This window comes from Xanthomonas sp. NCPPB 3005 (genome assembly GCF_041228095.2).
Lineage (GTDB): Bacteria > Pseudomonadota > Gammaproteobacteria > Xanthomonadales > Xanthomonadaceae > Xanthomonas_A > Xanthomonas_A bonasiae.
Window position 1 is genome coordinate 1,926,159 of record NZ_CP166096.2, and the last position, 908,421, is coordinate 2,834,579.

Annotated in this window: 804 protein-coding genes, 13 tRNA genes, 1 other RNA gene, 2 pseudogenes and 1 riboswitch (1 of these 821 cut by a window edge); of the genes and pseudogenes, 436 read left to right on the forward strand and 384 right to left on the reverse strand. The window is 68.8% G+C overall.

What is annotated here, in order from left to right:
• The 12 genes from AB8810_RS08200 to AB8810_RS08255 all read left to right on the forward strand — a co-directional run.
• A protein-coding gene (locus tag AB8810_RS08200) for a response regulator transcription factor (protein WP_179566055.1) crosses the window boundary here: on the forward strand, positions 1-415 show its 3' portion. The gene continues 248 nt to the left of window position 1, outside the view; only the last 415 of its 663 coding nucleotides appear in the window; the start codon falls outside the window, past its left edge; the stop codon is at positions 413-415.
• A complete protein-coding gene (locus tag AB8810_RS08205; protein WP_369916186.1) occupies positions 412-1,866 on the forward strand; it encodes an ATP-binding protein in 1,455 nt (484 codons plus the stop codon). Before AB8810_RS08200 ends, AB8810_RS08205 begins: the two co-directional genes overlap by 4 nt.
• A gap of 363 nt (positions 1,867-2,229) precedes the next feature.
• Positions 2,230-2,586 (forward strand): YgiW/YdeI family stress tolerance OB fold protein, encoded by a 357-nt coding sequence (locus tag AB8810_RS08210; protein ID WP_369916188.1) that lies wholly within the window; start codon positions 2,230-2,232, stop codon positions 2,584-2,586.
• A 158-nt stretch (positions 2,587-2,744) separates the two neighbouring features.
• Positions 2,745-3,458 carry a two-component system response regulator CreB gene (gene creB / locus AB8810_RS08215; RefSeq protein WP_369916190.1) on the forward strand — a complete coding sequence of 238 codons (714 nt, stop codon included), beginning with the start codon at positions 2,745-2,747 and terminating at the stop codon, positions 3,456-3,458.
• 1 nt (position 3,459) lies between these two features.
• Complete coding sequence (gene creC / locus AB8810_RS08220; protein WP_369916192.1) at positions 3,460-4,902, forward strand: two-component system sensor histidine kinase CreC; 1,443 nt, start codon at positions 3,460-3,462, stop codon at positions 4,900-4,902.
• Between the two features lie 689 nt (positions 4,903-5,591).
• Positions 5,592-6,908, forward strand: a complete 1,317-nt coding sequence (gene creD / locus AB8810_RS08225) for a cell envelope integrity protein CreD (protein WP_369916195.1) — start codon at positions 5,592-5,594, stop codon at positions 6,906-6,908.
• Positions 6,909-6,933: 25 nt separating this feature from the next.
• On the forward strand, positions 6,934-7,368 hold the full coding sequence (locus AB8810_RS08230; protein WP_179566044.1) for a hypothetical protein: 435 nt from the start codon (positions 6,934-6,936) through the stop codon (positions 7,366-7,368).
• Between the two features lie 462 nt (positions 7,369-7,830).
• A complete protein-coding gene (locus AB8810_RS08235; RefSeq protein ID WP_369916198.1) occupies positions 7,831-8,436 on the forward strand; it encodes a GNAT family N-acetyltransferase in 606 nt (201 codons plus the stop codon).
• On the forward strand, positions 8,433-9,320 hold the full coding sequence (locus tag AB8810_RS08240) for a carbon-nitrogen hydrolase family protein (protein ID WP_179566040.1): 888 nt from the start codon (positions 8,433-8,435) through the stop codon (positions 9,318-9,320). The genes AB8810_RS08235 and AB8810_RS08240 overlap by 4 nt, the downstream gene beginning before the upstream one ends.
• Before the next feature lie 268 nt (positions 9,321-9,588).
• On the forward strand, positions 9,589-10,671 hold the full coding sequence (locus AB8810_RS08245) for a DUF3616 domain-containing protein (RefSeq protein ID WP_369916200.1): 1,083 nt from the start codon (positions 9,589-9,591) through the stop codon (positions 10,669-10,671).
• Between the two features lie 207 nt (positions 10,672-10,878).
• On the forward strand, positions 10,879-12,285 hold the full coding sequence (gltX, locus tag AB8810_RS08250) for a glutamate--tRNA ligase (protein WP_369916202.1): 1,407 nt from the start codon (positions 10,879-10,881) through the stop codon (positions 12,283-12,285).
• Between the two features lie 17 nt (positions 12,286-12,302).
• A complete protein-coding gene (locus AB8810_RS08255; protein WP_003472952.1) occupies positions 12,303-12,791 on the forward strand; it encodes a transcriptional repressor in 489 nt (162 codons plus the stop codon).
• 224 nt (positions 12,792-13,015) lie between these two features.
• Here AB8810_RS08255 and AB8810_RS08260 read toward each other — a convergent pair whose 3' ends face one another.
• The 6 genes from AB8810_RS08260 to AB8810_RS08285 form a co-directional block, all read right to left on the reverse strand.
• Positions 13,016-13,393: a hypothetical protein gene (locus AB8810_RS08260; RefSeq protein ID WP_206258776.1), complete on the reverse strand. Its 378-nt coding sequence runs from the start codon at positions 13,391-13,393 to the stop codon at positions 13,016-13,018.
• 559 nt (positions 13,394-13,952) lie between these two features.
• A complete protein-coding gene (locus tag AB8810_RS08265) occupies positions 13,953-14,276 on the reverse strand; it encodes a hypothetical protein (protein ID WP_369916205.1) in 324 nt (107 codons plus the stop codon).
• Positions 14,277-14,551: 275 nt separating this feature from the next.
• A complete protein-coding gene (locus tag AB8810_RS08270) occupies positions 14,552-15,853 on the reverse strand; it encodes a sugar MFS transporter (protein WP_369916207.1) in 1,302 nt (433 codons plus the stop codon).
• 278 nt (positions 15,854-16,131) lie between these two features.
• On the reverse strand, positions 16,132-16,914 hold the full coding sequence (locus AB8810_RS08275) for a LytTR family DNA-binding domain-containing protein (RefSeq protein WP_179566030.1): 783 nt from the start codon (positions 16,912-16,914) through the stop codon (positions 16,132-16,134).
• Complete coding sequence (locus AB8810_RS08280; protein ID WP_369916210.1) at positions 16,914-17,990, reverse strand: sensor histidine kinase; 1,077 nt, start codon at positions 17,988-17,990, stop codon at positions 16,914-16,916. The genes AB8810_RS08275 and AB8810_RS08280 overlap by 1 nt, the downstream gene beginning before the upstream one ends.
• 57 nt (positions 17,991-18,047) lie before the next feature.
• Entirely contained in the window at positions 18,048-18,929 is an 882-nt protein-coding gene (locus AB8810_RS08285; RefSeq protein ID WP_369916212.1) for a DUF2306 domain-containing protein, read from the reverse strand.
• A gap of 290 nt (positions 18,930-19,219) precedes the next feature.
• Here AB8810_RS08285 and AB8810_RS08290 point away from each other — a divergent pair, with 290 nt between their 5' ends.
• Entirely contained in the window at positions 19,220-19,690 is a 471-nt protein-coding gene (locus AB8810_RS08290) for a cupin domain-containing protein (RefSeq protein ID WP_206258785.1), read from the forward strand.
• A gap of 126 nt (positions 19,691-19,816) precedes the next feature.
• On the opposite strand, the gene AB8810_RS08295 is transcribed toward AB8810_RS08290, so the two are convergent.
• Positions 19,817-20,419, reverse strand: a complete 603-nt coding sequence (locus AB8810_RS08295) for a TetR/AcrR family transcriptional regulator (RefSeq protein WP_369916214.1) — start codon at positions 20,417-20,419, stop codon at positions 19,817-19,819.
• Between the two features lie 138 nt (positions 20,420-20,557).
• Here AB8810_RS08295 and AB8810_RS08300 point away from each other — a divergent pair, with 138 nt between their 5' ends.
• From AB8810_RS08300 to AB8810_RS08315, 4 genes are read left to right on the forward strand one after another with little or no spacing between them, the layout of a single operon-like run.
• Positions 20,558-21,775, forward strand: coding sequence for an efflux RND transporter periplasmic adaptor subunit (locus tag AB8810_RS08300; protein ID WP_179566020.1), 1,218 nt, complete (start codon positions 20,558-20,560; stop codon positions 21,773-21,775).
• Between the two features lie 14 nt (positions 21,776-21,789).
• Positions 21,790-24,939, forward strand: a complete 3,150-nt coding sequence (locus AB8810_RS08305) for an efflux RND transporter permease subunit (RefSeq protein WP_369916217.1) — start codon at positions 21,790-21,792, stop codon at positions 24,937-24,939.
• A gap of 1 nt (position 24,940) precedes the next feature.
• Complete coding sequence (gene adeC, locus AB8810_RS08310; RefSeq protein ID WP_369916219.1) at positions 24,941-26,407, forward strand: AdeC/AdeK/OprM family multidrug efflux complex outer membrane factor; 1,467 nt, start codon at positions 24,941-24,943, stop codon at positions 26,405-26,407.
• Between the two features lie 14 nt (positions 26,408-26,421).
• A complete protein-coding gene (locus AB8810_RS08315; protein WP_369916221.1) occupies positions 26,422-27,105 on the forward strand; it encodes a TetR/AcrR family transcriptional regulator in 684 nt (227 codons plus the stop codon).
• On the opposite strand, the gene AB8810_RS08320 is transcribed toward AB8810_RS08315, so the two are convergent.
• Both AB8810_RS08320 and AB8810_RS08325 read right to left on the reverse strand, forming a co-directional pair.
• The gene (locus AB8810_RS08320; protein ID WP_369916223.1) at positions 27,102-28,340 is read right to left on the reverse strand and encodes an MFS transporter; all 1,239 of its coding nucleotides are present in this window, start codon (positions 28,338-28,340) and stop codon (positions 27,102-27,104) included. The two genes, AB8810_RS08315 and AB8810_RS08320, sit on opposite strands and share 4 nt — an antisense overlap.
• Positions 28,337-28,780 carry a MarR family winged helix-turn-helix transcriptional regulator gene (locus tag AB8810_RS08325; protein ID WP_179566010.1) on the reverse strand — a complete coding sequence of 148 codons (444 nt, stop codon included), beginning with the start codon at positions 28,778-28,780 and terminating at the stop codon, positions 28,337-28,339. Before AB8810_RS08325 ends, AB8810_RS08320 begins: the two co-directional genes overlap by 4 nt.
• 268 nt (positions 28,781-29,048) lie before the next feature.
• Between AB8810_RS08325 and AB8810_RS08330 the strand changes: the two genes are divergently transcribed.
• Both AB8810_RS08330 and AB8810_RS08335 read left to right on the forward strand, forming a co-directional pair.
• Positions 29,049-30,200 carry a winged helix-turn-helix domain-containing protein gene (locus AB8810_RS08330; RefSeq protein WP_369916226.1) on the forward strand — a complete coding sequence of 384 codons (1,152 nt, stop codon included), beginning with the start codon at positions 29,049-29,051 and terminating at the stop codon, positions 30,198-30,200.
• 118 nt (positions 30,201-30,318) lie between these two features.
• The gene (locus tag AB8810_RS08335; RefSeq protein ID WP_206230841.1) at positions 30,319-30,651 is read left to right on the forward strand and encodes a multidrug efflux SMR transporter; all 333 of its coding nucleotides are present in this window, start codon (positions 30,319-30,321) and stop codon (positions 30,649-30,651) included.
• Between the two features lie 93 nt (positions 30,652-30,744).
• On the opposite strand, the gene AB8810_RS08340 is transcribed toward AB8810_RS08335, so the two are convergent.
• Positions 30,745-31,566 carry an alpha/beta fold hydrolase gene (locus AB8810_RS08340; protein ID WP_369916644.1) on the reverse strand — a complete coding sequence of 274 codons (822 nt, stop codon included), beginning with the start codon at positions 31,564-31,566 and terminating at the stop codon, positions 30,745-30,747.
• A gap of 364 nt (positions 31,567-31,930) precedes the next feature.
• Between AB8810_RS08340 and AB8810_RS08345 the strand changes: the two genes are divergently transcribed.
• A complete protein-coding gene (locus AB8810_RS08345) occupies positions 31,931-33,004 on the forward strand; it encodes an XdhC family protein (protein WP_369916228.1) in 1,074 nt (357 codons plus the stop codon).
• Entirely contained in the window at positions 33,001-33,606 is a 606-nt protein-coding gene (locus AB8810_RS08350) for a nucleotidyltransferase family protein (RefSeq protein WP_369916230.1), read from the forward strand. The genes AB8810_RS08345 and AB8810_RS08350 overlap by 4 nt, the downstream gene beginning before the upstream one ends.
• Positions 33,607-33,770: 164 nt before the next feature.
• On the opposite strand, the gene AB8810_RS08355 is transcribed toward AB8810_RS08350, so the two are convergent.
• The 7 genes from AB8810_RS08355 to AB8810_RS08385 form a co-directional block, all read right to left on the reverse strand.
• Entirely contained in the window at positions 33,771-35,966 is a 2,196-nt protein-coding gene (locus tag AB8810_RS08355; protein WP_369916232.1) for a xanthine dehydrogenase family protein molybdopterin-binding subunit, read from the reverse strand.
• A 22-nt stretch (positions 35,967-35,988) separates the two neighbouring features.
• Entirely contained in the window at positions 35,989-36,990 is a 1,002-nt protein-coding gene (locus AB8810_RS08360; protein ID WP_369916234.1) for a xanthine dehydrogenase family protein subunit M, read from the reverse strand.
• Positions 36,977-37,810 carry a 2Fe-2S iron-sulfur cluster-binding protein gene (locus AB8810_RS08365; RefSeq protein ID WP_179565998.1) on the reverse strand — a complete coding sequence of 278 codons (834 nt, stop codon included), beginning with the start codon at positions 37,808-37,810 and terminating at the stop codon, positions 36,977-36,979. Before AB8810_RS08365 ends, AB8810_RS08360 begins: the two co-directional genes overlap by 14 nt.
• Before the next feature lie 339 nt (positions 37,811-38,149).
• Complete coding sequence (locus AB8810_RS08370) at positions 38,150-40,540, reverse strand: TonB-dependent receptor (protein WP_369916237.1); 2,391 nt, start codon at positions 40,538-40,540, stop codon at positions 38,150-38,152.
• Positions 40,541-40,998: 458 nt separating this feature from the next.
• Positions 40,999-41,337, reverse strand: a complete 339-nt coding sequence (locus AB8810_RS08375; protein ID WP_179565994.1) for a VOC family protein — start codon at positions 41,335-41,337, stop codon at positions 40,999-41,001.
• 54 nt (positions 41,338-41,391) lie between these two features.
• The gene (locus AB8810_RS08380) at positions 41,392-42,135 is read right to left on the reverse strand and encodes an SDR family NAD(P)-dependent oxidoreductase (RefSeq protein ID WP_369916239.1); all 744 of its coding nucleotides are present in this window, start codon (positions 42,133-42,135) and stop codon (positions 41,392-41,394) included.
• Positions 42,123-42,560 (reverse strand): DoxX family protein, encoded by a 438-nt coding sequence (locus AB8810_RS08385; protein WP_369916241.1) that lies wholly within the window; start codon positions 42,558-42,560, stop codon positions 42,123-42,125. Before AB8810_RS08385 ends, AB8810_RS08380 begins: the two co-directional genes overlap by 13 nt.
• Positions 42,561-42,717: 157 nt before the next feature.
• Here AB8810_RS08385 and AB8810_RS08390 point away from each other — a divergent pair, with 157 nt between their 5' ends.
• Entirely contained in the window at positions 42,718-43,080 is a 363-nt protein-coding gene (locus tag AB8810_RS08390; protein ID WP_179565988.1) for a helix-turn-helix domain-containing protein, read from the forward strand.
• A gap of 304 nt (positions 43,081-43,384) precedes the next feature.
• Here AB8810_RS08390 and AB8810_RS08395 read toward each other — a convergent pair whose 3' ends face one another.
• The gene (locus AB8810_RS08395; protein ID WP_369916244.1) at positions 43,385-45,448 is read right to left on the reverse strand and encodes a TonB-dependent receptor; all 2,064 of its coding nucleotides are present in this window, start codon (positions 45,446-45,448) and stop codon (positions 43,385-43,387) included.
• A gap of 169 nt (positions 45,449-45,617) precedes the next feature.
• Here AB8810_RS08395 and AB8810_RS08400 point away from each other — a divergent pair, with 169 nt between their 5' ends.
• On the forward strand, positions 45,618-46,031 hold the full coding sequence (locus tag AB8810_RS08400; RefSeq protein ID WP_145707752.1) for a MerC domain-containing protein: 414 nt from the start codon (positions 45,618-45,620) through the stop codon (positions 46,029-46,031).
• A gap of 110 nt (positions 46,032-46,141) precedes the next feature.
• A complete protein-coding gene (locus tag AB8810_RS08405) occupies positions 46,142-46,327 on the forward strand; it encodes a 30S ribosomal protein THX (RefSeq protein ID WP_003468076.1) in 186 nt (61 codons plus the stop codon).
• A gap of 191 nt (positions 46,328-46,518) precedes the next feature.
• Here the strand turns inward: AB8810_RS08405 and AB8810_RS08410 are convergent, their stop codons facing one another.
• The 3 genes from AB8810_RS08410 to AB8810_RS08420 form a co-directional block, all read right to left on the reverse strand.
• Positions 46,519-47,916 (reverse strand): chloride channel protein, encoded by a 1,398-nt coding sequence (locus AB8810_RS08410; RefSeq protein WP_369916247.1) that lies wholly within the window; start codon positions 47,914-47,916, stop codon positions 46,519-46,521.
• Between the two features lie 384 nt (positions 47,917-48,300).
• Positions 48,301-48,825 carry a methylated-DNA--[protein]-cysteine S-methyltransferase gene (locus AB8810_RS08415; RefSeq protein WP_206258803.1) on the reverse strand — a complete coding sequence of 175 codons (525 nt, stop codon included), beginning with the start codon at positions 48,823-48,825 and terminating at the stop codon, positions 48,301-48,303.
• The gene (locus AB8810_RS08420) at positions 48,818-50,293 is read right to left on the reverse strand and encodes a DNA-3-methyladenine glycosylase 2 family protein (RefSeq protein ID WP_369916249.1); all 1,476 of its coding nucleotides are present in this window, start codon (positions 50,291-50,293) and stop codon (positions 48,818-48,820) included. The genes AB8810_RS08415 and AB8810_RS08420 overlap by 8 nt, the downstream gene beginning before the upstream one ends.
• A 189-nt stretch (positions 50,294-50,482) precedes the next feature.
• Between AB8810_RS08420 and AB8810_RS08425 the strand changes: the two genes are divergently transcribed.
• From AB8810_RS08425 to ubiM, 5 genes are all read left to right on the forward strand, one after another.
• Positions 50,483-51,565, forward strand: coding sequence for a hypothetical protein (locus AB8810_RS08425; protein ID WP_206258807.1), 1,083 nt, complete (start codon positions 50,483-50,485; stop codon positions 51,563-51,565).
• Between the two features lie 87 nt (positions 51,566-51,652).
• Complete coding sequence (locus AB8810_RS08430; RefSeq protein ID WP_179565974.1) at positions 51,653-51,913, forward strand: hypothetical protein; 261 nt, start codon at positions 51,653-51,655, stop codon at positions 51,911-51,913.
• Positions 51,914-51,987: 74 nt separating this feature from the next.
• Complete coding sequence (locus AB8810_RS08435) at positions 51,988-52,542, forward strand: DUF4019 domain-containing protein (RefSeq protein WP_206230854.1); 555 nt, start codon at positions 51,988-51,990, stop codon at positions 52,540-52,542.
• A gap of 50 nt (positions 52,543-52,592) precedes the next feature.
• Positions 52,593-52,982 carry an MAPEG family protein gene (locus AB8810_RS08440; protein ID WP_218848113.1) on the forward strand — a complete coding sequence of 130 codons (390 nt, stop codon included), beginning with the start codon at positions 52,593-52,595 and terminating at the stop codon, positions 52,980-52,982.
• A gap of 120 nt (positions 52,983-53,102) precedes the next feature.
• Positions 53,103-54,290: a 5-demethoxyubiquinol-8 5-hydroxylase UbiM gene (ubiM, locus tag AB8810_RS08445; protein ID WP_191825642.1), complete on the forward strand. Its 1,188-nt coding sequence runs from the start codon at positions 53,103-53,105 to the stop codon at positions 54,288-54,290.
• Positions 54,291-54,653: 363 nt separating this feature from the next.
• Here ubiM and AB8810_RS08450 read toward each other — a convergent pair whose 3' ends face one another.
• The 4 genes from AB8810_RS08450 to AB8810_RS08465 all read right to left on the reverse strand — a co-directional run bounded on the left by AB8810_RS08450 (position 54,654) and on the right by AB8810_RS08465 (position 56,583).
• Entirely contained in the window at positions 54,654-54,992 is a 339-nt protein-coding gene (locus tag AB8810_RS08450; RefSeq protein ID WP_369916645.1) for a hypothetical protein, read from the reverse strand.
• 58 nt (positions 54,993-55,050) lie between these two features.
• On the reverse strand, positions 55,051-55,272 hold the full coding sequence (locus tag AB8810_RS08455; RefSeq protein ID WP_179565964.1) for an RNA-binding S4 domain-containing protein: 222 nt from the start codon (positions 55,270-55,272) through the stop codon (positions 55,051-55,053).
• A 123-nt stretch (positions 55,273-55,395) separates the two neighbouring features.
• On the reverse strand, positions 55,396-56,055 hold the full coding sequence (locus AB8810_RS08460; protein WP_191825640.1) for a serine/threonine protein kinase: 660 nt from the start codon (positions 56,053-56,055) through the stop codon (positions 55,396-55,398).
• A 21-nt stretch (positions 56,056-56,076) separates the two neighbouring features.
• On the reverse strand, positions 56,077-56,583 hold the full coding sequence (locus AB8810_RS08465; protein WP_179565960.1) for an RNA polymerase sigma factor: 507 nt from the start codon (positions 56,581-56,583) through the stop codon (positions 56,077-56,079).
• Between the two features lie 159 nt (positions 56,584-56,742).
• On the opposite strand from AB8810_RS08465, the gene AB8810_RS08470 reads away from it, so the two are divergent.
• The 3 genes from AB8810_RS08470 to AB8810_RS08480 all read left to right on the forward strand — a co-directional run bounded on the left by AB8810_RS08470 (position 56,743) and on the right by AB8810_RS08480 (position 60,750).
• Complete coding sequence (locus tag AB8810_RS08470; RefSeq protein WP_369916254.1) at positions 56,743-58,743, forward strand: DEAD/DEAH box helicase; 2,001 nt, start codon at positions 56,743-56,745, stop codon at positions 58,741-58,743.
• Positions 58,744-58,874: 131 nt separating this feature from the next.
• On the forward strand, positions 58,875-59,594 hold the full coding sequence (locus tag AB8810_RS08475; protein ID WP_179565957.1) for a pseudouridine synthase: 720 nt from the start codon (positions 58,875-58,877) through the stop codon (positions 59,592-59,594).
• Between the two features lie 88 nt (positions 59,595-59,682).
• Positions 59,683-60,750 carry a diguanylate cyclase gene (locus AB8810_RS08480; RefSeq protein WP_369916257.1) on the forward strand — a complete coding sequence of 356 codons (1,068 nt, stop codon included), beginning with the start codon at positions 59,683-59,685 and terminating at the stop codon, positions 60,748-60,750.
• A gap of 18 nt (positions 60,751-60,768) precedes the next feature.
• Here AB8810_RS08480 and AB8810_RS08485 read toward each other — a convergent pair whose 3' ends face one another.
• The 3 genes from AB8810_RS08485 to AB8810_RS08495 all read right to left on the reverse strand — a co-directional run bounded on the left by AB8810_RS08485 (position 60,769) and on the right by AB8810_RS08495 (position 63,802).
• Positions 60,769-61,716 carry a DMT family transporter gene (locus AB8810_RS08485; RefSeq protein ID WP_369916259.1) on the reverse strand — a complete coding sequence of 316 codons (948 nt, stop codon included), beginning with the start codon at positions 61,714-61,716 and terminating at the stop codon, positions 60,769-60,771.
• A gap of 80 nt (positions 61,717-61,796) precedes the next feature.
• Positions 61,797-62,762, reverse strand: coding sequence for a 2-keto-3-deoxygluconate transporter (gene kdgT / locus AB8810_RS08490; RefSeq protein WP_179565951.1), 966 nt, complete (start codon positions 62,760-62,762; stop codon positions 61,797-61,799).
• Positions 62,763-62,971: 209 nt separating this feature from the next.
• Entirely contained in the window at positions 62,972-63,802 is an 831-nt protein-coding gene (locus tag AB8810_RS08495; protein ID WP_369916261.1) for a DUF72 domain-containing protein, read from the reverse strand.
• 165 nt (positions 63,803-63,967) lie between these two features.
• On the opposite strand from AB8810_RS08495, the gene rraA reads away from it, so the two are divergent.
• Complete coding sequence (rraA, locus tag AB8810_RS08500) at positions 63,968-64,450, forward strand: ribonuclease E activity regulator RraA (RefSeq protein WP_369916263.1); 483 nt, start codon at positions 63,968-63,970, stop codon at positions 64,448-64,450.
• Positions 64,451-64,560: 110 nt separating this feature from the next.
• On the opposite strand, the gene AB8810_RS08505 is transcribed toward rraA, so the two are convergent.
• Complete coding sequence (locus AB8810_RS08505; protein ID WP_206229987.1) at positions 64,561-64,962, reverse strand: YciI family protein; 402 nt, start codon at positions 64,960-64,962, stop codon at positions 64,561-64,563.
• 178 nt (positions 64,963-65,140) lie between these two features.
• Between AB8810_RS08505 and AB8810_RS08510 the strand changes: the two genes are divergently transcribed.
• The 6 genes from AB8810_RS08510 to AB8810_RS08535 all read left to right on the forward strand — a co-directional run bounded on the left by AB8810_RS08510 (position 65,141) and on the right by AB8810_RS08535 (position 70,049).
• Positions 65,141-65,557: a YciI family protein gene (locus AB8810_RS08510; protein WP_369916266.1), complete on the forward strand. Its 417-nt coding sequence runs from the start codon at positions 65,141-65,143 to the stop codon at positions 65,555-65,557.
• Positions 65,558-65,596: 39 nt separating this feature from the next.
• On the forward strand, positions 65,597-66,019 hold the full coding sequence (locus tag AB8810_RS08515; protein ID WP_206229989.1) for a VOC family protein: 423 nt from the start codon (positions 65,597-65,599) through the stop codon (positions 66,017-66,019).
• A gap of 42 nt (positions 66,020-66,061) precedes the next feature.
• Entirely contained in the window at positions 66,062-66,469 is a 408-nt protein-coding gene (locus AB8810_RS08520; RefSeq protein ID WP_369916268.1) for a VOC family protein, read from the forward strand.
• A 55-nt stretch (positions 66,470-66,524) separates the two neighbouring features.
• Positions 66,525-67,778, forward strand: coding sequence for an RNA polymerase sigma factor (locus AB8810_RS08525; RefSeq protein WP_369916270.1), 1,254 nt, complete (start codon positions 66,525-66,527; stop codon positions 67,776-67,778).
• Between the two features lie 256 nt (positions 67,779-68,034).
• Entirely contained in the window at positions 68,035-69,642 is a 1,608-nt protein-coding gene (locus AB8810_RS08530; RefSeq protein ID WP_206229991.1) for a serine hydrolase, read from the forward strand.
• The gene (locus AB8810_RS08535; protein ID WP_206259551.1) at positions 69,639-70,049 is read left to right on the forward strand and encodes a VOC family protein; all 411 of its coding nucleotides are present in this window, start codon (positions 69,639-69,641) and stop codon (positions 70,047-70,049) included. The genes AB8810_RS08530 and AB8810_RS08535 overlap by 4 nt, the downstream gene beginning before the upstream one ends.
• Positions 70,050-70,662: 613 nt before the next feature.
• Here the strand turns inward: AB8810_RS08535 and AB8810_RS08540 are convergent.
• Complete coding sequence (locus AB8810_RS08540; RefSeq protein ID WP_179565933.1) at positions 70,663-71,079, reverse strand: rhodanese-like domain-containing protein; 417 nt, start codon at positions 71,077-71,079, stop codon at positions 70,663-70,665.
• 91 nt (positions 71,080-71,170) lie between these two features.
• On the opposite strand from AB8810_RS08540, the gene AB8810_RS08545 reads away from it, so the two are divergent.
• Positions 71,171-72,133, forward strand: coding sequence for a helix-turn-helix domain-containing protein (locus AB8810_RS08545; protein ID WP_179565931.1), 963 nt, complete (start codon positions 71,171-71,173; stop codon positions 72,131-72,133).
• 100 nt (positions 72,134-72,233) lie between these two features.
• Entirely contained in the window at positions 72,234-74,063 is a 1,830-nt protein-coding gene (locus AB8810_RS08550; protein WP_206229995.1) for an ABC transporter ATP-binding protein, read from the forward strand.
• A 346-nt stretch (positions 74,064-74,409) separates the two neighbouring features.
• On the opposite strand, the gene AB8810_RS08555 is transcribed toward AB8810_RS08550, so the two are convergent.
• Positions 74,410-76,227: a DUF885 domain-containing protein gene (locus tag AB8810_RS08555; RefSeq protein WP_369916273.1), complete on the reverse strand. Its 1,818-nt coding sequence runs from the start codon at positions 76,225-76,227 to the stop codon at positions 74,410-74,412.
• Between the two features lie 103 nt (positions 76,228-76,330).
• Here AB8810_RS08555 and AB8810_RS08560 point away from each other — a divergent pair, with 103 nt between their 5' ends.
• A complete protein-coding gene (locus AB8810_RS08560) occupies positions 76,331-76,687 on the forward strand; it encodes a GFA family protein (protein WP_179565925.1) in 357 nt (118 codons plus the stop codon).
• Positions 76,688-76,848: 161 nt separating this feature from the next.
• Positions 76,849-77,607 (forward strand): DUF4349 domain-containing protein, encoded by a 759-nt coding sequence (locus AB8810_RS08565; protein WP_179565923.1) that lies wholly within the window; start codon positions 76,849-76,851, stop codon positions 77,605-77,607.
• 126 nt (positions 77,608-77,733) lie between these two features.
• On the opposite strand, the gene AB8810_RS08570 is transcribed toward AB8810_RS08565, so the two are convergent.
• From AB8810_RS08570 to AB8810_RS08585, 4 genes are all read right to left on the reverse strand, one after another.
• A complete protein-coding gene (locus AB8810_RS08570; protein ID WP_179565921.1) occupies positions 77,734-78,027 on the reverse strand; it encodes a hypothetical protein in 294 nt (97 codons plus the stop codon).
• 66 nt (positions 78,028-78,093) lie between these two features.
• Positions 78,094-79,545, reverse strand: a complete 1,452-nt coding sequence (locus AB8810_RS08575) for a DUF2867 domain-containing protein (RefSeq protein ID WP_369916274.1) — start codon at positions 79,543-79,545, stop codon at positions 78,094-78,096.
• A gap of 32 nt (positions 79,546-79,577) precedes the next feature.
• The gene (locus tag AB8810_RS08580) at positions 79,578-79,892 is read right to left on the reverse strand and encodes a metalloregulator ArsR/SmtB family transcription factor (RefSeq protein WP_206259558.1); all 315 of its coding nucleotides are present in this window, start codon (positions 79,890-79,892) and stop codon (positions 79,578-79,580) included.
• A gap of 189 nt (positions 79,893-80,081) precedes the next feature.
• Positions 80,082-81,023: a LysR substrate-binding domain-containing protein gene (locus AB8810_RS08585; protein ID WP_179565916.1), complete on the reverse strand. Its 942-nt coding sequence runs from the start codon at positions 81,021-81,023 to the stop codon at positions 80,082-80,084.
• A 243-nt stretch (positions 81,024-81,266) separates the two neighbouring features.
• On the opposite strand from AB8810_RS08585, the gene AB8810_RS08590 reads away from it, so the two are divergent.
• Both AB8810_RS08590 and AB8810_RS08595 read left to right on the forward strand, forming a co-directional pair.
• On the forward strand, positions 81,267-82,175 hold the full coding sequence (locus AB8810_RS08590) for a DMT family transporter (RefSeq protein WP_369916275.1): 909 nt from the start codon (positions 81,267-81,269) through the stop codon (positions 82,173-82,175).
• Positions 82,176-82,186: 11 nt separating this feature from the next.
• A complete protein-coding gene (locus tag AB8810_RS08595) occupies positions 82,187-82,702 on the forward strand; it encodes a DinB family protein (protein WP_369916276.1) in 516 nt (171 codons plus the stop codon).
• Positions 82,703-82,747: 45 nt separating this feature from the next.
• Here the strand turns inward: AB8810_RS08595 and AB8810_RS08600 are convergent, their stop codons facing one another.
• On the reverse strand, positions 82,748-83,662 hold the full coding sequence (locus AB8810_RS08600) for a peptidylprolyl isomerase (protein ID WP_191825623.1): 915 nt from the start codon (positions 83,660-83,662) through the stop codon (positions 82,748-82,750).
• A gap of 85 nt (positions 83,663-83,747) precedes the next feature.
• Complete coding sequence (locus AB8810_RS08605; protein WP_369916277.1) at positions 83,748-85,517, reverse strand: XVIPCD domain-containing protein; 1,770 nt, start codon at positions 85,515-85,517, stop codon at positions 83,748-83,750.
• A gap of 160 nt (positions 85,518-85,677) precedes the next feature.
• Between AB8810_RS08605 and AB8810_RS08610 the strand changes: the two genes are divergently transcribed.
• Together AB8810_RS08610 and AB8810_RS08615 are read left to right on the forward strand one after the other, a co-directional pair.
• On the forward strand, positions 85,678-86,043 hold the full coding sequence (locus AB8810_RS08610; protein ID WP_369916646.1) for a PadR family transcriptional regulator: 366 nt from the start codon (positions 85,678-85,680) through the stop codon (positions 86,041-86,043).
• Positions 86,040-86,960: a sensor domain-containing protein gene (locus AB8810_RS08615; RefSeq protein ID WP_191825620.1), complete on the forward strand. Its 921-nt coding sequence runs from the start codon at positions 86,040-86,042 to the stop codon at positions 86,958-86,960. Before AB8810_RS08610 ends, AB8810_RS08615 begins: the two co-directional genes overlap by 4 nt.
• Positions 86,961-87,006: 46 nt before the next feature.
• Here the strand turns inward: AB8810_RS08615 and AB8810_RS08620 are convergent, their stop codons facing one another.
• Together AB8810_RS08620 and AB8810_RS08625 are read right to left on the reverse strand one after the other, a co-directional pair.
• Complete coding sequence (locus tag AB8810_RS08620) at positions 87,007-88,317, reverse strand: polyhydroxyalkanoate depolymerase (protein ID WP_191825619.1); 1,311 nt, start codon at positions 88,315-88,317, stop codon at positions 87,007-87,009.
• Between the two features lie 63 nt (positions 88,318-88,380).
• Complete coding sequence (locus AB8810_RS08625) at positions 88,381-88,986, reverse strand: class I SAM-dependent methyltransferase (RefSeq protein WP_179565902.1); 606 nt, start codon at positions 88,984-88,986, stop codon at positions 88,381-88,383.
• A gap of 81 nt (positions 88,987-89,067) precedes the next feature.
• Between AB8810_RS08625 and AB8810_RS08630 the strand changes: the two genes are divergently transcribed.
• The gene (locus AB8810_RS08630; protein ID WP_179565900.1) at positions 89,068-89,523 is read left to right on the forward strand and encodes a CopD family protein; all 456 of its coding nucleotides are present in this window, start codon (positions 89,068-89,070) and stop codon (positions 89,521-89,523) included.
• Between the two features lie 73 nt (positions 89,524-89,596).
• On the opposite strand, the gene AB8810_RS08635 is transcribed toward AB8810_RS08630, so the two are convergent.
• The 3 genes from AB8810_RS08635 to dnaE all read right to left on the reverse strand — a co-directional run bounded on the left by AB8810_RS08635 (position 89,597) and on the right by dnaE (position 95,124).
• A complete protein-coding gene (locus AB8810_RS08635) occupies positions 89,597-90,355 on the reverse strand; it encodes a tetratricopeptide repeat protein (protein WP_369916278.1) in 759 nt (252 codons plus the stop codon).
• A gap of 24 nt (positions 90,356-90,379) precedes the next feature.
• Complete coding sequence (locus AB8810_RS08640) at positions 90,380-91,339, reverse strand: acetyl-CoA carboxylase carboxyltransferase subunit alpha (RefSeq protein WP_179565896.1); 960 nt, start codon at positions 91,337-91,339, stop codon at positions 90,380-90,382.
• Between the two features lie 194 nt (positions 91,340-91,533).
• Positions 91,534-95,124: a DNA polymerase III subunit alpha gene (gene dnaE, locus AB8810_RS08645; RefSeq protein ID WP_369916279.1), complete on the reverse strand. Its 3,591-nt coding sequence runs from the start codon at positions 95,122-95,124 to the stop codon at positions 91,534-91,536.
• A 577-nt stretch (positions 95,125-95,701) separates the two neighbouring features.
• Here dnaE and AB8810_RS08650 point away from each other — a divergent pair.
• Positions 95,702-95,884, forward strand: a complete 183-nt coding sequence (locus AB8810_RS08650; RefSeq protein ID WP_191825615.1) for a hypothetical protein — start codon at positions 95,702-95,704, stop codon at positions 95,882-95,884.
• A 281-nt stretch (positions 95,885-96,165) separates the two neighbouring features.
• Here AB8810_RS08650 and AB8810_RS08655 read toward each other — a convergent pair whose 3' ends face one another.
• From AB8810_RS08655 to AB8810_RS08755, 21 genes are all read right to left on the reverse strand, one after another.
• The gene (locus tag AB8810_RS08655; protein WP_369916280.1) at positions 96,166-96,885 is read right to left on the reverse strand and encodes a ribonuclease HII; all 720 of its coding nucleotides are present in this window, start codon (positions 96,883-96,885) and stop codon (positions 96,166-96,168) included.
• Positions 96,882-98,168, reverse strand: a complete 1,287-nt coding sequence (gene lpxB / locus AB8810_RS08660) for a lipid-A-disaccharide synthase (RefSeq protein ID WP_369916281.1) — start codon at positions 98,166-98,168, stop codon at positions 96,882-96,884. The genes AB8810_RS08655 and lpxB overlap by 4 nt, the downstream gene beginning before the upstream one ends.
• Before the next feature lie 23 nt (positions 98,169-98,191).
• The gene (gene lpxA, locus AB8810_RS08665) at positions 98,192-98,983 is read right to left on the reverse strand and encodes an acyl-ACP--UDP-N-acetylglucosamine O-acyltransferase (protein ID WP_179565888.1); all 792 of its coding nucleotides are present in this window, start codon (positions 98,981-98,983) and stop codon (positions 98,192-98,194) included.
• Between the two features lie 19 nt (positions 98,984-99,002).
• On the reverse strand, positions 99,003-99,458 hold the full coding sequence (fabZ, locus tag AB8810_RS08670; RefSeq protein ID WP_179565886.1) for a 3-hydroxyacyl-ACP dehydratase FabZ: 456 nt from the start codon (positions 99,456-99,458) through the stop codon (positions 99,003-99,005).
• Entirely contained in the window at positions 99,455-100,477 is a 1,023-nt protein-coding gene (lpxD, locus tag AB8810_RS08675) for a UDP-3-O-(3-hydroxymyristoyl)glucosamine N-acyltransferase (protein WP_179565884.1), read from the reverse strand. The genes fabZ and lpxD overlap by 4 nt, the downstream gene beginning before the upstream one ends.
• Before the next feature lie 411 nt (positions 100,478-100,888).
• On the reverse strand, positions 100,889-103,255 hold the full coding sequence (gene bamA, locus AB8810_RS08680) for an outer membrane protein assembly factor BamA (RefSeq protein WP_179565882.1): 2,367 nt from the start codon (positions 103,253-103,255) through the stop codon (positions 100,889-100,891).
• A gap of 86 nt (positions 103,256-103,341) precedes the next feature.
• Complete coding sequence (gene rseP, locus AB8810_RS08685; protein ID WP_179565881.1) at positions 103,342-104,706, reverse strand: RIP metalloprotease RseP; 1,365 nt, start codon at positions 104,704-104,706, stop codon at positions 103,342-103,344.
• Positions 104,707-104,732: 26 nt separating this feature from the next.
• Entirely contained in the window at positions 104,733-105,920 is a 1,188-nt protein-coding gene (gene dxr, locus AB8810_RS08690; RefSeq protein ID WP_179565880.1) for a 1-deoxy-D-xylulose-5-phosphate reductoisomerase, read from the reverse strand.
• A gap of 2 nt (positions 105,921-105,922) precedes the next feature.
• Positions 105,923-106,747: a phosphatidate cytidylyltransferase gene (locus tag AB8810_RS08695; RefSeq protein ID WP_179565879.1), complete on the reverse strand. Its 825-nt coding sequence runs from the start codon at positions 106,745-106,747 to the stop codon at positions 105,923-105,925.
• Positions 106,744-107,481, reverse strand: a complete 738-nt coding sequence (uppS, locus tag AB8810_RS08700) for a polyprenyl diphosphate synthase (protein WP_369916282.1) — start codon at positions 107,479-107,481, stop codon at positions 106,744-106,746. Before uppS ends, AB8810_RS08695 begins: the two co-directional genes overlap by 4 nt.
• Positions 107,482-107,519: 38 nt before the next feature.
• Positions 107,520-108,077 carry a ribosome recycling factor gene (gene frr, locus AB8810_RS08705; protein WP_179565877.1) on the reverse strand — a complete coding sequence of 186 codons (558 nt, stop codon included), beginning with the start codon at positions 108,075-108,077 and terminating at the stop codon, positions 107,520-107,522.
• Positions 108,078-108,263: 186 nt separating this feature from the next.
• On the reverse strand, positions 108,264-108,986 hold the full coding sequence (gene pyrH / locus AB8810_RS08710; protein ID WP_104558608.1) for a UMP kinase: 723 nt from the start codon (positions 108,984-108,986) through the stop codon (positions 108,264-108,266).
• 93 nt (positions 108,987-109,079) lie between these two features.
• A complete protein-coding gene (locus tag AB8810_RS08715; RefSeq protein WP_179565876.1) occupies positions 109,080-110,585 on the reverse strand; it encodes a GGDEF domain-containing protein in 1,506 nt (501 codons plus the stop codon).
• A 113-nt stretch (positions 110,586-110,698) separates the two neighbouring features.
• The gene (tsf, locus tag AB8810_RS08720; protein WP_179565874.1) at positions 110,699-111,577 is read right to left on the reverse strand and encodes a translation elongation factor Ts; all 879 of its coding nucleotides are present in this window, start codon (positions 111,575-111,577) and stop codon (positions 110,699-110,701) included.
• Positions 111,578-111,725: 148 nt separating this feature from the next.
• A complete protein-coding gene (gene rpsB / locus AB8810_RS08725; protein WP_179565872.1) occupies positions 111,726-112,523 on the reverse strand; it encodes a 30S ribosomal protein S2 in 798 nt (265 codons plus the stop codon).
• 282 nt (positions 112,524-112,805) lie between these two features.
• On the reverse strand, positions 112,806-113,519 hold the full coding sequence (locus tag AB8810_RS08730; RefSeq protein WP_369916283.1) for a molecular chaperone: 714 nt from the start codon (positions 113,517-113,519) through the stop codon (positions 112,806-112,808).
• The gene (locus tag AB8810_RS08735; RefSeq protein WP_206230012.1) at positions 113,520-113,843 is read right to left on the reverse strand and encodes a hypothetical protein; all 324 of its coding nucleotides are present in this window, start codon (positions 113,841-113,843) and stop codon (positions 113,520-113,522) included.
• Positions 113,844-113,922: 79 nt separating this feature from the next.
• The gene (locus AB8810_RS08740; protein WP_369916284.1) at positions 113,923-114,939 is read right to left on the reverse strand and encodes a spore coat protein U domain-containing protein; all 1,017 of its coding nucleotides are present in this window, start codon (positions 114,937-114,939) and stop codon (positions 113,923-113,925) included.
• Positions 114,936-117,299, reverse strand: coding sequence for a fimbria/pilus outer membrane usher protein (locus tag AB8810_RS08745; protein WP_369916285.1), 2,364 nt, complete (start codon positions 117,297-117,299; stop codon positions 114,936-114,938). Before AB8810_RS08745 ends, AB8810_RS08740 begins: the two co-directional genes overlap by 4 nt.
• Complete coding sequence (locus tag AB8810_RS08750; RefSeq protein WP_206230015.1) at positions 117,253-117,990, reverse strand: molecular chaperone; 738 nt, start codon at positions 117,988-117,990, stop codon at positions 117,253-117,255. The genes AB8810_RS08745 and AB8810_RS08750 overlap by 47 nt, the downstream gene beginning before the upstream one ends.
• 12 nt (positions 117,991-118,002) lie before the next feature.
• Positions 118,003-118,506, reverse strand: coding sequence for a spore coat U domain-containing protein (locus tag AB8810_RS08755; protein WP_206230016.1), 504 nt, complete (start codon positions 118,504-118,506; stop codon positions 118,003-118,005).
• 226 nt (positions 118,507-118,732) lie between these two features.
• Between AB8810_RS08755 and map the strand changes: the two genes are divergently transcribed.
• The 7 genes from map (at position 118,733) to asnB (ending at position 127,260) form a co-directional block, all read left to right on the forward strand.
• Positions 118,733-119,509: a type I methionyl aminopeptidase gene (gene map / locus AB8810_RS08760; RefSeq protein ID WP_225209945.1), complete on the forward strand. Its 777-nt coding sequence runs from the start codon at positions 118,733-118,735 to the stop codon at positions 119,507-119,509.
• Positions 119,510-119,538: 29 nt separating this feature from the next.
• On the forward strand, positions 119,539-122,145 hold the full coding sequence (locus AB8810_RS08765) for a [protein-PII] uridylyltransferase (protein WP_369916648.1): 2,607 nt from the start codon (positions 119,539-119,541) through the stop codon (positions 122,143-122,145).
• Positions 122,145-123,158, forward strand: coding sequence for a 2,3,4,5-tetrahydropyridine-2,6-dicarboxylate N-succinyltransferase (dapD, locus tag AB8810_RS08770; protein WP_369916286.1), 1,014 nt, complete (start codon positions 122,145-122,147; stop codon positions 123,156-123,158). Before AB8810_RS08765 ends, dapD begins: the two co-directional genes overlap by 1 nt.
• Positions 123,155-123,625, forward strand: coding sequence for a hypothetical protein (locus AB8810_RS08775; protein WP_369916287.1), 471 nt, complete (start codon positions 123,155-123,157; stop codon positions 123,623-123,625). Before dapD ends, AB8810_RS08775 begins: the two co-directional genes overlap by 4 nt.
• Position 123,626: 1 nt before the next feature.
• The gene (locus tag AB8810_RS08780) at positions 123,627-123,983 is read left to right on the forward strand and encodes an arsenate reductase (protein ID WP_369916288.1); all 357 of its coding nucleotides are present in this window, start codon (positions 123,627-123,629) and stop codon (positions 123,981-123,983) included.
• Between the two features lie 157 nt (positions 123,984-124,140).
• A complete protein-coding gene (dapE, locus tag AB8810_RS08785; protein ID WP_369916289.1) occupies positions 124,141-125,268 on the forward strand; it encodes a succinyl-diaminopimelate desuccinylase in 1,128 nt (375 codons plus the stop codon).
• Positions 125,269-125,565: 297 nt separating this feature from the next.
• Entirely contained in the window at positions 125,566-127,260 is a 1,695-nt protein-coding gene (gene asnB, locus AB8810_RS08790) for an asparagine synthase B (protein ID WP_369916290.1), read from the forward strand.
• Between the two features lie 105 nt (positions 127,261-127,365).
• Here asnB and AB8810_RS08795 read toward each other — a convergent pair whose 3' ends face one another.
• The 3 genes from AB8810_RS08795 to AB8810_RS08805 form a co-directional block, all read right to left on the reverse strand.
• On the reverse strand, positions 127,366-128,442 hold the full coding sequence (locus AB8810_RS08795; RefSeq protein WP_369916291.1) for a diguanylate cyclase domain-containing protein: 1,077 nt from the start codon (positions 128,440-128,442) through the stop codon (positions 127,366-127,368).
• Between the two features lie 221 nt (positions 128,443-128,663).
• Positions 128,664-129,704 (reverse strand): right-handed parallel beta-helix repeat-containing protein, encoded by a 1,041-nt coding sequence (locus tag AB8810_RS08800; protein ID WP_369916292.1) that lies wholly within the window; start codon positions 129,702-129,704, stop codon positions 128,664-128,666.
• A 105-nt stretch (positions 129,705-129,809) separates the two neighbouring features.
• Positions 129,810-132,188 (reverse strand): penicillin acylase family protein, encoded by a 2,379-nt coding sequence (locus AB8810_RS08805; RefSeq protein ID WP_369916293.1) that lies wholly within the window; start codon positions 132,186-132,188, stop codon positions 129,810-129,812.
• A 221-nt stretch (positions 132,189-132,409) separates the two neighbouring features.
• On the opposite strand from AB8810_RS08805, the gene bfr reads away from it, so the two are divergent.
• Complete coding sequence (gene bfr / locus AB8810_RS08810; protein WP_369916294.1) at positions 132,410-132,895, forward strand: bacterioferritin; 486 nt, start codon at positions 132,410-132,412, stop codon at positions 132,893-132,895.
• Positions 132,896-133,035: 140 nt separating this feature from the next.
• Here bfr and parC read toward each other — a convergent pair whose 3' ends face one another.
• Together parC and AB8810_RS08820 are read right to left on the reverse strand one after the other, a co-directional pair.
• Positions 133,036-135,279 (reverse strand): DNA topoisomerase IV subunit A, encoded by a 2,244-nt coding sequence (gene parC, locus AB8810_RS08815; protein WP_191825597.1) that lies wholly within the window; start codon positions 135,277-135,279, stop codon positions 133,036-133,038.
• Between the two features lie 57 nt (positions 135,280-135,336).
• Positions 135,337-136,230, reverse strand: coding sequence for a helix-turn-helix domain-containing protein (locus AB8810_RS08820; protein ID WP_191825596.1), 894 nt, complete (start codon positions 136,228-136,230; stop codon positions 135,337-135,339).
• A gap of 140 nt (positions 136,231-136,370) precedes the next feature.
• Here AB8810_RS08820 and AB8810_RS08825 point away from each other — a divergent pair, with 140 nt between their 5' ends.
• The 5 genes from AB8810_RS08825 (at position 136,371) to AB8810_RS08845 (ending at position 142,767) form a co-directional block, all read left to right on the forward strand.
• Positions 136,371-136,820: a MarR family winged helix-turn-helix transcriptional regulator gene (locus tag AB8810_RS08825; protein ID WP_179565831.1), complete on the forward strand. Its 450-nt coding sequence runs from the start codon at positions 136,371-136,373 to the stop codon at positions 136,818-136,820.
• A gap of 8 nt (positions 136,821-136,828) precedes the next feature.
• Positions 136,829-138,313, forward strand: coding sequence for an efflux transporter outer membrane subunit (locus AB8810_RS08830; protein WP_191825595.1), 1,485 nt, complete (start codon positions 136,829-136,831; stop codon positions 138,311-138,313).
• 10 nt (positions 138,314-138,323) lie between these two features.
• Positions 138,324-139,505: an efflux RND transporter periplasmic adaptor subunit gene (locus AB8810_RS08835; protein WP_179565827.1), complete on the forward strand. Its 1,182-nt coding sequence runs from the start codon at positions 138,324-138,326 to the stop codon at positions 139,503-139,505.
• A gap of 8 nt (positions 139,506-139,513) precedes the next feature.
• Positions 139,514-141,091, forward strand: a complete 1,578-nt coding sequence (locus tag AB8810_RS08840; RefSeq protein ID WP_179565825.1) for a DHA2 family efflux MFS transporter permease subunit — start codon at positions 139,514-139,516, stop codon at positions 141,089-141,091.
• Positions 141,092-141,225: 134 nt separating this feature from the next.
• On the forward strand, positions 141,226-142,767 hold the full coding sequence (locus AB8810_RS08845; RefSeq protein WP_369916295.1) for a GDSL-type esterase/lipase family protein: 1,542 nt from the start codon (positions 141,226-141,228) through the stop codon (positions 142,765-142,767).
• A gap of 121 nt (positions 142,768-142,888) precedes the next feature.
• On the opposite strand, the gene AB8810_RS08850 is transcribed toward AB8810_RS08845, so the two are convergent.
• Complete coding sequence (locus AB8810_RS08850) at positions 142,889-143,233, reverse strand: helix-turn-helix domain-containing protein (protein ID WP_179565821.1); 345 nt, start codon at positions 143,231-143,233, stop codon at positions 142,889-142,891.
• Between the two features lie 296 nt (positions 143,234-143,529).
• On the opposite strand from AB8810_RS08850, the gene AB8810_RS08855 reads away from it, so the two are divergent.
• Positions 143,530-143,727: a hypothetical protein gene (locus tag AB8810_RS08855; protein WP_179565819.1), complete on the forward strand. Its 198-nt coding sequence runs from the start codon at positions 143,530-143,532 to the stop codon at positions 143,725-143,727.
• A gap of 197 nt (positions 143,728-143,924) precedes the next feature.
• Here the strand turns inward: AB8810_RS08855 and AB8810_RS08860 are convergent.
• The 3 genes from AB8810_RS08860 to AB8810_RS08870 form a co-directional block, all read right to left on the reverse strand.
• Positions 143,925-144,011: transfer RNA gene (locus AB8810_RS08860), tRNA-Leu, on the reverse strand.
• Positions 144,012-144,456: 445 nt separating this feature from the next.
• A tRNA-Leu gene (locus AB8810_RS08865) sits at positions 144,457-144,543 on the reverse strand.
• A 114-nt stretch (positions 144,544-144,657) separates the two neighbouring features.
• A complete protein-coding gene (locus tag AB8810_RS08870) occupies positions 144,658-145,092 on the reverse strand; it encodes a VirK family protein (RefSeq protein ID WP_179565817.1) in 435 nt (144 codons plus the stop codon).
• Between the two features lie 435 nt (positions 145,093-145,527).
• Here AB8810_RS08870 and AB8810_RS08875 point away from each other — a divergent pair.
• Positions 145,528-145,614: transfer RNA gene (locus AB8810_RS08875), tRNA-Leu, on the forward strand.
• Between the two features lie 136 nt (positions 145,615-145,750).
• A complete protein-coding gene (gene rnr / locus AB8810_RS08880; protein WP_369916296.1) occupies positions 145,751-148,219 on the forward strand; it encodes a ribonuclease R in 2,469 nt (822 codons plus the stop codon).
• Between the two features lie 312 nt (positions 148,220-148,531).
• Here rnr and AB8810_RS08885 read toward each other — a convergent pair whose 3' ends face one another.
• Positions 148,532-148,903: a winged helix-turn-helix transcriptional regulator gene (locus tag AB8810_RS08885; RefSeq protein ID WP_369916297.1), complete on the reverse strand. Its 372-nt coding sequence runs from the start codon at positions 148,901-148,903 to the stop codon at positions 148,532-148,534.
• Between the two features lie 105 nt (positions 148,904-149,008).
• Between AB8810_RS08885 and AB8810_RS08890 the strand changes: the two genes are divergently transcribed.
• The 3 genes from AB8810_RS08890 (at position 149,009) to rlmB (ending at position 151,815) form a co-directional block, all read left to right on the forward strand.
• On the forward strand, positions 149,009-149,947 hold the full coding sequence (locus AB8810_RS08890) for an NmrA/HSCARG family protein (protein ID WP_369916649.1): 939 nt from the start codon (positions 149,009-149,011) through the stop codon (positions 149,945-149,947).
• A 264-nt stretch (positions 149,948-150,211) separates the two neighbouring features.
• Complete coding sequence (locus tag AB8810_RS08895; RefSeq protein WP_369916298.1) at positions 150,212-150,682, forward strand: GFA family protein; 471 nt, start codon at positions 150,212-150,214, stop codon at positions 150,680-150,682.
• Between the two features lie 386 nt (positions 150,683-151,068).
• Positions 151,069-151,815 carry a 23S rRNA (guanosine(2251)-2'-O)-methyltransferase RlmB gene (gene rlmB / locus AB8810_RS08900; RefSeq protein ID WP_003467227.1) on the forward strand — a complete coding sequence of 249 codons (747 nt, stop codon included), beginning with the start codon at positions 151,069-151,071 and terminating at the stop codon, positions 151,813-151,815.
• 394 nt (positions 151,816-152,209) lie between these two features.
• Here rlmB and AB8810_RS08905 read toward each other — a convergent pair whose 3' ends face one another.
• From AB8810_RS08905 to AB8810_RS08915, 3 genes are read right to left on the reverse strand one after another with little or no spacing between them, the layout of a single operon-like run.
• The gene (locus AB8810_RS08905) at positions 152,210-153,694 is read right to left on the reverse strand and encodes an efflux transporter outer membrane subunit (protein ID WP_369916299.1); all 1,485 of its coding nucleotides are present in this window, start codon (positions 153,692-153,694) and stop codon (positions 152,210-152,212) included.
• Positions 153,695-153,696: 2 nt separating this feature from the next.
• Complete coding sequence (locus AB8810_RS08910) at positions 153,697-155,655, reverse strand: MacB family efflux pump subunit (protein WP_369916300.1); 1,959 nt, start codon at positions 155,653-155,655, stop codon at positions 153,697-153,699.
• A 10-nt stretch (positions 155,656-155,665) separates the two neighbouring features.
• Positions 155,666-156,913: an efflux RND transporter periplasmic adaptor subunit gene (locus AB8810_RS08915; protein ID WP_369916301.1), complete on the reverse strand. Its 1,248-nt coding sequence runs from the start codon at positions 156,911-156,913 to the stop codon at positions 155,666-155,668.
• 203 nt (positions 156,914-157,116) lie between these two features.
• Between AB8810_RS08915 and AB8810_RS08920 the strand changes: the two genes are divergently transcribed.
• The 3 genes from AB8810_RS08920 (at position 157,117) to AB8810_RS08930 (ending at position 162,550) form a co-directional block, all read left to right on the forward strand.
• Positions 157,117-157,842: a response regulator gene (locus tag AB8810_RS08920; protein WP_206230036.1), complete on the forward strand. Its 726-nt coding sequence runs from the start codon at positions 157,117-157,119 to the stop codon at positions 157,840-157,842.
• Positions 157,839-159,227, forward strand: a complete 1,389-nt coding sequence (locus AB8810_RS08925) for an ATP-binding protein (protein WP_369916302.1) — start codon at positions 157,839-157,841, stop codon at positions 159,225-159,227. The genes AB8810_RS08920 and AB8810_RS08925 overlap by 4 nt, the downstream gene beginning before the upstream one ends.
• Before the next feature lie 317 nt (positions 159,228-159,544).
• Positions 159,545-162,550: a two-component regulator propeller domain-containing protein gene (locus AB8810_RS08930; RefSeq protein WP_369916303.1), complete on the forward strand. Its 3,006-nt coding sequence runs from the start codon at positions 159,545-159,547 to the stop codon at positions 162,548-162,550.
• Between the two features lie 89 nt (positions 162,551-162,639).
• On the opposite strand, the gene AB8810_RS08935 is transcribed toward AB8810_RS08930, so the two are convergent.
• The 14 genes from AB8810_RS08935 to AB8810_RS09000 all read right to left on the reverse strand — a co-directional run bounded on the left by AB8810_RS08935 (position 162,640) and on the right by AB8810_RS09000 (position 174,965).
• A complete protein-coding gene (locus AB8810_RS08935; RefSeq protein ID WP_369916304.1) occupies positions 162,640-163,026 on the reverse strand; it encodes a hypothetical protein in 387 nt (128 codons plus the stop codon).
• A 113-nt stretch (positions 163,027-163,139) separates the two neighbouring features.
• On the reverse strand, positions 163,140-163,547 hold the full coding sequence (locus tag AB8810_RS08940; protein ID WP_206259486.1) for a hypothetical protein: 408 nt from the start codon (positions 163,545-163,547) through the stop codon (positions 163,140-163,142).
• Positions 163,548-163,574: 27 nt separating this feature from the next.
• Positions 163,575-164,219 carry a ribonuclease T gene (gene rnt / locus AB8810_RS08945; RefSeq protein WP_179565798.1) on the reverse strand — a complete coding sequence of 215 codons (645 nt, stop codon included), beginning with the start codon at positions 164,217-164,219 and terminating at the stop codon, positions 163,575-163,577.
• 341 nt (positions 164,220-164,560) lie between these two features.
• Positions 164,561-165,307 (reverse strand): DUF2063 domain-containing protein, encoded by a 747-nt coding sequence (locus tag AB8810_RS08950; protein ID WP_369916305.1) that lies wholly within the window; start codon positions 165,305-165,307, stop codon positions 164,561-164,563.
• The gene (locus AB8810_RS08955) at positions 165,300-166,184 is read right to left on the reverse strand and encodes a DUF692 domain-containing protein (protein WP_369916307.1); all 885 of its coding nucleotides are present in this window, start codon (positions 166,182-166,184) and stop codon (positions 165,300-165,302) included. Before AB8810_RS08955 ends, AB8810_RS08950 begins: the two co-directional genes overlap by 8 nt.
• Positions 166,171-166,533: a hypothetical protein gene (locus AB8810_RS08960; protein ID WP_369916308.1), complete on the reverse strand. Its 363-nt coding sequence runs from the start codon at positions 166,531-166,533 to the stop codon at positions 166,171-166,173. Before AB8810_RS08960 ends, AB8810_RS08955 begins: the two co-directional genes overlap by 14 nt.
• 153 nt (positions 166,534-166,686) lie before the next feature.
• A complete protein-coding gene (locus AB8810_RS08965) occupies positions 166,687-167,109 on the reverse strand; it encodes an RcnB family protein (protein WP_179565790.1) in 423 nt (140 codons plus the stop codon).
• A 160-nt stretch (positions 167,110-167,269) separates the two neighbouring features.
• Entirely contained in the window at positions 167,270-167,980 is a 711-nt protein-coding gene (phoU, locus tag AB8810_RS08970; protein WP_179565788.1) for a phosphate signaling complex protein PhoU, read from the reverse strand.
• Positions 167,981-168,051: 71 nt separating this feature from the next.
• Positions 168,052-168,879, reverse strand: coding sequence for a phosphate ABC transporter ATP-binding protein PstB (gene pstB / locus AB8810_RS08975; RefSeq protein ID WP_179565786.1), 828 nt, complete (start codon positions 168,877-168,879; stop codon positions 168,052-168,054).
• A gap of 19 nt (positions 168,880-168,898) precedes the next feature.
• The gene (pstA, locus tag AB8810_RS08980) at positions 168,899-169,765 is read right to left on the reverse strand and encodes a phosphate ABC transporter permease PstA (protein WP_206230044.1); all 867 of its coding nucleotides are present in this window, start codon (positions 169,763-169,765) and stop codon (positions 168,899-168,901) included.
• Entirely contained in the window at positions 169,765-170,739 is a 975-nt protein-coding gene (gene pstC / locus AB8810_RS08985) for a phosphate ABC transporter permease subunit PstC (RefSeq protein ID WP_179565782.1), read from the reverse strand. Before pstC ends, pstA begins: the two co-directional genes overlap by 1 nt.
• 238 nt (positions 170,740-170,977) lie before the next feature.
• Positions 170,978-172,078, reverse strand: coding sequence for a phosphate ABC transporter substrate-binding protein PstS (pstS, locus tag AB8810_RS08990; protein WP_179565781.1), 1,101 nt, complete (start codon positions 172,076-172,078; stop codon positions 170,978-170,980).
• A gap of 450 nt (positions 172,079-172,528) precedes the next feature.
• Positions 172,529-173,548: a phosphate ABC transporter substrate-binding protein PstS gene (pstS, locus tag AB8810_RS08995; protein WP_179565779.1), complete on the reverse strand. Its 1,020-nt coding sequence runs from the start codon at positions 173,546-173,548 to the stop codon at positions 172,529-172,531.
• Between the two features lie 166 nt (positions 173,549-173,714).
• Positions 173,715-174,965 (reverse strand): OprO/OprP family phosphate-selective porin, encoded by a 1,251-nt coding sequence (locus AB8810_RS09000; RefSeq protein WP_369916309.1) that lies wholly within the window; start codon positions 174,963-174,965, stop codon positions 173,715-173,717.
• Positions 174,966-175,283: 318 nt separating this feature from the next.
• Between AB8810_RS09000 and AB8810_RS09005 the strand changes: the two genes are divergently transcribed.
• The 3 genes from AB8810_RS09005 to AB8810_RS09015 all read left to right on the forward strand — a co-directional run bounded on the left by AB8810_RS09005 (position 175,284) and on the right by AB8810_RS09015 (position 178,044).
• On the forward strand, positions 175,284-175,583 hold the full coding sequence (locus tag AB8810_RS09005) for a hypothetical protein (protein WP_241093253.1): 300 nt from the start codon (positions 175,284-175,286) through the stop codon (positions 175,581-175,583).
• 182 nt (positions 175,584-175,765) lie between these two features.
• The gene (locus tag AB8810_RS09010) at positions 175,766-176,455 is read left to right on the forward strand and encodes a carbonic anhydrase (RefSeq protein ID WP_179565773.1); all 690 of its coding nucleotides are present in this window, start codon (positions 175,766-175,768) and stop codon (positions 176,453-176,455) included.
• A gap of 11 nt (positions 176,456-176,466) precedes the next feature.
• Positions 176,467-178,044, forward strand: coding sequence for a SulP family inorganic anion transporter (locus AB8810_RS09015; protein ID WP_369916310.1), 1,578 nt, complete (start codon positions 176,467-176,469; stop codon positions 178,042-178,044).
• 847 nt (positions 178,045-178,891) lie between these two features.
• On the opposite strand, the gene nth is transcribed toward AB8810_RS09015, so the two are convergent.
• The 3 genes from nth to AB8810_RS09030 are packed head-to-tail and all read right to left on the reverse strand — an operon-like array spanning position 178,892 to position 180,726.
• A complete protein-coding gene (gene nth, locus AB8810_RS09020) occupies positions 178,892-179,566 on the reverse strand; it encodes an endonuclease III (protein ID WP_191825577.1) in 675 nt (224 codons plus the stop codon).
• On the reverse strand, positions 179,563-179,931 hold the full coding sequence (locus AB8810_RS09025; protein ID WP_369916311.1) for a hypothetical protein: 369 nt from the start codon (positions 179,929-179,931) through the stop codon (positions 179,563-179,565). The genes nth and AB8810_RS09025 overlap by 4 nt, the downstream gene beginning before the upstream one ends.
• Positions 179,932-179,943: 12 nt before the next feature.
• Complete coding sequence (locus tag AB8810_RS09030; protein WP_369916312.1) at positions 179,944-180,726, reverse strand: enoyl-CoA hydratase-related protein; 783 nt, start codon at positions 180,724-180,726, stop codon at positions 179,944-179,946.
• Positions 180,727-180,886: 160 nt separating this feature from the next.
• On the opposite strand from AB8810_RS09030, the gene AB8810_RS09035 reads away from it, so the two are divergent.
• The 4 genes from AB8810_RS09035 (at position 180,887) to AB8810_RS09050 (ending at position 184,392) form a co-directional block, all read left to right on the forward strand.
• Positions 180,887-181,588 (forward strand): FKBP-type peptidyl-prolyl cis-trans isomerase, encoded by a 702-nt coding sequence (locus AB8810_RS09035; RefSeq protein ID WP_145707454.1) that lies wholly within the window; start codon positions 180,887-180,889, stop codon positions 181,586-181,588.
• 116 nt (positions 181,589-181,704) lie between these two features.
• Positions 181,705-182,505, forward strand: a complete 801-nt coding sequence (locus AB8810_RS09040) for a DUF1289 domain-containing protein (protein WP_179565764.1) — start codon at positions 181,705-181,707, stop codon at positions 182,503-182,505.
• The gene (locus tag AB8810_RS09045; protein WP_369916313.1) at positions 182,502-183,383 is read left to right on the forward strand and encodes a sulfurtransferase; all 882 of its coding nucleotides are present in this window, start codon (positions 182,502-182,504) and stop codon (positions 183,381-183,383) included. Before AB8810_RS09040 ends, AB8810_RS09045 begins: the two co-directional genes overlap by 4 nt.
• 76 nt (positions 183,384-183,459) lie before the next feature.
• Positions 183,460-184,392 (forward strand): DUF1684 domain-containing protein, encoded by a 933-nt coding sequence (locus AB8810_RS09050; protein ID WP_179565760.1) that lies wholly within the window; start codon positions 183,460-183,462, stop codon positions 184,390-184,392.
• 122 nt (positions 184,393-184,514) lie between these two features.
• Here the strand turns inward: AB8810_RS09050 and AB8810_RS09055 are convergent, their stop codons facing one another.
• Positions 184,515-185,108 (reverse strand): N-acetylmuramoyl-L-alanine amidase, encoded by a 594-nt coding sequence (locus AB8810_RS09055; RefSeq protein WP_179565758.1) that lies wholly within the window; start codon positions 185,106-185,108, stop codon positions 184,515-184,517.
• A gap of 22 nt (positions 185,109-185,130) precedes the next feature.
• Between AB8810_RS09055 and AB8810_RS09060 the strand changes: the two genes are divergently transcribed.
• The 5 genes from AB8810_RS09060 (at position 185,131) to rlmKL (ending at position 190,861) form a co-directional block, all read left to right on the forward strand.
• Entirely contained in the window at positions 185,131-185,622 is a 492-nt protein-coding gene (locus AB8810_RS09060) for an MOSC domain-containing protein (protein WP_179565756.1), read from the forward strand.
• Positions 185,619-186,146, forward strand: a complete 528-nt coding sequence (locus tag AB8810_RS09065) for an alpha/beta fold hydrolase (RefSeq protein WP_369916314.1) — start codon at positions 185,619-185,621, stop codon at positions 186,144-186,146. The genes AB8810_RS09060 and AB8810_RS09065 overlap by 4 nt, the downstream gene beginning before the upstream one ends.
• A gap of 43 nt (positions 186,147-186,189) precedes the next feature.
• Positions 186,190-186,699 carry a GNAT family N-acetyltransferase gene (locus AB8810_RS09070; RefSeq protein ID WP_369916315.1) on the forward strand — a complete coding sequence of 170 codons (510 nt, stop codon included), beginning with the start codon at positions 186,190-186,192 and terminating at the stop codon, positions 186,697-186,699.
• Positions 186,700-186,864: 165 nt separating this feature from the next.
• Positions 186,865-188,478: an ATP-binding cassette domain-containing protein gene (locus AB8810_RS09075; RefSeq protein WP_369916316.1), complete on the forward strand. Its 1,614-nt coding sequence runs from the start codon at positions 186,865-186,867 to the stop codon at positions 188,476-188,478.
• A gap of 202 nt (positions 188,479-188,680) precedes the next feature.
• Entirely contained in the window at positions 188,681-190,861 is a 2,181-nt protein-coding gene (gene rlmKL, locus AB8810_RS09080) for a bifunctional 23S rRNA (guanine(2069)-N(7))-methyltransferase RlmK/23S rRNA (guanine(2445)-N(2))-methyltransferase RlmL (protein ID WP_369916317.1), read from the forward strand.
• A gap of 120 nt (positions 190,862-190,981) precedes the next feature.
• Here the strand turns inward: rlmKL and AB8810_RS09085 are convergent, their stop codons facing one another.
• From AB8810_RS09085 to AB8810_RS09095, 3 genes are all read right to left on the reverse strand, one after another.
• Complete coding sequence (locus AB8810_RS09085; protein ID WP_179565746.1) at positions 190,982-192,025, reverse strand: HD domain-containing phosphohydrolase; 1,044 nt, start codon at positions 192,023-192,025, stop codon at positions 190,982-190,984.
• 55 nt (positions 192,026-192,080) lie between these two features.
• Entirely contained in the window at positions 192,081-196,163 is a 4,083-nt protein-coding gene (locus AB8810_RS09090; protein WP_206230970.1) for a CHASE domain-containing protein, read from the reverse strand.
• A gap of 180 nt (positions 196,164-196,343) precedes the next feature.
• Positions 196,344-197,645 carry a DUF445 domain-containing protein gene (locus AB8810_RS09095; RefSeq protein ID WP_369916318.1) on the reverse strand — a complete coding sequence of 434 codons (1,302 nt, stop codon included), beginning with the start codon at positions 197,643-197,645 and terminating at the stop codon, positions 196,344-196,346.
• Positions 197,646-197,828: 183 nt separating this feature from the next.
• Between AB8810_RS09095 and AB8810_RS09100 the strand changes: the two genes are divergently transcribed.
• Positions 197,829-198,209, forward strand: coding sequence for a VOC family protein (locus AB8810_RS09100; RefSeq protein ID WP_369916319.1), 381 nt, complete (start codon positions 197,829-197,831; stop codon positions 198,207-198,209).
• 59 nt (positions 198,210-198,268) lie between these two features.
• Here AB8810_RS09100 and AB8810_RS09105 read toward each other — a convergent pair whose 3' ends face one another.
• The gene (locus AB8810_RS09105) at positions 198,269-199,132 is read right to left on the reverse strand and encodes a plasmid replication/partition related protein (protein ID WP_369916320.1); all 864 of its coding nucleotides are present in this window, start codon (positions 199,130-199,132) and stop codon (positions 198,269-198,271) included.
• Positions 199,133-199,289: 157 nt separating this feature from the next.
• Here AB8810_RS09105 and AB8810_RS09110 point away from each other — a divergent pair, with 157 nt between their 5' ends.
• Both AB8810_RS09110 and AB8810_RS09115 read left to right on the forward strand, forming a co-directional pair.
• Positions 199,290-199,619, forward strand: a complete 330-nt coding sequence (locus AB8810_RS09110) for a hypothetical protein (RefSeq protein WP_206259610.1) — start codon at positions 199,290-199,292, stop codon at positions 199,617-199,619.
• A 78-nt stretch (positions 199,620-199,697) separates the two neighbouring features.
• The gene (locus AB8810_RS09115) at positions 199,698-200,093 is read left to right on the forward strand and encodes a DUF2809 domain-containing protein (protein WP_369916321.1); all 396 of its coding nucleotides are present in this window, start codon (positions 199,698-199,700) and stop codon (positions 200,091-200,093) included.
• A gap of 189 nt (positions 200,094-200,282) precedes the next feature.
• Here AB8810_RS09115 and AB8810_RS09120 read toward each other — a convergent pair whose 3' ends face one another.
• From AB8810_RS09120 to AB8810_RS09135, 4 genes are all read right to left on the reverse strand, one after another.
• Positions 200,283-200,597: an EthD family reductase gene (locus tag AB8810_RS09120; protein WP_369916322.1), complete on the reverse strand. Its 315-nt coding sequence runs from the start codon at positions 200,595-200,597 to the stop codon at positions 200,283-200,285.
• A 96-nt stretch (positions 200,598-200,693) separates the two neighbouring features.
• Complete coding sequence (locus AB8810_RS09125) at positions 200,694-202,187, reverse strand: CoA-acylating methylmalonate-semialdehyde dehydrogenase (protein ID WP_369916323.1); 1,494 nt, start codon at positions 202,185-202,187, stop codon at positions 200,694-200,696.
• A 25-nt stretch (positions 202,188-202,212) separates the two neighbouring features.
• Complete coding sequence (ald, locus tag AB8810_RS09130; protein ID WP_369916324.1) at positions 202,213-203,325, reverse strand: alanine dehydrogenase; 1,113 nt, start codon at positions 203,323-203,325, stop codon at positions 202,213-202,215.
• 64 nt (positions 203,326-203,389) lie between these two features.
• Positions 203,390-204,766 carry an aspartate aminotransferase family protein gene (locus AB8810_RS09135; protein WP_369916325.1) on the reverse strand — a complete coding sequence of 459 codons (1,377 nt, stop codon included), beginning with the start codon at positions 204,764-204,766 and terminating at the stop codon, positions 203,390-203,392.
• A 260-nt stretch (positions 204,767-205,026) separates the two neighbouring features.
• Here AB8810_RS09135 and AB8810_RS09140 point away from each other — a divergent pair, with 260 nt between their 5' ends.
• Positions 205,027-205,575, forward strand: a complete 549-nt coding sequence (locus AB8810_RS09140) for a cupin domain-containing protein (protein ID WP_185815986.1) — start codon at positions 205,027-205,029, stop codon at positions 205,573-205,575.
• Positions 205,576-205,663: 88 nt separating this feature from the next.
• Positions 205,664-207,166 (forward strand): aldehyde dehydrogenase, encoded by a 1,503-nt coding sequence (locus tag AB8810_RS09145; protein ID WP_369916326.1) that lies wholly within the window; start codon positions 205,664-205,666, stop codon positions 207,164-207,166.
• Between the two features lie 132 nt (positions 207,167-207,298).
• On the opposite strand, the gene AB8810_RS09150 is transcribed toward AB8810_RS09145, so the two are convergent.
• From AB8810_RS09150 to AB8810_RS09160, 3 genes are all read right to left on the reverse strand, one after another.
• Positions 207,299-207,805, reverse strand: a complete 507-nt coding sequence (locus AB8810_RS09150; RefSeq protein WP_369916327.1) for a DUF1203 domain-containing protein — start codon at positions 207,803-207,805, stop codon at positions 207,299-207,301.
• A 197-nt stretch (positions 207,806-208,002) separates the two neighbouring features.
• Positions 208,003-208,596 carry a hypothetical protein gene (locus AB8810_RS09155; RefSeq protein WP_369916328.1) on the reverse strand — a complete coding sequence of 198 codons (594 nt, stop codon included), beginning with the start codon at positions 208,594-208,596 and terminating at the stop codon, positions 208,003-208,005.
• A 245-nt stretch (positions 208,597-208,841) separates the two neighbouring features.
• On the reverse strand, positions 208,842-209,915 hold the full coding sequence (locus AB8810_RS09160) for a substrate-binding domain-containing protein (protein WP_206230977.1): 1,074 nt from the start codon (positions 209,913-209,915) through the stop codon (positions 208,842-208,844).
• Positions 209,916-210,099: 184 nt separating this feature from the next.
• On the opposite strand from AB8810_RS09160, the gene AB8810_RS09165 reads away from it, so the two are divergent.
• From AB8810_RS09165 to AB8810_RS09185, 5 genes are all read left to right on the forward strand, one after another.
• Positions 210,100-211,782 (forward strand): OFA family MFS transporter, encoded by a 1,683-nt coding sequence (locus tag AB8810_RS09165; protein WP_206259842.1) that lies wholly within the window; start codon positions 210,100-210,102, stop codon positions 211,780-211,782.
• A 23-nt stretch (positions 211,783-211,805) separates the two neighbouring features.
• Entirely contained in the window at positions 211,806-212,645 is an 840-nt protein-coding gene (gene fdhD, locus AB8810_RS09170; RefSeq protein ID WP_369916329.1) for a formate dehydrogenase accessory sulfurtransferase FdhD, read from the forward strand.
• A complete protein-coding gene (locus tag AB8810_RS09175; protein ID WP_369916330.1) occupies positions 212,642-214,990 on the forward strand; it encodes an FdhF/YdeP family oxidoreductase in 2,349 nt (782 codons plus the stop codon). Before fdhD ends, AB8810_RS09175 begins: the two co-directional genes overlap by 4 nt.
• The gene (locus tag AB8810_RS09180) at positions 214,980-215,228 is read left to right on the forward strand and encodes a hypothetical protein (RefSeq protein WP_179565709.1); all 249 of its coding nucleotides are present in this window, start codon (positions 214,980-214,982) and stop codon (positions 215,226-215,228) included. Before AB8810_RS09175 ends, AB8810_RS09180 begins: the two co-directional genes overlap by 11 nt.
• Positions 215,229-215,303: 75 nt before the next feature.
• On the forward strand, positions 215,304-216,584 hold the full coding sequence (locus AB8810_RS09185) for an MFS transporter (RefSeq protein WP_369916331.1): 1,281 nt from the start codon (positions 215,304-215,306) through the stop codon (positions 216,582-216,584).
• 16 nt (positions 216,585-216,600) lie between these two features.
• On the opposite strand, the gene AB8810_RS09190 is transcribed toward AB8810_RS09185, so the two are convergent.
• From AB8810_RS09190 to AB8810_RS09200, 3 genes are all read right to left on the reverse strand, one after another.
• Entirely contained in the window at positions 216,601-217,905 is a 1,305-nt protein-coding gene (locus AB8810_RS09190; RefSeq protein WP_369916332.1) for a diguanylate cyclase, read from the reverse strand.
• 78 nt (positions 217,906-217,983) lie between these two features.
• On the reverse strand, positions 217,984-219,291 hold the full coding sequence (locus AB8810_RS09195; RefSeq protein WP_369916333.1) for an NAD(P)/FAD-dependent oxidoreductase: 1,308 nt from the start codon (positions 219,289-219,291) through the stop codon (positions 217,984-217,986).
• Between the two features lie 100 nt (positions 219,292-219,391).
• The gene (locus AB8810_RS09200; protein ID WP_206259839.1) at positions 219,392-220,771 is read right to left on the reverse strand and encodes a glutamine synthetase family protein; all 1,380 of its coding nucleotides are present in this window, start codon (positions 220,769-220,771) and stop codon (positions 219,392-219,394) included.
• A 257-nt stretch (positions 220,772-221,028) separates the two neighbouring features.
• Here AB8810_RS09200 and AB8810_RS09205 point away from each other — a divergent pair, with 257 nt between their 5' ends.
• The 12 genes from AB8810_RS09205 to AB8810_RS09260 all read left to right on the forward strand — a co-directional run bounded on the left by AB8810_RS09205 (position 221,029) and on the right by AB8810_RS09260 (position 237,275).
• A complete protein-coding gene (locus AB8810_RS09205; protein WP_179565701.1) occupies positions 221,029-221,784 on the forward strand; it encodes a gamma-glutamyl-gamma-aminobutyrate hydrolase family protein in 756 nt (251 codons plus the stop codon).
• Between the two features lie 13 nt (positions 221,785-221,797).
• Positions 221,798-223,180: a glutamine synthetase family protein gene (locus tag AB8810_RS09210; RefSeq protein ID WP_369916334.1), complete on the forward strand. Its 1,383-nt coding sequence runs from the start codon at positions 221,798-221,800 to the stop codon at positions 223,178-223,180.
• Positions 223,181-223,965: 785 nt separating this feature from the next.
• The gene (locus tag AB8810_RS09215) at positions 223,966-225,330 is read left to right on the forward strand and encodes an aspartate aminotransferase family protein (RefSeq protein ID WP_179565488.1); all 1,365 of its coding nucleotides are present in this window, start codon (positions 223,966-223,968) and stop codon (positions 225,328-225,330) included.
• Between the two features lie 99 nt (positions 225,331-225,429).
• Positions 225,430-226,554: a polyamine ABC transporter substrate-binding protein gene (locus tag AB8810_RS09220; protein ID WP_179565486.1), complete on the forward strand. Its 1,125-nt coding sequence runs from the start codon at positions 225,430-225,432 to the stop codon at positions 226,552-226,554.
• A 159-nt stretch (positions 226,555-226,713) separates the two neighbouring features.
• Positions 226,714-227,844, forward strand: a complete 1,131-nt coding sequence (locus tag AB8810_RS09225) for an extracellular solute-binding protein (RefSeq protein ID WP_179565484.1) — start codon at positions 226,714-226,716, stop codon at positions 227,842-227,844.
• 488 nt (positions 227,845-228,332) lie between these two features.
• On the forward strand, positions 228,333-229,547 hold the full coding sequence (locus AB8810_RS09230; RefSeq protein WP_369916335.1) for an HlyD family secretion protein: 1,215 nt from the start codon (positions 228,333-228,335) through the stop codon (positions 229,545-229,547).
• Positions 229,544-231,127, forward strand: a complete 1,584-nt coding sequence (locus tag AB8810_RS09235) for a DHA2 family efflux MFS transporter permease subunit (RefSeq protein WP_179565480.1) — start codon at positions 229,544-229,546, stop codon at positions 231,125-231,127. The genes AB8810_RS09230 and AB8810_RS09235 overlap by 4 nt, the downstream gene beginning before the upstream one ends.
• Before the next feature lie 7 nt (positions 231,128-231,134).
• A complete protein-coding gene (locus tag AB8810_RS09240) occupies positions 231,135-232,631 on the forward strand; it encodes an efflux transporter outer membrane subunit (protein ID WP_369916336.1) in 1,497 nt (498 codons plus the stop codon).
• A gap of 150 nt (positions 232,632-232,781) precedes the next feature.
• The gene (locus AB8810_RS09245) at positions 232,782-233,906 is read left to right on the forward strand and encodes an ABC transporter ATP-binding protein (RefSeq protein ID WP_191824253.1); all 1,125 of its coding nucleotides are present in this window, start codon (positions 232,782-232,784) and stop codon (positions 233,904-233,906) included.
• On the forward strand, positions 233,903-234,871 hold the full coding sequence (locus AB8810_RS09250) for an ABC transporter permease subunit (protein WP_191823933.1): 969 nt from the start codon (positions 233,903-233,905) through the stop codon (positions 234,869-234,871). The genes AB8810_RS09245 and AB8810_RS09250 overlap by 4 nt, the downstream gene beginning before the upstream one ends.
• On the forward strand, positions 234,868-235,713 hold the full coding sequence (locus tag AB8810_RS09255) for an ABC transporter permease subunit (protein ID WP_179565474.1): 846 nt from the start codon (positions 234,868-234,870) through the stop codon (positions 235,711-235,713). Before AB8810_RS09250 ends, AB8810_RS09255 begins: the two co-directional genes overlap by 4 nt.
• Before the next feature lie 197 nt (positions 235,714-235,910).
• Positions 235,911-237,275 (forward strand): NAD-dependent succinate-semialdehyde dehydrogenase, encoded by a 1,365-nt coding sequence (locus AB8810_RS09260; RefSeq protein WP_191823934.1) that lies wholly within the window; start codon positions 235,911-235,913, stop codon positions 237,273-237,275.
• A 190-nt stretch (positions 237,276-237,465) separates the two neighbouring features.
• Here the strand turns inward: AB8810_RS09260 and AB8810_RS09265 are convergent, their stop codons facing one another.
• The 12 genes from AB8810_RS09265 to AB8810_RS09320 form a co-directional block, all read right to left on the reverse strand.
• The gene (locus AB8810_RS09265; protein WP_369916337.1) at positions 237,466-238,458 is read right to left on the reverse strand and encodes a magnesium and cobalt transport protein CorA; all 993 of its coding nucleotides are present in this window, start codon (positions 238,456-238,458) and stop codon (positions 237,466-237,468) included.
• A gap of 25 nt (positions 238,459-238,483) precedes the next feature.
• Complete coding sequence (locus AB8810_RS09270) at positions 238,484-239,674, reverse strand: DUF4105 domain-containing protein (RefSeq protein ID WP_318241164.1); 1,191 nt, start codon at positions 239,672-239,674, stop codon at positions 238,484-238,486.
• Positions 239,675-239,784: 110 nt separating this feature from the next.
• Positions 239,785-240,666: an HlyC/CorC family transporter gene (locus tag AB8810_RS09275; protein WP_369916338.1), complete on the reverse strand. Its 882-nt coding sequence runs from the start codon at positions 240,664-240,666 to the stop codon at positions 239,785-239,787.
• A gap of 112 nt (positions 240,667-240,778) precedes the next feature.
• Positions 240,779-241,363, reverse strand: a complete 585-nt coding sequence (locus AB8810_RS09280) for a hypothetical protein (protein ID WP_369916339.1) — start codon at positions 241,361-241,363, stop codon at positions 240,779-240,781.
• Positions 241,364-241,420: 57 nt separating this feature from the next.
• Complete coding sequence (locus AB8810_RS09285) at positions 241,421-241,864, reverse strand: hypothetical protein (RefSeq protein ID WP_369916340.1); 444 nt, start codon at positions 241,862-241,864, stop codon at positions 241,421-241,423.
• 80 nt (positions 241,865-241,944) lie between these two features.
• Entirely contained in the window at positions 241,945-242,430 is a 486-nt protein-coding gene (gene ybeY, locus AB8810_RS09290) for an rRNA maturation RNase YbeY (RefSeq protein ID WP_185816012.1), read from the reverse strand.
• Between the two features lie 56 nt (positions 242,431-242,486).
• Positions 242,487-243,353, reverse strand: coding sequence for a hypothetical protein (locus AB8810_RS09295; RefSeq protein ID WP_241093214.1), 867 nt, complete (start codon positions 243,351-243,353; stop codon positions 242,487-242,489).
• Positions 243,354-243,487: 134 nt separating this feature from the next.
• Complete coding sequence (locus AB8810_RS09300; protein ID WP_179565465.1) at positions 243,488-244,045, reverse strand: hypothetical protein; 558 nt, start codon at positions 244,043-244,045, stop codon at positions 243,488-243,490.
• Complete coding sequence (locus AB8810_RS09305) at positions 244,042-245,028, reverse strand: PhoH family protein (RefSeq protein ID WP_369916341.1); 987 nt, start codon at positions 245,026-245,028, stop codon at positions 244,042-244,044. Before AB8810_RS09305 ends, AB8810_RS09300 begins: the two co-directional genes overlap by 4 nt.
• Before the next feature lie 132 nt (positions 245,029-245,160).
• Positions 245,161-246,615, reverse strand: a complete 1,455-nt coding sequence (gene miaB / locus AB8810_RS09310; protein ID WP_179565461.1) for a tRNA (N6-isopentenyl adenosine(37)-C2)-methylthiotransferase MiaB — start codon at positions 246,613-246,615, stop codon at positions 245,161-245,163.
• Positions 246,616-246,808: 193 nt separating this feature from the next.
• Positions 246,809-247,879, reverse strand: a complete 1,071-nt coding sequence (locus tag AB8810_RS09315; RefSeq protein ID WP_369916342.1) for a DUF4344 domain-containing metallopeptidase — start codon at positions 247,877-247,879, stop codon at positions 246,809-246,811.
• 98 nt (positions 247,880-247,977) lie between these two features.
• On the reverse strand, positions 247,978-248,598 hold the full coding sequence (locus AB8810_RS09320) for a glutathione S-transferase family protein (protein ID WP_369916343.1): 621 nt from the start codon (positions 248,596-248,598) through the stop codon (positions 247,978-247,980).
• 75 nt (positions 248,599-248,673) lie between these two features.
• On the opposite strand from AB8810_RS09320, the gene AB8810_RS09325 reads away from it, so the two are divergent.
• From AB8810_RS09325 to AB8810_RS09360, 8 genes are all read left to right on the forward strand, one after another.
• Positions 248,674-249,639 carry a helix-turn-helix transcriptional regulator gene (locus AB8810_RS09325; protein WP_369916344.1) on the forward strand — a complete coding sequence of 322 codons (966 nt, stop codon included), beginning with the start codon at positions 248,674-248,676 and terminating at the stop codon, positions 249,637-249,639.
• Positions 249,640-249,755: 116 nt separating this feature from the next.
• A complete protein-coding gene (locus AB8810_RS09330) occupies positions 249,756-250,712 on the forward strand; it encodes a lytic transglycosylase domain-containing protein (protein ID WP_369916345.1) in 957 nt (318 codons plus the stop codon).
• A 138-nt stretch (positions 250,713-250,850) separates the two neighbouring features.
• Entirely contained in the window at positions 250,851-251,474 is a 624-nt protein-coding gene (gene petA, locus AB8810_RS09335) for a ubiquinol-cytochrome c reductase iron-sulfur subunit (RefSeq protein WP_003478708.1), read from the forward strand.
• Positions 251,475-251,477: 3 nt separating this feature from the next.
• Positions 251,478-252,740 carry a cytochrome bc complex cytochrome b subunit gene (locus AB8810_RS09340; RefSeq protein ID WP_179565454.1) on the forward strand — a complete coding sequence of 421 codons (1,263 nt, stop codon included), beginning with the start codon at positions 251,478-251,480 and terminating at the stop codon, positions 252,738-252,740.
• Complete coding sequence (locus AB8810_RS09345) at positions 252,733-252,885, forward strand: hypothetical protein (protein ID WP_191823943.1); 153 nt, start codon at positions 252,733-252,735, stop codon at positions 252,883-252,885. The genes AB8810_RS09340 and AB8810_RS09345 overlap by 8 nt, the downstream gene beginning before the upstream one ends.
• Positions 252,886-252,896: 11 nt before the next feature.
• On the forward strand, positions 252,897-253,628 hold the full coding sequence (locus tag AB8810_RS09350; RefSeq protein WP_369916650.1) for a cytochrome c1: 732 nt from the start codon (positions 252,897-252,899) through the stop codon (positions 253,626-253,628).
• Positions 253,629-253,798: 170 nt separating this feature from the next.
• Positions 253,799-254,434, forward strand: a complete 636-nt coding sequence (locus AB8810_RS09355; protein WP_009598113.1) for a glutathione S-transferase N-terminal domain-containing protein — start codon at positions 253,799-253,801, stop codon at positions 254,432-254,434.
• A gap of 79 nt (positions 254,435-254,513) precedes the next feature.
• A complete protein-coding gene (locus AB8810_RS09360; protein WP_179565451.1) occupies positions 254,514-254,948 on the forward strand; it encodes a ClpXP protease specificity-enhancing factor in 435 nt (144 codons plus the stop codon).
• 253 nt (positions 254,949-255,201) lie between these two features.
• Here AB8810_RS09360 and AB8810_RS09365 read toward each other — a convergent pair whose 3' ends face one another.
• From AB8810_RS09365 to AB8810_RS09380, 4 genes are all read right to left on the reverse strand, one after another.
• Positions 255,202-255,546 (reverse strand): DUF3301 domain-containing protein, encoded by a 345-nt coding sequence (locus AB8810_RS09365; RefSeq protein WP_191823945.1) that lies wholly within the window; start codon positions 255,544-255,546, stop codon positions 255,202-255,204.
• Between the two features lie 348 nt (positions 255,547-255,894).
• A complete protein-coding gene (locus AB8810_RS09370; protein WP_369916346.1) occupies positions 255,895-256,992 on the reverse strand; it encodes a DUF2272 domain-containing protein in 1,098 nt (365 codons plus the stop codon).
• 65 nt (positions 256,993-257,057) lie between these two features.
• Positions 257,058-257,936, reverse strand: coding sequence for a carboxylating nicotinate-nucleotide diphosphorylase (nadC, locus tag AB8810_RS09375; RefSeq protein WP_369916347.1), 879 nt, complete (start codon positions 257,934-257,936; stop codon positions 257,058-257,060).
• On the reverse strand, positions 257,933-258,202 hold the full coding sequence (locus AB8810_RS09380) for a Trm112 family protein (RefSeq protein ID WP_039005221.1): 270 nt from the start codon (positions 258,200-258,202) through the stop codon (positions 257,933-257,935). Before AB8810_RS09380 ends, nadC begins: the two co-directional genes overlap by 4 nt.
• Before the next feature lie 58 nt (positions 258,203-258,260).
• Between AB8810_RS09380 and purE the strand changes: the two genes are divergently transcribed.
• Positions 258,261-258,764 carry a 5-(carboxyamino)imidazole ribonucleotide mutase gene (purE, locus tag AB8810_RS09385; RefSeq protein WP_179565443.1) on the forward strand — a complete coding sequence of 168 codons (504 nt, stop codon included), beginning with the start codon at positions 258,261-258,263 and terminating at the stop codon, positions 258,762-258,764.
• On the forward strand, positions 258,761-259,912 hold the full coding sequence (locus AB8810_RS09390) for a 5-(carboxyamino)imidazole ribonucleotide synthase (protein WP_191823948.1): 1,152 nt from the start codon (positions 258,761-258,763) through the stop codon (positions 259,910-259,912). The genes purE and AB8810_RS09390 overlap by 4 nt, the downstream gene beginning before the upstream one ends.
• A 161-nt stretch (positions 259,913-260,073) precedes the next feature.
• Here AB8810_RS09390 and AB8810_RS09395 read toward each other — a convergent pair whose 3' ends face one another.
• The gene (locus AB8810_RS09395; protein ID WP_179565439.1) at positions 260,074-260,652 is read right to left on the reverse strand and encodes a superoxide dismutase; all 579 of its coding nucleotides are present in this window, start codon (positions 260,650-260,652) and stop codon (positions 260,074-260,076) included.
• Positions 260,653-260,780: 128 nt separating this feature from the next.
• Here AB8810_RS09395 and grxD point away from each other — a divergent pair, with 128 nt between their 5' ends.
• The 9 genes from grxD to ppnN all read left to right on the forward strand — a co-directional run bounded on the left by grxD (position 260,781) and on the right by ppnN (position 273,491).
• Positions 260,781-261,101, forward strand: a complete 321-nt coding sequence (gene grxD, locus AB8810_RS09400; RefSeq protein WP_179565437.1) for a Grx4 family monothiol glutaredoxin — start codon at positions 260,781-260,783, stop codon at positions 261,099-261,101.
• Positions 261,098-261,838 (forward strand): SDR family NAD(P)-dependent oxidoreductase, encoded by a 741-nt coding sequence (locus AB8810_RS09405; protein WP_372530422.1) that lies wholly within the window; start codon positions 261,098-261,100, stop codon positions 261,836-261,838. The genes grxD and AB8810_RS09405 overlap by 4 nt, the downstream gene beginning before the upstream one ends.
• Positions 261,835-262,434 (forward strand): MarC family protein, encoded by a 600-nt coding sequence (locus AB8810_RS09410; protein ID WP_179565433.1) that lies wholly within the window; start codon positions 261,835-261,837, stop codon positions 262,432-262,434. Before AB8810_RS09405 ends, AB8810_RS09410 begins: the two co-directional genes overlap by 4 nt.
• Before the next feature lie 306 nt (positions 262,435-262,740).
• Positions 262,741-265,122, forward strand: a complete 2,382-nt coding sequence (locus AB8810_RS09415; protein ID WP_369916348.1) for a TonB-dependent receptor — start codon at positions 262,741-262,743, stop codon at positions 265,120-265,122.
• Between the two features lie 913 nt (positions 265,123-266,035).
• Positions 266,036-269,251, forward strand: a complete 3,216-nt coding sequence (locus tag AB8810_RS09420) for a carboxypeptidase regulatory-like domain-containing protein (protein ID WP_369916349.1) — start codon at positions 266,036-266,038, stop codon at positions 269,249-269,251.
• A gap of 393 nt (positions 269,252-269,644) precedes the next feature.
• Positions 269,645-270,442, forward strand: a complete 798-nt coding sequence (locus tag AB8810_RS09425) for a Fic family protein (RefSeq protein WP_369916350.1) — start codon at positions 269,645-269,647, stop codon at positions 270,440-270,442.
• The gene (locus tag AB8810_RS09430) at positions 270,439-271,386 is read left to right on the forward strand and encodes a hypothetical protein (protein ID WP_369916351.1); all 948 of its coding nucleotides are present in this window, start codon (positions 270,439-270,441) and stop codon (positions 271,384-271,386) included. The genes AB8810_RS09425 and AB8810_RS09430 overlap by 4 nt, the downstream gene beginning before the upstream one ends.
• A gap of 54 nt (positions 271,387-271,440) precedes the next feature.
• Positions 271,441-271,962, forward strand: a complete 522-nt coding sequence (locus tag AB8810_RS09435) for a hypothetical protein (protein WP_369916352.1) — start codon at positions 271,441-271,443, stop codon at positions 271,960-271,962.
• A gap of 140 nt (positions 271,963-272,102) precedes the next feature.
• The gene (gene ppnN, locus AB8810_RS09440; RefSeq protein WP_369916353.1) at positions 272,103-273,491 is read left to right on the forward strand and encodes a nucleotide 5'-monophosphate nucleosidase PpnN; all 1,389 of its coding nucleotides are present in this window, start codon (positions 272,103-272,105) and stop codon (positions 273,489-273,491) included.
• Here ppnN and AB8810_RS09445 read toward each other — a convergent pair.
• The gene (locus AB8810_RS09445; protein WP_206228747.1) at positions 273,481-274,515 is read right to left on the reverse strand and encodes a histidine kinase; all 1,035 of its coding nucleotides are present in this window, start codon (positions 274,513-274,515) and stop codon (positions 273,481-273,483) included. The genes ppnN and AB8810_RS09445 overlap by 11 nt on opposite strands.
• A 222-nt stretch (positions 274,516-274,737) precedes the next feature.
• On the opposite strand from AB8810_RS09445, the gene AB8810_RS09450 reads away from it, so the two are divergent.
• The 7 genes from AB8810_RS09450 to AB8810_RS09480 all read left to right on the forward strand — a co-directional run bounded on the left by AB8810_RS09450 (position 274,738) and on the right by AB8810_RS09480 (position 281,574).
• On the forward strand, positions 274,738-275,244 hold the full coding sequence (locus AB8810_RS09450) for a GspH/FimT family pseudopilin (RefSeq protein ID WP_241094194.1): 507 nt from the start codon (positions 274,738-274,740) through the stop codon (positions 275,242-275,244).
• A gap of 14 nt (positions 275,245-275,258) precedes the next feature.
• Positions 275,259-275,723: a type IV pilus modification protein PilV gene (pilV, locus tag AB8810_RS09455; protein ID WP_206228749.1), complete on the forward strand. Its 465-nt coding sequence runs from the start codon at positions 275,259-275,261 to the stop codon at positions 275,721-275,723.
• A complete protein-coding gene (locus AB8810_RS09460; RefSeq protein ID WP_369916354.1) occupies positions 275,720-276,682 on the forward strand; it encodes a PilW family protein in 963 nt (320 codons plus the stop codon). Before pilV ends, AB8810_RS09460 begins: the two co-directional genes overlap by 4 nt.
• A gap of 2 nt (positions 276,683-276,684) precedes the next feature.
• On the forward strand, positions 276,685-277,254 hold the full coding sequence (locus AB8810_RS09465) for a PilX N-terminal domain-containing pilus assembly protein (RefSeq protein ID WP_206228750.1): 570 nt from the start codon (positions 276,685-276,687) through the stop codon (positions 277,252-277,254).
• A gap of 11 nt (positions 277,255-277,265) precedes the next feature.
• Positions 277,266-280,988, forward strand: coding sequence for a pilus assembly protein (locus AB8810_RS09470; protein ID WP_206259630.1), 3,723 nt, complete (start codon positions 277,266-277,268; stop codon positions 280,986-280,988).
• Positions 280,988-281,407, forward strand: coding sequence for a type IV pilin protein (locus AB8810_RS09475; protein ID WP_206228752.1), 420 nt, complete (start codon positions 280,988-280,990; stop codon positions 281,405-281,407). The genes AB8810_RS09470 and AB8810_RS09475 overlap by 1 nt, the downstream gene beginning before the upstream one ends.
• 90 nt (positions 281,408-281,497) lie before the next feature.
• Positions 281,498-281,574, forward strand: a tRNA-Asn gene (locus tag AB8810_RS09480).
• 40 nt (positions 281,575-281,614) lie between these two features.
• On the opposite strand, the gene AB8810_RS09485 is transcribed toward AB8810_RS09480, so the two are convergent.
• Positions 281,615-282,151, reverse strand: coding sequence for a Tfp pilus assembly protein FimT/FimU (locus AB8810_RS09485; protein WP_206228753.1), 537 nt, complete (start codon positions 282,149-282,151; stop codon positions 281,615-281,617).
• A gap of 151 nt (positions 282,152-282,302) precedes the next feature.
• Between AB8810_RS09485 and uvrB the strand changes: the two genes are divergently transcribed.
• From uvrB to AB8810_RS09570, 17 genes are all read left to right on the forward strand, one after another.
• The gene (gene uvrB / locus AB8810_RS09490; RefSeq protein WP_179565418.1) at positions 282,303-284,324 is read left to right on the forward strand and encodes an excinuclease ABC subunit UvrB; all 2,022 of its coding nucleotides are present in this window, start codon (positions 282,303-282,305) and stop codon (positions 284,322-284,324) included.
• A gap of 95 nt (positions 284,325-284,419) precedes the next feature.
• Positions 284,420-284,494, forward strand: a tRNA-Val gene (locus tag AB8810_RS09495).
• Between the two features lie 167 nt (positions 284,495-284,661).
• On the forward strand, positions 284,662-284,919 hold the full coding sequence (locus tag AB8810_RS09500; protein ID WP_179565416.1) for a hypothetical protein: 258 nt from the start codon (positions 284,662-284,664) through the stop codon (positions 284,917-284,919).
• Between the two features lie 35 nt (positions 284,920-284,954).
• A complete protein-coding gene (locus tag AB8810_RS09505; protein WP_369916355.1) occupies positions 284,955-286,628 on the forward strand; it encodes a type IV secretory system conjugative DNA transfer family protein in 1,674 nt (557 codons plus the stop codon).
• A 423-nt stretch (positions 286,629-287,051) separates the two neighbouring features.
• The gene (locus AB8810_RS09510) at positions 287,052-287,480 is read left to right on the forward strand and encodes a hypothetical protein (protein ID WP_179565412.1); all 429 of its coding nucleotides are present in this window, start codon (positions 287,052-287,054) and stop codon (positions 287,478-287,480) included.
• A 62-nt stretch (positions 287,481-287,542) separates the two neighbouring features.
• Complete coding sequence (locus tag AB8810_RS09515) at positions 287,543-288,559, forward strand: virB8 family protein (protein WP_191823963.1); 1,017 nt, start codon at positions 287,543-287,545, stop codon at positions 288,557-288,559.
• On the forward strand, positions 288,556-289,317 hold the full coding sequence (locus AB8810_RS09520) for a TrbG/VirB9 family P-type conjugative transfer protein (RefSeq protein WP_179565408.1): 762 nt from the start codon (positions 288,556-288,558) through the stop codon (positions 289,315-289,317). Before AB8810_RS09515 ends, AB8810_RS09520 begins: the two co-directional genes overlap by 4 nt.
• Positions 289,314-290,513, forward strand: coding sequence for a TrbI/VirB10 family protein (locus tag AB8810_RS09525; protein WP_369916356.1), 1,200 nt, complete (start codon positions 289,314-289,316; stop codon positions 290,511-290,513). Before AB8810_RS09520 ends, AB8810_RS09525 begins: the two co-directional genes overlap by 4 nt.
• An 18-nt stretch (positions 290,514-290,531) precedes the next feature.
• The gene (virB11, locus tag AB8810_RS09530; RefSeq protein ID WP_179565404.1) at positions 290,532-291,575 is read left to right on the forward strand and encodes a P-type DNA transfer ATPase VirB11; all 1,044 of its coding nucleotides are present in this window, start codon (positions 290,532-290,534) and stop codon (positions 291,573-291,575) included.
• Between the two features lie 134 nt (positions 291,576-291,709).
• A complete protein-coding gene (locus AB8810_RS09535) occupies positions 291,710-292,612 on the forward strand; it encodes a lytic transglycosylase domain-containing protein (protein WP_369916357.1) in 903 nt (300 codons plus the stop codon).
• Between the two features lie 75 nt (positions 292,613-292,687).
• Positions 292,688-293,089, forward strand: a complete 402-nt coding sequence (locus tag AB8810_RS09540; RefSeq protein WP_179565684.1) for a TrbC/VirB2 family protein — start codon at positions 292,688-292,690, stop codon at positions 293,087-293,089.
• Complete coding sequence (locus AB8810_RS09545) at positions 293,082-293,393, forward strand: type IV secretion system protein VirB3 (protein ID WP_179565400.1); 312 nt, start codon at positions 293,082-293,084, stop codon at positions 293,391-293,393. Before AB8810_RS09540 ends, AB8810_RS09545 begins: the two co-directional genes overlap by 8 nt.
• 170 nt (positions 293,394-293,563) lie before the next feature.
• Entirely contained in the window at positions 293,564-296,032 is a 2,469-nt protein-coding gene (locus AB8810_RS09550) for a VirB4 family type IV secretion/conjugal transfer ATPase (protein ID WP_369916358.1), read from the forward strand.
• A 67-nt stretch (positions 296,033-296,099) separates the two neighbouring features.
• On the forward strand, positions 296,100-296,873 hold the full coding sequence (locus AB8810_RS09555) for a hypothetical protein (RefSeq protein ID WP_179565396.1): 774 nt from the start codon (positions 296,100-296,102) through the stop codon (positions 296,871-296,873).
• 138 nt (positions 296,874-297,011) lie between these two features.
• Positions 297,012-298,151 carry a type IV secretion system protein gene (locus AB8810_RS09560; RefSeq protein WP_369916653.1) on the forward strand — a complete coding sequence of 380 codons (1,140 nt, stop codon included), beginning with the start codon at positions 297,012-297,014 and terminating at the stop codon, positions 298,149-298,151.
• A 24-nt stretch (positions 298,152-298,175) separates the two neighbouring features.
• Positions 298,176-298,685, forward strand: a complete 510-nt coding sequence (locus tag AB8810_RS09565) for a DUF4189 domain-containing protein (RefSeq protein ID WP_369916359.1) — start codon at positions 298,176-298,178, stop codon at positions 298,683-298,685.
• 473 nt (positions 298,686-299,158) lie between these two features.
• Positions 299,159-300,769, forward strand: coding sequence for an alpha-glucosidase (locus AB8810_RS09570; protein ID WP_369916654.1), 1,611 nt, complete (start codon positions 299,159-299,161; stop codon positions 300,767-300,769).
• 578 nt (positions 300,770-301,347) lie between these two features.
• Here the strand turns inward: AB8810_RS09570 and AB8810_RS09575 are convergent.
• A complete protein-coding gene (locus AB8810_RS09575) occupies positions 301,348-304,101 on the reverse strand; it encodes a TonB-dependent receptor (protein WP_206259877.1) in 2,754 nt (917 codons plus the stop codon).
• A gap of 602 nt (positions 304,102-304,703) precedes the next feature.
• Entirely contained in the window at positions 304,704-306,788 is a 2,085-nt protein-coding gene (locus AB8810_RS09580; RefSeq protein ID WP_369916655.1) for a glycoside hydrolase family 97 protein, read from the reverse strand.
• Between the two features lie 265 nt (positions 306,789-307,053).
• Here AB8810_RS09580 and AB8810_RS09585 point away from each other — a divergent pair, with 265 nt between their 5' ends.
• From AB8810_RS09585 to AB8810_RS09595, 3 genes are read left to right on the forward strand one after another with little or no spacing between them, the layout of a single operon-like run.
• A complete protein-coding gene (locus tag AB8810_RS09585) occupies positions 307,054-309,255 on the forward strand; it encodes a Six-hairpin glycosidase-like protein (RefSeq protein WP_369916360.1) in 2,202 nt (733 codons plus the stop codon).
• Positions 309,252-310,745, forward strand: a complete 1,494-nt coding sequence (locus tag AB8810_RS09590) for an MFS transporter (protein ID WP_191823969.1) — start codon at positions 309,252-309,254, stop codon at positions 310,743-310,745. Before AB8810_RS09585 ends, AB8810_RS09590 begins: the two co-directional genes overlap by 4 nt.
• Positions 310,742-312,421 (forward strand): alpha-amylase family glycosyl hydrolase, encoded by a 1,680-nt coding sequence (locus tag AB8810_RS09595; RefSeq protein WP_225209650.1) that lies wholly within the window; start codon positions 310,742-310,744, stop codon positions 312,419-312,421. Before AB8810_RS09590 ends, AB8810_RS09595 begins: the two co-directional genes overlap by 4 nt.
• An 80-nt stretch (positions 312,422-312,501) precedes the next feature.
• On the opposite strand, the gene AB8810_RS09600 is transcribed toward AB8810_RS09595, so the two are convergent.
• The 4 genes from AB8810_RS09600 to AB8810_RS09615 form a co-directional block, all read right to left on the reverse strand.
• Complete coding sequence (locus tag AB8810_RS09600; RefSeq protein WP_369916361.1) at positions 312,502-314,073, reverse strand: PepSY-associated TM helix domain-containing protein; 1,572 nt, start codon at positions 314,071-314,073, stop codon at positions 312,502-312,504.
• 10 nt (positions 314,074-314,083) lie between these two features.
• Positions 314,084-314,350: a hypothetical protein gene (locus AB8810_RS09605; protein WP_369916363.1), complete on the reverse strand. Its 267-nt coding sequence runs from the start codon at positions 314,348-314,350 to the stop codon at positions 314,084-314,086.
• Positions 314,347-314,646 (reverse strand): hypothetical protein, encoded by a 300-nt coding sequence (locus AB8810_RS09610; protein WP_369916364.1) that lies wholly within the window; start codon positions 314,644-314,646, stop codon positions 314,347-314,349. The genes AB8810_RS09605 and AB8810_RS09610 overlap by 4 nt, the downstream gene beginning before the upstream one ends.
• A 260-nt stretch (positions 314,647-314,906) precedes the next feature.
• The gene (locus AB8810_RS09615; protein WP_179565378.1) at positions 314,907-315,971 is read right to left on the reverse strand and encodes a LacI family DNA-binding transcriptional regulator; all 1,065 of its coding nucleotides are present in this window, start codon (positions 315,969-315,971) and stop codon (positions 314,907-314,909) included.
• Positions 315,972-316,426: 455 nt separating this feature from the next.
• Here AB8810_RS09615 and thrS point away from each other — a divergent pair, with 455 nt between their 5' ends.
• The 22 genes from thrS (at position 316,427) to AB8810_RS09725 (ending at position 339,838) form a co-directional block, all read left to right on the forward strand.
• Positions 316,427-318,331, forward strand: a complete 1,905-nt coding sequence (thrS, locus tag AB8810_RS09620) for a threonine--tRNA ligase (protein ID WP_206258359.1) — start codon at positions 316,427-316,429, stop codon at positions 318,329-318,331.
• Between the two features lie 48 nt (positions 318,332-318,379).
• Positions 318,380-318,919: a translation initiation factor IF-3 gene (gene infC / locus AB8810_RS09625; RefSeq protein WP_080601535.1), complete on the forward strand. Its 540-nt coding sequence runs from the start codon at positions 318,380-318,382 to the stop codon at positions 318,917-318,919.
• Between the two features lie 497 nt (positions 318,920-319,416).
• Positions 319,417-319,614: a 50S ribosomal protein L35 gene (gene rpmI / locus AB8810_RS09630; RefSeq protein ID WP_002811096.1), complete on the forward strand. Its 198-nt coding sequence runs from the start codon at positions 319,417-319,419 to the stop codon at positions 319,612-319,614.
• 10 nt (positions 319,615-319,624) lie between these two features.
• A complete protein-coding gene (rplT, locus tag AB8810_RS09635; protein WP_003466653.1) occupies positions 319,625-319,984 on the forward strand; it encodes a 50S ribosomal protein L20 in 360 nt (119 codons plus the stop codon).
• Positions 319,985-320,185: 201 nt separating this feature from the next.
• A complete protein-coding gene (gene pheS, locus AB8810_RS09640) occupies positions 320,186-321,181 on the forward strand; it encodes a phenylalanine--tRNA ligase subunit alpha (protein ID WP_179565373.1) in 996 nt (331 codons plus the stop codon).
• A 129-nt stretch (positions 321,182-321,310) separates the two neighbouring features.
• Entirely contained in the window at positions 321,311-323,689 is a 2,379-nt protein-coding gene (gene pheT, locus AB8810_RS09645) for a phenylalanine--tRNA ligase subunit beta (RefSeq protein WP_369916365.1), read from the forward strand.
• Between the two features lie 21 nt (positions 323,690-323,710).
• Complete coding sequence (locus AB8810_RS09650; protein WP_003466661.1) at positions 323,711-324,010, forward strand: integration host factor subunit alpha; 300 nt, start codon at positions 323,711-323,713, stop codon at positions 324,008-324,010.
• Entirely contained in the window at positions 323,991-324,347 is a 357-nt protein-coding gene (locus AB8810_RS09655) for a MerR family transcriptional regulator (protein ID WP_009597860.1), read from the forward strand. The genes AB8810_RS09650 and AB8810_RS09655 overlap by 20 nt, the downstream gene beginning before the upstream one ends.
• Before the next feature lie 97 nt (positions 324,348-324,444).
• Positions 324,445-324,521: transfer RNA gene (locus AB8810_RS09660), tRNA-Pro, on the forward strand.
• A gap of 611 nt (positions 324,522-325,132) precedes the next feature.
• A complete protein-coding gene (locus AB8810_RS09665) occupies positions 325,133-325,834 on the forward strand; it encodes a polysaccharide biosynthesis/export family protein (protein ID WP_179565369.1) in 702 nt (233 codons plus the stop codon).
• Positions 325,816-327,243 (forward strand): GumC family protein, encoded by a 1,428-nt coding sequence (locus AB8810_RS09670; protein ID WP_179565674.1) that lies wholly within the window; start codon positions 325,816-325,818, stop codon positions 327,241-327,243. Before AB8810_RS09665 ends, AB8810_RS09670 begins: the two co-directional genes overlap by 19 nt.
• A gap of 317 nt (positions 327,244-327,560) precedes the next feature.
• Positions 327,561-329,021, forward strand: coding sequence for an undecaprenyl-phosphate glucose phosphotransferase (locus tag AB8810_RS09675; protein ID WP_179565367.1), 1,461 nt, complete (start codon positions 327,561-327,563; stop codon positions 329,019-329,021).
• A gap of 247 nt (positions 329,022-329,268) precedes the next feature.
• On the forward strand, positions 329,269-330,525 hold the full coding sequence (locus tag AB8810_RS09680; RefSeq protein ID WP_369916657.1) for a polysaccharide biosynthesis protein GumE: 1,257 nt from the start codon (positions 329,269-329,271) through the stop codon (positions 330,523-330,525).
• Positions 330,522-331,619, forward strand: coding sequence for an acyltransferase family protein (locus AB8810_RS09685; RefSeq protein WP_369916366.1), 1,098 nt, complete (start codon positions 330,522-330,524; stop codon positions 331,617-331,619). Before AB8810_RS09680 ends, AB8810_RS09685 begins: the two co-directional genes overlap by 4 nt.
• Before the next feature lie 43 nt (positions 331,620-331,662).
• Positions 331,663-332,796 carry a glycosyltransferase family 4 protein gene (locus AB8810_RS09690; RefSeq protein ID WP_369916367.1) on the forward strand — a complete coding sequence of 378 codons (1,134 nt, stop codon included), beginning with the start codon at positions 331,663-331,665 and terminating at the stop codon, positions 332,794-332,796.
• Positions 332,793-333,842 carry a glycosyltransferase gene (locus tag AB8810_RS09695; protein WP_191823978.1) on the forward strand — a complete coding sequence of 350 codons (1,050 nt, stop codon included), beginning with the start codon at positions 332,793-332,795 and terminating at the stop codon, positions 333,840-333,842. Before AB8810_RS09690 ends, AB8810_RS09695 begins: the two co-directional genes overlap by 4 nt.
• Positions 333,839-335,344 (forward strand): lipopolysaccharide biosynthesis protein, encoded by a 1,506-nt coding sequence (locus tag AB8810_RS09700; protein WP_191823979.1) that lies wholly within the window; start codon positions 333,839-333,841, stop codon positions 335,342-335,344. Before AB8810_RS09695 ends, AB8810_RS09700 begins: the two co-directional genes overlap by 4 nt.
• A gap of 53 nt (positions 335,345-335,397) precedes the next feature.
• Positions 335,398-336,585 (forward strand): glycosyltransferase family 1 protein, encoded by a 1,188-nt coding sequence (locus AB8810_RS09705; protein WP_225209651.1) that lies wholly within the window; start codon positions 335,398-335,400, stop codon positions 336,583-336,585.
• 54 nt (positions 336,586-336,639) lie between these two features.
• On the forward strand, positions 336,640-337,431 hold the full coding sequence (locus AB8810_RS09710; protein WP_369916368.1) for a polysaccharide pyruvyl transferase family protein: 792 nt from the start codon (positions 336,640-336,642) through the stop codon (positions 337,429-337,431).
• Positions 337,418-338,182, forward strand: coding sequence for a WecB/TagA/CpsF family glycosyltransferase (locus AB8810_RS09715; RefSeq protein ID WP_206258347.1), 765 nt, complete (start codon positions 337,418-337,420; stop codon positions 338,180-338,182). Before AB8810_RS09710 ends, AB8810_RS09715 begins: the two co-directional genes overlap by 14 nt.
• 105 nt (positions 338,183-338,287) lie before the next feature.
• Positions 338,288-338,758 carry a cupin domain-containing protein gene (locus AB8810_RS09720; RefSeq protein WP_369916369.1) on the forward strand — a complete coding sequence of 157 codons (471 nt, stop codon included), beginning with the start codon at positions 338,288-338,290 and terminating at the stop codon, positions 338,756-338,758.
• A gap of 57 nt (positions 338,759-338,815) precedes the next feature.
• Positions 338,816-339,838 (forward strand): TraB/GumN family protein, encoded by a 1,023-nt coding sequence (locus AB8810_RS09725; protein ID WP_369916370.1) that lies wholly within the window; start codon positions 338,816-338,818, stop codon positions 339,836-339,838.
• A 77-nt stretch (positions 339,839-339,915) separates the two neighbouring features.
• Here the strand turns inward: AB8810_RS09725 and dxs are convergent, their stop codons facing one another.
• The 8 genes from dxs to AB8810_RS09765 form a co-directional block, all read right to left on the reverse strand.
• Positions 339,916-341,829, reverse strand: coding sequence for a 1-deoxy-D-xylulose-5-phosphate synthase (dxs, locus tag AB8810_RS09730; protein ID WP_369916371.1), 1,914 nt, complete (start codon positions 341,827-341,829; stop codon positions 339,916-339,918).
• A 150-nt stretch (positions 341,830-341,979) separates the two neighbouring features.
• Entirely contained in the window at positions 341,980-342,636 is a 657-nt protein-coding gene (locus AB8810_RS09735) for an HNH endonuclease (RefSeq protein ID WP_369916372.1), read from the reverse strand.
• A gap of 102 nt (positions 342,637-342,738) precedes the next feature.
• Positions 342,739-344,523, reverse strand: a complete 1,785-nt coding sequence (locus tag AB8810_RS09740; RefSeq protein WP_179565343.1) for an acyl-CoA dehydrogenase C-terminal domain-containing protein — start codon at positions 344,521-344,523, stop codon at positions 342,739-342,741.
• A gap of 163 nt (positions 344,524-344,686) precedes the next feature.
• Complete coding sequence (locus AB8810_RS09745) at positions 344,687-345,682, reverse strand: biotin/lipoyl-binding protein (RefSeq protein WP_369916373.1); 996 nt, start codon at positions 345,680-345,682, stop codon at positions 344,687-344,689.
• Between the two features lie 8 nt (positions 345,683-345,690).
• Positions 345,691-345,897, reverse strand: coding sequence for a DUF1656 domain-containing protein (locus AB8810_RS09750; RefSeq protein ID WP_179565340.1), 207 nt, complete (start codon positions 345,895-345,897; stop codon positions 345,691-345,693).
• Entirely contained in the window at positions 345,881-348,055 is a 2,175-nt protein-coding gene (locus AB8810_RS09755; protein ID WP_369916374.1) for an FUSC family protein, read from the reverse strand. The genes AB8810_RS09750 and AB8810_RS09755 overlap by 17 nt, the downstream gene beginning before the upstream one ends.
• Positions 348,052-348,549 (reverse strand): MarR family winged helix-turn-helix transcriptional regulator, encoded by a 498-nt coding sequence (locus AB8810_RS09760; RefSeq protein WP_206228790.1) that lies wholly within the window; start codon positions 348,547-348,549, stop codon positions 348,052-348,054. The genes AB8810_RS09755 and AB8810_RS09760 overlap by 4 nt, the downstream gene beginning before the upstream one ends.
• A 285-nt stretch (positions 348,550-348,834) precedes the next feature.
• On the reverse strand, positions 348,835-349,311 hold the full coding sequence (locus tag AB8810_RS09765; protein ID WP_191824261.1) for an LEA type 2 family protein: 477 nt from the start codon (positions 349,309-349,311) through the stop codon (positions 348,835-348,837).
• Between the two features lie 663 nt (positions 349,312-349,974).
• Here AB8810_RS09765 and AB8810_RS09770 point away from each other — a divergent pair.
• The 3 genes from AB8810_RS09770 (at position 349,975) to AB8810_RS09780 (ending at position 351,520) form a co-directional block, all read left to right on the forward strand.
• Positions 349,975-350,050: transfer RNA gene (locus AB8810_RS09770), tRNA-Phe, on the forward strand.
• Positions 350,051-350,379: 329 nt separating this feature from the next.
• Entirely contained in the window at positions 350,380-350,661 is a 282-nt protein-coding gene (locus tag AB8810_RS09775) for a hypothetical protein (RefSeq protein ID WP_369916375.1), read from the forward strand.
• 316 nt (positions 350,662-350,977) lie between these two features.
• Positions 350,978-351,520 (forward strand): lipocalin family protein, encoded by a 543-nt coding sequence (locus AB8810_RS09780; RefSeq protein WP_191823990.1) that lies wholly within the window; start codon positions 350,978-350,980, stop codon positions 351,518-351,520.
• 39 nt (positions 351,521-351,559) lie between these two features.
• Here the strand turns inward: AB8810_RS09780 and AB8810_RS09785 are convergent, their stop codons facing one another.
• From AB8810_RS09785 to queG, 3 genes are read right to left on the reverse strand one after another with little or no spacing between them, the layout of a single operon-like run.
• On the reverse strand, positions 351,560-351,955 hold the full coding sequence (locus AB8810_RS09785; RefSeq protein WP_179565330.1) for an antitoxin Xre/MbcA/ParS toxin-binding domain-containing protein: 396 nt from the start codon (positions 351,953-351,955) through the stop codon (positions 351,560-351,562).
• 44 nt (positions 351,956-351,999) lie between these two features.
• A complete protein-coding gene (gene xseA, locus AB8810_RS09790) occupies positions 352,000-353,331 on the reverse strand; it encodes an exodeoxyribonuclease VII large subunit (RefSeq protein ID WP_369916376.1) in 1,332 nt (443 codons plus the stop codon).
• A gap of 28 nt (positions 353,332-353,359) precedes the next feature.
• Positions 353,360-354,487, reverse strand: a complete 1,128-nt coding sequence (gene queG / locus AB8810_RS09795; protein ID WP_369916377.1) for a tRNA epoxyqueuosine(34) reductase QueG — start codon at positions 354,485-354,487, stop codon at positions 353,360-353,362.
• Positions 354,488-354,510: 23 nt separating this feature from the next.
• Here queG and AB8810_RS09800 point away from each other — a divergent pair, with 23 nt between their 5' ends.
• The 6 genes from AB8810_RS09800 (at position 354,511) to AB8810_RS09825 (ending at position 362,129) form a co-directional block, all read left to right on the forward strand.
• On the forward strand, positions 354,511-355,995 hold the full coding sequence (locus AB8810_RS09800; RefSeq protein ID WP_369916378.1) for an NAD(P)H-hydrate dehydratase: 1,485 nt from the start codon (positions 354,511-354,513) through the stop codon (positions 355,993-355,995).
• Positions 355,992-356,471: a tRNA (adenosine(37)-N6)-threonylcarbamoyltransferase complex ATPase subunit type 1 TsaE gene (gene tsaE / locus AB8810_RS09805; protein WP_228318929.1), complete on the forward strand. Its 480-nt coding sequence runs from the start codon at positions 355,992-355,994 to the stop codon at positions 356,469-356,471. Before AB8810_RS09800 ends, tsaE begins: the two co-directional genes overlap by 4 nt.
• An 81-nt stretch (positions 356,472-356,552) precedes the next feature.
• Positions 356,553-358,190, forward strand: a complete 1,638-nt coding sequence (locus tag AB8810_RS09810; RefSeq protein WP_369916379.1) for an N-acetylmuramoyl-L-alanine amidase — start codon at positions 356,553-356,555, stop codon at positions 358,188-358,190.
• A gap of 159 nt (positions 358,191-358,349) precedes the next feature.
• Positions 358,350-360,218 carry a DNA mismatch repair endonuclease MutL gene (gene mutL / locus AB8810_RS09815; RefSeq protein WP_369916380.1) on the forward strand — a complete coding sequence of 623 codons (1,869 nt, stop codon included), beginning with the start codon at positions 358,350-358,352 and terminating at the stop codon, positions 360,216-360,218.
• Complete coding sequence (locus AB8810_RS09820; protein ID WP_191823997.1) at positions 360,218-361,147, forward strand: DUF1684 domain-containing protein; 930 nt, start codon at positions 360,218-360,220, stop codon at positions 361,145-361,147. Before mutL ends, AB8810_RS09820 begins: the two co-directional genes overlap by 1 nt.
• A 16-nt stretch (positions 361,148-361,163) precedes the next feature.
• Positions 361,164-362,129, forward strand: coding sequence for a TraB/GumN family protein (locus AB8810_RS09825; protein WP_369916381.1), 966 nt, complete (start codon positions 361,164-361,166; stop codon positions 362,127-362,129).
• A 123-nt stretch (positions 362,130-362,252) separates the two neighbouring features.
• On the opposite strand, the gene phaR is transcribed toward AB8810_RS09825, so the two are convergent.
• From phaR to gluQRS, 3 genes are all read right to left on the reverse strand, one after another.
• Entirely contained in the window at positions 362,253-362,768 is a 516-nt protein-coding gene (gene phaR, locus AB8810_RS09830; RefSeq protein ID WP_009597630.1) for a polyhydroxyalkanoate synthesis repressor PhaR, read from the reverse strand.
• A gap of 215 nt (positions 362,769-362,983) precedes the next feature.
• Entirely contained in the window at positions 362,984-363,724 is a 741-nt protein-coding gene (locus AB8810_RS09835; RefSeq protein ID WP_179565313.1) for a beta-ketoacyl-ACP reductase, read from the reverse strand.
• Positions 363,725-363,781: 57 nt separating this feature from the next.
• Positions 363,782-364,690 carry a tRNA glutamyl-Q(34) synthetase GluQRS gene (gene gluQRS / locus AB8810_RS09840; protein WP_369916382.1) on the reverse strand — a complete coding sequence of 303 codons (909 nt, stop codon included), beginning with the start codon at positions 364,688-364,690 and terminating at the stop codon, positions 363,782-363,784.
• A gap of 103 nt (positions 364,691-364,793) precedes the next feature.
• Between gluQRS and htpX the strand changes: the two genes are divergently transcribed.
• Positions 364,794-365,681 carry a protease HtpX gene (gene htpX / locus AB8810_RS09845; RefSeq protein WP_206258314.1) on the forward strand — a complete coding sequence of 296 codons (888 nt, stop codon included), beginning with the start codon at positions 364,794-364,796 and terminating at the stop codon, positions 365,679-365,681.
• A 186-nt stretch (positions 365,682-365,867) separates the two neighbouring features.
• Here htpX and AB8810_RS09850 read toward each other — a convergent pair whose 3' ends face one another.
• The 3 genes from AB8810_RS09850 to AB8810_RS09860 form a co-directional block, all read right to left on the reverse strand.
• The gene (locus AB8810_RS09850) at positions 365,868-367,940 is read right to left on the reverse strand and encodes an EAL domain-containing protein (protein ID WP_179565307.1); all 2,073 of its coding nucleotides are present in this window, start codon (positions 367,938-367,940) and stop codon (positions 365,868-365,870) included.
• Between the two features lie 195 nt (positions 367,941-368,135).
• Entirely contained in the window at positions 368,136-369,332 is a 1,197-nt protein-coding gene (locus tag AB8810_RS09855) for an NAD(P)/FAD-dependent oxidoreductase (RefSeq protein ID WP_369916383.1), read from the reverse strand.
• Complete coding sequence (locus AB8810_RS09860; RefSeq protein WP_191824002.1) at positions 369,329-369,874, reverse strand: YaeQ family protein; 546 nt, start codon at positions 369,872-369,874, stop codon at positions 369,329-369,331. The genes AB8810_RS09855 and AB8810_RS09860 overlap by 4 nt, the downstream gene beginning before the upstream one ends.
• Positions 369,875-369,994: 120 nt before the next feature.
• Here AB8810_RS09860 and AB8810_RS09865 point away from each other — a divergent pair, with 120 nt between their 5' ends.
• The 4 genes from AB8810_RS09865 to AB8810_RS09880 all read left to right on the forward strand — a co-directional run bounded on the left by AB8810_RS09865 (position 369,995) and on the right by AB8810_RS09880 (position 372,986).
• On the forward strand, positions 369,995-370,366 hold the full coding sequence (locus AB8810_RS09865) for a hypothetical protein (RefSeq protein ID WP_369916384.1): 372 nt from the start codon (positions 369,995-369,997) through the stop codon (positions 370,364-370,366).
• On the forward strand, positions 370,363-371,238 hold the full coding sequence (locus tag AB8810_RS09870) for a pseudouridine synthase (protein WP_369916385.1): 876 nt from the start codon (positions 370,363-370,365) through the stop codon (positions 371,236-371,238). The genes AB8810_RS09865 and AB8810_RS09870 overlap by 4 nt, the downstream gene beginning before the upstream one ends.
• Before the next feature lie 613 nt (positions 371,239-371,851).
• Positions 371,852-372,061 (forward strand): cold-shock protein, encoded by a 210-nt coding sequence (locus AB8810_RS09875; protein WP_033483465.1) that lies wholly within the window; start codon positions 371,852-371,854, stop codon positions 372,059-372,061.
• 229 nt (positions 372,062-372,290) lie between these two features.
• Positions 372,291-372,986: a glutathione S-transferase family protein gene (locus tag AB8810_RS09880; RefSeq protein WP_369916386.1), complete on the forward strand. Its 696-nt coding sequence runs from the start codon at positions 372,291-372,293 to the stop codon at positions 372,984-372,986.
• A 70-nt stretch (positions 372,987-373,056) separates the two neighbouring features.
• On the opposite strand, the gene AB8810_RS09885 is transcribed toward AB8810_RS09880, so the two are convergent.
• Positions 373,057-373,953: an alpha/beta hydrolase gene (locus AB8810_RS09885; protein WP_369916387.1), complete on the reverse strand. Its 897-nt coding sequence runs from the start codon at positions 373,951-373,953 to the stop codon at positions 373,057-373,059.
• Between the two features lie 459 nt (positions 373,954-374,412).
• On the opposite strand from AB8810_RS09885, the gene AB8810_RS09890 reads away from it, so the two are divergent.
• On the forward strand, positions 374,413-375,966 hold the full coding sequence (locus AB8810_RS09890) for a YdiU family protein (protein ID WP_369916388.1): 1,554 nt from the start codon (positions 374,413-374,415) through the stop codon (positions 375,964-375,966).
• Between the two features lie 133 nt (positions 375,967-376,099).
• Here the strand turns inward: AB8810_RS09890 and AB8810_RS09895 are convergent, their stop codons facing one another.
• Positions 376,100-376,804 carry a TetR/AcrR family transcriptional regulator gene (locus AB8810_RS09895; protein ID WP_369916389.1) on the reverse strand — a complete coding sequence of 235 codons (705 nt, stop codon included), beginning with the start codon at positions 376,802-376,804 and terminating at the stop codon, positions 376,100-376,102.
• A gap of 62 nt (positions 376,805-376,866) precedes the next feature.
• Here AB8810_RS09895 and AB8810_RS09900 point away from each other — a divergent pair, with 62 nt between their 5' ends.
• The 4 genes from AB8810_RS09900 to AB8810_RS09915 all read left to right on the forward strand — a co-directional run bounded on the left by AB8810_RS09900 (position 376,867) and on the right by AB8810_RS09915 (position 382,354).
• Positions 376,867-378,021, forward strand: a complete 1,155-nt coding sequence (locus AB8810_RS09900; RefSeq protein WP_206228806.1) for an efflux RND transporter periplasmic adaptor subunit — start codon at positions 376,867-376,869, stop codon at positions 378,019-378,021.
• A 6-nt stretch (positions 378,022-378,027) separates the two neighbouring features.
• The gene (locus AB8810_RS09905; RefSeq protein WP_369916390.1) at positions 378,028-381,141 is read left to right on the forward strand and encodes an efflux RND transporter permease subunit; all 3,114 of its coding nucleotides are present in this window, start codon (positions 378,028-378,030) and stop codon (positions 381,139-381,141) included.
• Between the two features lie 81 nt (positions 381,142-381,222).
• On the forward strand, positions 381,223-381,780 hold the full coding sequence (locus tag AB8810_RS09910) for an adenine phosphoribosyltransferase (RefSeq protein WP_179565288.1): 558 nt from the start codon (positions 381,223-381,225) through the stop codon (positions 381,778-381,780).
• A 223-nt stretch (positions 381,781-382,003) separates the two neighbouring features.
• Positions 382,004-382,354 carry a hypothetical protein gene (locus tag AB8810_RS09915; RefSeq protein ID WP_179565286.1) on the forward strand — a complete coding sequence of 117 codons (351 nt, stop codon included), beginning with the start codon at positions 382,004-382,006 and terminating at the stop codon, positions 382,352-382,354.
• Between the two features lie 125 nt (positions 382,355-382,479).
• On the opposite strand, the gene AB8810_RS09920 is transcribed toward AB8810_RS09915, so the two are convergent.
• Complete coding sequence (locus tag AB8810_RS09920) at positions 382,480-382,992, reverse strand: hypothetical protein (RefSeq protein WP_241094040.1); 513 nt, start codon at positions 382,990-382,992, stop codon at positions 382,480-382,482.
• A gap of 2 nt (positions 382,993-382,994) precedes the next feature.
• Positions 382,995-384,371 carry an ATP-dependent RNA helicase DbpA gene (dbpA, locus tag AB8810_RS09925; RefSeq protein WP_179565282.1) on the reverse strand — a complete coding sequence of 459 codons (1,377 nt, stop codon included), beginning with the start codon at positions 384,369-384,371 and terminating at the stop codon, positions 382,995-382,997.
• A 129-nt stretch (positions 384,372-384,500) separates the two neighbouring features.
• Between dbpA and AB8810_RS09930 the strand changes: the two genes are divergently transcribed.
• The gene (locus tag AB8810_RS09930; RefSeq protein ID WP_369916392.1) at positions 384,501-386,399 is read left to right on the forward strand and encodes an ATP-binding cassette domain-containing protein; all 1,899 of its coding nucleotides are present in this window, start codon (positions 384,501-384,503) and stop codon (positions 386,397-386,399) included.
• 463 nt (positions 386,400-386,862) lie between these two features.
• On the opposite strand, the gene AB8810_RS09935 is transcribed toward AB8810_RS09930, so the two are convergent.
• Together AB8810_RS09935 and AB8810_RS09940 are read right to left on the reverse strand one after the other, a co-directional pair.
• Positions 386,863-387,363: a barstar family protein gene (locus AB8810_RS09935; RefSeq protein WP_179565278.1), complete on the reverse strand. Its 501-nt coding sequence runs from the start codon at positions 387,361-387,363 to the stop codon at positions 386,863-386,865.
• A complete protein-coding gene (locus AB8810_RS09940) occupies positions 387,360-387,833 on the reverse strand; it encodes a ribonuclease domain-containing protein (RefSeq protein ID WP_179565276.1) in 474 nt (157 codons plus the stop codon). Before AB8810_RS09940 ends, AB8810_RS09935 begins: the two co-directional genes overlap by 4 nt.
• Positions 387,834-388,166: 333 nt before the next feature.
• Here AB8810_RS09940 and AB8810_RS09945 point away from each other — a divergent pair, with 333 nt between their 5' ends.
• Positions 388,167-388,778: a superoxide dismutase gene (locus tag AB8810_RS09945; protein WP_179565274.1), complete on the forward strand. Its 612-nt coding sequence runs from the start codon at positions 388,167-388,169 to the stop codon at positions 388,776-388,778.
• A gap of 60 nt (positions 388,779-388,838) precedes the next feature.
• Here AB8810_RS09945 and AB8810_RS09950 read toward each other — a convergent pair whose 3' ends face one another.
• Both AB8810_RS09950 and AB8810_RS09955 read right to left on the reverse strand, forming a co-directional pair.
• Entirely contained in the window at positions 388,839-389,330 is a 492-nt protein-coding gene (locus AB8810_RS09950; RefSeq protein WP_369916393.1) for a helix-turn-helix domain-containing protein, read from the reverse strand.
• A 143-nt stretch (positions 389,331-389,473) separates the two neighbouring features.
• Positions 389,474-389,872 (reverse strand): hypothetical protein, encoded by a 399-nt coding sequence (locus AB8810_RS09955; protein WP_179565271.1) that lies wholly within the window; start codon positions 389,870-389,872, stop codon positions 389,474-389,476.
• A gap of 177 nt (positions 389,873-390,049) precedes the next feature.
• On the opposite strand from AB8810_RS09955, the gene AB8810_RS09960 reads away from it, so the two are divergent.
• Positions 390,050-393,055 (forward strand): triple tyrosine motif-containing protein, encoded by a 3,006-nt coding sequence (locus AB8810_RS09960; protein ID WP_369916394.1) that lies wholly within the window; start codon positions 390,050-390,052, stop codon positions 393,053-393,055.
• A 45-nt stretch (positions 393,056-393,100) separates the two neighbouring features.
• The gene (locus AB8810_RS09965) at positions 393,101-393,718 is read left to right on the forward strand and encodes a response regulator transcription factor (RefSeq protein WP_179565666.1); all 618 of its coding nucleotides are present in this window, start codon (positions 393,101-393,103) and stop codon (positions 393,716-393,718) included.
• 33 nt (positions 393,719-393,751) lie between these two features.
• Here the strand turns inward: AB8810_RS09965 and AB8810_RS09970 are convergent, their stop codons facing one another.
• The 3 genes from AB8810_RS09970 to AB8810_RS09980 form a co-directional block, all read right to left on the reverse strand.
• Complete coding sequence (locus AB8810_RS09970; RefSeq protein ID WP_369916395.1) at positions 393,752-394,657, reverse strand: endonuclease/exonuclease/phosphatase family protein; 906 nt, start codon at positions 394,655-394,657, stop codon at positions 393,752-393,754.
• Between the two features lie 64 nt (positions 394,658-394,721).
• Positions 394,722-397,703: a glycoside hydrolase family 3 C-terminal domain-containing protein gene (locus tag AB8810_RS09975; RefSeq protein WP_369916396.1), complete on the reverse strand. Its 2,982-nt coding sequence runs from the start codon at positions 397,701-397,703 to the stop codon at positions 394,722-394,724.
• Between the two features lie 84 nt (positions 397,704-397,787).
• A complete protein-coding gene (locus AB8810_RS09980; protein WP_369916397.1) occupies positions 397,788-399,560 on the reverse strand; it encodes a M14 family metallopeptidase in 1,773 nt (590 codons plus the stop codon).
• A 179-nt stretch (positions 399,561-399,739) separates the two neighbouring features.
• Here AB8810_RS09980 and AB8810_RS09985 point away from each other — a divergent pair, with 179 nt between their 5' ends.
• The gene (locus AB8810_RS09985; protein WP_179565266.1) at positions 399,740-401,296 is read left to right on the forward strand and encodes an oligopeptide:H+ symporter; all 1,557 of its coding nucleotides are present in this window, start codon (positions 399,740-399,742) and stop codon (positions 401,294-401,296) included.
• Positions 401,297-401,305: 9 nt separating this feature from the next.
• Positions 401,306-401,941: a rhomboid family intramembrane serine protease gene (locus tag AB8810_RS09990; protein ID WP_206228814.1), complete on the forward strand. Its 636-nt coding sequence runs from the start codon at positions 401,306-401,308 to the stop codon at positions 401,939-401,941.
• 175 nt (positions 401,942-402,116) lie between these two features.
• Here AB8810_RS09990 and AB8810_RS09995 read toward each other — a convergent pair whose 3' ends face one another.
• Positions 402,117-402,317, reverse strand: coding sequence for a hypothetical protein (locus tag AB8810_RS09995; protein WP_179565262.1), 201 nt, complete (start codon positions 402,315-402,317; stop codon positions 402,117-402,119).
• Between the two features lie 300 nt (positions 402,318-402,617).
• Here AB8810_RS09995 and AB8810_RS10000 point away from each other — a divergent pair, with 300 nt between their 5' ends.
• The 4 genes from AB8810_RS10000 (at position 402,618) to AB8810_RS10015 (ending at position 405,534) form a co-directional block, all read left to right on the forward strand.
• Positions 402,618-402,905: a GNAT family N-acetyltransferase gene (locus AB8810_RS10000; protein WP_369916398.1), complete on the forward strand. Its 288-nt coding sequence runs from the start codon at positions 402,618-402,620 to the stop codon at positions 402,903-402,905.
• 61 nt (positions 402,906-402,966) lie between these two features.
• On the forward strand, positions 402,967-403,827 hold the full coding sequence (locus tag AB8810_RS10005) for a DUF3298 and DUF4163 domain-containing protein (RefSeq protein WP_179565258.1): 861 nt from the start codon (positions 402,967-402,969) through the stop codon (positions 403,825-403,827).
• An 11-nt stretch (positions 403,828-403,838) separates the two neighbouring features.
• On the forward strand, positions 403,839-404,957 hold the full coding sequence (gene cfa / locus AB8810_RS10010) for a cyclopropane fatty acyl phospholipid synthase (RefSeq protein ID WP_369916399.1): 1,119 nt from the start codon (positions 403,839-403,841) through the stop codon (positions 404,955-404,957).
• 79 nt (positions 404,958-405,036) lie between these two features.
• Complete coding sequence (locus tag AB8810_RS10015) at positions 405,037-405,534, forward strand: MarR family winged helix-turn-helix transcriptional regulator (protein WP_179565254.1); 498 nt, start codon at positions 405,037-405,039, stop codon at positions 405,532-405,534.
• Between the two features lie 105 nt (positions 405,535-405,639).
• Here AB8810_RS10015 and AB8810_RS10020 read toward each other — a convergent pair whose 3' ends face one another.
• Complete coding sequence (locus tag AB8810_RS10020; RefSeq protein ID WP_369916401.1) at positions 405,640-407,841, reverse strand: M3 family metallopeptidase; 2,202 nt, start codon at positions 407,839-407,841, stop codon at positions 405,640-405,642.
• A 209-nt stretch (positions 407,842-408,050) separates the two neighbouring features.
• On the opposite strand from AB8810_RS10020, the gene AB8810_RS10025 reads away from it, so the two are divergent.
• Both AB8810_RS10025 and AB8810_RS10030 read left to right on the forward strand, forming a co-directional pair.
• Positions 408,051-410,093 carry an amidohydrolase family protein gene (locus AB8810_RS10025; RefSeq protein ID WP_369916402.1) on the forward strand — a complete coding sequence of 681 codons (2,043 nt, stop codon included), beginning with the start codon at positions 408,051-408,053 and terminating at the stop codon, positions 410,091-410,093.
• A 4-nt stretch (positions 410,094-410,097) separates the two neighbouring features.
• The gene (locus AB8810_RS10030) at positions 410,098-410,589 is read left to right on the forward strand and encodes a glutathione peroxidase (RefSeq protein WP_179565249.1); all 492 of its coding nucleotides are present in this window, start codon (positions 410,098-410,100) and stop codon (positions 410,587-410,589) included.
• 143 nt (positions 410,590-410,732) lie between these two features.
• On the opposite strand, the gene AB8810_RS10035 is transcribed toward AB8810_RS10030, so the two are convergent.
• From AB8810_RS10035 to AB8810_RS10045, 3 genes are all read right to left on the reverse strand, one after another.
• Positions 410,733-411,512: a ferredoxin--NADP reductase gene (locus AB8810_RS10035; protein WP_179565247.1), complete on the reverse strand. Its 780-nt coding sequence runs from the start codon at positions 411,510-411,512 to the stop codon at positions 410,733-410,735.
• A gap of 97 nt (positions 411,513-411,609) precedes the next feature.
• The gene (locus AB8810_RS10040) at positions 411,610-412,005 is read right to left on the reverse strand and encodes a hypothetical protein (protein ID WP_225209654.1); all 396 of its coding nucleotides are present in this window, start codon (positions 412,003-412,005) and stop codon (positions 411,610-411,612) included.
• 25 nt (positions 412,006-412,030) lie between these two features.
• Positions 412,031-413,914 (reverse strand): ABC transporter ATP-binding protein, encoded by a 1,884-nt coding sequence (locus AB8810_RS10045; RefSeq protein WP_369916403.1) that lies wholly within the window; start codon positions 413,912-413,914, stop codon positions 412,031-412,033.
• A gap of 207 nt (positions 413,915-414,121) precedes the next feature.
• Between AB8810_RS10045 and AB8810_RS10050 the strand changes: the two genes are divergently transcribed.
• A complete protein-coding gene (locus AB8810_RS10050; RefSeq protein WP_191824025.1) occupies positions 414,122-414,349 on the forward strand; it encodes a hypothetical protein in 228 nt (75 codons plus the stop codon).
• 70 nt (positions 414,350-414,419) lie between these two features.
• Here the strand turns inward: AB8810_RS10050 and AB8810_RS10055 are convergent, their stop codons facing one another.
• The 3 genes from AB8810_RS10055 to AB8810_RS10065 all read right to left on the reverse strand — a co-directional run bounded on the left by AB8810_RS10055 (position 414,420) and on the right by AB8810_RS10065 (position 416,943).
• Entirely contained in the window at positions 414,420-415,325 is a 906-nt protein-coding gene (locus AB8810_RS10055; RefSeq protein WP_369916404.1) for a dimethylarginine dimethylaminohydrolase family protein, read from the reverse strand.
• 198 nt (positions 415,326-415,523) lie between these two features.
• Complete coding sequence (locus AB8810_RS10060) at positions 415,524-415,964, reverse strand: carboxymuconolactone decarboxylase family protein (protein ID WP_369916405.1); 441 nt, start codon at positions 415,962-415,964, stop codon at positions 415,524-415,526.
• Positions 415,965-416,061: 97 nt separating this feature from the next.
• Positions 416,062-416,943, reverse strand: coding sequence for an RNA polymerase sigma-70 factor (locus AB8810_RS10065; protein ID WP_369916406.1), 882 nt, complete (start codon positions 416,941-416,943; stop codon positions 416,062-416,064).
• A gap of 101 nt (positions 416,944-417,044) precedes the next feature.
• Here AB8810_RS10065 and AB8810_RS10070 point away from each other — a divergent pair, with 101 nt between their 5' ends.
• Together AB8810_RS10070 and AB8810_RS10075 are read left to right on the forward strand one after the other, a co-directional pair.
• The gene (locus AB8810_RS10070) at positions 417,045-418,568 is read left to right on the forward strand and encodes a fumarate hydratase (protein ID WP_369916407.1); all 1,524 of its coding nucleotides are present in this window, start codon (positions 417,045-417,047) and stop codon (positions 418,566-418,568) included.
• An 84-nt stretch (positions 418,569-418,652) separates the two neighbouring features.
• On the forward strand, positions 418,653-419,288 hold the full coding sequence (locus AB8810_RS10075; protein ID WP_369916408.1) for a glutathione S-transferase family protein: 636 nt from the start codon (positions 418,653-418,655) through the stop codon (positions 419,286-419,288).
• Positions 419,289-419,361: 73 nt separating this feature from the next.
• On the opposite strand, the gene AB8810_RS10080 is transcribed toward AB8810_RS10075, so the two are convergent.
• Positions 419,362-420,513, reverse strand: coding sequence for a phospholipase A (locus AB8810_RS10080; RefSeq protein WP_179565231.1), 1,152 nt, complete (start codon positions 420,511-420,513; stop codon positions 419,362-419,364).
• Positions 420,514-420,642: 129 nt separating this feature from the next.
• Positions 420,643-421,128, reverse strand: a complete 486-nt coding sequence (locus AB8810_RS10085; protein ID WP_179565229.1) for a DUF456 domain-containing protein — start codon at positions 421,126-421,128, stop codon at positions 420,643-420,645.
• Positions 421,129-421,364: 236 nt separating this feature from the next.
• On the opposite strand from AB8810_RS10085, the gene AB8810_RS10090 reads away from it, so the two are divergent.
• Positions 421,365-421,580 (forward strand): cold-shock protein, encoded by a 216-nt coding sequence (locus AB8810_RS10090; RefSeq protein ID WP_046979462.1) that lies wholly within the window; start codon positions 421,365-421,367, stop codon positions 421,578-421,580.
• A gap of 97 nt (positions 421,581-421,677) precedes the next feature.
• On the opposite strand, the gene AB8810_RS10095 is transcribed toward AB8810_RS10090, so the two are convergent.
• Both AB8810_RS10095 and AB8810_RS10100 read right to left on the reverse strand, forming a co-directional pair.
• On the reverse strand, positions 421,678-422,154 hold the full coding sequence (locus AB8810_RS10095) for a glycine zipper 2TM domain-containing protein (protein ID WP_206259969.1): 477 nt from the start codon (positions 422,152-422,154) through the stop codon (positions 421,678-421,680).
• 153 nt (positions 422,155-422,307) lie between these two features.
• Positions 422,308-422,733, reverse strand: a complete 426-nt coding sequence (locus AB8810_RS10100; protein ID WP_179565225.1) for a hypothetical protein — start codon at positions 422,731-422,733, stop codon at positions 422,308-422,310.
• Between the two features lie 95 nt (positions 422,734-422,828).
• Here AB8810_RS10100 and AB8810_RS10105 point away from each other — a divergent pair, with 95 nt between their 5' ends.
• Entirely contained in the window at positions 422,829-423,662 is an 834-nt protein-coding gene (locus tag AB8810_RS10105; protein WP_206228824.1) for a ThiF family adenylyltransferase, read from the forward strand.
• Between the two features lie 69 nt (positions 423,663-423,731).
• Here AB8810_RS10105 and AB8810_RS10110 read toward each other — a convergent pair whose 3' ends face one another.
• The 4 genes from AB8810_RS10110 to AB8810_RS10125 all read right to left on the reverse strand — a co-directional run bounded on the left by AB8810_RS10110 (position 423,732) and on the right by AB8810_RS10125 (position 425,681).
• Positions 423,732-424,166, reverse strand: a complete 435-nt coding sequence (locus AB8810_RS10110; RefSeq protein ID WP_369916409.1) for a hypothetical protein — start codon at positions 424,164-424,166, stop codon at positions 423,732-423,734.
• Positions 424,167-424,169: 3 nt separating this feature from the next.
• Entirely contained in the window at positions 424,170-424,439 is a 270-nt protein-coding gene (locus tag AB8810_RS10115) for a hypothetical protein (protein WP_369916410.1), read from the reverse strand.
• A gap of 213 nt (positions 424,440-424,652) precedes the next feature.
• Entirely contained in the window at positions 424,653-425,435 is a 783-nt protein-coding gene (locus AB8810_RS10120) for a TatD family hydrolase (RefSeq protein ID WP_369916411.1), read from the reverse strand.
• A gap of 6 nt (positions 425,436-425,441) precedes the next feature.
• Positions 425,442-425,681 carry a DUF6116 family protein gene (locus tag AB8810_RS10125; RefSeq protein ID WP_191824034.1) on the reverse strand — a complete coding sequence of 80 codons (240 nt, stop codon included), beginning with the start codon at positions 425,679-425,681 and terminating at the stop codon, positions 425,442-425,444.
• 179 nt (positions 425,682-425,860) lie between these two features.
• On the opposite strand from AB8810_RS10125, the gene AB8810_RS10130 reads away from it, so the two are divergent.
• The 12 genes from AB8810_RS10130 (at position 425,861) to AB8810_RS10185 (ending at position 439,417) form a co-directional block, all read left to right on the forward strand.
• Positions 425,861-426,673: a glycine zipper 2TM domain-containing protein gene (locus tag AB8810_RS10130; RefSeq protein WP_179565213.1), complete on the forward strand. Its 813-nt coding sequence runs from the start codon at positions 425,861-425,863 to the stop codon at positions 426,671-426,673.
• 107 nt (positions 426,674-426,780) lie between these two features.
• Positions 426,781-427,944 (forward strand): acyl-CoA dehydrogenase family protein, encoded by a 1,164-nt coding sequence (locus tag AB8810_RS10135; protein WP_179565211.1) that lies wholly within the window; start codon positions 426,781-426,783, stop codon positions 427,942-427,944.
• Between the two features lie 60 nt (positions 427,945-428,004).
• On the forward strand, positions 428,005-428,544 hold the full coding sequence (locus tag AB8810_RS10140; RefSeq protein WP_191824036.1) for a GNAT family N-acetyltransferase: 540 nt from the start codon (positions 428,005-428,007) through the stop codon (positions 428,542-428,544).
• A gap of 91 nt (positions 428,545-428,635) precedes the next feature.
• Positions 428,636-429,190 (forward strand): NADPH-dependent FMN reductase, encoded by a 555-nt coding sequence (locus tag AB8810_RS10145; protein WP_179565207.1) that lies wholly within the window; start codon positions 428,636-428,638, stop codon positions 429,188-429,190.
• Positions 429,191-429,406: 216 nt separating this feature from the next.
• Entirely contained in the window at positions 429,407-430,825 is a 1,419-nt protein-coding gene (locus AB8810_RS10150; protein WP_179565205.1) for a replicative DNA helicase, read from the forward strand.
• Positions 430,826-431,000: 175 nt separating this feature from the next.
• Positions 431,001-432,110, forward strand: a complete 1,110-nt coding sequence (locus AB8810_RS10155) for an FIST N-terminal domain-containing protein (protein WP_369916412.1) — start codon at positions 431,001-431,003, stop codon at positions 432,108-432,110.
• Positions 432,111-432,112: 2 nt separating this feature from the next.
• A complete protein-coding gene (locus tag AB8810_RS10160; RefSeq protein ID WP_179565201.1) occupies positions 432,113-433,246 on the forward strand; it encodes a sensor histidine kinase in 1,134 nt (377 codons plus the stop codon).
• A 3-nt stretch (positions 433,247-433,249) separates the two neighbouring features.
• The gene (locus AB8810_RS10165) at positions 433,250-434,356 is read left to right on the forward strand and encodes an HDOD domain-containing protein (protein WP_369916413.1); all 1,107 of its coding nucleotides are present in this window, start codon (positions 433,250-433,252) and stop codon (positions 434,354-434,356) included.
• Complete coding sequence (locus tag AB8810_RS10170; protein ID WP_179565197.1) at positions 434,353-435,510, forward strand: HD domain-containing phosphohydrolase; 1,158 nt, start codon at positions 434,353-434,355, stop codon at positions 435,508-435,510. The genes AB8810_RS10165 and AB8810_RS10170 overlap by 4 nt, the downstream gene beginning before the upstream one ends.
• Positions 435,511-435,612: 102 nt before the next feature.
• Entirely contained in the window at positions 435,613-437,034 is a 1,422-nt protein-coding gene (locus AB8810_RS10175; protein WP_369916414.1) for a deoxyribodipyrimidine photo-lyase, read from the forward strand.
• Positions 437,035-437,157: 123 nt separating this feature from the next.
• Positions 437,158-438,612, forward strand: coding sequence for a wax ester/triacylglycerol synthase family O-acyltransferase (locus tag AB8810_RS10180; protein WP_179565193.1), 1,455 nt, complete (start codon positions 437,158-437,160; stop codon positions 438,610-438,612).
• A 106-nt stretch (positions 438,613-438,718) separates the two neighbouring features.
• The gene (locus AB8810_RS10185; RefSeq protein ID WP_179565191.1) at positions 438,719-439,417 is read left to right on the forward strand and encodes an OmpA family protein; all 699 of its coding nucleotides are present in this window, start codon (positions 438,719-438,721) and stop codon (positions 439,415-439,417) included.
• A gap of 153 nt (positions 439,418-439,570) precedes the next feature.
• Here the strand turns inward: AB8810_RS10185 and AB8810_RS10190 are convergent, their stop codons facing one another.
• Positions 439,571-440,662: a LysR family transcriptional regulator gene (locus AB8810_RS10190; RefSeq protein ID WP_179565189.1), complete on the reverse strand. Its 1,092-nt coding sequence runs from the start codon at positions 440,660-440,662 to the stop codon at positions 439,571-439,573.
• A gap of 128 nt (positions 440,663-440,790) precedes the next feature.
• Between AB8810_RS10190 and AB8810_RS10195 the strand changes: the two genes are divergently transcribed.
• The 6 genes from AB8810_RS10195 (at position 440,791) to AB8810_RS10220 (ending at position 448,534) form a co-directional block, all read left to right on the forward strand.
• Positions 440,791-441,015, forward strand: coding sequence for a hypothetical protein (locus AB8810_RS10195; RefSeq protein ID WP_179565187.1), 225 nt, complete (start codon positions 440,791-440,793; stop codon positions 441,013-441,015).
• Entirely contained in the window at positions 441,012-441,785 is a 774-nt protein-coding gene (locus tag AB8810_RS10200; RefSeq protein ID WP_179565185.1) for an SDR family oxidoreductase, read from the forward strand. Before AB8810_RS10195 ends, AB8810_RS10200 begins: the two co-directional genes overlap by 4 nt.
• Before the next feature lie 11 nt (positions 441,786-441,796).
• Positions 441,797-442,990 (forward strand): efflux RND transporter periplasmic adaptor subunit, encoded by a 1,194-nt coding sequence (locus tag AB8810_RS10205; RefSeq protein WP_369916658.1) that lies wholly within the window; start codon positions 441,797-441,799, stop codon positions 442,988-442,990.
• A gap of 162 nt (positions 442,991-443,152) precedes the next feature.
• Positions 443,153-446,323 (forward strand): efflux RND transporter permease subunit, encoded by a 3,171-nt coding sequence (locus AB8810_RS10210; RefSeq protein WP_369916415.1) that lies wholly within the window; start codon positions 443,153-443,155, stop codon positions 446,321-446,323.
• Between the two features lie 31 nt (positions 446,324-446,354).
• A complete protein-coding gene (locus tag AB8810_RS10215; RefSeq protein ID WP_369916416.1) occupies positions 446,355-447,089 on the forward strand; it encodes an SDR family oxidoreductase in 735 nt (244 codons plus the stop codon).
• Positions 447,083-448,534: an efflux transporter outer membrane subunit gene (locus tag AB8810_RS10220; RefSeq protein ID WP_206228834.1), complete on the forward strand. Its 1,452-nt coding sequence runs from the start codon at positions 447,083-447,085 to the stop codon at positions 448,532-448,534. Before AB8810_RS10215 ends, AB8810_RS10220 begins: the two co-directional genes overlap by 7 nt.
• 276 nt (positions 448,535-448,810) lie before the next feature.
• Here AB8810_RS10220 and AB8810_RS10225 read toward each other — a convergent pair whose 3' ends face one another.
• Positions 448,811-449,785 (reverse strand): GGDEF domain-containing protein, encoded by a 975-nt coding sequence (locus AB8810_RS10225; protein ID WP_179565177.1) that lies wholly within the window; start codon positions 449,783-449,785, stop codon positions 448,811-448,813.
• Positions 449,786-450,073: 288 nt separating this feature from the next.
• Complete coding sequence (locus AB8810_RS10230; protein WP_369916417.1) at positions 450,074-451,120, reverse strand: LysR substrate-binding domain-containing protein; 1,047 nt, start codon at positions 451,118-451,120, stop codon at positions 450,074-450,076.
• A 108-nt stretch (positions 451,121-451,228) separates the two neighbouring features.
• On the opposite strand from AB8810_RS10230, the gene AB8810_RS10235 reads away from it, so the two are divergent.
• The gene (locus tag AB8810_RS10235; protein WP_369916419.1) at positions 451,229-451,813 is read left to right on the forward strand and encodes an FMN-dependent NADH-azoreductase; all 585 of its coding nucleotides are present in this window, start codon (positions 451,229-451,231) and stop codon (positions 451,811-451,813) included.
• 268 nt (positions 451,814-452,081) lie between these two features.
• Here AB8810_RS10235 and AB8810_RS10240 read toward each other — a convergent pair whose 3' ends face one another.
• Both AB8810_RS10240 and ssrA read right to left on the reverse strand, forming a co-directional pair.
• On the reverse strand, positions 452,082-452,255 hold the full coding sequence (locus tag AB8810_RS10240) for a hypothetical protein (protein WP_179565175.1): 174 nt from the start codon (positions 452,253-452,255) through the stop codon (positions 452,082-452,084).
• Positions 452,256-452,887: 632 nt separating this feature from the next.
• Positions 452,888-453,239, reverse strand: a transfer-messenger RNA (tmRNA) gene (gene ssrA / locus AB8810_RS10245).
• 398 nt (positions 453,240-453,637) lie between these two features.
• On the opposite strand from ssrA, the gene AB8810_RS10250 reads away from it, so the two are divergent.
• Complete coding sequence (locus AB8810_RS10250; protein ID WP_369916420.1) at positions 453,638-456,154, forward strand: S8 family serine peptidase; 2,517 nt, start codon at positions 453,638-453,640, stop codon at positions 456,152-456,154.
• A 169-nt stretch (positions 456,155-456,323) separates the two neighbouring features.
• Here AB8810_RS10250 and smpB read toward each other — a convergent pair whose 3' ends face one another.
• Positions 456,324-456,827, reverse strand: coding sequence for an SsrA-binding protein SmpB (smpB, locus tag AB8810_RS10255; protein ID WP_003467984.1), 504 nt, complete (start codon positions 456,825-456,827; stop codon positions 456,324-456,326).
• Between the two features lie 60 nt (positions 456,828-456,887).
• Here smpB and AB8810_RS10260 point away from each other — a divergent pair, with 60 nt between their 5' ends.
• Entirely contained in the window at positions 456,888-457,319 is a 432-nt protein-coding gene (locus AB8810_RS10260) for a type II toxin-antitoxin system RatA family toxin (RefSeq protein WP_191824049.1), read from the forward strand.
• On the forward strand, positions 457,316-457,579 hold the full coding sequence (locus AB8810_RS10265) for an RnfH family protein (RefSeq protein WP_179565173.1): 264 nt from the start codon (positions 457,316-457,318) through the stop codon (positions 457,577-457,579). Before AB8810_RS10260 ends, AB8810_RS10265 begins: the two co-directional genes overlap by 4 nt.
• Positions 457,580-457,606: 27 nt before the next feature.
• Here the strand turns inward: AB8810_RS10265 and AB8810_RS10270 are convergent, their stop codons facing one another.
• Entirely contained in the window at positions 457,607-458,005 is a 399-nt protein-coding gene (locus AB8810_RS10270) for an outer membrane protein assembly factor BamE (RefSeq protein WP_179565171.1), read from the reverse strand.
• 103 nt (positions 458,006-458,108) lie between these two features.
• Between AB8810_RS10270 and fur the strand changes: the two genes are divergently transcribed.
• Positions 458,109-458,531 (forward strand): ferric iron uptake transcriptional regulator, encoded by a 423-nt coding sequence (gene fur, locus AB8810_RS10275; protein ID WP_179565169.1) that lies wholly within the window; start codon positions 458,109-458,111, stop codon positions 458,529-458,531.
• 482 nt (positions 458,532-459,013) lie between these two features.
• Here fur and recN read toward each other — a convergent pair whose 3' ends face one another.
• Positions 459,014-460,681: a DNA repair protein RecN gene (gene recN, locus AB8810_RS10280; RefSeq protein ID WP_179565167.1), complete on the reverse strand. Its 1,668-nt coding sequence runs from the start codon at positions 460,679-460,681 to the stop codon at positions 459,014-459,016.
• 112 nt (positions 460,682-460,793) lie between these two features.
• On the opposite strand from recN, the gene hrcA reads away from it, so the two are divergent.
• From hrcA to AB8810_RS10320, 8 genes are all read left to right on the forward strand, one after another.
• Entirely contained in the window at positions 460,794-461,852 is a 1,059-nt protein-coding gene (hrcA, locus tag AB8810_RS10285; protein WP_179565165.1) for a heat-inducible transcriptional repressor HrcA, read from the forward strand.
• A 175-nt stretch (positions 461,853-462,027) separates the two neighbouring features.
• Positions 462,028-462,549, forward strand: coding sequence for a nucleotide exchange factor GrpE (gene grpE / locus AB8810_RS10290; protein WP_179565163.1), 522 nt, complete (start codon positions 462,028-462,030; stop codon positions 462,547-462,549).
• Between the two features lie 149 nt (positions 462,550-462,698).
• Positions 462,699-464,618, forward strand: coding sequence for a molecular chaperone DnaK (dnaK, locus tag AB8810_RS10295; RefSeq protein WP_206228837.1), 1,920 nt, complete (start codon positions 462,699-462,701; stop codon positions 464,616-464,618).
• Between the two features lie 150 nt (positions 464,619-464,768).
• On the forward strand, positions 464,769-465,908 hold the full coding sequence (gene dnaJ, locus AB8810_RS10300; RefSeq protein WP_179565159.1) for a molecular chaperone DnaJ: 1,140 nt from the start codon (positions 464,769-464,771) through the stop codon (positions 465,906-465,908).
• A 437-nt stretch (positions 465,909-466,345) separates the two neighbouring features.
• Entirely contained in the window at positions 466,346-468,421 is a 2,076-nt protein-coding gene (locus AB8810_RS10305) for a hypothetical protein (RefSeq protein ID WP_369916422.1), read from the forward strand.
• The gene (locus AB8810_RS10310; protein ID WP_369916423.1) at positions 468,418-469,137 is read left to right on the forward strand and encodes a DUF3142 domain-containing protein; all 720 of its coding nucleotides are present in this window, start codon (positions 468,418-468,420) and stop codon (positions 469,135-469,137) included. Before AB8810_RS10305 ends, AB8810_RS10310 begins: the two co-directional genes overlap by 4 nt.
• A 46-nt stretch (positions 469,138-469,183) precedes the next feature.
• The gene (pdxY, locus tag AB8810_RS10315) at positions 469,184-470,092 is read left to right on the forward strand and encodes a pyridoxal kinase (RefSeq protein WP_369916424.1); all 909 of its coding nucleotides are present in this window, start codon (positions 469,184-469,186) and stop codon (positions 470,090-470,092) included.
• Positions 470,089-471,201: a prephenate dehydrogenase gene (locus tag AB8810_RS10320; protein ID WP_369916425.1), complete on the forward strand. Its 1,113-nt coding sequence runs from the start codon at positions 470,089-470,091 to the stop codon at positions 471,199-471,201. Before pdxY ends, AB8810_RS10320 begins: the two co-directional genes overlap by 4 nt.
• Positions 471,202-471,563: 362 nt before the next feature.
• Here AB8810_RS10320 and AB8810_RS10325 read toward each other — a convergent pair whose 3' ends face one another.
• From AB8810_RS10325 to AB8810_RS10345, 5 genes are all read right to left on the reverse strand, one after another.
• A complete protein-coding gene (locus AB8810_RS10325; protein ID WP_179565151.1) occupies positions 471,564-471,776 on the reverse strand; it encodes a hypothetical protein in 213 nt (70 codons plus the stop codon).
• Positions 471,777-471,900: 124 nt separating this feature from the next.
• Positions 471,901-473,667 carry an ABC transporter transmembrane domain-containing protein gene (locus tag AB8810_RS10330; RefSeq protein ID WP_369916426.1) on the reverse strand — a complete coding sequence of 589 codons (1,767 nt, stop codon included), beginning with the start codon at positions 473,665-473,667 and terminating at the stop codon, positions 471,901-471,903.
• A complete protein-coding gene (locus AB8810_RS10335; RefSeq protein WP_369916427.1) occupies positions 473,664-474,257 on the reverse strand; it encodes a YigZ family protein in 594 nt (197 codons plus the stop codon). The genes AB8810_RS10330 and AB8810_RS10335 overlap by 4 nt, the downstream gene beginning before the upstream one ends.
• A gap of 146 nt (positions 474,258-474,403) precedes the next feature.
• Entirely contained in the window at positions 474,404-475,555 is a 1,152-nt protein-coding gene (locus tag AB8810_RS10340; protein WP_369916428.1) for a hypothetical protein, read from the reverse strand.
• A complete protein-coding gene (locus AB8810_RS10345) occupies positions 475,552-476,106 on the reverse strand; it encodes an RNA polymerase sigma factor (protein WP_179565137.1) in 555 nt (184 codons plus the stop codon). The genes AB8810_RS10340 and AB8810_RS10345 overlap by 4 nt, the downstream gene beginning before the upstream one ends.
• Positions 476,107-476,320: 214 nt before the next feature.
• Between AB8810_RS10345 and AB8810_RS10350 the strand changes: the two genes are divergently transcribed.
• Positions 476,321-479,197 (forward strand): EAL domain-containing protein, encoded by a 2,877-nt coding sequence (locus tag AB8810_RS10350; protein ID WP_191824058.1) that lies wholly within the window; start codon positions 476,321-476,323, stop codon positions 479,195-479,197.
• Between the two features lie 170 nt (positions 479,198-479,367).
• Here the strand turns inward: AB8810_RS10350 and AB8810_RS10355 are convergent, their stop codons facing one another.
• From AB8810_RS10355 to AB8810_RS10385, 7 genes are all read right to left on the reverse strand, one after another.
• On the reverse strand, positions 479,368-479,583 hold the full coding sequence (locus tag AB8810_RS10355; RefSeq protein ID WP_369916429.1) for a hypothetical protein: 216 nt from the start codon (positions 479,581-479,583) through the stop codon (positions 479,368-479,370).
• Between the two features lie 275 nt (positions 479,584-479,858).
• On the reverse strand, positions 479,859-480,452 hold the full coding sequence (locus AB8810_RS10360; protein ID WP_369916430.1) for a TIGR00730 family Rossman fold protein: 594 nt from the start codon (positions 480,450-480,452) through the stop codon (positions 479,859-479,861).
• Between the two features lie 228 nt (positions 480,453-480,680).
• On the reverse strand, positions 480,681-482,117 hold the full coding sequence (gene lpdA, locus AB8810_RS10365) for a dihydrolipoyl dehydrogenase (protein WP_369916431.1): 1,437 nt from the start codon (positions 482,115-482,117) through the stop codon (positions 480,681-480,683).
• Between the two features lie 150 nt (positions 482,118-482,267).
• A complete protein-coding gene (sucB, locus tag AB8810_RS10370; RefSeq protein ID WP_206228845.1) occupies positions 482,268-483,482 on the reverse strand; it encodes a dihydrolipoyllysine-residue succinyltransferase in 1,215 nt (404 codons plus the stop codon).
• Positions 483,483-483,524: 42 nt separating this feature from the next.
• On the reverse strand, positions 483,525-486,350 hold the full coding sequence (locus AB8810_RS10375) for a 2-oxoglutarate dehydrogenase E1 component (protein ID WP_179565127.1): 2,826 nt from the start codon (positions 486,348-486,350) through the stop codon (positions 483,525-483,527).
• Positions 486,351-486,531: 181 nt separating this feature from the next.
• The gene (locus AB8810_RS10380) at positions 486,532-487,440 is read right to left on the reverse strand and encodes a GNAT family N-acetyltransferase (protein WP_369916432.1); all 909 of its coding nucleotides are present in this window, start codon (positions 487,438-487,440) and stop codon (positions 486,532-486,534) included.
• A gap of 10 nt (positions 487,441-487,450) precedes the next feature.
• On the reverse strand, positions 487,451-488,689 hold the full coding sequence (locus AB8810_RS10385) for a JmjC domain-containing protein (protein WP_369916433.1): 1,239 nt from the start codon (positions 488,687-488,689) through the stop codon (positions 487,451-487,453).
• 237 nt (positions 488,690-488,926) lie between these two features.
• On the opposite strand from AB8810_RS10385, the gene AB8810_RS10390 reads away from it, so the two are divergent.
• Entirely contained in the window at positions 488,927-490,108 is a 1,182-nt protein-coding gene (locus AB8810_RS10390) for an OmpA family protein (RefSeq protein ID WP_369916434.1), read from the forward strand.
• A 37-nt stretch (positions 490,109-490,145) separates the two neighbouring features.
• Here the strand turns inward: AB8810_RS10390 and AB8810_RS10395 are convergent, their stop codons facing one another.
• Together AB8810_RS10395 and purB are read right to left on the reverse strand one after the other, a co-directional pair.
• Positions 490,146-490,784 carry a DUF3060 domain-containing protein gene (locus tag AB8810_RS10395; RefSeq protein WP_369916435.1) on the reverse strand — a complete coding sequence of 213 codons (639 nt, stop codon included), beginning with the start codon at positions 490,782-490,784 and terminating at the stop codon, positions 490,146-490,148.
• A 70-nt stretch (positions 490,785-490,854) separates the two neighbouring features.
• Entirely contained in the window at positions 490,855-492,222 is a 1,368-nt protein-coding gene (gene purB, locus AB8810_RS10400; RefSeq protein ID WP_369916436.1) for an adenylosuccinate lyase, read from the reverse strand.
• A gap of 225 nt (positions 492,223-492,447) precedes the next feature.
• Here purB and AB8810_RS10405 point away from each other — a divergent pair, with 225 nt between their 5' ends.
• Complete coding sequence (locus tag AB8810_RS10405; RefSeq protein ID WP_369916437.1) at positions 492,448-493,437, forward strand: YiiG family protein; 990 nt, start codon at positions 492,448-492,450, stop codon at positions 493,435-493,437.
• A gap of 463 nt (positions 493,438-493,900) precedes the next feature.
• Positions 493,901-495,313 (forward strand): class II fumarate hydratase, encoded by a 1,413-nt coding sequence (locus AB8810_RS10410; RefSeq protein WP_369916438.1) that lies wholly within the window; start codon positions 493,901-493,903, stop codon positions 495,311-495,313.
• 456 nt (positions 495,314-495,769) lie between these two features.
• Here the strand turns inward: AB8810_RS10410 and AB8810_RS10415 are convergent, their stop codons facing one another.
• From AB8810_RS10415 to AB8810_RS10445, 7 genes are read right to left on the reverse strand one after another with little or no spacing between them, the layout of a single operon-like run.
• Positions 495,770-496,210, reverse strand: a complete 441-nt coding sequence (locus AB8810_RS10415) for a hypothetical protein (protein ID WP_179565114.1) — start codon at positions 496,208-496,210, stop codon at positions 495,770-495,772.
• Between the two features lie 53 nt (positions 496,211-496,263).
• On the reverse strand, positions 496,264-496,824 hold the full coding sequence (locus tag AB8810_RS10420) for a DUF2884 family protein (protein WP_179565113.1): 561 nt from the start codon (positions 496,822-496,824) through the stop codon (positions 496,264-496,266).
• A 40-nt stretch (positions 496,825-496,864) separates the two neighbouring features.
• Positions 496,865-497,692 carry a GIN domain-containing protein gene (locus AB8810_RS10425; protein WP_179565656.1) on the reverse strand — a complete coding sequence of 276 codons (828 nt, stop codon included), beginning with the start codon at positions 497,690-497,692 and terminating at the stop codon, positions 496,865-496,867.
• Positions 497,693-497,747: 55 nt separating this feature from the next.
• A complete protein-coding gene (locus AB8810_RS10430; protein ID WP_179565112.1) occupies positions 497,748-498,728 on the reverse strand; it encodes an ABC transporter permease in 981 nt (326 codons plus the stop codon).
• Positions 498,725-499,606 carry an ABC transporter ATP-binding protein gene (locus AB8810_RS10435; RefSeq protein WP_179565111.1) on the reverse strand — a complete coding sequence of 294 codons (882 nt, stop codon included), beginning with the start codon at positions 499,604-499,606 and terminating at the stop codon, positions 498,725-498,727. Before AB8810_RS10435 ends, AB8810_RS10430 begins: the two co-directional genes overlap by 4 nt.
• Positions 499,603-499,965, reverse strand: coding sequence for a GntR family transcriptional regulator (locus AB8810_RS10440; protein WP_046980357.1), 363 nt, complete (start codon positions 499,963-499,965; stop codon positions 499,603-499,605). The genes AB8810_RS10435 and AB8810_RS10440 overlap by 4 nt, the downstream gene beginning before the upstream one ends.
• A 2-nt stretch (positions 499,966-499,967) precedes the next feature.
• Positions 499,968-500,204, reverse strand: coding sequence for a hypothetical protein (locus AB8810_RS10445; RefSeq protein ID WP_009603375.1), 237 nt, complete (start codon positions 500,202-500,204; stop codon positions 499,968-499,970).
• Between the two features lie 130 nt (positions 500,205-500,334).
• Here AB8810_RS10445 and AB8810_RS10450 point away from each other — a divergent pair, with 130 nt between their 5' ends.
• The 7 genes from AB8810_RS10450 to AB8810_RS10480 all read left to right on the forward strand — a co-directional run bounded on the left by AB8810_RS10450 (position 500,335) and on the right by AB8810_RS10480 (position 507,238).
• Positions 500,335-500,901, forward strand: coding sequence for a glutathione peroxidase (locus tag AB8810_RS10450; RefSeq protein WP_369916439.1), 567 nt, complete (start codon positions 500,335-500,337; stop codon positions 500,899-500,901).
• 87 nt (positions 500,902-500,988) lie between these two features.
• The gene (locus tag AB8810_RS10455; RefSeq protein WP_179565110.1) at positions 500,989-501,936 is read left to right on the forward strand and encodes an FKBP-type peptidyl-prolyl cis-trans isomerase; all 948 of its coding nucleotides are present in this window, start codon (positions 500,989-500,991) and stop codon (positions 501,934-501,936) included.
• A gap of 15 nt (positions 501,937-501,951) precedes the next feature.
• The gene (locus tag AB8810_RS10460; protein WP_369916441.1) at positions 501,952-503,295 is read left to right on the forward strand and encodes a UDP-glucose/GDP-mannose dehydrogenase family protein; all 1,344 of its coding nucleotides are present in this window, start codon (positions 501,952-501,954) and stop codon (positions 503,293-503,295) included.
• Entirely contained in the window at positions 503,258-503,521 is a 264-nt protein-coding gene (locus AB8810_RS10465) for a SlyX family protein (RefSeq protein ID WP_047325588.1), read from the forward strand. Before AB8810_RS10460 ends, AB8810_RS10465 begins: the two co-directional genes overlap by 38 nt.
• A gap of 21 nt (positions 503,522-503,542) precedes the next feature.
• Positions 503,543-504,211, forward strand: coding sequence for a DUF2058 family protein (locus AB8810_RS10470; protein WP_369916442.1), 669 nt, complete (start codon positions 503,543-503,545; stop codon positions 504,209-504,211).
• Positions 504,212-504,228: 17 nt separating this feature from the next.
• Positions 504,229-506,376, forward strand: a complete 2,148-nt coding sequence (locus tag AB8810_RS10475) for an acyltransferase family protein (RefSeq protein WP_369916443.1) — start codon at positions 504,229-504,231, stop codon at positions 506,374-506,376.
• Positions 506,377-506,407: 31 nt separating this feature from the next.
• Positions 506,408-507,238 (forward strand): transporter, encoded by an 831-nt coding sequence (locus tag AB8810_RS10480; protein ID WP_369916444.1) that lies wholly within the window; start codon positions 506,408-506,410, stop codon positions 507,236-507,238.
• 369 nt (positions 507,239-507,607) lie between these two features.
• Here the strand turns inward: AB8810_RS10480 and AB8810_RS10485 are convergent, their stop codons facing one another.
• From AB8810_RS10485 to AB8810_RS10500, 4 genes are all read right to left on the reverse strand, one after another.
• On the reverse strand, positions 507,608-508,501 hold the full coding sequence (locus AB8810_RS10485; RefSeq protein WP_369916445.1) for an NAD-dependent epimerase/dehydratase family protein: 894 nt from the start codon (positions 508,499-508,501) through the stop codon (positions 507,608-507,610).
• Positions 508,502-508,592: 91 nt separating this feature from the next.
• Positions 508,593-511,343: a methionine synthase gene (gene metH, locus AB8810_RS10490; RefSeq protein ID WP_179565100.1), complete on the reverse strand. Its 2,751-nt coding sequence runs from the start codon at positions 511,341-511,343 to the stop codon at positions 508,593-508,595.
• Positions 511,344-511,462: 119 nt separating this feature from the next.
• A complete protein-coding gene (locus tag AB8810_RS10495) occupies positions 511,463-512,587 on the reverse strand; it encodes a homocysteine S-methyltransferase family protein (protein ID WP_179565097.1) in 1,125 nt (374 codons plus the stop codon).
• On the reverse strand, positions 512,584-513,567 hold the full coding sequence (locus tag AB8810_RS10500) for a metalloregulator ArsR/SmtB family transcription factor (protein ID WP_179565095.1): 984 nt from the start codon (positions 513,565-513,567) through the stop codon (positions 512,584-512,586). Before AB8810_RS10500 ends, AB8810_RS10495 begins: the two co-directional genes overlap by 4 nt.
• A gap of 93 nt (positions 513,568-513,660) precedes the next feature.
• On the opposite strand from AB8810_RS10500, the gene AB8810_RS10505 reads away from it, so the two are divergent.
• The gene (locus AB8810_RS10505) at positions 513,661-514,842 is read left to right on the forward strand and encodes an acyl-CoA dehydrogenase family protein (protein ID WP_369916446.1); all 1,182 of its coding nucleotides are present in this window, start codon (positions 513,661-513,663) and stop codon (positions 514,840-514,842) included.
• Positions 514,843-515,020: 178 nt separating this feature from the next.
• On the opposite strand, the gene AB8810_RS10510 is transcribed toward AB8810_RS10505, so the two are convergent.
• The 3 genes from AB8810_RS10510 to AB8810_RS10520 are packed head-to-tail and all read right to left on the reverse strand — an operon-like array spanning position 515,021 to position 520,140.
• Complete coding sequence (locus AB8810_RS10510) at positions 515,021-518,194, reverse strand: multidrug efflux RND transporter permease subunit (RefSeq protein WP_179565091.1); 3,174 nt, start codon at positions 518,192-518,194, stop codon at positions 515,021-515,023.
• A gap of 12 nt (positions 518,195-518,206) precedes the next feature.
• Positions 518,207-519,484 (reverse strand): efflux RND transporter periplasmic adaptor subunit, encoded by a 1,278-nt coding sequence (locus AB8810_RS10515; RefSeq protein WP_206256909.1) that lies wholly within the window; start codon positions 519,482-519,484, stop codon positions 518,207-518,209.
• The gene (locus tag AB8810_RS10520) at positions 519,481-520,140 is read right to left on the reverse strand and encodes a TetR/AcrR family transcriptional regulator (RefSeq protein ID WP_179565087.1); all 660 of its coding nucleotides are present in this window, start codon (positions 520,138-520,140) and stop codon (positions 519,481-519,483) included. Before AB8810_RS10520 ends, AB8810_RS10515 begins: the two co-directional genes overlap by 4 nt.
• Positions 520,141-520,392: 252 nt before the next feature.
• Here AB8810_RS10520 and AB8810_RS10525 point away from each other — a divergent pair, with 252 nt between their 5' ends.
• The 5 genes from AB8810_RS10525 to AB8810_RS10545 all read left to right on the forward strand — a co-directional run bounded on the left by AB8810_RS10525 (position 520,393) and on the right by AB8810_RS10545 (position 529,133).
• Positions 520,393-525,501, forward strand: coding sequence for an NAD-glutamate dehydrogenase (locus AB8810_RS10525; protein WP_369916447.1), 5,109 nt, complete (start codon positions 520,393-520,395; stop codon positions 525,499-525,501).
• 255 nt (positions 525,502-525,756) lie between these two features.
• Complete coding sequence (locus AB8810_RS10530; RefSeq protein WP_369916448.1) at positions 525,757-526,380, forward strand: hypothetical protein; 624 nt, start codon at positions 525,757-525,759, stop codon at positions 526,378-526,380.
• A gap of 73 nt (positions 526,381-526,453) precedes the next feature.
• The gene (locus tag AB8810_RS10535) at positions 526,454-527,224 is read left to right on the forward strand and encodes an NAD kinase (protein WP_179565650.1); all 771 of its coding nucleotides are present in this window, start codon (positions 526,454-526,456) and stop codon (positions 527,222-527,224) included.
• Positions 527,225-527,358: 134 nt separating this feature from the next.
• Entirely contained in the window at positions 527,359-528,324 is a 966-nt protein-coding gene (locus tag AB8810_RS10540; protein ID WP_179565081.1) for a 5'-nucleotidase, read from the forward strand.
• On the forward strand, positions 528,321-529,133 hold the full coding sequence (locus AB8810_RS10545) for a transferase (RefSeq protein ID WP_369916449.1): 813 nt from the start codon (positions 528,321-528,323) through the stop codon (positions 529,131-529,133). Before AB8810_RS10540 ends, AB8810_RS10545 begins: the two co-directional genes overlap by 4 nt.
• 123 nt (positions 529,134-529,256) lie before the next feature.
• On the opposite strand, the gene arsB is transcribed toward AB8810_RS10545, so the two are convergent.
• From arsB to AB8810_RS10560, 3 genes are read right to left on the reverse strand one after another with little or no spacing between them, the layout of a single operon-like run.
• On the reverse strand, positions 529,257-530,336 hold the full coding sequence (gene arsB, locus AB8810_RS10550; RefSeq protein WP_369916450.1) for an ACR3 family arsenite efflux transporter: 1,080 nt from the start codon (positions 530,334-530,336) through the stop codon (positions 529,257-529,259).
• A 10-nt stretch (positions 530,337-530,346) separates the two neighbouring features.
• Positions 530,347-530,844: an arsenate reductase ArsC gene (locus tag AB8810_RS10555; RefSeq protein ID WP_369916451.1), complete on the reverse strand. Its 498-nt coding sequence runs from the start codon at positions 530,842-530,844 to the stop codon at positions 530,347-530,349.
• Positions 530,845-530,848: 4 nt separating this feature from the next.
• The gene (locus tag AB8810_RS10560; RefSeq protein ID WP_225209658.1) at positions 530,849-531,181 is read right to left on the reverse strand and encodes a helix-turn-helix transcriptional regulator; all 333 of its coding nucleotides are present in this window, start codon (positions 531,179-531,181) and stop codon (positions 530,849-530,851) included.
• 112 nt (positions 531,182-531,293) lie between these two features.
• Here AB8810_RS10560 and AB8810_RS10565 point away from each other — a divergent pair, with 112 nt between their 5' ends.
• Together AB8810_RS10565 and AB8810_RS10570 are read left to right on the forward strand one after the other, a co-directional pair.
• Positions 531,294-531,782 (forward strand): MarR family winged helix-turn-helix transcriptional regulator, encoded by a 489-nt coding sequence (locus AB8810_RS10565; protein ID WP_369916452.1) that lies wholly within the window; start codon positions 531,294-531,296, stop codon positions 531,780-531,782.
• 38 nt (positions 531,783-531,820) lie between these two features.
• The gene (locus tag AB8810_RS10570) at positions 531,821-532,411 is read left to right on the forward strand and encodes an arsinothricin resistance N-acetyltransferase ArsN1 family A (protein WP_369916453.1); all 591 of its coding nucleotides are present in this window, start codon (positions 531,821-531,823) and stop codon (positions 532,409-532,411) included.
• Positions 532,412-532,544: 133 nt separating this feature from the next.
• Here the strand turns inward: AB8810_RS10570 and AB8810_RS10575 are convergent, their stop codons facing one another.
• The 13 genes from AB8810_RS10575 to asnS all read right to left on the reverse strand — a co-directional run bounded on the left by AB8810_RS10575 (position 532,545) and on the right by asnS (position 544,735).
• Positions 532,545-533,081, reverse strand: a complete 537-nt coding sequence (locus AB8810_RS10575) for a DUF2939 domain-containing protein (protein WP_179565077.1) — start codon at positions 533,079-533,081, stop codon at positions 532,545-532,547.
• 111 nt (positions 533,082-533,192) lie between these two features.
• Positions 533,193-533,879, reverse strand: coding sequence for a DUF2461 domain-containing protein (locus tag AB8810_RS10580; protein WP_179565075.1), 687 nt, complete (start codon positions 533,877-533,879; stop codon positions 533,193-533,195).
• On the reverse strand, positions 533,876-535,315 hold the full coding sequence (gene sbcB, locus AB8810_RS10585) for an exodeoxyribonuclease I (RefSeq protein WP_369916454.1): 1,440 nt from the start codon (positions 535,313-535,315) through the stop codon (positions 533,876-533,878). Before sbcB ends, AB8810_RS10580 begins: the two co-directional genes overlap by 4 nt.
• 128 nt (positions 535,316-535,443) lie before the next feature.
• Positions 535,444-536,823, reverse strand: a complete 1,380-nt coding sequence (locus AB8810_RS10590) for an FAD-dependent oxidoreductase (RefSeq protein WP_369916455.1) — start codon at positions 536,821-536,823, stop codon at positions 535,444-535,446.
• 34 nt (positions 536,824-536,857) lie between these two features.
• Positions 536,858-538,129 carry a kynureninase gene (gene kynU, locus AB8810_RS10595; RefSeq protein ID WP_369916456.1) on the reverse strand — a complete coding sequence of 424 codons (1,272 nt, stop codon included), beginning with the start codon at positions 538,127-538,129 and terminating at the stop codon, positions 536,858-536,860.
• 30 nt (positions 538,130-538,159) lie between these two features.
• Positions 538,160-540,295: an FUSC family protein gene (locus AB8810_RS10600; protein ID WP_369916457.1), complete on the reverse strand. Its 2,136-nt coding sequence runs from the start codon at positions 540,293-540,295 to the stop codon at positions 538,160-538,162.
• Between the two features lie 33 nt (positions 540,296-540,328).
• Positions 540,329-540,853, reverse strand: a complete 525-nt coding sequence (locus AB8810_RS10605) for a 3-hydroxyanthranilate 3,4-dioxygenase (RefSeq protein WP_179565065.1) — start codon at positions 540,851-540,853, stop codon at positions 540,329-540,331.
• Positions 540,854-540,898: 45 nt separating this feature from the next.
• Positions 540,899-541,561, reverse strand: coding sequence for a carbonate dehydratase (gene can / locus AB8810_RS10610; RefSeq protein WP_058197164.1), 663 nt, complete (start codon positions 541,559-541,561; stop codon positions 540,899-540,901).
• Between the two features lie 147 nt (positions 541,562-541,708).
• Positions 541,709-542,332 carry an FMN-binding negative transcriptional regulator gene (locus AB8810_RS10615; RefSeq protein ID WP_179565063.1) on the reverse strand — a complete coding sequence of 208 codons (624 nt, stop codon included), beginning with the start codon at positions 542,330-542,332 and terminating at the stop codon, positions 541,709-541,711.
• A 7-nt stretch (positions 542,333-542,339) separates the two neighbouring features.
• Positions 542,340-542,654, reverse strand: coding sequence for a hypothetical protein (locus AB8810_RS10620; RefSeq protein WP_179565061.1), 315 nt, complete (start codon positions 542,652-542,654; stop codon positions 542,340-542,342).
• A complete protein-coding gene (locus AB8810_RS10625) occupies positions 542,651-542,956 on the reverse strand; it encodes a hypothetical protein (RefSeq protein WP_369916458.1) in 306 nt (101 codons plus the stop codon). Before AB8810_RS10625 ends, AB8810_RS10620 begins: the two co-directional genes overlap by 4 nt.
• A complete protein-coding gene (locus tag AB8810_RS10630; RefSeq protein WP_191824094.1) occupies positions 542,953-543,330 on the reverse strand; it encodes an ADP-ribosylation/crystallin J1 in 378 nt (125 codons plus the stop codon). Before AB8810_RS10630 ends, AB8810_RS10625 begins: the two co-directional genes overlap by 4 nt.
• 4 nt (positions 543,331-543,334) lie before the next feature.
• Positions 543,335-544,735, reverse strand: a complete 1,401-nt coding sequence (asnS, locus tag AB8810_RS10635; RefSeq protein WP_179565055.1) for an asparagine--tRNA ligase — start codon at positions 544,733-544,735, stop codon at positions 543,335-543,337.
• 141 nt (positions 544,736-544,876) lie between these two features.
• Here asnS and AB8810_RS10640 point away from each other — a divergent pair, with 141 nt between their 5' ends.
• A complete protein-coding gene (locus tag AB8810_RS10640) occupies positions 544,877-545,230 on the forward strand; it encodes a HesB/IscA family protein (protein ID WP_369916459.1) in 354 nt (117 codons plus the stop codon).
• Positions 545,231-545,245: 15 nt separating this feature from the next.
• On the opposite strand, the gene AB8810_RS10645 is transcribed toward AB8810_RS10640, so the two are convergent.
• Complete coding sequence (locus AB8810_RS10645) at positions 545,246-546,034, reverse strand: 4'-phosphopantetheinyl transferase (RefSeq protein ID WP_369916460.1); 789 nt, start codon at positions 546,032-546,034, stop codon at positions 545,246-545,248.
• A gap of 428 nt (positions 546,035-546,462) precedes the next feature.
• Between AB8810_RS10645 and rpsF the strand changes: the two genes are divergently transcribed.
• From rpsF to zipA, 5 genes are all read left to right on the forward strand, one after another.
• Entirely contained in the window at positions 546,463-546,897 is a 435-nt protein-coding gene (gene rpsF, locus AB8810_RS10650; protein ID WP_003473337.1) for a 30S ribosomal protein S6, read from the forward strand.
• 11 nt (positions 546,898-546,908) lie between these two features.
• On the forward strand, positions 546,909-547,139 hold the full coding sequence (gene rpsR, locus AB8810_RS10655) for a 30S ribosomal protein S18 (protein WP_003473336.1): 231 nt from the start codon (positions 546,909-546,911) through the stop codon (positions 547,137-547,139).
• Positions 547,140-547,367: 228 nt separating this feature from the next.
• Complete coding sequence (gene rplI / locus AB8810_RS10660; protein ID WP_179565049.1) at positions 547,368-547,817, forward strand: 50S ribosomal protein L9; 450 nt, start codon at positions 547,368-547,370, stop codon at positions 547,815-547,817.
• A gap of 228 nt (positions 547,818-548,045) precedes the next feature.
• Positions 548,046-551,549 carry a chromosome segregation protein SMC gene (smc, locus tag AB8810_RS10665; RefSeq protein ID WP_369916461.1) on the forward strand — a complete coding sequence of 1,168 codons (3,504 nt, stop codon included), beginning with the start codon at positions 548,046-548,048 and terminating at the stop codon, positions 551,547-551,549.
• A gap of 58 nt (positions 551,550-551,607) precedes the next feature.
• Positions 551,608-552,345, forward strand: coding sequence for a cell division protein ZipA (gene zipA, locus AB8810_RS10670; protein WP_206228875.1), 738 nt, complete (start codon positions 551,608-551,610; stop codon positions 552,343-552,345).
• Positions 552,346-552,470: 125 nt separating this feature from the next.
• Here zipA and AB8810_RS10675 read toward each other — a convergent pair whose 3' ends face one another.
• Entirely contained in the window at positions 552,471-553,595 is a 1,125-nt protein-coding gene (locus tag AB8810_RS10675) for a pyridoxal phosphate-dependent aminotransferase (RefSeq protein WP_369916462.1), read from the reverse strand.
• Between the two features lie 332 nt (positions 553,596-553,927).
• On the opposite strand from AB8810_RS10675, the gene ligA reads away from it, so the two are divergent.
• From ligA to gyrA, 5 genes are all read left to right on the forward strand, one after another.
• On the forward strand, positions 553,928-556,444 hold the full coding sequence (ligA, locus tag AB8810_RS10680) for an NAD-dependent DNA ligase LigA (RefSeq protein WP_369916463.1): 2,517 nt from the start codon (positions 553,928-553,930) through the stop codon (positions 556,442-556,444).
• 40 nt (positions 556,445-556,484) lie between these two features.
• Positions 556,485-557,444, forward strand: coding sequence for an EF-P lysine aminoacylase EpmA (gene epmA / locus AB8810_RS10685; RefSeq protein ID WP_369916464.1), 960 nt, complete (start codon positions 556,485-556,487; stop codon positions 557,442-557,444).
• Positions 557,445-557,583: 139 nt separating this feature from the next.
• Positions 557,584-558,291 (forward strand): DUF3011 domain-containing protein, encoded by a 708-nt coding sequence (locus AB8810_RS10690; protein WP_179565037.1) that lies wholly within the window; start codon positions 557,584-557,586, stop codon positions 558,289-558,291.
• 125 nt (positions 558,292-558,416) lie between these two features.
• Entirely contained in the window at positions 558,417-559,481 is a 1,065-nt protein-coding gene (gene mtnA, locus AB8810_RS10695) for an S-methyl-5-thioribose-1-phosphate isomerase (RefSeq protein WP_206256894.1), read from the forward strand.
• A gap of 211 nt (positions 559,482-559,692) precedes the next feature.
• Entirely contained in the window at positions 559,693-562,533 is a 2,841-nt protein-coding gene (gyrA, locus tag AB8810_RS10700) for a DNA gyrase subunit A (protein ID WP_369916465.1), read from the forward strand.
• A gap of 473 nt (positions 562,534-563,006) precedes the next feature.
• Here the strand turns inward: gyrA and AB8810_RS10705 are convergent, their stop codons facing one another.
• Positions 563,007-563,885: an AraC family transcriptional regulator gene (locus AB8810_RS10705; protein ID WP_369916466.1), complete on the reverse strand. Its 879-nt coding sequence runs from the start codon at positions 563,883-563,885 to the stop codon at positions 563,007-563,009.
• Between the two features lie 636 nt (positions 563,886-564,521).
• On the reverse strand, positions 564,522-565,376 hold the full coding sequence (locus AB8810_RS10710) for a hypothetical protein (RefSeq protein ID WP_369916467.1): 855 nt from the start codon (positions 565,374-565,376) through the stop codon (positions 564,522-564,524).
• A 143-nt stretch (positions 565,377-565,519) separates the two neighbouring features.
• Here AB8810_RS10710 and AB8810_RS10715 point away from each other — a divergent pair, with 143 nt between their 5' ends.
• Positions 565,520-565,927: a hypothetical protein gene (locus AB8810_RS10715; protein ID WP_191824101.1), complete on the forward strand. Its 408-nt coding sequence runs from the start codon at positions 565,520-565,522 to the stop codon at positions 565,925-565,927.
• A gap of 348 nt (positions 565,928-566,275) precedes the next feature.
• Here AB8810_RS10715 and AB8810_RS10720 read toward each other — a convergent pair whose 3' ends face one another.
• The 7 genes from AB8810_RS10720 to AB8810_RS10750 all read right to left on the reverse strand — a co-directional run bounded on the left by AB8810_RS10720 (position 566,276) and on the right by AB8810_RS10750 (position 572,068).
• Positions 566,276-566,668 (reverse strand): DUF3037 domain-containing protein, encoded by a 393-nt coding sequence (locus AB8810_RS10720; RefSeq protein WP_179565029.1) that lies wholly within the window; start codon positions 566,666-566,668, stop codon positions 566,276-566,278.
• Positions 566,646-567,422, reverse strand: a complete 777-nt coding sequence (locus AB8810_RS10725; RefSeq protein ID WP_206228882.1) for a HipA family kinase — start codon at positions 567,420-567,422, stop codon at positions 566,646-566,648. Before AB8810_RS10725 ends, AB8810_RS10720 begins: the two co-directional genes overlap by 23 nt.
• A gap of 131 nt (positions 567,423-567,553) precedes the next feature.
• Positions 567,554-568,180, reverse strand: a complete 627-nt coding sequence (locus tag AB8810_RS10730) for a TetR/AcrR family transcriptional regulator (protein ID WP_179565027.1) — start codon at positions 568,178-568,180, stop codon at positions 567,554-567,556.
• On the reverse strand, positions 568,180-568,437 hold the full coding sequence (locus AB8810_RS10735) for an acyl-CoA-binding protein (RefSeq protein ID WP_184410100.1): 258 nt from the start codon (positions 568,435-568,437) through the stop codon (positions 568,180-568,182). The genes AB8810_RS10730 and AB8810_RS10735 overlap by 1 nt, the downstream gene beginning before the upstream one ends.
• A gap of 97 nt (positions 568,438-568,534) precedes the next feature.
• Positions 568,535-569,266 carry a hypothetical protein gene (locus tag AB8810_RS10740; RefSeq protein ID WP_179565023.1) on the reverse strand — a complete coding sequence of 244 codons (732 nt, stop codon included), beginning with the start codon at positions 569,264-569,266 and terminating at the stop codon, positions 568,535-568,537.
• A gap of 157 nt (positions 569,267-569,423) precedes the next feature.
• Entirely contained in the window at positions 569,424-570,944 is a 1,521-nt protein-coding gene (locus tag AB8810_RS10745; RefSeq protein ID WP_369916468.1) for a hypothetical protein, read from the reverse strand.
• A gap of 11 nt (positions 570,945-570,955) precedes the next feature.
• The gene (locus tag AB8810_RS10750; RefSeq protein ID WP_369916469.1) at positions 570,956-572,068 is read right to left on the reverse strand and encodes a glycosyltransferase; all 1,113 of its coding nucleotides are present in this window, start codon (positions 572,066-572,068) and stop codon (positions 570,956-570,958) included.
• Between AB8810_RS10750 and AB8810_RS10755 the strand changes: the two genes are divergently transcribed.
• Positions 572,037-572,678, forward strand: a complete 642-nt coding sequence (locus tag AB8810_RS10755; RefSeq protein ID WP_369916470.1) for a hypothetical protein — start codon at positions 572,037-572,039, stop codon at positions 572,676-572,678. The genes AB8810_RS10750 and AB8810_RS10755 overlap by 32 nt on opposite strands.
• Positions 572,679-572,918: 240 nt before the next feature.
• Here the strand turns inward: AB8810_RS10755 and AB8810_RS10760 are convergent, their stop codons facing one another.
• The 5 genes from AB8810_RS10760 to hutI form a co-directional block, all read right to left on the reverse strand.
• On the reverse strand, positions 572,919-574,355 hold the full coding sequence (locus AB8810_RS10760; protein WP_369916471.1) for a serine hydrolase domain-containing protein: 1,437 nt from the start codon (positions 574,353-574,355) through the stop codon (positions 572,919-572,921).
• Positions 574,356-574,547: 192 nt separating this feature from the next.
• Positions 574,548-576,215 carry a urocanate hydratase gene (gene hutU, locus AB8810_RS10765; RefSeq protein ID WP_179565013.1) on the reverse strand — a complete coding sequence of 556 codons (1,668 nt, stop codon included), beginning with the start codon at positions 576,213-576,215 and terminating at the stop codon, positions 574,548-574,550.
• Between the two features lie 63 nt (positions 576,216-576,278).
• Positions 576,279-577,160 (reverse strand): N-formylglutamate deformylase, encoded by an 882-nt coding sequence (hutG, locus tag AB8810_RS10770; protein ID WP_369916472.1) that lies wholly within the window; start codon positions 577,158-577,160, stop codon positions 576,279-576,281.
• A gap of 88 nt (positions 577,161-577,248) precedes the next feature.
• Positions 577,249-578,790 (reverse strand): histidine ammonia-lyase, encoded by a 1,542-nt coding sequence (gene hutH / locus AB8810_RS10775; RefSeq protein ID WP_369916473.1) that lies wholly within the window; start codon positions 578,788-578,790, stop codon positions 577,249-577,251.
• On the reverse strand, positions 578,787-579,989 hold the full coding sequence (gene hutI / locus AB8810_RS10780) for an imidazolonepropionase (RefSeq protein WP_369916660.1): 1,203 nt from the start codon (positions 579,987-579,989) through the stop codon (positions 578,787-578,789). Before hutI ends, hutH begins: the two co-directional genes overlap by 4 nt.
• A gap of 63 nt (positions 579,990-580,052) precedes the next feature.
• Here hutI and AB8810_RS10785 point away from each other — a divergent pair, with 63 nt between their 5' ends.
• The 3 genes from AB8810_RS10785 to AB8810_RS10795 all read left to right on the forward strand — a co-directional run bounded on the left by AB8810_RS10785 (position 580,053) and on the right by AB8810_RS10795 (position 584,384).
• A complete protein-coding gene (locus AB8810_RS10785) occupies positions 580,053-581,450 on the forward strand; it encodes a formimidoylglutamate deiminase (RefSeq protein WP_369916474.1) in 1,398 nt (465 codons plus the stop codon).
• Between the two features lie 40 nt (positions 581,451-581,490).
• Positions 581,491-582,222 carry a histidine utilization repressor gene (gene hutC / locus AB8810_RS10790; protein ID WP_179565005.1) on the forward strand — a complete coding sequence of 244 codons (732 nt, stop codon included), beginning with the start codon at positions 581,491-581,493 and terminating at the stop codon, positions 582,220-582,222.
• A gap of 173 nt (positions 582,223-582,395) precedes the next feature.
• Positions 582,396-584,384: an SDR family oxidoreductase gene (locus tag AB8810_RS10795; RefSeq protein WP_369916475.1), complete on the forward strand. Its 1,989-nt coding sequence runs from the start codon at positions 582,396-582,398 to the stop codon at positions 584,382-584,384.
• A gap of 163 nt (positions 584,385-584,547) precedes the next feature.
• On the opposite strand, the gene AB8810_RS10800 is transcribed toward AB8810_RS10795, so the two are convergent.
• From AB8810_RS10800 to AB8810_RS10810, 3 genes are all read right to left on the reverse strand, one after another.
• Entirely contained in the window at positions 584,548-585,537 is a 990-nt protein-coding gene (locus AB8810_RS10800; protein ID WP_369916476.1) for a restriction endonuclease, read from the reverse strand.
• 228 nt (positions 585,538-585,765) lie between these two features.
• Positions 585,766-586,401 carry a phasin family protein gene (locus tag AB8810_RS10805; RefSeq protein ID WP_179564999.1) on the reverse strand — a complete coding sequence of 212 codons (636 nt, stop codon included), beginning with the start codon at positions 586,399-586,401 and terminating at the stop codon, positions 585,766-585,768.
• An 83-nt stretch (positions 586,402-586,484) separates the two neighbouring features.
• The gene (locus AB8810_RS10810; protein ID WP_206259680.1) at positions 586,485-587,759 is read right to left on the reverse strand and encodes a patatin-like phospholipase family protein; all 1,275 of its coding nucleotides are present in this window, start codon (positions 587,757-587,759) and stop codon (positions 586,485-586,487) included.
• A gap of 87 nt (positions 587,760-587,846) precedes the next feature.
• On the opposite strand from AB8810_RS10810, the gene AB8810_RS10815 reads away from it, so the two are divergent.
• Positions 587,847-588,566, forward strand: a complete 720-nt coding sequence (locus AB8810_RS10815; protein WP_369916477.1) for a hypothetical protein — start codon at positions 587,847-587,849, stop codon at positions 588,564-588,566.
• A 194-nt stretch (positions 588,567-588,760) separates the two neighbouring features.
• Here the strand turns inward: AB8810_RS10815 and AB8810_RS10820 are convergent, their stop codons facing one another.
• Complete coding sequence (locus AB8810_RS10820) at positions 588,761-589,036, reverse strand: polyhydroxyalkanoic acid system family protein (RefSeq protein WP_003473856.1); 276 nt, start codon at positions 589,034-589,036, stop codon at positions 588,761-588,763.
• 467 nt (positions 589,037-589,503) lie between these two features.
• Here AB8810_RS10820 and AB8810_RS10825 point away from each other — a divergent pair.
• A pseudogene (locus AB8810_RS10825) lies at positions 589,504-589,953 on the forward strand (FHA domain-containing protein); the annotation flags it as partial.
• Here AB8810_RS10825 and msrQ read toward each other — a convergent pair.
• On the reverse strand, positions 589,922-590,551 hold the full coding sequence (gene msrQ / locus AB8810_RS10830) for a protein-methionine-sulfoxide reductase heme-binding subunit MsrQ (RefSeq protein ID WP_191824115.1): 630 nt from the start codon (positions 590,549-590,551) through the stop codon (positions 589,922-589,924). The pseudogene AB8810_RS10825 and the gene msrQ overlap by 32 nt on opposite strands.
• A gap of 140 nt (positions 590,552-590,691) precedes the next feature.
• Positions 590,692-591,660, reverse strand: coding sequence for a protein-methionine-sulfoxide reductase catalytic subunit MsrP (gene msrP / locus AB8810_RS10835; RefSeq protein ID WP_369916478.1), 969 nt, complete (start codon positions 591,658-591,660; stop codon positions 590,692-590,694).
• A gap of 152 nt (positions 591,661-591,812) precedes the next feature.
• Here msrP and serC point away from each other — a divergent pair, with 152 nt between their 5' ends.
• The 3 genes from serC (at position 591,813) to aroA (ending at position 595,923) form a co-directional block, all read left to right on the forward strand.
• A complete protein-coding gene (gene serC / locus AB8810_RS10840; protein ID WP_369916479.1) occupies positions 591,813-592,898 on the forward strand; it encodes a 3-phosphoserine/phosphohydroxythreonine transaminase in 1,086 nt (361 codons plus the stop codon).
• An 80-nt stretch (positions 592,899-592,978) separates the two neighbouring features.
• Positions 592,979-594,172, forward strand: a complete 1,194-nt coding sequence (pheA, locus tag AB8810_RS10845) for a prephenate dehydratase (RefSeq protein ID WP_369916480.1) — start codon at positions 592,979-592,981, stop codon at positions 594,170-594,172.
• 437 nt (positions 594,173-594,609) lie between these two features.
• Positions 594,610-595,923: a 3-phosphoshikimate 1-carboxyvinyltransferase gene (gene aroA / locus AB8810_RS10850; RefSeq protein WP_369916481.1), complete on the forward strand. Its 1,314-nt coding sequence runs from the start codon at positions 594,610-594,612 to the stop codon at positions 595,921-595,923.
• Positions 595,924-596,002: 79 nt separating this feature from the next.
• Here aroA and AB8810_RS10855 read toward each other — a convergent pair whose 3' ends face one another.
• A complete protein-coding gene (locus tag AB8810_RS10855; RefSeq protein WP_369916482.1) occupies positions 596,003-596,221 on the reverse strand; it encodes a hypothetical protein in 219 nt (72 codons plus the stop codon).
• 106 nt (positions 596,222-596,327) lie between these two features.
• Positions 596,328-596,987 (reverse strand): energy transducer TonB, encoded by a 660-nt coding sequence (locus AB8810_RS10860; RefSeq protein ID WP_191824120.1) that lies wholly within the window; start codon positions 596,985-596,987, stop codon positions 596,328-596,330.
• A gap of 141 nt (positions 596,988-597,128) precedes the next feature.
• On the opposite strand from AB8810_RS10860, the gene serS reads away from it, so the two are divergent.
• The 3 genes from serS to AB8810_RS10875 all read left to right on the forward strand — a co-directional run bounded on the left by serS (position 597,129) and on the right by AB8810_RS10875 (position 600,187).
• Complete coding sequence (serS, locus tag AB8810_RS10865) at positions 597,129-598,409, forward strand: serine--tRNA ligase (protein ID WP_179564981.1); 1,281 nt, start codon at positions 597,129-597,131, stop codon at positions 598,407-598,409.
• 573 nt (positions 598,410-598,982) lie between these two features.
• Positions 598,983-599,969, forward strand: coding sequence for a LysR family transcriptional regulator (locus AB8810_RS10870; RefSeq protein WP_179564979.1), 987 nt, complete (start codon positions 598,983-598,985; stop codon positions 599,967-599,969).
• A 128-nt stretch (positions 599,970-600,097) separates the two neighbouring features.
• A tRNA-Ser gene (locus AB8810_RS10875) sits at positions 600,098-600,187 on the forward strand.
• Positions 600,188-600,252: 65 nt separating this feature from the next.
• Here AB8810_RS10875 and AB8810_RS10880 read toward each other — a convergent pair.
• The 18 genes from AB8810_RS10880 to AB8810_RS10965 are packed head-to-tail and all read right to left on the reverse strand — an operon-like array spanning position 600,253 to position 606,648.
• Positions 600,253-600,468 carry a helix-turn-helix transcriptional regulator gene (locus AB8810_RS10880; RefSeq protein WP_369916483.1) on the reverse strand — a complete coding sequence of 72 codons (216 nt, stop codon included), beginning with the start codon at positions 600,466-600,468 and terminating at the stop codon, positions 600,253-600,255.
• The gene (locus AB8810_RS10885) at positions 600,455-601,369 is read right to left on the reverse strand and encodes a ParB/RepB/Spo0J family partition protein (RefSeq protein ID WP_369916484.1); all 915 of its coding nucleotides are present in this window, start codon (positions 601,367-601,369) and stop codon (positions 600,455-600,457) included. The genes AB8810_RS10880 and AB8810_RS10885 overlap by 14 nt, the downstream gene beginning before the upstream one ends.
• Positions 601,366-602,055 (reverse strand): hypothetical protein, encoded by a 690-nt coding sequence (locus AB8810_RS10890; RefSeq protein ID WP_369916485.1) that lies wholly within the window; start codon positions 602,053-602,055, stop codon positions 601,366-601,368. Before AB8810_RS10890 ends, AB8810_RS10885 begins: the two co-directional genes overlap by 4 nt.
• Complete coding sequence (locus AB8810_RS10895) at positions 602,048-602,452, reverse strand: hypothetical protein (protein WP_369916486.1); 405 nt, start codon at positions 602,450-602,452, stop codon at positions 602,048-602,050. The genes AB8810_RS10890 and AB8810_RS10895 overlap by 8 nt, the downstream gene beginning before the upstream one ends.
• Positions 602,449-603,027 carry a hypothetical protein gene (locus AB8810_RS10900; protein ID WP_369916487.1) on the reverse strand — a complete coding sequence of 193 codons (579 nt, stop codon included), beginning with the start codon at positions 603,025-603,027 and terminating at the stop codon, positions 602,449-602,451. The genes AB8810_RS10895 and AB8810_RS10900 overlap by 4 nt, the downstream gene beginning before the upstream one ends.
• Positions 603,028-603,029: 2 nt before the next feature.
• Entirely contained in the window at positions 603,030-603,302 is a 273-nt protein-coding gene (locus AB8810_RS10905) for a hypothetical protein (protein ID WP_369916488.1), read from the reverse strand.
• Positions 603,299-603,484: a hypothetical protein gene (locus tag AB8810_RS10910; RefSeq protein ID WP_369916489.1), complete on the reverse strand. Its 186-nt coding sequence runs from the start codon at positions 603,482-603,484 to the stop codon at positions 603,299-603,301. The genes AB8810_RS10905 and AB8810_RS10910 overlap by 4 nt, the downstream gene beginning before the upstream one ends.
• Positions 603,481-603,771, reverse strand: coding sequence for a hypothetical protein (locus tag AB8810_RS10915; protein ID WP_369916490.1), 291 nt, complete (start codon positions 603,769-603,771; stop codon positions 603,481-603,483). The genes AB8810_RS10910 and AB8810_RS10915 overlap by 4 nt, the downstream gene beginning before the upstream one ends.
• Complete coding sequence (locus AB8810_RS10920) at positions 603,768-604,001, reverse strand: hypothetical protein (protein WP_369916491.1); 234 nt, start codon at positions 603,999-604,001, stop codon at positions 603,768-603,770. The genes AB8810_RS10915 and AB8810_RS10920 overlap by 4 nt, the downstream gene beginning before the upstream one ends.
• Entirely contained in the window at positions 603,998-604,126 is a 129-nt protein-coding gene (locus AB8810_RS10925) for a hypothetical protein (RefSeq protein WP_369916492.1), read from the reverse strand. Before AB8810_RS10925 ends, AB8810_RS10920 begins: the two co-directional genes overlap by 4 nt.
• Complete coding sequence (locus AB8810_RS10930; RefSeq protein ID WP_369916493.1) at positions 604,123-604,482, reverse strand: hypothetical protein; 360 nt, start codon at positions 604,480-604,482, stop codon at positions 604,123-604,125. Before AB8810_RS10930 ends, AB8810_RS10925 begins: the two co-directional genes overlap by 4 nt.
• On the reverse strand, positions 604,479-604,757 hold the full coding sequence (locus tag AB8810_RS10935; protein WP_369916495.1) for a hypothetical protein: 279 nt from the start codon (positions 604,755-604,757) through the stop codon (positions 604,479-604,481). Before AB8810_RS10935 ends, AB8810_RS10930 begins: the two co-directional genes overlap by 4 nt.
• Positions 604,754-604,987, reverse strand: coding sequence for a hypothetical protein (locus AB8810_RS10940; protein WP_369916496.1), 234 nt, complete (start codon positions 604,985-604,987; stop codon positions 604,754-604,756). The genes AB8810_RS10935 and AB8810_RS10940 overlap by 4 nt, the downstream gene beginning before the upstream one ends.
• Complete coding sequence (locus AB8810_RS10945; protein ID WP_369916497.1) at positions 604,984-605,208, reverse strand: hypothetical protein; 225 nt, start codon at positions 605,206-605,208, stop codon at positions 604,984-604,986. Before AB8810_RS10945 ends, AB8810_RS10940 begins: the two co-directional genes overlap by 4 nt.
• Positions 605,205-605,411 (reverse strand): hypothetical protein, encoded by a 207-nt coding sequence (locus AB8810_RS10950; RefSeq protein ID WP_369916498.1) that lies wholly within the window; start codon positions 605,409-605,411, stop codon positions 605,205-605,207. Before AB8810_RS10950 ends, AB8810_RS10945 begins: the two co-directional genes overlap by 4 nt.
• A complete protein-coding gene (locus AB8810_RS10955; RefSeq protein ID WP_369916500.1) occupies positions 605,408-605,698 on the reverse strand; it encodes a hypothetical protein in 291 nt (96 codons plus the stop codon). The genes AB8810_RS10950 and AB8810_RS10955 overlap by 4 nt, the downstream gene beginning before the upstream one ends.
• The gene (locus AB8810_RS10960; RefSeq protein ID WP_369916501.1) at positions 605,695-605,934 is read right to left on the reverse strand and encodes a hypothetical protein; all 240 of its coding nucleotides are present in this window, start codon (positions 605,932-605,934) and stop codon (positions 605,695-605,697) included. Before AB8810_RS10960 ends, AB8810_RS10955 begins: the two co-directional genes overlap by 4 nt.
• 3 nt (positions 605,935-605,937) lie before the next feature.
• Entirely contained in the window at positions 605,938-606,648 is a 711-nt protein-coding gene (locus AB8810_RS10965) for a hypothetical protein (protein ID WP_369916503.1), read from the reverse strand.
• Between the two features lie 216 nt (positions 606,649-606,864).
• On the opposite strand from AB8810_RS10965, the gene AB8810_RS10970 reads away from it, so the two are divergent.
• Complete coding sequence (locus AB8810_RS10970) at positions 606,865-607,296, forward strand: hypothetical protein (RefSeq protein WP_369916504.1); 432 nt, start codon at positions 606,865-606,867, stop codon at positions 607,294-607,296.
• On the opposite strand, the gene AB8810_RS10975 is transcribed toward AB8810_RS10970, so the two are convergent.
• Together AB8810_RS10975 and AB8810_RS10980 are read right to left on the reverse strand one after the other, a co-directional pair.
• Positions 607,212-608,774, reverse strand: a complete 1,563-nt coding sequence (locus tag AB8810_RS10975) for an MASE1 domain-containing protein (protein ID WP_369916505.1) — start codon at positions 608,772-608,774, stop codon at positions 607,212-607,214. The two genes, AB8810_RS10970 and AB8810_RS10975, sit on opposite strands and share 85 nt — an antisense overlap.
• 39 nt (positions 608,775-608,813) lie before the next feature.
• Complete coding sequence (locus AB8810_RS10980) at positions 608,814-609,359, reverse strand: helix-turn-helix domain-containing protein (RefSeq protein ID WP_369916506.1); 546 nt, start codon at positions 609,357-609,359, stop codon at positions 608,814-608,816.
• Positions 609,360-609,443: 84 nt separating this feature from the next.
• Between AB8810_RS10980 and AB8810_RS10985 the strand changes: the two genes are divergently transcribed.
• From AB8810_RS10985 to AB8810_RS11155, 35 genes are all read left to right on the forward strand, one after another.
• The gene (locus AB8810_RS10985; RefSeq protein WP_369916507.1) at positions 609,444-609,704 is read left to right on the forward strand and encodes a hypothetical protein; all 261 of its coding nucleotides are present in this window, start codon (positions 609,444-609,446) and stop codon (positions 609,702-609,704) included.
• A 1-nt stretch (position 609,705) separates the two neighbouring features.
• The gene (locus tag AB8810_RS10990) at positions 609,706-609,915 is read left to right on the forward strand and encodes a hypothetical protein (protein WP_369916508.1); all 210 of its coding nucleotides are present in this window, start codon (positions 609,706-609,708) and stop codon (positions 609,913-609,915) included.
• A 20-nt stretch (positions 609,916-609,935) separates the two neighbouring features.
• Entirely contained in the window at positions 609,936-610,829 is an 894-nt protein-coding gene (locus AB8810_RS10995) for a helix-turn-helix domain-containing protein (protein ID WP_369916509.1), read from the forward strand.
• On the forward strand, positions 610,822-611,328 hold the full coding sequence (locus tag AB8810_RS11000; RefSeq protein ID WP_369916511.1) for a hypothetical protein: 507 nt from the start codon (positions 610,822-610,824) through the stop codon (positions 611,326-611,328). Before AB8810_RS10995 ends, AB8810_RS11000 begins: the two co-directional genes overlap by 8 nt.
• The gene (locus AB8810_RS11005; protein WP_369916512.1) at positions 611,325-611,495 is read left to right on the forward strand and encodes a hypothetical protein; all 171 of its coding nucleotides are present in this window, start codon (positions 611,325-611,327) and stop codon (positions 611,493-611,495) included. Before AB8810_RS11000 ends, AB8810_RS11005 begins: the two co-directional genes overlap by 4 nt.
• On the forward strand, positions 611,495-611,719 hold the full coding sequence (locus AB8810_RS11010; RefSeq protein ID WP_369916513.1) for a hypothetical protein: 225 nt from the start codon (positions 611,495-611,497) through the stop codon (positions 611,717-611,719). The genes AB8810_RS11005 and AB8810_RS11010 overlap by 1 nt, the downstream gene beginning before the upstream one ends.
• Positions 611,719-611,907 carry a hypothetical protein gene (locus AB8810_RS11015; RefSeq protein WP_369916514.1) on the forward strand — a complete coding sequence of 63 codons (189 nt, stop codon included), beginning with the start codon at positions 611,719-611,721 and terminating at the stop codon, positions 611,905-611,907. Before AB8810_RS11010 ends, AB8810_RS11015 begins: the two co-directional genes overlap by 1 nt.
• Positions 611,907-612,485, forward strand: a complete 579-nt coding sequence (locus AB8810_RS11020) for a hypothetical protein (RefSeq protein WP_369916516.1) — start codon at positions 611,907-611,909, stop codon at positions 612,483-612,485. Before AB8810_RS11015 ends, AB8810_RS11020 begins: the two co-directional genes overlap by 1 nt.
• Complete coding sequence (locus AB8810_RS11025; RefSeq protein ID WP_369916517.1) at positions 612,482-612,862, forward strand: Ref family recombination enhancement nuclease; 381 nt, start codon at positions 612,482-612,484, stop codon at positions 612,860-612,862. The genes AB8810_RS11020 and AB8810_RS11025 overlap by 4 nt, the downstream gene beginning before the upstream one ends.
• Positions 612,853-613,410, forward strand: coding sequence for a hypothetical protein (locus AB8810_RS11030; protein WP_369916518.1), 558 nt, complete (start codon positions 612,853-612,855; stop codon positions 613,408-613,410). Before AB8810_RS11025 ends, AB8810_RS11030 begins: the two co-directional genes overlap by 10 nt.
• Entirely contained in the window at positions 613,407-613,715 is a 309-nt protein-coding gene (locus AB8810_RS11035) for a hypothetical protein (RefSeq protein ID WP_369916519.1), read from the forward strand. Before AB8810_RS11030 ends, AB8810_RS11035 begins: the two co-directional genes overlap by 4 nt.
• A gap of 221 nt (positions 613,716-613,936) precedes the next feature.
• Positions 613,937-614,371, forward strand: a complete 435-nt coding sequence (locus AB8810_RS11040) for a hypothetical protein (protein ID WP_369916520.1) — start codon at positions 613,937-613,939, stop codon at positions 614,369-614,371.
• Between the two features lie 161 nt (positions 614,372-614,532).
• On the forward strand, positions 614,533-615,024 hold the full coding sequence (locus AB8810_RS11045) for a glycoside hydrolase family protein (protein WP_369916661.1): 492 nt from the start codon (positions 614,533-614,535) through the stop codon (positions 615,022-615,024).
• A gap of 1 nt (position 615,025) precedes the next feature.
• On the forward strand, positions 615,026-615,484 hold the full coding sequence (locus tag AB8810_RS11050) for a hypothetical protein (RefSeq protein WP_369916521.1): 459 nt from the start codon (positions 615,026-615,028) through the stop codon (positions 615,482-615,484).
• A complete protein-coding gene (locus AB8810_RS11055) occupies positions 615,481-615,981 on the forward strand; it encodes a hypothetical protein (RefSeq protein WP_369916522.1) in 501 nt (166 codons plus the stop codon). Before AB8810_RS11050 ends, AB8810_RS11055 begins: the two co-directional genes overlap by 4 nt.
• Positions 615,978-616,430 carry a hypothetical protein gene (locus AB8810_RS11060; protein ID WP_369916523.1) on the forward strand — a complete coding sequence of 151 codons (453 nt, stop codon included), beginning with the start codon at positions 615,978-615,980 and terminating at the stop codon, positions 616,428-616,430. The genes AB8810_RS11055 and AB8810_RS11060 overlap by 4 nt, the downstream gene beginning before the upstream one ends.
• An 11-nt stretch (positions 616,431-616,441) precedes the next feature.
• Positions 616,442-616,795, forward strand: coding sequence for a Gp49 family protein (locus AB8810_RS11065; protein ID WP_369916524.1), 354 nt, complete (start codon positions 616,442-616,444; stop codon positions 616,793-616,795).
• Positions 616,796-616,797: 2 nt separating this feature from the next.
• Positions 616,798-617,085 carry a hypothetical protein gene (locus tag AB8810_RS11070; RefSeq protein ID WP_369916525.1) on the forward strand — a complete coding sequence of 96 codons (288 nt, stop codon included), beginning with the start codon at positions 616,798-616,800 and terminating at the stop codon, positions 617,083-617,085.
• Positions 617,082-617,486, forward strand: coding sequence for a hypothetical protein (locus AB8810_RS11075; protein WP_369916526.1), 405 nt, complete (start codon positions 617,082-617,084; stop codon positions 617,484-617,486). The genes AB8810_RS11070 and AB8810_RS11075 overlap by 4 nt, the downstream gene beginning before the upstream one ends.
• A complete protein-coding gene (locus AB8810_RS11080; protein WP_369916527.1) occupies positions 617,486-617,692 on the forward strand; it encodes a hypothetical protein in 207 nt (68 codons plus the stop codon). The genes AB8810_RS11075 and AB8810_RS11080 overlap by 1 nt, the downstream gene beginning before the upstream one ends.
• A gap of 46 nt (positions 617,693-617,738) precedes the next feature.
• Complete coding sequence (locus AB8810_RS11085) at positions 617,739-617,972, forward strand: hypothetical protein (RefSeq protein ID WP_369916528.1); 234 nt, start codon at positions 617,739-617,741, stop codon at positions 617,970-617,972.
• Positions 617,973-617,996: 24 nt separating this feature from the next.
• A complete protein-coding gene (locus tag AB8810_RS11090) occupies positions 617,997-618,626 on the forward strand; it encodes a putative metallopeptidase (RefSeq protein ID WP_369916529.1) in 630 nt (209 codons plus the stop codon).
• Positions 618,627-618,657: 31 nt separating this feature from the next.
• Positions 618,658-619,119 (forward strand): DUF2280 domain-containing protein, encoded by a 462-nt coding sequence (locus AB8810_RS11095; protein WP_369916530.1) that lies wholly within the window; start codon positions 618,658-618,660, stop codon positions 619,117-619,119.
• The gene (locus tag AB8810_RS11100; RefSeq protein ID WP_369916531.1) at positions 619,091-620,443 is read left to right on the forward strand and encodes a phage terminase large subunit; all 1,353 of its coding nucleotides are present in this window, start codon (positions 619,091-619,093) and stop codon (positions 620,441-620,443) included. The genes AB8810_RS11095 and AB8810_RS11100 overlap by 29 nt, the downstream gene beginning before the upstream one ends.
• A gap of 35 nt (positions 620,444-620,478) precedes the next feature.
• A complete protein-coding gene (locus tag AB8810_RS11105) occupies positions 620,479-622,473 on the forward strand; it encodes a portal protein (protein ID WP_369916662.1) in 1,995 nt (664 codons plus the stop codon).
• A 39-nt stretch (positions 622,474-622,512) separates the two neighbouring features.
• Positions 622,513-623,403 (forward strand): hypothetical protein, encoded by an 891-nt coding sequence (locus AB8810_RS11110; RefSeq protein WP_369916532.1) that lies wholly within the window; start codon positions 622,513-622,515, stop codon positions 623,401-623,403.
• Positions 623,404-623,419: 16 nt separating this feature from the next.
• A complete protein-coding gene (locus AB8810_RS11115) occupies positions 623,420-624,628 on the forward strand; it encodes a P22 phage major capsid protein family protein (RefSeq protein ID WP_369916533.1) in 1,209 nt (402 codons plus the stop codon).
• A gap of 51 nt (positions 624,629-624,679) precedes the next feature.
• A complete protein-coding gene (locus tag AB8810_RS11120) occupies positions 624,680-624,838 on the forward strand; it encodes a hypothetical protein (protein WP_369916534.1) in 159 nt (52 codons plus the stop codon).
• Positions 624,835-625,248, forward strand: a complete 414-nt coding sequence (locus AB8810_RS11125) for a packaged DNA stabilization gp4 family protein (RefSeq protein ID WP_369916535.1) — start codon at positions 624,835-624,837, stop codon at positions 625,246-625,248. The genes AB8810_RS11120 and AB8810_RS11125 overlap by 4 nt, the downstream gene beginning before the upstream one ends.
• Positions 625,248-626,879, forward strand: a complete 1,632-nt coding sequence (locus tag AB8810_RS11130) for a packaged DNA stabilization protein (RefSeq protein WP_369916536.1) — start codon at positions 625,248-625,250, stop codon at positions 626,877-626,879. Before AB8810_RS11125 ends, AB8810_RS11130 begins: the two co-directional genes overlap by 1 nt.
• Positions 626,876-627,094, forward strand: a complete 219-nt coding sequence (locus tag AB8810_RS11135) for a hypothetical protein (protein ID WP_369916537.1) — start codon at positions 626,876-626,878, stop codon at positions 627,092-627,094. The genes AB8810_RS11130 and AB8810_RS11135 overlap by 4 nt, the downstream gene beginning before the upstream one ends.
• Positions 627,091-627,549, forward strand: a complete 459-nt coding sequence (locus tag AB8810_RS11140; RefSeq protein ID WP_369916538.1) for a hypothetical protein — start codon at positions 627,091-627,093, stop codon at positions 627,547-627,549. Before AB8810_RS11135 ends, AB8810_RS11140 begins: the two co-directional genes overlap by 4 nt.
• Positions 627,546-628,241, forward strand: coding sequence for a hypothetical protein (locus AB8810_RS11145; RefSeq protein ID WP_369916539.1), 696 nt, complete (start codon positions 627,546-627,548; stop codon positions 628,239-628,241). The genes AB8810_RS11140 and AB8810_RS11145 overlap by 4 nt, the downstream gene beginning before the upstream one ends.
• A 269-nt stretch (positions 628,242-628,510) precedes the next feature.
• The gene (locus tag AB8810_RS11150) at positions 628,511-629,818 is read left to right on the forward strand and encodes a hypothetical protein (protein ID WP_369916540.1); all 1,308 of its coding nucleotides are present in this window, start codon (positions 628,511-628,513) and stop codon (positions 629,816-629,818) included.
• Positions 629,808-632,144, forward strand: coding sequence for a hypothetical protein (locus AB8810_RS11155; RefSeq protein WP_369916541.1), 2,337 nt, complete (start codon positions 629,808-629,810; stop codon positions 632,142-632,144). Before AB8810_RS11150 ends, AB8810_RS11155 begins: the two co-directional genes overlap by 11 nt.
• Here AB8810_RS11155 and AB8810_RS11160 read toward each other — a convergent pair.
• Positions 632,138-632,290 (reverse strand): hypothetical protein, encoded by a 153-nt coding sequence (locus AB8810_RS11160; RefSeq protein WP_369916542.1) that lies wholly within the window; start codon positions 632,288-632,290, stop codon positions 632,138-632,140. The genes AB8810_RS11155 and AB8810_RS11160 overlap by 7 nt on opposite strands.
• 84 nt (positions 632,291-632,374) lie before the next feature.
• On the opposite strand from AB8810_RS11160, the gene AB8810_RS11165 reads away from it, so the two are divergent.
• A complete protein-coding gene (locus AB8810_RS11165; RefSeq protein ID WP_369916543.1) occupies positions 632,375-632,497 on the forward strand; it encodes a hypothetical protein in 123 nt (40 codons plus the stop codon).
• On the opposite strand, the gene AB8810_RS11170 is transcribed toward AB8810_RS11165, so the two are convergent.
• Positions 632,484-632,801 (reverse strand): hypothetical protein, encoded by a 318-nt coding sequence (locus AB8810_RS11170; RefSeq protein ID WP_369916544.1) that lies wholly within the window; start codon positions 632,799-632,801, stop codon positions 632,484-632,486. The two genes, AB8810_RS11165 and AB8810_RS11170, sit on opposite strands and share 14 nt — an antisense overlap.
• A 114-nt stretch (positions 632,802-632,915) precedes the next feature.
• On the opposite strand from AB8810_RS11170, the gene AB8810_RS11175 reads away from it, so the two are divergent.
• The 4 genes from AB8810_RS11175 (at position 632,916) to AB8810_RS11190 (ending at position 635,766) form a co-directional block, all read left to right on the forward strand.
• Entirely contained in the window at positions 632,916-633,695 is a 780-nt protein-coding gene (locus AB8810_RS11175) for a hypothetical protein (protein WP_369916545.1), read from the forward strand.
• On the forward strand, positions 633,692-634,966 hold the full coding sequence (locus tag AB8810_RS11180; protein ID WP_369916546.1) for a hypothetical protein: 1,275 nt from the start codon (positions 633,692-633,694) through the stop codon (positions 634,964-634,966). The genes AB8810_RS11175 and AB8810_RS11180 overlap by 4 nt, the downstream gene beginning before the upstream one ends.
• A 3-nt stretch (positions 634,967-634,969) precedes the next feature.
• Positions 634,970-635,371: a hypothetical protein gene (locus AB8810_RS11185; protein WP_369916547.1), complete on the forward strand. Its 402-nt coding sequence runs from the start codon at positions 634,970-634,972 to the stop codon at positions 635,369-635,371.
• 161 nt (positions 635,372-635,532) lie between these two features.
• Positions 635,533-635,766, forward strand: a complete 234-nt coding sequence (locus tag AB8810_RS11190; RefSeq protein ID WP_369916548.1) for a hypothetical protein — start codon at positions 635,533-635,535, stop codon at positions 635,764-635,766.
• On the opposite strand, the gene AB8810_RS11195 is transcribed toward AB8810_RS11190, so the two are convergent.
• Positions 635,763-636,932: a tyrosine-type recombinase/integrase gene (locus tag AB8810_RS11195; RefSeq protein WP_369916549.1), complete on the reverse strand. Its 1,170-nt coding sequence runs from the start codon at positions 636,930-636,932 to the stop codon at positions 635,763-635,765. The two genes, AB8810_RS11190 and AB8810_RS11195, sit on opposite strands and share 4 nt — an antisense overlap.
• 658 nt (positions 636,933-637,590) lie before the next feature.
• Here AB8810_RS11195 and AB8810_RS11200 point away from each other — a divergent pair.
• Positions 637,591-638,238, forward strand: coding sequence for a response regulator (locus tag AB8810_RS11200; protein WP_145706360.1), 648 nt, complete (start codon positions 637,591-637,593; stop codon positions 638,236-638,238).
• A gap of 139 nt (positions 638,239-638,377) precedes the next feature.
• Positions 638,378-638,941, forward strand: coding sequence for a putative glycolipid-binding domain-containing protein (locus AB8810_RS11205; RefSeq protein ID WP_369916550.1), 564 nt, complete (start codon positions 638,378-638,380; stop codon positions 638,939-638,941).
• A 182-nt stretch (positions 638,942-639,123) separates the two neighbouring features.
• Here the strand turns inward: AB8810_RS11205 and AB8810_RS11210 are convergent, their stop codons facing one another.
• Positions 639,124-642,726 carry an Rne/Rng family ribonuclease gene (locus AB8810_RS11210; protein WP_369916551.1) on the reverse strand — a complete coding sequence of 1,201 codons (3,603 nt, stop codon included), beginning with the start codon at positions 642,724-642,726 and terminating at the stop codon, positions 639,124-639,126.
• 394 nt (positions 642,727-643,120) lie between these two features.
• On the opposite strand from AB8810_RS11210, the gene AB8810_RS11215 reads away from it, so the two are divergent.
• Positions 643,121-644,113, forward strand: a complete 993-nt coding sequence (locus tag AB8810_RS11215; RefSeq protein WP_369916552.1) for an RluA family pseudouridine synthase — start codon at positions 643,121-643,123, stop codon at positions 644,111-644,113.
• Positions 644,114-644,160: 47 nt separating this feature from the next.
• Here AB8810_RS11215 and AB8810_RS11220 read toward each other — a convergent pair whose 3' ends face one another.
• The 4 genes from AB8810_RS11220 to AB8810_RS11235 form a co-directional block, all read right to left on the reverse strand.
• The gene (locus AB8810_RS11220) at positions 644,161-646,032 is read right to left on the reverse strand and encodes a DUF3300 domain-containing protein (protein ID WP_369916553.1); all 1,872 of its coding nucleotides are present in this window, start codon (positions 646,030-646,032) and stop codon (positions 644,161-644,163) included.
• Between the two features lie 73 nt (positions 646,033-646,105).
• Positions 646,106-646,927, reverse strand: coding sequence for a zinc transporter ZupT (zupT, locus tag AB8810_RS11225; RefSeq protein WP_191824124.1), 822 nt, complete (start codon positions 646,925-646,927; stop codon positions 646,106-646,108).
• Positions 646,928-647,054: 127 nt separating this feature from the next.
• Positions 647,055-647,498, reverse strand: coding sequence for an energy transducer TonB (locus AB8810_RS11230; RefSeq protein WP_225209664.1), 444 nt, complete (start codon positions 647,496-647,498; stop codon positions 647,055-647,057).
• A 5-nt stretch (positions 647,499-647,503) separates the two neighbouring features.
• Positions 647,504-647,845, reverse strand: a complete 342-nt coding sequence (locus AB8810_RS11235; RefSeq protein WP_145706369.1) for a 4a-hydroxytetrahydrobiopterin dehydratase — start codon at positions 647,843-647,845, stop codon at positions 647,504-647,506.
• 91 nt (positions 647,846-647,936) lie between these two features.
• Between AB8810_RS11235 and AB8810_RS11240 the strand changes: the two genes are divergently transcribed.
• Positions 647,937-648,533 carry an NfuA family Fe-S biogenesis protein gene (locus AB8810_RS11240; RefSeq protein ID WP_003468698.1) on the forward strand — a complete coding sequence of 199 codons (597 nt, stop codon included), beginning with the start codon at positions 647,937-647,939 and terminating at the stop codon, positions 648,531-648,533.
• A 16-nt stretch (positions 648,534-648,549) separates the two neighbouring features.
• The gene (locus AB8810_RS11245) at positions 648,550-650,250 is read left to right on the forward strand and encodes a hypothetical protein (RefSeq protein WP_369916554.1); all 1,701 of its coding nucleotides are present in this window, start codon (positions 648,550-648,552) and stop codon (positions 650,248-650,250) included.
• Positions 650,251-650,740: 490 nt separating this feature from the next.
• On the opposite strand, the gene AB8810_RS11250 is transcribed toward AB8810_RS11245, so the two are convergent.
• Both AB8810_RS11250 and AB8810_RS11255 read right to left on the reverse strand, forming a co-directional pair.
• Positions 650,741-651,202, reverse strand: a complete 462-nt coding sequence (locus tag AB8810_RS11250) for a cytochrome c (protein ID WP_179564965.1) — start codon at positions 651,200-651,202, stop codon at positions 650,741-650,743.
• A 7-nt stretch (positions 651,203-651,209) separates the two neighbouring features.
• Complete coding sequence (locus tag AB8810_RS11255; RefSeq protein WP_179564963.1) at positions 651,210-651,599, reverse strand: cytochrome c; 390 nt, start codon at positions 651,597-651,599, stop codon at positions 651,210-651,212.
• A gap of 217 nt (positions 651,600-651,816) precedes the next feature.
• Here AB8810_RS11255 and AB8810_RS11260 point away from each other — a divergent pair, with 217 nt between their 5' ends.
• From AB8810_RS11260 to AB8810_RS11270, 3 genes are read left to right on the forward strand one after another with little or no spacing between them, the layout of a single operon-like run.
• Positions 651,817-652,941, forward strand: coding sequence for an efflux RND transporter periplasmic adaptor subunit (locus tag AB8810_RS11260; RefSeq protein WP_179564961.1), 1,125 nt, complete (start codon positions 651,817-651,819; stop codon positions 652,939-652,941).
• Positions 652,941-656,459 (forward strand): efflux RND transporter permease subunit, encoded by a 3,519-nt coding sequence (locus AB8810_RS11265; protein ID WP_206228906.1) that lies wholly within the window; start codon positions 652,941-652,943, stop codon positions 656,457-656,459. The genes AB8810_RS11260 and AB8810_RS11265 overlap by 1 nt, the downstream gene beginning before the upstream one ends.
• Positions 656,456-659,542 carry an efflux RND transporter permease subunit gene (locus AB8810_RS11270; RefSeq protein ID WP_191824129.1) on the forward strand — a complete coding sequence of 1,029 codons (3,087 nt, stop codon included), beginning with the start codon at positions 656,456-656,458 and terminating at the stop codon, positions 659,540-659,542. Before AB8810_RS11265 ends, AB8810_RS11270 begins: the two co-directional genes overlap by 4 nt.
• A 203-nt stretch (positions 659,543-659,745) precedes the next feature.
• On the opposite strand, the gene AB8810_RS11275 is transcribed toward AB8810_RS11270, so the two are convergent.
• The 6 genes from AB8810_RS11275 to ykgO all read right to left on the reverse strand — a co-directional run bounded on the left by AB8810_RS11275 (position 659,746) and on the right by ykgO (position 664,559).
• On the reverse strand, positions 659,746-661,029 hold the full coding sequence (locus AB8810_RS11275; protein ID WP_179564955.1) for a TraB/GumN family protein: 1,284 nt from the start codon (positions 661,027-661,029) through the stop codon (positions 659,746-659,748).
• A gap of 4 nt (positions 661,030-661,033) precedes the next feature.
• Positions 661,034-661,582 (reverse strand): N-acetyltransferase family protein, encoded by a 549-nt coding sequence (locus AB8810_RS11280; RefSeq protein WP_369916555.1) that lies wholly within the window; start codon positions 661,580-661,582, stop codon positions 661,034-661,036.
• Entirely contained in the window at positions 661,579-662,481 is a 903-nt protein-coding gene (locus AB8810_RS11285; protein WP_206228907.1) for a carbon-nitrogen hydrolase, read from the reverse strand. The genes AB8810_RS11280 and AB8810_RS11285 overlap by 4 nt, the downstream gene beginning before the upstream one ends.
• A 312-nt stretch (positions 662,482-662,793) precedes the next feature.
• The gene (locus tag AB8810_RS11290; protein WP_369916556.1) at positions 662,794-663,831 is read right to left on the reverse strand and encodes an agmatine/peptidylarginine deiminase; all 1,038 of its coding nucleotides are present in this window, start codon (positions 663,829-663,831) and stop codon (positions 662,794-662,796) included.
• A gap of 144 nt (positions 663,832-663,975) precedes the next feature.
• Positions 663,976-664,305, reverse strand: a complete 330-nt coding sequence (locus AB8810_RS11295) for a hypothetical protein (RefSeq protein ID WP_179564949.1) — start codon at positions 664,303-664,305, stop codon at positions 663,976-663,978.
• 128 nt (positions 664,306-664,433) lie between these two features.
• Complete coding sequence (gene ykgO, locus AB8810_RS11300) at positions 664,434-664,559, reverse strand: type B 50S ribosomal protein L36 (protein ID WP_005913193.1); 126 nt, start codon at positions 664,557-664,559, stop codon at positions 664,434-664,436.
• A gap of 172 nt (positions 664,560-664,731) precedes the next feature.
• Here ykgO and cmk point away from each other — a divergent pair, with 172 nt between their 5' ends.
• The 8 genes from cmk to galU all read left to right on the forward strand — a co-directional run bounded on the left by cmk (position 664,732) and on the right by galU (position 673,079).
• A complete protein-coding gene (cmk, locus tag AB8810_RS11305) occupies positions 664,732-665,403 on the forward strand; it encodes a (d)CMP kinase (protein ID WP_206228909.1) in 672 nt (223 codons plus the stop codon).
• 237 nt (positions 665,404-665,640) lie between these two features.
• The gene (gene rpsA, locus AB8810_RS11310; RefSeq protein WP_179564947.1) at positions 665,641-667,320 is read left to right on the forward strand and encodes a 30S ribosomal protein S1; all 1,680 of its coding nucleotides are present in this window, start codon (positions 665,641-665,643) and stop codon (positions 667,318-667,320) included.
• A 78-nt stretch (positions 667,321-667,398) separates the two neighbouring features.
• The gene (locus AB8810_RS11315) at positions 667,399-667,704 is read left to right on the forward strand and encodes an integration host factor subunit beta (protein WP_179564946.1); all 306 of its coding nucleotides are present in this window, start codon (positions 667,399-667,401) and stop codon (positions 667,702-667,704) included.
• Positions 667,705-667,795: 91 nt separating this feature from the next.
• Entirely contained in the window at positions 667,796-668,095 is a 300-nt protein-coding gene (locus AB8810_RS11320; protein WP_185816297.1) for a LapA family protein, read from the forward strand.
• Between the two features lie 6 nt (positions 668,096-668,101).
• Positions 668,102-669,283, forward strand: a complete 1,182-nt coding sequence (gene lapB, locus AB8810_RS11325) for a lipopolysaccharide assembly protein LapB (RefSeq protein WP_179564944.1) — start codon at positions 668,102-668,104, stop codon at positions 669,281-669,283.
• Positions 669,284-670,255 (forward strand): glycosyltransferase family 4 protein, encoded by a 972-nt coding sequence (locus tag AB8810_RS11330; protein WP_369916557.1) that lies wholly within the window; start codon positions 669,284-669,286, stop codon positions 670,253-670,255. It abuts the gene before it with no gap.
• 17 nt (positions 670,256-670,272) lie between these two features.
• Positions 670,273-672,183 carry a nucleoside-diphosphate sugar epimerase/dehydratase gene (locus tag AB8810_RS11335; RefSeq protein WP_179564942.1) on the forward strand — a complete coding sequence of 637 codons (1,911 nt, stop codon included), beginning with the start codon at positions 670,273-670,275 and terminating at the stop codon, positions 672,181-672,183.
• Positions 672,183-673,079: a UTP--glucose-1-phosphate uridylyltransferase GalU gene (gene galU / locus AB8810_RS11340; RefSeq protein ID WP_179564939.1), complete on the forward strand. Its 897-nt coding sequence runs from the start codon at positions 672,183-672,185 to the stop codon at positions 673,077-673,079. Before AB8810_RS11335 ends, galU begins: the two co-directional genes overlap by 1 nt.
• Positions 673,080-673,202: 123 nt before the next feature.
• Here the strand turns inward: galU and AB8810_RS11345 are convergent, their stop codons facing one another.
• The 3 genes from AB8810_RS11345 to AB8810_RS11355 all read right to left on the reverse strand — a co-directional run bounded on the left by AB8810_RS11345 (position 673,203) and on the right by AB8810_RS11355 (position 677,627).
• Positions 673,203-674,408 carry an acetyl-CoA C-acyltransferase gene (locus tag AB8810_RS11345; RefSeq protein ID WP_179564937.1) on the reverse strand — a complete coding sequence of 402 codons (1,206 nt, stop codon included), beginning with the start codon at positions 674,406-674,408 and terminating at the stop codon, positions 673,203-673,205.
• 154 nt (positions 674,409-674,562) lie between these two features.
• Positions 674,563-676,935, reverse strand: coding sequence for a 3-hydroxyacyl-CoA dehydrogenase/enoyl-CoA hydratase family protein (locus AB8810_RS11350; RefSeq protein WP_206257009.1), 2,373 nt, complete (start codon positions 676,933-676,935; stop codon positions 674,563-674,565).
• 59 nt (positions 676,936-676,994) lie between these two features.
• A complete protein-coding gene (locus AB8810_RS11355) occupies positions 676,995-677,627 on the reverse strand; it encodes a TetR/AcrR family transcriptional regulator (RefSeq protein WP_179564933.1) in 633 nt (210 codons plus the stop codon).
• Positions 677,628-677,849: 222 nt separating this feature from the next.
• Between AB8810_RS11355 and ndk the strand changes: the two genes are divergently transcribed.
• The 11 genes from ndk (at position 677,850) to AB8810_RS11410 (ending at position 690,225) form a co-directional block, all read left to right on the forward strand.
• A complete protein-coding gene (gene ndk / locus AB8810_RS11360; protein ID WP_002812972.1) occupies positions 677,850-678,275 on the forward strand; it encodes a nucleoside-diphosphate kinase in 426 nt (141 codons plus the stop codon).
• A 9-nt stretch (positions 678,276-678,284) separates the two neighbouring features.
• Entirely contained in the window at positions 678,285-679,490 is a 1,206-nt protein-coding gene (gene rlmN / locus AB8810_RS11365) for a 23S rRNA (adenine(2503)-C(2))-methyltransferase RlmN (RefSeq protein ID WP_369916558.1), read from the forward strand.
• A 22-nt stretch (positions 679,491-679,512) separates the two neighbouring features.
• Positions 679,513-680,295 (forward strand): type IV pilus biogenesis/stability protein PilW, encoded by a 783-nt coding sequence (locus tag AB8810_RS11370; protein WP_369916663.1) that lies wholly within the window; start codon positions 679,513-679,515, stop codon positions 680,293-680,295.
• Entirely contained in the window at positions 680,292-681,155 is an 864-nt protein-coding gene (locus AB8810_RS11375) for a helix-turn-helix domain-containing protein (protein ID WP_369916559.1), read from the forward strand. Before AB8810_RS11370 ends, AB8810_RS11375 begins: the two co-directional genes overlap by 4 nt.
• A gap of 64 nt (positions 681,156-681,219) precedes the next feature.
• On the forward strand, positions 681,220-681,858 hold the full coding sequence (locus tag AB8810_RS11380; protein WP_179564929.1) for a tetratricopeptide repeat protein: 639 nt from the start codon (positions 681,220-681,222) through the stop codon (positions 681,856-681,858).
• A complete protein-coding gene (bamB, locus tag AB8810_RS11385; RefSeq protein WP_369916561.1) occupies positions 681,858-683,216 on the forward strand; it encodes an outer membrane protein assembly factor BamB in 1,359 nt (452 codons plus the stop codon). The genes AB8810_RS11380 and bamB overlap by 1 nt, the downstream gene beginning before the upstream one ends.
• 16 nt (positions 683,217-683,232) lie before the next feature.
• Positions 683,233-684,630, forward strand: a complete 1,398-nt coding sequence (gene der, locus AB8810_RS11390; RefSeq protein WP_179564927.1) for a ribosome biogenesis GTPase Der — start codon at positions 683,233-683,235, stop codon at positions 684,628-684,630.
• A gap of 3 nt (positions 684,631-684,633) precedes the next feature.
• The gene (locus AB8810_RS11395; RefSeq protein ID WP_369916562.1) at positions 684,634-685,239 is read left to right on the forward strand and encodes a molybdenum cofactor guanylyltransferase; all 606 of its coding nucleotides are present in this window, start codon (positions 684,634-684,636) and stop codon (positions 685,237-685,239) included.
• Positions 685,236-686,453 (forward strand): gephyrin-like molybdotransferase Glp, encoded by a 1,218-nt coding sequence (gene glp / locus AB8810_RS11400; RefSeq protein WP_369916563.1) that lies wholly within the window; start codon positions 685,236-685,238, stop codon positions 686,451-686,453. Before AB8810_RS11395 ends, glp begins: the two co-directional genes overlap by 4 nt.
• Before the next feature lie 484 nt (positions 686,454-686,937).
• A complete protein-coding gene (gene moeB, locus AB8810_RS11405; protein WP_191824138.1) occupies positions 686,938-688,074 on the forward strand; it encodes a molybdopterin-synthase adenylyltransferase MoeB in 1,137 nt (378 codons plus the stop codon).
• A gap of 300 nt (positions 688,075-688,374) precedes the next feature.
• The gene (locus AB8810_RS11410) at positions 688,375-690,225 is read left to right on the forward strand and encodes a monovalent cation:proton antiporter-2 (CPA2) family protein (RefSeq protein ID WP_369916564.1); all 1,851 of its coding nucleotides are present in this window, start codon (positions 688,375-688,377) and stop codon (positions 690,223-690,225) included.
• A 119-nt stretch (positions 690,226-690,344) separates the two neighbouring features.
• On the opposite strand, the gene AB8810_RS11415 is transcribed toward AB8810_RS11410, so the two are convergent.
• Positions 690,345-691,118, reverse strand: a complete 774-nt coding sequence (locus AB8810_RS11415; RefSeq protein WP_191824139.1) for an alpha/beta hydrolase — start codon at positions 691,116-691,118, stop codon at positions 690,345-690,347.
• Positions 691,119-691,415, reverse strand: coding sequence for a DUF1244 domain-containing protein (locus AB8810_RS11420; RefSeq protein WP_179564915.1), 297 nt, complete (start codon positions 691,413-691,415; stop codon positions 691,119-691,121).
• 51 nt (positions 691,416-691,466) lie between these two features.
• On the opposite strand from AB8810_RS11420, the gene folD reads away from it, so the two are divergent.
• From folD to guaA, 3 genes are all read left to right on the forward strand, one after another.
• Positions 691,467-692,372, forward strand: coding sequence for a bifunctional methylenetetrahydrofolate dehydrogenase/methenyltetrahydrofolate cyclohydrolase FolD (gene folD / locus AB8810_RS11425; protein ID WP_372530423.1), 906 nt, complete (start codon positions 691,467-691,469; stop codon positions 692,370-692,372).
• 219 nt (positions 692,373-692,591) lie between these two features.
• Positions 692,592-694,049 carry an IMP dehydrogenase gene (gene guaB, locus AB8810_RS11430; RefSeq protein WP_179564911.1) on the forward strand — a complete coding sequence of 486 codons (1,458 nt, stop codon included), beginning with the start codon at positions 692,592-692,594 and terminating at the stop codon, positions 694,047-694,049.
• Positions 694,050-694,179: 130 nt separating this feature from the next.
• Positions 694,180-695,745, forward strand: a complete 1,566-nt coding sequence (gene guaA / locus AB8810_RS11435) for a glutamine-hydrolyzing GMP synthase (protein ID WP_372530424.1) — start codon at positions 694,180-694,182, stop codon at positions 695,743-695,745.
• A 287-nt stretch (positions 695,746-696,032) separates the two neighbouring features.
• Here guaA and AB8810_RS11440 read toward each other — a convergent pair whose 3' ends face one another.
• On the reverse strand, positions 696,033-696,500 hold the full coding sequence (locus AB8810_RS11440) for a PaaI family thioesterase (RefSeq protein ID WP_179564907.1): 468 nt from the start codon (positions 696,498-696,500) through the stop codon (positions 696,033-696,035).
• 138 nt (positions 696,501-696,638) lie between these two features.
• Here AB8810_RS11440 and AB8810_RS11445 point away from each other — a divergent pair, with 138 nt between their 5' ends.
• On the forward strand, positions 696,639-697,025 hold the full coding sequence (locus AB8810_RS11445) for a hypothetical protein (protein ID WP_372530425.1): 387 nt from the start codon (positions 696,639-696,641) through the stop codon (positions 697,023-697,025).
• Here AB8810_RS11445 and AB8810_RS11450 read toward each other — a convergent pair.
• The 3 genes from AB8810_RS11450 to AB8810_RS11460 form a co-directional block, all read right to left on the reverse strand.
• The gene (locus AB8810_RS11450) at positions 697,003-700,068 is read right to left on the reverse strand and encodes an efflux RND transporter permease subunit (protein WP_372530426.1); all 3,066 of its coding nucleotides are present in this window, start codon (positions 700,066-700,068) and stop codon (positions 697,003-697,005) included. The two genes, AB8810_RS11445 and AB8810_RS11450, sit on opposite strands and share 23 nt — an antisense overlap.
• Positions 700,065-701,171, reverse strand: coding sequence for an efflux RND transporter periplasmic adaptor subunit (locus tag AB8810_RS11455; RefSeq protein ID WP_372530427.1), 1,107 nt, complete (start codon positions 701,169-701,171; stop codon positions 700,065-700,067). The genes AB8810_RS11450 and AB8810_RS11455 overlap by 4 nt, the downstream gene beginning before the upstream one ends.
• A gap of 76 nt (positions 701,172-701,247) precedes the next feature.
• On the reverse strand, positions 701,248-701,865 hold the full coding sequence (locus AB8810_RS11460; RefSeq protein ID WP_372530428.1) for a TetR/AcrR family transcriptional regulator: 618 nt from the start codon (positions 701,863-701,865) through the stop codon (positions 701,248-701,250).
• A gap of 86 nt (positions 701,866-701,951) precedes the next feature.
• Here AB8810_RS11460 and AB8810_RS11465 point away from each other — a divergent pair, with 86 nt between their 5' ends.
• The 7 genes from AB8810_RS11465 to AB8810_RS11495 all read left to right on the forward strand — a co-directional run bounded on the left by AB8810_RS11465 (position 701,952) and on the right by AB8810_RS11495 (position 713,350).
• A complete protein-coding gene (locus tag AB8810_RS11465) occupies positions 701,952-703,418 on the forward strand; it encodes an efflux transporter outer membrane subunit (protein WP_372530429.1) in 1,467 nt (488 codons plus the stop codon).
• A gap of 220 nt (positions 703,419-703,638) precedes the next feature.
• On the forward strand, positions 703,639-706,566 hold the full coding sequence (locus AB8810_RS11470; RefSeq protein ID WP_372530430.1) for a TIM-barrel domain-containing protein: 2,928 nt from the start codon (positions 703,639-703,641) through the stop codon (positions 706,564-706,566).
• A gap of 35 nt (positions 706,567-706,601) precedes the next feature.
• Positions 706,602-707,987 (forward strand): glycoside hydrolase family 43 protein, encoded by a 1,386-nt coding sequence (locus AB8810_RS11475; protein ID WP_372530431.1) that lies wholly within the window; start codon positions 706,602-706,604, stop codon positions 707,985-707,987.
• Between the two features lie 270 nt (positions 707,988-708,257).
• A complete protein-coding gene (locus AB8810_RS11480) occupies positions 708,258-709,379 on the forward strand; it encodes a PAS domain-containing sensor histidine kinase (RefSeq protein WP_179564898.1) in 1,122 nt (373 codons plus the stop codon).
• A gap of 2 nt (positions 709,380-709,381) precedes the next feature.
• A complete protein-coding gene (locus AB8810_RS11485; protein WP_372530432.1) occupies positions 709,382-709,735 on the forward strand; it encodes a response regulator in 354 nt (117 codons plus the stop codon).
• A 386-nt stretch (positions 709,736-710,121) separates the two neighbouring features.
• A complete protein-coding gene (locus tag AB8810_RS11490) occupies positions 710,122-711,648 on the forward strand; it encodes an ATPase domain-containing protein (protein WP_206256995.1) in 1,527 nt (508 codons plus the stop codon).
• Positions 711,635-713,350 (forward strand): ATP-binding protein, encoded by a 1,716-nt coding sequence (locus AB8810_RS11495; protein WP_372530433.1) that lies wholly within the window; start codon positions 711,635-711,637, stop codon positions 713,348-713,350. The genes AB8810_RS11490 and AB8810_RS11495 overlap by 14 nt, the downstream gene beginning before the upstream one ends.
• Before the next feature lie 87 nt (positions 713,351-713,437).
• Here AB8810_RS11495 and AB8810_RS11500 read toward each other — a convergent pair whose 3' ends face one another.
• Positions 713,438-714,790 carry an Nramp family divalent metal transporter gene (locus AB8810_RS11500; RefSeq protein ID WP_372530434.1) on the reverse strand — a complete coding sequence of 451 codons (1,353 nt, stop codon included), beginning with the start codon at positions 714,788-714,790 and terminating at the stop codon, positions 713,438-713,440.
• A 148-nt stretch (positions 714,791-714,938) separates the two neighbouring features.
• On the opposite strand from AB8810_RS11500, the gene mntR reads away from it, so the two are divergent.
• The 3 genes from mntR (at position 714,939) to orn (ending at position 716,591) form a co-directional block, all read left to right on the forward strand.
• Positions 714,939-715,403, forward strand: a complete 465-nt coding sequence (gene mntR / locus AB8810_RS11505; protein WP_179564890.1) for a manganese-binding transcriptional regulator MntR — start codon at positions 714,939-714,941, stop codon at positions 715,401-715,403.
• Positions 715,400-715,897 (forward strand): tRNA adenosine(34) deaminase TadA, encoded by a 498-nt coding sequence (gene tadA, locus AB8810_RS11510; RefSeq protein ID WP_179564888.1) that lies wholly within the window; start codon positions 715,400-715,402, stop codon positions 715,895-715,897. Before mntR ends, tadA begins: the two co-directional genes overlap by 4 nt.
• Positions 715,898-716,012: 115 nt before the next feature.
• Entirely contained in the window at positions 716,013-716,591 is a 579-nt protein-coding gene (gene orn / locus AB8810_RS11515) for an oligoribonuclease (RefSeq protein ID WP_179564886.1), read from the forward strand.
• A gap of 60 nt (positions 716,592-716,651) precedes the next feature.
• On the opposite strand, the gene AB8810_RS11520 is transcribed toward orn, so the two are convergent.
• Complete coding sequence (locus tag AB8810_RS11520; RefSeq protein ID WP_372530435.1) at positions 716,652-717,611, reverse strand: mechanosensitive ion channel family protein; 960 nt, start codon at positions 717,609-717,611, stop codon at positions 716,652-716,654.
• Positions 717,611-719,986, reverse strand: coding sequence for a phosphoenolpyruvate synthase (gene ppsA / locus AB8810_RS11525; RefSeq protein ID WP_179564882.1), 2,376 nt, complete (start codon positions 719,984-719,986; stop codon positions 717,611-717,613). Before ppsA ends, AB8810_RS11520 begins: the two co-directional genes overlap by 1 nt.
• Before the next feature lie 146 nt (positions 719,987-720,132).
• Here ppsA and AB8810_RS11530 point away from each other — a divergent pair, with 146 nt between their 5' ends.
• The 3 genes from AB8810_RS11530 (at position 720,133) to AB8810_RS11540 (ending at position 722,154) form a co-directional block, all read left to right on the forward strand.
• The gene (locus AB8810_RS11530) at positions 720,133-720,954 is read left to right on the forward strand and encodes a pyruvate, water dikinase regulatory protein (protein WP_039009881.1); all 822 of its coding nucleotides are present in this window, start codon (positions 720,133-720,135) and stop codon (positions 720,952-720,954) included.
• A gap of 147 nt (positions 720,955-721,101) precedes the next feature.
• Positions 721,102-721,608 (forward strand): DUF1249 domain-containing protein, encoded by a 507-nt coding sequence (locus AB8810_RS11535; RefSeq protein ID WP_372530436.1) that lies wholly within the window; start codon positions 721,102-721,104, stop codon positions 721,606-721,608.
• Between the two features lie 57 nt (positions 721,609-721,665).
• Positions 721,666-722,154, forward strand: a complete 489-nt coding sequence (locus AB8810_RS11540) for an 8-oxo-dGTP diphosphatase (protein ID WP_179564878.1) — start codon at positions 721,666-721,668, stop codon at positions 722,152-722,154.
• Positions 722,155-722,444: 290 nt separating this feature from the next.
• Here the strand turns inward: AB8810_RS11540 and AB8810_RS11545 are convergent, their stop codons facing one another.
• The gene (locus tag AB8810_RS11545; RefSeq protein ID WP_372530437.1) at positions 722,445-723,203 is read right to left on the reverse strand and encodes a 3-hydroxybutyrate dehydrogenase; all 759 of its coding nucleotides are present in this window, start codon (positions 723,201-723,203) and stop codon (positions 722,445-722,447) included.
• Positions 723,204-723,348: 145 nt separating this feature from the next.
• On the opposite strand from AB8810_RS11545, the gene AB8810_RS11550 reads away from it, so the two are divergent.
• Genes AB8810_RS11550 through AB8810_RS11575 form a run of 6 tightly spaced genes read left to right on the forward strand, consistent with a single transcriptional unit; the run spans position 723,349 to position 727,381 of the window.
• Positions 723,349-723,963 (forward strand): phosphatidylcholine/phosphatidylserine synthase, encoded by a 615-nt coding sequence (locus AB8810_RS11550; RefSeq protein WP_372530438.1) that lies wholly within the window; start codon positions 723,349-723,351, stop codon positions 723,961-723,963.
• A 46-nt stretch (positions 723,964-724,009) separates the two neighbouring features.
• Positions 724,010-725,200 carry a class III poly(R)-hydroxyalkanoic acid synthase subunit PhaE gene (gene phaE, locus AB8810_RS11555; RefSeq protein WP_372530439.1) on the forward strand — a complete coding sequence of 397 codons (1,191 nt, stop codon included), beginning with the start codon at positions 724,010-724,012 and terminating at the stop codon, positions 725,198-725,200.
• Positions 725,197-726,273, forward strand: coding sequence for a class III poly(R)-hydroxyalkanoic acid synthase subunit PhaC (locus AB8810_RS11560; protein ID WP_179564870.1), 1,077 nt, complete (start codon positions 725,197-725,199; stop codon positions 726,271-726,273). The genes phaE and AB8810_RS11560 overlap by 4 nt, the downstream gene beginning before the upstream one ends.
• Before the next feature lie 7 nt (positions 726,274-726,280).
• A complete protein-coding gene (locus AB8810_RS11565) occupies positions 726,281-726,697 on the forward strand; it encodes a DUF5329 family protein (RefSeq protein ID WP_372530440.1) in 417 nt (138 codons plus the stop codon).
• 28 nt (positions 726,698-726,725) lie between these two features.
• Positions 726,726-726,929 (forward strand): PspC domain-containing protein, encoded by a 204-nt coding sequence (locus tag AB8810_RS11570; RefSeq protein ID WP_179564868.1) that lies wholly within the window; start codon positions 726,726-726,728, stop codon positions 726,927-726,929.
• Positions 726,926-727,381 (forward strand): hypothetical protein, encoded by a 456-nt coding sequence (locus tag AB8810_RS11575; RefSeq protein ID WP_372530441.1) that lies wholly within the window; start codon positions 726,926-726,928, stop codon positions 727,379-727,381. The genes AB8810_RS11570 and AB8810_RS11575 overlap by 4 nt, the downstream gene beginning before the upstream one ends.
• A 3-nt stretch (positions 727,382-727,384) precedes the next feature.
• Here the strand turns inward: AB8810_RS11575 and AB8810_RS11580 are convergent, their stop codons facing one another.
• Complete coding sequence (locus tag AB8810_RS11580) at positions 727,385-728,596, reverse strand: NAD(P)/FAD-dependent oxidoreductase (RefSeq protein WP_372530442.1); 1,212 nt, start codon at positions 728,594-728,596, stop codon at positions 727,385-727,387.
• Between the two features lie 177 nt (positions 728,597-728,773).
• Between AB8810_RS11580 and AB8810_RS11585 the strand changes: the two genes are divergently transcribed.
• The 3 genes from AB8810_RS11585 (at position 728,774) to AB8810_RS11595 (ending at position 733,198) form a co-directional block, all read left to right on the forward strand.
• Entirely contained in the window at positions 728,774-728,989 is a 216-nt protein-coding gene (locus AB8810_RS11585) for a hypothetical protein (protein WP_179564862.1), read from the forward strand.
• 75 nt (positions 728,990-729,064) lie between these two features.
• Entirely contained in the window at positions 729,065-730,693 is a 1,629-nt protein-coding gene (locus tag AB8810_RS11590; RefSeq protein ID WP_372530443.1) for a hybrid sensor histidine kinase/response regulator, read from the forward strand.
• 126 nt (positions 730,694-730,819) lie between these two features.
• The gene (locus AB8810_RS11595; protein ID WP_372530444.1) at positions 730,820-733,198 is read left to right on the forward strand and encodes a Tex family protein; all 2,379 of its coding nucleotides are present in this window, start codon (positions 730,820-730,822) and stop codon (positions 733,196-733,198) included.
• 57 nt (positions 733,199-733,255) lie between these two features.
• Here the strand turns inward: AB8810_RS11595 and AB8810_RS11600 are convergent, their stop codons facing one another.
• Both AB8810_RS11600 and AB8810_RS11605 read right to left on the reverse strand, forming a co-directional pair.
• Positions 733,256-737,101, reverse strand: coding sequence for a PAS domain-containing protein (locus tag AB8810_RS11600; RefSeq protein WP_372530445.1), 3,846 nt, complete (start codon positions 737,099-737,101; stop codon positions 733,256-733,258).
• A 115-nt stretch (positions 737,102-737,216) separates the two neighbouring features.
• The gene (locus tag AB8810_RS11605) at positions 737,217-737,597 is read right to left on the reverse strand and encodes a response regulator (protein WP_179564854.1); all 381 of its coding nucleotides are present in this window, start codon (positions 737,595-737,597) and stop codon (positions 737,217-737,219) included.
• A 134-nt stretch (positions 737,598-737,731) separates the two neighbouring features.
• Here AB8810_RS11605 and AB8810_RS11610 point away from each other — a divergent pair.
• From AB8810_RS11610 to AB8810_RS11630, 5 genes are all read left to right on the forward strand, one after another.
• Positions 737,732-737,818: transfer RNA gene (locus tag AB8810_RS11610), tRNA-Leu, on the forward strand.
• A 533-nt stretch (positions 737,819-738,351) separates the two neighbouring features.
• Positions 738,352-738,427: transfer RNA gene (locus AB8810_RS11615), tRNA-Ala, on the forward strand.
• A 48-nt stretch (positions 738,428-738,475) separates the two neighbouring features.
• A tRNA-Glu gene (locus AB8810_RS11620) sits at positions 738,476-738,551 on the forward strand.
• 106 nt (positions 738,552-738,657) lie between these two features.
• Positions 738,658-738,733, forward strand: a tRNA-Ala gene (locus AB8810_RS11625).
• Positions 738,734-738,781: 48 nt separating this feature from the next.
• A tRNA-Glu gene (locus AB8810_RS11630) sits at positions 738,782-738,857 on the forward strand.
• A gap of 97 nt (positions 738,858-738,954) precedes the next feature.
• On the opposite strand, the gene AB8810_RS11635 is transcribed toward AB8810_RS11630, so the two are convergent.
• The 5 genes from AB8810_RS11635 to AB8810_RS11655 are packed head-to-tail and all read right to left on the reverse strand — an operon-like array spanning position 738,955 to position 747,339.
• A complete protein-coding gene (locus AB8810_RS11635) occupies positions 738,955-740,835 on the reverse strand; it encodes a lipase family alpha/beta hydrolase (protein ID WP_372530446.1) in 1,881 nt (626 codons plus the stop codon).
• Entirely contained in the window at positions 740,832-743,921 is a 3,090-nt protein-coding gene (locus AB8810_RS11640) for an efflux RND transporter permease subunit (RefSeq protein ID WP_372530447.1), read from the reverse strand. Before AB8810_RS11640 ends, AB8810_RS11635 begins: the two co-directional genes overlap by 4 nt.
• Complete coding sequence (locus AB8810_RS11645) at positions 743,918-745,039, reverse strand: efflux RND transporter periplasmic adaptor subunit (RefSeq protein ID WP_372530448.1); 1,122 nt, start codon at positions 745,037-745,039, stop codon at positions 743,918-743,920. The genes AB8810_RS11640 and AB8810_RS11645 overlap by 4 nt, the downstream gene beginning before the upstream one ends.
• 13 nt (positions 745,040-745,052) lie before the next feature.
• Positions 745,053-745,856: a MipA/OmpV family protein gene (locus AB8810_RS11650; RefSeq protein WP_372530449.1), complete on the reverse strand. Its 804-nt coding sequence runs from the start codon at positions 745,854-745,856 to the stop codon at positions 745,053-745,055.
• Positions 745,857-745,881: 25 nt separating this feature from the next.
• Positions 745,882-747,339: an efflux transporter outer membrane subunit gene (locus AB8810_RS11655; protein ID WP_372530450.1), complete on the reverse strand. Its 1,458-nt coding sequence runs from the start codon at positions 747,337-747,339 to the stop codon at positions 745,882-745,884.
• Between the two features lie 113 nt (positions 747,340-747,452).
• Between AB8810_RS11655 and AB8810_RS11660 the strand changes: the two genes are divergently transcribed.
• From AB8810_RS11660 to AB8810_RS11680, 5 genes are all read left to right on the forward strand, one after another.
• On the forward strand, positions 747,453-748,142 hold the full coding sequence (locus AB8810_RS11660; RefSeq protein ID WP_179564844.1) for a response regulator: 690 nt from the start codon (positions 747,453-747,455) through the stop codon (positions 748,140-748,142).
• Positions 748,139-749,326, forward strand: coding sequence for a sensor histidine kinase (locus AB8810_RS11665; RefSeq protein WP_372530451.1), 1,188 nt, complete (start codon positions 748,139-748,141; stop codon positions 749,324-749,326). Before AB8810_RS11660 ends, AB8810_RS11665 begins: the two co-directional genes overlap by 4 nt.
• 110 nt (positions 749,327-749,436) lie before the next feature.
• Positions 749,437-750,126, forward strand: a complete 690-nt coding sequence (locus tag AB8810_RS11670; protein ID WP_372530452.1) for a TetR/AcrR family transcriptional regulator C-terminal domain-containing protein — start codon at positions 749,437-749,439, stop codon at positions 750,124-750,126.
• An 89-nt stretch (positions 750,127-750,215) separates the two neighbouring features.
• On the forward strand, positions 750,216-751,310 hold the full coding sequence (locus AB8810_RS11675) for an efflux RND transporter periplasmic adaptor subunit (RefSeq protein WP_372530453.1): 1,095 nt from the start codon (positions 750,216-750,218) through the stop codon (positions 751,308-751,310).
• Positions 751,307-754,375, forward strand: a complete 3,069-nt coding sequence (locus AB8810_RS11680; RefSeq protein ID WP_206256983.1) for an efflux RND transporter permease subunit — start codon at positions 751,307-751,309, stop codon at positions 754,373-754,375. Before AB8810_RS11675 ends, AB8810_RS11680 begins: the two co-directional genes overlap by 4 nt.
• Positions 754,376-754,582: 207 nt before the next feature.
• On the opposite strand, the gene AB8810_RS11685 is transcribed toward AB8810_RS11680, so the two are convergent.
• The 5 genes from AB8810_RS11685 to AB8810_RS11705 form a co-directional block, all read right to left on the reverse strand.
• Complete coding sequence (locus AB8810_RS11685) at positions 754,583-754,789, reverse strand: hypothetical protein (protein ID WP_372530454.1); 207 nt, start codon at positions 754,787-754,789, stop codon at positions 754,583-754,585.
• Positions 754,790-754,873: 84 nt separating this feature from the next.
• Positions 754,874-755,125, reverse strand: a complete 252-nt coding sequence (locus AB8810_RS11690) for a hypothetical protein (protein ID WP_179564832.1) — start codon at positions 755,123-755,125, stop codon at positions 754,874-754,876.
• Positions 755,122-756,459 (reverse strand): TFIIB-type zinc ribbon-containing protein, encoded by a 1,338-nt coding sequence (locus tag AB8810_RS11695; RefSeq protein WP_179564830.1) that lies wholly within the window; start codon positions 756,457-756,459, stop codon positions 755,122-755,124. Before AB8810_RS11695 ends, AB8810_RS11690 begins: the two co-directional genes overlap by 4 nt.
• Positions 756,460-756,478: 19 nt before the next feature.
• On the reverse strand, positions 756,479-757,630 hold the full coding sequence (locus AB8810_RS11700; RefSeq protein WP_372530455.1) for an SPFH domain-containing protein: 1,152 nt from the start codon (positions 757,628-757,630) through the stop codon (positions 756,479-756,481).
• Between the two features lie 233 nt (positions 757,631-757,863).
• Entirely contained in the window at positions 757,864-758,139 is a 276-nt protein-coding gene (locus tag AB8810_RS11705) for a hypothetical protein (protein WP_372530456.1), read from the reverse strand.
• A 492-nt stretch (positions 758,140-758,631) separates the two neighbouring features.
• Here AB8810_RS11705 and AB8810_RS11710 point away from each other — a divergent pair, with 492 nt between their 5' ends.
• Genes AB8810_RS11710 through AB8810_RS11730 form a run of 5 tightly spaced genes read left to right on the forward strand, consistent with a single transcriptional unit; the run spans position 758,632 to position 766,106 of the window.
• Positions 758,632-759,963 carry an SWIM zinc finger family protein gene (locus AB8810_RS11710; protein ID WP_372530457.1) on the forward strand — a complete coding sequence of 444 codons (1,332 nt, stop codon included), beginning with the start codon at positions 758,632-758,634 and terminating at the stop codon, positions 759,961-759,963.
• The gene (locus tag AB8810_RS11715) at positions 759,960-761,486 is read left to right on the forward strand and encodes a DUF5691 domain-containing protein (RefSeq protein ID WP_372530458.1); all 1,527 of its coding nucleotides are present in this window, start codon (positions 759,960-759,962) and stop codon (positions 761,484-761,486) included. Before AB8810_RS11710 ends, AB8810_RS11715 begins: the two co-directional genes overlap by 4 nt.
• 27 nt (positions 761,487-761,513) lie before the next feature.
• Entirely contained in the window at positions 761,514-762,596 is a 1,083-nt protein-coding gene (locus AB8810_RS11720) for an AAA family ATPase (RefSeq protein WP_372530459.1), read from the forward strand.
• Between the two features lie 13 nt (positions 762,597-762,609).
• A complete protein-coding gene (locus tag AB8810_RS11725; RefSeq protein WP_372530460.1) occupies positions 762,610-764,928 on the forward strand; it encodes a DUF5682 family protein in 2,319 nt (772 codons plus the stop codon).
• Positions 764,925-766,106: a VWA domain-containing protein gene (locus tag AB8810_RS11730; RefSeq protein WP_372530461.1), complete on the forward strand. Its 1,182-nt coding sequence runs from the start codon at positions 764,925-764,927 to the stop codon at positions 766,104-766,106. Before AB8810_RS11725 ends, AB8810_RS11730 begins: the two co-directional genes overlap by 4 nt.
• A gap of 200 nt (positions 766,107-766,306) precedes the next feature.
• On the opposite strand, the gene AB8810_RS11735 is transcribed toward AB8810_RS11730, so the two are convergent.
• The 27 genes from AB8810_RS11735 to wrbA form a co-directional block, all read right to left on the reverse strand.
• Entirely contained in the window at positions 766,307-770,530 is a 4,224-nt protein-coding gene (locus tag AB8810_RS11735; RefSeq protein ID WP_372530462.1) for a DUF4157 domain-containing protein, read from the reverse strand.
• Between the two features lie 3 nt (positions 770,531-770,533).
• Positions 770,534-773,794: a DUF4157 domain-containing protein gene (locus tag AB8810_RS11740; RefSeq protein ID WP_372530463.1), complete on the reverse strand. Its 3,261-nt coding sequence runs from the start codon at positions 773,792-773,794 to the stop codon at positions 770,534-770,536.
• Between the two features lie 320 nt (positions 773,795-774,114).
• Complete coding sequence (locus AB8810_RS11745) at positions 774,115-775,194, reverse strand: hypothetical protein (protein ID WP_372530464.1); 1,080 nt, start codon at positions 775,192-775,194, stop codon at positions 774,115-774,117.
• A gap of 25 nt (positions 775,195-775,219) precedes the next feature.
• On the reverse strand, positions 775,220-778,567 hold the full coding sequence (locus AB8810_RS11750; protein ID WP_372530465.1) for a DUF6519 domain-containing protein: 3,348 nt from the start codon (positions 778,565-778,567) through the stop codon (positions 775,220-775,222).
• Between the two features lie 9 nt (positions 778,568-778,576).
• The gene (locus tag AB8810_RS11755; protein ID WP_372530466.1) at positions 778,577-780,895 is read right to left on the reverse strand and encodes a hypothetical protein; all 2,319 of its coding nucleotides are present in this window, start codon (positions 780,893-780,895) and stop codon (positions 778,577-778,579) included.
• On the reverse strand, positions 780,892-783,498 hold the full coding sequence (locus AB8810_RS11760) for a hypothetical protein (RefSeq protein ID WP_372530467.1): 2,607 nt from the start codon (positions 783,496-783,498) through the stop codon (positions 780,892-780,894). Before AB8810_RS11760 ends, AB8810_RS11755 begins: the two co-directional genes overlap by 4 nt.
• Positions 783,495-785,996 (reverse strand): hypothetical protein, encoded by a 2,502-nt coding sequence (locus AB8810_RS11765; RefSeq protein ID WP_372530468.1) that lies wholly within the window; start codon positions 785,994-785,996, stop codon positions 783,495-783,497. The genes AB8810_RS11760 and AB8810_RS11765 overlap by 4 nt, the downstream gene beginning before the upstream one ends.
• The gene (locus tag AB8810_RS11770; protein WP_372530469.1) at positions 785,996-786,403 is read right to left on the reverse strand and encodes a GPW/gp25 family protein; all 408 of its coding nucleotides are present in this window, start codon (positions 786,401-786,403) and stop codon (positions 785,996-785,998) included. The genes AB8810_RS11765 and AB8810_RS11770 overlap by 1 nt, the downstream gene beginning before the upstream one ends.
• Positions 786,400-786,678: a hypothetical protein gene (locus AB8810_RS11775; RefSeq protein ID WP_372530470.1), complete on the reverse strand. Its 279-nt coding sequence runs from the start codon at positions 786,676-786,678 to the stop codon at positions 786,400-786,402. Before AB8810_RS11775 ends, AB8810_RS11770 begins: the two co-directional genes overlap by 4 nt.
• A 34-nt stretch (positions 786,679-786,712) precedes the next feature.
• Positions 786,713-787,432, reverse strand: a complete 720-nt coding sequence (locus tag AB8810_RS11780; RefSeq protein ID WP_372530471.1) for a phage baseplate assembly protein V — start codon at positions 787,430-787,432, stop codon at positions 786,713-786,715.
• A complete protein-coding gene (locus AB8810_RS11785) occupies positions 787,432-788,547 on the reverse strand; it encodes a phage late control D family protein (protein WP_372530472.1) in 1,116 nt (371 codons plus the stop codon). Before AB8810_RS11785 ends, AB8810_RS11780 begins: the two co-directional genes overlap by 1 nt.
• A gap of 7 nt (positions 788,548-788,554) precedes the next feature.
• A complete protein-coding gene (locus AB8810_RS11790; protein WP_179564763.1) occupies positions 788,555-788,827 on the reverse strand; it encodes a hypothetical protein in 273 nt (90 codons plus the stop codon).
• A gap of 16 nt (positions 788,828-788,843) precedes the next feature.
• Entirely contained in the window at positions 788,844-789,545 is a 702-nt protein-coding gene (locus AB8810_RS11795) for a hypothetical protein (RefSeq protein WP_372530473.1), read from the reverse strand.
• Between the two features lies 1 nt (position 789,546).
• Positions 789,547-789,831: a hypothetical protein gene (locus AB8810_RS11800; protein WP_372530474.1), complete on the reverse strand. Its 285-nt coding sequence runs from the start codon at positions 789,829-789,831 to the stop codon at positions 789,547-789,549.
• Positions 789,828-792,065, reverse strand: coding sequence for an AAA family ATPase (locus AB8810_RS11805; RefSeq protein ID WP_372530475.1), 2,238 nt, complete (start codon positions 792,063-792,065; stop codon positions 789,828-789,830). The genes AB8810_RS11800 and AB8810_RS11805 overlap by 4 nt, the downstream gene beginning before the upstream one ends.
• The gene (locus tag AB8810_RS11810) at positions 792,062-793,189 is read right to left on the reverse strand and encodes a DUF4255 domain-containing protein (RefSeq protein ID WP_372530476.1); all 1,128 of its coding nucleotides are present in this window, start codon (positions 793,187-793,189) and stop codon (positions 792,062-792,064) included. The genes AB8810_RS11805 and AB8810_RS11810 overlap by 4 nt, the downstream gene beginning before the upstream one ends.
• 1 nt (position 793,190) lies before the next feature.
• Positions 793,191-794,135: a hypothetical protein gene (locus AB8810_RS11815; protein ID WP_372530477.1), complete on the reverse strand. Its 945-nt coding sequence runs from the start codon at positions 794,133-794,135 to the stop codon at positions 793,191-793,193.
• Positions 794,135-794,920 (reverse strand): hypothetical protein, encoded by a 786-nt coding sequence (locus tag AB8810_RS11820; RefSeq protein ID WP_372530478.1) that lies wholly within the window; start codon positions 794,918-794,920, stop codon positions 794,135-794,137. Before AB8810_RS11820 ends, AB8810_RS11815 begins: the two co-directional genes overlap by 1 nt.
• The gene (locus AB8810_RS11825) at positions 794,920-795,429 is read right to left on the reverse strand and encodes a phage tail protein (protein WP_179564749.1); all 510 of its coding nucleotides are present in this window, start codon (positions 795,427-795,429) and stop codon (positions 794,920-794,922) included. Before AB8810_RS11825 ends, AB8810_RS11820 begins: the two co-directional genes overlap by 1 nt.
• Before the next feature lie 66 nt (positions 795,430-795,495).
• Complete coding sequence (locus AB8810_RS11830) at positions 795,496-797,907, reverse strand: phage tail sheath family protein (protein ID WP_372530479.1); 2,412 nt, start codon at positions 797,905-797,907, stop codon at positions 795,496-795,498.
• Positions 797,908-797,964: 57 nt separating this feature from the next.
• Entirely contained in the window at positions 797,965-798,222 is a 258-nt protein-coding gene (locus AB8810_RS11835; RefSeq protein ID WP_372530480.1) for a hypothetical protein, read from the reverse strand.
• Positions 798,223-798,497: 275 nt separating this feature from the next.
• The gene (locus AB8810_RS11840) at positions 798,498-799,571 is read right to left on the reverse strand and encodes a sigma-54 interaction domain-containing protein (protein WP_372530481.1); all 1,074 of its coding nucleotides are present in this window, start codon (positions 799,569-799,571) and stop codon (positions 798,498-798,500) included.
• Between the two features lie 514 nt (positions 799,572-800,085).
• On the reverse strand, positions 800,086-801,645 hold the full coding sequence (locus tag AB8810_RS11845; protein ID WP_372530482.1) for a serine hydrolase: 1,560 nt from the start codon (positions 801,643-801,645) through the stop codon (positions 800,086-800,088).
• A 257-nt stretch (positions 801,646-801,902) separates the two neighbouring features.
• On the reverse strand, positions 801,903-802,796 hold the full coding sequence (locus AB8810_RS11850; protein ID WP_372530483.1) for a pirin family protein: 894 nt from the start codon (positions 802,794-802,796) through the stop codon (positions 801,903-801,905).
• Positions 802,797-802,887: 91 nt separating this feature from the next.
• Positions 802,888-803,445 carry an antibiotic biosynthesis monooxygenase gene (locus AB8810_RS11855; RefSeq protein ID WP_372530484.1) on the reverse strand — a complete coding sequence of 186 codons (558 nt, stop codon included), beginning with the start codon at positions 803,443-803,445 and terminating at the stop codon, positions 802,888-802,890.
• Positions 803,446-803,512: 67 nt separating this feature from the next.
• On the reverse strand, positions 803,513-804,169 hold the full coding sequence (locus tag AB8810_RS11860; RefSeq protein WP_372530485.1) for an isochorismatase family protein: 657 nt from the start codon (positions 804,167-804,169) through the stop codon (positions 803,513-803,515).
• Between the two features lie 21 nt (positions 804,170-804,190).
• Positions 804,191-804,790, reverse strand: a complete 600-nt coding sequence (gene wrbA, locus AB8810_RS11865) for an NAD(P)H:quinone oxidoreductase (RefSeq protein WP_372530486.1) — start codon at positions 804,788-804,790, stop codon at positions 804,191-804,193.
• A gap of 365 nt (positions 804,791-805,155) precedes the next feature.
• Here wrbA and AB8810_RS11870 point away from each other — a divergent pair, with 365 nt between their 5' ends.
• Complete coding sequence (locus tag AB8810_RS11870; protein ID WP_372530487.1) at positions 805,156-806,064, forward strand: LysR family transcriptional regulator; 909 nt, start codon at positions 805,156-805,158, stop codon at positions 806,062-806,064.
• Between the two features lie 29 nt (positions 806,065-806,093).
• On the opposite strand, the gene AB8810_RS11875 is transcribed toward AB8810_RS11870, so the two are convergent.
• The 3 genes from AB8810_RS11875 to AB8810_RS11885 form a co-directional block, all read right to left on the reverse strand.
• The gene (locus AB8810_RS11875) at positions 806,094-806,972 is read right to left on the reverse strand and encodes a pirin family protein (RefSeq protein WP_372530488.1); all 879 of its coding nucleotides are present in this window, start codon (positions 806,970-806,972) and stop codon (positions 806,094-806,096) included.
• 532 nt (positions 806,973-807,504) lie between these two features.
• Complete coding sequence (locus tag AB8810_RS11880; RefSeq protein ID WP_372530489.1) at positions 807,505-809,181, reverse strand: ShlB/FhaC/HecB family hemolysin secretion/activation protein; 1,677 nt, start codon at positions 809,179-809,181, stop codon at positions 807,505-807,507.
• Between the two features lie 45 nt (positions 809,182-809,226).
• A complete protein-coding gene (locus tag AB8810_RS11885) occupies positions 809,227-817,086 on the reverse strand; it encodes an MBG domain-containing protein (protein ID WP_372530490.1) in 7,860 nt (2,619 codons plus the stop codon).
• 465 nt (positions 817,087-817,551) lie between these two features.
• Between AB8810_RS11885 and AB8810_RS11890 the strand changes: the two genes are divergently transcribed.
• The 3 genes from AB8810_RS11890 (at position 817,552) to AB8810_RS11900 (ending at position 827,284) form a co-directional block, all read left to right on the forward strand.
• Entirely contained in the window at positions 817,552-818,613 is a 1,062-nt protein-coding gene (locus AB8810_RS11890) for a helix-turn-helix domain-containing protein (protein ID WP_372530491.1), read from the forward strand.
• A 724-nt stretch (positions 818,614-819,337) separates the two neighbouring features.
• Positions 819,338-820,270 carry a DUF4238 domain-containing protein gene (locus tag AB8810_RS11895; RefSeq protein ID WP_372530492.1) on the forward strand — a complete coding sequence of 311 codons (933 nt, stop codon included), beginning with the start codon at positions 819,338-819,340 and terminating at the stop codon, positions 820,268-820,270.
• Positions 820,271-820,933: 663 nt separating this feature from the next.
• Entirely contained in the window at positions 820,934-827,284 is a 6,351-nt protein-coding gene (locus AB8810_RS11900) for an NACHT domain-containing protein (protein ID WP_372530493.1), read from the forward strand.
• A gap of 424 nt (positions 827,285-827,708) precedes the next feature.
• On the opposite strand, the gene AB8810_RS11905 is transcribed toward AB8810_RS11900, so the two are convergent.
• Genes AB8810_RS11905 through AB8810_RS11915 form a run of 3 tightly spaced genes read right to left on the reverse strand, consistent with a single transcriptional unit; the run spans position 827,709 to position 829,581 of the window.
• Positions 827,709-828,050 (reverse strand): hypothetical protein, encoded by a 342-nt coding sequence (locus tag AB8810_RS11905; protein WP_372530494.1) that lies wholly within the window; start codon positions 828,048-828,050, stop codon positions 827,709-827,711.
• Positions 828,047-828,700 (reverse strand): hypothetical protein, encoded by a 654-nt coding sequence (locus AB8810_RS11910; RefSeq protein ID WP_372530495.1) that lies wholly within the window; start codon positions 828,698-828,700, stop codon positions 828,047-828,049. The genes AB8810_RS11905 and AB8810_RS11910 overlap by 4 nt, the downstream gene beginning before the upstream one ends.
• Positions 828,697-829,581: a nucleotidyltransferase gene (locus tag AB8810_RS11915; protein WP_372530496.1), complete on the reverse strand. Its 885-nt coding sequence runs from the start codon at positions 829,579-829,581 to the stop codon at positions 828,697-828,699. Before AB8810_RS11915 ends, AB8810_RS11910 begins: the two co-directional genes overlap by 4 nt.
• A gap of 182 nt (positions 829,582-829,763) precedes the next feature.
• On the opposite strand from AB8810_RS11915, the gene AB8810_RS11920 reads away from it, so the two are divergent.
• Positions 829,764-830,120, forward strand: a complete 357-nt coding sequence (locus AB8810_RS11920) for a hypothetical protein (protein WP_372530497.1) — start codon at positions 829,764-829,766, stop codon at positions 830,118-830,120.
• A 239-nt stretch (positions 830,121-830,359) separates the two neighbouring features.
• Here the strand turns inward: AB8810_RS11920 and AB8810_RS11925 are convergent.
• Positions 830,360-830,716 (reverse strand): annotated as a pseudogene (locus AB8810_RS11925) (integrase); the annotation flags it as partial.
• An 898-nt stretch (positions 830,717-831,614) separates the two neighbouring features.
• On the opposite strand from AB8810_RS11925, the gene AB8810_RS11930 reads away from it, so the two are divergent.
• Positions 831,615-833,105: an FAD-dependent oxidoreductase gene (locus tag AB8810_RS11930; RefSeq protein WP_372530498.1), complete on the forward strand. Its 1,491-nt coding sequence runs from the start codon at positions 831,615-831,617 to the stop codon at positions 833,103-833,105.
• Here AB8810_RS11930 and AB8810_RS11935 read toward each other — a convergent pair.
• The 4 genes from AB8810_RS11935 to AB8810_RS11950 all read right to left on the reverse strand — a co-directional run bounded on the left by AB8810_RS11935 (position 833,102) and on the right by AB8810_RS11950 (position 837,519).
• A complete protein-coding gene (locus tag AB8810_RS11935) occupies positions 833,102-833,578 on the reverse strand; it encodes a MarR family winged helix-turn-helix transcriptional regulator (RefSeq protein WP_206228991.1) in 477 nt (158 codons plus the stop codon). The genes AB8810_RS11930 and AB8810_RS11935 overlap by 4 nt on opposite strands.
• Positions 833,579-833,640: 62 nt before the next feature.
• The gene (locus tag AB8810_RS11940) at positions 833,641-834,357 is read right to left on the reverse strand and encodes a TraX family protein (protein ID WP_372530499.1); all 717 of its coding nucleotides are present in this window, start codon (positions 834,355-834,357) and stop codon (positions 833,641-833,643) included.
• Positions 834,358-834,588: 231 nt separating this feature from the next.
• Positions 834,589-836,304, reverse strand: a complete 1,716-nt coding sequence (locus tag AB8810_RS11945) for an ATP-binding cassette domain-containing protein (RefSeq protein ID WP_372530500.1) — start codon at positions 836,302-836,304, stop codon at positions 834,589-834,591.
• A gap of 156 nt (positions 836,305-836,460) precedes the next feature.
• On the reverse strand, positions 836,461-837,519 hold the full coding sequence (locus tag AB8810_RS11950) for a serine kinase (protein WP_372530501.1): 1,059 nt from the start codon (positions 837,517-837,519) through the stop codon (positions 836,461-836,463).
• Positions 837,520-837,721: 202 nt separating this feature from the next.
• Between AB8810_RS11950 and AB8810_RS11955 the strand changes: the two genes are divergently transcribed.
• Both AB8810_RS11955 and AB8810_RS11960 read left to right on the forward strand, forming a co-directional pair.
• Positions 837,722-839,218 carry a radical SAM protein gene (locus tag AB8810_RS11955; RefSeq protein ID WP_372530502.1) on the forward strand — a complete coding sequence of 499 codons (1,497 nt, stop codon included), beginning with the start codon at positions 837,722-837,724 and terminating at the stop codon, positions 839,216-839,218.
• Positions 839,215-840,495: a nucleotidyltransferase family protein gene (locus AB8810_RS11960; RefSeq protein WP_372530503.1), complete on the forward strand. Its 1,281-nt coding sequence runs from the start codon at positions 839,215-839,217 to the stop codon at positions 840,493-840,495. Before AB8810_RS11955 ends, AB8810_RS11960 begins: the two co-directional genes overlap by 4 nt.
• A gap of 96 nt (positions 840,496-840,591) precedes the next feature.
• Here AB8810_RS11960 and AB8810_RS11965 read toward each other — a convergent pair whose 3' ends face one another.
• From AB8810_RS11965 to AB8810_RS12035, 15 genes are all read right to left on the reverse strand, one after another.
• Positions 840,592-841,698: a glycosyltransferase family 4 protein gene (locus tag AB8810_RS11965; RefSeq protein ID WP_191824201.1), complete on the reverse strand. Its 1,107-nt coding sequence runs from the start codon at positions 841,696-841,698 to the stop codon at positions 840,592-840,594.
• Positions 841,695-842,819: a glycosyltransferase family 4 protein gene (locus tag AB8810_RS11970; RefSeq protein ID WP_369916565.1), complete on the reverse strand. Its 1,125-nt coding sequence runs from the start codon at positions 842,817-842,819 to the stop codon at positions 841,695-841,697. Before AB8810_RS11970 ends, AB8810_RS11965 begins: the two co-directional genes overlap by 4 nt.
• Positions 842,820-842,844: 25 nt before the next feature.
• A complete protein-coding gene (locus tag AB8810_RS11975) occupies positions 842,845-844,356 on the reverse strand; it encodes a B12-binding domain-containing radical SAM protein (protein ID WP_206228999.1) in 1,512 nt (503 codons plus the stop codon).
• Positions 844,357-844,379: 23 nt separating this feature from the next.
• Entirely contained in the window at positions 844,380-845,078 is a 699-nt protein-coding gene (locus AB8810_RS11980) for a class I SAM-dependent methyltransferase (RefSeq protein WP_369916566.1), read from the reverse strand.
• Positions 845,075-846,307, reverse strand: a complete 1,233-nt coding sequence (locus AB8810_RS11985; protein ID WP_369916568.1) for an amidohydrolase family protein — start codon at positions 846,305-846,307, stop codon at positions 845,075-845,077. Before AB8810_RS11985 ends, AB8810_RS11980 begins: the two co-directional genes overlap by 4 nt.
• 3 nt (positions 846,308-846,310) lie before the next feature.
• The gene (locus AB8810_RS11990; RefSeq protein WP_179564663.1) at positions 846,311-847,159 is read right to left on the reverse strand and encodes a class I SAM-dependent methyltransferase; all 849 of its coding nucleotides are present in this window, start codon (positions 847,157-847,159) and stop codon (positions 846,311-846,313) included.
• 138 nt (positions 847,160-847,297) lie between these two features.
• Positions 847,298-848,155, reverse strand: coding sequence for a Wzz/FepE/Etk N-terminal domain-containing protein (locus AB8810_RS11995; RefSeq protein ID WP_369916569.1), 858 nt, complete (start codon positions 848,153-848,155; stop codon positions 847,298-847,300).
• The gene (locus AB8810_RS12000) at positions 848,152-849,336 is read right to left on the reverse strand and encodes a hypothetical protein (protein ID WP_369916570.1); all 1,185 of its coding nucleotides are present in this window, start codon (positions 849,334-849,336) and stop codon (positions 848,152-848,154) included. Before AB8810_RS12000 ends, AB8810_RS11995 begins: the two co-directional genes overlap by 4 nt.
• Positions 849,333-850,274 carry a glycosyltransferase gene (locus AB8810_RS12005; RefSeq protein WP_206229005.1) on the reverse strand — a complete coding sequence of 314 codons (942 nt, stop codon included), beginning with the start codon at positions 850,272-850,274 and terminating at the stop codon, positions 849,333-849,335. The genes AB8810_RS12000 and AB8810_RS12005 overlap by 4 nt, the downstream gene beginning before the upstream one ends.
• Positions 850,274-851,527, reverse strand: a complete 1,254-nt coding sequence (locus AB8810_RS12010; RefSeq protein WP_369916571.1) for an O-antigen translocase — start codon at positions 851,525-851,527, stop codon at positions 850,274-850,276. Before AB8810_RS12010 ends, AB8810_RS12005 begins: the two co-directional genes overlap by 1 nt.
• A complete protein-coding gene (locus tag AB8810_RS12015; RefSeq protein ID WP_369916572.1) occupies positions 851,524-852,639 on the reverse strand; it encodes a DegT/DnrJ/EryC1/StrS family aminotransferase in 1,116 nt (371 codons plus the stop codon). Before AB8810_RS12015 ends, AB8810_RS12010 begins: the two co-directional genes overlap by 4 nt.
• On the reverse strand, positions 852,636-853,571 hold the full coding sequence (locus tag AB8810_RS12020; RefSeq protein ID WP_369916573.1) for a GNAT family N-acetyltransferase: 936 nt from the start codon (positions 853,569-853,571) through the stop codon (positions 852,636-852,638). The genes AB8810_RS12015 and AB8810_RS12020 overlap by 4 nt, the downstream gene beginning before the upstream one ends.
• Positions 853,558-854,517 (reverse strand): hypothetical protein, encoded by a 960-nt coding sequence (locus tag AB8810_RS12025; RefSeq protein WP_369916574.1) that lies wholly within the window; start codon positions 854,515-854,517, stop codon positions 853,558-853,560. Before AB8810_RS12025 ends, AB8810_RS12020 begins: the two co-directional genes overlap by 14 nt.
• Positions 854,518-854,521: 4 nt before the next feature.
• A complete protein-coding gene (locus tag AB8810_RS12030; protein WP_179564647.1) occupies positions 854,522-855,187 on the reverse strand; it encodes an acetyltransferase in 666 nt (221 codons plus the stop codon).
• A 4-nt stretch (positions 855,188-855,191) separates the two neighbouring features.
• A complete protein-coding gene (locus AB8810_RS12035; protein ID WP_004425725.1) occupies positions 855,192-855,608 on the reverse strand; it encodes an FdtA/QdtA family cupin domain-containing protein in 417 nt (138 codons plus the stop codon).
• A 346-nt stretch (positions 855,609-855,954) separates the two neighbouring features.
• Between AB8810_RS12035 and AB8810_RS12040 the strand changes: the two genes are divergently transcribed.
• The 14 genes from AB8810_RS12040 (at position 855,955) to AB8810_RS12105 (ending at position 867,155) form a co-directional block, all read left to right on the forward strand.
• On the forward strand, positions 855,955-856,464 hold the full coding sequence (locus AB8810_RS12040) for a cytochrome b (protein ID WP_191824280.1): 510 nt from the start codon (positions 855,955-855,957) through the stop codon (positions 856,462-856,464).
• 60 nt (positions 856,465-856,524) lie between these two features.
• The gene (locus AB8810_RS12045) at positions 856,525-857,886 is read left to right on the forward strand and encodes a cytochrome C (RefSeq protein WP_191824214.1); all 1,362 of its coding nucleotides are present in this window, start codon (positions 856,525-856,527) and stop codon (positions 857,884-857,886) included.
• 29 nt (positions 857,887-857,915) lie between these two features.
• Positions 857,916-858,314: a c-type cytochrome gene (locus AB8810_RS12050; protein ID WP_179564643.1), complete on the forward strand. Its 399-nt coding sequence runs from the start codon at positions 857,916-857,918 to the stop codon at positions 858,312-858,314.
• Positions 858,315-858,585: 271 nt separating this feature from the next.
• Positions 858,586-859,347 carry a hypothetical protein gene (locus tag AB8810_RS12055; protein ID WP_369916575.1) on the forward strand — a complete coding sequence of 254 codons (762 nt, stop codon included), beginning with the start codon at positions 858,586-858,588 and terminating at the stop codon, positions 859,345-859,347.
• A 64-nt stretch (positions 859,348-859,411) separates the two neighbouring features.
• A complete protein-coding gene (locus tag AB8810_RS12060; protein ID WP_369916576.1) occupies positions 859,412-859,999 on the forward strand; it encodes an RNA polymerase sigma factor in 588 nt (195 codons plus the stop codon).
• On the forward strand, positions 859,996-860,640 hold the full coding sequence (locus AB8810_RS12065) for a zf-HC2 domain-containing protein (protein ID WP_369916577.1): 645 nt from the start codon (positions 859,996-859,998) through the stop codon (positions 860,638-860,640). Before AB8810_RS12060 ends, AB8810_RS12065 begins: the two co-directional genes overlap by 4 nt.
• Positions 860,641-860,642: 2 nt before the next feature.
• Positions 860,643-861,968 carry a S8 family serine peptidase gene (locus AB8810_RS12070; RefSeq protein WP_369916664.1) on the forward strand — a complete coding sequence of 442 codons (1,326 nt, stop codon included), beginning with the start codon at positions 860,643-860,645 and terminating at the stop codon, positions 861,966-861,968.
• Positions 861,969-861,979: 11 nt separating this feature from the next.
• A complete protein-coding gene (gene ccmC, locus AB8810_RS12075; RefSeq protein WP_179564635.1) occupies positions 861,980-862,780 on the forward strand; it encodes a heme ABC transporter permease CcmC in 801 nt (266 codons plus the stop codon).
• On the forward strand, positions 862,777-862,992 hold the full coding sequence (gene ccmD / locus AB8810_RS12080; RefSeq protein ID WP_179564633.1) for a heme exporter protein CcmD: 216 nt from the start codon (positions 862,777-862,779) through the stop codon (positions 862,990-862,992). Before ccmC ends, ccmD begins: the two co-directional genes overlap by 4 nt.
• Entirely contained in the window at positions 862,976-863,452 is a 477-nt protein-coding gene (gene ccmE, locus AB8810_RS12085) for a cytochrome c maturation protein CcmE (RefSeq protein WP_179564631.1), read from the forward strand. The genes ccmD and ccmE overlap by 17 nt, the downstream gene beginning before the upstream one ends.
• A 58-nt stretch (positions 863,453-863,510) precedes the next feature.
• Positions 863,511-865,496, forward strand: coding sequence for a heme lyase CcmF/NrfE family subunit (locus tag AB8810_RS12090; RefSeq protein ID WP_369916578.1), 1,986 nt, complete (start codon positions 863,511-863,513; stop codon positions 865,494-865,496).
• Positions 865,493-866,035 carry a DsbE family thiol:disulfide interchange protein gene (locus tag AB8810_RS12095; RefSeq protein ID WP_369916579.1) on the forward strand — a complete coding sequence of 181 codons (543 nt, stop codon included), beginning with the start codon at positions 865,493-865,495 and terminating at the stop codon, positions 866,033-866,035. Before AB8810_RS12090 ends, AB8810_RS12095 begins: the two co-directional genes overlap by 4 nt.
• On the forward strand, positions 866,032-866,517 hold the full coding sequence (locus tag AB8810_RS12100; protein ID WP_369916580.1) for a cytochrome c-type biogenesis protein: 486 nt from the start codon (positions 866,032-866,034) through the stop codon (positions 866,515-866,517). Before AB8810_RS12095 ends, AB8810_RS12100 begins: the two co-directional genes overlap by 4 nt.
• Positions 866,511-867,155: a tetratricopeptide repeat protein gene (locus AB8810_RS12105; RefSeq protein WP_369916581.1), complete on the forward strand. Its 645-nt coding sequence runs from the start codon at positions 866,511-866,513 to the stop codon at positions 867,153-867,155. The genes AB8810_RS12100 and AB8810_RS12105 overlap by 7 nt, the downstream gene beginning before the upstream one ends.
• A 235-nt stretch (positions 867,156-867,390) precedes the next feature.
• Here AB8810_RS12105 and AB8810_RS12110 read toward each other — a convergent pair whose 3' ends face one another.
• Positions 867,391-867,750, reverse strand: coding sequence for a response regulator (locus tag AB8810_RS12110; protein WP_179564621.1), 360 nt, complete (start codon positions 867,748-867,750; stop codon positions 867,391-867,393).
• 503 nt (positions 867,751-868,253) lie between these two features.
• Here AB8810_RS12110 and AB8810_RS12115 point away from each other — a divergent pair.
• Genes AB8810_RS12115 through AB8810_RS12125 form a run of 3 tightly spaced genes read left to right on the forward strand, consistent with a single transcriptional unit; the run spans position 868,254 to position 870,546 of the window.
• Complete coding sequence (locus tag AB8810_RS12115; protein ID WP_255432580.1) at positions 868,254-868,601, forward strand: DUF3649 domain-containing protein; 348 nt, start codon at positions 868,254-868,256, stop codon at positions 868,599-868,601.
• Entirely contained in the window at positions 868,598-870,217 is a 1,620-nt protein-coding gene (locus AB8810_RS12120; RefSeq protein ID WP_191824224.1) for a PepSY domain-containing protein, read from the forward strand. Before AB8810_RS12115 ends, AB8810_RS12120 begins: the two co-directional genes overlap by 4 nt.
• Positions 870,214-870,546 (forward strand): DUF3325 domain-containing protein, encoded by a 333-nt coding sequence (locus AB8810_RS12125; RefSeq protein WP_179564617.1) that lies wholly within the window; start codon positions 870,214-870,216, stop codon positions 870,544-870,546. The genes AB8810_RS12120 and AB8810_RS12125 overlap by 4 nt, the downstream gene beginning before the upstream one ends.
• Positions 870,547-870,564: 18 nt before the next feature.
• Here AB8810_RS12125 and crcB read toward each other — a convergent pair whose 3' ends face one another.
• Both crcB and AB8810_RS12135 read right to left on the reverse strand, forming a co-directional pair.
• Entirely contained in the window at positions 870,565-870,984 is a 420-nt protein-coding gene (gene crcB / locus AB8810_RS12130) for a fluoride efflux transporter CrcB (protein WP_179564615.1), read from the reverse strand.
• A gap of 111 nt (positions 870,985-871,095) precedes the next feature.
• Positions 871,096-871,166, reverse strand: a riboswitch (Fluoride riboswitch).
• Between the two features lies 1 nt (position 871,167).
• Positions 871,168-872,478, reverse strand: coding sequence for a replication-associated recombination protein A (locus AB8810_RS12135; protein ID WP_369916665.1), 1,311 nt, complete (start codon positions 872,476-872,478; stop codon positions 871,168-871,170).
• 180 nt (positions 872,479-872,658) lie between these two features.
• Here AB8810_RS12135 and dmeF point away from each other — a divergent pair, with 180 nt between their 5' ends.
• On the forward strand, positions 872,659-873,759 hold the full coding sequence (gene dmeF, locus AB8810_RS12140; RefSeq protein ID WP_369916582.1) for a CDF family Co(II)/Ni(II) efflux transporter DmeF: 1,101 nt from the start codon (positions 872,659-872,661) through the stop codon (positions 873,757-873,759).
• Between the two features lie 36 nt (positions 873,760-873,795).
• On the opposite strand, the gene lolA is transcribed toward dmeF, so the two are convergent.
• The 3 genes from lolA to AB8810_RS12155 form a co-directional block, all read right to left on the reverse strand.
• Entirely contained in the window at positions 873,796-874,422 is a 627-nt protein-coding gene (gene lolA, locus AB8810_RS12145; RefSeq protein ID WP_228319934.1) for an outer membrane lipoprotein chaperone LolA, read from the reverse strand.
• A gap of 74 nt (positions 874,423-874,496) precedes the next feature.
• On the reverse strand, positions 874,497-876,446 hold the full coding sequence (locus AB8810_RS12150) for a DUF3857 domain-containing protein (RefSeq protein WP_369916583.1): 1,950 nt from the start codon (positions 876,444-876,446) through the stop codon (positions 874,497-874,499).
• Positions 876,447-876,547: 101 nt separating this feature from the next.
• Positions 876,548-878,905 (reverse strand): DNA translocase FtsK, encoded by a 2,358-nt coding sequence (locus AB8810_RS12155; protein WP_179564608.1) that lies wholly within the window; start codon positions 878,903-878,905, stop codon positions 876,548-876,550.
• A gap of 298 nt (positions 878,906-879,203) precedes the next feature.
• Between AB8810_RS12155 and trxB the strand changes: the two genes are divergently transcribed.
• The 5 genes from trxB (at position 879,204) to infA (ending at position 883,252) form a co-directional block, all read left to right on the forward strand.
• Positions 879,204-880,172, forward strand: coding sequence for a thioredoxin-disulfide reductase (trxB, locus tag AB8810_RS12160; RefSeq protein ID WP_369916584.1), 969 nt, complete (start codon positions 879,204-879,206; stop codon positions 880,170-880,172).
• Entirely contained in the window at positions 880,169-881,053 is an 885-nt protein-coding gene (locus tag AB8810_RS12165) for a hypothetical protein (RefSeq protein WP_369916585.1), read from the forward strand. Before trxB ends, AB8810_RS12165 begins: the two co-directional genes overlap by 4 nt.
• Entirely contained in the window at positions 881,050-882,171 is a 1,122-nt protein-coding gene (locus AB8810_RS12170; protein WP_369916586.1) for a GNAT family N-acetyltransferase, read from the forward strand. The genes AB8810_RS12165 and AB8810_RS12170 overlap by 4 nt, the downstream gene beginning before the upstream one ends.
• A 30-nt stretch (positions 882,172-882,201) precedes the next feature.
• A complete protein-coding gene (aat, locus tag AB8810_RS12175; protein WP_369916587.1) occupies positions 882,202-882,939 on the forward strand; it encodes a leucyl/phenylalanyl-tRNA--protein transferase in 738 nt (245 codons plus the stop codon).
• Between the two features lie 94 nt (positions 882,940-883,033).
• The gene (gene infA, locus AB8810_RS12180; protein WP_004425677.1) at positions 883,034-883,252 is read left to right on the forward strand and encodes a translation initiation factor IF-1; all 219 of its coding nucleotides are present in this window, start codon (positions 883,034-883,036) and stop codon (positions 883,250-883,252) included.
• Positions 883,253-883,376: 124 nt separating this feature from the next.
• On the opposite strand, the gene clpA is transcribed toward infA, so the two are convergent.
• Both clpA and clpS read right to left on the reverse strand, forming a co-directional pair.
• Positions 883,377-885,659 carry an ATP-dependent Clp protease ATP-binding subunit ClpA gene (gene clpA, locus AB8810_RS12185; protein WP_179564598.1) on the reverse strand — a complete coding sequence of 761 codons (2,283 nt, stop codon included), beginning with the start codon at positions 885,657-885,659 and terminating at the stop codon, positions 883,377-883,379.
• 123 nt (positions 885,660-885,782) lie between these two features.
• The gene (gene clpS / locus AB8810_RS12190) at positions 885,783-886,103 is read right to left on the reverse strand and encodes an ATP-dependent Clp protease adapter ClpS (RefSeq protein WP_046979857.1); all 321 of its coding nucleotides are present in this window, start codon (positions 886,101-886,103) and stop codon (positions 885,783-885,785) included.
• Between the two features lie 75 nt (positions 886,104-886,178).
• On the opposite strand from clpS, the gene AB8810_RS12195 reads away from it, so the two are divergent.
• From AB8810_RS12195 to AB8810_RS12220, 6 genes are all read left to right on the forward strand, one after another.
• Entirely contained in the window at positions 886,179-886,682 is a 504-nt protein-coding gene (locus tag AB8810_RS12195; RefSeq protein ID WP_369916588.1) for a hypothetical protein, read from the forward strand.
• Positions 886,682-887,140, forward strand: a complete 459-nt coding sequence (locus tag AB8810_RS12200; RefSeq protein ID WP_064539928.1) for an NUDIX hydrolase — start codon at positions 886,682-886,684, stop codon at positions 887,138-887,140. The genes AB8810_RS12195 and AB8810_RS12200 overlap by 1 nt, the downstream gene beginning before the upstream one ends.
• Positions 887,137-888,276: a tRNA 2-thiouridine(34) synthase MnmA gene (gene mnmA, locus AB8810_RS12205; protein ID WP_369916590.1), complete on the forward strand. Its 1,140-nt coding sequence runs from the start codon at positions 887,137-887,139 to the stop codon at positions 888,274-888,276. The genes AB8810_RS12200 and mnmA overlap by 4 nt, the downstream gene beginning before the upstream one ends.
• Positions 888,273-888,887: a high frequency lysogenization protein HflD gene (gene hflD / locus AB8810_RS12210; protein ID WP_369916591.1), complete on the forward strand. Its 615-nt coding sequence runs from the start codon at positions 888,273-888,275 to the stop codon at positions 888,885-888,887. Before mnmA ends, hflD begins: the two co-directional genes overlap by 4 nt.
• Before the next feature lie 135 nt (positions 888,888-889,022).
• Positions 889,023-890,213 carry a methyl-accepting chemotaxis protein gene (locus AB8810_RS12215; protein ID WP_179564590.1) on the forward strand — a complete coding sequence of 397 codons (1,191 nt, stop codon included), beginning with the start codon at positions 889,023-889,025 and terminating at the stop codon, positions 890,211-890,213.
• Between the two features lie 128 nt (positions 890,214-890,341).
• Positions 890,342-890,659: a hypothetical protein gene (locus tag AB8810_RS12220; protein WP_179564588.1), complete on the forward strand. Its 318-nt coding sequence runs from the start codon at positions 890,342-890,344 to the stop codon at positions 890,657-890,659.
• Positions 890,660-890,850: 191 nt separating this feature from the next.
• On the opposite strand, the gene AB8810_RS12225 is transcribed toward AB8810_RS12220, so the two are convergent.
• From AB8810_RS12225 to AB8810_RS12240, 4 genes are all read right to left on the reverse strand, one after another.
• Positions 890,851-892,170, reverse strand: coding sequence for an AAA-associated domain-containing protein (locus AB8810_RS12225; protein ID WP_191824233.1), 1,320 nt, complete (start codon positions 892,168-892,170; stop codon positions 890,851-890,853).
• 21 nt (positions 892,171-892,191) lie between these two features.
• Positions 892,192-893,946, reverse strand: a complete 1,755-nt coding sequence (locus AB8810_RS12230; RefSeq protein ID WP_369916593.1) for an ABC transporter permease — start codon at positions 893,944-893,946, stop codon at positions 892,192-892,194.
• An 81-nt stretch (positions 893,947-894,027) separates the two neighbouring features.
• Positions 894,028-894,276, reverse strand: coding sequence for a hypothetical protein (locus AB8810_RS12235; RefSeq protein WP_179564583.1), 249 nt, complete (start codon positions 894,274-894,276; stop codon positions 894,028-894,030).
• Between the two features lie 394 nt (positions 894,277-894,670).
• A complete protein-coding gene (locus tag AB8810_RS12240; protein WP_179564581.1) occupies positions 894,671-897,460 on the reverse strand; it encodes an EAL domain-containing protein in 2,790 nt (929 codons plus the stop codon).
• A 170-nt stretch (positions 897,461-897,630) separates the two neighbouring features.
• Between AB8810_RS12240 and AB8810_RS12245 the strand changes: the two genes are divergently transcribed.
• Positions 897,631-899,730, forward strand: coding sequence for a PAS domain S-box protein (locus tag AB8810_RS12245; protein ID WP_225209679.1), 2,100 nt, complete (start codon positions 897,631-897,633; stop codon positions 899,728-899,730).
• Between the two features lie 5 nt (positions 899,731-899,735).
• Positions 899,736-901,460: an EAL domain-containing protein gene (locus AB8810_RS12250; RefSeq protein ID WP_179565595.1), complete on the forward strand. Its 1,725-nt coding sequence runs from the start codon at positions 899,736-899,738 to the stop codon at positions 901,458-901,460.
• A gap of 230 nt (positions 901,461-901,690) precedes the next feature.
• Here the strand turns inward: AB8810_RS12250 and AB8810_RS12255 are convergent, their stop codons facing one another.
• The 4 genes from AB8810_RS12255 to flgA all read right to left on the reverse strand — a co-directional run bounded on the left by AB8810_RS12255 (position 901,691) and on the right by flgA (position 904,393).
• Positions 901,691-902,920 carry an ATP-binding protein gene (locus tag AB8810_RS12255; protein ID WP_179564579.1) on the reverse strand — a complete coding sequence of 410 codons (1,230 nt, stop codon included), beginning with the start codon at positions 902,918-902,920 and terminating at the stop codon, positions 901,691-901,693.
• A gap of 104 nt (positions 902,921-903,024) precedes the next feature.
• The gene (locus AB8810_RS12260) at positions 903,025-903,369 is read right to left on the reverse strand and encodes a flagellar protein FlgN (RefSeq protein ID WP_179564577.1); all 345 of its coding nucleotides are present in this window, start codon (positions 903,367-903,369) and stop codon (positions 903,025-903,027) included.
• A complete protein-coding gene (gene flgM, locus AB8810_RS12265; RefSeq protein ID WP_369916594.1) occupies positions 903,366-903,683 on the reverse strand; it encodes a flagellar biosynthesis anti-sigma factor FlgM in 318 nt (105 codons plus the stop codon). Before flgM ends, AB8810_RS12260 begins: the two co-directional genes overlap by 4 nt.
• Before the next feature lie 65 nt (positions 903,684-903,748).
• Positions 903,749-904,393 (reverse strand): flagellar basal body P-ring formation chaperone FlgA, encoded by a 645-nt coding sequence (gene flgA, locus AB8810_RS12270; protein ID WP_191824284.1) that lies wholly within the window; start codon positions 904,391-904,393, stop codon positions 903,749-903,751.
• A 115-nt stretch (positions 904,394-904,508) separates the two neighbouring features.
• On the opposite strand from flgA, the gene AB8810_RS12275 reads away from it, so the two are divergent.
• The 5 genes from AB8810_RS12275 to flgE all read left to right on the forward strand — a co-directional run bounded on the left by AB8810_RS12275 (position 904,509) and on the right by flgE (position 908,372).
• Positions 904,509-905,453 (forward strand): chemotaxis protein, encoded by a 945-nt coding sequence (locus tag AB8810_RS12275; RefSeq protein WP_179564572.1) that lies wholly within the window; start codon positions 904,509-904,511, stop codon positions 905,451-905,453.
• 150 nt (positions 905,454-905,603) lie between these two features.
• Complete coding sequence (gene flgB, locus AB8810_RS12280; protein ID WP_179564570.1) at positions 905,604-906,005, forward strand: flagellar basal body rod protein FlgB; 402 nt, start codon at positions 905,604-905,606, stop codon at positions 906,003-906,005.
• 2 nt (positions 906,006-906,007) lie between these two features.
• Complete coding sequence (flgC, locus tag AB8810_RS12285) at positions 906,008-906,415, forward strand: flagellar basal body rod protein FlgC (protein WP_145708233.1); 408 nt, start codon at positions 906,008-906,010, stop codon at positions 906,413-906,415.
• A 36-nt stretch (positions 906,416-906,451) separates the two neighbouring features.
• Positions 906,452-907,123, forward strand: a complete 672-nt coding sequence (locus AB8810_RS12290) for a flagellar hook capping FlgD N-terminal domain-containing protein (protein WP_179564568.1) — start codon at positions 906,452-906,454, stop codon at positions 907,121-907,123.
• A gap of 25 nt (positions 907,124-907,148) precedes the next feature.
• Complete coding sequence (flgE, locus tag AB8810_RS12295) at positions 907,149-908,372, forward strand: flagellar hook protein FlgE (RefSeq protein WP_369916595.1); 1,224 nt, start codon at positions 907,149-907,151, stop codon at positions 908,370-908,372.
• Positions 908,373-908,421 lie beyond the last annotated feature (49 nt).

Genomic DNA, 908,421 nt, shown 5'->3' on the forward strand with positions numbered 1-908,421 from the left:
GCTGGAAGACCGGGTGCAGGGCCTGGACCTGGGCGCCGACGACTATCTGGTCAAGCCGTTCGACCTGGAAGAGCTGTCGGCGCGCATCCGCGCCGCGTTGCGCCGGGGCGGCGGCGATCCGGCGGTGTTGCTGTCGCACGGCGAGGTGACGCTGGACCCGGTGGCCAAGCGCGTCACCCGCAACGGCGAGCCGGTGGCGCTGACCGCGCGCGAGTACGCGGTGCTGCATGCGCTGCTGGCGCGCAAGGGCCATATCGTCGGCCGCGACCAGCTTGAGGACGCGCTGTACGGCTGGGGCGAGGAAGTGGAGAGCAACGCGATCGAGGTGCACATCTCGCACCTGCGCAAGAAGCTGGGCAGCGCGTTGATCACCACCATCCGGCGCCAGGGCTACTGCCTCGGAGCGCCGCGATGAGGTGGCCGCGCTGGCGGCGCGCCGCGGCGGCCGCGCCGCAGCCGGCGGATGCGCGCTATTCGTTGCGCCGGCGGCTGATCGCCACCACGCTGGGCTCGAGCATCGCCTGCTGGCTGGTCAGCCTGGCGGTCATCGTCGGCGTGGCCTGGACCGAAACCAGCGACGTGTTCGACGATGCCCTGGAAGAAAGCGCGCGCCTGGTCGCGACCTTCGGCCCCGGCCTGTTGCACGGCGCCGCGCCAGCGGAGGACGGCGACGCGGCGGCGGACACCGACGGCGGCGTGCGCCTGTACTACCAGATCGTCGATCGCCACGGCACGGTGCTGCGCCGCTCGGCGGACGTGCCGCGGCAGCCGTTCGTGCCGCCGGGCCAGGTGCACGACGACGACATCACCATCAGCGTGCGCCACGCGCAGCGGCTGTGGCGCGTGCACGTGCTGCACGCCCGCGCGCAGGATCTGTATGTGGAGGTCGCGCAGCCGCTGGAGGAGCGCACCGAACTGCTCGAGGACATGGCCGAGAACCTGGTGTGGCCGGCGCTGGCGCTGCTGGTGTTGCTGGCCGCGCTCAACTGGTGGGTGATCCGCCGCCAGCTGCGCCCGCTGGAGCGCCTGGCCGAGGACATCGGCCGGCAATCGCCGCAGGCGTTGAACGCGGTGTCCGCGGCCGGCCAGGCCGACGAGCTGCGCCCGATCGTGCAGGCGCTCAACGGCGTGCTGGCGAGGCTGGGCGAGGCGCTGCAGTCCGAGCGTCGCTTCACCGCCGATGCGGCGCACGAACTGCGCACGCCGCTGGCCGGCCTGCGCATGAAGATCCAGCTGATGCAGCGCAGCCACGCGGCGACCCTGGACCCGGCGCAGCGCCAGGACCTGGCGACGCTGCGCGCCGACGTGGACCGCGCCACCGCGTTGGTGGACAACCTGCTGATGCTGGCGCGGCTGGATCCGCAGCAACCCGGCAGCCTGGCCTGCACGGCCGTGGCGTTGCCGGCGCTGGTCGATGCGGTACTGGCCGACATCGCGCCCGCGGCGTCGGCCAAGCGCATCGGCCTGCATGTGGACATCGGCGTGGACACGGTCTGGGCGCATGGCGAATTGCTGCGCAGCGCGCTGCGCAACCTGCTCGACAACGCGGTGCGCTACGGCAGGGCGGAAGGCCAGGTCCGCATCGACGCCACCGCGGTGCGCGGCGCCACGGGAGCGCCATCGGCAGTGCGCATCGTCGTGCGCGACGACGGCCCCGGCGTGGCGCCGGGCGATCTTCCCCGGCTCACCCAGCGGTTCTTCCGCGTGCTCGGCAATGCCGGGCAGGGCAGCGGGCTGGGCCTGTCGCTGGTGGAGCGCATCGTCGCCCTGCACGGCGGGCAACTGCGCCTGGACTCCGGCGGCGAGGGCATGGGCCTGGCGGTGCGCATCGAGCTGCCGCAGCGCGCGTCGCCGGCGGCCGGCTAGAACGCGGCGTGTCGCAAGACGCAGCGCTGATCGCGCGCGTCGCGGGCGTGGTCTCGTTAGGCGGGCGATCGCGAACGGCAGCGTGTGCGATGCGCAACGCGAACCCGCCGGCCCAGGCGGCGCGTCGCGTTTTGCGCCATGCCAAGTCCGGGCGCGACACACGCCGCCGCGGGCGGACGTGTTCCAGGAACGCCAGAGGCCATGCGTGCCGTCGACGCTGCGCCACGAGCATGCCGATCGCCGCCGCTTCGATCCAGGCGGCGTGCCTGAATCGCGGCCCGAGGCATCAGATCCACTTCAGGTTCGCGCGCTCCAATGGCATCCATGGCGATCGGCCATGACATCGAACCCGAGGAGCACTCCATGCGCAAGACCCTTCTTTCCACGTTTGCCGCCGCCATCGCCGTTCTCGCCAGCGGCCAGGCCGCGGCGCAATACACCGGCCCCAGCAGCGTGCCGGTGACCACGGTCAAGCAGTTGCTGGAGCAGGGCAAGGACGAGCAGCAGGTGGTGCTGCGCGGGAACATCGTGTCCCACGATGGCGGCGACCGCTACACCTTCCGCGATGCGACCGGCAGCGTGAAGGTGGAGATCGATGCGCACCGGTTGCCGGCCGGGCGTGCGTTCGACGACAAGGCCCAGGTCGAGCTGCTGGGCGAATTCGACAAGGACTTCCGTTCCGCCGAAGTCGAAGTGGACGAGTTGCGCTTCCTGCGCTGAAGCGGCGCAGCGCCGCGTCGCGGCGTCGGCCGCTGCGGCGCGCTGAGGCCGGCCATGGCTGCGCGCGCGCGGGCGCCGGCGGCATGCGCCTGACCCGGAGCGCACGCGACGCCGCGTTTTCGCGCGGCGGCCGCTGCACGCCGCGCCCCGCTGCGGCTATGCTGCGCGCCATGTCCGCGTCCGCCGCCCCGTGTGTCCTCGTCGTCGAGGACGAATCCGCCATCGCCGATACCGTGCTGTACGCCTTGCGCAGCGAGGGCTACCAGGTGCGGCACTGCCTGCTCGGGCGCGAGGCCTTGGCGCAGGCGCGCGCCGGCGGCATCGACGTGGTGGTGCTCGACGTCGGCCTGCCGGACCTGGGCGGCTTCGAGGTGTGCCGCGAACTGCGCAGCTTCAGCCAGGTGCCGGTGATCTTCCTGACCGCGCGCAACGACGAGATCGACCGCGTGCTCGGCTTGGAACTGGGCGCCGACGACTACATGGCCAAACCCTTCTCGCCACGCGAACTGGTCGCGCGGGTGCGTGCGCGGCTGCGGCGGCCGGCGCCTGCGGCGAGCGCGGAAGCGGAGCCGGGCTGGCAACGGCACGGCGCGTTCGCGATCGACCGCGACGGCCGCCGCATCCACTACGGCGACGCCGCACTGGACCTGACCCGCTACGAATACGCGCTGCTGGCCGCGTTGCTGCAGCGCCCCGGGGCCATCCTCAGCCGCGCGCAACTGATGGACCGCGGCTGGGACAGCAGCGCCGACAGCGCCGACCGCACCGTGGATACCCACATCAAGACGCTGCGCGCCAAGCTGCGCGCGGCCGGCGCCGCGCACGACCCGATCCGCACCCATCGCGGCATCGGTTACGCGCTGGAGCAGTGAGATGCGGCTGGGGCTGAGGCTGTTCCTGGGCTTCTTCCTGATCGTCGGCGTGGCCGCGTTCTTCGTGATGCGGGTGTTCGTCAACGAGGTCAAGCCGGGCGTGCGCCAGGCGATGGAATCGACCCTGGTGGACGCGGCCAACGTGCTGGCGCAGATGGCCGCCACCGACCTGAAGGCCGGGCGCATCGACAGCGGCGCGTTCGCCCGCGACCTCGGCGCGGCGCAGCGGCGCAATCCGCGCGCGATGGTGTGGCGCTTCCCCAAGCGCAGCGTCGACTACCGGGTCACCATCACCGATGCGGCCGGCGTGGTGGTGTTCGATTCGCGCGGCCAGGACCTGGGCCGCGACAACTCGCGCTGGAACGACGTCTATCGCACCCTGCGCGGCGAATACGGCGCGCGCTCCAGCGCCGAGGGCGACGGCGATCCCAACCACACGGTGATGCACGTGGCCGCGCCGATCTACGACCCGGACGACGCCCGGCGCCTGATCGGCGTGCTGACCCTGTCGCAGCCCAACCGCAGCATCGAGCCGTTCATCGTCGCCAGCCAGCGCAGCATCCTGTTGCGCGGCGCCTGGCTGATCGGCATCTCCGCGCTGATCGGGCTGCTGATGACCTGGGGCCTGTTGCGCGGCATCGGCCGCCTCAACCGCTACGCGCAGGCGGTCAGCGCCGGCGAGCCGGTACCGCCGCCGCCGCCGCGCCGCGACGAGATCGGCGATCTGGGCCGCGCGCTGGAGACGATGCGGCGCAAGCTCGAGGGCAAGGCCTATGTCGAGCAGTATGTGCAATCGCTGACCCACGAGATGAAGAGTCCGCTGGCGGCGATCCGCGGCGCCGCCGAACTGCTGCAGGAACCGCTGCCGGACGCGGAGCGGCAACGCTTCGTGCGCAACATCGCCGAGCAGCAGCAGCGCCTCACCGAAACCATCGACAAGCTGCTGGCGCTGGCCGAGGTGGAACAGCACGGCTGGCTGCAGCGGCGCGAGCGCATCGCGCTGGCGCCGCTGTTCGCGCAGCTGCAGGAGGCCCTGGCGCCGCAGCTGCGTGCCAGTGGCGTGCAACTGCAGGTGCAGGCGCCGGAGGAGCAGCTGGCGCTGGTCGGGGATCCCTATCTGCTGCGCCAGGCCCTGCACAACCTGCTCGACAACGCGATCGCGTTCTCGCCGGACGGCGGGGTCGTGGTGCTGCGTGCCGAGCGCGACGCGGACGCGCGCATCGCGCTGCTGGTGGAGGATGCCGGCCCCGGGGTTCCCGACTACGCGCTGGAGCGGGTGTTCGAACGCTTCTATTCGCTGGCGCGGCCGGCCACCGGGCAGCGCAGTTCCGGCCTGGGCCTGCCATTCGTGCGCGAAGTGGCGCGGCTGCATGGCGGCGAAGCCAGCCTGCGCAACCGCGCGGCTGGCGGCGCGGTGGCGCGGCTGTCGCTGCCGGCCGCCTGAGCGGGGCCTGGATCCAGCGCAGGATCGGCTCCGGCGTGGTCCCAAGCCATCGGTTCGGACGGTGTGCGTGACCGCTGCGGCGCAAGGCTTCGCTCGTCGCGGCTGAAGCCGCTCCTACAGGGAGCTTGCGGCCAGCTTCCTGGGGGCATTGTAGGAGGGGCTTCAGCCCCGACAGACAGCCGGCAGCATTGGGATGCCTGACTTCGCTCGTCGCGGCTGAAGCTGCTCCTACAGGGGCATGCGGCCAGCCTCCTGGGTGCACTGTAGGAGGGGCTTCAGCCCCGACAGACAGCCGGCAGCATTGGGATACCTGGCTTCCTGGTTGCGGCTGAAGCCGCTCCTACAGGGGGCTTGCGGCCAGCTTTCTGGGTGCATTGTAGGAGGGGCTTCAGCCCCGACAGACAGCCGGCAGCATTGGGATGCCCGGCTTCCTGGTCGCGGCTGAAGCCGCTCCTACAAGGGGGCTTGCGGCCAGCTTCCTGCGTGCACTGTAGGAGGGGCTTCAGCCCCGACGCTGTTCGCCGCCGATGCTGGTCCCGACATCGCTCGCAAGCGAACGCCTTGCGCGATGGCGTTTGCGGCCCGCCTCAAGCACGCACGCCACCCACTTCACACTCGCTTCAAATTCGCCTCAAACCCCGCACACGCAGGCGCGGCACCCTGGCGTCCTCCATCACCGAGGACCGCCGATGAAATCCCTCAAGCTCGTTCTGCGATTCGCCACCATCGGCGGATTGATCCTGTTGCTGCTGATCCCGTTGTTGATGATCCGCGGCACCGTGCAAGACCGCCAGCGCTACCGCGACCAGGCGGTGGAACGCGTGTCGCAAAGCAAGGCCGGCGAACAGCGCCTGCTCGGTCCGCTGCGCGTGGTGCCGTGGACGCAGGTGCGCGATGTCGCGGTGGTCGATGCCGACGGCAAGCGCAGCGTCAAGCGCGAAACCGAAAGCGGCTACGACCTGCAGACGCCGAGGCATCTGGCGATCAGCGGCGAGCTGAAGCCGTCGCAGCGCAGCATCGGCCTGTTCAAGGTGCAGGTGTACAGCTGGCATGCGCGGCTCAAGGCGCAGTTCGACGATCTCGACTATGAGGCGGTCGAAGGCCGCAGCTATGGCCAGCCGTATCTGGTGGTCGGCCTCCAGGACGTGCGCGGCCTGGTCGGCACGCCCAACCTGCGCACCGACGGCAAGGCGCTGGCGCTGCAGCCGGGTTCGCTGGCGCTCGCCGGCCAGTCCAAGGGCGTGCATGCGCTGCTGCCGGCGCTGGCGGATACGCGTCAAGGCACGCTCACCGACTTGCACAGCGTGGAAATGGAATTCGTGCTCGACGGTACCCAGGGCCTGTCGATCGTACCGGTCGGCGACGACAACCAGATCGCGCTGACCTCGCCGTGGCCGCATCCGCTGTTCGGCGGCCGCTTCCTGCCCAACGAGCGCCGCATCACCGAGCAGGGCTTCCAGGCCAGCTGGGCGCTGTCGTCGCTGGCCACCGGCGCGCAGGCGCAGCTGTTCTCCGGCGGCGACATCGATGCGCTGCGCGTGGACCTGGTCGATCCGGTCGACGTCTACACCCAGGCCGATCGCGCCAGCAAGTACGGCATCCTGTTCGTGGTGCTGACCTTCGTCGCCTTCGCCCTGTTCGAACTGATCAAGCGCCTGCCGATCCATCCGCTGCAATACCTGCTGGTCGGCCTGGCGCTGGCGATCTTCTTCCTGCTGCTGCTCAGCCTGTCCGAGCACATCCCGTTCTGGCAGGCCTACCTGGTCTCGGCGGTGGCCTGCATCGGCCTGCAGTTCTTCTACATGTCCGGGGTGTTGCGCAGCCGCGGCCGCGCGGCCGGCTTCGCCAGCATGCTCACCGTGCTGTACGGCGCGCTGTACGGATTGCTGGCGTCGGAAGACAACGCCTTGCTGATGGGCTCGCTGCTGCTGTTCGGCATCCTCGCCGCGATCATGTGGATCACCCGCAAGATCGACTGGTACGAACTCGGCGCGGCGTTGCGCTGAGCCGGCACGCGACCAGGACTCCGCCATGTCGGCACATACCCATCTGCATCGTCGCGTCCAGGCCCTGCTGCCGGACGCGCTGGACACGCGCGGCCTGCACCGCGGCAACGCCGGCGCGAGCCTGGCGCGCAGCGCGCAGGCGGCGCTGGTCACCGCCGCCGACCGCGGCGGCGCCCTGTGGTTGCGGCTGAGCGAGCGCAGCCGCGATGCGCTGGTCGCGCAGGGCCTGGCGTTCCTGGCGGCGGCGCAGCAGGCCCGCGCCGCCTTGCCCGGCGAGGCCGAACCCTGGCGCTACTGCGCCTGGCGCGCGCTGCGCCGCGATTCGGCCTGGGCGCAGGCCGCCGGGCAGGCCGCGCAGGCCAGCCATGGCCCCGGCTTCGTGACCTGGGAAGCGCAGGGACGCGCGCGGCTGCTGGTGCTGCCGGCGCAGGCGGCGCTGCTGTGCCGCTGGTGGCGGTGAAGCGATCACCGATGCGGGCCAAGCGCGGCTTCGCGTGCCGCCCTCGTTCCCGGCATCGCGATCGTCGGTCGTGGTCGGGCTGGCGAGCGGAGGCACAGGCAAGCGCGATCGCGACGGCGTAGCGGCCGCGGACGCCGCGACGGGACGCAGCAACGGACAGGAAGCACGACGCCAGGGACGGCGGCATCGATGGATCGAGCAGGACGGCGCGATCGTGCGCGGCAATCGCGGCCAAGGACGCCGCCGCAGGACGCAGCGGCGGGCAGGAGGCCCGGCGCCAGGGAAGGCGCCATGGATGGCACGGGCAATCGCGATCGCGCGACGCCATCGCGGCCATGGAGGCCGCGGCAGGACGCAGGACCGGGCAGGGACGCCCAGCGCCAGGGATGGCGACAGGAGTGAATCGACCAGGGCATCGCCAAGCCGGCAGCGCCACGGAAACGCCTGCGGTAGAGTTCACGGATGGACTCTCCGCTTCCCATCCAGCGCCTGCGCGGCGCGCAGATCGCCCCGTTCCTGGACGATGTCGCGCGGCTGCGCATCGCCGTGTTCCGCGACTGGCCGTACCTGTACGCAGGCGACCTGGACTACGAGCGCGAGTATCTGTCCGCCTACGCCGCCTCGCCCGACAGCGTGTTCGTGCTGGCGCGCGACGGCGACCGCGTGATCGGCGCCTCCACCGGGCTGCCGCTCGGCGACGATGCCGAGGCGTTCGGCGCGGCCTTCGCCGGCAGCGACATCGCGGTATCGGAGGTGTTCTATTTCGGCGAATCGGTGCTGTTGCCAGCGTATCGCGGCCGCGGCGTCGGCCATGCCTTCTTCGATCATCGCGAGGCGCATGCGCGCGCGCTCGGCCGCTTCGCGCTGACCGCGTTCTGCGCGGTGGACCGCGATCCCGACGATCCGCGCCGCCCGCCGGGCTACCGCGGCAACGACGCGTTCTGGCACAAGCGCGGCTACGTGCGGCAGCCGTCGCTGCGCATGCAGCTGGCGTGGGACGAGCTGGAGCGCGGCGAGATCCCGCATACCCTGAGTTTCTGGACCCGCCCGCTGGAGCCCGCCGCATGAAGATCGCCGTCGCCAAGTACCCGATCGGCGCGCCGGTCGATTTCGCCGCCTTCGCCGACAAGCAGGCGGCCTTGATCGGCCAGGCCGCGCAGGCCGGCGCGCAGCTGGCGGTGCTGCCGGAATACCTGTCGCTGGAACTGGCCGCGACCTTCGCCAGCGCCGTGTCCGAGGACCTGCCGGCCTCGCTGGCGGCGATCCAGGCACTGCATCCGCAGTACCTGGCGCTGTTCGCGCAGCTGGCGCAGCGGCATCGCCTGCACCTGGTCGCGGGCAGCTTCCTGCTGGCCAGCGGCGAGGGCCGTTACCGCAACCGCGCCTACTGGTTCGCGCCCGACGGCAGCCACGGCTGGCAGGACAAGCTGCAGCTGACCGGCTTCGAGAAGGCCACCGGCCTGATCGACGGCGGCGACGCGCTGAAGGTGTTCGCGGCGGGCGACGGCGTGCGCGCCGGCGTGGCGGTCTGCTACGACAGCGAATTCCCGCTGCCGGTGCGCGCCCAGTACGAGGCCGGCGCGCGGCTGCTGGTGGTGCCCAGCTGCACCGATACCGAGGCCGGCGCCACCCGCGTGCGCATCGGCTGCCTGGCGCGTGCGCTGGAGAACCGCATCTTCGTCGCCCAGTCGGTCACCGCCGGCCTGGCCGAATGGAGCCCGGCGCTGGACGTGAACACCGGCGAGGCGGCGATCTACGCGCCGATGGACGCCGGCTTTCCGGCCGACGGCATCGTCGCGCAGACCCGGGGCGAGCAGGTCTGGGCGCTCGCCGAGCTGGACTTCGCCGCGTTCGAGGCCAGCCGCGCCCGCGCCCAGGTCGCCAACGACCGCGACTGGCGCGGTCAGCTGGCGCCGGCCATCGTGCGCGCGGAGCTGGGCGGCTTCGAGTAGCCGGCTGGTCGATCCGCGCGCAGGCGCCAGGCTCGGCAGGCCGTCGCCGCTGCCGCGCCAGCGCGCCATCCGCCTGGCGCGGGACCGGTCGTCCGCCGCCCCTGGCGTGGCTTTGCGCCCAAAGCAGTCACCGACAGCGCCGAGCCAGCGGCCGCGGCGCGCGCACTGCCGTTGCCAGCCGCCGCGGCACGCGTTGCGCAGCACACGCCATCCGAACGCACGATGCGCTCTGCTGTCGCTTCCGCTCCGCTACCGGCCTACCGCTCCGATGCCCAAGACCCTGCTGCCGCACGCCGTACGCCTGGAATTCGCGCCCGGCGCGCTGGTCCACGCCAACCTGTCCGGCGCCGCCTTCACCGACGACTGGCTGTGGGTGGCCGGCGACGAAGCCTGCGCGGTCGATCGCCTGCATGCGCTGGCGCCGGTGGGCGGCGAGGCGCTGCGTTTCGGCGAAGGCCGCAGCTTCGCCCTCGGCGAGCTGCTCGACCTGCCCGGCGACCACGACGAGGAGGCCGACCTGGAAGGCATGGCGCTGTCGCCGGGCTATCTGTGGGTGGTCGGCTCGCATGGCATGAAGCGCAAGAACGCCAAGCCCGACCGCGACGACGCCGACAACGGCAAGCGCCTGGCCAAGCTCAAGCTCGACGCCAACCGGCGCCTGCTCGCCTGCCTGCCGATCGAGCGCGATGCCGACGGCGCGCCGCAGCTGGTCCGCGACGCGGCCGACGGCCGCCGCGCGCTGCGGCTGAAAGGCGACGCCAAACACAACCAGCTCACCGAACTGCTGCAAGACGATCCGCACTTCGGCGCCTACCTGAAGATCCCCGGCAAGGACAACGGCTTCGATATCGAAGGCATGGCGGTGGACGGCCAGCGCCTGCTGCTGGGCCTGCGCGGCCCGGTGCTGCGCGGTTGGGCCGGATTGCTGGAGATCGCGGTGGAGGCGCACCACGACCATCTGCGGCTGGTGCCGCTGGACGCGCAGGGCACCTTGCTGCGCAAACATTTCCTGCAGCTGGGCGGGCTGGGCGTGCGCGACCTGCACTTCCACGGCGAGGACCTGTACCTGCTGGCCGGCCCGACCATGGTGCTGAACGGCGAGATCCGTCTGTTCCGCTGGCCCGGCGCGCGCGCGGCGCTGGCCGCCAACCGCGAACCGGTGCGGTTCCAGCGCGAGCTGGTCAAGTCGTTGGTGCTGCCGCACGGCGAGGACAGCGACCGCGCCGAAGCCCTGTGCAACCTGCCGCCGGCGCTGTCCGGCGGCGTGCCGAGCTGGCTGGTGCTGTACGACGCGCCGGGGCCGGCGCGCAGCGACGGCGAGTGCGTCGTGCATGGCGATCTGCTGCGTTAGCGCCTGTCCCAATCGTGGTGGCAGGCCCTGCCAGGGTCTTTTGTAGGAGCGGCTTCAGCCGCGACAGGTACTCTCCGGTAAGGTCATGTCGCGGCTGAAGCCGCTCCTACAATGGAAACGCTCAGGCACGGCGCCGCACCGCCGCTCCGGGCAATGCAGGGCACGGCGGGGTAAAATCGCCCGATTCCCGTTTGCTCCGAGCGTTCCATGGCCTGCCGCACCCGTTTCGCCCCCAGTCCCACCGGTTATCTGCACATCGGCGGCGCGCGCACCGCGCTGTACTGCTGGCTGGAGGCGCGCCACCGCGGCGGCGAGTTCGTGCTGCGCATCGAGGACACCGACCGCGAGCGCAGCACCCAGGCGGCGATCGACGCCATCCTCGAAGCGATGGACTGGCTCGGCCTGGACTACGACGAGGGCCCGGTCTACCAGACCCAGCGCATCGCCCGCTACCAGGAGGTGGCCGAACAGCTGCTCGCCGCCGGCAAGGCCTACTACGCCTACGAAACCCGCGAGGAACTCGACGCGATGCGCGAGGCGGCGATGGCCAAGCAGGAAAAGCCGCGCTACAACGGCACCGCGCGCGAGCAGGGCCTGCCATACCGCGACGATCCGAACCGGGTGATCCGCTTCAAGAACCCGGTCGGCGGCAGCGTGGTGTTCGACGACCTGATCAAGGGCCGCATCGAGATCGCCAACAGCGAGCTCGACGACATGGTGATCTTCCGCCCCGACGGCTACCCCACCTACAACTTCGCGGTGGTAGTGGACGACTGGGACATGGGCATCACCGAGGTCATCCGCGGCGACGACCACATCAACAACACCCCGCGCCAGATCAACATCTACGAAGCGCTGGGCGCGCCGGTGCCGAAGTTCGCGCACATGCCGATGATCCTGGACGAGCAGGGCGCCAAGCTGTCCAAGCGCACCGGCGCGGCCGACGTGATGCAGTACAAGGATGCCGGCTACCTGCCGCACGCGCTGATCAACTACCTGGCGCGGCTGGGCTGGTCGCACGGCGACCAGGAACTGTTCGGCCGCCAGGAGCTGATCGACCTGTTCGACGTCAAGGACGTCAACTCCAAGGCCGCGCGGCTGGACATGGCCAAGCTCGGCTGGGTCAACCAGCACTACCTGAAGACCGACGACCCGGCCACGATCGCGCCGCAGCTGGAGGACCAGCTGGCCAAGCTCGGCATCGACCCGGCGGCCGGCCCGGCCGCCGCCGACGTGGTGGTGGCGCTGCGCGAGCGCGTGCAGACGCTGAAGGAAATGGCCGAGAAGGCGGTGGTCTGGTACCGGCCGCTGGAGACCTACGACGAGGCCGCGGTGGCCAAGCACCTGAAGCCGGGCGCCGAACTGGCGCTGGGCAAGGCGCGCGAGCTGCTGGCCGCGTTGGGGCAGTGGAGCGTGGACGGCGTGTCCGCCGCGCTGCACGACGCCGCCGCGGCGCTGGAGATCGGCATGGGCAAGGTGGCGCAGCCGCTGCGCGTGGCCATCACCGGCACCCAGGTCAGCCCGGATATCTCGCACACGGTGTACCTGGCCGGGCGCGACCAGGCCTTGAAACGCATCGACGCCGCGCTCATCAAGATCCCAGCGGGAAGCTGATTCCCCGGAGAACCGCCATGTCCAGCAAGAAGACCGCCTGCACCGAGCCGCACCACCACGTCCACGACGCCGACGACTTCGTCAAGGTGGTGGAGCGGGTGAGCCGCGAACGCGGGCTGCGGCTGACCCCGATCCGCGCCAACGTGCTGCGCCTGATCGCCGAGGCGGGGCGGCCGGTGAAGGCCTACGACCTGCTGGAATGGGTGCGCGAGGGCAAGAGCGTGGGCGCCGATGCGCCGCCCACCGTGTACCGCGCGCTGGATTTCCTGATGGCCAACGGCTTCGTGCACAAGCTCGAGTCGGTCAACGCTTTCGTCGCCTGCCACCACCCCAGCAGCGCCCAGCACTCGGTGCCGTTCCTGATCTGCGACCGCTGCCACAGCGCGGTCGAACTGGAGGACCGCGACGTGGTCGCGCAACTGGAACAGCGCGCCAAGGCGCTGGGCTTCCAGCCGCAGGCGCAGACCCTGGAAGTGCACGGGCTGTGCGCGCGCTGCGCGGGCTAGGGCGCTGCGCTGTCGGCAGCGCGGATGTCCATGGGTTGCAGGGCGGCGCCGGCATGATGCGATTGCCGCGCACGCGCGGCGGCGACGCTCCGGCCGCCGATCGCCGTCGCTGACCCCAGCCACCGCCGTCGCATCGACAGCCGATGGTGGCGGCCGAGGCCGGCACTCCGCTAGGAAGGTCGGCTAGGCGTAGCCTGCGGCGCATGCCGGTGCGGCCACCGGCATCAGCCACGCTCCAGCACATCGCCGAAGCGAAGCCGTGTCCACGCTTCGGCCGCCGCCTGTGCGAGCGCAGACGAACTGCTGCTGCCCTCGGCCAGGGTGGTATCGCCGCGCGGATCGATGACTTCCCATTCCCAGGTCCGTGTTCGCTTGGGCAGCCACACCGCGAGCAGCAACGCAGGCAGTTCCGGTCTTCCGGTGCTCACGTCGCAGCGCCAGATCAGCAGGTCCGCCAGCGTGTCGCGCCGCCAGTCGGCCTCGGCTAGCGCCGTGTCGCCCGCAGCGGCATTGCGCATTGCGGCAGGGCGGGCGCGCTCCAGCGACGCGGCGAACGCGTGCGTACCGTGCGGGGTGGGACTCGGGTCGTTGGTCTTGTGCATGCTCGCTCCTTCTGTGTCCTAGAAGGCGTGCCGGGAGACCTGCGAGACCCCATCGGACACACCTGCATCGACCGGCGCTGCCGGTGGCTGGTGTCGCGGGTGCCCGATTGGCTGAGATGTCGCCGCTGATGCGGCGACGGCCGGGCTACCATCCGGCCTGCTCTCTTTCGACCGCCGCAGCGTACCCATTCCAGGGTGCCGCGACAAGCGCTTTTTCTCATTTCAAACTATTGTTTTTGAAGGAAATGTGTGAGCAATCCGGGCCTGCTGCGCCTGTCCGCCAGGGCCGTTCGCGTCCGCGTTGAGGCTGTCGGCTCGGCACGCGCCGACGCGATCGCTTGCGTGCTTGCGCCGAGGGTGCGCGCCGCACGGCCGCGCAGCCAGCACGCCCGATGGAACCGCTCTCGCTGCGCGTGCGCGCGCACGCTGGCCATCGGCCTCCCTTGGCTGCGGGCGACGCGCGCCGCCGCCGCAAGAGCCGCACCGTGACCCGCACCATGCCGTGCAGCGGCGCGCTGCGCCGCTGCGCACTCTCCTGGACAGCGTCGCGGGGCCGCGCCTAGTGCTTGTCCTTCGATTTGGGGGGAGCGGCATCGGCGCCGGCACCGTTGCCGCGGCCGGGAGCGTCGGCGATCTTCCTGACCTCGTAGTTGCCCTCCGGCAAGGCGAATCCCTTCTTGCTGCGTGCCGACACGATGACGGTGCAGGTGACCGAGCCGTCCGGGTTGCTGGACATGCCGCCGCCGGCATGTTTGCACCACGCGTCGCAGACCGCTTCCGAGCCAGGTTGGCAGTCGACTTGCGTGCCTTTGGCGCCGGCCGGCGCGGCGAAGGTCGAGGCGGCGAACAAGAGGGTAGAGAGTGCGGCAAAGCGTGCGTCCATGGTGTCGGCTCCGGATGTAGGCGAGGTGGCAGAGGCGTGGCGCTTCTGGTTGTCTGCCACCAGGGCCAACGCGCGCAACGCAGGCGAGCGGACAGCCATGCCGCGTTTGTCTACCGAACGGCGACGGCTAGGCGGCCCACACCATTGCGGCCTGGGCGAAGAGCGGCGAGTTGTCGGCGTAGCCCCGCCGACGTAGAGCGCGATCCGGCGCAGTACCGGATCGCTGTAGCGCGCCTGGTGGCGGTGCTCCCTGTCGGTCTCGCCGACCGTCGCAGCTAGGCGCTTGCCTGCGGCGGCGTCTTCGCGCCCCACAGCGCATAGAACAGCACGTACAACTCGCACGCGGCGGTGAGCAGGAAGGCCTGCTGCAGCCCGACGTGATCGGCTAACCAGCCCTGCACCACCACCAGCGCGCCGCCGGCGATGGCCATGATCAGCAGGCCGGAGCCTTCCTCGGTGAGCGGGCCCAGGCCCTTGATGCCGAGGGTGAAGATGGTCGGGAACATGATCGAGTGGAACAGGCCCACCGCGATCAGCGACCACATCGCGACGTGGCCGCTGGTGAACACGGTCAGCAGCATCACCGCGAACGCGCCGATCGAGAACAGCGCCAGCACGGTTTCCGGCGCGATGCGGCGCATCAGCGCGCTGCCGGCGAAGCGCCCCACCATCATCCCGCCCCACAGCAGGAACAGGTAGTGCGAGGCCTGCTCGTGGGTGAGGTTGCCGATGTGCGGCTGCGACACGAAATTGATGAACAGGTTGGACACGCCGATCTCGGCGATCAGGTAAATGAAGATCGCCGGGATGCCGAGCACCAGGTTGCGATGCCGCCACAGCGAATGGCTGGCGCGCTGCGCGCCGGTGGCGCGCTGCGTGGCCTGGCCGAGCGCGGGCAGCTTGAAGCGGGCGATGACCACGGCCAGCAGCACCAGCACCACGGCGACGATGAGATAGGGCAGCTGCACCGATTGCGCGTCGGCCAGGCGTTCGGCCTGGGTCAGCACCGCATCGCCCTTGACGGTACCCGAGGCCGAGCGGCCCAGGATCAGGTAGCCGCCGAACAGCGGTGCCAGCGTGGTGCCGACCGAGTTGAACGCCTGCACCAGATTGAGCCGCGCCGAGGCGGTGTCCGGGCTGCCGATCACCGCGACGTAGGGATTGGCCGCGACCTGCAGCAAGGTGATGCCGCTGGCGATCACGAACAGCGAGCCGAGGGTGATGCCGTACGAGACCAGGCGCGCGGCCGCGATCATGCCCAGCGCGCCCAGCGCCATGATGCCCAGGCCGATCACCAGCGCGCGCTGGTAGCCGATCCGTTCGATCAGCTTGGCCGACGGCAGCGAGGCGAAGAAGTAGGCGATGAACCACACCGACTCGATCAGCGTGGCCTGGGTGTAGCTCAGTTCGAACACGCTGCGCAGGTGCGGCAGCAGCGTGTTGTTGATGACGGTGATGAAGCCCCACATGAAGAACAGCGAGGCCAGCAGCGACAGCGCGGCGCGGTAGGACGGCGCATGGCCGGCGAACGGTGCGGAGTGCGAGAGCGGAGCCGCCGGCCCCATCGGTCCTGCCATCGTGGGTGTGTCCTCTGGGCTGTTGCGGATTCTGTGGTTGCGCAAGCCACGGGGCGCCTGCGCGCGCCGCCGCCTTCGCGCGTGCCGCTGCGTTTCGCACAGTGCGATCGAACGCGTCGTGGTGTCGGCGCAGCGCCGAGGATAGGCGGCGCACTCGGCGCGCGACCAATGATTTAAATCGCGGCGCTTATACGCTTATTGCAATGCTGCGCTGCGGCAGTCGCTGCGCATGCGCGGGAGCGGTGCCGTGCCGACAGCGTCGCGCCTCGATGCGATCGCTACATCGCGCGGAACAGCGGCAGATAGCTGCGGCTGACCGGCAGCTTCTCCCGGCGCCCGCGCAGATGGATCTGCGCGGTTTCGTTGTCGTGGCGGACCAGGTGCTCGATCGCGTGCAGGTTGACCACCACCGAGCGGTGCACTTGCAGGAAACAGGCGGGATCCAGTTGCGCGGCCAGTTCCTTGAGCGGGGTGGCGACGATCGCCTCGCAGGCCTGCGCGGCCTCGTTGCGCCAGGCCACGCAGGTGTATTTGCTGTCCGAGCGCAGGTAATCGATCGCCTCCACCGGGATCAGGCGCAGCGTGTTGCCGGCCTGCGCATGCAGCCAGCGCAGCGGCGCGCGGGGCTGCGGCGGCAACAGCTGCGCGGCCAGGCGCCGCAACTGCTCGGCGATATCGGCCGCCGGCTGCGCGGCCTGCAGCCGTTGTTGCAGGCGCTCGACCGTATCGGCCAGGCGCGCGTCCTGCACCGGCTTGACCAGATAATCCAGCGCGCCTTCGGCGAAGGCCTGCACCGCGTAGTCGTCGTACGCGGTGACGAACACGATATGCGCGCGGCGGCCGATCTGCTGCGCAGCCTGCACCCCGGACAGCCCCGGCATCTGGATGTCGAGGAAACAGATCTGCGGCTGCCGCTCCTCGAACAGGCGTACCGCGTCCCGGCCGTTGCGCGCCTCGACGGCGATCTGCAACTCCGGCCACAGGCGCGCCAATTGCCGTTTCAGCGCTTCGCGCAGCAGCGGCTCGTCGTCGGCGATCAGTGCGCTCGGCGGGGTGGGCATCACGCGTCCACCGCCAACGGGAAACCGATGTCGGCGCGCGTGCCGTGCGGCAGATGCGCCGCCACCTGCAGTTCCGCGCCGGCGCCGAAGCTGAGCGCGAGCCGGTCGCGCAAGGTGCTCAGGCCGGTGCCCAGGCCGTGCGCGCTCGCGCCGAGTCCGGCGCCGCTGTCCTCCACCCGCAGACGGCAGCGGCCGGCGTCGCGCCAGATGCGGATGACGATGCGGCCGCCGTCCTCTGCCGGATCGATGCCGTGCTTGACTGCGTTCTCCACCAAGGTCAGCAGGGTCAGGGTCGGGCAGCGGACGGCATGCAGCGACGCGTCCGTCTCGATCGCGTACTGCAGCCGATCCGGCATGCGCATGTACATCAATTCCAGATAGGCGCGGACCAGCGCCAGTTCTTCGCCCAGCGTGGTGGTCGGTTCGTGCAGCCGCGGCACCGCGGCGCGCAGGTAGGCGATCAGGCTGCGCATCAGGTCCGCTGCCTTGGGCGAGCCGATGTCGATCAGCGCCTGCACGTTGGCCAGGGTGTTGAACAGGAAATGCGGCGCGACCTGGCGCTGCAGCAGGTGCAGGCGCGCATCCAGCGCTTCGCGTTCCAGTTCGCTGCGTTCCAGTTCGAAGGCCAGCGCCTGATGGCGGGCCAGCGCGTCCTTCTGCCTGACCAGGGCGGCCAGCGCGGTCCACGGGGCGATCAGCACGCCGGTCACGGTCAGCATGAGAAAGCCGGAAAGCCGCTCCTGGTCCTGCAAGAACGGCGGCGCACCGGCCTTGGTCAGGCCGACGTAGAGCAGCAGCGTGGTCAGCGGGATGGCGAGCGCGACGCCAAGCACCTGCAGCACCCAGCGTGCCAGCCATGCAGGCAGCCGGCGCGGCCAGCGTTCGAACGCGGCGTAGGCGAGCAGCGCCGCGGCGCCCAAGGTGAAGCTGCGGCACAGCGCCGAGAGCGTGGAATCCCAGCTCAGGCTCAGCAGCAATCCCAGCGCGCCGGAGATGACGCACACGGGCACGACGCGCGCCCAGCTCAGCAGCGCGGGCGCGCGTTGCGCTGCGGAGAGCGGAACGGTGCGGGACATGGGCGGGAGGATAACCGAGGGCGCGGCGCGATTTGCTCGGCGAGCGGCGTCACGGGCTCAGGCAGGCCGCAGCATCGGCCACCACATGCCTGCGGCGGCGGCCACGGTGCCGATCAGCGTGGCCAGGCTCATCAGCGCCAGGGTCGAGGCGGCCAGCCAGTGCAGCGCACGCCGCCGGCTGTCGCGCGCGCGCAGGTACAGTTCCAGCACCGCCAGCGGCAGCAGCGTCTGCGCGAACGCGAGCGTGGTCAGCGCCGGGCCGACGAAACGGTCCGGATCGAATCCTGCGGGGCCCTGGTTGACCGCCAGCCAGCACATCAGGCCGACCCGGAAGAACCAGACGCCGCTGACCGCCAGGAACAGCCGCAGCGCCCAGCGCCGATGCGCCGCCAGGCGGCCGCTGCGCGCACTGCGCCAGGCCATGGCCACGAAGACGGCGATCAGCAGCGCGTTGAGGCTGGTGCCCAGATGCTGCCCGAGGTCGCCGGCGGCACCGCCACGCACCCAGATCATCGCCAGCCCGCCCAGGCTCAACAGCATTGCGCACAGCATGTAGGCGCGCCCGTTCCAGTGATGCACGGCCGGCGCATGCCGGCGCAGCGCCGGCAGCAGTTGCGCCGCGCCGGCCAGCACGATGGCCACGGCAAGCAATAGGTGCAGGGCCAGCACCGCGTTGAACACGTGGTCGCCGGCGACGTAGCCATGCGCCAGCACCCGGTTCCAGCGCTCCGGTGTACCGGCCAGCGCGGCGCGGCCGTAGAAGCCGGCCACGTAGGCGGCGAACAGGAGCTGTCCGGCGACGGCGATGCACAGCCACAGCGCCGCGGCGCCGCGCAGCAGCCGGTTCGCGGCCGCTACCGGTCGGCATTGGCTGGACGCAGCGCGCGTGGCGGCGGTGGGAGCGGCAACGTGTGCCTGGCGGGCGGCGGTCGGGAGCATGCGAGAGGGCGCTGGGATCGAGGCGCGCAGTGTTGCTGCGCCATGCCCGCGCCGGCATGCGCCTTCCGACCGGCGACGGCTGGGTCGGATGGACGGTGCCAGGTGCCGACGAAGCGAGGCCGACCGGTCGCGTCCGGCGCTGCGGTGGTCATCGCCGATCGTGCGGCCTTGCTGCAACGACCCCGGACGATTGATGAGCGGCGCTTACGGCGGCATGTACATGGCGCGGGCTAGTGCCGCCGGCGCAGCGCGCCTACAGTCGGTACGGACGTCCATGCAAGGAGATTCCGATGAGCCTGTTCGCCACCGCCATGTCGCTGTCGATGATGGCCGCTGCGGTTCCCGACGACGACGCCAAGCCGATCAGGATCGCCCGTGCCGGCAGCGTCGCGTCGGCGGTCGGTCCGGCTGCGTATTTCACCGGCACGGTGCGCATCGATGCGCCGTTCCAGGGCGAGGCGCCGGCGCGCGTCGGCGGCGCCACGGTCAGTTTCGAACCGGGCGCGCGCACGGCCTGGCACACCCATCCCTTGGGGCAGACCCTGATCGTCACCGCCGGCGTCGGCCATGTGCAGGAATGGGGCAAGCCGGCGCAGGAGATCCGTCCCGGCGACATCGTGTGGATTCCGCCGGGGGTCAAGCACTGGCACGGCGCCAGCGCGCAGGTGGCGATGACCCATATCGCCATCGCCGAAGCGGTGGACGGTTCGCCGGTGACCTGGCTGGAGCCGGTGTCGGAGAGCCAGTATCGCGGGGCGTGAGTGGTGCAGTAGCGGGGTGCGCGATTCCGATTGACCTGTAGGAGCGGCTTCAGCCGCGACGGGCATTGCCGATAGAGCCTGTCGCGGCTGAAGCCGCTCCTACAGAGGCGCCGATTGGCGCTCTTGCTATGCCCCATAACCCCCGAAGAACACCTGCAGCGCGCGCCGCGTCGCGTCGCGCAGGTACTCCGGCGACGGGTTCTTCAGTGCGCCGAACAGGCACGGCATCAGCGTTTCCGCTTCCAGCAGCCCGGCCAGGTGGCGGGCGGCGATGGTCGGGTCGGCGCGGCGCAGGCGGCCCTGGTCCATCTGCGTCTGCAGGAACACGCCCAGGCGCTGCATGCCCTGGTCCGGGCCGCTCCCGAAGAACAGCAGGCCGATGTCCGAGCGGCCGGAGACGCCGATGATGGTCTGCCAGACCTGCACCGACTGCGCCGAGCACAGAAACGCCAGGGTGTCCTCGCCCATGCGCTGCAATGCGGTCGGCAGAGCGTCCTTGGACTGCGTCAGCGTGGCCAGGATCGGGTCCATGAATTGGATCGCGACGCTGTGCGCCACCGCCACGAACAACTCCTCCTTGGACGGGAAATAGCCGTACAGGGTGCGTTTGGAGCTGCCGGCGCGGGTGGCGATCTGGGTCATCGAGGCGCCCTCGAAGCCGGCCTCCAGGAACACCGCGGCCGCCGCTTCGACGATCGCTTCGCGCTTGGCTTCAGTCCTGACGCGCATCGCTCTGCCATGGGGAAGGGCGCTTAAGTATACCGGGAGGGCAGAAATGGTTGACGGCGCCGGATCGCTTGAATAGTATACCGAACCGTACCGTTTAGATTCTTTCCGCCTCCCTGCGTCCCCACCCGGAGATTCCTCGTGCGTCCTGTCCTGTCCTCTCGTCTATCGCTGGCCCTGGCCGTGGCGGCCACCTCGCTGTTGAGCGCGTGCGGTTCGCCCCCGGGCGGTCCGCCGCCGCAGGAGGGCACGCCGGAGATGGGCGTGGTCACCGTCGCCACGCGGCCGGTCGCGCTGACCACCGAGTTGCCGGGGCGCACGCTGCCGTACCTGATCGCCGACGTGCGGCCGCAGGTGAACGGCATCATCCAGGTGCGCAAGTTCCGCGAAGGCGGCGAGGTCAAGGCCGGCGAGACGCTGTACCAGATCGATCCGGCCACCTATCGCGCCACCTACGACAGCTACGTGGCCGCGCTGGGCAAGGCCCAGGCCACGCTGCGCAGCGCGCGCCTCAAGGCCGAGCGCTACAGCGAACTGGTCAAGGTGTCGGCGATCAGCAAGCAGGACAACGACGACGCCGGCGCCGCGCTGGGCCAGGCCGAGGCGGACGTCGCCGCGGCCAAGGCCAACGTGGAGAGCGCACGCATCAACCTGGCCTATGCGCGGGTGGATGCGCCGATTTCCGGGCGCATCGGCAAGTCCAGCGTGACCGCCGGCGCGCTGGTCACCGCCAGCCAGTCGACCGCGCTGGCCACCATCCAGCAGTTGGATCCGATCTACGTCGACGTCACCCAGCCCAGCGCCTCGCTGCTGCGGCTCAAGCGGGCGCTGGCCAGCGGCGAACTGGAGAAGGCCGACGCCACGGCGGCCAAGGTGAACCTGCTGCTGGAAGACGGCAGCCCGTATCCGCTGCAGGGGCGGCTGGAGTTCTCCGACGTCACCGTCGACCAGAACACCGGCTCGATCACCGTGCGCGCGGTGTTCCCGAATCCGAACGCGGATCTGTTGCCCGGCATGTACGTGCGCGCGGTGCTGCAGGAAGGCGTGAAGGACGATGCAGTGCTGGTGCCGCAGCAGGCGGTCTCGCGCAACGGCGCGGGCAAGCCGACCGCGTACGTGGTCGGCAGCGACCACAAGCTGCAGCTGCGCGTGCTGGAGACCGATCGTGCGGTCGGCGACCAATGGCTGGTGCGCAGCGGGCTCAAGCCCGGCGAGCAGCTGGTGGTCGATGGCCAGTCGCGGGCGCGCCCGGGGGTGACGGTCAAGACCGTGCCGTGGCAGCCGAAGGCCGCCACGGCCGCCTCCGGCGCAGCCCCTGCAGCCGCATCCGCCGCGGCCGCGCCGCGCGCGGCGAACTGAGGCGCTAGACCGTCATGGCACGCTTCTTCATCGACCGTCCGATCTTCGCCTGGGTGCTGGCCATCATCGTGATGCTGGCCGGCATCCTCTCCGTCGTCACCCTGCCCATCGCGCAATACCCCAGCATCGCGCCGCCCGCCGTGGCGATCACCGCCAACTATCCCGGCGCTTCGGCCAAGACCCTCGAGGACACCGTCACCCAGGTCATCGAGCAGAAGATGAAGGGCCTGGACCACCTGAGCTACATGGCCTCCACCAGCGAGTCCAGCGGCCAGGTCACCATCACCCTGACCTTCGACAACGGCACCGACCCGGACACCGCGCAGGTGCAGGTGCAGAACAAACTGTCGCTGGCCACGCCGTTGCTGCCGCAGGAGGTGCAGCAGCAGGGCGTGACCGTGACCAAGTCGGCGACCAACTTCCTCAACGTGCTGGCCTTCACTTCCGAAGACGGCAGCATGAGCGATTCGGACCTGTCCGATTACGTGGCCGCCAACGTGCAGGAAGCGATCAGCCGCGTCGAAGGCGTCGGCGACACCACCCTGTTCGGTTCGCAGTATTCGATGCGGATCTGGCTGGACCCGAACAAGCTGAGCAACTTCAGCCTGACCCCGCTGGACGTGAAGACCGCGGTGCAGGCGCAGAACGCGCAGGTCTCGGCTGGCCAGCTCGGCGCGCTGCCGGCGGCGCCCAACCAGCAGCTCAACGCCACCATCACCGCGCAGACGCGGCTGAAGACCGCCGCCGAGTTCGAGGACATCCTGCTGCGCACCCAGTCCGACGGTTCGCAGGTGCGGTTGCGCGACGTGGCCCGGATCGAACTGGGCAGCGAGAGCTACAACAGCGTCGGCCGTTACAACGGCAAGCCGGCCGCCGGCCTGGCGATCAAGCTCGCCACCGGCGCCAACGCGCTGGACACGGTCAAGGCGATCGACGCCAGCATGGCCGAGCAGGAGAAGTTCTTCCCGCCCGGCATGAAGGTGCAAAAGCCATACGACACCACGCCGTTCGTGCGCATCTCGATCGAAGAGGTGGTGCGCACGCTGATCGAGGCGGTGGTGCTGGTGTTCCTGGTGATGTACCTGTTCCTGCAGAACTTCCGCGCCACGCTGATCCCGACCATCGCCGTGCCGGTGGTGCTGCTGGGCACCTTCGGCGTGCTGGCCGTGTTCGGCTACACCATCAACACGCTGACCATGTTCGCGATGGTGCTGGCGATCGGCCTGCTGGTGGACGACGCGATCGTGGTGGTGGAGAACGTCGAGCGGGTGATGAGCGAGGAACACTTGCCGCCGAAGGAAGCCACGCGCAAGTCGATGGGGCAGATCACCGGCGCGCTGGTCGGCGTGGCCCTGGTGCTGGCCGCGGTGTTCGTGCCGATGGCGTTCTTCGGCGGCTCCACCGGGGTGATCTACCGGCAGTTCTCGATCACCATCGTCGCGGCGATGACGCTGTCGGTGCTGGTGGCGATGGTGCTGACCCCGGCGCTGTGCGCGACCCTGCTCAAGCCGGCCAAGCAGCACGGCATGGCCACCACCGGTTTCTTCGGCTGGTTCAACCGCGTGTTCGATCGCGGCAACGGCCGCTATCAGGGCGCGGTGCGGCACATGCTGGGCAAGGGCTGGCGCTACATGATCGCCTACGCGGTGGTGCTGGCGCTGGTGGTGGTCGGCTTCATGAAGCTGCCGGTCGGGTTCCTGCCGGACGAGGACCAGGGCACGCTGTTCGTGCTGGTGCAGTTGCCGCCAGGCGCCACCGCGGCGCGCACCGACACGGTGCTGCGCCAGGTCGAGCAGCATTTCCTGGTCGATCAGAAGGACTCGGTCGCCGGCCTGTTCACGGTGTCGGGCTTTAGCTTCGCCGGTAGCGGGCAGAACCTGGGCCTGGCCTTCGTCAAGCTGCGGCCCTGGGACGAGCGCACCGGCAAGGGCCAGAGCGTGACCGAGGTGGCGGCCAAGGCCGGCAAGTACTTCGCCGGCATCCGCGACGCCAAGGTGTTCGCGTTCGCGCCGCCGGCGGTGTCGGAACTGGGCAATGCGACTGGCTTCGACCTGATGCTGCAGGACCGCGCCAACCTCGGCCACGACGCGCTGATGCAGGCGCGCAACCAGTTGCTGGCCGAGCTGTCGCAGGACAAGCGGCTGGTCGCGGTGCGCCCGAACGGGCAGGAGGACACGCCCGAGTTCAAGCTGGACATCGATCCGCATAAGGCGGAGACGCTGGGCCTGTCGATCTCCGACATCAACGGCACGTTCTCCAGCGCCTGGGGCAGCACCTACGTCAACGACTTCATCGACAAGGGCCGGGTCAAGAAGGTGATGCTGCAGGCCGATGCGCCATACCGCATGCTGCCGGAGGACATCGACCGCTGGTACGTGCGCAACAGCGCCGGCACCATGGTCGCGTTCAATTCCTTCGCCAAGGCCAGCTGGAGCATGGGTTCGCCGCGGCTGGAGCGCTACAACAGCGTGCCGTCGGTGGAGATCCTGGGCATGGCGCTGCCGGGCGCGGCGTCCAGCGGCGAGGCCTTGGCCATCGTCGAGGCCGCGGCGGCCAAGCTGCCGCCGGGCATCGGCTACGAGTGGACCGGGCTGTCGCGGCAGGAAAAGGCGTCCAGCGGCCAGACCGGCATGCTGTACGGGTTGTCGATCCTGATCGTGTTCCTGTGTCTTGCCGCGCTGTACGAAAGCTGGGCGATTCCGTTCGCGGTGATCCTGGTGGTGCCGCTGGGCGTGTTCGGCGCGCTGCTCGGCGCGGTGCTGACCTGGAAGATGAACGACGTGTACTTCCAGGTGGGCCTGTTGACCACGATCGGCCTGGCCAGCAAGAACGCGATCCTGATCGTGGAATTCGCCCGCGAGCTGCACGAGGGCGGCAAGAGCCTGGTGGAGTCGGCGCTGGAGGCGGCGCGGATGCGCCTGCGGCCGATCCTGATGACCTCGATGGCGTTCATCCTCGGCGTGGTGCCGATGGTGCTGGGCAGCGGCGCCGGCGCCGGCGCGCAGCATGCGCTGGGCACCGCGGTGATCGGCGGCATGCTGTCGGGCACGGTCCTGGCGATCTTCTTCGTGCCGCTGTTCTTCGTGCTGGTGTGCGGCCTGTTCAAGCGCCGCGCCCATACCCCCGACGATCCGTCCGCCGCGCGCGTCGCGGAAGGAGCCTGACATGTCCCGTTCGATCCTGACCCCGCTGGCGCTGGCGGTATCCACGTTGCTCGCCGGCTGCAGCCTGATGCCGGCCTACGAGCGCCCGGCAGCGCCGGTGCCGGCGCAGTTCGACGGCGCCGCCGCCGATGCCAGCGCGCAGACCGGCGCCGTCCCCGTCGCCGACATCGGCTGGCGCGCCGTGTTCACCGATCCCAAGCTGCAGCAGGTGATCGAGCTGGCGCTGGACAACAACCGCGACCTGCGCGTGGCCGCGCTCAATATCGACCAGGCCTGGGCGCAGTACCGCGTGCAGCGCGCCGACCTGGCGCCGGGCGTGGACCTGAGCGGCAGCGGCAACGGTTCGCGCACCCCGGGCGATCTGTCCGGCACCGGGCAACCGCTGGTGGCGCACAGCTACAGCGCCACGCTCGGCATCAGCGCCTACGAACTGGACCTGTTCGGCCGCGTGCGCAGCCTCAAGGAACAGGCGCTGCAACAGTTCCTGTCCACCACCGAGGCGCAGCGCAGCACCCACATCAGCCTGGTCGCGCAGGTCGCCACGGCCTATCTCACCCTGGCCGCCGACCAGGATCTGCTGCGCCTGGCGCAGGACACGCTGACCAGCCAGAGCGAGAGCTACCGGCTGCAGCAGCGCAGTTTCGACCTCGGCGCGGCCTCGGCGCTGACCCTGCGCCAGGCGCAGACCACGGTGGAAAGCGCGCGGGTGGACGTGGAGCGCTACACCGCGCAGGTCGCGCAGGATCGCAATGCGCTGCGCCTGCTGGCCGGCACCGAGGTGCCGAGCGAACTGCTGCCGACCGCGCTGCCGGACAGCGCCAGCGCCGACGCCAACGTGTTGGCCAGCATCCCGGCCGGATTGCCGTCGGAACTGCTGCAGCGCCGCCCGGACATCCTGGAGGCCGAGCGCACCCTGCAGGCCGCCAACGCCAACATCGGCGCGGCGCGCGCCGCGTTCTATCCGAGCATCAGCCTGACCGCCTCGGCCGGCAGCGCCAGCGCCGGCCTGTCCGGCCTGTTCAAGGGCGGCTCCGGCAGTTGGAGCTTCGCGCCCAGCATCTCGCTGCCGATCTTCGACGGCGGCCGCAACCGCGCCAATCTCGACGTCGCCAAGGTGCAGCGCGACATCGACGTGGCCAACTACGAGAAGGCGATCCAGACCGCGTTCCGCGAGGTCTCCGACGCGCTCGCTGAGCGCAACACGCTGGGCCGCCAGCTGCAGGCGCAACAGGCGCTGGTGGACGCGTCCGCCGACAGCTACCGGCTGTCGCAGGCGCGTTTCGAGCGCGGCGTGGACAGCTACCTCGGCGCGCTGGATGCGCAGCGCACGCTGTACGGCGCCGAGCAGACCCTGATCAGCACGCGGCTGTCGCGCTTCACCAACCTGGTGACCTTCTACAAGGCGCTGGGCGGCGGCTGGGTGGAGATGGCCGCGTCCGCGGACGCGACGGCCTCGACGGGACGCTAGCGGTGCCGCGCCAGGTGCCCGCGCCGGCCCAGGCGCGGCGGCGTGGCGAGCGGGGCGCGACGCGCGAAAAGCACGCCGCGATCCTGGATGCGGCGCGGCGGCTGTTCTCCCGCAACGGCTTCGACACCACCACCATGGACGCCGTCGCTGCCTGCGCGGACGTGTCCAAGGCCACCGTCTATGCGCATTTCGCCAGCAAGGACGCGCTGTTCCAGGCGGTCGTGGACGCGATGGTGGGGGAGATGCCGGATCGCTGGGATGCGCTGCTCGCCAGCGGCGGGCCGCTGCAGCTGCGGTTGACGGCGGTGGCGCACGACCTCATGGCGATGACGGCCGCGCCGATGCTGCAGGCCATCCATCGCATGCTCGCGCTGTCCACGCAGGTGTCGCTGCAGCAGGCCGATACGTACTGGGACCTGTGTTTCGCGCGCTACGATCGCGCCATGCAGCGGTTCCTGCGCGCGCAGATCCGGCAGGGCACGCTGGCGATCGCCGACGTGGCGCAGGCGTCCGCGCAGTTCTTCGCGTTGATCGCCAGCGGGTCGGCGTTGCGCGGATTGCTGACCGGCGAGCCGGTCGCGCCGCCGCGGCCGGGCGCGCGTTGCGTGGAAAGCGCGGTCGCGCTGTTCGTGCGCGGCTATCGCGCGGCGGCCAATCCTGCGCCGGCAACGCGCCGGCGCATCGCCGCCAGGCCCTAGGCGGGCCGCGCGGCCGCCAGCGGGCGCTGTTCCCGGATCGGCAGATTGACCAGCGCTGCGGCCGCGGCCAGGGCCATGTCCGCGTACCACATCCACTGGTAGTTGCCGAAGCGCTCCAGCGCCACGCCGCCGAGCCAGGCGCCGAAGAAGCCGCCGATCTGGTGCGACAGCAGGGTCAGGCCGAACAGCGTGCCCAGATAGCGCGGCCCGAACAGCTTGCCGATCAGCCCGGCGGTGGGCGGGACCGTCGCCAGCCAGGTGAAGCCGAGCGCGGCCGCGAACAGGTAGAAGGTCAGCGGCGTTGGCGGCGCGAGCAGGTACAGCGCGATCAGCACCGCGCGGCTGGCGTACATCGCCAGCAGCAGCCACTTCATGCGCACGCGCTCGCCGAGCTTGCCGGCGATCAGGCTGCCGGCGACGTTGCACAGGCCGATCAGCGCGATGGCGATGGCCGACACGCTGGGCGCCAGCCCGCACAACGCGATTTCCCCGGGCAGGTGGGTGACCAGGAAGGCGATGTGCACGCCGCAGGTGAAAAAGCCCAGGTGCAGGCACCAATAGCTGCGGTCGCGCAGGGCGACGCGCAGCTGCGCGCGCAAGCCGCCGTCGGGCGCGGCCGCCGTCGCGGTCGTGGTCGCGACCTGCGCCTGGCCCTTGCGGCGCAGCGGCCAGGCCAGCGGCAGGGTCAGCAGCGACAACGCGGCCATGCCGGTCATGGCCATCGCCCAGCCGGCGGCGCCGATCATCCATTGCACCAGCGGCGCGAACAGGAACTGGCCGAGCGAGCCGCCGGCGTTGATCAGCCCGGCGGCGAACGAGCGCTGTTCCGGCGCGAGGCGATGCGCGGTGGCGCCGATCAGCACCGAGAAGCTGCCGGCGCCGGCGCCCGCCGCGGCGAGCAGGCCCAGGCTGACGATCAGGCCCCACTCGGTCGGCAGCCACGGCGCCAGGGCCAGGCCCAGCGCCAGCATCATCCCGCCCAGCCACAGCACCGGCAGCGGGCCGCGCTGGTCGGCGATGGCGCCGAACACAGGCTGGACCGCGCCCCATACGAACTGGCCGACCGCCAGCGCGAAGCTGATCGCGGCGATGCCGACGCCGCTGCTGCGGTGGATCGGCTCGACGAACAGGCCGGTGGTCTGGCGCGCGCCCATGTTCAGCATCAGCGTCGCCGAGGCGATGATCAGCAGGCCCCAGTGACGGCTGGCCTGCGCGTGCGGCGCCGCGACGCTCATGCGGCGGCGTCCTCGCGGTCGGCGCACAGCGCGCGTTCCAGCTGCCGCAGCTGGCGGTGCAGGGCGTCGATGGCGGCATTGCCGGCGAGCGCATCGATCCGCGCCTGCGCGCGTTCCCAATGCGGCAGTGCGCGCTTGAGCAGGCGCCGGCCGGCGGCGCTGACCACCACCAGCTTCTGCCGTGCATCGTCGCCGCGGCGTTGCTCGATCCAGCCGGCCGCCTGCATCGGCTTGAGATTGCGCGACAGCGTGCTGCGGTCCATGCCCAGCCGCTCGGCCAGCGCGCCCAGCTGCTGCGCGGTGCCGGCGCGGCGCAGGATCGAATACTCGTTCAGGCTCAGCCCCACCGCGCTCAGTTCGCGGTCGTAGACCTGCGAGGTACGCCGCGCGGCGCGGCGCAGCAGGAAACAGGTGCAGCGGCAGGGTGCGGTGTCGTCCATGTCCGGCAAATTACGTGCATATGCATGTAATTGGCAAGCGCCGGACGGACGGGCAGGGCGGCGTGCTGCCGCCGTTCGCGGGCGGCGCGGGCAGGACATGTCCTGGCCGGTCGACGCCATGCAGGCGCATGGCGCGGCTCGCGCGCAGCTGCAGCGATGCAACGCTTCGCCAGGCGTAGCGACGCACGTGGACGCTTGCGCGCACGCTCGCGGATCGCCGGCATTGCTATGCTCTGCGGCGCCTTGCGCTTGCCGGAGTGCCGTCCCGATGCCGAACACACGCACCGTCTCTGTGCCGATCGCCGCCGCGCGGGCGCGCGCGCTGTGGCTGGATGCGCAGCGGCTGACCACTCCGGCGCCGTTCGGCGCCGGGGCCGAGGCGGTGCGGCAGGCCACCGCGCACCTGGGCTACGTGCAGATCGACACCATCCACGTGATCGAACGCAGCCACCACCATGTGCTGTACAGCCGCATTCCCGCCTATCGCAAGCAGGATCTGGAGCAGGCGCAGGCGCAGGACAAGTCGGTGTTCGAGTACTGGACGCATGCGCTGGCCTATGTGCCGATCGCCGACTACCGCATGTACGTGGCGCAGATGGCGCGCTACCGTGCCCAGGCGGACGCGGCCGGCAAGATCGATCCGGCCGATTACGCCAGGCTGCTGCGGCGCATCCGCAACGACGGGCCGTTGTCGATCCGCGATATCGACGACGACGTGCTGGTCGAGAAGACCCATCCGTGGGGCAGCCGCAAACCGTCGCGCGCGGCGTTGCGCTACGGCTTCTTCAGCGGCGACCTGGTGGTCGCCCAGCGCAGCGGGATGCTCAAGACCTACGAGCTGGCCGCGCGCCATTTCGGCTGGAGCCGGCGCCCGCGCCCGGTCAGCGACGCGCAGTACGCGCGCTATCTGCTGGAGCGCGCGCTGCGCGCGCAGGGCCTGGTCGGCGTGGACTCGATCTGCTACGGCAATGCCGGCGCCAAGCCCGCGGTGCGCGCGCTGCTCGCCGCCGCGGTCGCCGCCAAGCGCCTGGTCCCGGTGCATCTGCAAGGGCAGGAGCAGGCCGCGCTATGGGCCGAACCGGCGCTGCTGGAGCATGCGCCGCCGCTGCCGGACGATTCCCTGGCGCAGCTGCTGTCGCCGTTCGATCCGTTGCTGATCCAGCGCAAGCGGCTGCAGCAGTTCTTCGGCTACGAACATCGCTTCGAGGCCTACGTGCCGGCGCCGCAGCGGGTGCTCGGCTACTTCGCGCTGCCGGTGCTGGTCGGCGACCGCATCGTCGCCGCGCTGGATCTGAAGATGGATCGCCAGGCGGGCAGGCTGCTGATCCAGAAATGGACCTGGCTGGTGCCGCAGCGGCCGGCGCTGAAGGCGGCGATCGACGCGGCGCTGCAGCGCTTCGAGCGGTTTCATCTGCAGTAGCGAGACAGGCACGCCGTGCCAGGCGCGGCGACACGGCGCGATTGCGCACAGACGAAAAGTCCCTGTAATACACGCTTGGGCGGTACGCTTCAGGCCCCTGCGGCGAGAGGCGACTGCGATGAAGCACTGGCTTTTCCTGCTGATCGCGATCGTCGGCGAAGTCGCCGGGACGTCGTCGTTGAAGGCGAGCGAGGGGTTCACCCGCCTGTGGCCGTCGCTGCTGGCGATCCTCGGCTACGGTGTCGCGTTCTATTTCCTGTCGCTGACCTTGCGCAGCATTCCCATGGGCATCGCCTATGCGCTGTGGTCGGGGATCGGCATCGTGCTGATCTCGCTGATGGCATGGCTGCAGTTCGGGCAGAAGCTCGATGCGCCGGCGCTCGCCGGCATGGCGCTCATCGTTGCCGGCGTGATCGTCATCAACGTGTTTTCCAGCACGGCGCAGCACTAGGCCTGGCGCCCGCCCGGCGCGGCATGCGGCCGGACCGGCCGCCATGCCATGCCGGACCGCGCTTGCGCGCGGCGGCGGTCGATGGAGAGCGGATCAGGCCTTGAAGAAGGCCAGCAGATCCTGGTTGATCTGTTCCGGGTGGGTGGTGCACATGCCGTGCGGGTAGCCCTTGTAGACCTTCAGCGTGGCGTGCTTGACCAGCTTGGCCGACAGCAGCGCCGAGTCGGCGATCGGCACGATCTGGTCGTCGTCGCCGTGCAGCACCAGCACCGGCACCTCGATCTGCTTCAGGTCCTCGGTGAAGTCGGTTTCCGAGAACGCCTTGATGCAGTCGTAGTGGGCCTTGGCGCCGCCCATCATGCCCTGCCGCCACCAGTTGTCCATGGCGCCCTGCGAGACCTTGGCGCCGTCGCGGTTGTAGCCGTAGAACGGCACCGGCACCTCTTTGTAGAACTGCGCGCGGTTGGCGGCCAGCTGGGTGCGGAAGCCGTCGAACACGTCGATCGGCAGGCCGCCCGGGTTGTTCTCGGTCTTGAGCATGATCGGCGGCACCGCGCCGATCAGCACCGCCTTGGCCACGCGGCCGGCGCCGTGCCTGGCGACATAGCGCGCCACTTCGCCGCCGCCGGTGGAATGGCCGACGTGGATGGCGTTCTTCAGGTCCAGGTGCTTGGCCAGCGCGGCCACGTCGGCGGCGTAGGTGTCCATGTCGTTGCCGGTCGCGGTCTGCGTGGAACGGCCATGGCCGCGGCGGTCGTGGGCGATGACGCGGTAGCCCTGGGCGATGAAGAACAGCATCTGCGCGTCCCAGTCGTCGGCGCTGAGCGGCCAGCCGTGATGGAACACGATGGGTTGGCCGGTGCCCCAGTCCTTGTAGAAGATTTCGGTTCCGTCTTGCGTGGTGATGCTGGGCATGGTGGTCTCCTGATGGGCGTGCGGGCTGGCCGCAGGCGTGGGGGAAAGGCCGGTTCGGCCCGGTGCGGCGATGCCTGCCAGGGGCAGGGCGGTCAATGCGGCGGCGCCGAGCAGCAGGCGGCGCCTGACAGGATCGGCGATGTCGGTGTGCGTCGTGTGAGCGTCCATTGCAGTTCCAGCGTCGAAAGCAGCGCAGCAGATGATGCGCGGCGCGGCACGATGCCGATTGCATAATCCTGCTGGTTTGCCGCGCTGCGCCGCGAGCCTGTGCGGTCGCGCCGTGACGCGTTCGTCGCCGCCAAGTCACCTCGTCACCACAGACCGCTGCTTAGGCTGTGTTCCAACCCCCAGCCTGTGCCGCCGCATGTCCGCTGCCAGACACTGTTTCCACGATGCCATCGCCGCCTGCCGGCAGCGCACGCCCGCGGTGCTTGCCGTGGCGATGGCCACGGAAGGCTCCACCTACGCGCATGCCGGCGCGGTGGCGCTGTTCGGCGCCGACGGCGCGCAGCAGGGCTGGCTCAGCGGCGGTTGCCTGGAGCCGGAGATCGCGCGGTGCGCGGCGGCCGCGGCCGCCGCGGGCGACCTGGCCTGGATGGACATCGACACGCGCGACGACGAGGACCTGCTGTCCGGTTCGGCGGTGGGCTGCCGTGGCCGCCTGCATCTGGCCTTGCTGCCGTTGTGCGCCCTGCCCGGGTTCGAACGCCTGGCGCAGGCATGGCTGCAGCGGCGCGGTGCGTTGCGCCTGGCGCTGGACGCCGACGGCGGCATCGTCGCGGCGGTGGCCGGCGAGACCTTGCAGTGGCGTTTGCGATGCCAGGGATGGGCAGGCGCGGCGGCTTGCGGCGGCCAGGTGCAGGTGCCGCCGCCGCCGCGGGTCAGCGTGTTCGGTGCCGGCCCGGAAACCGCCGTGCTGTTGCCGCTGCTGCGGCAACTGGGCTGGATGACCACGCTGGTGGAACAGCGTCCGCGCTGGGCGGGGCAGGCGGCGTTGGCCGACCAGGCCTTGGCGTGCACGCCGGCCCGCGCGCTGGACGAGTGCGCCGACAGCGACGCGGCACTGGTGATGCACCATCATTTCGAACTGGACCGCGAGGCGCTGTCGGCGCTGGCGGCGAGCGCGATTCCGTTCCTGGGCCTGCTGGGACCCGCACGCCGGCGCGAGGACCTGTTCCGGCTGTTGCGCCCGCAGCAGCACGCGCAACTGCTGCCGCGGCTGCATTCGCCGATCGGGCTGCGCCTCGGCGGCAGCGGCGCGGAGGCGATCGCGCTGAGCATCGCCGCGCAATTGCAGGGCACCCGCAGCATGCAGCGAGCCGGCGCCATCCCGGAGCCGAACCGGTGCAGCGTGACCCGCTTGCACGGCGGCGATGTCGCATCGGCCCCGCCCGCGCCGTTGCGCGCCGACAGCGGCGCGCGGGGTGCGGCGCGATGAGCCACGCACATGCCGCCCTGGTGCTCGCCGCCGGTGCCAGCCGCCGCCTCGGCCACGCCAAGCAGGCGCTGACCCGCGACGGCGAGCCCTTGCTGCGGCGCACGGCGCGGCTGGCGCTGGCATCGTCGCCGGCGCGCTGCGTGGTGGTGCTGGGAGCGCAGGCCGAGGCGCTGCGCTCGGCGCTGGACGACCTGCCGGTGGAGATCGTGGTCAATCGCGATTGGTCGACCGGCATGGGCGGAAGCCTGGCCTGCCTGCGCGCGGCGCTGCAGGGGGATGCATCGATCACCCACAGCCTGGTGCTCGGCTGCGATCAGCCGGCGCTGGAGGCTGCGCACTTGCAGGATCTGCTGGCCGCATCGCGCCGCGCCGCCTCCGGTTGCGCGGTCAGCGCCTACGCCGGCGTGCGCGGCATGCCGGCGGTGGTGGCGCAGGCGTGCTGGCGCGCATTGCCGTTGGGCGGCGACCAGGGACTGCGCGGCCTGTTCGATGCGATGGCGCCGGACAGCCTCGGCTGCATCGTTGCCCCGGCGCTGGCGCTGGACCTGGACACGCCGCAGGACGTGCAGGCCGCGGTGGAACGCGGCTGGTTGGATCCGTAGGCGCTAGGTTACGCTCGATCGGCAGGTGTTGTAGGAGCGGCTTCAGCCGCGACCCGTCTCCATCGGCAAAGCGTCGCGGCTGAAGCCGCTCCTACAGGTGGGTGAGGTGCGCGCGATGGCCTGCCGCCGAACGCGCGCGGTGAATCGGTGGCAGTCATGGCTGCTCAGCCGATCAGCTTGTCCGGCGTGATCGGCAGTTCGCGGATGCGCTTGCCGGTGGCGTGGAACACGGCGTTGGCGATGGCCGCGGGAATGCCGACCATGCCCAGCTCGCCCATGCCCTTGACCCCGAGCGGGTTGACGATGGTGTCGTTCTCCTCGACGAACATGGTCTCGATCAGGTGCACGTCGGCATTGACCGGCACGTGGTAATCGGCCAGCGAGGCGTTGAGCATGCGCCCGTAGCGATGATCGACCTCGGTGCCTTCGCTGAGCGCCATGCCGATGCCCATCACCACGCCGCCGATCTCCTGGCTGTGCGAGGTCAGCGGATTCATGATCTTGCCGCAGGCGGTGGCCTCGATGACCCGGGTCACCTGCACCATGCCGGTGTCCGGATCGACCTTGACCTCGATGAACTGTGCGCCGTGCGCAGCGGTGGCGTACTTCTTGCGCTCGGCCGAGGGCTTGGACTCGTGCACCACGTCCACTTGCTGCAAACCGTGCTGGCGCATCAGCTTGGCCACGTCCAGGCCGGCATCGGGTTTGCCGATCGGCTGCAGGCGGCCGTCGGCCAGTTCCACCTTGTCCACGTCCAGCCCGGCGAACGCGGCTTGCCCGTCCTGCCTGGCCAGTTCCAGCAGCTTGCCGCGAATCTCGCGTGCGGCGCCGTGGATCGCGCTGCCGACGCTGGCGGTGGTCCACGAGCCGCCCTGCGACGGCGCTTTCGGCAGGCGCGTGTCGCCGAGTTCGAACTGCACGCGCTTGGCGTCCAGCCCCAGGTATTCGGCGGCGATCAGGGTCATCACCGTGTAGGTGCCGGGGCCGATGTCGGCGGTGGCGCTGCCGACCTGGGCGCTGCCGTCGGCCTTGAGCACCACCCGCGCCAGCGCCGGCATCTGCATCGCCGCCCAGGTGCCGGTGGCCATGCCCCAGCCAACCAGCAGGCGGCCGTCGCGCATCGAGCGTGGCTCGGGCGTGCGCTTGCTCCAGCCGAAGGTCTCGGCAGCGAGCGAATAGCATTCGCGCAGCGCCTTGCTCGAGAACGGCTTGCCGGTTTCCGGATCGGTTTCGGCGTAGTTGGCCAGGCGCAATTGCAGCGGGTCCATCTTCAGCGCGTAGGCCAGTTCGTCCATCGCGCACTCGATGCCGAACATCTGGCTGATGGTGCCGGGCGCGCGCATCGCCTGCGGCGTCGGCAGGTCGGTCTCCACCACCTCGAAGCGGTCCTCGACGTTGGGGCAGGCGTACAGCGAGCGCGCGTTGCGGAAGAAGGCCTCGTTGAACGCCTCGATGCGCGAGGTGTTGAGCACGTGCCGGTAGCGGATCGCCTGCAGCTTGCCGGCGGCGTCGGCGCCCAGCCCCAGTTCCACCCGGTAGTAGGGGCGGTAGCCGTGGCCGCTGAACATCTGTCGCCGCGTGTAGACGATCTTGACCGGGCGGCCGACCGCCTTGGACACCGCGCCGAGCAGGAAGGTGTAGTAGTTCGGGCGCAGGCACGAACCGAACGCGCCGCCGACGAACAGCGACACCACGTTGACCCGCTCGAGCGGAATGCCGAAGTAACCGGCCAGTTGCTCGCGGTCCTGGTGCACGTTCTGGCTCTTGTTGACCACGGTCAGGGTGTCGCCGATCCAGTAGCCGATGCCGCCATGCGGTTCCATCGGGTTGTGGTGCTCGATCGGCATCGTGTACGCGGCTTCCACCTTGACTTTTGCGGCCGCGAACGCGGCGGCCGGATTGCCGCGCGGCTTCGGCGACTCGTCCGGGGTCGGATCGTGCGCCTGGCCGAGCAGCGCGTCGAAATCGGTGTGCGCGGTTTCCGCGGCGTAGTCCACCTGGATCAGCCGCGACGCATGCCGCGCCTGCTCGAAGGTGCTGGCCACCACCACCGCGATCGGCTGCGCGCTGAAATGGATGCGGTCGTCGACCAGCGCGCGGAACGACAGGTCTTCGCCTTTCTTCTTGACCTCGTCGGACACCGGCTTGACCGAATTCAGATGGGTCAGCACCTTGATCACCCCCGGCGCGGCCTCGGCGGCGCGGGTGTCGATGCGCACGATGCGGCCCTTGGCGATGGTGCTGGTGAGGATGTAGCCGTGGGTCAGGTGCGGGATCTGGAATTCCGCCGCATAGCGCGCCTTGCCGGTGACCTTGGCGTAACCGTCGACGCGGCGCATTTCCTTGCCGATGTAGTTCATTGCGGGTTCTCCGGTTCGGTGCTCACGCGGCGTCGCTGCCGCTGGCGCGGTGCAGGGCGCGGATCATCGCGTGGGTGCCCATCGGCACCTTGTAGGCGTTGTGCGCCAGCGGGCGCGCGGCCGCCATCTCCGCCTGTGCGGCGGCGGCGAAGGCGGCTTCACCGACGCGTTGCCCGATCAGCGCGCGTTCGGCGGCGTGCGCGCGCCACGGCTTGTGCGCCACCCCGCCCATCGCGATGCGCGCCTCGCGGATGCGCCCGTCCGGCTCCAGCGCCAACGCCGCGGCCACCGAGATCAGCGCGAACGCGTAGCTGGCGCGGTCGCGTACCTTCAGGTAGTGGCTGTGCGCGGCGAAGCGCTGCGCGGGCAGGGTGATCGACTCGATCAGCTCGCCGTGCGCCAGCTGGTTGTCCAGGTCGGCGCGGGCGTCGGGCAGCAGGTGGAAGTCGGCGAAGGGAATCTCGCGGCGGGTGCCGGCCGGCGTGCGCACCTGCACCGTCGCCTCCAGCGCGGCCAGGGCCACGCACATGTCCGACGGATGCACCGCCACGCAATGTTCGCTGTGGCCGAAGATCGCATGCGTGCGGTTGAGCCCCTCGCGCGCGCCGCAGCCGCTGCCGGGAGTGCGCTTGTTGCAGGGCAGGGCGGTGTCGTAGAAATATCCGCAGCGGGTGCGCTGCAGCAGGTTGCCGCCGTTGGTCGCCATGTTGCGCAACTGCATCGTCGCCCCGGCCAGGATCGCCTGGCTCAGCAGCGGATAGCGCTGTCGCACCAGCGGGTGGTTGGCGGTGTGGGTATTGTTGGCCAGCGCGCCTAGGCGCAGGCCGCCGTCGGCGGTTTCGGCGATCTCGGCCAGGCCCTTGAGCCGGGTCAGGTCGACGATCTCGTCGGCGCCGGTCACCCCTTCCTTCATCAGGTCGAGCAGGTTGGTGCCGCCGCCGAGGAAGCGCGCGTTCGGATTGGCGGCGACGCGGCGCACCGCGTCTTCGGCGGAGCTGGCGCGCCGGTAGTCAAACGGCGTCATCGGCCACCTCCTTCGCCAGCTTCAGCGCGGTCAGCTGGGACTGGTCGACGTAGCGCCAGGTCAGCGGGCGCGGCGCGCCGCCGCTGTGCACGTCCTGGATCGCGGCGACGATCTTCGGATAGGCGCCGCAGCGGCAGAGGTTGCCGCTCATGCGTTCGCGCACCTCGGCGTCGCTGAGTTCGGTGACCGGCTGGCTGACGTCGGCGCTGACATGGCTGGCGTCGCCGCGCTTGATCTCGTTGAGCAGCGCCACCGCCGAGCAGATCTGCCCGGGCGTGCAGTAGCCGCACTGGAAACCGTCGTGCTGCACGAACGCGGCCTGCATCGGATGCAGCCGCTCGCCGTCGGCCAGGCCTTCGATGGTGGTGATCTGCGCGTCCTCGGCCTGCGCGGCCAGGGTCAGGCAGGACAGGCGCCGCTCGCCGTCGACGATCACCGTGCAGGCGCCGCACTGGCCGTGGTCGCAGCCCTTCTTGGTGCCGGTCAGCGCCAGGTGTTCGCGCAGCGCGTCCAGCAGCGTGGTGCGCGGGTCCAGCTGCAAGGCGTGGCGCTGGCCGTTGACCTGCAGCACCACCGGCATCGCGTTCTGCGGCGTGGCCGCACTGGGGGCCGGCGCGGCGAAGGCGGCGTCGCTGAAGACGATCTGCCCGCCCGCGCTGCTGAGGCCGGCGGCCGACAGCAGGGCGAGGAATTCGCGCCGCGACAGGCCGCTGATCCCGAGCCGGCGCGCGAGCGCGGCCTCGTCGTCGCTCAGCCCGGCATCGTGCGTGGGGTCGGCGGCGCCGGGCGCGGCCTGGGAAGGGTGGGGATCGTGCTGCATCGGTCTCTCCTGCCTGGGGGACCGCCGCATCGCTGCGTTGGCGCAGCAACGGATCGGCGGTTCGACCTGGGTAGCGGTGCCGCCATCGCGGCACCGGCGCACGGGCGCGCTGAGACGCCCATGCCCGAGCATTGCAGCGGCGTCGCGAAGAGATTGCGAAGGGAGGGTGGTGGGGTGGTGATGTCGCCGGGATTCGGGATTTCGCAAGGGGGCAGCGTTTTGCGTTCCTGTAGGAGCGGCTTCAGCCGCGACAGGCGCTACGGATAGCGCCTGTCGCGGCTGAAGCCGCTCCTACGACAGCGTGCCGAGCGCAATTTCGGCGGTGGCAATGCGCAGGCACTACCAGCGATACGCCACCGACACCTGGTACTGGCGGCCGGCGATCGGGCGGCCCATGAACACGCCGCCAGTGGCCGCGCCGGGCACGCGCACGTTGCCTTCGGTCAGGCCCAGTTCGTCGGTCACGTTGCTGCCGCTGGCGGTGACTTCCCAGTGCTCGCCGGCATGCAGGCTGGCGCCGACATCGAGCATGTCGTAGGACGGCAGGCGCTGGCTGTTGGCCAGGTCGGCGTAGCGCTCGCCGATGTAGGAGTAGGTGGCGAACACGCGCAGGTCGCCGAACGGCAGCATCCAGTAGTAGCTCGGGGTCAGCCGGAACTGGCGCTTGGGCTGGCGCATCACCTGGTTGCCGGTGTACTCGCGGTAGTTGCGGTACTTGGCGTCCAGCCACACTCCGGTGCCGGCCAGTTCGAAGCCGCCGAACGGACGGATCGCGCCTTCCACCTCCAGGCCGTAGGCGCGCGAATCGCCGACCGTGGTGAAGTTGCTGCCATTGGCCAGGAAGGCCTGGAACGGCGAGTTCTTGAAGGTGTTGTAGAACGCGGTCAGGTACAGGTCGTAGGCGGCCGCACCGGACTTCAATCCCAGTTCGTACTGGTCGATGTCCTGCACCTTGGTCTGCCCGTCGCGCAGGTTGTCGAAGCCGGGGAACTTGACCCCGGAATTGACCCGCGCGAACAGGCTGTTGTGGTCGTCGAGCTTGAAGTTCAGGCCGGCGGTCCACGACAGCGCATTGTCGTCCTGGTCGATGCGGCGCGCGCTCGGCAGCGAGACCGAGGTGGCGTTGTCGTACAGCGTAGCCGGGTTGCCGTCCAGGTCCACCGTGGCGGTGTCGTGCACGGTGCCGGTGACGCGCTGGCGCTCGTAGCGCACGCCCAGGTCCAGGCGCAGGCGTTCGTCCAGTTCCCATTCGTCGGCGACGAACACCGCGGTGTTCTCGCCGTCGTAGTGCGCGCGCAGGGCGAAGAAGGCGGTGCTGGTGAAGCCGTCGCGGGTCGGCTGGCGGCCGTCGTCCAGGCTGACGTCGATGCGCCGGGCGTGGTTCTGCGCGGTCAGCAGCATGGTGTTGCCCAGGTACCAGGTGTCGTTGGATGAGTATTTGGCGTAGTAGCTGCCGATGGTGAGCGTATTGCCGGTGAACAGCTCGCGGCTCAGGCGCAGGTCGTTGGTGAAGGAGTTCAGGCGCTTGTCCACCGACCACCAGCCGGCTTCCAGCACCTGCTGGTCGGGATCGACCGCGCCGCCGCCGTTGGTATAGCTGGCGCTGCCGGTGCTGCCGTAGCCGGCGATGAAGTCGCCCAGGCGCTGCGGCGCATCGCCGGTGAACAACGCATAGGTCGGCGCGGTGCCGCCCATGACGCTGAAACGGTCGGCGAGGGTCCAATCGCCGAGTTGCCAGTTCAGTTCGCCGCCGAACACGTCGATGTTGACCCCGCGGCCATCGGCCAGGTCGCGCTGCACGGTCTCGCCATTCGGGCCGACCGGCAGGCTGACATTGCGGAAGTCGTTGCTGAGCAGGGTGCCGGTCTGCGCGTTGAGCCCGGGAAAGCTGGACAGGTCGCTGCCGTTGTTGCGCGACAGCAGCGGGATCGCGGTGTAGAAGGCGTTGTTGTCGTCGGTGTGGCGCGCGTAGAAGGTCAGGTCGCCGCTGTCCCAGCGCTTGCTCAGGGTGGCGCTGAACTGGCCGCCCTTGTCGGCGGAGAACTGCGGGTCGCGCACGCCGTCGGTCTCGCGGAAGAAACCGCCGATGCTGTAGTACCAGCCGTTGCCCATCGGCCCGCTGTTGAACAGGTCGATGCGGCGCAGATTGTCGCTGCCGCCGGTGAGGCGCACGCTGCCCGCCGGCTCGTCCTGGCCCTGCTTCTGGATGAAGTTGGCGGTGATGCCGGCCTGGCCGTTGGAGAAGATCGGGCTGGAGCCGCCGCGCAGCACTTCCAGGCGCTCGACGGTGTCGTCGGTGCGGAACAGGGTGGAGTTTTCCAGGAACGACAGCGTCGGCGGCGGGAACAGCGGCGAGCCGTCGAGCTGGAAGGTGACGAACGGCGCATCGCCTTCCGACGGCATGCCGCGCACGAAGATGTTGGCGCCGGTGCCGCCGCCGCTGGGCTCGGCCCACACGCCGGGCACGATCTTCAGCAGGTCGGCGCTGCTCTGCGGCACCGCCTGCTGGATCTGTTCGGGCGTGGCGGTGGTGATCGAGAAGCTGGCGTCGCGCTTGCGCAGGCCCTTGAAGCGCGCGGTGCCGCTGACCACCACGGTATCCAGGGTGGTGGCGTCGGACTGCGTTGTGGGCGCGGCGGGCGCAGTGGCGGTCTGCGCCAACGCCGTTGGTGCAAGCAGGGTGGCGGCGATGGACAGCGGCAGCAGGCGCAGGGGCATGGCAGGTTTCATGAAGAATCTCTCCTTTCTTCATTCGCAACGGTGCGCCGGTGCGCATGGCGGCCCGCGCGCGCAGCGCAGGTCAACGCAGGATCGGCCGGCACAGCGCGACGCAGGGGGCATCGCGCGGGACTCTTTGTAACGCCGTTGCGCGGCCAGGCCATTGTGCAGCGCGGTAGAGACAGTGTTTGCGTGACAGGCTGCGCAGGCCGATCGCCGTCGCCGGGCGTCGCGTGCGAGGCGCTGCGCAGGCGCTGCCGCGCCGATCGCTTCGTCGCAGCGCTGCAGCGTCTCCCGCTGCGAATGGCCGGTGGACCGGCGCGCGCCTTGTCGCCAATACCTGGCGCCATCGATACGCAGAGCGGACACGACAGCGGGCCGTTCGTTTTCGGCAGTGCCACAGCGGCGATGCGACGCTTTGCGCCTGTGCCGGTCGCATCCTCCTGGCGGGAGAGGATCGCCGCGTCCGATCACTCCTGGATGAGATCGAACGTGTTGCCTTCCGGATCGGCCAGGGTCGTGAAGCGGATCTGCGGCAGTTCGTATTTCTGTACCACGCTCGCACCGAGCGCGGACAGGCGCTCGGTCTCCTTGTCCAGGTCTGGCGTCCTGAAATCCGGATGCACCCTGTTGCGCCCCGTTGTCGCCCGTTCGGTTTTGAAGAACTGCAAAGGGAGGAGGTGCGGCGGCGTGTCCAGGGTGACGAGCACGCCGTGATCGGTGCCGATCGCGACGCCCAGGGCTTGCGACCACCACGCTGCCAGTGCCTGCGGGTCGATCGTGTCGATGGTGAGTGCATGCGTTTTCATAGGCGTTTTCCTTGTTGAAGGGCACGCGGCGCAGCGGTGCGGCGCCGCAGCGTCTCAGCGAGCGCTGTCGATGATGAGTCCGCCGTCAGGGGTGAGGCTCGATCCCGTGATGAACTGTGAATCCGCTGTCGCGAGGAACAGCACGACAGGGGCGATATCCGGCTCCGGTTGCCCGAAGCGGCCCAACGCATTGGTCGGCGGCGGCACGTCGTGTTCCGGACCCCAGGTCTCGGCCACGGGCAGGACGTTGTTCACGGTGATCCGGTCGGCGCCCCATTCGCGCGCAGCGGTGCGGGTCAGGGCGCGGACCGCCTCCTTCGCCATGTTGTAGGGCGTATAGCCAGCCAAGCCGACCACGCCGGCCGATGAGCCGAAGTTGATGACGCGGCCTTCGCCGCTGGCCTTCAGATACGGATAGGCGGCCTGCATGGTGAGCAGATAGGCGATCGGCCCCGTGTCGAAATTGCGCTGCAACTGCTCCGCCGACAGTTCGATGACGGAAGAGAACGGCGCCGACGGATCGAAGGCGTTGTTGACGAGGATGTCGAGCCCGCCGAACGCTTCCACGGCCCTGTTCACCGCCGCCTTGATCTGTTGCGCGTCGCTGATGTCGGCGGCGATACCGATCGCGGTGCCGCCGGCGGCCTCGATCTCGGCCACGACGGCGTCGACAGTGGTCGCGGTGCGCGACAGCACGGCCACCTTGGCGCCTTCGGCCGCCAACAGCCTGGCGGTGGCGCGGCCGATCCCGCGCGTGGCGCCGGTGACGAGCGCGATCTTTCCATTCAGTCGTGCCATTTCGTTGCTCCGTTCAGTGGGGGTGTTGTGTGGTGGATCGCAGCGGTCGCGGCATAGGGCGAGGGCACGTCGCGCGCGGCGTTCTGCGTGGTGAAGGACGCGGCCAGCAGGGCCAGGCCGACGACGGCCGGCAGCGCGCCCTTCGGCTTGCGCACGCCAAGGTGCGCGGATCCGGACAGCAGCAGGTGGAAGAAGATGCCGGCATAGGCCAGGTCGCTCAGCGGCACGCTGAAGCGCGACAGGATCGCGAGCGGCGCGAGCAGCTTCACCACGATCATGAGCGGCACGAGGTAGGCGGCAGGATAATGCAGCTCGGCAAGGATCCGCCGGACCCACGCTGCTTTGCTCGCGTATACAAATGCGGAGCTCAGATAGAGCAGCGACAATAGCGCCGTGCTGGTCCAATAGATAATGATCGGGGTCATGGTTGTTTCCGGTCGCCTCGCGCCCGGGCAAGGCCTTTTGTCGATTTTCGTTTCGCTCGTTTGCGCTGCGGCAAAGAGCATGTATAAGAATTTACGCGCTTGATGAATCCGCACAAGTAGGATGAATTATCGACACCAAGTATGGAAAAGCAGACCAATGAAACCGAAAGGTGATTTCACCATGCAGGATGAGATGCGCCGTGCGTTCTCGATGCTCTCGGGCAAATGGAAGCTCGAGATCATGTGGCTGCTCAATCAGCGGGTGTATCGCTTCGGGGAATTGCGCAAGTCGATCCCGGGCATCACCCAGCACATGCTGACGTCGCAGTTGCGCGAGCTGGAACTGGATGGCCTCATCTCACGCACCGTCTATGCAGAGGTTCCGCCGCGCGTGGAGTACGCGATGACCGACAAGGCGCGAGGCCTTGGTCCCACGATGCAGGCGCTCACCGCCTGGTGGAATGAGCATGGAAAGACGGTGCCGACCAAGGCGAACGCTCGGGGCAGAAAACCGAAATGACCGAGGCCGCTTCCTTGGCCCGCATCGCATCTGGCACGGGAGCCCGCGCACCCCGGCTTTGGCGGCCGGAATGGTTCCGGTGCGGCCTGTGCATATGCGTGGCGACAGCGGATCCGGGCGTCGGATAATCCGGGAGCGCGCGCGATCGCGCGCCGAAGCGTTGGCTGTGCGCCGCTTTCGTTTTCCGAGCGGACCTGCTGCGCGCGGCGCCTTTTGGGAGCGCCGCCCCATCATGGCGGGGACACAAAAAAAGAGGCCGCCCTGAGGCGGCCTCGCTTCTGGCGCGGGCGGGAGGGGAACCGCGTCAGAAGAACAGGCGCACGCCGAACGAAGCGTTGCGGCCCGGCAGCATCACGTCGTCCTTCAGGAACGAGGTGTGCACGCGCGCGTCCTGGTCGGTCAGGTTGTTGCCGTCCAGGAACACTTCCCACGCGGTGGTGCCGGCATCGACGTGGTAGGCCAGGTGCGCATCGACCAGCGTGTAGCCGTCGGTCGGGGTCTCGTTGACCGCCACCTTGTCCTGCTTCTGATAGCGGGTCGCACCGAGCGACGCGCGCCAGTTGCTCGCGTCCCAGCGCAGCTGCGCGCCGTAGCGCGCTGGGGCGATGCGCGGCAAGTTGCCGCCGTCCTTCAGCCGCGCGCGCACGGTGTCGCCGAACACGCGCAGGTCCCAGGCGCCGCTGTCGTTGTCGGCCAGGTGGAAGGTGGCCTCGCCCTCGAAGCCATGGAAGATCGCGTCGGCCTGGGTCCACTGGCGGATCGGCAGGAAGTCGTTGTCTTCCTCATGGAACCATTGCGCGCCGGTATCGACGATGTAGATGAAATCGTCGTAGCGGTTGTAGTACGCCGCCACCTTGGCATCCACCCAGGTGTTCTTGAAGTTCAGTCCCAGCTCGGCCTGGTTGGCCTTCTCCGGCTTGAGGTCGGCGTCGCCGATCTCGTAGGCGAGGGTGGCGATGTGCGGGCCGTCGGCGAACAGTTCCTCCTCGGCCGGCGCGCGCTCGGCGTGATCCAGGTTGGCGGTCAGGCGCCATTGCTCGTTGAAGCGGAAGCCGCCGCTGAGCGAGAAGCTCTTCGGAGTGAAGTCGCGGTCCACGCCGGTGTCGGTCTCGTACTTGACCTTGTCCACGCGCGCGCCGACTTCGGCGGTGACGCGGTCCCAGTTGTTGCGGGCCACGGCGAACACGCCGATGGCGCGGGTGTCGGTCTTCGGCACGAACGCCTCTTCGCCGATCGCCTGGAAGGTGGAATCGCTGCCCTGCACGCCGAACGCGGTCTGCCAGCCGCCGCCGACGGTGAAGGAGGCTTCGACGCGGCCTTCGTTGGCGCGCTTGTCGAACACCGTACCCACTTCCTCGCCTTCGAACTCGGTGTGGGTGTAGGCGGTGTGGCCGAAGCTGTAGCGCAGCGCGCTGCCGTCGCCCCACGGATCGGTCAGCCCGCCCTTGAGCTCGTAGCGGTCCTGGTGCATGCGCAGCGACACGCCGCGCTCGCCGGCGGCCAGGTCGCCGGGTTCGCCCGGGTTGCCGTAGTTGTCGCGGAAGCGCGAGGCCGACACGCCGACGAAGCCCCAGTCGCCGGCCAGCGAGGCGCCGATCGAGCCGGTCTTGGTGTCCAGGAAGGAATTGGCCTGGCGGCCCTGCGGGGTGTCGTAGTCCTTCTGGTTGCGGTACACGCCGTCGGCATGGATCGACAGGCCGCTGCCGTTGCCGGCATCGACCCGGAACATGTCGGTGTTGCCGTCCTTGTCGCCGCCGTCGAAGCGTACTTCGGCGCGGCCGTGCACGCCGTCCACCGGGGTCTCGGCGATACGCCCGTCGACCACGTTGACCACGCCGCCGATCGCGCCGGAGCCGTACAGCAGCGTGGACGGGCCCTTCAGCACTTCGATCTGGTCGGCCAGGAACGATTCCACGGCCGGCGAGTGGTCCTGGCTGACGGTGGACACGTCCTGGGTGGACAGGCCGTCGCTGAGCACCGCCACGCGCGGGCCGTCCAGGCCGCGGATGATCGGTCGGCCCACGCCGGGGCCGAAGTTGGAACTCTGCACGCCGGGCAGGCTGGCCACGGTCTCGCCGACGCTGGCGCCGCGGTTCTCGTCCAGGCGCTCGCCGGCCAGCACCTCCACCGGCTGGCTCAGGTCGCCGGCGGCGTCGCGCAGCGGGCTGGCGGTGACCACCACCGCGTCCATGTCCTTCACGTGGCGGTCCTGCTTGCGGCCCTCGGCATGGCGGCTGTCGCTGGCCGGCGGCGTGGCGGCGTCCGCGGCGGACGCATCGGCGGCCAGGGCCAGGGCGGGACTGAGCAGGCCGCCCAGCGCCAGGGACAGGGCGGTGCGACGGAGCGAGCGGGAGCGGGAGGAGGACATAGGCATACCGAATGGGAGGGAAAAAAGGCGCCGCCAGGCGAGCGCGGGCGCTCGCGTGCGCCGCGCGGAGGCGGCGGCAGGCATGGCATGGGGGGCGTGGCGACCCCCTGGTCGCCGGCCGGGTAATGTTATATTATTCTATAACGCAATCACCACTGTGCTGGAAGTCATGTCGCCCACCTCCGATCTGCGCGCACTGCTCGACCGCCTCGGCGCCACCGGTTCGCTGCTGTGCGCGGTGCATTGCGCGCTGCTGCCGCTGGCATTGGCCGTATTGCCCTCGCTGGGCCTGTCGGTGTGGCTGGGCGATGGCGTGGAACGCACGCTGGTGCTGTTCGTGACCTGCCTGGGCCTGTTCAGCCTGGTGCTCGGCTACCGCCGGCATCGCGCCTGGCAGGCGCTGGGCCTGCTGCTGCTGGGTCTGCTGTCGTTGTGGGCCGGCATGCTGGTGCCGGCGCTGCACCATGCGGTGGCGCCGCACGCGGCGATCATGACCTTCGGCGGCACCCTGGTCGGGCTCGCGCACCTGCTCAACCTGCGCCTGAACCACGGCCACGTGCACGACGCCAGCTGCGCCCACTGAGCGCACGTGATAGGCTTGCCGCCCTTGCGCGAGGGCGCTGACCGCGTTGGCCTCGCCAAACCCGTGCACCGCGCGGGGATTTTCGCACACACATTCAGGAGTCGATGAGCATGGGTAAGGGTGACCGCAAGACCGCCAAGGGCAAGCGCTACAACGCCAGCTATGGCAATTCGCGCTCGCACAGCGTGAGCAAGGTGGCCGTGGGCGCCGCGTCGCCGGTCGCCAAGAAGTCGGTGGTCAAGGCCCCGGCGGCGAAGAAGGCCGTGGCCAAGAAGACGGTCGCCAAGGCCGGCTGAGCCTCGGCTCCAGCAGTACGGAAGAACGCGGCGCTTGCGCCGCGTTTTTTTTGCCTCGAAAAAAACGCCGCAGCCTCGCAGCCCGCAGGGTGCAGCTTAAGCCCCTCTCCCCCCGGCGACCGAAGGAAGTCCCCGTGGGAGAGAGGGGGTGGGGTGAGGGTCCGGCGCGAAGCGACTCGCGGAGTCGGCGCTCAGCGCGGCGGATCGTCCTCGCCGCTGTCGCCGGCCAAGTCGGTGGTCAGCGGCGTCGGCTCGGGTTCGGGCTCGGCGACGCTCGGCACCGCCAGCAGGTGTTCGGCCAGGCCGCGATAGATCGGCGTGCGGCACACCAGCGCCGAGGCGCCGCGCGCGATCAGCACCGTGGCCAGGATCGGCAGCAGCATGTCGCTGCTGTCGGTCAGTTCCAGCGAGATCACCGCCGAGGTCAATGGCGCCTGGGTGACGCCGGTCAGATAGGCGCACATGCCGAGCAGCACGAAGGTGCGCGGATCCACGTCCGGCATCAGCACCGCCAGGTTGTGGCCGACGCCGGCACCGACCGCCAGTGCCGGCGAGAACAGGCCGCCGGGAATGCCGGCCACGTACGACACCAAGTTGGCGAGCAGCTTCATCAGCCCGAACTCGTGGCCGACGCTGGCGTGGCCCTGCACCAGGCTGCGCGCCTGCTCGTAGCCGGTGCCGAACGCGCCGTTGCCGAACACCAAGCCCAGCGCGACCAGGGCCAGGCCGCAGGCCGCGGCCAGCAGGACCGGATGGCGGGCGCGCAGCGCGCCCAGCCAGCGCGGCTTGCCGGCGACGGTGGCCAGCACCATGCGGCTGAACGCGCCGCCGAGCAGGCCGGCGACCGCCCCGCACAGCACGATCGCCAGCCACGCCCGGCCCAGCGGCAGCGCCGCGGACACTTTGCCGAAGTAGGTGTAGTTGCCGAGCAGGCCCAGCGAGATCACGCCGCCGACGATCACCGCGGTCAGCAAGGTGCCGGAGAAGCGGTGTTCGAAGCGGCCGCTCAGTTCCTCGATCGCGAACACCACCCCGGCCAGCGGCGTGTTGAACGCCGCGGCGATGCCGGCGGCGCCGCCGGCGAGCAGGAAATGCGAGGCCTGGCGCGGATCGCGGAAGCCGAACCAGCGCCCGAGCACGTACATCAGGCTGGCGCCGACGTGCACGGTCGGGCCTTCGCGCCCGACCGAGGCGCCGCCCAGCAAGGCCAGTGTGGTCAGCAGCAGCTTGCCGGCGGACACGCGCAGCGACAGGTTGGTCTGCCGGAAGGCGTCGTCGGGCCGTTCCAGCGCGGCGATCACCTGCGGGATGCCGCTGCCGCGGGTGGGGCGCAACACGCCGTTGGTCAGCCAGGCGAGCAGCGCGAACACGCTCGGCGTGAGCAGCAGCGCCCACCACGGCGAGTGCGCGATGATGCGCTGGAACAGGTGGAAGGCCGCGTCGCTGGCCTTGGCGAACACGATCGCGACCAGCGCCACCGCGACCGCGCCGCCCCACAGCACCGCGCGCTGTTTCCAGCTCTCGTGCGAAAGCAAAGGGCGCAGGCGATGGCGCATGCGCGGCGGCGGCACGGGATCGGGCGACTGCATGCGCGGATTGTCGCATGCGCGCCATCGCGTGGGCCTGTCGCCTCGTCCACACATTCATGCCCGGCGCAGTGTGGCGTTGCGCGCTTGGGCACCTTACTTCGTCGAACGCGGGTGGAGGCGACGCGGTCTGTGCCGTCGGCAACGTGGCGTGGGAGTGACTCGGCAAGGGTTGCGAAGCGCTGCGGACGCAGCAGCCCCTCTCCCATTGGGAGAGGGGTTGGGGTGAGGGTGCGTCGGAACGAGCGGTCCGATACGCCGGAATTTCCAGGCTTCGCCCGTACCCTCATCCGCCCCTTCGGGGCACCTTCTCCCGCAGGGAGAAGGGAGCGATCGTCCTGTACCGCGGTGCGCTCAGTTGTTTTCTGGGGACAGCCGCGCCGTGGTTCAGTCGAACAACGACGCCGGCGCGCCGTCCGCCTCGACGGCGCCACGCCGCTCCAACGCCAGCAGCGCGGCCTTGGTCGGCAGGCCGCCACCGAAGCCGGTCAGGGTGCCGTTGGCGCCGATCACCCGGTGGCAGGGCAGCACGATCGGCAGCGGATTGCGGCCGTTGGCCGCGCCGACCGCGCGCACCGCCCGTGGCTGCTCGATATGCCGCGCCAGCTGCGCGTAGCTCCAGGTCGTGCCGAACGGAATCTGCGCCAGCGCCTGCCACACGCGGCACTGGAAGGCGGTGCCGCGCGGCGCCAGCGGCAGGTCGAAGCGGCTGCGTTCGCCGGCGAAATACGCCAGCAACTGCTCGCGCGCTGCGCGCACCGGCGCCGCGTCGCGGATCCAGTCGGCACGGCCGCGCGCGTCGTAGCGGTTCTCCGGGAACAGGATGTGGCGCACGCCGTCGTCGCCGACGGCTACGGTCAGTTCGCCGATCGGGGTGGCGAAGGCGTCGTAGTACAGGCGTTGCTCAATCATCGGGAGTCTCCTCGGGTGGATCGCCGGCCAGATGCCACAGGTGCAGCACGGCATAGGCGCGCCATGGCCGCCAGGCCTGCGCGCGGGCGTCGGTGGCGCGTTCGCTCAGGCGCGCGCCGTCGGCGCCGAGCATGCGTTGCAGGACCAGGTCGCCGGCCGGGAACGCATCGGGCTGGCCGAGCGCACGCAGCGCGATGTAGTGCGCGGTCCAGGCGCCGATGCCGGGCAGGGCGGTGGCGCGTTCGACGAAGTCGGACAGGCGCTGGCCGGCGCGGAACGGCAGGCGTCCGTCCACCACCGCCGCGGCCAGCGCGCGGATCGTGGCGGCGCGCGAGCGCGGCAGGCCGATCGCCTCCAGCGGCGCGTCCAGCAGGTCCTGCGGCGCCGGGAACGCGCGGTCCAGGCCGGACGGCTGGCCGGGCCGCTGCGCGCCGTGGCGCTCGACCAGGCGCGCGGCCAGGGTCGCCGCGCCGGCCACGCTGACCTGCTGGCCGAGCACCGCGCGCACCGCCACTTCGAAGCCGTCCCAGCCGCCGGGCACGCGCAGTCCCGGGCGCCGCGCGATCGCGCGCGCCAGCAGGGGCTCGGTGCCGAGCGTGGCGTGCACGGCGCGCAGGTCGGCATCCAGATCGAAGATGCGGCGCACCCGCCGCACGATGTCGGGAATCGCGCGCGGATCGGCCGCGGCGATCTGCAGGCGCAATTCGTGGCGCTGCGGATCGGCCTCGACGCGGATCCTGGTGGAGGCGTCGAGCGGGCCCAGCACGCGCTCGTAGCTGGCCTCGCCGATGCGCTCGATGCCGGGGATCGCGCGCTTGCGCAGGAACGCCAGCATGGCCGCGAAATCCAGCGGCGGGCGGTAGCCCAGGCGCAGCAGCAGGTCGCCGCCGGGCACCGCGGCGCGCTGTTTGCGGATCGCCGACGGCGGCATGCCGCAGCCCTCCAGGAACGCGGTGTTGAAGCGCCTCAGGCTGTTGAAACCGGCTGCCAGCGCCACCTGGGTGATCGGCAGCGCGGTCTCGGTCAGCAATTGCTTGGCCAGCAGCAGGCGCCGCGTCGCATGCACCGCGGCCGGGGTGGCGCCGAGCTGGGCGACGAACACGCGCTGCAACTGGCGCGCGCTGAGCCCGACGTCGGCGGCGAGCCGTTCGACGCTGGCGTCCTGCAGCGCGCCCTCGGCGATCAGCGCCAGCGCACGCTGCACCGATTCCTCGCCCAGGTGCTGTTGCGCTTCCGGCGACAGCTCCGGCCGGCAGCGCAGGCACGGACGGTAGCCGGCGGCGGCCGCGGCGGCGGCGCTGGGGTAGTAGCGCACGTTGCTGCGCTTGGGCGGCGGTGCCGGGCACACCGGCCGGCAGTAGATGCCGGTGCTGCGCACGGCGGTGAAGAACACCCCGTCGAAGCGCGCATCGCGGGACTGGCGGGCGCGGTCGTAGAGGTCGTGATCGTCGAGCGTGGTGTGCGGCATGCGGCCAGTCTAGTCCGCGCTGGCGCGCCGGACTCGCCGTTTTCGGACATGGATGCATCGGCCCCGGCGTGGTCCATGCGGATGCCGCTGTGGGGGATGCCTGCGGTTTAGGCGCAGTTGGGAACCGAATGCGTATCGGCACTAGACTAGCGACGCGCACCTTCGAAAGCGCCGTCTCTTCCTTCGCGGATGTCCTGCTTGCCTCTTCCGTCAAAAACCTGGTGGCTGTCGTTGTGCTGCGTCGCCCTGTTGTCGTGCCAGCAGGGCGCGCCATCCGCCGGCAGGACCGTGGCCGACAGCCCGCCCGGCGACGGCGAGCACATGGTGTCGGTCGGCACGCCGCCGCCGGCGCCCGCGCCGCGGCCTGCGGCCACGCCCAAGCCCGATCCCGACGTCTGGGACCAGGCGGCGCTGGAGAACGGCGAGGCCTTCGTCAGTTGCGACACCGACTATGCGGCCGAGGCCGGCGACGGCGAGGCGTTGGCCGGGCTGGACCGGCCGACGATCGAGGCGGCGCTGGCGCCCTGTCGCGAGCGCGGCCTGCTGCGGGTGCGCTACGAAGGCAAGATCAACGCCGGCTTCGCCGAGATGGTGCGGCGCCTGGCCGAGGTCGCCGCGCACGCCGGCATCGGCAAGCGCGTGCTGGACCTGGATTCCAGCGGCGGCCAGGTCGAGGCTGCGATCCGCGCCGGCGATGCGATCGGCGAGTCCGGCTGGACCATCTGGGTGCGCGAAGGCTCGATCTGCCACAGCGCCTGCGTGTTCGTGCTCGCCGCCGGCGACAACCGGCTGATCTCCGGCAAGGTCGGCATCCACCGCATGATGCGGATCAGTTCCACCGCGACTTCGCGCGCCGAGCTCAATCGCGAACTGCAGGAGGTCTACGGCAACGTCAAGGACTACCTGGAGCGCAACGGCGTGGCGGTGGCGGTGGCCGACCTGATGATGACCGTGCCCAATCGCAGCCTGCGCCTGCTCAGCAACGACGAACTCAAACAGTACGGGCTGGACGGGACCAACGCGGTGCAGGACGACCTGGAGCGGATCAAGCAGCTGCGCAAGTGCGGCGACGATTTCGTGCGGCGCAAGGACGCGTTCCTGATCGCCTTCGACCACGAGTGCAAGGCCAAGGGCGTGGACCTGGAGACGCTGACCGCCTGCGGCCAGGCGCTGAAGCAGCGCTTCGGCTTCCCCGACCAGGCCTGCCCGGCGGAGAGCCCGCTGTCGGAAATCGACGTGGCCACGCTGCCGCTGGCCTCGCCCGGGGCCTGAACGCCGGTTGCGCGCTGCGCCCGGCGTTCACGCGCCAGGCACCGCGGCGGCGCTAGCGTCCGCGCCATCCACTTCGGGAGCAGGCGCATGGCGATCGGAACCAGGCTGATGGTGCGGCTCTATCTGCCGCCGGCCTTGCTGGTGCTGGGTGGTTTTGTGGCCGCCGAACTGCTGCTGCATTTCGCCAGCGGCGCGCATGCGCAGATCCTGGCGCGCATCGCCTCGCTGCTGAGCCTGGCCGGCCTGCTGGGCGGCACCGCCTGGGCCCTGGGCGTCAGCTGGCATGCCTGGCACCGGCAGCGCTATGCGGTGCCGGTGACCGCAACCGCGCCGGGCGAGGAGCCATGAGCGTCGCTGCGCAGGCGCGCGTGGCCGGCGTAGACTGCGGCCCCCGCCGTCACCGCGCTGCCTGAGCGATGCCCATGCCGTTGTCACTTCGCCTGTTCCCCGCGTTGCTGGGCGCTGCCGTGTTCGCTGCGGCGGCGCAGACCGCACCGACGCAGAGCGTTCCCGCGCAGTCCGCGCCGGCCGAGCCAGCGGCGCCCAAGCCCGCCGCCGCGAAACCCGCCGCGGCCAAGCGTGCCGATCCTGCCGCGCCGGGACCGCTGTCCAAGCAGGATGCGCAGATGGCGCAGGCCGGCCTGCGCGCCGCGCAGCTGGTCGATGCCGGCCGCAGCGGCGAGTTGTGGGATGGCGCATCCGCGGTGGCCAAGAAGGCCGTCGCGCGCGATGTGTTCGTGCGCCAGGTCGATGCCAGCCGCGCACGGCTCGGCGCGCTGCTCGGCCGCGGCGTGGCCAGCGTGGCGCGGGTGCAGTACGCGGCCGGTTCGCAGGTGCCGCCGGGGGTCTACGTCAACATCAGTTTCCCCAGCCGGTTCGCCAACGCGCCGCAGCCGGTGCGCGAACTGGTCTCGCTGCGCCTGGACGAGGACAAGACCTGGCGCCTGGTCGGCTACCACGTCGGTCCGCCGAACTGACGCGCACGCGCGCGTCGCTCCTTAGTTTTTCGCAACCGACCGAGGTGTCGATGAGTATCGAAATCCGCATGCTGGCCTGGGCGATCCTGCTCGGGATCGTGCAACTGCTGCTGGCCGCCGCGTTCGTCACCGCGCAGCGCGGCCTGAAGTGGAATGCCGGCGCGCGCGACGCGACGCTGCCGCCGCCCGGCGGCGTCGCCGGGCGCCTGGACCGCGCCCTGCGCAACTTCCTGGAGACCTTCCCGTTCTTCGCCGCCGCGGCGCTGGCGGTGGTGGCGATGGGCAAGGGCAGTGCGCATACCGCGCTGGCGGCGCAACTGTATTTTTGGGCGCGGCTGGCCTATGTGCCGTTGTATGCGGCGGGCGTGCCCTACCTGCGCAGCCTGGTGTGGGTGGTGTCGCTGTGGTCGATCCTGCAACTGGTGTGGGCGCTGGTCTGAGGCTGCGCGCATCGCGTTCGAAGCGCGACGCTGCGACCGTTTGCCGCAGCGCTGATCCAGATCAATGCCGCGCGCCGCGGCGGGTTTATGCTGGCTGCGTCTTGGACAGGAAGCGCAGCGATGCATGTGGATATCGCCATTGTCGGTGCCGGCCCCGCGGGCCTGTGTTTCGCCCGGTCGCTGGCCGGTAGCGGCCTGTCGCTGGCGCTGATCGAACCGCAGCCGCGCGCGGCCCTGGCCGAGGCCGCCTTCGATGGGCGCGAGATCGCGCTGACCCACGCCTCGCGCAGCTTGCTCGAGCAACTGGACCTGTGGTCGCGGATCGATCCGGACGCGATCGCGCCGCTGCGCGATGCGCGGGTGATGAACGGCTCCTCGCCATTCGCGCTGACCTTCGCCGCCAGCCAGGACCGCCGCGGCGACCTGGGCTGGCTGGTGCCCAACCACCTGATCCGCCGCGCCGCGTTCGCCGCGGTGCAGGCGCAGCCGGGCCTGACCCTGCTCGACGGCGTCTCGGTGCAGGCGCTGCGCAGCGACGACAGCCAGGCGCAGCTGCGCCTGTCCAATGGCCAGGCGCTGACCGCGCGCCTGGTGGTGGCGGCCGACAGCCGTTTCTCGACGACCCGGCGCATGCTCGGCATCGGCGCGCAGATGCGCGATTTCGGCCGCAGCATGCTGGTATGCCGGGTGCGTCACGAGCGCCCGCACCACCATACCGCGTGGGAATGGTTCGGCTACGGCCAGACCCTGGCGCTGCTGCCGCTGCACGGCAACCAGGCCTCGGCGGTGCTGACCCTGCCGCCGGATCGCGCGCAGGCGCTGCTGGACATGGACGAAGCCGCGCTGGGCGCGGAGATCAGCGCCCGCTTCGAGCACCGGCTCGGCGCGATGACGCCGATCGTGCGGCCGCAGGTGTATCCGCTGGTCGCGGTGTACGCGCGACGTTTCGTCGGCAAGCGCTACGCGCTGATCGGCGATGCCGCGGTGGGCATGCATCCGGTGACCGCGCACGGCTTCAATTTCGGCCTGCAGAGCCAGGCGCGGCTGGCGCGCGCGCTGCATGCGGCCGCGGCGCAGGGCCGCGACATCGCCGCGCCGGCCCTGTTGGCCGGCTACGAACGCGGCCACCGCCTGGCCACGCGCCCGCTGTACGAGGCGACCAACGCGATCGCCGCGCTGTACACCGACGACCGCCTGCCGGCGCGCGCGCTGCGCAACGCGGCCTTGCGCGTGGCCGACCGGGTGGCGCCGTTCAAGCGCGCGATCGCCGCGCATCTGACCCAGCGCGCGGCGGTGGGTGCGCGCTGAGGCGCGGACGCGCGTGGGATGTTGGGAGGCATATCCGTTGCTCGGCGAGCCACAGCGACAGCCGAGCCGCCAGGACAGCGCCACCGCAACGCTTCTTGCGCCTGCCTACATGCACCCTGTAGGAGCGGCTTCAGCCGCGACAGGGCGTCACCAGGAAAGTTCCGGTCGCGGCTGAAGCCGCTCCTACAAAAGGCGGTGGTGGCATGGCGGATTGATCGGCACGCGGATGCCGGCTGTCCTATTCGTTCGGCGAAGTAATTGTGGGAGCGACTTCAGTCGCGATGGGCTCTACCGGTAACGCCCGTCGCGACTGAAGTCGCTCCCACAAAAATATCGTTGCCTGGGACCGATGCAGGAACGCGCCTAGCGCTGCGGCGTGCCGCCGAGACGCCGTTCGTAAGCCCTGGCGATGAGCTGGGCGAGGGCGCCTTGCACATCGCCCGAGCGCTGCGCCGCTTCGATCGGCGCGATGGCCCAGGCGCAGTCGGCGTGGCGCAGGTGCAGGCGCCAGTCGCCGCACCAGCCGTCCAGTTCGTCCAGGCCCAGGAAGATGGCGCCGCCGCCTTCGGCATGCCCGCCACGGATGGACTGCGACAGGCAGAACGGCCGCGTCGCGTCGGGGTCGATCGACAGTCCGTACACGTCGTGCAGCGGATCGTCCGCCGACGGCGCGATGTTGCGTGCGCCGATGTCGATCAGCATGTCGCGGCCGCCGTATGCGGTGGCCACAAACGCGACGCGCAATGCGCGCCGTCCATGCTCATGCCTTGCCGATCACCCGGATCTGCACGTCGTCCAGCGCCACCACCTGGCCCGCGCGGATCTTGCAGGCCTTGCGCACTTCCACTTCGCCGTCCACGCGCACCTGGCCTTCGCTGATCACGGTCTTGGCCGCGCCGCCGCTGTCGCACACGCCGGTCAGTTTCAGCAGGTGCTTGAGTTCGACGTAGTCGCTTTCTAATTGGAGATCGATGGTCTGCATTGGGGGACGCTGTTCGGAAATCGGCGCCCATTGTCGGTCATTCGCGGACGAAACGCTCGGACTTCGCGCCGCGCACGCCGCGCTGGACATCTGCGCGTGTACCGCGACGCAGTGGCTGCGCCCTCAGTCGTGCCGAAAACGCTCCACCTCGTCGAGCAGACCGCTGGCCTTGCGCAGGCTCGCTCCGCCCAGGCTGTCGTCGACGATGCGCCGCAGCCGCGGCCGCCCGGGATGGCGCGAACAGCGATAGAGCCATGCGCTGCCCGCAAGACCCGCCACCCCGACGCCGAGCCCGATCCACACCACGGCCTGCGCCCGCGCCAGCAGGTCGATGCCGGCGAGCGCGGCCAGCACCATCAGCACCGGCACCCACAGCAGCCACCACGACAGCCCGCAGACCACGCCGCTGCCGACGTACCAGCGCCGGGTGCGCGCGATCCGGCGCTGGATCTCCAGCACCGGTGCGCTGTAGTCGATCTGCAGCAGCCGGCCCAGGACGATGCCGGCCAGCGCCACGGTGGCCACGCCATAGGCATGCACCACCACGCCGGCGGCGATCAGGTATGCCGGCAGCGCACCGCCGCGGCTCCACAGCAGGCCGGCCAGGGCGATGCAGCACAGGCCGAACGGCAGCTGCAGGAGCTGGCCCCACAGCAGCGGGCGCAGGCTGCGCTGCACGCGCTGCAGGTTGTGCTGCAGCAGCAGCTGCGCTTGCAGGCGGTCGTGGCGTTGCAGGCGCTGGTCCAGCGCGTGCCAGGCTTGTTTCAGTTCGTCGGGGTGCATGGGGCGGGTCCTGTGGAAGAGTCAGAGTTCGTCGCGGAGGCGTTGCTTGAGGCGGCCGATCTTGGTGGAGACGTTGCTTTCGCCGATGCCCAGGATCTCGGCGATCTCGCGCTGCGGGCGGTCGTCCAGGTACAGCAGCGCCAGCGCCCGCTCCAGCGCCGGCAGCTGCGCGATGAAGCGGTACAGGGCCTGCACCTGGCGTTCGCGCTCCGGGTCGGCGGCGTGCGGGTCGGCGATGTCCAGGTCCTGCAGCGGCAGGGTCTGCCGGTGCGCGCGGCTGCGCCCGCGCAGGTCGCCGATCGCCACGTTCAGCGCGATCCGGTACAGCCAGGTGGAGAACGGCCGCTGCCGGTCGTAGCGGGGGAAGGCCCGCCAGGCCTGCGCGGCGATCTCCTGGATCAGGTCGGCACGGTCGTCCGGATCCCGGCAATAGCTGCCCGCCACTTTCGCGGCGATGCCGCGGTGCGCCTGGAACAGCGTGGCGAAGTCGGCTGGGGGCGGGGCGGCGGGGGTGGGAGCGTCGGGCATGGGGCGGGTCGCGGAAGGGTCTGCAAGGTGGTTCGCGGCAGGCCGAGGTTTCTCACGCCTGAACGGCTTCGTTCACCCGGTTTCGACATGCGGCCCGCCAAGGCGCACAATGTGCTTCTTTGCGCCTGCCGGTTCTCTGCGGCGCCTCCGGAGTCTCCCATGTCCCAAGATACCCCCGCGCCGCTGCTGTTCGCAGATCTCGGCCTCTCGCCTGCTGTGATGAAGGCCGTTGCCGATGTCGGCTACGAGTCGCCGTCGCCGATCCAGGCCGCCACCATTCCCGCGCTGCTGACCGGCCGCGACCTGCTCGGCCAGGCCCAGACCGGCACCGGCAAGACCGCCGCGTTCGCGCTGCCGATCCTGTCGCGGCTGGACTTCAACCAGCGCAAGCCGCAGGCGCTGGTGCTGGCGCCGACCCGCGAGCTGGCGATCCAGGTTGCCGAGGCGTTCCATCGCTACGCCGGCGCGATCCCAGGCTTCCAGGTGCTGCCGGTGTACGGCGGCCAGCCCTACGTGCAGCAGCTGTCGGCGCTCAAGCGCGGCGTGCACGTGGTGGTGGGCACCCCGGGACGGGTCATCGACCATCTCGAGCGCGGCACCCTGGATCTGTCGGAGCTGAAGACGCTGGTGCTGGACGAGGCCGACGAGATGCTGCGCATGGGCTTCATCGACGACGTCGAGGCGGTGCTGAAGAAGCTGCCGGCCTCGCGCCAGGTGGCGCTGTTCTCGGCGACCATGCCGACCGCGATCAAGCGCATCGCGCAGACCTATCTGAACGATCCGGCCGAAGTCATCATCGCCTCCAAGACCACCACGTCGGCGAACATCCGCCAGCGTTACTGGGCGGTCAGCGGCCTGCACAAGCTCGACGCGCTGACCCGCATCCTGGAAGTGGAACCGTTCGACGCGATGATCGTGTTCGCGCGCACCAAGGCCGGCACCGACGAGCTGGCGCAGAAGCTGCAGGCGCGCGGCCTGGCCGCCGCGGCGATCAACGGCGACATCCAGCAGTCGCAGCGCGAGCGGGTGATCCAGCAGCTCAAGGACGGCAAGCTCGACATCCTGGTCGCCACCGACGTGGCCGCGCGCGGCCTGGACGTGGAGCGGATCAGCCACGTGCTGAACTACGACATTCCGTACGACACCGAAAGCTACGTGCACCGCATCGGCCGCACCGGCCGCGCCGGCCGCAGCGGCGAGGCGATCCTGTTCGTCAGCCCGCGCGAGAAGGGCATGCTGCGCGCGATCGAACGCGCCACCCGGCAGCCGATCGAAGAGATGCAGCTGCCCAGCGTGGACGCGGTCAACGACCAGCGCGTGACCCGCTTCATGGAAAAGATCAGCGAGACCATCGCCAGCGGCGGCATCGACACCTACCGCGATCTGCTGCAGCGCTTCGAGACCGAGAAGAACGTGCCGATGGTCGAAGTGGCCGCCGCGCTGGCGCGCCTGCTGCAGGGCGACACGCCGCTGCTGCTGGCGCCGGAGCGCGCGCGTCCGCCGCAGGGCGAGCGCTTCGAGCGCCCGGGCGCCGAGCGCCGCGAGCGCGCCGACCGCAGCGAACGTCCCAAGTTCGAGCCCAAGTTCGACCGCGAAGCGCGCCCGCCGCGCCGCGACGAAGGCGAGCGTGCGCCGCCGCGTGCGCCGCGTCCCGCGCCGGCCGGGCACGGCCCCGACTACGACTACCAGCGCGATGTCGGCAGCTTCGAGGCGCCGCGCCGCGACAAGGCGCCCAAGGCGCCGCGCGGCGAGCCGGAAGTGGGCATGGAGACCTACCGCATCGAGGTCGGCCACCAGCACGGGGTCAAGCCGGCCAACATCGTCGGCGCGATCGCCAACGAGGCCGGCCTGGAGAGCAAGTACATCGGCCGCATCGACATCCACGACGACCATTCGGTGCTGGACCTGCCGGCGGACATGCCGCGCGAACTGCTGACCCACCTGAAGAAGGTCTGGGTCTCCGGCCAGCAACTGCAGATGCGCAAGCTCGACGGCGACGACGCCGGCGCCAGCGCGCCGTTCAAGCCGAAGTTCGCGCGCGCCGCCGGCAAGCCCGGCGGCCGCCCGAACGCGGCCGGTCCGCGCCCGGCCGGCGCCGCCACCCGCATCGCCGACCGCGCCGGCGAACGCCCGCCGCGCAAGGGGCCGCCGAAGCGCTGAGGGGCCGGGATTGGGGATTGGGGATTCGGGATTCGTATCGGCTCCCTGGTCCCCTCGATCCTTCGTGCCGCTTCCGATGGCGGTAGCCCGCTTTTGCCAATCCCGAATCCCGACTCCCGAATCCCCGCTCAATGTCCATCCGCCTCAACAAGCACATCGCCGAGACCGGCTACTGTTCGCGCCGCGAGGCCGACCGGCTGATCGCCGCGCGCCGCGTCACCGTCAACGGCCGGCCCGGCGGGGTCGGCGCGGTGGTGGGCGAGGGCGACGAGGTGCAGGTCGACGGCCAGCCGCTGCGCGCGCGCGCCAAGCAGAAATCCGGCCGCCGTCATGTCTATATCGCGCTGAACAAGCCGGTCGGGGTGACCTGCACCACCGAGAGCGAGGTCAAGGGCAACATCGTCGATTTCGTCGGCCACGAGCAGCGCATCTTCCCGATCGGGCGCCTGGACAAGGAGTCCGAGGGCCTGATCCTGATGACCAGCAACGGCGACATCGTCAACGAGATCCTGCGCGCCGAGAACCGCCACCAGAAGGAATACCTGGTGGCGGTGAACAAGCCGGTCAGCGACGAGTTCCTGCGCGGCATGGCGCGCGGGGTGCGCGTGCACAACGAGACCACGCTGCCGTGCCGCACCGCGCGGATCGCCAAGTTCGGCTTCCGCATCGTGCTCGAGCAGGGTCTGAACCGGCAGATCCGGCTGATGGCCGCCGCGTTCGACTACCGCGTCACCCAACTGCGCCGGGTGCGCATCGACAACATCAAGCTCGGCGCGCTGAAGCCGGGCCAGTGGCGCAACCTCACCGAGCAGGAACTGCGCGGCCTGCTGCCGCAGCGCCAGGACTGGTGAGGCCGGCCGCGGCGCGGCTTTTCACTGGCAGTTGTGCCGAAATTGGCGATACTCCGCGGCGCATCCCGCTGCCCTGCCGCCCGCTCCCGTGATCAAGCCACGCAAGCCCGACAACGAAGCCGACCGCCTGCGCGCGCTGCATGCGCTGCAGATCCTGGATACCGAGCCGGAAGCGTCCTACGACGACCTGGTCGGCATCGCCGCCAGCCTGTGCGATACGCCGTCGGCGCTGATCTCGCTGGTCGATGACGAGCGGCAGTGGCTGAAGGCGCAGCGCAACGTCACCCTGCTCAGCACCTCGCGCGACGACTCGTTCTGCGGCCACACCATTCTCGCCCCGCAGGACGTGCTGGTGGTCGCCGACGCGGCCGCGGATCCGCGGTTCGCGTTCAACCCGTTGGTCACCGAGGTCGGCGTCCGCTTCTATGCGGGCGCGCCGCTGTTGAACCGCGAGGGGCTGGCGGTGGGCGCGCTGTGCGTGCTCGACCACCGCCCGCGCACGCTCGAGCCCGAGCAGGTGGTGGCGCTGCAGGCGCTGTCGCGGCAGGTGATGCAATTGATCGAGCTGCGCCGCACCAGCCACGCGCTGGCGTTGCAACTGCGCGAACGCGAACGCTACGAGCAGCAGCTGGCCCGGTACCAGGCTTCGCTGGAATCGCTCAACGCCGATCTGCTCGAGCAATCGCGCACCGATCCGTTGACCGGGCTGTTCAACCGCCGCGCCTTCGCCACCGCGTTGATGGTCAATGCGGAGACCGCGCAGTTCGGCGCCGTGCCGCTCAGCGTGGCCTTGCTCGACCTGGACTATTTCAAGCACATCAACGATCTGCACGGCCACGACAAGGGCGACGCGGTGCTGCTGGCGCTGGCCGACATGCTGCGCGCGCAGGCGCCGGCGGGCAGCCTGGTGGCGCGCTACGGCGGCGAGGAATTCGCGATCCTGCTGCCGGGGCTGGACGCGCGCCAGGCCATGCACGAGTGCGAGACGCTGCGCCAGGAAGTCTCCCTGCTGCAGCTCGGCGTGCCGTTGACCGCCAGCTTCGGCGTGGCCACCCAGCAGCCGGGCGAAAACGCCGATCAGTTGCTCAAGCGCGCCGACCAGGCCCTGTACCGGGCCAAGCGCGCCGGCCGCGATTGCGTCTCGCTGGCGCAGTGAACCGCGCCGGCGGCGGGTTCAGTCCAGCGCGTTCTTCGCTTCGGAGGTCGCCAGCAGTTCCGGGTGCCGCAGCGGCTTGTCGCGGGTCAGCAACGGATGCAGGAACACCGCGCCCAGGATCACCGCCACGCCGAGGTAGAACAGCGCGGTGAGCTCCTTCTGCTCGTCCAGCAGCAGGATCGCGAACACGATCGCGTAGACCGGCTCCAGGTTGGTCACCAGCTGCACCGCGTAGGCGCTGAGGCGGCGCAGCGCGACCAGCGCCAGGGCGAACGGCAGCAGTGTGCACAGCAGCGCCAGGGCGAGCAGCAGCAAGGTGTCGTGCAGGCTCGGCAGCACCAGCAACGGGCCGCTCAGCGCCGGCAGCACGAACGGCAGCAGCGGCGCCAGCAGGGCCAGGGTCAGGGTGCCGGCGCCCAGTTCCAGCGCGGTCACGGTCAGCGGGTCGGCATGGTCGACCAGGCGCTTGTTGAGCGAGCCGAATGCGGCGACGAACAGCGCCGAGACCGCACCGACCACGACGCCGGCGCGCATCCCGTCGGGCACGCCGCCGACCACCAGCGCCACGCCCGGCAGCACCGCCAGGCCGAACACCAGTTCGCTGGGGCGGAACGGGCGCTTGGCCACCCACGGTTCGATCACCGCGGTGAACACCGGCGCCAGCGCGATGCAGGTCGCCGCCACCGAGGCGTTGGCCAATTTGATCGCGCCGTAGAAGGTCAGCCAGTGCAGGCCGACCAGGGCGCCGACCACGGCGTAGCCGAGCGCCAGCTTCGGGGTCAGTGCGGCCAGCCCGCGCCACACCCGCGGCAGCAGCGCCAGCGCCGCCACCACCATCAGCATCCGCCACCACACCAGCGGCAGCGCCGGCAGGGTGATCAGCTTGCCGAGGATCGCGGTGATTCCCCACAGCAGCACGCAGAAGTGGATTTGCAGTTGGGCTTTGGTGGTGGGGTGCAGGGGCATGGCGCCTATTGTCGCGTAAACCGCCGGCGCGGCGGACGGCGTTTTCGCCGGGACCCTGCAATCGCGTCGCCGGTGCCGGGTCAATCGCCGGGTGGAGCGCGCTTGGCGCGCGCACGCGCGTGCAGCGCGGTCAGCAGCGGCACCAGCAGCGAGGTCACGATCACCGAGGTCGCCACCAGCGCGGTGGCGGCCGGGGCCGCCGCACGGAACTGCGGCGCCATCGCCGCGATCAGCGCCGGCGTGGCCACCGCGGCGCCGGCGGTGCTGGAGGCGGCGATGCCGGCGCTGCCGCTGCCGCCGCCGAGCAGCCGATCGGCGAACAGCAACGGGATCCCGGTGACGACCACGACAAGCACGCCGAGCAGCACGCCAGGCACGCCGGCGCTGGCGATCACGTGCAGGTCCAGCGTATTGCCCAGCGCGAAGGCGAAGAACGGGATCAGCGCGGGCACCGCCGCGGCGAACAGCGCGCGCAGCTGCGGATCCAGGTTGCCGAGCGCGAACCCCACCAGCAGCGGCAACACCGCGCCAAGGAACAGGCGCGGCTCGAACACCGCGATGCCGGCGCTGCCGAGGATCAGCATGGTCATCAACGGGCCCGATTCCAGCGACATCAGCACCACCGCACCGGCTTCGCCGGGCTTGCCGTACTGCTGCATGAGCGAGGCGAACAGCCCGCCGTTGGTCATGTCCATCGCCGCGACCAGGGCCAGCACCGAGACGCCTTTCCAGCAGCCCTGCGCGATCCCCGCCGGCGGCAGCAGCCGTGCCGCGAGCACTGCCACCAGCCAGGCCACGCCGAGCTTGGTCAGCAGCAGCACGCCCGATTGGCGCAGGATCCGGCCGCTGGCGCGCAGCCGGATCGAGGCGCCCATGCACAGGAACCACACCGCCAGGATCGGCACCACGCCGCCGATCAGGCCCTGGCTGAACGAGCCGAGGAAGGCGCCGGCCTGCGGCCATGCGCTATGGCAGGCGGCGCCGAGCAGCAGCGGCACCAGCATCATGCCGCCTGGAACGCGTTCGAGCGTGCGCTTGATCTGCATCGGGATTGGATGTCCGCTCGGGAAAAAAGGCGCGTCCGGCGCCGGCATGCGCCGGTGTCGTTCTGCGTTCCCGCTTGTACTGCAACTGCATTGCGCGAAGGGTGTCGCGGCGCGGTGCCGTCTGTGCCCGGTTCAGCCGCACGTCGCAGCGGTACTGTGCGGTCGGTCGCCTGCGCCTGCCCGCGCTCGCTCGCGCCGCTGCAGTGTGCTCAGCGCTTGCCGAGTTCGGCCAGCAGCGCCATCGCTGCGGCCGGATTGCGTTCCTTGGCCGCGCTGATGAAATAGACGAAGACCTCGCGCGGCTTGGCCCTGGCGGTCGGCGTGCCGGCGTGCGGCAGCGCGTCCGGATCCTCGCCGCGGCGCCAGGCCTGCGCCTGCGCCGCCCAGGCGCGCAATTCCTTGGGCGCATAGCCGTGCGCCAGTTCGGCGCGGCTGCGCATCAGCCGCGCGTAGACGAAGTCGGCGCTGAGATCGGCGAAGGAGGGGAAGTCGGGCGAATCGGTGAACACCGTGGCCACGCCATGGCGGCGCACCAGCTCCAGCAGGCGCGGGCCGACGCAGGCCGGGTCGCGCACTTCCAGCACATGCCGCAGGCGGCGGCCGCCGGCCTGCGGCGGCAGCAGGTCCAGGAACGCGGCCAGGTCGTCGAGGTCGAGCGTGCGGCCGTGCTCGAACTGCCAGACCAACGGGCCGAGCTTGTCGCCGAGCGTGGCGATGCCGCCGACGAAATCCTCGATCTGCGCGCCGGCCGCGGCCAGCTTGCGCATGCCGGTGATGCGCTTGGGCGCCTTGGCCGAGAACAGGAAATCGGCCGGCGCCTCGTCGCGCCAACGCGCATAGGTGTCCGGCTTCTGCGTGCCGTAGTAGGTGCCGTTGATCTCGATGCTGTTGACGTGGCGGCTGGCGTATTCCAGCTCGCGGCGCTGCACCAGTCCCTGCGGGTAGAACATGCCGCCGCGCCATGGCGCATAGGTCCAGCCGCCGATGCCGACGCGGATGCCGTCCGGCGCGGACGGGGCGGAGTCGAAGAGATCGTTCATGGCATGGATGTCGGCGCGGACAGGAAGGCGAATTGTGCCGCAGCCCGCGCCGCTGCCGTGTGCATGATGCGCGCGATAGCGGCGGCACGCCTGCCTGCGACGGCCGCTGCCGCCGCTGCAGGCGGCGCGCTACCATCCAGGCTCTGCCCGCTGCCGCGACCGACCATGCCCTGGACCACGCCCGATCTGTGCGACGACCATCCCGACGTGCAGGTCGCCGAACCGCTGTTCCGCAGCTACGGCGGCCACGCCGCGTTCTGCGGGCGGATCGTCACCGTGCGCTGCTTCGAGGACAACTCGCGGGTGCGCGAACTGGCGGCCACGCCCGGTGCCGGCCGCGTCATCGTCGTCGACGGGCAGGGCTCGCTGCGCTGCGCGCTGCTCGGCGACCAGATCGCCGAGAACGCGGTGCGCAACGGTTGGGCCGGGCTGTTGCTCCACGGCTGCGTACGCGACGTGGAGGCGTTGGCGGCGCTGCCGCTGGGCGTGCAGGCGCTGGCCGCGTGCCCGCGCAAGACCGAGAAACGCGGCCTGGGCGAGGTCGATGTGCCGCTGCAGTTCGCCGGCGTGGCGTTCGTGCCCGGGCACTGGCTGTACGCCGATCGCAACGGCGTGCTGGTCGCCGCGCAGGCGTTGCCTGCGGCGTGAGCGTGTCTTCTCGGCAGGACTGACGCGCTGCCGAGCGGTTGCGCCACGCGCGCGGCACCCGCGACGCCGCGGTACTCCCCGGCACGCTGCGCCTGGCGGACGCGGCGCGGCTATGCAGCGGAGATCCGGCTCGCCGCCGTCGCGCCGACCCGGGCGCGCTCGGCGTCCATGTCGGCCAGCGGCCGCACCTCGATGCTGCCGAAGCGCGACCACGGGAAGTGCTTGGCGATGCGCACCGCCTCGTCGTGGTCGCGCGCATTGATCAGGTTGAACCCGGCGAGCAGTTCGCGGGTCTCGGCGAAGGGGCCGTCGGTGATGCGCAGCTGGCCCTGGCGCGAACGCAGGGTGCGGGCGCTGGCCACCGGCTGCAGTTGCTGCGCCAGCACCAGGGTGCCTTCGGCCTGCAGCGCATCGGCGTGCTGCAGGCAATCGCGCATCAGGCGGTCGTATTCCTCGGCGGGCAGGGCCTGCAGCAAGGACGCGTCGATGTAGATCAGCAGCAGGAATTGCATGGGGCGAACGGCCGGCGGCAACGGGAGGCCCATGATCGCTCAGCGCGGCGCGGCCGCGTGTTGCGGCGCCGCATCCGAGCTCCTCGAAAACTTTTTGCGCAGGCCTGTCGATTTCCGTCTTCCCCGCGCGTCGTACCCAATGCACGGCCCGCCAGCGGCCGCACCCAGGGAGAACGCGATGAAAGTGATGGTATTGGTCAAGGCGACCGCCGACTCGGAGGCCGGGCGCTTGCCCGGCGAGGACGCGTGGCGGGCGATGGGCGCCTACAACGATCAGTTGGCCGAGGCCGGGATCCTGCTCGCCGCCGAAGGCCTGCAGCCCAGTTCGCGCGGCCGTCGCGTGCGTTTCGAGCCGCAGCGGCGGCAGACGGTCGACGGTCCGTTCGCCGCGACGGGCGACTTGGTGGCCGGGTTCTGGCTGTGGCAGGTGCGCTCGCTGGACGAGGCCACCGAGTGGCTCAAGCGCGCCCCGTTCGAGGCCGGCACCGAGGTCGAAGTGCGCCCGTTGATGGACCTGCAGGAACTGGGCGACGCCCTCCCTCCCGATCTGCTGCAGGCCCGGCAGCGCCGCCTGCGCGCGTGCACCCCCGGCTGAGCGACACCACCGCTGCCACCACCGCAAGGAGAGACCCCGATGAAACTGATTCCGTTCCTGAGCTTCGACGGCTGCACCCACGAGGCGATGGCGTTCTACGCGCAGGCCCTGGGCGGCAGCGTCGTGTCTGAAATGACCTATCGCGACATGCCGCCCAGCGACAACATGGACGGCTGCGGCGAGATGCCCCCGGACACGCTGGACCAGGTCGCGCACAGTCAGCTCGAAGCCGGCGGCGCGGTGCTGATGGCGGCCGACAGCCACGCCGCGCAGGGCGCCGGCACCACCACCATCAACGTGGAGGTGGATTCGGTGGAGGAGGCCGAACGGGTGTTCGCCGCGCTGGGCGCCGGCGGCCAGGTCGGCATGCCGCTCGCCGAGACGTTCTGGGCGCAGCGCTGGGGCATGCTGGTCGATCGCTACGGCAAGCCGTGGATGGTCAACTGCATGAAACAGCCGTGATTCCCACGCATTCCTGTATGCCCTCGATCGAGAAACGCCGCCATGTCCGATGCGCCGCAGATGATCTTCGTCAACCTCCCGGTCCGCGATCTGGAGGCCTCCAAGGCCTTCTTCGCGGCGTTGGGCTACGCCTTCAATCCGACCTTCACCGACCAGAATGCGGCCTGCATGATCGTCAGCGACAGCATCTTCGTGATGCTGCTGACCGAGCCGTTCTTCGCCGGCTTCACCAGCAAGCCGATCAGCGATGCGCGTGTGCGCACCGAGGTCATCACCGCGTTGTCGGCACCCAGCCGCGCCGCGGTCGATGCGTTGCTGGGAAAAGCGCTGGCCGCCGGCGCGCGCGAGCCGCAGCCGCCGCGCGAATACGGTTTCATGTACCAGCGCGGCTTCGAGGATCCCGATGGCCACCTGTGGGAGATCGCGCACATGAGCGGCGCGCCGGGCTGAGCGCGACGGCCGCCGCGGCTTGTGCCGCGGCGCATCCGGTGCTCTGATTCCGCGCATGGAGACCGCGTTCGCGCAACGCCTGGAGACGGTCTGGCGCATGGAGGCGCCGGGCCTGATCGCGCGCCTGTCCCGGCTGCTCGGCGGCGACGTCGGCCGCGCCGAGGAACTGGTCCAGGACACCTGGCTGGCCGCGCTGGAGCGCTGGCCCGCGCAGGGCATTCCCGACAACCCCGGAGCGTGGCTGATGACCACCGCGCGCAATCGCGCCATCGACGTGCTGCGCCAGCACCAGCGCATCGCCGGCCAGCACGCGCAGTGGGGCGAGGCGCTGCAGCCGCAGGCGCTGCCCGCGCCGGACGACAGCGACGCGCTGCAGGACGACATCGGCGACGACCTGCTGCGGCTGATGTTCGTGGCCTGCCATCCGCTGCTGCCGGCCGACGCGCGGGTGGCGCTGACCCTGCGCCTGCTCGGCGGTCTGACCACCGAGGAGATCGCGCGCGCGTTCCTGTTGCCGGAGCCGACCATCGCGCAGCGCATCGTCCGCGCCAAGCGCACCCTGGCGCAGAGGCGGGTGCCGTTCGAGGTGCCGCGGCAGGCGGCGCTGCGACAGCGCCTGGCCTCGGTGCTGGAAGTGGTCTACCTGGTGTTCAACGAAGGCTATGCGGCCAGTGCCGGCGACGACTGGATGCGTCCGGCGCTGTGCGAGGAGGCGCTGCGGCTGGGCCGGGTGCTGGCGCATCGGTTGCCGGCGTGGCCGCAGGTGCATGGGCTGCTGGCGCTGATGGAACTGCAGGCCTCGCGCAGCGCCGCGCGGGTGCGCGCCGACGGCAGCCCGGTGCTGTTGCCGGAGCAGGACCGGGCGCGCTGGGACTGGCTGCAGATCGCGCGCGGCCAGGACGCGCTGCGGCGCGCGCAGGCGCTGGGCGGCGACGACGACGCCTACGTGCTGCAGGCGGCCATCGCCGAATGCCATGCCTGCGCGCGCCGCGCCGAGGACACCGACTGGACGCGGCTGGCGGCGCTGTACGCGCGGCTGGCGCAACGGCATCCCTCGCCGGTGGTGGAGCTCAACCGCGCGGTGGCGGTGGCGCGTGCCGAAGGCGCGGCTGCGGCCTGGGCCTTGCTGCAGCCCTTGCGCGAGGATCCGCGGCTGCGCGACTACGCGCCGCTGGCAGCGGCCTGCGGCGATGTGCTGCAGCGCCTGGGCCGCACCGAGGAGGCGCGCGCGGCCTTCGCGCAGGCCGCCGCGCTCACCGCCAACATGCGCGAGCGCCAGGCGCTGCTGGCGCGGGCGGCGGCGCTGTAGCGCGGCACTGCCGCGCATGCCGCCGGCTGTCCTACACTCCGTGCTGCGCTGGCGTGGGGTGGGGCGGCGCATGCGGCATCGCTGCGCTGCGGACGATGTCGGGCATGCGCGCCGCCTTGCCTCACCGCCGGATCGCCCTGCGGTTTGACCGCTGGCATGGTGGTTGGCGAGGCAGCCTGCGCCGCGCCGCGGACGTAAGCCGCGGTACTGCGCCGGCTTGGTTCTTTTTCGGTTTTTTCTGCGAGGAGCGACGGATTTGAAGACGATGTCGATGGGCTGCGGCCTGTTGTTGGCGATGACCGCCACCGCGCAGGCGCAGGCGCCCGCTCAGGTGGACGCCGCATTGCCGCCTGCGCTGCAGGACCTGGATACGCGGGTCGAGCGCGTGCGCAAGCAGTTCGACGTGCCCGGCATCGCCATCGCCATCGTCAAGGACGGGCAGGTGGTGCTGGAGCGCGGCTACGGCGTGCGCGAACTCGGCAAGCCTGAGCCGGTGGACGCGCAGACCCTGTTCGCGATCGCCTCCAACACCAAGGCGTTCACCGCCGCGTCGCTGTCGATCCTGGCCGACGAGGGCAAGCTCGCGCTCGACGACCGGGTGATCGAGCATCTGCCGTGGTTCCAGATGGCCGATCCCTACGTGACCCGCGAGATGCGCGTGCGCGACCTGCTCAGCCACCGCAGCGGACTGAGCCTGGGCGCCGGCGACCTGCTGTTCTGGCCGGCGACCAGCTACAGCAACGAGGAGGTGGTGCGGCGCCTGGCGCAGGTGCCGCTGAAGGGCGGCTTCCGCGACCGCTATGCCTACGACAACATCCTCTACGCAGTGGCGCAGAAGGTGATCGAGCAGGTTTCCGGGCAGTCCTACGCAGAATTCGTGCGCCAGCGCATCTTCGTGCCGGTGGGCATGAGCGGCGCGCGCATCAACAGCGACCATCTGCAGCCGGGCGACCGCGCGGCGGTGGGCCATGCCAAGTTCGATTTCCGCGACCTGCGCCCGGTGCCGCCGCTGACCTGGTCGAACAATTCCGGCGCCGGCGGCATCTACGCCAGTGTGCACGACATGGCCAAGTGGATGCAGGTGCAGCTCGACGGCGGGCGCCTGCCGTCGGCCGATGGCCAGGAGCGGCGCCTGTTCAGCGCGCAGCGGCAGCAGGAGATGTGGCAGGTGATCACCCCGATCGCCATCGCCGAACCGAGCGTGCCGCAACTGCTGCCGGCCAAGCCCAACTTCGCCGGCTACGGCGAGGGCTGGAGCCTGAGCGACTACCGTGGGCACAAGCTGGTCTGGCACACCGGCGGCTGGCCGGGCATGGTGTCGCGGCTGACCCTGCTGCCGGAGCAGAAGCTGGGCGTGATCGTGCTGACCAACCAGGAAGTGGGCGCGGCGTTCAACGCGCTGACCCTGCAGGTGCTCGATGCCTACCTGGGCGCGCCGGCGACCGACTGGACCGCCGCCTATGCCGCCGCGGTGGCCAAGGCCGACGCGAAGGCCGACGAGGACTGGCACAAGCACCAGGCCGCGCGCGATGCCACCTCCAAGCCGTCGCTGCCGCTGGCCGGCTATGCAGGGACCTATCGCGATCCGTGGTACGGCGAGGTGGCGATCGTGCAGCGCGGCAAGCAGCTGGAACTGCGTTTCAGCAAGACCGCGCAACTGGTCGGCACGCTGGAGCACTGGCAGCACGACACCTTCATCGTGCGCTGGCGCGACCGTTCGCTCAATGCCGATGCCTTCGTCAATTTCGCGCTGACCCCCGACGGCAAGGTGCGCGAGGTGCGCATGGAAGCGATCTCGCCGCTGACCGATTTCAGCTTTGATTTCCAGGACCTGTTGTTGACCCCGGTGGCCGCCGCGTCGTGAACGAGGCCGTGGCGATGCTCTCGCACGCGCATCTCGGGGTGAACGACTTCCCGGCCGCGTTCGCGTTCTATGCGCCGTTGTTGCAGGCACTGGGGCTGCAGCTGAAATTCCGCGACGACGCGCGCGGCTGGGCCGGCTGGACCGCGGCGGACGCGCCGCGGCCGCTGCTGCTGATCGGCCGTGCCTTCGACGGCCAGCCGGCGACCCCGGGCAACGGCCAGATGCTCGCATTGCAGGCGGCGAACCGGGCGCTGGTGGATCGTTGCCATGCGCTGGCGTTGTCACAGGGCGGACGCTGCGAAGGCGCGCCCGCACTGCGCGCGCACTACCACCCGCACTATTACGGCGCGTACTTCCGCGACCTGGACGGCAACAAGCTGTGCGTGTGCTGCCATGGCGCGGAATGAGCACGGTGGCTGCGGCGATGCCGCGGGCCGCCGTCCCGGCGCAGGTGCGCGGCGCAGGAAACAAGTGCCGATCGCCAGGCCAGCTGTAGGAGCGGCTCCAGCCGCGACCTGGAAACCGGAAGACCTCCGGCTCCGTCAGCAGTCGGGACTGAAGTCCCTCCCACAAGAAGCAGGTCGGCGTGCGGATAGCCTTCGACGCGCACCGCTTTTTTGTAGGAGCGGCTTCAGCCGCGACTTCGAAACCGGAAGGCCTGCGGCTCCGGCAGCAGTCGGGACGGAAGTCGCTCCCACAAGAAGCCTGGCCGGACGTGCGGATAGCCTCCGACACGCACAGCTTTTTGTAGGAGCGGCTTCATCCGCGACATCGAAGCCGGAAGGCCTGCGGCCCCGGCAGCAGTCGGGACGGAAGTCCCTCCCACAAGAAGCCTGGCCGGACGTGCGGATAGCCTCCGACACGCACAGCTTTTTGTAGGAGCGGCTTCAGCTGCGACATCGAAGCCAGAGGGCCTGCGGCTCCGGCAGCAATCGGGACGGAAGTCCTTCCCGCAAGAAACCATATAGCGGCAGCACCGTTCTCACAGTTACTCGTGCAGCGCCAGGTGACCGCGATCAATCATGCCGCGTCGGTACCGGTATCGCCGCGCACCAGCGCGAAACCCTCGTCCAGCCAGCCGGTGACGCCGCCGATCATCAGCTTCACCGGCCGTTGCAGCGCGGCCAGGCGCACGGCCGCCTTGTCGGCACCGTTGCAGTGCGGGCCGGCGCAATACACCACGAACAGGGTGTCGGCCGGATAGGCGGACAGCTTGCCCTGCACGATCTTGGCGTGCGGCAGGTTGCGCGCCCCTGGCAGGTGGCCCTGTGCGTACAGCGCAGGGGAACGGACGTCGAGCAGGACGAAGCCGGCGTCGGCGCCGGACATCGCGGCGTGCACGTCCCAGCAGTCGGTCTCCAGCGAGCGCTTGGCGGCGAAATGGCGCAGCGCGTCGGCGCTGGAGGCGGCAGGTGTCTGCAGCACGGGGTTCGGCATGGGCGTGTCCTCGCGGTGGGAGCGGACAGTGTGCCGCCGGCGCCACCGCGGCTACACTGGCAGGATTGACGAACATCGGTCATTTTCTGCCATGACGAAAACGCCGCCCTACGTGGTCGCGCTGGCCTATCCGAACCTGTGCCTGTTCGAGTTCGGCATCGCCGCCGAGCTGTTCGGCCTGCAGCGGCCGGAACTGGACCTGCCCTGGTACCGCTTCGGCGTGGCGATGACCGCGCGCAAGGTGCACAGCGGCATCGGCGGGCTGCGGGTCGCCGCCGACGGCGGTCTGGAACTGTTGCGCAAGGCGCATACGATCGTGGTGCCGGGCTGGAGCGGGCCGGCGGTGTTGCCCGGCGCCGCCTTGAAGGCGGCGCTGTGCGCGGCGCATGCCCGTGGCGCGCGGCTGCTGTCGATCTGCTCGGGCGCGTTCCTGCTCGGCCATTGCGGGTTGCTCGACGGGCGCAGGGCGACCACGCATTGGCGTTACGCGCAGCAATTCCAGGACCGCTTTCCGGCCAGCACGCTGGTCTGCGATGCGCTGTACGTGGAAGACGGCCGCATCGTGACCTCGGCCGGCAGCGCCGCGGGCATCGATGCCGGCCTGCATCTGATCCGCAGCGACTTCGGCACCGCCGTGGCCAACCGCGTGGCGCAGCGGCTGGTGATGCTGCCGCACCGCGAGGGCGGGCAACGCCAGTTCGTCGCCAGCCCGGTCGCCGCGCCGCGCAGCCATCCGTTCGACGGCGTGTTCGACTGGGCGCGGCAGCAGTTGCACGCCGGCATCGGCGCCGCGGACCTGGCCCGGGCGGCGGCGATGAGCGAACGCAACTTCTACCGCCGCTTCAAGGCCGCGATCGGCACCACCCCCGCGCATTGGCTGCAGCAGGAGCGGGTGCGCGCGGCGAAAGCCTTGCTGGAGGACGGACGGCTGGATCTGGAGCGGGTGGCCGCGGCCTGCGGTTTCGAGACGCTGGAGGCGTTCCGGGCCGCGTTCCGGCGCCATGTGGGCGTGGCGCCTTCGGTGTACCGCAGCGGCTTCGGGCAGTTCGCCTGAGGCTTGAACGCGTGCGCAGGCCGCGCCACCCGGCGCAAGCGCACATGGCGAGGACACCGGCATCGGCTACGCTGCGCGTCTTGCAAGAGGATGGTCCGCAATGTTCCGCTGGTTCGAGTCGCTGATTCCCGTATTCCCCGAGATCGATCCGCGCACGCCGCCGCGCGGAGTGTGGCGCTTCTACGCGTTCTACCTGCGCCCGGTATGGCCGGTGTTCGCCGCCACGCTGGTGGCCGGGCTGCTGCTGGCGCTGGTCGAAGTGGCGATGTTCGATTTCCTCGCCCGCATCGTCGATCTGGTCGCCGAGGCGCCGGGGCCGGACTTCTTTGCGCGCCACCGCGACGAACTGCTGTGGATGGCCGCCATCACCCTGGTCGCGCGGCCGCTGCTGACCGGGCTGCACAACCTGCTGGTCAACCAGGCGATCATGCCCGGGCTGAGCAACCGCACGCGCTGGCTGATGCACAACTACGTGGTGCGGCAGAGCCTGAATTTCTTCCAGAACGATTTCGCCGGGCGCATCGCCAACCGGGTCATGCAGACCGGCACCTCGCTGCGCGAATCGGCGGTGCAGATGGTCGATGCGCTGTGGTACATCCTGGTATACACCGGCACCGCGCTGTACCTGTTCGCGCAGGCCGACGCGCGGCTGATGCTGCCGCTGATCGGCTGGCTGGTCGCGTACGTGGCGCTGATGGCGTACTTCGTGCCGCGCATGCAGCAGCGCGCGTGGATCGCCTCGGAGGCGCGCTCCAAGGCGATGGGCCGCATCGTCGACGGCTACACCAACATCGCCACGCTGAAGCTGTTCGCGCATGCCAGGCGCGAAGAGGCCTACGTGCGCGAGTCGATCCAGGAACTGGCGGTCAAGCACCGCGGGCAGACCCGAATGACCACTGCCATGGATTTCTCGATCGCGGCGCTGAACGGCTTCCTGATCGTCGGCACCTGCGCGCTGGCGCTGTGGCTGTGGAGCCAGGGCCGGATCAGCGTCGGCGCGATCACCCTGGCCACAGGGCTGGTGATCCGCATCCACAACATGTCCGGCTGGATCATGTGGGTGGTCAACGGCATCTTCGAGGACATCGGCACCGTGCAGGACGGCATGGAGAGCGTGGCCCAGCCGATCCAGGTGCAGGACCGCGCCGATGCGCAGGCGCTGCAGGTCAGCCGCGGCGAGGTGCGCTTCGAGCACATCCATTTCCACTACGGCAAGCGCGGCGGGGTCATCGCCGGACTCGACCTGCAGGTGCGCCCGGGTGAGAAGATCGGCCTGGTCGGGCCGTCCGGCGCCGGCAAATCGACCCTGGTCAACGTGCTGCTGCGGCTGTACGACCTGGAGAGCGGACGCATCCTGATCGACGGCCAGGACATCGCCACGGTGACCCAGGAAAGCCTGCGCGGGCAGATCGGCCTGGTCACCCAGGACACCTCGCTGCTGCACCGCTCGATCCGCGACAACCTGCTGTACGGCCGCCCCGACGCCAGCGAGGCGCAACTGCTGGCAGCGGTGCGCAAGGCGCGCGCCGACGGCTTCATCGACGCGCTGCGCGACGGCGAAGGCCGCAGCGGCTACGACGCGCATGTCGGCGAACGCGGGGTCAAGCTGTCCGGCGGCCAGCGCCAGCGCATCGCCATCGCCCGGGTGCTGCTGAAGGACGCGCCGATCCTGGTGCTGGACGAGGCCACCTCGGCGCTGGATTCGGAAGTGGAGGCGGCGATCCAGGACAGCCTGGACGAACTGATGGCGGGCAAGACGGTGATCGCGATCGCGCACCGGCTCTCGACCATCGCGCGCATGGACCGGCTGGTGGTCATGGACCAGGGCGCGATCGTCGAAACCGGCACCCATGCCGAACTGGTCGCGCGCGGCGGCCTGTACGCACGGCTGTGGGCGCGGCAGACCGGCGGATTCGTCGGAGCGCGCTAGCGCGCGGCGTCAGCGCATTCGCGCTGTCGCCCCCACAGTTTGCTGCTGAGCCGCGTTATCGCATTCGCGCTAACGCCCCCACAGTTTGCGGCGCAAACCGTGGGCCCCAGCTCATCACCTTCCAGATCCCCCGCGCCTGAGCGGCGTCAGCGCATTCGCGCTAACGCCCCCACAGTTTGCTGCGCAAACCGCGGGCCCCGGCTCATCACCTTCCAGATCCCCCGCGCCTATCGGCGCGCCCCCCTTGACTCAAGGGGGGCTGTTCTCCAGTTGGATCGCGTGAGGTCATCGGGCGCGAGGAACCGCTTTTACGAATCCCCACTCCCTAATCCCGAATCCCGGCTTCTCACTGGATCGGCTCGTCCAGCATCAGCTCGCGCACGAAGCGCACCGGCGGCGCGCCGTAGGACAGCACCTGGTCGTGGTAGGCCTTCAGGTCGAACTTGTCGCCGAGCTTGGCCTGCATCGCCTTGCGCAGGTCCAGGTGTTCCTGCACGCCGACGAAGTAGGTCGGCAGCTGCGCGGAGGTGAGCTGCGCGCGCACCCACTTGCCTTCGGCTTCGCTCTGCTGCTGGAAGGTGTCGTGCACCATCAGCCGCATGGCCTGTTCCTTGCTCCAGTTGTCCACGTGCACGCCCTGGTCGAGCAGCGCGTTGGCGAGGGTGCGCAGGTAGAACTTCAGCTGCACCAGATGGAACAGCGGATCGTTGTCCAGGTAGCCCTGCTCCTGCATCATCCGTTCGGTGTACACGGCCCAGCCCTCGGCGAAGGTGCCGGAGCGCAGCACGCCGCGCAGGGTCGAGGGGAACTTGGCCGAGTGCCAGCCTTCGACGTAATGGCCGGGCACGCCTTCGTGGATGCTCAGCAGGTGGATCATGCGGCCGTTGTATTCGCGCAGGAACGATTCGGCCTGCTGCGCGCTCCAGTCGTCGGGAATCGGCGACACCGCGTAGAAGGTCTTCAGGTTCTTGTCCAGCGGGCCGGGCGAGTCGCAGTACGCCACCGCCACGCCACGCTGGAACTCGGGCATCAGGATGATGTCCACCGGCGCGTCGGGCAGGGTCAGCAGGTTCTTGCTGCGGACGAATTCGGTGGAGGAGGCCAGCGACGCCTTGGCGTCCTCGACCACCTTGTCGCGCGCCGGGTGCTGCGCGTAGGCCAGCTCCAGCGCCGCCTCGATCGCGGCCTGCTGCTGCGCGTCGCTCGGCGCATCGGCCAGCGCCGGCGCGTTCGGGCGGTCCTTGAGCACGGTGCGGGCGATGCCGTACATCTCCTCGCGCACGCGCTTGAGCTCGGCCTCGGCGCGCTGCTTGATCTCGGCGCGCGACAGCGAGGAGTTGAGCGCGAATTTCAGCTTCTGGTCGTATTTCTCCGCGCCGATGCGGAAATCGCCCTTGGCGTTGGGCACCAGGGTCTTGTCCAGCCAGGTCTGCTGTTCGGCCACCGCTTTCTTCAGCCCGTCGATCGCCGCCTGCAGGCGCTGCGCGTCGGCATCCGGCAGTTCCTTCACGTGCGGAGCGATGAACGTATCGACGATGCTGAGGATGCCCTGGTTCTGCTTGGCCACGGTCTGCGCGTTGATCTGCGGCACCCGCGCCGGGTCCAAGTTCGCGCGCGCCTGCGCGAACAGCGCCGGGATCTTCTCCATGCGCGCGGTGGCGGACTTCAGCCGCTCCGGCAGCGGCGCGAATTCGCGCGCCATCAAGCCGTAGATCGCGCCGCCGGCCAGGCCGTTGTAGACCTGCGGATCCCAGGCCCAGCTCTGCGACACTTCGCTGCTCCAGATGTCCGACTGCAACTGGTTGCGCAGGATCGCCGCATCCACCTGGTTCTCGCGCGAGAGCTTGGTCACCTGCAGCTTGTCCAGGTCCGCCAGCAGTTGCTTGCTCGCCCCCAGGCTCTTCTGCCGGCCGGCGGCGCTGAGATCGTCCAGCTCGCTGTCGTAGCGGTGATCGCCGGTCTGGGTGGCGCCGACCGGGGACAGCTGCATCCAGGTGTCCACGGCACGCTTGGACAGCGCGGCGAAGGCGGCGTCGGCGGCCGGGTCGGCCGCATCGGCGGCCGCGCCGGGCGTGGCGGCGGACGCCGCGGTCGGCGCGTCGGCGGGTTTCTGGCAGCCGGCGAGGGCGGCGAGCAGGGCGGCAGCGAGCAGGTGCTTGCGCATCGGGTTTCCTGTGGTGGGTCGATTCCCAAGCATAGGCGGCCGCGGCGGCGCGCGCACCTGTCGTGGACTATTCTGGCGCCTCTTCTTGGACGGGAGCGCAGGGATGAACTACACGGGCAGTTGCCATTGCGGCCGCATCGCATTCGAACTGGAAACCGAGGCGCCGATCGCCGAGGTCTACGACTGCAACTGCTCCATGTGCCGCCGCCGCGGCGGGCTGCTGTGGTTCGGCGCACGCGCGGCGCTGTCGCTGCGCAGCGCGCCGCAGGCCTTGGGCACGTATCGGTTCCATCGCCAGCACATCGACCATCACCATTGCCCGGACTGCGGCATCGCCCCGTTCAGCGAAGGCACCCATCCCAAGACCGGCGAGGCGACGGTGGCGGTCAACGTGCGCTGCCTGCCCGAACTGGACCTGCGCGCGCTGCAGGTGCACGCGGTGGACGGAGCGAGCCTGTGACGGCGCGCTCGCGGTACTGGTGGCTACCTGCCATGGTGGGGGAGCGAGTTCAGTCGCGACGGGCTGCACCGGGAAGGCCTATTGCCACTGATGGCCTGAGGCCACCCGGAGTCGTTCCTGCAAGAAGCACCATCCGCATCGTCTGTGCGCCCTTGGTGCTGATGCTGGCGCTCGCCGCCTGCTCCAAGCACAGCGCCGAAAGCGCGGCCGAGGCGCCCGCTGCCGGGCCGGCCGCGGCACCGACCGCGGACGGACGCGCGGCGATGCTGGCCTACGAGCACGAGGTGAACGTGCAACTGCCGGCGGCGCAGATCGAGACGCGGCTCAAGCAGGCCCAGGACAGCTGCCTGAGCGGGCGCTTCGGCGCCTGCAACGTGCTGTCGCTGCAGCAAAGCGGCGGTGATTATCCGCGGGCCGCACTGAGCGTGCGCATCGTGCCCGCCGGGGTGGAGCCGCTGATCGCGCAGGCCGGCAATGGCGGCGAGATCGGCAGCCGCAGCACCCATGCCGAGGACCTGGCGCAGGCGGTGCAGGACAACGCCGCGTTGCAGCAGCGCCTGCAGGCCGAACAGCGCCGCCTGCAGGAATTCCAGCAGCGCCGCGACCTCAGCGTCGCCGACATGATCAGCCTGTCGGCGAAGCTGGCCGAACTCGATACGCAATTGCTGGCCGCCAGCCAGGAGGCGGCGCAGCAGCGCCGGCGTATCGAGACGCAGCGGTTGACCCTGCAGTTCGCCGCGCTCGACGGCGAACGCAGCCGCAGCGAGATCGGCGAAGCCTTCGCCGACACGGGCGCGATCTTCGCCTCCGCCACCGCCTGGGCGATCCGTACGATCGCGGCGCTGACCCCGTTCGTGCTGCTCGGGGTGGTGCTGTGGTGGCTGGTCGCCTGGCTGCGTCGGCGACGCAGGCGCGTTTAGAAAGCTGGCGCTCGCCAGGTACCACTTGTGTAGGAGCGGCTTCAGCCGCGACGGGCGTTACCGGTAGAGCCTGTCGCGGCTGAAGCCGCTCCTACAGTGCTTCGTCAGTCGAGGAGAAAGAAGGCGCTAGCCTTCGTCCTGCTCGAACTCCACGATCACCTCCAGGTCGAAGGCCAGCGCCTCCACCGCTTCGCGCACCTTCTGCGCGGTGGCGAGGTTGCCGGCCTCGATCTCGACCTCGTGGGTGCCTGGACCCTGGTCGTCGGGCAGTCCGGCCGAGCTGGAATCGTCGTCGTCCATATGGCTCATCAGATCGTCGATTTCCTCGACGTGCTCGATGCCTTCCAGGCTGCCGAGCAGGTTGATGATGGCGCGGGCGTCGTCTTCGCTGCCGGTGATGCGGATACGGAGCAGGGGCATGCGTGTTCCTCTGGGTAGGGGAAGGCAAGGCTAGGCAGGCGCCGGCTAAGACGAAGTGATGACGGCTCAGTGCGGTTGCGACGCGGCGCTGCCGAGCGCGGCCTGGTCCACCGTGGTCTCGTCGAACACCGGCGCCAGCAGCGCCTCGGCCGCGGCGCGCAGCATCGCCGGGGCGATGTAGTGGCGATGGCCGCGCGCGATCAAGGCCATGTACAGGCGGCCGAACCAGTTGCGGCAGGCCACGCGCGTGTCCAGGCTCAGTTCCACGCTGCCGTCCTCGGCGACGTCCACGCCCACGCAGCTGCGGAACACCAGGTGCCGGTCGTCGGCGCCGAGCAGCACCTGCGCGCGCCGGTCGTGCGCGGCGTGCGCCTGGCCCAGCACCGGGAAGCGGCCGGCGAACAGGCGTTCGCGCTGCGGCGACAGCAGCGAGGACACCGGGCACCCGAGCGGCGAGGTGCGCAGCCGCAGCGGCGCGACCAGCGCATTGCGGATCCGCATCAGCCAGGTCACGCCGAGCGGCCGACGCTGCATGAAGCCTTCCAGCAGCGCCACCATCAGCGCGTGCGCGCCGCGCTGGCGCAGCTGATGCGGCTGCAGGCGCAGGCGCACGCTGTCCTGGTGGTCGTGCGCCTGCAGTTCGTCCCACAGCAGCGAGCCGGGCACCGGCTGCGGCAGCGAGCGCACGGCCGCCAGGCGCGGCGCCAGCGCGACGAAGCCGGGCGGATGCCGCCACCTGCCCAGCGCCTGGCGCAGGCGCCCGCTGCGCGCGCGCAGGTCCGCGCACCAGGCCAGGCGCCGGCTGCCGGGCGAGGCGGACAGCGACAGGCGCACGGTCGGCACCTGCATCGCCTGCGCCTGCGGCGACGCCAGCAGTGCGCGTACCGCCTCCGGCAGCAATTCGGTCAGCGTGGCGATGTCGGCGGTGCCGGCCATGACCCGTTCGCGCACCTGCGGGCTCAGATCGCCGCCGGCCTCGTCGCTGTGGCAGGACAGCGCGAAGAACGCCGGATGCGCCGCGTTCGCGCGCAGCGGCGCGAACTGGTGCCAGGTGCCGCCGCCGAAGCGCACGGTGAACAGGCAGTCGGCCGGCAGGTCGACGTGGCGCAACGCGGCCAGGAAATGCTGCGGGTCCTGTTCGAGCTGCGCCATCGATGCGGTGCAGAAGCGCAGCTGCGCGCCGCCGCTGCCGGTGATCGCGGTGAACATGCGGTGCCCGGCGTGGCGATGGAAGGGATGCCCGTTGGCGCCAACCGCGAAGGAGAACAGCGCAGTCGATTCGCCATTGGCGAAATCGGTGTCGGCCAGCCGTGCCGACGGTTCGTCCAGCGCATCGTGGAAGCTCGGGTGCGCGCGCTGGCGCACGCAGGCCTGGGCGATCAACGGATCGCCGGCGCCGGCGCCGAGCTGCGCGATCAGGGTCACTTCCACCGGCAGCCCGCCGCTGTACGAGGCCAGGCGCACGGAGGGAAAACCTGCCTGGGCGGCAGCGGTTTCGCGGAGCGGGGCGGTGGACATCGGCGGGTTCCTTTTGGCCGGGGCGGGACGGATCAGGCGTTCTTCTTCGCCAGCTTGCGCGCTTCGCGCTTGAGCGGGCCGGCGGCGGGGCAGACCTCGAAGGCGAAGCCGCTGAGCGTATTGACCAGGTTGTCGGGGGTCAGCCGGTACACCACGAACTGGCCGCGGCGCTCGCTCGACACCAGCCCGGCCGCTTCCAGCACCGACAGGTGCCGCGAGATCGCCGGCGCGCTCATCGCGAAACGCTGCCCGATCTGCCCGGCAGTGAGTTCCTGCGCCGACAGGTAGGCCAGGATCTCGCGGCGCGGGCGGGAGGCGAGGGCTTCGAAGACGCGGTCGATGGACATCAGGGATTAGATAATTAACGAATTAGCTAATTAATGACGCATCGATGGCCGTGTGTCAAGCGTCCTGCGGCGTATCTCTGATTCAGGCGATCGGATCTTGTAGGAGCGGCTTCAGCCGCGACACGCGTTACCGACAACGTCTGTCGCGGCTGAAGCCGCTCCTACAAAAGCGCGCAACCAGGCGAACGCCTAGCCCGCCCTCGGCGGCAGCCCCAGCAGTTCCGCCGGCAGCGCCGGCATCGGCGTGCGTTCGTCCAGCGCCTCGCGCTTGAGCCAGTCGATGAACTGGCTGGCCGCCGGGCTGGGCAGGCGGTGGCCGGGATGCACGATGTAGTAGGAATAGCGCGCCTTCAGCGCCGGGCCGGGCAGGCGCACCAGTTCGTAGCGCTGCAGGTAAGGCTGGGCGATGTGCTTGCGCGCCAGCACCGCGCCGACGCCGTACACCGCCGCGCGCATCGCGTCGGTGCTGTCGTTGAAGGTGTGCATCGGCGGCAGTTCCACGCCGCGCACCGCGGCGGCGCGGAACCAGTCGCGCCAGCCCTGCGGCGACATGTCGCTGAGCAGCGGCAGCTGCGCGATCTGCTCGGGATGGCGCAGCGTGGCCAGCTGCGGCAGTGCCGGCGAGGCGACCGGGAACAGTTCGTCGTCCATCAGGTGGTGCGAGGTCAGCCCCGGCCACGCGCCCTGGCCGTAGCGGATGCCCAGCTCGGGGCCGCCGTCCTCGAAGCGCGAGAACGCCGCGTCGGTCTGGATGTCCAGGCGCACGTGCGGATGCGCCTGGCAGAAGCGCGGCAGCCGCGGCAGCAGCCAGCAGTAGGACAGCGAGCGCAGCGTGGTGATGCGCAGCGGCGCGGTATCGGCCTGCGGGTGCAGGTTGCCGGCCACCGCCGCGATGTCGGCCAGCGCCGCGCTGGCCGCATCGGCCAGCTGCCGGCCCTCGGCGGTCAGCTTGACCCCGCGCGCATGGCGCTGGAACAGCGTCGCGCCGAGCAGCGCTTCCAGCTTGCGCACGTGGTGGCTGACCGCGCTGGCGGTGAGGTGCAGTTCCTCCGCGGCATGGGCGAAATTCTGGTGGCGCGCCGCGGCGGCGAACACGCCGAGCGCGGGCAGCAGGGCAGGGCGCAGTTGCATGGCTAGACACGCGGCAGATTTGTGGCTCGCGACGATACTACGCGCTTGTGGGCGTTGCGACGGCGCGCGATCCTGGCAGCCATGCGCAAGATGCGGGGCCGGTACGGGCCGCGTTGGCGCGCGGCCCCGCTTCCGCCGCTGTTCGCGCGCTTTGCCTGTTGCCCGGTGGCAGGTGGCAGCCGCGTCCGCGGCGACGGCACGATCGACGGCAGCGGACACAAGATGAATCGAGGAGACAACACGGTGAATGCAGCCCATCCCGCGTCCGGCGATCCAGCCGACGTCCTTCCGGCACCCGCGGTGCGCGACTGGCGCACGCCCCTGGAGCTGCTGTTCCTGGGCATCGTCTGGGGCTGCTCGTTCCTGTTCATGCGCGTGGCGGCGCCGCAGTTCGGCGCCTATGCGCTGGTGGAACTGCGCCTGGCGCTGGGGGCGACGGTGCTGCTGCCGTTCCTGTGGATGGCGCGTGCGCGCTTTCCGCTGCGGCGCTGGCCGACGCTGGCGGCGATCGGGTTGCTCAACTCCGCGTTGCCGTTCCTGCTGTTCGCGTGGGGCGCGCAGCATGCGCCGGCGGCGATCGGCGCGATCTGCAACGCGATGACCGTGCTGTTCACCGCGCTGATCGCGTTCCTGTTCTTCGGCGAGAAGATCGGCGTGCGCCGCGCGGTGGCGCTGCTGATCGGCTTCGTCGGCATCGTGGTCCTGGCCACCGGCAAGTCGGCCGGGCTGAGCGTGGGGCCGGCGGCGTTCGCCGGCGCCACCGCCTCGCTGCTGTACGGCATCGGCTACAGCCTGGTGAAGCGCTACATGAGCGACCTGCCGCCGGCGGCGTCGGCCGCCTCGACCCTTGGCTGCAGCGCAGTGCTGCTGGCGCCGCTGGCATGGACGCATTGGCCGGCCGCGCCGGTGCCGGCGGTGGCCTGGGCCTGCGCCGGCGCGCTGGGCGTGGTCTGCACCGGGCTCGCCTTCCTGATGTACTACCGGCTGATCCAGCGCATCGGCCCTGCGCGCGCGTCGACGGTGACCTACCTGGTCCCGGTGTTCGGCGCGCTGCTGTCCTGGTCGATCCTCGGCGAGCCGTTGACCTGGAGCATGCTGCTGGCCGGCGTGCTGATCCTGGGCAGCGTCGCCTTCAGCCAGCGCGCGCGTTGAGGGACCTGCCGATGACCGCTTCCCTGCTCGCATCGCAATTCGCCTACAAGGCCTGGGCCAACGCCGAGTTGCTGCAGGCGCTGGCGCAGATCGACGCGGCCGCGTATCCGGCGCCACGGCAGCGCGCGATCCGGCTGTTGAACCACACCTACGTCGTGGACCGGATCTTCGCCGCCCACCTGGACGGCGGCACGCATGCGTTCACGGCCAGCAACACGCCGGAGACGCCGGCGCTGGAGGCATTGCACGCGGCCGTCGCCGAATCCGACCGGTGGTATGCCGGCTACGTCGGCCAGCTCGATGCGACCGCATTGCAACAGTCGCACGCATTCCGCTTCACCGACGGCGATGCCGGCCGCATGACCCGCGAGGAAATGCTGTTCCACGTCCTCGCGCACGGCGCCTATCACCGCGGCAACATCGCCATGCTGCTCAGCGACTGCGGGCTGGAGCAGCCGCGCGAGCTGTTCACCCGCTTCCTGCACGCACGCGAACCCGAGCGCCGCGGCGCGGCGCCAGCGGCCTGAGCGCCGGCGCAGGCCAATGCAGTGCAGCCCGCTGGTGAGCGCGGACTACTGCGGCGGCGTACGCACCGGCAGCGGCACGTTGCACAGGTCGATGTGCCCGGCCGGGCGCTTGTAGAAATCGTCCCGGCGGTTGCGTCGCGCTTCGGCCACGTCGCGGAAGGTCTGCGTGTCGGTGCGCAGCAGCTGCAGCGGCGTACGTTCTGCCTCGGGCAGGTCGCTGGCGAGCTTGATCGCGCGGATCGGGGTGCGCTGTTCGGGCTTGGCGTAAAACCCCATCGGGTCCGGTCCGCGCGGGATCACGCTGAGCAGTTCCATGCCCTTGACCACGCGCCCGACCACGGTGATGTTGCGGTCCAGCTGCCGCGGCGATTGCCCGGTGACCACGTACAGCTCGGCGCCGATGCTGCTGTCCTCGTCGTTGTTGCGGCCGGCGCCGAGGGTGCCGTAGCAGTGCGCCAGCCACGCCTTGCCGTCCTTCGGGTCGCGCGCGGCCGGAAAGCCGTCGACGAAGCCCACTTGCGGCGCCCAGCCGTCGCGGTCCGGCAGCGCCTGGAACGCCAGGCCCGCGGCCGGGCGCTGGAACTCGGCAGGCAGGTGCCGCTTGGCCGACCCCAGCGACTTGGCCTTGTCCGCCTCCTCGCCATCGGGATCGCCGAACTGCACCACGAAATTGTCCTGCGAGCGGTAGATGCTCAGGCCGTCCCAGAAGTGCTCGTGGGCCAGGGTGCGGATATTGCCGACGTGCTGCGGCGCGAACGCCGGCGCCAGCTCGATGACCACGCGGCCGGCGTCCAGGTCCAGATACAGCGTGTTGGCCGGGTCCAGCGTGCGCCAGTCGCCGGGCTTGGACGCGTCCAGGATCTGCTGCGGACTGCGGTACGGTGCGGCAGGCGCGGCGGCCAGTGCGCAGGCGGCGGACGACAGCAATGCGAGGGCGAGCAGGGTGGGACGCAAGGGCATGGCGGCAGCCTGGAGGACGGTAGCCGATTCTTACCCAGCCACCGTCGCTGCGCCAATGCCGCCGTTGCGTTGCCGGCCGGTGCGCTCAGCGCGCCGGTGCGCGTTGCGGGGCGTCCTGCGTCTCCTGCGGGGCGGTCAGCGCGGGCTGCGCAGCCGCATTCAATGCATCGAGCTGGCGCAGGCTGTCCTGCAGCGGCGCGGCTGCGGCGACCTGCGCGTCCACGTAGGCGGTGCGCTTGTCGCCCCCCATCGGGTCGCCCTGCACGGCGAACACGCGGCCGGCGTCGTTGCGCAGCACATGGTCGACCTGGGTCAGGCCTTCGCGCTTGGCCGCCAGCAGCAGGTGCGTGGCCAGTTGCGGATCGGCCGGCGTCAACCGGGCGTCGATCATGCGCTGCATCGCGTGGTCCGGATGCGCCGGATCGCGGGGATCGGCCGGCGTGCTCGCGGGCGTCGCCCGCGCTGCGGCCGCGACCTTCGGATCGACATTGTCGACGCCGGCGTCGATGCGGGTCAGCGCGCCGCTCAGCGCGCCGTCGGCATCGGCGGCGACGCGGAACAGGCGTTCGCTCAGGCCGTACGGGGAATTGCCGAGATTGCGCGCCAGCCCGATCGCGAATTCCTCGTTGCTCATGCGGGCGTAGGCGCCGGCCTGCTCGCGATCGAACGGGCGCGCCTGCGCGGCCTGCGCGTACTGCTGGCGCAGCGCGCCCATCTGCGCCTCGGAGAAGTTCAGGGTCACCTCCTGGCCGGCGGCGATGGCATCGGCCGCGGTGTCCTTCCTGGCCAGCGCGGCATTGAGCAGTTGCGCCTGGTTGCCGTCGACCTTGCCGAAGCCGAGCTGGTAGCGGCACGCCTCGACGTGTTCGCTGCCGGCGGCATCGAACTGGCGGGTCAGGGTGAGCAGCACGTTGTCGGCGTACTGCAGCTTGCTGGTGACGGTGCTGCTGCCGTCGGCGAGGGTGGCGCGTACGTTCTCGCCGCTGTTGCGCTGCCCGGCCAGGTCCAGGCTCAGCGACCCCACCCCGAGTTTGGCGCGGGTCTGCGAGCTCGCGCTCAGGGTGTCGATCCGCTGCACGTCGCTGACCCCGGGTGCCGCCTGCGCCGGCAGCTGGCCGCTGCCGAGGAAATCGCGGTAGGCGGCCTGCGCCTGCGGGTCGCGCAGGTCGAAGGTCGCGGTGTGCATGCTGGCCTGGCCCAGCGCGTCCTGGCGGCCCAGCATGGCCTGCGCGACGGGCGTCTTCAGCCCGATCATGTCCAAGCGTTCGATCGCCGCGGTCGGTCCTGTCGCCACGCGCACGTGGTCCGGGTCCAGGCGCTGCGCGGTGTAGCTCACGCCTGCCGCGTCGGTGTGTTCGCTGCTGCTGGCGAAACTGCGGAACGAGGCTTCCAGCGAGGTGCGAACGAAGGCCTGGCCGTCGAGCCTGACGCTGCCGCCGACCGGGATGCTCAGTGGATCGAATGGATTGACGCTGCGCGCGGCCCCGGCGGTGGCGTCGCCGGGCAGGGTGACGTTGTAGCGCGCGCGCTCGCCGAGCTGGGTCGTGCTGCTGAGGCTCGCGGCGTTGCGGCCGGTGATGGCGGCGTCGAGCTGGTGGCCCTGGCGGAATTCCATCTCCAGGCCGAATTCGGTCTTGCCGTCGGCGGTGCGCCGGCTGGCGCCTACGCTCTGGGTGGAGACGAACTGGTGCGCGAGCGGCCCGCTGCGTCCCAGCGCATGGGACTGCGTGTGCTCCACGCTGGCGCTGCCGTCGGCCGGATTCCATTTCAACGGACCGGCGCTGCGGCTGCTGCCAGCGCTGGCGAAGGTGGGATCGTTGGCCTTCGCGTCGTCGGCGGGCGTCGTCGAACTCATGCATTCCTCCTGGATGGCGCCTGCCGGCGCGAGCGGCGCGCAGGATAGCCAGGCCGATGTTGCCGGTGCGTCAGGCGTTCGTTATGCCTGCTATGACTACCGGCACATTCGCTATACCCAACTCAACACTAGTATGCATTCCAACCTAGTGGGGGCGGTCATGGTCGAACCGGATGCACAGCTGAAGAAGTTCCAGAAGGAGCTGAGCGCGGGCACCGTGTCGCTCGCGCTGCTGGCGGTGCTGGCCGAGGCCCAGGAACCCCTGTACGGCTACCTGATCGCCAAGCGCCTGGAAAAAGTGGGCGAGGGCGTGCTCAGCGGCAAGCAGAGCGCGCTGTATCCGGTGCTGCGCAACCTGGAAGCGGCCGGGCTGCTGTCCAGCCATGTCGAGCCGTCGGTGGCCGGGCCGCCGCGGCGCTACTACCGCATTACCCAAACCGGCCGCGCCACCTTGCAGCAATGGGCCGCGGCGTGGCGCGCCACCCGCGATTCCGTCGATTCCGTCCTGAAGGGGATTTCAGAATGAGCAGCGAACAACTCCAGGCGCGGCCGTTGCCGGCCACCATTCCCGACTATCTGGCGCAACTGCGCGTGGCGCTGGCCGGCGCCGATCCGGCGCTGGTCCAGGACGCGCTGTACGACGCCGAGGAATACCTGCGCGCCGAGCTGGCCGAGCAGGCCGGCAAGAGCGAGGCCGAGGTGATCGCCGAGGTCGCCGGCAGCTACGGCGCGCCGGAAGAGGTGGCCGCGATCTACCGCGACACCGAGGTCACGGTGAACCGCGCACTGAAGCCGCCGGCGCCGCCCAGGCGCAAGTCGCTGCTCGGCCGCTTCTTCGGCGTGGCCGCCGATCCGCGCGCCTATGGCGCGTTCTTCTACATGCTGCTGTCGCTGGTCACCGGCATCTTCTACTTCACCTGGGTGGTCGCCGGGGTCAGCGTCTCGCTGGGCATGCTGGTGCTGATCATCGGCGTGCCGTTGCTGGTGCTGTTCTTCGGTTCGGTGCGGCTGCTGTCGCTGGTGGAAGGGCGCATCGTCGAGGTGCTGCTCGGCGAGCGCATGCCGCGGCGCCCGCTGTACAGCGCGCGCGAACAGCCATGGCTGCGGCGCATCGGGCAGATGTTCACCGACGCGCGGACCTGGACCACGATGCTGTACTTCGTGCTGATGCTGCCGCTGGGGATCTTCTATTTCAGCGTGTTCGTTACTCTGCTGAGTACGGGATTGGCGCTCGCGGCGGCACCGCTGGGATTTTTCTTCCCGCAGCAGTTCAACGTCATGTTCGTCGACTGGAACGTCACCGAAAGCGCGCCGTGGCTGCTGCCGCTGTGGAGTGCGCTGGGCATCGTGCTGCTGTTCGCCATGCTGCACCTGGCGCGTGGCATCGGCAAGCTGCACGGCATGCTGGCCAAGCACCTGTTGGTGCACAGCTCGGCGCAATGACATTGACGCGGCGGCCGGCAGGCGCCGGCCGCGCGCGGTACGCCGCTCAGCCGGCCTTGCGGCTGCCGCGGCGCTTGAGCGGGGTGACGTTGCCGCTCGGCGCCTGCGCCGTGGCCGACGCATTGGCGGCGATGAACGCACGCACCTGCGGATAGACGATGTCGCGCCAGCGGCGGCCGCTGAAGATGCCGTAGTGGCCGGCGCCTTCCACTTCCAGATGCTGGCGGCGGTGCGCGGCGATGCCGGTGCACAGGTCCTGCGCGGCGGCGGTCTGGCCCAGGCCGGAGATGTCGTCCAGTTCGCCTTCGATGCTGAGCAGCGCGGTGTCGCGGATCGCGGAGGGATCCACGCGCTCGCCGCCGATCACCCATTCGCCGCGCGGCAGCAGGAATTCCTGGAACACCACCCGGATCGTGTCCAGGTAGTAGGTCGCCGGCATGTCCAGCACCGCGTTGTACTCGTCGTAGAAGCGGCGGTGCGCCTCGGCGTCCTGCAGGTCGCCCTTGACCAGGTTGGCGTAGAAATCCCAGTGCGACATGAAGTGCCGGCTGGGGTTCATCGCCAGGAATCCGGTGTGCTGCAGGAAGCCCGGATACACCGCGCGGCCATGTCCCGGATACGTCTGCGGCACGGTGTGGATGACGTTGTGCTCGAACCACGACAGCGGATTGCGCGTGGCCAGGTTGTTGACCTGGGTTGGGCTGCGGCGCGCGTCGATCGGCCCGCCCATCATCACCAGCGAGCGTGGCGTGGCTTCGCCGCGTCCGGCCATCAGCGACACCGCGGCCAGCACCGGCACCGTCGGCTGGCACACGCTGATCACGTGCAGCTTGTCGGCGCCGATGTGGCGGATGAAGTCCTGCACGTAGTTGACGTAGTCGTCCAGGCCGAAGTCGCCGTCGCTCTGCGGCACCATGCGCGCGTCGATCCAGTCGGTGACGTAGACCTTGTGGTCGCGCAGCAGGGTGCGCACGGTGTCGCGCAGCAGCGTGGCGTGGTGCCCGGACAGCGGCGCCACCACCAGCACCGCCGGCTGCTGCTTGAGCCCGGCCACGACCTTGGCGTCGTCGCTGAAACGCTTGAAGCGTAGCAGGCGGCAGAACGGCTTGCGCAGCACTTCCTGCTCGACGATCGGCAGCGGGTGGCCGTCGACCTCGACGTGGTCCAGCGCCCAGGCCGGCTTCTCGTAGTCCTTGCCGAGCCGGTGCAGCAGTTCGTTGGTCGCGGCCAGACGCTCGGCGCCCGGGAGCGTGGCCCACAGGCTATTGGCGTCGGAGAAGATCTTGGCGTTGGCCGCTGCCTGGTGGACCCAGGGGGCGAGCAGGTTGCGGGTCAGTTCGTGCCACTGGTAGAGCATGCCGGTGTTTCCATCCTGAGCGTATGCTGCCGTGCAGCATATCCTATCCGGGGTGGTTGCACCTTAATGGGGCACCAGACCAATCGTTTCCAGGGCCGCCGCATCCCCCGCCAGCGCTGGCGATAGCCAGCAATGACTGCCGACCGGGCGCAGTCCGAGTGCACCAAACTGGCGCCGGTACCAGCGCGCCGGACGTGGCTGGAAGCCGGCATGGTCGCCGTCGAAGGCGTCCTCCATGGCGAAGGTCTCCAGGAACGCGACCCCGCCGCACAGGTCGGCCAGGCCCGGCAGGCCCTGGCGCAATTCGCGGTTGGGCACGTAGTGCAGCACGTCCGAACACACCAGCAGGTCCACCGGCGCGCACGGCCGCAGCCAGGCGAAATCGCCGAACCGCGCCGGGCGCAGATTGCGATGGCGGCCGTAGCGCGCCACCGCGTACTCGCTGCTGTCGAAGCCCAGGTAACTCAGTTTCGGCCGCAGCTTCAGCAGCGGCGCGCGCCAGGCGCCTTCGCCGCAGCCGATGTCGAGCACGCTGCGGATCGGCCGTTCCAGGTAGTACTCGGCCTGGGCGACGGCGAGCGCGACCTTGCGCGCCAGGCGCGCGTTGCCGCCGATATCGTCGCGGCGATACCAGCGCTGGAAGTAGTCGGCGTCGTACTGTTTGTCCATGCGGGGTCGTGGTCCGTGCGGGCGCGATGCGAATCGGCGAAAATGGCGTGACATCCTACGCCAGCGACCCGGAGCCAGCGCATGCAACTCTATCTGTGGATCAAGTCCCTGCACCTGCTGTTCGTGGTCGCATGGATGGCGGCGGTGTTCTACCTGCCGCGGATCCTGGTCAACATCGCCGAGAGCGCGGGGCAGCCGGACGTGCAGGCGCGGCTGGTGCTGATGGGGCGGCGCCTGTACCGCTTCGGCCACATGATGTTCGGCCTGGCCTTGCTGCTGGGGCTGACCCTGTGGCTGGGCTACAAGGTGTTGCCCGACTTCCCGACCATGGTCGCGCCCGGCCACAGCGGTTGGCTGCACGCCAAGCTGGGCCTGGTGGCGCTGATGCTCGGCTACTACATCTTCAGCGGGCGCTGGCTCAAGGGCGTGGGCCAGGCGCGCGCGCTGCCGTCCTCGCGCGCGCTGCGCCTGTTCAACGAACTGCCGGTGCTGGCGCTGCTGGTGGTGATCTGGTTGGTGTTGGCGAAGCCGTTTTGAGCCGGGATTGGGGATTTGGGATTGGGGATTCGAAAGTCCCCGTTTCCGACCCTTTCCGGGTTTGCGTCAGCAGCTAAGTGCTGCCGTTGTCGAGTTGCTTCAGTTCGCTGCGGGCCAGGTCGATCCACTGGCGTTGGTCGCGCTGGTAGTAGCGCGGGGCCAGGCTGGAGCGCTTCAGCACTTCGTTGAACACTTCGCCGGCGCGCTGCGGCTGGCCCGCGCGCTGCAGCAGTTGCGCGTAGCGCACGCGCGCTTCTTCGCCGGGGTAGTCGTCGGCGAGCGCGGCGTATTCTTCCAGTGCCGCGTCGGTCTGGCCCAGCGCCTCGGTGGCGCGCGCGTAGAGCAGGTGGCCGTCGTGCGAGCGGAACTGCGGGTTGGCGGCGATCAGCCGGTCCAGCGTGGCTTTCACCGCGGCCGGCTGGTCCAGGCCGAACTGCGCCTTGGCCAGTCCGAGCAGCAGTCCGGGGTCGTCGCGGTGGATGCCGCGCAAGCCGCTCTCGAAGACCTCGGCGGCCTGCGCGTAGTCGCCGTTGCCCAGGTGCACCTCGGCCAGTTGCCGGCGGTTGTCCACGGTGTCGGCCAGTTCCAGGCGGTTGCCGGCGGTGCGCTTGTCGCGGTTCGGATCGAGCGTGGCGCCGACCTTGCGCAGGTGGCGGCGCGCGCGCGGATCGTTGCGCCATTCCGGCAGCAGTTCGGCGATCACATAGATCAGGATCCCGAGATACGAAAAGATCAGCAGGATGAAGATCCAGTACAGCGGGCGGCCGCTGCGCACCACGTGCACGCAGCAGGCCAGCTGCAAGGCCAGCGACAGCAGGACGATGGGATTCATGGACAACGCTTCCTTGTGTCGCGATCAGGCCGCTTCGTACGCCCCGTAGCCGCGCAGGCGCTCGTAGCGCTTCTGCAGCAGCTGCTCGACCGGCAGCTTTTCCAGCGCGTCCAGTTCGTTGAGCAGCACCGCCTTCAGGCGCTTCGCCATCTGCGTGGGGTTGCGGTGCGCGCCGCCGATCGGCTCGCGCACGACCTTGTCGACCAGGCCCAGCGCGGACAGGCGCTTGGCGGTCAGGCCCAGTTGCTCGGCGGCGTCCTTGGCCTTGGCCGCGTCCTTCCACAGGATCGAGGCGCAGCCTTCCGGCGAGATCACCGAATAGGTGCCGTACTCCAGCATCAGCGTGCGGTCGCCGACGCCGATCGCCAGCGCGCCGCCGGAGCCGCCTTCGCCGATCACGGTGCAGATCACCGGCACTTTGAGCTCGGCCATCTCCAGCAGGTTGCGCGCGATCGCCTCGCTCTGGCCGCGTTCTTCCGCGCCGATGCCGGGATAGGCGCCAGGGGTGTCGATGAAGGTCAGCAGCGGCAGCTTGAAGCGCTCGGCCAGCTTCATCAGCCGCAGCGCCTTGCGGTAGCCCTCCGGACGCGGCATGCCGAAGTTGCGCGCGACCTTGGTCTTGGTGTCGCGGCCCTTCTGGTGGCCGATGATGACCACCGGGCGCCCGTCGATGCGGCCCAGGCCGCCGACGATCGCCTTGTCGTCGGCGAACGCGCGGTCGCCGGCCAGTTCCTGGAACTCGTCGCAGAACACGTTGATGTAGTCCAGCGTGTACGGACGCTGCGGATGCCGCGCCAGCTGCGAGATCTGCCACGACGACAGGTCGCGGAAGATCTGCGCGGTGCGCACCCGCAGCTTGTCCTGCAGCGCGCGCACCTCGGTCTCGACGTTGACCGCCGGGCCGGTGCTGGCGTTGCGCAGTTCCTGGATCTTGGCTTCCAGATCGGCGATGGGTTGCTCGAAGTCGAGGTAGTTCGGATTCATTGGAGGCCGTCGTGAACGTAAGGGACGCAGTTTAGCCGAACCGATGTCGGTCACCCGTACGGGGCCGTGCGGTTGGGGCCGGGAATGGGGAGTGGGGAATGGGGAATCGAAAAGGCGGCACAGCTGCAGTCAGGGCGGTGAGCGCTGATTCTGCTTTTCCCATTCTCCATTCCCGATTCCCCACTCCCGGCTTCTCACGCCCACGGCGGGCTGTACTTCACCTTCACCGCGCGCACGCCCGGATCGGCGCGCAGGGTGTCCAGCAGTTGCGGGTCCACGCGCACCGCGTGGCTGCCGTTGAGGTCGAGCATGCCGGCCACCGCGCCCTGTTCGGACTGCAGCAGCAGGTCCAGGCGCAGCGGCGTCTTGCCGGGGCGGTGGCGCGCCAGCAAGGCGTCGATGCGCGGCCAGGTGCTGCGCTGGCGCAGGTCCAGGCGCAGCGACAGGCGCTGCGCGTGGTGGGTGCAGATCTGTTCGTAGTCCCAGCACTGGCGGATGCGCATCGCATAGCCGCCGTTGAATTCGTCCTCGCGCACGCCGCCCTTGACGATCAGGATGCGGTCGCGGGTGAGCAGGTGGCCGAACTCGGCGATGGCGTCGGTGAACGCGCTGCACTCGACCCGGCCGCGGCCGTCCTCGAGTTGCACGAACACCTGGCTGTCGCCCTTGCGCCGCACGCCGACCACCTGGCCGGCGAGGATCGCGCTGGTTTCCGGGCGCCAGGCGCGTTTCTCGCCGTCGCCGCCACCGCCGCGTCCGCCGCCGGATTGCGCGCAGATCTTTTCCAGCGCGCTCAGGTCGCAACCGACCAGCTCGCGCACTTCCTCGCGGTAGGGATCGAACGGGTGGCCGCTGAGGTAGAAGCCCAGCGTCTCGCGCTCGCCGGTCAGCAGCTGGCCCAGCGGCCATTCCTTGCTTTCCGGCAGGTCCAGGCGCAGCGCCGGGGCACTGGTGTCGGCGCCGCCGAACAGCGAGTTCTGCCCGGAGGCGCGCTCGCGCGCCATCTGCTCGGTGGCCTTCATCACCTCCGGCAGCTGCAGCATCAGGGTGGCGCGGTTGCTGCCCAGCCCGTCCATCGCGCCGGCGTTGATCAGCGCTTCCAGGGTGCGCTTGTTGAGCTTGGCCGATTCCACGCGGGTGCAGAAATCCAGCAGCGAGGCGTATTCGCCGCCGCGCTCGCGCTCGGCCACGATCGCCTCGCAGGCGCCGCGGCCCACGCCCTTGATCGCGCCCAGGCCGTACTGGATGGTGTCCGGGGTGGCCGCTTCGAACATGTAGGCCGAGGCGTTGAGCCGCGGCGGCAGCACGGTCAGGCCGAGGTTGCGCACCTCGTCGAGGAAGCCGACCACCTTGTCGGTGTTGTCCATGTCCGAGGACAGCGTCGCGGCCATGAACTCGGCCGGGTAGTGCCGTTTCAGCCATGCGGTCTGGTAGCTGACCAGCGCGTAGGCGGCGGCGTGCGACTTGTTGAAGCCGTAGCCGGCGAACTTCTCCATCAGGTCGAAGATTTCGTCGGCCTTGGCCTCGCCGACGCCGCCCTTGGCCGCGCCCTCGCGGAAGATCTCGCGGTGCTTGGCCATCTCGGCCGGCACCTTCTTGCCCATCGCGCGGCGCAACAGGTCGGCGCCGCCCAGCGAGTAGGCGCCGACGATCTGCGCCATCTGCATCACCTGCTCCTGGTACACCATGATGCCGTAGGTGTCCTTCAGGATCGCTTCGGTGCGCGGATCGGGGTAGATGATCTCCTGCTGGCCGTGCTTGCGCGCGTTGAAGTCCGGGATCAGGTCCATCGGGCCGGGGCGGTACAGCGACACCAGCGCGATCAGGTCCTCGAAGCGGTCGGGCTTGGCGTCCTTGAGCAGCCGGCGCATGCCCGAGGATTCGAACTGGAACACCGCGCCGGTGTTGCCCGAGGCGAAGATGCCCTTGTAGGTGGGCGCGTCGTCGAGCGGGATCGCGGTGATGTCCACCGGCGGGATGCCGGCGCGCGCGTGGCGCACGTTGATCGCCTTCACCGCCCAGTCGATGATGGTCAGCGTGCGCAGGCCGAGGAAGTCGAACTTGACCAGGCCGACCTGCTCGACGTCGTCCTTGTCGAACTGGGTGACCGGGTTCTTGCCCAGGTTGTCGACGTCGTGTTCGGCGAACAGCGGGCAGAAGTCGGACAGTGGCGTCGGCGCGATGACCACGCCGCCGGCGTGCTTGCCGGCGTTGCGGGTCAGGTCCTCCAGCTGCCGCGCCAGGTCCATCAGGTCGCGGACGTCGTCCTCGCTCTGGTAGCGCTGGATCAGCTCCGGCGAGGCCATCTCGCTGTCCTTGCCTTCGCCCATCGCGTCCTTCAGCGTGATGCCGAGGATGTTGGGGATCAGCTTGGCCACGCCGTCGACCAGACCGTACGGGAAGCCGAGCACGCGGCCGCAGTCGCGCACCACCGCCTTGGCCGCCATGGTGCCGTAGGTGATGATCTGGCTGACCCGGTCGCGCCCGTACTTGCGCGCGACGTAGTCGATGACCTCGTCGCGGCGGTCCATGCAGAAGTCGATGTCGAAGTCGGGCATCGACACGCGTTCGGGATTGAGGAAGCGCTCGAACAGCAGGTTGTAGGGCAGCGGATCCAGGTCGGTGATCTGCAGCGCCCATGCCACCAGCGAGCCGGCGCCGGAGCCGCGGCCCGGGCCGATCGGGATGCCCTGGTTCTTGCCCCACTGGATGAAGTCGGCCACGATCAGGAAGTAGCCGGGGAAGCCCATCTTGATGATCGTGTCCAGCTCGAACTCGAGCCGGTCGACGTAGTCCTGGCGGGTCTTGCCCGGCGCCAGCGGATTCTTCTCCAGGCGCGCGGCCAGGCCGTCGCGCGACTGGCTGCGGATCCAGCTGTCCAGCGTCTCGTTGTCGGGCACCGGATACGCGGGCAGGAAGTAGGTGCCCAGCTGCATCTCGATGTTGCAGCGCTGCGCCAGCGCCAGCGTGTTGTCCAGCGCATCGGGAATGTCGGCGAACAGCGCGGCCATTTCCTCCGACGACTTCAGGTATTGCTGGTCGCTGTAGTCGCGCGGGCGCTTGGGGTCGTCGAGCACGCGGCCGGAGGAAATGCACACGCGCGCCTCGTGCGCGGCGAAATCGCTGGCGTACAGGAAGCGCACGTCGTTGCTGGCCACCACCGGCAAGCCGCGGGTGCCGGCGGCATGCAGCGCGAACTGGTTGAACGCTTCCTCGCCGTCGCGGCCGGTGCGGGTCAGTTCCAGGTGCAGGCCGTCGCCGAAGATGCGTTGCCAGTCGGCCAGTTGCTGCTCGGCCAGATCGTGGCGGCCTTCGCTGGCCAGGCGTCCGGCCAGGCTGTCGCGCCCGGCCAGCGCGAACAGATTGTCGCTGCCGGTCTGCAGCCACTCCGGGCGGATCGCCACGCCGCCTTCGTTGCGGTGGCCTTCCAGCCAGGCTCGGGTCAGCAGGCGCGACAGGCTCAGGTAGCCGTCGCGGTTGCGGCACAGCACGGTGAGCCGCCACGGCGTCTCGGCGGCGCTGTCGGCGATCAGCAGGTCGGCACCGGCGATCGGCTTGATGCCCACGCCTTCGGCCGCCTTGTAGAACTTGACCAGCGCGAACAGGTTGTTGAGGTCGGTGACCGCGAGCGCGGGCAACTCCAGTTCGACCGCACGGCTGAGCAGGTTGGCCTGCTTGGCTTTCTTCGGGTCGGCCTGATCCGGTTTCTCGGGCACACGGATGGTCGAATCCGCCAGCGAGAACTCGGTGTGGACGTGCAGATGAGCGAAGCGGGAAGTGGACATGCGGAACCAGAACGATGCCCGGGCAGGTTAGCGGCGGGGGCGGGGACGGGCAAGGCTTGACAGGGCCGTTGCCGGGTCCGGAGTCCGATGCAACGGGCCTGGCGAGGCGATTGGGCGGGGCGCCCGTTCAGCTGTGGGCGCAGGACCTCGGCTGAACGGCGTGGGTCTGCGCGGGCGAAGAGGCAGGGGTGGCCGATGTGCCGTCCTCCGCCAGCGGTCGTTACCGGAGCGCGCGGCCGCCGCGTGCCTCGCCACCGGTCGATGCGCCAAAGCTGCGCAAAACCGGAGCGCGGGCCGTTAGGGTGGGTTGGATTTCTGAATGCAAGTTGACTGCGTCGGCCTAAACGGTACATGTCGGTACAGTTATCAGTACCTCTGCGTAGGGTGCGCGGATGCGTTTTGCTTTCAATGCGTTACGTGGGTCGGGGGCGAAATGGGGACGCGCTGGGGAAATGAATCCATTCTGAAAAATTATTATCTTCGGCGGTCAACTCGCTCGACCTGGCCACGCATTCGAATATCAGGTGATAGCGTCTCGCTCGCCGTGAACCCCCACGGCGTGATCAGGAGAAACTCCATGAAGAAGTTGATTCCGGTGATGGGCGCGCTGATGCTGTTCGGCGCCGTGTCCAGCGCATCCGCGCAGAGCCTGAGCGACGTGAGCGACCGCTTCGCGCCGTGCCAGCAGCTGAGCGGCGGCGATTCTGTGCAGTGCTACCTGGACACCTGGTCCGACGTCATCTCCGATTACTTCAACTGAGCGAGCCGCGGCGACCCGTTTCGGGTCGCCGCTTTGCCCGCGCGACCGGAATGCGCGGCCGCGGCTGAAATATGTTCGATTCTGTATTTTTATATTATCCCGGAAAGTTCCGGGTCGCATTGCGCGATATTCATTCGATTATCTTCGGGAGTGCCAGCGGCGCGGTTGCCCTGTGCGAGGCCGGCTCCTGCGCGACCGTTTCCGGCCATGGATCCTGCGCCGGCAGCGGCCATATCTGGCGATGGGTGCGGCGCTTGGCACGGCCATGGCCGCGGCGGCGCTCAGGCCGGCTGCGGATCCGCCGCCAGCAGGTCCGCGTCCGCGGTGCAGGGCACGTCCCAGGTGCTCGGGGCCTCGGCCAGGCCCAGCGCGCGCCGTACCGGCGCGAAGCTGCGCCGGTGCTGCGGGCACGGGCCATGCGCGGCCAGCGCGGCCAGGTGCGCCGGGGTGGCGTAGCCCTTGTGCAGGTCGAAGCCGTAGTGCGGATGCTGTTCGTGCAGCCGCTGCATGATGCGGTCGCGGGTGACCTTGGCCACGATCGAGGCGGCCATGATCGCGCGGTCCAGGCCGTCGCCGCCGACCAGCGCCTCGGCGGCGCAGGGCAGGCCCTTGGGCACGCGGTTGCCGTCGATGCGCGCGAAACCGGCCACGTGCGCCACGCCCTCGACCGCGCGGCGCATGCCCAGCATGGTGGCCTGGTAGATGTTCAGCCGGTCGATCTCCTCGGCCTCGATCAGCACCACCTGCCAGGCCAGCGCGCGTTCGACGATGCGCGCGTACAGCGTCTCGCGGCGCGCGGCGGTCAGCTGCTTGGAGTCGTCCAGGCCGTTGATGCGGGGGCGCGCCGGATCGAACACCACCGCGGCCACCGCGACCGGCCCGGCCAGCGGCCCGCGCCCGGCTTCGTCGACGCCGGCGTAAAGCCGGGAATCGGGAACGGGGAATGGGGAATGGGACAGAAGCGGCTGCTGTGGCGAGGATGTGGAAACGGAGCGCTTCATGCCGTCGCTCCTGACGATTCCCGATTCCCCATTCCCGATTCCCGGCTCCCAAGCAATTCGAGCACCGCATCGGCCGCACGCGCGGAGGCGTCCTGGCGCAGCAACTGGTGCAGGCGCGCGTACTCGGGCTGCAGCGCGGCCACCGCCTGCGGGTCGCGCAGCCAGTGCAGCAGCGCGGCGGCGAGCGCGTCCGGGGTGCAGGCGTCCTGCATCAGTTCCGGCGCCAGGTCGCGTCCGGCGAGGATGTTGGGCAGCGCGTAACGGTCGACCTTCAGCAGGCCCAGCGCCTTGACGATGCGGTAGGTCAGCGGCGCGACCTTGTAGCCGACCACCATCGGCCGCTTCACCAGCATCGCCTCCAGCGTCGCCGTCCCGGACGCGAGCAGCACCACGTCGGCGGCGAGCAGGGCGGTGCGGGCCTGGCCGTCGAGCAGGTGCGAATACACCACCGGCAACGCCGAGCGCGACAGCTGCTCGGCCAGCAAGGCCTTGCATGCGGGATTGGCGGCCGGCACCACCACGTGCGCGCCGGGCGTCTGCTGCAGCACCTGCCAGGCGGCGGCGAAGAAGGTATCGCCGAGCCGGCCGATCTCGCCCAGGCGGCTGCCCGGCAGCACCGCCAGCACGGTCGCGCCGGCCGGCAGGCCGAGTTCGGCGCGCGCCGCATCGCGGTCTTCGTGCAGCGCGATCGCGTCGGCCATCGGGTGGCCGACGAAGCGCGCATCCACGCCGTGCCTGGCGTAGATCGGCGGTTCCATCGGGAACAGGCACAGCACCCGGTCGGCGCTGGCGCCGATCTTGGCCGCGCGCCGCTCGCGCCAGGCCCACACCGACGGGCTCACGTAATGCACGGTGCGGATGCCGCGCTGCTTGAGCCAGCGCTCCACGCCGAGGTTGAAGTCGGGCGCATCGATGCCGACGAACACGTCCGGGCGCCAGTCCAGCAGGCGCTGGCGCAGCTCGCGACGCAGTTTCAGCAACCGCGGCAGGTGCCGCAGCACCTCCATCAGGCCCATCACCGCCAGTTCGCTGGCATCGAACCAGGTCTGGCAGCCGGCGTTGCGCATCGCGTCGCCACCGATGCCGGCGAATTCGGCATCCGGATGGCGCGCGCGCAGCGCCTCGATCAACCCGGCGCCAAGCTGGTCGCCGGAGGCTTCGCCGGCGACCAGGGCGATGCGCAGCTTGGCTGCTGCGCCGGGAATCGGGAATGGGGAGTGGGGAATGGGTGAAGCAAGAGCGGGTCCGCGGCCGGGCGGGCTACCGCTCTTCCCATTCCCCATTCCCGATTCCCCATTCCCGGCATTCATCGCAACAACGGCCGCTCGCTGGCTTCGATGAATTCCAGCATCGCGCGCACGTCCTCGCTGCTTTCGGCCAGCACCGCCAGCTGCTGCTTGGCCTCGGCCAGCGGCAGGCCGGCCACGTACAGCGCACGGTAGGCGCGCTTGATCGCGGCCAGGCGCTCGGTATCGAAACCGCGGCGCTTGAGGCCTTCGCTGTTGATGCCGCGCGGGCGTCCCAGCGAATTGCCGCCGACCATGGTGAACGGCGGCACGTCGCCATTGATCAGCGCGCCCATGCCGAGGAAGGCGTGGTCGCCGATGCGGCAGAACTGGTGCGCGCCGGCGAAGCCGCTGATGATCACGTGGTCGCCGACTTCGACATGCCCGGCCAGGGTGGTGTTGTTGGAAAACACGCAATGGTCGCCGACCACGCAGTCGTGGGCGACGTGGGTGTAGGCCAGGAACCAGTTGTCGCTGCCGACCCGGGTGATGCCGCCGCCGTTGCCGGTGCCGCGGCTGACGGTCACGAACTCGCGGATCACGTTGCGGTCGCCGACCACCAGTTCGGTGCGTTCGCCGGCGAACTTCTTGTCCTGCGGATCGCCGCCGAGCGCGACGTGGCCGACCAGGTGGTTGCCGCGGCCGATGCGGGTCGGGCCGACGATGCTGCAATGCGGGCCGATCACGCTGCCTTCGCCGATCTCGACTTCGGCGCCGATCAGGGTGAAGGCGCCGACGCGCACGTCCGCCGCCAGCGTCGCCGACGGATCGATCACCGCGGTGGGATGGATGAGAGGGGCGTTGTCGCTCATTGCAGGTCTCCTGCCTGGCTCATTCGCGGGTGCCGGCGCACAGCACCTCGGCGCAGGCGACGACCTTGCCGTCCACCTTGGCTTCGCCGTAGTACACGGCCATGTTGCGGATCACCCGCTTGATTTCCACATGCAGCTCCAGCACGTCGCCGGGCACGACCTGGCTGCTGAAGCGGGCCTTGTCGACCTTGACCATGTAGAACAGCTTGGACTGCGCATCGCGGCCCAGCGCGAGCTGGGTCAGCACGCCGCCGGCCTGGGCCAGCGCCTCGATGATCAGCACGCCGGGCATGATCGGCTGGCCGGGAAAATGGCCCTGGAAGAACGGCTCGTTCACGCTGACGTTCTTGTGCGCGACGATCTTGCGATTCTCGAAGTCGAGCGACACCACCTTGTCCACCAGCAGGAACGGGTAGCGGTGCGGGATCAACTTCTGGATCTGCTGGATGTCCGGCAGGGTCTGGTCGTGGCTCATTGCTTCTCCTTGCTTACAGACAGGATGCGACGGGCCAGGGCATCGAGCTGCTTGAAGCGCGCGGCGTTCTTGCGCCACGTGCGGTTGTCGGTCAACGGGGTGCCGGAGGAGTACTCGCCCGGCTCATGGATGGAGTTGCGCACCACCGACTTGCCGGTGATCACCACCTTGTCGCAGATTTCCAGGTGGCCGACCACGCCGACCGCGCCGCCGAGCATGCAGTAGCGGCCGATCTTGGCGCTGCCGGCGATGCCGGTGCAGCCGGCGATCGCGCTGTGCGCGCCGATGTGCACGTTGTGCGCGACCTGCACCAGGTTGTCCAGGCGCACGTCTTCCTCGAGCGTGGTGTCTTCCAGCGCGCCGCGGTCGACGCAGGCGTTGGCGCCGATCTCGCAATCGTCGCCGATGGTCACGCCGCCGAGCTGCGGCACCTTGATCCAGTGGCCGGCGTCCATCGCCAGGCCGAAGCCATCGGCGCCGAGCACCGCGCCGGGATGGATGCGCACGCGTTTGCCCAGGCGCACGCGGGTGACCAGGGTGACGCGGGCGATCAGTTCGCAGCCGTCGCCGACCTGGCAATCGTCGCCGATCACGCTGCCCGGGCCGATCACGCAGCCGTCGCCGACCACGCTGCGCGCGCCGATGCTGACGAAGGCGCCGATGTGCGCACCGGCGGCGATCTGCGCGCTGGGGTCGATGCTGGCGCTGGGATGGATGCCGGGCGGACGCGCCGGCGCCACGTCGAACAGCGCGGCGATCTTGGCGAAGGCGACGTACGGATCGCGCGCGATCAGCGCGGTACCGGGCGCCGCCTCGGCGTCGTCGGCGCGGAGCACCACCACCGCGGCGGCGCTGTCGGCGAGCTGCGCGCGATAGCGCGGATTGGCCAGGAAACTGAGTTGCCCGGGGCCGGCATGCGCCAGCGTGGCGACGCCATGCACGGCGACGGCGCCGTCGCCATGCAGCTGCAGGCCGAAGCGCTCGGCGATCTCGTGTGCGGTATGGGAAGGAGTATTCACGCCGGGATTCTACCGTGTGCCATCGGCACGGTCATGCTGCCCCTGCGCGCAGGCCGCACAGGCCAGGATCGGCCAATGCTCAAGGCCGCCATCAACCAACGCCAGAAAAGCCCCCGCTTGAGGGCCATGCCACGATCAACCAAGCAGAAAACCTTCTGCTTCGGTCAGATCGCGGTCATCCAATTCTGACAAAAGCCCCCTTTAGTAAAGGGGGCGCGCCGACAGGCGCGGGGATTTGGGAGAAGACGAGCCGGGGCCCGCGGTTCGCGCAGCGAATCGTGGGGCGTCAGCGCGAACGCGATGACGCGCTCACCCCTTTAGTAAAGGGGGCGCGCCGAAGGCGCGGGGATTTGGTTGCCAAGCCCCGAGCTCCGGGTTCCCGCGAAGCGGGAGCCCGGAGCGGGCAGTTCGTCAGAACTGCCCACCGAAGGTGAACTGCAGACGCTCGATCTCGTCGTTGTCTTCCTTCTTCAGCGGGAGCGCGTAGCTGATCGAGATCGGACCGACCGGTGCGCGCCATAGCAAGGCCACGCCGGTGGAAGCGCGCAGTTCGTTGGTCTTGTAGTTGTCCACGCCGTTGAACACGTTGCCGACGTCGACGAACGCGGAGACGCGCGCCGAGGGGCTGTCGAACAGCTTCGGGAAGTACAGTTCCGCCGAGCCCACGGTCTTGAACGAGCCACCCAGCGGCTGCCCGCGGCTGTAGGAAGCGGTGGCTTCCGAACGCGGACCGAGGGTGTTGTCCTCGAAGCCGCGCACCGAGTTGGTGCCGCCGGCGTAGAAGTTCTCGTAGAACGGCAGGCCCGAGGCGGTGACCGTGCGGGTAGTGCCGTCGGCGTTGGTGATGGTGCGGCTGACGTCGCTGCCGTAGCTGTCGCCGTAGCCGAATTCGGCGCGGGTGTTGAGCACGATCGAGGGGATGATCGGCCAGTACTTGGAGATCTGGTAGTTCAGCTTCCAGTACTCGACGGTGGAGCCGGGCAGGGTGGCTTCCAGGCCGACGCGCTGGTACATGCCGCGGGTCGGCATGAAGTAGTCGTTGCGGGTGTCGCGCGCCCAGCCCAGTTCGCTGCGCCAGGCGTGGAAGGTGCGCTGGCCGATCGCATCGATGTAGTTGATGATCGCCTGCGGGGTGTAGCCGGCGTAGGTGGTGATCTGGTTGCTGTCGATGCCGAACATCAGCGAGACGGTGTCGTTCTCGGTGATCGGCACGCCGAAGATCATCTGCGCCGCGCCGTTCTTGCTGTTGTACTGGGCGGTACCGAAGTCGGAGTAGTCCAGCTTGCGGTAGGAGATGTTGTAGCCCAGCGACACGCCGTCGTCGGTGAAGAACGGGTTGGTGTAGGAGAACGCGTAGCGCTCCTGGTAGCTGCTGCGCGAGGCGTCCACCGAGACGCGGTTGCCGCCGCCCAGGAAGTTGTTCTGCGACAGCTGGATCGAGGTGGTCACGCCGTAGGTCTGCGAATAGCCCAGACCGAAGGTGAAGCTGCCCGAGGTGGTTTCCTTGACGCTGTAGACCACGTCGACCTTGTCGTTGCTGCCCGGGACCGGCGGCGTTTCCACGTCCACCGACTCGAAGTAGCCCAGGCGCTGCAGACGGACCTTGGAACGGTCGATCGCGGCCTGCGAGTACCAGCTGTTCTCGAACTGGCGCATCTCGCGGCGCAGCACTTCGTCGGAGGTGCGGGTGTTGCCCTTGAACACGATGCGGCGGACCGACACGCGCGGGCCCGGCACCACCTGCAGATTGATCGCGACGGTGCGCTTCTCGCGGTCGGTGGTGGGGATCGGGTTGACCTTGGCGAAGGCGTAGCCGATGTTGCTGAGGGTGTTGGTGATCGCGTCGGAGCTGAATTCCAGCAGCGCGCGCGAGAAGGTGTCGCCCGGCTTCGGGATCACCAGCTTCTCGACCTCTTCCTGCGGCAGCACGGTGTCGCCGGTGACCTTGATGTCGGAGATCTTGTACTGCTCGCCCTCGGTGATGCCGGCGGTCAGGTACATGTCGCGCTTGTCGGGGCTGATCGCCACCTGGGTGGAATCGACGCTGAAATCGACGTAGCCGCGGTCCAGGTACCAGGAGTTGAGCTTCTCCAGGTCGCCGGACAGCTTTTCCTTGGAGTACTGGTCGTCGCGGCGGTACCACGACAGCCAGTTGTGCTCGCGCGACTCCCAGTTCTCCAGGATGTCCTCGGTGGCGAACTTCTCGGTGCCGATCAGGTTGACGTGCTGGATCTTGGCGGCCTTGCCTTCCTTGATCGCGATCGCCACGTCGACCCGGTTGCGGTCCAGCGGGCTCACCGTCGGGGTGATCTCGACGTTGTACTTGCCGCGGTTGTTGTACTGGCGGGTCAGTTCCTGGGTCACCCGGTCCAGGCTCAGCCGGTCGAAGGTGCCGCCCTCGGTCAGGCCGATATCGGACAGGCCCTTGAGCAGTTCTTCGCTCTTGATGTCCTTGTTGCCGGTGACGGTCAGCTTGTTGATCGCCGGACGTTCCTTGACCGTGACCACCAGGATGTTGCCCTGGCGATCGACCTGCACGTCCTCGAAGAAGCCGGTGCGGTACAGCGCGCGGATCGCTTCGCCGACCTTGGCATCGTCGACCGTGTCGCCGCGTTCCACCGGAAGATAGGTGAACACGGTGCCGGAGGAGATGCGTTGCAGCCCGTCGACGCGGATGTCGCTGGCGGTGAAGGGCTCCGTCGCCTGGGCCAGAACCGGCAAGCTGAGGCTGGCGGCGAGGGCGAGGGCTAGCAGGCGGCGAGTGGGAAATCGCGTCATGTCACGTCCGGTAGAGGTCGATATCGTTGTTGCATGGGCGCCGGCGTAAGACGACGACAGCGGGGTCGAGTGGATCAGCATCGGGTTCATCGCAGGACCTGGCCGAAGATGTCGTTGTAGAACGCCAACCCCATCAGCCCGGCCAGCATCGTCAGACCGACGAACTGCCCCGCAGCCATGGCACGCTCGCTCAGCGGGCTGCCCTTGACCAACTCAATAAGGTAATACAGCAAGTGCCCGCCGTCCAAGATTGGAATCGGCAGCAGGTTCATGATCGCCAGGCTCAGCGACAGCAGCGCCAGGAAATACAGGAACCAGTCCGGCCCCTGCTGGGCCGAGACGTTGGCCACCTTGGCGATGGTGATCGGCCCGGACACGTTCTTGATCGAGGCCTGGCCAGTCAGCATGCGCCGGATCAGCCCCAGGGTATCCCCGGCCAGCTTGCCGGTTTCGCGGAACGCGACCGGGATCGCCGCCAGCGGGCCGTACTGCAACTTGGCGTCGAACGCCGGCGGCGGGCGGTCTTCCTGGCCGAGGCCCACGCCCAGCGACAGGCCCTTCAGGCGCGGGTCCTTGCTGGGGGTGAGACGCACCTCCAGCGCCAGCCGTTCGCCGTTGCGCTCGACCTCGACCAGGCCGCTGCCGCCGTTCCTGGCCAGGGCCTGGACCTGCGGCGCGACCTGGTCGGCGCCGGCGACCGAGGCGCCATCCACCGCCAGGATCAGGTCGCCGGGGCGCAGCACGCCGTCGGCGGCCGAACCCGGAGTGACCTTGGAGACGATCGCCGGCTGCAGGCTGAAGCGCCAGGTGAGGCCGGCCAAGCGCGGCACCTGCTGTTCGTCGAAGCCGGCAGGCAGCTGCGACAGGCGCAGCGTATGCACGCGGCTGGCGCCGTCGCGCGTGTCCTCGGTCTGGATGCGCACGTCCGCGGCATCCATCGCCGCCACGGTCAGCTGCATGCTGGCATCGCTCCAGCTGGAGACCTCGCGCTCGCCGATGCGCACGATGCGCTCGCCCGGCTGCAGCCCGGCCTGCAGCGCCAGGCCCTCGGCGCGGCCGACCACCGCCGCGTAATCCTGCTTGCCGATCACGAACATCGCCCACAGCAAGGCCACGCACAGCACCAGATTGGCGATCGGGCCGGCGGCGACGATGGCGATGCGCTGCCACACGCTCTTGGTGTTGAAGGCCTGGTCGCGCTCGGCCGGGGCGACCTCGCCCTCGCGTTCGTCGAGCATCTTCACGTAGCCGCCCAGCGGAATCGCGGCGATCGCGAACTCCGTGCCGTGGCGGTCGTAGTACGACCACAGCGGCTTGCCGAAGCCCACCGAGAAGCGCAGCACCTTGACCCCGCAGCGGCGGGCCACCCAGAAGTGGCCGAACTCGTGGAAGGTCACCAGCACGCCCAGGCTGACGATCATCCACCAGACGGACCCGATGAAGTCACCCATGCGCGTGGCTCATAGGGGCGTGCGTGTCAGACATGGGCAGGCTGGCGGGCAATGGCGAGTTCGGTGATCTTGCGCGATTGCGCGTCCGCCGCCAGCAGCGCGTCCAGGGAGTCGGCCGCGCCCGCGGGCAGCACGGTCAGGGCGTTCTCGACCAGCGCAGGAATCGATAGGAAACCGATACGGCCCTGAAGAAAAGCTGAAACAGCCACTTCGTTGGCCGCGTTCAGGATCGCCGGCGCGCTGCCGCCGACCTGCATCGCGCGCCAGGCCAGGCCCAGGCAGGGGAAGGCGTCCAGGTCCGCGGGTTCGAAGTCCAGGCGGCCATGGGCCAGCAGGTCCAGTCCGGCGACTCCGGATTCGATCCGCTCCGGCCAGCCCAGGCCCACCGCCAGGGTGGTGCGCATGTCCGGCAAACCCATCTGCGCCAAGGTGGAACCGTCGATGAACTCCACCAGCGAGTGCACCAGGCTCTGCGGGTGCACCAGCACCTCGATGCGCGACGGCGGCAGCGCGAACAGGTGGTGCGCCTCGATCACTTCCAGGCCCTTGTTCATCAGGGTGGCCGAGTCGACCGAGATCTTCGGGCCCATCGACCACTTCGGATGCGCCACCGCCTGCGCCGGGGTCACGCCCTGCAGCCGGCTGCGGTCCCAGCCGCGGAACGGGCCGCCGGACGCGGTCAGCAGCACCCGCCGCACCTCGGCGCCGGTCTGGCGCGAGCGCAGGCACTGGAAGATCGCGCTGTGTTCGCTGTCGATCGGGATGATCTCGGCGCCCGCCGCGGCGGCCGTGGCGGTGACCAGCTCGCCGGCCAGCACCAGCGATTCCTTGTTGGCCAGCAGCAGGCGCTTGCCGGCGCGGGCCGCGGCCAGGGTCGAGGCCAGGCCGGCGGCGCCGACGATGGCGGCGACCACGCTGTCGCAGGCGTCGCTGGCCACCAACTGCTCCAGCGCGGCGGCGCCGGCATGCGCCTGGGTGCGCAGCCCGGCATCGCGCAGCCCGTCGCGCAGCGCCGGGTACAGGGCCGGGTCGGCGATCACCGCGTGCGCCGGCCGGTGCACGGCGCACAGCGCCAGCAGCCCGGCGACGTTGCCGCCGGCGGCGAGCACGCTGGCGCGCAGCCGCTGCGGATGACGCGCGATCACGTCCAGCGCGGAGGCGCCGATCGAGCCGGTGGCGCCGAGCACGGCGATGGAGCGGACGGCATCGGCCATGTTCAGAATCCGAAGATCTCTTTGCCCAGCGCGAAGATCGGCAGCGCCGCCAGCACGCCGTCCACGCGGTCCAGCACGCCGCCATGGCCGGGGATCACGTTGCCCGAGTCCTTGGCGCCGACGTGGCGTTTGAGCAGGCTCTCGAACAGGTCGCCGACCACCGAGGCCAGCACGCTGACCGCGGCCACGATCAGCAGGCCGGGCAACTGCGGCAGGGTGACCCCGGCCAGCCAGCCGAAGCCGGCGGCGCAGATCAGGCCGGCCAGCAGCCCGCCGAGCAGGCCTTCGACGGTCTTGTTGGGGCTGATCCGCGGCGCCAGCTTGTGCTTGCCGAACTGGCGCCCGGCGAAATAGGCGCCGGAATCGGCGGCCCACACCGTGACCAGCGCGGTCAGCAGCCAGCGGTGCCCGTTCGGCTCGCTGGCATGGATCAGGCCCAGCGCGGCCCAGGCCGGAACGATCGCCAGGGTGCCCGCGGCGAGCTTGAACACCCGCGCGTAGGTGGCGTGGTCGGAGCCGAACTGGAAGAAGCGCAGCCACAGCAGCGCCACGCACCACCAGCCGACGCCGACCAGGGTGGTCAGCTGGAACAGCACCAGTGAGCCGGCCGAGGCCCACACCAGCAGCACCATCAGCAGCAGGTTCAGCACCAGCAGGATGGTGCGCGGCAAGGTGTCGTCGACCTCCGCCAGCTTCAGCCACTCCCACAGGCCGATCAGGAAGATCAGCGCGGCCAGGGCCGCCAGCCATTGCGTCGGCAGCAGCAGGATGGCGCAAATGGCCAGTGGGGCCATGATCAGCGCGGCGATGACACGGGTGCGGGTCATGCGGATGTGTTCTCCGTCGCCGGGGCGACTTGCGCGCTGGTCAGGCCGAAACGCCGCTCGCGGCTGGCGTAGTCGTCCAAGGCTTGTTGCAGCACCTCGGGGCCGAACTCGGGCCACAGGGTCTCGGTGAACCACAGTTCGGTGTAGGCCAGCTGCCACAGCAGGAAATTGCTGATGCGCACGTCGCCGCCGGTGCGGATGAACAGGTCCGGCGGCGGCAGGTCGGCCAGCGCCATGTGCGCCGACAGCAGGGTCTCGTCGATCTGCTCGGGGCGCAGGCGTCCGGCCGCGACCTCTTCGGCCAGCGCCCGCGCGGCCTGGGCGATGTCCTGGCGGCCGCCGTAGCTGGCCGCGATCGACAGGTGCAGGGCCTGGTTGTGCTGGGTGCCGGCTTCGGCCTGGGCCATGCGCTCGCGCAGCGACGGCGCGAAGCGCGAGCGGTCGCCGATGAAACGCACGCGCACGCCGCGCCGCTGCAGTTCCTCGACCTCGCGGTCCAGCGCATGCAGGAACAGCTTCATCAGCGCGTCCACTTCTTCCTGCGGCCGGCCCCAGTTCTCGCTGGAGAAGGCGAACAGGGTCAGCGCGGGGATGCCGCGTTCCAGGCAGAAGTCGATGGTGCGGTTGACCGCGCGCGCGCCGGCGCGGTGGCCGATCACGCGCGGCCGGCGGCGGCGCTGCGCCCAGCGGCCATTGCCATCCATGATGATGGCGATGTGGTGGGGCAGGGACATGGGGCGGGGGTCGGAAGGCATGGCCGCGAGGCGCAGGCTCAGACCGCCATCAGTTCCTGTTCCTTGCCCTTGACCACGTCGTCGACGTCCTTGATCGCCTTGTCGGTCAGCTTCTGGATGTCGTCCTCGGCGGCGCGGGCCTCGTCCTCGGTGACCTGCTTGTCCTTCAGCAGATCCTTGATCTGCTGGTTGGCGTCGCGGCGGATGTTGCGGATCGCGACCTTGCTGTCCTCGCCTTCGCTATGCACGACCTTGGACAGCTCGCGGCGGCGCTCTTCGGTCAGCGCGGGCAGGTTGAGGCGGATGGTGGTGCCGGAGGTGTTCGGGGTCAGGCCCAGGTCCGAGGCCAGGATCGCCTTCTCGACCGCGCTGACCATCTGCTTTTCCCACGGGCTGATGGTCAGCGAGCGGGCATCGGCCACGGCCACGCTGGCGACCTGGCTCAGCGGCATTTCCGAGCCGTAGTAATTGACTTTCAGGTGTTCGACCAGGGCGGTCGAGGCGCGGCCGGTACGCACCTTGATGAGCGTATGGCGCAGCGCATCGATGCTCTTGGCCATGCGGGTCTGTGCGTCTTGTTTGATTTCGTTGAGCATCGCCGGTGTCCGTGCTGAATCTGAATCGGACGATTATAGCCTGCTGGGAATGGGGAATCGGGAATGGCAAAGGCAGATCCCGGCACGATTGACGCAACGGCGCGCCGCGGGGAGGTGGCCTCGCGTCGATGTTGCAGCGCGCAACGCTCTTGCGATTCCCCAATCCCGAATCCCCAATCCCGCCTCTCAGCTACGGCCTTTGACCAGCGTGCCGATCTCCGCGCCGTGCAGGATCTTCAGCAGCTCGCCGGGCTGGCCCATGTTGAAGATGCGCAGCGGCAGGTCGCTGTCGCGGGCCAGCGCGAAGGCGGCGGTGTCCATCACTTCCAGGTTGCGCGCGATCACTTCGTCGTAGGTCAGGCTGTCGAAGCGCACCGCGTCGGCGTGCTTCTTCGGGTCCTTGTCGTACACGCCATCGACCTTGGTCGCCTTCAGCAGCAGGTCGGCGCCGATCTCGATCGCGCGCAGCGCCGCGCCGGAGTCGGTGGTGAAGAACGGGTTGCCGGTACCGGCGGCGAAGATCGCGATGCGCCCCTTCTCCAGGTGGCGGATCGCGCGGCGGCGGATGAAGTCCTCGCACACGTCGTTGATCTTGATCGCGCTCATCACCCGCACCTTGGCGCCGAGCTTCTCCAGCGCGTCCTGCATCGCCAGCGCGTTGATGACGGTGGCCAGCATGCCCATGTGGTCGCCGGTGACCCGGTCCATGCCGCCGGCGGCCAGGCCGGCGCCGCGGAAGATGTTGCCGCCGCCGATCACCAGCGCCACTTCCGCGCCGGCCTGCTGCGCCTCGATCACTTCATGGGCGAGGCGGTTGATGACCTTGGGGTCGATGCCGTAATCCCCATCCCCCATCAGCGCTTCGCCGGAAAGTTTCAACAGGATACGGCGATAGGCGAGCTGGGACATGGTGACCTCGTGGGGGGACGGGCAAACCACGCGATTCTAGCCGAAGCGCGGCGCGGAATCTGCCGCGCACACGCGTGCATGCAGTGGCCCGGTTCAGGCCAGGGTGTCGCGGAACGAGCGCGCGGTGACGCGGTTGCGGCCGCCGTGCTTGGAGCTGTAGAGCATGTCGTCGGCGGCCTGCAGCAGCTCCTGCGCGGTGCCGAAGCGCTCGCGCCCGCCCTGGGTGGCGACGCCGGCGGAGAAGCTGATGTGCAGCGGCCCGCTCTGCAATTCGACCATCGGCCGCTGCGCGATGTCGAGGAGGATGCGCTGGATCACGCTCAGCGCGGCCTCCTCGGTAGTGTTGGGCAGCAGCACCAGGAACTCCTCGCCGCCGAAGCGCGCCACGGTGTCGCTGCTGCGCAACAGCGGCTGCAGCGCCTGCGCGAACGCGCGCAGCACCTGGTCGCCGATCAGGTGGCCATGGGCGTCATTGATCTTCTTGAAGTCGTCCAGGTCGATGAAGGCGACCGACAGCGGCCAGTCGTGGCGGCTGGCCAGGTCGAACTGCTGGTTGAGCAGGACGTCCAGCTGGTGCCGGTTGTACACCCCGGTCAGCGCGTCGCGGCTGGCCTGCTCGGCCAGGCGCCGCGCGCGGTGCTCCGATTCGTCGGCCTGGTGCCGGGCCAGGGTGGCTTCCTGGATCTGGCGCAGGTTGCGCAGCACCATCAGTTCGCGGGCATGGCTGATGATCGCGTCGATCCGCTCCGGCTGCGCGATGCGCACGTCGAAGATCGGGCCGATGACCGGCAGGGATTCGGCCATGCCGGCGATCACTTCGTCGAAGCGGCGGCTGTCCAGCTGCAGTTCGCGATAGGCGCGCTCCATCGCCAGGCCGCGCGCGGTGTCGACGTCGCTGCTCAGCCAGATGTCGGCGACGCTGCCGGACAGCAGCACGCACTTGCCGAACGTGTCCGGCGCCAGTTCGGTCCCGGCGCTGTGGCCGATGCTGCGCTGCAGGTAGCCGGGCAGCTTCCACTTCTGCGCCAGCCAGGCGCCGACCTCGGCGTGGTCGCAGCCGAGCCGCTCGCGCTCCATGGCGACCAGCGTCTCGCTGCCGCTGCCGCCGGCTTCGCGCAACAGCGGCGCGTAGTCGTCGTGGCAGATGTGCAGCAGGGCCAGCGCGCCCATGTCCTGCAGCAGGCCGGCCAGCATCAGTTCCTCCTGCTTGCGCAGGCCCATGGCCTGGCCGAGCAGGCGGCTGGCCAGCGCCGACAGCACGCTGCGCCGCCAGATCCGTTCCTGCAGGTCGCCGGCCCCGGCGCCGTCGCGCAGGCTCTGCACCATCGAGAAGCCCAGCGCCAGGCTCAGCGCGGCGTTGAGCCCGAGCATGGTCAGCGCCTGGCCGAGGTTGTCGATGCGGCGCCGGCTGGCGTACAGCGGCGAATTGGCGATGCGCAGCATGCGCGCGCTCAGCGCCATGTCCATCGCGATGGTGTCGGCGGTGGTGGCCAGATCGACGTCCGGATCCTGGGCCAGGTCGATGATGCGCAGCGCAATCCCGGGCGGCGAGGGCAGGTTTCGGGAGTGAGCCAGGATGGCTTCGAGTTCAGGGCGCATGCGGTTCCGCGAGAAGTGTGATCGGGACAGCGATGTGTCCCTGCCCGCAGAGCGTACCACCGGCAAAAAAAAAGCCGCGACAAGCGCGGCTTTTTTCTGCGGACGGGCCGGACTCAGGCCAGGCCGGCCTGCTTCATCACTTCGGCGGCGTAGTCTTCCACCACCTTCTCGATGCCTTCGCCCACGGCCAGGCGCTGGAAACCGACCACGTCGGCGCCGGCGGCCTTGACCGCCTGCTCCACGCTCTGGTCGGTGTTCAGCACGTAGGGCTGGCCGTACAGGGTGACTTCGTTGACGATCTTGGCGATCTTGCCGCTGATGATCTTCTCCAGGATGTCGGCCGGCTTGGCCTTGTCCTTTTCCGACATCTTGGCCAGCTCGATTTCCTTTTCCTTGGCGACGAAGTCGGCCGGGACGTCGGACGCCTTCACGTGCGGCGGGTTCATCGCCGCGATGTGCATGGCGATGCCGCGGGCCAGCTCGATGTCGCCGCCCTTGACCTCGACCAGCACGCCGATGCGGCCGCCGTGCACGTAGGCGGCGACGTTGTTGGCGCTGTCGATGCGCGCCAGGCGGCGCACCTGCACGTTCTCGCCGACCTTGGCGATGACCGCGGCGCGGGCTTCCTCGACGGTCTCGCCGCCGGGCAGCTTGGCGCTCTTCAGCGCCTCGGCGTCGGCGGCGCCGGAGCTCAGCGCGGCCTGGGCCACGGCTTCGGTGAAGGCCAGGAAGTTGTTGTCCTTGGCGACGAAGTCGGTCTCGGAGTTGATCTCGACCAGCACGGCCTTGCCGCCGTCCTGGGCCATCGCGATGCGGCCTTCGGCGGCGACGCGGTCGGCCTTCTTGTCGGCCTTGGCCAGGCCCGACTTGCGCAGCCACTCGGCGGCGTTGTCGATATGGCCGGCGTTCTCGGTGAGCGCCTTCTTGCATTCCATCATGCCGGCGCCGGTGCGCTCGCGCAGTTCCTTGACCAGGGAAGCGGTGATTTCCACGGGGTGACCTCACAAAAGGTGGGAAAGGGCCGGTTTGCGGCCGGCCGGGAATTCTGGGAAACGGGCGCTTGCGGCGCCCGCGGACCCGGGCGCGCAGCGCGCGCCGGGTGGCGACTGCGCATGCTCGCGCAATCGCATGGCGCGCCGGTTACTCGGCGGCGGGAGCGGCTTCTTCGGCCTTCTTGCCGTTCTTGCGCGGGCCGCGGCCCTTGTCGTCGCCGGCTTCGCTGAACTCTTCCTCGCGCACGCTGGCGGCGTTCGGCGCGGCGGCCTTGCCTTCCAGCACGGCGTCGGCGGCGGCGCGGGCGTACAGCTGCACGGCGCGGATGGCGTCGTCGTTGCCCGGGATGGCGTAGTCCACCAGTTCCGGGTTGTAGTTGGTGTCGACCACCGCGATCACCGGGATGCCGAGCTTCTTGGCTTCCTTGATGGCGATGTCTTCATGGCCGATGTCGATGACGAACAGCGCGTCGGGCAGGCGGTTCATTTCCTTGATGCCGCCCAGCGAGGCCAGCAGCTTCTCGCGCTCGCGGCGCAGGGTCAGCACTTCGTGCTTGACCAGCTTGTCGAAGGTGCCGTCGGTTTCGGCCGATTCCAGTTCCTTCAGGCGCGCCACCGACTGCTTGACGGTGCGGAAGTTGGTCAGCGTGCCGCCCAGCCAGCGCTGGGTCATGAACGGCTGGCCGCAACGCTCGGCTTCTTCCTTCACCGAGTCGCGGGCGCTGCGCTTGGTGCCCAGGAACAGGATGGTGCCGCGCTTCTGCGCGACGCTGGAGATGAAGTTCATCGCGTCGTTGAACAGCGGAACCGTCTTCTCGAGGTTGATGATGTGGATCTTGCCGCGCGCGCCGAAGATGTACGGCGCCATCTTGGGGTTCCAGTAGCGGGTCTGGTGGCCGAAGTGGACGCCGGCTTCCAGCATCTGACGCATGGTGACTTGGGGCATTGCAGTGACTCCTGATGGGGAACCGGCCGTGCGCGGGCAGGATAGGGTGAAGCCGCGCATGGACGTGCAGGCCTGCGACGGCGTGCACGACGATTCCGGGGTTGGGCCTCCCTGCAGCCTCCGTGACCGAACTCCTCGCGGAGCACCCCGGCACGGGCGATGGCAGCAGGTGTGTATTCGCCGGTGCGTCCGGCGTGGACGGTTCGCTGGCCCGGGCGGGCGCAACGAAGCCGCGGAACTATAGCGGGCCGCGGCCTCGCGCGCAAATGCGCGCCGGCCGGGTCATTCGGCCAGCAGCGGCTGCAGCTCGCCCTGGCTGTCGAGCCGGGCGGCGAAATGGCCGCCGCGCGCGCTGCCGACCTCGGCCGGCACCGGCCAGCGCTTCTGTTCTCCGGCCAGCACGTAGCCGGCCAGGTTGTGGAACAGGGTCAGCTGGCGCCCGTCGGCGCCGACGAAGCTCAGGTCGCTCAGCCGGGCGTGCGCCTTGCCGCGGTTGCGTACCTGCAGTTCGTGGCCGTAGGCGCCGGCGACCAGGCTGGCGCTGAGCGCGGCGGTCGGCGCGGCACCGGGCGGGGACAGGAACACCGGGGTGGAATAGCGCAGCAGCAGGCGTGGGTCGGCGGGGGCGTCATCCGCGTCCGGGCGTTCTTCCAGCACCAGGCGGTAGGCGATCTCGCCGTCGGTCGCGGCCGGCCCGGTGCGCACCACCCGCAGCAGCTGCCGCCCCTGCGCGGGGATGTCGATCAGGCGCGGGCTGACCTGCATGTCGTCGGTCGCCAGCAATTGCTCCATGCCTTCGGTCTGGTGCCAACGGTACAGCTTGGCCTGCGCCAGCCAGGGCCGGTCCTGGGTATTGCTCAGCCAGATCTCGGCGGTCTGGGCGCCGGGCGGGATCTGCACGATGGTCGGGCTGATGCGTATGCCGGCGGCCGCGGCCAGGCTCGGCAGCAGCGCCAGCAGCAGGCCGGCGATCCGACCGCGGGAGCGGCCGACCACTTAGAACGCGACCGTGGCGTAGCGCGCATCCTGGCGCTGCAGTCCGTCGGCCAGACTCAGGCTCAGTGCCAGTGCACCGGCGTTGGGGGCGGCGGCGCCGTCGATGCTGACCTGGTAGGGCAACGGGCGGCTGCAGGCCACCTGCGCGGCGGCCGCGCCCGGCTGGCGGCGGCCGGCGGTATCGATCTCGCAACTGCCCAGCAGGCGGATGCCGACCCGGAACGCCGTGCTTTCGTTCGCGCCTGGGTTCTGCGCCGCCGCGCTCGCGCAGACGGCGCACAGGCCGGCGAGCAGCAGCGATTGCATGAACGGGTTGGCGGTCATGGCGGTATTCCCAGGAGGATGCGACAGATAACGGCGTGCCGTGCGGCAACTTTACCGCCTCCGCGCCGGCGTTTAGCCCTCAGTAGGTCACAGTTACCTTGACCACGTCGCTGTAGCTGCCCGGGGGCGGGGTCTGCGCGGCCGGCACCTGGCCGTACAGGGTCAGCGACTGGGTGCTGCCGGTCCCGGTGCCGGTCTGGGTATCGCTGTTCAGGGTGCTGCCCCAGCGCTGGCTGCGCGCCGCGTCGCGGTACAGCTCGTAGCGCAGGTACTGGCCTGCGGCATTGCGCATGCGCCGGATGCTGCCGCTGGCGTACTGGCCGTTGTCCAGGCTGACCTGCCAGGCGGTGCGCCGGCGGCAGTTCATGCTCAGCGCGGTGGTGTAGTTCAGCGCGGTATCGACCAGGCCGGAGTGGCTGCCGAAGTCCAGGTCGGCGATGCTGGCGATGGTGCACAGCGGGGCCGCGTTGGCCGAACTCACGAACGGGAACTGCACCGCGGTGGCGCCGCCGGTGCCGCCGTTGGTGCAGGAGGCCGGCATGCTGGCCGGGGTGCCGATCAGCGGCTCGTCGTAGCGGTACTGCAGGTTGGTGAACGCCCCGCTGAAGCTGTTCTGGTACAGCCCGGTGGCGATGCCGCTCTGCAGCGGCACGCGCCCATAGATGGTGTAGCTGGCGCTGCCGCTGCCGCCGGTCAGCAGCGACGAGTAGGTCAGGTCCACCTGCAGCGGCGTGGACGCGTTCAGCGCGCTGCCCCAGATCAGGCTGCGGGCGCTGTCGCGGTACAGCTGGAAGCCGACGCTGTCGTTGAGCGGGTTGAGCATGCGCCGCGCGGCGATGCCCAGGCCGCCGCCCTGCGCGCCCTCGCCGATGTTCAGGCACATGCGCACGTAGATCGTGCCCAGGATGCTGAGCGCGCCGGTCTGGCAGGTGACCGTGATCTGCGCGCTGCTGTCGGTCGCGGCGCTGGCGGAGACGTTGCCGAAATCCAGTGCGGTGGTCACCGCCGTACAGGTGGTGGCGGCGGTGGCCGGCGCTGGCGCCAGCGCCACGGCCAGCGCCAGCAGGGCGCCGCACAGCCATGCGCCGCGGGTCACGGCGCCGGCCCTGCGCTGCAGCGCAGCGGTCCCAGGCGGGCCGGGCGCCGTTGCGGCGTGTGTTCGAGCGTGACCCTGCAGCTGCCTGCGGCCATGTCCACCTCCAGTTCGTTGCGGCCGGGCTTCAGCCCTTCCAGGTAGGCCTCGCCGTCGTAGCCGACCACCGCGGCGATGCCCGGGCCGCGCACCCGGCTGCCGACCGGCAGCGGCGCGTCGCGCGCATCGTGCAACTGCACCAGGACGCCGTCGCTGTTGCGGATCGGGAAGTCCACCACCACCCCGGTGCGGTCGCGCGGCACCACGATCTGGTCGACCCGCTCCGGACGCATCTGCGGCGGCAGGCGCATCGGATCGATCGACACCTGGTTGTGCTGCCAGCCCATCAGCGGCGTGATCAGCAGGAAGCCGCGCGCGTCGGTGACCCCGATCGGGCGGTTTTCCAGCAGCACCGGCACGTCGGCGATGCCGCCGGTGGAGACCAGGGCGAAGGCCTGGTCCAGATCGCGGCTGGGGAACCAGCCGCCGCCGATCCAGGCCAGGCCGCCGGAGGCTTCGGCATAGCCGTAGGCCTGGCCGCCGTAGCTGGCCAGGCCCGCGGCATAGCGTGCGGTGTCGCGCCGCCAGGTGGCCTCGGCCAGGCCGCCGGCGCTGTCCTGGCCGCTGCGCGCCTGCAGCCGCCAGCCGCTGCCGCCGTCGGCGGCGGCCGAGCGGCTGAGATCGGCCGCCACGCTCATGCGCTCGCCGACCCGCTGCAGCGCGACGCTGGCCTGGCGCGCGCCGCTGAGCGCGATCGACCAGCCCAGGTACACGCTGCGATCGCTGGCCTGGTCCAGATTCTGGTTGACGCTCAGGTTCAGCGAGGACTGCCACGGCAGCGTGCGGGTCCAGAACAGGCTGGCATAGCGCACGTCGCCGCTGTCCGGGTAGGCCAGGCGCACATAGCTCATCGACACGTTGCCCACCTGCTCCCAGCTGACGCCGGCCAGCGCGCGTTCGCTGATCCGCGGCGGCGGCGCGCCGTACTGCGAAGCCACGTCGCGATAGCCGCGCTGCGCGCGCTGGGTATCCACCGAGACGTTGAAGCGGCCGTTGTTCCAGCGGTAGCTGAGCGCGTACTGGCGGCCGCTCAGGCCATTGCCCTGGCTGTGCGCCAGCGATGCGCCGACCACCCCGGCCCGCGGCAGCAGCCAGATGCCGCCGGCGCCGGCGTTGCGGATGCCGGCGCCGGCCTCGGCATGGGCCTCGGCGGTGAAGCCGGCGCTGAGGCCGCGGCGCCAGCTGGCGCTGCCGACGGTGTCGCCGGCATAGGCGAAGGCGTCGCTGCCATAGCCTTCGCGGACCCGGCCCAGCGCCAGCGACCAGTCGTCCAGGCCATCGGCCAGCAGGTCCTGGGTGGCATAGAACGGGAATTCGACCGAACGGCTGCGGCCGTAGGCGTCGGTGATCACCAGTTGCGCGTTGCCGGCGCCGTCCACGCCGGGCGCCGCCGACAGCTGGAACGGCCCGGCCGGCAATTCCGAGCCGTACTGGCGGATGCCGTTGACGTACAGGTCTACGCTCGAGGGCACAGTCACCTCGCCGAGGAATTCCGGCAGCGGGGTGGTCACGCGGTACGGCTGCAGGCCGAAATCGCGGCCCACGCGCACGCCGCCCAGGCGCAGCGTGCGGCTCCAGCTGGTGCTGCTGCTGAGCGTGTCGCCGAGCACCACGCTGGTCATGCGGTCGGGCAGCGACCACTGCCACTGCGTGTCCAGGCGGATCGCCTGGCTGCGCCAGTCGCGCTGCGGCTCGCGGTAGAGGCGGGCGACGAAGGATTGCCGGAACATGGCTTGGCCGAACAGGCCGCCGCCCAGGCCGAAGGCGCGCAATTCGCCGCTGGTGGTGAGGTTGCTGGCGCTGCCCTGGCGGCTGGCGTACACGTCGTAGTCGAGCAGGGCGCCGGGCGAACTGGTCGCCGGTAGCGCCGGGCCGCTGTCCTGCGCGTCGATGCGGGTCAGCGGCACGTCGAGCAGCGCCACCGGCGCATCGATCGCCAGTTGCTGCAGGCCGGCGTCGTAGCGGTAGCGCACCCCGTCCAGGTCTTCCAGGGCGATCGCCGCGGTGTCGGCGTCGGCGTCGATGCGCAGGCCCAGCTGACGCAGCGTGGCCGCATCGGCGAGCATGCGCGCGCCGTCGCGCTGGAAGCGGAACAGCCCGGGCTTGCGGGTTTCGTTCAGGGTGACCTCCAGATACAGCGTTTCCCGGTCCGGCGGCGGGCCGCCAGGCTGGGCGGCGGCGAGCTGCGCGGCGCTTGCCCACAGCGCCAGCAGCAGCTCAAGGAGCCTGTGCGTCCAGCGCGAGCGACTGAGCAATGGGCTCACCGTTGATCGTGGCCTTGAACGTGCCGTCGGCACGTACCAGCGCAGGAGGGAGCGGCCAGCGCTTGTGTTGGCCCGGCAGCACGTAGCCGGCCAGGCCGTCGGCGATCGCGGCACGGGTGCCGTCGCTGGCGACGAAATGCAGGTCCACCAGCTGCGCGTGCTGGCTGCCCCGGTTGACGACTTCCAGCGCCGGTGCGGCGGCGTCGCGGATCAGCCGTGCCTGCAGCGCGGGGGCCGCGGCGTCCGCGGGCTTGACGAAGATGGGCACCGAGTAGCGCAGCACGAACTGCAGGCCGGACGCGCTGGCCGTGGCGTCCGCCGACGGCAGTTCGTCGACCAGGACCCGATAGGTCTCCTCGGTGGTCCTGGGCGCATCGTCCAGGCGGATGATGCGCACCAGTTGCCGCGAGTGCGGCGCCAGTTCCAGCATCGGCGGGCTGATCGCGATCCTGTCGCTGGGGTCGAGCAGGTCCTCGCCGTCCTGCTGGCGCCAGCGGAACACCCGCACCTGCGCCTGCAGCGGCGTGTCGCCGCTGTTGCTCAGCCACAGGCCCTGCGCCGACTGTTCCGCGGTCAGCTGCACCGAGGTCGGTGCGACCTGCAGGCTGGCGGCATCGGCCGCCAGGATCGCCGCCAGCCACAGCGCGGCGGCGATCGGCAGGCGCAACGAAAGGATTCGGTGCAGGGACATGGAGCGCTCCGGTTACCAGGTGACGGTGGCGGTGACGACGTCGCTGTACGCGCCGGCGGGGTAGTTGGTGCTGGCGACCTGGCCATAGACGACGAGCGGTTGCACCGCGCCATTGCCGGTGCCGGCCTGGGTGTCGCTGCCGATGGTCGAACCCCAGTTCTGGGTACGCGCCGAGTTGCGGTACAGGGCGTACGGCACGCGTGCGGTATTGCCCGCATCGGCGCTGCCCATGGTGCGCGAGGTCACCGTCGCGCCGGAGCCGCTGCCGGCGTTGAGCGCGATGTTGTACGGGGTGCCCGAGGTGCAGCGCACGTTCAAGGTACCGGTGCTGTTGATCGAGGTCTGGGTGGAGTTGACGCTGCCGAAATCGACGTCGGTCGGGGCGGTCTGGATGTCGCAGACGCTGGTGATCTGGATCTTGACGTTGAAGGTGCGCGAGTCGGTCTGGGCGTAAGCCACGCCGGTCCCGGCGGCCAGCAAGGCGGTGACGGCGAGTGCACGGTGGAATGCTTGCATGAGGTGAGGCTCTTCGGAATGACGGAGTCCGTCGGTGCCCGAGCCAATGCAAAGTGTGGGCCAGTGCACATATTTCTGGATGTGCATCTAGTTTTCGGTTTTGATGACAACCCCGATTTCGCGGGTTGAAGTTTGTGAAGACGGTGGGGCGGCAGCCCGGTGCCGAAAAACCGGCAGTACGCACGGGCGCGTTCAGGAAAGCCCCGAATGAGCGATAATGGCGGGTATGACCGTCAATCTGAAAACTCCCCAGGACATCGAGAAGATGCGCATCGCCGGCCGCCTGGCCGCCGAAGTGCTCGACATTATCGGGCCGCATGTGAAGCCCGGTGTCACCACGGCCGAGCTGGACCGCATCTGCCACGACCACATCGTCAACGTGCAGCAGGCGGTGCCGGCCAACGTCGGCTACCGCGGCTACCCGAAGACGGTATGCAGCTCGGTGAACAACGTGATCTGCCACGGCATTCCCAGCGACAGCAAGGTCCTGAAGGACGGCGACATCGTCAATATCGATGTCACCGTGATCAAGGACGGCTGGCATGGCGACACCAGCCGCATGTACTACGTCGGCACCCCGTCGGTGATGGCGCGGCGGCTGGTCGAGGCCACCTACGAGGCGATGTGGCGCGGCATCCGCGCGGTGCGCCCGGGCGCCACGCTCGGCGACGTCGGCCACGCGATCCAGCAGTACGCCGAAGGCGAGCGTTTCAGCGTGGTGCGCGAGTACTGCGGCCACGGCATCGGCAAGGTCTACCACGACGAGCCGCAGGTGCTGCATTACGGCCGCCCCGGCGAAGGCCTGGTGCTGAAGCAGGGCATGACCTTCACCATCGAGCCGATGATCAACGAAGGCGCGCGTCATACCCGCGTGCTGCCGGACGGCTGGACCGTGGTGACCAAGGACCGCAAGCTGTCGGCGCAGTGGGAGCACATGATCGCGGTCACCGAGGACGGCGTGGAAGTGCTGACCCTGTCGCCCGGCGGCCTCGGCGAGCCGTGAGCCTGTTGCCGGCCGGTACCGATGCCGGCATGCCCGACGCGGCCGCCGACGATGCCGAGTGGGCCGCGGCGGCCCGGCAACTGCTGGGCCAGGCCGACGCGCGGCTGTGCAAGCGCTTCGACCAGGGCGACGACATCGACCGCCTGCTGGCGCTGCGCGCGCGCGCGCTGGACCAACTGATCAAGCATGCCTGGAACCGCTGCCTGCCGCGCGATGCCGGGCTGGCACTGTACGCGGTCGGCGGCTACGGCCGCGGCGAGCTGTTTCCGCGCTCGGACATCGACCTGCTGGTGTTCGGCGAACCCGAGCGCCAGCGCGCCCACGAGCAGGCGCTGGCGCGGCTGTTCGCGCTGCTCTGGGATGCCGGCGTGCCGGTCAGCCATGCGGTGCGCTCGGCCGCGCAATGCACCACCGCCTGCGCCGACCAGACCGTGCTGACCGCGCTGATCGAGGCGCGCCCGCTGCTCGCCGATGCGGCCGCGCGGGCGGCGCTGGCCGCGGCGATCGCGCCGCAGCAGGTGTGGACGCCGCGCGCGTTCTTCCTGGCCAAGCGCGAGGAACTGCAGACCCGCCACCAGCGTTTCGGCGACACCGCCGACAACCTGGAGCCGGACATCAAGGACGGCCCGGGCGGCCTGCGCGACCTGCACACGCTGGGCTGGATGGCGCTGCGCGCATTCGGCGTGCGCGACCTGGAGGCGCTGGTCGGACTCGGCCACGTCGGCAGCGACGAGGCCGCGGCGCTGCGCCGCGAGCGCCGCGAGCTGGCGCGCTTGCGCTACGGGCTGCACCTGGTCGCCAACCGCCCGGAGGAGCGCCTGCGCTTCGACTACCAGAAGACTCTGGCGCAGCGGCTGGGCTTCTCCGACGACGCCGAGAGCCTGGGCGTGGAGAAGATGATGCAGCGCTTCTACCGCAGCGCGGCGATCGTGCGCCGGCTCAGCGACCGCCTGCTGCAGCGCTTCGAGGAACAGTTCGACGGCGAGGCGCAGCCGCAGCCGCTGGGCGCCGGCTTCTCGCTGCGCCGCGGCTACCTGGCCGCCGATGCCGAGACCTGGCCGCAGGCCGATCCGGTGCAGGTGTTCGCGCTGTTCGCGATCTGGGCCGCGCATGGCGAGGTGCGCGGCCTGCATTCGCTGACCGCGCGCGCGCTGGCCGAAGCGCTGCCGCAGTTGCCCGCCTACGGCAGCGCCAGCGCGCTGGCGCGCGAGCGGTTCCTGGCGCTGCTGCGCGGCCCGCGCGCGGTGCAGACGCTGACCCGGATGGCGCGGCTGGGCGTGCTCGGGCAATGGATCCCGGCGTTCGCGCAGGTCTCCGGGCGTATGCAGTTCGACCTGTTCCATGTGTACACGGTGGACCAGCACACGCTGATGGTGCTGAAGAACATCGCGGTGTTCGCCAGCGCCCGCGCCGACGACCGTTTCTCGATCGCGCACGAGGTGTGGCCGCGGCTGCGCAAGCCGGAGCTGCTGCTGCTGGCCGGGCTGTTCCACGACATCGCCAAGGGTCGCGGCGGCGACCATTCCGAACTCGGCGCGGTGGATGCGCGCGCGTTCTGCGCCGGCCACGGACTCAGTGCGGCCGATACCGACCTGGTGGTGTGGCTGGTCGAGCAGCACCTGCGCATGTCGGTGACCGCGCAGAAGCAGGACATCTCCGATGCGGACGTGATCCACCGCTTCGCCACCCTGGTCGGCGACCGCGAGCGCCTGGACTATCTGTACCTGCTGACCTGCGCCGACATCGCCGGCACCAGCCCCAAGCTGTGGAACGCGTGGAAGGACCGGCTGCTGGCCGACCTGTATTTCGCCGCGCGGCGCGCGCTGCGCGATGGTCTGGAGCATCCGCGCCCGTTCGCCGAGCGGGTGCAGGAGGCGCGCGAGGCGACCCGCGCGCTGATGCACATCCAGGGCCATGACGACGCGGTCATCGACCGCCAGTTCGCCGGCATGCCGGACGAGAGCTTCCTGCGCTTCCGCCCCGAACAGCTGGCCTGGCAGGCGAGCTCGCTGATGGAAGTGGAACTGGGCGGCACCCTGGTCAAGGTGCGCCCGGTCACCCCGGACGACGACGCGCTGGAAGTGTTCGTCTATTCGCCCGACCGCGACGGCCTGTTCGCCGCGATCGTGATGACCCTGGACCGGCTCGGCTACGGCATCCACCGCGCACGCGTGCTCGACGCGCCGCACGAGGCGATCTTCGATACCTTCGAGGTGATGCCGGCCGATGCCTTCGCCAGCGGCGACACCGCGCAACTGGAAGCGGCGCTGCGCGAGGCGCTGTCCGGCGACCTGACCCGGCTGCGTCCGGCGCGGCGCGTGGTGCCGCGCCAGCTGCGGCATTTCCGCTTCGCCCCGCGCATCGAATTCCGCGAGAGCGTGGACGGCCGCCGCACCCGCCTGAGCCTGGTCGCGCCGGACCGGCCCGGGCTGCTGTCGAACGTGGCGCAGGTGCTGCGCCGCCAGCAGCTGCGCGTGCACGACGCGCGCATCGCCACCTTCGGCGAGCGCGCCGAGGACGTGTTCCAGATCACCGACGAGCACAACCTGCCGTTGCCCGATTCCTCCCGCCAGGCGCTGCACGCCGCACTGCAGGCCTGTCTGGACCCCGATACCCCGCCTGGAGAATCCCGCTAATGGCCACCAAGAAGCCTGCCGCCGCCAACAAGCCTGCTGCCAAGACCGCCGCCGCCAGCAAGACCGCCGCGAAGAAGGCCGCGGCCAGGAAGCCCGCCACCCCCGGCGCCGCCGCCAAGCCGGTGGCCGCGCCGAAATCTCCGGCCAAGCCGGTGCGTTCCAAGCCGGCTGCCGGCCCCAGCGCCGACGAACTGAAGTTCACCATCGACAGCGCCTTCGAGCGCCGTGCCGCCCTGACCCTGGACGAGATCGAAGGCTCGACCCGGCCGGTGGTCAACCGCGTCATCGATGGCCTGGAAAGCGGCGAGTTCCGCGTCGCCGAGCCCGACGGGCACGGCGGCTGGAAGGTCAACGAGTGGCTGAAGAAAGCGGTGCTGCTGTATTTCCGGGTCAACGAGATGGCCGTGGTCGAGGCGCAGCCGGCGCCGTTCTGGGACAAGGTGGAGTCGCGCTTCGCCGGTTACCACGAGGCCGAGTTCCGCAAGGCCGGCGTGCGCGTGGTGCCGGGCGCGATCGCGCGCCGCGGCAGCTACTTCGGCAAGGACGTGGTGCTGATGCCGAGCTTCACCAACATCGGCGCGCACGTGGGCGAAGGCACCATGGTCGATACCTGGGCCACGGTGGGATCGTGCGCGCAGATCGGCAAGCATTGCCACCTGTCCGGCGGCGCCGGCATCGGCGGCGTGCTCGAGCCGCTGCAGGCCAGCCCGACCATCATCGAGGACCACTGCTTCATCGGCGCGCGTTCGGAAGTGGTGGAAGGCGTGGTGGTCGGCCACCACAGCGTGATCGGCATGGGCGTGTTCATCGGCCAGAGCACGCGCATCTACAACCGTGCCACCGGCGAGGTCTCCTACGGCTACGTGCCGCCGTACAGCGTGGTGGTGTCCGGCCAGCTGCCGTCCAAGGACGGCTCGCACTCGCTGTACTGCGCGGTGATCGTCAAGCAGGTCGATGCCAAGACCCGCAGCAAGACCAGTGTCAACGACCTGCTGCGCGGCCTGGCCGATTGAGCACGCAACCGGGCGCGCGCGACGGCATCCTCTCCCGGGCCGCGTCGCGCTGGGTGAGGTGGGGCATCCCGGCGTTCTGGCTGGGCTGGGTCGTGCTCTACACGGTCGGCGTGCTGACCCGCGACCCTACGGTTCCGACCGGCGGGCCGTGGCATTGGATCGTGCCGGCGCTGGTGGTGGCGATGGCCCTGCGTTGGCTGCGGCAACCGGCGCGCTGGGCCCAGGTCTACGACGCCGGCGATGCCTTGCTGGTCGAGCGCCAGGGGCAGCGGCAGCGCATCGACCTGCGCGAGCTGCGCGCGGTCGAGCCGGCCTGGCTGATTCTGCCGGTGCGCCTGGCGCTGCGGGTGCGGGCCGCCAACGCCCCGGTGATTTTCTTGCCTGCCCGCGGGCAGGCGCCCGAACTGCTTGCCGCAGGCCTGATGGCGCGCGCCGATGCGCGCCGCGCAACCACAGGAACTCCATGACATGACCACGCTGTACGGACTGAAGAACTGCGACACCTGCAAGAAGGCGAGCAAGTGGCTGGACCGCTTCGGCGTAGCCTATGCGTTTGTCGATTACCGCGAACACAAGCCGAGCCCGGAGACCCTGGTCGAGTGGGCCGGCAAGGCCGGCGGCTTCGATGCGCTGATCAACAAGTCCTCGACCACCTGGCGGCAGCTGCCGGACAACAAGAAAACGCCGGGGTCCGAAGCCGAATGGAAGCTGCTGCTGCGCGAATACCCGCAACTGATCCGGCGGCCGCTGGTGGTCACCGACGACGGCCAGCTCAGCCAGGGATTCTCGGACAACGGCTTCAAGCAGCGCTTCGGCGTGGGCTGAGCGTCGGTCGCGCGCAGTTGCGCTCCCTGCAGGAGCGGCTTCAGCCGCGACCATGACGTCAGAACCCCATCGGACCTGGATCGTTCGCAATGGATGGCGTGCGTGACACTCTTGCATCTTGTCGCGGCTGAAGCCGCTCCTACAGTGATTCCTCGCCATGACCGACGTCGTTGACCTCACCTGCGACCTGATCGCCCGCCCGTCGGTCACGCCCGACGACGCCGGCTGCCAGGACCTGATCGCGCAGCGGCTGGCGCGTGCCGGCTTCGCCATCGAACGGCTGCGTTTCGGCCAGGTCGACAACCTGTGGGCCACGCACGGCAGCGGCGCGCCGGTGCTGGCGCTGCTCGGCCATACCGACGTGGTGCCGCCGGGGCCGCGCGAGGCCTGGGCCAGCGATCCGTTCGTACCGCAGATCCGCGACGGCGTGCTGTACGGACGCGGCGCCGCCGACATGAAGAGCGGGGTGGCCGCGTTCGTGGTCGCCGCCGAACGGTTCGTCGCTGCGCATCCGCAGCACCCCGGCACGCTGGCGTTGCTGCTGACCTCCGACGAGGAAGGCGACGCGCTGGATGGCGTGCGCAAGGTCGCCGAGACCTTCCGCGCGCGCGGCGAGCGCATCGACTGGTGCATCACCGGCGAACCGTCCTCCACCGAACGGCTCGGCGACCTGCTGCGCGTCGGCCGCCGCGGCAGCCTGTCCGCCACGCTTGCGGTGCAGGGCGTGCAGGGCCATGTGGCCTATCCGCACAAGGCGCGCAATCCGATTCACCTGGCCGCACCGGCGCTGGCCGAGCTGGTCGCGCGGCATTGGGACGACGGCTACGAGAGCTTCCCGCCGACCAGCCTGCAGATCTCCAACGTGCATGCCGGCACCGGCGCCAACAACGTGATCCCCGGCGAGCTGCAGGTGGCCTTCAACCTGCGCTACAACCCGCACTGGGACGCGCCGCGACTGGAAGCGGAGATCGCCGCGCTGCTCGACCGCCACGGCCTGGACTACACGCTGCGCTGGCACCGCAGCGGCGAGCCGTTCTACACCCCGGAAGGGCGCCTGCGCAGCGTCGCGCGCGAAGTGCTGGGCGACTTCGCCGGCGCGGCGCCGGAAGAGAGCACCGGCGGCGGCACCTCCGATGCGCGCTTCATCGCGCCGCTGGGCGCGCAATGCATCGAGGTCGGTCCGGTCAATGCCAGCATCCACCAGGTGGACGAGCATGTGCGCGTCGCCGACCTGGAGGCGCTGCCGGCGCTGTACCTGCGCCTGATCGAACGGTTGCTGTCGTAACAGTTGCGCCGTTGCGCTAGCCGGGTTACGTTCGCCGCATGACCTCGCTGTCCGCCCTCCGCCCGATCCACGCCAACGGCCGCAATAATGCGCTGGCGAATAATCGTGCGCGGCCGATGCGGGTCTGCGACTAGGCGCTACCGAAACACCACGCCCAGTATCCAGAAAACCCGCATCGGCCGATGCGGGTTTTTTTATGTGTGAGATTTTTCGCCGCAGCGCGGTGCCGGCCGGCAACCGCTGCAGACCATCGCCGCAACCACCTGTTACCCCCACACACCATCCAGGAGCTTTTCCATGTGTTCGATCTTCGGCATCTTCGGCCTGCAACCGGGCGACGACCTGCAGGCGCTGCGCCGGCAGGCGCTGGACTGCTCGCAGCGGCAGCGCCATCGCGGTCCGGACTGGAGCGGCGTGTATGTCGACGACGGCGCGATCCTGGTGCATGAGCGCCTGGCCATCGTCGATCCGGCCGGCGGCTCGCAGCCGTTGCTCTCCGAAGACGGGCAGCTGGCGCTGGCGGTCAACGGCGAGATCTACAACCACCGCGAACTGAAGAAGCAGCTGGCCCAGCCGTACGCGTTCCAGACCGGCTCGGACTGCGAGGTGATCAACGCGCTGTACCGCGAGGACGCGCCGGCGGCGCTGCTCAACCGGCTCAACGGCATCTTCGCCTTCGCGCTGTGGGACAAGGCCGCCGGCCGCGTGCTGATCGCGCGCGATCCGATGGGCGTGTGCCCGCTGTACTGGGGCCACGATACCCAGGGCCGGCTGCGCGTGGCCTCGGAAATGAAGTCGCTGGCCGACAGTTGCGCCGACGTCGCTCAGTTCCCGCCCGGCCATTACTACGACAGCGCCAGCGGCGAACTGCACCAGTACTACCGCAAGCCGTGGCGCGACTACGACGCCGTGCAGGGCGTACAGGTCGGCAAGCAGGAACTGCGCGAGGCGTTCGAGCGCGCCGTGCACCGCCAGCTGATGACCGACGTGCCGTACGGCGTGCTGCTGTCCGGCGGGCTGGATTCGTCGCTGGTCGCGGCGGTGGCGGCGCGGTTCGCGCGCAAGCGCATCGAGGACAACGACGAGGCCGAGGCCTGGTGGCCGCGCCTGCATTCGTTCGCGATCGGCCTGAAGGGCTCGCCCGACCTGGCCGCCGCGGCGATCGCCGGCGAGTCGCTGGGCACCGTGCACCACGGCTTCGAATACACCTTCGAGGAAGGCCTGGACGCGCTGCCGGAAGTGATCCGGCACATCGAGACCTACGACGTCACCACCATCCGCGCGTCCACGCCGATGTTCCTGCTGGCGCGGCGGATCAAGGCGATGGGGGTGAAGATGGTGCTGTCCGGCGAGGGCAGCGACGAGATCTTCGGCGGCTACCTGTACTTCCACAAGGCGCCGAACGCGCGCGAGTTCCACGAGGAGCTGATTCGCAAGCTCGACGCGCTGTACAACTACGACTGCCTGCGCGCCAACAAGTCGATGATGGCCTGGGGCGTGGAGCCGCGCGTGCCGTTCCTGGACGTGGAGTTCCTGGACGTGGCGATGCGCATGGACGCGCAGTACAAGATGATCGACAAGACCAGCAGCGGCGCGATCCGCATGGAAAAAGGCGTGCTGCGCGAGGCCTTCGAAGGCTACCTGCCCGATTCGATCCTGTGGCGGCAGAAGGAGCAGTTCAGCGACGGCGTCGGCTACGGCTGGATCGACGGGCTCAAGGCGCACGCCGAAGCGCAGGTCAGCGACCGCGAACTGGCTGCGGCCGACAAGCGCTTCCCGGTCAACCCGCCGCAGACCAAGGAAGCCTATTACTACCGCACGCTGTTCGAGCGCGCGTTCCCCACGCCGGCCGCGGCCGAGACCGTGCCCGGCGGCAAGTCGATCGCCTGTTCCTCGCCGGCGGCGATCGCCTGGGATGCGAGCTTCGCGACGATGGCCGATCCGTCCGGCCGCGCGGTGGCCGGAGTGCACGAGCAGGCGCTGGGGGCGTGAACCCGCGCGTAGCGCCGGCGACGTGCCGGCGCTACGGGGCAGCGGCGATGCTTGGCAGTACGGCGATTGCCGCGATCGTGCGGGCGCCTGCGCAGCGGCCGCGGCTCACTCCGATGGCTGCGGCAGCGGGCCGCCGTGTTCGTTGGCGCGGTCCGCGGGCGCCGCGCCGACGCCGGCTTCGATGCGGATGCGGCCCTTGCCTTCGCGCTTGGCCGCGTACAGCGCGCGGTCCGCACGCTTGAGCAGGTCCGACACCGTGCCGCCGGGGTGCAGCCGCGCGACCCCGGCGCTGAACGCGAACGCCACGTCGTTCACCCGCAGCGTGCAGACACGGTCCAACAACCGATGCAGCAACTCGCCGACCTGCGCATCGCTCATGCGTTCGAACAGGATGCCGAACTCCTCGCCGCCGAGCCGGCCGACCCGGCAGCCGTCACCCAGTCGCGCCAGTTCCGCGGCCAGGGCCAGCAGCACCGCATCGCCGACATCGTGGCCGTGGGTGTCGTTGACCTGCTTGAAGTCGTCGATGTCCAGCATCGCGAAATGCAATGCGCGCTCGCCGTGTGCGGCGGCCAGGGTCTGTAGCTGCTCGGTCAGCGCGCGCCGGTTGGCCAGCCCGGTCAGCGCATCGGTTTCGGAGATGCGCCGGTAGTCTTCCTGCAGCGCGAAGGTGGTGCGCATGCTGCGCACGAACATGCGGTTGAGCGCGAAGCCGATCAACGACACCGCCACGACCAGCAGCGCGAGCAACGGAAGGTCGGACCTGGCCGGGACCGGCGCCGGATGCGCCACCAGCATGATCGACCAGGTGCAGGCCAGCACCAGCAGGTAGTCGCGCGAGAACAGGAACAGCAGGTTGACGCCCAGGCACAGCGTGACCGACACCGGCAGCAGCCAGAAGTCGCCGTGCCGCCCCATGCCGTGCAGTTCGAGCCGGTAGGCCGCGGCCAGCGCCAGCACGTACAGCGCACCGCTCAAGCGCCATTGCCAGAACCGCCCGGCCAGCGCCGAACTCGCTGCCGTGCCGACCAGGGCGGCGAAAGCCAGCGCATAGGCGTAGTCCAGTGGCCGCTGCAGGTGCGGATTGAGCAGCAGGGTCGCCAGCCACACCACGATGGTCAGCCACTGCACCGCCATGATGGAAGGCGCCAGCACCTGGCGGATGTGGGTCTGGTACGTCATCTATGCCCTTCAAGACCTGCGGCTGTCGGGTCTTGGCGTGGACGATGCCCACGGTGCGGTGCCTCGATTGCCCAGGATCGATCCCCGGTTATCGGCCTGGCCGGGATGTGCTTGAGGGGAGCGGGACCCGGGACCCGGGACTCGGGACTCGGGACTCGGAAAAGCGCTGCCGCGATCCGAGGTTCTACCGACTTCCGTTCTTCCGGTCCCGAGTCCCGGCCTCACTCAAAGCGCATGCAGCGCCCGTAGCGCTCCGGCTGGATGTCCACGCCGGAGGCGTCGGCCTGGTTGTTCTTGCGCCACAGGTTCTGGCGGAAGTCCGGGCCGCTGCAGTTGGCGGCGCGGTCCACGCCGATCGTGTAGGTGTAGGGATTGTCCTTGAAGATATTGTTCTCGAAGGTGTTGTCCTGGCTCATGCTGTTGTCCCAGCACAGGATCTCCGGGGTGCGCTGGCGGATCGAGCAGGCCAGGTAGATGCCGGCGCCCTTGTTGCCGGTGAACTGGTTGCCGACGAACAGGTTGCGCCGCGCATCGGCCAGGTACACGCCCTGGCTGCCGTTGCGTTCCAGGCGGTTGTTGCGGATCTCGCTGTCTTCCAGATGCTCGGTGGTGATGCCGGCGGCGACGTTGTCGTGGATGTAGTTGTCGATCAGCTTGACCTTGGCGGTGCGGTTGAACGACACGCCGTCCCAGATCGCGCCGGACACGTCGTTGCGCTCGATCAGCAGGTCGCGGCTGTCGTACTCGCTGAGCAGGCAGGCGCTGCGGCACTTGCTCACGCGCAGCCCGGACAGGCGGATGTTCTGGCCGGCGCGCACCACCACCAGGCTGTTGCTCAGGTACGGGCGCTCGGGCATGAATTCCTTCTCGGCGCTGCCGCCCACGATCTGCAACTGCTCGACGACGACATCGCGGATCGGCCGCTGCGGGCGTTCGTTCTGGTAGTCGCCGACCACGATGACCGGCTGCTGCACGCCGTCCTGCATGCGCAGCACGGTGGCGTCGCCCTGGCCGCGCAGGCGCAGGCCGTCGCGCTGGATCGACAGCAGCTTGGTCACGTGGAAATCGCCGGCGGTCAGGCATACCGTGGCCGGCTTGCCGTCGTTGGGCACGCGGTCCACCGCGGCCTGCAGGTCGTCGCCCGGCTCGGCGCGCACGCTGCAGTCGGTGGCGGCAGAGGCGGGGGCGGCGGCCGTGGCGCAGCCGCTCGACAGGCAGGCGGCGAGCGGCAACAACAGGGCGAGCAGGGGACGGGCATTCATCGGATACAGGCTCCGCTTGGGGGAGGGAGGGGAGGACCGCAGGCGCCGCGCGCTGGCCGCGGCGGCAGGTCGGATCGCGTGATGCGCATCAGCGCGACAGGGGCCTCATTGTCGCGCAGGTGGCCGTAATGTCAGCGTGTAGCGGGCCGGGCCGGGCAGGAACGGCGATGCGCGGCCCTGCACCCAGTCGTCGTGGCCGGCGCCCCAGAACGGCGACAGCGGATGCTCGCTCTGGCCGCCGGGCATGTGCGCGATGCCGTCGGCTTCGTGGCCGGGCGCGACCACCATGCGCTCGGACGCGCCGAAGTCCGGACGCTGCACCCGCGGCATGTCGTTGTCGCCGGGCAAGCCCTCGGTCGGCATGCACAGCCACCGCCGCAGCACTCCCGGCAGCGAGCGCGCCAGCGGATGGCAGATCGCGGCGGTGTTCTGTTCGCCCCAACGGCGCTGCGGCAACGGCGCGTCCTGGTCGGGTTGGTCGCGGACCTCGGCGGCGGCATCCTCCAGCAAGGCCTGCCAGCTGGCGTAGCGGCGCGGCAGCAGGTGCGCCGGTTGCTGCTGCAGCATCGGCCAGGCCACCGCTTCCAGCTGCGGCAGCGGCGGCATGGCGTAGTCGGCGCCGAGTTCGGCACGCGCCGGGGCGATCAGGCCGTCGCGGATCCGGGTCAGCAGCGCCAGGCGCCAGGCGCGCACCAGCCGGTAACTCACCGAATCGGTGCTGGCGCGGCCTTCCCAATGCTTGCTGGCCTGCGCCAGCGCATGCAGCGCCGGGGTGGCGGCGCCGCCGTCGCGTTGCTGCAGCAAGGTCCACCAGCGTTGCAGCAGCAGCGCGCGATCGTCGAGCTGGATCGACAGCAGTTGACGTTCGTCCAGCTGCGGATGCAGGCGCAGGTCGTCGCGGATCTGCTGCGCGCGCGCGCCCAGCGCGTAGCCGCCATCGCCGAGGATGGCCAATTCGTCGCCGCCGACGACGCGCGCATTGGCGGTCCACAGTTGCCCGTCGGCAGGATCGATCCGCTGCGGCGAATGCGCAGTGGAGACCGGCCAGGGCGCGCAGCGCTGCGCTGCCGGTACTGCCGCGCTGACGTCATGGACCAGTGCGTCGCTGCGGCAATTGGGTCCGCGCAGCGGCAGCGCGCCGAGCACGCGCCAGCCGATATGCCCGGCGCTGTCGGCCAGCACCAGGTTCTGCGCCGGGGTGGCGATGTGCTGCGCGCTGGCGAAAGCGCTGGCGAGGGAATCGGCGCGGGCCAGGTCGGCCAGGCCCAGGTTCAGCGCGCCGGGCAACTGCGCCACCCAGCGTTGCGCCAGCGCGGTGCCGTCCGGCTCGTGCTGCAGGATCGGGCCGTACGCGGTGTCTTCCACGTCCAGCGTGACGTCCAGGCCGCCGGCCACCTTGATCCGTTCGCGGTGATGAACGACCGCGGTGCAGCCGGGCTGCGGCGTGGCCGCGCACGGCGTCAACCGGTACCAGTCGCTGGTGTCGGCGTAGCTGTTGGTGAAGCCCCAGGCGACATGGCCGTTGCTGCCGACGATCACCGCCGGCAGGCCCGGCAGCGAAAAGCCGGTGACGTCCACGCGGCCGCCCGGCGCCTGTGCGTCGGCGTAGCGCAGGCGCACCCGGAACCACAGGCTGGGCGCGCCCAGTTGCAGATGCATGTCGTTGGCGACGATGGCGCGGCCGTCGGCGCTGCGGCTGCCGGCAATCGCCCAGTTGTTGCTGCCCGGTGCGGCATGGTCCGCGGTGCTGCCATCGCGCGGGGCGTCGGGCAGGGTGCGCAGATCGACCTGGCTGGCGTCGGGCAGCGTGGCGTCGCCGCGCGCCTGCGCATCCAGCGGCGCGTCCCAACTGCTGCCGTCGTGGCGCAGCAGCGCGAACAGCGGCGCCGGCAAGTGCTGTTGCAGGCGGTACAGCGACAGCTCGCGGCCGAGCTGGCGGCCTTGCAGATCGAAATACATCGCGTCGCCGGCCAGTACCGAGTCCACCGGTTGCCAGTCGCGCGGCGCCTTGACCAGCAGCAGGTAGGGCCACGGCCGCACCCGCAGCGCGTGCAGGCCGCGATTGACGCCGGCGCTGTAGGCCTGCAGCGCCGCGGCATGGCTGCCGCCGAAGCTGGCCAGTTGCGCGGCGGCGTGCGCGCGCAGGCGGTGCATGCGGCGTTGCTTGTCCACCCCGAGCGTGGCGTTGCCGACCAGGTCCGACAGTTCGCCGGCCGCGGCGCGGCGCATCAGGTCCATCTGGAAGTAGCGTTCCTGCGCATGCACGTAACCGAGCGCACGCATCGCATCGGCCTCGTTGCCGGCGTCGATGGTGACCGTACCCTGCGCGTCGCGCTGGATCCGCACCGGCGCCGCCAATCCGTCCAGATCGACCTGGCCGTCGAGCGTGGCCAGGCTGCCGCGCAGCAGCAGCCATGTCGTCAACAGCAGCCCGATCACCAGCGCCGCCAGCCACAGCAGTCCCCGTTTCCACTTGCTCCGCATCCAAGCATCTCCGCCGGCCAATGCCCGATTCTAGACGCGACTGCGTGTCGTTCCTGTGCCACGGCGGCCGCCAGTTGCGTGCGGTTGGGCCAGGGTCAGCTTCGATCGCGCAGGCGGGCGCGGATGCCGCCGATGGAATCGGGATGCTAATGATTCCGATTGGAACGCGGTGCGCGCGGCTCGGGCACTATGGCGACCTTAGACGTTACGGAGCCTGCCCCATGAAGGGACATCCTGAAGTTGTGCAATGCCTCAAGGATCTGCTGCGCGGCGAACTCGCCGCACGCGATCAGTATTTCATCCACTCGCGGCGCTACGAGGACCAGGGCCTGCAGGTCCTGTACGCGCGCATCAATCACGAGATGGAAGAGGAGACCGAGCACGCCGACGCGCTGCTGCGGCGCATCCTGTTCCTGGAAGGCGACCCGGATATGCGTCCGCATGCGTTCGAGCCCGGGCGCACGGTCGAGGAGATGCTGGAAAAAGACCTGAAGGTCGAATACGAAGTGCGCGCAAACCTGGCCGCCGGCATGAAGCTGTGCGAAGAGCACGGCGACTACGTCAGCCGCGACATCCTGCTCAAGCAACTGCAGGACACCGAAGAAGACCACGCCTGGTGGCTGGAACAGCAGCTGGGCCTGATCAAGCGCCTGGGCATGGCGCTGTACCAGACCTCGAAGATCGGTGGCGGTGGGGTGGTGGAGTAACTTGCGGGACTAGGGACTCGGCAGAGTCCTACCGCTCACCGCCGATGCATGGCGAGGCAAAAAAATCGGCCCAAAAGGGCCGATTTTGCTTTGCGCTATTCGCTGTTGCGAATCCCCAATCCCCAATCCCGGCTCTTCAATCACTCCACCGCCAGATCGTCCACCTTCTGCCACCCGCGCGGCAGCAGTCCGCCGCGGCTGGCGCGCACGCCCAGGTAGGCGTCCAGGTCCTTGAACGACAGCGACATGGTGCGCTGGCCGCTCTTCACCAGCAGCGTGTTGCCCGGCGCGACCGCGGCGATCGCCACCACCCGCTCGGTGCCGAGCTTGGCCTTGGGGATGTCGATGATCTTGTTGCCCTTGCCCTTGTCCAGCTCGGGCAGGTCGGCGATCGGGAACGCCAGCAGATGGCCGGCGCTGGTCACCGCGACGATGCGGTCGGTATCCAGGTTGCTCACCGACGCCGGCGTCAGCACCTTGGCGTTCGGGGTCAGGTTGAGCATCGCCTTGCCGGCCTTGTTGCGGCTGGTCAGGTTCTCGAAGCGGGTGACGAAGCCATAGCCGTGCGAGGACGCCAGCACCAGCCGGCTGTCGTTCTCGCCGCTGGCCATGGCCTGGAACGACGCGCCGGAGGCCGGCGAGAAACGCCCGGTCAGCGGCTCGCCGTTGCCGCGCGCCGACGGCAGCGAATGCGCCAACGTGGAGTAGGCGCGGCCTTCCGAATCCAGGAACGCCACCTGCTGCGTGCTGCGCCCGCGCACCGCGGCCAGCAGGCTGTCGCCGTCGCGGTAGGACAGGCCGGCCGGGTCCACGTCGTGGCCCTTGGCCGCGCGGATCCAGCCCTTCTCCGACATCACGATGGTCATCGGCTCGCTCGGCACCAGTTCGGTCTCGTCGATCGCCTGCGCCGCGCCGCGCTGCACCAGCGGCGAGCGCCGCGCGTCGCCGAACTTCTTGGCGTCGGCGACCAGTTCGTCCTTGATCATCTTCTTCAGCTTGGTCTTGCTGGCCAGCACCGCCTGCAGCTGTTCGCGCTCCTTGGCCAGCGCGTCCTGCTCGCCGCGGATCTTCATCTCCTCCAGCCGCGCCAGCTGGCGCAGGCGGGTTTCCAGGATGTAGTCGGCCTGTTCCTCGCTGAGCGCGAAGCGCGCGATCAGCGCCGGCTTCGGCTCGTCCTCGCTGCGGATGATGCGGATCACTTCGTCCAGGTTGAGGAACGCGACCAGCAGGCCTTCCAACAGGTGCAGGCGGCGCTCGACCTTCTCCAGGCGATGGTTGAGCCGGCGCACCACGGTGTCGCTGCGGAAGCGCAGCCATTCCTCCAGCAGGGTCTTGAGGTTCTTGACCTGCGGGCGGCCGTCCAGGCCGATCACGTTGAGATTGACCCGGTAGCTGCGCTCCAGGTCGGTGGTGGCGAACAGGTGGCCCATCAGCTGCTCGGCGTCGACCCGGTTGGAGCGCGGCACCAGCACCACCCGCACCGGGTTGGCGTGGTCGGATTCGTCGCGGATGTCTTCCAGCCACGGCAGCTTCTTGGCGCGCATCTGCTGCGCGATCTGCTCGATCACCTTCGACGGCGACACCTGGTAGGGCAGCGCGGTGACCACGATGTTGGCGTGTTCCTTCTGGAACGTGGCGCGCGCGCGCACGCTGCCGTGGCCGGTCTCGTAGATCGCGCGCAGGTCGGCGGCCGGGGTGATGATCTCGGCGGTGGTCGGGTAGTCCGGGCCGCGCACGTGTTCGCACAGGTCGGCGACGCTGGCGTCGGGATCGTCGAGCAGGCGGATCAGCGCGCTGACGATCTCGTTGAGGTTGTGCGGCGGCACGTCGGTGGCCATGCCCACGGCGATGCCGGTGGTGCCGTTGAGCAGCAGGTGCGGCAGCCGCGCCGGCATCCAGGTCGGCTCGTCCATGGTGCCGTCGAAATTCGGCGACCAGTCCACCGTGCCCTGGCCGAGTTCGCCGAGCAGCACTTCGGCGATCGGGGTCAGCTTGGATTCGGTGTAGCGCATCGCCGCGAACGACTTCGGGTCGTCGGTGGAGCCGAAGTTGCCCTGGCCTTCGATCAGCGGGTAGCGGTAGGAGAACGGCTGCGCCATCAGCACCAGCGCCTCGTAGCAGGCGCTGTCGCCATGCGGGTGGTATTTGCCGATCACGTCGCCGACGGTGCGCGCGGACTTCTTCGGCTTGGCCGTGGCGTTCAGGCCCAGCTCGCTCATCGCGTAGATGATGCGCCGCTGCACCGGTTTCAGGCCGTCGCCGAGGAACGGCAGGGCGCGGTCCAGCACCACGTACATGGAGTAGTCGAGATAGGCGCGTTCGGCGTATTCGCGCAGCGGCAGCTGTTCGAAACCATGGAAGGCGGGGCGGGCGAGATCGGTCATGCGCAGGAAATACCTATAGGGGAACGCGGCGGCGGGCGCCGCAGGTCAGCCGGTCGATTATCCGGATGCGGCCGGCGATGCCAAGCCGCGCGTCGCGCCGGCGCGGCCGGCAGCGGCAAGATAGCGTGCCGGCGGACTGCCGAAATGGCTGCGGAAGGCGGTGACGAAGGCGCTGGGACTGCTGTAGCCGAGCCGATGCGCGGCGTCGGCGACGCTGGCGCCGTCGCTGAGCTGGCGCAGCGCCTCGGCCAGTCGCGCCTGCTGCCGCCAGCCGGCGAAGCTGAGCCCGGTTTCCTCGCGGAAATGCCGGCTCAAGCTGCGCGGCGACAGTCCGGCCCACTGCGCCCACTGCGCCAGCGAGCGGTGATCGGCAGGGGTGGCCAGCAATTGCGCGGCGATGCGCAGCAGGCGGCGGTCGCTGGGCATGGGCAGGTGCAGGCGCTCGATCGGCGCCTGGCGCAGTTCGTCCAGCAGCACCGCGCAGATCCGCTGCTGGTCCGCATCCAGGGCCTGCGGCATGCCCCACGCGGCCACCCGCAGCAGCAGCTCGCGCAGCAGGCCGTTCATGCCGATCACGCACGGACGATCGGCCAGCTCCGCGCAGGCTGCCGGGTGGACCAGCAGCACATAGATGCGCAGCGGTCCGGCGATTTGCACCGTGTGCAGCTCCTGCGGCGGCATCCAGCCGGCGCAACCGGGCGGCAGCGTCCAGTGGCCGTGCTCGGTGCGGGTGCCGAGCAAGCCCTCTTCCACGCAGATCATCTGCCCGCGGACATGCCGGTGCCAGTCCACCTCGTGTTCCAGCGCGACCGGGGTCTGCGCCAGGAACGCCAGCAGCGGCGGACCGTCGGCCTGATCGAACCATTCGGCGATGCGCGGATCGTGCAGGTCGGCCGATGCGCCGCGCTGTGGCGAGGGGAGGGAGGCGAATGGCTGGTTTTCGATATCCATTGTCCCGATTGTAATACTGGGCCAGGCCGCCGCGGCGCTAGAGTGGCGGCGCGCCAGCGTTCCGCTGTTGCAACGCAGCATTTAATTATTTCCGCGATATTTTCTTGACATATATTTCCAAATGAAAATAATTGGCGCCCATGAACTGCGCTCCCTCCCTCCCTGGTCCACCCTCGTTCGGCCTGCTGCTGCGGCAGGTGCGCGACGGGCTGATGCGCCGCCTGGACGCCTCGATGACCGAACTCCAGCTGGGCCTGGGCTTCAGCCACTACATCGGCATGAAGGCGCTGGCGTACATGTCGCCCTGCACCGCCAACGAGTTGGCCCAGGCCATCGACCAGAACCCCAGCGCGGTCACCCGCCTGCTGGACAAGTTCCAGGACCTGGGCTGGGTACGCCGTGAAGCGCATGCGCAGGACCGCCGCGCGCTGCAGATCGTGCTGACCGACGAGGGGCGCGCGCTGTGGCAGCAGCTCAAGCAGCGCGGTGACGAGGCCATCGCCAGCGCGCTGCGCGACCTCTCGGCCGACGAGCGCGAACACCTCACATCGTTGTTGACCCGCGTCCGCGACTCCCTCAATTCGCCATGACTCCGCTTATGAACCTCTCCGCTTCGTCCCATCGCCTGCGCCCGTTCGCGGCCGCGGCACTCACCCTGGCGCTGGCCGCCTGCGCCAGCAGCCGTGGCCTGGAACCGCAGGGTCGCCGGCTCGATGCCGACCGGCAATTGCAGGCCGGCAAGACCCTGGCCGCCGACCAGCTGGCGCCGGCCGCCTGGCCGCAGCAGGACTGGTGGAAGGCGCTGGGCGACCCGCAACTCGACGCGCTGATCGCCGAGGCGCTGCAGGGCACGCCGAACCTGGAAGCGGCCGACGCGCGGCTGCGCCTGGCGCAGGCGCAGGCCGGCGCGGCCAATGCCGACCGCGGCGCCAAGCTGTCGCTGTCGGCCGGCTATACCGGCCTGCAACTGCCCAAGGGACTGGCCGGCGACGAGATCGGCGGCAAGTACATCCACAACGAGCAGGCGCTGCTGGACTTCAGCTACGGCTTCGACCTGTGGGGCGGCAAGCGCGCGGCCTGGGAAGCGGCGGTGGACCAGGCGCATGCGGCGCAGGTCGATGCGCAGGCCGCGCGCCTGGACCTGTCGGCCGGCGTGGCCCGCGCCTATGCGCAGCTCGGCTACGCCTGGCGCCTGTACGACCTGGCCGGCGAAGAGCTGGCGCGCTCGGACAACAGCCTGAAGCTGGTGCGGCAGCGGGTCGGCGCCGGCATCGACAGCAACCTGCAGCTGCGCCAGGCCGAGGCGCGGGTGCCGGCCGCGCGCCAGCAGCAGCAGGCGGCGCAGCAGCAGATCGACGAGGCGCGTACCGCGCTGGCGGCGCTGCTCGGCCGCGGCCCGGATCGCGGGCTTGAGATCGAGCGCCCGCGGCCGCTCGACCCGGTGGCGGTGCAATTGCCGTCGGTGCTGCCCAGCGATCTGCTCGGGCGCCGCCCGGACGTGGTCGCCGCGCGCTGGCGGGTCGAGGCGGCGTCGCAGAGCATCGGCGCGGCCAAGGCGCAGTTCTATCCGACCATCAACCTGCTCGCGCTCGGCGGCGTCGCCGCGACCAATCCCGCCGACCTGTTCAAGGGCGACGCACTGCTCGGCGTGTTCGCGCCCAGCGTGAGCCTGCCGCTGTTCGACAGCGGTCGCCTGCGCAGCCAGCTGGCCGAGCGCGATGCGCAATACGACCTGGCGGTGGCCACCTACAACCAGGCGCTGGTGGCGGCGCTGCGCGAGGTCGCCGATCAGGTCAGCGCGGCGCGTTCGCTGGCGCAGCAGGCGCAGCAGCAGGCGCAGGCGGTGGGCACCGCGCAGGCCGCCTTCGACCTGGCGCAGCAGCGCTACCGCGCCGGCATCGGCAACTACCTGGACGTGCTGAGCGTGCAGCAGCAGTTGCTCGAGGCGCAGCAGCGCCTGGCCTCGCTGCAGTCCAACCAGATCCTGGTGTCGGTGCGCCTGAACCAGGCGCTGGGCGGCGGCTACGAAGCCACCTCCGCCGCCGACGCGCCGTCGACCTCCTCCGCTTCCACGCATTCCTGAGACCGCTGCAATGAATCAGACAACGACTCCCGATTCCTCCGCTCCCGCCCCGAGCCGGCGCGGCATGCTGCTGCGCGGCCTAGCCGTGCTGGTGGTGCTGGTGCTGATCGCGCTGGCGATCTGGTACTTCGTCTCCGGCCGCTGGCACGAAGACACCGACGACGCCTACGTGCAGGGCAACCTGGTGCAGATCACGCCGATGGTGGCCGGCACCGTGGTCAGCATCGGCGCCGACGACGGCATGCGCGTGGAGCGCGGCCAGTTGCTGGTCAAGCTCGATCCGGCCGACACCCAGGTCGCGCTGCAGCAGGCCGAGGCCAATCTGGCGCGCACCGTGCGCCAGGTGCGCGGCCTGTTCCGCAGCGTGCAAGGCGCGCAGGCCGAACTGTCGTCGCAGCAGGTGACCCTGCAGCGCGCCCGCGCCGACGTCGCCCGCCGCAGCAGCCTGGTCGCCACCGGCGCGATCTCCGCCGAGGAACTGGCGCATGCGCGCGACCAGCTGGCCGCCGCCGAGGCCGCGGTCAGCGGTTCGCGCGAGACGGTGGAGCGCAACCGCGCGCTGATCGACGACAACGGCGTGGCCCACCAGCCCGACGTGCAGGCCGCCGCCGCGCAGGTGCGCCAGGCGTTCCTCAACAATGCCCGCAGCGCGATCGTCGCGCCGGTGTCCGGCTACGTCGCGCGGCGCTCGGTGCAGGTCGGCCAGCGCGTGCAGCCCGGCACCGCGCTGATGGCGGTGGTGCCGCTGGAGCAGGTGTGGGTGGAAGCCAACTTCAAGGAAACCCAGCTCAAGCACATGCGCCTGGGCCAGCCGGTGGAACTGGAGTCGGACCTGTACGGCGGCGCGGTGCGCTACCAGGGCACGGTGCAGAGCCTGGGCCTGGGCACCGGTAGCGCGTTCTCGCTGCTGCCGGCGCAGAACGCCAGCGGCAACTGGATCAAGATCGTGCAGCGCGTGCCGGTGCGCATCGCCATCGATCCCAAGCAGCTTGCGCAGAATCCGCTGCGCATCGGCCTGTCGATGAAGGTGGACGTGAACCTGCACCAGCAGAACGGCGGCGTGCTGCCGACCAAGTTCGCCACCGGCACGCTGCTGGATACCGACGTCTACGCGCAGCAGCTGGGCCAGGCCGACGAGGCCATCGCGCAGATCATCCACGCCAACCTGCCCGACGCCGCCAAGGCGAACTGAGTCCGGCCATGTCCAACCAAGCTGCCACTCCTGCCGCGCCCGGCGCTCCGGGCGCACCGGCCGCCGCGTTCCGCCCGCCCAGCGTGGCGTTGTGCACGGTGGGCCTGGCGATGGCCTCGTTCATGCAGGTGCTCGATACCACCATCGCCAACGTCTCGTTGCCGACCATCGCCGGCAACCTCGGCGCCAGTTCGCAGCAGGCGACCTGGGTCATCACCTCGTTCGCGGTCAGCAATGCGATCGCGCTGCCGCTTACCGGTTTTTTGAGCCGGCGCTTCGGCGAGACCAAGCTGTTCGTGTGGGCCACGCTGTCCTTCACCATCGCCTCGCTGCTGTGCGGCCTGGCGCAGAGCATGGGCATGCTGGTGGTGTCGCGCGCGATCCAGGGCTTCGTGTGCGGGCCGATGTATCCGATTACGCAGAGCCTGCTGGTGTCGATCTACCCGCGCGAGAAACGCGGGCAGGCGCTGGCGCTGCTGGCGATGATCACCGTGGTCGCGCCGATCGCCGGCCCGATCCTGGGCGGCTGGATCACCGACAACTACAGCTGGGAATGGATCTTCCTGATCAACGTGCCGCTGGGCATCATCGCCGCGCTCGTGGTCGGCTCGCAGCTGCGCGGCCGTCCGGAACCGACAGAGCGCCCGCGCATGGACTACGTCGGCCTGATCACCCTGATCATCGGCGTCGGCTGCCTGCAGCTGGTGCTGGACCTGGGCAACGACGAGGACTGGTTCAGTTCGGACAAGATCGTGGTGCTGGCCGCGATCTCGGCGGTGGCGCTGGCGGTGTTCCTGATCTGGGAGCTGACCGACAAGGATCCGATCGTCAACCTGCGCCTGTTCCGCCACCGCAACTTCCGCGCCGGCACGATGGCGCTGATCGTGGCCTACGCCGCGTTCTTCAGCGTGTCGCTGCTGATCCCGCAGTGGCTGCAGCGCGACATGGGCTACACCGCGATCTGGGCCGGCCTGGCCACCGCGCCGATCGGCATCCTGCCGGTGCTGATGACCCCGTTCGTCGGCAAGTACGCCTCGCGCTTCGACCTGCGCATGCTCGCCAGCATCGCCTTCATCTTCATGGCGGCGACCAGCTTCATGCGTTCGGACTTCAACCTGCAGGTCGATTTCGCCCACGTGGCCGGGGTGCAGTTGCTGATGGGCGTGGGCGTGGCGCTGTTCTTCATGCCGGTGCTGCAGATCCTGCTGTCGGACCTGGACGGGCGCGAGATCGCCGCCGGTTCCGGCCTGGCCACGTTCCTGCGCACGCTGGGCGGCAGCTTCGCCGCCTCGCTGACCACCTACCTGTGGGCCAAGCGCACCCAACTGCACCACGCGCACCTGACCGAGCACATCTCCACGTACACGCCGGGGATGCAGGAGCAGGTGCAGGCGATGGGGCAGGGCGACCTGCAGACCGGTGCCGCCTTCCTCAACAACACCATCAACCACCAGGCCTCGCAGATGGGCTTCAACGACATCTTCTACCTGCTGGGCTGGACGTTCCTGGGCATCATCTTCTTCCTGTGGCTGGCCAAGCCGCCGTTCGCGGGCGGCGGCGGAGCGGCCGCGGCGGGCGGTCACTGAGTCCGGCGCGCCGGCAACGACGAAACCCCGCCGCGTGCGGGGTTTCGTTTGTGCGGCGGCGGCAGGCGCGCTTGCCGCCGCAGTGAGCGGCGGACCAGAATGCCGCTCCCTCGCAAGCATCGGCAGGTTCGGACATGCAGCGTTTTCTGCGCGCCTTGTGGTCCCGCTCGGATTCCTCGCGGCCGCGCCGCGGCGCTGCACGCGCCCGGCAGCATGCGGCGCTGCTGCTGTGCCTCGGCGCCCTCGGCGTCGGCAGCGCGCAGGCCGAGCCGAACGTGGCGGCGATCACCCCGACCGACCGCCTGCACGAAGCCTGGTGGGCGCAGCGCCACCAGCAGGTGCTGGCGCAGGCGCGCGCGCATCCGGACACGCCGCTGCTGCTGATCGGCGACTCGATCACCCACAACTACGACAAGGCCAATGCCCCGGACGAGGATTTCCAGCCGACCTGGCAGACCTTCTACGGCAGCCGCGGCGCGCTGAACCTGGGTTTCAGCGGCGATGCCACCGAACACGTGCTGTGGCGGCTGCAGCACGGCGAAGTGGATGGCCTGCAGCCCAAGGTCGCGATGCTGCTGATCGGCACCAACAACACCGGCCACGAGCGGCACAGCGCCGCCGACACCGTGCTCGGCATCGACGCGGTGGTGGCGACCCTGGAGCAGCGCCTGCCAAAGACGCGGATCCTGCTGCTCGGCCTGCTGCCCAGCGCCGGATCGGCGCAGAAGAGCGCGCGCGACGCCGAGGTCAACCGCGCGCTGGCGGTGCGCTACGGCGACAATCCGCGCGTCGCCTATCTCGACATCGGCGCGGTGTTCCGCAAGGACGGCGCGCTCGACCAGAGCCTGTTCTACGATCCGCGGCTGCATCCGCCGGGCGACGCCCTGCACCCGGACACGCGCGGCCAGCGGCGCATGGCCGAGGCGATCGAGCCGACCCTGGCGCGCCTGCTCGGCGAGCCGCCGCGGGTGCCGCTGGCGGCGATGACCGAGGTCAATCCCGCGCTCGTGCCGGTGCCGTGGCTGGAGCAGGATTCCTACGACTGGTACGCGCGCCACCATGCGGCGCTGGAGGCGGCGCGCGAGTTGCGGCCCGAAGTGGTGATGCTCGGCGACTCGATCACCCACTTCTGGGGCGGGCCGCCGCAGGCCACCCGGGTCGGCGGCGCGCAGGCCTGGCAGCGCACCTTCGGCGCGGCCAGGGTGCTGAACCTGGGCTTCGGCTGGGATCGCACCCAGAACGTGCTGTGGCGGCTGCGGCAGGGCGAAGTGGACGGGTTGGCGCCGCGCTGGGTGGTGATCAACATCGGCACCAACAACCTCACCGGCACCGACAATGCGCGGGCCAGCACGCCGCAGGAAGCGGCCGACGGCGTGGCCGCGGTGGTCGCCGAGGTGCGCCAGCGGCTGCCGCGCAGCAAGATCGTGCTGATGGGCATCCTGCCGCGCGGTTTCGCCGCCGACGCGCCGCTGCGCGCCCCGATCGCGCAGACCAACCGCCTGCTGGCCGCGCGTTTCGGCCACGATCCGGCGGTGCGCTGGCTGGACATCGGCGCGCGCTTCCTGCAACCCGACGGGCGCCTGCCGCAGGCGCTGATGCCCGACAGCACCCATCCCAGCGAGGACGGTTACCGGATCTGGGGCGAGGCATTGCGCGAGATCGGCGTCGGCGGTTGAAACGCGCTGCCGGGAAGCCCCTGTAGGAGCGGCTTCAGCCGCGACATGCACCTTCGGCAAGTTCCTGTCGCGGCTGAAGCCGCTCCTACAGGGGGGCTCGCTGGCGGATGCGGCGGCGCGCTCAGCCCTTGTCCGGCTTGAGCAGTTCCAGCACCGCTTCGCGGCGCCGCGCCGGCAGGTTGCGGTAGCGGGTCAGCAGCGCCTGTTCGTGCGTGTCGTGCGCCTGCAGCGCGTAATCGGCCGGCAGGTCGTGCAGGCGCGCGCCGCCCTGGCCGCAGATCAGTTCGTCCAGCGAGCGCTTGAGCACGCCGCGCAGGTTCGGCAACAGGCGGAAGCTCGGGGTCTCGCGATTGTTCTCCCACGCCGACACCGACGACTTGGTCACGCCCAGCGCGAAACCCAATTGTTCCTGGGTGAGCCCGGCGGCTTTCCTGGCTTCGCGCAAACGGTCGCCGAAGCTTTTCATCGCGGTGGGCCTTGCAGTTACGGGGCCTACCAAGATATGGAGCATCCGTAACCTTGTCGTACAGCCATGCTTGACTCTAGATGTTCGGAGATTCGATACTTTGGCGGTGCGGGCCGCGCTGACGCGTGAGGGCGCGCACAGCGGACACGGACGACCGAGGAGTGCATGGTATTTCGCCTAGTTTCCATTGCCGTTGCAGCGACGGCGCAGCGGCGCCCCGCGGCGTTCTTTCCCTGGGCAGGCCAGGCCGCGGCGAGCGAGCGGCGTGCGGCCGCCGCCGCGGCGGAGGGTGGGGCATGGCCACCTACGAAGTGAAGCTGCGGCGCGTGGCGCACCTAGAGCCGGCACTGTATGTCCTGGTCCACGCCGCCAACGCGTATCTGGCCGCGCGCGCGGCCGAGCGCCACAACCCGGGCTATCGGGCGTACATGGTCGCGGTGTGGGTGGACGGCGTGCGCGTGGACATCGGCGCGTTCCGCCCGCCGCATCGCTGAGCGCGCGGCGGCTGCGCCGTTGCGTGCGGGGCGGCGCCGCGCGGCGGCCGGGACGCGGCGACGTGCGTTGCCGCGCTACGGGCGCGGAATCCTGCTTGGTTCGTTCGCCGCTGCCGATTGCGGCGGGCATCGCCTGCGCCGCAGGCAACAAAAAACCCGCCGAAGCGGGTTTTTCTTTACAACGCTTGCCGTATCGATGGTGCCCAGGAGAGGACTCGAACCTCCACGAAGTTGCCCCCGCTAGCACCTGAAGCTAGTGCGTCTACCAATTCCGCCACCTGGGCGATACAGGCGCGGAATTCTGCTGGCAGCGCCGGGGACTGTCAAGCAGGTTTTCGCGGGTCCGACGCCGCGGCCACACGACAGCGGCTGTAGTGCGCCGCATCGCCGCTGCAACTGGTCCGCGCATGCCGGTCGATCGGCGGCATGACGCTCCGGTCGCGACACCGCGACTTGGGTGGGGAATGCCGGCCGCATCGGCAATCGCCGAGGCGCCGTGCGGCATCGACACGTCAGCGGCTGACGTCGTGGAAGGGGCGTCAGCGCAGACACGCCATTTCCGATGAAGCCTGGAGGCGCGGGTCCCTCCAGCAGAAACATCCACGCAGGCCTGCACGGAGTCGTGCGCCGGCCGCGGCCGCGGCGCTGCGCGAACCATCGCGGCACGCAAGCAAACGACAGGCAAAAAAAATCCCGCCGGAGCGGGTTTTTCTTTGCTGCTGTATCGAATGGTGCCCAGGAGAGGACTCGAACCTCCACGAAGTTGCCCCCGCTAGCACCTGAAGCTAGTGCGTCTACCAATTCCGCCACCTGGGCGATACAGGCCGAGAATTTTGTCGGTTGCGCGTGTCGCTGTCAAGCGGCGTTTTGCACGCGCGCTTCGGCGGTACGTGCGCCGTGCCTGCGGCGCACGTACCGCCTGCCGGCGCATCAGCTGGCGGTGAAGCGCAGGCCCTGGTTGATCGCGCAGCGGTAGCCGAGCGTGGCGCCGTTCTGCTGGTAGCCGGGCAGGGCGAACACGGCCATGCTGAAGTCGATGCGGCTGTCCGGGTGCACCTGGTAGCGCAGGAACTGCTGGATCGGCTTGCCGTCGCGGCCCACGGTGAGGTGCTCGTCGGCGAAGGACAGGGTGCCGTCTTCGATCACCCGGTATGCGCCGATGCGCAGGCCGCCGCGGGTCTGGGTCGGGGTGGCGCCGCCGGCACTGGGCGTGCACTGGCTCAGGTCGATCGCGACCGCGACCGAGGCGCCGCTCTCCAGCGAGCGTTCGATCTCGGCGAGCGAATCGAGCCGCGTGGCGGCACCGGCGGGGTGGGCGAAGGCGAGCAGCGAGGCGGCGAGCAGCGACAGGGGCAGGGACTTCATGCGGAGCTCCGGAGCGTGGGGGAGGGGCGGTTCGCCGCACGCACGCTAGCCCTTTGCGCTGCGCGGTCAACCGACAAAATCGCGTTCTCCCGGCTGCGTCACAGCGCTTGTTCGAAGCAGGTCCGCTCGCCCCGGCGCAGGTTTCGCGTCGTGTCCGGATCCGCACGAAAGATGCGGTTTTCTGCCGAATGCGCCGTGCTCGCGCATGCCGGTGCCGCCCGGACGTTGCCGCTTGCGATCCGGCGCCGCGCTGCGTTGTGGGCGGCGTCGTCGCATGCCGCAGGCGGATGCGCGGCGCCTGGCGCGTCGGGCGATCAAGCCGGGGGGATCCCGGAATGCCCATTGCGTCTGGCGGTGGCGCGCGACGCCGGACCGCGCGTCGCGCGCCGGCATTGACAAGGGTGCGCGACGCCCGCAGAATTCGCGGCCTCCATCGCCCAGATGGCGGAATTGGTAGACGCACTAGCTTCAGGTGCTAGCGGGGGCAACTTCGTGGAGGTTCGAGTCCTCTTCTGGGCACCACATGCAACACGCGGGAGCGCTGAACTCCCGCAACGACCGGCCCGCTGACGCGGGCCTCGTCGTTTCTGGGCCGCTCTGCCGCCGGGTCTGGTCGCCGGTTTGCCTGCGTTGACGACCCAGCGAGTACCATGGGTGGATGACCAATAGAAAAACCAAGTCCGGCAAGCCCGGCAAATCCGCATCCCACGACACGCCCGCCAGCAAGGCCGGCGCCCCGGCGGCTCCGCCGCCGCCGAAGAAATCCAAGATGCCGTCGTGGATGCCCAGCCTCCCCAGTTTCCTGCGGCGTAGCCCCAAGCCGCCGTTGCAGCCGCTGCATCCGCCCGAGCCCGTGTCCGCACCGTCCTCGCGCAAGAAGCCGGCCGCCGCGGTGGCCGATCCGTTCGCCGCCCGCGAGGCCGAGCGCTATGCCGAGCCGATCGCCAGCCGCGAGGCGATCCTGCAGTTGCTGGACCGCTGCGACGGCCCGCAGACGCTCGAGGAACTGGCCGGGCAGCTCGGCCTGACCGAACCATCGCGCATGGAGGCGTTGAGCAAGCGCCTGGGCGCGATGCTGCGCGAGGCGCAGCTGGTGCAGAACCGCCGCGGCGGCTACGCGCCGGTGCAGCAGACCAACCTGATCCCCGGCGTGGTGATCGCCAATCCCGACGGCTTCGGTTTCCTGCGCCCGGACGAAGGCGGCGACGACCTGTTCCTGCCGCCCTACGAGATGCGCAAGGTGCTGCATGGCGACCGCGCGCTGGCCAACGTCACCGGCATCGACCGCCGCGGCCGCCGCGAAGGCAGCATCGCGCGCGTGCTCGAGCGCGGCCTGAGCCGGCTGATCGGCCGCTTCAGCATGGAGGGCGGCATCGCCTACGTGGTGCCGGACGACAAGCGCATCCAGCGCAACATCCAGATCCCGACCGATGCGATGGGTGAGGCCCGCGACGGCCAGCTGGTGGTGTGCGAACTCACCTCCACCCCGGACGGGCGGCGCCCGCCGATCGGCAAGATCATCGCGGTGCTCGGCGACAAGCTGACCCCGTCGCTGGTGGTGGAAACCGCGATCCACGGCCGCGAGCTGCCGTACGAATTCCCGCAGGCGGTGCTCGACGAAGCCGCGGCGGTGCCGATGACGGTGGAGCCGGCCGCGATCAAGGGCCGCGTGGACCTGCGGCAGACCCCGCTGGTGACCATCGACGGCGCCGACGCCAAGGACTTCGACGACGCGGTGTTCTGCGAGCCCAACGCCGAAGGCTTCCGCCTGGTTGTCGCCATCGCCGACGTGTCGCACTACGTGCGCCCGGGCACGCCGCTGGACGTGGAAGCGATCCGCCGCGCGACCTCGGTGTATTTCCCCGGCTTCGTGGTGCCGATGCTGCCGGAGACGCTGTCCAACGGCATCTGCTCGCTCAATCCCAAGGTCGACCGCATGTGCTTCGTCTGCGACATGCAGATCGATCGCCAGGGCGAGGTGGCCGGCGCGCGCTTCTACGAGGCGGTGATGAATTCGCATGCGCGGCTCACCTACGACCAGGTGTGGCAGGCGGTGGGCGAGAAAGACGAGCAGGTACGCAAGGACGTGGCCGCGGTGCTGCCGCAGATCGAGCGGCTGTACCAGCTGTTCCACGTGCTGGCCAAGGCGCGTTCGCGCCGCGGCGCGATCGAGTTCGAGACCTCGGAAGTGCGCTTCGTGCTCGACAACACCGGCGAGGTGACCCAGGCCGGGATGCTGGTGCGCAACGACGCGCACAAGCTGATCGAGGAATGCATGATCGCCGCCAACGTGGCCGCGGCGCGGCACCTGCTGGAGGCGCGCATCCCGGCGCCGTACCGCGTGCACGAGCGGCCGCCGGAGTCCAAGTACGCCGACCTGCTCGAGTTCCTCAAGGAATTCAAGCTGAGCCTGCCGCCATGGAGCAAGGTGGTGCCGGGCGATTACACCAAGCTGCTGAAGAAGGTGCGCGAGCGCCCCGACGCGGCCTTGCTGGAGTCGGTGCTGCTGCGCAGCCAGAGCATGGCGGTCTACTCGCCGGACAACGCCGGCCACTTCGGCCTGGCGCTGGAGGCGTACGCGCACTTCACCTCGCCGATCCGCCGTTATCCCGACCTGCTGGTGCACCGCGCGATCAAGTACGCGCTGACCCGCGGCGCGCCGGACAAGTACCTGTATTCGCCGCGCGAGATGGCGGCGCTGGCGCTGCAGTGCTCCGAGCGCGAGCGCCGTGCCGACGAGGCCGAGCGCGAGGTCGACGAGCGCTACCGCGCGGCGTGGATGGAAAAGCACGTCGGCGGCCAGTTCGACGGCGTGGTCAGCGGCGTCACCAGCTTCGGCCTGTTCGTGGAGCTGGACCAGTCCAAGGTCAACGGCCTGATCCACGTGACCCAGTTGCCGCAGGACTATTACCAGTTCGACGCGGTGCGCAAGACCCTGTCCGGCGAGCGCCGCGGCATGCAGTTCCGCCTCGGCGACCGGGTCCGCATCCTGGTGCTCAAGGCCAGCATGGAAGAGCGCAAGATCGATTTCCGCCTGGTGGTGGAAGGCGAGCCGATGACCGACATGCCGCCGCCGCCGGAACGTGGGCAGCAGCAGCCGGCCAAGCGCAAGAAAAAGAAGTACTGACGGCGCGGCGTCGCGGCGGCCCGCTTGGCGGCCGCCGCGATCGCGCAAGTGGCGCGGTAGGCGCATCGCCTGCGCATGCGGCCATGGTGATGGACGGCAATGCATCCGATTCTGCCGGGAAGCGGCTTCGCCGTTGTGCAGCAGGCGCGCGGATGCGTCGATTGAGCGGGTTGCATCATGCCGATGTCATGGCGCCGCCGCCGATGCCGAGATCGACGAGTTCGGCAGGATCTTGGTGCCGTTGAGGCCGCACGGCGGCGAGGATGCGTTCGACTCAGGATGTCCCGGCCGCAACACCGGACCGGCCTGGACTCAGGGTGACGAGGCCGCGCTTGCGCCGGCATGGGCTTTTTTCGCAGCGAAAACCTGATCTCGGTGCGCTTCCGCCCAGCGCAGAATTCCTTGCAGGTGCGGCTCCAAAGAGGCGCCGAGCGGTGAGATTTCGTAGACGACGGCAACCGGGCTGGTGCTGACGACCGTGCGGGTGATGAACCCGGTGGCTTCAAGCCTGCGAAGACACTGCGTCAGCGCCTTCTGCGTGATGCTTGTATGCGCGCGCCGCAACGCATTGAACCTCAGGGGGCCTTCGCAAAGGCTGTTCAGCACAAGCAGGGTCCACTTGCTGGTGATCTCTTCGAGCACCAGGCGATTCAGCTCCAGATCTTCAAGCGATGTAGTCGACACGACAGGGATACTCCAGGGTACCTAGTAGCATGCAGGTGCGTAATTGCATCCAGATATATTACGTATACTTTATGAGTTCCGACAATGCGGAGCATCCCCGTGCAGATGGATTTCGAAAGTGGCGCCAGCGCCGGAAGGACAGTGCTGGTATTCGGCGCCACGGGCCAGCAAGGCGGAGCTGTCGCGCATGCGCTGATGGCCCAGGGTTGGCCGGTCAGGGCACTGGTCCGCGATCCGGACAGCGAAAAAGCGCGGGTTCTGGCAACGGCGGGTGTCGAAGTGGTCAAAGGCGACCTTTCGGATAAGAGGTCGATCGCCAGTGCGATGCGCGGCGCCTACGGCGTTTTCAGCATTCAACCCAGTTCGGGACAAGGCGCCGCCTATGGAGTGACGGACCAGGACGAGATCCGGTATGGCAAGAACATCGCCGACATCGCCGACGCAAGCGGCGTACAGCATCTTGTCTACACCTCTGTGGCCGCCGCGGGCAGAGGTCCGACCGGCATGGGGCATTTCGACAGCAAGTCCGAAATCGAAGCGCATGTCAGGCGCCTGAATCTCGCCAGCACTATCGTCCGGCCGCATACGTTCATGGAGATGTTGATGCTGCCTGGGATGGGTCTGGATCAGGGACGCTTCAGCTTTTTCATGCGTCCGGACCAGGCGATGCAGTTCATCGCCGTCGACGACATCGGAAAAATCGTCGCCGCTATTTTCGCCGGCGCAGAACGCTTTGCCGGTCGATCCATCGAAATCGCGGGAGATCAGCTTACGGGCACCGAACTGGCGGACGCCTTCAGCAAGGCTGCGAACGCAAAAATCGTCTATACGCGCTTTCCCGAGAGCCTCCTGGCGGAAAACGCCTTTCTTGGGCGCTTGGCGGCACTCATCGACGATGGAAAATTTCAGGGCGTCTCGGAGATCAAGGCGTTTGGCGAGGAATTCGGTGGGCTGATGAGCTTTGCGGAATGGCTGCAAGGGCCGGGCAGCGAGCTTTTCGAAAAAGCGCGCAGACCGACCGCGGCGTCAATCGCGTTGCGCTAACGAGCGCGTCGAACGGTATGCGGGGCCGCCTCGGCACACTGTCCGAGTCACGGTCCGCTCGGCTGGCCTTTTACTCCTGTTGCCACACTGCCGGTCGGCCGGGCAGCAAGGTGCAGAGCGATTCGTGCGGTCCGCCGACCTCGAAGGTGCCTCTGCCCGAGCGATTTGCCCTCGACAGCGCGGGACAGCCCACTGCCCATCTCGCGCAGTTCTGGTAAAACAGTCGGGGCCGAACGGCTACCGAGTCCGCGCCCAGGAACATGTATGGATCAGAACCAGTACAGCGGCGGTTGCCAGTGCGGCGCGGTGCGCTTCCGGGTGCGCGGCCGGCTCGACGACGCGTCGATCTGCCATTGCCGGATGTGCCAGAAGGCGTTCGGCGCCTACTACGCGCCGCTGGTGTCCACGCGCGGTGCGGAGCTGGTGTGGACGCGCGGCGCGCCGAAGCATTTCCAGTCCTCCAACCTGGTGCGGCGCGGCTTCTGCGCCGACTGCGGCACGCCGCTGACCTACGAGGCGCCGGACGGCGTCGCCGTGGCCGCCGGTGCGTTCGATCAGCCGGCGGCGTTGCCGCCGCGGATCCAGTACGGGCTGGAAGCCAAGCTGCCGTTCGTGGACGGCCTGCACCGGTTGCCTGTGCGCACCACCGAGGACGATCTGGAGAACGCGCCGTTCCTGGCGCAGCTGGTGTCGCACCAGCATCCGGACCACGACACCGGGCGTTGGCCGGCCTGAGCGGGCCGTTGCCGGGCCGTCGGAGGCCGCTAGCCCAGGTTTTGCCGAAGGTCCGCGTGTATGCGGTGGCGAGCGCGCCGCATCGGCATGCGGGTGTGTCGCGGCCGCCGCAGGTGGCTTCTGTCCGTGTCGGGCAGGCGCGGTTGCATGCGCGCTGCGCAAGACGCAGGCGCCAGGCCGGCGCGGTCATGCGGCGCAGGCCGGGCCGGGCCGGCGAGCGCGATTCCCATGCGCGCCGCCTGCTCGGCTGCCGTCTCCCCTGGTTCTGCCCCCCAGCCGCGCACGCCGCAGGCGCCCGGTCGCTGCGGTCATGCGGCGCCGGCGATGTGACGTGAGCGCCGGCAACGCCTACCATTCCCGCTTTCCTTCCTCGCAGTCCCCGCCTCATGAGCAAGCAGAACCAGTGGATCGTCGGCGTCAACGCCGTGGCCTCGTCGATCGAGAACGATGCCGACAACGTGCGCGAAGTGCTGATCGAGGCGGGCAGCAAGAATCCGCGGCTGGTGGAGATCGAGGAGAACGCGCGGCGCAAGGGCATCGAGGTGCGGCGGGTCAACACCCAGGCGCTGGACGGCGTCGGCGGCTCGGTGCGGCATCAGGGCGTGGCCGCGCGCTATGCGGCGGCGCGTACCTGGGGCGAGAACGAACTGGAAGGCCTGGTCGCCGCCGCCGAGGGCCGCGCGCTGCTGCTGGTGCTCGACGGCGTGCAGGATCCGCACAACCTCGGCGCCTGCCTGCGCAGTGCGGCCGCGGCCGGTGCGACCGCGGTGGTGATCCCGAAGGACAAGTCGGCGCCGGTCAACGCCACCGTGCGCAAGACCTCGGCCGGCGCCGCCGACCGCATTCCGATCGTGGCGGTGACCAACCTGGCGCGCTGCCTGCGCGACCTGCAGAAGCAGGGCGTGTGGATCTACGGCCTGGTCGGCGAGGCCGAGACCTCGCTGTACGCGCAGGACCTGCGCGGCAACGTGGCGCTGGTGCTGGGCGGCGAATCCGACGGCCTGCGCCGCTTGACCCGCGAGCACTGCGACGGCCTGGTCAAGATCCCGATGCCGGGCGACATCGAGAGCCTCAACGTGTCGGTGGCCACCGGCGTGACCCTGTTCGAGGCGGTGCGGCAGCGCATGGGGTGAGGCGCCGTCCATGCGCGCCGCGTCGTGGAGGGTTTTGCTGCACGCGACGCATGCGCCGGCGTGGTGCATTCGCAGGAGGGGCTTCAGCTCCGACCTGACCAAAGTCGTTCGACTCTCCACTTCGCGCGTCGCGACTGAAGTCGCTCCCACAGGGGGCGCCGTATGCTTGGCCGGATGCGCTTTGGAGGGGCTTCGGTATCCGAAGCCCGAAGGCCCGCCACGCTGCCTGTCGCGGCTGAAGCCGCTCCTACAGGAGTTTGTGCGGGGACGGCGGAGGTGCCGGCTGGGTGCACTGTAGGAGGGGCTTCAGCCCCGACCGGGCCCGTGCGGGCCGACCTTCGGTCTGGCCCATTGTCCCCAAGCCGCCTGGAGCCGTTCGCGGCGATGTTCCGCTTCAGCGCTGGTCGATTGCTGCGCGCGTCGCCGCCACGGCCGTTGCCGACGTTGCACCTGCATCCGATGGCGTCGCACCGCTGCCGCCCAGTGCCTGGTACAGGGTGACGTCGTTGTTGAGCTGGTCGAGCCTGGCCTGGGCCAGGGTCAGTTCCGCGCTGCGCCGGGTCTGCTGCGCGTCCAGCCAGGTGCGCAGGTCGGTGGCGCCGCTGCGGTAGCGCACTTCGTACATGCGCTCCACGTCGCGCGCGGCGTCGAAGGCGTTCTGCGCCGAGGCAACCTGCGTTTCCAGTTGCGTGCGCGCCGACAAGGCGTTGTCGACATCGCCCAGGGCGGTGTACAGCGTGGTGCGGAAGGTGCTGGCGGCGATCTCGTAGCTGGTGCCGGTGATGCGGGTATTGAGCTGGGCCTGGCGCAGGTTGAGGAACGGCAGGGTCAGTCCGGCACCGAGCGTGGCCAGCGGATTCTTCAGCACGTTCGCCAGCGTGGCGCTGCTGCCGTCGAGCGAGCCGGTCAGGCTCAGGGTCGGGTAATAGCTGGTCGCGGTGACCTTGATGTCGGCCAGTGCGCTGCGCAGCCGCAGTTCGGCCGCGCGCAGGTCCGGGCGGCGCGCCAGCAGTTGCGCCGGCAGGCCCGGCGCCAGCGGCGGGCGCGCGAACGCGTCCAGATTCTGCGGTTCCTCGGCCTGCGGCCAGGGCTGTCCGTCCAGTAGCACGGTCAGCTTGTTGCGGGCTTCCACGCGCTCTTGCAGCAGTTTGCTCTGCTCGGTGCGCTGGCTTTCCAGGTTCTGCTCGGCCTCGCGCACTTCCAGCCGCGACACGTCGCCCGCCTGGAACTGCACCTGCACCAGTTGCAGGGTCTTGGCCAGGCGCGCGAGATTCTCCTCGCCGGCGGCGATGCTCTGGTTGAGATAGCCGAGTTGCCAGTATTGGTCGCAGACCTCGCCGACCAGGGCCAGCGCGGTGTTCTCGCGGTCCTCGTCGGTGGCTTCGGCTTCCCAGCGGTCGGCATCGCGCTGCGCGCGCAGCTTGCCCCACAGGTCGATTTCCCAGCTCAGCGACACGCTGGCGGCATTGCTGCGGGCGACGTCGTCGTGATGGTCGGTGGCGCGGCTGCCGGAGGCACTGACGCTGCCGCTGGCGCTGGGCCACAGCTCGGTCTCGCTCAGGCCGGCCTGCAGCCGCGCCTTGCGCAGGCGCAACCCGGCCGTAGCCAGGTCGGCGTTGACCGCCAGTGCGCGTGCGACCAACCGGTCCAGGCGCGGATCGCCGAAGCCCTGCCACCAGGCGTCGGCGGCGATGTCGTGGGCGGGGTAGGTGGCCTGCAGCGCCAGCGGCTGGCGCGCGTCGACCGCCGTGTCGGCACCGGCGGCGTACCGCTGCGGCACGGCGATCGGCGCGGCGCGGTACTGGCCGGTGCTGACGCAGCCGGACAGCGTGGCGAGCAGGGCCAGCGGCAACAGCGCCGGGCGTAACGAGGAGAGCATGTTCATTCGCGGGCCAAGGCCTCCACGGGATCGAGTTGCGCGGCGTTGCGCGCGGGCAGGAAGCCGAACACCACGCCGATCAGGCTGGAGCAGGCGAAGGCGGCGACGATCGAGCCGGTCGAGAAGATCATGCTGAAGCTGCCGCCGGCCGCGGCGAACACCCGGCCCAGCGCCAGCGCCAGGCCGACTCCGAGCAGGCCGCCGAGCAGGCACACCAGCACCGCCTCGATCAGGAACTGCTGCATGATGTCGCTCTGCCGCGCGCCGACCGCCATGCGCACGCCGATCTCGCGGGTGCGTTCGGTCACCGACACCAGCATGATGTTCATCACCCCGATGCCGCCGACCACCAGCGCGATGGCGGCGATCGCGCCGATCATCAGGGTCAGCGTCTGCGTGGTCTTCTCGATGGTCTCGCGGATCTCGGCGCTGTTGCTAAGGAAGAAATCCTCGCTGCCGTGGCGCAGTTTCAGCAGCCGCGTCAGCGCCTGCTCGGCCGCATCCATCGGGGTGGCGTCGGACACGCGCACGGTGATGCTGGATACGTAGCTCTGGCCGAGCATGCGCGACATCGCGGTGGTGTAGGGCACCCAGACGCTCAGCGTGGAACTGCTGCCGAAGCCGGTGGTCTGCTTCTGCGCCACGCCGACCACGCGCACCGGCACGTTGCCGAGCAGGATCACCTGGCCGATCGGGCTGCGCGGCGATTTGCCGAAGAACTGCGCGCGGGTGTTCTGGTCGATCACCGCCACCTGTTCGATGCCCGACACCGCCTCGGCGCCGAAGAACGCGCCCTCGGCCAGCTTCAGTCCCTTGACCCGGAAATACTGCTCGCCGACGCCGCTGACCTGGGCGGTGGCCGACTGGTTGCCGTAGCGCGCGGTGACCGAGGTGGAGACGTTGGGCGTGGCGCTGTCCACGTAGCTCTGCTGCGCCAGCGCGGTGGCGTCGCGCGCCTTGAGCGTCTGCACCCGGCCCGAGCGCATGTCGCCGAAGCCGCTGCCCGGATAGACCTCGATGGTGTTGGTGCCGAGCGCGGAGATGTTGGACAGGATCTGCTGCTGCGAACCGTTGCCCAGCGCCACCACCGAGACCACCGAGGCGATGCCGATGATGATCCCGAGCATGGTCAGGAAGGTGCGCAGGCGGTGCGCGTTCATCGCCAGCAGCGCCATCCGGAACGCTTCGGTGAACCGGTCGCGCAGCGCCTGGAAGCGGCTGCCGCCGGCCGCGGCCGGCTCTAGGCGGCGCGCGGCGCGGCGCGCGTCGATCGCCGGGTTGGCGCGGTCGGCGATGATCGCGCCGTCGCGGATCTCGATGATGCGCTGCGCGTGCTGCGCCACCGACATGTCGTGGGTGACGATGATGATGGTGTGGCCTTCGGCATGCAGCTCGCCGAGGATCGCCATCACTTCCTCGCCCGAACGTGTGTCCAGCGCGCCGGTGGGTTCGTCGGCCAGGATCACCTGGCCGCCGTTCATCAGCGCGCGCGCGATCGAGACGCGCTGCTGCTGGCCGCCGGAGAGCTTGCCCGGGGTATGCCCGGCGCGGTCGCTGAGCCCGAGCCGGCGCAGCAGCTCGGCCGAGCGCGCGCTGCGCGCCGCCGCAGGCATGCCGGCATACACCGCGGGCACTTCGATGTTGCCGCTGGCGTCGAGGTCGCCGAGCAGGTGGTAGCGCTGGAAGATGAAGCCGAAGTGCTCGCGGCGCAGCTGCGCCAGCTCGTCCGGCTGCATCGCGCCGGTGGCGCGGCCGGCCACGCGGTAGCTGCCGGCGGTGGGCCGGTCCAGGCAGCCGAGGATGTTCATCAGGGTGGACTTGCCGGAACCGGACTGGCCGACGATGGCAACCATCTCGCCGGCGGCGATATCCAGGTTGACGTCGCGCAGGACCACCAGGGTCTCGTCGCCGGCGGGGAATTCGCGGCGCAGGTCGCGCAGCTGCAGCAGTGCTTCGCTCATGGCCGGCGCCTCACATGCCCATCGGCGGCGGGCCGCCGCCGGGACCGCCGCGGCGCTGGCTGTTCTTCTCGATGGCGGCCTGCTTGGTCGCGGCGGTGGCCTCGCCGACCACCACCTGCTCGCCCTCGCGCAGGCCGCTCTTCACTTCGGCCTGCGCGTTGTTGTTGAGGCCGATGCTCACGGTGCGCGGCTGCGGGCGTCCGTCGGCGCCGACCACCTGCACCGTGTAGCGGCCGTCGCCGCGCTTGTCGCCCAGCGCCGCCGAGGGAATGCTCAGTACCTTGCTGGCCTTGCCGAGCACGATGCTGACCTGCGCGGTCATGTAGGTGCGCAGTTCGCGGCTGGCATTGTCCACGTCGAACAGGCCGTAGTAGTAGATTGCCGAACTGGAGGTGGAGGTGGACGAGGAGGACGTGGTCGTGGACGTGCTGTCCTCGCTGGTCACCGATTCGGGCGCCGGGGCGATGTCGCGCAGGGTGCTGGTGTAGCGCTTGTCCGGATTGCCGAGGATGCTGAAGTACACCGGCTGGCCTTCCTTGGTCTTGACCACGTCGGCTTCGGAGATCTCCGCGTACACGGTCATGGTGTTGAGGTTGCCGAGCATGACGATGGTCGGCGTGCTCTGGTTGGCGTTGACCGTCTGCCCCTGCTTGGACACCACCGCGACCACGGTGCCGTCGATCGGCGCGGTGATCTTGGTGTAGCCCAGGGTGGTCTGCGCGCTGTCCACCGTGGTCTGCTGCTCGGCGATGGTGGCGTCGAGCGCGGCGATCTGCGCGCGGGTGCCTTCCAGCGTGGCGCGCGCGCTGTCGTAGTCGGCCTGGGAGGTGGCTTCGGCGGCCAGCATCTGCTGCTGGCGCTTGAACGCCAGTTCGTACTGGCGCAGGTTGGCGACCTGCACCTGGCGCGTGGCGCGCGCGTTCTGCAGCGCCGCCTGCGCGCTCTTGAGCGTGTTGAGCTGGGTGCGCGAATCGATCTCGGCGATCAGGTCGCCGGCCTTGACGTTGTCGCCGAGCTTGACCTTCAGCGACTCGATGCGGCCGGATGCCTGCGCGCCGACGCTGACCAGTTGCGAGGGTTTGATCGTGCCGGTGGCCTCGACGGTCTGCTCGATGTCGCCGCGCACTACCGGCGACGTGGCCAGGGTCGGTGCCGCCGGCGGCCGCAGCCACCAGGCCGCGATCGCGGCGAGCAGCAGCAGCGCAAGGATCAGCAGCACGATGCGGTTGCGTCGTGTCTTGGGAAGCGCGGATTTCACTGAGGCGGGACCTGTAGCCTGGCCGCGTGCTGCGGCGTCGACAGCAGCATGGCGGCCGCGCCCGCCCGGCCTCAACGCACGCTCTGTGTCGGCGTGTATCGGGTTCAGCGTGGCCCGTATCGAAGTGTTTCCGGCCAGGCTGGCGATACGCGGCGACACGCACCGGGCGCGCGCGCCGATCGGCTAGGATGGATCATCGCCGCATGAAGGAAGAACCGACGATGCATCGCCTGCTGGTGGTCGACGACGACGTCGACATCCGCACCCTGCTGGCCGAACAGCTGGGCCGCGCCGGCTATCAGGTCAGCACCGCCAGCGACGGCGCGCAGATGCGCCAGGTGCTGGAGCGCGAACACGTGGACCTGATCGTGCTCGACCTGAACCTGCCGCGCGAGGACGGGTTGACCCTGTGCCGCGACCTGCGCGCCAAGTCGAGCACGCCGGTGATCATGCTGACCGCGCGCAGCGAGCCGATCGACCGCGTGCTCGGCCTGGAGATGGGTGCCGACGACTACCTGGCCAAACCGTTCGAACCGCGCGAACTGCTGGCGCGGATCCGCAACGTGCTGCGCCGGACCGAGGCGCTGCCGGCCAACCTGGAGCCGCTGGCGATCCGCCGCGCACGCTTCGGCGGCTGGCTGTTCGACCTGGAGCAACGCCACCTGGTCGATCCGGGCAGCAGGGTGGTGGTGCTGTCCGGCGCCGAATTCCGCCTGCTGCGGGTGTTCGTCGGCCATGCCAACAAGGTGCTGTCGCGCGAACAGCTGGTGGCGCTGAGCAGCGGCCGCCAGTACGAGGCGCAGGACCGCGCGATCGACCTGCAGATCAGCCGCCTGCGGCAGAAACTGGGCGACAGCGGCGGCGACGGCCTGATCAAGACCGTGCGCAACGAAGGCTATGTGCTGGCCGCGGCGGTGGCGCTGGAATGAAGCGGCTGCGCCGGTTCTTCGCCTCGATGGCCGGGCGCCTGTTCCTGATCCTGCTGCTGGGCATGGCCTGCGCGGCGAGCTTCGCCACGCTGCTGGCCAATGCCAAGCGCCGCCAGGAATTCGACCGGCAGAACATGGAGCGCGCCGCCGACCGCCTGCAGAGTTTCGTCGAACTGTTGCAGAGCGCCGGCCCGGAACTGCGCGCGCGGCTGCTGTCGCTGGGCGGGCCGGGCATCCGCATCCTGCCGGCCACGACGCGTGGGCAGGCGCCGGACCCGGTCTTCGCCGCGGTGCTCGGCGCGCGCGGCGGCGCACTCGCGCCGGCGCAGGTGTCGCGCCTGGACATGCCCGCCTGCATGCCGCAGCGTCCGGATTTCTTGCCGCCGCCGCAGCGCCGCGACTTCGACCGCCAGGACGCCTCGCTGGAACCGCCGACCTGCCGGCTGATCGCCTTGCGCCTGGACGACGGCACGCCGCTGCGGCTGGGCCTGCAGACCCAGCCGATCGCGCGGCAGACCGCGCTGGCGGTGGACCCGCTGTTCCTGTCGCTGCTGGCGCTGGCCATCGCGTTGCTGGCCTACGTGGTCGCGCGCATCGCCAGCACGCCGCTGCAGCGGCTGGCCGATGCCGCCGCCGACCTCGGCCAGGACCTGCAGCGCCCGCCGCTACAGGTGCGCGGGCCGCTGGAAGTGCGCCGCGCCGCGCAGGCCTTCAATGCGATGCAGCAGCGCCTGCAGCGGCATCTGGGCGAACGCACGCAGATGCTGGCGGCGATCACCCACGACCTGCAGACCCCGTCCACGCGGCTGCGCTTGCGGCTGGAGAACGTGCAGGACGAAGCGCTGCGCGAGCGCCTGATCGGCGACCTGGCGGCGATGCAGGCGTTGATCCGCGAAGGCCTGGAACTGGCGCGCAGCGCCGAGACCGCCGAACAGCGCGCCGCCCTGGACCTGGATTCGCTGCTGCAGAGCGTGGTCGAGGATGCGGCCGAGGCCGGCGCCGACGCGGTCTTCGAACACGGCTGCGGCGCGGTGCTGCCGCTGCGCCCGCTGGCGATGCACCGGCTGTTCTCCAACCTGGTCGACAACGCGCTGAAATACGGCGGATCGGTGCGGGTGGCCGCCGAGCGCCATGCCGACGGGACGCTCGCCGTGTACGTGCGCGACCGCGGCCCGGGCATCGCCGAGGCCGAACTGGAGACCGTGTTCGCGCCGTTCGTACGCCTGGAGACGTCGCGCTCGCGCGAGACCGGCGGCGCCGGCCTGGGCCTGACCATCGCCCGTGCGCTGGCCGAGAAGGACGGCGCCACGCTGCGCCTGCGCAACCTGCCCGAAGGCGGCCTGGAAGCCTGCGTGCAATGGGCGGCGCCGCTGCGCCGGAACTGAGCGCGGCACGCGCGTCCACCCGCGGCGGCGGATTTTTGCCTACCATGTGCGCTGTTCCCGTGTTCCGTTCCGGCAATGAGCCAGCATCGCCCCCGTCTCGCCGATCCTGGCCGGCCGCCGTGCCCCCGGGCATGGCGTCCGCTGCCTGGCAGCACCGGCCCGCAGGGCCGTGCTGGCGCCGGTCCGGCGCGGCGTCATGACGCGGCGGCGCCTGCCCGCCGACGCGCTGGTTCACCCCGCGCCTGCGCAACCCTCTTGCGACCCGCGTGGGGAGCGATGGCACGCGCTGGCGCCCTCCGGGCCGGATCGATCCGGTGATGGCGGCGGCGTCGGGGCATGCGGCGGCCGTCCGCCGCGCCGCGCATGCGTGGCTGCTGCTGGCGCTGTTCGCACTGTCGCTCGGAATGGGGCCGGCCGCGGCTGCCGACCCGTCCGCGGCCGGGCCGCCGCCGCTGCGCGACTACGCCGTGGATGCCTGGACCTCGCGCAACGGCCTGCCGCACAACTCGCTGCGCGACCTGGCGCAGACCCCGGACGGACGCCTGTGGTTCGCCACCTGGGAAGGCCTGGTGCGCTACAACGGCCTGGACTTCGCGGTGATCGATCGCAGCACCCGGCCCGGCTTGCCCGACAACGGCGTCGGTGCGCTGTACGTCGGCCGCGACGGCGCGCTGTGGCTCAGCGATTCGCGCGGCAACCTGGGCCGCTACGACCGCGCCGGCAACTGGCGCTTCTGGCTGCAGCCGCCGGGCTGGCCGCGCGCGCTGATCCACGCCATGACCGAAGACCGCCAGGGACGGCTATGGCTGCTGTTCGAAGGCAATGGCCTGGGCTGCCTGTGGCCGGACGGCCGCTTCGACTACCAGCCGGCGCCGCCGGACCTGCCGCTGGCCAACAGCTTCCCGCGGATGGCGGTGGACGACCGCGGCCGGGTCTGGATCGGCAGCCTCGACGGCCTGCTGTACCGCGACGCGCAGGGCGTGCTGCGGCGCGCGCCGGACGCCTTCGGGTTGCCGCCCGGCCTGGCCTGGCCGTACCGCGACGCCGCCGGCACGCTGTGGCTGGTCGCCGGCGAGAACGTGTACCGGCTGCAGGACGAGCGCGCCGTGCTGGTGCACCGCCTGCCGGGCTACGGCCACTTCACCGCGATGCTGCGCGACCGCGACGGCGCGCTGTGGCTGGGCACCGAGAACCAGGGCCTGCTGCGCATCGGCCGGCACGGCATCGAGCACATGGCGCCGGGCGAAGTGCTGCCCAACGGGCGCGTGGTGAGCCTGCTCGAAGACGCCGAGGGCAGCATCTGGATCGGTGCCAATGGCGGCCTGTTCCGGCTGCGCGAAACCCTGTTCACCAGCTACACGCGCCGCGACGGACTCAGCGGCGACTACGTGCGCGCGCTGCTGGAAGCGCCCGACGGCGCGCTGTGGATCGGCAGCGCCGCCGGCCTGGACCGGATGGCGGCGGACGGCAGCATTGCGCCGGCGGGCCTGCGCAACGCCGACGGCAGCGCGCCATCGGTGCTGAGCCTGGCGCGCGGCAGCGACGGCGACCTGTGGGTCGGCACCTACGCCGACGGCGTATACCGGCTGCGCGACGGCCGCGTGCGCCGCCACTACGACAAGGGCGACGGCCTGCCCAGCGGCCACGTCCGCGCGATCAGCGTGGACCGCGCCGGCACGGTGTGGATCGGCACCCAGCGCGGCTTGGTGCGCATCGACGGCGAACAGGCGCGCGTGGCCGACGTGCCGGGCTTGCCGCAGGGCCTGATCACCGCGCTGGCGAGCATCGATGGCGCGCTGTGGATCGGCTCGGTCGAAGGCGCCTCGGTGCTGCGCGACGGCCGCGTGCAGCGGCTGCCGCTGGAGCCGCTGGGCGGCGCGCGCAGCGTGTTCGGCTTCCAGGCGCTGGGCCGCGACATGTGGATTTCCACCGACCGCGGCCTGCACCGCTATCGCGACGGCCGCCTGGCGCGGGTCGGGCTGGAGCAGGGCATGCCGGTGGACACCGTGTTCCAGCTGGTCCGCGACCGCCTCGGCAACGTCTGGATCAGCAGCAACCGTGGCGTGCTGCGGACCAGCGCCGACGCGCTGAACGCGGTCGCCGACGGCCGCGCCGGCAGACTGCAGGTGACCCGCTACAACGAGATCGACGGCATGGCCAATGCCCAGGGCAACGGCAGCTCCGGCCCATCGGAACTCGTGCGTGGCGACGGCAGCGTGTGGCTGGTCACCGCCGGCGGCATCAGCACGGTCGATCCGCGCCGGCTGCAGCGCTTCCGCGAACGCCTGCCGCCGCCAGCGGCGATCGAGAACGTGCTGCTGGATGGGCGGCCGTTCGCCTGGCGGCGCCAGTCGCGCCTGCCCGGCGCCACGCGCATCGCGGTGTCCTACGTCGGGCTCAGCTACCTGCTGCCCGAGCGCATCCGCTACCGCACCCGGCTCGACGGCCTGGACAAGGAGTGGGTGGAGCGCGGCCAGCAGCGCAGCGTCGAATTCATCGGCCTGCCGCCGGGCGACTACACCTTGCGCGTGGCCGCGGCGCATCCGGATGGCGCCTGGAGCACGCGCGAGGCGGTCTGGCATTTCAGCGTCGCCCCGCTGTGGTGGCAACGCGGCAGCGTGCAGGCCGCTGCCGCGTTGGCGCTGCTGTTCGCGCTGGTGGCGCTGTACCGCTACCTGATCGCCCGCTACAAGCGGCGCAATCTGCGCCTGGAGCGGCTGGTCAAGCAGCGCACCGGCGCCCTGCAACTGCAGACCGAGCGGCTGCTGCGCGCCGACGCCGACAAGAGCCAGCTGCTGGCCGAACTGCAGGACCAGGCCGACGCGTTCGAGCGCCAGGCCCACGAGGACGCATTGACCGCGCTGCCGAACCGCCGCCATTTCGACGAAGTGCTGCTGCGCGAGCTGCGCCGCGCGCAGCGCAGCGGCACTCCGCTGTGCCTGCTGGTGATCGACATCGACCGCTTCAAGCAGATCAACGACGGCTACTCGCACGCCACCGGCGATGCGGTGCTGCGCGAGGTCGGGCAACTGTTGCTGAGCGCCTGTCGCGGCTCCGACCTGCCGGCGCGGCTGGGCGGCGAGGAATTCGCGGTGTTGCTCGGCGACACCCCGCTGGCCGACGCCGAGCGCATGGCCGCGCGCCTGCGCGACCTGTTCCACGCGCGCCTGCAGTGGGCCGACGCGCCATCGCTGCGGGTCACCTTCAGCGCCGGGTTGGTCGCGCTGAGCGGGGAGGAGACGCCGAGCCAGTTGTTGCAGCGTGCGGATGTGGCCTTGTATCGGGCGAAGAGCGGGGGACGGGATCGGGTGTGTGTTGGATGAGTGTCGTGGCGGGGGATAGCGTGATTCGGCGCAAGGGCCGAAGGCGCGGCACTAGCGGTTCATCGGGTCCATTGTTCCCCGACGTTTGCTCAAGGCATTCGCCAGAACGGTGTTGGCTTGTAGGAATTGTCGCGGCCGAGGCTGCGTACCACCAGGCCGAACACCAGGCCAGCGGTGAGGGTGGTGGGTAACGCCTGAAGGAAATCGCGTAGCAGCATCCACACTGGAAACGTGCCGTAGTGCTGCCAGGGCTTGATCGAGCGGCACAATCCCTGCAGCAGGAGCACCACGGCACAGACGGATGCGGCTAGCGCTGGCGGCGGCGGGCGGCGAAGGCTCGCAATCCAAACCACCAGCAGTGGGAGGGCCGCCGCCCACAGTGTGCCGATCAGGGCGATGCCGATCAGCCCGTCAGGCTCGAAGCGATAGACGCGTGTCGGCCAGAACGCAACGTAGCTGACCAGGGACACCAACATGGCAGCGAGCCATCCGGTGGCGAATCCCAAGCTCGCTTTCGCCATTGTTCTCACGTCGTCCCCCGATACCCGAATTCGATTGAACGCGAAGCGCCGTCGCTTGTTTGAATGAGTTAGCGCTGAACCCGCAAGGACTCGGAGCGCCAAAGCCCGAAGCGCTGCAGGCCGTAGCGCTTTGGCAGTGTGGTGCTTACGAGGCTGAGGCCGTAAGAGCAGCCGGTCTGTCCGAACTCGGCATACGGCAGACACTCGTTCGCTCTGAAGCGTGCCGATTGGCCCGATTCGAGTTTCAGGTCGATGATCGTGCCGGAGCGGGACCAGGCGCCGGTAAAGATCTTCGTGGAAGGCGTTGCGGAACCATCTGCCTCCCACGTACGGAAGATCAGGCGCGCTTGGCCGGATTTCTGCAGAGTCAGATCGATCGCATACTCGGTCTCGGTGACTGCCTGATAGTCCCCGGAAACGTCTGCGCTGGCGGCAGTGGACGCGGCGATCGCAAAAATGAGAGTCCACACGTCCATCGATCCTTCTCTGGCTTGTCGGTTGCCTCAGCCGATCTGCGGCGCCGGCCACGCGTTGGCGATCTTGCAGAACAGGCGCGCGGTCTGCTCGGTGTCGTAGACCGCGCTGTGCGCGTCGGCGGCGTTCCAGTCGAAGCCGGCCGCCTGTACGGCGCGGGCCAGCACGGTCTGGCCGTAGGCGATGCCGGCCAGGGTCACGGTGTCGAACACGCTGAAGGGGTGGAACGGGTTGCGCTTGTGGCCGCAGCGGGCCACGGTGGCGTTGAGGAAGTTCAGGTCGAAGTGGGCGTTGTGGCCGACCAGGATCGCGCGCTGGCAGCCGTACTTCTTCACCGCCGCGCGTACCGGCGCGAACACATGGTCCAGCGCCTCGCGCTCGGGCTTGGCGAAGCGGAACGGGTGGTCGAGGATGATGCCGGTGACTTCCAGCGACTTCGGGTCGATGGCGGTGCCGGGCGCCGGCACCACATGCGCGCTGGCGGTGGCGCCGGGGTACAGCTGGCCGGCGTCGTCCATCTCGATCGGAACCACGGCGATCTCCAGCAGCGCGTGCCGGTTCCAGTCGAAGCCGCCGGTCTCCACGTCCACCACCACCGGCAGATAGCCGCGGAAACGCCGCGACATCGGGGTGGCGGCAAGGGGCTGGGACGGGCTTTCGACGTGATCGTTCATGCGTGCAGGGTAGCAGAGCGCGGCTAAACGGCCGCCGCGGTGGGGGCGCCGCGAGTGTGGCGATGGGCCGGGCGTGGCCTGCGCGAGCGGCATCACGGTTGTCATCGCGTGGCAGGAGGCGGCAGCGCAGGCGATTGTTGGCTGCCACTTTGTGCGTCGCGGTGATGGCTCGAGGCCATTGGTAATGGCTCCCACATCGACTTGCAGCCGGCTGGGTGCACTGTAGGAGGGGCTTCAGCCCCGACACTGTCCGAGGTCGGAAGGCATACCGCTTCGTTTGTCGCGGTTGAAACCGCTCCTACAGGGGCATGCTCTGGATCTGGATCAGTCACCTTTGCGCCTCAGGCCGGCACGCGGGTACCGAGCACGCTGCCCTGCTGGCGCAGGCGCTCGAGCAGCGCGGCGCCGTCGTGCAGCAGCGCGGCCGGGTCCTGGCCGTGCTCGGCGGCCAGGCGCAGCAGCAGCGCGCGTCCGCTGTGCTCGCCGTCGCGCAGCCGCTCGACCAGGGCATGCGCCAGCGGCGCCAGTTCGGCGAACCGGGCCTGGCCGTCGGCATCGCGCCGCGCCAGCAGGCAGGTCGCCTGCGCCGGTGCCTCGCCCGGTTGCCAGGCCGGGCCGATGCGCTGCACCGGCCAGCGATAGCGCAGCAGGCGCAGCCAGGGCGAGAGCTGCGGAACGCCGTCGAGCAGGTCGCCGTGCGGATCGTGCGGCGGCAATGGCGCATCGTCGATCTGCACCTCCAGCTCGACCGTTTCGTAGTGCGCCAGTTCCGCCAGCCATGGCCGTTGCGCGTCCTCGCCGCGTTGCTGCAGGAAGCGCACGAACTCGCCGCCGATGCGCGGGAACAGCGGCGTGCGCGCGCGGTGCCCGGCGCAGAACGCGCGCAGCAGTGCCTGCCACGCGTCCTCGCCCAGGGTGGCGCGCAGCACCGGGAAATGCGAGGCGAGCAATTGCGCGAGGTTGTCGAAGAACAGCGCGCGGTACACCGCCAGCCGCCGCGGCTCGATGTCCGCCGGCGGCGCGTGCCGCTGCGGATCGCGCAGGTGCAGGGCCAGCGCGAACTGCTGCGCGTGCAGGGAATCAGCCATGCGCCGCTTGCGCCATCTGCGCTGCTTGCACCGACGTGGCCTGCGCCTGTGCGTCGCGGATGCGCTGCACCTCGTGCAGCAGCTCGGACAGCGGCGGGAACTGGCTGTCGCGCTCGAGCAGGGTGGGGCGCACGCCATGCAGCCGATAGGCGGCGTCGAGCAGATCCCACACGTCGTCAGCCACCGCCGCGCCGTGGGTGTCGATCTTCAGCGCGCTGGCGGCGTCGTCGCGATGCCCGGCGATGTGGTACGAGGCGACGCGTGCGCTCGGCATCGCGGCAAGGAAGGCGCGGGCGTCGTAGCCGTGGTTGGCGGCGTTGACGCAGACGTTGTTGACGTCGAGCAGCAGGTCGCAGTCGGCTTCGGCCAGCACCGCGGCAACGAACTCGGCTTCGCTCAACGCCTGGCCAGGCGCGGCGTAGTAGGACACGTTCTCCACCGCGATGCGCCGGCCCAGCGCATCCTGCGCCTGGGCGATGCGCGCGCCGGCATGGCGCACCGCTTCGTCGGTGAACGGCAGCGGCAGCAGTTCGTAGAGCTGGCCGTCGTCGGCGCTGTAGCTCAGGTGTTCGCTGTACAGCGCGACGCGGTGCCGATCCAGGAACCGCCGGGTCTGCCGCAGCAGGTCCGCGTCCAGCGGCGCCATGCCGCCGAGCGATAGCGACAGGCCATGGCAGCTCAGCGGATGGCGTGCGGTCAGCGTATCCAGCATCGCGCCCAGGCGGCCGCCGACGCCGATCCAGTTGTCCGGCGCGCACTCGAGAAAATCGAACGCGGCCGGCGCTGCCTGCAGCAGTTCCGGCAGCAGGCCGCGGCGCAGGCCGAGTCCGGCGCTCGCCGCAGGCAGCAGGCGCGGCGCGGAATCAGCCGCCGCCACCGCACTTGCCTTCGCCGCACTTGCCTTCGGCCATCGCCTTGTCGTCGTGCTGGGCCGCGGCGGCGGCGGCCTTGTCCGGCTTGGCCGTAGCGGTGTCCTGCGCATGCGCACCGCATGCGCCCTCGGCGGCCTTGCCGGCGCCGGCGGCATCCGTGGACTTGGCATTGGATTTGGGCTGCGCCGGCACGGTGGTCGCTGCCTTGTCGGCGCTCGGCGGCGCCGCGGCCTGGGCGCCGAGCGCATAGCCCTGGGCCAGGTCGGTCATCGCCAGCGCGCAGGCGGACAGGCCCAGGCCGCCGAGCAGGACGGCGCCGGCGAGGGCGGTGGACGGACGCGAGGGAATGGACATGCGGACTCTCCTGGCAGGCGGTCGTGGTGCCGGCGTCGCCACGCTGGCCGTGTCCGCCAAGCGTACCCGCTGGCGCCGTGCGCCGCATGCGGCGCTGCGCCGTCCGCCAACGAAAAGGCCCCGCCGAAGCGGGGCCTGGTGTGCGCCGCCGCCTCAGCGGCTGTTGGCGATGACGCTGCTGATGACGCCGGTGGCGACGGCGATCAGCACGTACTGGTTGTCGACCCGGCGCCACTCGTGGCCGCGCGGCGGCGCCTTCAGGCCGCGCTTGCGGTAGTCGGGCACGCGGTCGCCGCGATGATCGGAGGCCAGGCGTTCGCCGCGCTTGTAGTGGCGCGGACCTTCATGGCGGCCATTGTCGTGGCGGTCGTCGCGATGATCGTCGCGGCGGCCGTCGTTGCGCGCCTGTTGCGGACCGCGATCGCCGTGCTGGTCCTTGCGGCCCTTGTCGTCCTGATGGTCCTTGCGCACCTGCTGCGGATCGCGGTCGCGATCGTGGTCGTCCTGGCCGGCGGCGAATGCGCCGCCGGAGGCCAGCAAGGACAGGGCGAGGACCGAACCGATGATGCGCTTCATGGTGTCTCCTGGGTGGTCGGTGGAGAACGGCTCCACGCGTACCGACACGCTAGGCGCCAGCCGATGAATAGGCGATAAAATTTCCAGGAGATTCAATCATTTGCACGTGTCGATATGTGTCGCCACGTATCGACCGCGTCGAGGCCGCGTGAATCCGGACTCAGATGCCCGAGGTGCTGCTGGTTTCGTCGCGCTTGTCGCGCGGCGGCAACGGCTGGTCGCCATGCACCAGGAACCACACGTTCTCGGCGATGTTGGTGGCGTGGTCGCCGATCCGCTCCAGGTTCTTGGCCATGAACAGCAGATGCGTGCACGGGGTGATGTTGCGCGGATCTTCCATCATGTAGGTCAGCAGTTCGCGGAACAGCGCGGTGTACTGCGCGTCCAGCAGCGCATCGCCCTGGCGGACCCGCAGCGCGGCGTCGGCGTCGTTGCTCTGGTAGGCGAGCAGCGCTTCGCGGACCTGCTGCGCGGCGAGCTTGCCGAGCTGGCGCAGGCCCAGCGTCTGCGGCATCGGCGGCGAGGTGTTCAGCGCGATCGAGCGCTTGGCCACGTTCGCCGCGTAGTCGCCGATGCGCTCGATGTCGGCCGGGATGCGCAGGCCGGCGAGGATCTCGCGCAGGTCGCGCGCCATCGGCCCACGCAGCGCCAGCCGCATCACGTCGCTGCTGATCGCATGCTCGAGCGCGTCGATCGCCTCGTCGTTGACGACGATGCGCAGCGCGGCGTTGTCGTCGCGGCGCTCGACCACGTCCAGCGCCGCTTCCAGCTGCGCCACCGCGGTCTCGCCCATGCGCACGATCTCCGCGGCGATGCGGTGCTGTTCTTCGTCGTAGCTCTTCACGATGTGCTCGTTCGGCTGGGTGTTCATGTCGTAGGTCCGTTGGATTCGTTAGTGTCGCCGCGGCCGTCCTGGCGTCGCGGGGCTGGCGTCGGGGCGTCTCAGCCGAAGCGGCCGGTGATGTAGTCTTCGGTCTGCTGCTTGCTGGGCTGCGAGAAGATGATCTCGGTGCGGTCGTGCTCGATCAGGTCGCCCAGGTACATGAAGGCGGTGTAGTCGGACACGCGCGCGGCCTGCTGCATGTTGTGGGTGACGATGACGATGGTGTAGTCGCTCTTCAGCTCTTCGACCAGCTGCTCGATGCGGCTGGTGGAAATCGGGTCCAGCGCCGAGGTCGGCTCGTCGAGCAGCAGCACGTCCGGGCGCAGGGCGACGGCGCGGGCGATGCACAGGCGCTGCTGCTGGCCGCCGGACAGGCCCAGCGCGCTCTGCCCGAGCTTGTCCTTGACCTCGTCCCACAGCGCGCCTTGGCGCAGCGCCTGCTCGACGCGGTCGGTCATGTCCGCCTTGGACAGCTTCTCGTGGTGGCGGATGCCGTAGGCGACGTTCTCGAAGATGGTCATCGGGAACGGCACCGGCTTCTGGAACACCATGCCGACCTTGCTGCGCAGGCGGTTCATCGGGTACTTCGGCGACAGGATGTTCTCGCCGTCCAGCAGCACCTCGCCGCGCGCCTCCAGCTTCGGATACAGCGCATAGATGCGGTTGAAGATGCGCAGCAGCGTGGACTTGCCGCAGCCGGACGGGCCGATCAGCGCGGTGACGCGCTTTTCCGGCACCTCGATGTTGATGCCCTTCAGCGCGTGGTACTTGTCGTAATAGAAGTCCAGGCCGCGCGCGGCCACCTTGACCGGCGATGGCGCCAGCGCGGTGTGCCCGGTGGGCATGGCGATGCGGTGCATCGGTGCGGCGTTGTGCTGATCGTTCATGGCCGGTTCCATAGGGGTATCAATCGTTGGATGTCTTGTAGCGGCTCAGCAGGCCGCGCGCGCCGAGGCTGACCAGCAGCACGAACACGGTGAGCACCAGCGCGCCGGACCAGGCCAGTTGCTGCCAGCTCGGGTAGGGGCTGCCGGCGAAGGAGTTCATCACCACCGGCACGCTCGCCATCGGCTGCATGACGTTGTTGTTCCAGTACTGGTTGCCGAATGCGGTGAACAGCAGCGGCGCGGTCTCGCCGCTGATGCGCGCCAGCGCCAGCAGCACGCCGGTGACGATGCCGGCCGAGGCGCTGCGGTACAGCACCTGCACCGTCACCTTCCACTGCGGGATGCCCAGCGACAGCGCCGCTTCGCGCATCTGCGAAGGCACCAGGCGCAGCATTTCGTCGGTGGTGCGCACCACCACCGGCAGCACGATGAAGGCCAGCGACAGCGCGCCGGCCATCGCCGAGAAGCGCCCGCCGGTCTGCATCACGTACAGGGTGTACACGAACAGGCCGAGCACGATCGACGGCGCCGACAGCAGGATGTCGTTGACGAAGCGCACCACCTGGCCGGTCTTGCGCGCATTGCCGTATTCGGCCAGCCAGGTGCCGGCGGCCACGCCCAGCGGGGTGCCGATCAGCAGCGCCAGGCCGCACATCACCGCGCTGCCGAAGAACGCATTGGCCAGGCCGCCTTCTTCGCCCGGCGGCGGGGTCATGCGGGTGAACAGGTCGACGTCGATGCCGGCGATGCCCTTGGACAGCAGGGTCCACAGGATCCAGCCCAGGAACGCCAGCCCGAACAGCGCGGTGAGGCAGGACAGCAGCAGCGCGAACACGTTGACCACGCGGCGGCGGTTGTACAGACGGTCGGCGATGTCGGCGGCCATTAGTTGCCCTCCCGGCGCGACAGTTGCTGCAGCATCAGGCGGGCGATCGCCAGCACCACGAAGGTCACGATGAACAGCACGAAGCCCAGCAGCAGCAGCGCCGAGCGGTAGGTCTCGGTGGCCTCGCCGAAGTCGTTGGCGATCAGCGCGGCGATGGTGGTGCCCGGTTCCAGCAGCGACGGCGACAGCCGCACCGTGTTGCCGACCACGAACGCCACCGCCATGGTCTCGCCGAGCGCGCGGCCCAGGCCCAGGAAGATGCCGCCGATCACCGCCGAGCGGGTGTAGGGCAGCACGATGTCCCAGCTCACTTCCCACTTGGTCGAACCCAGCGCGTAGGCCGATTCCTTCAGCCGCGTCGGTACGGTCAGGAACACTTCGCGCATCACCGAGGAGATGAACGGGATCACCATGATCGCCAGCACGAAGCCGGCGGTGAGCAGGCCGATGCCCAGCGGCGGGCCCTGGAACATCGGGCCGATCACCGGCAGCGTGCCGACGTGGTCGTTGAGCCAGGGGGTACCGTATTCGGTCATCACCGGCACCAGCACGAACAGGCCCCACATGCCGTAGATGATCGATGGGATGCCGGCCAGCAGTTCGATGGCGGTGCCGATCGGGCCGCGCAGCCAGCGCGGCGACACTTCGGTCAGGAAAAACGCGATGCCGTAGCTCACCGGCACCGCGATCAGCATCGCGATCATGGCGGTGACCAGGGTGCCGTAGATCGGCGCCAGCGCGCCGTACTTGTTCTCGACCGGATTCCATTCGCTGGAGTAGAAGAAGCTCAGGCCCTGCATCTGCAAGGCATGGCGGCCGCCCCACAGCATCGACAGCGCCGCGCTGGCCAGGGCGATGAGGACGAAGACGACGGTGGCGGTGAGCGTCCAGCGGAACAGACGGTCGGCACGGGCGTCGCGCAGGTCGCGTCCGCTGGGCGCCGGTATCGCTTCGGGAATGACAGTGGCGTTCATGGGCTCGGTGTTTGCCGGAGCGCGCGGTGGCGCGGTCCGATCGTTGCCGCGGCGGCGATGGCCGCGCGGTGGGTGGCTGCGTCGCTCCCGCGCGAGCGGGAACCCGAAAGTCCGGACTACGTCGTACCGATGCGGCGCCCGGCGCTGCCTGCAGCAATGCCGGGCGCGGTTCACATGCGCGGCGCGTCACGCCGCCGCGCACATGCTTCCGCCGGCGAGGGCGGAAGCGGGGTGGCGCTTACTTGAACTCTTTGGCCCAGTACGCCTCGATCTGCTGCACCAGCTCCGGCGGCAGCGGCACGTAGTGCAGTTCGTTGGCCTGCGGCTGGCCCTTTTCGAACGCCCACTTGAAGAACTCCAGGGTCGCCTTGCTGCGCGCCGCATCCTTGGGCTGCTTGTGCATCAGCATGAAGTTGGTGGCGGTGATCGGCCACGCCTGCGCGCCGGCGGCGTTGGTGATGACCAGGTTGAAGTCCTTGGCGTTGGCCCAGTCGGCCGACGCGGCCGCCGCGGCGAAGCTTTCGGCGTTGGGCTGGACCCAGTTGCCGGCCGCATTCTGCAGCGAGGCGTACGGCATCTTGTTCTGCAGCGCGTAGGCCAGTTCGACGTAGCCGATCGAGCCCTTGATCTGCTGCACGTACGAGGCTACGCCTTCGTTGCCCTTGCCGCCGACGCCGCCCGGCCACTGCACCGAGGTGCCTTCGCCGACCTTGCTCTTCCAGTCCGGGCTGACCTTGGACAGGTAGTTGGTGAAGTTGAAGCTGGTGCCCGAACCGTCGGAGCGGTGCACCAGGTTGATCTTGGTGCTGGGCAGGGTGGTGCCCGGGTTCAGCGCGACGATCGCCGGATCGTTCCAGGTGGTGACCTTGCCGAGGAAGATGTCCGCCAGCACGCTGCCGGTCAGCTTCAGCTTGCCCGCTTCCATGCCGTCCAGGTTGACCACCGGCACGACCCCCCCGATCGCCGAGGGGAACTGGCCGAGGCCGGCGGCGGCCAGCTCGGCGCTGTCCAGCGGCTTGTCGGAGGAACCGAAATCGACGGTGCCGGCCTTGATCTGGGCGATGCCGCCGCCGGAGCCGATCGACTGGTAGTTGATCTTGTTGCCGGTGGCGGTGTGGTAGTCGGCCGACCACTTGGACACCAGCGGATAGATGAAGGAGGCGCCGGCGCCGGAGATTTCCGCGGCGGTCTTGGCGCCGTCGGCCGGAGCGGCTGCGGGCGCACCACCTGCCGCATCGGCGGCACCCTGCGGCTTGTCGCCATTGCCCGGCTGGCAGGCAGTGACGGCGAAGGCGAGGGCCAGGGACAGGACGGCAAAGCGTGCCGGCTGCAATTTCATGGGGTCACTCCGTAGCGAAGAGGGCCGGAAGGTCCGGCGGATGTTCGCTATGAAATGATGTTTTTGTTACAGCCTCATGACGTAGCTGCCCGTGCGTGAAATTGGTCAAGGAAAACAGCAGCTTCTCTCCCTTCTGCCGTCGCGAGCGGGGCCGGGGGGAAGGGGGCGGGCGGAGCCACGCGCAGATGGGCGGACTCGCTGCGCTGGTGCGCGCGTCCTCCGGTCTCTGGTCGGCTCTGGTGCGTCCTGCGAGATCAGGCGCCGCTTCGCGTTCTCATCAGGCACCGCTTCACGCCTTCCCTCATCCGCCCTTCGGACACCTTCCCCGAAAAGGGGGCCGTGGTCCGAGGGGAGAAGGGGGCATGGTCTCGGAGGGAGAAGGAACAAAAAACGCGGGCCCCGTGAGGGGCCCGCGTCCGGGTAGCGATCGGCGGAGAGAGAGAGAGCCGATCAATACTTCAGGTTGGCGCTCCAGTACGCGTCGATCTGCTTGACCAGCGCGTCCGGCAGCGGCACGTAGTCCAGCTGCTTGGCCTGGGCGTCGCCGTTGGCGTAGACCCACTTGAAGAAGTCCTTGGTGGCCTTGGCGCTGGCCGGGTTCTTCGGCTGCTTGTGGACCAGGATGAAGTTGGTCGCGGTGATCGGCCACGACGCCTCGCCCGGGGCGTTGGTCATCACCAGGTAGAAGTCCTTGGCGCTGGCCCAGTCGGCGCTGGCGGCAGCGGCGGCGAAGCTCTCGTCGCTGGGCTGCACGAACTTGCCGGCAGCGTTCTTCATCGCGGTGTAGGACATCTTGTTCTGCAGCGCGTAGGAGAGCTCGACGTAGCCGATGCCGCCCTTGATCTGCTTGACGTAGGCGGCGACGCCTTCGTTGCCCTTGCCGCCGATGCCGACCGGCCACTGCACCGCGGTGCCTTCGCCGACCTTGCTCTTCCAGTCCGGGTTGACCTTGGACAGGTAGTTGGTGAAGTTGAAGCTGGTGCCCGAACCGTCGGAGCGATGCACCACGGTGATCTTGCCGTCGGGCAGCTTCACGCCCGGGTTCAGGGCGACGATCGCCGGGTCGTTCCAGGTCTTGACCTTGCCCAGGAAGATGTCGGCCAGGGTCTTGCCGTCCAGCTTCAGCGCGCCTGGGGCGACGCCCTGCACGTTGACCACCGGCACCACGCCGCCGATCACCGACGGGAACTGGGCCAGGCCGGACGCGGCCAGGTCGTCCGGCTTCAGCGGCGCATCGGAAGAACCGAAGTCGACCGTGGCGGCCTTGATCTGGGCGATACCGCCGCCGGAACCGATCGACTGGTAGTTGACCTTCTTGCCGGTCGCGGCGTTGTAGTCGGCCGACCACTTGGACATGACCGGATAGATGAACGAGGCGCCCGCGCCGGTGACATCGGCGGCATTGGCGGCGAACACGAACGACGCGGCGACGACAGCAGTCGCGACGCGGGATTTGAGCGAGAGGATCACGGAGGAAGCTCCTGGAGGGTGGTATGCGGGGCACCGCATGCGGTCATTACATAACCGTTCGATGACGGTGCCGGGGCTGCTACATGACGGAAACATGACGCTGCGACGGAGCATGGCGCCGGTGCCGCGCACGGCATGCGCCGCGCGCGGCATCGGGCCGCGGCGATTACCAGTAGAACTGCGCGCGCGCTTCGAGGATGTTCGGCTTGTCGCTGACGTTGCCGCGGGTGGTGCTGCTGTACTTGCTGCTGTCCACCATCACGTAGTTCAGCGCCAGCTTGAAGTTGGAGCGCCAGTACCAGTTGGCGCCGACCGTCCAGGTGCTCATCTTGCCGCCGAGCACGCCGTCGACCAGCGGTGCGCCGACCGGACGGGCGATCAGGTCGCCGTCGTTCAGGTCGATGCTGTCGTAACGCACGCCCAGCTGCCACATGCCGCTGGCCGGCTCGTTCGGCAGCGGGGTGGTCGGCACGCCGGCCTTGTAGCCCCAGGTCTCGCCGGTGATATTCCACACGCCGCTGAGGTACCAGCCATCGCTGCTGTAGTTGTCGCTGGAGCCGTAGCGCTCGACCTTGGCGTTGTAGTACTCGGCCTGGGTCTTGAACGGGCCGGTGACCCACATCGCTTCGCCGCCGATCACGCCGATGCGGTCGGTGTTGGTCAGGTTGCCGCTGTCGACCAGGCGCACCGAGGCCAGGTCGGCGTCCGGACGCGCGCGCAGGCGCAGCGTGTCGGCGTCTGTGTCGTAGTTCACGTAGCTCAGGCCGAAGTGCAGGATGTTGCCCGCCTCGTTGATCGGCGCGAAGGTGCCGCGCGCGCCGTAGCCGCTGCCGTGCGCCAGGTTGCGGGTCAGCTCGCGGCCGAACACGCTGCCGACCACGCTCCAGTTGTTGTCGCCGAAGCCGACCGCGCCGCCGAGGCGACGCGACACCGCGTAGGTGTTGGTGACCGAGGCCTTGGAGATGAAGTCGTTGTTCTTGGTGCTGGACAGTTCTTCCAGGCTGTTGGGCTGCTTGTACTGGCCGAGCTGCAGGAAGTTGTTGGCGTTGCCGCCGAACTTGTACTTGATGTTGTTGTCCAGGAACTTGCCGGTGCTGCGCACGGTGGTGCCGTTGTTGGCCGACTCGCGCAGGGTGCTGGCGTCGTAGCCGACGACCCACTCGTAGTTGCCCGGGCCCTTGCCCTTGGCGACCAGCTCGGCGCGGCGGATGCCGAACTCGGAGTTCTTGCCGTTGTTGCCGGTGGTGCCGTTGAGGTCCTGGACGTCGTTGTCGTACCAGTTGCCGTCGGCCTGGACCAGGCCTTCGAAGGAGATTTCCGAGCCGCCGATCACGTCGATGGCGATTTCGGCGTGGGCGGCAGGCGCGAACATCGCAGCGAGCACGGCTGCCGAGAGAAGGGTGCGAGACAGTTTCATGGGTTGCCTGGGCGGTGGAAGATGCGCGCAGGCTAATATGTGAAGATTGCGTAAATGTGACACTTAACGTACACCGGGCGTGCACGCCGGTGCACGCCACTGCGTTATCTGCGCCATTGGACGCGCGTCATGTTGCGTTCCGATGGCGCGCAGATGAAATGCCGCATGCGGGTGTGGCGGACGACGGACATCACAAAGCGCGGCATCGTCTCGCCAGCGCGCCATCGATTGGCTCTTTTGTGCGCTGCACCACTTGTCGGTCGCGGACCCGCTGGGTAGCGTGGAGACATGAACTCGCATGCCCGCAAACGGATGCCGATGCTCGCCGCACTGTTGCTGATCGCGCTGCTGGCGCTGATGCCGGCGTTGCGCCCGGCGCCGACGGCGCTGGCGCCGGCGCCGACCGACAGCGGCCAGGCGGCTGCGCCGGAAGTGCAGGTGGCGGACGCGCAGGATGCATCGCGCAGCAGCGCCGATCAGCTTGCGTACGACGACACGCCGGTGCTGCCGGCCGCGCCATGGCGGCCGGCACGCATCGCGCCGATCTGGCCCGAGCCGGCGGCGCGGCACGGCGCCGGCACCCATCCGCGGCCGCGTCTGCGACCTCCCAGCGCCTGAGCCAGCGGATCCGATCCCGCTCGGCCGCCGGCCGCGTCGAGGTCGATCGCCGCTCCGACTTCCACCCGCCCGCCAGCACCTGCCTACTCGTGCAGTGCGTCCACGGCGCGGCCCTCGCTGTCCGTCCCCCGTTCTGCGGCATCCGCCGCGGCGACGCCTTTCCCTTGTCCCGAGGTTCCCCCATGGAAAGTCTGCTCAATGGTTTCCGCCACTTCCGCAAGGAGGTCTACCCGCGCCAGCGCGGCCTGTTCCGGCAACTGGCCGGCGGCCAGACCCCGCACACGCTGTTCATCACCTGCGCCGATTCGCGGGTGATGCCGGAACTGATGTTCGCCGCGCAGCCCGGCGAACTGTTCGTCTACCGCAATATCGGCAACGTGGTGCCGCCGTACTCGCAGCACGTCAGCGGCGTGGTCGCGGCGATCGAATACGCGGTGGCGGTGCTGCAGGTGAAACACATCGTGGTCTGCGGCCACACCGACTGCGGCGCGATGAAGGCGGTACTCAACCCCGACGCGTTGCAGGACGTGCCGAACGTGGCCGCCTGGCTCAAGCACACCGACAGCGCGCGCCAGGTCGCCGCGCAGCACGACCACGCCGGGCACCCCGAGGACGCGCTGCACTGCCTGACCGAGGAGAACGTGGTGTCGCAACTGGACCACCTGCGCACCCAGCCGGTGGTGGCGGCGCGGCTGGCACGCGGCGCGCTGCGCATCCATGGCTGGATCTACGACATCGCCCACGGCGAGATCCGCGCCTTCGACGCCGAGCAGGGCCGCTTCGTGCCGCTGCTGCCGGAAGAGGGCAAGCGCGCGCCCGAAGCCACCCCGCGCCCGCGCCTGGTGCCGGTCCTGCGCAACGTCGCGGTCTGAAGGAGTCGACCATGCGAACCATGACAGAACCCTCCCGCGCCGGCGCCTCCGCGCTCGCCGGCTACCTGCGCAACGGCGCGTTCGGCCGCGACCTGCTGGCCTCGGTGGTGGTGTTCCTGGTCGCGCTGCCGCTGTGCATGGGCATCGCCATCGCCTCGGGCATGCCGCCGGCCGCGGGCCTGATCACCGGCATCGTCGGCGGCCTGGTGGTCGGCATGATCGCCGGCTCGCCGCTGCAGGTCAGCGGCCCGGCCGCCGGCCTGGCGGTACTGGTGTTCGAACTCGTGCGCCAGCATGGCGTGGCCGCATTGGGGCCGGTGATCCTGCTGGCCGGCGCGATCCAGTTGATCGCCGGGCTGTGCCGGGCCGGGGTGTGGTTCCGCATGACCTCGCCGGCGGTGGTCGCCGGCATGCTCTCGGGCATCGGCATCCTGATCGTCGCCTCGCAATCGCACGTGCTGATGGATGCGGCGCCGAAGGCGCGCGGGCTGGAGAATTTCGCCGCCTTGCCGGCGGTGCTGTGGCAGGCGCTGGAGGCGGGCGTGGGCCGTGCCGCGCTGGCGGTCGGCCTGGGCACCATCGCGATCATGCTGGTCTGGGAGCGGCTGCGGCCACAACCGCTGCGCTTCGTGCCCGGCGCGTTGCTGGCGGTGGTGGCGATGACCGCGCTGGTGCAGTTGCAGGGCCTGGACGTGCGCAAGGTCGACGTGCCGGCCAACCTGTTCTCGGCGATCCAGACCCCGACCCTGGCCGAGATGCTCGGCGTGTTCGATGCGACGCTGCTGCTGTCGGCCTTCACCTTCGCCTTCATCGCCAGCGCCGAGACCTTGTTGTCGGCGGCGGCGGTGGACCGCATGCACGACGGCCCGCGCACCCACTACGACCGCGAACTCGCCGCGCAGGGCATGGGCAACATGCTGTGCGGCTTTCTCGGCGCGTTGCCGATGACCGGCGTGATCGTGCGCAGCGCGGCCAACGTGCAGGCCGGCGCCGCCACACGCATGTCCACCATCCTGCACGCCGGCTGGCTGCTGGTGTTCGCGCTGCTGCTGCCGTGGCTGCTGCGGATGACCCCGGTGGCGTGCCTGGCCGGCATCCTGGTCTATACCGGGCTGAAGATGGTCAAGCTCGGGCAGGTGCGCGACCTGGCCGCCTACGGCCGCGGCACCGCCGCGATCTACCTGGCGACCACCTTCGCCATCGTCGCCACCGACCTGCTCACCGGCGTGCTGATCGGTTTCGCCCTGTCGTTGTTGCGGCTGGCGCTGCAGCAGTCGCGGCTGAAGGTCGGCGTGCATGCGCACGAGGACGCCGACGGCAGCGCTGCGGCAGGGGCCGGAGCCGGCAAGCTGCGCCTGTCGCTGGAGGGCTCGGCGACCTTCCTGCGCGTGCCGACGATGGCGCGCACCCTCGAGCGGTTGCCGCCCAACACCGAGCTGCATCTGGACGTGGCGCGGCTGCATCACGTCGACCATGCCTGCCTGGAGCTGCTGCGCGACTGGAGCCGCAATGCCGCCGCCCGCGGCTGCGCGCTGGTGGTGGACTGGAAGGAACTGGACCGACGCGTGGAGGGGCAGCGCGCGGCGTAGCGGGCCGCGCCGTTCTGATGCGCATGCACGGGAATCGTGCAGGAGTGGCTTCGGTCGCGACCAGTGCAGCTGCGGGTATTCCTGATTCGGAAGCTGTCGCGGCTGAAGCCGCTCCTACAGTGCACCCAGCCGTCTATTCGCAGGCCGTGTAGGAGCGGCTTCAGCCGCGACGAGCGAAGCGGTGGATGTTCCGAACTGACATGCGGTCGGGACTGAAGTCCCTTCCACAAAAGGCCTCGCCGCTCGGCTGCGCTTGGGAAGCCTGTGTGGAGGCAATTTCGGTTGCGACGAACGCGGCGATGGGTCTTCCGGTTGCGCGAGCGGTCGCGGCTGAAGCCGCTCCTACAGTGCACCCGGCCGGCTATTCGCAGGCCGTGTAGGAGCGGCTTCAGCCGCGACGAGCGAAGCGATGGATGTTCCGAACTGACATGCAGTCGGGACTGAAGTCCCTCCCACAAAAGGCCTCGCCGCTCGGCTGCGCTTGGGATGCCTTTGTGGGGGCAATTTCGGTTGCGACGAACGCGGCGATGGGTCTTCCGGTTGCGCGAGCGGTCGCGGCTGAAGCCGCTCCTACAGTGCACCCGGTCGGCGATCCGCAAGCTGGTGTAGGAGCGGCTTCAGCCGCGACGAGCGAAGCGGTGGACGTTCCGAACTGGCATGCAGTCGGGACTTGAAGTCTCCCCTACAAGAGGTCTCGTACCTCGATTGCGCCGCGGAAACCCTTGTGGGAGCGACTTCATTCGCGACGACGGACGCGGTGGGAGTTCCGGCCTCGGACGCTGTCGCGGCTGAAGCCGCTCCCGCAGTGAAGCTGAGCGGCGCTACGACGGCTGTCGTTGGAACAGCTTCACGCCGGCGTCTTGTCCTTGAACCGGCACAGGTCGCGGATCACGCAGCGCGGGCAATCCGGCTTGCGCGCCTTGCACACGTAACGGCCGTGCAGGATCAGCCAGTGGTGCGCATCGTGCATGAACTGCGCCGGCACCCGCTTGAGCAGGCCGTCCTCGACCGCGCGCACGTCCTTGCCCGGGGCCAGGCCGGTGCGGTTGGCGACACGGAAGATGTGCGTGTCCACGGCGATGGTCGGCTCGCCGAAGGCGGTGTTGAGCACCACGTTGGCGGTCTTGCGGCCGACCCCGGGCAAGGCCTCCAGCGCCGCGCGGTCGCGCGGCACGTCGCCGGCGTACTGCTCGACCAGGATGCGGCAGGTGGCGATCACGTTCTTGGCCTTCGCGTTGAACAGGCCGATGGTGGAGATGTAGCGTTTCAGGCCATCCTCGCCCAGCGCCAGGATCGCCGCCGGCGTGTTCGCCACCGGATAGAGACGACGCGTGGCCTTGTTGACCCCGACATCGGTGGCCTGCGCCGACAGGATCACCGCGATCAGCAGCTCGAACGGCGTGCTGTAGTCCAGCTCGGTGGTCGGCGTGGGATTGAGTTCGGACAGGCGCGAGAACAGTTCGTGGATCTCGGCCTTGCTCAAGGTGGGTCCACGCCGCGGCGCGGCGACCGCTGCGCTCATTGCGGACCCCGCGCGGCCGCCCTGGCCTTGGCCCGCGCCAGGATCGCCGCCGCGGCCGGCGGCAGCGACGGCGCCGCGGCGGCGACGGTCGCCGGCGGCGCGCGCCGGGCTTCGCGTGCGGCGGCGCGGCGTGCCAGGCGTGCGCTGCGCGCGCGGTAGCGTTCGCGCGCGGCCCAGGCCTCGCGCAGGCGCTGTTGCGCCGCCAGCAGTTGCGCGCGCAGCTGCGGATACGCCGGATCGAGCAGGTCGTCGTCGGCGGTGCCGACGTAGTCCATCAGGCCGGCATCGATCGCCGCGTCGAGATCGTCGTCGAGCACCCAGCGCAACAGGTGCAGCGGCGATGCGGGGGAGGGCAGGTCGGGCATCGGGCGCGCGACTCAGCGATTGCGGAACAGCGGCGGGCGCCGCTCCAGGAATGCGCGCGTGCCTTCGCGCATGTCCTCGCTGGAGAACAGCAGGCCGAACTGCGCGGTCTCGTACTCGAGGCCTTGCTCGATCGCCGATTCGGCGCCGACCTGGATCGCGTCGAGGATGCCGCGCAACGCCAGCGGCGCGGCCGCGGCCAGTTGCCGTGCCAGCTGCAGCGTGGCCTCGCGCAACTCGGCCGCAGGGACCACGCGGTTGACCAGGCCCAACTGCAGCGCGCGCGCCGCATCGATCGGCGTGCCGAGCAGGCACAGTTCCAGCGCCGCGGCGCGGCCGGCCAGGCGCACCAGGCGCTGGGTGCCGCCGAAGCCAGGGATCAGCCCGAGGTTGATCTCCGGCTGGCCGAGCCGGGCGCTGTCGGCGGCCACGCGCAGGTGGCAGGCCATGGCCAGCTCCAGCCCGCCGCCGAGCGCGAACCCGTTGACCATCGCCAGCACCGGCTTGGACAGGCGCTCGATCCGGCGCATCAGGCGCTGGCCCAGCTGCGAGAAGTCGCGACCCTGAACCGGTGTGAGTTCGTTCATTTCGGCGATGTCGGCGCCGGCCACGAAGGCCTTCTCGCCGGCGCCGGTCAACACCACGACGCGGATGCCGGGGTCGGCCTCGGCCTCGGCGAAGGCCGCGTCCAGCGCCTGTAATGTTTGGTGATTCAACGCGTTGAGCTTGTCAGCGCGGTTCACGGTGACGATGCGGATCGCATCCTGGGTCGTGGTGACGACCGGCGTGCCGGACATGGCCATTCCTGAGATGTAAAAAAAGAGTGAAGGGAACTCCGGCGACGCTGGTTTGTCAGAGTTGCGTCGTCGGTAGCGGTTATGCGCCGCGGCGGCTATCCTAACGCGTCATCTCAGGCGGCACAGGCCGTCCTGTGCCACCACCCTGGAGAATTGTTTGATGAAGTTGCGTTCTATTGCGGTCGCCGTGGCGGCCCTAGCCCTGAGCGGCAATGCGTTCGCCCAGGACACCTCGTCCGAGAAGGGCAAGCTGAGCTATTACTTCGGTTACGACTACGGCAACAACCTTGCCGAACTGTCCGGCCGCGGCGAGCAGCTCGATATCAATGCGGTGGTGAAGGGCTTGCAGGATGCCTACGCCAAGAAGCAGCCGGCGGTCGCCGCCGACCAGCTGAAGCCGGCCGTCGAAGCGTTCCAGAAGCGCGAGCAGGCCCGTGCCCAGCAGGCCAAGGCCGACTACGAGAAGGCCGCTGCCGAGAACAAGACCAAGAGCGACCAGTTCATCGCGCAGAACAAGGCCAAGGCCGGCGTGCAGACGCTGCCCAGCGGCGTGCAGTACCGCGTGATCGAAGCCGGCAAGGGCGCCAAGCCGACCCAGGCCAGCACCGTGCAGCTGGAAGTGGCCGGTCCGTACCCGTTCGGCCAGCGCCCGGCGCAGGCGCGTCCGGCGCAGCAGATCCCGTCGATCAAGGTCAGCGAAGTCGAGATGCAGGCCATGCGCGACACGCTGCTGCAGATGCCGGCCGGTTCCAAGTGGGAAGTGACCCTGCCGCCGGACAAGGCCTATGGCGCCGACCCGCGCACGCCGTTCCCGCCGAACGTGGCGGTGCAGTTCGAGATCAAGCTGATCAGCGTCAAGTAAGCGCGCTGTCCAGTGCATGACGATTGCGCCGGCGGCAACGCCGGCGCAATTTTTTTTCCGGCGGGGAAAGTGCCGCTGCCGGCGAATCGCGCTAGTCTGAGCAGGTGTCGAATCCGATGGATCCCGTCCCCCATGCGTTGCTCACGCCCTGCATCGGTCTGTGCACGCTCGACGCGCAGGGCTACTGCGCGGGCTGCCTGCGCAGCGGCGACGAGATCGCGCGCTGGCGCGGCATGAGCGACGCCGAGCGCCAGCGCTACATGCAGGAGGTGCTGCCGGCACGCGGCTGGTCGCCGACGCCGGGCCAGCGCCTGGCCGAGCGCACGCGGCTGCTGCGCGCGCTGCATCCGCTGCAGCTGCCGCCCGACGGCCCCGGCTGGAACCACCACGAACTGCACGACCTGCTGCCCGACGGCGCACTGGCCGAAGCGGCGGTGCTGGTCGGGCTGCTGCCGCGTGCCGACGGCACCCACGTGCTGCTGACCCGGCGTACCGACAGCCTGCGCCACCATGGCGGCCAGGTCAGTTTTCCCGGCGGCCGCATCGAAGCCGACGACGCCGATGCGGTGGCCGCGGCGATCCGCGAGAGCGAGGAAGAAATCGCGCTGTCCGCGGCGCAGGTGGAACCGCTGGGCTACCTCGATCCGTTCGTGACCATCAGCGGTTTCCGGGTGATGCCGGTGGTGGCCGCGATCGATCCGGCGTTCGTGCCGCAGCCGCATCCCGACGAAGTGGCGGACGTGTTCGACGTGCCGCTGGCCTACCTGATGGCGCCCGACAATCTTCGCAGCATCGAGACCGATTACCGCGGACGGCCGCGGGTGGTGCTGGAATACGGCTGGCCGGGGCAGCGGATCTGGGGCGCGACCGCGGCGATCCTGCTCAACCTGCGCCGACGACTGGAGCAAACCGCATGAGCGAACCCTTCCCCGAGTGGAAGCACCTGGTCGATGCGCCGGCGCTGGCCGCCGCGCTCGGTCATCCCGACCTGCGCCTCGTGGATGCGCGTTTCGCCGCTGCCGCGCTCGCCGATCCGCAGGCCGCGCAGCTCGCGCGCCAGGCCTACACGCAGTCGCATCTGCCCGGTGCGGTGTACGCCGATCTCAACACGGATCTGTCCGACCTCGGCCGCCGCGGCCTGGGCCGGCATCCCTTGCCCGACGCCGATGCGTTCGCGCAGACGCTGGGGCGCTGGGGCATCGCGCCGCACACCCAGGTGGTGGTCTACGACGCCGGCGACGGCAGCATGGCCGCGGCGCGGCTGTGGTGGATGCTGGGCCTGCTCGGGCATCGCCGCGTCGCCGTGCTCGACGGCGGCCTGGCCGAATGGCGCCGGCTCGGCCTGCCGGAAACCGATGCCGCCGCAACGCCTGCGCCGCAGCCGCCGTATCCGCAACGCTTCGACGCCGGCCGTATCGCCGATGCCGAGGAAGTCGCCGCGCGCCTGCACGAGGCGCCGGGCTGGCTGCTGGATGCGCGCGCCGGCGAGCGCTTCCGCGGCGAGGTCGAACCGATCGATCCGGTCGCCGGGCACGTGCCCGGCGCGATCAACCGCCCGCTGGGCCAGAACCTGCGCGATGGGCGCTTGCGTCCGCCGCAGGAGCTGCGCGCCGAGCTGGAGCCGCTGCTGCACGGGCGCGATCCGCGCGAGGTGGTGCTGATGTGCGGGTCGGGCGTGACCGCCTGCCATCTGCTGTTGGCGCTGGAGCATGCCGGCCTGCACGGTGCGCGCGTGTATGCCGGATCGTGGAGCGGCTGGATCGCCGACCCGGCGCGGCCGCGCGCCAGCGGCTAGCTGCCACCGCAGGGGCGCCGTGGCGCGTCGGTGTGGCGTGGAGGAGACATGGGTGGCAACTACAGAGGCTGAGGCGATGCGCTGGCGTGGGATGTGGATGCTGACGGCGGCGCTGGGCCTGGCCGCCTGCGGCGAGCGGCCGCGCGCCGCAGGCGCCGATGCCTCGCCGCGCTCGCAGTCCGGCACGCACTACCGGATGGCGGTGGAACAGCGCCGCGCGCAACGCGTGGCGCGGCTGCGCGCGCCGGGCGGCTGGCTCAGCTATACCGGTTCCGGCCGGCTGCGCAGCGGCGTGCACCAGGTGGGCAGTGCCGCAGGCAACGACGTGCAGCTGCCGTCAGGCCCCGCGCACCTGGGCAGCCTGCGCATCGATGCCGATGCCGGCGTGTCGTTCGAAGCTGCCGAAGGCGCCGCGCCGACGGTGCGCGGGCAACCGTTCCGCGCCGGCCGCCTCGGCACCGATGCGGCGCACGGCAGCGAGACGCGGCTGGCGCTGGGCGAGCAGGAGTTCTACGTGGTGCGCACCGGCAACCTGTTCGGTTGGCGCTTCCGCGATCCGCATGCGGCCGCGCGCGGCAGCTTCCGCGGCATCGACTATTTCCCGATCGATCCGCGCTGGCGCGTGGTCGCCGACTGGCATCCGGCCCCGCTGCCGCGCGCGATCGTACTGCTCACCTCGATCGGCACGCCGCAGCCGCTGGCGCTGGCGGGCAGCGCCGAGTTCACCCTGGACGGCCGCCGCTACCGCTTGCAGGCGCTGCGCGACGACGACGGCAAGCGGCTGTTCTTCCCGTTCACCGACCGCACCAGCGGCCGCGAGAGCTATGGCGGCGCGCGCTATCTGTTCGTGGAGCCGCCGCAGGGCGAGCGCATCGTGCTGGACTTCAACCTGGCGCAGAACCCGCCGTGCGCGTTCACCGTCCACGTGGTGTGCCCGTTGGCGCCGGTCGGCAATCGCCTGGAGCTGGCGGTGACCGCAGGCGAGAAGAACTACGTCGGTCCGCGCTGAGCCTGCGGCGCTGGCGCCGTGGGGCGCGGTGTGGCTGCTGCCTTTGTAGGAGCGGCTTCAGCCGCGACACGCGCCATCAGGGTGCCTGTCGCGGCTGAAGCCGCTCCTACAGGGGGGCGGTGTCAGCGGTCTGAAAGCTCATTTGCCGAGGGCGCATACGGCACCAGCGCAACCGCCTCCAGCACCTGCGCCCACGGAAACAGCGGGCCGGGATCGAGCTTGCGCTGCACCTGCCGCGCCGGATCGTCGCTGGCGGTTTCGCGGCTGCGGTCCAGCGCGTCGTGGCCGGCGATGTGGCGCAGCTGCGGCAACTGCGCCTGCAACTGGTGCAGCAGCGCGATCAGCGCCTGGATCTGCGCCGGCGGATACGCTTCGTCCAGCGCCTGGTGGCGCGAATCCAGCCAATGCGGATAGCGGCCGCGGTTGACCAGTTCGATGCCCAGCGAGCGCGGGTTGTAGCCGCGCACGTGGTGCGCCACCCGCTGCAGCGGCACGTAGCGGTACACGCTGCCGTCGCGGTCGATGTAGAAGTGGCCGCTGTTGCCGGTGCCGGACGGATACAGCACGCGTTCGCCGTAGGCGCGCGCGCTGGCCAGGTCGGGCAGTTCGGTGCAATGGATCACCGCCAGATCGATCGCGTCCAGGGTGCGCGCCTGCAGCCGTTCGACGTAGGGCAGGGGCGCATCGTGGATCGGCAACGGCGGGGTCTGCGACATACACGGATGCTAGCATTCGCCGATGACTCTGAATCCCGATAGCCCGCTGGCGACGCTGCTCGCCACGTTGCCGCGCGCCGGACGCGTGGACTGGATAGGCCTGCGCCCGGCGCGCGACGTGCCGATGCTCGAAGTGGCGCAGGCGGTGGCGCACGCCGATGGCGGCCTGTTCGGCGACCGCTACGCCGGCCGCAACGGCACGCGCGGGCTGACCCTGATCCAGGCCGAGCATCTGCCGGCGATCGCCGCATTGGCCGGCCATGCGCAGGTGGCGCCGGCGACGCTGCGGCGCAACCTGGTCGTCTCCGGCATCCCGCTGATCGCACTGAAAGGGCGCCGCTTCCGCATCGGCGAGGTCGAGCTGGAAGGCATCGCGCCATGCGATCCGTGCTCGCGCATGGAGGACGCGCTGGGCCCGGGCGGCTACAACGCGATGCGCGGCCATGGCGGCCTGTGCGCGCGGATCGTGCACGGCGGCACGCTGCGGCTCGGCGATGCGGTGGTGGCGCTGTGAGCCGCGGCCACTGCATCCTCGCGCACGGCTTCGAGAGCGGCCCGGACGCGATCAAGGTCGCGGCATTGGCCGAGGTCGCGCAGCGGCTGGGCTGGAGCCACGAGCGCCCGGACTTCACCGACCTGGACGCGCGCCGCGAGGTCAGCCAGCTCGGCGACGTGCCGGCGCGGCTGCAGCGTCTGCTCGGGTTGGCGCAGGCCGCCGCGCAGCGCGGGCCGGTGGTGCTGGCCGGCTCCAGCCTGGGCGCCTACATCGCCGCGCAGGTGTCGCTACAGGTGCCGGTGCGCGGCCTGTTCCTGATGGTGCCGCCGACGCGGATGGGCTGGATGCCGGCGCTGGACGCGGCGCCGGTGCCGATCTCGATCGTGCATGCCTGGCACGACGAACTGATTCCCGCGGCCGAGGTGATCGCCTGGGCGCAGGCGCGCGCGGCGCGGTTGCTGCTGGTCGACGACATGCACCGCCTGGGCGACCACGTCGAGACCTCGGCGCGCGCGTTCGCCGAATTGCTGGAAATGCTGTGAGCGGCGTGTCGCGCGCAGCAGGCCGCATCAACCGGAGCCACCGATGGAACTGAACATCCGCGCCGAGACCCAGGCCGACCACGCCGCGATCGAGGCGCTGACCCTGGTCGCGTTCTTCCGCGTCGCGCACAGCCGCCACGACGAGCAGCAGATCATCGAACGGCTGCGCGCGGACGGCGCGCTGAGCCTGTCGCTGGTGGTCGAGCACGACGGCTACATCGTCGGCCATGTGGCGGTGTCGCCGGTGCGGCTCTCCGATGGCAGCCGCGGCTGGTACGCGCTGGGGCCGCTGTCGGTGGGGCCGGGCCACCAGCGCCAGGGGCTGGGCACGCGGCTGGTGCGCGAGGCGCTGGCGCAACTGCAGGCGCTGGGCGCGGCCGGTTGCGTGGTGCTCGGCGAGCCTGCGTTCTACGCGCGTTTCGGCTTCGCGCCGGAACCGGGACTGGTGTTGCCCGGGGTGCCGGCCGGGTACTTCCAGGCGATCGGTTTCGGCGACCGCCTGCCGCCGGTGGCGGAAGCCGAATACCACGACGCGTTCCTGGCCGGCGGCTGAGCGCCGCCGCCGCGCCTTTGCCCGGCCGCGGACACGCGGGTTATCATCGCGCTTCAGATCCGCGAGCCGAGGATTCCGCCGATGCGCCATTGATGCCGCCGTCTTCGACGGCCTTGTCCGTTCCTGCCGACTGCGGCGGGCGTGACCGGCATCTGTGGAGTTCCCATGACGCATCCCTTGCTCGCGCTGGACAGCGCGTCGTATGTCCTGGCCGATGGCAGGCCCCTGTTTTCCGATCTCGATTTCGCACTCGATGCGCGCCGCACCGGCCTGGTCGGCCGCAACGGCGTCGGCAAGAGCGTATTCGCGCGCCTGCTGGCCGGCCAGCTGGCGCCGAGCGCCGGGCACTGCCAGCGCCACGGCCGCATCCATTACCTGCCGCAGCAGATCGTGCGCGCCGCCGACGCCACGGTGGCCTCGCTGGCCGGGGTGCGCCCGGCGCTGGACGCACTGGCGCGGATCGAGGCCGGCAGCGCCGATCCGGCCGACTTCGACGCGCTCGGCGAGCGCTGGGATATCGCCCAGCGCCTGCACGTCGAACTGGAGCTGTGCGGACTCGGCCATGTGACGCCGCAGCGGCCGGCGGCCGAACTCAGCGGCGGCGAGGCGATGCGCGTGGCGCTGCTCGGCGCCTGGCTGTCCGACGCCGATGTGCTGATCCTGGACGAACCGAGCAACCATCTCGACCGTGAGCAGCGCCGGCAACTGCAGCAGCAACTGCAGCGTTGGCCGCATGGGTTGCTAGTGGTTAGCCACGATCGCGCGCTGCTGCAGGACATGCAGCGCATCGTGGAACTGTCGTCGCTGGGCCTGCGCGACTATGGCGGCGGTTACGCGTTCTACGCGCAGTGCAAGGCGCAGGAGCGACAGCAGGCGCTGGCCGAGCTGGAACGCTGCAAACACGAACGCCGGCGCCAGGGCGATGCGCTGCGCGAGCAGCAGGCGCGCCAGCAGCGGCGCAGCGCGCATGGCCGCCGCCAGGCGCAGGACGCCAACCAGGCGCCGATCCTGCTCGGCCGGCAGAAGCAGCGCAGCGAACACAGCGCCGGCAGGCACCGGCAGCAAGCGGTCGCCGCGCACACGCGGCTGTCCGCGCAGGTGCGCGAGGCCGCGCACGCGGTCGAGGCCGCGGCGCCGGTCGCCTTGTTCGCGCCGATGCCGGCTGCGGCGGCCGGGCGCCGGGTCGCCGAACTGCGTGGCCTGCGGCTGCCGTACGCGCCGCCGGCGCGCGCCGCGCTGGAGCTGTGCATCGGCGGCCGCCAGCGGATCGGCGTGGTAGGGCCGAACGGCAGCGGCAAATCGACCCTGCTGCGGGTGCTGGACGGCCAACTGGCGCCGCTGGCCGGGCGCTGCGAGGTGCATGTGCCCAGCGCCTACCTGGACCAGGGATTGCAGCTGCTCGATCCGGCACAGCCGCCGCTGGCGCAGCTGCAGGCGGCCAATGCGGTGGCCGACGTGGCCGACCTGCGCACGCGGCTGGCCCTGCTCGGCCTGGACGCGCAGCGCATCGGCGTGCCCAGCGGCCGGCTCAGCGGCGGCGAGCGCCTGAAGGCGGCGCTGGCCTGCGCGTTCTACCGCGATCCGCCGGCGCAGTTGTTGCTGCTCGACGAGCCGGACAATCACCTGGATCTGGACGCGCGCGAGGCGCTGCGGCAGGTGCTGTTGCAGTATCCGGGCGCGCTGCTGGTGGTGTCGCACGATGCCACGTTCCTCGACGGCCTGCGCCTGGACGCGCGCCTGCAGGCCGATCCGGACGGCTGGCGGCTGGCGCCGTGGTGAGCACGGGCCGCGCGCCGTGGGCGCCAACCGCCGGGCGTGGACCGCGCCCCGGGCTGGTAATGGCGGGCGCGATGGCCGACCATTCGCGTCTTCCCGTCCGTTGCCGCCGCCCGCCCGCCGTGGGCCGCGCTGCCGCGATACGCGCGGGGCGGGCCTGGCGCCCGCCCGCGCATCCCTCCTTCTTCGTGTGGTCCGCATTCCCGTGAAATTCTTCGTCTCCTGCGCCAAGGGCCTGGAATACCTGCTCGTCGACGAGCTGCTCGCGCTCGGCGTTGCCAAAGCCACCGCCACCGTGTCCGGGGTCAATAGCGAAGGCACGCTGCGCGACGCGCAGCGCGCGGTGCTGTGGTCGCGCCTGGCCAGCCGCGTGCTGTGGCCGCTGGACGAGTTCGACTGCCCCGACGAGACCGCGCTGTATGCCGGCGTGGCGGCGTTGCCGTGGCGCGAGCACCTGACCTCGCAGCACACCCTGGCGGTGGACGCGCACGTGTCCGGCACCGCGATCACGCATGCGCGCTATGCCGCGCAGCGGGTCAAGGACGCGGTGGTGGACACGCTGCGCGGCGAAGGCCTGGAGCGGCCGTCGGTGGACGTGGAGGATCCGGACCTGCGCCTGAACCTGTCGTTGCGCAAGGGCCGCGCGACGCTGTCGGTGGACCTGGGCGGCGGCTCGCTGCACCGGCGTGGCTGGCGCCAGGTGCAGAACGCCGCGCCGCTGAAGGAGAACCTGGCCGCGGCGGTGTTGCTGCGCGGGCAATGGCCGCAGCTGTACGCGCAGGGCGGCGGTCTGCTGGATCCGATGTGCGGCAGCGGCACGCTGCTGATCGAAGGCGCGCTGATGGCCGCCGACGTGGCCCCGGGGCTGCTGCGCGGCGATCTGGCCGCCGCACGCCGCGGCGACGCCGGCCCGCTGCAATTCAGTGCCGCGCCCAGCCGCTGGCTGGGCTTCGACCAGGAGGCCTGGCGCGCCCTGCTGGCCGAGGCGCGGCAACGCGAGGCGGCCGGCCGCACCGCGCTGCGGCCGGTGATCCATGGCAGCGACATCGATCCGCATGCGGTCCGCGCCGCGCGCGAGAACGCGCAGGCGGCCGGGGTCGCCGCGGCGATCGTGTTCGAGGTGCGCGATGTCGCCGACCTGCGCACGCCGGCGCAGGCGCTGGGCACGGTGGTGTGCAATCCGCCGTACGACGAGCGCCTGGCCGCCGACACCGCGCTGTACCGGCGCCTGGGCGAGGCGCTCAAGCGCGCGGTGCCGCAATGGCGCGCCAGCCTGCTGTGCGGCAATGCCGACCTGGCCTATGCCACCGGCCTGCGCGCGGCGAAGAAATACCAGATGTTCAATGGCGCGCTGGAATGTCCGTTGATCGTCTGCGACCCGATCGCGGTCGCGCAGCGCGAGCCGGCCGAGGCGCCGCGCGCGCTCAGCGACGGCGCGCAGATGGTCGCCAACCGGTTGCGCAAGAACCTGCGCAAGTTCAAGAACTGGCGCGCGCGCGAACAGGTCAGCTGCTTCCGCGCCTACGACGCCGACCTGCCCGAATACGCGGCGGCGATCGACGTGTACCAGGAAGACGGCGGCCAGGCCCGTACTTACCTGCACGTGCAGGAATACGCCGCACCGGAGGAGATTCCCGATGCCGACGTGCGCCGCCGCCGCAACGAGTTGCTGGCCGCTGCGCGCGAGGTGTTCGAGGTGCCGGCCGAGCGGGTGGCGCTGAAGTCGCGCGAGCGCGGCAAGGGCGGCAGCAAGTACGGGCGCTTCGAGCAGCGCGGCGAGTTCCTGGTGGTGCGCGAACACGACGCGCTGCTGCGGGTGAACCTGTTCGATTATCTGGACACCGGCCTGTTCCTGGACCACCGCCCGCTGCGCGGGGCGATGGCGCAGCAGGCGCGCGGCAAGCGCTTCCTCAACCTGTTCTGCTATACCGGCGTGGCCAGCGTGCAGGCCGCGGTGGCCGGCGCCGATTCCACCACCAGCGTGGACCTGTCCGGCACCTACCTGCAGTGGTGCGCGGACAATCTGGGCTTCAACGGCAAGGGCGGCGCCCAGCATCGGCTGGTGCAGGCCGACGCGCTGACCTGGCTGGAGGCGGAGAAGAACCGCTACGACGTGATCTTCTGCGACCCGCCGACCTTCTCCAACTCCGCGCGCGCCGAGGATTTCGATCTGCAGCGCGAGCACGTGCGGCTGCTGCGCGCCGCGGTGGCGCGGCTGATGCCGGAGGGCGTGCTGTACTTCTCCAACAATTTCCGCCGCTTCAAGCTGGACGAGGACGCGCTGGCCGACTTCGCGTCGTGCGAGGAGATCACCGCGCAGACCATCGCGCCGGATTTCGAGCGCAATCCGCGCATCCATCGTGCCTGGCGGTTGCAGCGGCGCTGAGGGGGCGACGCGCGCCGCGGCGCTCGTTGTAGGAGCGGCTTCAGCCGCGACAGGCTCTACGGATAGGCTCTGTCGCGGCTGAAGCCGCTCCTACATTGGTGCGGACAGCGTGCGTGCGGCTCAACCATCGCGATGCCGCGCCGAAGCCTGCGCGCTGGCGCGGTGCGGCACGTCGTCGCCCGGTTCGCGTTCGCTCCAGTAGTCCTGGATCTGCAGGATCTGCGGCAGGATCTCGGTGAACAGGCCAACCAGGCGCGGCTCGAACTGGGTGCCGGCCTGCTGCTGGAACAGGTTCATCACCTTCGCCAGCGGCCATGCGTCCTTGTACGGGCGCTGCGTGGTCAGCGCATCGAACACGTCGGCCAGGGCCACGATCCGCGCCGACTCGGGAATGCGTTCGCCGGCCAGGCCGGCCGGGTAGCCGCTGCCGTCCCAATGCTCGTGGTGGTACAGCGCGACCTCGGCGGCGAGCCGGAACAGCGGCGCGCTGCTGCGGCTGAGGATGTCGTAGCCGATCTGCGGATGCCGCTTCATCACCGCCCATTCGTCCGCATCCAGCGGCCCCGGCTTCTTCAGGATCGCGTCGGGGATGCCGATCTTGCCGGTGTCGTGCATCGGCGCGGCCTGCTCGAGCAGGTTGGCGTCCTCGCGCGACCAGCCGGCGGCGATCGCCAGTGCGCGCGCATAGGCGGCCATGCGCCAGATGTGGGTGCCGGTGTCCGAGTCGCTGTAGTGGCCGGCCATGCCCAGCATCTGGATCGCGTCGCGGTGGCTGCTGGCCAGGCTGGCGGCGGTGACCAGCGACAGGTGGGTGCGCACCCGCGCGCGCAGGATGCTCGGCGAATACGGCTTGGTGATGTAGTCCACGCCACCGGCCTCGAAGCCGATGCTCTCGTCGGCGTCCTTGTCCTTGCCGGTGACGAAGATGATCGGGATCGCCGCGGTGCGCGGGTCCTGTTTCAGGGTGCGGGCGATGGTGTAGCCGTCCAGGTCGGGCAGGTCGACATCGAGCAGGATCAGCGCCGGGCGGTGCTTGACCACCGCGCGCAGCGCCTCGGCGCCGTTCTTGGCGAAGGCCAGGGCGTAGTCCTCGCGCAGGATCTGGCGGATCAGCGCCAGGTTGCTGGCTTCGTCGTCTACGCACAGGATGGGAGGCTGGACCATCGTGGTTCCTTGTCGGGTTCACCCGCGGCGGCCTCCAGGGCCGGCGCGGCGAATGCTATGGGGATGCATCGGCCTGCCAGCGCCTGACTTGAGCTTCGGCCTCGCGGAAGGAAAAACTCTCCACCAGTTGCCGCAGTTCCGTCGCCAGCGCCGGGGGCAGCGAGGGCGCCAGGTCGTGCAGCACCCGCTCCACGCGGTCGGGGTCGTCGCTGTCCAAGGCCTGCAGCAGGTGCTGCAGCCGTTGCTGCAGCGGGACCGCGGCCGCGGCGCCGGCGTCCGCGGCGGGGGCGGCCGGCGGCACCGCCGCGGGCAACGCCTCGGCCTCGGCCACGAAGCGCCGGATCGCCGTGGCGGTGGCGCTCATGGCCGTGCCCAAGGCCGCGATCGCGGCCTCGGCCTGGCCCGGCGCATCGCCGAGCCGTTCCTCCAGCGCGGCGCTGGCCGCGACCAGCGCCGGCAACGCCAGCGAGCCGGCCGAGCCGCGCAGCTTGTGCACGTAGGAGATCGCCGCCGCCGGCGCCTGCGCATCCAGCAGGGTCTGCAGCGTCGCCGCCGGATCGGGGTTGTCCTGCAGCAGTTTCAGCAGGTAGCGCTGATAGGGCACGCGCTCGTTCCACAGGCGCTGCGCCTGCGCGGCGTCGAGCAACTGCGGATCGGCGTCGGGCCAGACCTCTCCGGCGAAGGCCGGCAGCGGCTCCAGCGGCAGCGGCAGGCGCAGCGGCAGGAACTGGCGGATGATCGCGATCAGTTCCTCGACCTGGAACGGTTTGGCGATGAAGCCGTTCATGCCGCTGGACAGCGCCAGCTCCTGTTGCTGGCGGTAGGCGCCGGCGGTCAGTGCGATCACCGGCAGGCCGGCCAGGCGCGGATCCTCGCGCAGCAGGCGGGTGGCCTCGTAGCCGTCCAGGGTCGGCATCTGCACGTCCATCAGCACCAGGTGGAAGCGGCTCGGATCGCGCTGCAGCCGCTGCAGTGCCTGCTCGCCGTCGTGGGCCAGTTCCACCAGCGCGCCTTCGCCTTCGAGGATGCGCTGCGCGACCTCGCAATTGATCTCGCTGTCGTCCACCACCAGCAGCCGCGCGCCGGCCAGGCGCGGGGTGCCGTCGCCGCTGAGCAAGGGCGAGGGGCCGTCGCCGCGGCGCCGCGCCAGCAGCGTGGCGATGGTGCGGTACAGCGCCGAGGCGGTGACCGGCTTGGTCATCACCGCGTCCACGTCGCTGGGCGCGTAGTGCTGCTCTTCCAGCAGCCGCCGTTCGTAGGCGGTGACCATGACGATGATCGGTTGCCGGTCCGGCGCCGATTGCGCGCGGATGCGCTGCGCCACGCGCAGCCCGTCCAGGTCGGGCATGCGCCAGTCGAGCAGGATCACGTCGAAGCCCTCGCGTTCCGGGCCGGCCGCGGCGATCGCGTCGGTGCCGTTGGCCACCGCTTCCACCTGCCAGCCGAAGCCGCTGGCGATGCTGCTGAGGTTGCTGCGCACCAGGTCGTGGTCGTCGGCGATCAGCACCCGCCGCGCTTCGGGATGTTCGACCTCGGCGGCCGGCGCCGGCAACACCGGGAAGCTGATCGCGAAATAGAAATCGCTGCCGCGGCCCGGCGTGCTCTGCACCTCGAGCTGGCCGCCCATCAGTTCCACCAGGCGCCGGCTGATGGTCAGGCCCAGGCCGCTGCCGCCGTAGCGGCGGCTGGTGGAGGTGTCGGCCTGCAGGAACGGCGAGAAGATCAGGCTCTGCTTGTCGCGCGCGATGCCGATGCCGGTGTCGCGGACCGAGAAGAACAGCTTGATCTTGCCCGGTTCGCCGCTGGGGAAGCTGCGCACCGACAGCGCCACTTCGCCCTGTTCGGTGAACTTGATGGCATTGCCCACCAGGTTGATCAGCACCTGGTTCAGGCGCAGCGCATCGCCGCGCAGCCAGCGGCAGCCGGCCGGCAACGGTTCGACGATCATCTCCACCGGCTTGGCGCTGATCGCCGAGGTCATCAGCGCGGCGATGTTCTCCAGCAACTGGTTCAGGTCGAACGGTTCCGATTCCAGGTCGATGCGCCCGGATTCGATCTTGGAGAAGTCGAGGATGTCGTTGATGATCTCCAGCAACGCGCGCGCCGACGCGTCGCTCTTCTGGATCATGTCCTTGGCCGCCTGCGGCAGTTCGCTGTGCTGCAGCAGGTACAGCATGCCCAGGATCGCATTCATCGGCGTGCGGATCTCGTGGCTCATGTTGGCCAGGAAATCGCTCTTGGACTGATTGGCGGTTTCCGCCGCGTCGATCGCCAGGCGCAGCTCGCGCTCGTGGCGCTTCTGCTCGGTCAGATCCACCGCGATGCCGAGGTAGCCGATCACCTGGTCGTTGTCGTCGCGCAGCGTGCTCAGCGTCAGCAGTACCGGGAACGGGCGGCCGTCCTTGCTGATGTAGGTCCATTCGCGGGTGTCGCTGCGCCCCAGCGTGGACAGCGCGGCCACCGATTCGAACGCCGGCGCCACCGCCATGCCCGATTGCGCGGCCATGCTTTCGGCGCGGCTGGCCAGTTGCTCGGGATCCAGGAACAGGCCGGTGGCCTTGCGCCCGATCATCTCGTGCGCGGGATAGCCGAGCATGGTTTCGGCGGCGGGATTGAACAGGGTGATGGTGCCGTCCGGGTCGGTGGCCACGATCGCGTAGCCGGCGTTGGCCAGGATCGCGCGCTGCAGCGCCGAATAGGTGACCAGTTCGCTGGTGCGCTGCGCCACCTGCTGTTCCAGGGTGGCATTGAGTTCCAGCACCCGCGCTTCGGCGCGCACCCGTTCGGACACGTCGTGCAGCAGGTGCGAGTGGCCGACCATGTCGCCGTCGTTGTCCAGGATCGGCGAGGCGCTGGCCAGCACGCTGACGCGATGGCCGTCGCGATGGCGCAGTTCCCGCACCTGCGTGCCGTTGCCGGCCGCGTCGCGGATCTGGTTGCCGAGCAGCTCCTGCAACGGCTGGCCGATGGCCTGCGCCGCGGGGTAACCGAAGATGCGCTCGGCGGCCGGATTCCAGTGGGTGATGCGGCCATCCGGGTCCTCGGCCACGATCGCTTCGCTGGAGCCGCCGACCAGCGCGGCCAGCTGGCTCTGCTCGCGCAGGATCAGATCGCGGCGGTGGCGGCCGGTCAGGTACAGGTACAGCAGTGCGGCGAGCAGCACGGAGATGCCGCCGGCCAGGCCGCCGGCCAGCAGCGGCGAGGTCTGGTTGAGCGAGCGCACGAAGCCCGGCGTCGCCTGCGCGTTGAGCAGCCAGCGGCGGCCGTAGATCGGCATGCTGCGTTCGGCGCGCAGCCCGGTGGCCGCCGCCTGGGCATTGCCGTCGCCGCGATAGAACGGCTGGGTGCTGTTTTCGCTGTCGGCCAGGGTCAGCAGCAGCTCGTGGGCGTGGTTGGGCGAGGCCACCAGCACTTCGGCGATGTTCAGCGGCGCATAGGCCCAGCCGGTGGTGGCCTGCCAGCGTTGCTCCGGGGTCTGCAGCGGCAGGTCTTCGCGGTAGATCGGCAGCAACAGCAGGAAACCGCTGTTGCCGACTCCCGGCGTCTGCACCAGGCGGATCGGTGCGGTGATGGTCGGGTTGCCGGAGCGCGCGGCGGCGATCGCCGCCGCGCGCCGCGCCGGCTCGGAGGCGATGTCGAATCCCAGCGCAGGATTGTTGAGCCGCCGCGGTTGGATATACAGGATCACGAAGCGTTCGCCGTCGTGCGGCGTCAGCTGGTGGATCTGCAGCGACGGCGCGCCGTCGCTGTGTGCCTGTTGCAGGAACGCGGCCTCGTCGGCCGGCGCCACCCGGCGGATATAGCCGAAGCCGCGCACGCCGGGGAATTCGCGCTTGTACTCGCGCGAAGCGCTGTAGCGGTCGAAGCGCTCGCGCGAGATATGGACGCCGCCGGCGGCGATGACCGCGCCGCGCGCGCCGCGCAGGCCGTGTTCGTAGACATTCAGGCGTTGCTGCAGCTCGCCGGTGACGTGCGTGGTCAGTTGCTGGAAGCGGTCGCTGGCCTGCTGGCGATTGCGCTCGTGCAGGCCGCGGGCGAGCAGCGCCGCGGCCAGCAACCCCAGCAGCAGCACCGCCAACGCGGCGCCGAGCGCCGACCGTGCAGGGCCGGCAGCGGGTGTCCAGCGGTTCTTCGACATGCGCCCCTTTCCTTTGGCGAACGCTGGCGATGCACCGGCATCGGCGTCCCTCCGGTCCGTACGGGATGGCTTTCACGATTGAAGCGACGGTCCTGCCCCGACCGCGCATCCCACGCTAGCGCGATCGTTGCGGCCGCACCAGCCCCCGCGGCGTATTGCGGGAGCGACCGTCTACGACCTTCATGGAATCAGCGTGACGGCTGCGTGCAGCGCGACCCCGATCAGGCCGCCGACCAGGGTGCCGTTGAAGCGGATGTACTGCAGGTCGCGGCCGACGCTCAATTCCAGTTGTTCCACCAGATGGCGTTCGTCCCAGCCCTTCACGGTCTGCGCGATGTGGTCGGTGACGCCGCTGCGCAGGCGCTGGGTCAGCTTCTCCGCGCCGCCCAGCAGGTGCTGGTTGAGCGCGTCGCGCAATGCGCTGTCCTGGGACAGCGATTCGCCGAGCGCGGCCAGCGAGCGCTGCAAATGCTGCACCAGCACACCGTCGCTGCGCGACAGGTCTTCGCGCAGGCTGGCGTGGATCTGGTCCCACAGGCCTTGCACGTAGTCCTGCACGCCGGGATGCTCGATCAGCCGCTGCTTCATCGCCTGCAGCTTGTCGGCGGTGGCCGGGTCGCTGCGCAGGCGTTGCACGTAGCCGCCGAGCCAGCGTTCGTAGTCCTGGCGCAGCGGATGCTGCGGTTGCGACAGCACGTCCTGCAGTTCGTCCAGCAGCGCGTGCGCCAGGCGCTCGGCCAGGGTGTCGGCGATGCCTTCCACCGGCTTGACCCATTCCACCGTACCGACCAGCTTGGGCCATTCGCGGCGCGCGTACTTGACGATCATCGCCGACACGCGCTGCTTCACCGTCGCATCGTCCAGATGCCGGCCGAGCCGGGTCAGCGCTTCGTCGAGCAGGGCCTGGTGGCGGCCATCGGCGGTGAGCAGGCCGAGGATCTCGCCGGCGGTCGCGGCCGCGTTCCATTCGCGCAGGCGCGCCACCACGAAGCCATGGATGCGGCGCCGCACCGCGGCCTCGTCCAGCAGGTCCAGTGCCTGCAGCGCCCAGCCGCGCGCCAGCTCGGCCAGCTTGCCGGCCTGCGCCGGTTCGGCCAGCCACTGGCCCAGCCGCTTGGCCGGATCGAACGCGCTGAGCTTGGCCAGCAGTGCCGCCGGTTCCAGGAAATGATCGCGCACGAACACCGCCAGGCTGTCGGCGATGCGCGCCTTGCCGTGCGGGATGATCGCAGTGTGCGGAATCGGCAGCCCCAGCGGATGGCGGAACAGCGCCACCACCGCGAACCAGTCGGCCAGCGCGCCGACCGTGGCCGCCTCGCAGAACGCGCCGATCCAGGCCCAGGCGCCGTGCATGCCCATGACGTGGCTGAGCAGGAAGCCGGCCAGCATCGCCAGCAGCAGCAGCGCGGCCAGCAGTTTCATGCGCCGCAGCTGTGCGCGGCGCGGATCGGGCGGCATGGTCGGTTCGGTAGACGCGCTCATGTGGGCGAGTTTACGCAGCGCGCGGTTAGGACGGTTTCATCGGAGCGGCCGCCACCGGCGTGAGTGCGATCGTCCAACGCCGGCATGCCAGCGCGCCGCTCCGACACGGCGCCGTCGCGCGGCATGGGCGGGAGCCGGACGGCATGCTGGGGTCGCCCCCGGGCCACTTGTTGGACGCGCGCCATGCTCGCCGATCACACCCCCGCCGGTTTCATCGCCGTCGACGCCATCGACCGCGCGCGCGCCTTCTACGAGGGCGTCCTGGGCCTGCGCTGCCAGGGCTTCGACGGCTTCGCCCTGAAATTCGCGGCCGGTCCGATCAACCTGCGCATCGTCAAGCCGCCGGCGCGCGTCGCCGCCGACTACACCGTGTTCGGTTGGGAAAGCGCCGATATCGGTGCCGATGTGGCCGCGCTCGCGGCCAAGGGCGTTGCGTTCATCCGCTACCCGTTCTTCGCCGACAGCCAGGACGCGCAAGGCATCTGGACCGCGCCGAACGGCGACAGGGTGGCCTGGTTCCGCGACCCGGACGGCAACACCCTGTCGCTTGCCCAGCACGCCTGAGGCGTGTCGGCACCGCGGCCTGCACAACGGGCCGGATCGCGCGAGCTGCAGCGCCCGGATCAGCCCTGCAGCCGCGCGCGCAGGGCCGCCACTTCCTCGCGCAGCGCCTGGTTCTCGGCATCCAGCTCGGCCACGCGCTGGCGCAGTGCGGCCAGTTCGGTGTCGTCGCGCATGGCGTCGCCATCGCCGTCCTGCTCGGTGGCCGGTGTCTCACGCGGTTTGCGTTTGAATTCGCGGGCGCGCTTGGCCGCCTGCTTGAGTTCGTCCTTGCCGGCGATCGCCGCGGCGCGCTGTTCGTCCTCGGGCAGGCTGGCCACCGCCGCGGCGGCGTTGATCGAGATCGCGCCGGATTTCACCGCTTCCACCACCTCGGCGGTGGCCTGCTTCTGGATCTTCTCGATCTGCAGCACCTGGCTGTTGCTGAGCCGTGCGGCACGCGCCAGCTCGGCGCGGCTCAGCGGCGCCGGCATCGCTTCGACGCTGGCGCCGTCTGCGCCGGCCGGCGCATCGGCCCAGGGCGCAGCATCGTCGTGCGCATCGCTCGCTGCGGCAGCGGCGCCGTCGGCGGATTCCGCGGGCGGTGCGGCGGCGCGGCTACGGCGCTCGGCCAGGATCTCGCGCTTGCGCAGCGCCAGCACGCCGCGCTGGAAGTCGGACACGCTGCGCCGGCCCAGGTGCTGGTCGATCATCCACAGGTGCACGTCCTGCAGCGACTGGAAACGGGTGTTCTGCACGGTCTGGAACGGCAGCCCGTGCTTCTGGCAGATGCCGTAGCGGTTGTGCCCGTCGACCAGGATGTCGCCCCACAGCACCAGCGCATCGCGGCAGCCTTCGGCGAGCAGGCTGCGCTCCAGCGCGGCGTACTCGTCGGCGGTGAGCGGATCGATGTAGGCCTTGAGGTCTTCTTTGACGACGATGTTCATCGGGGCGCGGCACGGTGTTGCGAGGGGGCCGGCATTGTAGAGACTTGCGCGCGGTCGCGCCTGGCAGCAGGCGTCGTTGACGCTGTCCCGGAGCGGGCACAGAATCCGCACGGCCTGGCGATCGGGGGATCGCGGCCCGGCCGATGGAGGCGCGACGATGATCTTGTGGGGCTGGGGTGAGCGCAACGTCGCCTGTGGCGTGGAAGAACGCGAGTTCTGCAGGAACTGCGAACAGGAGCAGGCGTTCGCGATGCGCCTGCACTACTCGTATGGGCACTTCTACCATCTGTTCGGCTGGGTGCGCGAAAAGCAGTACCAGTTGGTGTGTCCGGTGTGCCGTCACGGCTGGCTGCTGAACCAGGCCAGCGCCGAGAGCAAGCTGCAGGCCGTGCCGATCCCGTTCCACCAGCGCTGGGGGTGGCTGGTGATGTTGGTGCTGGGCGTGCTGATCGCCGTGGCGGCGCTGCTGCGCAGCGGCGGTGCATAGCGGTCGCGCCAAGCGGCCTTCGCCAGCGCCACGCCAGGTCTGCTGTAATGCGCGGCCCCTGGCCGCCGACGTTTCGCCATGCCCGTTTCCGCAACCGCACGCCGCCGTCTGTGCTTGATCGCCGCCATCGTGGCGACGATCGCCGCCGGGCTGGCGTCGCGGCAGTTCCCCTGGCTGCTGCCGTCGTGGCTGGGCAAGTTTCCCGGCGATGCGCTGTGGGCGTTGATGATCTACCTCGGCCTGGCGCTGCTGGCGCCCCGCGCGCGGCCGCTGCGGTTGGCCGTGGTGGCGCTGGCCGCATGCTGGCTGGTGGAAGCGTCGCAGCTGTACCGTGCGCCCTGGCTCGACGCGCTGCGCGCCACCACGGTGGGGCACCTGGCCTTGGGTTCCACGTTCGTGTGGATGGACCTGCTTGCCTACGCGGTGGGCGTCACCGCCGGCGCATGGCTCGACCTGCGCTGCACGCGCCGGTGAACGCGGGCCAGGATCCGCGGAAAGCCATCACCGACGCTGTGGCCGCCGGCTTCACAATGCATGGATACGCATCCCTGCCGCAACGCGCCGCAAACCCCAGGAAACTCGCGCTGTTCCACGAGTGCCTGAACCCCCGAGCGGCGACCGCAAGGGGAGGGCCGCCGCGCCGGCGCGAAGCGGCCGCAGCGCTCAGTCGACCACCACCTCGCTGATCTGCATCACCGGGGTCAGGTCGGTGTAGTTCTTGATGTCGCCGAGGATCTCGTCGGCATGCGGGCCGAAGCCGGCCTGGAACGTTTCCACCGAGTCGCTGAAGATGTGGCACATGCCGACATAGGTCGGGTCGCTGTCGGGGGCGCCGCCGGACAGGCCCTTGTCCACGGTGTAGCGCTTGCAGGCCGCGCCCATGCGCGCCTGTAGCAGCGGCATGTGCGTGTCGCGGTAGTAGGCGTGGTCGAAACGGGCGCCGGGCGTATACGGGTACATCACGCTGACCTTGATCATGGAACGACTCCTGTGGCTGCGGCGGTAGGGTCGGGGGTCGCGCAAGGCTACACCGTCGCGGCGCCGCGCCCGTGCTGCGTTGCGGCGCTGCGCGGCTCAGCGCATCGTCGGCATCGCGAACTCGGCATCGCGCGCCGCCGCCGGCCAGCGCGCGGTGACGGTCTTGAGCCGGGTGTAGAAGCGCACGCCGTCGGGGCCATGCACGTGCAGCGGGCCGAACAGCGAGCGTTTCCAGCCGCCGAAGCTGTGGAACGCCATCGGCACCGGGATCGGCACGTTGATCCCGACCATGCCGGCCTGCACGCGGCGGGCGAAGGCGCGCGCGGCGCCGCCGTCGCGGGTGAACACCGCCGCGCCGTTGCCGTATTCGTGCGCGTCGATCAGGTGCAGCGCGGCCTCGGCATCGGCCACGCGCACCACGCACAGCACCGGGCCGAAGATCTCTTCGCGGTAGATGCGCATGTCGGCACGCACGTGGTCGAACAGGCTGCCGCCGAGGAAGAAGCCAGCGGCCGCCGTCGGCGTGTGCGCGGCGCGGCCGTCGACCACCAGCGTGGCGCCATCCGCCACGCCGCTGTCGATGTAGCCGCGCACGCGCTCGCGATGCGCGGCGCTGATCAGCGGGCCCATGTCCGGTTCGTCGGCGCCAGGGCCCAGGCGCAGCGCGGCCACGCGCGGCGCCAGCCTGGCGACCAGCGCATCGGCCACCGCATCGCCCACGCACACCGCCACCGAGATCGCCATGCAGCGTTCGCCGGCCGAACCGTAGCCGGCGCCGAGCAGGGCGGACACGACGTCGTCCAGGTCGGCGTCGGGCAGCACCACCAGGTGGTTCTTGGCCCCGCCCAGCGCCTGCACGCGCTTGCCCAGCGCGCTGCCGCGCGCATACAGGTCGGCCGCGACCGGGGTGGAGCCGACGAAGCTCAGCGCCTGCACCTGCGGGTGCGCGAGCAGCGCGTCCACTGCCGGTTTGGCGCCGTGCACCACGTTGAAGACGCCGTCCGGCAGGCCGGCCTCGTGCAGCCAGTCGGCCAGCAGCAGCGAGGCGGACGGATCGCGCTCGGACGGCTTGAGCACGAAGCTGTTGCCGCAGGCCAGCGCCACCGGCAGCATCCACAGCGGCACCATCGCCGGGAAGTTGAACGGGGTGACGCCGGCGACCACGCCCAGTGGCGCGTACTCGCTCCACGAATCCACGCCGCGGCCGACATCGACCGAGTGCTCGCCCTTGAGCAGGTGCGGGATGCCGCAGGCGAATTCCACCACCTCCATGCCGCGGGTGACCTCGCCGCGCGCGTCGGACACCACCTTGCCGTGTTCGGCGCTGATGCAGCGGGCGAGGGTGTCGGCATGCCGTTCGAGCAGTTCGCGGAAACGGAACATCACCCGCGCGCGTTGCAGCGGCGGGGTCGCCGCCCAGGCCGGGAGCGCCTGCGCGGCGGCGGTCACCGCCATGTCGACCGCATGCGCGCCGCCCAGCGGCACGCGCCGCGCCACCGCGCCGCTGGCCGGGTCGAACACCTCGGCGTAGTCGCCGCTGCGGAAATCGACGCGGCGGCCGCCGATGTAGTGGGACAGGGAGTCGGTCATGGTCGGTGTTCCTCGAAGGAAAAGCTCAGCCCAGCGCATCCAGCGGCCGCACGAAATCCTCGCCCAGCGCCTGCGCCACCGCGCGGTGGGTGAGCTTGCCGGCGTGCACGTTGAGGCCGTTGCGCAGGTCCTGGTCGTCGCGCAGCGCCTGCAGGCCGTGTTCGGCCAGCTGCAGCACGAACGGCAAGGTGGCATTGGTCAGGGCGAAGGTGGAGGTGCGCGCCACGCCGCCGGGCATGTTGGCCACGCAGTAGTGGACGATGCCGTCGACCTCGTAGGTCGGTTGCTGGTGGGTGGTGGCGTGGCTGGTCTCGAAGCAGCCGCCCTGGTCGATCGCCACGTCCACCAGTACCGAGCCCGGGCGCAGCAGCGCCAGCTGCGCGCGCGACACCAGCTTGGGCGCGGCGGCGCCGGGGATCAGCACCGCGCCGATCACCAGGTCGGTGTGCGGCAGGCATTGCTCGATCGCATCGCGGGTGGAATACAGGGTGGTCAGCTGGTGCCCGTAGAGTTCGTCGAGATACTTGAGCCGTTCCAGCGAGCGGTCCAGCACCGTCACCCGCGCATGCAGGCCCATCGCCATGCGCGCGGCGTTGATGCCGACCACGCCGCCGCCGATCACCAGCACTTCGGCCGGCTTGACCCCGGGCACGCCGCCGAGCAGCACGCCGGAGCCGCCTTGCGCCTTTTCCAGCGCATGTGCGCCGGCCTGGATCGCCATGCGCCCGGCCACCTCGCTCATCGGCGCCAGCAGCGGCAAGCCGCCGTGGCCGTCGGTGACGGTCTCGTAGGCGATCGCGGTGCAGCCGGAGCGCAGCAGCGCGCCGGCCTGGGCCGGGTCCGGCGCCAGGTGCAGATAGGTGAACAGCAATTGCCCCGGGCGCAGCATCGCGCACTCGTCCGGCTGCGGTTCCTTGACCTTGACGATCATGTCGGCCTGCGCGAACACGCTGGCTGCGTCGTCGGCCATGCGCGCGCCGGCGCGCGCGTAGTCGGCGTCGGTCAGGCCGATGGCCTGGCCGCCGTCGCGCTGCACCAGCACCTGGTGCCCGTGCAGCACCAGTTCGCGGACCCCGGCCGGGGTCAGCCCGATCCGGTATTCGTGGTTCTTGATCTCTTTCGGGACGCCGACCAGCATGAGCGGTTCTCCAGGCATGCGGCGCGCGTGGGGAGCGCGGAGCGGGTTGGGGTGAGGGCGGGGATCAGGGCGTGCTGCGGATCATGTCGGCGAGCACCGCGAAGATGCGGTCGATGTGCTCGCGCTCCACGATCAGCGGCGGCGACAGCGCGATGGTGTCGCCGGTGACGCGGATCAGCAGGCCGGCGTCGTGGAAGCAGCGTTCGAAGATCTCGTAGGCGCGGGCGCCGGGCGCATCCTTGCGCGGCGCCAGTTCGATCGCGCCGATCAGGCCGAAATTGCGGATGTCGACGACGTGCGGCAGGCCCTTCAGCACATGGATCGCCTGCTGCCAGTAGTCGCCCAGTTCGATCGCCTTGTCGAACAGCTTCTCTTCCGCATAGGTGTCCAGCGTCGCCAGCGCGGCGGCGCAGGCCAGCGGATGGCCGGAATAGGTATAGCCGTGGAACAGGTCGATGGCGCCGGCCGGGCCGTGCGCGAACGCATCGTGGATGGCGTGCGAGACGAACACCGCGCCCATCGGCACGCAGCCGTTGGTCAGGCCCTTGGCGGTCGTCATCAGGTCCGGGGTGACGCCGAAGCGCTGCGCGGCGAAGGCCTTGCCGACGCGGCCGAAGCCGGTGATCACCTCGTCGAAGATCAGCACGATGCCGTGCTTGTCGCACAGTTCGCGGATGCGCTGCAGATAGCCGAGCGGCGGCAGCACCACGCCGGCCGAGCCGGAGATCGGCTCGATGATCACCGCGGCGATGGTCGAGGCGTCGTGCAGCGCGACCAGCCGCTCCAGGTCCTCGGCCAGCTCCACGCCGTGCGCCGGCAGCCCTTGCGAGAACGCGTTGCGCTCGATGTCCAGGGTATGCCGCAGATGGTCCACGCCCGGCAGCAGCGGGCCGAACCATTTGCGGTTGTTGGGCAGCCCGCCGACCGAGATGCCGCCGAAGCCGACGCCGTGGTAGCCCTTCTCGCGGCCGAGGAAGCGGGTGCGCTGGCCCTCGCCGCGGGCGCGGTGGTAGGCCAGCGCGATCTTCATCGCGGTGTCCACCGACTCGGAGCCGGAGTTGGTATAGAACACGTGGTCCAGGCCGGGCGGAGCCAGCGCGACCAGGCGTTCGGCGAGCACGAACGGCAGCGGCGAGCCCATCTGGAAGGTCGGCGCGAAATCCAGCGTGGCGATCTGTCTGGACACCGCCTCGACGATGCGCGGCCGTGCGTGTCCGGCGTTGCAGCACCACAGCCCGGCGGTGCCGTCGAGGATCTGGCGCCCGTCCACGCTGCGGTAGTACATGCCCTCGGCCGAGGCCAGCAGCCGCGGCCGCGCCTTGAACTGGCGGTTGGCGGTGAACGGCATCCAGAACGCGTCCATGCCGTCCGGCGCCTGCGTGGCCTGGGCGGCGTAGCGATCGGCCAGCGCCTGGGAGGAGGGGGGCGACTCGGTGCTCATCACAGGCTCCACGCGAGAGAAGTGTTGAAAAAACTTTACACCAACCGGGCGCGTGGTGGCGGGCGGGCCTCCGCCGCGGCGCCGGCGCCTCTCCGCCGTGCCGCCGCCGGCTGCACAGCGCCGGAACGCACGAAACGGCGCCACGACAGGCCCGTGCAGACGCGCATGCCGGCCGCCTCGCGCGGCGACCGGCAAATTGACCGCGAGGGCCGGCTGTGTAAAGTATCCGGCAACACCGCCAAGGCCTTCCTGATCACGCGATGGATATCGGCGCCCGCCTGCATCGGGTTCGCACCGCCCACGGACTGAGCCAGCGCGAGCTGGCCAAGCGGGTGGGCGTGACCAACAGCACCATCTCGCTGATCGAACAGAACAAGGTCAGCCCCTCGGTGAGTTCGCTGAAGAAGGTGCTGGACGGCATTCCGATCTCGCTGGCCGATTTCTTCACCCAGGACCTGCAGATCGGGCCGGCCGACGCGCCGTTCTATGCCGCCGACGAACTGCCCGATGTCGGCAGCGACGGCATCCACTACTACCTGGTCGGGCAACACCGTCCGCAGCGGCAGATGTGCATCCTGCGCGAGGTGATGCCGCCGGGCAGCGACACCGGCACCGCGATGCTGGTGCACGAAGGCGAGGAAGGCGGCGTGGTGGTGGCGGGCGAAGTGGAGATCACCGTCGGCACGCAGGTGCGCGTGCTGCGCGCCGGCGAGGGGTACTATTTCGAGAGCCGGGTGCCGCACCGGTTCCGCAACGTCGGCAGCGAGGCGGTGGTGATCGTCAGCGCCAACACCCCGGCCACGTTCTGAGCGCCAGCTGCGCCGCGGGGCTTGCTTCCGCCTCGCCGCGGCCGCACGACCCGCAGATCCGTTCCTTCCTCCCGACCCGGAGCTTCCGATGACCGCACCCCGCACCCGCGATGCCTGGCAGGCGATGGCCGACGCGCTGCAGCTGCGCACCCAGGCCTTCATCGACGGACGCTACGTCGCCGCGGCCAGCGGCAAGACCTTCGACTGCATCAGCCCGATCGACGGCCGCGTGCTCGGCCGGGTCGCCGAGGGCGAGGCCGAGGACATCGAGCGCGCGGTCGCCGCGGCGCGGCGCAGTTTCGATGCCGGGCACTGGTCGCAGGCCAAGCCGGCGCAGCGCAAGAAGAGCCTGCTGAAACTGGCGCAGTTGGTCGAGCAGCATGCCGACGAACTGGCGCTGCTGGAATCGCTGGACATGGGCAAGCCGGTGCGCGACGCGCGCAGCGTGGACGTGGCGGCCACGGTGCGCTGCCTGGCCTGGACCGGCGAGGCGCTGGACAAGGTCTACGGCGAGGTGGCGCCGACCGGGCAGGACGAGCTGGGCCTGATCACCCGCGAGCCGCTGGGCGTGATCGGCGCGATCGTGCCGTGGAATTTCCCGCTGCTGATGGCCGCGTGGAAGATCGCCCCGGCGCTGGCGGCGGGCAATTCGGTGGTGCTCAAGCCCTCGGAGAAATCGCCGCTGAGCGTGCTGCGCCTGGCCGAACTGGTGGCCGAGGCCGGCATCCCCGATGGCGTGTTCAACGTGGTGCCCGGCTTCGGCAAGGGCGCCGGCGAACCGCTGGCGCTGCACATGGACGTGGACGGCCTGGTGTTCACCGGCTCCACCGCGGTCGGCAAGCGCCTGCTGCAATGCGCCGGGCTGTCGAACATGAAACGCGCCTACATGGAATGCGGCGGCAAGAGCCCGAACCTGGTGTTCGCCGACGCGCCGGACCTGGAGCAGGCGGCGCAGGCCGCGGCCGGCGCGATCTTCTACAACCAGGGCGAGGTCTGCACCGCGGCCTCGCGCTTGCTGGTGGAGCGCTCGATCAAGGACGCCTTCGTGGCCCGCGTGGTCGCCGCCGGGCGCGCGCTGCAGCCGCGGCACCCGTTCGACGACGACGCGGCGATGGGTGCGCTGGTGGACGAGGCGCAGACCCACCGCGTGCTCGACTACATCGCGCGCGGCAACGAGGAAGGCGCGCGGCTGCTGCTCGGCGGCAAGCGCGTGGAGGTGGTTGCCGGCGGCTGCTACGTGGAGCCGACCATCTTCGACGAGGTCGGCCACGAGCACACCATCGCCCGCGAGGAGATCTTCGGCCCGGTGCTGTCGGTGATCGCCTTCGACGATGAGGCGCACGCGCTGCGCATGGCCAACGACAGCGACTACGGCCTGGCCGCGGGCGTGTGGACCCGCGACATCGGCCGCGCGCACCGGGTGGCGCGCAAGCTGCGTGCCGGCAGCGTGTGGGTGAACTACTGGGACGGCGGCGACATGACCGCGCCGTTCGGCGGCTACAAGCAATCGGGCAACGGCCGCGACAAGTCGCTGCATGCGTTCGACAAGTACACCGAGATGAAGGCGACCTGGATCAATCTGGCGGTTTGAGCCGGGATTGGGGATTCGGGAGTGGGGATTGGCAAGTGCGCAGCATTGCGCTGTTCTGTAGGAGGGGCTTCGGCCCCGACGCCTTGCCGGTAACGCGTCGGGGCTGAAGCCCCTCCTGCAGGACGCGGCCGGTTACATCCCGACTCCCGACTCCCGAAATCCCGGCTCGGAAACCCGCTCCACGCGGCAGGCGAAACAGCCCTGGCGCGCATTGTGCAGATGCAGATAACGCACTTGCGGATCGGCGAAGGCCTGCACGATCGCGGCTGCGATCGTTTCGCCGGCATGCACGTCGGCGGCGACCATCATGTCGGCCGCATCGTAGCCGCGCAGCGAGATCAACCGCCTGCGGATCGCGTCCGGCACCTGGCCCGGTGCCACGGTCGCAGTCTGCACGTGGCGGCGTACGTAGATCGGCCCGGCGGCACGGTACGGCGTGTCGGCCGGCTGGTGCAGGTAGTGCAGCAGCAACAGGTCCTCGCCGGGCTGCGCGTCTTCCAGGCTGATCCGGCATGGGAAGCCCGGGGTCTGGTCGGCGCGGACGCGGCGCGCGCCGTGCGCGTGCAACTGCGCATCGTCGAGGTCGAACAGCAGTGCGAACGGTGCGGCGGGCAGGCCGACGCAGACGAAGCTGGACATATGCGCTCCAAGAGAAGATCGGGCGCATAGCGTGCGCGCCGCCGCGGCGCCGCGCCGGCCGGATTCGGACACGGCAGCGGCCGCCGCACGCGAGCGCCTCGAGCGGGCACGATGCAGGTCGCCGCCGCGCCGTCGCTGCGCCCCGGGCCGGTAGCGAAAGAGCGCGGGCAGGGACGTGCGTGGAATCGCGTGCGGACTCAGTCCGGCACGTACTCGGCAAAGGTGAGCGGATGTTTGGGATCGGCGGCGTCCACCTTGTCCGTGGACTTCTTCAGCGCATCGGCGTCCGGCGCCGGATCCGAATTCAGCTGCCAGCTCTGCTGGATGCGCTTGTGGAACAGCCAGGTCTTGCGCTCGGGCACGTAGCGGAAGGTGATGAAGTCGGTCCAGTGCTGGCCGCAGGAGACGCCGTTCTGCACGGTGAAGTAGCGGCCCTTGGCCGCGAACGGATCGTCGCTGTCGGTGAACGGATCGCACTGGCCGCCATCGTCGCGCTTGAGCACCACGTGGTCGTTGCGCGCGGCCAGCCGGTAGTGGCCGTCGGCCTGCTGCACGAAGATCAGCAGCGGCCGTGCCGGCGCCGGTTCGCGCTCGGCTTCGCCGCGTTGCTGCAGCGCCACCAGGTAGTCGGCGCGGCCGTCTCCGTCCAGGTCGGTGCGCAGCTGTTCCAGCGGCAGGTAGCCGGCCGGCAGCTGGCGCAGCAGGTCGGCGGGCAGGTCGGCGGCGCGGGCGCCGTGCGTGGCGAGCAGCAGGAGGCCGACAGATGCGGCGACGCGGAGCGACATCGGCATTGGCATGGGAACGTTTCGGATGTTGAGGGGGCGCAAAGCCTAACCGACGCGGCACGCGAACGGCCGGATGGCGCCGCCAGCGCGCCGCTGCGCGATGTCGTTTCCTGCGCGGATCTGCCGCAGCGTCCTGGTGCCGAGCAGGCGTGGCCGCCAAAAGCGTCGGGACTGAAGTCCCTCCCACAAGAAGCGCCGAACAGCCCAGGCGCAGGCGCCCCGCCACCTGCTTCGCAATCCCGAATCCGGAATCACACCAGCCCGGCAAAGGCTTCCGCCACCCCCTGCACCCGCCCGCAATCGTGCGCGTCGTAGCCGGGCAGCAGGCCGAGTTCGTGCTGGAACGTGTCGCTGCGCAGCAGGTCCACGATCGGCGCCAGGCGGCCGCTGTCCAGCGCCTCGCGGCGGCACAGTAGGAAATAGCGCTCGCTGGCGAGTGGGATGAAGTCCAGGCCGTAGCGCCGCGCCGGCGGTTCCAGGCCGAAGCCGGCATCGGCCAGGCCGCTGGCGACGTAGGCGGCGACCGCGGCATGGGTCAGTTCCTCCATGTCGGCGCCATGCAGGGCGCTCAGCGGCAGGCCTTGCTGCGCCAGCAGGCATTCCAGCAGCAGGCGCGTGCCCGAGCCGGGTTGGCGATGGATGAAACGCACGTCGGCGCGCAACAGGTCGGGCAGGGCATGGATGCGTTTGGGATTGCCGGGCGCCAGCACCAGGCCCTGGGTGCGCGTGGCCAGGTGCAGCACGCAATCGCCGTGCGGATCGAGCCGGTCGCGGTAGTGCGCGAGCAGTTCGTTCTCCAGTTCGCCGATCGGCAGGTGCAGGCTGGCCAGGTCGCAGGCGTCGTTGCGCAGCGCGGCCAGGGCATCGTCCGGGCTGCGGTATTTCAGTTCCAGCGGCGCGCCGGCCAGGACCATGCAGCGGCGCAGCGTCTCCACCCCGAAGCCATGCGAGGCGTGCAGGCGCAGCGGCGCCGCTTCCTGCCGGAACACGCGCTCCAGTTCGGTCTCCAGCTCGCTGGCCAGGCTCTGCAGGGTCGGCGCCAGGCGTGCGGCGATGCGCTGCTCGGCCCACACCAGGCGCTCGCCGATCGGCGCCAGGCTGGCGCCGCGGCCGCGGGTGGCGCGCAGCAGCGGCTGCCCGAACAGGCGCCGCGCCTCGCGCAGCGTGCCCCAGGCATAGCGGTAGGACAGCCCGGTCTGGCGGCAGGCCGCGGCCAGCGAGCCGGTGTCGCGGATCGCCAGCAGCAGTTCCGCCAGCCGCGGCGGCAGGCGCTGCCCATCCTCGGTGTGCAGTTCCCACTGTGGCTGGATGGTCACCTTGTACACGCGGGTTGCGGCTCACAATAGGCTTTCTACAGCCGATTATTAGACCATCCGACGCTCGGCGCCATCGTGCTTTCGTACTACGCTCGCCGCGCGCCTTGCGCCGGCCGTGCCGCCGAAGAGGCCATGCCCGATCGCCGATATGCGCTCCATCACATAAGACGCCGCTGCACCGAAGGGGAATCGAATGAGCGACTCGAGTAGCGCGGCCAGCGCCGCGCACACGGCCCACACCGGCCTGCTGGCGAAGGAACGCATCGTCGCCGGGCCGGGCTTCAACCGCTGGCTGGTGCCGCCGGCCGCGCTGGCGATCCATCTGTGCATCGGCATGGCCTACGGCTTCAGCGTGTTCTGGTTGCCGTTGTCCAAGGCGCTGGGGATCACCGAAGCGGTGGCGTGCCCCGCGGACATGGGCTTCCTGGCGCGGATCGTGTCGGCCAGCTGCGACTGGAAGATCAGCGAGCTGCAGTGGATGTACACGCTGTTCTTCGTGCTGCTGGGCTGTTCGGCGGCGCTGTGGGGCGGGTGGCTGGAACGCGCCGGGCCGCGCAAGGCCGGCGTGGTCTCGGCGCTGTGCTGGTGCGGCGGGTTGGTGATCTCGGCGCTGGGCATCCATCTGCACCAGATCTGGCTGCTGTGGCTGGGCTCGGGCGTGATCGGCGGCATCGGCCTGGGGCTGGGTTACATCTCGCCGGTGTCGACCCTGATCAAGTGGTTCCCGGACCGCCGCGGCATGGCCACCGGCATGGCGATCATGGGCTTCGGCGGCGGTGCGATGATCGGCAGTCCGCTGGCCGATGCGCTGATGCGCCACTTCGCCGGCCCCGACTCGGTCGGGGTGAAGGAGACCTTCCTGGTCATGGCGGCGCTGTATTTCGTGTTCATGATGGCCGGTGCGTTCGGCTACCGGGTGCCGCCGAGCGGTTGGACGCCGGCCGGCTGGACCGCGCCGGCGGCCAGCGCCAACGCGATGATCACCGCCCACCACGTGCACGTGAGGAAGGTCTGGGGCATCCCGCAGTTCTGGCTGCTGTGGGGCGTGCTGTGCCTGAACGTGTCGGCCGGCATCGGCGTGATCGGCATGGCCTCGCCGATGCTGCAGGAAGTGTTCGGCGGACGCCTGATCGGCGTGGACGCCGGCTTCGGCAGCCTGGACACCGCGCAGCTGGCGGCCATCGCCGCGATCGCCGCCGGCTTCACCGGCCTGCTCAGCCTGTTCAACATCGGCGGGCGCTTCTTCTGGGCCAGCATGTCCGACAAGCTCGGCCGCAAGCACACCTACAGCGTGTTCTTCGTGCTCGGCATCGCCCTGTACGCGGCGGCGCCGTGGGCCGGCAAGGTCGGCGGCAGCGCGCTGTTCGTCGGCATCTTCTGCGTGATCCTGTCGATGTACGGCGGCGGCTTCGCCACCATCCCGGCCTACCTGGCCGACCTGTTCGGCACCCAGATGGTCGGCGCGATCCATGGCCGCCTGCTGACCGCCTGGGCCACCGCCGGCATCCTCGGCCCGGTGGTGGTGGGCTACATGCGCGAATACCAGCTGGGCCTGGGCGTGCCGCCGTCACAGGTGTACAACACCACCATGTACATCCTGGCCGGGATGCTGGTGCTGGGCCTGATCTGCAACCTGCTGGTGCGGCCGGTGGCCGCCAGGCACTTCATGACCGCGCAGGAACTGGCTGCGGAGAAGCAGCTGGCGCACGAGAAGGTCGGCAGCAACGGCGGCGCGGCGCTGGATGCGGCGCAGCTGGCGCAGGTCGGCCACGGCGGCAATCCGCTGCTGGTGGCGCTGGCCTGGCTGGCGGTCGGGGTGCCGATGCTGTGGGGCATCTGGGTCACCTTGCAGAAGGCGTTCGTGCTGTTCCACTGAATTTGCGGAAGGGAGGCGTCACCATGTACTCGCGTGCGTCTTCCCGGCCCGGCGCCGTCGCGCGCGGCGTGCGCCGCCATCGCGACGGGCGCACCGCGCTCACCCAGGACCTGGTGGCGGCCGAGGTGCCGGTGGCGTTCGCCTACAACGGCGAGCCGTTCGTGGTGATGATGGCCACTCCGGAAGACCTGCACGACTTCGCGCTGGGCTTTTCGCTCAGCGAGGGCATCGTCGAGGATCCGGCGCAGTTGCGGATCGCCAGCGTGGACACCTTCCTGGAAGGGGTTTCGCTGCAACTGCAGATCCCGCCCGCACATGCCACGGCCCTGCAGTCGCGGCGCCGCAACCTGCAGGGCCGCAGCGGCTGCGGGGTGTGCGGCAGCGAATCGATCGAGGCGGTGCTGCGCGCGCCGCGGCCGTTGCCGGCCGGCGTCGCGATCGCGCCGGCGGCGCTGGCGCGGGCCTTGCGCGAGCTGCGCCAGCAGCAACCGCTCAACGCGATCACCGGCGCCACCCACGCCGCCGGATGGGCCGACGCCGACGGATGCGTGCAGCTGGCGCGCGAGGACGTGGGCCGGCACAACGCACTGGACAAGCTGATCGGCGCGCTGGCCAGCGCCGGCCTGGACGCGGCCAGCGGTTTCGCCGTGGTCACCAGCCGCGCCAGCTATGAGATGGCGATGAAGGCCGCCCAGGCCGGCATCCCGCTGCTGGCCGCCATTTCCGCACCCACCGCGCTGGCGATCGCGCTGGCCGACAGCGCCGGCCTGACCCTGATCGGTTTCGCCCGCGACCACGATTACGTCGTCTACAGCCATCCGCAGCGCCTGCACCAGGCCGAGCACGCCGGAGAGCCCGCATGAGCAAGAAAACCATCCAACCCTATACGCAGCCGGCCGGCGGCTGGGGCGCGTTGCGCGCCGTCGCCACCCACCTGCTGCAGCAGGACGTGGCGGTGCAGGGAGCCAAGACCCTGTTGCACGCCAACCAGCCCGACGGCTTCGACTGCCCCGGCTGCGCCTGGCCCGACCGCGACCACACCTCGACCTTCGAGTTCTGCGAGAACGGCGCCAAGGCGGTGGCCGCCGAAGCCACCGCGCGCCGCGCCACGCCGGAACTGTTCGCGCAGCACAGCGTCGCGCAGCTGGCCAAGTACAGCGACTACTGGCTGGAAGGGCATGGCCGGCTGACCCATCCGCTGCGCTACGACAGCGCCAGCGACCACTACGTGTCGGTGAGCTGGGACGAAGCGTTCGCGCTGATCGCCACGCACCTCAACGGCCTGGCCTCGCCGGACGAGGCGATCTTCTACACCTCCGGGCGCACCAGCAACGAGGCCGCGTTCCTGTACCAGCTGTTCGTGCGCGAGTTCGGCACCAACAACTTCCCCGACTGTTCGAACATGTGCCACGAGCCGTCGGGCACCGCGCTCAAGTCGCAGATCGGGGTCGGCAAGGGCACGGTGTCGCTGCACGACTTCGAGCTGGCCGACGCGATCTTCATCTTCGGCCAGAATCCCGGCACCAACCACCCGCGCATGCTCGGCGAGCTGCGCCAGGCGGCCAAGCGCGGCGCGGCGATCGTGTCGTTCAATCCGCTGCGCGAGCGCGGCCTGGAGAAGTTCGCCGATCCGCAGGACAAGCTGCAGATGCTGCACAACGGTTCGACGCGGATTTCGTCGGATTATTTCCAGCTGAAGATCGGCGGCGACCTGGCCGCGGTCAAGGGCATCATCAAGCACGTGCTGGAGCGCGATGCGGAGGCCGCGCGCGCGGCGCAACCGCGCCTGCTGGATCTGCAGTTCATCACCCAGCACACCGCCAACTTCGACGCCTTCGCCGCGGACGTGATCGCCGAACCGTGGGCGACCATCGTCGAGGAGTCCGGGCTGAGCGAGGCCGAGCTGCGCCGCGCCGGCGAGATCTACCTGAAATCCGAACGGCTGATCGCCTGCTGGGGCATGGGCATCACCCAGCACAAGCATTCGGTGGCCACGATCCACATGATCGCCAACCTGCTGCTGCTGCGCGGCCATCTGGGCCGCCCCGGCGCCGGCGCCTGCCCGGTGCGCGGCCACAGCAACGTGCAGGGCGATCGCACGATGATGATCTACGAAAAGCCGCCGGCCGCGTTCCTGGACCGGCTGCAGGCGGTGTTCGGGTTCGATCCGCCGCGCGCATCCGGTTTCGACACCGTCGGCGCGATCGAGGCCATGCTGGACGGCCGCGCCAGGACCTTCTTCGGCATGGGCGGCAACTTCGCCACCGCCACCCCCGACACCGATGCCACGCATCGCGCGCTGCGCCGCTGCGACCTCACCGTGCACGTGACCACCAAGCTCAACCGCAGCCACCTGGTGCACGGCCGCGACGCGCTGATCCTGCCGTGCCTGGGGCGCACCGAGATCGACATCCAGGAGGGCGGGCCGCAGAGCGTCAGCGTCGAGGATTCGATGAGCATGGTGCACCTGTCGGCCGGCATCAATCCGCCGGCGTCGCCGGAGCTGCTGTCGGAGCCGGCGATCGTCGCGCGCCTGGCCGAGGCCACGCTCGGCACGCGCAGCGCGATCCGCTGGCGCTGGCTGGTCGCCGACTACGACCGCATCCGCGACCTGATCGCGCAGGTGTTCGAGGATTTCGCCGACTTCAACACGCGGGTGCGGGTGCCCGGCGGTTTCCGCCTGTCCAACACCGCACGCGACCGCGTGTGGGAGACGCCGGAAGGGCGCGCAGTGTTCAAGGCGCACGCGGTGCCCACCGACAATCCGATCCACCGCGCGCGCCGCCAGCGTCCCGAGCAACCGGTGTTCACCCTGGCCACCACGCGCTCGCACGACCAGTACAACACCACCATCTACGGCCTGGACGACCGCTACCGCGGCGTGTTCGGCGAGCGCCGGGTGCTGTTCATCAACGCCGCCGACATTGCCGACCTGGGACTGCAGGCCGGCGCCTGGGTGGACCTGGAAAGCCTCGGCGAGGATGGCGTGCAGCGCCGGGCCAAGCGCTTCCTGCTGGTCGAGTACAACATCCCGCGCGGTTGCCTGGCCGCGTACTACCCGGAAACCAACGGCCTGGTGCCGTTGTCCAGCTTCGCCGACGAGGCGCGCACGCCGACCTCCAAGTCGATCCCGGTGGTGGTGACGCCGCACCTGGCCGAGGCCGCCGACGCGGCACCGCGCGACATCGGCGTGGCGCTTGTCCGCTGATCCGGCGCTGACCCGGGCGCTGTTCGAGGCATTGGCGCCGGAGCCGGAGGGGATCGCCCTGGCACGGCTGTGCAAGCGCCTCGGCGTGCGCATGAGCGTGCTGCTGCGGACCCTGGCCTGGCTGGGCGAGGCCACCCTCGACGGGCGCGCGGGGCCGGGCTGGATCCGGGTGGAGACCCGCGGCGAGCGCGAGGTGGCGGTGCTGACCGCCGCCGGTCGCGCGCAACTGCCGCGCTGAGCGCGAAGCGGCATGGCGCTGCGGCGCCGCGGCCGATCTGCCAGAATCGGGCGGTTTCCCGTCGATGCCGCTTCCATGACCGCTGCCGCGCTTCCCGCTTCGCCCGTCAATTCGCCGCGCCGCGTGCTGTTGGCCAGCCTGGTCGGCACCACCATCGAGTTCTTCGATTTCTACATCTACGCCACCGCCGCGGTGCTGGTGTTCCCGAAGCTGTTCTTCCCCGAGGGCGACGCCGACGCGGCGCGGCTGCAGTCGCTGGCCACGTTCGCGGTGGCGTTCGTGGCGCGGCCGGTCGGCTCGGCGCTGTTCGGCCATTTCGGCGACCGCATCGGGCGCAAGGCGACGCTGGTCGCGGCGCTGCTGACCATGGGCCTGTCCACGGTGGTGATCGGGCTGTTGCCCAGCTACGCCAGCATCGGCATGTGGGCGCCGGCGCTGCTGGCGCTGTGCCGCTTCGGCCAGGGCCTGGGCCTGGGCGGCGAATGGGGCGGGGCGGTGTTGCTGGCCACCGAGAACGCGCCGCCGGGCAAGCGCGCCTGGTACGGCATGTTCCCGCAGCTGGGCGCGCCGCTGGGCTTCCTGCTGTCCTCCGGGATCTTCCTGCTGCTGGATGCGGTGCTGGACGATGCGCAGTTCATGGGCTGGGGCTGGCGCATCCCGTTCGTGGCCAGCGCGTTGCTGGTGGTGACCGGGCTGTGGGTGCGCCTGCGCATCCATGAAACCCCGGATTTCCAGAAGGCGCTGGAACGCAAGGAGCGGGTGGCGTTGCCGATGTGGACGGTGCTGTCGCGGCATGCCGGCGCGCTGCTGCTCGGCACCTTCAGCGTGTTCGCGACCTTCATGCTGTTCTACCTGATGACGGTGTTCGCGCTGGGCTACGGCACCGCGGTGCTCGGCTACGGCCGCGAGCAGTTCCTGCTGTTGCAGATGGTCGGTATCCTGTTCTTCGCCGCCGGCATTCCGCTGTCGGCGCACTACGGCGACCGCTACGGCACGCACCGCGCGATGATCGCGGCCGGGCTCGTCATCGTCCTGTTCGGGCTGGGCTTCGCGCCGCTGTTCAGCGCTGCGCATCCGTGGCAGCTGCTGGCGTTCCTGTCGCTGGGGTCGTTGTTCATGGGCCTGACCTACGGGCCCTGCGGCACCTTGCTGGCCGAGCTGTATCCGGTGCCGGTGCGTTACACCGGCGCCTCGATGTCGTTCAACCTGGCCGGCATCATCGGTGCGGCGCCGGCGCCGTACGTGGCCAGCTGGCTGGCCAAGCACTACGGCCTGCCGTGGGTCGGCTACTACCTCAGTGCCGGCGCGGCGCTGAGCCTGCTGGCGCTGCTGGTGATCGGCGCCAGGCGCCGCTGAGGCCGCACGCGCGCGCTCAGGCGGCGTGCTCGACCCGGTTGCGGCCGCCGGCCTTGGCCAGGTACAGGTGCTTGTCGGCCTCGGCCAAGAGCGGATGCAGCGCATCGCGGCGCGCGTCGCTGGTGCATACGCCGATGCTGATGGTGATGCGCAGGGTCTGCCCGCCCACCTGCACCTGCAGCGTATCGATGCGCTGGCGCAGGGTCTCGAAATAGGCGCCGGCCGCGGCCGCGTCCAGGCCCGGCACCAGCATGCAGAATTCCTCGCCGCCGAAGCGCGCCACCAGATCCTGCGGGCGCGCATGCGCGGCCACCGTCGCCGCCACCGCGCGCAGCGCGTCGTCGCCGGCCTCGTGGCCCCAGCTGTCGTTGATGTGCTTGAAGTGGTCGATGTCGAGCATCGCCACGCTGACCGTGTCGCTGCGCGCCAGCCATTGCGGCAGCAGGCGCTGGCTCTGTTCCAGGAAATGCCGGCGGTTGGGCAGGCCGGTGAGGAAGTCGCGGGTGGCCAGGTCCTGCAGGGTGCCGATCAGTTCCAGCTGGTCCACGTTCTGCGACACGCGGCAGAAGAACTCTTCGCGCGAGAAGGGCTTGCGCAGGAAATCGTTGGCGCCGTTCTTGAGGAAGCGCGGCACCAGCGACGGGTCGCTGTTGCCGGACAGGCCGATCACCGCCAGCTTGTCGCGGGCGCGGATCGCGCGCAGCCGGCGGGTGAATTCCACCCCTTCCATGCCCGGCATTTCCTGGTCCACCACCGCCAGGCGGATCGCCGGATTGGCCTCCACCGCCTTCAGTCCGGCGGCGCCGTCGGCGGCTTCCACCACCTGGTAGCCATACATCGCCAGCAGGCTCGCGGCGTAGGCGCGGGCCGAGCGCGAATCGTCCACCACCAGCGCGGCGATGCTGCGGTTGCGCGCCAGCCGCTGCACCAGCCAGGCCAGGTAGTCGATACTGCCGGGCGCGTTCTTCAGCACGAAGTCGATGATCTGCTGGGTCAGCACGCGCTTGCGCAGGCTCTCGTCGTAGACCCCGCTGACCACCACCGTGGGCAGGCCGCGGGCGACGAAGAAATCCACCACCGTGTCGCGGTCGCCGTCGGCCAGCACCAGTCCGGTCAGGGCCAGGAACCAGGAGCCGCCGTCGTCCAGCGCGTGCGCCGCTTCGGCCAGGGTCGAGACCACGGTGACCGGCAGTTCCACCCGCTGCTCGATCGCTTCGCGCAGCAGCCCGGTGAACGTGCGCGAATTCTCCACCAGCAGGATGCGCTGCTGGGCAGCCGCGCTTTCGCTGGCGATCGGGTAGGCCGGCAACGGTTGCAGCATGCGAGCCGCGCAAGGCGCCCTTGGGGAGTAGACCTCAGTTAGCGGCCGTGCCGCGGGCAACTTTAGGCCGCGGCGCACTCACCACAACGCGTCGCGCAGCTTGTACCAGGACATCGCCGCCACCAGCAGCGGCGTGCGCAACGCACGGCCGCCGGGGAACGGCGCGTGCGGAATCCTGGCGAACAGGTCCAGGCGCTGCGACTGCCCGGCGATGGCCGCGGCGATGGCGTCGCCGGCCAGGCCGGTGGCGGCCACGCCATGGCCGGAAAAGCCCTGCGCGAAGTACACGTTCGGGGTCAGCCGGCCCCAGTGCGGGGCGCGGTTGCGGGTGATGTCGACATAGCCGCCCCACACGTAGTCCAGCGCGACCTCGCGCAGCTGCGGGAACACCCGGCGCATGCGCCGGGTCATGACCCCGCGCAGGCCCGGTGGCGGCAGCGAGGAATAGCTGGCGCGGCCGCCGAACAGCAGGCGGTGGTCGCGGCTGAGGCGGAAATAGTCCAGCGCCCAGTTCACGTCGGCCACCGCCATGTCGTTGCCGATCAGTTCGCGCGCCAGCGCCGCGCCCAGCGGCGCGCTGGCGCCGATGTAGGTGCCGACCGGCATGATCCGCGATTCCAGTTCCGGCGCGATGCCGCGCAGCCAGGCGTTGCCGGCCAGCACCGCGAAATCGGCCTGCACCTCGCCGTGCGCGCTGCGCAGGATCGGCTGCGCGCCGCGCACCAGCGCGGTCACCGGCGAGTGCTCGTAGATGCGCACGCCGGCGGCCAGCGCCGCGCGCGCCAGCCCGTGCGCGTATTCGAGCGGGTGCAGGTGGCCGCTGGCCGGGTCGTACATCGCGCCCAGGTAGCGCTCGCTGCGCAGGTGTGCGCGCAACTGGTCGCGGTCCCACCACTGCAGCGGATAGTCGTAGCGCTGCGCCATCTCGACGATGCCGGCCTGCAACGCGCGCACCTGGCGCGGCTTGATCGCCACGTGCGCATGGCCGTCGCGCCAGTCGCAGGCGATGGCGTGGCGCTGGATGCGGTCGCGCAGCAGCTGCATGCCGTCGCGCGAGAAATCGAACAGCAGCCGCGCCTCGGCGCTGCCGAGCAGCGTTTCCAGCGTGTGCTGCTCGCAGCCGTAGCCGACGATGGCCTGGCCGCCGTTGCGCCCGGACGCGCCCCAGCCCACACGCTGCGCTTCCACGATCGCGACCTGATAACCGGCCTCGGCCAGCGTCAGCGCCGTGCTCAACCCGGTATAGCCGGCGCCGAGAATGCACACGTCGGCCCGCACCTGGCCGCGCAGCGGCGGCTGCGGCGGCAGTGGCGTGGCGCTGTCGGTGTACCAGGAAGAGCCGGGAATCGGGAGTCGGGAATCGGGAAGCGTGGAAGAGCGGGTCATGGTGGCGAGTTGCTGGGAAGGGGGATCATGGGGGTCAGCCTCCGGATGCTTGGCGTTTGCTTTTTCGATTCCCCATTCCCGATTCCCCATTCCAGGCTTTTCACACCGTGCGCAGATACCACCGGTAATCCAGATCGCTCACCTGCGCATGGAAATCCAGCATCTCGCGGCGTTTCTGCTGGCCGTAGACGTGGCGGAAACGGGCGCCGAACCGATCGGCGACGAAGTCGCTGGCGAGGAATCCGGCGATCGCGCCGCGCCAGTCCGGATGGCGGATCTCGGTCTGTGCGTAGGCATTGCCCTGTACCGGCGGACCCGGGTCGAAGCCATGCTGCAGGCCGTGCTCGATGCCGGCCAGCACCGCCGCGGCGACCAGGTATGGATTGGCGTCGGCGCCGGCGATGCGGTGCTCGATGCGGGTATTGGCCGGATCGCTGTACGGCACCCGCATCGCCACGGTGCGGTTGTTGAAGCCCCAGCTGTCGTTGAGCGGCACGAACGCATTAGGCACGAAGCGGCGGTAGCTGTTGGCGTGCGGGGCGAACAGCAGCAGGCAGTCGTCGGCGCTGCGCTGCAGCCCGCCGATGGCATGGCGCAATGCGTCGGCCGGCGCCTGCGGCGTGCCGGCGAAGACGTTGTCGCCGGCGTCGTCGAGCAGGCTCACGTGCAGGTGCAGGCCGCTGCCGGACTGCGCGGCGAACGGCTTGGCCATGAAGCTGGCGAGCAGGCCCTGCTGCTGCGCGATCGCCTTGATCGCGCGCTTGAGCATCAGCGCGTCGTCGCAGGCGGCCAGCGCGTCGCCGCGGTGCTTGAGGTTGATCTCGAACTGGCCGGGCGCGTACTCGGCGACCGCGGTATCGGCGGGGATGCCCTGCGCGCGGCAGGCCTGCGCGACTGCGTCGGTGAAGCCGCGCTGGTCGTCCAGCTCCTGCATGTAGTAGACCTGGGTGCTGTCGTTGCGCAGCCCGGTGTGCGCCTGCAGCGGCGGTTGCGGCCGGCCGTCGGCGTCGGCGCGCGGATCGAACAGGTAGAACTCCAGCTCCACCGCGATCACCGGGGTCAGCCCGCGCGCGCGCAGCCGCGCCAGCACCCGCGCCAGTACTTCGCGCGGGGCGATGTCCAGCGGGTCGCCGGCGCCGTCGCGCATCGCCAGCAGCAGTTGCGCCGAGGGCACCGGCGCCCACGGCACCGGCTGCAGCGTGCCGGGGACCGGGAAGCACAGCCGGTCCTCGTCGCCGATGTCGTAGCCCAGGCCGGTTTCCTCGACCGTATTGCCGGTGATGTCGGTGGCGATCAGCGACATCGGCAGGCATACGCCGTCGCGATAGACCTTTTCCAGCGCGTCGCGGGCGATGCGCTTGCCGCGCAGCAGGCCATTGCTGTCCGGCAGCAGCAGGTCGATCTGTTCGCAGCCGGGGATGCGTTGCAGGGCCTGGGCGGCGTCCGGGGGCAGGGGCGGAGCGTCGTGGGTGCGGGTCATGGTGGCGGCCTGCGGGAGTGCGACGAGCTTAGCAGAGCCGGGTTCGCGTCAAGAATACTCAACAGGCCGATGCGCCGGCAGCGTGGACGCGACGGGCGCCGCATCTGCGCGTCCGCCGTCCCGATCCTGTAACAAAGCGCTGCGCCGGATACGGGCAGTGGCCGTGCGTCCGTGCTGGCTGCCCGTGCGCCGCCGTGGCGTGTTGTAAAAATAAAACGCCCGGGGTAACTTGCGACGACGCCACACGAGTTCTTCGCATGGCTGTATCGCCCCTGGTCGGCCTGTCGACCGATCGCAAGCTCATCGGCCAGCATCCGTTCCTGGTCGCTGGAGAAAAGTATCTGCGTGCCGCGGTCGATGGCGCCGGCGTGACGCCGGTGCTGCTGCCGTCGCTGCAGCCGCCGGTCGCACCGCGCGACTGGCTGGCGCGGCTGGACGGCCTGTTGCTGACCGGCGCGGTCAGCAACATCGAACCGCATCACTACGGCGACGAACCCAGCTGGCTCGGCAATCCGCACGATCCGGCGCGCGACGCCAACACGCTGGACCTGATCCCGCAGGCGATCGCGCTCGGCCTGCCGATCCTGGCGATCTGCCGCGGCTTCCAGGAAGTCAACGTGGCCTTGGGCGGCAGCCTGCACCAGAAAGTACATGCGGTGCCCGGCCTGTCCGATCATCGCGAGGACACCCAGGCCGCGCTGGACCTGCAGTACGCGCCGGTGCACGAGGTCACCCTGAGCGAAGGCGGCTGGCTGGCGGACATCGCCGGCAGGGAGCGGGTGCGGGTCAACTCGCTGCACGGGCAGGGCGTGGCCCGGCTCGGCGGCGACCTGATCGTGGAGGCGCGCGCGCCGGACGGATTGATCGAGGCGTTCCGCGGTATCGGTCCCGGCTTCCTGCTGGGCGTACAGTGGCATCCGGAATGGCGCGTCCTCGACGACCCGTTCTACCTGGGCATCTTCCAATCCTTCGGCGATGCCTGTCGCCACTACGCGGCTCGCCGCACGCACTGAATCGAATTCCCCCATGGCCAGCCGACCGCGCTCCCGCAAGAACACCCCCGAACAGCAGGAAAGCTCGCTGCGCCGTTGGCTGAAGGATCGCCACATCACCGAAGTCGAGTGTCTGGTGCCGGACATCACCGGCAACGCGCGCGGCAAGATCATTCCCGCGGCCAAGTTCTCCCACGACTACGGCACGCGCCTGCCGGAGGGCATCTTCGCCACCACCGTCACCGGCGAGTATCCCGACGACTACTACGACCTGACCTCGCCGTCGGACTCGGACATGCAGCTGCGCCCGGACCCGGATACGGTGCGGATGGTGCCGTGGGCCACCGACCCCACCGCGCAGGTGATCCACGACTGCTACACCAAGGACGGCCAGCCGCACGACCTGGCGCCGCGCAACGTGCTGCGCGGCGTGCTGCAGGCGTATGCGGCGATCGGCTTCAAGCCGGTGGTGGCGCCGGAGCTGGAGTTCTTCCTGGTGCAGAAGAACACCGATCCGGACTTCCCGCTGCTGCCGCCGGCCGGCCGCTCGGGGCGGCCGGAGACGGCGCGGCAGTCGTACTCGATCGACGCGGTCAACGAGTTCGACCCGATCCTGGACCTGATGTACGACTACTGCGACGCGATGGAACTGGACGTGGACACCTTGATCCACGAATCCGGCGCGGCGCAGCTGGAGGTCAACTTCACCCATTCCGATGCGCTGTCACGCGCCGACCAGGTGTTCCTGTTCAAACGCACGATGCGCGAGGCGGCGATGCGCCACGGCGTCTACGCCACGTTCCTGGCCAAGCCGATGGAGAACGAGCCGGGCAGCGCGATGCACATCCACCAGAGCCTGGTCGACAAGCACGGCAAGAACGTGTTCAGCGGGCGCCGCGCCGGCGAGTACAGCCGCACCTTCGCGCACTACCTGGCGGGGTTGCAGAAGTACGTGCCGATGGCGATGGCGCTGCTGGCGCCGAACGTCAATTCCTACCGCCGGCTGATGTTCGGCGAGGTGTCGCCGAGCAACGTGCTGTGGGGTTTCGACAACCGCACCTGCGGGCTGCGGGTGCCGATCGACACGATCGAGAACATGCGGGTGGAGAGCCGCTTCGCCGGCTCCGACGCCAATCCGTACCTGGCGATGGCGGCGACGCTGGCCTGCGGGTTGCTGGGCATCCGCGAGAAGCTGGAGCCGACCGCGCCGATCAGCGGCAACGGCAAGGAGATGGGCTACCAGTTGCCGCGTTCGCTGGGCGAGGCGCTGGACGAGCTGGAGCGGTGTACGCCGCTGCAGGAGATGCTGGGGCCGCGTTTCGTGCGCGCCTACATTTCGGTCAAGCGCAAGGAATACGAGACGTTCTTCCGGGTGATCAGTTCGTGGGAGCGGGAGTTCCTGTTGTTGAACGTGTGAGTCCGCCCTTGTTTGCGATGGCGGATTGAGAAGGCTGCAGTCGCCAGCTGTTGCTGTTGCTGTTGCTTTGCGTTTGATCTGCCGGGCCCCCTCAGCGCGGCAGACCCGGCGGGCGAATACCCGAAGGGCGGCGCGCAGGATGCGCGACGTTTTTCGTTGGCACATGGATGTGCCATCGAAAAATGCCCGTCGGGGCTGCGGACCCGGAGCGCGCAGCGCGGAGGGCGCGCTGCGGGGTGTGCTTTCTTTTGGTTACTTTTCTTTGCACAAGCAAAGAAAAGTGACTCGCGCTCAAGCGCGAAAGATTTTGCTCTTGTTTTGCTTGTATGGCTTAAAGCAGCAGCAACGGCAACGAAGGAGCAGGAGCAGGAGCAAAGCTTTCGCCTTGCGGCGAGTCACTTTTCTTTGCTCGCGCAAAGAAAAGTAACCAAAAGAAAGCGCGCCCTGCCTCGCGCCCTCCGCGCTGCGCGCTCCAGGTCCGCGTCCATGACGGGGATTCGCGGAAGGGGCATCCTGCCCCTGCCGCGAACGGCGCACATCCATGTGCGCCGCCCCTGCGGGGTTTTTCCCCGCCATGGCCGCCGCTGCGGAAGGGAACCCGGTAAGTCAAAGGCGAAAGCAACAGCAACAGCAACAGCGAAAGGCAAAGGCGGAAGCAACAGCCGCAGCAAAAGCGAAGGGCAAAGCGACAGCGAAAGCCAAGGCGAAGGCGACAGCAAGAGCGGCAGCAGGAACACAGCAACAGCACAGCACCACCAGACACAGCACCAGAGCATGGAGTCGACATGGATCGGATAGAAACGCGGGCCCTGCAGGACCTGGATGCGGCGCATCACCTGCACCCGTTCAACGACAACGCCGCGCTTGCCCAGAAGGGCACGCGCATCCTCACCCGCGGCGACGGCGCCTATGTCTGGGATGCCGACGGCAACCAGCTGCTCGACGCCTTCGCCGGGCTGTGGTGCGTCAACGTCGGCTACGGGCGCAAGGAACTCGGCCAGGCCGCCGCGCGGCAGATGGAACAGCTGGCGTACTACAACAGCTTCTTCCAGTGCACCACCGAGCCGACCATCCGCCTCGCCGCCAAGCTCGCCGAACTCACCCCCGGCGACCTCGACCATGCCTTCTTCACCAACTCCGGCTCCGAGGCCAACGACACCATCCTGCGCCTGGTGCGGCACTTCTGGGCCGTGCAGGACCAGCCGCAGAAGAGCATCTTCATCGGCCGCCACGACGGCTACCACGGCACCACCATGGCCGGCGCCAGCCTCGGCGGGATGAAGGGCATGCACCGCCAGGGCGGACTGCCCATTCCCGACATCCACCATATCGACCCGCCATACCCGTTCGGCGACGGCGGCGACCTGGATCCGGAGGAATACGGCCTGCTGGCCGCGCGCCGGCTCGAGGACAAGATCCTGGAACTGGGGCCGGAACGCGTGGCCGCGTTCATCGGCGAGCCGATCATGGGCGCGATCGGCGTATATATCCCGCCGCGCAGCTACTGGCCGGAGATCGAGCGCATCTGCCGCCGCTACGACGTGCTGCTGGTCGCCGACGAAGTGATCTGCGGCTTCGGCCGCACCGGCGAATGGTTCGGCGCGCAGCACTTCGGGTTCCAGCCCGACGTGATGACCATCGCCAAGGGCATCACCTCCGGCTACATCCCGCTCGGCGCGGCGATGTTCGGCAAGCGCGTGGCCACGGTGCTGAAGGAGCAGGGTGGCGAGCTCGCGCACGGTTGCACCTATTCGGGGCATCCGGTGTGCGCCGCGGTGGCACTGGAGAACCTGCGCCTGCTGCAGGATGAGGGCATCGTCGAACGCGCGCGCAGCGAGATCGCGCCGTACCTGGCGCAACGCTGGGCCGAGCTGGGCGAGCACCGGCTGGTCGGCGAAGCGCGCATCGTCGGCATGATCGGCGCGCTGGAACTGGTCCCGGACAAGCCGCGCCGGCACTATTTCCCCGACCGCGGCAAGGTCGGCGCGCTGTGCCGCGACCATGCGCTGCGCCGCGGCCTGATCCTGCGCGCGACCAACGATGCGATGCTGCTGTCGCCGCCGCTGATCCTCAGCCGCGCCCAGGTCGACGAATTGTTCGACAAGGCCTGGCTGGCATTGGAGGACACCGCCCAGGCGCTGGGCAAATAGGCCGGCGCTGGTTAGTCTGGGCCGGTTGGCCTGGACCCGTCCGCGCGACGCCGCGGCGTGTATCTTCCGATCTTCCCCATGGACCTGCGGAGACCTGCAATGAAGCTGCGACTGCTCACCCTTTCCCTCTCTGCGGCGCTGCTCGCCTCCTGTGGCGGTTCCGGCGGCGGCGAAGGCGGCAAGCCCGCGGCGGGCGAGGACCAGGTCCTCAACGTCTACAACTATTCGGACTACATCGCCGAGAACACCGTGCCCGCGTTCGAGAAGGCCAGCGGGGTCAAGGTCACCTACGACGTGTTCGACAGCGACGAGATGGTCGAGACCAAGTTGCTGGCCGGCGGCAGCGGCTACGACGTGGTGGTGCCGACGCTGAACTTCTTCGGCCGGCAGATCCAGGCCGGCGTGTTCCTGCCGCTGGACAAGAGCAAGATCCCGAACCTGGCCAATCTGGATCCGGAGATCATGCAGCGCATCGCGCAGCAGGATCCGGGCAACAAGTACGGCGTGCCGTACATGGTCGGCACCACCGGCATCGGCTACAACGTGGACAAGGTCAAGGCCGCGTTCGGCAGCACCGACATCGCCAACAGCTGGGACCTGGTGTTCAAGCCGGAGAACATCGCCAAGCTCAAGGATTGCGGCGTCACCATCCTGGACACGCCGTCGGACCTGATCCCGATCGCGCTGCACTACCAGGGCGAGGATCCGCACACCACCGACAGCGCCAAGATCGAGAAGGCCGCCGCGCTGATCAAGAGCATCCGCCCGTACGTGCAGAACTTCCACTCCTCGCAGTACGTGACCTCGCTGGCCAATGGCAGCACCTGCCTGGCGGTGGGCTGGTCCGGCGACATCATCCAGGCGCGCGACCGCGCCGAAGAGGCCAAGAACGGGGTGAAAGTGGCCTATTCGATCCCCAAGGAAGGCGCGCCGCAGTGGTTCGACATGCTGGCGATCCCGAAGGATGCCAAGCATCCGGAGAACGCCTACAAGTTCATCAACTACCTGCTGACGCCGGAGGTGGCCGCGGCCAACTCCAACTTCATCCACTACGCCAATCCGGTGCCGAAGGCGACGCCGCTGGTGGATGCGGCGATCCGCAACGACCCGACCATCTATCCGCCGCCGGAGGTGGCGGCGAAGATGTTCACCTATTCGATCAACCCGCCCGAGGTGGACAAGCTGTATACCCGCCTGTGGACGGAGATCAAGACCGGCCGCTGAGCCGGTCGCGTCCGTGGTCCATGGCGCCGCGCTTCGGCGCGGCGCCTGCACGCAGTACGGCCGCGCCGCGCGCGGCCGCCAAAGGGGAGGACCACCGGGACGCGCGCCAGCGCGGCGTCCCGCCAACCGCTGCCCGCAATGGGCGGCATGGAGACGACGATGAAGCGGCGAGCGATAGCGGGAATGGTGGCGGTGCTGTGCCTGGCGGGCTGTGGCGGATCGGGCCGGCAGGACGGCGCGGCGGAGGCGGCGGGCGGCGGCGATGCGAAGCAACTGAACGTCTACAACTGGTCGGACTACATCGCCGAAGGCACCGTGCCCGGCTTCGAGCGGCATAGCGGTATCCACGTCACCTACGACGTGTTCGACAGCAACGAGGTGCTGGAAGCCAAGCTGCTGGCCGGCGGCAGCGGCTACGACGTGGTGGTGCCGTCGCTGAGTTTCCTCGGCCGGCAGATCCAGGCCGGCGTGTTCCTGCCGCTGGACAAGAGCAAGATCCCCAACCTGGCCAATCTGGACCCGGCGATGATGCAGCGCATCGCGCAGCAGGATCCGGGCAACACCTACGCGGTGCCGTACCTGTGGGGCACCACCGGCATCGGCTACAACGTGGACAAGATCCAGGCCGCGTTCGGCAGCACCGACGTCGTCGACAGCTGGGACCTGGTGTTCAAGCCGGAGAACCTGGCCAAGCTCAAGGACTGCGGGGTGACCTTCCTCGACACCGCCTCGGAGATCGTGCCGACGGTGCTGCACTACCTGGGCGAGGACCCGAACAGCACCGACCCGAAGGTGATCGCAAAGGCCGCGGCCAAGCTCAAGGAAATCCGCCCCTACATCCAGAATTTCCATTCCTCGCAGTACATCGACGCGCTGGCCAAGGGCAGCACCTGCCTGGTGGTGGGCTGGTCGGGCGACATCCTGCAGGCGCGCGACCGTGCCGAGGAGGCCAAGAATGGCGTGCACATCGCCTATTCGATTCCGAAGGAAGGCGCGCTGCAGTTCTTCGACATGCTGGCCATCCCCAAGGACGCCAAGCATCCGGAGCAGGCCTACCAGTTCATCAATTACCTGCTGACCCCGGAAGTGGCCGCGGCCAACACCAACTTCGTCAGCTATCCGAACGCGGTGCCCAAGTCGATCCCGCTGATCGATGCGGCGATCAGCGGCGACCGCACCATCTACCCGCCGGCGGAAGTGCAGGCCAAGCTGTTCGCGCTGGCGGTGATGCCGCCGGAAGTGGACCGCCAGTACACGCGGTTGTGGACCGAGCTGAAGACCGGGCGCTGAGCGACGTCGCAGCAAAATGATTTCCCTCTCCCCACGGGAGAGGGGTAGGGGTGAGGGTACGGCGCGAAGCGCCTCGCCGAATTGGGCGTACGAGGCTGCGCCCGTACCCTCATCCGGCCCTGCGGGCCACCTTCTCCCGGTGGGAGAAGGAACAGCCGGTGCTGTGCCTTAGCCCTCTCCCGCGGGAGAGGGGAGGAGTGAGGGTGCGGCGCAAGCGGAAGGCCTGAACAGCACCCTGCACGCGATGCGCCTGGCCACATCCCATTGGCCATCGTTGCAGCCGGCGAGGATCGTGCCGAGGAGTTGCTTGCAGGGCGCCTGAACGCCACCGCCAGTCGCACTCACGCGATCTCGACTCGCCGGTACAGACACTTGTACAGTCCGCCGTACGCCACCGTCTGGTGAGCGCGCCGCGCGCAGTGCGTTGCTGTCCCTGCACCGTCAAGCGCACCGGCGACGATGGTCCCAACCCCCAGGAACCTGCGACTTTGAGCACCCACGACCCAGATCCCGCGCAGACGCAACGACAGGCGGCTTCGGACGAGGCGCGGGCCGCGCCGGCCCAGCACGACGGCCAGAACGACGCCAATCAGCCCGACAAGCCGTCGCCGCTGAAGAATCCCAAGGTGAAATGGACGTTGCTGCTGATCGGCCTGGCGGTTGCGATCGGCTTGATCGTGTGGCTGATCTATTACCTGACCACCGGCCGCTACCTGCAGGAAACCAACAACGCCTATCTGCAGGCCGATGCGGTGGCGGTGGCGCCGCGGGTCAACGGCTACGTGACCGGCGTGTTCGTCGGCGACAACCAGACGGTCAAGGCCGGGCAGCCGTTGCTGCAGATCGACGAGCGCACCTACCGCGCCACGCAGCAGCAGGCGCAGGCCGTGGTCGCAGTACGCCAGGCCGATATCGCCGCTGCCGAGGCCGGCCTGCAGGCGCAACGCGCGACCCTGCTGCAGGCGCGCACCCAGGTTACTGCGGCCGCGGCCAGCCTGCGCTTCGCCCAGGGCGAGGCCAAGCGCTTCGCGCCGCTGGCCGCGTCAGGCGCCGACACCCACGAGCACTACGAGAGCATCGTCCACGATCGCGATCGCGCCCAGGCCCAGTACGACGCGGCCAAGGCCCAGGTGGTCGCTGCCGAGAGCCAGGTGCAGGGCGCCAGCGCGCAGCTCGACCAGGCCCGCGCCGGGCTGCAGCAGGCGCAGGCCGACGCCGACCAGGCGCAGGTGGCGATGGACGATACGCGGCTGACCGCGCGCATCGACGGCCGCATCGGCGACAAGACCGTGCAGGTCGGCCAGTTCGTCGCCGCCGGCACCCGGCTGATGAGCGTGGTGCCGGTCGATGCGCTGTACCTGAGCGCCAATTTCAAGGAGACCCAGGTCGGGCTGATGCGGCCCGGGCAGCCGGCGCGGATCGAGGTCGATGCGCTGTCCGGGGTCGCGCTGGACGGCGTGGTCGAGAGCATCGCGCCGGGCACCGGCTCGCAGTTCGCGCTGCTGCCGCCGGAGAACGCCACCGGCAACTTCACCAAGGTGGTGCAGCGGGTGCCGGTGCGGATCCGGCTCAAGGCCGGCGCCGAGGCGCGCAAGGTGCTGGTGCCGGGCATGTCGGCGACGGTCACGGTGGACACGCGCGCGGCCAAGGACGCCAAGGACCGGGTCGAGCAGGAAGGCAAGCAGGGCGAGGGCACGCCGTGAACGAGGCCGCCGCTGCGCCGGCGGCGGGTGCCGGCGCACAGCAGAAGGCCGACGCCGGCGCGTGGCTGGCGGTCGCGGCCGGCACCATCGGCTCTTTCATGGCGACGCTGGACATCTCCATCGTCAACGCGGCGTTGCCGACCATCCAGGGCGAGGTCGGCGCCAGCGGCACCGAAGGCACCTGGATCTCCACCGCCTACCTGGTCGCCGAGATCGTGATGATCCCGCTGACCGGCTGGTTCGTGCGCACCCTGGGGCTGCGCAACTTCCTGCTGATCTGCGCGCTGCTGTTCACCTTCTTCTCGGTGGTGTGCGGGCTGTCCAACAGCCTGACCATGATGATTCTCGGCCGCGTCGGCCAGGGCTTCGCCGGCGGTGCGTTGATCCCCACCGCGCTGACCATCGTCGCCACGCGGCTGCCGCCGGCGCAGCAGACCATGGGCACCGCGCTGTTCGGCATGACCGTGATCCTGGGACCGGTGATCGGGCCGCTGCTCGGCGGCTGGCTGACCGAGAACGTCAGCTGGCACTACGCGTTCTTCATCAACGTGCCGATCTGCGCCGGGCTGGTGGCGCTGCTGCTGCTCGGCCTGCCGCACGAGCGCATGAACCTGCGCGGGTTGCTCGACGCCGACTGGCTCGGCATCTTCGGGCTGACCGCCGGGCTCGGCGCGCTGACCGTGGTGCTGGAGGAAGGCCAGCGCGAGCGCTGGTTCGAATCCTCGGAGATCGTGCTGCTGAGCCTGCTCTCGCTGGTCGGCTTCGTCGCCCTGGTCGCCTCGCAGTTCGTCAGCCGGCAGCCGGTGATCCGCCTGTCGATCCTGCTGCAGCGCAGTTTCAGCGCGGTGTTCGTGATGGTGATGGCGGTGGGCATGATCCTGTTCGGGGTCATGTACATGATCCCGCAGTTCCTGGCCACGATCTCCGGCTACAACACCGAGCAGTCCGGCTACGTGGTGCTGCTGTCCGGCGTGCCGACGGTGCTGCTGATGCCGCTGATGCCGAAGATGCTGATGCGCGTGGACGTGCGCATCCTGGTGATCGGCGGGCTGAGCTGCTTCGCCATCGCCTGCTTCGTCAACATGCGCCTCAGCGCCGATTCGGTGGGCATGCATTTCGTGATCGGCCAGCTGCTGCAGGGCTGCGGCCTGGCGCTGGCGATGATGTCGCTGAACCAGGCCGCCATCTCGTCGGTGCCGCCGGAGCTGGCCGGCGATGCGTCCGGGCTGTTCAACGCCGCGCGCAACATGGGCGGCTCGATCGGGCTGGCGCTGATCTCCACCTTCCAGGAGCGGCGCATGGTGTTCCACACGCAGATGATCGGCAGCGGCACCAGCGCCAATTCGCCGCTGGCGCAGGACTACCTGCATGGCCTGGCCGCGCAGCTGCAGTCCGCTTCCGGCGCCGGCGCGGCGATGCAGTCGGTGGCGCAGCTGGCGCGCATGGTGCAGCAGCAGGCGCTGGTGATGACCTACAACGACCTGTTCTGGATCTTCGGGGTGATCGTGGTGTGCACGATTCCGCTGGGACTGCTGCTCAAACCGCTGCCCAAGGGCGGCGCTCCGCTTGCGATGCATTGAGGATTCCATGGCTCAGCGTTTTTCCCGTGTGCTCGTCCCCGCCGCGCTGCCGCTGCTGCTGTCGGCCTGCGTGCTCGGCCCGAACTACGTGAAGCCGCCGCCGGTGGCCGAGGCGGCGCAGGCGCAGCCGCAGCTGCATCGCGCCGACGCGGTCGCCGCCGCGGCTGGTGTGGTGCCGGCGCCGCCGCCGCAGCGCTGGTGGGAGGCGTTGCAGGACCCGCAGTTGAACGCGCTGGTCGAACAGGCGCTGCAGAACAGCCCGAACCTGCGCGCCGCGCAGGCCAAGCTGCGCGCCTCGCGCGCGCTGGTGCAGCAGCGCCATGCCGAGCAGCTGCCCAGCGTCGGCGCCAATGCCGCCTATCTCAACGCCAGGGCGCCGGACGCGCTGGTCGACGGCCTGGGCAGCGTCGCCGCCGGCAGCGGCCAGCCGTTGTCCATCGATCCGCATGCGCAGCTGTACAGCGTCGGCTTCGATGCCAGCTGGGAACTGGACTTCTTCGGCCGCCGCCGCCGCGCCAGCGAAGGCGCGCTGGCCGATGCGCAAGCTGACGAGGCCGAGTTGGCCGACACCCAGGTGCAACTGGCCGCCGAAGTTGGACAGGCCTACCTGGGCTATCGCGCGACCCGCGAGCGCATCGCCATCGCCCAGCGCAACCTGGAGGCGGCGCGGCAGACCCTGCAATTGACCCGGCAGCGCCGCGAGCGCGGCGCCGATGCCGACCTGCAGGTGGAACGCGCGCAGGCGCAGCTGCAGCAGCAGGAAGCGGTGTTGCCGGACCTGCAGGCGCAGGCGAAGGAGGCGCTGGACCAGCTGGCGCTGATGATCGGCCGCGAGCCGGGCGCGCTCGACGCCGCGCTGGCCGCGGACCGGCCGTTGCCGACGCTGCCGGCGGTGGTGCCGGTGGACGATGCGGGTGCGTTGATCCGCCGCCGCCCGGACGTGCGCCGCGCCGAACGCCAGCTGGCGTCTTCGTCGGCGCAGATCGGACAGGCGCTGAGCGCGTACTTCCCGCAGGTCACCCTGCTCGGCAACATCGGCATGGCCGCGACCTCGCCGGGCGACCTCGGCAGCGATGCGATCAACAGCGTGGTCGCGCCGTTCCTGCGCTGGTCGATCTTCGATTTCGGCGCGACCAGGGCCAAGGTCGAACAGGCCCGCGCCGGCAACGAGGCGCGCCTGGCCGCCTACGAAGGCACCGTGCTGGCGGCGCTGCAGGACGCCAACAGCGCGCTCGCTCGGTTCGGCGCCGCGCGCCAGCAGGCGCTGGCCGCGGCCAAGGCCGAAGCCTCGGCGGACCGTTCCGCGGCGCTGCTGCAGCAGCGCTATGCGGCCGGCGCCTCGTCGCTGATCGATGCGCTGGACGTGCAGCGCCAGCAGGCCTCGGCGCAGGACAGTGCAGTGCAGGCGCGGACCCAGGTGCTGTTGCGCTACGTGGCGCTGCAGAAGAGCCTGGGCCTGGGCTGGGCGCCGCTGCCGGCGCAGACGCCGCCAGCGGCGCAATAGACGCCTGCGCCGCGGTATCGCCGATGCGGTGGCCGCGGCTACACTGGAGTCGGCCGCGCAATCCCGGCAGCATCGGCGAACGCGCGCCGCGGTGTCTTCCACGGGGAGCAACAGATGGCGTTGAGCGAAGCGAGATCCGATCTTCCGCCGATGGCGATCGCGGCGGCGGCGGCGCCGCCGGCCAAGGGCAGCGGTTACCTGTCCATCGCCGGCCTGCGCAAGGAATTCGACGGTTTCGTCGCGCTCGACGATGTCGACCTGGACATCCGCAAGGGCGAGATCTTCGCGCTGCTCGGCGGCTCCGGCAGCGGCAAGTCCACGTTGCTGCGCTGCCTGGGCGGATTCGAGCAACCCAGCCGCGGCCGCATCGTGCTCGACGGCCAGCCGCTGGACGGCCTGCCGCCGTACGAGCGCCCGCTCAACATGATGTTCCAGTCCTATGCGCTGTTCCCGCACATGACGGTGGAGCAGAACATCGCGTTTGGGCTGAAGCAGGACGGCCTGTCGCGCGCGGCCATCGCCAAGCGCGTCGGCGAGATGCTGGAACTGGTGCAGCTGGGCAAGCTCGGCAAGCGCAAGCCGCACCAGCTGTCCGGCGGCCAGCAGCAGCGCGTGGCGCTGGCGCGTTCGCTGGCCAAGGGGCCGAAACTGCTGCTGCTGGACGAACCGATGGGCGCGCTGGACAAGAAGCTGCGCTCGCAGATGCAGCTGGAGCTGGTCGGCATCATCGAAACCTCCGGGGTGACCTGCGTGATGGTCACCCACGACCAGGAGGAGGCGATGACCATGGCCACCCGCATCGCGCTGATGGATGCCGGCTGGATCCAGCAGGTCGGTACCCCGGACGAGATCTACGAGCAGCCGGCCAACCGCTTCGCCGCCGAGTTCATCGGCTCGGTGAACCTGATCGACGCGGTCATCGACGAGGACCTGCCGGACTACGTGACCCTGCGCACCGGCGCGTTTCCCGACAGCATCTACGTCGGCCACGGCATCACCGGCATCACCGGGCAGCCGGTCTCGTTCGCGGTGCGCCCGGAGAAGCTGGGCATCGGCAAGGATGCGCCGGCGCAGGCGCACAACAAGGCGCAGGGCACGATCGAGGACATCGCCTACTTCGGCAGCCATTCGGTCTATCACGTGCGCCTGCCCAGCGGCTTCAAGCTGATGGCCAACTTCGCCAACCGGCAGCGCTGGGCCAGCGACAACCTCACCTGGGGCGATGCGGTGTGGGTGTGGTGGGGCGACAACGACGGCGTGGTGCTGACCGCATGAGCGCGCCCGCCGCCGCCGCGCCTGCCGTGCAACCCGCGGCGTCGCCGCGCACGCTGCTGCAGCGGCTGCGCAAGCGGCGCCTGCCCGGCGCGCGCTGGCTGGTGATCGCCGCACCGTACCTGTGGTTGCTGTTGTTCTTCGCGATCCCGTTCCTGATCGTGCTGCGCATCTCCTTCGCCGAACAGGCGATCAGCAGCCCGCCGTACAGCGACCTGCTGGACTACAAGGACGGCGTGCTGACGCTGAAGTTCACCCTGCAGAACTACCTGGCGCTGGTGCGCGACAACCAGTACATCGAAGCCTACTGGGGCTCGATCAAGATCGCCGGGATCTCCACCCTGTTGACCCTGTTGATCGGCTATCCGATGGCCTACGTGATCGCGCGCATGTCGCCGTCGGCACGCAACATCGCGATGATGCTGGTGGTGCTGCCGTCGTGGACCTCGTTCCTGATCCGCGTCTACGCCTGGATCGGCATCCTCGACAGCAACGGCGTGCTCAACCGCGCGCTGCTGGCGCTGGGGCTGATCGAGCAGCCGCTGCGCATCCTGTACACGCCGATCGCCGCCTACATCGGCATCGTCTACTGCTATCTGCCGTTCATGGTGCTGCCGCTGTACGCCACGCTGGTGAAGCAGGACCACCGCCTGCTCGAGGCCGCCTACGACCTGGGGGCGCGGCCGTGGAAGGCGTTCGCGACCATCACCTTGCCGATGTCGCGCCCGGGCATCGTCGCCGGCTGCATGCTGGTGATGATCCCGGCGGTGGGCGAGTTCGTGATCCCGGAAATGCTCGGCGGGCCGGATACGCTGATGATCGGCCGGGTGCTGTGGGGCGAGTTCTTCAACAACCGCGACTGGCCGGCGGCCTCGGCGGTGGCGATCGCGATGCTGGCGCTGTTGATGGTGCCGATCCTGATCTTCAACCGCTACCAGCAACGCCAGCTCGAAGGCGGCCAGGCATGAGCGCGCTGCGCGGCGGGCGCGTGCTGCGCTGGACGGTGCTGACCGGCGGCTTCGCCTTCCTGTACCTGCCGATCCTGCTGTTGATGGTGTACTCGTTCAATGCCTCCAAGCTGGCCACGGTGTGGGCCGGGTTCTCCACCAAGTGGTACGGCGAGCTGCTGCGCGACCGGCAGATCCTGCAGGCGGCGTGGATCAGCCTGAAGGTGGCGTTCTGGACCGCCACCGGGTCGATGGTGATCGGCACGCTGGCGGCGATGGTGATGACCCGTTTCCGCCGTTTTCCCAGCAAGAGCCTGTTCGGCGCGCTGGTGACCGCGCCGCTGGTGATGCCGGAGGTGATCATCGGCCTGTCGATCATGATGATGCTGGTGTCGATGGGCGGGCTGATCGGTATCCCGCCCAAGGGCGTGACCGCGATCTGGGCCGCGCATGTCACCTTCACCCTGTCCTTCGTCACCGTGGTGGTGTCCTCGCGCCTGCAGGAGCTGGACCGCTCGCTGGAAGAGGCGGCGATGGACCTGGGCGCGAACCGGCTCAAGGTGTTCTTCCTGATCACCTTGCCGATCATCGCCCCGGCGCTGGTGTCCGGCTGGCTGCTGGCCTTCACCCTGTCGCTGGACGATGTGGTGATCGCCAACTTCGTCGCCGGGCCCAACTCGACCACGCTGCCGATGACCGTGTTCTCCTCGGTGCGGATGGGCTTGAAGCCGAAGATCAACGCGCTGGCCACGCTGATGGTGCTGGCGGTGTCGATCGCCGCCTTCGTCGGCTGGTGGCTGATGGCGCGCAGCGAGAAGCGCCGCCAGCGCGACATCCAGCTGGCGCTGCAGCAGGGCGGTTAGCGGAGTGCTGCTTTTCTGCAGGAGCGGCTTCAGCCGCGACCGGGCGTTACCGGTGACGTCCGGTCGCGGCTGAAGCCGCTCCTACAAGAGCCGCCGTCGCCGCAGAACGCTGCGGTCCATCGCGGTCGCCGCTTCGCCACGCCGCCGCAACCTTCGCGGCGCTAGGCTGGGCGGACTTTTTCCAGGAGTCCGTCGCGATGCCTTACGACACCGTCAATCCCGCCACCGGCCAGGTCGAATACAGCCTGGAGCTGATGGATGCCGCCGCCGTCGAGCGGCGCCTGGCCGCGTCCGCGCAGGCCTTTCCCGCATGGGCGCAGACGCCGCTGGAACAGCGCGGCGCGCTGTTGCGGCAGGTCGGCGTGCAGTTGCGCGCGCGCCGCGAGGAGATCCAGCGGCTGATGACCGCGGAGATGGGCAAGCTGCGCAAGGAGGCGCTGGCCGAGGTCGACAAGTGCGCCGATGCCTGCGACTACTACGCCGAGCACGCCGCCGACTACCTGCGCGAGCAGCCGATCGCCACCGATGCGCAGCGCAGCTACGTGCGCTACGAGCCGCTGGGCTGCGTGCTGGCGGTGATGCCGTGGAACTTCCCGATCTGGCAGGTGTTCCGCTTCCTGGCGCCGGCGCTGATGGCCGGCAACGTGGCGCTGCTCAAGCACGCCAGCAACGTGCCGCGCTGCGCCGATGCGATCCATGCGGCACTCGCCGCGGCGGGCGTGCCCGATGGCGTGTTCGACGTACTGCACATCGACAACGACCAGGCCGCCGAGGTGCTGCGCGACGCGCGCATCGCCGCGGTGACGCTGACCGGCAGCGAGCGTGCCGGCCGTTCCATCGCCGCCAACGCCGGCGATCAGCTGAAGAAGTGCGTGATGGAACTCGGCGGCAGCGACGCCTTCGTGGTGCTGGACGACGCGGATCTGGACATCACCGTGGCTGCGGCGGTGAAGTCGCGTTTCGACAACGCCGGGCAGACCTGCATCGCGGCCAAGCGTTTCGTGGTGGTGGAGGCGATCGCCGACGACTTCGTGCGCCGTTTCGTCGCCGCGGCGGCCGAGCGCCGGCTCGGCGATCCGCAGGACGAGGCGACCACGCTGGCGCCGATGGCCCGGCAGGACCTGCGCGACGAACTGCACAAGCAGGTGCAGGCCAGCATCGCCAAGGGCGCCACGGCGCTGCTAGGCGGCGCCCCGGACACCGGCACCCACGCCGGCTATCCGGCCTCGATCCTGGATCACGTGGTGCCGGGCATGCCTGCCTACGACGAGGAACTGTTCGGCCCGGTCGCCGCGATCCTGCGCGTAGCCGACGAAGCCGAGGCGGTGCGCGTGGCCAACGACACCAGCTTCGGCCTGGGCGGCAGCGTGTGGAGCGCCGACCGCGCCCGTGGCGAGCGCGTCGCCCGCCAATTGCAGTGCGGCGCGGCGTTCGTCAACGCCATCGTCAAGAGCGACGTACGCCTGCCGTTCGGCGGCATCAAGCGCTCCGGCTTCGGCCGCGAACTGGCCGAGCATGGGATTCATGAGTTCATGAATATCAAGTCGGTGTATGTGGGTTGAAGCCGGGAATCGGGAATGGGGAGGGGAGTAGGGAATCGGAAAAGCAGCGCTACGCGCCTTTCCCTTCTGCGATGAGTTCACGGCTTTGCGCCTGTGACTCGGAATAGGCCGGCGAGCGTGGGTCAGCGACGCAACGCTCTTCCCATTCCCGATTCCCGTTTCCCCATTCCCGCCGCCGCACCGCGGCGGCTCACAGCCACCGCGCCCGCTTGAACGCCAGATACAGCCCCAGGCAGACGACGCCGACGCCGCCGATCATCAGCGGGTAGGCCCAGGGCCATTCCAGTTCCGGCATCTGCTTGAAGTTCATGCCGTACCAGCTGGTGATCAGGGTCGGCGCGGCCAATAGCGCGGCCCAGGCGCCGAGGCGCTTGACCGTCTCGCCCTGGGCCAGGGTCACCAGCGACAGGTTCACGCTCAGCGCGGTGCCGAGCATCTCGCGCAGGGTGTCGATCGCCTCGTTGGTACGCACCGCGTGGTCGAGCACGTCGCGCACGTACAGCCGCACTTCGTCGGGAATCAGCGGGCCGGGGTTGCGCTTGAGGTGGGCGAGCACGTCCTGCAGCGGCGCCACGCCCAGGCGCATCTGGTTGAGCTCGCGCTTGAGTTCGTACAGGCGGATCGCGGTGTCGCGCCGGTAGGCCTCGGCGAAGATGTCCTTCTCCAGCCGCTCCAGGCTCTGCCGGAATTCGTCCAGGATCGGCTGGTAGTTGTCGACGATGTAGTCCAGCACCGCGTACAGCGCGTAGGACGGGCCGAGCTGCATCAGCGCCGCCTCGCGCTCCAGGCGTTCGCGCACCGGCGCGTACGGCAGCGAGGCGCCGTGGCGCACGGTCAGCAGGAAGCGCGCGCCGAGGAAGGCGTGGGTCTCGCCGTAGACGATGCGCTCGCCGATCACCTGCGCGGTGTGCACGGCCAGGAACAGCGAATTGCCGTAGGCCTCGACCTTGGGCCGCTGGTGCGCCTTGCGCGTGTCCTCGATCGCCAGGTCGTGCAGCTGGAATTCGTCCTGCAGCTGCTGCAGCACATGGTCGGCGGGTTCGTACATGCCGACCCAGACGAAGCCGTCGTCGCCGGCCAGCACGTCGCTGATCTGCTCCAGGGCGATGTCGTGGCGGCGGCCGTGACCGTCGTAGTGCACGCAGTTGATGACGCAGGCGGGATTGGCGGGGACGGTGACCATGGGCAGCAATGGTGTGCGGGCGGGATCAGCGCTGCAAGCGGCGCCGCGTGAACGTCCAGGCCAGCGCGGCGTGCACCGGCAGCAGCAGGGCGATCCACTGCAGGTTGAATTGCGGCTGCAGCATCGACAGCCAATGGATCAGCAATGCCGCGCCGGCCAGGGCGACCACCAGCCACAACACGAGGCCGAACCAGCGTCCGGGCGGGCGACCGCGCAGCTGCGCGATGGCGCCGCCGACCAGCAGCAGGCACAGCGGGTCGAGCAGCAGCAGGTTGCGATTGGCCCAGGCCGCACGGTGGTCGCTGAAGCCCCACAGGTACAGCAGCACACCGCCGCCGAGCGCGCACAGCAGCCAGAACGGCAGCGCCAGCGCCGCCAGCCAGCGCGGCCGCCGTGCCAGCGCGACCACGCCGACGGCGACCAGCAGCCCGGCCAGCAGCCACGGCCACCAGTGCCGCGCCTGTTCCTGCGGTTCCGGCGCCAGCCGCTGCGGCAGCACCTGCTGGCGCGACTGCACCAGCGGGCGCCCGGCGCTGTTGCGTACCTCGCCCAGGCTCTCGGCCAGGCGCATCGGCACGAACGCCTCTTCCCAGCGCGACAGCGGCTTGTCGGCGAACGGGCCCAGGCCCAGGTCGAAGCCCAGCCACATCCATGGCGCCGGCGAGGCCAGCCGCACCGATTCGCTGCGATAGGTGTTGCCGCGCGAACGCCCCGACAGCTGCGCATGCAGCGTGCCGCCCAGCGCGCGGTCCAGCGCGTCGCGGACCATCGTGGCGCAGTTGGCGGTGTAGTAGTCGTAGCGGTAGCGCGCGTTTTCCGGCCGCGCGCGCCAGGCCAGCGCCTGCTGCAGCGCGCGTGCCTGCGCCGGTTCCATGTCCAGCCACTGGATGTCCACGCCGCGGCCGGCATCGCGGTACTGCGCCAGATCGTCCTGCAGCGGCAGGGCGACCAGGTAATACATCATGTCGCCGGCGGCGAAGCGGCTGACGAAGTCGGGCTCGCTGGGATCGAAGAAGCCGAAGTTGTACGAGGTGGCCTGGCCGCTGCGCGGATCTACCACCACGATCGCATCGTGGCCGAAGCGTTCGAAGAACACCTCGCCCGGCTGCATCGTGGCCACGCCGATGCGCGGCGCCGGTGCGGACGCGTCGGTGCTGGGCGGACCGGCGACGGGCGCCGCGGCGGAGGCGGGCGCCAGCGCCGGCGGCGCGGCCAGGTCCGCGTCGCCGGCCTGCGCGAACGCGAACGCCGCGCAGCAGGCCAGCAGCGTGCCCAGCAGCCATTGCGGCCAGCCGCGTGCCGGCCAGCGCGACAGCGGGCGGGCGATCAAGCGTCTTCCTGCGGGTCGGGCGGCAGGATGGTGACGTGGAAGGCCTGCACCCGGCGCGCGTCGGCGCGCGCCACGCGGAACGCGAAGCGTCCCAGGGTCAGCTCCTCGCCGGTTTCCGGCAGGTGGCCGATGGCCTCGGTGACCAGACCGCCGACGGTGTCGTAGTCGTCGTCGGAGAAGTCGGCGCCGAAACGTTCGTTGAAATCCTCGATCGGGGTCAGCGCGTCGACCACGTACTGGCCGTCGGCCTGCGCGGCGATCAGCGAGGCTTCGTCCTCGGCGTCGTCGTGCTCGTCGTCGATCTCGCCGACGATCTGCTCCAGCACGTCCTCGATGGTGACCAGGCCGGCGACGCCGCCGTACTCGTCGACCACGATCGCCATGTGGTTGCGCGAGAGCCGGAACTCCTTGAGCAGCACGTTGAGCTTCTTCGACTCGGGGATCAGCACCGCCGGGCGCAGCAGCTCGCGCACCGTGCCCGGACCGTGGTCGGCGACCACGCCGCGCAGCAGGTCCTTGGCCAGCAGGATGCCGAGGATGTCGTCCTTGTTCTCGCCATGCACCGGGAAGCGCGAATGGCCGGATTCGACCACCTGCTTCATCAGGTCGAGAAAGCGCGCTTCCGCCGACAGCGACACCATCTGCGAGCGCGAGACCATCACATCGCCGACGGTGAGTTCGGACACCGACAGCGCGCCTTCCATCATGCGCAAGGTGTCGGCGGCGATCAGCCCGTCGTGCTGGGCGTCGCGCAGCACCTCGACCAGGTCGTCGCGGGTGTGCGGGTCGCCGGAGAAAACCGAGCTCAGGCGTTCCAGCCAGCCGCGGCGTTTTTCGTGGGTTTCCTGAGAGGAGCTACTAGAGTCGTCTTCTGACATGTTCTATGGATACGGCACCCGGTCTGCCGGGCGATGTGCGCAAGTCTAGCAGGGCCAATGGGACAGAGCCGCGACGCCGGCGGCGGCCGCGGCGGCGCGCGCGGGGGCGGGTTCAGCCGCCGCTGGCGGGTGTGTGCAGCGGGTCCGGCGCCGGCGGCGCGTCCGGGTCCTCCGGCAGGTCCAGGCTGTAGCTGCAACCGGCCAGGGTCTGGCCGGGGTGCGACTTCACCGTGGACAGGCTGAGGATGATCGATTCGATCATCGGCTCGCCGGTCTTGGGATCGGTCACGTCGCGGCTGACCAGCTCGCGGCCGAACATCGCCTTGTCCGGCGTGTCCACCGCCGCTTCCAGCTGCAGTTGCTTGGCCAAGGGGCGCGGATCGGGCAGGTCAAGGATCGCCATCACGCTGGCGCCGGCGAAGGCGATGCGCGTGGTGCTGTGGCCGAATACCTGGATCGGCCGCACCAGTTCGTATTCGCGCATGAACAGGTTGGACTGCGGCAGCGGCCGCCAGCCCTGCGCGACGGCTTTCAGCGGATCGGCCAGCAGCGGCCCCAGCGCGGCGAAATCGGCCACGCGCTGGCGGCATTCGAGCAGCGCCGGCAGGTCGATGGCGGGTGCAGGGGCGGGTGCGGGAGCGGCCGCAGCGGGCAGCGCGGCCGCGAGCGCGAACAGAAGCAACGATGGACGGATCAACGCGCTGGACCTCGGGCCGGAAAGCGGGAGTCGCGGCGCAGCGGCCGCGCGGCAACGTTAGCGCCCGCGCCAGCGCTTGACCAGCCAGTGCCGCGCGCTGGACAGGGTCAGCAGCGCGCTGGCCAGGTACAGCACGGACAGCGCAGCGAGCGTGCCGCCGCTGTCGAGCTGGGTGTTCAAGTGGCGGCAGCATAGCCACGCGCCGATCGACAGCGGACACAGCAGCGCGACCCGTCCGCTGTGGGCGGCGACGCGCACCGGGCCGCCGACCCGCGCTTGCCGCCGGCGCAGGTAGAACCAGCGCCAGGCGCTGGGCGTGGTCGCCAGCACCAGCAGCGCGGGTGCGCCCAACCAGGGCAGCAACGGTTCGGGCAGGCCGCCGCTGCCGGCGAACAGCGGCGCCGGACGGATCAGGCCAAGATAGACGGAGGCGGTCAGGCCGATGCCCCACAGGGCCGCGACGAAGCCATGCCATCGCGCTGGGCCTGGGCGGGTTTCCACCTGTGTGACTGGTGCTGGTTCGAACATCCGTGTCCCCCTTGCTCGTCAGCTGTCGAAAAACGCGCCGCGCGCGACAGGCGTCAGCGTTCCCCGGCGTAGGGGTCGCCCACGCCCAGGTCGGCCAGGATCTCGCGCTCCAGCTGCTCCATCGCGTCGGCCTCCTTGTCGTCCTCGTGGTCCCAGCCGAGCAGGTGCAGCACGCCGTGCACGGTCAGGTGCGCGTAGTGGGCGTTGAGCGGCTTGCCCTGTTCGGCGGCCTCGCGCGCCACCACCGGCGCGCAGATCACCAGGTCGCCGAGCAGCGGCAGCTTGACGCCCTTGGGCAGGCCTTCGGGCAGCTCGGCCGGGAAGCTGAGCACGTTGGTGGCGTAGTCCTTGCCGCGGTAGTGGTGGTTGAGCGAGCGGCCTTCCTTGTCGTCGACCAGGCGGATCGCCAGGTCGGCCTCGCGGATGCGGCCCTTCAGCGCCGCCGCCACCCATTTGCGGAAGCTCGCCGCCGCCGGCAATCCGGCGCGGGGCAGGGCGTAGCTGACGCCGACGTCGAGGTGGACCGGACCTTTGGTCATGGCGATACCGGCATTTCAGAGCGGACAGGAGCCGACAGTATCGCGCGTGCGGCGCGTCACCGCGACTTCCAGTCGTCGGCGGTGTAGGCGATTTCGATCACCTCGGCGGTGCCAGCTTGCCCATCGATGCCCGCGTCCTTGACCGAGCCATGGCAGTTGAAGCCCATGTGCGTCGTGGCCTGGCGGACCAGTGCCACGGCGCTCTGCTCGGGCGTATCGTTCACGTCGATGTGGATGGTCGCGTCCGCGCAGCCGCCGACGTTGGCCACGTGGATGGCCGGCACGAGCGCGCGCGCGGCCTGGTCGGCGAGCGCGTCGAAGCTGTCCCGCGCGATGCGTTCCTGTGCTGCGGACACGCGGACCTTGAAATAGTAAAGCTGCTTGTAGAACAGGTAGCCGTTGGAGAACAACGGCATGTCCGTCGAGGTCCGATGCATGTCCAGCCGCAGCTTCTGGCCGTGGACCCGTTCAGACTGGGCAATGGCCGCGAGCACCGCCGCATCGGCGTCGTTGTCCGCCTGGGGCGACGGTGCGGCGTCGCCGTTCAGCGCGAACGGCTCATCGCCCAGTTCGCGCAATTGCGTATAGGCGCCTTGCGACACTGCCGCGGCCAGATCGGCGCGGAACGCCACCATGCCGTCAGCGATGGCCTTGGCAGGATCCAGCCGTCCAGCCGGATACACGAAGACATCGATCACCAGTGCCGGCTGGTCCGCCAATGCGTAGTGGAAGCCGGCGCCAGCCAACTTGGCGGCGGGGTCGTACTTGCTGCGGATGAGGGCGAAATCGCCTACCGTTTTCGGCGCGACCAGATAGCTGGTCTCGACGTAGGCGCGCGCCGGCGGTGCTTTCGGTTTGGCGGGCGCCGCGCTTGCGAACACGACCAGCAGGCAGGCGAACAGCAGCGAACGGCAACGGAACATGGCACTCCCCCAGTGCATACGTGGCGGCAGTGTAAGCCGGTTGCGCCCAGGCTTGAGCGGATGCAGGACGCGGTCCAGTTGGCGACCGATGCCGCGGTTCCAGGACGCTGTCGGCGGTTGCCGCTATCGCAGGATCAGGTGACGCATTCGATCAGCATCAGCAATGGCGGTCCGCCGACGGCGACGCGGTAGAGAACGCTGCCCATCGGGCCGTGCTGGCAGTGCGGGTCGCTGCGCTCGACCTGGATCGCCGGCGCCAGGCCCGGCGGCGCGTTCGTCCACACGGCAGCCTGCCCGCGTTCGAGCAGTTGGCCTACCAGATACAAGGCATCGGAAGGCACCCGCGCCTTTTCGACCACGGCGCAGCCGAAGCGGTCGCGTGCGTCGCTGGTGGCGGCCAACAGCGCCTGCGCGCGCCCTCCGGCGATCCAGGCCAGCCGTTGTCGCTCCTCGTCTTTCGGCATGGCGGCAGAGGCGTGCCGCGCATCGGCGGCGCGTTCGAGTTCCGCGCCAGGCAGGCTGATGGTCGCCTGCTCGACCCTGATCGACAGGCATGGGGGCGCCATGGCCTGGGCGAGGGCGATACGCTGTGGCGTCGCCGGAATCGCCGCCCGGGTCTGGGCCAGGCCGCAAGGGCTGCAGGCCGTGCCGAGCAGGGCGGTCAGTGCAACGCCGGGCCAGCGCCGGGTCACGCGGCCGGGCCGGTCGCCTTGTCGATGAGGTCGCGCTTTTCGTAGGCGGTGACGATGCGCGCCACCAGCGGGTGGCGCACCACGTCGCGCGCCTCGAAGAAGGTGAAGCTGACGCCTTCGACCTCGTGCAGCACCTCGATCGCATCGCGCAGGCCGGACTTGACGTGCTTGGGCAGGTCGATCTGGGTCAGGTCGCCGGTGACCACCGCGGTGGAGCCGAAGCCCAGGCGGGTCAGGAACATCTTCATCTGTTCGATGGTGGTGTTCTGCGCTTCGTCCAGGATCACGTAGGCGTCGTTGAGCGTGCGCCCGCGCATGTAGGCCAGCGGCGCGATCTCGATGACGTTCTTTTCCAGCAGCTTGATCACCTTCTCCACGCCGAGCATCTCGTACAGCGCGTCGTACAGCGGGCGTAGATAGGGATCCACCTTCTGGCTCAGGTCGCCGGGCAGGAAGCCGAGCTTCTCGCCGGCTTCCACCGCCGGGCGCACCAGGATCAGCCGCTGCACGCGCGATTCGTTCAGCGCCTCGACCGCGCTGGCCACCGCCAGGAAGGTCTTGCCGGTGCCGGCCGGGCCGACGCCGAAATTGATGTCGTGGCTGGCGATCTGGTGCAGGTACTTGGCCTGGTTGGCGCCGCGGCCGCGCACGGTGCCGCGCTTGACCTTGATCGCCACTTCCTGCGGTTCGTAGGCGCGCTGCGCGACGCGGTCGACATTGGCCTGGTTCAGGCGCAGGTGGATGGCCTTGTCGTCGAACACGACGCTGTCGGCCTCGGCGTACAGGGCTTGCAGCAGCACCTCGGCGGCGGCGACCGCGCTGGACGGGCCGGTGATCCGGAACACGTTGCCGCGGTTGGAGATCTCCACGCCCAGGCGCAGTTCGATCTGGCGCAGGTGCGCGTCGAACGGCCCGGCCAGGTTGGCCAGGCGTTCGGTGTCGGCGGGTTCCAGGGTGAAATCGCGTTGTGCGGGGATGGTCATTCGATGCGGACGCGGCGGGCGCGGGGCTGCCGGCGTCGTTCAGGACAGGGAAGGAAAGCGTAGCGCGCGCGCGGGTGAAGGACCAGTCGCGTCCGCACGGACAGCGCGGCGCGCTGGCGCCGCGCGCGGCGCTCAGTCGGCGTCGACGAGCAGGCGCCCGCGCAAAGAATTGCTCAGCGCCTCGGTGATCGCCACCTCGACGAACTGGCCGACCAGGCGCGGGTGTCCGGGGAAGTTCACCGAGCGCATGTTCTCGGTCTTGCCGGTCAGCTCGGCCGGGTTCTTCTTCGACGGGCCTTCGACCAGCACCGTCTGCACGCTGCCGACCATGTCGCGCGAGAGTTGCAGCGAGTGCGCGTTGATGTGCGCCTGCAGCCGCGCCAGCCGCGCGTGCTTGACCGCGTCGGGGGTGTCGTCTTCCAGGTCCGCCGCGGGCGTGCCCGGGCGGCGCGAGTAGATGAAGGAGAAGCTCTGGTCGAAACCCACGTCCTCGATCAGCTTCATGGTCTTGTCGAAGTCGGCGTCGGTCTCGCCGGGGAAGCCGACGATGAAGTCCGAACTGATCGAGATGTCCGGGCGCACCGCGCGCAGCTTGCGGATCTTCTGCTTGAATTCCAGCGCGGTATAGCCGCGCTTCATCGCGCTGAGGATGCGGTCGCTGCCGGCCTGCACCGGCAGATGCAGGTAGTTGGCCAGCTGCGGCACGTCGCGATACGCGTCCACCAGCGAATCGCTGAACTCCAGCGGATGCGAGGTGGTGAAGCGGATGCGGCCGATGCCGTCGATCTGCGCGATGCTGCGGATCAGCAGGCCCAGGTCGGCGTACTGCGGCTCCTCGCCGGCCTCGGCGTCGGCGTAGGGCCCACGGTAGGCGTTGACGTTCTGGCCGAGCAGGTTGATCTCGCGCACGCCCTGCGCGGCCAGCTGCGCCACTTCCACCAGCACGTCCTCGAACGGCCGGCTGATCTCCTCGCCGCGGGTGTAGGGCACCACGCAGAACGAGCAGTACTTGGAGCAGCCTTCCATGATCGACACGAACGCCGACGGGCCTTCGGCGCGCGGTTCCGGCAGGCGGTCGAACTTCTCGACCTCGGGGAAGCTGATGTCCACCTGCGACTTGCCCGACTCGCGCCGTGCACGGATCAGCTCCGGCAGCCGGTGCAGGGTCTGCGGGCCGAACACCAGGTCCACGTACGGCGCGCGCTTGACGATCGCCTCGCCCTCCTGCGACGCCACGCAGCCGCCGACGCCGATGATCACCGGCTTGCCGCCGGCCTTCAGCGCCTTCCAGCGGCCGAGCTGGCTGAACACCTTCTCCTGCGCCTTCTCGCGGATCGAGCAGGTGTTGACCAGCACCACGTCGGCTTCTTCGGGGTTGTCGGTCAGTTCCAGGCCCTCTGCGGCGGCGAGCACGTCGGCCATCTTGGCCGAGTCGTACTCGTTCATCTGGCAACCGTGGGTCTTGATGTACAGCTTGCCGCGTACCACCGCAGGCGCCGCGGGCCGGGCGGCAGGCAGTGGCAACAGGGCAGGGGCGCTCGCGGCGGGAGCCGCGATCGGCGAAACGGGGGCTGGCGTCCCGGGCATGGCGCTTACTCCAGACGGGTTGCGGGCGCGGCCGGCAATGGCTGCGATCAGCCGATCATTGTATCGGGAACCGGCACTGCCGCGGCGGGCGGCGGCGAACCGGCGCCGCGCAAGGCGTTTCGCGGCGGGACGGCCCGCCGCCGTCCCCGCGCCGCGTCGGCACCGCGAGCGGCGCGCTGCCGCGGAAGGCGCCTCAGCGCACGTAAGGCGACTCGGCGTTCTCTTCCTGCTTGCGCTTCGCCTCTTCGTAGCGCTTCTGCGCTTCTTCGCCGCTCATCTGGTACTTGGGCGCGATGTGCGGCAGCAGCAGCTTGGCCCAGGCGGTGGTGATGCGGCTGCTCTCGGTGGGGCAGCGCTGGGCGCGATCTTCGGGCAGCATGCCGCTGGTCACCAGGCGCAGGTACTTGCCCGGGTCGCGTCCGTACAGCATGCACATCAGGTTGTAGAAGCGCTGCTGGCCGAGCGAGTGCTCGTCGGCGAAGTCGGCCGCGCCATACTGCTCCTTGGTGTTGAGCACGAAGAACAGGCCGGCCAGCCGCAGGTTCTCGGCCAGGTCGCCGGGCGACTCGTTGGGGGCCATGAACATCAGCATCAGCGACGAGGCGAGCTGGTCGGCCGAATCCTCCTCGCGGCCGGTGCTGGGCAGGCTCAGCATGTCGATCAGCGCATGGCCGAATTCGTGCAGCATGATGAAGCGGGTGTTCGCCAACAGGAAGCGCGCGCTGAAGCTGTCGTCCTGGTTCTGCTCGCCCAGGCTGGCGCCGATCTTGATCAGCATCTCCACCATTTCGTAGCACAGCACCAGCTCGTGCTTGGTCGGCGAATAGAAGGCGTTGGTCTGCTTGCACTCGGCGGTGATCAGGTGCAGCGGGCCGGGCAGCATCAGCAGCCCGTCCATCGCGTTGACCTCGGGCAGGCGATGCAGGATGTCGATCTTGACCGAGAAGTCGTACGCTTCCTGCAGCGCCGGATCGCGCGGCGGCACGTATTCGTAGGTGAACTTGACGCCCTCTGCCTTCGGTTCCTCGGTCGTCGCGTCCTTTGCCGCCTCCGGCTGCGGACCTTGCTGCGCATCGACCGCATTGCCGGCGGCGGCATCGGCGACCGCATCGGCGGAGGCGACCTTGGCCGCGGGCTTGGCCGGCGGGGGCAGCGTCGCGGTCACGGCGGCGGCGGTCTGTTGCCCCTTCCATGCGGTGTAGGCCCAACCGCCGCCTACGGCGCACAGCGCCACGATCAAGATCGCGATGAGAGTCTTTTGCATGCGTTTCCTTCCTTGGTGACGGTGGCGGCCGGCGCTTCCCGGCTGAGCTGCGGCGAGATGGTACGGTGCCGATTGCCCGCTGGGAAGATGCCGCTGCGTCAGGCGCTTCCGGCATCGATCGCCTGCGCGCGCTGCACCGCCGGCCGCGCCGCCATGCGTTCGACATAGGCGCGGGTCGGCGCCGGCGGATCGACCAGGCCGAAGCCGATCATCCAGCCCAGCGCGCTGCCCCACAGCACGTCGGCCGCGGTGCAGCGGTCGCCGAGCAGGTAGTCGCCGCGCGCCAGCTGGTCGTCGACCACGCCCATCACCGTGTCGCAGTCGGCATACGGCGAGATCGCCCGCGGCGGCGCCTCGCGCTTGAGCGCGCGGTCGATCACCGCCGGCTCGAACGCCGAGCCGTAGAACGCCAGCCAGCGCAGGTAGGGGCCGCGGCGCGGATCGCCCATCGCCGGCGCCAGCCCGGCTTCGGGGTACAGATCGGCCAGGTATTGGTAGATCGCCACCTGTTCGGTGACCACCGCGCCGGCGTGGTCGATCGCCGGCACCTTGCCCATCGGGTTGATCGCCAGGTACGCCGGTTCCAGCTGCGCGCCGCTGGCGAAGTCGATGCGTTCCAGTGCGTAGTCGGCGCCCAGTTCCTCGAGCAGGATCAGCACGCCTTTGGAGCGGGATTTGGGGTTGTGGTACAGGGTCACATGGCGGTCGGCGATGGGCATGGCGGCTCTCCTCGGTGATCGAGCGGCCATGCTAGGCGCTATTGCGGACGGATTCTGTCCGCAATACCGTGCGCCATGGCTTCCCCTGCCTCCCGCACCTTGCGCCTGATCGGCCTGCTGCAGACCCGCCGGGTCTGGGCCGGCGCGGAGCTGGCCGAGCGCCTGGGCGTGGACCGGCGCAGCCTGCGCCGCGACATCGAGCGCCTGCGCGCCCTGGGCTATGCGGTGCAGGCCTCGTCCGGCGTCGGCGGCGGCTACCGGCTGGCGGCCGGTGCGCAGATGCTGCCGCTGCTGTTCGAGGACGACGAGGCGGTGACGGTCGCGGTGGCACTGCGCGCGGCCGCCGCCAGCATGGGCGGCCTGGAGGACACCGCGCTGCGGGTGCTGGCCAAGCTCGACCCGCTGCTGCCGGCGCGGGTGCGGCAGCGCGCCGGGGCCTTGCAGGCGGTCACCCTGTCGCTGGGTGAGGAGCCGGCGGCGGACACCCAGGTGCTGACCGGCATCGCCAGCGCCTGCCGCGATCGGCGCCTGCTCGGCTTCGGCTACTGCGACCATGCCGGGCGCCGCAGCCAGCGCCTGATCGAGCCGCTGCGCCTGGTCAACTACGGGCGCCGCTGGTACCTGCTGGGCTGGGACCGCGAGCGTGCCGACTGGCGGACGTTCCGCGCCGAACGCATCGTGCCGCCGCTGCAGCCCGGCGAGACGATCGCGCTGCGCCTGCCGCCGCGCGATCCGGCCGCGATGGTGCGCGACGCGATCCGGCACAGCCCGCTGCCGCTGCAGTTCGGGCTGAGCGTGCGCCTGCGCGGCAGCATGGGCGACCTGGGGCCGCGCATTCCGTCCTGGTGCGGAACCCTGGAGGCCGAGCAGGACGGCTATTGCCGGCTGTCGATGCTGGCCGACGGATTGCCGTGGCTGGCGGCGCAGTTGCTGACCCTGGGCGTGCCCTTCGTGTCGCTGCAGGCCGACGCGGCGGTGACCGCCGGGCTGCGTGCCATGCTGGGCGAGCTGCTGGCGCAGTTGCCGGGCGCGGCCGAGTGAGCGGGCCGATCGAGCCGGCCGGGCGCGCCGCGCGGCTCGCATGGAAACGGGCGGCCGGTCCCGCTGCCGTCGCCGCGCACTTGGCAAGCGCCGGCGAAGTTGGGACACTCGCCGCCATGAAGGGGATGGTGGGGCTTCTGGGGCTGGCAATCGCAACGCTGTCGGCAATGCCGGCCAGCGCGGGCACCCTATACAAATGCATCGGAGGCGACGGCGTACCCAGTTACGTCAGCAAGCGCGTGGCCGGCGCCAGTTGCAGCGTGGTCGGCAGCTATGTGCCCGACCGCCGCGCCGCACGTGCTGCGCCCGCGGTTGCCGCAGTCTCCACCGAGCGTGCGTCCAATCGCGGTGTCGTCACCCTGGCCGCGCCGCAGTCCGGCGCCCCGGCCACCATCATCAGCACGCCGGTCGCGGCGCCGACGCCGGTCGCCGCCAGCGTGGCGCCGAAGAGTGTGGCCCCCGTGCCTGCCATGACCGGTGCCGCGCCGCGGCGGGTGGTCAGCGGCCAGGTCTATTCCTATATGAAGGACGGCGTGCGCCACTACACCAGCGCACGGCCGACCCAGGTCGCCAGCCTCGGCGCGGTGCGCACCATCCGCTACAGCTTCATCGAGACCTGCTACGCCTGCGCCAACCCCGGCCTGAACTTCGGTGCGGTGCGGCTGAACACCACCGCCTACCAGAGCGAGATCGCCGCCGCCGCGCGCGAGTACGGGGTCGACGAGGCGGTGGTGCGCGCGATCATCCATGCCGAGTCGGCCTACAACCCGATGGCGCTGAGCCGTGCCGGCGCGCAGGGCCTGATGCAGCTGATGCCGCCGACCGCGCGCCGCTTCGGGGTCAGCGATTCGTTCGATGCATCGCAGAACATCCGCGGCGGCGTGCAGTACCTGGCCTGGCTGCTGAAGCGCTTCAACGGCAACCTGACCCTGGCCGCCGCCGGCTACAACGCCGGCGAAGGCGCGGTAGACAAACACGGCGGGGTGCCGCCGTACAGCGAGACCCAGCGCTACGTGCAGCGCGTCGGCGTGCTCGCCGACCGCTACCGCGGCGTGCTGGCGACGGCGCATTGAGGCATTCTCGTTGCCGTCGCGACGATGCATTGTCTGCGCGTTAAGGGTTCCGCTACACTGCAGTGGATTTTATGCGGTTCGACCCCCACCGAACCGCTGGCAGCCTAATGCTACCCAATCAAAAAATCGGAGTGCCGGATGGCCAACGATGGGGTCAACGATTCTGTTAATGCAGGACGCCGCCGCTTTCTCACCGCCACCACGGCGGTGGTGGGCGCGGTGGGTGCGGGTTTCGTCGCGGTTCCTTTCATCAAGTCCTGGAACCCCAGCGCCAAGGCCAAACTGGCCGGTGCGCCGGTCACCGCCGACATCAGCGCGTTGCAGGAAGGCCAGCGCCTGATCCTGGAGTGGCGCGGTCAGCCGATCTGGATCGTCAAGCGTTCCAAGGCGATCCTGGATGCGTTGCCGACGCTGGATGGGCGGCTCAAGGACCCCAAGTCCGAGGTCACCGACCAGCAGCCGGCCTACATCAAGGGCGAGGGCCGTTCGATCAAGCCCGACATCTCGGTGCTGGTCGGGCTGTGCACGCACCTGGGCTGCTCGCCGGAGATGGTCGCCGAGATCCGCCCCGAACCCTACGATCCGGAATGGAAGGGCGGCTATTTCTGCCCCTGCCACAAGTCGCGCTTCGACATGGCCGGCCGCGTGTTCCAGGGCGTGCCTGCGCCGATCAACCTGCTGGTGCCCCCGCATCACTATCAGGACGACAACACGCTGATCATCGGCGTCGATCCCAGTTCGTCCGCGAAGGGGGCAGCGTAAGCCATGGCCGACAATCTCCTTACCCGCACCGCGGGCAACGTGTTCGACTGGGTCAACGAGCGCGCGCCGGGGCTGATGCCGTTCTACCGCAAGCACGTCAGCGAGTACTACGCGCCGAAGAACTTCAACCTCTGGTACTACTTCGGTTCGCTGGCGATGGTGGTGCTGGTCAACCAGATCGTCACCGGCATCTTCCTGACGATGCACTACAAGACCAGCGCGGCCGAGGCGTTCAACTCGGTCGAGTACATCATGCGCGACGTGGAGTGGGGCTGGCTGATCCGCTACATGCACTCCACCGGCGCCTCGCTGTTCTTCATCGTGGTGTACCTGCACATGTTCCGCGGGCTGCTCTACGGCAGCTACAAGAAGCCGCGCGAGCTGGTGTGGATCCTCGGCATGCTGATCTACCTGGTGCTGATGGCCGAGGCCTTCATGGGCTACGTGCTGCCGTGGGGGCAGATGTCGTTCTGGGGCGCCAAGGTGATCATCTCGCTGTTCGGCGCGATCCCGGTGATCGGCAACGGCCTGACCGAGTGGATCATGGGCGACTACCTGCCGTCCGACGCCACGCTCAACCGCTTCTTCGCGCTGCACGTGATCGCGCTGCCGCTGGTACTGCTGTTGCTGGTGGTGCTGCACCTGGGGGCGCTGCACGAGGTCGGTTCCAACAACCCCGACGGCGTGGAGATCAAGAAGGGGCCGAAGGGCAACCGCTGGGATCCGAACAAGCCGGCCGACGGCATTCCGTTCCACCCGTACTACACGGTCAAGGACCTGGTCGGGGTCGGCTTCCTGCTGCTGATCGGCGCCTTCATCATCTTCTTCGTGCCCGCGTTCGGCGGCCTGTTCCTGGAGCACGACAACTTCACCGAGGCCAACCGCCTGGTCACGCCCGAGCACATCAAGCCGGTGTGGTACTACACGCCGTACTACGCGATGTTGCGGGTGGTGCCGAACAAGCTGGGCGGCGTGCTGGTGATGTTCTCGGCGATCGCGATCCTGTTCCTGGTGCCGTGGCTGGACCGCGCCAAGGTCAAGTCGATCCGCTACCGCGGCTGGATCTCCAGGGTGATGCTGGGGGTGCTGGCGGTGTGCTTCGTCTGGCTGGGGGTGATCGGTTCCGGTCCCGGTACCGATGCCAGCGAGACCATCATCGGGCGCGTGCTGACCGTGCTGTACTTCGGATTCTTCCTGACCATGCCGGTCTGGACCACGTTGGACCGGACCAAGCCGGTGCCGGAGCGGGTGACCACCCATGACTAAGCCCGTGATTGCCGTCCTGGCCTGCTCCGCGAGCGTCGCGTTGTTGTCCGCCATGAGCTACCTGCTGCCGTTGGGGCAGATCGTGTTCTGGGGCCGGCAGGCGCTCGGCTCCCTGTTCGGTGCGATGGCGGAGGGATCCCTATGAGCAAGCGCCTGATGTCCGTTCTGGCCTGCTTCGCCTCCGCGTTGCTGTTGTCCGCCTCGGCGCTGGCCGCCGAGGGCGGCGCCACCCAGCAGGCCGGCAACGATCTCGGCGACCGCGCCTCTCTGCAGCGCGGCGCCAAGCTGTTCATGAACTACTGTTCCGGCTGCCATTCGCTGAAATACCTGCGCTACTCGCGCATGGCCGAGGACCTGGGCCTGAGCGAGGACGAGGTGATGGCCAACCTCAACTTCACCGGCGCCAAGGTCGGCGAGCACATCGAGGCGGCGATGCCGCACGATGCGGCGACCAAGTGGTTCGGCAAGGCGCCGCCGGACCTGAGCCTGATCGCGCGCGTGCGCGGCACCGACTGGGTCTATACCTACCTCAAGTCGTTCTATCTGGACCAGTCGCGCCCGTTGGGCTGGAACAACAAGCTGTTCGCCAACGCCTCGATGCCCAATCCGCTGTGGGAGCTGCAGGGCCTGCAGCAGCCGATCTACGGCAAGGCCGAGCAGCCCGGCGTGGACAAGCCGGTGGAGCGGCTGCAGTTGGCCTCGCCGGGCAGGGAAACGCCGGCGCAGTTCGACCAGACGGTCCGCGACATCAGCAATTTCCTCGAATACGCCGGCGAACCGGCCGCGCTGAAGCGGCAGAGCCTGGGCGTGTGGGTGGTGCTGTTCCTGGCGCTGCTGACCTTCCTGGCCTATCTGCTGAAGAAGGAATACTGGAAGGACGTGCATTGAGCGTCGGCCGCAGTGCCGGCGCGTTGTCTGCATCGTTGCTGACCCGATCCCCTGTTCATCCTATTGGCTTTTGCGAGCGAGGGTTGCACACTCAGGGGCCGTGATGACCGTCAGCAGGGTGTTGGCGGCATCGATGCGGCCGGCGGATTCCGGTCGTCGGAGAGCCTTGAATGGCGGCGAGTGTGCGTATGCGAAATACCTTGACGTTGTTTTCTTCCACGGATGATGTGCTGTGCCACCGCGTCCGTCTGGTGCTCGCCGCAAAGGGCGTGACCTACGATTTCGTGGCGGTGGATCCGCAGAATCCTCCCGAAGACCTGATCGATCTCAATCCCTACCACTCGGTGCCGACCCTGGTGGAGCGCGAGTTGGTGCTGTACGCGGCCTCCGTGGTCAGCGAATACCTGGACGAGCGCTATCCGCATCCGCCGCTGATGCCGGTCGATCCGTTGTCGCGCGCGCGCCTGCGCCTGGCCATGCTGCGCATCGAGCACGACTGGGTGCCGCAGGTGCAGGCGATCCAGCTCGGCAACAAGGCCCAGGCCGAGGCCGGGCGCAAGCGGCTCAAGGAACTGCTGACCGCGTCGGTGCCGCTGTTCAAGGCCAGCAAGTTCTTCCTCAATCCGGAAATGAGCCTGGCCGATTGCGCGATGGCGCCGATCATCTGGCGCCTGCAGGCGCTGGACATTCCGCTGCCCAAGGACGGCAAGGCGATCGAGGACTACGGCAACCGCATCTTCCGCAATCCCGGTTTCATCCGCAGCCTGACGGATCAGGAAAAGAAGCTGCGCGACCTGCCGGCCTGATGTTCCGGCCGCGCGTGGCGCATCCGGTTTTTCCCGCGTTGCGCCGGCGCCATTGCGTGCCGACGCGTAGAATTGGCGCATGACCGACGATATTTCCCGCATGACCAGCCATCGCCCGTACCTGTTGCGGGCGCTGGTGGAGTGGATCAACGACAACGGCATGACCCCGCACATCCTGGTGGATGCGGGCCTGCCCAACGTGCAGGTGCCGCCGAGCGCGGTCAAGGACGGCCGGGTGGTGCTCAACATCGCCGAACGCGCGGTGGTGCGGTTGCAGATCGACAACGACGGGGTCAGCTTCACCGCGCGCTTCGGCGGCGTCAGCTATCCGGTGCAGGTGCCGATGGCCGCGGTGCTGGCGGTGTACGCGCGCGAAACCGGGCAGGGCATGGCGCTGCCGGACGATATCCACGGCGCCACCGAGCCGCCGGGCGACGACACCCCGCCGCCGCGCCCCAGCGGTTCCGACGACGGCGCCGGCGGCAAGCGCCCGCATCTGCGCGTAGTGAAGTAACCGACGACGTCGGACCCGCGCCGGTGCGCATGTGGCCGGAGCGATCGTCCGATCCGCTGGCGTATCGATGCCTGGCGGATCGCGCGCATCGCCAGGCGCTGTGCACCATTCGCCACGGTTCCCGCGCACCAGGGCCAGGTTGGATCGAGACCCTGTAGGAGCGCCTTCAGACGCGACCGACATGCGTACAGAACATCTTGTCTGTCCTGCGGGAGCCCTTGCGGAATGACTTCGCGAACGACGAAGCAGCGCCTCACTCGCGCGGCGCACGGCCTTCGTGCAGCGCCGTCACCGTGGCCACCGAGGGCCCGGTGAAGGCGATCAGCTGATCGCCGAGCAGCACCAGGCGACCGCTGTGGCGATCGATGCCATCGTAGGAATAGTCGAAGCGGAAGGTCCGCTCGAAGCCGAGCCAGCCGCTGGGCAGGCGCCGCAGGCGCAGGCCGGTGCCGTGCACGCTCTGGTCCAGCCACTGCACATCGGCGGCCTTGCAGGCATTGCGGCCGAGGCTCTCGGCGCGTTCGGCGGCGGCGCGCGACGCGTTCCAGAACGCGAACACCGCGGCGCCGGCAATCATCAACAGGATCAGGCTAGGCATGCGTCACTGTAGCGAGACGCGGGGTGGAGCGGCAATGCTTGGTTGGGGACTCGGGACTCGGGACTCGGGACTCGGGACTCGGGACTCGGGAATCGGGAATCGGGAATCGGGAATCGGGAATCGGGAATCGAAGCCGGGGCCGGGGCTGGGCTGGGGTCGTGGCCGGGGCCGGGGCCGTGGCTGGGATTCGAAGGAGCGCCGATCGCGAGCGCGACGTTTTCGTGTGCGACTCAAGGCTTCTTGTGGGAGCGACTTCAGTCGCGACGGGCCTCACCGACAAAGCCCGCTGCGCCCGATATCGAGGCGAGCCGGTACGGATCCTGAAGGCCGCAAGCATTCGATAGAACGCTAGCGTTCCGGCGGCGGTTCGGTCGCCGACGGTTGTGCCCCCGGTGTCGCCGCTGCGGGGGACGGTGCGGTCGGTACGGCCGGTGCGGCTGGCGCCGTGCCGGATGCCGGCGGTGGCACCATCGGCGCGGTGGCCGGTGGCGCGGCCGGATCCACGGCGGGAACGACGCCCGGCGTCACCGGCGGCTGCAACTGCGCCTGCGGTTGCAGCTGCAGCAGCGCCGCCCAGTCCTGGCGATTGAAGTCGCACAGCTCTTCGCGGCCGGGCGTGCACTCCAGGCCGGCACCGTCGTCGCCGGCCTGGTCCTGCGCCAATGGCGCCTCCAGCTGCAGGCGGCCGGCGCGGTCCAGCGGCAGCTTGCGCATGGTCACCGCGTTGAGCACGTTGCCGCCGATCAGGTACAGCGTGTGGTCGCCGCCGACGTTGGCCGCGACCACGATGTCGCAATGCGATTCCCACGGCAGCGCGCCGCCGCGCGCCAGTGCCTCGCGCAGCCCGGCCGCGCCCAGCGGTTGCTTGCGCCCGCGCAGGAAGCACAGTAGGTCGCCCGGCGCGGGCTTGTCCTGCTGCGGGTCGGCGTAACGGTAGGGCAGGCCGTCGGCACCGGCCTGGTAGGCGGCGCGGATGTAGTCGATGTGCCGCACCGAGGTGCGGAAGCCGTCGACGCCGGCGCGCACCATCACCCAGGACACGAACGCCGCCGACCACGGGTTGTCGACGATGAACGCGCGGCAGTCCGCTTGCCGGTAGCGCGAGCCGTCCAGCTGCTGGCAGCTGGCGGCGCCGTCGCTGCCGCCCATCGCGCCCAGCGTGCCGCTGTCGCGCCAATAGGCGGCCACGCGCTGCCAGGCTTCGATGCCGTGATCGGCGAGATAGCTGCGCTCGGCCTCGGTCACGCGCAGGCCGGCGAGCCGGCCGTCGCGATCGATGAACGGCCGCCACCACAGGCGATGCTCGTTGCAGGCGGTGCGCACGATGGCGACGGCGGCGGGCGTCAGGCCGAAGCGCGGCGGCAGGTCGCACACCTCCGCGGCGGCCGCGCGGCCGGCGGGAAACAGGGCGGCGGCACACAACAACGCGAACCAGGGGCGGGCCATCGGCGAACTCGGTGAATAGGGGGATGCGTGCAGCGTCGCAGAGCGGCGCGGCCGTGGCCGTGAAGTCAGTGCGGCGGCGGACCCAGCTTCAGCGACAGATCCACCGCCTGCACGTGCTTGGTCAGCGCGCCGATGGAGATGCAGTCCACGCCGTCGGCGGCGATCGCGCGCACGCCGTCCAGGTCGACGCCGCCGGACACCTCCAGTGGGATCGCACGGTGGAACGGCGCGGCCGCGGCGATCGCCACTGCTTCGCGGCGCTGCGCCGCATCGAAGTCGTCGATCAGGATGCGGTCGCAGCCCACCGTCAAGGCTTCGCGCAGTTGCGCCAGCGTCTCCACCTCGACCACCAGCGGCAGGTCCGGCCATTGCGCGCGCGCGGCCTGCACCGCCGCGCTCAGCGAGCCGGCGGCGTGGATGTGGTTTTCCTTCAGCATCACCGTGTCGTGCAGGCCGAAGCGGTGGTTGCTGCCGCCGCCGCAACGCACCGCGTACTTCTGCGCCAGGCGCAGGCCGGGCAGGGTCTTGCGCGTGTCGAGGATGCGCGCGCCGGTGCCGGCGACCGCGGCCACGTAGGCGGCGGTGGCGGTCGCGGTCGCGGACAGGGTCTGCAGGAAGTTCAGCGAGGCGCGCTCGGCGCTGACCAGCGCGCGGCTGCGCCCGTGCAGCAGCGCCAGCACGGTGCCGGCGGCGACGCGTTCGCCTTCGGCGATGCGCCAGTCGATCCGCACCTGCGGGTCGAGCGCGCGGTGGCAGGCGTCGAACCAGGGCCGGCCGGCGATCACCGCGTCCTGCTTGCACAGCAGGTAGGCGCTGTCGGCGCGGTCGGGCAGCAGCGCGGCGGTGACGTCGCCGCTGCCGATGTCCTCGGCCAGCGCGCGTGCCACGTCGGCGTCGATCGATGCCTGCGCCGGCGGCTGCAGCGGCGCCGCGGCGCCGCTCATTTGCCGGGGAAGTCGGCGAGCTGGGCGGTGCCGATCGCTTCTTCGGCCAACAGCACCGGAATGCCGTCGTCGACGCGGAACAGCTGCTTGCGGTCGCGGGTGATCAGCGCCTCGCGCAGCGCTTGCGCCTGCGGGCTGCCGTCGGCGCGCTGCACGCCGCCGGCGGCGATGGCGCGGTTCAGCGCCTCCAGGCCGCGCGCATCCAGCAGGGCCAGCGGTTGGCGGGTGTCGGGCGAGCACAGCAGGTCGAGCAGTTTGCGATCCATCCGGTCTTCGTCTTGCGTGGAAGACGGCTAGAATACGTCTTTAAGGCAGGGGACGGCCATGACCTCCAAGCAAACCGCGCCGCTCGTCGGCATCGTGATGGGTTCCCGCTCCGACTGGGAGACCATGCAGCATGCGGCGCAGAAACTCGATGCGCTGGGCGTGCCCTATGAAGTGAAGGTGGTGTCCGCGCACCGCACCCCGGACGTGCTGTTCGCCTATGCCGAAGCGGCCTCCACCCGCGGCCTGCGCGCGATCGTGGCCGGCGCCGGCGGCGCGGCGCACCTGCCGGGCATGCTCGCGGCCAAGACCGCGGTGCCGGTGCTCGGCGTGCCGGTGCAGTCCAAGGCGCTGAACGGCCTGGATTCGCTGCTGTCGATCGTGCAGATGCCGGCCGGCATCCCGGTGGCCACGTTCGCGATCGGCAACGCCGGTGCGGCCAATGCCGCGCTGTTCGCCGCGGCGATGCTCGCCGCCGAGCACGCCGACATCGCCGCCGCGCTGGACGACTTCCGCCAGCGCCAGACCGACGAGGTGATGGCCAAGGACGACCCGCGCCAATGAGCACCACTGTCGGAATCCTGGGCGGCGGCCAGCTGGCGCGGATGATGGCCGTGGCCGGCGCGCCGCTGGGGCTGCGCTTCGTGATGCTGGATACGGTGGCCGACGCCTGCGCCGGGCAGGTCGCGCCGCTGCAGGTCGGCGACTACCGCGACGAGGCGGCGCTGGCCGCGTTCGCGGCCAGGGTCGATGTGGCCACCTTCGATTTCGAGAACGTGCCGGCGGCCAGCGCCGAATGGCTGGCCGCGCAGGTGCCGGTGTTCCCGAACCCGCGCGCGCTGGCGGTGGCGCAGGATCGGCTGGCCGAGAAGACCCTGTTCCGCGAACTGGGCATCCCGGTGCCCGATTTCGCTGCGATCGGCAGCCGCGCCGAACTGGACGCGGCGCTGGCGCAGGTCGGCACCCCGTGCATTCTCAAGACCCGGCGCCTGGGCTACGACGGCAAGGGCCAGTTCCGGATCAAGTCCGCGGCCGATGCCGATGCGGCGTGGGCCGCGCTGGGCGCGCAGGCGGCCAGCGTGGGCCTGATCGTGGAAGCCTTCGTGCCGTTCCAGCGCGAGATCAGCGTGGTCGCGGTGCGCGGCCGCGACGGCGAGTTCCGCACCTGGCCGCTGACCGAGAACTGGCATGTGCAGGGGGTGCTGTCGGCCAGCCTGGCCCCGGCGCAGGCCGATGCCGCGCTGGAGCGGGCCGCCATCGCTCACGCGCAGGCGTTGGCCGAGCGCCTGCAGTACGTGGGCGTGTTCGCGCTGGAACTGTTCTGCCGCGACGGCGAACTGCTCGCCAACGAGATGGCGCCGCGGGTGCACAACTCCGGCCACTGGACCATCGAGGGCGCGGAGACTTCGCAGTTCGAGAACCACCTGCGCGCGGTGCTGGGCCTGCCGCTGGGGTCCACGCGCATGCTCGGCCATGCCTGCATGCTCAACTGGATCGGGCAGATGCCCGACGCCGTGCCGGTGCTGGCGCAGCCCGGCGGGCATTGGCACGACTACGGCAAGGACGCGCGAGAGGGCCGCAAGGTCGGCCACGCCACGCTGCGCGAGGACACGCCGGCCGCCTTGGCGCAGGCGCTGCAGACGGTCGGCGCGCAGTTGCAGCGCGGCGACCAGGTCGCGCCGGTGATCGAGACCCTGCGCGCGCAGGGTTGAGCGGGCCGAGGGTGCCGCGCCCAGGCCCCGCGGCTGGGCGTGGCCCGAAAGGGCGCCAGCGCCACGCGCGACTACGCGTCAGCCGTCATTCGACGAATCCCGGAGCGCTTCACCACGGCCGCAGGCCATTCATCCCCAATCCCCAATCCCCAATCCCGGCCTCACCGCATATTCGCCGCCACGAACTCCCAGTTCACCAGCTTCCAGAACGCTTCCAAGTAGCGCGCACGGTCGCCGCGGTAATCGATGTAGTAGGCGTGCTCCCACAGGTCGCAGGCCAGCAACGGGAGGTCCTCGCCGGTCAGCGGCGAGCCGGCGTTGACCGTGGCGAGCAACGCCAGCGTGGCGTCCGGGCGCTGCACCAGCCAGACCCAGCCCGAGCCGAACACGGCCAGCGCCATGCGTTCGAACTCGGCCTTGAAGCGGGCGACGTCGCCGAAGCTCCTGGCGATGCGCTCGGCCAGCTCGCCGCCCGGCTCGCCGCCGCCGCGCGGACGTAGCCCGCGCCAGTAGAACTCGTGGTTCCAGACTTCGGCCGCGTGCTGGAACAGGCGGCCCTGGCTGCGGCGCACCAGGTCCTGCAACGGCAGGTCGGCGAATTCGCTGCCGGCGATCTGCGCATTGAGGCGTTCGACCAGCGCGCGCTGGTGCCGGCCATGGTGCTGGTCCACGGTCTCGGCGGACAGGTGCGGCGCCAGCGCCGCGCGGTCGTACGGCAGGGGAGCGAGTTCGATGGCCATGGATCCTCGGGAGCGGTTTCGGGGGCGCGTTTCGGTACTGCCGTGCGCAGGGCTTACACTATGCGGCTACGCGAAAGTCTAGCCGACCGCCGAGGTCCGTTTTTTCGCCCCAGCAGGAGAAATCCCCCATGCAGGTGATGGAGCGCATCCAGGCCGACGTCGAACACCACCCCATCGTGTTGTTCATGAAGGGCACACCGCAGTACCCGATGTGCGGCTTTTCCAGTCGCGCGCTGCAGGCCCTGTTGGCCGCCGGCGCCGACCGGCTGCACACCGTCAACGTGCTCGACGAACCGGAGATCCGCGCCAATCTGCCGCGCTATTCGAACTGGCCGACGTTCCCGCAGCTGTTCATCCATGGCGAACTGATCGGCGGCTGCGACATCACCATGGAACTGTTCGAATCCGGCGAGTTGCAGCGCATCGTGGCCGAGGCCTACCAGCCGTGACAGCGGAGGCGACGCCGCACGCGGGCGCGCTGGCGCAGCGCGTGGTGCTGGTGTGCGGTGCCGCAGGCGGGCTGGGCAGCGCCGCGGCAATGGCCTGCGCCCAGGCCGGCGCCACGGTGGTGTTGCTCGGGCACAAGCCGGCGCGCTTGAATCGGGTCTACGACGCGATCGCCGCCGTCGGCGCGCAGCCGCTGCTGTATCCGCTGGACCTGCTCGGCGCCACGCCGGAAGACTATGCGACGCTGGCCGAGCGGGTGCAGGCCGAGCTCGGGCGGCTGGACGGGGTGCTGCACTGCGCCGCCGATTTCGTCGGCCTGACCCCGTTCGAGCACGCCGACCCGGCGCAATTCGCGCGCGCCATCCACGTCAACCTGACCGCCCCGGGCTGGCTGACCCAGGCCTGCCTGCCGCTGCTGAAGCAGGCGCCGGACGCGGCGATCGTGTTCGCGCTCGACGACCCGGCGCGCGTCGGCCAGGCCTACTGGGGCGGCTACGGCGTGGCCCAGCATGGCCGCCGCGGCCTGCTGGCGACCCTGCACGGCGAACTGGCCGCCTCGACGGTGCGCGTGGCCGGATTGCAACCCGGACCTATGCGCACCGCGCTGCGCGCACGCGCCTACACCCACCAGGAAGACCTCGACGCGGTCGATCCGGCGCACTACGCCGCCGCCTGCGTGGAACTGCTGTCGTCCGCCGGCGCCGCGCACCGCGGCGCGATCTGGAATCCCCTGGCATGACCATCCTGTCGGCAGCATTGCTGCTGTTCCTGATCCTCGACCCGCTGGGCAACATCCCGGTGTTCCTCAGCGTGCTCAAGCCGCTGCCGGCCAAGCGCCAGCGCGTGGTGCTGGCGCGCGAGCTGCTGATCGCGCTGGGCGTGCTGATGGCATTCCTGTGGGGCGGCAAGTACGCGCTGGAAGTGATGCACCTGCGCCAGGAATCGGTGGCGATCGCCGGCGGCATCGTGCTGTTCCTGATCGGCATCCGCATGATCTTCCCGCGCCCGGAAGGGCTGATGGGCGAGATTCCCGACGGCGAGCCGTTCATCGTGCCGCTGGCGATTCCGCTGGTGGCCGGGCCCTCGGGCATGGCCGCGGTGATGCTGATGGGCAGCAACGAGCCCACCCGCCTTGGCGAATGGAGCCTGGCGCTGATCCTGGCCTGGATCGGCACCTCGGCGCTGCTGTTCTCCGGCACGCTGCTGTACAAGCTGCTCGGCATGCGCGTGCTGATCGCGGTCGAGCGGCTGATGGGCATGTTGCTGGTGGCGATCTCGGTGCAGATGTTCCTGGACGGCCTCAGCGCCTATCTGAAGCTGCCGGTCGCCGGCTGAGCGGACGCGCGCCCTGTTGCGCGCGCGTACGACGCCGCGCCCTTGCCGTGCCTGTCGCTACGCGCCAGCGCTGCGACATCCCGGGCGTTTGCGGCAATTCGATGACATTTGCGGCGCTTTTTTGTGCCGCCGCGTGTCGGTGCGTGGCGTCATCTTAAGTTTTTGTAAACCCTCGAGGCATACGCGGGCGAAATAGCCCGCCTACCGTAGCGCCTTCCGAAGCGGTGGGCGCGCGTGCGCCGTGTCCATGCCAGTCGCTCCACCGCTCTCTGCCGCTCCCACGTTAGCCACAGAGGCGTTTGCCCGATGAAGTCCCGTTCCGCACACCGTATTTCCACTCTTTCCCTGGCGCTGGCGACCGCGCTTTCGGCGCATCCGGCCCTGGCCCAGGACGCTGGCACCGACAGTGCCGAGCAGCGCGTCACGGCCTCCAGCACTTCCAATACCACCGCTGCCTACGAGACCAAGCGCGTGCAGCAGCTGGACAAGGTCAACGTCAATGCCGACAAGAGCGGCTACGTGCTCGGCGGCGGCAACATGACCGTGCAGACCGCCAGCAAGGCGATTTCCACGGTGACCCGCGAGGCCATCGCGCAGGCGTCCGGCGGCAGCAACTTCACCCAGATGATCGATGCGATCCCGGGCGTGGACGCCGCCACCAGCGACGTGACCGGACTCAACAACGGCAACTACAGCCTGCGCGGCTTCGACTCCTCGGCGATCGGCGTCACCGTCAACGGCGCGCCGGTGACCGACAGCGGCAGCTACTCGGTCTACGCCACCGAATACGGCGATGCCGAGAACTACAACGACATCACCGTGACCCAGGGCACGCCCAACGTGGACCAGCCGGAGATGGGCGCCACCGGCGGCCAGATCGCCTGGTCGACGATCGATCCGAGCCACACCTTCGGCGTGTACTTCACCCAGAGCTTCGGCAGCAACGACTATCGGCGCACCTTCGTGCGCGTGAACACCGGCGATACCGGCGCGGTGCGCTCGTGGGTGTCGTTCTCGACCAACAGCGCCGACAAGTGGAAGGGCAACGGCGACATGTCGGTCAACAAGATCGACGGCAAGAGCGTATGGGACATCAGCCCGGGCAACTCGATCAGCGCCTCGTTCCAGTACAACCGCCAGTCCAACTATTCCTACAACACCGCCAGCAAGACCCAGCTGGCGAGCGATTACGAGTACGACTACAACGACACCTGGGGCGGCGGCACGACCTCGGCCGACCAGTCCTACTGGAAGTTGCGGCGCAACCCCTACAAGAGCCTGCTGGTCAGCCTGGACGGCGAGTTCACCTTCAGCGACAGCCTGCGTCTTTCGGTGGTGCCGTATCTGTGGTGGGGCAAGGGCGGCGGTTCCAGCGCCGCGTCGGTATACCCGTCCACCAGCAGCGGCAACGTCTATGGCTACTCCAGCGGCGTGAGCGGCAGCCGCGACGTCGACTACACCTATTCCTACTCCAGTACGGTGCGTCCGGGCGTGGTCGCCAAGTTCTTCCAGGACATCGGCATGGACCACAATCTGGTCTACGGCCTGTGGTACGACCGTTCGCGCAAGAGCCAGAACAACAGCATCGTCAAGACCGACCAGAGCACCGGCGAGGCGTGCGACGTGTGGGCCGACAGCGACGATTGCTTCCTGACCTACGCCGATGGCCAGGTGCAGCAGAGCTACCGCACCTACACCGTGACCGACGTGCAGAAGTACTTCATCCAGGACAACTGGACCCCGGCCGACGACTGGGCGGTCAACTACGGCGTGTCCTGGATCCATGCCACGCGCAAGGGCCACAACTACCAGTGGCCGGATACCGCCAAGGAGATCGGCGTGGACTTCGACAACAGCTACAGCAAGCTGCTGCCGGCGTTCGGCATCAAGTACGCGCCCGACAGCCGTAACCAGTTCTATTACGGCGTGGCCAAGACCTTCCGCGTGCCGGCGACCAATTCGATTTCGTTGAACCTGTCGGCGGCCCAGGAGATCCCGCAACCGGAATCGGCCTGGACCAACGACCTCGGCTGGCGCTACTACGGCGACCGCTTCTCGCTGTCGACCATGCTGTACCAGAGCAACTACAGCAACAAGCAGATGTCCAGCTACGACCAGACCACGGCGCTGACCACCTACATCTCGATCGGCAAGGTGCGCATGCGCGGCTTCAACAGCGAAGCCAGCTACAACATCACCGACAATCTCAAGCTGTACGGTTCCTACACGTACACCCAGGCCAAGATCCTGAGCGACACCCTGGCGGTGGGGACCTCCAAGGGCACCTACGACTATGCGGTCGGCGGCAAGCAGTTGGCCAATACGCCGAAGAACCTGGCCAACCTGCGCCTGAGCTACAGCATCGGCGACTTCTGGGTCGCGCTGAAGGGCCGTTACTCCGGCTCGCGTTACGGCGACTACATGAATACCGAACGGGTAGGGGGCTACACCACCTTCGGTGCCGATGCCGGTTACGCGTTCGCCGACTGGGGCTGGCTGAAGAAGCCGTCGATCAAGCTCAATCTGTACAACCTGACCGACAAACAGGCCGTCACCTGGGCCAGCACCACGCAGGTACTGGCGGCCTCCGGCGCCAGCGAGTACCCGGACGTGGTGTCCACCGGCACCCCGTACTACTCGGTGTTGGAGCCGCGCGCGTTCGCGGTGACCTTCGGCGGCTCGTTCTGAGGCAAGGCCAGGCCCCGCCTCGGGGCTGGACAACGGAAGCGATGCAGACGGCCGGGGCCTAGCCCCGGCCGTCTGCGTTTGGGCTTTCGTCATTGCCGCGCCGGGTTGGTGCAACTGTGTGCGCTACGGCCATCTTCGTCGAAGGCGAGCGCCGTCCAGGCCCTGTCTTCGGTGGGGTTGGGGTTTGGCGTCCGATTCCGATTCCGGGTCCGGGTCCGGGTCCGATTCCGGGTCCGGGTCCGGGTCCGGGTCCGGGTCCGGGTCCGGGTCCGGGTCCGGGTCCGGAGCCGGAGCCGGAGCCGGAGCCGGAGCCAGGGCCAGGGCCAGGGCCAGGGCCAGGGCTGGGGCTGGGGCTGGGGCTGGGGCCAGGGCTGGGGCTGGGGAGGCCTGTTGCGCCTGGGGGAGCTACAAATTCGGCATACGGACGCTGTGCCCGCAGATGTCAGGGCGGCGGCGGGAAGGCGGGGCGGCGGGGCTGACTAGGCTAGGGCCGCGCAGCGCCCGGAGCTCCTTTGCCGCGTGGACGCCGGCCCCGCCATTCGCGGTTGCCCGAGCGGTGCCTGAGCGAAATATGGCCGCACGTTTCCTGTCCGCCGCGACCTGCGCCCGCGGCTGACCCGGGTGCCAGCCGTGCCTACGCCTGGCCGGGAGCGTCCGCGCCGGTGCCACGCGATGACCAATGGCCGCCAGGAAACTGCGATCCATGTCGTGTCATGTCCATTTGTGCCAACTTGTCACGGTTTGGCAACAAAACGGCCCTATGGTGTTAAACTCACGTTAACCCTTGCGGGGGATCCAGCAAGGGGGCACGAACCCACATTCCGCTGCCGTGCGCGCACCAGGACGGCTAGCTATGCGCATTTCGTCAAACTCCATCGAGGCTATTGCAATGACTCAACCCCGCCGTCTCCGGATGTCCAAGCTCACCCTTGGCCTCGTTGCTGCGCTCGCCGCCGCCCCCGTGTTCGCCCAGAGCACCTCCGCCGGCGTCGGCGGTCTGGTCACCCACGATGGCCAGCCTGTCGTCGGCGCCGAAGTGACCATCACCCACGCCGAATCGGGAACGGTCAGCCGCGCCACCACGGACGCCAGCGGCCGCTACAACGCACGCGGCCTGCGCGTCGGTGGCCCGTACACCATCACCATCACCAAGCCCGGCGAAGGCACCAAGACCGAAGACGGCGTGTACCTGAGCGTGAATCAGACCGCCAGCGTCAACGCCGCGCTGAGCGGCGACGTGACGACGCTGCAGACGGTGAACGCGGTTGCCGTCGCCGGCGGTTCCGACATGTTCAGCGCCACCAAGATGGGTGCGGGCACCAACGTCGGCCGCGAGCAGATCGAGTCGCTGCCGTCGGTCAACGGCAATATCCAGGACTACATGCGCCTGGATCCGCGCGTAGCCTTCGTCGATCGCGCGTCCGGCACCATCAGTGCCGGCGGCCTGAATCCGCGCTACAACTCGATCAACATCGACGGCGTCTCGGCCAGCGACACCTTCGGCCTGGAAGGCAACAACATGACCACCCGGCGCCAGCCGGTGTCGATGGAAGCCATCGAAGCGCTGGACGTCAACCTGTCCAACTACGACGTCAGCGTCGCCAGCGCCGCCGGCGCCACCGTCAATGCGGTGACCAAGTCCGGCACCAACGAGTTCCACGGCTCGGTCTACGGCTATATGCGCGATGGCGACTGGTTCGGCGACAACCCGGACGGCAGCAAGTTCAACGGTTTCACCAAGGAAAAGACCTACGGCGCCACCTTCGGCGGCCCGATCGTCAAGGACAAGCTGTTCTTCTTCGCCAATTACGAGAAGTTCCAGCAGGACGCGCCGGGCATCGATCTGGGCAGCACCGCGTTGGGCAAGGCCAACGCCAAGTACACCCTGGCGGACGTGACGCGTGCGCAGCAGATCGCGCAGAACACCTATGGCTTCGACGCCGGCTCGCTCGACAGCAACGGCAATACCGATCTCGAGGAATACGCGCTCAAGCTCGACTGGAACATCAACGACAACCACCGCGCCAGCTTCCGCTACAGCAAGCTCGACCAGAGCAAGCTGCGCATCAATGGCGCCAGCAGCACCAGCCAGGCGTCGCTGAGTTCGTACTGGTACCAGCACGAGAAGAGCGTGGAGAGCTACGTCGGCCAGCTGTTCAGCGATTGGTCCGAGAACTTCTCCACCGAGTTCAAGGCGTCCTACCGCGATTACTCCGCGATCCGCGTGGTGCCGACCAATGCCCCCAGCATCGCGATCTACTTCGACGGCACCGTCGCCGCGCCGACCGGCGATGTGCTGTATCTGGGTACCGAGACCAACTCGCAGGGCAACATCCTCACTACCAAGACCTGGAACTACTACGGTGCCGGTACCCTGACCCTGGACAACCACGACCTGAAGTTCGGCGTCGACTACACCACCAACGACATCTACAACCTGTTCGGCCGCAACAGCTGGGGCGTGTACACGTTCCTGGGCCTGGACAACTTCGCCAACGGCCGCTGGAGTTCCTACCAGCTCAACAGCGAGCGCACCCCGGGTTCGATCGCGGCCGATTACAAGAACGACAATCTCGGCCTGTTCATCCAGGACACCTGGTATGTCAACAGCAACCTGACCCTGACCCTGGGCCTGCGCGGCGACCGCCCGGGCGTCAGTCCGGATCCGACCTACAACGCGGCCGCCCAGGCGTACTTCGGTTACGACAACAGCAAGGTGCTCGGCGGCGATTTCCTGATCCAGCCGCGCTTCGGTTTCAACTACACCTTCGACACCGAGCGTCCGACCCAGCTGCGCGGCGGCGTTGGTCTGTTCCAGGGCGACGCACCGCAGGTGTGGATCGGCAACAGCTATTCCAACACCGGGTTCAACTACAACGCCTACAGCTACACCGCCTACAACCCGGCGCTGCCGTTCAGCCCGAACAAGGACACGCAGCCGATCCCGACCACGCCCGGTTCGGCGACCCAGGGCGTGAGCTTCGTCGGCGACGACTTCAAGCTGCCGTCGCTGTACAAGGCCAACATCGCGCTCGACCACGAGCTGCCCTGGTACGGCATCGTTGCCTCGGCAGAGCTGCTGGTGACCAAGGTCAAGGACGGCCTGTACTACAAGAGCCTGAACATCGGCCGCGTCAACGCCGCCGGCGAAGATCCGAGCCCGGCCTACTACGGTCCGGACGGCCGCGCGCTGTACTGGAACCCGGCCCGCACCGGCCGTCCGTGGGCGACCGGCGACAACCGCTACAACCGCAACACCGCCTACAGCGACGTCTACCTGATCGAGAACACCGACAAGGGCAAGACCGAGCAGTTCACGGTGTCGCTGTCCAAGCCGTTCAGCGAAGGCGGCGACTGGTCGTGGAACCTGGGCTACACCTACACCCATGCCACGGAAGTCGGCCCGCTGACCAGCTCCACCGCCAGCTCGGGCTGGGGCTACCAGTACGCCTTCAACGCCAATTCGGAAACCGAGAACACCTCGCGCTACGAGATCAAGGACCGCATCTCCGGTTCGTTGAATTGGAAGCACATGTTCTTCGGCGACTACGAGACCCGCGTCGGTCTGGTCTACGAAGGCCGCAGCGGCCGTCCTTACAGCTACGTGTACAACGGCGACGCCAATGGCGACGGCCGTACCACCAACGACCTGTTCTACGTGCCGAAGGGCCCGGGCGACGTGCTGTTCGGTACCCTCAGCAGCACCGGCGCGTTCACCGCCAACCCGGCGCTGGAGAAGCAGTTCTTCGACTGGCTGGCGCAGAATCCGCAGCTGGCCAAGTACGCGGGCAGCTACGCTCCGGCCAACGGCTTCCGTTCGTCCTGGATCAACACCTTCGACGTGCACATCAGCCAGCAGCTGCCGGGCTTCTTCAAGGGCCACAAGTCCGAGGTGTGGCTGGACATCCAGAACGTCGGCAACCTGCTGAACAAGAAGTGGGGCCAGATCTACGACTACGGCTTCTTCGCCGATGCGCGGGTCGCCAATCTGCAGGGCATCTACAACGGCAAATACGTGTACAACACCCTGTACACCGACCAGCCGTCCGCCGCCAATGCCGATGCCGACGGTTTCAATACGGGCGTTTCGCAGTGGTCGCTGAACCTGGGCTTCCGTTACCAGTTCTGATCCAGTCCGAATCGCAGCGCTACAAGAGAACGGCCGGGGCAACCCGGCCGTTTTTTTGTGGGGGGGGAGGGGGCTGACGCTTACGACGCGCCGTGCGTCACCAACGCCAATGCTAGCGGTCTCGACATGGCATCTTATTAGTCGCTACATTGGAACTGCGTTACAAGTTTAACTAGCATAGGTTGGGGCTACTAGATAGCTCGGCGGTTTTTCGAAATTAGACTTTGAACACAAAATCGGCGTTCAAAATTCTGGCTTTTTTTATTGAGTTCACGTATATTCAAAAAAGCTGAAGAAGATCTGCGCCTCATTGGTAATTCGTGGATTATTGAATTATTGGTGGCAATAAATTGCCAATTATTCCGAAGGGTGGTTTGATAGACAAGGAGTGTTATGGCCCTCACCATGCTCGGTGTGCCACAGGAAATGATGCCTCCAGTTTTTCAAGTGTCGCGAGCCCATTGCGAGAGGCTTATTGAGTTCAATTCTCATCAGGAGCCTCGTGTTTTACCCGGTGTGGTAATGGAGCGTGAAAGACTGTTTGAGATCATTCGACGCCTTGTTCCCTTCAAAGTGCATGATCCAAGTTCCTCCAGTGGTTATAGGAGGGAGCTTATCTCAATGACGGAGGTTGATCGTCTCTTTAAATCAGGATTTTTTGGTCCGAAGCGTGTAGATATTGGTGTAGTGCTCGAAACTCATCGGGCTTTAATGGAAATGACGGGCCGGCCGAGCGCGCGATCTGTGTTTCGTAATATAGAGGTCATGGTTGGGGTTAATGCGTTCAATTCGCACGGTTTTGTTGCCCCAAAATGCGAAATCCGTGATGAATTGCGGTGGCTAATAGCCCGGGTCATGGCTCCGGAATTGATGCCGTTGCCTTTTGTCGCGGCATTTCTTTGGTTCTTTTTACATCTGCATCCGTTTAGGGATGGGAATGGGCGCTCCTCGCGTGTCATCTTGCTCAGGTTGATTTCTTGGCGGTGGGGGCTGGAATCGCAAGTGTTTCATGCGGCAGTCTCCGCCCTTTGGTATATGGAGCAAAAGAAGACTGAGTTCGTATACGCAATGCATAGGGCCCGGTTGGGGTATGGCGCAGATTTGTATGGCGTCATTATGGATGGAATGGCTTCCTCTCAAGATCAAGGGTTCGATGAATTGGGGGCTTTTAAAACCTGTGGTGTGACATGAAACCTCGTCGAAAAATTGCGATCAGAATTTTTTGTTTGGCCTTATTTGTCGTCTTGATTGTCGTGATTTTTCTTAATGGGATGAATAACGGGAATGTGGATGTGGTCATTCCTGCTGGCGCTTATGAAGTCGTTTCTCAAGCAAAGTCGCGGGACTTTGTGGGTGAAAAAAATTGGGAGGCGCCAGAAGCAAAAAGTTTTTCAACCGCTACCTTTGCCGTCAAGGCGCTCGCTCGACATGCTGATGCCGGGCATGGTTTGGCAGCATGTGAATTGGCTTCAATATACATTTATTGTGCTTCATTGGATCAGGAGGGTGCGCGAGTTCAACAACTCACTCTTCAGGCGCGGGACGACACTGATCTCAGCATTGTTTCTAAGTTGGAGAGCTCTTGGAAGAAGAAGGCTGATTATTGTCTGGGACTGCCGCCTGCCTCAACGGCAAAGATCATTGACTATCTTAGGGTTTCCGCCGACTCGGGAAATAGTTATGCTCAAAACCTCTATCTTTCGGGGGTGCTTTTTTCTGGGGATACGCTTGGTAGTATTAATCAGCTTGTCGCGTATCGCAATGGAGCAGAAGGCTTAGCCCTTCAGGCTGTGGGTCAGGGTAATGTAGATGTCATGCTACAGCTTGGTGATGCGTATTCTGGGAGGCCTCGGGCTTCTAAAGCCCTTCTATACGAAGCGGTAAGGCCGAATCCTGCGCGAGCTCTGGCGCTATTTCAAAACGCTTTACTTCGAATTGATGCAGGTGCGAGAGGTGAGCCTTTGCGCATAGCTATCGGTGGTCGGATAAAAGCGTTGAACGCTTCTTATCCTGGTTTGGTTGCAGATAATAAATTTATTCCTAATTTAAATAATTTGGATTTGTCGGTCATGCATTCTAGTTATGCGCGTCTGTATGACCCTAAAGGAAAATCGCTAGGTGAGTGTCGCCATTAATGAAGTGGTCACTAAGTGTCGTGGAGTGGTATTAATATAAATGGAGGTTAAGTGATGAAGCTAGAAAATGCTGTCCGATTGGTGCTTGGCGTTGCGATGGTATTTGGTGCATATGTTAACGATGCAAGTGCATCGTCCTGTATAGCGGAATCGACAGTAATAACTATTATTAATTGTCCTCCTGGCAGTACAAATCCAAATCCCGAGTGGCCTTTTCCAGATGTGACTCCACCAGATTCTAACTCGTATGCAACTTACCTTGTTCCAGATGCTCCTGCTAATCCATATTATGTCACGTGTGGATCGCCGGTGGAAGATCGAGTGAATCACGCTCGATATGCTTTGACGTATTATATGGCTGATCAGGACGCCAAGAACGGCGCGCACTACGACACGACGCCAAACACTTTTTGGTACATTAGATACAATGATGGCAAGTATCAGGTGTTCATGGATAATGATGCGTATAGCGCAGGAACGCCAGTCAATCCTGGCAATATAGAGATCGCTCCTTGGCAGCCGCCCAGTCAATGTGATGTTCCTGAGGACAATTTGCTTCCTTGGCCAACGTACTGAGTCATTGGCACTATGGAGGCATCTGAGGAGTTGTGTAACCCTCTGAGAGATGGCAAGAGACGGCCGGGGCAACCCGGCCGTTTTCTTTTGCGGGGGCTGACGCTAAAGTCGCCGCTGACGACAACGACAAGAATTCCGATATGACGACGAGCAACACGGCGGCGCGGGCGCTGCCGGTAGTGGACGCGCGGATCTACCCGCGCGGCGGCCTGGACATCCTCTCGCGCGCCGAAGTCGCGCGCTTGCGCGACGCCTCCAGCGGCGGCCTGCACGAACTGCTGCGGCGCTGCGCGCTGGCCGTGCTGACCAGCGGCAGCGCCTCCGACGACCCGCGCGCCGCGCGCGACCTGTATCCCGACTTCGACATCCAGGTCGCCCAGCGCGACCGCGGCGTGCGCATCGACCTGCTCAACGCGCCGGCGATGGCCTTCGTGGACGGGGAAATCATCAACGGCGTGGCCGAACTGCTGTTCGCCGTGATCCGCGACCTGGCCTATATGGCCATCGAACTCGGCCCGGACTCCGCGGCCGATCTGGAGTCCAGCGAGGGCATCACCAGCGCCGTGTTCGGGCAGTTGCGCAATGCGCGCATCCTGCAGCCGGCCGATCCGAACCTGGTCGTGTGCTGGGGCGGCCATTCGATTTCGCGCGACGAGTACCTGTATACCAAGCAGGTCGGCTACGAGCTGGGCCTGCGCGGGCTGGACATCTGCACCGGCTGCGGCCCGGGCGCAATGAAGGGGCCGATGAAGGGCGCCACCATCGCCCATGCCAAGCAGCGCAAGCGCGACAACCGCTACATCGGCATCACCGAGCCCGGCATCATCGCCGCCGAGTCGCCGAACCCGATCGTCAACCATCTGGTGATCATGCCGGACATCGAGAAGCGCCTGGAGGCCTTCGTCCGCATCGGCCACGGCATCATCGTGTTCCCCGGCGGCGTCGGCACCGCCGAGGAGATCCTGTACCTGCTCGGCATCCTGCTGCGCGAGGAGAACCGCGGCCTGCCGTTCCCGCTGATCCTGACCGGCCCGACCATCGCCGCGCCGTACTTCGAGCAGATCGACCGGTTCCTGCGCCTGACCCTGGGCGAGGCGGCCACCTCCCGCTACCAGATCATCGTCGGCGACCCGGTCGCGGTGGCGCGCAAGATGGCCGAGGGCATCCAGCAGGTGCGTCTGTACCGCAAGGACCAGAAGGACGCGTTCTACTTCAACTGGTCGGTGGACATCCCGCTGGAGTACCAGCGTCCGTTCGTGCCAAGCCACGAGGCGATGGCCGCGCTCGACCTGCATCACGGGCGCCCGCCGCACGCGTTGGCGGCGGACCTGCGCCGTGCCTTCTCCGGCATCGTCGCCGGCAACGTCAAGGAAGACGGCATGCGCCGCATCGAGGAGAACGGCCCGTTCGAGATCCACGGCGACGCGGACATGATGCAGGCCCTGGACGAACTGCTGCGGGCCTTCGTCGAGCAGCGCCGGATGAAGATTTCCGGTGAGTACCGGCCTTGTTATCGGGTCATGGCCTGAGTTCGATCCGGATCGTCGCCACGAACAAGGCGTCGTCCTCCAGGCCCGTGCTCAGGACGCCGCCCTGCATGCTTTCCAGGCGGGTGCGCAATGCCGACAAGCCGACCCGGTGGCCACGACCCAGATGAGGCGTGGAACCGGCCGGGGGCAGCGTATTGCTGACGTCGATCTTCAGTTGGTTGTGTGCTTCGCCGATGGCGATGCGGATTTCGCCGCCATCGGGCGAGCATTCGATGCCGTGATGCACAGCGTTCTCGACCAGGGGTTGCAGCGAAAGCCGCGGGACCCTGGCCTGCGGCAGCGGCGACGGTAGCGCCCAGTGCACGCGCAGGCGCGTTCCGAAACGAATGGCTTCGATGTCGAGGTAGCGCCTTGCCAGGTCGATTTCGTCGTCGAGGTTGACCAGGTCGGGCGTTGCCAGCGCAGCGCGGAACAGATCGGATAGATCCATCAGCAACTGTTCGACTTGCTGCGGTTGGCGATGCACCAGCATCACCGCGGTGTTGAGCGTATTGAACAGGAAGTGCGGTTGCACGCGCGCGGTGAGCGCGTCGATTTCCGCCTGCTTGGCGCGTTCGACCAACTGCTTGATGCGGATATGGTTGTTCAGCGCAGCCATGCCGAGCAGGCCGATCAGCAATGCGATGCCGGACAGCTGCAGCGAGAGTGTCAGCCATGCCGCGGTCGATAGCTGCCAGTAGTCGCCGAACGCGGACAGGATCACCCAGCTGATCAACCAGGTCAGCAATTGCATCAGGCCAAGCGTCGCGGCGGTGATCAGCAGGATGCCTCTTCCGGCCAGGGCGCGTCGCAGCATCAGCAGGCTGGCCAGGGTCAGCAATGCCACCCATTGGATGCCGAGCGACGCCAGGCCGAAATAGACCCAGCGGTTTCCCCCCGGACCCTGACTCGGGGTCAGCGCCAGGATGGCGGCGATACATTCGCCGGCCATCACGATCCAGATCAGGGTGGATGGCTGCTTGAGCACCTGCAACTGGTCGTTCGAGTACGCGGGGGAGGGCATCGAGGGCGGGCGGAGGAGGGCAGACGCGCATCATGCCGGCAACGGCGTCGGTCCGCACGATCCGTTCAGTCCCCGATATCTGCCATCCGTCGGCGATGGCTGGCGCGGCGGCGCTACTCCCGTTAGCGTTCGCTTGGGGAAATTTGGGGAGACGATATGTGCGTTCCTGAGCAGCGTGGCCTTGCCGGATCGGGGCAGCGCGGGTTCACGCTGGTAGAACTGATGGTCACGGTCGCCGTGCTGGCGATCATCATGGCGCTGGCGTTTCCCAGCTTCACCATGCTGATCCGCAGCAACCGACTGACCAGCACCGCCAATGAGCTGGTCGCTGCCTTGCAGGCGTCCCGTTCGGAGGCGGTGCGCCTGAATGGCGGAGTCAGTCTGTGCCGCAGCGACGACGGCAGCACCTGCGCCAGCGGCGGCGACTGGACCCATCTGCTGACGGTGACGCGCGACGGCACCGTGCTACGGACCACAACGCTGCGCACCGGCCTGTCGGTGTCGAGTCCGGCGCTGGATGCGTCGGGCGACAAGATCACGTTCGGTGCGGATGGCATCGCCCGCGACAGCAACGGTGCATCGCTCAACACCGATGAAATGATCGTCGTCTGCATGCCGGTCACCAGTCCCTCCGACAACGTGCGCGCCGTGTCGATGAGCGGAGGCAGTCGGGTTTCCATCTTGCGCAGTTCGAACGGCGGCCAGTGTTCGGCCCAGACCGCTCCTTGAAAAGCAGAGGCGCTATGAAACGGCTCCACAGTGGCAGGAACATCGCCGGCGTCACCCTCATCGAGGTGATGATCTCCGTGCTGATACTCGGGATCGGGATGCTCGGCGTCGCCGCAATGCAGACGACAGCTTTGCGCAACAACCAGAGCGCGATGCAGCGCAGCCAGATCGTGATGCAGACCTACACCATCCTGGATGCGATGCGCGCGAACCGTGACGCCGCGCTGATTGGCGGCTACAACACCTCGGGGATGGTCTGTACGGCGCCCACTGGCGGCAGCCTGATCGAGAATGACCAGGCCGCGTGGCTGGCTGGCCTGAAGGACGCTGTCGGTGGTGATCCCGAGACCACATGCGGTTCCATCGCCTGTCTCGATGGGAATTGCACAATCGGCGTCCAGTGGGACGACAGCCGTGCAAAAGACGCCGCCGACAATGGCAGTGCCACGCAAAAGCTGGAAACGGTGACGCAGCTGTGAGAATCCTCTTCCTTCGCACGTCACCGTCGCGCCAATCCGGCTTCAATCTGGTCGAGTTGATGATCTCGATGCTGCTCGGCCTGCTGGTGGTCGGCGCGGCCGTCGGTATTTTCCTGTCCAATCGCAAGACCTATGCAGCTACCGAAGGCCTCAGCCGTGTCCAGGAATCGGCCCGCATCGCCTTCGAGATGATGGCGCGGGACATCCGCGAGGCCGGCGGCAATCCTTGCGATTCCGGACTGCCCGTGGCCAACGTGTTGTCCGACCCTACTGCGACCTGGTGGAAGGACTGGGCTCAGCCGCTGCAGGGGTTCGACAACAGCAGTCCGCCTGGCATCACGTCCAAGAGCGGCACCGATGCGATTCAGGTGCTGTCCGCCAGCACCGGCGGCGGCACCGTCACCGCGCATAACGCCGGCACCCAGACCCTCACCCTCAACGCCGCCGCCCCCGATCTGCATGCCAATGCGGTGATGTTGCTGTGCGACCGACAGCAGGTCGCGGTGTTGCAGGCCGATGGGGTCTCCGGCACCAGCGTGACCTACGCAAGCGGTTCCTTGAACGCATGCAATCGGTTGGGTCGCCTGCCCGGCGTCTGCGTTGCCGGTTCCAATAGTTACACCTACGAAATGAACTCTCTGCTGACCGAACTGCGCGCAGTACGTTGGTATCTGGCCGACAACACGCGCGGCGGCACGTCGTTGTACCAGGCCGTGGTCGGGCCGGGCGGCACGATCACCGTCAACGAGATCACCGAAGGCGTCTCGAATCTGCAGTTCGAGTATCTGTTGACAGGGGCCAGCGCCTATGAACCCGGCACTGCAGGCCTGAACTGGGCCAACGTGGTGGCGGTCAAGGTCGTCATGACGGTCAATTCCGCAGATGCCGTCAGTAGCGACAATACGCAGCTGTCGCGCGAGGTGACGACGATCGTGAGCATCAGGAACAGGAATTCGTGAGCATGAATTCGCCCATCCATCGGCAATCCGGTATCTCCCTCATCATCGTATTGATGCTGTTGCTGGTCATGACCTTGCTGGGTCTGGCGGTGCTGCGCAGTACCCTGCTGGAAGAGCGCATGTCGTCCAACATGTACGACCGCAGCCTGGCATTCCAGGCGGCGGAAGGCGCGCTGCGCGACGCGGAGAAAGTCATCCAGGGCGCCGCCGCAAGCGGCAATCCCGTGGGGTTCAACTGTTCCTCTGGTACGACGGTATGTCCTGCGGTGCCGAGCAATACCTATACCGGCAATGTCAACGGGTGTGCGCTGGGTGCCCAGGAGTGCTGGGTGGATGCCGCCGTTACCCAGAAGCTCCAGTCCAGTGCTGCGCAGTACTACATCCAGTACATGGGGCAGCGTACCAGCGAAGACCAACTTGGCCTGGGCTCCAGCATCAACCAGAACCAGTACGGCGGTACCGGCGGTACCTCGCTCGAACACTATTACCGCGTCATCGCGCGTAGCGCCAACCCCACCGCGGCAGGTGGGCGCGCGATCGTCGTGCTGCAAACCAACGTCACCGTCAAGTAAGGGCCTTCACCATGACCAGTCGAGCAAAGAATGCGACGCGCAAGGACTCGTTCCTCGCCGTGGCGGCGGGTCTCCTGATCGGGACGATCGGTAGCGCTGGCGCGGACGTCGACGTGTCGCAGTCTCCGCTGTACGTGGGCAGTACGGTGCCGGGCAATCTGGCGATCGTGCCCTCTGTCGAGTTTCCTACCGTCATCAGCAAGGCGAACCTGTCCGATACGTATTCGGCGACCTCCAAGTTCGTCGGCTACTTCGATTCTAAGAAGTGCTACAAATACAACTACAGCACCACCGAGACGGATCGCTATTTCTATCCGGTCAGCAGTCTCGGCAGCAGTCCGACAAATTATTCCTGTGCCGGGACGCAGGGCGCCTGGTCGGGCAATTTCCTCAACTGGGCGGCTACTCAGACTATCGATCCGTTTCGTTCGGCCTTGACCGGAGGCTATCGCGTGCGCGATACCGCGACCGAGACGATTCTGGAGAAGGCGGTGGCAGACCGCGCCAGTACTCAGAACTTCCCGCGGCGCGTGATCACTAACAATGCCACGCTCATCACCGGCGGCACGTCGGCGACGTGGCAGAACCTGAACATGCGCATCGATGGGCTTGGCAACAAGATGCGATTCAGCTACGGCGCGACCACGGATACGGTGGTCGCATACGATCCTTCCGTCCATGCCTTGAACGGCAGTTACCTCAATCCAAACGGAACCGCGTGTACTGCTCAGGGCAACAGAGGCTGCGTCCTGGATACCACGCTTACCTTTGAAGTGTCGGTTCGCGTTAAGGTGTGCGTCAGCGGCTTCCTGGAAGACAACTGCGTCGCTTATCCGAACGGGGGATACAAGCCAGAGGGCTTGATTCAGCAATATGCGACCCGCATTCGCTACAGTATCTTCGGGTACAAGAATATCGATAATAATGGTGTCGACACCGGAATTTTGCGTGCCAAGCAGAAGTTCGTTGGTCCCTATAGCTACAATCCAGATCAAGGGCGTCTCGCCAACACTGCACGCGAATGGGATCCCCAAACCGGTATCCTGTATCAAAATCCCGACTCTGCCGATGCCGACGCTACGACGGCGGTGATTGGAAATGGCTATCCGATCGTCAATAGTGGTGTCATCAATTACCTGAACAAGTTCGGCCAGCTCAATACGGGCAAGAATGTCAAGTCGTACGATGACGTAAGTGAGCTCTATTACGCTGCGATTCGCTATTTCAAGCATCAGGGTAATGTGGCCGCTTATTCCGCCCTTAGTGGGGATTCGCTCAGTAAATACAGGCAGGCCGACGGCTTTCCGGTGATTACCAGCTGGAATGATCCGATCTCGTATCGGTGTCAGGTCAATGTCATCCTGGGTATTGGCGATACCAATACGCATAACGACAAAAACCTGCCGGGCAATACCGCGAATTTGAATGGGGAGCCGACCCAGCCTGCCGAGGTGAGCAGCGACAAGTCCGTGAACGTCATCACCAGGATGACCCAGATCTGGCGCAAAGAGGGACAGAATGCGGCGAATGCGGCGACCAAGGCTTCGGCAAGTCAATTCAATGGCGACGGCAATTCGGCCTACATCGCGGCGCTCGCCTACGATGCGCACACCAAGGACATGCGCCCGGATACCGCAAGCGACGGATTTCCAGGAAAGCAGACGCTTTCTACCCATTGGGTGGACGTGGTTGAGTACGGTGACTACAAGTCGCCTAGTACCAATCAGTATTGGCTGACGGCCAAATACGGCGGTTTCCAGGTGCCCGAGGGTTACGATCCGGATACCAATTTGGACGCTTTGGCGGATGGCACCTGGTGGAATGGCACGTCCTATGTCAACGGCAACAATACCTATAAGCAGCCGGACAACTACTACATCGCCGCCGATGCGGAAAAGATGATTGCCAGCCTGCGCAAGGCATTCGAGCGCATCCTGGACGAAATGAAGGGTTCCGCCGCGTCGTTGGCCAGCAATACGACCAAGCTCGAGTCTGGTGCTCGCACCTACCAGTCCGTCTTCTACAGCGGCACCTGGCGCGGCGATCTGATTGCGTACAATGTCAACCAGACCACAGGTGCGCTTACCCAGGCATGGAGCGCCAGTGGCCAGTTTCCGGCATGGAATACGCGGACCATCAAGTTTGCCAGCGGCGCCACTACGCTTTCGAATTTTGCCTATGGCAATCTGACCAGTACGCCATTGTCTTCCGCCACCCAGCAGCAGATCGACTACCTGCGGGGTGATCGCACGAACGAGAAGGCCAACGGCGGTGCTTTGCGCACCCGCACCGGGTTGATGGGCGACATCGTCAATTCGCAACCGGTCTATGTGGGCTCGCCGAATGCGCGGCTTTACACCACCGCGACCTTTACCGGTGCCAGCGCCTACGCGTCGTTCGCTGCTGCCAAGGCGACGCGCACGCCGATGCTCTACGTGGGCGCCAACGACGGCATGTTGCACGGTTTCAACGCGAGCTCTGGCGCCGAGACGTTCGCTTTCGTGCCGAAGGCGGCGATGACCGGGCTGCTGAACTACACCAGTCCCGACTATGAGCATCGCTACTACGTGGATGGAGAGCTCACCGTTTCCGACATCTACGATACTGCGACAGCGAGCTGGCGTTCCATTCTGATCGGGACAATGGGGCGTGGCGGCAAGGGCATGTTCGCGCTGGACGTCACCGATCCGGACAACATTTCCTTGCTGTGGGACAAGACGTCCACAGACCTCACTACGCTCGGTAACAATCTGGGCAAGCCGATCATCGGCCAGCTTGGCAATGGCCAGTGGTACGCGATGGTCGGCAATGGTCCCAACAGCAGTGGAGACTCTGCCGATCTGGTGTTGGTCAATATCCTGAGTGGCGTCTCTAGCGACATCTCGACCGGTGCGACTGGCGACAATGGCCTGTCTTCCGTGCTGGCCTGGTCCTCGAACAACGACTACATCGTTGATCGAATCTATGCCGGCGATTTGAACGGCAACTTGTGGCGTTTCGACATGACCGGCGCGTCCGGCACGGCCACCCGCCTGTTCACTGCGCAGTACGGTTCCAAGACCCAGCCGATCACGGCAGCGCCCACCGCCGCGAAGGACCCATCGACGGGATTGACCTGGGTGTTCTTCGGTACCGGCAAATACCTGTCCGATGGCGACCTTTCCAACAAGGACGTGCAGACTTGGTATGGCTTGATCGACCGTGGCCGCGCGATAGCTTCGGATCGCTCCAGCTTGAACAAGGTCGATATCGAGCAGCAGGGCACCGTGAACGGGTACACCGTGCGCGTCATCGAAGATCAGCCAAGTCCCGGCTTGGATGGGTGGTATATGGACTTGGTGCCGCCATCGGGAACTGCCCAGGGAGAACGCATGGTCGTATCCAACTTCTTCCAGGGAACCGCCTTGATCGGTACCACGCGCATACCCGACTCGGGCGATGTCTGCAGCCCAAGTGGCAAGGGCTTCGTGATGGCGATCAATCCGTTCACGGGTGGGCGTATGCCGCAGTCGTTCTTCGACCTGGATGGCAGTGGTGGCTCCAGCACCGGTGATACCCTGAACGGCAAGCCCGCCTCCGGCATCGGGCTGGACAGCAGTCCCAACAGCCCCATCTTCATCGGCAATCAGATGCAGATCGGGCTGGACAATGCCAGCACCGTCGGCATCGGCACCAATAGCAGCGCGCTCAGCATGAAGCGCGTGTCCTGGCGTGAACTCCTGAGGAACGATTGATGCGTCCCCTTCTTTGTGCTCCCTCGCGGCAGCGTGGCTTCACCCTCATCGAGATCATGATCGTGGTGCTGATCGTGGGCATTCTTGCGGCGATCGCCTTTGCCAGCTACGAATCCTATGTCGTGAAGTCGCGGCGTTCCGCTGCGGCTGTCTGCCTGCAGCAGGGTGCGCAGTTGGTGGAGCGTTTCTATACGACCAACATGACCTACGTCGGTGCAACCGCGCCCACATGCGATGCGGATCTGTCACAGTTCTATACGATCGCGTTCGATGGCACCCCAAGCGCAAGCGCTTTCAAGCTCACCGCGACTCCGAAGGGAAGGCAACTGGCGAAAGACACCAAGTGCGGCACTCTTGGGCTGGATCAGAAGGGCGCACGGACGACCTCGACGGGTGCGCTCGAGACTGACTGCTGGTGATCCGGTTGCCGGCCTTGTGCTGGCGGGGAAGATGAGCGCTTGGCGACCCTCTTGCCATGCCCCCGAGGCCTCTATACAATGCGCCTCCCCGCCCGAATAGCTCAGCCGGTTAGAGCACTTGACTGTTAATCAGGGGGTCGTTGGTTCGAGTCCAACTTCGGGCGCCAAATCTGCAAAGGCCGCGAGCGATCGCGGCCTTCGCTTTTTTCAGCTTTTCGGTTGGCAGGCCTGACTTGCCGCCGACCTGGCCAAGCGGGTCCGGCCGGCGTTGTTCACGACCACCTCGGCCAGCAGGCGTCCCTTCCCGCAGATCCTGATGCTGAGGTTGCTGCCCGCGCTGCGGCCATCAGGAAGAAAGCGAACGGCGCCCCTGCCACTGTTTGAAATGACGGTCATGGAGGCTGCCGCCGGTGCGGTTTCCAGGCCCAGAACGCTGCCAGGGTCGGTCGGTTGCGACTGTCGGTCCAGGTCGCGGTAGACCATCCATCCGTGGCTCCAGTCATTGTCCTCGCGGCATTTCCCGCCGCCACTGGATGGGCATACGCTCACCGGCACGCCGTAGCTGATGGCGCTGCTGCGCGCCAGGGCGAGTTGGGAACTGAGCCGATAGCTGGTGACGGATAGGCGCTGGCGCATGACGAGGTCCTGGAAGGCCGGTATGCCGATCGCGGTCAGTACGCAGATCATCGCCATCACGACTGCCAACTGCAGCAATGTGTAGCCTTGAGCACTGGATTTCCTCATGGAAGCCATCCTTCGATGGGGGAGGGCTGTCAGTCTCGATCCCTTGACATGGGGGCTTGAATGAGAGGGTTCACCGTTCCCATGTAAGGAATCCTCCCGGCGATGCGTCAGCCGAGGCTCGCTCCACCCAAATCCACCTCGAGGCCCGTTCATGTCCGACCGTTTCCAACTCGTATCGCCGTACTCGCCCGCCGGCGACCAGCCGCAGGCGATCGAGAAGCTGGTGGCCGGCTTCGAGGCCGGACTGGCCAAGCAGACCCTGCTCGGGGTGACCGGTTCGGGCAAGACCTACACCATCGCCAACGTGGTCGAGGCGATCCAGAAGCCGACCCTGGTGATGGCGCCGAACAAGACCCTGGCGGCGCAGCTGTACGGCGAGTTCAAGGCGTTCTTCCCGAACAACGCGGTCGAGTACTTCGTCAGCTATTACGACTACTACCAGCCGGAGGCCTACGTGCCGTCGTCGGACACCTTCATCGAGAAGGACAGTTCGATCAACGAGCACATCGAGCAGATGCGCCTGGCCGCGACCAAGACGCTGCTGTCGCGCCGCGACGCGCTGGTGGTGGCCACGGTGTCGGCGATCTACGGCCTGGGCGCGCCGGAGGACTACCTGTCGCTGCGCCTGATCCTGTCGATCGGCGAGCACATCGAGCAGCGCCAGCTGATCAAGCACCTGACCGACCTGCAGTACACCCGCAACGAATACGAGCTGCACCGCGGCACGTTTCGCGTGCGCGGCGAAGTCATCGACGTGTTTCCTGCCGAGTCGGACAGCGAGGCGCTGCGCATCGAGCTGTTCGACGGCGACGTCGAGCAGCTGACCCTGTTCGATCCGCTGACCGGCGAGACCCTGCGCAAGCTGCAGCGTTACACGGTCTATCCGAAGACCCACTACGCCACCACCCGCGAGCGCACGCTCAGCGCCGTGGACACGATCAAGATCGAGCTGAAGGAGCGGCTGGAGCAGCTGTACGCGCAGAACAAGCTGGTCGAGGCGCAGCGGCTGGCGCAGCGCACCCAGTTCGACCTGGAGATGATGGCCGAGGTCGGCTACTGCAACGGCATCGAAAACTACTCGCGGCATCTCACCGGCAAGGCCGCGGGCGAGCCGCCGCCGACCCTGTTCGACTATCTGCCGGCCGACGCGCTGCTGGTCGTCGACGAATCGCATGTCACCGTTCCGCAGATCGGCGCGATGTACAAGGGCGACCGCTCGCGCAAGGAGACGCTCGTGGAATTCGGCTTCCGCCTGCCATCGGCGCTGGACAACCGGCCGCTGCGCTTCGAGGAATGGGAGGCGCGTTCGCCGCGCAGCATCTATGTCTCGGCCACGCCCGGTCCGTACGAACTGCGCGAGTCGGCCGGCGAGATCACCGAACTGGTGGTGCGACCGACCGGACTGATCGATCCGGAAGTGGAGATCCGTCCGGTCGGCACCCAGGTCGACGACCTGCTGTCGGAGATCGGGCTGCGCGTGGCGTTGGGCGATCGCGTGCTGGTCACCACGCTGACCAAGCGCATGGCCGAGAACCTCACTGAGTACCTGGGCGAACACGGGGTCAAGGTGCGCTACCTGCACTCGGACATCGACACGGTCGAGCGCGTGGAGATCATCCGCGACCTGCGCCTGGGCAAGTTCGACGTACTGGTCGGCATCAACCTGCTGCGCGAGGGCCTGGACATGCCCGAGGTGTCGCTGGTGGCGATCCTGGATGCGGACAAGGAAGGCTTCCTGCGTTCCACCGGTTCGCTGATCCAGACCATCGGCCGCGCCGCCCGCAACCTGCGCGGCAAGGCGATCCTGTACGCGGACCGGATGACCCGCTCGATGCAGGCGGCGATCGACGAGACCGGACGTCGCCGCGAGAAGCAGGTGGAGTACAACCTCGAGCACGGCATCACCCCGAAGTCGGTGGCGCGGCCGATCGTCGACATCCTGGAGGGCGCGCGCGCCGACGGCGCGGTCGAGGCCAAGTCCGGCAAGGGCAAGGGGCGCCGGGTGGCGGAGGAGCCGGCCGACTACCGGATGCTGGAACCGGCCGAGGTGGCGTCCCGGCTCAAGGCGCTGGAACAGAAGATGTACCAGCACGCCCGCGACCTGGAGTTCGAGGACGCGGCGCGGGTGCGCGACCAGATCAAGAAGCTGCGCGACGCCAGCCTGGTCAGCTAGCCGCACGGCAGCTGGCCTCGTCCTCGCGGCTATTGTTCTTGGCCGCAAGGTGGGCTAAGATTCGCGCCCTGCAGCGGTATGTCCGCAGCAGCGATGGGCGGTTAGCTCAGCGGTAGAGCACTACCTTGACATGGTAGGGGTCACAGGTTCGAACCCTGTACCGCCCACCACGACATGCAGGCGATGCACTCGTGGAACACAACAGGCCGGCACCCGCCGGCTTTTTTGTTGCCTATCGTCCAGCGCAGGGCAGGGCGATCGCGCGCTGGCGGCGGGTGGCCCTGGCGCCCGGCTTGCTTTAGCATCAGGCCGACGATCAGGCGAGGAGGCCGTACGCATGATGGAATATCATCATACGATTCAAGTCAAAGGACGTTACCAGCTGGTGGCGTTGACGCGCGAACCGGAATACAGCCCCGCCAACGTGGTCGGCTATACCGTCACCACCGCGGGTGGCGCGCGCCTGGACTCGCACGACATGTCCTGGGACGAGGCGCGGGTCTGGATGGATACCCTGGTCGAGCAGGACGGCGGCGGCGTCAGCGTCGAAAAAAAGCCGTCGAAGAGCAAGCCGAGCACCCGGCGCCGAAGCTAGAATAGCCGCCAAGGTGCATCAGGGAGGATAGGGGCTTGTCGAATCGTAAGATCGTTGCGGCTGTGGTCGTCGTCGCACTCACTGCCGTTGTCGGCTATTTCCTGTCCGGCTACCTGGTGCTGCTGCTGCTCAAGCTGGATACGCGCCTGTTCGGACTGGGCACTTATTACGAATACGTGCATGCCATAGGCTTGCCGCAGGTCGCGCCCTTCGTCGGCAAGATCAAGTGGGCCGGCTACCTGGGCTTCGGCTTGCCCGGGTCGCTGTGCCTGCTGACGCTGGTACTGATGTTCAAGCCGCGCAAGCAGGCCTTGCACGGCGACGCCCGTTTCGCCGGTGCCGCCGACCTGGCCAAGCACGGCCTGTTCAAGCAGAGCGGCAACGGCATCGTGGTCGGCAAGTTCCGCGGCAAGCTGGTGCGCCTGAGCGGTCAGCAGTTCGTCATCCTGGCCGCGCCCACCCGTTCCGGCAAGGGCGTCGGCGTGGTGATCCCGAACCTGCTCGAATACCAGGAATCGGTGGTGGTCCTGGACATCAAGCAGGAAAACTTCGACCTCACCAGCGGTTGGCGCGCCAGCCAGGGGCAGGAGGTGTTCCTGTTCAACCCGTTCGCCGAGGACCGACGCACGCATCGCTGGAATCCGCTCAGCTACGTGTCCGACGACCCCGCGTTCCGCGTCTCGGACCTGATGAGCATCGCCGCGATGCTGTATCCGGATGGATCGGACGACCAGAAATTCTGGGTCAGCCAGGCGCGCAACGCGTTCATGGCGTTCGCGCTGTACCTGTTCGAGAACTGGGACGACGAACGCAACATCGGCTTCCCCGGCGGTCTGGGCACCCCGACGCTGGGGGCGATCTACCGCCTGTCCTCGGGCGATGGCAGCGACCTGAAGAAATACCTCAAATCGCTGTCGGAACGGCGCTTCCTCAGCAGCAACGCCAAGTCGGCGTTCTCCAACATGCTGTCGCAGGCCGAGGAGACCTTCGCATCGATCCTGGGCACATTGAAGGAGCCGCTCAATGCCTGGATCAACCCGGTGCTCGACGCGGCCACCAGCGACAACGACTTCCTGCTGACCGACCTGCGCAAGAAGAAGATGACCATCTACATCGGCATCCAGCCCAACAAGCTGGCCGAGAGCCGCCTGATCATCAACCTGTTCTTCAGCCAGATCATCAACCTCAACACCAAGGAACTGCCCAAGAGCAATCCGGCGTTGAAGTACCAATGCCTGCTGCTGATGGACGAGTTCACCGCGATCGGCAAGGTCGACATCATCGCCTCGGCGGTGTCATACATGGCCGGCTACAATGTTCGGCTTCTGCCGATCATCCAAAGCATGGCGCAGCTGGACGCAACCTATGGCAAGGACGTGTCGCGGACCATCATCACGAACCATGCACTGCAGATCCTCTACGCTCCGCGCGAGCAGCAGGACGCCAACGACTACTCGGAGATGCTCGGCTACACCACCTTCCGCAAACAGAATGTGACGCGCGGCAAGGACGTGACCCGCAGCGTGTCGGAAGAGAGGCGGGCGCTGATGCTGCCGCAGGAACTGAAGGCGATGGGGAACGATCACGAGGTGTTCCTGTACGAGGGCATCCCGCATCCGGTGAAGTGCGACAAGATCAAGTACTACAAGGACAGGCACTTCACCGCAAGGCTGAAGCCGAAGGTCAATGTGCCGACACTTTCCTTGTGACATAGGGTGACGTGGTTCGCAAAATTATTGGCAATCTGGCTGGATTGAACGCTTTTTTGCCAAAAGCTTGACGTGAGCATGGCCCTGCGGCACATTCTCGCGATGCTGGTGCGGGGCAATTGGCAATAGGAACAGGGGCGTGGGTTCCCAGGACGCACGCGAGGGTGACATGGAAAGTTTTCTGACAAATTCCGTTTTTCTCGGCGCTGAAAGCCTGTCCTCGGACGTCCTTCGTCTGCAGGAGCGCGTGCGTGCGCCGGATCTACGCGATCCCCGACTCTGTCATCAGGCTCTTGCGCCGACTGTGCATCGCGCCGTGCCGTCCCTGTGGCGAAACCTGCAGTTCTCAGACCGTCGGCCGTTTGCCGGCCGTCCATCAAAAAACGTTTCCGCAATTTAGAGGCTCGCGTGAAAAGAACGCATATGTTTCGGATGATCGCCACTCTGAGCGCCGTTGCGCTGCTGAGCGCCTGTGCCACCAGGCCGGCGCCTGATTTCCGCGGCAGGTGGAAGCCGGTCAACCGGTTCTCCGAGTCGACGATGGAGATCCCGCTGTACTCCTCGTACGTGTATCAGGCGGTGCCGATGGACGGCACCCTGAAGACGATGCTCGAGCGCTGGGCCAAGGACTCGAACATGCAGTTGAGCTACAGCATCCAGTCCGACTACACGCTCTATGCGCCGGTGGCCAAGATCAACACCACGAGCATCCAGCAGGCGGTCGCCGAACTCAGCGTGGTCTATGCGCAGGAAGGCGTCACCGTCTCCGCTGCGGGCAACCGCATTCTCGTGCAGCCATCTTCTTCGCTGAGCGGGACTGCGGCGCCGGCCGGCGATGGCAACGCGAAGTGACTTTACTTTCGGAGGCCGTCCATGTGCCTCCGCAGCCACATTACGTAACCTGGTGAAGTCTGATGTTCGGTAAAAAACCAGTTGAGAGCGAAAGCGTCAACAAGGCGGTTGCAAAGGCTGTCAACTACGAGATCAGCATCGCTGATCTGGCGCGGCGCAGCGAGCGCCGCGCGTGGTGGGTCGCGTTCGGCGCGATCGTCATGTGCCTGCTGTTGGGCGGCGGCTATTACTACATGCTGCCGTTGAAGGAGAAGACTCCCTACCTGGTGATGGCCGATGCCTACACCGGCACTGCAACGGTCGCCGTTCTGCAGAACACCGGCGATGTGCGCAACATCACTGCAAGCGAGGCGCTGGCCAGAAGCAATGTGTCGCGCTTCATCACTGCTCGCGAATCCTACGATTTCGAGATGATGGGGCTCAACGACTGGAACACCGTCTTTGCGATGTCGGAGAAAGATGGCGCAGTTGCCAACGAGTATCGGGCGCTGCATGCGCCGAACAATCCATCTGCGCCTTATTTCATCTATGGCAAGGTCAGGTCCATCCGCGTCAACATCCTGAGCATCACCTTGCTGGGTGGTGCCGGCAAGCCCTATACCGGCGCCAATGTCCGCTTCCAGCGCAGCATATACGACAAGAAGTCGGGACAGACCACGCTGCTGGACAATCGGTTCGCGATCATGGGCTTTCGCTACAACGGCAATCTGGCCATGTCCGATAACCTGCGAGTAGAGAATCCGCTGGGTTTTCAGGTGACTGATTACCGCGTCGACACGGACTATGCCTCGATTCCTGCACCGCCGCCGGCAGCGTTGCAGGCACCGGCAGTGCAGGCGGCACCCGTCGACCAGGCCATGCCGGCAGGCCAGCAACAGGTCATGCCGGGTCAGGTGCCGGGCCAGCCGATGGCGCAACCTGGTGCGCCGGGTGTCAATGGAACGGTCCCCGCTCAGCAGCAGGCTCCGGTAATGAACGCTGCCGGCGTGCCTGTGTATCCGGGTGCACAGCCCGCCCAAGCAGCGCCCGTGCCCAACGCTGCACCTCAGAACAATGGCAATGGAGCGAACGTTAGATGAGTTTCATGACTAAAAACGGCTCGGCGCGTCTGGCGTTGGCGGCCCTGGCTTTGGTTGCGCCGCTCGCGTCCGCTCAAGTTGTCCAGCAATACGAGTACGAAGCGGACAAGATCTACCAGGTGCGTACCGGACTCGGCATCACCACGCAGGTCGAGCTGAGCCCGAACGAAAAGATCCTCGATTACAGCACTGGTTTCACCAGTGGTTGGGAGTTGAGCCGTCGCGAGAACGTCTTCTATCTGAAGCCGAAGAACGTCGACGTCGACACCAATATGATGATCCGCACCGCGACCCATTCCTACATTCTGGAATTGAAGGTCGTGGCGACCGATTGGCAGCGGCTTGAGCAAGCCAAGCAGGCCGGCGTCCAGTACAAAGTGACCTTCGTCTATCCCAAGGACACCAGCTTCGCGGCTGCCAGCGAAGAGGTGAAGGACGAGTCGCAGATCGATACCAGGCTGTCCAAGGACAGGCACTACTACTTCGATTACGACTACTCGACGCGCTCGAAGCAGACCTGGATCGTGCCCAACAGTGTGTATGACGACGGCAAGTTCACCTATATCAAGATGGATCTCACCAGGTTCCCCACCGGCAATTTCCCGGCCGTGTTTGCGCGCGAAAAGGAAAATGACGAGGACTTCTTGGTCAACACGACGGTCGAGGGCAATACGCTGATCGTCCACGGGACCTATCCTTTCCTGGTTGTTCGCCACGGCAAGAACGTTGTCGGCTTGCGTAGGAATAAGCAAAAGTGAACTCAAACATGCCTCCGTCTGACGAAAATAACGGCCACAACGAGGGCCAGCTTCCTCGTTCTCCGCAAGGCGGAGATGTGGGCAAGGAAAATCCCTACTTCGCCCGGCAACAGCAAACAGCGGATCCCGACCTCGATGCCAACGAACCGGTTCTGAGGTCCAGCGACCTGCAGAAGCTCAACCGGAAGGCGTTGCTGTTCCTGGGCGGCATCGCGTTGCTGCTGATCGTGGCCATTTTCTGGCTGGTTGGCGGAAGCGACTCGAAAGAGCCGCCGCCGAAGCCGCGCCAGGAGGCCGTGGTGGCGCCTGCGCTTCCGCAGACGGCGCCATTGCCGACGCAACCCGCCGAGCCTGTGCCGTTGGCGCAGGAGCAGAGCCTGCCGCCACTGCCGCCAATGCCCACCGACAGCGATATCCGTAACGCGCCTGCTGCGCAGCAGGAACGCGGTCCCTCGCTGCTCGAGCGGCGCATGGCGGGGATGCAGGATCCGGCTCAGGTGGGCGGCGGGCAGCAAGGGTTTGGCGGGATCCTGCCTCCCGGCGCGCAGCAGCCCGGCGCCGGCCAGGGACAGGACCAGGAAACCTCGGCGAAGCCGATCGCCAATCCTGACGGCCTGCTGGTGCGTGGCACCTATATCCGCTGCGTGCTCGAGACACGCATCATCAGCGATTTTGCGGGCTTCACCTCCTGCATCATCACCGAGCCGGTGTACTCCATCAACGGCAGGCGTTTGCTGTTGCCGAAGGGCTCCAAGCTGTTGGGTAAATACGATTCGGTCGAACCGACCGGGCCGCGCATGGAGGTCATCTGGGATCGGATCACCACGCCCACCGGTATCGATGTGTCGCTGATGGGGCCTGGTATCGACAACCTCGGCAGCTCAGGCCATCCGGGCCAGTACAACGCGCATTGGGCCAGCCGTATCTCTTCCGCCCTGATGATCAGCATGCTCAGCGATGCGTTCAAATGGGCGGCAGCCGAGCACGGTCCGCAGACCACGACGGTCGGTCTCAACTCCGGCCTGGTGACCGAGCAGCCGTTCGAGAGCAACACGGCGCGCGCGGTGCAGCGCATGGCCGACCAGGCGCTGGAGCGCTCGGGACGCCGTCCTGCGACGGTGACGATCAACCAAGGCACCGTGGTCAGCGTCTATGTCGCCAAAGACGTGGATTTCACTGCCGTGCTCGCCCGCTGATAGCGAAGAGACAATCACGTGACGCTCGACGATTCACCAACCGCGCAGATATCTTCGGATTTCCTGGATTACCAGTACTCAGTGCTGGGCATCCTGGATTATCTGAATTCGCCGGAAGTGACGGAAATCTGCATCAACCGTCCCGGTGAGCTGTATCTGGAAACGCTGCGCGGTTGGCAGAAACTGGATATTCCGTCGCTGACCTTCGATCGTGCGCGCCAGTTCTGCACCGCGGTAGTCAACGAGAGCAACACGGGGCAGCGCATTACCGATACCGATCCGGTCGTGTCGCTTACGTTTCCGACCGGGCAGCGTGCGCAGTTCGTTATTCCGCCTGCGTGCGACGCGGGCAAGGTGTCGATCACGATCCGGTTGCCGTCCAAGCACACCAAGACCCTGGAGCAGTATCAGGAAGACGGCTTTTTCAAGGAGATCCTCGAGCAGGAAGCGGGTATCGGCGAGCAGGATCACGAACTGCTGGAACTGCGCAGGCAGCGCAATTATTCGGAGTTCTTCAAGAAGGCTGTGCTGTTCAAGAAGAACGTCGTCGTCGCCGGCGCCACCGGTAGCGGCAAGACCACGTTCATGAAGTCGCTGGTGAATCATATTCCCAACGAAGAGCGCCTAGTCACGATCGAAGACGCGCGCGAGTTGTTCATCAGTCAGCCCAATACCGTGCATTTGCTCTACTCGAAAGGTGGACAAAGTGCGAGTAATGTGACGGCGAAAAGCTGCATGGAAGCTTGTCTGCGTATGAAGCCCGATCGCATCATCCTGGCGGAGTTGCGCGGCGACGAATCGTTCTACTTCATCAGAAATTGCGCATCCGGCCATCCGGGGTCGATCACCAGCTGTCACGCAGGCAGCATCGGCCAGACCTGGGACCAGCTCGCGTTGATGGTCAAGGCGTCGGCAGAGGGCTCGGGGCTGGAGTTCTCGGTCATCAAGCGCCTGCTGATGATGACGATCGATATCGTGGTGCATATTAAGTCGCATGCGGGTCGTCGCTATATCACGGGTATCGATTTCGATCCGGAGCGCACCCTTCATGGAAGCAAGTGAATTTGTTCACGAAAGTGATTGCTGAATCCTTGTCGGATTGACTTTGATTTTCTCTTCAGACACTATTAATTTGCGTGATCTGCGGCTGTATGGTTCTCAGGCCAATAGTCGACGGATATAGGAGGAATGACGGCATGTTGCCAGGCATGGAACTACTGAGCTGTCCCGAAATGGCAGTTCCGGCTGAAGTGATGCAGCACGTCGTGCGCGTCGAGTCGTCGCACAATCCGTTCGCGATCGGTGTCGTCGGGGGCCGCCTGGTGCGCCAGCCGCAGAATCTCTCCGAGGCCGTCGCCACGGCACGGATGCTCGAAGACAAGGGTTACAATTTTTCTCTCGGCCTGGGCCAGGTCAACCGCTACAACCTGCTCAAGTACGGGCTCGATTCGTACGAGAAGGCGTTCAAGACCTGCCCCAACCTGCAGGCGGCCTCACGGATTCTGGCCGAGTGCTATGGCCGCTCCGGCGGCAACTGGGGCAAGTCCTTCAGTTGCTATTACTCGGGCAATTTCGAGACCGGCTACAAGCACGGCTATGTGCAGAAGGTCTACGCATCCATCAATCAGGGTAGGGCGCTCGCCGTCGCGTCCGCCGATGCCATCCCCGTCGTGCCGAACGGCGTTCATCGCCCGGCTCAGGCCGCCAAGGCCTCCGTCGTCCGCGAAATCGATTCGGTCGTCTCGCGTCGCATCGCAGGCGCCAACCAGCTAGCCAACGGTCTGGCTGCCCAGGTCCAGCCTTCTCCAGCCGCGGCTGCAGCGCCTGCCCAGGTGCATCCAGCAGCGCAGCTTTCCAATGCAGCACCGAATGCCGCCGCAGTGCGAATGGGTCAAGCGGCCGGCACCGATGCGGAACTATATGTAATACGCCCGACAAGCGCCGGCAAAGGAGTGGCGGTGCCTGCTGGTGGCGGAGCCGATCCAGCTTCGCAAGCATCTGTGGCCAGGGGTTCGGCCCTTGGTGGTTCCGCAGAGCCGGCCGTCCCGAGCTTGAATTCGCCACCGCTGGCCCCCGGCGATGGCGCCTTTGTCTTCTAGCGTAGGGAAGCAGCACCGCCATGGGAATGGCGTTTCCATCACCACCCCTCTGTTCCAATCAGGAGATACACCATGATGTCCAAGAAGAGCGAAATGACCACGGGCGCCAAGATGGCCGGCATGGCCGCGCTGAAGGCCGCCATTTTCGTAGGTTCGTTGCTGGTCGCCGGTGCGGCGATGGCGACGGGCGCGACCGATTACGCCGGTACCGACGGCAAGGTCTGTGGCTTCCTCACCAAGACCAACAATCTGCTCAACATGGGCTCGATCGCGGTCGTGACCATTGCCGTCATCGTCGCCGGCTACCAGATCGCGTTCGCACACAAGCGCATCTCGGATGTTTCGTCGATCCTGATCGGTGGCGTATTGATCGGAGCCGCGGGACAGCTGGCCAAGATGCTGATCGGCGACACCGGTTCCACCTGCTCGGCCACGACCATGAATCTCGTCCAGCAGGCGCTGCAGCACTATGCATAAAAACGTACTTTTCCGTGGCTGCACGCGCCCCGCCATGTTCATGGGGGTGCCCTACATCCCCTTTTTCATCGGCGCAGGTGGCGGCTTGCTGGCGGGAATGTACTTCGATCTTTGGTATCTGTTGTCGATCCCGGTGATTATCTTTGGGTTGCAGCAGATGACTAAGCGTGACGAGATGATATTCAGGATGCTTGGACTGCGTTGGTTGTTCAGGATGCGCGTGCGCAACCTGCAGCGCTACTCCGGCGCCTGGGTGTTTTCCCCTAACGAATATCGGAGAAACGTGCCTGGCGCCAAGCCGTAAGTTCGGCATTGTGTCGGTGCCTGAACCCCATGCACGAACGAGTCGTTTCGTGCGTGGGGTTGTTCGGTTTTACCGTGTTGCATAAATTTTGTAGTAGGTACGCGTTCGACTACTCCCGGTTCGTCCGAATCGGGCCTTGGCAAGACGAAATGGATTCAGAGTAATTCCCTATGTTCATCCCAGACAGTTCGATCAGCGAGTTCATTCCCATCTCTACGCATGTAGCGCCATCGGTGCTCAAGACGACGGGTGGGGACTACATGTTGACCTGGCATTTGGGCGGGCTGCCTTTCGTCGGCCGTGAAGAGTGGGAAATCGAGCACCGCCACAACACCTTCAACCGCATGCTTCAGACCTTGCGCGCTCCCGACTTCGCCAACGTGGCCTTTTGGGTGCACGACGTGCGGCGTCGCCGCCGCATCAAGTCCCGCGGCAAGTTTCAGCAGACGTTCAATCAAGAATTGTCCGATCAGTATTACAGCGCGCTCTCATCGCAGAAGATCATGCAGAACGAGCTGTATCTGACCATGCTGTATCGCCCGGTCGTCACCGGGAAGCGCTTGATGGAAAAGTCGGCCAACCTGGCGCAGCTGCAGTCGGAGCAGGATCAGTCCATTGCCAAGATCGTGGAGCTGGCCGGCAACGTCGAGGCCGTGCTCAAGGACTACTCGCCGTATCGGCTGAGCATGTACGAGGCCAGCAACGGCGTCGTCTTTTCCGAAGCGCTGGAATTCTTCGGCTATCTGATCAACCGGATCGACGAGCCGGTGCCGGTCCTGCAGGCGCCGGTGCCTGCATACCTGCCGGTGAGCAAGCATATGTTTGCGAACAAGACCGGCGACTTCGTCATCAAGACACCCGAAGGCACCAATCATTTCGGCGCCATCCTGAATATCAAGGAATACACCGACGGTACGTATCCGGGCATTCTGAACGGGCTGAAGTACCTCGATTTCGAATACGTGGTAACGCATTCCTTCAGCCCGATGGGGCGTCACGATGCGCTGAAGGTGCTGGATCGGACCAAGGGCATGATGATCTCGTCCGGCGACAAGGCGGTCAGCCAGATCCATGAGCTGGACCTGGCGATGGATCAGCTGTCGTCGGGCAATTTCGTGCTCGGCGAGTACCACTTCACCATTGCGGTCTACGCCGACACCCAGGAAAAGCTTTCGCAACAGATCGCGACCACGCGCGCCGAACTGTCCAATGCCGGCTTCGTCTCTTCGAAGGAAGACCTGGCCATCGCCTCGTCGTTCTATTCGCAGCTTCCCGGCAACTGGCGCTATCGCACCCGTCTGGCAAACGTGAGTTCGCTGAACTTCCTGGGCCTGTCGCCGTTGCACAACTTCGCGCAGGGCAAGCGCGACAACAATCCGTGGGGCGAATGCGTCACCACCCTGCAGACCACCAACGGCCAGCCGTACTACTTCAATTTCCATGCGACGCACCCTGCGGAGAATTCGCTGGGCGAAAAGGCGATCGCCAATACGATGGTCATCGGCAAGTCCGGTACCGGTAAGACGGCATTGATCAACTTCCTGCTCAGTCAGGTGCAGAAGTTCGATCCGATCCCGACGATCTTCTTCTTCGACAAGGATCGCGGCGCCGAGATCTTCGTTCGCGCCTGCGGCGGCAATTATCTCGCGCTGGAGAATGGTCGCCCCACCGGCTTCAATCCGTTCCAGTGCGAGCGCAGCGAAGCCAACGTGCAGTTCCTGGCGGACCTGATCAAGGTGCTTGCCGGCAAGGCCGAGTACAGCTCGCGCGACGACGAGGACATCTTCCGTGCCGTCGAGGGCATGCTGGATACGCCGATGCAGCTGCGCAGCATGACCAATTTCCGCAAAAGCCTGCCCAACATGGGCGACGACGGCCTCTATGCGCGCATGCGCAAATGGACCTCGGGCAACTCGCTGGGTTGGGTATTCGACAATCCGGTCGATACCATCAATCTGGAAAAGGCCAGCATCATCGGCTTCGACTACACCGACGTCATCGATAACCCGGAAGTGCGCGTACCGGTCATCAACTACCTGTTGCACCGGCTCGAGGCTTTGATCGATGGGCGTCCGTTGATCTACGTGATGGACGAGTTCTGGAAGATCCTGGACGGCAAGGGCGGCCTCAAGGAATTCGCCAAGAACAAGCAGAAGACCATCCGTAAGCAGAACGGCCTGGGCATCTTCGCCACGCAGAGTCCGGAAGATGCATTGGCCAGCGACATTTCCGCGGCGCTGGTCGAGCAGACCGCCACGATGATCCTGCTGCCCAATCCGAACGCGAGCAAGGAAGACTACATGGAGGGCCTCAAACTGACCGAGGCCGAGTACCAGGTGGTCGTCAATCTGGACGAGCGCTCGCGCTGTTTCCTGGTCAAGCAGGGCCACGGCTCGTCCGTCTGCCAGCTCAACCTGAGGGGCATGGACGACGCGCTGTCGGTCATTTCGGCATCCACCGACAACATCGAAATCATGCACCAGGTGCTCGAGCAGAAAGCGGCCGAGCACGGGGTGGCGCAGAATGACTTGCGGCCCGAGCAATGGCTAAGCGAGTTCTATGCCAAGCGGAAGGGGTCGGGCAAGTCTGCGAATAGGCCCTCGGCATCCGACAGCAAGGGCGCCGCGGCGCTCGCCTGATCGATGCATTCCCCGAAAAATCGTTTCGTTCTACATGACTGGCTGTGAGGTCTATATGGACAACAATATGAAATCCTTCGCTCGATTCCGTCTGCTGACGATTGCTTGCGTTCTGTGTGCTTCGGCGCCGTCGACCGCGTTCGCGCAGTGGTGGGTGCAAGACGACAAGCAGATCGAGGAGAACAAGACCAACACGGATACACTCGACAAGAAGCTCGACAAGATCCGCGAAGACAACCAGATCGGCGCCAAGCCCTCTGGGGATAAGCCCAGCGGCGAGGAGGTTGAGGCGTTGAAAGATGGCGACACGAAGCCGAAAAAGGTCGAGGAGGACTACGGCATCGCCAACTGTGCAGGAGCCCAGGGCACACCAGTCTCAGACGAGCAAAAGACCAACTGCGAGCTGATGCAGAAGACTAGGAACGCTCAGTACAACTACATGGTTGCCATGTACGAGATCACGACCAAGCGGCTGCAGCGCCTCCGCGATCTGGAGAAAGAGCGCAACAACATCGCAGAGAACGAGATCGGCAAGCTGGAGGACAACACCAACAAGCTGATCGCGCTTAAGACCTTGATGGATATCGATCGTCAGCAGATGGAATCTGCGATGTTCGCGTACGAGATCCGGCTCAAGTATCTGCAGAAAGAGCAGGCCGACCAGACCGATGCCGCGATGAAGGGCAAGAAGAAGAGCCCCAATGGTTGGTTCGAGGACTTGCCTGGTCCGATCGCCGATCTGGCCAAGGCATCTGTGGCCGGTATGGTGATGAAGGGAGCGCTCGAAGGTGTCAAGAGCAGCAAGCCGTCCGGGATGCAAACGCTGAGCTTCGAAAAGTGAAGCGAAACCGCTTGAAATATGTCGCTCGCTCATTGTGCATGGATGTGCCGCCCAAGCCCATCTCCGAATTGAACAAAGGTTCGGGTGCTACCTCGCCCGCATGGAAGATCCAACATGTTTAACACGACCACTGGTTTTATGGATGCCGCACTTGGTGGGGCGCTCAGCTCCTTTCTTGGCAACATGGCCAACTATGCGTTCTTTTCGCTGATCAACGATTATTTGCGCGACGAGATCGACATCTTCCAATGGGCGCTTCTGCAGCGCACCACGATGTGGATGGGTGCCATCGCATTGACCGTGCTGACCTTGTGGATCCTGTTGCAGGGGTATCGGATTGTCACAGGCCAGGCGCGCGATTCGGCGATGGCGATGGTGGTGACAGCGCTGCGCGCCACGTTGATCATCGCCTTGGCAACCAGCATGGCAACTGGCTCCTCCAAGCTGTACTGGACTCTGACCGATGGACTGAGCAAGGAGATCACCCAGGTAGTCACCGGTGATGACGACAGTCCTTACGACAAGATCGACCAGAACCTTCTGCTCATGCAGACGGCATTGGCGAGTATCGATGCGTTGCAAGCGGCCGGCAACAAGGAGCAGGAGGACGACAAGACCCGGGCGCGCTGGTTCATGGGTCTGGGCATCGCCGGACCGGGCGTGGTCGCCGGCTCGATGCTGCTGCTGAACAAGATCGCGATGGCGCTGTTCATTGGTTTTGGGCCGCTGTTCATCATGTGTCTGCTATTCAATGCCACGAAGCAGCTCTTCAGCAAATGGCTGTATTACGGAATCGGTACGGTTTTTTCGTTGTCGGTATTGAGCGTGATGGTCGCGATCACCACCAAAGTGGTGGGGGCGGTGGCTTTGGCATTCGTTACCAAATGGGCTGCAAATGGGTGGAGTCTTTCCGGCGAGGGCATCAGCAGCATGTCGCTGCAGCAAGGAGGGTTGGGCTTGGTGATGACGACACTGGTTGTGACCGCGCCCCCGATGGCGGCTGCGTTCTTCCAAGGCGTGCTGGGCCAGTTCAGTCCGTACTCGGCGATGGGTGCTGGTGGTGGTGCGGTGCCGGCTGGGCCGGGAGGGGCTTATGTACCTCGCCAAACGCAAGGTGCCTCGGATCTGGGGCAGGCGCAAGTTCAAAATAATGGCGTGGGTACTAATCCAGTCAATACTTATGGGAGCCGAGTAGCGGGCTCCGATGGCCCGGATCTCAATTATAATAATAGAAACATGGGGTTGGCTGGAAAGAAACCAGGTGGTGATGTTGGGTAATGGCGTTTTTCTGAGGTGATTTATATGAAAAATTTTCTTGCGGTTTTTTTATTTGCCTCAGGTTATTTTGCCGGAAGTGCACTAGCACAAACTGCCTGCCCGGTTGGTACGGCAGCAGGCAGTGCAACATGTGGGCCTTCGGTTAGCTATGTGGATCCACCGCCCCCTCAGCCTGCTGGAGAATGGGACAGTAGATTCGGTGCTGTTGCTGCCGATATGTCTACTTCGGGAAATACAGGAGTGGCAGCCAACAAGACGTCGAAAGAAGACGCCATCAATGATGCTTTGGAAAAATGCCGGTCTTTGGGTAGCGCGAACTGCGGCATTGTGATGTCGTATTCTAATCAGTGTGTCGCCATACTTGCGCCTTCGGTGAATGGGGTGGAGCGTGGTGGCGCTCCTGTGACTCGACCAGGAAAAAATGTAAAAGTCGCAACTGCAATAGCTGAAAAGGATTGTAAGAAAGCCAATAAATCTTCAGAATGTTCCGTGATTTATTCGGCTTGTAGTATGCCTGTGTTTCGTCGCTATTAGGTGATGTCAATTGGTTTGGTCAATTAAATTGGCTAACTGCGGTGACTGTGGAAATTGCATAATAGAGAGCGATGGATAAATGCAGGGTCGAGACGGGGGTAAGCAATACAGGTTTGCCGTTTCAGAGTGTTCAAATCCTGTTTTTAGAAGCTATTGATTTTTGGTGCTATGCCTGATTGAGGCTGCGGTAGAGATCAGCCGCTGAACCAGAAGCTATGATTTTTGATCCGCTCGCCCAATCCGTAACGACTGCTAGCGGCTGCGTTGAATTTTTTGCATCGGCGCCGATATCCTAGGCGCTAGCATGTTGTCCTTGCCGCCGATTGTGCCGAAGGACGATGGCCTTACGCACCAGCCATCGATACGCTGAATACGTATGCAAGCACCTCTGCAATTCGCACATCGACGTTACCCTAACGCAGCTTTCTGCGTGCCCACTGCGCACGCGATCTCTGCCCGAAGGGGGGCGTTGCATGACTCAGGCTCCATGGTGGCGCGGTGCCGTCATCTATCAGATCTATCCGCGTAGCTTTCTCGATGCGAACGGCGATGGTATCGGCGATCTGCCCGGCATCGTGCAGAAGCTGGACTACATCGCAGCGCTTGGCGTGGACGCGATCTGGATCTCGCCGTTCTTCAAGTCGCCGATGGCCGATTTCGGCTACGACATCGCCGACTATCGCGAGGTCGATCCGCTGTTCGGCACGATGGCCGACTTCGATCGCTTGCTGGCCAAGGCCCATGCGCTGGGCTTGAAGGTGATGATCGATCAGGTGCTCAGCCACACGTCGGTGGAGCATGCGTGGTTCAAGGAAAGCCGCCAGAACCGCGACAATCCCAAGGCCGACTGGTACGTCTGGGCAGACGCGCGCGAGGATGGCACGCCGCCGAACAACTGGATGTCGATCTTCGGCGGCGTCGCCTGGCAGTGGGAGCCGCGTCGTGGCCAGTACTACCTGCACAACTTCCTGTCGTCGCAGCCGGACCTCAACTTCCACAATCCCGAGGTGCAGCAGGCCACGTTGGACAATGTCGAGTTCTGGCTCGCGCGCGGGGTGGATGGGTTCCGGCTGGATGCGATCAATTTCTGCTTCCACGATCCGTTGCTGCGGGACAATCCGCCAAAGCCCCCGGAAATGCGCGTGGGGCGGGGCTTCAGTCCCGACAATCCGTATGCGTTCCAGTACCACTACTACAACAACACGCAGGCGGAGAACCTGCCGTTCCTGCAGAAGCTGCGCGGTCTGCTCGATCGCTATCCCGGGACGGTGAGCCTGGGCGAGATCTCGTCCGAGGACTCGCTCGCCACCACCGCCGAATATACGCGGGCCGGGCATCTGCACATGGGCTACAGCTTCGAGCTGTTGACCGACGATTTCAGCGCATGCTACATCCGCGAGACGGTGTCGAGTCTCGAAGTGGCGATGACCGAAGGTTGGCCGTGTTGGGCGATTTCCAACCACGATGTGCAGCGTGCAGTGACGCGCTGGGGGCAGGGCGCGCAGACGCCTGCGTTCGCGCGGCTGCTGATCGCGTTGCTGTGCTCGTTGCGCGGTTCGGTGTGCGTCTATCAGGGCGAGGAGTTGGGCCTGGGCGAGGCCGAGGTCCCGTTCGAGGCGCTGCAGGACCCGTATGGCATCGCATTTTGGCCGAGCTTCAAGGGGCGCGATGGATGCCGTACGCCGATGCCGTGGGACGACAGCGCACAAGCCGGCTTCAGCACCGGGAAGCCATGGCTACCGGTGGCGCCAGCGCATCGCGCGCAGTCGGTGGCGGCGCAACTGGCCGATCCGCATTCGGTGTTGATCGCGTTCCAGCAGTTCCAGGCCTGGCGCAAACGGCATGCAGCTTTGCGCGAAGGCGATATCGCGTTCGTCGAGACCGCCGAGCCGGTGTTGATGTTCCAGCGCCGGCATGCGCGGCAGACGCTGCTGTTGGCGTTCAATCTGTCGGCGCAAGCCACCGAAGTGGCGCTGCCCGCGGGGCAATGGCGACAGCTGGCAGTGCCTGGCATCGACCCAGGCAAGGTCGAGGGTGGCCTGCAGCTGCCCGGTTACGCGATGGTGTGTCTGGAAGGCGCGTAGCCACCGCGTAGTCCGCTGGTTCGGCTGCCTGCGTGACAGGCAGCCGAAAGCGGCATGGATGCCAACGTCGGGCTATGGGGAGTGTAGATTTCCTCCCTGGCACAGAACGTTCGCCTGTCTCCTGGATGTCACCGCGCTGGATGTACGCGAATCGCTTGCTACTCGCGGTTCCATATCCAAAACCCGCATGTTGCCGCCATGGCAGCGCCTAGAGCGCGACCAGGTTGCGAAGCATCGGCTCGCGTTGCCCTACAGTGCACAAAAACCGTTGCCCTGATTGAAGCGCGCGTGTCCATGATCCATGGGTGAAAGCGTTTCTTGCGGCACCTATGGCCGTTTCGTTGCGAACGACGCCGGCACTGGTACTGACACAACCCTGGGCATTGGTGCGTGTGGGATGGGCAACGCATGCGCGCCGCTCGCTACGTCATTCAGTGTTCGTGCGTGGGCATTGCCGTTTGCGCAGTTGGGCTGGCAGGCCGATGCGTTTCGCCGGGCGCTGCTGCGCAGCGTACTGGGCACAAAAAAAGCCCGCCGGCATCACGCCGACGGGCTTGCTGCAGGCACGGAGGGGTGGCCTAGAACTTGTAGTTCACCCCGAGCACGTAGGTGCGGCCCCACTCGATGTATTCCAGCGGGCGATCCTTGGTCTCGGCATAGGTGCGGTAGGGCGAGTTGCTCAGGTTGCTCGCCTGCAGCAGCAGGCTCAGGCCTTTCAGGCTGCTGAGGTCGCCGAAGGTATAACTGATCTGCGCGTCGGTGATGTTCTCGCCGACCACGTAGCGCAGGGTGCGGTTGCCGTTGAAGTTGCCGATCTCGCCGATGAAGTCCGAGCGCCGGCGCTGGCTGACGCGTGCTTCGAAGCCGTTGCGCTCGTAGTAGGCGGTGAGGTTGTAGACGCGCTTGGACAGGCCCGGCAGGCTGATCTCGCCGTCGCCCACGCTTGATGCGCTTTCCGGGTCGCGAATCTTGACGTCGCTGTCGTTGAAGGTGGCGCTGGCCTGGATGCCGAATCCTTCCAACGGGGCGAACAGCATGTCCAGTGGCAGCGAGGCGGTCAGTTCCAGGCCGCGAAGGGTGCCGCCCTTGCCGTTGAACGGCGCGCTGAAGGTGCCGGTGGTCTGCACCGGCGCCGAGCCCGGCGGCGGCACGTAGCCGGCGACCAGGGCGGAGAAGTCGTAGTCGTCGCGGGTCTGGGTGTAGATGTAGCTCTTCAGGTCCTTGTAGAAGAACGCGGCCGCGACATAGGCCTTGGCGCCGAAGTACTTCTCGTAGGAGATGTCCAGGGCGTTGGCGCGCCACGGATCGAGGGTGGGGTTGCCGCCGCTGGCGCCGGGCTTGCCGGTGGCGTTGTCCACGCCGAATTCCAGCGAGGCGCGCAGCTGGTCCACGCGCGGACGCGCGACCTGCTTGGCCAGCGCGAAGCGCAGGGTCTGCTCGTGCGGGAACTGGAAGGCCAGATTCAAGCTCGGCAGCCAGTCGTTGTAGGTCTTGCCTTCGTCGATCGGCCGCACTTCGCTGCCGACTGGCTGCGAGGCATCCCAGTAATTCGCCTGCGACGACTGGTCGGCGTGCTGCAGCTGTACGCCGATGTTGCCGCGCACGCCCACCGCGCCCCATTCGGTGTCGATGTTGGCGCGCATCCAGGCAGTAGTGATTTTTTCCTGCACAGTCCAGGCCTTGGAGACCAGGTACGAGGCATCCTCGCTGGGATCGAACACCATGTAGCGCGAGACCGCGCCCGGCACGTTCCAGGCGGGGATGTAGCCAATGCCGGCGAAGCCCAGGTTCACCGGCGCGTACTGCAGGTCGGAGGCGATGGTAGTGTCGCCTTGCGCGCCCAGGGTGATGTTGCCTTCGGGCTGGTGCTTTTCCTTCTCGCGGTTGGCGTAGTTCACGCCCACGTCCAGATCGGAGAACCAGCGCAGCGCTTCGGGCATCGGGAAGCTAGCCTGCAGGCGCGCGCCCTTCAGCACGTCCTCCACGCGCGGCGCCTTGCCGTAGCCGGAGCCGTAGATGGTGTTGGTGATGTACAGCGCATCCGGGTTGGAATAGTCCAGCCCGGGCGAAAGCTGCGAGAAGCCGTTGTTGCGGTAGGCCAGGCCGACCGTGTCCAGCTGCGGCATCGGCGTCAGCTGCAGGTTGTTCTCGAGATTGAGCTCCTTGCGCGTAGCCTTGGAGTAGTTCACGTCGGTGATGATCCGCACGGCGCCGGCGTTGATTTCGTTGTTCCAGCCGAACGCGTCGATCTTGTCCTCGCGCTTGTTGTACATGCCGCGTACCAGCGGATAGACACCGCTGGCGGTGCCACCGGTGAAGGTGCCGTTGCCGTTGACCTGGGTGCCGGCGATGGCCAGACCCGGGGTGTAGCCGCCGTTGTAGTTGCTGAGGTTGAGCTCGAACTGGTTGGCGGTGTCGATCTGCTCGGCTTCGGTGTGGAAGGCATCGAGCGTGCTGGTCCAGGCATTGGAAGGGCGGTACTGCAGGGTCGCCATCACGCCGTCGCGCTTGGAGTCGCCGGTGCGGCGCAGCGCCTTGATGCCGTCGGAGAAGTAGGTGCCGGCGGCGACACCCGGACGCGCGCCGCTATCGGTGTTCTGTGTGCTCCAGGGTTCGTACAGGCCGACCTGGTTCTCCTGAATGGGCGTGTCGGTATGCGCGTAGCCGATCGCCAGGCCGATGGTGCGATCGGCGAACTGGTCGATGTAGCTGGCGCTGAAACGGTTGCCATAAGGATCGGTATCGGCGGCCTTGCCCAGCGAATTGCGCTGGTAGCGGCCGCCGATCGCGATCACCCGCTCGCCGAAGCTGAGCGGGCGCGCGGTCTGCATGTCCACCGTGCCCGACAGGCCCTGACCGACCAGGCCGGCATCGGGTGTCTTGTAGACGGTGACGCCGCTGACCAGTTCGGACGGGTACTGGTCGAATTCGACGCTGCGGTTGTCGCCGGTGCTGACCACCTCGCGACCGTTCAGCAGGGTGGTGGAGAAGTCCGGCGACAGGCCGCGCACGCTGATGACCTGGGCGCGGCCGGCCACGCGCTGTGCGGCCAGGCCGGGTAGGCGCGCCAGCGATTCGGCGATGCTGACGTCGGGCAGCTTGCCGATGTCCTCGGCCGAGATCGCCTCGACGATGGACGTGGAATCCTTCTTGATCGCGATCGCGTTCTCGATGCCGCGGCGGATGCCGGTCACCTCGACCTTGTCCAGATCTGTGACCTGACCGTCGGTGGCTGCTGTGGCGGACTGCGTCTCGGACTGTGCAGCGGCCAGCATCGGTGTCATGGCGATGGCTACGGCCAGCGTCAGCGCATTGCGCTTGTGGTTCAACATTTTCCCCTCCCAGGCAATGTTGTCGTGCAAATTTTCTGATCCGGAAAATCGGCCGGATGTAGGGATCGCGCTGCCGATTTTCGGTAACGCGACTGCGACGTATGGTAGACACGGCAATCCGCCGCGAACGCGGCCTGCATACGTATTCACTGGGTTTCATCGCATTGGAATCGATTCCACGGTGGCGATGGCGTACGGCGATAAAGCGTGGGCGCGTCGTGATCGCAAAGGCGGTGTGCGGGAATGTGCGGCGCAGCGCGCTGCGAAGTGCGTGGATGCGCGGCATGCAGGCAGTGGCGGCAGTCCGACGCATGCCGATGGGGAGAGCAGATGTCTGGGAGACAGATGCGGATACCAGGCGCGACGAGCGTTATGGGCCAGGGCGGCACGCGTTCGCGCGCAGCATGCGCGGGGAACGGAAAAGGCGGCGCTGCACGGATGCGTCAGTCATCCGTCCGAAGCAGGCCGTTGCCGATCGCCTGAGCCATTGCAGGCTGTCTGGCGACTTGGGTCGTGGCGGGCCTTGTCGGTGAAGTCCGTCGCGGCCGAGGCCGCTCCTGCAGATAACGTCATCCAGCGACCCAGTCCGGAGCGGGAATGGGCTAGCGCCGTGCCGCTGGATCGCCGTCGGCGGCGGCCGCCGCCGCGTCCAGCGGCGTGAAGCGGATCGCCTGGCCGCCGCCCGGCGCCAGCTTCAGTTCCAGGGAATCGGCGCTGCCGACCTCGCGTTGCTCGCGTACGAAGTCGAACGGGTTGTGCCGGTAGTCGGCGGCGTCGCCGTCGCGGTAGATCTCGGCGCGGTAGCGCACGCCCGGCTCCAGGAACGACAGCGACACCGGCAGCACCCGGCCGTGTTCGTCGGTGATGCTGCCCAGGTACCAGTCGCGGCTGTGGCGGTCCTTGCGCACGATGGTCACGTAGTCGCCGACCTCGCCGTCGAGGACGCGGCTGTCGTCCCAGTCCACCGCCACGTCCTCGATGAAGCGGAACGCGTCGCGGTGCTGCAGGTAGTGCTCGGGCAGGTCGGCGGCCATCTGGATCGGGCTGTAGATCGCCACGTACAGCGCCAGCTGCCGCGCCAGCGTGCTCGGGATCGGCTGGCCGTCGCGGCCTTTCAGGCTGAGGATGCCCGGGGTGTAGTCCATCGGACCGGCCAGCATGCGGGTGAAGACCAGGTTGACCTCGTGTTCGGGCGGGTTCGGCGGCTGCCCCCAGGCGTTGTATTCCATGCCGCGCGCGCCTTCGCGCGACAGCCAGTTGGGATAGGTGCGGCGCAGGCCGGTGTCCTTGATCGGTTCATGCGCGTTGACCGACAGGTGCCGCGCCGCGGCTTCGCGCACCACCTTCAGGTGATGCTGCGCCATGAACTGGCCGTCGTGCCATTCGCGCCACAGCGGCCCGCCGGCCGGATTGCGCCGGTCCACCTGGCCGTCGTCGCAGACGTAGCCCGTCTTGAAGGTGTCCACGCCCAGGCGTGCGTACAGGTCCAGGGCGGCATCGAGCTGGTCTTCGTAGTGCTGCACCGCGCAGCCGGTCTCATGATGGCCGATCAGGTGCACGCCGCGCTTGGCGGCATAGGCGCTGAGCGCTTCGAGGTCGAAATCCGGGGTGGGCCGGGTGAAGTCGAAGCCGCCGCCGTTGCCGAACCATTCGCCGTTCCAGCCGGGATTCCAGCCTTCCACCAGCACGCCACGGAAGCCTTGCGCGGCGGCGAAATCGATGTAGCGGCGGGTGTTGGCGGTGGTCGCGCCGTGCTTCGGTCCGGTCGCCCAGGTTTCCTGGTTCAAATGCATCGACCACCACACACCCACGTACTTGGCCGGATGCACCCAGCTCACGTCGCCCAGCGCATTGGGCTCGTTGAGGTTGAGGATCAGATTGGAGTCGACCAGGCCGCCGGCGTGGTCGGCGATCTGCACGGTGCGCCACGGCGTGTCGAACGGCAGGCGGCGCTTGACCTTCCAGCCTTGCGCCGACGGCGACAGCTGCGCGTGCAGGCGCTGGCCGTCGCCGCGGCGCAGCCACATCCCGGCGTAGTCGACCAGGGCGGCCTCGTGCAGGGCGATGTGCAGTCCGTCGCGGCTGCGCATCGTGATCGGCGTATGCGCCAGCGCGACCTGGTTCAGCGGCGTCTGCCGGTACAGGTATTCGTAGTGGATCGGCTCCCCGGCCGGGATCCACCAGGCGGTGGCTTCCGGCGCGATGGCGAACTCGGTCAGTTCCTCGTCGATGATCGCTTCGCGCAGGCCGGCTTGCTGCGGGAAGCTGTAGCGGAAGCCCAGGCCGTCGTCGTAGACCCGGAACACGACCGCGAAGCGCCGCCGCAGTCCGCTGCGCTCGCCCAGGTCCACGCGCAACTCGTTGTAATGGTTGCGCACGTAGCGGCGCTCGCCCCACGGCTGCTCCCAGGTTTCATCCACGCTGCGCGTGGCCTGCGCCAGTACCGCCAGGTCGCGGTCCAGGCGCCCGTCGCGCAACTGGAAGCCCAGCCTGGAAGCGCCGATCACGGTATCGCCCAGGCGCTGCACACGGTAGCTCGGCCTGCCGTCGTCCAGTTGCAGTGCGACCTGCAGCACCTTGCCCGGCGAGTCCACGCTGGCCACGGTCTTCGGTTCCGCGCGCAGCAGCGGTGCGGTGCACAACAGCGCGGCCGCGAACAGCATCCGCGTAGGCGGCGATGGACGCATGCGTGGCATGGCATGGAACTGCGGCATATCCCCTCCCAAGGCGGCCGTTGCAGCTGCGGCGACTATAGCGAGGCGCTGCGAGCCCGTTGCGGCCAAGGCGATGAATACGTATGCAGATGCACGCGATGCGATGCGGCGCGTCTACCATGTCCGCAGCGCTTCTCGAAGAGGCCGCGACCGCGGTGCCGGCATGCCGGTGCGGCGAACCCACAATGCAGGCAAAGAGGGAGGGAGGCCGACGGGCGCGAGCCGGTCCGCCGCTTCGATGCTGAAGATGATCTGCTTGGCCGCCACCTTGGGTGCTGCGGTGTCGGCGTCTGCGTGGCAGACGTCGTTGCAATGGCGCGGCCAGACCGCGCAGGCCGCGGTCACCGCCGACGGCGGCTTCGTGCTGCGTTCGGCGCAGGGCACGCGCACGCTGGCGGCGCAGCCGCTGCGCAGCGACACCGCCAGCCCGCTGTTCGATGCGCTGTTCGCGCTGGCGCAGCAGGAGTTGCGCGACGACCAGGTCGACGCGATCCGCGATCCTGCCTTCGACCACGGCAAACCGCTGCCGTGCGACTGCTACCAGACCGGCGAACGCTGGCCCTACGTGTGGACCCGCGACGTCAGCTATGCCGCCGATCTGGCGCTGGCGCGGCTGGACCCGCAGCGCACGCGGCGCTCGCTGCGCTTCAAGCTGTCGGCGATGCGCGGCGCGGATGCGCTGCCGGGCCTGTTCGTGGCCCAGGATACCGGCTCGGGCGGCAGCTGGCCGGTGAGCAGCGACCGCGTGGTCTGGTTCCTGGCTGCGCGGCATCTGCTCGACGATGCGCAGTTCGCCGCCGACACCCGCGCCGCGCTCGATGCGACCCTGACGCAGGATCGCGCATTCGCATTCGACCCGCGCATCGGCCTGTACCGCGGCGAGACCTCGTTCCTGGACTGGCGCGAGCAGACCTATCCGGCCTGGACCCGCAACGACGTGCGCTTCATCGCCGAGTCGTTCGCGCTGTCCACCAATGTGCTGCACTACCAGGCGTTGCGCCTGGGGGAGCGGCTGGCGCGCGAGCACGGCGACACCGCGGTGGCGGCGCGCTATGCCGGTTGGGCGGATGCGCTGCAGCAGGCGATCGCGCAGCGCTTCTGGCGCGAGGACCGTGGCACCTACGTCAGCTATCTCGGCAGCGCTGCGCATCCGGTGGCCTACGAAAGCTACGACCTGCTGGGGCTGTCGCTGGCGGTGCTGGCCGACGTGCTGCCGCGCGAACGCGCACGCCAGGCGCTGGCGCGCTATCCGGCGGTCGAGGCCGGCAGCCCGGTGGTCTGGCCGCAGCAGCGAGATGTGCCGATCTACCACAACCGCGCGATCTGGCCATTCGTCAGCGCGTATGCGCTGCGCGCGGCGCGACATACCGACGACAGCGCGCGCATCGCCTTCGAAGTGCGCTCGCTGCTGCGCGGCGCCGCGCTGGCCGGCTCGAACATGGAGAACTACGAATTCCTGAGCCAGGCCGCGCATGTGGACGATGGCCCGCTCAGCGGGCCGGTGGTCAATTCGCCGCGGCAGCTGTGGTCGGTGGCCGGCTACCTGGCGATGGTGATCGAAGGCGTGTTTGGTGTGGAGGACGACGGAACGGTGGCGCCGAAGCTGCCGGTGGGCCTGGTGCCGATGTTGTTCGGCGAGCGCGACGAGATCGCGCTGCAGCTGCGCGAGCGGCGCATCGTGCTGCGGCGGCCTGCACAGCTGCATGGCGATCTGCTGGTGGCCGGCGATACGCGCACCCATGATGGCGTGACCACCGTGCAATTGGTCGCACGCGACACGGCGAGCACGCCGGTGCCGCTGCTCGCGGCCGCCGATGCGTTCGCCCCGCTCGCGCCGCCAGCGCCGCGCGTCGAGCGCGATGCGCAGGGCTGGCGCGTCGCGGCGGCCGCCGACACGGTGCTGTACGTCGATGGACAGCGCCAGCCAGGCGCCGCCGACGGCGTGCGCCTGCCGTTGCGCGAGGACGTGCAGTGCCTGAGCCTGACCCGCCGCGATGCGCATTGGGAGTCGCTGCACAGCCCCACGGTCTGCGTCGGCGACGTGGTCCGCCTGCGCGGACCCGACGACTGGCGTTGGACCGCGCCGCGCGATGGCGAGTACCGGCTGAGCCTGCGCTACGTCAACGCGCACGGCCCGATCAATACCGGCGTCACCGCCGCGGTGAAACAACTGCAACTGCAATGCGGCGATGCAGCGCCGCAGCGCATGCCGGTGGTGATGCCGCACAGCGTCGGCGAACAGGAGTCCACAGCCGCCGTGTTCACGCTCAAGGCTGGGCAGGCCTGCCGCATCCGCCTGGCGCCTGCGGCCAACATGAGCGCGTTGCAGCACTTCGCGCGCTATACCGGCGGCGAGGGCGGCGCCGACGGCGTGGTCAATGCGGCCGATGTCGCCGCGCTGCTGATCGCGCCGGCCGACACCGCGAAGGTGAGCCGATGAGGACCGCGCCGCGCGCCAAGCCGGCGCTGTCGTTCTGGCAGATCTGGAACATGTGCTTCGGCTTCCTTGGCATCCAGTTCGGGTTCGCGCTGCAGAACGCCAATGCCAGCCGCATCTTCCAGACCCTGGGCGCGGACATGGAGCAGGTGCCGGGGCTGTGGATCGCCGCGCCGCTGACCGGGCTGATCGTGCAGCCGATCGTCGGCTATCTGTCCGACCGCACCTGGAACCGCTTCGGCCGGCGCCGCCCGTATTTCATGGTCGGCGCGCTGTTCACGACACTGGCGCTGCTGGTGATGCCGAACTCGCCGGCACTGTGGGTGGCGGCCGGCACGCTGTGGATCCTGGATGCGTCGATCAACATCTCGATGGAGCCGTTCCGCGCCTTCGTCGGCGACCAGTTGCCGCAACGCCAGCGCGCCAGCGGCTATGCGATGCAGAGTTTCTTCATCGGCGTCGGCGCGGTGGTGGCGAGCATGCTGCCTTGGCTGTTGGCGCAGTGGGGCGTGAGCAATACCGCCGCGCCCGGCCACGTGCCGGCGACGGTGCGCTACGCGTTCTACCTCGGCGGCGCGGTGCTGTTCCTGTCCATCGGCTGGACCGTGCTGCGCACGCGCGAGTATCCGCCCGAAACGCTGCAGGAGTTCGACGACGCGCCGCCGTCGCACGCCGCCGAACACGCGACAGCCATGCCGCGTTCGGATGCCGCCGCGGCGATCTGGCTGCTGCTGGGCCTTGCCGGCGCGGCGGCGATCTTCTGGAGCCGCGGCGACCGCATGCTGTACGTGTTGGCCGGCCTGGTCGCCGGCTATGGACTGTTGCAATGGCTGGCGCCGCGACTGAGGCCGCACCACATGCTGGCGGCGATCATGCGCGACGTGCAGGCGATGCCGCAGGCGATGCGACGCCTGGCCTGGGTGCAGTTCTTCTCCTGGTTCGCGCTGTTCGCGATGTGGATCTACACCACCGCGGCGGTGACGCAGACGCACTACGGCGCCACCGACACCGCCTCGGCGGCGTACAACGACGGCGCAAACTGGGTGGGCGTGCTGTTCGGTGCGTACAACGGCTTCGCCGCGCTCGCGGCGATCGCCATTCCGCTGCTGGTGCGCGCGGTCGGCCTGCGCGTCAGCCATCTGCTCAACCTGTGCCTGGGTGCGATAGGGCTGCTGTCGTTCCTGTGGATCCGCGATCCGCAGTGGCTGCTGTTGTCGATGCTGGGCGTCGGCTTCGCCTGGGCCTCGATCCTGTCGCTGCCGTACGCCTTGCTGTCCGACAGCGTGCCGGCGGCGAAGATGGGCGTGTACATGGGCATCTTCAATTTCTTCATCGTGATCCCGCAGCTGGTCGCGGTCAGCGTGCTGGGTTTCGTGCTCACGCACTGGCTCGGCGGCCGGCCGCTGTACGCGCTGGGCATCGGCGGCGCCAGCCTGCTGCTGGCGGCGCTGTGCGTGCTGCGGGTTCCCGCCGAACACGGAGCAACGCAATGACGTATCGGATTTCGCTGCTGGCGCTGGCCTTGTTGGGTGCCGTTGCGCCACCGGCGCGTGCGCAGGCAGCGGCGGAGTACTACGGCACGCTGGAACCGTTCGCCAGCGAGGCGGTGTATTTCGTGGTCACCGATCGCTTTGTCAACGGCGATCCCGGCAACGATCATCGCGACCAGGGGGGCGCGCACCGCACCTTCGACATCCCGCTGCCGGCGCCGCCGGGCGAGAGCGACAACATCGGCTACCTGGGCGGCGACTTCAAGGGCGTGGTCGACAACGCCGGCTATATCCGCGGGCTGGGCTTCGGCGCGGTGTGGATCACCCCGATCGTCGACAATCCGGACGAAGCGTTCACCGGCGGCAAGCCGATCAGTTGGGGCAGCAACCTGAGCGATCGCGGCAAGACCGGCTATCACGGCTATTGGGGCGTCAATTTCTACAAGCTGGACGAACACCTGCCCAGCCCGGGCCTGGATTTCGCCGGCTTCACCCAGGCGATGCATGCGCAGCGGCTGAAGGTGGTGCTGGACATCGTCGGCAACCATGGCTCGCCGGCGTACACGATGCCGAAGCGGCAACCGATGTTCGGCCAGGTGTTCGATCGCGACGGCAAGCTCGTCGCCGATCACCAGAACCTGCCGCCGGCCAGGCTGGATCCGGCGCACAACCCGCTGCATGCGTTCTACAACACCGGCGGCGGCCTGGCCGAGCTGTCGGATTTCAACGAGCGCAATCCGGCGGTGATGGAGTATCTGGTCGGCGCCTATTCGCAATGGCTGGGGCAGGGCGCGGACGCCTTCCGCATCGACACCATCGGCTGGATGCCGGACAGCTTCTGGCACGAGTTCGTGCGCCGCATCCGCGCGCAGCGGCCGGGCATGTTCATGTTCGGCGAGGCCTTCGACTACGACGCGCGCAAGATCGCCGGGCACACCTGGGCGCGCAACGCCGGGGTCAGCGTGCTGGATTTCCCGCTGAAGCAGGCGCTGTCCACGGTGTTCGGGCATGCGCGCGGCGGCTTCGAGCAATTGCAGGCGCCGCTGTACCTGGAGCGCGGCCCGTACGCCAACCCGTACGAATTGATGACCTTCTACGACAACCACGACATGGCGCGGCTGGACGCCAGCGACGCCGGCTTCATCGATGCGCACAACTGGCTGTTCACGGCGCGCGGCATCCCGGTGATCTATTACGGCTCGGAAACCGGCTTCATGCGCGGCCGCGCCGAGCATGCCGGCAACCGCAACTATTTCGGCCAGGCGCGGGTGGACGCGGCGCCGCAGAGCCCGATCTTCGCGCCGTTGCAGCGCATCGCGCTGCTGCGGCAACGCACGCCGGCGCTGCAGCGCGGGCTGCAGCTCGACCTGCGCCTGTCCGGCGACGAGGCGGTGTTCTATCGCGTGTTCCAGTATGCCGGCGGCACCCAGACCGCGCTGGTGCTGCTGAACAAGGGCGACGCGCCGAAGACACTGGAAGTGCGCCGTTACCTGCAGCCGGGTACCTGGCGCGACGGTTTCGACGGCAGCGCGGTCGAGGTCGCGGACAGCTTGCGCGCCGAGGTGCCGGCGCACGGCGTGCGCGTGTTCCTGTCCGATGCGCCGATCGTTCGCTCGGATCTGCGCGCGCGGCTGGATTGGCTGATGGCGGCGAAGGATGGCGTGGAGCCGCCACTGTAGGAGCGGCTTCAGCCACGACCGGGCGTTATCGGTAATACCTGGTCGCGGCTGAAGCCGCTCCTACAAGAAGCTGGCAGTGTTCACGCGACCGACGGCTGCGGCTCGGCCCACACGCTGTTCGGTTCGCCATGCCGGGCGCGGCGCGCAGTTGCGCGTGCCAGCGCGGCGAAGCCCACTGCCATCGCCACGGCCATGCCGTCGACCCAGAACAATGGCCATTGCCCGGCGGCGGCGGCGCTCCACATCCACCAGCCGCTGGCCAGGCCGTGCGCCAGCGGGATCGCCGCGGTCACCGCGGCGGCGGCCCACAACAGCTCGCGCGCGGCCTGCGCCGGCGCGCGCAGCGCCGCCCACAGCGCGCACAGCGCCCAGCTGCCGAAGCAGGTCCAGCGCATGCCGGCATCCACCGCGTCCGGCGCGATCCGTTCCAGCACCTGCACCGCGACGAATGCCGCCGAGATCGCCACGCACAGGCCGATGCACACGCCGACCGTGGCCCGCGCCATGTTGATCTGCGCGCGGCCTTGCTGCGCCTGGCGGCGCTTGCGCCGCGATTCGATCCACAGCAGGTTGCCCGAGTAGAACAGGAACGCGCCGCCGATGCCGAGCAGGAAGTACAGCCACGGCACCAGCGCATTGCCGTATTCGCCGAAATGCAGCGCATAGGCCGAGGTCAGCGTGGCATGGTTGGCGTCGCGGCGGCCGGGCAGCTGGGTGGCGATCACCTTGCCGCTGGCCGCGTCCAGCGCCACCGTCCCGGTCGGTCCCAGCGTGCCGGGCGACTCGCCGCTGATTTCCACCGTCGCGTTGCGGTCGCCGGCGTGCTGCAGCTTCATGTACACCGGCGCGAAATCGTGCAGTCCTTGCCGCCGCGCCTCGGCGACGGCACGCGTGCTCCAGTCGGCCAGCGTGCCCACCGGCGCCGGCGTGCCGCTGGCGCTGCGCACCGGCGCGGTGTCCATCGCCACCGGCACCGCGTCCTGCACCTTGCCGTCGAAGACCAGCGGATTCAGCGCCGCCATCAGGACCAGCGACAGACACAATATCGCGCCGGTCACCGCGAACATCAGGTGCAGCGGCAGGCTCAGCACCCCGACCACGTTGTGCGCATCCAGCCAGAACTGCTTGAGATTGCGGCCCGGGCGCAGCGCGAACAGGTCCTTGAGCAGCTTCGGCAGATGGATGATCACCCCGGACACGATCGCCACCGCATACAACAGGCTGACGATGCCCATCAGATAGACGCCGGCCACCGGCAGGCCCAGCGTGTAGTGCAGTTCGTTGACCAGGGTGGCCAGACCCGCCTGCGGCAGGTCCGGCCCGCCCTCCAGGTCGTCGAGCGTGGCCATCTGCCACACGCCCTCGGCATCGGGCCAGTAGATCAGCGCCTTGGGAAATTCGCTGCTGGGGAACAGCATGCCGAGCATCGGCTTGGCTTGCGGATGCCGCGCCAACGTCGCGTCGAGCAGGCGCTGCGCATCGTCCATGGTCTGCACCGGCACCACCTGTTGCGATTGCCAGCGCGGCAGGTCGTGGTGGAACACGGTGATCGCGCCGGCATAGAAGGCGACGAACAAGGCGAAGCCGGCGACCAGGCCCATCCAGGTGTGCAGGGCGGTGAAGGTCCGCAGCGTGGCGGCTTGCAGTTTCATGCGGATGTCCTCATTGCGCCCAGCCCAGCGCCTTCAGCGCCCACAGCAGGGCGAAGCCGGCCACTGCCAGCGCGCTCAACCAACTCCAGGCGCGGCGCCCGCTGGCGCAGCAATAGGCGCCGATCGCCACGCCCACCCACAGCGGCACGAACGCGATCAGCGCGGGGACCAGCGCCTGCTGCCACGGCCCCGGCGGCAGCCAGCAGACCAGGCCGGTCAGCGCGGTGGCCAGGAAGAAGCCGGGAATCAGCCCGGCCAGCCCGCGGCTCCACATCATCGCGGCCGGCTCCGTGTGGTATCGCCCGTCTCGCCGCGCAGGGCGCCGACGGTCGGTACCAGCATCAGCGCCAGCATCCAGCTGGCGAGCATCGCGCACAGCCCGGCGCCGACGCCCAACTGCACGATCCACGCCGCCAGCGAGGTGCCCGCCAGCGCCAGGCCCAGCCCGTTGCCGAACCGGCGCAGGCGCCGCAACGACGCCAGGCGGCAGTTTGGCGAGCCGGCATACAGCGCCAGCGCGGACAGCGCCGCGCATACGGCGGCCAGGACAATCCCGGCAATGGCCGTACTCATCGGGTGCCGCTCCATGCTGCCGATCGCGGCGGCCTGCCGCCTGCGGCGGTTGCCGGCGGGAGGGCGGAGGTCGGGTGGGAAGCGGGACGGGCAGGGGGCATCGGCATTCCAGGCGGCGGCGTGCAGCCGCGGCAATCCGCGGCACTCTCTCGCGGATGATAATCATTCTGCTTTCGTAAGGAAAACGCGGCGGATGCGCGTGGCGTGTCTGCCCGGCGCGAATGGAGCGTCTGCGGCTGCGTCCGCGCGCCGGTGAGGGATCAGCTGCGCAGCGAGGAACCGCGCAGCGCCAGCGTCACCGGCAGGGTGCGGCTGGCGACCGGCTGCCCGGCGATCTGCGCCAGCAGGGTCTCCACCAGCACCGCGCCGGCCAGCTTGGTGTCCTGTTGCACGGTCGACAGCGCCGGCGCCACGCAGGCGGCGATCGGGATGTCGTCGAAGCCGGCCAGGGCCACGTCCTCGGGCACGCGCAGGCCGTGCTCGCGCAATGCCTTCAGCGCGCCGATCGCGATCAGGTCGCTGGCGGCGAACACCGCGTCGAAGCGTTCGCCACCGCGCAGCAGCGCCTGCGCCGCTTCGTAGCCGGACTGCTCGGTGGTGATCGCGTCCACCTGCAGGCCGGGCGCGAGCTCCGATCCGGCCGCATGCAGCGCCTGGGCATGGCCGCGGTAGCGCTCCAGGAACTCGGGGTAGTGGTTCGAGGCGTCGCCAAGGAACGCGATGCGCCGGCAGCCCTGTTGCAGCAGATGCGCGGTGATGTCGTGGCCGCCCTGGAAGTTGTCGCTGCCGATCGACACCCCCGGCTGCCCGGGCAGCACCGCGCCCCAGCGCACGAAGTGGGTACCTTGCTCGACCAGATGCTGCAGCCGCTGCTGCGCCTGCAGATAGTCGCCATAGCCGAGCAGGATCAGGCCGTCGGCCTTCTGGCTGTCGCCGTAGTCGGCGCGCCAGTTGTCCGACAGCTGCTGGAACGACACCAGCAGGTCGTAGCCGTGGCGCGCGCAGGCGCGGGTGATCGAGCCCAGCATCGAGTGGAAGAACGGGTTGATCAGCGAGTCGTCGGTGGTCGGGTCCTCGAAGAACAGCAGCGCCAGCGTGCCGGCATTGCGCAGGCGCAGGCTGGAGGCGTGCTTGTCGACCTTGTAGTTCAACTCGTTGGCGATCGCCAGGATCTTGCGCCGGGTCTGCTCGTTGACCGCCGGGCTGCCGCGCAGTGCGCGCGAGACGGTGGGCTGCGATACGCCCGCCAGGTAGGCGATATCGAGCGATGTGGCCTTGCCTTTGATGACGGGCGCTCGCAGTGCAGAGGAAACAGGCCGAAGCATGCCATGGCGTACGGGATAGCACTTGCTGCGGCGCAGCGTGGGGTGGGGCGCGGGACTCGGGACCGGAGACCCGGAAGAGCACAGCCCGTGCCGCTTCGTTGCCACCGCGCTGCAGGTCTTGACCGTCGATTGCCACGCACACCATCAACGCCAGCCAAGCGCCTTTCCGAGTCCCCGGTTCCGAGTCCCGCGCTTCCACCCCCTTCAAATCCACAAACCACCCAAATGCGTTACCATTTGGTCTCTCTTCAATGCGGAACTACGGGTGGCCCGCGGCAACGCCGGCCGAGCGTGCGACATGAGCACTACCATCGCCCCAGCATGAAACCCCGTCCAAGGCTGTCCGAGCAGGCGCCCTTGTGGCGCCTTCTTTGTATCCCGCGCCTTGCGCCGCCGGCTTCCGGCGCGCCGCGGGAAACGCCCGACCCGCCTCGCTTTCCTTCTTGCCGACTCCCATGATCACGATCACGCTCCCCGACGGCAGCCGCCGCGAATTCGAACATCCCGTCAGCCCCATGGACGTGGCCCAGTCCATCGGCCCGGGCCTGGCCAAGGCGACCATCGCCGGCCAGGTCGACGGCCGCCTGGTCGACGCCTGCGACCTCATCGAGCACGACGCCAGCCTGCGCCTCATCACCGCCAAGGACGCCGAGGGCGTGGAGATCATCCGCCACTCCTGCGCGCACCTGGTCGGCCATGCGGTCAAGCAGCTGTATCCCGAGGTCAAGATGGTGATCGGCCCGGTCATCGCCGAGGGCTTCTACTACGACATCTACAGCGAGCGCCCGTTCACCCCCGAGGACATGGCGGCGATCGAGAAGCGCATGCAGGAGCTGATCGCGCAGGATTACGACGTGATCAAGAAGGTCACCCCGCGCGCCGAGGTGATCGAACTGTTTCGCCAGCGCGGCGAGGACTACAAGCTGCGCCTGATCGAGGACATGGCCGACGACGTCACCGCGATGGGCCTGTACTACCACCAGGAATACGTGGACATGTGCCGCGGCCCGCACGTGCCCAACACGCGCTTCCTCAAGGCGTTCAAGCTGACCCGCATCTCCGGCGCCTACTGGCGCGGCGATGCCAAGAACGAGCAGCTGCAGCGCATCTACGGCACCGCCTGGGCCGACAAGAAGCAGCTGGACGCCTACATCCTGCGCATGGAGGAAGCGGACAAGCGCGACCATCGCAAGATCGGCAAGCAGCAAGGCCTGTTCCATCTGCAGGAAGAGGGCCCGGGCCTGGTGTTCTGGCATCCGAAGGGCTGGTCGATCTGGCAGGTGGTCGAGCAATACATGCGCCGCGTGTACCGCGACAGCGGCTACGGCGAGGTGCGCTGCCCGCAGATCCTGGACGTGTCGCTGTGGCAGAAGTCCGGCCACTGGGACAACTACCAGGACAACATGTTCTTCACCGAGTCGGAGAAGCGCACCTACGCGGTCAAGCCGATGAACTGTCCCGGCCATGTGCAGGTGTTCAACCAGGGCCTGCACAGCTACCGCGACCTGCCGATCCGCTACGGCGAGTTCGGCGCCTGTCACCGCAACGAGCCGTCCGGCGCGCTGCACGGCATCCTGCGCGTGCGCGGTTTCACCCAGGACGACGGCCACATCTTCTGCACCGAGCAGCAGATCGAGGCCGAGGTCACCGCGTTCCACCAGCAGGCGCTGAAGGTGTATGCCGACTTCGGGTTCGACGACATCCAGATCAAGATCGCGCTGCGCCCGGAAAAGCGCCTGGGCGACGATGCGACCTGGGACAAGGCCGAGGCCGCGCTGCGCGCCGCGCTCGGCGCCTGCGGCGTGGAATGGCAGGAGCTGCCGGGCGAGGGCGCGTTCTACGGCCCCAAGATCGAGTACCACCTGAAGGACGCGATCGGCCGCACCTGGCAGCTGGGTACGATGCAGGTCGACTTCATGATGCCCGGCCGCCTCGGCGCCGAGTACGTGGACGAGAACAGCCAGAAGCAGCACCCGGTCATGCTGCACCGGGCCATCGTCGGCTCGATGGAGCGGTTCATCGGTATCCTGATCGAACATCACGCCGGCGCGTTCCCGGCCTGGCTGTCGCCGGTGCAGGCAATGGTGATGAACATCACCGATGCCCAGGCCGACTATGTAGACAGCGTGCGGAAACTCCTTGCAAATCAAGGCTTCCGCATCGAGGCCGATTTGCGGAACGAAAAAATCGGCTATAAGATTCGCGAACACACGCTGCAGCGGGTGCCGTACCTGCTGGTGGCGGGCGACCGCGAGAAGGAAAACGGCGCCATTGCAGTCCGCACGCGATCGGGGGAGGATCTGGGAACCATGTCGGTTGCCGCCTTCGCCGAACGGCTGCGCGCCGAGCAACTGGCGTAAGACAACCCCGATGCGGGCGGAGCCTCCGCCCGCGTCGGTCCGATTCCCCTGGGAGATTGCAACATCAGTACCCCTGACAACAAACAGAACCGCAAGAACCAAGAGATCCGTGTCCCGCGCGTTCGCGTGATCGGCAAGGACGGCGAGATGGTCGGCGTGTTGACCCGCGACGAAGCGTTGGCGCTGGCCGAAGAGGATGGGCTCGACCTGGTCGAGATCCAGCCGCAGGCGGATCCGCCGGTCTGCAAGATCATGGACTTCGGCAAGTTCAAGTTCGAGCAGCAGAAGAAGGCGAACGAAGCCAAGAAGAAGACCAAGCAGGTCGAGATCAAGGAAATCAAGTTCCGTCCGGTCACGGACGAGGGCGATTACCAGATCAAGCTGCGCAACATGCGTCGCTTCCTCGAAGAGGGCGACAAGGTCAAGGTCAACATCCGTTTCCGTGGCCGCGAGATGAGCCACCAGGAACTCGGGCGCGAAATGGCGTCGCGGATCGAAGCCGACCTCGGCGAAGACATCGTCATCGAATCGCGTCCGCGCCTGGAAGGCCGGCAGATGGTGATGATGATCGCGCCGAAGAAGCGCTGACCAGCAGTTCAGGATCGCGCCCCCGCCCATGTGCGGGAGCGCGGCCGCTGCCGGGCGCCTGCTGGCGTCCTTCGTGTTTTCCGATCGCCGCTTGCTGCCGCCGCCTGGCGGTGGCGGCGCGTGGATGCGCGCTGTCCGGGGGCAAGTCGCCCGCCATGCGTCCGGTACCCATGCAGGGCGGGGCGGGGCCGGCATCCGTTCGAGGCAGCAGCGCACTGCGAGCGCGTCCCCGTCTGATGGCGCAAGCACCCGCGATGCCGCAGCCTTTTCGATTCCCGATTCCCGATTCCCGGCGCCCGGGAAATCCATGATTTGCAAGGCATTCCAAGCCCTGGCATAATGCGCGGCCCAGTACATCGGGTTTGCCGTCAACGCGGCAATAGGACCCGCCCTGATTCTTTGAGGATCAAGGGCTTACAAGCCGGTACGGGCACGGACGGAAAGCGTGGCGCAGCCACCGCCCTGACCAGTGACAAAACACCATCAAGGACATTGCAATGCCCAAGATCAAGACCAACCGGGCGGCGGCCAAGCGTTTCCGCAAGACCGCCTCCGGCAAGTACAAGTGCGGCCACGCCAACCGTAGCCATATCCTCACCAAGAAAGCGACCAAGCGGAAGCGCAACCTGCGGCAGACGAACCATGTTCGTGCCGAGGACGCTGGCCGTCTTGACCGTATGCTGCCTTACCTCTGAGGACTGAACCATGGCTCGAGTAAAACGTGGCGTCCAGGCACGCCGTCGTCACAAGAAAGTTCTGAACCTGGCCAAGGGCTACTACAACGCCCGTCGCAAGGTCTTCCGCGTCGCCAAGCAGGCGGTGATCAAGGCGCAGCAGTACGCCTACATCGGCCGCAAGCAGAAGAAGCGCGTGTTCCGTTCGCTGTGGATCACCCGCATCAATGCGGCGGCCCGCATCAATGGCCTGAGCTACAGCCGTTTCATGAACGGCCTGCTCAAGGCTGGCATCACCCTGGATCGCAAGGTGCTGGCGGACATCGCCGTGCACGACGCGCAGGGCTTTGCCGCCTTGGCTGAGAAGGCAAAGGGCGCGCTGGCGGCATAAGTGCGAGTCCCTCGCAGGAGCCCGCACATCCATGTGCGGGTGTTCGGCGAGGGAGCCATCGCAGACATGCAGGGGAAGGGCGCGAGTCCTTCCCCTTTTTGCGTTTTGTGCATCCCGATTGCGGGATCGATCCTGTCGCGGGGTGTCTCCCGGGCGCAGGATCCGGGTCGGGGTGGTCGGCTGAAGTGAGGCGCGAGTGCAATGAGTGAGATCGAATCCCTGAGCGGGCAGGCGCTGGCGGACATCGCCGCGGCGGCCAGTCCCGAAGCGCTGGAGCAGCTGCGCGTCGCGCTGCTGGGCAAGAGCGGCAGCATCACCGCGCAGCTGAAACAGCTCGGCGCGCTGCCGCCCGAACAGCGCAAGCTGGCCGGCGAGGCGATCAACCAGGCGCGCGATGCGGTCTCCGCGGCGCTGGCCGAACGCCGCGCGTTGCTGGAAGGGGTAGCGCTGGATGCGCGCCTGGCCGCCGAGCGCATCGACGTGACCCTGCCGGGCCGGCGCGGCGAACGCGGCGGGCTGCATCCGGTCACGCGCACGCTGGAGCGCATCACCGAGATCTTCGCGCGGCTGGGCTACGAACTGTCCGACGGCCCGGAGATCGAGGACGACTGGCACAACTTCGAAGCGCTGAACTTTCCGCCGCACCATCCGGCGCGGGCGATGCACGATACCTTCTACTTCGGCGACGGGCGCCTGCTGCGCACCCATACCTCCGGCGTGCAGGTGCGCTACATGGGCGAGCACGCGCCGCCGCTGCGCATGATCGCCGCCGGCAAGGTCTACCGCAGCGACAGCGACCAGACCCATTCGCCGATGTTCCACCAGGTCGAAGGCCTGCTGGTCGACGAACATTCCACCTTCGCCGACCTCAAGGGCACCTTGTCCGAGTTCGTGCGCGCGTTCTTCGAACGCGATTTCGAGATGCGTTTCCGCCCCAGCTACTTTCCGTTCGTCGAACCCGGCGCGGAAGTGGACATCGCCTGGCAGCAGCCCGACGGCAGCACCCGCTGGCTGGAAGTGCTCGGCTGCGGCATGGTCCATCCGAACGTGCTGCGCAGCGTCGGCATCGATCCGGAACGCTACACCGGCTTCGCCTTCGGCATGGGCGTGGAGCGCTTTGCGATGCTGCGCTACGGCGTCAACGATCTGCGCGCGTTCTTCGAGAACGATGTGCGGTTCCTTAGGCAGTTCGCCTGAGGCTGGGAGTCGGGAAACGGGAATCGGGAATGGGTAAAAGCAAGGCTGAAGCTCGTTTCCCGCATCTCCGTCCGTTCCAGTAAACCGCTCTTCCATTCCCCATTCCCCATTCTCGATTCCCGGCCTCTCATGAAATTCAGCGAAAACTGGCTGCGCAGCCACGTCCCCACCCAGGCCACGCGCGATGAACTGGCCGCGACCCTGACCGCCATCGGTCTGGAGGTCGAAGAGGTCACGCCGCTCGGCGAATCGCTGCAGCAGGTGGTGGTGGCGCGCATCGTCGAAGCGGTGCGGCATCCGGAAGCCGATCGGCTGCAGGTGTGCCAGGTCGATGCCGGGCAGGGCGGCTTGCTGCAGATCGTCTGCGGCGCGCCCAACGCGCGCGCCGGGCTGGTCGCGCCGCTGGCGCTGGTCGGCGCCCAGGTCGGCGGCATCGCGATCAAGGCGGCCAAGCTGCGCGGCGTGGAGTCCAACGGCATGTTGTGCTCGGCCAAGGAGCTGGGCCTGGACAGCGATGCGTCGGGCCTGTTCGAACTGCCCGACGACGCGCCGATCGGCCAGGCGCTGGCCGAGTACCTGGGCCTGCCCGACGCCAGCATCGAGATCAAGCTGACCCCGAACCGCGCCGATTGCTTCGGCGTGCGCGGCATCGCCTACGACGTGGCCGCGGCCTGCGCCAGCGAAGTGCTGCCGTTCGCGGCCGAGCCGGTCGCCGTCGCCAGCGAGCGCCACCTCGAGGTGCGCCTGCAGGCGGGCGGCGATGCGCCGCGCTACTGCGGCCGCGTCGTCGAGGATCTCGACCCGGCGGCGAAGACGCCGCTGTGGATGGCCGAGCGCCTGCGCCGCAGCGGCGTGCGCCCGGTGTCGCTGCTGGTCGATATCACCCAGTACGTGATGCTGGAACTGGGCCAGCCGATGCATGCCTTCGACCTGGAGACGCTGCACGGCCCGGTCGGCGTACGCCGCGCGCGTGCCGGGGAAACGCTGAAACTGCTCGACGGCCGCGACGCGACGCTCGACGACAGCTTCCTGGCCGTCACCGACGGCGACCGCGTGGTCGCCCTGGCCGGCTTGATGGGCGGTCACGACACCCGTGTCACCGATGCGACCCGGCATGTGTTCCTGGAGGCCGCGCACTTCGCGCCGGCGGCGATCATGGGCCGCGGCCGCAAGCTCGGCCTGCACACCGATGCCGGCCACCGTTTCGAGCGCGGCGTGGATCCGGCGCTGCCGCGGCCGGCGCTGGAACTGGCGACGCGGCTGGTGCTGGAACTGGCCGGCGGCCGCGCCGGCCCGGTGGTGGAGGCCGAGCTGCGCGAGCACCTGCCGACGCCGGCGCCGATCACGCTGCGCCGCGCGCGCATCGTGCGCGTGCTCGGCATCGAAATCGTCGACGCCGACGTCGAGCGCATCCTGCGCGCGCTGGGCATGGAGGTCGTCGCAACCGGCAATGGCTGGCAGGTCACCGCGCCCAGCCGCCGCTTCGATATCGCGCTGGAAGAAGACCTGATCGAGGAGCTGGCGCGCATCCACGGCTACGACCGCTTGCCGACCACGCTGCCGGGCGGCGCCTCGCGCATCGCCATGGGCAGCGAGACGCAGCTGGACGAACTGAGCGTGCGCCGCCAACTGGTCGCGCGCGAGATGCTGGAAACCATCAACTACGCCTTCGTCGATGCGGCCCTGCTCGACCAGTGGAGCCTGGACGCCGGACGCGTGGCGCTGGCCAATCCGCTCAGCGCCGAACTGGCGGTGATGCGTCCGTCGCTGTTGCCGGGGCTGGTCGCGGCGCTGGGCCGCAACGTCGCCCGCCAGGCCGGGCGGGTGCGCCTGTTCGAGCTGGGCAAGGTGTTCCAGGCCGCGGCGACGGCCGGTGCCGCGCCGGCGGAGACGCAGCGCGTGGCGGCCGCGGTGTGCGGCGATGCCGATGCGCTGCAGTGGGGCCTGCCGGCACGCAAGGTCGACTTCCACGACCTGAAGGGCGACCTGGACGCGCTGGCCAGTGCCGCCGGCGCGCGCCTGGACTACCGTCCGTCGGCGCTGCCGTTCGCGCATCCGACCCGTGCGGCCGACGTGTACCGCGATGGCGCGCGGATCGGCTGGATCGGCCAGTTGCATCCGCGCCTGTTGCAGGCCATGCAGATCGACGTGGAGGTGCTCGGCTTCGAGCTGGATCTGGCGCCGCTGGCCGCGCGTGCGCTGCCGCGTGCCGCCGAGCTGTCGCGGTTCCCGTCGGTGCGCCGCGACCTGGCCTTCCTGGTGCCCGAGGCGGTGGCCTGGTCGGCGCTGGCGAGCAGCGTGCGCGGCGCGGTCGGGCCGCTGCTGCGCGACGTGGTGCTGTTCGATCGCTACGTCGGGCCGGGGGTCGAGGCGGGTTTCAAGAGTCTCGCTATGGGCTTGATTTTGCAGGACAACTCGCGCACTCTGACGGATCGCGATGTGGATGCCGTGGTCGCCGATGCGGTGGCGGCGCTGGCGCGCGAACACGATGCGCGGATTCGCGGCTGAGACGTAGGGGATAGCAGGGCAATGGCGTTGACCAAAGCGGAAATGGCCGAACGGTTGTTCGACGAAGTCGGGCTGAACAAGCGCGAGGCCAAGGAATTCGTCGATGCTTTCTTCGATGTGCTGCGCGATGCGCTGGAGCAGGGACGGCAGGTGAAGCTGTCCGGTTTCGGCAACTTCGATCTGCGCCGCAAGAACCAACGGCCCGGTCGCAATCCCAAGACCGGCGAAGAAATTCCGATCTCGGCGCGGACGGTGGTGACCTTCCGCCCGGGACAGAAGCTCAAGGAGCGAGTGGAGGCTTATGCTGGACCCGGGCAGTAACCGCGAACTTCCGCCGATTCCGGCCAAGCGCTACTTCACCATCGGTGAGGTCAGCGAGCTGTGCGACGTCAAACCGCACGTGCTGCGCTACTGGGAAACCGAATTCCCCAGCCTGGAACCGGTCAAGCGCCGCGGCAACCGCCGCTACTACCAGCGCCACGACGTGCTGATGGTGCGGCAGATCCGCAGCCTGCTGTACGAACAGGGCTATACGATCGGCGGCGCGCGTCTGCGCCTGGAAGGCGAGGGCGCGCGGCAGGAGTCGGCGCTGAGCAACCAGATCATCAAGCAGGTGCGGCAGGAACTGGAAGAAGTGCTGCAGTTGCTGCGGCGCTGAGCGGCAGCGGCGCAACCGGCTAGGAATGGCCGCGCCAATCCCGCTATAATCGCCAGCTCGCCGCGAGGCGGGACCGCCGCAACGGCGGAGTTTTTACCGGGGTATAGCGCAGCCTGGTAGCGCACTAGTCTGGGGGACTAGTGGTCGTCGGTTCGAATCCGGCTACCCCGACCATCTTCGAAGGCCCATGTCAGCGACATGGGCCTTTTTCGTTTTGCGGTGGGTGGGCCGTCCGGGCCGCCACAAACATGCGGCCGGCGTATCAACGATCGGCAGGCAGTCGCCGCAGTGCTCGCCCCAGCGGCGACGCTGGCGGCGCGCGCCACTGGTGCCGTCCCATCGCGGATCGGCTGCAGGACCGTTCGGACGAGGGTGTAGACAAACGCGCTCGGGTCGATGCGACGCCTGCTGCGGCCGCCGCGGGGCCTGCGACGACCGGGACGGAAATCCGGCAGCGAACTGCGGACGAGGACCGTCAACGCCTTGACATGCGTCACGTTAACGTCGTGTATTTTGCGACGTGGCTTCGTTGAACATGCTGAATATTCGGACATGTACTTGAATCCACGCGGTATAGCGTCAAAAAAATGCCGCAAGATGTCTTGGTGAGGGCGGGTAGCTGTGCCATAGTGCACTGCAACACGAGGCTTCGCTGTTGGCCTGGGCGGTCGTCCCAGGCAGGAAATGACACTGCAATCGTCTTACCCGACCGGTGATGGAGCGCTGGCCGGATAGAGGAGTGCGGCGTTCCCAAAACCACTCGACAGAGGGCGTCTGCATCGCGCATGGGTAAACTCTCCGGTACGTTCAACTGGGCATTGTGTCTGGCCCTTTCTTGTCTGGTCTTCCTGTCCGGGTGCAGCAGCACCGGGCCGAAGATGCTGACGGAATTGCCGGCAGGCGATCCGCTGGCCGCCTCCATGGGGCAGCCGGAGTACCTGCTCGGCCCCGGCGACCTGCTGACGGTCAAGGTGTTCCAGGTGGACGACCTGGAGCGCCAGGTGCGGGTCGACAACGAGGGCCGCATCTCGCTGCCGCTGGTCGGCGACATCAAGGCCGCCGGACTCAGCGTCAACGCATTGCAGAAGGACATCACCCAACGCTACCGCAACGGCTATCTGCAGAACCCGCAGGTGTCTGTGCTGGTCGACGAGTTCACCGGCAATCGGGTCACCGTGACCGGCGCGGTGGGCGAGCCGGGCATCTACCCGATCGCCGGTTCGGCGCTGACCCTGCAGCAGGCGCTGTCGCTGGGCAAGGGCGTCAGCGACGTGGCCAGCCGCGGCAACGTGGTGGTGTTCCGCAACGTCGGCGGGCAGAAGATGCTGGCCCGTTTCGATCTGCGCGATATCCAGAAGGGCGTCTCGCCGGATCCTGAAATCTACGGCGGCGACATCGTCGTGGTGTACCGCTCCGATGCGCTCGTCGTGCTGCGCACGATGGTGCAGCTGACCCCGTTCGTCATGGTCTGGCGGGCATACCGATGAGTTCCTCGAGCATGCACACCCGCACCTCCTCGGCGCCGCTGAGCCCGGCCGACATCAGCCTGCTGGACTACTGGAACGCCCTGTACCGGCAGCGCTGGCTGATCGTCGGCCTGACCGTGGCGGTCGTCGCGCTGGCGCTGCTGGTAACGTTATTGATGACGCCCAAGTACCGCGCCACCAGCGTGCTGCAGATCGAGCGCGAGTCCTTGAACGTCACCAACGTGGCGAACCTGATGCCGGTGGAATCGCCGCAGGATCGCGATTTCTACCAGACCCAGTACGAGCTGCTCGGCAGCCGCTCGCTGGCCCGCGCGGTGATCCGCGAGGCGCGGCTGACCCAGGACCCGACGTTCAAGCCGCTGGTCGACGAGGCGCTGGAGAAGCTGCAGGGCAATGGCGATGGCCGTGCCCCGTCGCCGGAGGCGCGCGCCGCCGCCGCCGAGAATGCGCTGGTCGGCCCGGTGCTGGACGCGTTGACGATCGAGCCGGTGCGCGATTCGCGGCTGGTGCGGATCAACTTCGATTCGCCCGACCGGGTGCTGGCCACGCGCGTGGCCAACACCTACGCCAAGATGTTCATCGCCTCGACCCAGGAGCGGCGCCTGCAGGCGTCCTCGTTCGCCGCCAAGTATCTGTCCGAGCGGCTGGAGCAGCTGCGCGACAAGGTGGAAGAGTCGGAGAAGAACGCGGTCGACTACTCCAGCAAGGAGCAGATCGTGTCGCTGGGCGACGACAAGCCGTCGCTGCCGACGCAGAACATGAGCGAGTTGAACGTGCGCCTGGCCGCCGCGCAGGATGCGCGGATCAAGGCCGAGTCGGCCTGGCGCCAGGCCGGGATCGGCGACGGCATGGGCCTGCCGCAGGTGATCAGCAGCCCGCTGATCCAGAGCCTGCGCGCCGAGCAGGCCAAGCTGGCGGCCGACTACCAGCAGAAGCTGGCCACCTTCCAGCCGGGCTACCCGGAGATGCAGCGCCTGCAGAACCAGATCGCCGAGACCAAGCGCCAGATCGGCAACGAGATCGCCAACATCCGCAGCGGGCTGAAGAACGATTACGAAGCGGCGCGGCAGCAGGAGACGCTGTTGTCCGAACGCATCTCCAGCCTGAAGAACGACGAGCTGGATCTGCAGACCCGCAGCATCCGCTACAACATGCTGCGGCGCGAAGCCGACACCAACCGCCAGCTCTACGACGCGCTGCTGCAGCGCTACAAGGAGATCGGCGTGGCCGGCAACGTGGGCACCAACAACGTGTCGATCGTCGACCGCGCCGACGTGCCGGGCAAGCCGAGTTCGCCGAAGACCTTGCTGAACCTGGCGCTGGCGTTCGTGTTCGGCCTGTTCTCGGCGATCGCCATCGCCCTGATCCGCTATTTCCTGCGCGAAGCGCAGGCGGCGGCCGCGGCATGAAGCGCGCGGCGCGACGTCTGCTGCGATGCGCCGTGACCGCGGTCGCGACCGATGCGACGACGCAGGCACATCGTCATGTTTCCTACGCAAATTCTTCAGTGAGGTGATACGTGGTTCAGCTAAGTACAGAGGTGTTCCATTATTTTCCTGACCGGTTGTACGCAGTCGCGGTTCTGTTGAAATAAACATGGGCTGCCGTGGACCTGGGGTCGGTGAGGAAGGCACCGCAGCGGTCCACTGGCAGATGAGATCGAGGCTCGCATACGTCGCATGTTCCCCCGCATGCCACCGACCGAGTTTGGATAGGAATCCCGACCATGCTTCTGGCAGACCTGAGTAGCGCCACCTATACAACGTCGTCCCCCCGCCTGCTGTCCAAATATGCAGCCGCGGCGGATATCCTGCTACGCGTATCGGATCTGACGGTCATCGTCGCCGGTGCGCTGCTGACCCACCGGCTGCTGTTCGGCAACTGGATGCCGGAAGCGTCCTACCGCGTCGCGATCGGCACCACGTTGCTGTACGCGGTGATCTGTTTCGCGCTGTTTCCGCTGTACCGCAGCTGGCGCGGGCGCGGCCTGATGCGCGAGATGATGGTGCTGAGCCTGGCCTGCGGCGGTGTGTTCGCGCTGTTCGCGGTGCATGCCTTCGTGGTGCAGTTCGGGCAGCAGGTCTCGCGGCTGTGGATCGGCCTGTGGTTCGCCACCAGCCTGGCCACCTTGCTGGTCTCGCGCACCATGGTGCGCGGCGTGCTCAACCACCTGCGTTCGGAAGGCGTGGACGTGCAGCGCGTGGTGGTGGTCGGCCTGCGCCATCCGGTGGTCAAGATCCACAACTACCTGAGCCGCAATCCGTGGGTGGGCATGCAACTGGTCGGCTATTTCAGCAGCGACTACGACCTGTCGGTGGCCGATCATCCGAAGAAGCTGCAGTGCCTGGGGGCCGGCACGCCGGAGTCGCTGATCGACTACCTCAACAACAACGAGGTCGAACAGGTATGGATCTCGCTGCCGCTGGGCGAGCGCGACCACATCAAGCAGCTGCTGCAGCAGATGGACCGCTATCCGATCCAGGTCAGGCTGATCCCGGACCTGTTCGACTTCGGCATGCTCAACCAGTCCGGCGACCAGATCGGCAACGTGCCGGTGATCAACCTGCGCCAGGGCGGGGTGGACCGCAACACCTACTTCGTGGTCGCCAAGGCGCTGCAGGACAAGCTGGTCGCGCTGGCCGCGCTGGCGATGCTGTGGCCGGTGATGCTGGCGATCGCGGTGGGCGTGAAGCTGAGTTCGCCGGGTCCGGTGTTCTTCCGCCAGCGCCGCCATGGCCTGGGCGGGCGCGAGTTCTACATGTACAAGTTCCGCTCGATGCGCGTGCAGCAGGAACCCAGCGACGTGGTGGTGCAGGCCAAGCGCGGCGACAGCCGGGTCACCCCGTTCGGCGCGTTCCTGCGCCGCAGCAGCCTGGACGAGCTGCCGCAGCTGTTCAACGTGCTCGGCGGCAGCATGTCGGTGGTGGGGCCGCGGCCGCATGCGGCGCAGCACAACACCCACTACGAGAAGCTGATCAACCATTATATGCAGCGGCACTACGTCAAGCCGGGCATCACCGGTTGGGCCCAGGTCAACGGGTTCCGCGGCGAGACGCCGGAGCTGCGGACGATGAAGAAGCGCATCCAATACGATCTGGATTACATCCGCCGTTGGTCGCTGTGGCTGGATACGCGGATCATCGTGCTCACCGCAGTGAAGGTGCTCGGGCAGAAGACCGCCTACTGATGCGCCCGATGTACCGTTATTGCGCCGACCGTCCCCACTGCCGGCGCCGCCCCGTCGTCGCCGCCGGTGGCGGGGACGGCGGCGGCTGGGCCGCGTGCCGCGTCGCCATCGAGGTCGCTTGCCGCCGTGTCGTGCACGCGGGGCGTTCCGCCCTGGGTGCGTTGCGGTCGCCGTTGTCGCAGCCCGTGGCGCGTCGCGTCGCGCAGCGAGGTGCCGCGTGCTGAACACCGCCATCGATGCGCCGCCGATGACGCTGCGCGAGCAGCGCCACAATCTTCTGATCGAACTGGTGCTGCTGTTCGCCATCGGCTACAACTTCCTGCTCGCGGTGGTGAACGCCAAGGTGTTCCGGGTCAGCCCGGCGATGACCTATGTCGCGGAACTGGCGATCTACGGCGCCTGCTTCCTGATCGGCCTGTGGTCGCTGGACCGCAAGCGCACGGCGATGGTGTTCACCGGCATCGGCCTGCTGGCGCTGCTGATGCTGGTGCGGCTGTTCCTGGTCTGGTCGATCGATCCCAAGTTCTTCCGCGACGCGCTGATCCCGTTCGCGTTCCTGGTGCTGGGCGCGGCCTATACCGGTTCGTTGCCAAAACTTTTTCTGCGCATGGCGCTGATCGTGTCGCTGGTGGCGGCGTTCGAGCTGGCCCTGCCCAAGGTCTACGGCGACGTGGTCAACCCGAAGAGCTACTTCGTCAATGCGCGCGGCGCCAGCGCGTCGAGCTTCTGGAACCAGGACAGCAACCTGTTCGTCAGCGCGACCCGGCCGGGCGCGCGCAACTTCCTGCCGTCCTCCAACCTGCCGCGCGCCTCCTCGGTGTTCATCGAGCCGGTGACGATGGGCAACTTCATCATCTTCTTCACCGCGATCCTGCTGACCTTCTGGCGCTGGATGCGGCCGGTGGGGATCGCCGCGTCGGTGGCGATGATCGGCTTCCTGATCGTGGCCTCGGACGGACGCCTGGCCGCCGGCACCTGCGTGATGATGGTGGCGCTGACCCCGCTGCTGCTGCGCATGGACCAGCGCCTGGGCTTCCTGATCTTCTTCGGCGTGTTGCTGGGCGCGTGGCTGATGGTGTGGGCGTCCGGCATCCAGAGCTACGAGGACACCACCCTGGGGCGGGTGTTCTTCACCGTGTATTCGATCCGCAACATGACCGCGGAATCGTGGCTGGGCCTGGACTTCGACACGCCGTACAAGTATTTCGACAGCGGCATCGCCTATTTCATCTCCTCGCAGTCGGTGGTGCTGGTGCTGGCGTTCCTGCTGGCCTATTCGTTCGCGATGCTGATGCGCACGATCGAGGGCCAGCTGTTCAAGAACCTGTTGATCTTCGCGTTCGCGTTGAGCCTGCTGGTCTCCAACGGCTACTTCTCGATCAAGACCGCGGCGCTGTGGTGGTTCGTCTGCGGCTGCCTGTGGCAGATGGTGCCGCGGCGCGCAGCGGCGGCGACGTTGCCGCCGGCAACCGACACCACGCCGCGTGCGGCGGTGGCGACATGAGCGCCTCCACGCAGGCACTGCAAACGGTGCTGGCCGAGCAGCCGGCCCGCAGCGGCGTGCGCGGCACGCGCGATGCGCGCATCGACGCGGCCAAGGCGCTGGCGATCCTGCTGGTGGTGTTCGGCCACGCCAAGGGCATTCCGCATGCCTATGTGATCCTGGCCTACAGCTTCCACGTGCCGATGTTCTTCGTGCTGTCCGGCTGGGTCGGCGAGGCGTTCGGCAAGCGGCCGCTGGGCATGGCGACCTGGACCAAGCTGGCGCGCAGCCTGTTGCTGCCGTATCTGGCGTTCTTCCTGGTCGCGTACGCGTACTGGATGCTGACCCGCAACATCGGTTCCAAGGCGCAGCTGTGGGGGGACCGGCCGTGGTGGGAACCGTTGCTGGGCCTGGTCAGCGGCATCGGCCCCAAGCTCTACGTGATGCCGGCGTTGTGGTTCCTGCCGGCGCTGTTCGTGACCACGCTGAGCTATCTGTACCTACGCCGGCGCCTGTCGCTGGAGGTGCTGGCGGTGTTGTCGCTGCTGCTGGCCTGGGGCTGGGCGATCTGGTTCCCGACCCAGGATTACCGGCTTCCGTTTGCGCTGGATGTACTACCGGTGTCGCTGTGTTTCTTCGCGGTCGGCGCGGCCGCAGCCAAGCGTAGCGGCCTGCTTCCGACCAGCCGCATGGGCAACGCGCTGGCGGCATTGCTGCTCGGCGCAGTGTGGTTCGCGATCGCCTGGAACAACGGCCGGGTGGACGTGAACATGATGAAGTTCGGGCATTCGCCGCTCGGCTTCCTCGCCGCCAGCCTGCTCGGCAGCGCGATGGCGCTGTGCGTGGCGCGGCTGGTGCAGGAGTGGGCGTGGCTGCAGTGGATCGGACGCAACACCTTGCTGATCCTGTGCACGCATACGTTGCTGTTCTCGGTCATGGCCGGCGTGGCCAGCCGTACCGGCCTGGTCCGCGGCGATGCCTGGGGGCCGGCATGGGCGGTGTCGGTGAGCGTGCTGGCGGTGCTCGCCAGCGTGCCGATGCGCGCGGTGATCGTGCGCGTGGCGCCGTGGATGATCGGGCTGCGGCGCGAGCCGGCACGGCAGGAGGCGTCCTGATGGCGCTGTCGCAATGCGGTGCGCTGGCGCACGGGAGCGTTCAATGAAGGTGGTTCACGTCGTGCGCCAGTTCCATCCGTCGGTGGGCGGCATGGAGGAGGTCGTGCTGAACATCGCGCGGCGGCACCTGCAGCAGGGCCGCGATCAGGTCGAGGTGGTCACCCTGGACCGGGTCTTCACCCGGCCGCAGGAGCGGCTCGCGCAGCGCGATGCGTATCAGGGTGTGCCGATCGTGCGGCTGTCGTACCGCGGGTCCTCGCGTTATCCGCTGGCGCCGAAGGTCCTGGCCGCGCTGCGCGGCGCCGATCTGGTGCACGTGCACGGCATCGATTTCTTCTACGACTTCCTGGCCTTGACCCGGGTGCTGCACGGCACGCCGATGATCGTCTCCACCCATGGCGGCTTCTTCCACACCACCTATGCCTCGCGGCTGAAGATGCTGTGGTTCAAGACGCTGACCCGGGCCTCGGCCCGGGCCTACGCGCGGGTCGTGGCGACCAGCGAGAACGATGGCCAGGTGTTCTCGGCGGTGGTCGCGCCGCAGCGCCTGCGGGTGATCGAGAACGGCGTGGACGTGAGCAAGTTCGCCGGGCAGGGCAGCGCCACGCCGGGACGCACGCTGATCTATTTCGGGCGCTGGTCGGTCAACAAGGGCTTGCTGGAAACGCTGGACCTGCTGCGCGCGCTGGCGGCGCAGGATCCTGCCTGGCAGCTGATCGTGGCCGGGCGCGAATACGATTTCACCCAGGCCGACCTGTTGCAGGCGATCGCCGAACGCGGCCTGCAGGACCGCGTGCAGCTGCGCGTGGCGCCGTCGCAGGAGGAACTGGCGCAGCTGCTCGGCAGCGCGCAGTACTTCGTGTGCCTGTCGCGTCACGAAGGCTTCGGCCTGGCCGCGGTCGAAGCGATGAGCGCCGGTCTGTTGCCGGTGCTGAGCGACATTCCGCCGTTCGCGCGCCTGGTGCGCGAATCGGCGCAAGGCGTGCTGCTGGATCCGGCCGATCCGCAGCGCGCCGCCACTGCGGTACAAGCCTATGCCGCCGCCACCGACGCGACGTTCCCCGCGCAGCGGCAGGCGGCCATGGCCTACGCGCAGCGCTACGACTGGGAGCATGTGGTCGGCGCCTATCTGGACGAATACCGCGCGGTGCTGGGCAAGACGGAGGCGGGGCGATGAGCGACGAACCGCGTTGCAGCGGCGATGCGCGCGTGCCGGGACCGCCGATCACCGTGCTGCTGTCGACCGAGCGGCCGGGCGCGACCACCAATCCGTACCTGACCCAGTTGTACGCGGCATTGCCGCAGCAGGTGCAGTTGCGTTTCTTCTCGATGCGCGCGGCGCTGCTGTCGCGCTACGACGTGCTGCACGTGCACTGGCCGGAATACATGATGCGGCACCCGACGGCGGTGGGCACGCTGGCCAAGCAGGCGTGCATGGCGCTGCTGCTGCTGCGGCTCAAGCTCGGCGGCGTGCCACTGGTGCGCACCTTGCACAACGTGGCCCCGCACGAGGACAAGGGCTGGCGCGAGCGCCTGCTGCTGCGCTGGACCGATCGCCTGACCGCGCGCTGGATCCGCATCAACGCGACCACGCCGGAGCGTGCGCCGGCCACCGACACCATCCTGCACGGCCACTACCGCGACTGGTACGCGGCGATGCCGCAGCCGCCGCGGGTGCCGGGACGCCTGCTGCATTTCGGCCTGCTGCGCCCGTACAAGGGCGTGGAAACCCTGGTCGCGACGCTGCAGGCCTTGCCCGATCCGGCGCTGAGCCTGCGCATCGCCGGCAATCCGATCGATGCGCAGATCCGCGCTGTGGTCGAACAGGCCTGCGCCGCCGATCCGCGGATCAGCGCGCGGCTGCAGTACGTGGAGGACGAGGTGCTGGCGCGCGAAGTCGGCGAGGCCGAACTGGTGGTGCTGCCGTACCGGCAGATGCACAACTCCGGCACGCTGCTGCTGGCGCTGTCGCTGGCGCGGCCGGTGCTGGCGCCGTGGAACGAGGCCAATGCGGCGATCGCCGAAGAGGTCGGGCCGCAGTGGGTGCTGCTGTATCGGGGCGAACTGGATGCGGCGCAGCTGGCCGACGCGCTGGCGCAGGCGCGGCGCCTGCCCGCCGACGCGGTGCCCGACTTGTCGCGGCGCGACTGGAGCGCGATCGGCGTGCAGCACTACCGCAGCTATCTGGATGCGCGCGGCGTGCGCAGCGAGGCACGGGCATGAGCGCGACCGAAACCCCCGGCCCCGCAGCGCCGCCGGAACGCAGCCTCGGCTCGCGCGCGGCCGGTGGCGCCGCCGTCACCATGGCCGGGCAGTTGGCGAAGATGGTGGTGCAGTTCGGCGGCATCGTGCTGCTGGCGCGCTTGCTGACGCCCTACGACTACGGGCTGATGGCGATGGTCACCGCGATCGTCGGCATGGCCGAGATCCTGCGCGACTTCGGCCTGTCCTCGGCTGCGATCCAGGCCAAGCACGTCAGCCGCGAGCAGCGCGACAACCTGTTCTGGATCAACAGCGGCATCGGCCTGGTGCTGGCGATCGTGGTGTTCCTGTCCTCGTCGTGGATCGCGCACTTCTATCGCGAGCCGGCGCTGCTGGGCATCTCGCAGGCGCTGGCGGTGACCTTCCTGCTCAACGGCATGACCACCCAGTACCGCGCGCATCTCAGCCGCGGGCTGCGCTTCGGCCAGGTGTCGCTGAGCGATGTCGGCGCGCAGGTGATGGGCCTGGTCGCCGGCGTCGGCGTGGCCCTGGCCGGCTACGGCTACTGGGCGCTGGTCTGGCAGCAGGTGGTGCAGGCGCTGGTCAACCTGGCGATCGCCGGCGCCTGCGCGCGCTGGCTGCCGCGCGGCTATCGCCGCGACGCGCCGATGCGCGCGTTCCTGAGCTTCGGCTGGAACCTGATGGCCGCGCAGTTGCTCGGCTACGCCAGCCGCAACGTCGGCCAGGTGATCATCGGCCACCGCATCGGGGCCGAGGCGCTGGGCCTGTACAACCGCGCGTTCCAGCTGCTGATGATGCCGCTGAACCAGATCAATGCGCCGGCCACCTCGGTGGCGTTGCCGGTGCTGTCGCAGCTGCAGGACGATCCGCCGCGCTTCGGCAGCTTCCTGCTGCGCGGGCAGACGGTGATGGTGCACCTGATCGTGGCGCTGTTCTCCTGCGCCTGCGCGCTGGCGCTGCCGCTGATCGTGCTGGTGCTCGGCGAACAATGGCGGCCGGCGGTGCCGCTGTTCCAGGTGCTGACCCTCGGCGGCATCTTCCAGACCGCGTCCTACGCCACCTACTGGGTGTTCCTGGCGCATGGCCTGATGCGCGAGCAGTTGGTGTATTCGGTGGTCGGGCGGGTGATGCTGATCGCCTGCATCTTCGCCGGCTCGGCCTGGGGCGTGATGGGCGTGACCATCGGCTACACCCTGGGCCTGCTGGTGATGTGGCCGCTGTCGGTGATCTGGATCGCCAAGGTGGCGCCGCAGGTGCCGGCGCTGGAATTGTTCAACAACGGCCTGCGCGCGATCCTCGGCTACGGCGCGGCCGGCGTGGCGGCGTACTTCGCCGCGCAGCAGTGGGGCGGCAGTTCGCTGTGGCAGCAGCTGGCGGTGGGCGGCGCGGCGATGGCGCTGGGCTGCGTGCTGGTGTTCGCGCTGTGGCCGGCGTTCCGCCGCGACGTGATGGCGATCCTCAACATGCGCACGTTGCTGCGCGACGCCAGGGCCAAACGATGACCCGCGATCCGGCGATCTTTCCCGACACCCCTCTACCGCAAAGGAGCGATGGCATGAGCGATTCTTCCGCAGCGGCGACGCTCGCCGCGGCACCGGCCGCGGCCCTTGCCGGACGCCCGCCGTGCTATCTGGTGCTGTCGGCGCACGACTACCGCACGCCGCGCCGCGCCAACATCCACTTCATCGCCGACGAGCTGGCCAAGCGCGGTACCACGCGCTTCTTCTCGCTGCGCTACAGCCTGCTGTCGCGGATGAAGGGCGACCTGCGGTTGCCGCTGGACGCCACCGCCAACACCGTGGTCAAGCACAACGGCGTGGACTGCTACCTGTGGCGCGCGCCGCTGCATCCGTTCAACACGCGGCGGCGCTGGCTGCGGCCGCTGGAAGACCTGATGTTCAAGCTGTACGCGGCCAAGCCGCCGGCCACGCTGCTGCGCTGGATGCAGGAAGCGGATGTGATCGTGTTCGAAAGCGGCATCGCGGTGGCCTTCATCGAACTGGCGGCACGCATCAACCCGACCGCGCGCAAGGTCTACCGTGCCTCCGACGGCCTGAGCACGATCAACGTCGCCGACTACATCGAGCGCGAATTCGACCGCGTGGCGCCGAGCCTGGACGTGATCGCGCTGGTGTCGCCGGCGATGGCCGAGGAGATTTCCAGCCGCCACAACGTGTTCCATGTGGGCCATGGCGTGGACCACAACCTGGACACGCTCGGCGATCCGTCGCCGTACGGCGAGGGCATCCATGCGGTGGCGGTCGGCTCGATGCTGTTCGATCCGGAATTCTTCGTCGCCGCCAGCCGCGCCTTCCCGCAGGTCACCTTCCACGTGATCGGCTCGGGCATGGGCCGCGCGCCGGGCTACGGCGACAACGTGGTTGTGTACGGCGAGATGAAGCACGCCGAGACCATCGGCTACATCAAGCACGCGCGCTTCGGCATCGCGCCGTACGCGTCGGAGCAGGTGCCGGTGTATCTGGCCGACAGCTCGATGAAGCTGCTGCAATACGATTTCTTCGGCCTGCCGGCGGTGTGTCCGAACGCGGTGGTCGGCAGCTACCAGTCGCGCTTCGGCTATACCCCGGGCGACGAGGCCTCGATCGTCGCGGCGATCGAAAAGGCGCTGCACGCCCCGCACGTGCGCCATCGCCAATGCCTGAGCTGGTCCGAGACCACCGACCGTGTCCTGGATCCGTCGGCCTATCCGGAAACCCGGCTTTTCGCAGGCGATACCGCCTGACACGGAGCCGCTCGCCCGCGAACGGCGTTCGCGTACACAAGGGAGGATGTCGCATTGTCCGCACTGCAAAAATGGATCGACTACGAAGAACGCCGCGCGCTGTTCTGGTGGAAGCCGAAGAACGGCGAGATCAACGTCGGCGATCACCTGTCCAAGATCATCGTGTCCAACGTGCTGGCGCAGCGCGACCGGACCCTGCTGGACAAGCGCGACAAGCGCAAGCGCCTGATCGCGATCGGTTCGGTGCTGCATTTCGCCAGCGACGGCGACACGGTGTGGGGCAGCGGCATCAACGGCAAGATCCCGGCCGAGCGGCATCGCTTCCGCACGCTCGACGTGCGTGCGGTGCGCGGACCCAAGACCCGCGCGTTCCTGCAGGAGCGCGGGCTGCAGGTGCCGGAGATCTACGGCGATCCGGGACTGCTGATGCCGCTGTTCTTTCCGCTCGACGCGCTGGCGCCGCCGGCCGTACGGCAGCCGTTCCTGATCGTGCCGCACTTCAACGAGCCGTCGGACAAATACGCGCGCTACAAGGACCAGCTGGTGCTGCCGAACCGGCAGCCGGCCGGGTTCGTGCGGCAATTGCTGGGCGCGGAACTGGTGGTTTCCAGTTCCCTGCATGGGCTGATCCTGGCCGAAGCCTACGGCGTGCCGTCGGTGTACCTGGACTGGGGCAACGGCGAGGACCGCTTCAAGTACGACGATTACTACTACGGCACCGGGCGCACGCAGTGGCATGCCGGCCACAGCGTCGAGGAGTGCCTGGCCCTGGGCGGCAACGCCCCGTTCGAGCTGAATGCCCTGCAGCGCGGTCTATTGGACAGTTTTCCCCATGACCTCTGGTGATGCGCACTCCGAGCGGCAGGAGGTGATGGCGCTGGGCGGCTATCCGATCCTGCGCACCACCGAAGCGGCGTTCGCGCACGCGCTGTTCCAGGCGCAGGCGCGCGGCGAGCAGCGCCAGGTGTTCTTCGCCAACACCAACTTCGTGGTGCAGTGCCAGGCGCTGCGCACGCGCCTGCGCGCGCCGGGCGTGCGCATCGTCAACGACGGCATCGGCATGGACCTGGGCGCGCTGCTGGTGCATCGCCGCCGCTTCGCCGGCAACCTCAACGGCACCGACCTGATTCCGTACCTGTGCCGGCACAGCCGGCGGCCGCTGCGCTTCTTCCTGCTCGGCGGGCGGCCCGGCGTGGCCCAGGCCGCCGCGCAGACACTGCGGCAGACACTGGGCCAGCACGTGGTCGGCACCTGCGACGGCTACGCCGAGTTCGCCGCCGCGGGCACGGCGCTGACCGAGCGCATCAACGCCAGCGGCGCCGACGTGGTGCTGGTGGCGTTCGGCAATCCGCTGCAGGAAACCTGGATTCTCGACCATGCCGCGCAGCTGGATGCGCGCTTGCTGTTCGGGGTCGGCGCGCTGCTGGATTTCCTGTCCGGCAACGCCCAGCGTGCGCCGGCCTGGGTGCGCCGACTGCACATGGAGTGGATGTACCGCCTGTTGCGCGAGCCGCGGCGCCTGCTCAAGCGCTACAGCTGGGACCTGCTGGTGTTCTTCGGCGTGTGCCTGCGCAACGGCCGGCGCCTGGTGGGCTAGCCTAGCCCGCCAAGGCGGGCCGGCACTCGCCGGCGCCCATCAACCGCCAGGGCAGCGCGCGTCGGTGGTCTAGCCCAAGCCGGCCGACAGGCCCTAAACTGGGCCATGTCTACGAAATCGTCCACTCGTATCGCCACCTTGGTGCGCGACCTGTCGCTGCTGCCGCACCCGGAGGGCGGGCGCTATGCGCGCGTGCACACCTCCGCGCTGCAGATCCAGCACGAGGGCGTCACGCGTCCGGCCTGCACCGCGATCCGCTTCCTGCTGGTGCGCGGCGAGTGCAGCGATTGGCACCGGATCGATGCCGACGAAACCTGGCAATGGGAGGAGGGCGGCGCGCTGGAATTGCTGAGCTTCGATCCGCAGCATGGCCTGCAGCGCTACCGGATGGACGCCAGCGAACGCGGCGGCCTGCCGTCGGTGGTGATCCCGGCCGGCAGCTGGCAGGCGGCGCGGCCGCTGGACGACTACAGCCTGGTGCGCTGCGTGGTGGCGCCGGGGTTCCTGTGGGAGCGCTTCCAGCTGCTGCCCGTCACCGATCCGCTGGCCGCGTACCTGCCCAAGCTGTCGGGCTGATATCGTCGCGACGCGCTGGATCTTCGGCGTCGGTCCGAATTCCTGGAGAGTGTCGCGATGCCCTGGACGAGTGCGGTGAGAGGCGTGTGTGCGGCAGTGCTGCTGGCGTTCGCGGGCCTGGCCGCCGCGCATCCGGCGGTACCGCCGGCGGCGCCGGCCGCCGCGCCGGTGGTCGATCTGGAGGCGGTGCTGGTGACCGGCCAGCAGCCCGGTCCCGGACTGTGGCAGGTGCGCCGCGGCGACCACGTGCTGTGGATCCTGGGCACGGTGTCGCCGTTGCCCAAGCGCATGCAGTGGGCGTCGGGCGAGGTGGAGCGGGTGATCGGCCAGTCGCAGCAGGTCATCGCGGCGCCGACGCTGTCGCTGTCCTCGAACCTGGGCGTGTTCCGCAGCCTGCTGTTGCTGCCGTCGCTGCTGAAGGCGCGGCGCAACCCGGACGGCCAGACCCTGCAGCAGGTACTGCCGGCCGACCTGTACGCGCAATGGCTGCCGCTGAAGGCGCGCTACCTGGGCCGCGACGCCAGCGTGGAAACGTGGCGGCCGGTGTTCGCCGCGCAGGAGCTGTACGAAGCGGCGATGCGCAAATCCGGGCTGAGCATGGCCAGCGTCACCGCGCCGGTGATCGAGCGCGCGGCCAAGCGCGCCAAGGTGCCGATCGTGCCGGTGGTGGTGGAAGTGAAGGTGCCCGACGCCAAGCGCGCGCTGCAGGAATTCCGCGCGACGGCGCTGAACGACCGCAACTGCTTCGCGCGCACGCTGCAGGTCATCCAGGGCGACCTGGAAACGATGCGGCAGCGCGCCAATGCCTGGTCCGAGGGCGATCTCGACGCGCTCGGCAAGCTGCCGGGCAACGATCAGTACCGGGTGTGCATGGACGCGGTCGGCGAGGCGGCGATCGCGCGCAAGCTGGGCCTGGGCGATGTGCGCCAGCGCGCGCTGGGCAAGTGGCTGGAAACGGCGGAGCGGGCGCTGGCGCAGAACCGCTCCAGCTTCGCGGTGCTGTCGATGCAGGGCCTGCAGGAGGCAGACGGTCCGCTGGACCGGCTGCGCGCACGCGGTTACGAGGTGATCGCGCCTTGAGCGGGTGAGGTGCGACGCGCTGCCTACCTGCCCGCGCCGCACCTGCCGTTCACGCCGTGGCCAGGCGCGCCGCGGCGTCAGCCGGCCGCGGTACGCGCTGCGTTGGCGCCGGTCGCCAGCTGCGGCCAGCGCGCCAGGATCGCCGCGCGGATGCCGGCGGCGTCGATCCCGGCTTCGGCCAGCAACTGCTCGCGGCTGGCGTGGTGCTGGAATGCGTCGGGCAGGCCCAGGTGCAGCACCGGGCGCAGCACGCCTTCGGCATTGAGCAGCTCGGCCACGCCGGAACCGGCGCCGCCGGCCACCACGTTGTCCTCGATGGTCACGAAGCCGTCGTGGCTGCGCGCCAGCTCGAGCAGCAGCGCGCGGTCCAGCGGTTTGACGAAGCGCATGTTGACCACGCTCAGGCCGAGCTCGCGGCCGACCTGTTCGGCCGCCGCCAAGGTCGCGCCGAACGCCAGCAGCGCCAGCGTGGCGCCGTTCGCGCGGACCTGCGCCTTGCCGATCGGCAGCGTGTCCAGCGCCGTGCCGGGCGCCACGCCGGGACCGGTGCCACGCGGATAGCGCACCGCGGCCGGACCGGCGTGCTGCAGGCCGGTGCTGAGCATCTGCCGGCACTCGGCCTCGTCGGCCGGGGCCATCACCACCAGATGCGGCACGCAGCGCAGGAAGCTCAGGTCCAGGTTGCCGGCATGGGTGGCGCCGTCCGGGCCGACCACGCCGCCGCGGTCGATCGCGAACAGCACGTCGAGCTGCTGCACCGCCACGTCGTGCACCAGCTGGTCGTAGCCGCGCTGCAGGAAGGTCGAGTAGATCGCCACCACCGGCTTGGCGCCCTGCGTGGCCATGCCCGCCGCCAGCGTCACCGCATGCTGCTCGGCGATCGCCACGTCGAAGTAGCGCTGCGGGTATTCCTTGCTGAAGCGCACCAGGCCCGAGCCTTCGCGCATCGCCGGGGTGATCGCCAGCAGCGTCGGTTCGGCGGCGGCCATGTCGCAGATCCAGTCGCCGAACACGTCGGTATAGGTCGGCGCCTTGGCGCCCGGCTTGGACACCAGACCCTTGCTGGGATCGAACGGGCCGACCGCGTGGTAGCCGATCTGGTCGCCCTCGGCCAGTTCGTAGCCCTTGCCCTTGGTGGTGATCACGTGCAGCAGCTGCGGACCCTTGAGCGTCTGCAGCGTCTTCAGCGCGCCGATCAGCGCCGGCAGGTCGTGGCCGTCGATCGGCCCGGTGTAGTGGAAGCCCATCTCCTCGAACAGCGTGGAGGGCACGAACATGCCCTTCCAATGCTCCTCCCAGCGGCGCACGAAACGCGCGGTGGGATTGCTCTTCTTGTCGCCGAGGATCTTCTTGCCGCCTTCGCGGATCGCATTGAGGGTCTTGCTGCCGCTCATCCGGCCGAGCATCTTGGTGACCCCGCCGACCGCTTCGGAGATCGACATGCGGTTGTCGTTGAGGATCACCAGCAGGTTCGGTTCCGGGTCCATGCCGCCGGCGTGGTTCAAGGCCTCGTAGGCCATGCCGGCGGTCATTGCGCCGTCGCCGATCACCGCCACCACCTTGCGCTCGTCGCCGGCGCGCTGCAGCGCGATGGCCATGCCCAGCGCCGCGGAGATCGAGGTGGAGGAATGGCCGACGCCGAAGGTGTCGTACTCGCTCTCCTCGCGCTTGGGAAACGGTGCCACGCCACCGGCCTGCTTGACCGAATGGATCTCGTCGCGCCGCCCGGTCAGGATCTTGTGCGGATAGGTCTGGTGGCCGACATCCCACACCAATCGGTCGACCGGGGTGTCGTAGAGATAGTGCAGGGCCACGGTGAGTTCGATCACGCCCAGGCCGGCGCCGAAATGGCCGCCGCTCTTGCCGACGCACTCGATCAGGTAGGCGCGCAGTTCCTCCGCGATCGCCGGCAGCTCCGACTCCTCGAAGCGGCGCAGTTCGGCGGGGATCTGGATGCGCGCGAGGCGCGGATAGCGGGTGGGATCGATCATCGGGATTAGGGTTCAGCGGACCGTCCATTTTCCTCCCCATTCCGGGCACGGGCAAGCAACCCGTTCAGTTGCGCACGGGCGCAGGCCACGCTGGCAGGGAGGTGCGGCAATCCGTCGCAGTGCGCGGCGCGTTGCGCGCCGGCCTGGCGGTCAGACCGACAGCTTGGAACGCTTGGGCAATTGCGCCTTCAGGAACGACATCTGGTCGGCGAGGATGTTGCGGTTGGACAGGATCAGGTGCTCGATCCAGCTCGGCCGGTACGGGACCGCCAGCAGCGGCATCGACGCCTGCTGCGGGGTGCGGTTGCCCTTGCGCGAGTTGCAGTGGAAACACGCGGTGACCACGTTCTCCCAGGTGTCGCGGCCGCCCTTGGAGACCGGCAGCACGTGGTCGCGGGTCAGTTGCGGGCGGCTGAACTGCTGGCCGCAGTACAGGCACAGCTGCGCGTCACGGGCGAACAGCGCGGTATTGGTCAAGGTGGGCGTGGGATCGAGCGCGCGCGAGCGGGCATGGCCGCGGGCGGCGATGATCGGATGCAGGTGCAGCACGCTGCGCTCGCCGCTGGCGCGCGACATGCCGCCATGGATGTGCATGCACGGTTCGCCCAGGGTCCAGGCCACCGCGCCACGCGCATACAGGCAGGCGGCCGATTGCCAGTTGATCCAGTCCAGCACCCGGCCATGCGCATCCAGCGACAGCAGGCGCACCGAAGGCAGGGTAGGGGGCGACGAAAACGACGCGTCGCCGGCCGAAGCGGCGAAGGCTCCGGTATCGATCAGACCAAGCGTTGTTGTGTCTGTCTCCATCGGGAAAACAGCTTATACCCGATTGTTGACGATTTGTGTATCGACGCGGGACGGATCTGCGCGACCGGCGCAGTGCGCCGCCGGTCGCGCAGCGCGCCTTGCTCAGAAGTGCGCGTCGGCCATCGCCATCAGCGGTTCGGCACCGGCCTCGATCACCGCGGCGTGGGTCAGCGTGCGCGGCAGGAGCTTGGCGTAGTAGAAGCGCGCGGTCTCGCGCTTGGACTGCTTGAACGCTTCGCTCTGCGCCGATGCATCCGCGGCGGCGACGCTGCGCGCCCACCAGTAGGCCAGCACCACGTAGCCGGAATAGAACACGTAGTCGTAGCTGGCCGCGCCCAGCTCGTCGGCATTGCCGGCGGCGCGCTGCAGGATGCGCTTGGTCAGCGCCGCCCATTCGCCGGCCTTCTCGCGCAGCGGGCCGACGAACTCGGCTACGGCCGGATTCTCGGCATGCTCGGCGAGGAAGGCCTCGATCTGCGCCAGGAACAGCTTCAGCCCCGCGCCCTGGCTGGACGCGGTCTTGCGCCCGATCAGGTCCAGCGCCTGGATGCCGGTGGTGCCTTCGTACAGCGTGGTGATGCGCGCGTCGCGCGCCAGCTGTTCCATGCCGTGCTCGTGGATGTAGCCGTGGCCGCCGAAGCACTGCAGCGCGTGATAGGTGTTCTCCACGCCCCATTCGGTCTGGCAGGCCTTGGAGATCGGGGTCAGGAAACTGACCAGCACGTCGGCCTGCTCGCGCTCGGCCGGGTCCTGCGCGTGGTGGGCGATATCGATCAGGGTCGCCGCGTGCAGCGCCAGCAGGCGGCTGCCTTCGGTCAGCGCCTTCACCGTCAGCAGCATGCGGCGCACGTCCGGATGCACCAGGATCGGGTCGGCCGGCTTGTCCGGCAGCTTGGCGCCGGTCAGCGAACGCGACTGCAGGCGTTCGCGCGCATAGCGCAGGGCGTTCTGGTAAGCGCGTTCGGACAGGCCGATGCCCTGCAGGCCGACGCCCAGCCGCGCCGTGTTCATCATCGTAAACATGGCCTGCAGGCCCTTGTGCGGCTGACCGACCAGGTAGCCTTCGGCGCCGTCGAAGTTCATCACGCAGGTGGCCGAGCCGTGGATGCCCATCTTGTGTTCCAGCGAGCCGCAACGCACCGCGTTGCGCGCGCCGACGCTGCCATCGCGGGCGACCTTGAACTTGGGCACCACCAGCAGCGAGATGCCCTTGGCCCCGGCCGGCGCATCCGGCAGCCGCGCCAGCACCAGGTGCACGATGTTGTCGGTGAAGTCGTGCTCGCCGGCGGTGATGAAGATCTTGGTGCCGCTGACCGACCAACTGCCGTCGGCATTGGGTTCGGCGCGGGTCTTGAGCAGGCCCAGGTCGGTGCCGCAGTGCGGCTCGGTCAGGCACATGGTGCCGGTCCAGCGGCCATCCACCAGCGGCTTCAGGAACACCTCCTGCTGCCAGGCCTCGCCATGCTGCTTCAGCGCCTCGACCGCGCCATGCGACAGCAGCGGGAAGTTGCCCCAGGCCAGGTTGGCCGCGTTGACCATCTCGTTGAGCGGCACGCCCAGGGTATGCGGCAAGCCCTGGCCGCCGAACTCGGTGGCCGCGGTCAGGCCGGTCCAGCCGCCTTCGGCGAACTGCCGGTAGGCCTCGCGAAAGCCCGGTGCGGTGGTGACCGCGCCGGTAGCCGCGTCCAGCGTGCAGCCGTGTTCGTCGCCGACCCGGTTCAGCGGCGCCAGGACGCTGCCGGTGAAGCGCGCGGCTTCCTCCAGCACGGCATCGACCACGTCGGTGGTGGCCTCGGCATAGCCGAGGCGGGCGAACAGCGCTTCCACCTGCAGCACGTCGTGCAGCGCGAAGCGCAGGTCGGTCAGCGGGGCTTGGTAGGTGCTCATGCGGTCGCTCGAACAGAGGCCGCGGCGCGGCCGAGGTGCGCAGGATACTACGGCGTATGGATGTGGGGCGGGGATTCGGGATGGGGGATTCGGGATTCGCAACGGCCGTCGCGCGGCGGAAGATCGGAACCGGCTGTCGCTTTTACGAATCCCGAATCCCGAATCACGGCTCCCCATGCACCGTAACCGTCGCGGTCATGCCGGCGGCCAGGACCGTGCCGCGCGGCACGCTGGCCGGATCGATGCGCACCCGTACCGGCACCCGCTGCGCCAGGCGGATCCAGTTGAAGGTGGGGCTGACGTCGGCGAGCAGCGAGGCGCTGGTCGGGTTGTCGCTGTCGGCGATGCCGCGGGCGATGCCTTCGACCTTGCCGTGCAGCATCACTCCGCCGCTCATCAGGCGGATATCGGCGCGATCGCCGACGTGCACCCGCGGCAGCTTGGTTTCCTCGAAGTAGCCGTAGATCCACATCGCGTCGTCGCGGACCAGCGCCAGCCGCGCGCTGCCGGCCTGGGCGTAGTCGCCGACGCGCACGTCCAGGTTGGTGACGTAGCCGTCGGCGGTGGCGCGCACCTGGGTGCGTTGCAGGTCCAGTTCGGCCAGATCGACCGCGGCCTGCGCCTGCGCCACCGCCGCCAGCGCCTGCGCCTGTGCGGCGCTGGCCTGGCCGCGCACGGCGGCGGTGCGGTGCACGTCGGCCTGCGCCGAGCGCGCGGTGGCCTCGGCATCGGAACGGGCCTCGGCCGAGATCACCGACGCGGCGCGGGCGCGGCGTTCGGCCTGCGCGCGGCGCATCTGGAATTCGGCCTCGCTGGCGGCCTGGCTGGCGGCTGCGGCGGAGATGCTGGCACCGGCCGAGCGCGCCTTCGCCTGCGCCGCGGCCAGGTCGGCGCGGGCTTGCGCCAGGGCCAGCTCGAAGCGCCGGCGGTCGACGCTGAACAAGACGTCGCCGCGCTCGACGTGCTGGTTGTCGGCCACCGCGACCGCATCGACCAGGCCGGACACGTCCGGGGCGATGCGCACCACCTCCGCACGCACGCGGCCGTCGCGGGTCCACGGCGACAGCATGTAGTGCCGCCACAGCGCGTGCGCGAGCAGGGCGGCGATCAGCACGATCGCGGCGGTCAGGGCGAAACGGATCAGGGCGGATGTCTTCATGGCGGGACTCACGGCAAAAGGAGCAGGCCGAGCGCGGCGAACACGCCGACGTACAGGGCCAGACGGAACAGCGGCGGATGCCAGGCGTAGCGGTACAGCCCGGCGCGGCCGGCGAGCGCATCCACCGCCCAGGCGGCGAACAGCAGCGCCACCGCCAGCACCAGCAGGCCGGGCACGTACACGCCGGCGATCGAGATTTCAGCGGGCAGCGCCATCGGCGGCTCCTGGCGAGGTCGGGGCGTGCGCATGCCCGGCGGCGAGGGCGGCGAGCACCGAGTCGGCATCGAGCAGTGCGCCACGCAGCAGGTGCAGGTGTTCGCGGGTGCGCTTCCAGCGCAGCGGCACCGCGCCGTCGAGACGGCTCGCCGCCAGCGCCGCGTCGATGCGCTGCAGGGCCAGCCGATGGCGTTCGGGCGAAGGCGCCAGGTACAGCTCGGCCAGTGACTGCACCGCAGCGTCCACATCGGTGGCCAGCGCGTGCGGCAGGTCGCCGTCGGCCGCGTCGCGGCGCAGCTCGACCAGGGTGCGCCCGGTCTCGTGCACCGACAGCGCCCAGCCCAACAGGTCGCGCAGCTCGTCGCTGCCCGGCGGGGTATGCGCGACGATCTGCTGGAACAGGTCGCGGTTGACGCTTTCCAGGCGCAGGTGCAGGCCGGGCAGCGGCGCGCGTGCGGCCAGTGTGGTCTGCCGGCGCAGCTGTTCCAGCAGGCGCTGGCGATGCCAGCGCGTGCCGATCACCGGCGGCACGAACACGAACGCCACGCTCACCGCCAGCGTGCCCAGCAGCAGCGGCACCACGCTGTTGAAGGTGGTGACGGCGTTGAAACTCGGCGTCGGCTGCACCGCCAGGATCGAGACGAAGGCCAGATTGGTGCCGGTGGCGAAGCCGAACAGCGCCGGCTTGGAGGCCAGGTACAGGGTCAGCAGCAGGAACGGCGCGGTGCCGGCGACGAACAGGCCGTAGCCATCCATCTGCGGCAGCACCAGCAACTGGCAGACCGCGCCCAGCGCGGCGCCGAACACGAAGCCCTTGAACAGCGAACGCGCCGCCGCCGGTGCGTTGGCGCTGGACGACAGGATCGCGCTCAACGCCACCGCCTGGAACACCGCGGTGGCGCCGCTGATCCAGCCGGCCTGGATCCATAGCCAGCACATCGCCGCCACCAGCAGCGCGCTGCGCAGCGCGGTCAGCGCGGCGGTCGCGTAGTCGTTGCCGCGCAGGAACACGGCGGTGTCGCCGCCGGCCTGCGGCGTGCGCCACTGCTGCGGGGCGACCAGCGCGGCCTCCGCGGCAACGTAGTCGTGCAGCTCGCCGAAGAAGCGCCGCAGCAGCGACACGCCGGTGTCGAAATCTTCGTGGCGCGCGCTCGGCAGGGTGTCGCGCACTGCGGCGGCACGCGGCGCCAGCGCGTCGCGGCATTCGGCCAGCCGGCGCGCGGTCTCGACGGTGCGTTCGCGGCCGCCGCGTTCGCTCAGCGCGGCTTTCAGCGGCCGGTACAGGCCGATCAGCGCTTCGGCGACATCGCCTTCGGCCTGGCGTAGCAGGCGGTTGATGTAGTGATGCAGCGACTGGAAGCTGGTGGACACCGCCATGAAGCGCTGGTTGAGCAGGCGCAGGCGGCCGCTGCGCACGCGCGCCTCCGGGTCCTCGAACACCACCGAGCTGCGCAGGTCCTCGATCTCCACCGCGTCGCGGACGAAGCGCAGGTGCGCCTGTTCCATCGACGCGCGCGACAGCTGGCCGCCGGTGGCGTCGCGGACGAAATCCAGGAAGCCGTCGTAGGCGCGGCGCACCGTGTCGCGCAGGGTCTGGCGCAAGCGGCTGGGGAACACCACGTCGCTGATCACGCCGGTCACTAGCAGCCCCAGCAGCACCTCGGTGACGCGCGCGGTGACCAGCGCGAACACGTTCTGCGGCTGGTTCACCGCCGGCAGCGCGATCAGCGCCACGGTGTAGCCGGACAGCACGAACGCGTACGCCTTGAAGTTGCGGTACAGCAGCGCGCCGCCGGTGCACAGGCCGATCCAGATCGCCAGCACCAGCACGAACAGCACCGGTTCCTGCGGGAACAGCGCCACCATCGCCAGCGCGGCGACGCTGCCGATCAGCGTGCCCAGCACGCGGTAGAAGCCTTTCGCGAACACCATGCCGGTCTGCCGGTGCATCACCACCACCACGGTGATCATCGCGGTCATCGGCGAGGACAGGTCCAGGCGCAGCGCGATCCAGCCGGCCAGATAGATCGACAGCAGCGTGCGCAGCACGAACAGCCAGGCCTCGCCTTCGCCGCGCAGGGCGTCGGCCAACACGGCGCGCAACCGCGGCGGGGCGGCGGCGGCGCTGGCTGCGACGTCGGTACCGCGCGCGCTCATGCGTCGCCTTCCACGCTGCGCAGCAATTGCTTCAGCAAGGCTTCCAGCTGCGCCAGTTCGGCGCTCTCCAGGTGCTGCGTGTACCCGCGCAGTTGCGCGAACACGTCCGGCATGAACGCGGCGATCAGGCGCTCGCCCTCGGCGGTCAGGCGCAGCAGCAACATGCGTCGGTCCTCGGCGCTGGGGGTGCGCTGGATCAGGCCCTTGTCGACCAGATGACTGGTCAGGCGGGTGATGTTGGCCGACTTCTCGCTGGCCGCGTCGCTCAACTGCGACGGGTTCAAGGTCCCGTCCGGGCTGGCGTCGATCATCATCAGCACGTTGTATTCGGAGTAGTTCAGGCCGTAGGCGCGCAGCATGTCGTTGCCCTGATCCAGGATCAGCTTGTGCAGCAGCTTGATCAGGCGCACCACCGCGGCCGCGTCGCGAGGGAACCCCGGATGCTTCTGGCCGGTGACGTCCAGGCGCTGCTCGGTGGCGGTGAAGCGGCTCATGGCTGGCTAGGCATTTGGTACATATGTATATATTACATTTGTGTATTAAATGCGCGGTAATGGCAGCTGAACGCGTGCTCGGCGGGACGGCGCTTTTGGGTCGGGGATGTGGGGCGACGGCAGCGGTCGCGAAGCGGCCCGGGCAATGGCAGGCCTGCTAGCACAGCGGTTGCGGGGGGCCTGGCTGAAGCGCCGATCGACCGGCACGGCGTCGCTGCCCCTAGCTCACAGCGGGCGCAAGAAGTGAGGGCGGGACCGCGCCGCGGTGGCGCGGGCGGGATGCGGCTAGCGCAGGACGCCGTCCAGTCCGGGCGCGGGGGTGAGCATATTGCGCGTATCGATCTCGAACGTGCGCTGCTTCTTCTCTTCCGGGGTGGCGTCAATGCTGCCCTTGAGGGTGTAGTCGAGGCTGCGGCGGCCGGCCAGGGCATCGGCGATGGCGATGCGCGCGGCCGAACTCGGGCGCAGCGCGACGCTGACCACGTCCGCCGTTTCCGGCCCGATCGAGATGCCGGGCGCGAGCTGCAGGGTCCCGGCGGCTTCGCCGCCCACGCCCAGGTCCAGGCGTACGCCGTCGTAACGCATCGGGATGCTGCTGTAGTTCTGCAGGCGCAACTCCACCTTCCAGCTGCCGTCCATATTGACGGTGAGCTGCTGCAGGCTGGCCGCGGGGTCGGACACGCGCCGCACCATGCCGTCGCCGCAGGCGGCCAGCAGCGCAGTGCACAACACGAGCAAGCCGAAGCGAAGCCGCTGACGCATGACCGATTCCAGGACGTGAAGACCGGCGAAGAATACTACGGCGCCCAGGGACTCGGCGTGGCGAGCGCCGGGCCACCGTCGCGCGTCGCCTGCAGCGAGCCGCCAGCCGCGCGCACCTTGGTGGCGCGGTTTCTCTGGAAGCCACGCCGTCTCCAGCCCGGCGTTGCGGTCGTTGCCCGAGTGCTTCGGCGCTCCGCTGTCCCGGCGCTTCGACGCGCTCAGGTGCTTCGACACGCTCGGGTGCGGCGCCGCTCCAGTGCCACCGCGGCACGTCATCGGCTGCACCGCCTTGCGGGGCTGCAGGTCGGCGGCGTTCGCGGCTTCCGGGCGAAGGCGTCCGCGGCCAGCTTTGCGGCAGGGCCGGCTGGCCGGTCACCGGCATGGACGCCCTACGGCAGCGTCGTCGACCCAGCGGCGAACGCGCCGGATCTGACGGCGCCGCGGTGTCCTTGGCGGCCTGGCCTATGACCATCACCAGTGGCATCCGTGCCCGTGCATAGGCCAGGCGCCGAGGACGCCTTCAGCATGCGCGGCGGCGGAATCCGGCGCAGTCGGCGCGGGCCGTGTCGTCCGGTAGGAAAATTCCGAAATGCCGCACTTGCCCAATCCCGAACGCATCGCTATGATGCGCGTCCCCGCACCGGTCCTGCCGCGTTGCGCAGTGGCCGAGTAGCTCAGTTGGTAGAGCAGGGGATTGAAAATCCCCGTGTCGGCGGTTCGATTCCGTCCTCGGCCACCATTCCATGAAAGGCTTGCAGAAATGCAGGCCTTTTTCTTTGCGCTTCCGTGTCCCGCGGCGCGATGACGGGTGTCTCGCAGGGGAGGTCGCGCCTGGCCGGTAGTACGCGGGTCCGCGATGCCCAGCACCTGCGACGGGCCGGGCGAGCACACGCATTGTGTGCCGACTTCCGCATTGGAGCTGGCCTATTCATGCTATCGCTAGCGGAAGTCACGGCGTTTACGCTCGTAGACAAGTGCGGCAATTCTCAGGTTTGCCGTGATGTAACGCTCAACTATGCGGGGCCGATGTCGTAATCATGTGCACATGGTTAATCTGAGAGTGGGCCAATGCACAAGGAATTGACGCGGCTATGTGTACTGGCCCTTGCATTGGCGGTGGCCGGTGGCGCCGGCGCCGCGCCGGCCTTGAGCAAGCTGGATCCCGCCTATCAGGCCGGTCACGATCCGGCCGCGCCGTATATCGAGCAGGTCGGCTCCGAGTGCGTGATGGTCAACGTGTACCTGGAGCAGCGCGACGGTGTCGCCCAGCAAGTCATCCTGCGCGAGCCGGTGGAATGCAGTAACAGCAGCCAAGGCCAGGACCTTGCCGTGGCCGACCTTTCGTCTTAGCGCGTCGGCGTGGCACGTTTGCGGCTTCCGTTCCTGGTCGTCGCAGTGGGCGGCACCTGTTTCGCCAGTTGCCGGGTAGGCGGGGGCGCCGTGTTGAGTGCGCTGCCCCCACGCGTCGCGCGGACTGCGTAATTCGTGCATTGCTTTCTTGCGTAGCGCTGGCCTGCCGCCGCGGTGCGCGCCTTCGGTTGCGGTGTTGTCATGGCATGCCGCCGCAATGGCGGTTCGTCGCAGGCCTGGACGAGGGCTGCGCTTTACATCGCCGCGCCGCTCCTGCATAAGGCTGGTCTTCTCCTTTTTTTGCAGGAACGTCCGCATGCGTCCTCCATCGCTCGCGATGCTGCTGGCCTGCCTGCTGTGCCTGGCGCTGCCGGCACGGGCCGCGCAACCGGTGACGTCGGTCGCCGAGTTCGATCTCGGCCGCTATGCCGGGCAGTGGCACGAAATCGCGCACCTGCCGGTGTCGTTCCAGAAGAAATGCGTCGCCGACATCACCGCGGCCTACGTGCTGCGCGACGACGGGCTGATCGGCGTGCGCAACGCCTGCCGTACCGGCAAGGGCGACATGCTTGCCGCCGAGGGCGTGGCGCGGCGGGTGGCCGGCCATCCCGGGCGGCTGCAGGTACGGTTCGCGCCGGATTGGCTGGCCTGGGTGCCGCTGGTCTGGGCCGACTATTGGGTGATCGCGCTGGATCCGGATTACCAGTGGGCGCTGATCGGCGAGCCGGATCGCAAGTATCTGTGGGTGCTGTCGCGTTCGCCGCGGATGCCCCGCGCGCTGTTCGAGCAGGTCAAGGCCAAGGCGCGGGCGATGGGCTACGACCTGGATCCGCTGTTGGTCGTCGCGCCGCTGGAGTGAGCGGCCTGCCGGTCGGCGCGCAAGAGCGGCGCCGCGCCGCTAGCCGGCGAAGCAGGCGCGGGCCGCATCGAGCAGCCGCGCGCTGGCGCCGTCCCGCAGCAGTTGCCGCGGCGTCTGTCCGCCGAGCTGCGCGTGGCTGCCGTTGAGCCACTGCGACAGCGCGGCACGGTCGCCGCCGCAGCCGTTGCAGACGATGCAGATCGTCTCGCCGACATCGAGCAGGTGCTCGCTGCGCAACGTTGCCAACGTGTCCGCATCGCGCCCGAGCCAGTCGAGCACGCGTTGCGCGTCCTCGGTGGAGCCGTAGCTGGCGCCGTCGATCAGCGACAGCGTGTCGGTCGAGCGCGATAGCCGGCCGGCCTTGTCGCGCTCGGCGCGGCGCATGCCTTGCAGCACCGCCTTGATACGTTGTTCGTTTGAAGCTGGCTGCGACATGGAAATGCACTGGCGATGAGTAGCGGTCGACAGGTGTACCGCAGTCATTCTGTACGTAGCGTCACCTCGCCGTCGGCAAGCCGCGCGCGCAGGCGGTCGCCGGGCGCAACCTGCGTGGCCGAGCGCACCAGCGTGCCGTCGTCGACCCGGGTCAGGATCGCGTAGCCGCGCGTCACCGTGGCCAGCGGGCTGACCGTCTCCAGCGCGCGGGCCAGCGCGCGCAGGCGCTGCGTGTCGGCCTGCAGCTGCCGCGCCATCGCCGCTTGCGGGCGCCTGCCGAGCGCGAGCAGGCGCTCGTGCAGGGCGGCCAGACGCCGTTGCGGCTGGGCTGCGCGCAAGACCGCGGCGGCGTGGCGCAGGCGCGCGCCGCGGCGTTCCTGCTGTTGCCGCCACAACGCCAGCAGGCGGCGCGCGGCATCCTGCTGGCGGCGCTTCAGCATTTGCAGTTGCGCCTGCGGACTCTGCGCCTGCAGTCGCAGCGAGGCGCGATCGGCGCGCTGCATCGCCTGGCGCAGGCGGTGCTGCTGCCACTGCAGCAGCCGCGCGTGCTGGCCGCGCAGGCGTGCGGCGAGGTCGCGCTGGTCGGGGGCGAGCAGTTCCGCGGCGACCGATGGCGTCGGCGCGCGCAGATCGGCGGCGAAGTCGGCCAGGGTCACATCGGTCTCGTGGCCGACCGCCGACACCACCGGCGTGGCCGCGGCGGCGATCGCCCGCGCCAGGCGTTCGTCGTTGAACGCCCACAGGTCTTCCAGCGAGCCGCCGCCGCGGGTCAGCAGGATCGCGTCGTAGCGACCGCTGGCATCGGCGCGCTGCAGCAGCGAGGTCAGCTGTGCGGCGGCGCTGTCGCCCTGCACCAGGCTCGGCAGGATGTCCACTTCCAGCAGCGGCAGGCGCCGGCCGAGCACGCTCAGTACGTCGCGCACCGCCGCGCCGCTGGGCGAGGTGATCACCGCCAGGCGGCGCACGAAGGCGGGCAGGGCGCGTTTGCGCTCGCTGGCGAACAGGCCCTCGGCGGCGAGCCTGGCCTTGAGTTCCTCGAACGCGCGGCGCAACGCGCCTTCGCCGGCTTCCTCCAGGTGATCCAGCACCAGTTGGTAGTCGCCACGCGCCTCGTACAGGGTCAGCCGGCCGCGCGCGAGCACGCGCAGGCCTTCGCGCGGCACGAACTTCAGCCATTGGCTCTTCGGCTTGAACATCGCGCAGCGCACCTGCGCGCGCGCGTCCTTCAGGGTGAAGTACAGATGTCCGGACGAGGGCCGGGTGACGTTGCCCAGCTCGCCTTCCACCCAGGCCAGCGGGAACGCGCTTTCCAGCAGGTCGCGCGCCAGCGTGTTGAGCTGGCTGGGGCTGAGGATCTGGTCGTCGCGATCGGGCATGCGGGCGCTGCGTGGGCGTGCGGGGCGCCTATCCTCGCACGTCGCCGTGAGCGGCCGGTCGCGGCAACGCGACCTCGCCGGCAGGCGCCCGGTCCGCATGCTGCGCCAGCGCCCACTGCACGTGTTCGCGCACCAGCGGCGAGGCGTGCTGCGCGCGCGTGCCGAGCGCGGCCAGCACCTGCGGTGTGCTCGGCGCATTGCCCAGTGCCACCGCCAGGTTGCGCAGCCAGCGCTCGTGGCCGCTGCGGCGGATCGCGCTGCCTTCGGTGCGGCGCAGGAACTCGTCCTCGTCCCAGGCGAACAGCTGCGCCAGCGTGGCCCGGTCGAGATCGTTGCGCGCGCGGAAGTCGGGTTCGTCGCTGCGCTTGGCGAACTTGTTCCAGGGGCACACCAGCTGGCAGTCGTCGCAGCCGAAGATGCGGTTGCCGATCGCCGGGCGCAGCTCCTCGGGAATCGCGCCGTCGTGCTCGATGGTCAGATAGGCGATGCAGCGGCGCGCGTCCAGCCGGTACGGGGCGACGATCGCCTGGGTCGGGCACACGTCGATGCAGCGCGTGCAGGTGCCGCAGTGCGCGCTGGCCGGCGGATCGATCGGCAACGGCAGGTCGACGTAGATTTCGCCGAGGAAGAACCAGGAGCCGCCATTGCGGTCGATCAGGCAGGTGTGCTTGCCGATCCAGCCCAGGCCGGCGTCGCGCGCCAGGGCGCGCTCCAGCACTGGCGCCGAATCGACGAAGACGCGATGGCCGAACGGGCCGATCTCGGCCTGGATGCGCTCGGCCAGTTTCTGCAGGCGGTTGCGCATCAGCTTGTGGTAGTCGCGGCCCAGCGCGTAGCGGGCGACGTAGGCGCGCTCGCCATCGTGCAGCGTGTCCCAGGCCGAATCGTCGTCGTTGCGTCCGTAGTCCAGGCCGACCGAGATCACCCGCAGCGTGCCTGGAATCAGTTCGGCCGGACGCGCGCGCTTGTCGCCATGTTGCGCCATCCATTGCATCGTGCCGTACAGGCCTTGCGCCAGCCAGTCGCGCAGATGCGCTTCGTCCTGCTGCAGCTCGATCCCGGCGATGCCGCAGCGCTGGAAGCCGAACTCGCGCGCCAGCGCGCGGATGCGCGCGGCAACGGTGTGGGGATCGGCGGGGGCGACGCTGCTGGACATGGCGCAAGTATAGAATCCCGCGCATGTCCGACTCGTTCGATCTCTACGATACCGCCGCCGCGCGGCGCATCGATGCGCAGGCCACGGCCTTGCTCGGCGGCGACGGCTACACGCTGATGCAGCGTGCCGGCCAGGCCGCCTGGCAGACGTTGCTGCAGCATTGGCCGCAGGCGCAGCGCATCCTGGTGGCCTGCGGCACCGGCAACAATGGGGGCGATGGCTACGTGCTGGCGCGGCTGGCGCATTGCGCCGGACGCCGCGTGCGCGTGCTGCATCTGCCTGGGCGTGGCCCGCAATCGGCGTTGGCGCAACGCGCCTGTACCGACTACATCGGCGTCGGCGGCCGTATCGAGGTGTTCGATGCGGCGCTGGACCAGGCCGACGTGGTCGTCGACGCGTTGCTCGGGATCGGCCTGAATCGCGCGCCCGACGCCGAACTGGCCGCGCTGCTCGGCGCGCTCGCCGGACTCGGTGCGCCGGTGTTGGCGCTGGACGTGCCCAGCGGCGTGGACGCCGAACACGGCACCGTGCCGGGCGCGGCATTGCCGGCGACGCTGACCGTGCAATTCATCGTCGCCCATGCCGGCTTGCATACCGGGGCGGCGCTGAACCATGTCGGCGCCACCGCGTTGGCGACGCTGGAGGTGCCGGCCGCCGCATTCGACGGCTGCGCGGCGCAGGCCCAGGCCTGGACCGACGCGGCGCTGGCCGCGCGCCTGGCACCACGGCGGCGCGACAGCCACAAGGGCGATTCCGGGCATGTGCTGTGCATCGGCGGCAACCTGGGCAGCGGCGGTGCGGTCATGCTCGCCGCTGAATCGGCGTTGCGCAGCGGTGCCGGCCTGGTCAGCGTGGCGACCCGCGACGCGCATGTCGCGCCGTTGCTGGCGCGGTGTCCGGAGGCGATGACGCACGCGGTCGAGGACGGCGCCGCGCTGGCCCCATTGCTGCGCAAGGCGAGCGTGGTCGCGCTGGGTCCCGGGCTGGGCCAGGACGAATGGGCGCAGGGTCTGTGGCGGCTGGCGCTGGCGGCGGAGCTGCCGTCGGTGATCGACGCCGATGCGCTGAACCTGCTGGCGCAGGCGCCGCGCGCGTTGCCGAACGCCGTGCTGACCCCGCATCCGGGCGAAGCCGGGCGCCTGCTCGGCATCGCCACCGCCGAGGTGCAGCGCGACCGCTTCGCCGCCGCCGCGGCACTGGCCGAGCGCTACCAGGCTGTGGTGGTGCTGAAAGGCGCCGGCAGCATCGTCGCCGCGCCGGGGCGGGTCCCGCGGGTCATCGCCGCCGGCAACCCGGGCATGGCGGTCGGCGGCATGGGCGATCTGCTGACCGGGGTGATCGCGGCGCTGCGCGCGCAAGGCCTGGCCGCCTCCGAAGCGGCCAGCGTCGGTGCGTTGCTGCATGCGGCCGCCGGCGATCGCGCCGCCGCCGCCGGCCAGCGCGGCCTGCTGCCGTCCGACCTGCTGCCGGCGCTGCGCCACCTGGCCAATCCGGAAGCGAACCGATGATGCGGCTCCATCTGCAAGACAGCGACGCCACCGAGCGCCTCGGCCAGGTTCTGGCCGCCACGCGTCCGGCGCAGGCGATGGTACATCTACGCGGCGATCTGGGCGCCGGCAAATCGACCCTGGCGCGGGCGCTGCTGCGCGCGCTGGGCGTACAGGGTGCGATCCGCAGTCCGACCTACACATTGGTCGAGCGCTATCCGTTGCCCGACGGCGAAGCCTGGCACCTGGACCTGTATCGCATCGGTGCCGCCGGCGAACTGGATTTCCTGGGGTTGGACGAGGCATCGGCGACCCTGTGGCTGGTGGAATGGCCGGAACGCGGCGGCGATGTGCTGCCGCCTGCCGACCTGATCGTGGCCCTGGCGCTGCACGACGAGGGACGCGCCGTGCAGCTGCAGGCCGGCACGGCGGTCGGCGCGGCCTGGTTGTCGCGGATGGCCGAACGGGACGACTTGCGGGGTTTTTCTGCCGGCTGACACTAGGAAGTGCAGGCAGGTTATGGATTATTAAGGGAAAACCGCTTGTGTTTATGTGCGCGGGATGCTTGAATCGCCTCCATGCGCCTGGGGACCCATTTTTTCGCCTGTTCCGCCATCGCCGCAGGCTGGTGCCTAGCGGCGCAATCGGCGTTTGCGGGTCAGGTCCAGGCGGTTTCGCTCGGTAATGGCGCCACCGGCACGCGTGCCGAGATCCGGCTGCAGGGCAGCGGTGGCTTCACCACGCTGACCCTGGCCAACCCCAACCGGCTGGTCGTCGATTTGCCCGAATCCTCCGCTGCGCAGGGCCTGAAGCTGCCTGCCGGAAACGGGGTGGTCACGGCCGTGCGTACCGGTCATCCGGTCCCCGGTACCTTGCGCATCGTGTTCGATCTGAGCAGCCCGGTGGTGGCATTCAAGCCGCAGATGCAGACCGTGGCCGGCAGTTCGGTGCTGGTGATCGAATGGCCGGGCGATGCGTCGTCGGCCAAGCCGGTGGCCAATGCCGGCAATGGCGCGGCAACGCCCGCGCCGACGGCATCCACGGCGCCCACCGCGGCGGCGGTTGAACCCAAGCCGACGCCCGATCCGCGCCTGGAAGCGGCGCGCGCGACGGCCGCCCTGACCTCGTCGGTGGTGCAACGCGCGGCACCGCCGCCGCCGCCGACACCAGTACAGACACCGACGACGACCGCGGCGGTTCGCCCGGGCGTCGTGCCGGCACCACCGGCCGCTGCTCCAGGGACTTCCGTTACCTCGATGGCACCGACCGCATCCGCATCCGCGTCGGTCGGCGCCGCCGTGCCGGCGCAGCAAGGCGCCGTCGCGCCGACGCCGACGCCGACGCCGACGCCCGACCGGCCCGACGCGGCCAGCATCGACGATGTGGCCGCCGCTGCCGCCGAGGCGCGCCCGGTGATGCCGAGCGCACCGTCGCGGGTGGCGATGAAGCCGGGCATGCGGCCGTTGATCGTGGCCATCGATCCCGGCCATGGCGGCCAGGATCCCGGCGCGATGGGGCCCACCGGCAAGCGCGAGAAGGACGTGACCCTGGCGATCGGCCGCGAACTGGCGCGGCAGATCAACGCCACGCCGGGCATGAAGGCCTACATGACCCGCGATACCGACGTGTTCATCCCACTGCCGATGCGCGCGCAGAAGGCGCGCGCGGCCAAGGCCGACATCTTCATCTCGATCCACGCCGACGCCGCCGAGAACCGCAGCGCGACCGGCTCTTCGGTGTATGTCCTCTCGACCAAGGGCGCCTCCTCGCAGCGCGCGCGCTGGCTGGCGGACAAGGAAAACGCGGCCGACCTGGTCGGTGGCGTGCGTCTGCAGAAAACCGACAGCACCCTGGCCAGCGTGTTGCTGGACCTGGCCCAGAGCGGGCACATGAAGGCCTCCGAAGACGCGGCCGGACATGTGCTGGGCGGGCTCAAGCGGATCGGCAACAACCACAAGCCGGAGCTGGAGCGCGCCAACTTCGCGGTGCTGCGCACCTCGGACATGCCGGCGATGCTGGTCGAGACCGCCTTCATCTCCAATCCCGACGAAGAGCGCCGGCTGACCGATCCGGGCTACCAGCGGCGCCTGGCCGGCGCGGTGCTGGACGGCGTCAATACGTTCTTTACCCGCCAGCCGCCGCCGGGCACGCTGTTCGCCGCGCGCGCGCAGGCCGAGGCGGAAGCGGCCAGCACCGTGGCCGGCGGCAGCCGCTGAGGCGCTCGGCTATCATCGCCGGCTGATCCCGATGGCGGCGTCCGCGCCGTGAGCCGTGCCGATGTCCTGTAACCGTTTCTGCTCTCCCGTTTCCGAATCCGGCGCGATCGCGCTGCGCCCGCATGGCGCTTGCGCGCCGCAGTGTGGGCGGGAGTCGGCATGAGCATTCGCCAATTGCCCGAGATCCTGATCAACCAGATCGCCGCAGGCGAAGTGGTGGAGCGTCCGGCCTCGGTGGTCAAGGAACTGGTCGAGAACGCGCTGGATGCCGGCGCGCGCCGCGTCGACATCGACCTGGAAGAAGGCGGCGTGCGCCTGATCCGGATCCGCGACGATGGCGGCGGCATCCCCCCCGAGGAACTGCCGCTGGCGGTGTCGCGGCACGCGACCAGCAAGATCGCCTCGCTCGACGACCTGGAGTCGGTCGGTACGCTCGGGTTCCGCGGCGAAGCGCTGCCGTCGATCGCCTCGGTCAGCCGCTTCACCCTGGCCTCGCGCCGCCCCGGCGACGAGCATGGCGCCGCGCTGCAGGTCGATGGCGGCAAGGTCGGGCAGGTGCAGCCGCGCGCGCAGGCGCCGGGCACCACGGTCGAGGTGCGCGAGCTGTTCTACAACGTGCCGGCGCGGCGCAAGTTCCTGCGCGCCGAGCGCACCGAACTCGGCCATATCGAGGAATGGCTGCGCTCGCTGGCGCTGGCGCGTCCGGATGTGGAACTGCGCGTGTCGCACAACGGCAAGCCGTCGCGGCGCTACAAGCCTGGCGACCTGTATTCGGACGCGCGGCTGGGCGAGACCCTGGGCGAGGACTTCGCGCGGCAGGCGCTGCGCGTGGACCACAGCGGCGCCGGGCTGCGCCTGCACGGCTGGATCGCGCAGCCGCATTATTCGCGCGCCAGCGCCGACCAGCAGTACCTGTACGTCAACGGCCGCTCGGTGCGCGACCGCAGCGTCGCGCATGCGGTGAAGATGGCCTATGGCGACGTGCTGTTCCATGGCCGGCAGCCGGCCTATGTGCTGTTCCTGGAACTGGAGCCGTCGCGGGTCGACGTCAACGTGCATCCGGCCAAGCACGAGGTGCGCTTCCGCGATGCGCGGCTGATCCACGACTTCGTCTATCGCACGCTGCAGGACGCGCTGGCGCAGACCCGCGCCGGCAGCACGCCGACCGCGGGCGATGCCGCGCAGGCGGCGCCGCTGGCGTATGCCGCTGGCGCGTTGCCGATGTCGTCCGGCAACGCGAGCGGCGGTGGCTCCGGCGGCCAGGGCTACGGCGCGCAATGGCGCCCGGCGCAGTCGCCGCTCGGCCTGCGCGTCAACGAGGCGCCGGCCGCCTACGCCGCGCTGTACACCGCGCCTGCAGGCGCGGCCGATGCCGCAGCAGGCATGCCGCTGCAGGCCCAGGATGCGGCCGGCGGCCTGCCGCCGACCTCGCCCGACAGCGGCGTGCCGCCGCTCGGCTATGCCATCGCGCAGCTGCACGGCATCTACATCCTGGCCGAGAACGCCGAAGGCCTGATCGTGGTGGACATGCATGCCGCGCACGAGCGCATCGGCTACGAGCGGCTGAAGAACGCGCACGACGGCATCGGCCTGCATGCGCAGCCGCTGCTGGTGCCGATCACCCTGGCGGTGGGCGAGCGCGATGCCGACACCGCCGAGCGCGAGGCGGAAACGCTGGCCGCGCTCGGCTTCGAGATCACCCGCAGCGGCCCGCAGTCGCTGCATGTGCGCAGCATCCCGGCGTTGCTGGCGCAGGCCGAACCCGAAGCCCTGCTGCGCGACGTGCTGACCGATCTGCGCGAGCACGGCCACAGCCGCCGCGTGGCCGGCGCGCGCGACGAACTGCTGTCGACGATGGCCTGCCACGGCGCGGTACGCGCCAACCGGCGCCTCACCGTGCCGGAAATGAACGCGCTGCTGCGCGACATGGAAGCTACCGAGCGCTCCGGGCAATGCAATCATGGGCGTCCGACCTGGGCCCGTTTCACGCTGGGCGAGATCGATCGTTGGTTCTTACGGGGGCGCTGATGGGCAAGCGGGGAAGGGCGGCGGCGCTGCTGGCAGCGCTGCTCGCGGTTGGCGCATGCGGCAAGCAGGCACCGGTGCCGGCCGCGCCGGCGGTCGCCGACAAGGCATTCCTGGCCGATGAGCAGCGCTGGCGCGAGCAGCGCAAGCAGGAGCTGCAGGCCGCCGATGGCTGGACCAGCCTGGTCGGCCTGCACTGGCTGGAACTGAAGGAGCATTACATCGGCAGCGGCCCCGGCAGCGGTATCCGCCTGGCGGTCGGGCCGGCACGGATGGCGCTGGTGTCGCGGGTGGGCGCCCAGGTGTTCCTGACCCCCGAACCCGCCGCGGCGCTGAGCCTGGACGGCAAGCCGTTGCTGCGGCGCACCCGCCTGTACAGCGACCACGATGCCACGCCCAGCGTGATCGAGTTCGACGGCGGCAAGGGCAAGCTGAGCCTGATCGAGCGCGGCGGCCGCTATGCGTTGCGGGTCAAGCACGCCGATGCGCCGACCCGGATCGGCTTCGCCGGGCTGCACTATTGGCCGATGGCCGAATCCTGGCGCATCCGCGGCCGCTTCGTGCCCAACGCGCCGGGCAAGACCCTGCCGATCGTCGACATCATCGGCGTCACCACCGAATCGCCGAACGCCGGCGCGCTGGAGTTCGAGCGCGACGGCAAGCGCTTCCGCCTGGAAGCGATCGGCGAACCCGGGCGCCCACTGTTCGTGGTGTTCGCCGACCGCACCAGCGGCCGCGGCAGCTATCCGGCCGGGCGCTTCCTGGACGTGCCGGCGCCGAACGCCGACGGCAGCGTGGTGCTGGATTTCAATCGCGCCTACAACCCGCCGTGCGCGTTCACCCCGTTCGCGACCTGTCCGCTGCCGCCGCCGGAGAACCGGCTGGACCTGGCGGTGGAGGCCGGCGAGCAGGCCTATGCCGCCGCACACTGAACCGAGAGCCCCGACGATGCCGATCCCGCGCCTGCTGCGCAGCCTGCTGTTGTGTCTGACCCTGTTCGCCGCCGCGCCGGTGCCGGCGCGCACGCCGCCTCCGCCGGCAACACCCAGCGCGACGCCTGCGCCGCCGACGCCGCTGCTGTGGAAAGTCAGCGGGCCGCGCGGTGCGCTATACCTGCTGGGTTCGTTCCACCTGCTCAAGCCGGACGACTATCCGCTGGCGCACGAGGTGGATGCGGCCTACGCCGCGTCGCCGCGGCTGCTGTTCGAGCTGTCGCCGCAGGACGTGGAGTCGCCGCAGTTGGGCGCGCAGATGCTGCAGGCGGCGCAGCGGCAGGACGGCAAGCGCCTGCAGGACGATCTGGACACGGCCACCTGGCAACGCCTGCGCCGCTATGCCGCCGGCCACGGCCTGCCGCTGGAGCAGATGGGCGGATTCGAGCCCTGGTTCGTCGGCCTGAGCATCAGCATCGCCGAAATGAAGGCGCAGGGGCTGCAGGCCGATGCCGGCCTGGACCGGCATTTCATGGACATGGCGGTGCAGGCCGGCAAGGCGGTCGAGGGCCTGGAAACCGCGCAAGCGCAGATCGCGATGCTCGACGGCATGGAGCCGGTGGAGCAGAAGCAGATGTTGATCGAAGCGCTGGACGACGCCGAGCAGGGCGCGGCGCAGACCCAGCGCCTGCACGATGCCTGGCGCCGCGGCGACGAGCGCCTGCTGTGGCAGGACATGGGCATGGAGATGAAGCGCGACTACCCGCGGCTGTACCAGCGCATCAACGTCGATCGCAACCAGGCCTGGGTGCCGCGGCTGGAGCAGCGCCTGCGCGACGGCCAGGGCGACACGCTGGTGGTGGTCGGCGCCTTGCATCTGCTCGGCCCCGATGGCGTGGTCGAAGCGTTGCGCGCGCGCGGCTACAAGGTCGAGCGGATCTGTGCCGGTTGCCGGACGTCGCCAGCGCCGCGTTCGCGCTGAGCCCGCAGCGCGGTCGTGTGAGTGACATGTGTAGGAGCGGCTTCAGCCGCGACCGGGGCTTTGCCGGTCGCGGCTGAAGCCGCTCCTACAAGGGGGCAGGCGCCTGAAGGCGCCGCAGCGCGCTCAGCGCGCCCGCGACTTCGGTGCGGCCCCGGCGGCCGGCGGCTCGCTCGGCTTGGTGCCGCCCGCGGCAGGGCGACCGAAGCCGGTGCCCAGGTTGCGCTGGAACTCCTGCCACAGCTCCATGTTGCGCTCGGTCAGCTGGTTCATCATGGTCCACGGGGTCTGGCCGAGCAGGTTGCCCATCTGCTGGCGGAACTGCTGCTGCTGGTCCAGGAACACCTGCATGCTGCGCTCCAGGTAGTTGCCCATGAAGCCCTGCAGCGAATCGCCGTAGAACCGGATGATCTGGCTGAGCAACTGGGTGGACAGCATCGGTTCGCCGTCCTGTTCCTGGTCGGCAATGATCTGCAGCAATACCGCGCGACTGAGGTCTTCGCCGGTCTTGGCGTCGCGGACCTCGAATTCTTCGCCGTCGATGATCAGCTGGCGGACGTCTTCGATCGTGATGTAACTGGAAATCTCGGTGTCGTAGAGGCGGCGATTGGGATACTTCTTGATGATGCGGATCTCAGCCATGAAGCGTTCGCTCTTGACGGTAGGCGCGCAGCATGGCGCAGCGCAGCAGGGCTTGCAACCGCCAAAAGCCCCTGAACTGGGGCCCGACGGCAAAAAAAATGCTGCGCAGCACGCGCGCAGCACGGGTGAGAAGCGCGCAACGCGAGATGCAGCATTTTCGGTAGCGTTACCTCGGCGGTGCCGCCTGCGCGCCTGAGCGGTTCAGTCGCCTGTCGCTACCAGCCCATGTGGTGGCCGCCGTTGATGTCCAGGTTCGAGCCGGTGATCCAGGCCGCTTCTTCGGCGACCAGGAACGCGACCGCGTAGGCGATCTCCTCCGGCCTGCCCAGGCGCCCGGTGGGGATGTCGGCGATGATCTTGGCGCGCACCTCTTCCGGCACCGACATCACCATGTCGGTGGCCACGTAGCCCGGCGACACCGTGTTGACGGTGATGCCGTAGCCGGCGTTCTCGCGCGCCAGGGAAATGGTGAAGCCGTGCATGCCGGCCTTGGCCGCGGCGTAGTTGGCCTGGCCGTACTGGCCCTTCAGGCCGTTGATCGAACTGATCTGGATGACCCGGCCCCAGCGCTGCTTGCGCATGCCTTCGATCACCGGGCGGGTGACGTTGAACACCGAGTTGAGGTTGGTGTTGATGACCTCGTGCCACTGCTCGGCGGTCATCTTGTGGAAGGTGGTGTCGCGGGTGATGCCGGCGTTGTTGATCAGCACCTCGATCGGACCGAGCTGCCGCTCCACTTCCTGCACCAGCGCCTGGGCGTGGTCGGGCGAGGCGACGTCGCCGGCGACGATGGCGACGTCGTGGCCGCGTTCGCGCATGCGCTGCTGCCAGGCCTGCGCCTTGGCCGCGTCGCGGTAGTTGCTGGCCACGCGGTGGCCCTGTGCGGCCAGCCGCTCGCAGATGGCGGTGCCGATGCCGCCGGTACCGCCGGTGACCAGCGCAACGCGTGATGTCATGGATTCGCTCCGGATGGGGGAAGAGGAGAGGGCCGCGCCGCAGCCGAAACCCCGATTCTAGTCAGCCTTGGCGTCGCTGGGGATACCGGCCGCGTCCGCCAGCCTCCGATCCTGCGCCGGCAGCCGCGCCGGCTCGAACGCGCGCAGCGCCGCGGCCAGCAATGCGGCCACCGAGCCGGCCCCGGCCAGCGCTGCAGGGGCCTGCCCCAGCAGGGTCCAGGCCAGGCGCAGCGCGGGCAGCGGATCGGCGTCGTCCAGCGGCAGCGCCGCATGCGACTTGGACAGCTTGCGGCCGTCGTCACCGAGCAGCAGCGGCAGGTGCAGGTAGTTCGGCGTCGGCAGGCCCAGTGCGCGCTGCAGCAGGATCTGCCGCGGCGTCGAGTCGAGCAGATCGGCGCCGCGGACCACGTCGCTGATGCCTTGCGCGGCATCGTCGACCACCACCGCCAACTGATAGGCCCAGCAGCCGTCGGCGCGCAGCAGCACGAAATCGCCGACCTCGGCATGGACGTCCTGTTCGACATCGCCGCGTACCGCGTCGCGAAACCCGACCGTGCTGCCCGCGGCCACGCGCAGGCGCAGCGCCGGCTGCGGCCGCGCCTGCGCGGCCACGCAACGGTGGTGCACGCCGCCTTGCGCGGCCAGTTCGCTGCGGCTGCAGCTGCAGGCGAACGCCTGGCCGCGCTGCAGCAGGCGCTGCGCGGCGGCCTGGTAGAGCGCAGCGCGCTCGCTCTGGCGCAGGATCGGCCCATCGGCTTCCAGCCCGCAGGCGCGCAGGCTGGCGAGTTGGCGTTCGGCCGCGCCGGGCACGCTGCGCGGCCGGTCCACGTCCTCGATGCGCAGCAGCCACTCGCCGCCGGCATGGCGCGCCAGCAGCCAGCTGCCGAAGGCGGCGAGCAGCGAGCCCAGGTGCAGCGGGCCGGTGGGCGAGGGCGCGAAACGGCCGCGGTAGGGAGGCGAGGACATGGGCAAGCTGAATCGTCGGTCAGGTATGCGCTTGAATTCAAGCTGTACGCGCCGCAGATTCGAGCCAGTCCTTCATTTTTCCTGGTGCGGAGTCCACGCCAACATGTTCAATCGAATCGCCTTGTTCCTCATCACCAATCTGGCGGTGCTGGTGCTGGCCGGCATTGTCATGTCCGTGTTCGGGATCAATCCCAACCAGATGGGCGGCCTGCTGGTGATGGCCGCGCTGTTCGGCTTCGGCGGCTCGCTGGTGTCGCTGCTGCTGTCCAAGTTCATGGCCAAGCGCGCCACCGGCGCGCAGGTGATCACCGAGCCGCGCAACCACACCGAACGCTGGCTGCTGGAGACGGTGCGGCGGCAGGCGCAGGCCGCCGGCATCGGCATGCCCGAGGTCGCGGTCTACGACGGCCCGGAGATCAACGCCTTCGCCACCGGCGCCAACCGCAACAATGCGCTGGTCGCGGTGTCCACCGGCCTGCTGCAGAACATGACCGAAGACGAAGCGGAAGCCGTGCTCGCGCATGAGATCAGCCATGTCGCCAATGGCGACATGGTGACGATGGCGCTGCTGCAGGGCGTGCTGAACACCTTCGTGATCGTGCTGGCGCGGGTGGTCGGCGGGATCGTCGACGGTTATCTGTCCGGCAACCGCGACGGCGGCCGCCGCGGGCTGGCCTACTACGCCATCGTGATGGTGCTGGAGATGGTGTTCGGCCTGTTCGCGACGATGATCGCGATGTGGTTCTCGCGCTACCGCGAGTTCCGCGCCGACGCCGGCGGCGCCGGCCTGGCCGGGCGCCACAAGATGATCGCGGCGCTGCAGCGGCTGGAACTCAACCATGGGCAGAGCACGCTGCCGTCGCAGGTGCAGGCGTTCGGCATCGCCGGTGGCCTGGGCCAGGGCCTGCGCAAGCTGTTCATGAGCCACCCGCCGCTGTCCGAGCGCATCGCCACGTTGCGCGCCTCGCACAGCAATGCGACGGTGAGCTGATCGCCGCGGGCTGGCGCTCCTCCGGGATCGCGCCGCGCCGAACCCGAATCGCCGCCTGCGACCAGCAGTCGGCTCAGGCAACGCCAGGCAGGTCACCCCGCCTGGCGTTGCTTTTTGCAGGATCGTGCGGAACGGTCTGGCCACTGCCGCTGCAAATCCCGAATCCCGAATCCCGAATCCCGGCCCTCAAGCAAAATCGAAGGTCATCCCCGGTCCCGCCAGGCCGACGAATTCGCCTTGCACGTAGTCGACGCCGGCGCTGAACAGCAGGCTCATCGACGTGGCGTCGGTGACGAACTCGGCGATGCTGCGGATCCCGGCCGACTGCGCGCGCTCGGTGATCTCGCGGATCTTTTCCTGGTGCTCGCGGGTCTGCGCCAGGTCCTGGGTGAAGCCGCGATCCAGTTTCAGGAACGAAGGCTGGAAATGCGCCAGCAGCTGGAACGAGTCCAGGCCCGAGCCGAACTGCTCCAGCCCGACCTTGCAGCCCAGCCCGGTGGCCGCCGCCAGGAACTGCTGCGCATTGCGCAGGTGGGTGAACACCTTGGCTTCCGGCGTCTGCAGCCACAGGCGCTCGCCGGGCACGCCGTGCGCGGCCAGTTCGCGGCGGATCAGCTCCACCATCTGCAGGTCGGCAAAGGCGTCCGGGCTGATCTTGACCAGCAGGCTGGTGGCATGGCCGGCGCGCTGGCGCTCGCCGATCACCGCGATCGCGCGCGCCACCACCCAGCGGTCGATCTCGGCCATCAGCCCATGTTCGGTGGCGATGCCGAGGAACGTGGTCGGGCCGATGATCTCGTCGTTGCGCTCCAGGCGCAGGTAGGCCTCGTACAGTTCGTGCGGCTCGCCCTGCAGGTTCAGCACCGGCTGGTAGTGCAGCAGGAAGCCGTCGCCGGCCAGCGCGTCGCGCAGTTGCTGCACCCAGCGCTGGATGCGCTCTTCCTCGACCCGGTCGGCCGCGCCGGGGTCGAAGATCTTGCAGGCGTTGCCGCCCAGCTCGATGGTGGCCTGTACGTTCTCGCTGGCGCGGGCCAGGACCTGGCCGACGGTGGCGATCTTCTCGCCGATCTGCACGCCGCCGATGCTGACGGTGACCGTGGCCGAGCGCTCGCCGACGCTGAACACGTGCGCGGCGTAGGCGTTGAGCAGGCGCTCGGCCTGCGCCGAGGTGCGGCCGTAGTCGCCCTGCAGCAGCAGCGCGAAGTTGTGTTCGCCGAAGCGCGCCGCCTGCACGTCGCCGTCGATCGCCGCGGCCAGGTGCTGGGCCAGCGCCGCGACAAGTGCGTCGGCCGAGTCCAGGCCGATGTCGGCCAGCAGCCGCGTGTAGTGATCGGGTTCGACCAGCAGGAAGCCGTAGTGGCCGTCGCCGCGGCCGACCTGGGCCACCGCGTTCTCCAGCGCCAGCATGAAGGTGGGACGGTTGAGCAGGCCGGTGACCTGGTCGCGCTGGCGCAGGTCCTCGACCTCGCGCGCCAGTTCCGGATCGAATTCCTCGCGGCGGCGGAACACCACCTGCACGCAGGCCTCGCCCTCGTAGCTGGCGGTGGCGAACTCCATCGTCGCGGGGAAGCTCTCGCCCTCCATGGTGCGCGCGTCCACCTGGTACTGCGCCGGCGGCGGTTCGCCCTTGCCCAGCGACTTCAGCAGTTGCTTGAATTCCTCCACGTGCTGCGGCGCGACCATGTCCAGCAGCGAGACGCCTTCCACGTCGTCGAACGAGGCGAAGCCGAACATCTCCAGGTAGGCGTCGTTGGCGCGGATGTGCATGCCTTCGTGGATGTAGGCGATCGGGTCGCGCGAGGAGGCGATCAGCGCATCGCAGCGGCGCTCGGTCTCGCGCATTTGCGCCTCGATCCGGCGCAGGCCGCGGCGCGCGTGCAGGTCGGCCCAGGTGTTGCGCAGCACCGACAGCAGGTGCTCGGGACGCTGGCGCAGGGCGATCGCGCGCGCGCCGCCGGCCACCGCCTCGACCCATTCGTTCTCGTCGATGCTGTCGGCGAGCAGGATCACCGGGATGTCCTTGCCGCTGGCGCCCACGCGCTGCAGCACCTGCGGCAGCGGGATGGCCTGCGAGCGCGCGCTCAGCACCAGGTCGATCGGCTGCGCGGCGAGCATGGCGCCCAGTTCCTCGGCGTGCTGCGGCCGCGACGGTCGCACCGCGATGCCGCTGTTGCGCAGGCTGCTGACGATCGCTTCGGCGTCTTCACCGCTGTCGTCGACGATCATCAGGCGCAGGGTGGTGTCTTTGCCTGTTTGCATGAAGCCTCCCGGAGACGGGGTTTAATACACGATGCCCGCAGCGGCGTCCATGTGTGGCCGGGATTGGGGATTCGGGATTGGGGATTCGCAACGGCGCGCTTCGATGTTTACGCCCAGCTTTGGGCAACCCACGAACGTTCAGGCACCGGGAACCGCTGTTACGAATCCCCAATCCCCAATCCCCAATCCCGGCCTTCAGGCCACCATGCCGGCCGCGTGGCCCGAGGCCCAGGCCCACTGGAAGTTGTAGCCGCCCAGCCAGCCGGTCACGTCCAGCACCTCGCCGACGAAGTACAGGCCGCGCACCTGGCGCGATTCCATGGTCGCCGACGACACCTGATCGGTGTCCACCCCGCCCAGGGTGACCTCGGCGGTGCGGTAGCCCTCGGTGCCGCTGGCCACCAGCGGCCAGGCGCCGAGCAGGGCGGCGGCGGCGCGCAGCTGCGGTTCGTCGAGCTGGCGGACCGGCTTGTCCGGCAGCCAGACTTCGCACAGGCGCTGTGCGAAGCGGCGCGGCAGGGCCTCGCCCAGCACCGTGCGCAGCTCGGCGGCGCCGCGCAGGCGCTTCTGCTCGCGCAGCCACGCGGCCGCGTCCTGCCCGGGCAGCAGGTCCAGGCGCAGGTCGTCGCCCGGCTGCCAGTACGAGGAGATCTGCAGGATCGCCGGGCCGCTGATGCCGCGATGGGTGATCAGCATGAAGTTGCGGAAGCTGGCGCCATTGCAGCTGGCTTCTACCGGCAGCGCCAGCCCCGACAGGTCCTGCAGGCGCTCCTGGTGCTTGCCGCTGAGGGTCAGCGGCACCAGTCCGGCGCGGGTCGGCAGCACGGCGTGGCCGAACTGGCGGGCCAGGTCGTAGCCGAAGCCGGTGGCGCCCAGGCTGGGAATGGACAGCCCGCCGCTGGCCACGACCAGCGAGGCGGCGTGCACCGGGCCGTCGTCGCTGTCGATGCGGAACCCCTCGCTGTCGCGTTCCACGCCGCGCACGCCGCACTGGGTGCGGATGGTGACGCCAGCCGCGTCGCATTCGTCCTCCAGCATGCGCACGATCTGCTTGGAGGAGATGTCGCAGAACAGCTGGCCCAGTTCCTTCTCGTGATAGGCGACGCCGTGGCGTTCGACCATCTCGATGAAATCGGCCGGGCGGTAGCGCGCCAGCGCCGACTTGCAGAAGTGCGGGTTGGCGGACAGGAAATTGCCCGGGCTGGTGCCGGTATTGGTGAAGTTGCAGCGCCCGCCGCCGGACATCAGGATCTTCTTGCCGACCTTGTTGGCATGCTCGATCACCCGCACGCGGCGCCCGCGGCGGCCGGCGGTCAGCGCACACATCAGCCCGGCGGCGCCGGCGCCGATGACCGCGACGTCGACCCGGATCGGCTCGGCGCGCGCGCTCATGCCGCGGCTTTGCGCACCGTCGGGGTGAAGGTGACGCTGCCGTCGTCGCCGAGCAACTGCACTTCGCCGTCCTGGATCACCACGTCGAAACGCATGCTGCGCTGGATCAGCTCGGCGGCCGCCGCGACCGCGTCGCCGGGCAGGTCGATCACCTGCAGCGGCTTGAGCTTGAGCAGGCCGGAGGCGTTCTTCTCCCACCAGATGTCGGCGACGCGGCCGCCGTAGTTGGCCACCACCACTTCGCGGGCGCGGCCGCAGGCCTTGCGGATGCGCGATTCGTCGGGCTGGCCGACCTCGATCCACTGCTCGATCGCGCCGGTGTAGTCCATCCGCCACAGGTCCGGCTCGTCGTCGCTGCTCAGGCCTTTGCCGAACAGCAGGCGCTCCTCGGCGAACAGGGCGAAGGTCAGCAGCCGCGCCATCAGCCGCTGGTCGGTTTCGGACGGGTGCTGGGCCAGGGTCAGCGCATGCGCCGCGTAGTAGCCGCGGTCCATGTCGGAAATCTGCAGGTCGGCCTTGCGGAGGGTGGCGGTGAGGGCCATGGGGGCACCGGAAGCAAAGAGGACCATGATAGTGGTTTGCTCGAGGCTGTCCGAGACGGTGCTTCTGGATCGACGCGATTGGTGGCACGCTTCCAGCCCGCCGTCCTGGTTGCTCGGTCCATGTCACGCCCCCGTTCCCGACGCCTGCAGATCGAAGGCGCTACCTTCATCTGCGGCGTGCGCCCGCTGCGCGACGCTACGGCCGCGGCCGTGGTATTCGCCGCCCACGGCGCGGGCCGGCATCTGCGGCTGTGCTTCCGCTCCGATCCTGCGCAGGGGTGCATGGCCGGCGACGCCGGGCTGGAGGCCGGCATCGTACGCACGGCGGCGGGACGCTGGGTCAACCTGCACCGTCCCGGTGTGATGCGGGCGCTGATCGAGGCCGGGTTGACGCACACCGCGCCGGCAGGGCACCTCGATGACGGCTGGCAGTTGCTGGCGGCTGCCACCCTGCCGGCCGACAGCCTGGGCCACGCCGGGGAGTCGGCATGACCGTACCCAGTCGCCTGCAATTGCCGCCCGGCGCGTGGCCGACCTTGCTGGACGGACTGTGCGCGCGGTTTCCGCAGGTGCCGCGCGGGCACTGGCTGGACCGCTTCGCGCGCGGGCGGGTGCAGGACCGGCATGGCCGGCCGTTGCCGGCGTCGCTGCCGTACCGGGTCGGGCTGGAAGTGCGCTATTTCCGCGAGGTCGCCGACGAGGCGCCGATCGCCGGGGTGGAGCGGATCGTCCATGCCGACGCGCATCTGGTGGTGGCCGACAAGCCGCACGGGCTGCCGGTGACTCCGTCCGGGCGCTACGTGCGCGAGACCTTGCTGGCGCGGCTGGTGGCGCGGCTGGGCAATCCGGCGCTGGTGCCGCTGCACCGCCTGGACCGCGCCACCGCGGGGCTGGTGCTGTTCTCGGCCGATCCGGGCAGCCGCGCCGCCTACCAGGCGCTGTTCCGCGAGCGGCGCATCGCCAAGGCCTACCAGGCGCTGGCCCCGGCCTTGCCGGGACAGGCGTTTCCGCTGCTGCGCGCGAGCCGGCTGGTGCGCGGCGAGCCGTTCTTCCGCATGGCCGAGGTCGACGGCGAGGCCAACAGCCTGACCCGGATCGCCGTGCTGGACGCGCCCGACGGACCGCTGTGGCGCTACGCGCTGGCGCCGGTGACCGGCCGCAAGCACCAGTTGCGCGTGCACATGGCCGCGCTGGGCGCGCCGATCCTGGGCGATGCGCTGTATCCGCAGTTGCGCGCGGAGGAAGAGGGCGGCACCCCCGATGTGCTGCAGCTGTTGGCATGCGGGCTGGCGTTCGACGATCCGCTCAGCGGGCAGGCGCGCAGTTTCGCCAGTGCGCAGACCTTGGTTTGGCCGTCGGCGTGATGACGCGACCGAACTCCGCGAGACGTGTCGCGCCGCACCCTCATCCCAACCCCTCTGCTGGCGGGAGAGAGGTTATGTGCCTGGCGGCTGTTCCTTCTCCCACCGGGACCATGGCCCCCTTTTCGGGGGAAGGTGCCCCGCAGGGGCGGATGAGGGTACGGGCGCAGCCTCGTGCACCCAGACTCCGCGAGGCGCTTCGCGCCTTACCCTCACCCCAACCCCTCTCCCGACGGGAGAGGGGCTTTCAGTGTCATAGTAGACGACGATTGCGTGCGCCGGCAGTTCATCCAGTGGAACGTCCGGCGAGGGGAGGGCGGCTGCGCAATTTGCGTAGAACGGCAGGGGTATCGACCGCGCTGCCGCAAACTTTAGGCCTGGGTTCAGCATCTTTGTGGGCGATCTCGGTTTGTCTACACAAACATGTCGCTTTTTGCGGACGACCCGCGTATGGTAGGTCCCACTGTGTTTGCTAGGGTCACCGTGAATCGTGGCCTGGTGCAGTTGATCTCGCGATCCGCTTCATCGTTCCGCTTTACCAACGCCTGCAACTCAGTCTCGGCCCCGATACCCGGTGGCTGCGATTTCTTCAATCCAATGTTTCAGGAGTTAGTAAATGAGCGAGCGTCAGGGTGGTACCGTGAAGTGGTTCAACGATGCCAAGGGCTTCGGCTTCATCACCCCGGAAAGCGGCCCGGACCTGTTCGTGCATTTCCGCGCGATCCAGGGCACCGGCTTCAAGTCGCTGCAGGAAGGCCAGAAGGTGACGTTCGTCGCCGTCCAGGGCCAGAAGGGCATGCAGGCCGACCAGGTGCAGGCCGTCTAATTTAGACGCCAGCTACCGCAAGGTTGCCAAAACGCCGGGAGCGCAAGCTCTCGGCGTTTTTATTTGTGCGTGTGCGTAGCTGCGGCCCCGCTTGGAGCCCCGCCCGCGTTGGCCCACACGTGCCTCTGCAGCCGCGTCGGGGTGCAGAGACCTTGCACGGTGCCTGTAGTCGCGATCCCCATGCGGGCCCGGCTACCATGGCCGCCCTCGCGCCTTCGGAACCGTTGCCATGATCACCGTCCACCACCTCAACCAGTCCCGTTCCCAGCGCGTGCTGTGGCTGCTGGAGGAACTGGCGCTGCCCTACCAGGTGGTCAAATATCAGCGCGACAAGCAGACCATGCTGGCGCCGCCGGAGCTGCGCGCGATCCATCCGCTGGGCAAGTCGCCGGTGCTGGTCGACGACGGCCATGTGCTGGCCGAGTCCGGCGCGATCCTCGATTACCTGGTGGAGCGCTACGACACCGAGCGCGCGCTGTCGCCGTCGCCGCAGCCGCTGGAGGCGCCCGAGCGCCTGCGCTACCGCTACTGGATGCATTACGCCGAGGGTTCGGCGATGCCGCCGTTGCTGATGAGCCTGGTGTTCGGGCGCATCCGTTCGGCGAAGATGCCGTTCTTCGCGCGGCCGATCGCCCGCGCCATCGTCGACAAGACGATGCACAGCTTCGTCGGCCCGCAACTGAAGCTGCATCTGGACTGGATGGAGCGCGAACTGGCGGCCACCGGCTGGTTCGCCGGCGACCGCTTCACCGCCGCCGACGTGCAGATGAGCTTCCCGGTCCAGGCCGCGGCCGCGCGCGCCGGCCTGCAGGCCTATCCGAACCTGGCCGGCTTCGTGCGGCGCATCGAGCAGCGTCCGGCCTACCAGCGCGCGCTGCAGCAGGGCGGGCCGTTCGAACTGCTCGGCAGCGGCAAGGCCGGCTAGGGCGCGTCCTTCGTCCCAAGGCAGAGCGCGGCCCGTGGCGAGGGCGTTCGATACGCTGCGCTACGTTGCTTCACGGTTGCGGCGTGCGCGGCTGGCACTGGCGCACGAAGGCGATGCTGTCGGCCATGACCGGCAGCGCCGGATCGTCCTTGCGCAGCGCCAGCGCCAGGCGCAGATGGCCGACGCCCGGATAGATCTTCAGCTCGGCGGGCACGCCGGCGCGGTGCAGGGCCGCCTGCAGCGAGCGGCTGTCGCGCGGTTCGACCACGCGGTCGTCGGCGCCGTGCAGCAGCAACGCCGGCGGTTCGTCGCCATCGACGAAGGCCACCGGCTGCGAGCGCCGCTGCTGCGCCGGGTCGCGGCCGAACATGCCGATCAGGTCGGTGTCGGTCAGCGGCAGGAAGTCGTAGGGGCCGGCTAGGCCGACCAGGCCGCACAGTTGCCGCGGCGACAGGCCTTGCGCCTGCAGCCAGCGGCCGTCGGTGGCCAGCAGCGCGGCCATGTGCGCGCCGGCGGAGTGGCCCATCAGCACCAGCCGGCGCGGGTCGCCGCCGTGCTCGGCGGCATGCCGTTGGCTCCAGGCGACCGCGGTGGCGGCGTCGTGCATGAAGCCGTCCAGGGTCACCTGCGGGTATTTGCGGTAGTCCGGCACGATCGCGACCACGCCATGCCGTGCCAGCGCCTCGCCGGCCCAGCGGTACTGTTGGCGGTTGCCGGTCTTCCAGGTGCCGCCGTGGAAGAACACCACCACCGGTGCGTTCTGCGCCGCGACCGGGCGATAGACGTCCAGCTTCAGGCCATCCGACGCATCGAACACGATCCCGCGCTGCTCGCTCAGCCCGTTGCGCGCGGAGCCGGCGTTGAGGCCGCCGAAGAACACGCTGCTGCAGGCGGAGACCAGCAACGAGGACAGGGCGACCAGCAGGTGGCGCGGCCAGCGTGGCGGCAACGGCGAACGTTCGGACATGGACGGTACCTGCAGGAAAGGAGCGGGAGCATGCCGCATGCCTGTGTCGGCAGCGAGTGCATGGCGTCGGCGGCACTGCCGGCAAGTACGCGCAAGATGTCGCTGCGGATGCGCTGGCCCGGCCGAGTCCGCCATTTCCTTCTCTCGCCGGAGCGTGATTCCCTTTTCGGGAAGGTGCCTGGCAGGGCGGATGAGGAGAGGGTAGGGGCTTGTGCACCCAAACACCGCGAGACGCTTCGCGCCGTACCCTCACCCCAACCCCTCTCCCGATGGGAGAGGGGGGCTAGCGGCTGTTCCCTTCTCCCGTCGGGACCATGGCCCCCTTTTTGGGGGAAGGTGCTCCGCAGGGGCGGATGAGGGTACGGGCGCAGCCTCGTGAATCCAAACGCAGCGAGGCGCTTCGCGCCGCGCCTTGACCCCAGCTCCTCTCCCGATGGAGAGGGCTGTAAGCTGGCGCGCATGCCTGTATTGCGCTTCGACAACCGTTTTACCGCCGAGCTGCCTGGCGATCCCGAGCACGGACCGCGTTTGCGCGAGGTGGTGGGTGCGCTGTGGTCGGAGGTCGCGCCGACCCCGGTGGTCACGCCGCAGTTGCTGGCCCATTCGCGCGAAGTGGCGGCCATGCTCGGCTTGTCGGAGCAGGAGGTGCTGGCGCCGCAGTTCGCCGAGGTCTTCGCCGGCAATGCGCTTTACCCGGGCATGCGGCCGTATGCGACGAACTACGGCGGCCACCAGTTCGGGCATTGGGCCGGTCAGCTCGGCGATGGCCGCGCGATCGCGCTGGGCGAGGCGCTGGGGGCGGACGGGCAGCGCTGGGAGCTGCAACTCAAGGGCGCCGGGCGCACGCCGTATTCGCGCGGCGCCGATGGCCGCGCGGTGCTGCGCTCGTCGATCCGCGAATTCCTGTGCAGCGAGGCGATGCATCACCTCGGCGTGCCGACCACGCGCGCGCTGAGCCTGGTCGCCAGCGGCGAGCGCGTGGTGCGCGACATGTTCTACGACGGCCATCCGCGCGCCGAGCCGGGCGCGGTGGTGTGCCGGGTGGCGCCGTCGTTCGTGCGCTTCGGCAGTTTCGAACTGCCGGCCGCGCGCGGCGAGACGGCCTTGCTGCGGCAACTGGCCGATTTCGTGATCGATCGCGATTTCCCCGAGCTGCGCGCACGCGGCGCCACGCGCCATGCCGACTGGTTCGGCGAGGTCTGCACGCGCACCGCGACGATGGTCGCGCACTGGATGCGGGTCGGTTTCGTGCATGGAGTGATGAACACCGACAACATGTCGATCCTGGGCTTGACCATCGACTACGGCCCGTACGGCTGGATCGACGACTACGATCCGGACTGGACGCCGAACACCACCGATGCCCAGGGCCGCCGCTACCGTTTCGGCACCCAGCCGCAGATCGCGTACTGGAACCTGACGCGGCTGGCGCAGGCGCTGGCGCCGCTGTTCGCCGACGTCGCGCCGCTGCAGGCCGGGCTGGCGCGTTTTCGCGACACATACGCGCAGGCCGAACGCGACAACACCGCCGCCAAGCTCGGCCTGTCTGCCTGCGGCGAGACCGACCTGGCGCTGATGCAGGACCTGCTGCAACTGCTGCAGCAGGGCGAGGTGGACATGACCCTGTGGTTCCGCGGGCTGAGCGCGGCGCAACTGCCGACGCTGGCGGACCTGGCCGTGGCGTTCTACGACCCGGCCAAGCTGGCCGCGCAGGCGCCTGCATTCGAGGCCTGGCTGGCGCGCTATGCGCAGCGGCTGCGCGACGATCCGCTGCCGGCGCCCGCGCGCGCGGCGAAGATGTGCGCGGCCAACCCGCGCTACGTGTTGCGCAACTACCTGGCGCAGCAGGCGATCGACCGTGCCGAGCAGGGCGATGCCGAGGGCGTCGCCGAATTGCTGGAGGTGATGCGCCGGCCCTACGACGAGCAGCCGGGACGCGAGGCGTTCGCGGCGCGGCGCCCGGACTGGGCGCGCGACCGCGCCGGTTGTTCGATGCTGTCGTGCAGTTCCTGACGAAACACGAAGCACTGCAGCAGGGGCTTCGGCTCAGACGCTTCGCCGGCAAGGTGTCGGAGCTGAAGCCCCTCCTGCAGAAGGCTCGGCATCGCCGCGATTTCGCAGTCGTGTCGTCAGGCCCGGGCGGGCGTCAGCGCGACGAAGGCGCGCGATAGCGCCAGGCGGAGAGGAAGCTGGTCACCACCTCTGCGGCCAGCGCCTGCTGGCTGTCGCGATCCGGGGCCTGTCCGTTGAGCATCGCGCCGGGATAGGCGTAGCCGATCGCCGCGCCGATGAAGGCGCTGGCGGCCAGCGTGGGCGAGGCCACGCGCACGTCGCCGCGCGCATCCAGCATCTGCAGCAGGTCGCTCAGGCGCTGGCGCAGGCGACCGGTGCGGCGCTGGTGCATCGACTGCAGCAGCTCCGGCATCTGCGCGCTGGCCTGCACCAGCAGCCGGTGCAGGCGCAGCGAGGACGGTGCGTACAGGTGCGCCTGCACGGTCAGCGCGATCTGCTGCAGCGCGCGCGGCAGGTCCTGCGAGGCCGCATCGCCGATGTTCTCCAGTTGCGCCTGCAGTTCCTCGTTCAATGCCTCGAACACCTGCATCAGCAGGTCGGCCTTGCTGGAAAAATGGTTGTACAGGCTCTGCCGGGTGAGCCCGGCATGCAGCGCGATCTGCTCCAGCGAGACCTCCAGGCCGTGCTCCAGCAGCAGCTCGCGCGCGGCGTGCAGCAACCGCGGCCGCGCCAGCGCCGGGCGCCCGCGCTGGCGCCCGGGTGGCGCAATCGCCCGCGCTTCCGCCGTCGCCGCGGTAGCGCGAGGCGGCGTGGCGCGGACGATTGTGCGATCCTTCATGCTTATTTATTTGTCTTTAAGTAAATTAAATGATCCTCCCCCCAGCTTCCAGGATCAAGCGCATGCCTGCGCCTTTCGTCCAGCGTTCCCGCCGCACGCTGTCGTTGCTGCTGTCCGTCGCCCTCGTCACGCTCGCCGGCTGCAAGGGCGAGCGCACCGCGCCGCCGGCGCAGGCCAGGACCGTGGGGGTGGTGACCTTGCAGCCGCAAAGCGTGCCGCTCAGCGCCGAACTGGCCGGGCGCACCGCCGCCTCCGAAGAATCCGAAGTGCGCCCGCAGGTCGGCGGCATCCTGCGCAAGCGGCTGTTCGAGGAGGGCGCGATGGTGCGCGCCGGGCAGCCGCTGTTCCAGATCGAGCCGGTCCTGTACCAGGCCGCGGCCAACGAGGCGCAGGCCAACCTGGCTACCGCCGAGGCCACGCTGGCCACCGCCAAGCTGCGCGCCGAGCGCTACCGCGAACTGGGCAAGACCCGGCTGGCCGCACAGCAGGACGTGGACGACGCCCAGGCCACCTACAAGGAGGCGCTGGCCAGCCGCGACGCCAACCGCGCCGCGCTGGACACCGCGCGCACGCAGTTGCGCTTCGCTACCGTGGAGGCGCCGATCAGCGGCCGCATCGGCCGCGCGCGGGTGACCCCGGGCGCGCTGGTCACCGCCAGCCAGGCCGATGCGATCGCCAAGATCCAGCAACTGGACCCGATGAACGTGGACATCACCCAGTCCGGCAGCCAGTTCCTGGCGCTGCGTCGCGCGATCGCCGACGGCGGGGTGCAGCCGGCGACCGCCGAAGTGCGGCTGAAGCTGTCCGACGGCAGCGACTATCCGCTGCCGGGCACGCTGCAGTTCGCCGACATCGACGTGGAGGAAACCACCGGCAGCGTGACCCTGCGCGCGCGCTTCCCCAACCCCGACGCGCAGCTGCTGCCGGGCATGTACGTGCGCGCGATCGTCGGCCAGGGCATCCGCCAGCAGGCGCTGCTGGTGCCGCAGGCGGCGGTGGACCGTACGCCGCGCGGCGACGCGCAGGCCTGGGTGGTGGGCACCGACAACATCGTGCGCCAGCGCCAGTTCACCACGCTGCGCGCGGTCGGCGACCGCTGGCTGGTCGGCGACGGGCTCAAGCCCGGCGAGCGGGTGGTGGTGGAGGGCCGGCAGGGCCTGAGCGACGGCGCCAAGGTCACGGTCAAGCCGGCCGCCGCTGCCGCCGGCCAGGGCTGATCCGGCATGCTCGCGCGCTTCTTCATCGCCCGCCCGATCTTCGCCTGGGTGCTGGCGATCTGCATCATGGCCGCCGGCGCCATCGCCGTGTTCACCCTGCCGGTGGAGCAGTATCCGGACATCGCCCCGCCCGGGGTCAACGTCACCGCCACCTACAACGGCGCCTCGGCGCAGACGGTGGAGGACAGCGTCACCCAGGTGATCGAGCAGCAGATCAAGGGCATCGACCACCTGCTGTATTTCTCCTCGACCAGTTCCTCGTCCGGGCAGGCGCGGATCAGCATCACCTTCGACCAGGCCGCCAATCCCGACATCGCCCAGGTGCAGGTGCAGAACGCGGTCAACCAGGCGCTCAACCGCCTGCCGCAGGAAGTGCAGCAGCAGGGCGTGACCGTCTCCAAGTCGCAGGGCGACAGCCTGATGGCGGTGGCGCTGTACGACAGCACCGACCGGCTGGACAACGTCGACATCTCCGACTACCTGATCAGCACCCTGCAGGACCCGATCAGCCGCATCAACGGCGTCGGCGAGATCAACGTGTTCGGCGCGCAGTACGCGATGCGCGTGTGGATGGACCCGCACAAGCTCAACGCCTACAACCTGATGCCCGGCGACCTGCGCAGCGCGATCGAGGCGCAGAACACGCAGGTCACCGCTGGCGAACTCGGCGCGCTGCCCACCGGCGCCGACCAGGAGCTCAACGCCACGGTGACCGCGCAGTCGCGGCTGCAGACCGCGGAGCAGTTCCGCGCCATCATCCTGGCCACCCAGGCCGACGGCTCCAGCGTGCGCCTGGGCGACGTGGCCCGGGTGGAGATCGGCGCGGAGAACTACCAGAACAGCGCCACGCTCAACGGCCATCCGGCGTCCGGCTTCTCGGTGACGCTGTCCTCCGGCGCCAACGCGGTGGCCACCTCCGACGCGGTGCGCGCCACCATCGAACGGCTCAAGCCGACCTTCCCGCCGGGCATGGAGGTCGCCTACCCGCGCGACAGCACGCCGTTCGTGCGGATCTCGATCGAGGGCGTGGTGCACACCCTGATCGAGGCGATCGTGCTGGTGGTGGTGGTGATGTTCCTGTTCCTGCAGAACGGCCGCGCCACGCTGATCCCGGCGATCACCGTGCCGGTGGTGCTGCTGGGCACGTTCGGCATCCTCGCCGCGGCCGGCTTCACCATCAACACGCTGACCCTGTTCGCGATGGTGCTGGCGATCGGCCTGCTGGTGGACGATGCGATCGTGGTGGTGGAGAACGTCGAGCGGATCATGCACGAGCAGCATCTGCCGCCGCGCGAGGCGACCGAGCAATCGATGGGCGAGATCACCGGCGCGCTGATCGGCATCACCGTGGTGCTGGGTGCGGTGTTCCTGCCGATGGCGTTCTTCGGCGGCTCCACCGGCATCATCTACCGCCAGTTCTCGATCACCATCGCCTCGGCGATGGCGCTGTCGGCGCTGGTCGCGCTGACCCTGACCCCGGCGCTGTGCGCGACGCTGCTCAAGCCGGTGGAAAAGGAGCGCCAGCTCGGACGCTTCTTCCGCTGGTTCAACCGCGGCGTGGAGCGCAGCCAGCACGCCTACCAGCGCCGGCTCGGCACGATGCTGCGGCAGCCGCGGCGCTGGATGGCGCTGTACGCGGTGATCGTGCTGGCGATGGCGGCGCTGTACGCGCGCATGCCGACCGGCTTCCTGCCGGTGGAGGACCAGGGCCAGGTGCAGATCCAGTTCACCACGCCCGAGGGCACGCCGCTGGCCAAGACCGAGGCGCTGGGCCGGCGCATCAACGATTACTTCATGGCCCACGAGAAGAACAACATCACCGCGGTGTTCATGGTGATCGGCCGCAACAACGCCGGCACCGGGCAGAACGCCGGCCAGGCCTTCGTCGCGCTGCGGCCGTGGGGCGAACGCAACCGCGACAACACCGCGCAGGCGATCATCGACCGCGCCAATGCGTATTTCCGCGGCACCGCCGACGCCAAGATCAGCGTGCTGTCGCCGCCGGCGGTGCGCGGCCTGGGCCAGTCCAGCGGCTTCGAGCTGTGGATCCGCGACAGCGACGGCGCCGGCCGCCCGGCGCTGCTGAAGGCGCAGCAGCAGGTGCTGCAGGAGGCCGGCGACGATCCGCGGCTGACCGCGGTGCGGCTCAACGGGCTGGGCGACAAGGCGCAGCTGCAGGTGGACATCGACCAGGCCCAGGCCAGTGCGCTGGGGCTGGCGCAGAGCGACATCAACACCACGCTGTCCACCGCGTGGGGCGGCAGCTACGTCAACGACTTCATCGACCGCGGCCGGGTCAAGCGCGTCTACGTGCAGGGCGATGCGCCGTACCGTTCGCTGCCGGAAGACATCGGCCAGTGGTACGTGCGCGGCAAGGACGGGCAGATGGCGCCGTTCGCCAGCTTCGCCAGCACCCATTGGACCCGCGGGCCGCAGCTGCAGCAGCGGTTCAACGGCCTGCCGGCGTCGCAGATCCAGGGCGGGGCCGCGGCCGACAGCAGTTCCGGCGAGGCGATGCAGCGGATGCAGGCGCTGGTCGCCAAGCAGAAGGGCTTCGACCTGCAGTGGAGCGGCCTGTCCTACCAGGAGCAGCTGTCGAGCAACCAGACGCTGTGGCTGTATACCGCCTCGATCGTCTTCATTTTCCTGTGCCTGGCGGCGCTGTACGAGAGCTGGTCGATTCCGGTGGCGGTGCTGCTGGTGATCCCGCTGGGCGTGCTCGGCACGGTCACCGCGACCACCCTGGCCGGCTTCGTCAACGACATCTATTTCCAGGTCGGCCTGCTGACCACGATCGGCCTGTCGGCGAAGAACGCGATCCTGATCGTCGAGTTCGCCGAGGCCGAGCAGCGCGCCGGGCGGCCGTTGCTGGAGGCGGCGCTGGAAGGCGCGCGGCTGCGCTTGCGGCCGATCGTGATGACCTCGCTGGCGTTCGTCGCCGGCGTGCTGCCGCTGGCGCTGTCCACCGGCGCCGGCGCGGCCAGCCGCCGCGAGATCGGCGTCAGCGTGATCGGCGGCATGCTCTCGGGCACGCTGCTGGCGGTGCTGCTGGTGCCGCTGTTCTTCGTGCTGGTGCGGCGCCTGCTGCATGGCCGGGCGGCGGAGACGCAGGCCGGGTAGGTCGTAGACGGGCAATGCGGCGGCGCTGCACGGCGCCGCATTGCGCCTAAAATGAGCGCTTCCCCACGTTGCGATGTCCCGATGAACGATTCCTCCTGCTGCGGCGCGCCCAGCGACGCACCGGCCCACTGGTCCGGACGCATCCGCGATATCGCCGATTTCCCGAAGCCGGGCATCGTGTTCAAGGACATCACCCCGCTGCTGGCCGACGGCCCGGATTTCGCCTCGGCGCTGGACGAGATGGCGCGTCCCTGGCGCACCACGCCGCTGGACGCGGTGCTGGGCATCGAGTCGCGCGGCTTCATCCTGGGCGCGGCGCTGGCGCACGAACTGCGCACCGGTTTCGTGCCGATCCGCAAGCCGGGCAAGCTGCCGGGCAGGACGGTGACCCAGGACTACACGCTGGAATACGGCAGCGACCGCATCGAGATGCACGCCGACGCGCTGCCGGCCGGCGCGCGGGTGCTGATCGTCGACGACGTGCTCGCCACCGGCGGCACCTTGCGCGCGGCGCTGTCGCTGGCGCGGCAACTGCAGCTGGAGATCGTCGGTGCGGTGGTGCTGGTCGAGCTGCAGGCGCTGCAGGGGCGCGAGCGCTGGAGCGATGCGGTGCCGCTGTTGGCGACGCTGACGTATTAGGGCGGGGCGGTCGGTGCGGATGGACGTCGTCGTGTGCGGCGCGCGGTCCTGCGCGCACGGCGAGGGCGACGGACTACCGCGGCAGCGGCAATCGAGCCGGGCGAGCGCTCGTTGGCGGGCGATGTCGATCCGCGGCTGAATGTGTCAACCGCGCGCATTCGCCCGCGAACTGCGTGGCTTACCGTTTTCCGCATGCGATCGGCATGCGACGGGTGGTGGCACGATGAACGGACAAACGCTGTTGCTGGCCTTGGCGGCCGCATTCGCGCTGGCCAAGCTGGTCTCGGCATTGCTCGTGGCGATCTGGCCGGGCGGCACGGCGGCGATCGCCGCTTCGCGTCTGGGCCGCTGCGTCTACGCCAGCGGCAAGACCACACCGGTGCTGCTGGCGCTGACCCTGCTGTTGTACGCGGTGCTGTTCGAACCGCCGGCGCAGCTGCGCGCCTGGTTGGCGCTGGCACTGCTGCTGGGCGCGGCGCTGGCGCTGCCGATCATCCACCTGCGCCGCAGCCGGCGCGGCAGGGGCGGGGCGCATCCGCCGCGGCAGTGGTCGCGGATCGTGCGGCTGCGCTGAGCGGGTCGAGGCCGGCACCGACGTCGGGTGCGCTTTGGAGCCGATCGTCGACGAGCGAGCGGCCATCGGCGGCAGCGTGCTCGCAGGGACCGATGCCGCGATCGCGACCCCCGCGCGACGCCGCATCAGTGCGGATAGACCACCGTTTCCAGGCTGGGGTCGGCGTAGGCGTCGGCGTGGCTCAGGTGCCCATCGAACGGGCCGACCTTGCAGATCCGTCCGTCGTGCGTGAACACCAGTTGCAGTCCGTGTTCCTGTTCCCAATTGCAGTTGCACTCCAGGCTGATGCGTACGCGGCCGTCGCGATAGCGGCTGGCATAGGCCTCGCTGCCGAACTGGACGTGCTGCCACACTTGCGCCTGGTCGTCGATGCGCGGCGAGGGCAAGCCGTGCTTTTCGTGCAAGGCGTGCATGCGTTGGTAATACGCGAACACGTGCGTCGCGGCGGCGGCGAACACCGCATCGTCGATGTGCAGGAACGCTTCGATGGCGGCACCGAAGTCGGCCTGCGCCGGATCGGCGGCATAGTCTTCGAGGACGAAACTGCAGTCCGCGCGCATCCAGCGCACCGGCACCGCATCGCTCCAGGCGGTGCCGTCTTCGTCCTCGTCCAGCGACGCCAATATCTGCGCCAGCAAGCTCACAGCTTGCTGACCCGGAACCGGCGGCCCTTGATCTTGCCCGCCTGCAGTTGTCCCAGCGCGCGGCCGGCATGCTCGCGGGCGATGGCGACATAGGAGCGGGTCGCGTAGATCGCGATCTTGCCGATCGCCGCGCCCGACAGGCCGGCATCGCCGGTCAGCGCGCCGAGGATGTCGCCGGCGCGCAGCTTGTCGGTCTTGCCGCCGTCGATGCGCAGCGTGACCATCGCCGCCTGCGGCAGCTGCGCCGGGCGCGCGGTGGCCAGCGGTGCGCGCGACCAGCGCAGCGGCTGGCCCTGTTCGGCCTCCAGCGCCTGCGCGCGCGCCAGCTCGCGCGGCGCCACCAGGCTCAGTGCCAGGCCGCGCTTGCCGGCACGCGCGGTGCGGCCGATGCGGTGGCGGTAGGTTTCGGTATCGGTCGGCAGTTCATAGTTGAGCACCGCCGCCAGGTCCTCCACGTCCAGCCCGCGCGCGGCCACGTCGCTGGCGACCAGCACGTTGCAGCTGCGGTTGACGAAGCGCACCAGCACCTCGTCGCGGTCGCGCTGTTCCATGTCGCCGTGCAGCGCCAGCGCCGAGAAGCCGAACTGCTGCAGCGAGCCGGCCACCTCGTCGACCTCCTTGCGGGTGTTGCAGAACACCACGCTGGACTCGGGGGTGAAGCGCAGCAGCAGCCCGGCCACCGCCTTCTGCCGGTAGGTGGGGTCGACTTCGAAGAACTGCTGCTCGATCTCCGGGGCGCTGTCGGCGCCTTCGATGGTGATTTCCGCCGGCTCCTTCAGCAGTTCGCGCGCCAGGGTGCGGATCGCGTCGGGGAAGGTGGCCGAGAACAGCAGGCTCTGGCGGTGCTTGTCGCAGCGGCTGGCGATCTCGCGGATCGGCTCCTCGAAGCCCATGTCGAGCATGCGGTCGCCTTCGTCCAGCACCAGCGTGCGCACCCCGCCCAGGTGCAGCGCGCGCTTGCGCGCAAGCTCCTGGATGCGCCCGGGCGTGCCGACCACCACCTGCGGATCGTGCGCCTCCAGCGAGGCCAGCTGCGGGCCCAGCGGCATGCCGCCGGTCAGCACCACCAGCTTCATGTTGGGAATGCCGGTGGCCAGCTTGCGCAGCTGCTTGCCGACCTGGTCGGCCAGTTCGCGGGTCGGGCAGAGCACCAGCGCCTGCGCGCGGGTCAGCGCCGGGTCCAGCTTGTGCAGCAGGCCCAGGCCGAACGCCGCGGTCTTGCCGCTGCCGGTGGGCGCCTGCACGATGACGTCCTGGCCGGCCAGGATCGGCGGCAGGCTCTGCGCCTGCACCGGGGTCATCGTGGTGTAGCCGAGCGCGTCGATGCCCGGCGCCAGCGCCGGGGAGAGGGACAGGGTGTCGAAATCGTTCATGGCGCATTTTAGCCGGGACTGGGGACTCGGGACCGGGGACTCGGCAAATCCGGAGCAATGCGCGGCCAACCGCGGCCGTCTGCGCTCTTGGTCCCGAGTCCCGAGTCCCGAGTCCCGTACAATTCCCCCATGCCTCTTATCACTCTGCAGAACGTCGACTACAGCGTCGGCGGCCCCTTGTTGCTGGAAAAGACCGAACTGTCGATCGAGCCGGGCGAGCGTATCGCCCTGATCGGCCGCAACGGCGCCGGCAAATCGACCTTGATGAAACTGATCGCCGGCGAGCTCAAGCCCGACGATGGCGAGATCCGCGTCCAGCAGGGCGTGCGCATCGCGCGGCTGGAGCAGGAGGTGCCGCACGGCGCCGCCGGCAGCGTGTTCGACGTGGTCGCCGACGGCCTGGGCGAGCTCGGCCACTGGCTGGCCGAGTTCCACCGGCTCAGCCACGCCGCCGAGTTCGACGGCGACGCGCTAGGCGCGGTGCAGTCCAAGATCGACGGCGCCAACGGCTGGGCGCTGGACCAGCGGGTCAACGAGACCCTGACCCGGCTCGACCTGGACGGCGACGCCGAGTTCGCGCGGCTGTCCGGCGGCATGAAGCGGCGCGTGCTGCTGGCGCGCGCGCTGGTGTCGGCGCCGGACCTGCTGCTGCTCGACGAGCCGACCAACCACCTGGACATCGAGGCGATCGACTGGCTGGAACTGTTTCTGAAAGGCTGGAACGGCAGCGTGGTGTTCGTCACCCACGACCGGCGCTTCCTGCGTGCCCTGGCCACGCGCATCGTCGAGATCGACCGCGGCCAGGTCACCAGCTGGCCCGGCGACTGGGCCAACTACGAGCGCCGCCGCGAGGAGCGGCTCAATGCGCAGGCGCAGGAGAATGCGCGCTTCGACAAGATGCTGGCGCAGGAAGAAGTGTGGATCCGCCAGGGCATCAAGGCGCGCCGCACCCGCGACGAAGGCCGCGTGCGGCGCCTGGAATCGATGCGCAACGAGCGCACCCAGCGCCGCGAACTCGGCGGCAACGTGCGCATGGAGGCGGCGCAGGGCGAGTCTTCGGGCAAGAAGGTGATCGAGGCCAAGGAGCTGAGTTTCGCCTTCGGCGCGCGGACCATGGTGCGCGATTTCTCCAGCACCATCCTGCGCGGCGACCGCATCGGCCTGATCGGCCCCAACGGCAGCGGCAAGACCACGCTGCTGAAGCTGCTGCTGGGCGAGCTGACCCCGGGCAGCGGCGAGGTCCGCACCGGTACCAACCTGCAGGTGGCCTATTTCGACCAGTACCGCGCCACCTTGCGCGAGGACTGGAGCGCGATCGAGAACGTCGCCGAGGGCCGCGACTTCATCGAGGTCAACGGCAAGCGCAAGCATGTGCACGGCTATCTGCAGGATTTCCTGTTCACCCCGGAACGCGCGCGTGCGCCGATCACCCGCCTGTCCGGCGGCGAGCGCAACCGCCTGCTGCTGGCGCGGCTGTTCGCGCAGCCGTCGAACCTGCTGGTGATGGATGAACCGACCAACGACCTGGACGTGGAGACGCTGGAGCTGCTGGAAGAGTTGCTCGGCGACTACACCGGCACCTTGCTGCTGGTCAGCCACGACCGCGACTTCATCGACAACGTGGTGACCTCGACCATGGTGATGGAAGGCGACGGCCGCATCGGCGAGTACGTCGGCGGCTACAGCGACTGGGTCCGCCAGCGCGCCGCGCCGCCGGCCAGCGCGATGGCGGTAGCCAAGGCCTCGGCCACCGCGGCGGCGACCGCGCCTGCAGTGGTAGCGCCCGCCGCTGCCGCGGCGCCGGCGGCCAAGCGCAAGCTCAGCTACAAGGATGCGCGCGAGCTGGAGCAGTTGCCGGCGCGGATCGAGAGCCTGGAGCAGCAGGTCACGGCATTGACCGCGGCGATGACGGAATCGGCGTTCTACCAGCGCGATGCGGCGGCGGTGACCGCGCATACGCAGGCGCTGACCCAGGCGCAGGCCGAGCTGGACGCGGCCTATGCGCGCTGGAGCGAACTGGACGCGTAGCGGCGCCGGTCTAAGGGGCGTTCTCTGCTACAGGCGCTTGCCGTCGGCTGGCCGGCGCACTGTGGGACTGCAGGGGGACTTCAGTCACGACAGCATCCGAAGCCGGAGAGTCCGCCGCTGCGCGCGTCGCGACTGAAGTCGCTCCCACAGGGAACTCGCGCCGCGTTGGCTAGGTGCACTGTGTGAGGGACTTCAGTCCCGACGCGGTCCGGTTGCGGCGACTTCGCCGCTTCGTTCGTCGCGGCTGAAGCCGCTCCTACAAAGTCTCGTGGCCTGCGTGCTGGGTGCACTGTGGGAGGGACTTCAGTCCCGGCGCGGTGCGGTTGCGGCGACTTCGCCGCTTCGTCCGTCGCGGCTGAAGCCGCTCCTGCAAAGTCTCGCGGCCAGCGTGCTGGGTGCACCTTGGGCGGGATTTCAGCATTGAAGCGGCGCCAGCCGCGCGACTGCGCAGCCGGCGCTCCGCTCAGCGCGAAGCGGCTTCCTCTTCGTCGTCGTCTTCGTCCAGATCATCGGCCTGGCTGTCGCGTTCGTCGGATTCGGCCTCGTCGCCGGTCAGCAGGCCGACGAAGGCGACGAAGGCGATGCCGTCCTGCGCCCATTCCTTGGCCACGTCGTCGAGCAGTTCCAGCAGCACGTCGAAATCCTTCTTCGCCACCGATTGCAGTTCGGCCGCGTCTTCCAGCAGCAGCGCATAGCCGCCCTTGGCCGGCAGCCACGACAGGTCGCGCAGGCCGTCCATCAACGCATCCCAGTTGCGGCCAAAGCCGATCGGGAAGTCCAGCTGCGCGGCCAGCCGCATCAGCAGCATCGGCTTGCTGCTGCAGCCCTGCAGGTCGATCCGGCACAGCCGCAGGCCGGCGTCCCGGCCGAGCGCGGCGATGCTGTCCAGGTCGCTGTTGGCGACGCGGTAGACGCCGGATGCGGCCGGCTCGGCGAGGTTCAGCGAAAAATTGAAAGTGTTCATGGCGACGGCCTCCCGGAGGCGATGCTGAAACTGCGGAAACTGGCGTAGTGGTCGTCGCTGTAGTACCAGACGTCCGGCGGGTCGCCGCCGGTGACGATGCGCCGCGTCCCGCGGTGCTCCAGCCCCGGCGTGTCGACGGTGTATTCGCGATAGTAGCCGCGCGGGCGTGACGGCAGCCGGTTTTCGCGGTTGCCGAACACGCTGCCGTCCTGGCGGTGCGGGAACGGACCGCCGCGCTGGATCAGGGCGATGGTGGCGCGCGCTTCGGGCGGCAGGAACGCCGGCAGCGTGGCGTCCGCGCTCGCGGCCGGCGTGGCCGGCGGCTGGGCCGGCGCAGGTGCCGGCAGCGGAGCGGGGTTGGTGAGCGCGGGCGCGAACTGCGGATGCGGCGGCTGCTGCAATGCGCGGATGCCCCACAGTCCGGCGGCGAGCAGCACGATCGCGGCGATCAGTAACACGGGCTTGCGCATCGGGGGAAGCTCCAGCGAGAACGGCGGGCGCCGCGTTCTGGCGCAGCAGCGGCACAGTATGGGCGAGCGCGGCTGTTCGTGCTCTTAACCACGTGCCAGCAATGCTGGCCTGGCATCGCGCCAGCGCCGCGGACGCGGCTGCAACGCGCGATTCACATGCGACTAACCGGGTGCTGGCGCATGGTAGCCGCCGATCCGCGGCGGCGGCCGGCACTGCCGTTGCGCGATGGGACGATGTTTCCCCAACGCCGGTCTTGGTATGGTCGCCGGTCGTCCCTACCATTCATCATGCAACGTCCGTCCTTCCGGCGGGCGAACGTCCAGGAGAACCACATGGCCTACACCCTCCCCAAGCTGCCCTACGCCTACGACGCGCTGGAACCGCACATCGATGCGCAGACGATGGAAATCCATCACACCAAGCATCACCAGACCTACATCAACAACGTCAATGCCGCGCTGGAAGGCACCGAGTACGCCGACCTGCCGGTCGAGGCGCTGGTGTCCAAGCTGAAGTCGCTGCCGGAGAACCTGCAGGGCCCGGTGCGCAACAACGGCGGCGGCCACGCCAACCATTCGCTGTTCTGGACGGTGATGGCGCCCAACGCCGGCGGCACCCCGGTCGGCGAGGTCGCCAAGGCGATCGACAGCCAGCTGGGCGGCTTCGACAAGTTCAAGGAAGCCTTCACCAAGGCCGCGCTGACCCGCTTCGGCAGCGGCTGGGCATGGCTGAGCGTGACCCCGGACAAGAAGATCGTGGTCGAAAGCACCGCCAACCAGGACAGCCCGCTGTTCGAGGGCAACACTCCGATCCTGGGCCTGGACGTGTGGGAACACGCCTACTACCTGAAGTACCAGAACCGCCGCCCGGACTACATCGGCGCGTTCTTCAACGTGGTGGACTGGAACGAAGTCGAGCGCCGCTACCACGCCGCGATCGCCTGATCGCGCCGGCAGCGCCGTGGATCGAAAGGCCGGGTTCGCCCGGCCTTTCGTTTTGTGCGCTCAGGCGGCCGGCAGGCACAGCCTGGCGGTGACGGGCGCACGTTCGGCGCCGTTGCCGGGCACCGCGGCCGGCGTGCCGCTACCGGCGCTGTCGCGGTTGTGCCGCGCATACCAGCCCGGGGTCGCGCCGGTGACGCGGCGGAAGCTGTTGACGAAATGGCTCTGGTCGAAGAAGCCGAGTTCGTAGGCCACGGTGCTGACCGAATGGCGTCCGCTCAACAGCAGTTGCCGGGCGCGTTCGATCCGCCGCTGCAGCAGGTATTGCATCGGGCTGTGGCCGGTACTCAGGCGGAACATGCGCGCGAAGTGGTAGCGGCTGACGCAGGCGGCGTTGGCGATGTCGGCCAGGCCGATGCGCTCGGCCAGATGATGGTCGATGTAGCGTTGGGCGCGGGCCAGTGCGCACGGGCGCAGGCCTTTGCCGGCGGCGCTGGCGGCGGGCGGGCGATCGGTGGCGGTGGAGCGTTGGGCGGGAGCGTGGGGGCGGGGCATGGCGTGTCTCCTGGGAAGCGCCGGAAACGCACGCGCGCGATCTCGGCTGTCGCCTGCGGCATGCGCGTGGATGCGGTTCCGGGACCTGTCCATGCTGCTGCCGGCGCCGCAGCGCGGCCACCCCATTCCGGCAGAGCGGATGCTCACCCGTTCGGGGGATTCCGCTGCGAGGCCTGTGCCGGTTCGCGCGGCAACACCAGCAGGCGCCGGCCGAAACAGCGTGCGTCGAGCGAATAGGCTCCGGGCCCGAGCAGCGCCAGTGCCAGCGCCGGCAGTGCCGCCAGCAGTGCGCTGCCCGCCACGGTCGTGCCATGCCACAACGCCAGCGCCGGCACTGCGCAGGCCAGCGCGGCGGCGAGCGGAGTGAGCGCGCCGACCGCCGCCAGCAGCGCCAGCGCCAGCGCCGCCCAGCGCCAGTGCGGCGGCAATGCCCAGGCGCCGCCGGCGGTGGACGGCCATAGGCTCAGCGCCAGGAACAGCCGCAGGGCCAGCAGCCCGAGTCCGGCGCTGCCGCCGGGGAACATGGAGTAAAGTCGTTGCATGGCCCTCAGGCTAAGGCCGGCGCAGCACGCCGGCCTAGCCGTATTCGGGGCAGCGCAACATCCCTCGATCGGGGCGTTGGCGGGTTCGGCGCAGCCGTCGAAAATCCGGTTTTTTCCTTTTTGCGAGCGAGAGAAAGCGCAGTGCGAAGTCTGCGAAGACGGCTTTGGGCGGGCGCCGTGCTGGTGCTCGGCCTGGCCTTCGCGGCGACGCTTGCCGCGGCCACACCGACGCCGTTGCGGCCGACGCCGCTGCACAACACCGCCTGGCGGGTGGAGCAGGGCGCGCCGGCGGACGTGTGGGCGCTGGCGCAGTCGGGCGACGGCTATCTGTGGATGGCCACCGGGTTCGGCCTGTACCGCTTCGATGGCGAGCGCTTCGAGCGCCGCGAGCCGGCGCATGGCGCGCAGTTGCTGTCGCAGAACGTGACCGCGCTGACCGTGTTGCCGGACGGGCGCATGTGGCTGGGCTATTTCGATGGCGGCGCCAGCCTGCTGCAAGGCGGCCGGCTGCTGAACTTCGGCGCGGCCGAGGGCTTCCCGGCCGGGCCGGTGGCGCGCTTGGAAACGGACGGCCAGGGCACGCTGTGGGCGGCGACCTGGGCCGGGCTGGCCCGCTTCGACGGCCGCCGTTGGCAGCGGATCGGTGCCGACTGGGGGTATCCGTCCGCACGCGCCGACTGGCTGCTGCGCGACCGCCGCGGCGTGCTGTGGGTGAGCAGCGGCGACAGCGTGCTGCGGCTGCGCCCGGGCGCACGCCGCTTCGAGTCCACGGGCGTCGCCACCATGCTGTACGCGGTGCTGGCCGAAAGCCCGGACGGCCGCATCTGGCTGTCGGACCGGCGCGGCGGCACCCGCGTCATCGCCGATGCCGACGGCACGCTGCTGCCGCCGACGGCGCAGCTCGCCGTGCCGGCGCTGCGCGGTCTGGCGGCACGGCGCATGGGCTTCGCCCGCGACGGCAGCCTGTGGCTGTCCGATTTCCAGGCGCGCGGCGCGGTGCGGGTGGTGCTGGACGATCCGCGCGCGCCGCGGCTGGAGCGGTTGCGCCGCAGCGACGGGCTGGCCTCGGACTTCGCCGCGCCGGTACTGGAGGACAAGGAGGGCAATGTCTGGATCGGCAGCACGCTAGGTCTCAACCGCTATCGCCAGCGCAACGTGATGGCGCTGCCCGGCCAGCCCGGTGCCGAGGCCGGCGAGGTCGAAGTGCATGCGCAGCCCGACGGCAGCGTGCTGGTCTCCGACCCGCAGGGCATGTTCCGCGCCGACCGCGCCAGTGCCGAGCGGCTGCTGCGCGGCGAACCGCTGGCGCAGGAGTACGCGCGGCTGCGCGACAGCGGCTGGGTGCTCGGCGCCGACGCCATGCTGCGGCTGCGCCACGGGCGCCGCGAGGAGGTCGCGTTGCCGATCGGGTTCGCGCCGCGGCAGGTGCGCGCGTTCCTGTCCGATCGCGCCGGCGATGCCTGGGTCGCGATCGCCGAGCACGGCGTGTTCCGTTACCGCGCCGGGCAATGGACGCGACAGGCCCTGCTGCCGCCGGCGACCTGCACCGCGATCGCCGAGGACGCGCAGGGCCGCTACTGGTTCGGCTACGCGTCCGGGGAAGTGCGGCAGTTGCAGGGCGGGCGGGTCCGCGCGTTCGCGGCCGGCGACGGCGTGCAGGTCGGCCGGGTCAATACCATCCATGCCGGCGCCGGCGCGCTGCTGGTGGCCGGCGAGCTGGGCATCGCGCAATGGCAGGGCGCGCGCTTCGCGACATTGCCGCCGTCGCGCGCACCGGGCTTGCGCGGCATCACCGGCATCGCCGAGAGCGAGGACGGCGAGCTGTGGCTCAACGGTGCCGTCGGCGTGTCGCGGATCGGCCGGCGCCAGCTCGATGCGGCGCTCGGCGCCGCCGCGGCGACGCTGCAACCGGCCTACTACGGTGCCGCCGACGGCTTGCCCGGCCTGGCGGTGCAGGCCAGCCGCAGCGGCACCGCGGCGCGCGACGGCGACGGCCTGGTCTGGCTGGCCACCAGCCAGGGCCTGGCCTGGATCGACACCCGGCGCCTGTGGCGCAACCCGTGGCCGCCGCAGGTGTTCGTGCGCGCGCTGTTCGCCAACGAGCGGCCGCTGCCGCTGGACGCGCCGCTGCTGTTGCCCAAGGGCACCACGCGGGTGCAGATCGCCTACACCGCGACCAGCCTGACCTCGCCGGAGCGGATGCGTTTCCGCTTCCGCCTGGACGGCGTGGACGAGACCTGGCGCGATGCCGGCGCGCGCCGCGAGGCGTTCTACACCAACCTGCGCCCCGGGCAGTACCGCTTCCAGGTCATCGCCGCCAACAACGACGGGATCTGGAACACGCAGGGCGCCACGCTGCGCTTCGGCATCGCGCCGCGCTTCGTGCAGACCCCGGCGTTCTGGCTGCTGTGCGCGCTGGCGCTGCTGCTGGCCTTGTCGGCGCTGTACCTGCTGCGCATGCGCCAGCTGGCCACGCGGCTGCGGCTGCGGCTGGAAGAGCGCTACCAGGAGCGCGAACGCATCGCCCGCGAACTGCACGACACCTTGCTGCAGGGCTACCAGGGCCTGATCCTGCGCACCCATGCGGCGCTGGGCACGCTGCCGGCCGGCGCGCCGCTGCGGCGCGAACTGGAGAGCACGCTCGATCGCGCCGAACTGGCGCTGGAGCAGGGGCGCGACCGGGTCGAGGGCTTGCGCGCCAGCGCCGGGAACACGCCCTCGCTGCCGACCGCCTTCGCCGACATGCTCGAGGAACTGGGCGCGCACTCGCAGGTGCAGCGGCGGGTGCTGGTCGAAGGCGCGCCGCTGCCGCTGCAGCCGCTGGTCGCCGACGAGTTGTACCAGCTCGGCCGCGAGGCGCTGCTCAACGCGTTCCGGCATGCGCAGGCGAGCAGCATCGAGGTCGAGATCGCCTACGGCCGCGATGCGCTGCGGCTGCGTTTCCGCGACGACGGCCGCGGCATCGAGCCGCAGGTGCTGGCCGCCGGCGGCCGCGCCGGGCATTGGGGACTGACCGGCATGCAGGAGCGCGCGCGGCGCATCGAGGCGCGCCTGGATGTGTGGTCGCGGCCCGGCATGGGCACCGAACTCAATCTGCGCCTGCCGGCGCGCCGCGCCTACCGCGAACCGGCGCGAAACCGGCTATGGTGCCGCCTGCGCCAGTGGCTGGCGGGAACCGAGTGAAGTGAGACGTGAAGTGAGCGAGCCGAAGTGAACGAGGTGTTGCCGATGCCGATCCGCATCCTCGTCGTCGACGACCATCCGCTGCTGCGCGAGGGCATGGCCGCGGTGCTGGCCGCGCAACCGGACCTGCAACTGGTCGGCGAGGCCGCCGATGGCCTGCAGGCGCTGCAGGCCTATCGCACGCTGCGCCCGGACCTGGTGCTGCTGGACCTGCAGTTGCCCGGCCTCGGCGGCATCGAGGTGATCGTCGCCCTGCGCAAGGAATTCCCGCAGGCGCGGATCGTGGTGGTCACCGCCTCGCGCGGCGACGTGCAGGCGGTGCGCGCGCTGGAAGCCGGCGCCAGCGGCTATCTGCTCAAGAGCGGGCTGCGCCGCGAACTGGTCGACACGGTGCGCGCGGTGCACCAGGGCCGGCGCCAGGTGCAGGCCGAAGTGGCGGCGGGGATCGCCGAACACCTGCTCGGCGACAGCCTGTCCGCGCGCGAAATCCAGGTGCTGCAGAGCGTGGCCGCGGGCAATTCCAACAAGGCCATCGCCGCGCTGCTGTCGATCGCCGAGGAGACGGTCAAGGCGCACATGAAGAACATCCTGTGCAAGCTCGGCGCTCGCGATCGCACCCACGCGGTGGCGATCGCGGTCAAGCGCGGCATCATCGAACTGTAGGCAGAGCGGCGCGCGCCGTCGCGCGCGCTGCGGTCAAGGCACCGGCAACGGCGGGGCCGCGTCCGCCGGCAGCGGATCCAGCGGTTGCAGCGCCACCAGCAGGCCGCGCTGATCGGCGCCACGCGCGGCGCCCGGCGTGCGCGGCAGCAGCCGCGCGCTGCGCAGCGGACGGAAGCGGTCGCGTTCGAAGAACACATGGTCGGCCTGCGCGGCCAGCGCGAACAGGTGCGGATCCAGGCCGTTGCGCGGCGTGTCGTTGCCGGCGCCGCGCAGGCGCGCGTCGCTGTCGCCGAAGCGCGCGGCCAGCGGCGCCAGTTCCGGTGCGTCGGCGGCGGCGTAGAAGCCGCCGGCCAGCAGCGAGGGCACGCCTTCGGCGGTGGCGTCGATCCACGCCATCAGGTCGTCGGCCTGTTCGCGGCGGCTGGCGCCACCGTCGCGCTCGGCATGCAGGCGGGTGAAGTAGAGATTCACCGGCTGTCCATGCAGGTCCACGCGGACCAGACCGGCCACGCTGTAGTCCTCGAATGGATGCAACAGGGTCTCCGCTTCTTCCAGCACCGGCAGCCGGGTCAGCAGCGCATTGCCGCGGCGTTGCGGCCGGCTCGGCGGATCGGCGCTGATGAAATGGCAGTGGTAGCCGAGCTGCGCGGCCAGCCATTGCGCCTGGTTCGGCAACGCGGAGGTCTGCAGCACTTCCTGCAGCGCGATCGCATCGGGTTGCAGCCGTTGCAGCGCATCGACGAGGCGCACGCGGCGCGCGGGCCAGTCGTTGCGGTCCTGATCGAGATTGAGGCTGACCACGCTGAGCGTCGCCGCGGGCGCAGGCGGCGGCGCCGGCAAGCCGGCGGGCAGCGCTTGCGCGCCCGCATGCGTCACCAGGGCCAGCAGCAGCCAGCCGAGGCGATGCCGTCGTCGTGGAATCCCGGGCGTGCGCGTCATGCGCTGAATGCTAGGACCTGCGGCTTCAGCGCCGCGTGTACACGGACACGCGGCGCTGCGGTTTCTAGCGCGGCAGCACGCTTTCTTGTAGACGCAGCGGCACGCTGGCCGCGGCCTGCGTCGCCGAGCGGCCCAGCACCAGTTCGTAGTCGCCGGCGGCGATGCGCCACTGGCGCTGCGCCGGGTCGTAGTCGGCCAGGGTCTTGGGCTCGGCGACGATGCTGACGCGGCGGGTTTCGCCGGGCTTGAGCGTGAGCTTGTCCCAGCCGACCAGGCGGATCGGCGTGTGGTGGCCCTGCGGCAGGCGCAGGTACAGCTGCGGCACGTCGGCGCCTTCGCGTTCGCCGCTGTTGCGCACGTCGAAGCTGGCGATCACCGTGCTGCCGTCCACCTGCACGCTCAGGTTGGCGTAGTCGAAGCGGGTGTAGGACAGGCCGTGGCCGAACGCGTACAGCGGATCCAGGCCGCGCGCGGCGAACCAGCGGTAGCCGACGTTGGCGCCCTCGATGTCGTAGTCGACATTGCTGCCGGCCGGTTGCGCCGGCTTGAAGCCCAGCCCCGGGATCGACGGCCGCGGCAGCTGCGCCACGTCGCGCAGCCAGGTCACCGGCAGGCGCCCGGACGGATTGACTTCGCCCAGCAGCAGGCGCGCCAGCGCTTCGCCGCCGCGGATGCCCGGGTACCAGGCTTCCAGCACCGCCGGCACCTGTTGCAGCCACGGCATCGCCACCGGGCCGTTGGTCTCCAGCACCACCACCGTGCGCGGGTTGGCCTTGGCCATTGCCGCGATCAGCGCGTCCTGCTTGCCTGGCAGTGTGATGTCGGGCAGGTCCACCGATTCGGCCGACCACTGCGTGGCGAACACGATCACCGCTTCGGCACCGCGCGCGAGCTTGGCCGCCGCCGCCACATCGTCGCCGCTGGCATAGTCGATCTGCGCGTCAGGCATTGCCTTGCGCAGCGCCTGCAGCGGCGAGGACGGATGGAACATCACCGGGCCCGGCCAGGTGGTCGGGGCCAGCCCCGGCACCGCGTTGGCGCCATTGACGGTGAAGCCGACCATCGACGAGCCGCCGCCGCCGATCACGCCCTTGTCGGCATGCCCGCCGATCACCGCGATGCGCCGCAGCGTGCGCGGCAACGGTAGCGTGTCGCGCTCGTTGCGCAGCAGCACCGTGCCTTCCTCGACCACTTTCTGCACCGCGTCGCCGCCGGCGACGTCGTCGATCGGCTGGCGCTGCGGCGGATGGTCGAAGCTGCCGGTGGCGATGAAGGCGCGCAGGATGCGCCGCACCATGTCGTCCAGGCGCGCCTGCGGCACCGTGCCGCCGGCCACCGCCAGGCGCAGCGGCTGGTCGAAGTACACCGCCTTGTCGAACACTTCGCCGGCCGATTGCTGGTCCAGCCCGGCCAGCGCCGCCTTGGAACCGCTGTGCACGCCGCCCCAGTCGGACATCACGTAGCCGGGGAACTTCCATTCCTGCTTGAGCACCTTGTTGAGCAGGTAGTCGTGTTCGCAGCCGTAGATGCCGTTGATGCGGTTGTAGGAACACATCACCGAGCCGGGTTCGCCGATCTTCAGCGCCAGCTCGAACGCCAGCAGGTCCGATTCGTGCATGGCCTGCTCGCCGATGTCGGCGCTGTGGGTGTTGCGCCCGGTCTCCAGGTCGTTCATCGCGAAGTGCTTCATCGTCGACACCACGCGCTGGCTCTGCACGCCGCGGATCGACTCGCCGACCATCACCCCGGCCAGCAGCGGATCTTCGCCGGCGTACTCGAAGTTGCGGCCGTTGCGCGGATCGCGCTGCAGGTTGACGCTGCCGGCCAGCAGCACGTTGAAGCCCTGCTGCCAGGCCTCGCGGCCCATGGTGGCGCCGCCGGCGAAGGCCAGGTCGCGGTTCCAGGTGGCGGCGGTGGCCGGGCCGGACGGCAGCGCGGTGGCGTGGTCGCCGGGGCGCACGTTGCCCGGATTGGTCACGCCGACGCCGGCGTCGGCCAGCTGCTGCGCGGCGATGCCAAGGCGTTCGATCGCCGGCACGAAGCCGGCCGAGCCGAGCGCGCCGGGCGGCAGCGGACCGCCGTCCTTGCCCAGGCCGAAGTAGCTGTGCAGCATCTGGAACTTCTCGTCCTGGGTCATCGCCTGCACCAGCAACGCGGCGCGGCGGTCCGGCGCCAGCGCGCGATCGGTCCACGGGCGCTGCGCATCGGCGGTGGCGCTGGGCGCCAGGCGGAACGTGCTGACCAGGCCGAAGTGATCCGAGGCCCAGACGCCGTTGGCGTCGGGCTTCTGGAACAGGATGCGGCTGCTCACCGGCTCGAACCGCTCGCGCTGGAAGAACACGTGGTCGATGCGTTTGGGCGGATTGAACTTCGGGTTCAAGGTGCTGTCGGCACGACGGTCCTTGGCGCCGTGCAGGCTGCCGTAGCTGTCGCCGAAGCCGCTGCGCAGCGCGGCCAGTTCCGGCGCGTCGGCGCTGGCGTTGAAGTCGCCGGCGAGCAGCGACGGCGCGCCGTCGGCGGTCTTGTCGACCCAGGCCAGCAGGTCCTGCAGCTGGCGTTCGCGCAACGCGCCGCCGGCCTCGGTCCAGTGCAGGTGGGTGACGTAGAGATTGACCGCGCGGCCGTCCACGTCCAGGCGCAGGCGCCCGGCGGTGCGGCTGTCGTCGAGCGGGTTCAGGCGGATCTGTTCGCGCGCCAGGATCGGGCGCCGGGTCAGCAGCGCGTTGCCGTAGCGCTGCGCGGCGCCGGGCGGATCGACGCTGGTGAAGTAATAGGCGTAGCCGAGCTGCTCGGCCAGCCATTGCGCCTGGTTCGGCAGCGCGTCGTGCTGCAGCACTTCTTCCAGCGCGATCGCGTCCGGATGCAGTTCGCGCAGGGTCTGCACGATCTGGGTGCGCCGATTCGGCCAGTCGAGCTTGTCGTGGTACAGGTTCAGCGTGACCACGCTGAGCGTCGGGGTGTCCTTGGCGATCGCGGGCGCAGGCGCGGCGAAGGCCGGCCAGGCCAGCGCGAGCGCCAGGCAAAGGAGTCCTGAAAACGTTTTCATAGCGGGGCGTGAGGCCTCTCTAGCAGCTGAAGGGATTGCGCATCGGGGGGAGTTGGGGGGGGGGAGGGTAGAGCCGCTGAAGCGCTAGGACGGCGCTTCGTCGCTGCGCATCACCGGATACAGCCGGTACTGCGCATCCCAGGAGGAATGGCGGCGGTGGAAGAACTCCAGCCGCGCATGCGGATCCTTGGCGAAGTCGGCATCGTGCTCGAGCTTGCTCTCGAATTCGGCCTTCAGTGCCGGGTCGCTGGCCAGCATCTGCCGCGCCACGTCCTCGGCCACATAGTCTTCCATGTATTCGGTGCGCTCGAAGGCGCTGTTGAACTCGCCCCATTGCAGCAGCGAGTCCGGCGCCTGCGGTTCCAGCAACGCCATCAGCAACCGCGCCTTGGGCTGGGCGATCGGCACGAACAGGGCGCCGGCGCCGATGGCGCGCGTTTCGGGGGTCCAGGCGCCCTGCACGCTGAGCCGCTGGTGGCCTTCGGAGGAACGCGCGGCGAAGCTGGCATCGTCGGCGCGGAACGTCTGCACCGGCAGCGTGGCGGCGCGGTCCAGGGTGCGGAAGGCGATGCCGTGCTGGCGCAACTTGGCGGCGACCAGCGCCGCCTGCGCGGCCGGCACCAGATAGCCGGCGCGCGGCGCCACGACTTCCACGCTGGGCACGATGTGATCGCGCAGCGGTACCCGCCAGATCTGCGGGGTGCGCTCGTCGTAGCGGGTCATCAGCGCCCCGGACACCGGCGACAGCGTGCGGGTATAGGCGTAGCCGCGGAAATCCACCAGGCGCGACTGCTCGGTGGTGCGGTAGTCCAGCGCCAGCGTCTTGCCGCCGAGCTGCTGCGCGCGCGCGTCGGCGGCGAGCGCGTCGGCGCGCCAGCGGCCGCCGTTGCGTGCCACCTGCTGCAGCACCGAGACGATGGTGTTGCGGGTGATGCGCACGCGTTGCGGATAGGGCTTCCACGAATGCGTTTCCACCAGCATGCCGAAGCGGTTGCGCAGCTGGAAATAGCCGTGCGAGAAGCGCGGCGTGGCCACGCCGTCCTCGAAGCCGGAGGCCGGATCGTCGTTGACCACGAACGAGGGGTAGTAGGGCAGCGGCAGCGAGCCCTGCCGCTTCAGATCGGCCAGCACGCCGTCGCGCAGGCGCAGGCCGTCGCCGCGCAGTGCGGCGTCGCCGGCATGCAGCGGTTCCACCTGCACCGACACGTCGTGCTCGAACTGCGCGCCGTCGGTGACGTGCAGGTCCACGTACAGCAGCGGGTCCCATTGTTCGACCAGGCGCAGCATCGCCTGCATCTCCGGCGCGTCGGCCTTGACGTAGTCGCGATTGAGGTTGAGGTTCTGCGCGGTGGTGCGCCAGCCCATCTGCTCCGGCCCGCGCTGGTTGGGCCGGTTCCAGGCGCCGAAGCGCTCGTGGCCATCGACGTTGAACACCGGCACGAACAGCCACACCTGCTTGTCCAGCGCGCCGCGCGCGGCCTCACCGTCGAGCAGCTGGCGCAGCGCCAGGAAGCCGGCGTCCTTGCCGTCGATCTCGCCGGCGTGGATGCCGCCCTGGATCAGCACCACCGGCAGCTTGCGCGCTTGCGCCGTTGCGGCATCCAGCGCGCCGGACGTGGAGACCGCCAGCGCCTTCATCGGCCGCCCCTCGGGCGTGGTGCCGAAGTCGAAGCACCGCACCGCCTGCGGATAGCGCTGCGCGAACGCGTCGCACAGCGCGATGGTCTCCGCGTAGCGCCCGGTACGCAGAAAACCGCTGCGCTCGGCCTCGGTGGACAGGCCCGCATCGCTGGCCAGCAATGGCATGCTGCACAGCAGCATCGGCAGCAGGAGGGGGACCAGCCAGGGTCGGATCATTGCGGCACCGTCGCGGGAGAGGCCCCCATGATGCGTGCAGCGCGCCGATTGCGAAAGCACCTGCGTGCCGCCCCGGCCGCTGCGCACGGTTCGATTCGCCCGGAACGATCGGGTAACCTTCTGAAAATTTTGCCTGGACCGGTGCCTGTGACGAGCGAACGATCGACGAGGAAGTGCGGATGAGTGCGGCCAACGCGCACGCCGGCGCGCGGATGCCGCGGCAGATCCCGTACATCATCGGCAACGAGGCCTGCGAGCGTTTCAGCTTCTACGGCATGCGCAACATCCTGGTGCAGTTCCTGATCACCTCGCTGCTGCTGCAGGAAATGACCGCGCCCGGCCGCGAGGCCGAGGCCAAGCACATCATGCACAGCTTCATGGTCGGCGTGTATTTCTTCCCGCTGCTCGGCGGCTGGCTGGCCGACCGCTTCTTCGGCAAGTACACCACGATCCTGTGGTTCAGCCTGATCTATTGCGCGGGCCACGCCTGCCTGGCGCTGTTCGAGGGCAGCCGCGAAGGGTTCTTCGTCGGCCTGGGGCTGATCGCGCTGGGCGCCGGCGGAATCAAGCCGCTGGTGGCCTCGTTCATGGGCGACCAGTTCGACCAGTCCAACAAGCACCTGGCCAAGGTGGTGTTCGACGCGTTCTACTGGATCATCAACTTCGGCTCGCTGTTCGCCTCGCTGCTGATCCCGCTGGCGCTGAAGAACCTGGGGCCGGCGTGGGCGTTCGGCATTCCCGGCATCCTGATGTTCGTGGCCACGCTGGTGTTCTGGGCCGGGCGCCGCCGCTATGTGCGCGTGCCGCTGCCGCCGCAGGATCCGCACGGCTTCGCCCAGGTGGTGCGCAGCGCGCTGCTGTCGCGCGCGCCGGGGCAGGGGCGTCCCGGCCTGGCGCTCGCCGCCATCGCGGTGGTGCTGGCGCTGGCCAGCTTCGCGCTGCTGCCGACGCTGGGCATCGTGATCTGCCTGTGCCTGGCGCTGGTGCTGCTGTTGGCCGGGATCGGCGGTGGCACCTGGTGGCAGCTGGAGCGCGCCCGCGCGGTGCATCCGGACGCGGCGGTGGACGGCGTGCGCGCGGTGCTGCGGGTGCTGGTGGTGTTCGCGCTGGCGACGCCGTTCTTCTCGCTGTTCGACCAGAAGGCCTCGACCTGGGTGCTGCAGGGCCAGCAGATGCAGATGCCCGACTGGTTCAGCGCCTCGCAGATGCAGGCGCTGAATCCGGCGCTGGTGATGCTGCTGATCCCGTTCAATAACCTGGTGCTGTATCCGCTGCTGCGCCGTGGCGGCTACGAGCCGACCGCGTTGCGGCGGATGACCGCGGGCATCGCCTTCAGCGGCCTGGCCTGGATCGTGGTCGGCACGCTGCAGGTGGCGATGGACGGCGGCGACGCGCTGTCCATCGCCTGGCAGATCCTGCCGTACGCGCTGCTGACCTTCGGCGAGGTGCTGGTCTCGGCGACCGGCCTGGAGTTCGCCTACAGCCAGGCGCCGCAATCGATGAAGGGCGTGGTGATGAGCTTCTGGAACCTGACCACCACGGTCGGCAACCTGTGGGTGCTGCTGTCCAACGCGGCGGTGCGCAACGACACCGTCACCGCGCACATCGGCAGTACCGGGCTCAGCGAAACCGCGTTCCTGATGTTCTTCTTCGCCGCCTTCGCCTGCGTCGCCGCGCTGTTGTTCGGGCTGTATGCGCGCCGTTACCGCATGGTCGATCATTACCGTACCGCCTGAGGCCCCCGCATGCCGTCCGTCACCCCCGTCAACCTGATCCTGATCGTCCTCACCGTGCTGGTGTCGTGGGCGGCGTTCAACAACCGCAAGCTGCTCGACCGGCTGATCCTGTGGCCGCCGGCGATCGACCGGCACAAGCAGTACGACCGGCTGGTGACGCATGGCTTCATCCACGCCGATTTCCCGCATCTGCTGTTCAACATGATCACGCTGTACTTCTTCGGCGGCCCGATCGAACGGTTGATGGAGCGGTTGACCGGCAGCCTGCTGACCTATCCGCTGTTCTACCTGGCGGCGCTGGTGGTGGCGATCCTGCCCAGTTACCTGAAGAACCAGAAGAACCCGAACTACTTCAGCCTGGGCGCGTCCGGCGCGGTCTCGGCGGTGCTGTTCGCCTACATCCTGCTGGCGCCGTGGACCGGGATCTACTTCTTCTTCATCCCGATTCCGATACCGGCGATCCTGTACGCGCTGTTCTACGTGGGCTACAGCATCTGGATGGACCGCCGCGGCGGCGACAACATCAACCACAGCGCGCACCTGGCCGGCGCCGCGTTCGGGGTGATGTTCCTGCTGATCATGGAACCGTCGGTGCTGCAGCACTTCCTCGACCAGCTGGCGCAGCCGCGCTTCGGCCGCGGCTAGCGGCCGCGCGGATTCGCGAACGCCGGCGGCGATGCCGTCGCTGCAGGTGGGCGCGAGGCGAGGGGACCGCCGAAACGGAAACCGGCCGCCAGCGCGGGGTGCGCGCTGCGGCCGGTGGCTCGAAACCTCTCCGGCGGTCTGCGGCCCGCGCCGCGGTCCGCGCGTGAGGCTCGGCTCAGGCGGCCTGCTGGCCGCGCAATTGCACGTTGGCGCTGCCGATCGCGGCGTGTTCGTAGGTTTGCTTCAGCCGGTCGTAGACCTCGCTGTTGAGCTGGTCGAATTCCCAGCCCTGGGTGTGGCCGCTGACCACCAGTTGGTACAGCCCTTCCAGCAACGACGCATCGTGGTCGCCATGGATCTGTTCGTTGTCGCTCATGCGCATCGCCCCTGTTCGATTACACCGTGATGGATTTCGCAAGTCCCATGCCAGATTTCCACGGTGGTACGCGGTTGGTAGCGGCCGCGCGCGGCAGGACTTTAGGGCGCGTCGCCGATTCCCGAGCCAGCTGCAGGGATCGGCGCGCGTCCCTGAGCCGCGTCGTGGCCGGCCGCCGGCCCGGCCCCGGCCGGAAGTGACGCAGCGCGTCGGCTGCGGGTGACGCGGCGCGGCGTGCGGCTTCACATCGTCGCGGCGCGCGCGCGACCAGACTGTGCATTCCGTCGCATGAGCCAGGCCATGAGCGCAGCGTCCTCCCCACCGATCGCACACGATCCGCAGCGACAGCGCTTCGCGCTGCAGCTGGACGGCCATGAGGCCGAGTTGGACTATCTGCTGCAGGACGGCCGCCTGGTCATCACCCATACCGGCGTGCCGACCGCGATCGGCGGCCGCGGCTTGGCGGCACGGCTGGTGAGCGCGGCGCTGGACCATGCGCGGGCGCAGGGATTGAAGGTGGTCCCGGCCTGTTCGTACGCGGCGGTGTTCGTGCAGCGCCATCCCGAATACGCCGACTTGCTCGGCTGAGTACGCACGACGCGACGACGGCGCGATAATTCGTCATCACACAGACGCAAGACACAGGGGAATGGACGTGAGGCACAGGGTACAGACGGGGCAGAACATTCCATGGCGGTGGACGGCGCTGGCGTTGGCGGCGACGTTGGCCGTGGCAGGGTGCAAGCGCGAGGCGGCGGCGCCGGCCGCCGAACCGGCGCCGGCTCCGGCGCCCGCCGCCGCGGCGGCGCCCGCAGCGCCGGCCCCGATGGAACTGAAGGACGTGATTGAGCACAGCCCTAGCTACGTGGTCGGCATCACCTTCCCGCCGGCGCTCAACCGCTATCCGGGCCTGGCCGAGGCGGTCGGCCGCTACGCGCAGGCCGCGCGCGGCGAACTGATGGAAGCGGTCGGCGGCCTCGGCAACGACCGTCCCAGCGCGCCCTACGAGCTGTCGCTGCAGTTCGAGATGCTGCTGGAACGGCCCGAACTGGTGGCGGTGGCCGCCGACGGCAGCCGCTATACCGGCGGCGCCCATGGCGAGCCGCTGGTGGCGCGCTTCGTATGGCTGCCGCAGCAGCAGCGCATGCTGACCGCCGAGACGCTGATTCCCGATCCCAAGGGCTGGGCGCAGGTGGCCGGCTATGTCGCCACGCAGCTGCGCCAGGCGGTGCAGGCGCGGGTGGATGCCGAGCAGTTGCCGCCGGAGGACCACGACGAACAGGTCCGCAGCGCCGACAAGATGATCGCCGAAGGAACCGAGCCGCAAGCGGAGAACTTCAGTCAGTTCCAGCCCCTGGTCGACGCCGCCGGCAAGATCGTGGCGTTGCGCTTCGTGTTCCCGCCTTACCAGGTGGGACCGTATTCCGATGGCACGCAGACGGTGGATGTCCCGGCCAGCGTGCTGCGCGGGTTGGTGGCGCCGGAATACGCGGAGCTGTTCGCGGCATAGCGGGTGCGGGCGTGGCCGGGCCGCTGCAGCGCCGTGTCGTCGACCTGCTCGCCAGTGCCGACGTGCGCGTCGGCGGCGCGCGCGCCCACGACATCGCGGTGCACGACCCGCGTTTCTACGCGCGGGTGCTGGCGCAAGGGTCGCTGGGCCTGGGCGAAAGCTACATGGACGGCTGGTGGGAGGCGCCGGCGCTGGACCAGACCCTGGCGCGGCTGCTCGATGCCCGGCTCGAGCAGCGCGTGCACGGCATCGCCGACCTGGCCTACGCGGTGCGCGCACGCCTGTTCAACCTGCAACGCGGACGCCGCAGCTACGAGGTCGGGCGCCGCCACTACGACCTGGGCAACGACCTGTACCGCGCGATGCTCGGCCGCCGCCTGGTCTACAGCTGCGGTTACTGGGCCGCCGCCGACGCTCTGGATGCGGCGCAGGAGGCCAAGCTGGACCTGGTCTGCCGCAAGCTGCGGTTGCGCCCGGGCATGCGCGTGCTGGACATCGGCTGCGGCTGGGGCGAGGCGCTGAAGTTCGCCGCCGAGCGCTACGGCGTGGCGGGCGTCGGCGTCACCGTGTCGCAGGAACAGGCCGATTACGCGCGGCAGCTGTGCCGCGGCCTGCCGATCGAGATCCGCCTGCAGGACTACCGCGCGCTGGACGAGCGTTTCGACGCGATCTTCTCGATCGGCATGTTCGAGCACGTCGGCGACAAGAACTACCGCAGCTACTTCGCACGGGTACGGCAGTGCCTGCATCCGCACGGGCTGTTCCTGCTGCACAGCATCGGCAGCAACGTGTCGCGGCACCGGACCGATCCGTGGATCGCGCGCTACATCTTTCCCAATTCGATGTTGCCCTCGGCCGCGCAGATCGCCGCGGCGCTGGAAGGTCGCTTCGTGTGCGAGGACTGGCACAACTTCGGCGCCGACTACGAGCGCACGCTGCAGGCCTGGCGCGACAACGTCGAGGCGGCCTGGCCCGGTCTGGATGCGCAGCGCTACGACCTGCGTTTCCGGCGCATGTGGCGCTTCTATCTGGCCGGGTCGATGGCCACCTTCCGCTGCCGCCGCGCGCAGTTGTGGCAGCTGCTGCTGTCGCCCGAAGGTGTACGGGGAGGATACCGCGCACCGCGGTGAGCGAAGGCGGATGGTTGCTGTCGCACAACAGTCGGTAGCATTGGCGGCCCCGACCCCCGACGTGCGATTCCACCCTCCCATGGGAAGTTTTGATCAGACCGAGCGGCGCGTAGCCTTCACCTGCGAGCGCTACCCTGCCTTCCCACGCGAACCGGCCGTGCTGGTCAGGCTCGTCAAGCATCTGTACAAGCGCATCCACGCCAATGCCTGCGGGCTGCTCAAGGCGCACGGCATCAGTCCGCCGGAATACGAGATCCTGATGATGCTGTACGGCACGCCCGGGCAATGCATCACTCCGACCGAAGTGGCCGAGGCGGCGAGCGAGAAGCCCGCCAACATCACCCGCCTCACCGACAACCTGTGCGGCAAGGGCCTGCTGCTGCGCTCGGCCAGCCCCGAGGACCGGCGCAAGATCACCCTGACCCTGCAGCCGGCCGGGATCGCGCTGATCGAACGCATGTTGCCGGCGGTGTGCACGTTCCTGGACGAGGAGACCGCCGGCCTGGACGAGGCCGAGCAGGTGCAGCTGGAGACGCTGCTCAAGAAGATGCTGGCCGGCATCGACAGCGCCGGCTGACCGCGCCGCGTCCGCGCGTGCGGACGCACGCGGCTGCGGCAAGCGCCGCAAACGACGACGCCGCCCGCGGTGCGGGCGGCGTCGGGGTACGCATGGCGCCGGGGTTCAGTCCTTGCCGGCCGGCGTCTGCGGCGTGGCGCCGTCGCCGCCGCCCGGGGTCAGGCCGCGCTTTTCCAGCAACGGTTCGATCTTCGGCGCGTGCCCGGCGAAGTCCTGGAACAGCTGCATCGCATCGACGCTGCCGCCGCGCGAGAGCAGGGTCTGGCGGAAGCGGTCGCCGTTGGCGCGGCTGAGCCCGCCATGCTGCTTGAACCACTGCTGGGTGTTGGCGTCGAGCACCTCGGACCAGATATAGGCGTAGTAGCCGGCCGCGTAGCCGCCCATGATGTGGCTGAAATAGGGCGTGCGGTAGCGCGGCGGCACCGGCGCGTAGGCGATGCCGTCGGCGGCCAGCGCCTTGGCCTCGAAGTCCATCACCCCCGCTGCCGGCGGCACCTGGCCGGCAGCGAGCTGGTGCCAGCGCTGGTCGAGCATCGCCGCGCCCAGGTATTCGGTGGTGGCGAAGCCCTGGTTGAACTTGGCCGCGGCCACCACCTTGTCCAGCAAGGCCTGCGGCATCGGCGCGCCGCTCTGGTAGTGCTTGGCGTAGTGCTTGAGGATGGCCGGATCGTCCGCCCACATCTCGTTGACCTGCGACGGGAACTCGACGAAATCGCGCGGCACGCTGGTGCCGGAGAAGTACGGGTACTTCACGTTGGAGAACATGCCGTGCAGCGCATGGCCGAACTCGTGGAACGCGGTGGTGACCTCGTCCCAGGTCAGCAGCGTGGGCTGGCCGGCCGGCGGCTTGGGAATGTTGAGGTGGTTGGCGACCACCGGCTTGTAGCCGGTCAGCGCCGACTGCGACACGTAGGAATTCATCCACGCGCCGCCGCGCTTGGATTCGCGCGCGTACATGTCGGCGATGAAGATCGCCAGCTGCTGGCCGTCGGCGTCGAACACGTCGTAGACCAGCAGGTCGTCGCGGTAGGTCGGCAGGTCGGTGCGCTGCTTGAAGGTCAGCCCGTATTCCTGGTTGGCGGCGTAGAACACGCCGTTTTCCAGCACGTTCTTCAGTTCGAAGTAGGGCTTGAGCTGGGACTCGTCGAAGTCGTACTTGGCCTGGCGCACCTTCTCGGTGTAGTAGGCCCAGTCCCAGGCGGCGAGGGTGAAGCTCGGCTTGCCGGCCGCCTTCTGTTCCTTGTCGATCATCGCCTGCAGGTCGGCGGCCTCGCGCTTGGCGTTGGCGACCGCGGCCGGGGCCAGCTTGCCGAGCATCGCGTTGACCGCTTCGGGGGTCTTGGCGGTCTGGTCTTCCAGCGAGTAGGCGGCGTGGTTCGGGTAGCCCAGCAGCTTGGCGCGCTCGGCGCGCAGGCTCATGATCCGCGACACCAGCGCGGTGTTGTCGTACTTGCCGCCGTGGCTGCCGCGCGACACCGAGGCTTCGTAGATCTTCTGCCGCAGCGCGCGGTCCTTGAGCTGGGTCAGCGGCGGCTGGCCGGTGGTGTTGAGCAGCGCGATCACGTACTTGCCGTCGAGCTTGCGTGCCTTGGCCGCTTCCGCCGCCGAGGCGATCTGTTCGTCGGACAGGCCGTCGAGCTGCTTGACGTCGTCCACCACCACCGCGGCGGCATTCACTTCGGCCAGCACGTTCTGGCTGAACTGGGTGCCAAGCTTGGCCAGCTCGGCGTTCATCGCCTTGAGCTTGGTCTTGTCGGCATCGCCGAGCTTGGCGCCGTCGCGCACGAAATCGCTGTAGTACTTCTCCACCAGACGCACGCCCTGCGCGTCCAGGCCGAGCTGGTTGCGGGTGTCGTACAGCGCCTGGATGCGCGCGAACAGCTTGGGATTGAGCGAGATCGTGTCGCGGTGCGCGGCGAACTTGCCCGAGTACTCCGCCTGCAGCTGCTTGCGCGCATCGTTGGTGTCGGCGCCGACCAGGTTGAAGAACACCGTGGTCGCGCGGTCCAGCACCTGGCCGCTCTTCTCCATCGCCACGATGGTGTTGTCGAAACTCGGCTTGGCCTTCTGGTTGGCGATCGCCTCCACTTCCTTCAGCTGCTGCGCCATGCCGGCGTCGAAGGCCGGGGCGAAGTCGCTGTCCTTGATCCGGTCGAACTGCGGGTAGTGCAGCGGCAACGGGCTTTCGGCGAAGAACGGATTGGCCTGCGTGGCCGCTTGCGCAGCGGCGGGCGTGGCGGCGTTGGCGTAGGCAGGCATGGCGAGTCCGAGCGTGGCGGCGAGCGCGAGGGCGAGGCGGGTGGTCATCAAGCGGTATCCAGCGATAAGGTTGGACCATGCAGGCTACCGCAGTGCGGCGCATGCGGCCCGTGACTAAAGCCATGGGGCCTATGGCGCGGCGCAGCACATGCTGCAAGCGCGCTTGCCTTCGCCGCGGCGGCGGCGTCATATAGCGCCTGAACGATGCAGACCACTGCCATTGCGTGAACACGGCCGACGGCCGCAGGGAGAAACCGATGAAAGCGATCTTCGGCTTGTGCGTGGCCGCGTGCGCGGCATGGGCGGCGCCGGCGTGGTCGGCGCAGACGCTGCGCTACGTGGTGCTGGTGGACGGCGGCAAGCAGGCCGGGCAGCAGAGCGTCAGCGTCGGCGACGACGGCATCACCCGGGTGGACTTCGTGTTCAAGGACAACGGCCGCGGCCCGGAACTGAAGGAGCAGTACACGCTGGCCGCCGACGGCACCTTCAAGACCTACCAGGTACAGGGCACCTCCACCTTCGGCGCGCCGGTGGACGAGCGCTTCAGCCGCGACGGCGAGCGCGTGCAGTGGAAGTCCACGTCCGACCAGGGCGAGCGGCGCGTGGCCGGCGGCGCACAGTACTGGCCGCTCGGCGGCACCCCGGCGGCGACCTCGGCGGCGGTGACCGCGCTGAGCCGCCGCGCCGACGGCAGGCTGCCGCTGATCCCCAGCGGCGCGCTGACCCTGCGCAAGCTGCAGCAGGCGCAGGTCGGCCAGGGCAACAGCGCGCGCAAGGTGCAACTGGTGGCGCTGACCGGGGTCGGCTTCACCCCCACCTTCGCCTGGCTCACCACCGACACCACACCGCGCCTGTTCGCGTTCATCGCGCCGGGCTGGATGCAGCTGATCGAAACCGGCTACGAAAAGGATGCCGACGCGCTGGAAGCGGCGCAGAAGCAGGCCGAAGCCACCGCCCTGGTCGAGTTGCAGCAGCGCCTGGCGCATCCCTTGCCCGGCACCACGCTGATCCGCAACGCGCGCGTGTTCGACAGCGAGCACGCCACGCTCGGCGCCGCGTCCGACGTGCTGCTGCGCGACGGCAAGATCGTCTCGGTGGTCGCCACCGGCAGCGCGCCGGCGCAGGCGCAGCAGGTGGTCGATGCGCAGGGGCGGGTGCTGCTGCCCGGCCTGTTCGACATGCATGGGCACGTCGGCCGCTGGGACGGCGGCCTGCACCTGGCCGCCGGCGTCACCACCGTGCGCGACATGGGCAACGACAACGCCACGCTGCAACAGGTGATGCAGGAAGAGCGCGCCGGCCAGTTGCTGATGCCGAGCCTGGTCGCCTGCGGCTTCCTGGAGGGCGAGAGCCCGATGGCGGCGCGCAACGGCTTCGTGGTCAGCACCCAGGCGCAGGCCAACGAGGCGGTCGACTGGTATGCGGCGCACGGCTACGTCGGCATCAAGATCTACAACTCGTTCCCGCAGGCGCGGGTGCGCGACACCGCCGCCTACGCGCACGCCAAGGGCCTGCGCGTGAGCGGGCACATTCCGGTGCACATGCTCGCGCACGAGGCGGTGGAGCAGGGCTACGACGAGATCCAGCACATCAACCAGGTGCTGCTGAACTTCTACGCCACCCACGACACCGATACGCGCACGCTGGAGCGTTTCTACCTGCCGGCCAAGCGCACCGCCGACCTGGATTTCGACTCGGCGCCGGTGCAGGCCTTCGTGCAGGAACTGGCCAAGCGGCAGATCGTCATCGATTCGACCGTGGCCACCTTCGACTTCATCCGCCAGCGCCCGGGCGACCTGTCGCAGGCCTATGCCGCGGTCGCCGGGCACCTGCCGCCGGACGTGCAGCGCGGGCTGCGCAGCGCCGAGTTCGACATTCCCGACGACGCCACCGCGGCGCTGTACGAGCGTTCCTACGAGAAGATGGTGGCCTTCGTCGGGCGCCTGTACCGCGCCGGCGTGCCGCTGGTGGCCGGCACCGACGCCACCCCGGGCTTCACCCTGCAGCGCGAGATCGAACTGTACGTGCAGGCCGGGCTGACCCCGGCGCAGGCGCTGCAGGTGGCGACCTGGAACGGCGCCAAGTACTCGCGCACGCTCGACAGCCGCGGCTCGATCGCGCCCGGCAAGCGCGCCGACCTGATCCTGGTCGATGGCGACCCGACCCGCGACATCGCCGACCTGCGCAAGGTCGCGTTGGTGGTGAAGCAGGGCACGGCGTATTACCCCAGCGAGGTCTACGCGGCGCTGGGCATCGAACCGTTCGCCGCGCCCGCGCGCATCGCCACCGTCGAGGATTGAGCGCATGGACACGCCGACCACCGCCTACGCCTTCACCGCCGACGACCTCGATGGCCGTCCGCAGCCGCTCGCCGACTACACCGGCAAGGTGCTGTTGATCGTCAATGTCGCTTCCAAGTGCGGCTTCACCCCGCAATACGCCGGGCTGCAGGCGCTGTGGCAGCGATACCGCGAACGCGGGCTGGTGGTGCTGGGGTTTCCCTGCGACCAGTTCGGCCACCAGGAGCCCGGCACCGCGGAGGAAATCAAACAGTTCTGTGCGCTGACCTACGACGTCGATTTCCCGATGTTCGCCAAGGTGCAGGTCAACGGCGACGCCGCGCATCCGCTGTGGCAGTGGCTCAAGCAGCAGAAATCGGGGCTGCTCGGCATCGCCGCGATCAAGTGGAATTTCAGCAAGTTCCTGGTCGGCCGCGACGGCCGGGTGCTGGCGCGCTATGCGCCGACCGACAAGCCGGAAGCGCTGGCGGCGGAGATCGAGCGCGCGCTGGGGTGAGCGGAAGCGGTGCGCGATGCGGCGCGCTTTTCTGTAGGAGCGGCTTCAGCCGCGACAGGCTCTGCGGATAGCGGCTGTCGCGGCTGAAGCCGCTCCTACAGTGGTGCGTCGTGGTTGGCAGGCGCAGCGATCGCTGCAGGGCGTCACTTCTCGACGAAGGCGCGCTCGAACACGTAGTGGCCCGGCGTGCCGATCCGCGAGGAGGCGACGAAGCCGCGCGCGTCCAGGGTCTGGCGCAGGTCGGCCAGCATCTGCGGGCTGCCGCAGATCATGGCCCGGTCGTATTCCGGGTTCAGCGGCGGCAGGCCCAGGGTCTGCTGCATCTGCCCGCTTTCCAGCAGTTCGGTGAGGCGGCCGCGGTTGCGGAAGTCCTCGCGGGTCACCGCCGGGTAGTACAGCAGTTTCTCGCGAATGGTCTCGCCGAGGAACTCGTGCTGCGGCAATTCGTTCTCGAAGTAGTCGCGGTAGGCGAGGTCTTTTTCGAAACGCACGCCGTGGGTGAGGATCACCTTGTCGAAGCGCTCGTAGGTTTCCGGATCCTTGATCACCGACAGCCACGGCGCCAGGCCGGTGCCGGTGCCGAGCAGATACAGGTGCCGGCCCGGGTGCAGGTCGCTGATCAGCAGGGTGCCGGTGGGCTTCTTGCCGACCAGCACCGCATCGCCCGGCTTGATGTGCTGCAGGCGCGAGGTCAGCGGGCCGTCCGGCACCTTGATGCTGAAGAACTCCAGCCGCTCTTCCCAGTTGGCGCTGGCGATGGAGTAGGCGCGCAGCAGCGGCCGCGTCTCCGTCTCCAGGCCGATCATCACGAACTGGCCGTTGTCGAAGCGGAAGCCTTCGTTGCGGGTGGTGGTGAAGCTGAAGTAGTCGTCCGTCCAGTGGCGGACGTCGAGCACCGTTTCGGGGCCAAAAGCAGAGGACATGCCGTTGATCGTGATGGGGAAGGAGCGGGCGCCATTCTACCCCATGTCGCCCCAAATGAGAGGGAATCTCATTTGGGATGGTTCATCCCGGCGTGCGTCACTTCTCGAACGACAGTTCGTAGGACAGGTACAGCGGCGCCTGCGGCGGGACCAGCAACGGGCGCTGGCGCAGGAAGCGCTCCAGGCACAGCGCCAGCGGCGTGGTGCCGTTGCGCCAGCTCGCGCCGACGTTGCCGTCGGCCTGCAGCTGGACCACGACGACGAACGGCGAGGTGTCCGGGCGCGGCGTGGCGCAGCTGGCCACGCCCTCGTCCAGCGCCGCGCGTTGCAGCGCCTGCAGGCGCTCGGCCAGCGCGCCGGGCAGCGCGGCCTCGTCGCGGTCGGCCAGGGCCTTGGCGGCGGCGTAGTCGGATGGGCCGGGAACCGGGTCGGCCGCGGCGGCGGGGAACGCCACGGCGGCGGCAAGCAGGCAGGGCAGGAGGCGTCGCAGCATGGCGGATCCGAAGGACAGGCGAAGCTCAACGATACCCAGCGGCCTGCAATTCGAACAGCTCCGCGTAGCGTCCGCCCTGCGCCATCAGTTCGGCATGGGTGCCGCTGGCCTCGATCTGGCCGCCGGCCAGGACCAGGATGCGGTCGGCCATGCGCACGCTGGAGAAGCGGTGCGAGATCAGCACCGCGGTGCGGTTGTCGGACAGCTCCTTGAAGCGCTGGAACACCTCGAACTCGCTGCGCGCGTCCAGCGCCGCGGTCGGCTCGTCGAGGATCATCACCTGCGCATCGCGCATGTAGGCGCGCGCGATCGCGATCTTCTGCCACTGCCCGCCGGACAGGTCCACGCCGGTCTTGAAGCGGCGTCCGATCAGTTGCTCGTAGCCATGCGGCAGGCCTTCGATCAGCTCGCTGGCCATCGCCCGCTGCGCGGCGGCGCGGATCCGCGTCGCATCGGCCATCGAATCGACCCGGCCGACGCCGATGTTCTCGCCGGCGCTGAGGTGATAGCGCACGAAATCCTGGAAGATCACCCCCAGGTTGGCGCGCAGGTCGTCCAGGTCGTAGTCGCGTAGGTCGCGGCCGTCGAGCAGGATGCGGCCCTCGTCCGGGTCGTACAGCCGCGCCAGCAGCTTGACCAGGGTGGTCTTGCCGGCGCCGTTCTCGCCGACCAGCGCCAGCACCTCGCCGGCGCGCAGCTCGAAGTCCAGGTGCCGCACCGCCCATTGCTCGGCGTCAGGGTAGCGGAAGCCGACGTTCTCGAACACGAAGCCGCGCACGATCGGCCGCGGCACCGGCACCGCGCCGGGCCGGGTGCGGATCTCGGGCACGATGCGGAAGAACGAATACAGGTCGTCCAGGTACAGCGCCTGTCCGGCGACCTGCGAAAACCCGATCAACAGCCCTTCCAGCAGCTGGCGCAGGCGCAGGAAACTGCCGGCCAGGAAGGTCAGGTCGCCGATGCTGAAATCGCCGCGCACCGTGCGCCAGGCGATGTAGCCATAGGCGGCGTAGTAGCCCAGCGTGCCCAGCGCCGCCAGCAGCGTGCCCCACAGCATGCGCTTGCGCGCCAGCGCGCGGTTGGCCTGGAAGAAGCGGTCGGCCAGCGCGCGGTAGCGCGCGATCAGGAAGCTGTGCAGGTTGAAGATCTTCACTTCCTTGGCGGTCTCGACGCTGGCGCCGACCTGGCGCAGGTAGTCGAGCTGGCGCCGCTCGGCGGTCCACTGGAAGTTCAGCGAATAGCCCAGCGCGTTGAAATGCGCCTCGCCGACGAACGCCGGGATCAACGCGACGGCCAACAGCAGCATCAGCCACGGCGCATACACCACCAGGCCGATCGCGAAGCTGACCACGGTGATCGCGTCCTGCACCTGGCCGAACAGCTGGCTCATCAGGTTCATCCGGCCCATGGTCTGGCGCCGCGCGCGGTCGAGCTTGTCCTGCTGCTCCGGGTCCTCGAAATCCTCCAGGTCCAGTTGCGCGGCATGTTCCATCAGCTGCACGCTGGTGACGTTGTTGAACAGCTCCGACAGCAGCGTATCGGCATAGCTGACCAGCCGCCCGAGCAGGTCCGAGCCGATCGCCAGCGCCAGTTCCAGCGCCAGCAGCTCCAGCAACCGTTCCAGCCGCCCGCTGGCCAGCGCCTCGCCGAACGAGGTGAAGCCGGGCGACTGCCCGACCAGATGGATCGCCTCGTCGATGATCAGCTTGCCGATGTACAGCGAGGCCACCGGGATCAGCGCGCGCAGCACGCGCAGGCCGATGCTGGTCAGGGTCAGCCCGCGGCTGGTCTGCCAGATCTGGCGCAGGAACGGCGGCAGGTTGCGCATCGCGTCGAAGCGTTCGCGCAGGCTGGGGCCGGTACGGGGAGAGGGGCGCGGCGCGCCATGGACAGAAGAAGGGGAGGCCATCCGCGCATTGTGCCGGGGCCGGGTGTGGGCGGGGAGTGTTTGGGCCTGGTGCGACCGGCGGGCCGCGGTGTGCTATCGGTGCGGCGGCCGCGGCCCGCTGTCGCCAAGACGCTATTCCCGCTATCTTCCGAGCCCGGACCAGGGACCGCTCTCCATGCAGGACGCACTGCCGCTTGCCGCGCTCGACTGCTTTGGAGGACGTGCGCGATGACGGCGGGCTTCGCCATCCGCTACGTCGTCTACTGTCTGGCCATCCTTGGTTGCCTGTTCTGGATCAACTCCTTTCTGCCGCCGGCTGTCGCCATCGTCGCCGCGCTGGTGTTCTTCGGGTTTGCGGTCGTCTACACCGTATTCCGCCTGCTGGGCGGGCGCGGCCGCATCGGTGTCGGCAGACTCTGGAAGGAGTTCCTGGATTTCCTCTACGGTCTGGGCTGACCAGCGGCGCAGCGCTGCGGGTATCGCGCATGCGGCCATGCGCTGGCAGGCCGTCGATCGCGGCGGAACGTCACTCGTCCAGGCGCAGGGTCAGGCACTTGGCCGCGCCGCCGGCCTTCAGGAATTCGTCCAGCGGGGTCTGCACCACGCGGTAGCCGATCCGCGCCAACGCCGCGCACAGCTCCGGCGAGGCGCGGTTGAGCAGCAGGCGCTGGTCCAGGTCCACCGCATTGCAGGCGAAGGCGAGGGCGTCGGCTTCGCCGACCGCGATGCGCTGCGCCGGCGGGATGCGGCGGGCGATGGCTTCCTGCGCGTAGTCGTCGAAGGCGGCCGGGTAGTACAGCAGGTAGCCGTCGCGCAGCGGGCAGAAGCAGGTGTCCAGGTGATAGAAGCGCGGATCGACCAGGCGCAGCGGCATCACCTCGATGTCCAGCAGGTCGGCCAGCTCGTGCGCGGCGGCGAGGTCGCTGCGATGGCCATGGCCCATCCACAGCCGGCGTGCGCCGCGCTCCAGCAACGCATCGCCGGCGCCTTCGAAGCGCACGTCTTCGGGCAACGCACGGATGCGGAAGCCGGCGCGGCGGCACCAGTCGGCGAACAGCGCTTCCTCGCCGCGGCGCTCGGCATGGCGGAAGCGGCTGGGCACGAAGCTGTCGCCGAGCACCAGGCCGGCGTTGGCGCTGAACACCATGTCCGGCAGTCCGGCGGCCGGGGCGATCCGCTCGACCTGGGCGCCGGCCGCCTCGGCCGCCGCGACCAAGGCATCCCACTGCGCCTGGGCGCGCTCGCGGCTGGCGGCGTGGACGTTGCCTTCCATCCAGGGGTTGATCACGTAATCCACGGCGAAGTGCTGCGGCGCGCACATCAGCAGGCGGTGGCCTGCGTGGGCGGCGCTGCAGGCTGGCGCTTGCGGCTCGGCGAATGCCAGGTCCGTGTCGTCCGCGGCCGCGCCACCCGCCAGGAATTTCTCGCTCATGCCCGCCTCGCTGTGCGTTGTGATGCGCAAACGCTAGCGGTGTCGTGTTGCGGTTTGCGGTCACGCTATTCGGGATTGGGGATTGGGGATTGGGGATTGGGAATCGGGATCGGGATCGGGATCGGGATCGGGATCGGGATCGGGATTGCGGGGCGGGCGGCGTACCGGCGTGCGCCGGGACGCCGCTTCGCGCTTCGTTTACGGCATTGCCGGTTGCAGGCCTACGCCGAGCCGGTTCCAGGCATTGATGAGGGCGATGGCCATGGTCAGCGCGCTGATGCCGTGTTCGTCGAAGTGCGCCGACAGGGCGTCGTAGGCGTCCTGCGGCGGCGCGCCGGACGGCAGGGTGGTGAGCGCCTCGGCCCAGGCCAGCGCCAGCCGTTCGCGCGGATCGAAGAAGCGGCTTTCGCGCCAGCCGGCGACGGTGTCGAGCTTGCGCGGTTCGATGCCGGCCTTGCGCAGCGCGGTGGCGTGCATGTCGATGCAATAGGCGCAGCCGTTGAGCTGGGACACGCGCAGGAACACCAGTTCGGCCAGTTCGTGGCCGAGCACGCCCTCGTGCACTTGCTGGCTGGCGGTCAACAGGGCGCGGAAGGCGGCGGGTTCGTGGCGGGTGTAGTCGACGCGATGGAAGTGCATGGGTCTTGCTCCATGACGGCCGCACTGGCCGTCTTCGCAGCAAGGACGCGGCAGCGCGCGGCGGCGTGACAGCGCCGCCCCGGACCAGGCGTTCGCGTCAGGCGCTCGCGGCAGCGCCTGCGCCGGCCAGCGGCGGCAGCTTGTCCGGATTCATCAGGGTCAGCACTTCGACGATGCGCTCGCCGTCGATCACCACCAGCACCGCCGAATGCAGGCGCGCGCCGATGAAGCGCAGGATCGCCGGTTCGCCGTTGACCTTGCCGATCCGCGCCTGCAGGCCCAGGCCGCGCCGCGCCACCGCCCAATACAGCATGGCGATGCGTTCGGCACCGAGCAGCGGACGCAGCGTGGCGGTGACCTTGCCGCCGCCGTCGGAGAACATCCGCGCATTGGCGTCGAGCAGGGCCACGATCGCGCCGCGGTCGCCCTGTTGCGAGGCGTGCATGAAGCGCTCCAGCAGTTGCCGGTGGCGTTGCGGCGTCACCGCGAAGCGCGGCCGGCCGGCCTTGAGCCGTTCGCGCGCGCGGTGCACCAGCTGCCGGCAGTTGGCTTCGGCATGCCCGAGCAGCTGGCCGATCTGCGCATAGTCGTAGTCGAACGCTTCCTTCAGCAGGAACGCGGCACGCTCCTCCGGACCCAGCCGTTCCAGCAGCGCCAGGAACGCCACCGACACCTGCTCGGTGCGCGCGTGGCGCTCGGCCGGGTCGGTGTCCTCGGCGATCTCCAGCGGCTCGGGCAGCCACGGGCCGGTGTAGTGGACGCGGGCGCTGCGCGCCGCGCGCAACCGGTCCAGCCCGAGCCGGGTGGTGGTGGTCACCAGCCAGGCCTCCGGGTCGCGGATCGCGGTACGGTCGCTGGACTGCCAGCGCAGCCAGGCGTCCTGCAGCACGTCCTCGGCGTCGCTGCGGCTGCCGAGCAGGCGATAGGCCAGGCCGAACAGCCGGGGACGTTGGGATTCGAAGGCGGGATCGGGGCTCATGGCGACCAGGACGGAACAGCGCGTGCCGGCGTGACAGCGGGCGAAGCGGTCACTTTGCCCTAAAATGGCCGGGTTTCCCCCCGCCAGCCGTAGAGCCAGCCGTGACCTCGATCAAGCAGGAAGACCTCATTCAGTCCGTCGCCGACGCGCTGCAGTACATCAGCTACTACCACCCGGTCGACTACATCAAGAACCTGGCCGCCGCCTACGAGCGCGAACAGTCGCCGGCCGCCAAGGACGCCATCGCGCAGATCCTGATCAACTCGCGCATGTGCGCCGAGGGCCACCGCCCGATCTGCCAGGACACCGGCATCGTCACTGTGTTCCTGGAAATCGGCATGAACGTGCGCTGGGACGACGCCACGATGGGCGTGGAGGACATGGTCAACGAGGGCGTGCGCCGCGCCTACAACCATCCGGACAACAAGCTGCGCGCCAGCGTGCTGGCCGATCCGGCCGGCAAGCGCGCCAACACCAGGGACAACACCCCGGCGGTGGTCAACACCAAGATCGTGCCGGGCGAGCACGTCGAGGTGATCGTCGCGGCCAAGGGCGGCGGCTCGGAAGCCAAGAGCAAGTTCGCGATGCTCAACCCGTCCGATTCGATCGTCGACTGGGTGCTCAAGACCGTGCCGACCATGGGCGCCGGCTGGTGCCCGCCGGGCATGCTCGGCATCGGCATCGGCGGCACCGCCGAGAAGGCGATGCTGCTGGCCAAGGAAGCGCTGATGGAGCGGATCGACATCGTCGACCTGCAGGCGCGCGGCGCGTCCAACCGGGCCGAGGAACTGCGCCTGGAGCTGTACGAGAAGGTCAACGCGCTGGGCATCGGCGCGCAGGGCCTGGGCGGCCTGACCACGGTGCTGGACATCAAGGTCAAGGACTACCCGACCCACGCCGCCAATCTGCCGGTGGCGCTGATTCCGAACTGCGCGGCGACCCGCCATGCGCATTTCACCCTGGATGGCAGCGGCCCGGTGATGCTGGAGCCGCCGTCGCTGGAAGACTGGCCCAAGCTGACCTACAACCCGAGCAACGCGCGCCGGGTCAACCTGGATACCATCACCCGCGAAGAAGTCGCCAGCTTCAAGCCGGGCGAGGTCGTGCTGCTCAACGGCAAGCTGCTGACCGGTCGCGACGCCGCGCACAAGCGCATGATCGACATGCTCAACCGCGGCGAGACGCTGCCGGTCGATTTCACCAACCGCTTCATCTACTACGTCGGCCCGGTCGATCCGGTGCGCGACGAGGTGGTGGGCCCGGCCGGCCCGACCACCGCCACGCGCATGGACAAGTTCACCCGGCAGATGCTGGAGCAGACCGGCCTGCTCGGCATGGTCGGCAAGTCCGAGCGCGGCGACGCGGCGATCGCGGCGATCCGCGACAACAAGGCCGTGTACCTGATGGCGGTCGGCGGGTCGGCCTACCTGGTGTCCAAGGCGATCAAGGCCTCACGCGTGCTGGCGTTCGAAGACCTGGGCATGGAGGCGATCTACGAGTTCGAGGTCAAGGACATGCCGGTCACCGTGGCGGTGGATGCCAGCGGCGAGTCGGTGCACAAGACCGGCCCGCGCGAATGGCAATCGCGCATCGGCAAGATCCCGGTGGTGGTCGAGCCGGCCTGAGCCGGCGCCGCCGCCGGCACGGCGCGGCATGCGAGACTGCCACGGCCGCAGTGATCCGGCTGCGGCGACTTACCAGGAGATTGCATGAGCGCCACCCTGTACTACTCGCCCAGCACCGCCGCCCTGGTGGTGCACTGGCTGCTGATCGAACTGGACGTGCCGCATACGCTGCACGCCCTGGATTTCGACCGGCGCGAGCAAAAATCGCCGGAGTACCTGCAGCTCAATCCGGCCGGCGTGGTGCCCACGCTGGTGCTGGACGGGCAGGTGCTGACCGAGGCGGCGGCGATCGTGCTGCACCTGGCCGACCTGCATCCGCAAGCCGGACTGGCCCCGCCGCCCGGCAGCCCGGCGCGCGCCGACTACTACCGCTGGATGTTGTTCTGCGCCAACACGCTGCAGCCGGCGTACCGCGCCTGGTTCTATCCGGACGAGCCGGCCGGTGCCGACAACGTCGAGGCGAGCAAGGCGCAGGCGCGGCAGAAGCTGGAGGCGGCCTGGGAGCAGGTCGCGCAGCATCTGCAGGCGAACGGTCCGTACCTGCTCGGCGCGCAGCTGTCGGCGGCCGATTTCATGCTGACGATGATGATGCGCTGGTCGCGCAACATGCCGCGGCCCAGCGATACCTGGCCGGCGCTGCAGGCGCACGCGCAACGGATGAAGGCGCGTGCCGCGTTCCAGGAAACCTACCGCCGCGAAGGCCTGACCGACTGGACCTGAGCGCGGCGTCGGCCATGGGGCGCGGCGGCCGCTGACGGCCGCCGCGCGATGCCGTTCCGGGGCCGTTCGGGCCTCAGTACCACTCCAGCAGCGACACGCCCAGGCCCACATAGGTGGCGCGGTGGTTGTAGTCGATCATGCTCTCGCCGTAGCCGTCGAACACCTGCACATGGCCGCGCAGCAGGTTGCTGATCGGGAAGCCCCAGTCCAGCTGCACCGCGCCGTGCGAGCGGTCGCCGCTGCGCAGCGAATGCCGCGCCATCAGCGAGATCTCGTGGCCGCCGCGGTTGTAGGTCAGGGTCGCATCGCCGCGGCCCATGTAGTCCTCGATGTCCGGGTTGTTGTCCTGGCGGTCGCTCTCCGGGATCCGGTACCACGGGCGCAGCACCAGCGCCCAGTTCTCGCGGTCCAGGCCGACATTGAGGATCGCCCGGTTCCAACTGCGCGAGAACGGATCGCTGCGGCCGTTGGACTGGTGGGTGAGCTGAATCCCGGTCATCCGCCCCTTCCAGCCGAACAGGCTGTAGTTGTTGCGGAACACCAGCGCCAGTTCCGGCTCGTAGTTGGTCTCGCGGAACGGGCGCGACTGCTCGCTGTTGTAGACCTGCCAGCGCGAACTCTGGGTATAGGCGCCCCACAGGTCGCCGTTGTCGCCGAAGATGTTCTCCACGATCTTGGTCTTGAAGCTGAGCTGGAACTTGGCTTCGATGCTGTCCAGCGACTCGGCCGTGGTCACCGTGTTGTTCGGATTCGGCGAGGACGGCGTCTCGTTCTTCTTGCTGGTCCAGAACGCCGGCAGCAGGTACACCGGCTTGTAGGCGCGCAGCTGGAAGGTGCCCAGCTTGGAGTCCTTGGCCAGTTCCCAGCGGCTGTCCAGCAGCGAGCCCTTGCCGGCGTTGGCGATGGTGGCGTCGTAGCGGTCGTCCTTGAACAGCGAGGCGGCGCGCTGGCGGGTGCGTTCGGCCAGGCCCGCGTCCTGCGGGATTGACGCATCCAGCTGTTGCTTCTGGTTCTCGATGGCCATCTTCGCCGCCGCATCGGCGGCCTGCGGATCGGCGACCCGGCGCGACAGCGCCTGGTCGTAGCAGGACAGGCGCGCGGCGTCGCTGGTGATCGCGACGCAGGCCTCGGGCGAGGCGGGGGTGGGCTTCACTTCCTGGGCGTGGGCCAGCGGCATCGCCGCGAAGGACAGCAGCAACAGGGGACGGGCCGGGCGATGGATCATGCAGGTTCTCTCGGAAACAGGCGGCGCGGGCGGGTGGTGCGCTGCCGAGGTGAATAGCCGGCTGCGAAAATACAGCAGCGTCCACAACGGAGTCATCACGCGTTCATCTCACGACGCCGACGCGGGGCCTCACAGCAGCCAGGCGGCGGCGAACAGGCCGACCATCGCCAGCGCCAGGGCCAGCTTGGCGGCGGTCCCCAGGACGATGCCCAGCCAGGTGCCGAGGCCGACCTTGGTCGCCTGCTGCAGCTGCCGGCCGTGCCAGTATTCGCCGGCCAGCGCGCCGACGAAGGGCCCGACGAACAGGCCGATCGGCATGAAGAACAATCCCGCAATGCTGCCCAGGACCGAGCCCCACAGCGCCTTGCGGCTGGCGCCCACGCGCTTGGCGCCGAACACGGTGGCCAGGAAATCGACCAGGAACGACAGCAGGGTCAGCACGCCGAGCACCGTCAGCATCACCCAGCCCACGCGCTGGAAACCGTCGGCCCAGGCCGCCAGCAACAGCCCGGCGAACAGCAGCGGCATCCCCGGCAGGGCCGGCAGCACCACCCCGGCCAGGCCCAGCACCACCAGCAGCCCGGCGACGATGTAGTAGATGAACGTAGGATCCACGCGGCTTGCTCCGGAGGGTGATTTGGGGGTTGACAGACGGGGTGTTTTTGCTGATTGCATTTTCATTTTCGCCGCGGTAAGTTTCAGCCGCTGCGTTTGCAAAGGTCACCGTGAATCGTGGCCCGATGCGGTAGATCCAAACGATCCGCTACAGCGTTATACCTCGCTTCCTCCTTGCAACCAGCCGCCGAACCCACGGCGTACCCACCCCTGAGACTGTTTCAAGGAGTAAGTCCATGACTGACGGCAATCGCGAAAACGGCACCGTGAAGTGGTTCAACGATGCCAAGGGCTTCGGTTTCATCAGCCGCGAGAACGGCGAGGACGTGTTCGTGCACTTCCGCGCGATCCAGACCCAAGGCTTCAAGAGCCTGAAGGAAGGGCAGAAGGTCAGCTTCACCGTGGTGCAGGGCCAGAAGGGCCTGCAGGCCGACGCGGTGCAGCCGGTCTGAACCCGGCGCGCCCGGCGCCACGCCGGGGCCCGTGCCCAGCAAAAAGGCCCGCACTGCGGGCCTTTTTGCGTTTCGGCAAGCGCGGCAGCGCGAGCGCTTAGCGCGGCACCACGCGGCCGTTGACCACGCGCACATAGGTGTTCTCGCGGATCCCGGCCAGATCGCGCTGGTTGACCACGATCACCCGGCCATCGTCCATCTGCACGTGCACGTCGTAGCTGTCGCTGGTGACGTTGTTCTGGATCTGGTTGCCGGCCAGCGCGCCGGCGGCGGCACCGGCCACGGCCGATACGTTCTGGTTGCCCTTGCTGCCGCCGGTGTGGTCGGAGATCTCGTGGCCGGCGATCGCGCCGACGATGCCGCCCAGGACCGCGCCGGTGCCGGTGGGCGCGGTGCGGCCGGAGGCCACCGTATCGATGCGGGTGACGATGCCGCAGTCCGCGCAGCGGTTGTCCGAATAGCCGCGCGACGGCTGGCTATAGCCGCCGCCACCGCCGCCGTAGCCGGGGGACGTGGCGCAGCCGGCCAATGCCAGAACGGCGACGGCGCCAGTGGCCAGTAGTTGAATCTTCATGTGTGCTCTCCTCGACAGACGGTGGACCGCGGCAGCCCCGCGTTTGCACGCATCCTGTCCGCCAGCGTGTGAATGCAACGCCAATCGCCACGCGCCTGGATGGCCGACGCGCTGCAGCGTCAGGGGGAATTCATCGACAAGCGCGATGGCGGATCAGCGGAAATCGCGATGGCAGGCGTCGCAACCGTCGTCGATCCGGTGGGTGAGCTGGTCTAGCGCGGCGCAGGTGGTCGGCAGCGGGGCCTGCGCCGCATCCAGCGTGGCGCGCAGCGCCCCGGCATGCTGCTGGAAGCGGCTGTCGTCGCCGAGTCCGGGAAACGCGGTTTCCAGGTCGTTGCCGAGCAGGCGCAGCGTGTGCACGCGCGCTTGCAGGTCGGCGGCGCTGCAGCGGTTCTGCGCATGGCTGCGTTGCAGCAAGGCCAGCTGCTTGTCCATCACCTGCATCAGGCTGCGCGGGAACGGATCCTGCCGCGCCTGCAGCGCGCGCATCGACATCACGGTCGCGACCAGGCCGATCAGGATCCCGGCGAGCAGCACGAACAGGTAGCGGGAGGCAGTGGAGGCGGGCGGGCTTGCCATGGGGCGGGCTGGCGGAAGGAAAGCGCGATAGTACGCCGGCCGCCGACCCGCGTGGCGTCGCCGCCGCGGCGTCGCCGATGAAATAAACTGCGCCCATGAACGAACAATTGCGCGAGCGCTTTGCCGGCATCGACCGGCTGTACGGGCGCGGGACCATCGAGCGCCTGGCGCAATGCCGGGTGGCGGTGGTGGGTATGGGGGGCGTCGGCTCGTGGGTGGTGGAGGCGCTGGCGCGTTCGGCGGTCGGCCATCTGACCCTGATCGACGCCGACGACATCTGCGTGTCCAACACCAACCGCCAGTTGCCGGCGCTGCAGGGCCAGTACGGGCGCAACAAGGCGCGGGCCATGGCCGAGCGCTGCGTGGCGATCAACCCGGCGATCGAAGCGACCGCGGTCGAGGCCTTCCTGACCCCGTCCAACATCGCCGAACTGCTCGGCACCGGCTTCGACCTGGTCGTCGATGCCTGCGACAGCTTCCGGGTCAAGGTGGAGACCATCGCCTGGTGCCGCCGGCGCAAGCTGCCGCTGCTGACCGTGGGTTCGGCCGGCGGCCGCACCGACCCGACCCTGGTGCGCATCCGCGACGTGTCGCGCACCGAGCACGACGCGATGCTGGCGCTGATCCGCAAGAAGCTGCGCAGCGAGTTCAACTTCCCCAAGAACCCGCAGCGCTACTTCGGCGTGCCGGCGGTGTATTCGCTGGAGAACGTGCGCTACCCGCAGGCCGACGGCAGCGTGTGCGGGCTGCGGCCGCAGCTGGGGCCGGATGCGGCGTTGAACCTGGACTGCGGCGCCGGGCTGGGCGCCGCCACGCATATCACCGGCGCGTTCGCCTTCGCCGCGGCGGGCAAGGCCTTGGAGATGCTGTTGAAACCGAAGCGGGAGCAGCCGGCGACGGCGACGGCTGCAGCGCTGGAAGCGGAGTAGCGAGCCGAAGCGGTTGTCCGCCCCGTGGGCCTGACAATTGGTTCACGCCTGCCGGCCTGACGGAGTCCGTCAGTGATTCTTTTCCAGATAGAACGCGAGGTACTTCCTTGGCCGTTCCTGGAAGGCTCTTGCCTTGCCGAGGCGGTGGGCTTGGTCGAAACAGCGATAGGCCTCGGAATATTCTTCCAGCTCGAAGTGCGCCATTCCCAGGTCGATCAAGGGGCCGGTATCGCTCTCCGATTCACGGGCCTGTAGCGACTTCTGCGCCCACTGTTTGGCGGCGGCGAAGTCGGCGTTGTCGAAATGCAGGTTGTAGAAGGAGCCGGTGATCCACGCCGACAGCGGCGGCCATTCCAGCTTCGGCTCGGGCAGCAAGTCCCAGGCGCGGTGGTAGGCCGATCGGGCGGCGTCCTTGTCGCCGCGCTCGTCCAGCGCATTGCCCGACTCCATGATGCCCATGATGGGCTTCGCCAGCTCGGGGTTTGCGTCTGCCAGGTCTTGCATGCGTCATGGCTCCTTGCCGATGCGTTCTTCGTGGTCCGCCGATTCTACATCCGGCCCAGCGGGCAGCCATTTGCCCTCGATTCTCTTGTAGCTGTCTGCCCGATACGGGTGGCGAGCGACGATGCGCGAAATTCGCGTCTGGAAATCGCGCTCCTCATGCCAGACACTGCCGCATTCGCCGCAGCCCCAGAACGGCGGCGACTCGGCATCGATCCAATCGACCCATCCCGCGCATCGTGGAAGCGGGCCGCGATAGGGGGGCCTCGTGGTCATGCGGCTTGGTGACAGCGACCATCGTGACGTACTGCGTGGACGCGCCGCAGCACGGGCACTCGATCATGATGAAACGCTGGCCTTTGCCAGCAGCGGCATGACGAACGCACGCGGTTGCGCGTCCAGGTCGAAGCGCTCCTTGCAGAGCTGGCACTGTGCGTCCCGCTGTGACGCTATGTCTGTTTCCCTGCAGGCCGCCGCATTTCCGAGCCGTCACGCGGGCTCGGCACGCGCATCCAGGCCGAACAGTTGCTGCGCATTGCGCGTGGTCTGTTCGGCGATCTCGGCGGCGGGCTGGCCGCGCAGCGCGGCGATCGTGTCCAGGACCGTGCGCAGCCGCGCCGGCTCGTTGCGCTCGCCGCGGATGGACGCGTCGGGCTGGTCCGGGGCGTCGGTTTCCAGCAGCAACTGCTGCAGCGGCAGCTCGGCCGCCAGGCGCCGCAGCCGCTGCGCGCGTGCGTAAGTGACCGGGCCGCCGAGGCCGATCAGGAAATCCAGCGACTGCAGTTGCCGCGCCTGTTCCGGGCTGCCGGCGAAGCTGTGCACCACGCCGCGCAGGCGCCCGACCTTGCGGATCGCCAGGATCACCGCATCCACCGCGCGCCGCGCGTGCACGACCACCGGCAGGTCGAACGCGCGCGCCAGCTGCAGCTGGCCGGCGAAATAGCGCTGCTGTTCGGCTTCGTCCAACCCTTCGACGAAGAAATCCAGGCCGCATTCGCCGATGGCACAGGGGCGCTCGCGTTCGATCCACTCGCCGAGCAACGGCAGATGCTCCGGGCGGTGCTGGTCCAGGAACAGCGGATGCAGGCCGTAGGCCGGATACAGGCCGTCGGCCATCGCGCAGACCTCGCGCAGCTTCGGCCAGGACGCCGCCGTCACCGCTGGCAGCACCTGCGCGACGATGCCGGCGGCCTGCGCGCGCGCGACCACCGCGGCGCGGTCGCCGTCGAACTCGGCGGCGTCGAGATGGCAGTGGCTGTCGATCAGACGCATCGGCGGTCAGCGGCGCACGCGGCGCGCGCTGGACGCGATGGGCTCCGGTTCGACGGGCGCAGGCGTGCGGGTCTTCCAGTTGGCCAGCAACAAGGTGCCCAGGCCGAACACGATCTCGTCGATGAAGGGCAGCGGGTCGGGCAGCAGCACGCTCAGCACGAACAGCCCGGCGGTCAGTTTGAACAGCGTGGGGTAGCGCAATTTGCCGGCCCAGCGCAGCAATGGCAGCACGATCGGGTTAGGCATGGACGATCCTCCGGCAGGGTGATGAAAACGCTAACACGCTTGATATGGCGCCTTTCCGCATGCCGCACCAGTCCGCGCTCAGGATTTTCGCTGAATAGGGAGCGGATCGGTTCAGCTTCGGCATGGTAATCACAGCACCGTAGATGCAGACAACGCGGCCAGACCGCAGGAGAGAAACGATGAAGAGCAATACGACAACCATTCTGGTCGCGGCTGGCGCATTGCTGGTCGGCGGCGTGGCCACCGCGGCCTTCATGAACAACCGCGACAAGCAGGAGTTCGCCGGCAGCGGCGACGTGCGTCCGGCTGCGGACAGTGTTGCCGGCGACGCGGTCGCAGGCAACGACGTCGGCGGCAAGCTGGAATACGCCGACGTGGTGCGGGTCGATCCGATCACGCAGAAGGAACAGCGCTACGCCGAGGTGATCGGCACCGAGCCGCTGCGCGAGACTTCCACCACCACCACCCCGCGCCAGGTCTGCAACGACGTGGTGGTGCAGGAGCGCCTGCCCGAGCGCGACGGCAACGTCGGCGGCACCGTGGTCGGTGCGGTGGTCGGCGGGCTGCTCGGCAACCAGGTCGGCCATGGCAACGGCCGCAAGGCGGCGACCGCGGCCGGCGCAGTGGCCGGCGGCTTCATCGGCAACCAGGTCGACCGCAACCACGTCGGCGGCCGCGTGGTCGATCGCACCGAGCGCCAGTGCCACACCGAGAACAGCACCGCCGAGTCCTCGCGCATCACCGGCTACAACGTGACCTACCGCAACGACGACGGCAGCACCGGCACCATGCGCACCGACAGCAAGCCGGGCAGCCGCATCGCCTTGGGCAAGGACGACGTGGTCAAGGGCTACGAGGTCACCTACCGCTACGACGGCCAGGAGAAGACCGTGCGCATGGACGACAAGCCCAGCAGCGACCGCCTGCCGGTGCTGGACGGGCGCCTGGTCACCCAGACCGCCTCGGCCGGCGACGTGATCAGCCAGCGCTGAGTCTCGCCGCGGCAGCAGGGAGAAAGGGTCGGCCAGGTGCCGGCCTTTTCTTTTTCCGGAGCGCGGGCAGGCCGATACAATGCGGCTTTCGCCTGCCGAGTCCCGCCATGCCGTTGCCTTGCGACGATCTGTTCAACGTGGCCGCGCTGCTGAGCGAGGAGGAGCGCGCGATCCAGCAGGCGGTGGCGCGCTTCGTCGATGCCAGGGTGCTGCCGATCATCGGCGATGCGTTCGACCAGGCGCGGTTCCCCGCCGAACTGGTGCCGGACCTGGCGCAACTGGGCCTGCTCGGCGCCACGCTGCCGCCCGCCGACGGCGGCGCCGGGCTCAATGCGGTCTGCTACGGCCTGATCTGCCAGGAACTGGAACGCGGCGACAGCGGGCTGCGCAGCTTCGTCAGCGTGCAGTCCTCGCTGTGCATGTATCCGATCCACGCCTATGGCAGCCAGGCGCAGCGGCAGCGCTGGTTGCCGGCGATGGCCGCCGGCACCGCGATCGGCTGCTTCGGCCTGACCGAGGCGCAGGGCGGTTCCGACCCGGCCGCGATGCAGACCCGCGCGGTGCGCGACGGCGACGGCTGGCGCCTGAGCGGCAGCAAGATGTGGATCACCAACGGCAGCCTGGCCGACGTGGCGATCGTGTGGGCGCAGACCGAGGACGGGGTGCAGGGGTTCCTGGTCGAAGCCGGCACGCCGGGCTTCGCGACGCAGGACATCGCGCACAAGATGAGCCTGCGCGCCTCGGTGACCTCGGCGCTGTTCCTGGACGACGTGCGCGTGGCGGACGCGCAGCGGCTGCCGGGCGTGCGCGGGCTGAAAGGCCCGCTGGGCTGCCTGACCCAGGCCCGCTACGGCATCAGCTGGGGCGCGATCGGCGCGGCGATCGCCTGCCTGCGCGAGGCGCTGGCCTATGCCGGCGAACGCATCCTGTTCGGACGCCCGCTGGCGGCCACGCAGAGCGCGCAGATCAAGCTGGCCGACATGGCCCGGCGCATCGCCGGCGCGCAGCTGTTGGCGCTGCAGCTGGGCCGGCTCAAGGATGCAGGCGCACTGCAGCCGGCGCAGGTGTCGCTGGCGAAGTGGAACAACGTGCGCATGGCGCTGGACATCGCCCGCGAATGCCGCGACCTGCTCGGCGGCGCCGGCATCACCACCGAATACGGCGCCATCCGCCATGCCTTGAACCTGGAATCGGTGATCACTTACGAAGGCACCGAGACCGTGCACCAACTGGTGGTCGGCCGCGAGCTGACCGGCATCAATGCGTTCTGAACCGGTGCGCGCCGCGGCCATGGCGCCCGGGGCAATGGACAGACACGAGGAGGCGAGGGCATGAGCATTTTCGATCTGCAACTGGACACCGGGCGTCTGCTGCTGCGCCCGCCGAGCGCGGCGGATTTCGACGACTTCTGCCGGTTCACCGGCGATGCCGAGACGATGCGCCATCTGGGCGGCGTGCAACCGCCGCCGGTGGCCTGGCGCGCGCTGGCGGCGCTGGTCGGCAGCTGGCAGTTGCAAGGGTTTTCGATGTTCTCGGTGATCGAGAAGCGCAGCGGGCAATGGATCGGCCGGGTCGGGCCGTGGCAGCCGCATGGCTGGCCGGGGACCGAGGTCGGCTGGGGGATCGCGCGCCCGTACTGGGGCCAGGGCTATGCGCCGGAAGCGGCGCGCGCGTCGATCGACTGGGCGTTCGCGCAATTGGGCTGGACCGAGGTGATCCATACCATCGCCGCCGACAACGCCAATTCCAAGGCGGTCGCGGCCAAGCTGGGCGCGCGCTACCTGCGCCAGGATCGCCTGCCCGAGCCGCTGCAGGCGCACGAGGTGGAAGTGTGGGGGCAGTCGCGCGCGGACTGGCAGGGGCGGCGCTGAGCGGCCTGGCGGCGGTCGCCCTGGCCGTATTCACCTGGCCACGCTGCGCCGGCGGCTAGGCTGCAAGCCCCAAATCGGTCAGGAGTACGCCATGAGCCAGTACCGCATCGCCGTCTTCGTCGGCAGCCTGCGCAAGGAGTCGTTCAACCGGCGCCTGGCGCTGGCGCTGGAGAAACTGGTCGGCGACCGCGCCCGCTTCGAGTACGTGGAAATCGGCGACCTGCCGCTGTACGACCAGGACCAGGATCACGACTATCCGGAGCAGGGCAAGCGGCTGAAGGCGCAGGTCAGCGACGCCGACGCGGTGCTGTTCGTCACCCCCGAGTACAACCGCTCGATCCCCGGCGTGCTCAAGAACGCGATCGACCTGGGCTCGCGGCCCTACGGTGACAGCGCCTTCGCCGGCAAGCCGGCAGCGGTGTGCGGAGCGTCGCCGGGCACACTCGGCACCGCGCTGGCGCAGCAGCACCTGCGCAACGTACTGGCCTACCTGGACATGCCGGTGCTGAGCCAGCCGGAGGTGTTCGTGCAGTTCAAGGACGGCCTGATCGAGGCCGACGGCAGCATCGGCAACGACGATACGCGCAAGTTCCTGCAGGGCTTCGTCGACAAGTTCATCGCCTGGGTCGACGAACTGCAGGCCTGAGCCGGCGAACCGGCGATCTCAGCGGATGCGACGCACAACGGCGATGCTGCGGCGCCGCGGCGATCGCCTTGCGTGGCGCGGCCTGCGCGCAGTTCTCAACGGGTTGTCCACAGACTTGTCCCTAGCCGCGCCGCACGCCGCTGACTAAGATGGCCGGCCGGGTCGCGCCATCGGCGCCGCCCGCCGACCGCGCCCCCCAGAGAGAAGATCCAGCCCATGTCCGCCCGTCCCGGCTACCGCGGCGACCGCAAAAGCGAGCGTGGCGAACGCAGCGAGCCGCGTATCGATCAGTTGCGCGTGCCGCCGCATTCGATCGAGGCCGAACAGGCCGTGCTCGGCGGCCTGATGCTGGCGCCCGACGCCTACGACCGGGTCAACGACCAGCTCACCGACAACGATTTCTACCGGCGCGATCATCAGCTGATCTACCGCGCGATCCGCGAGCTGGCCGAGAAGGGCCGCCCGTTCGATGCGGTGACCCTGGGCGAGTGGTTCGAGTCGCAGGGCAAGCTGGAGATGGTCGGCGACGGCGCCTACCTGATCGAACTGGCCAGCACCACGCCGTCGGCGGCCAACATCGCCGCCTATGCCGAGATCGTGCGCGACAAGGCGGTGCTGCGGCAGCTGATCGAGGTCGGCACCACCATCGTCAACGACGGCTTCCAGCCGGAAGGGCGCGAGAGCGCGGAGCTGCTGGCCAGCGCCGAGAAGGCGGTGTTCAAGATCGCCGAGGCCGGCGCGCGCGGGCGCAGCGATTTCGTGGCCATGCCCGGCGCGTTGAAGGACGCGTTCGAGGAATTGCGCAGCCGCTTCGAGAACGGCGGCAACATCACCGGCCTGCCCACCGGCTACAGCGACTTCGACGCGATGACCGCCGGGCTGCAGCCGACCGACCTGATCATCCTGGCCGCGCGTCCGGCGATGGGCAAGACCACCCTGGCGCTGAACATCGCCGAGTACGCCGCGATCAAGTCGAAGAAGGCGGTGGCGGTGTTCTCGATGGAAATGTCGGCCTCGCAGCTGGCGATGCGCCTGATCTCCTCCAACGGCCGCATCAACGCCCAGCGCCTGCGTACCGGCCAGCTCGAGGACGAGGACTGGGCGCGGGTCACCGGCGCGATCAAGATGCTGAAGGAAACCAAGATCTTCATCGACGACACGCCCGGCGTGTCGCCGGAGATCCTGCGCTCCAAGGCGCGCCGGCTCAAGCGCGAGCACGACCTGGGGCTGATCGTCATCGACTACCTGCAGCTGATGTCGGTGCCGGGCAACAGCGAGAACCGCGCCACCGAGATCTCCGAGATCTCGCGTTCGCTCAAGGGCCTGGCCAAGGAGCTGGGCGTGCCGGTGATCGCGCTGTCGCAGCTCAACCGCTCGCTGGAAACGCGTACCGACAAGCGCCCGGTGATGGCCGACCTGCGCGAATCCGGCGCGATCGAGCAGGACGCGGACATGATCGTGTTCATCTACCGCGACGATTACTACAACAAGGAAAATTCGCCGGACAAGGGCCTGGCCGAGATCATCATCGGCAAGCATCGCGGCGGCCCGACCGGCTCGTGCAAGCTCAAGTTCTTCGGCGAATACACCCGCTTCGACAACCTGTCGCACGATTCGGTGGGCGCGTTCGAGTAGGCGCCGCACGCGACCGCGACGCCGGCCGCGCGATTGCTGCGCTGCAGTGGATGCGGCCGGCGGCGCGCGTATTCATCCGGGCACAGCGATACTTCTGTCACAGAGCGCTTTGACCGCGCTCAACCTCAATCCGTGATGGTCGATACCCGGAGGGAACCCTTCCTGGATCCCGCCCATGCCGTTGACCGTCACCCATGCGGAAACCGCCGACCGCGATGCCGTCGCTGCGGTCGCCGCGTTGCGCGCGCGACTGGGCGCCGCGCCGCTGGACGCCGTGCTGCTGTTCTGCGATGCCGAATACGATCTGGACGCGTTGGGTCCGGCGATCAAGGCCGGCTTCGACTGCCCGGTGATCGGCTGCACCGCTGCCGGCCAGATCGGCGAGCACGGCTTCCAGAGCAACGGCATCCTGGTCGCCGGCCTGCGCGGCGGCGTGCTGCAGGCGCAGCCGCTGCTGATCGCGCCGCTGAGCGACCTGCAGGCGCAGGTCGCGGTGGTGGCCGAGACGGTGCAGGCGGCGACGGCCGACAAGGCCGGGCAGTGCTTCTCGCTGCTGCTGGTCGACGGACTGTCCACCTGCGAGGAATACCTGGCGGCGGCGCTGTACCGGATGATCGGCGACGTGCCGCTGCTCGGCGGCTCGGCCGGCGACAATCTGCGTTTCGAGCGCACCCTGGTCTATTACGACGGCCGCTTCCTGGCCGATGCGGCGGTGCTGACCCTGTTCCATTCGCGGCACCCGTTCGTGGTGTTCAAGCTGCAGCACTTCGTCGCCAGCGAGATCGAACTGGTGGTCACCGACGCCGATCCGGCGCGGCGCCTGATCCGCGAGATCAATGGCGAGTCGGCCGCGCTGGCCTACGCGCAGGCGATCGGCGTGCCGCTGGAAGAACTGGAGCCGAAGGTGTTCTCGACCTATCCGCTGCTGCTGACCTTGAGCGGCGAGCCCTACGTGCGTTCGATCCTGCGCGTCAACGAGGACTTGTCGATGACCTGCTACTGCGCGGTGGAAGAGGGCATGGTGGTGTCGGTCGGCCAGGCGGTGGACGTGATGGAAACGCTGCAGCAGGCCTTTGCCGAAGTGCACGAGACGATATCCGACCCGGCGCTGGTGATCGGTTGCGACTGCATCCTGCGCCGCCTGGAGTTCGGCCAGTCGCAGATGCAGCAGCAGGTCGGCGCGTTCATGGCGCAGCAAGGCGTCTTCGGTTTCTCCACCTACGGCGAGCAGTTCAACGGCTTGCACGTCAACCAGACCTTTACCGGCGTGGCGATCGGGAGATGAGCATGTCCGCAGATGCAGCGACGGTCCCGATCCTGGCGCATGCCGCAACCGCGCCGCTGGAGAGCGGCGAGACGGCGTTGATCGCCGAGTTGCGCCGGCAACTGGCCGCGCGCGACAAGGTGATCGCCGTGTTGAAGAAGCGGGTCACCGCGCGCGACGATGCGGCGGCCTCGCCGCTGGCGACGCTGCAGCAGAACATCGCGCTGGGCAAGGTGGTGGCGCTGAAGACGCAGGAGCTGAGCCGCGAGCGGCAGGAGCTGGAGCATGCCCTGGCCGACCTCGGCAAGGCCCAGGTCGCGCTGCTGCAGGCGCAGAAGATGGAGTCGATCGGCCAGCTCGCCGCCGGCATCGCCCACGAGATCAACACGCCGGCGCAGTACGTGCGCGACAACCTGGCGTTCGTGTGCAAGGCCAAGCAGATCCTCGACCACGTGTTCGACATGACCTTCGCTATCGTCGATGCGGCGCGTGCGCAGGGCGTGGCGCCGGAGCTGGTCGCCGCGCTCGACGCGCAGGTGACCTCGTCCAAGTTCCAGTACCTGCGCAAGCAGACCCCCGAGGCCTTGCAGCAGTCGCTGGAAGGGCTGGACCGCATCACCAAGATCGTCAGTGCGATGAAGACCTTCTCGCATCCATCGGCCGGCGAGAAGGAACCGGTGGACCTGCGCGAGCTGGTCGCCACCACCATCACCGTCGCCCGCAACGAATGGAAGTACGTGGCCGAGATCGAGACCGATTTCGCCGCGGACGTGCCAATGGTGCCGTGCCTGCGCGACGAGATCGGCCAGGTGTTGCTGAACCTGGTGGTCAACGCGGCGCATGCGATCGGCGACACGCTGGTGCCGGGCGAGCGCGAGCAGGGCCGGATCCGCATCATCCTGCGGCGTGCCGGCGACAGCCACGTGGACCTGTGCGTCAGCGACGACGGCCCGGGCATTCCCGAGGCGATCCGGACCAAGGTGTTCGATCCGTTCTTCACCACCAAGCCGGTCGGCAAGGGCACCGGCCAGGGCCTGGCGATCGCCTATTCGGCGGTGGTGGAAAAGCACCAGGGACTGATCTTCTTCGAACCGCCGGCGGACCAGCGCGGCACCACGTTCGTGGTGCGGCTGCCGTTGAACGCCGTGGCGGGCTGAACGATGCGCGTGCTGTTCGTCGACGACGAGAAGCAGGTACTGGCCGGCCTCGAGCGCACCATGTTCATGGCCGACCGCGATTGGGACGTGGCCTTCGCCGGCAGCGGCGCCGAGGCGCTGGTCGCGCTGCGGGCGCAACCGGCCGACGTGGTGGTCTCGGACATGCGCATGCCGATGATGGACGGCGCCGAACTGCTGCGCCAGGTGCGCGACAGTTGCCCGCGCACCATCCGCATCATCCTGTCCGGGCATACCGAACAGGAAGCGGCGCTGCGTTCGCTGGACGTGGCCCATCAGTTCCTGGCCAAGCCCTGCGAGGGCGATGCGCTGATCGAAGCGATCGACCGCGCCGTGGCGCTGCAGGTGCTGCTGGACGATCCGGCGGTGCAGGCGGTGGCCGGACGCATCGGCGGGCTGCCGTCGGCACCGCGCATGTTCGCGCGGCTCAACCGCCTGCTCGGCGATCCCGCTGCCGGCGTGGCGCAGGTGGCCGCGGTGATGGAAGGCGACCCGGCGCTGGCGGCCAAGGTGCTGCAGCTGGCCAATTGCGCGTTCTTCGGCAATGGCCATCGCGTGGCCGAGATCAAGGACGCGGTCAACCGCATCGGCATCGGCCTGCTGCGCACGCTGGTGCTGGCCAGCGAGGTGTTCCACAGCGACGCCGGCGACTCGGCCGACGCGATCCGCACCGATGCGGTGCGCGCGTCGCGGCTGGCGGCGGTGGTCGGCAAGGGTCACGTCGCCGAGGACGTGGTCACGACCGCGGCGCTGCTGGCCAACGTCGGCGCGTTGCTGCCGGACGTCGAGCGCCTGTGCCGCGATGCCGATCCGCACGGCCGCGGCTTCCCGTCGCATGCGGAGATCGGCGCCTACCTGCTCGGCGTGTGGGGCCTGCCCGGGGCGATCGTCGAGGCGGTCGCCCATCACCGCGCGCCGCGCCGGGTCGAGCATCGCCAGTTCGACGCGATCGGCGTGGTGCATGTGGCCGTGGCGCTGGCCCAAGGCCAGGCGCCGGACCTGGAGTACCTGCAGGCGATGGGCGTGGCCGCGCAGCTGCCGCAGTGGCAGGCGGCGTGCGCGCAGATTCGCGAAGCGGAGGTCGTGTCATGAGCGAGCCGGAACTGCCGCGCATCCTGTGCGTGGACGACGAACCCAATCTGCTGGCGGCGCTGGAGCGCAACCTGTTCGGCCAGTTCGACGTGGTCACCGCCAACGGCGGCGAGGCCGGACTGGCCGCGATCGCCGCCGGCCCGCCGTTCGCGGCGATCGTGTCGGACATGCGCATGCCGGGCATGGACGGCGCCGCGTTCCTGGCCGCGGCGCGCGCGCGCGCGCCGGACAGCGTGCGCCTGCTGCTGACCGGGCAGGCCGATGCGACCTCGGCGATCGCCGCGATCAACCAGGGCGCGATCTTCCGCTTCCTGTGCAAGCCGTGCCCGACCGAGGAACTGGTCGCCGCGCTGGAACAGGCGGTGGCGCTGCATCGCGCCACGCTGCTGGAACGCGAGCTGCTGGAAACCACGCTGGCCGGCACCACGCGCATGCTCACCGAGGTGCTGTCGATGGTCGCGCCGTGGGCGTTCCAGCGCTCGGCGCAACTGCAGGCCTGCGTCAGCCACGTCACCGCCAAGCTGCCGTGGCCCAACCGCTGGATGGTGGAAGTGGCCGCGGCGTTGAGCCACATCGGCTGCGTCAGCGTACCGGGCGACATCGTGCAGCGCGAGATCGCCGGCGACGAACTGTCCGAGGAAGAGCAGAAACTGATCGACGGCCATCCGCTGGTCGCGTACCGGCTGCTGACGGCGATCCCGCGCATGCAGGCGGTGGCCGAGATCGTGCGCTACCAGGCGCTGCCGCCGCCGGCCGACGCCTCGCCGGACGTGGTCCGCGGCGCGCAGCTGCTGCGCGCCTCGCTGCTGCTGGTGCGCGGGCTGGCGCGCAAGCTGCCGTTGGCGCACGCGGTGCAGGAGCTGCGCAAGGTCGAGCCGCCGCTGCCGCGCGGCCTGATCGACGCGCTCGCCGACCTGCAGCTCAATACCCGCAGCGGCATCCGCAAGGCCAAGGTCTGCGATCTGGTGCCGGGCTGGCGCCTGGAGCAGGACGTGGTGTCCAAGCGCGGCATGATGCTGCTGGCGCACGGCAGCGAACTGAGCCTCACGTCGATCCTGGCCTTGCGCAATCTGCAGGCGGCCGGCGCCATCGTCGAGCCGCTGCTGGTCAGCTACGGCAACCAGGAACAGTCCGGCGCGCCGGTCGCGGCCTAGCCAGCGCGCCAGCCGGCACCCGCGCCGGCGCCGTGCGCGCTCACGCCGGCTGCGCGCCGGCCCCGCGTATCCTTGCGCGTCCTTTTCCGGCCCGTCCTGCGCATGAGCTACGCCATAGTCTGGTTCCGGCGCGACCTGCGCCTGCACGATCAACCCGCGTTGCATGCGGCGCTGGCCGCCGGGCACACGCCGGTGCCGGTGTACGTGCACAGTCCCGGCGACGAGGGCGCCTGGGCCGCCGGCGCGGCCTCGCTGAGCTGGCTGCAGCGCTCGCTGGCCGCGCTCGACGCGCAACTGCAATCGTGCGGATCGCGGCTGATCCTGCGCCAGGGTCCGGCCGAGACCGTGCTGCGCGAGCTGATCGCCGAATGCGGCGCGGTCGCGGTGTACTGGAACCGCCGCTACGAACCGGCCACGCAGCCGCGCGACGCCCGGCTCAAGCGCGAACTGCGCGAGCAGGGCCTGGAGGTGCACAGCCGCAACGGTGCGCTGCTGTTCGAGCCGTGGCAGCTGGCGACCCAGCAGGGCGGGCCGTACAAGGTGTTCACGCCGTTCTGGCGCAGCGCGCTGAGCCATTGGCAGGTGCCGGCGCTCTTGCCCGCGCCGAAGACGCTGCCGCCACCGCCGCCGGCATTGCACAGCCTGCCGCTGGAACAACTGGGACTGGCGCCGGCGCTGGGCTGGGACCGCGGTTTCTGGGAGGTATGGCGACCGGGCGAAGCGGGCGCGCACGAGGCGCTGGAGGTGTTCGTCGACGGCGCCCTGCGCGGCTACGTCGAGGGCCGCGACCGACCCGACCAGGTCGGCACCTCGCGCCTGTCGCCGCACCTGCATTTCGGCGAGATCGCGCCGTGGCGGATCGTCGCGGCACTGGAAAACGAGCGCAGCGCCGCCACCGGCGCGGCGATCGACGGCTACATCCGCCAGCTCGGCTGGCGCGACTTCGCCCATCACCTGCTGCACCATTTCCCGGCCACGCCCGAGCACAACCTCAATCCGCGCTTCGCCCGGTTCCGCTGGGCCGCGCCGGATCCGGCGCAACTGCAGGCCTGGCAGCGCGGCCGCACCGGCGTGCCGATCGTCGACGCCGGCCTGCGCGAACTGTGGCATACCGGCTGGATGCACAACCGGGTGCGGATGATCGTCGCCAGCTACCTGTGCAAGCACCTGCGCGTGCGTTGGTCCGAAGGCGCGCGCTGGTTCTGGGACACCCTGGTCGATGCCGACCTGGCCAACAACACGCTCGGCTGGCAGTGGGTGGCGGGGACCGGCGCCGACGCCGCGCCGTACTTCCGCGTGTTCAATCCGGTGACGCAGGCGCAGAAGTTCGATCCGCAGGGCCGCTACATCGCGCGCTGGGTGTCGGAACTGGCGGCGCTGCCGGTGGCCGAGCGCTTCGCGCCGTGGCTGTCGCCGCAGCGCCTGGCCGCCAGCGCGCCGCACTATCCGCGGCAGCCGATCGTGGACCTGGCCGCCGGACGCGACGCCGCGCTGGCCGCCTACCGCGAGACCGGCGGCGGCTGACCCGGGCGCACGCGGTGCGCGCGTGCTGCGCTGCGGCGTGAACCGCGGCAGCGCGGGGCAGGGCGCCGCGATTGACGCCCTTCGCCGCGCCATGATTCACTCCGGCCAGGCACAGGAGCATGCATGGCCACCAGCACAGCCCGCCGCAAGCCGCGGCGCGAACCGATGTCGCGCGTGGATACCGCCTGGTTGCGGATGGAGCGGCCGACCAATCCGATGATGATCACCGGCGTGCTGATGCTCGACGAGGCGCTGTCGCTGTCGCAGTTCAAGCAGTTGGTGCGCAAACGCTTCCTGTCGTTTCCGCGCTTCCAGCAAAAGCCGGTGGACACCGCGACCGGCGCCTACTGGCAACACGACGACGACTTCGACCTGGACTGGCACGTGCGCCTGTCGGCCCTGCCCGGACGCGGCGGCAAGAAGGCGCTGGAACGCTTCGCCGGGCAGATGGCGTCCACGCCCTTGGACAAGACCAAGCCGCTGTGGCAGTTCCATCTGATCGAACGCTACGAAGGCGGCTCGGCGCTGGTCGCGCGCATCCACCACAGCTACGCCGACGGCATCGCCCTGGTGCAGGTGCTGCTGTCGCTGACCGACATGCAGCGCGTGCCGGAACCGTCGGCGCAGTTGGGCCGCGCCTGGCTGAAGGACGACGGCAAGGAAGTGGTGCGCCGGGTCGGCGCCATCGACCGCTACCTGAAACTGGGCGGGCGCATGCTCGACAAGGGCCGCGAGATGTACCAGGACCCGAACCTGGCGCAGATGCTGGCCAAGGAAGGCGGCCTGATCGGCCGCGAACTGGCCAATGCGTTGCTGCTGTCCGACGATCCGCCGACGCTGCTGCGCGGGCGGCTGGGGGTCAGCAAGCGGGTGGCCTGGGCCGCGCCGCTGGACCTGGACGAAGTGAAGGCGGTCGGCCGCGCCTGCGACTGCACGGTCAACGACGTGTTGATGGCGACGATGGCCGGCGCCCTGCGCGACTACATGCTCGAGCGCGGCGAACAGCTGGACGGGGTGACCCTGCGCGCCACGGTGCCGGTCAACCTGCGCCCGCTGGAACACGCGCGCAAGCTCGGCAACCATTTCGGGCTGGTGTTCCTGGACCTGCCGGTCGGCGAGGCCAATCCGGTGCGGCGCGTGCAGCGCGTGGCCGAATCGATGCAGCAACTCAAGCAGTCGCGGCAGGCGATGGTGGTGTTCGGGCTGCTGGCCGCGGTGGGCATGGCGCCGGCGGCGCTGCAGTCGCTGGCGCTGGACCTGTTCAGCCGCAAGGCGACCACCGTGGCGACCAACGTGCCGGGGCCGCAGCAGCCGCTGTATCTGGCCGGCAGCCGCGTGCGCGAGATGATGTTCTGGGTGCCGCAGACCGGTTCGATCGGGGTCGGTGTGTCGATCATGAGCTACAACCACCGCGTGCACTTCGGCCTGATCGGCGACGCGCGGCTGATTCCCGACCCGGATGCGGTGATGCGCCGGATCGGCGCCGAATTCGAGAAGCTGCTGTACCTGGCGCTGATGGGCGACTGGGAGCATCCGCTGCGCGCAGCGGATGCGGACGCGCTGCTGCCGGTTTCCTGAACAGGGCGCATGCGGACGCAGCGCGACCCGCGCGGCGTTCATGCCCGTCTCGCAGGCGCTTGTTTATGCTTGCTCCCACTTCAATCCAGATGTGGGAGAGAGCGCGATGAAACGCACCGTCATTCAAGGCATGTCCGTGGCGCTGGCCAGCGCGCTGGTGTTGTCCGCCTGCGCCACCGGCGGTTCCTACGTGCAGCGCGACCAATACGGCAATCCGACCGAACAGCAGAACAACCGCACCGGCCGCGGCGCGCTGATCGGCACCGCGGTCGGCGTCGCCGCCGGCCTGCTCAGCGGCAGCAGCGCCACCGAGCGCCGCCAGCACGCGATGATCGGCGCCGGCATCGGCGCGCTCAGCGGCGCGGCGATCGGCAACTACCAGGATCGCCAGGAGCGCGCGCTGCGCGAGCGCACCGCCAACACCGGCATCGACGTGCGCCGCGACGGCGACAACATCACCCTGAACCTGCCCGACGGCATCACCTTCGACTTCAACCAGTCCACGCTGAAGCCGCAGTTCTATTCGGCGCTCAACGGCGTGGCCTCGACCCTGGGCGAATACAACCAGACCATGATCGAAGTGGTCGGGCACACCGACAGCATCGGCAGCGATGCGGTCAACCAGCGCCTGTCCGAGCAGCGTGCCGCCTCGGTGGCCGCGTACCTGACCGCGCAGGGCGTGCAGCGCGAGCGCATCGAGACGCTGGGTGCGGGCAAGAAGTACCCGATCGCCGACAACAGCACCGAGGCCGGCCGTGCGCAGAACCGCCGGGTCGAGATCCGCGTGGTGCCGCTGCGTTCCTGAGCGGCGTCCACCAAGCCGGAAATGCGAACGGGCCGCGGATGCGGCCCGTTTCGCGTTGTGCGCCACCGGCGCGCCGGCGTGTGCCGAGGTCGTCCCGGGATCGCAGCGCGCAAGACCGGGGCCAGCGGCCGCGGTCGTTGCCCGCCTGCCTGCTCAGACCAGCGCTTCTTCCTCCAGTTCCGGCACAGGTTCCGCCTCCGCCTCTTCCAGCGATGGCAGTTCGGCCAGCTGCGGCAACGCCAGGGTCTGGGTATTCATCGCCACGCCGCTGCACAGGGTGAACTCGGCGCCGCTGTCGGCGTGTTGCGTGGCCAGCTTGGCCGGGCACTGCGCCAGCATGTAGTTGACGTCGAAGTTGAGCTTGTCGACCAGGAAATCGACGAAGGCGCGGACCTTCGGCGACAGCATGCGCCCGCCGGGAAACACCGCGTTGAAATCCAGGTCCGGGCCGACCCAGCCGCCGAGCACGCGGCGCGCCTTGCCGGCCTCGATCAGCGGCTTGATCGTCGCGTCGCTGGCCAGCACCAGGCCTTCGCCGCAGACCAGCCCGCCGATCAGCGCGGCCGAGTCGTTGGCGACCAGGATCGGCTGGATCGCGAAGTCGCCGCTCTGCTTGCCGTTGCGCAGCGGCCAGCTGAGCCGGTTGTTGCCGTTGCGGCCATTGCTCAGCGCCAGCGTGCGGTGGTGTTGCAGGTCGTCCGGATGCAGCGGCTCGCCGTGGCGCTCGATGTAGTTGGGGCTGGCGAACACCTGGGTGCGGAAGGTGGCCAGCTTGCGCGCGACCATGGTCGAGTCCAGCAGCGCGCCCATGTGCAGGGCCACATCCACGCCTTCGGCGATCGGATCGACCTTGTCGCTGGTCATGACCATTTCCAGGCGCACTTCCGGATGCTGCTTGTGGAATTCGCCCAGGATCGGCGCCACCCAGGAAATGCCGGCGGAGTAGGGCACGCTGAAGCGCAGCCAGCCGCGCGGGCCGGCCTGCAGTTGCCCGACCGCGCTCTCGGCTTCCTCCAGTTCGCGGGCGATGCGCTGGCAATGTTCGTGATAGACCGCGCCGGCCTCGGTCAGGCCGAGGCGGCGCGTGGTCCGGTGCAGCAGGCGCGCGCCCAGGCGCGCCTCCAGATCCTGCACCTTTCTGCTGACGGTGGTCTTGGGCAGGCCGAGCGCATTTGCCGCGGCGATGAAGCTGCCTTGCTCGACCACCTTGACGAAGATCAGGGTGTCGTTCAGATCGTGGGTCATGGCGGGTTCCTGAGGGGTGGAGACGATTGGACCGGTGACGGGACGATTATTCCCCTTAATTCGGACTAATCAAGTGCGGCTTTGGCGCCTAATTTGTACGCATTCGCCGCCACCCAGGCCATTTGCTCATGCTGTTGCGCACTCTGTTCCAGTTTCTCGCAGGCGTCCGTCGCCCGAATCGAGTCGATGGTACGCCCATCGACGCGCTGGAAACCGGTTACCTCAAGGCATTTCGTGAATTCACCCCGCCGCCGCGCAGCCAGGCCGGCAGTTCGATGCAACTTGGCCAGCGCGGCAGCGGCCGACTCGGTCGGATCTCGATTGTCCCGTTTGCGGGAGTAAAAGTCCCGTGAGCGGGACGCTGGACCCGGAGGTGCTGGTGCTCGGCGGCACCGGCAACATCGGTCTGGGCGTGGTCCGCGCCTTGCTCGAAGCCGGCAGTCCGGTCGTGGCCGTGGCGCGCGACCGCGGCCGGTTGCGCGCCCTGCGCGATCGCTACAGCGACGAACCGGCGCTGGACGTGCTGCAGGGCTCGGTCGCCAACGACGCCACCGCCGCCGCCCTGGCGGCGGCCGTGGCGCAGCGGCCGCGGCCGCTGGCCGGGGTGGTCGCCAGCCTCGGCAGCCCGCTGCGCTGCGGGCGCCTGCTGGACCAGCCGGTGACCGCGCTGCGCCGGCGCATGGAAGCCGACCTGCTGCCGCATCTGGCCGCCGCCCGGCACCTGCTGCCGCTGCTGGCGCAGGCCGAGCGCGGCGGCCGCTACATCCTGCTCGGCAGCCCGTGCGCGTTGCGCGCCTGGGCCGGGCATGGCGAAAGCTCGGTGGCCGCGGCCTCGATCCGCATGCTCGCCCAGGTCCTGCACGAAGAAGCCAAGCCGCTGGGCGTGCGCGTGCAACTGCTGTCGCTGACCCATCCGGTCTGCCGCAGCGAAGCCGGCGCCGACGACTGCCCGGAATGGTTCACCACGCTCAGCGTGGGCCGCGCCGCGGTGGCGCTGCTCGCCGACGCCGGCGTGCCGGGCCAGGCCATCGTCGACATCGACAAACACCACTACGCGCATCCACGCACCTCGTTGATGACCGCACCGCATTTTTCTCCTTCCACTCACGAGGTTTCTCCATGAACCCGATTCCGATGTCGTTCCATTCCCCATCGCGTGCCCTGCGCCCGCTGGCCATCGCGCTGCTCGCCGTGGCCCTGGCCGCCTGCGGCGGCAAGGCCGAACAGCAGGGCGCGCCGCCGCCGCCGGCGGTCGGCGTGGCGCCCGCGCTGCAGAAGGAAATCAGCCAGTGGGACGAGTTCAGCGGCCGCGTCGAGGCGGTCGAACACGTCGACCTGCGCCCGCGCGTGTCCGGCTACATCGACAAGGTCAACTACGTCGAAGGGCAGGAGGTGAAGAAGGGCGATGTGCTGTTCACCATCGACGCGCGCAGCTACCGCGCCGAACTGGCGCGCGCCAACGCCGAACTGGCGCGGGCGCGGACCCAGTCCAAGCTCAGCGGCAGCGAGGCGTCGCGCGCCAAGAAGCTGTCCGACCAGCAGGCGATCTCCACCGAGACCTGGGAGCAGCGCCACGCCGCCGCCGAACAGGCCGATGCCGACGTGCTCGCCGCCCAGGCCGCGGTGGACACCGCGCGCCTGAATCTGGAGTGGACCCAGGTCCGCGCGCCGATCGACGGCCACGCCGGCCGCGCCCTGGTCACCGCCGGCAATCTGGTCAGCGCCGGCGACAGCGCCAGCGTGCTGACCACGCTGGTGTCGCTGGACAAGGTGCATGTGTATTTCGATGCCGACGAAGGCACCTTCCTGCGCTATGCGCAGATGGCGCGCAAGGGCGAGCGGCCCAGCGAGCGCGACGGGCAGTTGCCGGTGCAGGTCGGCCTGGTCGGCGAGGACGGGTTCCCGCACGCGGGCAAGGTCGATTTCCTCGATAACCAGATCACCCGCAGCACCGGCACCATCCGCGTGCGCGCCGTGCTCGACAACGCCGATCGCAGCTTCACCCCGGGCCTGTTCGCCCGCGTGCGCCTGCTCGGCAGCGGCCGCTTCAACGCGCTGCTGATCGACGACCGGTCGGTGCTGACCGACCAGGATCGCAAGTATGTCTATGTCGTCGACAAGGACGGCAAGGCGCAGCGTCGCGACGTGCAGCTGGGACGCAGCGCCGAAGGCCTGCGCATCGTGCTCGGCGGGCTCAACCCCGGCGACCGCGTCATCGTCGACGGGGTGCAGAAAGTGTTCATGCCGGGCATGCCGGTGCAGGCCAAGCCGGTGGCCCTGGCCACGGCGTCGCCGGCGGCCGCACGCAAGGCCGTCGCGCTCGACTGATCGCTTCCGACTGACGCCGGAGGCGCGCACAGCGTCGTAGACCGGCCGCGCTGGCGGCCGGTGCTTGCCGGCCGGGCCACCGTCGTGGCCCGGCGTAGCCGCCGCTTTGCCCGCCTTCCTGTTCGGCCATCCGTTTCACCTTAGTTTCCAGGACCACCACCCATGGACTTTTCCAGATTCTTCATCGACCGGCCGATCTTCGCGGCCGTGCTGTCGATCGTCATCTTCGCCGCGGGACTGATCGCGATCCCGATGCTGCCCATCGGCGAATACCCCGAAGTGGTACCGCCTTCGGTGGTGGTGCGCACGGTGTATCCGGGCGCCAACCCCAAGGTCATCGCCGAGACCGTGTCCACGCCGCTGGAGGAAGCGATCAACGGCGTCGAGAACATGATGTACATCAAGTCGGTGGCCGGCTCCGACGGCGTGCTGCAGATGACCGTGACCTTCCGCCCGGGAACCGACCCGGACGACGCCGCGGTCAAGGTGCAGAACCGCGTCGCACAGGCGCAGGCGCGCCTGCCCGAGGACGTGCGCCGGCAGGGCGTGACCACGCAGAAGCAGTCGCCGACCTTCCTGATGGTGGTGCACCTGACCTCGCCCAAGGGCAAGTACGACAGCCTGTACCTGCGCAACTACGCGCGCCTGCACGTCAAGGATGCGCTGGCGCGGATCCAGGGCGTGGGCGATGCGCAGGTGTTCGGCGGCGGCGACTACGCCATGCGCGCCTGGCTGGACCCGGAGCGGGTGGCCGCGCGTGGGCTCACCGCCGGCGACGTGGTCGCGGCGATGCGCGAGCAGAACGTGCAGGTCTCGGCCGGCCAGCTCGGCGCCGAGCCGATGCCCGACAGCAAGTTCCTGACCCTGATCAACGCGCAGGGCCGCCTGCGCAGCGAGCAGGAGTTCGGCGACATCGTGCTCAAGGTCGGCGCCGATGGCGAAACCGTGCGCCTGGGCGACGTCGCGCGCCTGGAGCTGGGCGCCGGCGACTACACGCTGCGCTCGCAGCTGGACGGCAAGAACGCGGTCGGCATCGGCATCTTCCAGGCGCCGGGCGCGAACGCGCTGCAGATCCGCGACCAGGTGATCGCCAAGATGGACGAGCTCACCAAGCAGTTCCCGGAGGACGTCAAGTACGAGGCGGTCTACGACACCACGATCTTCGTGCGCGACTCGATCACCGCCGTGGTGCACACCTTGCTGGAAGCGGTGCTGCTGGTGGTGCTGGTGGTGATCCTGTTCCTGCAGACCTGGCGCGCCTCGATCATTCCGTTGATCGCGGTCCCGGTGTCGGTGGTGGGTACCTTCGCCGCGCTGTACGTGCTGGGTTTCTCGATCAACACGCTGACCCTGTTCGGCCTGGTGCTGGCGATCGGCATCGTCGTGGACGATGCGATCGTGGTGGTGGAGAACGTGGAACGCAACATCGAGGAAGGGCTGGCCCCGCTGGCCGCCGCCCACCAGGCGATGCGCGAGGTGTCCGGCCCGATCGTGGCGATCGCGCTGGTGCTGTGCGCGGTGTTCGTGCCGATGGCGTTCCTGTCCGGCGTGACCGGCCAGTTCTACAAGCAGTTCGCGGTGACCATCGCCATCTCCACGGTGATCTCGGCGATCAACTCGCTGACCCTGTCGCCGGCGCTGGCCGCGCGCCTGCTGCGTGCGCACGACGCGCCCAAGGACGGCCCGTCGCGGCTGATGGACCGCCTGTTCGGCGGCTGGCTGTTCCGTCCGTTCAACCGTTTCTTCAACCGCAGCTCCGAGCGCTATCAGGGCAGCGTGTCGCGCATCCTCGGCAGGCGTGGCGTGGTGTTCGTGGTCTATCTCGGCCTGCTGCTGGTCACCGGCGTAATGTTCAAGGCGGTGCCGGCCGGCTTCATCCCGACCCAGGACAAGATGTACCTGATCGCCGGCGTGAAGCTGCCCGAAGGCGCCTCGCTGGAACGCACCGATGCGTTGCTGCGCAAGGTCACCACCATCGCCATGCAGACCGAGGGCGTCGAGCACTCGATCTCCTTCCCCGGTTTGAACGCGTTGCAGTTCACCAATACGCCCAATACCGGCGTGGTGTTCCTGACCTTGAAGCCGTTCGCCAAGCGCCATCGCAGCGCGTTGGAGATCAACGCCGAAATCAACCAGCGCATCTCGCAGTTGGGCGAAGGCATGGCGTTCGCGTTCATGCCGCCGCCGATCCTCGGCCTGGGCAACGGCAACGGCTATCAGCTGTTCATCGAGGACCGCGCCAACCTGGGCTACGGCGCGCTGCAGAATGCGGTCAGCACGATGCAGGGCGCGGTGGCGCAGACCCCGGGCATGAGCTTCCCGATCGGCACCTACCAGGCCAACGTGCCGCAGCTGGATGCCGAGGTCGACCGGGTCAAGGCCAAAGCGCAGGGCGTGGCCCTGACCGATCTGTTCGATACCTTGCAGACCTACCTGGGCTCGGCCTACGTCAACGACTTCAACCAGTTCGGCCGCACCTGGCAGGTGATCGCCCAGGCCGACGCGCCGTTCCGCGAGAACGTGGAGGACATCGCGCGGTTGCGCACCCGCAACGCCGCCGGCGAAATGGTGCCGATCGGCTCGATGGTGACGATCAAGCAGAGCTTCGGTCCGGATCCGGTGTTGCGCTACAACGGCTATCCGGCGGCCGATCTGGCCGGCGAGGCGGATGCGCGCATGCTGTCCTCGGCCGAAGCGATGGCCAAGATCACCCAGATCGCCAAGCAGGTGCTGCCCAACGGCATGGAGATCGAATGGACCGACCTGAGCTATCAGCAGGCGAGCCAGGGCAATGCGGCGATGGTGGTGTTCCCGCTGGCGGTGATGCTGGCGTTCCTGGTGCTCGCCGCGCTGTACGAAAGCTGGACGCTGCCGCTGGCGGTGATCCTGATCGTGCCGATGACGCTGCTGTCGGCGCTGTTCGGGGTGTGGTTGACCGGCGGCGACAACAACGTGTTCGTGCAGGTCGGCCTGGTGGTGCTGATGGGCCTGGCGTGCAAGAACGCGATCCTGATCGTCGAGTTCGCCCGCGAACTGGAGCTGCAGGGCAAGGGCATCGTGGAGTCGGCGCTGCAGGCCTGCCGCCTGCGCCTGCGCCCGATCGTGATGACCTCGATCGCGTTCATCGCCGGCACCGTGCCGCTGGTGTTCTCGCATGGCGCCGGCGCGGAAGTGCGCTCGGCCACCGGCATCACCGTGTTCGCCGGCATGCTCGGTGTGACCCTGTTCGGCCTGTTCCTGACCCCGGTGTTCTACGTCGCCCTGCGCAAGCTGTCCGGGCGCCCGCTGGTGTCGCATGCGCCGCCGCACGCCGATGCGCCGATCCACGCTTGATCCTTTCATTCCCCCTTTTCAGGACATCCGCATGAACACGACCCACAAGATCGCCCTCGTCACCGGCGCCACCCGCGGCATCGGCCTGCATACCGTGCGCCAGCTGGCCGAGGCCGGCGTGCACACGCTGCTGGCCGGCCGCGATTCCACCCGCACCACGGCCGCCGCGCTGGAACTGCAGGGCGAAGGCTTGCCGGTGGAGGCGCTGACCCTGGATGTCACCGACGCCGCCAGCATCGCCGCCGCGGTGGCGGCGGTGCAGGCGCGCCATGGCCGGCTCGACATCCTGGTCAACAACGCCGGCATCATGATCGACGATATGAAGCTGGCGGTCTCGCAGCAGAGCCTGGAGACCTGGCGCACGACCTTCGACACCAACGTGTTCGGCCTGATCGCCGTCACCCAGGCATTCCTGCCGCTGCTGCGCGCCGCGCCCGCCGCGCGCATCGTCAACGTGTCCAGCCTGCTCGGCTCGCTTGCCCTGCACAGCCAGCCCGGCTCGCCGATCTACGACTTCAAGGTGCCGGCCTACAACGTGTCCAAGAGCGCGGTGAACGCGTGGACCGTGCAACTGGCCTACGAACTGCGCGACACCCCGATCAAGGTCAACACCATCCACCCCGGCTACGTGAAGACCGACATGAATTCCGGCGAGGGCGAGCTGGAAGTGGCCGACGGCGCGCGCAGCAGCGTGATGATGGCGCTGCTCGACGCCGATGGCCCGACCGGCAGCTACACCCATGTGGGCCAGGTGCTGCCATGGTGATCCGTCCCGCGATCGGCGCGCTGGCGTTGGCGCTGCTCAGCGCCTGCGCCAGCGTCGGCCCCAACTACCGCGCCCCGGAACAGGCGCCGGTGACGCTGCAGGGCGCGGCGGCACCGGTGTTCGCGACCGCCTCGCCGGTGGCATCGTGGTGGGCGCAGTTCGACGACCCGGTGCTGGAACAGCTGGTGCACCAGAGCCTGGTCGCCAACCTCGACCTGCGCATCGCTCTGTCGCGGGTGCACGAGGCGCGCGCGGTCTTCGCCGAACGGCGCCTGGACCAGGCGCCGCACGTCACCGCCAACGGCGACTACAGCCGCGGCAAGGCGCCGGATGCGGACGCCGGCGGCGCGCGGGTGCTGACCGAGAGCTACAGCCTGGGCTTCGATGCCGGCTGGGAACTCGATCTGTTCGGGCGCCAGCGCCGCGCCACCGAGGCGGCGCGCGCCGACCTGGAAGCCGAACAGGCCGGCATGGCCGATGCGCAGGTTACCGTGGCCGCGGAAGTGGCGCGCAACTACTTCGAGTTGCGCGGCGCGCAGAAGCGCATCGCGGTGGCGCGCACCACGCTGGACAACCTGCGCGATACCCAGCGCCTGACCGAGACCCGCTGGCAACTGGGCGCCGGCAGCGAACTGGACGTGCAGAGCAGCCGCGCCCGGCTCAAGGCGATCGAGGCCGACATCCCGTTGCTGGAAGTCAGCGAAGCGCAGGCCCGGCATCGGCTGGCGGTGCTGCTGGGCCGCCCGCCCGGCGCGCTGGACGAGCTGCTGGCGCCGCGCGCGACGCCGGCCTATGCGCGCGCGCTGCCGCTGGGCGATACCACCCAGTTGCTGCGCCGGCGTCCCGACGTGCGCATCGCCGAGCGTCGGCTGGCGGCGGCGACGGCGCGGATCGGCGTGGCCACCGCCGACCTGTTCCCGCGGATCAGCCTCAGCGGCTTCGTCGGCTTCCTGTCCGGCGATGCCGGCTCGCTGCTGCAGGGCAGCAGCAAGGCCTGGTCGCTGACCCCGTCGATCAGCTGGGCGGCGTTCGACTTCGGCACCGTGCGGGCGCGGCTGCGCGCCAGCGAGGCGCAGGCCGACGGTGCCGCCGCCGACTACGAGAAGGCGGTGCTCGGCGCGCTGGAGGATACCGAGAACGCGTTGACCTCCTACGCCAAACAGCAGGCGCGGCTGGCGATCGTCGCCGAGCAGGCGCAAGCGGCGGGCCGTGCCGAAGCGCTGGCGCAATTGCGCTACCGCGAAGGGTCGGAGGATTTCCTGACCCTGCTCGATACGCAGCGCACCAAGCTGTCCGCCGACGATGCCCTGGCCGATGCCGAGGCGTCGGTCAACGTCGGCGTGGTGCGGGTGTACAAGGCGCTCGGCGGCTGGGGCCAGGATGCGGTGCTGCCGCCGGAGGTGGCGCTGGCGACGCCGCCTGCGCCGGCGCCAGTTCCGCGCTGACCGCCAGGGCGTTTTCTCGCTGCTGTTCACGGCCGCCGGTCTCTCGCTGGCGGCGCGACCCCAGTCGCGTTGGGCGGTAGCGAAAACGCCCAGCGCGACTGAGCAGCGCATGGCAGGCGAGGGTGCTGCGGCCGGCATGCCGCGGCAGCTGCGCGGCAGAGGATGGTGCGACCGCGCATGGCGGCAACATCGCCATGCAGGCCGATGCCGATCCTGCTGCCCTTGCCCAGGCATCGGCGGCAGCGCGGCCCGCTGGCGCACCACCGGCGCCAGCGATCACCCCTCGATCAGGTCGTCGGCGATCACGTAGGTGTCGCGGCCGCCGTTCTTGGCGTGGTACAGCGCCGCGTCCGCGCGCGAGAACCAATCCTGCCAGTGTTGCTCGCCGCACAGCATGGCCGCGCCGAGGGAGACGCTGATGCGGCCGCCGGGGCCGCGCAAGGCCTCGCGCGTGACCTGGTGCAGGCGCTTGGTGAAGGCGGCCAGCTCGCTGCGCGACTGCACGCGCGTCACCACCACGAATTCCTCGCCGCCGAAGCGGAACACCTCGTCCGGCGCGCGCACCTGGAAGCGCAGCAGTGCCGCCAGCTCGGCCAGCGTGCGGTCGCCGGCGGCGTGTCCGTAGAGATCGTTGACCTCCTTGAAGTGATCGATGTCGATCACGATCAGCCCATGCCGGCGCGGCTTGCGGCGCGCATCGGCCACGCGCTGCGACAGGCTGCGTTCCAGCATGCGCCGGTTCGGCAGCCCGGTCAGCGCGTCGTTCGACGCCAGCTGTTCCAGCTGCACGCGGTCGCCCTCCAGGCGCAGCGACAGCACGTAGCCCAGGCCGGTGATCAGCAGCGATACCGCGAGCAGCGAGAACGTGTGCTCGGTGCCGAGCAGGGTGCCCGGGGTGACCAGCATGATCACGATCAAGGTGGCGTTGCAGGCCAGCCCGACGCCGCGCGCGACCACGAAGAAGTTGCTCATCATCGCCAGGTACAGCCACGGCACCGCGGCCTGGTGCAGGGCATGGCTGGCCAGCGCGCTGCCCAGCAACCAGCTCAGGGTCAGCAGCGCGTCCATGCGGCCGTCGCCGCGGCGCAAGGCCAGCGAGGTGGCCAGCGCCGCCAGGCCGGCCAGCGTGGCGCCGGCGGCGGCGCTCCAGGCGTGGCCCTGGAGCCACTGATAGGCCCCGAACAGCAGCAGCACCGCGGCGGTGGTCGGCCCCAGGATCTTGATGATGCCGAGCCGGAAGTGTCGGCGCATCGATGCGCTCACGGCCGGACGGCGCTCTGCGTGGCGAGCGCTATCGGCTTGGCAACGACACGCTGGGGAACGGGGAGAAAGGCGTGCATGCGGGCATCGCGCTGCGTTAGGGTCGCAGTGAACAGGCAAATTCTGTGCCGTCCGCCGCATCGGCTGCGTGAGTGCGGCAGGGCGGGGAGATCGCGAGGCAGCTGGCGTCGCCCCGGTCGTGGCCGCGTGCCGGTTCGCCTTGCCCCGTATCGGCGCAAGGCGTGAGCCGGCGCAGCGCCGGCGTCGCACCCGCGCGCTTTACTCCCGCACAGGCATAGGCGCAGCTGCCGCCGCGGGCCCGGGCCCGGTGCCGGCGACGCGGGCGGTGTGCGGCCTGGCGGCCTGGCTCGGGTCGGGCGCCAGCCGCTGGCAGTCGTGGTGGAACGTGGCCTGCGGCAGGCGTTCGGCCAGGAAATCGACGAAGCTGCGGATCGCCGGCAGCAGGCCGCGGCGGCTCGGGTAGACGAAATGCAGCAGGCCCTGGGCGGTGCTGTAGTCCGGCAACACCCATTCCAGCATGCCGTTGGCGAGCAGCGGGGCGCAGAATTCCTCGGGCAGCAGCGCCACGCCGCAGTCCTGTACGGCCGCGGCCATGAGCACGGAGAAATCGCCGCTGACCAGCCGCGGCGTCATCTCCACCGCGGTCTTGTTGCCGTCGTCGTCGAGCAGTTCCCACAGCTGCGCGCCCTCGTGTTCGAACATCGACAAGGCCGGCAGCCGGGCCAGCTCCTGCAGCGTCTGCGGACGGCCCTGCGCGTCCAGGAACGCGCGGCTGGCCACCAGCATGCCGCGCGCATGGCCGATGCTGCGCACCACCAGGGTGGCATCGGTATCGAGCTTGTCGCGCACCCGGATCGCCACGTCGTAGCCTTCGCCGATCACGTCCACGCGGCGGTTGGTCGCGGTGAGCCGCACCTGCACCTTGGGGTGTGCGAGCAGGAACGCCGGCAGGATCGGGCCCAGCACGTTCTGCGCCAGCGACACCGGGCAGCTGACCCGGACCACCCCGCGCGGTTCGGTGCGCAGTTCGTCGACCGCCTCCTGCGCGGCGCGCGCTTCTTCCAGCACCGCGCGGCAATGCTGGTAGAAGCGCGTGCCGACCTCGGTGACCACGAAGCGGCGCGTGGTCCGCTGCAGCAGGCGCACGCCGAGCCGCTCCTCGAGCTGGGCGACGCGCTTGCTCAGCCGCGACTTGGGCAGGCCCAGCGCCCGCCCGGCGGCGGAAAATCCGCCGTGTTCGACCACCGAGGCGAAGAAATACAGATCGTTGAGGTCGTGCAGGACGCCGTCCATCGTCGGGATCATCGTTTCTCGTTGCGAACGATCAGTGTACTTCAGGCGGACTAATCGTTCGATTGTTTCGCGCGTATCGTCTCCGCCATGCCGCTCCGCGGCCAACGCAAAGGAACCTCCATGAAACTCCTGCACATCGACAGCAGCGCGCTCGGCGCGCATTCCGTCTCGCGCGGGCTGACCGCGGCCATCGTCGCCGAGTTCGTCGCCGCGCATCCGGGCGTGGACGTCGCCTACCGCGACGTGCACGCCGCGCCGCTGAGCCACTGGGCGCCGCCGGCCGGCGATGCCGACCCGGCAGCCATCGAAAACAGCCAGGTGCTGGAAGAGTTCCTGGCCGCCGACGTCGTCGTGGTCGGCGCGCCGATGTACAACTTCGGCATCGCCAGCTCGCTGAAGGCCTGGATCGACCGCCTCGCCGTGGCCGGCAAGACCTTCCGCTACGGCGCAGCCGGTCCGGAAGGCCTGGCTGGCGGCAAGCGCGTGATCGTCGCGTCCTCGCGTGGCGGCATCTACAGCGCAGGCAGCCCGGCTGCGGCGCACGATTTCCAGGAGACCTACCTGCGCGCGGCATTCGGCTTCTTCGGCATCACCGACATCGCGTTCGTCCGCGCCGAAGGCGTGGCGATGGGCGACGACCATCGCACCCAGGCGATCGGCGGCGCGATCGCGGGCATCGGCGGCTTGTTGCGCGAGGCGGCGTGAACCGTCGCTTCGCGCGTTGCCGGGACGTCTGCCGGTAGGGCGGGGCATCGGTGAGGCAAGAGCGGTCGGCGCAAATATGCCCGGCCGCTTTCGCATGTGTGCTGGAGTGGCGCGTGTTTCGCGCAGAGCGTCGGCGACAGCCAGCATGGCCTCGATGGCAAGACTGCGCATGGGCCATGCCGCAGAGATCGGGATGCGCCCGTCGATCCGATGGCGTCCATGCCACCGCGCGCGGCCGTTGCCGGCGCCAGCCGGCGCCGTGGCTGCTCTACGGTGTTTCGCCGTCGATCAGGCGCATGCCCTGCGGGCTGAGCGCGATGTCGCCGTCTTCGCCTTGCGCGGCATGGTTTTCGCGCACCGCCCAGTTCGCCTCTTCTTCGGTGACCGGCTTCGTGGCGTGGATGTCTTGCAGAATGCGCAGTTGTTCGCGGGTCAGTTGCATGGCGCACCAGGGTGGCAATCGATGCCGTCACCGTACAGGCCGCGCGTGATGGGTATGTCGCCGGCATCGGCCTGGGCTGGCTGCGTTTCTTCGGGCGGCGCAGCGCCACACACCGTCCATTGTGGGATCCGCAACGCAAGTCTGGATGCCGCCCCGCGCATGTCGTCGTTCCGACATGCCGCGAGGACATGTTCCTAACAGTGCCTGCCGCATCCTTGCCCTACCAGCTGTGCGGCCGTAGGTAAAATCTCAGGGCTGCTTCAAGGGTGCAGGCATCCGCGGCTGGACCATTTCCTTTCGACGTATTGCAGATGCCCCACCGCTGGGCGTCTGCAGTCTTCTGCTGCGCCGTGCGCTACCGGCGCTCCCGTAACCACTCGCGGCAACTCCGATCCGCTCGCTTGCAGCATCGAACTGACGTGCTGGGCGACGCGGTTAGCTGCGAAGCCTGCCCGTCGCGGTCGCTCCGCGATGGTCGCGCCTATCCCGGAGCCCCACCGCAGATGCATCGCTGTGCCGTCAACGGCGTCCTGTCGGTGGCGGGGGGTACAAACAAAAAAGGCCGGATTGCCCTGGAATCCAGGAAAATCCGACCCTTGTCGTACGTCCGCGAATTGCTGCGAACGTTCAGATGGTGGAGGTGGGCGGAATCGAACCGCCGTCCGAAGGCACTCCATCCCCGGCACTACATGCTTAGCTCATCGTTGGATCTCATCCCGGAACAGCACGATGTGCGAAGCGCATCCCGGGACCAGCCTGCTTTATTTAGCCAATGGCTGACAGGCAGCCACCACCGGCGATTCCGTGATAATGACCCTACGTCGCGAGCACGGACACAAGCGATTTCGGGGCTAGGCCTTAAGCGGCCAGTGCGTAGTTGTCGTCGTTGGCAACTATAAGTTTGCTGCTGGATTTACGAGGAAAGCGGCCCCCTCGGCATGCGCCAAGCGATTTTGCAACCCCCGTCGAAACCAGTGCACCCCCGGGGAAAACGTAAAACGCTGACCGACACAGTGTAGGGATCGGGGAGGGCAGTCACAAGTCTTGCGACAGGGGCGGCTTAAGCTGGCTTCACTCGGCGCGGCAGCTGGCGGTAGGCGCCGACGGATCTCCCCCAGGCATGGAGCACCGCGATGGCAACCAGGCAACAGCGTGCGCGCGACGGCGGGCGCGATGGGAAACGAGCAGCCGCGGCAGCGGTCGCCGCAGCGAAACCAGCGAACGCGTCCGTCCCGGCCGGCCGGGCAGGGCCTGCACGGCAGGGCGTTGCGGCGAAGAAGGCCAAGCCCAAGAAGGCCGCCGCGCAGCGGGCCGAGGCGAAGAGCGCGGGAAAGACGGCCGCTCGGTCGAGCGGGCCGGCGCGGCGCAGCGCGGCGAAGACAGTGGCTGGCGACAGATCCAGGACAGGCGCGCCCAAGGCGGCCAAGCCCAAGACAGTCAAGCCCAAGACGGGTAGATCCGGGGCAGCCAAGCCGGACGCCGCCGCCAAGCGCGCGCCGTCGTCTCATCGCGGCACAGATGCCGCCACCGCCGCCAGCGTTCAGGCCCCTGCGCGCACCACCAGGCCCAAGGCCACCGGCGAAGGCTCGCTGGCACAGGGCCAGGCGCGCACGGTCATCTACATCCATGGCATCGGCAACAAGCCGCCGGCCGAGGTGCTGCGCTGCCAGTGGGATCGTGCTCTGTTCGGCCGCGAGATGGGCGAGCGCACGCGCATGGCGTACTGGGTCAGCCGCGAGCGCTATCCGTCGCCGGAACCGGGCAGTTGCCAGGACCAGGACCGCGGCCCGGCGCTGAACCAGGCCGAGCAGCGGGTGCTCGGCGCGCTGGGCGTGGTGCCGCAGCTGGCCGATCTGCGCCAACTGGCCGATACGCTGGCCGGCAGCGACGCCGAACGCGCGCGCCTGCGGCAGTTGCTGGACGAGGTGCAGGCCGCCGCGCCGGAGGCGGCCGGCCTGCATGCGCAGGGGCCGATCGACGTGCTGAACCGGATGCTGCTGAAACTGATCTCCGCCGCGCTGCTGCAGGACGTGCACGATTTCTTCTTCGTGCCGGCGCGGCGCGCGCAGATGCGCGAAAGCCTGCTGCAGCGCATGCGCGCCGGCGGCGGTCCGTTCGTGGTGGTCGCGCACAGCCAGGGTTCGCTGATCGCCTACGACGTGCTGCGCGAGTTCGAGGCCGAGGGCTGCGAAGTGTCGCTGCTGCTGACCCTGGGGTCGCCGCTGGGCCTGCCGGTGGTACGCAGCATGTTCAAGCAGTGGACCGGCACGCCGAAGTTGCCGTTTCCGGCCTGCGTGAAGCGTTGGGTCAACGTCGCCGAGCGGCGCGATCCGGTGGCGCTGGACGACGATCTGAGCGACGACATCGCCGATGCGCAGGGGCGCTTCCACAACATCGCCGGATCGCGCATCAACCCGGATTGGCAGCGCAATCCGCATTCCGGCTCCGGCTATCTGTCCATCCCCGAGGTCCGCGCCGAGGTGCGGCGCGCGGTGGGCGTGGGCTTCGATCAGCCGATCGCGCATCCGGTGCTGATCAAGGATCTGTCCGACCAACTGGAGGCGCACGCGCCGGACTATCGCCACGAGGTGCTGATCGAGCTGGACCGCCTTCCGGACGCGCGCGAGCCGGCGCAGTTGAAGCGCGATCTGGTCGCGGCGCTGCGCGAGCTGACCCAGGCGTCCACCGGATTGCACGGCGAGGCGCTGGACGCGGCGATCGAGCTGGAAGACACGCTGCAGCGCTACGTGTCGGCGCGCCTGACCCGGTTCGAGATCGAAAGCCTGCGCGAGCGCTATCGCACGTTGAACCTGAAACGGCTGTGGCGCGACGCCGGCAAGCGCGCCCTGATCTACCAGTCGCGCAGCACCGTGCAGGCCGACGCGGCGCAGGTGGCGTACCGCGCGCTCGGCACCGGCATCGGCTGGGCGGTGCTGGACAGCGGCATCGCCGCGGCGCATCCGCATTTCCAGCAGCCCGGTCTGCCGGAAACGGTGCTGGCGCAATGGGACTGCACGCAGCGCGGCCGCGCCCGCGAACTGCGCCGCCGCGACGGCGCCGGTTTCGCCGCGCTGGACGGCAACGGCCATGGCACCCACGTGGCCGGGATCATCGCCGGGCAGTGCGAGGCGCCGCTGCCCGGGGCGGCGCCGGCCACGCCACTGCGCTTCGCCGGCATGGCGCCGCAGGCGCGGCTGTACGGGCTGAAGGTGCTGGACGACGACGGCAACGGCCGCGACTCGTGGATCATCAAGGGCGTGCAGCAGGTCGCCGAGATCAACGAGCGCGCCGGCGAGCTGGTCATCCACGGGGTCAACCTGAGCCTGGGCGGCTACTTCGATGCGGAAAGCTACGGCTGCGGCTTCACCCCGCTGTGCAACGAACTGCGCCGGCTATGGCGGCAGGGCGTGGTGGTGGTGATCGCGGCCGGCAACGACGGCCTGGCCTGGCTGATGCAGGACGATGGGCAGGCCTACCCGATGAACCTGGACCTGAGCATCGGCGACCCGGCCAACCTGGAGGAGGCGCTGGCGGTGGGCTCGGTGCACAAGAGCAGCCCGCACAGCTATGGCGTGTCGTATTTCTCCTCGCGCGGCCCGACCGCCGATGGCCGGCACAAGCCGGACCTGGTGGCGCCGGGCGAGAAGATCGTCTCGGCCCACCATCGCTACGACGCCGATGACCCCAGCACCTGGATGGTGGAGATGAGCGGCACCAGCATGGCGGCCGCGCACGTGTCCGGGCTGATCGCCGCGTTCCTGTCGGTGCGCCGCGAGTTCATCGGCTTCCCGGACCGGGTCAAGCAACTGCTGCTGGACCAGTGCCTGGACCTGCAGCGCGATCCCTACATGCAGGGCCGCGGGTTGCCGAGCCTGATGCGGATGCTTGGCGGGACGTGATGGGGTGCCGGGAATCGGGAATGGAGAAACGGGAATTGGAAAGCGGCATTGCGGCCTATGCGTTGTTCCGCCGCAGATAGGCAAGCATTCGGCACCCTTCGGGGGTAGTGGGGCGTGCAAGGAACCTGCTTGTCACCATTCCCGATTCCCCACTCCCCATTCCCAGTTCTCACGCATTTTTATTGTGCCGCCGCATGATCCGCTGCTTGTCGCGGGCCCAGTCGCGGTCCTTGGCGGCATCGCGCTTGTCGTGGTCCTGCTTGCCCTTGGCCAGCGCGATCTCGAGCTTGATCTTGTTCTTGCTCCAGTACATCGCGGTGGGCACCAGGGTGTAGCCGTCGCGCTCGACGCGGCCGATCAGCTTGTCGATCTCGCTCCGGTGCAGCAGCAGCTTGCGGGTGCGGCGGTCGTCGGCGACCACGTGGGTGGAGGCCTGGATCAGCGGGGTGAACTGCGCGCCGAACAGGAACAGCTCGCCCTGGCGCACGAACGCGTAGCTCTCGCCGATGTTGGCGCGGCCGGCGCGGATCGACTTGACCTCCCAGCCCTGCAGGGCCAGGCCGGCTTCGTAGCGGTCCTCCAGGTGGTATTCGTGGCGCGCACGCTTGTTCAACGCGATGGTCTTGTTGGCCGTCGCGCCGTTTGCTTTATCCTTGGCGGGTTTCTTGCTCATCTTGCTATTGTCTCCGATTCGGGGCCTCCCGAACGTCTTGGTCCACTTTCCCCGCACCGAATGCCTATCATCCGCCGCAGCGCCCTGGTCGAACACCCCGCAACGCGCATGTTCGACCTGGTCAATGATGTCGCCGCCTATCCGCGCCGCTTCGCCTGGTGCGATGCGGCGCATGTGCTCGAGCACAGCGACCAGTACCTGGTGGCGCGGCTGGACCTGGGCGTGGGCTCGTTCCGCACCTGGTTCACCACCGAAAACCGGCTGCAGCGCCCCGACCGCATCGATATGCTGCTGCGCGACGGCCCGTTCAAGCGCCTGCAGGGGCAGTGGGAGTTCCAGGGCTTCAACGAGCATGCCAGCAAGGTCAGCCTGACGCTGGACTTCGAGCCGGCCTCGCGGTTGCTCGGGCCGGCGCTGGCGCTGGGCTTCCAGAGCCTGGCCGACCGCATGGTCAACGACTTCGTGCGCGTGGCCGACCGCGAAGACGCATGAGCGGGCTGCGGGTCGAGGTGGTGCTGGCCTGGCCGGAGCGCTTCGTCGCGCGCACGCTGCAATTGCCCGAAGGTTCCACCGTCGCCGATGCATTGAGCGCAGCGGCCTTGGCCGAGGCGACGCCGGGCATGCCCTGCGCGATCCATGGCAGCGTCGCCGCGCCGACCCAGCTCCTGCACGATGGCGACCGGGTCGAAGTGCTCAGGCCATTGCTGGCCGATCCGAAGGACGCCCGGCGGCGGCGCGCGAAACCGCGCTAGCGCCGCCAGGCGCGTTGCCGGCGCCGCTTACTCGCTGCGGCGCTGCTTCTTCTTGTCCTTGGCCAGGTTGCGGCCGAACTGGCGCACGCTGTTCTTGGCCAGCTCCGAATCGTTGTCCGGGAAATAGTCGCCTTCCCAGCGGGTCACCGTGTCGTTGTCGAAGTAGACGACGAAATTCTTGATCTCGGTCCGGCCAAGGCGATCGAGGCGCTCGGTCGAGGTGTAGTCCCAGCGTTGGGCATGGAACGGATCCGGGATCGACGGGGTGCCGAGCAGCGCGTTGACCTGCTGCTTGCTTTGGCCGACCTTGAGCTGATCGACGGCCCCCTGCTTGATCAGGTTGCCTTGGTAGATAGGCTGCTTGTAGATGATCCCGCAGCCAGCGGTGGACAGGGCAACAGCGGCGACCAGCAAGAGATTGCGCATCGGGGACAGTACTGAGGGAAATCGGGTCGATGATACACTCCCGACGACCGCCGCGACCCATCCCGAGGCAGCTGGCGCTAAACCAGCTATGAACGGAGACGCCATGGAATCCCACGATCTGCGCAAAGTCGGCCTGAAGGTCACGCATCCCCGGATGCGCATCCTGGAGCTGCTCGAGCAGAAGTCGGCGCGCCACCACATGACCGCGGAAGAGATCTACCGCCAGTTGCTCGATCACGGCGACGAGATCGGCCTGGCCACGGTGTACCGCGTCCTGACCCAGTTCGAGGCGGCCGGCCTGGTGCTCAAGCACAATTTCGAAGGCGGCCAGGCGGTGTACGAACTGGACCGCGGCGGCCACCACGACCACATGGTGGACGTGGATACCGGCAACGTCATCGAGTTCGAAAGCGCCGAGATCGAGGAACTGCAGCGCAAGATCGCCGCCGATCACGGCTACGAACTGGAAGAGCACTCGTTGGTGCTGTACGTGCGCAGCAAGCGCCCGGCCGGCAAGAAGGGCTGAGCCGCCGCCCCTGCGTGCGGGCGCGGGAGCGGTTCGGGTTCGCCCGGGAGCGTCGCCACCTGGACATGGCGCCGTAACCGTTGCGGACCCGACTCCGTTCGTCGCGACTGAAGTTGCTCCCACCGGGGCTTGCGGCTGGCCGGCTGGGTGCACTAGGGAGCGACTGCCGGTGGCTTTGGTATCGGTCCTGATTGTTTCCGAAATCGGTTGGCTGGATGGCTTCGTTCGTCGCGGTTGAAGCCGCTCCTACAGGGGCGCGCGACGAACCGGCTGGGTGCACTGTAGGAGGGGCTTCAGCCCCGACCCGACCCCATCCGAAGCCTGCAAGCTTCCTATCACCTGATGGCTCGGGACTCCCCAGTGCATGCGCGCGGGGACACCCCACGCGACCGAGCCGAAATCCAGGCCGCCAGCCCGGCGGAACGGTACTGCAGGCGCTTCAACAGTGGCGTTAGCGTGGCCGAATCCAGGAACAGCCGCTCTCAGCCAGCGCTCTGCAGCAGCCGCTTGGCCGCCGCGCGGGCTTCCTTACTGACCTCGACCCCGCCCAGCATCCGCGCCAGCTCTTCCTCGCGCTGGCGCGGCGCCAGCAGTTCGACCGAGCTCTGGGTCATGCCCTCGACCGGGGCCTTGCTGACCCGGTAGTGGGCGTGGCCCTGCGCCGCGACCTGCGGCAGGTGGGTCACGCACAGCACCTGGCGCTGCTCGCCGAGCGCGCGCAGCTTCTTGCCGACGATGTCGGCGACCGCGCCGCCGATGCCCGAGTCCACCTCGTCGAACACCATCGTCGGCACCGCGTCCAGGCCCAGCGCGGCGACCTCGATCGCCAGCGAGATGCGCGACAGCTCGCCGCCGGAGGCGACCTTGCGCAGCGCCCGCGGCGGCTGGCCGGCGTTGGCCGCGACCAGGAATTCGACGCGCTCGGCGCCGGCCGGGTCGGGGCGCTCGGCCTCGTGCGGCTCGAGCTGGATCTCGAAGCGCCCGCCGCCCATGCCCAGTTCGCCGATCAGCGCGGTGGTGTCGCGCGACAGCGCCTGCGCGCCGCGCTGGCGGGTGCCGCTGAGCGCGGCGGCGGCGTCGCGCCAGGCCTGGGTGGCGCGGGCGATCTCCGCATCCAGCACGTCCAGCCGTTCGCCGGCCCCGCGCAGGCCCTCGACCTCGGCCAGCAGCGCGTCGCGGTGCTCGCCCAGCGTGTCCGGGGTGACCCGGTGCTTGCGCGCCAGGTCGTGCAGCCGGCCCAGCTTGCGTTCCATGTCCTCGAACTGCGCCGGATCGGCATCGAGGTCGTCGCGCACCCGGTCGACCAGCGCCAGCGCCTCTTCCAGCTGGATCGTGGCGCTGTCGATCAGCGCTTCGACCTCGGCCAGGCGCGGCTCGTATTCGCCCACCTTGCCGAGTTCGTGGCGGGTCTGCTGCAGCAGTTCCAGCACCGCCGGCGCTTCGTCGCCGTTGAGCCGCTGCGCGGCGCCCTCGCAGGCGCCGATCAGCGCCGCGGCGTGGGCCTGGCGGCGATGGTTGGCGTCCAGCGCGGCGATCGCCGCCGGCTCCAGGTCCTCGCGCTGCAGCTCGGCCAGCTGGTGCTCGAGGAAGCCGATGCGGTCGGACACGTCGCCCTGCGCCAGCAGCGTCTCGCGCTCGGCCAGCAGCGCCTGCCAGCGCGCGGCGGCGGCGCGCACCGCGGCGCGTTCGGCCTCGTTGCGGGCGTAGGCGTCGAGCAGGCCGAGCTGGCTGCCGCGCGACAGCAGCGCCTGGTGTTCGTGCTGGCCGTGGATCTCGACCAGGTGCCCGGCCAGTTCGGCCAGCTGCGACAGGGTCACCGGGCGGCCGTTGATCCAGGCGCGCGAGCCGCCGTCGGCGCGAATCACCCGGCGCAGCTGGCATTGGTCGTCGTCGTCGAGCTCGTTCTCGCGCAGCCAGGCGCGCGCCGGGGCGGCCTCGGGCACGGCGAATTCGGCCGACAGTTCGGCGCGGTCGGCGCCATGGCGGACCACGCCGCTGTCGGCGCGCAGCCCGGACAGGAAGCCGAGCGCGTCCACCATCAGCGACTTGCCGGCGCCGGTTTCGCCGGACACGACGGTCATGCCAGCGCCGAATTCCAGTTCGGTGCCGCGGACGACGGCGAAATCCTTGATCGAGAGATGTCTGAGCATGGGGGTCGGGATCCAGGGGCGCGCAACGCTAGCACGCGGGGGTAGGTGGGCCAATGACTTGCCAAGCCGGCATGCAGCCATTATCTAGTGTCCAGTCTCACGGATTGATTGCATGCGCGCCTCCCCGGTCCACTCCTCGCTCGACCCACGCGCCCGGCAGCTGTTGCGCACGCTGATCTCGCGCTATATCCGCGACGGCGAACCGGTCGGCTCGCAGACCCTGGCCCGCCACGCCGGGCTGGACGTGAGTCCGGCGACGATCCGCAACATCCTCGCCGACCTGGAGGACGCCGGTCTGCTCAGCTCGCCGCACACCTCGGCCGGGCGCATTCCCACCGCCACCGGCTACCGGGTGTTCGTCGACAGCCTGGTGCAGATGCGCCCGCCGGGCGAGGGCGAGGTGGCGCGGCTGCGCGCGGAGATGAGCAATGCCGCCGGCACCCAGGCGCTGCTCGGCAGCGCTTCGGAGCTGCTGTCGGCGATGACCCACTTCGTCGGCGTGGTCAGCGCGCCCAAGCGCGAGCAGTTCGCGTTCCGGCATATCGACTTTGTGCCGCTGGACGCGCGCCGGGTGCTGGCGATCCTGGTGTTCGCCGACAACGAGGTGCAGAACCGGGTCATCGAACCGCGCAAGGCCTACGAACCGGCCGAGCTGGAACGGGTGGCCAATTACCTGAACGCGCATTTCGCCGGGCGTGCGCTGGCCGACATCCGCGCCAGCCTGGTGCGCGACCTGCGCCACGCGCGCGACGAGATGGAGCTGCTGCTGGCGCACAGCGTGGAGCTGGCCGAGCAGGCGCTGGCCCCGGCCGGCGACGACATGGTGCTGGCCGGGCAGACCAAGCTGATGGGGGTGCAGGACCTGTCGGACCTGGAGCGGCTGCGCGAGCTGTTCGAGATCTTCGCCAGCAAGCGCGAGATCCTGCAGCTGCTGGAGCGCACCATCCGTGCGCCGGGGGTGCGCATCTTCATCGGCGAGGAAACCGGGGTGGTGCCGCTGGAGAGCGTGTCGCTGGTCACCGCGCCGTACATGGCCGGCGGCCAGGTGCTGGGCGTGCTGGGGGTGATCGGCCCCAAGCGCATGGACTACGACCGGGTGATCCCGCTGGTGCAGACCGCCGCCGAAGTCCTGGGCGCGGCCCTGGACCCGACCCCGCCGACAGAGCGCTAGCGCGCACGGCAGTGTGGCCAGCCGGCGGCAGCGGCCCCGCGGTCGCCGCCTGCTTTTCCCATTCCCGATTTCCGCCTCCCCATTCCCCAAATGCAACACAGCATCTTGAATCCGCCCCGCACGCCCACATAGGTGGTCCGGTAGGGCGGGTGCATCTCCCGCCAGGGAACCGGAAATGAACCAAGACCACCCCGAATTCGATTCTGAACACCTGTCCGAGGCGCAGCAGCCGGCGACCGATCCGCTGCAGGCGCAGATCGAGACGCTGCGCACCGAGCTGGCGCTGCTCAAGGCCGACGTGCTGCGCGAGCGCGCCGACCTGGAAAACCAGCGCAAGCGCATCGCCCGCGACGTCGAGCAGGCGCGCAAGTTCGCCAACGAGCGCCTGCTCGGCGACCTGCTGCCGGTGTTCGACAGCCTGGACGCCGGCCTGAGCGCCGCCGGCAGCGAACCCAGCCCGCTGCGCGACGGCCTGGAGCTGACCTACAAGCAGCTGCTCAAGGTCGCCGCCGACAACGGCCTGACCCTGCTCGACCCGACCGGGCAGCCGTTCAACCCGGAACATCACCAGGCGATCAGCCAGGCCGAGGCCGACGGCGTCGCCCCCGGCCATGTGATCCAGGTGTTCCAGAAGGGCTACCTGCTCAACGAGCGCCTGCTGCGGCCGGCGCTCGTGGTGGTCGCGAAGCACGATTGACGCGTGGCGGCGGCGGTGCGCGCCTGAATCGGGCGCGGCCGCGGCAGAACGCTAATTTGCGGTGATGGCTTGAATGACCTGCGGCCATCCCTATATCCGAACCAGACCCCGGCAGCGGCCGGACACCAGAAATTTTCAGGAGTCATCCAATGGGCAAGATCATCGGCATCGACCTGGGCACGACCAACTCGTGCGTGGCGATCATGGACGGCGGCAAGGCCCGCGTCATCGAAAATTCCGAAGGCGACCGTACCACGCCCTCGATCGTCGCCTACACCAAGGACGGCGAAGTGCTGGTGGGCGCCTCGGCCAAGCGCCAGGCGGTCACCAATCCGAAGAACACCTTCTACGCGGTGAAGCGCCTGATCGGCCGCAAGTTCACCGACGCCGAAGTGCAGAAGGACATCGGCCTGGTGCCGTACGGCATCGTCCAGCACGACAACGGCGACGCCTGGGTGGCCACCGCCGACGGCCGCAAGCTGGCCTCGCAGGAAATCTCCGCGCAGGTGCTGGAGAAGATGAAGAAGACCGCCGAGGCGTTCCTGGGCGAGACCGTCACCGAGGCGGTCATCACCGTGCCGGCGTACTTCAACGACAGCCAGCGCCAGGCGACCAAGGACGCCGGCCGCATCGCCGGCCTGGACGTCAAGCGCATCATCAACGAGCCGACCGCCGCGGCGCTGGCCTACGGCCTGGACAAGGGCCAGGGCGGCGATCGCAAGATCGCGGTGTACGACCTGGGCGGCGGCACCTTCGACGTGTCGATCATCGAGATCGCCAACGTCGACGGCGAGAAGCAGTTCGAAGTGCTGGCCACCAACGGCGACACCTTCCTGGGCGGCGAAGACTTCGACAAGCGCGTCATCGACTACCTGGTCGAGGAATTCAACAAGGACCAGGGCATCGACCTGCGCAAGGATCCGCTGGCGCTGCAGCGCCTGAAGGATGCGGCCGAGCGCGCCAAGATCGAGCTGTCGTCCTCGCAGCAGACCGAAGTCAACCTGCCGTACGTCACCGCCGACGCGTCGGGCCCGAAGCACCTCAACATCAAGCTGACCCGGGCCAAGCTCGAGGCGCTGGTCGAGGACCTGGTCAAGCGCACGATCGAGCCGTGCCGCACCGCGCTCAACGACGCCGGCCTGCGCGCCAGCGACGTGACCGAGGTGATCCTGGTCGGCGGCCAGACCCGCATGCCGAAGGTGCAGCAGGCGGTGGCCGAGTTCTTCGGCAAGGATCCGCGCAAGGACGTCAACCCGGACGAAGCCGTGGCGCTGGGCGCGGCGATCCAGGGCGGCGTGCTGGCCGGCGACGTCAAGGACGTGCTGCTGCTCGACGTGACCCCGCTGAGCCTGGGCATCGAGACCCTGGGCGGCGTGTTCACCAAGATCATCGAGAAGAACACCACGATCCCGACCAAGGCCTCGCAGACCTTCTCCACTGCCGAGGACAACCAGTCCGCGGTGACGGTGCACGTGCTGCAGGGCGAGCGCGAGCAGGCCCGCTACAACAAGTCGCTGGCCAAGTTCGACCTGTCCGGGATCGAGCCGGCGCCGCGCGGCCTGCCGCAGGTGGAGGTGTCCTTCGACATCGACGCCAACGGCATCCTGCACGTGTCGGCCAAGGACAAGAAGACCAACAAGGAACAGAAGGTCGAGATCAAGGCCGGCTCCGGCCTGTCGGACGACGAGATCCAGCGGATGGTCGCCGACGCGGAAGCCAACCGCGAGGAAGACAAGAAGTTCCATGAGCTGGTGCAGGCGCGCAACCAGGCCGACGGCCTGATCCACGCCACCCGCAGCGCGATCACCGAGCACGGCAGCAAGGTCGGCGGCGACGTGATCGGCAAGGTCGAGTCGGCCCTGGCGGACCTGGAAACGGCGATGAAGGGCGACGACAAGGGCCAGATCGAGGCCAAGACCAAGGTGCTGGAAGAAGCCGGGCAGTCGCTGTACGCGGCGGCGGCGGCCGGCGAGCAGCCGGGCGCTGCGCCGGGCGGCGCGCAGGCCGCGGCCGGCGACGACGTGGTCGACGCCGAGTTCACCGAGGTCAAGGACGACAAGAAGGCGTGATCCAGGCTTAGGGAATCGGTTCTCGAAGGAGCGGTGCTCAGGCTCCGCTCCTTCGCCGTTTTAAGGTTCCCGGTTCCATCGCCGCTATGACTATCGCTACAGGATGCCCGTTTTGAACCATTCCCCATTCCCCATCGCCCATTCCCAGCCATGAGCAAACGCGACTACTACGAAGTGCTGGGCGTGGCCCGTACCGCCAACGACGACGAGCTGAAGAAGGCCTATCGCCGTTGCGCGATGAAGTTCCACCCCGACCGCAATCCTGGCGACCACGCCGCCGAGGCGGCGTTCAAGGAGTGCAAGGAGGCCTACGAGGTCCTGTCCGACGGCAACAAGCGGCGCATGTACGACGCGCACGGCCATGCCGCGTTCGAGCACGGCATGGGCGGCATGGGCGGCGGTGGCGGTGCTGGCGGCCCGGACATGGGCGACATCTTCGGCGACATCTTCGGCAACATCTTCGGGGGCGCCGGCGGCGGTGGCGGCCGCGCGGCGCGGCGCGGCGCCGACATCGGCTACGTGCTGGAACTGGATCTGGAAGAGGCGGTGGCCGGGATCGAGCGGCGCATCGAGATTCCGACCCTGGGCGAATGCGAACACTGCCACGGCAGCGGCTCGGAAGACGGCAAGGTGGAGACCTGCACGACCTGCCAGGGGCGCGGCCAGGTGCGGATCCAGCGCGGCATCTTCGCGATGCAGCAGAGCTGCCCGCATTGCGCCGGGCGCGGCCAGATCGTGCAGAACCCGTGCGGTACCTGCCACGGCGCCGGTCGCGTCGAGGAAACCAAGGTGCTGTCGGTGAAGATTCCGCCCGGCGTGGACAACGGCGACCGCATCCGCCTGTCCGGCGAAGGCGAGGCCGGTCCGGCCGGCACCCCGCCTGGCGATCTGTATGTGGAAGTGCGGGTGCGCGAGCATGCGATCTTCCAGCGCGACGGCGACGACCTGCACTGCGAAGTGCCGATCCGCATCTCCCAGGCCGCGCTCGGCGACACCGTGCGCGTGGCCACGCTGGGCGGCGAGGCGGAGATCCGCATTCCGGCCGAGACCCAGACCGGCAAGCTGTTCCGCTTGCGCGGCAAGGGCGTGCGTTCGGTGCGCAGCCGCAGCGAGGGCGACCTGTACTGCCGCGTGGTGGTGGAAACCCCGGTCAATCTCACCGCCGACCAGCGCAAACTGCTGGAGCAGTTCGAATCCACCTTCACCGGCGAGGATGCGCGCAAGCATTCGCCGAAGTCGGCGACCTTCATCGACGGGGTGAAGGGGTTCTGGGACCGGATGACGTCGTAGAGCCGGGATTGGGGATTCGGGATTGGGGATTCGCAACGGCGGGTCCCTGGCGGCGGTCGCGAGTGTGTGGACCGGTGGAAGAGGCACGTGCAGGGTGAGAGCCCGGTACGTGCCTTTTCGGTTTTCTGGATTGCGATCGATTGCGTGCGAATCGAATGCCGGTTTCGAGAGGGATCGCCGCTGTGCTGCTGTTACCAATCCCCAATCCCGCATCCCGATCCCAGCCCTTGAACTACGGCGATGCACGGAAGGGGTTCTGGGACCGGATGACCTCCTGATCCTTCCGCGCGGGCCGCGTCGGCGCAATGCCCACGCGGCCGCGCTGGCGGCGCATCGCTAGCGTGCGCTGTCTGCGCCGCGTCACCCTGCGTGGCGCAGTCCGGCATGCGAACATGCCGCTACGCCGATCGCGGCGCATCTGGAGTGCAGGGTTCGCCATGGACATCGGCCGTTCCGTTGTTGCCCGCCTTGCCGCGCTGCTGCTGTGCGCTTGCTTTGCCGCACCCGCGCTCGCCAGTTCCGATGCCGGTTGCGACTCCAGCCTGCTGCTGGATTTCGGCGACTACAGCGGATGCCAGAACACCGTGGCGCTGGCGCCGGGCAGCGATACCCGTGTCAATCTGCTGCTGTTGATGCGCGATGGCGCCGCGCCGGCGGTGGCGCCTGCCAGCCCGCTCGAACCGGCGTTCACCTGGGAGGCGGCGGTGCAGGCGCTGCAACCGCCGGCGACCGATCAGGCCGCTGCTGCCGACGGGATGCTCGACGGCGAGGCGAACCGCTGCAACAGCAATGCGCGCGGCGGCAGCGAGTTCAACGAGGCGCTGAACGCGAACGCGCGCGTGCCGGCGGCGGAAAAAGCGCGCTTGGTCCAGGCGCGGCCGGCGCAGTGCCCGGACCAGCAAATCGCTGCGCCCGACGGCGTGTCGTCGGCCGCAGGCAGGGAATTCGCGCAGTACCTGCAGGCCGCCAGCGCGTTCTATGCCGGCGCCTTCGACGTATCCACGCGTGGCTTCGACGCGCTGGCCAAGGCGGCCGACCCCTGGATTCGCGAGACGGCGCACTACATGTTGGGGCGGGTCGCGCTCAACGCGGCGCAGGTCGATGGCTTCGACGAGTACGGCGTGCAGCGCGATCCACCGCAGTTCGACCAGGCTGCGTTGGCGCGCGCCGAGCGGGGGTTCGCCGCGTACCTGCACGACTATCCGCAAGGACGCTACGCCGTATCTGCACGCGGATTGCTGCGGCGGGTGTACTGGCTCGGTGGCGACACGCCGAAGCTGGCCGCCGAATACGAACGCTTGCTGCGCCTGCCCGCGGCGCAGCGCGGCCTGTCGGACCAGGAGCTGGCCCAGGAAATCGACAACAAGCTGCTGGCCAGCGCCGCTCCCGCGGCGCTGACCACGCCGCTGTTGCTGGCCGTGGCCGATCTCAAGGCGATGCGCTCGGGCGATGGCAGCGATGGCCACGGACTGTCGCCGGCCGCGCTGGAGGCGCAGCGGCCGCGCTTTGCCGGCGAGCCGGACCTGTTCGCGCTGCTGCTGTCCAGCTACCAGTACTACGTGGCGCGGTCGCCGGCGCAGGCGCTGCGCCTGCTGGATGCCGGCAAGGGACCGGCCAAGCGCGGCAGCGTGGCCTTCGCCGCCGCCATGCTCCAGGGCTTGGCGCTGGAGGACACCGGGGCGCCGGACCTGGCGGCCTACTGGCGGCGTCTGCTGGACAGTGCCGAGCCGGCGTTGCAGCAACCGCTGGTGCAGCTGGCGCTGGCGCGGCGCCTGGAGCGCGACCGTGCGCTCGACCAGGCGTTCGCCGCGGATTCTCCGATCGTCAACCAAGCCATCCGCGACCAGTTGCTGATCTACGCCGCCGGTGCCGACCTGCTGCGGCGTCGCGCGACGGCGACGGACGTGCCGGCGCACGAGCGCGAACTGGCCGCCTTCGTGTTGCTGTACAAGGAACTGTCGCGCGGCCAGGCCAAGGCCTTCCTGCAGGATCGCGTGCTGCTTGCCGACGTGCCGCACGACACCAGCGATCCCCGGCCCGGTCCTTACTGGTTGCCGCAGTCGTCGCCGCCGCTGGCGGTGTTCTCCGGCCCGTTCGAGCAGGGCGAGGATGCGTGTCCGGCGATCGAAGCGGTGGCAAAGACCTTGGCCTCCGCCCCCGCCGACGCCCATGCGCAGTTGTGCGTGGCCGAGTTCGTCCGGGTCATGAACTGGGATCACTTGCCGATCAACCTGCCACCGTCGGCCACCGAGCTCGGCGGAGCGCCGTCGCAGTTTCCCGGTCCCGCATATTTCCGTTTGCCGGTCTACCAGCGCGTCATCGATGCCGCGGATGTGCCTGCCAACGACAAGGCGTATGCGCTGTATCGCGCCATCAACTGCTACGCGCCCAGCGGGAACAACGGTTGCGGCGGCAAGGACGTGCCGGTGAGCGAGCGCAAGCGTTGGTTCCAGCGCCTGAAACGGGAGTTTCCGTCAACGGCCTGGGCGCAGGACCTGAAGTACTACTGGTGAGCGGCGCCATGCCCGGGCGCTGCGCCGTGCTGTTGGCGCTGTGCATGTCGATGGGCGCGGCGATCGCCGCACCGGTGGATGCGCGCCGCTACGATGCGTTCTGGCTCTGGGCCGGGGTGCGGCCGCAGCCGGTGCTGGCCAATGCGCGCCGCGTGTACCTGCTGCAGGCCGAGGTGCCGCTGGACGCCGGCGTGCCGGCACGACTGGTGGCGCAACGCGCCGCGCTGCCGCAGCTGCGCCACTGCCAGGTGTGGATGGTGTTGCGGGTGGAACGCATCGACTGGACGCCGGCATTGTTCGAGGCGGTCCTGGTGCAGCTGCAGCGCTGGCATGCGGCCGGCAACGACGTGGTCGGCCTGCAGATCGATTTCGATGCCGGTACCCGCCACCTCGCGCAGTACGTGGCGTTCCTGCGCACGCTGCGTGCGCGCTTGCCGGCCGGCTACCAACTCGGCATCACCGGCCTGCTGGACTGGAGCGTCAACGGCCGCGCCGAGGCACTGGCCGGATTGCGCGGCGTGGTCGACGAGGTGGTGCTGCAGATCTACCAGGGACGCGCGGTGATCCCCGACTATCCGGTCTATGTCGCCCGGCTCGGCAGGCTGCGGGTGCCGTTCCGCATCGGCCTGCTGCAGGATGGCGACTGGCAGCCGCCGCAGGGCCTGCAGGACAATCCGTGGTTCCGCGGCTACGTGGTGTTCCTGCGCAACCGCTGAGCGGTGCCGGTACGCCGCCGTCGCTGCCGCGGCCTAGAATGTGCGGATGAACGCATCCACTGCCAGCCATCTCGTCCACGGCCGTCGCCAGCGTCCGGATGGACCGTCGCCGATCGACGTGATCTCGGTACAGTCGCAATTGGTCTACGGCCACGCCGGCAACAGCGCGGCGGTGCCGCCGTTGCGCGCGCTGGGCCTGCGCGTGGCCGAAGTCCCCACGACCTTGCTCAGCAACGCGCCGTTCTACGACACCTTGCGTGGCAAGGTGCTGCCGTCGGACTGGTTCGCCGATCTGCTGCTCGGCGCCAGCGAGCGCGGCTTGCCGCAGCGTGCGCGCATGGTGGTGTCCGGCTATTTCGGCAGCGTCGGCAACGGCACTGCGTTCGCCGACTGGCTCGACGCCACGCTGCCGCAGTGCCCGTCGCTGCGCTACTGCCTGGATCCGGTGATCGGCGATACGCATACCGGACCCTATGTCGAGCCGGGCTTGGAAGTGGTGTTCGCCGAACGCCTGTTGCCGCATGCGTGGCTGGTCACGCCGAATGCGTTCGAACTTGGCCGCCTGACCGGCCTGCCGGCGTTGGCGCAGGACGATGCCATCGCCGCGGCGCGCGTGCTGCTGGCGCGCGGGCCGCAGTGGGTGTTGGCGCACAGCGTCAGCGGCGACGCAGGCCAGCTGGTGACCCTGGCGGTGAGCCGCGAGGCGGTCTACCGCTGGTGCTCGCCGCTGTTGCCGGTGGATGTGGCCGGCACCGGCGACGTGCTGATGGCGCTGCTGGTCGCGTTCCTGCTGCGCGGCGACGCGTTCGAGCTGGCGATCGGCCGTGCCATCGCCGGCGTGCATGCGGCGCTGGAAGCGACCCTGGCCAGCGGCTACGAGGAACTGGACGTGCTCGCCGCCGCGCCCGCGGCGCTGGCCACGCCGCTGCGCTTCGCCGCCGAGCGCCTGGCGTGAGCCTGCGCCCGGTCGTCGGCATCGTCGGCAGCGCCGGCGCCTATGGCCGCTGGCTGAGTCGGTTCTTCCGCGAGCGCATGCAGCTGGAGGTGGTCGGCCACGATCCGGCCGATCCGCAGTCGCTGGATCCCGATGCCGTGCTGCAGCGCGCGCAGGTGCTGATCTTCTCCGCGCCGATCCGGCACACGCCGGCGCTGATCGGCGACTACGTGCGCCGCGCCGCCGGGCGCGAACGCGAGCAGCTGTGGCTGGACGTGACCTCGGTCAAGCGCGAGCCGGTGGCGGCGATGCTGGCGTCGCAGGCGGAAGTGGCCGGGCTGCATCCGATGACCGCGCCGCCGAAGTCGCCCACGCTCAAGGGCCGCGTGCTGGTGGTGTGCGAAGCGCGGTTGGCGCGCTGGAGCGAGTGGCTGCAACAGCTGTGCACGGCGCTGGAGGCCGAATGCGTGCGCAGCACACCCGATCACCACGACCAGGTGATGGCGTTGGTGCAGGCGATGGTGCACGCCAGCCACCTGGCCCAGACCGGCGTGTTGCGCACGCACGCGCCGACGCTGGGGCCGCTGGAGGCATTGATGCCATACCGTTCGGCCTCGTTCGAACTGGATACCGCGATCATCGCGCGCATCCTGGCGTTGAATCCGGCGATCTACGAAGACATCCAGTTCGGCAATCCGCATGTCGGCGGCGTGCTCGACGGCTTGATCGCGCAACTGTCGCGGTTGCGCGACCAGGTGAGCCGTGGCGACGATGCGGCGCGCGCGCAATTCCGCGCCGATTTCCTCGACGCCAATCGCCAGGCGCTGGGCGCGGCGGCGATCGCGCACGGCAACTACAGCTACGAACGCGTCGGCTATCTGCTCGCGGATCTGACCGAGCAATTGACGCTCAGCGTCTATCTGCCCGAAGACCGCGCCGGCTCGCTGCGGAGCTTGCTGTACGTGTTCGAGCGCCACGGCGTCAGCCTGGCCTCGATCCATTCCTCGCGCACGCCGGCCGGCGAACTGCATTTCCGCATCGGCTTCGACCCGGCCACCGTGGCGACGGCATTGGACGCCGCGGCAGCGGAGATCGATGCCAGCGGCATCGGCCGGGTGTTGCCGCGCTAGTCCGGTGCAAACGGCCACCCTGTAGGAGCGGCTTCAGCCGCGACAGGCAGTGCGATCAAGCGATCGGGTGTGGTCGGCGGGCAGCATGTTGCGCATGCATGTCCGTGTCCAGATAGTCACGGTCGCGGCTGAAGCCGCTCCTACAAGGGGTAGAGAGAACACACTGTTGCTGCAGCCGCACTTCATCCACAGGCAGTGTGGATGGAATGCGCGCAAACATGTGGATAAGTGTCTGCGCGCCTTGCTGGGCGGGCGTGTCAAGAGGCTTGGTCAATAATTGACCACTGGCCCGTCGCGCGTACCGCGCGCGAGGCGGACAGATCGCACTGCCGCTCGTCGTCGCTACGCGGCAGCGCGCGCGCTCACACCGCGGTCAGGGTCAGTTCGCCGCCGGTGGTGGTGAACTGCTGGCCGCGGCGGATCAGTTTGCGCCCGTCGGCCAGTTCGTAGCGCAGCGCCGGCGTGGACGGCGCGTCGTGCTGCGCCTGCTGCTGATGCTGGACTTCGTCCTGGAACTCGGTGATCAGATAGGCCTCGCCGTCGGGGCCGAGGGCGGGCAGCTGGCGAAAGGACATGGCATGTCTCCTGAAGGCGATTCGTCGAACCGGATTGCGCCGGAAACGCTGCCGGCGCCTTGCGCCGCCGCCGTTGCGTGGGGCGCAGCGGGACCGTAGTCCCGCCAGTGTTAGCACGGCGTGCTCAGTCGATGAATTGCAGCCGTGCCAGTTCCGCGTACAGGCCGCCCTGCGCCAGCAGCTCGGCATGGGTGCCCTGGGCGACGATGCGGCCGTGGTCCATCACCACGATGCGGTCGGCCTTGAGCACCGTTGCCAGGCGGTGCGCGATGACCAAGGTGGTGCGCCCGGCCATCAGGCGTTCCAGCGCCTGCTGCACGGCATGTTCGCTCTGTGCGTCGAGCGCGCTGGTGGCTTCGTCCAGCAGCAGGATCGGCGCGTCCTTGAGCAGGGCGCGGGCGATGGCGATGCGCTGCTGCTGGCCGCCGGACAGGCGCGCGCCGCGCTCGCCCAGTTCGCTGGCGTAGCCGTCCGGCAACTGGCGGATGAAGGTGTCGGCTTCGGCGGCGCGCGCCGCCGCCTCGACCTCGGCGTCGCTGGCCGTGAGCCGGCCGTAGCGGATGTTGTCGGCGGCGCTGGCCGCGAACAGGGTCGGATGCTGCGGCACCAGGCCGATGCCTTCGCGCAGCTGCGCCGGATCCAGTTCGCGCAGGTCGGCGCCGTCCACCCGCACCGTGCCCGATTGCGGATCGTGGAAGCGCAGCAGCAGCGACAGCACGGTGCTCTTGCCGGCGCCGGAGGGACCGACCAGGGCCACGCTCTCGCCGGGCCGCACGTGCAGGTCGAAGCCGTCCAGCGCCGGATGGTCGGGGCGCTGCGGATAGCGGAACACCACGTTGTCGAAGCGCACCTCGCCGCGCAGCGGCTGCGGCAGCGCCCGCGGCTGTGCCGGCGCCAGCACCTCGGGGCGTTCGGCGAACAGTTCGGCGATGCGGCCCATGCCGCCGGCCGCGCGCTGCAGGTCGTTCCAGACTTCGGCCAGCGAAGCCACCGAGCCGCCGCCGAACATCGCGTACAGCACGAACTGGCCGAGCGCGCCGGCACTCAGTTCGCCGGCCGCCACTTCGTGCGCGCCGGACCACAGCACCAGCACGATCGCGCCGAACACCAGCACGATCGCCACCGCGGTGATCAGCGCCTGCGCGCGCACCCGGCGCCGCGCCACGTCCACCGACAGCGCAAGCGCCTGGCCGAAGCGGCCGCGCTCGTAGGGTTCGCGCGCATGTGCCTGCACCGTGCGCACCGCGCCCAGGGTTTCGGCGGCCAGCGTGTTGGCGTCGGCGACGCGGTCCTGGCTGGCGCGCGAGATCTTCTGCAGGCGGCGCGCGCCGAGCACGATCGGCAACACCGCCAGCGGGATGCCCAGCAGCGCGTAGGCGGCCAGGTGCGGGCTGGTCACGAACAGCATCACGATGCTGCCGATCACCGTGACCGTGCTGCGCAGCGCCACCGACATGGTGCTGCCGATCACCCCGCGCAGCAGTTCGCTGTCGGCCGACAGCCGCGACACCAGCTCGCCGCTGCGGTTGCGGTCGTGGAAGCCGGCGTGCAGGCCGATCAGGTGCGCATACAGGCGCCCACGCAGGTCGGCGACGACCTTCTCGCCCAGCAGCGACACGAAGTAGAAGCGCAGCGCGGTGGCGATCGCCAGCACCACCGACACCGTGAACAGCAGCGCGAAGGACTGGTTGATCCTGCTGCCGTCGCTGAAACCGTGGTCGATCATCTGCCGGACCGCCACCGGCAGGCTCAGCGTCGCGCTGGAGGACACCGCCAGCGCCAGCAGCCAGGCGCCGAACAGGCCGCGCTGGCGCTGCACGAACGGCCACAGGGTGCGCAGGCTGCCGAGTTTGCGCAGCGACTTGGCCTGGTCGGCCGACGGATCGTTCATGCGGGGGAGGTTTCCGAACAGCGGACCCTGTTCCGAGTGGCGTCGCGCAGCCGCGTTTTCAAGGCGTCCACACGATCGCTGGGCAGGCGCAGGTGCAGTTCGGCGCCGTCGGCGTCGAAGCGTTCATCGAGTTTTTCGGCGGCGCAGGCGCTCAGCGCCGCGTGCACGGTGCCCAGATCGTCGAAGCCGCAGTGCAGGGTGATCAGGCTCAAGGCCAGCAGCGGCTGCCGCGGCGCCAGGCGCAGGCACTCGGCGGCGGTGCCGCCGTAGGCGCGGACCAGGCCGCCGGCACCGAGCTTGATGCCGCCGTACCAGCGCGTGACCACCACCACCACGCGGTCGAAGCCCTGGCCGTCGATCGCCGCCAGGATCGGGCGGCCGGCGGTGCCGGCCGGTTCGCCGTCGTCGCTGGAGCGGTAGTCGTCGCCGTGGCGGTAGGCCCAGCAGTTGTGGGTGGCATCGGCCACCGCGACCCGCTGCACGAACGCCAGCGCCGCGCCGGCGTCGGCGATCGGCGCCGCCTGCGCCACAAAGCGGCTGTGCTTGATGTCCACGCTGTGGCTGACGAGGTGGGGAAGCGTATCGGGCATCGGCGCCATTCTAGACGAGGCGCTGTGGTCAGCTGCGGTTGACTGCGGTTCGGCGGCAACGTGCAGCCGGATGCCTGCGCTGCGCACGGCCGCGACGTGGCGCGCACCGGCGACGGCGCGCATCGTCTTCGATCGCGCAAGGCGATTCAGTCGTCGAGCAGGTCGCGCAGGTCGTCGGGGATGCGTGCGTGCGGATGCTCGCGTTGGAAGCGCTGCAAGCTGGCGTGCGCGGCGGCCTGCTCGCCGGCGTCGCGGCGCTCGCGGATGCGCGCCAGCCAGCGTCGCGGCGACAGGCGCGCGTCGCTCTCCGCCGCTGCCGCAAGCGCCGGATCGGTGCCGGAGGCGCGCGCGGATGCCGCCAACGCTGCGGTGTCCGCCGCGACCGGTGCGGCCGGCATCGCGGCTGGTGCCGGTGCCGGCGCCGCGCTGAGGTTGCCTTCGACGCGCGCGGCGTATCCCTCCGCTTCCTGTGCCTGTGCGCTTGCCGCGTCGCTGCCGTCGCGCTCGGCGAGGTCTGCGCTGCGTTGCTGCAGCATGCGCCGGTCTTCGCGCTGCATGGCATTCGCCTCGCGCATGCGCGCCGCCGGCTTCGCCAGCGCCTGCGGTGCCTGCGCGGGAGGCGTCAGCGCTTTTGCCGGGGCCGGCGGCGCGGGCGGTGCGGGAGGCGAGACCACGATCGGCGCCGGCTCGGCCGCAACCGGGGCCTCCGCGGGTGCTGCCGATGGTGCGGGCGCGGCGCGCATCGAGTCGAGATCGTTCGTTGCCGGCACCTGCTGCGGCGCGGACGCTGGCGGCGCCGGCGCCGGCGCGTCGGTGGGCGCGGTTGCCGCGCCGGACGCGACCGCCGCGTCTTCGGCGCCGGCCGACTGGGCGGCAATGGTGCGCTCGGCCGCCGCTTCGGAAGCGGCTGGTGCAGGAGCGACCGCGTCGGGAGCGACCGGCGCGGCCACCGGCGGTGTCGGGGTGCGCAGCTGCCAGGCGATGCCGACGGCCAGGGTCAACGATGCCGCCAGCCCGGTCCAGGCCGGCCAGCGCGCGCGGCGCTGCGGGGCCGTGCCGGAACGGGCATGGTCCGCTGGCGCTGGCGCGGTTGCGCTCGCAACGGGTATCTGCGCCGCTGCCGGCTCGGCGTCGGCGCTGCGCGGCTGCGCGGAAGCGGTCGGCGCAGACGCCACCGCGGCACGCGCCGCGGCCAGGATCGCGGCGTCCAGCGCCGCCGACGGCGACGCCTGCCGGCCCAGCCGCAGGCGTTCGGCGAGGGCGCGTTCTTCCGGCGTCAGCGGTTCGTCGGCACTCATCCGCCCAGCCTCGCGCGCAATTTGTCCATCGCATAGCGCAGCCGCGACTTCACCGTCTCGCGGCCGACGCCGGTGATCTGTGCGATCTCCTCCAGGCTCAGTTCCTGTTCCAGGCGCAGCAGCAGCACTTCGCGTTGATCCTCCGGCAAGTCGTCGAGCGCCAGTTGCAGTTGGCGCCGCTGTTCGAACGCGGACAGCTGCCGCTCCGGCGTGTCCGGGTCCGGCACGCTGGCGGTCCGCAGTTCGGCATCGGCCGGCGCGGCCGGGCGGTGCTTGGCCGCGCGCCAGTGGTCGCCGAGCCGATTGTGGGCGATGCGCAGCAGCCAGGTGCTGAATGCGGCCTGCGGTTGCCAGCCCTGGCGTGCGGCGATGACCCGCTGCCACACGTCCTGGAACATTTCCTCGGCCAGCGCCACGTCGCGCAGCTGGCGCAGCAGGTAGTGATAGAGGCGGCCGCGGTGGCGCGCGTACAGGGTCTCGAACGCGCCGGCGTCGCCGGCCGCATAGGCCAGCATCAGGGTTTCGTCGCTCGTTTCGACCAGGGCGTCCACGGCGGCAAGCCTAAGCGTTCGCCGGCCCGGCGCATAGCGTGGCGTGAGGGTGGTGACGGCGGGCGGGGGCGGAATGGCAGCAGGCATCGTAGACAGTGAACGCGCCAGCGGCGCGCATGGGGTCATCGCGCGTGCGCCTGTTCACGTAAAAGGTATGCTGGCGTCTAAGGGGGAGGCGTGGGGCGGGTCCTACGTCATGCAGGAGTTGTTGTCGATGTTGTTTGAGCCGTCCGCGATCGACCGCCAGGATCACCCCGACGGCCCCGCTTCCATGCAGACCGCGGTTGCCTTGTGCGGCTTGCTGCCGCCCGGTAGCGACGTGGCCATCGCATGCGGCGACGGCACCGTCGGCGGACGCGTGTTCGGCGCCACGCCGGATGCGCCGGCATGGCTGCCGACGCTGGTCCGGCGGTGTCTCGCCGAGACCGTGCCGGCGCCTGCGCAGGCCTTGCTGCACGTGCTGAAGACGCCCGAGGGCGCCTGCGTGGCCGTGGCCGCCCGGCTGCAGCAGCCGCTGTCCGAGCCGCAGCGCGCCGCCTGGTGCGAGATGGCGGCCGCGTTCGGCCTGGCGCTGCTGGAAACCGAGCGCATGCGCGCGCGCATCGAGGGCCTGGAGAAGTCCAAGCAGCTGCAGCAGGCGCTGTACGAGATCGCCGACCTGGCCGGTGCGGATCTGGAAATGGGGCAGATGCTGCAGCACGTGCATTCGGTGCTGGACTCGCTGATGTACGCGGAGAACTGCTACATCGTCGAATACGACGAAGACCAGCAGAGCATGCGCTTCCTGTATTTCTCCGACCGGCACGACGATTTCGTCGCCGATCCGGAACGGCTGTACTACCAACGCGACATGCCCAACAGCCTGACCTTCGCCCTGCTGCGCCACGGCCAGGCGGTGCGCGGGCCGTCGCCGCAGGTGCGCGACCGCCTGCGGGTGGACTACGACGCCCTGCATGGCCCGGACAGCAAGGATTGGCTCGGCGTGCCGATGCTGCGCGAGGGCCGCGTCTGCGGCGCGATCGTGGTGCAGAACTACGACCGTGCGTTGCACTACACCGATGCCGACCGCGCGCTGCTGGCGTACGTCGCCCAGCACGTGCTGACCGCGATGGACCGGCGCCATGCGCAAGTGCAGCTGGAGCGGCGCGTGCAGTTGCGCACCCAGGAACTGCAGCGCGCCAACCACGACCTGCAGGACGAGATCCAGGAGCGCAAGCGCGCCGAAACCCTGCAACTGGCCTTGTTCCGCATCGCCGAGCTGGCGATCCGCTCGGAGAGCCTGCAACAGTTCTACGCCGAGGTGCATGCCATCGTCGGCGGGCTGATCGATGCGCGCAATCTGTACATCGCGCTGCTGTCCGACGACGCCAAGATGCTGGAGTTCGTCTACTCGGTGGACGAGCACAGCCCGCGGCGCCCGCTGCGGCGGCGGGGCAGGGGCCTGACCGAGTACGTGATGCGCAAGCGCCGGCCGATGCTGCTGGAACTGGCGGAGATAGAAGCGCTGGTCGCGCAGGGCGAAGTGCAGGAATACGGCACGCGGTCGCACAGCTGGCTGGGCGTGCCGCTGTTCGACGAGGGCGAGGTGGTCGGCGCGATCGTGGTGCAGAGCTATACCACGCAGGTGCGTTTCACCGAATACGACCAGCGCCTGCTGACCTTCGTCGCGCACAACGTCGGCGGCGGCCTGGCGCGGCAGCGCGCGCAGGAACGGCTGCGGCTGGCGCATGCCGAATTGGAGCAGCGGGTGGCCGAGCGCACCCGCGAACTCGCCGAGGTCAACCAGCAGTTGCTGGCGCAGATCGCCGAGCGCTGGCGTGCCGAGCAGCGGTTGACCCATCAGGCGCTGCACGACGCGCTGACCGGCCTGCCGAACCGCTCGCACCTGCTGGACCGGCTCGGCGAAGCGATCAACCGCGCGCGCAACGGCGACGGCATGGCGTTCGCGGTGCTGTTCCTGGACCTGGACCGGTTCAAGCTGGTCAACGACAGCATCGGCCACGCCGCCGGCGACGACATGCTGGTGGAGGTGGCCAAGCGCATCGTCTCCACGCTGCGCAGCGACGATGTGGTCGCGCGCCTGGGCGGTGACGAGTTCGCGATCCTGGTCAGCTGCGAAGAGGGACTGGAAGGCGTGCGCGAGTTGGCGCAGCGCCTGCTCGGCGTGCTCGGCCAGCCGATGTGGGTGGCCGGCCGCGAGCTGTTCCCGTCCGGGAGCCTGGGCATCGCCGCCTGGCACCCGCGCTACCGCAGCGGCGAGGAACTGCTGCGCGACGCGGACGCGGCGATGTACCGGGCCAAGGCGCAGACCCAGGACCGCTGCGCGGTGTTCGACGAGGAAATGCGCGAGGCGGCGCTGCGCAGCCTGGACCTGGAGGCGGACCTGCGGCGGGCGATCAAAAGCGGCGACTTCGAGCCGTTCTACCAGCCGATCGTGCGCCTGATCGATGGCGAAGTGGTCGGCCACGAGGCGCTGCTGCGCTGGCGCCACGAGAGCCGCGGTCTGCTGGTGCCCAGCCAGTTCATCGATCTGGGCGAGGACAGCGGGCTGATCGAGCAGGTGGACTGGCTGCTGTACGAGCAGGTGATCCAGCGTCTGGCGCGAAGCGGCACCGGTTATGTGTCGGTCAACGTCTCGCCGCGGCATTTCCGTTCGCCGGACTTCACCGAGCGGCTGTTCGGCCTGATCGATACTGCTGGCGCGGATCCGCGGCGGCTGCGGGTGGAGATCACGGAGGTGGCGCTGCTCGACGATGCGCCGCGCACGTTGACGATCCTGCAGGCGCTGCGCGAGCGCGGGGTGTTGGCGCAGTTGGACGATTTCGGCACGGGGTTTTCGGCGCTGTCGTATCTGCACCGGTTTCCGATCTCGGCGTTGAAGATCGATCAGAGTTTCGTCGCCGGTCTGCATGGCGAAAGCGGTGCGGGCAGTTATGCGCTGGTGCGCAGCATTCTGGCGTTGGCCAGTACGCTGGGTATCGAGACGATCGGCGAGGGCATCGAGACCGAGCAGCAGTTGGATACGCTGCGTGAGCTGGGTTGCGACTATGGGCAGGGGTATCTGTTGGGGCGGCCTGCGCAGCACGATTGATGGCGCGTACGTAAGTGCACGCGTGCGTGCGTTGGTTTGGTTTGGGTGGGTTTGGAGAGAAGCAAGAAGCAAAAGCTTTCGCGCTTTGGCGCGAGTCACTTTTCTTTGCTCGTGCAAAGAAAAGTAACCAAAAGAAAGCACGCCCTGCCTTGCGCCTTCCGCGCTGCGCGCTACAGGTCCGCGTCCATGACGGGGATTCGCGGAAGGGGCATCCTGCCCCTGCCGCGAACGGCGCACATCCATGTGCGCCGCCCTTCGGGTTTTTCCCCGCCATGGCCGCCGCTGCGGAAGGGAACTCGGTAAATCAAAAGCAACAGCAACAGCAACGGCAACGGCAGCAACAGCAGCAACAGCAGCAACAGCAACAGCAACAGCAACAGCAGCAACAGCGGCTAGCCCGGCTGAAGCCCCTTGTGGGAGCGACTTCAGTCGCGACGACCGTAGTGGGGAATCTGCAGGCTTCGATTCGGTCGGCTCGGGGCTGAGGCCCGTCCACAGCGCGCCGACCGGCGCTCCGAAGTCCCTGTAGGAGCGGCTTCAGCCGCGACAGACATCGCCCGCATGCGGCGGACTGTGCGGCTTCTCGGGACTGAAACCTCTGCCGGCGATGCAGGGCGCGTTGCCACGCGCCCTGGGAGCGGCTGGTTAAGAGCAGTGGGTTTCAGCGCAACGTGTTGCGGCGCTTTTCGTCGATCCACTTCGACGCCTGCGCCGGGGTGTAGTCGTGCATCCAGGCCAGCATCGTGTCGATGTCGTCACCGTACCACAGGTCGGCACGCTGGTCCGGGTGCAGGAAGCGTTCGGCGACCATGCGGTCGATCATGCCGATCAGCGGGGCGTAGAACGCTTCCACGTCCAGGAATGCGCAGGGCTTGTTGCCGATGCCGAGCTGGCGCCAGGTCAGCATCTCGAAGATCTCTTCCATCGTGCCGAAGCCGCCGGGCAGGGCGATGAAGCCGTCGGACAGGTCGAACATGCGCGACTTGCGCTCGTGCATCGAGCCGACGATTTCCAGTTCGGTGAGGCCGCAGTGCGCCACTTCCCAGTCGGCCAGCTGCTTGGGGATCACCCCGGTGACCTGGCCGCCGGCGGCGAGCACCGCGTTGGCCACGGTGCCCATCAGCCCGACGTTGCCGCCGCCGTAGACCAGGCGCAGGCCCTGCTCGGCGATGCGCGTGCCCAGCGCGGTGGCGCGCTCGGCGTAGGCGGGTTTGTTGCCGGCGTTGGAACCACAATAGACGCAGATGCTTTTCATGGGATTGGGGATTCGGGATTGGGGATTCGAAAAAGCGGGGTGTTGCATGCGTGAGCGTTCACGGTGCTGGGAGCAGGACAAGCGTCGTGGGTCGACTGATTCAGTATTTTGCGGTTATCCGCAAAGCACAACGCCGGGCTTTCGCCCGGCGCTATGCCATTGCCGGAACGATGCGGGATGGGGCCGCCGCTTTTGCGAATCCCCAATCCCGACTCCCGATTCCCGGCTTTAATTGGCCTTGTGGATGGCCCGCTTGCTCACCGCCATCGCGGCGTCGTGGATCGCTTCGGACAGAGTCGGGTGGGCGTGGCAGATGCGTGCCAGGTCGTCGGCCGAGCCGTTGAACTCCATCGCCAGCACGCCTTCGTGGACCAGTTCGGAGACGCCGACGCCGACCAGGTGCAGGCCGAGCACGCGGTCGGTCTCGGCATGCGCGATGACCTTGACGAAGCCGGCCGGCTCGCCCATCGCCACCGCGCGGCCGATCGCCGCGAACGGGAAGCTGCCGGTCTTGTACGGCACCTCCTCGGCCTTGAGCTGCTGCTCGGTCTTGCCGACCCAGGCGATTTCCGGCTCGGTGTAGATGACCCACGGAATCGTGTCGAAGTTGACGTGGCCGGGCAGGCCGGCGATCAGTTCGGCGACCGCGATGCCTTCCTCGAAGCCCTTGTGCGCCAGCATCGGCCCGCGCACGCAGTCGCCGATCGCCCACACGCCGTCGACGCCGGTGTGGCAATGCGCATCGACCTCGATCTGGCCGCGCTCGTTGACCTTGACCCCGGTACCTTCGGCCAGCAGGCCCTTGGTCGCGGCGCGGCGGCCCACGGCCACCAGCAGCTTGTCCACGGTCAGGCTCTTCTCGCCTTCGCCATCGGTATAGGTGACGACGACTTCCTGCTTCTTGCCCTTGCCGGTGACCTCGGTCTTGGAGACCTTGGCGCCCAGCTTGATGTCCAGGCCCTGCTTCTTGAATTCCTTCAGCGCGGTCTTGGCCACTTCGGCATCGGCCAGGGCCAGGAAGTCCGGCAGCGCCTCGAGAATGGTGACCTCGGCGCCCAGGCGCTTCCACACGCTGCCCAGTTCCAGGCCGATCACGCCGGCGCCGATCACCGCCAGGCGCTTGGGCACTTCGCTGAAGTCGAGCGCGCCGACGTTGTCGACGATGGTGGCGCCGTCGAACTTGGCGAACGGCAGTTCGATCGAATCCGAACCGGCGGCGAGGATCACGTTGGTGCCCTTGAGCTCGACGACGCTGCCGTCGTGCTGCTTGACCTTGACCACGTTGCCCGCCTGCAGCTCGCCGAAGCCGTAATACGGGGTGATCTTGTTCGCCTTGAACAGCATCGCGATGCCGCCGGTGAACTGTTTGACGATCTTGTCCTTGCGCCCGACCATCGCCTCGACGTCGATCTTGGCGTCCTTGAAGCTGATGCCGTGCTCGCCGAACAGATGGCCCATGTTCCAGAACTGGCGCGAGGAATCCAGCAGCGCCTTGGACGGGATGCAGCCCACGCGCAGGCAGGTGCCGCCGAGGGCGGGCTTGCCGTCCTTGCCCAGCGCCGCATCGATGCAGGCGACCTTCATGCCCAGCTGTGCGGCGCGGATTGCAGCGTGATAACCGGCCGGACCGGCACCGATGACGACGACGTCGAATTGTTCGCTCATTTCATTTGCTCACACGGGAATGGGGAAGAGGGAATGGGGAATCGCAAAAAGCGCATGCGCCTGCCGCCTCCCATCCAGGTCCAGGCGGGAACAGGGCGGGGAAGTGGGCGCTTGTCCCATTCCCCGCTCTCCATTCCCGTTTCCCGGCTCTTACAGACCGAACAGCATCCGGCCCGGGTTTTCCAGCTGGTTCTTGATGTCGACCAGGAACTGCACCGAGTCCTTGCCGTCGATGATGCGGTGGTCGTAGGACAGCGCCAGGAACATCATCGGCGCGATCACGACCTGGCCGTTCTCGGCGATCGGACGCTCCTTGATCGCGTGCATGCCCAGGATCGCGCTCTGCGGCGGGTTGATGATCGGGGTCGACAGCAGCGAGCCGAAGGTGCCGCCGTTGGTCACGGTGAAGGTGCCGCCCTGCAGTTCTTCCAGGCTCAGCTTGCCGTCGCGCGCCTTCTTGGCGTAGTCGGCGATGCCCTTCTCGATGTCGGCGAACGACTGCCGCTCGACGTTGCGCAGCACCGGCGTGACCAGGCCCTTCTCGGTCGAGACCGCGATCGAGATGTCGCTGTAGCCGTGATAGATGATGTCTTCGCCGTCGATCGAGGCGTTGACCAGCGGGAAGCGCTGCAGCGCGTTGGCGGCGGCCTTGACGAAGAAGCTCATGAAGCCGAGCTTGATGCCGTGGGCCTTCTGGAACTCGTCCTGCAGCTCCTTGCGCGCGGCCGAGACCTTGGCCAGGTTGACCTCGTTGAAGGTGGTCAGCATCGCGGTCGAGTTCTTCGACTGCATCAGGCGCTCGGCGATGCGCTTGCGCACGCGGGTCATCGCCACGCGCTCTTCCGGACGCGCGCCGGCAGCCTTGCCGGCGCCGCCGTTCTTGGCGTAGTTGAGGATGTCTTCCTTGGTCACCGCGCCGCGGCGGCCGGTGCCGTCGACCTGGGCCGGATCCACGCCCTCGGTGATCGCCGAGAAACGTGCGCCCGGGGGCAGGCTGGAGACGTCGCCGGCGGCCTTGGCCGATTCGACCTTGGCGGCCTTCGGCGCTTCGGCAGCGGCGGCCTTCGGCGCCTCCGCCTTCGGTGCGTCGGCGACCTTGGCCTCGGCCGGAGCCGCGGCGGCGGTCGCGCCTTCCTCGATGATCGCCAGGATCTGCGAGCTGGTCACGGTGGCGCCGGCCTCGAACTTGATCTCCTTCAGTACGCCGTCGACCGGGGAGGGCACTTCCAATACGACCTTGTCGGTCTCCAAGTCCACCAGGTTCTCGTCGCGCTTGACCGCGTCGCCGGCTTTCTTGTGCCAGCTGGCGATGGTGGCATCGGATACGGATTCGGGCAGTACCGGAACTTTGACTTCGGTGGCCATTGCAGAGGGCGTCCTAGTGGGTCTTTTGAAGGGGAAGGAGGTTTATTCAGCGACTTGGTCGTTGAACGGATTCAATAGCGCGTCGGCGACCAGCTTCAGCTGCTCTTCCAGATGCTCGGCGAAATGGCCGGCAGCGGGAGACGGCGAGCGCGGGCGGCCGGCGTAGTGCAGGCTTTGCCCGTCGGCCAGGCAGGCCTGCAGGTGGTGCTTGATCTGGTACCAGGCGCCCTGGTTCTGCGGTTCTTCCTGGCACCAGACCAGGTCGGTGGCGTTGCCGTAGCGCTTCAGCTCCGCGGCCAGCAGCTCGCGCGGGAACGGGTACAGCTGCTCCACGCGCAGGAGGGCGACGTCGTCCTGGCCACGCTTGGTCTGATCCTCGAGCAGGTCGTAGTAGACCTTGCCCGAGCAGGCCACGACGCGCTTGACCTGCTTCGGATCGGCCTTCGCATCCGGGATCAGGTGCTGGAACTCGCCGTCGGCCAGTTCCTCCAGCGTCGACACCGCCAGCTTGTGGCGCAGCAGCGACTTGGGCGTCATCACCACCAGCGGCTTGCGCGTGGTCATGCGCATCTGCCGGCGGATCATGTGGAAGCACTGCGCCGGCGTGGTCGGCACGCAGACCAGCATGTTCTCCAGCGCGCACAGCTGCAGGAAGCGCTCCAGGCGCGCGGAGCTGTGCTCCGGGCCTTGGCCTTCGTAGCCGTGCGGCAGGAACAGCGACAGCCCGCTGATGCGGCCCCACTTGGCTTCGCCGGCGGCGATGAACTGGTCGATCACCACCTGCGCGCCGTTGGCGAAGTCGCCGAACTGCGCTTCCCAGATGCACAGCGCATTGGGGTCGGTGGTCGAGTAGCCGTACTCGAAGCCCATCACCGCTTCCTCGCTGAGCAGCGAGTCGATCACGGTGGCGTCTTCCGGGTTCTCGACCAGCTGGCGCAGCGGCAGGTAGTAGCTGTCGGTCTTCTGGTCGTGCAGGATCGCGTGACGGTGGAAGAACGTGCCGCGGCCGGCGTCCTGGCCGACCAGGCGCAGCTTGTGGCCCTCGCCGAGCAGGGTGGCGTAGGCCAGGTTCTCGGCGAAGCCCCAGTCGCCCGGCAGGTCGCCGGCGGCCATCTTCACGCGGTCGTCGTAGATCTTGGCCACGCGCGGATGCAGCTCCACGCCGGCCGGGATCGTGGTGATGATCTTGGCCAGCTGGTCCAGGGTCTTGCGCTTGACCGTGGTGTCGACCTTGTCGGCGAGCTTGCCGGACAGGTAGTTGCTCCAGTCGATGGCGAACTCGTCCGGCTTGCGGGTCGCCAGCTCGGTGGTGTATTCGCCCGAATCGAGCTTGTTGCGGTAGCTGTCGACCAGCGCCTGCGCCTCGCCCGACTGGATCACGCCCTCGCTTTCCAGCTGCGCGGCATACAGTTCGCGGGTGGTCTTGTGCTTGCGGATGGTCTGGTACATCACCGGCTGCGTCGCCGCCGGCTCGTCGGCCTCGTTGTGGCCCCAGCGGCGGTAGCAGACCAGGTCGATGACCACGTCCTTCTTGAACTGCTGGCGGAAGTCGTAGGCCAGGTTGGCCACGAACGCCACCGCGTCCGGATCGTCGCCGTTCACATGGAACACCGGCGCGCCGATCATCTTCGCCACATCGGTGCAGTACAGCGTGGAGCGGGCGTCGTCGCGGGCGCTGGTGGTGAAGCCGATCTGGTTGTTGATGACGATATGCACGGTGCCGCCGACCGCGAAGCCGCGCGCCTGCGACATCTGGAACAGCTCCATCACCACGCCCTGGCCGGCGAACGCGGCATCGCCGTGGATCACCACCGGCAGTACCGTCTTGCGCGCGGCGTCGCCGTAGCGCTCCTGGCGCGAACGCACGCTGCCGACCACGACCGGGTCGACGATTTCCAGGTGCGAGGGATTGAACGCCAGCGCCAGGTGCACCGAATTGCCGTCGGCCACCGCCACGTCGGCGGAGAAGCCCATGTGGTACTTGACGTCGCCGGTGTGGGCGCGGTCGTCGTGGGCGTGCTCGAACTTGCCTTCGAACTCGTCGAACAGCTTGCGCGGGTTCTTGCCCAGGGTGTTGACCAGCACGTTGAGGCGGCCGCGGTGGGCCATGCCGACCACGATGTCCTTGACCGCATCGGCGCCGGCGCGGCGCACCACCACGTCCATCATCGGGATCAGCGCATCGCCGCCTTCCAGCGAGAAGCGCTTCTGGCCGACGTACTTGGTGTGCAGGTAGCGCTCCAGGCCTTCGGCGGCGGTGATCCGCTCCAGCGTGCGGCGGCGGCTGTCGGCGTCGCCGGCGATGTTGCCGCCGGCGTTCTCCAGCCGCTGGTAGATCCACTGGCGCTGCTCGAATTCGGGGATGTGCATGAATTCGCTGCCGATCGACCCGGTGTAGGTCGCCTTCAGCCGCGCCAGCAGGTCGCGCAGCTTCATCCGCGGCTGGCCGCCGAGGCCGCCGGTGCTGAACTCGCTGCCCAGGTCGCTTTCCGACAGGCTGTGGAACGGCAGGCCCAGGTCCGGCGGATTGATCGGCGGGGTCAGCCCCAGCGGATCGAGCCGGGCGCCGAGGTGGCCGCGCGAGCGGTAGGCGGTGATCAGCCGGCCGACGTGGCGTTCGCGCTCGTCGCCGCCAGGGCTGGTGCCGCTGTTGGCGGCCTGGCGCGCTGCGCTGGCGATGTGCGCGATGACCGCCGAGTGGGGAACGTCACCGGCGTCGCGGCCCTGGAAGCCGTCGAAGTAGGTCTTCCACTTGGGGTCGATGCTGTCGGGAGAGACCAGGTACTGCTCGTACAGGTCTTCGATATAGGCGGCATTGCCGCCGGCGAGTTGCGATGACTGCGCAAACTGCTTTAGGAGATTGTCCACGATGGTGGGGTCGGGTCGCTTTGTGGGTTGGCTTGCGGTTGGAACCGGCGGACGCGTGGCCTGCGCGGGCGTAATCAAGCGAAAAAATTATACCCCCATGCGCAAGCCGGGGTGTGCATTTCGGATACACAGGGGCTACGCAGGGTTCATTCATTGCGTCATCGGCGGCGGCGGCGCGGCGCTACCAGCCCAGCGCGCGCAGCTCGGTGCAGTCGCGCGAGCGCTCCCAGACCCGCGCGAACGCCTCGCGCAGCTGGCGCGCGCGGCCGCCGCCGAGCAGGTCGGTCTCGCCGTCGTAACGGTGACCCAGCGCACGGAAGTAGTAGCCGCCGCCGTCGTTGACCAGGTACGCGGCGGCATAGCCCTGGTCGACCGGATCGACCACTTCGCGGAAGCGGAACACGCTGGGCAGGCGTTGCGCCAGGGCCAGCAACGGCGCGGCGGCGCGCTGCGGGGCGGCCGCATCGTGCAGCAGCACGCGCACCTGCTTGTCGTGCGCGGCCACCGCGAAGCGGCGCAGTTGCGCGAGCAGCGGCGCGCTGTCCAGCAGGCCCGGATCCAGTGCGCGGCTGTAGATCAGCACCTGGCGCCGCGCCTGCGCGACCAGCGCGGCGCTGGCCGCGATCGCCGCGGCCGCATCCTCCACTGCGGCCGCGCCGCCGAGCAGCCGTTGCATCGGCTGCCGTTCGCCGCCAGCGTCGGCGCCGCGCGCGCCGGCCGGCAGGAAGCCGTGCCGTGCGTAGAAATCGAGCGTAGCCGGCGGCGCCTGCAGCTCCAGGCGCGGCCAGCCCCGGCGCTGCGCTTCCTCGATCAACGCGGCCAGCAGCGCGCTGCCGACGCCGCGACCGCGCCAAGCCGGCAGCACCGCCACGCAGCCGATGCGCTGCTCGGGGCCAAGCCGTGCGCTGCCGAGCGGCCGGCCGTCGTCGGCGCGGGCCAGCACGTGGTAGCTCAGCGCATCCAGCGCCTGCTCGGCCGCATCCGCATCCGCAGGCGTCGACAGGCCGGCCTGCTCGCGCAGCGCGCGCAGTTCTCCGGCCTGGCGGGCCGGGTCGAGCGTTTCGATGCGGAAGCCTGGGGCGGCGGGCATGGCGGGCGGCTCAGTCGTGCGCGTCGGCATCCTCGTCGCCGTGCTCGCTCTCGTCCAGCGGCTGGTAGAAGCCGGCTTCGACCAGCTGCAACAAGGTTTCGCGGCCGGCGGCGGATAGCGCCACGTAGTCGCCGCCGTCGAGGTGCTCGGCCGCGGCCAGGCGCCGCGCGTCCTTGATCGGCAGGGCGAATTCCAGGCCGCTGCAGAACAGGGTGGCGCCGCGCGTGGCCCGGCGCCAGGCCGGCCGCGCCCACGGGTGGCGCTGCAGGACCAGGCCCTGGTCCAGCGCCGCGGCCACTTCCTGCGGCGCCGGCGGGTTGGCCGGCGGCAGGATCTCGCCGGCGGCGCGATAGGTGGTGATGAAGCGGCCGAACCAGGCGCCGAGGCGGTCGGGATCGTTCATGCGCAACGCGTTCAGCGCCTCGACCACGCGGCCCATCGCCGCCGCATCGATCTCGTACGGATCGGTCGGCACCTGCAGATCCTCGTCGTGGTAGCGCAGCGCCTCGTCGGCGCCGTCGATCAGGGTGTCCAGGTAGTCGCCGATCAGTTCGGCCGAGGACGGCGCGCGGGTGCCCACCGAGAAGGTCAGGCAGGCGTCTTCGGCCACGCCGTGGTGCGGCACCAGCGGCGGCAGGTACAGCATGTCGCCGGGGCCGAGCACCCAGTCGTGGGTGGGGCTGAAGCGGCGCAGCAGCTTCAGCTCGACGTCCTCGCGGAAGTCGGTCGGCGCCGCCGCGCGGCCCATCGACGCGCTGGCGTCGATCTGCCAGCGGCGGTGGCCGTGCGCCTGCAGCAGGAACACGTCGTAGTGGTCCACGTGCGCGCCGACCGAGCCGCCGGGGGCGGCGAAGCTGACCATCACGTCGTCCACGCGCCAGCGCGGCAGGAAACGGAACTGCTCGAGCAGGGCGCGGATGTCCGGGTCCCATTTGTCCACGTCCTGCACCAGCAGGGTCCAGTCGTGGTCGGGCATGCCGGGAAATTCGCTTTCCTGGAACGGCCCGCTGCGCACGCTCCAGCGGTCGTTTGCGCGGTCGTGCACGATCAGCCGCGACAGCGCGGCCTCTTCGCAGGCCAGGCCGGCCAGATCGCCCGGCTCGATCGGCGAGACGAAGCCCGGGAAGGCGTTGCGGATCAGCAGCGGGCGCTTGTGCCAGTAGTCGCGCAGGAAGCGCGCGGCGGGCATGCCCAGCGGCAGTTGCCGGGTGGCGTCGATTTCGATCGGGAACGAGGCGGGTTTGTTCATGGGCAGGTGGTCCGGCAGGGGCGAGGCCGACGTGGAGGCCGGCGATGGCCGCCATTGTCGCCCAGCCCGCCGCACGCTGCGTTGTCCGTGCGCATGGCGGCGGCTGCGGCGGCGTGCTTGCGGGCGCGGCGGGCGCCGTGCCCATGCCGTCGCGGTTCGCCCGCCGGCGCGACGCCGGTTTGACAAGCGGCCTGCGCGCAAGCTGAAGTGCGCGCCTCAGGACCAGGAGGGAAGGGAATGCGTTCACTGCCGATCTTGCTGTCGTCGTTGTTGTTGGCAGGGTGTGGGGCCGCGGACATGCCGGGTACGCCGTCCGCGCCGGCAGCTGCCGCGGCCAAGGCCTCCGCCCCGCCCGACACCACGGCCGCCGCTGCGACGGACGTGCCGGAGTTTCCGGCCATTCCGCTGATCGTGGTCCCGGAAATCCTCGGGGTGACGCCTGCGCAGCGTGCGCTGGAAGCGTCGATGAAGGGCGCGCTGGATCCGATCCAGGGCGTCAGCATCGCGCCGGCGCGCTGCGGTACCGATGGCGTGCTGGTCAACGATGCCGGCATCACCGGCGTCGATGCGCAGGGCAATCTGCTGCGCAACGGCGCGGACGGCCTGTTCAAGATCAACGCCGACGGCAGCGGCACGGCCAACTTCGAAGGCGGCCTGGTCCAGGTCAACGCCGACGGCAGCGGCACCATCAACGGCACGGTCGGCGACGGCGAGGACGCGATCGTGCGGGTGCAGGCGGATGGATCGGGCAGCTACAACGGCCCGGCCGGCCTGATCACGCTGGACGGCAGGGGCGCAGGCACCTGGAACGGCGGCAGCGGCCTGATCCAGAACAATGGCGACGGCAGCGGCACCTGGAACGGCCCTGAAGGCCTGGTGACCATCAATGCCGACGGTTCCGGCACCTGGAACGGCGAGCGCGAAATGATCCGCAACAATGGCGACGGTACCGGCATGATCGGCACGCCCGGGCGCAAGGTGGCGATGGCGCCGCTGCCCAAGGTGCCGCCGGCCGGGCGCTTCCCGCCGTTGCGCAAGTTCGCGCCGCCCGGCGCGCCATGCGGCTATCTGATCACCTTGAACGACCGGGTCCTGTTCGACTTCGACAAGTCGCAGATCCGCGCCGATGCCGCAACGGTGCTCGACACGCTGGCGACCGCGCTCGGCACCGTGCAGGCGCGCGACCTGGAAGTGGGCGGGCATACCGACAGCAAAGGCGGCGACGATTACAACCAGGCCTTGTCCGAACGCCGTGCCGCGGCGGTGCTCGAGGCGCTACGGGCACGCGGACTGGCGCTGACGGCGTCCGCCAAGGGCTACGGCGAATCGCGCCCGGTGGCGCCGAACCAGTTGCAAGGCCAGGACAATCCCGCCGGACGGCAGTTGAACCGGCGCGTGGAGATCTTCGTCAGGACCTGAGCGCGGTGCGCGGCCCGGCCGCGTGGCGTCGGCACGCTCAGTTGCCGGCGATCTGGTTGTCGCGGCCGTAGTCCTGGACCTGCGCCTTGCCGGTTTGCTGGGTGAGCCGGTTCTTGCTGCCGTGCAGGGTCGCCGACCCGATGGCGACCGCGCGCAGCTGGTTATCGTCGCCCGGCACCGCCAACTCCTCGATGCGGCCCATCTGCAGGTTGCCGTGGCGGCCGAACAGCTCGACGCTCTTGGCGTCGCTGCGCATGACCACCTGCGCGTTGTCGCCGACCACGCGCACGCCTTCGGCATGCTCGATCTGCAAGGTGCCGTTCGCGCCCAGCAGCGCGATCGTGCCGCACTGTCCGCGCAGCACGAGACTGGCATCGCGGCCGGTGATGTCCAGGTTGTGGCCGTCGCAGTCGATGGTGCCGCTGGTCGAGGTCACCATCAGCGTCGGACGTTCGCCGTTGGGCTGGTCGCTGGCCTGCGCGTCGCCGGTCGCTTGTGCCGACATGCTGGGGACTGCAGGCACCGGCGCGATCGGTGCCGCGGCCGTGGTGGCGGCGGCAGGCGCGGCCGCCGCAGGTGGGGTCGCAACGGCGGCCTCGGTGCCGGAGGGCGAGGGCTGCTGGGTGCAGGCCGCCAACGCCAGCAACGGCAGGCAGAGAAACAGACTCCGTGTCATCGCATATCTCCTTGTCGGGGTTCGAAGGCAGCGTCGCCGCGCCGGCGAGGGCGCGGCCGGCGCGTCTGGCTCAGATCGCGCGCGCCAGGCGCTCGGCCAGGCCGGTGTAGCCGCCCGGGGTCAGCGCGCGCAGGCGTTGCTTGGCGTCCTCGGGCAGTTCCAGGGTTTCGACGAAGGCCTGCATCGAGGCGGCGGTGATGCCCTGGCCGCGGGTCAGCGCCTTCAGCTGCTCGTACGGGTTGGGCAGGCCGTGGCGGCGCATCACCGTCTGCACGGCTTCGGCCAGCACTTCCCAGGCGGCGTTGAGGTCGCCATCCAGGCGCTCGGGATTGACGGTCAGCTTGCCCAGGCCCTTGGCCAGCGAATCCAGCGCCACCTGGCTGTGGCCGAACGCGGTGCCGAGCGCGCGCAGCACGGTGGAGTCGGTGAGGTCGCGTTGCCAGCGGCTGATCGGCAGCTTGGCGCTGAAATGTTCGAACAGCGCATTGGCGATGCCGAAGTTGCCTTCGGCGTTCTCGAAGTCGATCGGGTTGACCTTGTGCGGCATGGTCGAGGAGCCGACCTCGCCTTCCTTGAGCTTTTGCTTGAAGTAGCCCAGCGAGATGTAGCCCCAGATGTCGCGGGCCAGGTCGATCAGGACGGTGTTGGCGCGGCGGGTGGCATCGCCGAGTTCGGCGACGTTGTCGTGCGGCTCGATCTGGGTGGTGTAGGGGTTGAACACCAGGCCCAGGCCTTCGACGAAGCGCTGCGCGAACGCCGGCCAGTCCACGTCCGGATAGCTGGCCACGTGCGCGTTGTAGTTGCCGACCGCGCCGTTGATCTTGCCGGTCAGCTCGACCGCGGCGATCTGCCGGCGCTGGCGTTCCAGGCGCGCGACGACGTTGGCGATCTCCTTGCCCAGCGTGGTCGGCGAGGCGGTCTGGCCGTGGGTGCGCGACAGCATCGGCTGCGCGGCCTGGGCATGGGCCAGCGCGCGCAGCGAGGCGACCACGCCGTCCAGCGTCGGCAGCAGCACCTCGCGCCGCGCCTGCTCCAGCATCAGTCCGTAGCTGAGGTTGTTGATGTCCTCGCTGGTGCAGGCGAAATGCACGAACTCCAGCGCCGGGCCGAGTTCGGCGTCGTCCTTGAGCTGCTCCTTGATGAAGTACTCCACCGCCTTGACGTCGTGGTTGGTGGTGCGTTCGATCTGCTTGACCCGCGCCGCGTGCTCGACGCCGAAACGATCGGCCAGCGCGCGCAGCCGCTGCGTGGCGGCCGCCGAGAACGCGGGCAGCTCGGCGATGCCCGGTTCGGCGCCCAGTGCCAGCAGCCATTCGATTTCCACCTTCACCCGGGCCTTGATCAGGCCGTATTCGGAGAAGATCGGCCGCAGGGCATCGACCTTGCCGGCGTAGCGGCCATCGAGCGGGGACAGGGCGAGCAGGGCGGAATCCGACATGGGCAGGGGCAGGGCGGCAGCGGTGGGGCGGATATTCTACGCCGGCCGCGCACCGGCCATGCCGTGCCGACAGCCGCAGGACATCGGCGAGCGGGCGGGTGCGTGTGGACACGGCCGCTGCGGCGGACCGAAGCCTTGTTCCGCGACGGTCCGCATGCTGGCGCAGGACAAATGCGTGTTGCTAGAATGCGCGGCTGTAACCGTTTTCAACAGGGACGTACTCCTATGCATTCCCGCTTCCGCCTGGCTGCGCTGGCCGCTGCCGTCTCCGTTTTCCTGGTCGCCTGCGGCGGCAAACCATCGGCCACTCCCGCCGCCCCGGCCGACGGCAAGGCGCCTGCCGACCACGCCGCGAGCGATCCGGACGCGGCGCTGACCAGCAAGCTCAACGCATATATCGAGTGCTTCAACAAGGTCGATGCGGACATCCACCGCGGCGCCCAGTCCTATGTGCGCTGGATGAAGGATCCCGCTGCCGGTCCGACCGGCAAGGAAACGACCGTGTACGGGCCGGCCAAGATCGACGAGTACGACATGAAGGTCTGCGATGCGCCGATGGTGCAGGCGGCTGCCGCCAAGCCCGTGCTGCCGGCGCTGGATGCGGCCGCGAAGCGCTATGCGGCGGCGCTGAAGACACTGCAGCCGTTGAGCAACCAGGTCTTCGATTACTACGAGCGCGAAGACTACCAGGACGACGCGTTCGCCAAGGGCAAGCAACTGCATGCGCCGCTGATGACCGCCCTGTCCGAGTTCGCCGAGGCGAGCCAGGCGTTCAGCGACGAGCTGGACGCGCAGAACGATGCCGCGCAGCGCGAGCAGCTGAAGGCGATGGAGCAGGCCGAAGGCCGCACCCGCGAGTTCTACCGGCTGTCGATGATGCTCGAGGCCAAGGAGATCGTCGCCCTGCTGCAGGAAGACGCGTTCGATACGGACAAGGCCACCAGCCTGGTCGACGGCTTCAACAAGCTGTCCGACGAGGCGCACGCCAAGGTCGCCGACCAGGAGCCGGGCAAGCTGGACTGGAACAGCTTCGAGACCGCCGCGGAGAACTTCCGCAAGGAAGGCAAGGCGCGGATCAAGCGGGTCGTGGAAAAGACCCCGTACAGCAGCATGGAGCAGGGCTGGCTGGACAACCCGACGCTGGCGCCGGAAGGCTCGCCGGGACGGTTGCTGAAGAAGTACAACGATCTGGTCTTCCAGAGCAACCGCCAGTAATTGCAGATCGCGGCGGCCGGTTGCCATGCGGCCGCCGCCGCGCCTGGATCGGGAGCGCGACCGCGCGGCGATGTCGCGCCGGGCGCTGCCGAAGTGCCCAGGCATTGGCGCCGCCGCTGGCCGATTCCCGTGCTCGATCCGGGCGCGCCTGTACCAGGCGCGCCCGACTCATGCCTGGCCGCCACTTCATTTCCTGCGCGGGGATGTCCACGCCGCCGATACCCGCAAGGCATGCATGCCGGCAGCGGTGTGGCGGCGGTGACGCGTTCCGGCCGCCGCGCCATGCGGCCGCGGCGCCGCGCCTCCAGGCCTTGCTAACAACTGCTGGCGCACACTGCTGACGCCGGGCGCTGCGCCGCGGATAATGCCTGCGCCAGCCGCAGCTCCGCCAGCCTGCCTTCCCGGACGTCCCTCGCGACAGCGCCGGGTGGAATTCCTCTTATGCAGATGTGGAGATTGCGCAATGAGCGACAAATTCAGGGTCGAGCACGACAGCATGGGCGAGTTGCAGGTGCCGGCCGAGGCGTTGTGGGGTGCCCAGACCCAGCGTGCGGTGCAGAATTTTCCGGTGTCCGGGCAGCCGATGCCGCGCGGCTTCATCCGCGCGCTGGGCCTGATCAAGGCCGCCGCGGCCGGGGTCAACGCCGACCTGGAGCTGCTGCCCAAGGCCGTGGCCAAGGCGGTGCAGGCGGCCGCGCTGGAGGTGGCCGACGGCAGGCACGATGCGCATTTCCCGATCGACATCTACCAGACCGGCTCGGGCACCTCGTCGAACATGAACGCCAACGAGGTCATCGCCACGCTGGCCTCGCGCGCGGCCAAGCCGGGCGCGCCGGCGGTGCATCCGAACGACCACGTCAACCTCGGCCAGAGTTCCAACGACGTGGTGCCGACCGCGATCCGCGTCTCCGCCCAGCTGGCCACGCAGGAGCAACTGCTGCCGGCGTTGAAGCACCTGCGCAAGGTCATCGACAAGCGCGCCAGGCAACTGGACAAGGTGGTCAAGACCGGGCGCACGCACCTGATGGATGCGATGCCGCTGACCTTCGGCCAGGAGTTCGGCGCGTGGTCGGCGCAGTTGGCCTCGGCGCAGGAGCGGCTGCAGGACAGTCTCAAGCGGCTGCGGCGGCTGCCGCTGGGCGGCACCGCGATCGGCACCGGGATCAACGCCGATCCGCGCTTCGGCGGCAAGGTGGCCAAGGCCCTGTCCGCGCTCACCGGCTGCAAGTTCGACAGCGCCGACAACAAGTTCGAAGGCCTGGCGGCGCAGGACGATGCGGTGGAACTGTCCGGCCAGCTCAATGCGCTGGCGGTGGCGCTGATCAAGATCGCCAACGACCTGCGCTGGATGAATGCCGGACCGCTGGCCGGCCTCGGCGAGATCGAATTGCCGGCGCTGCAGCCGGGCAGCTCGATCATGCCGGGCAAGGTCAATCCGGTCATTCCCGAGGCCACGGTGATGGTCTGTGCGCAGGTCATCGGCCACCACACCGCGATCACCGTGGCCGGGCAGACCGGCAACTTCCAGTTGAACGTGGCGCTGCCGCTGATCGCGGCCAACCTGCTGGATTCGATCAACCTGCTGGCCAACGTGTCGCGGCTGCTGGCCGATTCGGCGATCGCCGGGCTGAAGGTGCGCGAGGATCGGGTCCGCCAGACCCTGGACCGCAATCCGATCCTGGTCACCGCGCTGAATCCGATCATCGGCTACGAAAAGGCGGCGGCGATCGCCAAGCGCGCCTACAAGGAGAACCGCCCGGTGCTGGAGATCGCGCTGGAGGACAGCGGCTTGGGCGAAGCCGAACTGCGCAAGCTGCTCGACCCGGCGGCGCTGACCAAGGGCGGCATCCACGCCGGCGCGGGCGGCGGCGGCTGAGGCGCGGTGCCTCGCATGGTGCGGCGGGAGCCGTGCCATGCGGGGCAGGCGTATCGCGTTTGGAACGGATCCAGGGAGCCGACAGGCCGTCGCACGAGGCGTAAACCGGAGCCGCTGGACGAGCTTCCGGCAGATCGGCCAGTCAGCCGCAACACAGTTCCGAAACGTGCACCTTCACAGCTTCGCGCGTCGCGACTGAAGTCGCTCGCACAACAGCCCTATGGGATCGCCAACCTGGATGCACTGTGGGAGGGGCTTCGGCCTCGACGGTATCCGAAGCAGGGACCTTTGCCACCGTGCTTGTCGCGGCTGAAGCCGCTCCTACAGGGGAGCTGCGATGGAATGTCCGGGTGCGCTGTAGGAGCGGCTTCAGCCGCGACAGGATCCGGCGTTGCACGTCCATCGTCACCGCCGCGGCCAGGACCGATGGCGTGTGCGCGGCAGGCGCCAGCTACTTCAGCGCCGTTCCGCCTGCAGGTTGCCGAAGCTTTCCTGGTAAGGCTGCAGCGACGGAATGTCGTGCAGCACCGCGCTCTGCAGGGCGCTGATTTCCGGCGTGGTGGCAAAGCCGACCGAGCGCATGTTCGGGTCCGGCGCCGCGGTTTCCAGGGTGCGCTGGCGCTGCATCTGCAAGTGCATGAACAGCTGTTGCAGTTGGGTGCGTTGCGCCTGCGGCAGCGGCAGTTCGATGTCGTCGATGCGCAGGCTGCCGTCGGGGCCGATCGAGGCGTTGGCGGCCGGCGCGCGGCGCAGCATCACGGTCATGCTGTCCACCGACACGCGCGGCTTGCCGCGTTCGGCGCGCGAGGACGAGGCTGCGCCGTCGCGCGCGCCGCACGCCGCCAGCAGCAGGCACAGCGAGACCAGGGAAAACCAGGCGACTAGCGTCTTCTTCATCGATCGATTCGGAGCAGGAGGGTCCCGGCCATTTTAGGCCGGGACCGCCGCAATTACTTGACCGATTTGTCGCAGTCGCTGATGTCGCTGGCATCGAGGCTGGCATAGGGCCGGAATGCCGGCAGCTGCTGCGCCAGCGTGTCCTGCGCCTGGCGCAGCGTCGCCACCTGTGCGCAGATCTTCAGCGCTTCCTGCTTGAGCTTCTCGGCCTGTGCCTCGATGTTCTCGCCGACGTGGTCGGTGTTGCCGCTGATGACCCCGGCCAGCGCATCGCCGGCCGCCTTCACCCCGAGCGCGGCGCCTTGCTTGCCGACCTCCAGGCCCTGCATGCCGACCGCGCCGAGTTGCGCGCGGTAGGACACCAGCAAGGCGTGCTGCTCGGCGCTGACCGCGACCTGCTTGCCGTCGATCAGCAGGTCGCCGGCACGGGTGATGGTCGCCGGCGGTTGCCCGGACACCTTCAGGGTGATGTCGCCGTTGTCGAAGCTCAGGCTGCGCGCGCTGGGCGTGTTGCTGGTGGTCCGGTCGGACTGCGGCGTCGAGGGCTGGCAGGCGGCCAGGGCCAATAGCGCGATCAGGGCGACGCCGGCTGGCGCCAGGGAACGATGCTGCATGGGTGTGTCCTCGGTCGAAGCGAGAAGGGAAGGCCGCGGCTCAGCGCGGCTTGGGCACGTTGACGCTGCCGCGCACGCCGCTGTGGTGGATGTCGCCGCTGCCGACCCGCTCCACGGTGAGGTTGCCGCCGACGCCGCTGACTTCCAGGTCGCCGGAGCCGATCGACTGCAGCGCCACGCTGCCGGTCACGTCGCGCAGCTGCGCATCGCCGGAGCCGATGCTGCCGATCTGCACCGCGCCGCGTACGCCGTGCACGGTCAGGTCGCCGGAGCCGACGGTGCCGATCTTGACGTCGCCGCCGACCTGGCTCGCCTTGACGTCGCCCGAGCCCAGCGTCGGCAGGCTGAGGCTGCCGATGTCGCGCAGCTCGATGTCGCCCGATCCCACCGTGGCGCTGACCGCGCCGCGCACGCCGTGCGCATGCAGGTCGCCGGAGCCGACCGTGGCGTCGAGCGAGGCCACGCCGCCGATGTCGGCATCGCCGGAGCCCAGCCGCAACTGCACCGGCAGCGAACTGGGCACGCTGCCGGCCAAGTCCAGGTAGGCATAGCGGGTGCCCGAGCTGATGCCGTGGATCTTGCCGTCGTGCTGCAGGGTCACGATCAGCGTGTCGCCTTCGCGGCGCTGGCGCACGGTCAATTCCTTCAGCATGTCCGCATCGGAGGCGCAGGCGCGACCGCGCAGTTCGAACGCGGCGCCGCTGCTGGCGCCGGTCAGCTTGAGGTTGTTCTGCTGCGCGTCGAAGATCACATTCTTGGCGCCGGCCAGGTCCAGTTTCAGGTTGCGTGGCTCCGAATGCCGGCATTCGTCGGCCAGGGCCAGGGCCGGTACCAGCAGCAGCGCGGACAGCAGCAAGGTCTTGCGCATCATCGTGAACTCCATATGCAAAGAGGGAATCGGGAAAGAGAAAGAGCGGTGCGGATCAGGCTTCGTCGCGCCAGCGGCGCAGGTAGATCGCCGCGACGATGAAGGCCACGCCGACCGCCGCGCCGATCCAGATGTCAGCGCTCTGGAAGATGCGCCAGGCATCGCTGAGCTGGATCGCGTTGGCCAGGTCCTGCGCGCCGTCGATCTGCGCCGGCGGCGCGCTCTCGCTCAGCACCGGCAGCCAGGTGCCCGGCAGCACGCTCAGCAGGCCGCGGTAGACCACCGTGTACCAGATCGCGTTGTGGTTCACGTGCAGCATCGGCAGGATGCCCATCATGCTCGCCATCACGCAGCCCAGGACCGGGATCAGCACCGCCCACAGGAACGGCTTGGTACGCGCCCAGGCCGAGCACAGCATCAGCCAGCCGATGGTCGGCAGCGACCACATCACGTAGATCGGCAGGTTCGACAGCACGCCGCCGATGATGCGCAGCGGATGCGAGTGGGTGAAGACGGCGCCGCTCTGTTGCACGCCGTTGACCGACAGGGTCAATGCGGTGATCACCCACAGCGCGATGCCGATCAGCAAGCCGATGCCGATCGCCACGATCGGCGCCAGCAGCAGCGCCCAGGCGGCCTTGGACAGCACCGTGTTCAAGTCCGACAGCGGCAGCGACTTCCAGAACAGCACGCTGCGGTCGCGGCGGTCGTCGTACAGCGAACCCAGCGCGTAGAAGAACACCACGAAGCCCAGCACGATGCAGGCCAGCAACACGCCGGCCAGCATGGTGCCGTCGCCCACGGCGCCGATGATCTCGTTGACCTTTTGCGGGCCGCCGTCCCAGTTGATGCTGTTGGTATCGTTGCCGCGGCCGGCCACGGTGCCGATCAGCGCGAGCACCGCGTACAGCACGGTGATCACGCTGCCGGCGATGACCGGCGCCCACAGGAAACCGCCGCGGTTTTCCCAGTATTCGCGCTTCAGCAGCCACTTGAAGGTGGTCAGGGCAGAGATGGACTTTGCGGGTGCGTTCATGCGTAGGTCCCCTTCATGATGGCGACGAACAGGTCGGCCAGGCCGGGATTGCGGGTTTCGCCGAGTGCGGCCAGCTGCGCCTGCGGCACGCCGTCGTACAGGAACACGGTCTTGCCGAACGGCAGGCCGCGCTCGTCGATCGGCTGCAGCGCGCGCGCCGCGTCGATGCGTTCGGCCGGCACCAGCAGTTCGGTGTAGCGCGTGGCCATGTGCTCCATGTCGGCGCTGAGCACGATGCGGCCGTCGCGGATGAACAGCACGTCGGTGAGGATGTGCTCGATCTCCTCGACCTGGTGGGTGGTGATGACGATGGTCTTCTGTTCGTCGAAGTAGTCCTCCAGCAGGCGCTGGTAGAACTCCTTGCGGTACAGGATGTCCAGGCCCAGGGTGGGTTCGTCGAGCACCAGCAGGCGCGCGTCGATCGCCATCACCAGCGCCAGGTGCAGCTGCACGATCATGCCCTTGGACATCTCGCGCACGCGCAGCTTGGGGGTGAGCTTGGTGTTGGCCAGGAAACGCTCGCACTTGGCGCGGTCGAAGCGCGGATGCACGCCGGCGACGAAGTCGATCGCCTCGCGCACCCGCATCCAGCGCGGCAGCACCGCCACGTCGGCGATGAAGCACACGTCGTTCATCAACTCGTTGCGCTGCTTGCGCGGGTCCATGCCCAGCACGCGCAGTTCGCCCTCCACCGCGGTCAGGCCGAGCACCGCTTTCAGCGCGGTGGTCTTGCCGGCGCCGTTGGGGCCGATCAGGCCGACGATGCGGCCCGGCGCGATCGCGAAGGAGGCATCGGCCAGCGCCGGCTTGTGGTTGTAGGTCTTGCGCAGCGAGCGCGCGGAGACGACGGATTCGGATGCGGCGACAGCGGCAGTCATGGTGTTTTCCCCGGTGGCAACAAGTCTTCCAATGTCAGGCCCAGGCGCTGGATCCGTTCCAGCACCAGTGGCCACTCTTCGTTGAGAAAGCGGTCGCGTTCGCTGCCGCGCAGCTTCTTGGCCGCTTCCTCGGTCATGAACATGCCCAGCCCGCGGCGCTTCTCGACCAGGGCCTCGTCGGCCAGTTCCTGGTAGGCGCGCGAGACGGTGATCGGGTTGAGCTGGTATTCGGCGGCGACCTGGCGCACCGAGGGCAGCGCGTCGCCGGGCTTGATGATGCCGTCCAGCATCATCGCGATCACGCGATCCTTCAGCTGGCGGTAGATCGGAGCGCCATCGCTCCATTGGATATCGCTCATGGTCAGCTCCGTGGACGCAGGGTGTGCGCGAAGGAGAAATAGGGCATCGACAGCGATGCACGCATCCGCCGCACCGGCGCGGGCGCGGCGGGAGGGGCGTGGCTGTCTTCCTGCGGCTCGCTGGCGCCATAATCGGGCGACCGTCCCTGGCTGCCTTGGGCGCCGACCCAGCTCACCGAGAACAGGGCGCCGACGATGACCATGGCCGGAAGGCTGCGCTGCATGCGTTGGAGGTTCATCGTTGGCCCTGCTCTGGGTGAGTGGTGTTGTATTTAACTATAACACCGTCACACGTCATGTCAACACGGCGATCGCCCCAACTCATGGCCTAGTGCCTGCGCGTTTCTTTTTTCCTCTTACGGTGCCCTGATGAAACTATCCAAGCGTTTGTTTTTCCTCGCGATCCTGGCCGCTGCCGGCACCGTCGGCAGTGCCTGGGCGGCCTCCTTGCTGGACCTGGACTACCGTCCGCTGGCCGGCAAGGACAAGGTGAATCTGAACAAGACCTACGGCGGCAAGGTGCTGCTGGTGGTCAACACGGCCAGCAAATGCGGCTTCACCCCGCAGTACGACGGCCTGGAGCAGTTGCAGCAGCGCTACGCCGCGCAGGGTTTCAGCGTGCTCGGTTTCCCGTCCAACGACTTCAAGGGTCAGGAGCCCGGATCGGAGAAGCAGATCCAGGAATTCTGCACGCTGACCTACGGGGTCAAGTTCCCGATGTTCGAGAAGGTGCATGTGCTCGGCGCCGAGGCGACGCCGCTGTACCAGCAACTGACCCAGGCCACCGGCGTGGCGCCGGGCTGGAACTTCCACAAGTATCTGATCGCGCGCGACGGTCGCGTGGTCGCGCAGTTCCCCAGCAAGATCGCGCCGGACGATCCGTCCTTGCGTGCGGCCATCGAACGCGAACTGAAAGCGCAGCCGGGATCACATTGAATCCGGGTCGATATCGTTGCCGCGCATGCGACAATGCGGCCTCTGCGCCATGGCGGCGCCTCTAATTCACTTCCAGGAACGTAGCGAATGAAGATGGGAATGCGCGGCGCCGTGGCGTCGCTGTTGATGGGGATGGCGGTGGTCGCGGGCGCCGCGTCCGCGCAGGCGCCGGCGGCGGCCAAGCCGGCGGCGCTGGGCAGCGAGAAGCAGAAGGTCAGCTACGCGATCGGCATGGATGTGGCGCGTTCGTTCGAGCCGATCGCCCAGGACATCGACCTGGACGCCATGCAGCGCGCGATCGAGAACGCGTTCAAGGGCGGCAAGCCGCTGCTGTCCGACGAGCAGGCGCAGGCCACCGACACCGCATTGCGCACGCAGATGGCCGCGCGCGCCGGGCAGCCGATCCCGGGCATGGCGCCGGGCAGCCAGCCGCCGCCGGTGTCCAAGCAGAACGTGGGCCTGATGCTCGGCGATCGCGCGGTCGGCCCGTCGCTGGCGCGGATCCAGAACGAGATCGATCTGGCCACCTTGATGGGCGCGGTGCGTACCGTGTTCGCCAAGGGCGACACCGCGATGACCCAGGAGCAGGCGGCCGCCACGCTGCAGGCCTACAGCGCCTCCAAGCAGGCCGCCGCGTCGACCGAGAACCGCGAGAAGGGCAACGCCTTCCTGGCCCAGAACAAGACCCAGAAGGGCGTGGTCACCACGCCGTCGGGCCTGCAGTACATGGTGCTGCGCCAGGGCAGCGGCGAACGGCCGATGCCGACCAGCAAAGTGCGGGTGAACTACGAAGGCAAGCTGCTCAATGGCGAGGTGTTCGACAGCTCGTACAAGACCGGGCAGCCGGCCGAGTTCTCGCTCAGCCAGGTGGTGCCGGGCTGGAGCGAGGGCGTGGCGTTGATGCCGGTCGGCTCCAAGTACCGTTTCTGGATTCCGTCGAACCTGGGCTATGGCCCGCAGGGCACGCCGGGCGGCCCGATCGGCCCGGATTCCATGCTCACCTTCGACGTTGAACTGTTGGGCATCCTTCAATAACCGAAAGGAGATTACATGCGCGTAGCGATATTCGGCACCGGCTATGTCGGGCTTGTCACCGGAACCTGTCTGGCCGAGGTAGGCCATCACGTGGTATGCGTGGACATCGACCAAGCCAAAGTGGATGGGCTCAACAAGGGCGTGGTCCCGATCTACGAGCCTGGCCTCTCGCCGATGGTCAAGGCCAATCACGCCGCACGGAGGCTGTTCTTCACAACCGATGCGGCCAGCGCCATCGCGCATGGAGATATCGTGTTCATCGCCGTCGGCACGCCGCCGGACGAGGACGGTAGCGCCGATCTGCAGTACGTGCTGGCGGTGGCCCGCACCATCGGCCAGCACATCCAGGGACCGACCGTGGTGGTCAACAAGTCGACGGTGCCGGTCGGGACCGCCGACAAGGTGCGCGCGGCGATCGCCGCCGAGCTGGAAAAGCGCGGCGAGACGATCGAGTTCGACGTGGTGTCCAATCCGGAATTCCTGAAGGAAGGCGACGCGGTCGCCGACTGCATGCGTCCGGACCGGATCGTGATCGGCAGCAGCAAGCCGGGCACCGCCGCGCGCCTGCGCCGCCTGTACGCGCCGTTCAACCGCAACCACGACCGCATCGTGGAGATGGACGTGCGTTCGGCCGAACTGACCAAGTACGCGGCCAACGCGATGCTGGCGACCAAGATCAGTTTCATGAACGAGATCGCCAACATCGCCGAGCGGGTCGGCGCCGACGTGGAGAAGGTGCGCCAGGGCATCGGCTCGGATCCGCGCATCGGCTGGCACTTCATCTACCCGGGTGCCGGCTACGGCGGCTCGTGCTTCCCCAAGGACGTGCAGGCGCTGGCGCGCACCGCGCAGCAGTACGGCCACGAGGCCAAGCTGCTGGATGCGGTGGAAGCGGTCAACGAGGCGCAGAAGGGCCATCTGTACGAGCTGATCCAGCGCCACTACGGCGGCGCCAGCGTGGCCGGCAAGACCTTCGCGGTGTGGGGCCTGGCGTTCAAGCCCAATACCGACGACATGCGCGCCGCGTCCAGCCGCCGCCTGCTGGCGCAACTGTGGGAGGCCGGGGCGACGGTGCGTGCCTACGATCCGGAGGCGACCGAGGAAGCCAAGCGCATCTTCGGCGAACGCGGCGACCTGAGTTTCTGCGAGGACGCCTTCGCGGCGCTGGAAGGCGCCGATGCGCTGGTCGTGGTCACCGAGTGGAAGCAGTTCCGCAGCCCGGATTTCACCCGGATGAAGGAACTGCTCGGCGACGCGGTGGTGTTCGACGGCCGCAATCTCTACGATCCGCAGGAAATCGAGACCTTCGGCCTCGCTTACTATGGCATCGGCCGCGGGCGTTCGATCAGTGAAGCATGATTTCTCCACCCAGGATCGACTGCTGGAGAACCGGTTGATCGAGCTGGAGACGCGCCTGTCCTTCCAGGAACAGGCGCTGTCCGAGGTGAGCGATGCGTTGGCCGAGGCGCGTGCCGAAAGCCAACGCAACGCCACGCTGCTGCGCCATCTGCTCGAAGACCTGGGCAAGGTGCGCAGCACGCTGTATGCCGATGCCGCCGACGAACCACCCCCTCCGCATTATTGATACCGATCCGATCCTGCCACGATGAGCGATACCCTCCGCGACCAGCTGCTGGGCCTGGGCTTCAAGCCTGTGCCGAAACCCGAACGCCCAGAGCGCAACGCCACGCCCGCGCCGCCCTCGCGAGGGCGGCCCGGCCAGCGTCCGGCGCACGGCCACAAGCCGGCCGGCGCGCGTGGCGAACGCCCGCATGCCGCGGGCAGGCCGCAGGGCGCGCCTGGCCAGCAGCCGGCGCGGCCGCATGCCGCACGGCCGCCGCGCACGCGCGAGGACATCGACCTGGCCAAGGCCTATGCGATCCGTGCGCAGCGCGAGAAGGACGAGCGCATCGAGGCCGAGCGGCTCAAGCAGGAACAGGCGCGGCTGCGCCGCGAGGCGCGGGCCAGGCTCGACGAACTGCTCAAGGACCAGGCGCTGAATCACGCCGAGGCCGACATCGCCCGCCATTTCCCCTATGGCGGCAAGATCAAGCGCATCTACGTCACCGCCGAGCAGCTCAAGGCGCTCAATGCCGGCGAGCTGGGCGTGCTGCAGCAGAACGGTCGCTACCTGCTGGTGGCCGCGGCGCTGCTGGATCAGGCCGAGGCGATCTTCCCGGCGTCGGTGGCGCTGCGGGTCGATCCGAACGCCACGGCCGAAGAGGATCCCTACGCCGATCCGAAGTACCAGATCCCCGACGACCTGGTCTGGTAAGCGTGGCTTTCCCAGGGATGGGGCGCGCAGGGGCCGGGCGCCTGCACCCGTCGTCGCCCGCGCACGCGGCGGGCGGCTATCTGCCGTATATCGACGGACTGCGCGCGCTCGCGGTGCTGGCGGTCATCGCCTACCACCTGGATCCGGCCTGGCTGCCGGGCGGGTTCACCGGCGTCGACGTGTTCTTCGTGATCTCCGGCTTCGTGGTCAGCGCCTCGCTGCAACGCTTGCCGGCGGCCGGCAGCTGGGGCGTGTTCGCGCAGTTCTATGCGCGGCGCATGCGCCGCATCGCGCCGGCGCTGGTGGCCTGCCTGCTGGCGACCGCGCTGGCCAGCGGCCTGTTCATTCCCGACTCCTGGTTGAGCGAGACCAGCGCCAAGACCGGGCGCATGGCCTTCGTCGGCCTCAGCAACTGGGTGCTGGCCGCCAGCGACAACGATTATTTCTCGCCGAAGGCCGAGTTCAATCCGTACACGCATACCTGGTCGCTGGGCGTGGAAGAGCAGTTCTACCTGCTGTTCCCGTTGCTGTTCCTGGCCTGGAACCGTGGTGGCCGCGGCCGCGCGTGGTCGACGCTGCTGGTGGCGCTGGCTTCGGCCGGCTCGCTGGCGTATGCGCTGCTGCGCAGCCGCGGTGGCGGCGAGGCCGGCGCTGCGTTCTACCTGACCACCGCGCGCTTCTGGCAACTGGGCAGCGGCGTGCTGCTGTACCAGGCGCTGGCACTGAGCGGACGCTTCGACGCCGGCGCTGCGCCGGCGCCGCGTGCGGCCTGGAACTGGCGTTCGCCGCTGCTGGCGTTGGCGCTGGGCTTGGTCGGCTACGGATTGTGGCGTGCGCGCCCCGGGTACTCGCCGTGGCCCGACGGCCTGTGGCCGGTACTGGGTACGCTGGGCCTGCTGGGATTGCTGCATGGCGCGCCGGCCGGCTGGATCAAGCGGGCGCTGTCGCAGCGCGCGGTGGTGGCGATCGGCCGCGTCTCCTATTCGCTGTACCTGTGGCATTGGCCGGTGTTCGTGCTGTTCCGCTGGACCGTGGGCCTGGAGTCGGCGCTGGCCAAAGCGGTGGCGCTGCTGCTGGTGGCGGCGCTGGCGATCGCCTCGTACCGCTGGGTGGAACTGCCATGGCGCAGCGGCCGCATCGGCAAGGCGCGCACGCCGGCGCGCACCATCGTCGCCGGGCTGGGCCTGATCCTGCTCGCCGCCGGCGTGCATGCGCTGCTGCTGGACACTCAGCGCTACTACTCGCTGAGCACGGTGAGCCGGCATCCGCTGGACTGGTACGCGTATGCCAAGGGCATGCGCAAGGAGTTCCCGCACTGCACGCTGAAGACCGGACGGGCGGAGTTGCAGGTCGGCAGCGCCAAGCTGTTCGAGCGCGGCGATTGCGACCTGCGCGACCGCGGCCTGGAGACGCCACGCAAGCCGACCCAGCTGTTCGTCGCCGGCGATTCGCATGCGCTGGCCTACAACGAACTGCTGCGCCGCTTCGCGCTGCAGAGCGGTGTGGCGGTGCGCCTGTACGGCGTCGGCGGGTGTCCGATCGTGGGCCTGCAGGCCTGGCAGGCGACGCACGCCGGTTGCCAGGCCTACGAGCGCAGCACCCTGGCCGATGTCACCGCGCATGCGCGCGACGGCGACGTGCTGTTCCTGCCGGCGCTGCGCCTGCTGCGCCTGGCCGAGCAGACCCAGCTGTTCGACGAGGCGGCGGTGATGGCCGAGCAGGACAGTGCGCAGGCGCAGGCGGTACGCGCTGCCGGCGAAGAGGCGGCGGTCGCGTTGCTGCAGCCGTTGGCGCAGCGCGGGGTGCGCATCGTGTTCGAGGCGCCCAAGCCGTTGCTGCGTGCGCCGCCGTACCGCTGTTCGGACTGGTTCAACCGCGGCAACGCGATCTGCGCGCGCGGCACGCAGATCCAGCGCGACACGATGGAACGCTACCGCGCGCCGGTGCTGCAGAGCCTGCAGCGGATCGCCGCGCGGCTGCCGCATGCCTCGGTCTGGGATCCGTTGCCGGTGCTGTGCGAGCCGCAGCGTTGCGCCGGCATGCGCGACGGGCACCCGTTGTTCTTCGATGCCGATCACCTCAGCGGCTACGGCAATCGGCTGCTGTTGCCGGGCTTCACGGCGCACTTCAAGGCGGTGCAGGCAGAATCGGGCACGGCGCCGTGAGCGGGGGCGCTCGCTCTTGCGGAGGCAGACCATGACCACAGCCAGTTCCGTTGCGCCGTTGCGCGTGCAGGTCCGCAGCCGCGGCGCATGCGCAACGCATCGCGCCGCGGCGTTCCTGCATTGCGCGCTGGCGCTCGGCGCTCTGGGCGCCGCAAGCGTCGCCCATGCCGACGACGCGCCGGCGTTCGACCGCCCCGGCATCGGCTTCGCGTCGCAGACCCTGCCGGCCGGCGGCATCGCCTGGGAGCAGGCGCTGTCGGACGTGAGCTACGACCGCAGCGGCGGCGTGCACACAACCGAGTACGTGGCCGACAGCCGCCTGCGGATCGGCCTGAGCGCGCAGGCGGAGCTGCAATTGGCCATCGACAGCCAGGTCTGGCAGCGTGTGCGCGGCACCGGCGAGGATTTCCGCGGGCATGGCGGCGGCGATGCCAGCATCGGTTTGAAATGGGCGTTGCCGAGCACGCGCGACACGTTTTCCTGGGCTGTGCTCGGCACCGCCGCGGTACCGGTGGGGCGCGCGCCGTACGGCGACGATGGGCATCGCTACGATCTCGGCGTCAGCGCCGGCTGGGACCTGGACGGCGGCCGTAATGTCGCGCTGTACGCCAACCTCAGCGACAGCGACGACGGCCACGGCTGGACCGTGTCGCCGAGCTATACGTTCTACGCGCGGGGCGACCTCAGCGCCTATGCCGAAGCCGGCATCGGCGGCGGCGAGGACGAGATGCGCGCGCTCGGCACCGGGCTGACCTGGTTGATCGCCCAGCGCGTGCAGCTGGACCTGTCGGTGCTGCGCGGCTTGTCCGCGCCGACGTCGGATTGGCAGGGCGGCCTCGGCGTATCGGTGCTGCTGCGCTGAGCGGCCGCAAGCGCCTCTCCCCCCGGGAGAGGGGTTGGGGTGAGGGTAAGGCGCGCAGCGTCTCGCTGCATTTGGGTATGCGAGGCTGCGCCCGTACCCTCATCTGCCCCTGCGGGGCCCCTTCCCCCGAAGGGAGAAGGGAGTAGCCGCCGGCGCGCAGCGACTCGTGGAGTTGGGTGCAGGAGGCTGCGCCCGTCCCCTCATCTGCCTCTGCGGGGCACCTTCCCCCGAAAAGGGGGCCATGGTCCCGAGGGGCGATGGGAATAGCCGTAAGCCCCTCTCCCGTCGGGAGAGGGGTTGGGGTGAGGGTCCGGCGCGCAGCGACTCGCGGAGTTGGGTGCAGGAGGCTGCGCCGATGCCGACGCGCGCTCACTCGCGTGCGGGCTCGCCGTCGTCGGGTGGCAGGACCTCCGGCACGTGCTGGTCGTAGTGCGCCAGCACCTCTTCGAAGCCGTAACGCGGTCGCCAGTCCAGCGCCTGCAGCGCCTGCTGTGCCGAGTAGACGCGGTCGATCCGCGTCGGCAGCGGCCAGCCGCGGCGCCGGAACGCGTCGACCAGCAACGGCGCGCGCTGCCGCAGCAGCGCCTGCGGGTCGAGGTGCAGCGCCTGGCAATCCTCGCGCAGGAACGGCGTGGCGCCGGAGACGACGAAGGTCGCTGCGACCGGGCCGGCATGGGCCAGTGCCGCCGCGTGCGCATCGGCGACGTCGCGCGCGTCGATGCCGCGGTGCAGGCGGAACACCGCCATCAGATTGGCCGGTTCGGGGAAGCAGCGCGACATGCGCAGGATGCGCACGCTCGGCCCGCCTTGGGCGGCCGCCTCGCGCAGCAGCGCTTCGGCCTCCAGCTTGGTGTGGTGATAGATGGTCTGCGGCTGCGGCGCCAGTTCTTCGTCGACCCAGGCGGCCGTGTCGACGGGGCTGGCGGCGCTGCCGTACAGCGCCGTGGTGCTGGTGAAGACGATGCGACCGACGCCGGCCGCGCTCGCCGCATCGAGCACGCGGCGGGTGCCATCGACGTTGACCTGGCGGAACCTGGCTGCGCCGACGTGCGGCACATGCGGTGCGTGCAGCGCCGCGGTGTGCACCACCGCGTCCGCGCCCTGCATCGCACGCGCCAGCAGCGCCCTGTCGGCCAGGTCGCCGACCCAGGCGGCGGTGGAGGATGGCGCGCTGTCGAAGCCGTCGACGCGGTGCTGCCGCGACAGGCGGATGTGGATCGCGCGGCCGATGCGGCCGCTGCTGCCGGTGACCACGACCTTCATGGGGACAGTTCCGATGGCTTGGAGGCCTTGCTCAGGGAGTGCGTTGCGGCGACTGCACGCGGGCGGCGACCGGCGGCGGGCCCGTCACGGCTCACTCCGGATCGTAGTCCAGGTTCGAGGCCAGCCAGCGCTCGGCCTGCAGCAGCGGCACGCCCTTGCGCCGCGCGTAGTCGGCGACCTGTTCCTTGGTCAGACGCCCGACCACGAAATACTGGCTCTGCGGATGGCTGAAGTAATAGCCGGACACCGCCGCGGTCGGCAGCATCGCGAAGCTTTCGGTCAGCGCCATGCCGGCGTTGCGTTCGGCGTCGAGCAGCGCGAACAGGGTCTTCTTCTCGCTGTGCTCGGGGCAGGCCGGATAGCCGGGGGCAGGGCGGATGCCGCGGTACTTCTCGGCGATCAGCGCCTCGTTGTCCAGCGCCTCGTCGGCGACATAGCCCCAGAATTCGCGGCGCACGCGCTGGTGCAGGCGCTCGGCCAAGGCCTCGGCCAGGCGATCGGCCAGCGCCTTGAGCAGGATCGCGTTGTAGTCGTCGTGCGCCGCTTCGAACCGCGCCACGTGCGGCTCGATGCCGATGCCGGCGGTGACCGCGAACGCCCCGATCCAGTCCTGCTTGCCGCTGTCCTTGGGCGCGATGAAATCGGCCAGGCAGAAATCGGGCCGTTCGACCGGCTTGTCGACTTGTTGGCGCAGGAAATGCAGGAGAAGCCGGGATTGGGGATTGGGGATTGGGGATTGGGCGGGCTGTTGCGAATCTCCAATCCCGACTCCCGAATCCCGGTGATCCTCCAGGATCACCTCCACATCGTCGCCCACGCTATTCGCCGGCCACAGCCCGAACACCGCCTTGGCGGTCAGCCACTTCTCGGCGACGATGCGCTTGAGCATCGCGCGCGCGTCGCGGTACAGCTCGCTGGCCTGGCTGCCGACGACCGCGTCGCTGAGGATCGCCGGGAACTTGCCGGCCAGTTCCCAGGCCTGGAAGAACGGGGTCCAGTCGATCAGGTCGATCAGCTCGGGCAGCGGATAGTCGTCGAACACGTGCAGGCCCGGCTGCTTCGGCACCGGCGGCGTGTAGGCGTCCCAGCCGCCGTCGAAGCGCTGCGCGCGCGCCTTTTCCAGCGACACCAGGCGCTTGGCGTCGCCGCGGTTCTTGTGACGCTGGCGGATCTCGGCGTAGTCGGCGTCGTTGGCGGCGACGAACGCGGCGCGCAGGTCCTTGGAGATCAGCGACTGGGCCACGCCGACCGCGCGCGAGGCGTCCTTGACCCACACCGTCGGCGCGCCGTAATGCGGGTCGATCTTCAGCGCGGTGTGCGCACGCGAGGTGGTGGCGCCGCCGATCAGCAACGGCATCGAGAAGCCCTGCCGCTGCATCTCGCGGGCGACGTGGCTCATCTCCTCCAGCGACGGGGTGATCAGCCCGGACAGGCCGATGATGTCGGCGTTCTCGGCGCGCGCGCGGTCGAGGATGGTCTGGGTCGGCACCATCACCCCCAGGTCGATCACGTCGAAATTGTTGCAGGCCAGGACCACGCCGACGATGTTCTTGCCGATGTCGTGCACGTCGCCCTTGACCGTGGCCATGATGATCTTGCCGTTGGACTTGCCGGTGTCGCCGGTGCGCAGCTTTTCCGCCTCGATGTACGGCAGCAGGTAGGCCACCGCCTTCTTCATCACCCGCGCCGACTTGACCACCTGGGGCAGGAACATCTTGCCGGCGCCGAACAGGTCGCCGACCACGTTCATGCCGTCCATCAGCGGGCCTTCGATCACGTCCAGCGGGCGCGTGGACTGTTGCCGCGCTTCCTCGGTATCGAGTTCCACGTAGGCGTCCACGCCGTGCACCAGCGCGTGCGCCAGCCGCGCGCGCACCGGCTTTTCGCGCCAGCTCAGGTCCTCGACGCTGCTCTGGCCCTTCTTGCCCTTGTAGCGCTCGGCGATCTCCAGCAGGCGCTCGGTGCCGTCGCGGCGGCGGTTGAGGATCACGTCCTCCACCCGTTCGCGCAGGTCCGGGTCGAGGTCGTCGTAGATCGGCATGCCGCCGGCGTTGACGATACCCATGTCCATGCCCGCGGCGATCGCGTGGTACAGGAACACCGAATGGATCGCCTGGCGCACGGTCTCGTTGCCGCGGAACGAGAACGACACGTTGGACACGCCGCCGGACACGTGGCAATGCGGCAGGGTCTTGCGGATGATGCGGGTGGCCTCGATGAAGTCCACCGCGTAGTTGTCGTGTTCCTCGATGCCGGTGGCCACGGCGAAGATGTTCGGGTCGAAGATGATGTCTTCCGGCGGGAAGCCGACCTGCTCGGTCAGGATCCGGTAGGCACGGCTGCAGATCTCGACCTTGCGCGCGCAGGTGTCGGCCTGGCCCTGCTCGTCGAACGCCATCACCACCGCGGCGGCGCCGTAGCGCAGCACCTTGCGCGCGTGCTCGACGAACACCGCCTCGCCTTCCTTCAGCGAGATCGAGTTGACCACGCTCTTGCCCTGCAGGCACTTCAGCCCGGCCTCGATCACGCTCCACTTGGAGGAGTCGACCATGATCGGGATGCGCGCGATGTCCGGCTCGGACATGATCAGGTTGAGAAAGCGGGTCATCGCCTTCTCCGAATCGATCAGGCCCTCGTCCATGTTGACGTCGAGGATCTGCGCGCCGCTGGCGACCTGCTGGCGCGCCACCTCCACCGCCTCCTCGTAGCGTTCTTCCTTGACCAGCTTGCGGAACTGCGCGCTGCCGGTGACGTTGGTGCGCTCGCCGACGTTGACGAACAGCAGGTCCGGGGTCAGCAGCAGCGGCTCCAGGCCGGACAGGCGGGTAATGCGGACGGACATGGGCTCAGCCTTTCGGGATCGTTGCCGTGGCCGCGCGCGCGCGACCGACGGGCGCAGCGCACACCGGACGGCGCGCGTGCACTGCGAATGCGTGAAGCGATAGCGGGCGCGTGCGCATCTCAGGCGGCCTGTGCCTGGGCCTGCGCCGCCAGCGGCGTGCGCGGACGCAGCCCGCGCATCGCCTCGGCGATCGCCTGGATATGCGCCGGGGTGGTGCCGCAGCAGCCGCCGACCAGGTTCAGCAGGCCGGATTCGGCGAACTCCTTCAGGGTCGCCGCCATTTCCTCCGGGGTCTCGTCGTACTCGCCGAAGGCGTTGGGCAGGCCGGCGTTGGGATGCGCGCTGACGTAGCCGTCGGCGATCCGCGCCAGCGTCTCCACGTGCGGGCGCAGGTCGCTGGCGCCGAGCGCGCAGTTCAATCCCACCGACAGCGGCCGGCCGTGCGCGACCGAGGCGTAGAACGCCTCGGCGGTCTGCCCGGACAGGGTGCGCCCGGAGGCATCGGTGATGGTGCCGGAGATCATCACCGGCAGCCGCCCGCCGCGCGCGTCGAACACTTCCTCGATCGCGTACAGCGCCGCCTTGGCGTTGAGCGTGTCGAAGATGGTTTCCACCATCAGCGTGTCGGCGCCGCCGTCGATCAGGCCCTCGACCGCTTCGCGGTAGGTGCCGCGCAGTTCGTCGAAGCTGGTGTTGCGGAAGCCGGGATCGTTGACGTCGGGGCTGATCGAGGCGGTGCGGCTGGTCGGGCCGAGCACGCCGATGACGAAGCGCGGCTTGTCCGGGGTGAGCGCCTCGACCGCGTCGCAGCACGCGCGCGCGACCTGCGCGCCGGCCTTGTTCAATTCGTAGACCAGATGTTCCAGGTGGTAGTCGGCCTGGCTGATCGAGGTGGCGTTGAAGGTGTTGGTTTCCAGCAGGTCGGCGCCGGCGTCGAGGTAGGCGCGATGGATGCCGGCGATCACTTCCGGCCGCGACAGCAGCAACAGGTCGTTGTTGCCTTTCAGGTCGTGGCCCTGCGGCGCGTGGTCGCAGCCGGGTCCATGCACGTGCGCGCCGTCATAGCCGGCGGCGAAACGCTCGCCGCGGTAGTCGGCCTCCTGCAGGTCGTGGCGCTGGATCATGGTGCCCATCGCACCGTCGATGATCAGGATGCGTTCGGACAGCGCCTGCAGCAGCTTCTGCGTGCGCTGCGGATGCAGCCAGGGGACCTGGGACTGGGAAGAAACGTCAGAGATGCTCACGCGCCTGCTCCTGCCTTTGCTTTGACGATTCCCGAATCCCCATTCCCGAATCCCGGCTTCACCGCAATCAACGAAATCACCTCGAAATGCGGCGGCCGCTTCTCGCGGGTCACGGTTTCCAGGCTGGACACGTCCAGCCCGGCCTTGTCGACGAACTTGCGCAGTTCCTTGGAGGCGAAGCCCAGGTTGACGTGGCCGTAGGCCTGCACCGCGGCCTTGTGTTCGTGGCGGGCGAGGCTGCACAGCAGCAGGCGCCCGCCGGGGCGCAGCACCCGCGCCGATTCGGCTACCGCCTGCGCCGGCTTGGCCGCGTAGGTCAGCGCGTGCATCATCACCACCAGGTCGAAGCTGGCGTCGGCGAACGGCAGCGCGTGCATGTCGCCTTCGCGCACTTCCACGTTGCCGAGCCGGCGCAGGCGTTCGCTGGCCGCGGCCACCACCCGCGCGCTGGTGTCGATGCACACGTAGCGGCGCGCATGCGGGGCCACCAGTTCGGCCAGCACGCCGTCGCCGGAGGCGATGTCGAGCACGTCGCCGGTTTCCAGCAGCGGCAACGCGGTGCGCGCCAGCGCTTCCCAGGTGCGCCCGGGCGAGTAGTGGCGCTCCATGTCGCCGGCCACCGAGTCGGCCCAGTTCTGGTCGGCGGCGCGGTTGGCCAGCACCGCGGCCACGCGCTCGGCGTCCTGGCGCAGCAGCGGATCGTCGCTGCCGGTGCTCAGCGCCAGCCACAGCGCGCGCTGCGCCGGGTCCAGCTGCGCCTCGTCGAAGCGGTAGTAGGCCGACACGCCGGCGCGGCGGTCGCGCACCAGCCCGGCCTCCTTCAGCTTGGCCAGGTGGGTGGACACGCGCGGTTGCGCCAGCCGGGTGATCGCCGACAGCTCGGCCACGGTCAGCTCTTCCTGCTCCAGCAAGGCCAGCAGGCGCACCCGGGTCGCATCGGCGAACACCTTCAGCCGGGTCGACCAGTCCTCCAGATCCATAATATCTTCCTATCGCGATATAGAGATATTCTGGTCCCGCGGACGCATCGGGTCAAGTCGTGCACACGCCTGCGTATGGTCTGGGTGGCTACAATGGCGCACCAGACAGCCCGGGAGGGGTTCTACGTGGATTTCAGCTTTACTGAAGAGCAATTGATGATCCAGGACGTGGCGCGACGCATCGCCCAGGAACGGATCGCCCCGAGCGCCGAGCATCACGACCGCACCGGCGAGTTCCCGCTGGAGAACATCCGCCTGCTCGGCGAGAACGGCCTGATGGGCATCGAGGTGCCGGAGGAATACGGCGGTGCCGGCATGGACCCGATCGCCTACGTGCTGGCGATGGTCGAGATCGCCGCCGGCGACGCCGCCCATTCCACCATCGTGTCGGTCAACAACTCGCTGTTCTGCGCCGGCATCCTCAAGAACGGCAACGAGGCGCAGAAGCAGAAGTACGTGCGCGCGATCGCCGACGGCAGCCACATCGGCGCGTTCGCGCTGACCGAGCCGCAGTCCGGCTCCGACGCCACCGCGATGCGTTGCCGGGCGGTGCCCCAGGACGACGGCAGCTTCGTGATCAACGGCAAGAAGAGCTGGATCACCTCCGGCCCGGTCGCCAAGTACATCGTGCTGTTCGCGGTCACCGACCCGGAGCAGGGCTCGCGCGGCATCACCGCGTTCGTGATCGACACCGACAAGCCCGGCTTCCACCGCGGCAAGACCGAGCCCAAGCTCGGCATCCGTGCCTCGGCCACCTGCGAGATCGAATTCCAGGACTACGTGGCGAGCCCGGACGAGGTTCTGGGTGCGCCGGGCGAGGGCTTCAAGATCGCGATGAGCGTGCTCGACGCCGGCCGCATCGGCATCGCCTCGCAGGCGATCGGCATCGCCCGCGCCGCCTACCAGGCCACCCTGGACTACGTGAAGGAGCGCAAGGCGTTCGGCTCGCCGATCGGCGCGTTCCAGATGACCCAGGCCAAGATCGCCGACATGAAGTGCAAGCTCGACGCGTCGCTGCTGCTGACGCTGCGCGCGGCATGGGTGAAGGGGCAGGGCCAGCGCTTCACCACCGAAGCCTCGGTGGCCAAGCTGACCGCGTCCGAAGCGGCGATGTGGATCACCCACCAGGCGGTGCAGATCCATGGCGGCATGGGCTACTCGAAGGAAATGCCGCTGGAGCGCTATTTCCGCGACGCCAAGATCACCGAGATCTACGAAGGCACCTCTGAAATCCAGCGCTTGGTGATCGCCCGCAACGAAACCGGATTGCGTTGAGAGCTGGGAACAGGGAGTCGGGAATGGGGAATCGGACCGGCGCTGCGGCAGGCAGTGCCGGAACCGGCGAAAAAAAAGCGGCCGATAAGGCCGCTTTTTTTGTTTGCAGGAACCTGAAGCTCTCAAGGACCCGGGATTCCTGACGAATCCCGACTCCCCAATCCCCAATCCCGGCCCCTCACCGATCCGGCTGGTTCCGGTTCTGCCCTTCCTGCTGGATCGCCACGTACTCCTTCGATGGCTCGTCCAGCTTGTCGCCGAGCATGCGCCGCACCACCACGAAGAACAGCGGGATGAACAGCACGCCGAGCAAGGTGGCGAACACCATGCCGCCGATCACGCCGGTGCCGATCGAGTGGCGCGCGTTGGCGCCGGCGCCGGTGGAGATCGCCATCGGCAGCACGCCGAGGATGAACGCGAACGAGGTCATCAGGATCGGACGGAAGCGCAGGTGCGCCGCCTCCGTGGCCGCTTCGCGCAGGGTCTTGCCCGCCGCGCGCTGCTCCACCGCGAACTCCACGATCAGGATCGCGTTCTTCGCCGCCAGGCCGATCACCGTGATCATGCCGATCTTGAAGTAGATGTCGTTCGGCAGGCCGCGCAGCAGCGAGAAGGTGATCGCGCCGAGCACGCCGATCGGCACCACCAGCAGTACCGAGACCGGGATCGACCAGCTTTCGTACAGCGCTGCCAGGCACAGGAACACCACCACGATCGACAGCACCAGCAGCAGCGTGGCGCTGTTGCCGGCGATGATCTCCTGGTACGACATGCCGCTCCAGTCGAAGCCGAAGCCCGGCGGCAGGTCGTTGTTGACGATCTCCTCCATCGCGCTCATCGCCTGGCCGGAACTGCCGCCCGGGGCCGGGTTGCCGACCACGTTGACCGCCGAATAGCCGTTGTAGCGGCTCAGCGACGGCGAGCTGTAGATCCAGTTCGACTTCACCACCGTGCTCAGCGGGATCATCTGCGGCAGGCCGTCGCTGTCGGTGGCGCTGCTGCTGGGCACGTAGAAGTTGCGCAGCGATTCCGGACCGGTGCGGAACGGTGCGTCGGCCTGCATGTTGACGCGCTTGATGCGGCCTTCGTAGAAGAAGTCGTTGACGTACACCGGCGCCAGCATCATCTGGATCGACTGGTAGATGTCGCTGACCGACAGCCCCATCGACTGCGCCTGCACGCGGTCCACGCTCAGCTGCAGCTGCGGCGCGTTCTCCAGGCCGTTGGGGCGCACCCCGGCCAGCGCGTCCTGGCGCGCGGCGGCCTTGCCGAGCAGGATGTTGCGCGCCTGGGTCAGCGCCTCCTCGCCGGCGCCGGTGCGGTCCTGCAGCCACATGTCGAAGCCGCCGAACTGGCCCAGCCCGTTCACCGTGGGCAGGTTGACCACGAAGATCTGCGCGCCCTTGATGCCGTAGAACATCCCGTTCAACTGCTGGATCAGGTCGGTGGCGGTGACGTCGCGGTCGGCCCACGGCTTGAGCCGGATGAAGCCCATGCCGACGTTCTCGCCGCGGCCCAGGAAGCTGAAGCCGGCCACCTGCAGCATGCCTTCCACGGCCTTCTGCTGCTGCAGCACGCCGCGCATCTGCGCGAACACCTCGTTGGTGCGGCCGACCGTGGCGCCCGGCGGCAACTGCACGATCGCCAGCGCGAAGCCCTGGTCTTCCTCGGGCAGGAAGCTGCCGGGCATGCGCGTGAACAGGAAGCCGCACAGCACCACCAGCAACGCGAACACCGCCATCCAGCGCGGCGCGCGGCGGATGGTGCCGCCGACCGCGCCGACGTAGCGGTGCGCCAGCTTGTCGTAGTACTTGTTGAAGTTGCGGTACACCCAGTTCGGGTTCTCGTTGTGGGTGGCCTTCAGGAACGCCGCGCACAGTGCCGGGGTGAAGCTCAGCGCCAGGAACGCCGAGAACCCCATCGCCATGGCGATGGTGATCGCGAACTGCTTGTAGATCGCGCCGGCCGCGCCGGGCTGCATCGCCGAGGGGATGAACACCGCCGCCAGCACCACGGTGATCGCCACCACCGCGCCGGTGATCTGGGTCATCGCCTTCTGCGTGGCCGCCTTCGGCGCCAGGTGCTCTTCGGACATGATGCGTTCGACGTTCTCGATCACCACGATCGCGTCGTCGACCACGATGCCGATCGCCAGCACCATCGCGAACAGGGTCAGCTGGTTGATGGTGAAGCCGATCACCCACATGCCCAGGAAGGTGCCCAGCAGCGCCACCGGGATCACCAGGGTGGGGATGATGGTGGCGCGGAAGTTCTGCAGGAACACCAGCATCACCAGGAACACCAGCACGATCGCCTCGGCCAGGGTCTTGACCACTTCCTCGATCGAGATCCGCACGAAGGTGGTGCTTTCGTACGGGGTGAACCAGCTCACGCCCTGCGGGAAGCTCGGCTGCAGCTCGTCCATCTTGGCCTTGACCGCCTCGGACACGCTCAGCGCATTGGCGCCGGGCAGCAGCTGGATCGCGAACGCGCCGGTCGGCTTGCCGTTGTACTGGGTGTCGAAGCCGAAGCTGGTCGGGCCGAACGCGACCCGCGCCACGTCCTTCAGCCGCACCACGCTGCCGTTGCTGTCCGCGCGCAGGATGATGTTCTCGAACTGCTCGGGCGAGCTGAAGCGGCCTTCGGCGGTGACCGTGGCGGTGAACGACTGCCCGGACGGGGCCGGATCGGAGCCGATCGAGCCGGCGGCGAACTGCACGTTCTGCGCGCTGATCGCGTTGTACACCTGGCTCGGCGACAGGTGATAGCCCTGCAGCTTTTCCGGGTTCAGCCAGATGTCCATCGCGTATTCGGCGCCGAACTGCTGGGTGCTGCCGACGCCGGGCACGCGCGAGATCTGCTCCAGCACGCGCGAGCCGACGATGTCGTTGAGCGCGCTGCGGTCGATCGACGGGTTTTCCGAGCGCAGCGCGATCACGCTGAGGAAGCCGGCGTTGGCCTTGGCCACCACCACACCCTGCGCGGTCACTTCCGAGGGCAGGCGCGGCGTCGCCAGCGACACCTTGTTCTGCACCTGCACCTGGGCGATGTCGGCATTGGTGCCGGTCTCGAAGGTCAGGGTGACGGTGGCGGTGCCGCTGGAGGAGGACGAGGAGCTGAAGTACAGCAGGTGATCGATGCCGGTCAGCTGCTGCTCGATCACCTGGGTGACCGAGCGCTCGGTGGTGTCGGCGCTGGCGCCGGGGTAGGTCGCGGTGACGGTGACCTGCGGCGGCGCGATCGAGGGATAGGATTCGACGCCGAGGTTGAGGATGGCGATCACGCCGCTGAGCGAGATCAGGATCGCCACCACCCAGGCGAAGACCGGGTGTTCGATGAAGAACTTAGGCATGGCGGGGGTCCGTTACTGCTGCTCGGGCTTGGAATCGGCCGCGGCGGCCGGCGTGTCGCCGCTCGCTGCGCCCTGCGGTTGGCCGGCGGCCTTGTCCTGCGGCGCGGCGCCAGCGGGCGCCTGGCCCTGCGGCGCGGCGCCGCCCGGGGCCTGGCCCGGAGCGCCTGGGGTCCACGGCGTGGCCTTGGCCGGCGCGCCTTCCTTGGCCTTCTGCAGGCCGGAGACGATGACCTGGTCGCCGGCGGCCAGGCCGGAGCCGACGATCCACTTGCCCTCCTGCTGGCCGACCGTGACCACGTCCTTGCGCAGCACCTTGCCGTCCTTGCCGACCACCAGCGCGTAGGCGCCCTTGGCGTCGCGCTGGATCGCTTCCTGCGGGATCAGGTAGGCGTTGTTGCGCTGGCCCAGGTTGGCGGCGAAGCTGACGAACGCGCCGGGCAGCAGCACCCGGTCCGGATTGGGCAGCAGGGCGCGCAGGGTCACCGAGCCGGTGCTCGGGTCGACCGCGGTGTCGGAGAAGTCCAGCGTGCCGGACTGGGCATAGACGCTGCCGTCGCCGAGCTTGACCTGCACGGTCGACTTGCCCTCGTCGTTCAGCGCCACGTTGCCCTGGGTCTGCGCCTGGCGCAGCTGCGCCAGTTCGTCCGAACTCATCGAGAAGTTCACGTACAGCGGGTCGAGCTGGTCGATCGTGGTCAGCAGGGTGGTGTCGCCCTGGCCGACCAGCGCGCCTTCGGTGACCTGCTGCTTGCCGGCGCGGCCGGCGATCGGCGCGGTGACGGTGGCGTAGCCCAGGTTGATGCGTGCGGTGTCCACCGCGGCGCGCGCCTGCTGCACCGATGCGGCCGAGGTGCGTTCGGTGGCCTCGGCAGTGTCCAGATCGGACTTGGACACGTAGGCCTGCGGCGCCAGGCTGCGCGCGCGGGTGGCGGCGACCTTGGCGTTGGCGTAGGTGGCCTCGGCCGCGGCCAGCTGGCCCTGCGCCGACGCCAGCGAGGCGCGCAGCGGCGCCGGATCGATCTGGAACAGCGGCTGGCCTTCCTTCACGTCGGTGCCTTCGGTGTACAGGCGCTTTTCCAGCACACCGGCCACGCGGGCGCGCACGTCGGCGCTGCGGTAGGCGGACAGGCGCCCGACCATGTCGCGCTGCAACGGCAGCGTCTGCGGCTTGGCTTCCAGCACGCCCACTTCCGGCGGCGGCATGGCCTGCTGTTCTTCTTGTTTCTTGCAGGACGCCAACACCACCACGACGGCGCAGGCCAGGGCGAGAGAACGCAACGGGGAGGTCATCGGGTGGTACTCCGGTCTGGTGTCGAAAACGAAAGGGAAGGGGCAGGTGGCGCGGCGAACGCGCGCAGGAAACCGTCGACGGCGAATTCGGCCCAGGCGCGCTGCGCGGCGGCGTCGCTGCGATGGGCGGTATGGAAGCGTTGGCGCTCGAAATCCATCCCGACGATCATGCTCAACAGCAGTTCGGCCATGAAGTGCGGATCGTCATGGCGCAGCTGGCCGGCGGCCACCGCCAGTTGCAGGCGCTCGCTCAGGCGCTGCATCAGCGCCTCGGCGCTGTCGCGGAACAGCGCGCGGACCTGCTCGGGGAAATGCCGCGATTCGGCCGCGATCAGCTGGCAGCTCTGCAGCACGCTCGGCTCGGACAGCTGCTCCAGGTACTCGCGGGCGAAGCGCAGCAGGCTGCCGCGCAGTTCGCCCTGCGCCGGACCCAGGTGCGTGGCGCTCAGTTCGGTATGGTCCTGCATCACCCGCTGCAGCAGGTCCTGCTTGCTGCGGTAGCGGCTGTACAGGGTCTGCTTGGAGCAGCCGGCGCGGGCGGCCACCGCGTCCATGCTCAGACGCATGCCGGCCTGGGCCAACAGTTCGCGCACGGCGGCGTACACGCGCTGATCGCGCGCCTGAGGCAGGCGGGACGGGGCAGGGGAGGCGGTCATTGAATGTGGACTATACCGTCCAGTTTAGAATTGGAACAGCCTTGACATCGGCGCGCCGATCGCGACAAGTCCCGGCATCGGCGACGCTCCGCTGCACGAAGTTATGACGGCGTGACGGCGGCGCGCGCGACTTTGCCCGATATGGCGCGTCGTTTCGTTCCCGGCGCTGGTTTGCGCCATGCAGCAAGGTAGTTGAACGCGCCACCGGTACAATTCTGGCTTTCCCAACGAGCATCGTTGTTGCTCCCCGTCATGAAACCCAAATCAGACGCTTCCCGTTCCAGCACGTCCTCGGCCGGATCCTCCAGCAAGTCCGCGTCCAAGCCCGCTTCCCCCTCGTCCAAGGCGTCCGCCAAGCCGTCGGCCAAGCAGGCCAAGGCCGCACCGGTCGCGAACAAGCGCGGCGCGGCGCGCGCCACCGCCAATTCGCGGGTGATCGACGCCGTGCCGGCCGCTTCCGCCGGCGGCTTCAGCCTGGAGCCGGTGTACGCGGCCCTGCGCCAGCGCTACCCGGGCGGCCGCCAGGCCGAGGCGCAGGCCTTCGCCGAGGAGTTCTACAAGCGCATGGAGGAGGACGAGTTCCCCCACCACAGCGCGCCGGAATGGGCCGCGCTGGCGGCGTCGATGCTGGAGTTCGCGCGCAAGCGCAAGCCGGGCACGTTCAACGTGCGGGTGTTCAATCCGAGCCTGAAGGAAGACGGCTGGGAGTCCTCGCGCACGGTGCTGCAGATCGTCAACGACGACATGCCGTTCCTGGTGGATTCGGTGAGCATGGCGCTGTCGGAGCTGGGCATCGGCGTGCACGTGCTCGGCCACCCGGTGCTGCGCATGAGCCGCGACAAGGGCGGCAAGCTGGAGACGGTCGGCGAGGGCAAGCCGGAATCGCTGATGCTGCTGGAGATCGACCGACAGCCGCCGGAGGACATGCCGCGGGTGGACGCGGCGATCCAGCGCATCCTCGGCGAGGTGCGCAACATCGTGCGCGACTGGAGCGGCATGCGCGAGAAGATGCTGACCCTGGCCGACGACCTGACCACGCGGCGCCTGCCGGTGGACGACAAGGGCCGGCGCGAGGCGCAGGAATTCCTGCGCTGGGCCGCGGCCGACCATTTCACCTTCTTCGGCTACCGCGAATACCGGGTCGAGAAGCAGGGCGGCGAAGACGTGCTGGCGCCGCTGGAGGACAGCGGCCTGGGCCTGCTGCGCGGCCACGACAAGTCGCCGGCGCGGCCGGTGCGCACGCTGGCCGCGCACGGCCTCAGCGAATCGGGGATCAAGGAAGCGCTGATCCTGACCAAGACCAACGCGCGCTCGCGGGTGCACCGCAGCGGCTACATGGACTACATCGGCGTGCTGGAGTTCGACGCCAAGGGCCGCATCGTCGCCGAGCAGCGTTTCCTCGGCCTGTTCACGTCCAGCGCCTACAACCGCCGGCCGTGGGAGATCCCGCTGGTGCGCGAGCGCCACGACTACGTGATGCGCAAGTCCGGGCTGACCCCGAGCAGCCATAGCGGCAAGGCGCTGCGCCACATCCTGGAGACGCTGCCGCGCGAGGAACTGTTCCAGTCCAACGAGGAGGAGCTATACCGCACCGCGATGGGCATCCTCGGCCTGCAGGAGCGGGTGCGCAGCCGCCTGTTCCTGCGCCGCGACAAGTACGGCCGCTTCATTTCCGCACTCGTGTACATCCCGCGCGAGCGCTTCAACACCGACGTGCGCCTGCGCATCGAGGCCCTGCTGAAGGACGCGCTGCACGGCGAATACATCGATTCCAGCGTGGTGCTGGGCGAATCGCCGCTGGCGCAGCTGCACCTGATCGTGCGGCCCAAGCCCGGCGAAGCGCTGGAATTCGATACCACCGAACTGGAAGCGCGCCTGGCGCACCTGCTGCGCAACTGGCAGGACGACCTGCGCGAGGCGCTGGTCGCCAGCCGCGGCGAGCGCGACGGCCTGCGCCTGGCGGCCAACTACGGCCGCGCGCTGCCGGCCGGCTACATCGAGGAATCGACCGCGCAGATCGCCGCGCGCGACGTCGAGCGCCTGGCCGCGCTGCGCGGTCCCGACGACCTGCACCTGAGCCTGCAGGCGCTGCGCCGCGACGGCGCCGACAGCCTGCGCCTGAAGCTGTACCGCCAGCGCGACGACCTGCCGCTGTCGGACGTGCTGCCGATGATGGAGAACCTGGGCCTGCGGGTGATCTCCGAGCGCCCGTACCGGCTGACCGTGGACGGCACGCTGCTGTACATCCAGGACTTCGAAGTGGAGCCGCTGGCCGGCAGCATCGACGTCGAGCGCGCCGACGCGCCGCTGTGCGAAGCCTTCGTGCGCATCTGGCGCGGCGATGCCGAGAACGACGGTTTCAACCGCCTGATCGTCGGCGCCGGCCTGGGCTGGCGCCAGGTGGCGATCCTGCGCGGCTACTGCAAATACCTGCTGCAGACCGGGGTGCCGTTCTCGCAGGCCTACGTCGAAGAGACCTGCACGCGCTATCCGCTGCTGGCACGGCTGCTGGTGGAACTGTTCGAAGCGCGTTTCGATCCGGCCACCGGCAACGAGAGCAAGGCGCAGATCGCCGACGGCCAGGCCGCGCTGACGGCGCAGCTGCACCTGCTGGCGGCCGGCGACGAAGGCGCGCTGAAGGCGCTGCAACCGGTGATCGACGCGCGCCGCGGCGACCGCGATGCGCAGCTGGAGGCGGCCAATGCCGCGCTGCTGAAGCTGTTCGACCAGGTCGCCAGCCTCGACGAGGACCGCATCCTGCGCAGCTTCAAGGGCGTGATCGAAGCGACCCTGCGCACCAGCTACTACCAGACCGGCAAGGACGGCGGCCTGGGCCACTGCATCAGCTTCAAGCTCGATTCGGCCAAGGTGCCGGAGCTGCCCAAGCCGCGCCCGTACCGCGAGATCTTCGTGTACGGCCCGCGCGTGGAAGGCGTGCACCTGCGCTTCGGCGCGGTGGCGCGCGGCGGCCTGCGCTGGTCGGACCGGCGCGAGGATTTCCGCACCGAGGTGCTGGGCCTGGTCAAGGCGCAGATGGTCAAGAACACGGTGATCGTGCCGGTCGGCGCCAAGGGCGGCTTCTTCTGCAAGCGCTCGCCCGCCGGTGGCGACCGCGACGCGGTGCTGGCCGAAGGCATCGCCTGCTACAAGCTGTTCATCCAGGGCCTGCTCGACATCACCGACAACATCGTCGGCGGCAAGATCTTGCCGCCGCCGCAGGTGGTGCGCCACGACCAGGACGATCCGTACCTGGTGGTCGCCGCCGACAAGGGCACCGCCACGTTCTCCGACATCGCCAACGGGCTGGCGATCGACCACGGCTTCTGGCTGGGCGACGCGTTCGCCTCTGGCGGCTCGGTCGGTTACGACCACAAGGGCATGGGCATCACCGCGCGCGGCGCCTGGGAGTCGGTCAAGCGCCACTTCCGTGCGCTGGGCCGCGATTGCCAGAGCGAGGACTTCAGCGTGGTCGGCATCGGCGACATGTCCGGCGACGTGTTCGGCAACGGCATGCTGCTGTCGCGGCACATCCGCCTGCTGGCCGCGTTCGACCACCGCCACATCTTCCTGGATCCGAATCCGGACCCCGCGGCCTCGTTCGCCGAGCGCGAGCGCCTGTTCAAGCTGCCGCGCTCCAGCTGGGCCGACTACGACGCCAAGCTGATCAGCGCCGGCGGCGGCCTCTATCCGCGCACGCTGAAGTCGATCGAGATCAGCGCGCCGGTGCGCGAGGCCCTGGGCCTGGAAGCGGGCGTCAAGCAGCTCTCGCCGAACGAGCTGATGAACGCGATCCTCAAGGCGCCGGTGGACCTGTTCTGGAACGGCGGCATCGGCACCTACGTCAAGGCCGCCAGCGAGACCCATGGCGATGTCGGCGACCGCGCCAACAACGGCCTGCGCGTCAACGGCGGCGAGCTGCGCTGCAGGATCGTCGGCGAAGGCGGCAACCTGGGCCTGACCCAGCTCGGCCGCATCGAGGCCGCGCAGGTCGGGGTGCTGCTCAACACCGACTTCATCGACAACTCGGCCGGCGTGGACACCTCCGACCACGAGGTCAACATCAAGATCCTGCTCAACGACGTGGTGCAGGCCAAGAAGCTGACCGTGGCGGCGCGCAACACGCTGCTGGCGTCGATGACCGACGAGGTCGCCGAGCTGGTGCTGTGGGACAACATCCGCCAGAACCAGGCGCTGAGCCTGATGGAGCGGATGAGCGTCAAGCGCCTGGGCTCCAAGCAGCACTTCATCCGCACCCTGGAAGCGCAGGGCCTGCTCGACCGGCAGATCGAATACCTGCCGTCGGACGCGGAGATTTCCGCGCGCAAGGCGCGCGGCCAGGGCCTGACCCGGCCGGAGCTGGCGGTGCTGCTGTCCTACTCCAAGCTGGTCGCGTTCCAGCAGCTGCTGGAATCGGACATTCCCGAGGACCCGTACCTGTCCAAGGAGCTGCAGCGCTACTTCCCGCAGCCGCTGCAGAAGAAGTACGCCGATGCGATGGAGCGGCACCGGCTGAAGCGCGAGATCATCGCCACCGCGGTCACCAACACCACCATCAACCGCATGGGCGCGACCTTCCTGATGCGCATGCAGGAAGACACCGGGCGCAGCATCGGCGAGGTGGCCAAGGCGTACACGATCAGCCGCGAGACGCTGGACGCGCGCGCGCTGTGGACGCAGATCGACGCGCTGGACGGGCAGGTGCCCGAGTCGGTGCAGATCGATGCGCTGGAAGTGATCTGGAAGCTGCAGCGCGCGTTCGTGCGCTGGCTGCTGTTCCGTCCCGGCCCGATGCCCGGCATCACCGCGGCGGTGGAGCGCTACCACGAGCCGTTCAACGACATCCGCGTCGCCTCCGGCGTGCTGTCGGACTCGCAGCGTCCGCTGTACGAGGCGCTGGTGCAGGAATGGCAGGACAAGGGCCTGCCGCCGGCGCTGGCGCAGCAGCTGTCGGAACTGCGCTTCCTGGAGCCGGCGTTCGACATCATCGAGATGGCACGCACCCGCAAGCTCAAGCCGGTGGAGGTGTCGAAGGTGCATTTCCGCCTCGGCGAGGCCTTGCAGCTGCCGTGGCTGTTCGAGCAGATCGACGCGCTGGAGGTCAACGGCCGCTGGCATGCGGTGGCCCGCGGCGTGCTGCGCGACGAACTGGCCAAGCACCACAGCGCGTTGGCCGGGCAGGCCCTGGCGTTGCCGGGCGGCAATGCCGAGGCCAAGGTGCAGCAGTGGCTGCAGCGCGACGACAGCAGCCTGCGTTTCACCTTGAACATGCTGCAGGAACTCTCGGCGCAGAAGGCGCTGGACTACCCGACGGTGTCGGTGGCGGTGCAGCGGCTGGGCCAACTGGCGGCGCACGGGGTGTGACCCGTGCGCGGGCCCGCGACGCGGGCCCGACGCGCAGGTCGGCAGCGCCGGGCCCTGCGGCCCGGTCGCTGCGGCCGTCGCCATGCCTCTTTCACGAAAGGGGCGTGATCGCAGGCGTCGCGCTTGTCGCGATGCCGGCGCACGTCGCATGATGCCCATGGCCATGCGCGTGGGGCCGTTTGCCCTGGCGCTGGCCAGTCCGGTTCCCCGCGTACCGTCCGCTTCGCGTTCCGCGGCTTCGCGCCGGCAGAGACCATGCTCTACCTTCTGATTCCCGCGTGCGTCGTGCTGCTGCTGGTGCTCCTGGCCCGGCGGCCTTCGCTGGAGGTGCGGCTGCAGCGTGCGTTGCAGCAACAGCGGCAAGGCAACCTGGCGCCGCTGCGCGCGCTGTCCAGGAAATCCTTCGGCGATGCCGCGTATGCCTGGTTTCTGCACCTGGATGCCAGCGGCGAGCCGGTCGCGGCGCTGGCCGCATTGAAGCGCGCGGTCTACGCCCGCACCTGGCTGGACAATCGCTTCAGCGTCGCCTACCGCGAATATGGCCGCCGTTGCTTTCTGGGCATCGGCACCGAACCGGATCATGCCGCGCTGCTGGCGCAATGGGGCGCGCGCGGCTGGCGCGAAGGCGCGGGCTGGGAACCCGAACTGGCCTGGATCCAGGCCTTTGGTCCGCAGCCATGCCGGGATGTCGCACGCGCCTGGTACTGGTTGTGTCTGGCCGATGCGCGGCAGGGCGAGGGCATGGGCGACATCAAGTCCGCGCAGCTGGCGCAGCAGGTCCGCGAACGCCTGATCGCCGTCGTGCCGGCGTCGGTCCGCCAGGACATGCAGGAACAGGCCGCGCGCACTGTCTACGACGATTACGCGTCCGGACGCTAGCGTCGGCGCCGCCGGGATGGCCGCGCGCGCGTAACGGCGTGCCGGGTATGATCGCGGCATGAACGTTCCTGTCCTGCCGTCTTCTCCCCGCATCTGTTTCCTTGCCAGCACCGCGCCAGCCGCGCTCGCGGCGCGCGACCAGCTGATCGCGCGCTATGGCGACCATGCGCCGGCCGACGCCGATGTGCTGTGCGCGCTCGGCGGCGACGGCTTCATGCTGCAGACCCTGCATCGTCACGGCGGCCTGGGCAAACCGGTGTTCGGCATGAAACTGGGCACGGTCGGCTTCCTGATGAACCAGTATCTGGACGACGATCTGGTGGTGCGGCTGGCGCAGGCCGAGCCGGCCAAGCTGCGGCCGCTGGAGATGCTGGCGCAGACCGAGTCCGGCACCACCACCGGTTCGCTGGCCTACAACGAAGTGTCGCTGCTGCGGCAGACCCGCCAGGCCGCGCACGTCAGCATCGACCTCAACGGCCAGACCCGCGTCGACGAACTGATCTGCGACGGGGTGATGGTGGCCACGCCGGCCGGCAGCACCGCCTACAACTCCTCGGCGCACGGCCCGATCCTGCCGCTGGGGTCGCACACCCTGGCGCTGACCCCGATCGCCCCGTACCGGCCACGGCGCTGGCGCGGCGCGATCCTCAAGGCCGACACCGAAGTGCGCCTGCGCGTGCTCGATCCGTACAAGCGCCCGGTCAGCGTCACCGCCGACTCGCACGAAACCCGCGACGTGGTCGAAGTCACCATCCGCGAATCGCGCGACCGCCTGGTCACCCTGCTGTTCGATCCGGAGCACAACCTGGAGGAGCGGATCTTGAGCGAGCAATTTATGGTTTGAAAGCGGGGATTGGGGAGTCGGGATTGGGGATTCGCAACGGCGGGTCTGCCGCTCCGACGCTCTACTCCTTTACGTTCCGCTCCAGTAAGCCGCTTTTGCCAATCCCGAATCCCCAATTCCGAATCCCTGCTCCCATGTCCGACAACTCCCCCCGCCTGCTAACCGTCGCGATCACCTCGCGTGCCCTGTTCGATCTGGAAGAGGGCCATGCCCTGTTCGAGCAGCAGGGAGTGGAGGCGTACAGCGCGTACCAGCGCGAGCGCGAGGACGATGTGCTGGCGCCGGGCGTGGCGTTCCCGGTGGTGCGCAAGCTGCTGGCGCTGAACCAGGGCACGCCGCCGGAGACGCCGCCGGTGGAGGTGATCCTGCTGTCGCGCAATTCCGCCGATACGGGGCTGCGCATCTTCAATTCGATCCAGCACTACGGACTGGGCATCGTCCGCGCCACCTTTACCTCCGGCGAGGCCACCTGGCCCTACGTCAAGCCGTTCGGCACCGACCTGTTCCTGTCGGCGAATCCGGAATCGGTGCGGCGCGCGCTGAGCCACGGCATCGCCGCGGCGACGATCCTGCCCAAGCCGCCGGGCGAGCATGCGCAGGAAGCGGCCGCGGCGGCCGGAGCGATCGATTCGGAGCGGTTGTCCACGCAGCTGCGCATCGCCTTCGACGGCGATGCGGTGATCTTCGGCGACGAGGGCGAGCGCTTCTCGCGCGAGCAGGGCGTGGAGGCGTTCGGCCGCTACGAGCGCGAGAACGCGCGCGAGCCGCTGACCGGCGGGCCGTTCCGCAATTTCCTGTCCGCGCTGCATGCCTTGCAGTCCGCGTTCCCGGCCGGCGAAGCCTCGCCGATCCGCACCGCGCTGGTCACCGCGCGCTCGGCGCCGGCGCACGAGCGGGTGATCCGCACGCTGCGCGAATGGGGCGTGCGCCTGGACGAGGCGCTGTTCCTGGGCGGCCGCCACAAGGGGCCGTTCCTGCAGGCGTTCGGCGCCGACATCTTCTTCGACGACTCGCAGCACAACATCGACAGCGCCGCGCGCGAGCGGGTGGCCGCCGGGCATGTGCCGCACGGCGTGGCCAACCTCATCGCCAAGCCGTGAGCGCGGCCTCCGGCGGCGGCGCAGGCCGCTGGGCCACGCTGCGCCAGTTGCTGCGGCCGGACCGCGCGCAGACGCAGGCGCTGCGCCCGGGACGGCCGTACGTGGAGCGCGGCTGGCGCTACACCAGCCTGCAGTTCAAAGGCGAGGTGACGCAAAGCCGGATGCTCACCTGGTGGCCGCACGTGCTGGAAGTGGACTACACCCGCAGCATGCTCGGCGCTCTGCTGCTGCGGCCGGAGCCGCGCTGCATCGGCATCGTCGGCCTGGGCGGCGGCTCGCAGGCCAAGTTCTGCTACCGGCATCTGCCGCGGGCGCGCATCGAGGCGATCGAGGCCGATGCCGACGTGCTGGCGCTGCGCGACGCCTTCCACATCCCGGCCGACGACGCGCGTTTCCAGGCGCTGCACGGCGACGGTGCGAAACTGCTGCCGCAGCGCCGCGGCCGCTACGACCTGCTGCTGCTCGACGCCTACGATGCCGACGGCATCCCCGCGGCGATGCGCACGCGCGGTTTCTACGACGATTGCCATGCCGCGCTGACGCCCGGCGGCGTGCTGGCGGTGAACCTGTACGACACCGACACCCGCCAGCACGTGGCGCACCTGCGCAAGATCTTCGGCGGCCGGGTGCTGCGCATGGACGAGCCGGAACTGGACAACCACGTGGTGTTCGCCTGGACCGGCGATCTGCCGGCGCTGGACGCGCGCGCCGCGCTGGCGCACCTGCCGTGGTCGGCGCGCTGGCAGTTGCGGGCGACGTTCCGGCGCCTGCAGCGGGCATTTGCCGCCACTGCGCGTTCGCCCCGGTAGGACGCGAACGGCTGCGAACGGCGTCGGCATCGGCCGTTGCCAAGCGCGTCCGGCATGCCGCATACGCCGCGCTGTTCGGGATGGTGGTGAATCGTGCCGTCGCCGATGGCGCGCGCGGCGGGATCACCGTGCGAGGGTATGGTGCTCGTACCAGCCGCGCGAGCGGTTGACCACACGCACCACCAGTAGCATCACCGGCACTTCGATCAGCACCCCGACCACCGTGGCCAGTGCCGCGCCGGAGTGGAAGCCGAACAGGCTGATGGCAGCGGCGACCGCCAGTTCGAAGAAGTTGCTGGCGCCGATCAGTGCCGACGGGCCTGCGATGCTGTGTTTCTCGCCGGCCTGGCGATTGAGCCAGTACGCCAGGCCGGAATTGAAGAACACTTGGATCAGGATCGGCACCGCCAACATGGCGATGATCAGCGGCTGCGCGATGATGGCCTTGCCCTGGAAGGCGAACAGGAGCACCAGCGTCAGCAGCAACGCCGCGATCGACAGCGGGCCGATGCGCTGCAGCGTTCGCTCGAAGGCGCCCTGGCTCCTGCGCAACAGTGCCCGCCGCCAGAGTTGCGCGAGGACCACAGGAATGACGATGTATAGCGCCACCGACACCAGCAGCGTGGCCCATGGCACCGTGATCGATGATAGTCCCAGCAGCAAGCCGACGATGGGGGCGAAGGCGAACACCATGATGGTGTCGTTGAGGGCGACCTGCGACAGCGTGAACACAGGGTCGCCGCCGGTCAGTCGGCTCCATACGAACACCATCGCCGTGCACGGCGCGGCGGCCAGCAGGATCAGGCCGGCGATATAGCTGTCCAGTTGTTCGGCCGGCAACCAGTGCGAGAACGCGTGGCGGATGAAGATCCACGCCAGCAGGGCCATCGAGAACGGCTTGACCGCCCAGTTCACGAACAATGTCACGCCGATGCCGCGCCAGTGCTGCCTGACCTGGCCGAGCGCGGCGAAATCCACCTTCAGCAGCATCGGCACGATCATGATCCAGATCAGCACGCCGACCGGCAGGTTGACCTGGGCGACTTCCATCCGGCCGATGGCCTGAAACACCCCCGGCGCGAACTGGCCCAGCGCGATGCCGACGATGATGCACAGCGCCACCCACACGCTCAGGTAGCGCTCGAAGCCGCTCATGGCGGAGGGTGCTGGCAAGTGGCCGGAGACGTCGGTGTCGGTGCTCATGGCGCCTGCCTCACTGCTGGCCGATATCGCGCAGTTCGCGTTGCAAGGACATGCTGTCGAGGCGCTGCAGAGGCAGCGACAGGAACAGGTCGATGCGCCTGCGCAGCGTGACTGCAGCGTCGAGAAAGGCCTTTTGCTGCTGTTCCTCAGAACCCTCGACCGCGGCCGGGTCGGGTACGCCCCAATGGGCGGACACCGGCGTGCCCGGCCATAGCGGGCACGCCTCGCCAGCGGCGTTGTCGCAGACGGTGAAGATGAAGTCGAACCTCGGCGCAGCGGGGGTCACGAATTCGTCCCAGCTCTTGCTGCGGTAACCCGCCGTCGGCAGGCGCAGCCGTTCCAGCGTCGCCAGCGCCAGCGGATGGACCTCCCCTTTGGGGTGGCTGCCGGCCGAATAGGCATGAAAGCGGCCCTTGCCCAGTCCGTTGAGCAGGCCTTCGGCAAGGATGGAACGGGCCGAATTGCCCGTGCAGATGAACAGCGCGTTGTAGGTGGTGTCGGTCGTCATGATGTCAGCAGTCGCAGCGAGTGGAAGGGGAAGCCTCAATGACCTCGCAGACGCCACCTTGGCAGCAGTGCTCGGTGAGATAGCCGATCAAGCCGTTCATATGGCCGTATTCGGCGCGATAGATCAGGTTGCGGCCCTGCTGCTCAATGCTGACCAGTCCGGCATGCGCCAGTTCCTTCAAGTGGAAGGACAAGGTGTTGCGGGCGACATCGAGGCGCTCGGCGAGAATGCTGGGCGTCATGCCCTCCGGACCGGCCACGACCAGGGCACGGAACACGCGCAGGCGTTGGGTGTGGGCCAGGGCACTCAGGGCGGAGACAGCGCGTTCTTCGTTCATAGTTCGATGATACATCATTTATTGAATTATTTTGTTTGATGGCACTTCGTCTTGAAGGAGAGTCGCGCCCTGCATATGGTTGCGGGTAACAACCAATTCGGTCCATGTTCCGATGTCCGCCGCACGCACTGCCAAGCTCGACGACGATGCCCGGGCGCTGAGCGAAGCGGTATCCGATCTGGTGAGGCTCTATCAGTTTCGGGACCGCGATCAGGTGTCCTGTCTTGGCATATCGGTGACCCAGTGCCATGTCCTGGAGACCTTGGTGGAGCAGGGCCCGCTGCGGGCGGGGGATGTCGCCAGGCGGCTCTTCTTGAACAAGAGCACGATGAGCCGCGTCGTCGATGCGCTGGAGCGCAAAGGCCATGTCAGGCGCCAGGCCGACGCGACGGACCAACGTGCGTGGCTGCTCGAAGTCACCGCGTCCGGCCATGCCTTGCATGCCCGAATCAAGGCGGATCTGCTCAGGCAGCACAAGGCCATCGTGGCCGACGTCGACGCGCAGACCCGGGCCAGCGCCGCCGCGGTGATCCGCCGCTTCGCTGACGCCGCCGCGCGGCGGTTTCATTCGGATACACCTCCAACTGCAGCGTCCGAGTAAGCCGGTGTGTTTCCGCGCGTCGCGGGGTGTTTGAGTACATGGTTGCCGCCAACAACAAACAGGAGGGCCGCTGCATGCCGATTCGAATCGCCACCCGGGACGATGCCGAAGCCATCGCCGCGATCTACAACCAGGGGATCGCCGAGCGCCGTTCGACATTCGAGACCCAGCCGCGTGGTGCCGAGGACATCCGCGAGAAGCTGGGAGCGCAGGGTCTCATGCCGTATCTGGTCGCAACCGATGCCGACGGCACCGTGCTGGGCTGGGCCAATATCAGCTGCTATCGCCCGCGCGCCTGTTACGCCGGAATCGGAGAGTTCTCGATTTACCTCGAACGCGGATCGCGAGGTCGTGGCATCGGCCTGGAACTTCTGGGAGCGTTGATTGCGGAAGCGCGCCGCCTGGGCTACTGGAAGCTGTTGTCGCAGATCTTCCCGATCAATGCGGCAAGCCGTGCGTTATGCGCGCGATGCGGCTTTCGCGAAGTGGGCATCTACGAGAAGCACGCGCAGCTGGAAGGGGAGTGGCTGGATGTGGTGATCGTCGAGCGGGTGATCGCGGAAAACCTGACGCCCGAACGCGTGCTCGACATCACCGAGAGGGCTTCTTATCGTAGTGGCGCGTGCTAGTCGGAGCGCTCGACGGATCGGCATGCAGCCAATCCAGCCAATCGGGTGTGGCGTCGATCTCGGCCGCTCCCGAGGGGACTTCGTGGGGCTCTGGCCCCCCCGGTCGTCCATTGGCCGAGTTGCATGGAGATTCCTACAGGGGCAGCAGGATGTTGCTGAGCTTCCAGCGCAGCCCGTCGCGGGTGAAGACGCACGGCACCGCGGTGCCGTCGGCGGTGTGGAGGGTGGCGACGAAGCGCGAGGTCGATTCGAAGCGGTGCTCGGCCTGCCGCAACGGTTGCGGCGGACGCGGCGCGGCATAGGTGTCGCCGCCGACGGTGTCGCCGCTGGCGCGCTTCCACAGCGCGTCGCCCTGCAGCAAGGCGCCGATCCCGGCCGGGGTGACCATCGCATCCACGCCCATGCCGCTGACGCTGCCGGCCAGCGACAGCAGCGCGCCGCCGAACAGGCCGGCCTGCAGATCCGGCCCGGCGCGGCGCAGCAACGCATCGTCGACCTGCGCCTTCAGGTTGACCCGCAGGGTGGGGAAGTCGACGTAGCGCTCCAGCGCCGCCGCATCGCGCTGTTCCAGCGCCTGGCTGATGCCGCGGATCGCCAGGTAGGGCCCGGCGACGACGTAGCCGCCGAGCGCGAGCAGGGCGAGGAACAGCAAGGCCAGCCATTTTTTCATCGTGTGCCTCGGTGCGGATGCATCTTTTGTAGGAGCGGCTTCAGCCGCGACAGGCGTTACCGATGATGCCTGTCGCGGCTGAAGCCGCTCCTACAGGGAAAGCGGACTGCCTCAAAATTCCAGATCCAGGGCCGCGCACAAATAGTCCACGAACGGGGCCAGCGTCTGCAGATCGGCCGCCACCAGCGAGCGCAGTTTCGGCCCGGTCATGGTGGCGTCGTCGAGCTGGCGCCAGAACACCCAGTTCTTGTGCTTGAGGTCGTCGATGAACTCGAACTCGGCGGGGAAGCCGCGCGGCGGCCGCACCAGCATTTCCGTGGCCTCGAAATCGAAGCGGCGGCGCAGCTTCGGCGCGTGCGCGGCGGCTTTCCAGCTGCCCGGGTTGTCGAAGATGAACTGGCGCACCTTGCGCTGCGTGTCCGGCTCCGGATGCCACAGGCCGGCACCGACGAAGCTCTCGCCCGGCTGCAGGTGGATGTAGAACGACGGCGCCGGCACCTGCTTGCGCCGCTCGTGGAACAGGCGCGCGCCCTGCCAGGTCTTGTACGGCGACTTGTCGTGGGAGAAGCGCGCGTCGCGATGGATGCGGAACAGCGAGCCGCCGACGCCGCGCGGGTCGGAGCGGAAATGGTCGCTGACCTGGGCCAGGTCCGGCTGCAGGTCGGTGATCAGGCGCAGGAACGGCTGGCGCACGTGCTCCTCGTACTTGTGCCGGTTGTCGTTGAACCAGGCCTTGTCGTTGTGCCGCGCCAGGGCACGCAGGAACTTGAAGCTGGCGTCGCTGAAATAAGAGGTCATAGAGTCCGTTGCAGGTCCTGGCCCCAGGCGGCCAGCTGATCGAGCAGGGCTTGCTTGGTAGCATCATCGGAGTGAGCCAGACGTAAATCGGCGAGCTGCGCGAAGTAGCCGTCCAGGCCCAGTTCGGACAGGCCGCTGTCGCCATGCAGGCGCCGGCGCCGGTAATCGTCCCAGCGGTTCTGCTCGACGATGGACAGCGTCTGCGGCCAGTTGCGCGCGCGGTAGCGGAACAACAGCTCGGGCAGGCGCGGATCGCGGAAGCCGGTTTCCAGCGGCGCCAGCTGTGCCGGCGGGGTCGCGCGCACCTGCGCCATCGCGCGCTTGTCGGTGTCGGCCAGGAAGCCGTCGTACAGCGAGGCATCCACGTCGGCCGGAGCCGCCGCGCGTTCGTTGCCGAACACGCGGCGGACCTTCTCGGCCAGTTCCGGCCCGGCCTCGCGCAGGCGCGCGGCCTTGGCCAGGATCTGCGCCGGGTCGATCTGCAGGCGGGCGAAGTCGGGCTCGCGCAGGTGCGACCAGGCGACAAGTGCCGGCGCCTTGTTCAGGTGCACTTCCTTCAGCGGGATGCGCTGCTCGCCTTCGGGCAGATCGGCCTGCGGGGTGTACAGGCGGTCGGCGATCTGCTCCGGGGTGTAGCGCAGCAGCGGCTCGATATCGCCTTCCAGGTCGAACACCAGCACCCGGCTGTCGATCCGCGGATGCCGCGCCAGCGGCAGCACCGGCGCGGCGCACAGGCGCGCGGCCGGATAGCGCATCGACACGTGCAGCACGGGCTGCATCGCCACCACGTCGAGCAGGCCGCCGCAGAAGCGCTTGTCGCGCAGTTTCAGCGCGTAGTCCCACAGCCGCGGTTGCCGCTCGCGGAACAGCCGCGCCATGCCGATGGTGGCGTAGACGTCGGACAGCGCCTCGTGCGCGTCGCCGTCGCGCACGCCGTTGGCCAGCGCCAGCTGTTCCAGCTTGAACGAGGTGGCGCCGTCCTCGCGCTGCGGCCAGACCACGCCGTCCGGGCGCAGCGCGTGCATCAGCCGCAGCATGTCCAGCAGGTCCCAGCGCGAATTGCCGCCGCGCCACTCGCGCTCGTACGGATCGTGGAAATTGCGGAACAGGCCGTGGCGCACGAATTCGTCGTCGAAGCGCAGCGAGTTGTAGCCCAGCGTGCAGGTCTGCGGCCGCGCCATCTGCTCGGCGATGCGCGCGAACGCATCGGCCTCGTTGACCCCGTCGCGCAGGGCTTGCTGCGGGGCGATGCCGGTGATCAGCGTGGCGATCGGCGAGGGCAGCAGGTCGTCGGCCGGCTGCACGAAGAAACTGACCGGCTCCTCGACCAAGTTCAGCGCCGCATCGGTGCGCACCGCCGCGAACTGGGCGATGCGTGTGCGCCGCGGATCGGCACCGAAGGTTTCCAGGTCGTAGAAGAGAAAGCTGTCGGGCATGGTCGGACCAGAGCGGTGTGGGTGGTGCGTGCGGGCTGGCTTTTGCAGGAGCGGCTTCAGCCGCGAGCAACGCTACCGGTAATGCCGGTCGCGGCTGAAGCCGCTCCTACAGGGTAAGGCAGACAGGCTCAATGCGCGCCGTCCAGCGGTGCCAGGCGATCGTGCACGGTGCGTTCCAGCCAGGCCCAGTCGATCCGCGACAGGTCGCTGTGGCCCTGCGTGGCCTGCACCAGGATCTGGCGCTGGATCTCGCTGCGCTCCAACGCCAGCGCGTACGGCGTGCGCAGGAAGGTGACCATGGTGTAGTGCGGCACGAAGCGGGTCGGGTGGCGCTCCTGCAGCGCCTGTTCCAGTTCGCGCTGCAGCAGGAAGCCGGCATCGCCGACGCGGTCGCGCATCTCGATGTAGTTCTCCAGCGCCATCTGCTGGATCGCGCTGGCGTTGGGCTTGCGCTCGGCCTCGAAAGCCGCGTAGGCGCGGCCCAGGTCCGGTTCGCGCTGCAGGTGCGCGGCCAGGGCGACGCAATCCTCGAACGCGCAGTTCATGCCCTGGCCGTGGAACGGCACCATCGCATGCGCGGCATCGCCGAGCAGCACCGCGCGCCCGTCCAGGTGCCAGCGTTCCAGGCGTAGCGTGCCGAGCAGGCCCGGCGGGTGCTGTTCCCAGTGCTCGGCCAGTTGCGGCATCAGCGGCAGCGCATCGGCGAAGTCGCGTTCGAACAGCGCCAGGGCTTCCGCGCCGCTGCGGGTGGTGGCGAAACTGGGCTCGCCTTCGTTCGGCAGGAACAGGGTGACGGTGAAGGTGCCTTCGTCGTTGGGCAGGGCGATGCACATGTAGTGCCCGCGCGGCCAGATGTGCAGCGCGTTGGCCTCGATGCGGAAGCCGCCGTCGGGGTTGGGCGGGATCTCCAGTTCCTTGTACGAATGGTCCAGGAACTCGGTGTGCTCGGCCATCGGCGACTTGCGCTGCATCGCCGCGCGTAGCGCCGAGCCGGCGCCGTCGGCGCCGATCATGCTGCGGAAGCGGATGTCGTGCGGCTGGTCGTCGCGGTCGTCGATGAAGCGCGCGTAGCCGGCGTCGAAGTCCACCGTGTGCAGGCGCCGGTAGAAGTGGATCTGCGCGCCGGCCTGTTCGGCCAGCTGCAGCAGGGTGATGTTGAGGTCGTTGCGGTGCACCGACCAGATCACCTCGCTGTCGTCGCGGCCATAGCGTTGCAACTGCTGGCGGCCGTCGGCGAAATGCACCATGCGCCCGCGCATCATCACCGCCTTGGCCATCACCGCGGCGTCGGCGCCGGCCTGGCGCAGCGCGTGCAGGCCGCGCTCGGCCAGCGCCAGGTTGATCGAGCGGCCGCGCTCGTAGTCCTGGATGCGCGGATCGCCGCGGCGCTCGTAGACGGTGACGCGCCAGCCCTGGCGCGAGAGCAGGATGGCGAGCAGGGAACCGGCCAGGCCGGCGCCGATCAGGGTGATGCTGCGGGGGGAGGCGCTCAAGGAGAAATCCGGCATGACGCGCGGCGGTGGCCGCGCAGGAGGGGGCGGCTCAGACGCCGGCCCAGGTTTCCGCTTCCTCGACGAAGCGGTAGACGTCGCGATAGCGGGTGTACAGCGGCACCGGGCTGATCCGGATCACGTCCGGCTCGCGCCAGTCGCCGAGCACGCCGACCGATTGCAGGTACTCGAACAGCGCACGGCCGCGTTCGCAGCCGCCGATCACGCGCAGCGACAGCTGGCAGCCGCGCTGCGCCGGGTCGGCCGGGGTGACGATCTGCAAGGTCTCGGCCAGGCGCGCGCGGATCAGCGTTTCCAGATAGCCGGTCAGTTGCAGCGACTTGCGCCGCAGCGCCGGCAGCCCGGCGCGTTCGAACAGTTCCAGCGAGGCGCGCAGCGGCGCCATGCTCAGGATCGGCGGATTGCTCAGCTGCCAGCCGTCGGCGCCGGGCGCGGCGAAGAACTCCGGCCGCATCTGGAAGCGGGTGCGCTTGTCGTGGCCCCACCAGCCGGCGAAGCGCGGTGTGTCGCCGTGGCCATGGCGCTCGTGCACGAACGCGCCGGCGACCGCGCCGGGGCCGGCGTTGAGGTACTTGTAGTGGCACCACACCGCGAAATCGGGCGCGGTGTCGTGCAGAGTCAAGGGGATGTTGCCGACCGCATGCGCCAGATCGAAACCGACCGCGGCGCCGGCCGCGCGGGCCAGCCGCGCCACCGCGTCCAGGTCGAAGGCCTGCCCGGTGCGGTACTGCACGCCCGGCCACAGCACCAGCGCCAGGCGCGGGCCGTGTTCGGCGATGGCGCGCTCGATCGCCGCCAGCGACACGGTGCCGTCGGCGCCGTCGGGCTGCACTTCGATCAGTTCGGTCGCCGGGTCGAAGCCATGGAAGCGGATCTGCGAGGCCAGCGCATGCTGGTCGGACGGGAACGCGCCGGCCTCGATCAGGATCGCCGGGCGCTCGCGGGTGGGGCGGTAGAAGCTGACCATCAGCAGGTGCAGGTTCACCGTCAGCGTGTTCATCGCCACCACTTCGTGCGGCAGCGCGCCGACCAGCTGCGCCAGCGGCGCGGCCAGCAGTTCGTGGTAGGTCATCCACTGCGTGTCGCCGGTGAAGTGGCCTTCCACCGCCAGCGTCGACCACTTGTCCAGCACCTCCTGCACCGCGGCGCGCGCGCCGCGCGGCTGCAGGCCGAGCGAATTGCCGACGAAGTAGGCCTGGTCGGCGCCCTGGTGCTGCGGGAACAGGAATTCGCGGCGCAGCTCGCGCAGCGGGTCGGCGGCATCGAGCGCGGTGGCGTGGTTGCGGGTCAGGATCTCGTTCATCGGCAGCGGGTAACGGGACGATGGCACAGTCTACCGGTCGCGGCGTAGCGCTTCGTCGGCGGGCGTGGCGGTGGCCGGCAGCATGGCGCTGCGCAACAGGTGGGTGAGGGTGCCGACGCTGTCGGCGACGCGGTCGCCGGTGTCGGCCAGCGCGGCCAGCGCCGAGCCGTCGCTGGCCTCCTGCAGATGCGCGGCCAGCGCCTCGGCCAGGCGCCGTTCGTCGTTGCGCAAGGTCGCCTGCGGCGGCGGGGTGCCGCTGCGCAGGCTGTCGGCCAGTTGGGTCAGCGCCGCATGCGCCTGCTGCCGAAACTGCGCCAGTTCCGGCAGCGGCGGCAACGCCGGGCTGTCGCGCAGCACCGCTTCCAGCGCCAGCGAGGCGCGGATCAGGCGGTTGCCGTTGGCCAGCACCGATTCGGCCAGCTTGAGTTCGCGCAGGTTGCGCTTGCGCCGCGGTTCGCCGCGCAGGCGCTCGATCGAGGCCTGTACGTTGGTGCGCGCGGTACGCGACGCGGCGCGGGTCTCCGGCAGCGCCTGCAGGCGGCCTTCGAGCAGCGCGGCGAGATGGTCGCGATAGGCCAGCAACAGCTGCGCCAGGGTGGCGCGGATATGCCGCCGCTCCCAGGTCGGCCACAGCGCATAGGCGACCAGCGCCAGCGCGCTGCCAAGCACGGTGGCCTGGATGCGTTCGCCGATCGCCTCGCCCGGGGCCATGCCTTCGAACGACAGCAGCAACACCAGCATGCCGGTCAGGCAGGCCACGCCGAGGCCGTAGTTGACCTGGGTCAGCAGGCGGAAGCCCAGGCAGAACACGGTCAGCAACAGCAGCCGCACCACCGCGCCGTCCATCGTGAAGTGGGCCAGCACGGTGGCCAGCACCAGCCCGGCGAAGGTGCCGGCCACGCGCAACGCGCCGAAGCTGAGGGTGCCGCCGAAATCCGGCTTGAGCACGATCGCCGTGGTCATCGGGATCCAGTAGCCGTGCGGGATCGCCTGCCAGCGTTCGAACAGCACCGCCAGGCTCAGGCACTCGCCGCAGCGCAAGGCATGCCGGAACGCGACCGAGGAGAAGCCGAGGTTGGCGCGCAGGGTCTGCAGCGGCGCCAGCGGGCGCAGCGCCGCCGGCAACCGGGCCTCGGCCAGCTCGGCCTGGATCTCGCCGCGGCTGCTGGCCCAGTGGCCATTGCGCACCAGCGCGCGCAGCTGCCCGCCCAGGCCCTGCGCGCGGGCCACGGCAATGCGCAGCAGGCGCCGCTCGCGGGTGTCCTGCGCTTGCGCCTGGGCCTGCGCCAGCGCCTCGGCCAGATCGTCGAAGCCGGTCATCGAGGCCTCCGCCGCGGCCGGGTCTTCGGCGTTGTCCAGCGCGTAGGCGAGCTGGTCCAGCACCACCGCGCTGCGCTCCAGCACGCGCTCGATCGGCAGCCGCGCGGCGGCGGCTTCGTCCAGGCGCCCGTGCAGGTCGGTCAGGGTCAGCAGTTCCAGCCGCGCGCGTTCGCACAGCTCGGCGATGATCCGGAACGACTGCACCGCCAGCCCGCGCGAACGGTGCTCGCCGTGCAGCATCACCATCGCCTCGAGCACCGCTTCGGTGGCCGGCGGCGCCAGCGTCGCGCTCGGCCGCTGGCGGGCGATGCCGGCCAGCTGCCGCATCAGTTCGGCCAGCGCGAACCGCTCCGGGCGGTAGCGCTGCAGCGGCCAGGCGGCCAGCGCCATCAGCATCTGCAGCACGCCGCCGGCGAAGATCAGCGCGGCCACGCCGACGCTCTGTGCCGCAGGGAGGCGCACGTCGGCGCTGACCACCAGCAGGATCATGCTGGTCAGCCCGACCCGCGCCGCGACCGGGCCCAGCGCCACCAGCAGGCCGCCGCCCAGGCCCAGCAGCAGCGCCGCCAGCGCCAGCGCCGGGGTATGCGCGCCGATCAGCATGCCCAGCAGCGCCGCGCCGCCGGCGGCCAGCGCCGCCATCAGCATGCGCTGCATGCGCGCCCGGTACGGCCCGGGCTGGTCGGAGAACATGGTGTTCAGCGCGCCGGTGGCCATCGCCAGGCCCAGTTCGGCATGGCCGCTGGCCACGCCCACGGCGAGCGGGGCGACCACCGCGAAGGTGTTGCGCAGGGCGACGCGCAGCGGGACGTCGCGCGGCTTCAGCGCGATCAGGCTATGCAGCATCGCAGCCCGGCGCGACGGTCGGCGAGGGTGCGCTCACGGCGCGGCGACGGGCGCCGGCACCGGGTGCAGCTGTCCGCAACGGCCGCAGGTGCGCAGCGCCTCGGAGGCGTAGAAGCGCGCGAACACCGGCGGAAAATCGGTCTCGATATTGCGCAGCGGGAAATATTCTGCGTACAGCAGGTGGTTGCAGCGTTCGCAATACCACTGCAGGCCGTCGTTCTCGTGCGGCAGGCGGCGGCGCTCGATCACCAGGCCCACCGAATCGGGCAGCCGCTGCGGCGAATGCGGCACCTTCGGCGGCAGCAGGAAGGTCTCGCCGGCGCGGATCGGGATCTCGCGTACCGCGCCGTCTTCCTGGATCCTCAATACCATCTCGCCTTCGAGCTGGTAGAACCACTCCGGGCCTTCGTCGTAGTGGAAGTCCGAGCGCGCGTTCGGCCCGCCGACCGCCATCACGATGAAGTCGCCGGCGTAGATGCACTTGTTGCCCACCGGCGGCTTCAGCAGGTGCCGGTGTTCGTCGATCCAGGCGTGCAGGTTCAGCGGGGCGGGGAGCATGCGGTGTCCTTGGGCAGTCGTGTCGGCGCGGGCGCCGGCACCGGATCAGCGATCCTCGCGGTCCTGGCAGATCCGCGCCAGTGCGGCATCGTAGCGCGGCGCCAGGTCCTCGATCCGCTCCAGTTCCATGCCCAGGTCGTGCACGCGGCCGTCGCGCAGGCTGTAGACCCAGCCGTGCACGGTCAGCTCCTGGCCGGCGGCCCAGGCGTCGCGCACGATCGAGGTGCGGCTGACGTTGACCACCTGCTCGAGCACGTTGAGCTCGCACAGGCGGGCGTGCTGCAGGGTCAGGTCGCCGGCCTGCTGCAGGCAGCCTTCGTGCTTTTCGGCCACGTCGGTGACGTGGCGGATCCAGTTGTCGACCAGGCCCAGGCGGGCGCGGGTCAGGCCGGCATGCACGCCGCCGCAGCCGTAATGGCCGACCACCAGGATGTGCCGCACCTTCAGCACTTCCACCGCGAACTGGATCACCGACAGGCAGTTGAGGTCGGTATGCACGACCACGTTGGCGATGTTGCGGTGGACGAACACCTCGCCCGGCGCCATGTCGATGATCTGGTTGGCCGGCACCCGCGAATCCGAGCAGCCGATCCACAGGTATTCCGGGGTCTGCTGCTTGGACAGGCGGCCGAAGAAGTCCGGATCCTCGCGATTGATCCGCTCGGACCAGGCACGGTTGTTGTGCAGTAGCTGATCGATTTTGCTCATAGCCGCGCATTATTCCAGAAGCCGGCGCACACATGGGCGCGTCGCGGCGGCGGCGGGCGTGGCGCGGTTCATCGGCGCGGACACACGCCGGCGTATGTTGGTCGGGACGCGCGGCGCGCCCGCGCCCGCGCGCGGACGCAGGCGCCGTCAGCGCCGTTGCAGGCGCTCGCGCATCAATGCGGCCACCGCCTGCGCGCCAGGATCGGCCTGCGCCTGCAAGGCCGCGCTCACCGCCGTCGCGTTCGCTGGCGGGTGGTTCTGGCTCAGCTTGAACTTCAGTTCCACCCGCTCCGGTTCGAAACGGAAACCGACGATGCCGCGCAACTGGCGCCGGTGCGCCTCGTTGTGCGGCTCGTAGCGCCAGTCGCTGCCGAGCGCGCGCTCGTGGCGTTCGCTGAGCCGGGCCACGATGTCGGCCAGCAGCGCTTCGTCGTCGCTGGCCTGCAACCGGCCATGCAGGTGCGCGGTGGCGTAGTTCCAGGTCGGCACGCGCGCCATCGCCTCCTTGTCCGGATACCAGCCCGGCGACACATAGGCCTGCGGCCCGTGCACGATCAGCAGCGCCGGGCCGGCATGCCGCGACTGCGGGTTGGCGCGCGCCCAGTGGCCCTCGATCACGATGCGCGTGCCGTCGCGCCGGTACAGCACCGGCAGCGGCGTGGCGCAGGGCAGGCCGTCGGCGACGGTGACCAGGGTGACGAACGGATCGCGCGCGATCAGCGCGTCGAGCGCGCCCAGGTCGGTTTCGGCGAACGCCGGCGGGACGTGCATCGGCGGCTCAGGCGCGCGTGCCCAGGGTCTGGGTCATGCGTCCGCGCAGCGCGGCATCGTTGTCGGCCTGCGGCGGCGCCACTTCGTGCAGCGAGAACCCGCGCGCCAGCGCGTCGTCCTCGTCCAGGCCGTCGAAAGCGACGAACTCGGCGTCGAACAATGCCGCCTGCGCGGTGTCCTCGCTGTCGTAGCTGAGCGTGTTGCCGTCGCTGTCCAGCACCTCGGCGGTGCCGGCTTCGCGCACGCGCAGGCGCGCCCACACCAGGATGCGGCCGAGGCTGGCCAGGTACCACCGATCGGCGGCGGAAGCGTCTGAAGTCATGGAATCACCAGGGAAAGCAGCCAGAGCAGGGCGGCCATGCCCAGGCCGAAGAAGATGGTCAGCAGCGACAGCCAGGCCGGGGTCGCCAGCCCGGACAGCGAGCGGTCGCCGAGCGGGCGGTAGCGCCGCGCCAGCAACCAGCCCAGCGCCACCGGCTTGAGAAACGCGCCGGGGCCGAACGCGTTCACCAACGCCGGATGCCGGTCGCGGATATGCACCAGGGTCAGCGGCCAGAAGATCAGGAACGCGCTGAACCCGGCGATGGCCACGCCGACGAAGCACAGCGCGAAGAACAGGATCATGCCGAGGTCTCCTCGAGCGGAGCATCGAAGCGCGCCACGATCTCGATGAGACCGACGATATTGTCGTTCAGCGTCTCCAGCGCCTCGGCCGGGATCCACCACTCGGTGTGCTGCGCGCCGCCCACCTTCTGGATCGGATAGGGCGCCATGAATGCCGCGCGCACCGCGAACCGCGCCACGTAGCCGACCCCGCTGTCCTTGACGTTCCAGCGCCCGGCGATCTCCTCGGCGTAGCGCTGGTTGGTCACCGGATAGAAGATCGGCTGTTCCGGCAGCCGCGGCGGCCAGCGCCGGAACCCGGAATCGCGCACCAGCGCGAATTCCTCCGGTCCCAGCGGCCGGTACATGGTCACCGTGGCGTCGGCGTCGGCCATGTCCTCAGAACTCGGCGCTGCCCGGCGCGCGCGGGTAGGGGATCGCGTCGCGGATGTTGCTCAGCCCGCAGATGTAGACCACCAGGCGCTCGAAGCCCAGGCCGAAGCCGGCGTGCGGCACCGTGCCGTAGCGGCGGAAGTCGCGGTACCAGCCGTAGTGCTGCGGATCCAGGCCGAACTGCACCATGCGCGTGTCCAGCACGTCCAGGCGCTCCTCGCGCTGGCTGCCGCCGATGATCTCGCCGATGCCCGGGGCCAGCACGTCCATCGCCGCCACGGTCTTGCCGTCGTCGTTCAGGCGCATGTAGAAGGCCTTGATGTGCTCGGGGTAGTTCGTCACCACCACCGGGCGGCCGACGTGCTGCTCGGTCAGCCAGCGCTCGTGCTCGGTCTGCAGGTCCAGGCCCCATTCCACCGGGAACTCGAACTTGTGCCCGGACTTCTGCAGCAGCGTGATCGCATCGCCGTACTCGATGCGCTCGAACGGCGAGTTGATGAACGCCTCCAGCTTGCTGATCGCGGTCTTGTCCACGCGCTCGGCGATGAACGCCAGGTCGTCGCCGCGCTCCTCGAGCACCGCGCGGAACAGGTACTTGAGGAAGTCCTCGGCGACCCGCGCGTCCTCGGCCAAGTCGGCGAAGGCGATCTCCGGCTCGATCATCCAGAACTCGGCCAGGTGGCGGGTGGTGTGGCTGTTCTCGGCGCGGAAGGTCGGGCCGAAGGTGTAGACCTTGCTCAGCGCCAGGCAGTAGGCCTCGACGTTGAGCTGGCCGGACACGGTCAGGAAGGTCTCCTTGCCGAAGAAGTCGCGGCCGAAATCGACCTGGCCCTTGCCGTCGCGCGGCAGGTTGGCCAGGTCCAGGGTCGACACGCGGAACATCTGTCCGGCGCCTTCGGCGTCGGAGGTGGTGATGATCGGGGTGCTGATCCAGTTGTAGCCGTTCTGGTGGAAATAGCGGTGCACCGCCTGCGCCAGGCAGTTGCGGATGCGGGTCACCGCGCCGAACAGGTTGGTGCGCGGGCGCAGGTGCGCGACCTCGCGCAGGAATTCCAGCGAATGCGCCTTGGGCTGGATCGGATAGGTTTCCGGATCCTCGACCCAGCCCACCACCTCGATCGCCTCGGCCTGGATCTCGAAGCTCTGGCCCTGGCCCTGCGAGGCGACCAGGCGCCCGCGCGCGATCACCGCGCAGCCGGCGGTCAGCCGCTTCACTTCCGCCTCGTAGTTGGGCAGCTCGGCCGGCGCCACCACCTGGATCGGCGCGAAGCAGGAGCCGTCGCTGACGTTGACGAAGGACAGCCCCGCCTTGGAATCGCGCCGGGTGCGGACCCAGCCGCGTACCGTCACCTCGCCGCCCGCCGGGATCTTCCCGGCCAGCGCATGCTCAACGCTCACCACCGTCATGACTTGAATCCTCGCCGCAGCGACTCGATATGGAACGGGCAAGTGTACTGGCTGAACCGCGGCGCTTGCGAGGCACGGTGCGCATCCGCCGCCGCGCTTCCTCCCTATAATGACCGTTCGCTGTTCCCGGAGTCGTTCGCCATGGCCATCCATCTCACTCCCGTCGCTTTCGAGCGCGTGCAGCGCTTCGTCGCCCAGACCCCCGGCGCGCTGGGCCTGCGCTTCGGCGTCGAACGCACCGGCTGCTCGGGTTGGGGCCACGTCACCGAGCTGGCACGCGAAGCGCACCCGGACGATGCGGTGTTCGAGCAGGATGGGGTGCGCATCTACGTCAACGCCGCCAGCCTGCCGCTGGTCGACGGCACCGAGATCGATTTCGCCAAGCAGGGCCTGGGCGAGACCTTCATCTTCCGCAATCCCAACGCCACCGCCGAATGCGGCTGCGGCGAGAGCTTCACCACCGACGCCGAGCATGCGGCGGCCGCCGCGCGCTGAGCGCCGGCGCTGCGCTCACCACGCGTAGTGGGTCAGCACCAGCTGCGGATCCAGGTCCAGCCGCGCAAAACCGATCTCGCAGGCCTGGCCTTCGACGAACTGCGCGCATAGCGTCTCGGTGAGCCGCAGGCGCAGGCGCTGCCGCACCGGATCGACCCCGCAGACGCGGGCTGCGGCGAAGTCGAAATAACGCCCGACCGCGCCGAACGCGGCCTTGAACAGGCTTTCCTTGGCCGAGAACAGCGCGGTCAGCAGCGCATCGTGCGACCACTGCGGGTTGGCCGCGGCCGCCAGCAGCTCGGCTTCTTGCGCATCGATCGCCACGCCCAGCACGGCCTCGCGCGCGGCCGGCGCGAGCAGCCGTTCCAGGTCGATGCCGATGCCATGGGCCTGGCCGGCCGGCAGCGCCACTGCCGCCGCGCAGCCGCCGCTATGGGAAATGCTGCCGAGGCCGCCGGCCGGCCAGCGCGGCTCGCGCGCCGCGCCGATCGCGATTTCGGCCCGCGCCTGCGCCGGGCCGAGCGCCTCGTCCAGCGCCAGCCGCGCGGCCAGGCGCCCGAACAGGAATTCCGCCTGGCGCTTGCGCACGCTGCGCGCGACGCTGTCCGGGCAGGCGATCGTCGCTGCGGCGAAGGCCTGCGAGTGGAAGCGCTCGGCATCGAACCCCAGCGCGTACAGCGGCGTGCCGTCGTGCAGCAGGTAGCGGTGTGCACTGCGCAGGGCGGTGGCGACCGCCGGCGGCAGGTCCAGCTGCAGCGGCTGGCCGACGCGCAGGGCAGGGTCGGCGTCCAGGCGGGCGCTCAATGCGCGTACCCGGCCGACATGCCGCGTATGCGAAAGGGGAGCGCGGCGCTTTCGGCGCGGCCTACTCGCGCAGGCCTGGCCGCAGGGTCGCGGCCTGCGGCAGCGTGCAGGGCAGGCCGCTGCGCGGGCAGGCGTGCAGGAAGCGCGGTGGCGTCGGTGGCTGAGGGTGCGGGCGGTGTGCGGTTCACCCGGCCAGTGTCGCAAAACCGGCGCCGGCGCGGCAGCGGCCCGGGCGGGCGCATCGTCTGCAGCCGGTGGCACCCGCTCAGGGCGGGTGGACAGCCCCCGCCTTGCGGCGCGGCCTCTGCGCTGCCATACTTTCCGGCTTCCTGCGCCTGTCGTGGCGGGATCCCTTGCCCCACCGCACCCGTTTTGGGCTTCGCGGGGGGCTGTCCGGCCCTCGGGCCACATCCGAAAGGTATAACCACATGAGTCGTCATTACGAAATCGTGTTCCTGGTCCATCCGGACCAGAGCGAGCAGGTCCCGGCCATGATCGAGCGCTACAAGTCGCTGGTCGAGAACGGCAGCGGCACCATCCACCGTCTGGAAGACTGGGGCCGCCGCCAGCTGGCGTACCCGATCCAGAACCTGGTGAAGGCGCACTACGTCATGCTCAACATCGAAGTGGACCAGGCCATCCTCGCCGAACTGGTCGAGAGCTTCCGCTTCAACGACGCCGTGCTGCGCCACCTGGTGATCAAGCGCGACGGCCCGGATACCGAGCAGTCGCTGATCATGAAGAGCAAGGACGAGAAGGGCGACAAGCCCGAGCGTAGCGAGCGCCGTCGCCGCGACGACGAGGAAGGCGATGCGCCTGCCGCCGCCACCGAAACCGACGGCGACGCCGCCGAAGCCGCCTAAGGAGCACTGCCATGTCCAAGTTCTTCCGTCGTCGCAAGTTCTGCAAGTTCACCGCCGAGGGCGTCAAAGAGATCGATTACAAGGATCTCAACACCCTGCGCCAGTACCTCACCGAGAACGGCAAGATCGTGCCGAGCCGCGTGACCGGCACCAAGTCCAAGTACCAGCGTCAGCTGGCCACGGCGGTCAAGCGCTCGCGTTTCCTGGCGCTGATCCCGTACACGGACAACCACGACATCTGATGTGACCGCTCCGGAAGCGCCCGCACGGTTGTGCGGGTCCTTCCGGGCAACAGCCCACGCATCCGTGCGCGGGCTACTCAATATGAAGTCTGGCGATCGAAGAGTGCGGCGTTGCTCGGGGATTTTGCGATTCCCGATTCCCGATTCCCGATTCCCGGCTTTTCCTATTCGGACAGCAAGCGTTGCGGGCGCCTTCGGGCGTGCGCTAACGAATAACGGAGCAACACCATGCAACTGATTCTTCTGCAGAAAGTCACCAACCTGGGCGGCCTCGGCGACAAGGTCGATGTCAAGCCGGGCTATGGCCGCAACTTCCTGGTGCCGCAGGGCAAGGCCGTGCCGGCCACCGCCGCCAACATCGCCGAGTTCGAAGCCAAGCGCGCCGAGTACGAAGCCAAGGCACAGTCGATCCACGCCGACGCCGAGGCCCGTGCGGCCAAGCTGGAAGGCGCCAGCGTGACGGTCAAGGCCAACGCGTCCACCGAAGGCAAGCTGTACGGCTCGGTCGGCCCGCGCGACATCGCCGAGGCGTTCACCGCCGCCGGCCTGCCGCTGGAAAAGGGCGAAGTGGTGCTGGGCGAAGGCGCGTTCCGTAACATCGGCGAGTACGAGGTGCTGGTGCGCCTGCACGCCGACGTCGAGACCACGGTCAAGGTCGTGGTCGAAGCCGAAGCCTGATCCACGGCTTCATGCTGTACCGAAACGGGCACCGCAAGGTGCCCGTTTCGTTTGCGGCCTCCGGCCCCGGCCCTCGCTGGGTGCCGTTATACTCATCGGTTCGTGCCTGTTTCCTGTCCGGCGATCGTAGTCGTATCAAGGACTTGGAAGCGGGACTTCACCTGGATATTCATTAGCGGCAGCGCGTGCCGGCCCGCCGGCCGCCGCCTGCCATGGATTGCCTGCCCCATGCGCCTGTCGACCATCAAGCTGTCCGGCTTCAAGTCCTTCGTCGATCCGACCACGCTGCACCTGCCGACCAACATGACCGGCATCGTCGGTCCGAACGGCTGCGGCAAGTCGAACATCATCGACGCGGTGCGCTGGGTGATGGGCGAAAGCTCGGCCAGCCGCCTGCGCGGCGACTCGCTGACCGACGTGATCTTCTCCGGCTCCTCGGCGCGCAAGCCGGTGTCGCAGGCCACGGTGGAGCTGATCTTCGACAACTCCGACCACACCATTTCCGGCGAGTACGCCTCGTTCAACGAGATCTCGGTCAAGCGCCAGGTCAGCCGCGACGGCAGCAGCAGCTACTACCTCAACGGCACCAAGTGCCGGCGCCGCGACATCACCGACCTGTTCCTCGGCACCGGCCTGGGCCCGCGCAGCTACTCGATCATCGAGCAGGGCATGATCAGCCAGATCATCGAGGCGCGCCCGGAAGACCTGCGCGTGTACCTGGAAGAGGCCGCCGGCATCTCCAAGTACAAGGAGCGGCGCAAGGAGACCGAGACCCGCATCCGCCATACCCGCGAGAACCTGGAGCGGCTGGGCGACCTGCGCGAGGAGATCGGCAAGCAACTCGAGCACCTCAAGCGCCAGGCGCGCCAGGCCGAGCAGTACCAGGCGCTGCAGGAAGAGCGCCGGGTCAAGGACGCGCAGTGGAAGGCGCTGGAATACCGCGGCCTGGACGGCAAGCTGCAGGGCCTGCGCGAGGCGCTGGGCCAGGAAGAGACGCGCCTGCAGCAGTTCATCGCCGAGCAGCGCGAGGCCGAGGCGCGGATCGAGACCGGCCGCGTGCGCCGCGAGGAAGCCGCCGACGCCCTGAGCAAGGCCCAGGCCGAGGTCTACCAGGTCGGCAGCACCCTGGCGCGCATCGAGCAGCAGATCCAGCACCAGCGCGACCTGTCGCAGCGCCTGCACAAGGCGCGCGACGAAGCGCAGCTGGCGCTGGCCGAACTCGGCCAGCACATCAGCGGCGACGAGGCCAAGCTGGCGCTGCTGCGCGAGTCGGTGGACATCGCCGGTCCGCAGCTGGAGCAGCTGCAGGAAGACAACGAATACAAGCAGGAAGCGCTGCGCGACGCCGAGGCCAGGCTGGCCGACTGGCAGCAGCGCTGGGAAGCGCACCAGCGCTACACCGCCGAGGCCTCGCGCGCCGGCGAAGTGGAGCGCACCCGCGTCGATTATCTGGACCGGCAGTCGCTGGAAGCCGAGCGCCGCCGCGAAGCGCTGGCCGCCGAGCGCGCCGGGCTGGACCTGGACGCGCTGGCCGCCGCGTTCGAACAGGTGGAGCTGCAGCACGAGACCCAGCGCGCCGCGCTGGACGGGCTCAACGAACAGGTCGAGACCCGCAAGCAGGCGCTGACCGCGCTGCAGGAACAGCAGCGCGGCGCGCAGGCGGAGCTGGCCGAGGTGCGCAAGCAGGCGCAGGCCGCGCGCGGCCGGCTGTCGTCGCTGGAAACCCTGCAGCAGGCCGCGCTCGGCCAGGAGCAGGGCGCCGCGGTGGCCTGGCTGAAGGCGCGCGGGCTGGATTCGGCGGCGCGCGTGGGCGAGCGCATCAGCGTCGAAAGCGGCTGGGAAAACGCGGTCGAAGGCGCGCTCGGGCAGTTGATCGAAGGCGTGCTGGTCGCTGCGCCGGAGACCCTGGTCGACGCGCTGGGCGAACTCGGCGAAGGCCGCATCGCGCTGGTCAGCAGCGACGAGGAGGCCGGCCACTTCGCGCTGACCTCGCTGGCCGCCAAGGTGCAGGGGCCGATCGCGATCCGCCGGCTGCTGTCGCGGCTGCACGCGGCCGAGGACCTGGCCGCCGCACGCGCCTTGCTGCCGCAGCTGGGCGAGGGCGACTCGGTCATCACCCGCGACGGCGCGCGGCTGGGCGAAGGCTGGCTGCGCGTGTCGCGCTCCGGCGCGGCCAAGCAGGGCGCGTTGCTGCGCGAGCGCGATATCCAGGCGCTGCGCGGCCAGATCGATGCGCTGCAGGACCGCGAAGCGGAACTGGACCAGCGCCTGGCGAGCCTGCGCGAGCAGTCGCTGGCCGCCGAGCAGCAGCGCGAGGAAGCGCAGCGCCAGCTGTACCAGGCGCACCGCAGCGTGTCCGAACTGGCCGGGCAACTGCAGAGCCAGCAGGGCAAGGTGGACGCCGCGCGCACCCGCATCGAGCGCATCGAGACGGAAATCGCGCAGCTGCTGGAAACGCTGGACAGCAGCCGCGAGCAGGCGCGCGAGGCGCGCTCCAAGCTGGAAGACGCGGTCACCAGCATGGGCGACCTGGAAAGCACCCGGCATACGCTGGAGAGCGAGCGTCGCCAGCTCACCGAAGCGCGCGACCTGGCCCGCGATGCCGCGCGCCGGGTGCGCGAGGCCTCGCATGCGCTGGCCCTGACCCTGGAATCGCAACGCACCCAGATTGCCTCGCTGAGCCAGGCGCTGGAGCGCATGGGCAACCAGCGCGGGCAACTGGATTCGCGCCTGGGCGAACTCAGCGCGCAGCTGAGCGAAGGCGATTCGCCGGTGCATGCGCTGGAAGCCGAGCACCAGGCGGCCCTCAGCGAACGCGTGCGCACCGACCGCGCGCTCGGCGAGGCGCGCGCGCTGCTGGACGGCATCGACAACGAATTGCGCGGCCTGGAACAGACCCGCCAGCAGCGCGACGAACAGGCCCTGGCGCAGCGCGAGCGTATCGCCCAGCGCCGCCTCGACCAGCAGGCGCTGGTGCTCAGCGCCGAGCAACTGTCGGCGGCCGTGGTCAAGGCCGGCTTCGTGCTCGAGGACGTGATCAACGGCCTGCCCGAACAGGCCGATCCGGCCGAGTGGGAGCAGGTGGTGCAGCAGATCGACGGACGCATGCGCCGCCTGGAGCCGGTCAACCTGGCCGCGATCAGCGAATACGGCGAGGCCGCGCAGCGCGCCGAATACCTGGAAGCGCAGGACATCGATCTGAACACCGCACTGGAAACCCTGGAGGACGCGATCCGCAAGATCGACCGCGAGACCCGCGGCCGCTTCAAGGACACCTTCGACCGGGTCAATTCCGGCGTGCAGGCGCTGTATCCGCGCCTGTTCGGCGGCGGCCACGCCTATCTGGAACTGACCGGCGAAGACCTGCTCGACACCGGCGTGGCGATCATGGCGCGTCCGCCCGGCAAGCGCGTGTCCAGCATCTCGCTGCTGTCCGGCGGCGAGAAGGCGATGACCGCGGTGGCGCTGGTGTTCGCGATCTTCCAGCTCAACCCGGCGCCGTTCTGCCTGCTCGACGAGGTCGACGCGCCGCTGGACGAAGCCAACGTCGGCCGCCTGGCGGCGATGGTCAAGGAAATGAGCGAGAAGGTGCAGTTCCTGTTCGTCAGCCACAACAAGGCCACGATGGAAGCGGCGCACCAGCTCAGCGGCGTGACCATGCGCGAGCCGGGCGTCAGCCGCCTGGTCAGCGTGGACCTCGAGGAAGCCGCGCGTTTGGCGGGCGCGGCCTGACGTGACATGCTAAATACCTTGTCTTCCCCCTACGCACCCCTGCCGGAGTAACCCCCGAATGTCCGACATGGCAATGCTGCGCATCGGCATCCTCGCCGCCGGTCTGTTGCTGATCGCGGCGATCTTTCTGTTCGGCCGCCCGAAGAAACCGACCCAGGGCCGGCGCGTGGAGCCGGCCGACCCGGCCGCACCGCGCCGCGAACCTTCGCTCGGCGATGCCGCGACGCCCGCCGACGGCGACGCGATCGCCGCACCCGACCAGGACGGTGCCCTCGGCCAACCCGAACTGGGCCTGTCCGCCGCCGAGGCGGCCAACGCCGAACTCGGCAAGCGGCCGAGCCAGGACTTCGACAAGATCGTCTCGCTGTACGTCGCCGCGCGCGCCGGCCAGGTGCTGCGCGGCGAGGACATCGTCGTCGCCGCCGAGAAGACCGGGCTGGTGTTCGGCCACATGAGCGTGTTCCACCGCCTGGTCGAAGGCCATCCCGAGCGCGGCCCGATCTTCAGCATGGCCAGCATCATGAAGCCGGGCAGTTTCGACATGGCCCACATCCGCGAGATGGAGACCCCGGCGATCGCGTTCTTCCTGACCCTGCCGGCGCCGCTGACCGCGCTCGACGCCTGGGAAAAGATGCTGCCGACCGTGCAGCGCATGGGCGAACTGCTCGACGGCGTGGTCCTGGACGACAGCCGCAACGCCCTCGGCCGCCAGCGCATCGCCCACATCCGCGACGAACTGCGCGCCTACGACCGGCAGCATCAGGCGCCCCCGTTGACCAAGGCGCCGCGCTGGTAGCGTGGCGCCGGGAATTGGGAAAGGGGAATCGGGAATAGGAAAAGCGAGGCGAGCCGGCGGTGCCGAAATCGCGCCGGGACCCGCTTTCACGATTCCCGATTCTCCATTCCCGATTCCCAAGCGCGCTATTTGCGCGCTTTCAACACCGCCTCACGAAACCGCAGCATCTCCGCCTCGGTGCCGACGGTGACGCGCACCAGCTTCGGCCAGATCGGCCAGCTGCGGCCGATCATCACCCCCTGCTTGGCCATCGCCGCGGCGAACGCCTTGCCGTCGCGCTTGACGTCGACCATGAAGCAGTTGGCCTGCGACGGCAGGCACTTGTAGCCCTTGCTCTGCAGCCAGGCGATGGTCTCGTTGCGGATCCGCGCATTCTCCGCGCGCCGCGCCGGCACCAGTTGCACGTCGCGCAGGCTGGCGATGCCGGCGGCCACCGCGGGGATCGCCACCGGGTTCTCGCCGAACGCGGCCAGCTTGGTCAACAGTCCCGGCGAGGCCACCGCCAGGCCCAGGCGCAGCCCGGCCATGCCGTACAGCTTGGAGAAGGTGCGCAGCACCAGTAGGTCTTGCCGCTGGCCGATCAGGTCGATCACCGAGGGCTGCTCGCTGTAGTGGATGTAGGCCTCGTCGACCAGCAAGACGCTGGAAGCGGGCTTGTTGGCCAGCAGCCATTCGATGTCGGCGCGCGCGGTGATCGAGCCGGTCGGATTGTTCGGGTTGCACAGGTAGATCAGCCCGGCGTTCGGATCGACGCTGGCCATCGCCTTGACGTCGTGCCCGCCGTCGGCGCGCAGCGGCACCCGCCGCACCGGCGCGCCGTGCGCGGCGGCGACATCGGCGACCGCTTCGAAGGTCGGATCGGCCACCACCACGCCGGCGCGGGCCGAGGTGAACGCACGCGCGGCGCGGTTGAGCGGGTCGCTGGAGCCGGGATAGACCGCGACGTGATCGCTGGGCAATTGCTGCTCGCCGGCGAACAGCGCGATCAGGTCGTTCTGCAGTTCGAACAGATAGCGGCCGGCGCGCGGCAGGATCGCCTGCGCCGCATCCAGCGCGGCCGGCGCCGGACCCAGCGGACATTCGTTGAAGTTCAGATAGACCGGGCCGACCGCCGGCGCCACGCCGGGCGTCGCGACCGCAGCCGCCTTGCGCTTTGCCGCTTCCGCAGCGGGCGCCAGGCCCAGTGCGCCGACCGCCAGGCCCGAGGTGGCGAGGGAAAGGAAGGAACGGCGCGAAACCGGTAGCGACACGGGCACTCTCCAGCGAAACGTCAGGGCGGGGAGGCAAACCTAATGTTTCCTTAACGTTTCGGCAAGTTTTCTGAATAGTGGGAAAACAGGGACTCGGGAAAGGGGAGTGGGGAATCGGGAAAGCACGGCGCTGCGATCGGAGCGTTCGCTCGAGCCCCTCTCCCCCCGGGAGAGGGGTTGGGGTGAGGGTACGTCCGCCGCGCTACCGGTCCCCCATCTTCAGAGCCCCAATCCGAATCCCCAATCTCCAATCCCGGCCTCACCCGCATTTCCCCTTGCCAGGCACGCAGTTACTATCGCCTCCCTCTCCGTCACCAGGTCCCCGGCCGCGCATGACCGCCACGCCCGATCTCCAGCAGCGCGCCGCCGACTTGCGCCAGCGCATCGAAGACGCCAACGACCGCTACTACGTGCACGACGATCCGTCGATCACCGATGCCGAGTACGACGCGTTGATGCGCGAGCTGGAGGCGCTGGAAGCCGAGCACCCGCAGCTGGCGCGCGACGACTCGCCGACCCGCACCGTCGGCGCGCGGCCGGACGGCGGCTTCCCGGAAGTGCGGCATGCGATCCCGATGCTGTCGCTGGCCAACGCGTTCGAGACGCCGGGTGTGGCCGAGGATGCCGACGACCGCGAGCGCTTCGCCGAGGTCGCCGATTTCGAGCGGCGTATCGAGCGCGCACTGGACCTGGCTGCGCCGGTGTTCTCGGTCGAGCCGAAGCTGGACGGCCTGGCGATCAGCCTGCGCTACGAGGACGGCGTGTTCGTGCAGGGCGCCACCCGCGGCGACGGCAGCACCGGCGAGGACGTCACCGCCAACCTGCGCCAGGTGCGCTCGATACCGTTGAAGCTGCGCGACCTGGGCACGCCGTTTCCGGCGGTGCTGGAGGTGCGCGGCGAGATCTACATGCCGCGCGCGGCCTTCGCCGCCTGGAACGCCAAGGCGCTGGAACGCAACGAGAAGCTGCTCGCCAATCCGCGCAACGGCGCCGCCGGTTCGCTGCGCCAGCTCGATCCTGCGGTCACCCGGCGGCGGCCGCTGGCGTTCTTCGCCTATTCGGTCGGCGAGGTGCGCGGCCTGGAACTGCCCGAGACCCATTCGCAGACCCTGGCCCTGTTGCGCCGCTATGGCTTCCCGGTGGCGCCCGAGGTCGCGACGGCGACCGGCTTCGACGGCCTGATCGCGTACTTCCGCCGCATCGGCGCCAGGCGCGACGCGCTGCCGTACGACATCGACGGCGTGGTCTACAAGCTCGACGACTACGACCAGCAGGCGGCGATGGGCTTCGTCTCGCGCGCGCCGCGCTGGGCGCTGGCGCACAAGTTCCCGGCGCAGGAACAGTCCACCGTGCTGCGCGCGATCGAAGTGCAGATCGGCCGCACCGGCGCGGTCACCCCGGTGGCGCGGCTGGAACCGGTGCAGGTCGCCGGGGTCACCGTCACCAACGCGACCTTGCACAACGCCGACCAGATCGCGCGGCTGGATGCGCGCGAAGGCGACACCGTGATCGTGCGCCGCGCCGGCGATGTGATTCCCGAAGTGGTGCGGGTCATCGAAGAACGCCGTCCCGCCGGCACGCTGCCGTGGACGATGCCGGCCACGTGCCCGGTGTGCGGCTCGGAGCTGGTCAAGGAAGAGGACGCGGTGGCCTGGCGCTGCAGCGGCGGTCTGGCCTGCGCGGCGCAGCGCAAGGAGGCCGTGCGCCATTTCGCCTCGCGCCGGGCCATGGACATCGAGGGCCTGGGCGATCGCCAGGCCGATGCCCTGGTCGAATTCGGTTTCGTGCAGTCGCTGGCCGACCTGTACGCGCTGAGCGTCGAAGACCTGGTGCGGATGAAGGCGGCGCTGGACGCGGCGACCGCGGCCGACCTGGTGCAGGCCGTGAACGACAGCAAGGGCGCGCTGATGCTCGATGCGCGGGCGCAGGCGCTGCTGGCGCAGGAATCCCCGGACTGGAAGCGCGCCGACTTCCTGCGTGCGCACCTGGCCGTGGATCTGGGCGGCAAGCTGGCGACGAAATGGGCGGAGAACCTGGTCGCCGGGATCGCCGCCAGCCGCGACACCACGTTGCCGCGCTTCCTGTTCGCGCTGGGCATCCCGCACCTGGGCGAGACCACCGCCAAGGCGCTCGCGCACTGGCTGGGATCGCTTGACTTCGTGCGTAGCACGCCGGCGGTGCTGCTGCAGGCGCTGCCCGATATCGGCGGCGAGGTCGCGCGATCGATCGCGACCTTCTTCGAACAACTCGGCAACGCGGCCGTGGTCGATGCGCTGGTCCAGGCCGGCATCCGCTTCGCCGACGAGGGCGCGCCGCCGGCGGAACTGCGCGAGCGGCTCGACCTGGCGCACCTGCTGACCACGCTGCCGGTGGACAAGCTCGGCGGCAAGAGCGCGCAACGGCTGGCCGCGACCTACGGCACGCTCGATGCGCTGCTGCGCGCCAACGAAAGCGGCTGGACCGGCGCCGGGCTGTCGGCGGCGGGCGCGGCCAATCTCGCCGCCTATCTGGCCGATGACGCGCGGCTGCAGGCGTTGCGCGCCGCCGACGCGGCGATGCGGCGCCTGCTCGACGCGGCGCCGGCGCCGGCCGCGCGCCGCGCCGCGCCGCTGGACGGGCAGAGCGTGGTGCTGACCGGCACCCTGCAGCAACTCAGCCGCGATGCGGCCAAGGCGCGCCTGGAAGCGCTGGGCGCGAAGGTCGCCGGCAGCGTGTCGAAGAAGACCAGCTTCGTCGTCGCCGGCGCCGAGGCCGGTTCCAAGCTGGACAAGGCGCAGGAACTGGGCGTTGCGGTGTGGGACGAGGCGCAGTTGCTGGCCTTGCTCGGCGAGCACGAGGGGCAGGGGTGAGCCGGCTTCCGGGCGCGACGCACCCGATCGGATCGCCGCGATGAGCGAGGCCGTGGACATCGCGGCGCTGCGCCTGCGCGCCGCGCTCAACGCGCGCATTCGCGCCTTCTTCGCCGCGCGCGACGTGCTCGAGGTGGAGACGCCGATGCTGTCGGCGGCCGGCAACACCGAACCCAACATCGACAGTTTCCAGACCCGCTTCAGCGGCCATGTCGATGCCGGCCCGGCGCTGCGCTGGCTGCGCACCTCGCCCGAGTATCCGCTCAAACGCCTGCTGGCCGCCGGCGTCGGCGATTGCTACGAACTCGGCCGGGTGTTCCGCAACGGCGAGGCCGGCGGCCGCCACAATCCCGAATTCACCATGCTCGAGTGGTACCGGGTCGGCTGGCATCATCTGCAGCTGGTGGACGAGACCGTGGCGCTGGTGCGCGAGGCGCTGGCGCTGGTCGCGCGCACGGCGACGCTGCAGGTCGTCACCTATCGGCAACTGTTCCTGGATACGCTGGGCATCGATCCATTGCTGGCGCCGCTCGATGCGCTGCAGCAGCCATTGCGCGACATCCGCATCGACGCTGCAGGGCTGACCCGCGACGACTGGCTCGACCTGCTGATGACCCATCGCCTGCAAGCGGCGTTTCCGGCCGACCGCATCACCGTGGTCCACGACTGGCCGGCCACGCAGTGCGCGCTGGCGCGCATCCGCGACGAACAACCGCCGGTGGCCGAACGCTTCGAACTGTACCTGGGCGGCTACGAGCTGGCCAACGGCTACCACGAACTCAACGACGCGGCCGAGCAGCGGCGCCGCTTCCTGCGCGATCACGCGCTGCGCCGCGAACGCGGCGCGCAACTGCCGCCGCTGGACGAGCGTCTGCTGCAGGCCTTGCCGGCGCTGCCCGACTGCGCCGGCGTCGCGGTCGGCGTGGATCGCCTGCTGATGGCGATGCGCGGCACCGCGTCGATCGGCGATGTGCTCGCCTACGATTTCGCGCGAGCCTGAACCGTGCGTTGTTCATGTAGCATCTTCTTGCTTTGTCGACATCGATGATGGTTTGATCCAGCCCAGCATGCGGTCGATGCGCGATATCGGTGGAGTGGTCTTCGTTGTTCAGGTTCCACGCATAGGGGCAGAGCCAAGCATGAAGTGGTCGTACGGGCTCGGTAGCTGGTGTTGGCTGGGGTTGGCGGTATCGGCGTGTCCGGCGAAGGCGTTCGCCCAGGCGCCGGACGGTTACGACGCCGCGGTGGTGCGGTGCGAATCGCGCGACATGAGTTGGGTGCATTGCCCGATGCCGACCGAACAGGGCGTGGAATTGATCCGGCAATTGTCCGACAACGACTGCATCCGCGGCAGCGAATGGGGCTCGGACGGCACCGGGGTGTGGGTGACGCTGGGCTGCCGCGCCGAGTTCCGTTCCAATCCGCCCGAGCCCACGCGCAGCGCGATGCGCCGCGTGCTGCGCTGCGAATCCGACGGCCGGGTCGAGAGCTGCCCGGTGATGCTGCGCGGCGCGCCGGTACGGCTGATGCGCCAGCTGTCCTCGGTGCCGTGCCGCGAGGAGCGCAGCTGGGGCGTGCGCCGCAACGAGATCTGGGTGTCGCGCGGCTGTCGAGGCGAGTTCGAGATCGGCGCCAGCGACGGGTCCGGCTTCCCGGTCGGCGCGCGTCCGGTGTTGTGCGAATCCAAGGGCCGCTCGCGGCGCCGCTGCGGGGTCAGCATCCACAACAGCGTGCAGCTACGCCGGCAGCTGTCCGGCACCGCCTGCGTGCAGGACGACAGCTGGGGCTGGGACCGCGACGGCATCTGGGTGGACAAGGGCTGCCGCGCGGAATTCAGCGTCAACTGAGCATCGCAGCCACCGCGCGCCGACGCTGCGCCGAGCGCCAGGCAGGGCCCATGGCAACCGCACGCAGCGCCGCTTCTGCGAATCCCCAATCCCCAATCCCCAATCCCCGCCGTTAAAATAGCCGGATGAACGCCGACCTCGATATCGACTACGCCCGCTACGACCATATCCGCCCGATCCTGTGGACCGGCGAGGCACTGGAGCTGCTGGACCAGCGCAAGCTGCCGTTCGTGGTCGAGCACGTGCAATGCACCGACAGCGACCAGGTCGCCGACGCGATCCACACCCTGGCGGTGCGCGGTGCGCCGGCGATCGGCATCGCCGCCGGCTGGGGCGTGGTGCTGGCCGCGCGCGACGTGCAGGCCGACGACGGCGCACAGGCGCTGGCCAAGCTGGAACCGGCGCTGCAGCGGCTCAATGCGGCGCGGCCGACCGCGGTGAACCTGGCCTGGGCGCTGATGCGGATGCGCAAGGCGCTGGCCGCGGCCGGCGCCGACTGGCGCGAGGCGATCGCACGCCAGGCGCAGGCGATCGCCGAGGAAGACCTGGCCGCCAACCGCCACATGGGCGCGCTCGGCGCGGGCCTGATCGCGCCCGGCAGCGGCGTGCTGACCCATTGCAACACCGGGTCGCTGGCCACCGCCGGCTTCGGCACCGCGCTGGGCGTGATCCGCGCCGGCATGGCCCAGGGCCGCATCGCCAAGGTGTTCGCCGGCGAGACCCGGCCGTGGCTGCAGGGCGCGCGGCTGACCGTGTGGGAACTGCAGCAGGACGGCATCGACGCGACCCTGATCGCCGATTCGGCCGCGGCGCATCTGATGAAGACCGGCGCGGTGCAGTGGGTGATTGTCGGCGCCGACCGCATCTGCGCCAACGGCGACACCGCCAACAAGATCGGCACCTACCAGTTGGCGATCGCCGCGCGCCACCACGGCGTCAGGTTCATGGTGGTGGCGCCGTGGTCCACCGTGGACATGGACACCGCCGACGGCGCGCAGATCGAGATCGAGCAGCGCGACCCGGGCGAGCTGTTCGGCGTGGGCGGGGTGCGTACCGTGGCCGAGGGCATCGCCGCCTGGAACCCGGTGTTCGACGTGACCCCGGCCGAATTGATCGATGCCATCGTCACCGAACGCGGGGTGATCGAACGGCCGGATCCCGAGCGCATGCGCGCCGCGTTCGGCGGCTGAGCCGCGGCAACCGCGCCAGCCGCCCTGCACGGCCCCGCAAATCCACGCAAGTGCTTGTTCGGGCCGGCAAAAACCGGGCATTCGCGCGCCCGTCATGATAGAATCCGGCGGTTCGATCGACCGCTGCGCGCCGTAGATTTTCGGTGCCGGCAGGCCCGCTTGCCGCGGGCCGGCGTCCTGGTCGATTAGCCACCAGACTTACGGAACCCGAATGGCAGAATCCGCCAAGGAAATCATCCAGGTCAACCTGGAAGACGAGATGCGCAAGAGCTACCTCGATTACGCGATGAGCGTGATCGTGGGGCGTGCCCTCCCGGATGCGCGCGACGGCCTCAAGCCGGTGCATCGCCGCGTGTTGTTCGCGATGAACGAGCTGGGCGCGCACAGCAACAAGCCCTACTACAAGTCGGCGCGTATCGTCGGCGACGTCATCGGCAAGTACCACCCGCACGGCGACCAGTCGGTGTACGACACGCTGGTGCGCATGGCGCAGCCGTTCTCGCTGCGCTACCTGATGGTGGACGGGCAGGGCAACTTCGGTTCGGTCGACGGCGACTCCGCGGCGGCGATGCGTTACACCGAGGCGCGCATGTCGCGGCTCGCCCACGAGATGATGGCCGACATCGACAAGGAAACCGTCGATTTCCAGCCCAACTACGACGAGAAGGAACTGGAGCCGACGGTCATGCCGACCCGGTTCCCGAGCCTGCTGGTCAACGGTTCGGCCGGCATCGCGGTGGGCATGGCGACCAACATCCCGCCGCACAACCTGACCGAATCGATCAACGCCTGCCTGGCGCTGATCGACAATCCGCAGATCGACGTCGACGGGCTGATGGAATACATCCCCGGCCCGGATTTCCCCACCGCCGGCATCGTCAACGGCACCAGCGGTATCGTCGCCGGCTACCGCACCGGCCGCGGCCGCGTGCGCATGCGCGCCAAGGCCGAGATCGAGATCCAGGACAACGGCCGCGAAGCGATCGTGGTCAACGAGATCCCGTACCAGGTCAACAAGGCGCGGCTGATCGAGAAGATCGCCGAGCTGGTCAAGGAAAAGAAGCTCGAAGGCATCAGCGAACTGCGCGACGAGTCCGACAAGGACGGCATGCGCATCTACATCGAGATCAAGCGCGGCGAAGCCGCCGATGTGGTGCTGAACAACCTGTACCAGCAGACCCAGATGGAGTCGGTGTTCGGCATCAACATGGTGGCGCTGGTCGATGGCCGCCCGCAGCTGATGAACCTCAAGCAGATGCTGGAGGCGTTCGTCCGCCACCGTCGCGAAGTGGTCACCCGCCGCACCATCTTCGAACTGCGCAAGGCGCGCGCCCGCGCGCACATCCTCGAAGGCCTGACCGTCGCGCTCGCCAACATCGACGAGATGATCGAGCTGATCAAGACCTCGGCCAACCCGACCGAGGCGCGCGAGCGCATGCTGGCCAGGCGCTGGGACGCGGGCCTGGTCGGCGCGCTGCTCGGCGCCGCCGGTGCCGATGCCTCGCAGCCGGAAGACCTGCCGGCCGGCGTCGGCCTGCTCGCCGACGGCTACCAGCTGACCGAAGTGCAGGCCTCGCAGATCCTGGAAATGCGCCTGCACCGCCTGACCGGGCTGGAGCAGGAGCGCCTGACCGAGGAATACAAGCAACTGCTGGAAGCGATCGCCGGGCTGATCCGGATCCTGGAAAACCCCGACGTGCTGCTGCAGGTGATCCGCGAGGAGCTGATCAGCATCCGCGAGGAATACGGCGATGCGCGCCGCACCGAGATCCGCCACAGCGAGGAAGACCTCGACATCCTCGACCTGATCGCGCCGGAAGACGTGGTGGTGACGCTGTCGCATGCCGGCTACGCCAAGCGCCAACCGGTCAGCGCGTACCGCGCGCAGCGCCGCGGCGGCCGCGGCCGCAGCGCCGCGGCGACCAAGGAAGAGGATTTCATCGACCAGCTGTGGCTGGTCAACACCCACGACACGCTGCTGACCTTCACCAGCAGCGGCAAGGTGTTCGCGCTGCCGGTGTACCAGTTGCCGGAGGCCGGCCCGAACGCGCGCGGCCGTCCGATCATCAACTGGATCCCGCTGGAGAACGGCGAGCGCGTGCAGGCGGTGCTCCCGGTGCGCGACTATGCCGGCGGCCGCTACGTGTTCTTCGCCACTCGCAACGGCATGGTCAAGAAGACCCCGCTCAGCGACTTCGCGTTCCAGCGCAAGGCCGGCAAGATCGCGATCAACCTCGACGAGGGCGATGCCCTGGTCGGCGTGGGCCTGACCGACGGCGAGCGCGATGTGCTGCTGTTCGCCTCCAACGGCAAGACCGTGCGCTTCTCCGAACGGCCCAAGGACGACGAGGCCGAGGACGGCGCCATCGACGAGGGCACGGGCGAGGACAACGGCGACGATGAGATCGCGCTGGCCGAGGCCGTCGAGGACGGCGACGACGCGCGCAGCCCGCGCCGCAAGAGCCGCGGTGGGGTCAAGCCGACCGGGCGCAGCAGCCGCGGCGTGCGCGGCATTCGCCTGGCCAAGAGCGAGTACGTGGTCAGCCTGATCGTGGCCGAGCCGGCCGTGGGCCAGGACGAGGATGCCGAGGACATCGAGATGGCGCCGGAGACGGAGGCCGACGTCGATGCCGAGGCCGTGGTGCGCAACGGCGACGAGCCCGATGCCTACATCCTCACCGCCACCGAGAACGGCTACGGCAAGCGCACTCCGCTGGCCGAGTACCCGCGCAAGGGCCGCGGCACGCAGGGCGTGATCGGCATCCAGACCAGCGAGCGCAACGGCAAGCTGGTCGGCGCGGTGCTGCTGAGCACCAAGGACGAGGTGTTGCTGATTTCCGATGGCGGCACCCTGGTGCGCACCCGCGCCTCGGAAATCTCCCGCGTCGGCCGCAACACCCAGGGCGTGACCCTGATCCGCCTGTCCAAGGGCGAGAAGCTGCAGGCGGTGGAGCGCCTGGACGGTTCGCTGGTCGAGGAAGAGCCGGCCGAGCCGATCGTGGGCGAAGCCGGCAGCGCCGAGATCGCCAGCGAGTTGCCGCCGGAAAGCTGATCGCGCGTGCTGGAGGCATACCACGACGCCGGCGTAATGCCGGCGTCGTCGTTTCTGGTGCGGTGAGGGCGCGGCATGACGCCGCCGCCGATGCAATGCAGGCACGCATGCCATGCGCGGCTTCTTCCGCACCTCATCCGCGCCTTCAGGACGAAAAGGCGGCCGACGGGAGAAGGAAACGTCCGCGGCGCGCTTTAGCCCCTCTCCCCGCGGGAGAGGGGTTGGGGTGAGGGTACGGCGCGAAGCGACTCGTGGAGTTGGGTACAGGAGGCTGCGCCCGTACCCTCATCCGGCCCTGCGTGCCGTGCCACCTTCCCCCTACGGAAGCAGGGAACTGTCGTGGTCAAGTTTCAGTGGCCACCGAGATAGGGGACTTCAGGCAGCAGCGTTCCCGCAATCGGCCGCTGATCGATCGCCGAACGTGGAGCGCAGTCCGCACCACCAAGGGTTCAGTTCTGGTCACCACCAGCAGGTCAGGCCTCCACAGGGACATGGAAGTCGATGAAGGACCCTGGCTTGTGCGGATCGAAGCGGCCGTCGTAGAGCTCAAAGTCGGGACCATCGACGACTCTTAAGCCCGAGGCCGGGATTAACTCGCCCCAGATGGATGCCAGCGCCTGTTTGACTTGCGGGTGCAGCGCCGTGCCATTGAGTGCGATGCGGAATACTGCGTAGGTCGCGGCCGGGATCTGCATCGTCGAAAAGTTGGTTGGCGGCACGCAGGCGGATTCGACGCCGACGCCCGCCATGTACTGAAAGCAGCCCTCAGCCTTGTCGACGACGGAGACGACGCCGTAGGTCGCCCAGCTCTGAACCTGGCCCGCGAATGGCAGCGCACCGATCAACGCCGACCACAACTGCGGGATCTCCGCCTTGCTGGCCTCGTCGAACTGGCGCGCGGGTCCGGCGACGCGGAAAGCCGGCATCGCTACGAGCTCGGGCAAGCGAAAGACGGATGTGTTGTGGGCGGTAGGGAGATGCATGGGATATTGGCCTTCGATGGGTTCGACCGCAAATCCGCTGCGGAACCGGCCAGGAGAGACGCCGAACAGGCGCTTGAACGCGCGCGTGAACGCCTCCTGAGACTCGAATCCGCAGTCGAACGCCAGGTCGACGAGCTTCAGATAAGGCTCATCGCAGAGCCGTCGGGCCCCGCGCACGAGTCTGCGGCCGCGCACGTGGGCCATCACGCTGCGGCCCATGCGCGCGGTGAACAGCCGCGAGAAGTGATACGGCGACAGGCCAGCGCGTGCTGCGACCTGTTCCAGAGTCAGCGACTGGTCGAGATGCTGCTCTATCCAGGCGACGACGCTCGAGAGCGGGTCGAGGACGAGTGGTGTCGTGCTGTTCATGGCCGCATCGTGTCAAAGTCAGGGCGCAGCGTCTTGACCGAATTTGCTGCGCGGAAGAGACGACCAATCACGGCTTGCCCACATAGCCAAGAGCTGCCGCCCGCCACTACCCGTGGCCGGTGGCCGAAATCCAATCTCCGGGTCCTGAAACCACTAGTTGGTCAAGATGGGGCGGTCGTTGGCTTACGGCCTGTCGCGGCTGGCCGGTTTGCTCGGCCTGGTACTGGGCCAGCCAGCGATGCACGGCACATCGACCAAATCCAGATCGCGGCATACCTGGCCCACGCTCAGGCCTTGGTCCCGGATCATCTGCACCGCCTACTACAGCTTGAAGGCGGTATCGAAGGTTCTATGCGAGCGGGATGTCATGTCGTGCTCGCTCCTCGTTGGCGATGATCATCCTCTATCGAGGTGTCCACGAGAATTAGACCAGGACAAAGGAACGGCCGATTAGCCCCTCTCCCACCGGGAGAGGGGTTGGGGTGAGGGTACGGCGCGAAGCGACTCGCAATGATCGATTGCATGAGGCTTCGCCCATACCCTCATCCGCCCTGCGGGGCATCCCCCCGAAAAAGGGGGCCATGGTCCCGATGGGAGAAGGGGACGGCCGCACATGCATGGCACTGCGGCCGCCAACTACTCCAACTGCTCGCGCGCGAACGCCGCGTCCAGCGCTTCCATCGCGTCGCGCGGCTTGAGCTTGGCGGCTTTTTCGAATGCGCCGGCAGCGGCGTCCTCGCGCTTGTCGCCGTGCAGCAGCAACAGCACATTGGCGTATTCGACATGCGCGATCGGCGCATCCGGCGTCAGCTTCAGCGCTTGCTGGATATGCTGCTCGGCGGTCGCGGCCTTGGCGCCGTAGGTGAGTCCGCCGATCATCGCGCCGACCTTGCCGATGATTTCGGCGTGGTACAGCGCCAGCGCCATGTGCGCCTCGGCGTGCTTGGGCTCCAGTTCCAGCGCGGCCTCCAGCGATTGCCGCACCTTGCCGGCGATGCCTTGCTTGAGCGCCTTGACGATGCTCAGCCCCTGGCTGTAACGGCCCAGCGCGAACGCGTGGCGATAGTGGCTGTTGGCCTCGTCCGGCAGCGCGGCGATCGCCGCTTCGGCCAGCGTCGCGGCCTGCTGCAGGCGCTGCAGTTTTTCCTTGTCGTCTTCGACCAGGTAGCTGGCGTGGATGCCCAGCGCCTTGACCGCGACCGAGGCGCCGAACACGCCCAGCGCCTGCCCGGCGCTGTAGGCCTGCTGGAACTGGCCCTGGTGGAAGGCGCGCCAGGCCTCGATCAGCGCTGCTGACAGCGTCTGCGCATCGTGGCCCTTGCCGGCCTTGCCGGCGGCAGCGAGCAGCGCCTGCGCGCGGGCCGGGTCCGGGAACGGCTCGCGGTCGCCGGCGTGCAGCTTGGGCCAGGCTTTCTTCAGCGCCTCGCCCGGGTAGGCGTAGGCGTTGGCGTCGTACGGAAACGGCGCCCATGCGGTCGGTTTTGCTGCCATGCCTGGCCTCCCTGGAGTTCGCGCCGAGCATGGCGCCGCGATGGCCGGCTGGCAAGCTGCACTGCGGATAGTGTGTTTGCTCAAGCCGCTGCCGCCAGCATGCGTCGCATCGGTGCCGCTGTCGGCATCCAAGGAGACCTGCGATGGCGACCAAGAAGCGTTCCACCTCTGCATCCCGATCCGAGACCCTGGCGCCGCGGCACCTGTGGCTGGCCGGCCTGGGCCTGGTGTCGCTGACCCGCAAGCGTGCGCTGGCCGCGGCCGCCGATGCCGCCAGCGGCGCAACCACGTTGAAGGCGCTGGTGGCGCAGCTGGCCGACGGCGCCGAAAGCAGCGTGCGCGAGGGCGCCGCGGCGCTGCGCGGCCAGGTGCAACCGTTGAGCGCCGAGGTCGAGGCGCGGCTGCAGCCGGTGCTGGTCAAGCTGGGCCTGCAGCCCAGGCCACGCGCCACGCCGCGCAAACGTGCGGCGGCGACCAAGACCGCGAAGCGGGCGACGAAGAAGACCGCTGCGCCACGCCGCGCGGCGAAGCGCAGCGCACGCTCGCCATAACAGCGCACGGCATCGCTGCCGGATGTGGGGCGCGTCGGGTGCGGGCACGGCGATCCGCGTGCCGCGTGCTGGATGCTGTCGCGGCTGAAGCCGCTCCTACAGGGGCTTGCGGCAGGTCTGCCGGGTGCGCTGTGGGAGGGAGGTCAGTCCGGACTGTGACCGGAGCCGGGAAGATCCGCCGCTGTGCCGGTCGCGGCTGGCGCCGCGCTTGAAAGGACGGTTGCGTGCCGGGTGGAAGGCGAGTCTACAGAGGGGCGCCGCGAGCTGCTTGAACGCGTTGCGGTAGCAACAGGGCTATGCGGTCGATCCGCCAATGTGCCGATGGAGGCCGGCCACCACGTCGGCGCGCTAGCGCGGCGTCCTGACCATGCGTTCGAGCAGATGCTCGACCACGCGCTCGGGCTGGGTGGTGCGACCGACGTGCGCGGAGGACATCTGGATGATGGAGCTGCGCCGCGCGGTCAGCCAGTGGAAGCGCGCGCGCGGCGGCAGCAGTGCGATCGGGCCGGCATCGGCGTCGCCGCGGCAGATCGCCGGGATCGCGTCCAGGTACGGACGCAGGCGTTCGATGTCCAGGGTCGGGTCCAGCGCGTGCAGCCGTGCCGGCGCCAGTTCGATCGCCGCATGCAGCAGCTTGGAGGTCGGGCACGACACGATCACCCCGACGTTGACGAATTCCTCGCGCTCCACCCGCGGCACCACGCGGATGACCGCGTAGTCATACGTGTGCAGCGTGGGCACGGAGCGCCTCCTCGACGAACGCCGCGCGCAGTAGCAGCCGCTGCTTGAGGTAATCGGCATAGGCCTGGCGATGCGCGTCCACGCTCGCGAAGCTGGCTTCGGCCTGCAGCCATGCGTCCGGGATCTGCGCCACGATCGCGTCGATGACCGCATCGGTCAGCCGCGGCGCCAGTTCCGCGTCGGCCTGGGCGATGGCGCTGGCGTAGGGCAGCAGCACGTGGTCGCGGATGCGCGCGAACGGCGAGGCGCAGGCGCTGCCGGCGTGCTCCCAGTCGTGGTGGAAATACAGCGCCGCGCCGTGGTCGATCAGCATCAGCTTGCCGTGCCAGACCATCAGGTTGGTGTTGCGCGCGGTGCGGTCGACATTGGTGACGAAGGCGTCGAACCAGACGATCGCCGAGGCCAGCGCCGGGTCCGGGCGCAAGGCGGCGGGGTCGTAGTTGATCGCGCCGGGCAGGTAGTCCAGCGCCAGGTTCAAGCCCTCGCTGGCGCGGATCAGGTCCTGGATTTCCGGATCCGGCTCGGTGCGCGCGAACTCGCGGTCGAGCAGCGCGAACACCAGTTCCGGCATCGGCAGGCCCAGCGCACGCGCCAGTTCGCCGCCCAGCAGTTCGGCGATCAACGCCTTCGGGCCTTGGCCGGCGCCGCGGAACTTCAGCACGTACAGGCCGTCGTCGTCGGCCTCGACCACCGCCGGCAGCGAGCCGCCTTCGCGCAGCGGGGTCACGTAGCGGGTGGCGACGACGGTTCTCACGCGGATTCCGGGCGGCGAGGGCAGGGCGGCAAGCCTAGCCGATGCCGGCCGCGCTTGGCGAATCGCTGCGCGCGGCGCACCTGGGACCTGGCGTCGCGTCGTCGCCTGCTGGGTGGGCGCGTTCCCCGCGCTCAGTCCAGATAGGCCTGCATCAGCGTGGCCAAGTGCGCGCGCTCGGCCTCGCGCAGGAACGGACTAATCAGCAGCATCACCTGCACGATGCCGTGGCGGATCGCCAGTTGCTCGTCCTTCTCGCCGCGCGCGGCGGCGTAGTTGAGCCAGAACGTGGCCACCACCAGCACGTTGGTGGCGATGCCGCCCAGTTCCTGCGCGGTGGCGCGCATCGCCCCGGCCTGCGCCAGGCCCTGGAACACCGCCTGGGTGCTGTCGTCGGCGCGGCGCAGGATGCGCGCGAAGCGCAGGCGCAGGCGTCGGCTGCGGCTGAGGATCTCGATCAGGTCGCGGTACAGGAAGCGGTAGTCCCAGATGCACTCGAACACCAGGTGCAGCTGCAGCCAGATGTCCTCCAGCCCGGGCAGGCGCGCGCTCGGCAACTCCAGCGCCGCGTCCATGCGCTCCTCGTAGCGCGCGAACAGGTGCTCGATGATGTCGTCCTTGTTGCGGAAGTGGTAGTACAGATTGCCCGGGCTGATCTCCAGCTCGTCGGCGATATGGTTGGTGGTGACGTGCGGCTCGCCCTGCGCGTTGAACATCGCCAGGGCCGTGTCGAGAATGCGCCGGCGGGTGTCGCGCGCCATCAGGCCAGCAGCTTCTTCACCAGGTCCACGTACTTCTTCTGCGCCTCGGCCTGCGGCATGCCCTTGAGCTTGGCCCAGGCCTCGTACTTGGCGGTGCCGACGAAGTCGAAGAACCCCGGCTTGGCGCCGGCGACGTCGCCTTCCGCGCCCTGTTTGTACAGCGCGTACAGGCGCAGCAAGGTGTCGTTGTCGGGACGCTCCTCGCGCTGCTTGATGTCCTTGGCCGCTTTTTCGAAGGCCGCCTTGATGTCTGCCATGTCGCTGCTCCCACCCGGATCGGGACGCATCACAGCACGCGCGACCGGTCCGGTCAACGCGGGCGCCAGGGGCGCGCGTTCGCCCGGTGGTGGTACGTCAGGCGACCGGTGCCGCGTGCAGTTCCGCGCTGGCCTGGGTCTGCGCCTGCCGCGCCAGCGATGCCTTGGCGGCGATCGAGCGGATGGCGTCGGTCACATCGGCGAGCGGGACGTGGCTGCTCAGCCGCTGGAACGTGTCGCGGCTGTTGTAGCCGGATCCGTCCTTCAGATATTGCTCGTACATCGCCAGCAGTTCGGTGCAGGCGGCGGTCAGGGTGTCCACGTTGCCCCTGGCCAGGGCGTGGCCGATCTGGTCCAGGCTGTGCAGGCAGTCGGAGAGCCAATGCAGGTCGTAGCGCGCGCTGCTCAGCTCCGGCGCGTTGTGGCCGCGGCTGTAGGCGCTGTAGCGGCGGATGCTCCGGGCCACCCGCGCCACGTGCGCGAGCAGCGTGCCGATCTCGGCGGAAATGTCCAGGCGTTCCATCACCAGGATCGGCACCGGTGGCCGCTCCACGGCCTGCTCGGCCGGCGGCGCGTCCTGCTGCGCCTGCAGTTCCAGCGTCTGCCGCAGGCTGGCGTAGGCCTGTTGCAGCGCCTCCAGCTCGCGCGCGCTGACGGCCGCACGCGCCTTCATCTGCGACAGCGCGGCCTGGTGGCGGGCGAGGCTGTCCTGCACGCTCGCCTGTTGTTGTTGTTCGCGGCGCAGGCGGCCGAAGAAGACCCAGGCGAGAACGGTGGCGGTGATCGCCCAGAGCGCGACGGCGGGAGTCAGGTAGATCAGGATGCCCATGAAGGCTCCTCGAAACGTTGCATCTCTTGTCGGCGCCGGTTCGACGATCTTGAGCCCGCGTGTCGCAAGGCGTGACCGCGTTCCAGTTGCGCGCCGTTCGCGTGCGATCCGGGGGGCCGCGGATGCGGCGCCCGCCAGCGCGGCGGCTTGGCCTGCGCTATTTGCCCAGCCTGGTCAGGACCGCGTTGACTTCGTATTCCCTGGGCACCTCCCCGGTACAGCCGCCGGCGCGCCGATAGACGCAGTAGGCCTTGCTGGAGCACCCCAGCAGCGCGTATTCCGGGGCCAGTGGCGGGGCCTGTGCGACCGACAGCACGGTGTCGTAGGCGCTGCGATACCGCAATGCGGCGGCGTGGTCGTCGCGCGTGTCGAACAGGTAGATCGGGGTCTGGCGACCGTACAGGGCGTAGGCGGCGCTCAGTGGATTCGGTGGCCGGTACAACGCCATTCCGCAGGTGTCAGGGTCGGCGCCTGCCAGTTGCATCGCCGCGATCAAGGGGCGCCCGGATTTCCAGTAGCGTTTCACCGGCCCGGTGGTGGCCACCAGCAGCGAGGCCAGCAGCCACAGCAGCAGCGCCTGTCCGCACAGGCGCTGCAGACGCGGCTCGTCGCCGGCGGCGCGGCGCTGCAGCGCGTCGACGGTGCCGAACGCGGCCAGCACCACCAGCAGCGTGGTGGACAGCAGGACGAAGCGGTATTCCTTGTGCGGGATCAACGAATGCATCAACAGGTTGACCAGCGCCACCGCCAGCAGGACCGGGTAGCGCCGCGCGCCGAGGATGGCCAGCGGCACGATGCCCAGCGCCGCGAGCCGCCACTGGTTGCAGATCCGGGTCAGATACCAGTACGCCGGTTTGGTGCCGAAGCTGGCGCTTTTCTGCTCCACCAGGTTGATGTGGAAGTTGGCGTAGATCCAGCGCAACGGCGGCTGTCCTGCGACCAGCATGTCCACCGCCGCATCCACGCCCAGGCCGAGCAGGCCACCGGCTGTCAGCCACAGCCAGGCACGCCAGCGCAGGCCGCAGGCCCAGGCCGCGAGCACGAACAGCGCCGGCGCCAGCTGGAAGCGCGCCGAGAAGCACAGGCCGAGCAGCAGCCCGGCGCCTGCGTAGGTGGCCCGGGTGCGCTGCGCCAACGGCCGCGTGAGCAACAGCGCGGCCGGAAAGAACAGCGCCATCGCCACCGGTTCGGACATCGCCCGCGGCCCGAAATAGACCAGTTCGGCCCAGATCGCGGCGACCACGCCGGCCATCGCGCCATGCAGCCGCGACAGGCGCATCCCCATGCCGGTGGCGCAGGCGACGGTGGACAGCGACAGCAGCACCAGCATCAGGCGCGGCAATGCCAATGTCAGGCCGCCATCGGGCGCCAGCCAGGCGCCCAGCCGCATCGGCATGGCCAGTAAGGCGGGGATCAGCCAGGTGCGGATGCCGTCGCGGTATTCCCATGCCACCACCCAGTGCCCGAACACGAGGCGATGCGCCGGTTCCAGGTATTGCCAGATCTCGTCGGGGTGGTGGTAGTTGCTAGGCACCATCGCCAGCAGCCGCAGCAGCAGCGCCAGCCCCAGCACGCCTGCGAACATGCGCCGATCGGTGGACCACCACCACGCCAGGCGCGAGACGCCCGGCGTGCCGCCAACCGGCGGCTGGAGTTGGGCCGCAGGCGAACCGGACATGGGCGCGTGCATCAGCGCGACGACACGCGCAGCTCGACCGCCACCGCCGCGGCTTGCGGCGGATTCAACGTCGACGACCATGCCGTGCGCTTGGCCGCGTGATAGTTCCACAACGCGGCAGCCACGCTGCCGGCGCCCGCCGCCAGCGCCCAGTTGACGCCGGCCGCGTGCAAGGCCCAGCCGATGCTTTCGTTGACGAACGCACCGAACATGCAGGCCAGATAGAACATCAGCAGGCCGCTGAGCATGCGTGCGCCACGTAGGCGGCAGTGGCGAAACGTCAGGATGTTGTTCATCAGGAAATTGCAGGTCATCGCCGCCATGATCGCCACCAGTTGCCCGACCCAGAACGGGCAGCCGGCATGCAGCAGCGCCCACAACGCCGTCAGATGCACTGCCAGGCCGCCCAGCCCGACCGCGAAGAACAAAGCCATCTGCGCCGGCAGCAGCCCGCGCGTGCGCTTTTCCAGCAGCAGGGTCAGCAGGTCGGCCACCACGCGCGGATCCATCTTGGACACGCCGCCGCGGCGCTCGCCCAGTTGTGTGGGCACTTCGGCGGTGTTCGGGCGGCGGCGGCCGGAGGCCACCACGTCCACCAGGATCTTGAAGCCGAGCCCGGACAGGTGCGGACGCACGTCGGCGTACCAGTCGCGGGTCATCGCAAAGCAGCCGCTCATCGGATCGGCCAGCCGCGCGCCGAGCAGCAATTGGGTCAGGCGGACCGCACCGCGGCTCATCGCATGCCGGACCAGGCCCAGCCCGGAGCTGCGGCTGTGCAGATAGCGGCTGGCCACCACGACGTCCTGTCGGCCCTGCTCGAGGAGCCGGAACATCTGTGCGATCAGGCGCGGATCGTGTTGGCCATCGCCGTCCATGATCGCCAGGTACTGTCCATGCGCCGCATCCCATCCGGCGATCGCCGCGGAGGCCAGTCCTCGGCCTTCGCGCCGGCGCAGCAAGCGGATCTGGGGCGTGTGCGCGGCACAGGCCAGGACCGCCTGCGCGGTGAGCTCGTCGTGCGAATCGTCCACCACCACGATCTCGTGATCGATGCCGGCCATCGTTGCGGAGAGTTCGTCCAGGACGCCAGCGATGGCGTCCGACTCGTCCAGCGTGCAGATCACCACGGACAACCTTGGACCGGAAGAGCAGGGGGAAGCGGTGCCGATGGACGACATGGATGGCCTTGGCGGACTGGAGTTCGCCGAAGGTTCAAAACCGCCTGTTGCGCTCGATTGGCGAATTGCGCCGCCCGCTGCGATGCGCCAGCACGTGACGGCGCGTGGCATCCGCAAAGCCGCCGCCGATCCGCCCGCGACCCTTGTGCCTGCAATCGATCGGCGTCCGCACGGCGCGTGCGCGGGCATGGCCGAAAAGCTTGAATCGCCCCTGACTGCTGCGACCGGCATCCTCTCCAGGCCGACAGCCGCACACGGCTATTGCGCGTATTTGCGCAATGTCAGCAGGCTCTGGATTGGCGCGACGATGTCCGGTTCGTGGCCAATACAGCCGCAGCATCGCGGTCGGCACCGCAGGCTGCCCGGGTCGGGCGGCCTGCGGCGCGAGGCCATGGTCATCGGTCGGTGTTGGTCGGCAGATGCGTTCGCTTGCGATGTACGGCATGCCGCTGTGTGTCCGGCCTGTTGCCACTGGCCGTCACCGGCCTCCGGCGGCTCGCGCAGTCCAGCCTTCGGATCGGCCGCGCGTTTCTGCGCGGTGAGCGCGTTGCGTTGATGCGCGCGATGTCTGCGATGCGAGCCGGTATGCCATGCAGCCCCTTGCGGGGCGATGCGCACCCCGCGGCCCCGTGGCGCCTGCTTGAGCACGACTGTCGCGACGCGTGGCGGCGGTCCGGCTACGCTCCAGTCGGCGCGCTTTTCGTTGCGTTTGCGCTCGCTCGAACGCGTGGACCGGCATGCAATGCATTCTGCGCAGATCTGGTCCGGGGCGGGCGGCTGTTGAGCAAACGCGACCCTACGGAATGGGCTTGGACAGCGCCTTCGACTTCGCGTACAACGCCTTGGCGATCTCGGCATCGCCCAGCGCGGCGCGGCATTCGGCCAGGCTGTCCCAGGCGTTGGCCGAGTCCGGATACAGCTCGGTGTTGAGGGTGAATACCTTCAGCGCCCTCCCTGCTCCGAGACTCTCGCGGATGGCGTAGCCGCTGGCATTGATCGCGCGTTCCTGCTCACTGGCGGGGACGCCGTCGCCATCGCGCAGCCACGCACGCATGGCGTCCGCAGCGCCGGCGCGTTCGTCCATCGCGTAGGCGATCAAGCGTTCGGCGAGGACCGCATGCGGGAACTCCTTCGGCGCGACCTGCGCCATCGTGCTTTCCACCAGCGTGCTGGACCAGACATTGCGGGCGCTGCCGTTGGTGAAGTACACGAATACCCAATAGCCGCTGGCCAGGGTGCCCTTGTAGGCCAGTCTCGCCCGCACGCGGGTGCCGCCATCGTGGCCGACCTGGGTATAGCCATCGCTGCGGGTGGTATCCCATCCGGTGGAAAAGAAGTTGCTGCCGCCGCCGGTCAGCATCTGCGGTTGCCAGAGTCTTTCCAGGGTTGCCGTGCGCACCAGCTTGCCGTTGGCCAGCGCCTGCAGGAATCGGTTGATGTCGCCTACGGTGGTCTGCAGGTCGGCGTGGCCCCAGCCGTAGCTCGGCCAGGGGTCTTCATTGGCCGGCTGCAGCGTGCCGTCCTTGCCGATGTACGGCACGGCCGCGCGATCCGGCGGGACGCTGGCCAGGCCCCACGACGTGCTGCGCATCTTCAGTGGCTGCAGGATGCGTTCGCGTGCGATGGCCGGGTAAGGCTTGCGGTAATACGCTTCCAGCAGGGCAGTCAGCACCAGGTAGTTGGCCTGCGTGTACTGCACACGGCTGCCGGTGGCGAACTGCATCGGTGCCGCGCCGGCAACCTTCAGCGCAGCGGCGAGATCGGGCGCCACGCCGGGGTAGCCCTTGCTCACCCAACGGTTGCCCACACGGTCGTAGTATTCGGCAATGCCGGAGCTGTGATTGAGGAAATCGCGCACGCGGATCGCCTGCCACGCGGCCGGCAGGTCCGGGACGTAGCGGCTGGCTGGGGCATCCAGATCCACCTTGTCCTGATCCACCAGCTGCATCACCAGCGTGCTGGTCAACAGCTTGGCCATCGACTGCGCGGCGAAGATGGAATCGACGGTGGCCGGCGCGTGGGTGGCCGGATCGCGTTCGCCGCTGGCGCCCTGGTAGAGCACCTGGCCATTGTGGGCGACCAGCACCGCCTGACCGGCGATGCCATAGCGTTCGCGGTTGGCCTGCAGCTGGGCGTCCAACTGCGAGGCGAGGTCGTGCGGCGTATCCCGAGCCGAAGCAGGCAGGCTGCCGAGCAGGGCGCAGAGCAGTGCGGCAGCAAAGGCGCGAGACATCGCGGTGATCCGTCAGCGGCGATCGCGCATCATCGTCACGACCGGGGACAGGGTCAAGCGTGCGTAGCCGAGCCTTTGCGCGGCTGCTCCTGGATGAGGCAGCGTGCGCCCGGATCCATTGAGCCGATGCCCGGCTCTACGGAAAGAGGTCGCTTGCAGGCCAGCGACCTGCAAGCGCCCAGCGGCACTCGGTCAGCCCACAATTCCAGGCAGATCCAGTCCCTTCTCCTTCGCGCATTCCACCGCGATCTCATACCCCGCATCCGCATGGCGCATCACACCGGTCGCCGGGTCGTTCCACAGCACGCGCGCGATGCGCTTGGCCGCCGCCTCGCTGCCGTCGCAGACGATGACCATGCCGGCGTGCTGGGAGAAGCCCATGCCGACGCCGCCGCCGTGGTGCAGCGAGACCCAGGTGGCGCCGCTGGCGGTGTTGAGCAGGGCGTTGAGCAGCGGCCAGTCGGAGACGGCGTCGGAGCCGTCGGCCATCGCTTCGGTCTCACGGTTGGGCGAGGCGACGCTGCCCGAATCCAGATGGTCGCGGCCGATCACCACCGGTGCTTTCAGTTCGCCACTGGCCACCATCTCGTTGAACGCCAGACCCAGGCGGTCGCGGTCGCCCAGGCCGACCCAGCAGATGCGCGCCGGCAGGCCCTGGAACTTGATCTTCTCGGCGGCCATGTCCAGCCAGCGGTGCAGGTGCGGGTTGTCCGGGATCAGATCCTTGACCTTGGCATCGGTCTTGGCGATGTCCTCCGGATCGCCGCTCAGCGCCGCCCAGCGGAACGGGCCGATGCCGCGGCAGAACAGCGGGCGGATGTAGGCGGGCACGAAGCCGGGGAAGTCGAAGGCATTCTCGACGCCTTCTTCCAGCGCCATCTGCCGCAGGTTGTTGCCGTAGTCCACGGTCGGCACGCCGAGCGCGTGGAAGGCGAGCATGGCGCGGATGTGGTTGGCCATCGAGTCGCGCGCGGCGGCCTCGACTTCCTTCGGCGCGCTGGCGCGCTTTTCGTCCCACTGCTTGACGCTCCAGCCCTGCGGCAGGTAACCGTTGACCGGGTCGTGCGCGGAGGTCTGATCGGTCAACAGGTCCGGCTTGACCCCGCGGACCAGCAGCTCGTCCAGCACGTCGGCGACATTGCCGAGCAGGCCGACCGACAGCGGTTTCTTCGCCGTGCACGATTCCTCGATCAGGCGCAGCGCTTCGTCCAGGTCGTCGGTCCAGGTGTCGAGATAGCCGGTGCGCAAGCGCATGTCGATGCTGCTCTTGCGGCATTCCACCGCCAGGCACGAGGCGCCGGCCATCACCGCGGCCAGCGGCTGCGCGCCGCCCATGCCGCCGAGGCCGCCGGTGAACAGCCACTTGCCGGCCAGGCTGCCGGCGTAGTGCTGGCGGCCCATCTCGACGAAGGTTTCGTAGGTGCCCTGGACGATGCCTTGCGCGCCGATGTAGATCCAGCTGCCGGCGGTCATCTGGCCGTACATGGCCAGGCCCTTTTTATCGAGCTCGTTGAAGTGGTCCCAGGTGGCCCAGCGCGGCACCAGGTTGGAATTGGCGATCAGCACGCGCGGCGCATCGGCGTGGGTGCGGAACACGCCGACCGGCTTGCCGGATTGCACCAGCAGGGTCTGGTCGTCGTCCAGGCGCTTGAGCGCGGCCACGATCGCGTCGAAGGACTCCCAGTCGCGCGCGGCGCGGCCGATGCCGCCGTACACCACCAGTTCCTGCGGGCGTTCGGCTACGTCCGGATGCAGGTTGTTCATCAGCATGCGCAGCGGCGCTTCGGTCAGCCAGCTCTTGCAGGTGAGGGTGCTGCCGGTGGGCGCTTGGATCGTGCGGGTGGTGTCGAGGCGGGTCATGCGGATTCCTTGATCTGAAGAGTCCGCACATGCAGGTGCGGGGTTTGCGAAGGATTCGCAGCGTCAAACGTTCGTGGAGGGCGGTGCGGGTGCCGGCGAGGAATGCGCGCTGTCGCGGGCGAAGTCCAGGCACGCCTGCAGCACCTGCTGCAGCACCGCGCGCAGCGGCGCGGCGTAGTCCGGCTGCCACGGCGAGGGCCAGTTGTCCGGCGCCACCTCGGCCGGTTCGTGCATGTAGCCGCGGCAGGCCAGTTCCATCTGGATCGCATGCACGCCGCGCCGCGGCGCGGCGTGGTGGCGCGTGCTCCAGCCGCCCTTGAAGCGGCCGTTGCGCACGTGGCTGAAGCCGCTGCCGGCGCAGACCCGTTCGACCGCATCGGCCAGCGCGGGGGCGCAACTGCTGTCGTTCGCGCCGGAGGGCCCGGCGCTGCCGATATTGAACTGCGGCAGTTCGCCGTCGAACAGGTGCGGGATGTGCGAGCGGATCGAATGCGCGTCGTAGACCACGATGGCCGGGTGATGCGCACGCAGGCGCTCGATCTCCGCGTCGAGCGCGGCATGGTAGGGATCGAACCAGTGCGCGCGGCGCGCCGCGATCTCGTCCGCGTCCGGTTCGGCGCCGGGGCGATACAGCGGTTGCGCGTCGAAGGTGGTCAGCGGGCACAAGCCGGTGGTGTTCTGCCCCGGATACAGCGACGTGCCGCCGGGATCGCGATTGACGTCGATGACCGACCGCGAGATCGCAGTGCGCACGGTGGTGGCGCCGAGCGCGGCGGCGAAGGCGTACAGCTGGTCCACCCACCAGTCGGCATCGCGTTGCGCCAGCCACGGCGACACGAAGCGATCGGCCAGCGCTGCCGGCAGCTCGGTGCCGGTATGCGGAAAGCTGACGATCAGCGGCGCATCGCCGCGATGGAGGGTGAGCCAGTCGGGGAGGGTGGTCATGCGGGGCCTCGCTTTTTGTAGGAGCGGCTTCAGCCGCGACCGGATTTACCGGTAAGGCCCGGTCGCGGCTGAAGCCGCTCCTACAGGGTCATGGTCCGGACGTTGCGTCGGGCAGGGACACATCGACCGCTTCGGCCAGCGCGCCGCCGCGCACCAGCGCCGTGGCGGCCAGCATGTCCGGATGGAAATAACGGTCGTCCTGCAGCGCCGGCACCTGCGCGCGCAGCAGCGCGCGCGCCGCTTCCAGCGCGGCGCTGGAGGTCAGCGGCGCATGGAAGTCGCAACCCTGCGCGGCGGCCAGCAGTTCGATGCCGACCACGTTGGCCGCGTTCTCGGCCATCGCCAGCAGCCGCCGCGCGCCGTGCGCGGCCATCGACACGTGGTCTTCCTGGTTGGCCGAGGTCGGGATCGAATCGACGCTGGCCGGGTAGGCGCGCTGCTTGTTCTCCGACACCAGCGCGGCGGCGGTGACCTGCGGGATCATGAAGCCGGAGTTGAGCCCCGGCTTCGGAGTCAGGAACGCCGGCAACCCGGACAGCGCCGGATCCACCAGCATAGCGACGCGGCGTTCGCTGATCGAGCCGATCTCGCACACCGCCAGCGCCAGCATGTCGGCGGCGAAGGCCACCGGCTCGGCGTGGAAGTTGCCGCCGGACAGCGCCTCGCCGGTCTCGCTGAACACCAGCGGATTGTCGGACACGCCGTTGGCCTCGATCGCCAGCGTGGTCGCGGCCTGGCGCATCACGTCCAGCGCCGCGCCCATCACCTGCGGCTGGCAGCGCAGGCAGTACGGATCCTGCACGCGCACGTCGTTGTCGCGGTGCGAATCGCGGATCGCCGAGCCGTGCATCAGTTCGCGCAGCGCGGCGGCGGTGGCGATCTGCCCGCGCTGCCCGCGCAAGGCGTGGATGCGCGGATCGAACGGCGTGTCCGACCCCTTCGCCGCTTCGGTGGACAGCGCGCCGGCGACCAGCGCGGCATGGAACACGCGCTCGATCTCGAACAGCCCGGCCAACGCGTAGGCGGTGGAATACTGGGTGCCGTTGAGCAGCGCCAGACCTTCCTTCGCGCCCAGCGCCAGCGGCTGCAGCCCGGCCTGCGCCAACGCCTGCGCGGCGGGCAGGCGCTGGCCGCCGACGAAGGCCTCGCCGACCCCGATCATCACCGTCGCCAGATGCGCCAGCGGCGCCAGGTCGCCGGAGGCGCCGACCGAACCCTGGCACGGCACCACCGGGATCACGTCGTGCCGCAACAACGCTTCCAGCAGCGCCAGCGTGGCCGGGCGCACGCCGGACGCGCCCTGCGCCAGGCTGGCCAGCTTCAGCGCCAGCATCAGCCGCACCACCGGCACCGGCATCGGCTCGCCGACACCGGCCGCATGCGACAGCACGATATTGCGCTGCAGGGTATCCAGGTCTTCGCGCTCGATGCGCACGCTGGCCAGCTTGCCGAAGCCGGTATTGATGCCGTACACCGGCGCACCCTTGGCGACGATCGCCTCCACCGTCTGCGCGCTGCGCAGCACCGCCTCGGCGCAGGCAGGATCCAGGCGCACGCCGGCGCCGCGGTACACGGCGCGCCACTGTGCCAGGCTCACTGCGCCCGGGCGCAGCACGATCTCGTTGCTCATTGTCCCCTCCAGATGCGCGCATGCAGCGGGTTGAAGCCCATGCGATAGACCAGTTCGGCCGGTTGTTCGATGTCCCAGATCGCCAGGTCGCACTGCAGCCCGGCGCGCAGCCGGCCGACCTGTTCGTAGCGTCCGAGCGCGCGCGCCGCCTCGCGGGTGAAGCCGGCGATGCATTCGGCCACGCTCATGCGGAACAGCGTCGCCGCCAGGTTCATCGCCAGCAGCGGGCTGGTCAGCGGCGAGGTGCCGGGATTGCAGTCGGTGGCCAGCGCGCGCGGCACGCCGGCGGCGCGCAGCGCGGCGATCGGCGGCAACTGCGTGTCGCTAGTGAAGTAGAACGCGCCCGGCAGCAGCACCGCCACGGTGCCGGCGGCCGCCATCGCGGCGATGCCGGCGTCGTCCAGGTACTCGACGTGGTCGGCCGAGCGCGCGCCGTAGCGCGCCGCCAGCGCCGCGCCGCCCTGATTGGATAGCTGTTCGGCATGGATCTTCAGCGCCAGGCCATGCCGCTGCGCGGCCTGGAACACCTGCTCGGTCTGTGCCGGGGTGAAGGCGAGGTGCTCGCAGAACACGTCCACCGCCTCGGCCAGGCCTTGTGCGGCGACGGCGGGAATCATCCGTTCGCAGACTTCGTCGATGTAGGCCTGCGCCTCGGCGCCCGGCGGCACCGCGTGCGCGCCGAGGAAGGTCGGCGCCACCGCGACCGGGCGCAGTTCGCCCAGGCGCCGCACCACCCGCAGCATGCGCAATTCGTCGTCCAGGGTCAGTCCGTAGCCCGACTTGATCTCAACCGTGGTCACACCTTCGGCGAGCAGCGCGTCCAATCGCGGCAGGCTCGCAGCGAGCAGCGCGGCTTCGTCGGCGGCGCGGGTGGCGCGCACGGTGGCGACGATGCCGCCGCCGGCACGGGCGATGTCGGCATAGCTGGCGCCGAGCAGGCGTTGCTCGAACTCGCCGGCACGGTTGCCGGCGTAGACCAGGTGGGTATGGCAGTCGATCAAGCCCGGGCCGATCCAGCGTCCGCCGCAATCGACGCTGTGCTGCGCGGCCAACGGTTCCGGCAGCGCCGCGGCGGCGCCGGCATAGACGATGCGTCCGTCGCGGCAGGCGACCACGCCGTCGCGGACCAGGCCCAGGCCGCCGTCGTCGGCGTCCAGGGTCATCAGGTGAGCGTTGTGCCAGAGCGTGTCGCAGGGCATGGTCACGGGCGGGTTCGTCGGTTATTTTGTATATACAATATTGTGGTCGACGGAGGGTGTCCAGTGCAGACCCTGGCGCAGCAACAGGCGGGCGGGAACGAGGCGGCGAGCGGTTTCTGGTGCGCGCAGGCGCTGCTGCCGGAGGGCTGGGCGCGCGACGTGCGGATCGAGGTGCGTGGCGGGCGCATCGCCGCGGTGCAGTCCGGCGTGGTCGCCGCGTCCGGCGACCACGCGCTGGCGATCGCCGTGCCCGGGCTGGGCAACCTGCACAGCCACGCGTTCCAGCGCGGCATGGCCGGGCTGACCGAGGTCGGCGGCCGCACCGGCGACAGCTTCTGGAGCTGGCGCGAGCTGATGTACCGCTTCCTGCAGCGGCTGGACCCGGACAGCATGCAGGCCATCGCCGAACAGGCCTACGTGGAAATGCTCGAAGCCGGCTTCACCCGCGTCGGCGAATTCCATTATCTGCACCACGCCGCCGACGGCCGGCCGTATGCCGACCGCGCCGAAATGGCGCAGCGCCTGGCCGCCGCCGCGCACAACAGCGGCATCGGCCTGACCCTGCTGCCGGTGTTCTACGCGCATGCCGATTTCGGCGGCGCCGCGCCGAACCCGGCGCAGCGGCGGCTGATCCACGACGTGGACGGTTACGCCGAACTGCTCGACGGCAGCCGCCGCGCGCTGCGCGGCCTCGACGACGCGGTGCTGGGCATCGCCCCGCACAGCCTGCGCGCGGTGACCCCGGACGAACTGGCCGCGCTGCTGCCGCTGTGCGACGGCCCGGTGCACATCCACATCGCCGAGCAGACCCGCGAGGTCGAGGCCTGCCTGGCCTGGAGCGGGCAGCGGCCGGTGCAGTGGTTGCTGGCGCATGCGCCGGTGGACGCGCGCTGGTGCCTGGTCCATGCCACCCACGTCGACGCCGCCGAAGTGCAGGCCATCGCCGCCAGCGGCGCGGTGGTCGGCCTGTGCCCGATCACCGAGGCCAACCTCGGCGACGGGCTGTTCCCGATGCGCGCGTTCGTCGAGGCCGGCGGCCGCTTCGGCGTCGGCTCCGATTCCAACGTGCTGATCGATGCGGCCGAGGAGTTGCGCCTGCTCGAGTACGGCCAGCGTCTGCAGCTGCGCGGGCGCAACGTGCTCGCCGTTGACGCCGCGCAGTCCAGCGGCCGTTTCCTGTTCCAGTCCGCGGCGCAGGGCGCGGCGCAGGCGCTGGGCGTGGAACAGGGCCTGCGCGTCGGCGCGCCGGCCGATCTGGTCGAACTGGATCCGGCGCATCCGGCGCTGCGCGCGCGCAACGGCGACGCCTTGCTGGACAGCTGGATCTTCGCCGCGCGGCGCGGCGCGGTGCGCTCGGTCTGGCGCAACGGCCGCGCACTGGTGCGCGAGGGCCGCCATCATCGCCGCGAGGCGGTCGCTGCGGCTTATGCGCGCGCGCTGACCGCGCTGTTGGACGCATGATCCGGCAGCGCCTGCGGTACGCTGCCGCGCGGACGCGCCGATGAGCCCGTCCCGTCCCGCGGCGACGCTCAACCACCGCATCCGCAGCGACATCGAAGGCCGCATCCGCAGCGGCGAATGGCCGCCGGGCCATCGCATCCCGTTCGAGCACGAACTGATGGCGCAGTACGCCTGCTCGCGGATGACGGTCAACAAGGTGCTGGCGCTGCTCGCCGACGCCGGCATGATCGAGCGCCGCCGCCGCGCCGGCTCGTTCGTGGCGCGGCCGCATCCGCACATGGAACAGGTGGCGCTGGAGATCCCCGACATTCCGGTCGAGGTCGCCGCGCGCGGCCATGCCTATCGCTTCGAACTGCTGGATCGGCGCCAGCGCGCGCCGCGCGCCGAACTGCCGCAGGAGGCCGAGGTCGCTGCCGCCGGCACGCTGCTGTCGCTGCACTGCCTGCATTTCGCCGACGGGCGCCCGTTCGCGCTGGAGGAGCGGGTGATCAATCCGGTGGCGGTGCCGGAAGCGCTGCAGATGGATTTCGCGGTCGTCGTGCCCGGCAGCTGGCTGCTGCAGCACGTGCCGTGGACCCGCGCCGAGCACCGCATCAGCGCCGTCGGCGCCAACCCCGCGCAGGCGGCGCGGTTGCAGGTGGCCGCCGGCACCGCCTGCCTGCTGATCGACCGGCAGACCTGGCGCGGCGAACAGGCCGTCACCTTCGTGCGCCAGGTGTTCCTCGGCGACACCTACGACCTGGTCGCGCGCTTCTCGCCGGGCGTGCGTTGAGCGCCACGCGGCACGCGAAACCCGCCGTGTCGCAGGCGACCGATGCTGCGCTGCCGCACGCGGCGCGTACGCGCCGTACCCCGGCGTGCGTTTGTCCTGCCTGCCGCACTCTGGCAAGTTAGCGGCCAGGACGGGGCGAGGGGCCGCGGCCGCAGCACGAGGGATGGTTCGGCATGACGTATTTCGTTACGGGCGCCACCGGTTTCATCGGCCGTTATCTGATGGCCAACCTGATGCGGCGCAAAGGCCTCATCCACGTCCTGGTCCGCAAGGAGTCGCAACGCAAGTTCGATGCGCTGGTGCGCGAGCAGGGCTGGGACGCCAAGCGCCTGGTCGTGCTGCACGGCGATGTCGGTGCCGACTGTTGCGGCCTGGACGAGGCGCAACGCAAGACGCTGCACGGCAAGGTCAAGCACTTCTTCCATCTGGCCGCGCTGTACGACCTCACCGCCAAGGCCGAGGCGCAGCGCGTGGCCAATCTCGACGGCACCCGCAACGCACTGGAGCTGGCCGCGCAGATCGGCGCCGGCGTCTTCCACCACACCAGTTCGATCGCGGTGGCCGGGCTGTACCCGGGTATCTTCCGCGAAGACATGTTCGAAGAGGCCGAAGGCCTGGACGATCCCTACCTGCGCACCAAGCACGACGCCGAGGCGCTGGTGCGCGCGGAAACCCGGATCAAGTGGCGGATCTACCGCCCCGGCATGGTGGTCGGCGATTCGCGCACGGGCGCGATCGACAAGATCGACGGGCCGTACTATTTCTTCCCGCTGATCAAGAAGCTGCGCCAGCTGCTGCCGCCGTGGGCGCCGATGCTGGGCATCGAGGGCGGGCGCATCAACCTGGTGCCGGTGGATTTCGTCGCCGATGCGATGGACCACATCGCGCACAAGCCCAAGCTCGACGGCCACACCTTCCACCTCACCGATCCGGAACCGCTGCGCGTGGGCGAGGTGCTCAACACCTTCTGCCGCGCCGGCCACGCGCCGGAAATGACCCTGCGGGTCGACGCGCGGATGTTCGCGTTCGTGCCATCCGGCATCCGTGCCGCGGTCGGCGGGCTGCCGCCGATCCGCCGCTTCACCGGCATGCTGCTGCGCGATTTCCGCATCCCGCGCGAGGTGCTGAAGTTCATCACCTATCCCACGCGCTTCGACAGCCGCGAGACCGAGCGCGCGCTGAAGGGCAGCGGCATCGCCGTGCCGCGGCTGGAAGACTACGCCTGGCGCCTGTGGGACCACTGGGAACGGCACCTGGATCCGGACCTGTTCGTCGACCGCACGCTGAAGGGCAAGGTACGCGGCAAGGTGGTGCTGATCACCGGCGGTTCCTCCGGCATCGGCCTGGCCACCGCGCAGCGCGTCGCCGAAGCCGGCGCCACCACCATCATCGTCGCCCGCGGCGAGCAGGAACTGTTCGCCGCACGCGATGCGATGAACGCCAAGGGCGGCAAGGTGTTCGCCTACACCGCCGACCTGTCCGACCTGGCCGGCTGCGATACGCTGCTCAAGACCGTGCTCGAAGCGCACGGCCATGTCGACGTGCTGATCAACAACGCCGGCCGCTCGATCCGCCGCTCGATCGAACTCAGCTACGACCGCTTCCACGATTTCGAGCGCACCATGCAGCTGAACTACTTCGGCAGCCTGCGCCTGATCATGGGCGTGCTGCCGGGCATGACCGGGCGGCGCAAGGGCCACATCATCAACGTCAGCTCGATCGGCGTGCTGGCCAATTCGCCGCGTTTCTCCGCCTACGTGGCGTCGAAGGCGGCGCTGGACGCGTGGAGCCGCTGCGCGCAGGGCGAGCTGTCCGGCAAGGGCATCAGCTTCACCACGGTCAACATGCCGCTGGTGAAGACGCCGATGATCGCGCCGACCAAGATGTACGACAGCGTGCCGACGCTGAGCGTGGAGGAAGCCGCCGACCTGATGGTCAAGGCGATCATCGAGCGCCCGAGCCGGGTGGCGACGCGGCTGGGCATCTTCGCCGCGCTGGTCAACGCGGTGGCGCCGAAGGCCTACGAGGTGGTGATGAACACCGCCTTCGAACTGTTCCCGGATTCGGCCGCGGCCAAGGGCGACCGCAAGGCGCTACGCGAGGCCAAGCCCAGCCAGGAGCAGATCGCGTTCGCGGCGCTGATGCGGGGCGTGCATTGGTGAGGAGAGCTGGGAATCGGGAATAGAGAATCGGGAATCGCAAAGGCAGTCGCTGCACGCGGTGCCGCTCCTGGCTTATCAGACAGGGAGGCCTGCGCGCTCGTTCGCTGCGTGCCGATGGCCCGCTCTACCGATTCCCCATTCCCCGTTCCCAAGTCCCGGCTTCTCAAAACGTCCTACATTGCCGCCAACGCACCGGCTCGTCGCGGTCCGGGCGTGGATTGAGCTGGATGCGCACGGTGCGCAGCGAGGGATAGCGCTCCACTTCCTTGCAGATCCGCGGCCACACCTGCGCGTCGTCGTCGCTGCGGTCGATCACCAGCGTCATCTGGGTCTGCCAGATGCCGCGGATCACGCCGGGCGTGCTGGCCAGGGCCTTGGAGACCGAATGGCGATACTCGGCCTCGGTGGCCGGGTCGGGGTCTGCGCTTGCCGGCGGTGCTTCGGTGACGGATGCGGCAGCGGCAGCGGCAGCGGCCGCTGCCGCAGGCGCGGCCACCGGCGTGGTGCCTGGTGCCGGCGGCGCTGCCGGCGCGGGCGCGGCGGGCGAGTGGGGCGCGGCCACGGACGTGGCATCGTCGCTGCGCTGCTGCAGCGCCAGCCCGCCCAGTCCTACCAGCAGGCCCAGGGTCAGCGCGGCCAGTGCGGCGATCGCGGTATGCCGCTGCGCACGCCGGCGACTGGCGCCGATCACCCCGTCCTCCAGTTCGCTGGGCAGGTAGCGCTTGAGCATCGGCCAGATGCGGCGGCCGTCGAGGATCTCCACCGACTGCTTGTCGGCCGCGGCGATGCCGTCGCGCTGCACCTTGCCCTCGGTGACCAGGATGCCGCCCTGCGCGCCCATCAGCCGTGCCGCGGCCCCCAGTTCGTTGACCGCGGCCGAGCCGATCCGGTAGGCGCGGCCGTGCTTGCACGACAGCAGCCAGCGCGCATCGCCGCGGGTCATCACGAAATCGCTCTGCGGTTCCTGGGAAACGTCCTCGTCGGCCACCGCGTCGTGCAGGTCGCGCTGCTCGCGCATCGCGCGCCGCACCATGCGCGAGAAATCGCGCCAATGCAGTCCGGCCAGCGCATGCAGCCCGGCGGTGGTCTCGTTCTCGCGGCGCCGGACCACCCACAGGTAGAGCGTGGCAGCGAGCCATGCTCCAACTGCCAAGACCGTTGCCACTATCCAGGAAAACATGCTCGCACCCGCGTAACGCTATTCGATGACGCCAGTCTATCGCCAGCGTGTCACAGCGCTGGCAAGGCGACAGCGGGGAACGGCGGACAGGAGAAGACCCGCCAGTCTGAAGCCGAGAGGGGAGGGGAGCAAACGGTCTTCAGATGGACTGGCGGGTCCGTCCCGATTGTCGGAAAATATCTGCTGCTTTGCAACAAAACCTTATTCGGCCGCTGCCGGCGCCGCTGCACGCTTGCGGCTGGCGCGTTTCGGCGCGGGCGCGGCGCTGGCCACGACCGGACCGGCACGGCGTCGCGCCGGCGCTGCCTGCTTGGCCGGGCGGGGTTTGGGCGCGGCGGTCTTTGCCGCCTTCTTGGCTGCCGGCGCCTTGGCCGGCGCCTGGCGTGCGCGACGGCCGCTGCCGAGGTTGCGCAGTTCGGCATTCAAAGCGTCTACGCGGTCGACCAGGGTGCCGAGGTCTTCGCGGCTGGGCACTTCCAGTCTGCGCAACGCGCGCTGCACCCGGTCCTCGAACACCTTCTCCAACCGGTCCCAGGTGTCGGCGGCGCGCTCGCGCGCCTGGCCGACCCGGTTCTCCACCACGTCGCGCACCGCATCGACGCCGCCGCCGGCCAGCTTGCGCGTGCTCTGCTCCAGGGTCAGGCCTTCCTTGACCAGGGTTTCGAACAGCTTGCCGCCTTCGGCCTGGGCACGGCCGAACGCGCCGACCCCGGCCAGCCACACCTGCTGCGCGGATTCGCCCAGACGCTTGGACAGCTTTTCCGCCTGCGCCTGCAGGCCCTCGTCGGCAGCGGCGGCAGACTTCTTCTTGCGTGCGGATTTCTTCAGGGTGGCCATGACGATGCGGTTCCTTCGGCGGTTGGGTGGCTGGATTCGAGACTCACGGCGTTGGTTAGAGTAATCACACCAGCGCCGGCGCCTCAGTCGGCGGAAAGCGGCGGCGCGCGCCGGGTGCGGCGGGTGGCGCGGCGCCGCGCAATGACCTGGTCGACGTCGTCGAGCGCGCGGCGCAGGCGCGCGGTGGTTTCGGTGGTGCGCCCTTGCTGCACGTCCACGCCGTCGATGAAGGTGCGTTGGCGATCGTTGAGGATGTCGTGGCGCAGCGCGATGCCGTGCGCGGCCAGCATCGGCTCCAGCACGTCGGCGTTGCGGCGCAGGTCGGCCAGCGTGTTGCGATAGGCCAGCTGGCAGACGCGGTGGCGTGCGGCATAGCTGAACAGATTGGTGAAGAACAGTTCGCTGTTGTCGGCGTTGGGCTCGAACACCAGCTGGTCCACGCGCGGATATTGCCGCGCGTACTTCTCCAGCCCTACCTGCATGCGCGACTGCAGGAGGGTGCGGAAGGTCTGCGACAGCACAGCCGGCAGGCCGCCGTTGAGCAGCCGCGCGCGGTCGATCTGGCCGTTGCGGCGCGGCGCGTGGGTGGCGTCGTAGGGCACCAGCGGGTTGATCCCGATCATCAGGTCGATGCCGCGCTCCAGCAGGGTGGAGGCATGCATCGTGCGCCGCAGCGCGCCGTCGACGTAGTGGTGGCCGTCGATCTCCACCGGCGGATACAGCCCCGGCAGCGCGGCGCTGGCCTGCACCGCCAGCGAGATCGGCACCTGGTCCAGGCCCGGTTCGCCGAAGCGCACGGTGCGGCCGCTGTCCAGGTCCACCGCGACCACGAACAGGTCGGTGTCCAGCGCGCGGAAATCGTTGCTGCGGCCGCGGCGGCTGAACACGTCCTGCATGAAGCGCTCGACCCCGGCGTTGTCGAACAGCCCGCTGGGCACCAGTCCGCCGAAGCGGGTGATCAGGTCCGACCAGCGGGTCTTGCGCGGTTCGGTCAGCAGGTCGTGCCACCAGCCGTAGGCGAGCTTGGGCAGGGTCGCGGCGCGGCGCAGGTATTCGTAGACGTTGGGGCGGAGGAAATCCTCAGGCCGGAAGTGCGCATCGTCGCTGTTGCCGGTGACGAAGATCCGGCAGATCTCGGCGCTGCTGATGCGATTGGCCAGGCCGGCGGTCAGGAACGCGCCGGAACTGACGCCGACGTAGCAATCCAGCCGGGTCAGGTCGAGTCCGTCCAGGGCCTCGTCCAGCGCGCGCAACGCGCCGAGTCCGTACATGCCGCCGATCGGGCCGCCGCCGGCGATGGCCAGGCCGATACGGCCGTGGGAACGGGGGCGTGGCGAGGCGCTGTGGAGGGAAAGCATGCGCGGTCCGCGAAGGGCGTTGGCCGGAGTGTAGCCGAGCGGCATGATGCTTGCGGTCACGCGCGGCGACCAGCATCATCGGCGCCCATGGCGCGCAGCAATCCCGTCCTGGAACGACTCGGCCGCCGTCTGGCGTGGCATCAGGCCGTGCACGATCCGGCGCACGAGCCGCGCAATGCGCTGCGCTGGCTGCAGGAACTGCGGCGCTGGCAGACGCAGCGGCTGGAGCGCAGCTTCGAACACTTCCTGGAGGACCCGCAGCGGCGCCCGGCGGCGATGTTCTTCCTGACCGACGTCTATGGCGACCGCGATTTCAGCCGGCGCGATGCCGACATCGTCAAGGTGCTGCCGATGATGCAGCGGCTGATGCCGGCCACGCTGCTGGACACGGTCGCCGACGGCATCGAGCTGGGCGTGCTGACCCACGCGCTGGACCTGCGCATGGCCGAAGCGCTGCAGGCGCTGGCGCCGCGCCGCAAGCGCCTGGACGACGAGCTGTACGCCGAGGCCTACCGGCACACCGGCCTGCGCCGCCTGCGCCTGCATCAGATCGACCTGATCGCCAGCGTCGGCCTGGGCCTGGCCACCGCGGTGCACACCCCGGGCGTGCGCATGCTGCTGCGCTTCGCACGCGGCCCGGCCAAGGCGGCGGGGCTGTCGGAGCTGCAGGGGTTCCTGGAACGGGGTTTCAACGCGTTCTCCAAGCTCGGCGACGCGGAAGGCTTCATCGGCGACATCGAGACCACGGAGCGCGAAGTCTCGCGGCGCCTGTTCGCCGGGCACCCGCAGCCGTTCGCGTTCGACTGAGCGGGCCGGACCCTCACCCCAACCCCTCTCCCGGTGGGAGAGGGGCTAGCCTGTCCCTTCTCCCATCGGGAGAAGGTGGCCCGCAGGGCCGGATGAGGGTACGGGCGAAGCCTCGCGCGCCCAAACACAGCGAGCCGCTTCGTGCCGGACCCTCACCCCACAACCCTCTCCCGACTGGAGAGGGGCTTTGCCGCTCAGCCCAGCTTTTCCGCCAGCACGCGGCGGATCTCGCTTTCCACCGTGCCTTTCAGCGCCGACAGCAGGAAGCCCAGTTCGGCGGTGACATGCACCTGCTTGGGCAGCAGTTCGATGCGCCCGTCCACGCCGGAGCGCGAGAACAGCAGCGCATCGCCGTCCCAGCGCGATTCCAGGTCGAAACGTTCGGACAGCTTCTTGGCGGCGTCTTCGATCGCCTTGCGCGCCTGTGCGGGGGTCTTGCCGTGGTCGTGGCGGATGTCGATGCTGGACATGCTGGCTCCTGTGCGGGCATGCGGCCCGCGGAAAAGATCAGGCATTGTGCGTATGCGCGGAGTGTTGTCCAGGTGCGGCGCGCTTCTTCAAGCGCGGGCAACCTGCTAGGCTCCCCGCCGTGCCCGACCTGCAAGTCCATTTCAGCAACCGCCAGCAACCCGACCGGCCCTTGCGCGCGGGCGTGCACCGCATCGTGCGGCAGGCGTCCGGGCATGTGCGCGTGGTCGACGACACCCAGGGCGCGCTGCTGCTGGCGCAGTTCTGCCTGGACCGGCGCGGGCTGTGGCTGCAGGTCGCCAACGGCGTCCGCGGCATTCACGTGAACGGGCGTCCGGTGCGGCGCATGGCGCTGCTGCGCGCCGGCGATGCGGTCTATGCCGATGGCGTGGAAATGGTGGTCCGGGGCGTGTGCGAGCCGCTGCAGCGCCTGCCCGATGCGGCGGAAGGCGAGGGCGACGATCCGCGGCTGGTATTGCGCGGGGTCGGCGGCCAGCATCATGGCCGCAGCTATACCCTGGACCGGGTGCGCAGCATCGGCCGCCTGCGCGACTGCGATATCTGCATCGACGATCCCGCTTTCGCCGAACGCCACGCGCGCCTGGAGCGCCATGGCGAACGCGTGCTGCTGCGCGGGCTCGGCGATGCGCAGACCCAGGTCAACGGCAATGCGGTACGCGATTGCTGGCTGCAGCCTGGCGACCAACTGGTGTTCGACACGCAGCACCGCTTCGTGCTGGAAGTGCCGCAGGCGGCGGCCGGCGAGCCGCTGAAGCACGATCCGGCCAGCGTCCCGCTGGCCGCCGCAGCGGAGCCCGCACCGCGCCCGGCCACCGCGCTGCGCTGGCCGTGGCTGCTGCTCAGCGCCTTGCTGCTGGCGGCCGCGCTCAGCGGGCTGCTGTGGTTCGGCGCGCGCTGAGCGCCCGCCAGCCGCGCCAGCCCAGCAGCAACGCCAGGATCGCCGCGTACAGCAGCGGTTCGCGGATGTCCGATTTCACCAGCCACCAGAAATGCAGCACCGCCAGCACGCCGATCGCGTAGATCGCCTTGTGCAGCTTGCCCCAGTTGCGCTTGAGCCGGCGCATCCAGCCCTGGGTGGAGGTGATCGCCAGCGGGATCAGCAGCAGCCAGGCCAGGAAGCCGACGGTGATGTAGGGACGCTTGACGATCTCTTCGAAGATCTGCGCCCAGTACCCGCGCAGGTCTAGGCCGAGATACACGCCCAGGTGCACGCAGGCGTAGAAGAACGCATATAGCCCGAGCATGCGCCGGAAGCGCAGCAGCACCGATTGCCCGCTCAGCTGCCGCAGCGGCGTGATCGCCAGGGTCAGCAGCAGCAGGCGCAGTGCCCACAGCCCGGTGCGGTGCTCGATCTCGGCGACCGGATCGGCGCCGAGCGCATCGCTGCCGCTCTGCCACACCTGCCAGAACTGCCAGCCCAGATAGGCCAGCGGCGCCAGCGCGAGCGCATGCACCAGCGTCTTGGCCGCGATCAACGAAGCGGATGTCTTAGCCATGCGCCATCATCGAGCCGCGTTGGAGCGACAGGCGCGAACCGCAACCGCGGCGCGCCCAGGCTGCATGGGCGTTCCGCAGCACAACCAGGCGCCACGCTTTTCCCATTCCCGATTCCCGGTTCCCCATTCCCAGCCTCTACTCAATACCATTTCTTCAGATCCATCCCCGCGTACATCCCCGCGACCTGCTCGGCATAGCCGTTGAACGGGCGGGTCGGGATGCGTTCGGCGAACAGCTTGCTGGCCTTGCCGGCGATGCGGCGTTCGGTCTTCTGGCTCCAGCGCGGATGGTCCACCGCCGGATTGACGTTGGAGAAGAAGCCGTACTCGGAGGCCTGCAACTCGTGCCAGGCGGTTTCCGGCATGCGCTCGACGAAGCGGATCTCGACGATCGACTTGATGCTCTTGAAGCCGTATTTCCACGGCACCACCAGCCGCAGCGGCGCGCCGTTCTGCTGCGGCAGCGGCTTGCCGTACAGGCCGGTGGCGAGCAGGGTCAGCGGGTTCATCGCCTCGTCGATACGCAGGCCTTCCTTGTACGGCCAGTCGATCGAGCGGTAGCGGATGCCGGGCATCTGCTGCGGATCGGCCAGCGTGGTGAAGGCGACGTACTTGGCCTTGGAGGTCGGTGCGAAGCGCTTGAGCACCGCGGCCAGCGGCACCCCCAGCCACGGGATCACCATCGACCAGCCCTCGACGCAGCGCAGCCGGTAGATGCGCTCCTCCGGGCTGTTGCCCTTGAGCAGGTCGTCCAGCGCCAGGGTGCCGGGCTTTTCGCATTCGCCGGAGACCTTCACCGACCACGGCGCGGTGCGCAGGGTCTTGGCCGCCTTCGACGGATCGGTCTTGTCGGTGCCGAATTCGTAGAAGTTGTTGTAGCTGGTGACGTCCTCGTAGCGGGTCGGTTCTTCGCTGGTGCGAAAGCCGCTGCGCGCCTGCTCCGGGGTCACCACGGTCTTCGGCGGGGCCGGCGGCTCGGCCTCGGCGCAGCCGACCAGGCCCATCGCCGGCGCCAGCGCCAGGGCCTGCAGCAGGCGTCGCCGATCGCGGTAGACCGCCTCGTCGGTGATCTCGCGGCTGGGAATGTTGAGCGCATCGCGCAATGACATGGCTGACTCCTGGAGGGGGCGGGCGACCGCTGGCGGCTTCTTGGCAAAGACTACGCTTGCGCCGGGCCAATGGATGCAAATGCAACCTAAATTGCCCGGGCCGCAAGCTGGTGCGCTGCGGCATACTAGGCGTCTTGTCCGATAGGTGCCCCATGACACGCGCGTTCAATTTCAGTGCCGGCCCCGCTGCATTGCCGGAATCGGTCCTGCGCCAGGCGCAGGCGGAGATGTTGGAGTGGAACGGCGTAGGCGCCTCGATCGTGGAGTTGAGCCACCGCGGCGCCGAGTTCATGGCGGTGGCGGCCGAGGCCGAAGCCGACCTGCGGCGCCTGATCGGCATCTCCGACGACTACGCGGTGCTGTTCCTGTCCGGCGGCGCCACCACCCAGCAGGCGCTGCTGGCGCTGAATTTCGCCGCGCCCGGGCAGACCGTGGACTACGTGGTCACCGGGCATTGGGGCAAGACCGCGATCAAGCAGGTCACCCCGTACGCCAACGTGCACGTCGCCGCCAGCAGCGAGGCCGGCGGCTTCCACGACATCCCGCCGCGCGACAGCTGGCAGCTCAGCGCCGATGCCGCCTACGTGCACATCACCGCCAACGAGACCATCCACGGCGTCGAATTCCGCGACGCGCCTGACGTGGGCGCGGTACCGCTGTTCGCCGACTTCAGTTCCAGCATCGCCGCCGAGCCGATCGACGTGTCCAAGTACGCGGTGATCTATGCCGGCGCGCAGAAGAACCTGGGGCCGGTCGGGGTGGCGGTGGTCATCATCCGCAAGGACCTGTTGCAGCGCAGCGGCCAGCCGCGCGCCGACATCTTCGACTACCGCTCGCACGCCGCGCGCGATTCCATGCTCAACACGCCGCCGACCTGGAACTGGTACCTGGCCGGGCTGGTGTTCAAGTGGATGCTGGCCGAGGGCGGGGTGGAGGAATTCGCGCGCCGCAACCAGGCCAAGTCGGCGCTGGTGTACGCGGCGATCGACGGCTCCGGCGGCTTCTACCGCAACGAAGTGGTGGCCGATGCGCGCTCGCGGATGAACATCCCGTTCTTCCTGCCGGACGAGACCCTCACCGCGCGCTTCGTCGCCGAATCCAAGGCGGCCGGATTGCTGGCACTGAAAGGACACAAGGCGGTCGGCGGCATCCGCGCCTCGCTGTACAACGCGATGCCGGTGGCCGGCGCGCAGGCGCTGGTCGCCTTCATGCGCGACTTCCAGCAACGCAACGGCTGAGCCGTCCCCCCATGTAGGAGCGGCTTCAGCCGCGACCGGATGCTTCACAGGCGCTCCGGAACATCGAGGAATCACGATCCATGGCCGCAAAGCCGAACAAATCCCGAACCACTGACGCCGAATCGAGCAAGCCGACCAGGAAGGCCAAGCCGGACAAGCCGAAATCGACGGCGATCGCCGAGCCCGCGGCGGCGGCGCCGGCGCTGGCCGACGTGCGCGCCAAGATCGACCAGATCGACCGCACCATCCAGGCGCTGATCGCCGAGCGCGCGCAGTTCGCGCACCAGGTCGGCAAGGCCAAGGGCAAGCTCGCCGCAGCGGTGGACTACTACCGTCCCGAGCGCGAGGCGCAGGTGCTGCGCATGGTGGTGGACCGCAACCAGGGGCCGCTCAGCGACGAAGTGCTGGTGCACGTGTTCCGCGAGATCATGTCCGCCTGCCTGGCGCAGCAGGAGCCGTTGAAGATCGGCTATCTCGGTCCGGAAGGCACCTTCAGCCAGCAGGCGGTGCTCAAGCATTTCGGCCGTTCGGCGGTGGGCCTGCCGATGGCGACGATCGAGGAGGTGTTCCAGGAAGTGGAGAGCGGCAACGCCGATTTCGGCGTGGTGCCGGTCGAGAATTCCGGGCAGGGCACGATCCAGGTCACGCTGGACATGTTCCTGACCTCGAACCTGAAGATCTGCGGCGAGACCGAACTGCGCGTGCACCAGTATCTGCTGTCGCGCACCGGCCGGCTCGATGCGATCGAGCGCATCTATGCGCATCCGCAGTCGTTCGCGCAGACCGCGGGTTGGCTGCGCGCGCACCTGCCGAAGGTGGAGAAGATTCCGGTGTCGAGCAATGCCGAGGGCGCGCGGCGCGCACGCAATGCGGAGGATGCGGCGGCGATCGGCGGGGAGAGTGCGGCGCATGTGTATGCGCTGAAGAAGGTGATCATGAAGTCGATCGAGGACGACGACGACAACACGACGCGCTTTCTGGTGATCGGCCGGCAGATCTTTCCGCCGTCGGGGCACGATCGGACGTCGGTGCTGGTGTTCATCCACGACAAGCCGGGTGCGCTGTTCGATGTGCTGAGCCCGTTCGCGCGGCATGGGATCAGCATGAACCGGATCGAGTCGCGGCCTTCGCATCAGGCGAAGTGGGAGTATGGGTTCTTCATCGATCTGGCCGGGCATGTGGAGGACGAGTCGATGAAGCAGGCGCTGGCGGAGTTGAAGGCGCATTCGGCGCAGATCAAGGTGTTGGGGTCGTATCCGGTGGCGGTGCCCTGATCTGATGGTTTACTTACGGGCGGCTTTAGCTGGAAACCAAAGCCAGCGCTAGAAGCCAGCGCTAGAAGCCAGAGCTGGAAGCAAAGGCTTTCGCGCGTTGCGCGACTTACTTTTCTTTGTGCGGCCAAAGAAAAGTAAGCAAAAGAAAGGCCGCCCCAGTCGGGTCGCCCCGCGCTGCGCGCGGGGTCCGCGAGCAACCTGGGATTTTTCGATGGCACATCCATGTGCCAGCGAAAAACGTCGCGCATCCTGCGCGCCGCCCCTGCGGGGTTCTTCCCAGGCCGCTCGCCGACCCTCAATGGGGACCCCTGAAAAGCGAAGGGCAACAACAGCAACAGCAGCAACAGCAACAGCAGCAACGGTGGAATCGGCTGCAACAACAAGATCAACAGCGCGGGGCCCGCTTGCGGGTGACGACGGCAATCTCAGGAACGGTGATGAGCAACGAGCAGTACTGGATCGCGACGAAGGGCTCTGCCTTGCAGGGGACGTTGAATGTGCCGGGCGACAAGTCGGTCTCGCATCGGGCGGTGATGTTCGCGGCGCTGGCCGATGGGGTGTCGCATATCGATGGGTTCCTGGAGGGCGAGGACACGCGGTCGACCGCGGCGATCTTCGCCAGGCTCGGTGTCAGGATCGAGACGCCGTCGCCGTCGCAGCGGATCGTGCATGGTGTCGGCGTCGATGGCTTGCAGGCGCCGCAGGGCGAGCTGGATTGCGGCAATGCCGGGACCGGCATGCGCCTGCTCGCTGGTTTGCTGGCGGCGCAGCCGTTCGACAGCGTGCTGGTCGGCGACGCGTCGCTGTCCAAGCGGCCGATGCGCCGCGTGACCGAGCCGCTGGCGCTGATGGGCGCGCGCATCGACACCGACGCCAACGGCGTGCCGCCGCTGCGTATCCATGGCGGGCAGCCCTTGCACGGCATTGAGTTCGCCTCGCCGGTGGCCAGTGCCCAGGTCAAGTCAGCGGTGCTGTTGGCCGCGCTGTATGCCGACGGCGTCACCTCGGTGCAGGAGGCGCATCCGACCCGCGACTACACCGAGCGCATGCTGTCCGCGTTCGGCGTGGAGATCGCGTTCGAGCCCGGCCAGGCGCGCCTGCGTGGCGGCCAGCGGCTGCGCGCCACCGACATCGCGGTGCCGGCCGATTTCTCTTCGGCGGCGTTCTTCATCGTCGCCGCCAGCATCGTTCCGGGTTCGGACATCACCCTGCGCGCGGTCGGCCTCAATCCGCGCCGCACCGGCCTGCTCGCGGCGCTGCGGCTGATGGGCGCGGACATCGCCGAGCACAATCACAGCGAACACGGCGGCGAGCCGGTGGCCGATCTGCGGGTGCGCTACGCGCCATTGCGCGGAGCGCAGATTCCCGAAGCGGTGGTGCCGGACATGATCGACGAGTTCCCGGCGCTGTTCGTCGCCGCCGCCGCGGCGCAGGGCCAGACCGTGGTCACCGGCGCGGCCGAGCTGCGGGTCAAGGAATCCGATCGCCTGGCCGCGATGGCCACCGGTCTGCGCAGCCTGGGCATCGTCGTCGACGAGACGCCCGACGGCGCCACGATCCATGGCGGCCTGCTGGGTAGCGGGGTGATCGAAAGCCATGGCGACCATCGCATCGCGATGGCGTTCGCGATTGCCGGCCAGCTGGCCGATGGCGAGGTGCGGATCAACGATGTGGCCAACGTGGCGACCTCGTTCCCGGGCTTCGACACGCTGGCGCGCAATGCCGGATTCGGGCTGGTCGCCGCCGATTGAGAGGGGCCGCGGCCTGCCAGGCGCAGGCCGCGACGTGTGCATTGTTTGCCGACCGCGTGGCGGTCCGGCGAGCGCGCCGCTACGGAGCGCGTGGAGGATCGTTGGCAGGCGTCGCCGGCGCGGGGACATTGGTAGGCATGTCGTCGCTGCGATCGCGGCTGAGCCACCAGCCGCCGGCGGCCAGCACCAGCGCGACGACAAGGATCCATGCCCAAGGCGAACCCCGATGGGCATGCGAACGGGCCTTGGTGTCGTTTTCCCGCGTGTACAGCTCCTGGGTATCGTGCGGTCTCGACATGGTCGTGCTCCTGCGTCTTGAGGACGCGACCAGTCTTGCCTCGATCCTGTTCAAGGTGTGTCAGCCGCCTGTGAACGCGCAGCGCGCACCGCAAGTTTTGTTCAGCTTACTGAGCCGGCTTGAAGTCGAACGGAATCTCGAGGCTGCCGGCGACCGCCTGGCCCTTCTGCTGCGCCGGGCGGAAGCGCCAGCGACGCACGGCTTCCATCGCGGCGCGATCCAGTTCGCGCGAGCCGCTGCGCTTGACCAGGGCCACGCCACCGGGGTTGCCGCTGGCGTCCACCTCGACCCGCACCACCACCGTGCCGCTGTCGCCGCGGCGCAAGGCCGCCGACGGATAGCGCGGCGGCGGTTGCCCGTCCAGCGGCACCGGACGATCGCCCGGTGCCAGTGCGGTGGCGTTCGTTCCCGCAGCAGCGCCTTCGGTGCCGCCAGGCACCGGCGCCATCGCATCGGCGGGCGGCGGGGCCGGCGGCGCGGTCTCCACCAGCTTCGGCGCTTCCTCCGCTGCCGGCGGCTTCGCCTGCGGCATGTCGCTGGCGCCGCTGCCGGCGGGCAGGGGTTCGGGCAGCGGCTTGATCTCTGCCGCATCCTGCTGCACCTGCGCCGGCTGCGGCTTGTAGAAGTCGTTGTCCTTGCGCCCGACCAGCCATACCGCCAGGAACAGCAGCAGCCCTGCGCAGAAGGCGATGCCGACGATCACGAGGAGGCGGCGCGGCAGGCGCAGCACGATGCCGGTGTTGGAGGACGGAGGCGACGTGGACATGGGACTCACCGTAGGGAACCGCTGGATTCTGGCATAGCCGCGGTTAATCGGGTGCGCAGCGCGGCGCAGCCTCGCTGTTTCGGCAAAAGCGCGGCCGACAGGCGATAATGCGCGGCTCCGATCCATCCACGTGCCGCGCCCATGCTCGATCCCGTCCTGCTCCGCCAACAGCCCGCCGACCTCGCCGAGCGCCTGCGCACCAGCCGCGGCTATGCGCTGGACGTGGCCGCCCTGGAAGCGCTGGAGGCCGACCGCAAGCGCATCCAGGTGCGTACCCAGGAATTGCAGAGCCTGCGCAACAGCCGTTCCAAGGCGATCGGCCAGGCCAAGGCCAAGGGCGAGGACGTGGCCGCGCTGATGGCCGAAGTCGCCGGATTCGGCGACGAACTGAAGGCCTCCGAACAGCGCCTGGACGAAATCCGCGCGCAGCTGGAGACGCTGGCGCTGGAGATTCCCAACCTGCCGCAGGCCGACGTGCCGGCCGGCAAGGACGAGGCCGACAACGTCGAGGTGCAGCGCTGGGGCACGCCGCGCGCCTTCGATTTCGAGGTCAAGGATCATGTGGAACTGGGCGCGCGCCATGCCTGGCTGGACGGCGAGACCGCGGCCAAGCTGTCGGGCGCGCGTTTCACCGTGCTGCGCGGGCCGATCGCGCGCCTGCACCGCGCGCTGGCGCAGTTCATGCTCGACCTGCATACCGGTCCGCACGCCTACCAGGAAACCAACGTGCCGGTGATCGTCAACGCCGACAGCCTGTACGGCACCGGCCAGCTGCCCAAGTTCGAAGAGGACATGTTCGCCACCCAGCTCGGCGAGCAGAAGCGCTACCTGATCTCCACCTCCGAGATCTCGCTGACCAACCTGGTCCGCGACGAGATCGTCGAGGCCGAGCGCCTGCCGCTGCGCATGACCGCGCACTCGCTGTGCTTCCGCTCCGAGGCCGGCAGCGGCGGCCGCGACACCCGCGGCATGATCCGCCAGCACCAGTTCGAGAAGGTGGAACTGGTCAGCATCTGCCGTCCCGAGGACAGCGCTGCCGAGCACGAGCGCATGACCCGCTGCGCCGAAGTGGTGCTGGAAACGCTGGGGCTGCCGTACCGCAAGGTGCTGCTGTGCACCGGCGACATGGGCTTCTCGGCGACCAAGACCTACGACCTGGAAGTGTGGCTGCCGTCGCAGCAGACCTACCGCGAGATCTCCTCGTGTTCCAACTGCGGCGATTTCCAGGCGCGGCGCATGCAGGCGCGCTGGCGCAATCCCGCCACCGGCAAGCCGGAACTGCTGCACACGCTCAACGGCTCCGGCACCGCGGTCGGCCGCGCGATGATCGCGGTGATGGAGAACTACCAGAACGCCGACGGCTCGATCGACGTACCCGACGCGCTGCGTCCGTACATGGGCGGTATCGACCGCATCGGTTGAGCTTCAGGCCCCTGCGCACGCGGCGCGGCGGCCGGTCGTGCGGCAGTCTCCGGCGGCAAGTGCGGGAGCGAGGTCAGCCGCGACGGGCATTGCCGGGAACGCCTGTCGCGACTGACCTCGCTCCCACCGTCGTTGCCGGTTGACGAAAGCCGCTCCGGCGTGGCGTCCTGTGCCTTGCCGCTGTGCGGATGCGGTGGCTGCGCATTCGCCCGCCCCCAGGCAAGAGTTCCATCCGACCTGGCATCCCTGGCACGTCGCTCGTCTGCGTTAGGGTCAGGCGCATTCGATCGCATCGGCGCACCGGCAACCAAGACGCCGGTGTTGCTGCATGCTTGAATGGCTGCGAACGACCCAACAGCCACGTGCCGATGCAAGGCTCAGGGCCGGGCAGGGTGTTCACGTGATCACTTTGCCGCGAACTGAGAGCCGCTGCATCGTTGCTGCCGGAACCGGCCGCCGCGGCTGCGCTCGGGATGTGCCATGCCAGGCAGACCCGATTGCACAGCGCGGATCGTTGTGGGAGTAGAATGAATCCAACGCGATTTCATCCATCGTTCTAAATATCGAAAGAACATGCACGATCTCAACGACCTGTACTACTTTGCGATGGTGGTCGATCACGGCGGTTTCGCCGCCGCCGAGCGCGCCCTGGGCATTCCCAAGTCGCGCCTGAGCCGCCGCATCAGCCAGCTGGAAACCGATCTGGGCGTGCGCCTGCTGCAGCGCTCCACGCGCCGCTTCGCGGTCACCGATTTGGGCATGAGCGTGCATCGCCACGCGCAGACGATGCTGGCCGAGGCGCAGGCCGCGCGCGAGGTGGTGGATCGGCTCAGCGCCGAGCCGCGCGGCCTGGTGCGGGTCAGCGTGCCGGTGTCGCTGGCGCAGATGCAGCTGCCCAAGCTGCTGCCGATGTTCCTCGACCAGTACCCGAAAGTGCGCCTGCAGTTGAACATCAGCAACCGCCGCGTGGACATCATCAACGAGGGCTACGACGTCGCGCTGCGGGTGCGCTCGCGCCTGGACGACGACGGCAGCCTGGTGATGCGCAGCTTCGGCCAGGTGCAGGAACTGCTGGTCGCCAGCCCCAAGTATCTCGACCGCGCCGGGCGTCCCAAGGATCCGGAAGAGCTGGCCTCGCACGTGACCTTGAGCATCAGCGAGGACGAGGCGCGGCAACGCTGGGAACTGCATGGACCGGCCGGCGAAGTGCGCCGCGTCGACCTGCAGCCGCGCGTGGCCGGCTTCGATTTCCCGTTGCTGCAATCGATGGTCAAGGACGGTTTCGGCATCACCCTGTTGCCCGAAACGGTCTGCGCCGACGCGGTGCGCAACGGCGAACTGGAAGTGGTACTGCCGGAATGGTCGCTGCCGCAGGGCATCTGTCACGCCGTGTTCGCCTCGCGCCGCGGCCTGTTGCCGGCGGTACGCGTGTTCATCGACTTCCTCGCCGAGCACCTGCCACGCCAGATCGAGGCCTCGCGCCTGGACTGCAGCGGCTGCCCGGAGCGGATCAAGGTCAAGCATTCGACCCTGGGCGCGATGGCGGTCGAGGCCGGCTGAGCAAAACCGGCGCGGCCGTGCGAAAATACGCGGCCGCAGCGCCACGCCAACGCTGTGAGCCGTTCTAATCAGTTGCAAGCGCATGCCAGGCAATCTGTCATGCAGCGTGAAGTGGTGTAGTCGCAATCGGAGAGATGGCCGAGCGGTTTAAGGCACCGGTCTTGAAAACCGGCGAAGGGTCAAACCTTCCGTGGGTTCGAATCCCACTCTCTCCGCCAGGGCTTACAAAAAACCCCGCTAAATGCGGGGTTTTCTGCATCTGACCCGTGGCCTACCCACCCAGCTACCCACCCGCCGGCAGCGGTCGATTTCGCTTGATCTGCTGGGCCACCCACTGCTGCACCTCCGAAAGCACCCACAGCGATCTACGGCCGACGTGGATGGGCTTGGGGAACCGGCCATCCTTGATCTCGCCGTAAATGAAAGTGGTGCCCAGGCCCGTCATGGCGCGCACGCGCGACAGCGTGCATAGCTCCTCCAGTTTCTCAGCAGCTGCCATCGGCGCCTCCGTGCGCGGCCGCCGGCCGCTTGCTGGCGATCGTGCCGCGCACGGCCAGCAGGCCGCGGATCAGCGAGGCCGGAACCGCGACCGTGGCGGATGCGTCGTCCGGGGCGATCTCCGCGAGCCGTGCGTGCGCAGCGTCGTCCAGGGAGGCGGCAATCTCCGCGGTCACGGCATCGAGCGCGTCCACGACCTTCCGCGGCAGCGCCTTACCCTTGATCGCGCTGACCGTCGCGCGCTGCTTGCCTGACGCCTTGGCCACGGCGACGGCACCGGCGAGCACCGGGCCGGCCTCCTCGCCGTGCTGGCGTACCGCGCCGATGGCGCTGGTAGCCGCCACGCTGCCCTCGCGCACCAGGGCCTGCACCGCGGACGGGGCATGCGCCAGGATCAGCATCTGGTCGACGTGCTGCCGGGTCTTGCCGACGCGCGCGGCAATCTGATCCGTGGACCAATCGAACGCCACGAGGCGGGCATAGCCCCGCGCCAACTCCAGCGGCCCGAGCTTGCGGTTCTGCTGGCTGGTGATGATCCGCGCCGTGCGCTCCGCATCGTTGCCAGTGAAAGGCACCACCGCGATCCACAGTTCGCCCGCCGCATCGCGGATCGAGTCAGCCGCCTGCAGGAGGGCTCGCCGCCGGCGGTAGCCATCTACGACGAACACGCCACCTTCGGGGCGGGGCCGCACTTCCAGCGGCGGGAGGATGCCGCCGGCCCGGATGTAGTTCGCCAGCTGCGCGATGCTCTCCTCAAACGAAACGCCGTCCGCGTCGACGGCGTGTTCATCACGCAAGTTGAAGCCGGGTTCCTCGTGAATGTCCTCGATGCGGAACTTCATGGCGTCGGCCCGTCGCGCCGTCTTGTCCAGGATCATCTGTTTGAACGATGGCGTGCTCATGCGCGTTGCTCCTGCTGTTCGTACTGCCGAAATTCGATGACCCAGACCCAGGGGTTCGCCGACCAATCGCCGCCGGTGCTGTCCCACAGGTCGGCGAAGACCTCGCGGTTGCTCGAATACGCCATCGGGCGCTCGGCACGCGGGTGGGTCCGCGGCAGACGGATGTCTGCCAACAGGCTTGGGGTGACTCCCTCGGCGGTAGCATCGGCTTCGCTGATCGCCTGCAGCCGCTCCACGCGCACGTTCGTGATCTCCAGCACCAGGCGGCAGGCCCACCGCGGCATGTGGATCGAGGGACGAACCTTGTGGTCGCGCAGAAGGCTCTGGCGCGTGATGCCCGGCCCGTAGCTGGCGCCGTAACGCCCGCCATCCTCTGGGGTCCACCAGCGTCCAGGCGTGGCGTCGTGGATGAAAAGGCGGGTTCGCCGATGCTCCAACCCGTTCTCGCGCACCCACAGCAGGTCGCCGGGCCGGCCGTAAGGGCACGACGCGATAACCTCGTCGCGAGCATTGGGCCACAACCATCGGTTTTGGCCGCGCGGCTGATCGATCGCCAGCATCGGGCCGAGACCAGGGACGACAACCGGTTGCGGTTGGTTCTTCATCGCTCGCCGGGTCTGCGTCTTCGCGCCGGCCAGGATGGCGCGCACCATGGGGCCGTTGAAGAGGATAGGGCGCTCACGCATTGGGCACCTCCGGCGCCGGCGCGGCCGGCTGGGTGTCACGCGCCTCGACCAACTGCCGCACCTCGGCCACCGGGTCGCCCTCGTCCTCCATGCCGAGCAATCGGAGGATCAGGCAGTAGTTGTTGGCGTCCTGCTGGATGACGCTGACGTGTCCCACCGGCACAGCAGCAGGCGCGGGCGGGGCGATCTGTGCTGCCAAGTCTGCGCGCACGTACTGGACTTCCAGGCCGCCCACGGACTGCGCTTCCCACGTAACCTCGGCGTGGTCTTCCGGGAACGGGTCGGTCCGGAAATCGTGCATGGAACTCGAATCGACTTGCAGCCAGATGCGTGCAGGCGCCGTGCGGTCAAGCTCGCCGGGCGTGTAGTCCAGCGCTTCGGGGGTAATCGTGTTCATGCGTCGCACCCCTTGCCGACTTCACCAGGCTTGCCGGCCGCGGTGAACTCCTCCCAGGGCACCCAGCCGCGCTCGGGGCAATGGAAGCCCCAATGGCGCCGCACAGGCCCGAAGAGGAAGAGGGTCCAGCACGGGAGGGAGCGGCCGAGCGCATCGCGCTCCAGTTCGATCCGGTGCGCGTGCGTGGTCTTGAGCCACCGCAGGCTGCCGGCGCGGAAGCGTGTGCGGTGGTGGATGCCGCCGGCGGCGATGGTGTGCTCGACGTAGCCACCGGACAGGATCAGGCTCGCGGCCCACGACGGATGATCGTGCAGGGCGCGGTCGTCGTCGTCGCGCAGGAAGAGGTGCAGGTACAGGTTGGGCAGGCATCGGCTCACGCCTACGGCCAGGCGCTGCCAGCGAGTGCGCTCGGCCTCCGGAACATCGCGATACCACGCGCGCCACGGGGTGAGATACCAGCGATGCAGGTACGCGCCGCCGTGCGATGCAGCGCCGACGATGAAGTCAGGCGGCCGCTTGGCTGCGACACGGCGGTGGAGGGTCGAGAAGACGGCGAAAGCAATCCGGCGGGCCATGGTTAGAACTCCGTCGTAGCGAACATGCGGGGGAACTTGCCGCCTTGCGCAACCTCGATCGCCTGTTGCTCGCGGAACGTGCGCGGCTCGCCGATGGTGTGGTCGTCTTCGTCGGTGTCGTGGAACTTCAGGCGGTCCATGTCGTCATCGCTGATCTCATGGAAGTCCTCCATGTCTTTGGCTTCCATGCCGGTCTCGTCCTTTACCGCGGCCAGCACGCTCTCGGCGTCCTCTCCGATCCACCAGTCGCAATCGTCGATTCTGAAAATCTTCACGTGAAGTCCTTGGGCGCTCGGCGCCAGTTGAGGAGGCGCCGCCACCAGGTGGAGCGCATGCGTTCGATCTCGGCGCGCAGCTGCGCGTTCTCTTCGCGCGCGGCGGCGAGCTGGTCGCGGATCGTGTCTTTCGTGGGTTGCAACATGCGGCGCATCGGCCGCGGGGGCAGTTTCTCGATCACAGTCCTTTCCTCCGGAACGCCGCAGCCATGCGCTTGAACTTGTTTTCCTCATCGAGAAGCGTCTGCAGCGATCCCATTTTTCTGCGCTCGGCTGCCTCGCCTGTGACTTGCTCGGCGCTGACCTGTTCGTACTGAGCGCGCATTTCTGCTGCCTTGGCGTCGGCCCACTCGGCTTTGGTCGCGTGCTTCTTCGGCGGTCTGGCGCGCGCGCTGGACGGCAACTTGAGCTGCAGGCGCTTGGCGACTTCTTCCAGCAGCTGCTGGTCGGTGTAAGTTTCCAGGCTCATGGAGAAGCCTTCAGCTGCGCGCGCTGTGCGGGGCCGTGCCAGAGGTTGAACGTGTTGTTGAGCCGGACCTGGTCGCGATCGACGGGGATGGGCCGCAGGCGGGTGCGCAGGCGAGCGTTGTCGTATTCGCACAGATTGCAGTTGCCGCGTAGCTTGCCGCTGCCGGCGCCGAAGAACGACGACTCGGGCAGGCGCCGCTCGCATTGAGTGCAGGTGCGGTGCGCGATCACGGAAACACCGCCTGCAGCAGCAGGACCGTGCTGGCGCCGATGAGGGCGGCGCAGAAGGCGATCACCGCGATGTCGCGCAGGGTGCGGCGTTCGTCCACGGCCTGCTGTTTCTCGAATCGACTCATGGGATGCTCCGCAGGGCGGCGATGTCGCCACCATCGGCGGCTTCCCAAATGCGGCGCATTGTCGCTAGCAGCTCCGGAGCCCAACCCTTGACGGCCAGTGGAGATGCTCGCTCCCAATTCACCCTGGTGCGCCCGAAAGCTGCGGCGGCTTCCATGGCAATCAACTTCGATGCGGCGAAAGCGACAGACCGGCCCGTGGCGCGATGCGTGACGGTCCAAGAGCGCAGAGGACTCACTGCGGGATGGACCGCGAAGTGCAACCCGACAGGCGTTGCATGCAGATCGCGCCACTCGATCTTGCTTTCGTCACCGCCGGGAGCGATGGGAACACCGATGATGATGGATTCGTCCGTCATGCCATGGCCCGCCCATGGACGACCCAGAACATCTCGGCGATCTCGGGCGGGCAGCTCGGCAGGGACTTGGCGGCCAGGAAAGCGCGTTCGATGAGCGTCGCGGCGCGCTCTGCATCGCCGTCGCCCAAGCCGAAAGGCACGCCGCCACCGAACAGCTTGGCGGCGATGGCTGCTTTCTCTTTCTCGGAGGCGTGCTCCACCGCTTTGGCGATGTCATCCATGCCTACGTCAACATCGACTTCGACATCCACGGTCTTGTAAATGGTGATGCTCACTGAAAGCTCCTTCGCGCGCTGCCGCGCAGATCCTGTTTCAGGTTGGCGATGGCCCCGGCGGCGGAGGTACGGCCGCACAGCACGCCGGCGCGCGCTGCACGCGCTGTTTCGAGCGCGGGCCGATGGGCGTGCCCCAGACGCTTGGCGGCTCGGTAGACGGCGACGAACGCAGCCCACGCGCTGTCGGCGCGCTGCGCGACGGGGTAGAGGCTGACGACCTGGTCGCTCATCGGGCGCGCTCCTGTCGGCGGTAGCAACGCACTTCCCACAGACCATTTCCGCGCGGGCTGACGAAGCAGTCGTAGCCGGCGGCGTCCTGCTGGAGGGCGTAGCGGTGGGCGTTGGCGAGGCTGCCGAACGTCGCGGTTTCGTCGGCAGCGTCCTTGCTACCCAGGACGGCCAGCAGCAGCGCGACGAGGACGCCCAGGGCGATGTAGGCGAGGGCGCTCATTGCACACCGCATACGCGGGTCATGGCGGCGTTGGCCGCTTCTTGGCTGCGAAACTTCTTGACCCGCTGCTTGTCGTTCCGGAGTTCACCGTCCGCGGTCAGTACCACCCAGTGCACGGTGGAATATCCATTCGGACCGCTCCATCGGCGCTGCTCCACGCGCGGCAACGCCGGAACATCCACGCCCTTGGTCTGCGCGGTCATCGTGCAGCTTCCTTGCCGATGGCGTCGGCTTTGGCGACAAGCGCAGCCGCTGGTTCGTTGCTGATGCCCAGGTCGGCGAGTTGCTGCAGGGTGATACGCAGGTGCTCGATCGAGGAAGCGCCGAGTGCGAGAAGCTGCGCGTTGGCGACATTGCCCGCGGGCGTCAGGCTGCGGGACTTGCACTCGGCAATCTGGATGTCGCCGTTCGCGGACCAGATCGTGCACGTGCCGCGGGGCGCGACGAAGGGGCCAGGGGTTGGCGTGGTGCTGGGCAGGTGCGCGCTCATGCGACCACCTGGCCGGTCTGGTCGATGTCGGCGTTGCCCTTGATGATCTCGGCGACCGCCGCTTCGGCGGCAGCAGCTGCTTGCAGCAGATCAGCGCTGAGCTTGCGCGCTTCGTCGGCGCCTAGCTCCACGGAAAAGCACGCTGCCATGTCGATTACGACCACTGGCGTGCCGTACCGAGTCTTACCAACGGGGGCGAGGATGTCGCCCCGCTGCCACATGGATGCGAAAGCCATGGCTTAGGCCTCCACTTCGCACATGCGGATGACCAACGCCTTGGCCGACTGCTGCAGCTCGACCTTGGTGGATTTCAGCGCAGCCCGCGCCGCAGCCCCCGCCGCATCCCACGCCGCATCCCGCGCCGCAGCCCCCGCCGCATCCCACGCCGCATCCCCCGCCGCAGCCCGCGCCGCATCCCACGCCGCATCCCCCGCCGCAGCCCGCGCCGCATCCCCCGCCGCAGCCCGCGCCGCAGCCCGCGCCGCAGCCCGCGCCGCCGCCGCATCGCTCTGCACGGCCTTCAACGCAGGCATCAGGCTGGGGCACTGCGCGAAGTCGGTGATTTCCGGCAGCGCGATCAGCAGATCGGCCTGGGCCGTGAGTCCAGCCATGCGCAGCCAGGCTGGCGTATGCGTGCGGATCAGCCAGTCGGCCGCCATGGTGGCACGCCGCTGCTCGACTTCCGGAGTGCTGCGCGTGCCAACCAGCCGCGGCACAAGGTCGCGCAGCAGCGTGGTGCGTTGGTCGTCGGGCAGGTTGTCGTTCCAGTTGCGCAGGAACGCCCCAATCACCGGGCATGCGCAGGACGGCGTGTCGGACCAGTCCTCCCTGGCGACGAAGGACACCGCCTCCATCACGCACATGCCTTCGGAAATGTCGTCGTGTCCGCCGCGAGCAAGATCCATCTTTTCGAGCAGGGCGACGCGCGCGGGGTCGATGTAGGAATCCATTTCAGTCTCTTGCCCCGTCCACCAATGGGGTGGGTGTCGTCGGGGACAGGGCTATACTACACGAAACGTGTACTAAGTAAACACGTAACGTGTATTTGAAGACTGAACGGCGGTTCCTCTATTCAGAATTTAGTCAGCAAACAGGCAAGTGGGCCTTGCAGCAGCGGGCGTTAAGCTAAGCTCACCTGCGCTGGGCAGGCAACCAAGGAGATGGACATGGCAACGGTGCAACTAATGGCGCTGGCTGCGATAGGCGCAGTCACGGCGCTGGCCGCAGGTGAAGTGTCCGCGCAATGCTGCCCATCGGGTGGAACTGTGCCGGGCGCAAAGGCGACGACGGGTATGGGCGAGGCCAGCCCATCCGCGAAGAACGTTTCGAGTGATCCGGCGTGGGGCGTGTATCAGTTCACCCGCGACGGGATCGACTACGTGCAGGTCAACGATGTGTACGGAGCAGTGCGCGCCGCAGTTGGCCGCGCCGGTGACGTTTCATGGGTGATGCCCATGGGCGTCGACGCCGATCGAGTCACTATCACGCAAAGCGCTGAAATCGGATCCGTGATCTACAGTTCGGACGACTTCATCGTCAGAGTCGTGAAGGGCAGCGACAAGCCGTCGTGGATCGTTGTTCCGCGCCGCAGGAACTGATCCTCGTCGACAAGCAGAAAACTCACTTTCCGCGCGCTGCGCTTCAGCGTGCCGGCATAAGCCTGCATCTTGGCTTCTAGCTGCACTTCGGCCATTCGCGACTCCTTTGTGCGAATGGCCTCGGCTTCTGTAGTGATGGTTACTGCAATCCAGCTTGAACCGCGATGGTTCCCGGTCTTGACGTTGACGAGATAGGACTCGGCCGGCCAAGCTTCGATTGCGTGGCATATGCAGCGGTAGGTCACGAGCTGCAGCGTTAGGCTGTGTTCCTCCAGTGAACCGCGCAGGTTGAACGTCGCTTGCGCCTCACCGATTCGATTGGCGAATTGCGGGGACCGTAGTGCGGTGAATAGTCCGCGTAGCTCGATCTGGAACGGGTACAAGTCCGACGCTTGCTGATAGGCCATGCGGGTGCTTGCTACGTACTGTGCATTGATCTGCATCGCGAGTTCGTAATGGCCTTCTTGCTTGAGCTTCTGAACGGTTTCCCGGAACCAGCCGTTCGTACGCTGTTGAGATGCTGCCAGCGACTCAGCCTGGGCGCGTAAGGACTGCTCCAAGTAAAGGTGATTCGCCCTGGCGAGCAGCCGCTGTTCCTGGGTGGTGTTGCTGAGCCTATGGCTTCGATCAAGCTCCCTGGAGATGGTCGCGCCCACAAGCAGCAGGAACGTGCCCATCACCACGAGAGTCTGCTGGACGACGAACACAACGACATCCCGATTGCCAGGTAGGCCAGTGCTGGGGATCGAAAGACCGAGCGATAGGGTGGTTGCAACGACGCCGATCGCTGCGCCGCGCCAGCCGTGGAGCACGGTGAGGGCGAGCGTCGGGCCGAGCATCAAGCCAAGCAGCACCAGGCGCTGCCACGTCGCCTCGGCCATGTCCGCGCTGAAGTAGGCACCGAGCAGGACGGTAAGGCAAATCGCCGAGTCGCGCGCGAGCCGCTTCGGGTTCCTGATCTCCGCTCGACGCAACCAGAGAAAGACGGGGAGCACGGCGACGAGCGAGGTCAGATACTGACCGGCGCTCACTTTGTAGAAGTAGCTTGCGAGAGGCGACTCGATTGGGCCTGAGAGGAGGAAATTGATTGAGATGTTCGCGACCACGCCCCAGACAGCCGCCGCCAGCAGCCCGAAGGGGAGCCGCCGCTCATCTTGGAATCCGGCCGGCCAATAGCGGCGAAGCGCAATAACGCCCAGACCAAGAGCCGGACTGAACAGCAAGGAGCTGCCGTACGCCCAGATCATTGGGAAATCGCGTTCCTCGGCGAATGGCACGCGGAGCGATGCCATAGCGGCTGCGTCGCCGATGAAGATGCTGGGCCAGTATCTGTAGGGCAGGAACAGTAGCGAGGCGATGCGCAGACCGGCCGGCAAGAAGAATTGATCGGCAGAGTGGAACCATGCAAATCGGTAGGCGAGGTAATACACACCCGCGATCGCGATCGCTAGCCCTACGCGCCTGATTCCGTGTTCCATATCTTGACCCCTTCCATAGATGGTCAAGCTACAGGGAGGTCAACCCTTTCGCGTAGACATTTTCCTGGGCTTGTCGGATTGAGCGCCTGATTGGCTCGGATGTTGCGTCTTAATCGCCTCCGCGATGATGCCCACCTCGGCCTCGCCCTCTGCAAGCTGCGCTTCCAAACCCTGGAACGGTGGCAGCGTAGCGGAGTCGGCGGCCGGCGCCGCCCTGTGCGCAAGCGCCGCGATGGTGCTGGCCAGCATCTGGGCGTCCAGCGGGTCTAGCGGGTCCAGCTTCCGTGGCGACGGGAGTGTGGTCGTCACGATTCTGGCGGCCTCCAGCACGTGCGCCGCAGTCAGGCGCATTACCGCCGGCATGGCTGTTGGCACTTCTTCGCCGAGGACGATTTGGGCGAGCGTATAGCCGCCTGTAGCGACCTTGCTCGCAATCAATCGCAGGTCGGCCAGGGTAGGTTCCCGGGTGCCCTGTTCATAGTTGGAAAGCCGCGACGAGGAATCCCAGCCGCATAGCTCAGAGAGCTTGCCCTGGGAATACCCGGCGGCGATCCGCGCAGCTTTGAGGCGAGAGCCTAGATCCATGGCGAGAAGTTACACATTCCGTGTAGATAACGTTATACACGAATCGTGTTGTGACGTGTACACGTTACGTGTAGGATCGCCGCCATGGAAGCGAATCCAGCGACAAAGCTGCACAAAGACGCCGAGCTAATCAACAGGCTTGGTGGACCGGCAAAGATTGCCCGCCGCCTGAGCTTCGAGATGCCGCAGGGAACTCGGCGGGTCCAAAACTGGAAGTACCGCGGCATCCCGCCGTTCTTGCGGGTGACTCGCGTCGATGTCTTCGGGCCGTTTTCGCCCGCAGGTTCTGAGCCACAGGGCGAAGACCCAGATGCCGATCGGATCATCCCAATCGAGGCGCCCTGACGTGCCTGTCTGCACCGAGAAGGGCGAGCGCCCGACCTGCGACCAGGTGTGGGAGCTGCTGAAAGAGGGCTGCAACGCGGCAGAGATCGCCGCGGCCGTTGGCGTTGACGCGATGGTGGCGCAGTCGATGGTGGACGAAGCGCTGGGCCGACCGCGGGGCGCCACGCTCCGCGCGCAAGCACGTGCACCGCTGACGATGAGGGGCGCGTAGTGGCCGGCAAGGTTTGGGGGATGGTGTTCGATCGCTACCCGGTGGGCGGCGGCGAGATGCTGCTGGCGCTGGCGATTGCGGATCACGCACACGACGACGGCACGCACATCTTCCCGTCGATCGCGCACCTGGCGCGCAAGACGCGGCAGTCGGAGCGGTCAGTGCAGTACCAGCTGCGCCGCATGGAGGCATCTGGCTGGCTGATCCTCGTAAACGATGGCATCGGCGGCCGACGCAGGGGGCGGGACGAAGGGGGGCGGACGCGGCAGTACCGAATCAACCCGGAATGGATGAAGGGTGCAGATATTGCACCCTTGCCTGATGCGGCCGTGGAACATCCAAAGGGTGCAGATTTTTCACCCTTGAAGGGCGCAAACGACGACGGGAAAGGGTGCAAACCAGCGCAAGAAAGGGTGCAAAACGACGCCGAAAAGGGTGCAAAGCTTTTGCACCCGAACCTAAAGCAACCTAAAGCAACCCTCATAGAACCACACAGCAACGGCGCGGCCGAGCCGCGCGCTGTGTGTGGAACATCGCCGGGGCCGATCGCCGCATCGCTCAACCGCGCCGCCATGGCTTCCGGCCGGAGCCACCAGCGCATCACGAGCCAGCACCCGGACCTGATCGCCGCGGCCGCCGAGGGCGTGACCGCCGAGCACCTGATCGAACTTGCCGACATGTACCCCGACAAGCCCGCCGGCTACCTGATCGCCGCGGCGCGGCGACAGCACGCCGCGGGCGCAACAGCCATCGCCCCAGGAGGCACCCCCCATGCAGTCCCTCGCGAAAGCGCTTCCGAGCGCACCCGGCGCCTTGCAACGGCAGCAGTCCAGCGAGAAGCAGCCGCCGGCGATGCCGGGAGGGGTGCCGCTTTCGACGGCCTCGATCGCGACGCTGTGGATTCGGATGTCTGAGATTTACGGCACCCGCTGGACGAGCAGCTACGGCGCGGACCCGTCCACCGGCGCGGGTCGGACCTGGGCCAAGGGCCTGGCCGGCATCGGCGTGCAGCGCCTGGGCGACGGCCTGGCCGCGTGCCTGGCCGCGGCGGACCCGTGGCCGCCCACGCTGCCGGAGTTCCGCGCGCGCTGCCTGGGCGTGCCGACGCTGGCGCAGGTGTCGAACGAGATCCGCAGCAACGGCGACCGCTCCGCGTTCACCGTGCTGGTCTGGCAGAAGCTGGACGCGCACCGCTACCGCAACGCGAGCAGCGACGCAGCGGACCGGATCGTGCGGGATGCCTACGAGCTTGCCCGCGACCACGTGATGCGCGGCGGCGCGCTGCCGGAAGCAAGTTCCGCGGCGCTTGCTGCGCCGGTCGAGGCGCCGGCGGTGACCGACCGCGATGCTGCGCGCGCTGCGGCCGAGCGAGCGATGGAGGAACTGGGGTGGGGACGGGAGTCGGAGCAATGAGCAGCAGCTCCGACGCGCGCATGGCCCGGCTGGAATTCGAGTCCCTGGACGATGCCACCCACTGGCTGCAGCTGCGTGGCGCCGCATGGGCTGTGGTGCACGTCGACGGCGTGGCGTATCTGCTGGGCCGCGATGGCTCTGCGGAAGTGCAGAGGGAGGTCGCCTGATGCCCGCGCAGCGGTGTACGCATTACACGATGCGCGAGCCTGGCTGGCCCGATTGTGGCGCGCAGAACCTAACGCTCACGCTGGCCCTGCGGATGGTGCGTCGCTACGGCCAGAACGTCCCGACGATCGCCCGGCTGGTCACCGACTTCAACGTCAGTCGCGCAACGGCATACCGCTACCGCGCGGCGTTCGTTGATTCCCTGGAACAACAGGAGCGGCGGTGATGCGCTCCGACAACAACCAACTGGACGTGTTCCGGGACGATCCGGCGACGAAGGCGGAGCAGTGGCGCATAGCGGCGGAGACGTGCGCGAAGCAGTTTCCCGGCGACGAGCGGCGGCTGCGGTACTACCAAGAGCAGGCCGAGCAGGCCGAGCAGTTCGCGCGCGCTGCGCAGCCGGAGGTGGCGTGATGCAGCAGGTAGTCGTCCTGTTCGCCCGCGCCGACAGCGTCTACAAGACGCTCCACGGCTGCGACGTGTACGACGCCCAGCGCGACGCGCGCACGTTCGCCGGCGGCATGCCGGTGGTGGCGCATCCGCCGTGCAGGATGTGGGCGCGCTTGCGCCAGTTCGCCAAGGGCACGCCCGAAGAAAAGGCACTCGGCCCATGGGCCGTGGAACGCGTGCGCCGCTGGGGCGGCGTGCTGGAGCATCCAGCAGAAAGCACCCTTTTCGACCATTGCCGGATGCCGCACCCGCTGGAGTTCCCGGACGAGTTCGGCGGCTACACCATCGCCGTGCAGCAGTACCACTTTGGGCATCGAGCGGAGAAGGACACGTGGCTGTACATCGTGGGGTGCTGCCCGTCGGCGCTGCCGGCGATCCCGCACAGGCCTGGCCGGCCGACGCACTGTGTGCGGCCCACAAAGAGCTACCCGCGGCTGCTGTCGATCACCAAGGCTGAGCGCGAGCACACGCCTCCGGCGCTGGCCGCCTGGCTGGTCGAGCTGGCTCGGCGCTGCGCCGGGCGCATGCAGGTAGCGGCATGAAGCGCGGCCGCAGCACCACGACGCCGACCATCGCAGAAGCGGCCCGCATCGTGGCCGCGAAAGAAGGCCCGTGCATGGCATGCGTGAAGATCGTCACCGACGGGCTGCTATCGCCGGATGACGCTGTGGTCGGCTGCGACTACAACCACGCCAAGAGCGGGAACGTCCGCCGCGGCCACATGGCCGGCTACGCGCTGTGCGTGTGGCACCACCGCCGGCACCCGATGGAGGGCGTGTCCATGGCGGCTATGCGCGCGAAGTACGGCCCGAGCCTGATGGACGGCTCGCGGCTATTCCACGAGACCTACGGGACGGACGACGAGCTGATCGAGCAGCAGACGTTCGTGCTTGAGCAACAGGAGGCTGTATGTCTGTGAAGCGGAACAGGGGGCCATTCAGCGCCGCAGCGGTGCGCGCATGGATGCTGGAGCATGCGACGGAGGGCAAGACCTACGCGCAGATCTACGTCGAGATGGGGGCGGTCGAGCTGGAGGACCGTAGCCGCATACGGGACGCGGTGCGGTACATGCTCGCGGCGCAGGTCGCCGCCAAGGTGCCGGGAACAGACCTGATCGCCGTTACCGGAAAGGAAATGCCGCGCCAGGCAAAGATGATGACGCCGGAGCAGGCGCGTGCACGGGAGGCGGAGCTACGCAGGGCGCGGCACGTTGCTGCCGGCGGGGTGAGCCGCGAGCAGTACCTGGAGCAGCTGGCCGCAGGGAAGATCGTGCGCCGGCCACAACCACGGAAGCCGCGCGTGCAGCCGCGCCTGGTGCGAGTCGGAGCGCGCGCTGCAAACACACCGGTTCCCAAGAAGCAGCTTGCAGCCAGCCGTGCGGAGTCGGTGGAGCAGTTTATGGCACGGGGCGGGCAGGTGATGAGGCTGCCGGGCTTCGAGGGCGTGCGCCCGGTGTGGAACCGATGAGCCGATACGCGCGCAGGCGGGACGACAACCACGCCACCCTGACCAAAGCATTCCTGCAATTGGGTTGCACGGTGGCGGACCTGTCGCATGCGGGACTGCCTGGCTGGCCCGACGTGGTGGTGGGCTGTGCCGGTGTCGATCGCCTCGTTGAGTTCAAGAACCCTGAAACCCGATACGGGCGTGCCGGACTGAACGAGAACCAGCAGGCGTTCTCGCGCGACTGGAGGGGTGGGCAGCTGTACGTCGTCAGCACGATCGAGGAGGTGGGCGTGCTGGTGAGCAACTGGAGGCGGCAGTGTCCTTGATATCCCCGTCCATCGACTGGAGGTTCAACCGCCTTACGGCTGGGCCGTATCACGTCGAAATTGTTGGGCCGTACAAGCTACCGCAGGTATGCGGGCCTGGCGGTGTGGTTGGGCTTAGCGGCCCGAACGGTGCGGTGTTCCAGGCAAGCGTTACCCAGGCCGAGCAATTGTGCGCCATGGCAAACGCTGGGGAATTGAGCCAATGAAGAAAAGCAGGGGGCATGCCTATGCAAGTTGACACTTTTGGCGCCTATGTTCGCGCTGAGCTGGAGCACTGGGGGCGTGAGTTCGCCCTGCACCGAGATTTCGAGTACCTGGGGCACTGCACTAAGAACATGTTGCAAGTGCTGATCGACCACCGCGGCGAGATGCCGCCGCCGAACGTGGGCTATAAGCCGCTTGAATGCGACTCGCGCGCGCAGCGCATCGAAGACCTAGTGTGCGAGATCGCCCGCGGTGGCGTGTCCATGGCGTGCGTGCTACGCGCCTATTTTTGTGCCCGCGGCCGAAAGAAGGTCGAGCGCTACGAAACAGCGCTGCTGCTGCTAACCAACGCAGGGCAGCCGGCCATGACTGTGCGGGCCTATTTGGAGATGGCGCGTCGCGGAGAGGATCGTATCTACGGGATGCTGTCTGGAATGCTGCGCGCCGCTTGACAGGTGACACCTCTGGTGCGATATTTCAGGCACGTTGACATAGAAGCCCCTGGCGAAAGCCGGGGGCTTTTTGTTTGCGCCGTCTGGACTGGGAGAACCTGGTCGCGGCGCGCGCCCAAGCCCTGCCATCCGGCGGGGCTCTTTCATTTCCGGAGATCTCGATGGCGGCCATCACGCCCGAACAAGCTGGTGGCCGCAACGTCGTGGCCTTCCTGGACATGCTGGCCTGGTCCGAGGGGACCGACAACGGCAAGCAGCCAACCGCGAACCACGGGTACGACGTGATCGTCGGCGGCAAGCTGTTCACCAGCTACGCGGACCACCCGCGTGTGCTGGTGGACCTGCCGGCGCTGCGCATCCAGTCGACGGCTGCAGGCCGTTACCAGCTGCTGCGCCGCTACTACGACGCCTACCGCAAGACGCTCGGCCTGGCCGACTTCTCGCCGCTGAGCCAGGACAAGATCGCGCTGCAGCAGATCCGGGAGCGCAAGGCGCTGCCGCTGATCCAGGCCGGCAGGATCCGGGAGGCCATCGTGCGGGTGTCGAACATCTGGGCGAGCCTGCCGGGCGCCGGCTACGGCCAGCACGAGCACAAGGTGGACAACCTGCTGGCGGCGTACAAGCGCGCTGGCGGCCAGGTCGTGGAGGCCTGACGTGGCGCGCATCACGCTGGCGCAGGCCGCCGCGGCCGTGCCGATCATCGGCGGCATCGTCGCCATGGCAGACAACTGGCCGGCGGTGAAGCTGTTCCTGATCGACATGGGCACGTTCCTGTCGGCGCCGCAGGTCGAGGCGATGTGGATGAGCCTGGCGATCAGCGTCGCGATCGGCCTGCTGCTGCCGCACCTGCCGCAACAGATCGGCATGCGGGCGTCCTGGCCGCCGGCGTTCACCAAGGCGCGAATTCGTTTCTGGAGCTGCTTGCTGGCCATCGTGATCTGCTGGGCCAAGGTGCCGACGCCGCGGGGCGCCTGGTTCGCCTTGATGACCGGCTTCGCGGCGATGGGGCTGTGGACCACCGCCTCGAACGTGCTCTACCGCATGTTCCCGTGCGCCAAGCCGGAGTCGCTGCAAGCCAACGACCCGCCGGCCGCCGGGGACGGGGACGCATGATGCCGGACCTCGACGATGCCACGCTGATCGACGCCGAGCGCCAGTCCTTGGGAGAGGCGGTCGCGCTGCTGCAGGAGGTGTGGGGCCGCTCCTCGCGCCCGCGCCGCGACAACCGCAACGTGCTGCGCCTGGGCTACGGCCGGGCGATCGAGACGCGCGACCAGAGCGAGCGCGCGGCGACCCTGGAGCTGACCGAGGACTGCATGGAGGCGCAGGAGACGCTGCGCGGCCGGTTCTTCGAGCTGCTGGCGGTGCACCCGGAGATGCGCCCCTCTCTGCCGTACATCATCGCCATCGCCGACATCATCGGCGCCGACGTGGTGCGGGACAGCAGCGACCTGTGGGCCGCCGCGCGGCGAGGCGACTGGATGGAGTTCGGGTCGGTGATCCAGGAATTCCGCTGGGAGCGCTTCAACGACGCAACCGAGCAGGACAACCGCGCCGTCTCGCGCCTGGTGATGCGCCTGGCCATGGGCGCATCGAGGGCTTCCCAATGAACCTGTCCATCCCCGATCCGCTGCGCCCCTACCTGGCGCTGATCCGCGTGGCGCTGTACGTGGCGCTGTACGTGGCGCTGGCCGGCGGCCTGTTCGTGGCCGGGTGCAGTCGCGGCGAGCACAACAAGCAGGCCGATGCCGAAAAGGCCGTCGCGAAAGCCAATGTCGATCGTCAGAAGGCGGACAAGGCGGCCGCCGATTACCTCGCTGCGGCAAACGCGTGCGGCCAGGTGGTCGCCGAGATCAGCCAGGAAACCAAGCTGGCCGAGCAGCGCGCCGGCGAATGGAAGAAGGCCGCCGAGATCGCCGACGTGCGCGCATCGAAGGCGGCCGACGCCGCCGCGGCCAAGGTGGCCGCGGCCGAGAAGGCACTGCAGGCGGCCAAAGCCAAGCCGGCATGTCGATCGCAGCTCGCGCTTGAGCTGTGCCCCGAAATTCCCCTGCTCTGAAGGAGCGAGCCGTGACCGACCAGCAGATCGAACAGGAAATCCAGGCCAAGGGCCTGACGGCGCCGCGTGTAACGCCGGCCGACATCGAGGCGGAGATCGCCAGCGAGCACTACTTCACCGCGCAGAACGGCGTGTGGGGCGCCAGTCCGGGTTTCGAGCCACTGCCCGAGGACTACCAGGAACTGGGCCTGCTGACGTTTTGCGTCCTGCGCCTGCGCAACGGCTTTACCGTGACGGGCGAGTCGGCCTGCGCCAGCCCGGAGAACTTCGACGCCGATCTGGGCCGCAAGATCGCGCGGCAGAACGCCGTGGCGAAGGTCTGGCCGCTGCTGGGCTTCCGCCTGCGCGACAAGCTGGCGGGCTGATCGTGAACCGCCTGCTGCTGATCGTGCTGCTGCTGCCGCTGGCCGGCTGGGGCGGATGCTCCCGCGCGGTGAAGCCGCAGATCCCGGAGAAGGTGTACGTGCGCGTGGAGGTGCCGGCCGAGCTGCCCGAGACTCTGACGGCGCCGTGCCCGCCGGTGCGCGCCAAGCAGCGGACGGTCGAGGCTGTCGTGTCGGCCTACAACGCCAACATCCCGACCCAAGAGGACTGCGACCGCCGCATGGGCGAGATCCGCAAGCTGTCCAAGCCGCAGGGCCACGCGAAGCCGTGAGCGTCCCATGTGACGAAATCGGTATCGTCAGCCGCGCATTCGTGTCGGCGCACGATCGCTTGCGCGTGCACAGCATCCAGGTGCCCCCTGGCGAGCGCCGCTGCGTGGTGGCGGACTACAACGGCGCGCTGCCGGCGGGCCGCTCGATCGTCGCGGTGGAATGGCGGCTGTCCAGCCAGGGCGTGGCAGCCATGAGCGCGGCAGCCATCCCGACCACCCGGCAGGCGCAGGTGCAGATCCAAGTCGGCTACCCCGGCCGCGTGGCGCTGCGCTGCGTGGCCACGCTGGACAATGGCGAGGTCTACGTGCAGCGCTTCATGGTGGAGGTGCCGCCGATGCCGAGTTTCGGCGATGAGGCGATCACGTCCGGCCCGCTGGTGCTGAGTGCGGTGGCCGCCTGATGGATCTGCAGCACAGCGACTACGACCACGGCTACTACGCGCCGGAGGCGCCGCGGATGGCTGTTGCTTGGCACAACCATGGGTGGGTGTTGCGCGCGCGGCTGGATGGCGACGCGGAGGCCGTGGTTGGCTCGGACGCTATGCGCGCCATCGTCCGGTTCCGCGCCGGTGGCAGGCAGAAGTTCGCGGAAGGGCGAGCATCCTGATGGCTGCCAGCTACACTACCGCGCAGCAAGCCGCAGGAGCCGCTCCATGCAAAACGCCTACCGCAGAACGCCCTCGCGCCATGGCCGCATCCAGTGGCGCATCGTTGTGGATCAAGGCCCGCAGTCGGAAGACGCCGTGGTCCAGGTCAGATATTCATGCGGCGACGGCGATCGGGTCAGCAGAACGCCGATCCCGGGTGGCGGGCAGCTGTCGCGGAAGGAGCTCTACCTCATCGTCCGACAGGCTCGCTCCTCCCTGCTGGCTGCCGCAACGGCCTGATCTAGCTTGCGGGGCGGCCGGCTGATGGCCGCCGGATCGCGCCCGCTGCCGCCGGCCGAGCTGTACGGCCTGGATCTGGACGACCTGGCGATGCGCTTCCAGCCGGCGCCGCAGGTCTGGGAATGGATCGAGGCCGAGGTGCTGGCCGAGGATGGCCGGATCCACAACCCCGATCACGCGCACCTGCAGGGCGCCGACGTCGCCGTGCTGTGGGCCGGAAGCAGCTTCACGAAGCAGGGCCGCACCGTCGTGGGCCAGGCCGAGCTGGTCGCGTTCCGCGCCGGCGGCTGGCAGCGGGCGCGCATGGTGCGCCAGATGGTCGATTGGTTCGGCCGCGTGCCGGAGGTGGTCATCACCCTGGCGGCGGACCACAGCGCGCACTGCAGCGACGTCGAGTGGTGCGCCCTGGTCGAGCACGAGCTGTATCACATCGCGCAGGAGGCCGACGCGTTCGGTGCGCCGAGGTTCCGCAAGGATGGGACCGCGGTGCTCACCATGCGCGGCCACGACGTGGAAGAGTTCGTCGGCGTCGTGCGCAGGTACGGCGCTGGCGCCGAGGTGCAGCGGCTTGTCGCCGCGGCCAACGGGCGGCCGGAAGTGGCCCACCTGGACATCGCACGGTCTTGTGGAACCTGCCTCCTGCGGGCGGCTTGATCCTGACCGCGCTTGACGAGACAACGACCGAATGGCCGCCCTGAGCAGCGAGGTAAAGACCTTCATCGTGCAGCAGCTGGCGTGTTTCGACACCCCCTCGCAGGTGGTGGAGGCCGTCAAGACTGAATTCCGGGTCACGGTGACCCGCCAGGCGGTGGAAGGGCACGACCCGACGAAGAAGGCCGGGGCGCGGCTGGCGCAGCGCTGGGTGGACCTGTTCAACGAGACGCGCGAGCGCTTCCGGAGCGACACCGCCGACATCCCGATCGCGAACAAGGCGTTCCGCCTGCGGGCGCTGAACCGCATGGCGACCCGGGCCGAGACGATGAAGAACCTGCCGCTGGCGGCGCAGCTGATCGAGCAGGCGGCGAAGGAAGCCGGCGGCGCGTACACGAACCGCCACGAGCTGAGCGGGCCTGGCGGCGGCCCAGTGGAAGCGGCAATCACCGTGGTGGAGAGGCGCATTGTCCGTCCTGGCGCTGCCAACAGCTGAGGTCTTCGAACCGCTGCTGGCGCCGGCCCGCTACAAGGGGGCATGGGGTGGTCGCGGCTCGGGCAAGTCGCATTTCTTCGCGGAACTGCTGATCGATGACGCGCTGAGCGAGCCTGGCCAGTCCGGCGGCGCTGGTCTGCTGTCGGTGTGCATCCGCCAGGTGCAGAAGTCGCTGAAGCAGTCGAGCAAGCGCCTGATCGAGGCGAAGCTCAAGGACATGCGGCTCGGCGAGCGGCAGGGCTTCAAGGTCTTCAAGGAGCAGATCAGCACGCCCGGCGACGGCGTGATTACGTTCCAGGGCATGCAGGACCACACGGCCGAGTCGATCAAGTCCCTGGAGGGCTTCAAGCGGGCGTGGTGGGAAGAGGCGCAGGCCGGCACGAAATACTCGCTGAGCCTGCTGCGGCCGACGATCCGCGCGCCGGGCTCGCAGCTGTGGTTTAGCTGGAACGCTCGGCGGAAGTCGGACCCGGTGGACGTGATGCTGCGCGGCTCGCAGATCCCGACCGGCGCGGTGGTGGTGCGGGCGAACTGGCAGGACAACCCGTGGTTCACCCCGGAGCTTGAGCAAGAGCGGCTGGACTGCCTGCGGATGGAGCCGGACCAGTACGGCCACATCTGGGACGGCGACTACGTGACCGCCATGTCCGGCGCCTACTACGCCAGGGCGATGGCGCTGGCCAAGCAGGAAGGGCGGATCGGTCGGGTTGCCGCCGACCCGCTGATGACGCTGCGGGCGTACTGGGACATCGGTGGCACCGGCGCTAAGGCCGACGCCTGCGCGATCTGGATCGTGCAGTTCATCGGCCGCGAGGTCCGGGTGCTGCGGTACTACGAGGCCGTCGGCCAGCCGCTGGCCACGCACGTGGACTGGCTGCGCCGCAATGGCTTCTCCAGCGCCATGTGCGTGTTGCCGCACGACGGCGCGGCGCACGACAAGGTGTTTTCGGTCAGCTACGAGAGCGAGCTGCGCAAAGCCGGATTTGAGGTGAAGGTGATTCCGAACATGGGCGCCGGCGCGGCGATGACGCGTATCGAATCGGCGCGCCGCCTGTTCCCGAGCATCTGGTTCAACAGCGCGCCGGTACGCGATCTGCGCGAAGGCCCGGAAGGGTTGGAAGAAGACGCGACCGAGGCCGGCCGCGACGCGCTCGGCTGGTATCACGAGAAGCGGGACGAGAGCCGAAACATCGGGTTCGGGCCCAATCACGACTGGGCCAGCCACGGCGCCGATAGCTTCGGAATGATGGCGGTGGACTACCTGAGCACCGACCGCGGCGAGCCGGATACCTCCGGCTTGGACAACTACACGACGGACTACTGATGACCGAGCGCACCGACAACGACAGCCTGGCCGAAATGCGCAAGCGTTACGACAAGGCGGACGAAGCGTGCAGCACGCTCTACGACGCGGCGCGGGACGACGAGCGGTTCGTCACCATCCCCGGCGCGCAGTGGGACGAGAAGCTGAAAGCGCGCCGTCGCAACCGGCCGACCTACGAGTTCCCGAAGCTGTCCACGCACGTGCGGCAGATGGTGAACGAAATGCGGCAGAGCCGGCCGCAGGGCAAGGTGCGCGGCACCGAGGAAGGCGACAAGGCGCTCGCCGAGTTGATGCAGGGCATGTGCCGCAACATCGAGGCGGTCAGTAACGCCGAGCAGGCGTACGACATCGGCTACGAGAAGGCGGCCAAGGGTGGTTACGGCGTCTGGCGCCTGTGCACCGACTACGCGAACGAGGACGATTTCGACCAGGACATCTTCATCGAACCGGTGCGCAATCCTTACTCGGTGAAATTCGACCCGGCAGCGCAACGCCTCGATCGCCGCGACGGCACGCACGCTTTCGTCGAGGAGTTGATGCCCGAGGAAGAGCACGAGCGCCGATTCCCTGGCGTGGCGATGGTGGATTTCGACAGCGACGGCGATAGGGCGAAGTGGCGCGAGAAGGGGCAGATCCGCCTGGTGGAATACTGGTGGAAGGAGCCGAAGACGCGCGAGCTGTGGGCGCTGAGCAGTGGCGCGGTGGTGTTCGCCGATGAGGCTGGTCTGGAAGAGGAAGAGCTGGCGCAAGCCGGCCTGCAGATTCTGCGCCGCCGCAATGTGGATTCCCACGTCGTGCGCATGCGGCTGAGCAACGGCAGCCAGTGGCTGACCGAGCCGCACGACTTCCCCAGCAAGTTCATCCCGCTGGTGCCGGTCTACGGCAACATCGACAACATCGACGGCGAGGATTACTGGCAGGGCATGGTCCGTGCGAACAAGGACCAGCAGCGCCTGCACAACGTGCACCGCACTGCGGCGATCGAGGCTGTCGCCAAGTCCCCGAAAGCGCCTTTCGTCCTGCGCATGGGCGACATCAAGGGCTACGAGAGGTTCTGGAACAACGCCAACGCGGAGGATTACCCCTACCTACCGGTCAAGGATGAAGCGAAGGAGTTGCCAGAGCGCTCGCGCCAGGCCGAGGTGCCGACGGCGCTGCTGCAGCTGGCGACGATGGACAACGAGGACATCAAGGCCAGCACCGGCCAGTTCAACGCCAGCCTGGGCGCCACGTCGAACGAGACCAGCGGCAAGGCCATCAACGCCCGAAAGATGCAAGGCGCCGTCGCGACGTTCAATTATTTGGACAATCTCGCCTACGCGATCCGTTTCACCTACGAGATCCTGGTCGACATGATCCCGCGGGTGTACGACAAGCAGCGCGTCGTGCGCACGCTGGGCGCCGACGGCGGCGAGAAGTGGAAGACGCTGTACCAAGAGGTCAAAGACCCGGAAACCGGCCAGACGGTGGTGCTGAACGATATCAGCAAGGGCAAATACGACGTGGCGATCACCGTAGGCCCGAGCTACGCAACCCAGCGCATGGAAGCCGTCGACGCGTTCACCCAGATGTTGGGCCAGATGGGGCCGGGCCTGCCGCCGCCGATCGCTGCGCTGATGGCCTACACCGCGATCAAGAACATGGACTTGCCCGGCGCCGACGAACTCGACGCGGCGTTCCGCAAGATCCTGGTCGCGCAGGGCGTCATGGCGCCGGCGGAGGGCGAAGAGGCGCCAGCGCCGCAGCAGCCTGATCCGAAGGTGCTGGCCGACGCAAGCAAGACCGCGGCGCAGGCGCAGCTCTACGGCGCCCAGGCCGAGGGGCAGCAGCTGGAGAACCTGACCATGGCGCAGCAGCTGCAGTTGCAGCAGATGCTGCCGCAGTTGCTGGCCCAGCTGCAGGGCATGCAGCCGCCCGCGCCGCCACCTGACCCCATGGCGGGCATGCAGGTGCCGCCACAACAGATCGCACAACCCCAACCGCCGCAAGGCGGTTTTTCTTTGCCCGCACTCACAGGCGTACCCGCCTGACCGCATCGGCCCGGACTGGCCGAAACCCGCGAGGATGAAATGACCGATACCAACGAAGCCCAGATCCAGGGCGGCCAGACTGTGGCCGAAGGGAATGCGCCGGCGCAGCAGCAGGCACCGCGCAGCGACGCCGAAGCACAGCGGCTGGAAGCCGAGAAGGCCACGGCACAGCCCGGCGCCGCCGAGCAGGCACAGCAGCAGGAAGCGGAGCGCAAGAAGAACCGCACGCGCGCCTACATCGACCGCATCAACGCGGAGAACGCCGAGTACCGGCGCAAGATCGCCGATATCGAGGCCCGACTCCCGAAGCCGGCGGAACCCAAGGGTCCGCCGAAACCGGAGGAATTCAACTTCGACCAGGACGCGTACCAGCGTGCGCTTACCCAGCATGAGCTGGCGGAAGCCCGCAAGCAGTGGGACGCGGAGAACCAGACCAAGGCTCAAGCCCAGAAGCAACAGGAAACTGCCAACGCGTATGCGCAGCGCGCTACCGCGTTCGCCGCGACCCACGAGGATTATCTCGAAGTCGTCGGCTCGATCGATCCATCCCTGCTGCTGCCGGAACTTCAGGCCGCGATCATCGGCCACGAGAAAGGCCCGGAGATCGCTTATCGGCTCGCCCAGAACGAGGACGAGCTGCTGCAACTGGCGTCCACGCGCCCCGAACTGCTGGATCGGGCCATTGCCCGCTATGCCGCGCGCTTGAGCGAAGCGCCGCCGGAACCGAACGCCTCCGCCGCGCCCGCGGCGAGCGCGCTGGTGAACCCGGCAATCGCTACTCCCAACCCGAAGCCCATTTCCCAAGCCCCGGCACCGCCTCCGCGCGTTGGCGGTCGCTCTTCTGCGGAAGCCCCGCCGGAAAAGCTGACCGACGACGAGTGGTACGCGCGCGAGCGCGATCGCGATCGCGAACGCCGGCGCAAGCGATAACCCATAGGAGCAACACATGGCCAACGTCGGTCAGGCACTCACCCACCAGATGGTCGCCCGCTTGGCGGCCAAGATGCTCGTCGAAGACAACGAGGTCGTCAGCAACATCAACACGGACCGGTCCATCGAGTTCGGCGAAGAGGTCAACGGTTACGGCAAGGGCGACACCGTCCGGGTGATGATCCCGCCGGTGCCGGTGGTCTACGACGGCGCGGTCTTCGCCGGCGGCAGCGCCACCGCGCCCTCGCTGAAAGAGACGTCGGTCGATCTGACCCTGGACACCCAGAAGCACGTCGGCCTGACCTTCACCGCGAAGGAAAAGAAGCTCGAAATCACCGAGTTCAAGAAGCGGTTCTTGAAGCCGGCGATGGAAGCGCTCGGCTCCCAGATCAACGCCGACCTGCTGAACCGCATGCGCTACCAGACCCCCAATGTGGTGGGCACCTGGGGCACGATTCCGTCGACCCGCACCACTTACCGCGCCGCCAGCGCATCGCTGAATCGCTTCCTGGCACCGAAGGGCGACCGCAGCCTGCATTTCTCGTCGGACGCCAACATCGCGCTGGCCGAGGCGAATTCCACGCTGTTCCACACCAAGGACGAACTGGAAGCGGAATTCAGCGAGAACGCGGTGGGCATGTTCGCCGGCTTCCAGTTCTACGAGCAGCAGTCGCTGGCGCTGCAGGCGAACGGCGCGGGCGCTGGCTACGTCGTCAACGGTGCCGCGCAGACGGGCGCAAGCCTGGCGGTGACCACCGGCACCGGCCCGCTGACCCGGGGCACGGTGTTCACCATCGCCGGCGTGAACGCGGTGCACCCGATCACCGGCGTGGATTCGGGCGTGCTGCGGCAGTTCGTGGTGACCGCGGACTATGCGGGCGGTGCGGGCAACGTCGCGATCTACCCGGCGATCATCCCCACCTCCAGTACGGTGATCGGCACCGTGACCGCGTCGCCGGCCAACAGCGCGAACATCACCGTGTTCGGCACCGCGTCGCAGTCCAAGCGCCAGGGAATCGCGTTCCACCGCGATGCGTTCGCCGCGGCCTTCGCGCCGCTGCCGGTGCTGGCGTCCTGCGAGGGTTACACCGCCACGGTCGGCAAGATCAGCGTGCGCGTGATGACCTTCGGCGACGGCTACAACGACCGGGAGAACACCCGTATCGACGTGCTGTACGGCGAGGCGCCGGTGCGCCGCGACCACTCGGTGCGCATCACCGAGTGACCTACAGGGGCTGGCCTTCGGGCTGGCCCCTTTCTTTCGAGAGGTGGACCGATGGAATTCCCGAAAATGATCTATCAGCGCGGCGAGCTTGGCGACGACGCGGTGATCGTGGGCAGCCAGGCCGAGCAGGATGCGCAAAAGGCACACGGCTACTTGCCGCTGGGCGACCGCCCAAAGGATGAGGGCCGTCCTCCGAAGGCCGGCAAGTGACCAGCGTCGCCACGGTCGTTACCGACGCGCTGCAGCTGCTGCGCGTCGTGGACGCCAACGAGGCGCCGGAAGCCGAGGACATGGCGACCGGTATCCGCGCGCTCAACATGATGATGCGCGTGTGGGAAGTCGAAGGCCCGGCGCTCGGCTGGAGCGACGTGGCGGCGCCTGGTGACACGCTGCCGGCGCCGCCCGAGGCGGAAGAGGCAATCACCGATAACCTGGCGCTGCGCCTGCGCGCGCGCTACGGCGCAGCGCTGGAGCCTGACGTGCTGACCAGGGCGCGGGAGGGCTTGTCCATGCTGCGTTCGCAGGCGCTGACCAACAGCTATGCGCGGCTCTCCTACCCCGATTTGCCGGAGGGGCAGGGTTGCCCTGGGGGCACTTGGCGCGACGGGTACAACTGCTGATGGCCGCGCGTCCGATCGACCTGCTGGGCGGATTCTACACCGACGACAGCCGGCCGTGGAGCGTGCAGGATACGGTGAACTGGCTGCCTGAGCAGGCCGAGGCGGCGGGCACGCGCACGCTGTGGAAGCTGGCATCCCCGCCAGGCCTGCGCCCATTCGTGAACCTGGCCAACGGCCCCATCCGCGGCCTGCACGTCGCCGAGGGCGCGCTGTTCGGCGTCTCCGGCAACAAGCTGTACCAGGTGTCGCCGAAGGGCGTGGCCACGGCGCGCGGCGTCATCCCGGGTATCGGCCGCGTCAGGATGGCGCACAACCAGATCACCGGCGGCAACCAGCTGCTGGTGGTGAACGGGCAGAGCGGCTACGTCTGGGACACCGTCGCCGGCAACCTGGCGCGCATCACCGACGAAGGCTACCCCGGCGCGCGCTCGGGCGCGTACATGGACAGCTTCCTGCTGCAGGTGGAGCCGTTCGGCCGCTTCTGGTTCCACTCGGAATTGGCGGACGCGAAGTCCTACAACACGCTGGACCGCTACGAGTCCGAGGCGTCGCCGGACAAGATCGTGGAGCTGGCGGTGAGCCAGCGCGAGGCGGTGGTGTTCAACGAGACCACCATCGAATTTTTCTACAACTCGGGCACGAACACCAAGACGTTCAAGAACAAGGGCATCGTGGTGGAGCGCGGCTGCGCCAGCGGCGACAGCGTGGTCAACCTGGACAACAGCCTCATGTGGCTGGGCAACGACGGGGTGATTTACCGCCTCGACGGCTACCAGGCCGTGCCGATCTCCACCGGTGCAATCCAGAAGGCGATTCGCAAGAACAACTGGCAGCAGGCGTTCGGCTTCAGGTGGGAGAGCGAGCAGCACAAGGTCTACTACCTGACGTTTCCGGACGGCCGCACCTGGGGCTACGACGTCGTGACGCGGCTGTGGCACCGCCGGCAGTCGTTCGGCCTCGATCGCTGGCGACTCAATCATCTGGTGTACTGGAACGGCCAGTGGATCGGCGGCGACTTCCAGAACGGCCAGCTGTGGATCCTCGACGAGGACTATCTGCTGGAAGGCGACCAGCCGCTGGTGTCGGAGCGCATTTCCGGCGGGGTGCACAACAACCAGGGCCTGATCGGCGTGCCGTCGCTCGAGCTGTTGATGAGCATGGGCATGGAAGAGACGGTCCCGGCGGATGCGCCAGACCCGCCGCCGGAGCCAGTGTGGCAGCCGATCAGCGCCACGGATGTGGGCTACACCTTCACCCCCGACCCGAACGCGAACAGCAACGCCATGACGGACTCGATCATCGGCCTGACCAGGTCGGGGTCCGTCGTCGCCGGCGGCACCAGTTGGGTGCTGAACATCACCGGCAGCGGCGTGCTGGGCGTGCGCATCACCTCGCTGTATCTGATCGCGACGGATGGCGCGACGGCGAACGTCGAGTTCCATTCTGCCAGCGGCACGGAAGCGGTCGCGAACACGTCACCGACGCCCACCGGCGCGTTCACGCCTTCGCCGATCGAGCGCAGCCTGCCGCTCACCTCTGGCATCACCATCTCGCTCAAAGGCCTGCAAGCGCTGCATTCGCACATTTCGGGCTGGGGCATCGAAGTGCTGACCGACGGGTACACGCCATGAGCGATCGAAAGGTCGAAATCTGCTACTCGAAGGACGGCGGGAACAACTGGTCGAACTGGCGCGAGTACACGCTCGGCGAGATGGGCGAGTTCAGCCGGCGCATCCGTATCAAGCGCCTGGGCTCCGGTCGCAACTGGGTGTTCAAGATCCGCGTTTCCAGCCCCGTGAAGCGCGACCTGTACGGCGCCGTGGCGTCGATCGAGGCGATGGGATGACCGATATCGATCACGAGCCTGGCGCGCCGCCGGGCGGGCTGGCGCTGCCCGGAAAACACCCGACGCGGGAGCAGCTGCGTGCGCTCGAGGACGAACTGCGCAAGCACCCGCCGGCCGACATCCCGGTGAAACACCATTTCGCCCACGGGATCTACGGGCGCGAGGTCTTCATCCCCGCCGGCACGGTGCTGACCGGGAAAGTGCACCGATTCTCGACCCTCAATTTCCTGATGCAGGGCGAGATCGAGGTCACCACGCCGGAGGGCATGCGCCGGCTGCGTGCGCCGGCAATTTTCGCCTCGCCGGCCGGCTGCAAGAAAGCGGGCTATGCCCACACCGACGTTATCTGGGTCAACGTCCATCCGACGAAGCTGCAGGATGTCGCGTCGATCGAGTCGAAATTCATCGAGCCGGAAGAGCTGCCGGCGATCACGCACGAAGGAGGCAAGCCATGAGCTGGGTAGCAGTGGGGACCGTGGCGGTGACCGCCATCGGCGGCGCGGTTTCGGCCGATCAGCAGAAGGACGCGGCGCGCGATGCTGCCAAGGCGTCGAACTCGGCGCAGTCCGCCTCGTGGGCGGCCAACAACGCGAACATGCAGCCGTACATGACGGCCGGCACCAACGCGCTGACGCAGCTGCAGCAGCTCAACGCCGGCAACACCGCCAGCTTCACCGAATCGCCGGATTACGCGTGGACGCGCGATCAAGGCTTGAAGACGCTGGACCGCAGCGCGGCGGCGAGCGGCAGCCTGTACTCGGGCGGCCACAGCGCCGACCTGCTGAGCTACGGCACCGGCCTGGCCACCCAGAACTACGACAGCTACTACAACAAGCTGCTGAACATCGCTGGCATGGGGCAGAACGCGGCCAGCTCGCTCGCCGGCAACAACACGAACTACGCCAATGCGGTGGGCAACACGAATGCGAACACCGCGCTGGCGAACGGCTCCACGGATGCGGCTCTCACCGGCCTGTTGACCGGCATCGGCACGAACCTGCTGGGCACCTACGGCGCCGGTAGCGGCCGCACCAGCAGCTATGGGACCACGGGATCGTCGTCGCTGTACGGCAACCAGGCCAGCACCGGCGCCGGCAGCAACTACAACTTCGGCAACAACCTGTATAGCTTCGCGAGGGCGGCGTAATGGCAAATGGACTGACGGACTTCCTGGGCGGCTACCAGGCGGGCAACGCGATCACCGAGCGGCAGCGCCAGCAGCGCCAGCAGAACCGGCTCACGCAGCTGGCGCCGCAGGTCGTATCGGGCGATCCTGCCGCGTTCGCCCAGGCCGCCGCCATCGACCCGCAGGCGGCCCAGCAGTACCAGGCCGGCGGTGACTCGATCGCGCTGCGCGCGCGCGGCGCGGCGAAGTACCTGCAGGCGGCGCTGCAGGCCGGCGATCAGCAGAAGATCATGGCCGCGCGGCAGACCATCAAGCCGTTCATGGACACGCTGAAGCCCGGGACGGCATACCCGATGGACATGGACCCCGGCCAGGAAATGGCCGGCGTGCAGAGCTTCCTCGCACAGACCGCACACCTGGATCCGGACCTGAAGGCGGGCACGCCGACCGGCTTCCGCGAGTTCCAGATGAAGGCCGCCGCCGCCGGCCTGCAGCCGGGCACGCCGGAATACCAGAGCGCCGCCAAGATCGCACTGGGACAGGAGGGCCGCGCGTCCAGCTCGGGCTTTACGCAGGTCAAGTTCACCGGTCCGGATGGCCGCGAGCGCGTCGGCGTGATGAACGGCCGCACCGGCCGCATCGACCTGCCGGACGGCACCAGCTTCGACCCGCAGACCGGTGGCATGGCTCCGACGCAAGGGGGCCAGGGCGCACCGGTCCTGCCGCAGGGTGGTGGCCAGCAGGTGGTCGAGCAGGACGCGCAGCTGGCGAACCAGATGATTGCCTCCGGCATCCCGGCCGACCAGGTCGACCGCTTCCTGCAGAGCCGCGCCGCGCAGTTCAACGGCGGCGTGCAGCCGGCCGCGCCGGCGGCGGGCGCCGGCACCTTCGTCGGCCGCGCGCCGGAAGAGCAGGCCGCGGCCACCGAGGCAGCGAAGCAGACGACGCAGCTGCAGTACCTGCCCCAGGAACTTGGCATGCGCTCCAACGCGGCGCTCAGCACCGCGGCGGGGGAAGCGCAGATCAAGTCGGCCGCCACGAAGCAGGCTGCGTCTGCGCCGGCCTACGCCGCCCTGCAAGATGCGTCCTCGAACCTCGATCGCATGAGCGCCCAGGCGGCGACGCTGATGCAGCACCCTGGCCTCGATGGCATCACGGGATTGCGAGGCGCTATCCCCGATGTCCCCGGATCGACCGCGGCGAACGCGCGCGCAGAACTGGAGGCGCTGCGGTCGCAGATCGGATTCAGCGTGCTGCAGGCGATGCGCGACGCATCGAAGACGGGCGGCGCGCTGGGCAGCGTGTCGGAGCAGGAGAACCGCCTGCTGCAATCCAACCTTGCAGCTCTGGCCGGATCGCAGTCGGCCGAATCCTTCCGGGCCAACTTGAAGAAGGTCATGGACTATGCGAGCGCCGCGAAGGGACGCATGCAGGCCGCGTATCAGCGCCAGTACGGCGGCGCGCAGCAGCCCGCGGACCCAACGCCGGCCTCGCCGCAGGGCAGCGGCGGCGGCCGCACCATCGTGCGCAGCGGCACGCTGCCCGACGGCCGCAAGGTCGTCCAATACAGCGACGGGACCACCGACTATGGCAATTGATCCGTCCGTGCTGGCGCAGGTGAAGTGGGACGACGCCCCGGCGCCGGCTGCTGGCCAGCAGCCGCTGGAGATCGACATCACCGGCGGCGTGAGCGAGAGCCAGCTGCGCGCGCAGCAGTCCGCGGCCGCCGCACAGCAGCCGATCGACCTTGACCAGGTCGTATGGGATGACGCGCCGGGCGCGGCAGCGCCAGCAGCACCGGACACGCCGAGCCCGGCCAACAGCTCCGCGTTCGCGCGCATGGTCTCCGGCCAGCCCGCAGTGCCGCAGGTGCAGGAAGGCACCGCCATCGGCCGCTTCCTGGGCGAGATCGGCGGCCGGCAGGTGCTGCAGGGCGCCGCGGGCCTTTACGGAGCGCTGGGCGGCGACGCGGTGAACCACTACGTGCTCGACCCGATCGACAGCGCGGCGGGCTGGGGCACGCAGCTGGGCACCGGAGGCCAGTCGTACCACGATGCTGCTGGCCAGGTTGCCGACGAAATGGGCATGCGCCGGCCGGCGAACGCGCGCGAGCGCGTCATCGGCGACATCGGCGAGGCCCTGACCGGCACCGCGCTGACCATGGGCATTGGCTCGGGCGTGAACGCCCTGGCGAATCTGGGCCGCAGCGGCGCGGCGCCGGTCACCAACCGCCTGGCCGAACTGCTGACCGCGAACCCGGGCCTGCAGGCGGTCAGCACCGCCACCGGCGCCGGCGCGTCGTCGGCAACGCGCGAGGCGGGCGGCGGCACCGGGCTGCAGATCGCCGCGGGCCTGTTCGGCGGCCTCGCGCCGGGCGCGGCCAGCGGCACCGCGGCGCTTGCTGGCCGCGCGCTGCTGCCGAACCGCCTGGCCCAGCTGATCCCCGAACCTGTCGGCGCGGTGCCGACCGCCGTCGCAGGTGGCACGCGGCGCGCGATGCGCGGCCAGGATGCGCAGGGGCTGCGGGACACCATCGCCGCGTTCGACGCCGCCGGCACGGCCCCCAGCGTCGGCCAGGCGACGGGCAGCCGCACGGCGCAGGCGCTGGAATCGTACCTGGGCAACGCTCCGGGCGGCGCGGGCCGCATCGAGCGTATGGGTCGACAGCAGCAGGAGCAGGTGCGCGGCCGGCTCGACGAAATGTCGAACGCGATCGCGCCCAACGGCGCCGACCTCACGCCGCAGCAGGTCGGAGCGACGGTGCAACAAGGCATCACCGGGCAGGGCGGCTTCATCGAATCGTTCCGCAAGACCTCGAAAAAGCTCTACGACGAGCTGAACAAGCTGATGCCGCCGAACACCCCCGTTCGGGCGATGAACACCGATACCTACCTCACCGGGATCACCGCACGCACGCCTGGTGCATCGAACACGTCGGACATCCTGGTCGACCCCTTCATGGACAAGCTGACGGAAGCGCTACAGGCCGACATGGCGCAGAACGGCGGATCTCTGCCGTATCGGGCGCTGGTGCGGGTGCGCAGCATGGTCGGCGAAAAGATCGACGGCGCCGGCCTCAATCCGGACTTCGATATCAAACAGCTGCGCGCGCTGTATGCATCGCTCAGTGAGGACATGAACATGGCCGTCGCGGCCACCGGAAACCCCCGCGCCATCCAACTGATGGAGAGGGCGAACAACTACTACGACATGGGGTCGAAGCGGATCGAGCAGATCGAGAAGATCATTGAAAAGAACGGTGGCTCAGAGGCCGCCTATATGGCGCTGTTCAACGGCGCTCAGAACGGCGCGACATCCCTGCGCCGTGTGATGGGGGCGTTGCCAGCGCCTGCGCGTGCCGAAGTCACCGCATCGTTTTTGCAGCGCATGGGTCGGGCGGTGAAAGGGCAGCGGGACTCCAGTGGAGATTCCTTCTCCATGCGTACGTTTTTGACCAATTGGGCCGACCTCAGCCCGGAGGCGCGCAAGGAACTGTTTCGCAGCGCTCGCTACGGAAGCGACTTCCGCAACGACGTGGACCAGATCGCGCGGGTGGCCGACAAGATCAGCGCGGGCAGCAGGGTGTTCCAGAACACGTCTGGCACCGCGCGACAGCTCGCGCTCGGCGCGACGCTCGGTGGAACTGGAACCCTTGCAATCCCGCAGCTCTTGCGAGGCGACATCGGCGGCGCAGCCCAGACGGTAGCGGGGGCGGTCCTGTACGCGGCATCGAACAACCTGGGCGCGCGACTGATGACCAACCCCCGCGCTGTGAACTGGCTAGCTACCAACACGAAGCGCGACGCCGGCGACCTGGTTGCGCAGATCCAGGTGTTGCGCCAGGCCGGCGAGCGGTCTGACGATCAGGAAACCGTGCAACTCGCGGATGATCTGAAAGCGCAGGTTGGCGCGCCCCGTCAGTAAATGATCTTCACCAGCGCACTTCCGACGATCAAGAAAAGCCCAGCGAGGCAGAGCACCAGCAAAACGCCTTGGCGCGACGGACTCGGCCCCTGCATCGCCTTCACCTTCTTGTTCCACTTCCAGTTCTGGAACTCGTTCCAATCCATGGCGCACCCCGCGTAGTTGACGGCCCGAATCCTACCACCAACCCCCAGACCCCGCCCCGGCGGGGTTTTTCATTGGAGAAGATCATGACCTACAAGAGCAATTACCACGCCCTCGGCAAGATGCGCATCAAGGCGGTTCAACTGGTGGCCCGATTGTTCGGCGTTCCGATCGACGTGCACACCAGCTGGTTTGTCAGGCAGTCGTGAGCAGCGGCACCAGAGCTTTCAGGGTGGCCATCTCTGCAATATTGCCCACAGCCACCGCATTCTTGAACTCCATCGAGCCGACCAAGGCGAGGTCTTCTGCCGGGGCGATAGCGTTCTTGATGCTCGCGGCGATCTGAGCGCCGGTGGAGTTGCTGTCGATCAGCCAGAAAGAGGTGGGTTCATACCACCAATGGTTCGCGCGATGGGCTTTCACCGCTTCGATCAGCGCTCCGTAGCGGGTGTCGTAGTCGCGACCGCCTACTGAGCCAGCAGCAAGCCGGAAGGTGATCCAGTAAGTCGTCATTCCATTCCCCTGTAACGCCCTCCTGTTGGGCAGGCGGAGCGTAACCGCCCAATCGCCCCGATTCGTAGACAACCCCACCCGCCGCGCGCGGGTTTCTTTTTGCCCGGAGACGCCATGTCCTTTCGTTTCTACAACCCCGCCCCGGTCTTCTTGGACCTGCCGGGCCTCGCGCCGCTGGCGGGCGGCTCGCTGCAGTTCTTCGCGATCGGGACCACCACGCCGAAGGGCACTTGGTCCGACTCGGATCTGACCACGCCGAACACGAACCCGGTGCCGCTGGATAGCTCGGGCCGCGCGAACGTGAATATCTGGCTCGACGGCGCCTACAGCGTCGTGCTCAGGGCCGCGGACGGCACGTTGGTGTGGACGCGCGACGTGGACTCGGGCGCCGGCGCGGGCGCGACGATCCCGGCGCTGCTGACCGGCAAGTTCCTGAGCAACGACGGCAGCAACCTGATCTGGTCCGACGTGCTGCAGGTGCCGGACCCGACCGGCTCGGCGAACAAGATCCTGAGCACCGACGGCTCGAACCTGATCTGGATTTCCCAGCAGGAACTGCCGGACCTGCCGGTGCAGAACTTCACTAACCGGGTGAAGGTCGGCACCTATCTGCGGCAGTGGGGAAGCGACAGCGCGCCGGCATCCGGAAGCCGGCAGACGGCGCGCAGCGTCACGTTCGCGAATCCCTTCAGCGGCGACCCGTATTTCATCGCCATCATGCCGCGCAACGTCACCCACACCGCCGGGGGGCAGATCGGCGTGCCAGCGGTGACGGCGAAGTCTGCCACGGGTTTCTCGGTGCAGTTCGACACCGACGACTTCGGCCAGTCCAACGCGTCGTTCATCTCCGCGGTGCCGTTCGATTGGGTCGCGGAAGGTCCCACCACCGCATGACCACCATTGCGATCCCGCGCGTACAGGGCGCACTCGCCGACCGCGCAGGCCTGGTGACGCAGGAGTGGTACAGCTTCTTCCTGGCGCTGCGCGACAACGCCGACGGCAACGCGGAGCTGCAGGAGCAGATCGACGCCGTCGTGGCCCAGATCGCCAAGCTGATGGACGGCGGTGGCGGCGGATCCGCTTCGTTCCAGATGCAGGGCATTGACTCGGTGCTGGTAACCGGCACGCCGGCCGGCGGCGCCGTGCAGGTGACGCTCGACGGCGACCTGGACGCGCCGGGCAACACGTACTACTACGGCACCGGCCCGGATGGCCTGCGCGGCTGGTATTCGCTGGCCAGCGGCTTCGCCGTCACCGCCGACTTGACCAAGGCTGTGGACGGCGCGACGGGTGTGACGACCCACGGCCTTGCGGATCTTGCAAACAGCGGCACCGGCACGGCGATCTACAAGACGACGCGCGATGACAAGGGCCGAACCTCCGGCCAGGTCGCGGCGAATACGGACGACCTGCCCGAGAGCGCCACCCCGACGAATCAATGGTTCACGACGGCACGTGTGCGGGCCGTGGTGATGCCTGCATTCACCGACCACATTTCTGGACTGGTGATGACGTGGATCAGCAACACGTCGATCAGTGTCAGCAGCGGCGCATGCTACGTCCCGAGCCTGGGCTACGTGCTGGCGTTCCCGGCGACGGTCACAAAGTCTGGACTCTCGCTCAGCGCCAGCACTTGGTATCACGTCTACGGCTATCTCAATGTCGCCACGCCGGACATCGAGATCTCCGCCACCGCGCCGGCAGCCGCCTACAACGGTGCGGCCCGCACCAAGGCTGGCAACACGTCGCGGCGCTACATCGGCAGTATCCGCACCGACGCCAGCGGCAACGTGCTTCCCTTCGTCCACGCGGGCGACAGCATCAAGTACACGAACAACGTTATCAATAACATCGTGCTGAATGCCGGCAATGCCACCACGGCCACGAGCGTTGACGTATCCATCTATTGCCCTGTCACCTCCAGAATAGCGGATGCGCTTTGTTACAACTCAGCAAGCAGCGCTAGCGGAGCTTTCGTCTTCTTTTCGAACTCTGAAGCGATTGCAGTTTCTAGTTCGACATATTTGGCGGCATCCGCCCCGACCGCATACTTGGCTGTTGGGCTGCTGATGGACTCTGCGCAGAAGATTACCTACACCTACAACGCATCCCCCGGCGGTGGCGGCGCGTTTGTCCGCGTCATGGGCTACAAATTCGCGAGGTGACCGATGTACGCAGTCAATGGGCGTAGATTCCGTGCCATCGCTGCTGGCGACCCCTTGAGCGATGGGGAAACGCTGGTCGATGAGCTGCCGGCGAGTCTGCTGCAGCTGGATCCGGTAGCCGAGACGAAAGCACGCATCGGCGCCTGGCTGGACAGCGTCGTGCAGGCGCGTGGCTACGACAACATCGTGTCCTGCGCCTCATACGCGGCCAGCACGAACACGCAGTTCCAGGCCGAGGCGGTCGCGGCGATTGCGTGGCGCGACGCGGTCTACGCCATGGGCTACGAGATCCTGGCGAACACGCCGGCCGGCGTCGAGACCCCCGAGGACGTGATGGCGCTGTTGCCGCAGCCCGAGACATTCGGCTGGCCCGTGTCGGATTCTTCCGACAGCACGGCGGGCTGATCGCCGATAGCGCCAGGCCGACGGCCGCGCGATCCTGTCAATGCCGGACGCGGGGCCAAGGTGGCCGCTCAACCCGCGGGCCTTGAGCAAGCCCAGGCCGGCGCCTGACCGCTTCATCGACCTGTCTCGGCCGGTGGGACGCTGGGCAGTAGCATCCCCGGATGCTTCCCGAATCCTACGAATGGCTGATCCACGAGGACGTAGCGCTGTTGCGCCGCAATGGTGGTGGCGTGGCGGGAGTGCGCCTCCAGCCGGACGGCAAGTGGCGGACATGGATCAACTGGCAGCACCGGTCGCATCATGCGGTGGCCGCCAGCCAAGAGCAGGGCATGCGGTGGGTGACGCGGTGGGTGGCGGCGCAGAAGTCGCTTCCGATCGACGTGCGGCGCCGCTAGTCGGCAGCAGGAACGTGCGAATCGCAGTAGGCCGCCCAGGCCTCCATCATCTTCCGGCGCTTCTCCAGCATCTTGCCGCGCTTGTATGCGGCCTTGGACTTGTCCGGGATCTCGTGGGCCAGCGCTGCCTCGGAGAGGTCGTCCGGGAAATCGGTGGTCTCGCTCGCCCAATCCTTGAACGTCGACCGGAAGCCGTGGACGGTGATGTCGCCTCGGTCCATGCGTTTGAGCAGCGCCAGCATCGCGTTTTCGGAGAGTGGTTCGCCGCTCACGTCGTTGGGGAACAGTAGATCGCGCTCAAGCCGTGGTTTCACGATCGCCTGCGCGGCGTCCGACAGGGGCACGACATGTTCCTTTTTCGACTTCATCCGCTCGGGCGGGCACGTCCAGTCGGCGCCGCGGAACTCGCCGGGCACGGCGCCTAAGGTCATCCCGGTGCGCGCGATGGTGAGGATGGTGAACTCCAAGGCGCGCGCTGCCTCGCCGTGGCGCTTTCGCAGCGCGACCATGAACGCCGGCAGCTCGCTGTAGGGTAGGGCAGAGAAGTTCCGCACCGGCGTCACCGTGGTGGGCTTGGGCAGGAGCATCGCCAGATGGCCCTTCCAGCGCGCAGGGTTCTCGCCCGACCGCTTCCCCTTCACTCTGGCGGCGTCGAGGACCGTCTCGATGCGCTGGCGCACCCGGTTTGCCGTCTCGGTCTTCTCGGTCCAGATCGGCCGGAGGATGGCCATGATGTCGTCCGTCTCCACCTGGTCGATGCGCTTGGCGCCGATGAAGGGCTTAGCGTAGGTCTCCAGGGTGTTCTTCCATTGGTCGGCATGCTTCGCGTTCTTCCAGCCCGCGCGCTGCTGTTCGATGAACTCGGTGGCGAAATCCCAGAACGTCGGAATCGAGGCTGTAGCCGCTTGGACTGCCCGGCGGCCGGCGAGGGGGTCGGCACCGGCCTGCACCTGCTTGCGCGCCGCCTGCGCCGCCTCACGCGCTTCTGCTAGGCTTACGGTGTGCACGGGCCCCAGGCCCATCTCCGGCCGCTTGCCGCCGAAGCGGTAGCGGAAGATCCACGACTTGGCACCGGTGGCCGAAACCTGCAGATACAGGCCGCCGCCGTCTGGGTAATAGTCAGGCTCCGAGACCGTCGCGACCTTTCGGGCCGTCAGCTTGAACATCTCCCTTGCCACCTGGTCTACCCGCCCAACTACCCGCCCAATTGACGCGGATTGTAGCGGAAAGTCGCGAACGGTGGCGAACGCCAATAGCTAGCGTTTCCAAGGCTTCCGGCCGGTTTCGCGAACGGTGGCGAACGGTAGAGAATATGGCGGACGCAGACACTCTCTCCGCCAGTCGGTTCGACCCTGTTTCTTCGACAAGCGCCGAGCGCGCCCTTCGCGCGTGCGATTGCGCTGGTTGCATGCGCCATGCGCGCCTGACATGTGGTCGTTGTGGAGCGTCAGAAAATTCCGCTTCGGTACGGCGTACAACTGTTGCATCGAAACTCGGATTTCGGGTCGAGCGAGGTCAGGAAAATCTGACCCGATATCAGGCTTTGCCCTGATAACGTTGTCGCTGGCTAGCCGCGATACTGCGCCTGCCTGACGCAGGTACCGCCGCGCTTTCCTAGAGGAGCGAACAGGCTGGTCACTCGCCCTGCGTGCCGAGCCTTGAGTAAGCTCGGTGTGGTGTTTTTTTCAGCATGATGACAGTGCGGCGTGGCTAGCTGAGCAGGCTGTGAAATCTGGATAATTTTGTCTACAAATTGTAGTTGCCCTGAACAATTCACGCCGCTAGTCTGACTATGCGGCGTTCGCTGCGTTGGGGTTATACGAGATGGCCATTAGAGTTTTTTTGGTCGACGATCACGCTCTTGTCCGTACCGGCATGAAGCTGATCCTTTCGAATCAGACCGATATCGAGATCGTCGGTGAGGCCGAGAGTGGCGAGGCCGCGATGCCGCAGATCCGCCAGCTCAAGCCGGACATCGTGCTCTGCGATCTGCACATGCCTGGCGTCAGCGGGCTCGAGGTCACCGAGCGCATCGTCAAGGGCGATCACGGCACCAAGGTCATCATCGTGTCGGTGCTGGAGGACGGCCCGCTGCCCAAGCGCCTGCTCGAGGCCGGTGCGTCCGGCTACGTGGGCAAGGCCGGCGACGCGCAGGAGCTGCTGCGCGCGGTGCGCGACGTGGCGATGGGCAAGCGCTATCTCGGTGCCAACATCGCACAGAACCTGGCACTGGCCAATCTGGAAGGCGGCGGTTCGCCGTTCGATGCGCTGTCTCCGCGCGAACTGGAAGTCGCGCTGCTGCTGACCCGCGGACTGCGTCAGGAAGACATCGCCAAGCGTTTGAGCCTCAGCGCCAAGACGGTCAATACGCACAAGGCGCGGCTGTTCGAGAAGGTCGGCATCCACGACAACATCGCGCTGGCGCGGCTGGCGACGCAGTACGGTCTGCTGGATCCGGCGCATCCGCTGTAGCGCCACGGATTTTCCTTGCGCAAAGGAAAGCGACCTGACGGGTCGCTTTTTTTGTGTCCGGCGTGTGCATGCGGTGCCGTCGGACGTCGCCAGTTTGCAGGGTTTGCTTCGGGTGTCCGCCCCCGGCATCATCCGCGGCATGCAAACCGTTGCCTCCATCCTGTGGCGCAGGCTCGACGCACCGGGCCATGACGCTTGCCGGCTGCAGCGCAACGCCAGCGCATGGCAGCTCGACGGCGCCGCCGTGTTCCGCCTCGAACATGGCCGCATCGGCCAGTTGCAGTACCGCGTGCAATGCGATCTGCACTGGCACACGCAATGGGGCACCGTGCGCGGCTGGCTCGGCGGCGGGACGGTCGACCTCGCGATCGCGCGCGATGCGCGTGGCCACTGGAAGCTCAACGGCCGGCCGGTGGCCGACGTGTCGCACTGCATCGACCTCGACCTCGGCTTCACGCCGGCCACCAACCTGCTGCAACTGCGCCGGCTCCGCCTGGCAGTGGGCGAGGGCGCCGACGCCCCGGCGGCCTGGGTCGACCTCGACGGCGGCGGCACGCTCAGCGAGCTCATGCAGCGCTACGCGCGCACCGCCGACGATGCCTACGCCTACCAAGCGAAGCGCTTCGGTTATTCGGCGACGCTGCATGCGACCGGCGAGGGCTTCGTGCGCGACTATCCGGGGCTCTGGACCGCAGAGGCCTGAGCGGTCGCTTCAACGGCGAGCGTCTCCCGCCAGCGGTTCCCGATTCCGTGTTCGGTCCGCTCCGATCGCGCGCCCAAGCTGCGCACGGCCCGGATGCGGTGCGCGAATAGAGATGGATCCACGCCCAGACAAAAAAAGCGGCCCGAAGGCCGCTTTTTTCTGCTGCGAAGAACGGCGCCGGATCAGCTGGCGCGTTCCTTGTGCTCCTTGTCGTCGTCGCTTTCGCCTTCGCCGGACTTGCTGGCATGCGGCTGGTGCTGAGCGACGCTGACCGGCGCGTCTGCCGGAGCAGCGGGCGGCGCATCGAACAGGCCATTGCCAGCCGCAGCGGCAGGTGCCGGTTCGGCATCGCCGACGTGGCGGCTTTCGGCGCTGTCCGACACCGGAGCAGCGGCGACCGGCGCGTGCACCGGCGTCGGTTCGACCGCGGCGGCCGGCTGCTCTTCATGGAAGACGTCCAGCAGGGTGGTCTGCACCGGCACATAAGCCGGCTTGCTGGGCGCTTCTTCCTCGGCGAGCGGTTGCTGCGTCGTGGTCGTAGCGTCCTGCTGCGGCTTGCTGTCCGTCGTGGATGCCGTGACCGGTTCTGCGACCGGCGCGGCCGACGCTGCAACAGTCTCCATTCCGGCGTCGCGCCTGGTCGTGGCGACCGGGACGGGCTGCTCGACGATCGGCGCCGGTGTCGGCTGCAGTGCGTCCTCGATGGTTTCCGGAGACGCCGTTGCGGAAGCGGCCGACTCGGTGACGATCGACGGAGCAGGCTCCGCGGCAGTCGCTGCCTCGGAACGCGCCGCTGGCGCCTCGGCGACGACGGACGGCAGCGGTGCCGCCGCTACCGGCGCCACCGTTTCCGCCTGCGCGGTACCGCCCGATGCTGCGTCGACCGATGCCGTCTCGGCAACGAAAGGCGTGGTTGCGATCGCTGCGGCTGCGGCCACCGGCGCGGCCTGCACCTGCACGGTGCGGTCCTCGGTCTGCGGCGCTGCGGTTGCGGCGACCGGTGCGGCCTGCTGCGCGGGGGCGGTATCGCCCTCGGCCTGCGGCACCACACTTACAGCTGCGACGACCGGCGCCGGGGCGCTGGCGGCCTGCTCGTGACGCGGCGGCCGCGGCTCGCGCTTCTCCCGCGGCGCACGCGGCGCTTGCTGCGGCTTGGCCTCGGCGGCCTCGGCGGGCGCTGCGTCGTCGTCGAAGTCGAACTCCGGCTGGCTGCGGCTCGGTGCCGGCGCGGTTTCGCCGTCGCCGTCGCTGTCGCCGGCATCCAGGTCGTTGTCGTCGAACGCTGCACCCTCGCTGCCGCTGCCGGCTTCGCCATTGCCGCGACGACGGCGACGGCCGCCACGACGGCCGCGACGGCGGCGGCCACCGGCCTCGCCATTGGCGTCGTCGGCTTCGCCGTTCTCGCCGACCGGTACGGCCTGCGCGGTTTCCGCAACGCTCTCGCGCTCGTCGACGCCTGCCGGTGCCGGGTTCGGCTGTGCCGCCACCGGAGTCGAGGCCGTGGTGGTGGCCTCGCTGGCCGGCGCATCGCCGCTCAGCGCGACGGCACCGCCGGCCACGGCAGCGGCCGCGATCGTGGTGGCGTCCTGCGTTGCAGCGGCAGGTGCGGTAACGGGCTTGGCCGCGACTTCATCCTGGCGCGGCTGACGCTGCGGCTTGTCGCCCTGCAGGGCGGCCTGCGCCGGATCCTGCTGCGGCTTGGGCTGGCGCGGCGGGTTCTGCGGCTGCTGCTGCTTCGGCGCCTTCGGCTGCTGCTGCGGGTTCTGTTGCTGCGGCTTGGCCTGCTGTGGCGCCTGCTCGTTGCGCGGCGGCTTGGGCGCAAGGTTCTGCTGGCCGCCCTGCGGGTTGCCGCCGCCGTTGCCTGGACGACGCTCGTCGCGGCGCACGTTGCCGCCGTTGCCGCGCGCGGCATTGCCGCCCTGGCCGCCGTTGCGGTTGCCGCCGTCGCGACGCGCGTTGCGGTCGCCGCGGTCGTTGCGGTTGCGGTTGCCGTCATGGGCACGCTGGCGTTGTGCCGGCTCGCTGGCGGCCGGGGCCGGCGCAGGGCTTTCGCCGGCACCGAAGATCCGCTTCAGCCAGCCGACCACGCCGGTGGCCGGCGCCGCGACCGGGGCGGGCGCCGGCGCCTGGACCTGCACGGGCGCAGCGACCGGTTCCGGTGCCTCGATCACTTCGCGCACCGGGGCCGGCTGCGAGTGCTTCACGTTGGTCACCGCCGGCGCCGGAATGTTCAGCTGCGCCTTGGTCAGCGCATGCACCGGCAGCTTGCGCGGGGTGTTGCGCTGGTAGCTGGGCTTGGCGCTTTCCTCGCCGAGCTCGTTCTCGCGCAGGCGGGTCACTTCGTAGTGCGGGGTGTGCAGCTGCTCGTCGGCGACGATGACGATCGGCGCGTCGTGGCGCTTCTCGATCTCGCTGAGCGCGCGGCGCTTCTCGTTGAGCAGGTAGTTGGCGATCTCCACCGGGGCCTGCACCAGCACCTGTCCGGTGTTCTCCTTCATCGCATGCTCTTCGGCGACGCGGATGATCGACAGCGACATCGACTCGACGCTGCGCATGCGGCCATGGCCGTCGCAGCGCGGACACACGATCTGGCTGGACTCGCCCAGCGACGGACGCAGGCGCTGGCGGCTCATTTCGAGCAGGCCGAAGCGCGAGATGCGGCCGATCTGCACCCGCGCGCGGTCGTACTTGAGCGCGTTCTGCAGGCGGTTCTCGACTTCGCGCTGGTGCTTGTTGGAGGCCATGTCGATGAAGTCGATGACCACCAGGCCGCCGAGGTCGCGCAGGCGCAGCTGGCGGGCGACCTCTTCGGCGGCCTCCAGGTTGGTCTGGAACGCGGTGTCCTCGATGTCGCTGCCCTTGGTCGCGCGCGAGGAGTTGACGTCCACCGCGGTCAGCGCTTCGGTCTGGTCGACCACGATCGAGCCGCCGGACGGCAGGCGCACGCTGCGCTCGTAGGCCGCCTCGATCTGCGATTCGATCTGGAAGCGGTTGAACAGCGGGATGTCGTCGGTGTAGTGCTTGAGCTTGCGCAGGCTCTGCGGCATCACCTGCTGCATGAACTCCTGGGCATCGCCGTACATCTCGGGGGTATCGACCAGGATCTCGCCGATATCGGCGCGCAGGTAGTCGCGCAGGGCGCGGATGATCAGCCGCGATTCCTGGTAGATCAGGAACGGCGCCGGCTTGGCCAGCGCGGCCTCGGCGATCGACTTCCACACCTGCAGCAGGTAGTCCAGGTCCCACTGCAGTTCTTCGGCATCGCGGCCGACGCCGGCGGTGCGGATGATCACGCCCATGTCGTCGGGGATATTCAGCTTGTCCAGCGCTTCCTTCAGCGCGGCGCGGTCCTCGCCCTCGATCCGGCGCGAGACGCCGCCGGCGCTGGGCGAGTTCGGCATCAGCACCATGTAGCGGCCGGCCAGCGAGATGAACGTGGTCAGCGCGGCGCCCTTGTTGCCGCGTTCTTCCTTGTCCACCTGGACCACCACCTCCTGCCCCTCGCGCAGCAGTTCGCGGATCGTCGCCTTGTTGTGGTCGACGCCGGCCTGGAAGTAGTCGCGGGAGATTTCCTTCAGCGGCAGGAAGCCGTGGCGCTCGCCGCCGTATTCGACGAAGGCGGCTTCGAGCGAGGGTTCGAGCCGCGTGATCCGGCCCTTGTAGATGTTGGACTTCTTCTGTTCCTTGGACGGCTGCTCGATGTCGATGTCGTACAGGGTCTGGCCGTCCACGATGGCCACACGCAGTTCTTCCGCCTGCGTGGCGTTGATCAGCATTCGCTTCATTGTTGCGTTCCTCGCGCTGCTACCGCGCGGAACGCCATGGGGTTTCGCTTCTGGTCACGCTTCGCCGCCCATCGCGCAGGCGCGGGGAGGGCGGCTTGGGTTTCCAGCGCTACGACACCACGGCGAGCCGCGGGAGCGCTTCTTTCTTTTAGGTGGTTCAGGACCGGCGGCGACTCCAGCCAGGCTGGGCGCCGCACGGGGCATGTTCAGCGCGGACGCTTGTGGCATCCGGCGATGGCCGGGTAGGCCGGTGAGCCGCTAACATGGCCGCCCCGGGGGCGGTGGTCGCGCACTGTGCCGGAATCGTCGCAAGCCGGGCTTCTGGCCCTGAGCTAACTTCCAACGAAATCAAACCCTTATCTCGCCCCCCGAGTGTAACAGAATAAACTGCCTGATGACTTCTTCCCCGATCCCTCCCAAGCCGCGCGACGTCGCGACCAGCGCGGTGCGCATTCTCAAGGTCCCGGAAGACAGGGCTGGACAGCGTGTAGACAATTTCCTGCTCGGCCAGCTCAAGGGCGCCCCGCGCAGCCTGATCTACAAGCTGATGCGCAGCGGCCAGGTCCGGGTCAACGGCGGCCGCACCAAGGCCGAGCGCAAGCTGGAGGCGGGCGACGAGGTGCGCATCCCGCCGGTGAAGCTGCACGAGGAGGGCGAGAAGACCGCGCCGCCGGACGCGTTCATGGCCCGGCTGGAGGCGGCGATCGTCTATGAGGACGCGCGCTTGCTGGCGCTGAACAAGCCGTCCGGGGTCGCCAGCCATGGCGGCAGCGGGATCAGCTTCGGCGCGATCGAGACCTTGCGCGCCCTGCGCCCGAACCAGACCCTGGAACTGGTGCACCGGCTCGACCGCGACACCTCCGGGCTGCTGATCGTGGCCAAGAAGCGCTCGGCGCTGACCGAGATGCAGGCGCTGATGCGCGAGGACGACCGGGTTGAGGGCCGTGGCATCAGCAAGCGCTACCTGACCCTGCTGGTCGGGCGCATGCCCGACGGGGTGATGAGCGTGGATGCGCCGCTGCACATCGGCCTGCGCCAGGGCGGCGAGCGCCATGTGCAGGTGAACGCGGCCGGCAAGGCGTCGCTGAGCCATTTCCGGGTGCTGGAGCGGCGCGGCGGGCATTCCTATTGCGAGGTGCGGATCGAGACCGGCCGCACCCACCAGATCCGGGTGCATGCCCAGCACCTGGGGCACGCGGTCGCCGGCGACGACAAGTACGGCGATCCGGCGGTCAACAAGCGCCTGCGCGAGCAGATCGGACTCAAGCGCCTGTTCCTGCATGCCGCGTCGCTGGAATTCACGCTCGACGGCGGCAAGACCCCGTATCTGCTGAATGCGCCGCTGGCCGACGAACTGGCCGAGGCGCTGAGCAGCCTGGGCGGCTGAGCCAGGCGCGGACGGGCGGCGGTGTGTACGCCGCCCGCCGGTGCCGTCTATCCGTTGTGCTTTTCGTGGTCGTGCTCGTGGTGCGGCTCGGAATGCGCTTGCGGCGGACGCGAAGCGGGGCGCGGCTCGGCCGCGTGCATCGGCTGCGGCCGCGGCGATGCGACCCGCGCCATGCGCTGCTCCTGCATCGGCGGCCGCTGCTGTTCCTGTCGCGACATGGCCTGAACGCGCTCAGGGAACTCCCGCATCGGTGCCTCCCGGTGCGCGGGTGCCGGCTGCTGCGCATTGAACGCGGCGAACTGGTGCGGCGCCTGCCGTGCCGGCTCGGGCTGGGCGAATCGGGCCTGCTGCGCACGCGGATCCTCGCGGTGCGGTGCCGGCATCGACATCGCCCGCGGCTGTGCGGCATGCGCCATCTGCATGTTCCCCATCGGCATCGGCGCGCTGGCGCGCGGCGCCTGCGGCATGTCGCGGCGCGGCGCTGCGGCAGCGTTGGCCATCGGCATGGCATGGCGGGAATCGGCCGCGGACATCGGCATCGGCGCGTGCGGCGATTGCGCGAAGGGCGACTGCGTACGCGCATCGCGTGCGGCACTCATTGCGTTCGGGCCGTTCAGCCCGGGCAGCGGCGACCGCTGCGCCGCATTCGCCACGACCGGACGACCCGGCTGCAGCATCCGTTCGTTGAAATGCGGCGTGGACAGTTGTGCATAGTCGACTGGGTGGCGTGCCGCCGCCGCCGGTGCGAACTGCGGCGCGGGGCCGCGTGGGTTCTGGGCCAGATGCGGCGCCAGCGCGGCCGCGGCGGCCGCCGCAGGCATCGCCGCCAGCGCCGCCCGCTGCGGAAAGCTGCGGTTGTCGTTGTGCACGAAGCTGCGCGCGTCGATCCGGTTGTTGCTGATGTTATTGGTGATGTTGTTGTTGATGATGGTGGTGGTGCGCGGCGCGTAGACGCGGTTCTGGTAGACCACGTAGTGCGGTGCCGAGGGCGGGGCGTTCCAGTTCATGCCCCAGCTGTTCCAGCCCCAGCGGTGCCAGGCCGGTTCCGGTTCCAGCCAGCCCAGCGGGCCGTGGTGGTGGTGTTCCAACGCGTCGCCGACCAGCACGCCGACGCCGAAGGAGATGATGCCGGCGGTCACCAGATCGCCTTCGCTGTAGTACCGCGGACGGTAGCGGTACTCGCGGTACACGTCGACCGGGGCGCCGTAGACCACGTCCGGATCGTAGCGCGGCACATAGACGACATCCGGCTGCGCCGGTTCGATGACGATGGTCTGGCGCGGCGGCGGGATCCGCTCGTCTTCATAGGCCGGTTCCACTACCGTGCGTTGCACCACCTGCACCCGTTGCTGCGGCGTGTTGCGCAGATGGCCCTGCGCCTGCGCCCGCCCGCGCATGACCTGGATCGCGTCGAGCACCTCGTTGGGGTCGTGCGCATAGGCATCGCCGAGCGCGCGGGTCCAGTCGCCGTTGCTGGCCAACTGCTCGACCACGTCGGGAAAGGCGATCAGCGCCTTGACGCTGGGATCCCAAGGCTGCGCTGCCGCCGCCTGCAGACGGTCCGCCGCGGCCAGGCCGCTGTTGCTATGCAGCCAGCCCTGGGCATCGCCGACCTGGTCCGGATACACCGAGGCGGCCAGGGTCTGCGCGAGCAGCTTGTCGGGAAACAGCGCGATCGGCGCGACCAGCTTGTACAACTGATCGGCGCTGGGCGGCACGTAGGGCGCGGGCGCGGCGGCGGTCGCCGCGGCCGGTGCCGGTGCAGGCGTCGGTTGCTGTTGGCACGCACTCAGCGCCAGCACGCTCACCGCGGTGACCAGCGCCAGCGTCAACTTCGTTGATGGCAGGGAGCGGATATCCATGCTGCACCTTTTCGACGTGGTGTTCGGAAGTTGCGCGCAGGATGCTCTGTGTTGCATGTCTGCAAGCTTTCTGCGAAGCGCTGCAACACGGGCGCGCCAGCGTTCGTTCAGCCGGGCCGCCGCTGCCGGCTCAGGGCGTGGTGGACAGGCGGAACAGCACCAGGCTCAGCGCCAGCGTGGCCATGCCGGCGACCAGTCCGTACACGGTTTCGTGGCCCTTTGCGTAGCGCTTGGCCGCCGGCAGCAATTCGTCCAGGGCCAGGAACACCATCACCCCGGCGATGACCCCGAACACCGAGCCGAAGATCGCCTCGGACAGGAATCGCGACAGCGCCACGTAGCCGATGATCGCGCCGATCGGCTCGGCTAGGCCCGACAGCAGGCTGGCGGCGAAGGCATAGGATTTGCGCCCGGTGGCGTAGTGCACCGGCACCGCGATGGCGATGCCTTCGGGGATGTTGTGCACGGCGATCGCGAACGCCAGCGGCATGCCCACGGTGGGGCTTTCCAGGGTGGCGAAGAAGGTCGCCAGGCCTTCCGGAAAGTTGTGCGCGGTGATCGCCACGGCAGTCAGCAGGCCGACGCGCTTGACGTAGGCGCGGTTGTCGGCGCGGAACAGCGGGTCCTGGGCATTGAGGCTTTCGTGCGGATTGGGCACCAGCCGGTCGATCACCACGATCAGCGCCATGCCGGCCAGGAACGCCAGCGTGGCATAGGCGTAGCCCAGCCGCGGATCGAACGCGTGGCTGAAGGAGGCGACCGACTTGCCGAGGATCTCGGTCAGCGACACGTACACCATCGCGCCGCCGGCGAAGGCCAGGCCGAAGGCGAGCAGGCGCGGATTGGGGCCTTTGGTGAACAGCACCAGCACACTGCCCAGGCCGGTGGCCAGGCCGGCGGCCAGGGTCACCGCCAAGGCGATCCATACGTTGTGCGACGGAATATCCAGCATGCGCCAGGCGGCTCCTGTGTCGAGACGGGGATGGAGACAGGGATGGAAGCGGGCGCGAGGCTGGCGGAATGTGAAGGCGGCGCACCGCCAAGGCCGGCGGCGCGCGCAAGCGGCCCGCGGGCCGCGTTCAGCTGGAGTGGTGCGCCTGCGCGTCGAGCGCGAAGCAGCGGTCCGGCCGCGGTTGCGGCGGATTGAAGTTGACCGGCACCTGGATCGTGCGCGGCACCGCCTTGCCGTCGCGCGTGGCGGGCTTGAAGATCCACTCGCGCACGCGCTGCTGCGCCGACGCGTCGAGTTTGGGCTGGCCGCTGCTGCTGACCAGCTGCACGTCGGTGGGCTTGCCCTGCACGCCGACCACCACGCTCAGCACTGCCTTGCCGCCGAGCCCGGCGCAGGCCAGTTCGATCGGGTAGTCCGGCGGCGGGGTCTGTACCGCGGCGACTTCGGTCGGCGCGGCGGCCACGCTCTGGGTCTGCGATTGCCCGGACTTGCCGCAGCCGCCGAGCAGCAGGACGGCAGCGAGCGGCAGGCAGGAGGCGGCGAGGATGGAACGGCGGGATGCGGCAGGCATGGGGATCATTCCGGTAGGGCCGAGGCTTTGGCGGCGCAGATGAAGTCGTTTTCGCTGAGGCCGCCGACGTCGTGGGTGGAATAGCGCACCACCACGCGGTCGTAGTGCACGCCCAGGTCGGGGTGGTGGTCTTCGCGGTGCGCGATCCAGGCCAGCGCGTTCACGAACGCCAGGGTGCGGTAGTAGTCGGGGAAGCGGAACGTGCGGCTGATCGCCATGCCGTTCTCGACCAGCTCCCAGCCGGGCACCTGCGGCAGCAATTCGGCCAGGCGCGCCTGGGTGAGCTTGTATTCGCTGCCCTTGCAGGGCGAGCAATGGGCCTGTGCGAGCGGGATCAGGTCGTTCATTGTTGGAGCCTCCGCGGCAGGCTGGCTGAACGCGCCGCCGATGGGAAAAGTTCGCGATGAGCCGGTCGCGTGGAAGCGTTAGAATAACCGCATGATCCAGATCTCCGACAACGCGCAGACCCATTTCCGCAAACTGCTCGAACGCGAGGCCGTGCCCGGCATGGGCGTGCGCCTGAGCGCGGTCGATCCCGGCACCGCACGCGCCGACGCGCGGCTGGAGTTCGCCGAGCCGGCGGACCTGGCCGGCGACGAATGGGCGATCGACTGCGCCGGCTTCACCCTGTATGTGGCCGCCGACAGCGTCGGCTGGCTGGACGGCGCCGAGATCGACTACGTTACCCAGGGCACCGGCCAGCAATTGACGATCAAGGCGCCGAAGATCAAGGGCGAGGCGCCGGGCGAGGCCGCCTCGCTGGTCGAGCGGGTGCGCTGGGTGGTCGAGAACGAGGTCAATCCGCAGCTGGCCCAGCACGGCGGCCGCGTGGCGGTGCAGGAAGTGTCGGCCGAGGGCGTGGTGCTGCTGCGCTTCGGCGGCGGCTGCCACGGCTGCGGCATGGCCGACGTGACCCTGAAGCAGGGCATCGAGAAGACGCTGATGGGACGCGTGCCGGGCATCACCGCCGTGCGCGACGCCACCGACCACGACAGCGGCAGCGCCCCGTACATCCCGCGCGATTCCGCGGCCTGATTCCTCCTCTACGCCGGTGACGCGCGCCGCCGACATCCTCGCCGCGCTGTTGGCGCGCTCGCCGCGCAAGCTGCTGCGCGATCGCCGCACCGGCCTGCCGTACGGCTGGGCGCACTGGATCTCCTCGCAGCCGGTCAAGCCGCGTCCGTTCGTCTCCTCCGAGTTGATCGCAGCGTTGCCGCAACCGGCGCCGGCACCGACCTCGCGCCTGCCCGCATTGAGTCCATGGCAGGCATTCCGCCGACTGTGGTGGCAGGACTGGGACCCGGCGCCGTACGACCAGCGCTGGTGGCGGCGGATCGCGGCGCTGGTCAGCCTGGCCTTGCATCTGCTGTTCGCGCTGTTCCTGCTGTGGGTCGCCTTCGTGCGCCTGTTGCCGCCGCGCCCGGACGCGAGCGAGGCCGGGCGCGTGCAGGTGGAATTCGTGGGCCGCGGCACGCCGGCCGAGACCGGTGGCGGCGCGGACGCGCAAGACCCGGCGGCCGCTGCCGCCGCGCAAGCCGCAGCGGCGAGTGCGCAGCGGGCAGCGGCGACGACTGCCGTCACCCAGCCCAAGACCGCAGCCGCGGCGCCGGCCGCCTCCGCCACGCCAGCGGCGAGCACCGCGCAGGCGGTGCCCAGTCCACCACCGCCGCCGCCGGATCAGCCGCTGCAGGTCACCGAGACCGCGCAGCCGAGCAGCGATTTCGTGCTGCCGCCGCCCAGCGTGCGCGAACCGACGCTGACCCTGCGCGAGATCGCGCCGCCGAGCGTGCAGGTGCCGGAGCGCGAAGTCGAAGTGGTCACCGAGATGCCGACGGTGGCGCAGATCCGTCCGCGCGACGTGCCGGTGCCGCGCCCGTCGGAACCCCAGTTGCAGGTACGCGAGCGCGAAGTGCCCGAGCCGCTGCCGCAGGTCCAGGTGCAGATGCCGCAGATCCGCGCGCGCGATCCCGCACCGACGCTGCGCACGCCGGAGGCGCCGCAGGTGCGGCAGATCGAACTGCCGACGCCTGCAACGGCGGCGACGCCGACGCCGCCAGCGGCGGTGCAGCCCGAGGTGCCGGCAAGCGCATCGGCGGCTGGCGCGGCCTTGGCGCAGGCGGCGGCCCAGACCAGCGCCGCGGCGCAAGGCAAGGCCGAGTCGCGAACGCCAGCTGGCAGCGGTGCCGCGCCGCCGGGCAGCCAGGCGGCCGCGCCGGGCAGCGGTCCGGCGGCGGTCGCGCACGACGGCGGCTGGGCGACGCCGCAACGCGGCGACGACTGGGGCGCTTCGGCGCGCAACCGCGCCGGCGACGCCGGAGCCGGCGCCAGCCAGCGCAATGGCATGTTCAACGGCGATGGCAGCGTGCGCGTGCCTGGCGGCGAAGGGCAGGGCAAGGCGCCGCCGCGCGGCGCGCCCGGCAGCGAGACCGACAGTTGGTCGCGCGACCAGATCGCCAATGCCGGGCAGTGGCTCAAGCGTCCGCCTTACGACTACAAGCCGACCTCGTTCGACAAGTATTGGTTGCCGAACGCGACGCTGCTGGAAGAGTGGGTGCGGCGCGGCATCAAGACCGTCAACATCCCGATTCCCGGTACCACCAGCAGCATTTCCTGCGTGGTCTCGATCCTGCAGCTGGGCGGCGGCTGCGGCATCACCGATCCGAACCTCAACGACCAGCCCGCCGGCGCGCGGCCGCCGCCGGCGGTGCCGTTCAAGCCGGGCCTGCAGGAAGACAACGGCAGCGTGAAGTAGGCGCCGGGAGTTCGCGCATCTGCGCTGTGGCGTCCAGCCAGCCGTGATTGCCCGGCACGCATGCGGCAGCGATTCGCCAACATGCAGACGCCTGCCTCCTGCCTCCTGCATTCTGCAGGCGCGGCCATCTTGCTGATGCGGCCATCCTGCAGGTACGGCTTCAGCCGCGACAGAATCTATCGGTAAATGCCTGTCGCGGCTGAAGCCGCTCCTACAGAACTCGCGGCCGACGGGTTGAATGCACAGTAGGAGCGGCTTCAGCCGCGACCGATCGCCGAAACCGGCTTAACGCCGGATTGCGTTCGCCGCGGCTACAGAAGAGTGGCTCGCCGCCGACATGCGGGCGATCGCGCTCAATCCAGATGCGCACACACCGCCTCGCCGATCTCGGCCGGTCCGGCACGAAGCCGGGCACCTGACGCCGGCTATGTCGCGTTTGGCGTGCAGACTTGCGGTGGAAACCGGTGCCGGCAAGATGCCGGCGCCGCGATCACTTCACGCCGTGCAGGTCGCGCAGCTGGGTGGCGCGCGATCCGAAATACGCCGCCAGGTCGGCGATGTCCTGGTCGCTGAGCGGCGCCGCCTGCGGGGTCATCAGCGGATGCTGGCGATCGCCGGCACGGTACGCCTGCAGGGCATGCGCGACATAGTCGCCGTACTGGCCGCCGAGCTTGGGGTAGCTCGGGTCGATCGGCGCGTTGCCGTCGGCGCCGTGGCAGTCGATGCAGCTCTGCCCGGTGGCCTTGCCCTTGGCGTGGGCCAGTTTCTCGCCGGCGGCGGCGCGCCCGCTCGGCAGGCCGGCGGACGAGCCGGACCCATGTTCGCCACTGGCGTGGCCGGGGTCACCGGCGGACTGGCTGGTGGATTCCACCTGCGATTGCGAACACGCCCCCAGGCACAGGGCAGCAAGCAGGACGATGGCGGGACGCAATGCGTGCGCGGCTTTCGGCATGGGATGGCTACTTGAGGGTGGTCAGGTAAGCGGCGATGTCGGCGATGTCCTGGTCGGAGAAGCTCTCCGCCTGGGCCTGCATGGTCGGATGCTTGCGCTTGCCGAGCCGGTATTCGGTCAGCGCCTGGGTCAGGTACTGCGCCGACTGGCCGCCGATCTTGGGAACGCGGTAGCTCGGGTAGGCATTCTTGTAGCCGGTGACGCCGTGGCAGCCCTGGCAGGTATAGGTCAGCAGTCTGCCGTTGTCGGCATGGCCGACGGCGGCAGCGGGCGCCGCCGGGGCGGCGGCTGGGGCGGGAGCGGCGGGCGCCGGCGCGGTCTGCGCCGCGGCCGGGGCAACCCCGAGAGAAACGAGTACGGCCAAAGCAAAACAAGCGGCTAGCGGCTGCGTGCGCATGGTTTCGTGGTCCGGAGGACGGGACTGGGAGTTCCGGCGTGGGGGAACACGGAACGACCCGAGTATAGCCTGGCCTTTCGCGGCTCCGAAACAGGCCTTGGGAATCCTCCACGCCGCACCGTGCGGTGGACCATGACCTTTGGCTCATTCACCTGGGCGTCATCAGGTGATCTACTTACCTACAACACCATTCACGCCATCCACCAGGGACACGACGATGACGCGATATTCCACGCGCCGACGCACCGCCAGCTGCGCCGCCGCGCTGTTGATCACCTCCACGCTGTTGCTCGGCGGCTGCAAGCCGGCGGCCGGCGATGCGCAGGCCAAGGCCAAGGAGGCCGAGAAGGCGCCCGACGCGGTCCCGGTCGAGGTGGCCAAGGCCAGCCGGCGCGCGGTGGCGGCCAGCTACAGCGGCACCGCGGCGCTGGAGGCGCGCGCCGAATCGCAGGTGGTGGCCAAGACCTCCGGCGTGGCGCTGGCGGTGCTGGCCGAGGAGGGCCAGCAGGTCCGCGCCGGGCAGCCGCTGGTGCGGCTGGATCCGGACCGCGCGCGGCTGGCGGTGGCGCAGAGCGAGGCGCAGCTGCGCAAGCTGGAGAACAACTACCGGCGCTCGGAGCAACTGGTCGGCCAGCAACTGGTCAGCGCCGCCGATGTCGACCAGATCAAGTACGACCTGGCCAACGTGCGCGCGCAGCACCAGCTGGCGTCGCTGGAGCTGTCCTACGCGACGGTGGTCGCGCCGATCTCCGGAGTGATCGCGTCGCGTTCGATCAAGACCGGCAACTTCGTGCAGATCAATACGCCGATCTTCCGCATCGTCGACGACTCGCGCCTGGAAGCCACGCTCAACGTGCCCGAGCGCGAGCTGGCCACGCTCAAGGCCGGGCAGCCGGTGACGCTGCTGGCCGATGCCCTGCCGGGCAAGCAGTACCTCGGCAAGGTCGATCGCATCGCGCCGGTGGTGGATTCGGGCAGCGGCACGTTCCGCGTGGTGTGCGCGTTCGAGGAAGGGGCCGAAGCCTTGCAGCCTGGCATGTTCGGGCGCATCCGCATCGACTACGACCAGCGCGCCGATGCGCTGGTGGTGCCGCGCCTGGCGCTGCTCGACGACGGCGAGCCGGCGGTGTTCCGGGTCAGTGCCGGCAAGGTCACGCGGGTGCCGGTCAAGCTGGGCTACTCCGAAGGCCCGTGGGTGGAGATCCGCGACGGCCTGCAGCCCGGCGACCAGGTGGTCACCGCCGGCAAGGTCGCCTTGCGCGACGGCAGCCGCGTGCAGGTGATCGCGCCGCAGCGCGAGGTTGCCGAGGTCGGCGGCGGCGCCGCGGTCGGAGCGCACTGATGACCAGCGCCGGTTCCGATCACGGCAGCGATCCGCACGAACATTCGCCGCCGGGCGTGCGCGGCGGTGGGCTGGTCGAATTCGCCACGCGCCGCCGCGTCACCATCGCGATGGCCACGGTGACGCTGCTGCTGTTCGGCGTGATCGCGCTGAACAGCCTCAAGGTCAACCTGCTGCCCGACCTGAGCTATCCGACCCTGACCGTGCGCACCGAGTACACCGGCGCGGCGCCGTCGGAGATCGAGACGCTGGTGACCGAGCCGGTCGAGGAAGCGGTCGGCGTGGTCAAGAACCTGCGCAAGCTCAAGTCGGTGTCGCGCACCGGGCAGAGCGACGTGGTGCTGGAGTTCGCCTGGGGCACCAACATGGACCAGGCCAGCCTGGAGGTGCGCGACAAGATGGAGGCGCTGGAGCTGCCGCTGGAAGCCAAGGCGCCGGTGCTGCTGCGCTTCAATCCGTCCACCGAGCCGATCATGCGCCTGGTGCTGGCGAGCAAGGCGACGCCGGCCAGCGACGCCGATGCGGTGCGCGCGCTGACCCAGTTGCGCCGCTATGCCGACGAAGACCTGAAGAAGAAGCTGGAGCCGGTGGCCGGCGTGGCCGCAGTCAAGGTCGGCGGCGGACTGGAAGACGAGATCCAGGTCGACATCGACCAGCAGCGGCTGGCGCAGCTGAGCCTGCCGATCGACAACGTCATCACCCGGCTCAAGGAAGAGAACATCAACATCTCCGGCGGGCGCCTGGAGCAGGGCTCGCAGCGCTACCTGGTGCGCACGGTCAACCAGTTCGTGGATCTGGACGAGATCCGCAACCTGCTGCTGACCACGCAGGGTGCGGGCAGCAGCGCCGCCGACTCGGCGATGCAGCAGATGTACGCGATCGCCGCCTCGACCGGCTCGGAAGCGGCGCTGGCCGCGGCCTCGGCGGCGCAGAGCGCCTCGTCCAGTTCCACTACCACCATCGCCAACGGCATGCCGGTGCGGCTGAAGGACGTGGCCGAGGTGCGGCAGGGCTACAAGGAGCGCGAGGCGATCATCCGCCTGGGCGGCAAGGAAGCGGTGGAACTGGCGATCTACAAGGAAGGCGACGCCAACACCGTGTCCACCGCGGCGGCGCTGCGCAAGCGCCTGGAGCAGCTGAAGACGCAGATCCCGCCGGACGTGGAACTGACCACGCTGGAAGACCAGTCGCGCTTCATCGAGCACGCCATCGGCGACGTCAAGAAGGACGCGGTGATCGGCGGCCTGCTGGCGATCCTGATCATCTTCCTGTTCCTGCGCGACGGCTGGAGCACGTTCGTGATCAGTCTGTCGCTGCCGGTGTCGATCGTGGCCACGTTCTTCTTCATGGGCCAGCTCGGGCTGAGCTTGAACGTGATGTCGCTGGGCGGACTGGCGCTGGCCACCGGGCTGGTGGTGGACGATTCGATCGTGGTGCTGGAGAGCATCGCCAAGGCGCGCGAGCGCGGCCTGAGCATCCTCGATGCGGCGATCGCCGGCACCCGCGAGGTGAGCATGGCGGTGGTCGCCTCGACCCTGACCACGATCGCGGTGTTCCTGCCGCTGGTGTTCGTCGAGGGCGTGGCCGGGCAGCTGTTCCGAGACCAGGCACTGACCGTGGCGATCGCGATCGCGATCTCGCTGGTGGTGTCGATGACCCTGATCCCGATGCTCAGTTCGCTGAAGGGACGCCCGCCGCTGGCGTTCCCGCCCGAACCCGAGCAGCCGCAATGGCAGCCGCAGCGCGGCTGGCTGAAGCCGGTGGCGTGGGGCCGGCGCGGTGCCGCCGCGGCGGTGCGCGGCGGTTTCTTCGGCGTGGCGTGGCTGGTGGTGCGGCTGTGGCGCGGCGGCGTGGCGGTGATCGCGCCGGTGATGCGCAAGGCCAGCGACCTGGCGATGGCGCCATATGCGCGCGCCGAACGCGGCTATCTGCGGTTGCTGCCGGGCGCGTTGGCGCGGCCGTGGCAGGTGCTGGGACTGGCTGCGCTGGCATTCGCGGCGACCTTGGCGGTGGTGCCGATGCTCGGCGCCGACCTGATTCCGCAATTGGCGCAGGACCGCTTCGAGATGACGGTGAAGCTGCCGGCCGGTACGCCGTTGCGGCAGACCGATGCGCTGGTGCGCGAACTGCAGGAAACCCACGGCAAGGACGCCGGCGTGCAGGCGCTGTACGGCGTCAGCGGCAGCGGCACCCGGCTCGACGCCAGCCCCACCGAAAGCGGCGAGAACATCGGCAAGCTGACCATCGCCATGGCCGGCGGCGGCAGCGCGCAGTTCGAGGCGCAGCAGAGCGACCGTATGCGCGCGACGATGCGCAAGCATCCGGGCGTGCAGGTCGGTTTCAGCCGCCCGGAGCTGTTCAGTTTCTCCACGCCGCTGGAAATCGAGCTGCGCGGGCAGGACCTGGAGACGATCCAGCACGCCGGCCAGAAGCTGACCGCGATGTTGCGCGGCAATGGCCACTACGCCGACGTGAAATCGACGGTGGAAGAGGGCTTCCCGGAAATCCAGATCCGCTTCGACCAGGAACGTGCCGGTGCGCTGGGCCTGACCACGCGGCAGATCGCCGACGTGGTGGTGAAGAAGGTGCGCGGCGACGTCGCCACCCGCTACAGCTTCCGCGACCGCAAGATCGACGTGCTGGTGCGCGCGCAGCAGAGCGACCGCGCCAGCGTCGACAGCATCCGCCGGCTGATCGTCAATCCCGGCAGCAGCAAGCCGGTGACGCTGGATGCGGTCGCCGACGTGGTCGCCACCACCGGTCCCAGCGAGATCCACCGCGCCGACCAGATCCGCGTGGCGATCGTGTCGGCCAACCTGCGCGACATCGACCTGGGCGGTGCGGTGCGCGAGGTGCAGGACATGGTCGCGCGCGAGCCGCTCGGCGCCGGCGTCGGCATGCACATCGGCGGGCAGGGCGAGGAACTGGCGCAGTCGGCCAAGTCGCTGCTGTTCGCGTTCGGCTTGGCGATCTTCCTGGTGTACCTGGTGATGGCCTCGCAGTTCGAATCGCTGCTGCACCCGTTCGTGATCCTGTTCACCATCCCGCTGGCGATGGTCGGCGCGGTGCTGGCGCTGCTGCTGACCGGCAAGCCGGTATCGGTGGTGGTGTTCATCGGCCTGATCCTGCTGGTCGGGCTGGTGACCAAGAACGCGATCATCCTGATCGACAAGGTCAACCAGCTGCGCGAAGAGGGCGTGGCCAAGCGCGAGGCGCTGATCGAGGGCGCACGCTCGCGTTTGCGGCCGATCATCATGACCACGCTGTGCACGCTGTTCGGCTTCCTGCCGCTGGCGGTGGCAGCGGGCGAGGGCGCCGAAGTACGCGCGCCGATGGCGATCACCGTGATCGGCGGCCTGCTGGTGTCCACGCTGCTGACGCTGGTGGTGATCCCGGTGGTCTACGACCGCCTGGATCGTCGCGCCGACGGCTATTACGCCGAGCGCGGGCAGCGCGCGCGGCGGCGTCTGGAAGGGCTTGGCCACGGCGCAGGCGACGGCGCGGGTGAACCGGCATGAGCGTCGCCGAGTTCAGCATCCGCCGTCCGATCACCACCATCATGTGCTTCGTGTCGCTGGTGGTGGTCGGATTGATCGCGGCGTTCCGGTTGCCGCTGGAGGCGTTGCCGGATATCTCCGCGCCGTTCCTGTTCGTGCAGTTGCCCTACAGCGGCTCGACTCCCGACGAGGTCGAACGCAACCTGGTGCGGCCGACCGAGGAAGCGCTGGCGACGATGACCGGGATCAAGCGCATGCGCTCGACCGCGACCGCCGACGGCGCCAACATTTTCATCGAGTTCTCCGATTGGGATCGCGACATCGCCATCGCCGCCTCCGACGCGCGCGAGCGCATCGACGCGATCCGCGCCGACCTGCCCGACGACCTGCAGCGCTACCACGTGTTCAAGTGGTCCAGCAGCGACGAGCCGGTATTGAAGGTGCGCCTGGCTGGCGCGGCCGACCTGACCGGCGCCTACGACATGCTCGACCGCGAGTTCAAGCGGCGCCTGGAACGCATCCCCGGCGTGGCCAAGGTGGAAGTGTCCGGCGCGCCGCCGAACGAGGTGGAGATCGCGATCGCGCCGGACCGGCTCAGCGCGCACAACCTCAGCCTCAACGATCTCAGCGAGCGCCTGGGCAAGCTCAATTTCTCGCTGTCGGCCGGGCAGATCGACGACCACGGCCAGCGCCTGCGGGTGCAGCCGGTCGGCGAACTGCGCGACCTGCAGGAACTGCGCGACCTGGTCATCGACAACAAGGGCTTGCGCCTGGGCGATATCGCCGACATCCGGCTGAAGCCGACCCGGATGAACTACGGCCGGCGCCTGGACGGGCGCCCGGCGGTGGGCCTGGACGTGTACAAGGAACGCAGCGCCAACCTGGTCGAGGTGTCGCGCGCGGTGCTGGCCGAGGTGGAGCAGATCCGCACCCAGCCGGCGCTCAGCGACGTGCAGGTCAAGGTCATCGACAACCAGGGCAAGGCGGTGACCTCGTCGCTGACCGAACTGGCCGAGGCCGGCGGGGTCGGCCTGCTGCTGTCGGTGACGGTGCTGTTCTTCTTCCTGCGCCACTGGCCGTCGACGCTGATGGTGACCCTGGCGATCCCGATCTGCTTCACCATCACCCTGGGCTTCATGTACTTCGCCGGGGTGACCCTCAACATCCTGACCATGATGGGCCTGCTGCTGGCGGTGGGCATGCTGGTGGACAACGCGGTGGTGGTGGTGGAGAGCATCTACCAGGAACGCGAGCGCATGCCGGACCAGCCGCAGCTGGCCTCGATCATCGGCACCCGCAACGTGGCCATCGCGCTGTCGGCCGGCACCCTGTGCCACTGCATCGTGTTCGTGCCGAACCTGTTCGGCGAAACCAACAACATCAGCATCTTCATGGCGCAGATCGCGATCACCATCTCGGTGTCGCTGCTGGCCTCGTGGCTGGTGGCGGTGAGCCTGATCCCGATGCTGTCCGCGCGCATGCGCACGCCGGCGCTGGTCCGCTCCGAGCGCGGCCTGATCCCGCGCCTGCAGCGCCGCTATGCCCGCGTGCTGCGCTGGTCGCTGGCCCATCGCGGCTGGAGCGTGGCCGCGATCGCGCTGATCACCGCGCTCAGCGTGGTGCCGATGCTGCAGACCAAGAAGGACATGTTCGGCGGCGACGGCGGCGAACAGATCTTCATCGGCTACCAGTGGAAGGGGTCGTATACGCGCGAGCAGCTGTCCACCGAGGTCGCCAAGCTCGAACGCTTCATCGACGCGCGCCGCCAGCGCTACCACGTCACCCAGGTGTATTCGTGGTTCAGCGAAGTGGAAGGCAGCAGCACCACGCTGACCGTGGACCTCAAGCAGGTGCGCGACCTGCAGGCGCTGATCGAACAGATCCGCAAGGAGCTGCCGCGCTCGGCGCTGGCCGACTACAGCGTCGGCAGCAACGGCAACGGCAATGGACAGGGCAGCGGCGCGCAGAGCGTGCAGGTGCAACTGGTCGGCGATTCCACCCAGACGCTGCGCGCGATCGCCGACGACGTGGTGCCGCTGCTGGCGCGGCGCAAGGAATTGCGCGACGTGCGCGTGGACACCGGCGACCGCACCACCGAGCTGGCGGTGCGGGTGGATCGCGACCGCGCCTCGGCGTTCGGCTTCAACGCCGAGCAGGTCGCCAGCTTCGTCGGCCTGGCGCTGCGCGGCGCCTCGCTGCGCGAGTTCCGCCGTGGCGACAACGAGGTGCCGGTGTGGGTCCGCTTCGCCGGCGCCGAGGAGACCACGCCCGAGGACCTGGACAGCTTCAACGTGCGCACCAAGGACGGGCGCAGCGTGCCGTTGCTGAGCCTGGTGGACGTGCAGACGCGGCCGGCGGCGACCCAGATCGGGCGCACCAACCGGCAGACCACGCTGACCATCACCGCCAACCTCGGGGTCAAGGTCACGCCGGCGGAGGCCAAGCAGGCGATGGAGGACACGCTCAAGGGCGTCAGCTTCCCGGCCGGCTACCACTACAGTTTCGATGGCGCCGATGGCCAGGACGAGGACAAGGCCGGCCAGCAGATGATGTTCAATCTGCTGATCGCGCTGTTGATGATCTACGTGGTGATGGCCGCGGTGTTCGAATCGCTGCTGTTCCCGGCGGCGATCATGAGCGGCGTGCTGTTCTCGATCTTCGGCGTGTTCTGGCTGTTCTGGATCACCGGCACCAACTTCGGGATCATGGCCTTCATCGGCATCCTGGTGCTGATGGGCGTGGTGGTGAACAACGGCATCGTGATGATCGAGCACATCAACAATCTGCGCCGGCGCGGCCTGGGCCGGACCGAGGCGCTGGTGGAAGGGTCGCGCGAGCGCTTGCGGCCGATCATGATGACCATGGGCACCGCGATCCTGGCGATGGTGCCGATCTCGCTGACCACCACGCAGATGTTCGGCGACGGCCCGGCCTACTACCCGATGGCGCGCGCGATCGCCGGCGGCCTGGCGTTCTCCACCGTGGTCAGCCTGCTGTTCCTGCCGACCATCTACGCGATCCTCGACGATCTCAGTGGCGGCGTGGCGCACCTGGTACGCCGCGCCCGTGGCGGCCGCGGCGTGCCGGCGCCGCAGCTGTCCTGACCAAGGCAGATGTGCCGCGCGCCGGAATGGCTCGCGCGCTCGTCGCCTGCGGCATATCGTGCAAAAACTTGGGGGAGGGGCTTCAGCCCCGACGCCGTTATCGATAGAGCGTCGGGGCTGAAGCCCCTCCCACGACGGTTGACGACACGGCCGCCATACGCGATGGGGCAGGGCGCATGGCCCTGCCGCCGCGGCGCGCTAGCTCAACCGGCCAGCTTGCCGAAGATGCGGAATCCCGCCAGCCACACCCCGACCATGCTGCCGAGGTTGGTCAGCAGGAAGGTCAGCACCACCCGCGAGACGCGGTTGCGGTACCAGCCGCGCAGGTTCTGCGCGTCGTCGCGCAGCGCCAGGAAGTCGCCGTAGGCCGGCTTGCGCATGTGCACCTCGACCAGCGCGCTGAACGCACCGGCCGGCACGCCGGGCCGGAACGGCTTCAGCGGCGCGGCGATGGCGCCGGCGACGATGCTCAGCGGATGGCCGCCGGCCAGCAGGCAGCCCAGCCCGGCCAGGCCGCCGGTGAACAGCACCCACTGCAGCAGCAGGTCGGTGCCCAGCGCGAAGCCGCCGCGCCAGTAGCCCCAGGCCACGCCGCCCAGCACCAGCGCGGTCAGGGTCAGGGTGATCCACGGAACCTTTTTCTTGGTCGGCACGTCTTCCAGCGTCTTGCGCAGCGTGGCCGGATCGTCCTGATCGTCCTGCAGGTGCCTGGCCAGGCCGGCCAGATGACCGGCACCGACCACCGCCAGCACGTCGCGGATGCCGTCGGCACGTGCGCTGTCGAGATAGTCCGGGGTCGCGATCGGCGTCTGGCCGGGCGCGGCCCGCTGCGCGTGTTCCTCGCGCAGGCGGGTGGCCATGTAGCGGTCGCGCTCGGCGATGATGGTGTCGTACAGCGCCGGGCTTTCGCTGGCGAAGTCGCCGAAGCTGGCCTCGAGCATGTCGCCCTGCTTGAGCTTCTCGATCTCCGCCTCGCCGACCTCGTCGGAGGCGAACAGGCCGCCGAGCAGGCCGCTGCCGAGCTTGAGTTTGCCGAAGAAACCGAGCCGGCCGGAGGCGCGCTTGAAGGTCAGTCCGACCTCGCGGTCGATCAGGTACACCGGCAGCTGCCGCTCGCGCGCCAACAGCACTGCGCGCTTGAGTTCGGCGCCGGGTTCGATGCCCAACTGCTCGGCCAGGCGCCGCTGGTAGGCGGCCAACGCCAGGTTCGCCGCGAACAGCGCCACCCGGCCCTTGCGGATCACCTGCACCAGGTCCAGCTTGGTCAGCGCGTCCGGGTCGGTCAGCGCCTGCAGCCGTTGCGGGTCCAGCTCCACCGCGACCGCATCGAAGCGGCCGCTGTCGATCGCCCGTTCCACGGCGGCGACGCTGGCCAGCGACACATGCGCGGTGCCGAGCAGGGTATAGCGCACGCCGTCGCGCTCGACGATGCGGTACGGCTGGCCGGCGAACAGGGCGTCGTCGCCGGCCTGGGAAAGTTCGTTCATTCCATCACTCATCGGAGGGCGCCTCGTCGGCGCCGGAGCCCAGCGGGCGTTGCATCTGTAGGGTGTCCAGCCAGCGGCCATGCTTGCGGCCGAGTCCGGTGAATACGCCGACCGGGATGAAGCCATGGCGTTCGTGCAGGCGGATCGAGGCCTGGTTGGTCGAGTCGCCGATCACCGCCACCATCTGCCGGAAGCCGCGCGCCTCGCAGTCCGCGATCAGCGCCTGCAGCAGCGCCGTGCCGATCCCGCGGCCGCGCAGCGCCGGCGCCACGTAGATCGTGTCCTCCACCGTCCAGCGGTAGCCGATGCGAGCGCGGTAGCTGCTCGCGTAGGCATAGCCGGCGAGGCGGCCGTCGGCGGTCTGCGCGATCAGATAGGGGTAGCCGCGTGCGACGACGTCCTGCATCCGCCGCAGCATTTCCGCCTGGTCCGGCGCATCGTACTCGTAGGTATTGACGTTGCAGCGCACCTCGTCGGCGTACAGCGCGGCGATCGCGGCAATGTCGGCGGCCTCGGCGGCACGCAGCTGCAGGTCGTCCAAGAGGCGGCTCAATCGATGTAGCGCTTCAGCAGATCGCCATAGGCGTCGATGCGGCGGTCGCGCAGGAACGGCCAGATCCGCCGCACGTGCTCGCTGCGCTGCAGGTCCACGTCGCAGACCAGCACGGTCGGTTCGGCGCCGGCTTCGGCGATGAATTCGCCCTGCGGGCCGAGCACGTGGCTGTTGCCCCAGAACTGGATGCCGGCCGCGCCCACCACGCCATCGGCAGCCAGCGGCGAGGCTTCGTGGCCGACCCGGTTGCAGCTGAGCACCGGCACGCCGTTGGCGACGGCATGGCCGCGATGGCTGAGGATCCAGGCGTCGCGCTGGCGCTCCTGCTCGGCCTGCTCGTCGCTGGGATCCCAGCCGATCGCGGTCGGATACAGCAGCAGTTCGGCACCGGCCAGCGCCATCAGCCGCGCCGCTTCCGGATACCACTGGTCCCAGCACACCAGCACGCCGAGGCGGCCGACCGAGGTCTGGATCGGGGTGAAGCCGAGATCGCCCGGGGTGAAATAGAACTTCTCGTAGAAGCCCGGATCGTCCGGAATATGCATCTTGCGGTACTTGCCGAGCAGGCTGCCGTCCTTCTCGAACACCACCGCGGTGTTGTGGTACAGGCCGGCGGCGCGGCGCTCGAACAGCGAGGCGACCAGCACCACGCCATGGCGCCTGGCCAGCGCGCCGAGGCGCTCGGTGCTGGGGCCGGGAATCGGCTCGGCCAGATCGAATTCGTCCACCGACTCGTGCTGGCAGAAGTAGGCGCCGTTGTGCAGTTCCTGCAGCAGCACCAGCTGTGCGCCCTGCGCCGCGGCCTCGGCCACGCGCGATTCGATGACCGCCAGATTCGCCGCGGCATCGCCATGGTTGCGCTCCTGGATCAGCGCGACGGAAAGAGTGTTTCGGCTCATTGCGGAAGGATGGTCGGCGAAAGCGCGCATGGTAACGCGGATGGCGCCGCGGCAGGTTCCCGGCAGATGAATGCCGCCCGGCGCGGCGTGGCGATGTTCCTGGGGGCACGGCGTTGAGGCGCGAGCGCCGTGCGGTGCCGAATGCGGTGCGCTGCCCAGGTTCCGCAGAGGGGTATGAATGCCGGCGTTCTGTCGCCATCGCCGCCTCGGGAGCGGAGTCCTCCGGCGGCGCGGATGGCGATGCCTGCGGGGCGGTGCGGCCTGGCGAAAGCCTGCAGTCGCTCCCGCGCGCCTTCGATCAGCGAACGCGGATCAGGCCGCCAGCACGCCCTCGGGCAGCTGCATGGTGATGCAGTGCAGGCTGCCGTTCTGCCAGATCAGCGCGCGGCACGGGATCGGCACGATGTCGTGCTGCGGGAACGCCTGCGCCATCACCGCCTGCGCCTGCGCATCGGCCGCATCGCCATAGGCCGGCATCAGCACCGCGCCGTTGACGATCAGGAAGTTGGCGTAGGACGCGGCCAGGCGCCGGCCGTGGTCGATCACCGGCTGCGCCCACGGCAGCGGGAACAGCCGGTACGGGCGACCGTCGGCGGTGCGCAGCGCTGCCAGTTCGGCGCCCATCGCCTGCAGTTCGGCGTAGTGCGAATCGCTCGCGTCGTCGCAGGCCTGGTAGACGATCGCGTCTTCGCTGGCGAAGCGGGCGAGGGTATCGATATGCGCGTCGGTGTCGTCGCCTTCCAAGTAGCCGTGGTCCAGCCACAGCACGCGCTGCTGCGCCAGCCAGTCGGCCAGGTCGCGGCTCAGCGATTCGCGCGAGCGCTGCGGATGGCGTTCGTGCAGGCACTGCCAGGTGGTCAGCAGGGTGCCGGCGCCGTCGCTGTCGATCGCGCCGCCTTCCAGCGCGAAATCGATGCTGCGCACATCGCTGTCCGCAAACAGCTGCTGCGCGGCGAGCGCGCTGACCAATTGGTCGTCGCGGCTGGCCTGGAACTTGCCGCCCCAGCCGGTGAAACGGAAGTCCAGCAAGCGGAAACCGCCGCCGGCGTGGGCCAGGGTGATCGGGCCGGAATCGCGCAGCCAGGTGTCGTCGTAGTCGGCCTCGACGAACTGCACGCGCTGCATGTCCACCCGCGCCGAGCGCAGCCTCGCCTCGGCATAGATCTGCAGGTCGGCATCGGCGACGCAGATCAGTACGCGCTGGTAGCGCACGATCGCCGCGACCAGCGCGATATAGGTCTCCTCGACCTCGGCCAGGCGCTCGGCCCAGTCGGTGCCGGCATGCGGCCAGGCGATCAGGATGGCGGACTGGGGCTCCCATTCCGCGGGAAGGCGAAGGCTGTCGCTCATTGCAGACCACTACTCACGTCGTACCGGACCGAAGCCAGGCTGTTATTTAAGTCCCCGCACATGGATGTGCGGGCTTTTGAAGGATTCGCAGACATCGGGCTCTTGCGAAGGGGCTCGCATCCCGACTCGCATCACCGACTCGCATCACCGAATCGCAGGCTTGGGCCCAACCTCGTTGGCATCGGCCTGGTTGGCGACCACGTCCACCACCTTGTGCTTCTCGAAGTACACGGTGAAGGCCGGATACACCCAGCGGTTGATGGTCGGCCACTGCCGCTTCTGTCCGCCGCGCGGTTCCAGCTTCTGCTGCGGGGCGCCGTAGCGCGACTCGACCTCGCCCATGCTCAGCCCGCGCGCCGGCATCGCCGCCACGGGTTCCTGCTTGACCCGTTCGACCAGCAGGGTCTCGGCGTGGGCGCCCCCGGCCAGGCCCAGGACGACCAGCAGCGGCAGTACGGACAGACGGTGCTTCATCACGGTGTGCTCCCCAGAGGACGAACGGCGATTACAGCAAATTTCGGCAACAAAAAACCGCCCGAAGGCGGCTTTCGTCGATGACCCGCAACCGTGCGCGCGGTGCCGCAGGGCGGGCCGTCGTCGGATCAGCGCTGGCGAGCCTTGAAACGCGGGTTCGACTTGCAGATCACGAAAACCTTGCCGCGGCGGCGGACCACCTTGCAGTCGCGGTGACGGGTCTTCGCCGACTTCAGGGAGGACAGGACTTTCATGGCACACCTCGGCGTAAACTTGTGGATTAGAGAAGGAAACGGCGCGGCGAAACCACGTCGCTGGATCAGTAAGCCGGCGAGTATAGCCTGGTTTTCTTCATGGTTTCAACTGCTTGCGCCAGCCAGGCCGGCGCCGGGGCTACAATGCGCCGCCCCCCGTCCGAGGAACCGCATGAACGACCCCGCTCCCGTCCTGACCATCGATGGCCCTTCCGGGGCCGGCAAAGGCACCGTCAGCCGCATCGTCGCCGGCAAGCTGGGCTGGCATTACCTGGATTCGGGCGCACTGTACCGGGCGGTCGGCGTGGCCGCCAGCTGGGCGAACCTGGACATTTCCGACGCCGCGGCGCTGGTGCGCTGCACCTTCGATACCCATGTCACCTTCGAGGACGTGGCCGGTCGCGGCCTGCGGGTCAGGATCAACGAGGTCGACGCCACCGACGAGCTGCGGCTGGAGACCACCGGCGCGGTGGCCTCGGCGATCGCCGCGATTCCGGAGGTGCGCGCGGCGCTGAAGCAGCGCCAGCGCGCGTTCCGGCGCCCGCCGGGGCTGGTCGCCGACGGCCGCGACATGGGCACGGTGATTTTCCCGGACGCCCCGTACAAGGTGTTCCTGACCGCCAGTGCCGAGGAGCGCGCCATGCGCCGGCATAACCAGTTGAAGGAAAAAGGAGTTTCCGTTATATTCGACGACCTGCTGCGCGAGATCATGGCCCGCGACGCACGCGATGCCCAACGTTCGGTGGCGCCCCTGAAGCCGGCAGACGATGCCGTCCTCCTCGACACCACCGGCATGGACATCGAACAGGTGGTCGGCCGCGTCCTGGAGTTGCTGCCCGCCTGAGGGTCGCGCCGGGAGTAGGGCAGCAGCATGGCGCCGCTTCGGTGGCGTGCAGGCGATGTACCCGCAATCCGCTTCACGTAATGCCGCAATACCGTTGTTCCACGCGCCGCCGCGCAATGTCGCGCTGCGGTTTTTCCCATTTCACACCCGGCCGCGGTTTGGGCCGACTAACCAGGTGGGCAGTCCGCCGTTTCCAGAAGAAACGCACTGTCCGTGTGTCCACGAGAGTAATTTCAAATGACCGAATCTTTTGCCGAACTGTTCGAAGCCAGTCAAACCAATCTGGCCAAGCTGAAGCCGGGCTCCATCGTCACCGGTACCGTCGTGGAAGTCCGCGGCGACGTGGTGGTGATCAACGCCGGCCTGAAGTCCGAAGGCATCGTGCCGATCGAACAGTTCCGTAACGACGCTGGCGAGATCGACGTCGCCGAAGGCGACCTGGTCAAGGTCGCCCTCGACTCGCTCGAGAACGGCTTCGGCGAAACCGTGTTGTCGCGCGAGAAGGCCAAGCGCGCGATGGTGTGGGACGAGCTGGAAGAAGCGTTGGAAAAGAACGAGACCATCACCGGCCGCATCAGCGGCAAGGTCAAGGGTGGTTTCACCGTGGACATCAAGGATGTCCGCGCGTTCCTGCCGGGTTCGCTGGTCGATGTGCGCCCCGTGCGCGACCCGGCCTACCTGGAAGGCAAGGAGCTGGAGTTCAAGCTCATCAAGCTGGACCGCAAGCGCAACAACGTGGTGGTCTCGCGTCGTGCCGTGGTCGAGAGCGAGCACTCGGAAGAGCGCGAGCAGCTGATGGACAAGCTGCAGGAAGGCGCGATCCTGAAGGGCGTGGTCAAGAACCTGACCGATTACGGCGCGTTCGTGGACCTGGGCGGCATCGACGGCCTGCTGCACATCACCGACATGGCCTGGAAGCGCGTGCGCCATCCGTCCGAAGTCGTCAACGTCGGCGACGAGCTGGACGTGCGCGTGCTGAAGTTCGACCGCGAGCGCAACCGCGTTTCGCTGGGTCTGAAGCAGCTGGGCGAGGATCCGTGGGACAACATCGCGCGTCGTTACCCGGCCAACAGCCGCGTGTACGGCAAGGTCTCCAACGTCACCGATTACGGCGCGTTCGTCGAGATCGAGCCGGGCGTGGAAGGCCTGGTGCACGTGTCGGAAATGGATTGGACCAACAAGAACGTCAACCCGTCCAAGGTCGTGCAGGTCGGCGACGAGGTCGAGGTCATGGTCCTGGACGTGGACGAGGAGCGTCGCCGCATCTCGCTGGGCATGAAGCAGGTCGCCGCCAATCCGTGGGAAACCTTCGCTGCCACCCACAAGAAGAACGACAAGGTGTCCGGCCAGATCAAGTCGATCACCGACTTCGGCATCTTCATCGGCCTGGACGGCGGCATCGACGGCCTGGTGCACCTGTCGGACATCAGCTGGAACACCACCGGCGAAGACATCGTGCGCAACTTCAAGAAGGGCGACACGCTGGAAGCGGTGGTGCTGGCGGTGGATCCGGAGCGCGAGCGCATCAGCCTGGGCGTCAAGCAGCTGGAGCAGGATCCGTTCGGCCAGTACATGGCGGCCAATCCGAAGGGTTCGAAGGTCGAGGGCGTGGTGCGTGAAGTGGACGCCAAGGGCGCCACCATCGACCTGGCCGACGGCATCGAGGGCTACGTCGCCGCGCGCGACATCGCCAACGAGCGCGTCGACGATGCGACCCAGCACCTGAAGGTCGGCGACAAGATCGAAGCCAAGTTCGTGGGCATGGACCGCAAGGGCCGCACCCTGCAGCTGTCGATCAAGGCCAAGGACGATGCCGAAATGCGCGAAGTGCTGGAGGAATACCAGTCCGCGTCGGGCGGCACCACCCAGCTGGGCGCGCTGCTGCGTGCGCAGTTGAACGGCAACAAGTCCGAGTAATCCGCCACACGCAGCGTTTCTGGCACGGCCCGGTCGATCCGGGCCGTGCCGGGTTGCGACCCCACCGCACGAATCCGAATGACCAAGTCCGAACTGATCGAAATCCTGGCGCGCAAGCAGGCGCATCTGAAGGCGGACGACGTCGATCTGGCGGTGAAATCGCTGTTGGAAATGATGGGCAGCGCGCTGTCCGGCGGAGACCGCATCGAGATCCGCGGTTTCGGCAGTTTTTCCCTGCATTACCGGCCGCCGCGCCTGGGACGCAATCCCAAGACCGGCGAATCCGTCGCGCTTCCCGGCAAGCACGTGCCGCATTTCAAGCCCGGCAAGGAATTGCGCGAACGCGTCAGCGGCGTCGTTCCGGTCGAGTCCGACACGCCCTGATACGCTCCGAGCCCGCGCCGTGGCCTCCCGGACTTTCCCGGAACCCGCGCCTGTTCGGCTAATCTAGTGTCTCCCGACGCTGGAGAGCTTCATGAAAATTGCCCGTCTGCTGATATTGCTGGTGTTCCTGCTGGCCGGTCTGGTCATCGGATCGCTGAATTCGCAGCAGATCGTCATCAATTTCGGTGTCGCCGGCATCAACACCACCTCCGGCATCGCCATCATCGTTTCGCTGTTCGCCGGCGTGGTGATCGGCGCGGCGCTGGTGCTGGCCACGTTGGTGATCCCGCTGTACGCCAAGCTGCGCCGCGCCAACAAGGCCGCGATCGCTGCTGCCGCACCGGTCGTCGCACCGGTACCGACCTATACCCCGCCTGTGGACGGACGCTGATCTTCGATGGACTTCCTGACCGAGTGGTTCTGGTTCTTCCTATTCCTGCCGCTGGCGGCGCTGAGCGGATGGGTGATCGGCCGCCGCGGTGGCCAGCGCCACGGCGACACGCAGGTCAGCCGGCTTTCCAGCACGTATTTCCGCGGCCTGAACTACCTGCTCAACGAAGAGCCGGACAAGGCGATCGAGCTGTTCCTGCACATCGCCGAGCTGGACAAGGAAACCTTCGAGACCCAGGTCGCGCTCGGTCACCTGTTCCGCCGCCGCGGTGAAGTCGACCGCGCGATCCGCCTGCACCAGGGCCTGGTGCAACGCGCCGATCTCAGCGATCCGCAGCGCGTGCAGGCCTTGCTGGCGCTGGGCGAGGACTACATGAAATCCGGCCTGCTGGACCGGGCCGAGACCGTGTTCACCGAGCTGGCGCAGATCGACCAGCGCGCGCCGCAGGCGCTCAAGCACCTGATCGGCATCTACCAGGCCGAGCGCGACTGGGAAAAGGCGATCGACAACGCCACCCGCTACGAAGACGTGACCGGCGAGCCGATGGGCAAGCTGATCGCGCAGTTCGAATGCGAGCTGGCCGACCGCTATCGCGCATCCGGCAAGCCCGAGCTGGCACGCTCGGCGATCGCGCGCGCCTACCAGGCCGACGCCACCTCGGTGCGCGCCGGCATCCTGGAAGGGCGCATCGACGTGGACGACGGCAACGACGAGGCCGCGATCCGCGCCTTCGAACGTGCCGCGCGGCACGATCCGGACTACCTGCCGGAGATCATGCCGGCGCTGATGGATTGCTATCGTCGCCGCGGCAACGATCTCAGCGGCGCGCGCGCCTTCCTGTCGGAAATGACCGAGCACTATCGCGGCATCGCCCCGGTGCTGGCGCTGACCCGGTTGATGGAGTCGCAGGAAGGCGTGTCTGCGGCGCGCGCCTATCTCGGGCGGCAGCTGAAGGATCGGCCGTCGGTCCGCGGCGAGTCGGCGCTGATCGACCTGACCCTGGCCGAGGGCGCCGATTCCACCGCCACCCTGCAGGACCTGAAGCACATCACCGACCAGTTGCTGGTGCGCAATCCCAGCTACCGCTGCACGCGCTGCGGCTTCGGCGCGCGCACCCATCACTGGCAATGCCCGAGCTGCAAGGAGTGGGGCACGGTCAAGCCCCTGCTCAACTACGCGGTGGTGTAGATGCAGCTGGCAGGGTGGGCGCTGCTCGCCGCGCTGGCGACGTTCAGCGCGGTCGGGACCTGGCTGTCGCGCCGCTATGCCCTCAAGCGCAAGCTGATGGACGCGCCCGGCGAGCGGCGCAGCCATACGGTGGCGACGCCGCGCGGCGGCGGCGTGGCGATCGTGGCCACGGTGCTGGCGGGGTGCGCGTATGCGGCGGCGCTTTGGCCGCAGCAGGGCATGGCCATCGCGGCGTTCGCTGCCGGACTGGCGCTGGTCGCCGGCATCGGCTGGTGGGACGATCACCGCCCGCTGTCGGCCGCGCTGCGGCTGCTGGTGCATGCGCTGGCCGCCACGTTGCTGGCCGGACTTGTCTACCGATTGCACCAGAATCCCTGGCTGACCGCGTTGACCTGGCTGGCGACGATCTCGCTGATCAACATCTGGAACTTCATGGACGGCATCAATGGCTTGGCGACCAGCCAGGCGATGCTGGTGGCGCTGGGTTTCGCCGTCCTGTTGCCCGCGCCGCTGCGCTGGCCGTGCTGGGTGCTGATCGTGGCCTGTGCCGGCTTCCTGCCGTTCAACTATCCGCGGGCGCGCATCTTCCTCGGCGATGTCGGCAGTGGCGCGTTGGGGTATCTGGTCGCCGCGCTGTTCGCGCTGTGCAATGTTGCGACCGGGCTCACGCCATGGTTGCTGTTGATACCAATATCCGCGTTCGCCATCGACGCAGGCTTCACGCTGCTGTCGCGCATGCTCGCCGGCGAACGCTGGTGGCAACCGCATGCGCAACATTTTTACCAGCGTTGGGTACATACAGGCAGGAGCCACACGGTTGTGACCTTCGCCTATGCCCTGTTCAGCATTGTCGCGATTACAATCGCTTGGTTCGGTGGAACGCTGCGCACCGGGGGGCAGGTTGGGTTGGCGTTTGCCTGGTACCTCTCGGCGAGCGCGCTTTGGCTGACTTTGCGCAAGGGATTGCGCTGAACTCTCATGGATAACTGATGCTTTCGATCCGCGACCGCTTTACCGAGCTGTTCCCCAAGGCCTCCGTGGTCGTGCACGATCTGGTGATCGTCTGGATCTGCTGGCAGCTGCTGCATGCGGCGCGCTACACGATGCTGCCCGGCGAGCATCCGCTGCCGTTCTGGAATCTCAATACCGCCATCGTGCTGTTGGCGCAGGGCCTGGTGTTCTGGAAGGTCGGGCTGTATCGCGGACTATGGCGCTTCGCCAGCGTTCCGGACTTGCTGAACATCTTCAAGGCCAGCTTCTATGGGCTGGTCGCGATCGTGCTGGGGCTGGCGTACAGCCGCTTCGACTCCATTCCGCTGTCGGTGCTGATGGTGTACCCGTTCGCGCTGTCGGCGCTGCTCGGCGCGCCGCGGCTGTTGTACCGCGCATGGAAGGACTACCAGATCGCGCATTCGGACGAGACCGCGCGGCGCGTGCTGATCGTCGGCGCCGGCCGTGCGGCCGAGGCGCTGGTACGCGACCTGCGTCGTTCCGGCGCTTATAACCCGGTCGGCTACGTCGACGACGCCGGCCATCTGCATGGCGCCAAGCTGCAGGGCCTGCCGATTCTGGGCCGGATCGACGAAGCCGGCGCGATCGCCAAGGAAACCGCTGCCAAGCTGCTGGTCATCGCGATCCCGTCGCTGGACGCGGCCGGCATGCAGCGGGTGGTGGCGATCTGCGAAAGCACCGGGCTGCCGTTCCGCACCGTGCCGCGCCTGCTCGACGTGCTCGAAGGCCACTTTCTGCCGGGCGAACTGAAGGAGGTCGCGATCGAGGACCTGCTCGGGCGCAAGCCGGTGACTCCGGACTGGAAGCTGATCAAGGGCTGGTTGTCCGGGCGCACGGTCATGGTGACCGGCGCCGGCGGTTCGATCGGTTCGGAGTTGTGCCGCCAGTGCGCGCGCCATGGCGCGCGCAAGGTGGTGCTGCTGGAGATCGACGAGCTGGCGCTGATCACCATCCATGCCGATCTGCACCGCACCTTCCCCGACCTGGAGATCGAGTGCGTGCTCGGCGACTGCGGCGATCCGGCCGTGACCCGCCATGCGATGCGCATCGCCGAGCCGGATGCGGTGTTCCATGCCGCGGCCTACAAGCAGGTGCCGCTGCTGGAGCGGCAGTTCCGCGAGGCGGTCCGCAACAACGTGCTGGCCACCGAGAACGTGGCCCGCGCCTGCGTCGCCGCCAAGGTCTCGACCTTCGTGTTCATCTCCACCGACAAGGCGGTGAATCCGGTCAACGTGCTCGGCGCCTCCAAGCGCTATGCCGAGATGGTGTGCCAGTCGCTGGACGACCAGACGGTGGGCACGCGCTTCGTCACGGTGCGCTTCGGCAATGTGCTCGATTCGGCCGGCAGCGTGGTGCCGTTGTTCCGCGAGCAGATCCGCCAGGGCGGCCCGGTCACCGTGACCGATCCGCAGGTGACCCGCTATTTCATGACCATTCCCGAGGCCTGCCAGCTGATCGTGCAGGCCGCCGCGTCGGCCTCGCACGGCGCGATCTACACGCTGGACATGGGCGAGCCGGTGCCGATCCGCCTGCTCGCCGAGCAGATGATTCGCCTGGCCGGCAAGCAACCCGGCCGCGACATCGCGATCGTCTACACCGGGCTGCGCCCGGGCGAGAAGCTGCACGAGACCTTGTTCTATTCCGACGAGAACTATCGGCCCACCTCGCATCCGAAGATCCTGGAGGCCGGCGCGCGCAGTTTCTCGCGCGAGAACGTGCTGCAGGGCCTGCAGCAATTGCGCGCGGCGGTGGCCGAATACGACAGCGACGCGATCGAGAAATTGCTGCGTACCACCATGCCCGAATTCGCGCCGCTGCGACAACAAGCCGGTCAGGATAGCTCCGCTACAATCGTCCCATTCCCCGCACGCGAGGCCAGAAGGCTCTGATGAGCAAGAGAATCCGCAAAGCAGTTTTCCCGGTTGCAGGTCTGGGTACCCGCTTCCTTCCCGCCACCAAGACGGTGCCCAAGGAAATGCTGCCGATCATCGATCGGCCGTTGATCCAGTACGCGGTGGACGAGGCGATCGAGGCCGGTTGCGACACCCTGATCTTCGTCACCAACCGCTACAAGCACGCGGTTGCGGATTACTTCGACAAGGCCTACGAGCTGGAGCAGAAGCTCGAACGCGCCGGCAAGCTCGAGCAGCTGGAACTGGTGCGCCATGTGCTGCCCAACGGCGTGCGCGCGATCTTCGTGACCCAGGCCGAAGCGCTCGGCCTCGGCCATGCGGTGCTGTGCGCCAAGCCGATTATCGGCGACGAGCCGTTCGCGGTGCTGCTGCCCGACGATCTGATCTGGAACCGCGGTCCGGGCGCGCTGACGCAGATGGCCGACGTGGCCGAGCGCTCCGGCGCCAGCGTGATCGCGGTGCAGGACGTGCCGCACGAGAGCACCGGCAGCTATGGCATCGTCGCCACCGAGGCGTTCGACGGCAGCGAAGGCAAGATCACCGCGATCGTCGAGAAGCCCAAGCCGGCCGATGCGCCGAGCGACCTGGCCGTGGTCGGCCGCTACGTGCTCAGCTCCAAGATCTTCGATCTGCTGGAAAAGACCGTACCGGGCGCCGGCGGCGAGATCCAGTTGACCGATGCGATCGCCGCGCTGATCGAGAGCGATCCGGTGCATGCGTACCGTTTCGAGGGGACCCGCTTCGACTGCGGTACCCATATCGGCCTGATCGAGGCGACCATTCGCTATGCGCTGGACCACGAGAAGCTGAGCAAGCCGGCGCAGGACATGATGCGTCGCGCCCTGGCCGACGTGGACGCCGGCAGCAAGTAGAACGCGGCAACGCTGCCGGAGCGCGCGGGTCTGCCGCGTCGCGTACGGGGTTCGGCAGCGCGAACCGCCGCGCAAGAAAAAGGGCAGCCTAGGCTGCCCTTTTTCGTGGTCGCGGCGCGGGATTCAGAGCGCTTCGATGATGCCCGCCGCACCCATGCCGGTGCCGATGCACATGGTGACCATGCCGTACTTCTGTTGGCGGCGACGCAGGCCGTGCACCAGCGTGGCGGTGCGGATCGCGCCGGTGGCGCCGAGCGGATGGCCGAGCGCGATCGCGCCGCCGAGCGGGTTGACCTTGGACGGGTCCAGGCCGCTGTCGCGGATCACCGCCAGCGACTGCGCGGCGAAGGCCTCGTTGAGCTCGATCCAGTCGATCTGGTCCTTGCTCAGCCCTGCCTGCTTGAGCGCCTTCGGAATCGCCGCGATCGGACCGATGCCCATCACTTCCGGGCGCACGCCGGCGACCGAGAAGCTGACGAAGCGGGCGAGGGGAGTCAGGCCGTAGTCCTTGATCGCCTGCTCGGAGGCCAGCAGCACCGCGCCGGCGCCGTCGCTCATCTGCGAGGAGTTGCCGGCGGTGACGCTGCCGCCGAACTGGCCGTTGCGGAACACCGGACGCAGCTTGGCCAGGCCTTCGATCGAGCTGTCCGGGCGCGGGCCCTCGTCGGTGTCGACCAGGCGCTTGCGCAGCGCGATGACGTTGCCGGCCAGGTCGGGCTGGTGCGACAGGATCTCGTACGGGGTGATCTCGTCGCGGAACTCGCCGGCGGCGATCGCGGCGATGGCCTTCTGGTGCGAGGCGAGCGCGAACGCGTCCTGGTCCTCGCGCGACACCTTCCATTCCTCGGCCACCTTCTCGGCGGTGATGCCCATGCCGTAGGCGATGGCGACGTGGTCGTCGGCGAACACGCTCGGCGACAGCGCCACCTTGTTGCCCATCATCGGCACCATCGACATCGACTCGGTGCCGCCGGCCAGCATCAGGTCGGCGTTGCCCAGGCGGATCTGGTCCGCGGCCAGCGCCACGGCCTGGATGCCGGAGGAGCAGAAGCGGTTGATGGTCTGTCCGGCGACCGAATTCGGCAGCCCGGCCAGCAGCACGCCGATGCGCGCCACGTTCATGCCTTGCTCGCCCTCGGGCATCGCGCAGCCGATGATCGCATCGTCGATGCGCGAGGGGTCGATGCCCGGCGCCTGCGCGACCACTGCGCGCAACACGTGCGCCAGCATGTCGTCCGGACGGGTATTGCGGAACACGCCCTTGGGCGCCTTGCCGACCGGGGTACGGGTGGCGGCGACGATGTAGGCTTCCTGGATCTGTTTGCTCATGGCTTTCTCCGAAAGCCGGGAATGGGGAATGGGGAGTCGGGAATCGTAAGAGCGGATTCGCGCGATCTGCGGCATTCCTATTTCCGGCAGAAAATTAGGGGGAGAAGGAGGAGCCGGGAATGTCTTTCCATTCCCGATTCCCCATTCCCGATTCTCAGTTCCTAAGCGGCTTACCCGTCTTGAGCATGTGCCCAATCCGCGCCTGGGTCTTTTCCTGCTGGGCCAGTTCGACGAAGTGCTTGCGCTCGAGCTTGAGCAGCCATTCCTCGTCCACCAGCGCGCCGCGGTCGACTTCGCCGCCGCACAGCACGGTGGCGATGCGGGTGGCGATCTCGTAGTCGTACTCGCTGATGAAGCGGCCTTCCAGCATGTTGACCAGCAGCATCTTGAAGGTGGCGATGCCGACGTCGCCGGCGACCTGGATGCGGCGGGCCGGCAGCGGCGGGCGGTAGCCGCTCTCGGCCAGCGCGCGCGCTTCGGCCTTGGCGATGTACAGCGCCTCGTAGCTGTTGAACACGACCTTGTCGGTGCCGCGCAGCAGGCCCAGTTCCTTGGCGTTGACCGCCGAGGTGGAGACCTTGGCCATCGCCACGGTCTCGAAGGTCTTCTTCAGCTCGGCGAACACGTCGCCGCCGGGGCCGGCCGCCTGCGAGGCGCGCACCGCGATCTCCTTCAGGCCGCCGCCGGCCGGCAGCAGGCCGACGCCGGCTTCGACCAGGCCGATGTAGCTCTCCAGCGCGGCCACGGTCTTGGCGCTGTGCATCTGGAATTCGCAGCCGCCGCCCAGGGCCAGGCCGCGCACCGCCGCGACCACCGGCACCAGCGAATACTTGATGCGCTGGCTGGTGGCCTGGAAGTTGGCGACCATCGCCTCGAACGCATCGACCTTGCCGGCCTGCAGCAGGCCCAGCGCGCCGGCCAGGTCGGCGCCGGCGGAGAAGGGCTCCTTGTGCTGCCACAGCACCAGGCCCTTGAAGTCTTTCTCGGCGCGGCCGACCGCTTCCTGCAGGCCGTCGAGCACCTGGTCGGAGACGGTGTTCATCTTGGTCTTGAAGCTGACCACGGCGATGTCGTCGCCGTCGTGCCACAGGCGCAGGCCGTCGTTCTCGAACACGGTCTCGCCCGGGGCGAACTTCTCGCCCAGCAGCGGATCGGGGAAGCGCTGGCGCTGGTACACCGGCAGCGCCGAGCGCGGCAGTTTGGCGTTGCGCGCCGGGCTGTAGCTGCCCTCGGCGGCATGCACGCCGTCGCGGCCGTCGAACACCCAGTCCGGCAGCGGCGCGCTGGACATGGCCTTGCCGGCGACGATGTCGTCGGCGATCCACTGCGCCACCTGCTTCCAGCCGGCGGCCTGCCAGGTCTCGAACGGGCCCAGCGACCAGCCGTAGCCCCAGCGGATCGCCAGGTCCACGTCGCGCGCGGTCTCGGCGATGTCGGCCAGGTGGTAGGCGCTGTAGTGGAACAGGTCGCGGAATGTCGCCCACAGGAACTGCGCCTGCGGGTGCTGGCTCTCGCGCAGCTTGGCGAACTTCTCCGCCGGGTTCTTGATCTTCAGGATCTCGACCACTTCCGGCGCCGCGCTGCGGTCGGCCGGACGGTAGTCCTGCTTCTCCAGGTCCAGCACCACGATGTCCTTGCCGACCTTGCGGAAGATGCCGGCGCCGACCTTCTGGCCGAGCGCGCCCTTGGCGATCAGCGCGTCCAGCCACTTCGGCGAGGCGAAGTACTGGTGCCACGGATCGTCGGGCAGGGTGTCGGCCATGGTCTTGATGACGTGGGCCATGGTGTCCAGGCCGACCACGTCGGAGGTGCGGTAGGTCGCCGACTTCGGGCGGCCCACCAGCGGGCCGGTCAGCGCGTCCACTTCGTCGAAGCCCAGGCCGGACTGCGCGGTGTGGTGGATGGTGGACAGGATCGAGAACACGCCGATGCGGTTGCCGATGAAGTTCGGGGTGTCCTTGGCATAGACCACGCCCTTGCCCAGGGTGGTGACCAGGAACGCTTCCAGGCCTTCCAGCACCGCCGCATCGGTGCCCTTGGCCGGGATCAGCTCGGCCAGGTGCATGTAGCGCGGCGGGTTGAAGAAATGCACGCCGCAGAAGCGATGGCGCAGCTGCTCGGGTAGCACGTCGGACAGCGCATTGATGCCCAGGCCGGAGGTGTTGGAGGCCAGGACCGCGTGATCGGCCACGAACGGGGCGATCTTCTTGTACAGGTCCTGTTTCCAGTCCATGCGCTCGGCGATGGCTTCGATGATCAGGTCGCAGCCGCGCAGTTGCTCCAGGCCGGACGCGTAGTTGGCCGGCGTGATCGCCTCGGCCAGCGTGGCGCTGGCGAGCGGGGCGGGGCTCAGCTTGGTGAGGTTGGCGATGGCCTTGAGCACGATGCCGTCGGGGTGGCCGTCCTTGGCGGGAAGGTCGAACAGGACGGTGTCGACGCCGGCGTTGGTCAGGTGCGCAGCGATCTGCGCGCCCATCACGCCCGCGCCCAGGACGGCGGCACGGCGGACTAGCAGGGGGTTGGACATAGCGATCAGCCTCTGTGGGTCAACGATTGCGGGATGTGGACAGAACGGTTCTTGCGGAATTACGGCGCGGAGCGGGCCAGGAAGCCCGCCTCGGCGAAACGGATGAGTTCGCGCGCGGCGTGGGCGCGATGCGCGCCTTCGCTGACGCCGGCGGGGCGCTTGATCAGGCCGAAGTCGGCCATGGCATAGGTCAGGGCGCCGGCCAGGAAGTCCAGGCGCCAGTACAGTTCTTCCTTGCTCAGTTCGGGCACGCAGACGGCGATGGCCTTGCCGAACTCGCGCAGCACGTGGCCGTAGTGGTCGGACAGGAACTGGCGCAGGCTGTCGTTCTTCTCGGCGTAGGCGCGGGCGATCACGCGCACGAAGGCGCCGCCGCTCTGGCGGTCCTGGGCCATCGCCAGCGCCGGCTCCACGAACGCCGCTAGCACCGGGCCGAGCTGGCCGGGATGCTGCCGTTGCGCGGCTTCCAGCTGCGCCAGGCGCGCGGCGGTCATCTCGTCCATGCGCCGCCGGAACACCTCGTTGACCAGGTTTTCCTTGGAGCCGAAGTGGTAGTTCACCGCGGCGATGTTGACGTCGGCCTGGCTGGTGACCTGGCGCAGCGAAGTGCCGGAAAAGCCGTGCTGGGCGAACAGTTCCTCGGCCGCGCTGAGGATGCGGTCCTTGGTGGAGAAGTGCGCTTGCTTTGCCATGCGGCCGCCGGAATCAATCAAACGATTGTTTGAGTCTAGGCCTGGCATCCGGCCGCGTCATGTTGCGATGCAGCATGATTCAGCCGGCGGCCGTGCAAAGCCCGCTGCGATTGGATAGAATTGTCCATCGCAATTCTGGCTAAGCCCGCGTTTTGACGCGGGTTTTTTTCATGCTAACCTCGGGCCATCCAGTCTAGTGGCCCGCCCAACGGAGAAATTCCCATGGCGCTGGAGCGCACCCTGTCCATCATCAAGCCCGATGCCGTCGCCAAGAACGTCATCGGCGAGATCTATTCCCGTTTCGAGAAGGCCGGCCTGAAGGTCGTGGCCGCCAAGTACAAGCAGCTGTCGCGCCGCGAGGCCGAGGGCTTCTACGCCGTGCACCGCGAGCGTCCGTTCTTCAACGCGCTGGTCGAGTTCATGATCTCCGGCCCGGTGATGATCCAGGCGCTGGAAGGCGAGAATGCCGTGGCCGCGCACCGCGACCTGCTCGGCGCCACCAACCCGAAGGATGCCGCACCGGGCACCATCCGCGCCGATTTCGCCGACTCGATCGACGCCAACGCCGCGCACGGTTCCGACTCGGTCGAGAACGCCGCCAACGAAGTGGCGTATTTCTTCGCCGCCACCGAAGTGGTTTCGCGCTAAGAGGTCATCGTGAACGAGGTCGTCCACACTCCGTTGGCGCTCGCCGATCCGATCCGGACCGGCGGCGCGACCAAGCAGAATCTGCTCGACCTCGATCGCGAGGGCCTGGAGCGTTTCTTCGCCGACACGCTCGGCGAAGCGCGCTACCGCGCCCACCAGGTGATGAAGTGGATCCACCATCGCTACGTCACCGACTTCGACCAGATGACCGACCTCGGCAAGGCGTTGCGCGCCAAGCTGCAGCAGCATGCCGAGGTCGTCGTCCCCAACATCGTGTTCGACAAGCCTTCCGCTGACGGCACCCACAAGTGGCTGCTGGCCATGGGCACCGACGGCAAGAACGCGATCGAGGCCGTGTATATCCCGGACAAGGGCCGCGGCACGCTGTGCGTGTCCTCCCAGGTCGGCTGCGGGTTGAACTGCACGTTCTGCTCGACCGCCACCCAGGGCTTCAACCGCAACCTGTCCACCGCCGAGATCGTCGGCCAGGTGTGGGTCGCGGCGCGGCATCTGGGCAACGTGCCGCACCAGCAGCGCCGTCTCACCAACGTGGTGATGATGGGCATGGGCGAGCCGCTGATGAATTTCGACAACGTCGTGCGCGCGATGAGCGTGATGCGCGACGACCTGGGCTACGGCCTGGCCAACAAGCGGGTCACGCTGTCGACCTCCGGCCTGGTGCCGATGATCGATCGCCTGTCCACCGAGAGCGACGTGTCGCTGGCGGTCTCGCTGCATGCGGCCGACGACGCGCTGCGCGAGACGCTGGTGCCGCTGAACAAGAAATACCCGGTCGCCGAGCTGATGGCCGCGTGCGCGCGCTATCTGCGCGCCAACAAGCGCCGCGAATCGGTCACCTTCGAATACACGCTGATGAAGGGCATCAACGACCAGCCCGAACATGCGCGGCAGCTGGCGCGGCTGATGCGCCAGTTCGACAACGCGGTGCAGGCCTCGAACGCGGGCAAGGTCAACCTGATCCCGTTCAATCCGTTCCCGGGCACGCGCTACGAGCGTTCCGGCGAGACGGAAATCCGCGCGTTCCAGAAGATCCTGCTCGATGCGCAGGTGCTGACCATGGTGCGGCGCACGCGTGGCGACGACATCGATGCCGCCTGCGGCCAGCTCAAGGGGCAGGTGCTGGACCGCACCCGGCGCCAGGCCGACTTCCAGCGCCAGTTGCAGACCCAGGCGGACCGGGATGCGGCGGCCTAAGCATCCTCTGGCCATCGTTGTGTTGGCCGCGGCGCTGCTGGCGTTGTCGGCGTGTGCCGGGCACGGTACCAAGTCCGGCAAGCTGCGCAACGTCGAGCAGGTGGCGCCGGACTACGATTTCCGCGACAGCGGCGAGGTCAAGGCGCGCTACGCGTTGCAGGAACAACTCGGTCTGGCCGGCAACCGGCTCAGCGGCGGCGATCTGGCCGGCGCCGAGGAGCATGCGCGCAAGGCGCTGGCGCTGGCCCCGGATTCGGTGCAGGCGCACACGCTGCTGGCGGTGGCGGCCGGCCGCCGCGGCGATACCGCCACTGCCGGCGAGCATTACCGCAAGGCCGCCGAACTGGCGCCGAACCGCGGCGAGGCCTTGAACAACTACGGCGCCTGGCTGTGCGCGAACGGTGCCGCGGCCGACGCGCTGCAGTGGTTCGATCGTGCGCTGCAGGCGCCCGGCTACGCCACGCCGGCGTCGGCCCTGGCCAATGCCGGCGGTTGCGCGTTGCAGATCGGCCAGCGCGAGCGCGGCGAACGCGACCTGCGCAAGGCGCTGGCGCTGGAGCCGGGCAACGCCTACGCGCTGGAAGCGATGGCGCGCGACGAAGCGGCGCATGCGCGCTTTTTCGAGGCGCGGGCTTTCTCGGAACGGCGTCTGGCGGCTGCGCCGGCCACTGTATCCGTGTTACAACTTGCTATTCAGATTGAACAAGGGCTGGGCGACATGGCTGCTGCCGGCCGTTACCAACAGCGGTTGCGCAAGGAGTTTCCCGATGCCGCGACCACGACTCCCGGGGCTAGTGCATTGTGATCAGTGATTCCAATCCGAACGCTTTCGACGGCGCCAAAGGTTGCGGGCAACAGCTCCGCGAAGCGCGCGAAGCGGCGGGCCTGAGCATCGACGAGGTCGGTAGCCGTTTGCGCATGCCGGTGCACGTGATCGGTGCGCTGGAAGCGGAGCAGTGGCAGCGCCTCGGCGCGCCGGTGTTCGTGCGCGGTCAGCTGCGCAGTTACGCGCGCCTGCTCGGGGTGGACCTGGAGCCGCTGCTGGCCAGCGCGCAGATCGCGCCGGTGCAGCCGGTGGAGCTGATCAGCCATACGCATACCCCGCCGCTGCGGCGCATGCTCGAGAGCGCGACCCGGCGCATGGTGTACGTAGTGATCACCGCCGGACTGGCGGTGCCGGTCTGGTACGCGACCCGCACCCATTTCGCCGACGATGGCCCGAGCACCGCGTCGCTGGACGTGGTGCCGGCGGCGCCGGGCGACGCGGCGCCGACCGCGACGGCGGGCACCGGCGGCAACCCGGCGCCCACCGCCACGTCCGGCAATCGCCCCGCGCCGCCTGCGGCACCGTACATCGCCTCGCTGACGCCGCTGCCGCGCGCCTCCAGCGAGGCGGAGAAGCCCGGCCTGAGCCTGTCGTTCCAGGGCGACAGCTGGGTCCAGATCATCGCCCCGGACGGCACGCCGCTGGAAAAGGCGCTGCTGAAAGCCGGCGAAAAGCGCGACTACGCGCCGGGTCAAGTGGGCCGCATCGTGCTCGGCAATGCGTCGGCGGTCCAGGTTCAGCAATCCGGTAGTACCGTGGATCTGACTCCGTACAAGCGCGCGAACGTGGCCCGCTTTGCGGTATCCTCTGACGGTTCCGTGGTGCCAGCGTCCGAGTGACGGCGGCGCGGTTCCTCAATCTCAACATTCCATGTCCCGTCGTTGCGGCGGGGCGAGAGTACGCATGGCGATCGACGACCTGCTCGACGAGCACGAACAAAGCGAACGCGTCCGCACTTGGCTCAGGAAAAACGGCGCCGGCCTGATCGGCGGCATTGCCCTGGGCATCGGCGCGATCATTGGCTGGCAGTGGTGGACCAAGCAGCATTCCAACGACCTGGCGCAGGCCAATTCCCACTACGACGCCGTGCTCAAGAGCATCCAGGCCAAGCAACTGGACAAGGCCAGCAAGGACATGGCGGCGCTGCAGCAGGGCCCGGCCAACATCTATGCCGAGCTGGCCGCGCTGCGCCTGGCCAAGGCGCAAGCCGATGACGACAAGTACGACCAGGCCCTGGCCACGCTGCGCGGCCTCAAGGCCGAGGGCGAGCTGAAGCTGCTCATCGACCAGCGCGTGGCGCGGTTGCTGATCCAGACCGGCAAGAGCGACGAAGCGCTGAAGTTGCTGGCCGCGGCCGACGACAACCAGAGCCTGGAGATCCGTGGCGATGCGCTGATCGCGCAGGGCAAGCGCGATGCGGCACGCGAGGCGTACGCCAAGTCGTTGACCACCCTGGACGTGGCGGCGCCGCAACGGCGACTGCTGGAAACGAAGTTGATGGATGCGGGCGGCACCGTGCCGAATCCTGCGGAGCCGATCTGATGAAGGTAGTCATGTTCAAGCGCATCGCGACCATCGCGCTGCTGGGTCTGGCGCTGTCCGGTTGCAGCACGGTCAAGGGCTGGTTCGCAGGCAAGGACGCGGCCGCCAAGAAGGCCGCCGAGCCGGCCGAGCTGGTCGATTTCAAGCCGTCGGTGAAGATCGTCAAGCTGTGGTCCACCGACGCCGGCAAGGGCGAGAAGCGGATCGGCGTGCGCCAGCATCCGGCCGTGGCCGACGGCAAGGTGTACCTGGCCGCGGCTTCCGGTTCGGTCTACGCGCTGGACCTGCAGACCGGCAAGACGCTGTGGGAATACGACGCCAAGAAGGCGCGCAAGGAGCGCCTGTCGCAGGTGCAGGAGCAGCAGCCGGAGAGCCAGGTCGAGGGTGAATCCAGCAAGGGCCTGTCCAAGGACGAGCGTGCGGCCTACAAGCAGCGCCTGCGCAACGAGAAGCAGCAGGCGAAGGAGCGCAAGCGGCTGGAGAAGAACCGTCCGCTGCCGCGCTTCGCCGGTGGTCCTGGCGTGGGCGAGGGCCTGGTCGTGGTCGGCGGCCTGAATGGCGAAGTGATCGCGCTCGACGCCGCCAGCGGCACCGAGAAGTGGCGCGCCAAGGTGCCCAACGAAGTGATCGCCGCGCCGGTGGTCTCGCAGAACATGGTGTTCGTGCGCAGCAACGACGGCCACGTCACCGCGTTCGATGCGGGCACCGGGCAGCAGCGCTGGTTCCATGTGCAGGAACTGCCGACCCTGACCGTGCGCGGCAACGCGCCGGTGGTGTCCGGCCCGGGCGTGCTGTTCATCGGCAACGACGACGGCACGCTGGCGGCGCTGGCGATGCAGGACGGGCGCGTGCTGTGGGAGCAGACCATCGGCGTGCCGGAAGGCCGCACCGAACTGGAGCGCATGGCCGACGTGGACGGCGCGCCGGTGCTCGACGGCACCACCCTGTACGCGACCAGCTTCAAGAACCAGACCGTGGCGCTGGAAGGCCCGAGCGGGCGTCCGCTGTGGACCCGCGACCATGGCGGTGCCGGCGGTGTCGCGGTCAATTCCAGCAGCGTGGTGGTGGCCGACAATGCCGGTTCGGTGTGGGCGTTGGACAAGGCCTCCGGTTCGGCGACCTGGTCGCAGCCGGCGCTGGCGCGGCGTTCGCTGACCGGCGTGGCGATCCAGGGCGACTACGCCGTGGTCGGCGACTACAAGGGGTATCTGCATTGGTTGAAGCTCGACAACGGCGAGATCGCCGCACGCGAGCGGGTGGGACGCAAGGCGCTGGTAGCGCAGCCGGTGGTAGCCGATGGCATCCTGCTGGTCCAGAACACGAAAGGCGACCTGACCGCGTTCCGGTTGGGTCAATAAAGGAAGGGAATTCGCGATGCTGCCGCTGGTCGCCCTGGTTGGACGGCCGAATGTCGGCAAGTCCACGCTATTCAATGCGCTCACGCGCAGCCGCGACGCGCTGGTCCATGACCAGCCCGGCGTCACCCGCGATCGCAATTACGGCGTCTGCCGGCTGGAGCCGGACACCCCGTTCGTGATCGTCGACACCGGCGGCATTTCCGGCGAGGAAGAAGGCCTGGCCGGGGCGACCGCAGACCAGGCGCGCTCCGCTGCCGGCGAAGCCGACCTGGTGCTGTTCGTGGTCGATGGCCGCGAGGGATCCTCCTCGCTCGACGACGAGATTCTGGCGTGGCTGCGCAAGCTGGCGCGGCCGACGCTGCTGCTGATCAACAAGATCGACGGCACCGACGAGGACCAGGTCCGCGCCGAGTTCGCGCGCTATGGCCTGGGCGAGGCGATCGCGGTGTCCGCGGCGCATCGCCACGGCATCGACGACCTGCTCGAGGAAGTGCTGTCGCGCTTGCCGGAAGAGGGCGCCGGCGAGACGCTGGACACCGATCCCAAGCGCATGCGCATCGCCTTCGTCGGCCGCCCCAACGTCGGCAAGTCGACGCTGGTCAACCGCCTGCTCGGCGAGGAGCGGATGATCGCGTCCGAAGTGCCGGGCACCACCCGCGATTCGATCGCGGTCGACCTGCAGCGCGACGACCGCCTGTACCGGCTGATCGACACCGCCGGCCTGCGCCGTCGCGGCCGGGTCGAGGAGGCGGTGGAGAAATTCAGCGTGTTCAAGACGCTGCAGGCGATCGAGCAATGCGAGGTCGCGGTGCTGCTGCTCGACGCAACCGAAGGCGTCACCGACCAGGACGCCAGCGTGCTCGGCGCGATCCTGGACGCCGGCCGCGCGCTGGTGGTGGCGGTCAACAAGTGGGACGGGCTGACCGACTACCAGCGCGAACAGGCCGAGGCGCTGTTGTCGCGCAAGCTCGGCTTCGTGCCGTGGGCCGAAGCGGTGCGGATCTCGGCCAAGCACGGCTCCGGCCTGCGCGAGCTGTTCCGCGCGATCCACAGCGCGCATGCCTCGGCGATCCGCGAATTCAGCACCAGCGAAGTCAACCAGGCGCTGGAAGTGGCCTACGAGACCAATCCGCCGCCGAGCATCCGCGGCCACGTCTCCAAGCTGCGCTACGTGCATCCGGGCGGCAGCAATCCGCCGACCTTCATCGTCCACGGCACGCGCCTGAAAGTGCTGCCGGAGTCGTACAAGCGCTACCTGGAGAATTTCTTCCGCAAGCGCTTCAAGCTGGTCGGCACGCCGGTGCGCTTCATGTTCCGCGAAGGCGCCAATCCGTACGAAGGCAAGAAGAACGTGCTGACCGAGCGCCAGATCGCCAAGAAGCGGCGCTTGATGAAACACGTCCGCGGCAAGTAGCCGATGGACGCGCGGCGCGAGGTCACGCTGGGCATCCTCGCCGGCGGCCGCGCGCAACGCCTGGGCGGTTGCGACAAGGCCTGGCTGCAACGCGACGGGCGAGCGCTGGTGCAGCGCCTGGCGCAGGCCTTGGCGCCGGCGGTCGCGGCGGTGCTGGTCAGCGCCAACCGCGACCTGCCGCGCTACGCCGCCGCCGGACTGCACGCGCTGCCCGACCGGATCGCCGCGCCGCCTGGCGCCGAGCGCTCGCTGGGGCCGATCGCCGGCCTGGACGCGCTGGCCGCGGCCTGCGCCACGCCGTGGCTGCTGACCTTGCCGGTGGACCTGTGCCGGCTTTCGCCTGCGCTGCTGGGCAGGTTGATCGACGCCAGTGGCGATGCGGATGGCGCCTATGCCGAGGACGACGACGGCGTACAGCCGCTGGTGGCGCTGTACCGCGTCGCCGCGCTGCGGCCTGCGTTGGCTTCGGCGCTGGATGCCGGTCGCTACGCGCCGCGTGCCTTGCAGCAGCAGTTGGCGATGGTCCGCGCACGCGTGCCCGGGGAGACCTTCGGCAACCTCAATACGCCGCAGGACCTGCGCGCAGCGGGTATCCTGCCGGCGCCATGAACGACTATCCCTCCCGTATTGCCTATTCCGAGGCGCTGGCCATCGTCGCCGCCGTCGCCCAGTCGCGCCCGTTGCCGGCCGAACGCCTGGCGCTGCCGCGCGCCGATGGCCGCATCCTGCTCGAACCGCTGGACGCGCCGATCGACCTGCCGCCGTTCGCCAACAGCGCGATGGACGGCTTCGCGCTGCGCCATGCCGATCTGCAGCCGGATGCGCCGACCGTGTTGCGCCTGGCCGGCGAGCAGTTCGCCGGCGAGGATTTGCGCCAGGCGATCGGCGCCGGCGAATGCCTGCGCATCACCACCGGCGCGCCGCTGCCGGCGGGCGCCGATACGGTGGTGATCAAGGAAAGCGTGGTCGAGCGCGACGGCCAGGTGCAGGTGCCGGCCGCGCCGGTCGCCGGCGCGCACGTGCGTGCGCGCGGCGAGGACGTGCGCGCCGGCGAGCGCGTGCTCGAAGCGGGCCTGGCGTTGACGCCGTCGCGGATCGGCCTGGCCGCCGCGCTCGGCGTGGCGCAGGTGGCCGTGGCGGCGCGACCGACCGTGGCGGTGTTCGCCACCGGCGACGAACTGGTCGAGCCGGGCATGCCGCTCAAGCCGGGGCAGATCTACAACAGCAACCGCGACATGCTGATGGCGCAACTGCGCCTGCTCGGCCTGGAGCCGACTGCGTGGCCGACGCTGCCGGACGATCCGCAGCGGATCGAAAGCATGCTGACCGATGCGGCCTCGGCGTTCGACGTGGTGCTGACCTGCGGCGGCGTCTCCGCCGGCGAGAAGGACTACCTGCCGCGGCTGCTGGCCGAGCGCGGTCGCATCCATTTCTGGAAGGTGCGCATGCGCCCGGGCATGCCGCTGCTGTTCGGCGAGCTGGACCGCGCCCTGTTCCTGGGCCTGCCCGGCAATCCCGTGTCGGTGCTGGCCACCTTCATGGCGATCGGGCGGCCGCTGCTGGACGCGCTGCAGCAGCGCGCCGAGCCGCGCCCGCAATGGCGCGCGCGGCTGGCCTCGGGTTGGGACAAGCGCCACGAGCGCCTGGAGTTCCTGCGCGGGCGCATGCGCTGCGACGCGCATGGACAGCTGTGGGTGGAGCCGAACCCGGCCGACGGTTCGCACCGCCTGCGCGGCGCCGCCGACAGCGACGTGCTGCTGCGGCTGGACGAGGGGGCGCGCCGTTTCGATGCCGGCGACGTGGTCGAGGTGTTCGCGTACTGAGTGTTGCGGGCGCGTCCGCACACAGGTCGCGCGAACGTTCATGCGGGTCGGACCGCACAGACCGTACGGCTGGAGCAGCTCGACCCAGGTTGCGGCCTGGTTGCACGCGCCGCCGTCGGCGGCGGCCGCCGCAGGTCAAGGTGTTCTCGATCGCCGGAAGCCGGCCTGCGTTCCGCACTGGCGCCCGTCACGTCGCGCGATGCGCGCGGCAACCGGCGAGCGCTCAGGACTGCGTGGCGATCGCGAACTCGTCTCCGGGGAGTGTGTGGGCAGCCAGTCACGGGCCTGGTTCGGGGAGTATTTCCTCGATGCGCCGATCCACCGTCCTGGCCACCGCGGCGACCATGCTTGAATAGCGTTCCCTCCGCCGGATGCAGGCGTCGGCGATGCGTCGAAGATGCCGGATCCGACGCTGCCGACTCGGGAACCGCACACCGCCCCCCGCGCGAAGGACGCGCTGCAAGTTTGCGCCGATAATGCGCGCATGAGCATTCGAGAACTGACCCCGCAGCAAGCCCGCGAGCGTGTGGCCCAGGGCGCGCGACTGATCGATGTGCGCGAGGAACACGAACGCGCCGCCGGCATGGCCGAGGGCGCGCTCGGTGTGGCCCGCGCGCAGTTGCAGGACGACCCGGCCACGCATGTCGGCGCGGCCGACGCCGAGACGATCCTGATCTGCCAGAGCGGCAAGCGCTCGCACGAGGCTGCGCTGTTCCTGCAGCAGGCCGGTTATGCCGCGGTCGCGTCGGTGCTGGGTGGCACCACGCGCTGGCAGCGCGACGGATTGCCGCTGCAGCGGCCGGCGCTGGCGCCGGAGCAGCAGGATTTCTTCGAGCGCTATTCGCGCCACCTGCGCCTGCCCGAAGTCGGCATCGACGGCCAGCGGCGGCTGCAGGCGGCGCGCGTGCTGCTGGTCGGCGCCGGCGGGCTGGGTTCGCCGGCCGGCTTCTACCTGGCCGCGGCCGGGGTCGGCCAGCTGCGCATCGCCGACGACGATGTGGTCGATCGCAGCAACCTGCAGCGGCAGATCCTGCATACCGAAGCGCGGGTCGGGCAGCCCAAGGTGGCGTCGGCGGCCGCGGCGCTGGCCGCGCTGAATCCGGGCGTGCAGGTCGAGCCGGTACGCGAACGGGTGACCTCGGCCAATGTCGAACGCCTGTTGCAGGACGTGGACGTGGTGCTCGACGGTTCGGACAATTTCCCTGCCCGCTACCTGCTCAACGACGCCTGCGTGAAGCTGGGCAAGCCGCTGGTGTACGGCGCGGTGCAGCGCTTCGAGGGCCAGGTCAGCGTGTTCGACGCCGGCCGCCGGCGCGGGCAGGCGCCGTGTTACCGCTGCCTGTTCCCGGAGCCGCCGCCGCCGGAGTTCGCGCCCAGTTGCGCCGAGGCCGGCGTGCTCGGCGTGCTGCCCGGCATCGTCGGCCTGCTGCAGGCCAACGAGGTGCTGAAGCTGCTGCTGGAGATCGGCGAGCCGCTGCGCGGACGCCTGCTGTACTTCGACGCGCTGGCGATGCGTTTCCGCGAAACCCGCCTGGCCGCCGATCCGCAGTGCCCGGTATGCGCGCCCGGGCTCGCGTTTCCCGGCTATATCGACTACGCGAAGTTCTGTGGCGCGGAGTAAGCCCCTCTCCCCTCGGGAGAGGGGGTGGGGTGAGGGTCCGGAGCGAAGCGCTCGCGCTGTTCGATCGCCAGGCTTCGCCCGTCCCCTCATCCGCCCCTGCGGGGCACCTTCCCCCGAGAAGGGGGCCATGGTCCCGGCGGGAGAAGGAACGGGCGATCGCTGCCGTCTTTGACGGCGCGGCGTCTCTCCATGCGTGATGCGTAAAGCGCTACGGCACTGCATGCATGCGCCGTCGTGCTTCGTCGCCATGCCGCACACCGGTGCATGGGGTCGCCCCGGCCTTGTGGGTAGAATCGGCGCATGACCAGTGCAGCCGACAGCAGTGAATTGATCAAGGTGGTGGCGTTGCTCGGCGCCGCGGTGGTGGCGGTACCGGTGTTCCGCCGCCTGGGCCTGGGCTCGGTGCTCGGCTATCTGGCCGCGGGCCTGGCGATCGGGCCGTTCGGATTCGGCTGGTTCGCCGATCCGCAGGCGATCCTGCATGTGGCCGAACTGGGCGTGGTGATGTTCCTGTTCGTGATCGGGCTGGAAATGCGGCCCTCGCACCTGTGGAGCCTGCGCAAGCAGATCTTCGGCCTGGGCACGGCGCAGATCGTGGTGTGCGCGACGGTGCTGACCGGGGTGGGGCTGGCGTTGGGGCTGTCCTTGCCGGTGGCGTTCATCGCCGCGTCCGGTTTCGTGCTCACCTCCACCGCGGTGGTGATGCAATTGCTCGGCGAGCGCGGCGACATCGCCTTGCCGGCGGGACAGAAGATCGTCGCGATCCTGTTGTTCGAAGACCTGCTGATCGTGCCGTTGCTGGCCGTGGTGGCATGGATGGCGCCGGTGCCGGTCGCCGCCGATGCGCCCTCGCGCTGGATCGGCATCGGCATCGGCGCGGCGGCGATCGTCGGCCTGCTGGTGGCCGGGCGTTGGCTGCTGAATCCGCTGTTCCGGTTGCTGGCCGCGGCCAAGGCGCGCGAAGTGATGACCGCCGCTGCGCTGCTGGTCGTCCTGGGTGCGGCATTGCTGATGCAGCTCGGTGGGCTGTCGATGGCGATGGGCGCGTTCCTGGCCGGGGTGCTGCTGTCCGAATCCACCTTCCGCCACCAGATCGAGGCCGACATCGAGCCGTTCCGCGGCATCCTGCTGGGGTTGTTCTTCCTCGGCGTGGGCATGGCCCTGAACCTGGCAGTGGTGGCGGCGAACTGGATGCTGATCCTCAGCGGCGTGCTTGCGTTCATGGCGGCCAAGGCCGCGTGCATCTACCTGGTCGCGCGGCTCACCGGCAGCGGCCACGCGCAGGCGCTGGACCGCGGCGTGCTGATGGCGCAGGGCGGCGAGTTCGCGTTCGTGCTGTTCGCCGCCGCCGGTGCGGCCGGGGTCATCGATGCGCAGGTCAACGCCAACCTGACCGCGATCGTGGTGCTGTCGATGGCGCTGACCCCGCTGTTCGTGCTGCTGTACCGGCGCTGGGCGCCGGTGGAAGCGCCGTCGCTGGACGGCGTGGAGGCGGCCGACGGGCTCACCGGCAGCGTGCTGATCATCGGCTTCGGCCGTTTCGGCCAGGTCGCCAGCCAGTCGCTGCTGGCGCGCGACGTGGACGTGACCATCATCGACAACGACATCGAGATGATCCAGAGCGCGGCCGAATTCGGCTTCAAGATCTACTACGGCGACGGCACCCGCCTGGACGTGCTGCATGCCTCCGGCGCGCACAGCGTGCGCGCCATCGCGGTGTGCATCGACAACCGCGAGGCCGCCAACCGCATCGTCGAGCTGGCCACGCAGGAATTTCCGCACGCCAAGCTGCTGGTGCGCTCCTACGACCGCGAGCATTCGCTGAAGCTGATCGCCGCCGGCGTGGACTACCAGATCCGCGAGACCTTCGAGTCGGCGGTGGAATTCGGCCAGGCCGCGCTGATCGAACTGGGCATGGCCGAGGACGAGGCCGCGAGCATCGCCCGCGAGATCCGCCGCCGCGACGCCGAGCGCCTGGAACTGGAGATCGCCGCAGGCGACGTGCGCGCCGGCAGCGGCCTGATGTACGGCAACATCGCCCCGGCGGTGCCCAAGCCGACCCCGTTCACTCCGCCGCGGCGCGAGAGCCGCACGCTCAATCCCGAAGCGGTGCCGGCGGCGGAGGCAGTGGACGAGCGCCGCAACGACTAAGGCACCGCCGCCCTGTAGGAGCGGCTTCAGCCGCGACCGGGCATCACCGGTGATGCCTGGTCGCGGCTGAAGCCGCTCCTACAGTGGCTGCGGACTGCGAATGTCCTAGCTGAAACGCCTCAGCGCAGAAATGCGCGCAACGCCTGCGCATAACGCGGATCGGCGCTGATGTCGTCGTGTCCGGCGCGCGGCATCGCGACCACGCTGGGTGTCTGCGCCAGGGAATCGAGCAGCCGCTGCGTGCTCGACGCCGGCACCACCTGGTCGCGGCCGGCGCGCAGCACCAGCAACGGCCCGCGGTAGGCGCGCAGCGCGCTGGCCGAGTCGTAGCGGTCGCGCAGCAGCCAGCGCACCGGCGCCCACGGGTAATGCGCCTGCGCGGCCGAGGCCAGGCTGTCGAACGGGGTGACCAGCACCAGCCGCGCCAGCGGCCGCCGCGCCGCCAGCTGGCTGGCGACGCCGCTGCCCAGGCTGCGTCCGAGCACCGCGATCTCGGCCTGCGGCTGCGCGGCGCGCACGTGGTCGTACAGCGCCAGCGCGTCGCCGATCAGCGCCGCCTCGTTCGGCGTGCCGTCGCTGGCGCCGTAGCCGCGGTAGGCCAGCAGGTACACGCTGTAGTCGGGCAGCAGCGGCGCCAGCTGCGCGCGCGCCTGGCGCAGGTCCTCGGCGTTGCCGCCGAAGTACAGCAACACCTTGTCGCGGCCGGGATTGACCCGCCAGCCGCGCAGGCGCAGCACCGGGCTGCGCTGCAGGACGAAATCGGTCTGCGCCGCGGCCACCCGGGTCGCCTGCGGGAAATACAGCAGCTCGCGCTGGCCCAGGTAGAGCAGGGCGCAGACCACCAGATAGGCGACGACCGCGATCGCCGCGACGATGCCCAGGTGGCGCAGCATCTATCCGTGCCGGCGCTGCGCGTCGGCGAAGGCCGCCAGTTGTTCCGGCGTGGCCTCGGCCTGGAACTGCGCCTTCCAGTCGGCGAACGGCATGCCGTAGACGCGTTCGCGCGCCTGATCCTTGCTCAGCGTCTCGCCTTCGGCGGCGGCCGCCTCGCGGTACCAGTCGGCCAGGCAGTTGCGGCAGAAGCCGGCCAGGATCATCAGATCGATGTTCTGTACGTCGCTGCGGTCCTGGTTGAGGTGCTGCAGCAGCCGCCGGAACGCGGCGGCCTCGATGCGGGTGGTGTCGGTCATGGCGGAATCGGGGACAATAGGGGTCCCCAGACTCTACACCCGCTCGCCTCGATGACCGATTCCGCGCCCGTCTCCTCCGTTCCGGCCCGCATCCTCGACGGGCGGCGCATCGCCGACGAACTGCTCGACCAGCTCAAGCTGCGGGTCGATGCGCGGCTGGCGGCCGGACAGCCGCGGCCGGGCCTGGCGGTGGTGCTGGTCGGCGGCGATCCGGCGTCCACGGTGTACGTGCGCAACAAGCGCCGCGCGGCGGAAAAGGTCGGCATCGAGGCGTTCGACTACGACCTGCCGGCCGGTACCGGCGAAGCCGACCTGCTGGCGCTGATCGACCGCCTCAATGCCGACCCCAAGGTGCACGGCATCCTGGTGCAGCTGCCGCTGCCGGGCATTCCCGATGCCAGCCGGCTGATCCATCGCATCGATCCGCGCAAGGATGTGGACGGTTTCCATCCGGAGAACGTCGGCCACCTGGCGCTGCGCGAATTCGGCCTGCGCCCGTGTACCCCGCGCGGCATCGTCACCCTGCTCGGGCATACCGACCAGCCGGTGCGCGGCCGCAACGCCACCATCGTCGGAGTCAGCAACCATGTCGGTCGGCCGATGGCGCTGGAACTGCTGATCGCCGGCTGCACGGTCAGCTGCTGCCACAAGTTCACCCCGCCGGACGTGCTGCAGGCGCGCGTGCGCGATGCCGACATCCTGGTGGTGGCGGTGGGCCGTCCCGGCCTGATCCCCGGCGAATGGGTCAAGCCCGGCGCGGTGGTGATCGACGTCGGCATCAACCGCCTCGACGACGGCCGCCTGGTCGGCGACGTCGGCTTCGACGCGGCCGCGCAACGCGCCAGCTGGATCACCCCGGTGCCGGGTGGAGTCGGGCCGATGACCGTGGCCACGCTGATGCAGAACACGATCGAGGCCGCTGATGCGGCCGGCATGACCAGCCATTCGGCTGTGTAAAGCCGGGATTCGGGATTCGGGATTCGTTAAAGGCAACGGCAAAGCGCGTGCGTCGGTCGATCGCGGTTGCCTCCGAGGTCGGCCGGCTGTTGGCGTCCAGGCAATCATGCAAACGGCCGGCTGCGGAGGGCTTCGCCGTTGCGAATCCCGAATCCCAAATCTCCAATCCCGGCCCCAAATGCGTTAAAATGCCGCGCTTCCCCACATTCGGGTCCGCCGATGCTGCGCATCCAGGCTGAAGCTTTAACGTACGACGACGTTTCGCTCGTCCCCGCCCATTCGATCGTCCTGCCGAAGGACGTCAGCCTGGAAACCCGGCTGACCCGCGACCTGCGCCTGAAATTGCCGATCCTGTCGGCGGCGATGGACACGGTGACCGAACACCGCCTCGCGGTGGCCATGGCCCAGCTCGGCGGCATCGGCATCATCCACAAGAACCTGACCCCGGCGCAGCAGGCGGCCGAAGTGGCCAAGGTCAAGAAGTTCGAAGCAGGGGTGATCACCGAGCCGTTCACCGTCGGTCCGGAAACGACCATCGGCGAAGTGCTGAAACTGACCCGCGCGCGCAACATCTCCGGCGTGCCGGTGGTCGACGGCAGCGAACTGGTCGGCATCGTCACCAGCCGCGACATGCGCTTCGAGAAGAAGCTCGACGATCCGGTCCGTCACATCATGACCAAGAAGGATCGGCTGATCACCGTGCGCGAAGGCGCCAGCGACGAGGAAGTGCTGCAGCTGCTGCATCGCAACCGCATCGAGAAGATCCTGGTGGTCAACGACAGCTTCGAGCTGCGCGGCCTGATCACGGTCAAGGACATCCAGAAGAAGACCGACAACCCCAACGCCGCCAAGGACGCGGCCACGCGCCTGCTGGTCGGTGCGGCGGTCGGCGTCGGTGGCGACACCGAGCAGCGCATCGAACTGCTGGCCGCGGCGGGCGTGGACGTGGTCATCGTCGATACCGCGCACGGCCACTCGCAGGGCGTGATCGACCGCGTGGCCTGGGTCAAGAAGACCTATCCGCAGCTGCAGGTGATCGGCGGCAACATCGTCACCGGCGATGCCGCGCTGGCGCTGATGGACGCCGGCGCCGACGCGGTCAAGGTCGGCGTGGGTCCCGGCTCGATCTGCACCACGCGCGTGGTCGCCGGTGTCGGCGTGCCGCAGATCACCGCGGTGGACATGGTCGCCGAGGCGCTGCAGGACCGCATCCCGCTGATCGCCGACGGCGGCATCCGCTATTCCGGCGACATCGGCAAGGCGCTGGTCGCCGGCGCCTCCACGGTGATGGTCGGCGGTCTGTTCGCCGGCACCGAGGAAGCCCCGGGCGAGGTCGAACTGTTCCAGGGCCGCAGCTACAAGAGCTACCGCGGCATGGGCAGCCTGGGCGCGATGGAGAAGGGCAGCAAGGACCGGTATTTCCAGGACGCCTCCGACGCCGACAAGCTGGTGCCGGAAGGCATCGAAGGCCGCGTGCCGTACCGCGGTCCGCTCAGCGGCATCATCCACCAGCTGATCGGCGGCCTGCGCGCCACGATGGGTTACGTGGGCTGCGCGACGATCGAGGAAATGCGCACCAAGCCGAAGTTCGTCACCATCACCGGTGCCGGCCAGCGCGAGAGCCACGTCCACGACGTGCAGATCACCAAGGAACCGCCGAACTACCGCATGGGCTGATGCCCATGCGCGGGATTGGGGATTCGGGATTGGGGATTCGTAGTAGCCCGCCGCGTCTCCACCGGCAGTGCACATCGCCGCCATCCCGCTGTTGCGAATCCCCAATCCCGCATCCCCAATCCCGGCCCCAATGACCAACATCCACAGCGACAAGATCCTCATCCTCGATTTCGGCGCGCAGTACACGCAGCTGATCGCGCGCCGTATCCGCGAACTGGGGGTCTACTGCGAGATCTGGGCCTGGGACCACGATCCGGCCGAGATCGCCGGCTTCGGCGCCAAGGGCATCATCCTGTCCGGCGGCCCCGAGTCGACCACGCTGCCGGGCGCGCCGGTCGCGCCGCAGGAAGTGTTCGACAGCGGCCTGCCGGTGTTCGGGATCTGCTACGGCATGCAGACCCTGGCCGCGCAGCTGGGTGGCGCCACCGAGGCCGCCGACCAGCGCGAGTTCGGCCATGCGGAAGTGGAGGTGGTCGCGCCCGACGCGCTGTTCTCCGGCCTCAGCGACCATCCCGGCGCGGCGCGTTTGAACGTGTGGATGAGCCACGGCGACCACGTCTCCAAGGTGCCGCCGGGTTTCACCGTCACCGCCGTCACCGACCGCATCCCGGTCGCGGCGATGGCCAACGCCGCCAAGCGCTGGTACGGCGTGCAGTTCCATCCGGAAGTCACCCACACGCTGCAGGGCCAGACCCTGTTGCGCCGCTTCGTGGTCGACGTCTGCGGCTGCGAGACCCTGTGGACCGCGGCCAACATCATCGACGACCAGATCGCGCGCGTGCGCGCCCAGGTCGGCGACGACGAGGTGATCCTGGGCCTGTCCGGCGGCGTCGATTCGTCGGTGGTCGCCGCGCTGCTGCACAAGGCGATCGGCGACAAGCTGACCTGCGTGTTCGTCGATACCGGCCTGCTGCGCTGGCAGGAAGGCGACCAGGTGATGGCGATGTTCGCCGAGCACATGGGCGTCAAGGTGATCCGGGTCAACGCCGCCGACCGTTATTTCGACGCGCTGGCCGGGGTCAGCGACCCGGAAGCCAAGCGCAAGATCATCGGCAACCTGTTCGTGGAGATCTTCGACGAGGAGTCGAACAAGCTGGCCAACGCCAAGTGGCTGGCGCAGGGCACGATCTATCCGGACGTGATCGAGTCGGCCGGCAGCAAGACCGGCAAGGCGCACGTGATCAAGAGCCACCACAATGTCGGCGGCCTGCCCGAGCACATGAAGCTGGGCCTGGTCGAGCCGCTGCGCGAACTGTTCAAGGACGAGGTGCGGCGCCTGGGCGTGGAACTCGGCCTGCCGCGCAGCATGGTCTACCGCCATCCGTTCCCGGGTCCCGGGCTGGGCGTGCGCATCCTCGGCGAAGTGAAGCGCGAGTACGCCGAGCTGCTGGCCAAGGCCGATGCGATCTTCATCGAAGAGCTGCGCAAGGCCGACCTGTACGACACCACCAGCCAGGCGTTCGCGGTGTTCCTGCCGGTCAAGTCGGTGGGCGTGGTCGGCGACGCGCGCGCCTACGAATGGGTGATCGCGCTGCGCGCGGTGGAGACCATCGACTTCATGACCGCGCACTGGGCGCACCTGCCGTACGACTTCCTCGGCACCGTGTCCAACCGCATCATCAACGAACTGCGCGGCGTCTCGCGCGTGGTCTACGACATCTCCGGCAAGCCGCCGGCGACGATCGAGTGGGAGTGATTTTTGCCGATCCGGGCGTATCCGACCTGCGCGACGGACCTCGCCCATATTGACCCGCCGCAAAATCGGAAGTGCCGTCAGGAGAGGTGAGCTCTTGACGGTTTCCTCGACATGAGTGTCTGAAGACGGTCATTTCCTGCCAAGACTCACTCAAGATCGTATTCCGGTACTTTTGCAGGCGACGCGCAAATGCAGCCGGATGCCGCGATCAAGGCTCTGAAGCCGCGAGACGACTGCGGATCTTCCGGCGTACCCGGACGAACTTTGCGGTTGCTGTGTTCTTCGGGTCAGGAGCGCTGCCGTTGCGGGCGCTCCATCACCAGCAGGGTCGAGGTCGCGCTGGCATAGATGCGCGCGTTGGCGTCCTTCAGCGTCGCCTCGGCAAAGGCGGCACGGCGGCCGACGGATAGGACGCGGCCTTCCGCGCGGAGCGGGCCGGTGTCGGCGGTGATCGGGCGCAGGTACGAAACCTTCAGTTCCAAGGTGGTGTAGGCCTGGTCCGCCGACAACTTGGAATGCACGGCGCATCCGCACGCCGAATCGAGCAGCGTCGCGGCATAGCCGCCATGGACCGTGCCGATCGGGTTGTAGGCGTGTACGCCGGGCGTGCCTGAGAAGACCGCCCATCCATCGCCGGCTTCGACGAAAGTGAAGTCCAGCGAATCGCCGATCGGCGGTCGGCCTCCGGCAGCGATCAGCGCCTGCAGGGTCTCAAGCCCGGAAAGGCCGGGGGCAATTTCGTCGACGAGATTCACTGGCATCTCTCCAATGTGGGCCGGCGCAGGGGCGCGGACGGCTTCAGCAAGATTGACGTCTGCGGGGCGCATCGTCTTTGCTGCTTATATGATGACCATAATATATGGCCGTGCCAAGCGGCGGTCCTGACCGGGTGCGTGGCCGACATTTGTCGATACAAAAGCCGCGACCCGATCGCCGTTCAGCAGGGCAGGGCGGCGGTAGCGCTGGCGACAAGCAGCGGAGGCTGGATCATTTTTGACGCGGCGCCAGCAGCGTCCGCGGTCGATCCGGTTGCCCCGCGATCCGCTCCAGGGCGGGTAGCGCAACGTACACTTGCCAAGGAGCCAGGCCGAGACAACGTCGAAGTCGTCTCGGCGGATCTCGTGGCGATGCCGGAGACCATGCAGCCAGCGGATGTGCTGTGGCTGCACCTGTTCTACCCCGATCTCCATACCGCGCTGATCCAGGCCAGGGGCGCGGCTGCGGCATCGCTTCGCCTATCGGTTCGTGAAGCCTTGATCAGCGCGAAGGTCCCGGCCTGATCCGGAACCAGATGGAATACATCGCCGGCAGGAACACCAGGGTCAGGATCGTCCCGGCGAAGGTGCCGCCGATCAGTGTGTAGGCGAGGGTGCCCCAGAACACCGAGTGGGTCAGCGGGATGAATGCCAGGATGGCGGCCAGGGCGGTCAGGATCACAGGCCGCGCCCGCTGCACCGTGGCTTCGACGACCGCGTCGAACGGGCTCAGCCCTTCGCGTTCGTTGTGGTGGATCTGCCCGATCAGGATCAGCGTGTTGCGCATCAGGATGCCCGACAGCGCGATCAGGCCGACCAGGGCATTGATGCCGAAGGGCTGCTGGAACACGAGCAGCGTCGGCGCGACGCCGATCAGGCCGAGCGGACTGGTGGCGAACACCATGACCATGGCCGCGATCGAGCGCACCTGCAGGATGATGATGAGCAGGGTGAGCGCGACCATGATCGGGAACAGCGGCAGCATCGCCTTGGTGGCCTTGCCGGCCTCCTCGATCGAGCCCGCCTGTTCGATCCGGTAGCCGGGCAGAAGCGCGCCGATGATCGGCTGCAGCTGGGCCAGGATGGCGGTGGAAACGTCCGGGGGCTGCAGGCCTTCGGCGATGTCGCCGCGGACCGTGATGGTCGGCGTGCGATCGCGGCGGCGCAGGATGGGATCCTCCATGCGCACATCGACGGTGCCGGCCTGGGACAGCGGAATGCGCTGTCCCGCCGCTCCGACCAGCGTGAAGCCGCCGATCTTCGCAGGATCGAAACGGATCTCGCCGGCTGCGCGTCCCAGCACCTGCACCGAACGGATGTCCTCGCGCACCTCGGTCAGAGGCACGCCGCTCAACAGGAACTGCAGCTGCGAGGCCACGGCGCTGGAGGTCAGCCCGACGGCCTGGAGCCGGTCCTGGTCGAGGGTGAAGCGCAGCGTGGGGACGCGCGGTCCCCAATCCGTGTTGACCGTGCGCATCATCGGACTGGCATGCATGACATCGGCGACGTCGCCTGCGATCTTGCGCAGCACGTCCGGGTCGGGACCCATGACGCGATACGCCACCGGAAACGGCGAAGGCGGGCCGAACACGATCTGGGTGGCGCGCACCTGCGCCTCCGGCGCCAAGCCGTCGGCCACCGCCCGGCGCAGCCTGAACTTGAGCGCTTCGCGTTCCTTGTCGTCGCCGGCGAGCACCACGATCTTGGCGAACGACGGATCGGGCAGTTCGGGCGACATCGCCAGGAAGAAGCGTGGCGCGCCCTGGCCGATGTAGGACGTCACGATCCGCGCCTCCTTCTGTTTCGCCAGCCAGGCTTCGACCTTCGCCGTCGCCGCACTGGTCTGCTCGATCGAGGTGCCGTAGGGCATCTGCACCTCGACCAGCACCTCGGGCCGGTCGGAGGTCGGGAAGAACTGCTTGTTGACCACGCCCATGCCGACGATGGACAGCGCGAACAGCCCGGCCACCGTGCCGGCGACCAGCCATTTGCGCGCGATGACGCGCCCGAGCACTTGCCGGAAGCGGTTGTAGTGGCGGGTGTCGTAGATGGCTGCGTGGCCGCCTTCGATCTTCTTGATGTCCGGCAGCAGCTTCACGCCCAGGTAGGGAGTGAACACCACAGCGACGACCCAGGATGCGATCAGGGCGATGCCGACGATCCAGAACATGTTGCTGGTGTATTCGCCGGCCGTGGAGCGCGCGAATCCGTTGGGCATGAAGCCCACGGCCGTGACCAGCGTGCCGGACAGCATGGGCGCCGCCGTATGGCTCCAGGCATAGGCCGAGGCGGCGACGCGGCTGTAGCCTTCCTCCATCTTCACCACCATCATCTCGATGGCGATGATGGCGTCGTCCACCAGCAGGCCCAGCGCCAGGATCAGCGAGCCGAGCGTGATGCGGTCGAAGTTCTTGCCGCTCGCGGCCATGACCACGAACACCGCCGCCAGCGTCAGCGGCACCGCCGCCGCGACCACGAGGCCGACACGCCAGCCCATGCTGACGAAGCACACCACCATCACCACCAGCAGGGCGACGAAGAACTTGACCATGAACTCGTCGACCGCCGAACCGATGTTGACGGCCTGGTCGGTCACCTTGCTCAGCGTCATGCCCAGCGGCAGCCCGGCGTTGACCTTGGTCACTTCCGCCTCCAGCGCCTTGCCCAGATCCAGGCCGTTCCAGTCGTCGCGCATCACCACGCCCAGTAGCAGCGCCGGTTCGCCGTTGTTGCGGACCAGGAAGGTGGCGGGATCCTCGTAGCCACGTTCCACGGTCGCCACATCCGACAGCTTCAGCGTCCGTCCCTGCGCGACGATCGGGGTCTGCCGGATCTTCTCCAGGCTGTCGAATGCACCATCGACGCGCAGGAACACCTGCGGTCCCTTGGTCTCGATGGAGCCGGCGGGGGTCAGCACATTCTGGCTGTTGAGCGCGGCGAAGATGTCCTGCGGCGCGACGCCCAGCGTGGCCAGGCGGTCGTGGGAGAAGGAGACGAAGATGCGCTCGGGCTGCTCGCCGATGATGTTGACCTTCTTCACGCCCGGAACGTGCAGCAGTTGCTGGCGCAGCGCCTCGGCGTCGCGCACCAGCAGCCGTTGCGGTTCGCCCTTGGCCTTGAGCGCGAACAGCGCGAAGGTCACGTCCGCGTACTCGTCGTTGAGCATCGGGCCGATGACGCCGGCCGGCAGCTTCCTGGCCTCGTCGCCGAGTTTCTTGCGGGCCTGATAGAACTCCTCCTGCACCTGCGCAGGCGGGGTGCTGTCGAGCAGCGAAATCATGGTGAAGGCCAGGCCGGGGCGCGTATAGGTTTCCGCGCGGTCGTACCAGCGCAGTTCCTGCAGGCGTTTTTCCAGCGGTTCGGCGACCTGGTCCTGCATCTCCTGCGCGGTCGCGCCCGGCCAGGCGGTGACGACCGTCATCTGCTTGATCGTGAACGGCGGATCTTCCGCGCGTCCGAGCTGGAAGAACGCGAGAACACCGGCGACGGAGATCAGGAAGATCAGGAACAGCGTGATCGAACGCTCGCGCACCGCCAGCGCCGACAGATTGAAACGCCCCTCGCTCATGGACGCGCTCCGCCGGCCAGCGCCTGGCCCTGGCCGATCGGCCTGACCAACTGGCCTTCGCGAAGCAGATGCGCGCCCAGCGACACCACCTGGTCGCCAGCCTCGAGATTGCCTTTCACCTGCGCTACCTCGTCGGTCAAGCCAAGCACCTGGACCGAGCGCCAGACAGCCTTGGCAGGCTTGCCCTCGACGGCCCACACGCCCGGGCCCTTGCCCGGATCGAACACGGCGCCGATCGGGACTTGTAGCGAAGCGGCGGCGTCCGTGCCGGTCGGGATCTCGACGGTGACGGTGGCGCCCAGCGGCGCGCGGGCCAACGCGCCGTCGAGCACGTACCTGGCCTCGTAGGTGCGGGTCAGCCGGTCAGCCGCATTGGACAGCTGCCGCAAGGTCGCCGGCATCGCGGCCTGGCGATCGCCGTACAGCCTGGCATGCGCCAGCGAACCCGCAGCCGGCCGCAGCGTCTCGGGCAGTTGCACGATGGCTTCGCGCTGGCCCGCATGCGCCAGGCGCATGACCGGCTGCCCGGCGCCGACCACTTGCCCCGGCTCGGCCAGCGTGTCCACGATCACGCCATCGGCGTCGGCGAGCAGGACGGCGTAGCCCGACGCGTTCCTGGCGACGCCGGCTTGCGCCTCGGCCGCCTTGAGTTGCGCCCGCGCCGTGTCGGCGGCGGCCTTGACCTGATCGTAGGCGGATGCCGAGACGGCCCCTTCGGCAACCAGGTCGCGATAGCGCGCCGCCTCGTCGGCGGTCTGCGTGGCGCGCGCCCGGGCTGCGGCGACCGTTTCCTGCTGCGCCTGTGCCTGCAGGCCCAGGTCGATCGGGTCCATGCGCATGAGCGCCTGGCCGCGTTTGACGGTCTGCCCGGTATCGACCAGGCGCTCGAGCACCTTGCCCGGCACGCGAAACGCCAGATCGCTTTGGATTCGAGCCGCGACGACTCCGGTGAACGACCGCGGTGCGTCGGCACCGCCGTGGACGGCCGCGACCCTGACCAGCGGCACCTCCGTACGCGGATCGGCGGCATGTTCGTTACCGCATGCCGCTAGGACGAGAGGCAGCAGGCAGAAGGCATACGTAACAAACTGGCGCCGAAGCATGGGAACCCTTCCTGACGGGATAGGGCGCCCATTCTATACATGTGACCAAAATGGTCAATAGTCACAAACGAAGGAATCAGGGCGACAGGCTGCGCAGGATCAGGCCGGACAACTGGCCCGTCGCCTCGGTGGTGTTGTCCAGGTTGTGCTGCAGCAACAGCGGATTGATGAACGGGCGCATGACCAGGTAGATGGCACCGGCTGTCTCGTCCAGCGGGGTCTTGCGCTCGAATTCGCCGGCTTCGCGACCGTCGCGCACGATCTGCAGGACCAGGGCCTTGATGTGCTCTTCGTAGGCGCGGGCGGAGGGCCAGGATTCGGCGGCCGAGTTCCTGGCGATGTCGTAGAGCTTGCGATCGTCGAAGAACAGTTCGCTACTGGACTCCACCAGGGCCTTGAAAACGCGTCTCAAGCGCTCGGGGGCGGAAGGCGCGCCGGCAACGGCCTCGTCAACCGCCGCCATGATCGCGCTGAGGCGATTGGAGCAGATGACCTCGCCGATCGCCTGCTTGGAATCGAAGAACTTGTAGATGTAGGCCTTGGAAAAGCCGATCGCTTTCGCCAAGTCGGAAACGGTCGTCTTGTCGTAGCCGTACAGGCTGAAATATTCGGTCGCCGCCTCGACGATCTGGTCTCGGACATCGTGGTCCGAAGGTCCCCTGGGTTGGGGCGCGGGAGAAGGGGTCTTGGTCATTGTCACAGGGTACCGCGCCGCCCGTGGATTTGACAAAAGGTGACCATTTCGTAATATGGTCACATCAGCCGGCTTTCAGGATCGCCATGCAGTTCCGTCGCTCTCTCGTCATTTTGCTCTGCGCTGGCGTGACGGCCGGCTGCGCGGTCGGCCCCGACTACCGCCGACCCGAGGCGCCGTTGTCCAGCCACTACATCGGGCAGACGCAGGCTGGGCAGGCCAGCGGCCCGTCTGCGGTCGACCTGGCGGCATGGTGGCAAGACTTCGACGATCCGCTGCTGACGCGTCTGGTGGCGTCGGCGCTCGAGCAGAATCTGGACCTGGCGCAGGCGGCCGCGCGCGTCGCCCAGGCACGCGCCGGGCTCGGCGCGGCCAACGCGGCCCTGCTGCCGTCGGCAGCCGTCAGCGGGTCGGCGGCGCGCGCGCGCCAGTCGCTGGAAACCCCGTTGGGGCAGGTGCTCGATGCCGCGCCTGGATACGACAGATTGGGAAGCGCCTACGAGTTGGACCTGGAGGCAGGCTGGGAGGCGGACGTGTTCGGCGGTCTGCGGCGTGGTCGTGAGGCGGCATTGGCCGACTATCAAGCCTCGCAAGCCGGTGCCGGGGCAGTGCGGCTGGCGGTAGCCGCACAGACCGCCGACATCTATATCACCATCCGCGGCCTGCAGACGCGCCTCGACATCGCCCGGCGCCAGGTCAGGACCCAGCAGGACCTGCTGGCGAAAGTGGGCCTGCTGTACAAAAAGGGACTGGCTGCCGAGTACGAAGTGCGACAGACGGAAGGCACGCTGTCGCAGGTGCAGGCGACGGTTCCCAGCCTGCAGACGGGCCTGGATGCGGCGATGAACGCCTTGGATGTGATGCTGGGTGTCCCGCCCGGAACGCATCGGGACGAACTCGAAGCCGCCGCACCGATTCCGGCGACGCCGGGAATCGCCGGGATGGGTTCCCCGGCCGACCTGCTGCAACGTCGCCCCGACCTCGTCGTCGCAGAACGCCGGCTCGCGGCGGCCAATGCCCGCATCGGCGAGGCGGTCGCCGAGTATTACCCGAAGTTCTCGTTGAGCGGCTTGCTGGGAAGCGCCACCGCGATATCCAGCGGCAACCTGTTCACCAGCGGCGCGAGCCAGGCGGCAGGCGTGTTGGGACTGCGCTGGCGGCTTTTCGATTTCGGCCGTATCAATGCGCAGATCGATCTGGCCAAGGGTCAGGATGCCGAGGCCTTGGCCGCCTATCGTCAAGCGGTGCTGCGCGCGACCGAGGATGTCGAGAACGCCTTTTCGGCATTGGTCAACCGTCGGGACCAGGCCACGCTGTTGAAGCAGGGCGAGGCATCGCTGACTCGTGCCAGGGGATTGGCGTTTACCGCGTACGAGCGCGGGACCGCGAGCCTGATCGACGTGCTGCATGCCGACGAATCGCTCTTGAACGCGTCCGACGCGAGAGCGCAGGCGCAGACCGAATCGGCGCGAGCCGCCGTCGCCGCGTTCCGGGCGCTCGGTGGCGGCTGGCAGCCGCTGTCTTCCGACGCGCTGGCGGCTCGTGGATCGTGAGGCGCGAATGACTGCTTGACGGTCATGCCGTCGGGGTAGATCGCAGGCATGGTGCCGCCGCAGACCGATGCGATCCCATATGCCGAGCCCGCATGGATGCAGTTGCAACCTTCGGTTGATCGCGCGAGCGCAAGGCGTACACTTTTTTCGGAAAGCGAACGCCATGCGCCCGCGACGGGCGACGAGGGAGCGGCACATGCGGATGGGGCGACAGAGGGTTGTGGCGGCGGCGTTCCTGGCCTTCGGGCTTTCGGCATCCATCCCGGCATCGTTCGCTGCCGGTACGAAACAGGCCGCAAGTGCGGCGGAGACCGGCCTGGATGCGCGCGGACACCTGCGCGCTGTCGCGGCCGGACGCGGCGAGTCGTTCGCGTACACGCGGCTGCAGCAAGGCGTCCAGGTCCGCATCGGCCAGATCGCCAAGAACGTGATCTTCTACGGGCCGCAGACCGTTCGCGTGAATGCGAACCTGGGAGAGAACTACTGGACCGCCCCCAGCCTGGCGGTGATCGGCACGCCGCAACCCATCGCCTTCGCCACCGGCGAGACCGAGGACACGCTGACGCTCAAAAGCGCCGCATTGCGCGTTGAAATCAGCAAGAGGACCGGCGCGGTGCGTTTCCTCGACGCTGCGGGCAAGCTCTATACGGAAGAAAACAGCGACGCGCCGCAGACGTTGAAGAAGGTGGTCGTGTCGGGCGCGCCGACGTTCGAGGCCGCCAACAGGTTGACCTTGCGCCCGGACGAAGCGATCTATGGCCTGGGTTTCCTCGGCGAGCAGAGCAGCAATCGGCGCGGCAAGGAACTGCTGCTGGTGCAGACCAATGTGGGCATCGTCATCCCCGTGCTGATGTCCTCGCGCCGCTACGGGATCCTGTGGGACACGTACTCGCAGATGCGCTTCAAGGACGATGCGGACGGCGCATCGATGTGGGCCGAAAGCGCGCCCGGCGGCGTCGATTACTACTTCATGGGCGGCGATACCCCGGATGCGGTGGTCGCGGCCTACCGGGCGCTGACCGGGCAGGCACCGATGTATCCCAAGCAGGCGTTCGGCCTGTTCATGAGCAAGGAACGCTACAAGACCCAGGAGCAGCTGCTCGACGTCGCCCGCAGCTTCCGCAAGGACGGATTTCCGCTCGACTACATCGTGCAGGACTGGCAGTACTGGGGATCGGACAAGGACGGCAGCTGGAGCGGCATGACCTGGGATCCGGTCCGCTATCCCGATCCTGCAGGCATGGCGCGCCAGGTGCACGACCTGCACATGAAGCTGATGGTGTCGATCTGGCCATCGGTCGGCGACGATACCGCGCTGGCCCGCGAACTGGACCAGCACCAGTTGCGTTTCGCGCCGCTGCACTGGATCTCCAAGCATGCGCGCGTGTACGACGCCTACAGTCCGCTGGGGCGGCAGATCTACTTCAAGCACATCAAGTCGGGCCTGCTCGACAAGGGCGTGGATGCGCTGTGGATGGACGGCACCGAGATCGAAGTCAGCAGCGCCATGTGGAACGCGCAGGACAATATCCGCGACACCAAGGCGCTGGGCTCCAACGCGCTGGGCGACTTCACGCGGTATCTCCATCCTTACTCGCTGCTCACCACGCAGGGCACGTACGACGGGCAGCGCGCCACCAGCGACAAGCGCGTGTTCACGCTGACCCGCTCGGCGTGGGCGGGCGCGCAGCGCACTGCCGCGGCGTCCTGGAGCGGCGACATCTACGCCAGTTGGAAGACGCTGAAACAGCAGGTCACCGAAGGCGTCAATGTGACGGTGACCGGCAATCCCTACTGGACCCAGGACACGGGCGGCTTCTTCGTCGCCGATTTCCCCGGCGGCGAAAACAATCCGGCCTGGCGCGAACTCTATGCGCGCTGGCTGCAGTTCTCGGCGTTCAATCCGCTCATGCGGATCCACGGCACCAACGTCGAGCGCGAGCCGTACCGGTTCAAGTCGATGGACCCGGCGGTCTATGCCTCGCTGCTCAAGAGCACGCAGCTGCGCTATCGCATGCTGCCCTACATCTACAGCCTCAGCTGGAAGGTGACCGCGGACGGCTACACGCTGATGCGGCCGCTGATGATGGATTTCCCCGACGATCGCGCCATCGACGCCATCGACGATACCTTCATGTTCGGCAACGCGTTCCTCGTCCATCCGGTGACGCGGGCGATGTACCACGTCGAACCGCCGCCGGCGACGACCATCCCGGGCGAGGTGCTGCGCACGCCGGACGGGAAGCCGGGCCTGGCCGGCCAGTATTTCGAAGGCGAGCATTTCCAGACGCCCAGGAGCCGCTTCGTCGATCCGAAGGTGGACCACACCTGGCCCGATCCGCCGCTGGCCGAGGTGCCGGCTGGCCTTTCCGGCCTGATGCACTTCTCCGCACGTTGGCAGGGCACGCTGACCGCGCCTGAAGAAGGGGAATACGAGATCGGGGTCGAGGGCGACGACGGCTTCCGGCTGATGCTCGACGGCAAGACCGTCGTGCAGGACTGGGACGCCGGCGCTGCGCGGTACAAGGCGACGACGGTCGCGCTGCGCAAGGGCCAGGTCGTCAAGCTCGGGCTCGAGTACTACCAGGGCGATGCCGAGCGCATGCTGCGCCTGGCGTGGAGAACGCCGAGCGAGCGGCAGGCGCTCAGCGCGCCGCGCGCCGCCCTCGACGACAATGTCGACACCTATCTGCCCAAGGGCGCGGACTGGTACGACTTCTGGACCAACCAGCGCTTCGATGGCGGCCGCCACGTCGTCCGGCGCGCGCCGCTGGATCTGCTGCCGCTCTACGTGCGGGCCGGATCGATCGTGCCGATGGGGCCGCAGGTGCAATACGCCACGCAGGCGCCGCAGGCGCCCTACGAAGTCCACGTCTATCCGGGCGCGAACGCGCGCTTCACCCTGTACGAGGACGACAACGAGACCTATGCCTATGAAAAGGGCGCCTATGCCACCTACGAGCTGGTCTGGAACGATGCGGCCAGAACGCTGCGCATCGGCCCGCGGCGAGGCGGCTTTCCCGGCATGACCGCGCAGCGCGAGCTCGACGTCGTGCTCGTGGATGGCGCCACCGGCGGCGGCATGGAGCCGGCGCCGGTCACCAAGCGTATTTCCTATACCGGAAAACCTGTCACGGTCCGGTTCTGAAATCCCGCGTCGTCGTTGTCCGCAGGAGTACAGCCTTGTCGAAGCCTGCCATTTTCGCCGCGCTGGTCCTCGCCGTCGGCCTGCCGCTCGCTGCAGCGCGCGCCGACAATCCCATCGTGCAGACGCGGTTTACCGCGGATCCGGCGCCGCTGGTCCACGACGGCGTCCTGTATCTCTACACCAGCCATGACGAGGACGATGCCGCCGGCTTCAAGATGCTCGACTGGCGGCTGTACCGGTCCACCGATCTGGTCAACTGGACCGACCGCGGCGTGGTCGCCTCGCTCAAGACCTTTCCGTGGGCGGTGCAGAGCAACGATGCCTGGGCGCCGCAGGTGGTCGCGCGCGGCGGCAGGTTCTATCTCTATGTGCCGATCAGCGTGGCCGGTTCGCCCAAGAACGTCATCGCGGTCGCCGTGGCCGACACGCCCGATGGGCCATTCCGCGATGCGCTGGGCAAGCCGCTGATCGCGCCGGCGGAGGGCTTCTTCGACCCGACCGTGTGGATCGACGACGACGGCCAGGCCTACCTGTACTGGGGCAACCCGGACCTGTGGTACGTCAGGCTCAACCCCGACATGGTGTCTTACTCCGGCCCGATCACCAAAGTGCAGAGCAAGCCGGCGGACTATCAGGAGGGGCCGTGGTTCTACAAGCGCGGCGGCCGCTACTACATGGCCTACGCATCGACCTGTTGTCCGGAAGGGATCGGCTATGCGATGAGCGACGGCCCGACCGGTCCGTGGGTGCACAAGGGCAAGATCATGGATCCGAACCAGGGCTCCACCGGCAACCATCCCGGCATCGTCGACTACAAGGGCGGCTCCTATCTGTTCGGCTTCAACTACTGGCTCAACTTCGAAACGACGCCGATCCATCACGAACGCCGCTCGGTCACCGTCACCAGGTTCCAGTACCGGCCCGACGGCACCATTCCCAAGCAGCCGTGGTGGGACCGCAAAGGGGTGGCGCAGCTCGGCACCGTCGATCCGTACACGCGGGTGGAGGCCGAGACGATCGCGTGGACGTCGCGGCTCAAGCGCGACCGCGACCGGCCGTACGACTGGGCGCCGGGTGTCAGCACCGCCGGTGAGGCGCGCAGCGGCGTGTATGTCACCCGCATCGCCGACCGCAGCTACATCAAGGTCGCCGGCGTCGACTTCGGCACGCTGGGCGCCAAGCGCTTTGTCGCCAGCGTGGCCAACGCGGTTGCGCCAGCGTCGATCGAACTGCGGCTCGACGGCGTGGACGGTCCGCTGATCGGCACGCTGCAGGTTGGCGCGAACGATGCCGTGGGTCTGTGGCAGGAACGCACGGCGTCCGTGTCCGGCGCTGTCGGCACGCACGATCTGTACATGCTGTTCAAAGGCGGAGCGGAGCCGTCGCTGTTCGATTTCGACGATTGGCGTTTCGCGCGTTGAAGCCCGCCCAGGGCGGCACCGGCGTTGGACGGTCTGCGGCATTCGCTATCCGACTGGACGCGCGCGCAGCAGTCGCAGTTGCCAGCGGCCGCCGGGCGCGGACGTCCGGACCGGGCGTCACCGGAGCCTGGCCGTGTGGGTCGCGCAACTACTTAACTGCAGGCCGCAGCGAGGTGCGCGGCGCCACGCAGCGAGAGGGCCGCGCAGTCCACAAAAAACTAACAATTGGCTGGCTATTTTTGGCCGACTTCACCGCCTCACCTGGCTTGAATGCGCACTCCGCTCGCAACCGAAGCAGACCGTCTGCTCCTGCAGAGCGTGACTGACTACGCGATCTACATGCTCGACCCGGAAGGCTTCATCCTCAGCTGGAACACCGGCGGCCGCCACATTAAGGGCTACGAGGAAGCCGAGATCGTTGGCCAGCACTTTTCCAGGTTCTACACGCCGCAGGACGCCGCCGCCGGCCTGCCGCGCAAGGGGCTGGACGCGGCCAGGCGCGAAGGCCGCTACGAGGCCGAAGGCTGGCGGGTGCGGAAGGACGGTTCGCAGTTCCGTGCCAGCGTGGTCATCGATCCGGTCTGGAAGGATGGCGCGCTGGTCGGCTATGCCAAGGTCACCCGCGATGTCACCGAGCAGTTCAATGCCGCGGAAGACCTGCGCAAGGCCGAACGCGCCCTGGCGCAGGCGCAGAAGGTGCAGGCCATCGGCCGCCTGACGCTGGGCATCGCCCACGATTTCAACAATCTGCTGGCGGTCATCGTCGGCAGCCTGGACCTGCTGGCCAAGACCCAACACGACGCGCGCAGCAAACTGCTGATCGGGGCGGCGACCGATGCGGCGGAGCGGGGCAGCAGGTTGTCGCAGCAGATGCTGGCCTTCGCCCGCGGGCAGGACCTGGTCCCCGAACCCAACGACGTCAATGCGCTGATCGTCGGGGCCGCCGAGCTGTACCGGCGCGTGGCCGGCGATGCCATGACCTGCGAGTTCGCGTTCGCCGATGCGTTGCCGCCGGTCGTGGTCGACGCCAGCCAGTTCGAAGCGGCGCTGATGAATCTGGTCGCGAACGCGCGCGACGCGGTGCGGCAGGGCCGGATCGTGATCTCCACGCGGCTGTGCCGCTCCGGCCTGTCCCTGCACGCGGAAGCCAGGCCCGATCACGACTACGTGTGCGTGGCGGTGCAGGACGACGGCCCGGGCATGTCCGAGGAGGTGCGGCTGCGCGCCATGGAGCCGTTCTTCACCACCAAGGATGTCGGCAATGGCAGCGGCCTGGGATTGAGCCAGGTGTTCGGCTTCGCCGGCCAGTCCGGCGGGTTCGCGACCATCGACAGCGGGCAGGGGCAGGGAACCCTGGTCACCATGTACATTCCGGTTGCGATGACGCCATGACCATGAGAAGGATCCTCTATGTCGAGGACGATGCGCTGCTGCGGATGGTGACGGTCCTCGCCCTGAAGGATGCCGGGTTCGACGTCCTCGAAGCGGTCAACGGCATCCAGGCGCAGGCGGAACTGGCCAGTGGGCGGTTCGACTGCGTGATCAGCGACATCAGCATGCCTGGCGGCGTCAGCGGCATCGAGGTCGTGCGCACCGCGCAGGCGATGAATCCGGCCTGCGTGGCGATCCTGCTGTCCGGCTATGCGCTGTCGCAGTTGCCGCCCTTGCCGCCCACGGCGCGTTTCCTGTCCAAGCCGTATCGCATGCACGAACTGCTGGGGACGCTGGATCCAGAAGGCCACGCATGAACGCCGCCAGCCCGGGGCCGCGCACGCCGGGCTTCTCGGGTCTTGGCGAGCCACCAACCGGCTCGGGCGGGACGGTTTCGGGATCGGGCGAGGCGTTCGTGGTATTGGGCCTGGCCGTCGCTCGACGATGTTCGCGACCCGTTTCTCCGCCCCGCAGGACGCAGGCTGTGCCTACACAACAACATCACTTTGCCGAACGTAGTGTGTTTTGGCGTCACTGAACCGTGAGCGTTGCGGCACGCCCAGGTGAGCAGGCGCCGGTCGCGGCATCCATGCAAGGCGTGCTGGCGAAAGGGAGACTGCTGATGCGAGTTGCTGCGCGCGGTCCTTAGCAAGACAGCTGCAACACATTACGTTCGATCCACACGCAACCTTCAAGGACCCCTATGACCCCCCACCGGCAACCCGATCACGCGCACGGCGACGACCTGCCGCGCATCTCGACCGGCAGTGCGGGCCTGGACAATATCCTCGGCGGTGGCGTCGACCCCAACCGCCTCTATCTCTACGAAGGCCGCCCAGGCACCGGCAAGACCACGATCGCCTTGCAGTTCCTGCTGGAAGGCGCCCGGCATGGCGAGCGCGTGCTGTACATCACCTTGTCCGAGACCCAGCGCGAACTGCATCTGGTGGCTGCCCGCCACGGCTGGAGCATGAATCAGGTCGACGTGTTCGAACTGGTGCCGCCGGAGATCGTGCTGGATCCGGAACGCGAACTCACCGTGTTCCATCCTGCGGAAATGGAGCTGACCGAGACCACCAAGCTGATCTTCGACAAGGTCGAACAGCTCAATCCCACGCGGGTGGTGCTGGACAGTCTCTCCGAACTGCGCCTGCTCGCGCAGAGCCCGCTGCGCTATCGCCGCCAGGTGTTGGCGCTGAAGCATTTCTTCGCCAGCCGGCAATGCACGGTGATCCTGCTCGACGACCTGTCCTCGCAGGAAAACGATCTGCAGTTGCACTCCATCACCCATGGCGTGGTGTTGCTGGAACAGCTGGCCATCGACTACGGCGCCGAACGCCGGCGCCTGCGCGTGGTCAAGATGCGCGGCATCCAGTTCCGCGGCGGCTATCACGACTTCACCATCGAGAAGGGCGGGCTGGAAATCTACCCGCGCCTGATCGCGGGGGAATACAAGCACCACCATATCGAGGAGGTCGCTCCCAGCGGCAACGCCGAGCTGGACCGGCTGCTCGGCGGCGGACTGGAGCGCGGCACCAACGCCTTGCTGTTGGGCGCGGCTGGCGTGGGCAAGTCCTCGCTGGCGTTGACCTATGCCATCGCCGCGGCCCAGCGTGGCGAACACAGCGTGTTCTTCGCCTTCGACGAGGGGCGCAGCACCGTCGAGGCGCGCGCTCGCAGGCTGGGCTTGCCGCTCGACGAAAAGCTCGACAACGGCCTGATCCGTTTCCAGCAGATCGATCCGGCGGAGATGTCGCCCGGCCAGTTCGCGGCCAACGTGCGCCGCAGCGTGGAAGTGGACGGCGCGCGGGTGATCGTCATCGACAGCCTCAACGGCTATCTCAACGCGATGCCGGACGAACGCTTCCTGATCCTGCAGATGCACGAACTGCTCAGCTATCTGGGCCAGCAGGGCGTGCTGACCATCCTGGTCCTGGCGCAGCACGGACTGGTCGGGCCGATGGAAACCCCGCTGGACCTCAGCTACCTGAGCGATTCGGTGCTGATGCTGCGCTATTTCGAAGTGGACGGCACGGTGCGCCGGGCGCTGTCGGTAGTGAAGAAACGCAGCGGCAGCCACGAGACCACCATCCGCGAGTTCCGGCTCAGCGGCAACGGCCTGGATATCGGCTCGCCGATCAAGCAGTTCAGCGCGATCTTCAGCGGCACGCCGCGCTACGGCGGAAACGATCTGCCGTTCATGGATTCCGCTGCGCATGAGCAGCAGTGACGCCATCGAAAGCCGGGTCCTGGTCTACGCTCCGATCGGGCGCGATGGCAATGCGTCGGTAGAACTGCTGCGGCGTGGCGGCGTGGTGGCATGCAACTGCGCCGACCTGGACAGCGTGGTGCGCGAACTGAACATCGGTGCCGCTGCAGTGTTCATCGCCGAAGAAGGCCTGTTCGGCAAGGATGCGAGCGCGCTGTTCGCCTGGGCCGACGCGCAGCCGCCATGGTCTGATCTGCCGTTCGTGGTGCTGACCAGCCATCAGGAACAACCGTCCGTGGTGACCTGGCGGCGCAAGCTGGTGGCCTCGCTGCGCAACGTCGCCCTGCTCGAGCGGCCGGTGCAGGCGATCACCTTGACCAGCACCATCAAGGCCGCGCTGCGCGCCCGTACCCGTCAATACGAAGTGCGCTCGCTGTTGCGGGAACAGGCGTCGGCGGCGCAGAAGCTGGAGGCGCAGGTGGTGGCGCGCACGCGCGAGCTGGAGCAGGCCAATCGCCTCCTGCGCACGCAGATGGATGAGCGCGCGCGGGTCGAGGAAACCCTGCGCCATGCGCAGAAGATCGAGGCCATCGGGCAATTGACCGGTGGCGTCGCGCACGATTTCAACAATTTGCTGATGGTGATCTCCGGCGGCCTGGCGATGCTCGACACCCAGGCCGATCCGGCCGTGCGCAAGCGGCTGATGGATGGCATGCAGAAGGCCGCGCAGCGCGGCGCCGGGCTGACCCGGCAGTTGCTGGCGTTCTCGCGGCGGCAGGAGCTCAAGCCGGAGCCGGTCGACCTGACCCGGCAGATCGGCGGCATGCGCGAACTGCTGGACCGCAGCCTGCGCGGCGACGTGCACGTGGATTTCGATTTCGCCGACGGCCTGTGGCCGATCGAAGTGGATCCGGGCGAGCTGGAACTGGTGGTGCTCAATCTGGCGGTCAACGCGCGCGATGCGATGCCCAATGGCGGCACGATCGTGGTGCGGGCGCAGAACGTGCCCGGCGCGGGCAAGACCGATCCGGACTTCATCCGCCTGTCGATCGTCGATACCGGCGTCGGCATGGCGCCGGAAGTGAAGGCGCGGGTGTTCGAACCGTTCTACACCACCAAGGACATCGGCAAGGGCTCGGGCCTGGGTCTGGCGCAGGTGCACGGGTTCGTGCAGCAATCCGGCGGCTCCATCGACATCGACAGCGAACCCGGGCAGGGCACCGCGATCCATCTGCTGCTGCCGCGCTCGTTCCGCGCGCCGGCGCCGGACGAACGGCATCTGGTGGACCTGCAACAAGTGGCGCGTCGCGCCCCGGGCGACGCCGGTTACGTGCTGCTGGTCGAGGACGACGACGAAGTCGCCGCCCTGGTCGGCGAAATGCTGCGCCAGCTCGGCTACCAGGTCACCCGCGTGGCCAGCGCCGCTGCCGCGCTGGGTGCGTTGGCCAACGAGCGCGTGGTGGACATCGTGTTCTCCGACATCATGATGCCTGGCGGCATGAACGGCCTGGAGCTGGTCCACGAGATCCGCCTGCGGCGCCAGGAATTGCCGATCCTGCTCACCAGCGGCTACGCGGAAGCGGCGAAATCCGCGGCCGAGGCGCAGGGCGTGCAGATCCTGTCCAAGCCCTACCGGCTGGACGAACTGGCCACCGCGTTGCAGCAGGTGCGCGCCAATCCCGGCGCCCAGGACAAACCGGAAGCGGCGCCCCTGTATTCGTAAGCGCAGGCATCGTTGGCCCGGCCAGCGCGCCTGCGCCGAGTCGCCGCGGCCGCCGCGTCAGCGCGGTGCCCGGGTTCTTGCGCCGGCTCAGTGCAGCAGGGTATCGCCGAGCAGCTTTACGTTCAGCGCCACGATCAGCGCGGCGATGATCCACGACAGCCAGATCAGCCAGCGCGGCGCGACCAGCGCGCCCATCTTGCGTTTGTCGGCGACGAAGCGCACCAGCGGGATCACCGCGAACGGCAGCTGCATCGACAGCAGCACCTGGCTCAGCACCAGTAGCTTGGCGGTGCCCTGCTCGCCGTACAGCCAGGTCACCACCACCACCGGCACGATCGCCAGGCCACGGGTCAGCAGGCGCCGCGCCCAAGCCGGGATGCGCAGGTGCAGGAAGCCTTCCATGACGATCTGCCCGGCCAGCGTCGCGGTCACCGTGGAGTTGATGCCCGAGGCCAGCAGCGCCACCGCGAACAGGGTCGAGGCCACGCCGACGCCGAGCATCGGCGCCAGCAGCTCGTAGGCCTGCTCGATCTCCTCCACGTCGGTGCGGCCGTGCGCATGGAACACCGCGGCGGCCAGCACCAGGATCGCGGCGTTGACGAACAGCGCCAGGCTCAACGCGATGGTGCTGTCGGCCAGCGCCCAGCGCAGCGCCGAGCGGCGGCCGTTGTCGCTGCGCTCGTAGGCGCGGGTCTGCACGATCGACGAATGCAGGTACAGGTTGTGCGGCATCACCGTCGCGCCGATGATGCCGATCGCCAGGTACAGCGCGGTCGGGTTGGTCACCACTTCGGCGCGCGGGATGAAGCCGGCCAGCACCTCGTGCAGCGGCGGCGCGGCCATCGCGATCTGCACCACGAAGCAGGCGAAGATCACCAGCAGCAGCGCGATCACGAATGCCTCCAGGGTGCGGAAGCCGCGCCGCATCAGGTACAACACCAGCAGCGCATCGATCGCGGTGATGATCGCGCCCAGGGTCAGCGGGATGCCGAACAGCAGCTTCAGCGCGATCGCGGTGCCGATCACCTCGGCCAGGTCGCAGGCCACGATCGCCGCCTCGCAGGCCAGCCACAGCAGGAAGTTGACCGGCCGGGAATAGTGCTCGCGGCAGGCCTGCGCCAGGTCGCGGCCGGTGGCGATGCCCAGCCGCGCCGCCAGGCCCTGCAGCACGATCGCCATCAGGTTCGACAGCAGGATCACCGACAGCAACAGGTAGCCGAAGTGCGAGCCGCCGGCGATGTCGGTGGCCCAGTTGCCCGGATCCATGTAGCCCACCGAGACCATGTAGCCCGGCCCCAGGAAGGCCAGGAAGCGGCGCCAGCCGAGCCCGCCGCTGGGCACGGCGACGCTGCCGTTCATGCGCCCGAGGCTGCGCCGCGGCGGCTCGCTGGCCTGCGGCCAGGCGGCATTGGAATCGGGCAGGGGCAGGGGATCGGCCATGGCGGAAACGTGCGTGGGAGGAGCGCGATCCAGTATATAGCACTTGCTATTCTGTTTAGCATTGGCAAATCGGATCGCTGCGATAGGCGCGATTTCGGCCAGAATAGGCAGCGGCCGGCGTTCGCCGGCACCGGACAAGGGCGTTGCGATGCAGAAAAGCGGGAAGTTGACGGCACCGGGGGCGGTGCTGCTCGACGCCGAAGTGCAGGTCGAGAGCTTCCGCCAGGTGCGCGAGGCGCACCGCCTGGAGCTGATCGAGGACTATGTGGAGCTGATTTCCGACCTGCTGGCCGACGGCGGCGAGGCGCGGCAGGTGGACATTGCCGCGCGCCTGGGCGTGGCCCAGCCGACCGTGGCGAAGATGCTCAAGCGGCTGGTCAAGGGCGGCTGGGTGATCCAGCGGCCGTATCGCGGCGTGTTCCTGACCCCGGACGGCGAAGCGCTGGCGGCGGCCAGCCGGCAGCGGCACCAGACCGTGGAGCAGTTCCTGCTGGCGCTGGGCATCGACGAGGACATCGCGCGGCGCGATGCCGAGGGCATCGAGCACCATGTCAGCGAAGCCACGCTGGCGGTGTTCGCCGAGTTCGTGCGCAAGCACGCCGCGGCACGATGAACGGCGACAGCGACACCGCCGCGCGCGACGAGCGCTGGATGCTGCACGCGCTGGCCCTGGCCGACCGCGCCGAGCGCGAGTTCGACGAGATTCCGGTCGGTGCGGTGCTGGTCTCGGCGCAGGACGAGGTGCTGGGCGAGGGCTGGAACCTCAACATCGCCGAGCACGATCCCAGCGCGCACGCCGAGATCGTGGCGCTGCGCCAGGCCGGGCGCCGGCTCGGCAACCACCGCCTGGTCGGCAGCACCCTGTACGTGACCCTGGAGCCGTGCGCGATGTGCGCGATGGCGGTGGTGCATGCGCGCGTGGCGCAGCTGGTGTTCGCGGCCGCCGATCCGAAGACCGGCGCCTGCGGCAGCGTGTTCGATCTGCTCGCCGATCCGCGCCACAACCACCGCGTGCAGGTGCGCGGCGGCGTGCTGGCGGCGCCGGCCGGGCTGCGCCTGACCAACTATTTCCGCGCCAAGCGCGGCAAGCCGCTGCTCGGCGGTTGAGCGCCGCGGTGCGGCGCTGGCGGGACGTGAACCCGCCGGGTCACGCGCGGTATCATGCACGACCGATACGAAACCCCCGCGCCGGCAGCGCCGCCGCGAACGACTGGATGGTGATATGGCGGAACCGCACGTGGACAACGATCGTCTGATCTGGATCGACCTGGAAATGACCGGATTGGACACGGACAAGGATTCGATCATCGAGATCGCCACGGTGGTCACCGACAGCCAGCTCAACGTGCTGGCCGAGGGCCCGGAATTCGCCATCGCGCATCCGCTGCAGACGCTGCAGGCGATGGACGAGTGGAACCGCAACCAGCACCGGCATTCCGGACTGTGGCAGCGCGTGCTCGACAGCCAGGTCACCCTGGGCCAGGCCGAGGCGCAGACCGTTTCGTTCCTGGCGCAGTGGTGCAAGCCGGGCGCGTCGCCGATGTGCGGCAACTCGATCTGCCAGGACCGGCGCTTCCTGCACCGGCAGATGCCGCGGCTGGAGCGCTTCTTCCACTACCGCAACCTGGACGTGTCCACGCTGAAGGAACTGGCGCGGCGCTGGGCGCCGTCGGTGGCGTCGGGATTGAACAAGACCTCCTCGCACACCGCGCTCAGCGACGTGCACGATTCGATCGACGAACTGCGCTACTACCGCCCGTTCATGGGCGCGCTGGGCGGGCAGGGCAACGGCGCGCGCTGAGTCGCGTTGCGCCACACGCAGGCCGCGCCTGCACTGCGCGGCCTTGCGGCAAGGCCAGCGTCACCGGGCCAGCGGCGGCCCTTGCTTGGTCTCGCCGTCGTCGGTCACGCCCTTCAGCAGCAGCTCGGCGATCGGACGCCCATCGGCGTCGTGGTGGTACACGTGCAGATCGCGCTGCGGATAGGGAATGCTGAGCCCGTTCTCCAGCAACTGGTTGCGGATGTTCTCCAGCGTGCTGCTCTTGGCCGCGCCGAAGTCGCCGTTCCTGGCGTAGGCGAACAGCATCAGGTCCACCGTGCTCTCGCCCAGGTTGGTGACCTGCACGAACGGCGCCGGCATCTCCAGGATGTTCGGATTGTCCTGCGCGATCTGCAGCAGCAACTGCTGCGCTTTCTTCAGATCGTCGCCATAGCCCACGCCCACCGTGATCTCCAGGCGCCGGTTGGGCAGGGTGCTGTAGTTGACGATCGGCGCGGTGGTGATGGTGCTGTTGGGCAGGGTGATCATGCGCTCGTCGAAGCTGCGGATGCGGGTCTGGAAGATCCGGATCTCGTCGACGATGCCTTCCTGGCCCGCCACCACCACGTGGTCGCCGTCGCGCATCGGCCGCAGCACGATCAGCATGACCCCCGAGGCGATGTTGGACAGCGAATCCTTCAGCGCCAGGCCGACCGCCAGGCCGGCCGCGCCGAGCACGGCGAACAGCGAGGTCGGCGGCACGCCGATCTTCTGCAGCGCGGTGACGAACACCAGCACCAGCAGCAGCGCATAGGCGACGTTGCGCAGGAAGTTGCTGAGCGTGGTCTCCACCCGGGCGCGGACCAGCGCGCGCTGCAGCCACAGGCTCAGGCGCTTGGCGATCCACATCCCGAGTACCAGGATGATCAGCGCCACGCCCCAGTTGAGCGCGTACTGCGCCCAATCCAGGTCTCTCCAGTTGAACGGCTGCTGTGTCCGCGCCGCCGGTGCGGCGGAGGCCGCCGTCGCGACCGCCGCCAGCAACGTCGTTGCCGTGCCCATCAGCCGGCGGCTTTCAGCTTGGCCAGGCGCAGCCAGGTGTCGACCACGGTGTCAGGATTCAGCGACACCGACTCGATGCCTTCCTGCATCAGCCATTCGGCCAGGTCCGGATGGTCCGACGGCCCCTGGCCGCAGATGCCGACGTACTTGCCCTTGGCGCGCGCGGCCTTGATCGCCATCGACAGCAGCTTCTTGACCGCCGCGTTGCGCTCGTCGAACAGGTGCGCCACGATCGACGAATCGCGGTCCAGGCCCAGGGTCAGCTGGGTCAGGTCGTTGGAGCCGATCGAGAAGCCGTCGAAGATCTCCAGGAACTCGTCGGCCAGCAGCGCGTTGGACGGCAGCTCGCACATCATGATGATCTTCAGGCCGTTCTCGCCCTGCTTGAGCCCGTTCTTCTCCAGCACCTCGATGACCTTGCGGCCTTCTTCCAGGGTGCGCACGAACGGGATCATCACCCACATGTTGTCCAGGCCCATCTCGTTGCGGACCTTGAGCACGGCCTTGCACTCCAGCGCGAAGGCGGCCGAGAAGCTCGGGTCGACGTAGCGGCTGGCGCCGCGGAAGCCGATCATCGGGTTCTCTTCGTGCGGCTCGTAGTTGCTGCCGCCGATCAGGTTGGCGTACTCGTTGGACTTGAAGTCGGACAGGCGCACGATCACCGGGTTCGGCGCCACCGACGCGGTCAGCGTGGCGATGCCTTCGGCCAGGCGGTTGACGTAGAAGCTGACCGGATCGGCATAACCGGCGATCTTCTCGTCGATCTTCTTCCTGGTCGCCGCGTCCTGCTTGGCGTATTCCAGCAGCGCGTTGGGATGGATGCCGATGTGCGCGGCAATGATCATCTCCAGCCGCGCCAGGCCGATGCCGGCGTTGGGCAACTGGCCGAAGTCGAACGCGCGCTCCGGGTTGGCCACGTTCATCATGATCTTCAGCGGCGCCGGCGGCATGTTGCCCAGATCGGTGGTGGTGCGGTCGAACGGCAGCAGGTCGGCGTAGATGAACCCGGTGTCGCCTTCGGCGCAACTCACCGTCACCTCGCGGCCGTCCTCGATCAGCTCCATCGCGTTGCCGGTGCCGACCACCGCCGGCACACCCAGCTCGCGGGCGATGATCGCCGCGTGGCAGGTGCGGCCGCCGCGGTTGGTGACGATCGCCGAGGCGCGCTTCATCACCGGCTCCCAATCCGGATCGGTCATGTCCGCGACCAGCACGTCGCCGGGCTGCACCCGGCTCATGTCGTCCAGGCTGCGCACCACGCGGGCGACGCCGGCGCCGATCTTCTGGCCGATGGCGCGGCCTTCGGCGATCACCGTGCCGCGCTGTTCCAGCGCGAAACGCTCGATCTGGGTGGCGTGGCCGCGCGATTTCACCGTCTCCGGGCGCGCCTGCACGATGAACAGCTTGCCGCTGACGCCGTCCTTCGCCCATTCGATGTCCATCGGCCGCTGGTAGTGCTTCTCGATCACCAGCGCCTGCTTGGACAGTTCCTGCACGTCCTCGTCGCTGATCGAGAAGGTGTTGCGCAGCTCGGCGGGGGTGTCTTCGATGCGCACGCGCTCGCCGGGCACGTCCGAATAGACCATGCGGATCATCTTGCTGCCCAGCGAACGGCGCAGGATCGCCGGTTTGCCGGCGGCGAGGGTGGGCTTGTAGACGTAGAACTCGTCGGGATTGACCGCGCCCTGCACGACCATTTCGCCGAGGCCAAAGCTCGAGGTAACGAACACCACGTCGCGGAAACCGGATTCGGTGTCGAGCGTGAACAGCACGCCGGCGGCGCCGACGCCCGAGCGCACCATCAGCTGCACGCCGGCCGACAGGAACACGTCCTCGTGCTTGAAGCCGTGGTGCACGCGATAGGCGATGGCGCGGTCGTTGTACAGGCTGGCGAAGACTTCCTTGACCTTGTGCAGCACGTCGTCGGCGCCGGTCACGTTGAGGAAGGTCTCCTGCTGGCCGGCGAAGCTGGCGTCGGGCAGGTCTTCGGCGGTGGCCGAGGAGCGCACCGCCACCGCGACGTCGCCGCCGCCGTTCTCGGCGCACAGCTGCGCGTAGGCCTCGCGGATCGCCTGGTCCAGCTCCGGCTGCAGCGGCGCATCGGTGACCCAGCCGCGGATTTCCTTGCCGGCCAGGGTCAGCGCGCCGACGTCTTCCACGTCCAGCGTCGCCAGCTTGTCGAAGATGCGCTGATAGAGATTGTTGTGGGCGACGAACGCCTTGAACGCTTCGGCGGTGGTGGCGAAGCCGCCGGGTACCGAGACTCCCAAACCCGCCAGGTTGCCGATCATTTCGCCGAGGGAGGAGTTTTTGCCACCGACGCGGGCCAGGTCGGTCAGGCGCAACTCGTGCAACCAAAGGATGTTCTCGTTCAAGCGCGATGCTCCGTAGGGCCATCGCCCGAGGCGGGCAGAGTGGCCGCGTCCGTGGGGGAAGAAGCCGATATCATGCAGTGCGCACCCGAGTCGGCACAAGCTCGGCGGGGTGCATCCGTTGGGTTTCAGCAAGGAGAATCCAGGCAATGTCGACGATCCGACCGGTGTTCTACGTGTCCGATGGAACCGGTATCACCGCTGAAACCATTGGGCATAGCCTGCTCACCCAGTTCAGCGGTTTCAGCTTCGTCACCGACCGCATGTCGTTCGTAGACGATCCGGAAAAAGCGCGCGAGGCGGCGCAGCGCATCCATGCCGCGGGCGAGCGCTATCAGGTGCGGCCGATCGTGGTCAACTCCTGCGTCGATCCGCAGCTGAGCATGCTGCTGTCGGAAAGCGGGGCCTTGATGCTCGACGTGTTCGCGCCGTTCATCGAGCCGCTGGAGCGCGAACTGAACGCGCCGCGGCATTCGCGGGTGGGGCAGGCGCACGGCCTGGTCGATTTCGAGACCTACCACCGCCGCATCAACGCGATGAATTTCGCGCTGACCCACGACGACGGCATCGCGATCAACTACGACGAGGCCGACCTGATCCTGGTCGCCGTCTCGCGCGCCGGCAAGACGCCGACTTGCATCTACCTGGCGCTGCACTACGGCGTGCGTGCGGCCAACTATCCGCTGACCGAGGAGGATCTGGAGCACGACCGGCTGCCGCCGCGGTTGCGACCGTATCGCAGCAAGCTGTTCGGGTTGACCATCGATCCGGATCGGCTGCAGCAGATCCGCCAGGAGCGGCGGCCGAATTCGCGCTATTCCAACCTGGAGACGTGCCGGCGCGAGGTGTCCGCGGCCGAGACCATGTTCAGGATGGAACGGATCCCGACCCTGAGCACCACGCATACCTCGATCGAGGAGATTTCCAGCAAGGTGCTGGCGACGCTGGGGCTGCAGCGCGAGATGTTCTGAAACGCCGCGGGGCGGAGCGGGCCGCCTGCGTGGAATCGGCAGAACGGCGGGGCGGTCTCACCGCCGCGCCGAGACTTCCAAGGTAGGCCGGCGCGGGCGATCCGTCAATGCTGCCGCGTCGGCGTTGCAACGTGTAGCATCGGCTCCATGCAGCACGCCCTGACCCGCAGCGAACGCATCCCCCGGCTGAGCCGATTCGGCTGGCTGATGGGGCTGTACGCCGAGAACTTCGTGCACCTGAACCGGCTGTTCGTGCCGTCCGACCTGGCCGTGGGCAGCTACCTGTCCTCGATCGGCGACGGCCTGGACCTGCGCCTGGACGTGATCGAGCACCACCGCTACACGGTGGAGCTGCGCCTCACCTACGACCTGTGCGACCCGCTCACCGGCGAGCCGGATCCGTCGGCCTACGTGCGCCTGTACCGCGACGCGCGCCAGGCCGAGACCACGCATTGCTACGTCGGCCGCCGCTGGCAGGACGTGATGGGGCTGTATCCGCCGCCGGCGGAACTGATCAGCCACCGCATGCGCATGAATACCTTCCTCAGCAAGTGGCTGGACTACCTGGCCGAGCGCGGCCACGGCGTGGCCACGCTGAAGCCGGCCGGCCCGCTGCGGCGCCCGGCCGAGAACGCGACGCCAGCCGCGCCCTGACCGTTGGGCGCGGCGGATGCGGCATGCTGCGCGCCCGCCGACTCGCCCGCCCGCCGCATGCCCTACACCCCGATCGTCGCCACGCTGGGCTACGTGCTGTCGCCCGACCGCTCCAAGGTGCTGCTGATCCATCGCAATGCGCGGCCCGGCGACCACCACCTGGGCAAGTACAACGGCCTGGGCGGCAAGGTCGAGGCGGACGAGGACGTGCTGGACGGCATGCGCCGCGAAATCCGCGAAGAAGCCGGCATCGAATGCGACGCGCTGCAACTGCGCGGCACGATCAGCTGGCCCGGCTTCGGCAAGCATGGCGAGGACTGGCTGGGCTTCCTGTTCCTGATCAGCGCCTACAGCGGCGAACCGTTCACCGAGAACGCCGAGGGCACATTGGCCTGGGTGCCGGTGGCGGACATGGAAGCGCTGCCGCTGTGGGAGGGCGACCGCCACTTCCTGCCGCTAGTGTTCGACGGCGATCCGCGCCCGTTCCACGGGGTGATGCCGTACCGCGACGGGCGCATGCTGTCGTGGCGCTATTCGCGGGTCTGAGCGCGCTCGAGCCTGCGCCTGGCTTGTCCACAGCGGCTGTGGATCGATCCTGCACAAGCCTGTGGGCAAGCACGGCAAGTCGCTGAAACTGCTGCTGCATTTTGCCGGCTGGCGAAAATTTCACCATTGCCGCCATGCTTCTCCACAGCGGGTGTGGATGGAACCGGCCGAACGCTGTGGATAAGGCCGCGATCGCGTTGCAGCGCAACGCCTGTCGCCATGCTGGCGAAAATTTCGCCAGCATCGAGCGCCGTCCCGAGCGGCGTCCATCTCGCCGAACGCGCCGCGCGCTACTGCGCGGTCCAGCCGCCGTCGATGGCGATGGTCTGCGCGGTGATGTTGCGCGCCGCCGGCGAGGCCAGGAACGCGACGCAGCCGGCCAGTTCGTCGTAGTCGATGAACACGCCCTTGGGCATCGGCTTGAGCATCACCTGCGCGACCACGTCGGCTTCGGAAATGGCGCGGGTGCGCGCCTGGTCGGCGATCTGCTTGTCCACCAGCGGGGTTTTCACGTAGCTGGGGCACAGCGTATTGATGGTGATGTCGGTGTCGGCGGTTTCCAGCGCCACGGCCTTGGAGAACCCGACCAGGCCGTGCTTGGCGGCGACGTAGGCGCTCTTGTACGGGCTGGCCACCAGCGAGTGGATGCTGCCGATGTTGACGATGCGGCCGAAGCCGCGCTCACGCATGCCCGGCAGCACGGCCTGGGTCAGGCGCGCCACGCCGGTCAGCATCACCTCGATCAGCAGGCTCCATCTGGCCATCGGGAAGTCCTGCAGCGGCGCCACGTGCTGCAGCCCTGCGTTGTTGACCAGCACGTCCACGGGCCGCGAGATCGCCGCCAGCGCCGCGCCGATGCTGGCCTCGCTGGCCACGTCCAGCGCCACCGCCTCGGCCGAGCCGCCGGCTTGGCGCAGCTGTGCGGCCACGGCGGCGGCCGCGTCCGCATTCAGGTCGCTGACGACGAGATGGCGGCCGCCGGCGGCCAGTTCGCGGGCGATGCCGGCGCCGATGCCGCTGGCGGCACCGGTGATCAGGACGGTCTGCATGGGAAGCACCTGTCGGAAAGGGAAGGTGCGCAGCGTAGCAGCGCGGGGCGAGGGCGCCACGGCGCCGGTCCTCGCCAGTGCGGTGGCGCCACGCTACCCTGTGCCGGTCGCACCCTTCTCACGCCGGATCCGCCACGCTATGCCGATGAAACGCCACTTTTCGATGCTGCGCGAATTCCAGTTGGCCGACTGGTTCACCCTGGCCAATGCCTTCTGCGGCACCGGGGCGGTGTTCGCGTCGATGCGCTTCCTACAGGAGGGCCGGCGCAGCGACCTGCTGATCGGCATGGCGCTGATCCCGCTGGCATTCGTGTTCGATGCGCTGGACGGGCGCGTGGCGCGCTGGCACAAGTCCTCGTCCACGCTCGGGCGCGAACTGGATTCGCTGGCCGACGTGATTTCCTTCGGCGTCGCCCCGGCGGCGCTGGCGTATGCCTGCGGCATGCAGGGCGGCTGGGACTGGCTGGTGCTGAGTTTCTTCGTGTGCTGCGGGGTCAGCCGCCTGGCGCGCTACAACGTCACCGCCGAGCAACTGGCCGGCGACGGCGACAAGGTGCCGTATTTCGAGGGCACGCCGATCCCGAGCAGCCTGGCGCTGGTGATCGTGCTCGCGGTCGCCGCGCACCTGGGCCATCTCGGCGATGCGCTGTGGTGGGGCGAATGGCGGCTGGGACCATGGCTGCTGCACCCGCTGGTGCTGCTGTTCGCGTTGTCCGGTTCGCTGATGATCAGCAAGACCCTGCGCATTCCCAAGCCTTGAGCGGCGGCAGGTTGCTATCATCCCCTCCTGACCTGGGAGGGTGGCGATGAAGGCTAGCGGCGGCAGCGGTGCCGGCGATTTCGAAGCGTTGGCGCGGCAGTACTGGGGCGCGTGGAGCGATGCGTTGCGCCAGAGCGGCGCTGCGGCCGCGCAACAGCCCGCCGATGGTGCCGGCCACGGGTCGTGGCGCGAGGCGATCGACACCTGGGCGCAGTGGTTGCCGCGCGGCACCGGGGCGCAGGCCGAGGACGCGGTGTCGCAGTTGCAGCAGCAGGCCGGCGAGTGGTTCGGCGCGATGCAGCAGGTGGCCGCGCAGTTCGCCGGGCGCGATGCCAGCAGTGCCGACGTGGCCGAGGCCTGGAAGCAGCAGGTGCAGGGCCAGCGCGAGCAGATGCTGCAATGGCTGCTCGGCACCGCGCGCGGTGCCGGCCAGGCCGGCGTGGATCCCTGGCTGCAGCAGGCGGCGCAATGGCTGCAGGGCTGGCAGCGCGACAGCGGGCCGTGGCTGCAGATGCCGGGCTTCGGTCCGGGCCGCAACCACCATGCGCGCTGGCGCGCGCTGGCCAAGGCGCAGCAGGACTACCAGGCGCAGTTGCAGGCGTACATGGGCCAGTTGCAGGGCGCGATCGATCGCGCCTTCGGCGTGTTCGAGGCCAAGCTGCGCGAGCACGAGGATCCGGGCCGCCAGCTGACCAACGCGCGGGCGATGTTCGACCTGTGGATCGACGCCGCCGAAGAGGCCTACGCCGCGTCCGCGTTGTCGGAAGAATTCCGCGAGGTCTACGCCGGCTTCGCCAATGCGCAGATGCGCCTGCGTGCGCTGCTGCAACGCGAGACCGAGCAGCTGTGCGAGCAGTTGGGCCTGCCCACCCGCACCGAGCTGGATGCCGCGCATCGGCATATCGCCGATCTGGAGCGGCGGCTGCGCCGGCTGGAGCGGGGCGCTGCGCCGGCCGCCGCGGCGGCGCCATCGGAACGAACCGCGAGCGGTAAGGCAGCGTCGCGTCCGCCGTTGCGATCCAGGCCTGCGCCCGCTGCGCCGTCCAAGGCGGCTGGCACGAGGACCAGAGCCGCTGCCAAGCCCTCCGTTGCGCGCGCCGCTTCAACGTCCAAGCCACCGGCCAAGTCCAAGCCCGTTGAGAAGCCGAAGTCCAGGCCCGCCGCGAAACCCAAGCCCGCTGCGCCCAAGCCGGCACGCGGCAAGTCGGGCGCCGCGCCGCGCCGGAGCCGCGCATGAAAGGGCCGTTGAGCTTCAGCAGCGACGACCTGCTGCAGGAAACCCTGGAGCTGCAGCGCAAGCTGATGGAAGGGCTGCGCGTGCTGCCGGGGCTGGACGACGTGCAGTACGGCGTCACCGAGCGGCAGGAGGTGTGGCGCGACGGCAAGGTGGTGCTGTACCGCTTCGTCGGCGAGCGGCCGCCCACCGCGAAGGTGCCGCTGCTGATCGTCTATGCGCTGGTCAACCGTCCGTACATGGTCGACCTGCAGGCCGACCGCTCGCTGGTCAAGGGCCTGCTGGCGCTGGGCGAGGACGTCTACGTGCTGGACTGGGGCTATCCCGACCGTTCCGAGCGCTACCTGACCCTGGAAGACTATCTGCTGCGCTACATCGACGGCGCGGTCGATCACCTGCGCGAGGCCGCTGCCGGTGCGCCGGTCAACGTGCTCGGCATCTGCCAGGGCGGCACCTTCTCGCTGTGTTACGCGGCGCTGCAGCCGCACAAGGTCCGCAACCTGGTGACGATGGTGACGCCGGTGGATTTCCACACCCCGGACAACATGCTGTCCAACTGGGCACGACAGGTGGACGTGGACCTGTTCGTGGACACGCTGGGCAACGTGCCGGCGGACCTGATGAACGCCAGCTACCTGATGCTCAAGCCGTTCCGGCTGAACCTGCAGAAATACGTGGGGCTGCTGGACATCCTCGACGATCCGCGCGCGCTGGAGGATTTCCTGCGCATGGAGAAATGGATCTTCGATTCGCCCGACCTGGCCGGCGAGACCTTCCGCGAGTTCGTCAAGCAGTTCTACCAGGACAACGCGCTGGTGCACGGCCGCGCGCGCATCGGCGAGCACGCGGTGGACCTGGCCAAGGTCGCCATGCCGGTGCTCAACATCTACGCCGAACAGGACCACCTGGTGCCGCCGGATGCCTCGCGCGCGTTGCGCGGCCTGGTCGGCAGCGACGACTATGCCGAGCTCAGTTTCCGCGGTGGCCACATCGGCATCTACGTGTCCGGCCGCGCGCAGCGCGAAGTGCCGGCGGCGCTGCATCGCTGGCTGGCCGAGCGCGATGGCGGCGAGTGAGGGTGTGATGCGGCGCGCCGCGCCATCTCCGCGCCGGCTCGGCGCGCTCCTGCTGGCGTTCGGCCTGGCCTGCGTCTGCACGGTCGCCGCGGCCGCGCCGTCGCCGGTCGCCGAGCGCGAAATCGACGCGCTGCTGGCCGCCTTGCAGGCCTCGCCGTGCCGGTTCCAGCGCAACGGCAGCTGGTATCCGGCGGCGGAGGCCAGGGCGCATCTGCAGCGCAAGTACGACTACCTGCGCAAGCGCGACCTGGCCGCCAGCGCGGAGCAGTTCATCGAGCGCGGCGCGAGCCGCAGCAGCAGCAGCGGCAAGGCCTACCGGGTGGCCTGTCCGGGCCAGGCGGAGCAGGACGCGGCGAACTGGTTCGCACAGCAGTTGGCCGCGCTGCGCCGTCACGCCGCATCCGCGCCGCCGCGCCCAGACTGAGCGCGCATTCGTCGCAGGAGCCGCCGCCATGTCCCAGTCCACCCCAACCCTGTCGCGCTCGCTCAACGACCGCATGCTCGCCGGCGTGATCGGCGGCATCGCGCACCGCTTCGGCTGGAGCGCTACGCTGCTGCGCGTGGTCTACGTGGTCGGTTCGATCGCCTCGGCCGCGTTCCCCGGCATCCTGGTGTATCTGATCCTGTGGCTGCTGATTCCCAACGAAGCCGATTGACGCGGCAGGCGCTGGCCGCGCTGCGCCTGGCCGGTTTCGCGCTCGGCGCGCTGTGGACCTCGCCCAATACGCTGCTCGGCCTGGTCGCCGGCGTCGCCGGCATGCCGTTCGGCGCGCGTGCGCGGATCAGCCGGCGCGAGCTGGCGCTGGTGTTCGACCGCTTCCCCTGGGGACCGCGCGGCGCGTTGACGCTCGGCACCGTGATCCTGGTCAGCGCCGACGACCTGGACGTGGCCTGCGCCACCTACGAACATGCCGCCGGCCGCTGCCGGCATCCGAACGTGCGCCTGGGCGACCACGAGCGCGCCCACGTGCTGCAATATCTGCTGCTCGGTCCCTTGTTCTTGCCGGTGTACTTCGCCTGCGGCGGGGTCGGCGTACGCAACCCGTTCGAACGCGCCGCCGACCGCTACGCCTTGCGCGGCAGCGGCTGGTGGCCGGGACGGCGCTGAGGCTCAGTCGAGCCGGCCGAAGCCGAACAATCGCTTGAGCGGATGCGCGCGGCGCTCGATCTGCGCGCGCAGCAGGCCGGCGCCGAGCATGCTGTAGGTGATGCCGTTGCCGCCATAGGCCATTGCGAACTGCATGCGCGGCCCGTGTTGCGGGTGCGGGCCGAAGAACGGCAGGCCATCGGCGGTCTCGGCGAAGGTGCCGGCCCAGGCGAAGGTCGGCTGCAGTTCCAGCCCCGGCATCGCCTTGGCGATCTTGCGGCACAGCGTGCGCGCCTTGCTGTCCACGCGTGCATCGCGGCGCGCGGGAATGTCCACGCTGTCGTCCTCGCCACCGGCGACGATGCGGCCGTTGCCGGTGCTGCGCAGGTACAGATAGGGGCGCGCGCTTTCCCACACCATGGTGTCCTTCAGCGCACCGAGTTGGGCGTCGTCCAGCGGATCGCTGACGAAGGCGTAGCTGCTGCGGTTCCTGGCCACGCGCTGGTCCAGCCAGCCCTGGCTGGCATAACCGGCCGCCATCACCACGTGGCCGGCGCGCACCTGCACGCCTCGCTCGGTGCGCAGGGTGGCGCCGCGGCCGTTCACCTGGATATCGGCGATGCGCGTGCGGTCGTAGACGCCGGCGCCGCGCTTGTGCGCGCGGCCGAGCAGGCGGTAGGTGAGGCGATACGGATCGACGCGCGCGGCCTGGTGGCTGAGGATCGCGCCATGCGCCTCGACCCCGTACACGCTGCGCAACGCCTGCGCATCCAGCCATTCCACCTCCAGGCCATGGCGTGCGCGCAGCTGCAGTTCCTGCTGCAGCACGCGCACGTGGCGACGGCGGCTGGCGTAGTACAGGCTGTCGTTCCAGCCGAAGTCGACGTCGCGCAGCGGCCGCACCAGCGCACGCAGCTGTTCCAGCGCCTGTGCGCAGGACCGGTAGGCGAGGGCGGCGGCGTCCTCGTCGTAGCGCTTGGCCAGGTCGAGCATGTGCGTGTCGATCTCGTACTGCAGCAGCGCGGTGCTGGCCGCGGTGCTGCCCCAGCCGATGTCGCGTTGCTCCAGCACCGCGACGTCATGGCCATGCGCGACCAGTTCGTCGGCGATCAAGGCCGCGGTGATGCCGCCGCCGACGATCGCCACGTCGCAGCGCAGGTCGCTGCGCAACTGCGGGAAGCTCTGCATCAGGCCGTTGCGCACCGACCAGAAGGGGTAGCCGCTCTTGAGATCCATACATGTCGATTGCGGTGGGAGGTGCGCGACTAACGCTCAGATTCGGTTAAACCGGCGTGAGGCCGGCGTAAGTCATGTGCGGGCAAACAGCCGCGATTAACCTGCGTGGAGAAAGTCCTCACGATGCGCTGTGTAGGCTGCGCGCCAGTTCCACGAATTCCCAGCAGAGGAAGTGTCATGTCGGTCGTTCTGTATATCGGTGGCAGCAAGGATGGCCAGAAGGGCGTGATGCCCTATGGCTTCAGCAAATCGATGAAGGAAACCGACGAGGGGCCGGAGATCTATGTCGAGCGCGTGCTCGCGCTGAGCGATCGCCGGGTCCGGATCATGGCGCTGGAATCGCTGCAGGAGGAGATCGTGGTGGAACGCTTGCACCAGTACTATTCGCGTTGACGCCGGCATGCGAACCCCGGTGTGGTCGCCCGCCTAGCAGGGCCAGCAGCGGTTCGCATCGATCTTTTCTCGACCATGCCCGCACCTGACTCCAGCAATTTGCCGCGCGTCACCGTCCACGAAAGCACCACGGCCGATCTGTCCGAGCACCGTAGCGACATCTTCTTCGCCGCCGTGGAAACCACGCGGATGCCGATGATCGTCACCGATCCGCGGCAGGCGGACAATCCCATCGTGTTCGTCAACCGCGCCTTTCTGGAAATGACCGGCTACAGCAGCGAAGAGCTGCTCGGCAACAACTGTCGCTTCCTACAGGGGCCGGACACCGATCGCGACACCGTGGACAGCGTGCGCGAGGCGATCGCCGGGCGCAACGAAGTGGCGGTGGAGATCCTCAACTACCGCAAGGACGGTTCCAGCTTCTGGAACGCGTTGTTCATCTCGCCGGTCTACAACGAGCACGGCGAGCTGGTCTATTACTTCGGCTCGCAGCTGGACGTCAGCCGCCGCCGTGATACCGAGGACGCGTTGCGCCAGGCGCAGAAGATGGAGGCGCTGGGCCAGCTGACCGGCGGCATCGCGCACGACTTCAACAACCTGCTGCAGGTCATGTCCGGCTACCTGGAATTGATCGAGCATGGCCTGGAGCGCGAGCCGCTGGATCCGGCGCGGCTGCGCAAGAGCGTGGAGCGCGCACGCGACGCGTCCGGCCAGGCCGCGCGGCTGACCCAGCAGCTGCTGGCCTTCGCGCGCAAGCAGAAGCTGGAAGGGCGCGTGCTCAACCTCAATACTTTGGTCGCCGGCATGAGCGACGTGGCCGAGCGCACCTTGGGCGACGGCATCGCGTTCTCGCTGGACCTGGCGCCGGACCTGCGCAACTGCCGCATCGATCCGACCCAGGCCGAAGTGGCGCTGCTGAACATCCTGATCAACGCGCGCGATGCGATGGCCGAGCAACCCGCACGGCGCCTGGTGATCCACACCCGCAACGTCACGATCCGCGCCGACGAGCCCACCACCTACGACAACCTGCTGCCCGGCCACTACGTCTGCGTGTCGGTCACCGACAACGGCAGCGGCATGTCCGCGGACGTGCTGGCCCATGTGCTGGATCCGTTCTTCACCACCAAGGACGAGGGCAAGGGCACCGGCCTGGGCCTGTCGATGGTCTACGGCTTCGCCAAACAGTCCGGCGGCGCGGTGCGGCTGTATTCGGAGGAGGGCCACGGCACCACGGTGCGGTTGTATTTCCCGATCGACGACAACGTCGAGAACCTGGCGCCGCGCGACGCGCGCGCCCGCCGCGCCTCCGACCGGCAGGGCAACGAGACGATCCTGATCGTGGAGGACCGGCCGGACATTGCCGAGCTGGCGCGGCTGTTCCTGGAGGACCAGGGCTACGCCACCCACGTCGTGCACAACGCGCGCGAAGCGCTGGAACTGGTCGACAACGGGCTGCAGGTGGACCTGCTGTATTCGGACCTGATCATGCCCGGCGGCCTCAACGGGGTGATGCTGGCGCGCGAAGTGCGGCGGCGCCGGCCCAAGATCAAGGTGCTGCTGACCACCGGCTACGCGGAGACCTCGATCGAGCGTACCGACGCCGGCGGCACCGAATTCGACGTGCTGTCCAAGCCATACAACCGCCAGGAGCTGATCCGCAAGGTGCGCATCGTGCTGGACGGCCCCACTGGCGTGAGCTGATGCGGACAAATCGGCCCGCGGCGTGAGCTGACGCCGACAGGTCGGCGCGCCCCTGTCAACGGGTTCCCGGACGGCGCCGGCGCTGCGAAAATGACGTTTTCCGCAAGGCGGCTTCGGCCGGATGCAATGCACGACACTCAGCTCGCCCAGCAGATCGCCAAGACCATCGCCGCCGAGATCGGCGCGCAGCCGGCCCAGGCCCGCGCCGCCATCGCCCTGCTCGACGAAGGCGCCAGCGTTCCGTTCATCGCGCGCTACCGCAAGGAAGTCACCGGCGGCCTCGACGACACCCAACTGCGCAACCTGGAAACCCGCCTGACCTATCTGCGCGAGCTGGAAGACCGCCGCGCCGCGGTGCTGGCCAGCATCGACGAGCAGGGCAAGCTCAGCGCCGAATTGCGCGCGGAGATCGTCGCCGCCGATACCAAGTCGCGGCTGGAAGATCTGTACCTGCCGTACAAGCCCAAGCGCCGCACCCGTGCGCAGATCGCGCGCGAAGCCGGCCTGGAGCCGCTGGCCGACGGCCTGCTGGCCGATCCGTCGCTGACGCCGGACAGTTTCGCCGCCGGCTTCGTCGACGCCGACAAGGGCGTGGCCGACGTCAAGGCGGCGCTGGAAGGCGCGCGCGCGATCCTGATGGAGCGCTGGGGCGAAGACGCGGCGCTGGTCGGCGAACTGCGCGGCTGGCTCGCCGAGGTCGGCGTGATCCGCGCGCGCGTGGCCGAAGGCAAGGAGCAGGAAGGCGCCAAGTACCGCGACTACTTCGACCACGCCGAGACGCTGGGCAAGATTCCCTCGCACCGGCTGCTGGCGCTGTTCCGCGCACGCCGCGAGGAAATCGTGTATCTGGAGTTGGACCCGGGCAGCGATGCCGAGGCCGGCCACCAGTACGCCGAAGGCCGTGTCGCCGTGCGCGCCGGCATCGCCAACCGGGGCCGTCCCGGCGACCGCTGGCTGCTCGACGCATGCCGCCTGACCTGGCGCGCCAAGCTGCACATGCACCTGCTGCTGGACCTGTTCAACCAGGCGCGCGAGAAGGCCGAGGCCGAGGCGATCGCGGTGTTCGGCGACAACCTGCAGGACCTGATGCTGGCCGCGCCGGCCGGCGCGCGGGTGACCCTGGGCCTGGATCCGGGCATCCGCACCGGCTGCAAGATCGCGGTGGTCGACGCCACCGGCAAGCTGCTGGCCACCGACACCATCTATCCGCACGAGCCGCGCAAGCAGTGGGACCAGTCGCTGCACACGCTCCGGCAGCTGTGCACGCAGCACGGCGTGGAGTTGATCGCGATCGGCAACGGCACCGCCAGCCGCGAGACCGACAAGCTCGCCGCCGACCTGATCAAGCAGAACCCGCAGCTGAAGCTGGAGAAGATCGTGGTCAGCGAGGCCGGCGCGTCGGTGTATTCGGCGTCCGAATTCGCGGCCAGGGAATTCCCGCAACTGGACGTGTCACTGCGCGGCGCGGTGTCGATCGCGCGGCGCCTGCAGGATCCGCTGGCCGAGCTGGTCAAGATCGAGCCGAAGGCGATCGGCGTGGGCCAGTACCAGCACGACGTGGACCAGTACCGCCTGGCGCGGGCGCTGGATGCGCGGGTGGAGGACTGCGTCAACGCGGTCGGCGTCCACGTCAACACCGCTTCGGCGGCGCTGCTGTCGCGCGTGTCCGGGCTGTCGGCTAGCGTGGCCGAGAACATCGTCCGCCACCGCGACGACAATGGCCCGTTCAAGCGCCGCAAGGATCTGCTGAAGGTGCCGCGGCTGGGCGACAAGACCTTCGAGCAATGCGCCGGCTTCCTGCGCATCGCCGATGGCGACGAGCCGCTGGACGCCTCGTCGGTGCACCCGGAAGCGTATCCGGTGGTGGAGCGCATCGTCGGCGCCACCGGCAAGCCGATCAAGGCGTTGATCGGCGACGGCGGTTTCCTGCGCGCGCTCAAGCCGGACCAGTTCACCGACGAAAAGTTCGGCGTGCCGACCGTGCGCGACATCCTCAAGGAACTGGAGAAGCCGGGCCGCGATCCGCGCCCGGAGTTCAAGGCCGCGCGCTTCGCCGACGGCGTGGAGGACATCAAGGACCTCAAGCCGGGCATGGTGCTGGAAGGCGTGGTCAGCAACGTGGCCGCGTTCGGCGCCTTCGTCGACATCGGCGTGCACCAGGACGGCCTGGTGCACATCTCCGCGTTGTCCGACAGCTACGTCAAGGACCCGCGCGATGTGGTCAAGGCCGGCGATATCGTCAAGGTCAAGGTGCTGGAAGTGGATGTGGCGCGCAAGCGCATCGCGCTGACCCGGCGCCTGGACGATGCGCCGGCAGCGGCATCGGCGCGTGGAGGCGAGCGCGATGGCGGCGCGCGTCCTGCGTCGGGCGCGCCGCGTCGCGAGCGCGATGCGCGCGGCGGCAATAGTGGCAATGGCGGCGGCAACGGCAAGCCGCGTGCACCTGCTGCGCCGCCGTTGAACAGCGCCTTGGCCGACGCGTTCGCCCGCGCCAAGCGCACCTGAGCGGACGCGCGCCGCGGCGGCCGCGGCACGCGTTCGGCGTCGCGGCGTCGCGCGGGCTCAGGCCGGTTCGGCCTGCGCGTTCGGGTCCTGTTCGGTGGTGCTGTGCGGCTGTGCCAGCGAGGCGGCCAGCGCGATCAGTTTGACCGGATCCACCGGCTTGCCCAGATGCGCGTTGAAGCCGGCATCCAGCGCCAGCGAGCGATCCTCGCCGCGCACGTAGGCGGTCAGCGCGATCGCCGGAATGCGGCTGACCGCGCCGGCGCCGCGCGCGCGCACGCTGCGGATCAGGCTGTGTCCGTCGCGGCGCGGCATGCCCACGTCGCTGACCAGCAGATCGTACGGGCGCTCGCGCAGCAGCGACTCGGCATCGTCGGCGGATACCGCGGTCTCGACCACCGCACCGGCTTCCTGCAGAAAACGCTGGGTGACCCCGCGCGAGTCCATGTCGTCGTCGACCACCAGCACGCGCACGCCGTTCAGGCGGATCCCGCCGCGCTGCAACGCCGCGGCGGCGTTCGCCGCGCCATCGCTGCGCCGCGCCGGATCGAGTCGCTGCAGATCGTTGCGCGGCAGCAGCAGGGTGAAGGTGGCACCCATGCCGATGCCTTCGCTGCTGACCGACAGCTGGCCGTGGTGCATTTCGGCCAATTGCTTGGCGATCGCCAGGCCCAGGCCCAGGCCGCCGGCGCTGCGCGTGCTGCTGGCGTCGGCCTGGCGAAACCGGTCGAACACATGCGGCAGGAACAGCGGATCGATGCCGACGCCGCTGTCGCTGACGCTGACGCGCAGATGGGTGGTGCTGTTGTCGAGCGTCACCGTGATCTTGCCCGCGCTGGGGGTGAACTTGATCGCATTGCCGATCAGGTTGGTCAGCACCTGCTGCAGGCGCACCGCGTCGCCGAGATAGGGCAGCACGGGGGCGTCGCTGCACGGGGTCAGCGCGATGTCGATGCCTTTGCTCTCGGCGCCGGGCCGCGCCGCATCGATCGCTTCGCCGACCAGCGCGCACAGATCCAGTTCGGTGGCCTCCAGCCGCACCTTGCCGGACAGGATGGCGCTCATGTCCAGCAGGTCGTCGATGATCTGCGCCTGCGCATGGGCGCTGCGCTCGATCACTTCCAGGCCGCGGCTCAGGTCCTTCTCGCGCACCGCCTCGCCCTGCATCAGCCGCGACCAGCCCAGGATCGCGTTGAGCGGGGTGCGCAGTTCGTGGCTCAGCGTGGCCAGGAATTCGTCCTTCATGCGGCTGGCGCGCTCGGCCTCGCCGCGCGCGCTCTGCTCGGCGGAGAGCAGCTGCTGCAGGCGCAGGTCGGTTTCGCGGCGTTCGATGATGATGCCGGCCAGGTGCGAGGCCGAGCGCGCCAGGTCCTGCTCGTGCACGGTGGGGTAGTGCACGAACGGGTGGTACAGCGCGACCACGCCCAGCACCTGGCCGTCGCTGGCCAGGATCGGCGTGGAGCAGCAGGCGACGATGTCCGCTTCGGCGGCCGCGACCAGATACTCCTGCCAGTTGGGGTCCACGCGCACGTCGCTGCACAGCACCTGCCGGCGCAGGAACGCGGCGCGCCCGCAACAGCCGCTGCGCTCGCCGATCGGCAAGCGGTGCACCATCTTGCGGAACGCGGCGGGCATGCTCGGCGCGGCGCCTTCGAGCAGGCACTGGCGGTGTTCGTCGACCAGCATGATGGTGCAGCGCAGGCCCGCGTCGCTCTGCGCCTCGATGCCGCGCGCGATCGCTTCGAGCACCGCGGTCAGCGGCTTGCCGGTGGTGATCATCTCCAACGCCGCACGCTCGGCGGCGGTGGCGTTCTCGATGCGCTTGCGCTCGGCGATGTCCAGCAGCGAGCCGATGAAGCCGAGGAACTGGCCCGACGAGCTGAAGCGCGGCGAGGCGGTGTCCACGCACCAGCGGTACTCGCCGTCGTGGCGGCGCAGCCGGTATTCGATGGTGAAGGCGCGGCGATCGGCGGCGGCGCGGGCCAGCGTACGCCCGACTGCCGCGGCGTCGTCGGGATGGATCTTCTCCATCCAGCCCGAGCCCATCGCCTCCTGTTCGGTCTGTCCGGTGAACAGGTACCACTGGCGGCTGACGTATTCGCAATCGCCATCGGCGTTGGCCATCCAGATCAGCACCGGCGCGTTGTCGCAGAGGTTACGGAAGCGCAGTTCGCTTTCCTGCAGGCGCTGTTCGACCACGCGGCGATCGTGGATGTCGGTATTGGTGCCGATCCAGCGCACGATCCGGCCGCCGCCATCGCGGATCGGAAGCGCGCGGCCCAGGTGCCAGCGATAGCTGCCGTCGTGGCGGCGCAACGGGTATTCGATCTCGTAGGGCTGGCCGCTGCGCACGGCGTCCGGCCAGGCCTGCATCGCCCGCGCCAGGCCATCCTCGGTATGCACCTTGCGCCAGCTGTCGTAGCCGGATTCGCCGACCGGCAGGCCGGTGTATTCGTACCAGCGCCGGTTGAAATAGTCGACGTTGCCGTCGGGCGTGGCGGTGAACACGATCTGCGGCATCGCGTCGGCCAACTCGCGCAGGCGCGCCTCGCTGCGCGCCAGGTCCGATTGCGCGCCGGCGCGCTCCATCGACTCCCAGCAGCGCGCCGCGACCAGCCGCACCAGTTCGATCTCCGCCGAGGTCCACACCCGCGGCCGCGACTGGTGCACGCCGATCACGGCGACCAGGCGGCCGGCCTTGTGCAGCGGCGCACTCAGCATCGCGCGCATGCCCAGGCGCCGGTAGCCGGGGTCGTCGACATGCAGCGGCGGCGCATACGCCTCGGTGTCCTGCACCACCCACGGCCGGTTCTCGCGCATGCATTCCAGCAGGTCGCTGCCGAACTCGCTGAAGCGCGCGCGCCCGGTCAGGTGCGCGGTGCCGTCGACATAGTCGGCGCGCACGTCGAAGGCATCTTCGTCGGCATCGACGATCGCATACGCGCAGCGGTTCGCCTGCAGGTGCCGGCCGAGCAGTGCGGCGCCGGTCTCGCAGATGGCCTCGGCGCTGTCGAGGTTCTGCAGCGCGTCCTCCAGCATCAGCAGGAAGCTGTCGTGGGCCTGCGCGCGGGTCTGCTCGGTGCGGTCGATGCCGTGGACCAGCACGCCGGTGACCTTGCCTTCGGCGTCGCGCATCGGCTGGTAGACGCATTCCAGCGTGGTTTCGGAGACCGTCTCGTGCGGCGTGCGGCGCAGGTTGAAGGTCATCGACTCGCCGGTGAAGGGCAGGCCGCTGGCGCGCACATTGTCGAGCAGGCGGATGAAGCCCTGCTGCTGGATCTCAGGGATCGCTTCGGCCAGCGGCTTGCCGACCACCTCGCGCGGCCCGACCAGTTGCTGGTAGCGCCGGTTGACGCTTTCGACCACGTAGTCCGGGCCGCGCAGGATCGCCAGCGCCGCCGGCGACTGCTCGAACGCGTCGGCCATCTGCGTGCGCTGCGCATCCAGCGCCTTCAGCAACGCATCGCGCTCGCGTTCCAGCTTGATCCGGGCGGTGTCCTCGGTGCAGACGCACAGCACGCCGCCGATGCCGCCCTGGTCGTCGAACAGCGGGCTGTAGGAAAAGGTGAAATACACCTCTTCGCTGTAGCCGTTGCGCAGCATCACGAACGGGACGTGCTCGTTCCAGGTCGATTCGCCGGTGGCCATCACCTGTTCGGCCTGCTCGCCGACCGTCGGCCACACGTCGGGCCACACCTCGGCCACCGCGCGCCCGAAGGCGAAGGGGTGGCGCATCCCCAGGATCGGAATGTAGGCGTCGTTGTAGAGGTTGATCAGCCGCGCGCCCCAGCGGATCACCATCGGGAAGCGCGAGCTCAGGCAGATCGACAGCGCCGAACGCAGACTCTGCGGCCATTCGTGCAGCGGTCCCAGCTCGTGGCCGGACCAGTCGATGGCGCGCAGCAACCCTCCCGTGACGCTGTTGGCGGGCAGCCAGACAGGAGGGGGCGATCGGTCATGAGCGTTGATGGCGATATCCCTCGAATCGATCCCTGCAGGGCAGGCTCCCGATCCGGGATTCTCAAGGGCGAGCGGTCATTTTCGCGTGAGCATCGCCCAGCGCCTTGATCAGCTGTTCCGACAGATACGGCTTGGTCAGCACCACTCCGGCGGCGAAACCGGCAGGAAGCGATTCGGCCGCGACGCCGGTGGCCAGCACATACGGGATCGCACGCTCGGTCAGCATCCGCGCGACCGCCTCGCTGGTCTCGCCGGCGGCCAGGCGGAAGTCGAGCACCGCCCGATCCGGCCGTTCCTGGTCGATCAGCAAAAGCGCTTCCCGCACCGACTCGGCCGGGCCGATGACGTCTGCCCCGGCCTGGGCAAGCTGCAATTCCAGCAGCGTGGCGTTCATTTCGTCGTTCTCGACCACCAGGATACGCAGGCCCCGCAATGCCGACATCGCTTGCTCGTTAAGGTTTGGGAACGGAAATTATAGCGGCAGCCGCGATGGCGCTGGTTGGATCGCGATCCCAACGAAGATGAAGGGTTTACCCCTGTCGCAGGCCGTTGCGGTCGGCTATACTTCGCGGCCGCGCCGAAGTGGCGGAATCGGTAGACGCAGCGGACTCAAAATCCGCCGCCCTTAAAAGCGTGTGGGTTCGAGTCCCACCTTCGGCACCAGAAACCTACGGCAGCTTCGGCTGCCGTTTGTTTTTTGCGCGATGGGTCGTGGGAGCTCTGCACCGACCTGCGCTTGTGCCGATGGCGCTGGTCCGCGACGAGCGCATCGACACCATGGCTTCTGGAAGGGTGGCGCCGGCCGTTTGCGCTTGCGGAGGCGAGCGGGGCATCTGTCCGCTCCTCACCGGGGCGGACCCTGGATCCGGATTGCCACCAGCGCCTCGACCCATGCCGCGGACGCGAACTCCTGCTGGACGCCGATACCAAGTTCGTCTTACACATCTCTAGGTGTGCGATGGACGAAGCAGTGCTTCGCTGTCGGCCCGACTGTCTGGTCATGCACACCGATATCGCCCGGCTGCTGGCGATCGAATGCGATCGAAGGGCAGTGCATCGAGGCGATGGACGCATGCGGTCGGCGCTTGCGCCAGCCGATCGCCTAAATCGCACGCTCCGCCGCGTTAAAAAAACTTCAAAAAACGCTTGCGCAGGCAGGATGCCGTCGCTAATATTCCGCTCCTCGCAGCACACGTGGGGCCATAGCTCAGCTGGGAGAGCGCTTGCATGGCATGCAAGAGGTCGCCGGTTCGATCCCGGCTGGCTCCACCAACTTTTTCGGGCACTAGGCCTGTCCGCAGAAGCTACATCGTTATCAGCGTCCCCATCGTCTAGAGGCCTAGGACATCACCCTTTCACGGTGGCGACCGGGGTTCGAATCCCCGTGGGGACGCCATTTTTATTTGCAAGAAACCTGAAGTCCGGCGATGCCGGACTTTTTTTGTGCGGGGTTTGTACATGCCGCCGGAATCGAGTAAGATTCCGCTTCTGCCAGTACACGTGGGGCCATAGCTCAGCTGGGAGAGCGCTTGCATGGCATGCAAGAGGTCGCCGGTTCGATCCCGGCTGGCTCCACCAACTTTTTCGGGCATTAGGCCTGTCCGCAAAAGCTACATCGTTATCAGCGTCCCCATCGTCTAGAGGCCTAGGACATCACCCTTTCACGGTGGCGACCGGGGTTCGAATCCCCGTGGGGACGCCATCTACACCAAAACACCCGGCACTGCCGGGTGTTTTTTTGTCTGCGTTTCGCGCGCCGCCGGCACCCGGTCGGCGGCGTTGTCGCTCGCCGCTGCGGTTCAGCGCAGCAGCTTGCGGATCTGCAGGATGGCCTGCGGGGTTTCCTGCACGCTGTGGCCGGAGGCGATCACCGTTTCCGACGCCGCACCGTCCAGGTGCGCGCTCCAGTAGGGCACGAAGCCGTCGTCCGATTGCGCCAGCGGCACGCGCGGATCGCGGCGGGCGATGATCGAGTGATAGCTCACCTTCGGCGAGATCTTCAGCTGCGCCGCGGCTTCGACGAAATCGTCGTGGTCGTCGAGGTTGTCCATGCTGGTCGGCAGCTTGCCGACCAGGCCGGTGCCGGTGATGTCCTTGAACTGGTCGAGAACGCGCGCGGGCAGGCCGATCAGGCGTCCCACCAGTCTGCCGAGCATGCCGGTGGCATGCGGGGTGCCGCGATGCGGCGAGGCCAGGAAGATGGCCTCGGAGACTTCCGGCATCGGCTCGAAGTGCAGCATCGGCGACAGTGTGTCGCGCAGCGTCCGCATCGCCTGCGGCGCGAGCGTCGCGTTGCCGAACAGGCGCTGCCAAAGCCGGTCGCCGTCGCTGGAGGACACCATCAAGCGTGCCAGCACGCCGCCCATGCTGTGCCCGACCAGCACCATGTCGTGCGCCGAGGCGCTGCGCCGTTGCGGATCGAAATGGTCCAGCGCCTGCTCCAGGCCATTGCGGATTTCCATCTGGTTGTAGGCGATCGGCAGGTTGGTCGGGTAGTAGACCAGCCAGATCTGATAGCGGGCGCGCAGGTTTTCGTCGCCGAGCAGTTCGTTGGCCAGGTTCACCCAGGCCTCGGGACTGCTGGCCAGGCCGTGCAGCAGCACCAGCACCCGGCGGTCGGGATCGTAGGGTTGGGTCAGGAAGATGTGCGGCCGGTCGATGCCATGGGCCATGCCGAACAGCGTGCGCAGCGATTGCTCGGCGAAACCCGAGCGCGCCATCCACACCCCGTAGCCGGCACTGAAGTCGCCGGCCAGCGGTACCGCGTAGCCGCCCAGCGTGGCGCGGGCGCTCAGGTACGGATCGTAGGCTTCCACCCGCACCGCGCGGCTGGCCAGCACCTCGGCCAGCGTGTCGCCATCGAAGCGCAGCAGCACGGTCAGGCTCGGCGTCGGCATTTCGCTGTAGGCCGGGCTCGTCGCGTCCGACTCGCTCGCCTCGTTCCGCAGCGACGTCGCGTCCGGCAGCACCGCGACCATCTCCGCGCCGAATCCGTCGCGCCGGTAGACGCTGCGCAGCCCGGTGAAGCGCAGGCCGCTGGCCGGCAACATCGCATCCGGCATCGGCATGTCCTGCAAGGCGCCCAACCGGCTCACGTCCAGCGCGATCCTCCAGCCGGGCAGGGCCGACAGTTCGGCCGCGCTGTCGGCCCGCTGGCCCTGTTGCTGGAAGCGCACGAACAGCGCCGACACCGCCTGTTGCACCGCATAGTTGTAGTAGTCGCGGACCTGGGTCTGGCGGTCCTCGAAGGTGCGCTCGCCAGGCGCGCGCTCGCCGAAGAACAGGTAGGCATAGGCATAACGCGCGGTCTCCAGCCAGGCGCTCAGTGCCGCGTCGCTGCGCGGCTGGCGCTTGGCCAACCGCAGCGAGGCCTGCAGCCACAGCTCGGCGACGGCCGCCAGCTTGCGTTCCTGGACCACGCCGTCGTTGTCGAGCAACTGCTCGGCGCATTGCCGGGTTCGGGTGCTGCATGCGCTTTCGCTCAGGCCGATCACCGCGAGCGTCTCGATCGCCGGGATGCTGAGGTGGCCGTTGCCGAGCGGGTCGCCGCGCCTGGCCTGGATGTACTCCGCCGCGCTCACCGGTTTCAGTGTGACCATGGCGCAGCCGCTGGCGCCCGACGCCAGGCACAGCGCGGCGAACATGCGCCAGGCCAGGCGGCGGCTGCGCTGGCCGATCATGCCGCGGCCGTCCGCAGTGCGCTGCGGCCGGTGCGCAGCGAGAACAGCAGGTCGTACAGCACCGGGATCACGCCCAGCGTGACCAGCGTGCCCAGCGCCAGCCCGCCGATCATGGTGATCGCCATGCCGGTCCACAGCGGGCCGGCGAACAGCATCAGCGGGACCAGGCCGACGATGCAGGTCAGCTTGGTCATCACGATCGGGCGCAGGCGCTTGACCGCGGCCGCGACCACCGCGTCGTGCCGGTCCAGGCCGTCGGCCAGTTCGGCATCGATGCGCTCCAGCAGCAATACCGCGTTGTTGACGATGATGCCGGCCAGCGCGAGCAGGCCGAAGGTGGCCATGAAGCCGAACGGGTAGCCGGTGACGAGCAGCGCCAGCGCCGCGCCGATCAGCACGAACGGAACGCTGGCGACGACGATGAACAGCTTGCGGAACGAGTTGAATTGCCAGATGAACAACAGCAGGATCGCGCCCAGCGCATGCGGCATGTACTGCAGCAAGGCCTGGTTGGCCTCGGCCGAATCCTCCAGTTCTCCGCCCATCTCGATGCGGTAGCCCGGCGGCAGGCGCAGCGCGGCGACCTTGCCGGCCAGCGCGGTCACCACTTCGTCGGTGGTCATGCTCGGGTTGTGCCCGGTGACGGTGATGGCGCGGCTCAGGTTGCGGCGCTGGATCGCGGACGGCTCGGAGGACAGGGTGATCTCGGCGATCGCCGACAGCGGCACGGCGGCGGCGCCGGACGCGGGATAGAGCAGGGTGCTGCCCGGATCGCTGGCCGCGACGCGTTCATCGGCGCCGCCGCGCAGCACGATCGGAACGTTGACGCTGTCGTCGCGGATCACCGAGGCGTCGATGCCGCTGTAGCGCAGTTGCAGGGCCTGGGCGATGTCGTCGCTGCCGACCCCGGCGCGGCGCGCCTTGACCTGGTCGACGCGGACCTCGTAGCGCGGAATGCGGATCTCCCAGTCGTCGCTGACATCGATCGTGCCCGGCAGCTGGCGCAACGCCTGCGCAATCCCGGCGGCGATGCGGCGCAGCTGGGTTTCGTCCGAGCCGACCACCCGATAGATCGCCACGCCGGATTCGGTCGAGCCCATCGAGAAGCGCTTGGGCTCGGCGCGCACGGCGGGATAGCCCTGGCGGATGTGCTGGCGGACGCGCGCGATGACCGCGTCGAGGTCGGTGCCGGGGCGCACGCTGACGGTGAAGTAGGCGATGTTGGCCGCGGCCTGCGGCGGATTCAGGCCGAGCACGATGCGCGGTCCGCCGTCGGCGACGTAGCCGATGCTGTCCACGATCTCGGGATTGCGCTTGCGATCGGCCAGCCAGCGGCTGATCGATTGCACGGTGCGCAGGGTTTCGCGCGAATCGCTGCCCGGCTGCAGGGTCACCGGCATCTGGAACTGCAGGCGATCGGACTTGGGCAGGAAGCTGTAGGGAATCGAGCCCAGGATGGTGGCGGCCACCGCCAGCAACAGCAGCATGCTGCCCAGGAACAGCGCCTTGTGCCGGAGCAGGGTTTCGATAATGCGCCGGTAGCCGCGGTACAGCCTGGAATCGTAGTGGTCGGCGCCATCGGCACCTTCGGCATGCGCGCTGCGGTGCGCGCGCGCGAAGTACATGCACAGCAGCGGGGTCACGGTGACGCTGAGCAGCCACGAGCCGAGCAGGGTCACCGCCAGCACGATCGCCAGCGAACGCATGTACTCGTTGGTGCTGGTCTGGCCGAAGAAGAACGGCGAGAACGCGAGCACGATGACCAGCGAGGAGGTCAGCAACGGCAGCGCCAGCGTGCGCCCGGCGGCTTCGCAGGCTTGCCGGCGTTCCTCGCCGGCGGCCAGGCGGCGCTCGATGTCCTCGGCGATGACGATGCCGTTGTCCACCAGCAGCCCGAGCGCCAGGATGATCGCGGCGATGGAGACGGTCTGCAGTTCCACGTCCAGCGCCCGCATCACGATCAGCGTGCCGAGGATGGTCAGCGGCACGATCGCGCCGACGATCAGGCCGGTGCGCCAGCCCAGGAACAGCATCACCACCGCCATCACGATGAGTACGGTCTCGCCCATGACGTGATGCATCTTGCCCATTTCGCGTTCGACCACGTCGGCCTGGAAGGTGACCACGTGCTGGGAAAAGCCGACCGGCAGCATGCGCGCGGTCTCGCCGAGCTTCTGCCGCAGCGCCTGGCCGACCTGCGCGATGTTGTAGCCGGGCGCCATCGACACCGCCACCACGACGGCCGGTTGGCCCTGGTAGATCGCGGCGCTCTCCGGCGGATCGGCCGGCATCAGCGCGATGCGCGCCAGCTGCGACAGCGGGATCTGGCGCGCGCCATCGGCGCCGGAAACCGAGATCGGCGTATTGCGCAGCTCGTCCAGGGTGCGGATTTCGCCGGAAGTGGTGACGGTCATCGCCAGCCCGGACGCGGCGATCTGGCCGCCGCTGGCGACCACGTTCTGGGTGCGCAACTGTTGCGCGACCGCGCTGGGCGTCAGGCCGGCCTCGCTCAGCCGGGTCCGCTCGAAGGCGACGTAGATGCGGTCCTCGCGCAGTCCGTGGAAGCTGACGCGTTCCACCCCGGGCACGGTGTACAGCTGTTCGCGCATCTGCCGCAGCGGCGCGCGCATCTCGCTGGTGGCGAAGCCGGGCGCGGTCACCGCGATGGAGGCGATCGCGACACGGCCGAAATCGTCGTCGACGAACGGCCCCTGCGTGCCCGGCGGCAACTCGGCGCTGGCATCGGCCGCCTTGGTGCGCACCCGCTGCCACAGCGCGGGCAGATCGGCGACGTCGTCGCGCGCGGTCAGCTGTACGATCGCGCTGCCGGGCCGCACCGTGGTGACGATCTTCTTGATGCCGGTCAGTTCGCGCAGGTGCTCCTCGAGCGGGCGCGCGATCAGGTTCTCGACGCGCTCGCTGGGCATGCCGGGAAACGCGACCTGCACCACCGCATCGCGGACGGTGACGCTGGGTTCCTCCTGCGACGGAAAGCCCAGGAAGGTGACGATGCCGCCGATCAGGATCAGCGCGGCGGTGAACAGCGCGAAGCGGCTGGAAGCGAGGGTGGCGCGGGTCAGGTTCATGGCGAGGCGGTGCCGGTCAGGCGCGTAGCGGGATGGAAGGGGACGACGGTCTGTCCGTCGCTGAGGAAGGCCGCGCCGGCGGCGACGATGCGTTCGCCGGCGCGCAGTCCCTGGCGGACCTGCACGCGGTCGCCTTCGGCATTCCCGGTCACGATCTGGCGCCGGCGCACGCTGGCGTTGCTGTCCTGGTAGACGAACACCATCGGCTTGCCATTGCCCATGCTCGGCACCAGCGCGCTGAGCGGGACGCTCAATGGCTGCGTTTCGGCGTGGGGCAGGGCCAGCAGCAGGTTCTCGCCGCTTCGCAAGCCAGCGGCGGGATCCGCGGCACTTTCGAACAGCGCCTGCACGGTGGCGCCGCCGTCCAGGCGATCGGACACGCTGCGCAGCCGCAGCGGCAGCGCCTGCTCGGGCGCGCCGGCCCGATACGCCGTCGCCGCCTGGCCGGGATGCAGCGTCGCTGCCAATGCCGACGGCAGCGCGACCGTCACCTGCGCACGCCCGCGGCCTTCCAGTTGCAGCACCGGCTGGCCCGCTGCCACGTTGGCGTCGGGCTGCTGCAGCCGCGCCACCACGCTGCCGTCGAACGGCGCACGCAGCTCGGCCTGGCGCAGGCCGCGGCGCGCCAGCGCCAGGTCCGACTGCGCGCTGCGCACGCGCGCCTGTGCGCTGGCGAAGGCGGTCTTGGCGGCGGTCAAGGTGGTGGCGGACGCGGCGCCGTCCTCGAACATGGCCTGCTGCTGGGCGAGCTGGGTCTGCTGCTGTTGCAGATCCGCCGCCGCGATACGCAGGTTGGCCTCGGCCTGCTCGGCACGCAGGCGGTTCGGTTCCGGATCCAGCCGCGCCAGGATCTGGCCCTGGCGCACGCTGTCGCCGACATCCACCGCGACCGAGGCGATGCGGCCGCCGCCTTCGAAGCCCAGTTCGGCGCGCTGCTCCTGGCGCACCTGGGCCACGAGGCGATCGTCGGTGCCGGCGCTGCTGCCGACGGCCTCCAGCTTCACCGTGCGCGGGGCTTCCGCAGGCGGCGTCGGGTCGCGGCTGCAGGCGGTCAACGCCACTGCCGCCAGCGGCACGCAGACGCAGAGAAACATCGCAAGACTCGGTTTCATGGGCATTCTATGTGGCGGGTCAGAAGGTGTAGGTCACGGCGCCGATGGCGCTGGCGAAGGCGCGGCGCTGCACGATCGGGCTGCCGTCGGCGTTGTCGACATAGCGCGTGCCGGCGACCGTCAGCGAGGTGCTCCAGTGCTTGGACAGCGCGTGGTCCCAGTTGGCGCCGACCGAATAGGCGTACAGGCCGGAGCCGGCGCTGTAGGCGGCAAACCCGCTACGCGCGCTCTGCGCATCGGTGACCCCGAAATAGGCCTGGTTGTAGCGGCGGTCGCCCCAGTGCGCGTCCAGGTTCATGGTCAGCGTGTCGCGGTCGTTCTGCAGCAGGGTGAACTTGGCGCCGGCGCGATAGTTGTTGCGGCGCGCACCGTCCTTCAGGGCGAATTCGGCTTCGGCATCCAGCATCAGATACGAGGTGAACTGCTGCGCGATCATGGTGCGGCTGGTGATCGAACCGGGCACGTCGCCCATGCCGGCCAGGGTTCTGGAGCCCGGGCGCCAGCTGCTGTTGCGGTCCAGCCGGCCGAGGTCGTAGCCGAACGACTGGCTGACGTAGAAGCCGCCATCGCTCTGGAATTGCGCGCCTAGGCCGCGCACGCTGTCGAAGAACAGCAGGCCGCTCTGCGCCGCCAGCACCGGGGCGAATTGCACGCGGTCGTCCCTGGAGCCGAAGTAGCGCGGCGCCGCCACTGCGGCGGCGCCGAGGCTGAGTTCGGTCTGGTGGCCGAACAGGCGGAAGCCGGATGCGTCCGCATCGGCGGCGTTGGCCACCAGCGGCGATACGGCGCAGGCCAGGAGCGGGAACAAGGCGATCATTTTCATGGACGTTCTCTTCGACGTGGAGGGATCAGGAGGCGTGCGGCAGTTGCACGCCATAGAACGCGCGGAACAGCGCGATACGGTTGAGGATCAGGTCCTGGCGGGCCTGCAGGTGATCCAGGGCGGCCTGCTCGGCGGCGATGCGTTCGCCGAGCAGCGCGGGGCGATCCTGCAGGCCCTGCGCGACGCGGCGCTGCATGCGTTGGATGCGTTGCCGTTCGCGATCGCGGTTGGCCCGCTCGCGCTGTTCGCGTTGCTGCAGGACAGGGCCGGCATCGAGCGCATCGGCCACTTCGCGGAACGCCGATTCGATCGCCTTCTCGTAGTCGGCGACGCCGGCCTGCTTGCGCAGCTGCGCGATGTCCAGGTTGGCGCGGTTGCGGCCGAAGTCGAAGATCGGCATGGTCAGTTGCGGAACGAAACTCCAGGTGCGGCTGCCGGCGGCGAACAGGCCGCTGAGCACATCGCTGGCGGTTCCCAGCGAGGTGCTGAGCTTGATCGACGGGAAGAATGCGGCGCGCGCGGCGCCGATGTCGGCATTGCGTGCGCGCAACTCGGCTTCGGCCTGCTGGATGTCCGGACGCTGCAGCAAGACCGCCGAGTCCAGGTCGCGCAGCGCCATGCTGCCCGCGTCGGCCGGCAGCACGTCCTCGAGATCGCCGGCGCTGGCCGGTGCGTCGTAGCCGGCGACCAGTTGCAGCGCGCGGCGCGCGGCGGCGTGGTCGCTGGCCGCCTGCATCGCGCGGACTTGGGCCTGGTCGGTCTGATGGCGCTGGCGGTCGAGCGCGTCGGTGGAGATCAGCCCGACATCGTGCTGGTCGTCGGCGACTGCCAACAGCGCGTTGCTGTCGTCGGCGATGGCCTGGAAACGCGCCTGCGCCTGGGCGGCGGCGCGTTCCAGCGTGTAGGTGCGCAACACCTCGGCGACCAGCGCGCCGCGCGCGGCCTGCTGGCCGGCGCTGGACGCCAGATAGCGCTGCTGCGCGGCAGCGGACAGCGCGGCCAGCTTGCCGAACAGATCCAGTTCGAAATCGTCGACGCCGACCGCGGCGGTGACCAGCTTCTGCCCGTAACGCTCCTGCTGCCGCGGATCGTCGTAGCTCTGCCGGGCCTGCTGCGCATCGATGCCGATCTGCGGCAGCTGCTGCGACCGCTCGATCCGGTATTGCGCGCGGGCCTGCTGCACTTGCAGGACGGTGTTGCGGAAGTCCGGATTGTGCGCCAGTGCCTGCTGCACCAGCGGCGCGAGGTCGTGGGCCGGCGAGAATTCGCGCAGGAACCGCCGTTCCTGCTCCGACAGCGCGACCGCGGGCGCCGCGCTCGCTTGCGGCAGCGGTGCCGCCGCTGCGCCGCCCAGCGTGCTCGGCACGGTGGCCTGCGGGCGCTCGTAGACCGGCGCCAGCGAGCAGCCGCCGAGCAGCACCGCCAGCGCGGCGACGAGGAGGCGAGGGCGGTACGGACGCTTGCCTGCGGGCGATACAATCATGGGGGTCAGTCGGGGTGGCCAATCTCGAGTGATAGAGTCGGCCGGCAAGTTCAAGCTGGCTTCTAGGAATCTTCAAGATTCCGTCAAGACGCGCGACCAGGGCGGCACAGGGCATGAGTTCCAAGAAGATTCTTGTCGTCGAGGACGACGCCGACAGCGCCAGCATCCTCGAGGCGTATCTGCGCCGCGACGGATTCGACGTCGCCATCGCCGGCGACGGCGCGCGCGCGATCCAGCTGCATGCGCAGTGGAAACCGGACCTGGTGCTGCTGGACGTGATGCTGCCCAAGCTGAGCGGCACCGAAGTGCTGTCGACGATCCGCCGCAGCGGCGACACGCCGGTGATCATGGTGACCGCGATGGGCGACGAGCCGGAGAAGCTCGGCGCGCTGCGCTACGGCGCCGACGACTACGTGGTCAAGCCCTACAGCCCGAAGGAGGTGGTCGCGCGCGTGTACGCGGTGCTGCGCCGCGCCGGGCCGGCCAGGACGAGCGAGGAACCGCTGAAGTACGAGCGGCTCACCGTCGACACCAACGCGGTGCTGGCCACGGTGCAGGACGCCGACGGCCACGACGTACCGCTGGACCTGACCCCGACCGAATTCAACATCCTGGCCACCTTGCTGAAGACGCCGTTCAAGGCCTATACGCGCAGCGAACTGCTGGAAATCTGCCTGCCGGAAAGCGACGCGCTGGAGCGGGTGGTGGACGCTCACGTGCACAACCTGCGCAAGAAGCTGGAGAGCGAGCGCATCACCGATGTGCTGGTGACAGTGCGCGCGATCGGCTATCGCTTCCGATGAGATGGCCGTTCGCCCGGCGCAAGGCACACACGCCGCTGTGGCGATGGGCGGGCCTGCGCATGAGCGCGCTGGCGGTGGTCGCCATCCTGGCGATCGTGTTCGGCATGTGGCTGCGCTTCGCGATCTGGGACATCCTGACCCTGCGGCAGATGCCACCGGCGGCGCGCCAGGAGATGATGGAACTGCGCGAGGATCCGCACAGCAACGAGCAGCGCCTGTGGCAGCTGTTCGCACGCTACTACGACGTCGCCGATTTCCTGCCTGGCTTGGCCAGCCGCGACTGGCTGCTGCTGGCGGTGCTGGTCATCGCGTCGATTCCGGTCATCGTGGTGTGCGGATTGCTCGCGTCGCGGCCGTTGTCGCGCCAGTTCTCCAATGTGGCCGAGGCCGCCCGGCGCATCAGCGACGGCGACTTTTCCGCGCGCGCCAAGGTGATCCCCTCGGCGCCGGACGAACTGGCCAGCTTCGCGATGGACTTCAACGGCATGACCGCGCAGCTGCAGCAGTACGAGCGCGAGGTGCGCGATTCCAGCGCGATGCTGGCGCACGAACTGCGCACGCCGTTGAACGCGGCGATGGGCCGGGTGCAGGGCATGCTGGACCAGGTCTTCCCGTGCAGCGACGAACAGCTGCAGATGGTCCATCGCCAGCTGGAGCAGATCAATCGCCTGGTCGGCGACCTGCATCTGCTGTCGATGGCGCGGGCCAATCAGCTGATGCTGGAGCCGCACACCTTTCCGCTCGACGTACTGATCCGCGAGCGCCTGGCCTGGCTGGCGCAGCCGTTGCAGGCGGCGCAGATGGAGGTGGAGGTGCGCGTGCCGGGCGGCGTGTCGATCAGCGCCGACCGCGACCGCATCGGCCAGGTGCTGTCGGTGCTGATCGACAACGCGCTGCGCTATGCCGCGGCCGGCAAGCATCTGCTGATCGAAGTGAGCGCTGGCGCCAACGACATGCTGATCTGCGTCTGCGACCGCGGCCCGGGCATGACGCCGGAACTGTTGCCGCGGATGGTCGATCGCTTCTGGCGCGCCGAGGATTCGCGTGCCCGGCACTCGGGCGGCAGCGGCCTGGGCCTGTCCATCGCCGCGGCGATCTGCCATGCCCACGGCGGCGCGCTGGAATTCGGCAACCGCGACGGCGGCGGCTTGTGCGCGCGGGTGCGGTTGCCGCGAGGGCAGTAGATCGGAATCGGCGGCCCGGGACGCTGCGGTCGACAGGCCGTGCCGGAACGCCGCTTGCCCGCGCACCCTAACGCTGTTAGATTTCGCCGACTAACAGCGTTAGGGTAGGTATGCGCAAGCCCCTCGGGCGCGAACAGATCGTCGACGCGGCCTTCCAGCTCCTGGACGAGGCCGGCATCGAAGGCGTGAGCCTGCGCAAGGTGGCCTGCCAGTTGGGCATCCGCGCGCCGTCGCTGTATTGGCACTTCAAGAGCAAGCAGGCCTTGATCGACGCCATGGCCGATGCCTTGATCGAGCAGGTGGCCCGCGACATTCCTGCCGATCAACCGTGGCGGGCGACCCTGCTGCAGGTCGCGCATGAGCTCCGCTGCGGTTTCAAGGCGCACCGCGACGGCGCGCGCGTCTATGCGGGCACCTACATCGCAAGCGATAACGTGCTGCGCCTGGGCGAAGCCATGATCAAGGCACTGGCCGAGGCCGGTGCGCCGGTCGGCTTCGCCGCCACTGCGGCGATGGACCTGGCCTATTACGTCATGGGCTTCGTCATCGAGGAACAGGCAATGCCCGACTATCGCCACCTCGAGGACGTGGGCAAGGCGTTCCTGGCGTTGTCCCAGGCGCGCTTTCCCTACTGCTGGCAGGCCAGGCATCTGCTGACCGAGCCGGATTTCGATCGGCGCTTCGAACAGGGCCTGGGATTGATGCTGGACGGCATCGAACACTGGCTGGCCCAGGCCGACGCGCAACCCGGCCAGCACGGCGACCTCCCTGCCCAGGCACGGGCCGCCGTTGCGCCATGACCGCCATCGCGTCCCGCTTCCCCTCCCGCCAGCCATCGCCAGCGTCCACTCTTCCAGCGCCCTTCCACTGTGGGCTACAGGCGTCCTCCATGCGTATCCAGATTCTGCGTTGTGCTTCCCTGATCCTGATCGGCGTGCTGCTGTCGGCCTGTGGCGGCACGGACAAGAAGGCCGATGAGGCGGGCGCTGCGTCCGCGCTTGCGGTCACCGTGGCGGCCGCGCAGACGCAGACGCTGGCACGCACGGTGGTCGTGTCCGGCCCGGTCTCGGCCTACGAGGAAATGCAGCTCGGGGTCGAACTGTCGGGCCAGCGGGTGACGGCGTTGAAGGTGGACGTGGGCGAATGGGTCAAGCAGGGCCAGGTGCTGCTGGAACTGGACCACCGCACGCTGGACAGCGAGCTGGCGCAGGCGGACGCCGCGCTGCACCAGGCGCAGACCGCGCAGGAGTTGGCGCGGCTCAACTACGAACGCGGCGCGAAGCTGGCGGCCGAGCGGCTGGTCAGCGCCAGCAGCCTGGACGAACTGCGCGCCACGCGCGTGGACGCCGAGGCGCAGACCGCCACCGCCCGCGCCAGGCGCCAGGCGGCGCAACTGCAGCGCGACTTCGCGCAATTGCGGGCGCCCGCCGACGGCGTGATCTCCAAACGGCTGGTGCAGGCGGGGCAGGTGGTCGCGGCGGGCAACGAACTGCTGCGCTTGATCCGCGATGGCCGGCTGGAATGGCGCGCGGAACTGTCCGAGGCGCAGCTTGCCGGCGTGGCCGTCGGCAACAGCGTCGAACTGCCGTACGCCGGGCAGACCATCGCCGGCCGCGTCCGCGCGGTCAGTCCCGGCGTGGACGCGCAGACGCGCACCGGCACCATCTATGCGGATCTGCCCGCGCCCGGCCCGCTCAAGCAGGGCATCTACGTGGAAGGACGCATCGTCACCGGCGATGGCCGGGCGCTGACCATTCCCAGCGCCGCGATCGTGCAACGCGACGGGCACAGCTACGTGTTCACCGTGGATGCCAGGCAGCACGTGCAGCGCCTGCGCGTGCGCAGCGGGCAGACCGTGCAGGGGCGCACCGAGATCGTGGAAGGATTGAAGGAAGGCGACCGGGTGGTGGTGGATGGCGCCGGTTTCCTGGGCGAGGGCGACCGCGTGCGCGTGGTGGCCGAGGCGAAGGCGGCCGCGCGATGAATATCTCCGCCTGGGCGATCAACCGCCCGCTGCCTGCGATCCTGGTCTTCTTCGTGCTGTGCGTGGCCGGCCTGTGGGGCTTCCACCAATTGCCGGTGGCGCGCTTCCCGGACATCGCCTTTCCGATGACCACGGTCACGGTCACCCAGCCGGGCGCCTCGCCCAGCCAGCTGGAGGCCGAGGTCACGCGCAAGATCGAGGATTCCGTGGCCACGGTGACCAACGTCAAGCGGGTGATGTCCACCGTCAGCGAAGGCGTCAGCACCACCACCATCGAATTCCAGCTCGAGGCCGACCTGGCCACCGCGCTGGACGACACCCGCGATGCGGTGACGCGCATCCGCACCGACCTGCCGCAGGACATCCAGGAACCGGTGATCTCCAAGGTCGACATCGGCGGCTCGCTGATGACCTATGCGCTGGTGGCGCCGCGGATGACGCCCGACGAGGCCAGCTGGTTCGTCGATCGCGAGATCGCGCGCGCCATGTACGGCGTACCGGGCGTGGCCCGGGTCACCCGGGTGGGCGGCGTGCAGCGCCAGGTGCGGGTGGACCTGGACCCCAACGCCTTGCTCGCCTTCGGCATCACCGCCGGCGACGTGTCCAAGCAGCTGGCGCAGATCCAGGTGGAGCGGGCAGGCGGCAAGGCCGAACTCGGCGGCGCGCAGCAGACCATCCGCACCCTGGGCACCGTGGGCGACGCGCAGGCCCTGCGCGATTTCTCGATCAGCCTGCCCGACGGGCGCGCGGCGCGCTTGTCCACGCTGGCGCGGATCACCGATGCCGCCGCCGATCCCAGCGAAGCCGCCTTGCTGGACGGGCGCGACGTGGTCGCGTTCTCGATGTCGCGCACCCGCGGCTCCAGCGAGGTCGAGGTGGAGGCGGGCGTGCACAAGGCGCTGGACGCCATCAAGGCCGCGCATCCGGGGATCGATTTCCGCCTGGTCACCACCGCCATCGACGAGACCCACCGCTCCTACGAATCGTCGATGACCATGCTCTACGAAGGCGCCGCGCTGGCGCTGCTGGTGGTGTGGCTGTTCCTGCGCAACTGGCGCGCGACCTGGGTCTCCGCGCTGGCGCTGCCGCTGTCGATCATTCCGACCTTCGCGGTGATGCACCTGTTCGGCTTCACCTTGAACATGATCACCTTGCTGGCACTGTCGGTGGTGGTCGGCATCCTGGTCGACGACGCCATCGTGGAAATCGAGAACATCGTGCGCCATCTGCGCATGGGCAAGCCGCCGTTGGAAGCGGCGCGCGACGCCGCCGGCGAGATCGGCAACGCGGTGATCGCCACCTCGCTGACCCTGGCCGCGGTGTTCGTGCCGGTGGCGTTCATGCCCGGCATCGCCGGCAAGTTCTTCCGCGAATTCGGCTGGACCGCGGCCACCGCGGTGCTGTTCTCGCTGCTGGTGGCGCGCCTGCTGACGCCGATGATGGCCGCCTACCTGCTCAAGCCGCATGGCGAAGAGCAGGCCGATTCGCGGCTGATGCGCTGGTACCTGGGCTGGGTCGACGCGGCGTTGCGCCATCGTGCGCGCACCTTGTGGATCGCCACCGGCCTGTTCGCGGCCTCGCTGGCGCTGGTGCCGCTGATCCCGGCCACCTTCATCCCGCAATCGGACCTGGGCCGCAGCAATTTGAACCTGGAACTGCCGCCCGGTACCCGGCTGCAGGAAACCGTCGCCGTCGCCGAGCGCGCGCGCGCGTTGCTCAAGGACATTCCCGAACTCAAGCAGGTCTACACCGCGGTCGGCAGCGTGCTCGACCTCGGCGATCCGAACGCCACCGGCGTGGGCGAGGCGCGCAAGGCCACGCTGGTGCTGGACTGGGGCGTTGCCGACCACCGCGAGCGCGACCAGCGCGTGCTCGAGCGCGAGGCGCGCGCGCGCCTGGCGGACATGCCCGGCGTACGCGTGAGCTACGTGAGCTCGGAACCGGGCAATCTGTTGCAGCTGGTCCTGGCCGGCGACGACCCGCAGCACCTGCAGGACGCCTCCACCGCCCTGGAGCGCGACCTGCGCGGCATCTCCGGACTGGGCAGCGTCACCTCCACCGCGTCGCTGCTGCGGCCGGAGATCCAGATCGTCCCCGATCCCGCACGGGCCGCGGACATGGGCGTGGCCACGGCCACCATCGCCGAGGCCGCGCGCATCGCCACCGCCGGCGATTACGAGCAGCGCCTGGCCAAGCTCAACCTGCCCGACCGCCAGGTCCCGATCCGGGTCGGCTTCGCCGAATCCACCCTCGCCAACCCGGCCCTGATCGGCCAGTTGCGCGTGCCGGGCCGCTACGGGCCGGTGCCGCTGGCCGCGGTGGCGGAGATCCGCATGGGCAGCGGCCCGTCGCAGATCTCGCGCTACCAGCGCCAGCGCAACGTCACCCTCACCGCCGAACTCAACGGCCGGCCGCTGGGGGAGGTGATGGAACAGGTGCAGCAGCTGCCCAGCGTGAAGCAGCTGCCGCCGGGGGTGAGCTTTCTCAACACCGGCGATGCCGAAGTGTTCGTGGAGCTGTTCGTCGGCTTCATGCTGGCGATGGCCGCCGGCCTGGTCTGCATCTACATGGTGCTGTTGCTGCTGTTCAACCATGCGCTGATGCCGATCACCATCCTGGTCGCGGTGCCGCTGTGCGCCGGCGGCGCGTTCGGGGCCTTGCTGCTGACCCAGAACATGCTCTCGCTGCCGGCGCTGATCGGCTTGCTGATGCTGATCGGCATCGCCACCAAGAATTCCATCCTGCTGGTGGACTACGCGGTGATGGCCGAGGACGAGCACGGCATGAGCCAGCACGACGCGCTGATCGACGCCTGCCGCAAGCGCGCCCAGCCCATCGTCATGACCACCCTGGCGATGGGCGCCGGCATGATGCCGATCGCGCTGGGCTTCTCCGGCGATTCCAGCTTCCGCGCGCCGATGGCGATCGCGGTGATCGGCGGCCTGATCACGTCCACGCTGCTGAGCCTGATCGTGATCCCGGCCGCGTTCACCCTGGTCGACGATCTCGGCGAGTGGATGTCGCGGCGCTTCCGCCACCGGTCGTCGCATTCGGCTGCCGGTTGAGCAAGGCTGCCCAGGTGCGCGCGACGTGCGCGCGCGCTCGCGTGGCCGCAACGGCGGTGCGCGACGCGGGCGTCGACGGCGGCCCGATCGCGGCGGATTTGGCGGTAAAGTTGTGCCTGGCCGTTGCAACCGGCCAACCTGGATTTCCATGACCGGACAAACGCATTGACTGCAAAGCGCCCAGCCGGCCCGACCGGCACGACCCGTTCACAGTGGCAGGCGATCGAGCGAGCTGCGGAAGAGGAACTGCAGCGCCGCACGCGCGAGGCGCACGCGGCGATCCTCGCATTGCTTCAGCGCCATGCCCAGGATTTCAGTCCGCGGCAGATCGCGGGGCTTCGGCGACGCTTGCGCAAAGGGCGTTGAGCGCAGGAACGGGCGTGCGAACCGATCGGCGCGGAAGCATCGCGCCATGGATGGATCGTCGCGTCGAAGCGGTGCATCTCGGGCCTGCACCGCTGCCCGCCCCCTTGGCCGGGCATGGAGCTGGACAGCGCCTCAGCCAGTCTCCCGCTGCACGCGCGCCCGGTACGCGCGCACGTTGTCGCCGCGGATGCGCCGGTCCTGCGTACCCGTCACCGTGCCGACCTTGCTGTCCGAGCCGGTCACCGGCTTGGCCTCCACGCTCGTCTCCCGCTCGAAGGCGTGCGATTTGTCGGTGTTGCGGTAGTACCGGTACAGGGCCCAGTACAACGCGCTCGCGCCGGCCGGGCCGGCCAGCAGCAACCAGAGTCCACTATCGTCGCTCATGAGGTGGTCACCACGATCCAGAGGGCGATGGCTTCGATGACGCTGCCGGCGGTGAGCGCGGCCAGCAGCAGCTTCCACTGCTGCACCGGCACGCTGCCCATGGTCTCGCCGGTGCGCCCGTTCACCGCGATGTAGTGCAGCATGCCGCCGTTGCGACCGGGCTGGTGGTACGAATACAGCCACACCGGCAGGTACATCGACACCCAGCGCGTGCCGTGGACCTCGAGCCGCTCCTGCTCCCAGCGCACGCCGCGGTCGTAGCGGTCGACGGAGTCCTCGACCTGGGCGCGGGCGATCGACAGCAACTGGTCTTCCAGCCGCGGCCGCAGGTGTTCGACGTCGCGGTTGCGCTTTTCCGAGGTGAAGCCCGCCAGGTACGACGCGTTCCACTGCACCGCGTTCTTGGTGTCGAACGGCAGGATGGTGTTGATGATGTTGTTGGTGTTGGCCTGCGCATCCAGGTTGCCGCGTTCGGAAGACGATTCCAGCGGCAGGTCGTCCACGGTGAAATCCACGTGCCGTTGCACCTGGTACACGTCGGCGTCGTAGTACGTGGTCTTGTTCTTCTCGGTACCGCGCGTGTATTCGCGGGTCTTGATCTCGCCCTTGCCGGCCACGCTGGCGCTCACGTTGCCGTCGACGATCATGTAGGGCAGGTACACGCCGACCACGTTCTCGGGCGTGAACTGCTCCTTGAAGGCCTTCAGCGCGAACAGGCGCCGCTTGTCCACGAACTGGCGGATGCGCGCGACTGCATCCTCCTTCTTGATGTGGAAGGGCAGCACCGCGTCGGGCACCGCGCCGTTGGCGACCTGCTCGTTGACGCCGAACACGTGCCGGCACCAGTGGCAGCGCGCGGTCATCGTGCTCTCGGTATTGACCGTGACCTCGGCACCGCAGCCGCTGCACTTGAAGCTCATCAGGCTGGCCGCGTCGGCGGCGATATCGCGCGCGCCGGAGGCGATGACGGTGCCGCGCAGCTCGCCGATGCCGGCGCCGAACCCGAAGACCTCCTCGACCCGCGCGCCATGCCATTCGTTGCGGCAGTACTGGCAGACCAGCAGGTCGGTGCCGAGCTTGGGACGGATGTCGGTGGCGCCGCATTTCGGGCAGCGGTTGAGGCCGTCCTTCAGCTCGTTGGCGGCGGTGTCGATGGCGAGCGGATCGGGCGCCTGCAGTTCGTCGCGGATCGGCGCGGGCAGGGTGGCCGGATCGAGCGGAAAGCTGCCGGGCAGGGGCGGCACGTCCTGCGGCGAGCCGGGACCGGTCACGGCCGCCGCAGGCAAGGGCGGCGGCACCGGCGGCAACGGCGGCGGGGTTCTGGAGTCGGACATGATCGCGGCGTCCGGCGGCTTACAGGCCCAGCGCCTTGGCCTTGGCCGCGTCGTAGTCGCCTTGGGTGATCAGGCCCAGGTCCAGCATCTCCTTGGCCTTCTTCAGCTTGGCCACCGCATCGTCGGCGGCCGGCGCGGTGGGCGCGACCGGCTGCTGCAGACTGCCCACGCCACCGACCATGCCCGTGGCCATGCCGACCCCGACCAGGCCCGCGGCGCCGCCATGCTCGCCTGCCGACTGGATGCCCTGGGCGACGCTCGCCTGCAGGTTGGAGTTGCCGCGCGCGCCGGCCAGCGCATCGGCGCGCTGCACGGTCTTGAGCAGTTCCCGCGTGTTCGCGTCGTACTCGATCGACACGATCGCGGTCTTGACGATGGCCAGGCCGCGCTCGGAGCGCCACTGGTACGCCTGCTCGACCGCATCGGACAGGCTCTTGGCGAAGCCGAGCGAATCCTGCTGCAGCTTGGTGATGCGGTTGCCCTTGCCCGGGTCGTTCGTGTACAGGCTGAAGGCCGGCGCCAGCGACCCAATCACCTCGTTGAACAACTGGTTGGCGGCGGCGTTGTCGAGGTCGGTGAAGTCGAACACCTGGCCCGGCTGCAGATAGCGCGCCGGCACGAAGTTCTTCACGAACAGGATCGGATCGACGATCTTCAGCGTATACGCGCCGCGCGTCACCGCGCCGACCTGGGTGCCGAGGAAACCGTCGTCCCAGTAGATCTCGGACTGCGTGCCGAAGCGATTGTCGGGCAGCTCCTTCAGCGACACGAAGAACGCGGCCTGCTGCGACCCCGGCTGGCCACCGAACTTGAAGCGCTCCCAGCTCTGCCGGATGAGCGGCGCGACCAGGCCGTCGCCGGCGAAGATCGACTGCGAATTCGGATCGTCGGAGCGCCATTCGTAACCGCCCGGCTCGGCGACGAAACCGGTGATCGCACCGTCCTGGATCAGCAGCAGCCCGTAGCCCTCGGGCACCACGATCTTCGACCCGTTGCTGATGATGTTCGACGACGCGCCGGTGTTGGAACCGCGCCCGGCATTGGTGCCGTGCGGCACCGCGGCGAACAGCGCCGCCGTCGCCGGCAGGCCGGCCGGCACGGTGTAGAAGTCCTTCCACTGATCGGCGAGAACGCCGCCGACCGCACCTGACACTGCCTGGACGAGACCCATGACAACTCCGTTTGATTCGTGGACGGGCACCATGCCCATCGTGCTGGCCGGACTATATCAGCAGCGGGCACCGGGCGAGGGAGGGCGCGGGTCTGGCGCCGGGGTGTCGCTGGCGTTGTGCCGAAGAGGCGATCGCGGTACGCGGCACGCCAAAAACAAGGCCCCGCGCGAGCGGGGCCTTGTTCGAGGGACGGGGTTTCACGGCGCGGACCGGTGCAGCGCCGGTATCGGCCTTACGGCAGATTGCACTTGAGCTTGCCGTCCACATAGTAGGGCTTGGGGACATCCGGATTCTGGCTGGTCTTCTCGAACACCACCTCGAACGATTCGAGATCCGGCGTGCCCTTGCGCGACGTGCAGGCCTCCTGCAGCTTCTTCTTCACCGCGGCGATGCCGGCGTCGCGATTGGCCCCATCCGCGCTGTTGGTCAGGTTGACGACCTCGGCGGATGCCAGCGGGCTCAGGCCGAGCAGGCATCCGGCGAACACGAGTAGGTGCAGCTTCTTCATAGAGTCTCCTTTGCGATGTCGATGTCCGTTGGCGGCCGGCGACGTGGTATGTGCTCCACGATCCACGCGAGGGCGTGGCGGGCGTCGTGCGGCGCGTCGGTAGGATAGGGGGTGGGAGTTAAGGCTTCGTGGGGATGGGAAGGCGCAGTGGGATTTCCGCTTGCGTCACATGCCAGATATGCGTATCGGATCAATGAGCGGGATCTGGTGATCGTGTGTGTGGTCGGGCGGATAGATGCGACTGGGGAGGTCTATCGGGGGTAGATGGATCCGAGCAAACAGACTGGGATTAGGGATCGTTGTCGGAGTAGGGGTATGTCTGCTTTAGTCGGAAGCGAACAGATCGCGCGAATTGGTTTTTTCTGGCAACTCTGCCGCGAAAACGTTGCAACTCGCTGAGGTGGGCATCTTCACCAGCACTCTCAACGACCATGATTTCTGCAGCTGTCCAACCTCGGCTATCATCCTCCGCAATCTGATGTGAGTACGGATATGGAAGTGCGACTCACGCGCGAGCAGGTGCTCGCGCTTGCGCCTGATGCATCGTCAAGCAAGGCGGCCGGTGGTCTGGCCACAGACGGAAAGTGGGGCCTGCTCGGCGCCGACGCCGAAGCCCTGTGGGGTGAATGCCAAGGCAGCGGCGCCAAGCCATACCAGACCCAGGTGGAGCTGACCACGCTGGTGAGCCGTTGCTCGTGTCCCAGCCGCAAGTTTCCTTGCAAGCATGGCCTGGCCTTGATGCTGCTGTATGCCGCCGGCAACCCGCGCTGCGTGCCGAGCGTGCGTCCGGGCTGGGTGGACGAGTGGATGCAGGGCCGCCGTGCCCGTGCGGTCCGGAAGGAGGAAGCCGCCGCCAGCGTGTCCCCGCCGGATCCGCAGGCGCAGGCGGCCGCTGCCGCCAAGCGCGAACAGGCACGCTGGTCGCGCATGGAAACCGGTGCGGCAGAACTGCAGCGCTGGGTGGCCGACCAGTTCCGCCAGGGGCTGGCCAACCTGGGCGCGGGCTTCGAGCAGGAAGCGCAGCGCATGATGGCGCGCATGGTGGATGCCCAGGCCCCGGGACTGGCCAGCCAACTGGAACGAGCGCTGGGCGAGGGCGGGCGCGACCTCGCCCAGCTGGCCGAACTGGGTGAATGCCTGGGGCTGTTGCAGCTGCTCACCCAGGCGGTGTCCCGCATGGAAACCTTCAGCGCTGCGCGTCAGGCGGACCTGCGCACTGCACTGGGCTGGCCGATGGAGCGCGAAGCGGCGCAGCGGCAGGGCGAGACCGTGCGCGATCGTTGGCACGTGCAGGGCCAACACATGATCGAACATCCGGGCAACTTGATGGAACGCCGCGTGTGGCTGCACGGGCTGGAAAGCGGGCGGGCCGCGCTGCTGCAGGACTACAGCCACGGTGGGCGCGGTTGGGAGCAGCACTGGCGCAACGGCCACGTTCATGCGGGCACTCTGCATTTCCACGCGGGCACGGTACCGCTGCGCGCGGTGCCGGGCGAAGTGGAAGCGGGGATGGACGCCGCTACGGCGCCGCCGCGCGAAGACACGCTGGACGCCGCCGCGCAGGCGTACGCCACCAACCCATGGCTGCCGCAGGTGCCCATGCGCCTGGGAGTGGCGCATGTGGCACACGATGGCCGCAACGCCTGGGTACAGCACGCCGAAGGCACGCTGCCGCTTCGGCTGCCGCCGATGCAGGGCTGGGCGTTGATGGCATTTGCCGGTGGCCACCCGCTGTGCCTGATGGGCGAGTGGGATGGCCAGGCGCTGCTGCCACTTGCCGCGTGGAACGCGCCGGGCGAGCGCTGGGAAAGGAGCGTGGCATGAACGAGGCATGGTTGAAGCCGGCCCTGCTGGGCATAGACCGCGTGCAGGCCATCCCCGCCGAAGGCACGCTGGGCGAAGTGCTCGCCGCCGTGGCCACGCAGGAAGACGCCGCACTGGGCTACAGCCGGCAGGTGGGCGTCCTGGCTGCCTGCCGGCGCGCCGCCTTGCGCATGGCCGCGCCGGTGGCCCTGCCGCCGCCTGCGGAGGTCGATCCTCTGGTGCTGCCCGCCGGTCACGCCTGGGCACCGCTGTTGAAGGGACTATTCAGCGCTGCACAGCCGTCGCCGTGGATGAAGCGCACCCGTTACGAGGCCTGCGCGCAGCTGGCCGCACACAATCTGCACCTGCCGGCGGCGGTATTGCCGCAGGCGCTGGAAGCCGGTGCGCGCCTGAGCGCGCTGCGTCCCGGCCTGCGCCCGGTGCTGGGTGTGCGCGGCCGCTGGCTGGCGGCCTGCAATGCAGACTGGGCCTACGCGGCAGATGTGGCGGTCGAAGCGGATGCACAGGCGGACCTGGAGCAGATGTGGAACGAAGGCGCGTTTGATGCGCGCCTGCTGGCCTTCCGGCAACTGCGTGCGCACAACCCCGAGGACGCCCGCGCGCGCCTGCAGGGCACGTTGAAAGACCTCTCCGCGCGCGAGCGGGTGGACTTCGTCGCTGCGCTGCAGCCACAGCTGAGCGAGGCCGACGCGCCGCTGCTGCAGCCCCTGTTGAAGGACCGCAGCCGCGAGGTGCGCATGCTGGCGGGCCCGATGCTGGCCCGGCTGCCGTCCACGCCGCACGCGCAGTACGTGCAGGCGCAGATGCGCGCTTTGCTGCGGCACCAGCCCGGCGGGCTGATGCGCCGTACGACCTGGACCCTGGAAGCCCCCGCGGCAGCCGATGCCGGCTGGGCCGACGCCGCCATCGACGGCAAGCGCCCCAACAACGACATGCTGGGTGAGCGTGCCTGGTGGCTCTATCAGCTGGCGCGCCAGCTGCCGCTGGCCTGGTGGTGCCATACCCTGGAAAAAGCGCCAGCGCAGGTACTGGCCTGGGCGCGCAGCACGGACTGGTACGACGCGCTGTTGCGCGCCTGGCTGGAGCGTGTGGACGCCAGCGAACCAGAATGGGTGGAAGCCCTCATCGGTGTGGAGCAACGGCACATGAGCCTGGGCGACCTATTGGCCATGCTCCCGCCGACGCAACGCGAACGGCATTGGCCCACCAGTGCGACCGAACTTCAACAAAAGCGCCTGTTCGGCGAAGTGCTGGACAGCACGGGCCTTGGCCAGACTCTCAGCGCGGCCTACTCGCGGCAATTGGCTGCCGGGCTGGGCGCGCTGTTTGGCGAAGAGTCCCTGCGTCATGACTACACCCTGCGCGACGCGCTGCTGGAACTGTTGGCGGTGCTCGACCCCTCCGCGCTGTCGCAGGTGCAGATGGCCGACGCACCGGCCGACGCCACCGAGGCCATGCGCGACTGCGTGCACCAGGCACGCCAACTTCTGGCCATGCGCCAGGCCCTGCATTCCGCTTTCTAATCATCACGACCTTTCATTGGAGCCAACATGAGCACTGCCGTCCTGCGCCAGCACGCCGAACACCAATACGCGGAAGAATTGGAAGAACTGCGTCGCCAGGACACCCGCCAGCGCCCGGCCAACTGGATCCTCTCGCCGTGGGCGGTGGTGACCTATCTGTTGGGCGGCACGCTGGAAAACGGCTTTGTGGTCAGCCCCAAGTACATCGGCGACCGGCGCCTGATGGAAGTGGCCGTGGCCACCATCGCCACCGACCGCGCCCTGTTGCTGTTCGGGGTGCCGGGCACGGCCAAGTCGTGGGTGTCCGAGCACATGACCGCGGCCATCAGCGGCGATTCCACCCTGCTGGTGCAAGGCACGGCCGGTACCAGCGAAGAGCAGATCCGCTATGGCTGGAACTACGCGCAACTGTTGGCCAATGGCCCCAGCGAGAAAGCGCTGGTGCCCAGCCCGCTGATGAACGCCATGCGCCTGGGCAAGATCGCGCGCATCGAAGAACTCACCCGGATTCCGGCGGATGTGCAGGACGCGCTGATCACCGTGCTTTCCGAAAAGACCTTGCCGGTGCCGGAGCTGGGCAGCGAAGTGCAGGCCGTGCGCGGCTTCAGCGTGATTGCCACGGCCAACAACCGCGACAAGGGCGTGAACGAGCTTTCCAGCGCGCTCAAGCGCCGCTTCAACACGGTGATCCTGCCGGTGCCCTCCAGCGAGGAGGACGAAGTGGCCATCGTGGTCAAGCGCGTGGCCGAAATGGGCGTGGCGCTGGAGCTGCCGGCCGAACCGCCGGCGCTGCAGGAAGTCGCCCGGGTGGTACGCATTTTCCGCGAGCTGCGCAACGGCGTTACCGAAGACGGCAAGGCCAAGCTGAAGAGTCCCACCGCCACGCTTTCGACCGCCGAGGTCATTTCGGTGATCAACAACGGCATGGCCCTGGCCGGCCACTTTGGCGACGGCGTGCTGCGCCCGGGCGACATGGCCGCCGGCATGATCGGTGCCATCGTCAAGGATCCGGTGCAGGACGCGCTGGTGTGGAAGGAATATCTGGAAACCGTGGTGAAGGAACGCGACGACTGGAAAGACCTGTACCGCGCGTTCCGCGAGCACGTCTGAGCGGCCCGCGCCAATGAGCGAAGGCATCTCCCTTTTCGGCATCCGCCACCACGGCCCGGGCTGCGCACGCAGCCTGCTGGCGGCGCTGGAGGCGCTGCAGCCGGATTGCGTGTTGATTGAAGGCCCGGCGGGGACCGAGGCGCTGCTGCCGCACGTGTTGGAGGCGGGCATGCAGCCGCCGGTGGCGTTGCTTTCCTATAGCGTGGACGACCCGCAGCTGGCGGTGTTCCATCCCTATGCGCTGTACTCGCCGGAATGGCAGGCCATGCGCTGGGCGCTGCGCAACGGCGTGCCGGTGCGCTTCATCGACGTGCCCCCGGCGCTGACACTGGAATGGCAGGCGCAGGCCCGCGCGGACCGCACGGTGCCGGAGGCGGCCGAGGCGCTGGACGCGGCGGATGGAGCAGCGGTGCAGCCCCACGGCGACGCCGGATCTGCCGCTGAAGAAGACGCCGAAGCGCGCCCGGCCGATCCACTGGACTGGCTGGCGCGCGCCGCCGGCCATGCCGACGGCGAGGCCTGGTGGAACCACATGGTGGAAGAGCGGGGCAACGGGCAGGGGCTGTTCGACGCCATTGCCGAGGCCATGGCCGCCGTGCGCGAGCACGCACCGGAACACCCCGGCCTGCGCGGCGAGCACGAGGCCGTGCGCGAGGCGCACATGCGCACCGCACTACGCAGCGCCAGCAAGGAATTCGCGCGCGTTGCCGTCGTGTGCGGGGCCTGGCACGTGCCGGTCCTGCAGCCGGCCGCCCTGCGCGCCAACAGCGCCACGGCAGACAACCGCCTGCTCAAGGGTATGCCCAAGCGCAAGACGCAGAGCACCTGGGTGCCGTGGACCTACCGCCATCTGAGTGCCGAAAGCGGCTACGGTGCCGGCGTGGACGCGCCAGGCTGGTACGACTACCTGTGGCGCAACGCCGGCGCGCACGACCAGCGCAGCGTGGGTTGGTACGCCCGCGTGGGCCGGTTGCTGCGCGAGCACGGGCTGGATTGCTCCCCGGCCCATCTCATTGAAGCCACGCGCCTGGCCGACACCCTGGCCGCGCTTCGCGGCCATCCTTCGCCGGGGCTGGAAGACATTGCCGAAGCCAGCCGCGCCGTCATCTGCAATGGCGACGACGCGCCCATGCGGCTCATCCGCGAACGCCTCATGGTGGGCGACGCGCTGGGCCAGGTGCCCGAAAGCGTGCCGGTGGTACCGCTGCAGCGCGACTTGGAAGCCCAGCAGAAACGCTTGCGCCTGAAACCCGAGGCGCTGGAAAAAACCCTGGATCTGGACCTGCGCAAGGAGAACGACCTGGCGCGAAGCCACCTGCTGCACCGCTTGCGGCTGATCGGCGTCGAATGGGGCAGGCTTGCGCGCACGGGGCATTCCGTACGCGGCACCTTCCACGAGGTCTGGCAGTTGGCATGGCAGCCGCACTTCCTGGTCGATCTGGTGGAGGCGAGCCGCCACGGGCAGACCCTGCTGGACGCCGCTTCCAGCAAGGCCATCGCGCAGGCGCGCAAGGCCGAAGCGTTGCCGGAACTTTCCGGACTGGTGGACCAGGTGCTGCTGGCCGATCTGCCGCAGGCGGTGCGCGCCATTGCCGCCGAGCTGGAGGCGCGCGCAGCCACGGATGCCGATCCGCTGGACCTGCTCGGCGCACTGCCGCCGCTGGCCAACATCCACCGCTACGGCAATGTGCGTCAGACCGAGGGCGTGCAGGTGGCGCACCTGTTCGACAGCATGCTGGAACGTGCGGTCATCGGCCTGACGCTGGCCCTTTCCAGCCTGGACGAAGCGCGCGCCGAACAGGCCCGCACCGTGGTGCTGGACGCCGACCGCGCCATTGGCCTGCGTGACGACGCAGGCGGCAGCGCCGGTTGGCAGCATGCATTGCTGCGGGTGGCGCTGTCGTCTTCGTGCAGCGCGCTGCTGCGCGGCGTTGCGCTGCGCTTGCTGTTCGACACCCAGGCGGCGGAGGCCGAACTGGTGCACGTGCAGCTGCAGCAGCAGCTGTCGCCGGGTGCCGAGCCGCTGCAAGCCGCGCAGTGGCTGGATGGCTTCCTCAACCGAAACGCCACCGTGCTGCTGCACGATGATGCGGTGTGGCGGATGATCGACGCATGGGTGGTGGCGCTGGACGAGGCGCAGCTGGTGCGCGTGCTGCCGCTGGTACGGCGTACCTTCGCGGCCTTCGAGGCCGCCGATCGCCGTGACCTGGGCACCCGCGTGAAGCGGGCCCCGGTGCAGAAACCCGTGGCCGTGCTGGCCCCGGACTGGGACGCGGCACGCGCCGAACGCGCGTTGCCGATGCTGCGTGAACTGCTCGGGCTGCCCGCATGACCGATACCACCGACGCATTGGACACCCCCACCTCGCGCGAGCAGCGCTGGCGATTGATTCTGGGCCAGGAGGCCGATCGCAGCTGCGGCGCGTTGCCCCAGAGCCTGCAGGGCATCGACCAGGCCCTGGCCGCGCTGTACGAGCCCGATGGCCCCGGCGGCCTGGGTCGCCGCGGTGGGCGTGGGGCGTCCTCCCCGAATGTGGCCCGCTGGCTGGGCGACATCCGCCGCTATTTCCCGTCATCCGTGGTCCAGGTGATGCAGCGCGACGCCCTGCAGCGGCTGGACCTCACCCAGATGCTCCTGGAAAAGGAAATGCTGGAGCAGGTGCAGCCGGACGTGCACATGGTGGCCAACCTGATCGGCCTGAGCCGGGTGATTCCGACAGAGACCAGGGAAACCGCACGCATGGTGGTGCGCAAGGTGGTGGACGACCTGCTGCGCCAGCTCGAGGAACCCATGCGCTCTGCAGTGACCGGTGCACTGGACCGCGCCCGCCGCAACCGCCGCCCGCGCCTGGCCGAGATCGACTGGCACCGCACCATCCGCAGCAACCTGCGCCACTGGCAGCCGGAACTGCGCACCGTGGTGCCACAGGAGTTGGTGGGCTATGGCCGCAAGGCAAGAAAGCCGCAGCGGGAAGTGCTGCTGTGCATCGACCAGAGCGGTTCCATGGCGGCATCGGTGGTGTATTCGAGCATCTTCGGCGCGGTGATGGCCTCGTTGCCGGCGGTGGCCACGCGCCTGGTGGTGTTCGACACCGAAGTGGTGGACATGAGCGAGCAGCTGGACGATCCGGTGGATCTGCTGTTCGGCGTGCAACTGGGCGGCGGCACCGACATCCACCGCGCGGTGAGCTACTGCCAGGGCATCATCCGTGAACCGCACAACGCCATCCTGGTGCTCATCTCCGACCTGTACGAGGGCGGGGTGGAAGACAACCTGCTGGCCCGCGCCCGCGAGTTGCTGGAGGCCGGCGTGCAGTTCATCGTGCTGCTGGCGCTCAGCGACGAGGGTGCGCCGTCCTACGATCGAACCTTGGCCGGCAAGCTGGCGACACTGGGCGTCCCGTCGTTCGCCTGCACGCCGGATGCATTTCCGGGGCTGATGGCCGCTGCGATCCGCCGCGATGACATCAACCAATGGGCAGGCGGGCAGGGGCTGTTGACGACGCGTTGAGGTCTTCACTGGATCGCGCAGCAATGCAGGGCACACAGACGGGCAGGCAGCGCGAACGCAGCACGATTCGCGAGCGTTATCGAGGGCAGGGAGATGTCCGCTTCTGGCCGGAAGCTGTCATCATCGCCGCGCCAGCCGGGCGCTACGGCGTCAACCGCTGAATGAGGCGCGGCAGCGCCGCACACCGCGGGCTGGCGCGCTCACTCGACTTCCGCGCCATCGGGGCGGATCTTCTGCGGGCATTGCGCGCCCTTTGGCAGCAGGGCTTGCCGGCTGCCGAGGTCCTGCTCGGTGCCGTCTGAGCGGTAGAGGGTGATGCGCTCGGCGGAGATGAGGTAGTGCTGGTGGCCGCAGAAGGCGGTGGCGGCCTTCTTGCTGTCTTCCGGCGAGGGGTGTTGGCTGTTGCCGTCGTCTTCGGGGTGGGTGTGGACGGTGCCCAGGGCGTAGCTTTCCTTGCGGATGCGGCTGCAATCGATGACGGTCTCCAGGTGTTCGTCGTCGCCGGTGCCTTCGAAGAAATCGGTGCCCTCGGGCGCTCGCACTTTCTGGCGGTCGCGGTCGATGCCGTAGGCGAGCGCGAATTCGCGCGGTCGGATGAATTCCAGCGGGCTCTGGGTGACGTCCGAGCAGGCCCACATCTGCGCCATTTCAGCTTTGATCTTCGGGTCGTCGATCAGCAGCGGTTCGGCTTCCTTGGGTGCCAGGTGGAAGCTGACCACGCCGTTGCTGGGCGGGTTGCGCAGGATGGCGGCCTGGCCGGTGCCGAGGAAGTCGCGCTTGTGCAGGCGCAGCGCGAGCGCGCGGGCCAGGTGCAGGCGCGCGACGTCGGCCAGGCTGGGCGAGACCACCTGTACGGGATTGTCCGCGGCGCTGGCGTTGAAGTAGGGCTGCATGCGGCCGGTGGCGGGGTTGACCTTGATGCTGATGTCCATCGGTGCGAACACGAAGCCCAGACGCGGCATTTCCCGCTCGGGCTCGCCGTGTTCGAGCTCTTCGGTGGTACGCAGCTTGAGCGTGTCGAGGATGGTGGTGGCGGTGCGGATGTATTCGGGCACGGTCATCTGGCCGGCGCTGGCCGCGGAGGGCGGGGCGATGGTGCGCTGGAACTGGCGGAACAGGTCGATGTCCGAGGCCACCGGCTGATCGAAACGGGCCTGGCGCGTGTCGGGCATGTCGTCGGAGTTGAGCAGGGTGCGGAACTCGCTGTCGAAGGCGAAGCGCTCGCGCTCGGGGTCTTGGCCCAGCGCAGGGTTGACGTCGCGTTCGGCCTGCGAGAGGTTGCCGCGGATGTGGCTGGTGCGCTGGTCGTAGTGGGTATCGATGTCGTAGCTCAGGCCGTCGATGAACGTCACGCCAAAGCGGTCCAGCGGCGCGCCGCGGCGGCGCGCGGCCAGCCACAGGCCGACCCGGGTGTGGCGCTGCCAGTTGTCCATCACCACCGAGCCAGCGGTGGCGGGGCGCAACAGGTTGAGCATGAGCGCGAAGCTGTGGGGCAGCTTCCAGGTGGCGCGCATCGAGACCAGACCCCGCGAATCCGGACGCCCCGAGGCGGTGGCGCTGGTCCATGGCGCGGGCGCCACGGCTTCGCCGCGAAGCTGCGCGGCGCGGATCGGGACGGGCAGCTGCTGCAACACCTGGGTGCCATCGACGTATTCGGCCAGGAACAGGTCATCGAGCACGCCTTGCATGAAGCCGACTTCGTAATCGGCGAAGTGCGCCGGGTCGCCGAGCGTCTGCAAGGTGCTCGAGGCGCCCATGATCGCACCGCTGTTGAAGGTCATCGGGCGCTGGTTCTTTTCGGTGCCTTGGGGATTGCCGGTGGCGGCGGACAGTCTGCCGTCGAAGCCGACGAAGTTGAAGAAATGCGGGGGCGTGGCGTCCACGGTCAGGAAGTCGGCGCGTTGCAGGCCGTCGTCGCCGGCGATCGCGCCGCTGGAGCGGGTGGGCTGCGGCGCGCTGGCGCAGCGTGGTAGCGGAAGGCCCGTGCGCGGATCCCGCTCCAGCGGCGCGTCGATGCCGATCGGGCCGAATGCCGCCGAAGTGGCCATGCGCTGGCGATCGCCCTCGCAGGCGCCCAGGCCGGCGAGGTGGATCAGGTGCAGGCCGGCCAGGTGGCGGTCGGAGGGCGGGGCGGCCTTGTCGTTGGGGTCGATCTTGCCGGGCCGCGCGTCGGTGAGGTCGCTCGGCAGGTCCGGGTCGCGGAGCACCGCGTGGTGGAAGGCCATGTCGACCAGGCGGCCCATCACGCATTCGATCGGGTTGTCCGCACGCAGGGCGGTGTTGGACAGGCGCACGCCGTTGACGCCGAGGTCGCCGCTTTCCTCCTGGCCGTTGGCCTGGTCGCGGAACTGTTCGTTCTTGTCGTTCTGCGGCAGCGACACCTGCAACCGCTGCACGGCTTGGCGCACGGTGGCGGTGCGGCCGCAGGTCCAGCGGCTGATGTAGATGTCGGCGGCGGACTCGTACTGGCCGGCGGTCAGGCGCGCGCGCGCCACGTCGATGATGCGTTGCTTCTGCGCGTCGGTGTCGGCGGGGCGATCGGGGTCGCGGAGTTCGCTGACCGCGCCCTGCTCGGCCAGCACCACGGCGACGCGATCGAGGCCTTCCATGCCCGCTTCGCCCGAGCTGAAGGCGGTGGTCTCGCCGTTGCCGGCGACTTCGCGCAGTTGGTCGGGGCGCACGCCGGCATTGAGCAGTTCGCGCGCGACGCGTTGTGCGCGATGGCAGGACAGGCGCTGGTTGTAGGCGCTGTCGCCTTCCTGGCTGGCGAAGCCGTGCACCACGTAAGTGGCGGCCGAGGCCTGGTGCGCGGCGAAACTCGCGATGCGGGAGGAGCCGCGATCGTTGAACACGTCGGAGTCTTGGCAGAACTGGAAGTGCTGCAGCTGCGCGCTGGAACTGCGGCCCCGCAGCTCGACGCTAGCGCGGTCGCAGGGCACTTCGGTCTGCACGTCGCCGAGGTGGCGTGGGGCGTCGGCGCAGTCGGGTTCTTCGGGCGTGGTGGAACCGGGAATCTCGGCGTAGAGCACGACCAGGCGGTTGTCGGCCGGATCGGGACCGAACTCGGCGGTCTCGCCACGCGTCGCCACTTCCATGCGCTCGCGCAGGTCCGCGTCTTCGGCGCTGCGGTTGCCGGTGCGGCGCAGTTTGTCGGCCAGCGCGGTGCGCAGCGCAGCGCCGACGGTGTTGGCGCGGTGGCAGGCCAGGGCGAGGTTGTAGCCGGCGTCGCCATCGGTGCTGGCGTGGCCGTGCACCAGGTAGCGGGTGTTGCGGTGGTGGTCGCCGATTGTGTTGGCGAGGTCGCGCAGGGTTTGGCCCGGGGCGATCTGGTTGGAATCCAGGCAGAAGCGCCAGCGCCGCACTTCGTTGGTGCCGATGTGGCTGGCGCGCGGGCACGCCGGCTGCGGCGCTTGCAGGCCCAGGTTGGTCGGCGTGGGCGGGCACGGTTCGCCGCTGTCCGGCGCGGAGACGGGGCGCTCGAAGCCGGGGATGTCCTGGCGCTGCACACGGCGTTGCGGCGCGGCGGGAGCGGCGCAGTTGCCGCGTGCGCCGGCACCGCCCTGCTGCACGACGTGGGTGAGTTCGTGCGCGAGCAGATGCAGGCCTTGCCGCGTGTGCGGTGCGTAGCGGCCGGCGCCGAACACGATGTCCTGGCCGTAGGTGTAGGCCTGCGCGTCGATGGCGGCGGCGGCGCGGGCGGCGGCGCCGTCGTGATGGATGCGGACGGGCGCGAAGTCGGTGCCGAATTGCGCTTCGACGAAGGCGCGCGTGCGCGCTTCGAGCGGGTGGCCGGGGCCCAGCGCGGTCGGCAGCAGCGCCTGTTCGGGCACGCCGCGGTAGTGGGCGGGATCGCCGCCGCCTTCGCGTTGCAGGCGGCGCCTGGCGTCATCCTTGCAACGGCTGCAACTGCCGCCGCAGGCGCAGCGCCGCACGCTGCGGACCGGGCTGCGGTTCACGCGCAGGCGCACGTCGGCGTTCGCATTGGCGCTGCGCGGTGTTGCGTTGGTGGCTCGCGATGCGGCGCCTGTGGGCGCGCGCGGATCGTTGTTGGCAGGCGGGGGCGGGGTGGCGTCGCTGGTTGCCGGTGGCGGTGGTGGTGGCGACGCGGGCGGCGGATCGTGCGGTGGCGCGGCGGGCGGGTCGGGCAGTGCACCGGCCGCGGCGGCGACGACACGTTCGGCGACGCGTTCGGCCTCCTGTTCGAAGGCGTCGTCGGGCGCGCCGATCTCCAGGCGTGGTTGCAGGCCTTCGCGCTTCTTGTCGGCGCAGCGCGGGCAACCGCCGCCGCAGGCGCAGCGGCGTTGCACCGGGGCGGCGTGCAACGCTGTGGCGTGTGCGTCGCCGCGCGCGCGCTTGGCCGGCTTGGGTTGCACGCGCTTGGCCGGCGACGCGGCGGGCGAGCGGCGTTCGCGCGACAGGCGCATGGCTCAGCTGCCCCACACCGCGGGCAGCGGCACGCGGGTGTTCATGCCGTCGGGCATGCGGGCGGCGAGTTCGGCGAACTCGCGATCCATCATGCTTTCCAGGGTGTTGCGGGTTTCCTGCGACAGCCCGGGGGTCTGCCGCAGCGCCTGCCGTTGCGCGTCGAGCACGTCGCTCAGCGGGGCGGTGAAGTCGCTGCTGCCGAAGGCGCGGATGGCGCGGCGACGGTTGGAGATCCAACGCATCCAGTTGTGGTCGAAGGCCTGGTGGGTGGCGCGTGGCAGCAGCACGGTGAGCGCGCGGGCGCGGCTGTAGTTGAGCAGGGTGCGCAGCAGCGAGGTGGCGCCGATGTGCGCCGACTCGCGGGTGCGTCCGGTCTGGCCGGTGGCGCCGCGGCGCTCGCTGGCGTCCTCGTGGGCGCCGACGACCGCGCGCACCGGGCTGCCGGCGGCCGGATCGCCGGCGGGGTCGACCCAGCCGGCGGCGGTGGCATCGGCGTGGGCGTCGGCGATGCGGGTGGCGGTCGAGCCGGTACGTGGCGCGGTGGTCGGCGCATCCAGGCCCAGCTCGGCGGTGATCTGCGCGCCCCAGGCCTCGGCGTCGGCGGCTTCGTTCGGATTGCGCGTGACCGCGCGCGTCGCCGAGGTGACCGGCGCGACTTCTTCGGTGGCGCTGGGTGTCGTGGGTGGCGCGACGGTGGTGGCGGCGGGAGCGGCGAGTTCGTCGGCGCCGGCGGTGGGCGTGGCGGCGTCAGTCGCCGCAGAGGTGTCCGGCGCGGGGGCGGGCGTGGCGGCGGTGGGGGTTTCGAGCTCCGGACGCGGCGCACCGATCGCGGCGGCCGGGGTCTCGATGTCGGGCGCGGCCGTCGTGCGTGGGGTGGTGGTTTCGATCATTGGATCTGGCGTGGGGGCGCTGCGCGTGGTGGGCGAGGCGGACACGCTGCCGATGCGCGGCGAGGCGTCTGTTTCCAGCGCGGCGATGGAGCTGCCACCGAAGCCCGAGCGCAGCGGCGGCAGGGCGTCGGCGGTGCCGATCAACACCGCGGCCGAGTAGGTGGCCACGGTGCGGCCGGTGCTGCGCAGGCTGTCGCGGGTGGCGGCACCGGCGCTGCGGCCGCTCTCCACCAGTGCGGCGTCGGCATCGGCACCGTGGGTGGCGCGGCTCATCGCGATGTTCTGCGCGACGGCGACGCCGGCCTGCGCCATCGCATCTTCCGGCGACATGCCGGAGGCGCGCGCGCCGAGGTAGGCGGTGCCGCCGGCGGTGAACGGCGCCACCAGGTTGCGCGCGATCGGATTGTTGGAGCCGCCGACCAATGCGCCGGGGGCGCTGAGCACGGCCGAGCGCAGCGCCGCCTGCACCGCCTGCTCCAGCGTGCCGCCCTGGATCAGCACGTCGATCAGGGTGGAGGTGCCGTTGACGATGGCTTCGGCGGCGATGCGGCGCAGCGCCTGCGCGCCGAGGTTGCTGCCGACGCCGAGCGCGGGGCCGAGCAGGCGGCCGGCGGCGCCGCCGGCCCCGGCCATGAAGCCCTCGCGGAAGCCGGTGGAACCTTCGCTGCGGAACGCGGCGGCAGCCTCGTCGAGTGAGCCGCCGGCTAGGCCGGTGCCGAGCGCGGCCGAACCGCCGCGCACCACGCCCACCCCGGTGCCGACCAGCGTGCCGGTGCCGACCACGGTCAGACCGGTGCCCATGATGCCGGTGACGCCCAAGCCGCCGGCGCCCACGAAGCCGGCCACCACCGGGGCGGCCAGCACCGCGGCGATGGAGCCGGCGATGGCGAACGACGCGTTGCGGGTGATTTCCAGGTAATGCACCGCGCGCTCGGCGCCTTCGATGTAGCCCTCGTAGTAGGCGCGCGCGAGTTGGCGGATCGCCTCGGCGTTGTTCTCGATGGTGGGCAGCAGCGTGGCCGCCTCGACCATGTTGCCGCTGGCGACGTAGGCGCGCAGCGTGCCGACCTGGCCCTGCACCACGAAGCAGCGCGTGGCCAGTTCCGCGCCGGGGTCTTCGACATCGCCCAGCCAGCCGCTGATGCCGGCGATGATCGGGTGTTCGTCGTTGAGCGCGACCTGCGCGTGGTATCGCTCCCAGTAGTACTCGGAGTTGCCGATCACCCGGGTGCCGGCGCGGCTGAGCTGGTCGTGCAGCGTGCCGCGGAGCGACTGCGCCTGCTCGGCGGAAATCGCCACGCGCTCGCCCTGGTGGTACAGGTAGAACAGGTTCGGGTTGCCGGGTTCGCCGGCGATGCCCTGGATGGTGCGGGCCAGGTTGGCCAAGGCATCGACGGCGGCGGGATCCGGCGGCGCCAGCGCGGCCTGCACGCGGCGCGCATGCCGCTCGGCGACCACGCGGCCGCGATCGACGTTGAGCTGCGGGGCGAGGTTGTTGCGCTCGGTGGTGAGCACGCTGCGCTCGTGCGCGGAGATCTCCGGGCGGGTCAGCCACTGCATGATGAGGTCGTACTCGGCGCGCATGTCGGCCGGGTTCTCGTACATCACGCTGGTCATCTCGGTGAGGATGCGCGGGTAGCGGTCGGGCAGCGGTTCGCTGCTGGCCGCCGCGGCGGGGGCCGGCGCGCGTGCGGCACGGGCGCCGCCGCGGGTGCGGCGTGCCGCCGGCGTGCGCGGGCCGGCGGCCGCGGTGTCGCGGCGGTTGACCTCGGCGCGCAGCAGGCGCAGGGCTTCTTCGACGCGTTGCAGGTCATCGGTGGTGGCGGTCTGGCGGTTGATCCACTGGTTGAGTTCGTCGATTTCGGCGACCAGTTGGGTGTAGCTGAGCGAGTTCACCGCGACCGAGCCGGCGAGCCATTGGTCAACCGAGCGCGCGACGGCGGGGGCGGCGCCGCGGATCCCGACCGGGCCGGCGCCAGCGGCATTGGCCGCATCGGCCGGCGTGGTCTGCTGCACGACGTGGGCCAGTTCGTGTGCGAGCAGGCGATCGCCCGAGTCGGTGCCGGGCGCGTAGCGGTCCGCGGCAAACACGATGTCGGCGCCGTGGGTGTAGGCGTCGGCGCGGATTTCGCGCGCGCGTGCGGCGGCGTCCGGATCGGTATGCACGCGCACGTGTTCCAGGCTGGCGCCGAAGCGTGGCTCGTAGCGCGCGCGCGTGGCCGGATGCAGCGGCTGGCCGGCGCCGAGGTCGGGATGGCGAGGGGTGGGGTGGGCGATAGCGGGGGGCGGGGCGCGCGCGGCGCCATCGGGCTGGGCGCGAACGCGGCTGGCGGCGCGGTCGGCGTCGTGTTCGAGGGCGGCATCGCTGCGCACGGGGGCGCTGCCGCGTGGCGCCGGTGCGGTGGTGTTCGTGGCGGCGGCACGCTTGGCGGCGCAGCGCGGGCAGCCGCCACCGCAGGCGCACGGCGCGTGCGCAGGCGCGAGGGTGGGGGCGGTAGAGGCGCCGGTTTCGCGTGCGCCTGCGGCGGTGGCCGCACTGCTGTCGCCCGCGGACATGCCCGGTGCGAGCGAAGCGCCGGCACGCGCGCTTGCGCCACCGCCGCGGCCGCCGCGCGCGGGTGCGGATGCGATGCGACGCGTGCCGTGCCTGCGCATCGCTCTGGCTCAGGGCCTGGCGGTGGAAGGCGGGCGGCTCATTTGCGCCTGCCCTTGGGTGGGGTCGCGGGCGCCTTGCGCGATCGGGCGACCGCGGGTCCCTTGGGGGCCGATGCGCGCGGTTCGAGCGCGGGCTTCGCGGCGGTGGCCTTGGTTACCGTCTTCGTCGCGGGCCGCGTGGTGGCGGTGGGTTTGGCCTCGGCGAGTCTGGTGTCGGCCGTGGTGCCTGCCGGATCGGCGGCCTTGGTCGCTGCGGAACTGGCGGCCTCGCGCGCGGCGGCGGAGGCTGCGGTCTGCGTCGTGGCCGTCGCGGCATCTTTCGCCTTCGTGTCGTTGGCGGTGGTGCCGGTCGCGGTGCGGCCCTTCGGCGGTGGCGGCGGGTCGCCGTCGTCGGCCGCCTCGCCGCTGATCAGGTATTCGCGGTAGACGGTGCCGGCATCGAGTGCGATGGCGTCGGGATCGGCGTACAGCAGGGTGCCGTTGGCGTCGTGGATCGACAGCTTGCCGGCGGAGCCACCGGGGGTGGGGGCCGCCGCGGCCGCCGCGTTGACCTGCGCGTTCTTCGCATCGACCTTGGCGCCGGCGGTGCCGCGCGCGAGCAATGCGGCCAGGCTGCCGACATCGGCCTTGGACTTGCGGTCGCCGAGCTCGATGCGGAAGTAGCCGTCCTCGCCGGTACTGGCGCTGCGCGGCTTGTCGTTGTCCAGCTGCAGTTGCACGCGCAGCTTGTACAGCGGCCGCAGCTGCGAGTCCGAGACGAAGCCGTGCAGCAGCCGCGCGTCGGTGTCCTGCAGCGAGAGCATGCGCTCGACCCGGGCCAGGCCCAGCTCGCTGGTGCCGCGCAGGGTTTCGGCCTGTTCCATGGAGTGCAGCAGGCGCTGCACGCGCGGGCTGTCCTTGCCATTGTCGTCGGAGGCCTGTACGCGCTGCAGTTCGCGGCGCTGCGAATCGGCGAAGGCGCGCGGCAGCAGCTTGAGCAGCGCGAACGCTTCCAGCGCGGCGGCCAGCGCCGGCGCGCGCGCGCTTTCCAGTTCGCGCGCGATCACCGCGTCGCGCGGGTCGCGGCCGTTGCCTGCCATGCGGGCGGCATCGCCGAAGAAGTTGTCGGAACTGACCATGTCGGTTGCCTTTCCAGGAGTGGGATCAGACGTTGCGGTGTCCGCAGATGTCCTCGCAGAACGCCTCGATCAGCGCGAGGTTGTCGCGGAACACGAGCAGGTTGGGCTGCATCGCGTTGGCGCGCATGCAGTGGGTGGACTGGTTGCCGGTGGTGGTGTTCATCAGCCCCATCGACACGCCCGAATACGCCGCGCGCATCCAGGTCTCGCTGAAGCGGTTGTCGGCCATGCGCACGCTGCCGCCGATCGCCAGGTTGGCGAAGAAGTACACCTGCTGGGTCGAGCTGATCTCGATCTGGTTGTCGACCATGGCCACGTCGTCCAGGCTCGCCACCAGCACCGAGGTGATGCCGAGCAGGCCCTCGTCGTCGATCACGTCCAGGGTGATCTGGTTCTCGCTGAGCAGCAGCTTGCCGGTGGCCCAGCGCCGCACCAGCGGCGGCCACAGCGTCGGCGGCTTCCGGGTGGTGTCGTACACGCCGAAGGTGCGCGCGTACTCGCAGAAGATCTTGCGGTCGTCGAACTTGTCGCCGCCCACGAGCATCAGGACCAGCACGCTGAGCAGGCCCAGCGTCCATTCGTTGCTGATGCCCAGGTCGCCGATCAGCACGGTGGCGGCGATGCGGTCCAGCCCGGTGCCGGTGTTGCCCTGGGTCACCAGCCGGTTGCGCGCCACCGTGGCCGGGCCGACCGCGAAGCAGGTGAGCGCGCGGCCGAGCGGGGCGACGATGACGTTGTCGCGTACCATCAGCGCGGTGGCGCCGTTGCGCAGCACCAGCCGGGTGTCGGCCTTGAGGTCGCTGGCGAGCATGGCCGCCGCCGGCGCCTCGATCTGCGGCAGCACCAGCCACACGTGCACGCCGCCGCGGATGCCGGGTTGCGGCTCGCGCAGCGCGCCGTCGCGCGGTCCGTTGTCGACGATGCGGTTGGCGTCGACCTGCAGGCCCTGCACGATCAGCGCGAACACGCCGCACACCGGCAGCTGGAAGCGGTTGCCGTTCTGCACGATCTCGTTGCCGGTGATGCGCAGGTCGGTGACCTTGGCCAGCGCGATGCCACCGTAGGCGATCAGCAGCGCGAAGGCGTCCTTGGGGCGCGCCGGATCGCGGTACAGGCAGCGGGCGATCACGTTGTCGGCGATGCGCAGGCCGTGCACGCCGACCAGGTCGCCGCCCTTGGCCAGGTCGAAGTAACGCACCGTGCCGATGCCGTTGATCCCCATGTCGGTGATGCGGTTGGCGACGATCTCGATGTCGTACAGGTCGCCGGTGGACACGTAGCGCGGGCGGCCGTTGTCGTCCACGTCGTCGTCGCTCAGATCCGGCGGCTGGCACGGATGGCAGCGGTCCGGCGGCTGCGGCTTGTCGGGGATGTCGTCGTCGGGCCGGCCGTCGACGGCGGTCAGGCTGCCGAGGGTGATGCCGTTCCACACCCCGCCGCGGATCAGGTTGTGGGCGATGCGCACGCGGTCCGAGCCGCCGGCCAGCTGGATGCCGCCGCGGGTGGCCTCGCCACGCCACACCGGATCGGGCGCGGTGTGCACGCCGGCCGGCGCGCTCGCATCGCCGAGCTTCGGTGGCCGCTGCGCCGCACCGGGGACGAGGCCTTGCTTGAGGTCGCGCGGATCGATCACCTCGATGATGTTGTGCTCGATCAGGATGTCATCGCCGCGCGAATAGATCGCCTGCCACACGGTGTCTTCGTCGCGCATCTGGATCAGGCAGCGGCGCACCTGCACGTGGCGCGCGTTGTCGATCTGCACGGCGCTGCGCGGGCCCGATTCTATCGCCATGTCCTCCAGCGCGACGCTGTCGCAGTCGCGGATCCAGAGCGCGGGCAGCGCGCCCCTGCGCTCGTCCCGGATGGCGCGCACGCGGGTGGACGGGCCGCAGCCGTGGATGCGCACGTTGACCCGCCCGCGGATGCGCACGCTCTCGTCATAGGTGCCCTTGCGCACGCAGATGGTGCCGCCCTCGACGGGCAGCGCGTCGACCGCGGCCTGGATGGACGTGAACTGGCCGAAGCTGTGGCGGCCGTCGCCGACGGTGTAGGTGCAGCAGCCGCGCATCTTCGCCAGCGGCAGGAACGGCTGGCGACAGTCGTGGATGTCGTCCTTGCCCAACGCGAGCGAAGTCGGCGGGCTGCCGCTCCAGGTCAGCACGCCGAGCGCAGCGCGGTGATGCACGACGCCCTGCGGCGGCGCGGCGTTGGGCCACACGCCGGGATCGAATGCCACGCCGGCCGCGCGCGCCGGGAAGGTCCAGTAGTCGCCGGGCACGTACAGGCCGCTGGCCGGCATGTCGAAGGCGATGCGGATGCCGTCGTTGAGCTCGTTGTCCAGCGGCAGCCCGAGCGGGAAGTCGCCAACGTTCCCGATGCCGTTCCACAGCCGGAAGAAGGCCGTTTCCATCGGCGCCGGCCAGCTGCCCTCCACCGCGGTGAGCGCGAGCGTGCCGCCCGCGCCGAGGGCGGCCTGCGCGCTCATGCGCACGCGCCAGTGGCCGTCGGCCGGGTCGAACGCGAGCGCTTCGAAGTAGAAATCGTCCAGCCCGCTCTGTTCGAGCATCGACAGGTTGGCGGTGATCGCGACAGTGCCGCTGCTTGCATCGATCGGGGTGTACTCGCCGCGGCCGACCAGCCCGCCATTGAACTGCGACCACTTGAAGCGTGCGACGCCGGCCTCGGGCTCGGCGATCTCGATGCGGTAGAGATAGTGCTCGAAGCCGCTGTAGCCGCCGCTGTCGGGCACCGGGCAGGGGCCGGCGATCACCGTGGTCGGCGAAGGCGTGACGGTGAGCCTGCCGCGGCTGCCGAAGTCGTCGTCCAGGTCGAGGTCGCCGCAGTCTTCGCCCGGCTGCAGGCGCTTGAGCTTCAATGCCAGGCAGGTCTGCACGCGCGCGGTGGTGTCCGGGCCGCCGAGTGCCGGCTCCAGCAGAGCCAGCGGATCCTGGAACGCGCTGAGCGCCTCGTCCCAGACTTCCAGCACCACGGCGTCGCGTACGCCGGCGGCAATGCTGGAGACATCGAACGGCGGATCCTGCAGCGGCGCCTGCAGGTATTCGGCGTTCAGCGCGCTGCTCGCGGCGTAGTGCAGCAGCACGCCGTCGACCCAGGCGCGCCCGGGCGCGAGCGTCAACTCCACGCCGCCGGCGGTGGCGCTGGCGCCGAGGATCTGCAGGCTGTCGGGCGCGGCCACCGGCACCGCGACCACGCCGTCGCCGACGATGTCGCGGCCGGCCTGCTCGCGCCACAGCGCCTGGATCTGCTGGGCGGCGTTCCAGTCCTGATCGAGCAGCACGCGGCCCTGCTGATGCAGCACGCCGCTGTAGTTGTCGGCGGAGGACAGGCCCCACTTGGAAAAGTCACCTTTCATCTCGTCCTCCTACGTGACCGTCACCAGCACCGGGCGCACGCCGACCGGCATGTATTCGCGGTAACGGATCTGGATGTTCTTCATGCGATGGCTGTTGAGCAGGAACCCGTAGGCGCCCATCTCGTCGTTGTCCGGCCCTTGTTCGCGGATGCGCAGGTCGCTGTCGGCGGCCAGCTGCGCATACGCCGGATCGCCGAAGGTCTCGGCGACGAAGCGCAGCGGTGCGGTGTTGCCCTCCACGCAGGCATGGTGGGGCGGCAGCCAGTTGCCATCGCCGCAGAAGCAGCAGTGCTTCAGGCAGCCGGACTGGTTGTCGCGCACCCGCAACGCGTGCACGAACAGGCCGCCGCGGCCCGAGGCGCTGAATACCCGTGCGCGGCCGAAGCAGGTGACGCCGGCGACCGTCAGCGGTGGGCCCCAGGTCAGTTCGGGGTTGCCGCTCGCTGCGCCGATGGCCAGCGCCGGTACGGCGGCGCCAACGCCGCTGCCGGCATCGACGATGCAGTCGCCCAGGTCGAGCCGGTAGCCGCCATCGATCGCCAGCGGGCCGGCGATCGTGCGCTGCAGGACGATCTGCGGGGTCTGGTCGAAGGCGGTGAGTTCGTTGGCGGCGCTGAAGCCGTACGTATCGTCCAGGCGCAGCGCCTGGCGGATCGGCGCGCGGCTGCCATCGAGCGCGATGCAGCCGCCCGGGTCGAGCGTGCAGTCGCGCACATGCAGTTGGTTGACCGCGGCACGCGCGACCAGCGCGGCGGTGGCCGGAAACGCGCTGGCGCGGGTCAGGTACAGGCCTTCCAGCCGCACGGTGAGCGCGTCCATCAGCGCGGCGGCATTCGGGCCGAGCACGGCGTGCGGGCGGAACGCGAGCGGACGCGCCAGCCGGATCACCGGGCGTTCGCCGTCGGTGGCGCGGATCCACAGCGGGGCCGCGAGCCGCAGCGTGTCCAGGCCGGCTTCGTTGCCGCTGCCGGCGACCGCAGCCAGGTCCAGCGCGTGCACCTGGCTGTCGGCGATTTCGACGATCAACGGTGCGCCGAGCGTGTGCAGGTTGGCGAGCGCGTCCTGCAGGGTGAAGCCGGGCGTCGCCAGCGTGTCGACGCGGCGCAGCAGCTGGGTCTGCTCCAGCCACTGCGGCGGGCTGGCCGCACGCGCGATCGGGTGCGCGCCGACCGGTCCGGGCGCGGCATAGGTCGCCGATGCGAACAGCGCGGCGGCGATGGCATCGGCCTCGCTGGCCTGGGTGGCGCCCATCGCGCCGAACACGACGCGGCCGCGGCGCGGATCAATCGCGATCTCGTGCGCGCGCAGCGGCGGCTGCAGCCCGGTTTCCCACGCGCACAGGTTGGCGCCGCGGAACCGCCAGCCGATTCCCGCGAACGGCGACGCGGGCAGCAGCAGGCTCAGCCCGAGGCGATCGACGATCGGCGGCACGCCGGCCTGCGGATAGTTCAGCACCTCGACGTATTCCTCCGCGCGGCCGGCCGGGGTGTCGTCGCTGAGCCGCGCCGGCGGCATCGGACCGGGCACGGCGTCGGCCGAGGTCAGCTGCGGCGGCTCGGCGTCGGCCTGGTAGCGATGGGTGTTGAACAGCTGCAGCGGCTCGGCCTGCGGATGCAGTTCCACGCGCACCGCAAAGCGCGCATCGCTGGCGACCAGCGGCGCCAGCACGACGACCTGGGTGCGACCCGGACGCGTGCGCGTCACCGTGTAGACGTGCAGCCGCCACAGGAAGATTGCCAGGTTGGGCAGGGTGTACAGGCCGCGCCAGCCGGCCGCCGGCTTGACGTCGACCACGTGCGCGAACGGATCGAACGGGGTATCGAGCAGGCGCAGCAACGCGGGGCCGCGCAGGTTGACCGTGCCGCCGCGCCGCGCATCGCCCAGGAAGCGGCTGCGGGTCAGGGGCGGCACGCCGCCTTCGTCCGGGCGCTGGTGGTTGAGGTGCTGGTTCCAGACCAGTCGATCGCGCATCTCCACCACGTGCATCGCCCAACCCGACAGCGCCCAGGTCAGCGACTCGATCGCGCCGAGCGTGCCCTTGCGGCGCCGGTGGTGCACGGTGCGCGCGACATCGGCGCGCAGCGTCCACGGATCGCCGGACAGGTGCGACACGCCCAGGCCATCGGCGATGTATGGAATCACCCAGTCGTCGCAGGTCTCGATGAACAGGTCGTCGCCGAGCGCCTCGATGTTGTCGCGCAGCGCGGCGTGCGCTTCATCGAACAGGCCCACGTATGCGGCGAGCTGGCCGGGCGGCTGCTGTTCCTCGTCACGAATCCGATAGATCTCCGGCAGGCGCTGGTACATCGGTCGACGCGGACTGTTCATGACGCGCACTCCGCCTGTCCGATGTCCAGGGTCAGGCTCAGCCGCAGGTGGCGTGCGTGCAGCGCGAGCAATGCGCGCGGCGGGCAGGCGATGGCGGCGGCGGGAATCACGTCGACGGCCGGCAGCGGCAGCAGCAACGGATCGGCCTGCGGCGGCGAACCGGTCGGCAATGCCATCGCAGCCAGCAGCCGCACCCACAGCACCCCGTCGACCCCCTGCAGCGCCGCGATCACTTCCGAACCGTGCACGGCAGCGTGGAAGTCGCGGCGGTCCAGCCCGAACAGGCCATCGCGCGCGTCCACGCCGTCCGCCTCCAGGCCGGCCACGCCGAGCGCGCGTTGCAGGTCGCGGGCGAGCGCACCGGTCTCGCGCGAGCCGTCATGCGCCACCTGCGCGTGCAGGTAGACGTAGCGGCGCTCGCCGCGCAGCACGCGCAGCGGATGGCGGCCGGCGCCACGGCAGCGCTGGTAGCCGGCCAGCGCCTCGCGCACCGCGGCCAGGTCGGCGTCGTTGCCGCTGGCGGTCAGCACGGTGAGCACCACCGCGGGCACGCCGTCGGGCGCATCCCAGCGCGCACCGGCCTTGACCACGTTGGGCAGCATCAGCGCCTCGGCCTCGTGGTCGGCCAGGCTGACCAGCCGGCCCAGGCTCTGCAGCCGCACCGGCGCGGCGCGGCGTGCGTTGTCGGCGCTCTCGGCCGGCGCGCCGGTGTCGACCGGGCCGGGCAGGAACACCTTGTCCAGGCCGGTCAGCTTGCCGGTGGCCTGCGGCTGGGTATCGGGCTTGAGCGCGCCGTGCGCGGCAATTCCGGTGCGGTAGCGCGCCTGGATGTTGTCGCGGCCGCTAGGCGCGCGCGCGCCGGTGATGCCATCGCCGAACTGCACGACGCTGTGGCCCTCGGCGTCCTCGCGCACGATGTAGACGCGGTCGCCGGGCGCGGCGTCGAACAGCGTGTCGACCTGCCGCCAGCGCGCGCCATCGACGAAGATCTCCAGCGCCGGAACCTGCGCCGGTTGATGGGTGGGCTCGAAGCGATAGGTGAGCGGCGACTTCGGCAGCGGCACGCTGTGGAAGGCGACGCGCGCATCGCCGGAGCCGATCGCGGCCAGTTCGACGGTCTTGCCCTGGCTGGCCGCCACGACATTGCCGAACACCCGCGTGCTCGGCGTGGCGACATCGAAATCGCCGTGGCTGACCGGCGCGCTCAGGCGGACCCGATGCCAGGCCTCGCGGGTGGGATCGGGGCCGGCCGGCGGCGAGATCGTCGTCTGCACCACGCGCTCGTCCACGCGCCCGTCGGCGTGCGCGAACAGCAGCCGGCGTCCGCGCAGCGCGCGCGCGGCCACCGCGGTGCCGAAGTAGCCCAGCAGGTCGCCCTGCGCGGCGGCGGTGGGCAGCGGCGGGGCGTGCACGTCGAACGCCGGTGCGCTCACCTGCAGCAGGCCCAGCGTGCGTACGTCCAGATAGGGATAGGTGCTGGCGCCGATGCTGGCGAGCAGGTCCTGCGCCAATCCCAGCACGCTGCTGGCGCCGCTGTTGCTGCCCCAGCGCAGCGAGCGCGACTCGGCCTCGTTCACCCGCCGCAGCAGGGTGATCCGCTGGCCCGCGCCGCCGGCGCTCGCGGCGAAGCGTCCCTGCACCAACACGCTGTCGCCGGGCTGGATGCGGTCGAAACTGCGGTCCAGTGCGAATTCGTTGGCCGCCAGCGCAGGCGCCACGTCCGCGCTGGTGGTGGCATTGCCGAGCCGCGCGAACGAGATCGCGCGCTGGCTCGGCACGCCCTGTGCCGACACCGTGGCGATCGTCTCCGGCGCATTGTGGCCAAAGTGGCGCAGGCTGTCGCCGAGCGGGAACGCGCGCAGTTTCGCGATCGGCGTGGCGCGCCGCAGCGGTGTCTTCAGCTGGATATGGGTCCGGTCGAATTCCACCCAGCTGGCCTCGACCTCCACGATCTGCGCATCGGCGATGCGTGCATTGGCCGCGCCCTCGGGCAGCGGCTGGCCGACCAGCAGGCGGTCCCTCGGCTTGATCGGCAGGCCCGGGTCGTCCACGCACAGCACGCTGGCGCCGGCGCTCAGCGCCGGCACCGCCTGCGGGCGATACAGCGAGAACTCGCTCAGCGCCGGCAGCGCGTCGAGCGCGGCATCGGTCTCGAAGTCGACCGGCTTGTCGCTGCCCTGGATCTGCGCCTTCAACCCGAACGCCAGCGGCACGCTCACCGCCACGCTGCCCTTGAGCTTGAGCGCGAACGTCGCCTCGCCGCCCACGCCTGGCGCCAGCCGATAGCCGCCGAGCCGCACCAGGTCGGCCACGCTCTCGCGCAGTTGCGCGGTGCGCAGCCAGGCCTCGTTCGCATACAGCGACTGGTAGAAGGTGAGGATGTCGATGACGACCGCGTCGGCCTCCAGCAGCGCGATGCCGGGGTCGTCGACCTCGCGGTGCGTCCACGCCGATAGCGCCGGCGCGGCGTTGAGCCGTTCGAACAGATGCGCGCGCACTTCCGGATAGCGGCCGATGCGGTAGTCGATGCGCGGCAGCCCCGGGCGGTTGTCGAGCGTGCGCGGAAACAGCGGCGGACGCGGGCAATCGTGTTTGCAGCTCATCGCCGGCCCCCGAGGATCTCGAAGTTGAGCCGCCCGGTGTCCAGGTGGCTGGGATCGTTGAGGACCTGGATGATCTCCATCGGCCGCACGGCGAGTTTCTCGACGATCGGCAACGGCACATCCCCGGGCGCGACGGTGATCGTGGCCAGGCTCGGCCCGCTCGATCCGTGCAGGCGGCGTACGCTGACCAGCAGCACGCGGCCCACGCCGGTCACCGCCATCGCCCGCCCGACCAGCTGCGACAGATGCAGCGGCTGGCCGAAGGTCCATGCGTCCGGATGGAAGAAGCCGCGGCGGCCGTCGGCGGTATGCCCGGCGGAGAATTCCAGCTCCAGGGCGCGGCGCAGGTGCTCGGGCCAATAGTCCGGATGCGCGCACAGGCGCAGGAAGATATCCAGCGGCACGTAGCGCGCCGGGCGCACTTCGATGTCCTCGCCGATCAGCCGCACCGCCTCCAGCGAATCGGCGATGCGCCGCCGCAGCGTCTCGTCGAGCACGTTGCGGTCGCGCGGATCGATCGCCACCCGGACGGTGCGCCACGAGCCGGTCCACGCGTAGCTGGCATGCGCACGCGCGACCTCGGCCAGTTGCTCGGCGCGCTGCGCGTAGTCGGCCAGGGTCACCGCGCGCAACTGGCGGCGGCGATAGGCCTCGGGCACCTTGCGCAGGATCTCGGCCACCGGTTCGGGCGCGCGTCCGTTGCCCACGTCGAACGGATTCCAGACCCGGCTGCCCGGCGGCAATGCGGCCGGCGCGAAGCCGGTAATCGCATCGCAGCCGACGTTGCCATCCAGCCCATCGCCGACCTGGTACAGGCAACGCACGGTGGCATCGGGTGCGAGCGCACGGCCGTTGAGGCCCCAGCCGAAGCGCAGCCGGCTGGTGCGCGATTCGTCTGTCTCGACGATGAAGTGCTCCTGCTCGGGACGCGATTCGATCAGGTCGCTCTGCTCGGCCCACGGATCGGCGAAGCCGGACACCCGCACCAGCAGCGTGCTGCGCGGCGGGGTGATGCCATCGGGCCTGGCGCCGGGCGCAGTGACGTCCAGATAGGCGAGCGGCGCATGCGGCAGCGTGGCCAGCACGCCGCGCCGGGTGAATGCGTAATACGCCTCGTCGGTGTAGCGGAACGCGTCGGGATTGGCTGCCGCCAGGTCGCTGCCCGGGGGCCGCAGCAGCGTGCGGTGCGGGCGGCCGTGGCTGATCGCGACCAGATTGCCGTGGAACAGGCTGACCCGATCATCCGGCAGCGCGAGAGCGCATTGGGTGCTGAAGCAGTAGCGCCGCGCCAGCGCATCGGCTTCCACCCAGTTCACCCGCACGCACCATTGCCCGCCGGCGCCAGCCATCGGATCGAACACCGACTGCGCGTCGCCACGCAGCAGCAGGCGTTGGCGTGCGCGCGGGTCGCGGCCGTTGACGGTGCCGGTGGATGGATTGAGATGCTGCTGCAGCAGCAGCGCCCGGCCGGGCGCGTTGAGCAGGTCGCGCAGCGCGTTCGCGTCGGCCTGCAGGTCGGCGTTGAGCGGCGGTGGCAGCGCCAGATCGGCACTCGTCGCGCCGGCCTCCAGCGCGGTGACGCTGCCGCCCCAGCTGTACAGCGCCAGCGTGTTGAGCACGCGCCGGCAATCGACCGCGGCGGTGGTGATGAAGATGCACGCGCCCGGCCGGCGCCAATCGTCGCCCGTCCACACCCCGGTCTCGACCGGCAACAGCGTGTCGCTGCCCACTTCCAGCGCCAGCCAGGTGCTGGCCTGGTTGCCGTGGTGCAGGTGGTAGTCCATCAGCCGCGCGTGCCGCGCCAGCGAGACGCGCTTGCGTGCGCTGCCCAGCCAGGCCTCGTTGATGGTGCGGTCCTGGTAGTCGGACAGCTCGTCGGCGTCGGCGGCGATGAGGTCGATGAGCACCTGGTCCAGGTCGGCCTCGCTGCTCGGCGTCCAACCCGGCACGCGGTCCTGCATCGCGCAGATCAGCGTGTGCTTGAACGAGTCGAAGTCCTTGGCCAGGTAGCCGATATCCGGCAGCGGCGGCGCGGCGGGCAGTTGCTGCTCGCCGGCGCAGTTGAGGTTGAAGCAGGCCGGGCGGAACTTGAAAGCGATCTCCGACAGCATCGGATCGATCAGCGCGAAGTCCACCGCCAGCGTATAGGTCGAGTAGTCGCCGATCAGCGGCACCTTCAGCCGCAGCTGGTTCGGTTGTGGCCCGGCCAGCACCTGGGCGACCTGGACCTGGCCATGGGCCGGCCCGGCGACGATCCGGCTGCCGCCGCGAATCGGGAAGATTGCGCGCGGCGCGGTGCCGCCGCCGATCGCGCCCAGGATCGCGGCCAGCTGCAGGGTGTTGTGGAATTCCAGGTCGAGCCAGGCCTCGGTCGGCGCCGGGTCGGGCAGCAGCCGCACGAACAGCAGGTGCACGCCGTTGAGGCCGCGCGCGGCAAGGTTGCGCGCACGCTCGGCCAGCACTTCCTCGTTGACGATGCGGGTGCTGGACTGGGCCATCACGCACCTCCGCCGCGTTCGAAGCGCACCCGGCGTTCTTCGCCGGTGTCGATCACCCGGTAGCTCAGTTCGATGTCCAGCCGCGCGTCCTCGGAGGCGATGTTGAGCGCGGTCACGCTGATCCGGTGGCCCAGCCAATCGCTCAGCGCCTGGCTCAGGCTGGCCTTGGCCAACCCGGCGGCGACCTCGTCGTTGCGCTGGAACAGCCTGCTCGGGTCGTTGCCCTCGAACACCAGGCGCCGCACGTTGCCGCCGAAGCCGGGCAGGAACGGGCGCTCGCCGGTGTTGGTCAGCAGCAGCTGCAGCAGCTCGCCGCGGATGTGCGCATCCAGCGACTCGGGCATCGCGGTGCGGCCATCGCGGCCGATCCGGAACGGGAAGGCGAGGTGGCGTCCGTTGCCGTTCACAGGTTGAGCTCCAGCTGGGTGACCAGGTTGATCTCGTCGGCGCCGATGCCGGTGTCTTCGCGCAGGGTGATGCGGGTGATCACCTCGTCCTCGTGCGCCTTGAGGTAGGTGAACAGGCCGCGTGCGAAGGCGACGAACAGCAGGCGCCGGTCTTCGCTGCCCTGTTCGGGCAACGCGAAGCCCTTCACCGCCAGCCATTCGTCCTTCATCGCCAGCTCCATCGCCTCGGCCAGGCTGTTGCCGAAATCGGAGACGCGGCCTGCCTTCAGGACCATGTCGGTGTCCTCCGCATGCGGGTCGCGAGCGCGCTCATCCGGTCTTGACCTTGGTCGACAGCAGCGCCGGGGTGGCCGGCGGCATCGGGGGCACCGGCGTCATCGGCGTTACCGGGAACACCCCCAGCGCCATCTCGCCCGGGTGGGTGTGGGTCTGGTAGATGTTGATCATCTGGTTGAGGAAGTTGAGCAGGTCGTCGCCGAACACCAGCGGGTGCATGCAGTTCTCGACCAGCTCGATCTGCGGCGCCTCCACCACGACTTTGCTGGCGGCGGCGATGCGCACCTTGCCGGCGTTGACCTCGATGGTGACGACGTTGTCGGCCTGGCTGTCGCTGATCGAGATCTGCCTGGCGTCATCGTCGAGGGCGATCAGCAGGCCGCTGTCGCTGCGCAGGATGCGCCGGTTCGGCGTGGCGTCGCTGCCCGACTCGTTCTGCGGCAGCTCGTCGTCGGCCCACCAGGTGCCCGCCCAGATCGGCCGCGACGGATCGCCGCCCTCGAACTCGATCCACACCCCGGCGCCCACCGGCGGCACCGCGTACAGGCCCTGGTTCGGGCCGGCATACGGCGCGCACGGCAGCGCCCACGGCGACTCCACGTCCTGCAGTACCGCCGGCACGTGCGCGCGCAGTCGCCCCAGATGGCTCGGGTCGTCGACCGCGCTGACCACGCCGCGATACTTGCCGAAGAAGCGCGAGCGCGACCGCTCGGCGAGCTCGACGATGAGTTGTTCGATGCCGGCGTCGTACATCAGAACACCCCCCCGAGCAGCCCGCCGGCCGAGGCCCCGCCGGCCGAGCGCGCGTTGCGCTTGAGCGTGAGGTTCTGCCGGTAGTGGCCATCGCCGATGACGTGGTGCACGCGACTGACCAGATAGGCGCCGCCAAGCTGGCTGCCGGCGCCGGAGACATTGACCACCCGGTACGGCGCCAGCGACTGGTCGTAGTCGTTGGCGTCCAGCTCCACGCTGGCGGTGTAGGCGAAGCTGGACAGGTCCACCGCCGCAGTGGTGGCCGCGTCCAGGTCGGCCTGCTCCTCGCGCACGTCGCTCATCAGCGTGAGCGCGCTGGGCGAAAGCATCGCGTGTACGGTTTCGTCGCCGAGCGCCTCGACTTCCGGCGCGTCGGTACGGCTTTCGAGCAGCTGCTTGTCGGACACCCGCACGCTGCCGGCGCGCGCGGCCAGCGGCTGCAGCGCGTCCAGCTGCGCGGAGAACTTCTGCACGTTGCGCTCGGCGCCGATCAACAGCAGCTCGGCCGCATCGTCCGCGGCCAGGCTGGGACGCGCGAACACGCACACGCTCTGGCCCGGCAGCTCGCCCGGCTTGACGTGCACGAACATGCCGTTGCGCCGCGCCAGCTCGCGCAGCAGCTGCATCGCGCTGCCGCGCTGGACCACGAAGCGGGTGTGCGCCGCGCCCGCGGCCGGCACGCTCTGCACGTCGGGGATCAACCCGCCCTCGCTGATCAGCGCCTGTGCGATCTCGTGCGCGGCCATGTCCTCGAACAGCGCCACCTGTTCGGTCTGGCTGAGCAGCACGCTGTCGTCGTGCACCACCAGGGTCAGCGCGCTCTCGCCGGGGCCGGCGCTGAGTTCGAAGCGCTGCGCCACGATCGGCCCGTCGATCAGCGCGCTGTAGTCGCCTTCGCCGATCTTCACCTCCACCCGCACCCGCTGGAAGGCCTGCGCGAACGGCGCCTCGATCGTCGACCACATGCCCTGGTCGTCCAGGGTCAGGTCGATGTCCAGCTCGCCCTCGGCGGCCACGCCTATCGCCTGGTCCACGCGCACTTCGCGCAGCAGCTCCAACTGCTCGTCGCTGGCCGGCTGGCCGTTGAGGAACACGCGCAGTGCGACCAGGCTCATGGGAGGCTCACTTCGCCGGCACGTCGATGCGACGGCCCGGTTCGCGCACCAGCGTGTTGGCTTCCAGCTCGCTGTTGGCGTCGGCGATGTGCCAGAACCGGGTGCCGTCGCGATAGCGGCGATACGCCATCACGTCGAGCTGGTCGTGGTCGTGCACGCTGGTCGGTTCGCCGGCCGCGCTCGGCAAGCGGCGTGGCGCGACCGCCTGCACCGGCTCGCCGCGCGCGTCGGCGGCGCTCATCGTCGGCAGGCCGTAGTAACGGGAGTTCTTCAGGAACACGTGATTCTCCGGTCGACTAGAAGGGGATGATCTCGATCGCGCTCTGCACCGACTTGGCGAGATTGGCGACCGCCTGCACGTCCTTGATCGCGCGCGTATAGGCCAGCGCGCCCTGGCCGACCTTGTCGCTGCTGCGGCGGTTGAAGGTGATCACCTCCAGCCCGATCTGCACCTCGGCCTGCACCGGGTTGAGGAATGCATCGAATTTCTGCTCGGTGATCGTCATGCTCTTGATCCGCACCGGCAGCACCCGCGACGGACCCCAAATGAACAGGATCCGCGGCAGCACTTCGCGCGGGGTGGGGCGGGTCGGCGGGGTGGCGTTCGCGCTCAGCCCCAGCGCGCTGCCGACCGCGTCGATCGCCTGCCCGAGCAGCCCGCCCAGCGGCGCGGCCGGATACACCATCTTCTCCAGCGCGGCCAGCTGCGGCCCGATCCCGAACACCCGCGGGATCGCCGACACCGCGCCGCCGCTGCCCAGGTCGTCGGCGGCGCTGAAGTGCGCGCTCACGGTGAAGCTCTCGCTCGGCGGCGAGGGCGTCTGCGCCGGTTCGCGCTGGCGCGTGCGGGCGCCGGTGTTGGCGGCCGGCGGCTCGGGGATGATGATCGAGCGCGCCAGCTGCTCCGGATTGAACTGGAAGAACACGATGTTCGGGATCGGCCCGATGAAGTCGCCGCTGTATTCCACCAGCACGCCACGCAGCAGGAAGCCGGACATGTCAGGGCGCCTCCGTTTCTTCGCCGGGCTGCGCCGGTGCCAGCAGCGCGGCCAGGCCATCGGCGATCAGCCCGCGCAGCAGCGCCGGATCGGTCGCGCCGCGCGCATCCACCGGTGGCAGCCGCAGCGTCGGCGCCAGCGCACGCCAGCGCGCCGGGTCGATCGCGCGGGTGTCGAGACGGTGCAGCAACTCGATGTCCAGCCCGTCCAGCGCCGCGCGCGCCAGGTCCGGGCGCACGCCTTGCAGGTGCAGGGTCAGCCGGTCGATCTTCAGGGCGGCGCTCATGGCGACTCCGCGAACAGCGGGCGCAGCAGCGCCTCGTAGGGGCCGAAGGTCTCCGGCGCGTGCGGCCGGTTGAGCTTGTCGAGCTCGCGCTTCACCGCCACCAGCACCGGCGGCATGTCGATGCGCGGCGCGGCGTTGTCGCGCGCGGCCTGCAGGCTGGCGTTGAAGGCGATCGAGCGGATGTGGCCGCCGGCCAGCGGGAACAGCCTTGCCAGCAGCGGGAAATCCAGCGCGCCGGTGTCCACGTCCGGCGGGAACACGCCGCGCCACAGGCGCTCGCGCTCGCGTTCGCCCGGCAGCGGGAATTCGATCAGGTAGCGCAGCCGGCGCAGGAACGCCTCGTCCAGGTCCTTGCGGCGGTTGGTGGCCAGCACCGCGATGCCCTTCAGCCGCTCCATGCGCTCGAGCAGGTAGCTGATTTCGATGTTGGCGAAGCGGTCGTGCGCGTCCTTGACGTTGGTGCGCTTGCCGAACAACGCATCGGCCTCGTCGAAGAAGATCACCGCATCGCTTTCCTCGGCCGCATCGAAGACCCGCTTGAGGTTCTTCTCGGTTTCGCCGATGTATTTGTTGACCACCTGCGACAGGTCGATGCGGAACATCGGCAGCTGCAACTCGCTGGCCAGCGCCTCGGCGGCCATGGTCTTGCCGGTGCCGGGCGGGCCGCAGAACACCACCGACAGCCCGGCATCGTTCCAGGTGCGCGCGGTGCCCCAGCCGTAGTGCACGCGGGTCAGTGCACGCATCGCCTGGGCGATCTCCTGCAGCTGCGCCATCTGCGCGGCGGGCAACACCATGTCGTCGAACGCGAAGCGCGGCTCCACCCGCTGCGCCAGGCTGCCCAGGTCCGGGCGGGTCTGGCTGCGGCAGATCGCCTGCAGCCGCGCGCCGTCCAGGTGCGGCTCCAGCGCCGCGGCCGCGCCGACCGCGGCAATCGCCGTCGGGCCGAGCCGGAAGCGCCGCGCGGCCTCGTCGATCTCCGCCGCCAGCGCGCCCGCACGCGGGCCAAGGGCCTGCGCGAAGCGACGCACGCGGGTGTCGAAGTCGGTCGCCGGCAACACGATCGCCGCCTGCAGCGCGCCCTGCGACAGCAGCGAAGTGGCGGACAGGTCGTGCATCGGCGCCAGCCAGCGCAGCGGCGTGCGCGGCCAGCGCGGGGTTTCGCGCGCGGCGTGTTCCTCTCCCCGCTGCAGCAGTGGCAGCAACACATCGGCCCGGTACAGCCAGCACCAGGCGGCGAGGGCGGCCAAGCGGTTCGGTTCGGGCAACGGATCGGCGATGAGTTCGACCAGCGCACGGCCATGCTGCGCCGCCAGGCGCGTGGCCCATTCGGCGAAGTCGCAGCCGGCGTCGCCGAGCAGCGGCACGAACTGCGTGCGCGGCGGCGGCTCGCGCAGCAGGTGCACGGCGATCGCCAGCGCCTCGGGCAGTCGGGCGGCCTCGTCCGCCGCCGCGCCGGCCTGTCGCGGCGCCTCGGTCTGCACGTGGCGCAGCCGCAGCTCGGGGGGCAGCCGGCCGTCGTCGTGCAGCAGCGCCTGCGCGACCAGCGCGCCGGCCTCGAAGGGCAGGTGCCAGGCGGCGCCCTCGTGCAGGCCATCGGCGTTGACCAGCAACGCATGCTGGAACAGGGCATGCACATCGTCCTGGTCCAGTCCGAGATCATTGCCGTTTTCGTCGTCGAACAGGCGTCGCGCCAGCGCCAGCGTGGGCAGCAGCCGCGTGGCGTCGTTCTGGCACGCGGCCAGGACCGGCCCGCTGGCCGGATCGGCGTAGGCCAGCAGCCCGAGCGCCAGCGCGAACTGCGCCGGCTCGCCCAGCCGCAGCCGCTCGGTGATCGCCAGCCACGGGCCCGGCAGCGCTTGCCGCTGCGCGCGCAAGGCCGCGATCCGCGCCTGCAGGAACGCGGCGGTCGCATCCTCGGCGAACAGCCGCCGGCGATCCTCGGCGAAGCGGCGCAGCTCCAGGCTCTCCAGCAACGCATCGCCGCCGGGCGGCAGCAATCCAGCGGCCCCGGCCAGCGTGGGCGACAGCCCGCCGCGCTGCTGCCACAGCCAGCACACTTCGCGCCGCAGCCGCAGCGTCGCCTCGGCCAGCCAACTGGCGGTGAGCGGATCGCTCACCCGCACGCTCGGGCTGAAGGCGATGGCCTCGTTCAACGCCACGCCCTCGTCCAGGGCGGTGGCCTGCGCCTCGGCCGCAGGCACTTCGATCACCGCGGGCGCCGCGGCGTTCACAGCTGCCACTCGACGCGCGGGGTGAGCGTGGCCTGCGCGCCGTTCACGCGCACGATCAGGTAGTACTCGCCCGGCGCCAGGGCGTGCGCGGTGTCCACGCTGGCCAGCAGCGAGGTCTGCGACAGCGTGCCGGCGGCCTCCAGGTTCAGCGCCACCACGCCATCGCGATAGAACGCGACGAAGACGCTGTCGTCGGGCCCGCCCAGGCGCTGCCCGGCGATGCTCACGTCGCCGGACAGCTTGCCGGCGTTGTCGGTCAGCGCGCCCAGCCCCGCCGACACCACGGTCGGCAGCAGCGTGGCGAACTGCGGATTGCTGCCCATCCAGCGGCCACTCGGCAGCCGCCGCGCGACAGTGAGCGGATGGAAGCCGGGCGACAGCGCCGGCGTGGCCGGAATGCGCGCCTGCACCGCACCTTCGCGCGCGGCGATCACCGGCAACGCGAGCGGGCCGACGTTGACCTGTTCGATCGAGCCGTCCACGCCGGCGCCGCGCAGCTCGATCAGCGTCCCGGCCTCGAAGCGCGCCGGCACCACCTCGTCCAGCCACGGCCCCAGCGTCGGCAGCACGGTCACGCCCTCGGCACCGGCCGGGCCCACGGTCAGCACCGGCGGCGCGTAGGCCGGCGGCACGTCCGGCACGATCAGCACCGGCCGCACCTGGAACGCCACCGACAGCCGGTACTTCTCGTCGGTGCCCTGCATGATCTTCGACAGCAGGTCCACGTCGCATGGATCGAAGGTGAGCTTCAGCGGCTCCGGGTTGTCGGCCAGCGCCGGCACCGTGGGCCGCAGGAAATTGAGTTCGCGCAGGCACGCCATGCCGCGCGCCAGCAGCCGGTGCGCGGCGACCGAGTCGCTGTCGTGGCCCTGGTCGTAGGCGGTGAGCAGGTAGCGCAGGGTCAACCACAGCGGCGCCGGCTGGCCGGCGTCGAGCGGGTGGTTCTTCAGGTACGCATCGAAGTCGGCCTGGTACAGGAACAGGTTGAGCTTGGGCTCCTCGTCGCTGGTCGCGGCCAGGTCCGGCCGGCTCACCGTCACCAGCAGCGCGGTGCGCAGCGACAGTTGCGAGCGCAGCGCCTCGGACACCGCGCCGATCGCTTCCTGGGAAGCGGCCAGAGGCATCTCAGCCGCTCCGCAGGTAGTGGCGGCGCGGGTTGAACGCCGGCCTTGGCGGGGCAGTGGCCGGCGCCGCGGGCGCCGGCGCGGGATTCGGCGCGAACGCCGGCGGCGCGGCGCTGATCTCCAGCTCGATGCGGCCGATGTGGATCTGCCATTGCGCCGGCGCGTCGCTGCGGCGTTCGATGTGCAGCGGCGTGGCGTCGCGTGGTCGCGCGGTCACGGCGGGTTCGAGTGTTCGCGGCGCCCCGGCGATGCGGGTGGCGGCGTCCTGCTGCGCTGTCGCTGCAAGCGGCGCATGCGATGCAGTCGGCGCCGCGTCGCGCACCGGCACCGGCACCGCCTGCGCCAGCACCGGCAACACGCGCATCGCCGCGACCGGTGCAGGCGACGAATCCGGCACGCTCACCGCGGCCGGCGCAGGCGATAAATCCGGCGCCCTGACCGCGACCGGCTCCGCGTGCGCATGGGTCTCGAGATAGTCGTCCGCGTCAGCGGCAGCGGGGGTTGCCCGCGCCGGCGGCGGCGCAACGCGCGGCCGCGGCGCGGCGGCGTGTGAGGCCGGTGAAGGGGGGGTCTGCGGGCGACGTGGTTCGGCGGCCCGAGCGGTCTGCTGGGTGGACGGCGCATGCGTTTGCATGGGCGTCGGTTCGGTGCGCGGCAACCCGCTTGCGGGCGTGGCCGAGGTCGTCGCCGCCTGTTGCGAAGCCGCGTCGTGCGTGATCGCCGAATCCGCTGCAGCGGCCGGCGTCGCGCGCCTCTCCAGCGCAGGCGCCACCGGTTCCGGCCCGGCCTCGCTCCAACGCTCCATCTCCTCGAAAGGCGGGCTTGCGCTCTCCGGCGCGTCCTGCATCGTTTCCAGCGCCGTCGGCTCGGCCGCGCGCGCCGGCCCCGCGACGGACACATCGGCGCCGCCGCCGCGTTCGGCCAAGCGGGCGAAGTAGGGATTCATCACGCGAACTCCGCCTGCACGCGCGCCAGGTAGCGGCGGCGCCGCCAGGCAGGCATCGCCACGATCTGCGCCTCGCTCCAGTGATACGCGCGCGCCAGCCGATGCACCTCTTCCAGCACCGCGTGCTGCCGACGGCGCAGCGCATCGAGCAGCAACGTCTCCAGGTCGATCGCCACCGGCGTGGCGCGGCCGCAGAACGGGCAGGGCACCTCCAGGGTCAGCGCGGTCAGCGGATCGACGTCCTGCAGCGCCTGCGACATCGGCGCCAGCCACGCGTCCGGCAACGGCCACTCGGGCGCCGGCACCCGCCCATCGACCTGCAGCAGCAGCCGACGCGCCAGCCAGCCTTCCTCGCCATCGCCCTCGCGCCACCATGCCTGCAGGTCCACCGGCGTGGGCAGCCGGCAACGCACCGTGTGCCCGTCCGGCGCCGACCACGCGAAGTCCGCGGGCGCCACCCGCTCGAACTGCCGCAGCCCCAGCTCCAATTCGATTTGCCCCGCGCATTCGCGGTCCAGGCAGCGCGCCAGCGCAGGCAGCACCTCGCCCACGCTCGCTCGCGCGATCGCCAGCAGACCCTGCAGGCGTTCGGCCACGCTCCAATGCCGCAATGCCTCGGCCTCGAACGCCGAACCATCCGGCGCACGCAGGCACAGCAGCAGCAATTCGCTGGCCGCCACCGTCGCCGACTGCGCGTCGAATTCGATGTCCAGGTCCTCGCCGCCACGCGCGAAGGCGCGTGCGCGGAAACCGGGCAGGGCGGCGCTGGCGTGACGGGCGGACATCAGCCCGCCTCGCCCGGCTCGGTCGTAGCGACGTCGCGTTCCCAGCCCTCCAGCTCGATCTTGATGTTTTCGATCGCGATCGCGTTGGCGTTGGCGTCGAGGTCCGGCATCGCGGTGTACTCGCTCACCCAGCACGCATGCAGGAAGTAGCGCTTGGCGACCTGGCCCTTCTCGTTCATCACCTCCAGGGTCAGCTCCTTCTTGTAGCCGGCCAGGTCCATCACCGGGTCGCCGGCATAGGCGTGCACCTTGTTCGCCCAGGCCTCGAAGTCCGGGTCGTGGGTGATGCCGCGCTCCAGGGTGATCGGTTCGTAGCTGGTGCGCCCGGGCGACTTGTGGTCGATGCTGTTCTCGCCGCCGCTGCGGTGCTTGACCACCTCGGTGGTGCGCTTGAGCGAACTGGCCTTGCTCACCCCGAGCACCGGCCTGTTGTCCCACAGCACGCGGAACTTGAAGTTCTTGTAGGGGTCGAAGCGATGGGTATTGATGACGAATCCGGTGTTTGCCACGGGCGATCTCCTGGATGGATCGGCCCGCCGCCACCGCGGTCAGGGCCGGGATGGAAGCAACGCGCGCTACAAATCGCCCGCGATCTGCTGGATCTTGATGACCACGAACTCGGCCGGCTTCAGCGGCGCGAAGCCCACCTCGATATTGACGATGCCCTTGTTGCGGTCGTCCTGCGTGGTGGTGTCCTTGTCGCATTTGACGAAGAACGCCTCCTTCGGACCGGTGCCCTGGAACGCGCCCTGGCGGAACAGCGACATCATGTAGGCGTTGAGGTTGAGGCGGATCTTGGCCCACAGCGGCTCGTCGTTCGGCTCGAACACCACCCAGCGCGTGCCGCGATACAGCGACTCCTCCAGCATCAGCGCCAGGCGCCGGATCGGGATGTACTTCCACTCGCTGCCCAGGTCGTCGTCGCCGGCCAGCGTGCGCGCGCCCCAGTTGACCAGCCCGTTGGGAAACACCCGGATGCAGTTCACCCCCTTCTTGTTGAGCACGCCGTTCTCAGCATCGGTCAGTTTCACTTCCACGCCGAGCACGTCGCGGATGTCGGCCTCCAGCCCGGCCGGCGCCTTCCACACCCCGCGCGTGGCATCGGTACGCGCCATCAGCCCGGCGATCGCACCCGACGGGCCGATGTACTTGCGCAGGCCGTTGTTGTCGAACATCAGCCGCGGATAGAACACCGCCGAATGGGTGATCACCGATACCCCCAGCGCGCTGATCATCGCGGTGTCGCCGGTCACCACCGGCCGCTTGTCCTTGTCGGTCCACGACGCCGGCGAATCGACCAGCAGGAACGCGCGATGCTCGGCGCAGTACACGCTGGCCGGTCCCCACAGCGTCTGGTGCACGGCGGGCAGCACGCCTTCGTCGGCGGGCAGCACCAGCAGATTGAACAGGTCCACCGAATCCAGCGCATGGAAGCCGGTCTGCGTGGCCTCGTCGCCGAAATAGTCGGCTGCGGTCGGCGCGCCGCCCTCGTCGCCGTCCACGCCAGCGGAGGCAAACGATCCGGTGCTCGCGGTGCCGAGCGCGGTCTGCGCGGTGTTGAAGGCATTGTCCGTGTTGAAGCCGGCCGGCGCCGCCACGATGCCCGCGGGCACCGTGGCCACGCCCGGGGTCTTGGCGATCAGCGCGATCTCGTAGCCCCAGCGCTCGGCGCGGAATGCGGCGGCCGCCTGCGAGTTGATCGCCGCGACCAGGATGTCGAGCTTCTCGCGTACGCCATCGCCATTGCCGGGCGCGCTCTCGTGCCAGAAGTTCGCCGCACCCACCGTGCGCAGGTCGAACGGGCCGCTCGTCAGCGGCAGCGCCGGCTGGCCGTTGAACGCCAGCGAGGTCACCCCGCCCTGGGTCAGTCCGGCCAGGTTGTTGACGTAGGCGGCCAGGTTGCGGTGCTCGAACGGCACTGCGGCCCCGCTGTGCAGGTGCCACAAGCCGGCGCTGGGCGCGGGCCGGAAATTGCTGAAGCGGGTCTGCTCCAGGCCGCCCTGGTCCACCCCGAACAGCAGCGGCCCGGCGATGTCGCGGCTGCTGGCGCGGCTCACCCGTACCGACGCCTTCGCATCGCTGGTGGCGGTGAAGGTCAGCAGCCGGCCGACATTGGCACCGCCATCGACCACGGTGGCCGCCACGGTCTGGATCGGCGACTGCTTGGCCAACGCATCGTTCGCGCGCAGGGTGAGTTCGGCCTCCACATTGGCGGCGGTCAGCGCCGCGCCGGCCAGCGACACGCGCACTGGCGCGGCGTCGTTAACCGACAGCATCAGCGTGTCCCGGCCGCCGGTGATCAGCGCCTGCAGGGCAGTGGCCGCCGCCCCGACGTTCGCGCCCAACGGGCGGCGCGCCTGCGAGTAACCGTCGAAGCTGTTGCCCGCCACGTTGATGAAGGAGCCGGGCAGGGTCGGGTCGCCCATCGCCGGCGCCAGCGCCAGTTCGATCATGTCCGAGCTCTGGGTGATGAAGTCCGGCGCGAACCGCGGAGAGCGCGGATTCATCGACAGGCCCAGGTGCCGTTCCGAGGCCACCGTCACGCCGCCCTCGACCTGCGCGATGCTCAGGTTGAACGTGTCGTGCGGGCTCGGCGTGGCGTAGTCCACGCTCAGCCGCAACTGATTGCCCCACGCGCCTTCCGACTTCGCGGTGGCCACCAGCACCGGTTGCGGCCCGGAACCGAGCAGGCTGTGCAGGGTGATCGAGGCACGCGCCGCGCCGCTGGCAATACGCACCACATAGCAGTCGGTACCGCCATTGGCGAAGAATTGCCGCACCGCGAAGGCCAGGTCGCTCTGCGGATGCGGCGCGCCGAAGTTGCGCGTGAAGTCGGCCAGGCTCAGGCATCGCACCGCCCGGTTGAGCTTGCCCTTGCCGGTGCGCCCGAGAAACGCGGCGATCGAGGTCGAGACGTTGGTGATGGTGTGCACCCCACTCGACACTTCGTCGATATACACCCCGGGATAGCTGACGGTGACTGCCATACGGAACTCCTTCGGTGGCGTCGGCGTGCGACGCCGCGCGGTGGTGTGGACTCGGACTCAGTGGCCTTGGCGGTGAACACTTTCGGGATCGACGCCGACATCGCCGCGTGCATACAGGGCAGTGCCGTCGGGCAGCGTGGTGCGCTGCATCTCGCCGCCATCGACCAGGTGTTCCAGGGCCGGCAGCAGCACTCCGAGCGGTATTGCCTGCAACGCCTGCGGCAGCCACCAGCGACGGATGCCTTCCGGGCTGTCGGCGGCTTCGGGATGCCGCTCGAGGTAGCGCCGCAACGCATCGCACAACGCCTGGGACATCCCTGGTGCGTCCGCCGACATGGCGCCTCCGCTGTGCGTCGGCGTGGACGCCCAGTGAGGAACGCAAAACGCGTGCCACCGTGTCGAGGGTCGCAAATCAAACGTTTGCGCCGTTGGCACCCGGGGCAGCGGGTCGTTTCCGACCCACAAACCCGGGTACGCACGCATGCACCGGGTAACGATCGACCCACCCGGCCCGCGCCGCTTGCAGCGGCTTCCGCCGCGAACCACGCCACGCGCGACATACATACGCCGCTGCCACGCGGAGAACACCCTCAACGCGCAGCAATCCCATACTTCTTGATCAGCTTCCCGATCGAGCGCCGTTCCTTGCATGCCAGCCGCGCCGCAGCGGTCACATTGCCGCGCGTCACTTCCAGCAACCGCTGGAGGTAGTCGCGCTCGAAAATCTCGATGGCACGCGACTTGGCACTGCGAAAGTCCGTGTGCTGCTCATCGAAAACAACCGATGCACCAGTACCCGCATCCGTGGCCGCCACGGCCGCCACCTCGCTTTCCGGCAGATCTTCGAACACGATCTCCGCTCCGTCGCTCAACAGCACCGCGCGATGGATCATGCTCTCCAACTCGCGGATGTTGCCCGGCCAATCGTGGCGCATCATCCACTCCCAGCAATCGGTGCGCAGCGACCGCAACGGCAGCCCATAGCGCGCGCAATACTGTTTGAGATAATGGCGTGTCAGCGGCGCAAGGTCGCTGCGGCGCTCCCGCAGCGGCGGCACGCGCAGATGGATGATGTTGATGCGGTACATCAAGTCGCCACGGAACGCGCCACGTCGCACCAGTTCCCGCAACGGCTGGTTGGTGGCCGCGATGATCCGGCTGTGCGAGATGCGCTCGGTCGAATGCCCGACCGGCCGGTAGCAACGTTCCTGCAGGAAGCGCAGCATCGCCACCTGCCCCTTGCCAGGCAGGGTATCGATCTCGTCAAGAAACAAGGTGCCGTCGTGTGCCTGCGCGACCACGCCGTCGCGATTGCTGCGTGCATCGGTGAAGGCGCCGCGCACGTGCCCGAACAACTCGGACTCGATCAACGACTCGGGCACCGCGCCACAATTCAACGCCACGAACGGCTTGCCATTGCGCGCACTGCAGTAGTGGATCGCGCGCGCCGCCAGCTCCTTGCCCACGCCGGTCTCGCCTTCGATCAGCACGGGTGCATCGGTATGCGAGATCCGCTGGATCTGGCAGAGCAGCCGGCTGAACTCGATCGAATTGCCGATCATGCCGCCCGGATGCGGGCCATCGCTCATTGCGCAGGCGTATGGCTGTTCCGTCAAGCGCTCCGGAGACTGCGGACTTTCCTGTAGCTGCTCCTTGCGTTTCATACGTAGATTTCCTGTTGAACCAACTACAACAACGTAAGCTGCGGCAAATTCGGCCAGCACCGCCAGGATCGGACCTGGGCGACCTCCGGTGTTGGGCAGCGGACTGCATTGAAGTCCAAAAATCGGCAACACTTGGATGCCTGAAAACCGGGCATCGCACCCAATGCGCTCTCAGTAACACATTGATTTCAATGGCAGGAACGGCCGTCGCACGCCGAAATGCGACCACCCCGCACACGGCATGGCATGGATGTCCATGTCGCGCATTCGAGTGCGGCATATTTCGGTGCGCCGCACCGGAACGTGCTCAGTCTTCGCGATGAAGTTGTGATGGATGCCTGGCTACGGGCGACGTTGGTGTCTTCGCTTTCGTACATCTACGCGCACGGCGCTGATTCGCCATGTGCGGCGCAGGGCAAGCTCCGCCCCTGGATTAGGGATGTCTATCGGGGGCAGGGGAGGGCCGCTTCCGAACCGAAGTTGCCCATGGGTGAAATCGCAGCAGCGTTACAGTCTATTTCCTTTGCAGGCTTTGAAGGCGCGTGACTGCATGATTGTTTTCAGGATTGAACCGCAGTGACAGTTTGTAATTTTCAATGGCCCCGGCCCGATCGCCGGTATCTTCGAGTAGCTCGCCCAGGCTGTCATAGGCATTCCAGCTCTGTGCGAAGAGCGTGGTATTCAGCCTCATGATCGCCAGCGCCTGAATTGGCTGTTTCTGGTTCAACAACGTGTATCCCCAGGCGTTCAGATCCTCCTCTTTCAGCTGGAACGACGGATTCTTCGCGCGGAGTTCGGCCGCGATTTGCGGCGCCCGTTCGAAGCCTCGTCGCAGCAGTTCGCTACGCAGAAGCCTGATGTCTTGCGGCAGACCGAACCCTGTGGATGCGTGCATATCCGGGAGATAGTAGGCGGCGACTTCATCGGCGAAGTTCTCGGGGTTGGCCCCTTGCAGATTGGTCAGGATGACAACGGACAGATCGTCCTTCGGATATACAAAGAAGGTCGAGCGCATGCCGCCGATCGGACCGGCAGCCGGATGGTCCGCTCTTGTCGTTACAGGCCAGCCCAATCCCGATCCGTGAAGCAAATCGTTCATGCCCCCCGTCGTACCGTCGTTCAGGACGACCGAGGTCCACAGCAGTTGAACGCTGGCCTCGTCTTTCAGAAGCTTTCCCGACTGCAGCGCGATCAACCAGTGCGCGATGTCGGTCGAGGTCGACAATATGCCGGCGGCGGTCCTGAAAAACGTCGGGAAGGTGACGTGGATGGCTGACAGTCGATCGCCGCGTTTCCATTCGCCGTCGACGTTGTGGAGATAGGAGTAGCCGCCTGCGGAATGGGGCACGACGTCGGAAGAGTCGCCAAACCGCGTGTGGTTCATGCCGGCCGGCTTGAACTGTTTTTCCTCGATGAACCTCGCGAACGGCTCGCCGCTCAGCTTGTCGATGATTTTGCCAATGATGACGTAGCCAGTCTGGTTATAGCGGAACCGCTCGCCCGCCTTGAATTCCAGCGGCAGCGTTTTCACAGTGGCCCAGGCCGATGCCTCGCTACCGTCGCCGATCAGATTTTCCTTGTCGTCGATGATATTGGGCAGGCCCGACACATGCGCTAGCACCTGCTTGATCGTGATCGATCGCCATGCCTGGGGCAGGTCGTCGAGATACAGCGAGATGGGGTCGTCGACCTTGAGCTTGCCTGCTTCGGCCAGCTGCATGATCGCCACGCCCGTAAATGCCTTGGTGCAGGAATTGATCGAGAAGACGCTTTCGTTCGAGGTGGCCACGGCGTGTTCGACATTCGCAGTGCCGAAGGCGGCCCGATTGACGATCTTGCCGTGGCGGATGACGGCGACCTGCAGCCCCGGAATCTGCTCGTCGCGCATCTTGTCCTTCAGGAACGTCGCTACGCCGTCTTCAGGAGACTGGGCATGTGCCGGAACAGAGAGGCACAGCGCGGCGAGCAGCATCAATCGCTTCATGATTCGGAAATCCAATGTGAGACAGGCGCGTTTTGGCTTGATGGCGGGCAGACGCAGGCGGACAGAGCGCAGGGCGCTGCTGCTACGCATGCGCAACGCGTGGGAGTGTCGGTGGGGCTTTCACGAGAACAGTTCCAGCGCACCCAGCGAGTGGCCGGCTATACCGGCCTCACCCATGGACGCCACTTTCAGTGGTCTTTCAACGCCTCCACTATGGCATATCGATGCCGTCCGGGGGCGTCCACCCCAATGCATCGGCTGACCGCTTCTGCGGTCTTCTTCAGGCCTTCAGCGTCCATGAATGCCGTTGCGCCGGGTTGAGTGCGTTGCCGCAGGCCAGGGGCCGCTTAGGACATGGGGTTCGGAGGCGGCAGCGGGTCCGCGGGCAGGGGGATGAATTCGCCGTTGTCGAGATCGGGGAGCTTCATGCGTCCCGCGCGCCAGTCGGCCTTGGCTTCTTCGATCCGTTCGAAGCGAGACGACACGAAGTTCCATTCGATGTAGCGGCGCCCGAGCGGCTCGCCGCCCAGCAGCATCACGACCGCACGGGTGCGGGCAAGCACCGAGGCGTTCCTGCCGTTCTGGAAGATCAGCATCTGTCCTGGGCCGTACACCGCGTGCTCGGCTTCGACTTCGCCTTCGACCACGAACGCAGCGCGCTCGGTCGAGTCGTCGGGAAGCGCGATGCGCGTGCCCGGCTCGGCGACGCAATGCAAGTAGAACATTGGGGAGTGCGTGCGAACTGCTGCGCGCAACCCAAAGGCATTGCCCGCCACCAGGCGCATCCACAGACCGTTCTCCTCGAGCACGGGCAGTGCCTCGTGCCCGTAATGATCGAACGAGGGTTCAATCTCTTCCTGTTCTTCCGGCAAGGCGACCCACGACTGGATGCCGTGCAGCGGGCCGCCTTCGGCGCGCAACTGCTCGAAGCGCTCGGAGTGCGTGATGCCGCGGCCTGACGTCATCCAGTTGACCTCGCCGGGCCGGACCAGTTGCTCCGATCCCGCGCTGTCGCGATGCTGGATCTCGCCGGCGAACAAGTAGGTCACCGTCGACAGCCCAATGTGCGGATGCGGGCGCACGTCGACCGACCGTGGAATTCCCGCGGGAAACTGGGCCGGCCCGATGTGGTCCCAGAAGATGAAGGGACCCACCATCTTGCGTTGGGCGAACGGCAGTACACGTCCGACCTCGAAACCGCCGAGGTCCTTACGTCGCTGGTCAATGACGAGATCAAGCATGGCGACTCCAACGAGGGCTTACCCGCTAGTTTCAGGGGGATGGGTTAAAACCGAATGCAGGCGGGATGTCGCGTACAGCGCGTGGCCAGCGCTACCGGTACAGCCAGCCCGCGACGGCGCGGACGTAGCGCGGCATGACAAGGAACACGACGATGGCGACCACGATGACCGTCACGATGCCTTGCCGGACGCCCCAGATGCCGAGGACAGGAAGGTGCTCGAAGAACGGGATGGATAGAAACTGCACGAGCGTGGAAACCGGCCAGATCACCGAGGTCGTGACCAACCACTGTTTCCACGGCTTGGCGGAGCGCTGCCCGGGCGGCGGCGCAAACCAGAATTCCACGCCTGGACGGATCTCCGGCTTTTCCGGAACATCAAGTGCGTCGGCAATCTCTGCGACCAGGCGGCGCCGTTCCTCCGATCCTGCCCACGCATCCGCCGCTGCCGCCGATGCAAACCGCACGATCGTCAGGTACTCGCCCCTGTCGTCGACGGGTCGAATGATCTGGGCACCCTGATGACCTTCGCTCCGGGACGCAACCGCCGTGATGTCGTTTAACCATGCTTCGTAACGCGCAGCATGCCCGCGACCCACTTTGTGCCGAATCATCAGCCCAACGCCTTCGGTTTCGCGCTTGTCCGTCATCCGAGCTCCCGCGATCGCACGGCCTCGACGGGGCGTTCGCATGCCCCGTCGAGCCCGCCGGCTGCGCCTAGCGCTTGACCCAGCTCTGGATCACGTTGCCGTAGAACGGTAGGCCTTCGCCCATCAGCTCGGCGAGCTGCTGGCCGGTCTCGCGGCGCCAGTCACGCTGCAGCTCGCCGGCAACAGCGACCCACGAGGTGATGATGATGCCGGCATGCGCCATGCGGGCGACGGCGCTGTCCTGCACGGTCTTGCTCCACGTGCCGGACGAGTCGATCACCGCATAGACCTCGAAGCCTTCGGCTTGGGCCGCGAGCGCAGGGAATGCCACGCAGACTTCGGTGGAGACGCCGGCGATGATCAGCTGCTTGCGGCCGGTCTTTCGAACCGCGTCGGCGAATTCCGGGTTGTCCCAGGCGTTGACCTCGCCCGGACGAAGGATGACCTGCGCGTCGGGCAGGCGCTCCAGCACTTCGGGCATCAACGGGCCGTTCGGACCGGTCGGCGCGCTCGCCGTGACGATGGTCGGAAGCTTGTAGACGCGGCCGATGTTGGCGAGCGCCAAAACGTTTGTCTTGAACTCGGCGAGGTTCTGGTCGCGCACGCCGTTACACAGGCCGGTCTGGTGATCGATCATCAGCAGCGCGGCGTTCTCGACGTCGAGGCGCTTGTAGTTGTCAGTCATGTCATTGTTCCTTTGGGTGATGGCTTGGCGACGCCGCAACGGACACCGCCCGTGGGGTGATCAGCTGATGAGCTTGGCAGCGGTTTTGGCGAGGATCTCGCCCTGGTGGCGGGCGCCGGCGAGTTCGATTTCGGATGGCGGGCGAGAACCATCGCCGCCGGCGATCGTGGTCGCGCCGTAGGGCGCTCCGCCGACGACCTGATCGGTCACCATCTGGCCCGGGTGCGACGTGGGAAGTCCGACGATCGTCATGCCGAAGTGCAGCAGGTTGGTAATGATCGAGAACAGCGTCGTTTCCTGGCCGCCGTGCTGCGTCCCGGTGGACGTGAAGGCGGCACCCACCTTTCCGACGAGCGCGCCGCGCATCCAGAGCCCGCCGGCCTGATCGAGGAAGGCCGCCATCTGCGAGCTGATTCGGCCAAAGCGCGTTCCGGTACCGACAGCGATGGCGTCGTACTCGGCCAGTTCCGCGACGGTCGCGACCGGGGCGGCCTGGTCGAGCTTGAAGTAGGCGCTGCGGGCAGTCTCTTCCGGAACGGTCTCCGGCACACGCTTGACGGTGACGTCGGCGCCCGCGGCACGCGCGCCATCGGCCATCGCGTACGCCATGGTCTCGATGTGGCCGTAGCTCGAGTAGTAGAGGATGAGGACTTTTGCCATTGCGGAACTCCTGAGTGGGGACGTACAGGGGGCGAGGCGACGTTGCGCCGCGCCAGATGAAGGGCGGAACCCGCTGTGTGCCGATAGGTTCTATCGGCGTTTTCGACGGGGGCGGCGCTGCGCCCGCGTCACTGGAAGGCCCGCGTTGGTCCACGCGCCGAAGCCAACGGCCAGCCGCCGCACGGTTCGATAGCCACGTCTTCCAGCTCGACCGCGAAAACGGCAGCGGAAACTTCGTGCGGGCAATCGCAGGCGATGACAATTTCGGTGTGCTTGGGCATCCAATTGGGTGATGGACAGCCTAGGACTAGCCAAACCATCTTGGTAGCCTATATGTTCCGATCCAATACATAGGAGATTCCGATATGTTGGATGGAGTGACGCTGGACCAGCTGCGGACCTTTATCGCCGCCGCGGAGGAAGGAAGCTTCTCCGCGGCAGGCCGGAAGCTGCGGCGCGCGCAGTCGGTAGTCAGCCAGACGCTCGCCAACCTCGAGGCGCAACTGGGGGTGATGCTGTTCGATCGCACGGCGCGCTATCCGCAGCTCACCGAGGCCGGTCGCTTCCTGCTGATCGATGCGCGGGCCGTGGCTAACCAGATCGACGGCTTCAAGGCGCGCGCGCGGGCGATGCGCGACGGCCTGGAACCCGAGCTCTCCGTGGTCGTCGATGTCATGTACCCGATGTCGAGCCTGACCCACGCCACGGGACTCGCGCGCGCGCACTTTCCGCACACGCCGCTGCGGCTCTATGTCGAAGCATTGGGGGCGGTGATCCAGCCGGTGCTGGACGGGACCTGCACGATCGGGATCATGGGCTCGCTCCCGCTGGTCCCAAGCGAGCTCGTCTCCGAGCCACTCGGCGACGTGCCGTTCGCCACCGTCGTCTCGCCCGATCACCCGCTGGCCGGGTCAAAGGGCGTGCTGCCCAAGCACGCGCTGCGCGATCACGTCCAGCTCGTGCTGACCGATCGGTCGTCGCTCTCGGCCGGCAAGGACATCGCGGTGCTGTCGCCACAGACGTGGAGGCTCGCCGACCTCGGGTCGAAACTGGCGTTCCTGCGCGCGGGCTTCGGGTGGGGCCACATGCCCCGGCACATGGTCCAGGAGGGCATCGAGCGCGGCGAGCTGGTCGAGATCAAGGTCGAAGGTTTCGCAGGACCCAAGCTCGGGATCTCGATGCACATTGTGTATCGCAAGGACGCCCCGCCGGGTCCGGCAGGGCGTCATTTCATTGCGCAGTTGAAAGCCGCAGACGACGCTGGGCTCGTCTAGCGGTGCCCAGCCTTGCGGCTGGGAGGCGGTCAGTACGAGGCGCTGAGGCGCGGGTTGTCCGCACGGCCGAGCTGACGACTGACCCGCTGGATTTCCGCCTCACCCTTGCGAAGCGCGAACGGGTCGGTGTGCACGGAGTAGTAGCCGGTGACCAGGTCGTGCGGATGCTTGACCGCCGAACCGAGCACGAAGCTGGCCTCGCCCCGAGCCACGAACGTGATGGCCTGATCCGATTCCTCGAAGACCGCGACTTCGCCTTCGTCGACATCGACACCACAGTCCAGGACACCCTTGTCGACGGCTACGAAACCCACGGTGTGGCCGGCCGGCGGCGTATACGTCCAAGTCTCGCCGTCCTTCAGGACTACGTGCAGGTAGTTGACGTTGGGCGGGCCGTCGATCGGTCCGTGTGCGTCGCCGTAATCGCCAAGGATCAGGCGCGCGGGGCCCACCGACGGGATCTCGTCTGCGCGGATGCTTCGGCTTTCCGGGGGCGCGTGCTCGAGGTGCGCCGGTAGCGCAAGCCAGAGCTGGAAGGTGCGCAGGGACTCGCTCGTGTAGACGCGTCCGTCGTGCCACGCGCCGGCACCGGCGCGCATCCATTCGACGCCACCCGTCGGCACCTGGCCGCTCGCGCCGGTCGAGTCCTGGAACTCAAGGCCGCCCTGAAGGACGACCGTCAGGGTCGCGATGCCGGAGTGGGGATGCAGGCCAAAAAACGCGTTGCCGTTTGACGCGAGGCGAGCCCGGTCGAGGAACACGAAAGGCTTGATCAGCTGGCCAATGTCGCCGGGGCTGACGAGGCGGGTGATCGTTCCATGCGTCTGCCCACGCGACTTCACGACCACATTGGGGCGTTCGCGAGTGACCTCGATCTTGGGAGCTGCGGTAGAGAGAGGGGTGTCCATAGGTCGGTCTCGGTTGGAATAACCGCAGGCTAGCCCTCGCCGAACCATCTGCAAAGCCTATATATTTCGATCTGAAATATCGTCGATATAGATCGATCGCTCGAAGCGGCAGGACTGCTATCGGATCGACTCCCACGAGAAACCGACGCGGCGACAAACGCTGGAAGGCGGCAAATCGACTCCTGCTATCCAGTTGTGCGCACCCAGTGCATCCTGGCTGTGACCTCACTTTATAAGTCCAAGCCGACGCCGCATCGCGACGCCGCTTAACTCGGGCGTTCGTCGCCAAGTTCGCTTTGGGTCCGAAGCGGACCTCGGCTAGTCGGCGCCGTCAGACTGGTCAGCTGCGACTGGAACCGTGATGCAGCGGCGTCGGCGCACGCACCCAGTTACGATCGGGACTTCGAGGCTTCTGTTGTTGTATGCGCCGAAGGCGCGTCGCAGGCTGCGTCCCTCGGCCGGTGCGAGTGTGTTCGAATCCATCGAGCGGCTCCATAACCCAGGAATGCGGCGAAGGACCGCCCGGCTGGATTCAGAAGCCCCTGACCAACTGTAACCATGCCCGTGCGGAGCTGCGCTTGCCGAGCAACGTGGGTGTCGCGCCCACCGGCGTGGCCAGTTGCACTTGCGCCTGCCAATGGCGCGTGCCGACCCAGCTGAAGCCGATGCCGACGCCATCGAGGTCGAGTTGATTGCGGCCGGCGATCCACGGGTCGGCATTGATGCGCAGGCTGCCATGGTCGACAAACAGGCTGCCCTCGCAGCGGCCGGCGCAGTCGAGCGGCAGGTGGTGGCGTAGCTCTACTGTGCCCAGCCAGCCGCTGGCGCCGGCGATGCTGGAGACGTCGTATCCGCGCACGCTGCTCGACCCGCCCAGCAGGAACTGCTCGGAGGAGTCGAGGTTGCGGTTGCTGTACTGGCCGCTGAGGCTCACATACACGCGGGTAGCGGCACTGAGGTTCTGCAGGCGGGCGAGGCTGGCGTTCCAATGGGTGTAGCTACCTTGCGTGCGTGCGGTGGCAGCGTCGGCGGCCGCTGTCGCTGCGTTGGCGAAGCCTAGCCGACCGTGGCCGAGGCTGAGGCTGGCGCTGCTCAGCCCGCCGCCGCCCCAGTCGTCGCCGTGCTGGCTGACGACGCTGGCTGTCCAGTGGTTGCTGTGGCGGTCGTTGCGCAGGGCGGTGCTGTCGATGCGGTCGCGCAGTTGCTTGCGGTCGAACTGCAAACGGACGTCCAGTCGGCTGTCGTGCGTGCGCACCAGCGGCTGCGTCAGCCAGGCACTGGAAACCCGGGCGGTACCGTGCGCATCCAGCGCATCGAGCGGACCACCCAGCGCGTAGGCCAGCATCGAATACGCCGCGCCGAGCCGGGTGCCATGCCCGTTCAGGGTGACCTGGTAGCCCAGCCGGCCGTAGCGCAGGCCGCGGCCGGAGGTAAGTGTCCCCAGGCTGAGCTGGTCGCCGTGGCGCATCGGATTGTTGATGTCGAGATAGGCTCCCGCGCGCAGGCGGCCGGTGTAGCGGCTGCCTGCGGTGTCGGCGACCAGCTGGCCTTGCAGAGTTGGTTCGGCGTCGGCCTGCACGTCGAGGGTCGAGGTGCCCGGTTCTGTACCGGGGCGCAGGGTGGCGTGGGGGTCCACGCCGGGCAGGTCGCCGAGCAGCAGCAAGCGGGTATCCAGCGTGGACTGGGTGACGACCTCGCCGGAGTGCAGCGGCGCCAGCGTGGCGCGCAGCAGGTCGTCTCCGATGCGGCTTTGGTTGGCCAGTTCGATCTGGTCGTAGCGCGCCTCGACCACCTGCAGCCGCACCGTGCCGCCGCTCAAGGTCTGCGCCGGTACCAGTGCGCGGGCCAGCGGGTAGCCGTGCGCGTGGTAGTAGTCGGTGATCCGTTGCGCCAGCGCGTTGAGCTGGGTCAGGGTCTGCGTTTTCCCTTCGCCGTCGGCGACCAGCGCATGCAGGGTTGCGTTGTCGAAGATGGTGTTGCCTTCCACCTGCAGGTGCGTCACCGCGAACGGGGTGGCGTCTTCGGTGGTGTTGCTGGTCGACGATTCGATCACCAGGCCGGGTGCGGCGACGGGTTTCTCCAGCGGCTTCGGCGGCACTTGCTGCAGGATCTGGCCGCTGTTGGGGATCGTCTGCGCTGGCGCGGCCAGCGGCAGGGCGCAGCAGGCCAGTGCAAGCGGGGCGAAGCGAAAGCGGAACGGTGACGGCATGCGGTGATCCTTTGCGCGCGGCGCGGAATGTGCGGGTTGCGTGATTCACGGCAGACGAACTCCACCGTCGACGATGTGCACATCCGGGGCATGCGGCGCGTGGACAGCATCGGTGGCGTCCGAGGATTGCTGCAGCCCGGCGACGGTGCTGGCGACAAGGCGTGGCGCGCTGCCATCGACCACCTGTAGCGCGGCGGCGTTGCCTGGTGCCTGCTCAAACAGATAGTTGAGTGCGGACAAGCCGCTGCCGTCGATGGCGTACGGCCCGGCCGGGCTGGCCGCGGTGGCTGGCGTCTGCCATGTCAGCGTGCCATCGGTGGCATCGGCCAAGGTATCGCCACCGACGAACCCGGTTACGGCACCGCTCAAACCAGCCGGCATCTGTCCGATCTTGAAGTGGGCGGTATCCGCGCGGTACGTCAACGTCGCGGGGGTGATATCGGCGGTCGTGGTCGCGCTGGTTTTGAAGCTGTAGTTGTTCGCTTCGCTGCCGCTGGCCGTGATGCCGAAGACGTTGACGGTTTTTCCGCTACCGACATTCTTGGTGAGGAAGCTGCCGGTACCGGTGAAGTGCACCGTATCGCCGGACAGCACGCCGGCACTTGCCAGCACGACCGCATCGGCCGTGCTGCCGTCGTAGACGCGGTTGGTACCGGTGGCATCGACGGTGATGCCGAGCCGGCTGATGTCGGCTGTCGTGTTCGTGGTGGTGTTGTAGCTGTAGTTGCCCGCATCGGCGCCGCTGGCGGTGATGCCGTTGACGGTGACCGTTTTGTTGCTGCCGGCGTTCTTGTCGGCGAAGGCCGCCGAGGCGTTGCCGAAGGTGACGGCATCGCCCGCCACCAGGCCAGTTGTGCCCAGTGCTGCGATTTTCGCGGCCGTGCTGCCGTCGTAGACCTTGTCCACGCCGATCGCATCGACCGTGATCGTCTTGGCGGTAATGTCGGCTGTCGTGTTCGCAGTGGTGTTGTAGCTGTAGTTACCCGCATCGGCGCCGCGGGCGGCGATGCCGCTCACGCTGACCGCCCTGGCCGTGCCGACATTCTTGGTGAGGAAGCTGCCGGTACCGGCGAAGTGCACCGTATCGCCGGACAGCACGCCGGCACTTGCCAGCGTAACCGCATCGTCGGTGCTGCCGTCGTAGACGCGGTTGGTACCGGTAGCATCGACGATGATGCCGAGCTGGCTGATGTCGGCCGTCGTGTTCGCGGTGGTGTTGTAGCTGTAGTTGCCCACATCGGCGCCGCTGGCGATGATGCCGCTGACGGTGACCGCCTTGTTGCTGCCGGCGTTCTTGTCGGCGAAGGCGGCCGAGGCGTTGCCGAAGGTGACAGCATCGCCCGCCACCAGGCCAGTTGTGCCCAGTGCCGCGATCGTCGCGACCGTGCTGCCGTCGTAGACCTTGTCCACACCGATCGCGTCGACCGTGATCGTCTTGGCGGCAATGTCGGCTGTCGTGTTCGCGGTGGTGTTGTAGCTGTAGTTACCCGCATCGGCACCGCCGGCGGCGATGCCGAAGACGCTGACGGTTTTTCCGGTACCGACATTCTTGGTGAGGAAGCTGCCGGTACCGGTGAAGTTCACCGTATCGCCGGACAGCACGCCGGCGCTTGCCAGCGTAACCGCATCGGCTGTGCTGCCGTCGTAGACACGGTTGGTACCGGTGGCATCGACGGTGATGCCGAGCGGGCTGATGTCGGCCGTCGTGTTCGTGGTGGTGTTATAGCTGTAGTTGCCCGCATCGGCGCCCGTGGCGACGATGCCGCTGACACCGACCGCCTTGGCGACACCGACGTTCTTGTCGGCGAAGGCGCCGGTGCCGCTGAAGTCCACCGTGTCACCGGCGAGGATGCCGGTACTGGCGAGTTTTACCGCATCGGCGGTGGTGCCGTCGTAGACGCGATCGGTACCGGTGGCATCGACGGTGATGCTCCGCGCGGTGATGGTGCTGCTGCTGTTGTCGACGTAGGTGACGGCATAGTTGCCGCCGCTGTTGCCGTCGCTCACGGTGACGCCGTTGATGGTCACGTGCTTGCCGATGCCGACGTTCTTGTCGGTAAAGGCGAAATTGCCGCCGCTGAGGGTGTCGCTGCCGAACAGCGTGCCGCCGCTCACTACCGCTGTGCCGATCGCGCTGAGCCCGCCATCGTAGGTTTTGCTGACGTTGCTGCTGCTGATCGTCAGCGCGGCCTGACCCACCGAGAGGCGGCCATTCCTGTAAGCGATGGCGTAGTTGCCAGAGGTGAGGCCGTCGGGCGTGATCGTGTAGCCGCCCGCATTGGTGGCGCCTTGCGCATCGCCGGCATAGCGCAGCGCGCCGCCGAGTACCGAGGTGGTCTCGCCGTTGACAAAGCCGCTGTAGGTGACGCTGTGGCCGCCCGTATAAGCGAGGCCGTTGTAGGTCTTGCTGTCGTCATTGGCGGTGACCGTCAGCGCGGCCTGGCCCACCGTGAGGTTGCCATTCCTGTAGGTGATGGCGTAGTTGCCAGCGGTGAGGCCGTCGGGCGTGATCGTGTAGCCGCCCGCGTTGGTGGCACCCTGCGCATCGCCGGCATAGCGCAGCGCGCCGCCGAGTACCGAGGTGGTCTCGCCGTTGACAAAGCCGCTGTAGGTGACGCTGTGGCCGCCCGTGTAAGCGAGACCGTCGTAGGTCTTGCTGTCGTCATTGGCGGTGACCGTCAGCGCGGCCTGACCCACCGTGAGGCTGCCATTCCTGTAGGTGATGGCGTAGTTGCCGGAGGTGAGGCCGTCGGGCGTGATCGTGTAGCCGCCCGCGTTGGTGGCGCCTTGCGCATCGCCGGCATAGCGCAGCGCGCCGCCGAGTACCGAGGTGGTCTCGCCGTTGACAAAGCCACTGTAGGTGACGCCGTGGCCGCCCATGTAAGCGAGGCCGTTGTAGGTCTTGCTGTCGTCATTGGCGGTGACCGTCAGCGCGGCCTGGCCCACCGTGAGGCTGCCATTCCTGTAGGTGATGGCGTAGTTGCCTGCGTTGAAGCTGCCGCCGGTAGCTGCGTTCGACGTGATGGCGTACGGGCCGCCGGTGACGCCGGCGCTTGCCGCGGCACCGGCGCTGGTGAGCGCGACATCGCCGATGGTTTCGCCGTTCTGCAGGCCGCTGGCCGTGAACTCGTTGCCTGCAAACGTGAGCGTGTCACCGTAGGTCTTGCTGGCGTTATTCGCCGTGATTGTCAGGATGGCCGGGTTCACCGTCAGTGCGGCGGCGTTGCCTGTCGCTTGTGCGAACGTGTAGTTGCCGTAGTTCGCGTTCAGGCCGTTGCCGTCGATGGCGTAACTGCCGACGTTGCTGGTGGCTGTGGCACCGGTGGTGAAACTGACGGTACCGGTCGTGGCGTTGGCCAGGGTCTGGCCGTTGACGAAACCGGTCACCGTGCCGGTCAACCCGCTCGGCGTGTTGCCGTAAGTCGTAGTGGCGGTATCGGCCACATAAGTCAGGAGGGCCGGATTCACCGTGAGTGCGGCGGCATTACCTGCCGCTTGTGCGAACGTGTAGTTGCCGTAGTTCGCGGTCAGGCCGCTGCCGTCGATGGCGTAGTTGCCGACGTTGCTGGTGGCTGTGGCAGCGGTGGCGAAACTGGCGGTGCCGGTGGTGGCGCTGGTCAGGGTTTGACCGTTGACGAAGCCGGTCACCGTGCCGGTCAACCCGCCCGGTGTGCTGCCGTAGATGCTGCTGGTCGATGTCGCCAAATAGGTCAGGATAGCCGGGTTCACCGTGAGTGCCGCGGCGTTGCCTGCCGCTTGCGCGAACGTGTAGTTGCCGTAGCCTGCGGTCAGGCCGCTACCGATAATGGCGTAGTTGCCGACGTTGCTGGTGGCTGTAGCACCGGTGGCGAAACTGACGGTACCGGTCGTGGCGTTGGCCAGAGTCTGGCCGTTGACGAAGCCGGTCACCGTGCCGGTCAGCCCTATCGGCGTGCTGCCGTAGGTGGAAGTTGCGGTATCGGCCAGATAGGTCAGGGTGGCTGGGGCGATGGTCAGCGTGCCGGGGGTGAAAGCGATGTCGTAACCCATCTGGCCGGAATACAGGTCGCTAGCCAGCGCGTAGCTGCCGGCATTGGTGGCCGGGGTGCTGGTTCTGGCGTTGGCGTCGCCCAGAATCAGGCTCGCATCCACACTGCTCGACGGCCGCCAGTAGCTCGGCGTCAGCGTGCCAAGGACCAGGCTGCTACTGCCAGCAAAGGCGGTGCCGTTGTAGACCGTGCCGAGATTCTTGGCGCTGACCGCCAGACCAGTCATGAAGATACGCAACAGCGGCGCGGTGTCACCCGCGTAGATCCGCCAGGCCGCAGAGCTGCCGCCGACGGCGCTGATATCCGTGCTCCAGGCCGCAAAACTGGCCGGGTCCATCATCTGCACGGTGGTGAGGCCGGTGCCGCCGCCGTCACTGGTGGATCGGCCGGTGGTTTCCCTGTTCCAGTAACTGCCGGTGATGGCGCCTCCGCCGTAGAGACCGACCAGACCCCCGACATAGTTGTTGCCGCCGACCGCCCCCGTGGCGTAGGTGTTGGTGATCGTGCCGCCCGCTTCGTTGGAGCCAACCAGGCCGCCTACGTAGTTGCCGCCGCCGCTATAAAAGATGCCGTTGACCGCCCCTGTGGCATAGGCGTTCGTGATCGCGCCAAGGTTGCTTCCGACCAGACCCCCGACATAGTTGTTGCCTCTGACCGCCCCGGTGGCATAGGCGTTGGTGATCGTGCCGCCCGCTTCGTTGAAGCCAACCAAGCCGCCAACGTAGTCGCGTTCGTCAGAGGTCAGGCCGTCGGCCATCCCGGCGGCATAGGTGTTTGTGATCGTGCCGCCGTTGTCTCCTACCAGGCCGCCGACGTAGTTCCGGCCTGCAACCGACCCGCCGAGCAGACCGAGATTGCGGATCGCGCTGCCGTTGCCGGTGACGCCGAACAGGCCGACGTCATCGGTGTTCGGCCAATTGATGGTCAGGTTGTTGATGGTGTGACCAAGGCCATCGAAGACGCCGGTGAACGCTGCGCCTGAGGCGCCAATCGGCCTGAAGCCGTTGTAGGCGAAGATGGGCCGGCCTTGGGCGTCGAACTCAAGGCCAACCCACCCGGTCGAGGCGCTGGCGTCGATGTCGTTGCCCAGCACATAACGGCCGGCGAGGCCGGTGTTCACGGCCTGCAACTGATTCAGATCCAGGATGACGGTGTAGAGGTTGGGCCGGTTGCTGGGCGTCACGGTGCCTGTGGGCAGGTCGTTGGTGTTGAATACCTGATTGCCGGACATGCCCAGCAGGTATGGCGTGGTCTGGTTGCCGACATTGCCCCACCTGGCGGCCGTGAAACCTGCGGGCAGCGCTGCGATCAGTGCCTTGGTAGTCAGGCCGGTACCGCCGCTGCTGGTGGACTGACCGGTGGTTTGCGTATCCCAGTAGCTGTTGGTGATCGTGCCGGCATTGTTGAACCCAACGAGGCCGCCGACGTTGCTGCCGGTGCCGCTGACCGCACCAGTGGCATAGACCTGGCTGATCGTGGTGCCGGATACGTTGTTCCCGACCAGGCCGCCGACATAGTTGCTGCCACTGACCGCGCCGGTCGCATAGGCTTGGCTGATCGCGCCGCTGATGTTGTATCCCACCAGACCGCCGACGTCGTTGCTGCCGCTGACCGTACCGGTCGCATAGGCTTGGCTGATCGAGCCGCTGTCGTTGATCCCGATCAGGCCGCCGACGTCACCGCCGCTGCTGCCGACCGTACCGGTCGCATAGGCTTGGCTGATCGGGCCGTGGTTGTTGTACCCGATCAGGCCACCGACAGTGGTCGCGCCGCTGATCGCACCGCTGGCATAGACTTGGCTGATCCGGCCGCTGCTGTCGTTGTATCCGACCAGGCCGCCGATGTTGGCACCGCCGCCGAAGCCGACGTCGGCACCGCCGAGATTGCCGTTGATCGCACCGGTGGCGTAGGCCTGGCTGATCGTGCCGTAGTTGTACCCGACCAGGCCGCCTACGTTGCTTTGCCCCTGGATCGACACGCCAAGCAGGCCGACGTTGCGGATCTTCGTAGTGGTGTAGGTGTAACCGAACAGGCCGACGTTGTTGGAGCCGGGCCGGTTGATGGTGAGACCACTGATGGTGTGGCCGAGGCCGTCGAAGGTACCGGTGAACATCTTGGAATCGGTGGCGTTGAACCTGTGGCCGATCGGCACGAAGCCGGAGCCGATGGCAGAGCCGAAGGCGGAATCCCCCCAGTTGGCCGTGGCGCTGGCGTCGATATTGGCACCTAGCGCGAAATAGCAAAAACAGTTGAGGGCGCCGCTGATGCCTTGCAGGTCCGTTCCGGACGTGCTGCCGGGGGCACCCAACGTCGTGATGATGGTGTACGACTGGCCGTTGATTTTCAGCGTGTTGCTGCCGCCGGTGAAATCCACCCGGCCGCTCTGGCCCGGCGTGGTACTGACCATGTTGACATTGACGGTGCCGCCGCCAATCGCCGCATCGCCGCCGTTGGCGGTACTGGGATTCAGCGCGAGGCCGGCGCTGCCGCTGGCCGTCATCACGGCGTTGATATCGATATCGTGGGCGGCGGTGAGCGTGAGCGTGTTGGCGCCCCAGTTCACTAAATCATTGACGTGGATGTCGCCGCTGCCGCTGGCGTTGGCGCCTTGGCTTGACTGAATGGTGACATTGCCACCACCAAGCTGGCTGCTCAAAGTGCCGCCGCTTATGTCGCCACCGCTGAAGGCGATGGTGAAATCGTGCGGATCGATCAGCCAGGTGCCGGCGTTGCCCGTGGCGGCCAGGGTGGTGATCTTTGCGCCGTCGGCCACCTGCACATGCGCCGCCGAGGTTTCGACAAAGCCGCCGTCGCCGCCGTTCGGCGCGCTGGCGTCCAGCGTGCCGTCCACCTGCGTGGTGCCTGCTTCCATGCCGCCGAGCAGCACGATCTTGCCGGCGCGGTTTTCGACCGTCCGCGCCTGGATCGTGCCGCTGTTGTTGACCACGCTGGCCAGCAACGAATCCTTCGCGCCGGCGCTCATCAGCACCTGGCCGCCGTCGGCGACGATCAGCTGCTTGTTCTCGGCCAGCGCGTTCAAGGTGCTGGCGTCGATCTGCATGTCGAGCAGGCGGTTGCCGTCGAAACGCAAGGTGACCGCGCTGCCGCCGGCCAGCGCCACGCTGCCGGCAGGCGCTTGGATCGCACCCTGGTTGGACACCGCGTGGCCGAGCAGGGCCACGTAGCCGCCGGGTGCAGCGGTGATCGTACCGAGGTTGGTCACGCGGCCGACGCCTGCGCCGGTAAAGCGCAACGTGCCGCGACCCAGCTGGCTATCGCTGACGTCGAGCGTGCTGGCGACCAGGCCGCCCGCGCTGACCTGCGCGCCTTGTCCAAACAGCACGCCGTTGGGGTTGATCAGGAACACCTGGCCGTTCGCGTTCAGGTGGCCGAGGATCACGCTGCCGTTGGGGTCGGCGATGCGGTTGACGGCGATGGACTGCGCGTTCGGCTGCAGGAAATTGACCGTGTCCTGCGCGCCGATATTGAAGCTCAGCCAGTTCAGTGACAGGTTCTGGCTGTTCTGCTGGATGGTGGTGAGGTGATCGCCGTAGTCGATACGGCCGCTGCCGGCGGTGACCTGGCCGCCGGCGGGATGGGTCGAGGATGCCGCCGACGCGATGACCGTCGGCGCGAGCGTCGGATGAGCGGCGACGATGGCGCCCGCCGGACGGGCGCCATCTATCGCCGTAACGCCGCTTGACGCGGTAGCGAGGGCCAGCATCGGCAGGCTCAGGGGGAGCGCAGCCCACCCGGCCCGGCGCGTACGGCGCGATGTCGAGGTACGCCCGGCCTTGCCGCGACCGCGGGCGAGTTCGGAAACGACCAGCCAAACGCGACGGACCTGGCTCCAGACCAGCCGGTAGATGTGATTCATGCGATTCCCCTGTGGTGCAACGCAGATTTCCCCGGGCAAGCTTCTCTTGGACAGGCTCGGATGACCGGGTTGGTTAGCTGGGAATTTTGCGCGTTAGGGCACAGGCGACTTGATCGGCTGTCTCAGTTGGAAAGGGAAGGTTGGGGGAATGACGACGTTGGGGTGACGAGCGATCGCTTGCGAGGGCAAGGCCACAGTGGAGGAGCGGTTCGCTTTTGTGGGCAATTGCCGGCTTCGCTGTTGTAAAGCGCCTCCCGCCTTCGCGGGAGCGACGACATGGGGGAAAAGGGTTTTCGTCGGCAAGGCGGCAGGCGGTAGCGAGTCGATACGCCAGGCCTGGCGCTGATTCGATGTGCCAGCAAGCGTGAGCGCCAGCGTGGGAGGGTGTTGCGGCATGCCACGACAGGCGGGGATAAAAGCGGGCGCGCGTCCTGTAGCATGAGCGCGCGCGGACGGGGGCCCGGGATGACCAGCAACAGCACAAGCCATGTCGAGGTCGAGGCAAGCGTTCGCGTGCCGATCCACCACCACTTCAGCACACGCGACGTCGCACGAACGCAGCAACTGGTGGCGTGGCGTGATCGAACCTCCTCTTTTCTCGATATAGCGGTGTCGCACGCACAGGTGGCTGACGGGTTTCGCGCCACGCTCGACCATTACCTGGTCGATGGCATGAGGTTTCTCCACGCCAGCACCGACCCGATCACGCAGACCCGCACGGCGCCACAAATTTCCACGGACACCATGCGCGATTATGTTTTTCACGTGCTGCTGGTGGGGGGCGGCGGCGTCGAAACCACAACCGGTCTGTATCCGCGGCGCAAGGCGCTGCAATCCCGGCCAGGCATCCTGGCGCTGGACATGGGCCAGACGATGCGCATGGAGCGGGAGTGCAGGAGCCAGGTCATGGCCTTGTTCCTGCCGCGTGCACTGGTGGAATCGGTGCTGCCCGATGCGGAATCGCTGCATGGCCGCGTGATCGACTACGCATCGCCGCGCGCGCGCATGTTTCTAGGCGAACTGGAGGCGCTTTCCAGCAGCATCGATACGATGAGCGTGGCTGAAGCCCGCTCGATGATGGCCACATGCGCGCACCTGATCGTCGGGGCCTTCGCCAAACAGTGCGGCCTGAGTGGCGACGCGCGCGCCGCGATCCGCGCAGCGGTGTTCGGCAGGGTACGGCAGCATGTCGAGCACCACTTGCACGAGCCGGAACTGTCGCTGGAGAGCATCGTCGATGCATCGCAGCTGTCCCGCGCCGCGCTGTATCGCCTGTTCGAGCATGAAGGCGGCCTGGCCACCTACATCCGCAATCGCCGGTTGCGCGAGGCCGCGGACGAACTCATCCGATTTCCGAAGGCGCCGGTCGTGGAGATCGCTTACGGTCTGGGATTCAGGAGTGCGGCGGATTTCAACCACGCGTTCCGCCGTGCGTATGACATGCCGCCCCGCGACTTCCGCGCCCTGGCCCGCTCGCGCGAAAGCCGGGCATCAGGCCAGAAGTCCGTCGCTTCCATCACGCAGTGAATGGCAAGGGCCGGCACTTGCAGACCGCCGGACATGCGTCGCCCTACCGCTTGGAGATGCAGATTCGGCGCAGCGCCAGAACTGCCAGGCGAAATGTGCGGGGAGGGACGGGAGCTTGGATTGGGTGATTAGGGGGCGTTATCGAGGGTAAGCCAGCAGCCGCAGCGCTAAGGCGGAGCTTCACGTGGCCCGCACCGGCTCTCGGCGCTTCTGCCGCGAAGGCCGCTGCCGCGCTCGCTCTACATCCGATCTGGCCGGGAGCCCCTGAGCTTGGCGGCCTGACCCCATCCCCAGAGAACCGCTAATGACGCCGAACGTCGGTCTGAAGATGGACGACTTGAGCCGGCGCTGGTGGAGGAGATATGAGGCTTCGCCCAGATGGCAGCATGTCTGGCCGCGCAAGAAGCCGATGAGGAGCCGCAAGGTGTGCATGAGGGGTAGACTCCCGTGAAAGGAAACGCGTTGAGGTGCCGATGAGCTACACGGACCGATGGATGGATGCCGCTGGGCAGAGCCCGGAGCCGGATCCCGCCGCTTTCATCGATCCTGATACCCGCGAGGTTTATGATGAGTGGAGAGCCCTGCGCACGCCTGTTCTGTGTGAAGTGGTTCTGGTCAGCACAAGGCCGTTGAGCAAGGAGGGCAGGGCACTGGCCAAGCGTCTGTTATCTGTATTTTGTGTGGGTGCCGGGAGAGGCCGAGCGGTGACCGGCGGTTACTTAAGATGAACAAGCCCACGCGACGCCAACACACGGTCTGGCGCAAATACCTGAGAGCCTGGGCCAGCAAAGAGCAGATATGGTGCTCGATGGGAGACGCACCCTTCCGGGCTGGTCTGATGAAAGTTGGCCAGGAAAGAGACTTCTATCGCGTTCGGGACATGACAGATGAAGATGTCACTTTGGTCCATGGCGCCTTCATCGCGCCAATGAACAGCGAGATTCAGAGACGTTCGGCAGAGCGGTGGCTGAGCGACTTCAATGCCCTGGGCAGGATTCGACGTCTCCTTGAGGCGCAAGGTATCGACGCCGCATCCACACTTGAGCCGCTGTATATCGAGCTCGAGGAAAAACTACACGGGGACATCGAGGACAATGCGCTGCCGCTTTTGGAGCGATTGCTAGCCTCCGAAATCTTTTGTCTGGTCGATGACGATGACTACATGGTCTTTGTGCATTTCCTGATGACTCAGTATTTCAGGACGACCCGCTTGTCGGCGAACGTAAAGCGGGGAATGGATGGCCGGTTCAGCGGCACGCTCGAGCGATCAATGGGGGCGTTGCGGCATATGTTTGCAACCGCGGCGGGCTTCACGCTTTTTTCCGAGCGAGCCACCTTGAAGCCATATCTACTTATCAACGAAACCGACGTTCCACTCATCACCGGCGACCAACCTGTCATCAACACGCTGGCCGTAGACCTTCCGGCGGATATAGCGGTTCAGGACTGCGAGTTCTACTACCCACTGTCCCCGCAGAAGGCGTTGGTCATTACGACCAGCGATTGCTTCTCGAGTGGGCGAATTTTCGACGCCGCTCAGGCTCATGAGTTCAATCGTCTCATCGCAGTTGCGGCCGAGCGGCAGATTTTCGGAGCAAACGAGCCAGACCTGTACGGTGTCGCAGCTCTAGTTGGTCAGCACATCACCAAGACTTGAGGAGCGTCGAATGAGAAAAAAGGACTACTGCACCTTAATGTAGACCCTTCCCTGCTCGCGTCTCAATACCTGCGACTCGGCGTGCAAGAAGGTGTCGGCCTGGCAGCGTGTTAGATCGCGGCGCTCATGCAGCTAGCTGCACGTCCGATGCTCGGCAGGACAGATGCGTCACCAGCGCATTTTGACCAGGCGCTCATTCATGGAGTAGAGCCGAGGCTGAGTCAGGCCCCGCGCGATTAGTGGTCCGGTGGATACCCGTTGGATGGTGGATTAGGCATGTTTTATCGGGGGTAGGGGCGGCAGCTTTTGACTCTTAGCGGAATTTGGGTCCGAGTGCAGGAATGTCTTGTTGAAGTTTTACACTCAGAATCTATGATTTAGAAAGATTCTTAGTTAGTATTGATAGCCGGTAGCCGCAGTTTCCTAGTTAGGCTAGCTCAATGCTCGGGGCATTGTACACTCAGACTTTGGCGAACTGGCTACTCTGCTGAGGGAGGTTGGCGTCGGCGGCACAGCCCCTGATCTGCGGCAACTGTCATAGAATGAAGGACGACTGAGTACTGGCACAGTATGAGCATGCCTAGCGATGATGAAAGTATAGATCCAGTCCGCGGGTCTCGCGGTGGTCACACCTTCCACGAGAGATGGGCTGCCAGACGGGCATTGCAGCTGGTTTTTCCGAACGACGATTTATTCGCAATCGCCGTGGAGGGGATTTCATCAACGGAGACGACGAGTCCCGGAAAGTGGGCCGAAGATGTCGCCGACCTCGTCCTTTACTACGGGGATGGAGACAATTTTCAGAGCTGCGAGCGGCTTGAGACCGTCCAGTTCAAGTACAAGCATCGCTGTGAAGCTGTTACGGCCTCTTATCTGAAGAAGACGATCGAAAAGTTCTCTAGCACGATTGCCGGCTATGAGAAGGAGTTTCCGGCCGCCGAAGTCGACGCGAAAGCGGTGTTCATTTTCGTCACGAACGCGGAACTCAAGGACAGTCTTTCTGAGGCCATAGAGGCGCTTATCGAAGAGAAGACGCCTTTAGGTCGCGAAGCAGCCGACCAGGTTCGTTATCTCAAGGAATGCTGTGCTACTGGGGGCTTATCCGACGCAAGCCGTCTTTTCTCCAGAATGGTGTTCCGGGCTGGAGAAAAGGGTCTTTCGAGTCAAGACAGCGCGCTCAGGCGAACGCTCACCGACTGGTCTGCCGGTGCCGATGCAGAAGCCAGGAGCCGCCTTTACGGACTCCAGGATCTCGTCTTGAGAAAGGCCGGCCCGAGTGGCCAAGGCAAGAATCTGATCCGCCGTGAGGATGTCCTGGATGCACTCGATTGCGCTCCGGAGGACCTCTTTCCGGCCGACACCCGATTCATCGACGTGGGTGCCGTCGTCGAGAGATCTGAACTATCGACCGTCCATGATCTGATCAAGAGCTCAGTGAAGCCCGTCTTCGTCGACGCGGAGGGCGGAGTGGGTAAGACCGTGTTCGTGCAGAGTCTTGCCGCAAGGATGGCGAATGAATTCGAAGTGGTCATTTTCGACTGTTTCGGCGGTGGGTCGTACCGTTCGGACAATCACTCCAGGCACCTCCCCAGAATCGGTCTTGTGCAGATCGTCAACGAACTGGCGTCCCGGACACTTTGTGATCCGATGCTGCCGAGCGGCGACGATAGCCGCAAGGTCGTCAAGGCTGCGCGCAAACGGCTTGCCCAAGCGGCGGCGGCAATCAAAACCCAGTCCGAAAAGCTCGGCTTGCTCATCGTCATCGATGCCGCTGACAACGCCCAGCTGGAAGCCGACCATCGCCATGAAGAGGCGTTCCCGAAGCTTCTTCTTGCGACCATCGACGAAGATCCAATCGATGGCGTGAAACTACTGCTTACTGCGCGCCCGCACCGCAAGGACAAGGTCATCGGTCGCAGCACGGTGAGTCGGGTCGAGCTAGGCCCCTTCACCGATCCGGAGGCCCGAGAGTTCCTGCAGGAGCGCAAGCCTGACGCTTCCGGCGTGGAGGTTGCGACCGCCTTGGCGCGATCCGGCCGGAACGCGCGCGTCCTAGACTACCTCGTCCAGACCTGGGACGAGAATGTCCGCGGCGGCACGTCGGCTGGTCTCATCAAGGTCCCCGAGATTATCGCCCAGCGTTGCATAAAGATCGTCTCCGATCTTCATGTCGCAGGATGGCTGGAGTCGGAGGTCGCAGAGTTCTTCGTCGCCCTGTCGCTGCTTCCCCCGCCGATTCCGCTCGACGAGTTGGCAAACGCGCTTGGATGGTCTGCGGCTCAAGTACGTACCGCCGCATCGGATTTAGCCCCGATGCTTGAGGTGGCATCGCACGGCGCTATCTTCAGGGACGAGCCCACGGAAACATATATTCGGGAGACATACTCCGAAGTATCGGAAGCGCAAAAGGCCATCGCCGACCGCCTGTTGGCCTCGCAGGGGACATCGGCCTATGCCGCCGAGGCGCTGCCGCATTTTCTGGTCGTCATTAAAGACAGTGACCGTGCGTTCGCACTCGTCGACTCAACCAATTTCCCGGCAACGGTGCAGTCGGAGTTCGGCCGCCGAAGGTTGAGGCTCGCACGGCTTCGCGCGGCTTTCCGATTGGCGGTTGCGGAAGACGACCTCGACCGTGTGCTGGGCCTCAGCATGCGGCTGGCGCAAGCCGCCACCGCCAATCTGAGAGGCGACGAGTTCATTCGAAGCTCACCTGCGCTCGCGATCGTGCTCGGTGACGCTGATTCCTATCGCCGCCTTATTGCGGATCGCTCGGGATGGCGTGGTGCCAGAAGTTCAAGGCTGACAATCGCTCATCGCTTCGCAGGTAACGCCGAGGAATCGGAGATCCAATGCGGGAGCACGGTGCGGTGGATCAACTGGCATGCCGCACAGCCGCACGACGAGACGCATGGAAAATTCGCCGGACCGGAGACCAAGGACTTCGCAGCAGTACTGTTCCAGCATTCCGCCGGAGGCAAGTTTGACGCGGTCGATCGTAACCTCGCTGCATGGAATGATCGCTTTTCGCTGTCTGCGAGCGGCGAGCTCTTGCAGCTGCTAGAACTGTTCGACCATGCGAACGGCACTACGTTGCTCGCGGATTTAGTCTCCTTCGCCGCAAGCGACGAAGGAAAATCGCGTGCGCTCAAGCTGCGGCTCCTCTCGCGACCCCGCTTTCTCAATAGACGACAAGTGGGCGCGCTGGCAAAGTCGACTGGAGCGCCACTGCCCGCCGGCGATGACGATGACGAAGACGAGGGCTTCTCAGCCGAGTCCAAGAGAGGGGGCAGCGATCACGTCGTACAGGCGGCGTTGACAGCACTCCTCTACAGCTCGCGCGCCGTTGCCGCAGCGATCATCCGCCACGCGCCGCTGGCCCGACCATCGGTATACGACTATGGCGAGCGTTACGGCCCCTCGAGGGTCTGGGGCCCGATCCTCCGCGCCTGCATTCGCGCATGGTCGGCTGGAAGGCCGGTCGCCTACCATGACCTGCTTCCGAGGGAACTGGTGATCACCAAGCAGGCGAGGGCAGTCACGTCCGAGAGAGAAGTGCTCGCGTTTCTGAAGAAGCTGCACCAGCCTGCATCCGGCGGCCCCGGCAAGAAACGTGGCAGCAATCCGCAAGGCGCGAGATTCAGCGACCGCGATTGCGAGAACATCAGCAGGTGCATCGAGCTGGCACGCCAGCTGACCCGGCCGATCGAGGAAGCCGCCCTCTCGCGCCGGGGCCTTTCTGATGCGATCGTCACCGACTTCCTGGACGGATGGCGCAAGCACTTGCGACAGGGAGTGCACTGGAGGGCCGAGGTCGCAGCTGATTTGTTCATTCGAACCGTCGGGCTCGGCTGCATCCACATCCTGCTGGACCATGCACCCCGAATATCGGAAGACCAGGCGAGGGCCATCGTTGGTCTGACTTCCTCGGAAAGATTTTCCGTCCGACAGAAGACGTCTGTATTGGGCCAGCTTGCCCAGCGATCAAACCTCCATGAGCTCGCGGGCCAGTTCGCGCAGCACATCGCCGAACAGATCGGCCATGAGGACGATATCGATCAGCGCGGCGGCGCATACGCCAATCTCGCTGCGTCCCTCGTTTCCATGAGCATTGACGAAGCCCGCGAGTACTACCGGCAAGGTCTGGGCCAGTTGGACCAGCTTGGCGGAGAGAGCTACGAGCAAATCTATTCGCTGCTTCGTTTCGCGAGCGTGCAGCGGGGCGGCTTCCTGAAGCCGGCGCTGTCGCATCGGTTGATGAACCTTTGCCAGACCATCGTGCGGAATGAGCCGAGCAAGTTCGGCTGGACGTTGTTTGCGCGCGCCGCCGCTAATTCCATAGGCTTCCAGGCGATCGCCAAGATCGTGCGCTGGCACGATCAGGACGTCGCGGGCCTCTCCTACGGATTGCCGCAGCTTGCTTGCTTTCTGGCCAAGAACGGAGACCTCGATCCACGTCGCGCCGCATTCGTCCTGACGATTTGCGAGGACCATGGCTGGTGGGACTGGCGTTCCGGTGACGGGGTCGCCGACCTGCTGAGACTGTCAAAGCCCAGCGATCAGAGGAGGATATTCCAGGCGATCGTCGAGAAGCTACGCGCCCGATACCCGTTCGGTGGCTGGACCTCACTCTGGGAAGGCTTCCTGGAAGCGGGGGATCAGTTCCCGAACGCACTTACCACTGATGTTCACGAGGCGGTCGAGCGACTCAGGGTTGAAGCGCAACGCTCGCAGGATGAGTTCAACAGTCGCGACAGATCGCAGCAGGACTTCCTCGCCGAGCAGACTCCGAAGCCGAGTGAAGAAGAGGTCGGCAGTCTCATTGCAGCGCTGGTCGCGGACTGCGATCCGTCATCAGCACATTCGATCGACAAAGCACTGTCGACCATTAAAGCGGATGGCCGGCTATACTATGACGCACGCCAGCGCTTCGTCGCCGGATTGCTCGCCTCGTGCCCGTATTCTAGGCGGTTGGCACTATTGTTCGCAGTCTGCGACGCATCCGAGCTGAGCATCACCCAGTCATTGGACATAGTTGCCGAGTGTCTCGCCGTTTGGAGCGGATCCTCCAAGCACCTCGTTTCGAATGCGAAAGCGTTGGTTGAACGGTTGTTCGAGTCTAAGATCGTTGAGTTGTTCGAAGGTCAGTTCTCCGACATCGTACGCGGCATCCACGGACTCTCGGAACTTTGCGGTGACAAGCACTTCGTACTGCGGCTACTCCTTCGCAAGGTGGCGGCCGATGAGTTGGAGCTCGACGGCGACGAGTGGCTACAGTTGGCCACCGCACTGTGCGATGTCACTTCGGGCCAGGCTGGCCTCGGTGCGCTGGAGTTGCTGCTGTCCGGGCCGGCTTCCCGCATTGCCGACGAGATCGGAGAGGGGCCGTTCTGTCCCGATCAAATCGTCGAAGAAGATGAAGCGGCGTTCTTCGCCGATGTGATCTGGCACCTTCTCGGCGACGAAGACGCCTATCTCCGCTGGACCATCGCAAGGGGCTTGAAAACGCTTGTCGAGTTGGGTCTCGACGAAGAGCTCGGGCTGTTGCTCGACCGCTTTGACCAAAGGGAGATCGCGGCCTTGGCATCGTCGGATCGGGGGTTTCCATTCCAGAATTCCCAGCAGTGGCTGCTGATGGGTCTGGCGCGGGCTGCCTTGCGCCACGCCGGGGCGATGGGCGGTCTCAGACGCCAACTGCTGGCGCTCGCCCAACGAAGCGACCTCCATGTCATTAACAAAGTGCACATTGCTAGATGTCTGAGAAATATCGGCAACGACGGTGCGCGCGACGTAGACCTGGAGGCGTTGGTCGATCAGATCGACCAACCACCATGCGGCATCGTCACCAGCGATATTCACCCGGTCCCGGCAGAATCTACGTCGAGCTTCCACTTCGACTACGAGTTCGCCAAGAGTGACATCAGTACCCTCGCCTGGCTCTTCAATGTCGACGAGGCAACGGTGGTGGAGGCAATGGCAACAGAAATCACGCATCGATGGCCGGGCGCTACTTCGCTGAACGAATTCCCCGGCCGTCAACGGTACGACCGGGATCGGGGCGATCGATACGAGACCTACCGCGAGCATGTCCAAAAACACGCGCTGCTGAGCGCTGCAACTAGTCTTTCGACGACGCGGCCGGTGGTCGTTCGGAGTTATGAGGCTAGCGACGGCTCACCTTGGCTCGAATGGCGCAATCGCTACGACGTGACTTTCGATGATGGCTCCTGGCTATCGGATCGGAAGGATCCGATACCCTGGCAGGCGAAGGAGAGTCTGCTGGGCAAAAGGACAGGCCAGCAAGAGACACTGCAGGAACAACAAACGGTGCTGCGGAAGCTGGGCCTCATGGACACCTACGACGCGCTAGTCCTGCTCTATGGGCGCTGGTCTTCGCCCGATGGCGTGCACGTCAGAATCACGTCGGCGCTGACGGAACGGAAGGGCGCGATTGGCCGCTGTATGGCATTCGCTAAACAACACGGTCATGACCTTTGGCTGCCGGAGTTCTGGGACGAGGGATTTTACGACCGTCGTCACCGGCAGAAGAGCATTTTTGCCCCATTGGTCTGGGCGCCCGAGACCCACAGTCTCGGCATCGACTTAGGTGATGAAATTGCGGCGAAGGGAGCGGCTGGAAGACCGCGTCTCGGAATTGACCTCACGAACAGTCTGATGTTAGCCAACCAGGCGGGCAGCGGTGATTGGCATACCGCTGATAGTAAGTTGGCGCTGAGGAGCCAAGTCTGGGGCACTTGGCAACCCGACCCCGATGATCACCGTGGATCCCGCCACCACGATGACGGTGAGGCTTTATGGGCTTCGCCCGATTGGCTCGCTGAGACGTTGTCCAGCCTGAACAAGCGACTCGTTTTCACAATTACGTTTTGGAAGTATCGATCGTCACGTGAGTACGCTCCTTCGAGCGGCGTTAGATCAGTTCTTGTCGGGCTGCTGCTCGATGAAGGGAAGATAAGAATTTGGCATGCGAAGAAGGCATCGAAACAAGATTACTGATCTGCTTGTATTGCCTTCCCCAAACCGAGCCCAATAGTGTGGGCCTGAGGACAAGGAAGTTCGCCTGTTAACGACGGCTTTTCGCCGAGAGCAGACGCTGCCAAGGCAGGGGTTAGACGGATTTATCGGGGGTAGGGAATGGCGGCTTTCGACCCTAGGCCAGCGGCTTATGCCGCGCGACATGAAGTGCTCGGAGGATTGGACATGGGGACCGACCGGGTCGAGTCCGATCGAGAGCAGGAACTGGCCGAGAAGCTGTTCAAGTCCGCGGGCCAAGCCGAAAACTAAAGGCCGCCGAACCGCTGCCGCGCATCGAACGCCCCCGCGACGGGGCGCACGACGACCTTGCTCTGGCCTTGGCGCTCACCGTGTTCGACCTGTCCCGGCCAGAACCCGTGGATGCCGTACGAGTGAAGTGGGCGCGTTAATGCCATTCTTCAATCTGCTCGGTGATAACGCGCCGGATAGAGTTCTCGGTAATCTCGGTGATTTCAACCCGGTTGATGATGACGCGCTCGACGCTGCGCGACTTGAGTTTGTCATATAGCCATGCAGAGAACAGTCCGACGTCGATATCTACCGCGAGTTGCAGGATGTACTGGCTTATCTCGGGGATATCAACTGCTTTGCGAATCAGCCCGCCTTGAAAGTGCAGCTTCGCACCGCCAGGCGCATCGATGACCACCCCTTGCTGGATCGTGCTGGAGTCCGCGATAAGGAAAGGTAGTTGACGGTCGAATGACTCGATATCGATAGCTATGTTCATGGGTTCGCCTTCGCATCGAAGTAGGCTTTCGCATCTGCGAATCGCGATAATATTTCATCCGTTCGCTCCGTAAATTCCATGTGGCCAACGGTCTTGCGATCTGTCCAATAGTCGGCTTCTAGGGCGGTCGGCTTGTATTTCTTGGAGCCGTGGGTGGCGATCACCGCTGCGCCCACATGCCTTTCGCTTCGTACTCCCCGCAATGACACGTTGGGTGTGTTTGCATAGGCAACTACAATTTCAAAACGCGATGCGCATGTGCTGGGCTTGATCGAGTGAGCCAACAGACAGGACTCGGATTCGGGCGTAAGTAGGTGGATCTCCAGTTTCGATGCAGTTTGCGTGACGGCGGCATAGGCCGATATGGGCGGGATGCCTTGTTTCGTCTCGGGGTTCACCCAGCTTGACTGGATGGTAACTTTCCAAGTCCCCCGAATGTCTGGGCGATCGAACAGAAATCCCTGCAGGAATTTGAGCTTCCATAGCCAGTGCTCCATCGCGTAGGCGACGAGGACCAATACCGTTACAACGGTCGTGAACGGAGCCGCGTGCTCCCATGTCAGCTTAGTTCCCTGAAGAAATAGCGCTACTCCCCATGCTGCGGCGGCTATGAGCAGTGCGGCAGTGATTTGTGGCCGAGTGACCATCATGCAATTCCAATTCGCTTGCGTGCGCGATCAATGAATGCCTTGAACTGCTGTCGCTTCGTTTCGTTGCCCCTGAGTAGATATTTGAGTTCGCTTACCTCACCCCATTCGCCGCAGGCATCCATTCTTGAAAGTTGAATAGAAAGATAGTTCAGCGCCGCAGTGACGTCCTGGAATAGCGTGTCGTGCATGAAAAGCGTGTTCGGAACATTCCAGACAAGGCACTCAACATTGAACCCCTTGAGTGGCTTTGCTTCGGCAACTCCTTCGTCGTCCATGACGTTCCTCAGCTTCTTTACGATACGGACAATCTTGCGATATGCCCTCCGAGTATTGTTGTTCTTGTCGTTTCCGTTAGCGTAGTGCTGTTCCGGCCAATTGATGATCTTTACGCCCTTGTCGGTATAAAGCTGGGTGCCACTCAAGTACGTCCCGGTGTGCCGGTACCTACGATGCTCGAAAACAGGGACGGCGTCCGCATCGACTCGATACGTATTCTCGTGAATGTCGAAAGCTTTGTCTCCGCGCGTTACGTGTGTAGAGCCAAAATAATCTACGAGGGCGTCACTAATGTCATTTTTGAACTGAGCGTAGGTGTAGGTGCCGGGTAGATTTCCGAATGTTTCGCGTGTCGTTCCTTCGGGGTAGTCCGGGAAGAACGTCCCACCTGTATAGACAACCGCGATGTCAACGTCACTGTCCTGGCGAACATTTACGCGGTTCCGGTAGGAGCCCTGTACGAAAGCGCGGCTTACCGTCGCCACCGCCGGCCAGGCGGCGAGCGCCTTCTTGATGGCCGTGATTGAGTGTTCAATCTTGTCGGTTTCGGTATTGCTCGGCGATTGCGCCCACTTCTCGAAGCACGCTTCCCATTCTGCGCTCACGATTAACTCCGTTTAATTGATCCCCTGTGATTACCGTTGGGGCACCGCATCAACTTTCAAGGTCAGAATCGGCTGGAAACGATTTCTCGATCCTTCATGCGAATGATGGGCGCGGGGCGTCTCAACCTATGCGACTGGCCGCCGGAAGAATCGGCCTAGGCAATGTCGCCGTGGAGGGCTTTATGGATCGATGGAACTGGGTAGCGGTTCGGGCCTATGGCCCCGCCGTGTTCGCGCTTCTCGTGGCCGTGGTGTCGGCGGCCGTGCTTTCGCAGTGGCAGGCAAGCCCGCTGCTGGCCGGGTTCGTGGTGGTCGGGCGCTGGGTGCCCCTGCTGGCGCTGGCGGCCACGTTGTGGCTGGTGGCTGCGCCCACCTACAGGCTAGTGCAGTGGCAGCGAGGCCAAGGGTTCGATTGCCCACGTTGCGGCGGCCCGCTAGGGCACGAACGCGCTGGGTACGCGAGCCGGGGCGGTGCCTATCGCCGCTGCTATGCGTGCGGCGACAACGTGAACCACCGGCACTATGAATACACCGCATAGCGCCGCCCACGGCTACGCACGGGCTACAGGCGCTACAAGTAAAACAAAGGGCTAGGCCGCGAAGCCTAACCCTTTGTTTTTAGGGTACCGAAGGTGGGACTCGAACCCACACGAGTGTTAGCTCGGCGGATTTTGAGTCCTCTGTATGGGGCGATAGGATGCCTGCTTCAGCCTTTTGGTAGATGAAGAGCGGGCAGAGAAGGTGAATGACGGAACGGGCAGCGGTTCGCCGCCGACTTTCAATCCTCTAGCAAGCGGGCAGCCGGGTTGCCTATGACTTCGCCTGCCTGGAAGTAGCCGACGAAACTCGACACCGACCGATGCTCCGTCAGCTGCATGATCGCCGGCAGTGTCACGCCCTGGCGGCTGGCCTCGGTCACAAACCCCGACCTGAGACTATGCCCGCCAAAACCCGCCAGGCGCGCCCGCCGCTGCACGATCTCCCCCACGGCGGCCAGGGACAGGGCAGGGCCGACCCGCTGCTTCCACAGCCGCCGGAAGATCGCCTCTTCGGTGGTCCTGGACGCTGCCAGCCAATCCTGCAGGGCGAGGGCGGCCCGGTCGAGCACCGGCTTGTCCGGGGTCGAGGATGAAGATCACCATAGCGAATGGGGTGTATGTCTGCTGGAACGGGGCACTTCCTCCGCGGCAATCAGCTTGGGCAAGCAAGACTTGATCCACAGCCAAATCCAGCGCGCCCGAACCCGTGCCGCCTGGTACGCTATTTCGCATAATGTATATTATGTTAAATCAACTGAGGTGCTGCACTGGTCTGCTGCCGCTCTATCTTGCACCGCTCCTGCTTCTGGAAAGCCTCAAGCCAGCTCCACCTCTCATCGACCAATAGATATCGCCGGCAACTCGACAGACGGCCGGCACCGCAGATAGTTACGCTGCTGATCTAGCGCTTGCTCCCAGCCATTGCCCACCCTGCGGATCACACGGCCCTCGGAACATGAGACGCCAGAAGCCTTGGCCTCAGCGGTACCAAGCGCAGGGATATCGAGAAGAACCGACGATGGCCGAGGACGTCCCCAGGCGCGGGACATGCCGTCCTGCATCGCGAAGTCGACATGCTCGCAATAGGCATGCACCCATGGCCGAGGATCGCTAGCGAGAAGCTTGCGACAATCGAGCTTCGGAACCGCAGCGACGTTGCGATTCGGGTTCACACGCTCGATGCCACGGCCGGTAGCTGAGCGCGTCTGCGCCGACACGGCGAATGCCGACAACAGCAAGAACAGCCCCACGACACGAACATCCATGCTCACCCCCGTGGAAAGGATGATATGGGACGGGCGAAGCGCACGCTTAGACAGATGCGACAACCGTGCGCAGGCGGCCACATGGCAAATTTGACCAGCTGCACAGTCCATTCACGCCGACCTGCAATCTGGAATTTCCAGCCCAGGAAATTATGTGCATATTGCACTCTTCTCCCAGTAGGCATACGCTGCCGTCCAGTTAAGTGCATTTTGCACATATGGAGGCGACATGAACGACGAAGGCAATCCGTTGGATGTCCTGATCTGCGGCGCTGGCGCCGCGGGCCTGACCCTGGCCTTGGAGCTGGCGCGGCGCGGGGTCGGCTTTTGCCTGATCGACAAGATCGACGAGCCGTTCGGCGGGTCCCGCGGCAAGGGCATCCAGCCACGGACGCTGGAGATCTTCGAGGACCTGGGGATCGCCAATCGGCTCGCCGCGGTGGGCGGTCCCTACCCGCCTGAGCGGAAGTACGGCGAGGACGGCAGAGAGTACGTCGCTGCTGCCGAACAAGCGCCGCCAGCGCGGCCCTCCGAGCCGTACACGCTGCCGTTGATGGTGCCGCAGTTCCTGACCGAGCGCGTCCTGCGCGAGCGGCTGGCCGAATTCGGGCATGCCCCTCGCTACGGGTGCGAACTGGTGGATGTGCTGCAGGACGCCGACGGCGTGACCGCCCAAGTGGTCGACGCTGCTGGCACGCATCGCATTCGCGCGCGCTTCCTGGTCGCGACCGACGGCGGGCGCAGCTTCGTGCGGCACGCGCTGGCGGTCGATTTTCCCGGCAAGACGCTGGGGGTTCGCGCCATCGTGGCCGACGTCGCCTTGGGCGGTCTGGATCGTGCTTGCTGGCACCGCTTCAACGAAGCGTCCATGCAGCGCCACGTCTCGCTGTGCCCGCTTGCCGGCACCGATCTGTTCCAGGTGCAGGCGCCGATTCCGCTGGAGGGCGAAGTCGACCTGTCCGCTGCCGGCATCGATGCCATGATCGCGGAGCGTACCGGGCGCACGGATATCCGCATCGACCAGGTCTTCTGGGCATCCGCCTATGCGATGAACGCCCGCCTGGCCGATCGCTATCGCGTCGGCCGCATCTTCCTGGCCGGCGATGCTGCCCACATCCATCCGCCGACTGGCGGACAAGGCCTCAACACCAGCGTGCAGGACGCCTACAACCTGGGCTGGAAGCTGGCCGCGGTGATCGCCGGCGCCGCCGACGCGTTGCTGGACAGTTACGAGCAGGAGCGGCGCCCTATCGCCGCAGGCATGCTCGGCCTGTCGGTCGAGCTGCTGGGCGCGGCCAAGCAAGGCGACATGCGCCGGGGCCGCGAGACCCAACAGCTGGACCTGTACTACGACGCTTCGGTCCTGGTGCAACCGGCCATGTCTTCTTCCAGGATCGCCTCCGGAACGCGTGCGCCCGATGCGCCGCTGCTCGGTGCGGCAGGCCAGATGACGCGCCTGTTCGAGCTGTTCAAGGGGCCGCACTGGACGCTGCTGGGCTACGAAATCGAACACGCGGCACTGCCGGCCCGTGGCGGTGTGCAGGCGTATACCGTTGGCGAGCGCGGCGACGTGCGCGACATTGGCGGGCATTTCGCCGCGGCCTACGGGCTGTCGCCGGGCGATGTGGTACTGGTGCGGCCCGACGGCTATGTCGGCATGACCGCGCAGGTCGGCGAACGGCATGCGCTTGCCGACTACCTGGCGGCGCTCGGCCTCTAGTCTGCGGGCAGCTTGCCTTTGATGTCGTCGGCGAACTTGCACATGAGCCGGACCAGTTCCTCGACATCCCGATCCTCCCAGTCGGCGAAGACGGAGACGCCGATCCGCTTGCGTGCCTCGTCGACACGGTCCGTCATCGCCTTGCCCTTGTCGGTGACGACGGCCTCGCGAATGCGGCGGTCGCTGGCGCTTTCCCGGCGATCGACCAAGCCGTGGCCTTCCAGCTTGGCCACCTGGCGGCTGACGGTGGTGTAGTCGCGCCCCACCCGATCGGCCAATTCGACCACCCCGATCGGTCCAAGCCGTTCCACCAGTACCAGCAGCGGGAACAGGGCGCGTTCCAGGGAGATTCCCGCTTCGCGAATCATCGCCTCGTCGCGCTGCGGCCTGTTCATGACGCCGACGATCTCGAGCAACGCCCCGTGCAGATCGCGGAATCGATCGTTGCGCTGTGCCTGTTTCGCCTTCTTCATCGACCCTGAATCAGCTTTCTTCGATGCGTGCATGCTACACCCATGCACCTGGGAACGACGTCTCAGGCGGCATGCACGGCCAGCGTTCGCGCCAGCACCGCCAGCACCGCCAGCACCGCCAGATGCCCCACGTAGTAGATGTAGAACGCCCAGCGCGTCCGTGGAATGGGGAAATCGCGGTTCGCCAGCAGCACCACCATCGGCAATGCCAGCAAGGCCCAGCCGTTGCCGTTCCACCAGCACAGCGGTCCGAACGCCACGACGAGTACCGCGATGCGCGCATAACGGTGTTCAATCACGTCGCGCAAGCCGTGCCGGGGCGCGCCCTGGCGTGGCGCGTGCGGCATCGCGCGCAAACGGAACACCCACCAGGCGGCCAGTACCAGGATCAGTCCGGCCCAGTTGTAGTCCACCAACGGTGGCGCCGCCAGGACGCACATGCCGAGCAAGGTCCATTGCCGTCGCTGGATACTCCAGATCACCGCCGCCGCCAGGGCGAAGCTCAGCAGCACGTTGAACGGCATCCAGTAGCCGAACGCCAGTCCATACGCCGGCTGGGCCAGGATTCCCCACAGCAGCAGCCTGCGCACGGACTTGAGCAGGTCGGCGCCAGGCTGGGCCAGGTTGTAGGCCATGACCAGGGCGAACAGCGGGAACGCGACGCGACCGAGTTCGGACACGATCGGGATATAGCCGTGGACCAGCACCTTCGCTGCGTGATCGCCGGTCATCAGCAGCAAGGCGATCCATTTCAACAGTTCGCGGGCACTGCTGGTCATCGTGTCGTTCAGAACGCCGCTCCTGGCGGCCAAGTGTCCGCCCTGCCCCTGCCTTGCCGCCATTGCCTGTGACGGCGGCGCGGCGCGCATCGCGGCGGTTCGGCGAGCAGCCGGCGCGCATCGCTGTCGAAGCCAGGGACGGTAGACTGTTCCGCGCAAGTCGGCAATACGGGCGACTGCGTTTCCCGGCGCGGCGCGCCATCGCGGATCGCGCCACGGATGCGGCGGCGGTCAGTGCGGCTGTGGCTGCGCCATCGGCAATGGCGCGGAAGCCGGGCGCGCCATGTGCAGGCAGCGGTCGGCCACGGCGGACAGGCTGGTCCGGTGCGACACGACGACCAGCGCGGTGCGCGGCAGGCGTTGCCGCAGCGTCGCCAGCACGTGCTGCTCCGAGACCGCGTCGAGGGCGCTGGTGGCTTCGTCGAGCAAGGCGATCCGCGGCTGCCTGAGGATCACCTGCGCCAGCAGCAAGCGCTGCAGTTCGCCGCCGGAGAGTTTGGCGGCGGCGCTGTTCAAGGTGGTGTCCAGGCCCTGCGCGCCAGCCTGCAGGCGCGCGACCAGGCCGACGTCGCGCAGCGCCTGCCACATCGCCGCTTCGCTGGCGCCCGGCTCGGCCCAGGCCAGGCAGTCGCGCACCGTATGCTGCCACGGGCGCACGCTCTGGCCGACATAGGCGCCATGCCGGATCAAGGCGCGGTACGCCGTGAAATCAAGCGTTTGTCCATCGCATTGCGCCGCGAACACGCGCGGTTCGACCATGCCGGCGAGCACGTCCATCAGGCTGCTCTTGCCGGCACCGGAGTGTCCGCAGATCAAGGTCATGCTGCCGGGCGCCAGGATCAGTTCGCCGATCGCGACCGCGGCCAGCGGCGGTGCCAGGCCGATCCTGTGGATCCGCAACGGGCCATGCATGGGCGCGGCCGCGTGCGGCGTTGCCGGTGTCGCCCTCGCCGCCCCCAGGCCCACATAGTGCTGCCACAGCTCCAGCGCCGGTGCCGCCGAACGCAGTTGCTGGAAGCTCTGCCGGGTCGAGACCAGATACGGCAGCAGCCGTCCCAGCAACAGGCCCACGGTGATCAACGCGCCGCGGTCGATGCCGTGCCAGAGGCCGGCCAGCAGCATGATCGCCGCGATGGCGGCGACGGCGCTGAGTTCGAGCAGCAGCCGGCCCGAGGCGACCAGCGCCTGTTGCCGCCAGTAGCCATGGCTGAGCCGGCTGGAGATCGCGTCGTAGCCGCTTTTCTCCAGGTCTTCGCGTTCGAACGAACGCACGTGGCGCAGGCGTCGCGGGAAATCCTCGCTGAGCCAGAACAGTCGGGTCATGTCGGCGACGTACTGGCGGCTCACCCGCGCCTGTTCGTGGCCGGAAATGCGGAACGCGAGCACGGCCAGGCCCAGCAGCGGCGGCAGCGCCAGCACCAGGGTCGGCGACACCAGGAAGGCGATGCCCAGGCTGACGCCGGCGGTGATGGCGGCCACCAGCAACTGCAGCAATGCGCTGAAGCCCTGGACGATGATCTCGATGTTGTAGGTGAGGACGTTGGCGATTTCCGCCGAACTGGCATCGGCAAGCGCCGGTAGTGGCGCGTCGAGCAGGCGCGCGTGCACCATGCGGCGCAGGCGCGCCGCATGGCCGCTGGCCAGGTCGGCGGCCAGCCGCGCGCCCGTCCAGCGCAGCAGCGCGAAGCCAACGCTGGCGGCGACGAAGATCGCCGCCTGGGCGAGGACGCCGTCGGGCAACGCGAGCACGCGGCCGCCGAGCGTCAGTGCATGCCCGGGCTGCACCAGCGGCACCAAAGCGACCGTGGCGACGACGCCGGCCAGTGCGCAGACCAACGACAGCACGACGTAGACACAGATGCGCATCCGCTCGCCACGATCCAGGGTGGCGATGAAGGTACACAGCAGCGGCGCCGGGTCGGGTGCGCTGTGGCGGTGCGCGGTCATCGGTGCCGGCCCGGGGACGGCGCCCGTTCGCAGGTCAGCGTGGCAGGCTGCGGCGCGCCAGCATGCCGCGCCACTGCGAGCATGGTGCCGCGGCCGCCCTCGCCTGCGCGCAACGTCTCCGTTCTCATGGCCGGCATGCGTTCGTCGTCGCCGCACTCATCGCAGCAACTGCAGCACGGCGTCGACCGAAGCATCAGGATGCGTGCCGCGTTGCAGTTCGTGCACGCCCAGTCGCTGCAACTGGCGTGCGAACAGCGGCCATCCCGGTTGCGCGGCAGCGTACGGCTGGTCGGCGGTCAGGCGCTCGAGCACCTCGGGCTCGGCGATGGGCCGCAACAGCTGCTGCGGATCAGCGGCGACCGTGCTGGAGACGAACACCGCGCCGGCCAGCTGCAACGGCGCGGGCGCAAGGCAGGCGCGACCGTTGCGGATATCGACTTCGTGCTTGACCGCGCCGCTGCGGCGCCGGATCGTCGGCGCGGCGGCGATCCAGGCGCGGGTCCGCGCGTCGACCAGTCGCAGCAGATCCGGCCGCAGGTGCAGGAAATTGCCGATGCCGGTGGCGAGCATGCGCTGCGGTTCGACGAACAACGCGTCCTCTGCGAGGAATTCCAGGCCGCGCAGCAGGCTGTGCAGGGCCAGCGTGGACTTGCCCGCACCGCTGGCGCCGAGCAGCAGCACGCCGCGCCCGCCGGCGCCGACGCAGGCGCCGTGCAGCGGCACCAGGCGCATCGCGCGCGCCGCCAGCACGAACACCGCGAACTCGATCAGTTCGTAGCGCACATGGTAGGGATGGGCGAGCATGTCCTCCGACACCACCAGCAGCGCCCTGCCCTGGTCCGGCATCAGCACCATGTAGTTGTCGGCGTCGATGACCCCGCACAGTACGCCGGCGCCGGAATGGGTCTGCACCGGCGGCGGCTGCAGCGCGAAGACATAGGGGGCGTCGTGGCGCGCGACCAGGTTCAGTTCGATATGAAAGTCGGCCGCCTCCGGCAACTGGTGCGGCGGTACGCCGCCGAACGCCGCTTCGACCAACTGCAGCAAGGCCTCGCTGTTGCTTTCGAAGCGGAAGCGACCGCCCAGCAATTGCTTGCTGAGCACGTGGTCGCGCCGCAGCCGGTCGTGAAACGGATCGGCGGCGACGCCAGCCTGCGTTGCGGCAGTGCTGGCCGCAGGCTCCCAGCGTTGCGTGCGCATGGTCGAGAGCTGCATCGGGGATGGGTCCGTGGGGTCGATGCGCGTGAGTGCGTGCAGCGGCAGGAAAGGTTGCGCGGGTCATGCGCGACGACGCGCCTGCGCGGCGTGCACAACCAAAGACGGCGCCGGCGGCACTTACGGCACGGCCACCTGTGCGCGGCCACTGCTGCATGCGCCGCGGCATCCGTTGCCGGCGCCGAACGAGACCCTTCCGCCGATGCCAAAGATCCAGGTCAGCCACTCCTATTTCCTGCGCTACGACCCCAAGCAATGGGAGCGCGGAAAGCCGTATCCGCCGCTGGCCACACTGCAGGTGGCCACGCTGCTGCGCCGGCACGGGCACGAGGTGACGCTGTTCGACGCGATGCTGGCCGACGGCGTGGAGGACTACCAGGGCTCGCTGCGCGCGGCACAGCCGGACCTGGTGGTGTTCTACGAGGACAACTTCAATTTCCTGACCAAGATGTGCCTGAGCCGGATGCGCGAGGCCGCTTGCCGGATGATCGCCGAGGCGCGTGCCGGCGGCAGCCGGGTGATCGTGGCCGGCTCCGACGCGTCGGACCACCCCGAAGCGTTCCTGGCCGCCGGCGCGCACGCGGTGCTGATCGGCGAAGGCATCGCGCCGCTGCTGGAACTGGTCGAGCGGCTGCAGCGAACGCCCGACATCGATGCCGCGGCCTGGGTGGCGGACGTGGCCGATGTCGCCACCGCTGCGCTGCCGCAGCTCAAGCGCGCGCAGATCGGCGCGCGGCCGCCGGATCCGCGCCTGTCCGGGCTGGCCGCCTGGGACCTGGTCGATATCGAGCGCTACCGGCGCCTGTGGCTGCAGCGGCACGGCTATTTCAGCCTGAACATGGCCGCCTCGCGCGGCTGCCCGTTCCGCTGCAACTGGTGCGCCAAGCCGATCTGGGGCAACCACTACAAGCGTCGCAGCGCGCCGGAAGTGGCCGCGGAAATGATCCATCTCAAGCGTGCCTTCGCCCCCGACCATATCTGGATGGCCGACGACATCTTCGGCTTCCACATCGAGTGGGTGGAAGAATTCGCCGCGGTGCTGGCCGCCGCCGATGGCTCGATCCCGTTCACCATCCAGACCCGCGCCGATCTCGGCAGCGAGCGCATGGCCGCCGCGCTGGCCCGCGCCGGCTGCGCGGAAGCGTGGATCGGCGCGGAAAGCGGCAGCCAGCGCATCCTCGACAAGATGACCAAGGGCACCGCGGTGGAGGACGTGATCGCCGCCCGCCAGCGCCTGGGCGCGCACGGCATCCGCGTCGGTTTCTTCCTGCAGCTCGGCTACCTGGACGAGCAACTGGACGACATCCTCGCCACCCGTGCGCTGGTGGCGAAGGCGCGTCCGGACGACATCGGCGTCAGCGTGTCCTACCCGCTGCCCGGAACCAAGTTCTACCAGCAGGTGAAGAACCAGCTCGGCCGCAAGACCCATTGGCAGGACAGCGACGACCTGGCGATGATGTTCCATGGCGCCTACGACTCGGAGTTCTACCGGCGGGTGCGCGATCTGCTGCACCGGCAGGTGGACCTGCAGCGCAGCGAGGCCACGCGGCCGCCGCAGGACTACGCGCAGGACTGGGTGGCATTGGATGCGCAGTGGGACGCATTGATCGCCAGCGAAGGCCGGCACCGGACCGACGCCGCCCTGCCGGCCGCAGCCACGGCCTCCGACCGCCGCATCCCGCTGGTGCAACGCCAATGACCGCGCAGGCGACGCCGCAAGCGCATGCGCCCTCCTCCGCCGACCCCTTTGCCGAGCGTGCGACGCAACCTGCGTTGAAGCATGTCGGAACCGGGTTGCGGCTGGCGACCGAAACCCTGGCGCGCGAGCTGGCGCGGCCGGGCAACGCGATGCCGCAATGGGACCGGCTGCAATGGCAGCTGGCCGCGGCGGCGGCCGCCGCGCACGGCATCGGGCCGTTGCTGAGCCGGCTGTCGGTATGGCCCGATCGCGACTGGAGCGCGTTCCTGGCCGAGCAGCGCGAGCACGTCGCCCACCGCTACCGGCGCATCGCCGCGCTGCTGGAGCGGCTCGATGCGCTGGCGCAGGCCGCCGGCGTGGCGATCGTGCCGCTGAAGGGCGCGGCCTTGCACGCACAAGGCCTGTACCTGCCTGGCGACCGGCCGATGGCCGACATCGACCTGCTGGTGCGCGCCGAAGATGCGGCACAGGTGGGTGCGCTGCTGGAAGAGCTCGGCTACGTGGCCGAGTTCGCGCAGTGGAAGCACCAGACCTTCCGCCCCGCGCAGGCGCACTCCGTCGCCAGCCTGGGCGAGCATCGCGACACCCCGATCAACATCGAGCTGCACCTGCGCATCCAGGAGCGGCTGCCGCTGGCCACGGTCGATATCAGCGAGCGGATATTCCCGCGCGACCGCCGCCCGGGGCTGAACCCCTACCCGTCCAACGGCGCGCTGATGAGCCATCTGCTGCTGCATGCGGCCGGCGGCATCTGCAGCCGCAGCCTGCGCTTGATGCATCTGCACGACATCTCGCTGCTGGCCACGCGGATGAGCGGCAAGGACTGGCGGGTGCTGTGCGACGCCGCCGATGGCGCGGCGTGGTGGGCGTTGCCGCCGTTGCAGCTGGTGCTGCGCTATTACCGCACGGCGATTCCGAAGACGGTGCTGGCGCAGCTGCGCGCGCAGTGTCCGCCGCTGCTGCGGCTGGTCGCGCGGCGGCTGGACCTGACCCGCGCCTCGTGCTCGCAGCTGTGGCTGCCGGCGCTGCCCGGGATCGAGTGGGCGCGCTCGCTCGGCGAGGTCGTACGCTATCTGCGGCAGCGGCTGCAGCCTTCGCAGGAAAGCCGGCAGGAACGCGCGGACATGATCCGCACCCAGCTGTGGCTGCAGGGCCAATCCTGGGTCGCCCTGCCGCAGCGCCGGCGTGTGCTGCTGCGCCTGCTGCGGCCGGTGCCGCGGATGGATACGCTGTATGCGGTGCGCAGTGCGCTGCAGGGATATGCGGCGGCGCGTTGAGCTACGTAGCTACCTGTAGGAGCGGCTTCAGCCGCGACAGGCAGTGCCGGAAACGCTGTCGCGGCTGAAGCCGCTCCTACAGGGAAAACGTTATGTTCACGCGCGCGCCGGGCACAGCCGGCGGTAGATCGCGCCGAAGCTGCGCACGGTGTGCTCGGCATCCTCGCGCACCGCGCGGCACTGCGCGGACCAGGCCAGGCGCAGGCGCAGTTCGTCGTCGGCCAGGACCTGGCGCAAGGCTTCGGCCAGGCCGGCCCAGTCGCCGGTCGGCACCGCCAACGCCGCCGACGGCGCCCATTCCAGCAGGTGCCCTACCCCGGTGCCGACGGTGGGCACGCCGGCCACCGCCGCTTCCAGCAGCACCATCGGCCCGGCCTCGTGCAGCGACGACAGCACCAGCAGATCGGCGGCCTCCACCAGCGGGCGCAGTTCGCGCTGGGTCTTGAAACCGAGAAAGCGCACCTGCTGCGACAGTCCCAGTTGCGCGACCAGGCGCTGCATCTCGCCGTCGAGCGTGTCCACGCCGACGATATCGATCCGGAACGCGACCCCGGCACGTGCCAGTGCCGCCAGTGCGCGCAGCAGCGTCGGCTGGTCCTTGACCCGGTTGAGGCTGGCGACGTGCAACAGCTGCGCCGTGCCGCCACCGCGCCGGCGCGGCGCGCGCTGCGGCCAGGCGCGCAGGTCCACGCCCAGCGGCACGCGTTCGGCGGCGATGCCCAGCGCCTGCACTGCCTCGACGATCGGCGCGCTGGCCGCGGTGACCGCGTCCGCCAGCCGCAGCACCAGCGCCTCGCGCAGCCGCCCTTGCCATTTGCGCCGCCCGCCATAGCCGATGGCATGCAGCGCGACCAGTTCGCCGCCGGCGATGTGCACCAGGCTCGGCCGCCGCAGCAAGCGCGCGGCGGCCACCGCGATCAGGCTGCAGTGGCCGGAGAAGATCGATTGCACCAGGTCGAACGGTGCCCGCCGATGCTCGGCGCGGATCGCGGCGACCGCGCGCAGGCGGGTGCGGCCGTCGCCGATGTTGTGGATGCGCGCGCCGAGCAACTCCCAGCACGCCGGCGCAGGCTCCTGGTGCAGCACGAACACATGCACCTCGTGGCTGCGCGCCAGGCGTTCGATCAGGGTCAGCAGCACCGGGATCACCCGGTACTCGCCGCTGCGATCGACTCCGCCGGGCACCACCAGCGCCAGCTTCATGCGTCGCTCCGCGCGGCTTGCTCCAGCAGCTGCGCATAGGCGCGCGACCAGCGCCGGCCCACCGCCGCGAACGACAGCTGCGCATCGAAATGGGCCCGGACCTGCGCCGGCGAAGGCCGTTCGCTGGCGGCATGCACCAGCGCTTCGGCGAGCAGCCCGGCATCGCCACACGGCCACAGTTCGCCGACGCGGCCGCAGTCGGTGAGCGCGCGGAACGACGGGATGTCGGTCAGCACCGGCAGCGTGCCGCAGGCGAACGCTTCCAGCGCCGCGTAGCCGCAGCTTTCGGCCAGGCTGCCCGACACGAACAGATCCGCCGCGCGCATCAGCGTCTGCACCTGCGCGTGGTCGACCTTGCCCAGCAGATGCACGCGCCCGCGCAGACGCGAGTCCCGCTGCACGCGTTGCTCGACCGCTTCCAGCAACGGCGCGCTGCCGAACGCGCAGAACAGCTGCAGTCCGGGCAGCCGCGCGGCGGCGCGGGCCACGCCGTCGAGCACGGTCAACGGATCCTTGCCGGCGCTCAGGTGCCCTACCCACAGCACGCAGGGCGCGCCATGCAGGCCGCTCTCGCGCCGCGCCTGATCCCGATCGCCGGGGGTGAAGCGACAGCTGGATTCGGGGATCGCGAACAGGCGGGTGGACGGCGCGAACAGACCGGCATGCACGAACGTTCGCGCCAGATCCAGCGAGGTGAAGGCAATTCCCGCTGCGGCCGCGTACCACTGCCGCCACTGCGAACGGCGCCACCAGCGCGGCGGGCGATTGGCGTGGTCCTGCAGCAGGATCGGCACCTGCGGCAACTGCCGCGCCATCGCGCAGGCCTCGCGCGCGAACTCCAGGCCGTGCACGTGGACCACGTCGGCACCGATCGCGTGCACGATGCCGGCGATGCGCCGCGCCCGGCTGCTGGTGCCAGCATTGCCCGGATCGGTGAAGTGATATTCCACGCCGTTGCGCAGCAACTGCTCCGATACGTCGGCGGCCTGGATCACCGACACCCGGGTACCGGCGCTGGCCACCGCTTCGGAGATGTCGGCCAGCGACGGCCAGTGCGCGAACACCTGCGCCGGCGCCAGTCCCGGCGGCGTGCGGACGAAATTGATCTGGGCGACGTGCATGGGGTTTCCGCTGGGGGGCGACTCGCTAGATGCCGGAGACCTGCGGCCGGCGCAGGCGCACCAGCCAATTGGCCAGGTTCAGTTCCCACGGCCGGTCGTAGCGCCGGTAGCGGTAGCGCCACGCCGCCATCGCGCTCAAGCCGCGCTTGGCCCAGCGCGGCGAGCGCAGGTCCTGCGCGGTGGGATAGCGGCAGCCCAGCACGGTGACGAAGTCGCGGATGCGCTGGCGCAGCGCGTCGTCGAGCCAGGGCGCGTCGGCATGGCAGGCATAGTCCACCCATTGCGGCTGGGTCCATTCCTCGGGCGTGCGCGGGAACACCACCGGCGCGCCGTGCAGGTCGCGCAGCGGCATCGACGCGCGCTTGCCGCGGTCCTTCTCGTGGCGGCTGGCCTCCGGCAGCGGCGTGTATACGTAGACGATGATTTCCGATTGCGGATTGATCCGCTTGAGCTCGCGGATGAACTCGAAGGTCTGCTCGGTCTCGTGCACGGTGTCCTGCGGCGGCGCGACCATGAACGACAGTTCCGGGATCACCCCGTTGCGCCGGCACAGCTCGGCCACCTCCAGGGTCTGGTCCGGGCGCGTGCCCTTGCGGATTTCCTTGAGCATCGCCCCGCTCGGCGATTCGGCGCCGATGTAGGCCATGCGCAGCCGGCTCTTGCGCACCAGCTTCCAGGTGCTCTCGGACAGGTTGAGCAGCGCGTCGGCGCGCGCATAGCACCACCACGGCATCTCCAGCTTGGCCATGACCTCCAGCAGCGGGATCATCTCCGCCTCGCGGTCGAAGAAGTTGTGGTCGAAGAACTGGATCGAATCGGCGCCCAGTTCCTCTTTCAGATAGCGCAGCTCGCGTTCCAGCCGCGCCGCGGTAGGCAGCGCGGTGGCGCCGCCGAACATCGCCGCCACGCCGCAGAAGGTGCAGCGGAAACGGCAGCCCAGCGCGGCCTGGTGCGAAGCGGTGCGGCGGCCGAGGAAACTGCGGCCGAGATAGTGGCGCGGATCGCCGAGCTTGTCGTACGGCAGCGCCGGCGCCGCCTCGCCGCGGCTGAAACCGCGATTGCGGTTGTGCACGATCGCACCGTCCTGTTTCCACGACAGGCCGTCGATCTGCGCCAGGCCGGGGCCTTCGCCGCGCAACGCGGCGACCAGTTCCGGCAGGGTGTCCTCGCCCTGCGCGCGGATCGCGTAGTCCACGTACGGCGCGCTCAACGCGGTGTCGGTGTACAGGGTCGGGAAATAGCCGCCCCAGACGATCGGCATGGCCGGGAAGCGCTCGCGGATCGCGGTGGACAGCGCGATCGACGGCGCGATCTGCGGCCCGCCCATGACGCTGATGCCGACCGCGTCGTAGCGTTGTTGCTGCAACGCCTGCAGCGCGCTGTCGATGAAGCCGCGATCGACGTTGCCGTCGATGATGCGGCTGTCGCCGCGGCGGTCCAGTGCCGCGGCCAGGTTCAGCAGCGCCAGCGGGAAGCGGGCGTTGCCGCGCGAGGTGATGGTCGGATTGACCAGCAGCGTGTTCGGTGTGGAAGGCATGGCAGGAGACCGCAGGGCGAGGCTCACGGCAGGCGCCGCAGCCGGAACACCAGCGCCACCGGGACCTGCAGCGCGGCAGGATCGAAGTGCGCGCCGGCGGGAATGTCGGCAAGGTCGAGCATCGGTTCGCGCACCGCCTCGATCGCCAGCCCGAGCGCGGCGCAGGCCGCATGCCAGTGGCTGTAGAGGTGCTGGGTATGGCGCACCGCGTAGCGCTGGCCAGCGGCCTTGAAATCGCGCTTCCAGCCCAGTGCGTGGCCGATCGGGTGCACGTCGCTGCACAGCACGCTGCCGCCCGGGCGGGTGGCGCGGCGCAGTTCGGCCAGCGCCGGCAGCAGTCGCGGCAGATGCCCGACGACCAGGGCACAGATGCTCAGGTCGGCGTCGGCATCGGCCACCGGCAGCGCGTCCAGGCTGCCTTCGCACAGCGTGTAGCGATTGCCGGCGCCGGCCGCATCCAGTTCGCGTGCGGCGCGGCCAAGCATCTGCGGCGACAGGTCCACGCCGGTGGCGTGCGCGGCATGACGCTCCAACGCATGCAGCAGATAACGTCCGCTGCCGCAGCCGGCATCGAGCACGCGCTGGCCGTGCAGCGCGGGCGGCAACAGCGCCAGCATGGCGCGCTGCTCGGCCTGCATCACCGGGTTGTGGGCGTGCGCCGGGTAGCTCGCCGCCCACAACGCATAGGCCTGGACCGGATCCAGGATCGGCACGGCGCTCATGCGCGGCGCGCCTGCAGCGCGGACGGCGCGATCGTGCGAAGCGCAGCGCCGCCTTGCAGCTCCAGCCCGGGTTCGAGCGCGAGCAATGCGGGGTCGGCCAGTTCCGCGGCCAGCAGCTTCGGCACGCCGTCCAGCGTGACCGGCACCGCCGCCACGCCGGTGGCCTCGAACCAGTCGGCGAAATCGGGATCGGCGATGCGCGGGCGGCCATCGCGCACTACCGCACGCAGTTCGCTGCGTGCCAGCCCGACCAGGCTATGCGCCGGATCGCCGCCGCGGTCGCCGACGATCAGCAGGTCCGCGGCGCTGCCGACCGCGAGACTGCCGCGTCCGGGCAGGCGCAGGATGCGCGCCGCGGCGGTGGTCGCCAGTGCGAGCGCCTGTCCGGCATCCAGGCCGTTGGCGGTGGCCACCTGCAGTTCCTCGAGCAGGTCGCGCGCACCGCTCAGGCGCGAATCGCTGCCCAGCGCCAGGCGCCCGCCCGCGTACAGACGGCGTGGATCCAGCGTGCGCCCCAACAGCGTCAGGTTGCTCGACGGGCACCACACCACGGCGGCGCCGCAGGCGAGCACGCGCTCGATGTCGGCCGCGCCGAGGCCGACCCCGTGGATCAGCACGCTGTTGGCGGCCAGGCAGCCGCGCCGGTCGAGCTCGGCCAGTTCGCCAGCGGCGACCGCATCGGTGCCCTCGGCCAGGTGGATCATCCACGGGCGGTCGGCGGCGGTCGCGGCGAAGCTCTGCGCCAGCGGCGGGCCGTAGTCGGGGCCGTGCAAGGCGTAGCTCCAGCCGAACTCGCGCAGCAGCGCGACCGGGAAGTCCGCCGCGTCCAGTTCGGCATGCCACGGATCGTGGTGAGCGACGCAGGTGACGCCGGCGAGCAGGTTCTTCAGCGCGCCGTGGCGCAGGCGCAGCGCTTTCGGCAGTTGCAGCGCGGCGGCGACGGCGGGATCGCGGAAATGCGCGGCGAACGCCTCGATCCACGCGTAGCTGTTGGCGAACGGCGCGGCCTGCGGCAACGGCGGCACCGCGTTGACCTGCAGGTGCTCGTGCGCATTGAGCAATCCCGGAAACACCAGGTGCCCATGCAGCGCGACCCGGTACGCCGCAGTGGCCGGCGCAGCGGCGATGCGTGCGCCGCGCAACCCCAGGGACGCGCGTATCGCGCCGGCCGGCGTGGCCAGGCGCGCGCCGTGCAGGCAGATCTCGGCAGCAGCGGAAGGCGTGCGCATCGGTCAGCGCTTTCGCATCACGATCAGGAAGTGATCGCCCATGTCGCGCAGCAGCGGCCAGCCGCCGATGCGGTCGTCGAGCCGGCCCAGGCGCTCGCCCCAGCGCGGGTGCCGCCGGTAGTGGTCGACTAGGTACGGCGGCGGCAGGCACAGGCTGAGCGCGCGGTAGGAGTCCAGTTCGAAATGCGCGGAGAAGGCGCGGTAGAACTCGCGCGGCAGGTAGTACCAGGTCCAGATGGTGTGCCCGTTCATGCCCACCGCGGTGACCCCGCGCGCGCCACGCACCGCGGCGCGGCGGAAGCGCCCGCGCAGCGCGTAGTGGCCCACTTCCCACGGGCACAAGCGGCCGATCACCGAAAACACCAGGCGCCCGTCGCGGCGCAGCAGGCGCGCGCATTCGGCGGCGACCGCGGGCAGGTCCGGCGCGCAGTTCAGCGGGCCGAAGTTGGAATACATGCCGTCGAACTCGCCGTCGAGGCGGTCAAGTTGCTGGATGCCGACGTGCGCCGCGCTGAGCCGCCCCTGCAGCGCCGGGTCCTGCGCCCGCTGCCGGGTGCGCGCCACCATCTGCGGCGACCAGTCGGTGGCCAGCACGCGATAGCCGCGTTGCGCGAACTCGTGGGCGTCCAGGCCGGTGCCGCAGCCCAGGTCGATCAGCCGAGCGCCAATCGGCAACTGCGCGGCCACCGTGTCCCACAAGGTGGTGCGCATGCGCTGGATCAGCTCGTTGTTGCCGCGCGGGCCGTCGTAGTCGGCGGCGACGCTATCGAAGGCGCGCTGGGTCTCCAGCAGCAGCGCCGGATCGATCGTCGCCGCGCGCGCAGCGGCGCCGGGCTTGCCATTCGCAGTCACATCCACTCTCCACTCGCCTGCCGTCGTCGTCGGGAATTGCCGTGCCGGCCGCAAGCGCGGATCGCACGGTATGCCAGTGAGTGCGGGTGGCGGGCGGTTTGGTTGAATCGCCGTGAGCGGCGTCGGTGGTCTTCGCGCTTATGCGCTGCTGCCAGCCGGCACAGGCTGCGGCACGCGTGCGGCCTGCCGGCGCCGCAGCGCGTTGCGGACGATCGCGGCGAACACGCCAAGCCCGACGCCCAGCATCAGCCCCACCGCCAGCACCAGCACCGGATTGGGAAATGCGGGGCGTTCGGGCACGTAGGCGGCCCATGGCGCGGAGGTGTCGTAGGTATAGCGTGCGCCGAGCCGGGCGAGCAGGTCGTCGCGCTCGGACTTCAGGCTGCGGATGGTCGCGTTCTTCTCCGACAGCAGCATGTTGCCGAGCAATTGCTGCTCGACGCTGCCCTTGCCCTCGGCCTGCTGTTGCAGCAGGCGCGCGCGCTCGGCCTGGGTCGCGGCGAGCTCGCTGCCGATGTCCTGCAGGCGTTCGCGCGTCTGCTGCATCGGCACGGCCTGGATGCGCCGGTGCAGTGCCTGCAGCTGCGCCGTGGTCGCCGTGGCCAGGGCGCGCGCCTGCTGCGCCGAATCGGCACGCAGGCTCAATTCGATCAGGTTGGCGTAGGGATCCGGGTCCAGCTTCAGGCTGCTGCGGTACAGCGCGGCCTCGCGCCCGTTCAACGGCAGGCCCAGGCTCTGCAGCACCTGGTCCTGGAACAGCCGAGTCTTGATCCGCTCGATCACGCGCTGGAACGGCTCCAGCTTGGGATCGCGCCCGGCCGGGGTCGGGCCGAATTCGCCGACCTGCACCCACGCGGTGGCCTGCCACTGGCGCGTGGCGCCATGCAGGAAGGCGAACGCCAGCGCCAGCGCGGCGAGCAGCGGCAGCACGCACCATCTCCACTCGCGCCGCAGGATCCGCCACAGGTCGATCAGGTAGATTTCGTCTTCTTTCATGGCAAGGCACTTCCCGGAGAAAAAGGTGGCGACGGCGCCTGCCCCGCCCCGCCCGGCGCCGTCAGCGCCGCGCGGCGGTTCGGCAGCAGCGCGCTGCAGGCGTGCAGGACCAGGCACAGCGCGATGAAGCCGGCGTTGGTCCAGGTGAAGGCCTGCGGCGCGAACGGCGACATCAGGCAGGCGTAGGCGATGCGCAGGAACACCAGCAGGTTGAACAGCGACACCGTGCTGCCGAGCAGGCGCACGCTCCACAGCAGCGCCGCGTACAGCGCCAGCATCGCGGCCAGCGCGGCGCCGGCGCCGCCGGCGAGCAGGAACGGGAAGAATTCGGTGCCGACGTTGATGTTCGGCGCATCCAGCGGAATGCCGGTGCCGGCGGTGGCGATCGAGCCGCTCAGCGGCACCAGCTGGTTGACCAGGAAGCTGGCGTTGACGTAGTCCTTGGCCAGCATCGCGCCGAAGTTGTACGGGCCGGCGCCGATGTACAGCAGCAGCCACTTGATGCCTTGCGGCGCGGCGCGGTACAGCGCGCCGAACGGCAGCGTCACCGAATCCAGCGACCCCGAACGCAGCGTGCCCAGCAGCGAGAACGCCGCGCCGCCGGCGACCAGCAACGCCACGATGGCCTTCCACGGCACCGGCCGCGCCGGATCGCGCCGCAGCAACAGGAGCAGCGCGAAGCTGAACAAGGCGGCGAAGATGCGGTTGCGGTCGATCACCAGCACCGGGAACACGAAGCCGGCGACGATCATCGCGTTGCGCAGTGTCTTGTCGCGCACGCACAGCAGCGCGATCGGCGGCAGGATCCAGCACATGTTGGACAGGTGCCGCACGTGCGAATGCAGCGGCGTCAGGTCGGCATACGCGGAGGGATTGGTGAACAGCGGGATCGGGAACAGCGCCAGGTCCAGCACGCAGAACACGCCCACCAGCGCGGCCAGGCACAGCGCGACGAAGGCCTCGCGCGTGCCGGCATAGCGGCGCGCGCGAAACGCGACCAGCGACGGCAGGCGGATGCCGTGCAGCGCATCCAGCAGCAGCGTCGCGGCGGCCGCGGCGGCCAGCAAGGCGATGCCGGCGGAATAGCCGGGCGGCAGATCGAAGCTGAGCAGGGTCAGCGCGCAACTGAACAGCAACGGCAGGCCGAAATAGCTCGACGGCAGGCGCAACAGGCGCTTCATGCGCGCTCCGCCAGCGGTGCCGCTGCGGCCGGCCGCAGGCGTGCCAGCAGCGACAGCCAGGCATGCGCCAGCAGGTGACCGCCCAGCGCCGCCGGCTGCCGCCGCAGGAACGCGATCTTGGCCGCGATGTAGTGCGCCTGCGCATGCAGCAGCGTGCGGCATGGAGGATCGAACAGCGCGGCGCGGCGCAGCGCCACCTGCCGCGACTCGGTCAGATTGGCCAGGCGGCTGGGCAGGTGCCGGGTCCTGCTGGCGTTGGCGCCGTGCAGCCGGTAGGCGCAGACGCCGACGTCGATGAAGCCCAGCGCGTCGCGCGCGACCAGGCGCAGGAAGAAGTCCCAGTCCTCGATGTGCAGCTCTTCGTCCCAGGCCACGCGCGCCTGCAGCGCGCTGCGCCGCACCAGGGCCACCGCCCCGCTCACCGCCCAGTGGCGGATCACCGCGCGGCGGATGCCGGCGTCGCTCAGGTACAGGCGTTTGTCCACGCCGTGCAGGTCGCGCATGCTGCTCTGGTGCAGCAGGCGCCCGTCCGCGTCGACCACGACCGCATCGCCGATCACCGCGGTCTTCTCCGGCGAGGCGCGCAGATAGGCGACCTGCGCGGCCAGACCGCCCGGCAGCAGATAGTCGTCGCTGGCGCCCAGGCGCAGGAACTCGCCGCTGGCCATCGCCACCAGGTGGTTCAGCGTGGCGGCGATGCCGCGGTTCTCGCGCGGCCAGAACCGCACCGGTAGGCGCTGTCCGTGCAGCGCGATCCACTCGGCGATGCGCGCGGCGGTGGCGTCGCTGGAGCCGTCGTCGACGATCACCAGTTCCTTGTTCGGATACGGATCTTCCAGCACGCTGTCCAGGCAGCGCTGCACGAAGCGTTCGTGGTTGTACGCCGGCACCAGCACGGACACCAGCGGCACGTCGTGATGCGGTCCAAGCTCGGCCATCAGCGCAACCCTCCCAGATAGCGCCGCACCACCACGACGTTGAACGCCAGGTACAGCGCATAGTTGACTGCGAATGCGTAGGCCGCCCCGATCAGGCCCATGCGCGCGGTGAACAGATAGACCAACCCCAGATAGCTGGCGGCGAACACGCATTCGGAGATCACGAACAGCCGCGTCATCGCCTTGGCCAGCATCAGGTACGACAGCACGAACGAGGCGATCTTGATCACGTCGCCGACCAGCTGCGGCGCGTACAGCGGCGCGGCGGCGGCGAAATCGGCGGCGAACAGCAGCCGGGTGAGCCAGTCGCGGCACAGGTAGATCGCCGCGGCCAGGGCGATCACCGCCGGCAGCACGTAACGGTAGGCGGTGCGCAATTCCAGCAGCAGCCCGGCGCGATCGCGCAACGCCGCCAGCTTGGGCAGGTAATAGACGTTGATCGCGGTGGTGAAGAACAGCAGGTAGGCCTCGGAGACCTTGCTCACCGCCTGCCAGTAGCCGACCTGCTGCCAGCCGAAGGTCTCGGCCAGATGGTCGCGCACGCCGATGTTGACCAGCAGCGGCAGCAGCGCCGAGGTCAGCGTCATCACCGAGAACGCGGCCAGGCGCCGGGTCATTTCCGCATCGAAGCGGATGCGCAGCATGTCGTGGCGGAAGTACGGGCTGCGCCGCAACGCCGGCAGGCCGGCGCACAGCCACAGCACCTGCCCGGCGACCAGCGCCAGCAGCGCGCCGTACAACTGCAGCCAGCGCGACAGCCACAGCACCACCAGCACGCTGAGCACCGAGCCGGCGACCTGGATGAAGGCCAGCCGGCGCACGTCCATGAAGCCGTTGACCACGGCCAGGATGTAGTTGACCAGGGCGATGCCGAGCTGGGCCACGGCCAGCACGCAGATCAGGCTCTGGTACTGCGGATCGCCGAGCAGGCGTTGCGCGATCTGGCGGCTGAACAGCAGCGCGAGCACGCCCATCACGCACGCGGCGCAGCACGCATAGCCCAGCGCCGCACCGAGCAGCCGCGCCAGTGTCTGCGCATCGTCGCGGTACTCGGCCACGTACTTGACGATGCCCGCACCGATGCCGCCGCCGGCCAGCACCGCCAGCAGCGACATCAGGCTGGTGAACTGGCCGAGCCGGGCCACGCCGGCCGGCCCCGCGTAGACGGCGACCAGCTTGAGCACCAGCAATGCGGCCAGCAGCTTGGCCGCGGTGGCCGCGCCGCTGTACAGGCCGCTGCGCAGCACGTTCATGCCGCCACCGCCTCGAATTCCAGGCAGGCTGCGATCACCTGTTCCACCGCATCCGCGTCCAGGGTCGGCCCGATCGGCAGGCTCAGCACCTCGCGATGCAACTGCTCGCATAGCGGCAGGCTGAGTCCGCTCAGTGCGGCATAGGCCGGCTGCCGGTGCGGCGGCTGAGGATAGTGCACCAGGCAGTGGATGCCGCTGGCAAGCAGATGGCGCTGCAGCGCGTCGCGGCGGGCGCAACGCACCACGAACAGATGCCAGGCGTGGGCCGCATCGTCGGCCACCTGCGGCAACTGCAGCTGCGGATGCACGATGCCTGCGCGGTAGCGCCGCGCCACATCGCGGCGCAAGGCGATGTCGGCATCCAGGTAGTTCAGCTTGACCCGCAGCAACGCCGCCTGCATTTCGTCCAGGCGCGAGTTCACGCCTTGCACCAGGTGCCGGTACTTGATGTCCGAACCGTAGTTGCGCAGCATCCGGATCTGCGCGGCCAGCGCGGCATCGTCGGTCGTCACCGCGCCGCCGTCGCCGAGCGCGCCCAGGTTCTTGCCGGGGAAGAAACTGAACCCGGCGGCGTCGCCGAAACTGCCGGCGTGGCGCCCGTGCCGGCGCGCGCCGTGCGCCTGCGCCGCGTCCTCGATCAGCAGCAGGCCATGCTGTCGCGCCAGCGTTCGCAGCGCCGCCATGTCCGCCAGCTGGCCGTACAGGTGCACCGCCATGATCGCCCGCGTACGCGGGCCGATCGCGCGTTCCACGCTGGCCGGGTCCAGGTTGAAGCTGACCGGATCCGGCTCCACCGGCACCGGCAGCAGCCGGTTCTCGCTGATCGCCAGGAAGCTGGCGATGAAGGTGTTGCCCGGTACGATCACCTCGTCGCCGTCGCGCAGCCGGCCCAGTTCGCGGTAGCCGCGCAGGATCAGGGTCAGCGCGTCCATGCCGTTGCCCACGCCGATCGCATGTTCGGTGCCGCAATAGCCGGCGAATTCGCGCTCGAACGCGTCCAGTTCCGCGCCCAGCACGTACCAGCCCGAGTCGATGACCCGTGCAGCCGCGGCCTTCAGTTCGTCGACGTAGCGGGCGTTGAGCGCGCGCAGGTCCAGGAACGGCACGCTCATCGCAGGTCCCAGGCGTAGAAATCGTGGACCACGCCGCGCGCGCCGAAGCGCTCCTTCTGCGTGACCAGGCCGTCGTTGAGCACCTGGCCCTGCTGCTCGGTGGAAATGCCGAGGCTGAAGTAGTCGCGCTGCGCGTAGCGGTCTTCGATCAGCTCGGCCAGCAGCAGGCTCAGCGCGTCCACGCGCCGGCCCTGCTCGGAGCAGGCCAGGTACTGGGTGTGCACTACGCGGCCGAAGTCGTACAGCAGCGTGCCGGCCAGCAGCGTCTCGCCATCACGCACTTCGTACAGCACCAGGTGTTCCGGGAAGCGCCCGCACAACAGGCGCAGTTCCTGCAGGCTGTGGGTGGGCGTGGCGCCGTGGCGCTGCAGCACCTCGCTCAGCAGCGCATGGAACGGCGCCGGATCGTCGCTGCGCTGCACGCGCAGGCCGGCCTTGCGCGCCTTGCCGACCGAGCGCCGCCGTTCGGCGGCGAAGCGCAGCGGCTCGCGCAAGGCGATCGCCGAAGACAGGTCGCGGCGCTGCAGGCGCGCACCGAGCCGATGCAAGGCGTAAAGATCCTCTTCCGCGGGCGTGGCATGGAACAGGTGCGGCACCGCCTTGTACAGCAGTTCGCGCACGCCGCGGGCGCGGTAATGCGCGGCGATCTGCTCGAACACGTCCAGCGTCGCCGCCGCGCGCAGCCCATGCGCGGACAGCAGCCCGGCATAGCTCAGCCCGGCATGGCTGACCACGCGCGTGCCCTCGAGGTTGGCTGGGAACACAGCAAGCAGCGCACCGCCGCGTTCGACCAGCAGCGAGGCGTCGACGAAGCGCTCGGCGTGGTAGTCCATGTAGCCGCGCCGGTGCAGCAGGTTGCCGTTGCGGGATTCGGCGATCAACGCGTCCCAGGCCGGCGCATCCTCGGCGCGGTACGGCCTAACCGAATACATCGCCGCTCCCCTCGCCCGCACCCTGCGCAAGCGGCGCCACCGCCACGCCGAAGCCGTCGCGGCCCATGTCGTTGCCGTTGTAGAACATCAGCACGCGGTCGCGGTGCCGGATCAGCGCCGGATAGCTCAGCGTGCGCGCGTCCCAGCCGCCGGGCGAAAGCGCCAAACCGAATGTGTCGTCGCAACGCTGCCAGTGGCGGCCGTCGGCGCTGCGCGCCACGCCGGGGAAATACGCCCCATCGACGTTGCCGCGGGTGAAGTACATCAGGTAGCCGCCCTGGTGGCGATACACGCGCGGGCGGCCGATGCGGTATTCGCTGCCCTGCGGTTGCAGGCACGGCGTGTCCTGGCACGGGATCGCCTGCAGGTCGTCGGTCTCGGCGTAGCGGATGTGGTAGCGCGGGAACGGCGTGCCGTCGATCCATTCCCAATCGTCGCCGACCGCGTACCACAGCCGCCAGCGGCCGTCCTCGTAGCGTGCCGAATGCACCGCGGCAATGGTGCTGCGCCCGGGCGCGCGGTCCAGCAGTGGCGTGTCCTGGCGCCGCTGGAACGTCTCGCCGCCGTCGCTGGACACCGCCAGCCCGGTGAAGGCCAGGAACTTGGCCTTGGCCACGCGCTGGAAACCGACATAGAACATGTACAGCCCGTCCGGCGCGGAGACCACGTCGCCGAGGATCATGCCGTTGTCGTCGAAGCAGCCGTCGCGGCCGATATCCAGCACCGGCGTGGCGCTGACTCGCACCACCCGGGTCGGGTCGTCGCCGCGCACGTCGACGTAGCCGATGCGGCTGATCCCGGCGTCGTCGCGGAAGCCGGCGTAGATGCGGATCAGCTCGGCATCCAGGCGATGCGGGGTCGGCGTCAACGCCGAATGCCGCATCCAGCCGCCGACGCCGTCGCGTGCGGTGGCGAACGCCAGGCCGCGTTTGCTCCAGTCGAACATGGCGTCAGAGCGTCACGTCGAAGCTGGACTTGCCGGCCACCGCGCGCGCCGGCGCGCCGACGTAGACCCGGCCCGGCTCGGTGTCGCGGGTGACCAGCGCGCCGGCGCCGATCACGTTGTCCGCGGCGACCTTGACCCCGTCGCTGAAGGTGGCATTGACCCCGACGAAACTGCTCTGGCCGATCTCGCAGTAGCCGGAAATCACCGCATGCGAGGCGACGAACACATGGTCGTGGATCACCGTGCGGTGGCCGACGTGGTTGCCGCTCCACAGGATGCAGTTGTCGCCGATGCGGGTGAACGGCTGCACCACATTGCCTTCGAACACGAAGCAGTTCTCGCCCAGCTGCGCATTGCGCCAGACGAAGGCGCGCGAACTGACGTAGCTGGCCAGGCGATAGCCGCGGCGCTTGGCGTCGAGGAAGAACCGCGTGCGCAGGCGGTTGAGGCCGCTGGCGGGAATCGCCACGAACGCCTCGACCTCGCCTGGCGGGTACAGCCGTTCCAGCTCCTCGTACGCCACCACCGGCCGTTCGGCCAGGGTCGGCGCGGCGATGTAGGCGCGCTCGGCGCTGAAGGCCAGCACCTCGTAGTCGCTGTCGTGGCTGAAGTACTCGCAGGCGATCTGCGCCAGTTCGCCCGCACCGATGATGACCAGCGGTTTCGCCATGGCCCTACGCCTCCTGCCTGCGTTCGCCCGCGGCTTCGCGCAGGAACTCGTCGTAGTCGAGGATGTAGTCGGCCGGATCGTAGGCCTGGTCGGCCAGCACCATCAGCACGCAGTCGGCGCTGAAGTCGTACAGGTCGCGCCACACCATGCTGCCGAGCAGCAGGCCCTGGCAGGGGTCGTCGAGCACCACCTGCACCGGCCCGCTGCCGTCGTCGAGCAGGAACGATACCGAGCCATGCAGCGCCACCGCCAATTGATTCAGATGGCGGTGCGCGTGCTGGCCGCGGTGCACGCCGTGCTTGGTGGCGAACAGGTAGTACACGCGCCGGATGTCGAAGGGCACGTCGCGTTGCTGCTCCAGGGCCACGAGCAGACCGCGCTCGTCGCCGTGCGTACGCAACTGGATTCGTTCGATTGCCATAGTGTGTCCGACACGGACTCCGACGCGGAGTTACCAGGCTGAGTGCCGCCGGCCTGCGGAAAGGTTGCGCCATGCCATCGCAGCGCGATCCGAACGCGGCCGCCACGCCGACGCAACCTTTTGCCGCGCCCCCGGCACCCATCTGCGACCACCACTGCGCCAGCCGTTGCGCTGCCCGCCGGTGGCGCAGCACGACGCCGCGAACGGCAGCGCGCATTCCATCGACACGACCTGGACAGGGCACGCCACCATGACTTCATCCACGCAGGCCGACGACGGCACCTCTCTCTCCGACGCGGCGGCGCATTCGCCACCCGCATCCGCCGCTGCAGGGTTGCCGCGGCCGATGGTGCTGCTGCACTGGCTCACCGTGCTGTGCCTGGTGCTGGCGGCGGGCCTGATCCTGCTGCGCGAAGAGGTCGAGGGCCGCGCCGTGCGCCAGTGGTTGCTGGAGGGACATCGGCATTTCGGCCTGTTCGTGCTCGGCCTGTTCTTCCTGCGCGTGGCGCTGCGCCTGCGCCTGGGCAAACGCCACGACCCCGATGCCGCCTCGCCGCTGCTGCGTGCGCTTGCCGGGCTCACCCACGTGGTCATGTACGCGCTGCTGCTGACCCTGCCGGTGCTGGGCTGGGCGCTGAGCCAGTCCATGGGCAAGCCGGTGCATCTGTTCGCCGCCACGCTGCCGGAGCTGGTCGCCCCCGATCCGGATCTGGCCGACACGCTCGGCGCTTGGCACGTGTATGCCGCCTGGGCGCTGCTCGGCCTGATCCTGCTGCATATCGGGGCCGCGCTATGGCACCACTTCGTGCGCCGCGACGACACCCTGCGGCGAATGCTGCGCTTGCGCCGCGGCTGAACCGTGCTTTACGCCCTTCCCTCGTCCGCCGCCGCGCCGACCCGCTCAAGGACCCATCGCATGCAGACCACCCCGTCCCCTTCTTCCTTCTTCCGTCCCGGCACGCTGCGTGGCGCCGAGCAGGTGCTGCTGTGGTCCACGCTCGGCTCGCTTTTGCTGCTGGCCAGCCCGCGCGCCGCGGCGGTGCCGGCGTTCGCGCGGCAGACCGGCTCCTCCTGCGCGGACTGCCACATCGGCGCCTACGGCCCGGCGCTGACCCCGTACGGCATGCGCTTCAAGCTCAACGGCTACACCGACAGCGACGGCAACGGGACCAAGATCCCGGCCTCGGCGCAACTCACCGGCACCCGCAGCGTGCCGGTGCGCGGCAAGACCAACAACCAGCTCAGCGAGGCCGACCTGTACCTGGCCGGCCGGGTCAGCGACAACGTCGGCGGCTACATCAAGGTCTCCAGCAGCAACAACGGCAAGGACAAGTTCACCACCAAGCTGGACAACGTGGACCTGCGCTTCGTCGCCAAGACCTTCAAGCTCGGCGGCAAGGACGCGCTGCTCGGGGTGAGCGTCAACAACAACCCCGGCAGCCAGGATCCGATCGGCGTGCTGCCCAATGCTTCCGGCCTGGGTCCGGCCTCGGCCTACGCCGGCTCCACCACCCTGCTCAACCAGTCCTCGCTGTCCAACCGGGTGATCGGCACCAGCGTCTACGGCGTCTACGACCGCAACTGGTACGGCGAGATCGGCACCTACAACGCGCTGCCGGTCTCCACCCAGGACGACCTCGGCTACGCGGTCGGCGGCGACCCGGGCAAGCTCAGCGACACCGGCTACCTGCGCCTGAGCTACATGAAGGACATGAAGAAGCAATTCTTCTCCGCCGGCGTGGTCGCGCTGACCACCCATCGCCAGCTGCCGCGCAGTACCGGCCCGCGCGACGACTTCACCGACCTGGGCTACGACCTGAACTACCAGTTCCTGGGCACCCGCGAGCACATCCTCAAGCTCGGCTACCTCAACATCTACGAGCGCCGCCGCTACGGCAGCGCGGCGATCGACCCGGCCGACCCCAGCGTGGCCGGGCTGCGCCGCGGCAGCATCCGCGACCAGTCGATCAATCTCAGCTACACCTACAAGCAGAGCTACGGCCTGCTGCTGGCGCACTTCATCAATACCGGCTCGGCCGACCCGTTCCGCTACAGCCCGTACGGCACGCCCGACACCACCAGCAACCTGATCAGCGCCTCCTGGGCGCCGTTCGGCAAGGACGACTCGTTCACCTCGATCGCCAACCTGCGCCTGTCCGCGACCTGGTTCCGTTTCAGCAAGTTCAACGGCACCACCGGCAACGTGTTCGGCGCCCTGCCGGTGACCCGCCCGCACGACCTGAACCAGTTCTCGCTGGCCCTGAGCCTCGCGTTCTGAGCACACCTTTCCCCCCAGTACGGATCGTCATGAAACCAGCCAACGCATTTCCCCTGTGGTGCACCCTGATGGCCAGCCTGCTGCCGCTCGGCGTCGCGCTCGCGCCCGCCGCGCATGCCGGCGGCGGCCTGCCCGGCGCCGGCGTGTTCGCCACCGAATGCGCCGAATGCCATAGCGCGGCGCCGGGCAAGAACAAGAAGGGCCCGACCCTGTTCGGCGTGGTCGGGCGCAGCGCCGGCAGCGTGCCCGACTACCGCTACTCGGACGCGATGAAGAAGACCCAGTGGACCTGGAGCGACGACAAGCTGCGCAGCTACCTGGCCCAGCCCGCGTCCAAGGGCATCCCCGGCGCCAACATGAAGTACGACGGGCTCGACGACAGCAAGCAGCTCGAGGACCTCATCGCCTATCTCAATACCCTGCATTGAAGTCGGCGCCCGGCCCCGGCATAGTCGAAACTGAACCCGGCGTCCGACGCCGGGTGTGCGCCGTGTCGCCGCCAGTCCGCAACGCCGATAATGGCGAGCGTCCACGCGGCGAGCGCTCCGGCGTTGCCGCTGCCACGCGCCCCAGCGTCCCCTGCGATCCGACCCGCGACCATCGAGCGACCGTGCACAACCGCCCTTCCGCCGCCGGCTCCCTGTCCCCGACCGCCCTGCCCGCGACCGACATGGGCCGCCGCCGCGGACACCGCCATGCATGGGCATCCCGACCGGCATGACCAAGGCCGCAGGTGACCTGGCGCAGCGTGCCGCGCGCCTGCGCCCGCTGCGCGGCACGCTGGCGCTGGCGGCGGCGCTGTGCCTGCCGGGCACGGCGCTGGCGGCCAAGCTGGGCGGCGCGGTCGGGCTCAGTTCGCAATTGGTCGATCGCGGCATCGCGGTGACCGCCGATACGCCGTCCCTGCAGCTCGCCGGCTACTGGCTGCCCGCGCCGGGCTGGTCGCTGGGCGCGTCCGCCAGTACCGCGCTGGACGCGCCGGGCCACCAGTTGCTGACCACGATCGAGCTGTCGCGCAGCTGGACCCTGTCCGACAGCTGGCAGATGCAGGCCGGGCTGCTGCGCTACGACTACCCCGGCAACCGCATCAACCGCCTGTTCAACCGCAACGAGGCCAGCCTCGGCTGGTCCTACCGGGACCGGCTGAGCGTGTCGCTGGCCGCGTTCGAGCTGCCCGACAGCTACCGCGGCCGCTGGTACGGCGCGGCCGACCTCACCGTGCACCAGCCGCTGCCGGGGCAGCTGTCGCTGTCGGCCGGGATCGGCATCAGCCAGGCCCCGCCGGCGCTGTACGGGCTGGACTACGCCGACCACTACAGCTACGGCCACGCCGGGCTGATGTGGAACGCCGGCGCCTGGAGCGTGGAGGTCGACCGCGTGTTCAGCGACGCGCGCAGCATCTACGCCAGGCGCGGCAACGGGATCTGGCCGTGGGTGGTCACCGTGTCGCGCGCCTTCTGATCCGCACGCAACCTTTCCGTGCCGACCCGGCACATACCGGTGCCCGTTGCCAAGCCAGCCCTCCATGACCGACACCGATCCACTAGGCGATGCCACCGACCGCATGCTGCTCCGGCGCATGGCCGGCGGCGACCGCGATGCGCTGGCCACCCTGTACCGCAACTACCACGGGCGCCTGTGCCGGTTCCTGTCGCGGCTGACCCGGCGCCCGGACATCATCGAGGAGGCGATCAACGACTGCTTCTGGATCGCCTGGCAGAAGGCCGGCGATTTCCGCGGCGACTCGCAGGTCTCGACCTGGATCATGGGCATCGCCTACCGCTGCGGGCTCAAGGCGATCCGCCACCACAGCGACGAGGCGATCGAGGAAGGGGTGAGCGCCGAAGAGCATTTCGCCTCCTCCGCCGACCCGGACGAGGACCGCGAACTGCGCGACTGGCTGGGCAAGGGCCTGGAGCGGCTGTCGGCCGACCAGCGCCTGGTGGTCGAACTGGTCTACGGCCTGGGCCACAAGCTGGAAGAAGTCGCGGCGATCATGCAGTGCCCGGTGGGCACGATCAAGGCGCGGCTGTTCCATGCCCGGGTCAAGCTGCGCAACGTGCTGCCGGGATTGGCCGGCGGCGCTTCCCCTCTGACGGAGAGCGTGTCATGAAGACAGGCTTCAACGAGCCGGGCAACGAGTGCTCGCATGCCTGGGAACTGATGCCGTGGGTGCTGCAGGCCAGCGCCACGGAAGAGCAACACGAGTGGCTGATCGCGCATCTGGCCAAGTGCAGCTTCTGCAGCGCCGAGTTCGCGCAGCAGAGCCGGCTGCGCATGGCGATGTCGCTGCCCAGCGACGTGCCGGTGGACGCCGAAGCCGGGCTGCAGCGCCTGCTCGGCCGCCTCGACGCGCCGGAACCGCAGCGCCTGCCGGCGCGCGCGCGCTCCAGCTGGACCACGCGGGCGCTGGTCGCCGCGGCGCTGGTGCAGGCGGTCGGGCTGGGCGTGCTCGGGGTCAGGCTGTCCGCCAGCGACCAGGGCCAGGGCGCCAGCTACCGCACCCTCAGCGAGACCGCGCAGCCGCTGGCGAGCGACGCGATCCGCGTGGTGCCGGACGCGCGCATGACCCTGGCCGACTGGGACGCCGTGCTGCGCAAGCTGCAGCTGCGCGTGGTCGGCGGCCCCAACGGCGCCGGCGCCTACACCGTGGTGCCGGTCCAGGCCGGGTCGCCGGCGCAGCCGCAGCGCAGCGTGCAGCAGCTGCGTGCGACGCCCGGCATCCGCCTGGCGGAGCCGATTTCCGCACCATGAGCCTGCGTCGTCTCTGCCTGCTGATGGCCTGCCTCGCGCTCGGCGCCTGCGCCCATGGCGGGCGCAGTGGCGCCGACGCGCCCGCCGCTGCCACAGCGGCGCCGGCCAAGACGCCGACCCTGGACGCCTCGCCGGCGTTGGACAGCCAGCGCCAGATCGTGCTCGCGGTGGCCAACCCGATGGCCGCACCGGGCCGGCATGCCGGCTCCAACCTGATCGGCTATGCCTCTTCCAAGTATTACGGGGCCGGCACCCAGGCGGCGGCGACGCTGGACGCGCTGGCCCAGCGCTACGGCCTGCGCCAGGTGACCGGCTGGCCGATCAAGCCGCTGGGCGTGTACTGCGTGGTGTTCGAGCCGGCGCCGGGCGCGGCGCGCGACGCGCTGCTCGCCGCGCTGGCCAAGGACGAACGCGTCGCGCTGTCGCAGCCGTTGCAGGAGTTCGCCACCTACGCCGACCCGGCGCCGCCGGCCAAGCCCGCGCAGCCGCTGCGCTACAACGATCCCTACGTCGACATGCAACGCGGCTTCGCCGCGACCAACGCCGCCACCGCGCAGGTGCTGAGCCAGGGCCAGGGCGTGGGCGTGGCCATCGTCGATACCGGCGTGGACACCGCCCACCCCGACCTGCAGGGCCGCCTGCGCGAGGTGCGCGACCTGGTCGGTGCCGACCCCGCCGCGTTCAATCGCGATCACCACGGCACCGAGGTCGCCGGGATCATCGCCGCCGGTAGCAACAACCATCTGGGCATCGTCGGCATGGCGCCCAAGGCCATGCTCGACGTGTACAAGGCCTGCTGGTACCCGCAGCGCGCCGGGGCCGGCGCCGGCTGCAATTCCTTCACCCTGGCCAAGGCGCTGGTCGCGATCGGCGACACGCGCACGCGCATCATCAATCTGAGCCTGGGCGGGCCGGCCGATCCGCTGCTGCGCAAGCTGCTCGAGCAGTTGCTGCGGCAGGGCCGCATCGTGATCGCGGCGATGCCGCCGGACGGCCGCCTGGACGGCTTTCCCGACGGCACCCCGGGCGTGATCGTGGTGCGCACCAGCAGCGCTACCGCGTCGCCGCCGGGCGTGCTCAGCGCGCCGGGCGAGGACATTCTCACCACCCAGCCCAACGGCGCTTACGATTTCACGTCCGGCTCGTCGATGGCCACCGCGCACGTCAGCGGCGTGGTCGCGCTGCTGCTGTCGCTGGCGCCGCAGCTGGACGCGCGCAGCGTGCACGAGCTGCTGCGCCGGACCAGCCGGCAACGCGACGGCCTGCTGCAGGTGGATGCCGCCGCCGCGGTACAGGCGCTGCCCCGCGCCGCCACGACGTCCCGCTGAGCGCAGCGGCCATGGCCAAGTGGATTCCGCACTGGATGCACCGGCTCGCCTCGCCGCCGACGTTCTATCGCGTCGCCGGCGCGATCCGGCCATGGGCGCTGGGCGCGGCGCTGCTGCTCGGCGCAGTGGCGTTCTACGGCGGCCTGGTGCTGGCGCCGCCGGACTACCAGCAACACGACGCCTACCGGATCATCTTCATCCACGTGCCCAGCGCCTGGATGAGCCTGTTCGTCTATGCCGCGATGGGCGCGGCCGCCTTCGTCGCCCTGGTGTGGCGGCTGAAGCTCGCCGAAGTGGCGTGCATGGCCTCCGCCTCGATCGGCGCCGCGTTCACCTTCATCACCCTGTGCACCGGCTCGCTGTGGGGCAAGCCGATGTGGGGCGCCTGGTGGACCTGGGACGCACGGCTGACCTCGGAACTGGTGCTGCTGTTCCTGTACCTGGGCGTGATCGGCCTGTACCGCGCGATCGAGGATCCGCGCCAGGGCGCGCGCGCCGCCGCGCTGCTGGCGCTGGTCGGGCTGATCAACCTGCCGATCGTGCATTTCTCCGTGGTCTGGTGGAACACCCTGCACCAGGGCTCCACGGTGCGCGTGCTGGGTCCGTCGAAGATGCCGCTGGCGATGTTGTGGCCGCTGCTGACCGCGGTGCTGGCGAGCAAGTGCTATTACCTGGCCAGCCTGCTCGGCCGCATGCGCACCGACCTGCTGGCGCTGGAGCGCGGCAAGGGCTGGGTGCGGGCGCTCGCCCTGGCCGCACACGCGCCGGCGCCGCTGCCGGAAGCGCGCCTGGCGGCGGAGCGCGCGGCATGAGCGGCTTCTGGGCGATGGGCGGCTACGCCGCCTACGTATGGCCGGCCTACGCGCTGTTCCTGCTGGTGCTGCTGCTGGACACGCTGCTGCCGCGCTGGCGGCAGCGGCGCCTGCTTGCCGAGACGCGCGCACAGGTGGTGCGCGAACACAGTCGCCGCCAGCGCGGCGCCGCGCCGCTGTCGCCAGGTCCCGCCCATGAATCCCACCCGTAAGCGCCGCCTGCTGATCGTGCTGCTGGTGCTGGGCGCCGCCGCGCTCGCCACCGGCCTGTTCGTGCTGGCCCTGCAGCACAACATCAGCTACCTGTTCACGCCGAGCCAGGTGCAGGCCGGCCAGGCCGACGGCTACCGCGTGTTCCGCCTCGGCGGCATGGTCAAGGCCGGCTCGATCCGGCGCAGCGCCGATTCGCTGCGGGTGGACTTCACCGTGATCGACGCCTCCGGCGCCACCGCGGTCGCCTACACCGGGATCCTGCCCGACCTGTTCCGCGACAACCAGGCGGTGATCGCCACCGGTTCGCTGCACGGCGCCGCTTTCGTCGCCACCGAGGTGCTGGCCAAGCACGACGAGACCTACATGCCGCAGGAGCTGAAGGACGCGATGGCGCAGGCCCATGAGGGCCGTACCGCAGCTGCGGTTTCCGCGTCGGCGGCCACGTCCGCGACGCCATGAAGCCGATGCCGCCCCGCCGCGCCGCGCGGCGCTGGCCACGCTCGGCCGCCCTGCCGCGATGACCGCCGAACTGGCCCAGCTCGCGTTGATCCTGGCCCTGCTGCTGGCGCTGGCGCAGGGCCTGCTGCCGCTGCTCGGCGCCTGGCGCGGCGACCGTGCGCTGATGGCGGTGGCGCGGCCGGCCGCCTGCGCGCAGGCGCTGTTCGCCTGGCTGGCCTTCGCCCTGCTCGCCTATGCGCTGCTGCGCCTGGATTTCTCGGTGCGCTACGTGGCCGCCAACGCCAACCTGGCGCAGCCCTGGTACTACCGGCTGGCCGCGGTCTGGGGCGCGCATGAAGGCTCGCTGCTGCTGTGGATCGCCATCCTCGATCTGTGGACGGTGCTGCTGGCGCGCAGCAGCCGGCACCTGCCGGAGGCGTTCGCCGCGCGTGTGCTGGGCGTGCTCGGCCTGATCGCCGCCGGCTTCCTGGCCTTCGTGCTGTTCACCTCCAACCCGTTCGCGCGGCTGTCGCCGATGCCGCTGGACGGCAACGAACTCAACCCGGTGCTGCAGGATCCGGGCATGGTGTTCCACCCGCCGGTGCTCTACACCGGCTACGTCGGCTTCTCGGTGGCCTTCGCCTTCGCCATCGCCGCCCTGCTCGGCGGCGAACAGCAGCAGGCCTGGGTGCGCTGGGCGCGACCGTGGACCAATGTCGCCTGGGGCTTCCTCACCGCCGGCATCGTCGCCGGCAGCTGGTGGGCCTATGCCGAACTGGGCTGGGGCGGCTGGTGGTTCTGGGATCCGGTGGAGAACGCCAGCTTCATGCCGTGGCTGGTCGGCGCGGCGCTGATCCACACCCAGGCGGTCACCGAAAAGCGCGGCGCGCTCGGCGCCTGGACCCTGCTGCTGTCGATCCTGGCCTTCTCGCTGTCGCTGCTGGGCACCTTCCTGGTGCGCTCGGGCGTGCTGACCTCGGTGCACGCCTTCGCCGCCGACCCGCGCCGCGGCCTGTACATCCTCGGCTTCCTGATCGTGACGGTCGGCGGTGCGCTGCTGCTCTACGCGCTGCGCGCGCCGCGGCTGGCCGCCGGCAAGCCGTTCGCGGCGCTGTCGCGGGAAACCGCGATCCTGGTCGGCAACCTGATGCTGACCGTGGCCGCGGCGATGGTGCTGCTGGGCACGCTGTTCCCGCTGCTCGGCGATGCGCTGCGCTTGGGCAAGGTCTCGGTCGGCCCGCCCTACTTCGGCCTGCTGTTCCCGCTGCTGATGCTGCCGGTGGTGCTGTTGCTGCCGTTCGGCCCGTACCTGCGCTGGGGCCGGACCGAACCGGGCGCGCTGCAGGCAGTGGCCGTGCGCGCGGTGCTGGCCGCACTGGCCTGCGCGCTGGTCGCCTTCGTGTTGACCGACGGCTCGGCCCGCGCGGTGGCCGGCGTCGCCGCCGCCACCTGGATCGGCATCGGCACCGCGCTGTATGCCTACAAGCGCCTGCGCGAAGCGCCGCGCGGGCGCCGTTTCCCGGCGGAGCTGGCCGGCATGCTGTTGGCCCATGCCGGCGTGGCGGTGTTCGTGGCCGGCGTGCTGCTGTCGGAAAGCCTGTCGATCGAGCGCGACGTGCGCCTGGCGCCCGGGCAAAGCGAACAGATCGGCGGCTACGCGTTCCGCTTCGATGGCGTGCGCATGATCGACGGGCCGAACTGGAAGGCCGAGCAAGGCACGCTGACGGTGAGCCGCGACGGCGCGGCGGTGGCGCTGCTGCATCCGCAGAAGCGCCTGTATTCCAGCGAACGGATCCAGACCGAGGCGGCGATCGATGCCGGCGTCGTCCGCGATCTGTATGTCGCGCTGGGCGAGCCGATGGACGACCAGCACATCGAGAACGCCTGGACCCTGCGCCTGTACTACAAACCCTTCATCCGCTGGATCTGGCTGGGCGGCCTGCTGATGATGCTCGGCGGCTTCGTCAGCGCCTGCGCGCGCCGGCTGCGTGCGCCGCACCCGGTCGCACCCGGCGCCGAGCTTGCCGCGCCGCTCGCCACGACCGCATCGGCGATACCGACATGAGCCGGCTGCTGCCCCTGCTCGGTTTCCTGCTGCTGGCCGCGCTGTTCGGTTTCGGCATCTACTGGAGCCGCGCGCACGACCCGCGCGAGGTGCCCTCGCCGCTGATCGGCAAGCCGGCGCCGGCGTTCTCGCTGCCGCGCCTGGACGATCCCGCGCAACGCGCCGGCAGCGCCGAATTGCGCGGCCGCCCGTACCTGCTCAACGTGTTCGGCAGTTGGTGCCTGGCCTGCGGCGAGGAGCATCCGCTGCTGCTGGCGCACGCCAACGACCTCGGCGTCGCACTGATCGGCTACGCCTACAAGGACGACCCGCGCGACGCGCGCGCCTGGCTCGCGCAGCGCGGCAATCCGTATGCGCTGGTGGTGGTCGATCAGGACGGACAGCGCGCGATCGACTTCGGTGTCTACGGCGCTCCGGAAACCTTCCTGATCGATGCCCGGGGCGTGATCCGCTACAAACATGTCGGCGTGCTGACGCGTGCGGTGATCGCCGGCGAACTGCGTCCGGCGATCGCCGCGCTGGACGGAGCGCAGCGATGAGCGGGCCATCTGCGCGGGCGCTGCGCGGCCGGCCATGGACCAAGCCGTGGCTGTCGCTGCTGGTCTTGCTGCTGCTGGCCCACGCGTTGCCGGCGGCGGCGCAGGCGGTGGATCCGTTGCCGTTCCGGGATCGGCAGCAGGAACTGCGCTTCCAGCGCCTGACCGCGCAATTGCGTTGCCTGGTCTGCCAGAACGAGAACCTGGCCGACTCCAACGCGACGCTGGCGCGCGACCTGCGCCACCAGGTGTTCGCGCAATTGCAGGCCGGCCGCAGCGATGCGCAGATCAAGCAGTACATGGTCGATCGCTATTCCCGGTTCGTGCTCTACGACCCGCCGCTGGCGCCCGGCACCTGGCTGCTGTGGTTCGGCCCGCTGCTGTTCCTGCTCGGCGGCGCGGCCATGGTCGTGGCCACGCTGCGGCGCCGGGCCGCCGCCGCGGCACACGTGGCGCCGGACCAGGAGCCGGAAGAACAATGGTGACGGCCGGCTTCGGCATTGCTGCCGCGGGAATGGTCGGCATCGCCTTGGGCGCCTTGCTGTGGCCGCTGCTGCGCCGGCGGCCCGGCGCCCGCGTGCAGCGCTGCGTCGCCGCGGCGCTGGTGGCGGTGACGCTGCCACTGGCGAGCGCGGGCCTGTATCTGCTGGTCGGCGATCCCGCGGCGCTGGCAGGCATCCCCGTGCAAGCCGCGCCTGCGCCCGACCCGGACGCGGCGCAACGTGCGCTGCAGCGATGGATGGAGCAGGCCGCGGCCGCGGCGCAGGCCAAGCGCAGCGCCGAGGCGCGCGAGGCCTACGCGCAGGCGCTGCGGATCGCCCCGGACGACAGCGAGGCGATGCTCGGCTGGGTCGAGGCGGACATGGCGCAGCAGCCCGACTTCGCCGTCGGCCCGGCCGCGCACGGCATGCTCGAGCGCATCCTCGCGCGGCAACCGGACAACCAGCGCGCGCTATGGATGCTCGGCATCGGCGAGTTCCAGCAACACCGCTACGCCAACGCCGCGATGCGCTGGCGTCACCTGCGGACCTTGCTGCCGGACGCTTCCCCGCTGCGCGCGGCGGTGGCACAGAAGATCGCCGCCGCCGACGCGATGGCCGCGGCGCCCACGGCGGCACGCTGAAGCGCGACTGTCGATACCGCCGCGACGGCGCGCCGCCTAGGCATTCCCCGCACATACGAGCCCAGGCGCCATTTGCGCCGATCGAGGCCTGCGGCGCGATCGGCCCGCAGGTGGCCGGCGCTGCCGGTCAGTCGCGCTGCGCAGCCACGGCGCTTGCCCGCCTTGGCCATGCCGCGACCAGCGCACGCACCGCAGGCCGGTTGGACCCTGTCGCATCGCCGATCGCCGAAACCGGTCAGAGCACGGCCTTGATCTTGCCCTGCAGCGTCTCGGCGTTGAAGGGCTTCATGATGTAACCGCTCGCCCCCGCCTCCTTGAGGGCGGTGATGTCGTCGCGCCTGTCGTTGGCCAGGACCATGATGAACGGCGTGCCGGCCAGCGCACGGTCGCTGCGGATTTCGCGCAGGAGCTGCAGGCCGGTCATCGGCTGCATGTTCCAGTCGCACAGGACCAGGCCGATCCTGTCCGCCCGCAACGCGGCCAGGGCCGACGCACCGTCTGCAGCCTCGGCCACGTCGTCGTAGCCGAGCCGGTTCAACAGGTTCTGGATGACACGCCGCATGGTGCGGTAATCGTCGACCACGAGAATCTTCATCCATCGCATCTCCGCAGTGATCCGTTGCCGGCATCGATCGGCCATCGTGCGCGTCAGGCGCGGGACCGTGCCGTGACGGGAGCGCGGCACCGGCCGTCGGTCCCTTGCGCTCGACATCGTTGCCTGGCCCAGGGTGCCAGCAGTGCGGGAAGGATGGCAGCGCCGGAACATGCCGCGAGAGATCGTCATTCGTCCCGAGCCGCTTGCCGGCGCCGTGGCCTGACTGCCGCCTCCGCTACCTGCGGCCATGGCACCAGGCATGGCCGCAAGGTTCGAGCGCCGTCGCCGCGGATCGCTCCGCCAGCGCTTCAGCCGACGGCCAACCACGGCGGCGCGTTGCGCAGCATGGTCCTGGCATGCGCTGCGCCCCACTGCCCGCACTGGCGGCGCATTGCGCAGCAAAGATAGGAATGCGTATCATTAACTTGTTCGGCATTGTTTCATCGCCGCCACGCTCCCGCCTAGCCCGATGCCAAGCCGGTGCCTTTTCCCGACAGGCTTCCATGCATCCAGTTCCTCCCGCGCCCCTGCACGATCCCCACGCCTCGCGCCCGCCCGCCGCGTCGCGGCGTCCATTGCCACCCTGGCTGGGCGTGCTGTCGCGCACCCTGGCGGCGATCTTCGGCGGCTATGCGCTGGCCGCGGCGACCTCCGCGCTGCTGCCACTGCTGTGGCCGAGCCTGCGTGCGCAGGCCGTGCTCAGCGGCATGATGCTGGGCATCCTGGTCTGCGCCTGCACCGCGTTGTGGGCGTTCGCCGCGCGCAGCGCCGCCCGCGCCTGGCTGGGGATCGTCGCGTTGCTGGCGCCGATGGCCCTGGCCATCGCCTGGCTGCAGCAGCACACGCCATGAAGCAGGGATTCCGTCAGTCGATGGCCTGGCTGCACACCTGGACCGGGCTGCTGGTCGGCTGGGTGCTGCTGCTGATCTTCATGGCCGGCACCGCCAGCTATTTCCGCAACGAGATCAGCCGCTGGATGCGCCCGGAGCTGCCGCGCGCGTCGCTGGGCACGGACACCGTGGCCGCACGTGCAGTCGCGTTTCTGGAGCGGCAAGCGCCGCAGTCGCCGCAATGGACGGTGTCGCTGCCGGGCGCGCGCTCCTCGTTCACGCAACTGTTCTGGCGCAATCCGCCGCCGGCCGACGGCAGCGCCCAGAGCCGCAAGCAGATGTTCGGCGACGCGCTGCTGGATCCGCTCAGCGGCCAGGCCAGCACCGCGCGCGACACCCGCGGCGGCGAGTTCTTCTATCGCCTGCACTTCGACCTGCACTACATCCCGGTGATGTGGGCGCGCTACATCGTCGGCTTCTGCGCCATGTTCATGCTGGTGGCGATCATCAGCGGGGTCATCACCCACAAGAAGATCTTCAAGGACTTCTTCACCTTCCGTCCGGCCAAGGGCCAGCGCTCGTGGCTGGACTTCCACAACGTCAGCGCGGTGCTGGCCCTGCCCTACCACGCGATGATCACCTACACCGGGCTGGTCACGCTGATGCTGATGTACCTGCCGTGGGGCATCAAGGTCGCCTATCCGAATGCCGAAGAAGCGTTCTACGCCGAAGCGTTCTCGCAGCCGGAGAATCCCCGCGAAGCCAGCGGCCGGCCGGGCACGCGCCTGCCGATCGCGCGCCTGCTGGACGTGGCGCGCGCCGAATGGGGCGCGCAGGCTCCGATCGCCGGGTTCTCGCTGTACAACCCGGGCGATGCCGCGGCGGTGATCGAGATCCGCCAGGGCGAGGGCCGGCGCCTAGCCTACGACCCGCCGTCGCTGCTGCTGGACGCCGGCAGCGGACAGGTTCTGGCGCGCAGCGGCAGCCCCGGCGCGGCCGCGCAGACCCGCAGCACGCTGTACGGCTTGCACCTGGCGCACTTCGCCGGGTCCGGGCTGCGCTGGCTGTTCTTCGGTTCCGGCCTGCTCGGCTGCCTGATGGTGGCCAGCGGCGTGATCCTGTGGGCGGTCAAGGAACGGCCCAAGCACGCCAAGGCCGGCCGGATCGGTGTCGGCCTGCGCCTGGTCGACGCGCTGAACATCGGCACGGTGGCCGGCCTGCCGATCGCCTTCGCCGCCTATTTCTGGGGCAACCGGCTGATCCCGGTGCATCTGGCCGAGCGCCCGGAGCAGGAAGCGGCGGCGTTCTTCCTTGCCTGGGCAGCGGCGCTGGTCGCCGCCTTCGTCTGGCCAAGGCGCGCGATGTGGGCCTGGCAGTTGTACCTGGGTGCGGCCCTGTTCGCGCTGCTGCCGGCGCTCAACGCACTGACCACCGACGCGCATCTGGGCAATACCCTGCCGGCCGGCGATTGGGCGCTGGCCGGTGTGGACCTGGTCTGCTTCGGGCTGGGTTGCGTGCTGGCGGTCGCGGCGCGGCGCATGCAGCGCTGGCAGCCGCCGCTGTCGGCGGCCGAACGCCGCGCGCGCGAACGGGCGGCGGCGCAGCCCGTGTCGACCACGGCACTGGAGACGCCATGAACCTGCTCGGCCTGGGCCTGGCCTTTTCCGGCTTCGTCGCGCTGTGCCTGGCGATGGAGAAACACCAGCTGGAGCTGTACGGCGCGCAGCGCGCCGCGCCGGCGCGGATGCGCCAGCTGCGCATCGGCGGCTGGCTGCTGCTGGCCGCGGCGTTCGCGTGCTGCGTGACAGCGCTGGGCTGGACCATCGGCCCGGTGCTGTGGCTGGGCACGCTCAGCGCCAGCGCCGCGCTGCTGACCTACGGCCTGCTGCCGTACCGGCCGCGCGCCATCGTGCCGCTGGCGCTGGCAGCGCCGCCGCTGGGGCTGGCGGCCGCGCTGCTGTCCTAGCACGCACGGCCAATGCACTCACTTGCCGGCACTGGCTGCCGGCGGTCGCAGTTCGGTCGCCACGCGGGCGCCGCCGATCACCAGCAGCAGGCCCGCCGCCAGGGTGATCGCCAGGTACAGCGGCACCATGCCGCCGCGCCCGTTGCGCAGGAACACCAGGCTTTCCATCATCAGCGAGGAGAACGTGGTCAGGCCGCCGAGCAGGCCGACGACCAGCAACGCACGCCAGTACGGCGCGCTGGCGCCCTTGCCTTCGATCCAGACCAGCAGGAAACCGCCGAAGAACGCGCCGACCAGGTTCACCGTCAGCGTGCCCCACGGGAAACCGGCGCCGTAGCGCTGCAACAAGGCGCTACCCACGGCGAAGCGCACACCGGAGCCGACCGCGCCGCCGGCCATCGCAAGCAACAGCTGCTGCCACCACAGGGCGAAGTTCATGCGCTGCCCCGCTGCGCGGCGGCGCGGCGGCGTGGGAAAACGAAAACGAAGTGCGGCATCGTGGTCTCCAGATCGGGCGATGCCGGGGCGCAGGCCTGCCGCCCCGGCGGGGGTTGGGCAGGCATCATCAGCGCGCAGGGACTGCGGGCGGTTCGAGGAGGAATGCCATCTCCTTGATGCCGATTATGAGCGCGTCGGCTTGGCCTTGTCAGCCCGCGCCTGCTCGCGTGCGGCGCGCAGCCGGTCGAGCTTGTCCTTGAGCTTGATCTCCAGGCCGCGCTCCACCGGCCGGTAGTACACGCGCTCGCCCATCGCATCCGGAAACCCGGTCTGGTCCAGGGCGATGCCGCCTTCGGCATCGTGGTCGTACTGGTAGTGCTCGCCGTAGCCGAGGGTCTTCATCAGCTTGGTCGGCGCGTTGCGCAGATGCAGCGGCACCTCCTGGGTACCGCTCTCGCGCACTTCGGCCTTGGCCTGGTTGAACGCGGCGTAGCCGGCGTTGGACTTGGCGGTGCTGGCCAGGTACAGCACCAGTTGCGCGAAGGCCAGTTCGCCTTCCGGGCTGCCCAGCCGCTCGTAGATGTCCCAGGCTTCCAGCGCCATCTGCTGGGCGCGCGGATCGGCCAGGCCGATATCCTCGATCGCCATGCGGGTGAGGCGCCGCGCCAGGTAGGCCGGATCGCAGCCGCCGTCGAGCATGCGCGTCAGCCAGTACAGCGCCGCATCCGGGTTGGAGCTGCGCACCGACTTGTGCAGCGCCGAGATCTGGTCGTAGAACTGCTCGCCGCCCTTGTCGAAGCGGCGGGTACGGTCGGCCAGCACCTGCAGCAGGGTCTGCGGGGTGATCTCGCCGTCCTCGCCCTGGGCCAGCTCGGCGGCGATCTCCAGCAGGGTCAGCGCGCGCCGCACGTCGCCGTCGGCGGCGCTGGCGATCTCCAGCAGCGCGGCGTCCGAGACCCGGATCGCCTCCTCGCCCAGGCCGCGTTCGCTGTCGTGCAGCGCACGCTGCAGCGCCTCGACGATGTCCTGCGGCGACACCGATTCCAGCACGTGCACGCGGCAGCGCGAGAGCAGCGCCGAGTTCAGTTCGAACGACGGGTTCTCGGTGGTGGCGCCAACGAACAGGATGGTGCCGCGCTCGATGTGCGGCAGGAACGCGTCCTGCTGCGCCTTGTTGAAACGGTGCACCTCGTCCACGAACAACACCGTGCGGCGCCCGTCGGCGAAGCGCTGCGCGGCCTCGGCCAGCACCAGCCGCACCTCCGGCAGGCCCGACAGCACCGCCGAGATCGCCTTGAACTCGGCCTCGGCATAGTGCGCCAGCAGCAGCGCCAGGGTGGTCTTGCCGCAGCCGGGCGGTCCCCACAGGATCATCGAATGCACGCGCCCGGACTCGACCGCGCGGCGCAGCGCGCTGGCCGGGGCCAGCAGGCGTTTCTGCCCGACCATTTCGTCCAGCGTGCGCGGGCGCATGCGCTCGGCCAGCGGGCGCATCGCATCGCGATCGACGCTCAGCAGGTCGGGGGTATCGGGGGCGAGGAGTTTGCGCTTGGCCACCTGCGCATTCTATCGCCGGCACGTGCAGGCCGCGCGTTGCCGGTGGCGCCGGCAGCGCAAATCGGCGCCGCGCTGTCGCTACAATCCGTTGCGTTCCCCTGCCCCGCGAGTGCCCCGATGAGCCACCACCGCACGCTGGACGCCTTCACCCATGCGCACGACTTCCTCGGCGATCGCCACGAGCGCAACGCGCGCCGGACCTGGGCGGTGGTCGCGCTGACCGCGGCGATGATGCTGGTGGAGATCGTCGCCGGCTGGTGGACCGGCTCGATGGCGCTGCTCGCCGACGGCATGCACATGGCCACCCATGCCGGGGCGCTGTCGATCGCCGGCTTCGCCTACTGGTTCGCGCGCCGCCACCGGCACGATCCGCGCTTCAGCTTCGGCACCGGCAAGGTCGGCGACCTGGCCGGGTTCTGCAGCGCGCTGATCCTGGCCCTGATCGCGCTCGGCATCGGCGTGGAGTCGGCGCTGCGCCTGGCGCAGCCGGTCCACATCGCCTACGACGAGGCGATCTGGATCGCGTCCTTGGGCCTGTTGGTGAACCTGGTCAGCGCCTGGATGCTCGGTGCCGACCATCACCATGGTCACGATCACAGCCACGATCACGGGCACGGCCATTCCCACGCGGCGCAGGCGCCGGCCGCGCAGCGTCACGCACATCACGACCACGACCACGACCACGACGATCATGCACACGGGCACGGGCACGGGCACGGGCATGGGCACGATCATGCCCACGCCCCTGGGCCCGACCATACGCATGGCAGCAGTGACCACGCCACGCACGCGCACACCGACAACAACCTGCGCTCGGCCTACGTGCACATGCTGGCCGATGCGCTGACCTCGGTGCTGGCGATCGTGGCCCTGCTGCTGGCCAAGACCCTGGGCTGGCTGTGGATGGACGCGCTGATGGGCATCGTCGGCGCCATCGTCATCGCGCGCTGGTCGCTGGGCTTGTTGCGCGACACCGGCGCGGTGCTGCTCGACGCTTCGGCGCCAGCCGCCTTGCAGGCGCAGATCCGGCAACGCCTGGAACAGGACGACGAGCGCATCGCCGACCTGCACGTGTGGCGGATCGGCCCCGGCCAGCATGCGGCGATCGTGTCGCTGGTGACCCACCGGCCGCGGCCGGCGGCGTTCTACCACGCGCGCCTGGAGGGCGTGGCGACACTGGGGCACGTCAGCATCGAAGTGCAGACCTGCCCCGATTGAGCCGGCCCGGCGTGGCCGCAGCCGGCGTTCGGCGCCTCAGCGGTCGCCGACCACGTCCACGTCCTTGTCCGGCACGTAGCGGAAGGTGCCGGCGGCGAAGGCCGGGTTGCGCTGCCAGCCGCTGAAGCTGATCTCGGTGCGCTGGCCGACCGCATCGACCACCTCCATCCGCGCCAGGCCGTTACCGTCGAAGCCGAGCTTGGCGATCTGGAAGCTGGCCTCGGTGTCCACCTTCGGCGTCATCGACAGCCACTGCAGGCCGTCGCGCGCCACCGCTTCCTCGCTGACGTCGTACTGGCGGTCCAGCTTGCCCGGGTCGATCAGCGCGGTCAGCGGGCTGTTCTGCTCCTCGGCGCCCTGCGTGCGCACCGTGGCCTGCTTCAGGTCCGGATCGTAGACCCAGACCTTGGCGCCGTCGGCGACGATCAGTTGCGTATAGGGCTTGCGGTATTCCCAGCGGAACAGGCGCGGCGCCGACAGCGCGACGCGGCCGCTGGCGGTTTCCTTCAGCGCGCCCTTGCCGTCGTAGACCTTCTGCGCGAACTGGCCGTCCAGGCCCTTGAGCCCGCGGGTGAAGGTGTTCAGGTCGTCGCGCGCGCCGGCGAAGGCGCTGCCGGCCAGCAGCGCGCTGGCGAGGACGGTATAGCGGAGTGTGCGAAGCATGCGGATGGAGTTCCGGATGGAGTGTGGGAAGTGTGCCGCGAACAAGCTGAATAGGCGATCAGACGGTGAGGCGATCAGTGCCCGGTCTGCATGCGGCCGAGGTCGCCGTACAGGATCTGGCCGCGGAAGCCGCGCTGCACCTGCTGGTACAGCTCGCGGAACGCGGCATAGTCCTGCGGCTGGCACAGCGCCTGCGGGCCATGCACCGCACGCCGGTGCAGCGTGTGCGTGGCGACCACGGTCTGCCCGTCGCGCACCCAGGTCGCGGCGTATTCGCCGGCGGCGTTGCGGAAATGGGTGTCGGCCGGGATCGCGATGATCGGCACGCTGTCCGGGAAGGTCAGCCGGTAGGTCTCGCTGCGCGCGTTGTCGTTGCAGTAGAACGGGGTCAGGTTGCGCTCGGCCGAGGTGGTCGCATAGACCCCGCGCACCGAATCGGCGCCGGGCATCTGCGGCAGGGTCATGCCGCCGACCACGCCGAAGTCGACGTAGTCGGTGGCGTGAAATTTATAGGCGTAGCCGAACGGCCGGCTCAGGTCCTGCGGCGCGCCCTGCAGCTCCAGTTCGCCGCTGCCGTCGAAGCCGGACGTGGCCAGGATCGATTCCTCGATGCGGGTGCGGTTCTGCGTATTGAGCTGCACGAACATGGTGCGCAGGCCGATCTCGCCGATCTGGCCGCTGTCCAGCCGGGTGGTGCCGCTCAGGCTGCCGTCGGCGGCGAAGCGGTAGTCGGCCTCGGCCTGGTACAGGTTCACCCGCGCGTCGTTGGGCGGGGTCCGCGCCACGCTGCCGTCGACGGTGTGCAGCACCGGCACGCCGAGATCGCCGGCCGGCAGCTGGCCGAAGCGCGCGTAGGGATTGGTCGAGTCCACGTACAGCTTGAACTCGGGCAGATAGGTGATGGCGTGGTTGAAGCGGCCGAGCACCGGCACCTCGGGCAGGGTCGGCCCGCCTTCGGCGCCGATCAGCACCGGCGTGCTGGCGATGCCCTTGGCCGCCAGCAGCGCCTCCAGCACCACGGTGTGGTCCTTGCAGTCGCCGTAGTGGTTGTCGAGGATGCTGTCGGCGCTGTTCGGCTCCAGCCCGCCGTTGCCCAGGTACACCGCCACGTAGCGGATGTTGCGCGCCACCCATTCGTACAGCGCCGCGGCCTGTGCGCGGCGGTCGCCGATGCCGGCGGTGATCTGCTCGGCGCGGGCGCGCACCTTCGGCGTGACCTGCGCGGCGACGCCGCTGCTGCGCTGGTAGGCCTGGCCCATCTGCGACCAGCGGCGGAAGCTGCTGGCCATGATGGTCGGGCTGAACTCCCAGGTCGCCGCCGCCCAGTTCTGGCTCTTCATCGGCTCGCGGCGCTGGTAGCGCCATTCCCAGCGCGCCTGCGCGCCGTCGATCTTCGGCGTGTCGGCGCCGTCCACCCCGCGCGTGGACACGTGCATCGGCATGCGCCGCGGCGCGACCAGGGTCACCGTGGCGTCGTCGTACTGGGAGAACACGCTGAAGGTCTCCCACAGGCTGAAATAGCCCGGAAAGTACGGCACGGTTTGGGTGCGGCGCACCCGGTACACCAGCCGCGTGCCCGGCATCAGGTTGGGGAACACCACCACCTTGACCTTGCGGTCGGCGTACATCGCCGCCGAGGCGCTGGAGTAGCTTTCCTGGGTGTAGATCTTGTCGGCCGGCACGTCGTGGCGCAGCCCGTCCGGGGTGATCGCGTAGGCCGCCAGCACCTCCAGCGTCTCCAGCTTCTCGCTGTAGCTCAGCCGCACCTGGCTGAACTTGTCCACGCCGGCCTTGGTCTTCAGCAGCAACTCGTACTCGTCGGTCTCCACGCTGCTGGCGTCGTCGCGCACCTCGTAGTCGGCGCGGTAGCGTACGTAGCTGTAGTTGTTGGCGACTTCGGGCGTGGCCGCTGCAGGGCTGGCCGCCGCGGCGGCAGCGGCTGGCGGCTGCGCGGCGGCAGCGGATCCGGCCACGGCAAGGACGGCGCACAACAACAGGCGCACGGTGCAGGCGGTTCGGGACATCGGCAACGGCAGCGGGCGGGAACGGCCGCCAGCATCGCATGCGGCGCTGCGCGGAGCGGTTCCGATGGCAGGGAACCGGGATGCGGGCCGCGTCGCGCGTCTCACTTCGGCGGCGGCGGCGCCAGCACGCTGCGGTCGCCGTTGTGTTCGGGCGGGCTGACCACGCCGGCCGCCTCCATCGCTTCGATCAGCCGCGCGGCGCGGTTGTAGCCGATCTTCAGCCGCCGCTGCACGCCGGAGATCGACGCGCGGCGGGTCTCGGTGACGATGCGCAGGGCCTCGTCGTACAGCGGGTCGGATTCGTCCCCGCCGCCGCCGCTGCTCTCCGGCAGGCCGGTGGCGCCGACCACGGTGCCGTCGCCCATGGTCTGCACCTCGTCGAGCACGCCCTCGATGTAGTCGGCCGGGCCGCTGGCCTTGAGGTGCTCGACCACGCGGTGCACTTCCTCGTCGCTGACGAAGGCGCCGTGCACGCGGTCGGGCATCGCCGTGCCCGGCGGCAGGTACAGCATGTCGCCGTGGCCGAGCAGGGTCTCGGCGCCGGACTGGTCGAGGATGGTGCGCGAATCGATCTTGGAGCTGACCTGGAACGCGATGCGGGTCGGGATGTTGGCCTTGATCAGGCCGGTGATCACGTCCACCGACGGGCGCTGGGTGGCCAGGATCAGATGGATGCCGGCCGCGCGCGCCTTCTGCGCCAGGCGCGCGATCAGCTCTTCGACCTTCTTGCCGACGATCATCATCATGTCGGCGAATTCGTCGATGAAGATGACGATGAACGGCAGCGTGTCCAGCGGCCGCGGCGCCTCGGCCAGGTCCGGGTTGGGCTTGAACAGCGGGTCCATCATCGGCTGCCCGGCGTCCTGCGCGTCCTTGACCTTCTTGTTGAAGCCGGCCAGGTTGCGCACCCCGACCGTGCTCATCAGCTTGTAGCGGCGCTCCATCTCCGCCACGCACCAGCGCAGGCCGTTGGCGGCCTCCTTCATGTCGGTGACCACCGGCGCCAGCAGGTGCGGGATGCCCTGGTAGACGCTCAGCTCGAGCATCTTCGGGTCGATCATCAGCATCCGCAGTTCCTTGGCCGAGGCCTTGTACAGCAGGCTCAGCACCATCGCGTTGACCGCCACCGACTTGCCCGAGCCGGTGGTGCCGGCGACCAGCAGGTGCGGCATGCGCGCCAGGTCGGCCACGGTCGGGCGGCCGGCGATGTCCTTGCCCAGCGCCAGGGTCAGCGGGCTGGCCGACTTGTCGTATTCCTTGGAGCGCAGCAGCTCGCTGAGATAGATCATCTCGCGGCTGACGTTGGGGATCTCCAGGCCGACCACCGACTTGCCCGGGATCACGTCGACCACGCGCACCGACTTCACCGACAGGCCGCGCGCGATGTCCTTGTCCAGCGAGCTGATCTGGCTGACCTTGACGCCCGGCGCCGGCTCGATCTCGAAGCGGGTGATCACCGGGCCCGGATAGGCGCCGACCACCTGCGCCTCGATGCGGAAGTCCTTGAGCTTGAACTCGATCTGCCGCGACAGGGTCTCCAGGGTTTCCTCGGAATAGCCCTTGGTCTGCGGCTTGGGATCGTCGAGCAGGGCCAGCGGCGGGATGCCGGACTGGTCGCCGCCGGTCCCGTGGAACAGCGGGATCTGCTGCTCGCGCTTGGCCCGCTCGCTCTTCTCCACCACCGGCGCCGGCGGCGGCTCGATCTTGACCGGTTCGCGCTTGGCGCGCTGCACCGCATCGACCTTGCGCACTTCCTCGCGTTCCTCGCGCATGGCGCGGGTCTGCTGCCATTCGTTGGCCTGCTGGCTGCCGCGCCGGGCCAGCGTCGGCAGGGTCATCACCGCGCGGCCGATGCGCTCCATCACCGCGAACCAGGACAACCCGGTGGCCAGGGTGATCGACACCAGCAGCAGCACCAGTACGAACAGGTTGCTGCCCAGCGCGCCGAAGCCGGCGGTCAGCGAACTGCCGACCAGCTTGCCGAGGATGCCGCCGGCACCGGCCACGTCGCCGCTGAACAGGCGCAGGTGCAGCAGCCCGGTGCCGGCGATCAGGAAACCGACGATCCCGACCAGGCGCAGCGCCGGGCCCAGGTCGGCCTCGCCATCGCCATCGCTGTCCATGCCGAACAGCGCGATCCAGGAGACCGCGCCGATCACCACCGGCAGCAGGAACGCCACGTAGCCGAACAGCTGCAGCAGCACGTCGGCGATCCAGGCGCCGAACTTGCCGCCCATGTTGTGCACCGGCGCGACCACGCTGCCGGTATGCGACCAGCCCGGATCGGTCGCCGAATAGGTGGCCAGGCTGGCCAGCAGGTACAGCAGCAGCGGCGCGATCGCGATCAGCGCCAGGTCGCGCCACAGCTTCTGCCGGCGCGGATTGGCCGCGGCGGCCTGCTTGCGTGCGGCCGCGTTGGCGCCCTGGGATTTGCCGCGTTCCGGAACCTGCTTCGCCACGCTATGACCAGACCTTAGAAATACACCGTTAGTGATTGATAATAAACGAATCGGATCGGCATTTCAGCAGTCGGCACCGGATCGGCAGGCGAAGCCTGAATCGTCCAGCGCCCTCTCCCCCACCGCGACGCGGCGGCATGGACACGCGGCGGGCGCAAGGCGGCGCGCTGGCCGCAGGCCGCAGCGTTCTCGCCACGCGGCTTGATTCATCCCAGGCCGGCCGCCACTCTATGCGACTACGCCGGAAGCCGCGCAATGCCGCGAATCCGCCGCCATTTCCACCTCTTCGCGAGTATACATGAGCTCTTCTGTCGCCAATTCCGCCAAGCATTCCCGCCTGCTGATCCTGGGGTCGGGCCCGGCCGGCTGGACCGCCGCGGTCTACGCCGCGCGCGCCAATCTCAAGCCGGTGGTCATCACCGGCCTGCAGCAGGGCGGCCAGCTGATGACCACCACCGAGGTCGACAACTGGCCCGGCGACGCCCATGGCCTGCAGGGTCCCGACCTGATGGCGCGGATGCAGGCGCATGCCGAGCGCTTCGATACCGAGGTGATCTTCGACCACATCCACACCGCCGACCTGTCGCAACGCCCGTTCAGGCTCAGCGGCGACAGCGCCGAGTACACCTGCGACGCGCTGGTCATCGCCACCGGCGCCACCGCCAAGTACCTGGGCATCCCCTCGGAAGAAGCGTTCAAGGGCCGCGGCGTGTCCGCCTGCGCCACCTGCGACGGCTTCTTCTACAAGGACCAGGACGTGGTCGTGGTCGGCGGCGGCAACACCGCGGTGGAAGAGGCGCTGTACCTGTCCAACATCGCCCGCAAGGTCTACCTGGTGCACCGCCGCGACACCTTGCGCGCCGAGAAGATCATGCAGGACAAGCTGTTCGCCAAGGTCGCGGCGGGCAAGATCGAGACCGTCTGGCACCACGCCATCGACGAAGTGCTGGGCAACGAGGCCGGCGTCACCGCGGTGCGGGTCAAGTCCACCCAGGACGGCAGCACCCGCGAGATCGAAGCGCATGGCTTCTTCGTGGCCATCGGCCACCACCCGAACACGCAGCTGTTCGACGGCCAGCTAGCGATGAACAACGGCTACCTGGAGATCCGCTCCGGCCTCGGCGGGGCGGCCACCGAGACCTCGGTGCCGGGCGTGTTCGCCGCCGGCGACGTCGCCGACCAGCACTACCGCCAGGCGATCACCTCGGCCGGCTTCGGCTGCATGGCCGCGCTGGATGCCGAGCGCTATCTGGACAAGGGCGCTTGACCGAATCGGGCTCCCGGGCCGGCGAGCGCGGCCGCCGTGGCGTCGTGCTCGCCGGCCTGCTCGCGGCGGCGGGCGCGCTGCATGCCGAGCCCGTGGCGCCGCCGCTGACGATCGGTTCGGTGGAAGCGGCGCATATGGCGTTCTGCATGTCCCCGGAACAGGTCGATGCGCTGGCCGCGACGCTGGCCGGCGGCTTGCTGGGCACCGGGGCCGACGACAGCATCAAGCTGCTGATGAGGTCGATGAGCAAGTCCGTGCGCGACACCGGCGACCGCATCACGGCCGAGGCCATCGCTGGCGATGCCGGCGCGCGGGCCGTGTTCACCCGTTTTCTCGGCGAGTGCCTGCTGGCCGGCATTCCGACAGCCGCGCAGCGCCGCGAGCGCGCCCTGGGCTGGTTGCGCGAGGACGCGGCTGGCGGCACCGCCGACGCGGCCGACACGCTTGCGGCCCTGGTCGCGCTGGGCGATCTTCCGGGCGGCGCCAGCGAAGTGCAACGCTTGCTGGCAGCGCGTCCGGCGCAGGCGCCGGCAGGCGCGAAGACCGAGGCCGCCGTGCAGAGCGAGGCGGCGCAGCAGCACCTGGCGCTGGCCTCGGCGCTGTTGCGCGGCGCGATGAGCACGTTCTCCAGCGAACTTGGCGCCAACGCGTCCGATGGCGCCCAGTTGCGCTTTCTCTACCGGCCCTGCCCGGGCTCGTTCGAATCCAGCGCAGCGCAGGCGGCGGCGCCGCCGCAACGTGCCGCCGGCCTGGCCCGGGTGACGGCGCGCCTGGCGCAGTTGCCCAGGGCCGGGCTCGACTGCGCCGACCCGGCGCTCGCCGCGGTCGTCCTGCCGCTCTCGTTCACCGCGCCGGCCCGTCCCGAACCAGCCCGGCGATGACCCAGGTACGCTGGCTGCACCGGCTCGACGAGGTCGCCGCGTCCGCCTGGGACGCCCTGCACGACGGCCGCAACCCGTTCGTCGCGCACGCGTTCCTGGCCGGCCTGGAACGGCATGGCTGCCTGCGCCCGGACTGGGGCTGGAATCCACTGCACCTGACCCTGTGGGACGGCGAGGCGCTGGTCGCCGCTGCGCCGGGGTACCTGAAGACCAACTCGCACGGCGAATTCGTGTTCGACCATGCCTGGGCGCATGCCTATGCGCGCTACGGCCAGGACTACTTCCCGAAATGGCTGTGCGCGGTGCCGTATTCGCCGGTGACCGGGCCGCGCCTGCTGGCGCGCGACAGCGCCGGCCGCCAGGCGCTGCTGGCGGCGATGCAGGCGTTGACCCAGGCCAGCGGCCTGTCCTCGGCGCACGTGAACTTCCACAGCGCCGACGAGGATGCCGCGTTCGGCGACGACTGGCTGGCGCGCAGCGACGTGCAATACCAGTGGCACAACGACGCCGGCTGGACCGAGTTCGATGCCTACCTGGCGGCGATGGACCACAAGCGGCGCAAGAACATCCGCCAGGAGCGGGCCAAGGTGCAGCGCGCCGGCATCGGCTTCCGCGTCGTGCACGGCGACGAGGCCAGCGCCGCCGACCTGCAGGCGATGTACGCGTTCTACCTGCGCACCTTCGACGACTACGGGAACTCGCCGGCGCTGACGCTGGAGTTTTTCTCGCATCTTGCGCGAGAAATGCCGCGTAATTTCCTGATATTCCTAGCCATTCTGGATGAAGCGCCGGTGGCCGGAGCGCTGTGCCTGCGCGGTGGCGACACTTTGTACGGCCGCTACTGGGGCGGCGAGACCCTGCCCGGCCTGCACTTCGAGACCTGCTACTACCAGGGCATCGACTACTGCCTACGCGAAGGCCTGACCCGGTTCGAGCCCGGCGCGCAGGGCGAGCACAAGATCGCCCGCGGCTTCCTGCCGCGGCTGGTGCGCAGCCGCCACTGGATCGCCGACCCCGGCTTCCGCGCGCCGCTGGCGGACTGGTGCGCGGAGGAAACCGCAGCGGTGCGCCAGCATGCGGCGACCCTGCTGCGGCACTCGCCGTTCCGCCAGGACTGAACCGCCCGCCCGATCGGCTACCCTGCGCCGATGCGTCGTCTCCCTGCCCTGCTTGCCGCCGATCCGGCCGCCCCGTTCCCGCCCGCGGCGAGCGCGCTGCGCGAACCGGAAGGCCTGCTCGCGATCGGCGGCGACCTGACCCCGACACGCCTGCTCAATGCCTACGCGCACGGCATCTTCCCCTGGTACTCGGACGGCGATCCGATCCTGTGGTGGAGCCCGGACCCGCGCACCGTGTTCCGCAGCGACGGGGTGCGGCTGTCCTCACGCTTCCGCCGTTCGCTGCGCCACTCGCCGTGGCGGGTGCGCGCGGACACCGCGTTCGCGCAGGTGATCGCCGCCTGCGCGCAGGCACCGCGCCGCGGCCAGGACGGGACCTGGATCACCGCCGAGATGACCGCCGCCTACGTCGCCCTGCATCGCGCCGGGCACGCGCACTCGGTGGAGGTGTTCGACGGCGAGGCACTGGTCGGCGGCATCTACGGCGTGGCGCGCGGACGCATGTTCTTCGGCGAAAGCATGTTCAGCGCGCGCAGCGGCGGCTCCAAGGTGGCGCTGGCGGCATTGGCCAGGCGCCTGCATGGCTGGGGCTGGCCGCTGATCGATGCGCAGGTCGAGAACGACCACCTGCTCAGCCTCGGCGCCGAGCGCTGGCCGCGTGCCGCGTTCCTCGACGCGATCGCCGCGCTGGTGGCCGAGCCCGGCCCGGCCGGCCCGTGGACGCCGCGTTTCGGCGAACTGGCGGCCGCGGAACTGGCCTTGCTCTGAGCCGCATTAACGCAAACTTTGCATGCTGCGGCCGAGGCGAGTAAAATCCCCGCTCTTAAGGCCTTTGGCCGCACGCGAAATCGCACAGGATTACATGTCGAAAGACGACTCCATCGAATTCGAAGGCACCGTCAGCGAGACGTTGCCCAATACCACCTTCCGGGTCAAGCTGGAAAACGGGCACGAGATCATCGCCCACATCTCCGGACGCATGCGCAAGAACTACATCCGCATCCTGACCGGCGACCGGGTGAAGGTCGAGATGACCCCGTACGATCTGACCAAGGGTCGTATCACCTACCGCATGAAGTGACCGCCCCGCAGCGGTTGTAAGAAAGGCGGCCATCGGCCGCCTTTTCGTCTCTCATCGGTGACATCGCAAGGCGACTGCAGGGTCTGCAGCCGCCTTTTGTCGTGCCTGGCGTTCTAGCGCGCCATCACTCCACGGTCGCCGGCAGCAGGCGCTCCGGCTCGGCCTGGGTGTCCACCACCAGCTCGCCGTCCTGCACGTCGATGGTGACGCGGCCGCCGCCGACCAGCTTGCCGAACAGCAGCTCGTCCGCCAGCGGGCGCTTGACCTTGTCCTGGATCACCCGCGCCATCGGCCGCGCGCCCATCAGCGGGTCGAAGCCGTGCTGGGCCAGCCAGTCGCGCGCGGTCGGCGTGGCCGACAGCGACACGTGCTTCTCCTGCAGCAGCATCTCCAGTTCGATGATGAACTTGTCGACCACGCGCAGGATGTGGCTGAACGCCAGCGGTTGGAACTGCACCACCGCGTCCAGGCGGTTGCGGAATTCCGGGGTGAAGCTGCGGCGGATGGTTTCCATCGCGTCGGTGGAATGGTCCTGCTTGGTGAAGCCGATCGAGCGCCGCGAGGCCTGGGTGGCACCGGCATTGGTGGTCATCACCAGGATCACGTTCTTGAAGTTGGCCTCGCGACCGTTGGTGTCGGTCAGCACGCCGCGGTCCATGACCTGCAACAGGATGTTGAAGATGTCCGGATGCGCCTTCTCCACCTCGTCCAGCAGCAGCACGCAGTGCGGGGTCTTGACGATCTTCTCGGTCAGCAGGCCGCCCTGGTCGAAGCCGACATAGCCGGGAGGCGCGCCGATCAGGCGGCTGATCGAATGCGGCTCCATGTACTCGGACATGTCGAAGCGCACCAGCTCGATGCCCAGCTGCAGCGCCAGCTGCTTGGTCACCTCTGTCTTGCCGACGCCGGTGGGGCCGGCGAACAGGAAGTTGCCGATCGGCTTTTCAGGATTGGCCAGGCCCGAACGCGCCAGCTTGATCGACGAGGCCAGCGTCTCGATCGCCGGATCCTGGCCGAAGATCACCATCTTCAGGTTGCGCTCCAGGTGCTGCAGCACGTCCTTGTCGGTGGCGCTGACCTGCTTGGCCGGGATCCGCGCCATCTTGGCGACGATGGTCTCGATCTCCTCGATGTCGATCAGCTCCTTGCGCACGCCCTGCGGCAACAGCCGCTGGCGCGCGCCGGCCTCGTCCATCACGTCGATCGCCTTGTCCGGCAGCAGGCGGTCGCCGATGTGCTTCACCGACAGGTCCACCGCCGCCTGCAGCGCGTCGTCGGCGTAGGTCACGCCGTGGTGCGCCTCGTACTTGGGCTTCAGGCCCTGCAGGATCTCGAAGGTCTCGCCCACGGTCGGCTCGACGATGTCGATCTTCTGGAAGCGCCGCGCCAGCGCGCGGTCCTTCTCGAAGATGCCGCGGTATTCCTGGAACGTGGTCGAGCCGATGCAGCGCAGATCGCCCGAGGCCAGCGCCGGCTTGATCAGGTTGGAGGCGTCCATGGTGCCGCCCGACGCCGAGCCGGCGCCGATGATGGTGTGGATCTCGTCGATGAACAGCACCGCGTTGGGCACCTTCTTCAGCGAGGTCAGCACGCCCTTCAGGCGCTTCTCGAAATCGCCGCGGTACTTGGTGCCGGCGACCAGCGCGCCCAGGTCCAGCGAGTAGATGACCGCGTCGGCCAGCACCTCGGGCACGCTGCCCTCGACGATGCGCTTGGCCAGGCCCTCGGCGATCGCGGTCTTGCCGACGCCGGCCTCGCCCACGTACAGCGGGTTGTTCTTGCGCCGGCGGCACAGCACCTGGATGGTGCGCTCGATCTCGTCGGCACGGCCGACCAGCGGGTCGATGCGGCCATTGCGCGCCTGTTCGTTCAGGTTGCTGGCGTATTCGGCCAGCGCGTCGCCCTTGGGCTCGCCTTCGCCCGCCTCGCCCTTGGCTTCGCCGTCGGACGGCGCCGGGCTTTCGCCCTCCTCGCCGAGCTTGGCGATGCCGTGCGACAGGTAGTTGACGATGTCGAGCCGGGTGATGTCCTGCTGATTCAGGAAATACACCGCATGCGAATCCTTTTCGCCGAAGATCGCGACCAGCACGTTGGCGCCGGTGACCTCCTTCTTGCCCGAGGACTGCACGTGGTAGACCGCGCGCTGCAGCACCCGCTGGAAGCCCAGCGTGGGCTGGGTGTCGCGGCCGTCGTCTTCGGCCAGGCGCGACACCGAGGCTTCGATGGCCTGCTCCAGCTCGCCGCGCAGGCGTTCCGTATCGGCGCCGCAGGCTTTCAGCACCGCCTGCGCCGAGGGGTTGTCGAGCAATGCCAACAACAGGTGTTCGACCGTCATGAACTCGTGACGGGCTTCCCGGGCGCGCTTGTAGCACTGGCCGATGGTTTGCTCGAGATCTTTGCTGAACATGGTTCACTCCGACGTCTGTTGCCAACAATATGCGGCTGGAGTTGCGAATTTCCACAACCCTATCGGATCAGTGTGTTCAGACCGCGTTAGTCCGGGCAAACCGGTGACCGACGCTTACCAATATCAGGCTTTTTCCATCGTGCACAACAGGGGATGCTGGTTCATCCGCGAAAACTCGTTGACCTGAGCTACCTTGGATTCAGCCACTTCGCGGGTGTACACCCCGCAAACGCCGCGGCCGCGGGTATGCACGTGCAGCATCACCTGCGTGGCCTTCTCCAGGTCCAGCGAGAAAAACTGCTGCAACACGGTCACCACGAAGTCCATCGGGGTGTAGTCGTCGTTCAGCAACAGCACTTGGTACATCGGCGGGCGGGCGACTTCGGGCTTGCCGGTCTCCACCATTACGCCGTGGTCGTGGTCTGAAGAATTCTTGCGAGGCATGCGCCGATTATATACGGCGGCTGTCGGCCCGGATTGGACGATCGCCGATCCTACCCGCACAATTCCCCTCCTTTGATGGCGCAACGCATGCATTCGACGAATTTCCGCACGGCCGCCCTGCTCGCCGCGCTCCTGGCCGGCGCCGCCGCGCCGGCGCTGGCCGCGCCGGACCAGGCGCTGGGCAAGCGCCTGAAGGCGATGGGCTACGACGTCCAGGCCGATGCCGACGGCGACTACCAGTTGCTGTTCGGCCTGCGCGAACAGGGCCGCGAGCGCCAGCAGCTGATCTACGTGCGCTCGCCGGTGGAGAGCTTCGGCAGCCACCGGATCCGCGAGATCTGGTCGCCCGCCTACCAGGCCAAGGGCGACACCCTGCCCGCTGCGGTCGCCAACCGCCTGCTGGAAGACGCCCAGGCCGACATCCTCGGCGGCTGGGTGCGCCAGGGCGGCACCGCGGTGTTCGTGGTCAAGGTGGCCGCCGATGCCGACGACACCGCCTTGCGCGAGGCGCTGGAAGCGGCCGCGCGCGGCGCCGACGCGATGGATGCCGAACTCAACGCCGGCAAGGACGCGTTCTGATGGCGCTGGCCCCCGGCCCCTGGCAGCCCGACGTGACCGTGGCCACGGTGGTGGTCCGCGACGGGCGCCTGCTGCAGGTGGAAGAGTCCATCGCCGGCGCACTGGTGCTGAACCAGCCGGCCGGGCACCTGGAGCCGGACGAGAGCCTGCTGCAGGCGGCGCTGCGCGAGACGCTGGAGGAGACCGGCTGGCAGGTGCGGCTGACCGCGTTCATCGGCGCCTACCAGTGGAAGGCCGACAACGGCCGCCACTACCTGCGCTTCGCCTTCGCCGCCGAGCCGGTGGCGCACGACCCGCAGCGTCCGTTGGACGACGGCATCGTGCGCGCGCTGTGGATGACCCCGGCCGAGCTGCAGGCCGCCGCGCCGCGCTGGCGCAGCCCGCTGGTGTGGCAGGTGGCCGCCGATTTCCTCGCCGGCAAGCGCTATCCGCTGGACCTGGTGCGGCAACTGGCATGAACGGCGCGCGGATCATGGTCGGCGTCTCCGGCGGGGTCGATTCGTCGGTGGCGGCCTGGCAACTGGTGCAGCAAGGCGCCGACGTGGCCGGCCTGTTCATGCAGAACTGGGCCGACGACGGCAGTGGCGACTGCCGCGCCGAGGACGACCGCCGCGACGCGGTGGCGGTGTGCGGCCTGCTCGGCATGCCGTTCCACTTCCGCGATTTCTCGCAGGAATACTGGCAAGGCGTGTTCGCCCACTTCCTGGCCGAATACGCCGCCGGGCGCACCCCGAACCCGGACGTGCTGTGCAACCGCGAGGTCAAGTTCAAGCATTTCCTGGACGCGGCGCGCGCACTGGGCGCCGAGCGTATCGCCACCGGCCACTACGCCCGGGTGGCGTTCGCCGACGGCCGCTGGCGGCTGCTGCGCGGGGTGGACCGCAACAAGGACCAGAGCTATTTCCTGCACCAGCTCGGCCAGGCGCAGCTGGCCGCGACCCTGTTCCCGGTCGGCGAGCTGCCCAAGGAACAGGTGCGGCGCATCGCCCGCGAGGCGGGACTGCCGACCCACGCGAAGAAGGACTCCACCGGCATCTGCTTCATCGGCGAGCGCGACTTCCGCGAATTCCTCGGCCGCTACCTGCCGGCCCGGCGCGGCGAGATCCGCGACCCGCAGGACCAGGTCGTGGCCGAGCACCCGGGGGTGTTCTATTTCACCCTGGGCCAGCGCGAGGGCCTGAACATCGGCGGCGTACGCGGCCGCGCGGCGGCGCCGTGGTACGTGGTCGGCAAGGACGTGGCGCGCAACGTGCTGTACGTGGACCAGGATCGCGACAGCCCGCATCTGATGTCCACGCAGCTGCAGTCCGAAGCCGCCCACTGGATCGCCGGATCGGCGCCGGCACGGCGCTTCGACTGCACCGCGCAGACCCGTTACCGCCAGGCCGACGAGCCGTGCACGGTCGAGGTGGCCGACGACGGCACCCTGGCGGTGCGCTTCGCCCGCCCGCAGCGCGCCGTGACCCCCGGCCAGTCGCTGGTGCTGTACCAGGGCGACGAGTGCCTGGGCGGCGCCGTGATCGCCACCACCGATGCCCCGCTGCAACGCCGTCTGGCGCAGCGCACCGATCTACATGAGGAAACCACCCGATGACCGATTCCATGGACGCGCGCGTGCTGGCGCTGGCCGGCGTCGCCCAGGCCCTGCAGCAGGTCAGGCGCATCGCCGAGACCGGGCAGTCGGAGGCGTCGCTGGTGCGGACCCTGCTGGACAGCGTGTTCCGCACCGATGCCGATACGCCGGAGGCGGTCTATGGCCGGGTCGGCGACGTCGCGCCCGGGCTGCGCCTGCTGCACAACTATTTCCGCAACCAGGGCCAGGACGAGGCGCTGCCGCGGCTGGCGCTGGCGGTGCTGCAACTGGAGCGGCGCTTCGTGCGCGACACCGAGACCAGCGCCAAGGTCACCGCCGGCATCGCCCAGATCGCGCCTAGGCTGGCCGAGCACGCCGACAGCGCGCATCCGGAGGTGATCGGCGCGCTCGGCCAGCTGTATGCCGACACCATCAGCCACCTGCGTCCGCGGGTGATGGTGCAGGGCAATCCGCATTACCTGGGCCAGGCCGGGGTGGTGGCGGAGATCCGCGCGCTGCTGCTGGCCGCGGTGCGCTCGGCGGTGCTGTGGCGGCAGATGGGCGGCAGCCTGTGGGATTTCCTGCTGGCCAAGCGGCGCATGATCGACGCGGTGGACCGCGCGCTGGGCTGAGCGCGGCGCTGGCGCCGCCGGCGCAGGCTCGATGCAGCGCACGTTTCGCCGCGCGGACGCGATCGGCAGCACACCGCGGCTAAAGACCGAGGGGGTACGGCCGATACAGCAATCGTGAATCTGCCGAGAACGTCCATGTACTCACGCCTCCTGATCCGTCTGGCTGCTCCGCTCGCCCTGACGCTGCTGTTCCCCATCGCCGCCGGTTTCGATTGGCCGGCCCCGGTCCGTTGGGCCATCCTCACCACGATGACGTTGAGTTGGCTGGGCTTCGCCGCCTGGACAGCCTATAGCCAGAGCCGGCGTTCGCCGGAGCAGTCCAAGATCATGCGCGAGCAGGATCAGCTGCTGAGCGAACTGCGCAGCTTCGTCGGCAACGAGATCGACGGCTCGCGCAGCGAGATCGAACGGGCCCGCGAACTGATCCGCCAGGCGGTCAGCGGCCTGGGCGGCAGCTTCGAGGCGATGAACCGCAAGTCGCGGCAGCAGAGCGTGGCGCTGGCCCGGATCGTGGATCGCGCCGGCGACGACGGCGGTGCCGGGGTCGACGTGGCCCGCTTCGCCCAGCATGCCAGCCAGCGCATGGAGCAATTGGTCGAGGCGCTGGAACAGGTCAGCGGCCAGAGCAGCGCCACGGTGCACTACATCGACGACATGTCGCAGCACCTGGACGGCATCTTCGCCCTGCTGGAGGACGTCAAGTCGATCGCCGACCAGACCAATCTGCTGGCGTTGAACGCGGCGATCGAAGCGGCGCGTGCCGGCGAGGCGGGCCGCGGCTTCGCGGTGGTCGCCGACGAGGTGCGCAACCTGTCCGAGCGCTCGACCACCTTCAACGAGCAGATCCGCAAGCTGGCGCACAGCTCCAAGGACGCCATCGCCAAGGTCCGCGAGACGGTCTCGCACATGGCCTCGCGCGACATGGACCGCTCCCGCGAGGCGCGCGCCGAGGCCGCGTCGATGCTGGACAACGTGGCGGCGATCAACAACTCGCTGGGCGAAGGCATGCGCGAGATCTCCGAGTGCGGCCGCGCCATCGACAGCAGCGTCGCCGAAGCGGTACGCGCCCTGCAGTTCGAGGACATCGCGACCCAGGCCCTGGGTGGCGTGCATACCCACCTGGACCGCCTGACCGCGATCAACCGCGAGGCCGTGGCCCTGCAGGAACTGCTGCATCGCAACGGCGGCGTGTTCGACAGCGAGTTGGTCGATGCGCTGCAACGGGTCGGCACCCGCCTGCGCGAGATGCGCGTGGAGTGGGAGCGTCCGCCGCACAAGCCGGTGGCGCAGCAGAGCATGGGCGCCGGCACCGTCGAGCTTTTCTGACCGACACCGCGTGCATCCTGCCGTACCATGAAACGACCAGTCCCCGGCCCTGTCCGGGGCTTGTCGTGTCTGCCCTCCTCCGACCGTTCGAGCCGATGCCTTTCCAGTCCCAGTCCCGAGTCGAGGCCATGTCCTGCGACGACCTGAGCGCCGAGCACGGCGCCCTGCCCGCTCGCGCGCACCCGGCACCGGGTGTGGCCGCCAACGTCACGCCCGTCGCGGCGCGGCGCCAGCCGGGCAGCGCGCTGCGGCAGCTGGAAATGCTGGCGCAGGACGAACTGCGGCAGATGCTCGGCGGGCGTGGCCCGATGGCGCAGAGCGACGGCATCGCCGACCTGATCTGGGCCGGCCTGGCCTGGGACATGGGCCTGAGCGGGACCGCCATCGCCGCGGCCGGCACGCCGCACCCGCTGCCCGGCTACGCGGCACTTTGCGACAACGACTGAATCGGTCTGCGCGCTCGCGCCGCCATCTGCGCTTGCGGATGCAGCCACCCGACCGCATCGCGACATCGCCACGGCCGCTGAAATGCCTTGGCGCCGCCAATCCTGTAGGAGCGGCTTCAGCCGCGACCGGGCGTTCCGGGTGAGACCCGGTCGCGGCTGAAGCCGCTCCTACAAGAGCGCGGGCGAACCAGCTAGCTCGGGTTCTCCAGCGAGAACAGGTCCGCCTGCTTGTCGTAGGCGAAGTACTCGGCGTAGCGCGCCCAGCTGATCACCGCCTGCACGGTTTCGGCCGCATAGTCCTCGGACATGTGGTCTTCCAGCTCGTCGCGGAAACGCCGCGCCGGCGCATGGTGGGTCGGGCGTTCGTCGAGCACGCGGCGGATGTGCGCGGCCAGCGGCACGTAGGTGGCCAGGTGCTGGGCGAACATCTGCTTGCGCGCGTCGGTGCCCAGTTCGGCGAAGCGTTGCCCGGCCGGGGTCAACTGCAGGTCGCCCTGCTCGAACACCGCGAAGCGCAGCAACTGCAGGGTTTCGGCGATCGGGAACAGTTCGTCCACTTCCAGCTGCAGGCTGGCCGCCAGCGGCGGCAGGTCGGCGCGGCCGTGGTAGGGCTCGGCCGCCACCGCCTCGACCAGGCCGGCCAGCAGGTTGCTCGACACCCGCGGCAGCACCATCGCGATGCCGCTGCCGGGGAACACGCCTTCGCGCGCCTGCGGCCGCTGCGGGCTGGCGGTCATGCGCGCGTAGATGTCGTCGACCAGGGCGCGGAATGCCGGCGCCAGGCGGTTGCGCGGCTGCGGCAGGGTGACCTGGATCTCGCCGATCACCCGGCCCGGATTGGCGCCGAAGATCACGATGCGGTCGCACATCAGCACCGCTTCCTCGATGTTGTGGGTGACCATCAGGATCGACTCGATCGGCATGCGCCCTTCCGACCACAGGTCGAGCAGGTCGGTGCGCAGGGTCTCGGCGGTCAGCACGTCCAGCGCGGAGAACGGCTCGTCCATCAGCAGCAGTTTCGGCCGCACCACCAGCGCGCGGGCCAGGCCGACGCGCTGGCGCATGCCGCCGGACAATTCCTTCGGGTAGGCGCCCTCGTAGCCGTCCAGACCGATCAGGTCGATCGCCGCCAGCGCCCGCCGGCGGCGTTCGTCGGCGGCCACGCCGCGCGCCTCCAGGCCGACCTCCACGTTCTGCAGCACGGTCAGCCACGGGAACAGCGCGAAGCTCTGGAACACCATCGCGATGTCGTCGATCGCCTGGGTCGGGGTGGCGTCGCGGAACGCGATGCTACCGGCGCTGGGCTGCAGCAGCCCGGCGATGGCGCGCAACAGCGTGGACTTGCCGGAGCCGGAGCGTCCGAGCAGGCCGACGATCTGGCCCGAATGCAGGGTCAGGTCGACATCGTCCAGCACCACCAGCGGCGTCGCCCCGCCCTTGTCGTAGCTCTTGCGCACGCCGTGCACGCGGACCAGCGGGGCGCGCTCGGGCGCGCTTGCGGAAAAGGTCATGGTCGGAATCTCCAAGGATGGTCAGTCGAAGCGCAGGCGGCGTTCGGCGAAGGCGTACAGGCGCCGCCACACCGCGCGGTTGAAGACGGTCACGAACAGCGACATCACCGCCACCCCGAGCAGCACCCGCGCGCCGTCGCCGGCGGCGGTGGCGCGGGCGATGTAGGAGCCCAGCCCGTAGGCCTGCACCTGGGTGTCGCCCCAGCTGGCGAGTTCGGCGACGATGCTGGCGTTCCACGAGCCGCCGGAGGCGGTCAGCGCGCCGGTGATGTAGTACGGGAAGATGCCCGGCAGGATCACCCGCCGCCACCAGGTCCACGAGCGCAGCTGGTAGACCGTGGCCGCCTCGCGCAGGTCGGTGGGAAACGCGCTGGCGCCGGCGATCACGTTGAACAGGATGTACCACTGCGTGCCCAGGATCATCAGCGGCGACAGCCAGATGTTGGGATTGGCGCCGGTGGCGACGATCGCCAGCACCGCGAACGGGAACAGCACGTTGGCCGGGAACGCGGCCAGGAACTGCGCCAGCGGCTGCACCCGCTGCGCCACCTTCGGGCGCAATCCGATCCACACCCCGATCGGCACCCACACCACGCTGGCCAGCGCGATCAGCACCACCACCCGCAGCAGCGTGGCCAGGCCGCCGCCGAACGCCTCGGCCAGGTCGTGCAGGCGCAGGTGCTGGCGGCCGTAGTCGAACGCGAACCAGGCCGCGGCCAGTCCCGCGAGCGCCAGCGCCGCGCTCCATAGGCGGTCGCCCCAGACGTTGCCGCTGGCGTCCTGCACGGACGCCGACGCGGGACGCGGGCGCCGCGGCGCCCAGCGCAGCAGCAAGGTGCGCTGCCACACCCAGGCCAGCGGCGCGACCAGGCGCTTGGCCAGGCGGGTGCGCCGCAGCAGGTCGTACAGCCACGATTGCGGCTTGTCCTGCGAGGCGGTGAGTTCGGCGCGGAACTTGTCCGACCAGGCGACGATGGGGCGGAACAGCAACTGGTCGTACAGCACGATCAGCACGCCCATCGCCAGCACCGCCCAGCCGACCGCGGCGAAATTGCGCTGCGCGATCGCCAACGCCAGGTAGGAGCCGATGCCGGGCAGTTCCAGGGTGCGGTCGCCGACCGTGATCGCTTCGGAGGCGACCACGAAGAACCAGCCGCCGGACATCGACATCATCATGTTCCAGATCAGCGCCGGCGTCGCATACGGCGCTTCCAGCCGCCAGAAGCGCTGCCACGACGACAGGCCGAAGCCGCGCGTGACCTCGTCCAGGTCGCGCGGCACGTTGCGCAGCGACTGGTAGAACGAGTACGCCATGTTCCAGGCCTGGCTGGTGAAGATGGCGAAGATCGAGGCCAGTTCGGCGCCGATCTGGCGGCCGGGAAACAGGCCCAGGAAGAAGGTCACGGTGAAGGTCAGGAAGCCCAGCACCGGTACCGACTGCAGGATGTCCAGCGCCGGCACGATCAGCCGCTCGGCGCGGCGGCTCTTGGCCGCCAGGGTCGCCACGACGAAGGTGAACATGAGCGAGGCGGCCATCGCCGCGAACATGCGCAAGGTGGTGCGCAGGCCGTATTCGGGAAGCTGGCGCAGATCCAGCGAGACCGCTTCGGTGCCCGGCGGCGGCAGCGGCGCGCGCATGTCGGCGGCGCCGTGCAACAGCAGCACGCCCAGCGCCAGCAGCAGCGCGAACACCGCCAGATCGTGGAGATTGGGCAGCACGCCGGGGCGTGCGGCGACAGTACCGGGCGCGTTGCGGTCGCGGGGGAATAGCACCATGGGAAGGTTCCGGCAGGACGGCGGCGCCAGCTGCGCCGCACGGATGGTAGGGAATGAGGGAAACCGGCGGGGGACGACCGCTCAGTGTGGCAAGCGAATATGCAAGCCAGGCGTCAGCCGCTGCTGCGCCGCGTTCGTGGTGTGCCCAGAGGCCACCTGGCCGATGCCGGTCGCGGCGTCGATCGCGGCAGGCGCGCCGGCGTCGGCCAGGGCCGCAGCGCGTCCGTGACGGCACATGCCCAGCCGGATCGGGTTGCCGGCGGCGCGACCGGCAGCCGCGCCGCTGCCGCGCGCCGGCGTGCAGCGCGGATCGAGCAGCGGCGGCAGCATGCCCCGCCGCGGACCATGGACCGCGGCGGGCGCGCGTACGCACAACCGGCGGCGCTCAAGCGGCGCATGGCGACAACGACGACGACAGATGCATGGGCGGCTCCGGAATGCGGAAACGCCAGTGGACACGCTCGGGGTCCTCGCGGATCGGGCTTGCGTACTGCGGGAGTGTCTTGCCAGCGCCGGTGCGGCGGTGGCGAACGATCCCGTCCTGAGCGGACGGGACCCATCTGGGACGAACCCAGACCTTGGCGGTCCTGTCAGCTCGACAGCTGCAGCGTCGGTCTAGGATGACTGTCCAAGGAAGTGGCCTCTGGCCGGGAACGATGGGCGCGAAGTATAGCCAGCAACCACGGTACCGCAACAGCGTCCGACGGGCGCCGGCGGCGAGCGTTCACTGGCCAGCAAGCACCAGCCGCGGCAGCGTCGCCGGGGTCTCGGCCTGACGCGCGCGCAGCCAGGCCGCCAGCTCGCGCGGCGGCAGCGGCCGCGAGTGCAGATAGCCCTGGATCTCGTCGCAGCCCTGCTCGCGCAGCAGCGCCTCCTCCTGCGGCGTCTCCACGCCCTCGGCCACCACCTGCATGCCCAGCGCATGGCCGAGTTGCACGATCGCCTGGGTGACCTTGGCGGTGCCGCTGTCGATGAGCATGTCCTGCACGAAGCTGCGGTCGATCTTCAGCCGCTGCACCGGGAAGCGGTTGAGGTAATGCAGGTTGGAGAAGCCGGTGCCGAAGTCGTCCACCGCCAGCAGCACGCCTTCCTGCTCGAACAGTTCGAAGCAGCGGCGCAGCGATTCGGTGTCGCGGATCAGCGCCGATTCGGTCAGTTCCAGCTCCAGCCGCTTGGGCGACCAGCCATTGCGCTGGCACAGCTCGATCACCCGCTCGGCGAAGCCGCGGTCGCGCAGCTGCATCGCCGAGACGTTGACCGACACGCGGTCGAAGCTCAGCCCTGCCGCATCCCAGGCCGCGGCCTGGCGGCAGGCCTCGTTGATCACCCAGTCGCCCAGGCGCACGATCTCGCCGCATTCCTCGGCGATGGGAATGAACTCGGCCGGGTTGCAATGGCCGTGGCCGGGGCGGTGCCAGCGCAACAGCGCCTCGACCGCCGGCGCGCGTTCGCCGGCCGCATGCACCAGCGGCTGGTACACCAGCGAGAACTCCTCGCGGTCCAGCGCGCCGTGCAGCGCATGCTCGATCTCCAGGCGCCGCTGCGCACGCAGCAACACGTCCTGGCTGTAGTAGTGGCAGGTGTTGCGGCCCGATTCCTTGGCCGCGTACATCGCCGCATCGGCGGCGCGCAGCAGGCTGTCGAAGTCCTGGCGCCCCTCCTCCATCAAGGCGATGCCGATGCTGGCGCCGATCTTGATCACGTTCTCGCCGTTGTGCAGCGGCTCGGCCAGCGCCGCGATCAGCTTGCGCGCCACATGGCCGGCATCGCCCGGCTCGGCCAGGTCGCGCAGCACCACCAGGAATTCGTCGCCGCTGAAGCGCCCGAACAGGTCGCTGGTGCGCAGCTGCTGGTGCATGCGCGTGGCCGCCAGTTTCAGCAACGCATCGCCGGTGGCATGGCCGAAGGAATCGTTGATGCTCTTGAACCCGTCCAGGTCGACGAACAGCATCGCCAGGGTGCTGCCGCGCTCCACCGCGTCGTGCATCGCCGCTTCCGCCTGCTCGCGCAGCAGCTGCCGGTTCGGCAGCCCGGTCAGCAGGTCGTAGTGGGCCAGCAGTTCGATGCGCTCGCTGGCCTCGCGTTCGCGGCTGATGTCGCGGAACAGCACCACGAAGCGCGGCGGCAGGCCGTCGCGGTCGTCAAGTTCGATCAGCACCTGCACCCACACCCGGTGCCCGGAGGGGCGATGGAAGCACAGGTCCAGTTGCTCGGGCAGGCCGCCGTGGGCGATCCGCGCCAGCGCCGTTTCGAACGCGTCGCGCGAATCCAGGGTGTACAGCGCCAGCGCCTGGTCCAGGTCGATGTTTTCCTTGCGCAGGCCGTGGATGCGGTAGCACTCCTCGGTCCATTGCATGCGCCGGGTGCCGACCTCGATCTCGCAGCCGCCGATCTTGCCCAGCGCCGAGACGCGGTTGAGCAGTTCGGTGCGCCAGCGGATCAGCGCGTCGGTCTGGCGCTGCTCGGTGATGTTCTGCACCTGGCCGAGCACGCGCTGCACGGCGCCGTCCGCTTCCAGCTGCGGTTGCGCCCACACCCGCAGGTGCAGCGGCGCCTCGCTGCCGCGTACCAGCTCGACCTCGAAATTGGCCTGCTTGCCGTCGCGCTGCATGCGCCGCCAGGTGGAGATCACCTGCGCCGCCGACTCGCGGCTGAGCAGGCGCAGCCAGCCGCGGCTGCTCGGCACCTGATCCTCGGCCAGGCCGGTCACGCGCAGGAACTCGCGCGACCACCAGATCCGGTTCTGCAACGGATCCCACGACCAGCTGCCCATGCTGGTCATGCGCTGCGCCTCGCGCAGCAGGGTCTGCTGGTCGCGCAGGCGCTGCTCCAGCAGCTTCTGTTCGTGGATGTCGGTATGCGTGCCGACCATGCGCAGCGGGCTGCCGTCGGCGGTGCGGGCGACGATGCGGCCGCGGTCCAGGATCCAGCGCCACTGGCCGTCCTGCTGGCGCAGCCTGAATTCGCACACGTAGGTCGCGCTGCGGCCTTCGAAATGGGCGCGGATCGCCTCGCGCAGGCGGGCCTGGTCGTCGTTGTGCACCAACGGCAGCAGCGCGTTGAGACCGTAGTCCGGCGCGTTGCCTTCGTAGCCGAGCATCTGCTTCCAGCGCTCGGAACGGAAGATCCGGTCGCTGGGGATGTCCCAGTCCCACAGGCCGTGTTCGGCGCTGTCCAGGGCGATTTCCCAGCGCGTGGCGCCGTCGCTGCCGACCGGCTCGGGCACGCTCAGGGTATAGGCCAACAGCGCGCCGGCATCGTCGCGCACCGCGCGCAGCCACCCGTCCAGGCGCCGCCCGGCGGTGCCGGGCAGCGCGCAGGCGAGCATGCTCTCGCCGTTGACCAGGCGCTCGCGCACGTCGCGCATCAGCTCGGCATAGGCCTCGACCGTACGCGGCAGCTCCAGCGCCTGCGCGGCCCGGTTCGCGGCCAGCGGCCGCCCTTCGGCGTCCAACAGGACCACGGCCGAGGTGAGCGGATGCTGCAGCAAGCTTGCGATGACGCCTTGATCCACGCCGAGGTGCTCCGTTTCTGCCGCTGGTGCTGGCGGACGAAGGTGATAACGGCACCCGGCGGCATTAATTGAGCGCCCGGCCGGCCGCGGCGCCGGTCGCGCTGGGCCGCAATGGCCGCTTGCCGGTAAGATGGCGGCGGACGAATACCGCCGCATCGGGCTGTCGGGGCATGCAACCACAACGCGATCTCTCCCCGACCTCCCCGTCCTCGGGCATGCGTCTGGCGCAGCGGCTGGACCGGGGAATCTGGCGGACCGCGCTGCTGTACCTGCTGGTCGGCCTGATCTGGTCGCTGGGCAGCGACCTGCTGCTGGTTCGATTCGTGGACGACACGCAGACCCTGGCCATGCTGCAACTGGTCAACGACGCGGTGTTCCTGCTGTTGACCGCCATCGCCCTGTACTGCCTGCTGCGCCCGCTGGTGCGCGGGGCGGTGCAGGTGCACGCGCAGCTGGCGCTGTCCGAGGCCGGCTACCGGCAGATGTTCCAGGCCAATCCCAGCCCGATGCTGGTCTACGATCCGGAAACGCTGCGTGTGGTGGACGTCAATCCGGCGGCGATCGCCTTTTTCGGGTGGCCGCACGACACCTTCGTCGGGCTGGAGCTGGGCCGGCTGTGGCCGCCCGGCGCCGCCGAGCGCATGAGCGACGTGATCCAGGCGATCCGCGACGCCCCCTCCAAGGTCTGCGTGGTGGCCGAGCCGCTGTGCCTGCGCGACGGCAGCCAGCGCATGGTCGAGGCGCGCAGCACCGGCCTGGACTACCGCGGCCGCGGCGCGCGGCTGGTGGTGATCAGCGACCGCAGCGCCGAGCACGAGGCGCAGCAGCGCCGCGACCAGGCGCTGCTGCGGCTGGAGGAGGCGCAGGCGATCGCCCGCCTCGGTTCCTGGCAACTGGACCCGGCCAGCGGCCTGGGCCGCTACTCCGACCAGGTCTACCGGATGCTCGGCCGGCGCGCGCCGGAGTCGCCGCGCCAGCATCGCCTGGAGGAATTGCTGATCCCCGCCGACCTGGCGTCGCAGGCGCGCATCCAGCGCATGCTCGAGGACCTGTGCGGCACCGCACCGGTGCAACTGGACATGCTGCTGCCGGTGCTGGCCGCCGACGGCCAGGCGCGCATGCTGCACCTGCGCGCCGAATCGGCCAACGACGACGATGGCGCGGCCTGCGTGCGCGGCACCCTGCAGGACGTGACCGAGCACGAACGCTCGCGGCGCCTGCTGCACGAGCGCGAGGAACAGTTCCGCGAACTGGTGCGGGTGCTGCCCGACGGAGTGGCGATCCTGCACCAGGAACACGTGCTGTACGCCAACGCCGCCTGCGCCGGGCAGTTCGGCTACGAGGGCGAGAACCTGCTCGGCGAACCGTTGCAGGGCCTGGTCTACCCCAGCGATCTGCAGCAGGTGCGCGAGCAGATGCGCGATGCCGGCGACAAGGGCGAGCGCGGCGCCGCCGCGCGCATGCGCCGCCGCGACGGTTCGCTGTTCCACGCCGGGCTTTCGTTCGGCAAGGTGCGCTACAGCGGCCGCGACTGCAAGCTGCTGATCGTGCGCGATCTCAGCGAGCCCGAGCGCATGCGCGACGCGCTGGCGCTGAGCAACCGCGAGCTGCAGGCGATGGCGCGGCGGCTGTTCTCGCTGCAGGAGGACGAGCGCCGCGCGATCTCGCGCGACCTGCACGACGACATCGGCCAGGCGATCACCGCGATGAAGCTGTCCGCGCACGCGGCGCTGGACGAAACCGATGCCGAGCGCCGCCGCGAAGACCTCGACGAGATCGTGCAGCTGGCCGACAGCAGCATCACCAAGCTGCGCAACCTGTCCACCCTGCTGCGCCCGCCGCAACTGGACGCGCTCGGGCTGGAAGCGGCGCTGCGCTGGCAGGCCGGCATGCTGTTCCGCGCCTCGCCGGTGCGCCTGCAGCTGGAGATCGCCACCCTGCCCGCGCGGCCCAGCGGCGAGGTCGAGCAGGCCTGCTTCCGCATCGCCCAGGAAAGCCTGACCAATGTGCTGCGCCACGCCTGCGCCGGCGAAGTGCGCATGGCGCTGAGCGACGAGCAGCACCGGCAGCTGCGCCTGGAGGTGGTCGACGACGGCGACGGCTTCGATCCGGCCGGACCGCGCGGACTGGGCCTGATCGTGATGCGCGAGCGCGCGCAGAGCGCAGGCGGTACCCTGCAGATCGACACCGCGCCCGGTGCCGGCACGCGGGTGACGCTGTGCCTGCCCTACACGACGGCGGCGACGCCGACGCACCCACCTGGACCCTGAAGACGATGTGGAATCCCGCTGCCCCCGTGCCGCCAGACGACGAACTTCCGTCGCGCCTGGGCGCAGGCCACCCGGCGCTGACCGGCATGATCGCCGAGGCGCTGGCCGGCGGGCCGGGGGTGATGCTGCTGCACATCGACATCGACCACTTCGCCTCGATCAACGAGAACATGAGCGCGGAAGTCGGCGACCACGCGCTGGCGCTGCTGGCGCATCGGCTGCAGGCGCACCTGCGCGGGCGCGGCCTGCTGTGGCGCCACGGCAGCGACGAACTGGTCATGGCGGTGCCGCGCACCGCCGACGTGCCGCCGCCGGAGGCCTTCGCCGAAGAGGTGCGGCAGCAGATCGAACTGCCGCTGTCGGTACTGCCGTACACCTTGTTCATGACCGGCAAGATCGGCGTGAGCCTGTGCCCGGAACACTCCACGCGGCTGTCCACGCTGCTCGACTACGCCGAGGACGCGGTCTACCAGGCCGCGCGCGAAGGCGGCAACATGGTGCGCCTGTACGCGGCCGACGGCCCGCCCAGCGCGCACAGCGAGAGCATCATCTCGCGGCAGATCGTCGATGCGATCCCCAACGGCGAGCTGCGCCTGCGCTACCAGCCGATGGTCAGCGCCCGCGACGGCCGCGTGGTCGGCATGGAATCGCTGCTGCGCTGGCAATCGCCGACGCTGGGCATCCTGGTGCCGGAACGGTTCATGCGCACCGCCGAGCGGCTGGGCGTGATCGTGCAGATCGGCACCTGGGTGATGGAGGGCGCGCTGCGCCAGGCGCGGCTGTGGCGGGACCAGGGTTTCGACGACTTCACCATCGCGGTCAACGTCTCCACCCTGCAGCTGCTGCGCCCGACCTTCTTCAACGAAGTGATGTCGGCGCTGCAGGCGGCCGGCGTGCCGCCGCAGATGATGGTGCTGGAGATCAACGAAAGCGCGCTGACCAACAACGTCAACTTCGTCCACGAGACCCTGGCCAACCTGTGCCGCGAAGGCATCAGCCTGAGCCTGGACAACTTCGGCACCGGCGATTCCAGCCTCAGCGCGCTGGTGCGCTATCCGGTGGACAAGCTGAAGATCGACCGCAGCTTCATCAAGAGCGCGCCGGCCGGCAACCGCGAGGCGGCGATCGCCCGCGCCATCATCGCCATGGGCCACCAGCTGGGCATGGTGGTGATCGCCAACGGCGTCGAATCGCAGGCGCAGCTGGGCTTCCTGCGCCGCAACGACTGCGACATCTTCCAGGGCTACCTGTTCGGCGAGCCAATGTCGGCCGAAGCCGCGGGCATGGCGTTGCGCCGGCGTTACCTGCGCCCGGAATCGTTCACCGAGACCCGCCCGGACCGCACCCTGCTGCTGCTCGATGACGAGGAGAACGTGCTGCGCTCGCTGGTGCGCCTGTTCCGCCGCGACGGCTACCGGATCCTGGCCGCCGGCAACGTGCGCGACGCCTTCGACCTGCTCGCCACCAACGACGTGCAGGTGATCCTGTCCGACCAGCGCATGTCCGACATGAGCGGCACCGAGTTCCTGGGCCGGGTGAAGATGCTCTACCCCGACACCATCCGCCTGGTGCTGTCCGGCTACACCGACCTGGCCACCGTCACCGACGCGATCAACCGCGGCGCGATCTACCGCTTCCTGACCAAGCCCTGGAACGACGACGAACTGCGCGAACACATCCGCCAGGCGTTCCGCACGCACGACGAACAGCGGCGGGATGCGGGGCCCTGAGGGGCCGGGAATGGGGAGTGGGGAATCGGGAATGGGAAAAGCCGCGTCGCTGGCTTTTCATTGTTGCGAGCAGGGAATGGGGAACGGGGAATCGGGAATGGAAAAAAGCCGCATCGCGGCTTTTTATTGACGCAGCATCAGATCGTCAACGCGGTGTCGGATGCGCAGGAAGCGAACAGCGACAGGGCGTCCGCTTTTCCCATTCCCGATTCCCCACTCCCCATTCCCGGCTACTTCGGCTGCCTCACCGGAATCACGATCCGGAAGCTGGAGCCCTCGCCGACGGTGCTGGTCACGTCGATGCGGCCGTGGTGCTTGTTGATGATGCCGTAGGAGATCGACAGGCCCAGGCCGGTGCCGCTGCCGACCGGCTTGGTGGTGAAGAACGGGTCGAAGATGCGCTGCAGCAGGTCCGCCGGGATGCCGGCGCCGGAGTCCTTGAACTCGATCCAGACCTCCTCGCCGTCCTGGCCGGTGCTGACCACGATGGTGCCGCGCTCGCCGATCGCCTGGCCGGCGTTGAGCAGCAGGTTCATGTACACCTGGTTGAGCTCGGACGGCAGGCACTCGACCAGCGGCAGGTTGCCGTAGTGGCGGTCCAGGGTGACCTTGTACTTGAGCTCGTTCCAGATGATGTTGATCGTGGACTCGAGTCCGGAATGCAGGTCCACCAGCTTCCACGATTCCTCGCGGCCGGAGTACGAGAAATCCTTGAGGTCGCGCACGATGCGCGTCACCCGCTCGATGCCTTCGCGCGACTCGGCCATCAGCTGCGGCAGGTCGCGGCTGATGAAGTCGATGTCGAAGCGGTTGCGGATGTCGTCGATTTCCGGGATCAGCGCCTTGGGATCGGGCGCGCGCAAGGCGCGCTCGTAGGCTTCGATCAGGGTGAACAGGCTGCGCAGGTATTCCTGCAGGCTGCCCAGGTTGGAATGCACGTAGCCGATCGGGTTGTTGATCTCGTGCGCGACGCCGGCGGCGAGCTGGCCGATCGAGGCCATCTTCTCCGACTGCAGCAGTTTTTCCTGCGCGCCGTTGAGGCGCAGATAGGCCTGGCGCAACTCGGCGTGGCGCTGCTGCAGTTCCTGTTCGTAGTCCTGCTGGCCTTCGATGCCCTGGATCAGCACCAGAAAGTGGCCATCGTCGCCGTCGGCATGGAAATACAGATGCGCCAGCACCACGTGTTCTTCGGTGGGCAGGCTGCCGCTCCAGCGGCCATGGCTGCGCGCCTGCGACAGCGCATCGCTGGGCAGCCACTGCGCCAGGCGCTCGCCCAGGGCGCAGTCGTCGAAGACTTCGGCATTGCACAGGTGGCCGCGCGCGGCACTGTTGGCCAGCAGCAGGCGGCCATCGGCGCGGAACAGCACCAGGCCTTCGTCGATCAGCTCGCTCAGCGCGAGCAAGCTCTTGCGCGAAGGCAACGGCACCGTGTCGGTGTAATCGGGATCGGCGAAATTCACGAAAGGCAACGGGTAACGAGCGGACGCTCAATATACGCCGATGCCATCGCCAGGTGCGTGGATGCCGGCACATGGCCGGCATGCGGTGACGCGCCTGGCGTTTCTCAGGCGATCGCCAGCGGGCGGCTCATCCGCAAGGTGCTGGACTGGCCGTTGGCATCGTAGGACGAGGCGCTCTCGCTGCGCCCCAGATGCCGCAGCGCCCAGTTGACCTCGCGCCGCCGCCGCGACAGCAACGCGCCGTTGGCGCGGTTGGCGTCGGCCAGCTGGCGCAGCAGCGACTCGGCCTCGGCACCGGCCGGCACGTTGGCCTCCAGCGCCCGCAGCGCGGCCAGCTTGTCGCCGGTCGCCTGCATCAGGCCTTCCACGTTGTGATCCAACAACGCCTGCCGTTCGCCGGCGAGTGCGTCGCTGAGCTGCTGCAAGGGGTTGGTCACGGTCGTGTTCATGCGCTGAGCTGCTGGTCCATCTGCAGCATGCGGCTGGCGATCGCATCCGGATTGATCTTGTAGCTGCCGCTCTGCAGCGCGCTGCGCACCGACTCGACGCGGTTGCTGTCCACCGCCGGCGCCGCCGCCAGCTCGCGCTGCAGGCTTTGCAGCCCGGACGCTTCGCCGGTCAGGCGCAGACTGTCGGTCGCGGCCGTGGCGCCCACCGCATTCGTCTTGCCGTCCTCGGACGCGCCGGAGGCGGCCTTGGTGTTGACGGTCGACGTGCGAAGGGTGGCCTGGGTCGGCGAGTTCCCTTCAATTTTCTGGCTCATGACGAAATCCTGCTACGGGTTCGGTGTAGGTAACGGCCCTACACCGACGAACTTTAGGCCAGATCTCAACGCGTCACAAAAACGTCGCCATTTTGTGACACGGTTCCCTGAACGACGCGGCGAGACGACAGGTTTTCGACGGTCACCCGCTCGTTCTCGCCGCCGTCGCTGAGCGCGCGCCCCGCCATGCGCACTTCCAGCGCCCCGTTGCGCGCCACCAGCGCCACATTGTCGCCGCGCCGCACCAGCCGCTGCGCGACCAGATCGCTGGCCGACAGCAAGGTGCCGGCCGGCAGGGTACGCCGCACCACCCTGCCGATCGCCGCGGCCGGATCGGTCATTGCCGCACCGACGATCCGCGCCGCGTCGCGCCTCTCGACGACCATATCGGCGGCACCGACGGTTTCTCCAGCGGCCAGGCCGCGGCCCAGCACCAGCACGTTCTGCAGGCGCCGCACCTTGACCGGCACGAACAGGCGCCAGCCGGCCTCGCGCGGACAACTCACTTCCACTGTCGTGGTCCCGGTCGGCTGCGCCTGCAGCGACACCGGGCACAGCGGCACGCGCACCGACGGGTCCAGCGTCGCCTCGGCTTCGGCATCGGCGCCAAGGGTGGACAGCGCCGCGGCGCGGATCGAGTCCACCGATTGGAATTCCGCGGCCCAGGCCGGCATCGCCGCCAGCAGGACCACTAACAGGATCAGGCGCATGGCCGTCTCTCTAATGAAGGTGTCGCCAGTCCCATGCAAAGCCCGTGCCGCAATTCGCGCCCCTCGCCGACAGCCCGGCCTCAAGTTCCGCCGCGAAGGCGCCGATATGAACCCCATGTCTCATGACCTGCTCAACCGAATCGACCAGCGCACCCGCTTGGCGGGCCACAATCGGCTTGCCCTGCTGCTGTTCCGGCTGGGCGGCCGTCAGCTTTTTGGCGTGAACGTCTTCAAGGTGCAGGAAGTGCTGCGCCGGCCGGAGCTGTTCCAGGTGCCGGGGCTGCCACTGCAATTCTCCGGGGTCGCCGATGTGCGCGGCCGTTCGGTGCCGGTGCTCGACCTGGGCCTGGCGATCGGCCATCCGGAACGCGAGACGCAGGCCGACAAGGCGCCCGGCTACCTGGTGGTCACCGAGTTCAACCGCTCGGTGCAGGGCTTCCTGGTCAGCGGCGTGGAGCGCATCGTCAACATCGCGGTGGAGGACATCCATCCGCCGCCGGAACTGGGCGCCGAATCCAGCTACCTGACCGCGGTGACCCGCTTCCAGGGCGAGCTGATCCAGGTCATCGACGTGGAAAGCGTGCTGGCCGACATTGCCCAGAACCGCACCGAGGCGCTGATCGACCCGTCGCTGGCGCTCACCGGCTCGCAGCTGCAGGTGCTGGTGGTGGACGACTCGCGCGTGGCGCGGCAACAGATCCGCAGCGTGCTCGACCAGCTCGGGGTCGGCGCCACCCTGCTGTCCGACGGCCGCCAGGCCCTGGACCACCTCCTGCAGATCCACGCCGGCGGCGAGAATCCGGCCGACCGCTACGCCATGGTGATCTCCGACATCGAGATGCCGGCGATGGACGGCTATACGCTGACGACGGAAATCCGGCGCCACCCCGGCCTGGCCGGCCTGTACGTGCTGCTGCACACCTCGCTGTCGGGGGTGTTCAACAACGCCATGGTCGAGCGCGTCGGCGCCAACGCCTTCGTCGCCAAGTACAGCCCGCACGAACTGGCCGATTACGTGCTGGCGCGGCTGCGGGTGGTCGCCGAGGCCCAGGCCGCCTAGCGTTTCGCGGCCCCGGCGCGACGCCGGGCGCCCAGCAGCACGCCTTCCGCCGCAATGGCGAAGGCCGTTCCCCCGCGCCGCACGGCGCGCGCACCCCGGTTCTGGCACAGACTTTGCCTGTACTCCTGCAACGAACCGCGGGAGCGCGCCATGCCCAATCTGATTTCATCCTACCTAGGTGTCCACGGCGACGCCCTGCCGCTGCGCGAGCAACGGATGAAGCTGATCGCCAGCAACCTCAGCAATGTCGACACGCCCGGCTACAAGGCGCAGGACCTGGATTTCGACGCGGCGATGCGCGCCGCGCAGGGCCAGCGCGACGGCAGCCAGATGCAGGTCACCGACAGCCGCCACATCGCGGTCGGCGGCAGCACCGGGCTGAATCCGTTCCAGGTCACCCGCGAGGCCAACCAGCCCAGCCTCGACGGCAATACCGTCGATGCGGACACCGAACGTGCCGCCTACGGCCGCGCCGCGCTGGAATACCGCGCCTCGCTGAGCTTCGTCGAATCCAAGGTGCGCAGCATGCTCACCGCGATCACAGGCCAATAAGCATGAGCAATCTGCCGATTTTCGACGTCGCCGGCTCCGCGCTGCAAGCGCAGTCGGTGCGCCTGAGCACCATCGCCAGCAACCTGGCCAACGCCGATTCGGTGGCCGGGTCGGCCGAAGCGGCCTACAAGCCGATCGAGCCGATCTTCCAGGCGGTGCGCAACCCGCACGACAGCAGCCTGACCGCGGTCAACGTCAAGGAAATCACCCAGAGCAAGGATCCGCCGATCAAGCGCTACGAGCCCGGCCATCCGCTCGCCGACGCCGACGGCTACATCTACTCGCCGGACGTGGACCCGGTGTCGCAGATGGTCAACCTGATCTCCGCCTCGCGCAATTACCAGGCAGGCGTGGAAGTCCTCAACACCGCCAAGGAACTGGCGTTGGCCACCTTGTCCATGGGCCGCTGAGCCCTCCCCTCCCGCCTAACGGCCTAGGACGTACTGATGAGCACCGTTTCCAGCGACATCTATTCCAGCCTCGGATTGACCGCCTCCAGCACCACCAGCACGTCCAACAAGTCCTCGTCGCTGGACCAGGCCGACTTCCTGAAGCTGATGACCGAGCAATTGCAGCACCAGGATCCGCTCAAGCCGATGGACAACAGCCAGATGGTCTCGCAGATGGCGCAGCTGTCCACCGTGCAGGGCATCGGCGACCTCAACAAGACCGTGACCGCGCTATCCGATTCGATGAGCACAGACCAGATCCTGCGCGGCGCGCAGCTGGTCGGGCACAAGGTGCTGGTGCCGTCGGCGACGATGCCGCTGGGCAGCGACGGCGGCACCACCGGCGTGATCGCCGCGCCCAGCGCGGGCATCGTCAACCTCACCGTCACCGATGCCAACGGCAACGCGGTCAAGCAGATCAGCGTCACCGCCAGCAAGGCCGGCGAAGTCAATTTCAGTTGGGACGGCACCAACACCGCCGGCGAGCGCATGCCGGCCGGCGCCTACGGCGTCACCGCCACGCATACCGACAGCAAGGGCACCAACACCGCGCTGTCCACCTACGTCCAGGCCCCGGTCGAGAGCGCCACCATCGGCTCGGACGGCATCTACCTCGACCTGACCGGGCTGGGCACCGCCCCGCTCGCCAACGTGCTCCGCGTCAGCTGAGCCGGCCAATCCACAGGAGTCCATCATGGGTTTCAATACTTCGCTGTCCGGTATCAAAGCGGCCAACTCCGACCTCAACGTCACCGCCAACAACATCGCCAACGTCAACACCACCGGCTTCAAGGAGTCGCGCGCCGAGTTCGCCGACCTGTTCTCCGCCACCGGCTACGGCCTGGCGCGCAACGCGATCGGCGCCGGCGTGCGGGTCAGCAACGTCGCCCAGCAGTTCTCGCAGGGCAACGTCGACCCGACCGGACGCAACCTGGACCTGGCGATCTCCGGCGACGGCTTCTTCACCCTGACCAACAACGGCGCCAAGGTCTATTCGCGCGCCGGCAACTTCCAGACCGACGAAAACGGCTACGTGGTCAACCCGCAGGGCGCCAGGCTGCAGGTGTTCCCGCCGGCGGCCAACGGCAACGGCTTCGCGGTCGGCACGCTGAGCGACCTGCAGCTGCTGACCACCGACAGTTCGCCCAAGAAGAGCGAAACGGTGAACCTGATGTTCACCCTGCCCGGCAACGCCAGCGTGCCGACGGTGACCACCTTCGATCCGGCCGACGCCAACAGCTACAACCATTCCACCGGCGGCATCACCGTCTACGATTCGCTGGGCGTCAGCCACACCCAGACCTCGTATTTCGTCAAGACCGCCAACGCCAACGAATGGCAGGTGCACAACTATGTCGACGGCACCGCGGTCGGCACGCCGAGCACGATCCAGTTCGACGGCAACGGCAAGCTCACCACGCCCGCCGACGGCAGGATCGCGCTGAGCACCTTCACCCCCAGCACCGGCGCCGGCACCCTCAACCTGACCCTGGACATCAGCGGCTCGACCCAGTACGGCGAGGCGTTCGCCTTGCGCGACGCGCGCCAGGACGGCTACGCCAGCGGCAAGCTCAACTCGATCAGCATCGACGCCAGCGGCGTGGTCTACGCGCGCTACTCCAACAACGCCGACAAGGCGCTGGGCCAGGTGGCGATGACCAACTTCGTCAATCCACAGGGACTGAGCTCGCTCGGCGACAACGTATGGGCGGAGAGCTCGGCCTCGGGCAACGCGCGCACCGGTGCGCCGGGCACCTCGGACTTCGGCAGCGTCCAGTCCGGCGCGCTCGAAGCCTCCACCGTCGACCTCACCGAACAGCTGGTCAACATGATCGTCGCGCAACGCAACTTCCAGGCCAACTCGCAGATGATCTCGACCCAGGATCAGGTCACGCAGACCATCATCAATATCCGTTGATGACCGCCGGGAATCGGGAACGGGGAATCGGGAATCGTAAACGCGGTTC

Coding starts and splice junctions, on each gene's coding strand:
- AB8810_RS11415 (WP_191824139.1), bottom strand. CDS start 691,118: ATGCTGCGCCACCTGGGCATCGTCGCGGCGATCGCGGTCGTCGCCTAT.
- AB8810_RS10360 (WP_369916430.1), bottom strand. CDS start 480,452: ATGAAAAGCATCTGCGTCTATTGTGGTTCCAACGCCGGCAACAAACCC.
- ligA (WP_369916463.1), top strand. CDS start 553,928: ATGACCGCCACGCCCGATCTCCAGCAGCGCGCCGCCGACTTGCGCCAG.
- AB8810_RS10855 (WP_369916482.1), bottom strand. CDS start 596,221: ATGTCGAGACCGCACGATACCCAGGAGCTGTACACGCGGGAAAACGAC.
- AB8810_RS10605 (WP_179565065.1), bottom strand. CDS start 540,853: ATGCTCCCCGCCCCGCTGAACCTGCACGCCTGGATCGACGAACACCGG.
- AB8810_RS09115 (WP_369916321.1), top strand. CDS start 199,698: ATGCCCGTTTCCGCAACCGCACGCCGCCGTCTGTGCTTGATCGCCGCC.
- AB8810_RS11650 (WP_372530449.1), bottom strand. CDS start 745,856: ATGAAAATGATCGCCTTGTTCCCGCTCCTGGCCTGCGCCGTATCGCCG.
- AB8810_RS08765 (WP_369916648.1), top strand. CDS start 119,539: ATGCCCGACGCGGCCGCCGACGATGCCGAGTGGGCCGCGGCGGCCCGG.
- AB8810_RS08385 (WP_369916241.1), bottom strand. CDS start 42,560: ATGACCCCGATCATTATCTATTGGACCAGCACGGCGCTATTGTCGCTG.
- AB8810_RS09305 (WP_369916341.1), bottom strand. CDS start 245,028: ATGACCATCCCCGCACAACGCGATTTCACCCTGGAACCCGCCGACACC.
- AB8810_RS11995 (WP_369916569.1), bottom strand. CDS start 848,155: ATGAAAGAAGACGAAATCTACCTGATCGACCTGTGGCGGATCCTGCGG.
- ccmE (WP_179564631.1), top strand. CDS start 862,976: ATGAATCCCACCCGTAAGCGCCGCCTGCTGATCGTGCTGCTGGTGCTG.
- rpsR (WP_003473336.1), top strand. CDS start 546,909: ATGTCCAAGTTCTTCCGTCGTCGCAAGTTCTGCAAGTTCACCGCCGAG.
- AB8810_RS09565 (WP_369916359.1), top strand. CDS start 298,176: ATGAAAAATTTTCTTGCGGTTTTTTTATTTGCCTCAGGTTATTTTGCC.
- creC (WP_369916192.1), top strand. CDS start 3,460: ATGCGGCTGGGGCTGAGGCTGTTCCTGGGCTTCTTCCTGATCGTCGGC.
- AB8810_RS12100 (WP_369916580.1), top strand. CDS start 866,032: ATGAGCGGGCCATCTGCGCGGGCGCTGCGCGGCCGGCCATGGACCAAG.
- AB8810_RS08825 (WP_179565831.1), top strand. CDS start 136,371: ATGAACTGCGCTCCCTCCCTCCCTGGTCCACCCTCGTTCGGCCTGCTG.
- AB8810_RS08845 (WP_369916295.1), top strand. CDS start 141,226: ATGCAGCGTTTTCTGCGCGCCTTGTGGTCCCGCTCGGATTCCTCGCGG.
- AB8810_RS08260 (WP_206258776.1), bottom strand. CDS start 13,393: ATGCACAAGACCAACGACCCGAGTCCCACCCCGCACGGTACGCACGCG.
- AB8810_RS11170 (WP_369916544.1), bottom strand. CDS start 632,801: ATGACGACTTACTGGATCACCTTCCGGCTTGCTGCTGGCTCAGTAGGC.
- AB8810_RS10450 (WP_369916439.1), top strand. CDS start 500,335: ATGAAACTATCCAAGCGTTTGTTTTTCCTCGCGATCCTGGCCGCTGCC.
- AB8810_RS12195 (WP_369916588.1), top strand. CDS start 886,179: ATGGCGCAACGCATGCATTCGACGAATTTCCGCACGGCCGCCCTGCTC.
- AB8810_RS11160 (WP_369916542.1), bottom strand. CDS start 632,290: ATGGATTGGAACGAGTTCCAGAACTGGAAGTGGAACAAGAAGGTGAAG.
- AB8810_RS08540 (WP_179565933.1), bottom strand. CDS start 71,079: ATGCCGAACCCCGTGCTGCAGACACCTGCCGCCTCCAGCGCCGACGCG.
- AB8810_RS12035 (WP_004425725.1), bottom strand. CDS start 855,608: ATGGCAATCGAACGAATCCAGTTGCGTACGCACGGCGACGAGCGCGGT.
- AB8810_RS08340 (WP_369916644.1), bottom strand. CDS start 31,566: ATGCCCAGCATCACCACGCAAGACGGAACCGAAATCTTCTACAAGGAC.
- AB8810_RS10965 (WP_369916503.1), bottom strand. CDS start 606,648: ATGGATTCCTACATCGACCCCGCGCGCGTCGCCCTGCTCGAAAAGATG.
- AB8810_RS12010 (WP_369916571.1), bottom strand. CDS start 851,527: ATGAACGTGCTGCGCAGCGGCCTGTACAGCGGCGCGGCCACCGCGGCC.
- AB8810_RS09190 (WP_369916332.1), bottom strand. CDS start 217,905: ATGCTGCAACCGTTGCCGGCCTACCCGATCGCCAGCGAAAGCGCGGCT.
- AB8810_RS09255 (WP_179565474.1), top strand. CDS start 234,868: ATGAGCGCGCTGCGCGGCGGGCGCGTGCTGCGCTGGACGGTGCTGACC.
- AB8810_RS11920 (WP_372530497.1), top strand. CDS start 829,764: ATGGATCGATGGAACTGGGTAGCGGTTCGGGCCTATGGCCCCGCCGTG.
- AB8810_RS11850 (WP_372530483.1), bottom strand. CDS start 802,796: ATGCTTGATCTCGTCATTGACCAGCGACGTAAGGACCTCGGCGGTTTC.
- AB8810_RS10475 (WP_369916443.1), top strand. CDS start 504,229: ATGGGGCGCGCAGGGGCCGGGCGCCTGCACCCGTCGTCGCCCGCGCAC.
- serS (WP_179564981.1), top strand. CDS start 597,129: ATGCTCGATCCCGTCCTGCTCCGCCAACAGCCCGCCGACCTCGCCGAG.
- AB8810_RS08285 (WP_369916212.1), bottom strand. CDS start 18,929: ATGCTCCCGACCGCCGCCCGCCAGGCACACGTTGCCGCTCCCACCGCC.
- AB8810_RS10175 (WP_369916414.1), top strand. CDS start 435,613: ATGAGCTACGCCATAGTCTGGTTCCGGCGCGACCTGCGCCTGCACGAT.
- AB8810_RS08870 (WP_179565817.1), bottom strand. CDS start 145,092: ATGAAGTCCCTGCCCCTGTCGCTGCTCGCCGCCTCGCTGCTCGCCTTC.
- AB8810_RS10985 (WP_369916507.1), top strand. CDS start 609,444: ATGGAAGCGAATCCAGCGACAAAGCTGCACAAAGACGCCGAGCTAATC.
- AB8810_RS11140 (WP_369916538.1), top strand. CDS start 627,091: ATGACCGATATCGATCACGAGCCTGGCGCGCCGCCGGGCGGGCTGGCG.
- uvrB (WP_179565418.1), top strand. CDS start 282,303: ATGTCCGACCGTTTCCAACTCGTATCGCCGTACTCGCCCGCCGGCGAC.
- AB8810_RS09200 (WP_206259839.1), bottom strand. CDS start 220,771: ATGACCCGCACCCACGACGCTCCGCCCCTGCCCCCGGACGCCGCCCAG.
- ald (WP_369916324.1), bottom strand. CDS start 203,325: ATGCTGGTCGGCGTCCCGAAAGAGATCAAGAACCACGAATACCGGATC.
- AB8810_RS11410 (WP_369916564.1), top strand. CDS start 688,375: ATGACCAGTGCAGCCGACAGCAGTGAATTGATCAAGGTGGTGGCGTTG.
- AB8810_RS08750 (WP_206230015.1), bottom strand. CDS start 117,990: ATGTCCCTGCACCGAATCCTTTCGTTGCGCCTGCCGATCGCCGCCGCG.
- AB8810_RS11605 (WP_179564854.1), bottom strand. CDS start 737,597: ATGTCGGCATTGCGGGGCCTGCGTATCCTGGTGGTCGAGAACGACGAA.
- AB8810_RS09005 (WP_241093253.1), top strand. CDS start 175,284: ATGCTCGCCGCACTGTTGCTGATCGCGCTGCTGGCGCTGATGCCGGCG.
- AB8810_RS09245 (WP_191824253.1), top strand. CDS start 232,782: ATGGCGATCGCGGCGGCGGCGGCGCCGCCGGCCAAGGGCAGCGGTTAC.
- kdgT (WP_179565951.1), bottom strand. CDS start 62,762: ATGCAGATCAAGCGCACGCTCGAACGCGTTCCAGGCGGCATGATGCTG.
- AB8810_RS10510 (WP_179565091.1), bottom strand. CDS start 518,194: ATGCCTAAGTTCTTCATCGAACACCCGGTCTTCGCCTGGGTGGTGGCG.
- AB8810_RS11320 (WP_185816297.1), top strand. CDS start 667,796: ATGAAAATTGCCCGTCTGCTGATATTGCTGGTGTTCCTGCTGGCCGGT.
- AB8810_RS10760 (WP_369916471.1), bottom strand. CDS start 574,355: ATGTCTCGCGCCTTTGCTGCCGCACTGCTCTGCGCCCTGCTCGGCAGC.
- pheA (WP_369916480.1), top strand. CDS start 592,979: ATGGCCGCAAAGCCGAACAAATCCCGAACCACTGACGCCGAATCGAGC.
- AB8810_RS09035 (WP_145707454.1), top strand. CDS start 180,887: ATGAAGTTGCGTTCTATTGCGGTCGCCGTGGCGGCCCTAGCCCTGAGC.
- AB8810_RS09885 (WP_369916387.1), bottom strand. CDS start 373,953: ATGTCCGAACGTTCGCCGTTGCCGCCACGCTGGCCGCGCCACCTGCTG.
- AB8810_RS09580 (WP_369916655.1), bottom strand. CDS start 306,788: ATGCGTCCATCGCCGCCTACGCGGATGCTGTTCGCGGCCGCGCTGTTG.
- AB8810_RS10330 (WP_369916426.1), bottom strand. CDS start 473,667: ATGAACGATCCGTCGGCCGACCAGGCCAAGTCGCTGCGCAAACTCGGC.
- AB8810_RS11905 (WP_372530494.1), bottom strand. CDS start 828,050: ATGAACATAGCTATCGATATCGAGTCATTCGACCGTCAACTACCTTTC.
- AB8810_RS10625 (WP_369916458.1), bottom strand. CDS start 542,956: ATGATCCTGTTCTTCGCGCTGTGCTTCGTCGGCGTGGCCATCGCCGGG.
- AB8810_RS09435 (WP_369916352.1), top strand. CDS start 271,441: ATGAAGCTAGAAAATGCTGTCCGATTGGTGCTTGGCGTTGCGATGGTA.
- AB8810_RS08620 (WP_191825619.1), bottom strand. CDS start 88,317: ATGCTCTACCAGTGGCACGAACTGACCCGCAACCTGCTCGCCCCCTGG.
- AB8810_RS10925 (WP_369916492.1), bottom strand. CDS start 604,126: ATGAGTCGATTCGAGAAACAGCAGGCCGTGGACGAACGCCGCACCCTG.
- AB8810_RS12020 (WP_369916573.1), bottom strand. CDS start 853,571: ATGTATTCGGTTAGGCCGTACCGCGCCGAGGATGCGCCGGCCTGGGAC.
- lpdA (WP_369916431.1), bottom strand. CDS start 482,117: ATGAGCGAACAATTCGACGTCGTCGTCATCGGTGCCGGTCCGGCCGGT.
- AB8810_RS08640 (WP_179565896.1), bottom strand. CDS start 91,339: ATGAATCCGAACTACCTCGACTTCGAGCAACCCATCGCCGATCTGGAA.
- mntR (WP_179564890.1), top strand. CDS start 714,939: ATGCAGAAAAGCGGGAAGTTGACGGCACCGGGGGCGGTGCTGCTCGAC.
- AB8810_RS09240 (WP_369916336.1), top strand. CDS start 231,135: ATGGCTCAGCGTTTTTCCCGTGTGCTCGTCCCCGCCGCGCTGCCGCTG.
- AB8810_RS09465 (WP_206228750.1), top strand. CDS start 276,685: ATGAATTCGCCCATCCATCGGCAATCCGGTATCTCCCTCATCATCGTA.
- AB8810_RS10895 (WP_369916486.1), bottom strand. CDS start 602,452: ATGAACACGATTACCCCCGAAGCGCTGGACTACACGCCCGGCGAGCTT.
- flgC (WP_145708233.1), top strand. CDS start 906,008: ATGAGCAATCTGCCGATTTTCGACGTCGCCGGCTCCGCGCTGCAAGCG.
- AB8810_RS09185 (WP_369916331.1), top strand. CDS start 215,304: ATGACCGCTGCCGCGCTTCCCGCTTCGCCCGTCAATTCGCCGCGCCGC.
- AB8810_RS10730 (WP_179565027.1), bottom strand. CDS start 568,180: ATGGCGCGCGACACCCGCCGGCGCATTCTCGACACGGCCCTGGCGATG.
- AB8810_RS09850 (WP_179565307.1), bottom strand. CDS start 367,940: ATGCAAACAGGCAAAGACACCACCCTGCGCCTGATGATCGTCGACGAC.
- ppnN (WP_369916353.1), top strand. CDS start 272,103: ATGACGACGAGCAACACGGCGGCGCGGGCGCTGCCGGTAGTGGACGCG.
- kynU (WP_369916456.1), bottom strand. CDS start 538,129: ATGAACGAGATCCTGACCCGCAACCACGCCACCGCGCTCGATGCCGCC.
- dnaJ (WP_179565159.1), top strand. CDS start 464,769: ATGAGCAAACGCGACTACTACGAAGTGCTGGGCGTGGCCCGTACCGCC.
- AB8810_RS09545 (WP_179565400.1), top strand. CDS start 293,082: ATGCATAAAAACGTACTTTTCCGTGGCTGCACGCGCCCCGCCATGTTC.
- AB8810_RS09330 (WP_369916345.1), top strand. CDS start 249,756: ATGAAGGGGATGGTGGGGCTTCTGGGGCTGGCAATCGCAACGCTGTCG.
- AB8810_RS11930 (WP_372530498.1), top strand. CDS start 831,615: ATGAACGACGAAGGCAATCCGTTGGATGTCCTGATCTGCGGCGCTGGC.
- AB8810_RS08375 (WP_179565994.1), bottom strand. CDS start 41,337: ATGAAAACGCATGCACTCACCATCGACACGATCGACCCGCAGGCACTG.
- AB8810_RS09820 (WP_191823997.1), top strand. CDS start 360,218: ATGGGCAAGCGGGGAAGGGCGGCGGCGCTGCTGGCAGCGCTGCTCGCG.
- AB8810_RS10095 (WP_206259969.1), bottom strand. CDS start 422,154: ATGAAGATTCAACTACTGGCCACTGGCGCCGTCGCCGTTCTGGCATTG.
- AB8810_RS10690 (WP_179565037.1), top strand. CDS start 557,584: ATGAAGTGGTCGTACGGGCTCGGTAGCTGGTGTTGGCTGGGGTTGGCG.
- AB8810_RS08360 (WP_369916234.1), bottom strand. CDS start 36,990: ATGACGCCGTTTGACTACCGGCGCGCCAGCTCCGCCGAAGACGCGGTG.
- AB8810_RS09175 (WP_369916330.1), top strand. CDS start 212,642: ATGAGCAAGAAAACCATCCAACCCTATACGCAGCCGGCCGGCGGCTGG.
- AB8810_RS09485 (WP_206228753.1), bottom strand. CDS start 282,151: ATGAGGAAATCCAGTGCTCAAGGCTACACATTGCTGCAGTTGGCAGTC.
- AB8810_RS11775 (WP_372530470.1), bottom strand. CDS start 786,678: ATGGTCCTGAAGGCAGGCCGCGTCTCCGATTTCGGCAACAGCCTGGCC.
- AB8810_RS11235 (WP_145706369.1), bottom strand. CDS start 647,845: ATGAACGACCTGATCCCGCTCGCACAGGCCCATTGCTCGCCCTGCAAG.
- AB8810_RS09105 (WP_369916320.1), bottom strand. CDS start 199,132: ATGAACATCGTCGTCAAAGAAGACCTCAAGGCCTACATCGATCCGCTC.
- AB8810_RS10160 (WP_179565201.1), top strand. CDS start 432,113: ATGTCCGCAGATGCAGCGACGGTCCCGATCCTGGCGCATGCCGCAACC.
- map (WP_225209945.1), top strand. CDS start 118,733: ATGACCGTCAATCTGAAAACTCCCCAGGACATCGAGAAGATGCGCATC.
- pstC (WP_179565782.1), bottom strand. CDS start 170,739: ATGAACGCCACTGTCATTCCCGAAGCGATACCGGCGCCCAGCGGACGC.
- AB8810_RS09735 (WP_369916372.1), bottom strand. CDS start 342,636: ATGGAGACAGACACAACAACGCTTGGTCTGATCGATACCGGAGCCTTC.
- AB8810_RS09395 (WP_179565439.1), bottom strand. CDS start 260,652: ATGGCCATCGAACTCGCTCCCCTGCCGTACGACCGCGCGGCGCTGGCG.
- AB8810_RS11910 (WP_372530495.1), bottom strand. CDS start 828,700: ATGATGGTCACTCGGCCACAAATCACTGCCGCACTGCTCATAGCCGCC.
- AB8810_RS08345 (WP_369916228.1), top strand. CDS start 31,931: ATGTCCGCTGCCAGACACTGTTTCCACGATGCCATCGCCGCCTGCCGG.
- AB8810_RS11870 (WP_372530487.1), top strand. CDS start 805,156: ATGTTGGATGGAGTGACGCTGGACCAGCTGCGGACCTTTATCGCCGCC.
- hutC (WP_179565005.1), top strand. CDS start 581,491: ATGAGCCCGTCCCGTCCCGCGGCGACGCTCAACCACCGCATCCGCAGC.
- AB8810_RS09555 (WP_179565396.1), top strand. CDS start 296,100: ATGAAATCCTTCGCTCGATTCCGTCTGCTGACGATTGCTTGCGTTCTG.
- AB8810_RS08805 (WP_369916293.1), bottom strand. CDS start 132,188: ATGCGGAGCAAGTGGAAACGGGGACTGCTGTGGCTGGCGGCGCTGGTG.
- AB8810_RS08895 (WP_369916298.1), top strand. CDS start 150,212: ATGGATCAGAACCAGTACAGCGGCGGTTGCCAGTGCGGCGCGGTGCGC.
- AB8810_RS12275 (WP_179564572.1), top strand. CDS start 904,509: ATGTCTCATGACCTGCTCAACCGAATCGACCAGCGCACCCGCTTGGCG.
- AB8810_RS09585 (WP_369916360.1), top strand. CDS start 307,054: ATGCTGAAGATGATCTGCTTGGCCGCCACCTTGGGTGCTGCGGTGTCG.
- AB8810_RS12050 (WP_179564643.1), top strand. CDS start 857,916: ATGAAACCAGCCAACGCATTTCCCCTGTGGTGCACCCTGATGGCCAGC.
- AB8810_RS08335 (WP_206230841.1), top strand. CDS start 30,319: ATGAAGCACTGGCTTTTCCTGCTGATCGCGATCGTCGGCGAAGTCGCC.
- ybeY (WP_185816012.1), bottom strand. CDS start 242,430: ATGACCAAAGGTCCGGTCCACCTCGACGTCGGCGTCAGCTACGCCCTG.
- AB8810_RS09140 (WP_185815986.1), top strand. CDS start 205,027: ATGGATATCGGCGCCCGCCTGCATCGGGTTCGCACCGCCCACGGACTG.
- msrP (WP_369916478.1), bottom strand. CDS start 591,660: ATGTCATTGCGCGATGCGCTCAACATTCCCAGCCGCGAGATCACCGAC.
- AB8810_RS11700 (WP_372530455.1), bottom strand. CDS start 757,630: ATGGGTCTCGTCCAGGCAGTGTCAGGTGCGGTCGGCGGCGTTCTCGCC.
- AB8810_RS08235 (WP_369916198.1), top strand. CDS start 7,831: ATGGACTCTCCGCTTCCCATCCAGCGCCTGCGCGGCGCGCAGATCGCC.
- AB8810_RS11395 (WP_369916562.1), top strand. CDS start 684,634: ATGGACGCGCGGCGCGAGGTCACGCTGGGCATCCTCGCCGGCGGCCGC.
- AB8810_RS11950 (WP_372530501.1), bottom strand. CDS start 837,519: ATGCAGCTCTCGACCATGCGCACGCAACGCTGGGAGCCTGCGGCCAGC.
- adeC (WP_369916219.1), top strand. CDS start 24,941: ATGTCCCGTTCGATCCTGACCCCGCTGGCGCTGGCGGTATCCACGTTG.
- AB8810_RS08935 (WP_369916304.1), bottom strand. CDS start 163,026: ATGTTGGTGTCCCTGGTCAGCTACGTTGCGTTCTGGCCGACACGCGTC.
- AB8810_RS11765 (WP_372530468.1), bottom strand. CDS start 785,996: ATGGCCCAGTCCAGCACCCGCATCGTCAACGAGGAAGTGCTGGCCGAG.
- AB8810_RS11185 (WP_369916547.1), top strand. CDS start 634,970: ATGTACGCAGTCAATGGGCGTAGATTCCGTGCCATCGCTGCTGGCGAC.
- AB8810_RS08920 (WP_206230036.1), top strand. CDS start 157,117: ATGAAGGAAGAACCGACGATGCATCGCCTGCTGGTGGTCGACGACGAC.
- smc (WP_369916461.1), top strand. CDS start 548,046: ATGCGCCTGTCGACCATCAAGCTGTCCGGCTTCAAGTCCTTCGTCGAT.
- AB8810_RS10065 (WP_369916406.1), bottom strand. CDS start 416,943: ATGAGCCCCGATCCCGCCTTCGAATCCCAACGTCCCCGGCTGTTCGGC.
- AB8810_RS11255 (WP_179564963.1), bottom strand. CDS start 651,599: ATGCGCACGCAGCCGCTAGCCGCTTGTTTTGCTTTGGCCGTACTCGTT.
- AB8810_RS09060 (WP_179565756.1), top strand. CDS start 185,131: ATGACTCTGAATCCCGATAGCCCGCTGGCGACGCTGCTCGCCACGTTG.
- dapD (WP_369916286.1), top strand. CDS start 122,145: ATGGCCACCAAGAAGCCTGCCGCCGCCAACAAGCCTGCTGCCAAGACC.
- AB8810_RS08245 (WP_369916200.1), top strand. CDS start 9,589: ATGCCCAAGACCCTGCTGCCGCACGCCGTACGCCTGGAATTCGCGCCC.
- AB8810_RS08570 (WP_179565921.1), bottom strand. CDS start 78,027: ATGCCCCTGCTCCGTATCCGCATCACCGGCAGCGAAGACGACGCCCGC.
- uppS (WP_369916282.1), bottom strand. CDS start 107,481: ATGTCCCTGCCCCACCACATCGCCATCATCATGGATGGCAATGGCCGC.
- AB8810_RS08520 (WP_369916268.1), top strand. CDS start 66,062: ATGTCCGATGCGCCGCAGATGATCTTCGTCAACCTCCCGGTCCGCGAT.
- AB8810_RS11180 (WP_369916546.1), top strand. CDS start 633,692: ATGACCACCATTGCGATCCCGCGCGTACAGGGCGCACTCGCCGACCGC.
- AB8810_RS11680 (WP_206256983.1), top strand. CDS start 751,307: ATGAATATCTCCGCCTGGGCGATCAACCGCCCGCTGCCTGCGATCCTG.
- msrQ (WP_191824115.1), bottom strand. CDS start 590,551: ATGGCTAAGACATCCGCTTCGTTGATCGCGGCCAAGACGCTGGTGCAT.
- AB8810_RS10615 (WP_179565063.1), bottom strand. CDS start 542,332: ATGCACGTCCCGCCGGCGTTCGCCGAAACCGACCTGGGCGCGCTCGAC.
- AB8810_RS10145 (WP_179565207.1), top strand. CDS start 428,636: ATGAGCCAGTACCGCATCGCCGTCTTCGTCGGCAGCCTGCGCAAGGAG.
- AB8810_RS11815 (WP_372530477.1), bottom strand. CDS start 794,135: ATGAATCCCTACTTCGCCCGCTTGGCCGAACGCGGCGGCGGCGCCGAT.
- AB8810_RS09445 (WP_206228747.1), bottom strand. CDS start 274,515: ATGCCCTCCCCCGCGTACTCGAACGACCAGTTGCAGGTGCTCAAGCAG.
- AB8810_RS11330 (WP_369916557.1), top strand. CDS start 669,284: ATGCAGCTGGCAGGGTGGGCGCTGCTCGCCGCGCTGGCGACGTTCAGC.
- AB8810_RS09765 (WP_191824261.1), bottom strand. CDS start 349,311: ATGCGTCAGCGGCTTCGCTTCGGCTTGCTCGTGTTGTGCACTGCGCTG.
- AB8810_RS11760 (WP_372530467.1), bottom strand. CDS start 783,498: ATGAGCTGCAAACACGATTGCCCGCGTCCGCCGCTGTTTCCGCGCACG.
- pstA (WP_206230044.1), bottom strand. CDS start 169,765: ATGGCCGCCGACATCGCCGACCGTCTGTACAACCGCCGCCGCGTGGTC.
- ccmC (WP_179564635.1), top strand. CDS start 861,980: ATGGCCAAGTGGATTCCGCACTGGATGCACCGGCTCGCCTCGCCGCCG.
- AB8810_RS10890 (WP_369916485.1), bottom strand. CDS start 602,055: ATGCGTGAGCGCCCTATCCTCTTCAACGGCCCCATGGTGCGCGCCATC.
- AB8810_RS11345 (WP_179564937.1), bottom strand. CDS start 674,408: ATGAGCAAACAGATCCAGGAAGCCTACATCGTCGCCGCCACCCGTACC.
- AB8810_RS09775 (WP_369916375.1), top strand. CDS start 350,380: ATGCACAAGGAATTGACGCGGCTATGTGTACTGGCCCTTGCATTGGCG.
- AB8810_RS11710 (WP_372530457.1), top strand. CDS start 758,632: ATGGAAGTGCGACTCACGCGCGAGCAGGTGCTCGCGCTTGCGCCTGAT.
- AB8810_RS09610 (WP_369916364.1), bottom strand. CDS start 314,646: ATGAGTACGGCCATTGCCGGGATTGTCCTGGCCGCCGTATGCGCGGCG.
- AB8810_RS11795 (WP_372530473.1), bottom strand. CDS start 789,545: ATGTCCGGCTTCCTGCTGCGTGGCGTGCTGGTGGAATACAGCGGCGAC.
- AB8810_RS09880 (WP_369916386.1), top strand. CDS start 372,291: ATGATCACCGTCCACCACCTCAACCAGTCCCGTTCCCAGCGCGTGCTG.
- clpS (WP_046979857.1), bottom strand. CDS start 886,103: ATGCCTCGCAAGAATTCTTCAGACCACGACCACGGCGTAATGGTGGAG.
- xseA (WP_369916376.1), bottom strand. CDS start 353,331: ATGCCCGATCGCGACGACCAGATCCTCAGCCCCAGCCAGCTCAACACG.
- cmk (WP_206228909.1), top strand. CDS start 664,732: ATGAACGACCCCGCTCCCGTCCTGACCATCGATGGCCCTTCCGGGGCC.
- AB8810_RS09050 (WP_179565760.1), top strand. CDS start 183,460: ATGCGCTGGCGTGGGATGTGGATGCTGACGGCGGCGCTGGGCCTGGCC.
- AB8810_RS09595 (WP_225209650.1), top strand. CDS start 310,742: ATGACGTATCGGATTTCGCTGCTGGCGCTGGCCTTGTTGGGTGCCGTT.
- AB8810_RS08925 (WP_369916302.1), top strand. CDS start 157,839: ATGAAGCGGCTGCGCCGGTTCTTCGCCTCGATGGCCGGGCGCCTGTTC.
- AB8810_RS10120 (WP_369916411.1), bottom strand. CDS start 425,435: ATGCGTCTGATCGACAGCCACTGCCATCTCGACGCCGCCGAGTTCGAC.
- AB8810_RS12125 (WP_179564617.1), top strand. CDS start 870,214: ATGAACCTGCTCGGCCTGGGCCTGGCCTTTTCCGGCTTCGTCGCGCTG.
- AB8810_RS08295 (WP_369916214.1), bottom strand. CDS start 20,419: ATGCGCGTCAGGACTGAAGCCAAGCGCGAAGCGATCGTCGAAGCGGCG.
- AB8810_RS11205 (WP_369916550.1), top strand. CDS start 638,378: ATGCAAACCGTTGCCTCCATCCTGTGGCGCAGGCTCGACGCACCGGGC.
- AB8810_RS09900 (WP_206228806.1), top strand. CDS start 376,867: ATGCCTGCGCCTTTCGTCCAGCGTTCCCGCCGCACGCTGTCGTTGCTG.
- AB8810_RS11695 (WP_179564830.1), bottom strand. CDS start 756,459: ATGTCCGACTCCAGAACCCCGCCGCCGTTGCCGCCGGTGCCGCCGCCC.
- AB8810_RS12110 (WP_179564621.1), bottom strand. CDS start 867,750: ATGAAGATTCTCGTGGTCGACGATTACCGCACCATGCGGCGTGTCATC.
- AB8810_RS10050 (WP_191824025.1), top strand. CDS start 414,122: ATGACGGCGGGCTTCGCCATCCGCTACGTCGTCTACTGTCTGGCCATC.
- AB8810_RS10630 (WP_191824094.1), bottom strand. CDS start 543,330: ATGGCCGACGCCGACGCCACGGTGACCATGTACCGGCCGCTGGGACCG.
- AB8810_RS08940 (WP_206259486.1), bottom strand. CDS start 163,547: ATGGACGTGTGGACTCTCATTTTTGCGATCGCCGCGTCCACTGCCGCC.
- asnB (WP_369916290.1), top strand. CDS start 125,566: ATGTGTTCGATCTTCGGCATCTTCGGCCTGCAACCGGGCGACGACCTG.
- AB8810_RS11780 (WP_372530471.1), bottom strand. CDS start 787,432: ATGTACGACGCCGGCATCGAACAACTCATCGTCGAGCTCGCCGAGCGG.
- AB8810_RS12260 (WP_179564577.1), bottom strand. CDS start 903,369: ATGAACACGACCGTGACCAACCCCTTGCAGCAGCTCAGCGACGCACTC.
- AB8810_RS10540 (WP_179565081.1), top strand. CDS start 527,359: ATGTCCGACAACTCCCCCCGCCTGCTAACCGTCGCGATCACCTCGCGT.
- AB8810_RS08255 (WP_003472952.1), top strand. CDS start 12,303: ATGTCCAGCAAGAAGACCGCCTGCACCGAGCCGCACCACCACGTCCAC.
- rplT (WP_003466653.1), top strand. CDS start 319,625: ATGGCTCGAGTAAAACGTGGCGTCCAGGCACGCCGTCGTCACAAGAAA.
- AB8810_RS11045 (WP_369916661.1), top strand. CDS start 614,533: ATGGCGGCCATCACGCCCGAACAAGCTGGTGGCCGCAACGTCGTGGCC.
- ccmD (WP_179564633.1), top strand. CDS start 862,777: ATGAGCGGCTTCTGGGCGATGGGCGGCTACGCCGCCTACGTATGGCCG.
- recN (WP_179565167.1), bottom strand. CDS start 460,681: ATGCTCAGACATCTCTCGATCAAGGATTTCGCCGTCGTCCGCGGCACC.
- dxr (WP_179565880.1), bottom strand. CDS start 105,920: ATGGCCGATGCCGTCCGCTCCATCGCCGTGCTCGGCGCCACCGGCTCG.
- AB8810_RS10170 (WP_179565197.1), top strand. CDS start 434,353: ATGAGCGAGCCGGAACTGCCGCGCATCCTGTGCGTGGACGACGAACCC.
- pyrH (WP_104558608.1), bottom strand. CDS start 108,986: ATGTCCCAGCTCGCCTATCGCCGTATCCTGTTGAAACTTTCCGGCGAA.
- mnmA (WP_369916590.1), top strand. CDS start 887,137: ATGAACGGCGCGCGGATCATGGTCGGCGTCTCCGGCGGGGTCGATTCG.
- AB8810_RS10955 (WP_369916500.1), bottom strand. CDS start 605,698: ATGAGCGCGCACCTGCCCAGCACCACGCCAACCCCTGGCCCCTTCGTC.
- AB8810_RS10455 (WP_179565110.1), top strand. CDS start 500,989: ATGAAGATGGGAATGCGCGGCGCCGTGGCGTCGCTGTTGATGGGGATG.
- AB8810_RS08415 (WP_206258803.1), bottom strand. CDS start 48,825: ATGATTGAGCAACGCCTGTACTACGACGCCTTCGCCACCCCGATCGGC.
- AB8810_RS09220 (WP_179565486.1), top strand. CDS start 225,430: ATGAAGCTGCGACTGCTCACCCTTTCCCTCTCTGCGGCGCTGCTCGCC.
- AB8810_RS08460 (WP_191825640.1), bottom strand. CDS start 56,055: ATGCACCCCGACGAACTGAAACAAGCCTGGCACGCGCTGGACCAGCGC.
- AB8810_RS11980 (WP_369916566.1), bottom strand. CDS start 845,078: ATGAGCGCCGTGCCGATCCTGGATCCGGTCCAGGCCTATGCGTTGTGG.
- AB8810_RS09195 (WP_369916333.1), bottom strand. CDS start 219,291: ATGACCCGCTCTTCCACGCTTCCCGATTCCCGACTCCCGATTCCCGGC.
- AB8810_RS09615 (WP_179565378.1), bottom strand. CDS start 315,971: ATGCTTCGGCCTGTTTCCTCTGCACTGCGAGCGCCCGTCATCAAAGGC.
- AB8810_RS08580 (WP_206259558.1), bottom strand. CDS start 79,892: ATGTCCATCGACCGCGTCTTCGAAGCCCTCGCCTCCCGCCCGCGCCGC.
- AB8810_RS12250 (WP_179565595.1), top strand. CDS start 899,736: ATGTGGAATCCCGCTGCCCCCGTGCCGCCAGACGACGAACTTCCGTCG.
- AB8810_RS12200 (WP_064539928.1), top strand. CDS start 886,682: ATGGCGCTGGCCCCCGGCCCCTGGCAGCCCGACGTGACCGTGGCCACG.
- AB8810_RS09075 (WP_369916316.1), top strand. CDS start 186,865: ATGACGCATCCCTTGCTCGCGCTGGACAGCGCGTCGTATGTCCTGGCC.
- AB8810_RS12015 (WP_369916572.1), bottom strand. CDS start 852,639: ATGAGCGTGCCGTTCCTGGACCTGCGCGCGCTCAACGCCCGCTACGTC.
- AB8810_RS12055 (WP_369916575.1), top strand. CDS start 858,586: ATGGGCATCCCGACCGGCATGACCAAGGCCGCAGGTGACCTGGCGCAG.
- hutH (WP_369916473.1), bottom strand. CDS start 578,790: ATGAGCAACGAGATCGTGCTGCGCCCGGGCGCAGTGAGCCTGGCACAG.
- AB8810_RS10460 (WP_369916441.1), top strand. CDS start 501,952: ATGCGCGTAGCGATATTCGGCACCGGCTATGTCGGGCTTGTCACCGGA.
- AB8810_RS09825 (WP_369916381.1), top strand. CDS start 361,164: ATGCCGATCCCGCGCCTGCTGCGCAGCCTGCTGTTGTGTCTGACCCTG.
- AB8810_RS11060 (WP_369916523.1), top strand. CDS start 615,978: ATGAACCTGTCCATCCCCGATCCGCTGCGCCCCTACCTGGCGCTGATC.
- AB8810_RS10820 (WP_003473856.1), bottom strand. CDS start 589,036: ATGTCCAGCATCGACATCCGCCACGACCACGGCAAGACCCCCGCACAG.
- AB8810_RS10860 (WP_191824120.1), bottom strand. CDS start 596,987: ATGTCCACGTCGCCTCCGTCCTCCAACACCGGCATCGTGCTGCGCCTG.
- AB8810_RS09350 (WP_369916650.1), top strand. CDS start 252,897: ATGTCCGTTCTGGCCTGCTTCGCCTCCGCGTTGCTGTTGTCCGCCTCG.
- moeB (WP_191824138.1), top strand. CDS start 686,938: ATGAGCATTCGAGAACTGACCCCGCAGCAAGCCCGCGAGCGTGTGGCC.
- AB8810_RS10155 (WP_369916412.1), top strand. CDS start 431,001: ATGCCGTTGACCGTCACCCATGCGGAAACCGCCGACCGCGATGCCGTC.
- AB8810_RS09325 (WP_369916344.1), top strand. CDS start 248,674: ATGGCTTCCCCTGCCTCCCGCACCTTGCGCCTGATCGGCCTGCTGCAG.
- AB8810_RS11820 (WP_372530478.1), bottom strand. CDS start 794,920: ATGTCCGCCCGTCACGCCAGCGCCGCCCTGCCCGGTTTCCGCGCACGC.
- creB (WP_369916190.1), top strand. CDS start 2,745: ATGCTGCGCGCCATGTCCGCGTCCGCCGCCCCGTGTGTCCTCGTCGTC.
- AB8810_RS09780 (WP_191823990.1), top strand. CDS start 350,978: ATGCGTCCTCCATCGCTCGCGATGCTGCTGGCCTGCCTGCTGTGCCTG.
- htpX (WP_206258314.1), top strand. CDS start 364,794: ATGTTCAATCGAATCGCCTTGTTCCTCATCACCAATCTGGCGGTGCTG.
- AB8810_RS11005 (WP_369916512.1), top strand. CDS start 611,325: ATGAGCAGCAGCTCCGACGCGCGCATGGCCCGGCTGGAATTCGAGTCC.
- AB8810_RS10590 (WP_369916455.1), bottom strand. CDS start 536,823: ATGCCGGATTTCTCCTTGAGCGCCTCCCCCCGCAGCATCACCCTGATC.
- AB8810_RS11285 (WP_206228907.1), bottom strand. CDS start 662,481: ATGAGCCGAAACACTCTTTCCGTCGCGCTGATCCAGGAGCGCAACCAT.
- AB8810_RS09470 (WP_206259630.1), top strand. CDS start 277,266: ATGACCAGTCGAGCAAAGAATGCGACGCGCAAGGACTCGTTCCTCGCC.
- dapE (WP_369916289.1), top strand. CDS start 124,141: ATGACCGACGTCGTTGACCTCACCTGCGACCTGATCGCCCGCCCGTCG.
- AB8810_RS09905 (WP_369916390.1), top strand. CDS start 378,028: ATGCTCGCGCGCTTCTTCATCGCCCGCCCGATCTTCGCCTGGGTGCTG.
- AB8810_RS08850 (WP_179565821.1), bottom strand. CDS start 143,233: ATGAAAAGCTTCGGCGACCGTTTGCGCGAAGCCAGGAAAGCCGCCGGG.
- AB8810_RS09070 (WP_369916315.1), top strand. CDS start 186,190: ATGGAACTGAACATCCGCGCCGAGACCCAGGCCGACCACGCCGCGATC.
- AB8810_RS09785 (WP_179565330.1), bottom strand. CDS start 351,955: ATGTCGCAGCCAGCTTCAAACGAACAACGTATCAAGGCGGTGCTGCAA.
- AB8810_RS09995 (WP_179565262.1), bottom strand. CDS start 402,317: ATGAGCGACAACGAACAGATCCATGGCGACCACGATGCGTCGTTGCTG.
- hutG (WP_369916472.1), bottom strand. CDS start 577,160: ATGACCACCCTCCCCGACTGGCTCACCCTCCATCGCGGCGATGCGCCG.
- AB8810_RS11845 (WP_372530482.1), bottom strand. CDS start 801,645: ATGCGTAGCAGCAGCGCCCTGCGCTCTGTCCGCCTGCGTCTGCCCGCC.
- AB8810_RS09890 (WP_369916388.1), top strand. CDS start 374,413: ATGCCTGTATTGCGCTTCGACAACCGTTTTACCGCCGAGCTGCCTGGC.
- AB8810_RS08450 (WP_369916645.1), bottom strand. CDS start 54,992: ATGCTGATCGACATCGGCGCACGCAACATCGCGCCGTCGGCGGACGAT.
- AB8810_RS10380 (WP_369916432.1), bottom strand. CDS start 487,440: ATGCCCGCCGCCCCAGGCTTCCGCATCGAAACGCTCGACCCGGCCCGC.
- rpsF (WP_003473337.1), top strand. CDS start 546,463: ATGAGTCGTCATTACGAAATCGTGTTCCTGGTCCATCCGGACCAGAGC.
- AB8810_RS10260 (WP_191824049.1), top strand. CDS start 456,888: ATGCCTATCATCCGCCGCAGCGCCCTGGTCGAACACCCCGCAACGCGC.
- AB8810_RS08380 (WP_369916239.1), bottom strand. CDS start 42,135: ATGGCACGACTGAATGGAAAGATCGCGCTCGTCACCGGCGCCACGCGC.
- arsB (WP_369916450.1), bottom strand. CDS start 530,336: ATGAGCACCGACACCGACGTCTCCGGCCACTTGCCAGCACCCTCCGCC.
- AB8810_RS10225 (WP_179565177.1), bottom strand. CDS start 449,785: ATGCGCCGACACTTCCGGCTCGGCATCATCAAGATCCTGGGGCCGACC.
- AB8810_RS09540 (WP_179565684.1), top strand. CDS start 292,688: ATGTCCAAGAAGAGCGAAATGACCACGGGCGCCAAGATGGCCGGCATG.
- AB8810_RS11315 (WP_179564946.1), top strand. CDS start 667,399: ATGACCAAGTCCGAACTGATCGAAATCCTGGCGCGCAAGCAGGCGCAT.
- AB8810_RS10440 (WP_046980357.1), bottom strand. CDS start 499,965: ATGAGCGATATCCAATGGAGCGATGGCGCTCCGATCTACCGCCAGCTG.
- AB8810_RS09930 (WP_369916392.1), top strand. CDS start 384,501: ATGCCTCTTATCACTCTGCAGAACGTCGACTACAGCGTCGGCGGCCCC.
- AB8810_RS09415 (WP_369916348.1), top strand. CDS start 262,741: ATGAAGTCCCGTTCCGCACACCGTATTTCCACTCTTTCCCTGGCGCTG.
- gltX (WP_369916202.1), top strand. CDS start 10,879: ATGGCCTGCCGCACCCGTTTCGCCCCCAGTCCCACCGGTTATCTGCAC.
- AB8810_RS11220 (WP_369916553.1), bottom strand. CDS start 646,032: ATGCAACACAGAGCATCCTGCGCGCAACTTCCGAACACCACGTCGAAA.
- AB8810_RS08275 (WP_179566030.1), bottom strand. CDS start 16,914: ATGCCCACCCCGCCGAGCGCACTGATCGCCGACGACGAGCCGCTGCTG.
- AB8810_RS08240 (WP_179566040.1), top strand. CDS start 8,433: ATGAAGATCGCCGTCGCCAAGTACCCGATCGGCGCGCCGGTCGATTTC.
- AB8810_RS08695 (WP_179565879.1), bottom strand. CDS start 106,747: ATGACCCGCACCCGTGTCATCGCCGCGCTGATCATGGCCCCACTGGCC.
- AB8810_RS08635 (WP_369916278.1), bottom strand. CDS start 90,355: ATGAATCCCATCGTCCTGCTGTCGCTGGCCTTGCAGCTGGCCTGCTGC.
- hutI (WP_369916660.1), bottom strand. CDS start 579,989: ATGCCCTGCGACACGCTCTGGCACAACGCTCACCTGATGACCCTGGAC.
- AB8810_RS08395 (WP_369916244.1), bottom strand. CDS start 45,448: ATGTCCTCCTCCCGCTCCCGCTCGCTCCGTCGCACCGCCCTGTCCCTG.
- AB8810_RS08440 (WP_218848113.1), top strand. CDS start 52,593: ATGAGTATCGAAATCCGCATGCTGGCCTGGGCGATCCTGCTCGGGATC.
- AB8810_RS08800 (WP_369916292.1), bottom strand. CDS start 129,704: ATGAATGCCCGTCCCCTGCTCGCCCTGTTGTTGCCGCTCGCCGCCTGC.
- AB8810_RS12290 (WP_179564568.1), top strand. CDS start 906,452: ATGAGCACCGTTTCCAGCGACATCTATTCCAGCCTCGGATTGACCGCC.
- AB8810_RS10105 (WP_206228824.1), top strand. CDS start 422,829: ATGAACGAACAATTGCGCGAGCGCTTTGCCGGCATCGACCGGCTGTAC.
- AB8810_RS09760 (WP_206228790.1), bottom strand. CDS start 348,549: ATGAGCCGCTTCACCGCCACCGAGCAGCGCCTGGACGTCACCGGCCAG.
- AB8810_RS09365 (WP_191823945.1), bottom strand. CDS start 255,546: ATGCCTAGCCTGATCCTGTTGATGATTGCCGGCGCCGCGGTGTTCGCG.
- lpxB (WP_369916281.1), bottom strand. CDS start 98,168: ATGGGGAATGGGAAGAGCGGTAGCCCGCCCGGCCGCGGACCCGCTCTT.
- AB8810_RS10870 (WP_179564979.1), top strand. CDS start 598,983: ATGCACGATCTCAACGACCTGTACTACTTTGCGATGGTGGTCGATCAC.
- AB8810_RS11565 (WP_372530440.1), top strand. CDS start 726,281: ATGCGGCGCGCCGCGCCATCTCCGCGCCGGCTCGGCGCGCTCCTGCTG.
- AB8810_RS08755 (WP_206230016.1), bottom strand. CDS start 118,506: ATGCAAGCATTCCACCGTGCACTCGCCGTCACCGCCTTGCTGGCCGCC.
- AB8810_RS09345 (WP_191823943.1), top strand. CDS start 252,733: ATGACTAAGCCCGTGATTGCCGTCCTGGCCTGCTCCGCGAGCGTCGCG.
- AB8810_RS09025 (WP_369916311.1), bottom strand. CDS start 179,931: ATGCCCGACCTGCCCTCCCCCGCATCGCCGCTGCACCTGTTGCGCTGG.
- AB8810_RS12025 (WP_369916574.1), bottom strand. CDS start 854,517: ATGTTCGACTGGAGCAAACGCGGCCTGGCGTTCGCCACCGCACGCGAC.
- AB8810_RS10975 (WP_369916505.1), bottom strand. CDS start 608,774: ATGGAACACGGAATCAGGCGCGTAGGGCTAGCGATCGCGATCGCGGGT.
- AB8810_RS11495 (WP_372530433.1), top strand. CDS start 711,635: ATGAGCAGCAGTGACGCCATCGAAAGCCGGGTCCTGGTCTACGCTCCG.
- rnt (WP_179565798.1), bottom strand. CDS start 164,219: ATGAACGATCACGTCGAAAGCCCGTCCCAGCCCCTTGCCGCCACCCCG.
- orn (WP_179564886.1), top strand. CDS start 716,013: ATGGCGGAACCGCACGTGGACAACGATCGTCTGATCTGGATCGACCTG.
- AB8810_RS11080 (WP_369916527.1), top strand. CDS start 617,486: ATGGATCTGCAGCACAGCGACTACGACCACGGCTACTACGCGCCGGAG.
- lapB (WP_179564944.1), top strand. CDS start 668,102: ATGGACTTCCTGACCGAGTGGTTCTGGTTCTTCCTATTCCTGCCGCTG.
- AB8810_RS09750 (WP_179565340.1), bottom strand. CDS start 345,897: ATGGCGCTGCCCGCTGAAATCTCGATCGCCGGCGTGTACGTGCCCGGC.
- AB8810_RS10015 (WP_179565254.1), top strand. CDS start 405,037: ATGGGAAGTTTTGATCAGACCGAGCGGCGCGTAGCCTTCACCTGCGAG.
- AB8810_RS10060 (WP_369916405.1), bottom strand. CDS start 415,964: ATGCACTTCCATCGCGTCGACTACACCCGCCACGAACCCGCCGCCTTC.
- AB8810_RS09475 (WP_206228752.1), top strand. CDS start 280,988: ATGCGTCCCCTTCTTTGTGCTCCCTCGCGGCAGCGTGGCTTCACCCTC.
- AB8810_RS10075 (WP_369916408.1), top strand. CDS start 418,653: ATGAGCGCCACCCTGTACTACTCGCCCAGCACCGCCGCCCTGGTGGTG.
- AB8810_RS12120 (WP_191824224.1), top strand. CDS start 868,598: ATGAAGCAGGGATTCCGTCAGTCGATGGCCTGGCTGCACACCTGGACC.
- AB8810_RS11720 (WP_372530459.1), top strand. CDS start 761,514: ATGAGCACTGCCGTCCTGCGCCAGCACGCCGAACACCAATACGCGGAA.
- AB8810_RS09210 (WP_369916334.1), top strand. CDS start 221,798: ATGGCCAGCCGACCGCGCTCCCGCAAGAACACCCCCGAACAGCAGGAA.
- flgM (WP_369916594.1), bottom strand. CDS start 903,683: ATGAGCCAGAAAATTGAAGGGAACTCGCCGACCCAGGCCACCCTTCGC.
- dmeF (WP_369916582.1), top strand. CDS start 872,659: ATGAGCCACCACCGCACGCTGGACGCCTTCACCCATGCGCACGACTTC.
- AB8810_RS11535 (WP_372530436.1), top strand. CDS start 721,102: ATGCAGCACGCCCTGACCCGCAGCGAACGCATCCCCCGGCTGAGCCGA.
- AB8810_RS10415 (WP_179565114.1), bottom strand. CDS start 496,210: ATGAAGAAGACGCTAGTCGCCTGGTTTTCCCTGGTCTCGCTGTGCCTG.
- AB8810_RS11580 (WP_372530442.1), bottom strand. CDS start 728,596: ATGGATCTCAAGAGCGGCTACCCCTTCTGGTCGGTGCGCAACGGCCTG.
- AB8810_RS09745 (WP_369916373.1), bottom strand. CDS start 345,682: ATGAAGACATCCGCCCTGATCCGTTTCGCCCTGACCGCCGCGATCGTG.
- dnaK (WP_206228837.1), top strand. CDS start 462,699: ATGGGCAAGATCATCGGCATCGACCTGGGCACGACCAACTCGTGCGTG.
- flgE (WP_369916595.1), top strand. CDS start 907,149: ATGGGTTTCAATACTTCGCTGTCCGGTATCAAAGCGGCCAACTCCGAC.
- AB8810_RS11970 (WP_369916565.1), bottom strand. CDS start 842,819: ATGCACGTCGCCCAGATCAATTTCGTCCGCACGCCGCCGGGACTGGCG.
- can (WP_058197164.1), bottom strand. CDS start 541,561: ATGAGCAAAATCGATCAGCTACTGCACAACAACCGTGCCTGGTCCGAG.
- miaB (WP_179565461.1), bottom strand. CDS start 246,615: ATGCCCGGGACGCCAGCCCCCGTTTCGCCGATCGCGGCTCCCGCCGCG.
- AB8810_RS09205 (WP_179565701.1), top strand. CDS start 221,029: ATGGCTGTATCGCCCCTGGTCGGCCTGTCGACCGATCGCAAGCTCATC.
- purB (WP_369916436.1), bottom strand. CDS start 492,222: ATGTCGGATTCCGCCCTGCTCGCCCTGTCCCCGCTCGATGGCCGCTAC.
- purE (WP_179565443.1), top strand. CDS start 258,261: ATGACCTCCAAGCAAACCGCGCCGCTCGTCGGCATCGTGATGGGTTCC.
- AB8810_RS10220 (WP_206228834.1), top strand. CDS start 447,083: ATGGTGATCCGTCCCGCGATCGGCGCGCTGGCGTTGGCGCTGCTCAGC.
- AB8810_RS08280 (WP_369916210.1), bottom strand. CDS start 17,990: ATGTCCCGCACCGTTCCGCTCTCCGCAGCGCAACGCGCGCCCGCGCTG.
- AB8810_RS11105 (WP_369916662.1), top strand. CDS start 620,479: ATGCGCAAGCGTTACGACAAGGCGGACGAAGCGTGCAGCACGCTCTAC.
- AB8810_RS12005 (WP_206229005.1), bottom strand. CDS start 850,274: ATGGCCGAGCTTGGACCGCATCACGACGTGCCGCTGGTGTCCGTGCTG.
- AB8810_RS09120 (WP_369916322.1), bottom strand. CDS start 200,597: ATGATCAAGGTCAGCGTGATGTACCCGTATACGCCCGGCGCCCGTTTC.
- dnaE (WP_369916279.1), bottom strand. CDS start 95,124: ATGTCCACTTCCCGCTTCGCTCATCTGCACGTCCACACCGAGTTCTCG.
- AB8810_RS12060 (WP_369916576.1), top strand. CDS start 859,412: ATGACCGACACCGATCCACTAGGCGATGCCACCGACCGCATGCTGCTC.
- AB8810_RS10945 (WP_369916497.1), bottom strand. CDS start 605,208: ATGAGCGCCCTCGCCTACATCGCCCTGGGCGTCCTCGTCGCGCTGCTG.
- nadC (WP_369916347.1), bottom strand. CDS start 257,936: ATGAGCGGCGCCGCGGCGCCGCTGCAGCCGCCGGCGCAGGCATCGATC.
- AB8810_RS10230 (WP_369916417.1), bottom strand. CDS start 451,120: ATGATCCCGACGATGGACGGCGTCCTGCACGACCTCAACGATCTGTAT.
- pstS (WP_179565781.1), bottom strand. CDS start 172,078: ATGAAATTGCAGCCGGCACGCTTTGCCGTCCTGTCCCTGGCCCTCGCC.
- AB8810_RS10195 (WP_179565187.1), top strand. CDS start 440,791: ATGCTGTTGCGCACTCTGTTCCAGTTTCTCGCAGGCGTCCGTCGCCCG.
- AB8810_RS11465 (WP_372530429.1), top strand. CDS start 701,952: ATGCAGTTCCGTCGCTCTCTCGTCATTTTGCTCTGCGCTGGCGTGACG.
- AB8810_RS11420 (WP_179564915.1), bottom strand. CDS start 691,415: ATGACCGACACCACCCGCATCGAGGCCGCCGCGTTCCGGCGGCTGCTG.
- AB8810_RS10165 (WP_369916413.1), top strand. CDS start 433,250: ATGCGCGTGCTGTTCGTCGACGACGAGAAGCAGGTACTGGCCGGCCTC.
- ykgO (WP_005913193.1), bottom strand. CDS start 664,559: ATGAAAGTCCTGTCCTCCCTGAAGTCGGCGAAGACCCGTCACCGCGAC.
- AB8810_RS11035 (WP_369916519.1), top strand. CDS start 613,407: ATGAGCCGATACGCGCGCAGGCGGGACGACAACCACGCCACCCTGACC.
- flgB (WP_179564570.1), top strand. CDS start 905,604: ATGCCCAATCTGATTTCATCCTACCTAGGTGTCCACGGCGACGCCCTG.
- AB8810_RS11595 (WP_372530444.1), top strand. CDS start 730,820: ATGCACGACACTCAGCTCGCCCAGCAGATCGCCAAGACCATCGCCGCC.
- nth (WP_191825577.1), bottom strand. CDS start 179,566: ATGAGCGCAGCGGTCGCCGCGCCGCGGCGTGGACCCACCTTGAGCAAG.
- AB8810_RS08555 (WP_369916273.1), bottom strand. CDS start 76,227: ATGCGCAAGCACCTGCTCGCTGCCGCCCTGCTCGCCGCCCTCGCCGGC.
- rpsA (WP_179564947.1), top strand. CDS start 665,641: ATGACCGAATCTTTTGCCGAACTGTTCGAAGCCAGTCAAACCAATCTG.
- AB8810_RS08735 (WP_206230012.1), bottom strand. CDS start 113,843: ATGACCGCCAACCCGTTCATGCAATCGCTGCTGCTCGCCGGCCTGTGC.
- AB8810_RS10560 (WP_225209658.1), bottom strand. CDS start 531,181: ATGAACGAAGAACGCGCTGTCTCCGCCCTGAGTGCCCTGGCCCACACC.
- AB8810_RS08390 (WP_179565988.1), top strand. CDS start 42,718: ATGAAACCGAAAGGTGATTTCACCATGCAGGATGAGATGCGCCGTGCG.
- AB8810_RS09875 (WP_033483465.1), top strand. CDS start 371,852: ATGAGCGAGCGTCAGGGTGGTACCGTGAAGTGGTTCAACGATGCCAAG.
- AB8810_RS12150 (WP_369916583.1), bottom strand. CDS start 876,446: ATGTCCCGAACCGCCTGCACCGTGCGCCTGTTGTTGTGCGCCGTCCTT.
- AB8810_RS10335 (WP_369916427.1), bottom strand. CDS start 474,257: ATGCCCGATACGCTTCCCCACCTCGTCAGCCACAGCGTGGACATCAAG.
- fabZ (WP_179565886.1), bottom strand. CDS start 99,458: ATGAGCCACGACCAGACCCTGCCGGACATCCAGCAGATCCAGAAGTTG.
- AB8810_RS11095 (WP_369916530.1), top strand. CDS start 618,658: ATGGCCGCCCTGAGCAGCGAGGTAAAGACCTTCATCGTGCAGCAGCTG.
- galU (WP_179564939.1), top strand. CDS start 672,183: ATGAGCAAGAGAATCCGCAAAGCAGTTTTCCCGGTTGCAGGTCTGGGT.
- AB8810_RS11270 (WP_191824129.1), top strand. CDS start 656,456: ATGAGCGTCGCCGAGTTCAGCATCCGCCGTCCGATCACCACCATCATG.
- AB8810_RS12040 (WP_191824280.1), top strand. CDS start 855,955: ATGGTGCTGCTGCACTGGCTCACCGTGCTGTGCCTGGTGCTGGCGGCG.
- AB8810_RS08370 (WP_369916237.1), bottom strand. CDS start 40,540: ATGAAACCTGCCATGCCCCTGCGCCTGCTGCCGCTGTCCATCGCCGCC.
- AB8810_RS11715 (WP_372530458.1), top strand. CDS start 759,960: ATGAACGAGGCATGGTTGAAGCCGGCCCTGCTGGGCATAGACCGCGTG.
- AB8810_RS09535 (WP_369916357.1), top strand. CDS start 291,710: ATGTTGCCAGGCATGGAACTACTGAGCTGTCCCGAAATGGCAGTTCCG.
- AB8810_RS10390 (WP_369916434.1), top strand. CDS start 488,927: ATGCGTTCACTGCCGATCTTGCTGTCGTCGTTGTTGTTGGCAGGGTGT.
- AB8810_RS08545 (WP_179565931.1), top strand. CDS start 71,171: ATGACGAAAACGCCGCCCTACGTGGTCGCGCTGGCCTATCCGAACCTG.
- AB8810_RS10815 (WP_369916477.1), top strand. CDS start 587,847: ATGGCGCGCAGCAATCCCGTCCTGGAACGACTCGGCCGCCGTCTGGCG.
- AB8810_RS11585 (WP_179564862.1), top strand. CDS start 728,774: ATGTCGGTCGTTCTGTATATCGGTGGCAGCAAGGATGGCCAGAAGGGC.
- AB8810_RS11290 (WP_369916556.1), bottom strand. CDS start 663,831: ATGAGCGACAGCCTTCGCCTTCCCGCGGAATGGGAGCCCCAGTCCGCC.
- AB8810_RS10525 (WP_369916447.1), top strand. CDS start 520,393: ATGAAACCCAAATCAGACGCTTCCCGTTCCAGCACGTCCTCGGCCGGA.
- AB8810_RS10270 (WP_179565171.1), bottom strand. CDS start 458,005: ATGCGCAATCTCTTGCTGGTCGCCGCTGTTGCCCTGTCCACCGCTGGC.
- AB8810_RS11880 (WP_372530489.1), bottom strand. CDS start 809,181: ATGCCGTCACCGTTCCGCTTTCGCTTCGCCCCGCTTGCACTGGCCTGC.
- AB8810_RS08960 (WP_369916308.1), bottom strand. CDS start 166,533: ATGTCCATTCCCTCGCGTCCGTCCACCGCCCTCGCCGGCGCCGTCCTG.
- AB8810_RS11055 (WP_369916522.1), top strand. CDS start 615,481: ATGATGCCGGACCTCGACGATGCCACGCTGATCGACGCCGAGCGCCAG.
- AB8810_RS08470 (WP_369916254.1), top strand. CDS start 56,743: ATGTCCCAAGATACCCCCGCGCCGCTGCTGTTCGCAGATCTCGGCCTC.
- pheT (WP_369916365.1), top strand. CDS start 321,311: ATGAAATTCAGCGAAAACTGGCTGCGCAGCCACGTCCCCACCCAGGCC.
- AB8810_RS11895 (WP_372530492.1), top strand. CDS start 819,338: ATGAACAAGCCCACGCGACGCCAACACACGGTCTGGCGCAAATACCTG.
- AB8810_RS11960 (WP_372530503.1), top strand. CDS start 839,215: ATGACCGCGCAGGCGACGCCGCAAGCGCATGCGCCCTCCTCCGCCGAC.
- AB8810_RS11165 (WP_369916543.1), top strand. CDS start 632,375: ATGACCTACAAGAGCAATTACCACGCCCTCGGCAAGATGCGCATCAAG.
- AB8810_RS09915 (WP_179565286.1), top strand. CDS start 382,004: ATGAACGGACAAACGCTGTTGCTGGCCTTGGCGGCCGCATTCGCGCTG.
- AB8810_RS11480 (WP_179564898.1), top strand. CDS start 708,258: ATGCGCACTCCGCTCGCAACCGAAGCAGACCGTCTGCTCCTGCAGAGC.
- AB8810_RS10385 (WP_369916433.1), bottom strand. CDS start 488,689: ATGAACAAACCCGCCTCGTTCCCGATCGAAATCGACGCCACCCGGCAA.
- AB8810_RS08650 (WP_191825615.1), top strand. CDS start 95,702: ATGAAGAAGTTGATTCCGGTGATGGGCGCGCTGATGCTGTTCGGCGCC.
- AB8810_RS09500 (WP_179565416.1), top strand. CDS start 284,662: ATGATGGAATATCATCATACGATTCAAGTCAAAGGACGTTACCAGCTG.
- AB8810_RS08290 (WP_206258785.1), top strand. CDS start 19,220: ATGAGCCTGTTCGCCACCGCCATGTCGCTGTCGATGATGGCCGCTGCG.
- AB8810_RS11350 (WP_206257009.1), bottom strand. CDS start 676,935: ATGTCCAACCCCCTGCTAGTCCGCCGTGCCGCCGTCCTGGGCGCGGGC.
- AB8810_RS09810 (WP_369916379.1), top strand. CDS start 356,553: ATGCGCCTGGGGACCCATTTTTTCGCCTGTTCCGCCATCGCCGCAGGC.
- AB8810_RS11490 (WP_206256995.1), top strand. CDS start 710,122: ATGACCCCCCACCGGCAACCCGATCACGCGCACGGCGACGACCTGCCG.
- AB8810_RS10880 (WP_369916483.1), bottom strand. CDS start 600,468: ATGGCAGCTGCTGAGAAACTGGAGGAGCTATGCACGCTGTCGCGCGTG.
- AB8810_RS09855 (WP_369916383.1), bottom strand. CDS start 369,332: ATGAGCGCGCGCGCCGAGCCGATCCGGGTCGACGTCGCGGTCATCGGC.
- AB8810_RS11735 (WP_372530462.1), bottom strand. CDS start 770,530: ATGCGCCTGTCGCGCGAACGCCGCTCGCCCGCCGCGTCGCCGGCCAAG.
- AB8810_RS11240 (WP_003468698.1), top strand. CDS start 647,937: ATGATCCAGATCTCCGACAACGCGCAGACCCATTTCCGCAAACTGCTC.
- AB8810_RS08575 (WP_369916274.1), bottom strand. CDS start 79,545: ATGTCCACCGCCCCGCTCCGCGAAACCGCTGCCGCCCAGGCAGGTTTT.
- AB8810_RS09100 (WP_369916319.1), top strand. CDS start 197,829: ATGCTCGCCGATCACACCCCCGCCGGTTTCATCGCCGTCGACGCCATC.
- fur (WP_179565169.1), top strand. CDS start 458,109: ATGGAATCCCACGATCTGCGCAAAGTCGGCCTGAAGGTCACGCATCCC.
- hrcA (WP_179565165.1), top strand. CDS start 460,794: ATGCGCGCCTCCCCGGTCCACTCCTCGCTCGACCCACGCGCCCGGCAG.
- AB8810_RS08595 (WP_369916276.1), top strand. CDS start 82,187: ATGACCGCTTCCCTGCTCGCATCGCAATTCGCCTACAAGGCCTGGGCC.
- rpsB (WP_179565872.1), bottom strand. CDS start 112,523: ATGCCCCAAGTCACCATGCGTCAGATGCTGGAAGCCGGCGTCCACTTC.
- AB8810_RS10810 (WP_206259680.1), bottom strand. CDS start 587,759: ATGCTTTCCCTCCACAGCGCCTCGCCACGCCCCCGTTCCCACGGCCGT.
- AB8810_RS11000 (WP_369916511.1), top strand. CDS start 610,822: ATGTCTGAGATTTACGGCACCCGCTGGACGAGCAGCTACGGCGCGGAC.
- AB8810_RS12030 (WP_179564647.1), bottom strand. CDS start 855,187: ATGGCGAAACCGCTGGTCATCATCGGTGCGGGCGAACTGGCGCAGATC.
- AB8810_RS08475 (WP_179565957.1), top strand. CDS start 58,875: ATGTCCATCCGCCTCAACAAGCACATCGCCGAGACCGGCTACTGTTCG.
- AB8810_RS11020 (WP_369916516.1), top strand. CDS start 611,907: ATGCAGCAGGTAGTCGTCCTGTTCGCCCGCGCCGACAGCGTCTACAAG.
- AB8810_RS11380 (WP_179564929.1), top strand. CDS start 681,220: ATGGCGATCGACGACCTGCTCGACGAGCACGAACAAAGCGAACGCGTC.
- AB8810_RS08840 (WP_179565825.1), top strand. CDS start 139,514: ATGTCCAACCAAGCTGCCACTCCTGCCGCGCCCGGCGCTCCGGGCGCA.
- rseP (WP_179565881.1), bottom strand. CDS start 104,706: ATGGGTGACTTCATCGGGTCCGTCTGGTGGATGATCGTCAGCCTGGGC.
- AB8810_RS11830 (WP_372530479.1), bottom strand. CDS start 797,907: ATGGCAGTCACCGTCAGCTATCCCGGGGTGTATATCGACGAAGTGTCG.
- AB8810_RS10740 (WP_179565023.1), bottom strand. CDS start 569,266: ATGGGCATCCTGATCTACCTGACTCCCGCCGTCGCGCTCTGGGCGATC.
- AB8810_RS10035 (WP_179565247.1), bottom strand. CDS start 411,512: ATGTCCTCTGCTTTTGGCCCCGAAACGGTGCTCGACGTCCGCCACTGG.
- AB8810_RS10430 (WP_179565112.1), bottom strand. CDS start 498,728: ATGAACGCACCCGCAAAGTCCATCTCTGCCCTGACCACCTTCAAGTGG.
- AB8810_RS08230 (WP_179566044.1), top strand. CDS start 6,934: ATGTCGGCACATACCCATCTGCATCGTCGCGTCCAGGCCCTGCTGCCG.
- AB8810_RS10210 (WP_369916415.1), top strand. CDS start 443,153: ATGGACTTTTCCAGATTCTTCATCGACCGGCCGATCTTCGCGGCCGTG.
- bamB (WP_369916561.1), top strand. CDS start 681,858: ATGAAGGTAGTCATGTTCAAGCGCATCGCGACCATCGCGCTGCTGGGT.
- AB8810_RS08320 (WP_369916223.1), bottom strand. CDS start 28,340: ATGAGCGTCGCGGCGCCGCACGCGCAGGCCAGCCGTCACTGGGGCCTG.
- AB8810_RS11175 (WP_369916545.1), top strand. CDS start 632,916: ATGTCCTTTCGTTTCTACAACCCCGCCCCGGTCTTCTTGGACCTGCCG.
- clpA (WP_179564598.1), bottom strand. CDS start 885,659: ATGTTCAGCAAAGATCTCGAGCAAACCATCGGCCAGTGCTACAAGCGC.
- AB8810_RS10980 (WP_369916506.1), bottom strand. CDS start 609,359: ATGGATCTAGGCTCTCGCCTCAAAGCTGCGCGGATCGCCGCCGGGTAT.
- AB8810_RS09095 (WP_369916318.1), bottom strand. CDS start 197,645: ATGAGCGCGTCTACCGAACCGACCATGCCGCCCGATCCGCGCCGCGCA.
- AB8810_RS11800 (WP_372530474.1), bottom strand. CDS start 789,831: ATGAGCGCCGCCCTGAAGATCGACCGGCTGACCCTGCACCTGCAAGGC.
- AB8810_RS09425 (WP_369916350.1), top strand. CDS start 269,645: ATGGCCCTCACCATGCTCGGTGTGCCACAGGAAATGATGCCTCCAGTT.
- AB8810_RS11460 (WP_372530428.1), bottom strand. CDS start 701,865: ATGACCAAGACCCCTTCTCCCGCGCCCCAACCCAGGGGACCTTCGGAC.
- AB8810_RS10410 (WP_369916438.1), top strand. CDS start 493,901: ATGAGCGACAAATTCAGGGTCGAGCACGACAGCATGGGCGAGTTGCAG.
- AB8810_RS09520 (WP_179565408.1), top strand. CDS start 288,556: ATGAGTTTCATGACTAAAAACGGCTCGGCGCGTCTGGCGTTGGCGGCC.
- AB8810_RS09085 (WP_179565746.1), bottom strand. CDS start 192,025: ATGGTCCAGCCTCCCATCCTGTGCGTAGACGACGAAGCCAGCAACCTG.
- AB8810_RS08485 (WP_369916259.1), bottom strand. CDS start 61,716: ATGCCCCTGCACCCCACCACCAAAGCCCAACTGCAAATCCACTTCTGC.
- AB8810_RS10960 (WP_369916501.1), bottom strand. CDS start 605,934: ATGGCTTTCGCATCCATGTGGCAGCGGGGCGACATCCTCGCCCCCGTT.
- asnS (WP_179565055.1), bottom strand. CDS start 544,735: ATGACGGTGGTGAGCGTTGAGCATGCGCTGGCCGGGAAGATCCCGGCG.
- AB8810_RS09135 (WP_369916325.1), bottom strand. CDS start 204,766: ATGAGCACCGAGTCGCCCCCCTCCTCCCAGGCGCTGGCCGATCGCTAC.
- AB8810_RS09950 (WP_369916393.1), bottom strand. CDS start 389,330: ATGCCCCGCCCCCACGCTCCCGCCCAACGCTCCACCGCCACCGATCGC.
- zipA (WP_206228875.1), top strand. CDS start 551,608: ATGTCCGACATGGCAATGCTGCGCATCGGCATCCTCGCCGCCGGTCTG.
- AB8810_RS08495 (WP_369916261.1), bottom strand. CDS start 63,802: ATGAACGATCTCTTCGACTCCGCCCCGTCCGCGCCGGACGGCATCCGC.
- grxD (WP_179565437.1), top strand. CDS start 260,781: ATGCAGGTGATGGAGCGCATCCAGGCCGACGTCGAACACCACCCCATC.
- AB8810_RS09990 (WP_206228814.1), top strand. CDS start 401,306: ATGCCGTCCGTCACCCCCGTCAACCTGATCCTGATCGTCCTCACCGTG.
- AB8810_RS09315 (WP_369916342.1), bottom strand. CDS start 247,879: ATGCAAAAGACTCTCATCGCGATCTTGATCGTGGCGCTGTGCGCCGTA.
- AB8810_RS10350 (WP_191824058.1), top strand. CDS start 476,321: ATGTTGTTTGAGCCGTCCGCGATCGACCGCCAGGATCACCCCGACGGC.
- AB8810_RS10640 (WP_369916459.1), top strand. CDS start 544,877: ATGGCCATCCATCTCACTCCCGTCGCTTTCGAGCGCGTGCAGCGCTTC.
- pstB (WP_179565786.1), bottom strand. CDS start 168,879: ATGAACGATCAGCACAACGCCGCACCGATGCACCGCATCGCCATGCCC.
- AB8810_RS10205 (WP_369916658.1), top strand. CDS start 441,797: ATGTCGTTCCATTCCCCATCGCGTGCCCTGCGCCCGCTGGCCATCGCG.
- AB8810_RS09550 (WP_369916358.1), top strand. CDS start 293,564: ATGTTCATCCCAGACAGTTCGATCAGCGAGTTCATTCCCATCTCTACG.
- AB8810_RS12105 (WP_369916581.1), top strand. CDS start 866,511: ATGGTGACGGCCGGCTTCGGCATTGCTGCCGCGGGAATGGTCGGCATC.
- AB8810_RS09015 (WP_369916310.1), top strand. CDS start 176,467: ATGCGAACCATGACAGAACCCTCCCGCGCCGGCGCCTCCGCGCTCGCC.
- AB8810_RS10940 (WP_369916496.1), bottom strand. CDS start 604,987: ATGAGCGACCAGGTCGTCAGCCTCTACCCCGTCGCGCAGCGCGCCGAC.
- AB8810_RS09355 (WP_009598113.1), top strand. CDS start 253,799: ATGGCGGCGAGTGTGCGTATGCGAAATACCTTGACGTTGTTTTCTTCC.
- AB8810_RS11685 (WP_372530454.1), bottom strand. CDS start 754,789: ATGGCGCGATGCTTCCGCGCCGATCGGTTCGCACGCCCGTTCCTGCGC.
- sbcB (WP_369916454.1), bottom strand. CDS start 535,315: ATGCCCGACAGCTTTCTCTTCTACGACCTGGAAACCTTCGGTGCCGAT.
- AB8810_RS10930 (WP_369916493.1), bottom strand. CDS start 604,482: ATGACGGACGAATCCATCATCATCGGTGTTCCCATCGCTCCCGGCGGT.
- sucB (WP_206228845.1), bottom strand. CDS start 483,482: ATGGCCACCGAAGTCAAAGTTCCGGTACTGCCCGAATCCGTATCCGAT.
- AB8810_RS09835 (WP_179565313.1), bottom strand. CDS start 363,724: ATGACATCACGCGTTGCGCTGGTCACCGGCGGTACCGGCGGCATCGGC.
- AB8810_RS10745 (WP_369916468.1), bottom strand. CDS start 570,944: ATGTCCGGTTCGCCTGCGGCCCAACTCCAGCCGCCGGTTGGCGGCACG.
- AB8810_RS08205 (WP_369916186.1), top strand. CDS start 412: ATGAGGTGGCCGCGCTGGCGGCGCGCCGCGGCGGCCGCGCCGCAGCCG.
- AB8810_RS10005 (WP_179565258.1), top strand. CDS start 402,967: ATGGACGTGAGGCACAGGGTACAGACGGGGCAGAACATTCCATGGCGG.
- der (WP_179564927.1), top strand. CDS start 683,233: ATGCTGCCGCTGGTCGCCCTGGTTGGACGGCCGAATGTCGGCAAGTCC.
- AB8810_RS09965 (WP_179565666.1), top strand. CDS start 393,101: ATGCCGATCCGCATCCTCGTCGTCGACGACCATCCGCTGCTGCGCGAG.
- AB8810_RS12045 (WP_191824214.1), top strand. CDS start 856,525: ATGCAGACCACCCCGTCCCCTTCTTCCTTCTTCCGTCCCGGCACGCTG.
- aat (WP_369916587.1), top strand. CDS start 882,202: ATGCGTCGTCTCCCTGCCCTGCTTGCCGCCGATCCGGCCGCCCCGTTC.
- AB8810_RS10325 (WP_179565151.1), bottom strand. CDS start 471,776: ATGTCCTTTCGCCAGCTGCCCGCCCTCGGCCCCGACGGCGAGGCCTAT.
- AB8810_RS10575 (WP_179565077.1), bottom strand. CDS start 533,081: ATGAAAAAATGGCTGGCCTTGCTGTTCCTCGCCCTGCTCGCGCTCGGC.
- phoU (WP_179565788.1), bottom strand. CDS start 167,980: ATGAACACCCAGCCGAACGAGCACATCGTGAAGAGCTACGACGAAGAA.
- AB8810_RS09685 (WP_369916366.1), top strand. CDS start 330,522: ATGAGCGCCTCCACGCAGGCACTGCAAACGGTGCTGGCCGAGCAGCCG.
- AB8810_RS11230 (WP_225209664.1), bottom strand. CDS start 647,498: ATGCCTGCCGCATCCCGCCGTTCCATCCTCGCCGCCTCCTGCCTGCCG.
- AB8810_RS10565 (WP_369916452.1), top strand. CDS start 531,294: ATGTCCGCCGCACGCACTGCCAAGCTCGACGACGATGCCCGGGCGCTG.
- AB8810_RS10265 (WP_179565173.1), top strand. CDS start 457,316: ATGAGCGGGCTGCGGGTCGAGGTGGTGCTGGCCTGGCCGGAGCGCTTC.
- AB8810_RS11500 (WP_372530434.1), bottom strand. CDS start 714,790: ATGGCCGATCCCCTGCCCCTGCCCGATTCCAATGCCGCCTGGCCGCAG.
- AB8810_RS09895 (WP_369916389.1), bottom strand. CDS start 376,804: ATGAAGGATCGCACAATCGTCCGCGCCACGCCGCCTCGCGCTACCGCG.
- AB8810_RS09000 (WP_369916309.1), bottom strand. CDS start 174,965: ATGAAACTGTCTCGCACCCTTCTCTCGGCAGCCGTGCTCGCTGCGATG.
- AB8810_RS10500 (WP_179565095.1), bottom strand. CDS start 513,567: ATGGATCTGGAGGACTGGTCGACCCGGCTGAAGGTGTTCGCCGATGCG.
- AB8810_RS10520 (WP_179565087.1), bottom strand. CDS start 520,140: ATGACCGCCTCCCCTGCCCCGTCCCGCCTGCCTCAGGCGCGCGATCAG.
- AB8810_RS10395 (WP_369916435.1), bottom strand. CDS start 490,784: ATGACACGGAGTCTGTTTCTCTGCCTGCCGTTGCTGGCGTTGGCGGCC.
- AB8810_RS08600 (WP_191825623.1), bottom strand. CDS start 83,662: ATGCCCTTGCGTCCCACCCTGCTCGCCCTCGCATTGCTGTCGTCCGCC.
- AB8810_RS09370 (WP_369916346.1), bottom strand. CDS start 256,992: ATGGCCCGCCCCTGGTTCGCGTTGTTGTGTGCCGCCGCCCTGTTTCCC.
- AB8810_RS09720 (WP_369916369.1), top strand. CDS start 338,288: ATGTCTACGAAATCGTCCACTCGTATCGCCACCTTGGTGCGCGACCTG.
- AB8810_RS09250 (WP_191823933.1), top strand. CDS start 233,903: ATGAGCGCGCCCGCCGCCGCCGCGCCTGCCGTGCAACCCGCGGCGTCG.
- frr (WP_179565877.1), bottom strand. CDS start 108,077: ATGCTCAACGAAATCAAACAAGACGCACAGACCCGCATGGCCAAGAGC.
- AB8810_RS09570 (WP_369916654.1), top strand. CDS start 299,159: ATGACTCAGGCTCCATGGTGGCGCGGTGCCGTCATCTATCAGATCTAT.
- AB8810_RS08715 (WP_179565876.1), bottom strand. CDS start 110,585: ATGCGCCCTGAACTCGAAGCCATCCTGGCTCACTCCCGAAACCTGCCC.
- AB8810_RS12090 (WP_369916578.1), top strand. CDS start 863,511: ATGACCGCCGAACTGGCCCAGCTCGCGTTGATCCTGGCCCTGCTGCTG.
- AB8810_RS08525 (WP_369916270.1), top strand. CDS start 66,525: ATGGAGACCGCGTTCGCGCAACGCCTGGAGACGGTCTGGCGCATGGAG.
- AB8810_RS09110 (WP_206259610.1), top strand. CDS start 199,290: ATGATCTTGTGGGGCTGGGGTGAGCGCAACGTCGCCTGTGGCGTGGAA.
- AB8810_RS09740 (WP_179565343.1), bottom strand. CDS start 344,523: ATGAGCACCTACCAAGCCCCGCTGACCGACCTGCGCTTCGCGCTGCAC.
- AB8810_RS10970 (WP_369916504.1), top strand. CDS start 606,865: ATGGCAACGGTGCAACTAATGGCGCTGGCTGCGATAGGCGCAGTCACG.
- AB8810_RS09985 (WP_179565266.1), top strand. CDS start 399,740: ATGAGTGCGGCCAACGCGCACGCCGGCGCGCGGATGCCGCGGCAGATC.
- AB8810_RS08795 (WP_369916291.1), bottom strand. CDS start 128,442: ATGACGTACCAGACCCACATCCGCCAGGTGCTGGCGCCTTCCATCATG.
- AB8810_RS11940 (WP_372530499.1), bottom strand. CDS start 834,357: ATGACCAGCAGTGCCCGCGAACTGTTGAAATGGATCGCCTTGCTGCTG.
- AB8810_RS11985 (WP_369916568.1), bottom strand. CDS start 846,307: ATGCGCACGCCTTCCGCTGCTGCCGAGATCTGCCTGCACGGCGCGCGC.
- AB8810_RS10080 (WP_179565231.1), bottom strand. CDS start 420,513: ATGATCCATCGCCCGGCCCGTCCCCTGTTGCTGCTGTCCTTCGCGGCG.
- AB8810_RS11635 (WP_372530446.1), bottom strand. CDS start 740,835: ATGATCGGCCAGCGCAGCCGCCGCCTGGCCTGGCGCATGTTCGCCGCG.
- AB8810_RS11945 (WP_372530500.1), bottom strand. CDS start 836,304: ATGACCGCGCACCGCCACAGCGCACCCGACCCGGCGCCGCTGCTGTGT.
- thrS (WP_206258359.1), top strand. CDS start 316,427: ATGATCACGATCACGCTCCCCGACGGCAGCCGCCGCGAATTCGAACAT.
- AB8810_RS08510 (WP_369916266.1), top strand. CDS start 65,141: ATGAAAGTGATGGTATTGGTCAAGGCGACCGCCGACTCGGAGGCCGGG.
- AB8810_RS11935 (WP_206228991.1), bottom strand. CDS start 833,578: ATGAAGAAGGCGAAACAGGCACAGCGCAACGATCGATTCCGCGATCTG.
- AB8810_RS11335 (WP_179564942.1), top strand. CDS start 670,273: ATGCTTTCGATCCGCGACCGCTTTACCGAGCTGTTCCCCAAGGCCTCC.
- AB8810_RS11540 (WP_179564878.1), top strand. CDS start 721,666: ATGCCCTACACCCCGATCGTCGCCACGCTGGGCTACGTGCTGTCGCCC.
- AB8810_RS09055 (WP_179565758.1), bottom strand. CDS start 185,108: ATGTCGCAGACCCCGCCGTTGCCGATCCACGATGCGCCCCTGCCCTAC.
- AB8810_RS10755 (WP_369916470.1), top strand. CDS start 572,037: ATGGCGTCCGACTCGTCCAGCGTGCAGATCACCACGGACAACCTTGGA.
- AB8810_RS11665 (WP_372530451.1), top strand. CDS start 748,139: ATGAGATGGCCGTTCGCCCGGCGCAAGGCACACACGCCGCTGTGGCGA.
- AB8810_RS11015 (WP_369916514.1), top strand. CDS start 611,719: ATGCGCTCCGACAACAACCAACTGGACGTGTTCCGGGACGATCCGGCG.
- fdhD (WP_369916329.1), top strand. CDS start 211,806: ATGTACTCGCGTGCGTCTTCCCGGCCCGGCGCCGTCGCGCGCGGCGTG.
- AB8810_RS09225 (WP_179565484.1), top strand. CDS start 226,714: ATGAAGCGGCGAGCGATAGCGGGAATGGTGGCGGTGCTGTGCCTGGCG.
- AB8810_RS09590 (WP_191823969.1), top strand. CDS start 309,252: ATGAGGACCGCGCCGCGCGCCAAGCCGGCGCTGTCGTTCTGGCAGATC.
- epmA (WP_369916464.1), top strand. CDS start 556,485: ATGAGCGAGGCCGTGGACATCGCGGCGCTGCGCCTGCGCGCCGCGCTC.
- AB8810_RS10515 (WP_206256909.1), bottom strand. CDS start 519,484: ATGACCTCCCCGTTGCGTTCTCTCGCCCTGGCCTGCGCCGTCGTGGTG.
- AB8810_RS08405 (WP_003468076.1), top strand. CDS start 46,142: ATGGGTAAGGGTGACCGCAAGACCGCCAAGGGCAAGCGCTACAACGCC.
- wrbA (WP_372530486.1), bottom strand. CDS start 804,790: ATGGCAAAAGTCCTCATCCTCTACTACTCGAGCTACGGCCACATCGAG.
- AB8810_RS08965 (WP_179565790.1), bottom strand. CDS start 167,109: ATGAAGCGCATCATCGGTTCGGTCCTCGCCCTGTCCTTGCTGGCCTCC.
- AB8810_RS11785 (WP_372530472.1), bottom strand. CDS start 788,547: ATGAGCCTGGTCGCACTGCGCGTGTTCCTCAACGGCCAGCCGGCCAGC.
- gyrA (WP_369916465.1), top strand. CDS start 559,693: ATGGCAGAATCCGCCAAGGAAATCATCCAGGTCAACCTGGAAGACGAG.
- AB8810_RS11875 (WP_372530488.1), bottom strand. CDS start 806,972: ATGGACACCCCTCTCTCTACCGCAGCTCCCAAGATCGAGGTCACTCGC.
- AB8810_RS08330 (WP_369916226.1), top strand. CDS start 29,049: ATGCCGAACACACGCACCGTCTCTGTGCCGATCGCCGCCGCGCGGGCG.
- AB8810_RS11570 (WP_179564868.1), top strand. CDS start 726,726: ATGTCCCAGTCCACCCCAACCCTGTCGCGCTCGCTCAACGACCGCATG.
- AB8810_RS09420 (WP_369916349.1), top strand. CDS start 266,036: ATGTCCAAGCTCACCCTTGGCCTCGTTGCTGCGCTCGCCGCCGCCCCC.
- AB8810_RS09650 (WP_003466661.1), top strand. CDS start 323,711: ATGGCGTTGACCAAAGCGGAAATGGCCGAACGGTTGTTCGACGAAGTC.
- AB8810_RS09600 (WP_369916361.1), bottom strand. CDS start 314,073: ATGAAACTGCAAGCCGCCACGCTGCGGACCTTCACCGCCCTGCACACC.
- AB8810_RS08625 (WP_179565902.1), bottom strand. CDS start 88,986: ATGGACAAACAGTACGACGCCGACTACTTCCAGCGCTGGTATCGCCGC.
- AB8810_RS09320 (WP_369916343.1), bottom strand. CDS start 248,598: ATGCCCATCGCCGACCGCCATGTGACCCTGTACCACAACCCCAAATCC.
- AB8810_RS10215 (WP_369916416.1), top strand. CDS start 446,355: ATGAACACGACCCACAAGATCGCCCTCGTCACCGGCGCCACCCGCGGC.
- AB8810_RS09410 (WP_179565433.1), top strand. CDS start 261,835: ATGACCATCCTGTCGGCAGCATTGCTGCTGTTCCTGATCCTCGACCCG.
- AB8810_RS12135 (WP_369916665.1), bottom strand. CDS start 872,478: ATGCGCCCGCTGGCCGAGCGCATGCGCCCGCGCACGCTGGACGAAATG.
- AB8810_RS08610 (WP_369916646.1), top strand. CDS start 85,678: ATGGTCGAACCGGATGCACAGCTGAAGAAGTTCCAGAAGGAGCTGAGC.
- AB8810_RS10480 (WP_369916444.1), top strand. CDS start 506,408: ATGACCACAGCCAGTTCCGTTGCGCCGTTGCGCGTGCAGGTCCGCAGC.
- AB8810_RS10190 (WP_179565189.1), bottom strand. CDS start 440,662: ATGACCCACGATCTGAACGACACCCTGATCTTCGTCAAGGTGGTCGAG.
- AB8810_RS08780 (WP_369916288.1), top strand. CDS start 123,627: ATGACCACGCTGTACGGACTGAAGAACTGCGACACCTGCAAGAAGGCG.
- AB8810_RS11040 (WP_369916520.1), top strand. CDS start 613,937: ATGCCTATGCAAGTTGACACTTTTGGCGCCTATGTTCGCGCTGAGCTG.
- AB8810_RS11010 (WP_369916513.1), top strand. CDS start 611,495: ATGCCCGCGCAGCGGTGTACGCATTACACGATGCGCGAGCCTGGCTGG.
- AB8810_RS10795 (WP_369916475.1), top strand. CDS start 582,396: ATGACGTATTTCGTTACGGGCGCCACCGGTTTCATCGGCCGTTATCTG.
- AB8810_RS08560 (WP_179565925.1), top strand. CDS start 76,331: ATGAACTACACGGGCAGTTGCCATTGCGGCCGCATCGCATTCGAACTG.
- crcB (WP_179564615.1), bottom strand. CDS start 870,984: ATGAACTTCGCCCTGTGGTGGCAGCAGCTGTTGCTTGCGATGGCCGGC.
- AB8810_RS08430 (WP_179565974.1), top strand. CDS start 51,653: ATGGCGATCGGAACCAGGCTGATGGTGCGGCTCTATCTGCCGCCGGCC.
- AB8810_RS08565 (WP_179565923.1), top strand. CDS start 76,849: ATGCTGGCGCTCGCCGCCTGCTCCAAGCACAGCGCCGAAAGCGCGGCC.
- AB8810_RS09755 (WP_369916374.1), bottom strand. CDS start 348,055: ATGAGCGCGCGCGGTACCGACGTCGCAGCCAGCGCCGCCGCCGCCCCG.
- AB8810_RS09265 (WP_369916337.1), bottom strand. CDS start 238,458: ATGGTCACCGTCCCCGCCAATCCCGCCTGCGTCATCAACTGCGTGCAC.
- trxB (WP_369916584.1), top strand. CDS start 879,204: ATGAGCTCTTCTGTCGCCAATTCCGCCAAGCATTCCCGCCTGCTGATC.
- AB8810_RS10555 (WP_369916451.1), bottom strand. CDS start 530,844: ATGACGACCGACACCACCTACAACGCGCTGTTCATCTGCACGGGCAAT.
- phaE (WP_372530439.1), top strand. CDS start 724,010: ATGAAGGCTAGCGGCGGCAGCGGTGCCGGCGATTTCGAAGCGTTGGCG.
- AB8810_RS11520 (WP_372530435.1), bottom strand. CDS start 717,611: ATGGGCACGGCAACGACGTTGCTGGCGGCGGTCGCGACGGCGGCCTCC.
- AB8810_RS09690 (WP_369916367.1), top strand. CDS start 331,663: ATGAAGGTGGTTCACGTCGTGCGCCAGTTCCATCCGTCGGTGGGCGGC.
- ubiM (WP_191825642.1), top strand. CDS start 53,103: ATGCATGTGGATATCGCCATTGTCGGTGCCGGCCCCGCGGGCCTGTGT.
- AB8810_RS09940 (WP_179565276.1), bottom strand. CDS start 387,833: ATGCGCAAGCCCGTGTTACTGATCGCCGCGATCGTGCTGCTCGCCGCC.
- AB8810_RS08505 (WP_206229987.1), bottom strand. CDS start 64,962: ATGCAATTCCTGCTGCTGATCTACATCGACGCGTCCTTGCTGCAGGCC.
- glp (WP_369916563.1), top strand. CDS start 685,236: ATGAACGACTATCCCTCCCGTATTGCCTATTCCGAGGCGCTGGCCATC.
- AB8810_RS11115 (WP_369916533.1), top strand. CDS start 623,420: ATGGCCAACGTCGGTCAGGCACTCACCCACCAGATGGTCGCCCGCTTG.
- AB8810_RS09695 (WP_191823978.1), top strand. CDS start 332,793: ATGAGCGACGAACCGCGTTGCAGCGGCGATGCGCGCGTGCCGGGACCG.
- AB8810_RS08455 (WP_179565964.1), bottom strand. CDS start 55,272: ATGCAGACCATCGATCTCCAATTAGAAAGCGACTACGTCGAACTCAAG.
- rpmI (WP_002811096.1), top strand. CDS start 319,417: ATGCCCAAGATCAAGACCAACCGGGCGGCGGCCAAGCGTTTCCGCAAG.
- AB8810_RS11150 (WP_369916540.1), top strand. CDS start 628,511: ATGGCCGCGCGGCAGACCATCAAGCCGTTCATGGACACGCTGAAGCCC.
- AB8810_RS09045 (WP_369916313.1), top strand. CDS start 182,502: ATGAGCGAACCCTTCCCCGAGTGGAAGCACCTGGTCGATGCGCCGGCG.
- AB8810_RS10235 (WP_369916419.1), top strand. CDS start 451,229: ATGAAACTCCTGCACATCGACAGCAGCGCGCTCGGCGCGCATTCCGTC.
- AB8810_RS11640 (WP_372530447.1), bottom strand. CDS start 743,921: ATGAACCTGACCCGCGCCACCCTCGCTTCCAGCCGCTTCGCGCTGTTC.
- AB8810_RS11085 (WP_369916528.1), top strand. CDS start 617,739: ATGCAAAACGCCTACCGCAGAACGCCCTCGCGCCATGGCCGCATCCAG.
- pdxY (WP_369916424.1), top strand. CDS start 469,184: ATGAACGCATCCACTGCCAGCCATCTCGTCCACGGCCGTCGCCAGCGT.
- folD (WP_372530423.1), top strand. CDS start 691,467: ATGACCGATTCCGCGCCCGTCTCCTCCGTTCCGGCCCGCATCCTCGAC.
- AB8810_RS09665 (WP_179565369.1), top strand. CDS start 325,133: ATGGGTAAACTCTCCGGTACGTTCAACTGGGCATTGTGTCTGGCCCTT.
- AB8810_RS09155 (WP_369916328.1), bottom strand. CDS start 208,596: ATGCCGATGTCGCTCCGCGTCGCCGCATCTGTCGGCCTCCTGCTGCTC.
- AB8810_RS11260 (WP_179564961.1), top strand. CDS start 651,817: ATGACGCGATATTCCACGCGCCGACGCACCGCCAGCTGCGCCGCCGCG.
- AB8810_RS10305 (WP_369916422.1), top strand. CDS start 466,346: ATGGACATCGGCCGTTCCGTTGTTGCCCGCCTTGCCGCGCTGCTGCTG.
- AB8810_RS09865 (WP_369916384.1), top strand. CDS start 369,995: ATGTCACGCCCCCGTTCCCGACGCCTGCAGATCGAAGGCGCTACCTTC.
- AB8810_RS08855 (WP_179565819.1), top strand. CDS start 143,530: ATGGCCACCTACGAAGTGAAGCTGCGGCGCGTGGCGCACCTAGAGCCG.
- AB8810_RS11560 (WP_179564870.1), top strand. CDS start 725,197: ATGAAAGGGCCGTTGAGCTTCAGCAGCGACGACCTGCTGCAGGAAACC.
- AB8810_RS08270 (WP_369916207.1), bottom strand. CDS start 15,853: ATGGCAGGACCGATGGGGCCGGCGGCTCCGCTCTCGCACTCCGCACCG.
- AB8810_RS12215 (WP_179564590.1), top strand. CDS start 889,023: ATGTACTCACGCCTCCTGATCCGTCTGGCTGCTCCGCTCGCCCTGACG.
- AB8810_RS09560 (WP_369916653.1), top strand. CDS start 297,012: ATGGATGCCGCACTTGGTGGGGCGCTCAGCTCCTTTCTTGGCAACATG.
- AB8810_RS10570 (WP_369916453.1), top strand. CDS start 531,821: ATGGTTGCCGCCAACAACAAACAGGAGGGCCGCTGCATGCCGATTCGA.
- AB8810_RS10135 (WP_179565211.1), top strand. CDS start 426,781: ATGCCGTTGCCTTGCGACGATCTGTTCAACGTGGCCGCGCTGCTGAGC.
- AB8810_RS09655 (WP_009597860.1), top strand. CDS start 323,991: ATGCTGGACCCGGGCAGTAACCGCGAACTTCCGCCGATTCCGGCCAAG.
- AB8810_RS09605 (WP_369916363.1), bottom strand. CDS start 314,350: ATGATGTGGAGCCGCGGGCTGGCCGGGCTGATTCCCGGCTTCTTCCTG.
- grpE (WP_179565163.1), top strand. CDS start 462,028: ATGAACCAAGACCACCCCGAATTCGATTCTGAACACCTGTCCGAGGCG.
- AB8810_RS09935 (WP_179565278.1), bottom strand. CDS start 387,363: ATGAACACTTTCAATTTTTCGCTGAACCTCGCCGAGCCGGCCGCATCC.
- AB8810_RS10130 (WP_179565213.1), top strand. CDS start 425,861: ATGAAGAGCAATACGACAACCATTCTGGTCGCGGCTGGCGCATTGCTG.
- gluQRS (WP_369916382.1), bottom strand. CDS start 364,690: ATGTCCTCGCCTCCCTACCGCGGCCGTTTCGCGCCCTCGCCCACCGGC.
- AB8810_RS09150 (WP_369916327.1), bottom strand. CDS start 207,805: ATGTCCAGCTTCGTCTGCGTCGGCCTGCCCGCCGCACCGTTCGCACTG.
- AB8810_RS09705 (WP_225209651.1), top strand. CDS start 335,398: ATGAGCGATTCTTCCGCAGCGGCGACGCTCGCCGCGGCACCGGCCGCG.
- AB8810_RS12225 (WP_191824233.1), bottom strand. CDS start 892,170: ATGACCTTTTCCGCAAGCGCGCCCGAGCGCGCCCCGCTGGTCCGCGTG.
- AB8810_RS09125 (WP_369916323.1), bottom strand. CDS start 202,187: ATGACCGACTCCCTGTCCCACTACATCGGCGGCCGCCGCGTCGATTTC.
- phaR (WP_009597630.1), bottom strand. CDS start 362,768: ATGGCTGAGATCCGCATCATCAAGAAGTATCCCAATCGCCGCCTCTAC.
- AB8810_RS10185 (WP_179565191.1), top strand. CDS start 438,719: ATGAAACGCACCGTCATTCAAGGCATGTCCGTGGCGCTGGCCAGCGCG.
- AB8810_RS09010 (WP_179565773.1), top strand. CDS start 175,766: ATGGAAAGTCTGCTCAATGGTTTCCGCCACTTCCGCAAGGAGGTCTAC.
- AB8810_RS10180 (WP_179565193.1), top strand. CDS start 437,158: ATGGCCACCAGCACAGCCCGCCGCAAGCCGCGGCGCGAACCGATGTCG.
- AB8810_RS10405 (WP_369916437.1), top strand. CDS start 492,448: ATGCATTCCCGCTTCCGCCTGGCTGCGCTGGCCGCTGCCGTCTCCGTT.
- AB8810_RS11530 (WP_039009881.1), top strand. CDS start 720,133: ATGTCGACGATCCGACCGGTGTTCTACGTGTCCGATGGAACCGGTATC.
- smpB (WP_003467984.1), bottom strand. CDS start 456,827: ATGAGCAAGAAACCCGCCAAGGATAAAGCAAACGGCGCGACGGCCAAC.
- AB8810_RS08210 (WP_369916188.1), top strand. CDS start 2,230: ATGCGCAAGACCCTTCTTTCCACGTTTGCCGCCGCCATCGCCGTTCTC.
- tsaE (WP_228318929.1), top strand. CDS start 355,992: ATGATGCGGCTCCATCTGCAAGACAGCGACGCCACCGAGCGCCTCGGC.
- AB8810_RS11155 (WP_369916541.1), top strand. CDS start 629,808: ATGGCAATTGATCCGTCCGTGCTGGCGCAGGTGAAGTGGGACGACGCC.
- AB8810_RS10020 (WP_369916401.1), bottom strand. CDS start 407,841: ATGACCACCCGCCTCGCCCTCGCGCTCGCCGCCACGCTCGGACTCGCC.
- AB8810_RS08265 (WP_369916205.1), bottom strand. CDS start 14,276: ATGGACGCACGCTTTGCCGCACTCTCTACCCTCTTGTTCGCCGCCTCG.
- AB8810_RS10805 (WP_179564999.1), bottom strand. CDS start 586,401: ATGGCCACCCTGAAGAAATCCGCACGCAAGAAGAAGTCTGCCGCCGCT.
- AB8810_RS11110 (WP_369916532.1), top strand. CDS start 622,513: ATGACCGATACCAACGAAGCCCAGATCCAGGGCGGCCAGACTGTGGCC.
- AB8810_RS10995 (WP_369916509.1), top strand. CDS start 609,936: ATGGTGTTCGATCGCTACCCGGTGGGCGGCGGCGAGATGCTGCTGGCG.
- mutL (WP_369916380.1), top strand. CDS start 358,350: ATGAGCATTCGCCAATTGCCCGAGATCCTGATCAACCAGATCGCCGCA.
- AB8810_RS10735 (WP_184410100.1), bottom strand. CDS start 568,437: ATGGCAGACATCAAGGCGGCCTTCGAAAAAGCGGCCAAGGACATCAAG.
- AB8810_RS11835 (WP_372530480.1), bottom strand. CDS start 798,222: ATGTCCCAGGCGTTGTGCGATGCGTTGCGGCGCTACCTCGAGCGGCAT.
- AB8810_RS11450 (WP_372530426.1), bottom strand. CDS start 700,068: ATGAGCGAGGGGCGTTTCAATCTGTCGGCGCTGGCGGTGCGCGAGCGT.
- AB8810_RS08820 (WP_191825596.1), bottom strand. CDS start 136,230: ATGGATATCGAAAACCAGCCATTCGCCTCCCTCCCCTCGCCACAGCGC.
- AB8810_RS08605 (WP_369916277.1), bottom strand. CDS start 85,517: ATGAGTTCGACGACGCCCGCCGACGACGCGAAGGCCAACGATCCCACC.
- AB8810_RS11455 (WP_372530427.1), bottom strand. CDS start 701,171: ATGCTTCGGCGCCAGTTTGTTACGTATGCCTTCTGCCTGCTGCCTCTC.
- AB8810_RS08350 (WP_369916230.1), top strand. CDS start 33,001: ATGAGCCACGCACATGCCGCCCTGGTGCTCGCCGCCGGTGCCAGCCGC.
- AB8810_RS09910 (WP_179565288.1), top strand. CDS start 381,223: ATGAACGATTCCTCCTGCTGCGGCGCGCCCAGCGACGCACCGGCCCAC.
- AB8810_RS10505 (WP_369916446.1), top strand. CDS start 513,661: ATGGCGCACCAGACAGCCCGGGAGGGGTTCTACGTGGATTTCAGCTTT.
- AB8810_RS10885 (WP_369916484.1), bottom strand. CDS start 601,369: ATGAGCACGCCATCGTTCAAACAGATGATCCTGGACAAGACGGCGCGA.
- guaA (WP_372530424.1), top strand. CDS start 694,180: ATGACCAACATCCACAGCGACAAGATCCTCATCCTCGATTTCGGCGCG.
- creD (WP_369916195.1), top strand. CDS start 5,592: ATGAAATCCCTCAAGCTCGTTCTGCGATTCGCCACCATCGGCGGATTG.
- AB8810_RS11485 (WP_372530432.1), top strand. CDS start 709,382: ATGAGAAGGATCCTCTATGTCGAGGACGATGCGCTGCTGCGGATGGTG.
- hflD (WP_369916591.1), top strand. CDS start 888,273: ATGACCGATTCCATGGACGCGCGCGTGCTGGCGCTGGCCGGCGTCGCC.
- AB8810_RS10950 (WP_369916498.1), bottom strand. CDS start 605,411: ATGACCGCGCAGACCAAGGGCGTGGATGTTCCGGCGTTGCCGCGCGTG.
- AB8810_RS09800 (WP_369916378.1), top strand. CDS start 354,511: ATGTCCGACTCGTTCGATCTCTACGATACCGCCGCCGCGCGGCGCATC.
- queG (WP_369916377.1), bottom strand. CDS start 354,487: ATGTCCAGCAGCGTCGCCCCCGCCGATCCCCACACCGTTGCCGCGCGC.
- AB8810_RS09680 (WP_369916657.1), top strand. CDS start 329,269: ATGACGCTGCGCGAGCAGCGCCACAATCTTCTGATCGAACTGGTGCTG.
- AB8810_RS10115 (WP_369916410.1), bottom strand. CDS start 424,439: ATGACCACGAGGCCCCCCTATCGCGGCCCGCTTCCACGATGCGCGGGA.
- AB8810_RS08325 (WP_179566010.1), bottom strand. CDS start 28,780: ATGGACGACACCGCACCCTGCCGCTGCACCTGTTTCCTGCTGCGCCGC.
- parC (WP_191825597.1), bottom strand. CDS start 135,279: ATGACCGATCTCGCCCGCCCCGCCTTCCATGGTTTCGAACAGCTGCCG.
- AB8810_RS11745 (WP_372530464.1), bottom strand. CDS start 775,194: ATGGTCAGTTCCGACAACTTCTTCGGCGATGCCGCCCGCATGGCAGGC.
- AB8810_RS09340 (WP_179565454.1), top strand. CDS start 251,478: ATGGCCGACAATCTCCTTACCCGCACCGCGGGCAACGTGTTCGACTGG.
- bamA (WP_179565882.1), bottom strand. CDS start 103,255: ATGACGCGATTTCCCACTCGCCGCCTGCTAGCCCTCGCCCTCGCCGCC.
- AB8810_RS09945 (WP_179565274.1), top strand. CDS start 388,167: ATGGCCTACACCCTCCCCAAGCTGCCCTACGCCTACGACGCGCTGGAA.
- AB8810_RS10435 (WP_179565111.1), bottom strand. CDS start 499,606: ATGACTGCCGCTGTCGCCGCATCCGAATCCGTCGTCTCCGCGCGCTCG.
- AB8810_RS08305 (WP_369916217.1), top strand. CDS start 21,790: ATGGCACGCTTCTTCATCGACCGTCCGATCTTCGCCTGGGTGCTGGCC.
- AB8810_RS11885 (WP_372530490.1), bottom strand. CDS start 817,086: ATGAATCACATCTACCGGCTGGTCTGGAGCCAGGTCCGTCGCGTTTGG.
- AB8810_RS11725 (WP_372530460.1), top strand. CDS start 762,610: ATGAGCGAAGGCATCTCCCTTTTCGGCATCCGCCACCACGGCCCGGGC.
- AB8810_RS11675 (WP_372530453.1), top strand. CDS start 750,216: ATGCGTATCCAGATTCTGCGTTGTGCTTCCCTGATCCTGATCGGCGTG.
- AB8810_RS10420 (WP_179565113.1), bottom strand. CDS start 496,824: ATGCAGCATCGTTCCCTGGCGCCAGCCGGCGTCGCCCTGATCGCGCTA.
- AB8810_RS11810 (WP_372530476.1), bottom strand. CDS start 793,189: ATGCCTCTGGCCGCTTCCCAGGAAGCGATCGGCGCGGTGTCCGAGGCG.
- AB8810_RS11975 (WP_206228999.1), bottom strand. CDS start 844,356: ATGCCTTCCACACCGAACACGCTGCTGGTCAATCCGACCATCACCTCG.
- dbpA (WP_179565282.1), bottom strand. CDS start 384,371: ATGAACGATTTCGACACCCTGTCCCTCTCCCCGGCGCTGGCGCCGGGC.
- AB8810_RS08910 (WP_369916300.1), bottom strand. CDS start 155,655: ATGAGCGAAGCACTGCTGCAGCTGCGCGACCTGCGCCGCGAATTCCCC.
- rraA (WP_369916263.1), top strand. CDS start 63,968: ATGCCCTGGACCACGCCCGATCTGTGCGACGACCATCCCGACGTGCAG.
- AB8810_RS12115 (WP_255432580.1), top strand. CDS start 868,254: ATGCATCCAGTTCCTCCCGCGCCCCTGCACGATCCCCACGCCTCGCGC.
- AB8810_RS11090 (WP_369916529.1), top strand. CDS start 617,997: ATGGCCGCCGGATCGCGCCCGCTGCCGCCGGCCGAGCTGTACGGCCTG.
- AB8810_RS09860 (WP_191824002.1), bottom strand. CDS start 369,874: ATGGCCCTCACCGCCACCCTCCGCAAGGCCGACCTGCAGATTTCCGAC.
- AB8810_RS09275 (WP_369916338.1), bottom strand. CDS start 240,666: ATGTCAGAAGACGACTCTAGTAGCTCCTCTCAGGAAACCCACGAAAAA.
- AB8810_RS10915 (WP_369916490.1), bottom strand. CDS start 603,771: ATGAGCCTGGAAACTTACACCGACCAGCAGCTGCTGGAAGAAGTCGCC.
- AB8810_RS09510 (WP_179565412.1), top strand. CDS start 287,052: ATGTTTCGGATGATCGCCACTCTGAGCGCCGTTGCGCTGCTGAGCGCC.
- AB8810_RS10470 (WP_369916442.1), top strand. CDS start 503,543: ATGAGCGATACCCTCCGCGACCAGCTGCTGGGCCTGGGCTTCAAGCCT.
- AB8810_RS11265 (WP_206228906.1), top strand. CDS start 652,941: ATGACCAGCGCCGGTTCCGATCACGGCAGCGATCCGCACGAACATTCG.
- AB8810_RS10445 (WP_009603375.1), bottom strand. CDS start 500,204: ATGAACCTCCAACGCATGCAGCGCAGCCTTCCGGCCATGGTCATCGTC.
- AB8810_RS09970 (WP_369916395.1), bottom strand. CDS start 394,657: ATGACGCGCACGCCCGGGATTCCACGACGACGGCATCGCCTCGGCTGG.
- AB8810_RS11965 (WP_191824201.1), bottom strand. CDS start 841,698: ATGAAGCTGGCGCTGGTGGTGCCCGGCGGAGTCGATCGCAGCGGCGAG.
- AB8810_RS10705 (WP_369916466.1), bottom strand. CDS start 563,885: ATGAACAGCACGACACCACTCGTCCTCGACCCGCTCTCGAGCGTCGTC.
- AB8810_RS08420 (WP_369916249.1), bottom strand. CDS start 50,293: ATGCCGCACACCACGCTCGACGATCACGACCTCTACGACCGCGCCCGC.
- AB8810_RS11210 (WP_369916551.1), bottom strand. CDS start 642,726: ATGAAGCGAATGCTGATCAACGCCACGCAGGCGGAAGAACTGCGTGTG.
- AB8810_RS11690 (WP_179564832.1), bottom strand. CDS start 755,125: ATGAGCGACGATAGTGGACTCTGGTTGCTGCTGGCCGGCCCGGCCGGC.
- serC (WP_369916479.1), top strand. CDS start 591,813: ATGACACGCGCGTTCAATTTCAGTGCCGGCCCCGCTGCATTGCCGGAA.
- AB8810_RS10600 (WP_369916457.1), bottom strand. CDS start 540,295: ATGCTGCATAGCCTGATCGCGCTGAAGCCGCGCGACGTCCCGCTGCGC.
- AB8810_RS08365 (WP_179565998.1), bottom strand. CDS start 37,810: ATGCAGCACGATCCCCACCCTTCCCAGGCCGCGCCCGGCGCCGCCGAC.
- AB8810_RS10425 (WP_179565656.1), bottom strand. CDS start 497,692: ATGCGCAAGACCTTGCTGCTGTCCGCGCTGCTGCTGGTACCGGCCCTG.
- AB8810_RS12170 (WP_369916586.1), top strand. CDS start 881,050: ATGACCCAGGTACGCTGGCTGCACCGGCTCGACGAGGTCGCCGCGTCC.
- AB8810_RS10530 (WP_369916448.1), top strand. CDS start 525,757: ATGCTCTACCTTCTGATTCCCGCGTGCGTCGTGCTGCTGCTGGTGCTC.
- AB8810_RS11550 (WP_372530438.1), top strand. CDS start 723,349: ATGAAACGCCACTTTTCGATGCTGCGCGAATTCCAGTTGGCCGACTGG.
- ndk (WP_002812972.1), top strand. CDS start 677,850: ATGGCGCTGGAGCGCACCCTGTCCATCATCAAGCCCGATGCCGTCGCC.
- AB8810_RS08410 (WP_369916247.1), bottom strand. CDS start 47,916: ATGCAGTCGCCCGATCCCGTGCCGCCGCCGCGCATGCGCCATCGCCTG.
- AB8810_RS11215 (WP_369916552.1), top strand. CDS start 643,121: ATGACTTCTTCCCCGATCCCTCCCAAGCCGCGCGACGTCGCGACCAGC.
- AB8810_RS11955 (WP_372530502.1), top strand. CDS start 837,722: ATGCCAAAGATCCAGGTCAGCCACTCCTATTTCCTGCGCTACGACCCC.
- AB8810_RS11670 (WP_372530452.1), top strand. CDS start 749,437: ATGCGCAAGCCCCTCGGGCGCGAACAGATCGTCGACGCGGCCTTCCAG.
- AB8810_RS09980 (WP_369916397.1), bottom strand. CDS start 399,560: ATGATCCGACCCTGGCTGGTCCCCCTCCTGCTGCCGATGCTGCTGTGC.
- AB8810_RS10240 (WP_179565175.1), bottom strand. CDS start 452,255: ATGCAACTGACCCGCGAACAACTGCGCATTCTGCAAGACATCCACGCC.
- AB8810_RS08515 (WP_206229989.1), top strand. CDS start 65,597: ATGAAACTGATTCCGTTCCTGAGCTTCGACGGCTGCACCCACGAGGCG.
- AB8810_RS09215 (WP_179565488.1), top strand. CDS start 223,966: ATGGATCGGATAGAAACGCGGGCCCTGCAGGACCTGGATGCGGCGCAT.
- AB8810_RS09870 (WP_369916385.1), top strand. CDS start 370,363: ATGACCGTACCCAGTCGCCTGCAATTGCCGCCCGGCGCGTGGCCGACC.
- AB8810_RS11855 (WP_372530484.1), bottom strand. CDS start 803,445: ATGACGGACAAGCGCGAAACCGAAGGCGTTGGGCTGATGATTCGGCAC.
- guaB (WP_179564911.1), top strand. CDS start 692,592: ATGCTGCGCATCCAGGCTGAAGCTTTAACGTACGACGACGTTTCGCTC.
- AB8810_RS09380 (WP_039005221.1), bottom strand. CDS start 258,202: ATGGATCGCAAACTGCTCGACCTGCTGTGCTCGCCCGACACCCGCCAA.
- AB8810_RS11750 (WP_372530465.1), bottom strand. CDS start 778,567: ATGAAAGGTGACTTTTCCAAGTGGGGCCTGTCCTCCGCCGACAACTAC.
- AB8810_RS11130 (WP_369916536.1), top strand. CDS start 625,248: ATGGCCGCGCGTCCGATCGACCTGCTGGGCGGATTCTACACCGACGAC.
- AB8810_RS09725 (WP_369916370.1), top strand. CDS start 338,816: ATGCCCTGGACGAGTGCGGTGAGAGGCGTGTGTGCGGCAGTGCTGCTG.
- AB8810_RS11355 (WP_179564933.1), bottom strand. CDS start 677,627: ATGGCAAAGCAAGCGCACTTCTCCACCAAGGACCGCATCCTCAGCGCG.
- AB8810_RS11705 (WP_372530456.1), bottom strand. CDS start 758,139: ATGAAGAAGCTGCACCTACTCGTGTTCGCCGGATGCCTGCTCGGCCTG.
- hutU (WP_179565013.1), bottom strand. CDS start 576,215: ATGACCCGCCTCGACACCACCCGCACGATCCAAGCGCCCACCGGCAGC.
- AB8810_RS08425 (WP_206258807.1), top strand. CDS start 50,483: ATGTCCTGCTTGCCTCTTCCGTCAAAAACCTGGTGGCTGTCGTTGTGC.
- AB8810_RS08830 (WP_191825595.1), top strand. CDS start 136,829: ATGAACCTCTCCGCTTCGTCCCATCGCCTGCGCCCGTTCGCGGCCGCG.
- AB8810_RS10055 (WP_369916404.1), bottom strand. CDS start 415,325: ATGAGCGAGAAATTCCTGGCGGGTGGCGCGGCCGCGGACGACACGGAC.
- AB8810_RS12065 (WP_369916577.1), top strand. CDS start 859,996: ATGAAGACAGGCTTCAACGAGCCGGGCAACGAGTGCTCGCATGCCTGG.
- zupT (WP_191824124.1), bottom strand. CDS start 646,927: ATGCTGGATATTCCGTCGCACAACGTATGGATCGCCTTGGCGGTGACC.
- AB8810_RS08835 (WP_179565827.1), top strand. CDS start 138,324: ATGAATCAGACAACGACTCCCGATTCCTCCGCTCCCGCCCCGAGCCGG.
- AB8810_RS09675 (WP_179565367.1), top strand. CDS start 327,561: ATGCTTCTGGCAGACCTGAGTAGCGCCACCTATACAACGTCGTCCCCC.
- AB8810_RS11660 (WP_179564844.1), top strand. CDS start 747,453: ATGAGTTCCAAGAAGATTCTTGTCGTCGAGGACGACGCCGACAGCGCC.
- AB8810_RS11730 (WP_372530461.1), top strand. CDS start 764,925: ATGACCGATACCACCGACGCATTGGACACCCCCACCTCGCGCGAGCAG.
- AB8810_RS09295 (WP_241093214.1), bottom strand. CDS start 243,353: ATGTTCCGTTGCCGTTCGCTGCTGTTCGCCTGCCTGCTGGTCGTGTTC.
- AB8810_RS08630 (WP_179565900.1), top strand. CDS start 89,068: ATGCAACTCTATCTGTGGATCAAGTCCCTGCACCTGCTGTTCGTGGTC.
- AB8810_RS08890 (WP_369916649.1), top strand. CDS start 149,009: ATGGATTTCGAAAGTGGCGCCAGCGCCGGAAGGACAGTGCTGGTATTC.
- mtnA (WP_206256894.1), top strand. CDS start 558,417: ATGAACGCCGACCTCGATATCGACTACGCCCGCTACGACCATATCCGC.
- AB8810_RS11840 (WP_372530481.1), bottom strand. CDS start 799,571: ATGAAACGCAAGGAGCAGCTACAGGAAAGTCCGCAGTCTCCGGAGCGC.
- AB8810_RS11030 (WP_369916518.1), top strand. CDS start 612,853: ATGTCTGTGAAGCGGAACAGGGGGCCATTCAGCGCCGCAGCGGTGCGC.
- AB8810_RS10150 (WP_179565205.1), top strand. CDS start 429,407: ATGTCCGCCCGTCCCGGCTACCGCGGCGACCGCAAAAGCGAGCGTGGC.
- AB8810_RS12220 (WP_179564588.1), top strand. CDS start 890,342: ATGTCCTGCGACGACCTGAGCGCCGAGCACGGCGCCCTGCCCGCTCGC.
- AB8810_RS08930 (WP_369916303.1), top strand. CDS start 159,545: ATGGCGGCGGCGTCGGGGCATGCGGCGGCCGTCCGCCGCGCCGCGCAT.
- AB8810_RS08435 (WP_206230854.1), top strand. CDS start 51,988: ATGCCGTTGTCACTTCGCCTGTTCCCCGCGTTGCTGGGCGCTGCCGTG.
- rplI (WP_179565049.1), top strand. CDS start 547,368: ATGCAACTGATTCTTCTGCAGAAAGTCACCAACCTGGGCGGCCTCGGC.
- AB8810_RS09145 (WP_369916326.1), top strand. CDS start 205,664: ATGACCGCACCCCGCACCCGCGATGCCTGGCAGGCGATGGCCGACGCG.
- AB8810_RS10340 (WP_369916428.1), bottom strand. CDS start 475,555: ATGAGTGCCGACGAACCGCTGACGCCGGAAGAACGCGCCCTCGCCGAA.
- flgA (WP_191824284.1), bottom strand. CDS start 904,393: ATGCGCCTGATCCTGTTAGTGGTCCTGCTGGCGGCGATGCCGGCCTGG.
- lolA (WP_228319934.1), bottom strand. CDS start 874,422: ATGCTTCGCACACTCCGCTATACCGTCCTCGCCAGCGCGCTGCTGGCC.
- AB8810_RS10045 (WP_369916403.1), bottom strand. CDS start 413,914: ATGGCCTCCCCTTCTTCTGTCCATGGCGCGCCGCGCCCCTCTCCCCGT.
- rlmB (WP_003467227.1), top strand. CDS start 151,069: ATGAGCAAGCAGAACCAGTGGATCGTCGGCGTCAACGCCGTGGCCTCG.
- AB8810_RS09165 (WP_206259842.1), top strand. CDS start 210,100: ATGAGCGACTCGAGTAGCGCGGCCAGCGCCGCGCACACGGCCCACACC.
- AB8810_RS10125 (WP_191824034.1), bottom strand. CDS start 425,681: ATGCCTAACCCGATCGTGCTGCCATTGCTGCGCTGGGCCGGCAAATTG.
- AB8810_RS09260 (WP_191823934.1), top strand. CDS start 235,911: ATGCCTTACGACACCGTCAATCCCGCCACCGGCCAGGTCGAATACAGC.
- AB8810_RS09390 (WP_191823948.1), top strand. CDS start 258,761: ATGAGCACCACTGTCGGAATCCTGGGCGGCGGCCAGCTGGCGCGGATG.
- AB8810_RS10140 (WP_191824036.1), top strand. CDS start 428,005: ATGAGCATTTTCGATCTGCAACTGGACACCGGGCGTCTGCTGCTGCGC.
- AB8810_RS08355 (WP_369916232.1), bottom strand. CDS start 35,966: ATGAACTACATCGGCAAGGAAATGCGCCGCGTCGACGGTTACGCCAAG.
- AB8810_RS11655 (WP_372530450.1), bottom strand. CDS start 747,339: ATGATTGTATCGCCCGCAGGCAAGCGTCCGTACCGCCCTCGCCTCCTC.
- AB8810_RS11195 (WP_369916549.1), bottom strand. CDS start 636,932: ATGTTCAAGCTGACGGCCCGAAAGGTCGCGACGGTCTCGGAGCCTGAC.
- infA (WP_004425677.1), top strand. CDS start 883,034: ATGTCGAAAGACGACTCCATCGAATTCGAAGGCACCGTCAGCGAGACG.
- AB8810_RS11145 (WP_369916539.1), top strand. CDS start 627,546: ATGAGCTGGGTAGCAGTGGGGACCGTGGCGGTGACCGCCATCGGCGGC.
- AB8810_RS11645 (WP_372530448.1), bottom strand. CDS start 745,039: ATGCCCATGAAACCGAGTCTTGCGATGTTTCTCTGCGTCTGCGTGCCG.
- AB8810_RS12095 (WP_369916579.1), top strand. CDS start 865,493: ATGAGCCGGCTGCTGCCCCTGCTCGGTTTCCTGCTGCTGGCCGCGCTG.
- dxs (WP_369916371.1), bottom strand. CDS start 341,829: ATGATCGATCCCACCCGCTATCCGCGCCTCGCGCGCATCCAGATCCCC.
- AB8810_RS09515 (WP_191823963.1), top strand. CDS start 287,543: ATGTTCGGTAAAAAACCAGTTGAGAGCGAAAGCGTCAACAAGGCGGTT.
- AB8810_RS11295 (WP_179564949.1), bottom strand. CDS start 664,305: ATGAAGCACCGTCTGTCCGTACTGCCGCTGCTGGTCGTCCTGGGCCTG.
- AB8810_RS11275 (WP_179564955.1), bottom strand. CDS start 661,029: ATGAACGAACTTTCCCAGGCCGGCGACGACGCCCTGTTCGCCGGCCAG.
- AB8810_RS09575 (WP_206259877.1), bottom strand. CDS start 304,101: ATGTTGAACCACAAGCGCAATGCGCTGACGCTGGCCGTAGCCATCGCC.
- AB8810_RS11890 (WP_372530491.1), top strand. CDS start 817,552: ATGACCAGCAACAGCACAAGCCATGTCGAGGTCGAGGCAAGCGTTCGC.
- AB8810_RS08655 (WP_369916280.1), bottom strand. CDS start 96,885: ATGAAGCGCTCCGTTTCCACATCCTCGCCACAGCAGCCGCTTCTGTCC.
- tadA (WP_179564888.1), top strand. CDS start 715,400: ATGAACGGCGACAGCGACACCGCCGCGCGCGACGAGCGCTGGATGCTG.
- AB8810_RS08950 (WP_369916305.1), bottom strand. CDS start 165,307: ATGGCTGATTCCCTGCACGCGCAGCAGTTCGCGCTGGCCCTGCACCTG.
- AB8810_RS09430 (WP_369916351.1), top strand. CDS start 270,439: ATGAAACCTCGTCGAAAAATTGCGATCAGAATTTTTTGTTTGGCCTTA.
- AB8810_RS10100 (WP_179565225.1), bottom strand. CDS start 422,733: ATGGCAAGCCCGCCCGCCTCCACTGCCTCCCGCTACCTGTTCGTGCTG.
- AB8810_RS09700 (WP_191823979.1), top strand. CDS start 333,839: ATGAGCGCGACCGAAACCCCCGGCCCCGCAGCGCCGCCGGAACGCAGC.
- AB8810_RS09715 (WP_206258347.1), top strand. CDS start 337,418: ATGACCTCTGGTGATGCGCACTCCGAGCGGCAGGAGGTGATGGCGCTG.
- AB8810_RS11135 (WP_369916537.1), top strand. CDS start 626,876: ATGAGCGATCGAAAGGTCGAAATCTGCTACTCGAAGGACGGCGGGAAC.
- AB8810_RS08585 (WP_179565916.1), bottom strand. CDS start 81,023: ATGCAACTGCGCCCTGCCCTGCTGCCCGCGCTCGGCGTGTTCGCCGCC.
- lpxA (WP_179565888.1), bottom strand. CDS start 98,983: ATGAGCGACAACGCCCCTCTCATCCATCCCACCGCGGTGATCGATCCG.
- pheS (WP_179565373.1), top strand. CDS start 320,186: ATGAGTGAGATCGAATCCCTGAGCGGGCAGGCGCTGGCGGACATCGCC.
- AB8810_RS10000 (WP_369916398.1), top strand. CDS start 402,618: ATGAGCGCAGCGTCCTCCCCACCGATCGCACACGATCCGCAGCGACAG.
- AB8810_RS11590 (WP_372530443.1), top strand. CDS start 729,065: ATGCCCGCACCTGACTCCAGCAATTTGCCGCGCGTCACCGTCCACGAA.
- petA (WP_003478708.1), top strand. CDS start 250,851: ATGGCCAACGATGGGGTCAACGATTCTGTTAATGCAGGACGCCGCCGC.
- AB8810_RS11755 (WP_372530466.1), bottom strand. CDS start 780,895: ATGAACAGTCCGCGTCGACCGATGTACCAGCGCCTGCCGGAGATCTAT.
- metH (WP_179565100.1), bottom strand. CDS start 511,343: ATGTCCGTCCGCATTACCCGCCTGTCCGGCCTGGAGCCGCTGCTGCTG.
- rnr (WP_369916296.1), top strand. CDS start 145,751: ATGACCAATAGAAAAACCAAGTCCGGCAAGCCCGGCAAATCCGCATCC.
- AB8810_RS09360 (WP_179565451.1), top strand. CDS start 254,514: ATGACCGACGATATTTCCCGCATGACCAGCCATCGCCCGTACCTGTTG.
- aroA (WP_369916481.1), top strand. CDS start 594,610: ATGAGCAACGAGCAGTACTGGATCGCGACGAAGGGCTCTGCCTTGCAG.
- AB8810_RS10485 (WP_369916445.1), bottom strand. CDS start 508,501: ATGAAGGTCGTGGTCACCGGCAGCAGCGGCCGCATCGGCCGCGCGATC.
- AB8810_RS10040 (WP_225209654.1), bottom strand. CDS start 412,005: ATGCTGCGACGCCTCCTGCCCTGCCTGCTTGCCGCCGCCGTGGCGTTC.
- bfr (WP_369916294.1), top strand. CDS start 132,410: ATGAAGGGACATCCTGAAGTTGTGCAATGCCTCAAGGATCTGCTGCGC.
- AB8810_RS10465 (WP_047325588.1), top strand. CDS start 503,258: ATGGCATCGGCCGCGGGCGTTCGATCAGTGAAGCATGATTTCTCCACC.
- AB8810_RS12235 (WP_179564583.1), bottom strand. CDS start 894,276: ATGCTGCCGCCGCTGCTCGATCCGCGCTGCACGCCGGCGCGCGGCAGC.
- AB8810_RS09040 (WP_179565764.1), top strand. CDS start 181,705: ATGGATCCCGTCCCCCATGCGTTGCTCACGCCCTGCATCGGTCTGTGC.
- AB8810_RS12230 (WP_369916593.1), bottom strand. CDS start 893,946: ATGGTGCTATTCCCCCGCGACCGCAACGCGCCCGGTACTGTCGCCGCA.
- AB8810_RS10715 (WP_191824101.1), top strand. CDS start 565,520: ATGGCGACCAAGAAGCGTTCCACCTCTGCATCCCGATCCGAGACCCTG.
- AB8810_RS09090 (WP_206230970.1), bottom strand. CDS start 196,163: ATGTCGAAGAACCGCTGGACACCCGCTGCCGGCCCTGCACGGTCGGCG.
- AB8810_RS10620 (WP_179565061.1), bottom strand. CDS start 542,654: ATGACTTCAGACGCTTCCGCCGCCGATCGGTGGTACCTGGCCAGCCTC.
- AB8810_RS08905 (WP_369916299.1), bottom strand. CDS start 153,694: ATGCTCTCCTCGTTACGCCCGGCGCTGTTGCCGCTGGCCCTGCTCGCC.
- AB8810_RS09975 (WP_369916396.1), bottom strand. CDS start 397,703: ATGAAAACGTTTTCAGGACTCCTTTGCCTGGCGCTCGCGCTGGCCTGG.
- AB8810_RS12000 (WP_369916570.1), bottom strand. CDS start 849,336: ATGAAGCGCCTGTTGCGCCTGCCGTCGAGCTATTTCGGCCTGCCGTTG.
- AB8810_RS10090 (WP_046979462.1), top strand. CDS start 421,365: ATGACTGACGGCAATCGCGAAAACGGCACCGTGAAGTGGTTCAACGAT.
- AB8810_RS08465 (WP_179565960.1), bottom strand. CDS start 56,583: ATGCCCGACGCTCCCACCCCCGCCGCCCCGCCCCCAGCCGACTTCGCC.
- AB8810_RS10110 (WP_369916409.1), bottom strand. CDS start 424,166: ATGCAAGACCTGGCAGACGCAAACCCCGAGCTGGCGAAGCCCATCATG.
- AB8810_RS10580 (WP_179565075.1), bottom strand. CDS start 533,879: ATGACCTCTTATTTCAGCGACGCCAGCTTCAAGTTCCTGCGTGCCCTG.
- AB8810_RS09450 (WP_241094194.1), top strand. CDS start 274,738: ATGGTCACGGTCGCCGTGCTGGCGATCATCATGGCGCTGGCGTTTCCC.
- AB8810_RS11250 (WP_179564965.1), bottom strand. CDS start 651,202: ATGCCGAAAGCCGCGCACGCATTGCGTCCCGCCATCGTCCTGCTTGCT.
- pilV (WP_206228749.1), top strand. CDS start 275,259: ATGAAACGGCTCCACAGTGGCAGGAACATCGCCGGCGTCACCCTCATC.
- AB8810_RS10030 (WP_179565249.1), top strand. CDS start 410,098: ATGGACACGCCGACCACCGCCTACGCCTTCACCGCCGACGACCTCGAT.
- AB8810_RS11200 (WP_145706360.1), top strand. CDS start 637,591: ATGGCCATTAGAGTTTTTTTGGTCGACGATCACGCTCTTGTCCGTACC.
- AB8810_RS08615 (WP_191825620.1), top strand. CDS start 86,040: ATGAGCAGCGAACAACTCCAGGCGCGGCCGTTGCCGGCCACCATTCCC.
- AB8810_RS08400 (WP_145707752.1), top strand. CDS start 45,618: ATGTCGCCCACCTCCGATCTGCGCGCACTGCTCGACCGCCTCGGCGCC.
- AB8810_RS12245 (WP_225209679.1), top strand. CDS start 897,631: ATGCAACCACAACGCGATCTCTCCCCGACCTCCCCGTCCTCGGGCATG.
- AB8810_RS11190 (WP_369916548.1), top strand. CDS start 635,533: ATGCTTCCCGAATCCTACGAATGGCTGATCCACGAGGACGTAGCGCTG.
- AB8810_RS11025 (WP_369916517.1), top strand. CDS start 612,482: ATGAAGCGCGGCCGCAGCACCACGACGCCGACCATCGCAGAAGCGGCC.
- AB8810_RS09955 (WP_179565271.1), bottom strand. CDS start 389,872: ATGCAACGACTTTACTCCATGTTCCCCGGCGGCAGCGCCGGACTCGGG.
- AB8810_RS10025 (WP_369916402.1), top strand. CDS start 408,051: ATGAAAGCGATCTTCGGCTTGTGCGTGGCCGCGTGCGCGGCATGGGCG.
- AB8810_RS11120 (WP_369916534.1), top strand. CDS start 624,680: ATGGAATTCCCGAAAATGATCTATCAGCGCGGCGAGCTTGGCGACGAC.
- AB8810_RS11545 (WP_372530437.1), bottom strand. CDS start 723,203: ATGCAGACCGTCCTGATCACCGGTGCCGCCAGCGGCATCGGCGCCGGC.
- AB8810_RS08550 (WP_206229995.1), top strand. CDS start 72,234: ATGTTCCGCTGGTTCGAGTCGCTGATTCCCGTATTCCCCGAGATCGAT.
- AB8810_RS10900 (WP_369916487.1), bottom strand. CDS start 603,027: ATGGCCCGCCGGATTGCTTTCGCCGTCTTCTCGACCCTCCACCGCCGT.
- AB8810_RS10710 (WP_369916467.1), bottom strand. CDS start 565,376: ATGGCAGCAAAACCGACCGCATGGGCGCCGTTTCCGTACGACGCCAAC.
- AB8810_RS09030 (WP_369916312.1), bottom strand. CDS start 180,726: ATGTCCGGCACGCCGGTCGTCACCACGACCCAGGATGCGATCCGCATC.